A 907991-nucleotide genomic window follows, 5' to 3' on the forward strand; every position below is an offset into this window, starting at 1 on the left:
CACGGTCGGAGGCGGCGGGTGCCTCGGGGAGCTGTGGGGCCGGCGCGGCGGGCTCGACCCGCGGCCGCTCGAGCCCGGTGACGAGGTGCGCCTGGTCATTGAGGGCGTCGGCGAGATCGTCAACGTCGTGGGTGAGCGCGTGCCCGCGCCGCCGATTCCGCGCGCGCGGCAGCGGTCGAGGGCGCGCTCGCGATGAGCACGCCCGGGATCACCGGGAACCTCTTCGTCGTGACCGGCGCCGCCGGCGGCCAAGGGGCTGCCGAGGCGCTGGCGATCGCGCGGCAGGGCGGTCGGGTGATCGCGGTCGACCTCGCCGACGACGCCCCCGAGCTCGGCGCCGAGGACGCCGTGACCTATCGCCGACTCGACGTGTCGTCGGAGGCCGACTGGGCCGCGCTCGCCGCCGACCTCGCGGGCGAGCGCGTGCGCGGGCTCGTCAACAACGCCGGCATCACGCACCGCGCCCGCATCGGTGCGATCGAGCGCTCCGACTGGGACCGCGTCTTCGCGGTCAACGTTACGGGTGCGATGCTCGGCATCCAGGCTCTTCTGCCCCTGATGGACTCCGGCTCCTCGATCGTCAACATCGGCTCGGTGGCGGGCCTCACGGGGCACTACACGGCGGCGTACACGGCGAGCAAGTGGGCGCTGCGGGGACTCACTCACGCGAGCGTCACGGAGCTCGGGCCGCGCGGCATCCGGGTCAATCTCGTGCACCCCGGCTTCATCGACACGGCGATGACCGCGAGTGCTCCGCCGGCGTTCCGGGCGGCGAACGAGGGGATCATCCCCCTGGGCCGCGCCGGCGAGGTCGGCGAGGTGGCGGGCATCGTCGCCTTCTTGCTGTCGGATGCCGCGGCCTTCCTCACCGGCGCCGAGATCGGCGTCGACGGGGGACAGGCGTTGTCGGGGGCGGCGACCGTCCTCTCTCGCGCCGTCCTCTAATGTTGAATTTCGACATAAGTCGGCTATGATGAAGGCGACGTCGGGGCCCATCGGGTCCGTTCGCCCGGTGAGGGAGCCGGAGCGGCACACCCTGTCGCGTCGATCGCTCGGTCGTACGAGCGCCCCACGCATGACTCTCTCTCCCGCGCGGCTGCGGATCCTCGTCGCCGCCCTCCTCTCCGTCTCGTTCCTCGGCGCGCTCGACCACACCGTGGTCTCGACCTCGCTCGCCACGATCGCCGGCGACCTCGGTGCGCTCGAGCACATGAGCTGGATCATGGTCGGCTACACGCTCGCCGCGACCGCCATGCTGCCCGTACTGGGCAAGCTCGGCGACGTCGTCGGACCCCGGCGCGTGTTCCTGGTGTCGCTCGTGACCTTCCTCGCGGCCTCGCTGGTGTGCGGATTCGCCCCCGATCTCGGTTGGCTCATCGCGGCACGCGTGCTGCAGGGGCTCGGCTCGGCGGGCCTGCAGCTGATGTCGCAGACGATCATCGCGCGCGTCACCAGCCCGCGCCAGCGTCCGCGCTACATGGCGATCATCGGGGCGGCGTTCCCGGTCGCCATCGTCGTGGGACCCGTCGTCGGCGGACTCATCACCGACTTCTGGGGCTGGTCGTGGGTGTTCTGGATCAACCTCCCGGTCGGAGTCGTGGCGCTCGCCCTCGCGATGGTCGCCGTGCCGCGCCTGCCCGGCGGAGCCCATCCGCGCTTCGACGTGCCCGGGGCGATCGTCTTCACGGCCACGTTGCTCGCCCTCGTGCTCGCGGTGACCTGGGCGGGCGATGACGCGCTGCGTCCCGCGGCGATCGTCTGCGCGGTCGCGGTGGTCGTCGGCATCCCCGTCCTCGTCGTGATCGAGAGGCGAGCGGCCGAGCCGATCCTTCCGCCGCGCATCCTGCGCCACCGCACGATCCTCGTGTGCCTGGGGCTCTCGCTCGTCGTCGGCGCGGGGCTCTTCGCGATCGTGGCGTACGTCCCCACCTACATCCAGATGGCGTACCGCGCCACGGCCACGGTGTCGGGGCTCGTCCCCATCGCGACCGTGCTCGGCATGCTCGTCAGCAGCCTGCTCACCGGGTGGCTCGTGAGCCGCTCGGGTCGCTACCGCGCCTACCCCGTGATCGGAACGGCGCTCGGCGCTGCGGGGCTCGCCGCGATGGCCGTGCTGCCGGTCGGGGCGCCGCTGTGGGTGCCGATGATCGTCATGGCGCTCGTCGGCATCGGCACGGGGTCGTTCACCAACCTCATCTTCGCGGTCGTGCAGAGCGCGGCCGCGCGGTCCGACCTCGGGGCCGTCACCGCCACCACCAACCTCGTGCGTCAGGTCGGGTCGACCGTGGGCACCGCCGTCGTCGGCGGGATCGTCGGATTCGGCGTCGCCGCCGCGCTCCCCGTGGGTCTCGACGCGGCGACCCTCACCCCGGCCCTCGTGCGTGCCGCCGACCCCGCCGTGCAAGACGAGATCGCCGTGGTCTACCACGACGTCTTCGCGCCCGTCTTCCTCGGCCTCGCCGCGGTCTACGCGTGCGGCGTCGTCATCGCCCTGCTGCTGCCCCCGGGGCGTCTGTCGGATGACACGCCCCAGCCCGCGGCATCCGCCCCCGCCCGTCAACCCGCCTGAGCGGCCTTCGAAGGAGAGACCATGACCGCCACCCCCACCATTGCCGTCGTCGGCAGCGGGCCCATCGGTTCGACCTATGCCCGGCTCCTGCTCGAGGCGCTGCCGGACGCCCGCGTGATCATGTTCGAGGCGGGACCGCAGGTGACCGAGCGCCCCGGCGAGAGCGTGCGCAACATCACCGACCCCGACGAGAAGGCGCGCGCCCGCGAGAAGTCGCAGGGCCCGCAGGCCGGTTCCTTCCGGGAGTCGCTCGGTATCCCCGCAGGGGCGATCGTCGAGGGGATGTTCACCGCCCGGCAGGGCACGCACCTGCTCGACTTCGGCGGGCCGGGGTCGGCGCACGCGCAGGCGTTCCCCGCCGCGGCCGCCGCGACCAACGTCGGCGGGCAGGGCGCGCACTGGACCTGCGCGATCCCGCGCCCGGCCTTCAGCGAGAAGCTGCCCTTCATCGCCGACGACGAGTGGGAAGACCTCGTCTCCACCGCCGAAGACCTGCTGCACAAGCAGAGCGCCGCGTTCTCGGACTCCCCGGTCGGAGCGGCCATCCGCACTCTTCTCGATCGCGAGTTCGGCGCCGAACTGCCCGAGGGCTACGGCGTGAGCACCCTGCCGGTCGCCGGCGACCCGCAGCCCGACGGCACCATGCGCTGGGCCGGAGCCGACACCGTGCTCGGACCCCTCATCGAGCCCGGCAGCGACACCGCGGCCCGCTTCGAGCTGCGCGACCTCACGCTCGTGCGCCGCGTCGAGCACGACGGCACGACCGTCCGCGGGCTCGTCGTCGAAGACCTCCGCACCCGCGAGCAGTCGTTCGTCGAGGCGGATGCCGTGGTGGTGGCCGCCGACGCGTTCCGCTCCCCGCAGTTGCTGTGGGCGTCCGGCATCCGTCCCGCGCCCCTCGGGCGCTACCTGACCGAGCACCACGTGGTCATCAGCACGGTGGCCCTCGACGCCGAGCGCATGAGTGCGCTGGTCTCCGACGAGGAACTCGAGGCGGAGCTCGCGCGGCGGGCCACCAATCCCGCCGACCCGGTGGCCGCGGTCAACCGCATTCCGTTCTCGGAGCCCGACCACCCGTACTCGGCGCAGATCATGTACGCCGAGACCCCGCCGTTCCCCCTCCCCGCCGACCACCCCGCGGCCGCCAACCGCTGGGGGTACGTCAACATGGGCTTCGGCACGCGCAAGTTCCCTCGCGTCGAAGACGGTGCCACGTTCAGCGACGATGAGCTCGACTACCGCGGCATGCCGAACTTCACGATCGACTACGCCCTCACCGAGCGCGAGAACGCCGAGATCGCCGAGGCGACCGAACGTCTGCGCCGCGCCGGGCAGGCGCTGGGCACGTTCATCGCCGAGCCGCGTCTGCTGCCGAACGGCTCGAGCCTGCACTTCATGGGCACGATGCGCGCAGGCACCGATCCCGCAACGTCCGTCGCCGACCCGTACTCGCGCGTCTGGGGCTTCGAGAACCTCGTCGTGGGCGGCAACGGGCTCATCCCGACGGCGAACACGATGAACCCCACGCTCACGAGCATCGCGATCGCGGTGCGCGGCGCACGGCACCTGGCCGACCAGCTGCGCGCCGCGCAGCGAGAGGACGCGCAGGTGGTCTGACCGCGTCTCGAGCGTCCACGACACGCCGCACGGCTCGGGTGGGCGCGGCGTGTTCTGGACACTCGGCTCGCTGCTGCACGGGTAGTCGGGGCGAAGGCGAGCGGATGCCGTGGACCCGGCGAGCAGACCGGACTCGGCCCCGGCGTGCGACGGCTCGGGCGAGGCGCACGCGCCGACGCCGCGGCATCCGCCTCGATAATGGAGGGGTGGAGCCCTGGGAGATGCGCGAGTGGTTCGCCGACTTCCTCGACGCCTACAACCGTCACGACATCGAGGCCGTGCGCGGCTTCGTCCACCCGTCGGTTCGCCGCGCGCACCTGCCGGCCGGGGCCGAGGCCTGGATCGCCGACTACGCCGAGCTGCTGCACGCCTTTCCCGACTGGCAGGCCAAGCGCATCCAGCTGCTCGTCGAAGACGACCGGTTGGCCGTGCACCTGCGCGCCGGGGGCACGCACACGGGGACGTTCGCGCATCTGCCGGCCACGCGTCGGCGGGTGAACATCGCCTCGTTCGCGATGTACCGCGTCGAGCGGGGTCTGATCGCCGAAGCGACCGGCACCGACGACGCCGCCCAGGTGCGGGCCGCGATCTCCTGAGCGATCCGCACATCTCGGCTGGGGTCGGGTGAGCGATCTGTCAAGGGCCGCTCGGTGTCGGTGGCTCCGGGTACGGTCACTCGTGCCCGGTCTCCTCGCGCGGGCGAAAGGAGAGGTGAGCATGGTGTCTCCCGATCGCCCCGGCGCCGGCGTCGTCTGGGCCCGCGTCGAAGAGGGGTTCCACGTGGGCAGCCGCAAGGGAGTCTTCCTCGGCTACATCGACCGGCAACCCGGCGGCTCCTTCCACGCCTTCGACGGCCGCTCGCGCCTCGTGGGCCGCTTCGAAGCGCTCACGGCGGCCATGGCCGCCGTCACCAACGGCCAGCCCCCGCAAGACGCCGAGATCACCCTCGAGCAGGTGCGCGTGCCCGCTCCCCGACGCGTCGAGGACGGTAACCGATCGTGAGCACCCCTCTCGTCTCGATCTCGTACGTCAGCGCGGCGGCCGAGTCCTTCGACGACGCCCGCCTGGCCGAGCTCCTCGATCAGAGCCGACGTTCGAACCACGAGCATGACCTGACCGGCATGCTGCTCTACCGGCGCGGGCGGTTCTTCCAGGTGCTCGAGGGCCCGCAAGACGCCGTCGACGAGCTCATGACGAAGATCCGCCGCGACCCGCGCCACACCGACGTCCGCATGCTGCTCTCGGAAGAGATCGACGAGCGCCGGTTCTCGGAGTGGACGATGGGGTACGAGCCGATCGGCGTCCCTTCGACTCTGGCGCCCGAGGGCTTCCGCGACACGTTCGACGACCTCGAGTCCGACGACGACGACGACGCGATCCGTGCGGTGCGCGAGCTGACCGTGTGGTTCCGCGCGCGGACCGCCGCCGAGGTCTGAGCTCCCCTCCCGCGCGTTATCGTCGCGGGATGAGCCTCGACAGCATCTGCAGCGGAGGGCAGCCGCGCGCCGTGGCCCGGATCGTGGTCGGCGTGCTCGTTGTCGCCGTGGTGGCCTACTCGTACGCGCTGCGCATCGCCGCCGACGACGGCAACCCCTTCGACTTCTTCGGCTACTTCACCAATCAGACGAGCACGCTGACGGCTCTCGTGCTGATCGTCGTGGGCGGTCTCGGGCTCGCTCGCCGCTCGGTTCCGCGGGTCGTGACGCTGGCGTGGGCGATCGGCGCGGCGTGCCTCGTGGTCGTTGCGGTCGTCTACAACGGGCTCGTGCCGGGCACGGGCTCGGCGCCCCCGTGGGTGAGCGTGACGCTGCACGTCGTGTTCCCCGCGCTCGTCGTGGTCGACGTCGCGACGGCTCCCGATCGGCCCCGGCTCGCGTGGCGTCAGCTGTGGTGGGTTCTGCCCTACCCGCTCGTGTGGATCACCGTCGTCCTCGTGCGAGGGGCCACCGACGGGTGGGTTCCCTACGGCTTCCTCCTGCCCGAGCGCGGCCTCGCGTCGCTCGCCCTGCACGTGGTCGGCATCCTGACGCTCCTGCTCCTCGTCGCGGCGGGCGTCTGGGCGCTCGGCCGACGCGGATCGTCGCGACCGCTGTCGTCATAGCGGCGGGTCGAGGGCGCGAAGCGCGGCATCCATCTGTTCCGCCATGTGGGCGTAGCCGGTGTCGTTCGGGTGCAGACCGTCGCCGGCCATCCAACTGTCGGCATCGTCGGCGTAGTGGCCGTCGAGCCACCGGCTGGCTCCGTCGATGTGATCGGCCCCGATGCGCGCGGCGGCGTTTTCGATCCACCCCGAGATGACGTCGAGCGAGGCCGGCCGGTCGGCGGTGTACCAGAACGGCTCGACGACGACGATGCGTGCCGCGGGCAGACCGTTGCGCAGCCGTTGCAGGTCGCTGTCGATGGTGGCGTGGATCTCGTCGGCGCGCTCGTCGTAGCTGAAGTTGTCGTTCAGGCCCATCGTGACGAAGACGATGTCGGGGTGATCGGCGATCACGAGCGCGGGGACGTCGTCGAGACCGTTGCGCAGGCGCGCGCGGAGGTTGACGAAGCCGAGGCCGTTCTCGCTGTGGTTGATCTCCTGCCAGCCCCGGTCGACCGAGATGATCGTCGACCACCGTTCGTTCGACGAACTGGCGCCGGTGCCACGGGTGTACGAGTCGCCGTAGAACGACACGACCGGTGCGTCGGTGGGCGTCGTGCTCGCCGGCACCTCGGCGGGGGGTGAGGCGGGGGCGCACGCGACCAGACCGAGCATGACGGATGCCGTCAGGGCGGCGATCCGCAGGAGTCTGGTGCGCATGTGCCCATTCTCGTCGGCGCCGACGGCCGCGGGGCCTTCTCAGCTCGGCTGCGGACCGCCCCCGCCCTCGAGCGCGGCCACGTGCTTCGCGATGCGCGCGGCCCGCGTCTTCTCGGTCGCGGCGGTGACGACCGGGTGCAGCACCGAGTAGCGCTCGGCCTTCGTGAGCGCGGCGAACGCGCGGGCCGCTGCGGGGGAGGCGTCGAGGGCCTCTTGCAGTTCGCGTGGCACCTCGATGTCGGCCGAGCCGGCGTACGCGCGTTCCCATCGCCCGTCGGCCTGCGCGCGGGCGATCTCGTCGGCGCCGCGGGGCCGCATGCGTCCTTCATCGGCCAGGCGGGCGACGATGTCGACGTTGCGCTTCGACCACATCGACCGCGCGCGGCGGGGAGTGAAGTGCTGGCGGAAGGTCGCGGCATCCCGAGACTGCTTGCGTCCGTCGATCCAGCCGCTGCACAGGGCTTCGTCGAGCGCCTGCGCGTAGGTCAGGGTGGTGGGCTCGACGGTGCCTTTCTTGGCGAGCACGAGCCACACGCCGTCGCTCGTGGCCTCGTGCGCATCGAGCCACGCGCGCCACGCGGCGGCGTCGTCGACGGTGAGCTCGGGTGCCTCGGCCATGATCGCTCCTTCGTGCGCCTCTTCGTCGGACACTAGCGGTCGCCCCCGACATCGCCGTATCGGAGTGCGGTCGCGGGAGCAACCGGCCCCCCGGCTGCGCCCCGAGCGGCGAGCATGTGGGGATGCGATGTGTGACCTATGCCGGCGAGACCGTGACCACGACCGACGACGTGGCGGAGGCGCTCGTGCAGCTGACCGCATCGATCGCCGCCGAGGGGCAGGCCGAGGCCGTGAGCATCCCGATCGTCACCGCGCGCGGACGTCACGAAGAAGCCGAGCTCGTGATCGGCGTCGGCAACGACGTGCTCAGCGCTCCGGCCTCCTGGGAGGGCGAAGAGCCCGACTTCTCCTGGGCCGCGCACGAGCTGCGCCAGCACAAGCGTTTCCCCCAGGCGCCCGCGATCGCCGTCGAGCCGCTGGATGAGACCACCAACCCCGACGCCTTCTGGGACCCCGACCTCGAAGGTTTCACCCGCGCCTGACCACGCACTCGTCGAGGAGCTCGTCAAGCCCACCTCGGGCGCCGGGCATCGACGTAGCGTGAGCCACCCACGTCGGACGCGACCGGTTCATCGCCCCGACGTGTGAGCCCCGGACAGTCCGGGTGGCATCGCCGTTTCGCGGTGTCACCTGGACGCTCGGCATCCGGCACGATGGAGCCATGCAGCACTCCCTCGTGACCGGCGCCTCGCGCGGAATCGGTCGGGCCATCGCCGTCGCCCTCAGCCGGCGCGGTGACCGCGTCGCCGTCCACTACGGAAGCGACCGCGACGCGGCCGCAGAGACCCTGTCGCAGCTCCACGGCGAGGGGCACCTCCTGGTGGAGGGCGATCTGTCCGACCCTGCCGTGGCCACGCGGGTCGTCGAGGAGGCGGTGTCCGGGCTCGGACGCATCGACGTGCTCGTCAACAACGCCGCGATCGCGCCGAACGCCGAGACGTCGCATCCGATCGCCACGACCGACTTCGACGCGTGGCACCGCGTGTGGGAGCGCATGGTGGCCGTCGACCTGCTGGCCCCGGCGAACGTCTCCTTCCTCGTCGCTCGTTCGATGATCGACCGCGGCATCGAGGGCGCGATCGTCAACGTCGGCTCGCGCGGAGCGTTCCGCGGAGAGCCCGAGTTCCCCGCCTACGGAGCCGCCAAGGCGGGACTCCACGCGATGGGGCAATCGCTCGCGGTCGCGCTCGCTCCCCACGGCATCTCGGTCACCTCGGTCGCGCCGGGTTTCGTCGGCACCGACCGGCAGCAGACGAAGCTCTCGGGCGAGGGCGGCGACGGCATCCGTTCGCAGAGCCCTTTCGGCCGCGTCGCGGAGCCGGAAGAGGTGGCGGATGCCGTGGTCTACCTCAGTTCGCCGCACTCGCAGTGGGCGTCGGGGGCGATCCTCGACCTGAACGGGGCGTCGCACCTGCGCACGTGGGGGCTACTGCGACATCTCCCGGTCGAGGCGATCCAGGAGCGACTCCAGGGCGACCTCGAACTCCTCGTCGGCGCGATCCTCGCTGAGCAGCGGGCGCAGGCGCATCACCTGCGGCAGGTGTTCGACCTCGCGCTCGCCGTCGCCCTGCGGGAGGTCGGCATCGCCCTCGTCGAGGACCTCTTCGACCGGCCCCGTCTCGGCACCGCGCACGGCGGCCTCGAGCAGCAACTGCCCCAGCAGGAAGCTGCTGAACGCGCGGTAGGCGTCGACGGCCTGCTGGTCGCTGAAGCCGAAGTCGATCAGCGAGGCGAGGAAGATCTCGACCACCTCGACGCTGCGCAGCGGCGGCCGCAGCCAGGGTGCGGCGGGGTGGCGCGTCGCGACCAGCGGGAATGCCCGCGGGTGCTCCACGGCGACGTTGCGCACCTCGTGCGCGGTCACCTGCAGGAACCGCTGCCAGCTGTCGCCGCGCGCATCGCGCAGGGCCGCCGTGAGACCGGTCATGAGCACGTCGACGACGCCTTCGAGCAGGTCTTCGCGACCGTTCACGTAGCGATACAGCGACATGGCCTCAACGTCCAAGGCTTTGGCGAGGTTGCGCATCGACAGCCCGCCCAGGCCGTCGTCGTCGATTCGCTCGAGGGCGCACGCGATGATGGCCTCGCGGCTCAGCCGAGGCGCGGCTGAGTCGGTGACATCTCGTGTGTGGCGGATCATGTGGCTCTCCGATGGTGTGGGTAACCATGGTGACGCGGTGATGAGGCAGGCTCGGGCCTGCTTGCGCGAAGCCCCGCCCGTCGGCTAGACCCGAGCCTACCTCCGTGAAGCGGGTGATCATCCGGCTCACGCGGCCTGGACGACCCGTCGACCGAGCGCGCGGACGATCAGGCCCGCGACGGCGGCACCGGCCAGGGGCGCGACGATGAAGACCCACAGTTGCGACACCGGCAGGGCGCCGCCGTAGACCGCGGCGGCGATCGAGCGCGCCGGGTTCACCGAGGTGTTCGAGATCGGGATGCTGATGAGGTGGATCAGCGTGAGGGTGAGGCCGATGCCGATGGGGGCCAGGGTCACGTACTCCTTCTTCGCGGTGATCGAGAGGATCACGGCGACGAACACGCCTGTCAGCACCGCCTCGACGAGGAAGACGGACACCAGGCCGTAGCCTCCCGGGCTGCCGTCGCCGAAGCCGTTCGAGGCGAAGCCGGTCGACTGGGCCGCGGCGAAGGCCCCGTCTTTGCCCGAGAGCACGAGCGCGAGCACGCTCGTGGCCACGATGCCGCCGAGCACCTGCGAGAGCAGGTAGCCGGGCACGTGGCGGGCGTCGGTGCGGCCGGCGATGAGGAGGCCGAGCGTCACGGCCGGGTTGAAGTGACCGCCGGAGATGTGGCCGACGGCGGCGATGCCGGCGACGAGCGTCAAGCCGAACGCCAGTGCGACGCCGAGGAACCCGACGCCCGCCTGGTTGTCGTCGGCGCTGGGGAAGTTGGCGGCGAACAACGCCGTGCCGACTCCGCCCAGCACCAGCAGGAAGGTTCCGAAGAACTCGGCCGCGTAGCGCGCCGACGACGACCACTGCGGGGCGTGCTGGGCGCGCTGCTCGACCGTCGAATCCTCGACGGCGACCGGCTCGTTTCGTTTTTCGTTCTTCTTCTTTCCCATGACGGGGTGCTCCTTCCGTGGCCGGCGGTGCACCGGCATCGCGTTGTGGACGTGGCCAGCCAGGAATTCGTCACGCGCGGATTTCCTCTCCGCGCGCCACCGCCACACGACCACGATGACCGCCGACGGGGGGATGGTCGTGGTCTTGACCGTCGCGCCGGCACTGGGATATACGCCGTAAGCCTATTCATTTCGATGCACACCTGACGACGAGGTGCAACCCCCGCGTGACGTATCCGGCGCCCGGTACGTCTGTTCTGTGTAAGCGAATTCAGCGCCTCGGATCCCCCGGGTCGTCATGCTCAAAAGGAACCGTCATGGCTGAGAACACCCCCGCCCCCACCGACACCCCCGCTGCGCGCAACGTCCCCCGCGCCGCCTCGCGCGTCAACCGTCCGCTCGGCGGCCGTGGTCCCGAAGCGCGTACCGAGGGCACCACCTCGATCGCCGACGGCGTGGTCGCCAAGGTCGCCGGCATCGCCGCTCGCGAGGTCGCCGGCGTCTACGCCCTCGGCGGCGGCGGAGCCCGCGCGTTCGGCGCGATCCGCGACGCCGTCAACGCCACCGACCTGACGCAGGGCGTCAAGGTCGAGGTCGGCGAGACGCAGGCGGCCGTCGACGTCACCATCGTCGTCGAGTACGGCGCACAGATCCAGGAGGTCGCCGACCAGGTGCGCGCCCGCATCGCCGGATCGATCGAGCACATCGTCGGACTCGACGTGGTCGAGGTCGATGTCGCGGTCGACGACGTGCACGTGCCCGGTGACGATGACCACGACGACGACGACGAGTCGCGCGTCCACTGACCCGTCGGGAGCGGAGCGCCGCGTGGCCGCGAGGTCGCGGCATCCGCCCCCCCCCTCCCTTCCCTTTTCTCGGGTTCGCTCAGCGCACCCTCCACCGACCTCGCCGATCAAAAGGACTCGACATGATCGACCTGTCTTTCCCGTCGCTTCTGATCCCGGATGCCGCGCCCGCACGCCCCGCGCGTTCGCCGCGCAGCGAGGGAGGCCTGTCGTGAAGACGTCGAGCCGGGTGTTCGTCCGTCGCCCGCGCGGCGTCTACATCGCCACGGGCGTCGGCGCGGTCGTCGTCGTGCTGATCGCGGTCGGGCTGTTCCTGCCGCTCACGGGGTTCCTCGCCGCGACCACCGCCAGCACGGCGGGGCTCGTGCCCTTCCCCGTGCTGAGCGTCACGGGTGTGACGCTCCTCGGGATCGTGCTCGCCGCGGGCGCGCTGCTGCTCGCCCTCACCCGCCGTCGGCCCGCCGCCGCCGGGGTGTGGAGCGTGCTGGCGGTGCTCATCGCCCTCGCGGTAACGGTGTTCCCCCTCGTCGCCGTGGCCGTCGGCTCGGCCGATCGCGCCGCCGACATCGGTCCGATCATCGGCGACCTGTGGGGCCGGTTGTCGGGGCTGCTGCCCTCGTAAGCGGGACAGGTCTGCGCGAATCGGGCGGAGACGGTTGCGGTTCGGCGCGGGGGCGGGTTGCCTGGAGCGATGACCGAAGCCCTTCCGATCACGCTCATGCTCGTGGGAGCCACCCTGTGGCTCGCATCCGTGCTCGTCGTGATCCTGGCGGCTCCGGATGAGAAGGTCCCCTGGAACCGCAACCCCCGTCATGGGCGTGGGATGAGTTTTCTCCTGCGATTCCTGGGGCTCGGCACGATCATCTTCACGGTGACGGCGTTCCTCCGGCCGGTCATGGGTTACTGGTCGGCGATCCCCATGGTGGTGGCCTTCGCGCCCGCCTTCCTCGCCATCGCCATGCACAATGCGACTGTCACCCGCCGCGCGTCGCTGGCGCAGAGGCCCGGGTCACATGACGACGGATTGACGCTCCCAGGCGCGGGTGGTCGACTGGACGACGCGCCGCGTCGGCGCGGAGAGGCGTGACCCATGAACCCCGTGCTCGTCATCATCGACATCCAGCGCGACTACTTCCCCGGTGGTCGGCACCCTCTCGTCGGTCCGGATGCCGCGGCGGACGCGGCCTCTGCGGTGCTCGCGCACCAGCGCGATCAGGGCGAATCCGTCATCCACGTTCGCCACGAGAGCCCCGCGGGCGGCGGCTTCCTCGAGGTCGGCACGCCCGGCGCCGAGATCGACGACCGCGTCGCCCCCACCGGCGACGAGGTCGTGATCGTCAAGCACGCCCCGAACTCCTTCGTCGGCACCGACCTGCACGACCAGCTGCGGGCGCTGGGCGAGCGCCCCCTGCTCGTGGTCGGCATGATGACGAGCATGTGCGTGGATGCCACCGTCCGCGCCGCCATCGACCTCGGGTACGAGGTGTCGGTCGTGGCTGACGCGTGCGCCGCGCCCGACCTGTCGTATGGCGGAACCGACGTCGACGGCGCGATCGTGCACGCGGCGTTCCTCGCCGCGCTGTCCGGCGCCGGGGCGACACTCGTGACGAGCGCGGAGGTCGTCGGCGCGGCGTGAGCGGCGGGTAGCGTGAACGAGGTGAGCTCGCGAACCAATGCCGGACGGGATCTTCGTCGCGTGACGCTCATCCTGTTGGCGGTGGCCGCCGTCATATATGGCCTCTACGTGGGCTATCTGTTCATGATGGCCGACGAGGGCGACCGGCCTCCCGCGTCCATCGTTCAGCTTCCGGCAGGAGCGCGCATCCTCTCGGAGGACGTGTCGTGCGGGAGTGGTGGGTGCGCGACGCAGCTCGTCGTCCAACCACCCGACGGCGTCACCCCGGAACAGCTCGCGAACAGAATGGGCGCGAAACCGCAGCTGCGCATCTCCGGCAACTTCATCGACCCTCGCACGGTCAGCGTGATGGCGTGGCCGAAGGAAACGACGTTGGCCCTCTCGCTCGACTATTCCTCTCAGGAGTACGTGCCCTGACGCGGCGTGGGCCCACCCGCTGCGGGTTCGGGTTCCTACGGCACCCACGCAAAAGGTCCGTTCCATCGCCGAGGCGATGAGCCGGACCTTTGAGGGGCTGACGGGAATCGTCCCCACCGCCCCTCCACGCGCCGCTGCGCAGCGCGCGGAGCCTCGGGCGGCGTGGGCCCCCCCGCTGCGGGTTCGGGTTCCTACGGCACCCACGCAAAAGGTCCGTTCCATCGCCGAGGCGATGAGCCGGACCTTTGAGGGGCTGACGGGAATCGAACCCGCGCTATCTGCTTGGGAAGCAGAAGTTCTGCCATTGAACTACAGCCCCGTGCGCCTTGCGGCAGCCCGGCCAGCATAACAGCGTCGTCGCCGCATCCCTCGGCATCCGCCCCCGAAGCCGCCTCCGCCGGCGAAACCGCATTCGTTCGTCGAGCGCGCATTCCCTTGCGTGCAACGGCGCGCGTTCTCGGCGAACGGATACGTCCTCGCGCGCCACACGCGAGATCAACGCCGGTCATGTCGACGCGGCGCAAGCAGGGTGAAACCCGACAGCGCGAGCGCGGGCCCCGCCCGTAGGCTGTGGGCGTGCTGCTCTCCGATCGCGACATCCGGACCGAACTCGACGCGAAGCGCCTCGGTCTCGAGCCCTTCGACCCGGCCATGGTCCAGCCCTCGAGCGTCGACGTGCGGCTCGACCGCTACTTCCGGTTGTTCGACAACCACAAGTACCCCTTCATCGACCCGGCCGAGGATCAGCCCGAGCTCACCCGTCTGATCGAGGTCGACCCGAACGAGCCGTTCATCCTTCACCCGGGGGAGTTCGCTCTCGGTTCGACGTTCGAGCGCGTGACGCTGCCCGACGACATCGCCGCACGCCTCGAGGGCAAGTCGTCGCTCGGGCGGCTGGGCCTTCTGACCCACTCGACCGCGGGCTTCATCGACCCCGGCTTCTCGGGGCACGTCACGCTCGAGCTGTCGAACGTCGCGACCCTGCCGATCAAGCTGTGGCCCGGAATGAAGATCGGCCAGGTCTGCTACTTCCGCCTCACCTCGCCGGCCGAGAATCCCTACGGCTCGGGTCCTTACGGCAACCGCTACCAGGGGCAGCGCGGTCCGACCGCGTCGCGCTCAGCGCTGAACTTCCACCGCACCGACGTCGGCTCGACCGACGCTGGATCCGCGGGACGCTGAGCGCCGGCATCCGTCTCCAGACGCACAGAGGCGGGTGAGACCCGGCCTCTCACGCCGTGTCTCACCCGCCTGAGCGGTTTCTCGCGGATCACTCCGCGACCGGGCCGCGCTCCATGTCGGAGGGGGTACCGGATGCCGTGGACTCGCGCCCGCGGCTGAACCCGGCGTCGAAGCCGCGCTCGTAGGCGCGCTGAGCCGCCCGGTGTCCGCGGTCGTGACCGCGCTCGCCGTCGCCGTGTCCGCGACCGTGGCCGAAGCCCGGTCCGAACCCGTGACCGCGCTCGCCGTGTCCGCGTCCGCGGCCGTGACCGAAGTCGGGGCCGAAGCCGTGGCCGTGGCGGGCGCCGCGCTCGCCGCGGGCGTGGTCGGTGTCGCCGTCGTTCGCTCGGGGTCCGCCGTGTCCGCGACGGCCCTCGCCGTCAGCGTCGCGGTCGAAACCGCGCGCTTCGGGGTCGAACCCGTAGCGCTCGCCCGGGCCGAAGGGTCCGAAGCCGCCGCGCGGACCGAAACCGGGGCCGAAGCCACCGCGCGGACCGAACCCGGGGCCGAAGCCACGGCGACCGCGGTCGTCGCCCGATTCCGCGTCGAGGCCCAGTGCGCTCTCGAGGGTGCCGAGGGCTGCGACGAGACGCTCGAGCTCGTCGGCGGGGACGTCGGCGAGCAATGCCGAACGGTCGGCGTCGAGGCGGTCGAGGACCGCGCGGCCCTCGTCGGTGAGCGCCCAGCCGTCGTCGGTGGAGGTGATCCATCCGCGGTCGGCGAGGGCGGAGACGCGCTTGCCTCCGCGGGCGAGGCGCTCGGCGACCCAGGGGGCGTCGATGCGGCCGTCGATGGCCCGCAGGAGGAAGACGGTCTTGGGGTGCAGGTCGCTGTCGCGCAGCTGCGCGAACAAGCGGTGATGCAGCGCGTGGCCGACCGTCGTGAGGCGATGGGCGAGGCTGCGGGGATCCAGAGGTGTGGAGGTGTTCATCAGGGTGTCCTTTCGCGGGCGGGAGTTCCGCCGATGTATGTCATGTGACAACGGATGTACTGTGACATGTATTCCCGATGCTTGTCAAGCGACATGTAAAATCGCTGCATGGCATCCGACCCCGCCGATGAGATCGCGGCCGCCCTCTCCCGACTGCGCGGCCGCCGACCACGTCCGCCGTTCCCGTCCGAGGCGCCGCACCACCACGGAGCGGGCCACGGCGCAGGGCATGGAGGACGCGGCGGCCCCTGGGGTCACGGCGGTCCGCCGTGGGCCGACGCCGCCGCGGGCCGGTTCGCCGGCCCCGCGCGCCTCCGCATGCTCGACGCCCTCATCGCGGCATCCGGATCGCTCTCGGTCAGCGAGATCGCCGAGGCGGTCGGCGTCGATCAGCCGCGCGCGTCACGCCTCGTGCAGCAGGCGGTGCAGATGGGCCTCGTCGAACGCGAGCCCGACCCCGAAGACGCCCGCCGCACCCGCGTGCGTCTCACCGCGCAGGGCGAGGGACTCGTCTCCGGATTCCGCGGGCGACGCCGCGACGCGGTGCGGTCCGCCCTGGAGTCGTTCACCGACGCCGAGCGCACCGAATTCGCCCGCCTGCTGGCGAAGTTCGCCGACGCCTGGCCGCGCGACTGACCGCGGGAGCTCCGGCCGCGTTCCCGGCATCCGGATGCCGCGGGCTCAGACGATGACGGCGGGCTTCGCCTTCACCGGGAGAAGCAGCAGCAATCCCGCACCCAGGATCAGCACGATGCCCAGGATGCCGAGGCGCGTGTCGCCCGTGATGCCGACGAAAAGGGCGAACAGGCCGGGGGCGAGGAACGACACGGCTCGACCGGTCGTGGCGTAGAGGCCGAAGATCTCGCCCTCCCGCCCCTCGGGGGCGACGCGGGCCAGGAAGGACCGGCTCGCCGACTGCACGGGGCCGACGAAGGCGCACAGGCCGAGGCCGGTGATCCAGAACGCGGTCTGCGACGTTCCGATGAACAGCACGGCTCCGCCGAGCACGATGAGTCCGATCAGCGAGATGACAATGACCCGCTTCGGGCCGAACCTGTCGTCGAAACGACCGGCGATGAAGGTGCTCACTCCGGCGACCACGTTCGCGGCCACCGCGAAGTACAGCACCAGGGTCGAGCTGAAACCGAACACCTGCGCGGCGATGATCGCGCCGAAGGTGAAGACGCCGGCGAGGCCGTCGCGGAAGACCGCGCTGGCCACGAGGAAGAGCAGAACCTGACGGCTGTCGCGCCAGAGCGCACGCAGTGTTCCCCACAGCACCACGTAGGAGCGGAAGAAGCCGACGCGTACCTGGCGACGGCGGGCGGCGATCTCCGGAACGCGCAGCAGCACGGGGATCGCGAACGCGCCGAACCAGAGGGCGGATGCCAAGACGGCGAGGCGGATGTTCCACCCGCCCTCCTTGGTCACGGCCAGGAGCCCGCCGGCATCCGGATCTCCGAAGCTCTGGATGAACAGCACGAGCAACAGCAGCAACAGCACGATGCCGCCGACGTAACCCATGCCCCAGCCGAAGCCCGAGACCCGGCCGATGTTCTCGCGAGTGGAGACCTGCGTGAGCATCGCGTAGTAGTTGACGCTCGCGAACTCGAAGAAGACGTTGCCGACCGCGATGAGCGCAGCGCCCAGCACGAGGAACGATGGCGTCCCCTCGACGAACACCATCGCCGCCATCGCCAGCACGACCAGGCCGGTGTTGATGCCGAGCCAGAGCTTGCGGCGTCCGGTGCCGTCGGATCGCTGTCCGAGCACCGGGGCCACGAGGGCCACCACGATTCCGGCGATCATCAGCGCCACGCCCACGAGGGTCGCGTTGTCGGCGAGAGCGCGCACGAGCGCCGGGTTCTTGTCGTCGCCGTTCGCCGCCGCCACGATCGCCGGGTCGACGAACAGCTGACTGGCCAGATACGTGCTGAAGACGAACGTCGTGACCACGGCGTTGAAAGCCGCCGAACCCCAGTCCCAGAGCGCCCAGGCGATCACCGGTCGCCGAGGGGTGGTGGGGGCTTCGGTGGTGCCGGAGGAGGACATGTCGGTCACGCTAGGGTCCTTCGGTGAACGCCCGGTTCGGCGGGCGAGGCAGCCGCGCCATCGTCGGCGCACGCCCTCAGGCTAGACCTCGGCCCGCGCGCGAGCGCGGAGGAGACTACCGTGGAGTCATGGCATCCGAAACCCCCGTCGACTCCACTGAAGCCGAGACCACCCCCGAATCGCTCACCTTCGCCGATCTGGGACTGGATGCCGCTGTGCTGAAGGCCCTCAAGGACGTGGGCTACGAGACCCCGTCCGCGATCCAGGCCGCCACGATCCCCGTGCTGCTGCAGGGCCGCGACGTCGTCGGCCTCGCCCAGACCGGTACCGGCAAGACCGCCGCGTTCGCGCTGCCCGTGCTGTCGCAGATGGAGACCGGCCACAAGAACCCGCAGGCCCTCGTGCTCGCGCCGACCCGCGAGCTCGCGCTGCAGGTGTGCGAGGCGTTCGAGAAGTACGCCGCGCACATCAAGGGCGTCTCGGTGCTGCCGGTCTACGGCGGCCAGGGCTACGGCCAGCAGCTGTCGGCCCTGCGCCGCGGCGTCGACATCGTCGTCGGTACCCCCGGTCGCATCATGGACCACCTCGACAAGGGCACCCTCGACCTGAGCGAGCTGAAGTACCTCGTGCTCGACGAGGCCGACGAGATGCTCAAGATGGGCTTCGCCGAAGACGTCGAGACGATCCTCGCCGACACCCCCGCCACGAAGCAGGTCGCACTGTTCTCGGCCACGATGCCGGCGCAGATCCGCCGCATCTCGGCGCAGTACCTGAACAACCCCGAAGAGATCACGGTCAAGACCAAGACCGCGACCTCGACGAACATCACCCAGCGCTACCTGATTGTGTCGTACCAGCAGAAGATCGACGCCCTCACGCGCATCCTCGAGGTCGAGAACTTCGAGGGCATGATCGTCTTCACCCGCACCAAGAACGAGACCGAGACGGTCGCCGAGAAGCTGCGCGCCCGCGGTTACACCGCCGCAGCGATCAACGGCGACGTCGCCCAGGTGCAGCGCGAGCGCACGGTCAACCAGCTCAAGAGCGGCAAGCTCGACATCCTCGTCGCCACCGACGTGGCCGCGCGAGGTCTCGACGTCGACCGCATCAGCCACGTCGTCAACTACGACCTGCCCATCGACACCGAGTCGTACGTGCACCGCATCGGCCGCACGGGCCGCGCCGGCCGCACCGGTGACGCGATCAGCTTCGTCACCCCGCGCGAGCGCCGCATGCTCACCGCGATCGAGAAGGCGACGCGCCAGCCGCTGACCGAGATGTCGCTGCCGAGCGTCGACGACGTCAACGCCACGCGCCTGACGCGCTTCGACGACGCCATCACCACGGCCCTCGAAGACACCGCCGCGATCGCGACGTTCCGCGACGTGGTCGCCCACTACGTGGCGCACCACGACGTGCCCGAGGCCGACGTGGCCGCAGCTCTCGCCGTGGTCGCCCAGGGCGACACCCCGCTGCTGCTCGAGGCCGAGGCCTTCCGCCAGCAGCGCTTCGACAGCGAGCGTCCCGCCCGCGACGGCGGTTCGCGCGACGGTGGCTCGCGCGACGGTGGCTCGCGCGACGGTGGCTCGCGCGACGGCGGATCCCGCGACGCCGGCCCGCGCCGCGACACCTCCGGCCGCTTCGCGACGTACCGCATCGCGGTGGGTCGTCGTCAGCGCGTCGAGCCCCGTCAGATCGTCGGCGCCCTCGCCAACGAGGGTGGCCTGCGCCGCAACGACTTCGGTGCGATCCAGATCCGTCAGGACTTCTCGCTCGTCGAGCTGCCCGTCGACCTCTCGAGCGACACGATCGACCGCCTCGCCGACACGCGGATCTCGGGCCAGCTGATCGACCTGCGCCTCGACGCCGGCGGCCGCTCCGCCAAGCGCAGCGACCGGCCGCAGCGCCGCGATCGCGATCGCGACTGAGTCACGGCATCCGTTCGACGCCCCTGTACCTCGTTGCGGGTGCGGGGGCGTCGTGCGTGGTGGGGGCGCGGCTCGCTGAGCGTGTGGCGGTCCGCGGCGCCCTGGCTGGGGCGTTGAAAGTGGCCCCGGGGCGGGGACCGTGGCCCCGGGGCCGTGGGGGTCGCCCCGGAGTGCTCGAGCCGGTCGTCGGCTTTCTGGGGCGTGGTTCGTGGCCCCGGGGTGCTCGAGCCGGCCGTCGGGGTTTCTGGGGCGTGGTTTGTGGCCCCGGGGCGGGGACCGTGGCCCCGGGGCCACGGAGGGCGCCGCGTCCCTCGTTTCGGGGCGGATCCTGTCGTTCGGGGCGTGAAAATGCCGCCCCGAACGGCGGAATCCGCCCCAAAGCGAGGTACCGGGACACGGCGCAACCGCGGCACCTCGCGCGAGCGCGACACATGGCATCCGGATGCCGAGACGACGTCGATCCGCCCTGTGGTGCGCAACTCTTGCACGCGGCATCCGGAAGTTGAGCCAATTCATATCAAGTCACCTTGACCTCGCGAAGGGGGTCGGATAACCTTGAGTCATCGCGGCTCAACCCGCGCAGAGACTTTCACCAGAACCCCGAGTGCGGCAACGGCCGTGCTCACAAGCAAGGAGACACATATGCCCCGTGCAGTGGGAATCGACCTCGGTACGACCAACTCCGTCGTGAGCGTGCTCGAGGGTGGCGAGCCCAAGGTCATCGCCAACGCCGAGGGTTTCCGGACGACCCCCTCGGTCGTCGCGTACACGAAGGACGGCGAGGTGCTCGTCGGAGAGACCGCCAAGCGTCAGGCCGTGACCAACGTCGACCGCACCATCTCGAGCGTCAAGCGTCACATGGGCACGAACTGGACCTTCGACGTCGACGGCAAGAAGTGGACGCCGCAGGAGATCTCGGCCCGCATCCTGCAGAAGCTCAAGCGCGACGCCGAGGAGTACCTCGGTGACAGCGTGACGGATGCCGTCATCACCGTCCCCGCGTACTTCAACGACGCCGAGCGTCAGGCCACCAAGGAGGCCGGCGAGATCGCGGGCCTCAACGTGCTGCGCATCATCAACGAGCCCACCGCCGCGGCCCTCGCCTACGGCCTCGACAAGGGCAAGGAAGACGAGCTCATTCTCGTCTTCGACCTCGGTGGCGGAACGTTCGACGTCTCGCTGCTCGAGGTGGGCAAGGACGACGACTTCTCCACCATTCAGGTGCGCGCCACCTCGGGTGACAACCGCCTCGGTGGAGACGACTGGGACCAGCGCGTCGTCGACTACCTCATCAAGCAGTTCAAGGACACGACCGGTGTCGACGTCTCGGGCGACAAGATCGCCCTGCAGCGTCTGAAGGAAGCGGCCGAGCAGGCCAAGAAGGAGCTGTCGAGCTCGACCTCGACCAGCATCAACCTGCCGTACCTGTCGCTCACCGACACGGGCCCCGTCTCGCTCAGCGAGACCCTCACGCGCGCCAAGTTCGAGGACCTCACCAAGGACCTCCTCGACCGCACCCGCAAGCCCTTCTCTGACGTCATCCGCGAGGCCGGCGTGAAGGTCGACGACATCGCCCACGTGGTGCTCGTCGGCGGCTCGACCCGCATGCCCGCGGTCGCCGAGCTGGTCAAGAAGGAGACCGGTAAGGACGCCAACAAGGGCGTGAACCCCGACGAGGTCGTGGCCGTGGGCGCAGCCCTGCAGGCCGGTGTCCTCAAGGGCGAGCGCAAGGACGTCCTGCTCATCGACGTCACCCCCCTGAGCCTCGGCATCGAGACCAAGGGCGGCATCATGACCAAGCTCATCGAGCGCAACACGGCCATCCCGACCAAGCGCAGCGAGACCTTCACCACCGCCGACGACAACCAGCCGTCGGTCGCGATCCAGGTCTTCCAGGGCGAGCGCGAGTTCACCCGCGACAACAAGCCGCTCGGCACCTTCGAGCTCACCGGCATCGCGCCGGCTCCCCGCGGAATCCCGCAGGTGGAGGTCACCTTCGACATCGACGCGAACGGTATCGTCCACGTCTCGGCGAAGGACAAGGGCACCGGCAAGGAGCAGTCGATGACCATCACGGGCGGCTCGTCGCTGCCCAAGGAGGACATCGAGCGCATGGTGCGCGAGGCCGAGGAGAACGCGGCCGACGACAAGAAGCGTCGCGAGTCCGCCGAGACCCGCAACCAGGCCGAGACCCTGTCGTACTCGATCGAGAAGCTGATCAAGGAGAACGACGACAAGCTCCCCGCCGAGGTCAAGACCGAGGTGCAGGGCGACGTCGACGCGCTCAAGACGGCTCTCGCCGGTGACGACGACGACGCGGTCAAGGCCGCGTTCGACAAGCTGAACGCCAGCCAGGGCAAGCTCGGCGAGGCCATCTACGCCTCTTCGCAGGCCGCGGGTGACGCTTCGACAGGCTCAGCGGGCGACCCGAATGTGGGCCAGCCCGGCAACGGCGAGACGCCGAACCCCGAGGAAGACGTCATCGACGCCGAGGTCGTCGACGACGAGAACCCCGACGAGAAGAAGTAAGCAGAGACCATGGCACACAAGGACGACGAACAGCCCACGGGCTCGGGCGCCGGTCCTGACGAGACGGGGCCGGAGGAGAACACCTCCGGCCCCGCGCCGTCGGGCGACCAGCCTGAGTCTTCAGAATCGGATGCCGATGGCCTGACCATCGACGACATCCTCGGCGCCGAGCAGGCGCCCGAGGCGGCCGCAGAAGGAGCCTCCTCCGACAAGGAGGCCTCGCTGCTGATCGATCTCAAGCGCCTGCAGGCCGAGTACGCCAACTACCGTCGGCGCACCGAGGAGCAGCGCGAGCGCGAGATCGAGCGCGCCAAGGGCGAGGCCGTGAAGGGCCTGCTGCCCGTCATGGACGACCTCGACCGCGCCGCCAAGCACGGCGACCTCGTCGAGGGCAGCCCCCTCTCCGCGATCGGCGACAAGGTGCGCGCCGTGGCCGAGCGCCTCGGTGTGGTGTCGTACGGCGCCGTGGGCGACGTGTTCGACCCGCAGCAGCACGAGGCGATCTTCCAGGCCCCCACTCCCGGCGTGACCGAGACCACGATCCTCGAGGTCGTCGAGGTCGGCTACCGCCTCGGTTCGGTCGAACTGCGACCGGCCAAGGTCGTCGTCGCCGTGCCGGCCGACCCTTCGACAGGCTCAGGGACCTAAGGGGAGCTATGGCGAGTCAGGACTGGTTCGACAAGGACTTCTACAAAGTCCTCGGTGTCGACAAGAGCGTCAGCGCTGCCGATCTGAAGAAGACGTATCGCAAGCTCGCGCGCCAGTACCACCCCGACTCGAACCCGGGAGACGCGAAGGCCGAAGCGAAGTTCAAGGAGATCAGCGAGGCCTACTCAGTGCTCAACGACCCCGAACAGCGCGAGGAGTACGACCAGATCCGGGCCATGGGCTCGGGGGCGCGCTTCTCGGCTCCCGGGGCCGGGGCGGGTGGCGGTTTCGACGACGTCTTCAGTCGATTCGGTCAGGGTCGGGGGCAGCCGCAGGGCGGCTTCGACGACTTCTTCACGATGTTCGACCAGCAGGGCGGGGGCTTCGGTTCCGGCCGGTTCGGGCAGACGACGGGCGGATTCCGTGGATTCGGCGGCCCGCAGAAGGGCGCCGACGTCTCCGCGCGGACGACGATCGACTTCGTCACGGCGGCCAAGGGAGAGACGATCACCCTCGCGGGTGAAGACAACGTGCCCTTCAAGGTGAAGATCCCCGCCGGCGTGTCCGACGGGCAGAAGATCCGGCTAAGGGGCCGTGGGCGCAAATCTCCCGACGGCGGCGAGAGCGGCGACATCGTCGTGACCGTGGCCGTGCGTCCCCACCCGGTCTTCACACGCGACGGACTCAACCTGCGCATCACCGTGCCCGTCACCTTCACCGAGGCGGCACTGGGCGCGACGATCGAAGTGCCGACGCTCGGGGGAGACCCCGTGCGCCTGCGCGTGGCCCCCGGCACCCCGTCGGGGCGCGTGCTCCGCGTCAAAGGTCGCGGGATCTCCACCACGAAGGGCACCGGCGACCTGCTCGCCGAGGTCCAGGTCGCGGTGCCCGCCCACCTCGACGACGCGGCGCGCGAAGCCCTCGAGCGTTTCCATGAGCTCGAGCCGAAAGAGAACCCCCGCGCCGACCTGATGTCCAAGGCGCGATAAACACACGCGAGTCGCCGAAGTTCTCGGTATCCGATACGACAGGATGCCGAGAACCCGGCACCGCACCCGGCACGACGGAAGAGGTGAAGACGTGTCCGAAAGAGAGATCGACGAAGACGCCCCGATCTTCGCCATCGCCGCAGCCGCCGAGCTGTCGAACATGCACCCGCAGACGCTGCGGCAGTACGACAGGCTCGGCCTCGTCGTGCCCGCGCGCACGCAGGGCGGTTCGCGGCGTTACTCGAGCCGACACGTGCAGCAGCTGCGCGAGGTCGCGCGTCTGTCGGGCGAGGGCATGAGCCTCCCCGCCATCGCACGTCTGCTCGCGCTTGAGGAGCAGGTGCACGATCTGGCGCGTCGCGTGAGCGATCTCGAACGCCAGCTGACGATCGAGCGTCAGTCGCGCCCCGGTGCCCGCGTGTTCGCGGCCGGGGCGACGGGCTCGGTCATCACGCTCCGCCACGGTGCCCGCGTGCGCCGTGCCACCGACATCGTGCTGTGGCGTCCGCGCGACATGCACGACGACTGACCCGACTCGGCGGAGGCCCCTGAACGGGTCGAGGTCTCTGAGCTCGTCGAAGGGACCCGGATGCCGCGGGCGCGCGGCGCTCCGACGGGCTCGTCCACGTCTCTCGCGTCAGGCCGGATCGATCCGCAGCACGGTCGGCGCCTCGCCCAGCTGAAGGTCGTCGACCACACGGATCGTGCGTGCCACGGCATCCACCGCGTCGATGACCGTGCCGAAGCGCTGGCGGTCCGAGCACACGGCGGTGACGGTCACGAAATGCGAGCCGGTGTCCCACGTGTACGTGGCGAACGGCGGCGTCTTCGGGTCGCTCGGCAGGGGCATCGCGAGCTTCTCGCCGACGCCGAGGTGCGGATTGCGGAACGACTCGGTGTCGTCGTACTCCATCGGCATCATCGCCCGCGCCGTGCGCAACTGGGGCGTGGCCTCCTGCAGCTGCGCCATGACGACGAGCAGTTCGGGGTCGCTCTTCCACACCCACACGAGCACGCGTCCGCCCGCGCGGCGCATGAGCAGCGGCGCCGCCTGGCTCAGGATCCACGCGAAGGCGCCGCCGCCGGGGCGGGGCGCGGCGCCGGCGGCCTGATTGGCCTGGCTGAGCAGCATTCCGATCGCCGCCTTCCGGTGGCGGCGTCCGCGGAATCCGAGGGAACCGGTCACGGGCACCCAGAGGTCGGCGGGAGCGTCGGCCTGCAGTCGAGACATGCGCTCAGCCTACGATCCGGGGCCTGTGAGACGGATGCCGATCGGCCGCGTTCGCGACGAGAGAACGCTCCCACAGCCGGAGGGGTCGCCGATGTCGGAGGTCGGTGCCAGGCTGTAGTTCGCGGTCATCGCGACCGCGTCGATCTCTCGGAGGGCCTCGTGCTCGGCAAACTCCTCATCCGCTATCTCGCGCGCTATCGCTGGCTGCTGGTCGCCATCCTCGTCTTCCAGGCCGCGTCCGCGGTCGCGACGCTGTACCTGCCGCGTCTGAACGCCGACATCATCAACCTCGGCGTCGCCCAGGGCGACACCGGCTTCATCTGGTCGCGCGGCGGGCTCATGCTCGTCATCTCGCTCGGGCAGATCGTGGCATCCGTGATCGCCACGTACTTCGCCGCGCGGGCGGCGATGGCCGCCGGCCGCGACATCCGCCTCGACGTCTTCGAGCGCGTCAGCGGCTTCTCCGAGCGCGAGTTGTCGCAGTTCGGCGCGGGGTCGCTGATCACCCGCAACACCAACGACGTGCAGCAGGTGCAGATGCTCGCGATGATGGGCGCCACCATGCTCGTCAGCGCCCCGTTGCTGGCCATCGGCGGCATCATCATGGCGCTGCAGCAAGACGTCGGGCTCAGCTGGCTCATCGCGGTGGCCGTGCCCGTGCTGGTCATCGCCGCCGGCCTCATCATCGCGCGCATGGTCCCGTTGTTCCGCAGCTACCAGACCAAGCTCGACGGCGTGAACCGCGTCATGCGCGAGCAGCTCACCGGCGTGCGCGTCGTGCGCGCCTTCGTGCGCGAGCGCATCGAAGAAGAGCGCTTCCGCGAGGCCAACACCGACATCCTCGTCGTCGGCCGCAAGGTCGGCTCGCTGTTCGTGCTGCTGTTCCCCCTCGCGATGCTCGTGCTCAACGTCACCGTGGTGGGCGTCATCTGGTTCGGCGGCATCCAGGTCGACGCCGGCGGGGTCGAGATCGGCACCCTGTTCGCCTTCATCCAGTACGTGGCGCAGATCCTCGGCGGCGTGCTCATGGCCAGCTTCATGACGGTGATGATCCCTCGCGCCGCCGTGTCGGCCGAGCGCATCGGCGAGGTGCTCGACAGCCGCTCGACCCTCGAGCGTCCGGCGAACCCCGTCGAGCGTCTGCCCGAACCGGGTGCGGTCGAGTTCGACGACGTCGCCTTCGCTTACCCGGGCGCCGAGTCGCCGGTCGTCTCGGGCATCAGCTTCACCGCGCGCCCCGGCGAGACGGTCGCAATCGTGGGCTCGACCGGCGCCGGCAAGACGACCCTCGTCTCGCTCATCCCGCGACTGTTCGACGTGACCTCGGGCGCCGTGCGCGTCGGCGGCGTCGACGTGCGCGAGGCCGACCTCGACGTGCTGTGGAAGAGCATCGGGCTCGTTCCGCAGCGTCCGTTCCTGTTCAGTGGCACCGTCGCCTCGAACCTCCGGTTCGGACGCGAAGATGCCACCGACGACGAGCTCTGGCACGCTCTCGAGATCGCACAGGGTCGCGACTTCGTCGAGGCGATGGAGGGTCGGCTCGAGGGGCGCATCGCCCAGGGCGGCACCAACGTCTCGGGCGGTCAGCGGCAGCGCCTCGCGATCGCGCGGGCCATCGTGCACCGTCCGGCGGTACTGGTCTTCGACGACTCGTTCTCGGCGCTCGACCTCAGTACCGACGCCCGATTGCGACAAGCCCTCTGGCGCGAACTCCCCGAGGTGACGAAGATCGTCGTCGCGCAGCGCGTGTCGACCATCACGGGTGCCGACCGCATCATGGTGCTCGAAGACGGCCGCATGGCCGGCCTCGGCACGCACGACGAGCTGCTGGCCACCAGCGCCACCTACCGCGAGATCGTCGAGTCGCAGCTGGGGGTCGAGGCATGAGCACCGCAGACGCCCTCAGCGAAGAAGAACGCGCAGAACTCGAGCTCGCCGAGCAGGCGCGCCTGAACTCCGGCAGCTGGGACAGCGTCGCGCCCGGCAAGGCCTCGAACTTCGGGCCGAGCTTCCGGCGCCTCATCGGCCTCCTTCGGCCGTACGCCGCCGCTTTCGTGTTCGTGTCGATCCTCGGCGCGATCGGCGTCGTGCTCGCCGTGCTCGCGCCGCGCGTGCTCGGAGACGCGACCAACATCATCTTCGAAGGCGTGGTCTCGAAGGGACTCGCGCAACAGTTCCCCGCCGGCACCTCGCAGGCCGAGGTCGTCGACGCTCTGCGCGCTGCGGGGCAGAACGACATCGCCAACATCGTCGGGGCGATGGGCAACTTCTCCGTCGGTGCCGGCGTCGACTTCGACGCCCTGCGCGTCGTGATCGTGACGGTGCTCGCGATCTACGTCGGCTCGTCGCTGCTGTCGTGGATCCAGGGCTACGTCATCAACGTCATCATGGTGCGCACCATGTGGCGCCTGCGCGAAGACGTCGAGGCGAAGATCAACCGCCTGCCGCTGTCGTACTTCGACAAGGTGCAGCGCGGCGAGCTGATCTCCCGGGTCACCAACGACATCGACAACATCACGCAGACAATGCAGCAGTCGCTCTCCAGCGCGCTCACGTCGGTGCTCACCGTCGTCGGTGTGCTCATCATGATGTTCACGATCTCGTGGCAGCTCGCTCTCGTCGCCCTCGTCTCGCTGCCGCTCATGGCGGTGATCTTCGGCGTCATCGGCCCGAAGTCGCAGAAGGCCTTCGGCGAGCAGTGGAAGAAGGTCGGCCGCCTCAACGCCCGCGTCGAGGAGTCGTTCTCGGGCCACGCGCTGGTCAAGGTGTACGGCCGCGAGAAGGACGCCCGCGAGAAGTTCGAGGCCGAGAACGAGGAGCTTTACCAGGCCAGCTTCAAGGCGCAGTTCCTCTCCGGCATGATCATGCCCGGCATGATGTTCGTCGGAAACCTCACGTACGTCGGCATCGCCGTGCTCGGTGGTCTCATGGTGGCCGGTGGCCAGATCCGCCTCGGCGACGTGCAGGCCTTCATCCAGTACTCGCAGCAGTTCACGCAGCCGTTGTCGCAGCTGGGTGGCATGGCCGCGGTGGTCCAATCGGGCACCGCCTCCGCCGAGCGGGTCTTCGCGCTCCTCGACGCCGAAGAGCAGGAGCCGGATGCCGATGACGCCCCGACCCACGCCGAGGGTCGCGGGGTCATCGAGTTCCAGAACGTGCGGTTCTCGTACTCGCCCGACCGCCCGCTCATCACCGACCTGTCGTTCCGCGTCGAGCCCGGCCAGACGGTCGCGATCGTGGGACCCACCGGTGCCGGCAAGACGACGCTGGTGAACCTGATCATGCGGTTCTACGAGCTCGACGGCGGGCGCATCCTGCTCGACGGGCAGGACATCGCCGAACTGCGCCGCGACGACGTGCGCTCGCGCACCGGCATGGTGCTGCAAGACCCGTGGCTGTTCGCGGGGTCCATCCGCGACAACATTCGCTACGGGCGCGAAAGCGCGACCGACGACGAGATCGTCGAGGCCGCGGTGGCCACGCGCGTCGACCAGTTCGTGCACTCGCTGCCCGAGGGCTACGACACCGTGCTCGACGAAGACGCCGCCAACGTCTCGGCGGGCGAGAAGCAGTTGATCACCATCGCGCGGGCATTCGTCGCCCGGCCCTCGGTGCTGATCCTCGACGAGGCGACCTCGTCGGTCGACACCCGCACCGAGCTGCTGCTGCAGCAGGCGATGGCGGCGCTGCGCGAGGGACGCACCTCGTTCGTGATCGCGCACCGCCTGTCGACGATCCGCGACGCCGACCTCATCCTCGTGATGGAGCACGGCGACATCGTCGAGAAGGGCACGCATGACGAACTCATCGCGGTCGAGGGCGCGTACTACCGCCTCTACCGCTCGCAGTTCGAGCAGGCGGCATCCGACCTCGACGCGGTCGAGGCCGACGCGCAGCGCGCCGCCGACCCGCAGCACGCCCCGGCGAACGACGATGCCGTGGTGGTGTCGGCGATGGCGGTCGCGGCGGCCGAGGTTCCGGCGGCCGCGGGCGTCGACGGCCCGCCGCGCCCGGCGCAGGGCTCACCCGTGCCCGACCGGCGCCTCGACGGCGAGGGCTGATCGCCCCGCTGCACGGCAGGACCACGCCCGCTCGGCCCCGCGCCGGGCGGGCGTCGTCATGCTCCGGCGCGCGGTGCCGCAGGCGCCGCGCTGTTGCGTGCCGCCCCAAACCGTGGCTGGGGCCCGACTCCGGCCGCGCCCGCGGGCCCGCACCGCCCCTTCACCGACGCGTGGGGTTCGCCGCGCCCGGCGCCGGCCGACCCTGTGGACGGTCCCCGGGAGTGCGAAAGCCGCTCCGGTAGGGTGGACCGCGCAACACCCGTACCGTGCGACCCGTCCGCCGCATAGATAGGCCTCACCCCTCGTGACCACTCCTGCGACGCCCGCCGACACCCCCGCGCCCGCCGCCGATCGTCCTTTGCGCATCCTCATCGGTGCCGACACCTTCTCGCCGCACGTCAACGGCGCCGCTCGTTTCGCCGAGCGCCTCGCCGCTGGCCTCGTCGCGCGCGGTCACGACGTGCACGTCTCCGCGCCGAGCGTCGGGCACGGCAACGCCGGCACCGCGACCGAGGTGATCGAGGGCGAGAAGATGGTGATGCACCGTCTCCCGGCCTATCGCTTCCTTCCGCACGACTGGCTGACGTTCGTGCTGCCGTGGCGCGGCAAGCATTACGCCCGCGTCGTGCTCGACGAGGTCAAGCCCGACGTCGTGCACATCCAGTCGCACATCATCATCGGTCGTGGTCTCGCCCGCGAGGCGCGCAAGCGCGGCATCCCCGTCGTCGCGACGAACCACGTGATGGCCGAGAACATCCTCGACTTCACCACTCTCCCCGACTTCCTCGACCGCATCTTCGTGAAGCTCGCGTGGGCCGACGCCGAGCGCACCTTCAAGATGACGCGCGCCGTGACGACCCCGACGCGCAAGGCCGCCGATTTCCTCGAGTCGACGATCGACATCTCGGGTGTCATCCCCATCTCGTGCGGCATCGATCGCTCGAACTATTCGCCCGACCTGACGCCGCGCGATGCGAACCGCATCCTCTTCGTCGGCCGCTTGACGACCGAGAAGCACATCGACGTCGTGCTGAAGGCCCTCTCGCAGCTCGACCCCGCCCTCGACGCGAGCTTCGACATCGTCGGCGGCGGCGACCAGCGCGCCAAGCTCGAGGCGCTCGCCCAGCAGCTCGGCGTGGCATCGCGGGTCACGTTCCACGGCCACGCGTCCGAAGAAGACCTTCGCGCGCTGTACTCGCGTGCCAGCGTGTTCGCCATCGCCTCGATCGCGGAGCTGCAGTCGATCGCGACCATGGAGGCCATGGCATCCGGTCTGCCGATCGTCGCGGCCAATGCCGTGGCGCTCCCGCACCTCGTGCACGACGGGGAGAACGGCTACCTCTTCGAGCCGGGCGACGCCGACGAGCTCGCCGCGCGTCTGACCGATGTGCTCACGGCCGCACCGGATGAGCGCACGCGCATGCAGCGGGCGTCGCTCGCTGCGGTCGCCGTGCACGACATCACCCGCACGCTCGACACCTTCGAGGCGCTGTACCGCGGTCGACCCCTGCCGGAGTAAGCCCGTGCACGTCGTCATGTTCGCCGACCAGCACCTGGAGTCGCTCGGCGGCGCGCAGGTCTCGATGCGCCTGCAGAAGCGTTTCCTGGAGCGCGCCGGGCACGTCGTCACCGTCGTCGCCCCGCGTCTTCCGCGCCCGGGTGCGCACGATCCCGCGTACCTCGACCTCCCCTCGATCGCGATCACTCCCGATCGCGAGTACGCGCTCACCTGGCCGGGTGTCCGCACCGATCGGTTCCTGGATGCCGAGATGGGCGCGCGCCTGCCGGTCGACGTCGTCCACGTGCAGGCCGACTTCTGGGGGGCCTTCATCGGGCACCGGTACGCCGCGCGGCACGGGCTGCCCGTCGTGCACACGATGCACAACCGCGTCGACGTGGGGATCGAGGCGACGGCTCCGTTCCCCGGCCTCGTGCTGCGCGCGCTGAACGCCTGGGCGCGCCGGGCCCTGCCGCGGGCGGCGTCGGGGCATACCGCGCAGAATCCGACCTCTTCGGCCCGCTCACGGACGGACGGGTGGGCGTTCCTCCACCAGCTCGCGCGCCTGTCGCGAGCGGTGACGGCTCCCTCCGGCCACTTCGCGCGCCGTCTCGAGCGCCATGGTGTCGCCCCGCGCGTCGACGTGATCTGGAACGGCATCGACGACGACGTGCTCGACGCTGCCCTCGCCGCCGGGCCTGCCGTGCGCGCGGAGGGTCGTCCGCGCTTCATCTGGCTCGGGCGCATGAGCCCCGAGAAGCGACTGCTTCCCTTCCTCGAGGCGGTCGTGACGTCGGGCATCGACGCCGAGGTCGAGGTCGTCGGCGGGGGTGCCGAGCTCGCGAAGGCGAAGCGTCTCATCGAGCGCGCCGCGCCGCGGGCGACCGTGACCTTCGCCGGGCGCCTGTCGTACCCCGAGACCCTCGCCCGCCTCGCCGCTGCCGATGCGGTGGTGCAGACCTCGATCGGCTTCGAGACGCAGGGGATGACCATCTTCGAGGCGGCCTCGCTCGGAACCCCCGCCGTGGTGAGCGATCCCGACATCGCGGCCGAGCTGGGGTCGGGGACGTGGACGGTGGCGGATGCCACGACCGCGGCCCTCGCCGAGGCGCTGGCCCGCGCGGCATCCGACATCACCGCCGGCACCCCCGTCGTACCGGACCCGTCGATCGCTGAGCGCTTCCGTCAGTCGTCGCGCACGGGTGCGATGGTCGAGGTGTACGAGCGGGCGGTCGCGGCCGGCCGCTGACCCGCGCCGACGCACGCGGCGCCCGCACCTCGGACGGATGGCGGATGCCGTCGGGGCTCAGTCGGCGCGGACGACGCGCAGCGGGGCCGTGGTCGGCGATGCCACGACGCGCGTCACCGCGGGCTCCGAGGTGACCGGAGCTGCGGCGCGGGCGGGGCGTTCCGCCGGGGAGACGCGTGAGGGATCGGTGGGGATGCGGCCGTAGCCGTCGGTTCGCACGACCCACGCGGTCGCGACGATGCCGATGAGGGACAGGATGCCGAGTGCGATCAGATATGCCATGGCAGAAAAGCTACGTCTAGAGGAATTGCGCCCGCGAGTGGCATGATGGACGCAGTTCGTAAGATTCCTGCCACACCGGAGGTGCGCATGCGCTCGGTCGCCGTCGTCGTCCAGCCGGGGTTCGCCCCGTTCGAATTCGGTCTCGCCTGCGAGGCGTTCGGCCTCGACCGCAGCGACGACGGCATCCCGAACTTCGACTTCCGCATCGTCGCACCCGACCCCGGCGTCGTGTCGTCGAACATCGGCTTCTCGATCAACGTCGAGCACGGTCTCGAGGCGGCGGCGGGCGTCGACATCCTCGTCCTGGCCCCGATCCCGCGGTCGCAGTGGGAGGCCGTCGACGAGCGGGTGATCGAGGTGGTGCGCGCCGCGCACGCCCGCGGCTCGTGGCTGTTGAGCGTGTGCAGCGGATCGTTCGTGATCGCGGCATCCGGAGTTCTCGACGGCAAACGGGCCACCACGCACTGGCGCTACGCCGACACGATGGCGCGCATGTATCCCGAGATCGAGGTCGATCCCGACGTGCTCTACGTGCAGTCCGGCAACATCATCACGAGCGCCGGCACCGCCGCGGGCCTCGACGCGTGCCTGCACCTGCTGCGGCAGGAGCTCGGTTCCGAGCTCGCCAACCGCATCGCCCGTCGCATGGTCGTCGCCCCCCAGCGCGACGGGGGCCAGGCGCAATTCATCGCGTCGCCCATCCCGATCGACACGTCTCTCTCGCTCGCGCCGGTGACCGAGTGGATGCTGCAGAACCTCGATGCCGAGCTCTCGGTCGACCGGCTCGCCGCTCGCGCCCACATGTCACCGCGGACCTTCGCGCGCCGGTTCAAGGCCGACCTCGGTGCGACCCCGGCGGCCTGGCTCGCTCGTCAGCGCTTGCTGCACGCGCAGCGTCTGCTCGAAGAGACCGACCTCGGTCTCGATCGCATCGCGGCGGAGTGCGGCTTCGGCTCGGCGGCGGTGCTGCGGCAGAACTTCGCCCGAACGATGGGACTGACCCCGACGGCCTACCGAGCGCGCTTCTCGTGCAGCGAAGAACGCGCGGTGTCGCCCGAAGCCGTCCCTGCCTGAGCCGCGCCGCGCGCGCAGCAGGGCGGTGGATGTCGCGGGTGACCGGCGGGCCGCCGCCCTTCTGCATGGGGTGGAAGGGCGGTGGCCCGCCGGCGTCAGTTGTATCCGAGGATCACGCTCGACTCGCTCTCCCCCTCGAAGGAGGTGGCGGCGGCGATGGTGCGACTGTCGGATTCATCCACCCCTCAAGCGTGCACCGCGAGCGGAGCGCGTTCAGCGATCCTGACGAAACGCACACAGCCGCAACGTCGCGCGCGACGGCCGTCCGGACGGATCCGGCGGCATCTCGGCATCCGTTGCCCTCCGCCCGTCGCGCTGCTAAAATTGAGTCCACGCAACTCAAGTTTGCGAACAGACTTTCAGGAGACCACATGAACGCCACGCAACAGCCGGGGCAGGAGGACGCGCGCAGCGCCCTCGAGCAATTCGGCATCAACCTCACCGATCGGGCCCGCCAGGGCAAGCTCGACCCCGTGATCGGGCGCGACGGCGAGATCCGCCGCGTCAGCCAGGTGCTCACCCGGCGCACGAAGAACAACCCGGTGCTCATCGGCGAACCCGGCGTCGGCAAGACCGCCGTCGTCGAAGGTCTCGCCCAGCGCATCGTCGCGGGCGACGTCGCCGAGAGCCTCAAGAACAAAGAACTCGTCTCGCTCGACATCTCGGCGCTCGTCGCCGGCGCGATGTACCGCGGCCAGTTCGAGGAGCGCCTGAAGAGCGTCCTCAAAGAGATCACCGAGTCCGACGGACGCATCATCACGTTCATCGACGAGCTGCACGTGCTCATGGGCGCGGGCGGCGGCGAGGGCTCGGTCGCGGCCTCGAACATGCTCAAGCCCATGCTCGCCCGAGGCGAGCTGCGGCTCATCGGTGCCACGACGCTGGACGAGTACCGCGAGTTCATCGAGAAGGACGCGGCGCTCGAACGGCGCTTCCAGCAGGTGTACGTCGGCGAGCCCACGGTCGAAGACACGGTGGCGATCCTGCGCGGGCTCAAGGAGCGCTACGAGGCGCACCACAAAGTCGCGATCGCGGATGCCGCGCTGGTCGCCGCCGCATCCCTCTCCAACCGGTACATCCCCTCGCGTCAGCTGCCCGACAAGGCGATCGACCTGATCGATGAAGCGGCCTCGCGCCTGCGCATGGAGATCGACTCGGCGCCCCTCGAGATCGACGAACTGCGTCGCCACGTCGACCGCCTCAAGCTCGAAGAGCTCGCGCTGAAGAAGGAGAAGGACGCCGCCTCGAAGGAGCGCCTCGCCACCCTGCGCGAGACCCTCGGCGCCGAACAGGCCAAGCTCGACGAGCTGCAGGCCCGGTGGGAGCGCGAGCGCGCCTCGCTCAACCGCGTGGGCGACCTGAAGACCCGCCTCGACGCCGCGCGCGTCGACGCCGAGCGCGCGCAGCGCGAGGGCAACCTCGAGCGCGCTTCGCGACTCCTCTACGCCGAGATCCCCGCTCTCGAGCGCGAGCTGATGACCGCCGAGCGCGAAGATCCGGCCGGCGACCGAATGGTCAATGAACAGGTGACCGACGAAGACATCGCAGCCGTCATCGCGGCGTGGACGGGCATTCCGGTCGGACGCCTGCTGCAGGGCGAGACCGAGAAGCTCCTCAACCTCGAGCGCGAGCTCGGCAAGCGCCTGATCGGCCAGCGCGATGCGGTGAAGGCGGTGTCGGATGCCGTGCGCCGCTCCCGTGCGGGCATCAGCGACCCGCACCGGCCGGTCGGTTCGTTCCTGTTCCTCGGCCCGACCGGTGTCGGCAAGACCGAGCTGGCGAAGTCGCTCGCCGACTTCCTCTTCGACGACGAGCACGCCATGGTGCGCATCGACATGTCGGAGTACGGCGAGAAGCACTCCGTCTCGCGCCTGGTCGGTGCCCCTCCGGGCTATATCGGCTACGAGCAGGGCGGTCAGTTGACCGAGGCCGTGCGGCGTCGGCCGTACTCGGTCGTGCTGCTCGATGAGGTCGAGAAGGCGCACCCCGAGGTGTTCGACGTGCTGTTGCAGGTCATGGACGACGGTCGCCTGACCGATGGGCAGGGCCGCACGGTCGATTTCACCAACGTCATCCTGATCCTCACCTCGAACCTCGGCTCGCCGATCCTCATCGACCCCACGCTGTCGATGGACACCAAGCGCGAGCAGGTGCAGGCGCTGGTGCGACAGGCGTTCAAGCCCGAGTTCGTGAACCGTCTCGACGACATCGTGATCTTCCAGGCCCTGAGCCAGGACGACCTCGCGCAGATCGTCGAGCTCGCCGTCGACGCGCTGCACAAGCGGCTGCGCGAGCGTCGGCTGAGCCTCGCGGTCACCCCCGACGCCCGGTCGTGGCTGGCCGAACGTGGCTACGACCCGGTGTACGGCGCCCGTCCGCTGCGGCGTCTGATCCAGACCGAGATCCAGAACCGCCTCGCGATGGCGATCCTCGCCGGAACCGTGCGCGATGGAGATGTCGTGCGGGTCGACGTGGCCAGCGACGGCGATTCGCTCATGCTCGTGAGCACCGGTCCCGCTTCGGAAGGACCCGGGGACGACGACGTGATCGAGGCCGAGATCGTCGAGTAACACGGAAGAAGGGGGGGGATGCCGCGGCATCCCCCCCTCTTCTTTCTCACCGACTCACCCGAGCGAGGCGGCCGGCTCTGCCCGTCCGGCGCAGGCGGATCGCCGGCGGGCGTCTCCTATCTCGGTGTGACGGAGATCGAGTCGATCTCCGCGAACCCGGTTCCCCCGGCGAAGCCCGGCGACCCCTTGGCGAGTCGGATGACGTTGTATCCGGCCTTCAAGGTCACAGACGTCGTCACCGACCTGTCGAAGGTGCCCCACGACCCGGTGGCGGGGTAGGAGATGGTCGACCAGGCTCCGCCGTTGTAGGCCAGACCCTGAGTGGCGGTGCTGCCGGTCCCGTTCGCGTAGCGGATGCCGAGGTTGTAAGAACCCGCCGCCGGGACGTTCACGGTGAAGTCGACGAAGCTCTGCGAGCGCATGTCGGCGGTACCGTCGATGCCTCCGACGTACGAGCCGTTGGACGCCGAGCTCGAGGTGCGGATGTCGGCGTTCACGACGGTCGCGTTCTCGGCCTCGTACACCTGCTGGGTCGCGGTGGTCGGGCCGTTCACAGGAGTGATGAGGGCCTGGTAGCTCTGACGCGCGTCCATCCCGTTGACGGGGATCGACACGGAACCGTTCACCACCGGGAGCGACTGCGTCGAGATGGTGGTCGGCGCCGCGACGTTCACGGCTCGTCCGGTTGCCGGCGTCGACGACAGGACGACCTTCACCGTGCTCCCGAAGCCCGTGAGGTTGTTCACGCGGACCGTGTTGTCGCCGTAGTCGCCGCCGAACACGACGTTGGTGATCTTCCGGGTGCTGTCGAGTGAGGCGATGCCGTCGAGATCGGCATCCGCCGTCACGGGCAGCATGTTGCCGGCCATCTCCCCGTACCACTTGTACATCCAGTACGAGGCGGTGGGCTGGCCGTTGTAGAGCAGGCCGTTCATGGTGCCGGCTTCGAACCAGTAGGCCCGCTCTGCATCATGCACGCCCGTGCGTTCGAACTGCGAGATGTAGTGCAGCGCGGCGCTGGGCACATCCACTTGGTCGGGCCACGCGTACTCGTTGATCGAGATCGGGCGCGGTGAGATGCCGAGGCTGCGTTCGAGAGCCCGGTAGTCCGCGACGTGCTCGTCGATGTCTCGCCATCCCTGCGAGAGCTCGTGCCACACGATGACGTCGGGGAGGGTGTTGGTGGCCTTCGCGTTCTCGAGGAACGACCGCATGAAGCTCGGGTTGTAGATGGTCGTTCCGGGGCCGATGATCGGCGTGACGGTGTCCTTGGCGCGGATGGCGCGATAGGTGCGGGTCCATCCGTCGTTGTACGGTCCCGCCTTCTGGGTGTCCCAGGTGCCGTCGGGTTCGTTCCAGATCTCCCAACCGTTGATGTTCGTGGTCGAGCCGGCGGCGAGACGGTCGTCGACCATCTTGTTGACCTTCTGGAGCCAGTCGTCCCAGCTGACCCACTTGTACGGGAAGTCCGGGTAGATGTCGGGCATGCGGATGTACTGCTGTCCACCCGTGGCGATCACGGTCGAGGCCACCTTGAGCGCATCGCCCGCAGGAGTCGTCGCGCCGTTTCCGAGCTGCTGCACACCCGGGGGCGGCTGGGTGTGCTGGCGCAGGCTCAGCGGTTGGAGGATCGACGCCGACGGTGTCGAGGCATCGGAGATGCCGTAAAGACCTCCCGCGGCGACGTGGGTGACCGGGCGCAGAACGGCACCGGCATCGATGGTGAGGGTGTGGCCGACCGCGTTCGCGGCTTGGACGGGCACGAGCAGCGCCGCGGCCAGTACGCCGACCGCGGCGGCGGTGGGTACCGAGAATCTGTATTTCACAACTGCTCCTTCGCAGGTGACGACCCCGTTCGGGGTCGCGAGGGGGGTCCGCTGCGGGTTGGGGGTCCGCATCGCTCCGGATCATCGAACCGGTTCGACGATGAGCCGGTACGTTCAAGGTAGGCAGAGCAGTCCGCGCTCGTCAAGGAAAAGATCGAAGCGCGTCGATTCGCCCCTGGCATCGTCGGCGGGCCGGTCGATCCCCGCGGGCGCGCCTCTCCCGCATCCCCCGACTGCCCCCGGGCGGCCGGCGTCGGCCCGAAAACAGATTCTGGAAATGTCGGTCTTGCCTTCGCAAGATTCGTCATTTATGGTCGAACCGGTTCGAAGTAGAACCGGTTCGACAGCGATGGAGCAGACAGTGGTAACGATTGGTGATGTGGCGAAGGCTGCGGGCGTTTCCCGCAGCACGGTCTCGTACGCCCTCTCCGGCAAGCGGCCGATCTCACCCGAGGTCCGCGACAAGATCGACTCGGTCATCCGGTCGTTGAACTTCACCCCGAACGCGGGAGCGCGAGCACTCGCCACGTCGCAGACTCACGTGATCGCACTCCTCGCGCAGTTCTACGCTGACGAATTCGCTCCGGCGATGATGCAGTACATCCTCGGCGTCACCGACCGGGCGCGCGACCTCGGATACGACACGCTGCTGGTGACGGAACCCGACGGGGTCGCCGCTCTGCGGCGCATCTCCAACTCCCGCATGGTGGACGGGTTCGTGCTGCTGAACGTGGCCGAGCACGACAGCCGCCTCGAGGTGCTGCGAAAGGCAGGCCAGCCCGGCGCTCTCGTCGGTCTCCCCGGAGACCCCCGGGGACTCGACGTCTTCGACCTCGACTTCGAAGCGACCGGCGCGCTGATGGTCGACCACCTTCACTCCCTGGGCCACCGGGAGATCATCCTCGTGTCGCAGCCCCAGCACGTCGTGGAGCGCGGCGGCGCCTACGTCTGGCGCCTCGCCGACGCCGCGCGTGCCCGCGCCGAAGAGCTCGGCATCCGACTTCACGCCCACCACAGCGCGTCGAGCCAGCCCGAGGTCGGCACCGACCTGGCTCGCCTGCTCGAGACGCACCCCGACGCCACGGGTCTGCTCCTGAACAACGAAGCCGCCGCGGCCGCACTCCCCAGCGTGCTGTCCGCGCGGAGCCTGCGCGTCCCCGAAGACCTGTCGGTGATCGGTCGCTACTCGGACGACTTCGCACGCACCTTCTCGCTGCCCTACTCCTCCGTCGACAGCGCGGCGGCCGAACTCGGGCGCCGCGCCGTCGAGCAGCTGGTCGCCCACATCCAGGGCGAGGCCGACGCACGCGTCGTCGAGCTCACGCCCCCGAAGATCTTGGACCGCGGTTCCACCGCTGCTCCCCCCGCGTGACGGCTTCGCCGTCGCCCCTTACCCCACCACACACCGCACAACTGCACCGCGGCCTTCACCCGTCTGGCCGCACGTTCAAGGAGGAACTGATGATCAACCGACACCTGCGACGCCTCGTCGCATTGACGACCGCGGCGATCGCCGTCGGTGCACTCGCCGGCTGCGCCGGTACGGGCGGCGGCGACGCCGACTCGACCGACGCCGGTGGCACCTACACCTGGTGGGATCCGTACCCGCAGCACGAGGAGGGCTCCGACTGGGCCAACCGCGTTCAGGCGTGCGGAACCGAGGCGGGAGTCACCATCCAGCGCACCGCGTACGACACCACCGCGCTCACCAACCAGGCACTGCTCGCCGCGCAGGAGAACAACTCGCCCGACATCATCCTGCTCGACAACCCCGCGGTGTCGACCCTCGCCGACACCGGCATGGTCTCGACCACCGACGAGCTGGGCCTGGACACGTCGAAGATCGACGCCAACCTGCTCGCCGCCGGTCAGCTCGACGGCAAGACCTACGGCATCCCGATCGGCGCGAACACCCTCGCTCTGTACTACAACGCCGACATCCTCTCCGCAGCCGGCGTCGACCCGCAATCGATCAAGAACTGGGACGACCTCACCGCCGCGCTGGCCGCCGTCTCGGCCACCGGCAACAAGGGGATCACGTTCTCGGCGCTGAACACCGAAGAGGGCTCGTTCCAGTTCCTGCCCTGGTTCTGGGGCGCCGGCGCCAATCTCGACGAGCTCGACTCGAGCGCTGCCGTCGACGCGCTCAACCTCTGGAAGGGATGGCTCGACAAGGGGTACGCCCCCAACTCGGTCATCACAAACTCGCAGAACACCGTTTGGGAGGAGTTCCTGACCGGTGGATTCGCGTTCGCCGAGAACGGCACCTGGCAGGTCAACAGCGCGGCCAAGGCGCCGTTCAAGACCGGCATCATCACCCTGCCGGCGAAGGACGGCGGAGCCGCCCCCGCGCCGACCGGTGGTGAATTCATCATCGCGCCCGTCCAGCAGGACACCGCGCGCTACGACACCACCCGCAAGATCATCGAGTGCATGACGACCTCCGACGGCTTCGTCGAGACCGCCAACACCTTCGCGTACTACATCCCGCCGACCGAGGACGGCCAGAAGGCCCTGCTCGCCGAGCACCCCGAGCTCGACACCTGGGTCTCGGCCGTGCAGGCGGCCAAGGGGCGCACGAGCGACAACCTCGGCACCAAGTACCCGGTGATCTCCGAGCAGCTGTGGACCGCGGTCCAGAGCGCTCTCTCGGGCGCGACCACCCCGCAGGCGGCACTCGACACCGCCCAGCAGGAGGCCGCGGCCAAGACCGGCGAGTAAGCCGGCTCCCCCCGCTCGGGGCGGGCCCGCGTATCTCGCCCGCCCCGAGCACCCCGGTCGTCTCGAAGACAAGCGAAAAGACCCATGACCGCAACATCATTCACACACCCGCAGCGGACCACGTCCGACACCGTTTCGGTCGTCGTACCGGACGACCGCAAGCGCCGGCCGGCCCGACTGCTCGGCTCGCGATGGACCGCGTTCGCGTTCGCCGCCCCCCTCGTGGCCTACCTGCTCGTCTTCTACGCCTTCCCGCTGATACGCAGCATCGACCTGAGCGTCCACGACTACACGGTCCGCGCGTTCGTGCAGGGCAATGCCGAGTTCGTCGGACTCAAGAACTACATCGACGTGATCTCCTCGCCGCTCTTCGGAACGGCTCTGGCGAACACCGCCGTCTTCGTCCTGATCTCCCTCGTCTTCCAGTACGTGCTCGGTCTCGCACTGGCCGTGTTCTTCCGCAGCAACTTCCCCCTGGCGGGCGTCCTTCGCGGACTGTTCCTCGTGCCGTGGCTGCTGCCGCTCATCGTCTCCGCCTCCACCTGGTCGTGGATGATGAACAGCGACTCGGGCATCATCAACTCGGTGCTGACCGCATTCGGCGGACCGCAGATCAACTGGCTGACCTCGCCCGACTTCTCCCTGATGTCGGTCATCATCGCCAACATCTGGCTCGGCATCCCGTTCAACCTCGTGATCCTCTACGCGGGGCTGCAGAACATCCCGATCGACCTCTACGAGGCGGCCTCACTCGACGGCGCCGGAGCGTGGCGGAAGTTCTGGAGCATCACGTTCCCGCTTCTGCGCCCGGTGTCCGCGATCACCCTGCTCCTCGGCCTCGTCTACACCCTGAAGGTCGTCGACATCATCTGGATCATGACCACGGGCGGCCCCGCCAACTCGTCGACCACTCTGGCCATCTGGTCCTACCGCGAGGCGTTCGGCACGGGTCAGCCCGACCTGTCGCCCGCGTCGGCCGTGGGAAACCTCCTCATCGTCATCGCCCTGATCTTCGGCTTCCTTTACCTGCGCATCCAGCGCCGCGAGGTGAACTCATGACTCTCCAACGCTCCTGGTGGAAGGTGATCGTCGGCGTCGTTCTGACGGCGCTCATGCTCTTCCCCGTGTACTGGATGGTGAACGTCTCGCTCACCAAGACGCAGGACCTGCGCGCGAACCCGCCGCACATCTTCCCCCTCGACCCGACCTTCGAAGGCTTCGAGGCGGTCTTCCGCCAGCAGCTCCCGAACCTCGGGACGAGCCTGCTGATCGGGCTGGGATGCGTCATCCTGACCGTCGTCATCTCCGCGCCGGCCGCGTACGCCATCGCTCTGCTCAACCTGCGGGGAGGACGGTCGCTGAACTTCATCCTCCTCGTCGCCCAGATGATCCCCGCAGTGGTCATGGCGATGGGCTTCTACGCGATCTACGTGCGGCTCGGGCTCCTCAACAGCCTGGGCGGCCTCATCCTGGCCGACTCGACCATCGCGGTGCCGTTCGGAGTGCTGCTGTTCACGGCCTTCATGTCGGGCCTCCCGCGTGAACTCCTGCAGGCAGCGCGTGTCGACGGCGCCGGCGCCTGGCGCACCTTCGTCTCGATCGTGCTCCCCATGAGCCGCAACTCGGTGATCACCGTCAGCCTCTTCGCGTTCCTCTGGGCATGGTCGGACTTCATCTTCGCCTCGACCCTCGCCCGCAACAGTCCGTTCAAGCCGGTGACGCTCGGTATCTACGCGTACATCGGCAACAACACCACCCAGTGGAACGCGATCATGGCGACCGCAGTCGTCGCCTCCATCCCCGCCGCGATCCTGCTGGTGATGGCGCAGCGCTATGTGGCCGCCGGTGTGACCGCCGGTGCCGTGAAGGACTGACCCATGACTCTCTCCCTCTCCGAATCGACGTTCACCACCGGAGGATCCCGTTCCTCCGGGCGACCGGTATCGCCCTCGCGCTCGGACCGCGACGGGGTCTCCCTCTCGCAGGTGGTGCTGGATCCCGGCGGATTCTGGGGCTCCCGCCAGCTCGTCAACGCCGAGGCGACCCTCTCGCATTGCCTGCAGTGGATGGAGGAGCTCGGGTGGATCGAGAACTTCGACCGGATCGCCCGAGGCGCACGCACCGACGAGCGCGCCGGGTGGATGTTCTCCGATTCGGAGATCTACAAACTCCTCGAGGCGATGGCCTGGGAGCTGGCGGTGCGCCCGACCGAGGCCTTGAGCGCCGAGTACCGCTCGCTCGTCAGCCGCGTCGCCGCAGCGCAGGACCCGGACGGATACGTCGGCACCGCCTTCGGGCACCCCGGTCTCCCGCCGCGCTACAGCGACCTGGCGATGGGGCACGAGCTCTACAACATCGGACACCTCCTCCAAGCCGCCGTCGCTCGCCTGCGCACCGAGGGCGAAGACCTCCTGGTGGATGTCGCGCGGCGCGCGGCCGACCACGTCTGCCGGGAGTTCGCAGAGGGCCGACGAGAGGGGATCTGCGGGCACCCCGAGATCGAGGTGGGGCTGGCGGAGTTCGCTCGCGCGACAGGGGAGCGCCGCTATCTCGATCAGGCCCGCCTGTTCGTGGGTCGGCGTGGTCGCGGGAGCCTGCCGGTGCGTCCGCTTCTGTCGGCGGAGTATTTCCAAGACGACGTCCCCGTGCGCGAGGCCGCCGTTCTGCGCGGTCATGCGGTGCGGGCGCTCTACCTGTCGGCGGGCGCGACCGATGTCGCCGTCGAGGACCGGGACGAATCGCTCCTCGCCGCGTTGGCGGTGCAGTGGCGTCGCACCGTCGAGAGGCGCACGTACATCACCGGGGGGATGGGGTCGCGGCACCAGGACGAAGGTTTCGGCGAAGACTTCGAGCTGCCCAGCGACCGGGCGTACTGCGAGACGTGCGCGGGGGTGGCGTCGATCATGTTCTCGTGGCGTCTCTACCTGTCCACGGGCGATGTGCACTACGCCGATCTCATCGAACGCACGCTGTTCAACGTCATCGCCGTCTCGCCGAGCCTCGACGGGCGGGCCTTCTTCTACGCCAACACCCTCCATCAGCGGGAGGCGGGAAGCGAGGCCGTCGCCGGCGTCAACACGAGAGCCGAGGGGAGCACCCGTGCGCCGTGGTTCGACGTGTCGTGCTGCCCGACGAACGTCGCCCGCACCCTCGCCTCGCTGCCGGCTTACTTCGCTTCGGAGGATCAGGACGGCGTCTCACTCCTCCAGTACGCAGCGGGGGAGATCGACGCGGGCGGCTTCCGGCTGCGAGTCGAGACGGACTATCCCCGGAGCGGGTCCATCCGGATCACGGTCGTGACGGCTCCCGCTGAGGAGCGCCGCGTGCGACTCCGGGTACCGGAGTGGGCGGACGGCGCCGTCTTGCGCGGGCCCGATGGTGCCGAGCGCCTGCTCCCGCGGGGATGGGCGGACGTCCGCCGCAGCTTCGCCGCCGGCGACGTCATCGACCTGGACCTCCCGATGGCCCCGCGGATGTCCTTCCCCGACGCGCGCGTCGACGCCGTTCGGGGGGCCGTGGCGATCGAACGGGGTCCCGTGGTCTTGTGTGCAGAATCCGTCGACCTCCCCGAGGGGGTCGGGATCGACGAGATCTCCGTGGAGGCCGGGGGGCCCGTCGAGACCACTCTCGACGGTGCGCGCATCCGCGCCCGGGTCAGACGGGTGGCATCCCCCGGGGACTTCCGCCCGGCGTTCGGCGGCGACACCCGAACGGAGAGCGACGGCACCGTCGAGGTCGGTCTCATCCCGTACCACCGATGGGCGGGCCGAGGTCCCTCGACGATGCGCGTCTTCCTGCCCCTGAGCGACGCTCGGACCCCCCGGGTCGGCTGACGCGCCGGCATCCCACCCCTCGTCATGGAAGCAGACATGTCCCACGCGGTCCCCACCTTCGACCTGCGCAGCGTTCCGTTCAGCCGTCGCGGGTCGTGGCTCGACCTCTCTCCCGTCATCGCCGCGCACCGTACGGTCGACGACGTGCACGTCGTCTCGCACAGAACGGGCATGCACGCCGTGCTGGCGCTCACCCCCTCACGAACGGCGGCGAGCGGTCGGATCAGCAGTGAGTGGACCACGGATGCCGATGCCGCACGCCTTCGTTGGTCCGACGGCCACGCTGGCGTCGACGCGGTGTTCGCCGAGGTCGACGTCGTCCGCATTCGGGGCTCCGCGGGCACGCGACTCGAGATCGCCGAGGTCGCGGAGGAGCTCACCCCATTCACCGGCATGTACCTCTTCCGGGATCCCCGCGACGGCAGCGCGGTCTTCACCGCCTACGAGACGGGAGCTCGCTACCGGGTCACGGCCTTGGCGGGCGCGCTGCGCCTCGAGGGCGCCGAGGCGCTCGGTGCGGCGCGCCGTTCGGTGATCGTCGAAGCGTCGGAAGGCCTGGGGGAGTGGGAGATCGCGCTCGAGGAGTTCGCGGCGTCTCGCTCGCCGTATCGCCGTACGGAGACCTTCGACGAGGCCGTCGCGAAGGTGCGGACCGAGTTCGTGGACTTCGCCTCGGGGGTCGCTCCCTGGACGGAGGATGACGAGCTCTCGCCAGAGGATCGCGACACGGCGATGCTGGCCGCCTACGTCATCTGGTCGGCCACCGTGGCGCCCGCCGGATTTCTCGAGCGCGAGTCGGTCCTCATGTCGAAGCACTGGATGGACAAGGTCTGGAGCTGGGACCACTGCTTCAACGCCATCGCACTCGTCCGGGGCGATCCGCGTCTCGCGCTGGATCAGTTCCTCGCGCCGTTCGACCATCAGGATGCTGCCGGCGCGCTCCCCGATTCCATCGCGCATTCCGAGCGGCTCTACAACTTCGTCAAGCCGCCCATCCACGGGTGGGCCTTGGATCGACTTCGCCGCGAAGGTCTCGAATTGAGGCGCGATGAGCGGGAGGTCGTCTACGACAAGCTCAGCAGGTGGACGCGCTTCTGGCTGGACGAGCGACGCGTGCCCGGCCGCGCGCTGCCGTATTACCAGCACGGCAACGACAGCGGATGGGACAACTCCACCGCCTTCGACCGGGCGCGTCTGATCGAGTCCCCCGACCTGGCGGCATTCCTTCTCCTGCAGCTCGACACTCTCTCCCGCCTCGCAGACGAGCTCGGACTCGACGGGTCGGGCTGGCGCACGGAGGGAGAACGCATCGCCGCCGCCCTCGACACCGAGTTGTGGCGGGGCGACGGCTATTCCGCCCGCGGAGTCGCCGACGGCGCGGACGCCAGCCGGTCCACGCTGCTCAACTCCCTCGCGATCGCGGCGGGCCCGCTTCTCCCCGAGGAGGCGCGCGACGCCCTGGCCGAGGGTCTTACGCCGTTCCTCACGCCCTGGGGACTGGCCACCGAGAGGCCCGACAGCGGGCACTACGAATCCGACGGCTACTGGCGTGGCCCGATCTGGGCGCCCTCGACCATGCTCATCGAGGACGGGCTGCGGCGCTCGGGTCACGTCGGCATGGCCGACGACATCAGCGAGCGCTTCCGGGGGCTGTGTCGACAGCACGGCTTCGCCGAGAACTTCGACGCGCTCACCGGCGACGGCCTCCGCGACCGCGCGTACACCTGGACCGCCGCCGTCTACCTGACCCTTGCGGGCGACGCGGCCCGGCGCGCACGAGAACCGACGTAGAACCCGTGCCCGCGGGGTGCGGGGTGGTACCAGCACAGGAGCCGGTGGGGTGTCTGACGTCTGGTGCCACCCCGGGGCCCGCGGGCCTGCCGGCTCAGCGGCCGCCGGTGCTCGCGGCGGATCCGGCCGCAACGGGCTGCACCGTTGACACCCGGCGCTCGAGCAGAGGAACGTCGCGGCCGGGGACCTGGCCGAGATGGCGGGGCGACTCCGCACGGGTCCGCCCCGTTAGCCTGGCGCCATGACGATCGCGACGGCTGACCTGTACGACGACCGCGGCGACGAGCTCGACTCGCTCTCGCTCCCGATGATCGACCTGGGCGGGCACGTCGCCTTCGACGGTGCGGTGCGCACCGTCCGCTGTCACCGTGACAACGCGTTGGTCAAGCAGGTGCTCGCGACCCCTGGCGCGGGCGCGGTGCTGGTGATCGACGGCGGAGGGTCGCTCGAGTCCGCCCTCGTGGGCGATCTGATCGCCGCGTCGGCGGTCGAGAACGGGTGGGCGGGCGTGATCGTCAACGGTGCGATCCGCGATCGCGTGGCGATGGCCGCCCTGCCGCTCGGGGTGAAGGCGCTCGGCTCGAACCCGCGCAAGAGTGCGAAAGACGGGGTCGGCGAGGTCGATGTGCCGGTGACGATCGCGGGTGTCGTGTTCACACCGGGTCGTCACGTGTGGGCGGATGCCGACGGGGTACTCGTCGAGCGCTGAACGCCGCGGCATCCGGTCGAGGTGTTCCGCTCTTGACGGGGCACTTCACTTTTGGAAGTATCGCGCCATGAGCCTCTTCCTCACCTGCCCGGTCGACTCGGTCGACCGCGCCGCCGCCTTCTACACGGCGCTCGGATGGACCCTCAACGCCGAGATGTCCGATCACAACGTGTCGTGCTTCGCCATCGCGGCCGACCAGTACGTCATGCTCGGCAGTCGCGAGATGTACGCCGCGGTCGGTGGCACCGAAGACCTGATCGGCGGGCCGGACACGCCCTCGAAGATCACGGTCTCGTTCGACCTCGGCAGCCGTGAGGCCGTCGATGAGCTCGTCGAGCGCGCCGGCGCCGCCGGAGGACGCATCGGTGACACCGACGACTACCCGTTCATGTACCAACGGCAGTTCGACGACCCCGACGGCTACCACTACTCGCCGTTCTGGATGAAGCCGGCCGCCGATCCCGCCGAGTGAGCGGCCTCGGCGACGCGCTCGAAGTCGTCGGACCCCGGTGGGCGCTGCTCCTCGTCGAGCAGCTGCTCGACGGGCCGCAGCGCTACGGCGATCTGCAGAGGGAGCTCGGGCTGGGCACGAACATGCTCGCCGTGCGGCTACGCGAGCTCGAAGAGGCGGGCGTCCTGCGACGCCTCCCCCTGAAGCACAACACCCGCGCGTACGCGCTGACCGAGCGGGGCGAGGCCCTTCGCCCGGCGATCGAAGCGCTCGGACGATGGGGAGACGGCGTCTCCGGCGCCGCGTGACAGCACGGGTCGCCGACACGACCCCCGCCGAGCGCACCGCGGCCTTTCGACGGCGAAACGCCCGCCGCACGGTACCGCTCTCGGTGAGCGTTGCCGGATGCGACGGGCGTTCGTCGAAAGACGAGAAGACTCAGGCGTCGACGAGCAGCGACTCCGCGACGGTGCGGCGCTCGCGGGGAGCGAGCTCGCGCTGACGCAGACCCTCTTCGGCGGCGTCGATGTCGCCCAGCGCGCCGACCGCGATCACGGTCACGGGGGTGAAGCGGGGGTCGATGTCGAAGGCCGCGCGCAGGTCGTCGGCGACGAATCCGCCCATCTGGTGAGTGGCGAGACCCTCGGCGTGCGCCTGCACGGTGAAGTGCGCGGCGGCCTGGCCGGCGTCGTAGAGGGCCCAGGGACGAGCGTCGCCCTCAGCGGTCTCGTTCTCGGCGAGCACGACCAGCAGCGCACCGGCGGCGGGCGCCCACGCCTGGTTGAAGCCCATCAGGGCCGAGACGACCTTGGCGTGCGCCTCGCCACCGCGGCGGGCGAGGATCATGCGCCAGGGCTGGTGGTTCATGCCCGTGGGGGTCCAGCGCGCCGCCTCGAGGGCGGAACGCAGCGCCTCTTCGTCGATCGGGGTCTCGGCGTCGAAGACGCGAGTGCTCCAGCGCTCGGCGAGCACGTCGAGGATCGGGGCGTCGGTGGGGGCGGTGCGGTCGAGAACGAGTGACATGGGTACTCCTGAGGAACGGGGACGATACCGGGACTCCATTGACCCGCACCAGTGAACGCCCACGGGCCGCCGAGTGTTCCCGTGTGAAGTTATGCGTCGTCGATGAGTCGCTGGTGCACGGTGCAGGGCGCCGGGGTGGGGCTCACGGCATCCGCGTCACTCGCTCCACGACGCGGGACCTGCGGTGCCCGCGGGGTACTCGTCGAGCGGCACCTCGTTCGCACGCCAGGCGTCGATGACCGGCTGCACGATCCGCCAGCACTGCTCGGCCGCGTCGCCGCGGACCGCGAGCATCGCATCGCCGTCGAGGATGCCGGAGAGCACCTCGCCGTAGGCCTTGAGCGCGCCCTCGCCGAGGTCGGCCGCCAGGGTCACGCGCTCCAGCTCGAGCGGATCGTCGGCACCGTTGACGTTGAGGCCGAGGCTCATCGTGTCGGGCCCGAGAGAGAAGACCAGCTCCGACGGCTCGCTCTCGCCGACGAAGCCTCCGGGCAGGTGCCGCACCGGCTTGAACGTCACGGTGATGGCGCGGTGGCCCGAGCTGAGCGCCTTGCCCGAGCGCAGCGTGATCGGAACGCCCTGCCACCGGGCGTTGCGCACCTCGACCGTCATCTCGGCGAGCGTCTCGGTGCCGCGCGCCGCGTCGACCCCCGGTTCGTCGACGTAGGAGGGGAAGTGGCGATCACCGACGTCGCCCGCGGTGTACCGCGCACGACGGGAATTGTGCACGGGGTCGTCGTCGCGCACGTGGGTGGCCCGCAGCACCGCCGAGGTGGCGTCGCGCAGATCGAGTTGATTGAGGGATGCCGGGGGCTCCATCGTCACGAAGGCCATGACCTGCAGTAGGTGGCTCTGGATCATGTCGACGAGGGCGCCCGCGCCGTCGTAGTAGCCCGCGCGACCCTCGAGACCGAGGGGTTCGGGATAGTCGATCTCGACGGAGCCGATGTCGTCGGCCGACCACACGCTCTCGAGGAGGCGGTTCGCGAAGCGGGCTCCGAGGAGATTGAGCACGGTCGAGCGGCCGAGGAAGTGGTCGATGCGGAAGACCTGGTCTTCGGGGACGAGTTTCGCGAGCTGCTGGTTGAGTCGGTGCGCGCTCGCCTCGTCGGTGCCGAAGGGCTTCTCGAGTGCGAGGACCGTGCCCTCGGGGATCTTCACGTCGCTGAGCGCCAGGCAGGCCTTCTCGGCGATCGCCGGGGGAACGGCGAAGTAGAGGGCGGGGCGGCCCTCGGCGTCGTCGAGGAGCTTCTGCAGGTCGGCGGCCTTGGTGATGTCGGCCTGCGAATAGGTGGTCTGCGAGACCTGGTCGAAGGCCGCCGCGGCATCCGTCGTCTGGAACGACTTTTTCACCGCCTCGCGCCAGTGTTCGTCGGTCCAGTCGTCCATGCCGGCGCCGTGCAGACGCACCGAGCGGCCGGGTTCGCGCGTGAGCAGCTGGCCCAGGGCCGGCAGCAGCAGGCGAGAAGTGAGGTCGCCCGAGGCGCCCAGGATGATCAGGGTGGTGTCCGCGGCCATGCGGCCACCGTAGCGCTGTCGTCCGACACCGCCCGGGTGCTTGCAGCAGGTGCATGGATGCCACTAGCGCGACGCTCGGCCACGGTGTCGGTCGTTGCTGTCACAATCCGAGGGTGACGACTCCGATCGAGGATTACGCACTCCTCAGCAACTGCCGATCCGCCGCCCTCGTCTCGTCGCAGGGCAGCATCGACTGGTTGTGCCTGCCGCGGTACGACAGCGGGTCGATGTTCGGCGCCCTGCTCGGCGACGAGTCGCACGGCGCCTGGTCGCTGCGGCCGGCCGACCCCGACGCCCGGTCGACGCGCCGCTACGACGGAGACACGTTCGTGCTCGTCACGCGGTGGGAGACCTCGACGGGCATCGCCGACGTCTACGACGCCATGCCCGTCGACGAGGGCATCGAGGCCGTCGTGCGCCGGGTCGTGGGGGTGGCCGGCGCGGTCGACTTCGTCAGCGAGGTGCGCCTGCGCTTCGACTACGCCCGCGCGATTCCGTGGGTGCAGCAGGTCGGCCAGGGCGGGGAGCACGCGATCCTCGCGGTCGCCGGTCCCGACGCCGTGACGATCCGCGGCCCGCGCCTCATCGCGACCGACACCGCGCACCGCGGCCGCTGGACGACGGCGGCGGGCGAGAGCGTCGACTCGGTGCTGATGTGGGGGCCGTCGTGGCAGAAGGCCCCGGCGCCCTTCAACGTCGAGGCCGCCCTCGAGCGCACTCGCGAGTGGTGGGCGGCGTGGGCCGATCGCGTGCAGGCGGCCGGCACCCATCCCGCGCTCGTCACGCGTTCGCTCATGGTGCTGCGCGCTCTCACGCACTCCGAGACGGGCGGCATCGTGGCGGCGGCGACCACCTCGCTGCCCGAGGCCTTCGGCGGCTCCCGCAACTGGGACTACCGCTACGTGTGGCTGCGCGACGCCGCCCTCACCCTCAGCGCCTACATCGAGCACGGCTACCTCGACGCCGCGCACCGCTGGCGCGACTGGCTGTTGCGGGCGATCGCCGGCGACCCGGCCGACGTGCAGATCATGTACGGCATCGCCGGAGAACGCGACCTGCCCGAGCGCGAGATCTCGAGCCTGCCCGGGTACGACGGGGCCGCCCCGGTGCGCATCGGCAACGGCGCGGTCGACCAGTACCAGGCCGACGTCATCGGCGAGGTAATGGTCGCCCTCGATGCCGCGCGCACCGCGGGGGTCGCCGAGACGACCTTCTCGTGGGCGCTGCAGCGCGCTCTCCTGGCGCAGCTGGTGAAGTGGGTCGATCGACCCGACCTCGGCATCTGGGAGATGCGGGGCGATCCGCACTTCTTCACGCACTCGCGCGCCATGATCTGGGCGGCCTTCGACCGCGGCATCCGGGCCGTCGAAGAGGGGGGCCGCGACGGTGAACTCGACACGTGGCGGCAGATGCGCGACCGCGTGCGGGCCGAGATCGACGCGCGGGGCGTGCACCAGGGCGGCTGGTTCACGCAGCACTTCGACACCGACGAGGTCGACGCTTCGCTGCTCGTGCTGCCGCAGGTGGGCTTCTGCGCCTACGACGACCCGCGCATGCTCGCCACGGTGGCCCGCATGGAGGAGACGCTCATGCCCCACGGCTGGCTGCTGCGGTACCGCACCACCGGTGTCGACGGCCTGGCCGGTGACGAGCATCCGTTCCTCGCCTGCTCGTTCTGGCTGGTGGGTCAGTACGCGCACAGCGGCCGCCGCGACGACGCCGAAGCCCTCATGCACTGTCTGACCTCGGTGGCCAACGACCTGGGCCTGCTGTCCGAGGAGTACGACCCCGTGACCGGTCGACAGGCGGGCAACACCCCGCAGGCCCTGTCGCACCTCGCCCTCGTGGGCGCCGCCGATGCGCTCGACAAGACCGCCCCGGACAGGGCGTCCGGGTCGTAGAGTCGCGGCATGGACGACGACGGCGAGCTCGGAAGACTCCGGGAGCGCGTCTACGGCGCAGACGGGGGCAGCGCGACCCCCGAGATGATCGCGCGTCTCGTCGAACTCGAAGACGACGCGCGCCGGACGCCGTCGGGGGTCCCCGCCGCTGCCGTCGCCGTTCCGCCGCACCCGGCCACGCCGGTCACGACGACGGATGCCGCGGGTGCCGCCGCACCGGACGACCGGCCGAGCCCGCCCCGCGACGAGCCGGGTGACCCCTCCGCCGACACCGAGGGTGCCCCGCTCGCCGGCCCCGCAGACCGCCCGCCCCGCCGCATCCTGCGCTGGACGCTGACCGCGGTCGGCGCAGCCGCTCTCGTCGGCGTCGGCATCGCGATCGGATCGAGCATGGCCATGCCCGCGGCGACCGCCGATCCGGCCGTCTCCGACCTGCCCGAGATGGCGTTCCCGCAGACGACGGAAGACGTCATATCGGCCGACATCATGCGCGACAGCGGCATCGACGCCGCGAGCACGCGCTACATCGCGACGATCGACGACTTCCGCATCTATCTCGCCCGGCCCGATGACGGCGACGGACGCTGCATCGTCGCCTTCACCTCGAGCGACAACCGGCCCTGGTCGGCGGGGTGCGCCAGCGGAGCGCAGACCGGCGCCGCGGTCTTCGGCATCGATCAGAGCCTCACGGTCGCGATCGGTCAGCCCAGCGGCGACCAGGTGGCGGGCGAGCCCCTCCGCCTGTCCGACAGCGTCACGGCCTACGTGGCGCCGTAGCCCCGCGTCGCGACACCCGTGACGCGCTGAACGAAGGAGAACGACGATGTTCCACCCCGATGGTGCGTACTCGGGTCTCGCGGTCGACGACCTCGAGGCCGCACACCGCTTCTACGCCGACACGCTCGGCATCCGCGTCGAGGTGCTCGAGGGCTCGGGCTTCCTGACGCTGCACCTCGCCTCCGGCGGGCGCGTGCTCGTCTACGGCAAGCCCCACCACGAGCCGGCGTCGTTCACGGTGCTCAACTTCCCTGTCGCCGACGTCGAGGCGGCCGTCGACGATCTGCGCTCACGCGGCGTCGACACGAAGATCTACGACGACGAGAACTTCCCGACCGACTCCCGCGGCATCATGCGCGAGGGCGGTCCGCTCATCGCCTGGTTCCGCGACCCCGCGGGCAACGTGCTGGCGGTGCTCGAGGAGTGAGCGCGACCCGCGCGCAGAGGAAGCGGGCGGATGCCGAAGACTCCGGCATCCGCCCGCTCTGAAGACCGCGGCGGGGCGGTCAGCCCTTCAGCGCCTCGACCAGCTTCACGCGGGCACCCATGCGCAGCAGCGAGTTGCGGTAGATGCGCGAGGCGACGCCGATGGCGAGCACGCACGACACGAGCAGCACGATCAGCGACACCACCGGCTCCCACCACTGCGCGTCGCCGAGGTACATGCGAAGGGGCATGCCCACGGGGGCCGAGAACGGCACGTACGACATGATCGTCAGCACGACGGGGTTGTCGTTGAAGAAGATCACGAGGAAGTACGGCGCCATGATCAGCATCGTGATCGGGGTCGTCGTCGCACCGATGTCTTCCTGCCGCGAGACCATCGCGGCCGCGGCGGCGAACAGCGACGCCAGCAGCACGAAGCCGAACAGGAAGAAGATCGCGAACCAGGCGATCGGCGCACCGAGGGTGTCGAGCACGCCCGCCTGACCGGTCACGGCGAGACCCACCACGGCGACCGCCGCCAGCAGCACGATCTGCGCCATCGCGAGGATCGTGTTGCCGAGCACCTTTCCGGCCAGCAGCACCCGCACGGGGATCGCCGAGATGAGGATCTCGACCACGCGCGTCTGCTTCTCTTCGACTACGCTCTGCGCGATCGTGCCGCCGAAGGTCGACGCCGCGATGAGGAAGACGAGTCCGAAGCCGAGCGCGATCAGGTAGCGCAGCGCATCGGCCGCCCCCGCCCCGGGGTCGATCATGTCGACGGGCGGGGTGTCGCTCAGCATCTGCAGCAACGTCGAAGGCACGCCGTCTTTCACCACGACGGTGTAGTCGAACGACGCGTCCGACGATCCCGAGACCAGGGCGGCATCCACCGTGCCGTCTTCGACGAGGGCGCGGGCGGCGTCATCGCTGGCGGCGACGGTGACGTCGAGACCCTCGAGTCCCGACACGGCGCTCTCGGTCTGCGAGGTCACGGCGACGGGGGTACCGCTGCCCGAGGCGTTGTTGGCGGCGAAACCGCCCCACACCACCGAGGCGAGGGCCGCGAGCACGAGGATGGCGGTCGAGATGACGAAGGCCTTGCTCCGCAGCTTCGAGCCGATCTCGCGTTCGGCGACGAGCCAGATGCTCTGCAGCTCGCTGGGGGCGGGGCGCGCAGCGGCCGGCGCGGGCGACGACCTGCGGGTGGGAGTCGAGGTGCTCACTGGATGACCTCCTTGAAGATCTCGGCCAGGGTCGGCCGCTGGGGGGAGAAGCTGGCGACGTCGCCGCGTTCCACGGCGCCGCGGAGCACCCGCTGCGCGACCGTGTCGTCGGCGGCGTCGAAGAGGGCGTATCCGCCGTCGAAGTCGAGCACCGTCACACCGGGTTCTTCGCGCAGCCACCCGGCATCCGCGCGCGAGACGAGCTCGTAGCGGTGGGTCGCATGCTGCGCGCGGAGGTCGTCGCGCGTGCCTGCGGCGCGGATCGTGCCCCCGGCGATGATCACGAGGTCGTCGCACAACCGCTCGACGACGTCGAGCTGGTGCGACGAGAACAGCACGGCCGCTCCCGCTGCCGCCTTCTCCTGCAGCACTCCCGCGACGACGTCGACGGCAAGGGGGTCGAGGCCCGAGAACGGCTCGTCGAGGATCAGCACGTCGGGCTCGTGCACGAGAGAGGCCGCGATCTGGGCGCGCTGCTGGTTGCCGAGCGAGAGCGTCTCGACCAGGTCGCCGAGGCGCTCGCCGAGTCCGAGCCGCTCGAGCAGGGCGGTGGCCTTCTGGTTCGCCTCCGCCTTGCCGAAGCCGTGCAGCCGCGCGAGGTAGGCGATGTGCTCGGCGACCTTCATCTTCGGATACAGCCCGCGCTCTTCGGGCATGTAGCCGAAACGCCGCCGATCCGCCGTGGTCACAGGGGAGCCGTTCAGCTCGACGCTGCCCGCGTCTTTTCCGAGCACGCCGAGGGCGATGCGCATGGTCGTGGTCTTGCCGGCGCCGTTGCCGCCGACGAAGCCGGTCAGTCGCCCGGGGGCGACGGTGAAACCCACCTCGTCGAGCACGCGGCGTCCGCCGTAGCTCTTGGTGATGCCGTCCAACTGGAGCACGGTGCATCCCTTCTCTCGATGCCTCCACGCTAGAGACGCGGATGCCGCGGCACCTCCGCCCCGCGAGGGGTTCGTGCGCTCCACCGTGAGGGGGAGGGGGCTCGGCCGAGGGCTCCTGGGCCTGTCGAAGGTCCGTGAGCGCGCAACCGAGGTCCCCGAGCCTGTCGAAGGGCCCGAACCCCGAGGCCCCTGAGCCTGTCGAAGGTCCGTGAGCGCGCAACCGAGGCCCCTGAGCCTGTCGAAGGGCCCGAACCCCGAGGTCCCTGAGCATGTCGAAGGTCCGTGAGCGCGCAACCGAGGTCCCTGAGCCTGTCGAAGGGACCGGGCCCCACGCACGAGACGCGCGCCCGCCCCCCGCGTGCGCGGGACTCCGCCTGTCAGGCCAGCCCGTGCCGGTGCGCGAGCACCACGGCCTGCACGCGGTCGCGCGCACCGAGCTTCTGCAGCACGTTCGACACGTGCGTCTTGACGGTCGCCTCGCCGATGAACAGGCGCGCGGCGATCTCGGCGTTGCTGAGGGCCTCGGCGACGAGGGAGAGCACCTCGCTCTCGCGCTCGGTCAGCGGCTCGCTGAGGTGCAGGGTGTCGGCCCGGCGTGCGGCGGGCTCGGCGCCTTCCGAGGCCGGCGCGGGGCTCGCGGCGGAGCTCCCGGATGCCACGTCGCCGGCGCCCTGCGCGGCGAAGCGTTCGATGACCCGGCGGGTGACCTCGGGGGCGAGCAGCGCGTCGCCCGCGCCCACGATCCGCACCGCCGAAACGAGCTCTTCGGGGCCGGCGTTCTTCAGCAGGAATCCGCTGGCTCCCGCCGCGAGCGCGGCGAACAGGTAGTCGTCGCGATCGAAGGTGGTCACGATGAGGATCGCGGCGTCGGAGGCGGGATCGGCCGTCAGCAGGCGCGTCGCCTCGAGGCCGTCCATGTCGGGCATCTGCACGTCCATGCAGATCACGTCGGGGCGCAGCTCCCGCGCCGCGTCGATCGCCGCGCGACCCGAGGCCGCCTCGCCGACGACCGTGATGTCGTCTTCGAGCGACAGGATCGTGCGGAACCCCGCGCGCATCATGGCGTGGTCGTCGACCAGCAGCACCCGCAGCTCAGACATGCGACACCTCCGGGGTCAGCAGCGGCACCCGCACGCGCACCAACCAGCCGCCGCGCGCGCGGGGACCGATCTCGATCGTCCCGCCCGATGCCGCGGCGCGCTCGCGCATGCCGAGCTGGCCGAGGCCCGGCGTCGACGAACCGCGGCGTCCGGTGTTCGTGACCTCGAGTTCCACGGCATCCGGATCGAACCGCAGGCGCACGTCGGCCGTCGCTTCGGGGCCGGCGTGACGCCGGGCGTTCGTGAGCGCTTCTTGCGCGATGCGGTACAGGTTGACCTGCACGAGCGGCGGGGGATCGGTCGCTGCTTCGCCGATGACCGTGAGGGTCGTGGGAAGACCCGCCGCGGTCGCCTCGTCCACCAGTCCCGCGACCGAGGTGAGCCCGTGCGTGGTCGGGGCCGTGTCGGGCGCCGCGTCGCCGTCGGGCGTGCGCAGGGTCTCGAGCAGCTGGCGCAGTTCGTGCAGAGACGACCGGGCGGATCCCTCGATGCCCGCGAGGTTCTGCCGCGCGGCATCCGGATCACGATCCAGCAGCGACCGCGCCACCCCCGCCTGCACGCCCATCAGCGATACGTGGTGGGCGACCACGTCGTGCAGCTCGCGCGCGATGCGCACGCGGTCGAGCGCCACGGCCTGGGCGGCGGTGACCTCGCGCTCCGTCTCGAGTTCTGCCGTGCGCTCCTCGAGGGAGGCGCGCTCGCGCATCTGCTGGTACGAGCGGTTGCCGAAGTAGTACGCGCCGCCGAAGTACAGCGCGTTGAGGAGGATGTTGAGCAGTTGATAGGCGACGAACGGCGAGAACGCCCCGGCGCGCGAGAAGGGTCCTTCCACGCTCGGGTCGACCGGCTGCGTGGCCTCTTGGAACATCACGATGAACAGCCACGCGAACATGCCCACGATGAGGCCGACGCGCACGATCGTCGCCCGACGCCGGTCGGTCTCCCACGCGCCCACCGTGTACAGGGCGATGAACATCGCGATGTTGCCCGCGTACAGCTCGGGGATGCGGAAGGTCACTGCGAGGAAGTACGCGACCGTGACGATGACCGCGGCGACCGAGGGCCACCGCCGGCGGAAGGCGATCGGGATCGCGAGCACCGCGACGTAGCCCAGTGCGACCGCGAGGGAGCCCTGCTGATCGCCGTAGATGCCCGAGACCGACGAGAGGACGGCGCTGGTCAGTCCGCCCAGGAACAGCGCGGCGGCGAGCACGAGGTCGTTGCGTTGCTGCGTGCGGGTGAGCCGGGCCATCCCTCCACGGTAGGGGGGAGCTCCGACACCTGCATCCCCCGTGGGGTGGAGTCAAGAGGGGCGGGAATACAGGATGCGCGGTGATGCTTGCACGTGAATGAATCCGGGCGCCCGGCGCCCCCGTCTTCTCTGAAAGGATCACCGTGACCGAGATCGGCTACATCGTCGGCAGCATCTCCAGCACCTCCATCAACCGGCGCCTGGCGAAGGCGCTCGAGAAGGTCGCTCCCGAGGGCGTGACGCTCAAGGAGATCCCCATCAAAGACCTCCCCTTCTACTCGCCCGACTACGACGGCGACTTCCCCCAGGTCGCGCGCGACTTCAAGCAGGCGATCGAAGACACCGACGCCATGTTCATCGTGACCCCCGAGTACAGCCGCTCCATCCCCGGCGTGCTCAAGAACGCCCTCGACTGGTCGGCCCGCCCGTACGGCGAGGCGTCGTTCAACGACAAGCCCACCGCGGTCATCGGCACCTCGCAGGGCGGCATCGCCACCGCGGCCGGCCAGCAGCACCTGCGCTCCGTGCTCCTGCACTACAACGCCCTGGTGCTCGGTCAGCCCGAGGGCTACATCCAGTCGACCCCCGGCCTGTTCGAAGAGGACGGCACCGTCACCGACGAGGGCACGGCCGCGTTCCTGCGCTCGATCATCGAGGCGCTCGTGACCCTCGCGAAGCGCACTGCTCCCGCCGAGGTCCCCGCGGCCTGAGACGCGCTTTCACGACGGGGTCGGGGGTTCGCCTCCGGCCCCGTCTCATCCCAGGTCCCTGAGCCTGTCGAAGGGACCGGACGCCGTGTTCCCGGTGGCTCAGCCCACGGTCTCTCCCTCGGGACGGCTCCGCAGCGCCTCGGCCTTCCGCCTCAGGAGCGCCGCCTCGCGCTCGTTGCGCGTGAGCCCGGCGGCGGCGAGCAGCTCCGCGCGCGCCTCGGCCGATCGCCCCAGGCGTGACAGCAGCTCACCGCGCACCGACGGGATGAGGTGCGAGCCCCTCAGCTGCCCGGTCGCGGAGAGGGCGTCGATGGCCGCGAGGCCCTCGAGGGCACCGGATGCCATGGCCACCGCGACCGCGCGATTGAGCGCCACGACCGGATTGGCCCCGAGTCGACCCAGCGCGTCGTAGAGCTGCACGATGCGCGGCCAGTCGGTCGCGTCGACGCTCGTCGCCTCGGCGTGACAGAGCGCGATCGCCGCCTGCAGCTGGTACGGCCCGCGGCCTCGGCCCAGGGCCTCGGCGCGCTCGAGCAGGGCCCGGCCGCGCGCGATCGCCGACCGGTCCCAGCGCCGCCGGTCTTGATCGGCCAGCAGCACGGCATCGCCGTTCGCATCCACGCGCGCCGCGAACCGCGACGCCTGCAGCTCCATGAGCGCCGACAGAGCGAGCACCTCCGGCTCGCGCGGCAGCAGGCGCCCGAGCACGCGACCCAGTCGTACGGCCTCGTGTGCGAGCTCGGTGCGCAGCACCGCATCGCCGGCGCTCGCGGCGTAGCCCTCGGTGAAGATGAGGTAGATCACCGTCAGCACCGCGCCGCGTCGGGCGGGCCATTCCGCCGGCTCGGGCACCTCGAACGGCACCCCGGCCGCGCTCAGCGCCTTCTTGGCCCGCACGATCCGCTGCTGCATCGTGGGCACGGGAACGAGGAAGAGGCGCGCGATCGCCTCCGTGTCGAGCCCGCCGACGACCTTGAGGGTCAGCGCGACCTGCGCGTCGCGGGCGAGCACCGGGTGGCACGCCGTGAACGCCAGGCGCAGCACGTCGTCGTCGATGGGCTGCCACGCGGCATCCGTCACCTCGTCGAGGTCGGCGCCGATCAGGCGGTACTTCTCGCCTCGCGCCCGCTCCCGACGCCAGCCGTCGATTGCGCGCCGCTTCGCGACGGCGGTGAGCCACGCTCCGGGATTGTGCGGCACTCCCTCGCGCGGCCACTGCGCCAGCGCCTCGAGCAGCGCGTCGTGCGCGAGGTCTTCGGCGGTGGGAAGATCGCCGACCACGCGCGCGAGCGTCGCGACGATGCGGGCGCCTTCGATGCGCCAGATCGCCGCGACGCGTCGCGAGAGCTCGGTGTCGTTCTCCACACGTGGGGTCAGCGCGAGGCCTGCTCCTCGCGCCAGCCCTCTTCCTTCTGGATGTACTCGTTGTCGGCGAAGGCGGCGAAGTCGGTCTCGTCGGTGACCCGGCGCACCTCGAGCTTGTTGCCCGCGATCAGCGGAGCGCGGCGGGCCCACTCCACGGCCTCGTCCTTGCGCGACACCTCGATGATCCAGAAGCCGTTGAACAGCTCGTGCGTCTCGCCGTAGGGGCCGTCGGTGACGACGGGCTCCTCACCGCCGAACTCGACCACGAAGTTCTTGCTCGTGTCTTCGGCGAGACCGTCGCCGGCGACGAGCACCCCCGCGTCGATCATCGACTCGTTGTAGGCGCCCATCTGGTTGATGACCTGCTCGAACGGGATCTTCTTGTACTCCGCGTACGCCTCGTCGGTGCCGCGCATGATCAGCATGTACTTCATCGTCGTCTTCTCTCGTCGGTGCTCCGGGGAACCGTTCCCCTACTATCGCGTCGAACGACGCCGAGCGGAATCGACAGGGTGCGGGAGAAATGATTCCGGATGCCGTGGGCTCGGGCTTTTCAGGGGTGCGACGCGCTGGGCGGGCTCGATTGCGCGAGGGCTCGGGCGATGCCGCTGCGTCGGCGGTCAGCCGAAGATCATCGGCAGGTCGTCATCGTCGTCGGCGCCCGAGAGGTCGAGGTCGGCGACGACGGGCACGTGGTCGCTGGGGACCTCGCCCTTGCGCTCGTTGCGGTGGATCTCGGCGCCGTGCACCGCGTCGGCGAAGGCCTGCGAGCCGAGGATGAAGTCGATACGTAGACCCTCATTGCGGGGGAAGCGCAACTGCTTGTAGTCCCAGTAGGTGTAGCCGGTGGGGATCAGCGGGCGCACGACGTCGGTGAGACCCGCGGCCTCGAAGGCGCGGAAGGCTTCACGCTCGGGAGGGGAGACGTGGGTGGTCGCCCCCTCGACGACCGTGGGGTCGCCGTTGTCGGCGTCGGTCGGAGCGATGTTGAAGTCGCCGGTGAGGGCGAGCGGCAGATCGGGGCGGGCCGAGAGGGTGTCGGCCGTGTACTGGCGCAGCTTGTCGAGCCAGTCGAGCTTGTAGACGTAGTGCGGGTCGTCGAGTCCACGACCGTTGGGCACGTACAGGCTCCACACGCGCACGCCGTTCACCGTCGCCCCGATCGCGCGGGCCTCCTGCGGCAGGTCCGGACCCTCCTTGCCCTTCTCGAACCCGGGCATGCCGGGGAAGCCGATCTCGACGTCTTCGAGGGGCTCACGGCTCGCGATGGCGACGCCGTTCCACTGATTCAGGCCGTGCGCGGCGACGTGGTACCCGGCTTCTTCGAACGCCGCGTACGGGAACTGCTCCGTCTTGCACTTGATCTCCTGCATCGCCAACACGTCGATGTGCTCGCGCACGCAGAACTCGACGGTGCGGGTGACGCGGGCGCGGATGGAGTTGACGTTCCAGGTGGCCAGGCGCATGGCATCCAGCCTACTTTCGGCCGCCGACATCGGAGGCCAGAGCGACTCCGGCGTTATCTGTATGGAGCACTAAACTCGACGCCGTGACCACCGCCTCCACTCCCGAGCTCGAAGCCGACCGTCAGGCCCTCATCGGCCTCATCAAGGACGAGGCGGTGTTCCACGGCGACTTCACCCTCTCGAGCGGCAAGAAGGCGACGTACTACGTCGACATGCGCAAGCTCACTCTCGACCACCGTGCCGCTCCCGCGATCGGTCGTCTGGTGCTCGACCTGGTGAAAGACCTCGACGGCATCGTCGCCGTCGGCGGACTCACGCTCGGCGCCGACCCCATCGCCAACGCCGTCATGCACGAGTCGGTGCACGCCGGTCGACCGCTCGATGCGTTCGTCGTGCGCAAGGAGCCGAAGGACCACGGCCGCGGCCGCCAGATCGAGGGCGCCGATGTGAAGGGCAAGCGCGTCGTCGTCGTCGAAGACACTTCGACCACGGGCCAGTCGGCGCTCAAGGCCGTCGAGGCCCTGCGCCGCGAGGGCGCGGAGGTCGTCGCCGTCGCCGTCATCGTCGACCGCAAGACCGGCGCTCAGGCCGCGATCGAGGCCGAGGGTCTGCAGTGGCTGGGCTCGATCGACCTCGACGACCTGGGCCTTGCCCCGCAGTAGGACCGCCGCGTCACCAGAACAGGCTGGTGCGACGAGAACAGGCTGATCTCGCCCGAATCGCCCTGTTACCGTGACATGCCCTGTTCTCGTGACGGGCAAAGGGGCCGGATGCCGAGCCCTCGCCGCCCCGAACGGTGCGACCCGCCGTGGTCAGGGCGCGTCGTCGCCGGGCCCGGGGCCGTCGAAGGGGTCGCGCCGCCCGCCGCCGCGGCGGGACCGCCGCCACTGCACGATGAACGCCACGAGCGTGCCGGCGGTGATGAAGAAAGCGACGATCAGCCAGAGCGTGCGGTCATCCACGGTGTGTCTCCCTGAGGTTCACAAGCCTTCGCTGAGCCCGTCTTCGCCGTCGGCCAGGTCGCTCTCGATCGGTTCGTCGCGCACCAGCTCGGCGACCGACCCGAGGATCTCGTCGGGACGGAACGGATAGCGCTCGATCTCGCGCTGGTCGCTGATGCCGGTCATCACGAGCACGGTGTGCAGGCCCGCCTCGATGCCGGCGACGATGTCGGTGTCCATGCGGTCGCCGATCATGCCGGTGTTCTCGCTGTGGGCGCCGATGCGGTTCAGGGCCGAGCGGAACATCATCGGGTTGGGTTTGCCGACGATGTAGGGCTCTTTGCCCGTGGCCTTGGTGATGAGCGCGGCGATCGCCCCGGTCGCGGGCAGCACGCCCTCGGTCGAAGGCCCCGTGGCATCCGGATTCGTCGCGATGAAGCGGGCGCCGCCGCTGATGAAGCGGATGGCCTTGGTGATGGCCTCGAACGAGTAGTTGCGCGTCTCGCCCACGACGACGTAGTCGGGAGCGGTCTCGGTCAGGATGAAGCCCGCCTCGTGCAGGGCGGTGGTGAGTCCTGCCTCGCCGATGACGAAGGCGGAGCCGCCGGGCATCTGCGACTGGAGGAAGTCGGCGGTGGCGAGAGCCGAGGTCCAGATCGACGACTCGGGCACCACGAGCCCCGAGGCTCGCAGTCGGGCGCTCAGATCGCGCGGCGTGTAGATCGAGTTGTTCGTCAGCACGAGGAACGGCGTGCCCTCGGCCCGCCATTGCGCGAGCAGCTCGGATGCTCCGGCGATGGGGGTGTTCTCGTGGACGAGAACGCCGTCCATGTCGGTCAGCCAGCACTCGATGTCGCCACGCGTCCGCATGCGGCCCAGCCTAGACCCGGGTTCCGACACCGCTGGAAAAGAGCGCGGGCGGGCCCGACCCGGAGGTCGTGGGCCCGCCCGTCCGCGGAACGCCGACTTACTTGAACGTGTCCTTGACGTTCTCGCCGGCCTTCTTCGCGTCGGCCTTGACCTGGTCGGCCTTGCCTTCGGCGGCCAGCCGGTCGTTGTCGGTGGCGTTGCCGACCGCTTCCTTCGCCTTGCCCACGATGTCCTGAGCGGCGTTCTTGATCTTGTCGTCGAGACCCATGATCGGACTCCTTCTCGTTATGTCGGCGTCAGCGACGGTGTCTGTCGTCGCGACGGAGCGGGATGCTCACAGGGGAGACGTGTCGGGGAGGGGATTCGTCACGCCGGACGTGAAAAAACTTTCACGAACTCGATATGCCGGAATCGGAATGCACCCGTGACGTGCGGGCTCGATCTCGTTAGGGTCGAAGGGTGGCGCGCGCAGACTGGGATCCCGAGAACCTCCCCGACCTCTCCGGGAAGACCTATTTGGTGACCGGCGCGACCCGCGGTCTCGGCTTCTTCGCGTGCGAGCAGCTCGCCGTCGCGGGCGCCCACGTGCTGCTGACCGGCCGCAGCCCGCACAAGCTGTCGACGGCCAAGGCCGCGATCCTGCGGTCGCATCCGGATGCCGCTGTCGAGACGCTCCTGCTCGACACCAGCAACATGGGCTCGGTGCGCGCCGCCGCCGCGACCGCGCGCGCCCGTGGCCGCCTCGACGGTCTGCTGCTGAACGCGGGGATCGTGCACCCGCCGAAACAGCGCGAGACGGCCGGAGGCCACGAGCTCGTCTTCGCCACGAACGTGCTGGGCCACTTCGCGCTGGCCGGCGAACTGCTCAAGCCCCTGTCGACGGGCCGCGGCCGCATGGTGTGGGTGGGCAGCATGTCGACCTCGCTGTGGCGGCACGTTCCCACCGACCCCGAACTGCGCGAGGGATACACCCCGTGGCGCGCGTACGTGCAGTCGAAGGCGGCGACCACGGCCCTCGCGCTCGAGGCCGACAAGCTGCTTCGCGCGCACGGCGTGCCGGTGCAGAGCCTGGTCGCGCATCCCGGCTACTCGACGAGCGGACGCACGCGCGGCGTCCGCGGGGTCAACGAGCCCACGCGCCTCTCGCGCTTCGTCGACAACCTGCAGGCGCCGATCACGCAGTCCAAGGAGCAGGGGGCGTGGGCGCTGGTCCGAGCGCTGGTCGATCCCCTCGCCGAGGGCGGCTCGATGTACGGCCCCGCCATGGTCGCGCGCGGTCTTCCGCGCAAGGCGACGCCCGCCCGACGCACGCGCGCGAGCGACCTCGGCGCCGACCTGTGGCGCGCGTGCGAGACCGCGACGCACGTGCGCTGGCCCTTCGATCGGGCTCGGCGCGCGGCATCCTGACCGCCGGACGGCACGTCAGCGCGTCAGCCAGACCGACGTGCCGGCATCGGTCGGCAGCGAGACCTCGACGCCGTCGGCACGCACCACGGTGTCGGAGACGACCTCGAGCTCGTGACCCACGTCGATCCCCCTCTCGACCAGGGCCCGCAGCAGTTCGGGGTCGCGGTCGCTGACGCGCAGCACGCGTCCGGCGTGCCCGGCGGGCGCCTCGGCCAGCAGCACGAAGGGCTCGCGGTGCACGGAGCCATCGGCATCCGGGATCGCGTCTCCGTGCGGGTCGAAGCGCGGACGCCCCAGCCGCTCGTCGATGCCCTCGAGCAGTCGGTCGCTCAGCGCGTGCTCGAGCACCTCGGCCTCGTCGTGCACTTCGTCCCACGCGTAGGCGAACTCGCGGACCAGCCACGTCTCGATCAGGCGGTGGCGGCGGATCACGGCGGCCGCGCGACGCTGGCCCGCGGCGGTGAGCGACACGGGCCCGTACGGGCGGTGGGTCACGAGGCCCTGAGCGGCGAGCTTCTTCACCATCTCGGTCACGCTCGAGGGGGCGAGGCCGAGCACTCCGGCGAGCTGCGACGGCGTGATCGCCGAATCCTGCCACTCGGTGTGGTGGTAGATCGCTTTGAGGTAGTCGTCTGACACGGGCGATTCCACGCCTTCAGCCTATCCGCCGGTGAACACCAGCCACAGGAGCACGGCGTTGAGCCCGATGAGGAAGACGGATGCCGCGACCCCGGCGGCCGTGGTCAGGGCGCGGTTGCGGTAGGCGCCCAGCACGTCGGCGCGCCGGGTGAGGGCGACCAGGGGCACGAGCGCGAACGGGATGCCGAACGACAGCACCACCTGGCTCAGCACGAGCGCGAGCGTGGGGTCGACGCCGAGCGCGAGGATCACCAGCGCCGGCACGAGCGTGACGAGACGCCTCGCGACGAGGGGCACGCGCGCGTGGAGCAGGCCGTGCATGATCTCGGCTCCGGCGTACGCCCCGACCGAGGTGGAGGCGAGGCCGCTCGCGAGAAGGCCCACCGCGAACAGGGTCGCCACGAGCGGCCCGAGTCCGTCGCGCAGGGCGGTGTAGGCGCCCTCGAGGCTGTCGGTGCCGGCGACGCCCGCGAGGTTGGCGGCCGCGAGCAGCAGGATCGCGAGGTTGACGGTGCCGGCCACGGCCAGGGCGATCGTCACGTCCCACCGCGTGGCGCGCAGCAGGCGCGGTGTCGAGATGCCGCGGGCCCTCTCGAGGTCGGCGGGGGCGAGGGGCGAGGAGAGGCGGGCGGATGCCGTGACCCCAGCCGTCGCGCGCGGAGCGTCGGCGGCGGGCGGGGCGAAGCGATCGCGGGCGAGGGCGGAGTGGGCGTAGATCGCGTGCGGCATGATCGTGGCGCCGAGGATCGAGGCGGCCAGCAGCACCGAGGTCGAGTCCTCGAAGCGCGGCACGAGCCCGCCGACGACCCCGGCGACGTCGGGCGGGGCGAAGAACAGCCCGGCCGAGAAGCCGATCGCGATGATGACGAGCAGCCCGATCAGCACGGTCTCGAACGCGCGGGCGCCCCGCCGGGTCTGCACGAGCAGCAGCGCGAGCGAGACGACACCGGTGATGGCTCCTCCCCAGACGAGCGGGATGCCGAACAGCAGGTGCAGGGCGACGGCGCCGCCGATGACCTCCGCCACGTCGGTGGCCATCGCCACGAGCTCGGCCTGCAGCCAGTACGCGCGACGCGCCCACGGGCGCTGCATCCGACGGCCGAGCACCTGCGGCAGGCTCTCGCCCGTGACGATGCCGAGCTTCGCGGACAGGTACTGGATGAGCCACGCCATCACGTTGCCGAGCACCACGACCCACACCAGCAGGTAGCCGAAGGCGGCGCCGGCGGTCATGTTGCTGGCGACGTTGCCGGGGTCGAGGTACGCCACACCGGCCACCATCGCGGGGCCGAGCAACCACAGCGCGCGTTCGGGTGCGCGTCGCTCGGTCACCGAGTCGGTATTTTTCGGCATCCCGAAAAGTTAGCAAGATTTCGGGTGACCGAAAAGTGGGTCGATGACCCGCGAGCGCGCCGCACCCGCCCGGGTAGCCTGGAGGAGTGACGGATGCCGACGAGCCCACGCCGGCGCCCGATGACGGCACCACCGATACGGCGCGTGCAGACGCACCTCCCGCGCACGGGGTCGGCCCGTGGCCCGGCGGACCCGATCAGTGGCCCGACGACCCCCGCTACGACCCCGAACTGCTCGCGGGCGGCGACACCCGCAACGTGGTCGACGAGTACCGCTACTGGAGCATGGACGCGATCGTGGCGGACCTGGATGCCAAACGGCATCCGTTCCACGTCGCGATCGAGAACTGGCAGCACGACCTCAACATCGGGTCGATCGTGCGCAGCGCCAATGCCTTCCTCGCCGCCGAGGTGCACATCGTGGGCAAACGCCGGTGGAACCGCCGCGGCGCCATGGTGACCGACCGCTACCAGCACGTGCGCCACCACGAAGACGTCGCCGCCTTCGCCGCGTGGGCGCGCGAAGCGGGGCTGCCGGTGATCGCCGTCGACAACGTCGAGGGGTCGGTGCCGGTCGATCGCGCCGAGCTGCCCGAGCGGTGCGTGCTGCTGTTCGGTCAGGAGGGTCCGGGGCTGTCGGCCGAGGCGATCGCGGCCGCCACCGGTGTCGTCGAGATCACGCAGTACGGCTCGACGCGCTCGATCAACGCCGCCTCCGCCGCCGCGGTCATCATGTACGAGTGGTGTCGCCGCTGGGCGTGAGCACTGCTCGCTCGGGCGCGGTCAGTCGCCCGCGGTCATCCACGCCCGCCCGCGCACGCGCAGGCCGAGCGTGAGGGCCCGCGCGAGAAGGTAGACGCCGAAGAACGCAGCCGCGAGCCACGCCAGGCCCGACGCCCCGCCACCCGCGAGCGCGGCGACCAGCAGCAGGGCGGGGATGTAGGGCACGAGGTTCAGCACTCCCGCGATCGCGAGGTAGCGGGCATCGCCGGCGCCGATGAGCACGCCGTCGAGCACGAAGACGAACCCCGCGAGCGGTTGCGCGACGGCGAGCACCAGCAGCGCCGGGCGGATGAGCGCGGCGATCTCGGGGTCGCCCGTGAAGAGCAGACCGATGACTCCCGACGAGGCCGCCACGACGGCGCCGACGATGACCCCGAACCAGATGCCCCAGGCGCTCGTTCGCCGCAGCACGCGGCCCACGGTCTCGGTGTCGCGGGCGCCGAGCGAGCGACCGATGAGCGCCTGCGCCGCGATCGCCAGGGCGTCGAGGGCGAAGGCCGCCGTCGAGAAGATCGTGAAGGCGATCTGCCAACCGGCGAGCTCGGCCGAGCCCAGACCCGTCGCGACGGCGACGGTCGCGAGGAACGCGATGCGCAGGCTCACCGTGCGCAGGAACAACCACCCGCCCGAACGCACGGTGCCGCCCAGGCCGTCGCGCTGGGGGCGCAGGGTCGCGGAATGGCGTCGGGCGAGGCGGCGCACGACCACGACGTAGGCGCCGACCATGCCCCACTGCGCCATCACCGTGCCGAAGGCCGACCCGCCGATGCCCCAGCCGAAGCCGTAGATGAACAGGGCGTTGAGCAGGGCGTTCGCGCCGAAGCCGAGCCCGGCGATCCACAGCGGCGTCACCGTGTCTTGCATGCCGCGCAACAGGCCCGTCGCGGCGAACACGACGAGCATGGCCGGCAGACCCCACATCGAGATCGACAGGTAGATCCGGGCGTTGTCGGCGACGTCGGGCGCCGCCCCGAACAGGTCGACGACGGCGGGGGTCGTCAGCGACCCGGCGATCGCCAGCACCGCGCCGAGGGCCAGCGCGAGCCACATGCCGTCGATACCCGCCGACACCGCCCGCCCCGGTTCGCCCGCGCCGAGGCGTCGAGCGACGGCGGGGGTGGTCGAGTACGCGAGGAAGACCATCAGGCCGACGATCGTCTGCAGCACCGCGCTCGCGATGCCGAGACCCGCGAGCGGTGCGACCCCGAGGTGGCCCACCATCGCCGCGTCGACGATGAGGAAGAGCGGCTCGGCCACGAGCGCGCCCAGCGCGGGCAGGGCGAGGCGCACGATGCTGCGGTTGAGCGTCTCGGGCGCGGGGGCGGTCACACATCGAGCCTAGGGTGGGCCTCCGACACCGCCGGCTCCGCCTCACCCGTCGCGCACCGCGCGCGTTCCGAGCCGCCATGGATGCGGGGCACTTATCCTGTGTGCATGACCGACACCCCCCGTTCCGGTCTCGCGCTCGACGAGCTCAGCGACGAGATCCGCCCGCAGGACGACCTGTTCCGCCACGTGAACGGCCGCTGGCTGGAGCGAACCGAGATCCCCGACGACAAGGCCCGCTGGGGCTCGTTCCACCTCATCGCCGAGCAGGCCGAGGCCGACGTGCGCACCATCGTCGAGGAGTCGCAGGATGCCGAGGCGGGCAGCGAAGCCCGCAAGATCGGCGACCTGTTCGCGAGCTTCATGGACACCGAGCGCATCGAGGCCGACGGCGCAGCGCCCCTGCAGCCGCAGCTCGACCGCGTCGACGGCGTGACCGACATCCCCTCGCTCCTCCGGCTCATCGGCGAGCTCGAGCGCGACGGCATCAGCGGCCTGGTGACGCTGTTCGTTGAGCCCGATCCGGGTGACCCGACGCGTTACGTGCCCGTCGTCTACCAGGGCGGCATCTCGCTGCCCGACGAGAGCTACTACCGCCTCGACAACTTCGCCGACACCCGCACCGCGTACCGCGGGCACATCGAGCGCATCCTCGAGCTCGCCGGTGTCGCCGAGGCCGCGGCATCCGCCGATCTCGTCTTCGCCCTCGAGACCGACCTCGCGGCGCACCACTGGTCGCGCGAAGACAGCCGCGACTCGATCAAGACGTACAACCTGAAGTCGTGGGACGACACGGTCGCGCTCGCGGGCGTCGACCTCGAGCCGTGGCGCACGGGGGTCGCGCCCGGGCACGAGGACGCGCTCGCCGAGGTCGTCGTCTACCAGCCGAGCTTCATCGAGTCGCTCGGCGGCCTTCTCGTCGAGGAGCGTCTCGACGCCTGGAAGGCGTGGCTGCGCTTCAAAATCGTGCACGCGGGAGCGGCGTTCCTCTCCGAGGCGTTCGTCGCCGAGAACTTCGCCTTCTACGGCACGCAGCTCACCGGCGTGCCGGTCAACCGCGAGCGCTGGAAGCGCGGCGTGAGCCTCGCCGAGGCGGCGCTGGGCGAGGCGATCGGCAAGGTCTACGTCGAGCGCCACTTCCGTCCCGACGCGAAGGACGCCATGGATCTCCTGGTGGCGAACCTGATCGAGGCGTACCGCCGTTCGATCGGCGAGCTGACCTGGATGACCGATGAGACGCGTCAGCGCGCCCTCGCCAAGCTCGACACCTTCGTGCCGAAGATCGGCTACCCCGTTCGCTGGAAGGACTACTCCGACCTCGAGATCACCTCCGACGACCTCGTCGGCAACGTGCGCCGCGCGCACGTGTGGGAGCACGACCGCCAGCTCGCCAAGGTCGGCCAGCCGATCGACCGCGACGAGTGGTACATGACCCCGCAGACGGTCAACGCGTACTACAACCCGCTCATGAACGAGATCGTGTTCCCTGCGGCGATCCTGCAGTACCCATTCTTCGACGCCGACCGCGACGCCGCCGCCAACTTCGGGGGCATCGGCGCGGTCATCGGGCACGAGATCGGTCACGGGTTCGACGACCAGGGCAGTCGCTTCGACGCCGACGGGTCGCTGCGCGACTGGTGGACGGATGCCGACCGCTCGGCGTTCGAGGAGCGCACCAAGGCGCTGATCGCCCAGTACGAGGCGCTCGTTCCCCAGGGTCTCTCGGAAGAGCACCACGTCAACGGCGCCCTGACCATCGGCGAGAACATCGGCGACCTGGGCGGGCTGGGTATCGCGATCGCGGCGTACCGACTCTTCCTGCAGGAGTCGGGCGAGACCGAGCCCGACGGTCCGGTCGTCGACGGCTACACCGGCATCCAGCGACTGCTGCTGAGCTGGGCGCAGATCTGGCAGCAGAAGGGCCGCGACGCCGAGACGATCCGTCTGCTGACGATCGACCCGCACTCGCCGAACGAGTTCCGCTGCAACCAGATCGTGCGTAACATCGACGCGTTCTACGAGGCGTTCGACGTCACCGAGGGCGATGCCCTGTGGCTCGACGCCGACCAGCGCGTCACCATCTGGTGAGGTCGCGTTTGTTGCTCTCCTGACGCGGAAGGAGCCACCCTCGTGGGCATGCCCCCGGTTCCCGAGCCCGCCCTGCCCGATCCCGTCGGGGGGCCGGTGGAGTCGTCGCGACGCGACGCCCCGGCCCTCCGCGGGGCCGGGCGCAAGGGTCCGAAGCGTCTGCCGCGGCGCGCGGCCGCGGGGCGCCGGTCGTTCACGGCGACCCTGCGCTCGCTCGACGAGCTGGCCTCCTCGGGAGCCCGGGTGTCGGTGCGCATCGACGACCTCGACGGCGGAGCGCAGGTGCTCGCGGGCGACGACTTCCTCACCCTCCCCGTCGGGGGCCTCGGGGTCGTTCCGCTGCTCATCGAGACGGCGGCGGCCTTCGAGTCGGGGCGCCTCGACGCCCTCGAGATCATCGACCGCGCCGCGGTGCAGCCGGCCGCGCACGGCGGCCTGTGGCAGCACCTCAAGGCGCCCGCCCTGCCGCTGACCGACGTGGCGATGCTCGCCGCCTCGTCGGGCGATGCCCTCGCCGTCAACGCGCTGCTGCACCGCGTCGGCCTGCAGTCGGTGCGGGCCCGTGTCGAGCAGCTGGGGCTGCGCCGCACGGCCCTGCTCGACCGTTTCCGCGACGACCGCGGACCCGACGACGCCCCGCACCTCGCGCTGTCGACGGCGCGCGAGATGGCCCAGGTCTTCGCGGGGCTCGTGAACTCGACGATCGTCTCGCCGGGGGTGAGCGCCCAGGTCGCCGAGTGGCTGAGCCTGAACCACGACCTCTCGCTCGTGGCATCCGCCACCGGGCTCGATCCGTTCGCGCACGAGAACGACCGGCACGGGCTGCTGTTCGTCAACAAGACCGGCCGAGCGCCCGGCGTGCGCGCCGAGGCGGGGGTGCTCGGCGGGCCGCGAGCCGGGGTGGCCTACGCCCTGATCGTCAACTTCGACGACCTCTCGATCGCGCATCGCCTGCGCGCGCACGACGCCTTCCGCGTGCTGGGCGTCGAGCTCATGGAGTACGTGTACTGACGCTCACGTGGTGCGCACGCGCCACACGCTGCGCGAGCACGACGCGGCGATCGAGGCCAGCACGATGACCGCCGCGCATCCGAGCAGCACGGGAGGTGTTCCGACGGCGTGCGCGAGCGGCCCCACGAGCACCTCGCCGAGCGGCACCGCGACGAACGAGCCGACCATGTCGTACGAGTACACCCGCGACAACGTCTCGCGGGGAACGTGCGTCTGCAGCGACTGATCCCACGCGATCGCGAACAGCTCGATCGCGAGCCCGCCCACCGCGAACGCCACGACGAGCACCGCGAGCGTCGGCTGCAGCGCCAGCATGGTCACCGGAAGACCGACGGATGCCATGCCGGCGACGCCGATGCCGAGGGCACGCCGCGGCCGCCACCGCAGGGCGACCAGCGCGCCGAGCGCGAGGCCAGCGGTCTGCGCCGCGATGACGAGACCCCACCCGGCCCGACCGAAGGTCTCGTCGGCGACGAGGGGACCGAGCACGGTCGTCGCACCGACGAAGGCGGCGTTCAGCACGGCGAACTGCAGCACGACGATCCAGATCCAACGGCGGCTCGCGAACTCCCGCCACCCGACGCGCAGATCGCTCCACACCGAGGCGGTCTCGCCGGAGGAAGCGGCATCCGCCCGCTCCGGAAGACGAAGGCGCGCGAACAGGAGCGCCGCGACCGCGAAGGCGGCGGCATCGATCGCGAGGCCCCACCCGGGCCCGACCGCAGCGACGACGACGGCGCCGACCGAGGCACCCACGATGCTGCCGCCGTTCAGCCCCAGGCGCAGCAGCGCGTTGGCGGGGCGCAGCGCGGTCGCGGGCACGGTGTCGGGCACGAGCGCCGCCGCTGCGGGCAGGCTCACGGCCGAGACGGCGCCGTTCACGACCCCGAGCAGCACGAGGATCGGGATGCCGGCGGTGCCGGTGAGCACGAGGGCGGCGATCGTCCCCTGGGTCGCCGCGGCCGCCAGCGACGAGCCGACGAGCACGGCGCCGCGCGGCAGTCGGTCGGCGATCACCCCGCCGAACAGGAGCATCGCGACGTTCGCGACCGAGCGGGCGGCCACCACGAGTCCGAGGTCGGCGGCCGAGCCGGTGAGATCGAGCACCGCGAACGCCAGGGCGATGGGGGCGACCGCATTGCCGACGATGGCGGTCGTGCGGGCGGCCAGCAACCAGCGGAACGGAGCGAACGACAGCGGACCCCTCATCGCGCCCGCTTCACGGGGAAGAGGGCGGCCGTCATCGAGACGGGCTGCGTGCCCGGCGTGCGCGGTGGGCGCGCCGCGGCGTGCAACAGCGCGGACGCCTCGCCGACGTGCTGCACGATGCGACGCCACACCGCGGGGTCGACCCACAGCTCGGCGTCGGTCGAGATCGCCGGGCCGTCGATGCGCGCGCGTGCGCGCCGACGGAGTTCGTCGATCAGAGCCTCGACGTACTCCTCCTCGCTCGTGGGCACGCGTTCGCCGAGGGCGGCGTCGGGGTCGTACCGCCGCGACGACGATTCGTGACGGTAGCGCTTCGCCTCCCCGCCCCGCAGTCGCACGACCTCGACGACGCGGACCAGTCCCGCCCGCTCGAGCACGCGCAGGTGGTAGCTCGCGGACGCCTGCGAGACGCCGAGTTCGCGTCCCGCCTCGGCGGCGCTGAGGGCGGCACCCGTGAGCAGGGAGAGCAGGCGGAGCCGCAGGGGGTGCGCCGTGGCGCGCAGCTCGTCGATTCGCGACATCCGGTCATCGTGGCCCGAACCGGCGGCGACCGTCAAACGAGTCTTTGGGGGTCGGCGAAATGTTCCCCCTTCTGGCCCGGGAACGCAATGCCTCCTTTCCGGCCCCCTGCCGCTGGGACCCTGGTGGTCCTCTGACCGAGAAAGGGACCGAAGCCATGTCCGATACCACTCCCACCAGCGACCCGTTCGCCGACAACAGCGGCCCTCAGGGCCACTCGATCACCGACTGGACCGACCTCGGTCGCGAGATGTGGTCGTACCTCACCGGCCGCGGCGCCGCGGTCAACTACTCGTTCGTCGACATGACCGTCGAGGTGCCGCGCGACATCGGTCCCGACGCCCCCCGCGCCACGTGGAAGCTCAACGGCACGCTGCGCGTCACCACGAGCGACGACACCGCGGCCGGGTCCGACCCGTACCGCGGCAACTGAGAGGCGGCGCCGTCATGGTGCGCCTCGACATCGACCTCGCCTTCTCCGAGTCCGAGCAGCGGGCGGATGCCGACATCCCGCCGTTCGAGGGGACGATCACGGCCGCGGGGAGCGAAATCCGCATCGTCGTGAGCGATCCCTCGCGCCTGCCCGGCAACGGCCGACGTACGCTCACCGAGCTGTCGACGGTGGCCGACGCGCTGGCATCCCGCGGCATCTCCGTGCAGCTGGAGGGGCCCGACGGCCCGATCCTGCAGCTCGGCGAGGTCAAGAGCAATCCGTTGCAGCGGGCCATCACGGGGTCGAAGCACATCCGACTCGGGTCGGTCTCGGCAGTGGCGCCGCTGATGACCCGGCGCAACAAGGGCCAGGCGCTGACCTTCCCGATCCCGCCCGAGACCCCGCTGCCGCTCGTGCCCACGATCAACCGCACGGTGCGCCGACGCATCACCACGACGCATTACACGCCCGGCTCGGGTCGACCGCGCCTCATCTTCGCGGTGGGCGATTCGACCTGGGACGGCTCGCGTCCGCGCGAGTTCGACCTGTTGCCGACGAAGACGACCATCGGTTCAGGCAGTGACGTCGATCTGCAGCTGCCGGGGCTCGCGCCCCTGCACGCCGAGATCCGGCACGAGGGCGACGACGAGTACGTCCTGTACGGCTTCGACGAGGTCGGCGGCGGGGGAGCGCGCGAGCAGGGCCCCGGCCGCGACCGCGGAGGTCGCATCCTGCGCACCGGCGCGCGCATCGAGCTGGGCGACTGGCGCCTGGCGTACTTCCGCGCGGAGTTCGCCGACCACGGACGCCCCTACGGCGGCCGCCAGGGCGGCGAGCTGTCGGATCAGCGCAAGCAGCCGCCGCGCGGCGGCACGGGTCCGCTCAGTCGCGCGAGCGATCCGGAGTGATCACGCGCGCGTGAGGGGTCGCCCTGCGGCCCGCTCCGGCGCCGAGACGGCATCTCGCTGACGAAACCGTTGCAGCCTGCAACGCAGATGTCAGCGAGATGCAGTCTCGCGGTGATCCGGTGCTGCCGGGGTCGTTTCCGCGGGCGTCGAGCCGGGCGGATCGGCCGGGGTCCCGGCATCCGGGATCTAGAAGACGATCGTGTGGTTGCCGTGGCGGATCACGCGATCCTCGGCGTGCCAGAGCACGGCGCGCGAGAGCACCTGGCGCTCGACGTCGGCACCGCGGCGGGCGAGTTCGGCCGAGGAGTCGGCGTGGGTCACGCGCACGGTGTCCTGCTCGATGATCGGACCCTCGTCGAGGTCGCTCGTGACGTAGTGCGAGGTCGCCCCGATGAGCTTCACGCCGCGCTGCTTCGCCTTCTTGTAGGGCTCGGCACCGATGAAGGCCGGCAGGAACGAGTGGTGGATGTTGATCACCGGCACCCCGATCTTTTCGAGGAAGTCGGAGGAGAGGATCTGCATGTAGCGCGCCAGCACGATGAAGTCGACGTTGCCGACCAGCAGCTCGAGGATGCGGGCCTCGGATGCCGACTTGTCGGGCCCCGGCGTCGACGGCACGTGGAAGAAGGGCACGCCGAACGAGCGCACGTCTTCAGCCGCCGTGGTGTGGTTCGACACGACCATCGGGATGCTGACGGGAAGGTCGCCGCGACGGTGGCGCCACAGCAGGTCGAGCAGGCAGTGGTCCTGCTTCGAGGCCAGGATCGCCATGCGCTTGGGCGTCGAGAGGTCGGTGAGGGTCCACTCGAGCTCGAACCCGTCGCCGAGGGTGGTCGCCAGGTCGGCTTCGATCTCGGGAAACGCGGCCGAGAGGTCGGGGCGGTGGAACACCACGCGCTGGAAGTACGCGCCACCCCGGGGGTCGTCGGAGTACTGGTCGAAGGCGACGATGTTGCCGCCCTGGCGCGCGATCAGCGCCGAGACCGCGGCGATGATGCCGGGGGTGTCACTGCCGTGCACGATGAGACAGGCGTGATCGGGCTGCAGGTGGGGGCTCGCGGAGACCATCGGACCATTATTCCGTGCGCGGGTGGCGTCGCCGACCACGCGTTGCGCCGTTTCGGGGCGTCGTTCGTGGCCCCGGGGCCACGTCTGTCGCCCCGGGGCCACTTCTGCCGCCCCGCCAACGCCCGACCCCGGCCGGAATCAGAGGCGCACGACGATCTTCTGCGCCGAGACGCCCGCGCGCTGGCGGTCGAGAGCGCCCTGCACGGCGTCGAGGCCGTCGCCGACGACGAGCGGGGCGGGCGCGGGGCGCAGAGAGCCCTCGGCGAGCAGGCGCGGGACGACCTCGCCCCACAGGCGGGGTCCCATCTCGTCGTCGCGCAGGCTGCTGCCCCAGACGAAGTTCGCGCGGATGCCGCGACGGCGGGCGCGCAGCGTCGAGCGCAGCGTGCCGAGCCCGATGCGCGTGAAGACCGGCAGCATCGCGGGGAACAGGCGGCGGCGGCCGACCAGCGAGTCGAGCGCGATCGGCGTGCTGGCCATGGCCAGCCGATCCCCGCCGGTGCGGGCGAGGACGTCGATGCACGCGTCGGTCGAACCGGCCCCGAGGGCCACCGCGCCGACCACGGGGCGTCCACCGACAGCCGCGACGAGTTCCGCCACGGCGGAGGGCGAGCGGTGGTCGACGACGGCGTCGGCCCCGAGGTCGCGCACGGTGGCCGCATTGCGGGCGGATGCCGTGGTCACGACGTCGTAGCCGGAGGCGCGGGCCAGTTGGATGGCGTTCATGCCCACGCTCGTGGATCCACCCCAGATCACGACGACGCCTCGAGCGGTGCTGGGCGCCGGGTCACCCGGCATCCGGAGTCCGAGGTGCGGGGTTTGGAATAGCGCGCACGCCGCCGTGGACAGGCCCAGCGGGAAGACGGCGGCTTCCTCGTCGGAGAGGCTGTCGGGTATGGGAGCGGTGAGGCGCTCGAGCAGGGTCGTGTACTCCTGGAACGCTCCCTCGCGGAGGGGGTCGCGGCCGCGGTCGGTACCGGTGGCGAGCCCGAAGACGCGCTGACCCACACGGAAGCGGGTGACGGCGGCGCCGACCGCCACCACCTCGCCCGCGACGTCGGAGCCGAGCACGGCGGGGGTGGGCAGCCATCGGTAGGTGATGCGGCTGGTGCCCTGGACGACCCAGTCGACGGGATTGACCGCCACTGCGCGCACGCGCACGAGCACTTCGTCAGCGGCGGGCGCGGGGGTGTCGAGCGTGCCGAGGGTCAGCGCGGCACGGGGTGCGGCGAGCAGGGCGGCGGCGTGCGATGTCATGGGGGGCCTTTCCACGTGATGACACGGAGTGTCTTCACTCTAGACCTGATGACACTCGGTGTCGTCACATAGGATCTCGGCATGGCCAGATGGGCACCCGACACGCGAGAGCGCCTGCGCACGGCGGCGATTGAACTTTTCGCCGAGCGCGGCTTCGACGCGACGACCGTGCCCGACATCGTCGAACGCGCCGGGGTCACGCGCAGGACGTTCTTCCGCCACTTCGGCGACAAGCGCGAGGTGTTCTTCGGCGACGACGAGATCCCCCGGCTCGCCGCCGAGATACTCGCCTCCGCGCCCGCCGACATGCCGCCGTTCGCGATCGCCTGGGCGGGGTTCCTCTCCCTCGCCGCCGATCGCTTCGAACCGCGTCGGCACGAGATCGTGGCCGCGCGCGAGCTCATCGAGTCGGAGCCCGCTCTGCGCGAACGCGATCTGCAGAAGCAGGCCGACCTGCGGGCGGCCCTGGTCGAGGGCTATCGCGCCCGCGGTGTCGAGCCCCTGCAGGCCCGAGTGCTCGCGGGGGTCGCGGTCGAACTGCTGCAGACGGCCCTCGATCAGTGGGCGGCCGACGACACGGGCGCGCCCCTGAGGGATCATCTCGAAAGGGTCCGCCGCGAGATGTCGGCCGTCCTGTCCTGACGCGGCACCGCCACCCCCCCCCGCCGGGGTCCGCGAGCGGGGATAGCCTGGAAGACGTGACAAGCGCCCTCCACCTCGACCGGCCGGGGTGGCGCACCTGGACGCTGTGGGGCGTCGGCGTGCTCGCCTACGTCGTGTCGATCATCAACCGCACCTCGCTGTCGGCGGTGGGAGTGGATGCCGCCGTGCGCTTCGGCGCGGATGCCTCGGCGCTGTCGATGTTTGCCGTCATCCAGCTCTTCGTCTACGGTGCGATGCAGATCCCCGTGGGCCTCCTGCTCGACCGGTTCGGCGCGCGCCCCATGATCGCGATCGGCATGGTGCTGATGGCGCTCGGCCAGCTCGTCATGGCGTTCGCGGATGCCGTGGGCATCGGCATCCTGGCCCGTGTGCTGATCGGCGCCGGCGATGCCGCGATCTTCCCGAGCGTGCTGCGCGTGATCGCCACGTGGTTCCCGGCCCAGCGCGCGCCGGTGCTCGTGCAGTTGACAGGCATCATCGGCCAGCTCGGCCAGATCGTCGCGGTCGTCCCGCTCGCGGCCCTGCTGCACGCCACGAGCTGGAGCGTCACCTTCGGCAGCGTCGCGGGGCTCGGCGTGCTGTTCGCGATCCTGACCTTCCTCGTGATCCGCAACCGTCCGCCCGAGCGTCGATCCGATCCGGTCGACACCTCCGTCGACACGCAGACCGGCGCCGTGCGCGTGGTGCGGTCGGCGCCCGACCTGCGACGCGGCTTCCGCGAGTCGTGGGCGCACCCCGGCACGCGCCTCGGCTTCTGGTCGCACTTCGCCACGCCCTTCGCGGGCACCGCGTTCATGCTGCTGTGGGGCTTCCCCTTCCTCACCGCCGGCGAGGGTCTGTCCCCGGGCACCGCCTCGCTCGTGATGACCTCGCTCGTGCTCTTCAGCATCCTGAGCGGCCCCGTGATCGGGGCGTTGTCGAGTCGGCATCCGACCCGCCGTTCGCGCTGGCTCGTGCTGCCGACCGTGGTGTTTCAAGCGGTCGTGTGGATCGTCGTGATCGTGTGGCCGGGCCCCGCGCCGGTGTGGCTGCTGGTCGTGCTGATGTTCGCGCTATCGACCGGGGGACCGGCGTCGATGATCGCGTTCGACCACGCGCGCACGTTCACCCCGAGCCACCGCCTGAGCACCGCGACGGGCATCGTCAACGGCGGCGGATTCCTCGCCGCGCTCCTGGCGATCCTGTTCATCGGCATCGCGATGGACGTGCAGGGTGCGGGCAGCCCCGACACCTATTCGCTCGACGCCTTCCGCATCGCGTTCCTCACACAGGTGCCGCTGTGGCTCATCGGCGGGATCGCGATCGTCATCGAGCGCGGGCGCACCATCCGCCACGTCGCGGGCACGCTGCCGCGCTGACGCCGCCGCGCTGACGCCACGCCGACGGCGCGGTGCGACGTCGCGGTGCGAGACTCGAGAGCATGAGCGAGATCGACATCCGCACCCTCGACACCGTCGACGCGATCCACGAGGCCGCCGGGGTTCTCGACCAGGTCTGGGGCGAGAAGGGCACGATGCCGGCGAACATCCTGCGCGCCCTCGAGCACGCGGGAAACTACGTCGTCGGTCTGTACGACGGCGAGCGCCTGATCGGCGCCTCGGCGGCGTTCTTCGGCCCGCCCTCCGCGCGATCGATGCACTCGCACATCACCGGCGTGCTGCCGGAGTATCAGGGTCGCGGTCTCGGACGTCAGCTCAAGATCCACCAGCGCGACTGGGCGCTCAAGCGCGGGGTGGGCCACGTCACGTGGACCTTCGACCCCCTGGTCGGCCGCAACGCCCACTTCAACCTCGCCGTGCTCGGCGCGCGCGTCACCGACTACCTCGTCAACCAGTACGGCGAGATGGACGACGCGGTCAACCGCGGCGACGAGTCCGACCGGCTCATGGTGTCGTGGGCGCTGGCCGAGCCGCCCGTGCCGACGCCGGCCGGTGCCGCGGTCGTCGCGGTCGTCGCCGTGCCCGACGACATCGAGGCCCTGCGTGCGAGCGACCCCGCGGCCGGGGCCGAGTGGCGCGTGCGCGTGCGCGACGAGATGCGCGCGCACCTGGCATCCGGACTCCGGATCGGCGGCTTCGACCGACGCGGCTACCTCTTCACCCGCTGAGACTCAGAGCGCGGCGGCCAGCGCCCGTCCGACGGTGCGGCCGGTGAAGATGCACTGCCCGAGGAAGGTTCCCTCGAGCGCGTTGTAGCCGTGCGCGCCGCCGCCGCCGAAGCCCGCCGCCTCGCCCGCGGCGTAGAGCCCCTCGATCGGTCGGCCCTCGGCATCCAGCGCCCTGCCCTGCAAGTCTGTCTGGATGCCGCCGAGCGTCTTGCGCGTCACGATCCACAGGCGCACCGCGATGAGCGGTCCGTGCTTCGGATCGAGCAGTGCGTGCGGGGTGGCCGTGCGGAAGAGGCGGTCGCCGAGGAAGCGACGGCTGTTGCGGATGCCGATGGTCTGGGCGTCCTTCGAGTACGGGTTCACGAGCTCGTTGTCGCGCGCGACGATCTGGGCCCGGATGCCGTCTTCGTCGAGCAGGTCGTCTCCGCTCAGCGCGTTCATTCCGCGCACGAGTTCGACGAGGTCGTCGGCGACCACGAAGTCGGCGCCGTGCTCCTTGAAAGCCTCCACGGGCCCGGGGGCGGAGCGGCCGAGGCGCGTGCGCAGCAGCAGGCCGAGGTCGCTACCCGTGATGTCGGGGTTCTGCTCGGAGCCCGACAGGGCGAACTCCTTCTTCACGATCGTCTGGTCAAGCACGAACCACGAGTAGTCGTAGTCGGCGATGTCGGGGGTCGTGCGCAGGATCTTCAGCGTGCCGAGGGTGTCGTAACCCGGCAGCCCCGGCGCGGGCAGGCGTCGTCCGCGCGCGTCGAGCCACATCGACGACGGACCGGGGAGGATCCGGATGCCGTGCCCCGGCCACACGGGATCCCAGTTCTGCAGCCCCTCCGTGTAGTGCCACATGCGGTCGCGGTTCACCAGGCGCACGCCCTGCTCGGCGGCGATGTCGAGCATGCGCCCGTCGACGTGCGCGGGGACGCCGGTGACCATCTTCTTCGGCGGGATCCCCAGGCGCTCGGGCCACCAGCGGCGCACCCGGTCGTGGTCGCCGCCGATCCCACCCGTGGCGATCACCACGGCCTGGGCCTCGAGCGAGAAGGAGCCGACCTCTTCCCGTGACGACGACACGCCCCGCGGGGCCTCGTCGGGGGCGAGCACGGCTCCCGAGACGCCGGTGACGCGACCGTCGGTGAACTCCAGCCGGTCGACGCGGTGCCGGAAGCGCAGCGTCAGGCCGCGGACGTCCGCCGCCTCGCGCGCCCGGTCGGCGAACGGTTCGGAGATGCCCGTGCCCGTGCCCCAGGGCACGTGGAAGCGGGGGACCGAGTTGCCGTGTCCGGCGGCGGATCCGGCGCCGCGCTCGGCCCACCCCACAACGGGGGTGAACCTCACACCCTGCTCCTGCAGCCACGGGCGGGCCTCGGCGGCGGCGAACTCGACGAAGGCGCGGCCCCACTTCTCGGCCCACTCGTCTTCGGGATGATCGCCGTCGAGGCGGTCCCACGCGGCCGAGCCCCGCCAGTCCTGCCACGCGAGGTCGAAGGAATCGTTGACGCCGAGCCGACGCTGCATGGGGGTGTCGACGAGGAAGATTCCGCCGAACGACCAGAACGCCTGCCCGCCGAGGTTGGCGGCGTTCTCCTGATCGAGGAGCACGACCTTCTTGCCGGCCCGCACCAGTTCGGCGCACGCGACGAGACCCGCGAGTCCTGCCCCGACGACGATGACGTCTGCGTCCACGACTCCTCCTCGACTCGCGCGACCTTCGCGAGAAGGCTATCGAGCCGAGGGGGTCACTGCTCCGCGATCGGGGTGTCCTTCTCGGCCGCGGGGTCGCCCTGGCCCGGCCCCGGGCGCACCGCGGCGTCGTCGCGCACGTCGATGCGGGTGACGCCGTCGTGCTCGCTCACGTCGAACCGGGGAGCGGCGTCCGCCTCCGTGGCCTTGGGGGCACTCGTCAGCTGGTCGTGACGGTTCTCTTCGAAGCTCTTCTCATCGCTCACGGTGGTCACTCCTTCTCGCCGGCCGAACGCCAGGCGTCCGACTCCATGTGCGAGCCCGCCTGCGGGCCCATGTGCAGCATTCCGCCGTCGACGACCCAGCTGGCCCCCGTGACGTAGGCGCTCTCGCGCGATGCGAGGAAGCGGATCACGTCGGCGACCTCCTCGGGCTTTCCGGGGCGACCCAGCGGGATGCCGGGGCGGTGGATGCGCTCGGCGTCTTCGGCCGACATGTCGTTGATGGGGGTGGCGATCTCGCCGGGTGCGACCGCGTTCGCGGTGATGCCGTACTGGCCGAGCTCGAGGGCCATCGTCTTGATGAGGCCGCCGACGCCGTGCTTGGCAGCGACGTAGGGGGCCGATCCGACGCGCGGCTGGTGCTCGTGCACGCTCGAGACGACGATGAGGCGTCCGCCGGTGCCCGCGGTCACCATGCGGCGGGCCGCGGTGTGCAGGGCAAGGAACGCGCCGTCGAGGTTCAGCGAGATGTCGGTACGCCAGGTGTCGAAGTCGAGGTCGAGGAAGGTTCCGCCGATGCCGCCTCCGGCGTTGTTGACGAACACGTCGAGGCCGCCGAGCTCGTCGGCCATGGCGTTCACGGCATCCGGGACCGCGTCGAAGTCGGTCGCGTCGAACTGCGCGACGATCGCCTTCGCGCCGCGCTCGCGCACGGCGGCGGCGGTCTCTTCGGCGCCGTCCTTGTCGGAGTGGTAGGTGACGGCGACGTCGATGCCGGCGGAGGCGAGGGCGAGGGCGGTGGCCGCGCCGATGCCGGAGTCGGAGCCGGTGACGATCGCGTGGCGGGGGGTGAAGTCGGCGCTCATGAGGGCGACGCTACGCGCGCTGCGTCGACGGTCGCGGTCCCTTGCCAGGCCTGCGCGCGGGCGTTACGGTCGCGGATCCCGCCCGCTAGCCTGCCGTCATGCCGCTGATCCGCCCCGCCGCGCCCGTGACCCTCGATGCCGTCGAACTGCGCGTGCTGCACATGCCCCTGGTGTCGCCCTTCACCACCTCGTTCGGCACCGAGACGGTGCGCGAGGTGATCATCGTGACCGCAGAGACGCCCGACGGCCGCGGCTGGGGAGAAGTGGTGACGCAGTCCGAACCGTCGTACTCCAGCGAGTACACGCAGGGCGCGTGGGACGTGCTGACCCGCTTCCTCGCTCCGGCGCTGCTCGCGCGTCGGACCGTCGCGCCCGAGGAGGTCGCCGGAGCGCTGCACCACGTCGTCGGTCACCGCATGGCCAAGGCCGGTCTCGAGCTCGCGGTGATCGACGCGGCCCTGCGCGCCGAGGGGCGGAGCTTCGCCGCGTACCTCGGCGCCGAGAAGGACAGGGTGCCCTCGGGCGTCTCGGTCGGTATCCAGAGCGACCCCCAGGCGCTCGTCACCGCCGTCGGCGGCTACCTCGACGAGGGCTACGTGCGCATCAAGATCAAGATCAAGCCCGGTCGCGACATCGACGACACGGCCGCCGTGCGCGCGGCCTTCGGCGGCATCCCGCTGCAGGTCGACGCCAACTCCGCCTACACGCTGGCGGATGCCGACACCCTCGCCGAACTGGACCGCTTCGACCTGCTGCTCATCGAGCAACCCCTGCAGGAAGACGACCTGGTCGATCACGCGACCCTCGCGAAGCGCCTGTCGACGCCCGTCTGCCTCGACGAGTCGATCGTGAGCGACAAGGCCGCCGCCGATGCCCTGGCCCTCGGCTCCGCCGCGATCATCAACATCAAGGCGGGTCGCGTCGGCGGGTACCTCGAGGCCGTCGCGATCCACGACCGCGCGCTCGCCGCGGGCGTCCCCGTGTGGTGCGGCGGCATGCTCGAGACCGGCATCGGCCGCGCGGCCAACGCCGCCCTCGCGGCCCTGCCCGGATTCACGCTGCCGGGCGACATCTCGGCATCCGCCCGCTTCTACACCCGCGACATCGTGACCGAGCCCGCGGTGATCGACGACGGACACGTGCGCGTGCCGACCGGTGCGGGGCTCGGTGTCGAGATCGACGAGGCCGCGCTGGAGGCGTTCACCGTGCGCCGCGAGCGGATCACGCGGTGACGCCCGGCGGGCGACCAGGCGGGGACGGGCCGCTTCGATAAACTGGTGTCTGCGCTCTCGCGCTCGATCCCCACACCTTTTCCGACCATTGGAGCCACCGTGGCCGAACAGTCCCGCCTCGATAAGGTCATCGCCCTCGCCCGCCATCGCGGATTCGTCTTCCAGGCCGGTGAGATCTACGGCGGTTCGCGCTCCGCATGGGACTACGGCCCCCTCGGCACCGAGCTCAAAGAGAACATCCGCCGGCAGTGGTGGCAGACCTTCGTGCGCGGCCGTGGCGACATGGTCGGCCTCGACTCGAGCATCATCCTCCCCAAGCGGGTGTGGGAGGCCTCGGGTCACGTCGCGACCTTCACCGACCCGCTCGTGGAGTGCCTGCACTGCCACAAGCGCTTCCGCGCCGACACCCTCATCGAGGACTTCGAGGCCCGCAAGGGACGCAAGGCCGAGAACGGCCTCGCCGACGTGCCTTGCCCCAACTGCGGCACCAAGGGCCAGTACACCGAGCCCAAGTCGTTCTCGGGCCTGGTGAAGACCTACCTCGGCGTCGTCGACGACGAATCGGGCCTGTACTTCCTGCGCCCCGAGACCGCGCAGGGCATCTTCGTGAACTTCTCGAACGTGCTCACGGCGTCGCGTCGCAAGCCCCCGTTCGGCGTCGGCCAGGTCGGAAAGGCCTTCCGCAACGAGATCACCCCCGGAAACTTCATCTTCCGTACGCGCGAGTTCGAGCAGATGGAGATCGAGTACTTCACCCCGCCGGCCGAGGCGAACGAGTGGTTCGAGCACTGGGTCGAGGCGTGCTGGAACTGGTTCATCGAGCTCGGCATCGACCCCGAGAACATGAAGCGTTTCGACGTGCCCGAAGACGACCGCGCGCACTACTCCGCCGGCACGATCGACGTCGAGTACCGCTTCGGCTTCCCGGGCAAGGAGTGGGGCGAGCTCATGGGTGTCGCCAACCGCACCGACTACGACCTGAAGAGCCACTCCGAGGCGTCGGGCCAGTCGCTCACCTTCTTCGACCAGGCCTCGGGCGAGAAGTACACGCCCTACGTCATCGAGCCCTCGTTCGGTCTGACGCGCGCGATGATGGCCTTCCTCGTCGACGCGTACCGCGAAGAAGAGGTGCCCAACGCCAAGGGCGGCACCGACACCCGCACGGTGCTCAAGCTCGACCCGCGCCTCGCGCCCGTCAAGGTCGCCGTGCTGCCGCTCTCGCGCAACGAGCGCCTGTCGCCGCTGGCCCGCGAGGTCGCCGACACGCTGCGCGCGGCCGGCTGGAACATCGACTTCGACGACGCCGGCGCGATCGGCCGCCGCTACCGTCGCCAGGACGAGATCGGCACGCCCTACTGCGTCACCGTCGACTTCGACTCGCTCGACGACAACGCCGTGACGGTGCGCGACCGCGACACCATGGGTCAGGAGCGCATCGGCCTCGACGCCCTGCACGGCTACCTCTCGGAGCGCCTGCGCGGAGCCTGATCGCCCGTTTCCCGCCGCTTTCGCGGCGAAATACGTACCGGATGCCGTGACCTCGAGGTCGCGGCATCCGGTTTCTCTTTGCGTGGGTGCGGATGGCGGTCTGCGGACAACCCCCGGGCAGGTCGTCGGTCTTCGCTAGCCTGGGGCGACGACCGACGCCGAGGGGGCACGATGACGGAAGTCGATCACGGGGGAGCACTGCCGGGCATCGCCTGGCCCACGCAGCCGGGGGCGCTCGTCGACACCTCGCGCTGCCCGTCGTGCTTCGCACCCATCACGACCTCGCCCTGCCCGCGCTGCGAGCTCGACCTGACCGATGCGCGCACCGCGCGCGTGCTCGACCTGTCGCGCCGCATCGTCGAGCTGGTCGACGAGCGGGCCGACGCCCTGTTGCGGATCCACCGAGACGCTGTCGCGAAGGCTCCCGCAGATGTCGGGGCCGAAGAAACGCAGATTCCCTCGATTCCGCTCGCGCCGGCAGCCGTGCGGGTGCCAGGGGCCGGGCCTGCGCCCGGGGCGGGGCCTTCGTCCGAGGCCGCGCCCGAGCCCGCGCCGCCGGGGGAGCTGCACCCTGTGCTCCCCGCCGCGGCAGCCACCGCGGTGTGGGAGCCGCCGACCGTCGTCACGGCCGCCGCGCCGGCTGTCGAGGCCGCGCCCGGCTCCGCGCCGGCTGTCGAGGCCGCACCCGATGCCGCGTCACCCGTCGTCGCCGCGCCCGCCGCCGCGGCATCCGGGTCCGTGCCGCCGTCCGCCGCCGTACCGCCCGTCGCGCCGCCGCCCGGCGTCGCCCCGCCCGCAGCCGACCCCGCCCGGCCCCGCCGCTCGGGCGTGCAGGTGCTCCTGCTCTCGGTCGGCGTCGTCCTGCTCGCGGTGGCCGCGGCGTTCTTCCTGACCGTTGCGTGGATCAACGGCGGGCTCGTGCTGCGCTCGATCGTCATCGCGCTCGTCACGGCCGGCGTGATCGCCACGGCATCGATCCTGCGGCGGCGCGGACTCGGCGCGACCGCCGAGGGCATCGCGCTGCTCGGCATCGCCTTCGTCGGCCTCGACGTGTGGGCCGTGCGCGCGAACGACCTGGGGGCGACGGCCGACGTCGACGCCGCCGTCTACTGGGGTGCGACCACGACGGTCGCGGGTCTCGCGTTCGTGGGGTGGGCGCGTCTGTCGCGCCTGCGCGCCCCGCTGTCGGCCGCGGTCTTCGCGCTCGCCGTCGGTCCTGCGATGCTGGCCGCGGGCCTGCTCACCCGTGACGCAGCGTTCGGTTGGTGGGCCTGGGGACTGGTGCTGGTGGTCGTGGCTCTCGCGGCCCCCTTCGCCCCTCGGCTCGCCCGCCCTCGCATCGCGCTGACGGTCGAGACGGCGATCGTGCGCGGTATCGCTGCCCTCGGCGCGATCGTCGCCCTCGCGATGTCGCTGCTCGTCGACCCCGCGAACACCGCGACCCCCGTGATCCTCGCGGGTGCCCTGGCCCTCGCCCTCGCCGTGCACGCGTGGTCGTTCGCGCGGCAGGGGGCCGCGCGGCTCGCGCCGGTGGCCGCGGTCGCGGCCGTGCTCGCCCTCGGCGTGGGAATCGCCGGCACCGTCGCCCGCGCCGCCGATGCGACGCTGGCGGCCACCATGCCCGTGCTCGTCGCGGGCGCCGTGGCGCTCGTGCTCGACGTCGCTGCGCGGCGCAGCTCGGTCGGTGTGGGTCGCACGACCCTGCACTCGGCCGCTCTGTCGGCCGCCGTCGCCGCGGGCCTGGCCGCTCTCGTGCCCCTCGGCTGGGCGCTGCTGTCGTTCGGTGCTCCGCTGCGGTGGGTCATCGCGATCTTCGGGCGATCCGCCCTCGAGGCCGATGCTCCGGATGCCACGTCCACCGCCGCCGTCATCGCCCTCGTGGCGCTGGTCGCCCTCACGATCCTCGTCTGGCGGATCTTCGGGGGCTGGGTCGAACGTCGCGGCCTCGCGCTCGGCATGGCTGCGACCGTCGCCCTGCTCGCGGGACCGCAGCTGCGCGTGCTGCTCCTCGTCGTGCTCTGGTACCTCGCGATCGCGGTCACGGCCGTCGTCGTGCTGCGCCGTCGCCGCGGTGACATCGGCCTCGCGGCGGTGGTCGGCACCCTGGCACTCGGCACGGGGTGGCTGCTGTCGTTCTCGTCGCCTCTCGCCTGGGCCCTCGCAACGGTCGTCGCCCTGGGGGCGCTCGCCGCCGTCGCGGGGGCGCACCCGACGCTGCGCGTGCCCTCGACCGTCGCCGTGGTGCTGTTCGCCGCGGTCAGCGCGCTGTTCGCACCGACGGCGCTGCGCTCCGGAACCGGGGTGGTCATCGACGGCGCCTCTCCCTTCACGCTCGCCCTCGCCGTGGCCACCCTTGCTCTGCTCATCGTGGTGGTCCCGCTCGCGCGCCGCCTCGGTCTCGACTCCGCCCAGCGCGAGGCGGGGGCGCTCACGGCCCTCGTGGTCGTCGTCGTGGCGGGTGCCCTCGCCCTGGTGTCGCGATTCGTGGCGGCGGCGGACGACTGGCGACTCGATCTCGCCGGCATCGTCCCCGCCGCCCGCGCGATCGACGTGTGGCTGCTCGCCTCCGCCGCCGTCGCGGCCGCGGCGTGCGCGGTGGTGGTCTCGCCGCCGTATCGGTCGTGGCGCGTTGCCCGCCCCGCTTCCGCCGTGCTGGTGCCGCTGCTCGTCACGACGGCCGCCGGAGCCGTGCTCCGACTCGTCGACGCGGATCCCCTCGCGCGGGCGGTCGTTCTGGGGGCGATCGCCGTGATCGCGGCGGCGGTGGCCCTGCGGGCCCTCCGCGACGATCGGCCGGTGCGCGTCTTCCTCGACGCGGGCACGGCGATCGTGGTGCTCCTCTCGATCGTCGGCGTCCCCTCCGACGGCGTCCGCTGGATCCCGCTGCTGCTGGCCGCCGTGACCGCCGTGCTGTGGGCGACGGATGCCGACGGCCTCTTCACCTCGCGCGGAGCGCGTCGGCACCTCGTCTGGCTCGCGCTCGTCTTCGGTGCCGTCGCCCTGTGGACGCGCCTGTTCTGGGCCGACGCCGAACCCGTCGAGCTCTACACGCTCCCCGTCGGCCTCGCACTGCTCGCCCTCGCGGCGGGGCACGAACGCGCGCGGCGCCTCGTCGAGGGGCGCTCGGCCGCCGTCCCCGCGGTCATCGCCGCGTCGGGCGCCACGCTGGCCCTCGTGCCCACGGCTCTCGCCGACCCGGCCGACCTGACGCGCGCGGTCGTCATCGCCCTGGTCTCGGTCGCCGTCCTGGTGCTCGGAGCCTGGCTGCGGCTGCCGCGCACTCCCGACGAGCTCCCCGTGGCGGTCGGCGCCGCCGGGGCGCTCGCCCTCGTGCTGCTCACGGTCTCGCAGATCGGGCACGCCGTGATTCGACCGGACCTCGGCCTCGTCGACCTCATCATGCTCGTCACGGCCGCGGCGATCCTGGCCGCCGCTGCGGGGCTCGCCCGCCGCGCGTCGGCGTGGGCGCCGAGGCTCGCGCGAGCCGTAGCGGTGACGGCGGTGATCGTCTTCGCGCTCGGTGAGACCGTGCTGGTCGCGGCCGGTGAGGGGGCGATCGTCCGCGCCGTCGGTGCCGTCGCGCTGCTGGGTGCGCTCGGCGTCGTCTGCCTTCGTCTCGCTCGCCCCGTGCTGGGGGCTCCGCTCGCCGGTGCGGCTCTGGGGGGAGCGGCCCTCGTCGCCCTGGTCGGCGTCGCTGCCGACGTCCGGCCGATCGAGTGGATGACGGTGCCCCTCGCCCTGGCGTGGGTCGCCGGCGCGCTGCTGTCGCGCTCCCGCCCGCTCCCGCCCGTGCTCGTCGGGCTGGCAGCGGCGGGCCTCGCCGTCGGGCTCCTACCCTCGGCCGCGCTGGCGGACTCGTCGCTGGTGCGCACCCTCATCGTGGTCGTCGCGGCGGTCGCGGTTCTCGGCGCGGCGCTGCGGCTGCGCGGCGCTCTCGCGCCGCTCGTCGTGCCCGTCGCCGCGGTCGGTTCACTCGCCCTCGCCCTCGCCGCCTCCCTGCGCTCCGTGCGAGAGCTCACGACCCCTCTGTTCGACGTCTGGATGCTCGTCGCCACCGTGCCCCTGTTGGGCGTGGCGGTGCTGGTCGTGCTGCGTCGCCTCGATGTCACGCGCACGGTGCCGACCGCCCTGATCATCGCGGCTCCGGCGGTCGCGGTCGTGCTCTGCGTCCTCCGGCTCTCGGCGACCGGAGAGGGTTCGCTGCGGCTGGTCGTCACCCTCGCCGCCGTGCTCGCCGTCGGGCTGTGCTGGCGCGCTTCCTCGGCGACGCTCGTCTTCTGGGCGACCTTCGGCGTGGCCGCGGTCCTCGCCGTCGCGGCGTTCGCGATCGGTGCCGCCGACCCCGTCGAAACGGCCACCGCTCCGCTCGCGATCGCCCTGGTCGTCCACGGCATCCGTTCGCTTCGAAGCCGTCCGGCCCTGCGCACCTGGCCGGCCCTCGGCCCCGGGCTCGTTCTGCTTCTGGTGCCCTCGTTGCTGTTCGACTTCACGGCCGACAACGCGCTGTGGCGCGCAATCGCCCTCGGCGTCGTGGCCCTCGTGGTGCTGTTGGCGGGGGCGCGTCTTCGGTGGCAAGCGCCGGTGCTGCTCGCCGGCATCGTGCTCATCGTGCATGCCGTCGCGCAGCTGTGGCCGTGGATCTCGGCTCTCTACGTGAGCGCGTCCGGCCTGCTGTGGGTCTGGATCGGCATCGCCGGAGCCGTGCTCATCTTCGTGGCGGCCACCTACGAACGGCGCATCCGCGAACTCAAGGCGGTGGCTCTGGCGATCCGGTCGCTGCGGTGAGTGGGCGGGCCGCCGAGGAACGAGCCGAATCGGTCGACTGAAGCTTCATCGCCCGCGCTGACTGAGTCAGCCCTTCTCTTGCTTCGCCGCGGCCTTCGCGGCGCGCTTGTGCTCGCGCACCTTCGTCAGTGACTCCGGGCTCACGATGTCGGCCACCGAGCGGAACGAGCCGTCCTCGCCGTAGGGTGCGGAGGCCTCGCGCCACCCGGCGCCGTCGAAGCCGCGCTGCTTGCCGAGCAGGGCGAGGAAGATCTTCGCCTTCTGCTCGCCGAAGCCCGGCAGGGCCTTCAGGCGCTTCAGCACGGTCTTGCCGTCGGGGTCGTCGCGCGTCCAGAGGTTCTCGGCGTCGCCGCCCCAGTCCTGCTCGATCGCCGCGCACAGCGCCTGCACCCGTCCCGCCATCGACCCGGGATAGCGGTGCACGGCGGGCGACTGCGAGAACGCAGCGGCGAACTCGTCGGGATCCTGATGAGCGATCGCACCTGCGTCGACCGACCCCGTGCGCTCCTGGATCTTCAGCGGGCCCGCGAACGCCGTCTCCATCGCGACCTGCTGGTCGAGCAGCATGCCGATCACCAGCGCGAGCGGATTGGTCGACAGTAGCTCGTCGGCGGCCGGGTCGTCGGTGATGCGCAGGCTCATGCGTTCATTCTCCCGCGCACCCGAGCGCGCGGGGCGCTCGCGCGCTCTACGGCGCGCTCGGCGGGAGTCGACTGTGCCCGAAATCGCCGAGACTGCAACTCGCTGACGAAGGGGGCGTCATCCTGCGCCGGAGATGTCAGCGAGATGCAGTCTCGCGGTCTCCGCGACCTCGCGCTCCGTGACCCGGCACCCGCGCCCCCGGTTGTGCGCTCAGGCGGGTTCCGCGATCCACTTGCGGGCGAAGGGCACGGCATCCATCTCGAGCAGATCCTCGGTCGCCTCGCTGATCTGCACCTCGAAGTGCGCGACGCTCCCCGGCTTCAGCCGCTTCACGAGCGAGCCGTCGACGCGGCGGATGACCGTCTCGGTCACCGAGGGCGCGTCGTCGTCGATGTGCAGAAGGCCGAGGGCGAGGGTGGCGATCCAGCGCAGCGCGTTGCCCCGGCGGGGTTCGCCCGCGACGACGTAGACCTCGGATGCCGGAGTGCTCACGGCATCCATCCTGCCCGAGGGGGAGTCAGCCCGCGTCGGCGATCTCCCCGCGCGCGGGAGCGGCGGGCTCGGCCACCTCGATGCCGAACAGGGCCGACAGTGCGTCGATGTACTCGTCGGCGCGGCCGGTCTCGGCGAGCTGGTGCGCCCGTGTGGTCGGGGTGTGCAGCAGCACGCCGACGAGGTGGCGCAGGGCCTGCTCGGTCTGGCCGTTCTCGTCGCCGCGGGCGCGCACGCGGGCGACCTCGGTGTCGAGCACCCCGAACACGTGGGCGCGCAGGGCGACGACGGCGGGGGTGATGTTCTTGCGCTCGCCGACCGAGGTGAAGCGACGGGCGGCGTCGCGCACGAGGTCGCGCGCGGCATCCGTGGCCTGGAGCTCTTCGAGCGGGGCGTGCAGGCGGATGGTCTCGAGGTCGAGCAGGTCGACACCGGGCACCGTGGCCACGTCGGGGTCGACGTTGCGGGGCAGGCCCAGGTCGATCACGAGGCGACGCGCGGTGTGGTCGACGGGGCATACGCCGGTGCTGTCGTCGACGGCGGTCTCGTAGGCCCCGCGTCCGGCGGCGAAGGTCGCGGCGCTGACGACGTGGTGCTCGCTCGTGGTGCAGGTGATGACCAGGTCGGCGTGCGCGACGGCCGAGGGGAAGGTCTCGGCCGAGATCGCGCGCAGCCCGTGCTTGGCGGCGAACTTCGCGGCGCGACCCGAGGGGGAGTGCACCGAGATGTCTTCGGCTCCCTGGTCGCGCAGGGCGGCGACGGTGGCGGCGGCGTAGGCACCGGTGCCCACGAGCAGCACGCGCAGGGTCGACCAGTCGGCGATGCGGCTGTCGGCGAGCTCGAGGCCCAGGCGCACGAGCGAGCGACCGGCGCGACCGATCGCGGTGTGGTTCTTCACGCCGCGCTGCGCCTCGGAGGCGCGCTGGAACAGGCGCTCGAGTTCGGCGGAGGTGGTGCCGAGCTGACGCGACTCGGTGAGTGCGCGGCGCACCTGACCGGCGATCTCGCCCTCGCCGACGACGACGGATTCGAGACCGGATGCCACCGAGAACAGGTGCTCGGCCACGTCGTCGCCGCCGAGCACGGTGTACGACCCCTCGAGCTCGCTCGCGGGCACGCCGGTGGCGGCTTCGATCGCGCTCAGGGTGGCGTCGATGCCGAGGGCGACGGCCGCGGTGACGGGCTCGTCCATGTCGACGTAGGCCTCGAAACGGTTGCAGGTCGCGACGACGACGGCACCCTGCACGAGGTCGTCGTGCGCGGCGATCAAGGGGGCGACGGGGGTGCTGGGTACGCTGAGCCGCTCGAGGAGCTCGAAGGGCGCGGTCTTGTGACTCGCGCTGACGCACAACAACACGTGGATATTCTACGCCCGGCCTCCTCGGGGTATTCCGGGTGGCCTCTCGACGTCAAGGCATCCCCCTCGCGCTCAGGGGTCGGATGGGAGGATGGATGCCATGGCCACACCCGACGCGCCCCTTCTCCGTGCCCTCCGCGGCGACCGTCCCGAGCGCCAGCCCGTGTGGTTCATGCGCCAGGCGGGTCGCTCCCTTCCCGAGTACCGCGAGCTGCGGGTGGGCACGCGCATGCTCGACGCGTGCCTGACGCCCGACCTCGCCGCCGAGATCACGCTGCAGCCCATCCGTCGACATGACGTGGATGCCGCGATCTTCTTCAGCGACATCGTGGTGCCGTTGCGACTGGCCGGGGTCGACGTGGTCATCGAGCCGGGGCGCGGTCCGGTGTTCGCCGATCCCGTGCGCACCGCCGCCGACGTCGAGCGCGTCACCTCGATCGATCCGGCCGAGGTCGCCGCCGCGGCCGACCCGATCCGCGAGGCCGCCCGCCGGGTGACGGCCGAGCTGAGCGACCAGGTGCCGCTCATCGGCTTCGCCGGCGCTCCGTTCACGTTGGCCGCGTACCTCGTCGAGGGCGGTCCCTCGAAGGAGCACCTGCGCGCCCGCGGCATGATGCACGCCGATCCGCAATCGTGGCACCGTCTCGCGGGGTGGCTCGCGAAGGCGTCGCGGGCGTTCCTCGACGCGCAGATCGAGGGCGGCGCTCAGGCCGTGCAGCTGTTCGACTCGTGGGCGGGATCCCTCTCGACCGCGACCTTCCGCGAGTTCATCGCGCCGCACTCCACCGAAGCGCTCGAGGGCATCGAGGTGCCGCGCATCCACTTCGGCGTCGGCACGGGCGCGTTCCTCGACGACATGCGCCTGGGCGGCCTGGCCGACGCCGTCGGCGTGGACTGGCGGATGCCGCTCGACGAGGCGGCCGCGATCGTCGGCCCCGACGTGACGCTGCAGGGCAACATCGACCCCGCGCTCCTGGGGGCGCCGTGGCCCGTGCTGGCCGCCCACGTCGACGACGTGCTCGCGCGCGGACGCGCGGCCCGTGCCCACGTGCTCAACCTCGGTCACGGCGTCCCGCCCGACACCGACCCCACGGTGCTGACGCGCATCGTCGCCCGGGCCCACGGAGAAGACGCGTGAGCGAGTCCCTCGACCGGCTCGTGCGCCAGGCCCACGACACGCACGTCGTCGTGATCGGCGGGGGCGTCTCGGGCCTCGTCGCCGCGCGGGAGTGCGCGAAGGTCGGGCTGCGCGTGACGGTGCTCGAGGCGACCGACGTGCTCGGCGGCGTCGTCCGCTCGGCCGAGGTCGGCGGAATGACGCTCGACGTCGGTGCCGAGAGCTTTGCGACGCGCGGCGGAATCGTGCGCGAGCTCCTCGACGAGCTCGGTCTCGCGGGCGAGGTCGTCTCGCCGAATCCGGCCGGTGCGTGGGTCGCGGGCGTGCCCGGGGTCGGGGCGGCGCCCCTCCCGAAGGGCGGGGTTCTCGGCATCCCGGACAATCCCTTCGCCCCCGACGTGCGACGCGTGATCGGCTGGCCGGGGGCGTGGCGCGCCTATCTCGATCGCCTGCGTCCGCCGCTCACGATCGGCCACACGCACAGCCTCGGCAAGCTCGTGGGCTCGCGCCTGGGCTCGCGAGTGCTCGACCGTCTCGTCGCGCCGGTCACCAGCGGGGTCTACTCCGCGCGGCCCGACGATATCGACGTCGATCTCGCCGCTCCCGGCCTCAACGCCGCGCTCACGCGCGTCGGGTCGCTCACCGGTGCGGTGGCCGAGCTCCGCGCGAGCCGCCCCGCCACGCGCCCGGCCGACGCTCCGGCATCCGACGTGCCCGTCGCGACGGGTGCGGGCAAGGCCCCCGCGCCGGGCGGCGCCGTGCAGGGGATCGTCGGGGGCATGTCGCGCCTGGTCGACCGGCTCGTCGAGGTGCTCGATGAGGCCGGGGTCGAGCTGCGCCGCGGTGTGGCCGCCGAGAAGCTCGAGCGCACGAGCGACGGCTGGGCGGTCGTCACCTCGGTCGACGAGAAGCCGCTCGCCGCACGCGCGGTGCTCGTCGCCCTCCCCGAGGGGCCGGCCCGCGAACTGCTCGCCCCCGTCGTGAAGGGCCTCGAGCTCGGCGACCCGATCGCTCCCGTCGTCGAGGTGGTGACTCTGGTGGTGAACGCTCCGGTGCTCGACGCCGCTCCGCGCGGAACCGGAGTGCTCACGGTGCCGGGCAGTCACGTCGCGAAGGCGATGACGCACTCCAGCGCCAAGTGGGACTGGGTGCGCGACGCGGCCGAGCCCGGCGTGCACGTCGTGCGCGTCTCGTTCGGCGCGCAGGGCGAGGAGCCCGCCACGGCCGCGCTCGACGACGACGCCGCCGCCGACCTGGCGCGCACCGAGGCCGCAGCCATGCTGGGGGTGGAGCTGCCGGCATCCGCCCTGATCGACTCCCACCGGGTGCGGTACGTGCAGTCGCAACCCGCGGCCACGATCGGGCGCGCCGCCGCGACGTCGGCCGCGCGCGCCGCGGTCCGCGCCGTGGACGGCCTCGGGGTCACGGGTGCGTGGGTGTCGGGCACGGGGCTGGCGCAGGTCATCCCCGACGCGCGCGACGAGGCCGACCGCGTGCGCAGCGCCGCTCTCTGGCGCAGCTGAGCGCCCTCGCCCTCGTGCATGGGCGTCGTGCTGTCAAGGGCGGATGCCGGATGCGGCATACGTGACTACTGTGAGAGTCGACCAGCACTCGATCGAGCGTGAGGAGACCCCATGAGGGGCAAAGCAGCACTCGTCGTCGGACTCGTGGCGGGCTACGTGCTCGGAGCACGCGCCGGCCGCCAGCGGTATGAGCAGATCAAGACGCAGGCCGGCAAGGTCTGGGACCAGCCCGTCGTGCAGGGACAGGTGGAGAAGGTCAAGGCGTTCGGCGTCTCGGCCCTGAAGTCCGTCCCCGGCGTGGTGTGGAAGGGCGCGAAGTCGGTCACCGGTGCCGCCAGCGGCTCGGGCACCGTGCAGGAGCGCGCCGAGCGCGCCGGTCGCGCCGCGAAGCAGTCGGCCCACGAGGTCGCCGACGTGGTCGAAGACTCCGTCGACGACGCCAAGCGCGCCGAGAAGTCCGCCACCACGCGCGCCAAGGCCGCTCAGGGTGGTTCCGGCGCATCCGGGAGCTGACCGCATGACCACTCCCCGCGGATTCCGCGATCGTTCCGACGACAGCCTGTTCACGCTGATCGGGGACATCCCCGAGCTCGTGCGCAACCTCGTCGTCGCCGAGATCAACGGTGCCAAGGCCTGGGCGCAGCGCACGGCGAAAGATGCCGGGATCGGCGCCGGCTGGTTCGTGGGCGCCCTCATCGTGGTCTTCTGGGCCATCCCGGTGTTCTTCGCCTTCGTCATCGCCGGGCTCTCCTCGTGGTGGCCGGTGTGGTTGTCGGCGCTCGTCGTGTTCGCGGTGATGATCGTGATCACGGCGATCCTCGCTCTGCTCGGGTACCTGCGGTTCAAGAAGCTCGCGAATCGCGAGAACCCCGGCACGGCCATCTCCGAAGACGTCCGCATCGTGAAGGAGGCCCGCGATGAGTATTGATCGCCCCGTCCCCGTTCCCCGCACCGCGGTCCCGCTGGGCATCACCGACCCCGTGAAGTCGGCCCGCGCCGAACTCCGCGCGGCCTTGGCAGCGATCGAAGTGAAGGCCAACGCCCCGCGTCGCGCGAGCGAAGCCGTCGAACGCAAGGTGCAGGAGATCCGCACCAAGGCGCAGCAGAACCCCGAGGTGGCCATCGCGGCCGTCGCCGGCGCAGCGGCCCTCGTGGGCCTCGCCGTCTGGGGCCTCGTGCGCGCCTACACGCGCTGATCCGTCTCGAAGCGGCCCGTGTCCTCTCGGACCGGGCCGCTTCGGCGTTCGCGCGGGGAGTCCTGCGGTGCTTCACCGCCGAGTCAACGGGTTTGGACCCCCGCCCCGACGAGACGAGACTAGGAGCATGTCCGATGACAGCTCCTCTTCCGTCTACACGCTCTGGGCCGTGTTCCGCCGCGACCCCGAGAACCCCGTCGTCGCCTCCGAGGCGACCGAGCTGGCCGACCTGGTCTCGCTCATCGAGGCCGACGGCGTCACCGTCCGCGGCTTCTACGACGTCAGCGGCCTGCGCGCCGACGCCGACCTCATGGTCTGGCTGCACGGCGAAGACCCCCAGGCGCTGCAGCGCGATCTGCGCCGCCTGCGCCGCACCGAGCTGCTGAAGAACCTCCTGCCCACGTGGAATGCGATGGGCGTGCACCGCGACGCCGAGTTCAACCGCTCGCACGTGCCCGGCTTCCTCCGCGGCATCGAGGCGCAGCAGTGGCTGTGCCTCTATCCCTTCGTGCGCAGCTACGAGTGGTACCTGCTGCCCGAGGCGGAGCGCCGCGAGATGCTCATCGAGCACGGCAAGAAGGGCTCCGCCTACAAGGGCGTCATCGCCAACACGGTGGCCTCGTTCGCCCTCGGCGACTACGAGTGGCTCCTGCCGATGGAGGCCGACGTGCTCACCGACCTCGTCGACATGATGCGCGACCTCCGCTACACCGAGGCCCGACGTCACGTGCGCGAGGAGGTGCCGTTCTACACGGGCCGTCTGGTCTCCCTCGACGAGATCCCCGAGATCCTCCAGTGAGCGCACCTCTGCGCCTCGGCACCCGCCGCAGCACCCTGGCGATGGCGCAGTCGCAGATGGTCGCCGACGCCGTGGCCGCGGCATCCGGTCGCCCCGTCGAACTGGTCCCGATCGTGTCGGAGGGCGACGTCAACCGCGCGTCGCTCTCGCAGCTGGGCGGACGCGGCGTCTTCGCCAACGGTCTGCGCGAGGCGCTCGCCGCCGATCGATGCGATTTCCTCGTGCACTCGCTGAAAGACCTGCCGACGCAGCAGCCCGACGGCCTGGTGATCGCCGCGACCCCGGTGCGTGAAGACGCTCGCGACGTCGTCGTGACGCGCGACGGTGTTCCCCTGGGCTCTCTCGCCCCGGGCGCGCGGGTGGGCACGGGTTCGCCCCGCCGCATCGCGCAGGCCCTGCGGCACAACCCGCGCCTCGACATCCGCGACATCCGCGGCAACGTCGACTCGCGCCTCGCGCGCGTGCGAGACGGCGAACTGGATGCCGTGATCCTCGCCGCCGCCGGCTTGTCGCGGCTCGGGGGAGACCTCGGCGGTCTCGAGGCCGAGGCTCTGGGCCTGTCGGAGTGGCCGACGGCTCCCGGGCAGGGATCGCTGGCCGTCGAGACGCGCGCCGACGTCGACCCCGAGATCCTCGCGGCCCTCGCGCAGCTCGACGACGAGGACACCCGGGTCGCGATCACCGCGGAACGCACGGTGCTCTCGGCCCTCGACGCCGGGTGCAGCGCCCCCGTCGGCACGCACGCCTCGCTCACCGAGGGTGATCTGCGTCTGCGGGCCGTGGTCTACGCGCTCGATGGAACGCAACGGATCGGCATCGACCGAACCGTGCGTCTCTCGCCGGGGTATGGTGGGGAAACGGGCAGTGGCAATGGAGCGGATGCTGCCGACGACGGGGGAACGATCGCGCGAGCGGCGCGAGCGGGCCGAGAAGCCGCGCGTCGGTTGCTCGAACGTGGGGCGGCCGACCTGGTACCACGAGAGTCGACCACATGAATGAAGGCCACTGGAACACGCCGAACCCCTCGACGGGCGGCGTGCCCAAACCTCTGTCCGGTCGACGCGTGCTCGTGCCGCGCGGAGGCCCCTGGGGCGACGGTGTCGCCGCCAGCCTGCGCCAGCTCGGAGCCGTTCCGGTCATCGCTCCGCTGATCAACTTCGCGCCGACGAACGACCAGGCCACCCTCGACCAGGCGCTCGCCGACCTCGCCGACGGCGCGTTCGACTGGCTGACGCTCACCAGTGCCACCACCGTCGACGTGCTCTACGCCTACAAGGCCGTGATCCCCGCGCAGACCAAGGTCGCCGTCGTGGGCGAGACCACGGCCGCGGCGATGCAGGCCGTCGGCTACCACGTCGACCTCGTGCCCGAGCGTGACAACTCCGCTCAGGGCATGGCCGAGCAGATGATCGCGATCGAGACCGAGCCGCGCAACGTGCTGACCCTCCGCAGCGAGATCGCCAAGCCCGTGCTCACGCGCCTGCTCATCGAGGCCGGTCACAACGTGCGCAGCGTCGTGGCCTACCGCACGGTGGGCGTGCCCGTGACCGAGAAGATCGCGGCCGACGTCACCTCGGGTCGCATCAACGCCATCCTCGTCACCAGTGGCTCGGTCGCGGAGCAGGTCGTCGACCAGTTCCCCGAGATCCCGGCATCCACCGTCATCGCCGCCATCGGCCCTCGCACCGCCAAAGACGCCAAGCGCGCCGGTCTGAGCGTCGACGTGGTGGCCGAGACCCAGACCGTCGACTCCCTCATCGAAGCCGTCGCCCGCTTCCCCCTGCACTCCGACGAATCGACCTCATGAGCTTCCCCGAGCACCGCCCGCGGCGCCTGCGCCGCACCCCCGCCGTCCGTCGTCTCGCGCGCGAGACCCACCTCGTGCCCTCGCAGCTCGTGCTGCCGATGTTCGTGCGCGAGGGCATCACCGAGCCGAGCCCGATCGGTTCGATGCCCGGCATCGTGCAGCACTCGATGGACTCCCTCCGCCGCGCCGTCGCCGAGGCCGCCGAGCAGCGCATCGGCGGGGTGATGCTCTTCGGTGTGCCCGAGGTGCGCGACGCGGTGGGTTCCGGCGCCGACGACCCGAACGGCATCCTGAACCGCGCCACCCAGGCCGTGGTGGCGGAGGTCGGCGATGCGGTGGTCGTGCAGACCGACCTGTGTCTCGACGAGTTCACCGATCACGGGCACTGCGGCGTCCTCCGTGACGACGGGGCCGTCGACAACGACGCGACCCTCGAGCGCTACACCGCCATGGGTCTCGCGCAGGCGCGTGCGGGCTCGGCGATGCTGGGGCTGTCGGGGATGATGGACGGCCAGGTCGGCGCGGTGCGCGAGGCGCTCGACGCCGAGGGCTTCACCGACACGTTGATCCTCGCCTACTCGGCGAAGTACGCGGGGGCGTTCTACGGCCCGTTCCGCGAGGCCGTCGACTCGCAGCTGAAGGGCGATCGCCGCTCGTACCAGCTCGACCCCGGCAACGGTCGCGAGGGCGTGCACGAAGCGCTGCTCGACGTCGAAGAAGGCGCCGACGTCGTCATGGTCAAGCCGGCGCTGCCGTACCTCGACGTACTCGCCGATGTGAAGGCCTCGGTCGACGTGCCCGTGTGGGCGTACCAGGTGTCGGGCGAGTACGCGATGGTCGAGGCCGCGGCGGCCCACGGCTGGATCGACCGCCAGGGCGCGATCATGGAGAGCCTGCTCGGCATCCGTCGCGCCGGTGCCGACGCGATCCTGACGTACTGGGCCGTCGAGGCCGCCCGCTGGCTCCGCGCCGAGCTCTGAGCTGTCTCCTCTCACGCGTGAGGGGTCCCTTCTCGTCGCCTGGCCGGCGTCGAAGCGACACTTTTCGACCCCTCACGCAGGGGCGCCCGGAAGAATGGATGCCATGACCGATCTCAACGACCAGTGGTTCGCTCGCGCCAAGGACGTCATCCCGGGCGGCGTGAACTCGCCCGTGCGCGCGTACGGCTCCGTGGGCGGCACGCCGCGGTTCGTGCAGTCGGCGTCCGGCCCTCGGATCACGGATGCCGCGGGTCGCGAGTACGTCGACCTCGTCGCCTCGTGGGGTCCGGCCCTGCTCGGCCACGCGCACCCCGAGGTGGTCGGGGCGGTGCAGTCCGCGGCATCCCGAGGTCTGTCCTTCGGTGCTCCGACAGGGGCCGAGGTCGAGCTGGCCGACCTCGTCGCGCAGCGCGTGCAGGTCGGAGACCTGAAGCCGATCGAGAAGGTGCGACTGGTGTCCACGGGCACCGAGGCGACGATGACGGCGATCCGTCTGGCGCGCGGTGTGACCGGTCGCGACCTGCTGATCAAGTTCGCCGGGCACTACCACGGCCACTCCGACGGCCTGCTGGCCGCCGCCGGATCGGGGGTCGCGACCCTCGCGCTGCCCGGGTCGGCGGGCGTTCCCGCGCCGATCGCCGCGCAGACGCTCGTGCTGCCGTACAACGACCTCGACGCGGTGCGGGAGGTGTTCGAGGTGCACGGCGAGAACATCGCCGCGATCATCGTCGAGGCCGCCTCGGCCAACATGGGTGTCGTCCCGCCGCTCCCCGGCTTCAACGCCGCCCTCGCCGACATCGCGCACAGCCACGGATCCCTGTTGATCATGGACGAGGTGCTCACCGGATTCCGCGTGCACCCCGCCGGTTTCTGGGGTCTGCAGGCGTCGCAGGGTGAGCGCTACCTGCCCGACATCCTCACGTACGGCAAGGTCATCGGCGGCGGCATGCCGCTGGCGGCGCTCGCCGGTCGCGCCGAGATCATGGACCACCTCGCGCCCCTCGGCCCCGTGTACCAGGCGGGCACGCTGTCAGGGAACCCGCTGTCGGTGGCCGCGGGCCTCGCGACCCTGCGCCTCGCCACTCCCGAGGTCTACGCCGCGGTCGACGCCGCGGCCACGCAGGTCGCCGATGCGCTGGACGCTGCGCTGACGGCCGAGGGCGTGGTCCACGCCGTCCCGCGCGCGGGCTCGCTGTTCGGCGTGGCGTTCCTGCCCGAGGTGCCCCTCGACTACGCCACGGCCCTCACGCAGCAGTCGTACCGGTACGCCCCGTTCTTCCACGCGATGCTGAATGCCGGGGTCTCGCTGCCCCCGAGCGTGTTCGAGGCCTGGTTCCTCACCGCCGCCCACGACGAGGTCGCTCTCGACCGCGTGCTCGAGGCGCTGCCGGTCGCGGCGAAGGCGGCCGCGGAGGCGCTGGACCCGACGCTGCTCGCGCAGTAGCCGGGATCATCCTCGAGGAGGAAACGTTTCGTCCGTTGCGATGATGTGCGACGGATGCCGTGCGGCGAGGCTGGAACCATGCTTCCCGCACCTCCCGCACCGTCCGCCCTCTCGTCGCTGTTGTCGCGACTCGCGGCGTGGTGGCCGACGTCGATGGCCCCGCGTCGGCGTCGCGCGACGTGGCGGCCGCTGCGTGGCCGCGCCTGAGTCAGCGCCACGTCCAGTCGCGAAGCGCGCTTCTCCTCAGCCTTCGTCGAGGAAAAAGAAGGGCTCGACGAATTTCCCGCGCGTGGTGATCGGCGAATCCGGGGACTCCAGCGCACTCTGAAGCGTCAGTTGCACCTGCTCGACAAGCGCATTCAGCGTCGGGGGCAGCGACGCGGACGGATCCTGCTCGGCGAGTTGCTCGATGATCACCACGGGACGACCGTCAGGGAGTGAAGCTCGGGCCACCTCGAGGAGGACGACCTCAGGCGGGAGGACGATCTCCTGTTCGGAGGGGTGGGTCGAAAACGGTTCGATGTCGCGTCCGGTGCGGGTGACGATGGCAGCGATAGCCGGTGTCGAGAAATTCTCCGTTGCGATCCGCGGATCTCTCCTTGTCGCGGTGACACCCCGAGTCCAGCGCGCCGGTGCGAGTCTCGGAATCGACGGGAGTCCGTGAAAAACGATCCCCGTGTACTTCGGGAGACGCTCGAGCGCCTGCAAAAACCGGAGCGCCGCTTGTGCCGTGTCACTCATGCGCGATCACCAGGGCTTGGAGGCTCGACGTCGTCGAGGAAGTCATCCGGAAACTGTTCGGGATCCCCGTCCGCGCTCTCGACCCGGGAGAGCGGCGCGGCACAGTCCGGAGAAGCCCAGCTCCCTCATTCATCAGAGCCCGCAACTCACTCAGGAGGTCCCCGAGTTTGCCGCACGAGCGCAGCATGCTCCGTTCTCGACTGCTGTCAGACACGGCGGACCCGCTAATCGGCGAGCGATGGCCCGTTCCGGCAGCGTGTCAGTCCGCTGCGGGTTCCCCTGCTCTAGCGCCACGTCCAACTGAGGAGGTCCCGCAGCGCGCGGGTGCCGGAGTCACCGATATCCGGATGAGCGGCTGCAATCTCGCGGGCCTTCCTGTCTGCCCACGGCATGAGATCCGCTGCATCGGCGTCAGGACGGATAGCGTCCAACTCGGCAATGACTGCTTCCACTTCGACTCTCGCCGCCGAGTCGGCAATGGCCCCAGGATGCTTGCCCGGGATCGAGGATCCGGGCTTCCAGATGTACGCAACCAGCGCGTCGTCCAGGGTCGTCATGATTACCTCTCGAAGATCGTGCGCGTTGCGCCGGTACTGGGATCGATGGCTACGATCCGGGTCACGTCGGGATTGGACTGAAGCGCGCCGAGTTCACGAGTTTCCCAGATGTTGCCTGGGCGCATACTCGAGCCTAGGACGACGTGCACCTCGCCGCTTGCTGCATCTGCGTACCTGCGAGAGATCTCGCCCCAAGCCTCCTCCGCGCCCGGCTCGCCCCACTTCGGCATGGCGATGCCATTGTCAGCAAGGTACATCTCGAGTGTCGTTGCCTCGTGTTGTCGAGCAAGGCCCGCAGCAATTCCAGATGTGAGAACTCTCATGTTCGCGCCGTTCGTGCTGGGGACGCCGGGGTGACGTGTCTCGCCGACGGCGCGCACTCCACATTGGGTGGAAGACTGAACCAATGCTTCTCTCGCAGCCTCGTGTCGTCGTCCTCGCCGGTGGAGTCGGGGGGTCGAAGTTCACCCTCGGCGTCCGCGCCGCCCTCCGCCGGCTGAACGCCCCCGAGGCCACCGTCGTCGTCAACACGGGCGACGACCTCTGGCTCTCCGGCGTGCGGCTCCAGCCCGACGTCGACTCGATCACCTACGCCCTCGCCGGAGTCAACGACACCGAGCGCGGCTGGGGCCGAGAGGGCGACACGGAGCGCGTCAACGAAGAACTGCAGGCGTGGGGCGCGGGCTGGCCGTGGTTCACGCTCGGCGACCTCGACCTCGGAACGCACCTCGCGCGCACGGGCTGGCTGCGCGACGGACTCACCCCGACCGAGGTGCTCGCGCGCATGGCGCAGCGGTGGCCGCTCGGCATCCGGATGCTCCCCATGACCGACAGCGAGGTCGACACCCACGTGCTGCTCGACGACGGCGGGCGCCTGCACTTCCAGGAGTGGTGGACGCGCCACCGCGCGAAGCTTACGCCCCGCGCCTTCGAGAACCCCGGTATCGCGGATGCCGTGCCCGCCCCTGGCGTCGCCGAGGCCATCGCGGCGGCCGACGTCGTCCTGATCGCACCGTCGAACCCCGTCGTGTCGATCGGTCCGATCCTGGCGGTTCCCGGGATCCGGGATGCCGTGCGGCAGACGTCGGCGAAAGTGGTCGGCGTCTCGCCGATCATCGGCGGGCGGGTCGTGCGCGGCATGGCCGACGTGTGCCTGACCGCGATCGGGGTCGAGACCTCCGCCGCGGCCGTCGCCCGGCACTACGGCGCGCGGTCGGCGGACGGCGTGCTCGATGCGTGGTTGCTCGCCGAGGAGGACGCGTCAGCGGCACCCGAGGTGGAGGCCGCGGGGATCCGCGCCCTCGTCGCCCCGCTGTGGATGCGCGACGAGGCGACCTCGGCCGCGATCGCAGAGGCGGCGCTGGGGGCCTGAGGCTCCGGCCGGCTCAGGCCGCAGCAGCCGCCAGCACCGCCGACGTCCGCGGACCCACGCCCAGCGCCACGGCCTCGGACAGTTGGGCCGCCGTGTCGACGTCGCGGTGCAGTGTCGAGTCGCGCTCCACGGCGAGGTCGGTGCAGCCGAGCAGGCGGTGGCGCGCGGCGGAATCGGGCCCGAAGGCCGAGACCCACACCGCCCCGGCGCGAGCGGTGACGAGCGTGGAGCCCGTGCCCTCGGCATCCGGGACCAGACCCCGTTCGACGGATGCCGCGAGCTCGAGCGCGGCGTCGAGATCGGCGGGGCGCAGGGCGGGGACGTCGCCGAGCAGGGCCGCGCGCGGGACGCCGACTCCTGCCGCCTCGGCGCCGAGGGCGATGGCGGCGTCGAGGCCACGGGTGTCGCCCTCGGGCACGACCTCGATGGTGCGCGAGCGACGGAACTCGGAGCGGACGCCCTCGTCGTCGGTCACGACGATGACGCGCGACACCAGATCGGCGGCGGACGCGGCGGCGATGGTGTCGAGCGCGATGGCGCGCGCGAGGGCCTCGCGGTCGGTGCCGACGTCGGTGAGTCGGGTCTTGCCGACCGCGGCGGGCTTGACCGGCACGACGATCGTCCAGCCGGAGGTGTCAGGAATGCTCATCGCCTCCATTGTGTGCCGGGCATGCGACATTCCCGTGCGGGGGTGGCGGGGTGCCGCGAAACGTGCAGCCCCCTCGCCACCCCGGCGCCTCAGGCGAACCGCTTGCGCAGGCGGGGCAGGATCTCCTCGCCGTACATGTGCAGGAACTCCTTCTGGTCGTGCCCGGGGTCGTGGAACACGAGGTGGCGGAAGCCGAGGTCGACGTACTGCGCGATGCGCTCGACGTGCTCGTCGGGGTCGGTCGAGACGATGAAGCGCGACGCCGCGCGCTCGATCGGCAGCTCGTTCGCGAGGCGCTGCATCTCGATCGGGTCGTGCACGCTCATCTTCTCTTCGGCGGTGAGCGCCAGGGGGGCCCAGAAGCGGGTCTTCTCCATCGCGGTGTCGTGGTCGGGGTGGTACGACACCTTCACCTCCATGAGGGTGTCGACGTCGTCGCGCGACCGGCCGGCCTTCGACAGGCCGTCGTCGAGGGCGGGCAGCAGCTTCTCGGTGTAGAGCTCGGGGTCTTTGCCGCTCGTGGTGATGTAGCCCTCGGCGATGCGGCCGGCCAGACGCGTGGCCGCCGGGCCCGAGGCGCCGATGTAGATCGGCACCTTCTGCTCGGGGCGGTCGTAGATCGTGGCGTCCTTGACCGAGTAGTACGTGCCCTCGTAGGTGACGCGCTCGCCGGCCCACAGCTCGTTGATGATCGTGATGGCCTCTTTGAGGCGCTGGAAGCGCTCGGGCGGCTCGGGCCACTCGAGACCCAGGGTCACCTCGTTGAGCGCCTCGCCGGTGCCGACGCCCAGCACGACGCGGCCGGGGTACATCACGCCGAGGGTCGCGAACACCTGCGCGATGACGCCGGGGTGGTAGCGGAAGGTCGGGGTGAGCACGCTCGTGCCGATGATGACGCGCTCGGTGCGCGCACCCAGGGCGCCGAGCCAGGGGAGGGCGTTGGGGGCGTGACCGCCGTCGTGCATCCACGGCTGCAGGTGGTCGGAGAGGAAGACCGAGTCGAAGCCGACCTCCTCGGCCAGCACGCCGAACTCGAGCAGTTCGTTGGGCCCGAACTGTTCGCTCGAGGCCTTGTAGCCGAATCTCAGGGGAACGCTCATGAGTCTCCTTCTGCGTGACGCGCGCACGGGCGTGCGCGAGGTGGTCAGCCGCGCACGGGGGTGTGCGCGGGTTCGAACTCCGACCCGTCGGCGCCGGTGAGGCGCTCGCGGAACGACTGGACGGTGCCCGGCCACAGCAGCGTGAGCCGGCCCGAGCGGGCATCGACGTACCAGTTGCGGCATCCGCCGGTCATCCAGGGGGTGGATGCCGCGGCGGCATCGATCTCCGCGGTGTAGGCCGCTTCAGCCTCGGGCCGCACGCGCAGCACCCGCTCGGGGCGGCGGTCGCGTTCGGCGAGGGCGCGCACCACGTAGGCGGCCTGCTCTTCGGCCATGAGCACGGCGGAGTTGTGGCCGAGGCTGGCATTGGGGCCGTTGAGCACGAAGAGGTTGGGGAAGCCGGAGACGACGGTGGAGCCGAACGAGGTCATACCCGCCGACCAGTGTTCGGCGAGGGTCTCGTCGTCGCCGCGCACGAGGTCGGCGTACGGCTGCTCGGCCGAGGCGAATCCCGTCGCGAGCACGAGCACGTCGGCCTCGTACCGTTCGCCGCTCGCGGCGGTCAGCGTCGAGCCGTCGACGGAGGCGAGCGCGGTGGGTTCGAGGGCCACGGCCTCCGACGCTACCGCCGGGTAGAACGCGTCGGAGAGCAGCACGCGCTTGCAGCCGAAGGCGTAGTCGGGGGTGAGCGCGGCGCGCAGCGCGGGGTCGGCGACCTGCGCGTGCAGGTGTGCGAGGGCGGCGTCGCGAGCGGCGGCGGATGCCACGGGGTCACCCGACCGCGAGGCGAAACGCTGCTCGCCCTCGGCGTAGAGCTCAGCCCGCAGGCGTGCCAGGGCGCCCGGGTTGTCGGCGAGGCGTTCGCGCTCGGCGAGGGGGATGTCGCCGCCGCCGCGGGGGACGATCCACGCGGGGGTGCGCTGGAAGAGCGTGACGTGCGCGGCGCGGCGTGCGAGTTCGGGCACGAGCTGCACGGCGCTCGCCCCGGTGCCGACGACCGCGACCCTCTTGCCGGTGAGGTCGACGTCGTGGTCGTACCGCGCGGAGTGGAACAGCGGCCCCGCGAACGACTCGAGACCGGGGATCGTGGGGACGAACGGCTCGGTGAGGCGCCCGCACGCGAGCACGAGCGAGCGGGCGAGAAGCTCCTCGCTGCCGGTGTCGATGCGCCAGACCGACGTCTCGGCGTCCCACGCGGCGCCGAGCATCGGTGTGCGCAGTCGCAGCTTGGCGCCCAGCCCTTCGCGGGCGGCGACGTCGCGCAGGTAGGCCTGGATCTCGCCGCCGGGAGCGAAGGTGCGCGACCAGCCCGCGTTCGGATGCGCGGCGAGGCTGTACAGGTGCGCGGGGACGTCGCACGCTACGCCGGGGTAGGTGTTGTCGCGCCAGGTGCCGCCGACGTCGGTCGCACGCTCGAGCACGATCACGTCGTCGCGGCCCGCTCGTCGCAGGGCGCCGGCCATCGCGAGGCCCGCGAACCCGGCCCCGACCACGACCGTGTCGATGGTCCTCATGCGGGATGCCCGTCACCTGGTCGGGGGGCGACCTGGTAGTCGGTGGTCCGCAGGCGGAAGGGACGCATGAGGCTCCGCGCGATGCGCTCGGCTGCCGTGACCGGCAGCTCGAGGCCCTGCTCGATGCCGGTGTCGGGCAGCACCCGACCGTCGGACAGGCTGCCGCCGAGGTCGTCGCCGCCGGAGCGCAGCAGCACGGCCGCGGCCTCGCGGCCGACGCGGGTCCACGGGATCTGCACGTGGGAGATGCTCCCCGACAGCGCGAGGCGCGACACGGCGACCATCGCGCGATGCTCGTCGATCGGACTGCGGCCCTCGACGAGCGCGACGTCTCCGCCGGGCAGGGGGATCGGCACGAACTCCGCGAAGCCGTGGGTCTCGGCCTGGATCTCGCGCAGGCGTCGCAGGTGCGCGATGCGCTCCTCGGCGGTCTCGACGTGCCCGTAGAACAGCACCGAGGTCGAGCGGAAACCGGCGCGGTGCGCGGCGGTGATGCCCTCGACCCAGCGCTCGATCTCGAGGTCGCCCGGGGCGACGAGGGCGCGTACGCGCTCGCTGAGGATCTTCACGCCCGTGCCGGGGACGGTGTCGACGCCGGCCTCGCGCATCGCCGCGAGCGTGCCGTCGAGCCCGAGCCCGCCGCGATCGGCGAGGTCGCGCACGTCGAGCGGTCGGTACGCGTGCACGTGGATGCCGGGAGCCCCGCGCTTCACCGCCCGCACGAGGTCGAGGTAGCCCGAGGGGTCTTCGTCGGGTCGGAGCGCACCCTGGATGCAGATCTCGGTCGCACCCAGGGCGGCGGCGTCCCGTGCGATCTCGGCGGCGTCATCGAGGTCGAACTCTCCCGTGCCGGTGCGGCCCGCGCGACGGAACCCGGTCGAGGTGAGGTTGCGGTTCTGCACGAGGGTGATGGGCTCACCGACGGTGTACCGGCGCGCGTCGTCCGCGGCAGCGGTGAGCTCGTCGAGCTCGGCGCCGGTGGCGCGAAGCAGTCGGGCCCAGTCGTCGTCGCCGAGGTCGAGAGGGGCGGATGCCGCCCGCTCGGCCAGGCGCTTCACGCCGGGGTCGACGACGCTCGCGCCCGGCGCCCCCGCTGCAGCCGGCGCGGCCGCGGGCTTCACATCGGCCGCGAGTCCCGTGGCATCCGCCAGGGCGCGGAGCGGAACGTGCAGGGCCGGGTCGATCCAGTTCTCGGCGTCGCCCACGTACTCGGGGTGCGCGGTCAGGCGCTCGTGGAGGACGTATCCGCGCGCTGCGGTCTGGGCGGCGAGGTCGTCGATCTGCGGCCACGGGCGCTCGGGGTTGACGTGGTCGGCGGTCAGGGGTGAGACGCCGCCCCAGTCGTCGATCCCCGCTTCGATCAGCAGCCCGAGCTCGCGCGGGTCGGAGAGGTTCGGCGGCACCTGGATGCGCATGTGGGCGCCGAACACGAGTCGCGCGACGGCGACGGCCGCCAGGTAGTCGTGCATGTCGGCATCCGGAGCCCCCTGCATGGCGGTGCGGGGCTTCGCGCGGAAGTTCTGCACGATGACCTCTTGCACATGCCCGTGCCGGTCGTCGCTCTCGCGCAGGGCGACCAGCGACTCGGCACGGTCGCGCACCGTCTCGCCGATGCCCACGAGGATGCCCGTGGTGAACGGGATGCCGGCGGCCCCGGCGTCGTCGATGACCTTCAGTCGCAGTGCGGGGTCTTTGTCGGGCGAGCCGAAGTGCACCTGGCCGGGCTCTTCGTACAGGCGGCGCGAGGTGGTCTCGAGCATCATGCCCATCGACGGGGAGACGGGCCGCAGGGCGGCGAGCTCGTCGGGGTGCATCACGCCGGGGTTGGCGTGCACGAGCATGCCGGTCTCGGCGGTGATGAGTCGGGCGATGTGCGCGACGTAGTCGATGGTCGAAGCGAAACCGTGCTCGTCGAGCCACGCGCGGGCCTCGGGCCAGCGTTCTTCGGGACGGTCGCCGAGGGTCAGCAGCGCCTCTTTGCAGCCCATCGCCTGGCCCTGGCGCACGACGGTGAGCACCTGCTCGGGGCTCATGTAGGCGGGCTTGCGCAGCAGGTTGAGCTGGCCGGGGGTGTCGACGAAGACGCAGTAGTGGCAGCGGTCGCGGCAGAGGGTCGTGAGCGGCACGAACACCTTGCGCGAGTAGGTGATGACGCGGGGACGACCGGCGTTCTCGAGCCCCTCGTCTCGCAGTGCCGAGGCCACGCGGAAGAGCGCGGGGAGCGGGGCGTGAAGGAGCGCCTCGGTCTCGTCGACATCGGGGCGATACCCCGTGGAGATCGCCGCCAGAAGATCGTCGATCGACGCGCCTCGGGCCGGTGCGACTCGCGGCGCAACGCTGCCCGTGCTCATTGGTCAAGGCTATCCCGCACCTCCGACATCGGGGTCGCGGGGTGCGGGCGGGTGATCGTTGTGCTCCTGTGAGGTGCCACGCCGATAGGGCGCGCTCACCGCTGGCAGGATGGATGCATGGTGACCCTGCTGCTCGATTCGACGCAGCTCGAGGTCGTGCTGTCGGCGACCGAGCGAGCGCTCTCCTTCCGCAAGAGCAACATCGTCGTGCCCCGCGAGAGCATCGACCGCGTGCAGTTGACCGACGACGCGTGGACGTGGATCCGCGGCGTGCCGAACCCCGGGATCAACCTGCCGGTCGCCGTGGGGGCGGGCACGTGGAAGTCGGCCGGGGGCAATGACTTCGTCATCATCCGCGGGCGCAAGCCCAGCGTCGTCGTCGACCTCGTCGGTCACGACGAGTTCGAGCGCCTGGTGCTCACCACCAAGCACGGCGTGGCGCTGCTGAAGGCGCTGCGTCTCGACGTGGCATCCGAGCCCGAAGACGTCGCCGACATCGTCGCCTGATCCCGCGCCGGAGTTCGCCCCGCGGGGACTCGGTGATTGCGCGGTCTCGGCGCGCTACGACGTGAACTGCGCGATCGTGTCCCACGCGAGCTTGACGATGAGCAGCGACAGCGTCACCAGGAACACGATGCGCACGAAGCCGCTGCCGCGACGCGTGGCCATGTGGGCGCCGATGAAGCCACCGGTGACGTTGAGCACGGCCATCGCGAGGCCCAGCACGAGGATGACCTCGCCGTGCACCCCGTACACCGCCAGGGCGGCGAGGTTCGTGGTGAGGTTGGCGATCTTGGCGTTGACGCTCGCCTGCAGGAAGCCGTAGCCGAGCACGCCGACGATGAGGATGACGAAGAACGACCCGGTGCCGGGGCCCAGGATGCCGTCGTAGAACCCGACCGCGAGTCCGATCGCCGCGGCGCGCCAGGCGATGGCGCGCGCCGCCGTGTGGCGCGGTTCGTGGTGCAGGCCCATCTTCGGCTTGAACAGCGTGTAGAGGCCCACGGCGACGACGGCGACGAGCACGATCGGTGTCAGCACCTCGCGCGGGACGTAGCGCGAGAGGGCCGCGCCCACCGTCGATCCGGCGAAGGCGCCGATCACGAGGGGCGCGAGCAGCACCAGCTGCACCTTGATCTTGCGCAGGTACACCCAGCTCGCCGAGAGCGTGCCGAAGAACGACGACAGCTTGTTCGTGCCGAGGATGAAGGGTGTCGCAACGTCTTTGGGCACCGCGATCACCAGTGCGGGGAGCTGGATCAGCCCGCCCCCGCCGACGACCGCGTCGACCCAGCCGGCGACGCCGGCGGCGACCAGCAGCAGCACGAGGGCTCCGACCGAAACGGGGAGCCACTCGGCGATCACCGGTCCATCGAGCACGATCGATTGTCGCCGACCCCGGCGGGCCTGCCAAATGCGGGTGCGCGGCGCGGCCGGGCGTTCGACCGGCGCGAGCCTGCGCGGCTCAGTCGATGTCGCGGCGCCAGGTGGTGAAGAGCCCGATCACGAGGAACAGCACGGCGTAGCCGAGCAGGGCGAGCCCGCCGACCCACCACTCGAGCGTCGCGGTTCCGGCGGCCGACACCGTGGCGAAGATCGTCTCGCCGACCAGGGCGTCGCTCGCCGCGCTCGGGAACCACTTGACCACGTCGCCGAATCCTTCGACGACACCGCCGACGGTGCGGACGATCGGCTCGATGAACAGCGTCACGGCCAGCACGATCACGATGGCGGCGACCTGGTTGCGTACGACCGTGCCCACTCCGATGCCCACGAGGGCCCAGAGTATGAACGCCAGGATCATGCGGCCCACGAGCACCCAGGTGTCGGACGAGCCGAGCTGCGTGTCGATGCCGAAGATCCCCAGCACGACGGCGCCGGCGCCGACCGAGGCGATGACGCCCAGGATGCCGTAGAGCAGGCCCACGACGATGCCCACGGCGAACTTGCCCCCGAGCACGACGCCGCGCCTCGGGGTGGCCAGGAACGTGGGGGTGAGCGTCTTGTGACGGAACTCGGTGGTCACCATGAGCGTGCCGACGAGGAGGGGGAAGACGTAGCCCACGGCGGTCGCCGAGCTGTAGACGAGGCGCGGGACGGCCGCCGCGGCGAGGGCCGGACCGGTCGCGCCACCGAGCTGTCCCGACGCGACGCCGCCGAAGACGAAGGCGAGCACGCCCGCCGTGAAGGCCACGTACGCGACGAGCACGATCGCGAGCACCCACCATCCGGCGGTGGAGAACTGCTTCGTGTACTCGGAGCGGGTGGATGCCAGGAGCGTCATCGCTGCCTCTCCTCGTTCTCGTGCGTCGGAGCGTCGGGTCGCGGGACGATGTCGATCACGCCGGTCGAGGCGACCGCGTACGAGCGGCGGGGGCTCTCGGCGGCGGGTGCGGATGCCACGCGGGTTGCCGCGCGGGTCGCCGCGCGCGGCGGGGCCATCACGGCGACCAGGGCGGTGGAGGGGCGGGGGTCGTCGGCGTCGTCGCTTCCGTCCGAGGGGGCGGATGCCGCGGACTCGGCGACCACGGGCTGTGCGGCGGGCGGCTCCGTGACGGCCGACGGGTCGTTCGGGGTCTCGGCATCCGGAACCTCGTCCGCCGAGGGCGGTGCGCCTGCGCTCGCGTGCACGCGCACCCCGCTGACCAGCTCGAGGAAGATGTCTTCGAGGCTCGCCCCCTTGCTCTGCAGGTTCGACAGGGCGACGCCGTTCGCCGCCGCCAACGCGCCGATCCCGATGGGGTCGTGGTGGCGGATGGTGAAGCCGTTGCGCAGCAGCTGGTACTCGATGCCCTGCTCGTCGAGCACGCGCGAGAGGGCGGGCCGGTCGGTCGAGTCGACGACGGTCGAGAACTCGTCGGGGTCGGCGAGGTCTTCGATGCCGCCCTGGAAGACCAGGCGGCCGCGCGAGATGATCAGCAGCGCGTCGACGGTCTGCTGCACCTCGGCGAGCAGGTGCGACGAGATCAGCACCGTGCGCCCCTCTTCGGCGAGGTGGCGCAGCAGCGAGCGCATCCACCGGATGCCCTCGGGGTCGAGTCCGTTCGAGGGTTCGTCGAGCACGAGCACGCCCGGGTCGCCCAGGAGGGCGGTCGCCAGCCCGAGGCGCTGGCGCATGCCGAGCGAGAAACCGCCGACGCGGCGCCCGGCGACGTCGGCGAGTCCGACCAGGCCCAGCACCTCGTCGACGCGGGCGCGGGGGAGCCTGGCGGCCTGCGCGTAGGCGGTGAGGTGCTTGGCGGCGGAACGGCCGGGGTGGAAGCTCGAGGCCTCGAGGGCCGCGCCCACGCTCTGCAAGGGGTTCTCGAGGTCGACGTAGCGCTTGCCGCCGATGGTCGCGGTGCCCGAGGTCGGGCGCACGAGACCGAGCAGCATGCGCAGCGAGGTGGTCTTGCCCGCGCCGTTGGGGCCGAGGAATCCCGTGACCTGGCCGGGCTCGATGCGCGCGGTGAGGTCGTCGACCGCCGAGACCGCGCCGAACCGTTTGGTGAGCCCGGCGAGCTCCAGGACCTGTCCGTCGGGCATACGGCACCTTTCATTCCGCGGGTGTTCAGACCATCTTCCCCGATCGGAGGCGGAAAAACCGTCATCGCGGGCCCGGACCCCCGAGATCGGTCTGTGTAACGTGGCATCGTGCACGCACAGCGAACCGACGACGACAGCGTCCTCGTGGGGGGTCGTGGCGGCCTCGGTCACCTCACGCTCAACCGGCCGCGCGCGATCAATGCCCTCGATCTCGACATGATCCGCGCGCTGAACGTGACGCTGGACCGCTGGGAGCGCGACACCGACGTCGACGTGATCCTGCTCGATGGGGCCGGTGACCGGGGCTTCTGCGCCGGCGGCGACGTGCGGGCGCTGCACGAGATGGTCGTGGGCGGCCGGGTCGACGAGGTGCACGCGTTCTTCCGCGAGGAGTACGCGCTCGACCACCGCATCGCCACCTCTGCCAAGCCCGTGGTCGCCATCGCCGACGGCGTCTGCATGGGCGGGGGCATCGGTCTCGCCGGTCACGCGGCGATCCGCATCGTGACCGAGCGTTCACGACTGGCCATGCCCGAGACGCGCATCGGGTTCACCCCCGACGTGGGCGGATCGTGGTTGCTGGCCCGGGCTCCCGGCCGACTCGGCGAGTATCTCGCCCTCACCGGGGGGACGATGGACGCCTCCGACGCCCTCTACGCCGGCTTCGCCGACCACATGGTGCCGACCGCGCACCTCGAGGCGCTCTACGAGGCGCTCGAGAACCGCGCCGACCCCTCGAGCCCCACCGAACTGGTGCTGCTGTTCGACGAGACGCCCGAGCCGTCGCGCTTCGAGACCGCCCGCGAGTGGATCGACGACGCCTTCGCCGCCGACGACGTCGCCGGCATCGTCGAGCGGCTGCGCGCCCGCCCCGAGACCGAGGCGCACGAGACGGCCGACCTGTTGGCGGCCTCGGCTCCCACGGCCCTCGCCGTCACGCTCGAGGCGGTGCGCCGGGCGCGCACCCTGCCGTCGCTGCGCGCGGCGCTCGCGCAGGAGTACGGCCTCGTGCTGTGGTTCGCGTTCACGCAGTCCGATCTCGTCGAGGGCATCCGCGCGCAGGTGGTCGACAAGGACCGCTCGCCGTCGTGGTCGCCTGCGCGGCACGACGACCTTCCGGCCGACCGCGTCGCCGCGGCGTTCGCGTATCAGCCGGAGCCGGAGCTGTGGTGAGGCCGGGGCGGTCATGACCGCGCGGCGACGCTGGTCGTTCGGTCGGGCCCTCGACGGGTTCTTCTTCGTCTTCGCCGGCCTCGCCGCCATCTGGCTCGCCTACCTGAGCTTCACCGCGTCGTTCTCGCTCGGCTGGGCGGGGATCGCGATGGTGGTCGCCTTCTGGGTGCTGCTGGCGTATCTCGTGCTGCCGCGGCTTCACCGCATCCTGACCGCGGTGTACGTGCCCGACTACTTCATGGGGCGCACGCGCACCTCCGACGGGCTGCTCGGTGATCCCGTCAACCTCGCGTTCCAGGGCGAGCGGGAGGCGATCGAGGCGGTGATGGCCGCCGCCGGGTGGATCCCCGCCGACCCCGTCAGCCTGCGCTCGTCGTGGCGCATCATCACGTCGACGCTTCGCCGGCGCAGTTACCCGCGGGCTCCGGTGAGCCCGTTGTTCCTGTTCGGGCGGATGCAGGATCTCGCCTACCAGCAGGAGGTCGCCGGGTCGCCGGCCCAGCGACACCACGTCCGGCTGTGGAAGTGCCCCGACGGGTGGCTGCTGCCGGGCGGGCGCCGGGTCGACTGGCTCGCGGCCGGCACCTTCGACCGTGCGGTCGGTCTGTCGTTGTTCACCCTGCAGGTGACGCACCGCATCGACGCCGACACCGACATCGAGCGCGACCACATCGTCGGCACCGTCCGCGCGGTGCCGGGGGTGGCGGTGGACGTGATCCGCGACTTCTCGACCGGCTATCACTCGCGCAACGGTGGAGGCGACAGCATCACGACCGACGGGGATCTGCCGATCGTCGACGTCTCGGCGGTCGGCGTCGGATCGGCGGAGGCGCGCACGTGAGCGCCCGGCGGGCCCCGCACAAGCGCGCCGCGTTCGAGCCCCTCGCCCCGGCCGTCACGGGCGCTCCCGACATGCACCGGCCCGCGGCCACCGTCGCCGGGGCGGTGCTGGTGTTCCTGCGCGCCGCTGCAGGCATGCTGTGGGCGCTCGGCGTCGCGTTCGAACTGCCGCCGTGGCTGCAGGCGGTGGCCGCGGCATCCGGAGACGCGTCCGACGGCTCGAGCCCCCTCACCCTCGCCGACTTCGATACGACGCCCGCGGTGTTCCTCGGCGTGCTCGGCATCGTCGCGCTGGTGCAGGTGGTCTTCGGGTCGTTCGTGCTCGCCGGGGGCAACGTCGCACGCGTCGTCGTCATGGTCATCTCGACGCTGTCGATCATCGGGTCGTTCATCGGTTGGTGGGAGTTCGGGCAGGACATCACCGTGCGCACGACCCTGCTCACGCTCAGCCTCGACATCCTCGTGCTGCTCGCCCTGTCGAGCCGCGACGCGGCGGCGTACGCGCGACGGCCGCGGAGGCGACGGCGCGCCCGGCGGCGCGATGGGGCGCGCACTCCATCTTCTCGGCGGGCGGTCGGGGCTCCCTCAGACTCGGCGGGATAGCCTGAAGGATGCCGCGCCCGTGCGGCAGGACGGATGACGCCAGTGTTCGACAGCCCCATGTCGCTTTCGGCATACGAGGTGCTCCGCGTGGCCGCCGACGTTGACGACGACGGACTGCGCCGCGCCTACCGGGTGCGTCTGCGCGAGACCCACCCCGACACCGGGGGAGACGCCGCCCTCTTCGTGCAGGTGCAGCGCGCCTGGGAGCTCATCGGAACCCCCGAGGCGCGCGATGCGTACGACCGGGGTCGCGGATCGAGCTCAGGGTCGGGTCCGACCGAATGGGGCGCCGGCTCCTCGGCATCCGCCCCCTCACGCCCCGCCGACACCCGGCCGCGCGCGCGTTCGCACGGTCAGCCCGGTGGCTGGCGACGAGAGCGCTACCTCGACCTGATCCGCGAATGGGTGGGCCGCGGGGTCGACATCGCCGATCCGTACGATCCTGCGCTCGTGCGCTCGGCTCCCCCCGAGATCCGGCACATCCTGGCCGATGCGCTCGCCGAGGAAGAGACCGCGCGCCTCGTCTCGGAGCTCGGCATGGGCTACACCGTCTGGCACGACGTGTTCGCCGATCGTGACGGGCGCGATCCCGAGCAGAAGCTCGACCACCTCGTGCTCGGTCCGAGCGGCCTGTACGCCATGCTCAGCGAGGACTTCGGCGGCCCGGTCGGCGTGCGTCGCGGCGAGATCACCGGTCCGAACGTGTTCGGCTCGCCCGTGACCCAACTCGTCTCTCGCGCACGCGTGATCGCCCGGTCGGCCGGCGTGCGGTTCAGCGGGGCGATGATCGTGCTGCCCGACGACGACGTGCTCGACGCCGTCACCGACCTCGGCAAGGTGCGCGGCACGCCCGTCGCCCTCGTCACCCGCAGCGCCCTGACGACCCTGTTGCGCCGCGGCATCGCCGGAGCGCGCGAGGTCGGCGGCACGGAGCTGTTCGACATCCGCACCCGGCTGCAGCAGCGCGTACGGCACGTCTGAGCGTCGCGACCCGGCCCCCGGCGGTGCGCCGACACCGCGGGCATGCCTAGGGTGGGGTCATGAGTACCGACGAGACCTCGGGTGCCTCGGCATCCGACGAGATGAAGCGAAAGTTCAAAGAGGCGCTCGCGAAGAAGAACGGCGCCCAGCAGTCGGGTCAGGCGCACCTCGACGGCCACTCGGCCGTGCAGGGCACGCACGCAGCCGTCACCAAGCGCGAGTTCCGACGCAAGAGCGGCTGAGTACCGCGCTCGGCGCGGGAGGGGGCGGATGCCGACTCCGTCAGCTCCCGCGCGAGAGCGGGGCCCCGAAGAAGTCCCTTTCGAGCGCCATCGAGCGATCGTAGGCGATGGCCATCGCGGCGCGCTCGGCCGGCGAGGCACGACGCGCTGCGGCATCCACGAGCAGGGACGCCCGCGCCGATGAAGCGGCGAACTCCTCGTCGCCGTAGGCCGTGAGCCAATCGGCGTAGGCGTGACCGTCGTCGAAAGTGCCGCGCCAGCGCGCCCCGATGTCGGTGTACAGCACGAAGCACGGCAGGATCGCGGCGACCAGCACGGCGTAGGAGCCCGTGGTCGAAGCCGTATGCAGGTGATCGGTGTACGCGAGGGTCGACGCCGCGGGCGACAGTCCCCGCGGATCGACGTGCGCCTGATGCAGTGCCGCCTCCTCGTCGAGGCAGGACACCGACGCGGTCGCCCAGAAACGTTGTTCGTCGACGGTGGGAGCGAGGGCCGCCGCCCGGGCCAGCACGCGGGAGTACTCGCGCAGGTACAGCAGGTCCTGACCCAGGTACCAGGCGAAGGCGTCTCGGTCGAGTGATCCGGATGCCAAGCCGCGCACGAATCCGCACGCGTCGACAGCGGTGCGCACATCTGCCGTCGCCCGCCACCGCTCGGCGCTGAACGACACCTCGAGGTCGATGTGCGGACGCAGCTCGTGCAGATGGTCGATGGGGCCGTTGCCGCGTCCGACGTGCAGGTGCTCGGCGTTCTCGAGCGCACCCGTGAGCCAGCGCTTCGCGCGGGTCAACGCGTCGGGCCACGATAGGCCGGACGCGGCGAGAGTGGCCATCGCCGACGACAGTGAGCACCCGGTGCCGTGCGTGTGGCGGGTGGCCACGCGGACCCCTGCGACCTCGTGCACGCCGGTCGCGTCGACGATGGCGTCCGGACTGTCGGCCCCCTCGAGATGGCCTCCCTTCAGCAGGACGCGTGTCTGCGCGCTCGCGGCCAACAATCGGGCCTGAGCGACGGCCGCGTCCCACGTCGTGGCGCGAGGCGCGCGGACGAGTACGGCCAGCTCGGCGAGGTTCGGGGTGACGAGGTCGGCCCGACGGCAGAGCGACCGAACGGCGTCTTCGGCGTCGGTGTCGAGCAGGCGGTCGCCGCTGGTGGCCACCATCACGGGGTCGAGAACGACGAGGGGCGGTCGGACCTGCGCGAGCCAGGCGTCGACGACCGCGACGATCGGAGCCGAGCCGAGCATGCCGATCTTCACGGCGTCGATGTCGACGTCGTCGCTCACCGCTCGCAATTGCGCTTCGAGGAACTCCGTCGGAGGAACGTGCACCGCCCGCACGCCGCAGGTGTTCTGGGCGACCAGAGCGGTGACCACGGCCATGCCGTATCCGCCGAACGCAGCGATCGACTTGAGATCGGCCTGCACGCCGGCGCCGCCGGTCGGGTCTGTGCCGGCGATGCTCAGCACGCGCACGCTCATGCGCCGGCCGTCCATGCGGCGCGCAGGGCGCGGACGACCGATCCCGGGTCGTCTGCCGCGCACACGGCCGATACGACGGCCACACCCGCCGCTCCGGCCCCGCGCAGCGCCGCGACGTCGCCCTCGCCGATGCCGCCGATCGCGACGCAGGGAAGAGGGGTGGATGCCGCGATCTCGGCGAATCCCTCGATGCCGAGCGGAGTCGGATGGTCGGGCTTGGTCTGCGTGGCGCGGATCACGCCGACGCCGAGGTAGTCGACTGTCCGCGCGGGCAGGGCATGTGCCGCCGAGAGGTGAGCGGTGGTGTTGGCGGTCCAGCCGATGAGGGCGTCGGGACCCAGGAGGGTTCGCGCGGCGTCGACGGGCAGGTCGCTTTGGCCGAGGTGGACACCGTCGACTCGCGCACCGCGCGAGCGTGCGGCGAGCACCACATCGAGGCGGTCGTCGACGACGAAGGCGCAGCGTCCGGCGATGACGTCGGCGAGGTCGAGGGTGCGGGCGAAGAGCTCGCCGCCCGGCGCGATCTTGTCGCGCAACTGCACGACCGTCACGCCCGCAGAGACCGCGGCATCGACGATGTCGCGCAGACGGGCGAAAGGCACGCGGTGGTCGGTGACGAGGTGCAGCGACAGGTCGGGCATCATCGATCGCCTCCCGCGCGTGCCTCGAGATCGTCGGGGCGGAGGGCCGCGAGTTCGTCGAGGAATGCCACCGCGAACGAGCCGGGCCCCCGTGACGAGAGGGCCGCGCGCTCCGACGCCGCCGCCCATACGGTGCTCGCAGCGACGGCGGCCTCGAACGGCGCGGTGACGGCGGCGAACGCGGCCATCGCCGCGCCGAGGGCGCATCCCCCTCCCGTGACCTGGGTGAGCAGGGCGCTGCCCCCGACGATCCGCGCCTCGCGATCGGCATCCACGATCAGGTCGATCTCTCCCGACACCGCGACCGTCGCGCCGGTGCGCCCGGCGAGGGCGACGGCCGCGTCACGCGCGTCGTCGGGGGAGTCGGTCGCGTCGACTCCGCGGCCGCCCGCCCCTGTTCCCGCGAGGGCGAGGATCTCGGAGGCGTTGCCGCGGATGACCGCCGGTCGCGACGCGAGCAGCTCGTGCGCCAACGCCGTGCGCACGGGCAGGGCTCCGACGGCGACCGGATCCAGCACCCAGGGAGTGCCGGCGACGACGGCCTCGCGCGCCGCGTCGCGCTGCTCGGCAGTCGGGGTGCCGAGGTTCACCAGCACGCCGCCGGCGATCCCGGCGAACATCCCGGCCTCGCCGGGGATGTCGCACATCGCGGGAGCCGCGCCGAGAGCCAGGAGTGCGTTGGCGGTGAAGTTCGTCACCACCGCATTCGTGATGCACTGCGTGAGCGGCGCGGCTCGGCGCACGGCTTCGAGGGCCTCTGCGGGGGTGGACGGAGACGACGACGTGCGAACGACCATTCGCGACATCCCTTCGCTAGTACGAACTAGATCAGGTTCGACGGGTGTGTTCTCAGCCCTGGCGGGCACCCCGTGTCACTGCGGGCGACGCTAGCACGAAGGCCGCGGCCCCGATCGCGTGCGCCGGAACGTGAGGGATGCCGAAGGGGTCGGACGTGCTGGTGCCGGGGCGGCTGCGCCCCGAAACGGAGCGACGTGGCCACCGCCGCCCGCGCGGGAGCGGGCGCGAGCCTCAGAACCGCGCCGAGAACCCGCCGTCGGTGTGCAGCAGCTGACCGCTGATCCAGCGCCCTTCGGTGGAGAGCAGGAAGGCCGCGATCCCGGCGATGTCGCGCGGGGTTCCCATGCGGCCGAGCGCATGATGGGCCGTCAGGGCGTCGCGGGTCTCGTCGTCCATCCAGCCGGTGTCGATGGGACCGGGGTTGACGACGTTCGCGGAGATGCCGCGAGGCCCGAGCTCTCGAGCCGCTGAGATGACGATGCGATCGAGCGCGCCCTTCGACGCGCCGTACGGCAGGTTGCCGGTGGTGTGGTCGCTGGTGAAGGCGACGATGGCACCGCCCGTCTCATCCGCCTGCCGCGCGAACGCGGCGATGAGCAGCAGCGTCGCCCGGGCGTTCACGGCGACGTGGGTGTCGAAGCTCTCGGCGGTGGTGTCGAGGATGCCGCTCTCGACGTCGTGGGCGTGGCTCAGCACCAGTGCGTGCAGGGTGCCCCGCTCGCGGGCGATGCGCTCGATCAGCTCCGTCGGTGCCGCCGGATCGGCCAGGTCGAGCGGGTAGTCGCCGGAGTCGAGCTCGCTCGTGACGACATCCCACCCCTCGTCACGGAGGCGCGGAACGATCGCGGCCGCGATGCTGTTCGCGCGTGCGGCGCCGGTGACGAGGGCGAGAGGCATGCGTCGAGCGTACGGTGCGCGCGGGTGCGGGTGCGGGTGCGGGTGCGGGTGCGGGTGCGGGTGCGGGTGCGGGGGACGCGGCGGGTGCGGGGGCGCGAGGGCAATGGCGAGGCGAGCGCGAGGGCGCCGCTGACCAGCGCTGCCGCGCCTGCCGGGCACGAATGCGGGCGGGCGTTGGCGTGTGTGATGGCGAGGCGAGTGCGAGGCCGCGGGCGCCGCTGCTCAGCGGAGGCGCGCCTGCCGGGCGCGGGTGCGGGGCGGCACGCGTCAGAAGGTTGGGTGTGGATCGGAGCGGGCGCGGGTGCGCCTGCTCGAGGCGGGGGCGTGTGTTCGATGCGGGCGCGTCTGCGAGGCGCGCGGGGAGGGAGGAGCGCGCGGGTGGCGTGGGTGCAGGGCTGTGCGGGTGTCAGAAGGGTGGGGGTGTGCTGTTGTCGTCGGGGTCGGGTGGGGGTGGGTCGTCGGGGGTGAAGCGGACGGCGGGGGAGTAGGGGAGGGGTTCGTCGGTGTAGGTGCGGCCGGTGGGGGAGGTCCATGTGAGGATGCCGCCGGGGAGTTGGGTGACCTGCCAGCGGGTGAATTGTTTGTGGGTGTGGTGGCGTTGGCAGAGGTGGGCGAGGTTGGTGATGGTGGTGGGGCCGCCTTTGGCGTGGTCGTGGGTGTGGTCGACTTCGCAGCGGATGGCGGGGATGGTGCAGCCGGGCCAGCGGCAGTGGCGGTCGCGGGCGCGGAGGTGGCGGTCGATGGCGGTGGTGCGGTGGTAGGTGTCGGTGTGCAGGACTGCCCCGGTGAGGGGGTGGGTGAGGACGCGGTCCCAGGGGGTGGGGGTGGTTTCGGCGAGGGTGCGGGCGGTGTGGGCGTCGATGGGTCCGTGGCCGATGAGTTCGGCGGGGTCGTGGTTTTCTCGGGTGGGGTCGAGGATGGTGAGGGCGGGCACGACGATCTGGACGCGGGCGCGGATGGTGCCGAGGGTGCCGGGGCCGTCGTCGGTGCGGGTGGGGTCGGCTTCCGGGGCGGCGGCCAGCAGCAGGTCGGCGAAGATGTCGGCGCGCAGCTGCGCGGTGGTGCGCTGGTCGGTGGCGAGCACGGTGGCGGGGGAGAGCGCGGCTTGAGCGGCGGACTGCCCCGAAACGGAGTCGGAAACGGGGGCGGATGCCGCGGCGAAGGCGGAGACGGGTCGGGACTCAGAGTCTGACGGGGAATCGAGGCCGAGATGGAGACCGGGCTGTGCGCCGGATACCGCGGAGCCGGTTGCGCCGGCGCCAGTCGCGTCGACACCAGCGAGGGACCCGTCGCCCCCGTCGAGCCCGAGCCCGAGCCCGCCCCCAGCCCGAATGTCGAGGAGTGCGCGGGCTTGATGCGTGAGGCGGTCGTAGATGCCGACGGCGAGGACCGTGGGCAGGGTCGCGATCAGGTCGGACATGCCGTCGGCTTGGGTGAGGAGACGGACGCAGCGGGTGTCGCGGCCGCGCTGGTGGCGTTCGGTGAGGGTGGTGGGGTGCAGTTTCTCGGCCAGGACCGCCAGACGGGAGCGGAGGCGTGCGGGGCTGCGGCCCTCGGCGGTGGCGACGGCGAGAAGGTCGAACTCCGCCTTCTTCTCCGGCGGGAGGGCTGAGCCGATGTCGGCGATGACGTGGGCGTGGGCGCGGGTGAGAGCCCCCGCCTCCCACGCGGCGAGGGTGGTGGGGTAGTCGTCGACGAGGGTCATCGCCTGACACATCTGCCGCTGCACCGACCGGTCGGAGAGGTTCTCGGCCGCGGCGAGCTCGGATGCCACCTCGCGGAGGGCCAGTTGCGCGGCGCGGGCGGACGCACGCTGGTCGGCGAGGACGTCGAGGGCGAGGTGCCCGGCCTCAGCGAGAGCGCGGGTGCGGGCGACCTCCGCGGCGGCGAGCACAGCGCCGGTGGAGCGGACCTCGGCGAGCACCGCGGACAGGCCACGCGGGCCGTTCTCCGGGGGTGTCGACGAGGTTTCCGATGACATGTGTGCATGCTAGCGACGACCTCCGACATTGAGTCGGGGCATCACGGTGCATCCGGCCCAATTTCGGTGGATCCAGGGGCATTGGGGTCGCAATCCGCCAGCGTGAGCCGGAAAAAGCCGAGGTCAGAGGATCACGAGTGATCTTGCGGGTGAAGTCCGCCACGGCATCCGGATGCGTCCGAAAACCGCCGTGAGCCGCGTCACCGCTCGTCAGTTGTCGCGGAGAGCGGCCCGCACGAGATCGATCGCCTCGGCACTCGACAAGCCGAGGCGTCGCGCCGTTTCGGCGTAGGTCCGCGCGGCGGCGGCCCCTCGGGCGGCGGCGGCATCCGCGCCCTTCACGAACGTTCCCGCGCGGCCCCGGGTCTCGACGTAGCCCGCCTCTTCGAGTTCTTTGTAGGCGCGGGCGACCGTGTTGGCGGCGAGGTCGAGCTCGCCCGCGAGGGTCCGTACCGGAGGCAGACGGGTTCCCGCGACGAGCGTGCCGTCGTCGATCTGCGCGATGATCCGGGCCCGCACCTGTTCGAACGGCGGGACGGACGACGAGGCGTCGAGCGAGAGCTTCATCCGTTCAGTCCGAACAGGTCGAGGGGGTGCGTGAGGCGCCACCACGGGCTCGGCGGTTCGAGCTCGCCGGTGAGTTCGACCTCGACGGTGTCGGCGTCGACGGGCCCGGTGGCCGTGAGCGAACCCACGGTCTCGCCGGGTTCGCGGGCGTCGCCGAGGTCGAACGAGGTCGAGGTCTTGGCCTCGGCGCCGTTCCACAGCACGACGGTCGCGTCGGTGGCGGTGACCACATCGACGTCGGGGGCCCACAGCGACTCGACCTTGCCGACGACCGTGCCGGCCGTGAGCGAGGGGCTCGGCTGCAGCTCCTGCTCGATGCGCGCGAACAGATCGCGGCTGGCCTGGTTGCGGCTGTCGGGGCCTGGCTGGCCGAGCACGGCGGCGTAGGCGCGCACGGTGGTTCCGCCGACGGTGATGTCTTTCGCCGTCAGCAGGTTCCACGCGTCGAGGGTGCCGGTCTTCACGCCGATCACGCCGGGATCCTCGAGCAGGGAGTTGCCGTTGCGGAAGGTGCCCGCCCCCGGCAGCGTCAGCTCGGGCGTGCGCACGATCTCGGCGATGACGGGGTTGGCGAGCGCGCGCTCGGCGAGAGCGATGAGGGCGGCGGGGGTCGCGGTGTTACCCGCCTCGATGCCGGTCGGGTTGACGATCGTGATGCCGTCGATGCCGCGCTGGGCGAGGTACTCTCCCGCGGCGGCGGCGAAGGCGGCATCCGATCCGAAGAGGTCGTTCGACAGGCGCTGCGCGTAGTTGTTCGCGGAGGCGATGAGCATGCCCTGCAGCATCTGCAACTGGGTGAGAGTGCCGTCGACGGGCACGTCGAGCGACGATTCGCCGCGCGCCCGGTACTGCCAGTAGTCGGCGCTGTCGGCCTGCGTGAAGGCGTACGTGCCGCCCTGCTCGCCGGGGGCCAACGGCAGCTTGTCGAGCACGACGAGGGCGGTGACCACCTTGGTGATGCTCGCGATCGACTCGGGCGCGTTCGCGAGCGTCGAGAGGGTTTCGGGCATGCCGTCGAGCGCGATCGCCGCCTCGCCCTGCGCCGGCCACGCGGGGTTCGCCGTCGGCGCGGCGACTGGCTGCGCGGCGACGGTGCGCACGGTCGGAGCGACCGCGGTAAGGGGCCACAGGAGGGTCGCGGCGACGTATGCCGCCACGAGCATAAGCAGGAGGATGGGTGGAACGACGGTGGCCGGATGCAGGCGGCGCCGGCGCCCTCCGGCCAGCAGATCGCCGGCACGAAGGGTGGAGCCCGAGACGACGAAGGTCGGGGCGGGGCGCGGAGCCGCTGCATGGTCGGGGTCGACCCACGCGAGCGCTCCGATGACGGTGGAGGTTCCGGATGCCGTGGCGGCGGTCGACGCGGGCGAGGCGTCGGTCGTCGGCGGCGGGGTCGTCGCCTCCGCCGATGACGGCGGGACCGCTACGGTTCGGGATGCCTCGGCCTCGACGGTGCCTGCAGCCTGCGGGTCGGCCGGGGAAGCGGCATCCGGAGTCTGCTCCGACTCCGCCGGAGGGGCGGGCGGCTCGTCCGGGTTCCGCGGCGCGCGTCGCGACTCCGGGATCTGCTCGCTCACCCGCCCACGCTACCCCGGGCGTGCCCCTATACTCGTCACCACAACCCACGGGAGTCCGGTGAGCCGGGCTGAGAGGAAGCGAATCCACGCTTCGACCGTCGAACCTGATCCGGATCATGCCGGCGCAGGGAGGAGAGAAATGCACACGTCCACGTCTGCCCCCGCGAACCGCTCGACGGTCGTCGCCTCGGACCGCTTCCGTTGGCGCGTCGTCGACATCGTCGTCGCCGCCGTGCTCGGCGTCGCGATCGGCCTGGTGTTCTGGGCCTGGAACACCGTCGGCGGCCTCTGGTTCGTCGCCATGGACGGCGTCACTCCCGGTCTCGGCGGCATCGCGGTGGGTATCTGGCTGATCGGCGGCGTCGTCGGCGGGCTGATCATCCGCAAGCCCGGTGCGGCCCTGTTGGTCGAGCTCGTGGCCGCCGTCGTCTCGGCCCTCATCGGCAACGTGTGGGGTCCGCTCACGATCGTGTCGGGCCTGGCCCAGGGCCTCGGTGCCGAGCTGATCTTCCTCGCCTTCCTCTACCTGCGGTTCACCCTGCCGGTCGCCATGCTCGCCGGAGTCGGCGCGGGCGTCGGCGCGTGGCTGAACGAGCTGTTCGTCGGCTCGTCGCCGAACATCGCCAAGACCGTCGAGTTCAACCTCATCTACCTCGGCACCCTCGTGGTCTCGGGTGCGCTGCTGGCCGGTCTGGTCGGCTGGTTGCTCGTGCGCGCACTGGCGGCCACCGGTGCGCTGAGCCGCTTCGCCGCCGGGCGGGAACGCCGCCGCGACGTCTGATGCCGCAACCCGCGCGCGTCGACGTCGAAGGCTGGGGCTGGCGCTACGCCGGCCGCAAGCTCCCCGCCACGCGCGAGGTCGACCTCGTCATCGAGCCCGGCGAGAGGGTGCTGCTGCTCGGCGCCTCGGGTGCCGGCAAGTCGACCCTTCTCGCCGGTCTCGCGGGGCTGCTCGGCGGCAGCGACGAGGGGGAGCAGGCGGGGCGGATCCTCGTCGACGGCGCCGCGCCCGAGGGACAGCGCGGACGCATCGGCCTCGTGCTGCAGGACCCCGAGGCGGGGATCGTGCTGTCGAAGGTGGGCGACGACGTGGCCTTCGGGTGCGAGAACCTCGGGGTGCCGGCGTCCGACATCCCCCACCGGGTGGCGCACGCTCTGGCCTCGGTCGGCCTGACCGTGCCCCTCGACCGACCGACGAAGGCTCTGTCGGGCGGGCAGAAGCAGCGCCTCGCGCTCGCGGGTGTGCTCGCGATGCACCCGGGACTGCTGCTGCTCGACGAGCCGACCGCCAACCTCGACCCCGACGGCGTCGACGACGTGCGCGCGGCCGTCGAGGGCGTCATCGCGCGCGAGGGCACGACGCTCGTGCTGATCGAGCACCGCACCGCCGTGTGGGCCGACCTCATGACGCGGGTCGTGGTGCTGGCCCCGGGTGGAGGGCTGCTCGCCGACGGCCCGCCCGATCGCGTGTTCGCGAAGCACGGCGACGCGCTCGCCGCCGCCGGCGTGTGGGTGCCGGGTCGCCCGATGGAACTTCCGGTTCCCCCGCCTCTCGAGACCCCGGATGCCGTGCTCACGACCGAGACGCTGACAATCGGTCGCGAGAAGGGCACCGTCGTCGCAACCGATCTCAGTTTGGTCGTGCCCTCCGGTGCGGGGACCGTGGTGACGGGCCCGAACGGAGCGGGCAAGTCCACCCTCGCGCTCACCCTCGCGGGGCTCCTGCCCGAACTCCGTGGCGAGGTGACCGCCGCGGCGGGGCTCGCGGCCCGCGGCATCCGGCGCCCCTCCCGCTGGCGCTCCACCGAACTGCTCACGCGCATCGGCACGGTGTTCCAGGAGCCCGAGCACCAGTTCCTCGCGTCGACGCTGCGCGACGAGCTCGCCGTGGGGCCCAGAGCGCTCCGGATGCCGGCGGCCCAGGTCGAGCAGATCGTCGACGAACTGCTCGAGCGACTCGACCTCGCCCCCCTCGCGCTCGCCAACCCGTTCACGCTCTCGGGCGGCCAGAAGAGGCGTCTGTCGGTGGCCACGGTGCTCGCGGCCTCGCCCGAGGTGATCGTGCTCGACGAGCCGACCTTCGGTCAGGACCGTCGCGGCTGGACCGAGCTCGTCGCCCTGCTGCAGCGCGAGATCGCGCGCGGGCGAGCCGTGATCGCCGTCACGCACGACGCCGACGTGGTGCGCCACCTCGGGCAGCACCGCATCCACCTGGGGGAGGCCGCGTGAGCGTCGTGGTCGAGGCCCCCGCGCGCGCGGCCTGGCTCGACGGCGTGAACCCCGTGACCAAGGTCGCGATCGTGGCGGTGCTCGCCGTACCCCTGCTCGTGTCGATCGACGCGGTGAGCGCCGCGACGGCCCTCGTGCTCGAACTGCTCTGCGTGCCGCTGACGGGACTGTCGTTCGCGACCGTCCTGAAGCGGATGCTGCCCGTGCTGGTCTTCGCCCCCGTCGCGGCGGTGAGCATGCTGCTGTACGCCCGACCCGGCGGCACCGTCTACGGCACGTTCTTGTTCGCCACGATCAGCGACGACTCGATCGTGCTCGCGATCGCCGTGCTGCTGCGCGTGCTCGCGCTCGCGCTGCCCATGATCCTGCTGTTCGCCCGCACCGACCCCACCGCGCTCGCCGACGCCCTCGCGCAAGTGGCGAAGCTGCCGAGCCGCTTCGTGCTCGGCGTGCTCGCCGGGGCGCGCACTGTGGGACTGTTCGTCGACGACTGGCGCACGATGACCCTCGCCCGCCGCGCACGAGGGCTCGGCGACCGCGGGGCGCTGCGGCGGTTCTTCTCGATGGCGTTCGTGCTGCTCGTCTTCGCCGTGCGGCGCGGAACGAAACTCGCCACCGCGATGGAGGCGCGCGGTTTCGGCGCCGACGTCGAGCGCACCTGGGCGCGCCCCTCGACGCTGTCCGCCCGCGACGGTGCTGCCCTCGCGGGAGCGATCGTGCTGGGAGCTCTGGCGCTCACTGCCGCAGTGGCGTCGGGTGCGTTCCTCGTCGTGGGGACGTGAGCGTCGGCGGCGGGGCTACCGACGAGTCAGAACACGTACTCGAAGCACAGCGAGCGCGGCATGGTCTCGATGTAGGGCTCGTAGACCGGGATCGGGGTAAAGCCCGCGGCGGCGTACATGCGCAGCGACTCGGGCTGCATCCGTCCGCTCTGCAGGATGACGCGGCGCGCTCCCGCGCGACGGGCGAGGTCGACCACCGTCTCGGTCAGGGCCGTGCCCACGCCCCGGCGGCGGGCGGAGGCGGCGACGATGAGGCGCTTGAGCTCCCACTCCTCACCGAGGCGGCGCAGAATCACGTGCCCGAGAGGGGTGTCGTCCGCGTCGATCGCGAGCAGCGTCGCCACCACGTCTTCGGCATGCACCGCGAGCGCGGCCTCGCGCTTGGCGGCGACCTCGGGGGTGTCGTCGGCGTCGGCGTCGCGGTACCGCTCGTCGAGATCGGCATCGAGCACGCCACGCAAGGCGACCGCGCGGGGATCATCGACGGCGACCTTCTCGATACGGAACCCGAGCTCGCTCACCCGACGAGCCTAAGACAGGCACGTCGTCGCCGGATCGCTGCGCACGCGCTCGCAGGGCGCACACTCGCCTGCGCGAACCGGCCCCGCGCGACGGGGTTCGCGCGCGACGGGGGCAGAATGATGACGGGGGTGTCATGGGTCTCTCGTTCGCTCTACTCGCGGTGACCGTCGCGGTCGCGACCGCGGTCGGCTTCGTGGCCTTCCCGCGCCTGGGCACGCCGGGTCGGGTGACGCTGTTCCTGCGCTACGCGGCGGTGGCCGGAGTCACCGCCGTCGGCTCGAGCGCGATGTACTTCATCTACGGCGCCGGGGGCGGTCTGCTGACCCTCGTGCTCGGCGACGTGGCCATGGTGCTGGCCCCCGCGCTCATGCTCGTCGCGGTAACCGCGCTCGAGGGGCGCCGGGTGCGCCGGGCGTCGACGTTCGCCCTCGTGCTCGCGCTCATCGTCGCCGTCGTCACCGCCGCCGTTCCGCTGCCCACCTCGCTCGCGGTCAAGGCGATCGCCCTCGCCGCCGCGTGCGCCGCCTGCGCGTGGGTGGCGAGCCACTCGCGCGTCGAGCCCTACGGCCCGCTGCGCATCATCGCCATCGCCAACGCGGTCTACGCGCTCTACTGCCTCGCGCGCGTCGTGGTGGCGCTCGCCGCCGGATGGGAGTCCCCGCTGTACTTCACCGGCTTCTCGTTCGGCCCCGCGACGATCCTGGGGGCCCTCGCCGTGGCGGCGATGGGCGTCGCGGTCGTCCGCCTGTGGGCCGGCCCGCGCGCCGAGGTGCGGCCCGAGGTGTGCCCCGCGGGGGTGGCGGTCGTCGTGGGCGACTGGGACCTGGCATCCGCCGCCTACGGCCCCGACCGCATGCGCGATCTCGTGGTCGACCTGCGCGCGGCGGCCCACGACCTCGACCCGCACGCCGCCGACGTGCCGCGGGGGGCCGAGCTGACCGTCGCCGACCCGGTCGAGGCCCTCGGTGCGCGCCTGCGCGACGCCTACGGCTGGGCACCCGAGCAGACCATCCTCCTCGCCGACGGGGCCGCCACCGCGGCCATCCGCACGCGCCCCGGACGCACGCGGCCGGGGCGATGGGGCCGAGGCGTTTCGCGGTCCTGAGTTCCGGCTAGGGTGGAACTCGGTTTCAGCTTTCGAAGGAGAACGCATGGACATCGAAGGAGCCTCCGCCCTCGTCACCGGCGGCGCCTCGGGCCTGGGCCTGGCCACGGCGCGACGACTGGCCGCCGCAGGAGCCCGCGTCACGATCGTCGACCTGCCCTCGTCGCCGGGGGCGTCGGTCGCCGAGGAACTGGGCGGATCGTTCGCTGCCGCCGACGTGACGGATGCCGAGCAGATCGCCGCAGCCGCCGCCCTCGCCGCCGCCGCCGGACCACTCCGCGTCGTCGTCAACTGCGCGGGGATCGCACCGCCCGCCAAGGTGCTCGACCGCGACGGGAACCCCTCGTCGCTCGCCGACTTCGAACGCGTCGTGCGCGTCAATCTCATCGGCACCTACAACGTCATCGCGCAGACCTCCGCCGTCATGGCGAAGACCGACCCCACCGAGGGCGGTGACCGCGGGGTCATCGTGAACACCGCGAGCGTCGCGGCCTTCGACGGGCAGATCGGTCAGCCCGCGTACTCCGCGAGCAAGGGCGGTGTGCACGCGATGACGCTCCCCGTGGCGCGCGAGCTCGCCCGCCACGGCATCCGCGTCGTCGCCATCGCCCCCGGCATCATGGAGACGCCGATGCTCAAGGGACTCCCGCAGGCGGCGCAGGACTCGCTTGGCCAGCAGGTGCCCTACCCCTCTCGCCTCGGCGCCCCCGACGAATATGCGCGCCTCGTGCTCGCGATCGTCGACAACGGCTACCTCAACGGCGAGACCATCCGCCTCGACGGCGCGATCAGAATGGCACCGAAATGACCGACGGCATTCAGCTGCACATCGAAGACGGACTGGCGCGCGTCACCTTCGACCGGCCCGCCTCTCTCAACGCGATGGACTTCCCCATGGCGCGCCGCTGGCGTGACGTCGCGCACGAGGTCACGACCGATGCGTCGGTGGGAGCGGTGATCCTGGATGCCAACGGGCCGGCGTTCTGCGCGGGTGGCGACGTCGTCGCGATGGCGACCACGGGCGCCTCCGGCTCCGAGGTCACCGAAACCGCGCACGCGATTCACGACGGCATCCGCACCTTCGCCGAAGCGCCCCTGCCGATGGTCGCCGCCGTGCAGGGAGCGGTCGCGGGCGGAGGACTCGGGCTCATGCTCACGGCCGACTACGTCGTCGCGAGCGAGAACGCCCGCTTCGTCAGCAGGTACGCGAACATCGGCCTCACCCCCGATCTGGGCGTCTCGACGCTGCTGCCCGCCGCGATCGGGCAGCGCCGTGCGCTGCAGCTGCTGTTGCAGGATCGGATGCTGTCGGCCGCGGAGGCCCTGGACTGGGGTCTGGTGGCCGAGGTCGTGGCATCCGGAGATCTGGCCTCTCGCGTCGATGAGATCGCCCGGTTCTGGCTCGAAGGCGCGAGCGCCGCGTTCGGGCAGGCGACCCGCCTCGTGCGCGTGGGTGCAGGCCGTACATTCGCCGAGAACCTCGAAGACGAAGCCGCCACCATCGGCGCCGCCTTCGAGACCCCCGAGGCGAAAGCGCGGGTCGCCGCCTTCGCCGCCGCCTCCGCGAAAGGACACCGCTCGTGACGCTTGCGGGAAAGACCATCCTCATGTCGGGCGGAAGCCGCGGCATCGGCCTCGCGATCGCGCTGCGCGCGGCCCGCGACGGCGCGAACATCGCGATGCTGGCCAAGACCGACACCCCGCACCCGAGGCTCCCCGGCACGGTGCACACCGCCGCGGAGGAGATCCGTGCGGCGGGCGGTCGGGCGCTACCGATCGTCGGCGACGTGCGTGACGAGGCATCGATCACCGAAGCGGTGATGCGCACGGTCGGCGAGTTCGGCGGCATCGACATCGTCGTCAACAACGCCAGCGTCATCGACCTCTCGGGCTCGCTCGAGCTCGCGACGAAGAAGTACGACCTCATGCAGGACGTCAACGTGCGCGGCACCTTCCTGCTCTCGCGCGCCGCGGTGCCGCAGCTGAAGGACGCCGAGAACCCGCACATCTTGTCGCTGTCGCCGCCGCTGAACGTCACGCCGAAGTGGCTCGGCGCACACACCGGCTACAGCCTCGCCAAGTTCGGCATGACGATGGCCACGCTCGGGCTCGCGGCCGAGTTCGCCGAGGCCGGCATCGCCGCGAACACCCTCTGGCCGCGCACGACCATCGCGACCGCCGCCGTGCAGAACGTCATCGGCGGCGACCGGCTCATGGCCGTCTCGCGCACGCCGGAGATCTACGCGGATGCCGCATACGAGGTGCTGATCGCGCCCTCGCGCGAGCGCACCGGGCAGACGCTGATCGTCGAAGACGTGCTGCAAGCCGCGGGAGTGACGGACTTCTCGGGGTACGCGGCCGTGCCGGGCACCCACGACGAGGCGATGTACCCCGACATCTTCCTGGACTGACAGCCGGGTTCCGGGCCCTTCGACAGGCTCAGGGACCTGGGTGGGGCAGGTGGCTGAGCTTGTCGAAGCCTCCGGGCGTGACGCGGGTCCCGGGCCCTTCGACAGGCTCAGGGACCTGGGATGCGGGGTCCGGGCCCTTCGACAGGCTCAGGGACCTGGGTGGGGCAGGTGGCTGAGCCTGTCGAAGCCTCCGGGCGTGACGCTGGGTCCCGGGCCCTTCGACAGGCTCAGGGACCTGGGTGGGACAGGTGGCTGAGCTTGTCGAAGCCTCCGGGCGTGACGCGGGGCCCGGTCCCTTCGACAGGCTCAGGGACATTTCGCGGGCAAGGCGTCAGATCAGGCCCAGCTCCGCGAACGCGTTGTGCACGCCGTCGTCGAGCACCGCGGTGGTGACGCGGCCCGCGAGCTGCTGCAGCTGGGGCACGGCGTTGCCCATCGCGACGGGCGTGCCGACGACCTCGAACATCTCCACGTCGTTCCAACTGTCGCCGATGCCGATGGCATCCGCCGCATCGATGTCGAGCAGGGCGAGCACCTCGGTGATCGCGGAGCCCTTGGTGACCCCGGCCTGACCGATCTCGCCGTTCGAGCCGCCCGGGAGGGGGATCGACCCGGGGATGACGTGGAATGCGTCGCCGAGCTCCTCCGCCGCGTGGGTCACGGTGTCGATCGAGGGGCTGACGAACACGGCCTTGGCGACGGCGTCGCGGTCGACCTCCGACACCGGTCGCGGTTCGCGCCAGAGCGGTTCTTCGGCGGGCAGGCCCTGCGCTTCGAGCTCGGCGGCGCGCTGCTCGTGGCGTTCCCGGCGGTAGGCGGACATCACGGCGCCCATGCCGGCGCTCGCGTACACGCCCCCGTGCGTCTGCAGGAAGTAGTGGATGCCGTGGGCCTCGAAGTACCGCTCGACCGCCTCGACGTCGGCTCGGGGCATCGGGTGCTCCACGATGAGCGCGTCGTCGCCGGGCTCCTCGCCGCGCGTCGCATAGGCACCGCCGTTCGTGATCGCGCCGTCGAAGCCGATGGCCAGCACGTCGGGGTGGATGTCGCCGGCGGAGCGGCCCGTGCAGAGCCACACGAGATGCCCGTTCTCGCGCGCCGTGCGCACGGCGGTCACCGTCGAGGGGGCGATGAGCGAGCCGTGCTCGAGGATCGTGCCGTCGACGTCGAGGAAGGCGATGCGGGTCATGTGCACTCCAAGGGGATCGGCCCCGGGCCACGAGGACTCGGGGCCGATCCGGTGAGGGGGGATCAGCGCGTGAGGGACGCGCCGTTGGATCGGATGACGTCGGCGTACCAGCCGAACGACTTCTTCCGGTAGCGATCGAGCGAGCCGGTGCCGTCGTCGTTGCGGTCGACGTAGATGAAACCGTATCGCTTGCTCAACTGGGCGGTGCTGGCGCTGACTATGTCGATGCAGCCCCATGAGGTGTAGCCGAGCACCTCGACGCCGTCTTCGAGGGCCTCGCCGACCTGCACGAGGTGGTCGTTGAGGTAGGCGATGCGGTAGTCGTCGACGACGGTCTTCTCACCGTCGACCTCGACGAGCTGGTCGCGCGCGCCCAGGCCGTTCTCGACGATGAACAGGGGCTTCTGCCAGCGGTCCCAGAACTGGTTCAGCACCAGGCGCAGGCCCACGGGGTCGATCTGCCACCCCCACTCGCTCGCCTCGAGCGTCGGGTTCGAGACGCCGCCCATGATGTTGCCCTCGCCCGCGACCTTCTTGGCGGGGTCGGCGGTCTCGGCGATCGACATGTAATAGCTGAACGAGACGAAGTCGACCGTGTTGGTCAGGTCGTCGCGGTCCTGGTCGGTGATGTCGAGCTCGATGCCCTTCTCGCGGAGCGTCCGCAGGAAGTACCCCGGGTACGCGCCGCGGGTGTGCACGTCGCCGTAGACGAGGTTGCCGTGGTCGGCCTCCATCACCGCGACGGCGTCGTCGGGAGACGGCGTCAGCGGGTAGATCGGCATCGACAGCACCATGCAGCCGACCTTCGCCTCGGGGGCGACCTCGCGGGCGATGCGGGTGGCGCGAGCGGATGCCACGAGTTCGTGGTGCATCGCCTGGTACAGCTGCTGCTCGGGGACGCCGCCCTCGGGGATCGGGATGCCGCCGCTCATGAACGGAGCGTGCAGGAGCGAGTTGATCTCGTTGAAGGTGAGCCAGTACTTCACGCGGCTGCCGAAGCGCTCGAAGAGAGTGCGGGCGTAGCGCTCGTAGAACCCGATGAGCTCGCGGTTCGTCCAGCCGCCGTACTGCTCGGCCAGGTGAAGCGGCGTCTCGTAGTGCGAGATCGTCACGAGCGGCTCGATGCCGTGCTTCTCGAGCTCGTCGAGGATGCGCTCGTAGAACGCCAGGCCGGCCTCGTTGGGCTCGGTCTCATCGCCCTTCGGGAAGATGCGGCTCCACGCGATCGAGAACCGGTAGACACCGAAGCCCATCTCGGCGAACAGCGCGATGTCCTCCGCGTAGCGGTGGTAGTGGTCGATACCGACGAGCTTGAGGTTGTCGGGCGTGGGGGTCTCGGAGCGCGGGCCCGAGATGCCGCGGGGCATCACGTCCTGCACCGACAGACCCTTGCCGTCGGCGTCGTACGCGCCCTCGATCTGGTTGGCGGCGGTGGCGCCGCCCCAGAGGAACCCGTCGGGGAAGGGGGTGTTCGTCATGTTCTGTGCCTCCAGGGGGTCAGCGGGCGGGGGTGAGGGAGTCGACCGACACGGCGCGGAACAGGGTCTCGCCGTGCGAGAGAGGTCCGGATGCCGTGTCGGCGATGTCGGGGTAGAGGTCGCCGTTCGTGACGATGACGGGCGTGATCAGGTCGTAGCCGGCCTTCTCGATCGCGTCGCCGTCGAACTCGACGAGCAGGTCGCCCGCCTTGACCTCGGTGCCCGACTGCACCTTCAGCGTGAAGTGCTCGCCACCGAGCTTGACGGTGTCGAGGCCGACGTGGATGAGCAGCTCCACGCCGTCGACTCCGCGCAAGCCCACCGCGTGACCGGTCGGGAAGGCGGCGACGACGGTGCCGTCGAACGGGGCGTAGACCGCGCCCGAGGTCGGCCGGATCGCGACGCCCTTGCCGAGCGAGCCGTCGGCGAAGGCGGCATCCGGGACCTCGCTGAGCGCGACGACGGTGCCGTCGACGGGGTTTCGCACCACGGTGTCGGTGGCGACGGCGGGCGTCGCGGGAGCGGTGGCGTCGACCGGGTCCTTGAAGCCGAGCAGCACGACCAGCAGGAACGGCACCAGGATCGCGACGCCGAGACCGATCGCCAGCAGGACCATGTTGCCGTTGCCGAGCAGGGCCGGAAGAGCCAAGCCGGAGGGCACCACGAACGCCTTCGAGAAGACCCCGCCCATCGCGATGAGCGCGCCACCGAGGGCGCCGCCGACGATGCCGAAGGCGAAGGGACGCTTGAGGGGGAGGTTGATGCCGTAGATCGCGGGCTCGGTGATACCGGCGAGGAAGCCGGACAGCGTGGCCGGGGCGGCGAGCGAGCGCAGGTTCTTGTTGCGGGTGCGCACGAGCACACCGGCGACGGCGGCCGCCTGGGCCAGAACCGCGGCGAACACCGGGCCGATGAGCAGGATCTGACCGGTGGTCTGGTACTCGAGCTGGAACAGCGGCACGAGGCCCCAGTGCAGCCCGAAGATCACGAAGACCTGCCACAGGCCGCCCATGATCGCGCCGCCCAACCAGGGAAGCGTCTGGAAGACCCAGCCGATGCCGGCCGCGAGGCCGCCGCCGACGAGGCTCGAGAGGGGGCCGATCGCGAGGAAGACCAGTGGCACGGCGACGAGCACGACGATCATCGGGGTCAGGAAGCGGCGCACGGCGCCGGGCAGGACCTTCAGCAGGAAGCGCTCGGCGTAGCTCTGCAGCCACACGATGATGATCACCGGGATGACGCTCGAGACGTAGCTGACCATCGTGACCGGGATGCCGAAGAAGGTGATGTCGGGCTGACCGTTCAGCGCGGTGATGGTCGGGTAGACCAGCGCTCCGGCGATCGCGAAGGAGGTGAACTCCGACGCCTTGAAATAGCGCGCCGCGGTGATCGCCAGCGCCAGCGGCAGGAAGTTGATCAGCGCGTCGGAGAGCGCGTTGAGGATCGTGTAGGTCGTGCTCGTGGCATCCAGCCATCCGAAGGTGACGGCCGCGGCGACGAACGCCTTCAGCAGACCCGTACCGGCGAGGGCCCACAGGATGGGGGTGAAGATCGCCGAGATCATCTTGATGAAGCGGTTGAAGAGATTGCCCTTGGGGCCGGTCTCGCCGCCCTCGGATCCGGCGCCGCCGAGCTTGGTCTGCGACTGGATCGCGGCAAAGACGTCGGGTACGTCGTTGCCGATCACGACCTGGTACTGACCGCCCGCCTGGGCCGTGGTGATGACACCGGGCGTCGCGCGGATCGCCGCGGCGTCCGCCTTGCCCTCGTCCTTCAGTACGAACCGGAGCCTCGTCGCGCAGTGCACGAGGGATTGGACGTTGCTCTCTCCACCGACACCGGCGAGGACCCCCGCCGCCGTCTTCGCGTGATCCGTCATCGGAACCGCCTGCCTTTCGCCGCATCGATGCGGCCTGTTCGAGATGTTCTGTGGCGACGCTGCCGGGTGTTTCGGGCAATAAAAAAGACCCGAATCCGTTCATCGCTCGTCAGCGATGTGGATTCAGGTCTTGCCCGCTCGCGCGGTAACAATCCGGAAATCGTCGGCAGGGTGTGACCCCTGCGTCGGTGACTATAGCACCGGGGCGTCGGGGCCGCCACTGTCGTCGGCGCGGCCCAGGCTCGTCGCCAGACGCTCGACGTGGACCGTGAGGTACAGCACCTCTTCGTCGGTCAGGGTCGATCCGGTGGCCGCGTGGACGTAGCCCTTCACGGCCTCGGCAATACCGAAGGCCCGGGGATAACGGTGCTTGGCGAACTCGAAGAACGACGAGTCGCCGCTCGAGAGCATCGCGCGATTCACGAGCCGCTGCAGCAGGAAGCGCACGTGCAGGATGAACCGCGCGTAATCGGGGCTCTCGGTGTCGAGGGCGACGCCGAGGCCGGTCTCGACGGTGCGCACGACGTGCTGCACGCGGCGGAACAGCAGGGCCGCGGTGCCGTTGGGCTCGTCGCGCGTGGCGTTGAGCAGGTGCATCGTGAGGAACACGCCCTCCTCCGGCGGAAGCTCACGGTCGAGGGATGCCGCAATCGAGGTCGCCATGCGCTCCGCGGCGCGCGACTCGTCGGGGTGCAGGATCCGCAGCTCGGGCATCGAGGTGCCGGGGATGCGGATGCCCTGGTCGAGGCGCTCGATCACGTAGGTGATGTGGTCGATCACGGCGAGCGGGAGGCGTCGGCCGAGATCCCGGCCGAGGTCGCGCTCGGCCTGGTCGACCGCGTGCAGGACCGCCTCGACCAGCGCGTAGGGCGCGTCGGTGAGCAGCTTCTGCGCGTGAGCGGTGTCGCTGCCCTGCTCGAGCACGAAGGTCTTCTCGACCTTGGTCGGATCGACCCGCCCCTCGTGCTTGAGCTGGAACCCGATCCCTCGCCCCATTAGCACGCGCTCGCGGCCGTCGCCGTCGATCGCCACGACGACGTTGTTGTTCAGCAGCTTCTGCACGCCGCCGGGCGGGAGGGAGACGTCACCGGCACCGGGCATGGCATGAATCCTAGAGCGCGACCTCCCGTCGCGCCGGGAGAGCACCCGGGATGCAGGGGCCCATCGCGAGCGTGCAGTCGTGCGATTCGGCATCCGTCAATCGTCGTGTAGAGTCGCCGACGGACATGTGACTGGTCATGCAGGCAGGATCCGAACGCAGTGCGAGAGCACCGCCTTCGGGTCCTTTTTTGTTGCCCGGGCGACTTCGGAGTCGACGTCGCGACGCGTGTCCTTCGATCCAAGGAAGGACTTCGATGACCACTCAGGACAGCGCCCGCGCGATCCTCGAGCACGTCGGCGGAGCGGCCAACGTGGCCTCGCTCCACCACTGCTCGACCCGCCTCCGCTTCACACTCGCCGACGACACGCAGGCCGATGAGGCCGCACTCAAGGCCACGCCCGGCGTCATCGGCGTGGTGCTGGGGACGCAGACCCAGGTGATCGTCGGATCGGGAGTGGCGAACTACTTCCGCGAGATCGAGAAGCTGCGCACCGGTGGCGGCACCCGCGCCGGAGCGCGAGTCGATGCCGCGAAGCCGAAGTTGACACTCAAGCGCGCCGGGTCGGTGTTCATGGACTTCGTCGTCGGCGTCTTCACCCCGATCATCCCCGCCGTCGCCGGTGCGGGAATCTTCAAGTCGTTCCTCATCCTCGCCGTCGCGCTCGGATGGCTGCAGACGACCGATCAGACCTATCAGGTGCTCACCGCGATCCCCGACGCGGTCTTCTTCTTCCTCCCGCTGCTGGTGACCTACACCGCCGCGAAGAAGCTCGACGTGAACATCCCGCTCGCGCTCGGCATCGTCGGCCTGCTGGTGTTCCCGACCTTCGCGGGCCTTCTCACCCAGGAGGGCGGCGTCGCGCTGTTCGGCCTGGCGGTCCCCGCGATCGCGTACAACGCGCAGGTGTTCCCCCCGATCCTCGCCGTGCTGCTGCTCGCCGTCGTCGAGCGCTTCGCCCGCCGCATCAGCCCCAGCGTCATCAGCACCTTCCTCGTGCCGCTGATCTGCTTCGTCGTCGTGGCACCCGCCACGATCTTCCTGCTCGGTCCGCTCGGCTTCTTCCTCGGCACCCTGCTGACCGGGGCGATGCTGTGGCTGTACGGCACCCTCGGATGGATCGCCGTGGCGCTGATGGCCGCCGCCCTTCCGTTCATCGTCTCGGTCGGCATGCACAAGGCGTTCATCCCGCCGACGGTGGCCACCATGGCCTCCGCGGGCAAGGAGAGCTTCTACCTCGTCGCCTCTCTCGCCCACAACCTCGCCGAGGCCGGTTCCAGCCTTGCGATCGCCGTGCGCACGAAGAACAAGACCCTCCGTGGCACCGCGATCTCGTCGGGCATCTCGGCCTTCTTCGGCATCACTGAGCCGGCCCTGTACGGCGTGACGCTGCAGAACCGTCGCGCGGTCATCTCGGTCGTCATCGGCGCGTTCGTGGGTGGTTCGTACCTCGGCATCGCGGCCATCTCGGCCTTCGCGCTGGTCAGCCCGGGTGCGGCCTCCATCTCGATGTTCATCGACATGGCCAACCCCTGGAACCTGCTGCACGCGGTCATCGGCGCGCTCGTCGCCATGGTCACCTCGTTCATCGTGTCGCTGGTCATCTGGAAGGACTCCGACTCGGCCACCGTGCGTCTGCTCGAACAGCAGGCGGGCACGTCGACCCCTGTCGGGGAGCCCGCCGCGGGCGGGATCGTCGCCCCGATGACGGGCGAGGTCATCGCCCTCGCCGAGGTCGACGACCCCGTGTTCTCGGGGGGCATCCTCGGGCCCGGCGTCGCGATCCGCCCCACCGACGGCGAAGTGCGCGCCCCCATCAGCGGCACGGTGTCGAGCCTGCTGCCCTCGCGCCATGCGCTCGGCATTCTGGGTGACGACGGACTCGAAGTGCTCGTGCACGTGGGCCTCGATACCGTCCGCCTCGAGGGTGCGCCCTTCACCGCGCACGTCGCCCAGGGCGACCGCGTCGAAGCCGGACAGCACGTGCTGACCGCCGACCTGGCGGCCATCGAAGCCGCAGGACTCGACATCACGACGCCCGTCGTCGTGCTCAACGGCGACGCGTACGACGTCGCCCCCCTCGTCACCGGACGCGTCGCCGCGGGCGCCGCTCTGCTGTCGACCGACGCGAAGGAGACCGCGAATGGGATTGCCTGACGGATTCCTCTGGGGCGGCGCGCTCGCCGCCAACCAGGCCGAGGGCGCGTGGAACGAAGGGGGCCGCGGTCCCGCGGTCTCGGACGTCGCGAAATACCGCCCGAACGTCGACCCGCGTGAGTACGCGGTGCACCACCAGCACACGCTGGAGAGCATCGCCGCCGCGATGGCCGACGACGACATCGCCTTCTACCCGAAGCGTCGCGGCATCGACTTCTACCACCGCTACCGCGAGGACCTGGCGCTGTTCGCCGAGATGGGCTTCTCAGTGCTGCGGGTGTCGATCGCCTGGTCGCGGCTGTACCCGACCGGCGAGGAGCTCGAGCCGAACGAGGAGGGCATCGCGTTCTACCTCGACCTCTTCACCGAGATGCGCCGTCTCGGCATCCGTCCGCTGGTGACCCTGTCGCACTACGACCCGCCGCTCGCGCTCGCGCTGAAGAACAACGCGTGGGTCGACCGCAGCACGATCGCCCTCTTCGAGCGGTTCTCGCGCACGTGCTTCGAGCGCTTCGGCCACCTCGTCGACCTCTGGCTGTCGTTCAACGAGATCGACGGCATCATCCGCCACCCGTTCACCTCGGGCGGCATCATCGACGAGACCGTCGAGGGATCGCTGGAACAGGCCTGCTACACGGCGCTGCACCACCAGTTCGTGGCATCCGCGTCGGTGACGAAGATGCTGCACGAGATGTGGCCGGAGTCGGAGATGGGGTGCATGCTCACGATGCTCACCACCTACCCGAACACCTGCCACCCCGACGACGTCGCGGCGACCCAGGCCAAGGAACGACTGCTCTACCTGTGCACCGACGTGCAGGCCGGAGGGGCGTACCCGCGGCTGGCGCTGAAGGCGCTCGAGGCAAAGGGCATCACGATCCCCTTCGCCGAGGGCGACGTGGAGCTGCTGCGCGAGCACCCGGTCGACTACATCTCGTTCTCGTACTACATGACCCTCACCGAATCGGTGCGCCCGGATGCCGAGCGGACCCCCGGCAACACGGTGCTCGGCGTGAAGAACCCGTTCCTGCCGTCGAGCGAGTGGGGGTGGCAGATCGACCCCGTGGGCCTGCGCATCTCTCTCATCGACCTCTACGACCGCTACGGCAAGCCGCTGTTCATCGTCGAGAACGGTCTGGGCATGCGCGACGAGCTCACGGACGACGGCCGCATCCACGACCCGTACCGCATCGACTACTTCCGCTCGCACTTCGCGGAGATGATCCGCGCGGTCGACGAGGGCGTGGAGCTGCGCGGCTACACGAGCTGGGCGCCGATCGACATCATCAGCGCCTCGTCGTCGCAGATCTCGAAGAGGTACGGTTTCATCCACGTCGATCAGGACGACCTCGGCAACGGCACCGGCGATCGACGTCGCAAGGACTCGTTCTTCTGGTACCAGAAGGTCATCGCCTCGAACGGGGCCGACCTGGCGTGACGACCGCACTCGCTGCGCGTCCGCCGGGGTCGACGGAGACACCCATGCAGATCATCAAGAAGGTGCTGAACTCCAGCGTCGTGCTCGTCGAAGACGAGCGCGGCGTGGAGCGCGTGCTGCTGGGCAAGGGCATCGGCTTCGCCGCGCGCCCGGGCGACACCGTCGCGCCGGGATCGACGGACCGGGTGTTCGTCGCCCTCGACGACGCCGATCAGCGCAACCTCGTCGAGCTGCTCGCCCAGATCCCCGGAGGCTTCGTCGAGCTCACGAGGGCGATCGTGATGGATGCCGAGCAGGCGGGCATCGAACTCGACGCTCACATCTACCTCACGCTCACCGACCACCTGCATTTCGCGGTGGAGCGCCAGCGGCGGGGCCTGCAGGTCACCAACCGCCTCGCGTGGGAGGTGCGCACGGTCTACCCCCGTGAACACGAGGTGGGCCTGCGCGCGCTCGGGCTGCTCCGCGAGCGCACGGGGGTGTCGCTTCCTGATGAAGAGGCCGCCAACATCGCCTTCCACCTCGTCAACTCGGAGGTGGGACGCCCTGCCGTCGACTCGATGCGGGTGGTCGGGCTCGTGTCCGACATCACCACGATCGTCACGCACGCCGGGGGAGTGACCCTGGATGCCGACGACCTCCACACCCGTCGGTTCCTCACGCACCTGCAGTTCTTCGCGGAGCGGTTGTTCAGCGACCGCCTCGCCGGTCACGACGAAGACCTGCTCTTCGCGACCATGACGGCCAAGCACCCGCGGGCCGTCGCGACGGCCGAACGCATCCGCGCGTTCGTCCTGAAGGAGCACGAGGTGGCCATCTCCGACGAAGAGGTGGGCTACCTCGCCCTGCACATCGCTCGCGCCCAGTCGAGCTGACACCCTGAAAGGTCTCCCATGGCACAGCGCACCGCCGTCTTCGGCTCGTCCTCCGGTCTGCACTCCCGCCCCGCTGCGACCCTCGCCCGCGCGGCCGCGGCGTCGAAGCACACCGTCACCCTCGCCGCCGGCGACGCCTCCGTCGACGCCCGCAGCATCCTCGCGCTGCTGCAGCTCGGTGTGAAGACGGGCGATGAGGTGGCCCTCGAGGTCGAGGGTCCCGAAGCCGACCGGGTCGCCGACGAACTCCAGGCGCTGCTCGAGCAGGACCTCGACGCCGCCTGACCCGATCGCGTGAGGGGCCGGACCGGGTGTACCCCACGCCGCCCGGCATCCCGGCCCCTCACGTGCCCCCCGAGAGCGGAACACGCGCCCAGCCGCGGCGCAGATGCGCCCGGTACCCTGGAAACCATGACCGAACAGCCCCCCGTGCGCACCACGACGCCTCGGCAGGTGCGCCCCGCGGGTGCCCCGGCCGACACCGGCATCCGCCAGGTGCGCCCCAAGACCGAAGGCTGGCAGCAGGCCAAAGACGAGACCGGTCGCCCGCTGCTGCAGTTCGCCAGCCCCAAGCGCGGCAAGCCGCCCGTGCACCTCGCCGACCTCACGCACGATGAGCGCGTCGCCAAGCTGAAGGAGCTCGGCCTCCCGGGCTTCCGCGCGAAGCAGCTCGAGAAGCACTACTTCACGCACTACACGTCGGATGCCGCCGACATGACCGACCTCCCGGCATCCGGTCGCGAAGTACTCGTCGCGGGGATGCTGCCGCCGCTGCTCACCGAGGTGCGACGGCTCGAGACCGATCGCGGCGACACGATCAAGTTCTTGTGGAAGCTGCACGACGGCGCCCTCGTGGAGTCGGTGCTCATGCGCTATCCCGGCCGCATCACGCTGTGCGTGTCGAGCCAGGCCGGCTGCGGCATGAACTGCCCGTTCTGCGCCACCGGCCAGGCGGGGCTGACCCGTAACATGTCGGCGGCCGAGATCATCGAGCAGATCGTGCGCGCCAACGCCCTCATCGCCGCCGGCGGCCTGGGTGGCAAGAAGCGCGACGACCACTCGCTCGACCGGGTCTCGAACATCGTGTTCATGGGCATGGGTGAACCGCTCGCCAACTACGCGCGCGTGATGCAGGCGGTGCGCGTGATGGTCGACAAGGAGCACGGCCTGGGCATGAGCGCCCGCGGCATCACCGTGTCGACCGTCGGCCTCGTCCCCGCGATCAAGAAGCTCGCCGACGAGGACATCCCGGTGACGTTCGCCCTCTCGCTGCACGCCCCCGACGACCACCTGCGCGACGAGCTCATCCCGGTGAACTCCCGCTGGAAGGTCGACGAGGCCCTCGATGCCGCGCGCGCCTACTTCGACAAGACCGGGCGCCGCGTCTCGATCGAATACGCCCTGATCAAGGACATGAACGACCACGCCTGGCGCGCCGACCTGCTGGCCGAGAAGCTGAACGCCCGCGGTCGCGGCTGGGTGCACGTCAACCCGATCCCGCTGAACCCGACGCCCGGCTCGATCTGGACGGCATCCGAGGTGCCCGTGCAGAACGAGTTCGTGCGACGCCTCAACGACGCCGGCATCCCGACGACCCTCCGCGATACCCGCGGCAAAGAGATCGACGGGGCGTGCGGCCAGCTGGTGGCGACCGAAGAAGACGAGGCGGCCGCGGCGGTCACGCCGGTCGGCTGAGGAGTCTCTGCGCGCCCACCGATCGGTGGATGCCGACTCCACCGGCTCGTCGTTCCCGTGGCGGTCCCGCCCCGTCAGACTGAGGGCATGAGCGAGAACGTCGTCGAGGTCGAGAACCTCCGCAAGACCTACAAGGGCGGTCTCGAGGCGCTGCGCGGGGTGTCGTTCGACATCCGCCGGGGCGAGACGTTCGCGCTGCTCGGACCCAACGGTGCGGGCAAGAGCACGGTCATCGAGATCCTCGAGGGCTATCGCGATCGCACGAGCGGAGACGTGCGGGTACTCGGTGTCGACCCGCACCGCGGCGGCCTCGACTGGAAGGCGCGACTCGGCATCGTGCTGCAGAACACCGGCGAAGCGCCGACCGCGAGCGTGCGCGAGCTGCTCGCGCACTTCGCCTCGTTCTACCCGCGGCCGCGCGACGTCGATGAGGTCATCGCGTCGGTCGGACTGACCGAGAAGGCCAAGGTCTCGGTGCGCAAGCTCTCGGGCGGGCAGCGGCGTCGCGTCGACGTCGCCCTCGGCATCGTCGGCCGGCCCGAACTGCTGTTCCTCGACGAGCCCACGACCGGCTTCGACCCCGAGGTCAGGCGCCAGTTCTGGGACCTCATCCGCGACCTGCAGCGCGAGGGCACGACGATCCTGCTGACCACCCACTACCTCGACGAGGCGGCCGAACTCGCGGAACGCGCGGCGATCATCGTGGGCGGGCAGATGGCATCCGTCGGTCGTATCGACGAACTTGGGGGACCCGACGCGCGCGTGCCGCTCGTGCGGTGGCGCGAGGGCGGCGAGACCCGCGAGCAGCGCACGCAGGACCCGGGAGCGGTGGTCGCCCAGCTCTACGCCCGCCTCGGCGAACCCGAGCGGCTCGAGGTCGTGCGCCCGAGCCTCGAAGACGTCTACCTCTCGTTCCTTGGCGACGAAGCGCGCCGCACGACCGCGGCGGGAGGCCTCGCGTGAGCCGCGTGCTGCGGCTGGGCGCCGCGCGCATCGCCTTCGAGGTGCGCTCGTACTTCCGTCAGGGCGACTCGGTGTTCTTCACCTTCCTGTTCCCCGTGATGATCCTGCTGATCTTCGCCGTCGCCTTCGACGCGCAGACGTTCGGTCCGCCCGGAGACGAAGTGGATGCCGCGCAGTTCTACCTCCCCGCGATGCTCGCCGCGGGCGTGCTGCTGTCGGGCCTGCAGAACATGTCGATCGACATCGCGATGGAGCGCAGCGACGGCACCCTCAAGCGCCTCGGCGGAACCCCGCTCAGCCCGGTGTCGTACTTCATCGGCAAGCTCGGGCAGGTGCTGGTGACCGGCTTCCTGCAGTCGGCGCTGCTGATCGTGGTGGCCGCGGTGTTCTTCGGCGTTCCGCTGCCGACCGACCCGGAGCGCTGGCTGACCTTCGCGTGGGTGTTCCTGCTGGGCGTCACCACCTGCGCGATCCTGGGCATCGGCCTCTCGGCGCTGCCCCGCACCGGTCGCAGCGCCACGGGCGTCGTCATTCCGATCGTGCTGCTGCTGCAGTTCATCTCGGGCGTCTACATCAACTTCGCCGCCCTCCCCGAGTGGCTGCAGAACGTCGCGAGCGTCTTCCCGCTGAAGTGGCTCGCGCAGGGCTTCCGCTCGGTGTTCCTGCCCGAGGGCTTCGCGGCGGGCGAGCCGTCGGGCTCGTGGGACCACCCGCTGATCCTGCTGGTGACGGGGCTGTGGCTGGTGCTCGGGCTCGCGGTCGTGCGGCTGACGTTCCGGTGGATTCGGAAGGACGCGTGATGTCGCACACCACCGCCACCCCGGTCGCCGCCTCGGATGGGGCGGATGTCGGACTCCCCACGACGCGGGGGTGGATCGTCGCATTCCTCGCGGCGGGAATCCTGGGTGCGGGCATCGCCGTGGCATCCGCGGTCGTCGCCGGCATCCCGTGGGCCTCGGCCGTCGCGGCGCTGACGCTTCTCGGGGCTTACACCGTGTTCATCCTGCTCGTGCTGCCCCGTCTGCTGCGGCGCGAGGCGGGGACGATGGGTGCGCTCGACGTGGTCACCATGGTGGTCACGGTGGTCGTGGTCGCGTTGCTGACCTTTCTCGTGCCGTGGCTCGCGATGCTGCAGTTCTGGGTCTTCCCGCTGCTGTGGACGCTGGCCGCGTCGACCCGCATCGCGGTGAGCGCATGCTTCGTCTCGGCCGCGTCGATCTTCGCCGCGCTGCTGCCCTGGACCGGTGGCGGATCGTGGGCGGTCATGGCCTTCGTACAGGGCGCGTCGTTCGTCTCCGCCGTCGTGCTGGGGCTCTGGATCAGCGGAATCTCGCGGTACGGCTCCGAACGCGACGTTCTCGTCGCCGAGTTGACGGCAGCGCAGAGCGAACTCGCCTCTCTGCATCACGACGCCGGCGCGGTGGCCGAGCGCGAGCGCCTCACCGCCGAGATGCACGACACGATCGCGCAGAGCCTCGCGGGGACGGTCATGCTCGCACAGCGCGCCCGGCGCGAGCTGGTCGAGGGAGCTCTGTCGCCGTCGACCCTCGAGCTCGTCGAGGAGGCCGCACGGGCAGCGCTCGCCGAGACTCGAGAGCTGGTCGCCGGGGGAGCCCCCGCCTCGGTCGGGGCCGGCGGACTGACCGAAGCATTGCGCACGGTGGTCGCGCGGGCCGTCCGCGAAACGGGTCTCGACGTCGAGCTCGTGACCTCGGCCGTACCGCCGCTCGATCGCGAGGCCGAGGTGGCGCTCCTGCGGTGCGCGCAGGAGGGCCTGTCGAACGCGAGACGGCACTCCGGCGCCCGTCGCGTCGAGGTGGGTCTCGCCGAGCGGCACGGCGTCGTGGAGCTCACCGTGCGCGACGACGGCGTCGGTTTCGACGCCACCGCCAGCGCGCACGGCTACGGCATCGAGGGGCTGCGTGCACGCCTGGGCGCCCTCGGCGGGTCGCTCGAGGTCGACGGCACCCCCGGGGCTGCGACGGTGCGCGCCGGAGTCCCTGTCAGGGCGGGACGCTCGTGATCCGCGTCGTCGTCGCGGACGATCACCCCATCGTGCGCGCGGGGCTCGTCGGCTTGTTGGACGCCGCAGACGGGATCGACGTGGTCGGAGCGGCCTCCGACGGGGTGGAGGTCGTGGACCTCGTCGAGAAGGAACGTCCCGATGTGGTGCTGATGGACATGCGGATGCCGCGCCGCGACGGCGACGAGGCGACTGCGATGCTGCGCGAGAGCGTGCCCGCGACACGTGTCATCGTCTTGACGACCTACGAGAGCGACGACGTCATCATGCGAGCGATCGCCGCGGGGGCGAGCGGGTACCTGTTGAAGGCCGCCCCCGAAGCGGAGCTGATCGCGGGCATCCGCGCGGTCGCAGCCGGCGAGGTGGCTCTCGCGCCGAGCGTCGCCCGGGTGCTGGTGGGGCAGGCGGGGCGGGCGCAAAAGGTGCCGACGCTGACCCCTCGCGAGGTCGAGGTGCTCTCGCACGTCGCGGAGGGGCTGAGCAACCGCGAAATCGGCGTCCGTCTTCACCTCGGAGAGGCGACGGTCAAGACGCATCTGCTCAAGGCCTTCGCGAAACTCGACGTGGCGGATCGCACGCGCGCCGTCACGCGGGCGATGGAGCTCGGCATCCTGCGGTCGCCCTCGTGAGAGGTCGGAATCGGTCGCTTCCGACGCTTCGCGGCGACACCTTCCGACCCCTCACGCCGATATCCGGATGCCGCGGCCCCGGTGTCGGTGGCCGGGTCTAGCGTGGAGGAATGGTCGCTTATCGCTATCTCGGCAACAGTGGATTCAAGATCTCGGAGATCACCCTCGGCAACTGGGTGACGCACGGCTCGCAGGTCGGTGACGACGCGGCGATCGCCACGGTGCACGCCGCGCTCGACGCGGGCATCACGACGTTCGACACCGCCGACACCTACGCCAACACCGCGGCGGAGACCGTGCTCGGCAAGGCCCTCGAGGGGCAGCGCCGCGAGTCGCTCGAGATCTTCACGAAGGTCTACTTCCCCACCGGTCCCAAGGGGCCGAACGACACCGGCCTCAGCCGCAAGCACATCATGGACTCCATCAACGGGTCGCTGAAGCGCCTCGGCACCGACTACGTCGACCTCTACCAGGCGCACCGTTTCGACTACGAGACCCCGCTCGAAGAGACGTTCCAGGCCTTCGCCGACATCGTGCGCCAGGGCAAGGCGCTCTACATCGGCGTCTCGGAGTGGACCGCCGAGCAGCTGCGCGACGGGCACGCGCTCGCGAAGCAGCTCGGCATCCAGCTCATCTCGAACCAGCCGCAGTACTCCATGCTGTGGCGCGTGATCGAGGGCAAGGTCGTGCCCACCAGCGAAGAGCTCGGCATCTCGCAGATCGTCTGGTCGCCGATGGCCCAGGGCGTGCTGAGCGGCAAGTACCTGCCGGGTCAGCCCGTGCCCGAGGGCTCGCGCGCCACCGACGAGAAGAGCGGCGCCACGTTCATCAAGCGCTTCCTCAACGACGACACCCTCGAGGCCGTGCAGCGTCTCAAGCCCATCGCCGACGAGGCCGGGCTCTCGATGCCCCAGCTCGCGATCGCGTGGGTGCTGCAGAACCCCAACATCGCCGCCGCCCTGGTCGGCGCCTCACGTCCGGAGCAGCTCGCCGACACCGTGAAGGCATCGGGAGTCACTCTGGATGCCGACACCCTCGCCGCGATCGACTCGGCCCTCGGCGACGCGGTCTACTCCGACCCCGAGAACACCTACGACGTGTCGCCGAAGCAGCGCGTGGCCTGATGGTCGCGTGACCGGTGGGGCGGGGCTGCGGCCTCGCTCCGCCGGGCTGCGGGGTGCGCTGGGCCGGGCTGCGGGGTGCGCTTCGCCGCGCTGCGGGGTCCGCTCCGCCGGGCTGCGGGGTGCGCTTCGCCGCGTTGCGACGCGAAAACGGGCGCTCGGCTGCGCCTCAGGCCGCGCTCAGGAGAGAGCAGGGTGGGCGTCGTACCCTGTGCGAATGTCCTTTTCCGCTCACCGGCCGGGCCGCTTCGGCTCCGATGGCCGCATCGAGTTCACGACGGACGAGGAACGCGAGCAGTATCTCGACGACATCCTCGCCGCGCAGAACGCGGCCAAGCGCCCCGCCGAGGCTCAGGAGCACACCTCCGAGCCGTGGGGCGCGCCGCCCGCCGACGACGAACCGCTCGACCCGTTCGTCTACGACTCGCGCGACGCCGACCCGCGCGACACCGACTCGACCGACGCCGAGCCCACCGACGACCACGACACGGTCGTGATCGACCGCGCCGAGCGTGCCCGCGCCGACGACGAGACCGCAGTGATCCCCGACGAGGCGCCCGAGCCCGAGCCCGTGGCATCCGCCCCCCTGCCCTCCGAGCCGCGCCAGCCGCGCCTGCGTCGACACGACCCGCGTCGTCCGCGCCTGTCGCTCATCCGCCGCATGGCCGTGCTCGGCGGCGCCGACAACGACGTGCTCGACGAGGTGCCCGAAGAGGTGCCGCGCTTCGTGCAGATGTTCCTCGTGCTCGCCGGAACCGCGCTGGTGTCGGCCCTGTCGATGATGTTCGCGCTGCTGACCGGGGTGCGCGTCAGCATCCTGCTCGCAATCCCCCTCGCCCTCATCTGGGGCCTCATCATCTTCAACCTCGACCGCTTCCTGACCTCGACGATGCGCTCGACCAAGAACGTCTTCCGCCTGCTCGGGCTCGCCATGCCCCGCGTGATCATGGCCGCGCTCATCGGCATCGTCGTGGCCGAGCCTCTCGTGCTGCAGGTGTTCCAGAACGATATCGCGCGCGAGGTCAATGCGACCAACATCACCCAGGCGCTGGGCGACCAGGACGCCGTGACGAACGGCCCCGAGAAGCAGGCGCTCGACGCCGCCAGCGCGCAGGTCTCGGCCCTCGAGAACCAGGCCGCGACCGGCATCGTCACCGGCACCTCGTCGACCTCGGCCGAATCCGCCGCGGCTCAGCAGAGCGTCGATCAGCTCACGCAGCAGCTGGCCGCTCAGCAGACCGTGATCGACCAGGCCCGCGCGGTCTACCAGTGCGAGCTGACCGGCCAGGGTGCCGGCACCGTCCCCGGCTGCACGGGTGTCGCGGGCAATGGCGCGAGTTCCGACGCCGCGCAGGCCCAGCTGCAGCAGGCGCAGTCGGCGTACGACGCGCTGTCGACGCAGCTCTCGCAGGCGCAGGCGACCCTCGCCACGGCGAACTCCGCCGGTGCCGAGGCCGCCGCCTCGTCGGCCGACGCGAACAAGCAGCAGGCCGAAGACCAGCTGCCCGCAGCCCGCGCGCAGTACGAATCCGCGCTCGCCGCGTACAACCAGCGCGCCTCGTCGATCGCCGACGGAAACGCCGGTGCGGTCGGTCTGCTGAGCCAGATCACGGCCCTCGAACGCCTGTCGGACCGCGAGCCGGTGCTGCGCTGGGCGCACTACCTGATCGCCGCGCTGTTCTTCATGATCGAGCTGCTGCCCGTGCTCGTGAAGGTGCTCACCGGATTCGGCGGCCCCTCGCTGTACGAGAAGGCCGAGAAGATGCGCGGCCAGATCGCCCTCGACCGCGTCTCGGCCCGCACGTTCCGCAAGCGCGCCGACATCATCGCCGACGAGGCGAACCGGGTGCCGGCCACCGTCACCTGATGGTCGTCTGGAGTGCGGGACTGCTGCTGTACCGGCTGACGCCGGCGCCGCAGGTGTTCATCGCGCACATGGGCGGGCCGTTCTGGGCCGCGAAGGACGCCGGCGCCTGGTCGATCCCGAAGGGCGAGTTCGATCCCGAGTCCGAAGGGGCGCTGGATGCCGCGCGCCGCGAGTTCCGCGAGGAGCTCGGCGTCGAGCCGCCCGAGGTCGAGTGGGCCGAGCTCGGCACCTTCGCGTACTCGAGCGGCAAGAAGGTGGTCGTCTTCGTGGGCGACGGCGCCGGGTTCACGGCATCCGGAGACGACTTCACCTTCGGCGAGTTCGAGATGGCCTGGCCGCCTCGGTCGGGACGGACGGCGTCGTTCCCCGAGGTCGACCGCGCCGAATGGATGGCTCCGGATGCCGCGCGCGAAGCGCTCGTGAAGGGCCAGCGCCCCGCGATCGACGCGCTCGAAGCAGCGCTGGCGGAGCTGCCCGGGGCGTGATCCGCAGTCGCCCGCGCGACCTGTCGAGCGTCCAGAACACGCCGCACTCGCGCTCACCGAGCGGCGTGTTTCGGACACTGAACGGGGTTTCGCGCCCGCGGGGGACCGCCGCGGTGAGAGCGCCGATGCGCGTTAAGTGTCCAGAACACGCCGCATCCCGTCTCGCGGGGCGGCGTGTCGTGGACACTCAACGGGGTTTCGCGCCCGAACCCGGGGCGCTGCCGTGGCGCGCGCCCGCGCGTGACACCCCCCTCAACGCACGAGTGTCCAGAACACCCGGACGTTCCGAGAAACGGTCCGGGTGTTCTGGACACTCAGGGGTGGGGGCGAAGCCCCCGGCGCCGCGAGGCGCGAGGCGCGCGGCGCGACCAGCCTTACGGGCGCAGCAGCACCTTGCCGACGCGGGGCGAGTCGCTCGCACGGGCGGCCTCGCGGGCGTCCTCGAGGCTGAAGGTCGCGGCGACGGGCAGGGTCAGCGTGCCGTCGGCGAGGTAGCGCGACAGCTCGCCGAACAGGGCGCCGCGGGTCTCGGCATCCATCGTCTTGCTGACGACGCTGCCCCAGAAGCCCTTCACCGTGGCCTGGCGGAAGATGATGTCTCCGGCGCCCAGCTCGAGCTTGCCGGCGCCCATCGACCCGAAGATCACGAGCGTGCCGTTCTCGCTCAGGAGCGACAGCACCTGACCGGCGGCGGGTCCGCCGACCGAGTCGACGCCCGCGACGATGCGCGCACCGTCGGCGAGGGCGAGGGCCTTGTCGCGCCAGTCGTCGGCGTCGGTCGACACGACGTTGTCGATGCCCTGCTCGGCGAGCTCGGCGACCGCGCTTTCGCGGCGCACGAGGCCGATGACGTTGACGCCGCGCGCCTTGGCGATCTGCGCGACCATGCGGCCGACCGCGCCGTTGGCCGTGTTCTGCACGATCCAGTCGCCGGCCTTCAGGTCGAGCGAGTGCAGCAGACTGATGGCGCTGAAGGGCATCGAGACGAGCTGCGAGGCGACCTCGTCGGACAGGCCCTCGGTGACGGGGATGAGGCCCGCGGCCGTGGCGACGACCTGCTCGGCCCAGACGCCGAAGGTGCCGCCGGTGGCGACGCGCTGGCCGACGGTCAGGTTGTCGACGCCTTCGCCGAGCTCTTCGATGACGCCGACGGCTTCGGTGCCGGCGCGGGCGGGCAGCTCGGGCTTGAAGCCGTAGGTGCCGCGGATGGTCCACAGGTCGTGGTTGTGGATGGGCGACAGCAGCACGCGCAGGCGCACCTCGCCGGGGCCGGGGGTCGGGGTCTCGACCTCTTCGACGCCGAGGACGTCGGCGGGTTCGCCGAACTCGTGGTGGATGACTGCGCGCATGGAATGCCTCCTGTGGTTATTTTGTAACGACTGGTCTAATATAGACCCGGAAGAGCGAGAATGGAACCGCGAGGACCCTGAGCCCGTCGAAGGGTCCGGTGGCTTCGACAGGCTCAGCCACCCGTGGGAGGCTCAGCCACCTGGGCGAGGGAGAGAACATGGGCCGGATGCCGAGCTTCGAGCGCTCCGCCGTCGTCGACGCCGCGCGTGACGTGTTCTGGCGCCGCGGCTATGCCGAGACCGGCATCGCGGAGCTCGAGCAGGCGACCGGGCTCACCCGGTCGAGCATCTACAACGCCTTCGGCAGCAAGCGCGGACTCTTCGACGCGGTGCTCGCGGCCTACCTCGACGATGTCGTGCGCACGCGCCTGCGCCCCCTGGGTGGGGGAGACCCCGGCGCACTCGAGGCGTACATCGCCGAGATGCGCGACGGCATCGAGCACGACACCCCCCGCGCCCGTCTCGGCTGCCTGCTGCTGAACGCCGGGTCGTCGTCGCTCGCCACCGACGACGCCGAGGTGCGCACCACGATCTCGTCCTACGCCGCCGAGATGCGCGGAGCCATCCGCGCCGCCGTGGCCGACCGTCGCCCCGATCTGACCCCGGATGCCGTGGACGCCCTGGCCGCGGTCTGCGCCTCTCTCGTCGTCGCGGGCCTCACCCTCGCCCGCGCCGACCGCGACGGAGCCCTGGCAACACTGGCATCCGTCCCCACCACCCTGGAGTCGTGGGGCCGCGTCTGACCGCGGCGGTGCCGCGGGAGGGGCTCAGCCCAGTTTGACCGCGGTCCCGTAGGCGACGACCTCCTGGAAGTTCTGCGCCACCTCGCTCGTGTCGAAGCGCATGGCGATCACCGCGTCGGCGCCGACGGCCTGAGCCGCTTCGACGAGACGCTGCTTGGCCTCGTCGCGGCTCTCCTGCAGCTGCTGGGTCAGCCCCTGCAACTCACCGCCGAAGATCGACTTGAGGCCGGCGCCGAACTGCACCCCGATATTGCGGGCGCGAACGGTGAGGCCGGTGACCTCTCCGTACACTTCGACGATCTGACGGCCGGGGACATCGTTCATTGTCGTGACGAGCATGCGCACAGTGTGGCAGCGCGGGGCTCGCGCGCACCAGGGTCGGGCGCGTCACCGGTCGGCGACGACTTCGCGGCGACGGATGCCGAGCACGGCCGCTCCGCCCGCCACGAGCACGACGATCACCCAGGCCACGGCGCCGCGCGGATCGACCGTGTCGCCGCTGACCACGGGGACGGATGCCAGGGGGGAGGCCCGCACCACGGCATCCGGCAACCCGAGGAGCGGGCCGAAGAGCCCGACGATCGCGGCGACGCCGACGACCGCCCATCCGATGAGCACCGCGAGACGCGGCACGAAGACGAACGCGAGGGCCGCGATCACGGCGATCGCCGCGGCCGCGAGTGCTTGGCCCGCAGCGCTCACGGCGGCGTCGCGCAGCAGCGAGGTGTCGGCACCGTCGGTCGTGGCCAGGCCCACGGCCGCGCCCACGACGGCCGCGCCGAGCACGCCCACGATCGCCGCGGCGCTGAGGACGAGCCCGGCGCCGAGCCAGCGCGCGCGACTCACGGCGGCGGCCAGGAGGGGCTCGGCGAGGCCGGCCGCCTCGTCTTGACGCAGGCGCGCGATCATCTGCACGCCCGCACAGGCGGCGAGGATCCCGGCGAGGGTGAAGAAGACCTCCACCGCGCCCTGGGCGAGCGAGCCCTGCGCGGCGAGGGCCTGCAGCACGGCCTGGACCGAGGGGATCGTGTCGCCGATCTGCGCGATGACCGACGACAGGCGCGTGGCCATCAGCCCGACGATCAGACCGCCCGCAACCCAGCCGACGACGGCGCCGCGACCCTCGCGCCACGCGAGTCCGAGGGGTCCGGAGAGCAGGCGTCCGGCCGACGGCGCACCGCGCGGCGCGGGCAGGAGCGAGGCACCGAGGTCGCGCGAACGGTGCAGCGAGAACGCGACGCCACTGCAGACCACCGCCAGCGCGAGCGACAGCAGCAACGGCCGGGCGTCGTCGGCGTCGAACGCCCGCACGTTCTCGGCCCAGCCGTAGGGCGAGAGCCACGCCAGGGGAGCGCTCCGCATCCGCTGCAGATCGGCGCTCGGGGTGCCGAGGGCGTTGCCGAGACCGCAGACCAGCAGCCCGATCAGCACCGCCCACACCCCGATGGCGTTCGCGGCGCGCGAGGTGTGGACCACCTGCGCCGCGACCAGCGCCACGGCGAAGAAGACGAGTCCGGTCGCCGTGACCGACAGGCCCAGCACGAGGCTGCCGCGCGCGGGGTATCCGAACCCGAGGAAGGCCAGTGCGACGAGCGCCCCGAGAAGGACATCGGCCAGGATGCCGTGCCCCACCGTCGCGATGAAGGCCGCGGGGCGCCCGGCCGGGGTCGCCGCGATCAGCTCGGCTCGGCCCGTCTCCTCGTCGCCGCGGGTGTGCCGGACGGCGAGGAACGTGCTCATCAGCGCGGCCAGCAGCATGAGGAAGGGCGCGATGAGGAACGTCGCGAACGCGGCTTCGTCACTTCCCGAGGGGAGCCCCCGGAAGAGCAGGATGACGGGATTGGCGATCGCGGCGGCGAGCAGGCCCTGGCGGTCCTCGACCGTGGGGAACTGCCCCCGCACCCCCACCACGGCCGCGGCGGCGAGGGCCAGCGTGCCGGCAATCCACAGCGTCAACTGCACGGCGTCGCGGCGCAGACGGGCGCGCAGCAGCGGCCCGATGACGTTCATTCGCCCACGCCTGCGTCGACCCGCTCGCCGTAGCGGCGCAGGAAGAGCTCTTCGAGCGACGGCGGCTCGACCCGCAGGCCCGTGACGCGCGCCGCGCCGAGAGTGGGGAGCACGGATGCCACGTCGTCGCTGTCGACCGTGAAGCGCACGCGTCCGTTCGAGCGCTCGACGTCGTGCGCTCCGGGCAGCGGCGGCAGGGCCGCCCCGGTGTCGGTGAACGACACCTGCGTGCGCGTGAGCTGACGCAGGTCGTCGAGGGTTCCGGTCTCGGCGACGCGTCCCGCCCGCACGAGGCTCACACGATCGCACAGCTGTTCGACCTCGGAGAGGATGTGGCTCGACAGCAGCACGGTGGTGCCATGCTCGTGCACGCGGCGGAGTTCCTGCTGGAAGACGACCTCCATGAGAGGGTCGAGGCCGCTCGTGGGCTCGTCGAGCAGCAGCAGATCGGCCGGGCACGCGAAGGCGGCGACGAGGGCGACCTTCTGGCGGTTGCCCTTCGAGTAGGCGCGGCCCTTCGTGCGGGGATCGAGGGCGAAGGCGTCCAGCAGGCGGTCGCGCTCGCGGCGGTAGGCGGACGACCGGCCGTAGCCGCGCAGCCGTGCGAGCAGGTCGATGGTCTCTCCGCCCGCGAGGTTGGGCCACAGCGTCACGTCGCCGGGCACGTAAGCGAGACGCGCGTGCAGCGACGCGGCGTCGTGCCAGGGGTCGGCCCCGAGCACCTCGGCGGTGCCGTCATCGGCCCGCGCGAGGCCGAGCAGGATGCGGATCGTCGTCGACTTGCCCGCTCCGTTGGGGCCGAGGAAGCCGTGGATCTCGCCGGGGGCGACCTCGAGGTCGAGGTCGTCCAGAGCCACCGTGCGGCCGTAGCGCTTTCGCAGGCCCGCGGTGCGGATCGCGGTACTCATGTCGCGGACGATACGCCGGGTGAAGTCCCCCTTCAAGGGGTGCTTCTGTATACGCTGCCACCCCATCCGCGGGTGGCGGGTCGACGGAACCGCGCGTAATGTATACACGACGGAGGCAATGATGCGAGCAGGCGAGCGCGCGTACGCGACCCTCCTCGACGAGATCCAATCGGGCACCCTCAGCCCCGGAATGGTGCTCGGCGAGGTGGAGCAGGCGACCCGTCTCGGAGTCAGCCGCACGCCGCTGCGCGAGGCCCTACGCCGCCTGGCATCCGACGGTCTCGTCGTGCAGACCTCGCCACGCGTGACGGTGGTCGCCGGCATCGACGTCGACGACATCCGCGCGCTCTTCGAGTTGCGTCGCGCCCTCGAGACCGAGGCGGCCCGCCTGGCCGCGGTGCGCGCCGAACGTCGCATCTTCGCCGCCCTCGCGCGCGAGTTCGCCGACGTCGACACCGTCGACGCCGACTCGTACTACTCGCTCATCGCGCGCTTCGACGCGGCCATCGACAGCGCCGTCGACAACGCCTACCTCTCGGGCGCGCTGCGCAGCGTCCGCACCCACCTCGTGCGCGTGCGCCGCATGGCCCGCGACAACCCCCAACGTCTCACCGCCTCGGCGGGCGAGCATGAACTGATCGCGCGAGCGATCGCCGCCGGCGAGCCCGACCTGGCCGCCCACGCCACGCACGTGCACCTGCACAACGCCGTGTCGACCATCCTCGAAGCCCTCACGGAGGAGCACTCATGACGATCACCCACCACGTGCGCGTGCACCGCAGCGACGAGAACCTCGCCCGCGAGGGTCAGCTCGCCTGGGCCCTGGCCCGCGTCGCCGTCGACCCCGTCGCCGTCGACGACGACGTGACCGAGATGATCGTCAACCGCCTCATCGACAACGCCGCGGTCGCCGCGGCCTCTCTCACGCGTCAGCCCGTGAGTGCCGCGCGCCAGCAGGCGCTCGACCACGCCGTGTCGATCGGCGGAGCGGGCTCGACCGTGTTCGGCTGCGCCCTCGAACGGCACTCGAGCCCCGAGTGGGCGGCCTGGGCCAACGGCGTGGCCGTGCGCGAGCTCGACTACCACGACACCTTCCTCGCCGCGGATTACTCGCACCCCGGTGACAACATCCCGCCCGTGCTGGCCGTCGCCCAGCACACCGGACGCGACGGCGCCGCGCTCGTGCGCGCGCTCGCCACGGCCTACGAGATCCAGATCGACCTCGTGCGCGCGATCTCGCTGCACAAGCACAAGATCGACCACGTCGCCCACCTCGGCCCCGCCGCCGCGGCCGGCATCGGCACCCTGCTCGATCTCGACCAGGAGACGATCTACCAGGCCATCGGCCAGGCCCTCCACGTCACCACCGCCACGCGCCAGTCGCGCAAGGGCGAGATCTCGACGTGGAAGGCGCACGCCCCCGCCTTCGCCGGGAAGATGGCGATCGAGGCCGTCGACCGGGCGATGCGCGGCGAGACGAGCCCCTCGCCGATCTACGAAGGTGAAGACGGTGTGATCGCCTGGATGCTCGACGGCCCCGACGCCTCGTACGACGTGCCCCTGCCCGGCGAAGGCGAGAGCAAGCGCGGCATCCTCGACTCGTACACGAAGGAGCACTCCGCCGAGTATCAGGCGCAGGCCTGGATCGACCTCGCCCGCCGCCTCGGCACCGAGCGCCCGGAGCTGCGCGACCCCGCCAACGTGGCATCCGTCGTGCTGCACACCAGCCACCACACGCACTACGTGATCGGTTCGGGAGCGAACGACCCGCAGAAGTACGACCCGACCGCGTCGCGCGAGACGCTCGACCACTCGATCCCGTACATCTTCGCCGTGGCCCTGCAGGACGGCGCGTGGCACCACCTCGACTCGTACACCCCCGAGCGCGCGGGCCGTGCCGACACCGTCGAGCTGTGGCACAAGGTCACCACGGCCGAAGACGCCGAGTGGACGCGCCGCTACCACTCCGAAGACCCTCAGGAGAAGGCCTTCGGCGGTCGCGTCGTCATCACGCTGACCGACGGGTCGACCGTCGAAGATGAGATCGCCGTTGCCGACGCTCATCCGCTCGGCGCGCGGCCGTTCGCTCGCGAGGACTACGTGCGCAAGTTCCGCCTGCTCGCCGAGCCCGTGCTGCAGCCCAACGAGATCGAGCGCTACCTCGAGCTCGTGCAGCGCCTGCCCGAGCTGACCCCCGCCGAGGTCATGCAGCTCTCGATCGTCGCGAAGCCGGGCGTACTGGCCCTCGCGCCCGCGCCGAAGGGGCTGTTCTGATGCGCGGCGGCGGGTGCGCCCCCGAGAAGCCCGAGCCGCCGGTGCGCGAGATCCACTCGATGAAGCGAGGTCGCTGATGCTCTACGCCCAGACCACCGCGCAGCAGAAGCGTCGCGCGCTGCGCGAGAAGTTGGCATCCGGAGAACTCGTGCGGATGCCGGGAGCCTTCAACCCGCTGTCGGCTCGGCTCATCGAGCGCAAGGGCTTCGAGGGCGTCTACATCTCGGGTGCCGTCATCTCGGCAGACCTGGGCCTGCCCGACATCGGACTCACGACGCTCACCGAGGTCGCCGGGCGCGGACAGCAGATCGCCCGCATGACGGAGCTGCCGGCGATCATCGACGCCGACACCGGGTTCGGCGAGCCGATGAACGTCGCACGCACGATCCAGACGCTCGAAGACGCGGGACTCGCCGGCACCCACATCGAAGACCAGGTCAACCCCAAGCGCTGCGGTCATCTCGACGGCAAGAGCGTGGTGGATGCGGACACGGCGATCAAGCGCATCCGCGCGGCCGTCGACGCTCGGCGCGACCCCGACTTCCTCATCATGGCCCGCACCGACGTGCGCGCCGTCGAGGGGTTGGACGCCGCGATCGACCGCGCGAAGGCCCTGGTCGACGCCGGCGCCGACGCGATCTTCCCCGAGGCGATGCGCGACCTCGGCGAGTTCGAGGCGATGCGCTCGGCGCTTGATGTGCCGATCCTCGCGAACATGACGGAGTTCGGCAAGAGCGAGCTGTTCTCGACGCAGCAGCTGCGCGATGCCGGCGTGAACCTCGTCATCTGGCCCGTCTCGCTGCTGCGCCTCGCGATGGGCGAAGCCGGACGGGGCCTCGACGCCCTGGCCTCCGAGGGACACCTGCGCGACCAGCTCGGACAGATGCAGCACCGCGCCGACCTCTACGACCTCATCGACTACGAGGGCTACACCCGCTTCGACGCCGACGTGTTTGACTTCACCGTCGAGCGCTGAGGCCCTGCGTGGCCAGTGAGGTGGCCATGTCCCGAAATGCGCAAACCATGTCCCGAAAATGGTCGTCTGGACAAGGCTCAGACAGCCGAAATCGGGACATGAGCCCCCGTACGAACACCGCACACGACTCAAGGGAGAGACGATGACCGACATCAAGAAGGGCCTCGCCGGGGTCACGGTCGACGAGACCGCCGTCAGCAAGGTGAACCCCGAGACGAACAGCCTGCTGTACCGGGGCTACCCCGTGCAGGAGCTCGCGGCCACGCAGTCGTTCGAGGCGGTGGCGTATCTGCTGTGGAACGGAGAGCTTCCGGATGCCGCGCAGCTCGCCGACCTGCGCCGCACCGAGCGTGAGCACCGGGCGCTGAGCGACGACGTCCGCGCCGCGATCGACCTGCTGCCGACCAGCGCCCACCCGATGGACGAGGCGCGCACCGCCGTCAGTGTCATCGGCGCGCGCGAGACGGCCGGGATCTCGAACGTGATGGATGCCGTGGGCACCCCCGAAGAGAACCTCGAGCGCAGCATCCGCCTGTGGGCGCAGCTGCCCGCCGTGGTCGCGTACGGTCAGCGCCGCCGCCGAGGCGAGGAGCTCATGGAGCCCCGCGACGACCTGGACTACGCGGCCAACTTCCTGTGGATGACCTTCGGCGAGGAAGCGGACGACGTCGTCGTCGACGCGTTCAACCGCTCGATGATCCTGTACGCCGAGCACTCCTTCAACGCGTCGACCTTCACCGCGCGCGTGATCGCGTCGACCCTCAGCGACCTGTACTCCGCCGTCGTCGGCGCGATCGGCGCCCTCAAGGGCCCGCTGCACGGCGGTGCGAACGAGGCTGTGCTGCACGTGTTCACCGAGATCGGATCGGCCGAGAACGTCGGGCCGTGGCTCGACACCGCTCTCGCCGAGAAGCGAAAGATCATGGGCTTCGGCCACCGCGTGTACAAGCGCGGCGACTCGCGCGTGCCCACGATGAAGGCCGCGCTCGACACCCTGGTCGCGCACTACGACCGCCCCGACGTCGCCGCCCTCTACGACGCGCTCGAGTCGCAGTTCGTCGAGCGCAAGGGCATCTACCCGAACCTCGACTACCCCTCGGGACCCGCGTACGACCTGATGGGCTTCGACACCCTCACCTTCACGCCGCTGTTCGTCGCGGCGCGCGTGACGGGCTGGACCGCGCACATCCGCGAGCAGCAGGCCTCGAACGCGCTGATCCGCCCGCTGTCGGAGTACGTCGGCGCCGACGAGCGGCACATCGAGGGCTACGTTCCGGATGCCGACGACCTCGAGGCCCAGGAACGCCCCGAGGAAGCCGCGGGCTGATGTCGGCGCCGAAGATCGTCCTCGTCTCGGGAGCGCGCACGCCCATCGGGTCGTTCGGCGGCGCCCTGTCGGGGGTCGACGCGTACGAGCTCGGTGCGGTCGCGGTGACCGAGGCGCTCCGCCGCGGAGGCGTGTCGGCCGACGCTGTCGACGAGGTCATCATGGGTTGCATCGCCCAGAACGGCCCCGACGCCTACAACGCGCGTCGCGTCGCGCTCGCCGCGGGACTGCCCACGCGCGTGCCCGCTTTCACGGTGAACCGCCTCTGCGGCTCGGGCCTGCAGGCCATCTGGTCGGCGGCTCAGGAACTGCGTTGGGGCGGCATCGACGTGGCCGTGGCCGGGGGCGACGAGAGCATGTCGCGCACGCCCTTCCTCGAGTACGGCGCGCGCGGCAACTCGCGCCTCGGCGACCGGACCCTGCTCGACGGCACGCTCGCGATCCTCACCGACCCCTTCAGCGGCCGGCACATGGGAACGACGGCCGAGGTCGTGGCATCCCGATACTCCGTCTCGCGCGAGGAGCAGGACGCCTTCGCCGTCGAGAGCCAGCGCCGGGCGGCGACGGATGCCGCGCGCGCGGCCTTCGCGGACGAGATCGTGCCCGTGACCGTCGGTGGCCGGAAGCCCGTCGAGGTCTCGGTCGACGAGCACCCGCGGCCGGGGACGACCATGGAGGCGCTTGCCGGTCTGCGGCCCGCGTTCGAGAAGGACGGGTCGGTCACCGCCGGCAACTCCTCGGGCATCAACGACGGGGCTGCGGCGACCGTGCTGATGCGCGAGGACGACGTGCGCGAGCGTGGGCTGACGGGCCTTGCGACCCTCGAGGCGGTGACCACCGCGGGTGTCGACCCCGAGATCATGGGCTACGCGCCGGTCATCGCCCTGCAGCGACTGTGGGAGCAGACGGGGCTCACCCCCGCCGACGTCGACGTGATCGAGCTCAACGAGGCCTTCGCCGCGCAAGCGGTCGCGGTGATCCGCGACGGCGGTCTCGACTCCGAGAAGGTGAATCCCTACGGCGGCGCGATCGCCCTCGGCCACCCCGTCGGGGCGACGGGCGCGATCCTCACCGTGCGCGCCGCCCTCGACCTGCAGCGCCGCGACCTCGAGTACGCGGTCGTGACGATGTGCATCGGCGGCGGCCAGGCCCTCGCCGCGTTGTTGCGGCGGTACTGACCCGGGTCGCGCCCGACCGGTCGCGGCGCTGCTGGGCTGCCGTCGTGCGGATGCCGACGGTGACACGCCGGTCGGGTTGGGCCGTGGGGCCGCGTGTCGGGCGTGGGGTCCGCGGGACGGTCGGGTCGGGAGTGGATCGGCCCACCTTGCCGGATCGTGCCGTCGTGCGGATGCCGACGGTGACACGCCGGTCCGGAGGGGGCGTGGGGCGGCGTGTCGGGCTCGGGGTCCGCGGGACGGTCGGGCCGTCAGTGGCGCAGGCGGAACTCCACCCCTCGAGTGGAGAACCGCGGTCCGCGCGCCCCGGGATACTGGGCGCATGAGTGTTTTCCTCCTGGGCGGCGGTCGCGACCTCGCGCGCTGCGGCGACCTGCTGCGTCCGTTCGTCGCCGAGGCGCGGCAGCGTGCCGCGGATCGCGCCCCCGTGATCGCCCTGCTGCTCGTTCTCGAAGCCGACGACGATTCGTCGGTCGCGCGCTTCACCGCGATGCTCGAGGCGGCGGGGGCTGCGGCGGGGGAGATCCGCGTGGAGTCGATCGTCGAGGGCGAGGTCTACGCAGCCTCGGCGCTGGACGCCGACGGGCTGTTCGTCGGCGGTGGTCTCACCCCGGCGTACCTGAACGCCTTCGGACGGATCGGGGATGCCGTGATCCACCGGGTCCTGGAGGGGGTCTCCTACGCCGGGTTCTCGGCCGGCGCGGTCATCGCCGCCGCTCCGGCGCTCATCGGCGGATACCGCGTCGGCGGGGTCGAGGTCGTGTCGGAAGACGCGAGCGAAGAGCTCGACGAAGTCGAGGTGCGCCCGGGCCTCGGACTCCTCGACTTCGCCGTCGACGTGCACGCCGCCCAGTGGGGCACCCTCTCGCGTCTGGTCGCCGCGGTCGATGCGGGCCTCGTCACCGACGGCGTGGCGATCGACGAGGACACGGCCCTGGTGGTCTCGGCCCAGGCGGCCCCGACCGTGCGCGGCAGCGGGCAGGTCTGGCGCGTCGAGTCCGCGGCATCCGGGGTGCACGTGCAGGTGCTCCGCGCCTGACACGACGCACGCGTGAGGGGTCGAGAAGTGTCGCCTGGCGCGCTCCCGGGCGACAGTTCCTGACCCCTCACGCGAACGGGAACGGCCCCCACCCGCGAGGGTGAGGGCCGTTCCGCTGTCAGGCGTCAGACGGTGCGACGCTTGCGCAGCGCGAAGGCGAGACCGCCCGCGACCACGAGGAAGCCACCCGCGAGGGCGATGCCCCAGGGGGCCTCGGCGCCGGTGTTGGCGAGTCCGCCGCCGGGGGTGCCCGCCGGCTGGCCGGGCTGGGCACCGGGCTGACCGGGCTGGCCGGGCTGCGTGCCGGGGTCGCCGGGCTGCTCGCCGGGCTGACCCGGCTCGCCGGGCGCGGGCGTCTCGCCCGTCGACAGCATCGCGCGGCCGAGCGGAGCGGGGTCGACCACGGGGGTCGCCTCGAAGTACGCCAGGGTCGCGTCGAGGTCGATCTGACCCGTGTCGGTGCGATCGGTGCCGGCGGCGAAGGTCGGGAAGCCGTCTCCGCCGTTGGCGAGGAACGAGTTCGTCACGACCGTGAACGTGTCGGTGTCGGCGATCGGCTGGCCCTGGTAGGCCATCGAGACGACCGAGCCGACGCGCGGGTTCGCGGCGTCCTGCACGTACTCGTAAGTGAAGCCGTCCGAGACGCCGAGGTGCAGCTTCGGGCGGTCGCCCTCGGCCTTCCACTGCTCGTTCAGGATCTCGCGGATCTGCTCACCCGTGAGGGTCACCGTCACCAGCGTGTTGGCGAAGGGCTGCACGAGAGCGGCCTCCTTGTAGGTCACCACCCCGTCGTCGCCCTTCAGCAGGTCGGCGCGAAGGCCGCCCGGGTTCATCAACGCGATCTGCGCCTTCGTGCCGGCGTAGGCCGGGTTCTGCGAGGTCGCCCACAGGTAGACGTCGGCGACCCAGTTGCCCATCGACGACTCGACGCCGCGGTCGGAACCCGACGGGGTGCCGCCGCGCAGGATGTCGCCGCTGATCTCGCCGACCGGCTTGGCGCCGATCACGTCAGCCTGCGCGACGTACTCGGCGACCTGGGCCTCGATCGCGGCATCCGGAGCGAACGCGCCCGAGAGGGGGAACGTCGTGCCCGAGACGGATGCCAGGGAGTCGGTGCGCGTGTTCCAGCTCAGCGACAGCTGCCCCATGGCCTTGCCGTACTCCGAGGCCTGGATCACCGGGCGGGTGCGGTCGGTGCCGGCGACGGGCACGTCGCAGGCGTAGGTCTGGTGCGTGTGCGCCGAGACGATCGCGTCGATCTCGGGCGAGGCGTTCACGGCCAGCTTGCCGAATCCGGCCTGGTCGGCCTCGAGTGCGGCGCAGTCGTTCGACGAGGCGGCACCCGAGTGGGTGAGCAGCACGATGACGTCGGCGAGGTCGCCCGCCGTGATCTCGTCGGCCACGCGGTTCGCGGCCTCGAGCTGGTCGCCGAACTCGAGGTCGGCGATGCCAGCCGGGTCGACCATGGTCGCGGTGTCGGGGGTCACGGTGCCGATGAAGGCCACGCGCACGCCGTCGACGTCTTTGATCGCGTACTCGTCGAGGACGGGCTCCTTCGTGCCCTTCTTGTAGACGTTGGCGCCGAGGCCGAACTCGCCGCCGCCGTACTCGGGGAGCACGCGGTCGGTCAGGTCGGCGAAGCCGCGGTCGAACTCGTGGTTGCCGACGGCCGAGACGTCGAGGCCCGAGGCCGTCAGCGTGTCGATCGTGGGGGAGTCGTCCTGGATGAGCGAGGTGAACGTCGACGCGCCGATGTTGTCACCGGCCGAGACGAACAGCGTGTTCGGGTTCGCGGCTTCTTTCGCCTTCACGGCGCCGGCGATGACGGCGGCGCCGGCCTCGCCCTGCGATCCCGCCTCGAGGCGGCCGTGGAAGTCGTTGATCGTGAGGATGTCGATGTTCTTCACGTTCGGGTTCTCGACGGAGAAGACCGTCGTGGTGCCCGAGACCTCGTTGCCGACGGCGACGAGCGGGCGACCGGTGGGCGAGTTCTCGGCGGCGATGAACTCGACGCCCTCGGGGCCGAGGTCGCCGGCCTTCGCCAGCAGCTCGCGGTCGGCGGTCTCGTCGCCCGTCAGCTGGTCTTCGACCGAGACGGAGAAGTCGCGGTTGTTGACGTAGCCCGCGTAGGTCGCGTCGGAGGGGTCGGTGATGTCGTAGGTCATCACGCCGCCGACGCGCTCGAGGCCGATGAAGGCGTAGGTGCGTCCGTCGACCTGGCCGATGGCGAGGTTCTCGGGCTCGGGGCCCTTGTCGTCGCTGCGGCCCTCGAGGTTCGAGGCGGAGTGCGTCGAGTTGAAGAAGTCGGGGTTGGCGTCGTGCGTGATCTTCTCGAAGGCGGAGCCGGAGTCGAAGACCTGCTCGCCGTCGGTGGTCCACACCGAGAAGCCGCGGCCGCCGAACGTGTACAGCTCGGAGTAGCAGGTGCCGTCGGCGTTGAGGCCCATGTCAGTGGCGACGTTGAGGCGACCCAGGTCGGCATCGTCGAGCGAACCCGCGAGCGGGCTGTCGGCGCAGACGGGGGCGAGACCGTCGTCGCCGAGGTCCTTCACGCGAGCGGTGTCGTTGTAGTCGCCCCATTCGCGGCCGTCGCCCTCGTTGGCGGTGACGAGGTAGGTCTCGCCGTTCGCCTCGTAGGCCTGGATGCCGTCGGGCATGTACATGCCGAACAGCCCGGGGTAGCTCTTCTCGTTGTAGGTGGGGGCGTCCTCGGGGTCGCGGTCGCTGGCGTCGAGCGTCTGCACGCCGTAGTCCTTGAACCCCAGGGGGCGGATGCCGGTGACCTCGGCCGACGCGAGATCGACGACCGCGATGGCATTGGCCTCCTGCAGGGCGACGTAGGCGGTGGAACCTGCGATCGTCACGAACTCGGGCTCGAGGTTGCGGCTGACGCGGTTCGCGGCGAGCGGGGTGCTGCCCTGGTCCGGGGCGGCGACGTCGGGTCCGAAGACGCGGACGGCCGGGTCGAGGGTCTTCGATCCGCCCTGCTCGAACGCCGAGAACCCGGCGGTGCGCACGGCGTCCTGCGTCGGGGCCGCCTTGGCGGTCGGGAGCGAGACCACGCCGACCGAACCCTCGGGGTCGACCGAGAAGTCGTCGGCGGGCTCCGCCTCGTTGGCGACGACCGCGTAGGTGCCGTCGTCGGAGATCGACACCATGTCGGGCAGAGCGCCCACGGTGACCTCTCCGAGGATCGTCGGCTCCGCGGCATCCGCGTCGAAGAACACCAGGCGACCGGGCGCGGTCTTGTCGGCGTCTTCGAGCGCGATGACGCCGAGGCCGTCGGCACGGACGGCGAGGGAGTTGGCGACGCCGGTGCCGGTGATCGAGTACAGCTTCGTCGGGGCCGCGGGGTTGCTGTTGTCGAGCACGTCGACGGCGCCGGCCTGCGCGTTGACGACGAACAGGCGGTTCTCGTAGGCGTGCACGATCTCGGCGGCCGACTGGTCGAACACGCCGGTCTCGTAGCTGCCGAGCGGGCGCAGGCTCACCGCGCTGTCGGCGGGAGCGTCGCGGACCGGGTCGGGGACGATGGCGGCGGATGCCGCGGTGGCACTCGATAGCGCGAGTGCGCACACGGCCGCCGTGGTCGCGCTGAACGCGACCGCACGGTGGAGGAAGGGCGAAGGCATGCTGTGTCCTCGGGTACGGGGAGAAGGCGATGCGCGGTGTGGCGGGAGCGCACCGATCCGCGGCGGAAGGCGCGGACGGTGCGATCCTCGCGGGGCTCGGTGACTCATCGGTGAACGAGGGACGAACGCCTCCCCGCCGCGTGCGGTGTAACCTCGCCCCGATGTCGGGGGGCGGGTCTACCCTGACCGCATGACGACAGCGAACGGGGCTCACCTCGACGAGCCGCACCGCCAGGGACTCTCCCAACGGCTCAATTGGCTGCGCGCCGGGGTGCTGGGCGCCAACGACGGCATCGTCTCGACGGCTGCGGTCGTGGTCGGTGTCGCGGGGGCCACGAGCGACACCGGTCCCGTGCTCATCGCGGGTCTCGCCGCCCTCGTCGGTGGGGCCATCTCGATGGCGCTCGGCGAGTACGTCTCGGTCTCGAGCCAGCGCGACAGCGAGCACGCCCTCATCCAGAAGGAGAAGCGCGAGCTCGCCGAAGACCCCGAGGCCGAGCTCGCCGAACTCGTGGGCATGTATGAGGTTCAGGGCCTGTCGCGCGACACCGCGACGCGCGTGGCGAACGAGCTCACGGCATCCGACGCCCTCAAGGCCCATCTCTCGGTCGAGCTCAACATCGACGCCGAAGACGTGGTGAGCCCGTGGGCCGCGGCCTTCGCCTCGGCGGTCGCCTTCACGATCGGTGCGCTGCTGCCGCTCGCGACGATCCTGCTCGCGCCGGTCGAGATCCGCGTGCCCCTCACGTTCGTGGCGGTTCTCATCGCGCTCGCGATCACGGGCTACGCCGCCGCCGTCCTCGGTGGGGCGCGGCGCGGACGCGCGGTCCTGCGCACGGTGATCGGCGGGGCGCTCGCGCTCGCCGCGACCTACGCGGTCGGCGCGCTGTTCGGTGTGGGAGTCGCGGGATAATCTACACCCCTACCAATTAGTAGGACGTCCAGGTAATCTGACGGGAGCGACGACGCCGTCGCTTTCCGAAGGAGAGCCGCATGGACACCACCCCTGCTCCCGCGCTCGACGCCCCGTCGACCGGCACCCTGAGTTCCGACGAGCGCGCCGCCATCCTCGACGCCGTGCGCGACTTCGCCGCGACCGAGTTCGCCCCGCACACCCTCGACTGGGATGCCGAGAAGCACTTCCCCCGCGACGTGCTGCGCCGCGCGGGGGAGCTGGGTCTCGGCGGCGTCTACGTCAATGACGACGTGGGCGGCGCCGGGTTGTCGCGCGCCGACGCGGTGGCGATCTTCGAGGAGCTCGCCTACGGCGATCCCACGGTGACGGCGTACATCACGATCCACAACATGGTGGCGTGGATGATCGACACCTACGGAACCGCCGAGCAGCGCGAGCGGTGGCTGCCGTCGCTTGTCGCCATGGAAGACCTCGGCGCCTACTGCCTCACCGAGCCGGGCGCGGGATCCGACGCCGCGGCCATCACCACCTCCGCCATCCGGCACGGCGACACCTACGTGCTGACGGGGGTCAAGCAGTTCATCTCGGGCGCCGGCGAGGCGTCGATCTACGTCGTCATGGCCCGCACGGGCGAGCCGGGAGCGCGCGGCATCAGCGCCTTCATCGTGCCCGCCGACTCCGAGGGGCTGTCATTCGGACCGAACGAGAAGAAGATGGGCTGGAACGCCCAGCCCACCCGCGCCGTGATCCTCGACGAGGTGCGCGTACCCGCCGAGAGCCTGCTCGGCGGCGAGGGTCGCGGCTTCTCGATCGCGATGAACGCCCTTAACGGCGGCCGCCTCAACATTGCCACGTGCTCGATCGGCGGGGCGCGCTGGGCGCTCGACCGTGCGATCTCGTACGTGCACGAACGTTTCACCTTCGGCGAGGCCCTCGCCGAGAAGCAGTCGGTCGTGTTCGCAGTGGCCGACATGGCGACCGAGCTCGAAGCCGCGCGACTGCTCGTGTGCGACGCGGCGACCGCGCTCGATGCGAAGACTCCGGATGCCGCGACCCGGTGCGCCATGGCGAAGCGGTTCGCGACCGACGTGGGCTTCCGCGTCGCCAACGAATCGCTGCAGCTGCACGGCGGCTACGGCTATCTGCAGGACTACGGCATCGAGAAGGTCGTGCGCGATCTGCGCGTGCACCAGATCCTCGAGGGGACGAACGAGATCATGCGCCTCATCGTGGGCCGCAGCGTCCTCGCGGCGTGAGGTGGCCCGTGTTCCGTTTGGGGCGGATTCCGTCGCGTGGGGCGTGAATTCCCCGCCCCGAACGATGGAATCCGCCCCGAACCGGGCCGATGCCGCCGCGAAAAGCGCTGCCGCCCACGCCGTGCGGCAAGACCCTCGATCGATGTCGGTGGGGCGTGCGAGCATTCGAGGGCGGGCGAGACCGCTGCGACCATCACTCGAGACGACGGGAGTCACCATGACCGAACCGGATGCCGGATACGAGACGATCCGCGTCGAGCAGCGGGGCCGCGTGGGGTGGATCTTCCTCGACAGGCCTGAGGCGCTGAACGCGCTGAACACGCAGTCGATGCGCGACGTCGTCGCCGCGGCTGAAGCCTTCGACGTCGACGAGGGTGTCGGCGCGATCGTGGTGACGGGGAGCGAGAAGGCCTTCGCCGCGGGCGCCGACATCAAAGAGATGGAGCAGAAGTCGGGTCTCGACATGATGCTCACCGACCACTTCGGGGCGTGGGCGCGGTTCGCGGCCGTGCGCACCCCCGTGATCGCGGCGGTGTCGGGCTACGCCCTCGGCGGCGGATGCGAGCTCGCCCTCATGTGCGACGTGATCCTGGCCTCGGACCGCGCAAAGTTCGGCCAGCCCGAGGTGCAGCTGGGGGTCATCCCGGGGATGGGCGGCACGCAGCGCCTCGTGCGGGCGCTCGGCTACTACAAGGCGGCCGAGCTCGTGCTGACCGGCCGCATGATCGACGCCTCCGAGGCCGAGCGCGCGGGACTCGTCTCGCGCATCGTGCCAGCGGCCGAGCTGCTCGACGAGGCCGAGAAGGTCGCGCAGACGATCGCCGAGAAGCCGCTGCCCGCGCTGTACGCGGCGAAGGCGGCTCTCGACGTCGCGCTGGAGTCGACCCTCGCCGAGGGCGTGCGATTCGAGCGTCAGGCCTTCGCGGCCCTGTTCGACACGGCCGACCAGAAAGAGGGGATGGCGGCGTTCCGCGAGAAGCGGGCGCCGTCGTTCACGCACCGATGAGCGCTCAGAGCGGGTCGGGCACCGGGGCGGGGTCGGCGAAGTCGCCCGCACCCTTGCGGAAGCGCGCGATGATCCGCACGAGCGCCGTCGCATCGTCGTCGTCGAGGCCGAGGTCGGCGAACACGGCGTTGAGCGCGTCGGTGGCCTCGTCGACTCGGCGTCGGCCGGCATCGGTCAGCGCGAGCAACGCCGCGCGGCCGTCGGTCGGATGCGGCTCGCGCGTCACGTACCCGTCGCGCGCGAGGCGCTCGACCGTATTGGTGACGCTCGTCGGGTGCACCTGCAGGCGCGCGATGGCGCTGGCCATCGGCATCCGCCCCTCGCGCGTGAAGGCGAGCAGTCGCAGCATCTCGAAGCGCGAGAACGACAGGTCGAAGGGCTTGAGCGCGCGGTCGATCGCCGCCATCAGCAGCTGGTGCGCGCGGATCACCGAGGTCACCACGGTCATGCCGTCGGCGGCGTCGTCCCACCCGTGCGCGAGCCACTGGCGCTTCGCCTCGGCGATCGGGTCGACAGGCAGTCGTCGCGTCATCGGTCCTCCTCGCGATTCACGGTACCGCTCGGGCGGGTCCGGTACGCGGCTCCCGGTCCCTTCGACAGGCTCAGGGACCTTGCTTTCGCGGTGGGGCCTGTCCGAACTCTCGCGTCTGGTCCCGGTCCCTTCGACGGGCTCAGGGACCTGGGGTTCGCGCCGCGCACTCACACGCTGCCGCGAGGTCGCGGCATCCGCCCTCTCTCCGAAGGAGCCCCGTCGATGAAGATCGTGGTCCTGATCAAAGAAGTGCCCGACACCTGGGGCGAGCGTCGGCTCGACCTCGAGACCGGGCTCACCGACCGCGCGGGAGCTGCGGCCGTGCTCGACGAGATCGGCGAGCGGGCCGTCGAGGCCGCCCTCGCGTACGCCGACGTGCACACGGGCACAGAGGTCGTCGTCGTGACGATGGCGCCCGCCTCGGCAACGGCGACCGTGCGCAAGGCCCTCGCGATGGGGGCGACCTCGGCCGTGCACGTGGTCGACGACACCCTGCGCGGGGCTGACCTGGTGCTCACCGCCGAGGTGCTGGCCGCGGCGATCCGGCGCACCGGGTTCGACCTGGTCATCGCGGGCAACCTGTCGACCGACGGGGGAGGGGGCGTGCTGCCGGCGATGGTCGCCGAGCTGCTGGCAGTACCGCAGCTCACGGCCCTGTCGAGTCTCGAGGTGTCGGACGACGCCGTCTCCGGCGACCGCATCAGCGACGCGGGAACCATGCGGGTCTCGGCGGCGCTTCCGGCCGTCGTGTCGATCACCGAGGCGATGCCCGAGGGGCGGTTCACGACCTTCAAGGGGATCATGGCGGCCAAGAAGAAGCCGTACGAGACCGTGGATGCCGCCGAACTCGGCGTCGAGGTCGAGGATCCCGCGGTCGCCCGGTACATCATGCTTTCCGTCGCCGAGAGGCCGCCGCGCGCGTCCGGCACGAAGATCGTCGACGAGGGCGATGCGGGCGAGAAGCTCGCGGCCTTCCTCGTGGCCGAGGGGGTGGCGTGATGACCACCTCCCTCGTGCTGTTCGAGGTGCTGCCCGGCGGGGTGCTGGCCGCCTCCGCTCCCGGCCTGCTCGCCGCCGCCGCGACCGTCGGAGACCCCGTCGCCCTGATCGCCTCGACGGCCGACGTCCTCGAGCAGGCGTCGGCCGAGGCGGCGGAGCTCGGCGCCACGCGCGTGCTCACGGCCGTCACCGACGCCGATGCCCTGACCGGTCCGGTCGTCGATGCGCTCGCCGCAGCGGTGGCGAAGGAGAGCCCCGACCTCGTGCTCGCCTCGAACGCCGTCGAGTCGCGCGACGCGCTCGCGCGACTGGCCGCGCGCCTGCGCATGCCCCTCGCGACCGACGTCGTGGGTGTGGGCCGCGACGACCTCGGTGTCGTCGCCCATCACGCGGCCTTCGGCGGAGCCTTCACCGTCGACGGGGCACCCACCTTCGGCCCCCTCGCGGCGACGCTCCGCCCCGGATCCGTCGAAGGGCGTCTCGACGCGCGACCGCTCGTCGTCGAGAGCCTCGAGGTCGCGGCATCCGGAACCCCCCACGCCCGCGTCGAGGGCTTCGCCGAGACGGCTGTCGCCTCGTCACGTCCCGAACTGCGCGGGGCCGCGGTGGTCGTCGCCGGCGGTCGCGGAGTGGGCTCGCGCGAGGACTTCGCCCTGGTGGAGCAGCTCGCCGACGCCCTCGGTGCCGCGGTCGGCGCCTCACGCGCCGCGGTCGACGCGGGGTACGTGCCCGCCGCCGCGCAGGTCGGACAGACCGGCGTCACGGTGTCGCCGCGGCTGTACGTGGCGCTCGGCATCTCGGGGGCCATCCAGCATCGCGCGGGCATGCAGACCGCGCGCACGATCGTCGCCATCGACAAGAACCCGGAAGCCCCCATCTTCGAGATCGCCGACTTCGGTATCGTCGGAGATCTGTTCACCGTCGTCCCGCAGCTCATCAGTGCGCTGAAGGCGCATAAGAAGTCCTCCCGAGAGTAGATGGCGTCCACACCCCGCACCCCGCGACGCGGGCTGCCGCGCACCCCCGGCGGGGAGCCCTGGCCGCCCGCGGCCTCGAGCGCGCCCGGCGCGGGTGACGCCGACGGCGCGGACGCTGCTCTGGCCGCAAGGGATTCGGACCCGCGCGACGGATTCGGGTCCGAGACGCCCGGGGATCCGCATCCGGTGCACGCGTCCGCGCCGACCCCTCCTGCCTCGGCCGAGGCTGAGACGTCGCCGGCTCCCGGCTCGCCCGCGGCCGAGGTGCCTGCCACTCCCGCGCCGGCCGTGGCGGGCAGTGTGCGTCGGGGACTGCCGCGCGAGCCCGGCGGGGAGCCGTGGCCGCCGGCATCCGCCGTTCCGCCCATCGCGGCACGTCCTGGTGCCGACGCAGCACCGGAGGATCGCGCCGGGATCGGATCGACCGAGCCCGCGCGCCCGGTCTCGGCGAGCGGATCCGATTCGGGTGCGGATGCCGGGACCCCGGCGCCCGTGACGGCGAGCGGTTCCGGCGCCGAGGCGCCGACGGTGAGCGCTTCCGGTCCCGGATCGGATGCCGCGACCCCCGCGGGCGAGGAGGCGGCCGGCGTGCGTCGGGGACTCCCCCGCGAGCCCGGCGGGGAGCCCTGGCCGCCGGCATCCGCCGTTCCGCCCTCTGCCCCGCGACCCGGCACCGCCGCAGAAGCGGAGAATCGCGGCGGGATCGGAGAGCTCGAGCCCGCGCGTCCGATCTCAGGGAGCGGATCCGATTCCGGCACGGATGCCGAGACCCCGGCGCCCGCGACGGCGAGCGGAGCCGCTTCGGCCGCGGACGCCGTGCCCGCGGCGAGTTCCGAAGAGATCACTCGCGCGCCGGCGACGTCCGCGACCCCCGCCCCGGCCGCGGACGCCCGATCGGCGACACCATCGCCGCGCCCGCCGCTCACCGTCCCGCGCACGGTCTGGCCGGGAGCCGCGGCCCGGAACCGCGCGACGACGCCGGCCCGCACGCAGAAGCGCCCGCCGACGGCCCCGCCACGTGCGGCAGCAGGCACCCGCCTCGCCGACTTCTCACCCCTGCAGCTGCTCGGCTCGACCGCCGTGCTCGGCGTCTTCGCGCTGGCACTCGTGGGCATCGCCGTGCTCGTCGCGCGCTTCGTGCTCGCGATCGGGCCCGGGCGCGAATTCCTCGCGGCGTTCCCCGGCGAGTACCACCTGCCGGATTCGGCGCCGGTCGGACTCCCGGCCTGGCTGAACTGGTCGCACTTCCTCAACAGCTTCTTCCTGCTGCTGATCATCCGCACCGGCTGGCAGGTGCGGCGCGAGAAGCGCCCGGCCGTGTTCTGGTCGCCGCGCAACAACAAGAAACGGCGCATCAGCCTGGCGCTCTGGTTCCACCAGGCGCTCGACATCCTGTGGATCGCCAACGGCGTGATCTTCGTCGTGCTGCTGTTCGTCACCGGGCAGTGGATGCGGATCGTGCCGACCTCGTGGGAGGTCTTCCCCAACGCGCTGTCGGCCGCCCTGCAGTACGCCTCGCTCGACTGGCCGACCGAGAACGGGTGGGTGAACTACAACAGCCTGCAGCAGCTGTCGTACTTCGCCATCACATTCGTCGCCGCACCCCTCGCGATCATCAGCGGCGTGCGTCTGTCGGGGGTGTGGCCCAAAAACGCCGAGAAGCTCAACAAGCTGTATCCGGTCGAGTGGGCGCGCAAGGTGCACTTCCCGACGATGCTCTTCTTCGTCGCGTTCATCATCGTGCACGTCGCCCTCGTGCTGGCCACCGGGGCGCTGCGCAACCTGAACCACATGTACGCCGCCCGTGGCTCGGAGGACCCCGCCGCGTACACGAGCGACCCGACCGGTCTGCTGATCTTCGCGGCCTCGCTCGTGGTGATGGCCGCGGCGTGGGTGGCGGCGCGGCCGGCGGTGCTGGTGCCGATCGCGCGGCTGTTCGGCGAGGTCAAGCAGCGCTGAGGCCGGCGCGGGTTGAGACCACCCCGCCGACGCAGCGAGGGCGCGTCAGACGCGTCCGCGCGCTCGCAACCCCGCGGCGATGAGCTCGAGCCCCGAGGCGAAGTCGTCGTCGGCGAGCCCGCCCGCGTCACCCTCGCGAGCCCCTGCGCTGTCGTACTGCAGGCGCTGCTGCTCGTGCCACACGAAGCCGAGCACGTAATGCAGCACGGTGGTGGCGACGCGGCGGGCGGTCTCATCGTCGAACCCGTCGGCGACCACGGCCGCCGCGAGTCGATCGTGCGCCAACGTGGAACCGAGACCCATGGCCAGGGTGCTCGAGACCACTTCGGCTCCGTCGCGGTAGGCCAGGAGGGCCTCGCGCAGGGCACGGGCTTCGGCGACGAGGTCGACGGAGGGGCCGGATGCCATGCGCCCGACGATCCGGTCGGAGAGCCCGGCGAGCAGCGTCTGCTTGTTCGGGAAGTGCCAGTACAGCGCGCTCGGCTGCACCTCGAGGGCCGCGGCGAGGCGCCGCATCGTCAGGTCGGGGAGCCCGTGCTCGTCGAGGATCCGCAGTGCGGTGAGGGCGACGTCGTCGGCGGAGTGTCCACGGGGAGCCATGGTGTGAGTATAGTGAACGCCGTTCAGGTGAACACTGTTCAGGAAGGCTCTCATGACCCGCACCCTCGACGCCACCGACCTCGCCCGCGTCGCCGTCTTCGCCGCTCTCATCGCCGTGCTGGGTCTGCCCGGCAGCTTCCCGGTGTTCGGCGGCGTGCCGATCACGGCGCAGACCCTGGGCGTGATGCTCGCCGGGGCCGTGCTCGGGCCGTGGCTCGGCGCGCTCTCGGTGACCGTGCTGCTGGCGCTCGTCGCCGTGGGGCTGCCGCTGCTCGCCGGAGGCCGCGGCGGGTTCGGTGTCTTCGTCGGGCCGACCGCCGGCTACGCGCTGGGGTGGATCCTGGGTGCCGCGGTCATCGGTCTCATCGTGCACGCGGGCGGTCGTCGCCCGGTCGTCTGGCGCACGGCGCTGGCCATGATCGCCGGGGGAGTGTTGGCGATCTACGCGATCGGCATCCCGGTGCAGAGTCTCGTCACGCGCCTGCCGCTCGGTGAGACGGCGCTGTCGAGCCTCGTCTTCGTGCCGGGCGATCTGCTCAAGGCCGCCGTCGCCACCCTCGTCGTGACGACTCTCCTTCGCGCCTACCCGCGCGGATTCCGCCGGACGTGGCGGGTCGCGGCGCCCGATCGGGGTCGGGTCGGCGTCGCGGCGTGAGCACGATCCGCTGCGCGGGGCTGGGCGTCCGCCGCGGCGGGCGCGAGGTGCTGCGCGAGGTGTCGCTCGACCTGCCGGCGCGCACGATCGCTCTGATCGGCGACAACGGCTCGGGCAAGTCGACGCTCGCTCGCGTGCTCGCGGGGCTCGTGCGGCGCACGGGCGGAAACCTGCGCGTGCTCGGGTGCGACCCCGATCACGATCCCGCCGCGCTCCGCGCGACGGTCGCGCTGGTGCTCAGCAACCCCGACGCCCAGATCATGATGCCCACCGTCGCCGAAGACGTCGCGCTGTCCCTGCGAGCGGCACGTGTTCCGCGGGCCGAGCGTGACGCTCGCGTCGAGGCGGCCCTCGCGCGCTTCGGACTCGACGGGCTGGGCGACCGCCCCGCCCACGACCTGTCGGGTGGACAGAAGCAGCTGCTGGCCCTCTGCGGCGCCTTCGTGCGCGAGCCGGCGCTGGTGATCGCCGACGAGCCGACCGCTTTCCTCGACGGGCGCAACGCGCGCCGCGTCGCCGATCACCTGCTCGCCGACACCGGGCACTCGCTCGTGCTCGTCACGCACGACCTCGCTCTGGCGCGACGTTGCGAGAGTGCAGTGCTGATGGCGGACGGTCGGGTCGCGGCATCCGGTGCCTCTCTCGACGTCGTCGACGCCTACGAAGAAGCGCTCGCGTGCTGAGCATGTACGTCCCCGCGACGGGATGGCTGCACCGGATGCCGGCGGGTCCGAAGCTCGCGATGCTCGCGCTGGTCGCCGTGGCGGTCGCGGCGTTGCCGTCGACGTGGGCCACGGCGATGGTGCTGTCGCTGCCGCTCGCCCTGTATGCCGGGAGCGGCATGGGGGTCGGGCGGGGCCTGCGTGTTCTGGCGGAGTCGGTGTGGGGGCTGCGGTGGGTCGTCGTCGTCACCGCCGCCGGTCAGCTGATCTTCCTCGGCTCCGAACCCGCGGTGGCGAACACCGGCCGTGTCGTGGCAGCGCTGCTGATCGCGGGTCTCGTGCCGGTAAGCACGCCGGTCTCGGCGCTGCTCGACGCCCTCGAGCGGGGACTCGCTCCTCTCGCGCGGTTCGGCGTCGACCCGGGCCGCGCCGCGCTGCTGCTGACGCTGACGATCACCACGATTCCCGTGCTCGCGCGGCTCGCGGCCGAGGTGCGCGATGCGCAGCGGGCGCGAGGGCTGCGTCCCTCGCTGCGGCGCGGAGCGCTGCCGCTGCTGGTGTCGGCCCTTCGTCACGCCGATGACCTCGGCGAGGGCCTCGCGGCTCGCGGCATCCGCTGAGCTCCCCGGCCGCCCGACGCGGGGCATGTCCCACTTTCGGCTGCTTCGAAGGGCTCCCACCAGCCAAAACGGGGACATGGTCTGCGCATATCGGGACATGGCCCCGTCCGCCCCGCCCGCAGTGGAGAGGCGCCCCGCATCCCGAGGCGCGACGGCCGCCCGACGCCAGCCCGCCGAGCTCAGCCCGCGGCGTCTCGTCCCGCGGCGAACCCCTCGGCGTACGCCTCGTCGGCGCCCTGCCGGAACATGTCGCGCGCCGGATCCCGCACGATCGAGCGCGCACCGGGCAGGTCGAGGTCGCCCACGAGGTCGGCGCGCCCGCGCACGATCGCGACGGGGCGCCGCGCGGCCTTGCCCTTGACCAGGTCGGTGGCGGCGGCGATCTCGTCGGCCACGCAGGGCAGGGTGACCATGAGGGGGCGGCCCTCGGCATCCGTCGTCCCGCGGAGGTCTTCGAACACGTGGACGCCGCCGGCCCCGATCGCGTGATCGGTCTGGCCCTCGCGCCACGCGCGCCCGAGAGTGTCGGTGACGATCACGCCCACGTGCGCCCCGGTCGCGGCGCGCAGTCCGGTCGCAAGCGCGCGCGCCGAGGCGTCGGGGTCGACCGGCAGCAGCAGCACGGTGCCCTCGGGGGTGTTGCTGGCATCGACGCCGGCCGCGGCCGAGACGATGCCGAGCGGGTTCTCGACGATGCGCGTCACGTGCCCGGTGGGGGAGGTGCGCGATGCCACGAGGCGCACGGTCTCGCGGGTGATGGCGTCTTCGCGGTCGTCGGCGCGGATGATGCGCCCCTCGGCCTTCGACACGACCTTGCTGGTGACCACGACGATGTCGCCGTCGCGCAGGGGGTCGCCCACGGCATCGAGGATCGCCTGGACGAGGTCATCGCCCGGGGTGATCTCGGGGATGCCGTCGAGGGCCCAGATCTGCAGCACGTCAGCGGACGAAGCGCACCTCGGTGAGCTCCTCACCGAGGAACGGCTCGGTGTGCGAGGCGCCGTCGAGCGTGAATCCGTTGCGCTGGTAGAACCGGTGCGCGCGCGGGTTGTCGTCGGCGACCCAGAGGTAGAGGCCTTCGCCCTCTTCGACGGCGGCGTCGAACAGGCGCTGGCCGATCCCGGTGCCGTGGTAGGCGTCGAGCAGGTAGATGAAGTACAGCTCGCGCTCGCGCGGGGCGTCGTCGTCGCGCGCGGGGCCGGAGCCGACGAACCCGACGATCTCGCCGTTCACGAGGGCGGCGTACATGCGGTAGTCCTCGCCCTGAGCGGCCCAGTGGGTCCAGAGCTCGGCCAGGCGACGAGGCGACACGGCCTCGAGGGCGGCGGTGCTGATGAGGTGGTCGTAGGTCTCGTGCCAGCAGGTGGCGTGCACGCGGCCCAGGGCCTCGGCATCCACGTCGCGCACCGGACGGACGACGATGTCGGCTCGGATTTCCGCAGTCATGGCGCGACTCTACGCGCGGCATCCGTCCAGGGTGAAATCGACCGCCGGAGCCCGTCTCGTGCGGTACAAGCGGCACTTTGTCAGACGTGCGTGTCAGCATGATCGCCGTGTCGGAACGCCCCCGGTTGACCTCCGTCGAGGCGCGTCTCGACGCCCTCGCGAACCGTCTGCTCGCCACCGCTCCGGCCTCGGGTGCCCGAGCGCGTCTGGTCGAGTTCGCCGTCTTCGTGCTCAAGCAGGCGTGGGCATGCGTGTTCGGGGCCGCGTTCCTGGCCGTGGTGCTCGCGGCGAAGCTCTGGTACCCGGACGATGCAGCGCTGGCGCGTAACGACGCCCTCACGATCGCGGCCGTCCTGATCCAGGTCGTCATGGTGCTCGGGCGTCTCGAGACCCTGCGCGAGTTGCGCGTGATCGTCACGTTCCACATCGTCGGGACCGTGATGGAGCTCTTCAAGACCGACGTCGGGTCGTGGATGTACGCGGCCGACGGCGTGCTGCGCCTCGGCGGAGTGCCGCTGTACAGCGGGTTCATGTACGCGGCGGTCGGCAGCTACATGGTGCGCGTGTACCGCCTGTTCGACCTCCGCTTCACGCGCTACCCGCGCAGGTGGATCACGGCGGTCGTCGCCGTCGCGATCTACGCCAACTTCTTCACCCACCACTGGATCGTCGATCTGCGCTGGGTGCTGATCATCGCCGTCGTCGTGTTGTGGGGTCGCACGATGATGCATTTCCGCTTTTTCCGCGGGCGGTTCCGGATGCCGATCCTCCTGGCCTTCGCGGGGGTGGCGGTGTTCATCTGGCTGGCCGAGAACATCGCGACCTACGCCGGAGCGTGGCTCTACCCGTCGCAGGTCGGGGAGTGGCATCCGGTCGACGTGTCGAAGCTCTCGTCGTGGTTCCTGCTCATGATCGTGTCGGTCGTGCTCGTGACGTGGGTCTACCCGCCGCGGGAACCGCAGGGATCTGCACGGGGCGTGGACCGGGCACTTGTGGACTGAGCACAAGGCAATCGCCGATCCGTGGTCGGATCGCTACGCTCGCCCCTCGTGAACGTCCTCTGGCGCACCCTGCTGGTGCTCGCTCGTGCTCGCCGTCGCCTCCGTCGCGAAGGCCCCATCGACCCCAGCACGGTGACGCGCATGCGCATCCGCGTGCTGCCCACCGATATCGACCTGCTGCGCCACATGAACAACGGGCGCTACCTGTCGCTGTTCGACCTCGGGCGGTGGGACCTGCTGACGCGGTCGGGACTGGTCGAGGCGATGACGAAGCAGGGCTGGTACGCCGTGGTCGCCGCTGAGACGATCACCTTCCGCCGCTCGCTCGAGCTCGGTCAGCGCTTCGACCTCGAGACGCGCATGATCGGCCACGACGATCGCGCGGTGTACCTCGAGCACCGCGCCCTCGTGCGCGGCGAGATCTACGCCCGCGCGATCATCCGGGCGAGGATCCTCCGCCGAACCGGTGGCACCGTGCCGCACGACGAGCTCTTCGCCGCCGTGGGTCGGCCCGAGGGTCTTCCCGACATCGAGTCGTGGGTGCACGACTGGGCCGCCGGATCCGCCCTGCCCTCCACGAAGCGCCCGGCGCCCAGCGTCTGGGAGTGAGCCCGCGGCTCAGCGCCCGAAGCGGGCGTCGAGCCAGGCCACCTGCTTCATCCAGTGACGGTAACCGCCGCCCTCGTGCCCGTTGTAGGCGTACTCCTCGAGGGCGGCATCGTCGGATGCCAGGGCGTGGAAGGCCGCGAAGACGCCCGACGGCAGCACGATGTCGTCCATGAGGGCGACCGAGAACAGAGCCGGCGCGGTGATGCGCCGGGCGAGGATCGCGCCGTCGACGTACGACAGCGTGCGCAGCACGTCGGCCGCCGCGTCGCGGTGCACGGCCAGGTAGCGCGTGATCTCGGTGAACGGCGCCGACGGTGTGCGCTGGATGGCGCTGGGGAAGTCGGAGAGGAACGGCACGTCGGGCATGACGGCCGCCACCGCGTCGCCGGCCAGTGCTGCGGCGGCGACCGCGAGCCCGCCGCCCTGGCTGCCGCCGGTGACGGCGATGCGCGTGGGATCGACACCGGCGAACGTGCGCACCTCGTCGACCAGCCGCACCGCGTCGGTGTACAGCCGGCGGTAGTAGTAGTCGTGCGGGTCGCGGATGCCGCGGGTCATGACGCCCGGGAAGGCGGCGGCCGATCCGTGCGGGTCGGGGGTCTCGCCCACGCTCCACGTCGAGCCCTGCCCGCGGGTGTCCATGATCACGTGCACGTAGCCGGCGGTGGCCCACGCGGTCTTCTCGCCGGGCAGGCCGCGGCCGCCGCCGTAGCCGATGAACTCCACGACCGCGGGGAGAACCTCGTCGCCGTGCGGGCGGACGACCCAGCCGCGGATCTCGTCGCCGGCGTAGCCCGTGAACGTCAGGTCCTGCACCCGCAGCGCGCGCAGCGGGCCGTCGACGTCGACCAGCGTGCTCGGTCGGGCGGCGGTGCGGGCCTCGGTGAGCGTCTCGTCCCAGAACGCGTCGAGGTCGTCGGGCGCGGTGAGCTCGGGGCGGTAGGCGCGCAGGAGCTCGAGGGGCATGTCGGTGAGGGTGTGAGCCATGGCGGATCCTTCGTCGGTGCGGGGACGGGACGACAGTAGCGAAGCCGTGCCGATCGCGGGCGGCCCGGGGTCGTGGAGCGTCACGCGGATGCCGTCTGCACGGTCGTTCCGCCGCCGCTCGGCGGGCCGCCGGGCCAGCGCGCGCGGCGTGCCTAGGCTGTCGACCATGAGCCCCGTCGACCCGCCCGCCACCGGTCCCGCGCTCTCGTCCGACCTCGCCTCGCGGGCCGCGACACGCGCAGCCGCCCTCGTGCCCCGCGCCGGGGCCACCGACCCCGCGACGGCGCGTTTCGTCGCCGCTGCGGTCGACGGCGTGCTGCGTCCCGAGAGCACGACGGCCGCCGCCTCCGCTCTGCACCGGCTCGCCGCCGATATCCCGGCCGAGCTGCCGTGGTTCGTGCGCGGAGCCCTGCATCTCGGCGGAGCCGTGGCCCCCGTGCTCCCCGCCCCGGCCGTGCCCCTCGCGCGCCGTGCGCTGCGCGACCTGCTCGCCGGCCTCGCCCTCGACGCGCGCCCCGAGCGTCTGGGTGCGGGCCTGGCGGGTCTCGCCGCCGATGGGATCTCGGTCGATGTGCGCCTGGTCGGGCCCGCGGTGCTCGGCGAGCAGTCCGCGCGGCGCCGGCTCGACGGCATCCGCTCGCTCGTCCAGCGCGACGACGTGAACCGGGTGTCGCTGTCGGTCGCCGACGCCGTGGCGACCCCCTCGCCGTGGGCGTTCGACGCCGACGTCGAGCACGCGGCCGAGCGACTGCTGCCCCTGTTCGTCGATGCCGCCGCCGCCGACACGCACGTCACGCTCGTGGTCGAGGGGCGGAGCGATCTCGACCTCGCCGTCGCCGTGCTGACCCGCGTGCTCGAGGAGCCGCGCCTGAGCGGCCTGCGTGCCGGCATCCGCCTGCCGATTGCCGTGCCCGAGAGCGTCGCGGCGGTCGGTGAACTCGCCGCCTGGGCGCGCGTGCGCGTCAGCGCCGGGGGAGCGCCGCTCACCGTGCGGCTGAGCGACGACGTGATCGAGACGGCGGATGCCGTGGACGCCGCCCGCCACGGGTGGCTCGCCCCGGCCGTCACCGCCCGCGACGCCGTCGACGCCCAGCTCGTGCGTGCCCTGCGGGAGGCCCTGACCGACCGAGGCCGCGAGGGGCTCTCTCTCGAGATCGCCACCGTCGACCCCGAGCGCGCCGCGCTGGCGCTCGCCCTCGCCGACGAGGCCGGAGCCGACGCCCTCCCGGTGCTGCCCGCAGCGGCATCGTGGGCTCCCGACGCCCCGCACGTGGTCGCCGTCGCCGCGGCCCACCCCGACGACCTCGACGACGTCGCCGCTCGCCTGGCCCGCGCGCACGTCGAGGCCGTCACCGCCGCGCCCGCCCTTCCGTCGGCGGTGCCCGCGGCCTCCCGCGCCGCGGACGGCGTCGACGAGATCGACCCGCCCGAGACGCGGGGCGTCGCCGCGCGCGCTCGCCGCGCGCTCGCCGCGGCCGCCGATCCGGCCCCGCCCGCCCGAGCGCCGCAGCGCGACCTCGCCGAGGAGCAGGCGATCCTGCGCGAACGCGCGGCCGACGACGCGGAAGAGGCCGGGCTGACGCAGGCGGTGCTCGGCATCGCCCGCGAGGCCGCGGCATCCGGAGACACCTCCGCCCTCGGCCCCGACGTGCAGCAGATGCTCTTCGGCGGGCAGGCCTTCGTCGACACCGCGGTGTTCTCGGCGCGCGAGAGCGCCGAGCTCGCCGGGGGAGTCCCCGGGTTCCGCAACGTCGCCGACACGGATCCGGGCGTCGCCGCCGATCGCGACTGGGCGCTCGCGGTGCTCGATCGCGTCGCCGGCTCCACCGCCGGAGACGCCACCGCCGCCGCCGGCCGCATCGACGACGAAGTCGGACTCGACGCCGTGATCGCCCGGGTCGCCGAGGCCGCCGAGCAGTGGGGCGCGCTCGCCGCCGCGGAGCGCGCCGTCGTCATCGGCGGGGCCGCCCGTACGCTGGCGCAGCGTCGAGCCGAACTCATCGAGGTGCTCGCCGCAGAGAGCGGTGCCCTCGTGGGCGAGGCCGACGCCGAGGTGAGCCAGGCGGTCGATTCCGCCGCCTACGCCGCGGCGACCGCGAAAGAACTCGACCGAGTGCCCGGCGCCGTCTTCGTGCCCGACCGCGTCACCGTCGTGGCTCCGCGCTGGAACTCCTCGGTCGGCCTCTGCGCCGCCGAGACCCTCGCCGCCCTCGTCGCAGGCTCCGGAGTGCTGCTCACGCCGTCGCCCCGCGCCCGCCGCGCCGGAGCGGTCGTGGCCGAAGCCCTGTGGGCCGCCGGGGTTCCCCGCGATCTGCTCGCCTTCGTCGACCTGAACGAAGACGCCTCGGGGCGCGCGCTCGTCGTGCACCCGGGCATCGACCGCGTGCTGCTCGCGGGAGCCCGCACGACCGCCGAGCGCTTCGCGACGTGGCGGCCCGACCTGCCGATGCAGGCGCTGGCCGCCGGCCGTAACGCCACGATCGTCGCACCCTCGGCCGACATCGACCAGGCCGTCGCCGACATCGTCGCGAGTGCCTTCACCCGCGCGGGGCAGGCGGCGACCGCGACCTCGCTGGTGATCCTCGTCGGAGCCGTCGCACGCTCGACGCGCTTCGCCGACCAGCTGCGCGATGCCGTGCTGTCGCTGCGGGTGGGGCCCGCCGACGACCCGTTGTCGGACGTCGGTCCGCTCGTCGAGGAGCCGAGCGGCGAGGTGCGCCGCGCGCTCACGGTGCTCGGCGACGGCGAGCACTGGCTCGTCGAGCCCCGCGAACTCGACCTCGGCCCCGAGACCGCCGGACGCTTCTGGTCGCCCGGCGTGCGCACGGGCGTGACCGCCGGGTCGCACCTCACCCGCGCCGCCGTGGCCGCCCCGGTGCTCGGCGTGCTGCACGCGCCCACCGTCACCCGCGCGATCGAGCTGCAGAACGCGATCGGTTCGGGTTTCGTCGCAGGTTTGCACACCCGCGACACCGCCGACCTCGAACTGTGGCTCGACACCGTCGAGGCGGCCGTGCTGCGCGTGAACCGCCCGTCGACCGGTGCCGTCGTGCAGCGCGAGCCGATCGGCGGCTGGGGGGCGTCGACCGTCGGCGGCGGCGCGATGTCGGGCGGGCCCAACCGGCTCGTGACCCTCGGCTCGTGGCGGCCCTCGTCGGGTGGGGCGGCGTCGTCGACCCTGCACCTGCGTGGGCTCGACAGCCGCATCACGGGCCTGATCGAAGCGGCCCAGCCCTCGCTGTCGTACGAGGCGTTCGACTGGCTGCGCCGCGGAGCGCTGAGCGACGCCGTCGCCTGGGACCGCGAGTACGGACGCGTGCGCGACGTCTCGCGCCTCGGCGTCGAGCGCAACCTGCGCCGCTACCGCCCGACCGACGTCGCGATCCGCGCCACGGCCGACGCCGCATGGCAGGCCGTGCTGCGCGTGCTCGTGGCCGCGGTGCGCTCGGGCTCGACCTACAGCCTGAGCACCCCGGTGGGGCTCCCCGCCGCGGTGCGGCACCTGCTCGGCGACAGCGGCGTGCCCGTGTCGGTCGAGAGCGACGAGGAATGGCTGCAGCGGCTGTCGGGTGTGGTTCCGGATGCCGCGGAGGGCGAGCCCCTCGAGGCGTTCCAGGCCGCGCCGCGTCCGACACGCGTGCGGCTGGTCGGCCCGGCGTCGACGGTGGCGGCCGTGCGCTCCGCCGTCGCCGAGGCGGTGGGTCCCGACGTCTCGCTGATCCTGTACGCCGACGAGGTGACCACGGCGGGCCGCCTGGAGCTGCTGCCGTTCCTGCGCGAGCAGGCGGTGTCGATCGGGGCGTTCCGTTTCGGTCGGCCCGACCCGTGGAGCGCCGAGGTCATCTGAGGCGGCTCCTCGTCCGCCGTGCGCGTGAGGGGTCGATTTCTGTCGCTCAGGGCGGTTCTCGGCGACCCTTTCCGACCCCTCACGCGCGCGGGGATATGCGGGAGCGAGCGCGCGGGGCGGACGCGCTCGCGGGAGGGACGCCAGTTTCGAAAACGTTTAGCGTGAGCGATGCGCGACGGTAGCGTCTGAGACCGAACGCAAGGAGCACCGATGACCGCTGCCCGACTCACCGTCGACCCCCGCTTCCCGATCGGGGCCGTACGCCGCCGTCTGTTCGGCGGGTTCGTCGAGCACCTCGGCCGCCACGTCTACGACGGCATCTACGAACCCGGTCATGCCGAGGCCGACGAGCAGGGCTTCCGCCGCGACGTGCTCGAGCTCGTCCGCGAGCTCGGCGTCTCGATGATCCGCTACCCCGGCGGCAACTTCGTCTCGGGTTTCCGCTGGGAGGACAGCGTCGGTCCGCGCGAGCAGCGCCCCCGCCGTCTCGACCTCGCGTGGCACTCGACGGAGACGAACGAGGTGGGCCTGCACGAGTTCGCCGACTGGCTCGACAAGGCGGGCAGCGAGCTCATGCTGGCCGTCAACCTCGGCACCCGCGGCGTTCTCGAGGCGCTCGACCTGCTCGAGTACAGCAACGTTCCCGGCGGGACCGCGCTGTCGCAGCAGCGCATCGACAACGGCCGCGCCGAGCCGTTCGACGTGCGTGTCTGGTGCCTCGGCAACGAGATGGACGGACCGTGGCAGCTCGGCCACCGCTCCGCCGACGACTACGGCACGCTCGCGGCGCAGACGGCCAAGGGCATGCGCCAGATGGACCCGTCGATCGAGCTCGTCGTCTGCGGGTCGTCGGGGGCTGCGATGCCCACGTTCGGCGAGTGGGAGCGCGAGGTGCTCACCCACACCTACGACGACGTCGACATGATCTCGTGCCACGCGTACTACCAGGAGCACGACGGCGACATCGACTCGTTCCTCGCCTCGGCCGTCGACATGGACCGCTTCATCGAGGCGGTGGTCGCGACGGCCGACCACGTCGGAGCCGTGCGCGGGAGCGACAAGAAGATCGACATCTCGTTCGACGAGTGGAACGTCTGGTACATCGACCGCGTCGACGCCGTGAAGCCCACCGCGATCGACGACTGGCCGGTCGCCCCGCGTTTGCTCGAAGACGTGTACTCGGCGGTGGACGCCGTCGTGTTCGGCAGCCTCTTGATCTCGCTGCTCACGCACGCCGACCGCGTGGCATCCGCCTCTCTCGCCCAACTCGTCAACGTGATCGCGCCGATCATGACCGAACCCGGCGGGCCCGCGTGGCGGCAGACGACGTTCTTCCCCTTCGCGATCACGTCGCGCCTCGCGCAGGGTGACGCGGTTCGTCTGCGGGTCGAAGCGCCCACGATCGACACGGCCAAGCACGGCACGGTGTCGGCGGTGGATGCCGTGGCCACGCATGACGCCGAGACGGGCGCGACCGCGATCTTCCTCGTGCATCGCGGTCGCGGCGACGCGGTCGAGCTCGCGATCGACGTCAGCGGCCTGGGCGAGGTCGAGATCACGGAGGCCCATGTGCTGCACGACGACGACCCCTACGCCCGCAACACGCTCGACGACCCCGAGCGGGTGGGGCCGTCGACGCTCGAGACGCGCCTCGCCGACGGCATCCTGCACGTCACGCTCCCGCCCATCGCGTGGGCGGCACTGGCGCTGCGTCGCGTGGGCTGACGGCGCCGCCGTCAGCGGTTCGGGGCGGATTCTGTCGTTCGGGGCGGAGAATTCACGCCCCGAACGGCGAATCCCGCCCCGAACCGGGGCCGCAGGGCAAGGATGGTCGCGACATCCCGTACGCAGAAACGCCCGCTCCGCGCGGTCCCCGAGGGGAGCTGCGCGGAGCGGGCGTTCGTGCGTGCGTCAGACCAGCTGTGCGCGGCGCGCGGAGAGCTGGTCGAAGCTGGCGAACGACTCCGCGATGGGGCTGCCGGTGAAGTGGCCGACCCATCCGTCGTCGTCGTGGAAGAAGCGCACGCTGACGTAGTGGGGCGAGGTGCCCATGTCGAACCAGTGCGTGGTGTTGGCCGGCACCGAGATGAGGTCGCCCGCCTCGCAGTACACCGCGTGCACCTTCTCGTTCGCGTGCAGGTAGAACACGCCCGCGCCCTTGGCGAAGTAGCGGTCCTCGTCGTCGTCGTGCTTGTGCTCCGACAGGAACTTCTCGCGGAACGGCGTCTTCACCTCGTCGTAGTCCGCCTGCGCGGGGTCGAGGGCGACGACGTCGACGAGGGTGTAGCCCTCGCGCTGCTTCACCTCGTCGATCTCGCCCTGGTACAGCGCGAGCACCTCGTCCTGCGAGGCGCCGGGGGCGACGTCTTTGACCTCCCAGCGCGAGAAGCGCGCACCGAGCTCGGCGAGCGCCTCGCGGATCTCGGTCTCGTCGGTGGTCTCGAGCACGGGCGTGCTCGGGTCGGTCTCTTTCCAGACGGTCAGGAGCGTCACGGCTCCTCCTCTCGACGCGATATGAGCGGAATGACTCGATTGTGTCTCCGATCCGCACCGAATGCCCACTCCCGAGGCGCGATCGACGCCGTCGGTGTAACAAAGTGCAACCTCGACTAACCGGCCGATCGCGCCTGCTGCTTGACTGCTCGACGGCCGCCCGGACCCGCCCGCGACGCGCCCCCAACTCCGCTCCCTCGACGAAGGGGACCCCGTGTCCATTCGATCTCACCGCTGGGCGACGCTCGTCGCGACCGCCGGCATCGCCGCCCTCGCCCTGACCGGCTGCGCGCAGCAGAACACCTCGGCCCCGGCGGCATCCGCTGCCCCCGTGCAGAAGCTCGCCGACCTGCCCGCGCCCTTCGACGGGGCGCCGCTGAAGGTCGCGCTCGTGCAGCAGTCGGGCGCCGGCGACTACTTCACCGCGTGGACGGCCGGCGCCAAGGCGCAGGCGACCGCGACCAACATCGACCTGACCGTCTTCGACGCGCGCAACGACAACGCCAAGCAGGCCTCCGACCTCGAGCAGGCGATCGCCTCGAAGCCCGACGCGATCATCGTCGACCACGGTCAGACCGACACGATCGAGCCGGGAGTGCACGAGGCGGTGGATGCCGGCATCCCGGTCATCATCTACGACCTCGCTCTCAAAGACACCGATGGCGTCATCGTGACCTCGCAGTCCGACGCGTCGATGGCGCAGGGCGTGCTCGACCAGATGATCGCCGACGTGGGCGACGGCGCGAAGGTGGGCCTGGCCAGCACCGACGGCTTCGCCCCGCTGGAGCGCCGCAAGAAGGTGTGGGACGAGGTCGTCTCGGAGCACGGTCTCGACCAGCTCTTCTTCACCGGCAAGGTCACCGAGTCGACCGCGACCGACAACATCCCGCTCATCGACGCGGCGCTGAAGTCGAACCCCGGCGTGCAGGCGATCTTCGCCCCCTACGACGAGATCACCAAGGGCGTCGTGCAGGCCGTGCAGCAGAACAACCTGCAGGACAAGGTCAAGGTCTACGGCATCGACATCTCGAACGCCGACATCGAGGTCATGACCGCCGACGGCAGCCCCTGGGTGGCCACGAGCGCGACCGACCCCTCCGCCGTGGGCGCCGCCGTCGTGCGCGCCCTCGCGCTGAAGCTCGCCGGTCAGCTCGACGAGACGAGCGTGCAGTTCCCCGCCGTCACGATCACCCGCGACTTCCTGCTCGAGAAGGGCATCACCAACGTCGCGCAGCTGCGCGAGGCCGAGCCGTCGCTGCTGCTGGGCGACACCGTGGTGGCCGACTGGCTGCCCGCGGTCTCGGGATGACCGAACCCCTCCACGACGCCGCTCGGACGCACGACACCTCGGTCGTGCGCCTGAGCGGCGTCGGCGTGCGTTTCGGCACCAATCAGGTGCTGCGCGGCGTCTCGCTCGCGCTCGAGCCCGGCAGCATCACCGCGCTGCTCGGCACGAACGGCGCGGGCAAATCCACCCTCATCGGCGCCGTCTCGGGAGCCAATGCGGGATACACCGGCGACATCGCCGTCGGGGGAGAGGTGCTGCGGCTCTCGTCTCCCGCGCGTGCCCGCCGCGCCGGGATCGAGACGGTGCACCAGCGCATCGCCGACGGCATCGTGCCGGGGCTGAGCGTCGCCGACAACCTCGCCCTCACCGACCTCGCCACCGGCGGTCACCGTCTCGTGCGCCGGGCCGAGGCGGAGCGGATCGCGCGGGCCGCCCTCGAACGCCTGGGGCTGTCGTGGTCGGATGAGGTCCTGAGGGCGGATGCCGCGCGCCTGGGCACTTCCGACGCCCAGCTGCTCGTGCTCGCCCGGGCCTTGCGCTCGACTCCTCGACTGCTCATCCTCGACGAGCCCACGTCGGCGCTCACCGCCGCCGAGGCCGACCGCCTGTTCGCGGTGCTGCGGACGCTGCGCGACGAGGGCCTGTCGATCCTGTTCGTCAGTCACCGCTTCGGCGAGATCGAGCGTCTCGCCGACCGCATCGTGGTGCTGCGCGACGGCCGGCTCGAACTCGACGCCGCGCGACCCTTCGACTGGCACGCGGCGCTGGAGGCCATGCTCGGCGTCCCCACCGAACTCCAGCAGCACGTCACCGAGCCGCTCCCCGCGACCGGCGAGGTGCTCGCCGTCGAGGGGGCAGCGCTGCTCCCCGGCAGCGACCCGCTCAGCCTCTCGGTCGCGGGAGGCCAGGTCACCGGCATCCTGGGCCTGCTCGGAGCAGGCAAGACCGAACTCGCCGAGGTCATCGCCGGGGTGCGTCCCGCGAGCGGCGCGCGCCTCGTGCTCGACGGGGAGGCCTACCGGCCGTCCTCGCCCGCCGCGGCGATCGCCGCCGGCGTGGTGCTCGTGCCCGAGGACCGGCAGCGCCAGGGCATCCAGCCCGGCTGGTCGATCGCGCACACGGTGGGCCTGCCCGTGCTGCGCGCCCTGTCGCGCGCGGGCGTCATGGCCACGCGCCGCGAGCACGCCGCCGCCGACGAGGTGATCGACGCCTACGGGGTGGTCGCGCCCTCGGCCGACGCGCGCGTCGACGACCTCTCGGGCGGCAACCAGCAGAAGGTCGTCGTCGGCCGCTGGCTGCGCACCGGTCCGCGGGTCGCCGTGCTCGACGAGCCGTTCCGCGGCGTGGACATCGGCGCGCGCCGCCGGATCGGCGACGCCGCCCGCGCGCGGGCCGCCGAGGGCGCCGCCGTCGTCGTGCTCTCGAGCGACGTCGACGAAGTGCTCGACGTCGCCGACCGCATCGTCGTGCTCGTCTCGGGACGCATCGTGCTCGACACCCCCGCCGGAGCCCTCGACCGCGCGCGCATCGTCGCTGCGCTGCTGGATGACCCCGGCCACCGGAAGGAAATCGCATGACTAGCGTGTCCACCGCCGCGCCCGTGCGCGCGGGCCTCGGCTCCCGCGCGATCGACGCCGTCGCGAAGTGGGGCTTCGTCGCCGTCACGGTGCTTCTCATCGTGTTCTTCGCCCTCACCGAGCCGGCGTTCGCGACCCCCGAGAACGTGTTCGGGATGCTGAAGTACATCGCCCCGATCGGCATCGCCGGTCTGGGGGTGACCCTGGCGATGACCGTGGGCGGCCTCGACCTCTCGGTCGGCGCCAACGCCGGGTTCGCCGTGTCGATCGCCGCGTGGACCCTCGTCATCGCCTGTCAGGTCGGTGGGATCGCCGTGGGCGTCGTGCTCGTCTCGGGAGCGCTCATCGGCGCGGTCAACGCCGCGCTGATCGTGTTCGCACGCATCCCCGACCTGCTCGCGACCCTCGCCACGATGTTCACCGTGGTGGGGCTGAAGCTCATCATCGTCGACGGCAAGTCGATCTCGTCGCAGATGACCCTCGACGACGGCACCACCGCTCCGGGCAAGTTCACGCCCGACTTCCTGTGGTTCGACCGCGGCGCGATCGGCCCGGTCTCGGTGCCCGTCCTGCTCTTCCTCGGCCTCACGATCGTGCTGTGGTTCGTGCTCGACCGCACGCGGTGGGGACGCGCGCTCGCCGCGGTGGGCTCGAACCCCGAGGCCGCCCGGCTCGCCGGCATCCGGGTCCGCGCCTACCGAGCCGCGGCCTACATCGGCTGCGGCATCCTGGCCTCGATCGCCGGTCTCGTGCTGGCGGCCCGCATCGGTCAGGGCGACGTCTCAGCCGGCAACAGCCTGCTGCTCGACGCCGTGGCCGTCTCGCTCGTGGGGGTGTCGGTGCTCGGCATCGGTCGCCCGAACGCGTGGGGCACGGCCCTCGGCGCGGTGCTGATCGCCGTGATGGTCACGGGGTTCTCGATGATGGGGCTGCCGTACTACATCCAAGACTTCGGCAAGGGAGTCGTGCTGCTGGTCGCCCTGCTGTTCAGCTTCACGTTCCGCCGTCGCAAGACCACCATCGTCGCCGGGAGCACCACCGCATCATGACCCTCGTCACCGATCAGCTGACCAGCGGCACCGTCGCCGCCTACCTCGCCGCCCGCCCGCACCTCGCGGGGCCGGTCGATCCGGCATCCATCGTCTCGGTCGACGAGGTCGGCGACGGCAACCTGAACCTCGTCTTCATCGTGAAGGATGCCGCCGGCAACGGCGTGGTCGTCAAGCAGTCGCTGCCCCACGTGCGGGTCGACCCGACCTGGCCGCTCACCCGCGAGCGCGCGGCCCGCGAGGCCGTCGTGCTCGGCGCGCACGAGCGCATCGACCCCGCGCACGTGCCGGGGTTCTACGGCTTCGACGCCGACGCCCTCGCCCTCTCGATCGAAGACCTCAGCGACCACTCCGTGTGGCGCGGAGAGCTCAACGCCGGTCGCCTGCACCCCTACGCCGCGGCGCAGCTCGGCGAGTACGTGGGCGCCGTCGGCTTCGCCACCAGCGTCTTCGGCACGCCGGGACCCGAGCGCCGTCGACGCATCGCCGAGGCGACCAACCCCGAGCTCAGCGAGATCACCGAAGACCTCGTCTTCACCGAGCCCTACGTCGACCACGAGCACAACGGCTGGCTCGACGCGAACGCCGACGACGTGCGCGAGCTGCGCGCCGATCGCGCGTTCGTACGCGAGATGGGCCTGGCCAAGCAGCGTTTCCAGGAGAGCACGCAGAGCCTCATGCACGGCGATCTGCACACCGGGTCGGTGTTCGTGCGGGCCGAGGGCGAGTCAGTGCGCGCGTTCGACTCCGAGTTCGGCACCTACGGCCCGACCGGCTTCGACCTGGGCGCCGTGTGGGCGAATCTCGTGATCGCCGCCGCCCGCGCGCACGTGCTCGGCCGCACCGCCGACGCCGAGACCCTGCTGCGCCTGCCCGTGCAGCTGGTCGACGCGTTCGAGGCGGAGTTCCGCCGACGCTGGCCCGACCGGGTCGACCCGCGCGTGTACGGCGACGAGGTGCTCGAGCACACGCTCGCGCAGGTGCGGTCGGATGCGGCGGTGTACGGCGCTGCGAAGGCCGTGCGCCGCATCGTGGGGTTCTCGAAGGTCGCCGACATCCTCACCCTGCCCGCGCCCAAGCAGGCGGAGGCCGCTCGCCTCGTGCTGCGCGCCGCCCGCCGACTCGGCACGGCGCGGTTGGACGACAGCGATCCGCGCACGCTCACCGCGCTGACGGTCGAGCTGCTGGGCTGAGGCGCGCTCAGCGCGTGGCGACGGCGAAGCGCAGCAGCCACTCCGCGATCTCGAGGTGGCGGCGGGCCGCGGCGACGTCGACGCCCCAGGCGTACATGCCGTGGCTCGCGACGATGAGCGCGGGCACCTCGGGCACCTCGGCCGTCGCGGGCACGTAGACCTCGTCGAAGCGGGCTGCCTCGACGCGCATGTCCTGGTCGTTCGCGATGACCGGAACCGTGACGGTCTCGCCGTGCGCGAGGTGCCCGATGCCCTTGAGCATCTCCATGTCGCGGATCTCGACGCCCTCGGGCCAGCGGTGACCGGCGACCACGGCGTCGAACGCGTGCACGTGGAACACCGCGCCCGCGCCCGTGCGCGCGGCGATGTGGGCGTGCAGGCCCGCTTCGGCCGACGGCGGACGGGTGTCGTGCGGGTCGAGCGCGTCGCCTGCCGCGTCGATGAGCACGACGTCGCGATCGGTGAGCTCCGACTTGTCGAGGCCCGAGGCGGTGACGGCGAGCACGAGCGGGTCGCGCTCGACGACGACCGAGAGGTTGCCCGAGGTGCCGCGCATCCAGCCGTAGCCCGAGAAGCGCGAGGCCTCGGCCGCGAGGGCGGCTCCGGCTGCGCGCACCCGGTCGGGGTGGGGGAGCGTCATCGCGCGACCTCGAGCTCGTCGAACGAGGCGACCGTCTCGGTGCCAAAATCGGATCCGGCCCAGGGTTCGCCGGCGCGGTCGAGGGCGACGACCTGCCATCCGGCGGCGCGCGCGGCGGTGACCTCGTCGGGGTGGTCGGTGAGGAAGAGCGCGCGCTCGGGGGCGACGCCCAGGGCAGCGGAGATGCGCTCGTACGAGGCCGCTTCCTTCTTGGGGCCGGCGCTGACGGTGTCGAAGAAGTCCTCGACCAGCACCGTCAGATCGCCCTGGGGCGCGTGGCGGAACCACGGCACCTGCGAGGCGATCGAGCCCGACGAGTACACGGCCAGGCGCACGCCGTCTTCGTGCCAGGCGCGCAGGCGCGGGGGAACGTCGTCGAAGAACTGCGAGTGGATCTCGCCCGCGGCGAAGCCCTCGGCCCAGATGATGCCCTGCAGCGTCTTGAGCGGGGTGGATTTGACGTCGGATGCCATGAGTCCGCGCAGCGCTTCTGCGATCTCGGCGTCGGTGGCGTCGGCATCCAGTCCCGTCTCGACGATCGCGTCGGCCCGCGCCGCGCGCACGGTGTCGTCGTCGCGGCCCAGCACCTCGTCGAGGCGGGGGCGCGCGTAGTCGTAGAGGTCGCCGAGGATGAAGCCGGCGGCGCTGGTGGTGCCCTCGATGTCGAGCACGACGACGTCGGCGGAGATGCGGGTCATTCGGAGGCCTCTTCGGTGGGGGTGATCGGAACGGGGTGGAAGGCGATCGTGTCGGGCTGCACGGTCGCGGCGACGGGTGCGGGCTCGTCCAGGGCGCGGCGGCGCACGACGGCCGGAGTCGGCGCGGGCGCGTCGGCGTCGACGGTGAAGTGGTCGCCGACGCGAGCCGGTTCGAAGGTGCCGCGGCTGGTGGCGATGCGGGTGACCAGGCGCGGGGGAGTGACGTCGAACGCGGGGTACCAGGCGTCGGTCACGAGGGGGCTCGCCGTGCGCTGACCGAGCACCTCGAGCACCTCGCGCGGGTCGCGGTCTTCGATGACGATGTCGGCGCCGGTCGGAGCACCGGGATCGGGCGCCTCGACCATCGCGAAGTACGGCACGCCGAACGCCGCCGCCGCGGCGGCGTGAGCGAGGGTGCCGACCTTGTTGACCACCGAGCCGTCGAGGGCGACGCGGTCGGCGGCGGTGACGACCGCGTCGATCGGTCCCGTCCCCACCCCCCGCGGCGAGGCGAGGGCGGCGGCGGCCATGCCGTCGGTGATGAGCGTCACCTTCTGGCCCAGCTCGCGCAGCGAGTGCGCCGTCAAACGGGCGCCCTGGAGGTAGGGGCGGGTTTCGGTGGCGATCCACTCGATCTCGCGTCCCGCCTCACGGGCGGCAGCGACGAGTCCGAACAGGTAGGCGTCGGCCCAGCAGTGGGTGAGGATGCGCGGCGACTCCGGCAGCAGCGACAGCGTCGCGCGGCCCAGGCGCAGGCTCGCCTCGCGGTAGTCGCGGTCGACGGCGGCGGCGGTGTCGACGGTGGCCGCGACGAGGGTGGCGGTGTCGTCGGCATCGCGCCCCGCGGCGAGGATGCGGGCCACGGCGTCGCGCGGGTGGGCGTTGGTCGGTCGGGCCGTCGCGAGCGCCCGACCGGCGCGGCCGAGGGCGGCGCGGGCTTCGCCCACCGGCAGTTCGCGCGCCTGCAGGGCGGCCAGGGCCATGCCCGCGGTCGCGGCGTACAGCGGACCCGAGCTCTGGGTCACCATGTCGCGGATCGCCGTGGCGACCTCGTCGGGCGTCGCGGCATCCACCCACTCCACCCGGGAGGGGAAGACGCGCCGATCCAGGATGCGGACGACCCCCGCGGCCTCGTCGAGGACGACGGAATGTTCGAGGGTGGCAGACATCGCCGCCATCCTCCCACGGGGCGGTGCAGTGCATGCCGTGCATGACGCCGTGCGACGGCCGCGGGGCCGAGCCGCCGCGTCGCTCGCGCCCCTCCGCGCGCGCGTGCGAGAATGACACCGGCGTGCTCGGACCGACCTTTCCCCGCACGGCGCCTCATGAACCTGGTGAGCGTCGCACGGGTTCGAAGGGCCACCGAGCCCCAGGACAGCGTCCGCCGCACCTTTCCTCCGAGGAGCAGAGATGTCCGCTACCCCCACCGCCACCACGGCCGACGCGACGGCGACCGAGCGGGTGCAGCAGCACCGCCGGTACCTCATGTGCCGCCCCTCGCACTTCACGGTGAGCTACAGCATCAATCCGTGGATGGAGCCCTCGCGGCCCACCGACACCGACCTCGCGGTGAAGCAGTGGCAGACGCTGTACGACACCTACATCGCGCTCGGCCACGAGATCGAGCTCATCGACCCGCTCGAGGGCCTGCCCGACATGGTCTACACGGCCAACGGCGGCTTCGTGATCGACGGCATCGCGTACGGCCCGAAGTTCCGCTTCCGCGAGCGCGCCGCCGAGGCCCCCGCGTTCATCGACTGGTTCGCGGCGAACGGCTTCGAGGTCGCCGAGCCCGTCGAGGTCAACGAGGGCGAGGGCGACTTCCTGCTCGTGGGCGACACGATCCTCGCCGGCACCGGCTTCCGCTCGACCGGAGACAGCCACCGCGAGGTCGGCGAGGTGTTCTCGCGCGAGGTCGTGTCGCTGACGCTGACCGACCCGCGGTTCTACCACCTCGACACCGCGATCTCGGTGCTCGACCCCGTCGAAGGCCCTTCGACAGGCTCAGGGACCGGTGGGGTGGAGAAGGCCAACATCGCCTACCTCCCCACCGCGTTCGACGAGAAGAGCCAGGCGATCCTGCGCGAGCGCTACCCCGATGCCATCCGGGTGTCGGATGCCGATGGCGCGGTCTTCGGCCTCAACTCGGCCAGCGACGGCAAGAACGTCATCATCTCGCCGCGCGCCGTCGGCTTCGAGGCGCAGCTGCGCGAGCGCGGCTACACCCCCGTCATGGTCGACCTGTCCGAGCTGCTGCTCGGCGGCGGCGGCATCAAGTGCTGCACGCTCGAACTGCGAGGCGGATCGCGATGAGCACCACCGTCGACGACCTCCGCGCACGTCTCATCGCCGAAGAGGGCGCGCACCTCGCCCACAACTACCACCCGCTGCCGGTCGTCGTCTCGCGCGCCGAGGGCGTGTGGGTCACCGACGTCGAGGGCAAGCGGTACCTCGACCTGCTCTCGGCCTATTCCGCGCTGAACTTCGGCCACGGTCACCCCGCGATCCTGGCCGCCGCGCGCGAGCAGCTCGAACGCCTCACCCTCACCAGCCGCGCGTACCACAACGACCGTCTCGGTCCCTTCGCTACGGCGCTCGCGCAGCTCTGCGGCAAAGACACCGTGCTGCCGATGAACACGGGTGCCGAGGCCGTCGAGACCGGCATCAAGGTCGCGCGTGCCTGGGGCTACCGCACCAAGGGCATCGCCGCCGATGCCGCGACCATCATCGTCGCGAACGGCAACTTCCACGGCCGCACCACCACGATCGTCGGCTTCAGCGACGACCCGACCGCGCACGACGACTTCGGTCCCTACGCGTCAGGCTTCGTGCACGTGCCGTACGGCGACGCGGATGCCATCGCCGCCGCGATCGACGAGAACACCGCCGCGGTTCTGATCGAGCCCATCCAGGGCGAGGCGGGCGTCGTGATCCCGCCCGAGGGGTTCCTGCAGCGCGTGCGCGAGATCTGCACCGACAACAACGTGCTGTTCATCGCCGACGAGATCCAGTCGGGTCTCGGGCGCGTGGGCGAGACCTTCGCGTGCGACCGCGAGGGCGTCGTGCCCGACGTGTACCTGCTCGGCAAGGCGCTGGGCGGCGGCATCCTGCCCGTGTCGGCCGTCGTCGCGAACGACGACGTGCTCGGCGTCATCCACGCTGGCGAGCACGGCTCGACCTTCGGCGGAAACCCGCTGGCCGCGGCCGTGGGTCTGCGGGTCGTCGAGATGCTGGCATCCGGGGAGTTCCAGACCCGCGCGAAGGCGCTGGGCGCTCACCTCGAGGCGTCTCTGCAGACGCTCATCGGCCACGGCGTCACGGCTGTGCGCATCGCGGGCCTGTGGGCCGGCGTCGACATCGACCCGTCGTACGGCACCGGGCGCGAGGTCGCCGAGAAGCTGTTGGCCCGCGGCGTGCTCGTGAAGGACACGCACGGTCAGACGATCCGCATCGCCCCGCCGCTGACGATCCGCGCGACCGAGCTCGACTGGGCCGTCGAGCAGATCCGGCACGTGCTCGCGGCCTGAGCCCTCGCCGGCCCCGCTCCCGCACTCGCGTGAGGTGCCGCGATCCGGCACCTGACGCGAGAAGGCTCAGGCCACCGACACCGTGCGCTGATCCCAGCCGGTCGCGCCGTCGGGAGCGGGCGCGGCCGTGTCGGAGGTCTGCGTCTCGCCGGTGGCCGACACCGCGCGGCACCGGATGACGTGCGAGCCGCTCGCGGCGTTCCACGGCAGGCTCCACTGCACCCACGTGTCGGCCGAGATCGCGGTCGCGAGCGTCGCCTTCTGCCAGGGACCGTCGTCGACCTGCACCTCGACACCCGAGACGCCGACGTGGGTCTGCCAGGCGACACCGGCGATGACGGTCTCGCCCGCGCCGACCTGCGCCCCCGAGCGCGGCACGTCGATGCGCGACTGCAGCTTCACGGGTCCGCGCTCCGACCAGCCGCGCGAGGTCCAGTACCCCTCGGCGCGATCGAAGCGGGTGACCTCGAGCTCGCTCACCCATTTCGTCGCCGAGACGTAGCCGTACAGGCCCGGCACCACCAGGCGCACCGGAAAGCCGTGCTCGATCGGCAGCGGCTCGCCGTTCATGCCGATCGCGAGCAGCGCATCGCGGTCATCGGTGAGAGCCTCGAGGGGGCTGGATGCCGTGAACCCGTCGACCGATCGCGACAGCACCATGTCGGCCTCGGCCGTCGGCGCGGCTCGCGCGAGGATGTCGCGGATCGGAACGCCGAGCCAGCGCGCGGTGCCGATGAGCGACCCGCCCACCTCGTTGGAGACGCACACGAGGGTCGCGACGGTCTCCTTCTGCGGGAGGGCGATCAGGTCGTCCCACCGCAGCACGACCTCCTGCTCGACGAGGCCGTGCACGCGCAGAGTCCAGGTGGCGGGGTCGATCTGGGGCACGATCAGCGCGGTGTCGATGCGGTAGAAATCGGCCGACGGCGTGACGACGGGTGAGAGCCCGTCGATTCCGAGGTCGGCCGCGGCGGGGACGGTCGTCGTCGTGGCGGGCGAGGGCAGGCGCAGTGCGGCCCGCACCGCGCTGACGGCCCGGGCGCCCCCGCTCAACGCGAAGGATCCGGCGGTGGCCATCACCCCGGCCAGCACGGCCACGCCCGAGAGGGCGAGAACGCCGCGGCGGGTGACGCCGTCGTCGTCATCGGATGCCGCAGACGCGCGCCCGCGCCGCAATCGGGCGATCAGCACCCCGGCCACCAGAGCGGCGGCTGCCCCCGCGATCAGCGACGGCACGGGGGAGAGGGTGCCGGCATCCGCCCGCGTGAACGACACGATCGCCCCGACGACCCCGACGGCGACGAGCACGACCCGACCCCACGGGGCCTTGCGCCGCTCGAGCACGCCCGCGGCGCCGGCGACGACGAGCAGCAGCACCGCGATGCCCACCAGCAGGGCGGCCTTGTCGCCCGTGCCGAAGAGGTCGATGGCCAGGTCTTTCGCCCACGCGGGGGCGAGGTCGATCATGCCGCCCCCGATGACGGCGAACGGGCTCGCGGTGGGCGCGACGATCGCCGCGGCGAGCTCTCCGAGGCCGGCGCCGAGCACGGTGGCCGCGACAGACGCGACGATCGCCGGCAGGTCGCGGCGGCGGGAAGATGCGGGGGTCACGCACGGAGCCTATGGAGCGCTGGGAGCGACGGCTCCGGGCGCGCGGGATTCACAGCCAACCGGAATCGTCAGCCCCAAGCGTCGGCGACGCCCGCGAGGGGGAGGGAGGCGTCCCAGACGCGATCGGCCTCGGCGAGATCGCGCAGCGGCCGGTACAGGGGGTGGGTCCCAGGCGCGCCGCCCAGGTTGCCGAAGCCGGTCGGGCCGTAGAGCACATCGCTGCGCGGTGCGGCGGTCGTCGCCGCGGCCAGGGCGGGGAGCGCGGCGGACTCGACCGTGCCGAGAAGCAGGCGGCGCGCCGAGAACCAGCGCACCACGCGCACCCCGATGGTGTCTTCGTCGCGTCCGAGCTCGGGGCGGGCGGCGAGCAGGTTGGTCGGGGCGACGCCGGGGTGCGACACCACGCTGCGCACGCCCCAGCCCTCGCGCCTCGACCGCTCGTCGAGGGCACGGGCGAACAATCCGAGCGCGATCTTCGAGCGGCCGTAGGCGCGCGCGCCGTCGTACGAGCGCTCGCTGTCGAGGTCGTCGAGGGCGAGGCGACCCGTGCGCGCCGCGACGCTCACCTGCGACACGACGCGCGCGTTCCCGGCCCTCAGCAGCGGCCAGAGGTGCCCGACGAGAGCGACGTGACCGAGGTGGTTCGTGCCGAACTGCAGCTCGTGCCCGTCGGCCGTGACCTGGCGCGAGGGCGGGGTCATCACCCCGGCGTTGTTGATCAGCAGGTGCACGGGCGCGCCGTCGGCTCGCAGGGCCTCACCGAAGGCGGAGACGGATGCCAGTGACGACAGGTCGAGATCGTGCACCGCGACCCGCGCGGAGGGGGTCTTCTCGCGAAGCCGCGCGGCGACGCGCTCGCCCTTGGCGCGATTGCGCACGGGCAGCACGAGCTCGGCGCCGGCGTCGACGAGGCGCCCCGCCATCACCACGCCCATCCCGTCGCTTCCGCCGGTGAGCACGACGCGACGGCCGGTGAGGTCGGGGAGGGTGATGTCGATGTCGCTGCGGGCCATGTCGGTCTCCTTCGTCGGTATGTCCCCAGCGTCGCGCGATCGACGCCGCCGAGACAGGGCCTGGCGATCCGAGGCTGCCCGAGTCGCGGCATCCGCTCAAAGGGGGATCGGCGCGTCCTGGCACCGCACGGGGGCGGCGGGTAGACAGGAGGCCGAGGGGGACACCGTGATCGATCGAGTCGCACTGGCGCATTTCCTGCGCACCCGCCGCGAGGCGCTGCAGCCCGAAGACGTCGGGCTGCCGCGCGGAGCGCGTCGGCGCACCCGGGGCCTGCGCCGCGAGGAGGCGGCCGCGCTCAGCCACATGTCGGTCGACTACTACGCCCGGCTCGAGCGTGAGCGCGGACCACAGCCGTCGGAGCAGATGCTGGCCTCCATCGCCCAGGGCCTGCACCTCTCGCGCGCCGAACGCGACCACCTGTTCCGCCTCGCGGGGCACGTGCCCGCCGATCGCGGCACCGGGGGCGAGCACATCAGCCCCGGGCTGCTGCGCGTGCTCGACCGGCTCGACGACACCCCGGCCGAGGTCGTGACCGAGCTCGGCGAGACGCTGCGACAGTCGCGCCTGGGCGTGGCGCTGACCGGCGACGCCACGCTGCGCCGCGGTGCGCACCGCAGCCTCGGCTACCGGTGGTTCGCCGACCCGGCGTCGCGTGCCCTGTACGACCCGCGCGATCATGCGTTTCTGAGCCGGCTGTTCGCCGCGGGGCTCCGCGAGCTCGTCGGGCGACGCGGGCCGCAGTCGCACGCGGCCGACCTCGCCGACGACCTGCGCGAGCGCAGTGCCGAGTTCCGCGACCTCTGGGACCGGCACGAGGTGGGCCTGCGCCCCGTCGAGACCAAGCGTTTCGTGCACCCGAGCGTCGGCACGATCGAGGTGCACTGCCAGACCCTCGTCGACCCCGAGACGGCGCATTCGCTTCTCGTCTACACCGCGGCCCCGGGCACCGAGAGCGCCGAGAAACTGCGGCTGCTCGCGGTGCTCGGGCCGTCGGTGCCGGCGTGAGGGGCGGCTCGGGCGCGGTGGGGCGCTGAGACGGCATCCCGCTGACGAGTCGGCTGCCATTAGACACCGTTTCGTCGGCAAGATGCCGTCTCAGCGCCCGCGCCGTCTCACGGCACCGCGGCCGGCGCGCGAACACACCGGACGAACGCGGCACGTGTCAAGCATCTAGGTGCCGGGCCATGGTGCCGCCGATGCTCGTAAGGTGACCGACGGTTCCCCCCTCCCGTTCCCCCTTCTCTTCTCGTCCGACTCTCTCGACGACGCCGCGCTCGACGGCGTCCGAGAGGTGCTGCGCGCGGCGGATGCCACGGACTCCCTCGGTCGCGACATCGCGGCGACCCTCGCCTGGGCGGGCGGAGTCCGCCTGCCGTCGACGCTCGCGGCCCGGTGGGAGCTGCTCGCCTCGGTCGCGGCGCGCGATGTGGCCGCCGCCCGCGTGCTCGAGCCGCACCTCGACGCGCTGTCGATCCTCGACGAAGCGGCATCCGCCGGTCTCGAGATCGCCGTGGACCCGGATGCCACGTGGGGGGTCTTCGCCGCGGAAGGCGCGGGCATGCGCCTCGAGGCCCGGAACAACGGCGGCACCTGGAGGCTGCACGGTACGAAGCCGTGGTGTTCGCTGGCCGCCCACCTCTCGCACGCCCTCGTCACGGCCTGGGTCGACGACGACCGCCGACAGCTCTTCGCCCTCGACCTGCGCGACCCCCGGGTCACCGCGCGGCCCGGGCCCTGGCATGCGCGCGGGCTCGCACAGGTCGTCAGCGCGCCAATCGACGTCGACGGCGCCGTCGCGCTGCCCGTCGGCGACCCCGGGTGGTACCTGCGGCGCCCCGGCTTCGCGCACGGCGGCGTCGGCGTCGCCGCGTGCTGGTGGGGCGGGGCGGTTCCGCTGCGCACGGCGCTGCGCGACGCCGCGCGCTCCCAGAAGGCGGATCAGGTGGCCGCTGTGCACCTCGGTCGCGCCGACGTCGCGCTGTGGGCGGCACGAGCCGCCCTCGTCGAGACGGCAGGCCTCTTCGCTACGGGCGACACGGCGGCGCAGGGACTGCGCGCAGCCCGCGCGCGCACCGTCGTGGCCGACGCGGTCGAGACGGTGATCGCGAGCTCCGCGCACGCCCTGGGGCCGCTGCCGCTCACCGCCGACGAGTCTCACGCCCGGCGCGTGGCCGACCTGCAGGTGTACGTGCGGCAGCATCACGCGGAGCGCGACCTCGCCCGCATCGGCGCCGACGTCGCGGCGGGAGACGGCGCATGGTGAGCTTCGACCACCGCGACCCGGGCACCGATGAGTCGGTCTGGGCGACCGCGCTCGCCGCCCGCGACTTGGCGACGCTCGACCTCGACGTCGACCGGGTGATCGTCGTGGCCGCGCACCCCGACGACGAGAGCCTCGGAGCCGCCGGTCTGCTCGCGAGTGCGACGGCCCGCGGCATCCGCGTCGAGATCGTGATCGTGACCGACGGGGAGGGCTCGCACCCCGACTCGCCGACCCACAGCCCCGCCACCCTCGGCCTCCTGCGCCGACGCGAGGTCGCGGTGGCGGTCAAGGCGGTGGGGGTCGCGGGCGCGCCGCGGTTCCTCGGCCTGCCCGACGGGGGCACCGACGCGCACCGCGACGGCATCGCCACGGCGCTGCACGACGAGCTCGACCGCGCCGGCGACGACCGCGTGCTGGTGCTGTCGCCCTGGCGCGGAGACGGCCACCGCGACCACCGGGTCGTGGGCGAGGTCGTCGAAGAGGTCTCCGCGCAGCGGGGTGTGCGTTCGCGCGCCTTCCCGATCTGGCTGTGGCACTGGGGGAGTCCCGACGACGCGCCCTGGGGCCGCGCGGAGCGGCTCGCCCTCGACGCCGCGGCTCGGGATGCCAAGGCCCGCGCCCTGCGCGCGCACGAGAGCCAGCTGTCGGCGCTGTCGGCCGCTCCCGGCGACGAACCGATGATCCACGCGCGCATGCACGCCCACTTCACCCGCGACGAGGAAGTCTTCTTCGCGCCGGAACCCGCTGCCGCGAGCGTCGGCCCCGAGTACTTCGACGGCATGTACGCCCGCCACGACGACCCCTGGGGCTTCGACTCGCGCTGGTACGAGCAGCGCAAGCGGGCGGTGCTGCTCGCGGCCCTGCCCCGGCGGCGGTACCGCGCGGTGTTCGAGGCGGGGTGCTCGACCGGTGCGCTGACGGGGGAGCTCGCCGACCGCGGTGACCGGGTGCTCGCCGTCGACCTGTCGCCGGCGGCCCTGGAGCGGGCAGCGCGCCGACTCGAGGGGCGGGCGAACGTCGAGCTGCGCGTCGCCTCGCTCCCCGCCGACTGGCCCGACGGGGCGTTCGACCTCGTCGTCCTGTCGGAGGTGGCCTACTACTGGAACGACGCCGACCTCGCGGCCGGGCTCCACGCGGCGGCGGCCGCGCTCACCGCGGACGGGCATCTCGTCGCCTGCCACTGGCGGCATCCGGTCGCCGAGTACCCGCGCTCCGGCGACAGCGTGCACGCCGCGCTCGCCGCGGTGCCGACCCTCGCGCGCCTCGTGCGACACGAGGAAGACGACTTCGTGCTCGAGGTCTACGGCCGCTCCGGGGCCCGGTCGGTGGCCGTCGAGGCGGGACTCGTGCCGTGAGGGCCGTGGTGGTCGCGATCCCCGCGCACGATGAGGAGGCGCTGATCGGGCGGTGCCTCGCGACGGTCACCCGTGCCGTCGCCCATGCCCGTGATCGCGAGCCCGATCTCGACGCGCGGATCGTCGTCGTGCTCGACGCGTGCACCGACACCACCGCGATGCAGGTGCGCCGGTGGCCGGTCGAGGCGGTCGAGATCTCTTCGCAAGTGGTCGGCACCGCTCGCCGCGTCGGGGTGGCCCACGGTCTCGCCGCGCTCGACGCGGATCCCGAACGCACGTGGATCGCGATGACGGATGCCGACTCCACGGTGCCCCGCGAGTGGCTCACCCACCAGCTCGACCTCATGGACGCCGGTATCGACGTCGTGCTGGGCACGGTGCGCCCCGACTTCGCCGACCTCAGCGATCGTCACGCGGCGTACTGGCGTGCCACCCACCCGCGCGGTCGCCCGGCGGGGAACGTCCACGGCGCGAACCTCGGCATCCGGGCCCGCACGTACCTCGAGGTCGGCGGCATCCGCGATCTCGCCCTGCACGAAGACGTCGCCCTCGTCGACGCCGCGCGGGCGATCGGCGCGCGGGTGCGGGCGAGCGACGAGCACGAGGTCGAGACCTCGGGGCGCTTCACCGGACGCACGCCCGCCGGATACGCCGCGTTCCTGCGCCGCGTGCACGCGTGGATCGACGCGCCCCCGCTCGCCGCGGAGGGCGCATAGGGCTGCGCGCCGGGCTCGTCAACCACCTCACGCCCGTCGGCGCTGCACGCGCAGACTGGCTGTCCCCCCGGAACGAAAGGCACGACCATGAAGGCACTGACCTGGCAGGGCAAGCGCAACGTGAGCGTCGAGGAGGTCCCCGACCCGCAGATCCTCGAACCGACCGACGCGATCGTGAAGATCACCTCGACGGCGATCTGCGGCTCCGACCTGCACCTCTACGAACTGTTCGGACCCTTCATCGACAAGGGCGACGTGCTCGGCCACGAGCCGATGGGCGTCGTCGTCGAGATCGGTTCGGCCGTGACGAATCTCGCGGTCGGCGACCGCATCGTCGTCCCCTTCAACATCTCGTGCGGGCACTGCTTGATGTGCCGCCGCGGCCTGCAGTCGCAGTGCGAGACGACGCAGGTGCGCGAGTACGGCAGCGGCGCCGCCCTGTTCGGCTACACCAAGCTCTACGGCCAGGTGCCGGGCGGCCAGGCCGAGTACCTGCGCGTGCCGCTCGCCGACTACAACCACATCCGTGTCGGCGACGACCTGCCCGACGACCGCTACCTCTTCCTGAGCGACATCGTGCCCACCGCCTGGCAGGGCGTGCAGTACGCCAACGTGCCCGAGGGTGGGACGCTCGCGGTCATGGGCCTCGGCCCGGTCGGCCAGTTCGCGGCGCGCATCGGCGTGCACCTCGGCTACCGCGTGCTCGCGATCGAGCCCGAAGCCGAGCGTCGCGCCATGGCCGAGAGACACGGCGTGCTCACGTACGACCTCACCGACACGGTGGTCGACGAGCTCCTCGACCTCACCGAGGGTCGTGGGGCGGATGCCGTGGTCGACGCCGTCGGCATGGAGGCGCACGGAAACGGCGGGATCAAGCTGGCGCAGAGCGCCGTGGGCCTGCTGCCCGACCCGATCGCGCAGAAGCTCATGGACAAGGCCGGACTCGACCGTCTCGCCGCCGTCTACGCCTCGATCGACCTCGTGCGCCGCGGCGGCACCGTCTCGCTGAGCGGCGTCTACGCGGGTGAAGCCGACGTGCTGCCGATGAAGACGATGTTCGACAAGCAGCTGAACCTACGCATGGGCCAGTGCAACGTCAAGCGCTGGATCGACGACCTGCTGCCCCTCGTCGAAGACCCCGCCGATCCGCTCGGAGTCATGGACCTGGTCACGCACCACGCCCCGCTCGAAGACGCGCCCGGCCTGTACGAGACGTTCCAGAAGAAGGAAGACGGCTGCATCAAGGTCGTGCTGCGCCCCGGCACCTGACGGGTGCCGCCCCGGCGGGCGCGCGCCGCCGCCGTGTGGTCGTCCGGCCGCGTGGTGGCGGGCGGCGCCGTCGTGCGGAGTTCAGCGGCGACACGCCGGGGGTCGGGCGGCCGGCCCCGGCGTGTCGGCCGCGGCGTCCGCACGACGGAGCCCGGGGGCGCGAGTTCCCGGCTCCGCTCGCGCGACGGGCGCGCAAGAGCGCGGGTGGGAAACGTGTCCGCAACACGTCGCTGGGTAAGGTCGACGCATGGGTGACCTGTTCGACGGTTACGGCTCCACGCTGGCGCCGCGCAAGACCGCATCCGGCATCCCGGCGTTCGACGAGATGTTCGGCGTTCCGGCGAGTCCCGGAGAAGCCGCCCCCTCGCGCGAGGCATACCGGGAGCTGTACCAAGCGCTCGCACAGATGACGCAGGAAGAACTGCGCGGGCGCACCGAATCGCTCGCGAGCTCGTACCTCGCGCAGGGCGTGACCTTCGACTTCGCGGGCGAGGAGAGACCCTTCCCGCTCGATGCCGTGCCCCGGGTCATCGCGTACGACGAGTGGTCGCGCATCGAGGCCGGCGTCAAGCAGCGCGTGCGCGCGCTCGAGGCCTTCCTCGACGACGCCTACGGCAATCAGCACTGCGTGCGCGACGGCATCCTGCCCGCGGGCCTGATCTCGTCGTCGCAGTACTTCTACCGCCAGGCCGCCGGCATCCGCAGCGCCAACGGCGTGCGCATCCAGGTGTCGGGCATCGACCTCATCCGCGACGAGCACGGCGAGATGCGCGTGCTCGAAGACAACGTGCGCGTGCCCTCGGGCGTCTCGTACGTCATCTCGAACCGCCGCGTCATGGCGCAGACGCTGCCCGAGCTGTTCGTCTCGATGCGCGTGCGCCCCGTCGGCGACTACCCCAACAAGTTGCTCGCCGCCCTGCGCGCCTCGGCCCCGCCCGGGATCGACGACCCGAACATCGTCGTGCTCACGCCGGGTGTGTACAACTCCGCGTACTTCGAGCACACGCTGCTCGCGCGCCTGATGGGAGTCGAGCTCGTCGAGGGGCGCGACCTGCTCAGCGTCGGCGGCAAGGTGTTCATGCGCACCACCCGCGGCCCGCAGCGCGTCGACGTGATCTACCGCCGCGTCGACGACGACTTCCTCGACCCGCTGCAGTTCCGCGCCGACTCGATGCTCGGGGCTCCCGGCCTCATGCTCGCCGCGCGCCTGGGCAACGTCACCATCGCCAACGCGGTGGGCAACGGCGTCGCCGACGACAAGCTGCTGTACACGTACGTGCCCGACCTGATCCGGTACTACCTCGCCGAGGAGCCGATCCTGAAGAACGTCGACACCTGGCGGCTCGAAGATCCGGGCGCCCTCGAAGAGGTGCTCGACCGCCTGCCCGAACTCGTCGTGAAGCCGGTCGACGGCTCGGGCGGCAAGGGGCTCGTCGTGGGTCCCGACGCCTCGCCCGCCGAGCTCGACGCCCTGCGCAAGCGACTGAAGGCCGACCCCCGCGGCTGGATCGCCCAGCCCGTGGTCATGCTCTCGACCATCCCGACGCTCGTCGAAGACGGGATGCGCCCGCGTCACGCCGACCTGCGTCCCTTCGCGGTCAACGACGGCGACGACATCTGGGTGCTGCCGGGCGGTCTGACCCGCGTGGCGCTTCCGGAGGGTCAGCTCGTGGTCAACTCCAGCCAGGGTGGCGGCTCGAAGGACACGTGGATCGTCGGCGGCTCGGCCCCCTCGCACGTCGAGTACGGTCAGGGCAACGGCGTCTCGGGACTCGTCGCCGATCAGGCCGCGGTCACCGAGGCGATCCCGATCATCTACGACGGTCAGCCGGCGCCCGCCACGGCACCGCGCGACCTGCACCCCGACCGCGACCAGCAGGAGCAGCAGCAGCAGGCGGATGCCGGCGTGCAGCACGGTCCGCAGGCCGAGCAGCAGCAGCAGGCGCGCGAGCAGAGCGAGGAGGGGCCGGGATGCTGAGCCGTATCGCCGACCCTTCGACAATCTCAGGGCCCTTCGACAGGCTCAGGGACCGAGAGGGGTGCTCATGCTGAGCCGCATCGCAGAATCGCTGTTCTGGATCGGGCGCTACATCGAGCGCAGCGACGGCACCGCCCGCATTCTCGACGTGCACCTGCAGCTTTTGCTGGAGGACCCGTGGATCGATGAGGACACCGCGTGCCGGTCGCTTCTGAGCGTGATGGGCTCGGCCCTGCCCGAGAACGTCGAGGCCGTGCGCCGCGACGACGTGCTCGCCCGTCTCGCCGTCGACCGCATGAACCCCTCGAGCATCGCGTACTCGCTCACCGCCGCGCGTGAGAACGCCCGCCGCGCGCGCGAGATCGTCTCGACGGAGCTGTGGGAGATCCTCAACACCACGAACGCGCGGATGCCGCGACGCCTGCAGACCGACAAGGTGCACGAGTTCTTCCAGTGGACCCGTGAGCGCGCGGCGCTCGCGATCGGCATCGTCGACTCCTCGACCAACCGCGACGAGGCCTGGCAGTTCTTCACGCTCGGTCGCAGCATCGAGCGCACCGACATGACAGCGCGCCTGCTCGCGACACGCTCGCTGACCGAGGTGTCGGGGCCGTCGTGGACCACGATCCTCCGCTCGTGCGGGGCGTACGAGGCGTACCTCCGCACCTACCGCGGCATGCCGAGCGCTCGTAACGCCGCCGAGTTCCTGCTGCTCGACCGCCTCTTCCCGCGCTCGATCATCTACTCGATCCAGCGGGCCGAAGACTGCATGAGCGCGATCGACCCGCGCGCCGACCGCGTCGGTCACTCCAACACGGTGCTGCGCGCCCTCGGGCAGATCCGCAACGATCTGGAGTACCGCCCGATCAGCGACATCCTCGCCGAGCTCCCCGAGCACATGCAGCGCGTGCAGACGGTCACGCGCGAGGCGTCGGAGGCGATCCGTTCGCGCTTCTTCCCGACGCAGGCTGAACCGTCGTGGATCGGAGAGATCTCGTGAAACGCCTGCGCATCGAGCACCAGACCGGGTTCGTCTATCCCGGCGACGTCGTCGCGTCCTACAACGAGGCGCGCATGCTGCCGCACTCGACCGACAGTCAGTTCGTGCTGAGCTCGTCGCTCGACATCGAGCCCTCGACCTCGGTCAACCAGTACGTCGACTACTTCGGCACGCGCGTCGCGGCGTTCGACGTGCTGTCGCCGCACTCGTCGCTGACGATCACGGCGCGCTCGCTCATCGAGGTGCGCCCGCGACCGATCGAGCACGCCGACATCACCTGGGAACAGCTGGCCGCCGAGGCGGGGCGGTCGATCTCGACCGTCGAGCAGTTGACGCAGACGCGGCGCACGGCGCCCCACCCCGAGGTGGCCGAGCTCGCCCGCTCGATCGCGGCGCAGCACGATCGCCCGGGTCCCGCGGCCCACGCGATCGCCGAGGCGATCGGTGACGCGATCGACTACATGCAGGGCGTCACGGGCGTGACCTCCACGGCCATCGACGCGTGGGAGGCCCGCAAGGGCGTATGCCAGGACATCGCGCACATCGCGATCGGCGCTCTGCGCGAGGTCGGCATCCCGGCGCGCTACGTCTCGGGCTACCTGCACCCGAAGCCCTCCGCCGAGGTGGGCGAAGCCGTCACGGGCGAGTCGCACGCGTGGGTGGAGTGGTTCGCGGGCGACTGGCAGGGCTTCGACCCCACGAACAACATCGAGATCGGCGACCGCCACGTGCTCGTCGGCCGCGGCCGCGATTACAACGACGTGCCGCCGCTGCGCGGCGTGTACGCCGGTCCCGGCAAGAGCAACCTCAAGGTGAAGGTCACGATCACGCGCGAGACCTGAGCTCAGGGCCCCTCAAATATACGTCAGGCGTATAGTTGAGGGTGTTGGGGGTGCTCATGGGCTCAGATGTGGACATCGTCCGGTCCGTCGCCGCCTCCCCGCTGCGAACGGCCCGGTTGAAGGACGTTCCCCCGTTCGTGCAGAACATGTGGCGGGCGGTCGAAAGTCTCACCGATCGTGGCGCATTGCTGCGCCTGGGACACGGCATCTACACGGCGCCGCCCGACGGTGAAGACGGGCGTCTCTGGCGGCCGTCGCTCGAGTCGACCGCGCTCGCCATCGCCACGGCCCGCGCCGGTGAACGATCCGCGGCTCTCATGGGTGTCAGCGCGGCACGCCACTGGGGCGTCCTGCCTCGAGCGATCGGCGTGGCGACGGTCGCCGTGGACCGGGGGAAGCGCGCTGTCGTCGAGCTGGATCAGGGGGGAGCGGTCCAACTCGTTCCGCGTCCTCTCGATCTGCTCGATCTCGTTCTCGAGCGCATGAGCCTGGGGCAAGGGCTGGTGACGACGAAAGCGCAGACCTTGTTCGATCTCGTCTCGCGCAGGCCCGTCGACGGGCTCGCGAAGGAGATCGGTCAGGCATTAGAGAACCTCATGGTCGTGGTGGAAGTCGAGGACTACGCAGACGTGTTGGCGCGTGCTGTGCGGCCGACGACGGCCGCACGTGCCACCCTGGAACGCTTGCGGCACATGCATGGCTGAGAGGCGCTCGGCGCCCGCGGGGATGGAGCCGACCCCGGGCATCCTGGACGAAGCGGAGCGGCTGGCGGTACAAGCGGTCTTCGGTGTCGATGCCGATCAGGTCGCTCGCGACCACGTCATTTCTCACGCGCTCGCTGCCATTGCGGACGTCGGCCTGGAGCACGTGATCTTCTTCGGGGGTACCGCGCTGTCGCGAACGCACCTGCCGGAAACCCGCCTCTCGGAAGACATCGACCTCATCGCGATGGGGGACCGGCGGGAGGTGGCCGCGCGGCTCGAGCGGGCTCTCTCCCGTCGGCTCGGTCGCCTGTTCGGTGCGGTCGCATTCACCCCGGCTCTGCGGGACTCCCGACATCCCCACGCCGCGGTCATGAGCGTAGGAGATGTTCGCGTGCAGGTGCAGTTGCTGTCCGCGATCGGGTATCCGTCGTGGCCGACCGAAGAACGGGCGATTCGACAGCGCTACAGTGATGCGCCGCCCGCTCGTCTGCGCGTTCTGACCGCGCCGTCTTTTGCGGCGGCGAAACTGTCGGCCTGGTGCGATCGCGGCGCCGCACGGGATCTTTACGACCTCTGGGCGCTGGCCGGCGCTTCGAAGATCGACGCGGAGGCGATTGCCCTGTTCCAGCGGTGGGGGCCGGCGAGCAGTGCGTCGAGCGTCAGCTTCGTCGAGCTCCCGACACCCACGGAGTGGGAACGGTCGCTGGGGCATCAGTGCGTCGTCAAGGTCGCCCCGCACGAGGCTGCGGCTGTCGTTGCTGCCGCCGTGGAAGACGCGGCCCGTGCCCTCGAGGCTTGATCCGAGACCTGAGCTCTAGGCCCCGGCGGCGCGGGTGAGCCTGCTCTGCACGTCGCGGTGCAGGTCGACGAGGGTTCGCGTCTGCCCCTGGTCGTGCAGGCGCGCCCACTCGTCGAGGGTGGTGCGCATCTCGAGACCCGCGATGCCCAGCGCCGTGCGCACCTCGAGCTCGACGAGCCCGATCCGCTCGGCGAGCTCGGGAACGAAGCGGTCGGCCGAGGTGACCTCGCGACGCACCGCGGCGCCGAGGAGCGACGGCTCGTGGGCGATGAGTCGGCGGACCCGCAGGTAGCGCTCGCGCGCCTGCGCGTCGGCGTCGAGCAGCTCCAGCTCGCGGGCGAACACCTCGCGGAGCGCCGAGAGGAGCGCGCGGATGTCGTCGCCGACGTCGGCGACTCCCGCCAGGGCGTCGGCGAAGCGCCCGTCGTCGATGAACACCGCGTCTTCCTTCGTGCCCGCGAGGCGGAAGAAGGTGCGCGGCGAGACCCCGGCGCGCGCGGCGATCTCGTCGACCGTGGTGCCGTGCACGCCCTTGGCTTCGAAGAGGTCGAGGGCCGCGGCGCAGATCTCGATCGATGTCTCTCGGCGTCGTCGGTCGCGAAGTGCCTCGACGGGTGCATCCGGGACGGTCATATCGGATACAGTAGTCGTTGTCGTGTTGGCAGTGACTGCCAATATGGCCCCGTCTGCTTAGATTGGTCGCCCATGGTCTCCACCGGAACACTCCCCACCGCCGCCCCGTCGTCGCGCCCCGCGGCGCGCCCCGGGGCGGTCATCGCCCTGCTCGTCGTCGCCGCCTTCGTCGTCATCCTCAACGAGACGATCATGGGCGTCGCCCTGCCCGAGCTCATGCGCGAGCTCGACATCGCCGCCGCCACCGCCCAGTGGCTCACCACCGCGTTCCTGCTGACGATGGCCGTGGTCATCCCCACCACGGGCTTCCTCATCCAGCGCTTCCCCCTGCGCGCACTGTTCTTCGCCGCCATGGGGCTGTTTACTCTCGGCACGCTCATCGCCGCGGTCGCCCCGGGCTTCGGGGTGCTGCTGCTCGGGCGCATCGTGCAGGCCTCGGGCACCGCGATCATGATCCCGCTGCTGTTCACCACCGTGCTCAACGTCGTCCCGGCGAACCGCCGCGGACGCATGATGGGGCTCATCTCGATCGTCATCTCGGTGGCGCCCGCCGTCGGTCCGACCGTGTCGGGCCTGATCCTGTCGGTCTTCCCGTGGCGCGCGATGTTCATCGTGATGATCCCGATCGCCCTGATCGCGATCGCCCTCGGCGCGCGCTGGGTGCAGAACCTCACCGAGACGCGTCGGGTGACCCTCGACGTCGTGTCGGTCGTGCTGTCGGCCCTCGCCTTCGGTGGCCTGATCTTCGGGCTCTCGAGCATCGGCGAGGCCGCCGGCGGCCACGCGCTCGTGCCCGTCTGGATCCCGCTCGTCGTCGGAGCCGTGGCCCTGGCCGCCTTCGTCGTGCGGCAGCTGCGCCTCGGCTCGACCGATCGCGTGCTGCTGAACCTCGGGGTGTTCCGGCACTCGAGCTTCACCATCGCGGTGATCCTCGTGGTCGTGGCGATGACGACGCTCTTCGGCGTGCTCATCCTCCTGCCGCTCTACCTGCAGAACGTGCTCGGTCTCGGCACCCTGCCCACCGGGCTCATGCTGCTGCCGGGTGGGCTGCTGATGGGTCTCATGGCGCCCCTCGTCGGCAACCTCTTCGACCGCTTCGGCGCGCGCCCGCTGGTGCTCCCGGGCGCCGTCGTCGCCAGCGTCGCCCTCTGGGGCTTCGCCACGCTGTCGACGACCACGCCGATCGGGTTCGTCATCGCCGTGCACTGCGTGCTGAGCCTGGGTCTGGCGTTCATGTTCACGCCGCTCATGACCTCCGCCCTCGGCTCGTTGCCGCCGGCGCTGTATCCGCACGGATCCGCCATCGTGTCGACCGTGCAGCAGCTCGCGGGGGCCATCGGCACCGCGGTGTTCGTGACGTTGATGACGGTCGGTGCCGCGGGAGCGGTGGCGAACGAGGGTGCGTCGATGGTGGATGCCACGGCCACTGGCATCCACACAGCCTTCTTCGTCGCGGCCTGCCTGTCACTCGCGGTGATCGTGCTCGCGGCGTTCGTGCGGACTGCGAAGCAGGTCGACGGCGTCGAAGGGATGCCGGCCCACTGACGCCCGCCGGTGGGTGCCGTGATGCGGTGCCCACCGAGAGCTCGTCGGGCGGAGAACGTTTCTGAATCGATTCAGGAAACGAGCCGGATCACAGCGTCTCCACGCTCGTCGACGCCCGCGCGATGAGCTGCGGAGAGAAGACCGTCTGACGCGTCGGGCGGTCGGGGTCGAGGGCCTCGTCGAGCAGGATCCGCATGGCGGTACCGCCGATGAGGGCGCTCGGCTGACGGACGGACGTCAGGGGCACGGCGGCCGCTGCGGCGAACGAGATGTCGTCGAAACCCACGACCGCGATCTCGTGCGGCACGAGCATGCGACCGTCGACGACCAGGCTCTGCAGCAGGCCGAGGGCGAGGAGGTCGTTCGCGGCGAACACCGCGTCGGGACGGTCGCGACGCTCTCGAGCGAGCAGTCGCCGCCCTGCCGACACGCCCTCCTCCACCGTCATCGCGTGGGTGGGGACCACTTCGAGCGTGGCCGCGTGCTCGCTGTTGTCGACGGCGCTGCGCGCACCGGCGAGGCGGTCGGTCACCTGTCGGATGTCGAACCCTCCGCCGACGAAGGCGATGCGCCGGCGCCCGCGCTCGAGCAGGTGCTCGGCGGCGAGACGTCCGCCGGCGACACTGTCGACCGACACCGATGAGACCGACCCGTCGCCCGAGAACCTGTCGATCAGCACCGAGGGGATGCCGCGGGCTCGGAGGCGCCGCAATCTCGCGGTGACGTCGCCGAACGGGGCGATCAGCAGGCCGCGCACCATCTGCTGCTCGAACAGGTCGATGTACAGCGACTCGCGCGCGGCGTCCTCGTCGCTGTTGCCGTGCAGGAGGGCGAGTCCCCGGCTGGTGGCCTCGTTCTCGGCTCCGGCGACGACGTCGGCGAAGAAGGGATTGCGTCCGTCGAGGGCGACGAAGCCGACCGTCGTGCTGATGCCGGCGCGTAACTGTCGGGCGGCGTCGTTGCGCACGTATCCGAGGGTTTCGATCGCGGAGTTCACACGCTCCACGGATGCCGCGGACACGGCATCCGGTCTGTTCAGCACGTTCGACACCGTGCCCACCGAGACTCCGGCGAGGGTCGCGACGTCGCGGATGCTCACCGTCACAGCGGCTCCTCCCGTCACGATCCGGTCTCGACACGATCCTGACTTGACCGCGTCGTCGGGCTCACCCTACAGTGACTGGCATCCGATCTGAAACGATTCAGATTGCGCCGGGCAACCGGCTCCACCCTCAACGAGGAGGCAGCATGGCCGACGCGATGGCCGCGACACCCGCTACGCCCGATCACGCCCTCGAACTCCGGCGCGTGATGAAGTCGTTCGGCCCGGTGGTTGCCCTCCGGTCGGGGAGCCTCGTGCTCGATCGCGGTTCGATCCACGCCCTGATCGGCGAGAACGGCGCGGGCAAGTCCACGCTCGTCAAGATCATCGCGGGCCTGTACCGCCGCGACGACGGCGACTTCCTCCTCGACGGCGAGAGCGTCGACTTCGCCAGCACGGCGCAGTCCAAGGCCGCGGGCATCGCCGTCATCTACCAGGAGCCCACGCTCTTCCCCGACCTGTCGGTGACCGAGAACATCTTCATGGGGCGCCAGCCCACCGGCCGCCTCGGACGCATCGACCGTGCGGCCATGCGCGAGGAGGCGACGCAGATCTTCCAGCGTCTCGGCGTCGCGCTCGACCCCGATCGGGTCACCGAGGGACTGTCGATCGCCGACCAGCAGATCATCGAGATCGCCAAGGCCATCTCGCTCGACGCGCGCGTGCTGATCATGGACGAGCCGACCGCGGCCCTCAGCGGCGTCGAGGTCGAGCGGCTGTTCGCGGTGGCGCGCAGCCTGCGCGACGAAGGCCGCGCGCTGTTGTTCATCTCGCACCGCTTCGACGAGGTCTTCGCCCTGTGCGACACCGTCACCGTCATGCGCGACGGTGCGTACGTCCACACCACGCCGCTGGCGGACACGACCGTCGACGACCTCGTGCGCCAGATGGTCGGCCGCGACGTCACCGAGCTCTTCCCCAAGCTCCCCTCCACTCCCGGAGACGTGGTGCTCGAAGTCGACGGGCTCACGCGCAAGGGCGCGTTCCGCGACGTGTCGTTCTCGCTCCGCGCGGGGGAGATCGTCGGGCTCGCCGGCCTCGTGGGGGCGGGGCGCAGCGAGGTCGCCCGAGCGATCTTCGGCGTCGACTCGTACGAAACGGGTACCGTCCGGCTGAACGGGGCCGTGCTGCCGAAGGGCGACGTGCGTCGCGCCACCGCGCGCGGCCTCGCTCTGGTGCCGGAGGACCGACGCAAGCAGGGACTCGTGCTCGACGAGGGCGTCTCGCGCAACATCACCCTCGCCATCCGGGCCAAGCTGTCGCGCTGGGGCCTGCTGCGCTCGGCCGACGAGAACCGCGCCGCCCGCGAATGGGCGAGTCGCCTCGAGGTCAAGACCGCAGCGCTCGACGCCACGACCGGCACCCTCAGCGGCGGCAATCAGCAGAAGGTCGTCATCGGCAAGTGGCTCGCCACCGAACCCAAGGTGCTGATCGTCGACGAGCCCACCCGCGGGATCGACGTGGGGACCAAGTCCGAGGTGCACCGCCTTCTCTCCGAACTCGCCCAGCAGGGCCTCGCGATCCTCATGATCTCGAGCGAGCTGCCCGAGGTGCTCGGCATGGCCGACCGGGTGCTCGTCATGCGCGAAGGACGCCTCACCGGTGAATTCGCGCGAACGGATGCCACTCCCGAGGCCATCATGTACGCCGCGACCGCCGAAGCGGGAGCCTCCCTGTGATCGCGTCGCGTCAGCTGCCCACCCCGTCCACCCCTGAAGCGGAGGGCCTCCGATGAGCACCGCCACCCCTGTCCGCCCGGGCACCAGCCCCGCCGCGAAGCTCGTCTCGCACGTCGCCACGGCGCGCGAGAGCGGCATCGTGCTCGCTCTGGTGCTGATCATCGTCGTCGCGACGCTCAACAACCCGACGTTCCTGTTCTCGTCCGACGGCTTCCGCGACCTGCTGCTCACCCCGTCGCTGCTGCTGCTGGTCGCCGTCGGCCAGGCGATCGTCATCATCACGCGCAACGTCGACCTCTCGGTCGGTTCGGTTGTCGGGCTGACGGCCTACCTGACCGGCCGGCTGTTCATCGACGTGCCGGGTCTTCCCCTCGTCGTCGTCTTCATCGCCGGCATCGTGGTCGGCGGCATCCTGGGCTTCGTCAACGGTGCCCTCGTCGCCTACGCCAAGGTGCCCGCCCTCGTCATCACGCTGGGCACCATGTACATCTACCGCGGGATCAACGTCGCGTGGGCCGGCAGCAACCGCGTCAACGCCTCCGACCTGCCCGGCAGCTTCCGCGACCTCGGCACGGGCCAGGTGCTCGGCATCCCGCTGCTGACGATCCTCGCCGTCGTGGTGCTCATCGCCGCCGCCTGGTATCTGCGCAACCTCCGCAGCGGACGCGAGCTGTACGCGATCGGGTCCGACCCGGCCGCCGCCCACCTCTACGGCCTCAAGGTCAACCGCCGCATCATCGGAGCCTTCGTCACCAGCGGGGCTCTGGCGGGCCTGGCCGGTGTGCTCTACGCCGCGCGCTATGGCACCGTCGCCTCGAACGCCGGTTTCGGCTGGGAACTGCAGGCGATCGGCGCGGCCGTCATCGGCGGCGTCGCCATCTCGGGCGGCGTGGGCACGGTCTGGGGCGCGGCCATCGGCGCCTACCTGCTGCTGACCATCAACCGCGCCCTGCCGATCCTCGGCATCGACGACTTCTGGCAGCGGGCGGTGGTCGGCGCGCTGATCCTCGGCGCCATCGTGCTCGACCGCGTGCTGGCCGTCCGCCAGTCGCGCAAGCTCACCGCAGAGAGGGAGACGGGTCGATGACCTCCACCACTGTCGACGAACGCGCCCGGACTTACCGCGCGCACGCCCGACCGTTCTGGCGCCGTGCCGTGCTCACGCGCGAGGCCGCCATCATCGGCATCCTGCTGCTCGTGATCGTCGTGTCGCTGGCGACCGTCCGCAACTTCGACAGCCCCCTCACGGTCACCTATCTGCTGCGCGACATCGCACCGATCCTGCTGATCGCGCTGCCGATGACTCTCATCATCATCACCGAGGAGATCGACCTCTCGGTCGCGAGCATCGTCGGCCTGTCGAGCGTCACCGTCGGCGTTCTCACCCAGGCGGGGTGGCTGTTCGAACTCGCGGGCCTCGCGGCGATCGTCGTCGGCGTCGTCGCGGGGGCCGTCAACGGATTCCTCGTCACCGTCGTCGGCCTGCCCTCGCTCGCCGTCACCATCGGCACGCTCGCACTGTTCCGCGGCATCGCGGTGGGGCTGCTCGGCACCGAGGCCGTCACGGAGTTCCCCGAGACGTGGACCGACCTGGCCAAGGCCAACATCCCCGGCACCCCGCTGCCGCTCATCATGATCCCGTTCGCCGTGCTGGCGATCGTCTTCGCGGTGCTGCTGCACCTCACGCCCTTCGGTCGCTCGCTGTACGCGATCGGTCTGAACAAGGAGGCTGCGCAGTTCTCGGGCATCGACGTCGGCCGCACCAAGTTCGTGCTGTTCGTGATGAGCGGAGCGGTGTCGGGCTTCGCCGGCGTCTACTTCACGCTGCTCTACAGCAACGCCCGCGGTGAGAACGCGATGGGCATGGAACTGCAGGTGATCGCCGCCGTGCTGCTGGGCGGGGTGTCGATCTTCGGTGGCCGCGGCGCCCTGCACGGCGTCATCGCCGGAGTCCTGCTCATCGGGACCCTCGGCAGCGCGCTCCGCCTCGCCGGAGTGACGAGCGACATCATCAACGTCATCACCGGACTGCTGCTCGTGCTCTCGGTGGTGTCCGCCAGCCTCCTCGCCGCGCTGCAGGCCCGACGGGCCGCCGCGATCGGCCGCAGGAGGGGCGCGCGCCCCGCCGCGCCGACGTCGACCGACTGACCCGCACCCCACTCGCACCACCATCTGTCCCCTGAAAGGAAACAACGATGTTCGCATTCACACGCAAGACCCGCGTCGGCACCGCAGCCGCCGCCCTGGCCCTGGCGGTCACGCTCGTCGCCACCGGCTGCTCCGGTGGCAGCGCCGGAGGAGACGCCGGCGGTGACGGCGGCGGCGACGGCGGCAACCTCGCCATCACCTTCCTGCCCAAGAACCTGGGCAACCCCTACTTCGAGACCTCGAACAAGGGCGGCGAAGAGGCCATCACCGAGTTCGGCGGCACCTTCGAGCAGGTCGGCCCGAGCGAGGCGACCCCGACGTCGCAGGTGCAGTACATCCAGACCGCGGCCCAGCAGGGCGTGGGCGGCCTGGTGATCTCGGCCAACGACCCGTCGGCCATCTGCGACGCGCTCGACGAGGCGCGCAGCGCCGGCGTCAAGGTCGTCACCTTCGACTCCGACACCGACGCCGAGTGCCGCGACCTCTTCATCAACCAGGCCACCGCCGAGGGCATCGCCAAGGCGCAGGTCGACCTGATCTCGGAGCAGATCGGCGACTCCGGTCAGGTCGCGATCCTCTCCGCCGCGGCCAACGCCACGAACCAGAACGCCTGGATCGAGCTCATGAAGAGCGACCTCGCCGCGAACCACCCGAACATCGAACTCGTCGACGTCGTGTACGGCGATGACGACGACCAGACGTCGTTCGACCGCACCGCGGCGCTGCTGCAGACCTACCCGAACCTCAAGGGCATCGTGTCGCCGACCACCGTCGGCATCGCCGCCGCCGGTCGCTACCTGTCGACCTCGGAGTTCAAGGGCAAGGTCGCCCTCACGGGCCTCGGCACGCCGAACCAGCTGCGCGAGTACGTGCAGGACGGCACGATCACCTCATTCGCGCTGTGGAACCCGGCCGACCTCGGCTACCTGAGCGCCTACGCCACCAAGGCGCTCATCGACGGCACCATCACCGGCAAGGAAGGCGACTCGTTCGAGGCCGGCAAGCTCGGCACCTTCGAGGTCGGGGCGGACGCCACCGTGCTGCTCGGCGACCCGTTCGTCTTCACCAAGGAGAACATCGGCGACTTCGACTTCTGATCGATCGCCGGCAGAGGCCCCGCCCGCCATCGAGACGGTCGGGGCCTCTGCACGTGCTCGTCACCGGTCGACGAAGCCCATGTGCTGCGCGTTGTAACGGTCGCCGTGCACACCGATGCGGCGGGCGAGACCATCGAGGTCGGCCTTCTCATCGGCGGAGAGGGCCACCTCGGTCGACCCCGCGTTCTCGACGATCCGCTCCGTGCGCCGGGTGCCGGGGATGGGGACGATGTGCGGCCCCTGGGCGAGCAGCCACGCGAGTGCGATCTGCCCCGGCGTGCAGTCCTTCCGCCCGGCGAGCTCGCGCACGTGCGCGACGAGCGCCTGGTTCGCGGCGAGGTTGTCGGCCTCGAAGCGGGGGACGCGCGTGCGGATGTCTCCCTCGTCGAAGCTGGTCGAGCTGTCGACGGTACCGGTGAGGAACCCCTTGCCGAGGGGGCTGAAGGGTACGAACCCGATACCGAGCTCCGCGAGGGTGGGCAGGACCTCCGCCTCGGGATCGCGGGTCCACAGCGAGTACTCGCTCTGGAGCGCCGTCACGGGGAAGGTCGCGTGGGCGGCGCGGATGGTGGCCGCCGACGCCTCGGAGAGGCCGAAGTGGCGCACCTTGCCTTCGGCGACGAGCTCGCCCACCGTTCCCGCGACGTCTTCGATCGGCACGTCGGGGTCGACGCGGTGCTGGTAGAAGAGGTCGATCACGTCGGTCCGCAGCCGCTGGAGCGACGCGTCGGCGACGCGACGGATCTGCTCGGGTCGACTGTCGAGTCCGGCCATCGCGCCGTCGCGGATGTCCCACCCGAACTTGGTCGCGATGACGACCTGGTCGCGGAGGGGCTCGAGCGCCTCTCCGACCAGCTCCTCGTTGTCGTACGGGCCGTAGACCTCCGCGCTGTCGAAGAAGGTGACTCCCGCATCGAGGGCCGAGCGCAGCACGGCGATCATGTCTTCGCGGTCGCCCGGGTTCGGGCCGTACGACTGCGACATCCCCATGCAGCCGAGCCCGACCGCCGACACCTCGAGCCCCTGCCCCAACGTCCGTGTGTGCATCGCGTCATTCCTCTCGCGCCGCCGCCGCGGCATCCTGTCGAAACCGGGAACGCATGCGCCCCGGCGGAGTCGTGTCTGGGTCGACGGTACGCTCCGGCCGTGCGCGCAGGGAGGGTCTGTCACGACACCCCTGAGAAAGCCGGGCAGTCGGTGGAGCCCTCCGCAGCGGGCGCGACGCGGGCGGAGGCGATTCGGGCGGCGGAGGATGCGCGGGCCGCGCGGGACCCTCCGCTCCCCCAAAATCCTCCGGCCCGTCGCGGGAGGAGTCGGGCCCGACGGCTCGGACGCGTCAGCCGCTCGAGGCCCGCACCACGAGCTCGGGGCGGAAGCGCACCTGCCGCTCGGCCGGGTCGAGCTCACCGTCGAGCTGGCGCAGCAGCAGGTCGACGGCCGTGGCGCCGAGCTCCTCTGCGGGCTGGCGGATCGAGGTGAGGGGCACGACCGTGGCCGCGGCGAAGTCGATGTCGTCGTAGCCGACGAGTGCGATGTCGTCGGGAACGCGGATGCCGCCGAGCATCGTCAGCGCCTGCAACAGGCCGACGGCGAGCAGGTCGTTGGCGGCGAAGACCGCGTCGGGGCGGTCGTGGCGCTCGCGCAGCGCTTCGCCGGCGGCGCGGCCGGCCAGCACCGTCATGGCATCGGTCGCGATGACCTCGAGGCGGGCCCCGTCGACCTCCGCGACGGCGCGGCGCGCGCCCTCGAGGCGGTCGGCCACCTGACGGGTGGTCAAGGGACCGGCGACCACGGCGATGCGGCGGCGCCCCTGCGCCAGCAGGTGGGCGACGGCCAGGTGGCCGCCCTCGACGTCGTCGACCGAGACCGTGCACGCGGCATCCGACTCGGTCTGCTCGTCCACCAGCACGAGCGGAACGCCCGCGCTCGCGAGGTGCTGCACGACGTCGCCCTCGGGAACGGCCGGGGTGAGCAGGACGCCGGCGACGCGCTGCTCGCGGAACTGGTCGAGATAGAGGCGCTCGTGGTCGGCGTCGCCTCCGCTGGAGCCGAGCAGCACGACGTACCCGTCTTCGGCGGCGCGGGCTTCGGCGCCGCGGGCGACGGCGGCGAAGAACGGGTTGCCGACGTCGAGCACGATGAGGGCGATGCTGCGGCTGCGCCCGGCGCGGAGCTGCCGTGCGGCGTCGTTGCGCACGTAGCCGAGCGCGTCGATCGCCGCGCGCACCCGTTCGGCGGCGGCGGGAGAGACCGTCTCGCGGCCGTTGAGCACGTTCGAGACGGTGCCCACCGAGACGCCGGCGTGGGCTGCGACGTCTTTGATCTTGACCGCCATCGACGACCGTGCCTTTCCCGCGAGTTCTGGTCGACGATATCGCAGGCGCCCGATGGCCCTTCGGGAACGGGGCGCGGCGCGACCCGGTGTTGCGTCGCGAGCGCGGCCGTTCTATGCTGCGATGAAACGATTCATTTCTCGAGGAAGAGAAGCCGCACCCGATGACCGCCCACCCCACCCGCGTCTGCTTCGAACTGCGCGTGCGGCCCGAGCTCGTCGACGACTACGTCGCCCGCCACACCCCGGTGCGCGCTGAGATGCTCGCCGAGATCGCCGCCGCCGGTCGCCGCAACTACTCGCTGTTCCTCGGCGAGGAGGGGCACCTGATCGGCTACTACGAGACCGACGACGACGCCGCCGCCCAGGCCTACCTCGCCGCCTCGCCCATCGCCGCCGCGTGGGAGGCGGAGATGGCCCCCTACTTCGTCGGCCTCGCCGGTCGTCCCGACCAGGCAGCCACACCGCTCACCGAGGTCTTCCACCTCGCCGACCAGCTCGCAGACGCGGGAAGGACCCTGTCATGACCACCCTGAGCCCCCAGATCCTCGACGCCCTCGCGGCGCAGGCCATCGAACTGCCCTCGTGGGCGTTCGGAAACTCCGGCACCCGCTTCCGCGTCTTCCCCACCGCGGGCACCCCGCGCGACCCCTTCGAGAAGATCGCGGATGCCGCGGAGGTCAACCGTCTGACCGCGCTCGCCCCCACCGTCGCCCTGCACATCCCGTGGGACCTCGTCGACGACTACTCGGCACTGCGCCGTCACGCCGAAGACCTGGGCGTGAAGCTGGGCACCGTCAACTCGAACACCTTCCAGGACGAGGACTACAAGTTCGGCGCCCTCACCCACCACGACGAGCGCATCCGGCGCAAGGCCATCGACCACCACCTCGAGTGCATCGACGTGATGGATGCCACGGGCTCGCGCGACCTGAAGATCTGGCTCGCCGAGGGCTCGAACTACCCCGGCCAGAACGACATGCGCGGCCGCCAGGACCGCCTGCAGGACTCGCTGCAGCAGATCTACGCGCGCCTCGGCGACGACCAGCGCCTCGTGCTGGAGTACAAGTTCTTCGAGCCGTCGTTCTACCACACCGATGTTCCCGACTGGGGGACCTCGTACGCGCAGGTGGCCTCGCTGGGAGAGAAGGCGATGGTGTGCCTCGACACCGGCCACCACGCGCCCGGCACCAACATCGAGTTCATCGTCATGCAGCTGCTGCGCCTCGGAAAGCTCGGCTCGTTCGACTTCAACTCGCGCTTCTACGCCGACGACGACCTCATCGTGGGCGCAGCCGACCCGTTCCAGCTGTTCCGCATCCTCGTCGAGGTCGTCCGCGGCGGGGGCCTGAACAACCCCGACGTGGCCTTCATGCTCGACCAGTGCCACAACATCGAGGACAAGATCCCGGGCCAGATCCGCTCGGTGCTGAACGTGCAGGAGATGACCGCGCGCGCCCTGCTGCTCGATCGCGACGCCCTCACCGCGGCGCAGGACGCGAACGACGTGCTCGGTGCGAACGCCGTGATGATGGACGCCTTCTACACCGACGTGCGTCCGGCCCTCGCGGAGTGGCGCGAGTCGCGGGGCCTTCCCGCCGACCCGATGGCCGCGTTCGCGGCATCCGGATACCTGCCCCGCATCGCCGACGAGCGCGTCGGCGGAACGCAAGCCGGCTGGGGCGCCTGAGCTTTCACCCTTTCGTCGCACGGATTCGCGCGACGACCCGATCGCTGGGGCGGCGGACCCTGAATCACCGTCGCCCCGGTTCCCTTTCCCGTCGCTCTCACCCGTGAGGAACGTCATGACCAGCTCCACCGCCGCCGACCTCGTCGCGCGCAGCAACCGCCTCGGTTCCGACCCGAAGGTCACCAACTACGCCGGCGGCAACACCTCCGCCAAGGGCACCGACATCGACCCGGTCACGGGCCAGCCGGTCGAGCTGCTGTGGGTCAAGGGGTCGGGCGGCGACCTGGGCACCCTCACCGAGAAGGGCCTGGCGGTGCTGCGCCTCGACCGCATGCGGGCGCTGGTCGACGTGTACCCCGGCATCGAACGCGAAGACGAGATGGTCGCCGCCTTCGACTACTGCCTGCACGGCAAGGGCGGAGCCGCCCCGTCGATCGACACCGCGATGCACGGTCTCGTCGACGCCGCGCACGTCGACCACCTGCACCCCGACGCCGGCATCGCGATCGCCACCGCCGCCGACGGTGAGAAGCTCACGACCGAGATCTTCGGCGACAAGGTCGTGTGGGTGCCGTGGCGCCGCCCCGGCTTCCAGCTGGGCCTCGACATCGCCGCGATCAAAGAGCAGAACCCGCAGGCGATCGGCACGATCCTCGGCGGTCACGGCATCACCGCCTGGGGCGACACCTCGGAGGAGGCGGAACGCAACAGCCTCTGGATCATCGACACCGCGCAGGCCTACATCGACGCGCGCGGCGCGGCCGAGCCCTTCGGCGGGGTGCGCGCGGGCTTCGCGGCCCTGCCCGAGGCCGAGCGTCACGCGAAGGCGGCGGCGCTGGCCCCCACCATCCGCGGGCTCGCCTCGACCGACAAACCGATGGTGGGCCACTACACCGACTCCGCCGCGGTGCTCGACTTCCTGGCATCCGAGAAGGCCCCCGCCCTCGCCGCCCTCGGCACGAGCTGCCCCGACCACTTCCTGCGCACCAAGGTCAAGCCGCTGATCCTCGACCTGCCCGCCGACGCCTCGATCGACGACGCGATCGCGCGCCTGCAGGAGCTGCACGTCGCCTATCGCGAGGACTACCAGGCGTATTACGACGCGCACGCCGATGCCGCCCTTCGACAGGCTCAGGGACCGGTGCCTGCCATCCGCGGCGCCGACCCGCTCATCGTGCTCGTGCCGGGCGTGGGCATGTTCTCGTACGGCGCCAACAAGCAGACGGCGCGCGTGGCGGGGGAGTTCTACGTCAACGCCATCAACGTCATGCGGGGAGCCGAGGCCCTCTCGACGTATTCTCCGATCTCGGATGCCGAGAAGTTCCGCATCGAGTACTGGGCGCTCGAAGAGGCCAAGCTGCAGCGGATGCCCCAGCCCAAGACGCACCAGGGTCGCATCGCGTTCGTGACGGGCGCGGCATCCGGGATCGGCAAGGCCATCGCGACCCGCCTCGCCGCGGAAGGCGCGTGCGTCGTCGTCGCCGACCTCGACCTCGAGAAGGCGCAGGCCGCCGCGGCCGAACTCGGCGGCACCGACGTCGCGATCGGGGTGGCGGCCAACGTCGCGGATGCCGAGGCCGTGCAGGCCGCGATCGATGCGACCGTCCTGGCGTTCGGCGGCATCGACCTCGTCGTCAACAACGCGGGGCTTTCGCTGTCGAAGCCGCTGCTGGAGACCACCGAGAAGGACTGGGACCTGCAGCACGACGTCATGGCGAAGGGCTCGTTCCTCGTCGCGAAGGCGGCGGCCAGGGCCCTGATCGCGCAAAAGATGGGCGGAGACGTCATCTACATCTCGTCGAAGAACTCGGTGTTCGCCGGCCCCAACAACATCGCCTACTCGGCGACCAAGGCCGACCAGGCCCACCAGGTGCGCCTGCTGGCGGTCGAGCTGGGCGAGCACGGCGTGCGCGTGAACGGCATCAACCCCGACGGCGTCGTGCGCGGCTCGGGCATCTTCGCCGCGGGCTGGGGCGCCAACCGTGCCGCCACCTACGGCGTCGACGAGAAGGACCTCGGCCAGTTCTACGCCAACCGCACGATCCTCAAGCGCGAGGTCGTGCCCGAGAACGTCGCCGACGCGGTGTACGTGCTCACCGGTCCCGAGCTCTCGCGCACGACGGGCCTGCACATCCCGGTCGACTCGGGCGTCGCCGCGGCGTTCCTGCGATGAGCGGCTCCGGGCCGGGTGCCGCACGGGCGCAGCCGTCGCCCGCGGCCGGGGTCGGCGCTGCCGGGCCCGTCCGCGCCGTCGCGGCCGTCGACCTCGGCGCGACCAGCGGTCGCGTGATGATCGGGCGCGTCGGCGAGGGAGTGCTCGAGCTCGAGCAGGTCGCGCGCTTCGCGAACGGACCCGTCGAGCGCGCGGACGGCTGGCACTGGGACGTCGAGGCCCTGTGGACTCACGTGCGCGCGGGCCTCGCCGAGGCGCTGCGCCGCGAACCGACGATCGAGAGCGTCGGCATCGACTCGTGGGCGGTCGACTACGGTCTGCTGCGCGACGGCGAGCTCGTCGCGGAGCCGTTCCACTACCGCGACGAGCGCACCGCGCGCGGGGTGGATGCCGTGCACGCGATCGTTCCGTTCGAGCAGCTCTACCGCCGCAATGGCCTGCAGTTCCTGCCCTTCAACACGGTGTACCAGTACGCGGCCGACGCGCGGCTCGCCGCGGCCGAGGCGAGCCTGCTGATCCCCGACCTTTTCGCCGAGCGCCTGACCGGGCGCCGCGTCGCCGAGCGCACCAACGCCTCGACGACCGGCCTGCTCGACGTGCACACGGGGAAGTGGGACACCGAGCTCGCCGCGATGCTCGGCATCCCGGCATCCGTGCTGCCCCCGCTCGTCGACCCCGGCGAGACCGTGGGTCACGCCACCGACCTCGGCGGGCTGCCGGTCGTCGCCGTCGGCTCGCACGACACCGCCTCGGCCGTGGTCGCGGTGCCGATGTCGTCGCCGAACGCGGCCTACATCTCCTGCGGCACCTGGGGTCTGGTGGGTCTCGAGCTCGAGGCGCCGATCGTGACGGATGCCGCCCGCGCGGCGAACTTCACCAACGAGGGCGGCGTCGACGGGCGCATCCGCTTCCTCCACAACGTCGCCGGTCTGTGGTTGCTGAGCGAGACGGTGCGGGCCTGGTCGGAGGCCGACGGCGCCCCCGTCGACCTCGGTCGGTTGCTGGCGGCGGCGGGCTCGGTCTCGGTGCCGGCGCGGCTGTTCGACGCCGACGACCCCTCGCTCGCGGCTCCCGGCGACATGCCGACGCGCATCGCGGCGCTGCTCGGGCGCGAGGCCCCCGGTCGTTCGGAACGCCCGATGTTCGCGCGCATCATCGTCGAGAGCATCGCGCAGGCGTTCGCCACCACCCTCCGCACGGCGGGGGCCCTCGCGGATCGCGAGATCGACGTCGTGCACCTCGTCGGCGGCGGAGCGCTCAACACCCTGCTGTGCCAGGCGACGGCCGACCGCTCGGGGGTTCCCGTGCTGGCGGGTCCCGTCGAGGCGACGGCGCTGGGCAACGTGCTCGTGCAGGCGCGGGCGCTCGGCGCCTTCGGGGCGGACGCCTCACTGACCGACCTGCGGGCGCGGGTGGCCGCGGCCTTTCCTCCGCGGCGCTACGAACCGCGTTCCTGAAACCCCTTCCCGCCCCGTCGGCGCGGGCGTACGATGTGGTCAGACCACATGAAAGAGAGATCCCCCATGGTTCAGCGTCAGCTGCCGAAGGTCGGCGAGCTCCTCGAGCTCATGCAGTTCAAGAAGCCCGAGCTCGACGCGCGCAAGCGCCGCCTCGACGCCGCGCTCACGATCGCGGACCTCCGCTCGATCGCCAAGCGCCGCACGCCCAAGGCCGCGTTCGACTACACCGACGGCGCCGCCGAGGGCGAGCTGTCGCTCGACCGCGCCCGCCGCGCGTTCGAAGACGTCGAGTTCCACCCCGACATCCTGCGCCCCGCCGCCGACGTCGACACCTCTTGCCAGATCCTCGGCGGTCCCTCCGCCCTGCCCTTCGGTATCGCGCCCACCGGCTTCACGCGTCTCATGCAGACCGAGGGTGAGACGGCCGGAGCGTCCGCGGCCGCAGCCGCCGGCATCCCGTTCACGCTCTCGACCCTCGGCACCACCTCGATCGAGGGGGTGAAGGCCGCGAACCCGGTCGGCCGCAACTGGTTCCAGCTCTATGTGATGAAAGACCGCTCCATCTCGTACGGTCTCGTCGAGCGCGCGGCGAAGGCCGGCTTCGACACCCTGCAGTTCACCGTCGACACCCCCATCGCCGGCGCCCGCTTGCGCGACAAGCGCAACGGCTTCTCGATCCCGCCGCAGCTGACGGTCGGCACGATCGTCAACGCGATCCCGCGCCCCTGGTGGTGGATCGACTTCCTCACCACGCCCAAGCTCGAGTTCGCCTCGCTCAGCACCACCGGCGGCACCGTCGGCGAACTGTTGAACGCCGCGATGGACCCCACGATCAGCTACGACGACCTCGATGTCATCCGCGCCATGTGGCCCGGCAAGATCGTCGTCAAGGGCGTGCAGAACGTGACGGATGCCGCGCGCCTGGTCGACCTCGGCGTCGACGGCATCGTGCTGTCCAACCACGGCGGCCGCCAGCTCGACCGCGCGCCCATCCCCTTCCACCTGCTGCCGAAGGTCGTGCGCGAGGTCGGCAAGGACGCCACAATCATGGTCGACACCGGCATCATGAACGGCGCCGACATCGTGGCATCCATCGCCCTCGGCGCGAAGTTCACCCTGATCGGCCGCGCCTACCTGTACGGCCTCATGGCGGGCGGGCGTCAGGGTGTCGACCGCACGATCGCGATCCTGCGCAGCGAGATCGAGCGCACCATGACCCTGCTGGGCGTCTCGTCGCTCGACGAGCTCGAGCCGCGCCACGTCACGCAGCTGACGCGATTGGTGCCCGTGGCCGACCAGGCGGTCGACGCGCGGGTGTGACGGCGGGCGCAGAACTTCAGCGATCCGCGCATCTTCAGCCCGGTGAGGCTCCGTCCGGCTGAGGTTGCGCGGATCGCGGAGGGTGCGCCGTGCTCGGCCGGGGTTCGGGTTCGCACAACCTCAGTGATTCGTACACCCTCAGCCGGATCTTGACGCGTCCGGCTGAGGTTGCGCGGATCGCGGAGTCTGCGCGAAGCCGGTCAGCCGGCGTCGCCCCGAGCGCGCCGCTGCGCCCACGCCCGTGCAGGCGCAGCAGCTGCGGGACCACGGTGTAGACGGCTAGCGGCACCACGACGAGGGTCAGCACGAAGGTGCGCAGCACCGGATGCCAGCCTCCGGCGAACGGCTCGAGGGCGAGCGACCCGAGGGTCACGAGCGGGAAGATCGCGCACCAGGTCAACATCGCGCGGATGTGGATGCTGGGCGGGGGAGCGCCGGTCATCGTCGCAGGCTACCGAAGACGCGGTGCAGGAACGCGACGGCGGGGTCCATGACGGTCGCGCTGTCGTCGAGCCCCGACCAGATGTGTCCGGCGCCCGGCACGAGCTGGAGCTGCACGTCGACGCCCGTCTCGCGTAGCGCGGCGGCGAAACGCTCGCTGTGCCGGTGCGGAATGGCCTGGTCGTCGAGACCGTGGGCCAGCAGGAACGGCGGCGCCCCCGCGTGCGCGTGATGCAGCGGAGAGGCCGCGCGGGTGGCATCCGGATCATCCGACGGCTCGACCCCGAGCAGGCGCGCCTCTCGACTAGGAGGTCCGACCGGGGTCGGTGCCGCCGGCACGTCGGCGAGGTCGCTCGGTCCGTACCAGTCGACGGCCGCGCGGATCGCGGTGTCGGGGTCGAGGGCGACAAGGGCGGCGAGCTGCCCGCCCGCCGATTCTCCCCAGACGGCGATCGCGTTCGCGTCGAGGTCGTACGCCGTCGCCTCGGCGATCACCCACTGCAGCCCCGCGCGGAGGTCGTCGAGGGGCGCGGGGAACACCGCCTCGCCCGAGAGGCGGTAGTCGACCGAGGCCACGGCCCAGCCCTCGGCAACGAGGCGGCCGAAGGTCTCGGCGGCGGGGAAGAAGCAGAACGTGCGCCGGCTGCCGACCAGCCACCCGCCGCCGTGCACGAACAGCACGACGGGGAACGGGCCGGGGCCCTCGGGGCGGTGCAGGTCGAGCGTCAGCGGGCGGTAGCCCAGGACGGTCGCGAAGACGAGGTCGCGGTCGACGCGCGGGGTTCCGGATGCCACGGGCTCAGTCGAACAGCTCGTACCCGGCGACGAAGTTGACGTCGTGTCGTGCCCCCTCGGCCGCCATGACCGCGAAGTCGGGGATGTGGAAGTCGGCGGGCTCGGGGATGCCCGCGGTGTCGGTCGGGCGTCCGACGGCGCGGAAGAAGTCGCTGAATCCGCCCGAGGTCACCCCGAACACCTTGCCCGTGCGCTCGATGCGGTACGAGTGGATCGTGTTCTTCGGCACGTAGCCGAAGTCGCCGGCCTCGAGGATGCGGGTCTCGCGGTGGCCGTTCTGGTCGTCGACCCACAGGCGGATGGCGCCCTCGAGCACGAAGAAGGTTTCGTGCGTCAGGGCGTGGAAGTGCGCGGGCACGGCCTGGCCGGGGCGCCCCTCGGTGAGGAACGAGTCGAATTCGCGCTCGGTCTGCGCGGCGGTGGCGAGCAGGGTGAACAGATGGTCGAACATGACGAGCTTGTCGCCCTCGGCCGCGCCGAGGAAATACGGGGCGGGCTGGGTGGGAAGGGCGCTGAGCGACATGGGGTACCTCCGGGTACGGCGTTGGACTCCTCCACTCTGCGCGTCGCAAAGCCCGCACTCCAGTACGACCTGGCGAAGGAGCGTGTGGCAACGCCTAACGTCGAAGCCGAGCGAGCCCCGGCCGCAGCGGCGTCGCCGGCCTGCTCGTCAGGCCGGATCGTGCGCGAAGGATGCGGCGGTGGTGGCCGCCTCGGTCGCCGCCCAGCGGCACGCGAACCGGTGCGTGCCGGTGGTCACGTCGAACGGAGCCGACCCGTCGGGGAGCCGGATCTCGGCGGTGCTCGAGGCAGGGACCGTCACCTCGAGGGCGAATGCTCCGTCGTCGAGGGTCCACGACACCGCCGCCCGGCCGTACGGGGTCTCGTGGTGCGCGCGCACCCACGTCAGCTCGGGGGTGGGGCACGGCGCGACCGTCAGCCGCCGATATCCGGGGCTCGCGGGTGCCAGCCCGGCGACGCGGCGATGCAGGAAGTCGGCGACGGCCCCGAAGGCGTAGTGGTTGAACGAGGTCATGTCGCCGGGATTGATCGACCGGTCGGGGAGCATCGAGTTCCAGCGCTCCCAGATCGTCGTGGCCCCCATCGTCACCGCGTACAGCCACGACGGGCATTCCCGCTGCAGCAGCAGCTTCCACGCGGTGGCCTCCTGCGCGGTGTCGACCAGGGCGTCGCACACGAGCGGGGTTCCGAGGAAGCCCGAGCCGATGCGGAACCCGTCGGCGGCCACCTGCGCGGCGAGCAGTTCGCCGGCGTGCACGCGCTGGCCGGGCGAGAGCAGATCGAAGCGGATGCCGAGGGCGTACGCCGTCTGCGAGGGGAAGGCCGCACGGCCCGAGGGCGTGACGTACTCCGTGCGGTACCGCTCGGCGGCACGGTCGGCGAGCGTGCCGTAGCGCAGCTCGGCGTCGGCGTCGCCGCGGAGCCCGGCCGCATCGCGCGCGATCTGGGCAGAGCGCGCGAGGTACGCGGTGGCCACCGCCTGCCACGGCAGTCGCGCCGCCCACGGCGCATCGTCGGGGGCCGCGGCATCCAGCCAGTCTCCGAACGAGAAGCCGCCGCTCGCGAAGTCGAGGTCGGCGCCCGCGCGCCGGGCGAAGGCGTCGACCCACGCGGTCATCGAGGTCCACTGGGCGTCGAGGATCCCCTCGTCGCCGTAACGCTCATGCAGCACCCAGGGCACGACCGTCGCCGCATCTCCCCATCCCGCCTCGGCGCCGAGCGGGGGCAGGTGCGGATCGATGTCGGCCCACGGGATGTAGACGGGCACGTTGCCGTCGGCGTGCTGGTCGGACGCGAGGTCGGCGAGCCACCCGCTGAGCATGCCGGCGGTGTCGTAGAGGAACGAGGCGGCGGGGGCGAAGACCTGCAGGTCGCCCGTCCAGCCCAGGCGCTCGTCGCGCTGCGGGCAGTCGGTGGGCACGTCGACGAAGTTGCCGCGCATGCCCCACACGACGTTCTCGTGCAACCGGTCGAGGAGGGGGTCGGATGCCGCGAACTCTCCGACCCGCCGCAGGTCGGTGTGGATGACGACGGCTTCGAGGTCGTCGGCGGCGAGCTCTCCCGGCCAGCCCGACACCTCGGCGTAGCGGAAGCCGTGGATCGTGAACGCCGGCTCCCACTCGCGGGCCGCGCCCGCGCTGACGAACTCGTCGGTCGCCTTCGCCCGGCGCAGCGGCCGCACCCCGAGCTCGCCGTTCTCGAGCACCTCGGCGTGCCGCAGGCGCACCGTCGTTCCGACGGGAGCCGCGGGCACGCGCACCCGCAGACGCCCGACGAGGTTCTGGCCGAAGTCGACGATCGTCGCACCGCTCGGCGAGGTCGAGATCGTGACCGGCCGGATCACGTCGGTGCGCACCACGGGCGGTCCGGAGGGCGCGACGAGCGTGCGGGTGTCGAGGTCGACGAGCTCGACGGGCCGCCAGTCGTCGGCTCGCACGTCGGTCGTGTCCCACCCGTCGATCTCACGACGGGCGTCGAAGCTCTCGCCCATGTACAGGTCGGCCCGGGTGACCGGCCCGGGGGCCCACCGCCAGGACGCATCCGAGCCGACGACGCGGAACGTCCCGTCGGCGTGCTCGATCTCGAGCTGCACGAGGGCGGCGGTGCGCGAGCCGTAGACGTCGCGCATCCCCGCGAAGCCGAGGAACCCGCGCCACCACCCGTCGGCCAGGTGCACGCCAATCACGTTGTCGCCGGCGGCGAGCAGGTCGGTGACGTCCCAGGTGCGGTAGCGCTGGCGGTGATGGTAGCTCGTCCATCCCGGGTGGAGCACGTCGTCACCCACCGGTCGACCGTTGATGCTCACGGTCATGACGCCGTGGGCCGTGGCCCGCAGCCGTGCCCGCACGACGGGGGAGTCCAGCTGCACCTCGCCCCGCAGCAGGAGAGCGGGTTCGCCGTCGTCGCCGGGCTCGCCGACGATCGGCGCGACCGCGCGGGCGACCCAGAGGTCGGGATCGAGCAGGCCCGTCTCCAGCGCGGTCGGCTCGCTCCAGTCGGAGGGTTCTTCGTCGGCACTCCACACGCGCACGCGCACTCGGGCGCGCGCACGGCTCTCGAGCGGTTCCCACGGCCAGACGACGAGCACCGACTCGATCGACTCGACGCGGCCCGTCGACACGGCATCCGGATCATCGCCCAGAACGAGCTCGAGCTCGTACGCCCGCTGGGTCCAGCCCGCCTCGTCGGTGTCGGTGACCCACGACAGGCGGGGGCGGCTCTCGCCGATTCCGAGGGGCAGGCGGTGGTGCTCGACGGTCACCGGGCGCACGCGAACGCTCATGTCGCTCCTTCGCGAGATGGGGGAGAGGGGGTCAGATCGGGTCGACGAGGAAGCTGTTGATGGTGCGACGGCTCTCTTCGACGAAGTCGACGTCGAGCCCGCTCAGCCACAGCAACTGCGCGCCCTCGACCGAGGCCATGGTCGACAGCGCGGCACGGCGGGGGTCTGTGCCCGGGCGCAGCCCGCCCTCGTCGCCGACCGCGCGGAAAGCGGCCTCGACGGCGGCGGCGATGCGCATGAAGCGCTGCGCGAAGTAGTCGTGGGCGGGGTGCGCGGGATCGATGGCCTCGGCCGCGAGCATCGAGTACAGCTGCACGACGCCGCGCTGTCCGACCTGCTGGCGGGAGATCTCGAGCAGCTGGCTGAGGAACCCCCGGCCGCCGAGTCCCTCGAGCTCGACCTCGGCGCTGCGGTCGCGCTGTTCGAGCACGGCGCGCAGCAGCGCGATCTTGCCCCCCGAGAAGTGGTGGAGGACGGCGGTCTGCGTGACGCCGACGGCGGCGGCGATCTCGTTCACCGAGCTGGCGCTGTACCCGGATCGGGAGAACACCTGGAAAGCGGCGTCGAGGATCTGCGACTGCCGTTCCGCGCTCTTGCGGTAAGGGCCCCGTGGTCCGGACATGACCTCACCGTAACAGTTTTCGTCGAAAACATTGCCCGCTTCATATTTTCGGTGTTACCGTCCTCGCATCCCGACTCACCCGGGTGATCGACGACGACACCGGACCCTCGTCCACGGCAAAGGAGCCACGAAATGACCCTCTCCGCAGAACCGCCCGCCACCTCGACCGGCGCCCCCGAACCCGTCCGTCGTGACGAGCCCACCCCCACCGAGGCCTTCCGCCGCGGGGCGTCACCGCGTCGAGGTTTCGTGTTCTTCCTTGTGCTCGCCGCGGTCGGTGCGGGCGCCGCGCAGATGTCGGCCGCCCTGCTCACGCTGACGCTCAAGGCCACCGCCCTCGACGCGGCCGCGGCGACGACGATCATCTCCGTCTCGAGCGCGATCGCGGGCATCCTGACGCTCGTCGCCCTTCCCGTGCTGGGCGCGCTGAGCGACCGCTCGCGTTCGCGCTGGGGTCGCCGCCGGCCCTTCCTCCTGCTCGCGATGGCGGCCTTCGTCGCCGGTGGCGTGCTGCTGGTCACCGCGCCCAACGTGCCGCTGTTCGTCGTCTCCCACATGCTCATCACCCTCGGCTTCGTCACGACCGGCGTGGTCACTACGGCGCTCATCGCCGACCAGCTTCCGCGGGACCGTCGTGGACCCGCCTCGGCCTTCGTCAGCCTGAGCACCGCGATGGGTGCTCTCGTCGGCATCGGCATCTCGCAGCCCTTCGGCGCCGAGCTCGTCCCCCTCATCGGTCTGCCCACGGTCTTCGCCGTCATCGCGGTCGGCCTGCTGTTCGTGGTGCTGCGCGACCCGCGGGTCGACCAGCCGCGCGAGCGCTTCGACCTCAAGGGGCTCGTCGGCGTCTTCTGGGTGAACCCGGTCCGCCACCCCCGCTTCGCCCTCGTCTTCACCAGCCGCATGCTCGTGTTCTCGGGCGTCGCCGCCCTGAACGGCTACCAGGCGATCTACCTGCTCCAGCGCGTGCAGCTGCAGCCGGCAGACCTCGGCGGCGCGATCCTGCTCACGGTCATCGTCAACGTCGGCATCTCGCTGCTGGTCGCCCCCGCGATCGGCAAGCTCAGCGACCGCCTCGACCGCCGCAAGCCGTTCATCATCGCCGCCGCGATCATCCTCGGTGTCGGCCTCGTCGTGGCCTCCACCGCCACCGACTTCGGCTTCTACCTCGTGGCGTGCGGCATCGTCGCAATCGGCCAGGGTGTCTACTTCGCGGTCGAGCTCGCGCTCGCCACCCGTCTGGTGCCCGACATCGACAACCCGGCCAAGGATCTCGCGATCATCAAGATCGCCGACAACCTCCCCGTCACGATCGTCGCGGCGGTCGCGCCCGTGCTGCTGGCGATCGGTGCGGAGCCCGCAGGTCCGAACTTCGCCGCGCTGTTCATCGCCGGAGCCGTCTCCGCCGTCCTGGGCGGACTGGTCATCCTCTTCATCAAGGGAGCACGCTGATATGACGAACGATTTCCTCTGGGGCGTCGCCATCGCCGGTCACCAGAACGAGGGCGACAACGTCCACAGCGACATCTGGGCGCTCGAGAACACGACCCCGACGATCTTCCGCGAGCGCAGCGGCATCGCCAACGCCCACCTGGCCCGCTGGGAAGACGACCTCGACCTGGTCGCCTCGCTGGGGATGAACGCCTTCCGCTTCTCGGTCGAGTGGGCGCGCATCGAGCCGGCGCGCGGCGAGGTCGTCGCTGGGGCGCTCGACCACTACGAGCGCGTCATCGACGGGGCCCTCGAGCGCGGCCTCGCCCCGGTCGTCACCTTCAACCACTTCGCGGCGCCGAACTGGTTCTCGGCGGCGGGCTCGTGGCTCGGCCCCGATTCCGATCGGCTGTTCGCCGATCAGTGCGCCCGGGTCATGCGGCGATTCGGCGACCGCATCCACACCGCCGTCACGATCAACGAGCCCAACCTGGAGCAGCTCCTGCAGGCGGGTCACAAGCTGCCGCCGCAGGTGGAGGTGCTCAAGCGCGAGATGCTCGCGGCCGCCGCGCGCACCGCCGGTACGGCGGAGTACTTCGCCTCGAACGTGATCCCCGGCGACCGTCAGGACGACTTCGAGGCCGCGCTGACGCGTGCGCACCGCTCCGCCGTCGCGGCCATCAAGGCCGAGCGCGCCGACCTGCCGACCGGCGTGTCGATCGCCATCTGCGACGAGGTCGCCCTCCCCGGCGGCGAGGCGCACCGCGACGCCAAGCGTGCGGCCGTCTACGACCACTGGCTCCGCGTCGCCCGCGACGACGACTTCGTCGGCGTGCAGAACTATGAGCAGATCGTGCACGGTCCCCACGGTGAGGTCGAGATCGACGGTCCTCGCAACGGCATGGGCACGCTCATCGCCCCCGGGTCGCTCGCCGGTGCCGTGCGCTACGCCCACGAGGTATCGGGAGTGCCCGTCATCGTGACCGAGCACGGCATCCAGACCGACGACGACGCGCAGCGCGAAGCGTTCATCCCGGCTGCGCTCGAGGCCCTGGATGCCGAGATCGCCGGCGGCACGCCGGTTCAGGGCTACTGTCACTGGACGCTGATGGACAACTTCGAGTGGATCTTCGGCTACGGCCCGAAGCTCGGCCTGGTCGCGGTCGACCGTCACACCCTCGAGCGCACGAAGAAGCCGAGCGCCGACGTCTACGCGGCCGAGGTCGCGCGACGCGCGGCGGTTCCCGCGCGCTGACGCCGACGGCCCCGAGTGCCCTCTCGTTCGAGGGGCTCGGGGCTTCGTCGCATGTGTGCATTCTCGGAGATTCGCGCATCCTCAGTCGATCGCGGGTGCATGCGGCTGAGGTTGCGCGAATCACCGAGCGTGCGTGCGACCGCGGCTCCCGGGGGCCGACGTGCACCCTCAGAGATCCGCGCATCCTCAGTCGATCGCGGGTGCATGCGGCTGAGGTTGCGCGAATCACGGAGTTCGCGCGGCGCGCAACCTCGAGCCGGGTCAGCGCGGCGGAGCCAGCAGCCCGCCGAGTGCGCCCAGCGATCGGGCGAGCGGAAGCGACGGGTCGAGCAGCCACTGCACCTGCAGTCCGTCGGAGGCGGCGATGAGGAGGGCGGCGACCTGGTCGGGGTCGCAGTCGGCGCGCACCAGGCCGTCGGCCTGCTCCTGGCGCAGTCGCGCGGCGAGGTCTTCGCGCAGACGTGCGAAGCGGGCCGTGAAGTACTCGCGCGCGGTGGCGCTGTCTTCTTTCAACGACGTCGCGACGAGGGTCGTGTAGAGCTCGACCAGCCCCGGCACCGCGGTGTTGTGCTCCGCGGCATCCGTCAACGACGACAGTGCGGTGGCGTCGGGCGCGGGCGGGCGCTGCCGGTTGGCGTGGTCGTACACGGCCACGAGCAACTGCTCGCGCGAGTCGAAGTAGTGCAGGAGCGCCGCGTGCGAGACGCCCAGCGCCCGCGCGATGCTGCGCAGCGATGCGCCGTCGGCGCCGCGCTCGGCGAAGACGTCGATCGCGCGGTTGAGGATCTCCTGCCGGCGCGCGACGCCCTTCGAGTACGCCCCGGAGCGGCCGAGGCGTTCGTCGTCGGCGGAGTCGTCGAGGGCGTCGTCGCCGGGGGAGTCGTCGCCGAGGGTCACCGGGTCAGTCTAAGCACGGGGGAAAAGAGAAAGCATCCACTGGTCGGTTTTCTGGTAGCGTTCCCACCGCGCCGCTCGCGCGGCGATCTCGACGACGAGCAAGGAAGGTCCGATGTCGCTCCCCACCCCCTCCGTTCAGCTGTATACGCTGGCCGATCAGTTCAGTGCCGACCCGCAGGGGTCGCTCGACCGCCTCGCGGCCATCGGCCTGCGCAACGTCGAGGCGTTCGACTTCGTGCGCCGCCCCGCCGAGATCCGCGCCGCGCTCGACGCGAGTGGTCTGGCCTCGCCCACCGGCCACGCCCCCCTGCTGTCCGACGAGCTGTGGACGCCCGACGGGTCGATCCCCACCCCCGCCCCCGAGGCGGTCTTCGAAGCCGCGGCCGAGATCGGAATCACCACCGTGATCGATCCCTTCGTCGCCGCCGACCGGTGGCTGACCGACGACGGCGTGGCCGACATCGCCGAGCGCATGAACGCGGCAGCCGACCTCGCCGCCATCTACGGGCTTCAGGTCGGCTACCACAACCACGCGCAGGAGTTCCTCGCCGACGTCGACGGTCGCAGCGCGTTCGAGCACTTCGTCGCCCTGACCGACGAGCGCGTCGCCATCGAGCTCGACCTGTTCTGGGCGCTCACCGGCGGCCAGGACGTACCCGCTCTCGTGAGCCGCCTGGGCTCGCGCCTGCTCGCCGTGCACGTGAAGGACGGCATCGTCCCGGCCGAGAACCCCTTCGCCCCCGGCGCCGACCTCGGCGTCACCCGCACCCTCGACCAGCGCCACCCCGGCGACGGTCAGGTGCCCCTCGTCGAGGCCATGCGGGCCGCCGAATCGGTGCGCTGGGCCGTCATCGAGTACGACCGCGCCCCCGGCGACGTGTTCGACGACGTCGCCGCCAGCTACGCCTTCCTGCTTGAGAACGGCCTCGCCGCGTGAGCGCCCCCGTCGGCGTCGGCATCATCGGCGCGGGCGTCATCAGCGACACCTACCTCGAGAACCTCACCTCGTTCCCCGACGTCGACGTCCTCATCGTCGGCGACCTGATCGCCGAGCGCGCGCGGGCCCAGGCCGAGCAGCACGGCGTGCCCGCGTGGGGCACGGCTGACGACGTGCTCGCCCACCCCGACGTGCAGGTCGTCGTCAACCTCACGATCCCCGCCGTGCACGTCGAGGTGTCGTCGAAGGCGATCGCCGCCGGCAAGCACGTGTGGACCGAGAAGCCCCTCGGCCTCGATCGCGAGGGCACCGCGGAGCTCCTCCGGCAGGCGGATGCCGCGGGCCTGCGCATCGGCTCGGCGCCCGACACGCTGCTGGGCCCCGGCTTCCAGTCGGCCAAGCGCGCGATCCTCGACGGCGCGATCGGCCGGCCCCTCTTCGCGCAGGCGTCGTTCCAGACGCAGGGGCCCGACCTCTGGCATCCGGGACCGCAGTTCCTCTTCGCTCGGGGCGCCGGTCCGCTGCTGGACATGGGGCCGTACTACGTCTCGGCGCTGGTCAGCCTCTTCGGCCCGGTCGACCGGGTCGCCGCCGTCGGCACGCGGTCGCGCGTGCAGCGGAGCATTCGCACGGGGCCGGCGGCGGGCGAGGTCTTCGACGTCGAGGTGCCCACCACCGTGCAGCTGATCGCCTCGTTCGAGGGGGGAGAGCAGGCGCAGGGCCTGTTCAGCTTCGACTCCGCGCTCGAACGAGCCGGCGTGCTCGAGGTGCACGGAACCGAGGGGTCGATGTTCCTGCCCGATCCGAACCATTTCGTTGGCGAGATCTCGCGCGTGGAGCCCCTCGGCGTGCTCCTCGACGACTTCCGTCCCGAGCAGGAGCGCCTCGAGGTGCCGCTGCAGGGCGCGGAGGTCGGCCGTGGACTGGGGTTGCTCGACATGGTGCGGGCGATCGCCGAGGGGCGTCCGCACGTGGCCTCGGGCGAGCTCGGGCATCACGTGCTCGACGTGCTCCTGTCGGCCGAGGAATCGGCCGCGGGCGCGGGCTTCGTGACGGTCGAGAGCACGCTGGGCGCTCCGGTGCCCGTGCTGCCGGCCGACTTCGACCCGTTCGCGCGCACGCTCTGAGGCGGAGCCCCGGCGCGTCAGCGGCAGAAGGGGCGGCCGAAGCCGAGGAACACCCCGCCGACGGGGACGGATGCCGACGACTCGGCCGACCAGGCGCGCCCGGCGGTCGTGCGCACGGTGACCCGGTCGGTGCGGAACAGCGAGTACGAGCCGTCGTTCGGGACGCGGGCGGCTCGCGCCCACGGCGGGATGCCCGACACGATGACGCGGCCGTTGACCAGCAGGTCGAAGCCGCGCGGCTCCCACCCGTCGTACGCCCAGGTGACGACGGCGCCGCCGTCGTTGACGCACCCCAGTCGCGTGGGCGGCGAGACGGTGGCGGCGACGATGCTCCCGGGCGCTGCGGTGACGTCGGCCAACGCCGCCCACGCGGGCGTCGCCCCCAGAGCTGCGGCCACCAGGACGGACGTGGCGAGACCGAACGCTCGGCCGATCCGCACGCGGGCGGGGGCCCGTCGTCGCTGTGCGCGCAGGCTCCGACGCGTCACCGGAAGGCTGCGGTGCGGCTCGCCGGGGTCGACCGGCGGCCGGGGTTCGTCGTCGTCGCCGCGACGCAGGGCGAGCAGGAGGCACAGGGCGAACCCGACCGTGACGGCGCCGAGCGGCACCACGTCAGCGGTTTTCAGCCACACCACGGGCAGCCCGGCCCACGGCACCCTCAGCACCCCGACGCCGCGGACGGCGTCGGGGTGCAGGGGCGAGGAGTCGGCCGACGGGTTGGCGTCGCCCTTGGTGACCAGCGCCCCGTCGGCACCGATCCCCGCGATGCGGTGCAGACGCAGCCGATCCGACCAGTCGGGGTCGTCGGCCAGCACGACCCGGCCCGGCAGCAGGGCGTCGGGTGGCATCGGTCGCGACACCACCACGTCGCCCACCTCGATCGCCGGCGACATCGACGCCGTCATCACGGTGGTGGGCAGCCACCCGAGCGCGACGGGTGCCGCGGCCCAGAACCCCAGGGCCAGGGCGAGCGTCACCACCGCTCGGGCCGCCGCCACCGCCGCGACGAGCAGCACGCGACTCGCGGGCACCGACTCAGCTGTTCTGGGCTTCCCAGACGAGCGCGGTCGAGGCGGTGCCCCCCTGGACACTGTTCGGTGCGTCGTCGGCGAGCGTCCACGAGATGCGGAAGGTGCGCGATTCCGCCTCCGCTCCCGTCGGGCTCCAGGTCGCGGCCCCGGTGGCGAACGAGGAGTGCGCCCCGGTAAAGTCCGCGAGGCTGCCGTCGAACACCGTGCTCTGCGCGGTGAAGCCCGTGCAGGTGCCGTAGCCGCCGCCGGTGCCCTGCTCGATCGTGAGGGCGAGGTGGTCGGCGAGGCCGGCGGTGCCACTCACCTCGTCGGCGTAGAGGCGCACCTGCGAGGCGAGGGTGCCGGTCAAAGTGACGGCGATGCACGTCGTGCCCCCGTCGCCGGGCTTGGCGTTGGGCGCGGTGAAGAGCGTGCGTCCCGCGGCGTCGTCGGCGAGCTGCACGGTGCCCGCGCGCCAGCTGTTCTGCTCGTTCGAGGTGGTGTCGGAGAACGCGGCGTACGAACTCGTCGACACGAGGACGCCCGCCGCGACCACGGCCGCGGGAAGGGCGATTGCGGTGGCGATGCGAGAGGAACGGCGTGTGAACTTCGGCATGATGGATCTCCCCACGAGATCAAGAGCGGATAGGTCACCTGCACAGTAGGAAAACCCCTCGTCGTGGAGGAGAAGCGGGTGGAGGCTTGACAAGTCCCCACCCGCCGTGGTTTCCATTCGAGCGAATGGACCCCTACGAGACCGGCTCCTTCTCGGGTTCGCGCCGCCGAGCCCCCGCGCCGAGCGTCAGGGTCGAGGCCAGGCCCAGCGTGAGGAACGCCGCCGCGGTGAAGCGCGCGTCGGTCGCGAGGTCCTGCGTCTGCGGCGAGGCCGCGAGGCCGCCGATCCCCGCCCCCGCGCTGTCGACCACCTGCGAGACGACCTGGTCGCTCTGCGCCGTGGGCACGCCGCGGTCGTCGAGGCGCGCGGTCAGCGCCCCCGCGGTGGTCGAGAACAGCACGGTGCCCAGCACCGCCACCCCGAGAGCTGCGCCCAGCTGACGCGAGGTCGACTGGGTGCCGGAAGCCTGTCCGCTCGCGGCCGGGGGCACGTCGGCCAGCACCACGCCGGTCAGCTGCGCCGTGGCGAGGCCGACGCCGACGCCGTAGACGAAGAGGAAGGGGATGAGGGGTCCCCACGTGGCATCCGGAGAGATGGTGAAGGCGACCCCGGCCACGCCGATAATCTCGGCGAGCAGGCCGCCGCGCACGATCCACACGGGGGCGACCTTGCCGCTGAGCGCCCCCGCGATGCCGCTCGTCCAGTCGCCGATCGCGGGCGCGGTGTCGACCGTCCACCACCCGTAGGTGCGGCCCTCGATGAGGCCGAACACGAGCGGGGCCATCGTCAGCACCGACAGCAGGGCGCCGACGCCGTCGATCGCCTCCACCCGGTCGCTGCGCGATTCGGCGACGGTCAGGGCGACGCCGATCACGATGATCACCCCGAGGGGGATGTTGATGCCGAAGGCCCAGCGCCACGAGAACGCCGTGGTCAGCCATCCGCCGAGCAGGGGGCCGACCGCGGCCATGCCGCCGATGGTGGATCCCCAGACGGCGAAGGCGATGCCGCGCTCGCGTCCGCGGAAGGTGGCGTTGATGATCGAGAGGGTCGTCGGCAGGATCATCGCTCCGCCCACTCCCTGCACGAGGCGCGAGGCGATGAGCAGTCCGCCGGTGGGGGCGAGGGCCGCCGCGATCGAGGCGAGGGCGAGGATGCCCACGCCGATCAGCATGAGTCGGCGTCGGCCGAAGCGGTCGGCGAGCGAGCCGAAGACGAGCAGGAACGAGGCGAACACGAGGGTGTAGGCCTCTTGCACGGATGCCGAGGGCGGGCCGCCGGCTCAGGAGCTGTGGCGCGGGCGCGGGCGCGGGGTCGCGCGCGGAGCTCGCTCGCCCGGCGGCAGCGGGATCGGCGTCGTGCCGGCGATCTCGTCGCTGAAGTCCTCGGGTTCGGGCGCGACCGTCTGGATCGGCCGGGTCTCGTCGACCGTGAGCAGGAACCGCTTCGTCTCGTGACGGTGCACGCGTCCCGAAGCCAGCGTCCAACTCGCCCCGATCGCGCAGGCGATCACGGCGACGATCGCGGCGAGACCGATCGCGACGCGGGGCCCGAAGTGCGCTGCCACGGCGCCCACGATCGGGGCGCCCACGGGCGTTCCACCCAACAGGATCGCCATGTACAGCGCGAGCACGCGGCCGCGCAGCACGGGGTCGGTCGTGGTCTGCACGTAGCCGTTCGCGGTGGTCAACGTCGTCACGACGCAGAAGCCGGTGAGCACCAGGGTCGCGGCGTACGCCTCGTAGCTGGGGGCGAAGACCGAGAGGGCGGATGCCACGGCGAAGCCGCCGGCGCCCACGATCACGACGCGCATGCGGGCGCGTTCGCGTCGCGCGGCGAGCAGTGCCCCCGCGAGCGAGCCGATCGCGACGAACGAGCTGAGCAGGCCGAAGCCGTCGGCGCCGCGGCCGAACTCGAGCGCCATCGTCGAGGCGAAGATCGGGAAGTTCATGCCGAACGCGCCGAGGAGGAACACCATCACGAAGATCACGACGAGGTCGGGGCGCCCCGCGACGTAGCGGAAGCCGTCGGCCAGGCGTGCCGGGCCGCCCCGGCGGTGGCGGGCGACGAGCTCGTGCGGACGCATGATCAGCAGCGCGCCGAGCATCGCGAGGAAGGTCACGGCGTTGACGAGGAACACCCATCCGGTGCCGACGAGCACGATCATGACGCCCGCGACGGCCGGGCCGATCAGACGGGCCATGTTGAACGACGCGGCGTTGAGGGCGACGGCGTTCGAGGCGTTCTCCTGCGACACGAGGTCGGACACGAAGGCCTGGCGAGCGGGGTTGTCGAAGGCGGTGACGACGCCGAGGGCGAGGGCGAAGCCGAACATCAGCGGCAGGGTCATCACCCCGGTCAGCAGCAGCACGCCGAGCGTCACCGCGAGCAGCAGCAGCGTGCTCTGGGTGCACATGATGAGCTTGCGCCGGTCGAACCGGTCGGCGACCCACCCGGTCACGCTCACCAGCAACAGGGGAGGGGCGAACTGCAGCGCCATCGTCACGCCCATCGCGGCGGCGTCGTTGTTCGTCAGCTGGGTCAGCACGACCCAGTTCTGGGCCGTGGCCTGCATCCAGGCGCCGACGTTCGAGACGAGGGCTCCGATGAACCAGACGCGGTAGTTGAAGATCGACAGCGACCGGAACATCGACGTGCTCATCTGTCGGCCACCTTCCTCATGATCACCGTGGCGCGGGCCAGCGCGTCGCGTTCTTCCGGGCTGAGCTCGGCGAGGGCCTCTTCGAGGAAGGCGTCGCGCCGGCGGACGGTCTCGTCGACGATGCGACGGCCGAAATCGGTGAGGTCGATCGTCACGCGTCGGCGATCGACCTCGTCGGGGATGCGCGAGATGTAACCCGCCTCCTCGAGGAGCGACACCGTGCGATTCATCGACGGCGCCGTGACGCGTTCACGCTCGGCCAGCTGGCCGAGCGTGTGCGCGCCGTGCACGGTCAGCGCGGCGAGGACGGCGAACTGCCCGTCGCTCATGGAGTCCACCGCTCGCTGCGCCCGAAGGCGTCGAGCGAGGCGGAAGGTCGCCATGCGCAGCTCGGAGGCCGCGGCGCTGAAGTCATGACTCTGGTCGGGAAGGGGGGATTCGTCGACGCGATCATTCATGTTCGTGAGGACCAGGCTAGCTCATTAGCCTTGCTAACGGAATAGAGGACGGTGTTCCGCGACCTCCGTCCGGCGTCTGCGCGCCCCTAGACTCCCCCCATGCCAGAGTTCGACGACGCCTACGGCATCCGCATCGTCTACGACGTGTACGAGGCGGTCGAGCCCCGCGCGGTCGTGCAGCTGCTGCACGGGGTGGGCGAGCACGCCGGCCGCTACACCGCCCTCATCGAGGCCCTCGTCGGCGCGGGCTACACCGTCTACGCCGACGACCACCGCGGTCACGGCCGTACGGGGCTGGGTCAGTGGGGAGGCGACCACGCCAAGCTGGGGCGTCTCGGACCCGGCGGTCTCGGCGCCGCCCGCGACGCGGTGTGGACCCTCTCGCAGCGCATCCGCGAGCAGCACCCCGACCTGCCGCTCGTGCTGCTGGGGCACTCGTGGGGCTCGTTCCTCGCGCAGATGCTGCTGGATCGGCATCCGGATGCCTACGACGCGGTCGTGCTGAGCGGTTCGGCCCTGCGCGTGCCGGGGTCGTTGAACGCGGGCGATCTGAACGCGCCGTGGAAGCACCTCGGGGGCTCCGGGATGCAGTGGCTCTCGAGCGACGAGCAGGTGGGGCGCGACTTCGTCGCCGATCCGCTGACGACGTCGACGCCCTTGGCGCGCCTGTTCGGTCCCCTCGAGACGCTGAAGCTGCTGGGGCGTCCGCGACGCGACCTCGGCCGCGACGTGCCGATGCTGCTGATGGTGGGGCGTGACGACACGGTGGGCGGCCCCCGCAGTGTGCACCGCCTCGCCGACGCGTACCGGCGGCGGTCGGGCCTGACCGACGTGACGACCCTGGTGTACCCGGGTGCGCGGCACGAGATCTTCGCCGAGCGCGAGCAGGCCGCGGTGCGCGCCGACCTGCTGGCGTGGCTCGACGAGCGGATCCCGTCGCGCGTCTGACGTCGCACGGCCGTTCGCCGTTGTCCGCTCTCGTTCGAACACGTGAAGTAACAACAACGCTCATGAGTTCACACGTCGTGATCTAAGCGTTACCGTCGCGAATTGACCTCATCGCGCTGACGCGCGAAGCTGAATGCGCCGAAAGCGGGTCAAACCGCCTCGATCGGGCCAGACGGTCCCTCATTGCCGAGGAAAGCGCACATCGACGTGACGACTCTAGACACACCAAAACTCACACAAACAAACAAAAGCTCACGTCGGACCAGCCGACCCGAGCGGCTCGGCAACGGGATGTTCGCCGTGCTGCTGGTGGTGCCGGGCATGGCGCTCATGGCGGTCGTCGTCGCGTACCCCCTCGTCTCGGCGCTGGTCACCGCGTTCTTCAAGCAGAGCCTGGTGCTGCCCGGGCGCGAGTTCGTCGGCTTCCAGAACATCGCCGACGTGCTGCAGGACGACTTCCTCCGCCTGCTCGGACAGACGCTCGTCTTCACCCTGGGCACGACGATCGCCCCCTTCGTGATCGGCTTCGCCCTCGCGCTCGCCCTGAACACGCAGATCCGCGGATCGAAGGTGTTCCGCGGCCTCATGCTCATCCCCTGGCTCGTGCCCGGCGTCGTGGTGTCGTTCCTGTGGATGTGGATCTTCAACGCCAACTACGGCGTGATGAACGCGATCCTCGAGCCGCTCGGCGTCTCGCCCCAGGCCTGGCTCGCGCAGCCCGGAACCGCGATGTTCGCGGTGATCGTCGCGAAGACCTGGCAGTCCTTCCCCTGGATGATGGTCATGCTCCTCGCTGGTCTGCAGACCGTGCCGCGCGAGCTGCACGAGGCCGCCGAGATGGACGGCGCGGGAACGGTCCGCCGCTTCTTCTCGATCACCGTCCCGCAGATCGGCGGGATCATCGGCCTGGTTCTGCTGCTGGAGTTCATCTGGAACTTCCAGCACTTCGACATCATCTACGTGCTCACCGGCGGCGGCCCCGCCGGTTCCACCGAGACCTTCGCCACCTCGGTGTATGAGACCGCCTTCCACGGCTTCGACCTCGGCCGCGCCGGTGCGCTCGGCCTGCTGTGGCTCGTCCTGCTGATGGCGCTCGTCGTCCTCTACGTCCGATTCTCCGAGAGGAGCGAGAAGCGATGACCAGCACCGCCCTCCCCACCGTCGTCCCCAGCCCCGAAGCCCCGCCGGTCGTCGTCGACGCTCCCGCACGCCGCCGCCGGCGCCCGAGCTCGGGCCTGCGCTCCGACCGCCCCGGCGTCCGCATCGCATCGTGGGCCGCGCTGATCGTGTGCGGCGGGTTCGCCCTGCTGCCGGTCTATTGGCTGCTCGCGACCTCGCTCACGCCTCGCGATCAGGTGTTCTCGTACCCGCCGAAGCTGTTCCCCACCGAGATCACCTTCGACGCCTACATCTCGCTGACGTCCAACCCGCAGCTGTTCACCTACCTGCAGAACAGCGTCATCGTCTCGGTCGTCACGGCCCTGCTCTCGGTGATCGTGTCGGCCTACATGGGCTACTCGTTCTCGAAGTTCCGCTACCGCGGGCGCCGGCAGCTGATGTACTTCGTGCTGGCCTCGCAGATGTTCCCGCAGGCCCTGCTGCTGGTCACCCTGTACAGCGCGTTCAGCGCCTACGGCCTGCTCAACACCTACACCGCGCTCGTGCTGTCGTTCACGACCTTCACGCTGCCGCTGTGCGTATGGATGCTGAAGGGCTTCTTCGACACCATCCCCGACGAGCTCATCGAGGCCGCCCGCGTCGACGGTGCCTCGCGGCTGCGCACCATCCACTCGATCGTGCTGCCGCTGGCCGCCCCCGGGCTCGTCGCGGCCGGACTGTTCGCCTTCGTCCGCGGCTGGAACGACTTCATCTTCGCCTTGACCCTCGCCGGCCCCGACAAGCAGACGCTTCCGCCCGGACTCGTCAACACCTACGTCGGCGAGGCGGCCACCGCCTGGCCCGAACTCATGGCGGCATCCCTCGTGGTGTCGCTCCCGGTGGCCGTCGCGTTCATGCTGCTGCAGCGCTACCTGGTCAGCGGCATGACGGCCGGCGCCGTCAAAGGCTGATCCCCGCTCTTTCCCTCACCGCTCGCCCGTCAAGGAGGACACCCATGTCTGCTTCGTCCCTTCCCAACCCGCTCATCACGCGCCGTCGCGCGTTGCAGTTCCTCGGCATCGGCGCCGCGGCCGCAGCGCTCGCCGGATGCGCCCCCACGGCCACCGGCGGACCCGCCGCGGGGGCCGCCGGTTTGAACGGCGCCGACCCGACCGACTTCTCGTTCGCGTCGTGGTCGCTCACCGAGGAGTCGGCCAAACCCGCGCTCGAGGCCACCCTGGCGTCGTACGAGAAAGCGAAGGGCGTCGCGGTCAAGCGCACCGCGTTCCCCTACAACGAGTACATCAACCAGCTCATGCTCCAGGTGACGGGCGGGCAGTTCACCGGCGCCGCACACGTCGACGTCGCCTGGCTCGGCAGCCTCGCGGCCACCGGCAAACTGCAGGACGTGTCGTCGCTGGCATCCGGTCGGGGATACACCTCGTCGGCCCTCGAGGCCGCGACGTTCAACGGCGTGCAGTACGCCCTGCCGTGGACCATCGGCGCGATCGGCCTCATCGCCAACTCCGAGACCCTCGGCAAGGCGGGCCTGTCGGCCGACGCCTTCCCCACCACGGTCGACGAGTTCGAGAAGGCCCTCGTCTCGCTCAAGGGTCTCGGCGGGGGACTCATCCCCTACGCCGCGTCGACCAAGGCCGCGCAGCTGAAGGACATCCTCATCTGGATGCAGACCTTCGGCAGCCCGCTCGTCGACGGCGACACCATCACGATCGGCGACGACGCCAGCGTCGAGGCCGTCACCTGGTACAAGGGCCTTTACGACCAGGGCCTCATCGCCGCCGACGTCGACCGCTTCGACGCCCGCAGCCTGTTCGCCCAGGGCCGCGCCGCGATGTACGACGACGCCCCGGTCGGCCGCGGAGCGGTGACCAAGGAGTCGCCGGACGCGAACCTCGCCGCCAAGCTCGCCCCGGTGTCGCGTCCCGTACTGAAGAAGGGCGACACTCCGCGCGCCCTCGTCTGGGGCGGCGCGATCGCCGTGGTCAACGGCACCGGCGCCGCGACCGCGGGCGACTTCGCCCAGTACGCCACGAGCGACCTCGACGCGATCCTCGCCGATTACGCGATGCGCGGTCTGCCGCCCGCGACGACCGAGGCGCTGTCGTCGTCGGAGGTCGCCTCCGACACCTTCGGCGCGCAGTTCAGCGAGCGCATCACCGCCACCGCGAGCGCGAACCCCCTGTGGAAGTTCACCGCGTACTCGCAGATCGAGTCGGCCATCGCCGATCGCGTGCAGGCCGTGCTGATCGGCTCGGCCTCACCGAAGGACGCCATGAAGCAGGCCGGCGAGAGCGCTCAGAAGCTGGTCGGCTGACGCGCGGCGGCGCTCCCGCCCGGGGGCGCCGCCTCGCTCGCCCTGCACGCAAGCCGGACGCCCCCGCGTCCACGGAAGGACACACGCAGCATGCGTTCCCATACGGCCGACTACGACCTGGTCGTCGTCGGCGGCGGACTCGCCGGAGTCGCCGCGGCCATCGCCGCGGCCCGTCTCGATCGGCGCGTCGCCCTCATCAACAACCGCCCGGTGCTCGGCGGCAACTCCTCGTCGGAGGTGCGCGTCTGGGTGTGCGGGGCGACAGCCCACGGCAACCAGCGCTGGGCCCGCGAGAACGGCATCATCGGCGAGCTCTACCTCGAGAACCAGTACCGCAATCCCGACGGCAACCCCATCCACTGGGACGACGTCGTGCTGGATGCCGTGCGCGCCGAACCGAACATCTCGCTGTTCCTCAACACCGACGTGCGCGAGGTCGCGGCATCCGGCCCCGAGGGGGAGCGCCGCATCGAGAGCGTGACCGGGTGGACGATGGGCGCCGAGACCGAGACGACCTTCGTCGCGCCGGTCTTCCTCGACGGGACGGGCGACGGACTCGTGGGCCACCTCGCGGGGGCCCGCGCCCGCCTGGGGAAGGAGGCGCGCGAGGAGTTCGACGAGGACTGGGCGCCCGTCGAGGCCGAGCGCACCTTCCTCGGCTCGACGCTGCTGTTCTACACGAAAGACGTCGGGCACCCGGTGCGCTTCGTCGCGCCCGACTCGGCGAGGTCGATCCTCGACACCCCGATCCCGTCGTCGCGCATCATCCGCAGCGGTGACAGCGGCGCCCACTACTGGTGGGTCGAGTGGGGCGGCGAGCTCGACATCGTGCACGACAACGAGCGCATCCGCGACGAACTGCGCTCGGTGATCCTCGGCATCTGGGACCACATCAAGAACTCGGGCGAGTTCGACGCCGACACCCTCGACCTCGAGTGGATCGGCAACGTGCCCGGCAAGCGCGAGTACCGCCGCCTCGTCGGCGACTACACGCTGCACCAGCGCGACGTGCTCGAGCAGACGCGCTTCGACGACGGCGTGGCCTTCGGCGGCTGGTCGATCGACCTGCACCCCAAGGAGGGCATGTACGCGACCGGCGCCGGCGCCGTGCAGCGCTTCTCGAACGGCGTCTTCGAGATCCCGTTCCGCTCGCTGTACTCCGCCGACGTCGAGAACCTGCTGATGGCCGGCCGCGACGTGTCGGCCACCCACATCGCCTTCGGCGCGGCGCGGGTCATGGCCACGTGCGCGGCGATGGGCGAGGCGGCCGGCACCGCGGCGTCCCTCGCCCTCTCGCGCGGGACCACGCCGCGCGGTCTCTACGAGCAGCATCGCGACGAGCTCCGCCAACTGCTGCTGCGGCAGGACGCCCCGCTGATCGGCGTCGCCGATGCCGACCCGTCCGACCTCGCTCTCCGCGCGGCAGTCTCGGCCTCCGGCGTGCGCGCGAACCTCGGGCCGGGCGAGGCGGGTGCGGTCGAGCCCCACCCCCTCGCACACGACGTGGGCATCGTGCTCCCCGTGCACCCGCGTCTCGACGGCATCGAGCTGCGCGTCGCCGCCGAGGCCGACACCGAGCTCGAGGTCGAGGTGTTCTCGACGGGCCTCCCGCAGAACGTCGTGCCCGAGCACCTCGAGCAGCGCGTCACGGTCCCTCTCGCCGCCGGGCCCGCCTCCTGGGTGCACGTCCCGGTGCAGTGGGAGCCCGACGCCCCCGCGAACGCCGTCGTGGTGGTGCGCGGGCGGGAGGGCGTGACGCTGTTCACGACCGACGAGCTGCCTCCCGGCATCCTCACCCTCGTCCACACCTCCGACGCCGACGACCAGAACGTGCAGGTCAGCCTCGACGAACTGCTCGTGCAGTGGCCGACCAAACCGTTGCGCGGCCGGTCGATCGTCTTCCGCGCGGCGAGCCGGTCGCAGGCTCTCGACCCCGAGCGCGCCGTCGGCGGGTACCACCGGCCGTTCGGCGGGCCGAACCTCTGGGCGTCCGAGCCTCTCGCGCAGGGCGAGCCCTGGCTCCGCCTCGACTGGACCGAGGCGGTGACCGCGCGCGAGATCGTGCTGGTCTTCGACGACGACCCCGACGTCGAGCTCAACACGCTGCACCACCATCGCGACCCTCACCTGGTGATGCCCTCGCTGGTGCGGGCGTACCGCGTCGAGGTGAAGACGGCGGATGCCGCGGACTGGCGGGTCATCGCACAGGTGGACGACAACCGTCGTCGTCGGCGCGCGCATCGCGTGCCCGTCGGGCTCGGCGGCATCCGCTCCGCCCGTCTCGTGGTGGAGGCGACCAACGGCGCCGCCGAGGCGCGGGTCGTCGCCTTCCGTGTTCAGGAGTGACATGCCGCGCGATACCGTAGCCCCCAGAACAGAACGCCTCGCGGCGCGCGCCGCCCGGTCCTCGACGAGGAGCACCGCCATGCCCGACACCTCCTCCGTCGCGCGTCGGTCGTCGCCGCTCACGCGGCGCGAGCGCACCGGCATCGTCGCGCTCGCCGTGCCGAACCTCGAGGAGCCCTACTTCGCCGAGCTGACGACCCTGCTGGCGCGGGGGGCCGAGGCGCGGGGGCTGTCGATCCTCATCCAGCAGACCGAGGGCGACCATCAGCGCGAGATCGACGTCGCCAACGGTGTGGGGCTCCCAGCCACCGACGGCCTCATCCACATCCCCCGTTCGCTCACGGTCGGCGACCTCACCCGCCGCACCGCCCCCGGGCCCCTGGTGCTGCTGGGCGAGCACATCGCGGTGAGCCCGTTCACCCATGTGTCGATCGACAACCGCCGCACCGCCGACCTCGCCACCACCCACCTCGCCGAGGCTGGGTGTCGCCGCGTCGCGTTCCTCGGCCCCCGACTCTCGCGACCCTCGGATGCCGCGGACCAGCGTTTCACCGGCTATCGCGACGCCGTCGCGCGGCTCGGTCTGGCCGACGAACCGGGGCTCATCGTCGCGGTCGACGCCTTCACCTCCGAGGAGGGGGCGGCGGCGTTGCGCCGTCTGCACGCGACGGGGACGCGCTTCGACGGCGTGGTCTGCTCGAACGACTCGGTCGCCTTCGGTGTGCTGGCAGCCCTGCACGAGAGCGGCCTCGCCGTTCCCGCCGACGTCGCGGTCATCGGCATCGACAACGTGCACGCGGCGCGGTTCTCGGTGCCCGCGCTGTCGTCGGTCGCCCCCGACGACGAGGGCATCGTCGAGGCGGCCTTCACCGAGCTCGAACGACAGATGTCGGCACGGCCCGGCGCCGACGTGCCGGTGCGACACATCGTCGTCGACGCCGCGGTCGTCGCCCGCGCGAGCACGGCGCGGTGAGCGTCCGTTCCACCGCCCGCAGCCCGCACGGGGGCGGGCGGTGTTCAGTCGTCGTCGCCGGCGGCGATCCAGAGCTCGGCCACGTGCGCGCGCAGGGTCTCTTCGGCGTCGGGGTCGAGGCCCTCGTCCATCACGACGAGGTCGACCTCGTTGAGGTCGACGATCGTGGTGAGCCCGACCGCCCCCCACTTGGTGTGATCGGCGAGCACGACGGCGCGGGCGCCCGCGGCCACGAGGGCGCGATTGGTCTCGGCCTCGAGCAGGTTCGAGGTCGTCAGCCCCGCGGTCAGGTCGATGCCGCGCACGCCGAGGAACACGACGTCGCAGTGCAGGTGCTCGAGCGACGCCACGGCCACCGGGCCTACGAGCGCGTCCGCGGTGGTGCGCACCCCGCCGGTGAGCACCACCGTCTGGGTGTACGGCTCGTCGGCGCGGTCGGGTCGGGCGAAGACGTCGGCGACCGGCAGCGAGTTGGTCACGATCGTCAGGTCGTCGACGCCGCGCAGTTCGCGGGCGAGCGCCCACGTGCTCGACCCTCCGCCGAGGCCGACCGACATGCCCGGCTCGACGAGCGTGGCGGCGCGGCGGGCGATCGCGCGCTTGCCGTCGCCGTTGCGGCGCGATTGCGCGGCGAGGGTGCGGGGCGAGTCGTCGACGCGAGCCACCCGTGCGCCACCGCGCACCTTGTCGACGTGGCCGTCGGAGGCGAGCACGTCGAGGTCGCGGCGGATCGTCATCTCGCTCACGCCCAGGGTCGCGGCCAGATCCGGAACCGCGGCGGCGCCCAGTCGGCGCACCTCGGTCAGCAGGCGGGATCGGCGTTCGGCGGCGAGCACGATCGTTCCTCTCGGTCGGGCCTCCAGTCTTCCACGGCGGGTGCGCGGTGAACGGCGTCATCGCCGACCGCTCGGGCGACGGCGACTACGGCTTCGAGCTCCCGGCCCTGCGCGCGGTGCCGCCGGTGCCGCCGCCGCCCGGCTTCGCCGAGCGGTGGGCCGGGTGGTTCGCCGAGGCGATGACCGTCGATCCCGCGCCCCGGGTGGTCTCGACCGAGCAGCGCGACGATCGCGTGATCGCGCTGGTCGAGCACACGGTGTCGGGCGGTCTGCGGGTGCGCGGCTGGTTCGCCACGGCCGTCGGCGGCATCGTGCCCCGGGTCGGCGTGGTCCACAGTCACGGGTACGGCGGGCGCGAGGGGCCCGACTTCGATCGCGTGCCCGACGACGCCGCGGTGTTCTTCCCCGTGGCGCGGGGCCAGGGCGTGCTCAACGCCGGTCTCGGTGCCCCCACCCCCGCCGACGGGCACGTGCTGCACGGCATCCACTCGATCGAGGACTACGTGCTGGGGCGGTGCGCGGTCGATCTGTGGCACACCGGGTCCGCGCTGCGGGCCTTGGTGGGCGAGGTGCCGCTGTACCTCGTCGGCGAGAGCTTCGGCGGGGGAGTGGGTGCCCTCGCCCTGCCGTGGGACGACCGGATCGTCGGCGCCACGCTCGTCGTGCCGAGCTTCGGGCAGTACGACCTGCGCCTGCGCATGCCGTGCGAGGGCAGCGGCGAGCGCGTCCGCGGCCACGTCGCCCGGCACCCCCGCGCCCGCGAGGTTCTGCGCTTCTTCGACGCCTCGACCGCGGCCACCTTCGCGCGCGTCCCGGTGCGCGTCGAAGCCGCCCTGCGCGACCGGCACGTGCCGCCCGCCGGGCAGTTCGCCGTCGCGAACGCGATCAATCAGGCACCGGATGCCGCGCTCGAGCTCGAGGTGCTCGCCTACGGCCATCGCGAGTACCCCGAACTCCCCCTCGTCCTCAAGCGCACGTTCTCCGCGACGCGCGCCCACATCGCCCGGGTGCTCGCGCACCCCTCGACCGCTCTGGAGACCCCGTGGCCCACTTCGACCTTCCGCTGAGCGCGCTGGAGACCTTCCGCCCCGATCGGGACGAACCCGCCGACTTCGACGCCTTCTGGGCCGACACGCTCGCCGAGGCGCGCGGGCTGGCGTGGGAGCCCCGGTTCACCCCCGTCGACCCGGTCGACAGCGGGGTGACCGGCGTCGACGTCGACGACGTGGAGTTCGCCGGCTTCGGCGGGCATCCGATCCGCGCGTGGCTGGTGCGCCCGCGCGGGGTCGACGGGCCGTTGCCGTGCGTCGTGCAGTACATCGGCTACAACTCCGGGCGCGGCCTGGCGCACCAGCACACCCTGCTGCCGGCGGCGGGCTTCGCCGTGCTCGTCATGGACACCCGCGGGCAGGGCAGCGGCGCGCTGCCCGGGGCCACCCCCGATCCGGTCGGGTCGGCTCCGCACACGGCGGGACGCCTGACCGACGGCATCGACGACCCCGCGCACGCGTACTACCGACGGGTCTTCTGCGACGCGGTGCTCGCGATCGACGCCGCGCGCGCCCACCCGGCGATCGACGGTGCGCGCGTGAGCGTGTGGGGCGGGAGCCAGGGCGGCGGTATCGCGCTCGCCGCGGCGGCGCTGAGCGACGGACTGCGGTTCGCGGCGATCGACTTCCCCTTCCTCAGCGGCATCCGCCGTGCCGTCTCGATCACCGACGCCGCGCCCTACCGCGAGCTCGTCACCTACCTGCAGACCCGGCGCGGCGACGAGGAGCAGGTGTTCCGCACCCTGTCGTACCTCGACGGTGTCAACTTCGCCGCTCGCGCCCGGATCCCGGCGCTGTTCTCGGTGGGGCTGATGGATGCCGTGTGCCCGCCCTCCACGGTGTTCGCGGCCTACAACCACTACGCGGGCGAGAAGGGCATCCGCGTCTACCCGTACAACGGCCACGAGGGCGGCGGTCCCGTGCATCAGCGCGAGGTGCTGCGCGCCCTCGCCGCCCGCGGCTGACTGGGCCCCGCCATGATGCCGAGTCAAACGCAAATACTGCCCTTCTGACCGTCATCTTTTGGTTGCCATACCGCAAAAGCCGCACTACTGTCGGAAAGACCAGGACACCTCGACGACGAGACCCCACCCCCGGGTCGCTCTCCATCCCCCTCGGAGCGCCCCTCTCGAACGGCTCCCGCCCCACGCGGAGTCGCGCCGCCGTGCGTACCCGGTATTCGACGTCCCTCAACGAAGAACGGACCCCCGCGTGAACACTTCGAACACCCGCCGCGCCGCCGACGTCGGCGCCTGGTTCATCGGCGCTCGCGGCTCGCTCGCGACCACCGCCACCCTCGGCATCCACGCCCTCGCCCTGGGCGTGGCGACGCCGGTCGGCCTCACGACCGAGACCGACGCGGTGCGCGTCGACGAGTTCCCCGCCATCGCCGACATCGTCGTCGGCGGGCACGACATCTCGACGACCCCGCTCGAGGAGCGCGCGCGTCAGCTCGCCGCCGGCGGGATGTTCCCCGTGGCCCTGGTCGACGCGGTGGCCGAGCGCCTGCGCGAGACCGAGCAGAACCTCAGCGCCGTCCCCACGATGACGGCGACCCAGCAGGACGAGATCGACCTCCTCGCGGCCGACATCGTCGATTTCCGCGAGCGTCACGACCTCCGCGAGGTCGTCGTCATCGACGTCTCCTCCACCGAGCCCCTTCCGCCGTACCACCCCGGGTTCGAAGACGACGCTCTCCTGCAGACGGCCCTTACGACCCCGGGCGTGCGGGTCCTGCCGCCCAGTTCGCGCGCCGCCCTCGCCGCGATCGCGGCCGGCGCCGCCTATGCCGCCTTCACCCCCTCGGCATCCCTCAACCTCCCCGTCCTGCGCGAGCGAGCCGAACGCGCGGGCATCGCGTACGCGGGTCAGGACGGCAAGACCGGCGAGACGCTGCTACGGACGGTGCTGGCGCCGATGTTCACAGCCCGCGGATTCCGTGTGCAGTCCTGGGCTGGCACCAACCTCCTCGGCGGCGGCGACGGTGCGACCCTGGCCGACCCCGAGGCCGTCCGCTCCAAGCTGGTGTCGAAGAACCGCGGTCTGCACGCTCTCGTCGGCGACGACGTCGTCACCCCGCTGCACATCGACAACGTGCCCGACCTCGGCGACGTCAAGACCGCGTGGGACCACGTCAGCGCGACCGGCTTCCTCGGCAGTCGCGTCACGCTGCAGACCACGTGGAGCGCCTACGACTCCGCCCTCGCTGCCCCCCTGGTGATCGACCTGGTCCGGGCGCTGTCGCTCGCGACCCGTGCGGGCCACGCGGGGGTCGTCACCGCCCTCGGCTGCTTCTTCAAGGACCCGTGGGGAAGCGACGTCCACGGCTTCGGCGAGCAGACCGCCCAGTTCGTCTCGTGGGTGCACGAGACCGCAGCCGCCGTAGCGGCGGCCCGGGTCGCCGCACCGTGACCCGGGTCGCGGACCATCTCGACCTCGTCCGCGCCCCCGCCTCGCTCACCGTCCTCGGCGACGCACTCGTCGGGGCGCTGAGCGCGCGCGGGACGGGCGGCGACGGTCCCCTGCGCGTCGGCGCGCTCGCGGCCGCGTCGGTCTGCCTGTACAGCGCCGGGATGGCGCTGAACGACTGGGCGGATGCCGAGATCGATGCGCTGGAACGCCCGGAGCGTCCCATCCCGTCCGGGCGGATCAGCCGCGACCGCGCGCTCGCGGTGGGCGTGGGTCTCACCGCCCTCGGGGTGGGCGCGGCGTTCGCCGCCGGCCGTCGCTCGGGTCTGGTGTCGCTCGCGCTCGCCGGGGCGCTGTGGGCCTACGACACCGTGTTCAAGCCGACGGTGGCCGGTCCGGTCGTCATGGCCCTCTGCCGCGGGCTCGATGTGATGATGGGCGCTGCCGGCCCGGGCTGGCGCTCGGCCCTCGTCCCCGCAGGCGCGGTCGCCGCCCACACGGTGGCCGTCACCGCGATCTCGAGGGGCGAGGTCGACGGGTCGACGGCGACCACCGGTCGCGTCGTCGTGGCCACGAGCGTCGCCGTGGCGGCATCCGCTCTGCTCGGGCGGTCGAACCGCTCCGCGGTCGTCCTCGGGGGAGCGCGCTACCTCGCGGCGGTGCTCCCCGGCCAGCTGGCGGTCGTCCGTGATCCCGGGGCAGCGCAGGCACGGGACGCCACCCGCGCGGGCATCCGCGCCGTCGTCCCCCTGCAGTCCGCCCTCGCCGCACGGGCGGGTTCACCGGTGGCGACCGCGGCACTGCTGGGCATCGAAACCCTCGGCCGCGTGCTCGGCCGCCGCCGTTCGACGGGAGACATCACATGAGCTGGACCTGGGGATACGGCACGAACGGCTTCACCGACCACCCGCTGCCCTCCGCCCTCGACGTCCTGCAGCATCACGGATACGGCGCCGTCGCCCTCACGCTCGGTCACCCCCACCTCGACCCCTTCGCCTCCGACTGGCGCGAGCAGTGCGAGGCGCTCGCCGCGGACCTCCGCCGCCGAGGCTTGCGCGTGGTCGTCGAGACCGGCGCCCGCTACCTGCTCGACCCCCTGCGCAAGCACCGGCCGACCCTCGTCGACCGCGAAGCCGCGTCGCGCATGGCCTTCCTCCTGCGGGCAATCGAGATCGCCGCGATCCTCAAGGCCGAGTGCGTCTCGCTGTGGAGCGGGGTCGTGCCCGACGACGTCACGACCGATCAGGCGCGTGTCCTGCTCGAGGAACGCCTCGTCGAGCTCACCGCGTTCGCGGCCGACGCGGGCGTCACCCTCGCCCTCGAGCCCGAACCCGGGATGCTGGTCGAGACTGTAGCCGACGCCCTCGCGCTCCGCGCCCGCCTCGGTCACCCCGCGAACCTCGGCCTCACGGTCGACCTCGGTCACTGCGTGGTGGTCGAGCCCGACGGGGTGGTGGGTGCTCTGCGGGCGGCAGGATCCCTGCTACGCAACGTCCAGGCTGACGACATGCTCCCCACCGCGCACGAGCACCTTCCGTTCGGGGAGGGCGAGCTCGACCTGGACGCGGCCCTCTCGACGCTGCGCGAGATCGAGTACCGCGGCGTGGTGGCGGTGGAGTTGCCGCGGCACGCGCACGCGGCTCCCGAGCTCGCCGCGTCGAGCATGACCGCACTCGTCGCGGCGGGGGATCGCTCGGCCACCGCCCCGACGCGAAGCGCAGGCGAACCCCGGTCGTTCTCGGACGCGCAGCCCCTCCATCCCTGGACCGCTCTCGCGGTCGAGCAGGTGCGCACGGATGCCACCCGCACTGCGCGCCTGTTCGCCGCGGCGGGTCGCGAGGTGGGGCGGGACCCCCTCTCCAGCGCACCGTTCGCCCCGACCGCCGACGATGTCGCCCGCGCCGCTCTCATCGCGGCCCTGGCCGACAGCGGGGCCGACCCCGCCGTGGCGATCGCACTGTACCGCCGTGGTGACGGCGCCGAGCGGCGCGGGGTGCTGCGCGGCCTCGACGCGATCCCCGCGCCCACCGCGGCCTGGCGCGAAGCCGGTCGGGAGCTCGTCGCGGACGCCCTCCGCGCCAACGACACGCGACTGGTCGCCGCCGCCCTCGGGCGCTTCGCCGCCGATCACCTCGACGACCACGCGTGGCGCCACGGCGTGCTGAAGTGCGTGTTCCTCGGCATCCCCCTCTCCGTCGTCGTCGCCCTCGACGCCCGCGCCGATGACGAACTCGCCGCGATGGCGGAGCGTTTCGCCGCCGAGCGCCGCGCCGCGGGCCGTCCCGTGCCCGACGACCTCTCCTTCCTCCGTGCTCGCGAAAGGGCCTGACATGCGCATCTTCGACCCCCACATTCATATGTCCGCCCGCACCACCGACGATTACGAGGCCATGTACGACGCGGGCGTGCGCGTCCTGGTGGAGCCGGCGTTCTGGCTCGGCCAGCCGCGCACGAGCGTGGGGTCGTTCCTCGATTACTTCGACGCGCTGATCGGGTGGGAGAGGTTCCGCGCGGCGCAGTTCGGCATCCGGCACCACTGCACGATCGCGCTCAACCCGAAAGAGGCGAACGACGCGCGCTGCCGCGAGGTCATGGCCGAGCTGCCGACGTATCTCGCCAAGGACGGGGTCGTCGCCGTCGGCGAAACCGGCTACGACTCGATGACCCCTGAAGAAGACGAGATCCTGCGCCAACACCTCGCTCTCGGCATCGAGTTCGACCTCCCCGTGCTCGTGCACACCCCGCATCGCGACAAGACCGTCGGCACGCAGCGCACGCTCGACGTGGTCGCCGAGTCCGGCATCCCGATGCAGCGCGTGCTCGTCGACCACCTCAACGAGACCTGCGTCGACGCGGTCGCCGACAGCGGCGCCTGGATGGGCTTCTCGATCTACCCCGACACCAAAATGGACGAGCAGCGCGTCATCGCCATCATGCAGCGCATCGGGCTCGACCGCGTCATCGTGAACTCGGCGGCCGACTGGGGTCGCTCCGATCCGCTCAAGACGGCGAAGACGGGTCTGGCCATGCTCGACGCCGGCTTCACCGAAGACGACGTCGACCGGATCCTCTGGCGCAACCCGCGCGACTTCTACGCGCAGAGCGGCCGCGTGAACACCGACCCGATCGAGGGCTTCGCTCCCGCGAGCCAGGGACCCGAGCTGTTCGCCGGCAACTCCGTGCTGCGCGGCATGGCGTCGCGCCAGGGGGCGTGAAGGTGGAGCTGTCGTACTGCACCAACGTGCACCCCGCCGAAGACCTCCCCGGCATCGTCCGCCAGCTCGACGAGCACGCCGGTCCCGTCCGCCGGGCGGCGGGCCTCGACCGTCTCGGCGTCGGATTGTGGATGCCGGTGGGCGTGGCATCCCTCCTCTCCGACGACCCGCGGGCCCGCGGTGTCCTCGCCGACGCCCTCGACCGCAACGGGCTGGAGCTGCGCACCGTCAACGCCTTCCCGTACCGCGGGTTCCACGACGACGTCGTCAAACTCGCGGTGTACCGCCCCGACTGGACCACGCGCGAGCGCCTGGAGTACACGCTCGACTGCGCGCGCGGCCTCGCGGCGCTTCTCCCCGCTGGAGCCGAGGGCAGCATCTCGACGCTCCCGCTGGGATGGAGGGCGGGGTGGGATGCCGCAGCCGACCGCTCCGCCGACGCGCACCTGACCGAACTCGTCGAGGCCCTCGCCGCGCTGGAGCGCGAGACGGGCCGGACCGTTCGCGTGGCGATCGAACCCGAGCCCGGCTGCATCCTCGACGACGTCGCCGACGTGGTGGCCTGGCTCGGCGCGCGCCCACACCTGACCGCCGACGGCCGCCTCGGGCTATGTCTGGACACCTGCCACCTCGCGGTGTCGTTCGCCGACCCCGCCGGAGCGGTCGCCGCCGCCACCGCCGCGGGCGTCCGCATCGTCAAGGTGCAGGCGTCGGTCGCCCTCGAGGTGCCCGACCCCGCCGACGCCCGCACGGCGGACGCGCTCCGGCCCTTCGCCGAGGAACGCTACGTCCACCAGGTGCGCGAGGCCGGCGGTCGGCGCTCCGCCGACGACCTCCCCGAGGTGCTCGACGCCGCCGCGCCGTGGCCGACGGACCGCGCCTGGCGCGTGCACGTCCACATCCCCCTGCACGCGCGTCCCTCAGCACCCCTCCGCGCCACGACCGAGGTGCTGCTGGCCGCGGTCGACGCGGTCCTCGACGCCCCCGGCGGCGATGACGCCCACCTCGACGTCGAGACCTATACCTGGTCGGTGCTGCCTGAAGATCTGCAGCCCGAATCGCTCGTCAGCGGGATCGCGGCCGAACTGCGCTGGGCGCGCACGCACCTGCCACGCGCCCTGGCCGGGGTCCCGGCATCCGGAATCGACGACAGGAGCCCGGTATGAGCAAGCTGCTGCTGCTGGACATCGTGGGGCTCACCCCTCGCACGCTCGCCGCGATGCCCCGACTCACCGCCCTCGGCCGCTCCGGCGGACTCCTCGGGCTCGACACGATCCTTCCGGCCGTCACGTGCAGCGTGCAGTCGACCATGCTCACCGGCACCATGCCGCGCGAACACGGGATCGTCGGCAACGGCTGGCACTTCCGCGGCCTCGGCGACCCTCTCCTGTGGCGCCAGCACAACAGGCTCGTCGCCGGCGAGAAGGTGTGGGAGACCGCGCGGCGCTCGCGCCCCGAGCTCACCACCGCCAACCTCGGCTGGTGGTTCGCGATGGGGGCGACGACCGACATCACCGTGACCCCGCGCCCGATCTACCACGCCGACGGGCGCAAGAGCCCCGACGCGTACGTCCGGCCGACGGCCCTGCACGACCAGCTGGTCGGGGCGCTGGGCGAGTTCCCGCTGTTCCAGTACTGGGGTCCGACCGCGACCATCCGGAGCAGCACGTGGCTCGCCGAAGCGACCCGCGGCGTCATCACCGAGCGGTGGGGTCCGGCGCCCGACCTGGCGATGGCCTACCTGCCGCACCTCGACTACGACCTGCAGCGGTTCGGCCCGAACGGCCCCGAGGCCGATCGGGCGGCGCGCGAGCTCGACGACGCGATCGCGCCCCTGCTGACCGACGCGCTCGAGCGCGGGTACAGCGTCGTCGCGGTCTCGGAGTATGGCATCGAAGAAGCGTCGCGCCCCGTCGACGTCAACCGCGCCCTGCGGCGCGAAGGACTGCTCGAGGTGTACGTGCAGGACGGTCGGGAACAGCTCGACCCCTGGACCTCGCGGGCGTTCGCCGTCGCCGACCACCAGGTCGCCCACGTCTACGTTCCGGATGCCGCCGACCTCCCCCGCGTGACGGCGCTGCTGCGCGGACTGGCGGGCGTCGACGAGGTGCTCGACCGCGACGCGCAGGCGCGGTACGGCCTCGACCACGAGCGCTCCGGTGAACTGGTGGTGGTGGCCGAGCCGGGTGCATGGTTCACCTACTACTTCTGGCTCGACGACGAGCGTGCCCCGGAATACGCCCGAGGTGTCGACATCCACCGCAAGCCCGGATACGACCCGGCCGAGCTGTTCTTCGACCCCGCCGACCGTCTCGCCAAGGCCAAGGCCGGCGCGAACCTCGTGAAGAAGAAGCTGGGCCTGCGTTACGCGATGAGCACGGTGCCGCTCGACCCCTCGTGCGTCCGCGGGACGCACGGCCGCCTGTCGTCGTCGCGGGCAGACGGGCCCCTCCTCGTCACGAGTGACGCCGACCTGCTGCCCGAGGCCGAGTCGCTGCCCGCCGCGGGCGTCCGGGATCTGGTGCTGCGCGGACTCGGCGTCTGACGCGGCGCACGGCGTCAGACGCGGGGTGCGACGTCGTACGCGGCCGCTGCGCCCGGCGCGGTCGCCTCGGATCGCGCCGGGCGCTGCGCCGAGAACAGGCGACGCCACGAGAACAGGCCGGAACCGCGCGGATCGGCCTGTTCTCGTCACGCCTCCTGTTCTCGTGACGGCGCCGGGCGCACGAGAAGGGCCGGATGCCTCGGCATCCGGCCCTTCCTTCGCTTCCGACCGATCCCCCCGGGTCAGCGCTGGCTGAACGCCGCGTCGAACGCCGCCCCGGAGGGCTCGTACGACGACAGCTTTCGCACGAATCGGAGCGCTTCGGGCGCTCCGACCAGGCGGTCCATGCCCGCGTCCTCCCACTCGACCGACAGCGGCCCGTCGTAGCCGATGGCGTTGAGCATGCGGAAGGCGTCCTCCCACGGCACATCGCCGTGCCCGGTCGAGATGAAGTCCCACCCGCGACGCGGATCGGCCCACGGCAGGTGCGACGACAGGCGCCCATTGCGGCCGTTGCCGAGGCGTTTCTTCGTGTCCTTGCAGTGCACGTGGAAGATCTTGTCCTGGAAGTCCCACAGGAACGCGACCGGATCGATGTCCTGCCACACCATGTGGGAGGGGTCCCAGTTCAACCCGAACGCCTCGCGGTGCCCGATGACCTCGAGAGCCCGCTTGGTGGTCCAGTAGTCGTAGGCGATCTCGGAGGGGTGCACCTCGTGGGCGAAGCGCACGCCGACCTCGTCGAACACGTCGAGGATCGGGTTCCAGCGGTCCGCGAAGTCCTGGTACCCGGCGTCCACCATCTGCTCGGTGGCGGGCGGGAACATCGCGACGTACTTCCAGATGCTCGATCCGGTGAAGCCCGTGACCGTCTTCACGCCCAGCTTCGCGGCGAGGCGCGCGGTGTTCTTCAGCTCTTCCGCGGCGCGCTGGCGCACGCCTTCCGAGTCTCCGTCGCCCCACACCCGGTCCGACACGATGTCGCGGTGACGCTGATCGATGGGGTCGTCGCAGACGACCTGGCCCTTCAGGTGGTTCGAGATGGCCCACACCTTCAGACCGTTGCGCTCGAGCACGTCGAGCTTGCCCTGCACGTAGGCCTCGTCATCCCAGCGCCAAGGGTCGAGGTGGTCCCCCCAGCAGGCGATCTCGAGGCCGTCGTAGCCCCACTCGCCGGCGAGACGGGCCACCTCCTCGAAGGGCAGGTCGGCCCACTGGCCGGTGAAGAGGGTGATCGGTCGCGTCATTGCGGCGTCCTTTCGTCGGTGCGGTTCCGGGATCGGGTTCAGGAAGCCGCGAACGCGCGGCCCCCGAGAGAAGCGGTGGCCGAGTCGGCGTCCACACCGGTCCAGACGCCGTCGGCCTCGGAACTGCGCGAGACGGCGTCGAGCACCTCCTGCACGTGCAGCCCGTCGGTGAACGAGGGGGTCGGGGCGGTCCCCGCGGCGACCGCCTCGACGAAGTCCTTCGCCTGGTGCGAGAAGCCGTGCTCGTAGCCGAGCATGTGGCCGGTGGGCCACCATGCGGCGACGTAGGGGTGCTCGGGCTCGGTGACGAGGATCCGGCGGAAGCCCTGCTCCGCGGCGGGGAGCGTGGCGTCGTAGAACTGCAGTTCGTTCGGGCTCTCGAGATCGAACGACAGCGATCCGAGGGATCCGGCGATCTCGATCCGCAGGGCGTTCTTGCGGCCGAGACGGAAGCGCGAGGCCTCGAACGAGGCGAGGGCGCCGCTCTCGAGGCGACCGGTGAAGAGCGCGAGGTCGTCGACGGTGACGGCCCCGCGCCCGGCGCCCGCAGTACCGGAGAGCCCGGAGGAGGAGGCGAGGACGGGACGCTCGTCGACGATCGTCTCGAGAATCCCGGCGACGCGGCTCACGTGCTGCCCGGTGATGAACTCGGTGAGGTCGACGGCGTGGGCGCCGATGTCGCCGAGGGCGCCGGAGCCGGCGCGGTCCTTCTGCAGTCGCCACGTGAGCGGGGCCTCGGCGTCGCTCAGCCAATCCTGGAGATATTCGGCGCGCACCTGGCGGATGTCGCCGAGGCGGCCCGCGGCGACGAGGTCGCGGGCGAAGGTCGTGGCAGGCAGACGCCGGTACGTGAAGCCGACCATCGAGCGGATGCCGCTGTCGGCGGCGGACGCGGCGGCCTCGGCCATGCGGCGGGCCTCGGCGACGGTGTTGGCGAGGGGCTTCTCGCAGAGGACGTGCTTTCCGGCGGCGAGGGCGGCGATCGCGATCTCGGCGTGCGAGTCGCCGGGGGTCACGATGTCGACGACGTCGATGTCGGGGCGGTGGATGACCTCGTGCCAGTCCGTCGCGCTCTCCTGCCAGCCCCAGGTGTCGGCGGCGGCCTGCGTGCGGGCCGGGTCGCGCCCGACGAGCACGCTCATCACGGGGGCGAGGGGGAGATCGAAGAAACGAGGGGCGACGCGCCATCCCTGGGAATGCGCGGCGCCCATGAATCCCGCACCGACCATGGCGATGCGAAGGGGCTGAGTCACGATGACGTCTTTCTGTGGGGGACGGGGGACGGGGCGCCCGCGACGAACGCGGACGCCCCGGACCGGGTCAGGACTGGAACGAGAGGTCGATGAAGGACGCGACGTTGTCCTTGGTCACCACGGGGGCGTCCAACACGATGCGGTTGGGGACGCTGGGTGTGATGAGGTCGCCGGCGGTCTTGCCCTGCGCGATCAGGCGCGCCAAGGCGATGCCGTCGGCGGCCTGCGTCGACGGGTAGATGACCGTGGCCTTCAGGACGCTGTCGTCGGCCTGGATGGACTCCATCGCGTTCCGGCTGCCCGCGCCGCCAACCATGATGAACTCGTCACGACCGGCGGCCGTGACGGCGGCGAGCACGCCGATGCCCTGGTCGTCGTCGTGGTTCCAGATGGCGTCGATCTTCGGGTTCGCCGAAAGCAGCTGCGAGGTCGAGGCCTCACCGCCCTGGACGGTGAAGTCCGCGGCGACGCGGGGTCCGACCTTCAGGCCGCAGTCCGACAGGGCGTCGGCGAAGCCGGCCGAGCGGTCCTGCGTGAGCGGCAGGGAGTCGATGCCCGCGATCTCGCCGACGACGGCGCTGCTGTTGCCCTCGAGCTGCTCGCAGATGTAGGTGCCGGCGCTGACGCCCATGCCGTAGTTGTCGCCCAGGACGGTCGAGCGGGCGGCGAAGGGGCTCGAGAACTCGCGGTCGACGTTGATCACGGGGATGCCCGCGTCCATCGCCTTGATCGCGACCTCGGTGAGGGCGGCGCCGTCGCTCGGCAGGAGCACGATGGCGTCCACGCCGTCGTTGATGAAGGTCTCGACGGCGGCGATCTGCGCGTTGACGTCGTTCGTGCCCTCGGCGACCTTGAGGTCGACGTCGGGGAAGCTCTCGGCGGCGGCGAGCGCGCCCGAGTTGATGGCACCGAGCCACCCGTGGTCGGCGGCGGGGCCGGAGAACCCGATGGTGACGGTGTCACCGGCGGCGGCGTTCTCTTCGGTCGTGGTGCCCTGATCGACGACGTTCTGGCTGTCGCCCCCCGAACCGGTGCAGCCGGCGAGAAGTCCGACCGAGGCGATGACGGCGATACCGGTCAGGACGAGTCGCGAACGCGACTTCCACTGTGAGCGCATGTTTCCTCCTTGAAATGTGATGCAGCTGGGGTCATAGCGGCCCCGGGTCATTCCGGTAGGAAGGGTCCACTCTGACGTCGCTCACGCTAGCAGAAGTGTCGACCAAGCGAGCATCTTTTGTTTTTAAAACAACATAAGTCGACAGTCGCAGCGTTTTCGCGGGGGGAGCGCTCGCGAGCGCGCGGGAGCACGGTTCCCGGGGCTGCGCGGAATTCGGGTCGCGCGACGGCGAGGCGGCGTGTTATGTTCGCCGCGTGATCAAAGTTGACCATCAGCCGTCATTACTCACCGTCCGAGGCGTGACCAAGTCCTTCGCCGGCGTCCGCGCCCTGCGCGGTGTCGATCTCGACATCGTCGCTGGAGAGGTGCACTGCGTGCTGGGTCAGAACGGCGCGGGCAAGTCCACCCTCATCAAGACGCTCGCGGGAGTCCACCGTCCCGACGAGGGCGCGATCGTGTGGCTCGGCGAGAACGTCGAGATCGCCGACCCCGACGCGGCCATCGAACTCGGCATCGCGACGATGTACCAGGAGCTCGACGTCGTCGACGGTCTCACCATCGCAGAGAACATCTTCCTCGGGCACGAGCTCGCGCGCGGCGGCTTCACGCAGCGCGCGGAAGCCGCCCGGCAGACCCGAGAGCTGCTGCGCCGGCTCGGCCATGCCAACTTGTCGCCGAACACCGAGGTCGGCTCCCTCAGTGCCGCCAACAAGCAGATCGTCAGCATGGCGCGCGCGCTGTCACACGACATCAGGCTGATCATCATGGACGAGCCCTCGGCCGTGCTCGACACCGAAGAGGTCAAGAACCTGTTCGCGGTCGTCCGCGAGCTCACCGCCGCGGGCATCGCCGTCGTCTACATCACGCACCGCCTCGAGGAGATCCGGGAGATCGGCGACCGCATCACCGTCCTGAAGGACGGGCGCACGACCGCCGTCGGCCTCTCCGCCGCCGACACCCCGAAGGCCGAACTCATCCGGCTCATGACGGGGCGCGAGGTCGCCAACGTCTTCCCCGCGCGTGTCCCCGTGGCATCCGATGCCCCCGTGGTGCTCGACGTCCAGGGCCTCGGACTCGACGGGGTCTTCTCCGACGTGTCGTTCTCGGTACGCGCCGGTGAGGTGGTGGGGCTCGCGGGGCTCGTCGGCTCGGGTCGATCCGAGATCCTCGAGACGGTCTACGGAGCACGACGCTCCAGCACGGGTTCGGTGCGCGTGCGTGACAAGGTGCTGCCGCGCGGATCCGTCCGTGCCGCCGTCGGGGCCGGGATCGGGCTGTCGCCCGAGGAACGCAAGAGCCAGGGCCTCGTGCTCGACGAGCCGATCTTCGTCAACATCGCCCTCGCCTCGATGAAGCGCTTCGCCAAGGGCGGGTTCCTCGACGACCGCGCCGCCCGCACGGTCGCTCGCGAACAGATCGACGCCTTCGAGTTGCGCCCCGCCGACCCCGATCGCCCCGCCCGCACCCTCTCCGGCGGCAACCAGCAGAAGATCCTGCTCGCCCGCTGGCTCGTCCACGGCACCGAGGTGCTCCTGCTCGACGAACCCACCCGAGGTGTCGACGTCGGCGCCCGCGCCGAGATCTACGCCCTCATCCGCGATCTCGCCGCCGCCGGCAACGCCGTCGTCGTCGTCTCGAGCGAGATCGAAGAGGTGCTCGGCCTCGCCGATGTCGTCCTCGTCGTCGCCGACGGTCGCATCCTGAGCACCCTCCCCTCCCACCAGATCGACGAGCACGGTGTGCTCGACCTCGTCATGAAAGGATCCGCCGCGTGAGCGAGCCGACCACCCCGACCCGTGCACGCACGGTCCCCACCGAGACCGGCGTCGTCGCGGCCTCGGCTCCAGCGCCCGCCTGGCGTCGCTTCCTCTCCGGCTCGGCCGGTCGCAACATCGGCCTCGTCGTCGCGCTGCTGGTGATCGTGATCGTCGGCGCCGTCACCGCGCCCGGGTCGTTCACGAGCGTCGACAACCTGCTCGTCGTCCTCCGCCAGGCGTCGATCATCGGCGTCATCAGCATCGGGATGACCCTCGTGATCATCGCGGGCGGCATCGACCTGTCGGTCGGCTCGGTCATGGGCCTCGCCTCCGTGGTCGCGACCCTCGCCGCCGTGCAGGATCTCGCCGACAACCTGCACTGGAGCATCATGGTCGTCATCGCCCTGGCGGTGGGCGTGGGCGCAGGCCTCATCAACGGCATCGTCATCGCCTACGGCAACGTCGTGGCCTTCATGGCCACGCTCGCCATGCTCGTGGGTGCGCGCGGTCTCGCCGAGATCCTGGCCGAGCGTCGGACGCTCGTCGTAGAGGACCGCGGCTTCATCACCTTCATGAACGCCGACATCCTCGGTGTCGACATCCTCATCTGGATCTTCGCCATCGTGGCGGCCCTCGGCTGGGTACTGCTGAACCGCACCACCTTCGGGCGCCGCACCGTGGCCGTCGGCGGCAACCGCGAAGCTGCGCGCCTGGCGGGCATCGACGTGCGTCGGCATACGATGTGGCTGTACGCGATCACAGGTTTGTGCGCCGGCATCGCCGCCGTCATGATCCTCGGCCGCACGACGGCGGGCACCTCGACCCACGGTCAGCTGTACGAGTTGGATGCCATCGCCGCGGTCGTCGTGGGCGGCACGCTCCTCGTCGGCGGACGTGGCACGATCACCGGAACGGTGTTCGGCGTCCTCATCTTCGCGACGTTGTCGAACGTATTCATTCAGAACAATCTCTCGTCTTCCGTCCAGGCTGTGGCGAAAGGTGTCATCATCGTGGTCGCGGTGCTCCTGCAGCAGCGCTTCTCCCGTCCTCCGGGACGGGGCTGACGACCCCTTGTGCCGACGGCGGCTGCGTGATTCGCGTAGTCGCCGTCGGTATGTGGATGGAATGCATTGCTACTAATGGTGTACTGAGGGCGTGAAGAGGATGACGACAGATTCCGTGCAGTCGGTCAACGGCGTGAGCCAGTTGTTCCAGCTGCTGCGAGACGGCGTACCGCGTACGCGAGCGGAGCTGGCCAAGTCGACCGGCCTCGCCCGATCGACGGTCGCCGTGCGCGTCGACGAGCTCATGCGCATGGGCCTCATCACCCCCGTCGCCGACGCCGTGTCCACCGGCGGGCGACCTCCGTCGCAGTTCGCGATCAATCCCGCGGCCAAGGTCGTCATCGCCGTCGATCTCGGTGCTTCGCACGCGACCGTCGCGATCGCCGACCTCACCGGCAAGGTGCTGAGCGAACGCACCGGCGACATCGACATCGCCACGGGCCCCGAGCCCGTGCTCACCTGGCTCGTCGAGACCGCGACGTCGCTGCTCTCCGAGTCGGGTCGTTCCCCCTCCGACGTGGCCGCCATGGGCATCGGCGTCCCCGGTCCCGTCGAGCACTCCACCGGTCAGCCGGTGAACCCCCCGATCATGCCCGGCTGGGATCGTTTCGACATCCCCGGCTGGATCTATCAGCACATGCCGGTTCCCGTCCTCGTCGACAACGACGTCAACATCATGGCGCTCGGTGAACGCAGCATCGCCTGGCCCGCCGTCGACCACTTCATGTTCGTCAAGGTCGCCACCGGCATCGGCACCGGCATCATCTCCGACGGTCATCTGCAGCGCGGGGCCCAGGGCATCGCCGGCGACATCGGTCACGTGCAGGTCGCGCGCGGAGCCGACATCCCCTGCCAGTGCGGCAATCGCGGGTGCCTCGAGGCCTTGGCATCCGGTCCCGCGATCGCCCGCGCTTTGCGCGCGCAGGGGATCGATGCGCACACCGGCTCCGACGTGGTCGACCTCGTCAAGCGCGGCAACATCGATGCGATCCAGGCCGTGCGCCAGGCGGGTCGCGACATCGGCGAGGTGCTCACCACCTGCGTGAGCCTGATGAACCCCTCGGTGATCGCGATCGGCGGGTCCATGGCCCGCGTGGGCGAGCACCTCATCGCGGGCGTCCGCGAGGTCGTCTACACGCGCTCCACGCCGCTGGCCACCGAGTACCTCTCGATCGTGCAGTCCGTCGCCGCCGAGAAGGCCGCCGTGATCGGCGCGAGCATGCTCGCTGTCGAGCACGCCCTCGCCCCCGAGTCGCTGAACGCCGCCTTCCTCCGCGCCTGACCCGCTTCGGCCCGGGAGGCCGGAGGTACATCGCGCGTGCACACCTCCGGCAGATGGGCGGGCTCTGCGCCCCTGGCGGCCACGGCAGCGCGATGTGCAGGAGTCGTGGATCCGACCGGGAGTTCCCGCCGGGCGGCTGACCGCTGCGCCACGCCACGCCACGGCGGTGACGCGTGCCCAACTCCTGCGGATGGGCGGGTTGTACGTCCCCGGAGGTCAGGGTCGCGCGATGTGCAGGAGCTGTGCGCCCGAGCGGGGGTTCCCGGCCCGGCGGGCGGCTGGTCAGCCGGTCCGGTGCGGACGACGGCGGATCCTTCGCCTGACACACCGATTCCGGATGCCGGGACCCCGGCATGCCGCGATCCCCCCGCCCAGAGGGGCGGTGCCTGCTGCGTCGCCCGTCCCTCCCGTGGCATGACGCAGGACATCTGCGGGAGGCGCGCCTCCTGCCGGGCGAAGACGCCCCGACCGGGGCGATGTTCCTGCGATGTGGACGAGGCGGGGCGGGCCGGGGCCCGGGCCGGGGCCAGCGCGCCCGACCGACGGCACGAAGAACGCCCGCCGTGCGTGAGCACGGCGGGCGTCGTCGATCGCTCGCGGCGCGGAGTGTCCCTCTCCACGCCGCGAGCGGGTCTCAGGGCGACCGGCGGGAGGCGCGGGACGAGGCGGGGGCGGGAGCTTCGGCGGCGGCCTCGGCGTCGGACGCGACACCGGCGGCCACGGGCTCGCGCTCGGCGGGCGCCCCCGATGCGGCATCCGGCCACGCGGCATCCGGGCCCTCGGTATCCGCTCGCGCGGCGGCCACGGCGGCGGCGATCTCCCGGGCGTGTGCGGCTCGACGGCGGCGGGCGGCGACGATGCGCCAGGCCACGAGCAGGGCGATCACGGCGAGGATCGCGAGTGCCGTCCACGGCACGGCGGCCGTGGTGGCCGTGCCCTTCGAGACGAGGGGGTCGAGGGTCGACGGCTCTGCGCCGGCCAGCGTGCGCGAGACGACCTGCGAGGTGGCCGTGACATCCGCCGACAGCAGCACGAGGGGGACGATGCCCGCGACCTCGACCGTGCGCTCCAGCGAGCTCCCGGGGAGCAGCTCGGGGGCGTCGTCGGTCGCGGTCACGCGCGCCCAGCCGAAGGGCCCGCCGAGGGCGACCTCGGCGTCCGGGTCGAGGCGCGTGTTGCCGGTGTTGGTGAGGGTGTAGCCCACCGTCGCGGATCCCGTCTCGGCGGGGTTAGCGGTGCCGTGGTAGTCGACGACGACGTCGCTGATCGCGAGGGCGGGCGCGAGCTCGCCCTGCACGCGGAGGTGCACACGAGAGCCCAGACGGCGCTCCGTGATGGTGCCGTTGTCGGCGGTCACGAGCATGGACGCCACGATGCCGGCCGCGTAATCGCCCGGGGCGGCGTCGGCGGGCACGGCGACGGTGAAGGGGACCTCGGCGCTCGCGCCGCTGTCGAGGGTGAGCTCGGGAGACGCGATCGAGACCCAGCTGCCGAGGTCGGTGGACTCCACGCCGCCGGCGAGGATGTCGAGCGCTCCGTCGTCGGTGAGGAAGCCGTCGGCGGCGTAGACGCGCAGGGTGATCGGCTGGGGGCTGCGGTTGGCGACGTACAGGGCGTCGCCGACCGTGCCGCCGGGCATCAGGTCGTAGGCGTAGTTGGGCCGGTCGCGCCCTTGCGCGGTGTCGGCGGGCTTGACGCTCCACGTGACCGTGGTGTCGGGGGAGGGGGCGGCGGCCGCGGAGGCGGCGAGCGGGCTCCCCAGCATCAGAGCGAGGCCGGTGATGAACGACAGGAGCAATCGGAGCGGACGGGGAGTGGTCTTCGCCTGGGACATGGCGTGGCTTTCGTGTAGAGGGGGTCCCGCCGGGGCCGCGCGCTCGAGGGGCGCGGCCCCGACGGGGTGGGGGTCAGCTGAGGGCGGTCAGCGTCACGGTCGCGGTGTAGGTGCCGCGGGGGGTCTCGAGCGGGAGCTTGAGATCCAGGTCGGCGCCCACGAGCGAGCTGCCTCGCTCATGGCCGTCGTTCGCCTGCGCGAGGGTGCGGGCGACCGAGAGGCCCTGGCCGCTGTCGAAGCCCGAGGGCACGGGAGCCCCGGCGACGGCGCCGCCCTGCGTCTCGAGGACCTCGGGCGTCCAACCGAGATACTTGCTGGACACCTCCTGGCCGTCGGCGGCGAAGTTCGACACCTGCGCGGTCAGAGACCACCCGGGGTTTCCGGCTCGGGTGTCCTGCACGCGGATCGGTACGATCTCGCCCGCCGCTGCGTAGTGGTCGAGGTTCTCGGTCGCCACCCCGAGGTCGACGAGGCGCGAGGTGCCCTCGATCGACCATGTGAGCTCGCCCGAACCCTGGCCGGGGACGGTGACCGCGATCGACTGGTCGCCCGCGGGAGGGGCGGTCGGAGCCTCACCCGTGTAGTCGCCGGTGGTCGAGCCAGCGCGCACTCCCGCTCCGAACGCCGCCGCCGGAGAGTTCCCGTCGAGCGCGAGAGCGCCGTACACGGTGGTGTTCGCCACACGCAGGTTCGCGGTGTTCCCGGTGAGCGAGAGGCCCCCGCCGATCGAGTTGGCGAACGCGTCGGAGCCGCCGTCGGCCGTCGCACCGATCAGCACGTCGCGCGAGCTGCCACTCACCGTGACGTCGCCCTTGACGACGGCGCCGGTCATCGACACGCCCCAGTTCGAGCCGTCGATCGACACGTCGGCACCGACCGACGAGCGCACGACGTCGACGTAGGTGGCCTGCTGTGTCAGCAGCGAGCCCGAGATCGCACTGTCGACGACCTCCACGTCGATGCCGCCGGCTTCCACCGAGCCGCCGACCTTCAGGTCGTTGACGTAGAGGAAGCCAACGGTGGTGTCGGCGGAGTACGCGCTGACGTCGCCGGCCACGCTCGTGCCGTCGAGGGAGACGCCGTACGCGTCGGTGGCGATGACGTCTCCGGTGACCGTGACCGAGGTGGCATCCAGCCATCCGCCGGCCTCGACGACGATATCGCCCTCGACGGTCGCGCCGCCGAGGACGCAGTCCGCGCCTCCCGGGACGACGAGGTTGCCCGAGACGGCCTGGCTGCCGAGGTCGTCGGTGCAGGTGAGATCGGCCGCGTACGCGGGGACGGCGACCACGCTACCTCCGACGACGAGGAGTCCGACGGTGGTCAGTTTCGTGATTCTGTTCATCAGTTCTTCCTCGTCGCTCAGCCGCGCAGGGCTGCGATGTTGTCGTAGCTGCGGTCGGCGTTCGCGAGCGAGTTCCCGGGGTTCACCGGCACCGAGGAGGCGTTGTCCTGCTCGAACATGCCGAAGCGCTGACCGCGGTCGCGCAGCTGCGACAGGAACGCCGTGTAATCGATGTTCCCCGCGCCGAACTCGACGATGTCGTAGCCGTTGGCGCTGTTCGGGTTGAGCTTGCCGTCCTTGAGGTGCAGGATCGGGAACCGTCGAGGGTCGCGCTTGACGTAGTCGATCGGCTCGAACCCGGGGTAGAGGAACTTGCCGACGTGCGCCCAGTAGACGTCCATCTCGAAGAAGACCGTCTCGGGGTTGAGGTTGTCCCAGTACAGGTCGTACACGCGCTCCTTGGTGTCGGTCGTGAAGCCCCATTCCTGCGCGTGATTGTGCAGGTAGAGCTTGATGCCCGCGGCCCGACCCTTCTCGCCCATCTGGTTCCACGTGCCGATGGCCTGCATCCATGGGTCCTTGGCGAGCGGTCCGCCGTAGCCTCCCGCGATGGGCCCACCCTGGCCCAGGTGCGGCATGCCCAGCACATGTGCGATCTCGAGCTGCTGGTCGATGTTGGCCGGGGTGAGGTTGACGTGCGCGCCGGTCGCGCGCAGACCGTTGTCGTCGAGCAGCTGGCGGATCTCCTGCGGCGTGATGGCACCGACCGAGCCCTGGGTGTACCCCGCGAACTCGATCTCGGAGTAGCCGATACGGGCCAGCTCTTCGAACACCGCACGGAAGCCCAGCGAGCTGACCTTGTCGCGGACGGTGAAGAGCTGGATGCCGATGCGGTTGACGGGGACGAGACGCTTCCCGGCGCTGACCGGGGGAGCGGCCGCCGCGGCGCGGGCGCCGAAGGCGGTGGACGCCGAGGCGGCGGTGGGCATGGCGGCGGCGCCGATGCCGATGGCGACGGATGATGCTGCCAGGGCCTTGAGCAGGGTGCGCCGGCTCATGGGCCGATCGGGCACCGTGGGGTGCGCGTGGTCGTGGTGGTGACTCATGACTCTCCTTCGAGGTGGGTCCGCCCCGGGGCCGGGGACGACCGTGAGGGTGGTGGGGGCCGCGATGCGCGACCCCCACCGGGTGTTACTTCTTGACGATCAGGCTTGTGCTGCCGCTGCTCTTCGCGATCCCGGTCGAACCGGTGTACGACGCCTGCACCTGGTAGGTGCCCTCCATGCTGAGCTTGGGCAGGGTCACCTGGACGGTGCCGTCGGCGCCGAGCGTGCCGGTGACGGTGGCGACGATCGCGTTGTTGCGACGGATCGTCACCGTGGCGTCACCGGTCGTGACGATGCCCGTCGACGAAGCCACCTGGACCGTGGCGGTGGCCGCCACGGCGGGCTTGACCGGCGTCGGCGAGACGGCGACCGAGGTCGTCGACTTCGCCTGCGAGACCGTGAGGCGACCGATGCCGGCCGACCCCTTGAAGGTCTCGTCGGCTCCGTAGGTGGCCCGCAGGGTGTGCGTGCCGACCGGGAGGTCCGCCGGGAGGGCGACGACGGCGTTGCCGTCGGCGTCCAGGGTCGCGCGACCGAGCTCGGTGTCGCCGACCGTGAGCACGACCTCCCCCGTGGGGGCGCCGCCCTCTCCGCGCACCGACACCGTCACGTCGCCCGGGGCGCCGTAGGTGACGCGCGGGGAGCCGAGCGAGACGAGCGTGCGGGTGTCGACCGTCGGCTCGTTCGGAGCGTCGAGGTCGATCGTGAACGACACCGAACCGAGCTCCGACACGTTGCCACCGGTGTCGGTGGCGCGGTAGCGGATGTCGTAGGCGCCGTCCTGATCGAACGTCACCCCGTACTGCTGGTTTGCCGCCAGGTTCGCCCAGGTCGCGCCGTTGTCACGCGAGTACTGGACGCTCGCGAGCGTGCCGTTGTCGGCGGCCTGCACCGAGAAGCGGACCGGCTCGTTGAACACGCCGCCGACGCCCGTCGGGGTGGCGGGGGCCAGCGTGTGCGCGACGGTGGGGGGCATGACGTCTCCGACGCCGTCGCCGACCATGGTCAGCGCGTCGACGGCCAGCTCGTCGGCCGAGGTGACGTAGAGCGCTCCGGTGCCCTCGGGGGCCTCGAACGGGATCTCGACATCCTGCCAGCCGGCGCCCGCGGGGATGGTGGCGGTCGCGAAGGGCTCGGCGTCGGCCGCTCCCCACCGCAGCTCGACCTCGCCCGCGCCGCTGGCGCGGACCACGGCCCCGTCGATCCCGGCGAAGTTCACCGGGTCGAAGGCGAGGTGGTCGCCCGCTCCCAGGCCGCGGATGGCGTTGCCGCCCGAGGCGTCGGCGTCGGCGTAGACGGTGACGCCCTCGCGACGGATCGCGTGCTCGGCCTGCTGCAGCTTCGGGTTCAGGCGAACGGTCGCCTCACCCGTGGCCGCCGGCAGTCCGTTGGCGCCCGCGTCGGTGTAGGTGACCACGACCGCGCCGTAGAGCAGGGCACCGGGGCCGTGCTCGGGCGAGTTCGGGTCGGTGCGGAAGACACCCGTGCACCCCGTGCCCGAGACCTCGGGGTGGGCGTGCTCGTCGTGGCCCAGACCGTAGGTCCAGCTGACCCGCGAGCATTCCGTGGCGTCGCCGTCCTCGGCATCCGTCGTCGTGACCTGGAACGGGATTGCCTGACCCCAGTCGAAGAACGCGCCGTCGCCGGGGAAGGCGACGGTCACCTCGGGCGCCTGGTTGCCGACCGAGATCGTGCGCGAGGTCAGACCGAAGCGTCCGCCCGGGTCGGACACGCGCAGACGGGCGCTGTAGTTGCCCAGCTCGGTGTAGGTGTACGACGTGGTCGCGCCGGTCGCATCGTAGGAGCCGTCGCCGTCGAAGTCCCACTCGTAGGTGAGGGCGTCTCCGTCGGGGTCGGTCGAGGTCGACGCGTCGAACTCGACGGTCAGGGGAGCCTGCGACGACGAGGTGGGAGTCGCGGTGAAACGCGCCTGGGGCGACTTGTTCCCGGCGACGTAGTCGATGCGGTAAAGACCGGCATCGGGGTTCGCGCGGAAGAAGCCGTCACCGTAGTCGAGCACGTACATCGAGCCGTCGGGCCCGATCTCCATGTCCATGGGGTTGTCGTGCGGCGGCTGGCCGAGGGTGCTCAGCGCCGCGTTCGGCAGGAAGTCCTCGATGTCGGTGACCTCGAAGGCGTTCCAGTCGAGCGTGAACGCGGCGACGTAGTCCTGCGAGAATTCGCCCATGAAGGCCTTGCGATCCCAGTGCTGCGGGAGCTTCGTGGGCGAGGGGTTGGTCTCGTCGTAGTGGTAGACGGGTCCGCCCATGGGGCCCTGGCCGTTGCCGGCCCCGAAGTTCACCAGTTCGTCCCACGGCTGGTCGCCGGGGTTGTCGCCATACCAGAGGGTCGCGGGCTGCGCGGGGGGAAGGTCGGTGAGACCGGTGTTCCACCGCGACTCGTTCTTGAGGTTCTGCGGGTCGAAGAAGGCCCCCGGCGTCGCCGTGGCGAAGTCCCAGTCGTTGTACGCCCGGTTGTCGGCGTGCACGTAGGGCCAGCCGGCGTTCTGCGGTTCGTCGAGGCTGATCGCGTTCCACTCCACCAGACCCATGGGTCCGCGACCCGCGGTCTCGGCGACGGCCTTCGTCGCGTCGGGGCCGTAATCGCCCCACGAGAGGGAGTTGGTCTCGATGTCCACCTCGATGCGGAACGGGTTGCGCACGCCCATCACGAAGATCTCGGGGCGGGTGAGCTCGGTCCCCGGAGCGAAGAGGTTGCCGTCGGGGATCGTGTACGTGCCGTCGTCCTCGACGTGGATGCGCAGGATCTTGCCGCGCAGATCGTTGGTGTTGCCGGCGCCGCGGCGCGAGTCGAAGCCGGGGTTGTAGCCCGGGGCATCGTTGTTGGGCGCGAAGCCGTTGGCTCCCGGGGTGGATGCCGGGGTGTTGTCGCCCGTGCTCAGGTAGAGGTTTCCGTCGCCGTCGAAGCCGATGTCGGCACCGACGTGGCAGCACTGGCCGCGCTGGACCTCGACGTCGAGGACGACCTGCTCGCTCGCGAGGTCGAGGGCATCGCCGTTCCATTGGAAGCGGGCGAGGCGGTTCACGCCGACCCACTGGTCCCAGTAGGACTCGTCGGCTCCCGCGGGGAGGGTGTTGGGGGAGTTCCCCGCCGGGGTGTCGGCCACGCCGTCGCCGTCCGCATCGCGCGGGGAGTACACGAGGTAGACCCAGTTGTTCTCGGCGAAGTCCGGGTCGAGGGCGACCGTCTGCAGGCCGTCCTCGGAGTTGGCGTAGACGTCGAGTGTGTTGGTGACGCGCGTGACGCCGGTCGCGGGATCGGTCAGGCGCACGTCGCCATTGCGGGCGGTGTGCAAAACGCGCTTGTCGGGGAGGACGGCGAGGTCGATGGGCTCGCCCACATCCTTGGTGAGCAGCACCCGCTCGTAATTGCTCCAGTCGAGCGCGCCGCCGTCTTCGCCGGTGTCGCCGGGGTCGGGGGTGCCGGGGTCGGTGGGGTCGCCGTGGTCGCCCCCGGGGTCTGTGGTGCCGTGGTCGTGCCCCTCATGCGCGAAGGCGGGGACGGGTGCGGCGGCGATGGCGCCCAGGCCCAGCGCGGTGGCCGCGAGGACCGCCGTCAACCGGGACCGGACGACCGGATGCCGAGAAGTAGAGTTCATCGTGAAACAGCTCCTGTGAATGCGTTCGAGTTGTTTTCACCGGGTCGTCACACAGTCGGTCTCAACGACTGATCGTGACGGCCCGGGCTCTTCGTGCGGTGGCGGTCAGCCACGCGCCGTGTGTGCTCCTTACTCTTCGTCGAGTGGGAGGGGTCGCCGATCACCGCCTCTCAGGGGCGGTTCGTGGGGCGAGCCTCGGGGGGATGAGGTGTCCGATTGTGGGGGACGTCGCTCGTCGTCATCCTGACGGACGTTTTTCCATAGGTCAATCAAAAGTTGCGTAACAACCGCACGACAAAGGTGCGCTCGACGTGGACCTTGTGGTTTTGGTTCGTCGCGGGCTACCATCGCCGCACGGTGCGTTCCGCGCCGATCCCCACCGTCGGCGAAGGCGCCGACATGGCCGAGGAGGCCTCGTGCTCCATGGACTGACCGGATGGCATCTGCTGATCGTCCTGGCGGTGGTCGTGCTCCTCTTCGGGGCCGCGAAACTGCCGGCGCTGGCTCAGAGCGTGGGCAAGTCGGCCCGGCTGTTCAAGGGCGAGCTGAAGGCCATGAAGGACGACGACACGGCGACGCTCGCGGAATCGGCCGCGCCGGCCGTTCCCGACGCACGCGTCTCGGCGGTCATCGCCGACCCGCCCCCGACCCGCTGACCCGCCGCGTTCCGATGGTCGGCCCCCGCTGCACCTGAGCGCAGGAGGAGCCCGTGTTCTTCGGCCTCACCATCGAGAAGATGATCCTCATCGGCGTCCTCGCGGCGCTCATCATCGGTCCGGAGCGACTTCCCGCCGCGGCGGAATCGCTGCGGCATGCCCTCCTCCGCGTGCGCGGCCTCGCGAAGACCGCCCAGGAGCGCGTGCGCGACGAGCTCGGCCCCGAGGTCGCCGATGTCGACTGGCAGCGACTCGACCCGCGCCAGTACGACCCGCGCCGCATCATCAGGGAGGCACTGCTCGCCGATCCGGAGCCGCCCGTCGCGCCGCGCGCCGCTCCGGCGGACGTCGACGCCCCCACCCCCGTCGCCGCTCGTCAGACCGAGCCGGGGTCCGAGGAACCCTCGGTCGCCCGAGCCGACACCGACCGCAACGCCGACGACACGCGCCGTACCGCCGCGTAGGCGAGGGCATCGGGGCGGGCCAGTGCGTCGACGTGGCGCACCATGGCGAGATCGGCGAGGGGGCGGAGGACGAGCCCGTCGACCGCGAGCGGGGCCGTCGTGGTCCGGGGCAGGACGGCGACCGCCGCGCCCGCGCGCACGATCTCGGCCGCCACCGAGAACTCGTTGATGCGATGGGCGACGTCGAGAGAGCTCCCGACGTGCGCCGACAGGTGATCGAGGACCCCGGCGAGGGGGAAGCCGACGTGCACCGACACCCATCTCTCGTCGACGAGGTCGGACGCGCGCAGCTCGGCGCGTCGAGCGAGCGGGTGGTCCGCGGGGAGCGCGATGTCGAGAGGCTCTTCGAGCAGCGGCACCGTCACCACGCGGTCCGCCGGCCACGGCTCGTCGTGGGCGAGGCGGTGGGCGATGACGAGGTCGTGGTCGGCGGTCAGCCCGGGGAAGTCGCGGTGCGCGACGTCGGCGTCGGTGAAGCGCAGGGGCACCGAGCCGTCGAGTTCGCGCAAGAGGGGCCCGAAGAGCGTGAGGGCGGCGCTGTGGAAGGCCGAGACGCGCACGGGGCGGTCACTCGCGTCGAGGAAAGCGCCGACGGCCTCGCGTGCGCCGACGAGGGCCTCGTCGACCCGCGTTCCCGCCGCGGCGAGGGCTTCGCCGGCCGGCGTGAGCGCGAGTGCCCGCCCGCGGCGACGGGTGAGGGGAACGGGGACGTGGGCCTGGAGAGCGGCCAGCTGCTGCGACACCGCGGAGGCCGAGACATGTTGCGCCGCCGCGACGGCCGCCACACTCCCCCGATCGCGGAGTTCGCGCAATACGCGCAGGTGAGCGGGATCCATAAGTCATAACTTACGTGATCGTGAAGAGCATGCCTCTTGCTCTTCCGGGTCGTCGCGGATGATCGTGGAAGAGTGACCCGCCGCGCTCCCGAACTCCTCGTCGACATCCTCCTCATCGCCGTCGCCGCGGTGTGGGGGGCGAGCTTTCTCGCCGCGAAAGAACTGGTCGCCGAGACGGGGATCGCCCCCGGCGTGGCCCTGCGCTTCCTCATCGCCGCGATCGCCCTCGGCATCCTGTGCCTCCTGCGCAGGGAGCGGATGCCGCGCGGCCGCGGTCTCGTGATCGCCGCGCTCCTCGGCTGCTCGCAAGCGGCGGTGATCGGGCTCGAGACCGCGGGCGTGCACCTGACCTCGGCGACCAACGCGGGCCTGCTCATCAGTCTCGCCCTCGTCTTCACCCCGGTGCTGGAGAGCCTCGCGTCGCGCTCATGGCTGCCGCGGTCGTACTTCATCGCGGCCGTGGCCGCGGTCGCCGGGGTCGCCCTGCTCGTCTCGGGCGGGGGTCTGAGGGCCCCCAACCCCGGTGATGCCCTCGTCATCGCCGCGGCGGTCGTCCGCGCCGTGCACGTCACCGCGAGCGGGCGCCTCACCCGCGGGCGAGAGGACAGCACCCTCGGGGTCGTGTTCGTGCAGCTCGCCGTGTGCGCTCTCGCGTCGACGGCCGTGGCCGGGGCCGATCTTCCGCCCGCGGTGGCGGGGCTCTCGGCATCCGGCTGGGTCGACGTGATCTTCCTCGGCCTGCTGTGCTCGGTGTTCGCCTTCGTGGTTCAGCTCTGGGCGGTGCGGCGCACCTCGGCGACGCGCGCGAGCATCTTGATGGGCACCGAGCCGGTCTGGGCTCTGGCCGTGGGCGTGGCGATCGGGGGTGAAGCCGTCGGTCTCCCGGGACTCGCCGGCGCCGCGCTGATCGTCGCCGCCTCCTATGCGGGTCAGGCGGTCGAGCGCCGCCACCGCCGCTCGCTCGATCAGGCGAGCGGCGGTATCGACGGGAGAGCGGTCAGCTCCGGTCCGCTGCCGGTCGACGCCACCGCGCCCACACCGTCGCCGTGAGTCCCGCTACCACCAACGCGACGGCCAGGAGGGCGGAGGCGATCCCGCCTCCGGTGACGGGCAGGTCGCCGCCGGGGGATCCGGGGCCGACGCCGGGCGGCGGGGAGCAGTCGACGGCGCAGGTGGCGGTCGGCAGGGGAGTGATCTCGACGGTGAGACCCACGCCGTCGTCGGCGCTCATGCGGCCTCCACCGCCTCGCGCCGGCCCTCTTCGCGGGCGCGCTCGACGAGATCGTCGACGCGCCGGCGGGAACGACGGCGCCCGGACACGACGGCCGCGACGATGAGGGCGATGCCGACGGCGGCGGCGAGGTGCACCCAGGGAACCGCCCACACCGTCACGCTGCGCGTCACGGGGTCCGCGGTGAGCGTCGAGTCGGGCACCGCGGCATCCACCCTCACGTCCTTCATCAACACGAAGAGCGGCCACGCGGGCTGTGCCGCGGAGCGCACGTCCCGGGATTCTCCGGGCAGCAGGACTCCGCGCTCCGTCGTGCTCGCCTCCACCGCGTCGCTCACGACGAGGGCGGTGTTCCCGGTGTTCTCCGCTGTGTAGGCGTAGGTGATCGACCCCGGCGCGAAGAGGTTCCACGACGGCGTGTATTCCGCACGGACCTCGCCGACGCCCACCGACGGGGCGAGCCGCCCCGTCACCCGGGCCGACACGCGGAAGCCGACGCGACTGTCGACGCCCACCCTCGTTCCGTCCCCTCCCGTGGAGGTGGACCGAACGGATGCCGAGACCCCGGCCGCGTGGTCACCGGGGGTGGCGTTCTGCGGCACGGCGATCTCGAACGACACCACCCGCGTCTCGTTCGGCGCGAGCGTGACCGTCGGTTCGACCGTGATCCAGGTACCGGCGTCGGTCGAGGTGCGGTCGGCCGGGAGCATCGTGAAGCGCCCCGTCTCGGTGTAATAGCCGTCTGCGGCGCTCAAGGCGAAGGTCGCCTCGCGCTCGCTGTAGTTCTTCACGGCGAGGTGCTCGGTGACGCGTTGACCCGGGTCGAGCTCGACCTGCATCACGCGGCGGCCGTCCGGCCCCGTGGCCGAGGCCGGGGTGACCGACCAGGTGACCGCGGAGTCCGTGGCGTCGTCGGCCAGGGCGGGCGGTGCCGCCGCGAGGGCGATCGCGGCCACGAAAACACCCGCCATGCCGGCGAACGCTCCGCGCGCGCGCGTCACCCTCATCTCTGTGCTCACCCCTCGAGCAGGGTCAGGGTGATCGTGGCCGAGTACGCGCCGGGTTCCACGGTGGCCGGCGTTTTCAGCAGCAGGTCGGCGGTGGCGGAGTACGAACCGCCGGCGGCGTCCGCGGCGCTGTCGACGTTGGCGAGGAGCTCGGCGTCGACGAAGCCGCCTGTGCCGGGGTCGACGTCGTCTCCGGGGGCGACCACCTGCGATCCGCCTGCGGGGTTGCCCGAGACGATGTCGGGGTACCAGCCGAAGCTGTCCGCCGAAGAGATCGCCGGCTGGCCAGCGCTGCCGGTGAAGTCGCTGATCGCTCCCATGACGTACCAGAACGATTCCGGGTCGACGTTCTCGGCGAGGCGGGTGTCGGTGACGGTGACCGTCGGCAGGGTGCCCGCGAAGGTGCGGTCGGTGCCCGACGCCTCGCCTTCGGTCAGCGTGGTCGCATCGTCCGCGACGGTGAGGGCGAGCACGCCGGGCTCCGCCGCGGGGGCGATCTCGACCTGCACGTCGACGCTGTCCTCGTCGGCGGCGAAGGCGGTGCCGCTGCCCGCGGCGGCGAGGATGCCGACCCCGAGGGTGGCGAAACCGATGCGGGCCGACAGGCCGCGACGGGAGGTGAGGGACATGGGTGCTCCGTTCTTCCACCGTGGGCCGGTGGAGTCGTCGGCGGGCGCCGGCGGGTGGTCGGGACGACCGGCGAGGCGCCGATCGGCGAACGAGGGATGCCGTCGTTTCGGGCGGGCGCGGCGGACTCGGGGGAGCCTCGTGGCGGCGCTGTCACGGGTCGGTTCTGCGGGTTCGTTGCGACAGTAGTGTGACTTCGGAGAGGCGTCAAGCAAAAGGTGACTGATCTCCGATGGCTTGATTTTCTCGCGATTTGTGCGTCTTGACCGGCTTGTCTTCCGCGGATTGCGACGCGCAACGAGATTGCAAGAGGGGTGACGCCCCCTCATCCAAGCAGTTCTTAACGCAAATTAGTCATGTTTTGTAGACGTATCGACAAAAGACTTCTACAGTGACCACGGTCGAGGGCGACTTGCGCGAACCGAGCGGTCGACGCCGCCCGCGCCGCTGATCCGAAGGAGCAATGATGCCCGTACCCGCTGTCTTGTCCGGCCCCCGCCGGCGCAGCACCCGTGTCGCGAGGACTCTCGCGGCCGGTCTCCTGGGCGGAGCACTCGTGGCCACAGGAGCGATCCTGCCCGCCAGTGCCGCCGTCGCCCCCGCCGTCAACACCCCGGTGGACCTGCCCAAGCAAGAACCGGGTGTGACGCTTCGCACCTACTCCACCCCGCCCCTCACCGAGCTCTGCACGCTCAAGTCGGGACAGACCCCGAACGTCGACAAGCTCATGTCGACGATCGACTGGCGCACCGACGAGCAGTTCGGTGCGGGCGACAATTTCATCACGCACGCCCTGGCCAACCTCACCGTCAGCACGCCGGGCCAGTACGCCTTCCGCCTGACGAGCGACGACGGTTCGCGCCTCACCCTCGACGGCACGCAGCTGATCGACAACGACGGTCTCCACGGAGCGGAATCCGTCGAGGGCACCGTCACCCTCGACGTGGGAGTCCACGACCTTTTCGTCGAGATGTTCGAGGCCACCAACGGCCAGCAGCTCACCGTCGAATGGAAGGTCCCCGGCTCCTCGAGCTTCACCGTCATTCCCGACAGCGTGCTCAGCACCGAGGCGGGTGTCGTGCGCGTCACCGCCCCCGGCACGAAGTACTGCGAGGGCAGCAGCGACTCCGCCGGAGACGGTCTGCGCCTGGATGCCGTGAACCCGAACTACACGCTGGTGAACCTGCGCCCCGAAGGCTTCACGCCGAAGGTCTCGGGTCTGGCCTTCCTCGGCAACGGCGATCTCGCCGTGCTGACCACCGGCTCGGTCAACTCCGGCGGATGGGACACCTCGACCCCCGGCAAGGTCTTCGTCCTGAAGGGTGCCCAGGCAGCCGACGGACCCGAGGACGTCACCGTCGTCGAGGCGGCCGGTGGTCTTCTCAACCCGATGGGCATCGACGTCATCGACGACAAGATCTACGTCTCGGAGCGCTACCAGCTCACCGAGCTCAGTGACACGAACGGCGACGGCTCGTACGAGACGAAGCGCAAGGTCGCCGAGTACCCCTCGGGCAACAACTTCCACGAGTTCGCCTTCGGCCTGATCCACGACGAGAAGAACTTCTACGTCAACCTCTCGGTCGCGATCGACAACGGCGGGGCCACCACCAACCCGCAGCCGGCGAAGAACCGCGGTACGTCGGTCAAGATCGACCGCACCACCGGGGCGATCAGCTACGTCGCCGGCGGTCTGCGCACCCCCAACGGCGTGGCCTTCGGTCCCGAGAACGAACTCTTCGCGATGGACAACCAGGGTGCCTGGCTGCCCGCGAACAAGCTCGTCAACGTCAAACAGGACCGCTTCTTCAACCACTACACGAACCCCGCGGGCCCGTTCGATCAGAACCCCGTCACCCCTCCCGTCGTGTGGATCCCGCAGAACGAGATCGGCAACTCGCCGAGCACGCCCATCATGCTGAAGGACGGTCCCTTCGCGGGGCAGATGATGTTCGGCGACGTCACCTACGGCGGCCTCCAGCGCGCCTTCCTCGAGAAGGTCGACGGCGAGTTCCAGGGCGCGGTCTTCCGCCACTCCGCGGGCTTCGAGGTCGGCGTCAACCGCGTCATCGAAGGCCCCGACAAGTCGCTGTACATCGGCGGCACCGGAGAGGGCGGCAACTGGGGCGAGGCGGGCAAGCTCACCTACGGCCTGCAGAAGCTCGTTCCGAACACCACGCAGAACGCCTTCGACATGAAATCCATGAAGGTCGTCGAGGGCGGATTCGAGATCGAGTACACCCAACCCCTGTCCGACGAGACGGTGGCGAACCTCGCCTCGGCGTACCGCGCCGAGCAGTGGCGCTACCTGCCCACCTCCACCTATGGCGGCCCCAAGGTCGACGAGGAGATCCTCTCGCTCACCGACGCGACGGCATCCGCCGATCGCAAGACGGTCACGGTCTCGTTCGACGGTCTCAAGCAGGGCCGCGTCGTCCACCTGCGCTCGCCGCAGCCCTTCGCCGCATCCAGCGGCGACAAGCTGTGGAGCACCGAGGCCTGGTACACGCTGAACTCGCTGCCGGGCTACGTCTCGCCGGCCGACCAGGGCTGGTACGAGGCCGAGGAGGCCCGCCTGATCGGTGGCGCCAAGTTCGACACCGAGCACAGCGGCTACTCCGGGGCCGGTTTCGCCGGCGGCATGTGGCAGGCGGGATCCGCGTTCGAGTTCACGGTGGACGCCGAGACCGCGGGCACCGTTCCGGTCTCCGTGCGCTATTCCAACGGCCCGAACCCCGCACCCGGCTCCAAGGACGTGAACCTCTACGTCAACGGCCAGAACCTGGGGAAGTGGGAGTTCGCCTCCACCGGCGACTGGAAGACCTGGGCGACGATCACGCGCGAGATGCCGCTGGTCGCCGGGGCGAACACCATCGCGCTGAAGTACGAGTCCGGCAACAAGGGCAACATCAACGTCGACGTCCTGTCGATCGGCACCGCCGACATCTGCGCCCCGGCGCAGGTCGAAGACAGCTACCGCCCGCTCTTCGACGGCACGCTCGAGAGCCTGAACGCCGGGTGGCGCATGGCCGGACCGGGCGGCTTCGGTCGACAGAACGACTGCAGCATCCGCGGCGAAGGCGGCATGGGCCTGCTCTGGCACAAGGCGCAGGAGTTGAACGAGTACAGCCTCAAGCTGGACTGGAAGCTCATCGCCGATCACAACGGCGGCGTCTTCGTCGGGTTCCCCGACCCGAAGAACGACCCGTGGGTCGCGGTCAACCAGGGCTACGAGATCCAGATCGACGCGTCCGACGCCGCCGATCGCACCACCGGTGCGATCTACACCTTCCAGGGTGCGGATGCCGACGCGGTGAAGGCCTCACTCAAGCCCGTCGGTCAGTGGAACGCGTACGAGATCGTCGTGAAGGGGCAGACCATCAAGATCTTCCTCAACGGCACGCTGGTGAACGACTTCACCAGCACCGATCCCGCTCGCGACCTCTCGCAGGGCTTCATCGGCTTGCAGAACCACGGCGGTGGGGAGGCGGTGTCGTACCGCAACGTCCGCGTCAAGGACATCGACGAGCCGGCGCCCCTCGCGGTGACCGCCTCGGCCGAGGTCAAGTGCCTGGCCAAGAAGGCGTCGGTGACGGCCCGCGCGACCAATACCGACACGGTGCCGGTCGACGTGACGCTCACGACGGCGTGGGGCGAGCGGGTCATCCCGGCCGTCCAGCCCGGGGCAACGGTGTTCCACACCTTCACCACCCGCGCCGCGTCCGTCCCCGCGGGCGAGGCGACGGTGACCGCGACCGGCGACGGTCGCACCGGCGGGGCCACAGCCTCGTACGCAGCCAAGAGCTGCGGCTGATCCCCCTGGCGCCCCCGGCGGCGGACTCGCGTTCGTCGCCGGGGGCGCTCCCTCATGTCCCAGAGGTCCCCATGCTCTCCTCCCTCGGCCACCGTATGAGCCGGCACCGTCTTCTCGTCCTCCTCGCCTGGGCCGTGCTCGTGGTCGTCGGCGGCGTCTTCGCCGGCGACGCCTTCGACCGCACCGTCTCGGTCGCCGACGCCCCGGCCGGCAGTGAGTCCCTGCGCGCCGCCGACCGCCTCGAGGCCCTCGACCCCGAGGGCGAGATCGTCACCGCCGTCATCCGCGGCGAGGACTTCTTCTCCCCGACGCTGCGCGACAGTGCGACCGCCGTCATGGCCGCGGTCCGCGCCGTCCCCGGGGTCGCCGAGGCGACCGACGCCTACACCGCGGGCGGGGCCATCGGCGACGACGGACGCTCGTCCCTGGTCGTCGTCGAACTCGCGCTCGGTCTCACCGGCGACGAGGCCGTCGCCGCGGCATCCGCCGTCTCCGATGTCCTCCACACGATCGACGCGCCCGAGGTCCTCGTCGGCGGCCCCCTCCTGGCGGAGGAGGTCTTCGTCGATCGGGCGACCACCGACGCAGCGGTCGGCGAGGGCGTGGCGATCCTCGTCCTCGTCGTGCTGCTCACCTTCGCGCTCGGCTCGCTGCGCATCGCCCTCGTGCCCGTCGTCGCCGCGCTCGCCGCGATCGCCCCGACGCTCGCGATCCTGGGTCTGCTCGCCCGCGTCGTCGACGTCAACGAGTTCGCGGTGAACGTCGTCACGATCCTGGGCCTCGGCCTGGCCGTCGACTACAGCCTCCTCGTGGTGCTGCGCCTCCGCGAGGAACGCGCCGCCGATCCCACCGCGCCCCTCGACGAGCTCGTCGCCCGTGCCGTCGCCGGTGCCGGCCGCGCGGTTCTCGTGTCGGGTCTGGCCGTGACCGTGGCCCTGCTCGGCATCCTGATCCTCGGCGACCCCCTGCTGTCGGGGATGGCGCTGGGTGGAGCGGTTGTCGTCGTGGTCGCCACTCTCGCGGGCGTGACGCTCGTACCGGCCGCGCTGTCGGTCCTGCATCGCGCGCTGCCGTCCGCCGGAGCGCGCACGTGGGCCCGCCCGTGGGGAGGCCGTGCCTCGCGCGAGGGGCTGCTGGCCCGGTCGACCCGTCTGGCTCAGCGCCGACCGGGGATCGTCGCCATCATCACCGCGGTGGTGATGCTGCTGCTCGCCGCTCCCGTGGCATCCCTCGCGCTCGACGACTCCGACGTCCGCTCCCTTCCCGCGACGGCCGAGGAACGACGCGCGTACGAGGCGACGACGACGGGCTTCGCCGGGATCGGGATCGAGCCCGTCACGGTCGTGCTCGACGGATCGATCCAGGATGCCGCCGTCACCGAAGTCCTCGACCGGATCGCGGCCCTCCCCGACGTCGCCGACGCCGACGTGGTGCAGGGGCTGCCGCCGGAGATCACCGCGGTCGCCTTCACCCCCGCCGGAGACAGCGCCACGGGAGACGCGGCGCAGAGACTGGTGGCGGAGGTGCGCGCTCTCGCGGCCCCCGTCCCCCTCGAAGTCACCGGGCCCGCCGCCTCTCTCATCGACACGCGCGACCACCTGGCGACGCGCCTGCCGTGGGCCCTGGTGATCGTCGCCGCGGCGAGTTTCGCCCTGCTCTTCGCGCTCACCCGCTCGCTCGTCATCCCCCTGAAGGCGCTCCTGCTCGCGACCCTCACGATGGCCTCGACCCTGGGAGTGCTCACCGCCGTCTTCGGCTGGGGCTGGGGCGCCCCCTTGCTCGGTTTCGAGCCCCGCGGCACGCTGGACGTGACCACCCCCCTGCTGATCGGGCTCCTCGCCTTCGGGCTCACGATGGATTACGAGGTGTTCCTGCTGTCGCGCATCACCGAGGGCTGGCGTGAGCGAGACCTGACCGCCGACCCTCGCGCGGCGAGCGCCGAGGCCGTGCGTCGCGGCATCGCCCGCACCGGCCCCGTCGTGACGCTGGCCGCGGCGGCGATCTGCATCGTCTTCGTCGGCTTCGCCGTCGGCGAGCTGGTCGCGATGAAGGAGATCGGGGTGGGCATGGTGACCGCGGTGGTCCTCGATGTCACCCTCGTGCGAGGGCTCCTTCTTCCCGCGCTGATGACGCTCCTCGGTCGTGCGAACTGGTGGCCGCATGCGCGTCGCCCGGTCGTGGGGCCCGCCGAGTCGACGCCCGCCGTCGATCGGCGCGTGCCCGTGCGGTCGTAGGCTGGAGGCATGCACGGCGAGTACAAGGTCCCCGGCGGAAAACTGGTCGTCGTCGACCTCGAAGAGCGCGAGGGCCGCATCCACGGCTTCCACCTGGCGGGTGACTTCTTCCTCGAGCCCGACGACGCCCTCGACGACATCGATGCGGCCGTCAACGGCATGCCGGTCGAGTCCGACGTCCCCACGCTTGCCGCGGCGATCCGCGCGGCGCTGCCCGAGGGGGCGCAGCTGCTCGGGTTCACCCCCGAGTCGGTCGCCACCGCGATCCGCCGCGCCCTGGTCACGGCTCCCGGCTGGGGCGACTTCGAGTGGGAGGTCGTGCACGACGGTCCCGTCTCGCCCCGCATGAACCTCGCGCTCGACGAGGTGCTCACCGCGCGCGTGGGCGCGGGGCTGCGCAAGCCGACCCTGCGCCTGTGGGAGTGGAACGAGAACGCCGTCGTCATCGGCTCGTTCCAGTCGCTGCGCAACGAGGTCGACCCCGAGGGTGCGGCGAAGCACGGCTTCGACGTGGTGCGCCGCATCTCGGGCGGGGGCGCCATGCTCATGGCCGCCAACTCGATCGTGACCTACTCGCTGTACGTCCCCGCGTCGCTGGTGGCGGGCATGACCTTCGCCGATTCGTACGCCTTCCTCGACGACTGGGTGCTGCAGGCCCTGCGCTCGCTCGGCATCGACGCGGTCTACCAGCCGCTCAACGACATCGCCGGTCCTCACGGCAAGATCGGCGGCGCCGCGCAGAAGCGCCTCGCCAACGGCGGGGTGCTGCACCACGCGACCCTGAGCTACGACATGGACGGCCAGGTGCTCACCGAGGTGCTGCGCATCGGCCGCGAGAAGCTCAGCGACAAGGGCACCGTGTCGGCCGCCAAGCGCGTCGACCCCCTGCGCAGCCAGACCGGTCTGCCGCGCGACGAGGTCATCGACCGCTTCATCCAGACCTTCACCACGCTCTACGGTGCGACCGAGGGGCACATCTCCGACGAGGAGTACGCCGAGGCCGAGGCCCTGGTCGCCTCCAAGTTCTCCACCGATCAGTGGCTGCAGCGCGTCCCGTGAGCGCCGACGTTCTGCCCGACGCCCCCGCCCCCGGCAGCGTCGCGATCCACCACGCCGACAATCTCGCGGTGACCCCGGGCTTTGCCGACGGCAGCTTCGCCCTCGTCTACCTCGACCCGCCGTTCAACACCGGTCGCACGCGCTCCAAGGCGGTCGAGTCGGCGACGCGCAAGCTCTCGGCTGAAGAGGCTCCGGATGCCGAGGAGCCCGACGTCGCGCCCGAGTCGGCGGCATCCGTCGACGATCCCAACATGCTCGACTTCCCCGAAGAGGAGCCGCCCCCGCCGCCGGTCGTGCAGCGCGGCTTCCACGGCCGGGAGTACGCGCGCCTGCGCGGCGACCTGCGCACCTACGACGACCGGTTCGACGACTACTGGGGCTTCCTCGAGCCGCGGCTCGTCGAGGCCTGGCGCCTGCTCGCCGACGACGGCACGCTCTACCTGCACCTCGATTACCGCGAGGTGCACTACGCCAAGGTCATGTGCGACGCGCTCTTCGGTCGCGACCACTTCTTGAACGAGCTGATCTGGGCCTACGACTACGGCGCCAAGACCAAGCGCCGCTGGCCCACCAAGCACGAGACGATCCTCGTGTACGTCAAGAACCCGTCGGCGTACTTCTTCGACTCCGATGCCGTCGACCGCGAGCCCTACATGGCCCCGGGCCTGGTGACGGCCGAGAAGGCTGCGCGCGGAAAGATGCCCACCGACGTCTGGTGGCACACGATCGTGCCGACGACCGGCCGCGAGAAGACCGGCTACCCGACGCAGAAGCCCGAGGGGGTGCTGCGCCGCATGGTGCAGGCCTCGTCGCGCCCGGGTGACAGGGTGCTTGACATGTTCGCCGGCAGTGGCACGCTCGGTGCGGTGGCCGCGCCCCTCGGGCGCGACAGCGTGCTGATCGACGACAACGCCGACGCGGTCGCCGTGATGCGCAAGCGTCTCGCGGCGTTCGGCGATTGACCCGCTAGGCCCGCGAGCCCACGAGCGCGCCGACCAGTCCTTCGATCTCCTCCTCGCCCACGGAGTAGGGCAGCACGGGGTGGCCGTTCGTGGCGATGAGCACGGCGACGGGGCGCTGCGAGCCGATGTCGAGCGCCTGCGCGAGCGCGCCGCCGAGGTCGAGCGCGGCGCCCGTGCGGGGGCCGTCGGCCTGGCGGGCGGGGGCGTTCCAGTCGAGGCCCGGTCCCACCGCGTAAACGATGCGCGCGTCCATGAAGCCGGCCAGCGCGTCGTGGTGCCGGTCGAGCACGGCGGCCGCGCGCTCGCATTTGCCGCAGAGCGGCTGCGTGAACAGCAGCAGCTGCGCGCGTCCGCGCACGGCCTCGGTCACGACGTCGATGACGAGCCCGTCCTCGCGCAGCAGCGGCGGACGGTGGTTCAGGATGTCGGGCGAGGGCAGGCCCCCGCGTCGGCCGGCGCGGGCGGCCACGAACCCCGCGACCACGAGTGCCGCGCTCGCGCCGAGGGTCAGCGCGCTCGCCACCGGGGCGACGACGAGAAGCGCGAGAGCGGAGGGCACGCCCGCGGCCGAGGCTGCGGAGGCGGCACCCGCCATCACGAGCGCGCCCAGCGTGAACACGCCGTTGCGGCGCACGAGGGCCGCCGACACCGGCGTATCGGCCCACCGGCCGAAACATCCGCAGTCCTCCGCCGACCCGCGCTCGACCGCACGCGTGACCACGACCGTGAACGCCGCGAGCAGCACCACCGCGGCGCCGGCCGCGGCGACCCGCACGAACCCGTCGCCGAGCGCCAGCGCAACGCCGAGCACGATCTCGACCACCGAGACCGCGGCGACGCTCGCGCGCGCGGCCCTCTGGGGCAGGCGCAGTGCCGAGAGCGTCCGAGGGGCGTCGTCGAGGGCGACGAGCTTGGCGATGCCGCTGGTCACGAGTGCGGGAGCGGCGATGCAGACGAGGGCGAGGATGACGGGGGCGAGGGCGGACGTGGACGGCGTCATGATCCCCAGGATGTCGCCGCGCGGGAGGCCCACCGGTCGTGGCGCCCCTCGGTTCACCCGGCGGGGTCGCCCACCTCGCCCGCCCTGGGGGATTCGGCTTCCGACCGGCCCCGCGATCACCGCCCGGGCCTAGGGTGAGGCCATGGACTTCGGCATCTTCGTTCCGCAGGGCTGGCGCTTCGACCTCGTGGGGATCGACCCCGCCGAGCACTGGCGGGTGATGAACTCCCTCGCCCAGAGCGCCGACGACGGTCCGTGGACCTCGCTCTGGGTCTACGACCACTTCCACACCACCCCCGTGCCGAGCAGCGAGGCCACGCACGAGGCGTGGACGCTCATGGCCGCCTTCGCCGCCGCGACCGACCGCGTGCGCCTCGGCCAGATGTGCACGTGCATGGGCTACCGCAACCCCGCCTACCTCGCGAAGGTCGCGGCGACGGTCGACGCGATCTCGGGCGGTCGCGCCGAGATGGGCATCGGCGGCGGCTGGTACGAGCACGAGTGGAAGGCCTACGGCTTCGGCTTCCCGCCCATCGCCGAGCGCCTCGGGCGCCTGCGCGAGGGCGTCGAGATCATGCACCAGGCGTGGACCACCGGTGAGGCCACCCTGTCGGGCACGTACTACGAGGTCGACGGCGCGATCGTGCAGCCCAAGCCCCTGCAGCCCGGCGGCATCCCGCTGTGGATCGCCGGCGGCGGCGAGAAGGTCACGCTCAAGATCGCGGCGAAGTACGCCTCGTACACCAACTTCGGCGGCTCGCTCGAGGAGTTCGACCACAAGTCCGAGGTGCTGCGCGGTCACTGCGAGACCCTCGGCCGCGACACGTCCGAGATCACCCGCTCGACGAACTTCAACACGATCGTCGCCGCGACCGAGGCCGAGGCCGCCGATCGCCTGGCCGCCGTCGTCGCGCGCCTGCGTCCGCACGTGGGCGACGAGCGGGCGGATGCCATCGAGGCCGACTACCGCTCCTCCGACGCGTTCGGCACGCCCGAGCAGATCGTCGAGCGCCTGCGCGAGCGGGCCGACCACGGCCTCGGCTACGCGATCCACTACTTCCCCGAGGCCGCCTACGACACGTCGGGCATCTCGCTGTTCGAGCGCGAGGTCATCCCGCAGCTCTGATCGTCATCCCCTTCCGCGTGAGGGGTCGTTTCCCGTCGCCGTGCAGACGCCTGAGCGACGGGGAGTGACCCCTCACGCGCGAGATCGCGGGTCAGACCAGCGGCGCGACATCGGCGTACGCGTCGGTCTCGACGGCGGGGGCGGATGCCGCGGCGCCGAACACCCGCGCGCGCCTCGTCGCGGCATCCCACGCCGGCCACCCCGGATCGCCGTCGCGCGCGAACGCCACCGCCGCGGCGTGCATCCCGGCGGCCAGAGGGGCCGGGGGAGTCTCGCCCGCGATGCGGTCCACGCCCTCGGCGTCGAGGTGATCGAACCAGAACGGCACGTCGAGGCAGTGCCCGGCGATCCCGAGCGACGGCGACCGCCACGCGAACCGGTAGAGCCAGGTGGGGGCCCCCGCGCGGGCCCGGGCCGCGCGCAGCACCGTCGCGCGGATCACGCGATCGCTCGCGTAGCCGCCGAGCACGGCCGTGGCGCCCCGGCGTCTCGTGCGCTCGAGGTAGGCGCGGCGGCGCGAGCGCCCGAGCCCCAGCACCGCCAACGCGAACGGAACCGGCACCAGCCGCAGCACCGCCCGGAACCGCGCGGTCAGCCCGGTGAACTCGTCGTCCGTCGACCCGATCACCAGCGGGATCTCGGCCGAGGCGCCTTCGGCCAGAGCGTCGAGAGGGGCCACCGGCAGCAGTTCGCCGTCGATGACCGGCCCCAGGGGCAGCCCGTCGTCGAGCAGAGCGGTGAGCCCCGACACGCGCGCTCCGCGCTCGGGTTTCTGCGCCGCGCGCTGCAGGGAGATGAGGTGCTCCTCGGGGACCCCGGCGAACCCGTCGCGGTCGGCAGAGACCCCGGCCAGCCGCGCCACGCGGTCGGCGAAGCGGCGCGCGGTCGATCCCGCGACAGCGCCCACGGCGGGCGAGATCGCCATCGCGGCGCGGAAGAGTCCGGATGCCGCGGGGCTGGCCATCAGCGCGAGGACCGACCCGCCGCCCGCGGACTGCCCCGCGATCGTCACCCGGGCGGGGTCGCCGCCGAACCCGCGGATCTCGTCGCGCACCCACTCCAGCGCGGCGATCTGATCGCGCAGGCCACGGTTCGAGGGAGTGCCTTCGATCGCACCGAACCCGTCGAAGCCCAACCGGTACGAGATCACGACCGTCACGACGCCGTCGCGCGCGAACGCGTCGCCGTCGTACCAGCGGCTGGCCGGCGACCCCGACACGAAGCCGCCGCCGTGGATCCATACGAGCACGGGCAGCGCGGCATCCGGAACCGCATCGGCGGGAGCGAAGACGTTGACGTTCAGCGTGGCCTCGCCCGGCACGCTCGGCTCGGGGATCAGCGTGATGCCGGCGTCGCCGCGTTGCGTCGTGGCGCCGTACGTCGTGGCCTCGCGCACCCCGTCCCAGGCGTCGACGGGCTCGGGGGCGGCGAAGCGCAGCGCACCCACGGGGGCCTGGGCGAACGGGATGCCGAGGAACACGGCCGTCCGACCCCGACGGAACCCCCGCACCTCACCCTTCGACGTGTGCGCGAGCGGAGCGGCATCCATGCCCCTCATCCTGCCGCGCCGAGCTCGATTCACCCCGAAGCGCGCGCGCCGTCCCACCAGCGCAGCACGCGCAGCGCGAAGAACGTCAACCATCTCGAGGGCTCACCCGCGGGCACGTCGACCGGGAACCACACGGCGCCGTCCATCGGATACGCCTGGTGCCACGTTCCGTCGGGGTCGCGCGAGGCGCGGACGCGGTCGACGGCCTCGGACAGCCGCGGATCGGGTGCCTCCCCGTCATGCAGCGCGGCGGCGCGGAAGTGATCGAGGGCGCGCAGCGCGCTGTACCGGTGGCGGAAGGGGTAGCCGAGGTGGTGCGCCCACACGTGGCGCTCGCCGGTGGAGAGCCGGTAGAGCAGGCGTCGCTCGAGCAGGTACTCCTCGCCGGCCTTGCGGGCGGCGTGCAGTTCGGGGGTGCCGCCGCTGCGCCACTCGTCGTCGAGGATCCCGATCACCGAGTTGAGCGTCGAGTGGAACGACGATCTCGTCGAGCCCTCCACCCACTCGCAGTTCCAGCCGCCGTCCGGCAGGCGGTGCGTGACGAACCAGTCCCGGATGCCGCTGACGTCCGCCCCGAGCCACGCTCCGCTGGCGAGGGTGAAGGCGTTGATGCACGCGTCGACCTCACCGTCCCAGAAGGGGAGGTCGTCGTACTCCCAGCGGGCGTTGCGCGTCAGGAGCCCGGCGGTGTCGGGGCGGAGGGCATCGGCATCCACCCCCCATTCCCGAAGGCTCATGAGCGACCACGACGTCGCGGTCCAGGGTTGCGGCTCGTCTTCCGGGAAGTCGGCGGGGAAGTGCGCGCCGCCCGCCCAGAGTCCGTCTTCGCCCTGCGCGGCGAGCAGCTGCGCCCCGAAGCCCTCGTGAGCGACACGGGCGCGGGTGGCCTCCCAGGTCGCCTCGGGTTCATCGAGAAGGTCGCGCTCGACCTTCCACCGCAGGCTCGGGTCGCTGTCGCGCAGCCAGGCCAGTACCTCGTCGTCGCCCATGCGGGCAGGTTACGCCGAGGGTCCCGCGGGCGGTACACAACTCAGGAGATTCGCGTCGGTTCCGGGCCCGGGGGAGGCGGATGTGCCGGTTTTCGGCCGAATCTCCGGAGTTGTGTACGCGGCGACCGGGCGGCCCCGCCGGCCGGTCACGCGTCGCGGCGGGCGCCCTCCGAGGGGGTCACGGTGAAGACGTTCGGGGCGCGGTATCCGGATGCCGAGAACGCGGCGTGCACCGCGTCGGTCGCCGCCTCGATGAGCCCGACCGGCATGAGGGCGATGGCCGACCCGCCGAAGCCGCCGCCGGTCATGCGGGCACCGAGCGCTCCGTTCACCAGCGCCGTGTCGACGGCGAGGTCGAGCTCGGGCACCGAGATCTCGAAGTCGTCGCGCATCGAGACGTGCGAGGCGACCAGCAGGTCGCCGATCGCGGAGGGACCGTCGGCGTCGAGGGCGGCCACGGTGTCGAGAACGCGCTGGTTCTCGGTGATCACGTGACGGACGCGGCGGAAGGTGACGTCGTCGAGCAGCTCCTGAGCGCGCGGCAGGTCGTCGACGGTGAGATCGCGCAGCGAGGCGACGCCGAACGCGGCCGCACCCCGCTCGCAGGCCTCGCGACGCTCGCGGTACCCGCCGGTGGAGTGCGCGTGCTCGACGAGGGTGTCGACGACGAGGATCGACAGGCCGGCGTCGGCGAAGCCGAGCGGCACGGGGCGCGTGTCGAGCGTGCGGCAGTCGAGGAAGGTCGCGGCGTCGGCGACGCCGAGCATCGAGGCCATCTGGTCCATGATCCCGGTGGGCGCGCCCACGGCGTCGTTCTCGGCGACGCGGCCGACGCGGGCGAGGGCGACCTTGTCGAGACCGGTTGCCCAGACGTCGTTCAGGGCGGATGCCACGGCTCCCTCGATCGCCGCCGACGACGACAGTCCGGCTCCCACCGGAACCTCCGAGGCCAGGGCGATGTCGACGCCGCGGGTCACGGCATCCGGAACCTCACGACGCAGCGCCCACGCCACGCCGAGCGGGTACCCGGCCCAGTCGAGGCCGCCGGCGGCGATGCGGTCGTCGAGCTCGGCGAGCGAGACCTCGACGGGCTCGTCGGCGAACGTCGAGCTGACGCGGATCACGTCGTCGTCGCGCAGGGCGACGGCGGCGGCGGTGCGCTGAGCGATCGCGAAGGGGAAGACGAAGCCCTCGTTGTAGTCGGTGTGCTCGCCGATGAGGTTGGCGCGGCCGGGGGCCGACCACACTCCCGCGACGGGCGCGTCGGTGAGGGTGGCGAGAAGGGCGCGGGCGTCGTCGACGGCGGTCATGCCGTCACCTCCGGAACGGTGTCGAGGGCGGCGCGCAGGCGCTCGGCCTGCGACTCGGGGGTCACATCGCCGATCCAGGCGCCCATGGCGGACTCGGATCCGGCGAGGTACTTCAGCTTGTCCGCGGCGCGGCGCGGCGAGGTGATCTGCAGGTTGAGGCGGATCGCGTCGCGCGCGCGGTCGACCGGAGCCTGGTGCCACGCGGCGATGTAGGGCGTGGGGGTGTCGTACAGCGTGTCGATGCCGCGCAGCAGTCGCAGGTAGAACGGGGCGAGTTCGTCGCGCTCGGCGTCGGTCGTCTCGGACAGATCGGCGACGTGGCGGTGCGGCAGCACGTGCACCTCGATGGGCCAGCGGGCGGCGAACGGCACGAACGCCGTCCAGTGCTCGCCCCGCAGCACGACGCGGTCGCCGGCCTGCTCGAACTCGAGGATGCGGGCGAACAGGTCGTCGGAGGTGCGCGAGATCGTGTCGAGCAGGCGCTGCGTGCGGGGCGTGACGTAGGGGTAGGCGTAGATCTGGCCGTGCGGGTGGGGGAGGGTGACGCCGATGTCCTTGCCGCGGTTCTCGAAGGGGAACACCTGACGGATGCCGGGGAGCTGCGACAGCGCGGCGGTGCGGTCGGCCCACGCCTCGATGACGGTGCGGGCGCGCGTGCGCGAGAGCGAACCGAACGACCCCTCGTGCTCGGGGCTGAAGCAGACGACCTCGCAGCGACCGACGGACGTGCGGGTGCGGCCGAGGCCGAGGTGCTCGAGGTCGTCGGCACCGCGCGGGGGATCGACGGCTTCCGGGGCGTCGCCGACCGCGGCGTCGAGGGCGGGGCCGAACGAGGGCGACTTGTTCTCGAAGACCGCGACGTCGTAGAGCGAGGGGATCTCCGACGGGTTGGTCGGCGTCTGCGGCGAGAGCGGGTCGAGGTGCGCCGGGGGGAGGAACGCCCGGTTCTGACGGTTGGATGCCACGGTGATCCAGTCACCGGTCAGCACGTCCTGACGCATGGTCGCGGTGGTGGGCCGCGGGTCGAGGGTGCGGGCGTCGACCGCGCGCTCGGCGCCGAGCGCGGTGCCGGGATCGTCGAAGTAGATCAGTTCGCGGCCGTCGGCGAGGCGCGTCGGTCGCTTGACGACGCCGGCGCCCAGCTCGATCGCGGTGGGGGTCTCCGTGTTCACGATAACACGCTACATCTGGCGCGTGATATCGTCAACACGGAGGGGGCGCGATGCGTGTATCCATGGCCGACGTGGCCGAGAGGGCCGGGGTGTCGGCGCAGACGGTGTCGCGCGTGGCCAACGGCAGTCCCCGGGTCGACCCCGCCACCCGCGTCCGCGTCGAGAAGGCCATGGCCGACCTTGGCTACCGCATGCACCGGGCGGCGCGCGCCCTGCGCACCGGGCAGACCTCCACGATCGGCCTCGTCGTGTCGACCCTCGCGTCGGTCGGCAACTCGCGCATGCTGCAGGCGATCTCCGAGGCCGCGGCCGAGCGCGAGTACGCCCTCGCCGTGGTGACGGTCGGCGAACGCGGCATCCGCGACGCCTTCGCGCGCCTGCGGTCGCAGGGTGTCGACGGAGCGGTCGTGCTCAACGAGGCGACCGAGCTCGCGCGCGACGTCGAGCCGCCCGCCGACCTGCACCTCGTCGTCGTCGACTCCCCGTCCGACGCCCGCTTCTCGATCGTGCAGACCGACCACGCCGGCGGAGCGCGTGCCGCGACCGCTCACCTGCTCGGCCTCGGGCACCGCACGGTGCACCACCTCGCCGGGCCCGCGGGGTCGTTCGCCGCGGCGGAGCGCGAGCGCGGATGGCGTGAGACGCTGATCGAGGTCGCCGCGACGGTGCCCGAACCCGTCCGGGGCGACTGGACCTCGGCATCCGGTCACTCGGCCGTCTCCGGCCTCGTCGGCGCCACCGCGATCTTCGTGGCCAACGACCAGATGGCACTGGGGGCCTTGCGTGCCCTCGCCGACGCGGGGCGACGGGTGCCCGACGACGTCGCCGTGGTCGGCTTCGACGACATCGCGGATGCCGCGCAGTTCCGCCCGCCGTTGACCACCGTGCGACAGGACTTCGACGCCCTCGGTCGGCGCGCGGTCGCCGCCCTGATCGCCGCGATCGAGGGCGGGGAGCCGATCGCCGAGTCGGTGCCCGCGGCGCTGGTGGTGCGCGAGAGCAGCACGGCGGTCTGACCCGCCCAGGTGGTACACCGGATACCTCGGTGGTACACTCGGCGCATGCCGACCACCCGACCGCGCACGCAGGTGACGCACACGCGCGACGTCGAAGAGGCCCTCCGCATCGCGCGTTCGCTCTGGCCGGATGAGTCCCCGAGCGCACTGCTCCTGCACCTCGTCGTGAGGGGCGGCCAGGCGATCCGCGACGAGCAGGCGCAGCGCGCACGCGCCCGTCGCGGGGCGGTGGACGCAGCGGTCGAGCGGTTCGCGGGGATCTACCCCGAGGGGTATCTCCGTGAACTCCGCGCGGACTGGCCCGAGTGATCGTGCTCGACGCCGGTGTCGTCATCGCCCTGTTCAGCCCCGGCGACGCGCACCACGACCGGGCGAAGGCCCTGTTGACGGAACAGCCCGGGCCCTTCCTCATGCACTCCCTGACGGTGTCGGAGACGCTGGTCGCCGCCGCCCGCGTCGGGCGCGAAGAAGAGCTGTGGGGTGCGCTCCGCGACCTCGGGGTGGACGTCGCGCCGATGGGTCCCGACGAGCCCCTCGTGCTCGCACGGCTGCGCGCGCGGCACACGCTGAAGATGCCCGACACATGCGTCCTCGCGGCGGCGGTGCACCATCGCTTTCCGCTCGCGACATTCGATGCGCGTCTCGCCGCCGTCGCCGAAGAGATGTCGCTCGGTCTCGCCGTGCCGGCGGTCGACTGACCACCCCTCCGCCCGCCGCCCCGCGGCATCCGGCAACGAAGAACGCCCGCGGATGCCGGAGCATCCGCGGGCGCCTCTCGTGGGGAGAGTCTGTTACTTCTTTACCGGGATCGACTGCGACTCGAGCGTGCTGATGGTCGAGTCCTGACCCTTCTGCAGGGCGTCGGCGAGGGTGCCGCTGCCGCTGACCGCCGCCTTGAAGCCGTCGGAGACGTCGGCGTAGGTCTTGGTCATGGTCGGGCCCCACACGAAGTCGGGGTTCACCTCGGTGGCCGCCTTCGCGAACACGTCGTAGATCTTCTGGCCGCCGTAGAACTCCACACCGTTGCCCAGGGAGGGGAGCTTGAGGCCCTCGGTGGTGGCCGGGTAGAGGTTGGCCTCTTCGTTCAGCGCGGTGAGCGCCTCTTCCGAGGTGTTCAGCCACAGGGCGAACTTCGTCGCCTCGTAGGGGTGCTCGCTGCCCTTGAGTACGGCGATCGACGATCCGCCCCAGTTGCCCGCGACGTTCTCACCGGCCGACCACTGCGGCAGGTCGGAGACGGCCCAGCCGCCCGCGGTGTCGGGAGCACCGCTCGAGATCGAGTTGGCGCCCCACACGGCCGAGTTCCAGGTCCAGACCTGGCTCGAGTTGTAGGCGTTGTTCCACTCGTCGGTCCACGCGGGGTAGGTCGAGACGAGGTCCTGGTCGATCAGCGACTGCCAGTAGTCGGCGACCTTGGTCGAGGCGGGGTCGGTCAGCGAGACGGTCCAGCCCTCGGAGTCGTTGCCGAACCACTGTCCGCCGGCCTGCCAGACGAAGCCGGCGAACTGGTTGATGTCGGACTGCGAGAAGTTCGTGATGTAGCCGCCGAGCGCGCGGATCTTCTTCGCGGCCTCGGCGTACTCGTCCCACGTGGTGGGGACCGCGATGCCGTTCGCCGCGAACAGGTCCTTGCGGTAGAACAGCGCCATCGGGCCGATGTCCTGGGGGATGCCGTAGACGGCGTCGTCCTGACCGAGCGCGACCTGGTTCCAGGCCCACGGCACGAACTGGTCCTTCGCGGCGACCACGTCGGCGCAGCCGGCGATGTTCTCGATGCCGTCCTGCACGAGGAAGTTCGGCAGGGCGTCGTACTCGATCTGGCCGAGGTCGGGGGCGTTGCCGGCCGCGATCTGGTTGAAGAAGTTCTGGTAGGTGCCGCTGTTGCCGTTGGGGCCGGTCTGCACCTTGACCTGGATGTCGGGGTTCTCCGAGTTCCACATATCGACGACCTTCTCGATACCGGGGATCCACGAGGTGAACTCGAGTGTGACCTGTCCGTCGGCCGGAGCGCAGTCGGCTGCGGCCGCGGCGCCGTCGCCGCTTCCGCCGCCGGCGCAACCGGCCAGGAGCAGAGCCGACAGCGCGACGCCCGAGGTCGCGGCGAGGATTCTGTGCTTCATGGGAATGCCTTTCTCTGGGTGCCCGGGCGGGCCATTCCGCCCGGGATGAGGGGCGGCCGGAGCCGCCGGAGGGTTTACTTCAGGGCGCCGGTCCCGAGACCGTTGCGCCAGAAGCGCTGGAGGAGCAGGAAGATGACGATGAGGGGGATGACCGACAGCAGGGCGCCGATCAGCACGAGTCCGCGGAGCTCGGGGATCTGGTTGAGCTGGTTGTTCCAGCCGTAGAGGCCGAAGACCACGGGGAACAGCTCTTCGCTGCGCAGCATGATCAGCGGCAGGAAGAAGTTGTTCCAGATCGCGACGAACTGGAAGAGGAACATCGTGACCAGCGCGGGGCTCATCAGACGCAGGCTCACGGTGAAGAACGTGCGGATCTCGCCCGCACCGTCGAGGCGGCTGGCCTCGAGCAGTTCGTCGGGCACCGACGAGGCCGCGAAGATGCGCGCGAGGTAGACCCCGAACGGGCTGACCAGCGAGGGCAGGAACACGGCCCAGAAGGTGTTGGTCAGCTGCACCTGGCTGAAGATGAGGAACAACGGCAGAGCCAGGGCGGTCGCCGGCACCAGCACGCCGCCGAGCACGACGTCGAACACCAGCTCCCGGCCCGGGAAGCGGTACTTCGCCAGGGCGTAGCCCGCCATCGCGGCCAGCAGCGTCGCCACCGCTCCGCCGAGGCCGGCGTACAGCAGCGAGTTGCCGAGCCAGCGCAAGAAGATGCCGTCGCGGTAGGCGAACAGGTCGCCGATGTTCGAGAACAGGCGCATGTCGGCGAACCACAGCGGGTTCGTGGTGAGGATGTCGCCCGTGCTCTTGCTCGAGGCCACCAGCAGCCACCACAGCGGCAGCAGGAAGTAGACCGTGAACACGGCCATGACCAGCATCGCCGAGGTGCGCGAGACGAGGGGTTCGCGCACGGCGCCCGAGCGGATGCCGGCCGGGCGCGAGGAGCCCGAACGGGGGCTGCGAGCGGGGCGGGGGGTGGTGACGGCGCTCATGCGTTGCCCTTCTTCTGCATCCACTTCATGAAGCCGAACGACAGCACGAAGGTGGTCACGGCCAGCACCACCGAGAACGCGGCGGCGAGATTGGCGTTGGGGATGGATGCCGTGGCGTAGACGGTCATGTTGGGGGTGAAGGTGCTCGTGACGGCCGAGCTGAAGGAGCGGAACACCTGGGGCTCGGCGAGCAGCTGCAGCGTGCCGATGATCGAGAAGATCGCGGTCATCACGATCGCGGGGCGCACCAGCGGGATCTTGATCGACCAGGCGATGCGGAACTGCCCGGCACCGTCGAGGCGGGCGGCCTCGTAGATCTCGCTGGGGATCGACAGCAGCGACGAGTAGATGATCAGCATGTTGTAGCCGACGTAGACCCACGTCACGACGTTCGCGATCGACCACAGCACGAGGTCGGCGCCGAGGAAGTCGACGTTCTTGGTCAGCGCGGTGAAGGGCGAGAGGTTCGGCGAGAACAGCGCGCCCCACATGATCGCGGCGATGACGCCGGGGACGGCGTAGGGCACGAAGAACGCCAGGCGGAAGAAGCGCTTGCCCTTGAGCAGCGGCGAGTCCAGCAGCAGGGCGAAGATCAGCGCGAGGCCGAGCATGACCGGCACCTGCACGACGCCGAAGGCGAGCATGCGCAGCATCGACGACCAGAACGCCTCGTTCTGGAAGACCTGGACGTACTGCGACAGGCCGCCGAAGACGAGCTCGGCCTTGCCGAAGGTGCCCTCGCGGCGCACCACGAGCAGCGACTGGACGATCGCGAAGATGATCGGCATCACGTAGAACAGCACGAACAGCACCGCGAAGGGGGCGAGCAGGATGAGGATCGCGCTCTTGAACGGCACCCGCGGGCGTCGCGGCGGCGGTGCGCTCTCGCGCGCGGCGCGCGTCGGGGCGGAAACGGTGGTGGTCACGAGGCCTCCTCGATGATGCGGACGGCACCGCCGGCGACGACGACGGTGCCGTCGACGGCCTCGTCGGTCATCGCGTCGCGCCCGTGCGCTGCGATCTCGACCGACTCGGTGGTGTGGTTGATGACGAAGACGAACGAGCGGTCGTCGCTCGCACGGCGGATGATCTCGACCCCGGGGAGAGCGTCGACGGTGCGGATGCCGGCGCCCTGGGCGACCCGCGACAGCAGGTCGCGGTAGGCCCCGGGCGCGGGGAGGGTGGCGAGGTACCAGGCGGACCCGGCGCCCACCTCGCGGCGGGTGCGGGCGGGCAGGCCCGCGGCGGGACCGTCGACGAAGCGGGCATCGACCTCGGCATCGACGGGGCGCAGGCGCTCCGACCAGACCGCGCCGGCCGTGCCGTCGTCGAGGGCGACGACCTGGCCGGGGCCGAGCGGCGAGAACTCCTCCGACACGATGCCGAGCAGGTCGCGGAAGGCGCCGGGGTAGCCGCCGAGGCGCACGCGGTCGTCCTCGTCGACGATGCCGCTCGCGAAGGTGATCACGGCGGTGCCGCCGCCTTCGACGAAGCGCGCGATCGCGTCGGCGTCGGCGTCGCGCACGAGGTGCAGCGCCGGCACGACGACCAGGCGGTAGGCCGACAGGTCGGTGGAGGTCGAGACGACGTCGGTCGAGATGCCGGCCGCGGCCAGGGCCGCGTGCGCGGCGTGCACCTGGTCGAGGTAGCGCAGGTCTTCGCTCGGACGACCCTCGTTCTCGATCGACCACCAGCTCTCCCAGTCGAACAGCACGGCGGCATCCGAGGCCACCCGTGTTCCGGCGATCGGCTGGAGGCGGCGCAGGGTGCGACCGACCTCGAGCACGCTCCTCCACTGGGCGGTGTCGGTGCCGGCGTGGGGGAGCAGGGCCGAGTGGAATTTCTCGGCACCCTGGGCCGAGGCGCGCCACTGGAAGAAGCAGATGCCGTCGGCACCGCGCGAGACGTGCGAGACGACGTTGCGCAGCAGCTCGCCCTCGCCCTTGGCGAGGTTGTGCGGCTGCCAGTTGACCGCGCCGGTGGAGGTCTCCATGAGCAGCCACGGGGCGCCGGCGGCGAGGCCACGCGTGAGGTCGGCGGCGAACGACAGCTCGGCGAGCGGGTCGGGCAGGCGCCGGTCGAGGTAGTGGTCGTTGGCGATGACGTCCATCTCGCCGGCCCACGAGAAGTAGTCGAGCGCGCGGATGTGCGCGGTCACCATGAAGTTGGTCGTGACGGGCGCGGTGCTGAGCTCGCGGATCACGCGCGTCTCGGCGCGGTACAGCTCGAGCTGCTGGTCGGACGAGAAGCGCTGGAAGTCGAGCAGCTGCGCGGGGTTGCGCAGCGACAGCGCGGCCATCGGCGGCAGGATCTGGTCCCACGCGCTGTAGCGCTGGCTCCAGAACGAGGTGCCCCACGCGGTGTTGAGGGCGGCGATCGTGCCGTAGCGGGCCTTGAGCCACTCGCGGAAGGCCGTGGCGCTGGCGTCGCAGTAGCAGAGGGCGTTGTGGCAGCCGAGCTCGTTCGACACATGCCACATCGCGAGCGCGGGGTGGTCGGCGTAGCGCTCGACCACGCGACGGCTGAGCTCGGCGGCGTACCCGCGGAAGATCGGCGAGCTGGGGCAGTAGGCCTGGCGTCCGCCGGGGTAGCGGCGCGTGCCGTCGACGCTCACGGGGAGGATCTCCGGATGCCGCGTGGTCACCCACGGGGCGGGGGAGGCGGTCGCGGTGCCGAGGTTGACCCGGATACCGTGGGCGTGGGCGAGGTCCATGACCTCGTCGAGCTCGACGAAGTCCCACTCGCCGTGCGCGGGGTTGATCCACGACCAGCCGAAGATGTTGATCGCGATGAGCCCGACGCCCGCTTCGACCATGAGGCGCATGTCGTCGTCCCAGACGGCGCGATCCCACTGCTCGGGGTTGTAGTCGCAGCCGAAGACGAGACCCTCGCGGGTCAGCTCGGCCAGACGGTCGCTCGCGCGGGTCGGGTCGGTCGCACGATCGCTCTCGCGATCGAGCGGGGCCAGATGGTCGACGGCAAGCATCCGGGAGGCGCTCCTTTGCGTGGTTCTGTGAACGTGCACACATGCGCGCACCGGAGACGAGGGACGCAAATGTGTGAACGTGCACATAGTGACACGGACCGCGGCGGATCGTCAACTCGCGCTCCCCGATAGGCTGACGACATGACGCCTCCTCCGCCCGGGCGCCGGCGCAGCACCGTGCACGACGTGGCCCGTGCCGCCGGGGTGTCGAGGGGCACGGTGAGCCGCGTCCTGAACGGCGGCTACGTCTCGGAACACGCCCGCGAGGCCATCCAGACGGCCATCCGCGAAGTCGGCTACGTGCCCAACAACGCCGCCCGCACGCTCGTGCGCCAGCGCACCCAAGCCGTCGGCTTCATCGTGCACGAACCGCACTCGCTCTTCCTCGAAGACCCCAACATCGGGGGCATCCTGCTGGGCGCCAACACCGCCCTGTCGAAGGCCGACTACCAGATGGTGTGCCTCGTGATCGACACCGATCGCGACACCGAGCGGGTCGCGCGCTACCTCAGCGGCGGCTTCGTCGACGGTGCGGTCATCGTCTCCGCGCGTCACCACGACCCCATCACCGACGTGGTCGAGCGCCTCGGACTCCCCGTCGCCTACGTGGGCCACCCTCCCGGCATCCGTCGCCCCTGGGTCGGCATCGACAACCTGGGCGCCGCGCGCGCGATCACCGAACGCGTGCGCGCGTCGGGGCGTCGCCGCATCGGCATGATCGCCGCCGCCCTCGACCGCGACTCCGGCAGCGACCGGCTCGCGGGCTTCCGCGAGGCACTCGGCGAGGACTTCGACGAGTCACTGGTCGAGCCCGTGCCGCTCTACGCCTTCGCCGACGGCGAGGCCGGCATGCGACGCCTGCTCGAGCGCGCCCCGGACATCGACGCGGTGTTCGGCGCCTCGGATGCCGTGGCCGCCGGCGCCGTGCAGGCTCTGCGGGCCGCCGGGCGCCGCGTGCCCGACGACGTCGGCGTGGTCGGCTTCGACGACAGCGCGTGGGCGGTGCGCACCGACCCTCCGCTCACGACGATTGATCAACCCGCCGAGGGGCTGGGCGCCGCGGCTGCTGAGGCCGTGCTGCTGCAGCTGTCGGGTGGCGTGGCCGATGCCGGCGGCATCCTGCTCGACGCCCCGATCGTCTGGCGCGCCTCGGTCTAGCGGCGCCGGCGCGCGCTCTCGCCGTCGGTCGCGGTTCTCGGGTTCGGGGCGCAATCTGCAGCTTGGGGCGTGAATGGTCCGCCCCGAGCGACGGGATCTGCCCCAAACCGCCGTGCTGTCACGCGTCGGTCGATGTCTTGGTTTGGGGCGAGGATTGCAGGTTGGGGCGTGAAGCTTCCGCCCCGAGCGACGGAATCCGCCCCAAACCAGACTCCCGGCGTCAGCGCGGCTCGCGCCATCCCCGCTCGAGGATGCGGAAGCCCGCCTCGATCGTCTCCGCGGCGTCGTCGTGCTCGAACGCGAGGATCTGCAGCTGCAGCACCATGCGCGCGTAGACCCGGGTCTCGGCATCCGGTGCGCTCTGCCCCGTCGTCTCGGCGATCGCCAGGGCGAGGGCGTCTTCGTGGCGGAGCCACATGCGCGAGGCGTAATCGTGCAGGGCGGGGGTCTCGGTGATCAGCTTCATGAACTGCCGGCGGTGATCGCCCGTGGGGTCGAAGGCCAGGCCGATGAGCTCGCGCCGGTAGAGCTCGCGCAGAGCCTCCGACACCGAGGTGCCCGGGGCGCGGTCGCGCACGGCGCCCACGAGCAGGTCGCGCTGGGCATCGTCTTCGTCGAAGACGAGCGCCTCCTTCTGCGGGAAGTGCGCGAACACGGTGGTCGGTGACACGTCGGCGGCGTCGGCGACCTCGCGGATGCTGACCTCGTCGAAGCCCCGCTCGATGAAGAGCATCGTCGCGGCATCGGAGATGGCCTTGCGGGTGGCGGCCTTCTTGCGCTCTCGGCGACCGACGTCTGTGCTCATGGAGGCAGTCTACCGGTATTGATCGGAAACTGTATTGACAATAAAACTGGTACGAGTACAGTTACGGTGTGACTTCACCTTCTCCTTCCCTTCCGCAGGGCCGCCGCTCCTGGATCATGCTCGTCGTCATCACGACGCTGACCACCGCCGGGATGACCGTCGTCTTGCCCGTGCTGCCCTTCGTCGTGCTCCGCTACGTGTCGAACCCGGCCGATCTGGCCGTCTGGGTCGGCATCCTCGAAACCGTCAACGCGCTCTGCGCCTTCCTCGTCGCCCCCTTCCTCGGGCGCATCTCCGACCGCTTCGGTCGCCGACCGGTGATCATCGTCGCCGGATTCGGCGCCGCCCTCGGCTTCCTGCTCTTCGGCATCGGCGGGGCGCTCTGGGTGCTGCTGCTCGGCCGCATCGTGCAGGGCGTGACCGCCGGCGACCTTCCCGCCCTCTTCGCCTACCTCGCCGACATCACCCCGCCCGACAAGCGCGCACGTCGCTTCGGCGTGCTCGGCGCGACCGCCGGCATCGGCACGATGGTCGGCCCGGCCCTCGGCGGCACCCTCGCCGCGATCGACGTCGACCTGCCCGTCTTCGTCACCGCGGGTCTCGCGCTGACGGTCGCGATCCTCAGCATTTTCCTGCTGCCCGAGAGCCTCGCTCCGAGCAAGCGCATCACCTCGCTCGACCTGCGGGCGGTGCATCCCTTCGCGGTGTTCCGCGGCGTCTTCCGCCGGCCCGAGCTGCGCGGGATCATGATCGGCCTGGTCCTCGTGGGGCTGCCGTTCGGGTTCTTCGTCAACAACTTCAGCGTGCTCGCCCTCGACGCCATCTCGTGGAGCCCCACCGCGATCGGACTGCTCACCGCGTGCGTCGGCATCATCGACATCGCGATCCAGGGTGTGCTGCTCGGCTTCCTGCTGCCGCGCATCGGCGAGCGGGGCGTCGTGGTCAGCGGCATCGTCACCCAGGCGGTCGGACTCGTCGCCCTTGCCGGGGTCGCGTCGCTGCTCGCCCAGCCGTGGCTGTTCGTCGTGGGTGCCCTGACGCTCGCGGCGGGCCAGGGCGCGGCCCAAGCCACGATGGACGGTCTGCTCTCCAACGCCGTCGGCGACGACGAGCAGGGATGGATCGCCGGGGCCGCGCAATCCCTCAATGCCGCGGTCGGAACGGTCGCCCCGCTGGTCGCGGGCCTGCTCTACGCCCACGTCGCCCACGCCGCGCCCTATGTGCTCGGAGCCGCGCTCATGGTCGCCGCTGCCGTGGTGATCGGGCGGGCGCGCTTCAGCAGCCCCTCGCTCGGGGCGAAGGCTCCGGATGCCGCGGAGCCCGTGCCCGTGACGGACTGAGCCACCGCGGAAGGGAGGATTCCGGATGCCGTGCGCCGCGGCATCCGGAATCTCCTATGCGGAGGGGCTCCAGGGCATCGGCCGCTCGGGGTCGCGCGTGCTGTCGTCGGGGATGTGGGGGAGCGCCTCGCCGCCCGCACGGATGCACAGCCACCGCAGTTCGCCGTCGCTCTCGGGCAGAGCGCGCCAGGTGCGCCAGACGTCCTGCCCGACCCGCACGACACTGCCGGGGCCGACGTCGACCACGTCGTCGTCGAGGCCCATCTGGCCGCGCCCCTCGAGGAACACGTACAGCTCCTCGACGCGGGAGTGCGTGTGCCAGTATCCGGCTTCCTCGCCCGGGGCGAGGGCGTTCGCGGTCATGCCGATGAACTGCATCGTCAGCTCGTGGTCGACCACGCGGCGCCCGTCGCGCGAGCGGGCGGGGACGAACCCGCCGAAGTGGTCGCGCCAGGCGTCGAGCCCGCCGATCTCGGTGACCTCGTAGTCGCTCATCGGTTCGCGCTCTCGGGGGAGGTCAGCTGCCAGCCGTCGTCGGTGCGACGGTAGATGGTGCGGCGGTGCTTGCGGTCGGCGGAGCCCTGCCAGAACTCCACGCGGTCGGCGACGAGGCGCCACAGCACCCAGTCGCCCGGGCCGATGCCGTCGCGCGCGGCGGCCGAGCGTGCGGCGAGATCCGCCGCCGACTCCTCGGCCGAGGCCTCCACCACGCGCCCGCGCACGCGGACGGAGCGCAGCACCGCCGGCCACCAGAAGGTCAGCGCCGCGGCGGGGTGAGCGGCGAGCTGCGCTGCCTTCGCCGAGGCGCGCGGCCCGGCGAAGGCCCACCCGTCGGGTCCGAGGTCTTTGAGGATCAGCGTGCGGGCGTCCGGGATGCCGTCGGCATCGACCGTCGCGAGCGTGGCACCGTGCGCCTCGGCCACGCCGGCGTCGACGGCCTGTCGGATCCACCGCTCGAACAGCTCCTCCGGCTGGTCGGGGAGGGGCTCGGCATCCGGATTCGGCGGAGTCCCGGTGAGGGAGGGGAGCGAGCGGAGCCAGGGGGCCATCGTCATGCCCCCATCCTGCTCCTCCTCGGGCGTGCTCCGCGTGGGCCGTGCCACGAGAACAGGACGCCGCAACGAGAACAGGCCGATCCGCGGGGGACCGGCCTGTTCTCGGCGCATGCGCCTGTTCTCGTGACGCGTTACTCCTCGAGCTGCCCGAGCGACGGGGCGGCGACGAAGCGCGCGACGGGTTCGACCGCGTGCTCGAGCTCGAGCACGACGATCTCGTTCGCCCCGGCGCGGGTCGCGGGACCGGGCACGTAGAGCGTGTTCTGCGGCACGGTGTTCCAGTACCGGCCGAGGAAGAAGCCGTTGACGAAGGCGAAGCCCTTGCCCCACCCCGTGGTGTCGAGGAACAGGTCGGCGGGGGCGTCGAGGTCGAACGATCCGCGCAGGAAGGCCCGGCCCATCGAGCCGGTGCCGGCGCCTTCGACGGTGTCGAGGTCGATCGGCGTCGCGGTCCAGCCCGTGAGCGGTTCGCCGTTCAGGGTGATCGCGCCGATCAGTCCCTTCGCCTCGCCGAGGCGGTCGGCGTAGTTCACCCGGCCCTGGTCCTCGACGAGCACGGTCAGTCGCGAGCCCGCGGGGATCGTCAGCGCGCGCTCGTGCAGTGCCCGCGACAGGCGACCGACGGGAGTGCCGTCGACGTGCACCCACGCGAGGTCGCGCACCTCGTCGAACACCACCGCCGCGGGGCCCGAGAACGCGGGAAGGTCGACGTCGTAGCGCACGAGGGGCCCGAGGTGCGCGAGCTGCTCGAAGGTCGCGGGAGTGGGCGAGACGGGACCGGTGGATGCCGGCATCCACTCGCCCTCGCCCGACAGGGCGACCTCGAAGACGGGCGCGTCGGGCCGGGGCTCGGGCACGAGGTCGGGCACGGGCGCGTACTTCGCGATGACCTCGCGGAACGCGTGGAACTTCGCCGTGGGGTGACCCGACTCGTCGATCGGCGCGTCGTAGTCGTAGGAGGTGACGATCGGGTCGTAGCGGCCCTTGTCGTTCGCGCCGTTCGTGGTGCCGAAGTTCGTCCCGCCGTGCACCATGTAGATGTTCACCGAGGCGCCCGCGGCGAGCAGCACGTCGAGGTCGTGGGCGGATGCCGCGGGGTCGGTCGTGTGGTGGATGCTGCCCCACCAGTCGAACCACCCGTCCCAGAACTCGCTGCACATCAGCGGTCCGGTGCTCTGGTGCTCGCGGAGGGTGGCGAGGCGGTCCTCGCTGCGCGAGCCGAACGAGCCGGTGAGGTGCAGTTCGGGCAGGCTCCCGGCCTCGAGCATCCACGGCATCGGCTGGTCGACGGTGGTCAGCGGCACCGTGATGCCGGCGTCCTTCGTGACCCGCACGAGCTCGCGCAGGTAGTCCTTGTCGGAGCCGTAGGCGCCGTATTCGTTCTCGATCTGCACGAGCACGACGTTGCCGCCACGGTCGATCTGGCGCGGGGCGACGATGTCGTACACGCGACGGAGGTACTGCGACACCGCCTCCATGAACTGCGGTTCGGAGCGGCGGATGCCGATGCCCGGCGTCGAGGTCAGCCACACGGGCAGTCCGCCGTTGTGCCACTCCGCGCAGATGTAGGGGCCGGGTCGCACGATTGCGTGCAGGCCCTCTTCGGCGATGAGGTCGAGGAAGCGGCCCAGGTCGTTCCACCCGGTGGCATCCCATTCGCCGCGGACCGGCTCGTGCGCGTTCCACGCGACGTAGGTCTCGATGGTGTTCAGCCCCATCGCCTTGGCCGTGCGGATGCGGTCGGCCCAGTGCTCGGGGTGGATGCGGAAGTAGTGAAGCGTTCCGGAGATGACCTGATGGGGCTTCCCGTCGAGCAGGAAGTCGGTCTCGCCGATGGAGAAAGTCGTCACGGTGTCTTTCGGGTCAGTCGATGAGGCGCGCGGTCAGGCGCACCCAGGCGAGGGCGGGGAGGGTGAAGCGCAGGATGCCGTCGGAGCCGGTCTCGACCGCGAGGGTCGCCGGTGAGACGGGCTCGCCGTCGGCGGAGTTGGTGGTGTGGCGGTCGCCGCCCTCGGGGATCGTGACCACGACCGCCTCGACGTCGGCGACGCCGCCGAGGTCGAGCTCGACGGGGGTCGCGGCGTCGAGGGCGCGGTGCGCGAGGAACACCGACACGGCGTCGCCGTCCACGGTCGCCACGGCGTCGACCGCGTCGACGGTGCCGTGGCGGGCGGTGTCGATCGTGGCTCCCTCGACGCGGGGGTGCACGACCCGGCCGGTGGCCGCCGGGGCCGTCAGGGCGAAAGGGTGGAACGTGCTCTGCCGCCAGGCGGCGCCGCCGCCGGGCTCGGTGCGGATCGGTGCGATGACGTTGACCAGCTGCGCGAGGTTCGCCATCGAGACGCGGTCGGAGCGGCGGATGAGCGTGATGAGCAGGGAACCGACGACGACCGCGTCGGTGACGGTGTAGTCGTCTTCGATGAGGCGCGGGGCGATCGGCCAGTCACCGGTGAACACGCGCGGCTTGTCGACCTCGTTCCAGCGGGTCTGGTTCCACACGTTCCACTCGTCGACGCTGATGCCGATGGTGCCGCCGTCGGGGGTGGTCGCACCGACCTCGTCGATGATGTCGGCGACCTCGCCGATGTAGCGGTCGAGGGCTGCGCCGCTGGCGAGGAAGCTCGCCGGGTCGGAGGGGTCTTCCTCGTAGTAGGCGTGCACCGAGATGTGGTCGACGAGACCCGCCGTGTGGCGCAGCACGCTGCGCTCCCACGCGCCGAACGTCGGCATCTCGTGGTTCGAGCTGCCCGCGGCGACCAGCTCGATCGAGGGATCGAGGAAGCGCATCATGCGCGCGGTCTCGGCGGCGAGGCGGCCGTACTCGTCGGCGGTCTTGTGGCCGATCTGCCACGGGCCGTCCATCTCGTTGCCGAGGCACCACAGGCGGATGCCGAAGGGCTCTTCGCGGCCGTTCTCACGGCGACGGTCGCTGAGCGCGGTGCCGGAGGGGTGGTTGGCGTACTCGAGCAGGTCGGCGGCCTCGGCCACACCGCGGGTGCCGAGGTTGACGGCCTCCATGACCTCGAGCCCCGCGGCATCCGCCCACTCGGCGAACTCGTGCAGACCGACCTGATTGGTCTCGGTGCTGTGCCAGGCCGCCTCGAGGCGCACGGGGCGCTCGCCGCGGGGGCCGACGCCGTCTTCCCACCGGTAGCCCGAGACGAAGTTGCCGCCGGGGTAGCGCACGACGGTGGCGCCGAGCTCGCGCACGAGCTCGAGCACGTCGGCGCGGAAGCCGTTCGCGTCGGCGGCGGCGTGCTCGGGGGAGTGGATGCCGTCGTACACGCAGCGACCCATGTGCTCGACGAACGAGCCGAACAGGCGGCGGGGGACCTCGGCTCCGAGCGCCGTGCGGTCGACCGAGATGCGGGTGGGGGAGGTCATTCGGGTCTCTCCTGCGGGGAAGGGAAGGGCGGGCCGCATGCGTGCACGCGACCCGCCCCGGTGTTCTGCTGACTTACTTGTTGACCGAGAAGCCCTGGTCGTTGCCGTACTGCACGAGCTGGTCCTGCCAGGTCTTCAGCCCGGCGTTCAGGTCGCTCTTGTTGGCGTAGGCCTGGCCGACGGTGTCGCTGAAGATGCTGTTCGCGTACACCTGGAAGGGCAGGTAGCTCCAGCCCTCGCGGACCTCGCTCGAGGCCTGGGTGAGCACCTCGTTGATCTTCTGGCCGCCGAAGTAGTCCGAGGCCTGGTCGACGAACGCCGGGTCGCTCAACTGAGCGGTGGTGGAGGGGAAGCCGCCCGACTCTGCGAAGATCTTGATGCTGTCCTCGTCGTTGTTCAGCCACTTCAGGAAGCCGGCCGCGAGAGCGGGGTTCTTGCTCTGCTTGACCACGGCCTGACCGCCGCCGCCGTTCTCGGCCGTGACGGGCGTGCCGTCGTAGGTCGGGATGGGCGCGACGGCCCACTTGCCGGAGCCCTCGGGAACCGAGGCCTCGAGCGAGCCGGGCATCCAGGCGCCCGTGATGAGCGTGGCGATCGAGCCGTCACCGAGGCCCTTGAACCACTCGTCGCTCCACGACGGGGTGTCGGCGAGCAGGCCGCCCTCGATGAAACGGTTCCAGTTGTCGGCGAAGGTCTTCGAACCCTCGTCCTGCAGGTCGACGGTCACGTCGGTGCCGGAGGTCGTGAAGGGGGTGCCGCCGGCCTGCCAGATCATGCTCGTGGCGAAGCCGGAGTCGCCGGTGTCGGAGGTGATGTACTTCGACGGGTCGGCGGCGTGCAGCTTCTGCGCTGCGGCGTAGTACTCGTCCCACGTGGTGGGCACGGAGATGCCGAACTGGTCGAAGACCTCCTTGTTGTAGAACAGGGCCATGGGGCCCGAGTCCTGCGGGAGGCCGTAGATCTTGCCGTCGAACTGCACAGAGTTCCACGGCCCCGAGCTGTAGTCGCCCGAGAGGTCGCCGAAGCCGTACGACGACAGGTCGAGGAGCGAGTCGGAGAGGGCGAACTGCGGGAAGGCGTAGTACTCGATCTGCACGACGTCGGGGGCGCCGGAGCCGGCCTTGATGGCGTTCTGCAGCTTGGTGTACTCGTCGGTGTTGGTGCCCGCGTTGACGAGGTTGACCTTGACCTTGGGGTACTTCTCCTGGAAGGCCTTGACCTGCGCCTCGGCCGAGGGGGTCCACGACCAGTACGTGATCTCGCCGCCGGCCTCGAGGGCCTTCTCGATGTCGTCGGCCGAGCCGGCGGCACCGCCCCCGGCGCCGCCTCCCGAGCACGCGGTGAGCGCGCCCACCGACAGGGCGGTGGCGGCGACGGCGAAGACGGCCCGCCGCGCGGCGGATCCCTTGCGCATGAATGTCATCGGATTCCTCTACTTCGTTGTTGTGGATGTGGTGCGGGTGCAGGTGCGGCGACCCGGAACGGATGCCGCGGGGAGGGGAGTCAGGGGGTCACTGCTTGACGCTGCCGGCGCTGAGGCCCGACTGCCAGAAGCGCTGCAGCACGAGGAACGCGGCGACGATCGGGATGATCGACAGCAGGGCTCCGGTGATGACGAGGTTGTAGATCGGCTGGGCGCCGACGCCGGTCGCCTGCGCGTTCCACTGGTTGAGGCCGACGGTCAGCGGGTACCAGGCCGGGTCGCTCAGCATGATCAGCGGGAGGAAGTAGTTGTTCCACGTCGCGACGACGGCGAACAGCAGCACCGTGACGATGCCGGGGGTCAGCAACCGGATCGAGATGGTGAAGAAGGTGCGGAACTCTCCCGCGCCGTCCATACGCGCGGCCTCGAGCAGCTCGGTGGGGATGGCGTCCGAGGCGTAGACCCAGATGAGGTAGAGCCCGAACGGGCTGATGAGCGAGGGGATGATGATCGCCCACGGGGTGTTGGTGAGTCCCAGCTGGCTGAACAGCAGGAAGGTCGGCACCGCCAGCGCGGTTCCGGGCACGGCGATCGCGCCGAGCACGACCGCGAAGACCGCCTTGCGACCGCGGAAGTTGTACTTGGCCAGTCCGTAGCCGGCGAGGGTGGCCAGCAGGGTCGCACCGCCCGCGCCGACGACGACGTACAGCAGCGTGTTGCCGAGCCAGCGCACGAAGATGCCGTCGCGGTAGGTGAGGGTCGCGGCGATGTTGTCGAACAGGGCGAAGCTGTTGCCCGGGCCCAGGCCGAACGTGGTGAACAGGTCGGGCTGGGTCTTGGTGGCGTTGATGAGCAGCCAGGCCAGCGGCACGAGCGTGTACAGGAGATACAGGCCCATCACGATGCTCAGCACGACCGACTTCTTGCTGCGCGGCGTGGAGCTGCGGGCGAAGCCGCGGGGGCGGCGGGCCGCGGGGGCGGTCACGCTGACGGTATCGGTGCGGGGTGCGGTCGCGGTGGTCATCGCGCCTCCTGACGTGAGCCGCGCAGCTGCACGACGTAGGCGATGACGGCCGTGATGATGCCCATGATGATGGCGATCGTGGCCGCGTAGTTGTACTGCTGACCGGCGAACGAGAGGTTGTACGCGTACATGTTCGGCGTGAAGAACGTCGAGATCGTGTTCGGGGCCAGGGGCTTGAGGATGTTCGGCTCGTTGAAGAGCTGGAAGCTGCCGATGATCGAGAAGATCGTCGCGATCACGATCGCGCCGCGGACCGCGGGGATCTTGATCGAGAAGATGGTGCGCCACGCTCCGGCGCCGTCGATGGATGCCGCTTCGTACAACTCGGTCGGAATCGTCTTCAGCGACGAGTAGAAGATCAGCATGTTGTAGCCGACGAACTGCCAGGTGACGATGTTGCCGATCGACACCAGCATCCACTCGGGCACGAACGGCTGTACGACGTTGCCGCCGAGCAGGTCGTTGAGGTTGCGCGTGAGGCCGAACTGGTCGCCGTAGATGTATCCCCACATCAGCACCGCGACGACGGCGGGAACGGCGTAGGGCAGGAAGATCACGATGCGGTAGAAGCCGGCGGCGTGCAGGCGCGCGCTGTCGATGGCGAGCGCCGCGGCCAGCGCGAGCAGCAGCATGACCGGCACCTGCACGACGAGGAAGATCGCCACGCGCCCCAGGCCGTCCCAGAACTTCTCGTCGCCGAGGGCGGTGACGTAGTTGTCGAGGCCGACGAAGGCGTTGCCGCCGATCAGCTGGTCGCGGAACAGGCTGAGGTAGATCGAGAACGCGAGCGGGGCGAGGAACACCAGCGCGAACACGAGCGCGAACGGTGCCACGAACAGCCAGCCGCGGTCGTCGATACGGGAGCGCCGCTTGCGCTTCGGGGAGCGCAGGGCGGGCGGGGGTGCCGCGGTGGTCGTCATCGTCCGGTGCCTCTTCATTGGTGCGCATCCGGGTCGGGGTGGCTCGGATGTTGACGTAAACATAACCCGGTCCGCGCTAGGGTGTCAACGTCAACATCCCAGAGGGGGCCCGAATGAGCGAGACGACGACGACGTCGCCCGGGATCCCGCCGCGCGGGCGCCGGCGCGAAGTGTCGATGGCCGATGTGGCCGTGGCCGCGGGCGTCTCGGGCCAGACGGTCTCGCGCGTGGCGAACGGTCGCGCCAACGTCGATCCCGACACCCGGCAGCGCGTGCTCGATGCGATGGCAACCCTCGGCTACCGCCCCAACAGCGCGGCGCGGGCGCTGCGCTCCGGGCGCTTCCGCAGCATCGGCGTGATCATGTTCTCGCTCAGCTCCTACGGCAACACGCGCACCCTCGACGCCCTCGCGTCGGTGGCTGCGGCATCCGGATACTCCATCACCCTCATCACGCTGCACTCCGCGTCGCAGTCCGACGTGTCGGGGGCGTTCCTGCGCCTGCGCGAACACGCCGTCGACGGCATCGTGATCCTCATCGAGACGCACCGCCTCGGCGAGAACGAGCTGTCGATCCCCTCGGGGCTGCCGGTCGTGGTCGTCGACTCCAGCGCCGACTATCCCTACGCGGTCGTCGACAACGATCAGGCGCAAGGCGCGCGACTGGCCACCGAGCACCTGCTCGACCTGGGCCACGAGAGCGTCTGGCACGTGTCGGGCCCGCTCGAGTCGTTCGCCGCCGAGCGTCGTCGCGTCGCGTGGCGTGCCGCCCTCGAGTCACGCGGATGCCGCGTGCCCGACGTGCTCATCGGCGACTGGACCGCGGAGTCCGGCCATCGCATCGGCACCGACCTCGCGCAGCGACCCGAGGTGACGGCGGTGTTCGCCGCGAACGACCAGATGGCGCTCGGGGTGATCCGCGCTCTGCACGAGGCGGGTCGAGCCGTGCCGCGCGAGGTCAGCGTGGTCGGTTTCGACGACATGCCCGAGGCCGCGAACTTCTGGCCCCCGCTGACCACTGTGCGTCAGCGTTTCGAGCGGGTGGGCGAAGAGGCCATGAGCGCCTTGATCGCCGACATCGAGGGATCCGGCGGCGAGCACGCCCGCACCCTCGTCCCCACCTCGCTGGTCGTGCGCGCGAGCTCCGGCCCGCGCTGACGCCCCCGGGCGACGCGGGTTCCGTCCGATCTCGCGCGGGCCTCAGAGCGGTGCCGGCTCCGGGCGGTGCACCCCGCGCGGGCGATAGCCCAGGGCGCCGGAGGCCTCGAGCAGGTCGGCGAGGTACCAGACGATGGCGAGCCACATCTCGGTGCCCTGCAGGCCCGGATCGTCGGCGTCGAGGCGGAACGCGGCGCCGGCGCCCTCGCGCCAGCCGGTGAGCGCGTGACGCAGCAGCTCGCCCGCGAGCTCGCGCACCTCCGCGCGGCGGTACCCCGTCTGCCGGGTGAGCCAGAGGGGGTGGGCGATGTCGAGCACCGTGCACGCGTCGCGGCGGTCGGGGCGCATCCATCGGTCGTCGCGCGCGTGGCGCAGCACCGTGTCGATGACGGCTTCGGGGTGGGCGGGGGCGACGCCGAACTGGGCGAGGGTCCCGCGCGAGGCGCGGTAGAAGCCGTTGACCGCCAGCCGCAGTCCCTCGTCGGGCCGGGCGGAGCCCCACATGCCGGTGCCGGGATCCGCGCGCAGGGCGAGCCACCCGAAGAGGGCCTCCGCCGTCCCGGGGGCGACGGGGTCGCCGCGCCGGCGGCTCCACCGCAGGGCGGTGCCGAACGCGTCGACGTGGTGGCCGGCCCGCCAGGGATCGTCGGTCCACGGCAGGTCGTCGAGACGCGCGACGACGGCGGCCGCGTCGTCGGCGACGTCGAGGAACGGATGCCGGAACCCGGCGCCCAGCAGGTCGAGGGCGTACCCCGCGCTGAGCACGCCGTAGGCCGCCTCGGGGTCGTCCCAGAGCGAGGCGGCATCCGTCATCAATCCCGTGTGCGCTCGCTGCTGCCCCGCGATGCGCTCGACCCATTCGTCGCGCGAGCCGTTCGGCGGAGGCTCAGCCGTCAGCAGGTCGCTCAGCTCGACCGCGTCGCACAGCGCCCGCAGTGACGAGGCGGCGCCCGCCCGATCGCGGAAGCCGTCGTCGGTGGCGCGTGTCGCGAGGATCGCGGGAAGGTCGGCCCGTGCGGTGTCGGCGAACCGGCGCAGGTCGTCGTGCAGAGGGGGCGCAGCGGATGCCGGCTGCACGCGCCACCGCAGCAGCCGGGCGGGATTGCCGCCCACGATCGCGCCCGCGGCAACGTCCTTCGTCACGACCGCCCCCGCCGCGAGCACCGCGTGGTCGCCGACCGAGACGCCGTCGAGCACCACGACGTGCGAGCCGATCCATACGTCGGAGCCGATGCGCACGCCGCGCGAGGTCAACGGTTGGCGGAAGACCTCCACCCCGGGCTCGAACGAGTGGTTGAACCCGATGATCGAGGTGTGCGCCCCCACGCGCACCGCGTCGCCGAGCTGCACGTCGCCGCGCACGACCGTGTACGGGTTGATCGAGCAATCGGCACCGATCCGCACCGACCCGGTGAGGTACGCCCCCGTCGCGATGTACGAGCGGTCGCCGAGGGTGAGCTCGTCGGCATCCACCCCGGCGTGCTCCGATACGAACACCTCGTCGCCCAGCGACCAGTCCGGGTGCGCGGTGCGCAGCTCGTCGAGGTGCGCGCCCTGGCGCCGCTGTTGGGCGGGTGACGCCGCGCTCCGGAACGTCCATGGCGAGAAGTCGTGGGCCGCGGGGCCCGTCATGACCGCGGTGCCGCCGTCGAGGCGCGGATGTTCAGGCGCGGGCTGAGCTGCACCCGGTGCACGGGGCGATCGGGCTCGGCGATGCGCCGGGCCAGCAGCTCGACCGCCGCCTCGCCGACGCTCGCGCGCGGCGGGCTGACGGCGGTGAGGGCGGGGGTGAACAACTGCGCCACCTCATCGTCGTAGGCGATGATCGACAGGTCGTCGGGCACCGAGATGCCGCGCGTCAGGGCCAGGTCGACGAAGGCCATCGCCTCGGGGTCGGAGTGCACGAGCAGAGCCGTCACCCCCGTGGCGAGCGCCGAGTCGAGCGTGGCATTGACGACGGCGGAGAAGTCGGGGCTCGTGCGGTCGGGCAGAGTCTGCTCGAAGTGATCGGCCGGCGTGAGCTCCAGCTCCTCGCACGCCGTCTGCCAGCCGCGCGCGATCTTGCGCGAGGTGGGGGAGTGACGCGACAGGATGAGTCCCACCTTGCGGTGCCCGAGGGTGGCGAGGTGACGCGCGGCCAGCAGGGCGCCGAGGGCGTGATCGGTGGTGACCGACTCCATCGGCGTCCCGCCGGGCTCGAGCACCGCGTCGCGTTCGACGAGCACGCTGGGTACCGGGCAGTCGGCGAGCCAGGCCATGACGTCGCGGGCGTGGGCGGTGTCGGTGTTGGGCGCGACGATCAACCCGCGCACGTCGCCGCCGGTCACTAGGCGCTCCAGCACGGGGCGTTCGTCCTGCAGCTCGTACGAGGCACCGCGCAGCAGCATCTTGTACCCGAGTCGGCCGGCCGCGTTTTCCATGCCCCGCACCACCCCGGGCCAGTAGTAGGCCAGCGAGGGCACCAGCACGGCGATCGAGCCGACAGCGGTGTCGGCGCCGTCGGCGTCGCGCGCTGACCGCGCGGGCGCTGCCTCGCCGGGCACGGCGCCGCCGTGCACGCGGCGCAGCACGCCCTCCTTCTCGAGCTGGGCGAGGTCGCGCCGCAGCGTCACGGTGGCCACACCGAGGTCTTCGGTCAGCTGCGAGATGCGCACGGCTCCCTCGGTGCGCAGGGCGCTCACGATGTGGGCGCGACGCTCGGCGGCCAGGGGCGCGTGCGGGGTGGTGTCGGTCATGGGGAGTCCTCGGTCGGTGTGTCCAGTTCTACCGTGAGCCGGAGCGTGGTGCGGGATGCCAGGGGCAGGGCGAGGCGCGTGAGTCGCGGTCCCCACACCTCGGTGAGCAGGGGGTCGTCGAGATCGCGCACCTCGGCGCGCGCGTCGATGCCGTCGGGCCACCGCACGCGGACGGCGCGGCCGTCGGCGATCGGGTGGACGAGCGCCGAGCCGGCGTCGAGGTCGACGTCTCCGGCGACGATGAGGTGCAGCACCGTGTCATCGCTGGTCGAGGCGCCGTCGTCGAACCGCCAGTCGTCGGCGATCTCGACGCGTGCGGCATCGCGGTCGAGCTCGGCGCGGCGTCGCCACTCGGCGAGCCCGGCTCCGGGGTACGCCCCCGCCAGGTCGACCGAGAAGATCGAGCGGTCGTCGCCGATCAGGGCGGCGGCGTCGCGGGCCGCGGCGTCCGCTCCCGCGGGCTGACCCGTGCCGCGCACGACGGGCACGTTGTGCCACGCGCTCTGCATCGTCCAGATGTCGTAGCGGTCGGGGCCGAAGGTGGCCGCGGTGTAAGTGGGGCGCCCGGCGTCGACGACGACCGGCACGCCGTCGACCGCGACGACGAACGAGCCGACGTCATTGTGGTTGTGGTGCTCGCCGTTGTGGCCGCCCTTGGCGACGAGGGTGAGCCCGCGCGGTGTCCGCGCGCTCTCGCGGGCGAGGAAGACCTGGGTCGAGGGGAGCCACACGTCGCGGGGGAGGGGCGCCTCGGTCGGAGCCGCCGCGAGCCAATCCGGATCGGTGAGTCCGCGCAGCAGGCGTCCGAGGCCCTCCCGCTCGGTCGCGGCCGGCGCGGCGTGGTGACGATGCGAGGCCGCGAGGGCGGCGGCATCCGCGTCGCCGAACCGGCGCGCCGCGCGGTGCAGAGCGTGCCAGGGTTGGTCCGCCGGCGGGCGCGCCTGCCCGTCGGCGTGGTTGACGTACCAGTCGCCGCCGAGATGACTGCGGTGCGGAAAGGCCACGGTCTCGCGGAGGGCCGCGATGCCGGTGGCGTCCCAGGCCCCGTCGGTGGCGTGGGCGAGCACATCGAGCATCTCGAGGGCTCTGCAGGCGCCGTTCCACCAGTAGGCGTAGCCCTCGTCGATCGCGCCGTCGGCGGGGAGGGAGGCGACGTAGCGGTCGAGTCCCTCGACGGCGAGGGCGATGATCGCCGCCCGTTCCTCCCGTTCGTCGGGCTGGTCGAGCAGCCGGAGCGCGGCGACGACGATGTTGCCGTGAATCCACGGGTTCCAGTTGTGCACATCGCCGTCGAGCCCGATCCAGTGCCAGTCGCGCCGTCGCAGGAACGGCTCGAAGATGCGCGTGCGGGCCTCGTGCCGCACGCGGGCGCGCAAGCCCGGGGCGCGCTCGTCCATGGCGGAGGCGAGCAGGTGGTCGATCCAGGCGAGCTGCGCCACCGCTTCTCCGGCGCCGAGGTCGACGAACGGGTCGGTGACGGTGGCGAGCACGGCCCCGTGCACGCGGAAGCTGTCGTCGTGCGCGGGCCAGCACCACGAGCTCTGCTCGCACAGCATGACGACCCCGTCGACGACCTCGTCGATCCAGGTCTCGTCGAGGGTCACGGCGGCCAGGGCCGCGGCGCGGCTCAGTCGGCGCTGACGGGCGAAGGCGGCGTCCTCCCAGGCGGTCCGGTCGCCGTCGCGGTGCACGCGGGCGGCGTCGCTCGCCCGGGGGTGGGGCCAGGCGGTCGTCCGCTCGGCCTCCGCGGTCGCGCGCAGGGCCTCGATGCCGGGGGCGTCGACGGTGCCCCCGGGAGCCCAGATGTCGCGGTCGGTCGCCGGGCGGAGGGGGAGCGCCTCGTCGGGGTCGCGCAGCACGGTCGCGGCGGGCGCGGTGAACACCTCGGCGAGGGGCCCGCGGAACACGGGGGACGGGAACGACATCGGTCTCCTTCAGCGGGGTGGGCCGCTAAATCGATCATAAACGATCAGGACCATTCAAGAAAGATGTTGTGGTGTTCTTTTTTGGTTGATACGCTCGCCATCGTTCACTCACACCCGCGGGTGGACGACGGTCTTCAAAGGAGAACCCGTGGCGACGAACGCCCTCCCCCGCCTCGCCGGCGGCCAGCGCGACGACTGGCTCGCCGTCGCCGACGCGCTGCTCGGCGCCGCGCAGGAGCACGCGACGCCCGGCCACGGTCGCATCCAGTTTCCCGGAGACGAGGGCGGCTACGGGCGCGACGTCGACGGCCTCGAAGGCTTCGCCCGCGTCTTCCTCCTCGCGGGACTGCGCATCGCCGGCGCCGAGGGGCAGGGCGTCGACGACCTCATCGCCTTCTTCGCGCGCGGCGTGCGCTCCGGCGTCGACCCCTCGGCCCCCGACCGCTGGGTGCGCATCGACGAGCACGCGCAGGCCAAGGTCGAGGCGGCCTCCCTCGCCCTGGCGCTGGATCTCACCCGCCCCTGGATCTGGGACCGGCTCGACGAGATCACCCGCGCCCGGGTCATCGCCTATCTCGCGCCCGTCGTGGGCGACGACACCTACCCGCAGACCAACTGGGTCTGGTTCCGCATCGTGGTCGAGACCTTCCTCCGCTCGGTCGGAGGCCCCTGGTCGGCCGACGACATCGCCGCCGACCTCGAACGGCACGACTCGTTCGTCCGCACCGACGGCTGGCTCGCCGACGGCGAAGAGCGCGCCTTCGACCACTACGTCGGCTGGGCGCTGCACGTCTACCCGGTGCTGTGGCCGCGCATGACCGGGGCCGCCGAGCTCGCCGCCGGCCGCACCACCGCAGACGTCGCGCGTCTCGATCGCTTCCTCCTCGACGCCCTGCACCTCGTCGGCGCCGACGGCTCACCCCTGCTGCAGGGCCGCAGCCTCATCTACCGTTTCGCCGCCGCGGCGCCGTTCTGGGCCGGTGTCATGGCCGAGGTTCCCTCGACCAGCTCGGGCCGTCTGCGCGGAGCCGCCGCACGCATCATCGACCACTTCACCGCGAACGGGGCTCCGGATGCCGCGGGCGTCCTCACCCTCGGGTGGCACGGCCCGTGGCGCTCCCTGGCGCAGTCCTACTCGGGCCCCGGCTCGCCGTACTGGGCGGTCAAAGGCCTGCTCGGCATCTGCCTGCCCGCCGACCACCCCGTCTGGGCCGCCGCCGACGAGCCGCTCCCCGTCGAGGAGGGCGACGACCTGCGCGCGATCGATGCGGCCGGGTGGATCGTCTCGGGCACCCGATCCGACGGCATCGTGCGCGTGTTCAACCACGGCACCGACAAGTCGCTCCCCGGCGCGCGCACCGCGGACTCGCCCCTCTACGCCCGCATCGGCTACTCGACCGCCACCTCGCCCCTGCTCGACGACCTCGCGTGGACCGAGCCGCTCGAGCAGTCCGCCGCGCTGGTCGACGCCGCGGGGCGGGCCACGCACCGCACCGCGCTCGAGCCCCTCGGTGCGCGCGTCGTCGACGGCGTGGGCATCGCCTCGAGCGTGTCGGACGTGCACTGGGTCGAGCCCTCGCCCACCGGCCACCGCCACGGCGCGGGGCTGGCGGGCGAGATCCGTTCGGCGGGCCGCATGAGCGTGCATTCGCTCGTACGCGGTCCGTGGGAGATCCGCATCGCGACGGTCGACGAGCTCTCCGGCGACCTCGACGCGTCGGGTCTGCGCCTGCGCATGGGCGGGTGGCCGATCGCGGCCGCCGAGCCCGCGCACCTCACCTCGACCGGCGCCGCCGAGGCGCGCGCGGACGACCGGGTCTCCGGCATCCGGGCCCTGGTCGACGACGCGACCTCGCAGGTGGTCGTCCGCCGCGACGCTAGCCCGCTCGGTGCCGTTGCGGCCGTGCCGGTGCTCTCGTGGGACGCGTGCGTCGGCGTCCCCTTCGCGGCCCTCGTCTCGCTGGCCGCCGAGCCGGTCGAGACCGTCGCGACCCTCGACCTCGACGAGACCACGGGGGCCGCGCTGGTGACGTGGCCCGACGGGCGGCGCACGCGCACCCCCCTCACAGACTCCGGAGCCTCCCGTAGGGCGCACCGGCACTCTCGGGCCCGAAGCGGCGCCCGGAACGCAATCGCAAAGGAGCAGCACGCATGAAGCGCAAGATCATCGTCGCGACCGGGGTGGGCATCGTCGCCGCCCTGTCGCTGACCGCCTGCAGCGGCGGATCGTCCGAGGCGCCCGCCGAGTCGGGCCCCGTGACCCTGTCGATGTCGGGCTGGAGCCTCAGCACGACGCCGGAGTTCCAGGCCCTCGCCGACAAGTTCCACGAGGAGAACCCCGACATCACCGTCGAGGTCAAGGAATACGACGCGACCAACTACGACACCCTGATGACGGCCGACCTCGCCGCAGGCACCGGCCCCGACATCATCACGCAGAAGAACCTCAAGTCGTTCATCACCTACCAGGCCGGCAACCAGCTCGCCGACGTCTCCGACGTGAGCCTGCCCGACGGCATCGGCGGCGCCGGCGCGTTCCAGGTCGACGGCGCGACGTGGGCGGTGCCCTACCGCCAGGACTCGTGGGTGCTCTTCTACAACAAGGACCTCTTCACCCAGGCCGGCGTCGCCGAGCCCGACGGTTCGTGGACGTGGGATGACTACGAGAAGGCCGCGAAGGAGCTCACCACCAAGCTCGGCGCCGCCGGCTCCGCCGCCCTCGGCACCTACCAGCACAGCTGGCAGTCCACCGTCCAAGGCTTCGCCAACGCGCAGACCCCCGACGTGAACATCCTCGACGGCGAGTACGACTACCTGAAGCCGTACTACGAGCGCGTGCTCGACCTGCAGTCGGCGGGCGCGCAGGTGGAGTACAACACCGTCACCGCCAACAAGCTGACCTACCAGGCCGAGTTCGGCAAGCAGTCCACCGCGATGATGCCCATGGGCACCTGGTACGTCGCGACCCTCATCGCCCAGCAGGCCAAGGGCGAGGCCGACGCCTTCTCGTGGGGCTTCGCGCCGATCCCGCAGTTCGACTCCTCGACGACGGGGACCTCCGAGACCCCGGTGACCTTCGGCGACCCGACCGGCTTCGCCGTGAACAAGGCGGCGGATGCCACCAAGCTCGCCGCCGCGAAGAAGTTCCTCGCCTTCGCCGCCGGTGAAGACGGCGCCCAGGTGCTCGCGGGTCTGGGCATCACCCCCGCGCTGACCAGCGACTCCGTCGCCGACACGTACTTCGCCGTCAAGGGTGCTCCGAGCGACGATCTGTCGACCTTCGCCTGGTCGACGCACGACACCAAGCCGGAGAACCCCACCTCGGCCAAGACCGCGGCCGTGCAGAACATCCTGCTCGACCTGCACACCGCCGTGATGTCGGGGTCGACGTCGATCGACGACGCCATCAAGACGGCTCAGGACCGCGTGAAGAGCGAGGTCGGCGTCGGCTGACGCCACCCCCCGGTGGCCGGTCCGCTTCCGGGCCGGCCACCCCTGAGATCCCCTCGAGACCTGGAGACACCATGGCGACCATCGCCGACACCCGCAAGCGGGCGCCGAAGACCGGGCCGGACCGGCCGCGGAGCCGCTCCCGTCTGACGCTGCGCAGCACCCTCATCGGGTGGAGCTTCATCCTCCCCAACTTCGTGGGGTTCGCCGCCCTCACGCTCGTGCCCGTCGTGACGTTGTTCTACATGTCGATGACGAACTGGAACGTCTTCGGGTCGTCCGCGTTCGTCGGGATCGCGAACTTCCAGCGACTCCTTGGCGACGGCAGCTTCCGCATCGCCCTGTTCAACACGCTCTACTACGCTGCTCTGCACATCCCGCTGACAATGATCGTCGCGCTGGGACTCGCCCTGCTGCTGAACAACAAGCTGCGCGGGGTGGCCTTCTTCCGCACCGCCGCGTTCTTCCCCTACATCACCTCGATCGTCGCGATCGCGGTCGTCTGGAACCTGCTCTTCAGCCCCGAGTACGGGCCCATCAACGAGATCCTGCGGTTCTTCGGCCTGCAGAACCCGCCGGGGTGGCTCACCTCGTCGGAGTGGGCGATGCCCGCCGTCGTCATCATCAGCACGTGGCGCGACATGGGCTACTACATGATCCTGTTCCTCGCGGGCCTGCAGACCGTGCCGCGCGAGCTGCACGAGGCCGCCCGCGTCGACGGAGCCAACGTCTGGCAGCGCTTCGTCAACGTCACGTTGCCGTGCCTGCGCCCGACGACCTTCTTCGTCACCGTGATGCTGACGATCAACTCGTTCAAGATCTTCGATCTGATCCTGGTGATGACCCAGGGCGGACCCGGCCAGTCGACCCTCGTGCTGTCGCAGTTCATCTACCAGAAGGGCTTCCAGGAGAACCAGTTCGGGTACGCCTCGGCGGCCTCCATCGTGCTCTTCCTCCTCTGCATCGCGGTGACCCTCGTGCAGTTCTTCATCAACAAGAAGCGGGACGCCTGATGACCGACCTCCTCGTTCCCGACGCCACCCGCACGCTCGTCACCGCGGGGGCCAAGCCGCCGCGCCGTCGTCCCGTCGCGGGGGCGAAGCGCCCCGCGCGCCGCATCGGCCGCGTCATCGGCTACGCCGTGATGATCCTCGCGGCGGTGGCGCTGCTCATGCCGTTCTTCTGGATGATCATGAGCTCGCTGAAGACGCCCAACGACGTCTTCAGCGCCCCCGTGAAGTGGTTCCCCGAGACGTGGGTGTGGAGCAACTACGTCGACATCTGGACGCAGTCCGGCATGCTGACGTGGATCCGCAACACGCTCGTGCTCGCGGTGGTCGTCACCTTCTTGCAGGTGCTGACCGGCTCGTTCGCCGCCTACGGGTTCTCGCGCATGCGCTTCCCCGGCCGCGACGTGCTGTTCCTCGTCTACATCGGCACGATCGCCGTGCCGTGGCAGTCGTACATGATCCCGCAGTTCATCCTGCTCTCCAACGCCAAGGTCTCGAACACCCTCTGGGCGATCATCCTGATCCAGGCGTTCGGCGCCTTCGGGGTGTTCCTGATGAAGCAGTACTACGACACCATCCCCGAGGACCTCTCCGAGGCCGCGCGGCTCGACGGACTGAGCGAGTACGGCATCTGGGCCCGCATCATGCTGCCCCTGTCGATCCCCGCGATCGCGAGCCTCACGCTGCTGACCTTCGTGAACACGTGGAACGACTACCTCGGGCCGCTCATCTACCTGCGCAGCCCCGACCTGTGGACCATCCAGCTGGGGCTCCAGAGCTTCGTGAGCACCCTGTACGACGCCAACTACGCCCTGCTGTTCGCCGGGCTCACCATGTCGGTCGTCCCGATCGCGATCGTCTTCCTCTTCGGACAGAAGTACTTCGTCGAGGGCATCGCGACCAGCGGAATGAAGGGCTGAGCCGTGCGCCGCATCGCCCACGACACGTACGCGAGCGTCTTCGCGACGGTCTACCTCGGGCTGATCGTCAACGTGATGCTGGCCGTCGCGTGCGCGCCGTTCCTGATCGTCGCCATGACGACCGACCCCGCGGCATCCTGGCCGCTGCTGCTGCTGACCGCGCCCCTGTGCGCTCCGGCGCTCGCCGGGGCCCTCACCGCGTTCCGTGCGCACAGCATGGGGGAGGGGCGCGTCGTGCGCGTCTTCTGGGCCGGATGGCGCCGGACCGCCGGCAAGTCGCTCGCCATCGGCGCTCTCGCCGCCGTCGTGGTGACGCTGGCGCTGATCGACGTGCGCGCCGTCGCCACGGCCTCGTGGGGCGTGCTCGTCGTGCCGTTGTGCCTGAGCGTCGTGCTGCTCGCGCTGGCCGTCGCGCCGGTCGCGCTGACCGCCCTGGTCGAGGCACCCGGCACGCCGCTGCGCGTGCTGCTGTCGACGGCCGCGGTGTTCGCCGTGCGCCGCTGGTACCTCAGCGCCGTCAGCCTGCTGGTGCTCGCGGGGCAGGCCGTGCTGTTCACCACCTCCCCGGCGCTGGCTCTGGGCCTGACGGCCGCCCCCGCCCTCTACCTGGTGTGGGCCAACGCCCGCTTCAGCCTCCGTCCCGTGCTGCCGGCCGACGCCGCCGTGGCCGTCTGACCTGAAGGATCCCCCGATGACGACCCCCCTCCCCACCGCTCGCGTGGACACCGACCGCGCGATCGCGCAGGTGCTGGCCACGGTGCGGGCCAACATCGACGCCTTCGGCGAGCGGTACCCCGATGACACCACCCGCGACAACCGCTACCCGCTGCGCCCGGCGGTTCCCGGCTTCGCCGAGGGGGCGAACCGCGGCTGGACCACGAGCTTCTGGCCGGGCATGCAGTGGATCGCCTACGAGCTGACCGGCGACGACGTGTTCCGCGACGCCGCACTCGGTCACGCCGCCGACTTCGGCCGCCGCGTGCGAGAGGAGGACGACCTCGACACCCACGATCTCGGCTTCCTCTACACGCTGTCGTGCGTGGCGCCCGCGCGCCTCCTCGACGACGCCGAGGCCCGCGCGAGCGCCCTGTCGGCGGCCGAGCACCTCATGACGCGCTACCTGCCCTCGGCCGGGATCATCCAGGCCTGGGGCGACCTCGCCGACCCCGCGCAGCGCGGTCGCACGATCATCGACAGCCTCATGAACATGCCGCTGCTGACGTGGGCGGGCGAGCAGACCGGCGACCCTCGCTTCAGCGAGGTGGTGTCCCGGCACACGGCCGAGCTGCGCACGCGCATCCTGCGCCCCGACGGCTCGACCTTCCACACCTTCTACTGGGACGCCGAGACGGGCGAGCCGCTGCGCGGAGCGACCGAGCAGGGGGCGTTCGACGACTCGTGCTGGGCGCGCGGACAGGCCTGGGGCATCTACGGCTTCGCGCTGAACCACCGCGCCACCGGCGACGAGGCGCTGCTCGAGGCCTCCCGCACGTGCGCCGAGTACTTCCTCTCGCACCTGCCCGCCGACGACGTGCCCTTCTGGGACCTCGTGTACAACGACGGCGCCGAAGCCCCGCGCGACAGCTCGTCGGGCGCGATCGCGGTGTGCGGACTGTTCGAGCTGGCCGAGGCCGACCCCGAGAACGCGCCCCGCTGGCGCGCGGCGGCCGAGCGCATCCTCACCTCGCTCATCGCCCACTACACCCCGGCCCGGGCCGACGACGCCGACACCGTGCTGCTGCACAGCGTCTACGACCTGCCCAAGAACGTCGGCGTCGACGAGGGGACCCTCTGGGGCGACTACTTCTACTTCGAGGCGCTCGCACGCGCCTCGCGTCCCGACTGGCGGCCCGTGTGGTGAGGCTCGCACGCATCGACGGCGGCACCGGCGAGCGGTCGGTCGCCGTGGTCGCGGGAGCGACGGGCGACCACGTGCTCGACCTCGGCCCCCGGCCGCTGGGCGAGCTGTTCGCCGAGCTCGACGGCATCCGGGATCTGATCGAGACGACGGATGCCGCGACCCTGCCGCCCCTCGATCCGTCGAGCCTGCGCGCGCCGGTGCGGCCGCGGATCCTCGCCTGCCTCGGATACAACTACCGCGGCCACGTGCCCGACGGCGTCGACCCGACGACCGACGACCCGGCCACGCCCGACGTGTTCGTGAAGACGGCGAACACGCTCGGCGGGCCGAACGATCCCGTCGTCGTCCCCGCCGTCGCCGACGACGTCGACTACGAGGGAGAGGTCGCGGTCGTCATCGGCCGCCGCGCGCACGACGTTCCCCTGGCCGAGGCGATGTCGTACGTCGCGGGGTACACCGTTCTCAATGACGTGTCCGACCGCTCGTGGCAGCGCAAGCAGAGCCAGTGGGCGCTCGGCAAGTGCTTCGACGGCTTCGCGCCCCTCGGCCCGTGGCTCGTGACCGCCGACGAGGTCGACCCGCAGGACCTGCTCGTCGAGGTCGTGCGCGACGGGGTCGTGACCGTCTCGCAGTCGACGGCGACGACGATCTTCTCGGTCGCGTTCGTCGTGCACCACCTGAGCCAGGTCATGACCCTCGAGCCCGGCGACGTCGTCTCGACGGGCACGCCGCAGAAGCTCCCCGACGCCCAGGAGGCGCACCGGCCCCTCGCTCCCGGCGACGCGGTGACCGTGCGCATTTCGGGCCTCGGCGAGCTCACCACCACCTTCGTCGCACCCCCGGGAGACTCCGCATGATCCTCGACACCTTCCGCCTCGACGGCCGCGTCGCCGTCATCACCGGTTCGAGCCGCGGGCTCGGCCAGGGCGCGGCCATCGCGCTCGCCGAGGCCGGAGCCGACCTCGTGCTCATCGATCGCGGTGACGCCTCGCACACCGCCGAGCTCGCGCGCGGCCTCGGGCGGCGCGTGCACACGGTGCAGCGCGACTTCGCCGCGGCCACGCCCGCCGAGCTCGCCGCCGCGATCGACGAGGCCGCCGACGCCCTGGGTCGTGTCGACATCCTCGTCAACAACGCCGGCACCATCCGCCGCGCCCCCGCCGCCGAGCACGCGACGAGCGACTGGGACGAGGTCATGGCGGTCAACGTCGACGCGGTGTTCCACCTGTCGCAGGCCGCCGGTCGCCGCATGATCGATCAGGGATGGGGGCGCATCGTCAACGTCGCCTCGATGCTGTCGTTCCAGGGCGGCATCCTCGTCCCGGGCTACGCGGCGAGCAAGCACGCGGTCGCGGGGCTCACCAAGGCGCTGGCGAACGAGTGGGCGGCATCCGGAGTCACCGTCAACGCGATCGCCCCGGGCTACATGGCCACCGACAACACCGCGCCCATCCGCGCCGACGCCGATCGCGAGGCGTCGATCCTCGCCCGCATCCCCGCCGCCCGCTGGGGCACCCCGGCCGATCTGCAGGGCGCCTTCGTCTTCCTCGCCTCCGACGCCGCCGCGTACGTCACCGGCGCGGTGATCCCCGTCGACGGCGGGTGGCTGGTCCGCTGACGCGCGCCGCCGCCCGCCCTTTCCACCCCCGATCCAGGAGATTCGCATGACCGCCTCCATCCCCCAGCGCTACGCCACCCACCCCGAGCAGATCCCCGGCATGGACACCGCGCAGCTGCGCGAGCGCTTCCTCATCGACGACGTCTTCGTCGCCGGCGAGGTGCGCCTGACCTACACCCACCACGACCGCATCGTGCTCGGCGGAGCGGTGCCCGCCGGCTCCCCCCTGCCGCTCACCGGCTACCCCGAGATCCGCAGCGAGTACTTCCTCGAGCACCGCGAGCTCGGCATCGTCAACGTGGGCGGCGCCGGAACCGTCACCGCCGACGGCGAGGTGTACGAGCTCGTCACCGGAGCCTGCCTGTACCTCGGTCGCGGCATCCGCGACGTGGTCTTCGCCGATGGGGCGGATGCCGCGGGCGCGCAGTTCTACCTGTTCTCGGCCCCCGCGCATACGGCCTACCCCGCCGCCCTCGTCTCTCCCGGCGAAGGCACGGTCCGCGAGCTGGGCGACCAGCTCACGAGCAACCGCCGCACGCTCAACCAGTACATCCACGAGAACGGCGTGAAGAGCTGCCAGATCGTGATGGGCGTGACGCAGCTGCACCCGGGATCGATGTGGAACACCATGCCGGCCCACACCCACGACCGCCGCACCGAGTGCTACCTGTACTTCGACCTGCCTGACGAGGCGCGCGTCGTGCACCTCATGGGCGAGCGCGAAGAGACGCGACACCTCATCGTCGGCGACCGCCAGGCAATCATCTCGCCGAGCTGGTCGTTGCACTCCGGAGTGGGCACTGCGGCGTATTCGTTCGTGTGGGCGATGGCGGGCGAGAACCAGTCGTTCGACGACATGGATGCCGCGCCCATCACCGACCTGCGCTGATGAGTCCCGTGCTGCTCGCCGTCGGCGAGACGATGGCGATGCTCGCGCCCGCCGACGGGGCGGGAGTGGTCGAGGCGACCGGCTTCCTCGTCGACGCGGGCGGAGCCGAGTCGAACGTCGCCGCGCACGCCGCGGCCCTCGGCATGACCGCACGCTGGTGGAGCCGCCTGGGCGTCGACGCGCTCGGCGACCGCGTGCTGCGGCAGGTCGCGGCTCGCGGTGTCGACGTGGCGCTCGTCGAGCGCGACGCGGCGCACCCCACCGGGCTGTACGTGAAAGACCCGGGGCGCGGGGTGAGCTACTACCGGCGGGGCTCCGCGGCCTCGTGCTTCTCGGGGGCGGATGCCGCGAACCTGGCCCTCGACGACGTCGACGTGCTGCACGTCTCGGGCATCACCGCCGCGTTGTCCGACACCGCGCGCGACTTCCTCGACGCCGCGATCGGCCGGGCGCGCGACGAAGGCGTCACCGTCAGCTTCGATGTGAACCACCGTGCCGCCCTGTGGTCGGCGGACGAGGCCGCGCCCGTGCTGCGCGCCCTCGCCGCCCGGGCCGACCTCGTGTTCGTCGGGCGCGATGAGGCCGAGGTGCTCTGGGGCACCCCCACCGACGCCGACGTGCGCGCGCTGTTCCCCGGGGTCGCCGAGTTGGTCGTGAAGGACGGCGACGTCGGCGCGACGGTGTTCACGGGCGAGGAGCGCGTCTTCATCCCCTCGCTGCCCGTCGAGGTTCTCGACGCCGTGGGGGCGGGCGACGCCTTCGCCGGGGGATACCTCGCCGCACGGGCGGCCGGCGCCACGGCATCCGATCGCCTCCGCTCCGGCCACGAGCGCGCCGCGCTCACCCTCCGCACCTACGGCGACTCGCTGCACGACGCCATCCACCCCGACAGGACTCCCGCATGACCCCTCCCGACGCCACGGCCGCGTGGTTCGACGACACCTTCGCCTCCGCCCCGCTCATGGCAATCCTGCGGGGGATGGGCCGTGAGCGCTCCCTCGCGCTGGCTGCGACCGCGTGGGACCTCGGCATCGACAACGTCGAGGTTCCCCTGCAGACCCCCGACGACGAAGAGGCCCTGCGCGCGGTGTGCGCCGCGGGAGCCGAGCGCGGGCGGATCGTCTGCGCCGGCACGATCATCGACCCCGCGCAGGTGCCGGTCGCCGTCGCGGCCGGTGCGCGCTACCTCGTCTCGCCCGGGCTCGACCCCGCCGTCGTCGCGGCAGCCCGAGCGCACGGCATCCCGATCCTCCCGGGCGTCGCGACCCCCAGCGAGGTGCAGCTCGCCGTCTCGCTCGGGCTGCGCTGGCTCAAGGCGTTCCCCGCGACCTGGCTGACCCCCGCGTGGTTCCGCGTGATCCGCGGACCCTTCCCCGACGTGCGGTTCGTCGCGACGGGCGGTCTCGACGCGGGCAACGTCGCCGACTACCTCGACGCCGGGGTGCGCGTGGCAGCCGTGGGCTCGGCCCTCGAGGACTCCTCGCAGCTGCCGCGCCTCGCCGCCCTGCTGTCGCCCGCCGCGTGAGCCCCTCCTCCTCTGACACTTCGCGCACATCCGTGCAAGCCCGTCCCTCGGCGGCGTCGGCGGGAGAAGATTGACCGTCCGCAACGATCCCCCACTGAGGAGACCCATGCACGTCAACGCCTACGCGGCGTCGTCCGCGACCTCACCCCTCGAGCCCACGACCATCGAGCGCCGCGACGTCGGCCCGAAGGACGTCCTGATCGACATCGCCTACGCCGGCATCTGCCACTCCGACATCCACACCATCCGCGGCGAGTGGGGCGACGTGCCCTACCCCCTGACCGTCGGCCACGAGATCGTCGGTACGGTCGCCGAGGTCGGTTCCGAGGTCACCAGCCACAAGGTCGGCGACCGCGTCGGCGTCGGCTGCATGGTCAACTCGTGCCGCGAGTGCGAGAACTGCCTCGCCGGCGAGGAGCAGTACTGCGAGAAGGGCAACATCGGCACGTACGGCGCGAAAGACGTCGACGGCACGATCACCCAGGGCGGCTACAGCGAGAAGATCGTCGTCGACGAGCACTTCGTGCTGCGCGTTCCCGAGTCGATCCCCTACGAGAAGGCCGCGCCGCTGCTGTGCGCCGGCATCACGACCTACTCGCCGCTGAACCACTGGAATGCTGGCCCCGGCAAGAAGGTCGCCGTCGTCGGCCTCGGCGGACTCGGCCACATGGCCGTCAAGATCGCCCACGCCATGGGCGCCGAGGTCACCGTGCTCTCGCAGACGCTCAGCAAGAAGGACGACGGCCTGAAGATGGGCGCCGACCACTACTACGCGACGAAGGACGAAGAGACCTTCGACAAGCTCAAGAAGAGCTTCGACCTCATCATCAACACCGTCAGCGCCCCGCTCGACCTCAAGCAGTACCTGGGCCTGCTCGCCCTCAACGGCACGATGGTCAACGTCGGCGCCCCGCCGGAGCCGCTGCCCATCCAGGTCTTCACGCTGTTCACCAACCGTCGTTCCTTCGCGGGTTCGTCGATCGGTGGCATCCGCGAGACCCAGGAGATGCTCGACTTCTGCGCCGAGAACGGCATCGCGCCCGAGACCGAGCTCATCTCGGCCGACCAGATCAACGAGGCCTACGAGCGGGTGCTGAAGAGCGACGTGCGCTACCGGTTCGTGATCGACGCGAAGACCTTCGCCCCCGCCTGATCCCGGCTCTCCGAGCCCGGGCTTCGGCCCCGGATGCCACGGCCCCGACGTTCTCCGGAGCGTCGGGGCCGCGGCGTTCCCGGCCCGGTCGGGCGTCCCGTCCAGCCCGGCCCCGCCCCTGGCGGCGGCCCGCCCGCCCCGCCGGGTGCCGTCCTGCGGAGTCCGAGCCCGACACGCCGGTCTGCTGGCCCCGGGGTCACGGCGTGTCGCCGTCGACTCCGCACGACGGTTCCTGAGTGGGCGGTCGGTCCCGGTTCCGTCCCGGTCCCGTCCCGGTCCCGACCTCGTCCCCGTCCCGGTCCCGTCCCCGTCCCCGTCCCGGTCCTCCCGCCGCCCCGCCCGCCCGCCGGGTGCCGTCCTGCGGAGTCCGAGGCCGACACGCCGGCCTGCCGGCCCGGGGTCGCGGCGTGTCGCCGTCGACTCCGCACGACGGCTCGTCGCGCCGACCCGGTACACGCGAAAGCGGCGCCGCCCCGAAGGGCGACGCCGCTGACGAACCGTGCGGATCAGGCCTGGCCGAGCGCGGCCGAGACGACCGCCCGTGCCTCTTCCTGCACCTCGCGCAGGTGGTCCTCGCCGCGGAGCGACTCGGCGTACAGCTTGTAGACGTCTTCGGTGCCCGAGGGGCGCGCGGCGAACCAGGCCGACTCGGTCTGCACCTTCAGCCCGCCGATCGCGGCGCCGTTGCCCGGCGCGTGCGAGAGCTTCGCGGTGATGGGCTCACCGGCGAGTTCGGTGGCCGACACGGCATCCGGAGACAGCTTCGACAGCGCCGACTTCTGCGCGGGCGAGGCCGGAGCGTCGACGCGCTGGTACGCCGACGAGCCGAACTGCTGCTCGAGCTCGGCGTAGCGCTGCGACGGGGTCTTGCCGGTGACGGCGAGGATCTCGGCGGCCAGCAGGCACAGCAGGATGCCGTCCTTGTCGGTCGTCCACACCGTGCCGTCTTTGCGCAGGAACGACGCACCGGCCGACTCCTCGCCGCCGAACGCGACCGAGCCGTCGAGCAGACCGGGAACGAACCACTTGAACCCGACGGGCACTTCGAGCAGCGTCTTGCCGAGGGCGTCGGCGACGCGGTCGATGATCATCGACGACACGAGCGTCTTGCCCACGGCGGCGTCGGCCGGCCAGTTCGGGCGGTGCGAGAACAGGTAGTCGATCGCGACCGCGAGGTAGTGGTTCGGGTTCATCAGGCCCGCGTCGGGGGTGACGATGCCGTGGCGGTCGGCGTCGGCGTCGTTGCCGGTGAGGATGTCGTACTCGTCGCGCGCGGCGACGAGCGAGGCCATGGCCGACGGAGACGAGGGATCCATGCGGATCTTCTCGTCCCAGTCGAGCGTCATGAACTTCCACGTCGGGTCGACCTCGGGGTTCACCACCGTGAGGTCGAGGCCGTAGACCTCGGCGATGAGCGCCCAGTACTCCACCGACGCGCCGCCCAGCGGGTCGGCGCCGATGCGGACGCCGGCGTTCTTGATCGCGTCGATGTCGATGATGGATGCCAGATCCCGCACGTACGCGTCGCGGAAGTCGTACTGGCCCAGGCCGTCGAGGTCGATGTCAGCGTGACGCGTGCGGGTGACGCCGTCGAGGCCGGCGGCGATGAGCTCGTTCGCGCGGTCGGCGATCCAGCCCGTCGCGTCGGTGTCGGCCGGTCCGCCGTGCGGGGGGTTGTACTTGAAGCCGCCGTCGCGCGGCGGGTTGTGCGAAGGCGTGACGACGATCCCGTCGGCGCGGCCGGGGTCGGAGGCGTCGAGGTCGCGGTTGTAGGTGAGGATCGCGTGGCTGAGCGCGGGGGTCGGGACCCACGCGTCGCGGGAGTCGACGCGCACGTCGACGCCGTTGGCCACGAGCACCTCGATGGCGCTGCGTTCGGCCGGGAGCGACAGCCCGTGGGTGTCGCGGCCGAGGAATAGCGGACCGGTGATCCCCTGTGCGGCGCGGTAGTCGACGATCGCCTGGGTCGTGGCGAGGATGTGGTCTTCGTTGAAGCTCGTACTCAGCGACGATCCGCGGTGACCGCTCGTTCCGAAGGCGACGCGCTGCTCGGGCACGGCGGCGTCGGGCTTGCGGTCGTAATACGCGGCGATCAGTTCGTCGATGTCGATGAGATCGGACGCCTCTGCGGGCTGCCCTGCGCGACTGCTCATGCGTCCAGTCTGCCCGCTCCCTCCGACATGCGCACACGCCGTGACGCATTCTGAGAGAATCCGTCATCGCGCTGCGGGCGGTCGCCCGTCGACCGGGCCTCGACGGTGACGGGGGCCTGCCGGCGCGGCATCCGGAATCATCCCCCAGGTCTAGGCTGGACGCCGTGCTGCCCGACACAGAGACCGTGCCCGCCCGCCGTACCTACAGCTACCTCGGCCCGGCCGGCACGTTCACCGAGGCGGCCTTGGCGCAGGTGCCCGAGGCGCGCGACCAGATCTGGCGTCCCGTACGCAACGTCGGCGAAGCGCTGGCCGACGTCGTCGAGGGGCGATCGGATGCCGCGATGATCGCCATCGAGAACTCCGTCGACGGCGGTGTCTCGACCGCGCAGGATGCCCTGGCCACCGTGCCGGGCCTGCGCATCGTGGGCGAATACCTCGTGCCGGTGAACTTCGTGCTCGTCGGTCGGCCGGGCGCCACGCTCGCCGACGTCTCGCTCATCGCCGCCCACCCGGTCGCCTACGGCCAGTGCCTCGGGTGGCTCAGCAAGAACCTCCCCGCCCACGCGCACCTGCCCGCCGAGAGCAACGTCGCGAGCGCGTTGGGCGTGCTCGACGGGACGAGTGCGGCGGATGCCGCGGTGGCCGCCCCCGGCATCGTCGCCCACCACGACGTCTCGGTGCTGGCCGAGAACATCGGCGACAACCCCAACGCGGTGACGCGTTTCGTGCTGGTCAGCCGCACGGTCGCCCCGGCTCCGCCCACCGGTGCCGACAAGACCTCGCTCATCGTCGAGCTGCCCGAGGACCACCCGGGCGCCCTGCTCGAGCTGCTCGAGCAGTTCGCCACGCGCGGCATCAACCTGAGCCTGCTGGCCTCGCGCCCCATCGGCGACGCCCTCGGGCGCTACCGCTTCGTCATCGACGCCGACGGGCACGTGCACGACGAGCGCATGGCCGATGCTCTTCTGGGTCTCCGCCGGTTCAGCCCGAAGGTCATCTTCCTCGGCTCGTACGCCCGCGCCGACCGCGCGATCGTCCGCTACCCGCAGCGCTACAGCGACGACGTGTTCGTCGAGGCGCGCGACTGGCTGCGCGGCCTGCTGAGCGGCGAGCCCGAGGCCTGACCCGGCAGAGGTCCCTGAGCTTGTCGAAGGGCCCGGCGCAACGCCCGGTCCCTGAGCTTGTCGAAGGGCCCGGCGCAACGCCCGGTCCCTGAGCTTGTCGAAGGGCCCGGTCCCCGCGGTATGCCGGGTCCCTGAGCTTGTCGAAGGACCCGGTCCCCGCGGCGCCCCCGGTGGCTTCGACAGGCTCAGCCACCTGTGTCGCGCGCAGCCCAGGTCCCTGAGCTTGTCGAAGGGCCCGGTCCCCGCGGTGGCCCCGGTGGCTTCGACAGGCTCAGCCACCTTTCCGCGGTGCCCCGGTGGCTTCGACAGGCTCAGCCACCTGTGTCGCGCGCAGCCCAGGTCCCTGAGCTTGTCGAAGGGCCCGGTCCCCGCGGCGCCCCCGGTGGCTTCGACAGGCTCAGCCACCTGTGTCGCGCGCAGCCCAGGTCCCTGAGCTCGTCGAAGGGCCCGGTCCCCGCCGTGGCCCCGGTGGCTTCGACAGGCTCAGCCACCTGTGTCGCGCGCAGCCCAGGTCCCTGAGCTTGTCGAAGGGCCCGGGACCCGCGGCGCCCCGGTGGCTTCGACAGGCTCAGCCACCTCGCCCACCGCGGCGACGCCGCAGCGCGTCAGGCCGCGACGGCAGCGGAAGCCGCGATGAGCTCGAGGGTCTGCACGCGGCCTTCCGACCCCTCGCCCTCGTATGCTCCGGCGACGGGCGAGATCATGATCTCGTCGACGCCGTGCTGCGCGGCGAAGGCGGCGAGCTGGCCCTGCACCTCGGCGCCGGTGCCCACGAACCACTTCTGCCGGGTGGAGGCCATGATCGATTCGGCCATCGCGTCGAACGGCTCGGCCTTGGCCTGCTCGATGGTCTCGAGCGGCACCATGGGACGGTTCGTGCGCAGGCGCGCCATCATGCGCAGCTGCGGCAGAGCGCGTTCTTCCGCTTCTTCGGCGGTCGGCGCGGCGACGACGTTGGCGGTGACGAAGGTGCGCGGGCCTTCACCCGACTCGTTGGGCACGAACTGGTCGCGGTATACGCCGAGCGCGTGGGTGAGCCCCTCGCCCGAGAAGTGGTTCGCGAAGACGTAGGGCAGACCGAAGCTGGCCGCGAGTTGCGCCGAGTAGTCGCTCGAGCCGAGGAGCCACACCTGGGGGGTTCCGGATGCCGCGGGCGTCGCCTTCACCTGGTACTCGGTGCCCGAGGTGAAGCGCACCGTCGCGCCGTCGGGAGAGGTGAGCGCCATGATGTCGGTCACGTGGTCGGGGAAGCGCGAGACGTCGCTCGTAGTGCCCGAGCGGTTCAGCAGCTGGGTGATGACCGGGTCGCTGCCGGGGGCGCGGCCGATGCCGAGGTCGATGCGGCCCGGGGCCAGCGCCTCGAGGGCGGCGAACTGCTCGGCGACGATGAGCGGGGAGTGGTTCGGCAGCATGACGCCGCCCGAGCCGACGCGGATGCGCGAGGTGCGCGCCGCGGCGGCGGCGATGAGCACGGGGGGAGTGGTCGACGCCACCGAGGGCATGTTGTGGTGCTCGGCGAACCAGTAGCGCCGGTAGCCGAGGAGGTCGGCCCGCTCGACGAGGTCGAGGGCGGCGCTCACCGCCTGCGCGCTGTTCTGCCCGTGGCGCACGGGAACGAGGTCGAGAACGGAGAGGGAAGGCATGGCGTCGTTCACCTCGGATCCAACCGGTTCGTGCCCTCTCCTATTCCTCCGGCGCGCGAGCGCAACCCCCGTGACCTTCGCCGATGACACGGCTTACCGTCCTGGGCATGGGGACGGAGACGATGGTGCGCACGCAGATCGCGATAGGCGAGAACTCCTATCACCTCGCTCAGGGGCAGGACCTCGACGACCTCGAGCGACGCATCGAGGAGGCGGTGCACGCGGGCGGGAGGTTCGAGCGGTTCGTCGCGGTCGGAAACCGTGAGGTGTGGGTGCTGTTCACTCCGCACACGAGTGTGACGCTGTCGGTCGAGACCGTGGAGTTCGACTCGCGCGACACGGGCGATGCCGACGAACCCTTCGGCGACTTCTTCGGCGGATGATCGACGGTCAGGATCCTCTCAGGAAGATTCCGTGACGAATGGTGCTCGGCGTGCGTCTTACCTATGACATCGCGGGACATACGGTCCCGGAACGACGGAAGGAAGCGAACATGGCTGAGAACACCACCACCGCCACCCCCACCCCCGCCACGAAGGACGGCGGCTCGACCGTCATCGTCGACGCCGTCGTCGCCAAGGTCGCCGGCATCGCCGCGGCCGAGGTTCCCGGCGTCCACGCCCTCGGCGGCGGAGCGGCCCGTGTGATCGGCAACATCCGTCAGGCCGTCGGCGCGAAGGACCACGCCCAGGGCGTGAGCGTCGAGGTCGGCCAGACCGAGGTCGCCGCCGACATCGCGATCCAGGTCGACTACCCCGAGCAGCTGCAGCGCGTGGCCTCGGACGTCCGCGCGGCCGTGCACCAGGCCATCACCGAGCTCGTGGGCATGAAGGTCGCCGAGATCAACGTGACCGTGGTCGACGTCTTCATTCCGGGCGACGACGACGAGGACGACACGGTCGTCGAGCAGCGCGTCAACTGACACCCGTCTCGACAGGGGCGTCACCGAGAGGTGGCGCCCCTTTCGCGTCCCCGGATGCCGTGCGCTTCGCGATCCGTCGAAGCGGGTTCCGGCTCAGCCCCCGTGGCGCACGTGCGAATACGCGTCGAGGGCGCGCTTGCGCGTCTCGCCGAGGTCGACCATCGGCTCGGGCGGGTTCTCGCCGAGGTACTCCGGGGCCCACTCCTTGATGTAGGCGTCGTGCGGGTCGAACTTCTTGCGCTGCGTGTCGGGGTTGAACACGCGGAAGTACGGAGCGGCATCCGCACCGCTTCCCGCGACCCACTGCCAGTTGAAGGGGTTGCTCGCGGCATCCGCGTCGACGAGGCAGTCCCAGAACCACTGCTCGCCGTGACGCCAGTCGATGAGCAGGTTCTTGATGAGGAACGACGCCGTGACCATGCGCACGCGGTTGTGCATGACGCCGGTGTGCCAGAGCTGGCGCATGCCGGCGTCGACCACGGCCACTCCCGTCTTGCCCTGTTGCCAGGTCTCGAGGTGCGACCGATCGAGCTTCGGCCAGGGGAAGGCGTCGAAGTTGCGACGCCAGTTCACCGTCGCGATGTCGGGGGAGTGGTAGGTCACGTGCCAGGCGAACTCTCGCCACACGACCTCCGACAGGAAGCCGCTCGCGCTCTGCGCGTGCTGGCCCGATCCACGGTGCTCGAGGGTGTCGTGCCACACCTGGTACGGGCTGAGTTCGCCCCAGCGCAGGCGGGGCGACAGGTTCGAGGTGGCACCACCGGCGAACTCGTCGCGGTACTTCGAGTAGTCGCCGAGGTCGTCGTCGAGGAACTCCTTCAGGCGCGCCTTCGCGGCGGGCTCTCCGGGCTCCCACGTCTCGCGCAGGCCCCCGGCCCAGTCGGGCTTCGTGGGCAGCAGGTTCCACGCGCCGAGGTCGTCGCCGTCGACTCTTCCGTCGAAGCCGGGGATCTTCCGCGCCTCCGGCATCGGCGGGCGCGGGGCGGGGAGCTTCTGCACGGCTCGCGCGAAGGGGCTGTACACCCCGTACGGCTTGTCGGACTGGGTGCGCACCGTCCACGGTTCGTAGAGTAGGTTGGCGGCGAACGAGGCGACGGTCACGCCGTCGTCGCGCAGCTTCTCCTTGATGCCGGCGTCGATCTCGCGCTCCACCCCGCCGTAGCGCCGGTTCCAGAACACCGCCCCGGCGCCGACCTCCTCGACCAGCGCGGGGACGACCTCGGCAGCCTTGCCGCGACGGAGCACCAGCGACCCTCCGCGCTCGCTCATGCGCTCACCGAGGGAGGTCAACGACCCGTGCAGCCACCAGCGGGCCGCCCCGCCGATCTCGCGCACGCCCTCGGACTCCTCGTCCAGCAGGTAGAGGGCGACGATCGGCTCGTCGCGGTCGAGGGCTGCGCGCAGCGCCGGGTTGTCGGTCAGGCGCAGGTCGTCGCGGAACCAGACGATCGAGGGTGAAGCCATGCGTTGACGCTATCCACCGCGGCATCCGGTGCTTCGGGCTTGACACCGGCGCGGCCGGCGCCGCTCCGAGAGGTCAGAGCGAGGAGGTGTCGTGGCCCTTCGGCAGCGCGACCACGAGCCCGCCGGCGACGATGCGGGTGTACACGCGCGTCGCCTCGCCGAACTCGTCGCCGTCGAGCTCGATCGGCTGCGCGGGAGCGGTCGCCAGCTCGATGCCCGTGCCCCGCAGGTAGCGCACCGAGGTGTCCTTGCGGCGCTCGAGCACGCGCCGCCCGGCGCGGAACTTCCGGAGCACCGAGTTGTCCCACACGATGCTCCGCCACACGCCCAGCCAGCCGAGCACGCCGCTCGGCTGCAGCACGGCCACGTCGAGGCTGCCGTCGGCGATGGAGGCGTCGGGGATCAGCGCCACGCCGCCCTGCAGGGCGCCGCAGTTCGCGAAGAGAACGCTCTGCACCTTCGCCGAGTGCAGGCGGTGCCCGTCGAGCTGGTACATGACGCGGAAGGGCTTCGCCGACACGAGCGACCGCGCCGCTCCGTCGACGTAGGCGACCCAGCCGACCTGCTTCTTCAGGTCGTCGCGGGTGTTCTGGATCATCGCGGCGTCGAGGCCGATGCCGGCCATGACCGAGAAGCCGTGCTCCTCGATCTCTCCGCCGGCGCGACGGATGCGCGCGATCCCCGTGTCGATCGAGAGGACGTCGCCCTCGAAGGTCGAGCGGATCATCACGTCGCTGTCGGAGAGCGGCAGGTTGAGGTTGCGCGCGAGCAGATTGCCCGTGCCGCTCGGAATGATCGTCAGCGGCACTCCCGACGAGGTCAGCGCCTCGGCGACGGCGCGGACCGTGCCGTCGCCGCCCGCCACGAGCACGGCGTCGACCTTCTCATCGAGGGCGGCGCGGGTGACGTCGTCGCCCAGGTCGTCGACCGTCGTCTCGTAGAACAGCGGTTCGGCCCAGCCGGCCTCGGCCGACAGCTCGGCCGTACGGGCGCGCAGGGCGTCGGGGTCGACCTTGACGGGGTTGTAGATGAGGGCGGCCCGCTTCTTCTGCGTGGTCTCGGCGTCGATCGGGGCGTCCTCGCCCTCGAGGTCGACGCGTTGCGTCTTGCCGGGCAGCTCGGCCGACGAGTCGGGGTCGACGTCCTCGGGCTGGTGGATGGTGTCGTCGGGCTCCGCGGCGTCCTTCGGGTGGGGGACGTCCTTGCGCGGGTGATCGGCGACGTCGTCGCCGAGGCGCGCGGCGTGGAAGTGCTCGTCCGAGCCCTGGGCCGCGGCGGCATCCGCCTTCACCTCGTCGGGAGCGTCGGCGGGAACGGTCTCAGGGGACTCCGCGTCGTCACGCGGCTCGTCAGGGGCGGCCATGGGGTCAACCATAGGACCGCCCCGCGCCCCGGAACGGCGCGGTGGGGTGGGCTTGACGGGCGGATGCCGAGCACCCCGACCTGCGCGCGCCGCCCTGCCGGTCGTGGCGTGGGCTCCCGCACGGGGAGCGAAGCGGCACGCGACGCCGACCATAGGATGGACGCGTGATCGACCTGACCCTGCTGCGTGAAGATCCCGAGCTCGTGAAGCGCTCCCAGATCGCCCGCGGGGAGTCGCCGGATTCGGTGGACGACGCCCTCGCCGCCGACCGCGACCGCCGCGCCGCCATCACCGCCTTCGAAGAGCTCCGCGCCGCGCAGAACGCGCACGGCAAGCGCGTCGCGCAGGCGCCGAAAGACGAGAAGGCCGCGCTCGTGGCCGAGGCGAAGCAGCTCAGCGAGCAGGTGAAGGCCGCGCAGCACGCCGCTTCCGAGGCCGAGTCCGCCGCCGAGGCGGCCCTCGCGAAGATCGAGAACATCGTCATCGACGGCGTCCCGTCGGGCGGCGAAGAGAACTTCGTCACCCTGCGCACCCACGGCGAGGTCCCGACCTACGGCTTCCCCCCGCGCGACCACCTCGAGATCGGCGAGTTGCTCGGCGCGATCGACATGGAGCGCGGCACGAAGGTCTCGGGCAGCCGCTTCTACTTCCTCACCGGCATCGGCGCCCGTCTCGAACTGGCGCTGATGACCCTGGCCCTCGACCGCGCGCTGCAGGCGGGCTTCACCCCGATGATCCCGCCGACGCTGGTGCGTCCCGAGGTCATGCGCGGCACCGGCTTCCTCGGCCAGCACGCCGACGAGGTGTACCACCTGCCGAAGGAAGACCTCTATCTGGTCGGCACGAGCGAGGTGCCCCTCGCCGGGTACCACATGGACGAGATCCTCGACTTCGAGCGCGGCGCCAAGCGCTACGCCGGATGGTCCACCTGCTACCGCAGCGAGGCCGGCTCGTACGGCAAGGACACCCGCGGCATCATCCGCGTGCACCAGTTCAACAAGCTCGAGATGTTCGTCTACACCGACCCGGCCGACGCCGAGGCCGAGCACGACCGCCTCGTCGCCATGCAGGAGGGCATGCTGCAAGACCTGGGCCTCGCCTACCGCGTGATCGACGTGGCCGCCGGCGACCTCGGCTCGAGCGCCGCGCGCAAGTTCGACATCGAGGCCTGGGTGCCCACGCAAGACGCCTACCGCGAGCTGACGAGCACCTCGAACTGCACGACCTATCAGGCCCGTCGCCTCGAGACCCGGTTCCGCCCGGCCGACGGCGGCAAGACCCAGCCGGTCGCGACCCTCAACGGCACGCTCGCCACCACGCGGTGGATCGTCGCGCTGCTCGAGACGCACCAGCGCGCCGACGGATCGGTCACGGTCCCGGAGGTCTTGCGGCCTTACCTCGGCGGGCTCGAGGTCATGGAGCCCATCGCGTGAGCGACGAGGCCGCCCTTCCCCGCACCGGAGACATCGACGCGTCGCCGCAGGACGAGGCGGCCGAGCTCGTCGCCGACGTCGCCCGCGAGGCGCCGGTCGGACGCATGCTCATCGCCCTCGACATCGACGGCACCGTGCTCCTCGAAGACGAGACCCTCAGCCCCGGTGTCGTCGACGCCGTCCGTCACGCGCAAGAGGCGGGGCACGAGGTCATGCTCGCCACCGGTCGCAGCTGGGACAGCACGCACGGGGTCATGGAGCGTCTCGGCATCCGTCCCGAGTACGCCGTCTGCTCGAACGGCGCCATCGTGATGCGCCGGGTCGGCGAAGCGGATGCCGCGGAGTACGCGCGTGCGCACGTCGAGACGTTCGACCCCACCGAGGTGCTGACGCTGCTCGGCCAGCACCTGTCGGGGGCGCACTTCCTGGTGGAGCTGCCCGACGGGAAGCGCCTGTTCACGGATTACCTCGACGACTGGAACCTCGTCGGCGCCAACAAGGTGACCTTCGCGGAGCTCTCGGGCCAGCCCGTCTGCCGCGTGGTCGTGGTCGCGCCGGAGCAGACCGACAAGGACTTCCTCGAGCTGGTCGAGCGCATCGGCCTGACCCAGGTGTCGTACGCGATCGGCTGGACAGCGTGGCTCGACATCGCCCCGCAGGGCGTCGACAAGTCCACCGCGCTCGAACTCGTCCGCGGCTGGCTCGACATCGCCCCCGAGAACGTCCTGGTGATGGGCGATGGGCGCAACGACATCGAGATGATGCAGTGGGCGGTGCGCAACGGCGGTCGTGCGATCGCGATGCACCAGGGTCCGCCCGAGGTGCACGCCGCGGCCGGCGAAGTCGGCCTGTCGGTCACCGAGGGCGGCGTCGCGGCGGTGCTCCGGGCGCTCTGACCGCGCGCGGACCGGCGCAGCGCCGACCTGCGCCCCGCGTCACACCCGCGCGGATCCGCTCGCCACGTGCGCGGCGCGGTCGGCCAGGTACGCGGTGCGATCGACCGCGCTCAGGGGGCGGTTCGTCGCGCGGTGATCGACCACGCGTGCGGCCTCCCACGCGACCAGGCCCACCGGCGGCAGCAACAGCAGGGCGGTCGCCCATGCGGCCTTGAGCCCCACCGACGCGTGCGGGTCTCGCACGGCGACGACCGCGGCGAGGACGGATGCCGCGTAGACGAGCGCGAACACCGCCAGGACGATCTGCGAAGACATGCTGGTGACGATCATGGTGACCTCCTCATGTCAGACGGCCCGTGGGTCGTGAACGACTGATGAGACCCGGTCTACTCCTCGCGGAGGGCGCCCTCAACGGTGCGTGGTCACGCCGAAGGGGATCGATAGCCCGGCCATAGACGGCACTCAGCGGCGGCGTGCACCGGCGGCCCGGGTTGCGTGCCTTCGCGGCTCGTCACGCTATCGAAACGCACGGCAACGCGGGCGACATCCCCCCGTGTCAGGGTCGGAGCACCCGAACGATCACAGGATGCGAAAGGCCCCCGCGGATCCCGATCGTCGCTCGACCGATCCGAAGGAGCCTGACTGGCACATGTCTGCCCACATTTCCGCATTTCCGCCGAGAGCGACCCGTCGTCTCGGCGTCGCGCTCACCGCGGCACTCGCCCTCCTGGGGCCTGTCGTCGCCGCCGCTCCCGCGGCTCACGCCGCCCCGCCGACCGCCGCCCTCGCGCTGTCGCTGAGTTCAGCCGAGGTCACGGGCGGGCGACACGTTCGTCGCCACGATCATCGGATCGGGGGTCAGCGACCTGTACTCCTACGACCTCGAGATCGCCTTCGACCCGGCCCTCTTCGTCCCCACCGGTGATGAGCCGACCGGCCCCGCCGGCGGCTTCACCTCCGCGGTGACGGATGCCGACACGGTGACCGTCTCGCACACCCGCCTCGGCACCTCGCCGGGGCTCGAGAGCACCGGCGACCTCACGCTCGCGTCCGTCCCGTTCCGCGCCGTCGCCGCGGGTTCCTCCGCCGTCGGCGTGACGTCGGTGCGCCTGGTCTCGTCGGGCGGTGACGTGACGACCGCCGTCACGGTGGCATCCGTGCCCCTCGTCATCGCGGCGGCCCCGACGCCCTCGCCGACCCCGTCGCCGTCCGCCTCCGCGTCGGCGACGGCTTCGCCCAGCCCGTCGGCGTCGGCCTCCCCGTCGACGACCTCCTCGGCCGCGCCCGCCGCGAGCGGCCCGGGCGGCCTGGCCGTCACCGGAATCGACACCGCCGCATGGCTCATCTCCGGGGCCCTCGGCGTTTCGCTGGTCGCCGCGGGAGCGCTCTTCGTGCTCCGCCGTCGTCAGGGGGTGGGCGAATGAGCGCCCTCACCCGTCGCACGGTGGCCGTGTGCGCGACCCTCGGTGTCGCGCTCGCCGGAGGGCTCGTCGCCCCCGCCGCGGCGCTCGCCGCCCCGGCACCCGCGCCGAGTGCCGCTCCGTTCCTCGCGCCGTACTACACCGAGCTCGACCGCACGGGCGACGATCAGGTGACCGCGGCCGACCTCGCAGCCCTCGCTCCCTACATCGGCTCCGCGACCGGCGATGCCGATTGGGCGGATGCCGCGCGGTTCGATCTCGACGACGACGGCGCCGTGACGGCATCCGACCTCGCCGACCTGTCGGAGCGCATCATCTACGACGACGGACCGTTCCAGATCGTCGAGGCCGACGCCGTCGCCATGCAAGCCGCGATGAACGCCGGCGTGATCACGTCGGTCTCGCTCACCCAGCAATACCTCGACCGCATCGCCTCCTACGACAAGGTCGTGCGCCAAGACGGCGGTCGACCGCTCAACTCGATCATCACCACGAGTCAGGTGGCGTTGACGGCGGCGGCAGCGGCCGACGCGATCCGTGCCGAGAAGGGGATGACGAGCATGCTGCTCGGCATTCCCGTCGCGCTGAAAGACAACTACGACACCGCCGACATGCCCACCACGGCGGGCTGCGGATGCTGGAACGCCAACCAGACCGCGTCCGATGCCTCGATGGTCGCGGGGCTGCGCGCCGACGGGGCGGTGATCATCGCCAAGGCCAGCATGGACGAGTTCGCGATCAACCTGACCTCGCAGTGGTCGGCGTTCCAGCCCGCGGGCACCGCGCTGACGGTGTCGAGCCCGTACGACACCACGAAGACCTCGGGCGGCTCGAGCGGCGGCACCGGGGCGGCGATCGCGGCCAACCTCGCCGGGATCGGGTTCGGCACCGACACGGGCGGGTCCATCCGCGTCCCGTCGACGTACAACCAGTTGGTGGGCGTCCGGCCGACGGTCGGACTCACCAGTCGCGCCGGGATCGTTCCGCTCGCGCTCTCGCAGGACACGGGCGGTCCGATCGCCCGTTCCGTGCAGGACGCCGCGATCGCGCTCGACGCCGTGGTGGGAGAGGATCCGAACGACGCCGCCACCGCACGCCAGGCGGGCAAGGTGCCCGTGTCGTACACGTCGTTCCTCGACGCCGGCTCGCTGAAGGGCAAGAAGTTCGGCTACATCGAGTCGATGCTCGGGACCAACCCGATCACCCAGCGACTGTTCGCGCAGGCGAAGGCGACCCTGGAGGCACAGGGGGCCACGGTGGTCGCGGTGGCCGCACCAGACGGGTTCTCGGCCATCGTGGGCGAGGGCAGCGGAAGCGGGCCCGAGTTCAACCACGACCTGCAGAAGTACATCGACGCCTACCTGAACCCCGATGTCTCGGCGCGGAGCCTCCTGGCTATCTCGCAGTCCCCCAACATCGTGCCAGGGCGCGCGACCAGCCCGTACGGACAGCGCGCGACCGTCACCGAGGCGGCGTACCAGGCGTGGGCGGGTCCGGAGGGCTCGCACACCCTGCAGCTGGCCAAGGGCAAGCAGACGATGATGGCGTTCATGGACGCCCAGGGTCTGGATGCCGTGATCTACCCCTCCGGCAACCCGTACTCCACCATCGGGACCAACATGCGCCTAAGCCCGAACACGGGGCTCCCGGCGGTGACCGTGCCCATGGGGCAGGGGACGGCAGCGGAGGGGGCGACCGGAGGAGTGAATCTCGAGTTCCTCGGACGTGACTTCGGTGAGGGACCGCTCCTGGGCCTCGCTTACGGCTTCGAGCAGGCGACCCACGCCCGCACGACTCCCTCGGCGTACGGCCCGCTCGACTGAGCATCGCGCGGCGGCGGCCCCGGTTCGTCCCGGGGTCGCCGCCCGCGTCGCCGGTCACGGCTCGGTAGACTCGTCGGGTCCGGGAGGGTTGTCCGAGCGGCCGATGGACCTGGTCTTGAAAACCAGTGGGCAGCAATGTCCCGTGGGTTCGAATCCCACACCCTCCGCAACGCAGAACGGCGGGCCCCGCAGGGGTCCGCCGTTCTGCGTTATGACCGGTTGAGCGGGAGTCGAACCTTGGTTGGGCCCACGCCGCCGGAGGCTTCGCGCGCCGCGCAGCGGCGCGTGGAGGGGCGGTGGGGAGAATCCCACACCCTCCGCAACGCAGAACGGCGGGCCCCGCAGGGGTCCGCCGTTCTGCGTTATGACCGGTTGAGCGGGAGTCGAACCTTGGTTGGGCACACGCCGCCGGAGGCTCCGCCGCCGCGCGGGTGAGCGCGCTTGTCAGCCGGGCGAGAACCGCCGATGAAACGCCAGGTCTTCACGCCATTCACAGCCGCCCGTCCCTAGTATTGCTGCGACCTCCGGCCGTGCCGGAGCGTGACGTGCTGCCGGGCCGGCGGCATCCGTCGTGAAAGGACCCGAGTGAGCAAGACCACCCCTTCGCGCGGTCAGCGGACCGTCGCGCGCCATGGGCGACTGACGTCGCCGGGCCCCGTCGCCCAGTTGCTGCGCGGCCTCGCGATCGCCCTCGCCGTCGTGCTCGTGTCGGGTGGAACGGTGCTGGCCTACGCCGCCGTCGACCTCACGCGCAGCTTCACCGCCGACGCCGTCGAGCTGAAGAACCAGCCGGCCGTCCCGCCGGACATCGGCGAGTTGCAAGGTGGCGTCAACATGCTGCTGGTCGGCACCGACGAGTGCGAGCCGGCGTTCGCGCAGTACTTCGGCGATCGCTGCACGGGTCCCGACTCCGACGGCAGTCTCAACGACGTCAACCTCCTCATCCACATCTCCGACGCGCCTCGGCGCGTGACGGTCATCTCGTTCCCACGTGACCTGATGGTGCCGATCCCCGCGTGCACCAACGCCGACGGTCAGGAGAACTCGGCTCGCAGCTTCGCCCAGATCAACAGCGCGTTCGAAGACGGCGGCCTGTCGTGCGTCGTGCAGACCGTGTCCGAGCTCAGCGGACTCGAGATCCCGTTCGCGGCGAAGGTCAGCTTCGGCGGCGTGATCAACATCACGGATGCCATCGGCGGCGTCGACGTCTGCATCGCCAACGGAATCAAAGACCCCTACACCGGCATCGACTGGCCCGCCGGCATCCGCACGGTGAAGGGCTTCGACGCCCTGCAGTTCCTGCGCACGCGTCACGGGGTCGGAGACGGCGGCGACCTCGGCCGCATCTCGAACCAGCAGCAGTACATGTCGCGACTGGCCAACAAGCTGAAGAGCCAGGAGGTGTTGTCGAACCCCGCGACCCTCTACAAGCTCGCCTCGACCGCGCTGCGCAACGTCGACCCCTCGACGTCGCTGACGAACCCGCTGACGCTCGTACAGATCGCTTCGGCCGTCAAGGACGTGCCGTTCAGCGAGATCGTCTTCATCCAGTACCCGACCGGTGCCGACCCGTCCAACCCGAACCGCGTGGTGCCGAACGAAGACGACGCCAAGACGCTCTGGGCTGCGCTCGCCGCGAATCAGCCGCTGCAGCTGTCGGGCAACCTCAGCGACGGAGACGGAGTGGTGGCCGACCCCAATGCGACGCCGGCTCCCTCGGCATCCGCCTCTCCCGAGGCGACCGGAACCCCGGCTCCCACCGATGGCGCGACGCCCACGCCCGACCCCAGCTCGGGAACGGTCGTGCTCCCCGAGGGCATCGCGGGTCAGACCGCGGCGCAGGCGACCTGCTCGAACGGCAACGTCCGTGATTGACGCTCGCCGCCCGGCATATCGAACGTGGTTCGAATGCCGGGCGGCATCCGGTTAGTATTGACCGGTGTGCTCGCGCCGAGAGGCGTCGATCACCTGGAGACGTCGCATAGTCAGGCCTAGTGCACCACCCTGCTAAGGTGGAGTCCCCGTAAGGGGACCGAGGGTTCAAATCCCTCCGTCTCCGCCGAAAAAGCCCCGGTCCGCCGGGGCTTTTCGCGTGATGTCGACGTTGACCGGGCGCGTGTCGGGGCCCGCAACGCGAGCGGTCAGGCGCGGTGCATCTCCACCGCGCTCACGCCCGAAAGCCCCAGCCACGAACGGCCGTCGGGACCGTCGACGACGGTGAGGAGCACCGCGTCGCACCCTCGACATCGCGCCACCGTCCCCATGGGCGAGGCGTACACCGTCGCCGTCGCGAGCAGTCCCGTGAGCCCGCAGTGGGTGCATCGCACCCCGGATGCCGTGGCATCCCATCCGAGCAGGTCGTCGAGGCGACCGGCCAGGGCATTGCCGTCGAGAAGCGTCATCACGAACCTCCGAAACGTTCGGTGCGGATGCGGGCGGCCGAGTGGCCCGCCTCGATGAGCCAGCCCGAGACGGCCTCGACGAACGGGGTCGGTCCGCAGACGAAGACGCGCGGCCGCTGATCGGCCGGGATGACGGCTGCGCGCAGGCCCTCGACGGTCAATCGCGCGGGGGCGCGCTCCGCGTGCGCGGGCGCCCGGCGGGTGTACACGAGGTCGAGGGCGAAGCGATCGTCGACGAGCGCCGCGAGCTCGTCGGCGAAGAACACGTCGTCCGGCGTGCGAACGGAGTAGAGCAGCCGGAAGGGGGTCGCGTCGGCGCTCGCCGCGTGCGCCGAGGCCATCGCGAAGAGGGGGACGACGCCGGAGCCGCCCGCGATCAGCTGCACCGGTGCGGGGTCATCGGAGGGCATCCACACGAAGAACGCTCCGAGCGGCCCGTGCACCTCGATCTGGTCGCCTTCGCGCAGGTCGTGGACGAGGAACGGCGAGACCTCCCCATCGGGCACCTCGTCGACGGCGAGGACGATGCGCGTACCCGAGCCCGCCGACGCGACGGAATACGACCGGCTCGCCTGGTAGCCGTCGGGTGCGGTGAGGCGCACGTCGAGGTGCGAGCCCGCCTCATTGCCCGGCCACGTGGGCACCTCGAGCTCGATGCGCCGGGCCGTCGCGGTTTCGGGGCGCGAGGCGACGACGGTCGCGGCGTGCCAGGCCGCGGTGCGCGCGGTCACCCGTACCGTTCCTCGCGCCAGGGGTCGCCGTGCAGGTGATAGCCGTTCTGCTCCCAGAAGCCGGGCTTGTCGGCCGGCATCGTGATGAGCCCCTGCACCCACTTCGCGCTCTTCCAGAAGTACAGGTGCGGCACGAGCAGGCGAGCAGGGCCCCCGTGCTCGGGTGTCAGCGGCGCCCCGTCGGCCTCGAAGGCGATCCAGCTCTTGCCGCCGAGCAGGTCGTCGAGGGCGACGTTCGTCGTGTAGCCGCCGAAGGAGTGCACCATCGCGAAGCGGTGCGAGGTCTCGATCCCGGCGAAGAGCCGATCGAGCGAGACGCCGCGCCACGGCATGTCGAGCTTCGTCCAGTGCGTGACGCAGTGGATGTCGACGGTGATGTCCTCGACGCCGAGTGCCTCGAGCTCGGCGCGGCTCCAGCGGTGCACGCCGTTCTCGGTGCCGATCGCGAACTCCCAGCCGTCGTCGGCGATGCGGGGCGTCGGTCCGGCCGACAGCACGGGCCAGTCGCCCACGAGGGTCTGACCGGGTGGGAGTCGAGGATCGCGCTCGCGTCGTCGTCCCGAGAATCCGCGTGTGATGAACGACATGGCTCTCCTCTGCGGGTGGCGGTGGCTTCACCCTAGCCACGCCCGCGCGGCGACGACAGAGCGCCGCCGGGAGGAGATTCTGCGGGCGGAGGACGACGGGTGCGCCGCGCGTCCTCCGCTCCCCGAAACTCCTCCCATGGCGATCCGGCCCGGCGCCACCCCGTCGGCGACGACCCCGCACCCCGATAGGGTCGTGCCTGCGGTGCGCACCTCGCGCGCCCTCGCACCCCGGGAGAAGCGCATGTCCGTCGGACTCCTCGCCGTCGTCGATGACATCCTCAGCGCCGCGATGCGCGCGAGTGCCAAGACCGCCGGCGTCGTGATCGACGACGCGGCCGTCACTCCGCAGTACGTGCAGGGGCTGACACCCGCGCGCGAGCTGCCCGTGGTGTGGAAGATCGCGCTGGGCAGCATCATCAACAAGTACGTGATCATCATTCCGATCGCGTTGCTGCTCACCGCTTTCGCTCCGTGGGTGCTTCCCTACCTCCTCATCATCGGCGGCGGGTTCCTCTGCTTCGAGGGTGCCGAGAAGGTGCTCGAGTGGTTCGGCGTCCATCACTCCGAGGGTGACGCCGACGAGCCGCGCGACGAGAAGAAGCTCGTGCTGGGGGCCGTGCGCACCGACCTCATCTTGAGCACCGAGATCATGCTCATCGCCCTCTCGAGCCTCGACCCCGACTTCGGCATCTGGATGACGCTGGGGGCGCTGCTCATCATCGGCCTGGCCATGACCGTCGTCGTCTACGGCGCGGTGGCCCTGCTGGTGAAGATCGACGACATCGGTCTGCGCTTCATGAAGAGCGACTCGCGGGGCGTGCGCCGCTTCGGCGCCCGGGTCGTGGCATCCATGCCCGCCGTCTTCCGCGTGATCAGCGTCATCGGCACGGTCGCGATGCTGTGGGTCGGCGGGCACCTGGTGCTGCAGAACCTCGCCGACACTCTCTGGTCGGGTCCCTACGACCTCGTCCACGTCGTGACCCACGCGATCGAGGCCGCCGGCCCGGTCGTCGAGTGGATCGTCGAGACGGCCATGTCGGCGGTGTTCGGGTTGATCCTCGGCCTGATCATCGTGGGGATCGTGACCGGCATCTCCCGGCTGACGCGCCGCGGAGCGACCGCCGCGCACTGACGCTCAGGCGCGGGCGGGTCGCCCGCGCAGCTCGACCCTCGACGGCGACATCGACCACCGCGACGTGTTCTCCCGCGAGCGGCAAATGACGAAGATGTGCTCGTGGGAGAGTACGAAACGCGGTGCGGTGGTCGACGTCGTCACGACGTAGGGCGCTCCTCAGTGACGGGCCTCGCCGGCCGCGACGGTGCGCGCGATCCCCGCGACCAACTCGGGCCAGAGCTCCGGCACGATGTAATGCCCCATTCCGGGGTGCACCTGGAGCTCGGCGGCGACGAGGGCCTCGGCCATGTCGACCGCGGCGCTCCAATGCAGCACGTCGTCATCGCGGCCGTGGAACACCAGAACCGGGACGTCGACGTCTCGCAACAACTCGAGCCTCTCGGGCGCGCGCATCAGCGCCGCCCATTGCCGCGAGAACCCCTCGGGAGAGTAGCCGCGGTCGAACGCTTCGCCCGCGGCCCAGGCGTTCCACTCCACGTCGAGCGGGTACCGCTGGCCGGCGGTGGCGGCCGCGAACGCCGAGGCGCCGGCCACCACCTCGTCACGCGTGTAGCGCGCCGGGGCGCCCGTCAGATCGGGTTCGGCGTGCAAGACGTAGCGCGGGTCGCGCCCCGGGATCGTCGACAGCAGCCCCAGGCTCGCCACGCGATCCGGATGCCGCAGCGCGGTCATCTGCGCCATCATTCCGCCCATGGAGTGACCGACCAGATGCGCCCGTGCGACCCCGAGATCGTCGAGCACGCGCACGACGTCGTCGCCCATCTCCTCGAGGCCGTACCCGCCGTCGATGTCGTCCACCCCGCCGAAACGCGCCGAGAGGCCGACGTCGCGATTGTCGATGCGCACCACGTGCAGGCCACGGTCGACGAGCTGGGCGACGAGATCCACGTGCCAGGCGATGAGCTGCGCCCCGCCGCCGGCGATGAGCACCACCGTCGGATGGGCCGTGTCGCCGTCGGTGACGTAGTGGATCGCGGGTTCGGGGGTCAGCGGCATCCGGAGGCCTTCTCTCGTTCGCAGCGACGATAGTCGGAGTCAGCGGGAGGGCGGTATGGATGCCGCGTCCACCGCGTCGACGGAACCGCTGGAGGCCGCGTACGTCGCGCCCAGATCCTCGGACAGCCTCGCGGCGAGCATGCGGGCGGCTTCCTGCAGCTCGGGAAGGCGCATCGAGACGTCCTCGGTCGCGCCGACGATGCAGGCGGCTGCGGCGACGAGCCCGGCGGCATCACGGACGGGGGCGCTGATCGACGTGATCCCGAACTCGTCGACGGAGCGCATGGTCAGCGTGCCGTCGGCGCGTACCCGCTGGACGCGTCGGACGAATTGGTCGTACTCCGATGCTCCGTGCCGCCGTGGGAACAGGTGGGCGAGCTGAGCGGCGTCGAAGTCCATGGCGAGGGTAGGCCCGCCGTCGGAGCCGACCAGGGGGTGGGGGCGGCCGAGCCATGGGGCCATGAGGAGGCCCTCACCCATCGGCTCGATGTGCTCGACAACGGTGAAACTGCGCATGCCCGCGAGGGTCGTCACGAAGACGCACGCGCCGACGCGTTCGGCCGTCGCCATCGCGCGCGCGGACCCCCTGCGGGCGAGTGAGGGGAGGAATGCCGCCCGATGCCAGGCGTGGATCGCCGGGTCGACGTGCAACGCGTCGGTCTCGGCGTCGCGGGCGAGCAGGCGCGAGCGCACGAGAGCGTCCACCAGACGCCGAGCGCGGTCGGGCCGCAACCCCACCGCCGCGGCTGCGGCCGTCGCCGAGCCAGGGGCGACGGCGAGGTGCTCGACCAGACGCAGGGCGGCTTCCTCCGTCCGGACGGACGTCGTGATCGTCGAGCGATCGAGCGGGGGCGGGACGACGGGACCGCGATGCCCTTCGGCGAGGGCACGTTCGAAGGCGCGGCGGGCGTCGGCGAGCAGACGTCGGATGCGAGGACGCGCTCGAACGGCACGGTAGACGGGAAGGGCGATCGCCAACGACAGCAGGCGGCGTCCGTCTGGAGAGGTGAGAGGGACGGCGATCTCGACAGCACGGCCCGCCTGCGACTCGACCATCGCCGCCTCCGCCGCGTCGCCCGCGAGAGCGCGGATCACCGCGCGACGGGCGTCGGTCACCACGTCGCCGACCGCTGCGGGGACGTGCAGGGTCCACCCGGAGCCGACCGAGGCGATGATGCGTGCACCCGTGCCCTCGGCGGCGGACAGGATCACGGTTTCAGCGGTCTCCTGCGCGAGCCGGTGCAGCTCGAAATGAACGGTCGGCCCGAGCGCGGCGGCGGCGCTCCCGGACAGCGCTAGCGCGCGAGGCCCCGTCGCGAAGGTCCCATAGGCCTCGCCTCGCTCCAACATTCCGCTCTCGACGAGTCCCGCGCACACCCGCGAGGCCGTGCTGAGTCCCGCCGCGACGGAAGCGGAGATCGCCGCCAGGGGGAGGGGAGATGTCGGGTCGGTGCGTCCGGCGACGGCGCGGAGGATGGCCACGGCTTGCTCGACGCGTGCGGTCACAGCGGTCTCCTCGCATAACTGCAATCCCGACGGCCGAGTATTGCAGCTGGTGGTGACCGTAACAGCGCCGCGACGGGCGGTTCGAATAATTACCGGTATCCGTCGCGGCATCCGTTCCCGCCGGTGGAAGGGACCCGTCATGGAGGAGTTCGACGTCGCCGTCATCGGCCTCGGCGCGCTCGGCAGCGCCGCTGCGTACCACCTGGCCCGCCTCGGCGCGCGCGTCGTCGCCTTCGAGCAGTACGAGCTCGGTCACGTGCGCGGAGCCTCGCACGACACCTCGCGGATCGTCCGGACCTCCTACGGTGCCGCGGAGTACGTGCGGTTCGCGCAGGCGGCGTACCGGGAGTGGGAGGCGCTCGAGGTCGCGACCGGTGAGCGGCTGCTCACGGTGACCGGGGGAGTCGTGTTCATCCCCGACGACGGTCCGTACGACGCCGACGACTTCGCCCGGAGTCTCGCCGAGAGCGACGTGCCCTTCGAACTGCTCGACCCCGAAGCGGTGCGGAGCCGATGGCCGCAGTTCGCGATCCCCGCGGGTGTCACGACCGTCTTCACGCCCGATTCGGGCATCGCACACGCAGCCCGCACCGTTGCGACCCTCCATATCCACGCGCGGGTGCTCGGCGCCGACCTCCGTGACCGGACGCGCGTCGAGGGGCTGATGCCGGTGGACGGCGGGGGAGTCGTCGTCACCACCGACGCCGGTCGGGTGCGCGCGCGCCGCGTCGTCGTCGCGGCGGACGCCTGGACGAACACGCTGCTCGAGCCGCTCGGCATCCGGATCCCGCTCGAAGTGATGCAGGAGCAGGTCACGTATTTCGCCCCGGGTGAGCCGGGGGCGTTCGACCCTTCGCGCTTCCCGGTGTGGATCTGGGAAGACGAGCAGTGCTTCTACGGCTTCCCCACGTACGGCGAGCCGACCGTGAAGGCGGCCCGCGACGTCTCCGAGAACCTCATGACTCCTGCCGAGCGCACCTTCGTCCCCTCCGACGAGCGCCTCGCCGAGCTCACCGCTTTCCTGGGGGCGGTGATTCCGGGGAGCGGCCCGGCCCTGCGGACGGTGACGTGCCAGTACGCCCTGACGCCCGATCGGCGGTTCGTGCTCGGCCCCCTCGTCGAACACCCCGACATCGTCGTCGCCCTCGGGGCCGGTCACGCCTTCAAGTTCACCCCCGCGTTCGGTCTGGCTCTGGCAGAGCTCGCGACCGGTCGCCCGACCACCGACGACGTGTCGGCCTTCGCGGTCGACGCGACGGTCGTCCCGGCGATGTGAGCGACGTGCTGATCCAACGACGCGACGAAGCTCACCACGACTGGACCCTGTACGAGGGCGAGGGGCGCGTGGGCATCGAATGGTATTTCGCGGATGCCACCGCCCTCGGAACCCAGGTGATGCTGTACCGGCTCGACCCGGGGGCGTCGGAGGGGGAGCATCGGCACCTCGCCGGAGCCGAAGACAGCTGCTCGGCCGAGAGCAGCGACGAGCTCTACGTCGTCACATCGGGAGAGATCGTCTTCACCGCGGACGGTGTGGACCGTGTCCTCACGGCGGGAGACGCGGCCTATGCGCGCGCCGGTGTCGCCCACGGCGTCCGCAACGATTCGGCCGCCTCCGCCGAGCTCGTCCTCGTCTTCGGGCCGGCGGTGCGCTGATGAGGCACACCCCCGACTACGCCCTCGACGACGTCGACGCCGTGCGCGCTCTCGTGCGCGAGAACCCCTGGGCGACGCTGGTCAGCCATGTCCCGGGCCGCGGGCTCGTGGCATCCCACTATCCCGTCCTCGTCGACGATGCGGAGCCTTTCGCGCTCGTCAGTCACGTCGGACGCCCCGACGAGGCGCTGCACGAGCTCGGCACGCGCGAGGTGATGATCGTCGTGTCCGGTCCGAGCGGATACGTCTCACCGAGCTGGTACGACACCTCTCCCGCCGTGCCGACCTGGAACTTCGTCGTGGCGCACCTGTACGGGACGCCGGAGCTGCTGAGCGACGAAGAGAATCTCGCCGTGCTCGATCGGCTCGTCGCGCACTTCGAGGCACCGTTGCCGAATCCCTTCTTGATGCACCGGACGCTCGAGAACACCGCGTACGCCGAGCGCATCGTGCACGGAACGGTCGGGTTCCGGCTGCCGGTGACACGGTTCGAGGCGAAGCAGAAGCTCAGTCAGGACAAGCCCGACGCGGTGGTCGACCGAGTGGTCGCGGCGCTGCGCGCCCCCGGACCCTACGAGAATTCGGCCCTGGCCGATCGGATGGACGCCATCCGCACCCGAGAGGAAGAAGCACGATGACCGGATTCGTTGGCGTGGATGCGATGGTGCGGTGGGTCTCCACGCACGGCGCCGAGCGGCTCATGTCCGAGATGGTCTCCTATCTGGAGGCCGACTACCGCCGATGGACCTCGTTCGACAAGGTCGAGCGCATGGCCAGCCACACGCCGTTCGGCGTGATCGAGCTGATGCCCGTCAGCGATCCCGACACGTATGCGTTCAAGTACGTCAACGGCCACCCCTTCAATCCCGGTCGCGGATACCAGACCGTCACCGCCTTCGGCGTGCTCGCCGACGTGCACAACGGCTACCCCGTGTTCCTGTCGGAGATGACGCTGCTGACGGCCCTTCGCACCGCGGCCACCTCGGCGATGGTCGCCCGACACCTGGCTCGACCCGATGCGCGAACGATGGCGATGATCGGGGCCGGCAGTCAGGCCGAGTTCCAGGCCCTCGCCTTCCGCGGTGTGCTGGGGGTGGATCGACTCCGCGTCTACGACGTGGACCCCGCGGCCACGGCCAAGCTGGTCCGCAACCTCGCCCCGATGGGCTTCGACATCGTGGTGTGCGACTCCGCGGCCGAGGCAGCACGCGGCGCGGACATCGTCACGACGTGCACCGCCGACAAAGCCTCCGCGACCGTGCTGCACGATGAGGACGTGGCATCCGGGATGCATATCAACGCGATCGGTGGAGACTGCCCCGGCAAGACCGAGCTCGACCCCGCGATCCTGTCCCGCGGACCGGTGTTCGTCGAGTACACCCCGCAGACCCGGATCGAGGGCGAGATCCAGCGCGTCGCCGCGGACTTCCCCGTGACGGAGTTCTGGGAGGTCCTCGCCGGGTCGCGGGAGGGGCGCACGTCGGCCGAGCAGGTCACCGTGTTCGACTCGGTCGGCTTCGCGATCGAGGATTTCTCGGCCCTCCGCTTCTTGCGCGACAGCGTCGCCGGAACGGATCTCGCTCAACAGATCGACCTGGTGGCCGCCCCCGACGATCCGAAGGATCTGTTCGGCATGGTCGGCGCTCCGGTGCCCGCGCTGTGAACGCCCTCACCCTGCGCGGCGGACGCGCCTACGACGGGGCCGACCCGATTGACGTCGTGCTGACCAACGGGACGATCGCCGCCATCCGGCCGACCGGTGGTCCCGTCGCAGGCGAAGTGGTCGACCTCGATGGCCGCTTCGTCGGTCCGGGCCTGTGGGATGCGCACGTGCACTTCACGCAGTGGGTGATCTCGAGTCGGCGCATCGATCTCGCGGACACTCGCAGTCCTGAAGATGCGATCGCCGCCGTCCGTCGGGCCGTCGCGACCGACGCTCCGCGAACCGACGGGGTGCTCGTCGGCTACGGCTATCGCGATGGTCTGTGGTCGACCCCGCCCTCCCTCGCGGCGCTGGACGAAGCCTTCCCCGACGATGCCGTGGTGCTCGTCAGCGGCGACCTGCACGCAGGATGGATGAACACACGAGGTGCCGAACGGTTCGGACTGCGGCCGGACGCGACCGGAGTCGTGTCCGAAAGGGACTGGATCGGCTCGCTGCAGAGGTTCCAAGAAGCCGCCTCCATCCCCGTACAGGCTTTCGCGCAGGTGGCGGACGCGGCCGCCCGCCGCGGCGTCGTCGGCGTCGTCGATTACGAGAACGTGCCCAACTTCGCCGAGTGGCCCGCACGAGCAGCGGCAGGGGTGCGTTCGCTCCGCGTCGACGCGTCGGTCTGGCCGGATCGCCTCGAAGAGGCGATATCCCTCGGCCTGCGCACCGGCGACGTGCTCGACGGCGAGGGACTCGTGCGGATGGGCAGGCTCAAGGTCGTCGTCGACGGCTCGCTCAACACCCGCACCGCATGGTGCTGGGACCCCTACCCCGGCTCCGGCCCCCACGCCGAGCACGGCTGCGGCGTGCAGAGCGTTCCCGTCGACGAGCTGCGCCGGTTGCTGCTGCGTGCCCGGGAAGGCGGCATCCTGCCCGCCGTCCACGCGATCGGTGACCGGGCGAACACCGAGGTCATCGAAGTGTTCGAAGAGCTCGGGATGCCGGGGATCATCGAGCACGCGCAGCTCGTGCGCGACGAGGATTTCGCGCGCTTCGTTCGAGCCGGTCTCATCGCGAGCGTGCAGCCCGAGCACGCGATGGACGACCGCGACATCGCGGATGTGCATTGGGCGGGACGCACCGCGCGCGCGTTCGCATTCGGGTCGCTGCATCGGTCGGGCGCTGCCCTGCGTCTCGGATCCGACGCCCCCGTCGCGCCTCTCGATCCATGGCACGCGATCGCCTCGGGCACCACCCGCAGTCGTGGTGACCGCGACGCTTGGCACCCGGAACAGCGTCTCCCGCTCGACGTCGCCCTGGACGCGAGCACGTGCAGTCGCCTCGCGGTGGGCCAGCCCGCCGACCTCGTCGTCGTCGATCGCGACCCGTTCGCGAGCGAACGCGACGAGTTGCGCGAGATGCCGGTGGCGGCGACGCTGCTCGGCGGGCGTTTCACGCACCGGGCCGTGTGAGACGGGGGCGCCCTGGCGGCGCCGCGCGCGCGATTTCCGTGCGCGGAGGGGAGCGCTCACGCCCCGGCGTCGCGTGCCGTGCTCAGACGTCGAGGACCAGCGCCTCGCCGGACCGTGCGCGCGAGACGCACGGGTAGATCACACGCGCGTCGTCGTCGGTCGTGAGCGAGTCGCGGTGCTCCACGGCTCCCGCGAGCACGGGGACGGCGCACGAACCGCACACCCCGCGCAGGCACGAGCCGCTGACCGCCACCCCGGCCCCCTGCAGGGACTCGAGCAACGATCTCGTCGGCGGCACGTCCACGGTGACTCCGGACCGAGCCGCTGTCGCGGTGAACGCCTCGTTCGGGCTGAATTCCCGCGCGCGCGGGACGAAGCGTTCGAGGTGGATGCCCGAACCCTCCGGCAGCGTCGGAGCGAGGGCATGAAGCGCGTCGGTGAAGGCGGCGGGGCCGCACGCGTAGACGTCGGTGCCCGGTGCGATGGTGCCGAGCAGAGTCGACAGGTCGAGACGACCCTCCTCAGCGCTGACATGCACCGTCGCGCGTTCGCCCAGCGCGCCGATCTCATCGGCGAACGCGACCCCGTCGCGCGTGCGGGCGGCGACGATCATGCGCCACTCCGCATCCACGGATGCCAGGTGCCGCGCCATCGCAAGGATCGGGGTGACGCCGATCCCGGCGGCCAGCAGCAGATAGGCCCGAGCCTCACCGAGCTCGAAGAGGTTGCGGGGAGGGCGCACCCACACGGTCGCACCCTCTCGAAGGAACGCGTGGATGTAATGCGAGCCACCGCGAGAGAGTTCCTCTCGGCGGACCGCGACACGGTAAGACGCGACGTCGGCTGGGTCGCCGCACAGCGAGTACTGACGCTCGTGGCGCGTGATGAGCTGCAGGTCGACGTGGGCCCCCGGCTGCCACGCAGGGAGGGGCGACCCGTCGGCGTTCTGCATCCGGATGCTGACGATGTCGGGCGTCTGACGCGTGATCTCTCGGACCACCAGGGGCATCAGGCCTTCACGGGTGCGCATTCAGTACAGCGCCCGGTAAGCGCCGGACATCGCGTCGTCGATGACGTCGCCGACGGCGGTGTCCCAGCCCGACGTGCTCGCCCAGATCTGTCCGGACGTCGGCACCTGGGTCGCGAGGTCCTGCATGTCTGCGTCCCAGAGACCGCCGCGCAGAAGTGCGCGCCCGCAATGCAGGTAGACCTGCTCGACGTGCACGACGATCGCGAGGTCGGGAACGCTGTGGTCCTGCTCCAGCGCGCGCAGCAGAGTGGGGTCGTCGGTCACGACGGCTCGGCCGTTGATGCGCAGTGTCTCGATCATGCCCGGCACGAAGCAGAGCAGAGCGGCGTGACCGTTGTCGGCGATGTTGCGCATCGAATCGGCGATCTTGTTGCCGAGGCGATCGGGGATCACGATGGTGCGGTCGTCGAGTGCTCGCACGAACCCGGGGTAGTCCCCGCGCGGCGAACTGTCGCAGCGGCCCTCCGCGTCCGCCGTCGCCAGGGTGGCGAAGGGGGAATGGGCGAGGAAGCGCAGGCAGTTCTCGTCGAGGCGGTCCGTGATCTTCTGCATCGAAGGGCCCTCGGGCTCGCCCAGAGTGGCGCGGATGTCCTCGAGCCCGAGCACGCGGAAGTCGCTGGAAAGCATGCCTTCGACGTTATCCGCCGCCCGCCGATGCCTCTTCGTCTTCCCGGCACAGCATCGGTGGTCGCGAGTGTGCCAGGGGCACAGGGGACTCAGCGGGTGGAACCGATGAGGCGCACGCGGCAGGCGAGTTCGACGGCGAAGCGCGTGTCGGGGTCGTCGAGGTCGACGTCGAGAACCTCGCGCACGCGACGGATGCGGTAGCCGACCGCGTTCGGGTGCAGGTTGAGCTCCCGCCCGGCTTGAGTGAGCGAGTTGCGGTTGCCGAGGTACGACAGGAGGGTGCGAACGGCCGTGGCCGATCGCTCCGGGCCGAGAGCGTCGAGGGGGTGCAACAGGTCGTCGAGCAGGTTGCGGCTGACGGGCGAGGCGTAGAAGTCCAGCAGGAGGCGTCGAAGTCCCGTCACGTCTGTGAGCTCGACGGCGTCGAGCCGTCCGGCCGCGATCGCGGAGTCGGCGGCCACACGCGCCTCGGCGGCCGACTGGCGTAGTCCGGCCGCGCCCGTTTGAGGAGTGCCGAGACCGACCGTGTAGGTCCATCCATCGCCGATGAGCCGACGCGCCTGCGCCTGCACGCGCACGATCACGTCGCGCAGGCGGCGCTGATGATCGCCCGCGCCGTGGTCCTCGCTGCTGACGAGGATGACGTCGTCCTGCAGGAAGGCGATGTGCCAGAGCTCGGGACGATCGTCGATGAGCTGCAGGGTGAACAGTTCGAGGGCCGCCTCGACGAAGCGCGGGGCGCGCAGTCCCGGGTCCACGCGGTGCTGCGGGCGCATCCACGCCACCGCGTGGGACAGCTGCAGCGGCAGGCCGAGTCGCGCCGCGGGGGCGACGAAGCCGTCGACGCGCCCGGCCTCGGCCAGGATCAGTTCGACGATGAGGTCGGCGCGCGATTGGTTCGGGGCGAATCGATCCTGCAGGTGTCGCTGCATCGCGCGCGACACGAGCGAGGCGACGACGGGGAGCGCGACGGTGGCCGCGGGATCGGAGGTCTCGGCGATGAGACGTCCGATCGGCACCTCACCGGCGAACACGGCGTCGGCGTCGGTCCACGACGTGCCGGGGTCGTCCTGCAGACTCACCCGCACACCGAGTGCGGTGCCGGCGGCCTCCAGAATGGCGGCCACGGCATCCGTCTCCCCCGCGGATGCTGCGGCGGTGGCCTTCTCGACGGCGAAGGCCGCGCGGGTCATCGACTCCGCAGCCCCGCCGCTGATGACGCGGTCGATCGTGACCGCGAGGTCGGGGGCGCGGGCCGCCGAGGAGACGAGCACGGGGACGCCCCCGCGGTCGGCCAGCACCGTCGCCGTCTCGGCCGCGGTGGAGCCCACCGGCATCACGAGTCCCGCGAGACCTCGGGCACTGGCCTGCCGGAGGGCCACGTCGACGAGGTACGAGGCGGGCGGCTCGTCTCCGGCGACCACCGCGAGCGTACCGGCGGGCAGGGAGGGGAGCTCCGACAAGGCGGCGACGTCGACGCGTTCGATGGTCGCGCCTGCCGTCGGGCCGGCGACGTGCGAGATACCCAAGCGTTCTGCCTGAGCAAGGAGGTCGGCGGTGGTGAGCTGTGCCACGAGCACAATGTACGCCGATTCCCTGTAACCCGAGCACATTGTCGCTCTGGGAGGTGGTCCCTAGGGTCGACTCATGGCATCCCCGTCCCTCGTCCCGCCCGCCGCCCGGCGCGCCCCCGAGCACGTCACGGCCGACGACATCGCCGCCCTCGCAGCGGGGGCCGCGATCTTCGGCACCGGTGGCGGCGGTGCGGTGTACACCTCGCAGCTGACCACCGAGCGCGCGATCCGCGAGCACGGCCCCGTGCGCCTGCTCTCCGTCGACGACCTCGGTCCCGACGATGCGGTCATCATGATGAGCGGCATCGGCGCTCCGACCGTCGGCATCGAGATGCTCTCGTCGGTGCGGCAGATCGAGACGCTGCGGGACGAGGCCGAGCGCGTTGCGGGCCGCAAGATCACGGCGATCATGCCCGCGGAGATCGGCGGCAGTAACGGCGTCTCCCCGGCCGGGTGGGCCGCGCGCCTGGGCGTTGCACTCCTCGACGCAGACGGCATGGGCCGCGCCTTCCCCGAGGCGACGATGATCTCCACCAACGTCGCCGGTGTGCCGTGCGACTTCGCCGTGCTCAGCGACGTGGTGGGCAACGTCGTCACCCTTCGCACCGTCGACCTGTCGTGGCTTGAGCGTCACGCACGGGCCGTCACCGTGGCCGCGGGCGGAATTTGCCTCGGCGCGCACTACCTGCTCACGGCCGACACGGCGGCGGGCGCGGTCATTCCGAACACCATCAGCACCGCGATCCGCGTCGGACACGCCCTGCTCGAATCGACCGAGCCCGTACGCGCCGTCGCCGATGAACTCGAAGCCGCCGTGCTGATCACCGGCAAGATCACCGACGTCTCCCGTCGAACGGAGGGCGGGTTCGTGCGCGGTTCCCTCACGATCGCCGGCATCGGCGACGACCGCGGGCGTCTCCAGCGCGTCGAACTGCGCAACGAGAACCTCGTGGTGCTCGAAGACGGTGAGGTGCTCGCGACAGTCCCCGACCTCATCACCGTCGTCGACCTCGAGACCGGTCATGCCATCTCCACGGAGATGCTGCGCTACGGCCAGCGCGTGTCGGTGCTCGCGTGGGCATGCGATCCGCTGTGGCGCACCGAGCGCGGTCTCGAACTCGCGGGGCCCCGCGCCTTCGGATACGACCTCCCCTACGTCCCCTTCGAACGGAAGGACGCGCGATGAGCGCCGTTCGCGACCTGTCCATCGGCGTCGACGTCGGCGGCACCAACACCGACGCGGTGGTGGTGGATGCCGCGGGGTCCGTCATCGCGTGGACCAAGCAGCCCACGACCGCCGACGTCATCGGCGGGATCCGCGCCGGCATCGCCGCGGTGCTGGCGCAGATCGGAGGGGATCGCGATCGCGTCTCGCGCGTGATGCTGGGCACCACCCACGCCACGAACGCGATCGTCGCCCGCCGGGGTCTCGACAAGGTCGCCCTCGTGCGCCTCGGGGCACCGGCCGCGACCGAATGGCCCCCGCTCACCGGCTGGCCGACCGATCTCAGCGAGCAGGTACTCGCCGGAGCGGCGATGCTCGGCGGCGGCCACATGGTCGACGGTACGCCCATCGCCCCGTTGGATCGCGACGGCATTCGTCGCTTCCTCGACCGCCTCGGCGGCACATTCGACAGCGTCGCGATCTGCGGCATCTTCAGCCCTTCCTCGCCCGAGCAGGAGCGTGAGGTCGAGCAGCTCGTGCACGACCACCTCGGCGAAGCAATGCCGGTGTTCCTCAGCCAAGACATCGGGCCCGACGGCCTCCTCGAGCGCGAGAACGCCACTGTCCTCAACGCGGCGCTGCGCGGTGTGGCGAGCGAGGTGACGCGCGCACTCGTCGACGTCGTCGCCGAAGAAGGGCTCGACGTGTCGACCTTCTTCGCCCAGAACGACGGCACGCTCATGTCGCTGGACTACGCGGTGCGCTACCCCGTGCTGACGATCGGCTCCGGACCGGCCAACTCCATCCGCGGGGCGGCATTCCTTTCCGGTGCGAAGAACGCGATCGTCGTCGACGTCGGCGGCACCACGAGCGATCTCGGCGTCCTCGTCGACGGCTTCCCCCGTGAATCGACCCTTCCTCGCGACATCGGCGGCGTCCGTACCAATTTCCGCATGCCTGACATCCTGAGCCTCGGCATCGGCGGTGGCACGGTCATCGACCGGCGCACGGGCGCCGTGGGGCCCCGGTCGGTCGGCTACCGCATCACCGAGGAAGCTCTGCTCTTCGGCGGTTCGACGGCGACCCTCACCGACGCCGCAGCCGCGGCGGGTCAGGGGATCCCGGGCCGCTCGTTGCCGCCGCTCTCGAGCGCCCAGCGCGACATGCTGTCCGCCGCGCTCGCCCACGCCCACGAGCGCATCGAGGAGGCGGTCGAGCGTCTGTCGCTCGGTCGCCTCGACCTGCCGCTGGTCGTGGTCGGCGGCGGCGCCCTCCTCGTTCCCGACGACCTGCCGGGTGCCGGCGACGTTCTGCGCCCCGACCGGGCCGACGTCGCGAACGCGGTCGGAGCGGCCATCTCCCTCGCCGGGGGCCGCGCCGAGCAGATCTCCGACGCCGACGACCGGGATGCTGCCATCGCGGCCGCCTCGGAAGCGGCGATCGCCAAGGCCATCCAGGCGGGGGCCGATCCCCTCGCGGTCGAGATCGTCGATGTCCTTGAGACATCGCTGTCCTACACCGCTCGTCCGACTTTGAAGGTGTCGGTGAAAGCCGCCGGCCCCCTGAGTCACCTCGCCGCGCCCATCCCCGCGCGCTGACCCGCCCGCACCACGCCCGCCCGCACCACGCCCACTCGCACCACCCCTCGAGCACCACGTCTGGCACCACTGACGCTTCACCCGAATCAAGGAGCAAGGCAATGAAACGCAGCACCGTCGCCCCGGCCGCCGCCGGGGTCGTCCTCCTCGCACTGACACTGGCGTCGTGCGCCGCACCCTCCGAGAACGGCGGAGGTGGGGGCTCGGTCGTGTCGGGCGGCACCTTCGTCAAGGCGATCAGCGACGACCCGGGCGATCTCGACCCGATGAAGACGGTCTCGCCCGACACCTTCGACGTGGTCACCATCGCCTACGAGTCGCTCATCTACGTCACCCCTGACGGCGACTACGAGCCCTGGCTCGCCGAGAGCTGGACCGATGAGGGCACCTCGGCCACCTTCACCCTGAAAGACGGCATCACCTGTGCCGACGGCTCGCCCTTCACGGGGCAGACCGTAGCCGACAACCTCAACTACAACGCCGATCCGGCCAATGCGACCTTCTCGTACGGCACCGTGATCACCGAGGCCGTCTCCGCCACGGCCGAGGGCAACGTCGTCACAGTGACGAGCACCGTCAACGATCCGTTCCTCTCGGTCAACCTCGGCTCGATCATGATGGTCTGCGACGCGGGCCTCGCCGATATCGCGTCGCTGTCCGACACCACCGACGGCACCGGTCTGTTCCAGCTGAGCGAAGCCCGCCCCGGAGACGCGTACGTCTTCACCAAGCGCGACGGGTACACCTGGGGCCCGTACGGGGTCACCGGCGAGACCGAGGGCCTGCCCGACACGATCGAGGCCCGCATCGTGTCCGACCAAAGCACCGTGACCAACTTGCTGCTCTCCGGGGAGTTGAACACCGGTGTGGTCACCGGCCCCGACCAGGACCGCCTCCAAGCCGCCGGTATCGAGTACACGGGTGTCCGCAATCCCGTCGGCCAGATCCTCTTCAACGAGCGCGAAGGACGGCCGTTCTCCGACCCGCTCGTGCGCGAGGCGCTGTCGACCGCGATCAACCGCGACGAGGTGGGGCCGGTCATCGCCGGTGCCACCGGTCTGCCGTCGTCGGGTCTCGTGATGAAGACGCCCCTGCTCTGCGTGCAGGACCCGCCGAGCTGGTCGCTGCCCGACACCGACCTCGATCGTGCGGCGGAGCTGCTCGATCAAGCCGGGTGGACGCTCAGCTCCGACGGCATCCGCGAGAAAGACGGCAAACCGCTGGACGTGAAGTTCATCTACGACGCCCCGACCGCCTCGCACGCGCCGGCTGCCGAACTCGTCAAGGAGACATGGGACAAGCTCGGCGTCGTGACCGAGCTCTCGGCGAATGACGCCGCCGCCTGGTCGGACCAGCTCTACACGAGCTTCGACTGGGACACGGGCTGGGTTCAGATCGCCCCGGGCAGCCCCGTCGTGCTCGACCTGTTCTTTGGCGGGGCGACCCCCGATCAGGGCGGACTGAACTTCATGTTCGTCGACAATCCCGAGTACAACGCGCTCGCCACCCAGGCCAAGACCGCCTCTCCCGACGCGGCATGCGGGCTGTGGCAGCAGGCCGAGCAGAAGCTCATCGAGCGGTTCGACACCTTCCCTGTCGTCGACAACATCCTGCCGAACTACATGAGCGGCGCGACGTTCGAGCAGCCGAACTTCCTCAACCCCACCTCGATCCGGATGCAGGGCTGATCCCGTGACTGCGACCCCTCCGCCCGCCGTCGCCGACATGGCAGGCGCTCCGACCGCCGCGCTCGCGGTGCGGGCGGAGGGGCGCGCCCGCGGCCCGCAGCTCTCGCCGCGCGCCGCGTTCCTCCTTCGACGGATCGGCCGTCTGCTCGTCTCCCTCGTCGTCGTCGTGGTGGCCTCGTTCTTCCTGGTGCACCTCGTGCCGGGCGACCCGGTCCGTGCAGCCCTCGGTATTCAGGCTTCGCCTGAGCTCGTCGCCGCGACCCGTACGGAGCTCGGCCTCGACAAGCCGATCCCCGTCCAGTTCCTCGACTACGTCACGAACCTGCTGCGCGGCGACTTCGGCGACTCGATCCGCACCGGGCGCCCCGTCGCGGAGACGATCGGTCAGCGTTTTCCTGCGACCGTGACCCTCGGTGTACTCAGCTTCCTCGTGGCGCTCCTCGCCGCGGTGCCGATCGGCATTGGCGCGGCGGTGGCCCTGCAGCGGCCGGGACGGAAGCTCGCCGACGCCCTGATCTCGGGCACTCTCGGAATGCTGATCGCCGTCCCCGGCTTCCTCCTTGCGGTGGGACTCATCGCCCTGTTCGCCGTGCAGTTGCGGTGGCTGCCGGCGGCGGGATGGGGCAGCCCTCAGGATGCCGTCCTCCCCATCCTCGCCTTGGCGCTCGGTCCGCTCGCGTACCTCGCCCGCATCGTGCAGGTCGAGATGTCGGGAGTGCTCGGCGCCACCTACATGACCACCGCCCGCGCGAAGCGCCTGCCCGGGCGGCTCGTCTACCTGCGGCACGCCCTCCCGAACATCATCACCGCTTCGCTCACCGTCAGCGGGTTGCTGCTGAGCGGCATGATCGCGGGGACCGTGCTGATCGAGACCATCTTCGCCATCCCCGGCATGGGCGGCGTGATGGTCCCGGCAGTGGGGGCGAAGGACTACCCCATCGTGCAGGGGCTGGTCATCGTCTATGCGCTCATCATCCTCGGCGTGAACCTCATCGTCGACCTCATCCTCGTGACCGTCGACCCGCGGTCCTCGATCACGGAGGGCTGACCCATGACCTGGCGCTCCCGTCTGCTGTCCCCCTCCGGTATCGCCGCGGCGGTGGGCGTGCTGCTTTTCCTCTTCGTCGCGATCGCGGGAGGCTCGATCTTCCTGGCCGCCGCCGAGACCTCGAATGTTCCCGCCCGTCTGCTGCCGCCCAGCCTCGAGCACCCGTTCGGCACCGACGACCTCGGCCGCGACATCTTCGCGCGCGTGCTCGTCGCGGCCCGCGTCTCTCTTCTGCTCACCCTCGGGGCGACGGCCGTCTCCACGGTCGGCGGCATCGCCTATGGGCTGATCGCGGTGATCCTTCCCCGCCACGTTCGACGTCTCGCGACCGGGTTGCTCGACATCCTCCTGGCCTTCCCGTGGCTGCTGATGGTTCTCTTCTTCACCGTGATCTGGGGTGCCAGCGCGACGAGCGCGATGTTCGCCATCGGAATCTCCGGCATCCCCTTCATGGCGCGCCTGGTCTACAACCTCGCCTCCTCCGTCTCGGGGCGCGACTACGTCCGCGCGGCGCGCGTCGTGGGGGTGGGGCCTTTCGGCATCCTCGTCCGGCACATCCTGCCCAACATCGCCAACCCCCTCTTCGTCAACGCCGCCGCTACCGCGAGCGTCACGCTGCTGTCGTTCGCCGGTCTGTCGTTCCTCGGCCTCGGCGTGCAGGCGCCCGAGTACGACTGGGGTCGATTGCTGCAGGACGGCATCACGCGCATCTACGTCAATCCGCTCGCCGCGATCGGCCCCGGCATCGCCGTCGTGCTCGCCGGCCTCGTCTTCACATTCGTGAGCGAGGCCCTCGCCGACACGCGTGGCGGCGGACGCGGCGCCGTGGCCCGCCGCGCTCTCGGCGCGGTGTCGCCGACCCGCCGCGCGAGAGGGGCGGTCGCGTCCCGCACGGGGGCGGCGCCGGGCGAGCCGATCGCCGAGATCGCCGACCTGCGTGTGGCGTTCGCGACGGCCGACGGTGGCGAGGTCGAGCGAGTGCGTGGCGTGAGTGTGCGGATCCAGCCGGGCGAGGTGGTCGGCATCGTCGGCGAGTCGGGCTCGGGCAAGTCGCTCACAGCCATGGCGCTCGCGGGTCTTCTCGGGCCGGATGCGCGCATCGACACGAGCACGCACCGCTTCGACGGCATCGACATGACCCGCCCGCTGACCGCCGCGGACCGCTCGACCCTGGGCGTCGAGCTCGGCATGGTCTTCCAAGACCCGCTCACCTCACTCAACCCCGCTTTGACCATCGGGCGCCAGCTCACCGAGGTCCCGGAGGTGCACCTGAAGATGTCGCGTGGTGAGGCCCGCGCCCATGCGACCGCGGCACTCGAGGCCGTCGGCATCGCCGACGCTGCACGGCGATTGGGACAGTACCCGCACCAGTTCAGCGGCGGCATGCGGCAACGCGCGATGATCGGCCAGGCCCTCACCGGCCGCCCCAAGCTCATCATCGCCGACGAGCCGACGACGGCCCTCGACGTGACCGTGCAACGCCAGGTGATGGGTGTCCTGCGTCGTGCGCAGCGCGACACGGGAGCGGCCATCGTGTTCATCTCCCACGACATCGCCCTCGTTTCGGCGTTCTGCGATCGCGTGCTGGTGATGAAGGACGGAGTCGTCGTCGAAGAACTCGACGCAGAGCGCATCCGCGAGGACGCGACGCATCCGTACTCGCGTGCTCTGCTGGCCTGCCTGCCCGACATGACGTCGGACCGCACCCGGCCGCTCCCGGTGATCCCGCCCGAGGTCGCCGCTTCCGCTCTCGCCGAGGAGGTGGGGGTGTGAACGCCCTCGAAATCGATCGCCTGTCCGTCCGCTACGGCCGAGCGACGGTCGTCGATGACGTCTCGCTGGTCGTCCCCGCCGGGCGCACTCTCGGTCTCGTGGGGGAGTCGGGGTCGGGTAAGAGCACGATCGCCGCCGCCGTCGTCGGGCTCGTCACCCCCGCCTCGGGCGCGGTTCGGGTGGGCGGGGTCATGGCGTCCGGCCACGGAGCCGCCGCCCGCGCGGCCAGACGTCGCTTGCAGCTCGTCTTCCAGGATCCGTTCTCGGCACTCGATCCCCGCATGACCATCGGCGACTCGATCGCCGAGGCGCTGCGGGCCAGCGGCAAGACGTTCTCGCGCGATGCGCGCGTGGACCGGGTGCGCGAGCTGTTGAGCCTCGTGCATCTCGACCCCGATCGCGCGGGAGACACCCCGGCCGCGTTCTCGGGCGGGCAGCGGCAGCGCGTCACGATCGCGCGCGCCCTGGCAGGTGAGCCGAGCGTTCTGATCGCCGACGAGGTGACCAGTGCCCTCGACGTGTCGGTGCAGGGGGCGATCCTCAACCTGCTGCGTGAGCTGCAGGAGCGGTTCGGGCTGTCGATGCTGTTCATCTCGCACAATCTCGCGGTCGTCCGGTACATCAGCGACGAGATCGCGGTCATGCGTCACGGCCGCATCGTCGAGTCGGGCCCGACCGAGCAGCTGCTCGCCGCTCCCACCGAGGCGTACACCCTCGACCTGCTCGACGCGGTGCCGGTGCTGGGCGTGCGGATGACGACGGAATGACCGCCTTCGCCGCCGCGGCGGCGGGCCTGGTCCCCGAGCTCATCGCGGTCCGACGCGAACTGCACGCGCTCGCCGAGACGGGGCTCCAGCTTCCGCGGACCCAGGCCGTGCTCCTGCGCGAACTACAGGGGTACGGTCTCGAGGTCTCCACGGGAGACGGCTTGTCGTCCGTCACCGCGGTTCTCCGGGGCGGGCGGCCGGGGCCCGTGGTCCTCCTCCGGGCCGACATGGACGCTCTCCCGATCACCGAGGCGACGGGTCTCGACTTCGCCGCCACCGACGGTGCGATGCACGCCTGCGGGCACGACCTCCACATGGCGGGGCTGCTCGGCACCGTCCGCCTGCTGGCCGCGCGCAGGGATGAGCTGGCCGGCACTGTCGTCTTCATGTTCCAGCCCGGCGAGGAGGGGTTCGCCGGGGCGCGTCTCATGCTGGAGGAAGGGCTTCTGGATGCCGCGGGTGCGGCGCCCGTGGCGGCATACGCCCTGCACGTGGACACCATGACCGACGCCGGGACCTTCGTCACCCGTCCAGGACCCATGATGGCGAGCGTGAGCGCCGCGACGGTGACCGTGCGGGGGACCGGCGGGCACGCGGCGATGCCGCACCAGGGCGTCGACCCCGTGCCGGTCGCGGCGGAGCTCGTGCTGGCGGTTCAGACGTTCGGCGCGCGGCGCCTGCCGGCTACCGACCCCGCCGTGCTCTCGGTGACGGGCATTCGCAGTGATTCTGCGGCGGGCAACGTCTTGAGCGAGACCGTGACGCTCGTGTTGAACGTGCGGACCTTCTCCGCGACGACGCGCGACCGCGTGCGCGACGAGCTCCCCGCGCTCCTCGGCGGGATCGCGGGTGCACACGAGAGCACTCTCGACGTGGACTGGGTCGACTCCTATCCCGTCACCGTCAACGACCCTCGCGAGACCGACCTCGTCCTCGCGACGCTGCGCGCCGCCCACGGCGATGAGCGGGTGAGCGTCCTGGCAGCCCCCTCCCCGGCGTCCGAGGACTTCGCCTACGTGCTCGAGCGGGTGCCCGGCGTGCTCGTCTTCCTTGGCGTCGCGCCCGCGGGTCGGCGGGCGCCCCTGCACTCCGATCGCGCGGTCTTCGACGACGGACAGCTCGGCCTGCACGCCGCGACCCTCGCCGATCTTGCCTGGAGCCGCCTGCACGGCCGGGGAGCGTGAGTCGACGGTGCCGTCGTCGAATCCCACCCCGCCGTCGCCCGCCCCGAGCGTCGACGATGTCGCGGGCCTGCGCCGCCGTACAGCCGAGTTGACGGCGCTGTTCGCCAGCGCTCGCGAGTTGACGGCGGTCCGTGACACCGATGCCGTGCTCGCCCGCCTCGTCGAACGCGCCCAGGAGCTGCTCGCGGCCGACGTCGCTTATCTCTCGGAATTCGACGACGTCGATGCGACGCTGCGAGTGCGGGCGACCCGCGGTGCGGTCACCACGGCGCTACGCGAACTCGTGGTCCCTCCCGGGCGAGGGCTGGTGAGTGCGATCGCGGAGAGTCGGATGCCGCGGGCGGTGCGCCGCTACGACCTCGTCGCCGCGGAACGTCATTCGATCGGGGTGGACGCCGCGGTGACCGGCGAGGGCATCGTGTCGATGCTCGGGGTGCCCCTGCTATCCGATACGCGGGTACTGGGCGTGCTGTTCGTCGCGGAGCGGCGCGAGCGCGTCTTCACCCCCGATGACACCGCCCTGCTGGCGGCGCTCGCCGACCATGCCTCGGTCGTGCTGCAGACGGCCGCGGCCCTCGCCGATGCCCGACGGCAGGCTGATCTCGCGCGCGCCGCCGTCGCCGAGCTCACCGCTCACGTGGCGGCTCGCGACCGCGCCAACCGCGTGCACCGCGAGCTCGTCGATGCGGTGCTCGCGGGCGGCGGTCTCGCCCCCGTCGCCGGTGCCCTCGCGCACGCCCTGCAGGCGCCGATCGTGATCGTGGATGCAGCGGGGTCGATCCGCGCGGCCGACGGCGGGGCCGACGCCGATCTCGCGAGTGGCGCGCTCGGCCCGGTCGGCGACGCGGAGGACGCCCGGGAGCGCACCGTCAGCCTCCTCACCGCCGGTGCGCGGGTGCTGGGCGCGATCGTCGTGGGGACGCCCGCTCGTCCCCTCGACGACGTCGATCGCCGCACGATCGAGCGCGCGGCGCAGGTCGCCGCCCTCCTCGCCCTGTCGGAGGAGGCGGTGGCCGAGGCCGATCACCGTCAGCGTTCCGATCTGCTCGTCGACCTGGTCACCGCGTCGCCGCAGAGACGTGCCGACGTGGCCTCGGCCCTGCGGCGGGCCGGGGTCGAGGAAGAAGCGCTCACCGCGGTGACGGCCTTCGCGGTGGTGGGGATCGAACGCGCGGCGACGGCCCGCGCGGTGGCGCATCATCTCGGAAGTTCCGCCCTGGTCGGCGAGCTCGATGGTCTCGTGGTGGCTGCGCACGCGACGGCCCTCGACGCGGCTGCGTTCGCCGCGCTGCGCGAGCATCTCGACACCGAGGTGTTGGCGGTCACGGGCACGGTCGACGACGGAGGGCCATCACGGGCGGCAGGGCAGGTTCGCTCCGCCCTCGCCCTGGCTCGCGCCCTCGGGCTCCGCAATGCCCTCGTCCCTGCCGACGAGATGCTCCCCTACACGGCGACGATCGGAGCGGACCGCCGCGCGCTGCTCTCGTTCCTCGACGCGTCCCTCGGGGCGGTGCGGCGACACGACGACGCCCGTGGAAGCGACCTGCTCGCGACGCTCCGTGCGTTCGTCCGCCATGGAGCGAGCCCCACCCGCACGGCCCGCGCGCTGACGTTCCACACGAACACGATCCTGCAGCGGCTCGAGAAGCTCGACGCGCTGCTCGGTGAGGGGTGGCGCGACGACGAGCGCTTCTTCCGTCTGTCCGTCGCGGTACGGCTCGACGAACTGCGTGAGCGGATGGAACGCGGTGCGGGTGGATGAATCGCCCACCCGCGGTCCTTCGGTGTGTGCGACCCGTCCCTACTCGGCCGGCCCACGTCGACCTAGCGTCGAAGGGACGCCGCGGTCGACGCGGCTCCTCACCGCCCGCAAAGGAGCCCGCGTGACCCCCACCAGCCGACTCTCCGGACTCCGCGACCACGACCCGCTCGAGCGTCGGACTCTCGTCGAAGAAGCCGCCGGCCTCGGACCCGGGGCTCTCGCCTGCCTCGACCCGGCTCAGGGGCTCACGCTGTCTCAGGCCGATCACATGGTGGAGAACGTCGTAGGGATTCTCGGCGTGCCCATGGGCATCGCGACGAACTTCCGCATCGACGGTGTCGACCGACTGGTCCCGATGGCGACCGAGGAGCCGTCCGTCGTCGCAGCCGCGTCCAATGCGGCGCGCATCGCCCGTGCGACCGGCGGTTTCTCCACCTCGACGACGGGCGATGTCATGATCGCGCAGGTTCAGGTGGTCGACGCCGTCGACCCCGAAGGGGCGCGACTGCGTCTGCTCGAAGCCCGAGACGAGCTGCTCGCGCTGGCCGACGCCCAAGACCCGCTGCTCGTCTCTCTCGGCGGCGGAGCGAGCGACATCTCCGTGCGGACGCTCCCCACCCGCACCGGTACGCAGGTCATCGTGCACCTGCACGTCGATGTGCGCGACGCGATGGGCGCCAACGCGGTGAACACGATGGCGGAGGCGCTCGCTCCGCGGGTCGCCGAGATCGCCGGTGCCCGCACGCTCCTGCGCATCCTCACCAACAAAGCGGACCTGCGTCTCACCCGTGTACGGGCCGTGTTCCCCGCCGATCTGCTGGGCGGCGCTCAGGTGGTGGCCGACATCGAGGCGGCCAGCGCCTTCGCCGAGGCAGACGCCTACCGCGCCGCCACCCACAACAAGGGCATCATGAACGGCATCACGGCCGTGGTGCTCGCCACGGGCAACGACACCCGCGCAGTGGAGGCCGGATGCCACTCGCACGCGGCCCGTGACGGTGCGTACCGGTCGCTGTCCCGGTTCGAGCGCACGCCCGACGGCGACCTCGTCGGAACCCTGGAGGTGCCGCTGGCGGTGGGACTGGTCGGCGGTGCGACCCGCGCGCACCCGACGGCCCGGGCGGGCGTCGACCTCCTGCGGATCGATTCGGCCCGCGAGCTCGCCGCGACGATCGCCGCAGTGGGGCTCGCGCAGAATCTCGCGGCGTGCCGGGCCCTCGCCGCAGAGGGCATCCAGCGCGGTCACATGACCCTCCACGCTCGCACGATCGCCGCCAGCGCGGGGGCGACGGTGGGTGAGATCGCCGAGGTCGCCGCGCGCATCGTGGCGGACGGACGCATCCGCGTCGAGCATGCCGCCGAGGTGCTCGCCGATTTGCGCAGGAGCTCGTCGTGAGCGATCCCTCGCCGGTACGCCGTCCCCGGCCCGTTCCTGTCGAGGGGATGCCGGCTGCGGTCAGTGTCTACGAGGTCGGACCCCGCGATGGGCTGCAGGCCGAGAGCGACGTCATCCCCACTGCGGTGAAGGTCGCACTGTGCTCCCGCCTGTATGCCGCGGGGGTGCGCGCCCTCGAGGTCACGAGCTTCGTGCCGCCGTCGTGGATCCCGCAGCTCGCCGATGCGCGCGAGGTCGTGGCATCCGTCGACGTGCCTGACGGCGCGCGAGGTGTCGCCCTCGTCCCGAACCGTCGCGGACTCGACGACGCCCTGTCCGCGGGGGTGCGGGAGGTCGCCGTCGTCGTGAGTGCGACGGACTCGTTCGCGCGGGCGAACCTGAACACCGACCGGGCGGGATCGATCGCCCGCGCGACCGAGGTCGTCGCGGGGGCTCGGGCGGCCGGCATCCCCGTCCGCGGGTACGTCTCCATGTCGTTCGGCGACCCCTGGGAAGGGGCGGTCGACACCGCAGCCGTGGTCGATGCCGCCTCCGCGTTGAGCGCATCCGGATGCCGCACGCTCGCTCTCGGCGACACGATCGGGGTCGCGACGGCGGGCCACGTCGAGCGCATGATCGATGCGGTGGCGGCCGCCGGGATCTCCCGTTCCGCTCTCGCGCTTCACCTGCACGACACGTACGGCCAGGCCCTCGCCAACGTCTATGCGGGCCTTCGCAACGGCGTGGTCGAGTTCGACTCCTCGGTGGGTGGGCTCGGCCGCTGCCCTTACGCCCCGGGGGCCACCGGCAACCTCGCGACCGAGGACCTCGTCTGGATGCTGGAGGGCCTCGGCATCCGCACGGGAGTCGACCTCGTCGCCCTCGCGCGCACGAGCGCTTGGCTTTCGAGGATCCGCGGGCGCCCGTACGCCTCCCGGGTCGCCGCCGCGCTCGAGGCCTCGCCCATTCCCGACCGGGAGGAGACCCCCGCATGACCACCCTTCTCGACCCCGGTGCCGGCTCGCTCAGCGGCGTCGTCGTGCTCGACCTGTCGCGCGTGCTCGCCGGGCCATACGCGGCGCAGATGCTCGCCGACCTCGGCGCGACCGTGATCAAGATCGAGAACCCCCGCGACCCCGACGTCTCACGCGGGTTCCCGCCCTATCTCACCGACGGCGACGAGGAGTTCAGCGGGTATTACGCGCAGTACAACCGCGGCAAACTCGGCGTGGGACTCGACCTGACGGCCCCCGGCGGCGTCGAGACGCTGCGCGAGCTGGTGCGTCGCGCCGACATCCTGGTCGAGAACTTCCGCCCTGGCACCATGGCGAAGCTCGGCGTGGGCTACGAGGTGCTGCGCGAGGTGAATCCGCGGCTGGTGTACGTCGCCATCTCCGGGTACGGCCAGACCGGATCGCGCAGCCGCCGTCCCGCCTTCGACAACACCGCGCAGGCGGCCGGCGGGCTGTGGTCGATGAACGGCTACCCCGATCAGCCGCCCGTACGCGTCGGCGTGACCATCGGCGATCTCTCCGCCACGTTGTTCGCCGTCGTGGGAACGCTCGCGGCGCTGCGTCACGCCGAGCGGACGGGGGAGGGGCAGTTGGTCGATGTGGCCCAGGTTGACAGCGTACTCGCCCTCACCGAGACGGCGGTCGTCGACTACACCGTGCGGGGAGTCGAAGCCACGCCGGCCGGCAACGAGCACGCGTGGGTGCGGCCCTACGAACTGTTCGACTGCGCCGACGGACAGGTGTTCTTCGGGGCCTACACCGACAAGCTGTGGCGCGCGAGCTGCGAACTCTTCGGTGACCCCGAGGCCGCCGACGACATCGAGATCGACACGATGCGCAAGCGGTTCGACCCCGAGGTCTATGCTCGGCGGGTCAAGCCGCTGGTGAGCCGCTGGCTTGTCACCCGCACCAAAGCCGAGCTCGAGGAACTGGCGGGAGATGTCATCCCGCTCACCGCCATCAAGACCATCGGAGAGGTCGTCGACGACCCGGGCACCTCCGAGCGCGACATGGTCGTCGAGGCCGATTACGGTCCACTGGGCGTGCTGCGCATGTTCGGACAGCCGATCAAGCTCAGCGCCACCCCGGCGACCCCGAACCGTCGGGCCAACCGCTTCGCCGAGCATTCGGACGCCGTGCTGATGGGTCTCGCGGGGTACGACGCCGAGCAGATCGCCCGACTCCGGGCGACGGGAGCGCTGTCATGACGGTCGTACGCACGCAGGCGGTGGACGCCGCGCATGCGGAGGGCTATCGAGGCACTTTCGCGGCGGGGCAGTCGCCTCTGACCGCATCGGGGGCGCTCCCTCCCGCGTGGGAGGGGATCCTCTTCCCCTTCGCCGTGCCCTTCGCGGATCTCCGGCCGGATGGAACGCCCGCGCGCGACGGCATCCTTCCCGAGATCGACCTCCCTCGCCGCATGTATGCGGGGGAGGACACGGTCTTCGAGGCTCCGCTCCGCATCGGCGACGATGTGACGCAGGCGGCGCGGGCCGGGACCCTCACGGAGAAGAGCGGCGCCCGCGGGCGGCTCGTGTTCGCCGACATCGAGCGCACCTTCGCGGTCGGAGGCCGCGTCGTCGCGCGCAGCACCTGGCACGACGTCTTCCTCGGCGCGGCGGACGGCCCTCCCCGCCCACCGCGCATCGACTCCGCCGCAGTGGCCGACGCCGACTGGATCGAACTCGTTCATCTCGACGCCCGGCATCTGTTCCGGTTCTCGGCGCTCACCGGCAACACCCACCTCGTGCATTACGACCGGCGGTGGGCGCAGGACGTGGAGGGACTCGCCGACCTTCTCGTGCACGGGCCCCTGCTGCGGATCTTGATGGCGGACGCCGCGCGTCGTCACGCGGGGGGCCGTCGTATGACGGCGTTGAGCGTGCGGATGATGGCGCCCGCCTTCGTCGACACGGACATCCGCCTATGCGGCAGTGCCGAAGCGTCCCGTGTGCTCGCCGTCGGCCCGGGCGACGAGGTGCTGGCGACAGCCGAGATCGCCTTTTCCGACGCCGGGGCGTTCTGACCCACATCCACGCGGAGAGGTAGATTTCGTCCACGGCGGAAGGGGCGCGGATGCGGTGGAGACTCACGGTGATCCTCGCGCTCGCGCTGTGCCTCACGGGGTGCGCGCCGACGGCCCCGGCCGAGCCCGCCCCCGCGCTCACGGCCGATCTGTACCAACCCCGCTCTGACATCGCCAAGGGACGCATCGCGGTGAGCGTCACCAATGGCAGCGAGCGCACCGTGACGATCACGGGCGTGCGACTCGTCTCGGCGGACTACCCCGGCGATCCGGCGTGGGACGGTCGCCCCGTCGACCTCGAGCCGGGCAAGGGATCGCCCGACCTGCGGATCGCGCTTCCGGATGCCGTCTGCGGCGAGCAAGCGGCATCCGCCGTGGTCGAGGTGGACTGGCGGGATGCCGCGTCGTCGGGCACGGAGACCATCACGCCCGGCGACCGGTTCTCGTTCCTCCCGGCGGCTCACGCGACAGCGTGCTTCACCGCCGCGGTCGACGACGTGGCGACGATCGCGTCGGCCGACTTCGAGGGCGGCGGGCCGGGGACCCCCGCCGACCTGGTCGTGGCCATCGGCGCGGGCAGCGGAGACGGATCGTTCACGATCGACTCCGTCGAGGGCACGACGTTGCTGGCGCCGTGGGACGGCGCGGGCGGGGCTCCGACGGTGACGATCTCGCGCGTCGTGCGAGGAACCGACGCCGCGAGCGAGCTGCGCGTCCCCTTCGTCCCCAACCGCTGCGATGCGCATGCGCTCGCCGAAGACAAGGTCGGCACGCTCATCCCGTTCGCCGTCACCACGGCCGACGGTCAGACGGGGACCGTGCGGCTGACGGCGTCCGACGACCTGCGCCGCAAGATGTACGACTTCTACGCGGCGTACTGCGGCCTCTGACGCGATTCCGAGGCGTTGCGGCCCCGGCCGACGTGGCTCAGTCGAGACGCGAGTGCTCGCCGAGGCGGTGCCACGTGCGGTTGTGGTAGACCAGCGCGGCGCCGGGCTCGCCGGGCTCGAGGTCGCGCTCGACGTCGACCTGCAGGGCTTGGGCGGCGATGACCGTGGAGCCGCCGGCATCCATTCGGCTGACGATCTTGCACCGCAGCCACGCCCGCACGCCGTGGTAGACCGGCTCGCCGGTGGCCAGGCGCGACCAGGTCGACGTGTCGGCGAAGCGGTCGAGGCCGCTGGTCGCGCCCGCGCGGGCAAGCGAGATGTCTTCGGCGTCGAGCAGGTGCACCACGATCGTGTCGGCCGCGATGATGGTGGGCGTCGCCGACGACAGCGCCGACACCGAGAAGATCAGCAGCGGCGGATCGGCGCTGACCGACGACACCGACGACGCGGTCAGGGCGACGGGGCCGTTCTCTCCGTCCGCAGTGATGACCGCGATCCCGCCCGGGTGCCCGCGGAACGCGCGCTTGAAGTCGTCCGCCGAGACCGAGGTGCCGATGGCGGGAGTGCTCTCGGGGGCTGCATGCGGAAGGGAAGTCATACATCCACGGTAGGCGCTCACCGGGCGTGGGGCATCGCCGGGCGCAACACGACGACACGCCGCGGATGGCCGGGACCCGAAGTGTGAAGCTTCACATTTATCAATCCGTGACATTTGCGGGAGTGAGATTGCTTGACAGCACGTCTCGTGTGAGCGCTAACATTCCAACACGGCGCACCCGAGGTGCTGCACACATGACACCGGCACAGGCGCCGGCGAAACGAGGAGGTTTCATCATGAAGGCGAACAAGATCATCGCGGGCGCAGCGCTCGTGGGAGCGATCGCACTCACCGCGACCGGCTGCGCAGGCGGCGGGGGAGCGGCAGCGGGCGGCGGCGGAGGCGGCAGCGACGTCATCACGGTCGGCTTCGCCCAGACCGGCTCCGAGAGCGGCTGGCGCAGCGCGAACACCGAGTCGATGAAGGAGGCGTTCAGCGAGGCCAACGGCTTCAACCTCATCTTCAACGCGGCCGACAACAAGCCCGAGGCGCAGATCGCCGCGGTCCGCAGCTTCATCAACCAGGGCGTCGACGCGATCGTGCTCGCTCCGATCGTCACCGACGGCTGGGACGACGTGCTCACAGAGGCCAAGGACGCCAACATCCCGGTGATTCTCGAAGACCGCACGGTCTCGGCATCCGACGACCTCTACGCCAGCTGGGTCGGGCTCGACTTCAAGAAGGAGGGCGAGACGGCCGGCAAGTGGGTGGCCGACAACTTCGGCTCGACGCCCACCAACATGGTCGTGCTCGAGGGCACCACCGGATCGTCGGCGGCGACCGACCGGGCCGAGGGATTCAACTCCGCGATCTCCGACACCGACATCAAGGTGCTCGACTCGCAGACCGGCAACTTCACCCGCGCCGAGGGCAAGACGGTCATGGAGGGCTTCCTGCAGAAGTACGGCTCGCAGATCAACCTGCTCTTCGCGCACAACGACGACATGGGTCTCGGCGCGCTCGAGGCGATCAAGGCGGCGGGTCTCACGCCCGGCACCGACATCAAGATCGTCACGATCGACGCTGTCAAAGACGGCATGACCGCCCTCTCCAAGGGCGAGTTCAACTACATCGTGGAGTGCAACCCGCTGCTCGGTGAGAAGGCCGCCGAGATCGTGAAGAAGGTCGTCGCGGGCGAGTCCGTCGACAAGAGCTACATCGTCGAAGACCAGGCCTTCGACCAGGAGCAGGCCACCAAGGTCCTCGACAGCCGCCCCTACTGATCCGCAGGGATCGGCCGTCGTTCCCACGGCGGCACCCGTCCGATTGCCACGGCATCGACGGAACATCCTCCCCGGCGTGCGGGGCCGGGTCCTCCCCGGTCCCGCACGCCACCGATCAGAGAAAGCGATCGACATGACACCCGAACGATCCGCCGTGGTCGAGATGAGCGGCATCACGATCCAGTTCCCCGGGGTGAAGGCGCTCGACGACGTGGACTTCACCCTCCGCGCCGGCGAGGTGCACTCGCTGATGGGCGAGAACGGAGCCGGCAAGTCCACTCTCATCAAGGCGCTGACCGGGGTCTACGGCATCGACGCGGGCAGCATCCGCGTCGCCGGTGAGGAGCGGCAGTTCCGCACCACCGCCGACGCACAGGCCGCCGGTGTCGCCACCGTCTACCAAGAGGTCAACCTCTGCCAGAACCTCACCGTCGGTGAGAACGTCATGCTCGGTGCCGAGATCCGCCGAGCGGGCATGGTGGATTGGAAGGCCACGCACGCCGCGGCCGCCACCTACCTCGCCGAGCTGGGCGTGCGCATCGACACCCGTTCGATCCTCGCCAGCCACTCCATCGCGGTGCAGCAGCTGGTCGCCATCAGCCGCGCAATGGTGGTCGACACCAAGGTGCTCGTGCTCGACGAGCCGACCTCGAGCCTCGATCGGGGCGAGGTGGAGCAGCTGTTCTCGGTGATCCGCGACCTGCGCGACCGGGGGGTGGCGATCCTGTTCGTGTCGCACTTCCTCGACCAGATCTACGAGATATCCGACCGGCTCACCGTGCTGCGCAACGGCACGCTCGTCGGCGAGTACGCCATCACCGAGCTCGGCCGCGAGCAGCTCGTGGCCAAGATGATCGGCCGCGAGCTGGGGGAGCTGGAATCGCTCTCCGCCAGTGCCGAGCGGCCCATCGACCGCACCGGCACGCCCGTGCTGCGGGCCTCGGGCCTCGGTCGCAAGAACGCCCTCGAGCCCGTCGATCTCGACGTGTTCGGGGGCGAGATCGTCGGGCTCGCGGGGCTCCTGGGATCGGGTCGCACCGAGCTCGCGCGAATGCTCGCCGGCGCGGACCGTCCCGACCAGGGATCCGTCGACGTCGGCGGCACCGCATCGCGCACGGGATCGCCCCGTCACGCCCTCGACCGCGGCATCGCGTTCTCGTCGGAGGACCGTCGTGCCGAGGGCATCGTCGGCGACCTCACCGTCGCCGAGAACATCGTGCTCGGCATCCAGGCCCGACGCGGAGCGATGCGCCGCATCAGCGCCGCCGAGAAGCAGGCGGTCGTCGACGAATACATCACCGCCCTCGGGGTGCGGCCCGCCGACCCGAACGCCCTCATCCGCAACCTCTCGGGGGGCAACCAGCAGAAGGTGCTGCTGGCCCGGTGGTTGGCCACCGCCCCCGAGCTGCTCATCCTCGACGAGCCCACGCGCGGCATCGACGTCGGCGCCAAGGCCGACATCCAGCGCAAGGTCGCCGAGCTCGCCGAGAAGGGCCTGTCGGTCGTCTTCATCTCGTCGGAACTCGAGGAGGTACTGCGCATCGCCCAACGGGTGGCGGTGCTGCGCGACCGTCGTAAGATCGGCGAGCTGGCCACCCGCGACGTCGATCTCGACGCCCTGGTGACCTACATCGCCGAGGGGCAGTCGCAGCAGGCCGCGCCCACCGTACCCGAGACAGTGTCGTCCGATCGGGAGAAGATCGCATGAAGAAGTTCCTCGCGCACCGCCTCGTCTGGCCGATCGCCGCGCTCCTCGCGCTGATCGCCGTCAACACGATCTCGCGCCCCTCGTTCCTTAGCGTCACCGTGCAGAACGGCCAGCTCTACGGCTCGCTCATCGACATCCTGCGCAACAGCGCACCGTTGATGCTGGTCGCGCTCGGTATGACCCTGGTCATCGCCACGCGCGGCATCGACCTCTCGGTCGGGGCGATCATGGCCGTCTCGGGGGCCGTCGCGCTCACCGTGATCGAGGCCTCACCCGACCCGGGCAACCTCGGCGTCGTCTTCACCGCGATCGCCGCGGCCGTGGGCGTCGCCCTGCTGCTCGGGGTCTGGAACGGGTTCCTCGTCTCGGTCCTCGGCATCCAACCCATCATCGCCACGCTCGTGCTCATGCTCGCCGGTCGCGGCGTCGCCCTGCTGATCACGGGCGGCTTCATCACGACCATCAACAGCGATCCGTATAAGTTCATCGCGGGCGGGTACGTCTTGGGACTGCCCTTCGCGTTCTACGTCTCGATCGTCGCGGTGCTCGTCATCGGCGTGCTCGAGCGGCGAACGGCCCTCGGCATGCTGACCGAGGCGGTCGGCATCAACCCCGAGGCGAGCCGTCTGGCCGGCGTCCGCTCGCGCGGCATCATCTGGGGCGCCTACATCGCCAGCGGGGCCCTGGCCGGCATGGCGGGGATCCTCTACAGCTCGAACATCATGGCGGCGGATGCCAATGCGGCAGGGCTCTACATCGAGCTCGACGCGATCCTCGCCGTCGTCCTGGGCGGCACCTCGCTCGCGGGCGGCAAGTTCAGTCTCGCCGGCACCGTGGTGGGCGTCTTCACCATCCAGACGCTCAAGAGCACGATCACCTTCCTCGGGGTGCCGCCCGCGGTCAGCCCCGTGTTCATGGCCGTGGCCGTGCTCATCGTGGTGCTGCTGCAGTCGCGTCGGTTCCGCGCGTACTTCCACTCGGCGGGCCGCTCCGCGGCGCGCCCGCTCACCCGACGTCCTGACGCAAAGGTGCTGTCCTGATGGCCACTCTCACCGAAGAACGGCGCACGGCGTCGTCGTCGCCCACCTCGACCTACCGTCGCTTCCTCAGCCGCCACATCTCGTGGGTGCCGGTGTTCGCGGCGGTCGTCATCCTGGTCGTGATGATCGCGGGGGCCATGTACTGGTTCCCCAACTTCCAGCTCCCGCGCATCATGTCGTCGATCCTGCTCGACAACGCGTATCTGCTCGTGCTGGCCGTCGGCATGACCTTCGTCATCCTCACCGGCGGCATCGACCTGTCGGTCGGGGCGGTGATGGCCTTCACCGGCATCCTCTGCGCGAAGATGCTCTCCGACGGCGTCCCCGTCGCCGTCGCCCTCCCCGCGATGGTGCTCATCGGCGCGGCGATCGGCCTGCTGATCGGCGTGCTCGTGCAGTTCTTCGACGTGCAGCCGTTCATCGCGTCGCTCATCGGCATGTTCCTGGCTCGAGGTCTCGCGTTCGTGGTGAGCCTGGAGTCGGTCAAGGTCGACAACGAGGGTCTGCTGTGGCTGCAGTCGACGCGCTTCTCGTTCGCCGGGTGGTACATCACCCCCACCGGCATCATCGCGCTGCTGGTCGTCGCGCTCGCCGCCTTCGTGCTGCGGTACACGCGCTTCGGCCGCACCGTGTACGCGGTGGGCGGCAACGAGCAGTCGGCACGCCTGATGGGTCTGCCCGTCGTCCGCGCCAAGCTGTCGGTCTACGTCATCAGCGGGGTGTGCGCGGGGCTGGCGGGCATCGTGCTCACGGCGTACTCCGGTGCGGGGTATCCGCTGAACGGTGTGGGCACCGAGCTCGACACGATCGCCGCGGTCGTCATCGGCGGCACGCTGCTCACCGGTGGCAGCGGCTTCGTGGTGGGCTCGATGATCGGCGTCTTCGTCTACGGCCTGATCCGCACGATCATCTCGTTCTCGGGTGCCGAGCAGTCGTGGACGCGCATCACGGTGGGTGCACTCCTGCTGCTGTTCGTCGTGGTGCAGCGGGTCATCGTGTCGCGCTCGGCGCTGAGTCGGTGATTCGTCCGGGTCGTGTCGGCGCAGCAGGTGCGGCGCGGGCATGATTGACCCCATGTCCGCCGTCGCTCCGCCCCTCCTCGAGGTGCGCGGAGCGACGGTGCGTTTCGGGGTCGAATCGGCCCTCGCCGACGTCGACTTCCGGTTGCTGCCCGGCGAGGTGCACTCGCTCATGGGCGAGAACGGCGCCGGCAAGTCCACCCTCATCAAGGCGATCACCGGGGCGTTGCGCCTCGACGCCGGCGAGATCGCGCTCGACGGCCGCGTCGTGCGGCTGTCGTCGCCCGCCGACGCGCAGGCCCGTGGCATCTCCACCGTCTATCAAGAGATCGACCTGCTGCCCAACCTGACCGTCGCCGAGAACATCTCGCTCGGCCGCGAACCGCGCCGCTTCGGCGTCATCGATCACCGGGCCATGCGGCAGCGGGCCGACGAGGCGCTCGCGGCGCTCGGCGTCGCCATCGACGCCGCCTCGGTGCTGTCGTCGCATCCGCTGGCGGTGCAGCAGCTCGTCGCGATCGCCCGCGCGGTCTCGACCGACGTCCGCGTGCTCGTGCTCGACGAACCCACCTCGAGCCTCGACGCCGACGAGGTCGCCGAACTGTTCCGCGTCATCCGCGACCTCAAGGCGCAGGGCATCGCGATCGTGTTCGTGTCGCACTTCCTCGACCAGGTCTACGAGATCTGCGACCGCGTGACGGTGCTGCGCGGAGGACGCCTGGTCGGCGAGTACGGCACCCGCGAACTCCTGCGCATCGATCTCGTCGAGAAGATGCTCGGCGCCACCGTCGAGGCGCTCGCCCCGCTCGGGCAACGCGCCAGCGACCCGGCCGACGGCCCCACCGTGCTGAGCGCCCGGGGCGTGGCATCCGGATCCCGCCTGCGCGGCGCCGACCTCGACATCGCCGAGGGAGAGGTGATCGGGGTGGCGGGCTTGCTGGGCTCGGGCCGTAGCGAGCTCGCCCGGGCGCTCACCGGCGTCGACCATCCCGACTCCGGCGAGCTGCGCATCGACGGCGACCCCGTGCGTCTGGCGACTCCGCGCGAGGCGATCCGGCGTCGGGTCGCGTATTCGTCCGAGAACCGGCGCACCGAGGGGGTCATCGGCGACCTCAGCGTGCTCGACAACATCACCCTCGCGCTGCAGGCCCAGCGGGGCGTGTTCCACCGTCTGAGCACGGCGCGGCGGCGCGAGCTGGCGATGAGCTGGGTCGAGGCGCTGCACATCCGCCCCGCCGACATCGACCGCCCCGTCTCGACGCTGTCGGGCGGCAACCAGCAGAAGGTGCTCCTCGCGCGCCTTCTCGCGCTGTCGCCGCGCCTGATCGTGCTCGACGAACCGACCCGCGGCATCGACGTCGGCGCGAAGGCCGAGATCCAACGCCTCGTCGGCGAGCTCAGCGACAACGGGCTGTCGATCGTCTACATCTCCGCGGAGCTCGACGAGGTGCTGCGCGTGGCTCATCTCGTGGCCGTGATGCGCGACGGCGAGCTCGCCCAGATCGTGCCGGCCGCCGACCTCACCTCCGACGCGCTGCTCGCACTCGTCGCCGGTCACACCACCCCGGAGGCAGGTGACGGTGGCTGACGACAAGACCTCCCGCACCGCCAACATCTTCGACGTCGCACGCCTGGCGGGGGTGTCGCACCAGACGGTGTCGCGCGTGCTCAACAACATGCCCAACGTGCGCCCCGCCACCCGCGCGCGGGTCGAGCAGGCGATCGCGCAGCTGCGCTACAGCCCGTCGCCGGCCGCACGCGCCCTGGTCACGCGGCGCACGCGCACGATCGGCCTCGTCACCCCCGGCACGGTCGACTACGGTCCATCGTCCATCGCGACGAACTTCAACTTCGCCGCCCGCGCGGCGCGCTACAACGTCGACGCCATCAGCTCGCCGCAGAACGACGTGGCCGCGGTGCGCACCGCCATCGACGGGCTGTTGAAGCAGAGGGTGGATGCCATCGTGCTCGTCGTGGTCGACACCGAGGTGCTCGCGGCGGTGCAGGCCCTCGACATCGACATCCCCGTCGTCGCCTCGGCCAGCAGCGCCCGCCCGCATCCGCGCCTCGTCGCGATCGACCAGTACCGCGGGGCTCGGGGAGCGGTGCGTCACCTGCTCGAGGCGGGTTACGACACGGTGCGCCACATCGCCGGCCCGGCCCGCAATCCCGACGCGGTCGAGCGTCTGCGCGGATGGCGCGACGAGGTCGCGGCGGCGCGCGCGCAGTCGACCCCGGCGGTGCACGGCGACTGGTCGGCGGCGAGCGGCTACCGCATCGCGTCGGAGGCCGACCTCACCCCCGGCGAGGGGATCTTCGTCGCCAACGACCACATGGCGATCGGCGTGCTGTCGGCCCTGCGCGAGCGGGGCCTGCGGGTGCCCGAAGACATCGGCGTCGTCGGATTCGACGACGTGCCCGAGGCCGCGTTCGTCTACCCCTCGCTGACGACGGTGCGCCAGGACTTCGCCGCTCTGGGCGAGATCCTCATGCAGAAGGTGCTGCTGCTCGTCGAGGAGCCCGACACCGTCACCGAGAGCACGCCCCTGCCGACGCGCCTGATCGTGCGCGCCTCGGCCCCGCCCACGCGCTGACCCGTCCCAACGAGAAGACCCCGGATGCCATGGCATCCGGGGTCTCGTCGCATTCGGGCGTCAGCCCAGCAGGGGCACCGCGCCGACGAGCACGCCGACCACGAGCATCACCAGCGAGACGACGGTCGCGCGCCACAGCACCTTCTTGTGGTGGTCGCCGAGGTTGACCCCGGCGAGCGAGACGAGCAGCAGGATCGCCGGGACCAGCGGGCTCTGCAGGTGCACCGGCTGGCCGGTGATCGAGGCGCGGGCCATCTCGACCGGGGCGATGCCGTAGTTCGCCGCGCTCTCGGCCAGCACCGGGAGGATGCCGAAGTAGAACGCGTCGTTCGACATGAAGAACGTGAACGGGATCGACAGCACACCGGTGATGACGGCGAGGAACGGGCCCATCGACGCGGGGATGACCTCGGTGATCCACGACGCCATGGCCGTGACCATGCCGGTGCCGTTCAGCACACCGACCAGCACGCCGGCGGCGAGCACCATCGACACGACACCCACGATGCTCGGTGCGTGGGCGACGATCTCGTCGGCCTGCGAACGGAGCTTGGGGAAGTTGACGATCAGCGCGATCGCGGCTCCGACCATGAAGACGAACGCGAGCGGGAAGAGGTCGAGCACCAGCAGCACCATGACGGCCGCCGTCAGCACGAGGTTGAACCAGATGAGCTTCGGCCGCAGGGTCGCACGGTTGGGGTCGAGCATCGTGTCGGCCATCGCGGTGTCGGCGGTGTCGACCAGCTGCGTGGCGGCGACGGCGTCGCGTCCTCCGCGGACGGTGACGATGTTGCCGGTGCGCAGCGACGCGAGGGCGCCGGGCTTGTGCTCGGCTCCGCGGAAGATCTTCGGGGCGCCGAGGCGACCGAAGCCTCCCGGGCCGTCGATCTTGGCGGTGTCGACGGATCCGGCAAGACGCTTGCGCTCCGACAGGCCGAGGAACCAGGCGAACGCGAGCGAGACGACCAGGCCCGCGAGCAGCGAGGGGATCATCGGCACGAACACGTCGGTGGGCTGCAGGCCCAGGGCGGTGGCGGCGCGCACGGTCGGGCCACCCCACGGGACGATGTTCATCGTGCCGTTCATGAGGCCCGCGACGCAGGTGAGCACGACGGGGCTCATGCCCAGGCGCAGGTAGAGCGGCAGCATCGCCGAGGTCGTGATGATGAAGGTGGTCGAGCCATCGCCGTCGAGCGAGACCGCACCGGCGAGGAGCGCGGTGCCGAGCACGACCTTCGCGGGGTCGTCGCCCAGCGCCCGCGTGATCACCCGGATGAGCGGGTCGAACAGCCCGACGTCGATCATGATGCCGAAGTACATGATGGCGAACAGCAGCAGGGCGGCCGTCGGCGCCATCTTGCCGATCGCGTCGATGACCATGTCGCCCAGGCCGAAGCCGGCGCCGGCGATGAGGCCGAACACCGTCGGCACGATGATGAGGGCGACCATCGGGGTCATGCGCCGCGTCATGATCAGTGCCATGAACGACAGCACCATCAGGAAGCCGAGAGCCACGAGCACACCGTCGGCGGGCGTGTAGGCCACCGGGTACTCGACGGCTTCGGCCGAGAGGATCAGGGGGGTCATCGCGACTCCTTCGTCGTGGATGCCGGCACGGGGGCGCGCCGTCGATTCGGTGACACTACGGATGCGGGGTCGTCGGCCGCGCGCTTGCTCGCATTGCGGGGCGTTATGCGCGTACCGTGTGTTCTGCGCATTTCGCGCACAAAGCCGTGCGCGCCGCCCCGCGCGCCGAAGACGCCGAGCGAGGAGGTGCGCATGCGGTTTGCCACACGGATGCTCCTCGTGCAGATCGCCACCCAGCTCGTGGTCGTGGTCGTCTGCACCGCCGTCTTCGCCTGGCTCGGCGTGCAGCAGCTCAAGGCCGAGGCCGATTCCTCGGCCCTCAACATCGCCCGCTCCGTGGCCGAGGCGCCCGAGGTGCGCGAGCGCGTGGCGGAGTACTCCGCCGATCCCGGCACTCCGGATGCCGCGGGCCTCCGCGGCGGCGCGCTGCAGCAGTACGCCGCCGACGTCACCGGACGAACGCAGGGCCTGTTCGTCGTGATCACCGACGACCACGGCATCCGCCTCGCCCACCCCGATCCGGACCGGTTGGGCGAGGTGGTCAGCACGAGCTTCGCCGACGCGCTCGCCGGGCGCGAGGTCGTGACGTGGGAGACGGGGACGCTGGGCGAATCGGCCCGCGCGAAGGTGCCGGTCTACCCGCCCGGCGGGGGAGCGCCCGTGGGCGAGGTGAGCGTCGGCTTCGAGCGCGCGAGCGTGTTCGACGACCTCCCGGCCCTCATCGGCGGGATCGCGGTCGCCGTGGCGCTCGCCGTGGCGATCGGGGCCGTGGTCGCCCTGCTGATGCGCCGCCGACTCGAGCGACTGACCCTGGGCGTCCAGCCCGAAGAGCTGGTGTCGCTCGTGCAGACGCAGACCGCCGTGCTCGAGAGCGCCGACGAGGGAGTGCTCGCCCTCGACGACGCCGGTGTCGTGCGGGTGTGCACGCCCTCCGCCGAGCGGCTTCTCGGGATCACGGATGCCGTGGGCCACCGCCTCGACGAGCTCGGGCTCCCGCCCGCCGTCGTCGCCGCCCTGTCGGCACCGGGTGCGTCGAGCGGGCTCCCGCTGGGAGATCGCGTGGTCTTCCTCGACGTGCGCCCGGTGCGCCGGGGCACGCGGACCCTCGGCCGGGTGGCGACGCTGCGCGACCGCACCGACGTCATCGCCCTGTCGGGGCGCCTCGACAGCGTGCGCGCCATGGGTGACGCGCTGCGCGTCCAGCGCCACGAGAACGCCAACCGCCTGCACGCCGCGGTGGGCCTTCTCGACGCCGGACGCACCGACGAAGCGCGCGCATTCCTTGCCGACCTCGTCGACCGCGGATCGGTGGACTGGGCCGTGCCCGGCATCGAGCTCGTCGGCGACCCCATGCTGCAGTCGTTCCTCGGCGCCAAAGGGCTGTCGGCGCGCGAGCGCGGCGTCGCGTTGCGCGTGGCCGACGACACGTTCTCGAGCGCGCCGATCGACGACGTCGAAGACGTGGTCGCCGTGCTCGGCAACCTCATCGACAACGCCGTGACGGCGGCGGCATCCGCTCCCGAACCCCGCGGGGTCGAGGTGAGCGTGCTCGACGACGCCGACGCGGTCGTGCTGACGGTGGCCGACACGGGACCCGGCATCGCCGACATCGAGGCGATCTTCGCGCCGCGCGAGCGCGGCGACGATCCGGATGCCGTGCACGGACTCGGCATCGGACTCCCGCTCTCGCGCGAGTTCGCCCGACGCCGGGGCGGCGAGGTGTGGGTGGTCGACGCCGGGGGCGGCGATCACGGCGCGGTGATGGCGGCGCGACTGCCGGGCGTGCGAGGCGGGACGAGCGAGCGAGAGGGAACCAGAGAGTGAACGGCATCCGGGTTCTGGTCGTCGACGACGACTTCCGCGTGGCGGGACTGCACCGCGATGCGGTGGCGGCGCGGCCGGGCTTCGTCGCGCTCGAACCGGCGCGCACGGTCGGTGAGGCCCGCGCCGCGGTGGCCGCGCACGCGCCCGACCTCGTGCTGGCCGACGTGTACCTCCCCGATGGCGACGGCATCGAGCTGGTGCGCTCGCTCGACGTCGACGCGTTCGTGCTGTCGGCGGCGACGGATGCCGCGACCGTGCGCCGCGCGTTCTCGGCCGGTGCGCTGGCCTATCTCGTCAAGCCGTTCGACACGCGCGTGCTCGCCGAGCGCCTCGACCGCTTCGCGCGCTACCGCAATCTGCTGTCGAGCCCGCGCCCCCTCTCGCAGGACGACATCGACCGGGCCGCCGCGGCGATGCGGGGCGAGCGTGACGGACCCTCGCTCGCGCGGTCGGCGACCGAGCAGACCGTGCTCGCCGCGCTCGGCGCCGACGAGGCGTCGGCGACCGAGGTGGCCGAGCGCATCGGGGTCTCGCGTGCGACGGCGCAGCGCCACCTCACGGCGCTCGCCGAACGCGGGCTCGTGCAGGTGAGCCTGCGGTACGGCTCGACCGGCCGTCCCGAGCACCGCTTCCGCGCCGGCGCCTGACGCGGTCGCTGAGCCTGACGAAGCGTGGTCGCTGAGCCTGTCGAAGCGTCCGCGGTCGTCCGCGGGTCCTGGTCCCGGTGAGCGGTCGCTGAGCCTGTCGAAGCGTCCGCGGTCGTCCGCGGGTCCTGGTCCCGGTGAGCGGTCGCGGAGCCTGTCGAAGCGTCCGCGGTCGTCTGCGGGTCCTGGTCCCGGTGAGCGGTCGCGGAGCCTGTCGAAGCGTCCGCGGTCGTCTGCGGGTCCTGGTCCCGGTGAGCGGTCGCTGAGCCTGTCGAAGCGTCCGCGGTCGTCTGCGGGTCCTGGTCCCGGTGAGCGGTCGCTGAGCCTGTCGAAGCGTCCGCGGTCGCCAGCGGGTCCCGGTCCCTTCGACAGGCTCAGGGACCTTTCCGCCGCCGCCTGAGGCTCAGCCCTCCAGCACCGCCCACCCGCGGGGGCCGAGCTCGATCCGCCCGTCGGCGAGGGTGCCGTCGCCGGTGACGACCGTGCGCGCGTCGGCGGCCGGCACCGACGCCGCCTCGTCGCCGATGTTCAGCGCCACCACGACCGCGTCGTTGCCGACCGCGGTGCGCAGCACGATCGCGGCGTTGGCGACCTCGACCACGTCGGTGTGCGCGCGCCAGAGCCACGGCTTGCGGCGGCGCAGCGCGATGAGCGCGAGGTGCGCCTCGAGGATCCGCTCGTCCACCTCGCCGACCTCCGCTGCCGATGCCGGGAACTCCGGCCGCACCGCGTCGTCGCCGCCCTCGCGCTCTTCCTTCACCCCGGTCCACCCGAATTCGTCGCCGGCGTAGACGGACGGCGTTCCGGCGACCGTGAAGAGCACGGCGAGGGCGTGCGGCACGAGATCGGATCCGATGGCCGAGGCGATGCGGGTGACGTCGTGGTTGCCGACGAACGTCTGCGGCGCGAAGATGGCGAGCAGTTCGTCGTGCCGCTCGATCGCGTGGCTCAGCTCGAAGAGGTTGCCGTCGGCGATGCCGTGCCAGATGCCCTGCCACAGCTCGTACTGCGTCAGCGAGTCCATCGTCGATGCGCGCACGATGGCGGGGCCATCCCCGTGGATGACCTCGCCGACGAACCACGCCTCGGGGAACCTCTCGCGCACCCGCGGAAGCACCGCGGCCCAGAACTCCGGCGGCACCGCGTACGCGGCATCCAACCTCCACCCGTCGATCCCGCGCTCGAGCCAGTGGCACATCACGTCGACCACGAGGTCGGCGACCGCCGGCGACGAGTGGTCGAGGGCGACGAGCGCGCCGTGCCCCTCGAACACCTCGGCCTCGAACCGTCCGTCGACCCAGCGCCCGCGGAACAGCTGCGGACCGTCCTCGGTCGCGGTCCGGAACGCGGGGTGCGCCCGCCCGACGTGGTTGAACACCCCGTCGAACAGCACGCGGATGCCGCGCTCCCGAGCTCCCGCAAGCAGGCGGTCGAGATCGCCGTCGTCGCCGAGCCGCGGGTCGATGCGCAGGTGATCGACGGTGTCGTAGCCGTGGGTCTCCGACGCGAACACGGGGCCGAGCAGGAGTCCGTTCAGGCCGAGCTCGATGACGTGGTCCAGCCAGGGGTCGAGGCGGTCGAGACGGTGCACGATCTCGTCATCCGGCCCCTCGCCGTCACGGATCGGGGCGCCGACGAAGCCGAGCGGGTAGACGTGCCACCACATGACGTGTTCGGGCCATGAAGGCATGGGGTCTCCACCTGCCCGGGGATCGAACCGGACCCCTCAACGCTATCCGTCCGCGCGATCCACGCCGCGGGGGTTGTCCTGTCGTTCCGGATGCCGTGGCTCAGGCTCGCGCGCGATCCTCGGGCAGCGCGAAGAGGGGGAGATCGAGGGCGTTCTCGCGCGCCGCCTCGACCGCGGCGGCGACCGCGCCGATCGAGACGATGTCGGCGCCGAGGCCCGACGCGACGATCTCGGGGGCGGGCAGGTCGAGGGCTCGCGGTAGGGCGGCGATCGCGGCGTCGATGATCGGACCCGCGCCCGCGGCGATCGCGCCGGAGACGATCACGCGGTCGACGTCGAAGAGGCTGCCGAAGATGCCGACCACGCCGGCCAACGCCCCGCCCACGTGACGCGCGATGGCGAGGGCCCCGGCGTCGCCCGCCGCCGCGAGGTCGAGCAGCGTCTTGGCGTCGAGGGATTGGGGATCGATCCCGCGCAGCGCGCTGGCGGCCGGAAGGCTGCCGTCGGCGAGCGCCGCCCGCGCCGCGTCGACGCAGCGGGGCGCGAGACCTTCCGCGCTGCCGACGCCCTCGACGCGGTCGAAGGCCACGGTCTCACCCGCGCCGCCGTGCTTTCCGCGCAGCAGGCGGCCGTCGAGGTGGACGCCGGCGCCGAAGCGCTCCCCGGCGAGCAGGGCGACGAAGTCGTCGCAGCCGACGGCCGCTCCCCGCGCGCGCTCGGCCACGGCGGCGAGAGAGGCGTCGTTCTCGACGCGCACGACCGGCGACCACGCCTGGAAGGTGTCGACGAAGCCGGGGTTCATGCGTTCCCAGAACCGGTCGTGGTGCACGGGCGAGCGTCCGTGGCGGTCGACGGGGGCGGGCACCCCGACGCACATCGCGACGATGTCGCTCCTCTCGCGTCGTGCGCGCGTGAGGGTCGCGTCGACGATCGTCTCGGCGGCGCGTCTGCGTCGCTCGGGGGAGTCGCGTTCGGGGTCGACGGCCAGGCGCGAGGTCGCGAGTGTTTCGCCGCGCAGGTCGGCGACCGTGGCGGTCACGTGCCCTCGCCCGGCATCGACGCCGACGACCACGCCGGTGCCGGGCTGGAAGGCGAAGCGTCGCGCGGGCCGGCCCTTGGAGTACTCCCCGACGGCGCGGGCGTTCGGCATCTCGGCCAGCAGCCGTCGGGCGGTCAGTTCGTCGAGCACGTCGATCGCCGTCGACCGCGTCACCCCGACGGTCGCGATCACATCGCTCGCGGTGAAGGCGTCGACATCCCAGGCATGGCGCAGCACGGCGTCGAGGCTGTGCCGACGCAGCGAGGGCGTGGCGGTCGTGGCATCCATCGGCATCCGCCCCTTCGTCAGCTCGCGTCCCGGGCCTCTTGACCGGGGTGCGCCCCAATGCAATACTGCCTCCACGACATTGATTTGGCGACTAGATTTAGTCACTGATACAACATATTCGCAGTGCGGCGAAGGAGGAAACCAGGTGTCGACGAAGACCAGAGCCGGGCGACGGTGGCTCGCGGCGACCGCGGTGGGGGTGCTCGGGGCGAGTCTGCTCGCGGGCTGCTCGGCCGACGGGCGCGAGACCATCCGCTTCACCTTCAGCAAGCGCGAGGCGCTGTCGTTCATGAACGACGTCGTCGCGCAGTACAACGCCTCTCAAGACGAGGTGCGCGTCGAGATGGACAGCTCGGGCGTCGACGTCGTGTCGGCGAGCTTCGTCCGCGGCAACCCGCCCGACATCATGCTCGCCAACTACAACTACGAGGTCGCCCGCTTCGTGCAGCGCTGCGCGCTCAGCGACCTCAGCGGCACCGAGGCCGCCGCGAGCGTCCGCGAAGACCTCCAGCCGCTCATGGACCAGTACGGCTCCTGCGCGGGTCGCACCAGCGCCCTGCCGTACTCGGTGATGGCGGCATCCGTCATTTACAACAAGCAGATCTTCGACCAGCTCGGGCTTCAGGTGCCCACCACCTACGACGAGCTCATCCAGGTCGCCGACACGCTGAAGCAGAACGGCGTGACGCCCTTCTACGGAACCTTCAAAGACGACTGGACTGTCGCGCAGGGCTGGTACGACTACTCCGTGGGCGGTTCGCTCGACGTCATCGACTTCTTCGACGGCCTCGCAGGCGAGGGCGCCGACGTCGGACCCGAGTCGGCCGTGTCGTTCGCCAGGGACTTCACCGAGCCCATGGACCGCATGCTCGAGCTGGCGCGGGACTACACGAATCCGGATGCCGAGAGCCGGGCGTACGGCGACGGCAACCTCGCCTTCGCCCAGGGGCAGGCGGCCATGTACCTGCAGGGACCGTGGGCGCTCGGCGAGATCGCCAAGACCGCGCCCGACCTGCCCGTCGGCACGTTCCCGCTGCCCATGACCGACGACCCCGCCGACCTCAAGGTGCGCGTCAACATGGACCTCGCCGCGATCATCCCCGAGGCCTCGCGCCATCAGGACGCCGCGCGCGACTTCCTCGAGTACCTCTACCAGCCCGAGATCATCCAGGCCTACAACGAGTCGCAGCTCGGCTTCGCCCCCACCACCGACGCCCCCTCGCCGAGCGACCCGCGCGTGGCCGGGATGATCCCGTACTACGACGAGGGGCGCATCTACCAGGGCGCCTCGGTGCTCGTGCCCAAGACGATCCCGACCTTCAACTACGCCCAGGCGATGATCTTCGGCGCCTCGCCCGAGTCGACCCTGCGCACCATGGACGAGGACTGGTCGCGCCTGGCGTTCCGCCAGCCCCCGGCCTCGACGAACGATGCCGCTGGCGAGGAGGCCACGCGATGACCACCACCACCACGATCGTCACGGGAGGCAAGGCGACAGCGCGTCGCAGCACCCGTCGGGTCGAGCCCATCTACTACCTGTTCCTCGTGCCGACCCTCGCGCTGTTCACGCTCGCGATCACGGTTCCGGGCCTGATCGGCATCTTCTTCAGCTTCACCGACTCGATCGGCCTGGGGGAGTGGAACTTCACCGGGCTCACCAACTACATCGCAATCTTCAGCGACCCGGCCATCCTGCAGGCGTATCTGTTCACGTTCGGCTTCTCGATCGCGACCGTGATCGTCGTCAACGTGGCGGCGTTCCTGCTCGCCGTCGGGCTGACCGCGCAGATCCGCTTCAAGAAGGCGCTGCGCACGGTCTTCGTCATCCCGATGGTGATCTCGGGCATCATCATCGCCTACGTCTTCAACTTCCTCTTCAGCAACTCGGTGCCCGAGGCGGGGGCCGCCCTCGGCATCCCGTGGCTCGAGACGAGCCTGCTCGCCAACCCCGACCTCGCGTGGGTCGCGATCGTCATCGTCACCGCGTGGCAGGCCATCCCCGGCACGCTCCTGATCTACATCGCGGGTCTGCTGGCGGTGCCCGGCGACGTCTACGAGGCCGCCGGCCTCGACGGGGCGAGCAAGACCCAGCAGCTGCTGCGCATCACGCTGCCGCTGGTGGCCGGGTACGTCGTGATCAACGTCATCCTCGGCTTCAAGGGCTTCTTGAACGCGTACGACATCATCGTCGGTCTCACCGGCGGTGGCCCCGGCACCGCGACCCGCAGCGTCGCGATGTCGATCATCTTGGGATTCAACGGAGGCGACTACGCCTACCAGATGGCCAACGCCGCGCTCTTCTTCGTGGTCGCCGTCGTCATCTCGCTCGTGCAGCTCTCGCTGACCCGGGGAAGGAACACCCTGTCATGACCGCCCTCAACCAGCCCGCCCTCGCCGTCGAGCAGGCGGAGCTCACCCTCCCCGAGCGCGAGGGTCCCGCCGGCTCCGAGCGTTCGCGCCGCCGCTCCCGCCGCGTCGGTATGGAGCGCGTCAACTGGCCCACGACGACCATCCTCGTGCTCTGCGCCCTGACCGTGCTGCTGCCCCTGTACGTCACCGTCTCGATGGCGTTGAAGAGCGGCACCCAGGTCGTCGACGGCAACGCCTTCTCGTTCCCGTCGCCGATCAGTTTCGACGGGTTCGTCCAGGCGTGGACACTGACGAAGTTCCCGGTGGGCCTGGCGATCTCGCTGCTGGTCACCGCCGGCACCGTCGTCGCCACGATCATCCTGGCGGCCTTCGCCTCCTATGCGATCGCCCGCAACTGGGACCGCAAGCTCTTCCGGTACTCGTTCTTCTACCTGCTCGCGGCGATGTTCATCCCGTTCCCGGTCGTGGCGCTGCCGCAGATCCAGCTCACGGGTCGCGTCGGGCTCGACAACCCGCTGGGCGTGATCATCCTCGCCACGATGTTCCAGCTCAGCTTCAGCGTGCTGCTGTTCACCGCGTTCCTGCGCTCGATCCCCCTCGAGCTCGAAGAGAGCGCGCGCATCGACGGCGCGACCACGTGGCAGACGTTCTGGCAGCTGATCTTCCCGCTGCTGGCGCCGATGAGCGCGACGGTCGGCATCTTCGCCTTCCTCTACGCCTGGAACGACTTCATGATGCCCTCGCTGATCATCAGCGACCCGGCCTTGCAGACCCTGCCCGTGCGTCAGAACCTGTTCCAGACGCAGTTCTCCAACAACTACAACGTCGCCTTCGCCTCGTATCTCATGGCCATGGCCCCCGCGATCGTCGCCTACCTCTTCACCCAGCGCTGGGTGATGGCGGGCGTCACGCAGGGCGCCGTCAAGGGCTGACCGACCATCCCCTCGAAAGGACAACCGTGACCACCGCAGCACCGTCCGTACACGCCCGCGAACTCTCCGACGCCCCCGACTGGTGGCGCCAGGCCGTCGTCTACCAGGTCTATCCCCGCAGCTTCGCCGACACGAACGACGACGGCCTGGGCGACATCCCCGGCATCACCTCGCGCGTTCCGTACCTGGCCGAGTTGGGGGTGGATGCCATCTGGCTCAGCCCCTTCTATCCCTCGGCCCTCGCCGACGGCGGCTACGACGTCGCCGACTACCGCGACGTCGACCCGCGGCTGGGGACCCTGGCCGACATGGACGAGCTCATCGCGCAGCTGCACGCCCATGGCATCCGCGTCGTCGTCGACATCGTGCCGAACCACACCTCGAACGACCACGCCTGGTTCCAGGAGGCCCTGGCCGCCGGCCGCGGGTCGGCCGCGCGCGAGCGGTACATCTTCCGCGAGGGCACCGGCCCCGACGGGTCCGAGCCGCCCACCGACTGGGTGTCGGTCTTCGGCGGATCGGGGTGGGAGCGCGTCGCCGACGGCCAGTGGTACTTCCACAACTTCGACGTCTCGCAGCCCGACCTGAACTGGTCGAACCCCGACGTGCGCGCCGACTTCGTCAAGACCCTGCGGTTCTGGAGCGACCGCGGCGTCGACGGGTTCCGCATCGACGTGGCGCACATGCTCACCAAAGACCTCAGCGAGCCGCTGCCCTCGCAGGCCGAGCTCGACGCGATGCCGATCGACGGCAACCACCCGCTGCTCGACCGCGACGACGTGCACGAGGTCTACGCCGAGTGGCGCGCGGTGTTCAACTCGTACGACCCGCCGCGCACCGCCGTGGCCGAGGCGTGGGTGCACCCCTCGCGCGTACCGCTGTACGCCAGCGCCGAGAGCCTCGGCCAGTCGTTCAACTTCGACCTGCTCGAGGCCGACTTCGACGCGCGCCAGTTCCGCACGATCGTGGCCGACAACCTCGCGCTCGCCGCGACCTCGGGCTCGTCGACCACGTGGGTGCTGTCGAACCATGACGTCGTCCGTCACGCCACGCGGTACGGCCTCCCCGACGCGGAGCGCGGCGACGACGGACGCCCGACGCTCAAGCACGGCAACGAGTGGCTGCTGTCGGGCGGGCAGTCGCCGACGCTCGACGCCGAGCGGGGCGAGCGCCGTGCGCGCGCGGCCGCGTTGTTCGTGCTGGGCCTGCCCGGCTCCGCGTACCTGTACCAGGGCGAGGAGCTCGGCCTGCACGAGGTGGCCGAGATCCCCGACGACCAGCGGCAGGACCCGACGTTCTTCCGCAGCCGTGGAATCGATCAGGGGCGCGACGGATGCCGTGTGCCATTGCCCTGGTCGGAGTCGGGACCTGCTTTCGGTTTCGGAGAGGGCGGCGCGCACCTGCCGCAACCGGACTGGTTCGCCACCTACGCCGTCGATCTGCAGGACGGCGACCCCGCGTCCACCCTCACGCTCTACCGCCGCGCCCTCGATCTGCGCCATGAGCTGCAGACCGACGAGCAGCTCGCGTGGGTGGAGGCGGCCGGCGACGAGGTCGTGGCGTTCGAGCGGCCGAACGGCTGGACCGTGGTGACCAACTTCGGCGACCAGCCGGCATCCCTGCCCGCCGGCGAGGTGCTGGTGTCGAGCCGCGCGCTCGACGGCGACACGCTGCCGGGCGAGACGACGGTCTGGCTGCGTCGCGCCTGACGCCCCGACCCGCCGGTCGCGCCCCGCTCCCGCCCCGCGCCCCGCGATCAGCGTGGGGCGCGGGGCGGCGGGCGCGCCGAAACATCGCTGACTGTCCACGACACCCGGACCGGGTCCCCTGGCACTCCGGGTGTCGTGGACACTCGACAGTCGTCAGGCCGTGCGCACCCACTCGTCGCCGCGGCGCTCGATCGCCCCGGCCGCGGCGAAGGCGTCGAGCCATCCGCCCATCGGCCACGACCCCCAGCGGCGGTGGAAGGTCGCACCGTTGCGCAGGATGTCGTCGAGATGCTGCCACGGGGGAGACGACACCGGATGCCACTGGTGGAACGCATCGGCCCCGCCCACCCAGCGCATCTCGACGTCGGCGTCGCGAGCCGTCCAGGCGAGGTCGGTGTCTTCGGCGCCGTAGCCCTCGTAGCCGGCGTGGAAGCCGCCGATCCGGGCCCAGGTCGCGGGTGTCACCGCGAACGACAGCGACCAGAACAGGTCGTACTCCGGCGGGTTCGCGGATCGCGTCCACCCCGACGGCAGGGCCGGTCGCGCCCGGTGGGGGCGTACGAGGAAGGGCAGGTCGGATGCCGATTCCGGGCGCTGGACGCTCGCCAGGTACGTCACGGCTCCGGCCAGGATCGCGTCGGGGTGCCCGGCCGCGGCGGCGCGGTACGCGGGCAGGAGGTCAGGACCCGGCAGGCAGTCCACGTCGAGGAAGACGAGCAGTTCCGCGCCCGCTTCCAGAGCCCGTGCGGCGGCGCGGTTGCGCCCTTCGCCCACGCGCATCCCGTGCGGCCCCGGCGGCACGTGCAGCGTGAGGGTGCCGGCATCCGGAGCCTGCGTCGGGGGCGTCTCGTCGAGCCACGCCTCCACCCGCACGATGTCGTCCGCCACCTCCGCCAGCACGCGTCGCTGTCGTTCGAGGTGTTCCTGCCGCGCCGCTGAGGCGACGGTGATGACGGCCGTCTTCACGGCAGCACCGCCTCGATGGCCGAGGCCATGCGCCGGGCCGCGCCCGCGACCTGCCAGAGCGCCCAGTCGGGGTCGTCGCCGGCGGCGCTCTCGACGAGGGTCACGAGGTCGTCGGCCGAGACGGTCTGATCGGCGCGACGCGCGAGTCCCCACCGGCTGAGGGCGTCGGCGGTGTGGTGCTGCTCGTCGAACGGTCGGTCCTGCGAGATGACGACGGCTCGAGATCCGGATGCCGCGAGGTCGGCGACGCTGTTCTGCCCCGCCGCACTGACGACGACGGTGCTGCGCGTGAGTAGGGGCCAGGGGTCGTCGAGGCGGGAGGCCTCGTCATGGCCGATCGCGGTGACCTCCCACCCGCGGGCTCGCAGGCGGTCGGTCGCCTCTTCGCGGATGTCGTCGTCGAGCACTCGGCCCAGCAGCAGCACGGATCGCGCGTCGCGGGCGCCGTCGTCGGGCCGGCCGTCGTACCGCGAGATCCCACCGGTCCACATCACGCGGTCGGCGTGCCCCGCGAGTCCCGTGGTCGAGACGGCGCCGTGCGCCCAGGGCGCGACGATGCGGTCGGCCAGGGCGTAGGCGAGGGCATGCGGAAGGTCCGTGCGTTCGCCGGGCTGCGTCACCGCGACGGTGTGCAGTCCGAGCAGGCGCCCGAAGGAAACGACCTCGGCGCTCACGTCGACGACGAGCACGCGCAGGTCGCGGTCGACGGCGGTGGCCGCGATGGCCGCCAGCCGCGCGCGATGCCCGGGGTGCCCGTGCGGAGCCCAGTGCAGGTTTCCGCGGGCGGTCGGCTCGGCATGACGCGGGTCGATGATCGTGCCGTCGGCGTCCTCGAACGCATCGGCGTCCGGGGGCAGCTCGATCCACTCGATCTCAGAGGGCAGGCCCGCCGGCCGCGGCATCGACGAGAACGCCACGACGGGTTCGCGCAGGTGCGGGGAGACGGCGAGGAAGCGGGCGACGTGCCCGAACCCGTGGTGGTGGACGTACCAGCCGATCACCACGACACCGCCGGCACGCGGCGCGCCGGTACCGGCTGCGCGATGTGGGCGAGCACGCGCTCGACCTCGCGGTGGCGCCGCGCGAGAGAGTGCTGGCGGACGGTGGCGCGACGCGTCCAGACGCGGGTGAGCGGTTCGTGCGCACCGGTGGCGGCGAGACGAGCAGCGGCGTGGGCGAGAGCCACGACGTCACCGGCGGTGACGGTGACGGCGCCGGGGATCCCGGCGATCACCTCCGACACCCCGCCGATGTCGAACGCCGCGACGGGGGTCCCCGTCGCGAGGGCCTCGACGATCACCAGACCGAACGGCTCCTCCCACATCGGGGTGACCAGGGCGACGGCCGACGAGCCGACGAGGCGGCAGAGATCCGGCTGCCGCAGCGGTCCCACGTACCGCGCGTGCACTCCGAGGCGCGGCACGATCTCCTGCTCGAAGTAGTCCACGTCGCCGATGCGGCCGGCGAGCACGATGTGCGCTCCGGCTTCGCGGGCGGCCTCGATGGCGAGGTGCGGTGCTTTCTCGGGCACGACGCGCCCCGTCCAGACCCATGAGGTCCCGCCATCGCCGCGGGTCCACTGGTCGGTGTCGACGCCGTTGGGGAACACGAACGCGTCGACCCCCTCGACCGACCACGCCCGCGCTGTCGCCTGGCTCACCGCGACGAATCGGTGCGAGCTGTCGCGCACGTCGTCGGCGGCTTCGAGCAGCGCCTCGAGCGGAGGGGTGTGCAGGGTCGTGACGACCGGGATGTCGGCCTCGCGGCTCCAGCGGATGGGTGCCGGGTGCAGGCTGTGGTTGTCGACGAGGTCGTAGAGGTGGCGGTCGGCGATGAGGCGGTCGCGCGCGGCGTCGAAGGCGGCGTCCACCGCGTCGGCGTAGCCGCTGGGGTAGTCGGTGTCGGAGGCGTCTTCGGGCCGTGTCCACTCGGGGGTCGGCAGGCGGAATTCCGCGGTTTCGCCGAGGAAGTCGGAGCCATCGGCGGCGCACAGGGTCACGTCGTGCCCACGCGAGCGCAGCCAACGCACGCGATCCCACACGGCCGCTTCGAGTCCGCCGGCGTGCGGCTGCCGCAGCGCGTAGCGCGAGGGCGCGACCACGAGCACGCGCAGCGGTCGCTGGCCGCGGATCACGCGGCCACCTCCGCCGAAAGAGCCCGTCGGTAGACCTCGCGGTGCGCCGCGCGCACCGCCTCCCACTCCGTGAGGCGTTCGCCACGGCGTCGTTCGACTTCGGCGGCGCGACGCCGCGAACCCGGGGTCGACCAGGCGGGATCGGTCGCGCCGACGATCGCGCGGGCAAGGGAGAGCGGATCGCCGACGCCGAAGGTGTGGAAGTCGCCCGGGTGCTGTGCCGCGATGTGGCCGACGCGCGTGCCGATCACGGGAACGGCCAGGTCGTAGCAGAGTTCCGCCCAACCCGACTGGGTGCCGTGGCGGTAGGGCAGCAGGCACGCGTCGAGGTCGGCGAGCCACGTCGAGAGCTCGTCGTCGTCCTGACGCGGACCCCGTTCGACCCGCACGCCGTCGCACTTCTCGGCGAGCAGGGCGATGGATGCCGCGGCCTCGTCGTCGCGAACGCGTTCGTTCATCCGCACGACGCCTTCGACCCGCGCACCTTGCGCGCGGAGGTCCGCGATCGCACGGACGAGGGTGGCGACGGTGCCGACGCCGTCGATGTTCGGACGCAGGTCGCGCAGATGCACGCCCACCCGCATCAGGTCGTGCGCGGTGCCCATCGGTCGCGGAGACTCGCCCAGCAGCGTGGGATGCGCGATGACCGTGGGGGAGCGGTGCGCGATCGCGCGGACCTCCTCCGCGGCGGTGTCGGTCAGGGTGATGAGCTCGTCCGCGGCCTCCGCGAGCACGGCGACCGAGGCGCGATGCTCCTCCTGGGCGCTCAACTGCGGGTTCTCGAGGTCGTGCACCGTGTAGACCAGCGGCTTTCCGAGGCGGCGCAGGGTCGCGACGGTGTCGGCGAGCTCGTTGGGGCGGTACGACTCGATGCCGAAGTGCACGTGCACGAGGTCGAACTCCGCGGCGTGCTGCTCGAGCCATGTCGGCAGCAGCACCTGAGGTGGCCACCATTGACCGGCCGGAGCGCCGGGGGGCGGCGGATCCGCCAGCAGGTGCACGTGCGCGGGGTCGGCGACGGCGGTGACGTAGGGGTGGGCCGAGGGAACGGCGGCGACTCGAACCGGGGGGACGGTGGTGGCGACGATCTTCTCCTCCTCGTGGCGTTGCGTGCGTAGGGATGCGCGTACCGCATCACCAGGCACATCGCAATGCAACGGGGCGGTTGTGACGACGATGGCACCGACGGATACGTTCCTCATCATGGGTGGCGAGAGGGCGGGGCTGAACAGCCTTGCGGACCACGGCGACGCGGTGATAGCGCGCCGGGCGCACTACGCCGCCTTCTTCGGCGACGTGGCTCCCCCCGCGGGCTTCGGCATCGTCGTGGGCAACTGCCAGGCGGAGTCGCTGCGCCTGGTCATCTCCTCCGACGCGCTGCCGGCGATCCGCGTGCCCGCGGTGCACGAACTCGACGCCGCCGACGCGGAACGCCTGCACGCATTGTTGGCGGAGGCGGCGTTCCTGGTCGTCCAGCCGATCCGCGACGACTACCGCGGCCTCCCGCTCGGCACCGCTCAGCTGCGCGCGGCCCTGCCGTCCGCGGCCCGCGCCGTCACGGTCCCGGCCGTCCGCTTCGCGGGCCTTCATCCCTTCCAGGCGGTGCTCCGCCTCCCCGATTTCCCCGAAGATCCGCCGATCGTGGCGTATCACGACGTGCGCACGGTCGCTGCGGCGGCGGGCATCGCCGTGCCTCCGCGACTCCCGGCGACCACCGTCCGCGAGATCGCCGCCGCCTCGATCGCCGAACTGCGCCGCCGCGAGGCGATGGGGCTCGACGTCTCGGCATCCGACCTCTTCTCGCCCGTCGTCTCCGACCTCGCCCGCACCGTGAACCACCCCGGCAACGCGCTGTTCCTGCCCCTGGGCGAACGCATCGTTGCCGCGCTCGGCCACCCCGGCCAGGTCGTCGACCCCGGGCGCCCGATCCTCGCGTCGGTGCGCGCGCCCCTCGAGTCGTGGGTGGTCGATGCGTGGGAGCTCGACGACGCTCCCGAGCCCGACTGGATCGTGGCGGGCGAGCGCGTGTCCGCGGCGGCCGTGCGCGACGCGCAATCGGCGTACTACGCCGCGCACCCCGCCCTGCTCGCGGCCGTCGTCGAGCGCATGACCCCGCTCCTGCGCACCTGGGCGGCGGCGGCGTGACCGCGACGTCTTCGGTTCCGGATGCCGCCCCGCCCGTGCTCCTCGCGCCGTCGGGGCCGCACGGTGTCGCCGTCTACGCCCGTCAGATCGCGGCGGAGGTCGTGCGACTGGAGCCGGCGACGCGGACGGTGACGCCCGCCACTCTCGCCGAACTGCCGAGCGGGACGCCCGTGCACGCGCACGTGACCGATCGCCTCTGGGGCGCCTCGCCCGAGGAGGCCGCCCGGGCCGTCGAGGCCCTGGCGTCCCGCCACCCGCTCACCGTCACCCTGCACGACGTGCCGCAGGAGTCCGACGGGGAGCGGAACCGCCCGCGCCGCCGGGCGTTCTACCGCGCGGTGGTCGAGGCCGCGCGCGGCGTGGTCGTCAACAGCGCCCACGAGCGCGAGCTGCTGCGCGAAGAGGAAGTGTGGAACGGCCCCGTCGCGGTCGTGCCGCTCCCCGTCGAATCCACCCCGGACACCTCGGCCGGGCCCCTCGATGATTCGCTGGGTGTCCTGGGCTACTTCTACCCCGGCAAGGGGCACGACGAGGCGCTGGACGCAGCGGTCGAGGCCGGCATGACGCGCCTCACCGTGCTCGGTCGCGCCTCCGACGGACACGCCGACGACCTCGCCGCCTTCGAGCGGCGCGCCGCGGATCGCGGAGTCCGGGTGGAGGTCACGGGGTGGCTCGACGACGTCGACATGGCCGCGCGCGTGAGCCGGGTCGCGGTGCCGGTCATCGCGCATCGCCACGTCTCGGCATCCGGATCGCTCGCGTCGTGGATCGGATGGGGGCGCCGCCCCCTCGCCGTGCGCAACCGCTACGTCGACGAGATGGCCGCCCTGCGGCCTGGAACCCTCTCTCCCGTCGACCCCGACGCCCTCGCGGCCGCCGTCTCGGCCGCGCGCGCCGATCCCGGATCCACCTGGCACGGCCTGGACCGGGTGCCTTTCGGCCGCGCCGACGCCGCACGGGCCTACCTCGACTGGTGGACGGAGACGCGCGCGTGAGCGAGTCGCCAGCCGGCGCATGGAACGACCGGATGCCGTGGGTGCCGGGCAACCGATGGGATCTGCTCGCCCACCGCGAGCCCGAGCCGGTCCGGGTGAGCGTCATCGTCACCCACTACGACCAGCCCGTCGAGCTCGCCCGCACCCTCCTCGCCCTCGCGGCGCAGGACTATCCGGCCGATCTGCTCGAGGTGATCGTCGCCGATGACGGATCCCCCGACGAGCCCGTCGTCCCCGCCGGTGTCCGTCTCGTCCGGCAGGACGACCGCGGGTTCCGAGCCGCCGCCGCCCGCAACCTCGGGGTGGGAGCCGCCACGGGCGAGGTGCTGTGCTTCCTCGACGCCGACACGACTCCCGAGCGCGACTACGTGCGCAAGATGGTGCGCCTGCCGACACTGCTCCCCGAGGCGGTGACGGTGGGACGCCGCCGCCACGCCGACCTCTCCGAGGTCCCGCTCGACGCTCCGATCGCGGAGGTGGCTCCGTCGCGAGAGCTCGACGAGCCCGCGTGGTTGCGCGACGCCTATGCGCGCAGCGGAAACCTGCTCGACGCCGACGACCGCTCCTACCGCTACGTCATCAGCGCGGTTCTCGCCTGTTCGCGGCGCTTCTTCCTCGAGTCCGGGGGCTTCGACGAATCGTTCTCTTCGTACGGCGGCGAAGACTGGGAGTGGGCGCATCGCGCGTGGCAGGCCGGCGCGGTGTTCGCGCACGTCCCGGATGCCGTCGCCTGGCACGACGGCCCGGATTGGGCCGGCCGCGAATCGGGCGACCACCGTCGCGCGGGCAACGAGCAGACCCTGCGTCTCGCGTCGATGATTCCTGTAGACGGGTCGTCCGCGCGGGGGCTGCTGCCGACGGCGCCCGACCTCGAGGTGCGCCTCCCCGCGGGGGTGGGGATCGCCGCGGCGTTCGTCTGCGTCGATTCCCTGCTCGTCGCTTTCCCTCGTGCGCGGGTGGTGACGGATGCCGCGCGAGAGTCGGCGGCACTGGATGGGGATCCGCGCGTGTCCGCAGAGAACGGGGACGACGTCCGCGTCGTGCTCGAACTGCGTGTACCGGTGGTGGTGCTCGACCCCGAGCCTCTGGTCCGTGCGATCGCCGTGCTGAGTGGCGCGTCGGTCGGCACCGTGGAACTGGTCTCGCCCGAGGGAGCGACGCTGGGCCACGCGATCAGTCGACGCGCCCTCCGCCGTCGGCGGCGATGGGACACGGGCGACGGACACCGCTTTCTGACTGTGACCGTCAACGGTATGCACGCGGTGGGACCGGAACCCCACGTCGAGGCGTGGGTCGGGGGATGGGGCGGAGCCGACCGCTTCGCCTGAGAACCCGCGTCCTTGCGCGGCCCTGCGGGCGCGACACGCCCGGGGGGTGGGTGGATTCGACGGGTCGGCGGTTCCCGCGTAACTTATTACTTGTTCGCCCCACAGGGGAGAGCGGAGCGGCCGAAAGGCCCCGCAGCCCCTCAAGTAGCGAACCACCCCCAACACCAGATGTTGAGAGTTTCGACTCTTTGGTCTACAGTTGGGATCCTGCCAATCGGCACACATCCTCAGCAGAACATCTCCTTCCGGAGTTTTCGTGCTGCCGGACGTGCCTGAGCGGCAATCTAGTGAACTGCCTCACGGGTAGGTCGGAAGACTGTTTCCTGTGGGTGCGTCCGTTCCTTGAGAACTCAACAGCGTGCACTTGTCAAATGCCAATTTATTCCTCGTCGGTCTTCGGATCGCGAGAAATTCCTTTGGATCAAAGACCAACCCTTTCGGGGGTTGGCATATGGATACGTCAGTAATGATGTTTCTCTTTGGTCAGTTTCAAACTCGCTGCGGCCCCGTTTTCCCGGTGGTTGTATGCATTTCTTTTTTACGGAGAGTTTGATCCTGGCTCAGGATGAACGCTGGCGGCGTGCTTAACACATGCAAGTCGAACGGTGAAGCCAAGCTTGCTTGGTGGATCAGTGGCGAACGGGTGAGTAACACGTGAGCAACCTGCCCTGGACTCTGGGATAAGCGCTGGAAACGGCGTCTAATACTGGATATGAGCCCCTATCGCATGGTGGGGGTTGGAAAGATTTTTTGGTCTGGGATGGGCTCGCGGCCTATCAGCTTGTTGGTGAGGTAATGGCTCACCAAGGCGTCGACGGGTAGCCGGCCTGAGAGGGTGACCGGCCACACTGGGACTGAGACACGGCCCAGACTCCTACGGGAGGCAGCAGTGGGGAATATTGCACAATGGGCGAAAGCCTGATGCAGCAACGCCGCGTGAGGGATGACGGCCTTCGGGTTGTAAACCTCTTTTAGCAGGGAAGAAGCGAAAGTGACGGTACCTGCAGAAAAAGCGCCGGCTAACTACGTGCCAGCAGCCGCGGTAATACGTAGGGCGCAAGCGTTATCCGGAATTATTGGGCGTAAAGAGCTCGTAGGCGGTTTGTCGCGTCTGCTGTGAAATCCCGAGGCTCAACCTCGGGCCTGCAGTGGGTACGGGCAGACTAGAGTGCGGTAGGGGAGATTGGAATTCCTGGTGTAGCGGTGGAATGCGCAGATATCAGGAGGAACACCGATGGCGAAGGCAGATCTCTGGGCCGTAACTGACGCTGAGGAGCGAAAGGGTGGGGAGCAAACAGGCTTAGATACCCTGGTAGTCCACCCCGTAAACGTTGGGAACTAGTTGTGGGGACCATTCCACGGTTTCCGTGACGCAGCTAACGCATTAAGTTCCCCGCCTGGGGAGTACGGCCGCAAGGCTAAAACTCAAAGGAATTGACGGGGACCCGCACAAGCGGCGGAGCATGCGGATTAATTCGATGCAACGCGAAGAACCTTACCAAGGCTTGACATATACGAGAACGGGCCAGAAATGGTCAACTCTTTGGACACTCGTAAACAGGTGGTGCATGGTTGTCGTCAGCTCGTGTCGTGAGATGTTGGGTTAAGTCCCGCAACGAGCGCAACCCTCGTTCTATGTTGCCAGCACGTAATGGTGGGAACTCATGGGATACTGCCGGGGTCAACTCGGAGGAAGGTGGGGATGACGTCAAATCATCATGCCCCTTATGTCTTGGGCTTCACGCATGCTACAATGGCCGGTACAAAGGGCTGCAATACCGTGAGGTGGAGCGAATCCCAAAAAGCCGGTCCCAGTTCGGATTGAGGTCTGCAACTCGACCTCATGAAGTCGGAGTCGCTAGTAATCGCAGATCAGCAACGCTGCGGTGAATACGTTCCCGGGTCTTGTACACACCGCCCGTCAAGTCATGAAAGTCGGTAACACCTGAAGCCGGTGGCCCAACCCTTGTGGAGGGAGCCGTCGAAGGTGGGATCGGTAATTAGGACTAAGTCGTAACAAGGTAGCCGTACCGGAAGGTGCGGCTGGATCACCTCCTTTCTAAGGAGCATCTGACGCCCTGTAATGGGGTTGTTCAGGCGCCGGATCAGACCGAATGTGTCTGCCGGTTAGCTCATGGGTGGAACATTTGACTTGGTGCTCATATCTGATGGTTTGGATCTAGTACGCAGCTTGTCTGTGGGAACGGTTCGGTCCAAAGGGGTGGGCACATGCACGCTGTTGGGTCCTGAGGGGCCGGGCGCTGACGGGGGTCTTCGGATTCGTTGTTGGTGGCTGTTCCTCGAGGGCCTTTTTCTGGTGTCACGGTTGTGGCGTCGGGGAGGGGTACCGCCCGTACTTTGAGAACTACACAGTGGACGCGAGCATCTTCGACATGAGCCTTCGGGTTTGTGTCGTGAAGATGATCTTAAAGATCATTAGTCAATTTTTTGACGATTCAACTCATGTGATTTCAAGTCTTTAAGAGCAAACGGTGGATGCCTTGGCATCTGGAGCCGAAGAAGGACGTAGCAATCTGCGATAAGCCTCGGGGAACTGATAAGCGAGTTTTGATCCGAGGGTGTCCGAATGGGGAAACCCCGCCAGGGCGCGTGCGTACCTGGTGACTCCCGCCTGAATATATAGGGCGGGTAGAGGGAACGTGGGGAAGTGAAACATCTCAGTACCCACAGGAAGAGAAAGCAAAAGCGATTCCGTCAGTAGTGGCGAGCGAAATCGGAAGAGGCTAAACCTAGCGTGTGTGATAGCCGGCAGGCGTTGCATGTTGGGGGTTGTGGGACTTTTCGGATTGTTCTGCCGAATGATCGACGTGACAAGAGAGTATAGACGAACGGTTTTGAACGGCCGGTCATAGAGGGTGCGAACCCCGTAGTCGAAATGCTTGTTCTTGGCGTGAAGAGTATCCCAAGTAGCACGGGGCCCGAGAAATCCCGTGTGAATCTGTCAGGACCACCTGATAAGCCTAAATACTCCCAGATGACCGATAGCGGACAAGTACCGTGAGGGAAAGGTGAAAAGTACCCCGGGAGGGGAGTGAAATAGTACCTGAAACCGTTTGCTTACAAACCGTTGGAGCCTCCTTAGTAGGGGTGACAGCGTGCCTTTTGAAGAATGAGCCTGCGAGTTAGCGATACGTGGCGAGGTTAACCCGTGTGGGGTAGCCGTAGCGAAAGCGAGTCTGAATAGGGCGATTCAGTCGCGTGTCCTAGACCCGAAGCGAAGTGATCTATCCATGGCCAGGTTGAAGCGACGGTAAGACGTCGTGGAGGACCGAACCCACTTAGGTTGAAAACTGAGGGGATGAGCTGTGGATAGGGGTGAAAGGCCAATCAAACTTCGTGATAGCTGGTTCTCTCCGAAATGCATTTAGGTGCAGCGTTGCGTGTTTCTTGCCGGAGGTAGAGCTACTGGATGGCCGATGGGCCCTACAAGGTTACTGACGTCAGCCAAACTCCGAATGCCGGTAAGTGAGAGCGCAGCAGTGAGACTGTGGGGGATAAGCTTCATAGTCGAGAGGGAAACAACCCAGACCACCAACTAAGGTCCCTAAGCGCGTGCTAAGTGGGAAAGGATGTGGAGTTGCTTTGACAACCAGGAGGTTGGCTTAGAAGCAGCCACCCTTGAAAGAGTGCGTAATAGCTCACTGGTCAAGTGATTCCGCGCCGACAATGTAACGGGGCTCAAGCACGCCACCGAAGTTGTGGCATTGACATTTTTGGTAGGCCTTCGTGGTCCAGCCGTGTTGATGGGTAGGAGAGCGTCGTGTGGCGAGTGAAGCGGCGGGGTGACCCAGCCGTGGACGCTACACGAGTGAGAATGCAGGCATGAGTAGCGAAAGACGTGTGAGAAACACGTCCTCCGAAAGACCAAGGGTTCCAGGGTCAAGCTAATCTTCCCTGGGTAAGTCGGGACCTAAGGCGAGGCCGACAGGCGTAGTCGATGGACAACGGGTTGATATTCCCGTACCGGCGAAGAACCGCCCAAGCTAATCCAGTGGTGCTAAGAGTCCTAGCTCGGAATGTTGTTGATCCCTTCGGGGTGAAGGCACGTCCGTGTGAACGCTCGACCCCATGCTGGTGCGGCTAGCGTATTAACAGGTGTGACGCAGGAAGGTAGCCCAAGCCAGGCGATGGTAGTCCTGGTGCAAGTGCGTAGGCCAAGTGATAGGCAAATCCGTCACTTATTAAGGCTGAGACACGATGCGGATAAAAAGTGGGTGATCCTATGCTGCCAAGAAAAGCATCGACGCGAGGTTCAAGCCGCCCGTACCCCAAACCGACTCAGGTGGTCAGGTAGAGAATACCAAGGAGATCGAGAGAATCGTGGTTAAGGAACTCGGCAAAATGCCCCCGTAACTTCGGGAGAAGGGGGGCCATCCACTTATTAGGACTTGCTCCGAAAGGGTGTGGTGGCCGCAGAGACTAGTGGGTAGCGACTGTTTACTAAAAACACAGGTCCGTGCCAAGTCGCAAGACGATGTATACGGACTGACGCCTGCCCGGTGCTGGAAGGTTAAGAGGACCGGTTAGCCGCAAGGCGAAGCTGAGAATTTAAGCCCCAGTAAACGGCGGTGGTAACTATAACCATCCTAAGGTAGCGAAATTCCTTGTCGGGTAAGTTCCGACCTGCACGAATGGCGTAACGACTTCCCAACTGTCTCAACCGCGAACTCGGCGAAATTGCATTACGAGTAAAGATGCTCGTTACGCGCAGCAGGACGGAAAGACCCCGTGACCTTTACTACAGCTTGGTATTGGTGTTCGGTGTGGCTTGTGTAGGATAGGTGGGAGACGGTGAAGCATTCACGCCAGTGAGTGTGGAGTCATTGTTGAAATACCACTCTGGTCACTCTGGATATCTAACTTAGGACCGTGATCCGGTTCAGGGACAGTGCCTGGTGGGTAGTTTAACTGGGGCGGTTGCCTCCCAAAATGTAACGGAGGCGCCCAAAGGTTCCCTCAACCTGGTTGGCAATCAGGTGGCGAGTGTAAGTGCACAAGGGAGCTTGACTGTGAGACTGACAGGTCGAGCAGGGACGAAAGTCGGGACTAGTGATCCGGCAGTGGCTTGTGGAAGCGCTGTCGCTCAACGGATAAAAGGTACCTCGGGGATAACAGGCTGATCTTGCCCAAGAGTCCATATCGACGGCATGGTTTGGCACCTCGATGTCGGCTCGTCGCATCCTGGGGCTGGAGTAGGTCCCAAGGGTTGGGCTGTTCGCCCATTAAAGCGGTACGCGAGCTGGGTTTAGAACGTCGTGAGACAGTTCGGTCCCTATCCGCTGCGCGCGTAGGAAGTTTGAGAGGATCTGACCCTAGTACGAGAGGACCGGGTTGGACGAACCTCTGGTGTGTCAGTTGTTCCGCCAGGAGCACCGCTGATTAGCTACGTTCGGGATGGATAACCGCTGAAAGCATCTAAGCGGGAAGCCGGCCTCAAGATGAGACTTCCATACCATTTATGGTGAGAGGCTCCCAGCCAGACTACTGGGTTGATAGGCCGGATGTGGAAGCGTAGTAATACGTGAAGCTGACCGGTACTAATAAGCCGATGACTTGATAACACACCGTTTTTGGTGCTTGCGTCCACTGAGTGGTTCTCGATGTACGGTCGGGAACACAACAATGAAATATCGTTGTTGGTTTTTGAAACATCAATAGTGTTTCGGCGGCCATAGCGAGAGGGAAACGCCCGGTCACATTCCGAACCCGGAAGCTAAGCCTCTCAGCGCCGATGGTACTGCAGGGGGGACCCTGTGGGAGAGTAGGACACCGCCGGACTTCCTTTAAGTCGAAATGGCCACCCAAAGCTGGGTGGCCATTTCGCATTTACGGGTACTTTTACCCTGAGGAGGACAGTCATGTCGACGGACGACGCGAACGAGCGCAAGGGCAACGAAGGGCGCTCGGGCGACCGCGCGTCCGGACGTGGACAGTCCTCCGGCGGAGGGTCAGCTCCTCGGGGTGACCGTCCGTTCCGTCGTGATGGCGAGCGACCCGTTCGTCGTGACGGTGACCGTCCGTTCCAGCGTGACAGCGGAAGCCGTCCGCCGCGTGATGGCGATCGTCCGTTCCGTCGTGATGGCGATCGGCCCGTTCGTCGTGACGGCGATCGGCCCGTTCGTCGTGATGGCGATCGTCCGTTCCAGCGTGATGGCGGAAGCCGTCCGGCGCGTGACGGGGATCGCCCTGTGCGCCGTGAGGGCGACCGTTCGTTCCAGCGTGATGGCGGGAGCCGTCCGCCGCGTGATGGCGATCGTCCGTTCCGTCGTGACGGTGACCGGCCCGTTCGTCGTGATGGTGACCGTCCTTTCCAGCGCGACAGCGGAAGCCGTCCGCCGCGTGATGGCGACCGTCCGTTCCGTCGTGACGGTGACCGTCCGGTGCGTCGTGAGGGCGACCGTCCGTTCCAGCGTGATGGCGGGAGCCGTCCGCCGCGCGATGGTGATCGCCCCGTTCGTCGCGATGGCGACCGTCCCTTCCAGCGCGACGGCGGGAGCCGTCCGCCGCGTGATGGCGACCGTCCGTTCCGTCGTGACGGTGACCGTCCGCAGCGTCGCGATGGCGACCGGCCCTTCCGACAGGACGGCGACCGGCCGTCGTACCGCGGCGGCGAGTCCCGCGGGTTCGGCGGCGGCGACCGCCGTCCGACGCGCGACAGCCGCCCGGGTGCCGGAGCACCGCGTCGCTTCGATCGCGATGACGCGCGGGCCACGCGCCCGCCGCAGGACCAACGCGAACGCGGACCCGAGCTGCCGGAAGACGTCACTGCGTACGATCTTCCGGGCGCGGCCCGCAACGAGCTGAAGACGCTCAGCAAGGACAACGCCGACAACGTCGCACGTCACCTCGCGATGGCGGCACGAGTGATCGACGAAGACCCGGCGCTGGCCCACGCGCACGCTCTCGCCGCGTCGCGCAGCGCCGGCCGTGTCGGCGTCGTGCGTGAGACTGTTGCCATCACGGCCTACGCCGTCGGCGATTTCGCTCTCGCGCTGCGCGAACTCCGCACCCATCGTCGTATCACCGGCTCCGACGAGCAGCTGCCCCTCATCGTCGACAGCGAGCGAGGGGTCGGTCGCCCCGACCGCGCACTCGAGGAGGGACGCGCTGTCGATCGTTCCACCCTTTCGACGTCGGTGCGCGTGCAGCTGGCGATCGCGATGTCGGGCGCCCGCCTCGACCTGGGCCAGGCGGATCGCGCGCTCCAGGAGCTCGAAATCCCCGAGGCCGACCCCGACCGCGCCTTCGAGTGGAGCCCGGCGCTCTTCTCCGCCCGCGCGGCCGTGCTCGAGGAACTCGGTCGTCTCGACGAGGCCGCCGAGTGGGAGCGACGCGCGGAGATCGCCGCGGACGCGCTCGATGCCGCCGCCGGCGTGGCCGACCGCGAGGTGATCGTGGTCGAGGAGATCGACCTGATCGACGACGAGGGCGGGGTGGAGGTGGCATCCGGTGTCATTCCCGTCGCCGATGATGAGGCGGAATCCACCGGAGACGCGGAGTCCGTCGAAGAGATCCAGCCCGCCGACGTGACCGAGCGCAACGTCGACACCGCGGACGCTGACACTGACGTGGACGTGGACGCTGACGACGACGCTGAGGGCACCGACGCTGAGGACGACAAGGCGGAGGACGCACGATGATCTTCGGGCGCGGCAAAGCCGACCCGACGCCGCTCGACGGAGTCGACGTCGTGCTCGCCGACCTCGACGGTGTCGTGTACGCGGGGCCGGGAGCGCTGCCGCACGCCGTCGACAGCCTGAACCGCGCCCAGCAGGAGGGTCGGCGTCTCGGGTACATCACCAACAACGCGTCGCGCACCGACGCGTCGGTCGCGGAGCACCTGACCTCGCTCGGTCTGCACGTGACGCCCTCCGATGTCACCACGAGCCCGCAGGCGGCGATGCGCCTCATGCGCGACCTCGTGCCGGCGGGGGCGACTCTCCTGGTCATCGGTGGCGAGGGACTCGTCGTCGAGGTGGAGAAGGCCGGGTTCGTCGTCACCCGCAGCGCCGACGACTCTCCCGCTGCCGTCGTGCAGGGGTTCTCTCCGGAGGTGGGATGGGCGCAGCTCGCCGAAGCTGCCTACGCCCTGGCCACGCCCATCGAAGAGGGCGGGATCCCCTGGGTCGCGACCAACACCGACTGGACCATCCCCCAGGCGCGCGGGATCGCGCCGGGAAACGGCACGCTCGTGTCTGCGGTGCACACCGCCGTCGGTCGCCTCGCGACCATCGCCGGCAAGCCCGAGCGCCCGATCTTCGACGAGGCCGTCACCCGGACGGGAGCCGAGAACCCGCTCTTCATCGGCGACCGACTGGACACCGACATCCAGGGCGCGCTCACGGCCGAGATGAAGTCGCTGCTCGTGCTCACCGGCATCGACCGGCCCAAGCAGGTGCTCGCCGCACCGCCCTCGCAGCGTCCGGACTACATCGTGGAAGACCTCCGTCAGCTCTTCGAGCCGTATCCCGCGACCATCGTCAAGGGCGAGCGCACTCGCGTTGGTGACGCGATCGTCGAGATCGACGGGGTCGACCTGCGCATCGTGTCGGCAGGGGACCGCCAGATCGATCTGCTGCGCGCCGGCGCCGCGGCCATCTGGAACTCCGGTCGCGCGATCTTCGGCTTCCGCGTTCCGGAGAGGCTCTACGCCGACCCGTTCCGCGTGCGCTGACCTCGGTAGCATGGCATCCATGTCGGACACCGCCCCGGATGCCGCTCCCGAGCTGATCGATCGGCTGCGTCTCATCGAAGAGCAGCCTCTCGACATGCGCGCGCAGGCCTTCGCCGCGCTGCACGACGAGCTCGCCCGCCGCCTGGAATCCGCTCCGAGCGACCCGTCGGCGCCGCGACCGTGACGGCGCGCCTCGACGCCGAGCTGGCCTCGCGCGGTCTCGCGCGATCCCGCTCCCACGCCGCCCAGCTCATCGCCGGCGGTCTCGTCTCCGTCGACGGCCGCGCAGTGGTGAAAGCCTCTGCGCCCGTCGGAGAAGACAGCGAGATCGTCGTCGCCGGCACCGACCACTACGTCAGCCGCGGAGCGCACAAGCTCCTCGCGGCTCTCGACGCCTTCTCCCTCGAGATCGAGGGGTCCGTCGCGCTCGACATGGGCGCATCGACGGGCGGATTCACGCAGGTCCTGCGGGAGCGGGGCGCTCGTCCCGTCCTCTCCGTCGACGTCGGGCACGGGCAGTTGTCCACAGTCGTGGCATCCGACCCCGACGTGGTGTCGGTGGAGGGGTATAACGTGCGGTTCATGACCGCCGAGAACCTCGCCGCCGCCACACGTGTCGCCGAGCGCCCCCGCGTGGTCACCGGTGACCTGTCCTTCATCTCGCTGCACCACGTGCTTCCCGCGGTGGTGGCGACGGCCGCGCCCGACGCCGACGTCGTGCTGCTCATCAAGCCGCAGTTCGAAGTCGGCCGCACCGCGGTCAAGGGCGGTCTGGTGACCGATCCGGCGCTGCGCTCCGACGCGGTGCACGGAGTGCTCTGGGCGGCGTGGGACGCCGGGCTCCGCACGGCAGGACTCATCGCCTCGCCGATCGTGGGAACGCACGGCAACCAGGAGTACGTCGCGTGGTTCTCGGCCGCACAGGGCACCGACCCCTCACAATGGGAGAGCACCGTGACCCGACTGACCGGAAGCCGATGACCCCCAGCGATCGCCGTATCCTCCTCGTCGTCCACGCGCGCCGTGACGACACCGTCCACGCCGCCGAACGCATCCTCACCGCCGTACGGGCCGCAGGTGCGACGCCGGTGGTGTCGGCCGAGGACCGCCCCGAACTCGCCGACCGCCTCTCGCTCGAAGGCGTCGCCACGCTCGGTGAAGACGTGAGCATCGACGACGTCGAGCTCGCGATCGTGCTCGGCGGCGACGGAACGATCCTGCGGGCGGCCGAGATGGTCCGCGGCGGGACCGCCCCGATCCTCGGCATCAACATGGGCCACGTCGGCTTCCTTGCCGAGATCGAGCGCGACGACATGGATGACGCGGTGCATCGGGTGATCGCGCGCGACTACTCGGTGGAAGAGCGGCTGGCCCTCGCGGTGCGCGTGCTCGACGCCGACGACGAGGTCATCTTCGAGACCTGGGCGCTCAACGAGGCGACCGTCGAGAAGGCCAGCCGGGAGCGCATGCTCGAGGTCGTCATGGAGGTCGACGGACGACCTCTGTCGTCGTTCGGCTGCGACGGCATCGTCGTCGCATCGCCGACCGGATCGACGGCCTACAACTTCTCGGCGGGCGGCCCGGTCATCTGGCCCACGGTCGAGGCGATCGCCGTCGTCCCCCTCTCGGCCCACGCGCTGTTCGCCCGGCCACTGGTCGTGAGCCCCGATGCGATGGTGGCGGTCGAGGTGCTCGAGCGCACGAGCGGCAGTGGCATCCTCTGGTGCGACGGCCGACGCTCGCACGAGCTGCCCCCGGGCGCGCGCGTGATGGTGCGTCGCTCCTCGCGTCCGGTGCGCCTCGCCCGTCTGCACCCCGCCGCGTTCACCGATCGCCTCGTCCGCAAGTTCCGCCTGCCCGTCACCGGGTGGCGCGGCATGGCCGGAGGCGTCTCGTGATCGAGGAGATGCGTCTGCGCGACCTCGGCGTGATCGCCGACGCGACGCTGCCCATCGGCCGCGGCTTCACCGCGATCACGGGTGAGACGGGCGCGGGCAAGACGATGGTCGTGACGGGTCTCGGTCTGCTGTTGGGGGCCCGCGCCGACTCCGGCGCCGTGCGCTCCGGCGCGGCTCAGGCCGCCGTCGAAGGCGTGTGGCTCGTGCCCGAGAACGGCCCCGTCGCGGCGCGCGTGCGCGAAGCCGGAGGCGATGTCGAGCCGGTCGGCAGCGGCGACGCCGAGCTCTACCTCGGGCGCACCGTCTCGAGCGAAGGGCGCGGTCGCGCCACGGTCGGCGGCCGCACGGCTCCCGCCGGAGTGCTGGCCGATCTCGCGGACGATCTCGTGGTGGTGCACGGCCAGTCGGACCAGCTGCGGTTGCGTTCGGCGTCGGCCCAGCGCGACGCCCTCGATCGCTTCGGAGGCGAAGCGGTGACGGCCGCGCGCTCCGCCTATCGCGCGGCTTTCGACGAGTGGCGAGGCCTCGATGCCGAACTGACGACGCTCACGACGGACCGCGACGACCGCGCGCGCGAAGCGGAGCAGTTGCGTGCCGCGATCACCGAGATCGAAGCGATCGCCCCGCAGCCCGGCGAAGAGGACGAACTGGCCAAGCGTGCCGAGCGCCTCGCGAACGCCGAAGAGCTGCGGATCGCCGCGGTCACCGCGCACGCCGCCCTGTCGAACGACGACGGTTCCCCCGACGTCGTGACCCTGCTCGCCGAAGCCCGTCGCGCGCTCGAGCGCATCGCCGCCAGCGACGACGACCTCGCCGCGATCGCCGAGCAGGTCGCCGAACTCGGCTACCGCGCGACGGACGCCTCGGTCGCGCTGTCGGGGTACCTCGCCGACCTCGACGAATCGGGTCCGCACGAATTGGCAGCCGTCGATGAGCGTCGCGGGGTTCTCGCCGCGCTCGTGCGCGCGCACGGCTCGGTCGATGCCGCGATCGGCCTGCTCGAGACGGGATCCGCCCGCCTCGTCGAGCTCGACGACGACGGAGACCGCCTCGAGAGACTCGCGGCGCAGCGCGATGCCGCCGCCGCCGAGCTCGACACCGCGGCCGCCGCCCTCACCGCCGCTCGAGAAGACGCCGCTCTCCGTCTCGGCTCGCTCGTCACCGAAGAGCTGCACGCGCTCGCCCTGCCCGACGCCACGCTCACCGTGCAGGTGAGCCCCGCCGCTCCCGCCGCCCACGGGCGTGACGAGGTGTCGATCCTGCTCGCCCCGCATCCGGGTGCCGATCCGCGACCCGTGTCACGGGGTGCGTCCGGTGGCGAACTCAGCCGGGTGATGCTGGCGATCGAGGTCGTGATCGCGGGGGTCGACCCCGTTCCGACCTTCGTGTTCGACGAGGTCGACGCGGGCATCGGAGGGGCTGCGGCCATCGAGGTCGGACGCCGTCTGGCGCGTCTCGCGGAGTCATCGCAGGTGATCGCGGTCACCCACCTCGCGCAGGTCGCCGCGTTCGCCGGCAACCACCTCACGGTGGTGAAGGCGAACGACGGGTCGGTCACGGCGTCGAGCGTCCGCCGCCTCGACGGTGCGGAGCGCGAAGCGGAGATGGCACGCCTGCTCTCCGGACTGAGCGACTCCGACGCCGCACTGACCCACGCCCGCGAGCTGCTGGAGACCGGGCGATCGCGATGACCGACGCCCCCGACGACGCGAGACAGGCGCCGCCGGAGGCGACGCTCGTTCCTGCACCCCAGCACACGCCGCTCTGGCTCGCGCTGTCTCGGCTGCTGGAACGACTCGAGGCATGGCTGCGGTCGCACGGCGGCCGTCGGCTGCGCACCGGCATCCGCGTGTTCTGGGCGGCGGTGACCGCGCTCGGGGTCCTGCTCCTGGTCGGACCGGTCGTGAACGCCCCGCTGACCTTCGACGACATCACCTCGTCGGCGAAGGATGCGACCAGCACGTGGTTCGCGAAGGACTTCTCGGCTGAGTACGTGGTCGTTCGCGACGACGAGGGGCGGCTGGTCGCCCGTGTGGAGGAACGCTTCACGGCGGTGTTCCCCGACGACGTCGACGAGCACGCGATCGAGCGGGTCGTCGCCTCCCAGTACGAGGGGCATGATCTGCGTCCGCAGCTGCGCGAGGCGAGGCTCGACGATGCGATCGTCGAGGCGCGCACGAGTTCCGGCCCCACCCGCACGACCTACACGATCGACGCCGGCGAGCGGCTCACCGGCTCCCATGACGTCGTGCTCAGCTACGACCTGCGCGACCTCGCCTACGACGACCGCGATCCGTCGTCGCAGCAGTCGTATCAGGTGCTCGAGTGGGACGTGTTCGGGCCGGACTGGCCGCACGGGGTGGCGGGGAGCTCTCTACGCGTGAGCGTGCCGCGCGACCTCGCCGCGACGTACGCCCGTCAGCCCACATCGGGGATCGCCTGGCTGCTGGTGAGCGGGTCGACGACGTTGGAGCCGGAGGACGCGGCATCCGACCCCCTCGTGTACGAGGTCTCGAACGACCAGAACATCCCGCCGCACGGCTCGTTCTGGTTCACCCTGCGCTTCGCGCCCGGAACGCTCGCCATGCCGGGGCCCTCGCCTCTGTTCTACGTGCAGGCCTACGGTCCGTTCGTCCCGCTGCTGCTGCTCGCGGTGGGCGTGCTGTTCGCACTCGCGGCGCGAGCCGTCGCGTGGGGGGATGCGCGCGGGCGCGCCTGGTTCGTGCCCGAGTCGCAGCGACGCAAAGGCAGCTCGGTGGCGCTCGACGCGCGCCTGTGGGGAGAACGGCGGACCGCAGCGCTCGCCGAAGCCCTCGAGGCGTGGCGCCGCTCGCCGGAGGATCCGCGCCTGACGCGGCGTCTCGCGCGAGCGGGCTATCGTGCGGGGCGCTGGGGCGATCTCGTACCCGCGGCTCGTGCGTTCCGCTTCTCGCCCGCGTGGCGTGCGCAGTTCGACGATGGCCTGCGGCGGGTTCCGCGGGGGTTCGTGCGCGACGCCTTCCTCGGCGGGGCGATCGCGCTGACCGCCCTGCAGTTCGGGCTCGCCCGGCAGCTGTCGCATCAACGCGCGCTGACGCTCGAGTGGTGGCCGCCGGTGGCCGCCGTCGCGGGAGCGATGCTCGCCGTCGCCGTCATCGCGATCGCACTGAGTGCCCGTCCGCTGACCCGCGAGGGGGCCCTCGCGCGCGAACACCTGCTTGGCCAGCGCCTGCACCTCGATCAGACCCTGGCCGCGGAGCGGACGACGCTGCGCTCGGCCGATCTGCCCTACGTGGTGATGTTCGCTCGTCCGCGGGCAGCCGGCCGCCTCGTCCGAGAGCTGTTGGCCCGGGAGGGCATCGGCCGACGAGCCGGAGCCGATCCGACGTTCTTCGGCGCGGGTCGGCTCGGCGTGCGCCTCGCCGCGATCGCCCTGGTGGGTGGAGCCGTCGCGCTCGCGTTCCTGACGGCGTCACCGACGAGCCCGCCGCCCGACCAGAGCGACGTGCTCGACGATCTCGACGGGTCGTACGGCGTCGCCGTCACCGACGCCCGGTTCGACGCCACGCTCGTCCGCTCGGACGACGGCTCCGCGCGGCTCGACGTGGTGGAGCGCCTGCGGGCGGACGTCGCGGCGCACCTGCGGGCCGTGCCCCAGATCACGCGCGCGTGGCGCGACGTGGTCGACGGCCACGACCAGGGGCTGCGCGTGCAGGAGATCACCGTCGACGGTCAGGCGTCGCCCTTCGAACAGACACGACGGATGGGGTACGCGGTCGTGCAGACCCGGTTGCCCGACGACTGGGAGGGCGAGCACGACGTCGAGGTCCGCTACACGCTCGATCGCCCCGTGGTGGCGGCGCAGTCCGACGGGGCCGCCGTCGACGAGCTCACGTGGACGGCGCTGATGCCGCGGTGGACGTGGACGTGGCAGCTCCCCGATCTCGAGACCGAGCGACTGCGGATGAGCCTGACCCTCTCGGACGAGCTCGCCGACAGCCTCACCGACGGCTCGGGATGGCTCGACGGGACCCCGAACCGACCCGACGAGCCGCCGATCCCGTTCGGCGACACGCTGCAACGCGGTGACCAGGCGGTGGTGGCGTTCGACGAGAACGTCGACGACGAGTACGAGTCCGACAGTCTGTGGCCGGACGGCTACGGCGGCGTGCAGCTCCGCTTCGCGGAGGGGACGTTCGCTGCGTCCCCCGCACCGGGCATCGGCCACGCGCTGTGGATCGGTCTGCCCTGGGCGCTCGGGCCGGTCCTGGGATTGCTCGCGGTGGTTCTGGGACTGGTCGGAAGCCTCGCGCGCAGCCGGATCGGCGTGCAACGCGACCTCGCACGATGGATGCCGCCCAGCCTGACGATCGCGCAGATGTTCCTCGTAGGCTGGGCCGCGGGGGAGGCGTCGGACGACGACCCGATCCTGCCCATGGTGCTCGTTCCGCTCGTCGTGTCGATCGTCGTGATGGTCTTCGCGTTCATCCGGACGCGGCGCACCTCCGCGCCGGGCGAGCGCCCTCGGCATCCGGCACGCCCGAGACGCAAGAGTGCGGCGACGCGCTGACCAGTTCTCACCACTGACTGATAGGATCGAAGCCCGTGATGAAGACTTCGGACGCGGGACATTCAGACGACACGACTTTCACGACGAAGCACATCTTCGTCACCGGAGGCGTGGTCTCCTCCCTGGGGAAGGGCCTGACGGCGGCAAGCCTCGGCAACCTCCTCACGGCACGCGGTCTGCGCGTTGTCATGCAGAAGCTCGACCCGTACCTGAACGTCGATCCCGGAACGATGAACCCGTTCCAGCACGGCGAGGTCTTCGTGACCGACGACGGCGCCGAGACCGACCTCGACATCGGCCACTACGAGCGCTTCCTCGACATCGAGCTCAGCCAGGCCGCGAACGTCACCACGGGCCAGATCTACTCGCAGGTCATCGCCCGTGAGCGCCGCGGCGAGTACCTCGGCGACACCGTGCAGGTCATCCCCCACATCACCGACGAGATCAAGCGCCGCATGCGCCTGCAGGCCAGCGAGCAGCCGCAGCCCGACGTCATCATCACCGAGATCGGCGGGACGGTCGGCGACATCGAGTCGCAGCCCTTCATCGAGTCGGCGCGCCAGATCCGTCACGAGCTCGGCCGCAAGAACGTCTTCTTCGTGCACGTCTCGCTCGTGCCGTTCATGGGCGCCTCGGGTGAGCAGAAGACCAAGCCGACGCAGCACTCCGTCGCGACGCTGCGCTCCATCGGCATCCAGCCCGACGCCCTCGTGCTGCGCAGCGACCGCCCCGTCACCGAGTCGAACAAGCGCAAGATCGCGCTCATGTGCGACGTCGACGAAGACGCGGTGGTCAACGCGATCGACGTGCCGAGCATCTACGACATCCCGTCGATGATGCACGACCAGGGCCTCGATGCCTACATCGTCGACACCCTCGAGATCTCGAAGGCCGCGGACGTCGACTGGACGCGCTGGAACCGCGTGCTCCAGGCCGTGCACAACCCCAAGCACGAGGTCACGATCGGCCTCGTCGGCAAGTACATCGACCTGCCCGACGCGTACCTCTCGGTCACCGAAGCCATCAAGGCCGGTGGCTTCGGCCAGGAGACCCACGTTAAGATCACGTGGATCCCCTCCGACCTGTGCGAGACGCCCGAAGGCGCGGCCAAGGCCCTCGGCGCGGTCGACGGCATCATCGTCCCCGGTGGTTTCGGCATCCGGGGCATCGAGGGCAAGCTCGGTGCGCTGCGGTTCGCGCGCGAACAGGGCATCCCCACGCTGGGCATCTGCCTCGGCCTGCAGTGCATGGTCATCGAGTACGCCCGCACCGTCGCCGGTCTCGAGGGTGCGTCGTCGAGCGAGTTCGACCCCGACACCGCGCACCCGGTGGTGGCGACGATGGCCGAGCAGGTCGACATCCTCGAAAGCGGCGACCTCGGCGGCACGATGCGCCTGGGCCTGTACCCCGCCGCGCTCGCGGAGGGCTCGCTCGCCGCGGATCTCTACGGATCGAACGACATCTCGGAGCGCCACCGCCACCGCTACGAGGTCAACAACGCCTACCGCCAGCAGCTGAGCGACGCGGGCCTGGTGTTCTCGGGCCTCAACCCCGACCTCGACCTCGTCGAGTTCGTCGAGCTGCCGCGCGACGTGCACCCGTACTACATCGCGACGCAGGCGCACCCCGAGCTGCGCTCGCGCCCCACCGAGCCGCACCCGCTGTTCCGCGGTCTGGTCGGCGCGGCCCTCGAGCGTCACCGCTCGAGCGAGCTGTTCGACGTCGAGGAGGACTGACATGCAAGAGCTGCGCGACGAGAAGGTCGACCTCGAGATCGTCTCGACCGACCTGGTCTACCAAGGCGCGGTCTGGGACGTGCGCTCCGACACCGTGCGCTACGGCGACAGCGAGATGACCCGCCAGTACGTCGAGCACCCGGGGGCCGCGGCCGTCGTCGCGATCGACGACGAGGAGCGCGTCGTGCTCATCCAGCAGTACCGCCACCCCATCAAGGAGCGCGACTGGGAGATCCCGGCCGGACTCCTCGACGTCGCGGGCGAGCCGCCCATGGAGACCGCCAAACGCGAGCTGACCGAAGAGGCCGACCTCGCCGCCGACCGCTGGCAGCACCTCGTGTCGATGCACACGACCCCCGGCGGCAACGACGAGGTCGTGCACCTCTTCCTCGCGCGCGGCCTGCGCGCGGTCGAGACCGACTTCGAGCGCGAACACGAGGAGTCCGACATGCGCCTCGAGCGCGTGCCGCTGGCCGAGGTCATCGACGGCGTGCTCGCGGGACGCCTGCGCAACGGCATCCTGGCCACGGGCGCCCTCGCGGCGGCCGAGGTGCTGCGCCGCGAGGCCTCCGCGCGCTGACGTGGAGCTCGAGCGCGCGGTCGAGACCTACCTTCGGCACGTCGCGCTCGAGCGCGGGCTCTCCGACCACACCGTGGCCGCTTATCGCCGCGACCTGTCCGTCTACACGGACTGGTTGGGCGAGCGCGGCGTCGTCGAGGTGGAGGCCGTGACGCCCGCCCTGATCGCGGACTTCGCGGCCGAGCGCGCCTCGGCCGAGCCGCCGCCGGCCTCGTCGTCGCTCGCGCGGATGCAGTCGTCGGTGCGGGGGCTGCACCGCTTCCTCGTGCGGGAGGGGCGAGCGGATGCCGACCCCACGGGGCGACTGCGTCCGCCCAAGGCACCGCGCCGCCTGCCGAAGGCCCTGACGATCGCCCAGGTCGATCAGCTGCTGGATGCCGCGGGACCCGCGCCCGGTTCGGCCGACGCCTCCGCCGCGGAGCCGGCGGCCGTGCGCGACCGCGCACTGCTCGAGCTGCTGTACGCGACGGGAGCCCGTGTCTCGGAGATCGTGCAGCTCGACGTCGACGACACCGCCCACGGCGACCTGCTGCGCGTGCGCGGCAAGGGCGACAAGGAACGGATCGTGCCCGTCGGTTCGTACGCGCGCGCGGCGGTCGAGGCCTACCTCACCCGCGTGCGACCCGCGCTCGCCGCGAAGGGGCGGGCGACACCGCGGCTGTTCCTCGGCGTGCGCGGGGCGCCCCTGTCGCGCCAGAGCGCGTGGCTGATCATCCAGGACGCCGCGGAGAAGGCGGGGCTCACCGCCCACGTCTCGCCGCACACGCTGCGGCACTCGTTCGCGACGCACCTGCTGCAGGGCGGAGCGGACGTGCGCGTCGTGCAGGAGCTGCTCGGACACGCCTCGGTATCGACGACGCAGATTTACACGCACGTCTCGGTCGACGCGCTGCGCGACGTGTACGCGACCTCGCACCCGCGGGCGCGGTGAGGCGGTGGCGTCCGGTCCCTTCGGCGGGGACCTCAGGGCGCAGCGGGGCGGAGGTGGCTGAGCGTGTCGAAGCCCCCGGGCGGTTGCAGTGGGTTCCGGTCCCTTCGGCGGGGACCTCAGGGCGCAGCGGGGCGGAGGTGGCTGAGCGTGTCGAAGCCCCCGGGCGGTTGCAGTGGGTTCCGGTCCCTTCGACAGGCTCAGGGACCTGGGTGCGTCCGGTCCCTTCGACAGGCTCAGGGACCTGGGTGCGTCCGGTCCCTTCGACAGGCTCAGGGACCTGGGTGCGTCCGGTCCCTTCGACAAGCTCAGGGGCATCGGGGGCTGCGGTCGGGGGCGGGACGGCCTGAGACACTAGAGGGATGACCGCCACCCTCGTCGCGCAGGGCCTCGCCGGGGGCCACGGACACCGCACGCTCTTCGACGGCGTCGACCTCACCGTCGCGCCGGGCGACGTGATCGGCGTGGTCGGAGCGAACGGTGCGGGAAAGTCCACGCTGCTGCGTCTGCTCGCCGGCGTCGACGAGCCGCAGGGCGGATCGATCAGCCTCGCGCCGAACGATGCGTTCGTCGGCTGGCTCCCGCAGGAGCACGAGCGCGTCGCGGGCGAGACCGTCGCGCAGTACATCGCCCGCCGCACCGGGTGCGCCGAGGCGACGAAGGAGATGGATGCCACGGCGGCGGCCCTCGGCGACGCCTCGATCGTGGGCGCCGACGACGCCTACGCCACCGCCCTCGAGCGCTGGCTCGCGAGCGGCGCGGCCGACCTCGACGAGCGGATGCCGATCGTGCTCGCCGACCTGGGCCTGGAGGTGGGACCGGATGCCGAGATGACGGGCCTCTCCGGCGGCCAGGCGGCGCGCGTCGGGCTGGCGGCTCTGCTGCTCTCGCGCTTCGACATCGCGCTCCTCGACGAGCCGACCAACGACCTCGACCTCGACGGACTCGAGCGGCTCGAGACCTTCGTGAAGGGACTCCGCGGCGGGGTCGTGCTCGTCAGCCACGACCGCGAGTTCCTCGCCCGCTCGGTGACCCGGGTGCTCGAGCTCGACCTCGCTCAGAACTCCCACCGCGTCTACGGGGGCGGCTACGACGCCTACCTCGAGGAGCGCGCGACCCTGCGCCGTCACGCGCGGGAGAAGTACGAGGAGTACGCCGACACGAAGGCCGATCTCGTCTCGCGCGCCCGCACGCAGCGCGAGTGGTCGAGTCAGGGCGTGCGCAACGCCATGAAGAAGTCACCCGACAACGACAAGATCCGCCGCAAGGCGGCGACGGAGTCGAGCGAGAAGCAGGCGCAGAAGGTGCGTCAGATGGAGAGCCGGATCGCACGTCTCGACGAGGTCGAGGAGCCGCGCAAGGAATGGCAGCTCGAATTCACGATCGGCTCGGCACCGCGCTCGAGCTCGGTCGTGTCGACGCTGTCGGGTGCGGTCTTCCGCCCGGGCGACTTCACGCTCGGGCCGGTGTCGCTGCAGGTCAACGCGGGGGAGCGCATCGGCATCACCGGGCCGAACGGCGCCGGGAAGTCGACGCTGCTGCGCGGCATCCTGGGCCGTCAGAGCCCCGACGAGGGATCGGCCTCGCTGGGCTCAAGCGTCGCGATCGGCGAGATCGACCAGGCGCGATCGCTGCTGGTCGGCGGGCGTCCGCTGGCCGAGACCTTCGAGGGGTTCGTCCCCGAGATGAACGCGGGCGAGGTCCGCACCCTGTTGGCGAAGTTCGGGCTCAAGGCCGTTCACGTCACCCGCCCTGTCGACGAGTTGTCGCCCGGAGAGCGCACGCGCGCGGGACTGGCGCTGCTGCAGGCGCGGGGCGTCAACGTGCTCGTGCTCGACGAGCCCACCAACCACCTCGACCTGCCGGCGATCGAGCAGCTCGAGCAGGCGCTCGAGTCCTACACCGGCACGCTGCTGCTCGTCACGCACGACCGGCGCATGCTCGCCGCGGTGCAGACCGACCGCCGCTGGCGCGTCGAGGCCGGTCAGGTCACCGAACTCCAGTCATAAACGCTTTCAACGCGCTTAAACGCGAGGAGCGCGCGTTTACGCGCGCGAATGGCGTTTATGCGCGGGGGAGGACGGGGTCAGCGGCCCTGGCGCTTCTTGTAGGGCTTCGGCTCGCCCTTCACGATCGGGGCGCGGCCCTTGCCCTTGCTGGCCTTCGCCTTGCCGCCGCCGGGGGCCTTCTGTCGGGGCGCGGCGGGAGGAGCGTCGGCGATGCGGTGGTGCGCCTCCTCGAGGAGCAGCCGGCCGGCCGGGGTGAGCTGGGTCGGCGGGGTGCGCGAGATAAGCGGCTGCCCCACCTCCTCTTCGAGCTTGTCGACGGTCGTGTACAACGAGGCGAGGGGGATGCGCAGCTTCTCGGCCGCGCGCGGGAAGTGCAGCTCCTCAGCGAGGGCGGCGAACCGGACGAGGTGCTCGAGCTTCATGGCATCCATTCTCCCGTGTCGAGCGGCATCCCGTTGAGCGTCCACGACACGCCGCGCTCGAGGGGCTTCGAACGGCGTGTCGTGGACGCTCGACGGGTGTGCCCGGCCGAGTGACCGGGGTCAGGCGGCGGCGGAGGCGAGGAAGCGATCAGCCGTGCGCAGCGACAGGGCCATGATCGTCAGCGCGGGGTTGGCGGCGATCGCCGAGGGGAAGACCGAGTTGTCGCAGATCCACAGGTTCGGGATCTCGTGCGACCGGCCGTCGCCATCGACAACGCCATCGGACGGGTCGTCAGACATGCGGCACGTGCCGATCGTGTGCGCGGTGCGGGCGAGGACCATCGTCTCGCGTGCTCCGGCGGCCTCCATCACGCGCAGCATGAACGCGGTCGCGTGCTTGTCGATCGCCTTTTCGTTGTCACCGGCGGTGAACGTGACCCGTGCGCGCGGGATGCCGAACTCGTCGAGCTCGTCGACCAGCTCGAGGCGGTTGTCGTCGGAGGGCAGGCAGTCGGCGTTGATGCCGATGCCGGCCATGAACCGCGCCTGATCGAGACGCTGCATGAGCTCGGGACCCCAGAGGCCGCCGCCGCGCACGAGGGTGGTCGAGAACGTCAACGGCATGACCCCGAGACTCTGCACGAGGTAGCCACCGGCGAAGTCGGCGTCGGCCGGGCGCATCATGTCTTCGCTGATGAGCGACGAGGGGTATCCGCGGTGCCCGCGCACCGGCTCGTCGAACCGGCCCCACACCTGCGTCGCGCCGTGCGCGAGGAAGTTGCGGCCCACCTGGCCGTTGTCGTTGGCGAGGCCGGTGTGCAGCAGCAGTCGCGGCGTCTCGACACCGCCGCCGGCGAGCACCAGGGCGCGGCACCGCTGACGACGATCGACGCCGCCCTTGCGGTAGACGACGGCCTCGACGTGGCCGCGGGCGTCGAGCTCGATACCGTGCACCATCGACTCGCTGCGGATCTCGGCACCGGATGCCACGGCCGCGGGCAGGTACGTGTTGGCGGTGGACGCCTTGGCATCCACCCGGCACCCCTGGTGGCACTCGCCGCAGTTGACGCACGCCCCGCGCTCGCCGTGGTGATCCTGCAGCCGGGCGCGGGTGAGCACCGCGGCCGGGGCGTCGGCCCACCGCACGCCGAGGGCGTCGCAGCCCTTGGCCACGAGGTTGGCGGGAGCGTTGCGCTTGGCCGGTGCGTAGGCGTACGTGCGGCTCGGGTCCCACGGATAGGGGGTGGGCCCCGAGACGCCGATGTCGCCCTCGACGCGCTCGACGTACGACAGCAGTTCATCGGGGTCGATGGGCCAGTCGCGGCCGACGCCCGATTCGGTCTTCAGGACCAGGTCGCGTCGGTCGGGACGAGGGGTGAACGCGCCCCAGTGCAGCATCGAGCCGCCCACGCCGCGCCCACTGTTGTTGGGGCCGAACGCGGTCGGGTCGTCTCCGCCGCTGAGGCGCTCCGACATCCAGTTGATCTCGACGGCCTCGGTCTCATCGGGCGTGAGGTCGTCGAGCGAGAAGTGCCGCCCGGCCTCGAGCGCGACGACGGTGAGTCCCTTGCGGGCGAGCTCGGCGGTCAGGGGGGCTCCGCCGGCTCCGGTTCCGATCACCACCACGTCGACGGTCTCGTCGTCGGTGAAGGTGCGCATCGCTTCGAGGTTCATGCCGCGTCTCCCGTCGCGATCGTGCCGCCGACGTTCGCCGGCTCCCAGACTTCGCGGCGTCCGAGACGCAGCTCGACGTACCCCCGCATGGGGCGGCCGCCGGTGGCGAACCCGTCGTAGCCGACGCGCGCCATGCTCGCGGGGTGGGCGAGCCACTGGCGCACGAGGTCGTTGCGCGCGTCTTCGAGCCACGCCTTCAGCTGGTCGGCGTCGAGGGGGCCGTCGAGGTCGGAGTCGCCCTCGATGGCCGCCTTGAGGCGGTCGCTGCGCTCCGACGGATCGGTGGGCCAGGCGGCGGCCAACGTGTCGAGCCCGCGACGGTACGCCTCGGGGTCGCCGGGCAGATCGGCATTGCGCCACCCGTCGCCCTCACCGCGGGCCAACTGGGCGTCGACGCGGGCGGCGATGTCGATGACCGGTCCCTCCTGCGGAACGACGAGGTCGGCGATCTCGCGCAGGAGCGTCAACTGCGCCATGTCGAGCACCTCGGGCGCGTATCCGCGGTCGTCCGGCAGCGCGCGCCGGGCGAGGGTGCCGCGCACGCGCGCATCGACGCGCTCGCTGCGGATGAGCTCGACCCACTCGTCGGGGACGACCGGACCGACCCCTGCTTCTTCGGTGACGAAGCGCGAGATGGCTGCGGCCGCGTCGACGTGCCGCTCGAGGGGGATCATGTGCCCGGTGTCCTCGAGCGTCACGAAGTGCGCCCGGGGGTACACGGATGCCAGCAGCTCGGGCTGCGCGGAGGCCCCGAGGTCAGCGTCGTCGGTCCCGGCGATCACGAGGGCGGGCACGTCCAGCGTGCCGACCGCGGCGGTCGCGTCCACGCGGCTGCCGGTCTCGAGCCAGGCGCGCCACGCCGTGGGTGAGGTGCGACGCAGGTCGGCGAGGGCGAGCGACTGCGCCCCGGCGTCGAGCGGCTCGGCGGTGTTCTGGTCGATGAAGGTCTCGGCATCCGCCTCGGAGATCGCGCCGTCGTCGACCCACGAGAGCATGAGTTCCCGGCGTTCCTCATCCATGGGCTCGGGACGCGGCGGCGACGGGGCCATGAGCACCATGCCGCGCAGCCCGAAGAGCGCCGCCTCGCCGCGCAGCACGCGGGACGCCACGAGCGCGGCGATCTTGCCGCCCATGCTGTGTCCGCCGAGCATCCACGGCCCGCGCGAGTGGGCGGCGAGACGCTGGATGACGTGGTCGACGGTCTCGTCGACGGTGGCGTCGGGCGCGCTCGCGGCGGAGCCGAAGCCGGGGAGATCGATGCCGACGACGTGCACGACCCCCGCGAGCTCGTCGGCCAGGCGGTCGAACGAGCCGGCGCTCGCGCCCAGCGCGTGGAGCATGTACAGGGTGAGGGGCGCTCCGCCGGGGGCGGGAGCGGTGTCGGTGGGCATGCACTAACGCTCCCGCACCCGTACACGCGACATGGGTCGGTTGCGGATCGAGACGTTTTGCGCAAGCGCGTGGGCCGCGCCGTCGAGGGTCGGGTGCGGGAGGGTCGTGAGGCGATGGCGCCGGGTCTGGGCGCGCGCACGGACGCCCCGGCCGCGCGAAGCGGGCCGGGGCGTCGGAGCGGGTCTCAGGGCGTGACCATGCCGCCGTTGACGTTGAGCGTCTCGCCCGAGACGTAGCTCGACTCGGCCGAGGCGAGGAACACGAACGCGGGCGCGATCTCGGCGGGCTGGCCGGCCCGCTGGTAGGTGCTCTCGTCGTCGAAGTGCTCCATCTGGTCGTCGGAGACGCCCTGGCTCACCTGCAGAGCCGACCACGTGGGCCCGGGGGCGACGACGTTGACCCGGATGCCGCGTGACGCGAGCTGCTGCGCGAGGCCCTTCGAGAGGTTGTTGATGGCGGCCTTGGTGGCGGCGTAGTCGAGACGGTCGGGGGCGGGCACGTAGGCCTCGAGGGAGGCTGTGTTGATGATGGACCCGCCTTCGGGCAGGTGCGCGAGCGCCGCCTTGGTGATCCAGAAGGGCGCGAAGACGTTCGTGCGGAAGGTCTGCTCGAACTGGTCGTCGGAGAGGTCCTCGACCTTCTCGACCATCACCTGCTTGCCCGCGTTGTTCACGATGATGTCGAGGCCGCCCAGGGACTCGGCGGCGCGGTCGACCAGCTCGCGGCACGCGGCCGGGTCGGTGATGTCGGTGGCGATCGAGACGCCGGTGCGGCCGGCATCCCGAACCTGCTCGAGCACGTGATCGGCGTCGCGCTGCTCGTCGGGCAGGTGCACGATGGCCACATCGGCCCCCTCGCGGGCGAAGGCGATGGCCACGGCTCCGCCGATGCCGGAATCGCCGCCGGTGATGAGCGCCTTGCGCCCGACCAGACGGCCGAGACCGCGGTAGGTCTTCTCGCCGAGATCGGGGACCGGGGTCATGTCGGCCTGGACGCCGGGCTCGGGCTGGTGCTGGATGGGCGGTTCGACGCGGGCGTAGCGGGTGACGGGGTTGTCGAAGGTCAGCTGATCGCGATCGTTGGTCATGCCCCGACGTTAGGCAGCACCCGCCGCGCGGCCACCGCCCTTGACGGGCGCGACGGTCGAGCTATCGGAGCGCTGCACCGCGCAGGCGGGTGGGGCGGATGCCGGAGTGCTCATCGAGCAGATCGCTGACCTTCTGCGCGGACTCGCGCCACGAGAAGCGCCGGGCGTTGAGTTCACCGGCGGCGATCAGCCGCGCCCGGATGCCCTCGTCGTCGGCGACACGGGACATGGCCGCCGCGATGTCGTCGACGTCGAGCGGATCGACGTACAGTGCGGAGTCGCCGAGCACCTCGGGGAGGGAGGCGGCGCGCGCCGCGATGACGGGGCAGCCGCACATCTGCGCCTCGATCGGCGGGATGCCGAAGCCCTCGTAGAGCGAGGGGAAGACGAAGGCGAGGGCTCCGCGGTACAGGCCGGCGAGTTCGGCGTCGTCGACCCGGCCGAGGAAGTGCACCCGCGCATCGGCGGTGTCGAACTGCTGCCGGGCGAAGCTGTTCGTCTGGCTTCCCACGACGCGGAGTTCGACCTCGGGGTGCGTCCGGGCGAAGACCGCGAACGCCTCGAGCATGCGGGAGACGTTCTTGTGCCGGTTGGGGGAGGAGACGGCCAGCAGGTACGGGCGGTTCGAAGGGGTCGCCGGCGGCGTAGGTGCCAGCGCGAGGATGTTCTGCGCGCTGTTCGAGACGACGGCGAAGTGATCGGCGGGCACGCCGAACCGCCGCGAGATCTCTCCGCGGGAGAACTCGCTCACAGTGATCATGCGTTCGCTGTGCGCGACGACGCGGGGGATCACGATCGAATAGAGGGCCCGGAAGCGGCGGCTGAAGCTGTCGGGGTGACGGATCCACGTGATGTCGTGCAACGTGGAGATCTGCGGGCGGTGCCACATGGGGCCCGTGCTCGTGAGGTTCACCAGCATCTCGCCGCGACGCCGCGCGAAGCGCGGGAGGTCGATCTGCTCCCACGCGTGACCCGTGAAGCGCCCGACGGTCTGAATGCGCGAGCGGTCGAGCCCCGCGTCGTCGAGGTCGCCCGGGGGGACCGCGAGAGTGAGGTCGTCGCGGATGCCGAGGAGCTCGCGCGTGATCTCGGTGGCGAAGCGTTGGATCCCCGTGGTCCCCTGGGTCAGGAACCGGGCGTTCACGATGGTCATCTCGAGGCCTTCCCGACGAGTGGTCGAGCCGGCGGGAGGCCCCTCAGCGGCGTCGGATGAAGCCCCCGAACACGCGAAGGTCGCGTCGGCACATCGCCAGCAGCAGTGCGATCACGACGATGACCCAGACGCCACCGACGCCGACCAGGCGGGGGAGCGAGGGGAGGGAGGTGAAAACGAGCGTCGAGGTGGCGAGGCCTGCCCCCAGGGCGACGGCGAAGACGACGATCGGCCGGATCGCCGCGCGCAGGAGGGCCGCCGACGAGACGCCGGTGCGGGGGAGGAAGAACACCGCCGCGACGCCCCACAGCAGGAACTGCCCGAGCGCGATGGCGCCGGCCACCGCGGCCGGGCCGACCGGGGCGACGACCACCGCGAGCGCGATCGTCGCCACGCGTCCGCTGATCTCCGAGAACAGCAGCAGCCCGGATCGCCCCGTCGACACGAAGGCCCAGTACTGCGGGTAGCCGAGGATCTGGAACAGCGCCCCGGCCGCAAGGATCGGCACGAACGGCGCGGCTCCGGTCCACGCCGACCCCAGGACCACATCGAGCGCGGGATACGCGGTGGCCACGAAGAGGCTGAGGTAGGCGAGGGTCGGGTAGCAGAGCAGCGTCTGGTGGCGCACGAGTCGGCGTTGCAGGTCGGCGGTGTCCTCGGCATCCGCGAGTCCGGGGATGACCACCCGCGTGAGGGGTGTGATGAGCTGATCGATCGGGAGGTTCACCAGCTGGGTCGCCCGGTTGAACAAACCGATCACCTGGTCACTGGCCACCCGCGCGACCGACACCGTGCCCACATTCGTCGCGGCGTAGTTCAGCACGTGAACCAGGAAGGTGTTGCCGCCGAAGCTCAACAGGGGGCCCATCGCGGCTCCCCGCCGCGGCAGCCCCGGACGCCACGGCGTGAGGATCACCGACAGCACGAGGGTGACACCCGCCGCGATCGTGCCCTGCAGGGCGAGGGCGAGATACCCGCCGCCGAGGAGGGCGAGCACGACGGCTCCGACCAGCCCCGAAAGGTCGCCGCAGAGCTCACTGGCTGCGAGGCGCCCGTAGCGTCCCGATCGGTTCAGTTCCACGCGCAGTTGCGCGCTCGCCGAGCGTAGGGCGAACGCCGGCGCCAGCAGGCACATGACCGCGACCAGGCGCGGATCGTCGAAGGCGGCCGCGAACGGCTGGGCCACCGCGAGCACCACCCCCGTCGCCGCGAGACCGATCCCCGCGTTCATCCAGAACAGGTTGGTGCGCTGCGCGTCGGACAGCGTCGGAGCGCGCAGCGCCGCCATGCTCAAGCCGAAGTCGCCGAGCACCGCGGCGAGCCCCGCGACCGAGGCCGCGAGGGCGACGATGCCGAAGTCGGCCGGGCCGACCAGCCGGGCCAAGACGACGATGCCGAGGATCTGGGCGACGTACCGACCCCACTGGGCGCCGAGGAGCAGCAGCGCCGCCCCTCGGCGAGGAGCGGTGACATCGGTGGGGATCACGGGGAGCTCCTCGAGTTGTACTGTGTCGGCCGTGAGCACGCTAACCAGCCCCGCGACCCTCGGTCGCGCCCCCGGCAGGCCCGAGAAGGGGTGGGTGAACTCGCGGGCGCTGCGCTGGACGGCGGTCATCGTCGTCTGGGCGTATTCGGTCGTGCCGGCCGTCGTCGAGACGGCGCTCATCGACCGCCAGCACTACAAAGAGGGCAAGACCGCCTCGAACCCGCTGGTGGTGGCGCTCGACGACGCGCTGAGCATCGCCGTGCCGATCCTCGCGGTGGGACTGCTGCTGCTCATGCTGCTGTTCTCTAAGGTCACGGGCGAGAGCCTGTTGCTGGTCGTCGCGCCGGGTCTGGTGCTCGCGGCGAACGAGCTCGTGCACGGGCGGGAGCCCACGCTCGGCCTGCTCATCACCTCCGCCGTGGGCACCTTGCTGGTGATCGCGCGGGTGAAACCGAGGGATCTCGGTTTCCTGGGATACCTGGGCGCCCTGGTGGCGGCGGCGTCGATCGCCCTGTCGTACCTCGACCCCTCGAAGGTGTTCATCTCGGGCGGCTCCGAGACCTTCGAGAAGTCGCTCACCGGAACGTCGCTGCTCTCGGGCATCTTCTCGAACGCGAACGTGTTCGGCATGTTCCTCGCGCTCGCTCTGCCGTTCGCCTTCACCGCACGTCGGTGGTGGGTGCGGTGGCCGGTGATCGGGGTGATCGCGTGGGCCCTGGTGCTCACCTCGTCGCGCACCGCGCTCGCCGGGGCCGTGGTCGTGCTCGCCGTCATCGCGCTGTCGCGCGTGCTGCCGCAGCCCGCCTTCCGCGTCGCCGCCGTGGTGGGACTCATCGCGGCGTGCATCACCTGCGTGCGCGTGCCCTTCACCGAGACCGACCCCGAGGCCTACACGTTCCGCGGGGCCATCTGGATGTTCAACCGCGACGAGCTGGGCGGCCATTGGCTCTTCGGCCTCGGCGCCCACTGGTACGCCGACAACTACGCGATGCTATCGAACGCGCTCTCGAGCGCCGCGAGCCACGGCCACAACCTGGTGCTGACGACGCTCGTGATGGGCGGCGCCGTCACCTTGGCCGCCTGGGCCGCCGTGATCGTCACGGCGTTCGTCTCGAGCCTGCGCGACACCGATCGACGTCAGCAGGCGGCGGGCGTCGCGTTCGTGCTCGGTCTGATCGTGATCGGCGTCACCGAGACGCCGTTCGGGATGCTCGGGTGGGGGCCGCTGTCGTCGTCGACGGTGCTGCCGCTGTTCGTGCTGGCCGCCCGGCACTGGATCGAGCGAGACGACCGCGCGCAGCTCGCCCAGGTGATCGCGTCGACGCCGAGCGAGATGATGTCGCGTTCGGCCCTGCGCGCGATGCGCCGCTGACGGGGGCTCGTTCGGCGCTCAGCGGCGCGACGAGCGTGCGAGCCACTCCCGCGCGCCGCGGGTCAGGCGGCTCCGCCTCGCGGCCGCGGCCGTGGTGACGGGGCGCCCGGCGCGTCGTTCGGAGGCGAGCGCGACGTCGTCGTCGGGCCAGATCAGGCGCAGCCCCACGCGCAGGCGCAACAGCGGCGGCAAGGTCTGCAGGGCCGTCCAGTAGGCGCGGAGGCGGTCGGGGCGACCGCGCCACTCCCAGTCGTTCGGCCGGGTTCCGTCGGTCGGCGGAGGTGCGGTCCCCGTCGCCGCGGCGATCTCGGTGCGCAGTACCTCGACCGCGCCGAGCGCGACGGCGCTGTCGAGGGTGGTCGGCGCGGCGGCGAGCATCGTGGTCGCGAGCGCGGACGCGCGATCCGAGCGGGGGCCGGCACCGATCTCGGGCCGCACGGCGTGGACGGCGGCGAGCACGGCGTGGGCGGCGACGTCGGGCACCCGCACCTCCACCCCGGCGTAGCGGACGGCGGAGGTGCGGGCGATGAGGGCGGCGAACGCGTCGCGGTCGTCTCTCGTCAGGCCGGGGAGGCGGCGGTGCACGTCGATCTCGCAGCCCCAGCGGGCGGGGGTCATCGTGGCGGTGTGATGCACGGGTGTTCCGCGCCACGGGTCGGGTTCACGCGTCCATCCCCAGGGCTCCAGCGCCGCGGCGAGATCGTCCCAGCGGTCGGGGTCGCACCACACGTCGACGTCGCCCGAGTGCTCCCGTTCGCGCAGCCCCTGACTCTTCAGCGCCGGGCCCTTGATGAACACGCACCGGATGCCGTGCGTCTCGGCGACACGCGCGGTGACGGCGTAGACGAGTTCGTGGGTCGGCGACGACAGCGCGGGGCGGGGGAGGTGGGTGACCGCCCACGGGTGGCGGGGGTCGGGGTCGACGATGTGCAGGTCTCTCATGCGCGCGATGAGCTCGCGTTCGTCGGCGGAGAGGTCGGCGTGGCGCACGGAGCCCTGCGCGACGAGGTGCCGCCAGAGTGCCGCCCCGTCGCCGACCAGGCAGAAGGCGTCGCCGGGGACGACCGGGGCGAGGAGCACTTCGGGGCCACCGGGCGCCGTGTCGTCGGAGCGTACGTCGAGCGCCCCGAGGGCCACGGGCGTCCAGACCCCGGAGGGGGGAGGGGAATCGCCCATTGTGCGTGCTCCTGCGTCGGTGGTGGGAGCCCCCCAGTCTGCGGGGGTACGCGGCGCGGTGCGGCACGCGAGGGCGACGCCCGGGGCGAGGCCCGGTCTACTTCACCCCGCAGGTCACCCTTCGAAGGGGGCGCGGATCAGCGCACGCCCCCGCGATCGACCAGGCGCGTGGGAATCAGATGCGTGTGCGAGCCGGTAGCCGGGTCGGCGCCCCGCGCGAGGAGGGTCTCGGTCGCGCGAGCGCCGAGATCGGCGACGTCGTAATCGACGAGGCGGATGCGGCGGGGCAACAGCCGCGACAGTTCGAAGTCGTCGAACCCGGCGATGGCGACGTCGGCACCGCGCGGCAGGATCGTCTCGAGCGCGCCGATGGTGAGGCGGTTGTTGGTGCAGAACACCGCGGTGGGCGGGTCGGCGGAGTCGAGCAGGCGCTCCATCGCGTCACGCGCGTCGGCGGGGGTGTGCAGCCCCTCGACGACGAGGGCGGGATCGAGCGCGCGCCCCGCTGCGGCGAAGGCGTCGCGCACGCCCTCACGGCGCTCGGCCATCGTGTAGATGGAGGGCGCGTCGAGCAGCACGGCGATGCGGCGGTGACCCGCCTCGAGCAGTTCGGCGACGGCGTCGCGCGCCCCGCCTCGGTTGTCGAGCAGGATCGCGTCGGCGGGGATGCCGCTGCCGGGGCGGTCGAGGAAGACCACCGGCGTGCCGAGCTCGACCTCACGGGCGAGATAGGAGTGGTCGGCCGCGGTGGGGACCACGATGAGGCCGCCCACCTGGCGTTGGCACATGTCGAGGGCAAGGGTGCGCTCGAGGTCGGCGTCTTCTTCGCTCGACGCCATCACCACGTGCATGCGCTCGCGGGTGGCGACCTGGGAGACCGCCGCGGCGACGGCCATGTAGAAGGTGTTCGACAGGTCGGCGGCGATGAAGCCGATCGTGTCGCGGTTGCCGGAGCGCAGGCTCGCGGCGAGGGAGTTGCGGTGGTATCCGAGTCGCGCGACCGACGCGCGCACGCGTTCGATCATGGCCGGGTCGACACCCGACTCCCCGTTCACGACCCGCGAGACCGTCTTCAGGCTGACGCCGGCGTCGGCGGCGACGTCGATCATCGTGGGCCGGCCGGTCTTGCGCATGCGTCTCCTCGGACTGCCGTGAAGCGACGGCATCCTCCGAGCATAGGGAGTGAGGCCGTCTTCGACCGGTGACGTGGGGCCCGGTGGCGCGTCCGGGCCCTCACGTCGCGCGATCAGGCCTCGGGGGCGACCAGCGCGCCCGTCTCGTGCGAGGCGATCGCGGCGGCGAACAGGCGGTGCGTGAGCGCGGCCTCTTCGGGGCGCACGCAGCCGAAGCCGTCGCCCAGTTCGCCCAGGTACTCGGCCAGGAAGGCCGCCCACATCTGCAGGATGGCGTCGGAGAAGCCCGACTCGAAGTTGGGGCCGGTCACCGTGGGCCAGACGGACTGGCTCCCGGCATCCACGCTCTGCCAGCTCTGCTCGCGGCCCACGCCGGGCACGTCGACGAAGGCGAACACCTCGACCTTCTTCGGGTTCTTGGTGCTGAAGCGCACCCCGCCCGACATGCCGATCGCCTCGAACTCCCACGTGTTCTTCTGACCCGGCGCGATGCGCTTGGTCTCGGTGGTGAGGGGGAAGGGGGCGCCCTCGTGGCGCGACCACGAGTGGATCACGGCGTTGTCCCAGGTGTCGCAGGGCTGCGGCGATCCGTCGGGGCCGGGGCGCTCGGTGACGATGTCCTGCAGGATGCCGACGACCTTCTCGGGCGCCCATCCCAGGCGCAGCGGCACGTGCCACGTGTGCATGCCGAGGTCGTTGAGAACGCCCGCGTCACCGCAGAACTGCTTCTGCCGCTTCCAGTTGAGGGGCTTGTTCACGTCGATGTCGCTGGAGTGCAGGAAGGTGCACTTCGCCTCGACGATGCGGCCGAGGCCACCTGCGCGCACGTAGTCGACGGCCCACTGGGCGCCGGGGAAGAACGGCATCTCGCTCGAGACGCGTACGAACGACTGCGGGTTCTCCTCGATCGCGGCCACGACCGCGTCGGCGGCGGCGCGGTCGATGCCGAACGGCTTCTCGGCCAGCAGCGCCTTGCCCGCGCGCACGGTGTCGACGTAGAGACGCTCGTGCAGGTCGTGGCGCACCGCGATGTAGACGACGTCGACGCGGGGGTCGGCCAGCAGCTCGTGGTGGTCGGTCGTGGTCAGCTGCACCGTGTCGATGCGCTCGAAGAACTCCAGCGCCGCCGGGTTGATGTCGCAGACGGCGACCAGCTCGGGCTCGGCGGGGTGGTCGATGAGGGCGGGCCAGCGTCGCAGCGCCGCCGCGATCTCGCGGCCCATGAGGCCACCGCCGATGATGCCGACGCCGATCTTCTTGCCGGTCATGCGCGGTCTCCGTCCGCGGGGGCGCCGATGAGGGCGAGGGCGTCGTCGACCGAGGCGTCGTCGTGCACGACGGCCATGAGGGCGGCGGTGATGCCGGCGGGGTCGTGGTGCTGGATGACGTTGCGTCCGTAGACGATGCCGCGCGCGCCCTGCTCGAGGACGGCCTGGGTGCGCTCGAGCAGCGTGCGGTCGTCGACGCGCCCGCCGCCCCGGACCAGCAGCGGAGTGTCGCCCGCGGCCTGGATGACCCGGTGGTACTCGGTGATGTCGTCGGTGGGGTCGGCCTTGATGAGGTCGGCGCCGAGCTCGCGCGCCTGGCGCACGAGGGTGATGACCTTGGCGGTGTCGCCGTCGACCCCGTACCCGCCCGAGCCGGGCTTGGTCTGCATGACGAGCGGCTCGATCATGAGCGGCATCCCGTACTTCTCGGAGTCGGTGCGCAGCGCCAGGATCGAGCGGATGCACTGCTCGCGCACCTGCGGTTCGCCGGGGAGGTCGAGGAGGTTGACGCACACGGCCACCGCGTCGAGACGCACGGCGACCTCGATGGCATCCGGAACGTGGATGCTGTGCAGCGGCATCTCGAGCGGGTCGCCGTAGACGTTGGCGATGTCGGTGCGCAGCACGAGCCCGGGCTTCTGCTTGCCGGGGAACGCCTGTAGGAGCGGGGCCTGGCCGAGGGTGAGCTGCACGGCGTCGGGGCCGGCGTCGACGAGCGTCGCGACGGTCTTCGCCATGTCTTCGATGCCGGTGAGGAAGTTGTACTCGTGGAACGCGCCGTGGTCGACGGCGACGTCGAACGCGCGACCGGATCGGGCGTTGAAGAGGCGATTGAGGCGGGGTTTCGACATGGGGTGTGGGTCTCCGAAGCGTCGTGTCGGGGCGCGGCTCTGCGCTCGACGGTCAGTATGAGGTTTGCAAGACAACGTTGTCAAACATTGATAGCGTGAGCGTCGCAACGGCGAGGAAGGCGGGGCTCATGGGTGAGCTGTACGGACGATCGATCGGCGAAGCGCTCGGGCGCGCGGGCTCTACGGCGCAGATCGCGGCGGTGGAGGCCTCGGTGCGCAGCGACGGACCGGATGCCGGAACCCGGCGTCTGCGCGTGATCGCGGGTGACCTCGACATCGAGCTGCTGCCCGACCGCGGGCTCGACCTCGGGCAGGTGCGCCACCGCGGTATGCCGCTGGCCTGGATGTCGCCGACCGGGTGGCCGCGGCCGGGGACGGCGGGCTTCGGGGCGGCGTTCGGCGGGGGACTCGTGACCACGTGCGGTCTGCTGTCGTTCGGCCCGCCGTCGGCCGACGCCGAGGGGGAGCATCCGCAGCACGGGCGGTACAGCGGCCTGTCGGCATCCGTAACCCGGGCGGAGGTGCAGGCGGATGCCGTGGTGATCGAGGCGACCGTGACCGAGGCCACCGTGCTCGGTGCGCACCTGGAGCTGCGGCGGCGCCTGCGCGTGCCGCTGGGCGAGGGAAGGATCGAACTGCGCGACGAGATCGTGAACCGTGGGTCGCGCGCGGTGGAGCCGATGGTGCTCTACCACGTGAACCTCGGCTGGCCGCTGGTCGATGCGGGCACCGTGCTGCGCTCTCCCGCGGAGCGCGTGGTGCCCCGCGATGCGGCCGCCGAGGCGGGCATCGAGGGCTGGGCGGAGTTCCCGGCACCCGTCGCGGACTACCCCGAACAGGTGTTCCGCCACGAGTTGCCGAGCGATCGTCGCGTGAGTGCCGAGGTGGTCGCGGCGTCGGGGCTCGGCATCCGGATCTCCTTCGACACGGCGGTGCTGCCGGCGATGTTCCAGTGGCGAGTGGCGCAGGACGACGGTCTCGTCCTGGGCGTCGAGCCGGCGACGGCGGCGACGATCCACGGCCGCGGCGCGGCGCGCGAGGCGGGGCTGCTGCGGGCTCTCGCCCCCGGCGCGTCGTGGGAGCTCGGTCTCGACATCGATGTCATCCGTGACCGATCCGAGACTTGACAACGTTGTCCGAGGAGCCCCAGGATGACTCCATTGGAGCCCGCCCGAGGGATCCGCCCCGAAATGACAACGATGTCGAGGATGCGATGACGCACGATGAACTGGTGGCCGCCGCAGCGGTCGCCGAGGCCGCGCCGGCCCGTCCGCGCGCCCGCCTCATCGACGTCGCGATCGCCGCAGGGGTGAGCCCGAAGACGGTCTCCCGCGTCATCAACGCCGAGACCGGGGTCCTCCCCGTCACCCGCGACAAAGTCATGCGGACCGTGCGCGACCTCGGCTTCGTGCCCGATCGCAGCGCCCGCGAGCTCAAGCGCCAGGCGGCCGACACCATCGGCATCCTCATTGACGCGATCAGCGACCCGTTCTTCGCCGCCTTCGTCAGCGTGGTCGAAGAGCTCGCGGTCGCCGAGGGGCTCAGCGTCATCTTCGCCAGCACCGGCTACGACGCGGCCCGCGAGCACACGCAGCTCGAACGCCTGACCGGCCACCGCCTGGCCGGCCTCGTCGTCGCCCCCGTCGCGGTGGGGGCGGCCACCCTCGCGGGGCTGCGCACCCGCTTCCCCGTCGTCACCGTCGACCGCTCGCGCTCGGGCATCGACGCGGTCGTCATCGACGACTTCGGCGCCGCTGCCGAGGCGACCGCGGCACTCCTCTCGCACGGACACCGCCGCGTGGCCTTCATGGGCGAAGACGTGCCGTACCCCACGGTCAGCGACCGTCTCGCCGGCTACCGCTCGGCCCTCGAGGCCGCGGGCGTGCCGTTCGACCCCTCGCTCGTCGTCACGCACGAGCGCTTCCAGGCGGGCGAGGCGGCCGAGGCCTCACGGCTGCTCGAACGTGCCGATCCGCCCACCGCCCTGCTGTGCGCCACCAGCCTCGCTGCGATCGGCACGGTGCAGGCGATCCGCGCCCGCGGCCTGCGGATGCCGGCGCTCGTCTCGTTCGGCGACTTCACCCTCGCCGAGGTGCTCGAACCCGGGATCACCTACGTCGACCACGACCCGCGTCTCATGGGCGCCGCGGCCTTCCGTCGCCTGCGCGAACTCGCGGTGCACCCCGACGCGGAGCCCACCCGAACCGTCGTCCCCACCCGTCTGGTCCCGCGTGGATCGGGTGAGGTCGCCCCCTCCTTCCCCCTCGACCCGATCGGAGCGACGCGATGAAGCCCGTCCTGCTGCCCCCCAATCCCGTGCAGCACTTCTACCGCGGGGGCGACCGCATCGCCGCCCTCCGCGGCATCGTGCCCGAGACCGACCGTCAGCCCGAGGAGTGGCTCGGCTCCACCGTCTCGCGCTTCGGCTCCGACGAGATCGGCCTGGCCGTCACCGACGGCGGAGAGTTCCTGCGCGACCTCGTGACCGCCGATCGCGCCGCCTGGGCGGGAGCGCGCAGCGGACGGGATGCCGCAGACCTCGGCATCCTGGTCAAACTCCTCGACGCCCGGCAGCGCCTCCCCGTGCACGTTCACCCCGACCGCGGATTCGCCTCGTCGCACCTGGACTGCCCCTACGGCAAGACCGAGGCCTGGTACGTGCTCGAGACCGAGGACGACTGCGCCGTGTACGTCGGATGGAACGAGAGCGTCGACCGCGACGAGCTCGACCGCCGCCGCGACGCCCAGGACAGCGAGTGGATGCTCGCCCACATGAACCGCGTCGTCGTGCGCCCCGGCATGGGGGTGCTCGTGCCCGCCGGCACCGTGCACGCCATCGACGGGGGCATCTTCGTCGCCGAGGTGCAGGAGCCCACCGACTTCTCGATCCTGCTGGAGTGGTCGGTGACGACCTCGACGCGCGAGGAGTCGCACCTCGACCTCGGCTTCGACGCCGTCATGCCCGCCGTCTCGACCGAGAAGCTCGACGCCGAGGCCCTCGACGCCCTGGTCGGCACCTCCGGCACGACGCCGGCGGGACCCGCCTTCCGTTCTCTGCTGCCGGATGCCGCCGACCCCTACTTCCGCCTCTTCGACGCCGCGGGCGACACGGTGGCGCACGCGGCGGGCTTCTCGGTCGTGCTGGTGCGCGAGGGCGCGGGCGCCCTGGTGTCGGACGCCGGCCGCGTCGACGTCGAGCGCGGACAGGCCTACGCCGTGCCGCACGCCTTCGGCGCCTGGCGCCTCACGGGCGGGGCCGAGATCCTCGTCGCCGCCCCCGGCGCCGGCTGGCCCGGAACCCTCCGCGGCGGTGACGTGCGATGAGCGAGTACGTCGTCGGCATCGACATGGGCTCGACCAGCACCAAGCTGCTGGTCGCCACCCCCGAGGGGCGCCAGGTGCTCGTCGTCAGCCGCCGCTCGCCGTGGACCAACCTCGACCACGGTCGGGCCGAGATGACCGCGGCCGAGGCGATCGCCGTCGTGCGCGACCTGGCCGCCGAGGCCGACGCGCGCCTCGACGAGGGCTACCGCGTCGCCGCGCTCGGAGTCTCGGGCATGGCCGAGGCGGGGGTGCTGCTGGATGCGGCGGGCACCGCACTCGCGCCGATCATGGCGTGGTTCGACCCGCGCGGGGCGGCGCAGATCATGTCGACCCCCGAGTCCTTCCGCGCCGAGTTCCGCGGCCGCACCGGACTGCCGGTCGGACCGCTGGCATCCATCGCCAAACTGCTGCATCTGCGCGAGGAGGGCATCTCGCTCGCGGGCGCCACGTTCCTGAACGTCCCCGAGTTCGTCGTGCACGCGCTCGGCGGCCCCCGCGTCGCGGAGTACTCGCTCGTCTCGCGCACCGGGCTGATCGACCAGGACGACAGCACCCCCTGGCAGGCGGCGCTCGACGTGCTCGGCGTCGACGAGAGCATCCTCGGCACCCTCGTCAGCGCGGGAGAACCGGTCGGCACCCTCACCGATCCCGACATGCCCGCGGGCTTCCGTGGTGCGGCCCTGACCGTCGCCGGTCACGACCACCTCGTGTCGGCGGTCGCCGCCGGCGCCACGCACACCGGCCAGCTCTACGACTCGATGGGCACCGCCGAGGCGCTCGTGCGCGTGCTCGACGACACCCTGCCCTTCGACGCGCGCGAGCGCCTCGCCCACGCCGGCATCAACTGCGTGCGCCACGTCATCCCCGGCAAGTACGTGCTGCTGGCGGGCACGAAGTCGGGCCTGCTCATGCGGCGCGTGCTGCAGCTGCTCGGCATCACGGATGCCGTGGGGCGCGCCCGCATCGACGACGAGGCGATGGCGCTGCCCGTGCTCGGCACCGTCTCGGATGCCGGTCTCGCCGTATCGGGAGCGCGCAACGACGACGGCGTGCTGAAGATCGTCGCGCAGAGCGACGGGCTGAGCCCCGCCGACCTGTTCGCGGCGAGCCTGCGCCATGGCAACGACATGCTGGCCGAGCTGATGGCGGTGATGGATCGCGAGGTCGCACCTCCCACCTCCACGGTGCTGACCGGCGGCTGGTCGTCGATGGCGTCGGTGGTCCGCTCGCGCTCCGCGCTGCTGCCCGAGGTCACCGTCTCGACGCACGACGAGGGCACGGCCTACGGCGCCGCGCTCTTCGCCGCCTTCGCCGCGCGCTCCGCCGGGGCCACGGCATCCGGATCCTTCGCGGACGTCGCGAACACCTTCCTCTCGTCATCGCTCGACCCGGCGGAGCACCGCCCCGCCGTGCTCGCCTCTCTCACCCCCACCCCTGAAAGGAGCTGACGATGTCGTCAGTCAGCACGACCGTCCCGGTGCTGCAGGCCCGTGGCCTGTCACGTCAGTTCGGATCCGTCCGCGCCCTCCACAACGTCGACTTCGAGGTCTACCCCGGAGAAGTGACGGCCCTGATCGGCGACAACGGCGCCGGCAAGTCGACGCTCGTCAAAGCCCTCTCGGGCAATCTCGCGGTCGACGAGGGCGAGATCCTCTTCGACGGCAAGCCCATCGAGATGTCGAACCCCCAGGTCGCGTCGGGCCTCGGCATCGAGACGGTCTACCAGGACCTCGCGCTGGCGCCGCACCTCGACCCGGTGCAGAACATGTACCTCGGTCGCGAGATCCGCCGCCCCGGTCTCGCCGGCGCGCTGGGCTTCATGAAGACCAAGGAGATGGCCGTCGCCTCGCGGGCCGCGTTCGACGAGCTCGGCGCGACGGTGCGATCGCTGTCGTCGCCGGTGGGCGAGATGTCGGGCGGTCAGCGCCAGGCCATCGCGATCGCCCGCGCCGTGCACTGGGCCGGACGCCTCGTGTTCCTCGACGAGCCGACCGCCGCCCTCGGCGTGCGTCAGACGAAGAACGTGCTCGAGACGATCCGCCGCGTGCGCGACAAGGGCATCGCCGTCGTGCTCATCTCGCACTCCATGCCGCACGTGATGGAGGTCTGCGACCGCATCCAGGTGCTGCGCCTGGGCACCCGCGTCGCCAACGTCGACGCGAAGAACACCTCCATGGAAGAACTCGTCGGGCTCATGACCGGCGCCGTCACGAAGGACGACTCCAAATGAGCACAAAGACCCCTCCCACCGAGACCGTCGCCATCGGCACGTTCGAGGACACCAAGCCCAACTTCTTCCTGGGGCTGCTCAAGGCGCAGGCCTTCCAGATCCTCATCATCCTCATCGTCATCGTGCTGATCTTCAGCGCGCTGGCGCCGGACTCGTTCGCGCAGTGGTCGAACTTCCGCCTCATCATCCAGAACGCCTCGATCCTCGCGGTCCTGGGCGTCGGCATGACCTACATCATCATCACCTCGGGCATCGACCTCTCGGTCGGTTCGGTGCTGGTGTTCTCGGGCGTCGTCTCGGCCCTGACGATGCGCGCCCTCGGCGGCGAAGGCTGGGGAGTGGCGACCGTCGGCATCATCGTGTCGATCCTGAGCGGCGTGTGCTGGGGCCTGCTCAACGGCTTCCTCATCGCCAAGGCGAAGATCCCGCCGCTCATCGTCACGCTGGGCTCGCTCGGCATGGCCCTGGGGCTCGCGCAGATCCTCACCGGCGGCGTCGACATCCGCGACGTGCCCACCGTGCTGACCGTCTCCATCGGCTACGGCAACGTCTTCGGGTCGCTGCCGATCATCAGCGTCATCGCGCTCGTCGTGGTCGTGATCGGCGCGATCGTGCTGCACTTCACCAAGTTCGGCCTCTACACCTACGCCGTCGGTTCCAGCGAGCTCGCCGCCCGCCGTGTCGGCGTCAAGGTCGACCGTCACCTCATCTCGGTCTACACGCTGTCGGGAGCGCTCGCCGGACTCGCCGGCATCCTGGCCCTCTCGCAGTTCTCGACCACCGCGATCGCGGGGCAGTCGCAGACCAACCTGAACGTGATCGCGGCCGTGGTCATCGGCGGTACCTCGCTCTTCGGCGGGGTCGGCACGATCTTCGGAACCGTGGTCGGCCTCTTCATCCCGGCCGTCCTGCAGAACGGCTTCGTCATCACCGGCGTGCAGCCCTTCTGGCAGCAGGTCGCCGTCGGCGCGGTGCTGATCACCGCCGTCTACGTCGACCAGGTGCGCCGCACCGCCGCGACCCGCGGCAACACCCAGAGCCTCTGGCGGAAGTTCGTCAGCGGAGGACGCCGCGGCTGAGGCCCGGCATCCGACACCCACCAAGAGAGAACAGGCAATCACAATGCAGTGGAACAAGAAGGTTCTCGCGTTCGCCACCCTCGGCGCCGCAGCCACCCTCGTGCTCGCCGGATGTTCCGGCGGATCGGCCTCCGGCGGTGCGTCCGGCGGATCCGACGGCGGCTACAAGATCGCGTTCGTGCAGGGTGTCGCCGGAGATGAGTTCTACATCTCCATGCAGTGCGGCATCCAGGCTGAGGCAGAAAAAGAGGGCGCCACCGTCACCACGCAGGGTCCCGAGAAGTTCGACCCGACCCTGCAGAAGCCCATCGTCGACGCCGTCGTCGCCTCCAAGCCCGACGCGCTGCTGATCGCCCCCACCGATGTGTCGGCCATGCAGGCGCCGATCGCGGCGGCCGAGGCCGCCGGCATCAAGGTGGTGCTGGTCGACACGACCCTCGAAGACCCGTCGGGTGCGGTCTCGCAGATCTCGTCCGACAACGAAGGCGGCGGCGCAGCCGCGTTCGAGGCGATCCAGAAGGCCAACCCCAACGGCGGCAAGGTGCTCGTCGTCTCGACCGACCCGGGTGTGTCGACGACCGACGCGCGTGCCCAGGGCTTCGAAGACGCCGTCGCTAAGGACAGCAAGTTCAGCTCCGTGGGCGTGCAGTACTCGCACAACGAGCCCTCCACCGCCGCCGAGATCGTCACCGCGGCTCTGCAGAAGGACCCCGACATCGTGGGTATCTTCGCCGCCAACCTGTTCGCCGCCGAGGGTTCCGCCACGGGTGTGCAGCAGGCCGGCAAGCAGGGTCAGGTCACGATCGTCGGCTTCGACGCGGGCCCCGCCCAGGTCAAGGCCCTCGAAGCCGGCACCGTGCAGGCCCTCGTCGCACAGGAGCCCGCCACCATCGGCCAGGACGGCGTGCAGCAGGCCATCGCCGCCCTCAAGGGCGAGCCCACCGAAGCCAAGATCCAGACCGGCTTCACGATCCTGACGAAGGACAACATCGACACCGACGGCAAGGACGCGGTGTACAAGTCGTCCTGCTGATCGACACCGGATGCCGGGAACTCGCCGTTGCGCGGGGTCCCGGCATCCGCCCCTCCCGCCCGGGGCTTCGACAGGCTCAGCCACCGGGCTCGCGCAACGCAAGGTCCCTGAGCCCGGAGGCTCGCGCAACGCAAGGTCCCTGAGCCTGTCGAAGGGCCGGGACCACCTGCCCCCTCCCGCCCGGGGGCTTCGACAGGCTCAGCCACCGGGCTCGCGCAACGCAAGGTCCCTGAGCCCGGGGGCTCGCGCAACGCAAGGTCCCTGAGCTTGTCGAAGGGACCGGGACCACTCGCCCGCAGCCACCGGGCTCGCGCAACACCCCCCCCTCCCGCCCGGGGGCTTCGACAGGCTCAGCCACCGGGCTCGCGTAACACCCCGCTCCCTCCCGCCCGGGGGCTTCGACAGGCTCAGCCACCGGGCTCGCGCAACATCCCGCCCCGACAAGAGAGACACCGCCGTGCCGCTGGCCGACATGCCCGCCCTGCTCGCCGCGCACCGCGCGGTCGGGGCCTTCAACTTCATCACCCTCGAGGTCGCCGAGGCGATCGTCACCGGGGCCGAGGCCGCCGGCACCGGCGTGATCCTGCAGCTCTCGCAGAACGCCATCGCCTTCCACGGCGGTCTGGCGCCCGCCGCCTCCGCCGCCCTCCGGCTGGCCGACGCGGCACGGGTCGACGTCGTCGTGCACCTCGACCACGCCACCGACGAGCCCCTCGTCGACGAGGCCCTGGCGGTCGGCATCCGTTCGGTCATGTTCGACGCCGCTCACCTGACCGACGCCGAGAACCTCGAGCGCACCGCCGCCATGGCCGAACGCGTGCACGCGGCGGGCGGGTGGCTCGAGGCCGAGCTCGGCGAGATCGGCGGCAAGGGCGCACACGCCCCTGGGGTGCGCACCGACGTCGCCGAGGCCGTGCGCTTCGTGCGCGAGACGCGCGTCGACGCCCTCGCGGTGGCGGTGGGCAGCGAGCACGCGATGCGCAAGCGCAGCGCCACCCTCGACGGGGAACTGATCGCCCGACTCGCCGCCGAACTCCCCGTGCCCCTCGTGCTGCACGGCTCGAGCGGCGTCGCCGACGCCGGCATCGACGCAGCGGTGCGCGCGGGCATGCGCAAGATCAACATCGGCACGCACCTCAATCAGGTGCTCACCGCGGCGGTGCGGGTCGAACTCGAGCGGGATCCGGATGCCATCGATCCGCGCCGCTGGCTGGCTCCCGGTCGCGCGGCGGTCGCCGCCGAGGTCGAACGGCTGCTCGGCGTCGTGACGGGACGCGCCGCATGAGCGGCATCGTCACCCTGACCGCCGCCGGCGCCATCGACGCCACCTATCGGGTCGGGACGCTCCGCCGCGGGGCCTTCGCGCGCGCCGACAGCTATACGCGCGAGGTGAGCGGCAAGGGCGTCAACGTCGCGGCCGCGCTGGCCGCCGGGGGCGCGGACGCCTCCGCCGTGGTGGTGCTGGGCGCCGACGACGTGCGGTTCGCGCGCTGCGGTCTGACCGCGCATTTGCTGCGCATCGTCGAGGTGCCCGGAGCGACGCGCGTGAACACCTCGATCATCGACGCCGAGGGGGCGACGACGAAGGTCAACGCCCCGACTCCGCCGCTGTCGGCGGAGGCCTGGGAGGCCACGGTCTCGCTGACGCTCGACGAGCTCGACCGCTGCGCCGCGTCGTGTCTCGTGCTGTCGGGGAGCCTGCCCGAGCTCGCCGGAACCGGCGCCCTCGTCGATCTCGCCGCCGTGCGCGCGGGGGCCGCCGAGCGCGGAGTGCGCCTCGCCGTCGACACCAGCGGCGCGGCCCTCGCCGCCCTGTTGGCCGACCCCGTCGGCATCGACCTGCTCACCCCGAACGCGGAGGAACTCGCCGCAGCCGTCGGTCGCCCTCTCGCGACCTTCGGCGAGGTCATCGAGGCGGCGCGCGAGATCATCGGCCGCGGCGTCGAGACCGTCGTGGCCAGCTTGGGCGGAGACGGGCTGCTCGCGGTCACGGCCGAGCGCGCGGTCTTCGCCCGCGCCGAGGCCCCGTACGTCGCCAACACCGCGGGGGCCGGCGATGCCGCTCTCGCCGGTTTCCTGCTCGGCCTCACGCGTGCTCCCGCGGCGAACGCGTCCGGAGCCGACCCGCTCGCCGTCGCGGCCGCGTCGGCCGCCGAGTGGGGCGCCCACGCCGTCGCGCACGCGTCGACGCTCGTGGCGGGGTCGCCGCTCGGCATCCGCGCTCTCGTCGAAACCTCGCCGGAACTCGATCGCCCGCTCACCCCGGAGGACGCCGCATGAACCTCGCGCCGGTCCTCGCCGCCGTCGGTGATCCGTCCCGTGTGCGCACGCGCGCCATCGACCGGGTCGCGTACGCCAACGACGCCTCGCACTACCTGCTGACGCCCGAGGCGGTCGTGATCGCCTCGGATGCCGCCGAGGTCGGTGCCGTGATGCGCGCGGCGACGGCGTCGGGCACGCCCGTGACCTTCCGCTCCGGGGGCACGAGCCTGTCGGGGCAGTCGGCCGGGTCGGGCCTGCTGGTCGACGTGCGGCAGGGGTTCGGGCGCATCGACGTGCTCGACGGTGGGCGGCGCGTGCGCTCGCAGCCGGGGGCCACGGTGCGTCAGGTCAACGCGCGGCTTTTGCGGCACGGGCACCGCCTCGGCCCCGATCCCGCGAGCGAGGCCGCGTGCACCATCGGCGGAGTCGTCGCCAACAACTCCAGCGGCATGGCGTGCGGAACGGTCGAGAACTCGTACCGCACCCTCGAATCGGTCGTGCTGGTGCTGGCATCCGGAACCGTCGTCGACACCGCGGACCCCGACGCCGATCGGCTGCTCGCCCAGCGCGAGCCCGCGCTCGTCGACGAGCTCATGCGGCTGCGCGAACGGGTGATGTCGGACCCTGCGAGCGTCGCGCTCATCGAGCGGCAGTTCGCCATGAAGAACACCATGGGCTACGCCCTCAACGCCTTCGTCGACTTCGACACCCCCGCCGCCCTGCTCGCCCACCTGGTCGTTGGCTCGGAGGGGACGCTCGCGTTCGTCGCCGAGGCGACCTTCCGCACCGTGCCGATCCGGCCCGCGATCGCCACGACCCTCGCGGTGTTCCCCACGCTCGACGCCGCCACGCGGTCGCTTCCCGCGCTGGTCGCGACGGGCGCGGCGACGCTCGAGCTGATGGACGCCACCTCGCTCCGCGTCGGCCAGCGTCTGGCCGGGACTCCCGCCGCGATCCACGGCTTCGACGCGACGACCCAGGCGGCATTGCTCGTGGAGTATCACGCCGACGACCTCGAGGCCCTGCGCGCGCTCGCCGAGAGCGGATCGCGCGTGCTGGGGGAGCAGGACCTGCGTACCCCCGCGGTCTTCTCGAGCGACGCCGCCGACCGCGCGGCCGCGTGGAAGTTCCGCAAGGGCCTCTACGCCTCGGTCGCCGGCGCCCGCCCGAGTGGCACCACGGCCCTGCTCGAAGACGTGGTCGTGCCCGTCGAACGCCTCGCCGACACCTGCGGGGGGCTCCAGGAGCTGTTCGCGCGCTACGGCTACGCCGACAGCGTGATCTTCGGTCACGCCAAGGACGGCAACATCCACTTCATGCTCACCGACCGGTTCGAGGGCGCGAAGGCCCTCGGCCGTTTCGAGGGGTTCACCGACGCGATGGTCGACCTCGTGCTCGACGCGGGCGGCAACCTCAAGGCCGAGCACGGCACGGGTCGCGCGATGGCGCCCTACGTGCGGCGGCAGTACGGCGACGAGCTGTACGACGTGATGGTGCGGCTCAAGCGCCTGCTCGACCCCAGCGGCATCCTGAACCCGGGTGTCATCATCGACGACGACCCGACCGCGCACATGCGGAACCTCAAGACGCCGGTGTCGATCGAGCCCGAGGCCGACCGCTGCGTGGAGTGCGGATACTGCGAGCCGGTGTGCCCGAGCCGCTCGCTCACGCTCACCCCGCGCCAGCGCATCGTCGTGCGGCGCGCGTCGACCGCCGCTCGCGAGCGCGGCGACGGAGCGCTCGTCGCGGAGCTCGAGAAGGACTACGACTACGACGGCGTGCAGACCTGCGCGGTCGACGGCATGTGCCAGACGGCGTGCCCCGTGCTCATCAACACCGGGACGCTCATGAAGCGCTTCCGCCGCGAGGACGCGAACCCCGTGCTCGCCGCCGGCTGGTCGGCCGCGGCGACCGGATGGGGTGCCGTGACGCGTGCCGGATCCGCGGCCCTCTCGGTCGCCTCCCTGCTGCCCACGCCGGCGGTGCGGGCGGTGACGGATGCCGCGCGCGCGGTGCTCGGCACCGACACGGTGCCCCGCTACGCGGCCGAGCTGCCCGGTGGCGGAGCGTCGCGGAAGGCCCTGGGCCGGGTGGTCGGCGCCGCGGGGGTCGAGCCGAGCGCGGTGTTCCTGCCCGCGTGCGTCGGGAGCATGTTCGGACCCGCCTCCTCCGGCGGCATCGGCGCGACAGCGGCGTTCGCGCGGCTGCTCGAGCGGGCGGGGGTCTCGGCGATCGTGCCCGAGGGGATCGATGCGCTGTGCTGCGGCACGCCCTGGTCGTCGAAGGGGTACGCGAAGGGGCACGCCACGATGTCGGCTCGCGTCCGCGCGGCGGTGTCCGCGGCGTCGCGCGGGGGAGAGCTCCCCGTCGTCTGCGATGCGTCCAGCTGCACCGAGGGATTCGCGGCGACCCTGCGCGACGAGGGAGTGAAGGTGGTGGATGCCGTGGCCTTCGCAGCATCCGCTCTGCTTCCGCACCTCGAGCCCACGCCGGTGGCCGAGCTGCTGGCTCTGCACCCGACGTGCTCGTCGACGCAGCTGGGCATCGACCCGGCCCTGCGCGCGCTGGGCGAGGCCGTCGCCTCGAAGGTGCGCGTGCCCGACGCGTGGGGCTGCTGCGCCTACGCGGGGGACCGGGGCATGCTGCATCCGGAACTCACCGAGGCGGCGACGGCCCCCGAGGCGGCCGAGGTCGCCGGGCTCGGCGCCGATGCCTTCGCGTCGTGCAACCGCACCTGCGAGCTGGGCATGACGAAGGCGACGGGCGAGACGTACGTGCACGTGCTGGAGCTGCTGGAGCGCGCGACGCGGTAGCAGCGGGACGCCTCGGGTGCAGCGGCTTCGCCTCAGACGCGGTCGCCGTTGGCGAGGACCGGCAGCTTCGCGCGCACAGCCGGCATCGCAGCAAGTGCGTCCGAGACGTCGACGACCAGCGTCTCGGGGGCGTCGCGCAGGCGCACGAGGTCGGTCCCGTCGGCGGCGATGACACCGCTGTAGCCGATCCCCGTGGGTGCGCCGATTCCGTCTTCGCGACCGATCGTGAGGGGGTCTGCCTGGCCCACGGCGACGACCACGGTCGTGGTGTCGAGCGCCCGTGCGCGGGTGAGCAGCTCCCAGTGCTCGCGCTTGCCGGGACCCGACCCCCACGAGGCGCACACGAGGATGAGGTCGGCGCCCTCGGCGGCCAGGGCCCGGAAGAGTTCGGGGAAGCGCACGTCGTAGCAGGTGGTCAGTCCGATGCGCACGCCGTTGAGATCGAAAGTGATGGGACGGATGCCGGGCTCCACGGCATCCGACTCCCGGTACCCGAACGCATCGTAGAGGTGGATCTTGTCGTAACCGGTCTCGGCATCGCCGGCGACGAGGAGGGTGTTGCGCACCCGACCCGGGGTCGCGGCGGGTGTGAACATGCCGACGACCACGGTGACACCCGCTTCCCGGGCGATGCGGCGGACCTCGGCGGCCCACTTCCCGTCGGCGGGTTCCGCCACCGCGGAGAGATCGGGGCCGGCGAACCGGCACATGACGGCCTCGGGGAAGACCACGAGTTCGGCACCGTCGACGGCGGCGCGCGCGGTTTCTCGGGCGATGAGTGCGAGGTTCTCGACGGGGTCGGAACCGGCGACGACCTGAGCCAGGGCGATGCGCATGAATGTCTCCTTCGTACGGGTGTCCCCGTGTTGTATACCTGTCGTATGCCTTCAGTCGTGCTGCCGTCGGGTCGCGATCGCGCCCTCGGTCATCTTCGCTCGCTGCTCACCGACCCCGCTGTCGAGGGCGGGTTCATCAACGAGCAGGACGTCGCGGACGAGGTGGGCGTCTCGCGCACCCCCGTTCGCGAGGCTCTGCTGATTCTGGCGTCGGAGGGCCTCGTCCACCTGGAGCCGCGTCGCGGCGCCCGCGTCGCCGCCCTCACTCCGCGTGAGACCGCCGAGCTGATGGAGATGCGCGGCCTCATCGAACGATTCGCGGTGCAGCGCGCCCTCTTCCAGCGGGTCTCTCCGCACGAGACCCTCGCCGAGATCATGCGGCGTCAGGAGGCGGTGACCGACGGGCTCGACCGGTTGACGTTCGAGCAGGCGCGCGAGTGCATCGAACTGGACCGGCGCTTCCATCAGGCTCTCGTCGACGCGGCGGGGAACTCGCTCCTGTCCCGCAGCTACGCGGCTCTCCGCGAGCGCCAGGTGCGGGTCGGCATCTCCGCGCTCGGCATCGGTCCCTCGCGCTGGAACGCCGTGACGCACGAGCACGGAGCGATCGTCGACGCGCTGCGGGCGGGTGACCAGGCGGCCGCCGAGAAGGCCATCGACGACCACCTGAGCATCACCCTCCGGACGATCCTGACCGGGTCCTAGGACTCGACCCGCGAGTCGGCCAGCACTCCGAGGTACTCCTCGTCCTCCGCGTGCTGCGGGTTGCGGCCGAGAAGAATTCCGACGATCGTCAGCACCGCAGCCACGGCGAGGTAGATCGCCGGCGCGACCCAGCTGCCCGTCGCGCTGAGCAGCGCGGTGAAGATGACCGGCGCCAAGGCGCCGCCGAAGACGCCGGCGATCGTGTACGCGAGCGACGACCCCGTGTAGCGCAGCCGGGGGCTGAACTGTTCGGTGATGAAGGCGGCCTGCGGGCCGTACATGAAGGAATGGATCGCGAGACCCACGACGACGCCCAGGATGAAGAGAGGTTGCGAGCCGCCGCCGATCATGAGGAAGAACACGAAGGGCCAGGCGGCTGCGGCGACGGCCGCGATCGCGTAGAGCAGGCGACGGTTGACGAGGTCGCTGAGCCACCCGGCCAGGGGGATCAGGGCGAGCTGGAACGCCGAACCGATCAGCGTCGCGGTCAGCACCTGCGAGCGGTCCATGCCGAGCTGGGTGAGGCCGTAGGTCAGGGTGAACACCGTGAACATCGCGTAGAGGATGTCGGGTGCGAGGCGGCACAGGATGGCGGCGAGCAGCCCGCGACCCTCGAGGCGGAACACGTCCTTGATGGGGGCTTCCGGGCGGTCTCCCGACTGCTCGATGGCGCGGAAGATGGGGGTGTCCTCGAGGGCGAGGCGGATCCACAGGCCGAAGGCCACGAGGACGGCCGACAGCAGGAACGCGACGCGCCATCCCCAGGCCAGGAACTGGTCATCAGTCAGCATGAGCGTCAGGACGGCGAGCACGCCGTTGGCGAGGAGGTTTCCCGCGGGCGGGCCGACCTGCGCCGCGGACGCCCAGAAGCCTCGCCGTTGCGGTGTTCCGAACTCGCTCGACAGCAGCACGGCGCCGCCCCACTCCCCGCCCACGCCGACGCCCTGCGCGAAGCGCAGGAGCACGAGGATGACGGCGGCGAGCGGCCCCACGGTGTCGTAGGTGGGGAGAACGCCGATGAGGAAGGTCGCCACGCCCACGAGCATGAGGGTGATGACGAGGATCTTCTTGCGGCCGATCTTGTCGCCGAGGCGGCCGAAAACGATTCCACCGACCGGGCGCGAGAGGTACCCCACCGCGTAGGTCGAGAAGGCGAGCAGCGCGCCCGTCAGGGGGTCGCTCTCGGGGAAGAACAGCACGGGGAAGACGACGGCCGCGGCCGCGGAGTAGACGGCGAAGTCGTACCACTCCAGTGCGGTGCCGGTGAGGCTGGCCGTGTAGGCCTTGGCGAGCGAGCGCTTGTGCTCCCGGCCGCCCGGGGCGGCGTTTCGAACGTTCGTCATGGGTGTCCCATCTGGTGTCGGCGAGACGCATCGTCGCGTTTTCATTTGCCCCATACTTGCTGTATACAAGGCGTATACGCAACCGATACGGCGAGATTTTCCCGCGTCGTAACAAAGGAAAGAGGCGACGTGACCGCTCTGGAATTCGAGATCATCGGCGAGGGCACCCTCGTCTCCGTCGACGTGCAGCACCTGTACAACGCCGGCTACGCGGGCCGCGATCAGGCCGCCGTCCGTCATCACATCGAGGAACTCGCGGAGCTGGGGGTCCCCGCACCCACCACGACCCCGTCGCTCTACCCCGTGTCGTCGTACCTCGCCCGGCAGGGCGAGATCGTCGAGGCGCAGCACGAGCGCACGTCGGGAGAGGCCGAGTGGGGCATCGTCGTCGCCGGCCCGACCGAAGACGATGTGCTGCTCACCGTCGCGTGCGACCACACCGACCGCGCCCTCGAGGTGCACGGCGTCGCGTGGAGCAAGAACGCCGGTCCGGACATGCTCGGCCGTCGCGCCTGGCGCCTGTCGTCGCTGGGCGATCGCGTCGACGACCTCCGCCTCCGGGCGTGGGTGGGCGCCGAGCGGACCCTCATCCAGGACGGCCGTGTGGGCGAGCTCCTCTCGCCGCGGTACTGGCTCGACGTCCTCGCGGAGCGGGGCGAGCGTGCGGAGGGTATCGCGCTCATCTCGGGCACGATCCCGATGATCGCCGGCGTCGGACAGTTCGCCGACCGCTGGGAGGTCGAGCTGCTCGACGAGGCCACGGGCGAGTCGTCGACGCTGAGCTACGACGTCGAGCGGATGCCGGTGCCGATCGGCTGACGCTCACGCGCGACCGGCGCGCGAGTCGCCGAGATCCGCCGCTTCCGGAGAGCCCGAAGCCGCCGGCTCCGGCGACTCGCGCAAGGGGGCACGTCAGGCGGGACTCAATCGCAGCGCGCCGGACGCCGTGACCTCGAGCCGCACGGCATCCAGCCCGTCGACGACGAGGTCGGCGGTCAACTCCTCTTCGGCGGTCGTGCCGGTGAGGGCGATCACGGCGCAGCCGGCGGCGCGCGCGGCGGCGATGCCGGCGGGGGCGTCTTCGACGACGAGGCAGCGGTCCGGTGAGAAGCCGAGCCGCTCGGCCGCCAGCAGGAACGGCTCGGGGTCGGGCTTGCCGTGGACCACGTCGTCGACCGTCACGAACACCGCCGGCTCCGCGTAGCCGGCGGCGGCCAAGCGCGCCGTCGCGATCGAAACGGATCCCGAGGTGACGATCGCGCGGCGGTCGGCGGGGACGGCGTCGAAGAAGACGTCGGCGCCGCGGATGGGCTGCAGGCCCACGGCATCGGTCACCTCGAGATCGGTGACGTGCGCCAGCGCTTCGGCATGCCGGTCGGCGGGCAGGAGCACCCCGACGAGCGTGCGCGCGGGCTGGCCGTGGTTGGCGTGCAGTGCCTCCATCGACACGTCGAAGTGCTCGGCGAAGCGGCGCCAGGAGCGCACGACGGATGCCGTGGAGTCGACGAGCGTGCCGTCGAGGTCGAAGAGCACGGCGTCGAACTCGCGCGAGAAGATCTCGGCGTCAGCGGGCACCGGACGCCGCAGCCCCAGCGCGGGCAGCACGCGCGCGAGTTGCTGCGTGGTCGACAGTTCGGCGTCGACCCCCAGCACCTCGATCGCCGGAGCCACGGCGGGGGTGTCGGGGCGGTGCGCGTCGCGGGCGGCGGCGCGGTCGGCTCGGCGGGCGGCCAGCACGGAGGGGTCTCCGTCGACGTGCACGACGACGGGTTCGGTGGGGAAGAACGCATCGCGCAGCGCCTGCCATTCGTCGCCCCCGGCGAGCTCGGCGCTGAAGGGCGCCACCACGACGACGCGGCCCGCGGTCGAGAGCACGTCGGCCGCACTCGCACGCAGCGCCGCGTACCGGCCGGCGCGGATCTCGGCCGCGAAAGGCGAGGTGAGCCAGTGCCCGCCCAGCGCGTCGGCGGGGAGGGCGTCGAGCAGGGGAGTCGTCACGCTGTCGAGGTCGACGAGCGCGGCGCCGAGCTCGGCGGCGATCGCGCGGCCCAGGGTGCTCTTGCCGCTGCCGGCGGGTCCGGCGACGACGACGGCGAGCGAATCGGGTATTTGACACGGCGACGGCATACCCCCACCATAGACGTAGCAAGTCACCGGTGTCATGCTTGAAATTCCGGGACTCGAAGAAGTTCCGGAAAGGACGGCCGCTCATGCAAGACACCGGTGTCACGGCATCCGCCCCCGCCGACGCCTCTGCGGACGCCGGCGTGCGCCTGCACGGGGGGATCGACCTCGGCAGCACGGGCGTGAAGATGCTCGTCATCGACGACCGCGGCACCGAGATCGCGAGCGCCCAGGTGCCCACCCCGTGGCGCGTGGGCGAGGGCGGAACGACCGACATCGACGCCGACGACTTGCTCGCGACCGTGCGCTCGCTCGTCGGACTCGTCGACGCCCAGCTCGCGCCGCTGACCGCCGCGCCGCTGACGTCCCTCGCCGTCGCGGGCATGGGCGAGACCGGGATCCTCATCGACGCCGCCGGTCGCGCCGTCGCCCCCGGCTTCGCGTGGTTCGACCCACGTGGGTGGGAGCAGATCGAGGAATTCCCGGATGCCGTGCGCACCGAGTTCGCCGGACGCACGGGATTGCCGCTCGGTGCGCAGGTGAGCGTCGCGAAGCTCGCCTGGCTGCGCGACCAGGGGACCTCGCTCGCGGGTCTGCGCTGGCTCGACCTGCCGGAGTTCGTGGTCGCGGCTCTCGGCGGCGACGTCGCCCTCGAGCTCTCGCTCGCCTCGCGCACCGGCCTCCTCGACCAGGACTCCGGCGCCGCCTGGCCCGCGATGCTCGACGCGCTGGGCGTCGACGCCGACCTGCTGCCGCCGCTGCGCGGAGGCGGTCTGCCCTGGGGCACGGCATCCGACGCCTTCGGCCCGCGACTCGCGGGGGCCGCGCTCACCGTCGCCGGCCACGACCACCTCGTCGCCGCGCAGGCCAACGGCACGCTCGACGCCGACGGTTACCACGTCTCGCTCGGCACCGCCGAGGTGCTGCTGCGCGTGCTCGACGAGCCCCTCGGCTTCGCGGCGCGGCAGCGCCTCGCCGACGCCCTCATCAACGAGGTGCGCCACGTCGTCCCCGGCAAGCACGTGCTGGTCGCCGGGGTGAAGACCGGGCTGCTGCTGCGTCGCGCGCTGCACGCCGCCGGCATCAGCGACCGCGCAGGGCGCGACGCCCTCGACGCCGCCGTCATGGCTCTGCCGTACGAGGGCGAACTGCCCGCCGGGGCGATCGAGGTCACTGGCGCGCGCAACGACGACGGCTTGCTGCGCCTGACCCTTCACACCGAGGCGTCGCCCGCGGAGATCTTCGGCGCAGTGCTGCGGCACAGCAACGACGAGGTCGCCGCCCTCATCGAGGCCATGGACCGCGAGGTCGCGCCGGCGACCCGCTCCACCCTCACCGGCGGCTGGGCGGGCATGGCGAGCGTCCGCCGCGCGCGCGCCGAAGTGCTTCCCGATCCGTCCCTGTCCACCCGCGAGCAGGACGTCGCGTGGGGAGCCGCCGACATGGCGCGGCGCCTCGTCTCGGCATCCGCCCCGTCCTGAAGATCCCCGCGCCGACCACGCGCGAACAGACCGCCCGCGCCCATCGGCGCGAGAAGACCCCAGAGAAGAGAGATCATGAACGCACTCACCACGATCGAGCGCCGCGCGCTCCAGTCGATCAGTACCCCCGACGGTCACATGCTCATCGTCGCCGCGGACCAGCGCAACGGCATGAAGGCCGCCATCAAGGACGCCCCCCACGGGTCCGATGCGATTTCGCGCGACGAGCTCGCCGAGGTGAAGGCCGACCTCGTGCGCCACCTCGCCAACCACGCGCCGGCCATCCTGCTCGACCCCGAGGTCGCGCTGCCCCAGATCGTCGACGACGGTGTGCTCGCCCGCGACACCGCCCTCGTCGTCGGCCTCGACGCCTCGGGTGCCGAGACCGTCGACGGCCTCAAGTACACGCGTTACGTTCCCGGAGCCACCCCGCACTCGATCCGCGAGCAGGGAGCCGACGTCGCCAAGATGCTCTGGTACACCCGCCCCGACAAGCAGGATGCCGACTCCCGCGTCGCCCACGAGATCCGCGACCTGGTGCAGGCGTGCGAGGACGAGGGGCTGCTGCTCATCGTCGAGCTGCTGACCTACCAGCTCGAGGACGAGAGCGACGAGGAGTACAAGGCGAAGTTCGCCGACCTGGTCATCGACGGCGCCGCCCTCGCCGTGGCGTGCGGCTCGAAGATCCTCAAGCTGCAGTACCCCGGCTCCGCCGAGGCGAGCGCCCGGGTGACCGAGGCCGCTCAGGGCGTGCCGTGGGCCGTGCTGTCGGCCGGCGTCGACCACGAGACCTTCATCGAGCAGGTGCGCACCGCCGTCGCGAACGGCGCCTCGGGTGCCATGGCCGGTCGATCGCTCTGGAAGGACAGCCTCTCGATCGACGCCGCCCGTCGCGAGGAGCTGCTCTCGGGTCGTGCCCTGCCGCGTCTGCGCGAGCTCGCCGACGCCGTCGACGGGCGCTGAGATGACCTCGCCCGCGCGGCGGTCGATCCCTCCGCGGGTGCACGCGGGGGAGGGTCGGTACGCCGCCGCGCGGGCGGGGCGCCCCTCGCCGCGCGAGGCCGCGCCGACACGGGGGCACGCAGGCCGACGGATAGGGTGGCGATTCGAACCCGTCCCGCCCATTCACCTCGGAGGTGCCTCGTGACGACCATGCGCGATGTCGCCCTGCGCGCGGGCGTCAGCACCAAGACGGTGTCGCGCGTCTTCAACGACGACCCCCACGTGCTCCCCGACACGCGCGCGCTGGTCGAGACCGCGATGCGCGAGCTGAACTACGTGCCCAACGCACTCGCGACCACCTTCCGCGCGGGGCGCGCCTCGGTGATCGGCGTCGCCGTGCCCGACGTGGTCGACCCCTTCTTCGCCGCGATCGCCCGTGCCGTCGAAGACACCGCCCGCAGCCACGGCCTCTCGACGCTCGTCACGAGCCTCGGCGAAGATCCGGATGACGAGAGGCCGGCGCTCGAATCGCTGCTTGGTCGACAGCTGACGGGCCTCGTCATCGCCCCGGTGGGCACCGATCACTCGTGGCTCGAGCGCTGGCGCGGACACACCCCCATCGTCTTCGTCGACCGCGCCCCCGCGGGTCTGCACACCGACACCTTCACCGAGAACGACGAAGCCGGTGCCCACCTGGCGACGAGCCATCTCATCGCGCACGGGCACCGCCGCATCGCCTACCTCGGCGACATGGTCCACCTGTCGACCGAGACCAAGCGCGTGGAGGGCTGGCGACGGGCGCTTCGCGAGGCGGGCATCGAGGTCGACGAAGAGCTCGTCGCCTCGGAGGTGTCGAGCCGGGAGTCAGCGGCATCCGCCCTCGAAGAACTCCGGGCTCTCGCCGAACCGCCCACGGCCCTGTTCTCGGCAAACGCGCGCTCGTCGATGGCGCTCGCCCACGTGCTGCGCGGCGCCCCGATGCCGTTCGTCGGGTTCGGCGACTTCCCGATGGCCGACACGCTGACCCCCTCGGTCACCGTCATCGACCAGGACCCGCGCCGCATCGGCGCGCTCGCGGCCGAGCGGGTGTTCGCGCGCCTCGAGCCCGACGCGGGCCTGGGGCTCGACGAGGTCACCGTCATCGACGTCTCGCTCGTCGAGCGGGAGTCCTGCGGGCTCTGATCCTGCTCGTCGTCCGAGGTTGCTGAGCTCGTCGAAGCCGCCGGTCCCTTCGACAAGCTCAGGGACCTTCGATAAGCTCAGGGACCTTCGACAAGCTCAGGGACCTTCGACAGGCTCAGGGACCTCTGCGCCGCAGGGGGACGCACATCGTCGCGGCGGGGGCAAGAGTGCGCGATCGTCCAGGTGCGCCCGATAGGAACAGGAAGGACAGACGCCACCGCTCCCGAGAAGAGGGCTCCGATGACGACCTTCCCGAACGTTCCGCGCCACCCCGCCGCCCGGACGGGGGTGACGTTGTGAGGCTCACCGACACCAGCGACCTGTGGTGGAAGACCGCCGTCTTCTACAACCTCGACGTCAAGACGTACCTCGACGCGGACGGTGACGGTGTGGGCGACCTCCGCGGTCTCGCGCAGCGACTCGACCACCTCGCCGAGCTCGGCGTCACGTGCCTGTGGCTCGCTCCCTTCTATCCGTCACCGCAGCGCGACAACGGGTACGACATCTCGGACTACTACGGCGTCGATCCCCGCTACGGTTCGCTCGGCGACATGGTGGAGGTGCTGCGCACCGCCCACGATCGTGGGATGCGGGTGATCGTCGACCTGGTGGTGAACCACACCTCTGACCAGCACCCCTGGTTCCAGGACGCCCGCACGAGCCCCGACAGCCGGTACCGTCACTTCTACCAGTGGCGCGACGAGGTGCCCGCCGACGCGCCCGCCAGCATGTTCCCCGATGTCGAAGACGGCGTCTGGTTCTTCGACGAGACCGCGGGGCAGTACTACAAGCACTCCTTCTACCGGCACCAGCCCGACCTCGCCACCGATCACCCCGAGGTGCGGGAAGAGATCGCGAAGGCCATCGGCTTCTGGCTCGAGCTCGGCATCGACGGCTTCCGCGTGGATGCCGTGCCGTTCCTCATCGACGGTGACGACGGTCCGGAGCACGAGTTCCTCCGCGAACTGCGGGGGTACGTCTCGCGTCGCCGCGGTCACGCGATGATGCTCGGCGAGGTGAACCTGCCCTACGACGAGCAGATGCGCTTCTTCGGCGACGCGGACGGGGACGAGCTCACCATGCAGTTCGACTTCGTCGCGAACCAGCGGTTGTATCTGGCGCTCGCGCGGCACGACGCGACGCCGCTGCGCGAGGCTCTCGAGTCGCGCCCTAAGACCGCCCGCGGCAATCAGTGGGGAAATTTCGTCCGGAATCATGACGAGCTGACCCTCGATCAGCTGAGCGCATCCGAGCGCGACGAGGTCTTCGCCGCCTTCGCGCCGGAGGAGGGCCAGCGCATCCACGGTCGGGGGATCACCCGCCGCCTGCCGTCGATGCTGGAGGGGGACGCCCGCCGCATCCGCCTGGTCTACAGCCTGATGTTCTCGCTCCCGGGCGCGCCGGTGCTGTACTACGGCGAAGAGATCGGCATGGGCGAGAACCCCACGATCGAGGGCAGTCGCGCCGCGGTGCGCTCACCCATGCAGTGGACCGGGGACGGCGATGCGGGCTTCTCCGCCTCCGACGATCTCGTGGCCGACATCGTCCCGGGCGGCTTCGGCCCGCAGCACGTCAACGTCGCGCAGCAGCGGCACGATCCCGACTCGATGCTCCGGTTCGTGCAGAACCTCGTGCGGCACTACCGCGCCTCTCCCGAGATCGGGTGGGGCGAGCTCGGGATCGTGGATCAGCCTCACTCCTGCGTGCTCGCTCACTCGGTCACCAGCGAACTCGGAATGCTCGTCGCAGCGCACAATCTCGCTCCCGACGGCCGGGCGTTCCGCCTGTCGATCGAGGGGGCGGATGCCGAGGGCTGGAGCGTCGTGAACCTCCTCGACGACGCGGCCGGCGCCGAAGAACTCGTCGACGGCGGATTCGACGTCACCCTCGACGGATACGGGCACCGGTGGTGGCGCGTGATCCGGCCGGGAGAGCGGCGCATCGCGTGACGAAACGCCCGGGGACCACGAACCCCGGGGGCGAGCGGGCGCGGCGCCCCCCAATGGCGCCGCACCCGCCGCCGACGACCGGAGTGCGAGACGCATCCGATACGCGCGAGCGGGGTTTCCCCCACGGCTCCCCGCTCGCGGTCTGTTCCATACAAGCACAGCGATTCGTAAATAGCACCCGGCGCATGTTCGTAAATACGAGCACTCGCTCGCGGCGGGTGACGTTTAGGATCGACACGTGGGTCGCGGCGCCGTCGGACCGCCCTCGCGGTACTCCCGCCGAGTGGTGGCGAATGTGGATCGCCTCCGTCAGGCGAAGGGCCTCACGGTGGGCGAGCTTCTGACGCGCGCCGGCATGACCAAGAGCTACTACCAGTCGCGCGCCGGCTTCTCGCTGCCGTACAACACGAACGATCTCGAGGCGCTCGCCGCGGCCCTCGGGGTATCGCCCGAGGAGTTGGCGAATCCCGAAGCCGCTCCCCGCGTCGAGATGCGGGTGCAGACAGCGCCGGTCGCCGCTCGCGTGCGACGTCTCATCGCGAGTCACGGTTCTCGCGAGGCCGATCTCACCGCCCACCTCGACGGCGTCGATCCCGCCTTCGCCGAGAGCGCGCGGGCGCTGCTCGCGGCGACGAGCAACACGGTCGTGCTCGATGAGGAAGTGCTGAAGGCCATCACCGACTGGGCGGACGTGCCGGTCGAGTACCTCATCGACCACACCGACGAGGCGGTCACCGATCGCACCGAGGCGGAGCTCGAACTGCGCGAAGCGATGCGCGAGGCCGGAGCCAGCAGCATCCAGTTCCGCGCCCTCGGAGAGATGTCCCCCGACGCGCTGCGCGCCATCGCCCGGTCGCTGCGCGGCAGGCCGCCCGCGACGTGAGCGGACGCAAGGGGGAACGGTCGTGAACGAATCGGACGAGATACTCGCTCGAGTGCGTGAGCGCGGAGACGTGGCATTCCGCCGCGCCGCGCTGACCCCGGGGATGACCTTCGACGACGTCGTCGCGGCGGTCGAGAAGGCCCTCGAGATCCGCTTGAGCATCGTGCCCGAGGTAGACACGGCGCACTGGGGCACGATGACCGGGTTCCTGGCGTACTTCGCCGATCGGCGCGAGGGCAGCATCCACGTGCGGGCCTCGGATGCCACCGTCTACAGCCAGTTCGCCGCCTCGCACGAACTGGGGCATCTCCTCGACGACGCGCACTGTTCGGGGGCGCTGCACGAGCGCTCCGCGGCGTCGCCCCACGCCGCTCCCGGCCTCACGACGCCGGAATACGAGGCGGAACTCGTCGCGGAGCACGTCGCCCACCGCATCGCGCGCCTGCTTTACGCCTCGCCGAGGGTGGCCGAGTCGTCGTGGTGACGGTGCTGCTCATCGACGCGGCGCTCGCGGGGTTGCTTCTCGTCGTGGTCCTACGAGCGCGGGTCGCCTGGCAGCAGCCGCGGGCACGCATCGCCTGGCTCGCCGCCGCGGTCGGGGTGGTGGCCCTGCTCACCCAGGGCACGGTGGTGCCGCTCGACGTGCTCGACGGTGCACTCGGAGGCACGAACGTGCTGAAGCTGGTGCAGAACGCCTTGACGATGGTCGCGCTGTGGCTCGGCGTTCAGGCGGGCACCGCCCCGGTGACCGCGAGCGTGCGCACCCTGCGGTGGCGTGTGCCGATCGTGCTCGGCGCCGTGTTCGTCGTCGTCTTCTTCGCCGCCATGCCCGACAGGCCCGCGTCGTCGTTCCTCTTCCTCGAAGAGGCCGCCGCCACCTCGACCGGCGCCTGGTTCTACGGCGTGGTGCACATGGCCGGGATCGCCTTCGTCGGGGCGCTGCTGTGCGCGTCGGCGGGGGTGTCGCTGCCGCGCACGCGGGTGTTCTTCCGCATCGGTGCCGTGGGGATCGTGCTGGGATGCGTCAGCGAGATCGCCGATCTGACCCTCACGCGCTTCTTCGCCCCGAACGCCGTCGTCAGTGCCCTGTTCGACCCGCTGTTCTACCTCGGTGTCGTCTCGTTCGTGGTCGGGATCTTCGTGGCCTCGAGGACCACCACCGCGATCCACCGACGTGGCGAGACGTTGCTCGCGCGTGTCGACGAGGTCGCCCGTGAACGCGGTGTGACCGTGCCGCCGGGGCTCGCCGCCGATGCGGTCGCCGACACGCGGCTGCACGCTCTGCGGGTCGCGATCGAAGACGCCGCCATCGCCACCTCGACGCCGCTCGCGGGGCATCAGCGCGCCCTGCTCGACGACGTCGACGCCCACCTCACCCGTCAGACCTCGGGAGCCCGCTCATGATCCGTTCGCTCGCCATCGGCGCCGGCGCGACCGTCGCGACGGTCGCCCTCGCGCACACCGCCCTCGCCGGGTACGTCGCGCGAAGGCTGATCGCACCGCGCGCGCCGAAGGTGTTCTCGCCCGCCTTCATCGAGGGTGACACCGTCTCGGTCCCCGCCACGGCAGACAGTCTGCAGCCGGGCACCTACGGTCTGCGGCTCGACGACGGGTCGCACCTGAGGGTCGGCGAGGTGGTCCGCACCGACGGCGACCGCGTGGTGCGCACGGTGCTCGAACGTCCCTCGGGTCTGGCCGACGGCGAGGTGATCGCCGCGTGGACCTCGCAGAACATCGGCGCCCCCGAAGACGTCGGGCCCACCCGGCACGTGTCGATTCCGCTCCGCCGCGGCGGGGTGGCCGAGGCGTGGGAGATCGGCGACGAGGCCACGGCCGACGGCCGGTGGACCATTCACGTGCACGGCCTGCGCTCGAGCCGCAACGGTGCGCTGCGGTCGGCGCCGGCGACCGTGGACGCCGGGTGGATGTCGCTCGTCGTCTCGTACGCCGGCGACGAGGAGTGCGCCCCCGCCGACACCCTGCCCTCGACGCTCGGTACGCGCGAGTGGCGCGACGTCGACGACGCCATCGCCTACGCGGTCGAACGCGGAGCGCGCGAGATCGTGCTCGTGGCCTGGTCGATGGGCGGCACCATCGCGATGCTCGCGGCGGAACAGTCGGCCCATCGCGACGCCCTTGTCGGGCTCGTGCTCGTGGCCCCGGCGCTGGACTGGACGCGCATCGTCGAGAACGCCGTGGCATCCGCTCACCTGCCGCGCACCGTGGCGGCCGCCTCGATGCGCGTGCTCGGCAGCCCCGTGGGGGCCCGCGCCCTCGGCCTCGTCGAGGCCGTCGACGCCCGCGCGCTGACCTGGGTCGGGCCGCAGCGACCGGGCCCCGGCATCCCGACCCTCATCGTGCACAGCAGGGTCGACCCGGTGGTGCCGTTCTCGGGTTCGGTCGCCTATGTCGAACGGCATCCGGATGCCGAGCTCCTGGCGTTCGACGCCACCGGACACTGCAACGAGGCCAACCAGGAGACCGAGCGCTTCCACGATGGGATCGCCGGATGGTTGCGGAATCTCTGAGGAGACGAAGGTCCCTGAGCACGTCGGAGGTCCCTGAGCTTGTCGAAGGGGCCGGCGGTGCGCGGGTGCCGGTGGCTTCGACAGGCTCAGCCACCTGCATTCGCGGGACTCACGCGCCGTTGACCTCGGCGATCGCGCCGCGGGCGCCGCGCTCGGCCAGCGACGCGCGCGCCGCCAGGTAGGCGTCGCGCAGGCGCGGGTTCTGCCCGAGGTCGCCGAAGACCGGTGCGTAATCGAGCAGGGCCGCGGGATCGTCCGCGACGATCGCGCGCAGCTCGTCGAGACGGCTGTCGACCGCGGGGGTCTCCTCGCCCGACTCGGTCCGCCCCTCGAGGAAGACGCTCCAACCCGCGAGCACGAGGGCCGCGTGGTCGATGCGTCCGCCCGAGGCGAGCTGCTCGCGCACGACGGGCAGCAGGAACTTCGGCAGGCGGTCCGAGCCGTCGACGACCTGACGCGCAAGGGTGTCGCGGATCGCCTCGCTGCCGAAACGGGCGATGAGCTGGTCGCAGTACGCGTCGAGGTCGATCCCCGGGACCGCACGCAGCGTCGGGATCGCCTCCTCGTGCATGTAGCCCTGCAGGAAGTCGATGAACAGCGGGTCGGTGCACACCTCGTGCACGTAGTGCGCGCCCGAGAGGATGCCGAGGTAACTCATCGCCTGGTGCGAGGCGTTGAGCAGGCGCAGCTTCATCAGCTCGTAGGGCTCGACGTCGTCGACGAGCTGCACCCCGACCTCGTCGAACGGCGGACGGCCGGCGGGGAAGGCGTCTTCGAGCACCCACTGCTCGAACGACTCGCTGCGCACCGGCCAGCGGTCGCGGATGCCGAACTCCGAGGCGATCGCGTCGCGCGTCTCGTCGGTGGTCACGGGGGTGATGCGGTCGACCATCGAGTTCGGGAACGACACGTTCTCGGCGATCCAGCCCGACAGCGCGGCGTCGCGCCGCTCTGCGAAACCGAGCAGGGCGGCGCGGGCGACGTGTCCGTTGCGCTGGATGTTGTCGCACGACATGACGGCGAAGGCGGGGATGCCGGCATCCCGGCGTCGGCGCAGAGCCTCGGTGAGCAGGCCCATGACGCTGCGCGGAGGGGTCGCTCCGTCGAGGTCGGCCAGGGTCGCTTCGTCGCGCGGGGCGTAGTCGCCGGTGGCATCGTCGATGCCGTACCCGCCCTCGGTGATGGTGAGCGAGACGATCGCGGTGTCGGGGTCGGCGAGCTTGGCGACGACCGCCTCGGGGTCGTCGGGCACGAAGAGGTACTCGACGATCGAGCCCACGACGCGCGCCGCGGAGGTGCCGTCGGGGGCGGTGGTGACGAGCGTGTAGAGGTCGTCTTGCGCGGCGAGCGCATCGCGCATGGCCGCGTCGAACGACAGGACCCCGACTCCGCACAGACCCCACTCGGTGTGGCCGGCTTCGAGCAGGCGGTCGAGGTACATGGCCTCGTGCGCCCGGTGGAAGCCGCCCACACCGAAGTGCACGATGCGCGAGCGCACGGCCGACCTGTCGTACGTCGGAACGGAGACGTTCGCCGCGAGGGAGGGGAGGGCGGCGGCGGTGAGGTCGGTCATGCGGGGCTCCGTGGTTCGTGGAGAGAGGGGCGGGTGGACCTGGCGGTGGGCGAGCCCGGTGGCTGAGCCTGTCGAAGCCCCCGGGCGGGAGGGGGCAGGTGGCCCCGGCCCTTCGACAGGCTCAGGGACCTGCGTTGCGCGAGCCTCCGGGCTCAGGGACCTTGCGTTGCGCGAGCCCGGTGGCTGAGCCTGTCGAAGCCTCCGGGCGGGAGGGGGGAGGTGGTCCCGGTCCCTTCGACAAGCTCAGGGACCTGCGTTGCGCGAGCCTCCGGGCTCAGGAACTTGACGGTGGGCGAGCCCGGTGGCTGAGCCTGTCGAAGCCCCCGGGCGGGAGGGGGCAGGTGGTCCCGGCCCTTCGACAGGCTCAGGGACCTTGCGTTGCGCGAGCCTCCGGGCTCAGGGACCTTGCGTTGCGCGAGCCCGGTGGCTGAGCCTGTCGAAGCCCCGGGCGGGAGGGGCGGATGCCGGGACCCCGCGCAACGGCGAGTTCCCGGCATCCGGTGTCGATCAGCAGGACGACTTGTACACCGCGTCCTTGCCGTCGGTGTCGATGTTGTCCTTCGTCAGGATCGTGAAGCCGGTCTGGATCTTGGCTTCGGTGGGCTCGCCCTTGAGGGCGGCGATGGCCTGCTGCACGCCGTCCTGGCCGATGGTGGCGGGCTCCTGTGCGACGAGGGCCTGCACGGTGCCGGCTTCGAGGGCCTTGACCTGGGCGGGGCCCGCGTCGAAGCCGACGATCGTGACCTGACCCTGCTTGCCGGCCTGCTGCACACCCGTGGCGGAACCCTCGGCGGCGAACAGGTTGGCGGCGAAGATACCCACGATGTCGGGGTCCTTCTGCAGAGCCGCGGTGACGATCTCGGCGGCGGTGGAGGGCTCGTTGTGCGAGTACTGCACGCCCACGGAGCTGAACTTGCTGTCCTTAGCGACGGCGTCTTCGAAGCCCTGGGCACGCGCGTCGGTCGTCGACACACCCGGGTCGGTCGAGACGACGAGCACCTTGCCGCCGTTGGGGTTGGCCTTCTGGATCGCCTCGAACGCGGCTGCGCCGCCGCCTTCGTTGTCGGACGAGATCTGCGAGACCGCACCCGAGGGGTCCTCGAGGGTGGTGTCGACGAGGACGACCTTGATGCCGGCGGCCTCGGCCGCCGCGATGGGCGCCTGCATGGCCGACACATCGGTCGGCGCGATCAGCAGAGCATCGGGCTTGGAGGCGACGACGGCGTCGACGATGGGCTTCTGCAGGGTCGGGTCGAACTTCTCGGGACCCTGCGTGGTGACGGTGGCGCCCTCTTTTTCTGCCTCGGCCTGGATGCCGCACTGCATGGAGATGTAGAACTCATCTCCGGCGACGCCCTGCACGAACGCGATCTTGTAGCCGCCGTCGGATCCGCCGGACGCGCCGCCGGAGGCCGAGCCGCCCGAGCAGCCCGCGAGGGTGAGGGTCGCCGCCACACCGAAGACCGCCAGCGCGGTCGCCTTGTTGTTCCACTTCATTGTGATCACCGTTCTTGTTTCGAGTACTGCTGTCGGGTTGGTAAGGGATGGAGAGGGAATGGATGCCGCCGCGGCTCAGCCGCGCCGACCTCCGCTGAGGAATTTGCGCCAGAGGCCCTGGGAGTTGCCGCGGGTGGCGGCGGTGCGGCGCACCTGGTCGACGTAGACCGCCGTGATCAGCACCGCGCCCACCGCGACCTGCTGCCAGAAGGGCTGCACGCCGGTGATGACGAAGCCGTTCTGCAGCACCGCGGGGATGAACAGGCCCACGACGGTGCCCATGATCGTGCCGACGCCGCCGAAGAGCGAGGTGCCTCCGATCACGACGGCCGCGATGACGTTCAGGTTGGTCTGCGACTGCCCCGCGATCGCGGTGGTCGAGAACTGCGAGAGCGAGAGGATGCCGCCGAGCCCGGCAAGGGCACCGGAGATCGTGTAGATCTTGATCAGCTGGGCGTCGACCTTCACACCGACCCGGCGGGCGGCGATCTCACTCGATCCGACGGCCAGCGTGTAAAGGCCGAACTTCGTGTAGTGCAGCACGATCGCGCCGATCACGACGACCACGAGGGCGATGACGCTGATGATCGGGACGGTGCCGAAGACGTTGCCGTAGCCGATCGAGACGGTCAGCACGGTGGGCACGTCGCGCACGTCGACGCCGCCGGTGAGGATCTGCGCGAGACCGAGCGCCATGCCGAGCGAGCCCAGCGTGACGATCAGCGGCGGGATCTTCGCCTTGGCGATGAGGAAGCCGTTCAGAAGCCCCCAGCACACGCCGCTCAAGACGGCGACGATGATGCCGACGGTGGCGACCCCCCAGCCTTCGCCGCCGAGGGCGCGCATCGTCAGCGCCGACACGACGCCGGAGAAGACGAGGACGGAGCCGACCGAGAGGTCGATGCCGGCCGTGATGATCACGTAGGTCATGCCGACCGCGAGCACCGCGAGGATCGACGCGTTCTGGATGATGAGGCGGAAGTTCGACCACTGCGCGAACGACTCGGGCGCGATGATGCTGAAGACGATGATGATCGCCAGCAGCACCAGCAGGATCTGGAAGGCCTGCGTCCGCAGGATGGCGCGGACGGGGTGGACCTTCTGGTTGTCATCGAACGTGCCGATGGCGACGGTCTCGGTGGGAGGAGTCTTGGTGCTCACTTCTGGTCGTCCTTCGTGACGGCGCCGGTCATGAGTCCGACGAGCTCTTCCATGGAGGTGTCTTTGGCGTTGATGTTCGCGACGCGGGTGCCCAGGCGGAGCACTTGGATGCGGTCGCTGACGTCGATGACGTGTGGCATCGAGTGCGAGATGAAGACCACGGCGATGCCCTTGTCGCGCACGCGCCGGATGGTCTCGAGCACGTTCTTGGTCTGACGCACGCCGAGCGCAGCGGTCGGTTCGTCGAGGAACACCACTCGCGAGGCCCAGTGCACGGCACGCGCGATCGCGATGGCCTGGCGCTGACCGCCCGACATCTCACCGACGGGGGAGGTGAGGCTGCGGACGGTGGCGCCGAGTTCGTCGAACGCGTCGCGGGAGGCCTTCGCCATGTCCTTGGTCTTCATGAAGCCGAGCGCGCCGGCGAGGCCGGGGCGGCGGATCTCGCGACCGAGGTACATGTTCTGCACCGGGTCGAGGTGAGGGGCGAGCGCGAGGTCCTGGTAGACCGTCTCGATGCCGAGGCCGGATGCGACCTGGGGGTTCGACATGTCGATGGGCTTGCCGTCGAAGAGGATCTCGCCCTCATCGATCGCGAGGTTGCCCGAGAGGGCCTTCACGAGGGTCGATTTGCCGGCGCCGTTGTCGCCGATGAGGGCGGTGACCTCTCCGGGGTAGACCTCGAAGTCGACGTTGTGCAGGGCGCGGACGGACCCGAACTGCCGCGAGAGACCCCGCGCCTGCAGCACGGGCGTGGCCGTGGTGGTGCTCATGAAGAAGCTCCTTCGTGGTGGCCGACGCCGCCGGCGGCGGCGTCGGAGACGGTGACGACGAGGTCGGCGCGCTCGCGCCCGCGCTCGACGACGAGGGCGTTGCGCTCGTCGACCTCGCGGACCCAGGCGACGGCTTCGTCGTAGGGGTGGTCGTGGGAGAGGCGGCGCGCGACGAGGCGCTCCCGGCGCGCGTGCGAGTCGATGTCGAGGAACCACACCTCGTCGAGGCGGGAGGCGACGGCATCCCATCCGAACTCGTCGTGGAGCAGGTAGTTGCCCTCGGTGATAACGAGCGGGACTCCCGCGGGGACGAGCACCGCCGAGCCGATCGACTCCTCGAGGGTGCGGTCGAAGCGCGGGGCGTAGACCTCGTGTCCGGCGCGGATGCGATCGAGCAGGGCGATGTAGCCCTCGACGTCGAAGGTGTCGGGAGCGCCCTTGCGGTCGCGGCGACCGAGGCGCACGAGCTCGTCGTTGGCCAGGTGGAAGCCGTCCATGCCCACGAGCACCGCGTCGTCGCCGAGGGCCGCGAGCAGGGCGTCGCTCACGGTCGACTTGCCCGCGCCGGGGGTGCCGGCCACGCCCAGGATGCGTCGCTCACCCGGCGCCGCGAGCTGCCGTGCACGGGCGACGAGGTCGTCGAGGTGCACGGTCGCGGCGGCGGTCGTCGCGTCGTTCTCCGAGGTGTGGGTCACAGCGGTGTGGTCCTTCCAGGCGACGCACCACGGCGGAGTGCTGCGTCGATGAAGCGGGTCCGGCGGGGGTGTCCACCGGTCGAACTCCGGTTACGGTAAGCCCACCGTGACACCGGTGTCAAGGTCCGTGATCAATTCGTCATGACACCGAAGTCATCCGCGTGATTCTGTGGTTATCATGGGCCCCGACGACACTGCCGTCGTCCTCGACTCCCGGACCCGCGAAAGAGCCCACCCATGACCGAATTCACCGACCGCGCCATCCTCGTCACCGGAGCCGGTGGCGGCATCGGCGGGGCGACCGTTCGTCACCTCGTCGCCGCCGGCGCGACGGTCCTCGCCGCCGGCCGCGACGCCGACAGCGTCGCTGCGATCAGCGCCGAGACCGGCGCCGAGCCCGTCGTGTTCGACCTCGAATCCGAAGACGAGATCCGCGCGGCCATCGAGGGTCGCGACATCTACGGCGTCGTCAACTGCGGCGGCTGGGGCGGCGAGATCGCGACCCCGATGGACACCGACATCGACGTCTTCGACAAGGTCATGCGCATCAACGCCCGCGGCTCGCTTCTGGTCACCAAGTACGCCTCGCGCGAGATGATCCGCGTCGGCAAGGGCGGGGCGATCGTCAACGTCTCGAGCCAGGCGAGCCTCGTCGCCCTCTCGGGTCACATCTCGTACGGATCGTCGAAGGCCGCCCTCGACAACATCACGCGGGTCTCCGCCCTCGAGCTCGGCGGCTACGGCATCCGCGTCAACAGCGTGAACCCCACGGTCGTCATGACCCCGATGTCGGCTTGGTACTGGGGGCGTCCCGACATCGAGGGCCCCTTCCTCGAGGCCATGCCGCTGCACAAGTGGGCCACCGAAGACGACATCGCGGCCCCGATCGTGTTCCTTCTCGGCGACGGCGCGGGAATGATCTCGGGCGTCTCGCTCCCCATCGACGGCGGCTACTCCAGCCGCTGATCCCGGATGCCGTGAGGCGGCGCCGCGGTGGGCGGCGCCGTCTCGTGGTGAGGTGTTCCCGAGGCGAGGGCTCCGGTCCCTTCGACAGGCTCAGGGACCTGGGCGGTACGCGGGTTCCGGTCCCTTCGACACGCTCAGGGACCTGGGTGAGGCTCAGGGACCTGGGCCGGGCCTCCGACCACGCGAAAGGTGGCTGAGCCTGTCGAAGCCACCGGCCACTCAGTCGCCGAAGATGCGCCGCAGGTAGGCGTTGCGGAAGACGCCGCGCGGGTCGGCCTCGCGGGCGACCGCGTCGAAATCGTGCGCGCGCGCCAGCGTCGCGAGGATCCGCTCGCCGGGCATGGTGAACGCCTTGCCCCAGTGCGGCCGCGCGTCGAACGGCGCGAGGGCGGACTCGATGTGCGGAAGGGCCGACAGCACCCCCGCGGTGTCGTTGCGCCACGTGAAGTGGATCGCGAGGACGTCGCGCTGAAAGGCGGGGCTCAGCCACAGCTCGTCGGCGGCGACCGTGCGCAGCTCGGTCACCAGGAGGTGCTCGGCGAAGCCCGGGGCGATCTCGCGCACGGCCGCGAGGGCCTCGGTCGCCGAGGTCAGCGGAACGAAGTACTCCGACTGGATCTCGTCGCCGTCGCTGGGGAGAGCGTCGGCGCGGAAGTGCGGCAGGCGCGTGTGCCACGGGCCGGAGGTTCCGCGCGGCGTCGTGTTGTCGACGGTGCGGATGCTGCCGAGGTGGATCTCGTCGCCGGCGGCGGTGCCGCCGAGCTCTTCGACCCAGGTCGGCGAGCCCGTGTCGCTCTTGGCCCAGACCAGGTCGTGCGCGGGGTCTCCCCAGGTCGTGAAGATGCTGACGCTGCGTGAGCCGCCGAGCACGGCGATCGGGTCGGCGATGATGTCGGCCCAGGCGACCCCGGTGTACGCCTGCTGCGTGACGGAGTAGGTCGGCTCGGTGCGCAGCTCGAGGGCGGTCACCACGCCCAGGGCGCCGATGCTGAGGGCGGCGGCGCCGAACCACGGGTGGGTGTCGTCGATGCGGTGCGTGCGGCCCTCGGCATCCATCAGCTCGACGCCCGTCACGGCGCTCGAGAGATTGCCGTTGCGGACCCCCGAACCGTGGGTGCCGGTCGCCGTCGCGCCGGCCACGGAGATGTGGGGGAGTGAACCGAGGTTGTGCAGCGCCCGACCCTCGGCTTCGAGCACGGGAGCCAGCTGGGCGAAGGTCAGGAGCCCCTCGACGCGCACCCGGTCGCCGGAGATGTCGATGCGCGTGGGCATCTTCTCGAGCGACACGAGGGTGGCCTCGCTGTCGGCGACGTCGTTGAACGTGTGGCGGGTCGCCTGCACGCGGAGATGATCGGCGGATGCCACGACCTCGGCCAGATCGTCGGGCCCGGTGGGCAGCAGCACCTCGCGGGCACGGTACTGGTGGTTGCCCGACCAGGTGGCTCCGGCGGAACGTGTCTCGATCATCGGTTCTCCTCGCGTCGTCGCTCACCCATCCTGCCCCGGACCTCCGACGTCGGGGCCCGGGCGGAGGGTTTCGGGATGTGTTCCGCGCTCAGCGGGCCGGGAAGAGCGCGGCCTCGAACACGGCCTCGGCCGCGCCAACCAGCAGACGGTTCTCGCCGAGCGCGGCGGCGGCCAGTCGCAGACCCTCCGCGCACGCGGGGATGGTCTGCGCGCGCACCGCGGCGTCGAGACCGGGCAGGTCGAGGTCGCCGAGGATGGCGAGGAACCCGCCCAGCACGATGACCGCGGGGTTCATCACGTTCGCGGCGTTGGCGAGGGCGGTGGCGAGGATCCGGCGCTGTCGATCGGTCTCCGCCCGCACCGCTGCATCGTTGCTGCGGGTGAGCGCCGCCGCGAGGGTCGCGTCGTCGGCGCCGTCGATGCCGAGCGCGCGCAGCAGCAGCGATCGGCTGACCTCGTCTTCGAGCACCCCCTCGGGCGCGCGACGGTCGTCGGGATCGGCGATGCCGGGTCTGTTCTGCCCGAACTCCCCGGCGTAGCCGCCCGCCCCGCCCAGCGGCATCCCCCCGACGATCACCGCCCCGCCGATACCGCTCGCACCGCCGTTGAGGTAGACGACGTCGTGCGCGCCGCGTGCGGCTCCGAACAGGTGCTCGGCCACGGCACCCAGCGCCGCGTCGTTGGCGACGTGGGTGGGCAGGCCCGTGGCACCCGTCATCAGACCGGCCAGGGCGGCGTCGATCCACCCGAGGTGCGGGGCTTCGCGTACAAGCCCGTCGGAGGCGCGCACCGGACCGGGGACGGCGACCCCCACGCCGATGAGACGGGAGTCGGCGAGCGGCCCGCGGCGCCAGGAATCGAGGCGGATGCCGACGAGCTCGGCCGTGCGCTCGGGCGTGAGCAGCGTCGACTGATCGAGGCGTTCGCGCGCGACGATCGACCCGTCCAGGGCGACCGCTCCGATGTCGAGCGCGTCGACCTCGGGGTTCACGGCGATCGCGACGACGCGCGGGTCGGGCTCGACGATGGGGGAGGGGCGGCCGACCCGGCCCTGCGCCTCGGATGCCCGCTCGACGACGAGTCCCGCGCGCTGCAATTCGCCCACGAGGTCGGCGATGGTCGAGCGGTTCAGGCCCGTCGCCTCGGTCAGCGCGGCGCGCGAGCGCGGTCCCTCACGGTGCACGGTGCGCAGCACGAGGGCCAGATTGGCGCGGCGCATGCCATCGCCCCGGCTTCCCGCGGTGACCATCCGACCACTGTGCCACGGCGGGAGCGATTCCCACCCCGACCACAACCGCCTGGTGCCAGGATCGGAGCATGGACCTTTCCGGCATCCCCATCACGACCATCCGCGGCGAGCAGACGACCTTCGGCGAGCTGACCGACGGCAAGGCCGCCCTCGTGGTGAACGTCGCCTCGCGATGCGGTCTCGCCCCGCAGTACGAGGCACTCGAGGCACTGCACAAGAAGTACGCCGACCGCGGTTTCACGGTGATCGGCTTCCCCAGCAACCAGTTCCTGCAGGAGCTCAGCGACGAGGACAAGATCGCCGAGTACTGCTCCGCGACGTGGGGCGTGACATTCCCGATGTCGGAGAAGGTGAAGATCAACGGACGCAGCGCCCACCCCCTGTACAAGGAACTCACGACGACTCCGGATGCCGAGGGCAAGACCGGCCGCATCTCGTGGAACTTCGAGAAGTTCGTCGTCGCCCCCGACGGTCGGGTGACCCGCTTCAGCCCGCGGACGCTGCCCGACGCCCCCGAGGTCGTCGCCGCGATCGAGGACGCGCTCCCGGCCTGATCCCCCCTGCGGGGGAGGCGGCACGGAACGCCTCGTCGGTACCGTGACGACATGGCTCCCCCCCGATCCCGACAGATCGTCCGCCGTGAACCCGATTGCTCTCGGCATCGTCTTCGGCTTGCCCGTGGGCGCCGCAGCGGGAGTGTTCGGCTTCGACAATCTCGCACTCGGCGTGTTGCTGGGTGCGGCTGTGGGCCTGACGATCGGCGTCGCCGCCGACACGATCCGGCGGAGACGCTCGCGCCGCTGACCCACGCCCGTGATGTCGGGGGTGTGCCCTAACCTGAGCGGCATCCGACCCTCTGAGGAGTTGCCGTGGCCGATGCCCTCGTTCTCGTCTCCGGCGGCGCCGCCGTCACCCCGTTCACCGACACCGACCGGGGTGCCGCTTCGGGGCTCGCGGCAGGCAACACGCTCACCGCCCTCCGCGAGCACTACCGTGCGGCCGGGCGACAGGTGTTCACCGCTCCCGCCCGCATCGGCGCGGGGACGGTCGAGGCGGATGCCGGGTGGCAGGGCTTCGGCGACGTCCCGGTCGTGCTGCCCGCCGAGCTGACCATCAACGCCGTCGGCGCGGTCGATGGCGCGGGCGTGGCGCTCGCCGCATTCCTCCGCTGGCTCTCCGCCGAGTACGCCGTCTCGAGTGTCGATCTCGTCGCGCACTCCATGGGCGGTCTGTTCTCGCGGGCCGCGATCCGGGAGCTGGCCGGGGTGGGCCCGCGGGTGGATCACCTCGTGACCCTCGGCACGCCCTGGGACGGCGCGGTCCTCGGCGACGCCGTCGCGGGCGACATCACCGATGCCGACGCGCACGGCGACCCGGCCACCACGACGATCCTCGATCAGGCGCGGGCCTATGCCGCCGCGAACTCCCAAGGGGCCGCCGAGCAGGTGTCGCGGCGGTTCCTGCGCACCTGGAACGAGGCGCAGGCCGGAGTGCTCGACGACGTCGCGGTCACGGCGATCGGGGCGGGGTACTTCGCCGCCGCCACCGAGCCCACGCAGCTCTGGCCGCACGACGGGCTCGTGTCCCTGCGCAGCGGTCGCGCCGACGACGTGCCCGCGGCCGTCGTTCCCCGCGTCGATCGGCATTCCTTTCCCGACCACGTGCACAGCATCTTCTTCGCCGACGGGTTCGGCCTGCCGTGGGAGCGCGCGCTGACGTGGGATCCGCGGGTCTTCGACGTGGTCGACGCCGCTCTTCGGCGGTGATCCGAGCGTGACTCAGTTCGTCTGCGCGACGTATTCGTACGCCAGATCGCTTACCGCGGCGATGTGTTCGAAGTCGCGATCGGCGCTGAGGACGGTCGCGTCGTTCGCGATGGCGTACGCCGCGATCAGGATGTCGACGGTGCCCGCGGCACGCACGAGGCCGGCGTTCCAGAGTGCGGACTGGATGCCGACGGCGAGCGTCTCGTCCGGTGCCCGTTCGAGAGGGAATCCCAGCGAGATCTGCTCGAGGTAGTGCGCGTGCTCCTCGGGCGAGCGGGCGCTGTGGCAGAACTCCACCACCTGCGGCGGGCACGTCACGAACAGGTCGGAAGGGGATCGGGCGATGCGTTCCAGGCGGTCGCGAATGGCCGGGTCGCCTGAGGCCAAGCGCGCCCAGACCGAGTTGTCGACGAGGTAGTCCGTCACGACGTCCGAGCGACAGGCGAATCGAGCCCGGCCTCGAGGTCTGTCAGTCCGGCGATTCCGGCGATCATCGCGTCCTTCTGCTTGGAAGCGATGAGACGGCGGAGGGCGAGGTCGAGGACCGCGCGATTCGAGGGTTCTCCGGTGAGGATCCGCGCGCGTTCGATGAGTCGTGGGTCGAGGTCGACACTGGTGAGTGCCATGGGAAGCCCCCTTCGCTATATATCCCAGTATATGTCGGCCGAAGCGGTGAGAGGGGGTGGACGCCGCGGCATCCGGGATATATGTTGTGATCACCAACAAACCCGCTGTGCGCCACCGCGCGCTCGTGCGTCCATGCGAAGGAGCAGGAATGCCCACCCCCACCCGCGACGACAAGTTCTCGTTCGGTCTCTGGACCGTCGGCTACAACGGCACCGACCCCTTCGGCGGCCCCACGCGTGAGCCCCTCGACGTCGTCCACGCCGTCGAGAAGCTCGCCGAGCTCGGCGCCTACGGCCTGACCTTCCACGACGACGACCTCTTCGCCTTCGGCTCCACCGACGCCGAGCGTCAGAAGCAGATCGACCGCCTCAAGGGCGCGATGAACGACACCGGCATCATCACGCCGATGGTGACCACCAACCTCTTCTCGGCCCCCGTCTTCAAGGACGGCGGCTTCACCTCGAACGACCGTCAGGTGCGTCGTTTCGCGCTGCGCAAGGTGCTGCGCAACCTCGACCTCGCCGCCGAGCTCGGCGCCAAGACCTTCGTCATGTGGGGCGGCCGCGAGGGCGCCGAGTACGACTCCGCGAAGGACATCCGCCAGGCGCTCGAGCGCTACCGCGAGGCCGTCAACCTGCTCGGCGACTACGTCACCGACAAGGGCTACGACATCCGCTTCGCCATCGAGCCCAAGCCCAACGAGCCCCGCGGCGACATCCTGCTGCCGACGCTCGGCCACGCGATCGCGTTCATCGACTCGCTCGAGCGCCCCGAGCTCGTGGGCCTGAACCCCGAGGTCGGCCACGAGCAGATGGCGGGTCTGAACTTCGCCGCCGGCATCGCCCAGGCGCTGTACCACGGCAAGCTCTTCCACATCGACCTCAACGGTCAGCGCGGCATCAAGTACGACCAGGACCTCGTCTTCGGTCACGGCGACCTGCACAACGCATTCGCCCTCGTCGACCTGCTCGAGAACGGCGGCCCCGGCGGCGTGCCCGCCTACGACGGCCCCCGACACTTCGACTACAAGCCCTCGCGCACCGAAGACGAGACCGGCGTCTGGGACTCGGTCTCGGCCAACATGAACACCTACCTGCTGCTCAAGGAGCGCGCCGCGGCCTTCCGCGCCGACCCCGAGGTGCAGGAGGCGCTCGAGGCCGCCAAGGTCGCCGAGCTCTCGCAGCCCACGCTGAACGAGGGCGAGACCTACGACGACTTCCTCGCCGACCGCTCGGCCTACGAGGACTTCGACACCGACGCGTACCTCGGCGGCAAGGGCTTCGGCTTCGTGCGCCTGCAGCAGCTCGCCACCGAGCACCTGCTCGGCGCGCGCTGAGTCGGAAGGGGTCCGGATGCCACGGCATCCGGGCCCTCTTTCCGTCGAGTGTCCAAGACATGCCGCAACGCGCTCGTGCGAGACGGCGTGTCGTGGACACTGAACGGGATGCCGCACTGCTGCGGCGAGAGCAAGAGGAGTGAGCATGGCGCTCGTCATGGGAGTCGACTCGTCGACGCAGTCGTGCAAGGTCGTCGTCGTCGACGCCGAGACGGGGAAGGTCGTGCGCGAGGGGCGCGCGTCGCATCCCGCCGGCACGTCGGTCGATCCCGAGGCCTGGTGGAGCGCGCTGCAGGATGCCATCGCCCAGGCCGGCGGTCTCGACGACGTCGCCGCGGTGTCGATCGCGGGGCAGCAGCACGGCATGGTCGTGCTCGACGCCGAGGGTGCGGTGATCCGCGACGCCCTGCTCTGGAACGACACCCGGTCGGCGCAGGCCGCGCGCGACCTCATCGACGAGGTGGGCGCCGAGGCCTACGCCGAGCGGATGGGAGTCGTGCCGGTTGCCTCCTTCACCGCCACCAAGCTCCGCTGGTTGCGCGACGCCGAGCCCGACAACGCCGCCCGCGTCGCCGCCGTCGCCCTGCCCCACGACTGGCTCACCTGGCGCCTGCGCGGGTTCGGTCCCGGCACCGCCGTGCTCGAGGAGCTCGTCACCGACCGCTCCGACGCCTCGGGCACGGCCTACTGGGGCGCCGACGGCTATGACCTCGACCTGTTGCGCCGTGCCCTCGGACACGATGCCGTGCTGCCGCGCGTGCTCGGCCCGTGGGAGAGCGCCGGGACGCTGCCCGGCGGCGCCCTCGTCGGCCCCGGCGCGGGAGACAACGCGGGAGCGGCCCTCGGCCTCGGTGCGGGCGTGGGCGACGTCGTCGTCTCGCTCGGCACCTCCGGCACGGTGTTCGCCGTCGCCGACGCGCCCACCCGCGACACGACGGGCACGGTCGCCGGCTTCGCCGACGCCACCGGACGCTTCCTGCCGCTCGTGGCGACCCTCAACGCAGCCCGCGTGCTCGACGCCTTCGCGGGACTGCTCGGGGTCTCGCACGACGAGCTGGGCGCCCTGGCCCTGGAGGCCGAGCCCGGTGCCGGCGGCGTGGTGCTCGTGCCGTGGTTCGAAGGCGAACGCACGCCCAACCTCCCGCACGCGCAAGCGTCGCTGACCGGCCTGACCCTGGCATCCACCACCCGCCCGTCCCTCGCGCGGGCCGCGATCGAGGGCATGTTGAGCGGTCTCGCCGTCGGCCTCGAGGCGATCCAGGCGCAGGGCGTCGAGGTGCGCCGCGTGCTGCTCATCGGCGGTGCCGCGGCGAACGAGGGTGTGGCCCGCATCGCCGCGCAGGTGTTCGACGCCGAGATCGTCGTTCCGGCCGCGGGGGAGTACGTCGCGCTGGGCGCGGCGCGCCAGGCGGCCGGGGTGCTCGCAGGCGCTCCCGTCGACTGGACCGTCGCGACGACGCGTGCCGTGGCACCCGACCACCGCCCGGAGATCCGCGAGCGGTACGACGTCGTCGCGGCTCTGCGCGCGACGGAGTAGTGACACAGCGCAGTCATAGGCCAAAGTAGAGGCGGGTCCGTCGGCGTCTTGTAAGGGGGACGTCGGCGGACTCTCTGCGGGAGCGCTCCCTGTCAACCTTCTCGCGGACGGGCCGCGCCGGATGCAGCGTCGGCGTATGACGTGCATCCGCCTCCACGCCCCCTCGTTCGACCGCGAGATCGAGATCGATCTCGCCGCCGACGTCCACGACGATCTCCTCGAGGCCGAGGGCATGACCTGGGTGCGCGACGGAGACAGCGGGGGGATCCCGCGGTACGTACCCGCGGCATCGGGCTGATCGGGTCGCTCACGGCATCCGGAGCGGCGTCCCGTCTGCCTGCACCCGTTCGTACGACGGTTGACGCGCCGCCCGGACCCACGCGTACGCGCGCGTTCCCGGCAGGGGCCGGCGCACGGCGTCGAACCGCAGTCCAGCGTCGTCCTGGTCGGGCGACACCGTCAACTCAACGACACCGAACGGATGCCACCTCCCCACCGCAGACGCATGGCCCAGGGTGAGCGTCCACTCGGCGGTGGCGTCCTGTGACGTCTCGGTCGCGGAGGCGAGGCCGCGGGGGTCGGTCGCCCGGGGCCGACCCGACCGCGTGCGCGCCCCGAGCAGCACGGCGCCACGTCGGCCCCGGTACGGCAGCAGGGTGCCGAACCGCGCATGCTCGGCGCGTCGGTGCATCGCGAGGAAGAAGCGTGAAGGGATCCCCCACCCCGTCGACGCCAGTTCGATGTCGACCGGACGCCCGTCGTGGGTGACCCGCAGCGCGAGGCCGATGACGTCGGGCAGCGGCGCGGGCAGGCTGATCGAGCGCGACAGTCGGGCGACGACGGGAATGGCAGCGGTCGGGGCGTCGTCGATCCACGACACGTCGGCGGGCACGGCATCCGGAATCCAGCGGATCCTTCCCTCGTACACGACGCCGCGCGAATGGATCGGGCGGGGAGCGCGCAGAAGGCGAATCGCCGCGAAGGCGCCGTCGAGCAGCGCGCCGAGGGCTCGCGCGATGGGCGCTCGAGGGAGACGGGGGATGCCGGTGTCCGCGGTCATGCCCACATGGCACCCCGCGAGGGCGGCGTGCGGCGAGGGGGTTGCGCCCCGCTACTGTGAGTCACCATGAGCGGCGAGGTCGGGGGCAAGCGCATCGGCGTGCGCGAGGTCGCCGTCGCCGCGGGCGTCTCGACGCAGACCGTCTCTCGTGTGCTGAACGGGTATCCCGGCATCCGCGACGCGACCCGTGAGCGGGTTCTCGACGCGGTCGCCGCCCTCGACTACCGGGTCAACAACGCCGCTCGCGCGTTGGGCACGAGCCTCACGCGCACGGTCGGGGTCGTGGCATCCGACGCCGTCCTGCACGGGCCCGCCGCCGGCATCGCCGCCCTCGAACGGGCCGCGCGGGCGCGGGGTCGGTGGATCTCCACCGCGTACACCGACTCCGACGACCCGGCCGACATCGACGCCGCGGTGCGCCACCTGCTCGATCAGGGGGTCGATGGGATCGTGCTGGTCGCCGCCCACGGCGCCACCGCCCTGCACGGGTTCGACGTGCCGATCGTGCCGCTGTACGGCGAGTCCGGGGCCCGCCAGCGCGATGCGGCCGCGCTCGTCGTCGACCACCTCGCCGCCCTCGGACACCGTCGGATGATCGAGGTCGCCGGCCCCTCCGACTGGCGCGAATCCCTCGCCCGCACGGCGGGGGTCGCGGATGCCGTCGCCCGCCTCGACCTCGAGCTGGTCGATCGCGCAGAGGGGGACTGGAGCGCGGCATCCGGCTTCGCGCTCTCCGACGCCGTCGCCGCCCGCGTTCGCGAGGGGGTCACGGCCGTCGCCGTCGCGAACGACCAGATGGCCCTCGGTCTCATCGGAGGGCTCACCGCCCGAGGGCTCGCGGTGCCGTCCGATGTCTCGATCACGGGATTCGACGACAATCCGGATGCCGCGTTCTACACCCCCGCGCTCACGACCGTGCGCCTCGACGTCGAGGGCGAGGCCGCGCATGCGGTCGCGGCCGTGCTGGGCGACGCCTCGGCACCCCCGGCCGAACCGGTGCTGGTGGTGCGCGCTTCCACGGCTCCGCCGCGCTGAGGGGCCGCACCCCGGGCCGAACTCCGGAAGAACTCACCGGCCCGGCTGCCGCAGCCCTGCGACGTCAGCGGTCGACCGGAACCGGCGGCGCGGATCTCCGGAGTTCCGCACCGACGTCGCTGCCCTGCCGCGCGCCGGGCCACCGGCATCCGCCTCTCGCGAAGACGCGATGTTACCGGTAACATCGAATCCGGCCCCACCCGACCCCGTCGAAGGAGACACGCGTGTCCGCTGCCGCCACGTTCGCACCCGAGGTGCAGGAGGCGATCGACGCCGTCCGCGCCGACGTCGCGAAACTGCACGCCGAGCTCGTGCGCTACAACCTCATCGTCTGGACCGGCGGCAACGTCTCGGGCCGCGTTCCCGGCGCCGACCTGTTCGTCATCAAGCCCTCGGGCGTCTCGTACGATGACCTGGCCCCCGAGAACATGATCCTCTGCGACCTCGACGGCAACGCGATCCCCGGCACCCCCGGCTCCGAGCGCAGCCCCTCGAGCGACACCGCGGCGCACGCCTACGTCTACCGCCACATGCCCGAGGTCGGCGGGGTGGTGCACACGCACTCCACCTACGGCGTCGCCTGGGCCGCCCGCGGCGAAGAGATCCCGTGCGTCATCACCGCGATGGCCGACGAGTTCGGCGGCCCGATCCCCGTCGGTCCCTTCGCGATCATCGGCGACGACTCGATCGGCCGCGGCATCGTCGAGACCCTGCGCGGCCACCGCTCGCGCGGCGTGATCATGCAGAACCACGGCCCCTTCACGATCGGCACGAACGCGAAAGACGCCGTGAAGGCCGCCGTCATGCTCGAAGACGTCGCCCGCACCGTGCACATCGCGCGCGAGGCGGGTCCGCTCATCCCGATCCCGCAGGACAAGATCGACGCCCTCTACAACCGCTACCAGAACGTCTACGGACAGAGCACGGACGACCGCCGATGAACGCGCAGACCCCCGACACCGCGGCATCCGTCGCCGCCATCGCCGACGGCCGCGCCAGCCTCGGCATCGAACTCGGCTCCACGCGCATCAAGGCGTGCCTGATCGGCCCCGACGCCGAGGTGCTCGCCACCGGCTCCCACGAGTGGGAGAACGTCTACGCCGACAAGCTCTGGACCTACTCGCTGGATGCCGTGTGGTCGGGCCTGCAGGCCGCCTACGCGGCACTGGTCGCCGACGTGCAGCAGCGCTTCGGCGTCGCCCCCGAGCGCTACGCCGCCATGGGTGTCTCGGCGATGATGCACGGCTACCTGGCCTTCGACGCCGACGGCGAGCTGCTCGCGCCCTTCCGCACGTGGCGCAACACCAACACCGGTGTCGCCGCCGCCGAGCTCACCGAGCTGCTGGGCGTGAACATTCCGCTGCGCTGGTCGATCGCGCACCTGCACCAGGCCGTCGTCGATGCCGAGCCGCACGTGCCCGAGATCCGCTTCCTCACCACCCTCGCCGGGTACGTGCACGGGAAGCTCACCGGCGAGAAGGTGCTCGGCGTGGGCGATGCCTCGGGCATGTTCCCCATCGACTCCGCCACCCGCGACTACGACGCCGAGCTCGTTGCGCGCTACGACGCGCTCGCCGCGGGTCGCGTGCCCGCGCTGAACGACCTGCTGCCGCGCGTGCTCGTGGCCGGCACCGCCGCCGGCGCGCTGACCGACGAGGGCGCGACGCTGCTCGACCCGAGCGGGACCCTGCGCCCCGGCATCCCGTTCGCTCCTCCGGAGGGCGACGCGGGCACCGGCATGGTCGCGACCTGCGCCGTGGCTCCCCGCACCGGAAACGTCAGCGCCGGCACGAGCATCTTCGCGATGGTCGTGCTCGAACGCCCGCTCACCGAGGTGCACCACGAGCTCGACCTCGTCACGACCCCCTCGGGTGACGCGGTCGCGATGGTGCACTGCAACAACGGTGCGAGCGAGTTGGCCGCGTGGGCGAACATGTTCACCGCGTTCGCCGCCGCCGCCGGCACCCCGGTGACCCCGGATGCCACCTACGCGGCGCTGTTCGACGCGGCGCTGAACGGCGAGGCCGACGCCGGCGGACTGCTGGCCTACAACCACCTCGCGGGCGAGCCCATCGCGGGTCTCGACGAGGGCCGACCGCTCGTCGTGCGCACCCCCGACAGTCTTCTGACGCTGCCGAACTTCATGCGCGCGCAGCTGTACGGCGTGTTCGGCACCCTCGCGCTCGGCATGGACGTGCTCCACGGCGAGGGCGTGCAGCTCGACAAGATGTATGCGCACGGCGGCATGTTCCGCACGGCCGGCGTCGCCCAGCGCTTCCTCGCCGCCGCCCTCGACGCCCCCGTCGCGGTCGCCGAGACGGCGTCGGAGGGCGGGGCGTGGGGCATGGCCGTGCTGGCCGCGTACGTCGCCGACGACTCCGGCCGCGACCTCGACCAGTGGCTGCGCGAGACGGTGTTCGCCACCGCCCCGATCGTCACCGCCGACCCCGAACCCGCTGATGTGGCCGGTTTCTCGTCCTACCTCGACCGCTACCGCGCAGGCCTCGCCGTCGAGGCCGCCGCCGTGGCATCCCTCTGATCACCCGAAAAGGAACAGTCATGACCCGCACTCCCCTCAAGAACGACCTCGACGGCTACGAGGTCTGGTTCGTCACCGGTAGCCAGAACCTCTACGGCGAAGAGACGCTCACGCAGGTCGCCGAGCAGTCGCAGGCCGTCGTCGAGGGCCTGAACGGCCTGCCGGTGAAGGTCGTCTGGAAGCCCGTGCTGAAGGACTCCGACAGCATCCGCCGCATGGCACTCGAGATCAACGGCCGCGACGACGTAATCGGCGTCATCGCGTGGATGCACACCTTCAGCCCGGCGAAGATGTGGATCGCCGGCCTCGACGCCCTGCAGAAGCCGCTGCTGCACCTGCACACGCAGGCCAACGTCGAGCTGCCGTGGAACGACATCGACTTCGACTTCATGAACCTCAACCAGGCCGCCCACGGCGACCGCGAGTTCGGGTACATCCAGACGCGCCTCGGCGTCTCGCGCAAGACGGTCGTCGGCCACGTGTCGAACCCCGCCGTGCGCCAGCAGATCGAGGACTGGGAGCGCGCCGCCGCCGGCTGGACCGCCGCCCGCACCCTCAAGCTCGCGCGCTTCGGCGACAACATGCGCTACGTCGCCGTCACCGAGGGCGACAAGACCGAGGCCGAGCTCCGCTTCGGCGTGCAGGTCAACACCTGGGGCGTCAACGAGCTCGTCGAGGCTGTGGAGAAGGCATCGGATGCCGACATCGACGCCCTCGTGCAGGAGTACGTCGACAGCTACGACGTCGTCGACGAGCTGCTCCCCGGCGGCGCGCGTCACCAGTCGCTGCGCGACGGCGCGGCGATCGAGCTGGGCCTGCGCTCGTTCCTCGAGGAGGGCGGCTTCGGTGCCTTCACGACTTCGTTCGAAGACCTCGGCGCGCTGAAGCAGCTGCCCGGTCTCGCGGTGCAGCGCCTCATGGCCGAGGGGTACGGCTTCGGCGCCGAGGGCGACTGGAAGACCGCGATCCTCGTGCGCGTCGCCAACGTCATGGGCGCGGGCCTGCCCGGCGGTGCCTCGCTCATGGAGGACTACACCTACGACCTCGTCCCCGGCAACGAGCGCATCCTCGGGGCGCACATGCTCGAGGTCTCGCCCTCGCTGACCACGAAGAAGCCGCGCCTCGAGATCCACGAGCTGGGCATCGGCGGCAAGGACGACCCCGTGCGCCTGGTCTTCACCGCCGACGCCGGCCCCGCGCTGGTCGTCGCGATGAGCGACATGCGCGACCGCTTCCGCCTGGTGGCCAACGTCGTCGAGAACGTCGACGCGCCCGACCTGCCGAAGCTCCCCGTGGGCCGCGCGGTGTGGAAGCCCGCCCCCGACTTCGCGACCTCGGCCGGCTGCTGGCTCGCCGCCGGCGCCGCCCACCACACCGTTATGACGACGGCCGTGGGCATCGAGGTGTTCCGCGACTTCGCGGAGATCGCCAAGACCGAACTCGTCGTGATCGACGACGACACCACGGTCCGCGGTTTCCAGAGCGAACTGCGCTGGAACCAGGCGTACTACCGCCTGGCCCAGGGCCTGTAAGACCCGTCGCCCCGGGAGCCGCACTGCCCCGGGGTGACGCGGTACGTGCGCGTCCCGCTCTCTCGAGACGCGCTCCCGCCCGACGAGGCCTCCCTATCGCCTCGACGAGCGGATCGTGCCCCGGACCCGGGGCGGCGGTGGGCCGCCGAGGGTCCGGGGCACGTTTTCGTGTGGTCACCCGGCCTGCATCTCTCGGGACGCGGATGCCATGGCATCCGGTGCGGGGGTGCTCGTCCCCATTTCGGTGGGGGCGTGTCCCAGATTGTGCGGTTTGCGGGGTGTTCAGCCCGCACTTTTCGGGACATGGGTGCGGTGGCAGCCGGTGCGGGGAGGGACCTGTCGCCGGGCCGGAACCCGGCCGAGGAATACCCTTCGACCTCGCACGGTTGCCGTTCGTTCACCTCGACCGATGGGAACCCCGTTTTGACTGAATCCGCACACGCCCTCGTGGTCGGCGCGACCGGTATCGCCGGCGGCGCGCTGATCGACCGACTGTCCGACGAGGGATGGGCGGTGACCGGCCTTTCCCGTCGGCCGGGTGCGGAGCGTCCGGGTGTCGGCTGGCGGTCGGCCGACCTGCGCTCGCCCGAGTCGCTGCGCGCGGCGTTGGGCGACCTGCCCGTCACGCACGTGTTCTTCACGGCGTGGTCGCGGCAGGACACCGAGGCCGAGAACATCGCCGTCAATGGCGGCATGGTGCGCGACCTGCTGGCCGCCCTGGACGATGCCCCCGTGCGACACGTCGCGCTGATGACCGGGCTCAAGCACTACCTCGGCCCGTTCGAGGCGTACGGCCAGGGCGAGATGCCCGACACCCCGTTCCACGAGGACGAGCCGCGACTCGACGTCGACAACTTCTACTACGCGCAGGAGGACGAGCTGTTCGCGGCCGCCCGCCGTCAGGGCTTCACGTGGTCGGTGCACCGTTCGCACACGGTTCTCGGCCATGCCGTCGGCAACGCGATGAACATGGGGCTCACGATCGCCGTCGCCGCCGCGATCAGCCGCCACACGGGCCGGCCGCTCGTCTTCCCGGGCAGCGAGACCCAGTGGAACGGCCTCACCGACGTCACCGACGCCGACCTGCTGGCGAGCCAGATGGTCTGGGCGGCCACGCACCCCGAGGGCGCGGACGAGGCGTTCAACACCGCGAACGGCGACGTCTTCCGGTGGCGCTGGATGTGGCCGCTCATCGCGGCAGACCTCGGCGTCGAGGCGGAGGGATTCGACACCGCCCCGCGGCCGTTCGAGCAGCAGATGGCCGGTGCGGCGCCGGTGTGGGCCGAGATCGTCGAACAGCACGGACTCGTCGAACCCGACATCACGCGCGTCGCCTCGTGGTGGCACACCGATGCCGATCTCGGGCGCGACATCGAGGTCATGACCGACATGTCGAAGAGCCGCCTCGCGGGGTTCACCGAGCATCACCGCACGCGCGACGCGTTCATGAAGCTCTTCGAGCGGTACCGCGCGGCACGCCTCATTCCCTGAGGGTGAGCGGCGGGGCGACCCGTCCGCCGGCGGCGGCTAGCGGTTTGGGGCGCTTCCTCTCGTTCGGGGCGGAGAATTCACGCCCCGAACGGACGAACGCGCCCCGAACCGGATTACAGCCGCTGCCCCAGCGCCCACAGGCGGTCGGCGCGGCCCGAGATCGCCTCCGACAGCGCAAAGGCCTGCGCGTCGGTCAGCGACGCGACGTAGTCGACGATGCCGCGCGAGCGCGCGAGGGTCTCGGCCTCGGCATCCGTCGGGCGGCGCTCGGCGGGCAGCTGTGCGTACTGCTCGCGCGCCAGCGCGATGAGCTCGCGGAGGCGCCGCGGCGTGCGGGCGCGGTCGAGGTCGTCGTCGAGCCACTCGCCGAGCGCGCGCACCGACCGCGCGAGGATGCGGCTCATGCCGCGCTGCTGGATCGCCAGGTCGGGGCGGCTGAGCACGAACCGCTTGTGCACGAACTTCAACACTTCGACGTGATGCCAGGCCCAGGGCGAGAGCACGACGGGCCCGGCGCGGGGAGTGTCGAGGGGACGCAGACGCGCCGACTCCTGGAAGCGGCGGATCCACCGATCCGTGAACCCGGCCAGCCGGCGCTCGGCCGTCAGCGACCCGTCGAACGGGCGCGCGAGCAGGTCGGTGACCATCTCGGCATCCACGTCGCTGACCGCGGCGAGGAAGGCCTCATCGTCGGCGATCCAGGGGTCGTCGCGGCGCATCTTGCGGCGCAGGCGCTCGAGACCGGCTCCGGGGGCGAGCTCCGCGCGCACCTCGGCATCGTCGCGCGAACGCCACTCGAGCACGTCGTCGAGCCAGCCGCGGAACTCCGCGGCGATCGGGGCGTGGTCGAGGATGCCGGCGCGATAGAAGTCGTCGACGTCGTGCACCGAGTAGGCGATGTCGTCGGCGAGGTCCATCACCGCGCCCTCGATGCTCTGGCGCAGTGGCTCGGCATCAACGCCCTGACGCGCTTCGGCGAGGTCGTCGAGGTCGATGTCGTACGCGGAGTACTTGTGCACGCGGTACGCGCCGTCGGGGGAGCGGCGGATGCCACGGGGCGGGCCGATCCGCTCGATGTCGGCCGCGCCGACCGACGGAGCCCACGGGTACTTGGCCGAGGCGGCACGGACGGCGGCCGTGAGATTGAGTCCGCGCGGGGCGTTCTCGACCACGTCGAGCGCGGTGAGGATGCGGTAGGTCTGCGCGTTGCCCTCGAACCCGTCGGCGAGGCCCAGCTCGTCGCGGGCGAGCCTGTCGAGGGTGGTCTCGCCGAGGTGGCCGAACGGCGGGTGCCCGAGGTCGTGCGCGTAGGCCGCGGCCTCGACGACGGTGGCGTTGCAGACGTCGCCCTCTCCGGCCTGGCGTGAGCGGGTGTTCAGCTGCAGGGCGACGACACGGGCGATCGCGCTGACCTTGAGCGTGTGGGTGAGGCGGTTGTGCACCGGGGCCCCGCCCATCGACGGCGAGACGACCTGCGTCACGGCCGAGAGTCGCGAGAAGTACGGCGAGAACTGGATGCGCTCGAGGTCGATCGACCACGGATCGGCCCGGGCGTCGTCCCCGTCGGGGTAGACACGCGAAGCGAGGTTGCCGACGGCGCGCTCGTGGCGCGAGCTCGAGGCGGCCCCACCGGAGACGGGATGTGCGAGCGCAGCGGCATCCGGGGGCGTGGTCTCGTCGTGCAGCGTCATCCGGTCCTCTCGCGGCGTCGATGGCGTGGGTCAACGCTAACGCGGCGCCGGGTCGTTGGCAGTGCCGGAGACGACCGCGATCGCCGGTGTTACATTCGACTCGCCCGCACTGTGGCACTCGAAGATCTCCTCGACGCCGGAACCATCGTGGCCATCGGTTCCGACTGGCCCATCGGGCCCTTCGACCCGCGGGAGATCATCGCGATCGCTGAGATGCGACGGCGGGTGGGCGCGGTCGACATGGGCGCGGTGGTGCCGTCGCAGCGGCTGACACGGGCAGAGGCCCTCACGGCGTGCACGCTCTCTGCGGCGCAGACTGCCGGAGTGGACGAGGGGGCGATCGCCCCCGGGCGCAGCGCAAGCTTCACCGTGTTCCAGGGCGACCTTTTCGCCCCGCCCCCGACGACCTGCCTGCCGTGGCCGTACGGGGCACGATCATCGAGGACGTGGTCGGTTTCGCCGCCGCCGTCGACGTCCTGAGCGGTCCCGCCGGCTGAGGTCCCCGCCCCGCCCGGGGCCGGTCCAGAGTCCAGAACACCCGGAGGGCCCGAGAATCCGTCCGGGTGTTCTGGACGTTCGAGCGGTAGTTCTCCGCTGCGCCGAGAGTCAGCCTCGCCGCACCTCGACGTCGACCACGCGCTGTGCGCCGGCCGTGATGCGAGCATGATCGAGCGCATCTCGGAGCTTCATCGGCTCGCGCACTCCCCGCTTATACGCCTCCGTGCCGACCGCCGCAATCATCCGGGCCGCCGTGTACTCGAGAAGGCGCCCGGCTTAACGTTGCGAGTGTGACGCTGAACCATATTCGACGAGGGACGGGCAGCCCGCTGCTGCTGGTGCACGGCTTGGGCGCGGGCTGGCGATCCTGGGCCCCGATCCTCGACGACCTGGCCCGGCACCGTGAGGTCATCGCCGTCGATCTGCCGGGGTTCGGTCAGACACCGCCGCTGTCCGGTGACGTTTCCATCGCCACGTTGACCGACTCCGTCGCGGACTTCATCCGCGAGCAGGGGCTGGATGGGGTCTCCACCGTCGGGCAGTCGATGGGCGGCCGAATCGTGCTCGAGCTCGCGCGGAGGGGAGTCGGCGCAGACACCGTGGCGTTGGACCCCGGCGGCTTCTGGAGTCCCCGTGAGCGTGCCGTCTTCGCCGCCACGCTGCGGCCGTCGATCGCGCTGGTCCGAGCATTGCGCGGCACGCTGCCGGCCCTGCTCGGCAACCCCGTCGGGCGGACGCTGCTCCTGGCGCAGCTGTCAACGCGACCCTGGGCTCTTTCGCGGGAAACCGTGCTGGCGGACGTGCGCGGACTGGCCGATTCCCCCTCGGTCGGAGACGCCATGGACGCTCTCACGAAAGGCCCGCTGCAACAGGGCGCCCCCGCAGGCACGGCACCCGGCCGGGTCACCATCGGGTGGGGTCGGCGCGACCTCGTGACGGTGCCGAAACAGGCCGATCGCGCCACGCGACTGTTCCCCGACGCCTCGCTCCACTGGTTCGAACGGTGCGGCCATTTCCCGCAATGGGACGCCCCCCGCGAAGCGACGCAACTCATCCTCGACCGCACCAGCTGATACAGAGGACTGCGCGACCGTCACCGGCAGCCGGGTTTCCGGGTTCGGCGCGAAACGTCGTGCTCCGTTTCGCGCCGAACCCGGCCTCACCCCCTCCGCACGTCCACCTCGACGATCCGCGCGTCATCGATGCCCAGCTCGTACGCCGGCCCGGTGATCCGCAGCGTCACCGACTCGTCGACCGCCGCGCACGACGGCCCGAGCCGTAGCTCCACCTCGCCCGCCTCGACCACACGTCGCAGCGCACGATCGCTGTAGGCAAGACGCGATGCGGGCACGGTGAAGCGCACGTCGGCGCTCTCGCCGGGATCGAGTTCCACACGCGCGTACGCCACGAGCTGCGCGACGGGGCGCGTGACGGTCGCAACAGCACGATGCGCGTAAATCTGCACGACGTCGGCGCCGCACACGGCTCCGGTGTTCGTTACGCGAGCCGAGACGGTGAACGCATCGCCGGCGCGCGCCTCGGCGGAGATTCCGGATGCCGGCACACCGGCGTCGCGGCGCGCGTGGGTCGCCGTGACTCCGTCCACCCGTAGCTCCCCCCTCTCGAACGTCGTGTACGACAACCCGAATCCGAACGGGCGCACGGGGGTGGGGTCGGTGCTCGTGACGCCCGACGGCCCGCCCAGCAGGGGGTGGAGGTAGGAGTAGGGCTGCGCACCGGCGGAACGGGGGAGCGAGACGGGCAGGCGCCCCGAGGGGGTGGCCTCTCCGGCGAGCAGCGCGGCCAGCGCGGGCCCGCCCTCCTCGCCGGGGAAGAACGCCTGCAGCACCGCCGCCGGTCCCGCGACGGTGTCGAGCGCCCAGCCCAGGGCGTAGGGCCGCCCGGTCAGCAGCACGAGCACGACGGGGGTACCGGTCGCGACGACCGCCTCGACGAGCTGTCGCTGCACGCCGGGCAGCTCGAGGGAATCGGCGTCGTTGCCCTCGCCGACCGTTCCACGGCCGAAGAGTCCGGACCGGTCGCCGACGACGACGATCGCGACCTCGGCGTCGCGCGCGGCGGCCACCGCGGCATCCAGACCCGAGAGGTCCGTCCCCTCCACCTCGCATCCGCGGGTGTAGGAGACCTCGCCGAACCGCCCGGCGAGGGCCTCGCGGACCGTCGGGATCTCGAAGCCCATCGGGGTTCCGGGGTGGTGCGCGAGCACGTGGTTCGCGAACGAGTAGCAGCCCATGAGCGCTTCGGCGCTGTCGGCGTTCGGTCCGATCACGGCGATCCGCGTTCCGGCGGCGAGGGGGAGGACGCCGTCGTTGCGCAGCAGCACGGCCGATTCCTCGGCGAGTCGACGCGCGAGGGCGCGATGCCCGGCGTCGTCGAGGTCGATGTGCTGCGGGGGCGTGGAGAAGTCGGCATCCAGCAGCCCGAGGTCCTCCTTCTCGGCGAGCACGCGAGCGACGGCGCGGTCGACGACGGCTTCGGGAAGAGCGCCGGATGCCACCCGCTCGGCCAGGAACGGATAGGCGTCGGGGCCGGGGAGCTCGACGTCGATGCCCGCCTCGAGCGCGAGCTGAGCGGCCTCGCCGCGGTCGGCGGCGATCCCGTGCATCGAGCGGAGGAACTCGACCGCGAAGTAGTCCGACACGACGGTGCCGTCGAAGCCCCACTGCCGGCGCAGGAGGTCGGTCAGCAGCTCGTGCGAAGAGGCCACCGGCACGCCGTCGATCTCGGTGTACGAGTTCATGACGCTGCGTGCGCCGCCGTCGCGCACGGCCATCTCGAACGGCGGCAGGAACACGTCCTGCAGCTCGCGGCGTCCGGCCGACACGGGCGCGTGGTTGCGCCCGGCCCTCGAGGCGGAGTACCCCGCGAAGTGCTTCAGCGTGGCGTGCACCCCGGCGTCCTGAAGTCCGCGCACGTATGCCGTGCCGATCGTGCCGACCACGTACGGATCTTCGGCGATGCACTCGTCGACGCGTCCCCACCGGGCGTCGCGCACCACGTCGAGCACGGGCGAGAGGCCCTGGTGCACCCCGACCTCGCGCATCGAGCGACCGATGGCGGATGCCATGAGCTCGACGGCATCCGGATCGAACGACGCGCCCCAGGCGAGGGGCGTCGGGAAGGTCGCCGCCTGCCAGGCCGCGAAGCCCGTGAGGCATTCCTCGTGCACGAGGGCGGGGATACCCAGGCGCGTCTCGGTCTGGAGCCGTCGCTGCTCGCCCCAGAGCCACTCGGCACGCTCGACCGGGTCGACCGGTCGGGTGCCGTAGACGCGGGTGAGGTGGCCGAGGCCGTGCACGGTGGCATCCGCATAGGCGGTGGTGGTGACCTTCTCGCCGGAGAGCGGGGCGACGACCTCATCGCCCTGGTCGACCCAGTAGCCCACCAGCTGCGCAAGCTTCTCGTCGAGGGTCATCTCGGCCACGAGCGCCTGCACGCGAGGGGACACCCCGGTGGCGAGGGCAGCGCCGACGTCGGTGTTGTGGATGGTCATGATGGGTCAGCCCTTCACGGCGCCGGTGAGGCCGCCGACGATCCGGCGCTCGAACACGCTGAAGAACAGCAGAGCGGGGATCATCGACAGCGAGGTGAATGCGAGCACGCGCGCGGTGTCGACGGAGTACTGAGAGGCGAACGCCTGCGTTCCGAGGGGCAGGGTGAAGGCGGCCTCGTTGTTGAGGATGAACAGCGGCAGCATGTACGAGTTCCAGCTGTTGACGAACGCCAGGATGCCGACGGTCACCACCGCGGGGACGGCGAGGGGCAGCACCATGCGCCAGAAGAACCCGAGGCGGCCGAGCCCGTCGATCGAGGCGGCCTCCTGCAGCTCCTTCGGGATGGCCGCGAGGAAGGGCGACAGGATGATGATCGTCAGCGGCAGGGCGAAGGCGATCTGCGGCACGATGACGCCCGCCAGCGAGTTCATCAGGCCGAGGTTGCGCACGAGGATGTACAGCGGCGTGATGGCGACCGTCATCGGGAACATCAGGCCCGCGGTGAACAGCGCGAACACCGCGCCGCGGCCGCGGAAGCGGTAGCGCGCCAGGGCGTACGCGGCCATCAGGCCGAGGGCGACGACGAAGACCGTGGTGGCGATCGCCGCGATCGCGGAGTTGCCGACCTGGCCCCAGAAGATGGGGCTGCCCAGCACGTCGGCGTAGTTCTGCCAGTTCCAGGTGGTCGGGAAGCCGGCCGGGTCGACGGTGATCTCGGCGTTCGAGCGGAAGCCGCCGAGGATGATGTAGACCACCGGGGCCAGCATCATGCCGATCAGCAGCAGAGCGACGAAGCCCACGGCGATCGAGCTGGAGCGCTTCGCCCCGGCGGGGGAGCGCAGCGTCGAGCGCGGGGCCTTGGGGGCCACGAGGGTGGCGGTGGCGGTCATTCGGAACCTCCGGTGAGGGCGCCGGCGGTGTCGCGCCGCAGCACGAAGCGCTGGTAGATGAGGGCGACGGCGAGCGAGATGAGGAACATCACCACGGCCACGGCGCTGCCGTAGCCGAAGCTGCCCGCGTTGCGGCCGTTGGCGACCATGTAGGTGGCCATGGTCGAGGTGCCGGCGGTCGAGGCGACGTACTGGCCCCAGATGATCCAGACGAGGTCGAACAACTGCAGCGAGCCGATGATCGACAGGAACGCCCAGATGCGGATCGTCGGACCCATCAGCGGCAGCACGATGTGGCGCTGGATCTGCCAGTACGAGGCGCCGTCGATCGCGGCGGCCTCGCTGAGCTCTTCGGGGATGCCCTGGAGGCCGGCGAGGAAGAGGATCACCGCGAAGCCGATGTACTTCCACGTGATGATGATCAGCAGCGTCCAGATCGCCAGCGCCGGGTCGGAGATCCAGTCGGCGCGGAGGGCGCCGAGCCCGATCTTCTCCAGCGCTCCGTTGAGTGCGCCGCCCGACTGCAGCATCAGGCCCCAGCCGAGACCGACGACGACCTCGGAGATGACGTAGGGCACGAAGATGAGCACGCGGATCAGTGACTGCGCCCGCATCTTGCGGTTCAGCAGCAGCGCGAGCCCGAGGGCGAGGGGCCCCTGCAGCACGAGCGAGCCGATCACGATGAAGGCGTTGTGGCCGAGCGCCTCGTGGAACGCGGGGTCGGTGAGGATCGTGACGTAGTTGCGGATGCCGACGAAGTCGACGGGAGCGCCGAAGCCCGACCACTTGTAGAAGCCGTAGTAGGCGGCCAGGGCGACGGGGAGGATGACGAACGAAACGAACACCACCAGGGCGGGCCCCAGGAGGATCGCGAGTTCGCCGCGGATGCGCCAGTTCTCGAGCCGCCGCCGCGCGGGCGGCCGCCCGGCCGAGGGGGTGCGGTGCGCACCCTCCCCGGCCGGGCGGCGAGACCCGGCGTCGGTCGCCGAAGCGGCGAGCTGCGTGGTCATGAGCGGTGTCCTCAGCGGGAGGCCGCGGCGTTGACGGCGTCGACGATGCCCTGCGGCGAGCCCTTGCCGGCGAACATGTCGACGACGGCGACGTTCAGCGCGTTGCCGACGTTCTGGCCGTAGAGGGTGTCGAGCCACACCGAGACGTACGGTGCCTTCGAATAGGCCTCGAGCACCGACTTCAGCGCGGGGGTCGTCACCGCTCCCTCGGCCTCGCTCGAGGCGGGAAGGGTCTGGAAGGCCTTCGCGTAGGCCTCCTGGTTCTCCTTGTTGACGAGGAAGTTCAAGAAGTCGGTGCACTGCGCGGGAGCGTTGACCCAGCACGAGTAGCCGTCGACGCCGCCCATCATGGCGCCGGGTTCACCGTCGCCGCCCGAGACCTCGGGGAAGGGGAACCAGCCGAGGTCGGCCAGGGGCTGCTCGTCGGGGGTGAGCGAGGCGATCACGCCCGGGTCCCACGCGCCCATGAGCTCCATGGCGGCCTGGTGGTTGGCCAGCAGACCCGCCGACGAACCGGCGCCCTGCTGGGCGGCGGTGGTGAGGAAGCCGTCGTTGAAGGGCTGCGTCGCGAGGAACGACTGCAGGTCTTCGCCGGCCTTCAGCCAGCACGGGTCGTCGAAGCTGCGGCTGGCGGCGGCGGAGTCGAGCACGTCCTTCGAGCACGCGCGCAGCGCGAAGTTGTAGTACCAGTGGGCGGCGGGCCAGGCGTCCTTGGCACCGACGGCGATCGGGGCGACGCCGGTCGCCTTGATCTTGGCGTTGGCCGCCTCGAGCTCGTCGATGGTCTTCGGCGCCGCGGTGACGCCGGCGGCCGTCAACAGGTCTTGGGAGGTGAAGATGCCGGAGGGGAGCACGGCGACGGGCATGCCGTAGTTCTTGCCGTCGATCTCGAAGGCCGGCAGCGAGGAGCCCAGGGCCGTCTTGGCGTCGGCCGAGATCTTGTCGGTCAGGTCCATCGCCTGGCCGGCGGTGACGATGTCGGCGAGCTTGCCGCCGCCGCGGGCCATGAACAGGTCGGGGGCGTCGCCCGAGTTGAGGGCGGTCTGGAGCTTGCCGTCCATCTCCTCGTTCTGCACGGCCTGGATCTCGACGGTGACGCCCGGGTTCGCCGCCTCGAACGCGGCCGCGGTGTCTTCCCAGTACTTCTTGCCGTCGCCGGTCGTGGAGTTGTGCCAGAGCGTCAGGGTGACGCTGCCGTCGGCGTTCTGGCCGCTGCCGCCGCCTGCGGCGCAACCGCCGAGCGCGAGGGTGCCGGCGACGGCGAGGGCCGCTCCGGCGAGGATCTTGCGCGTGTTCATGTGATGCCCGTTTCTCTTCGTCGAGGTGCGCCGCGGGGCGCGTCGGTCGTTCGGCTGCTCTGCCGTTCGTGTACTGCCGTTCCTGCGCTTCTCGGGGTCTGCTGCCCGCCGAGGTGTCAGCAGTGTCGCCCGGAGCCCGCGACATCGTCAAACGTTTTCGAAAATGATTTCCACGCTAGGGTCGGATGCCATGACGAGGCGCACCACCATCCACGACGTCGCCGCGGCGGCCGGCGTCTCGGTGGCCACGGTGTCGAAGGCCGTCAACGGCCGCTACGGCGTCTCGCCCGAGACCGTGGGCCGCGTGCTCGACGCGGTGAAGGCCCTCGGCTACGAGTCGAGCCTGGTGGCCAGCAGCATGCGATCGCGCCGCACGGGCGTGATCGGTGTGCTGGTGGCCGACATCGAGCCGTTCTCGGCCGAGATCCTCAAGGGTGTCGCGGGGGCCCTGTCCGACACCGGCTACGACCTGCTCGCGTACACCGGAGCCCGTCGCGACGGAGAGGGCTGGGAGCGTCGCTCTCTGAGTCGGCTCAGTGGAACGCTCATCGACGCGGCCATCATCGTCACCCCGACCGTGGTCAACGTCTCAAGCGACGTGCCGATTGTCGCGATCGATCCGCACACCGGCCGCGCCGACGTGCCGACCGTCGAGTCCGACAGCTTCACCGGGGCCCAGCAGGCGGTGCACTACCTCGTGCAGCTCGGCCACCGACGCATCGGCTTCATCGCCGGTCGCCCCGATCTGCGCTCGGCCGTGGCCCGCGCGTCGGGATACCGCGCGGGGCTCGCGGCCGCCGGCATCCCGTTCGACCCCGCCCTCGTGGGTGACGGGCGGTACGAGCACGACGTCGCGCGTGAGGCTGCGCACGCGATGCTCGCGCTGCCCGACCCGCCCACCGCGGTGTTCGCGGCGAACGACCTGTCGGCCCTGTCGATCGTCGAGGTCGCCGTCGAGCGCGGACTCCGCGTGCCCGATGATCTCTCGGTGGTCGGCTTCGACGACGTGCCCGAGGCGGCTCGCGCCCAACCGGCTCTCACGACGGTGCGGCAACCCATGAAGCGTCTGGGGGCCGAGGCCGTGCGCATCGTGCTGGCCCTGCTCGCGGGCGAGGAGCTTCCCGAGACGCACATCGAGCTGCCGACGCGCCTGGTCGCGCGCGGGACTACGGCGCCCCCGCGCGAGCGCTGAGCCGGGCGTGCGGCCGGGGTCCCGGCATCCGGTGCCGTTTCCCCCCAACCCTCGCTCGAGAGTCCAAGACACCCGGACGCGCGGCGAGATCGCCCGGGTGTTCTGGACGCTCAGGGGTCTGTCGTCGCCCCCGCGAGAGAGCCGCCGAGCCCGCAAGGCGCGCCGCGACACCCCGCGGCTCCGGTACCGTCGAAGAATGCCTACCGCGAGCAGTAAAGACGACGAGGTCGACCTCCTCATCGACGCCTGGTCGCAGCTGCTTCCCGAGGTCGACCTGACGCCCCTCGACGTGATGTCACGCCTGCGCCGCGCGGCGTTCCACCTGTCGAAGCTGCGCGCCAAGGCCTTCGCGAGCGCCGGCATCGCCGTGTGGGAGTTCGACGTGCTCGCGGTGCTTCGTCGTGCGGGCACCGAGCTGAGCGCCACGCGTTTGATCACGGCGACCATGATCGGCAGCGCCGCCATGACCAACCGCCTCGACAAGCTCGCCGAGCGCGGTCTCGTGCACCGACGCCCCAACCCCTCCGACGGTCGGGCGATCCTCGTCGCGATCACCGCCGAGGGCATCGAGCGGGTGGATGCCGCGATGACCGAGCTCGTCCGCCTCGAGGCCGAGGCCCTGCGCGATGTCAGCCGCCAAGACCAGGCGCTGCTCGCGAGCGCCCTGCGCGTGCTGGCGGCCGGCGAGACGCACGAGGCGTGATCGACCTCGCCACCGCTCTGGCCCAGCGCCCCGTCATCCTCGACGGCGGCCTCGGCACCCTGCTCGAGTCGCGCGGGAACGACGTCACGAGCGACCTGTGGTCGGCGCGCGTGCTGCGCGACGAGCCCGACGAGGTGCGCGCCGCCCATGCCGAATTCGTCGCCGCGGGCGCCGAGGTCGTGATCACCGCGTCGTACCAGATCGGTTTCGGGGGTGAGATCCCGGATGCCGAGGTCGAGGCGCTGCTGCGTCGCTCGGTGACCGCGGCGCGTGACGCCGGCGCGGCGCTGGTCGCGGCCTCCGTCGGTCCGGTCGGAGCGCTCCGCGCCGACGGCAGCGAGTACACCGGCGCGTACGGGCTCTCGCTCGCCGAGCTGCGACACGCCCACCGCCGACGCCTGCACGTGCTCGCGGAAGCCGGAGCGGACGTCCTCGCCATCGAGACGATCCCCTCTCCGCTCGAGGTGGAGGCGCTCGCGCTCGAACTGGCGGAGCTCGACGTGCTGGCTTTCGTCAGCCTCTCGGCCGACAGCACAGGCTTCGCGGGTCGCGGAGCGCTCGCCGCGGCACTGCGCGAAGCGGCATCCGCCCCCGGAGTCGTCGCGGTCGGGATCAACTGCTGCGCCCCCGGGTCGGTGCTGCCCGCTCTCGTGGATGTGCCCGACCTGCCTCTGGTGGTCTACCCGAACACGGGCGAGACGTGGGAGGCCGCGACCCGCACCTGGCACGGCGGAGCCGCACCGCTCGCCGACGACGCCCCCGCGTGGGTCGCTGCCGGCGCGCGTCTGGTGGGCGGATGCTGCCGATCGACGCCCGCCGACATCGCCGCGATCGCGGCCGCGGTGCGCTGAGCGGGCGGCCCGCCGTCCGCGTGAGGCGCCAAGAAGTGTCGCTTCCGGGTGCGCCGAAGCGACAATCCTTGGCACCTCACGCGAGGTGAGACGAAGCCCGGCTTAGTCGAAGTCCGCCGCCAGCGCGTTGCGGTGATACTCGAAGATGATGCTCGTGCGCGTCGAGGCGACGCTGTGCCGAGCCGACAGGTGATCGACGACGAAGCGGCGCACGGCCGACGAATCGTCGACGGCGATGTGCACGAGGAAGTCGTCGGCGCCACCGAGAAAGAACAGTTGGATCACGTCGGGGTGGCGACGGATCTCGTGCGCGAACGCGCGGATGCTCTCCTGCCGCTGGCCCGGACGCAGGGTGACCCCGACGATCGCCTGCAGGCCGCGGCCGAGGCGGCTCTGGTCGACGGCGGCGTGGAACCCGGTGATGAGTCCGCGGTCGACGAGGCCCCGTAAGCGCGCATGGGCGGTGGATGCCGCGACCCCGAGCTCGTCGGCGAGGGCGGCGTTCGTCATGCGCGCGTCGGCTGACAGCAGCTCGATGATGCGCGCGTCGAGCGGGTGCAGGTCGTCATCGGCCACCGTAGATCCTTCGCGTCGTCGACCCCGGCGGGGCCGTTCCGCCGATGATATCCCTGCAGGAACGGCTTTAGCCGAAGGATCTGCGTGGAAACACCACGGAAACACTCTTTTCTGCGATCCTCTCGGCACCGCTCATCCGCTCGAGGAGGAACCCATGCGCGTGTCCGTGCCCACCGAGATCAAGAACAACGAGAACCGCGTCGCCATGACGCCCGCGGGGGTCGATTCGCTCGTCCATCGCGGTCACGAGGTCTTCGTGCAGGCAGGTGCGGGTGAGGGCAGCGGCTTCTCCGACGAGCAGTATCGCGCGGCCGGCGCCGAGATCGTCGACACCGCCGAAGAGACCTGGGCCCGCGCCGAGCTGCTGGTGAAGGTCAAGGAGCCCATCGCCCCCGAGTACGGCTTCCTTCGCCGCGACCTCACCCTCTTCACCTACCTGCACCTCGCCGCCGACCGACCGCTGACCGACGCCCTCATGGCCGCCGGCACCACGGCCGTCGCCTACGAGACCGTGCAGACCGCCGATCGGGCGCTGCCGCTCCTGGCCCCCATGAGCGAGGTGGCCGGACGCCTATCGATCATCGAGGGCGCCCATCACCTGCTGCGCGCTTCGGGCGGGCGCGGTCTGCTCCCCGGCGGCGTCCCCGGCACCCCGCGGGCGAAGGTCGTCGTGATCGGTGGCGGCGTCGCGGGCGAGCACGCTGCGGCCAACGCTCTTGGGCTCGGTGCCCGCGTCACGGTGATCGACATCTCGCTGCCGAAGCTCCGCCAGCTGGAGGAGCGTTTCGGCGGCGCGATCGAGACCCGCGCCTCGACCCGCCTCGAGATCGCCGAGCAGCTCTCCGACGCCGACCTCGTGATCGGCTCGGTGCTCATCCCCGGCGCCGCCGCCCCCAAGCTCGTCACCGACGACATGGTCGCCGCGATGAAGCCCGGCGCGGTGCTCGTCGACATCGCGATCGACCAGGGCGGCTGCTTCGAGGGCTCGCGCCCGACCACGCACGACGCCCCCACCTTCCGCGTGCACGAGGCGCTGTACTACTGCGTGGCGAACATGCCCGGCGCGGTGCCGCACACCTCGACCCGGGCCCTGTCGAACGCCACCCTGCCGTACATCACGCGCATCGCCGAGCAGGGCTGGGAGGCAGCGGCATCCGCCGATCCGGCTCTGGCCAAGGGCCTGAACGTGCGCGCCGGCGTGGTCGTGAACGAGGGCGTGCGCGCGGCCTTCGACCTCTGAACCCCGACGGCGCACACAGGATGCCGTGACCCGGCTCCGCGTAGCGTGGGAGGCTCCGAGCCCCTCGACCCCCGGGACCCGCCGCCGTGAAGAAACCCGTCCTCGTGACCGCCGTCGTCGCGGCCTGCCTCATCGTCGCGGGGTTGATGTTCTTCCTCGTGCAGCGCGCCACCGCCCCCGATCCCGCCTCGGTGCCCGTGGTCGGTGCGGACTCGCACGTGCTCGATGACGGGGGAGACGGTGCGGTCACGGTCGTCGAGTTCCTCGACTTCGAGTGCGAGGCGTGCGGGGCGTACTACCCCGTGGTCGAAGACCTGCGGGCGACCTACGAGGGGCGCATCACCTACGTCGTGCGGTACTTCCCGCTGCCGGGGCACCGCAACTCGCTCACCTCGGCGCTCGCTGCCGAGGCCGCCGCGCGGCAGGGCAAGTTCGACGAGATGTACCAGCGTCTGTTCGAGACGCAGGGGGAGTGGGGCGAGGCGCAGGAGTCACGCGACGACGTCTTCCGCGGGTACGCCGCCGACCTCGGCCTCGACCTCGACACCTACGACGCCGACATCGCTGACCCGGCGGTCGAGCAGCGCGTGCGAGCCGACTTCGACGCGGGTCGTGCGCTCGGGGTGGGCAGCACCCCGACCTTCTTCGTCGACGGTTCCCCGCTGGTCATCGAGCGCTGGGGTGATCTCGAAGCCGCGATCGAGGCGCGTCTGCCGCACTGACCGGCGGTTTCCCGCGCCGGCGCAGAGGTGGCTGAGCGTGTCGAAGTCACCGGGGTGGCTGTGGGTTCCGGTCCCTTCGACAGGCTCAGGGACCTGGGTTGCGCGAGGTGGCTGAGCGTGTCGAAGTCACCGGGCTTTCTGCGTGTCCCGGTCCCTTCGACAGGCTCAGGGACCTGGGTTGCGCGAGGTGGCTGAGCTTGTCGAAGTCACCGGGGTGGCTGTGGGTTCCGGTCCCTTCGACAGGCTCAGGGACCTGGGTTGCGCGAGGTGGCTGAGCTTGTCGAAGTCACCGGGGTGGCTGTGGGTTCCGGTCCCTTCGACAGGCTCAGGGACCTTTCGTTCCGCGCGGGTACCGGTCCCTTCGACAGGTTCAGGGACCTCGCCTGGCTCAGCCGCGCACCCAGGCGTACGTGATCTCGGGGCGGCCCTGGCCGCCGTACCGGGGTTCGCGACGCACGCGCCCGGCGTCGGCGAGGTGCTCGAGGTACCGCCGGGCCGTGACCCGCGACATGCCCTCGCTCTCGCCGACCTCGGTCGACGACACCGCTCCCGCAGCGGTGCGCACGCGCGCGGCGACGGCCTGCAACGTCTCGTCGCTGAGGCCCTTCGGCAAGGTGGGGGCGGCGACCGTGCGGAGCGAGCCGAGCAGGGCATCGACCTCCGACTGGGTGGCATCTCCCGCGGCGCGATCCAGTCCCTCCACGTACGAGCGGTACGCCTCGAGGCGCTCGCGGAACGCGGCGAACGCGAACGGCTTGATGAGGTACTGCACGACCCCGATCGACACCGCCGCCCGCACGGTGGCGGCGTCGCGCACCGCGGTCACCGCGATGATGTCGACGCCCGAGCCCATCGCGCGCACGCGCCGGGCGACGTCGAGTCCGGTGCCGTCGGGCATTGTCATGTCGAGCAGCACGAGGTCGATCGAGCGATCGGGGTCGGTGATCGCGGTGAGCGCCGCGCGGGCTCCGGCGGCCTGACCGACGACCTCGAACCCGGGCACGCGGCCGACGTAGGCGCTGTGCAGCTCGAGGGCGAGGGCGTCGTCGTCGACGACGAGCACGCGGATCACGGCGCCACCGCCTCGGCCACCGCGGGGAGGAAGACCCGCACCGTGGTGGGCTGAGCGGTCACCTGAAGGGTCCCGCCGCGGGTGGCGACGATGTCGCGGACGAGCGCGAGTCCCACGCCGCGGCCCCCGGGGGAGAGGGCGGTCTTCGTCGAGGCGCCGAAGGCGAACGGGTCGGCGAGTGCCGGATCGAATCCCGCCCCGCTGTCGACGACCTCGACGATCACGTCGGCGCCGTTCTCGCGCAACGTCGCGCGCACCCACCGCGGCTCGGGACCTGCCGCCGCGGCATCCAGCGCGTTGTCGACGAGGTTGCCGACGACCGTGACCGCTTCGGCCGCGGCCAGCGGCAGCGTCGGGGTCGGCTCGGCCACGTCGATGTCGAGGCGCACGCCGCGCTCGGCGGCCTCGTCGAGCTTGCCGAGCAGCAGGGCGACGACCACGGCGTCGTCGTCGTCCGACACGAGGCGGTCCGCGAGGCCCTGCCGCTCGCCGGTCGAGGCGACGATCAAGCGTCGCGCCTCGTCGACTCGGCCGAGTTCGAGCAGAGCGAGCAGGGCGTGCAGGCGGTTGCCGTGCTCATGCGTCTGCGAGCGCAAGGTGTCGCTGAGCGTGCGCACGCCCTCCAGCTCACCCAGCAGGGTCTGCAGCTCCGACCGATCGCGCAGGGTCATGACGCGCCCGCGCTCCGGGGCGCGTCGGCCGGTGAGATCCCGCGCCTCCTCCTGGTTGACCAGCAGCACGCGGTCGCCGTTGACGACGGTCTCCTCGACCATGCGGCGACCGGTCGCGATGGCGTCGGCGAGCCCGGTGTCCATGTCGACGTCGCGTGGGTCGAGCGACACCTGCCCGCTCGTCGCCGGAGGGAGTCCCAGGAGGTCGGCCGCCTCGTCGTTGTAGAGCACGATGCGCCCCGCGCGGTCGGTCACGACGAGACCCTCGCGCAGCGAGTGCAGCACCGTCTCGTAGCTCTCGACGAGTCGCGACAGCTCTCCCGGCGTGTACGACCCGGTCACGCGGCGAGCGCTGCGGCGCACGTACAACGCCCCCAGCACTCCCATGCCGACGATGGCGGCGGATGCCAGGACGATGAGCGGAGCGCGTGCGGCGATGTCCTGCTGCACGGCGCCGAGGGTCACGCCCACCGAGACGAGGGCCACGATGTCGCCAGTCTCGCCGCCGTCGACGCGGATGGGGGCGATCGTGCGGACCGAGGGACCGAGGGTTCCCTCGTACACCTCGGTGAACGTGTTCCCGGCCAGGGCGGCGTCGCGCGAGCCCAGGTACGGCTCGCCGATCTCCGACCGATTGCGGTGGGTGATGCGGATGCCGTCGGGCGTCATGATCGTGACGAACGACAGATCGGCCTCGGCGAGGATCTGCTCGACCATCGGCTGCAGGGTGTCGGAGTCGCGGGCCGCCGCGAGCACCGCGACGTCGGGCTCGTGCGCGAGCGTCTCGGCGACCGACCGCGTCACCTTCTCGGCCTCGCGCTGACCGGAGTCGCTGAGCTGCAGCGACAGCAGCGCCGCGAGCACTCCGGCGACGAGAATGACGACGCCGAGCGACACCAATGCCAGGCGTCCTCCCACGCTCAATCGCATGTCATCGCCCTTCCTCGCGCTGTCGTGAACAATACGACCACAAATCGTGGATGCGCCCGCGCTCGACCACAGTCATGTCATTCGCCGACGGCTTCGTCGGGAAAAACAATGACGTTAGGAAGAGGGGATAGGCGCTGATGGCTCTCTCACTCCGCACCACCCGGGATGGTCGCCCCCGTAAGAAGATCGACCGCAACCACTGGCTCTACATCGCCGTGATCGTCGCCGTCGTGGCCGGCATCATCGTCGGTCTCGTGGCCCCGGCCTTCGCCACGGCGCTCGAGCCGGTGGGCAAGGGCTTCGTCTCGCTCATCAAGATGATGATCGCCCCGGTGATCTTCTGCACGATCGTCGTAGGCATCGGCTCGATCGCCAAGGCCTCCACGGTCGGCAAGATCGGCGGCCTGGCGATGGTCTACTTCCTGGTGATGTCGTCGTTCGCGCTGATCATCGGCCTGGTCGTCGGCAACATCATCCACCCCGGTGAGGGTCTCAACATCTCGGGGGCGTCTTACGAAGCCCCGGCCGAGGCCACCACCACCCAGGACTTCATTCTGGGCATCATTCCCACGACGTTCTTCTCGGCATTCACCGGCGGCAGCATCCTCCAGGTGCTGTTCATCGCTCTGCTCGTCGGCTTCGCCCTGCAGGGCATGGGCGAGCGCGGAGCGCGCATGGTCGAGGGCATCCGCAACTTCCAGGTGCTCGTCTTCCGCATCCTCGGCATGATCCTGTGGCTCGCTCCGATCGGCGCCTTCGGTGCGATCGCCGCGGTCGTCGGCAAGACCGGCTTCCAGGCCGTGATCAGTCTCGGCATCCTGATGGGTGCGTTCTACCTGACGTGCTTCCTGTTCATCACCCTCGTGCTCGGTGTGCTGCTGTACGTCGTGACCCGTGTGAACATCTTCACGCTCATGAAGTACCTGGGCCGTGAGTACCTGCTGATCGTCGGCACCTCGTCGTCGGAGGCCGCTCTGCCCCGCCTCATCGCCAAGATGGAGCACCTGGGCGTCTCGAAGCCGGTGGTCGGCATCACCGTCCCGACCGGGTACTCGTTCAACCTCGACGGCACCGCGATCTACCTGACGATGGCCTCGCTGTTCATCGCCACCGCGATGGGCTCGCCCATGTCGCTCGGCGAGCAGATCGGCCTCATGATCTTCATGATCATCGCCTCGAAGGGCGCCGCCGGTGTCACGGGAGCCGGTCTCGCCACCCTCGCCGGTGGACTGTCGGCCTACCGCCCCGACCTGGTCGACGGCGTCGGCGTGATCGTCGGCATCGATCGCTTCATGTCCGAGGCCCGCGCCGTCACCAACTTCACCGGCAACGCCGTGGCCACGATGCTCATCGGCGTCTGGACCAAGGAGTACGACGGCCAGCGCGTCCGCGAGGTGCTCGCCGGCAACCTCCCGTTCGACGAGACCCTGCTGACCGGTGACGGTCACGGCGGCTCGCACGGTGCGGCCGTGAACGAGGCGGCGGATGCCAAGCAGGACGCCTCCGTGGCTGCCGGCGCCGGTCCCGTCGGTGCCGTCGACACCTCGACGCTCAACGCCTTCCGCGTTCAGGCGGAGGCGGAGGAGTCGGCTCGGAGCCGCTCGTGAGCCTTGCGCACACCCCGGCGGGGGCGGCTTCGGCCGCCCCCGCCCCCGCGCGCGTGGACCTCGCCCGCACCTGGATGCTGCGCTCGCCCCTCGCGGGCGGCCTCGACACCGCGGCCGATGTTCTCGTGCTCGATCTCGAAGACGGCCTTCCCGCCGGACGCAAGGACGAGGGCCGCGATCGTGCACGCCGCGCGGCCGCCGAGGCTCCGATCTGGCTGCGCATCAGCGCCGCCGGCACCCGCGACGGGCAGGCCGATCTCGCTCTCGGTCGCGAGCTCGACGACCGTCTCGCCGGGGTCGTCCTGGCGATGTGCGCCGGCCCCGCCGACGTCGGTCATGTCGCGGCCTCGCTTCCGGCGGGCACGCCGATCGTCGCGATGGTCGAGTCCGCCGCGGCTCTCCTGGCCGCCCCGGCGATCGCCGCGCACCCCGCGACGCGGCGTCTCGCTTTCGGCACCGGTGATTTCCGTCGCGACACCGGCATGGCGGCGGACCGCATCGCGCTGTCGTGGCCGCGCGCCCAGCTCGTGGTCGCCTCGGCCGCGGCGGGCATCGCCGGCCCGATCGACGGCCCCTGCGGTCCGATCGACCAGGCACTCGACGCGGCGCGGCACGCGGTCGCGATGGGTTTCACGGGCACCTTGGCGCTTCAGGATGCCGCCGTGTCCGGCGCCCACGCCGGTTTCACTCCCGCGCCCGCCGAGGTGGAGCGCGCCCGCGCCCTGCTGACGGCGACCCCCGACGGCCCCGTCGACGGCTCGTACGCCCCGACGCTCGCGCGGGCCCGCGCCCTGGTCGAGCGGGCCGAGGCGCTCGCCGCCCTCTGAGGCGGAGCCCGCACCCCGCGAGAGGTCCCTGAGCCTGTCGAAGGGACCGCCCCAAACCAGTCGCTTCGACAGACCCCGCGCAAGGTCCCTGAGCCTGTCGAAGGGACCGCCTCACGCCGGTGGCTTCGACACGCTCCGCCACCTCGCGGGGAACGCCCCTAGCGCCTGCGGAACCACCCCCGGCGTGGAGTCGGCGCCTCCACCGCGGCCGCGGCCTCGCGTGCGCGGCGTCTCTCGGCCCATTCCGCGAGCTCGGCCTCGACGTCGACGGTCGGGGTGACCACGGGCGGCCCACCCTGCAGCTGACGCCGTGCTTCGATCACTCGACGGTTGAAGTCCTCGAGCGCCTCGCGCACGTCGGGCTCGCGCGCGATGGCATCCATCCGCTCCGCCCGTTCGGCGTACTCGACCCGCAACGTCAGGGCCGGGGGACCGAGTCCTGACAGCTGCTCCGTCTCGATCTTGCGCCGGATCCACCAGTTCGGGTCGTGCGACGACCCCAGATCGGGCAGGGGCTTGCCCGCCCCGGGCAGATCGTCGAACTCACCGCGGCGGATCGCCTGCTGAATCGAGGTCTCGACGAACGCGGCACGCTCCGCAGCCGTCGAGCCGCGGGCCGGCGCCTCGGGCTCCGGTTCGGGTTCGAGCCCTGCCTCGCGTAGACGGCGATCGAGTCGGTAGCGTTCGGCCTCCTGCCGAGGGTCTTCGCTCACGCCGCCTCCCGCTGTTCGCGCTCCAACCGACGCAGGCGTTCGCGTGCCATGTCCTGGGCGCGGGGCCCCGAGCCGAGCGCGCGCTCGGTGATCCGTAGCACGAGGCGGGTGAGGGTCAGCACGGGCAGGGGCCAGCGTCGCACGCCGAGCATCTTGCGGTAGCGGCGGGGGATCGTCGCCACGGCCGCGGCGAACAGCACGCGGTACGACAGACCCATGAGGCCGGGGAACGGCGGCTTGCGGAGGAAGCGCACGACATCGGCCACGCGCTCGTCACCGCGCAGCTCGCCGCGGTCGGCGAAGCCGTCGATCTCGGCGCGCAGGGCGTCACGAGTGAGGGGTGGATCGACCACCCGCATCAGGCGCCCCGCCGTCGCCCAGTCGGCGACGTAGGCATCGGGTCCACCGGGGATCGGCTTGCGCGAGACCTCGTGTCCGGCGAGGAACGCGTCGGTGAAGGCCAGGTGCACCCACCTCACGAGGTCAGCCGCCTCCGCCGTGTAGCCGCGCTCACTGCCGTCACCCGCGCGGTATTCGCCTTTCACCCGTTGGTGGAACCGACCGACGCGCCGGGTCTCGGCATTCGCCTGCGTCGTACTCCCGTAGGTGAGGGTGATGACCCAACGCACCGTGCCGGTGAGGCGACCGATGGGGTCTTCGCGATAGCGCGACCAGTCGTGCACCCCCGCGAGCGCTCCCGGGTGCAGTGCTTGCAGAAGCAGGGCCCGGATGCCGGCGACGAGAGTCCCCATGCCGGCGTGCACGGTCCACGCGGGGCCGTTCTCGGCGAAGTAGCCGGTGTCGTCACCGTCGGCGATGGCGCGGACGTATGGCGCCATCCCGGTCGGGTCGCCCGCCAGAGCGACGAGGATCTTGCCCCGCAGCGACTGGATCCAGCCGGGAGCGGAGGGGTAGGTCGCGTCGGTCACCTCTCCAGCGTGCCACCGTCTGAGTGGGCGGGCGCGGGATCGGCCGAGGTCGTCAGTGACCTTCGTGCGAGATCACAGGAACGGTGCCGTCGTCGCGCATGAGCACGGCGTCCTGCGTGGCTCCGAGAGCCGGGGTGACGATGACCGAGAGCACGGCGGCGGCGACGAGCAACCCGACGACGCTCATCGGTTTGGCCGCACGGTCTGCGGGTGCACCGTCGCGCAGACGGCGCAGGTGCACGGCGACCGTGGCGCCCACGACGACGAGCAGGACGCACGCCGCGGCGACACCGAGGATGCTCGTGTGCGCGGGTGTGACGAACATCAGCGCCGACACCACGAGCAGTGAGGCGAGCGCGCCGCCCAGAGCGAGGCGTGGAACCACGAGACGGCCGGTGGAGAGGACCGCGCCGCCCCAGGCGAGAGCGGCGAGTCCCAAGACGACCGCCCCGATCCCGAGGCCGTCGGCGACGGCCCCGGAATCGGAACGGACGATCGCACCCGCGCCGAGGGCGGCGGTGATGAGGCCGGCCCCCCACGCGGATACGGAGGGCCACGACCGCACGAAGGTCGCGGCGGTCATGATCAGACCGCAGCCGTGCGCGGGACGTTGCGCTCGGTGCCGAGTCCAACACCCAGCAGCACGACGGCGCTGGCGAGGTGGAGGAAGTGGTCGGGCACGTTGAGCGCGAGGATGTTCGCCGCGGTACCGGTCAGGAAGAACCCGACGATACCGAGCAGCAGGTACACGGCGCCGACGGTGGTGTTGACGCCCTTCGCGGCACGTGCGTTGGCCAGGCCCGCGATCAGCAAGGCCGCACCGATGAGCAGGTGGGCGATGTTGTGCAGCGGGTTGACCTCGAAGATGCCGAGCAGCAGACCGCCCTGCGTCGCGATGAAACCGACGCCGCCGGTGACGGCGAAGCCGAGAAGACCGACCAGCAGATACACGGCACCGAAGACGGTCGCGACGATGCGGTTGGGTGACGAGCTCATGATGAACCTCCCAGAGTGTTGGCAGCGACCGTCCGGTCGCTTCACCACATCTTCGGAGGAAGACCTCGAATCGGATTGCCCTTTGCGTCGACTGCGCTCAATGCAGTAGGCCGGAAACGACAGAAGGCCCCCGAGTACTCTCCGAGGCCCTCCGCAACAGATCCGACGATAGGCAGACTGTGCACCCCGCCCGAGGGGATTGCATTTCCCGGGGTGTTCACGTAGCGAGCGATCTGGGACACTCGGCCCATGCGCTTCGAGACCACGCTGTTCCAGATGGGCAACAACACCGGCATCGAGGTGCCTCCCAAGGTGCTCGAGGCGCTCGACGGCGGCAAGCGCCCCGCCGTCACCGTCGACGTGAACGGCTACACCTACTCCAGCACCGTCGGGGCCATGGGCGGACGCTCCCTCATCCCGTTCTCCGCCGACAAGCGGAAGGCGACGGGGTTGTCGGGCGGGGATGCCATCACGGTGGAGCTGACCCTCGACACCGCGCCGCGCACCGTCGAGGTCCCCGATGACCTGGCCGCAGCCCTCGCCGAGGCGGGGAAGCACGAGGCATTCGACGCGCTCTCGCCCAGCGCGCGCAAGGCCCACGTCACGAACGTCGAGGGAGCGAAAGCCGCAGACACGCGCGCGCGCCGCGTCGCGACCATCGTGTCGAAACTCGCCTGAGCGATCCGCGCGCCCCGGGCGATAGCCTGGAGCGGGAGGTCCCGTGGGGCGTACGAAAGAGGCCATCGCCGAAGGGCTGTCGATTGCGACGGCCGCGGCGCGTCTGACCGTGCGCAATCGGATCCTCGTCGAGACCATCGGTCGCGGCGGGCAGTTCGACGGCGAGGTCTTCGCCGACTTCGCCCGCGAGACGCTCGCCGCCCTCGCCGACGAGCAGGATCAGGCGGCCGACCGCGTCACCCATCAGCGCAAGCGCGCGTGGGGGCGGTTCTCCGACTCCTCCGGCACGCACGACTACCGTGACCGCGACACGCGCAACCTCCGTCGCCGGGCCAAGCAGTCCCGCGGCGTCGCGAAAGAACTGCGCACCCTCGCCGCCGACCCCGAGCGACTCGCGAAGCTCGTCGCCGACGCGCGGATCGCGGCGTGGGGCGATGTCGAGGCCAACCTCAGCCAGCGGCTCGACGTCGAGGGCATGACCGCCGACGCCGATCCGGAGTACGCCCAGATGCGCAAGGCGCGCATGGACGCCCTGCGCATGGTCGACCTCGCCCGCCTCGCCTCCCAGGCCAAGCGCCGCGCGAAAGACAAGGCCGCCACCGACGAGGCCGAGCCGCTCGACGAGGTCGCACCGACGACCGGCGGCGGCAAGGGCGGCAAGAAGAAGAAGTCCGCCGCGCGCTGAGGGGCTCTCTCGCGTGCGCGGCCGCGGATGTCTTCGGACCCGCAGCCGACTCCGCTCGTCTCGTCCGCTCCCGGCGCGGTGCCGGGACGCACGCGCGACCCCCGAGTAGCGTCGGCGCCGACGGAAGGTGGATGCCATGGCGCAGCGACGCTTCGGACGAAAGCCCCGCGTGGCCCGGGAGGGATATGCGCTCGTGTCGGTGAGCGCCCGCGACGCGGCCGGCTTCGTGCACCACTACGACGACATCGAGGCCCCGCTCGGATCCCTGCACGAGGCGATGGCGATCCTCCAGCTGCACTCGACGGCGACCGAGGCCGCGCACCGGGGCGAAGCCTCGGCCTGACCCGGCACCACCGCGACCGCGCGAGATGCGGAGGGCTCGGCATCCGGAGACGGAAAAAGCCCCGGCCGGAGTTTCCTCACGGCCGGGGCTTGTCACTGTCTCAACACAGTGTGCGCCCGAAGGGACTCGAACCCCTAACCTTCTGATCCGTAGTCAGATGCTCTATCCATTGAGCTACGGGCGCTAGGGCCTCCGCGCGAAACGGCGCGCAGGCCGTGGTCCAGCATAGCCGGGACCCTGTGACACGTCTAATCGGCCCCGCACACCCTGCATCCCGGGCGTGGCGCAGCGGTGACGGCAGGGTGTCTGCGCGGTGACTGCGCCGGGGCGGAGGGGCGACGTACGCTGGCGGGATGAGCGCATACACCTCCGCGTTCGAGCTGTTCTCCATCGGGATCGGACCCTCGAGCTCCCACACCGTCGGCCCCATGAGGGCCGCTGTCGATTTCGCCGCTCGACTCGCGGGCGACGGCGCCCTCGAGAAGGTGTCATCCGTCTCGTGCGCGCTGTACGGCTCGCTCGGCGCCACCGGGATCGGGCACGGCACCCCCGACGCGGTCGTCGCGGGTCTGCAGGGCCTCGAGCCCGAGACCGTGGATCCGGATGCCGTGCGGCGGGTCTGGTCGGACTGGCCCGAGGGACGGCCCCTGGCCCTCGCCGGTCGACACGAGATCCCCTTCACCAAGAGCGACGTGGGCTTCGAGCCGCGTACGCGACTCCCCGGTCACCCGAATGCCATGACGCTCGTCGCGCGTGACGCCGACGGCGCGGTGATCGCGGAGGACACCTACTATTCCGTCGGTGGTGGCTTCATCCGCCGCGAGGGCGAGCCCGCGCGCGTGGCCGCCGAGCCGATGCCGCTCGCGTTCGACGACGCCGCGACCCTGCTCGCGCTGTGCGACGAGCGGGGGATCACGATCGCCGAAGCGGCTCGCCTGAACGAGACGGCGCTCCGCAGCGACGAAGAGGTCGCGGCCGGCCTCGACCGCATCTGGGATGCCATGGCCGCGTGCGTGAACGCCGGACTCGCGAACGACGGCGTGCTCCCGGGCATGCTCAAGGTGAAGCGTCGCGCCGCGGTCATCCGCGGCCAGCTCGAGGAGATCCAGGCCGAGGGTCACCGCGAGCTTCCGGGCGAGTGGCTCGGTGCCTTCGCGCTGGCCGTCAACGAAGAGAACGCCGCGGGCGGACGGGTGGTGACCGCACCGACCAACGGTGCCGCCGGCATCCTGCCCGCCGTGGCCATGTACTGGTGGCGCTTCCTCGCCGACTCGGGACTCGGTCAGGGCAACGCCGTCACCCCGTACGGCGAGCTCGTCGGCAGCGCGCTGCTGGGCTTCGACGGTCACGCGGTCACGCGCGGCGAGGTGTCGGCGTGGGACGACGACGATGTCGCAGAAGCCAATCGCCGCCGCGGCATCCGAAGATTCCTGCTGACGGCGACGGCGCTGGGCTCCCTCTTCAAGGCCAACGCCTCGATCTCGGGGGCCGAGGGCGGATGCCAGGCCGAGGTCGGATCCGCGTGTGCGATGGCCGCGGGTGGGCTGACCGCCGTCATGGGCGGCACCAACCGACAGATCGAGAATGCGGCCGAGATCGCGATGGAGCACCACCTGGGCCTGACGTGCGACCCGGTCGGCGGGCTCGTGCAGATCCCGTGCATCGAGCGCAACGCGATCGCGGCGTCGACGGCGGTCACGGCCGCACGTCTCGCTCTGCGCGGCGACGGCAGTCACTACGTCTCTCTTGACGCGGTGGTCGAGACGATGCGTCAGACCGGTATCGACATGTCGACGAAGTACAAGGAGACGAGCGAGGGCGGCCTCGCGGTCAACGTCATCGAGTGCTGAGCGGGCGCGGCGGATCAGGCGTCGTCGCGCAGCTTCGCGGTGAGGGCGTGCAGCTGTGCGAGCTCTGCGTCGCTCAGGCGCGCCATGCGCTCGGCGATGGAACGGGCGTGCGCGGCGGCGAGGCGACGGAAGATGACCGCTCCCTCTTCGGTCGCCGTCACCAGGGACCCACGTCCGTCTTCCGGGTCGGCGCACTTGGTCACGAGGCCGCGCGCGACCATCCGCTCGACCAGGCGCGAGACGCTCGGCTGGCTGATCAGCATGTTGCCCGTGACCTCGCGCAGGCGTGCCGTCATGCGCGGGGCGCGGGTGACGGTGAGCAGCACGTCGTACTCGGCCTGCGTGAGTTCGGTGCCGTCGAAATCGGTGCGGATGTCGTCGAACACCTCGTGCTGGGCGCGGAAGAGACTCTCCCAGGCCTGCACGGCGAGACGACGATCGGTCATAGGTTCAGCGTAGGGGAGCGGCTCGGCGGGACCGCTCTCTCGACGTCGGCGCGGCGCACAGAGTAAGGGCCGGTCGGAGAGGCTTCCGACCGGCCCTTGTCCCTGCACCAAGAGTGTCCTGCAATCACATGTCGGTAGCTGCCACAGCAAAACAACTACCGTGCGAGCACTCTATAACGGTGAGATAACGGAGGGGAAGAGGTTCTCGTTATGTTTTCGTGACCGATTTCGAACGTGGTCTCACCGGCCCCGCACGTGGTTCCACTGGGTGATGACCGCGTTGCCGTGCTCGAAGCCGAGCTCGCTGACCGCGGAGGTGCCGAGCACGAAGTAACGACCGCCCGCGGCGGTCAGGCCGAGCCAGGTTCCCGCGAGAGCGCGCAGGAAGTGCGAGTGCGAGAACAGCAGCACCTGCTCTCCGGCCTGCACGCGGGGGCGGAGCTCGGCGAGCAGCGACTCGGCTCGCTCGGTGACCTGCTCGACCGTCTCGCCCGGGGTGGCGCCGGCGGGGGCTCCGGCCTGCCAGATGGTCCAGGACCGGCCCAGCTGCTCGTCGATCTCGGGGGTCGTGAGGCCCTCGAACGCGCCGTAGTCCCACTCGACCAGGCGCGGCTCGTGCTGCGCGTCGCCGTAGCCCGCGCGCTCGGCCGTCTCGACGGCCCGCTGCAGCGGGCTCGTGAGCACGACGTCGTACCGCCGGGTGGCGAGCAGCGTGCCGGCGAGTTCCGCCTTGTACGCGCCGGTCTCGGTGAGGGGGATGTCGGTGAGCCCGGTGTGCTTACCGGTGCGGCTCCACTCGGTCTCGCCGTGGCGCACGAGCACGATGCGCCCGTCGGGTTCGGTCAGATCTGCGTCCTTCACGTCTCCATCTTTCCGTGCCGCGGGCGTTCGAGCACCCGGAGACGGACGAAGGGCCGGTCGGGAGATTCCCGACCGGCCCTTTCCTGCACCAGAGTGTCCTGCAATCACATGTCGGTAGCTGCCACAGCAAAACAACTACCGTGCGAGCACTCTATAACGGTGAGATAACGGAAGGGAAGAGGTCCCCGTGACACTTTCGTTATTCATAGGTTTCGACGCCGGTGACCCCCGAGCGCCGGCTTCCCGGGGCGATGTCGGAGGTCCCCGTTAGCATGCAGACATGTCATCCGAGACGCCCTCGACGCCCCCGTCAGACGGGCCGCGCACCCGTCAGGCACTGGTGGCCGAGGCGCTCGCCGCCGACGCGGCCTTCGCCGCCGCCGAGGCTCGTCGCACGCGTGCTTACGCGGCGCTCGGGCAGTTCGGCGTCGACGCGAACGGAGAGCGGGCACCGGCCCGCGCGTCCGACATGGCCCTCCGCGAGATCGCGTCCGAGGTGGCGGCGGCGCAACGCCTCTCCGATCGCACCGTGCAGGCGCACATCGGGTGGGCCATGCGGATCGTCGACGACTTCCCCGCGACCCTCGAAGCCTGGAGCGCGGGGGCGCTCACGCGTGCACACGTGCGGGGGATCGCCGAGATCGGCGCCGAACTCCCCGAAGACCGCCGCGCCGAGTTCGATGCGATCGCCGTGGAGCTCGGCCCTCGGTTGAGCCCCGGCCGACTGCGATCGCGCCTGGCGGCCGTCGCCGAGAAGCTGCAGCCGACGACTCTTACCGAGCGGCATCAGCGGGGCCGAGAGACGCGGTGCGTGCGCGTCGTCCCCGGCGTCGACGGCATGTCCGACCTCATCGCGACCCTCCCCACCGTGCTCGCCGTCGGCATCTACGACCGCCTGACGCAGCAGAGCAGGGTGCTGATCGACGCGCGAGGTGGGGGCGTCACGGCGGCCGCGGTCGGCGACGGAACGGGTGCGGATGCCGCGACCACGCCGCTCGGCGCGTCCGTGGCCGCGACCGACGAGCGCACCACCGCGCAGCTGCGTGCCGACATCCTCGCCGACCTGCTGCTGGCCGCCGCTCCCGTCGCCGATCCCACGGCCTCGGGCGACGGGCCGGGAGCTCTCGGCGCGATCCGCGCCCGCGTGCAGGTGGTCGTCCCCGCTCTGTCGGTGCTGCGGCCGGGTGAGGAGAATCTCGACCCCGCCGAGCTGGTCGGGCATGGGCCCATCGACGTCGACACGGCTCGCCGCATCGCCGAGGCGACCGCGCTGCCCTGGGATCGCGTGATCACCCACCCCGTCACCGGTGCCGTGCTGATGACCGACACGTACCAGCGCACCGCGGCGATCGACCGGCACCTGCGTGCCCGCGATCGCCGGTGCCGCTGGCCCGGGTGCGTGGTCCCCGCGGTCCGATGCGAGGTCGATCACACCGTCGACTGGGCTCTGGGCGGCACGACCGACGTCGCGAACCTCGCCCACCTGTGCCAGCGACATCATTCGCAGAAGCAGTTCACCCGGTGGAGGGTCAGACAGCGCACCGGCGGGGTGCTCGAGTGGACCTCTCCCTCCGGTCGGGTCTACGCCGACGAGCCCTTGCCCTATTCGCCGGCGGTGCGGTTCCTCCCCGACGATCCGTCGCCGCCGGAAGACGAGGTGGCGCCGTTCTGAGGGAACGACAGGGCTGAGCCTCGCCGTTCACCTGCGCCTGAAAGAATGAACCGTGCCTCACGACATCCGCCTGATCGCCGTCGACATGGACGGCACCCTGCTCGACGGAGACGGCAAGGTCCCCGCGGGGCTGTGGGACCTGCTCCCGCGCCTCGCGGCTCGCGACGTCTCGTTCGTCCCCGCGTCCGGCCGGCAGCTGGCCGCGCTGCGACGCGAGTTCGGCGCGGCGGCCGACGGCATGACCTTCATCGCCGAGAACGGCGCCTACGTCGTGCGCGAGGGGGTCGAGGTGGCATCCGACGTCTTCGCCCCTGATGAGGTCGAGCGCGTGATCCTGCGCCTGCGTGCGCTGATCGCGCAGGGCTACGACCTCGGGGTCGTCCTGTGCGGCAAGCGCTCCGCCTACATCGAGCGGGCCGACGCCGCCTTCCGCGCGAACGCGGAGGCGTACTACGCCGCTCTCGAGACGGTCGACGACCTGCTCGCCGTCGACGACGACGTGCTGAAGGTCGCCGTGTACGACTTCGCGATCGCCGAGCACAGCGTCGGGCCCGCTCTCGACGATCTCACCGACACGCTCCGCGTCGTCGTGTCGGCGCGTCATTGGGTCGACATCATGCAGCCCGGCGTCGACAAGGGCACCGCGCTGCGGCGCCTGCAGGACGCCCTCGGAGTCGCGCCGGCGCAGACGGCGGCGTTCGGCGACTACCTGAACGACCTCGAGATGATGGATGCCGCGGACTGGTCGTTCGCGATGGACAACGCGCACCCCGAGGTGGTGGCGCGCGCACGGCACCGCGCGCCCTCGCACCTCGACCACGGCGTGATCACGACGATCGAGGCGCTGTTCCCCGAATCCGGCCCCAAGGGCTGACGTCCGCCGCCCGACCGCTCAGCGGCTCACCGCGTCGAGCGCGGCCGTGAGATCGGCGAGCAGGTCGTCGGCGTCTTCGAGGCCGACCGACAGTCGCAGGTGGCCGTAGCGGCGGAACTCCTCCGGGTAGGTCGCGGTGCGCGGCCCCTCGGCGGCGGTGTGCACGATGAGGCTGTCGTCGTGCCCGAGCGAGAAGCCCGAGGTGATGAGCCGCAGCTGCGCGACGAAGCGGTTCTGCAGGTCGGGGTCGCCGTCGAGGGCGAAGGCCATCATGCCGCCGAAGGCATCGCCCCCAAACTGTCGCACGGCGAGGTCGTGCTGCGGGTGCGAGGCGAGGCCGGGATAGGCAACGAACGCGACCCGCGGATCCGCCTCGAGGAACGCGGCGACGCGCTGGGCGGAGGAGAAGTGCTGACGCAGACGCAGTGGCAGGGTCACCGAGCCGCGCTGGATCATCCACGCGTTGAAGGGCGAGATGATGCCGCCCACGTCGACCATGGCGTCGGCCTTGATCGGCTCGATGAGGTCGGTGCGCCCGATGACCGCGCCGCCCATCGCGTCGCCGTGACCGTTGATGAACTTGGTGAGCGAGTGCACGACGAGGTCGGCGCCGTCGGCGAGCGGGCGATAGAACGGGGGAGGCGTGAAGGTCGAGTCGACCATGAGGATCGCCCCGCCCGCGTGAGCGATGTCGGCGAGGAGGGCGATGTCGGCGACCTTGGTGGTCGGGTTGGCGATGGCCTCGACGCACACGAGCACCGTCTCGGGCCGCATCACCTGGCGAACGGCATCCGGATCCGTCATGTCGACGAAGGTCGCCTCGATGCCGTATCGGCGGGGGAGCAGCTCGGTCCACAGGCGCCAGGTCGCTTCGTAGACGACGTCGCTGACCACGACGTGGTCGCCCGCGCGCACGTGCGTGAAGAACACGGCGTGGAGGGCGGCCACTCCGGATGCCAGTGCCACGGCGTCTTCGCCGTGCTCGAGGGCCGCGAGCTTGCGCTCGAGGGCGAGCTGATTGACGCCGGTGTTACGGGTGTAGAGGCCGGGGGCCGTGGCCGACCAGCTGATCTCGCTCGGATCGTCGGGCAGGGCGAAGGAGTTCGCCATGACGAGGGGTGTGCGCAGGGCCTTCGTGCTGTCGAGCTCGACGCCGCCGTGGACGGCGAGGCTCGCGTCGGACAGGCTGTCGGCGAGGGTGCGATCGGGACGGGTGGTCATGTCGCGGTGCCATCGACGAGCGTCATCGTCCCAGCGTAACGAGCGCCCGCGTGCGGGCAGACGGCGCGACGACCGTCTGCCCGCTTTCGAAGTGCGGCGCCGCGGATCGACATGGACTACTGTTTCTGCGTCGCCCGGACGCCTCGACGGCTCCGGGCTCGATCATGATTGCGAGCCCCCCCATGAGTCGTCCCACCGATTCGTCCGCTCCCGAGACGGCGACCCCCGAGCCGCAGCGGAGCCTCCGCCGCGCCATGAACGCCCGCCACCTCGTCATGATCGCCCTCGGCGGCGTCATCGGGTCGGGCCTGTTCCTCAGCTCGGGCTACACGATCGCCCAGGCGGGGCCGCTCGGAGCCGTGCTCGCCTACCTGCTCGGCGCGTTCGTCGTGTGGCTCGTCATGGTGTGCCTCGGCGAGCTCGCGGTGACCTACCCCGTCTCGGGCTCGATCCACATCTACGCCGCGCGCACGATGGGACCGGCGACGGGCTTCGCCACGGCGTGGCTGTACTGGCTGTGCTGGGTCGTCGCTCTGGGCTCGGAGTTCACGGCATCCGGGATCCTCATGCAGAGATGGTTCCCGAACGTCGACGTGTGGGTGTGGTGCGTGGTCTTCGCCGCGGTGCTGTTCACCCTCAACGCCATCTCGGCGCGCGTGTTCGGCGAGACCGAGTTCTGGTTCGCCCTCATCAAGGTGCTCGCGATCGTCGCCCTCATCGTGCTGGGCGGCATGGCGATCTTCGGCTTCACGCCTCTCTCGTCCGAGCCGCACGAGGCGGTGCTGCTGAGCAACTTCGTCACGCCCGAGGGACTCCTGCCCGCGGGTCTCGGCGGGGTGCTCATCACCTCGCTCGCGGTCTTCTACGCCTTCAGCGGGGCGGAGATCGTCGGTGTCGCCGCCGGTGAGACGAAGGACCCCGCCCGCAACATCCCCCGCGCGCTGCGCTCGACGGTGCTGCGTCTGCTCGTGCTCTTCGTCGGCTCGATCGTCGTGATCGCCGCGCTCCTGCCGTACGACAAGGCCGGCGTCAGCGAGAGCCCCTTCGTCGAGGTCTTCGACATCGTCGGGGTGCCGTATGCCGCCGACATCATGAACTTCGTCGTCATCACCGCCCTGCTCTCGGTCGGCAACAGCGGCCTGTACTCCTGCGCGCGCATGCTCTTTTCCCTCGCTGAGGAGGGCTACGCCCCCCGTGCCTTCACGAAGCTCACGCGCCGCGGCATCCCGATGGTGGCGCTGCTGGTGAGCCTCGCGATCGGCCTCGTCTCGCTGATCACGAGCGTCGTCGCCGCCGAGACGGTGTACATCGTGCTCGTGTCGATCGCCGGCTTCGCGGCAGTGGCGGTGTGGATGGCCATCGTCGCGGCGCAGTTCTTCCACCGGCGCCAGTTCCTGCGCGCGGGCGGAGACCTCTCCACCCTCGCCTACCGCACGCCGATGTACCCGCTCGTGCCGATCCTCGCCTTCGTGCTGCTGACGGCGTCGATCGTGGCGATCGCGTTCGACCCGAACCAGGTCGCCGCCCTGTACTTCGGCATCCCGTTCGTGGGGCTCTGCTACCTGTTCTTCTGGCTGCGCTACGGCCGCAAGGGGCGGGTCCCCGAGCGCCGCGACGAAGAGGCTCCGGTCGCCTGATCGCTGTACACCGCGTCCAGTGCGTCGGCGCATGCGCGCCGGAGTGGCGGATGCCGCGAGCCCACCGTCCTCGGTAGCGTCGCGGAACCACGAGCACGCGGAGGACACATGGACCAGCTCGACACCATCGTCGTCGGGGCCGGGATCTCGGGCCTCGCGGCCGCCCGACTCCTCGCGCAGGCCGGGCACCGCGTCGTCGTGCTCGAGGCCCGCGACCGCGTCGGCGGCAGGGTCTTCACCGACCGCAGCGAGGGTCATGTCACCGACCGCGGAGCCTCGTGGATCCACGGCATCGACGACAGCCCCGTCGCGGCGGCTGCCCGCGCCTTCGGCATGCCGATGGTGGAGTTCACCGTCGGCGGGTACCAGCCCGCCTCCCGCCCGTTGACCTACTTCGACGCCGAGGGGCGTCGGCTCGATCCCGCCGAGATCCGGCAGTACGCCGACGATATCCGCGCCCTCAACGCTGCCCTCGTCGACATCATCGCCGCCGCCGCCCCTGACGCCACCTACGGCGAGGTCGTGGAGCAGGCGCTGCAGCAGCAGGGCTGGGACGACGAGCGAGCCGAGCGCGTGCGCGAGTACAACGACCGCCGCGCGCAGGAGCAGTACGGCGTCGGCATGCACGGACTCGGAGCCCACGGGCTCGACGATGACACGGTCGACGGCGACGAGGTCGTCTTCCCCGAGGGTTACGACGAGTTGGCACGCCACCTCGCGGCGGGCCTCGACGTGCGGTTCCAGCACGTCGTGTCACGCGTGCGGTGGAGCGAGAGCGGGGTCGAGGTCGAGACCGACCGGGGCGCGTTCTCCGCGGCGCGGGCCGTCGTCACGGTTCCCGTCGGCGTCCTCCACGCGGGCGACGTCGTCTTCGAACCCGCTCTTCCGGCCGGGCACCGGCGTGCTCTCGACCTTCTGCGCATGAACGCGTTCGAGAAGGTCGTGCTGCGCTTCGCCGAGCGTTTCTGGGAGGACGGGGTCTACGGCATCCGTCAGCTCGGCGACGAGGGGGAGTGGTGGCACTCCTGGTACGACCTCGGCCGCCTGCACGACGAGCCCGCCTTGCTCACCTTCGCGGCCGGGCCCGCGGCGGTCGCCACCCGCGGGTGGAGCGACGACGAGATCGTCGCCTCGACTCTCGCTCAGCTGAGGCGCCTGTACGGCGACGCCGTGCCCGCGCCGACGAGCGCCCTCGTCACCCGCTGGCAGGACGACCCGTTCTCACGCGGGTCGTACGCCTACATGCTGCCCGGATCGATCGGCGCCGACCACGACGACCTCGCCGAGCCGCTCGCCGGCGGAGCGCTGCACCTCGCGGGCGAGGCGACGTGGGGAGACGATCCCGCGACCGTTCCCGGCGCGATGCTGTCGGGGCACCGCGCCGCGCAGAACGTGCTCGGCCGCGAGATCCTCATCAGCGAGCTCTGGGCGTAGCGGGCCTCGGGACGTCGAGGTCCCTGAGCCTGAGCTTCACCGAAGTCTCTGAGCCTCACCGAGGTCCCTGAGCCTGTCGAAGGGACCGGGGCCATCGCGGGTGCGGGTGGCTTCGACAGGCTCAGCCACCGGGACCGAGGCTCAGCCACCGGGGACCGAGCCTCAGCCACCGGGGACCGAGGCTCAGCGCGGCTCCGGCCCCGTCGCGACCGGCAGCTCCGGGTGGTTCGACCACTGGCTCCACGACCCGGCGAAGACGCGCGGCTCGAAGCCCGCGAGGGTGAGGGCGACCGCCTGGTGCGCGGCCGTCACGCCCGACCCGCAGTAGACGCCGACGCTCATGCCGTCCTCGGCTCCCAGCATCCGGAATCGGGAACGCAGGTCGGCGGGCGCGCGGAAGCGTCCGTCGTCGCCGACGTTCTCGGTGGTCGGGGCGCTCACGGCGCCGGGCACGTGACCCGCGCGCGGATCGACGGGTTCGACCTCGCCGCGATAACGCTCTCCGGCCCGGGCGTCCAGCAGCAGCCCGTCGTCGGCGAACGACGCGACCTGGTCGAGCGCGAGGGTGGGCATCGCGCCGTAGGCGAGCGAGATCGAGCCGGGGGCGGGAGCCGCGGCATCCCCCTCCTCGAGGTCGAACCCGGCCTCGACCCACGCGGTCAGCGCCCCGTCGAGCAGGCGCACGTCGGCGGCCCCGGCCGCACGCAGCAGCCACCAGGCCCGAGCGCTCGACATGTTCTTGAGGTCGTCGTACACGACGACGGTGTCGCCCTCGTCGATTCCCCAGCGACGGGCCGTCTGCTGCAGCGCCTCGATCGGGGGGAGCGGATGCCGGCCCTCGGTCGGCGCGCCATGGGCGGCGAGGTCGTGGTCGAGGTCGACGTACTGCGCGCCCGGGATGTGCCCGGCGCGGTGGTCGGGCCGCCCGTCGGGGCGGTCCAGTCGCCAGCGCACGTCGAGCACGCGGACGGGCCCGCCGTCGGCGTATCGGCCGGTGGCCAGGGCGTCGTGCAGTTCTTCGGCGGTGGTGAGGATCGCGGCCATCCCCTCAGTCTGCCGCTCCGGCGGGGGTGGCGGCACCTGTGCGGCCGTCGGCCACGCGCGCCCGGGCCCGGTCGTGTCGCGAGGCGATGGGCACGGTCTCGGTCGCTCGCGGCAGGCCCATCGGCGGGGTCGCGACGTAGATCGTCTCGGCGCGCTCGACCACGTGCGTCTCGTGCCAGATGCCGACCGCCCCGGGCACCGTGCGCGCCCGCTTGTTGAAGCGCGTCCACGCCGGGCGGTGCTCCTGGGTCGGCGCCGAAGCGTAGGTGTAGAGCTTGTCGAGCGACGACCAGTACTGCACGAGGTACGGACCGCGGGCGCCGAGCAGCATCGTGAATCCCAGCAGTCCGGAGTCGGGGTCGGTGCTTAGTTCGCGCAGCATCTTGGGCATGTCGCTCATCAGCGGCATCCACTGATCGGGCCGCCACCATTTGTTGATCGTCATTCCGATGTGGAAGACGACGAGTTCGCCGTCCCAGCGGTGGGTCATTCGTCCCGGATTGATGGATGCCATGGCTCGTCCTCACTCGATAGTGTCACTATCCAGTGTTGGATAGTAGAGCTATCGAGTCAAGGGGTGAGCGGTGCGGATCTCGGAATTGTCGGCGGAGAGCGGAGTGCCCGTCGCCACCATCAAGTACTACCTGCGCGAGAGGCTGCTGCCCGAGGGGGAGCGCACCTCGCCAACGCAGGCGAGCTACGGCATCCCGCACGTGCAGCGCCTCGGCGTCATCCGCGCGCTCGTCGACGCCGGAGTCGGGATCGCGGGGGTGCGCAAGGTGATCGGCGTGCTCGAAGAACCGCCCGAGAATCCCTATGACCTGCTCGGTGCCGCCAACGCCGCCGTGACCCCGGTGGTCGACGGCGACCTCGACCTGTCCGCTGCCACCGCCCTGCTCGAACGCATGGGCGGCTCACCGGCCGACTGCTTCCCCGACCAGCTCCGTGCCGTCGCGCATGCCCTGGCGACACTCGATCGCGCGGGGTTCACCGTGCCACCGTCGGTCATGGACGCCTACCTCGTCCATCTCGCCGCGATCGGCGACGCCGAGCTCGCCGCGACACCTGAGACGTCGATGGACGATGCCGTGCGCTACGTCGTGCTGGGGACGGCCCTGGTCGAGCCCCTCGTCCTCGCGCTGAGGCGGGTCGCGGAGCAGATCGCCGCGTCGCGACGCTTCTCGGCGAGAGGTTAGGGGTTCGGGTTCGACGCCGCGCCGTCGAGCCAGAGCGTGTCGCTCTTGTCGCCGTGCGGCCCGCTGCGACCGACGTGCGTGTCGCCGATCTGCGGGCCCTTCGTGATCACGTGCACGAGGGCCATGCCGTGGCCGCGCCCGAGGTCGTAGTCGTCTTTCAACCACTCGAGGATCGGGGTCGCCTTGGTGCCCGGTCCGAAACCGCGCTCGTCGGCGAGGGCGATGAACTGCCGCGGGGTGAGACCCGTCTTGGTCTCGATGTTGTCGAGGTAGGACTGGAAGGACATGACCGGAGGCTAGCGGTCTGCTCCGACATCGGTCCACTGCGCCGCCCGTTGCCGGGCGGCGGGCCGCCGGGCCCGGCCCGGGTACGGTCGAAGGATGGCTGTCACCGTGCACCGCGCGCCCGTCGCCGACATCGCCCCCCTCACGCTGTACCGCATCCTCTGGATGCGCGTCACCGTGTTCGTCGTCGAGCAAAATGCCGCGTACCCCGAGATCGACGGTCGCGACATCGAGCCGGGAGCAGAGCTCATGTGGGCGCAGGACGGCGACGACGTGCTCGCGACCCTCCGCCTGCTGCGGGAGCCGGCGAACACCCGCATCGGCCGGGTCGCCACGGCCCCGCAGGCCCGCGGCCGCGGGATCGCCGCCGACCTCATGCGCGCGGCCGTGGGGCAGCTCGAGGTCGAGGCGCCCGGGGGGCCCATCCTCCTCGACGCCCAGGCGCATCTCGCCGAGTGGTACGGCCGCTTCGGTTTCGTCGTGTCGGGCGCTCCGTTCGCCGAAGACGGCATCCCGCACGTCCCCATGCGTCGCACGCGCCTCGAGACGCCGCACCTGATCCTGCGGGAGTGGACGCGCTCCGACGACGACCGCGCGTTCCTGTACGACATGTACCGCCGCACCGAGGTGCGTCGGTTCCTCGGCGACGGTCGCGTGATGACCGACCCGGGCGAGGTCGACGCCCTGCTCGATCGCTGGGCGGGGCTCGCCGACGGCGTGCTCGGGGTCCGGGCCGTCACGACGCGCGAAGGTCGCCGCCTCGGCTCGGTGCTGCTCAAGCGCATCCCGTGGTCGCGCGACGCGGGCGACGGGCGCGAGAACGACGTCGAGATCGGGTGGCACTTCCACCCCGATGCGTGGGGTGCGGGCACCGCTACCGAGGCGGCCGAAGCGGTGCTGACGCTCGCCCACCAGCGCGGCATCCGTCGTGTCGTCGCGGTGACGAACCCGGCGAACGAGGCGTCGAAGGCCGTCGCCGAGCGCATCGGGATGCGGCCCGCCGGCACGACCCGTGAGTACTACGACGCCGAGTGCTCGTTGTTCGTCGCGGAGGGTCCGTGAGACGTCGCGCCGGGATCGCCCTCGTGCTGGTCGGCGTGCTCGCGCTCGCCGGTTGCGACCTGAAGTTCTCGCTCGGCTTCGGCACGGGTTCCGACGGCACGTTCGAGGGCTCCGAGGTGACGGTGCCCGTGCTCTACGCCAGCGGCGCCAAGGGCGGACTGACCTCGCAGCGCATCACCGCCGCGTCCGCCGACGGCGGCGACCTCAGCATCGACATCACCGAGAACGACGTCAGCGGCGTCGACCCGGTCACGCAGTCGGCGACGTGGACGGCCGTCACCGCCGCGACACTGCTCACCGGCGCCCGCCCCGACACCGCCTACACGTTCGGCTTCGACGCACGCATCGCCACCCCGTCCGCGGGAGCCGTGACCGCGGTCGGCGTGCTCGCGCTGTACTACGGCACCGAGGTGCAGCCCGGCGTCGCGCTCGCGGGTGGGGTGACCCCGCTCGGCATCGTCAGTCCCGTCGCGGGCCTGCCGGAGCAGGTCTCGGCGGCGATCGAGGCGGGAGGGATCGACACGATCCTCGTTCCCGCCGGGCAACGTGTGGCGACGGATGCCACGGGGGCTCCGGTCGACCTCGATCAGCTCGCGGCGACCGGGGGCATGACGATCACCGAGGTGGCCGACATCGCCGGCGCCTACGCCGTGATGACGGGGGAGGATCTGCCCGAGGCGGCCTTCCCCACCCCCGCCGCCTCACCCGATACGCTCCCCTCGCCACGTGCAGACACCGACGGGCTGACCGACGGGGCGCTGGCAGGGCCCACCGACGATGCTCTGACGGCGGCCGACGCCGCGGTGCAGGGGCTCGACGGCGACCTCGCGGATCGGGTGCGCGCGGGTGTGCAGCGGGCGCGAGAGCTGAGCGCGGCGGGAGAAACCGCGGGCGCATTCGCGACGGCTCTCTCGGCCGCAGACGACGCCGCGGCCGCGCGCGGGTCCGCCCTCTCCGCGGTCGAGGCCTCCGCGCAGGCGTCCGCCGTCCTCGCGGACTCCGATGCCCTGCTCACCGCTCTGGCCGGCGAGACGCCGACGACGCTCGACGGCGCCGACGCCCTCCTGGCGACGACGGGCGCCACGGCAGAGGCGTGGGCGCTCGCCTCCTTCGCCCGATCGATCTTCGACGCCGACGCCGACGACGCGCAGCTCGAGGCGGGGCGGATCGCCGCGTCGCTGGCATCCGCCTCCCTCGCCCGCGCCCTGACGATCGACGACGTGCGCGCATCTCTGGGCGACGCCGGCCCCGTCGCCGAAGACGCCGACCTCGACGGTCTCGCCTCGCTGCTGCGCCGTGCCGCGATCGCCGCCGACGACGCGTACGACGCCGGGGCCGACGAGACGCCCGGGGCCGACGACCCCGCCGCCGTGCGGCTGCGAGCTCTCGAAGAAGCACGCGAGACGCTCTCGTCGCGCGCCGACGAGAGCGGTGAGTGGTTCGCACTGGCGGTCGCCGGAACGAGCTACGACCGCAGCATCACCCCGCTTCTGGCGAGCCAGGCGGTGGCGGTGGCCGCAGGCGTCGACCCCGCCGACGCGATCGCCCAGCGCATCGCCGTGGCTGACGAATACGTCGTTCGGGCCGTCGACGCGCTCACCGGGACCGGCGCCGAGGTGCCCCTCGTGCGGGCGGCGGCGACGGATGCCACGGCGCGCGCGTCGGCTTCGCTCGCCCCGGGCGCCTCCACGGCGTTCACGTCGCCGTTCCTGCGCGCTCGCGTGCTCGCCTTCGTCGGAGGGGTGCAGCGCGACTGACCCCACGGCCCGCGCCTCAGTGCGGGGCGTGATACTCGGCGGTGCCGCGCTTCCAATAGCCCTTCACGATCGTCGCCGCGGGGTCGCCGGTCCAGCGTTCGAGAAGGAGGGCGCGTCCGGCGCGCACGACCGACTGCTCCGCGGCGACGAAGCCGAACACGCATCCGTCGGGCCGCTCCTCGACGTCGAGGGCGTCGAGCCAGTCAGTCAGCTCGCTGCCGGCCTCGCGGTTTTCGCGGTGCAGCTGCACCACCTCGACACCGGGGGGAGCGGCCACGGGAAGGTCGTGCGCGGCGTCGGGGACTTCGATCGCGATGCGCCCGACCGCATCGTCGTCCATCGCCGCGGCGAAGCGCCGGATTGCGGGCACGGCGGTCTCGTCGCCGGCCAGAAGCCAGGCGTCGGGACGGCCTTCGAGCACCATCGAGCCGCGCGGACCGCCGACGCCCACCGCGTCGCCGATCAGCGCGGTCTCGGCCCACCGGCTGCCGACGCCGTCGCCGTGCAGCGCGACGTCGATGTCGAGCCACCCGTCGACGGCATCCCACGACACGGGGGTGTACTCGCGGTTCGGCGCCGACCGGAGGTCATCGGTTCCCGCCGTCGGCTCCGACGGGAGGAACACCCGGATGTGATCGTCGGCGCCGGGGGAGTCGAACCCGCGCAGATCGTCGCCCTCCAGTCGTAGACGGACGAAGGCGGGTGTGAGGTAGGTGCGCCGGGAGAGGGCCGCCGAGCGGAAGACCAGCTCGTGTCGGCGGGGTTCGAGGCGGGCTCCGGGGGTCGGGTTCGACTTCTTCACAAAGGAAAGGCTAACCTAACTTCTCGACCCGGCCGAGACCTCGATCGGGTCGTCCTGCACATACAGCACTGGAGAGATCCGCATGAGTTCACGCCTGTTCCGTCCCCTCGCCGTCGCTTCGCTCACGGCCGCTCTCGCCCTCGCCGGCTGCGCCTCCGCGGCATCCGCCCCCGCCGACCAGGCCGCAGGCGCGTCCACGGTGACCGTGGACGACAACCACGGATCGATCGAGGTTCCGGTCGCCCCCGAGCGGGTCGTCGCCCTCGACAACACGACGTTCCAGACGCTCAGCGACTGGGGAGTGACGCTCGTCGCCGCTCCGAAGCCCCTCATGTACGACCTCTGGCCTTCGCTCTCCGGTGGCGACGATGTGCTCGACGTGGGCCTGCATCGCGAGCCCGACATCGAGGCCGTCGTCGCGAGCGAGCCCGACCTGATCGTGGGCGGCTACCGCTTCCGCGAGATCTACGACCAGTTGAGGCAGATCCAGCCGGCGATCATCGAGACGAGCCCGCGCGACGGCGAAGACCACGCCGCCGAGCTGAAGCGGCAGACCGCGATCCTGGGCCAGGTCTTCGACAAGGAAGACGAGGCCGCGCAGCTCTCCTCCGATCTGGATGCCGCGATCTCCGACGCCCGTGAGGCCTACGACCCGTCGCAGACGGTGATGGGCCTCATCACCTCGGGCGGCAAGATCGCCTACGCGGCCCCCGGTGAGGGCCGCGGAGTCGGAACGCTCTTCCCGACGCTCGGACTCACACCCGCCCTCGAGCGCTCGGCCGAAGACGCGTCGCACGGTGACGACATCAGCGTCGAGGCGATCGCCGCCGCGAACCCCGAGTGGTTGTTCGTGCTCGACCGCGACGCGATGTTCGGCGAGGACGGGTACGTCTCGGCGAAGGAACTGGTCGAGAACGCCGAGGCGCTGAAGAACGTCCCCGCCGTGCAGAAAGACCAGATCGTCTACCTCGACGCGAGCTTCTACCTCGACGAGGGCATCCAGGCCTACACGAAGCTGTACCGCTCGGCCGCCGAGGCTTTCGCGTCCTGACCCGGCTGTACCCGCTCGTGTGGGGGTCGGATCCGCCGACCCTCACACGAGCGGCTCAGGACGGATGCCATGACCTCCTCACCTGTTCGCCTCCGCGCGCGCATCGCGTTGCCTCTCGCCCTGGCTGGGGTGGCCGCGCTCGTCGTGCTCTCGCTGTTCGTCGGCGCCTACGATCTCGCCGCCGACGACTTCGGCGGCGAGATGTTCTTCATCTCGCGCGTGCCTCGCACGGTCGCGCTCGTCCTCGCCGGCTGCGCCATGGCCGTGTCGGGCCTGATTATGCAGCTGCTCACCCAGAACCGCTTCGTCGAACCGTCGACGACGGGCACGACCGAGTGGGCGGCGCTCGGGCTGCTCGTCACGGTGTTGCTCGTGCCGGCGGCACCCCTGTGGGTGCGCATGGTCGCGGCCTCGATCGCCGCCTTCGTCGGCACCATGGTGTTCATCGGCATCCTGCAGCGGATCTCGCTCCGGTCCTCACTCGTCGTGCCCCTCATCGGCATCATGCTCGGCGCCGTCGTCTCGGCCTTCACCACGTACCTGGCCGTCTCGACCAACTCCCTGCAGATGCTCGGCACATGGTTCATGGGCAGTTTCACCTCGATCGTCCGCGGGCGGTACGAGGTGCTGTGGATCGTCGCGCTCGTGGTCCTCCTGGTGTTCCTCTACGCCGACCGCATCACCGTCGCCGGCCTCGGTCGCGACATCTCCACCTCGGTAGGCCTGGATCACACCCGCGTGCTGCTCATCGGCACCGGTCTCGTCGCGGTCGCCACGGGGGTGACCACCGTCGTGGTGGGGTTTCTGCCGTTCCTCGGTCTCGTCGTGCCGAACCTCGTCTCGATGTGGCGCGGAGACAACGCCCGCACCAACCTTCCCTGGGTATGTCTGGGTGGAGTCGCGATCGTGGTGGTGTGCGACATCGTCGGACGGATCATCCGGATGCCGTTCGAGGTCCCCGTCTCGATGATCCTCGGCGTGGTCGGCGCCGCCGTGTTCATCACCTTGCTGCTGAGGATGCGCGCCCGTGCCTGACACCCTGGCGACGATCGCCCCCGCCCGCCCGCGCCGTCCACGGATCGCCTGGCGCTTCGGCATCCTGGCTCTCGTCGTCGTGATCGCAGCCGTCGGCGTCCTGACCTGGGATGTTCCGGGCGCCCCCGGTTCGCGGGGCTTCGGTATCGCGGTGAACCTCCGCGTCGTGAGCGTGGCGACCATCGCGCTGGTGGCCTGCTGCCAGGCGGTGGCGACCGTGCTGTTCCACACGGCCACGGCCAACCGCATTCTGACGCCGTCGATCATGGGCTTCGATGCGCTCTACGTCGTGATGCAGACCGCTCTCGTGTTCTTCTTCGGCAGCGCCGCCCTCTCGGCGACCGACGGCCTGCTCAAAGTCGTGGTGCAGAGCGTGCTGATGGTGGGGTTCGCCACCCTGTTGTACGGCTGGCTGTTCGCCGGTCGGCGCGGCAACCTGCACATCATGCTGCTGGTCGGCGTGGTGCTCGGCGTCGGCTTCGGCTCGCTCTCGACCGTGATGCAGCGACTACTGACGCCGAGCGACTTCGACATCCTCTCGGCTCGTCTGTTCGGCAACCTGTCGAACTCCGACCCCGACTACCTCCCCTGGGGTGCCCTGGTCGTCGCCGGTGTGCTCCTGCTCGTGTGGCGCGCGCGTCATCGGCTCGACGTGCTCGCCCTCGGTCGCGAGACCTCCCTCAACCTGGGCCTGGCCTACCGTCGCGAGGTGATCGGCGTGCTCGTGCTCGTCGCCGTGCTCATCTCGGTGTCCACGACGATGGTGGGTCCGATGACCTTCTTCGGCTTCATCGTCGCGACCCTCGCCTACCAACTCTCCGGATCGTCGCAGCATCGCGTGGTGCTCCCCTTCGCGGTGCTGCTCGGCATGGCGACCCTGCTGGTGGGGTACTTCGTGCTGCGCCACGTCTTCTACGCCGCGGGCATGCTCTCGATCATCATCGAGTTCGCCGGAGGCCTGTTCTTCCTCGTCTACCTCCTCCGGAAGGGGAGCCTGTGATCTCTCTCACCGACGTCACCATGACCTACGGCGATCTCACCGTGCTCGGCCCCGTCACGCTCGACATCCCGGCGGGCGGCGTCACGGCCCTCGTCGGGCCGAACGGGGCAGGCAAATCGACCCTTCTGACCATCGTCGGCCGACTCGCGACGGCGACGACCGGTCGCGTCACCGTCGCCGGTCACGACGTGACATCGACTCCCGGCCGCGAGCTCGCTCGAATCGTCTCGATCCTGCGCCAGGAGAACCACTTCGTCACCCGGCTCACGGTGCGCGACCTGGTCGGCTTCGGCCGCTTCCCACACTCGCAGGGCAGGCTCACCGCCCTCGATCAAGAGAAGGTCGACGAGGCCCTCGCGTTCCTCGACCTCACGCCGCTGGCGGGCCGCTACCTCGATCAGCTGTCGGGCGGTCAGCGTCAACGCGCGTACGTCGCCATGGTCCTCGCGCAGGACACCGACTACATCCTGCTCGACGAGCCGTTGAACAACCTCGACATGAAGCACGCGGTCGCCATGATGGGCCAGCTCCGCCGAGCAGCCGACGAACTGGGCAAGACCATCGTGATCGTCGTGCACGACATCAACTTCGCGGCCGCCTACGCCGACCGCATCATCGCGCTGTCGGAGGGCCGGGTCGTGCACATCGGAACGCCGGCCGATCTGATGACCCCCGCGGTCTTGGAGCAGGTGTTCGGCACCCCCGTCGAGGTGCGCCGTGACGGCGCGTACCCGCTCGCGGTGTACTACCGCTGAGACCTGACGTCTCAGAGCTGGATGCCGTTGTCGGGATCGTTCACGCCGACGTTGCGGCCCCGGCTCGACTCGTAGGCGATGAGCCAGCCGACCGAGACGGCCGCGGCGATGATCAGGCCCAGCCAGACGTTCTGCCACACGAGACCGAACACGACTCCGAGCCCGAAGAGCACGACGCTGCCCAGTACCCAGTACGTGCGTCCGCGCGGCCAGCCGGTGTCAGGTTGCGTCATGGGGTCAGCCTAGGCGCGGCCGCGGCCGGCCTCGGGCGGGCTTGTGTCAGCGGTCGCGGTGGTCTTCGGGGTGCAGGCGGGGTCCGCGGCGGGGCTCGAGGGCGGATCCCGCGTAGATGAGACGGATCACGCGCTGCCGGTGCCCCGCGAAGGGCTCGAGCAGCTCGAGCATGCCGTCGTCGTCGGTGCGGTGACCCGTCAACGCGAAGCCCACCTGATGAGCGAGGTGGTAGTCGCCGACGCTCACGGCATCCGGATCACCGAACGCGCGGATCCGCGTCTCGGCACTCGTCCAGATGCCCACGCCCTTCAGGCTGATGAACACGCGATCGCGGGCTTCACCGTCGATGGCGGCCTCCGCTGCACGGACGACCGATGCGCCGCGACGGGCCGTCTCGACGATCGTGCGCGACTGCGGCGGTTCGAGGCCGGCGCGATGCCACGCCCACGACGGGACGTGCCGCCACCCCTCGATGGCGGGAGGGGCGAACATCGGTCGCGGAGTCGGACCGGGCGCCCGCTCGCCGAACCAGGTGACGATGCTGCGCCAGGCCGAGAAGGCCTGCATGCTGGTGACCTTCTGCTCCATTATGGCGCTCACGAGCGAATCGAAGACGAGGTCGGTGCGACCGATGCGCAGATCGGGGTGACGGCGATGCCATTCGGCGACCGACGGATGCCGCGACGCATCGAAGCCGTCGATGTCGTCGTCGCGCCCGCACAGGGCGGGCAGCTGGTCGAGTGCCCACTCGGCGCCCGGACCCCAGGCCGCCGCGGTGACCGCACCGCCGACGCGCAGGCGCAGGGCGAGGGTGGCGACGCCGAGAGGAGTGCGGCTCACGCGCCACACCACGCCCCCGGCCGACAACGGCTGCGAGGCGGAGTAGGTGGGATCGTTCGCGCCGTGGCGTTGGGCCGCGACGGCTCGGCTGATGTCGACCGGACCCGCCGGGCGGTACTCCGACTCGATCGGGCGTCCCGCGGGGGCGGCGAGCTCGCGTGACGCGTGATGCGCGCGGACCCCGGTCGACCTCATGCCGACACCCTACGTCGGAGCACCGACATCGCGGCATCCGGCGTCGCGGCGGGGGTGACGACCGGTCAGAAGCGGTCGGGCGACGGCGTGCCGTGCCCGTAGCGGATCGACACGTCGGCGTGACGGTCGAAGCGGTAGCCGACCCCGCGCACCGTGCGCACGATGTCTTCGTAGACGCCGAGCTTCGCGCGCAGGCGCCGCACGTGCACGTCGATCGTGCGCTCGCCGGGGGCGTCCTCGTCGGTCGAGCCCTCCCAGAGGGATGCCACGAGCTCGGTGCGCTCGATCGTGCGCCCCTCGCGCAGCACCAGGTACTGCAGCAACTCGAACTCCTTGAACGTGAAGGCCGCCGACTCGCCGTCGATGAGCACGCGCTTGCGCGAGATGTCGACGACCACGCCGCCGGGCGCGCGATCCTCCTCGGCGGGCTCGTCCTTGGTGCGGGCGACCGCCGAGGGCTCGTGCAGGGCGAGGCGCACGACGTCGACGTCGCGGCCACCGGCGCCCGCGGGGGCGAGGGCCACGGTGGCGTACGTCTCGGCGGCGGGGGCCAGCTCGCCGAGCGTGCGGCGGAGGGCCTCGACCAGGGTGCCGAGGCTCACGCCCGCGGCGGCGGCCTTGGCCTCGTCGATGCCCACGTAGAGGGCGAAGCCGCGGGGGGAGGTGGTCGCCGGGCCGGTCGGGCGGGCGGGGGCCGCGGCGGCCGGCGCCACGGGGGCGGCGGGGCGCGGAGCGGCGGGGCGAGCGGCGCGGGGCGAGACAGTGGTGGTCACGGGGCGGTCGAGAACGGCGGTAAGCGACATGAGGAGGAAGTCCTTGGGTGTGTGAACCCGGGCATCGTCACGGAGCGGGGTTCGACGGGAGGTGGGGGCCGAAGGGCCGGAGCGCGGCATGCGGATGCGCGTGATCGACGCGCGGATCCGTGGACCGGGGGACGACGTCGGCGTTCAGAAGCGCGAGGGTCGTCCGGGCGAGGGTCGCTGTTAGCGGCACATTCGACAACACATGACAACGCGGCCGGGCATCATCATGCCGGCAGTCCCGTTCGCCTCCCGGGCGGACAGAGAACGCGCGTTGACAGTCATGGGGGGATTATGACCCACCGAGTCTTCGTGCGTCAAATCGAGTGGACCGGACTTCCGGTGCGCATCCTGCTCGGCCGGCGAGGCCTGAGCCCGGCGTGCACCGTGCACTTTGCGGCATCCGCCCGGCGATGTTGCCAGGAGGCGTAGCCTTCCCGCATGTCAGATCTGCAGTTCGCCGACGACAAGACCGCCTCGCGGTACACCCTCCACCGGGGAGACGACCTGGTCTCGGTGCTCGACTACCGCGACGACGGGCGCACGGTCGCCCTGACGCGCGCGTTCACCATTCCCACCTTCCGCGGTCACGGGTACGCGGGTGTCATCACCGAGCGCGCGGTCGACGCGATCGAGGCGGCGGGCGACCGCGAGATCCTCCCCGTGTGCTGGTACGTGGGGGAGTGGTTCGAGGCGCACCCCGAGCGCGCGGGCCTGCTCCATCGACGTTCGGCCTCCTGAGCAGCTCCTAGCGCCTATGTCCGCCTCGGTGCGGTCGTCAACCCCTGCCCGATGCGGGCGGTCGTTCGCGAAGCTGAAGCCCTGGAAAGGGGTGTCATGAACAACGAACGCGACCTTCCCGAGGGAGTCATCGACGCGGACCCGCCCGGAGGGTGGGAGAGCGGTGCCGTCGCCGACGGTGAGACCGCGGAGCGCAACGACAGCGCGAAGGGATCGTCCCGTCTCAACGACGCCGCTCCCTCGGACCCCATCGAGGGCGATGCCGCCAGCCAGGGCATCGACCCTGACATGAGCACGGAGGACTGACATGACCGATGCAACCCGGGCCCCCGAGCCCACGGACGCTTCCGACGGCGGCGCGGGCGCGGCCGACTCCGTCGGCGGTGCGGTGCACGCTGACCGCAAGATCGCCCGGCCGGGCGAGCAGTCCGAGCCGGCGATGGACACCCACCCCACCGACGACGAGGCGCGCATCGCGGGCGTGGTCGTGCAGACCCGCGCCGATGTGGGCGACAAGAGCCAGGAGCGCATCGCCGACGTGCTGCGCCAGCGGTTCGCCGACGTCGGTCTCGACCTCGGCGACGACCGCATCCGCGCCCTCGCGGCGGAGGTCGCCGGCGCCTGACACGCGTGTTCGGATGCCCCGCACTCCCTCTCGGAGGCGGGGCATCCGCATGTACGGGGGTCGCTGCGAGCCGATGTCGGAGGTCCGACGTACCGTGTGAGCATGCGGATCCTCCACACCTCCGACTGGCACATCGGGCGCTCGTTCCACGGGTTCTCGACGCTCGACGCGTTGAGTGGCGTGCTCGAGGCGCTCGTCGCCCAGGTGCGCGAGAACCAGGTCGACGTGGTCATCGTCGCGGGCGACGTGTTCGACTCGGCCGCCCCCTCCGCGGCGTGCTATCCGCTGCTGTCGCAGACGCTGGCCGCTCTCGCCGACGAGGGCGCGCGCGTCGTGGTCACCAGCGGCAACCACGATTCGGCCGCACGACTCGGGTTCCAGTCCGCACTGCTGCGCTCCGAGATCGCGGTCGTCACCGACCCCTTGTCGGTGGGCACCCCCGTCACGATCGACGACGAGCACGGACCGGTCCACTTTTACGGCATCCCCTACCTCGAACCGGCCATCGTCCGTCATCTCTGGGAGGGCGTCGAACTGCGCAGCCAGGCGCAGACCATGCAGCACGCGCTCGACCTCGTCCGCTCCGACCTCGCCCGGCGAGGGGGTCGTTCGGTGGTCGCGGCGCACTGCTTCGCCGCCGGTGTGGACGCCACCCCGGGTGTCGAGCGCGAGATCCGTCAGGGTGGGCTCGACGTGGTCCCGCTCCCGGCGTTCGACGGACCCGACTACGTGGCGCTCGGGCACATCCACGGCCGCCAGCAGCTGTCCGAGCGCGTGCGGTACGCGGGGGCGCCCCTGCACTACAGCTTCTCCGAAGAGGGCAAGCCGCGGGGCTCGTGGCTCGTCGACCTCGACGCCGCAGGGCTGGCGTCGGTGCGCTGGATCGACCTGCCGGTCCCGCGGCCTCTCGTCACCCTCCGCGGGTCGCTCGATGACCTGCTCGTCGATCCCCGTTTCGACGGTCACGACGAGCACTGGGTGCGCGCCGAGTACACCGACGCGACACCCCAACCCGATCCCATGCGACGTCTCCAGGCGCGCTTCCCCTGGTGCGCGACGGTGGTGCACCAGCCTGCCGGTGTTCGTACCGACGACGGGGTCGCCTACAGCGCGCGCGTGCGCGCCGCCCGCGACGACGGCGAGATCATCGAAGCCTTCCTGTCGCACGTCAGAGAAGGCGATGGGGCGTCGGATGCCGAGCGCGAGCTGATCCGCGAGGTCATCGACTCTCGCTCGGTGGCAGAGGCCGCGAAATGAAGCTCCACCGGCTCGAGCTCGAGGGCTTCGGCCCGTTCCTCGAGACGCAGGAGGTCGACTTCGACGCGTTCGCGGCCGACGGCATCTTCCTGATCGCGGGGCGTACCGGCGCTGGCAAGTCGAGCATCCTCGACGGCGTCTGTTACGCGCTCTACGGCGGCGTCCCCCGCTACGACGGCGGGGAGCGCCGGCTGCGCAGCGACCACTGCGAACCCGACGACCCCACGCGCGTGACGTTGGAGTTCAGCGCCGAAGGCGACCGCTGGCGTCTGACGCGATCGCCCGAGTTCGAGCGGCCGAAGCGCCGCGGCGGCGGCACCACGAGAGAACCCCACCGGGCGGTGCTCGAGGTACTGGCACCCGAGGGTTGGACGGGTGTCGCCGCGCGACCGGTCGACGTCGCCGCCCGCCTCGACGAGATCCTGGGGCTGACCCAGCAGCAGTTCCTGCAGGTCATCCTGCTCGCGCAGAACCGCTTCGCGCGCTTCCTCCTGGCGAAGAACGACGAACGCCTCAGCCTGTTGCGCACGCTCTTCGGCACGCGCACCTTCGAGCAGTACGCGGCCGAGGTCGACGACCGCCGCAAGCGCGCTGCCGAGCGCCTCGCGAACGAGGGGGTCGAGGTCGCCACTCTCCTCGATGAGGCCGAGCGGCTCGCGGCCGACCTCGATGAGGCCGCTGTGACCGAGGGCGACTCCGCACCCGCCGCTGCCGAGGGCCCCGCCGGTCTCGGCGTCGCGGACCGTCTCTCCCGCCTCGTCCGGGCCGTCGAGCGCGCCGACTACCGGGTCGACACCCTCGCGCGTGAGCGCGACGAGAGCGATCAGCGCCTCGACGGCGCGCTCACCGCGGAGCGCGCCGCGATGGCCCTGCACGATCGGCAGGTCGAGAGACTGCGGATGAGAGATCGTCTCGGTGCGCTCGACGAGGTCGCTGACGCCGTCGATCGCGCCCGTCGGGAGGCGGCGGAGGCAGCCGAGGCCGAGGCCCTGGGCGCGCCGCTCGACGCTGCGGCGTCCGCGCAATCGACCGCCGAAGCCGCTCGGGTGCGAGCCGCCGCCGCGATCGAGGTCGTCCGCGCGATCGGCGAAGAGCCGGCGGACGACGACGATGACGCTCTCCGCGCCCGCGACGACGCGCTCACCGGTCTGCTCTCCCGCGCCGAAGAGGCCCGCGCGGCGGAGGTCGAGCTAGAACGGCTCGAGGCCGAACGCGCCGCGTCCGCGGCGCGCGTCGTCACCCTCGAAGCGGAGCATTCCACCCTGGTCGACGGCCGCGCCGAGGTGCCCGAGGTGCTTCGCGACCTCGACGAGCGACTCGGTCGGCTCGAGGGTGCGGCGGCGCGTCGAGAAGCCGCCCTCGCGACCCGCGACGACACCCGCCGTCGTCTCGATGCGGCGCGGCAGGCGGCCCGTCTGCTCGACGAACGCGAGCAAGCCGACCTCACCTCGCTGGTCCGCGCCGATGAGCTGCAGCAGGCCGTCGAAGCGTGGACGACCCTGCTGCGCGCCCGCCTCGCCGGCGCGGCGGCGGAGCTCGCCCACGAGTTGGTCGACGGACGACCCTGCGCGGTGTGCGGTTCGACCGAGCACCCCCGTCCCGCGCGCGGCGACGGCGAGCCCGTCACCGACGAGCAGATCGCGGCGGCAGAAGAGCGCAAGAACGCCGCGGCGACGGCCGATCGCCTCGCCGCCGACGCCGCGCGCATCTCGCGCGACGAGCACGCACTGGCCTCTGCTCGCGCCGGGGGCGACGACGTACAGACGCTTTCCGCGCGACTCGACGACGCAGAAGCGGCGCTGACCGCAGCCGAGGCGGATGTCGCGGAGAGAGAGGTCGTGCAGACCGAGCGCCGCCGCTGCGCCGACCTCGATCGCGAGATCGCGGCCCGCATCGAGACCCTTGTGGCCGAGCTCGCAAGGGTGCGCCAGGACGCAGCCCTCCTCACCCAACGCGTCGACGTCGTGAGCGCCGCCGTGCGCGAGGCCCGCGGGGAGTTCGCCTCGGTCTCCGCGCGGTGCGATGATCTGCGCGCGCGTCGCGCCGCCGTCCGCGAGCTCCGCGATGCCCGCGCTCAGCTCCGCGCGTCCGACGACGCGGCCCTCGTCGCAGGCGAGGCCCTCGACCGTCTCGTCGGCGCGAGCCCGTTCGCCGACGTCGGCGCCGTCATCGCCGCCCGGCGCACCCCGGCCGAGCGACAGCGCCTCGACGCCACCGTCGCCGAGCACGACGCCGCCGTGACCGCCGCGAAGCAACGTCTGCTCGAGCTCGAGCTCGAACTGGTCGACGACGCAGACGAGCCGGTCGACCCGGCGCCGTTCGCCGCCGCCGTGTCCGAGGCGCGGGCGCGCCTGCAGACCGCCGCCGCCGGACACGCGACCGCGCGGGCGCTGGCCGATCGGCTCCGCGGGATCGCCCATCGAGCCGACGAGGCGCAGGGCCACATCGCGGCGCTCTCCGACGAGCACGCCGTGGTGGCGCGACTGGCCGACACCATGGCGGGGCGGGCGCCCAACACGCGCCGGATGACCCTCGAGACCTTCGTGCTCGCCGCCGAACTCGAAGAGATCGTGGCCGCGGCCAACCTGCGCCTCGAGCACATGTCGGCGGGCCGATACCGCCTGCAGCACACCGACGCCCTCGCGGCGCGCGGCGCGGCCAGCGGCCTGGGGATCGAGGTGATGGACGCCTTCACCGGCCAGTTCCGACCCCCGCAGTCGCTGTCGGGTGGCGAGACCTTCCTCACCTCCCTCGCCCTCGCTCTCGGTCTCGCCGAGGTCGTCACGGCCCGCGCGGGCGGCATCCGCCTCGACACGCTCTTCATCGACGAAGGCTTCGGCTCCCTCGACGACGACACGCTCGAGCTCGCGATGCGCACCCTCGACGAACTCCGCCAGGGCGGACGCACCGTGGGGATCATCAGCCATGTCGCGTCGATGAAAGACCAGCTCCCCGCCCAGCTGCACGTCGCCGCGACCCCGCGTGGGCCGAGCGTCATCCGGCAGGGGGCCGTGGCGCCGACCGGGTGAGCGAGGTGGTGACGCGGCCGACTACGCTGAAAACATGCGCAAGAGCACCATCTGGACCATCGTCGGCGTCGTTGTGGCCGTCATCATCGCGTGGGTCCTGGTGAACATCCTCTTCTCGCTCCTCGCCTTCGTGTTCCGGCTCGTGGCCGTGGCCGTCGTCGCCGTGATCGTGTTCTTCGTGCTGCGGGCGGTGTTCGCGCGTCGCGACGTCGACTGAGAGCGGGCGCCGGGGCCGGTCCCCTCGCGTCTCCCGGTAGCGAGGCTCGCGTCGGATGCAAGCCCGAACCCGGTGCGGGAGGTCGGGAGTAGCGTCGACATCGATGTCTCAACCGCCTGCACCCACGGACTCCGCCCATCCCCCGACACGCGACATCGTCCTGTCGCCGCGGCATCGGTGGCGGGCGTACTGGGTGGCCGTGGCGGTGGCCGCTCTCACGATCCTCGACCTGACCAAGGTGAATGTCGCGCTGCCCTCCATCGAGGCGGCGCTGAACGCCGGGCCGACCGAGCTGCAGCTCGTCGTATCGGGGTACATCCTCACGTTCGGCCTCGTGCTGGTCCCCGCCGGTCGCCTCGGCGACCTGCGCTCGCGTCGCATGCTCTTCCTGGTCGGGCTGTCGCTCTTCCTCGTCACGAGCCTCGCGTGCGCCCTGGCGCCGAACACGACGGTGCTGCTGGTCGCGCGCCTGTTGCAGGGCGTGGCGGCCGGCATCCAGATGCCGCAGGTGCTGGGGCTCGTGCAGCAGCTGTTCCAGGGGAAGGAGCGCGGTCGCGCCTTCGGCCTGTTCGGGGCCACGATCGGCATCGCCACCGCGTTCGGTCCCACCCTCGGCGGCCTGCTGATCGCCCTGGGCGGCGACACCGACGGCTGGCGCCTCATCTTCTGGATCAACATCCCCCTCGTGGCGATCGTGATCGCCCTCGCGGCGTGGCTGCTCCCCGACACCCGGACGAAGTCGCATCGACGGCTCGATCTCGACCCGGTCGGGGTGGTGCTGTTCGCCCTGACGATCCTCGCCCTCATGTGGCCGTTCCTGTTCACCACCGGCAGCCCTGACGATGACCCGAACCGTTGGTGGTTCCTGGTGGCATCCGTCGTGTTCGCCGCCGCGTTCGTGTTCTGGGAGCGTCGCTACGCCGAGCGGGGCCACATGCCGCTCATGCCGTTCTCGATCTTCTCGCTGTCGTCGTACCGCAACGGCGTGCTGATCTCGACGGCCTACTTCTCCGCCGTGCCCGCGATGTTCCTGCTCGGCACCCTGTTCCTCCAGGGCGGACTCGGGCTCGCTCCGGTCTTCGCCGGAATGGTGACCATCGGTTTCGCGGTGGCCTCAGCCGGCAGCTCCTGGATCGGCGGCAATCTCGTCACCCGGTTCGGACGCCCCCTGGTGGTCTGGGGCATCCTCGGCATGGTCGTCACCGCGGGCGCCCTCGTGCTCGTCGCGCTCTTCACGGCACCCGAGTGGACGCCGTGGGCGATGGCCGCGGTCATGGCCTTCGGCGGGTTCGCCGGCGGGCTCGTGATCTCGCCGAACCAGACGCTCACGCTGGCCGAGATCCCGGTCAAGAGCGGCGGCGTCGCGGGCTCGGTCGGACAGCTGGGGCAGCGCATCGGAACCGCGGTCGGAACCGCGATCGCCCTCGCGCTGTTCTACGCCACGGTCTACCGCGAGCAGGGGAGCGTCGACGATCAGGCCGTGCTGTACCACGACGCCTACGCGTCGGGGATGATCACGGTCGGCGTCTTCCTCGGCCTCGCGCTCATCGTGGGCGTCGCCGATCTCGCCGGCCGCGCCCGCTCGGGTTCGCAGACGCCGTTCGGCAGCGACGACTAGACGCCGTAGCGCGTACGGAACTCCGCGCGCAGCTCGTGGCTGCAGCGCTCGACGACGTCGTCCCACAGCTCGGTGGCGCCGTCCTGGGCGCGGTCCGACACGGCGCGGAGAACCTGGATCGGCACCTCGAACTGCTGCGCGACCCAGATCAGGGCGTAGGTCTCCATGTCGACGAGGCTCGCGCCGAGACCGCGGATCAGGCGCACGGCCTCCGCGTCGTCGACGAAGTGGTCGCCGGTCGCGATGACGACGCCTTCGACCCCGGTGTCCACGCGGGTGGGCAGCGAGACGTGTTCGCCGAACGTGCCGTCGAGGCCCTTCACGTCGTGCTGGATCGCGCCCGCGATGTCGTAGATACCGCCCTCGACCTCGTCGTCGATGGCTCCGGCGGTGCCCACCACGATGATCTCGTCGTACTCGCCGGTCGCGAGAGCTCGCGTGAGGGCGTAGGCCGCCGGGATTTTTCCGACGCCGGTGAGCAGACGCTCGAAACCGGGGATGTCGTCTTCGAAGGCGACGAGTTCGGAGGCATGGGCGGCGACGAGAAGCTTCACCCTGCCATTGTCCCCGATCGGTGAAGCGCTCACCGACCTCCGGGACCGGAACCGGCCGAGCCCCTGCAGCGGGGCTCGGCCGGATCGGTGTCAGTCTTGCGCCGGAGCCGACGCCTCCGACAGACGGGCCACCTCGTCGGCGGTCAGCTCCAGGGACGTGCTCGCGAGAAGGTCGGCGACCTGCTCGACCTTCGAGGCGCTGGCGATGGGGGCGGCGACCGTGGGCTGCGCGCGCAGCCAGGCGAGTGCCGTCGAGGCGATCGAGGCGCCGTGCGCGTCACCGACCTCCTCGAGTGCGTCGATGAGGGCGAGACCCGCGGGGGTGGCGAGCTTCGCCGCCCCTTCGGCGCGCGGCGACGACCCGGCGGCATCCGACGACCGGTACTTGCCGGTCAGGAAGCCGCTCGCCAGGGCGTAGTAGGGCACGAGCGACATCCCGTACTGCTCGGCGACGGGCACGATCTCGCTCTCGACCTGCGTGCGGTGCACGAGGTTGTAGTGCGGCTGGATCGCCACGGGCAGATCGGCCCCGGCCGCCTCGGCCAGCGAGATCCACTCGCGGATGCGCTCGGCGGTGTAGTTCGACACGGCGACGTAGCGCACGAGGCCGTCGGTGACGAGGTCGGCGAAAGCGGCCACCGTATCTTCGAGCGGTGTCTCGGCGTCGTCGAAGTGGGCGTAGTAGAGGTCGATCGCGTCGACACCGAGGCGCTTCAGCGACGCCTCGGCCGCGGCGCGCACGTTCGACGCCGAGAGGCCGCGGAACTCCGGGTGCTGGCTGACCTTGGTGGCCACGACGACGTTCTCGGGCTTGCGCGAAGCGAGCCACTCTCCGATGAGCGTCTCGCTCTCGCCTCCGGAGTTGCCGGGAACCCAGGCGCTGTACGCGTCGGCGGTGTCGATGAAGTCGCCCCCGCCCGTGTGGAAGGCGTCGAGCACCGCGAACGAGGTGTCGCGGTCGGCGGTCCAGCCGAAGACGTTGCCCCCGAGCGAGAGGGGGAGGATGTCGAGGTCGCTGCGTCCAATGCGGGTCATGATGCCCTTTCCGTCGAGGTTCACTGACCCTGTGGTCAACGATGACGCTCGGCGGGCATTCCCGTGACGCGCCGCGAGAGGCGCGGAACGCGGGGTCAGTTGCCGCCCGAGAGGATGCCGATGAGGCCGCTGATCAACAGCCACAGACCCACGCCCGCGCCGGCGATCCAGATGACCACCGTTCCCGGGGGGTACTTCTTCTTGCCGTCGCCGCTGCCGCCGTCGGGGGCGCTCACGAGCGCACCATCATGATGATCGAGACGATGAGCACGGCGAGACCTCCGAGGACGGCGATGGTGGCGATGACGGGTCCGCCGCCGGCGAAGAACGCGGCGACGCCGAGAGCGACGAACAGCACGCCGAGCACGAGCCCGACCACCTGGTACACGCGATAGCGCCGACCCTCACCCGACGTCACCTTCTGTTCGCTCACGATTCCCCCTTCTGCTCAGGCTACCCAAAAGCGACTGTCCCCCCGATTCCGTCTCCGGGGAACGCCCCGCAACGGCCCCGCGCGGCGTAACGTGGGCCCATGCCGCGCCCCGCTCCCGACCCCGTCCGCCCCGGCCAGGAATCCGTGTGGGAGTACCCCCGCCCGCCGCGGGTGGAGCGGGTCGACAAACGCGTGCAGATCGACTTCGGCGGCACGCGCATCGTCGACACCGACGACGTGGTGCGTGTGCTCGAGACGAGCCACCCTCCGGTGTACTACCTGCCCATCTCGGCCTTCGGCGGTGCGCTCACGCTGGGCGAGGGAGCGTCGTTCTGCGAGTTCAAGGGCGGCGCGCGGTACTTCGACGTCCACGGCGGTGGGGGAGCGGTCGCTCCGCGCGCGGCCTGGAACTACCCGCACCCCATGCCGGGCTACGAGGCGCTCGAAGACCGCGTGGCACTGTACGCCGGGCCGATGGATCGCGTCGTGCTCGCGGGCGAGACGGTCGAGCCCCAGCCGGGCGGGTTCTACGGCGGGTGGGTGACCGCCGACCTCGCGGGTCCTTTCAAGGGCGTCCCGGGCTCTATGGGGTGGTGAGCCCCGCCTCCCCCTCGAGGAGAGGGGGCACCGGATGCCACGCCTCAGGCGCGGTCGAAAGCCCCCGGCACCGCCGCGTGCAACTCGGCGATCCACGCGCGGGCGTTGCCGTCCGACGGTGCGCGCCAGTCTCCGCGCGGTGACAGCGACCCGGCGGGGGAGACCTTCGGACCGTTGGGGATCGCCGAGCGCTTGAACTGCGCGAACCCGAAGAACCGCTGCAGAAACACCTCGAGCCATTTCGCCACCGTGTCGAGGTCGTATGCCGGACGCTCGCCCTCGGGATAGCCGGCGGGCCAGGACCCGGCATCCGGATCGCCCCAGGCGTGCGCCGCGAGGAACGCGATCTTCGACGGCCGGAAGCCGTACCGCATGACGTGGTAGAGCGAGAAGTCGTGCAGGTTGTACGGACCGATGCGGTCTTCGGTCGACTGCATGCGGCCGTCTTGGCCGGCCGGCACGAGCTCGGGGCTGATCTCGGTGTCGAGCACGTCTTGCAGCACGTCGACGGTCGCCTCGCTCAGCTCGCCGGCCGAGATGACCCAGCGGATGACGTGCTGGATCAGCGTCTTGGGGACCCCGGGGTTGACCGAGTAGTGGCTCATTTGGTCGCCCACGCCGTAGGTGGACCAGCCGAGCGCGATCTCGGACAGGTCGCCCGTTCCGATGACGATCCCGCCCTTCATGTTGGCGAGGCGGAAGAGGTAATCGGTGCGCAGACCCGCCTGCACGTTCTCGAACGTGACGTCGTGCACGGGCTCCCCGGCCGCGAACGGGTGCCCCATGCGCGAGAGCATCTCGGACGCCGCGGGGCGGATGTCGATCTCTTCGATCGTCGCGCCCACGGCCTCGGCGAGGGCGATCGCGTTGCCCTTCGTCTTCGCGCTCGTGGCGAAGCCGGGGAGCGTGTAGGCGAGGATGTCGCTGCGGGGGCGGCCCATGCGGTCCATGGCCTGCGCGATCACCAGCAGCGCGTGCGTGGAGTCCAGCCCGCCGCTGACACCGAGCACGGGCTTCGGCGAGCCGATCGCCTGGAGGCGCTGCACGAGGCCCGATACCTGGATGTTGAACGCCTCGTAGCAGTCCTGCGCCAACCGGGCGGGGTCGTCGGGGACGAACGGGAAGCGGTCGAGCGCGCGCCGCAGGCCGATATCGCCCGCGGGCGGGGCGAGCTCGAACGTCACGGTGCGGAAGCGCGGGTCGACCGTGCGGCGGTTGTCGTCGAAGGTGCCCTGACGCAGCCGGTCCTGCCGCAGGCGATCGAGGTCGACGTCGGCGACGCTGCGGCGCGGACCGTCGGGGAAGCGCTCGGTCGTGGCGAGCAACTGCCCGCCCTCGTAGATCATCGTCTGCCCGTCCCACGAGACGTCGTTCGTCGACTCGCCCTGGCCGGCGGCGGCGTACACGTAGGCGGCGAGGCAGCGCATCGACTGGGACTGCGACAGGATCGACCGATCGTCGGCGCGACCGATCGTGATGGGGCTGCCCGAGAGGTTGCCGAGCACGGTGGCTCCGGCGAGGGCTGCGCTCGACGACGGGGGGATCGGCACCCACACGTCTTCGCACACCTCGGCGTGCACGGTCAGACCGGGGACGTCGGTGGCGGCGAAGAGCAGGTCGGGACCGAACGGGACCGTCTCGCCGGCGACGCGGATCTCTCCCCCCGCCTGGTCGTCGCCGCGGGCGTACCAGCGGTGCTCGTAGAACTCCCGGTACGTCGGCAGGTACGACTTGGGAGCGACGCCCAGCACGCGGCCCCGGTGGATCACCACGGCGCAGTTGAAGAGGCGGTTGCCGTGCCGCAGGGGAGCGCCGACCAGCAGGACCGGGAGCAGATCGCCGGATGCCGCGACGAGGCGCTCCAACGCCGTCTCGACCGCGTCGAGCAGGGGGTCCTGCATGACGAGGTCGTCGATCGCGTAGCCGCTCAGGCACAGCTCGGGGAACACCGCGACCGCGACGCCGTCCGCGTCGCACTCTCGCGCGGTACTCAGCACGGCATCGGCGTTCGTCGCGGGGTCGGCGACGGCGACGGGGATCGTGCACGCCGCCACGCGCGCGAATCCGTGACGGTAGACGCTCTCGAACGGCAGATCGGTGATCACCGCTCCAGTCTGGCAGGAGCCTCCGACACCGTCGCCACCCCTGGCGATCGGACCCCGGCTGTGGACGGGCGACGACCGATGTCGGTGATCCCGATTAGCGTTGACGACCATGCGGTACATCGAGCAAGACGCGCGGATCGTCTGGAGCGCCAGCGACCTCAAGGCGGCGGCGGAGTGCGAGTTCGCGTGGCTGCGCGCCATCGACGCGAAGATCGGCCGCGTCGCCCCGGTCGACGACCCCGAAGACGCGACCCTCGAGCGCGCCGCGCGGCTCGGCACGGCGCACGAGCAGCGGGTGCTCGAGGAGTACCGCGGGCGTCTGGGCGACGCGGTGCGCGAGATCCCGTCGGCCCGCTCGTCCGATGCCGAGGCGCTCGCCGAGGCCGTCCGCCTCACCGACGCCGCGCTGGCGGACCCGAGCGCCGAGGTCGTCTATCAGGCGGCGTTCGCGACCGACGAGTTCGTGGGCTTCGCCGACTTCCTCGTGCGCGAGCCTGCCGACGGGTCCGGCGCGCCGCGCCGGTGGCTCGTGCAAGACACCAAGCTCGCCCGCCGGGCGCGGGTGACCGCGCTCATGCAGCTCGCGGCCTACGTCGATCAGCTCGACCGCCTGGGCGTCGCGCGCGCCGACGAGGTGCAGCTCCTGCTCGGCGACGGCACGACCAGCACGCACCGCGTCGACGACCTTCTGCCGGTGTTCGCGCTGAGGCGCGCGCGCCTGCACGCCCTCATCGCCGACCGTCGCGTCGAGCTCGGCCTCGCGGGCCCGGTCATCGCGTGGGGAGACCCGCGCGGAGACCTCGACGTCATCGCGTGCGGCCGGTGCGCGACCTGCGAGCTCGAGGTCGTCGCCCACCGCGACCTGCTCGTGGTCGCCGGCATGCGGCCGGTGCAGCGCGATCGTCTGCGCGCGGGCGGCATCCGCACCATCGACGAGCTCGCCGCGGCGACCGAGCCGCCGACGGCGATGAGCGGCGACACGTTCGTCTCGCTGCGGACGCAGGCGCGACTGCAGCTCACGAGCCCCGCCGGCGTCCCGGGTGACCCCGCGGCGACGGACGCCGGCGACAGCGCCCCCGCGGTGCCGACGTTCGAGGTGGTGGCGCCGAAGTCCCTCGGCGTGCTGCCGCGTCCCGACCACGGCGACCTGTTCTTCGATTTCGAGGGCGACCCGCTCTACACCGAGGGCGCCGGCGTGCACTGGGGCATCGACTACCTGTTCGGGTGGGTCGACACGCGAGAGGTCTACGGCGAGCTGTGGGCCCACACCTTCGACGAGGAGCGCGCCGCCCTCGAGCGGTTCCTCGACATGGTGGCCCTGCGTCGGCAGCAGTACCCCGACATGCACATCTACCACTACGCGCCCTACGAGCCCACGCATCTGCTGACCATGGCGGCGCGCTACGGCGTGCGCGAGGCCGACGTCGACCGGCTGCTGCGCGACGGCGTCTTCGTCGACCTCTACCCGGTCGTGCGGCGGGCCCTGCGCGTCGGATCGCGCTCGTACTCGATCAAGAAGCTCGAGCCGCTCTACATGGGCGACGATGTGCGCACGAGCGACGTGCAGCGCGGCGACGACTCGATCGTGAAGTACGTCGAGGCGCGGGCCCTCGCGGCAGACGGCGACGCCACCGGCGCGCAGCGCGTGCTCGACGACCTCGCCGATTACAACCGCTACGACTGCGTCTCGACGCGCCGCCTGCGCGACTGGCTGGTCGACCGGGCGCGCGAGGCGGGCGCCGTCCCCGCCCGGGGAACGGAGCCCGACGAGCAGACGTACGAACCCTCTCCCCGTGCGACCGCTCTGCAGCGCTGGGCCGGGAGCGCGGCCGAGACCGACGAACACTCCGCCGACACCCAGGCGCTCCGCCTCGCGGCGGCTGCGATCGACTACTACCCGCGTGAAGAGAAGACCTACTGGGCCACCCACTTCCTGCGTCTGCGCGAGCCGGTGTCGGTGTGGGAGGAGACGCGCGACGTGGTCGTGGTCGACGCGTCGCGCTCACGGGTCGTCGCCGACTGGCACTTCCCCGAGTCGGGGCGCGGATCGGAGCGCCGCCTCGTCGAGCTGCGCGGAGACGTCGCCCCGGGCACCCGCCTGAGCGTCGACTCCGACCCCTTCGCGGTCTACGACCTCCCGGCGCCGTTCCCCCTCGACACCCGCCCGCGGTGGATCCACGGTGCGCGGCGCGTGACGGTGCGCGAGGTGCTCGATGACGGGGCCATCGTCGAAGAGACCGCCGCAGACGGCGTGACGTGGGACGAGCTGCCCCTCGCGCTGACGCCACCGGCGCCGCCGCGCGCGGGAAATCAGCAGAAGGCGATCGACGCGTGGGCCGACGAGGTGCTCGCCGCTCTCCCTCGCATCCCCGACGGTCCGGCGGCCGACATCCTCCGCCGCGTTCCGCCGCGCACGCGGTCGGGCAGCCTCGCTCCCGTCACGGCCGTCGACGGCGGCGACGGAGACGATGAAGTCGCAGCCATCGCCCGGAGCGTCGCCGACCTCGACCACAGCTACCTCGCGGTGCAGGGCCCTCCCGGCACCGGCAAGACCTACGTGGGGTCGCACGTCATCGCCCGCCTCGTCGCCGAGCGCGGCTACCGCATCGGCGTCGTGGCGCAGTCGCACGCGACCATCGAGCACATGCTTGACCAGGTGATCGTCGCCGGCGTTCCCGCATCGCGCGTGGGAAAGGCCCCCAAAGACCCGGCCGCGCCTCATGCGTTCACGGTGCTGCCGAAGAACGGGGTCGCCGCGTTCACCGCGGAGAACGGCGAAACCGGCTTCGTCGTCGGCGGCACCGCATGGGACTTCAGCCACGAGACGCGCATTCCCCGCGGCAGCCTCGACCTGCTCGTCATCGACGAGGCGGGCCAGTTCTCGCTCGCCTCGACCATCGCGGTCTCTCTCGCTGCGCAGCGTCTGCTTCTGCTCGGCGATCCCCAGCAGCTGCCGCAGGTGAGTCAGGGCACCCACCCCGAGCCGGTGGACACGTCCGCCCTCGGCTGGATCATCGACGGCGCCGAGGTCGTGCCCGCCGAGCTCGGCTACTTCCTCGCCCGCACCCGTCGCATGCACCCGGCCGTCGCCGGACCGGTCTCGCGCCTGTCGTACGAGGGTCGCCTCGAGGCACACCCCTCGACAGCTCTCCGTCATCTCGAGGGCGTCGAGCCGGGCGTGCACGTCGTGCCCGTTCGCCATCGCGGAAATTCGACCTTCTCGTCCGAGGAGGCGGCCGAGGTCGCGCGCATCGTCGGCGAGCTCGTCGGCCGTGTCTGGACGGGGGCCGAAGGCGGAGCCGGCGACACCGCCACGGTGCACGAGCCGCGCCCCCTGCGCACCGACGACATCATCGTGATCACGCCCTACAACGCCCAGCAGGTCGCGGTCGAAGAAGCCCTCCTGGCCGCGGGCCTCGCCGACGTACCGGTCGGCACCGTCGATCGGTTCCAGGGCAAGGAGGCCGTCGTCGCCATCCTCACGTTGGCGGCGTCGTCGGGGCGCGAGGCCCCGCGCGGACTCGAGTTCCTGCTGCTGCGCAACCGCATCAACGTCGCGGTCTCGCGCGCGATGCAGGCGGCGTACGTCGTCTACTCGCCCGCGTTGCTCGACGATCTCCCGCGCACACCCGAGGGCGTCGCGCGCCTCAGCGCCTTCGCGCGTCTCGTGGCCGAGGCCGACTGACCGGCCACGCCGCGATCAGGGCGCACCGGGCAGGCCCGATGCTCCAAGTGCCCGGCCGGCCCCGAGCTCGAAGGCGGCCATGGCGTGCCCGGCAGCCCCGGCGCACCCGGACGACAGTCCCGGCGCGCCCGTCAGCTCCGCCAGCTGTCAGCCTCGACCCGTCGACAGGCCCCAGCGGAAAACAGCCCCGGCGCGCCCGGATCTCAGGCGGTGCCGTAGAGGCGGTCGCCGGCGTCACCGAGACCGGGCACGATGTAGCCCTTCTCGTTGAGGCGCTCGTCGACGGCGCCGAGCACGAGGGTGACGTCGTGGCCCTCGACCTGCTTCTCGATCGCCGCGACACCCTCGGGCGCGCCGAGCAGGCAGATCGCGGTCACGTCCTGCGCGCCGCGTGCGAAGAGGAACTTGATGGCCGCGCCGAGCGATCCGCCGGTGGCGAGCATCGGGTCGAGCACGAAGCACTGGCGGTCGCTGAGGTCGTCGGGCAGGCGCTCGGCGTACGTCGTCGGCTCGAAGGTCTCTTCGTCGCGCACCATGCCGAGGAATCCGACCTCGGCCGTGGGCAGGAGCTTGACCATGCCCTCGAGCATGCCGAGCCCGGCGCGCAAGATCGGGACGACGATCGGGCGGGGCTCGCTGATCTTGACGCCCATGGTCGTGGTGACCGGGGTCTGGATCTCGATCGGGTCGACGCGCACGTTGCGGGTGGCTTCGTACGCGAGGAGCGTCACGAGCTCTTCGGTGAGCTGACGGAACACCGGCGACGACGTCTGCACGTCACGCAGCACCGTGAGCTTGTGGGTGATGAGCGGGTGGTCGGCGACGTGGACACGCATAGGCTCAAGGCTAACCTCTTCGCCCGCGCGGCTCAGCCCCCGTTCTTGGAGCTCCTGTGATCTCGACCGCCCGCGACCTCGACGCGATGCGTCGGGCTCTCGCGCTCGCCGACGCCGCAGCGAACGACGACGACGTGCCGGTGGGGGCGGTGGTGCTGGATGCCGCGGGCGAGATCATCGGCGAAGGGCTCAACCTCCGCGAGGTCACGCACGATCCCACGGCGCACGCCGAGGTGGTCGCGTTGCGGCGGGCGGCGACGCACCTCGGTTCGTGGCACCTCGCCGGCTGCACGCTCGTCGTCACCCTCGAGCCGTGCGTCATGTGCGCGGGCGCGATCCTGCAGGCGCGCGTCCCTCGCGTGGTGTTCGGGGCATGGGATGCCAAGGCGGGAGCCGCCGGGTCGATGTACGACCTTCTGCGCGACCGGCGTCTGCCGCACCGCGTCGAGGTGGTCGGCGGGGTCGACGAGGAGCGAGCGACCGCTCGACTCCAGGCCTTCTTCCGCCACCGTCGCGGCTCGGACGACGCGCCTTTCTCAGCGCGGGAGTAGAGGCAGCAGCTCGGCACCCACGAGGTCGGCGTGCTCGACGTCGCGCAGGTCGAGCAGCTGGAAGTACACCCGCGACGCACCCAGAGCGCGCAGGCGCTCGACCTTCTCGGCGATCTGCGTGGGGGAGCCGATGAGGTTGGCACCGTTGTCGAACTGCGCGCGCGTCTGTCCGATCGCGGCGACGCGGCGCTCGATCTCGGCGTCGTCGACGCCCACGATCGTGGGCAGGGCCACCGAGAGCTGAAGGGTCTCGGGATCGCGCCCGATGCTCTCGCACGCTTGCCGCACCACGCGGAACTTCTCCGCCACCACGTCTTCGGCGACGAAGCCGATGTTGAACTCGGTCGCGTACCGCGCGGCCAACGCGGGGGTGCGCTTGGGTCCGCCGCCGCCGACGATGACCGGCACGCGCGACTGCACGGGCTTCGGCAACGCCGGTGCCCGGTCGAGCCGGTACTGCTCGCCGTCGAAGCTGAAGGTCTCGGCATCCGGGGTCTGCCAGAGCCCCGTCACGACCTGCAGCTGTTCTTCGAGCAGATCGAAGCGCTTGGGCGGGAACGGGATGCCGTAGGCCTCATGCTCGCGCTCGAACCACCCGGTACCGAGCCCCAGCTCGGCGCGACCGCCCGACATGGCGTCGACCTGCGCGACCTGGATCGCGAGGATCGAGGGAACCCGGTAGGTCACCGACGACACGAGGGTGCCGAGGCGGATGCGCGAGGTCTCGCGGGCGAGGCCGGCGAGCGTCGTCCACGCGTCGGTGGGGCCGGGGCGGGGGTCGCCCTCGCCCATGCGCAGGTAGTGGTCGGAGCGGAAGAACCCGTCGAGGCCGTGCCGTTCCGCGGACTGCGCGAAGGCCAGCTGGTCGTCGTACGAGAAGCCCTGCTGGGGCTCAGTGAACAGGCAGTACTCCACGGGTGGCTCCAGGGGGGGGCGGGGGCGGGACGGGGGAGAGGTCAGTCGGCGGAGCGCAGGATGATCGCCTCGGTCGGCGGTGCGGGGTCGGCGGGGCGGCCGACGTAGCCGATGTGCGTCAGCAGAGCGCGACGGAACTGCGCGGGACGCTCGAGGTGCACCGAGTGGCCGGCGCCCTCGATCTCGACCTCGGTGACCTCGCCGCCCTTCTCCTGATAGGCCACGAGCACGTCGCGCGTCTGCGAGACCATCGGCTGCGCGGGGGCCACATCCGCCCCGGGCCAGCCCGGCACAACGCCCAGGGCGCCGAGGTGGTTGAGGTCGTAGAACGATTCGTCGGACACGATGGCATCCGCCGTCCCGTGGATCCACAGGATCGCGGGCTTGGGCGAGAGGTCGACGATGCCCGAGACGTCGAAGTACTTCGGCGCCAGGCTGTTGAGCACCCCGGTGGTCCCCGGCGCGAAGCCGGGCCAGGTCGCGGTCGGGATCGAGTCGCCCGGGTAGTTGCCGCCCGCGGTCGAGGTGGTCAGCATCGACTCGACCCAGACGTCTTCGTGATCGCTCTCGTACCCGGGCGCGACGTAGCCCGCCCGGAAGACCGACCGCGGCGAGGTGGGGGCGTCGGCGGTGGTGTCGTGGTCGATCAAGCGCTGGATGAAGTCGGCGTTGGCCGCGCCCGCGCCGGTTCCGGCGTCTTCGTCGTTCAGGCGCGAGCCGTCACGACGGGTGCCGCCGAAGCCGTAGGGCGACACGGGGGCCTGCAGGGTCAGCGAGCGAACCGGGTGGTCGAGGGCGTACTGCATCACCACCCCGCCTCCCATCGACCAGCCGACGAGGTGCGCCTCGGGAATGTCGAGGGCCTGCAGCGTGGCGAACAGGTCGTCGCTGAAGTCGCGCACGCCGCGGGTGGCGTCGAGGGGCGTGTGCTCGGTACGTCCGAAGCCGCGCAGGTCGACGGCGAGCACCCGCAGGTCGCTCGGCAGATCCTGCATGATCTCCTGCCAGAACAGCGACGACGAGACGTTGCCGTGGACGAACACGACGGTGTGATCGGGCATCGTCGCCGGGTCGTCGCCCGTGCGCTCGAGCACGTTGACACCCAGCCGGTCGGTCTCGACCAGGCGCGCGCTGATGCCGTCGAAGAGAGTCATCCAGGGTCCTCCGTATCGCTCGCCGGTGCCGCGGTACACCGCTTCCCGACTCTAACGCGCGACCCCTATGGTCGCACCCGGCGTGCCCCGCGTCGCGAGGGGTCTTCGTAGACTGGGACGCATGACCGATGCCACCCTCTCGCTGCCCCCGATCGCGATCCTCGGAGCCGGTTCCATGGGCGGGGCGATCCTGCACGGCCTCGTCGCCTCGGGACTCGCGGAGGGCGGCGTGACGGCCACCAACCGCTCGATCGCGAAGGCCGCCGAGCTCGCCGACCTCGAGGGTGTGACCAGCGTCGCCCTCGAAGCGCGTCCGGCCGGCAACACCGAGGCCGCGGCATCCGCCGACATCGTCCTGGTCGGGGTCAAGCCCGCGATGGTGCCCGATCTGCTCGATGAGATCGCCCCGCACCTGCGACAGGGCGCCGTCGTGGTGAGCCTCGCGGCCGGCGTGACGCTCGACACGTTCGCGCGCCACCTCGGCGAGGACGTCGCCGTCATCCGCTCGATGCCGAACACCCCGTCGCTCGTGGGCAAGGGCGTCACGGGCCTGGCGGCGGGCGCCTCGGCATCGGCCGACGACGTCGCGGTCGTGCGGGCCCTGTTCGAGACCGTCGGGGCGGTCGTCGAGGTGCCCGAGTCGCAGATCGACGCGCTGTCCACCATCTCGGGGTCGGGCCCCGCCTACGTCTTCCTGCTCGCCGAGCAGTTCACCGCGGCGGCCGAACGGATGGGCTTCGACCACGACCGAGCCCGCCTGCTCGCGGAGCAGACCTTCATCGGCGCCGCCGCCCTCATGGCGGCTTCCGACGACGAGCCGGCCGAGCTGCGCCGTCGCGTCACGAGCCCGAAGGGCACGACCGAGCGCGCCGTCGCGGTGCTGCAGGACGCCGACCTCGCCTCGACCTTCACCACCGCCGCCGAGGCCGCCCTGGCCCGCGCGAAGGAACTGGCCGCGGGGAGCTGACCGTGCGCCTGCGCTTCACCGGGACGATCTGGCACTGGCGCGGCCCGGCGCCGTACCACTTCGTCTCGGTGCCGCCCGTCGAGGCCGCGATGATCGCCGAGGTCGCGCCCGTCGTCACCTACGGCTGGGGCATGATCCCGGCATCCGTCACCATCGGCGGCACGACCGTGACCACCTCGCTCTGGCCGAAGGACGGCGGGTACGTCGTTCCGATCAAGAAGGCGCTGCAGGATGCCGAGGGGCTCGGCGTCGACGACGTGGTCGACCTCACGCTCGACATCGACGCCTGAGCCCGAGGCGCCGGCGCCGGGTGGGGAAGCTCAGCGGTCGAGCGAGGCGAAGCGCTCGATGTCGCTGTTCGTCCCCGACACGATGATGAGGTCGTGGTTGGTCACCACGGTGTTGGCCTCCGCGTAGCGGAACGGGCGGCCCGGGCTCTTCACCCCGACCACCGTGACGTTGTACTTCGAGCGGACGCCCGACTCGTTCAGGCCCACCCCGCGCACGAGTTTGGGCGGGTACATCTTGGCCAGCACGAAGTCGTCGTCGAAGCGGATGAAGTCGAGCATGCGTCCGCTGACGAGGTGCGCGACGCGCTCTCCGGCCTCGGCCTCGGGGTAGATCACGTGGTTCGCGCCGACGCGGGCGAGGATCTTGCCATGTGACTGCGACACCGCCTTCGCCCAGATCTGCGGGACCTTGAGGTCGACGAGGTTGGCGGTGATCAGCACGGACGCCTCGATGAGCGAACCGACGGCGACCACGGCGACCTGAAAGTCCTGGGCGCCGATCTGGCGCAGCGCGTCGATGTTGCGCGCGTCGGCCTGGACGGCGTGGGTGACGCGCTCCGACCACTTCTGCACGAGCTCGAGGTTGCCGTCGACGGCGAGCACCTCGCGGTCGAGTCGGTCGAGCTCACCCGCGCAGGCGGCGCCGAAGCGCCCGAGGCCGATCACGAGGACGGGGGCGTCACTGCGGATGCGTTCAACCAACGATGGGCCTTTCCACGGGGAGCGCGTACAGCTGCGACCGGGACGAAGCAGCCACGGCCGCGGCGAGTGTCACTGTACCAATGCGCCCCATGAACATCGTGGCCGCCATCACGTAGACGCCGGGGTCGGGGAGCTCGGCGGTGAGTCCCGTCGACAGCCCCACGGTGGCGAAGCCCGAGACGACGTCGAAGAGCACGTACTCGATGGGGGCATCGGTGATGCGGCTGATGGTGACGGTGGAGACGGCGACGATCGTCGCCCCCCACGCGACGACCGACAACGCCACGCGCTGGACGTCGCTGGGGATGCGGCGCCCGAACGCCTGCACCGAGGGGCGGCCCTTTGCCTCGGAGAAGACGGCGAGGGCCAAGACGGCGAGCGTGGTGACCTTGATTCCACCGGCGGTGGACGCCGATCCGCCGCCGACGAACATGAGCATCGACCCGACGATGAGGGTCGCGCCGTTGAGGTCGCCGATGTTGATCACGCTGAATCCGCCCGAGCGCGTCATGGCCGAGAGGAAGAACGCCTGGAACGTTGTGTCCCACGCATCCATGCTGCCGAATGTGAGCGGGTTGTCGTATTCCAGCAGGAGTATGACGCCCGCCCCGGCGAAGAACAGGATGACCGTCGTGATGATCGTGAGCTTGGCGTGCAGCGACCACAGCCGGAAGCGCCAGTAGTGCCGCCAGAGCGTGAAGATGACGGGGAAGCCGATCGAGCCGAGGAAGACGCCCGCCATCAGCACGGTCAGCAGGTAGTAGTCCTGCGCGAACGGCGTGAGCCCGTCGGCGTTGGGGATGAAGCCCGTGTTGGTGAAGGCCATCGCCGCGTAATAGGGCGCTTCCCACAGTGCGACGAGGGGGTTGATGCCGCCGATGATCAGCGACGGGTAGATGAGCACCGTCAGCACGGCCTCGATCACCAGCGTCGACAGGGCCACCGTGCGCAGCAGTTGTCCGACCTCGCCGAGTCGAACGGTCTGGCCCTCGTTCACCGGTCCGCCGTGCGCGCGCAGCGGGTTGCTGTCTCCCGCGGCGATCAGTTTGGCGCGCAGGCCCAGCCGCTTCGAGATCACCAGGCCGAGGATCGACGCGAGGGTCAGCACGCCGAGCGCTCCGACGTTGACGCCGATGTAGGTGATGGCCCGACCGAGGGGGGAGAAGTCGGAGTACATGTTCAGCGTCGACAGGCCGGTGACGCAGATCGTGGACACCGCGGTGAACAGCGCGTCGGCGAACGCGATGCGTTGACCGGTGGCGGATGCCGCGGGAAGGGAGAACAGCGCGGTGAACAGAGCGATCAGCGTCACGAACACCAGGACCGCGAATCGCGCGGGGGATGCCGTCGTCAGATTGCGCAGACGATCCCATGCCTCGTAGGCGATGCGACGCAGCCGCGTCGACAGTCGAACCTCGTTCGGCGTCGCCGCCATGCGCCGCTCCCTTCGGTGTCCGAACCCGAATCATGGTACTCGGGCCGGGGCGCCGCTAATCTGATGCCATGGCGGACATCTTCGACGTGATCGCTGACGGAACGCGTCGCGACATCCTTCAGTTGCTTCTCGACCGGGCGACCGGTGGCGAGCGGGGCACGAGCGTCTCGCAGATCGTGGCATCGCTGGGGGTCAGCCAGCCGACCGTGTCGAAGCACCTCAAGGTGCTGCGCGAGGCCGAGCTGGTGTCGGTGCGCGAAGAGGGCCAGCACCGCTACTACAGCCTGGCCGTCGCTCCCCTCGACGAGGTGGACGACTGGCTCGTGCCCTTCTTCTCCATCGATGAAGAGAACGAACCGGCTCTTCCGGAGTCGGCGATGCACGCCGCCGAAGTGGTGGGTCGGGCCGCGGCGTCGGTCAAGCATTCGTTCTCGACGGCGCTGCGCAAACTCCCGGGCAGATGACAGCTCCGGATGCCGGCTCCCCGCGTCCCACATTGCACTTTCGTCACAGCGTGCCCATAGGTTTACAGCCGTCGCACGCAGACCCTAGAGTGTGGGTCAGCATCAGGAGGGTGAGTTCACCCGGAATATGAGGTGAACGATGGCCGAGCTGCCCGACGTGCGGTTTCTGACGGTCGCTGAGGTGGCCGATCTCATGCGCGTGTCGAAGATGACGGTCTATCGCCTTGTCCACGCCGGAGAACTGCCCGCTGTGCGCTTCGGACGCAGTTATCGCGTGCCCGAGTCGGCGGTCGTGGAGGCTGTGCAACGACCGGTGTCCGACGTCGGCTAGACTGATCCGAGGCTTTTTTCCAAACGCCTAGTGTTCCCGGGCGCCGACATCGGCACCCAGACCCCGACTTAGTGAGGTTTTCCGTGGGTTCTGTCATCAAGAAGCGCCGTAAGCGCATGGCGAAGAAGAAGCACCGCAAGCTGCTTCGCAAGACTCGTCACCAGCGCCGCAACAAGAAGTAAGCGGCCACCACACCGAGCGCCTGTCCGAAGCGACGGGCGCTTCGTGTATCCGCCGTGCCCGTTCGTTCTCTTTCGGAGGAAGCCATGCAGTCCATCTCCGTCCACGATCTGCACGCGGGGCGCGAGCGTCCCCTCATCGACGTGCGCGAGGAGCACGAGTTCGCGGCGGGCCACGTGCCCGGTGCCGTGAACCTGCCGATGTCGACGATCGGCGAGCACCTCGACGAACTGCCGGGCGAGCCGTTCGACGTGATCTGCCAGGCGGGCGGGCGCTCGGCGCGCGTCGTCGAGGCCCTCACGGCGCGCGGCCACGACGCCACCAACGTCGAGGGCGGCACGGGCGACTGGATCGCGGCGGGCTACGACGTCGAGTCCTGACGTCGTGGGCTCCGCCCCGGCTCGCATGCGCCTCATAGGATGGACGGCGTGACCACCCTCACGCTCATCGGCAAGCCCGACTGCCATCTCTGCGATGTCGCCGAGCAGATCGTCGAGTCCGTCGTCGACGACCTCCCGGTCGAGGTGGCCGACCGCATCACGATCGAGCAGGCCTCGATCGCCGATGACACCGAGCTGTTCTCGACGTGGTGGGAGAAGATCCCCGTCGTCCTCATCGACGGCGAGCTGCACGCGCACTGGCGCGTGTCGGCCGACCGTCTGCGTGCCGCCCTCCTGGCGGCCGATTTCGAAGGAGCCTCCGCGTGAGCATCCGTCACATCGTCCTCTGGAAGCTCGCGGCGGACGACGCCGACACGCGTGCCCTGCACGCCGAGCAGATCGCGGAGCGACTTCTCGCCCTGAAAGGCGTCGTGACCGAGATCGACCACATCGAGGTCGGCCGCAACGTCGCCTACCCGCAGTCCAACTGGGATGTCGCGCTCGTCAGCGAGTTCGCCGACGTCGAGGCTCTCGAGCGTTACCAGGTGCACCCCGCGCATCAGGAGGCCGCGGGATTCATCCGCTCCGTGGTCGCCGAGCGCTCCTCGGTCGACTACCCGGCCTGACTCGGTCCGCTCGCGTCGAGCGGCTTCACCGTCGCGGGCACCGCGGCGAGGGCGATGCGCACCGCGTCGTGATCGTCGAGCCGGCGCTCGGGCGCGTGTTCGACGACCACGCGGCTTCCGTCTGCGGTGAGCACGGTCGAGCGACGCACGCTGCCCAGGAACGTCGTCTCTTCGACCACCGCGTCGACGCCCGGGGCGTCCGGCCCCACGAGCACGACGTGTTCGGGGCGGACGACGACCTCGCAGTGCCCGTCGTGCGCGGCCGCGGCGAGCGGAAGGTGCTGGCCCCAGACCTCCACGACCACGCCCTCGACGATCCCGGGCACCGCGCTGACCGGACCGAGCACCTCGGCCACGGCGGCGTCGCCGACCCGCGCGAAGACCTCGTCGGGGGATCCGGATGCCACGACGCGCCCCTGCGCCATGACGACGAGATCGTCGGCCACGGCCGCCGCCTCCGTGGTGTCGCGCGTCGCCCACAGCGTCGTGACGCCGCGTTCGCGCAGTTCGCGGGCGAGTCGATCGCGCAGTTCGGCGCGGGCAGTGGTGTGCAGTGCCGCGAGGGCATCGTCGAGCACGAGGGCGCGCGGGCGCGAGGCGAGGGCGCGCGCCACAGCCCATCGCTGACGGTCACCATGGCTGAGTCTGCTCACCGGCTTCGCGGTCGAGGTCAGCCCCACGAGCGCGCACAGGCGATCGGCCTCGCGCTCGGCATCCGGAGATCCCGCCTGGCGGGCCGCGCTCACGATGGCCGCACGAACGCGACCGAAACGGGCGACGCTCGTACGATCGCGCACCTCGGCCACCCGGGGAGCAGCCGCCCCCGACCGTCCGTCGACGGTGATGGTGCCGGCATCCGGACGCTCGGCCCCCGTCACCAGGCGCAGCAGCGTCGACGCGCCGCAGCCCGACGCACCGACGAGTGCCACGATGCGCCCCGGACCCACCTCGAGATCGACGTCGCTCAGGATGACCGAGCCTGCCCGCTCGCGGCGCACTCCGCTCAGCGTGATCGTCCAGCCCGGCGCGGGCGCGGCATCCGCGGACGACCAAGGATCCACGGGGATGAGAGCGACCATGAACGCACGCTAGAAACCGCGGATGACAGCAGAACGCCCGGGGGGTGAACCCCGGGCGTCGCTCGCTCGAACCTTACGGAGCGAGACGCGTCGGTCCGCGGAAGAGGTAGGTGACCTCGCGGATCGACGACTCGCCCAGCATGAGCATGAGCACGCGTGCGAGTCCCATGCCGAATCCGCCGTGCGGCGGGGCGCCGAAGCGGAAGAAGTCGAGGTAGAAGTCGAGGTGCTCGGGGTCGAGACCCTTCTCCTTGGCCTGCTCGATCAGCACCTCGACGCGGTGCTCGCGCTGGGCGCCCGTGGTGATCTCGACGCCGTTGAACAGCAGGTCGTACGACTTGGTGAGCCCGGTCTCCTCGTCGCGCATGTGGTAGAACGCGCGGATCTCGGGGTGGTAGTCGGTGATGAAGACGAACTGGTGACCGAAGGTCTCGGCCACGTGCGCGGCGATCTGACGTTCGCCCTCGGGGTCGAGGTCGCCGTCGGTGCGGGGGATGTCGTAGCCGCGCGCGGCGACGATCTCGCGTGCCTCGGCGAGGGGGATGCGCGGGAACGGGAGCGCGGGCACATGCACCTCGATGCCGAAGAGCTCCTGGATCTCGGCGCCGTGCTTGTCGGCGACCGCCTGGAACGCGGTCGCGATGAGCTCCTCCTGCATGCGCGCGACGTCTTCGTGCGAGTCGATCCAGCTGATCTCGGCGTCGATCGAGGTGAACTCGGTGGCGTGGCGGCTCGTGAACGACGGGTCGGCGCGGAACGCGGGGGCGATCTCGAAGATCTTGCCGAAGCCCGCGACCTGAGCCATCTGCTTGAAGAACTGCGGGCTCTGCGCGAGGTAGGCCGTCTTGTCTTCGAAGTAGGGCACCTCGAACAGCTCGGCGTTGGACTCGGAGGGCGAGGCCATCAGCTTGGGGGAGTGCACCTCGATGTAGTCGCGCTCGACCCAGTAGGTGCGCATGGCGTGCTCGAGCGTGGTCTGCACGCGGAAGATGAGGTTGTTGCGACGCTGACGCAGGTCGATGAAGCGCCAGTCCATGCGCTTGTCGGGGCTGCTGTCGGCCGCGATGGGGGTCTCGGGGTTCGCGGCGGCCGCGATCACGAGCTCGCCCACCTTGATCTCGACGCCGCCGAGCTTCACGCGCTCGTCGTGCTTGAGCTCGCCGCGCACGGTCAGGAACGTGCCCGTCGAGAGGGCACCGATCGTCTCGGTGAGGGCCAGGGCGGCCTCATCGGTCCCTGAGCCTGCCGAAGGGTCGGTCCCTGAGCCTGTCGAAGGGTCTGAAGGCCGCGTCGCGGGGTTGACCAGCTGCACGGCGCCGGTCTCGTCGCGCAGGACGACGAACTGCACCTTCTTCTGATCGCGCACGGTTTCGACCCATCCCGACACCTCGACGGGGCCGGCGGGCAGGGACTTCAACTGGTTGACCAGGACGCGTTCGCTCACGGTTGACCAGTCTACGTGCGGGCGCGGCCCGGTCCCCACGACCGGGCGAACGCCTCAGCGCCCGGCGCCGGCGGTGAGGCCCGCTTTGACGTGCCGCTGCGCGGCGAGGATCACCACGAGCGCGGGGAGGCTGGCGATGAGCGAGGCCGCCATCGTGGCCGCCCACGTGTTCAGGTTGGAGTTCGACAGCGCGAGGATGAGCACCGACATCGGGTACATCTCGTTGCGGTTGACCAGGGTCAGTCCGAACAGCAGATCGCCCCAGCTGAAGAGGAACGCGAAGACGCCCGCTGTCACGATCGCGTTGCGCGAGAGGGGCACGACGATGCGCCAGAGCGTTCCGAACGGCCCGAGTCCGTCGACGGTCGCCGCCTCGAGCACCTCGGTGTCGAGGCGCAGCATGAACGCGCGCATGACGATGACGGCGAAGGGGACTCCCGCGGTCGAGTTCGCCAGGATCAGACCGATGAAGGTGTTGAGAAGTCCCCACGAGTTGAACATCGCGTAGAACGAGGTGGCCAGCACCACGCTCGGGATCATCTGCGCCAGCAGCAGCAGGATGAGCGCGATGCTCACCGCCCGCGAGCGCAGCCGGCTGAGCGCGTAAGCCGCCGGGATCGAGACCAGCAGGGTGACCAGCACCGAGCCGAGCGAGACGAGGGTGGTGACGCGGAGGCCGCCGATGCCCGCGTCGTCGAGAGCCTTCTCGTATCCCCCGAGGCCGGGAGCCGTGGGGAACCACTGCGTGTCCGCCGAGTTGGCGGAGGGCTGCAGCGAGGCCGAGACCATCCAGTACACGGGGAAGAGGTAGACCACCAGAACGGCGATGGTGACGAGGGTCCACATCCATCCGCGGCGCCGGCGACGTCGCGCGACGGGAGGGGCGGATGCCGGGGCGACCACGGCGGGCGCGGAGGGAAGGGTGGCGGTCATTCTTCGCGCTCCCGACGCATCGACATCACGGTGTAGACGATCGCGAACACCACGCTGATCCCCAGCAGGAGCATGCCGTACGCGCCGCCGAGACCGAACTGGAACTGCTGGAAAGCCTGCCGGTAGGAGAGCAGGCCCAGGGTCACGGTGCTGTTAGCGGGACCGCCCGCGGTGAGCACGAGCACGAGGTCGACGATCAGCAGGGTGTAGACCACGCTCATCACGACGAGAACCGAGATGACGGGCCAGATCGTCGGCAGCACGATCGCGGTCAACCGTCGCCACGCGCCGGCGCCGTCGAGCTGGGCGGCTTCGAGCTGTTCGGCGGGGACCTGCTTGAGGGCGGCGCCGAGGATCGTCGCCCAGTAGGGGAGGCTCGCCCAGACGGCCACGACGATGACCGACGGCAGCGCCGTCGCCGGATTCGCGAGCCATGCCTGAACGGGCAGGCCGAGCGCACCGAGCACGTCGTTGATGGGGCCGTCACCGGCCAGCAGTGACTTCCACACCGTGGCCACGACCACGGCCGGCAGCAGCCACGGCAGAAGGATGAGCGTCGGCAGCCACCGGCTGCCCGGGAAGCTGCGGGCGAACAGCAGAGCCAGCAGCAGACCCAGCACCAGCTCGACGGCGACCGAGACGAGCGTGATGGTCAGGGTGTTGGCGAGCGCGCGGAAGGTGATGGGCTCGGTCAGCACGGCCTCGAAGTTCGCCGTGCCCACGAAGGGCGCGCGCCCCGTGATGAAGGTGCCGGTGGTGAAGTTCGTCGTGCTCATGTAGACGCCGTACCCGAGCGGGAACAGGAAGAACACGACGAAGAAGACCAGCGCGGGGGTCAGGAACCCCCACAGCTCGCCCCGCCGGCGGGCGGCCAGCGAACGCCGGAACCGGCCGGGGGCGGGTGCCCCCGACCGGCCGGTCGAGATGGTGTGGGCCGTCACTTGCCGCTGGCCTGCTCCAGTGCGGCCTGGGCGGTCTGCCCGCCGACCGTCGCGCTCTGGATCGCGTCGACGTATTGCTGCTGCAGCGTGTTCCATTCGGTGCCCAGCTGTGCGGAGTTGTAGGCGCCGTCGACCGCGTCGACGAACGGGGCGGCCGCGGGGACCTTCTCGACGAAGGCATCCTGCGCGCTCTTGAGCGCGGGGATGTAGCCGCCCTGGACGGCGGTGTCGATCTGGTTCTCCTCCGAGGCGCGGCACTTCACGAGGGCCGCGGCGGCGGCCTCCTTCTGCGCGTCGGCGTTGGTGGCGACGCCGTAGGCGTATCCGAGCAGGTTCACCTTCGGCGACTCGCCGCTCTTCGCGGTCGGGAACGGGAAGGTGCCCCACTCGAAGGGGATCGAGGTGTCGACGAGGTTCCAGGGACCCGAGACCGTCATCGCTGCGGCACCCGAGGTCCACTGGTCGATGGACTCCCAGCCCCAGTTGACGAACTCGGACGACAGCGAGCCGTTGCCCACGAGGTTCTTGTAGAGGTCGACCGCCTCGACGGCGCCGGCGCCGGTCGGGTCGGCGGGGTCTCCGCCCGCGGAGAGCAGGAAGGGCAGGAAGTAGACCGGCGTCGAGCCGTCGCCGCCGATGCCCGGCAGCACGATGCCCTTCTGCGAGCCGGTGGTGAGCGAACCCGCGAGCGACACCAGGTCGTCGAAGGTCTTCGGGGCGGTCTCGGGCACACCCGCCGCCGCGAACGCGGCCTTGTTGTAGAAGATCGCGTAGTCCTCGACCTGCACGGGCAGGCCGTACAGGGTGCCGTCGTAGCGGCCGAGGTCGGCGGCGCTGTCGGCGAGGCCGTCGGTGGTGACGTCGTACTGGCTGAGATCGGCCAGGACCCCCTGCGAGGCGAGCTGGGGCAGCTGCGTGTCGGTGGAGAGGATCGCGACGTCGGGCAGCGCCTTGGCGCCGGCCGCCTGCAGGAGCTTCGTGGTGTAGTCGCCCGACTGCGTCTGCACGTCGACGGTGATGCCGAGGTCGGCGGCGCACGACTCGAAGTAGCCCTTCTGCAGGCTCTGGTAGGGCTCGAAGTCGATGTTGTTCCAGACGGTGAGCTGGACGCCCTTGAATCCGTCGCTGGACACGGGGGCCGCCTGGCCGCCGGCGCAGGCGGTGAGGGCGAGGGCGGCGGTCAGACCGACCGCGGGCAGCGCGAGACGTCGCAGCCGCTGAGACGAGGAAGCCATGGTGTGTCCGTTCCCGACGACGTTGGGGGGCGTCGTTCGACCTGTGGTGAGGAGGGTGCGGGCCGGTGCCGCCCGCATCACCCCCCACTGTGGAGTGTTGACGTGACGAACAGGGAACAGACGTGTCACGCGATGTAACACCACGCCGTGTCGCCGCCGCCGACTTGGCAGGGTGAGTGCATGGCATCCGTCCCCTCCTCCGTCCGCCGCGTCGTCGTCGACACCGATACCGGCCTCGACGACGCCCACTCGCTCATGTACCTGCTGGCGCAGCCCGACGTCGAGATCGAGGCGATCACGACGATCTACGGCAACACGCCCGTCGAGGACTCGGCCCGCAACGTCCGCACGGTGCTGCGTCTGGCCGACCGCGAGGACATCCCGCTGCACCTGGGCGAGGCCGCGCCGCTGGAGGGCGAAGCGTCGATCGCCGACTTCGTGCACGGCACCGACGGGCTGGGCGACCGCTTCGAGCGGGCCGAGCTGCGCGTCGAGGACGAGAGCGCGGTCGACGCCATCGTGCGCATCGCCGCGGAGAACCCGGGCGAGGTCGACCTGCACCCGCTCGGTCCCCTGACCAACATCGCCCGCGCTCTCGAGCGCGACCCCGATCTGTTTCTGAAGTACCGCTCGGTCGTCATCATGGGCGGGGCGGGTCCGTACCCCGCTCCGGGCGGCGCCACACTGACCGACGCCAACACGGCGAACGATCGCCGCGCCGCCGAGATCGTCTTCGGGGCGCGCAATGCCGGCAACGTCGTCATGGTGGGCGTCAACGTCACCGCGACCGCGATCCTCGACGAGCACGTGCTGGCGGTGCTGCGCGGGAAGGGCACGCCCTGGGCGAGCTTCGCCGGCGAGGTGCTCGACGCCTACAACGACTTCTACCAGTACAAGTGGGGCCGGCGGATCTCGTCCGCCCACGACGGCCTGGCCACGGTCGTGCTGCACCGCCCCGAGATCGTGACCGGCTGGATCGACGGGCCCGTCGACTACACGCCGTACGGCGGTTCGCTCGCGACCCGCATCGCCCTCACCGCTGACGGTCTTCCGCTGGTGTGGGGGACGCCCGAGGGGTCGACCGTCCGCGCGGTGACCTCGTTCGATCGCACGGCGTTCCTTCGCGTGTTCGTCGACGCGCTCTCGAGCGGACCGGCTCCGCGCGCCTGACCCCGGCGACGCGGCATCCGGAACCTCCTGTCGGAGCAGATCCCGGATGCCGTGTCGACGGGCATCCGTCGGATCACGGCGCTCAGACCCGGGCGGTGGCCCGTTCGTGCGCGGCAAGGCCCGCCCAGCGGATCTCTCCGCCGACGACGGTCAGTGACGCCTCGGCGGGACCCGATTCGACGAGCTCGACGAGCGCGTCGCGGGGATTGGTGCTCGACACGTCGAACACCGCCAGGTCGGCCCGCGCGTCGGGACGCAGCACGCCGGTGTCGTCGAGACCCAGGGCGTGCGCGCCGCCCGAGGTGGCCGCGGCGAAGAGGCGCTCGTGCAGGTCGTCGTCGGCATAGCCCTGGTCGCGGGCGATGTCGTGGAGCGCGGCGACGTCGTGCCAGATCGACAGGCTCGGCGACGACGACAGCGAGTCGGTGCCGACGGCGATCGCGTTGCCCTCGCGGAGGTAGGCCGCCACGGGCGGCGCGTCGAGGCCGATCACCCGGTTGGAGCGCGGGCAGAGCGCCACGCTGACGCCGCGCGCGCGGAGCAGGGCGCGATCGTCGGCGTCGACGTAGATGCCGTGCGCGAGATGGGTCGTCGGGCCCAACGCGCCCAGGCCGTCGAGGTAGCCGATGACGCCCGTACCCACGCCACCGCCCTGCAGCAGGGCGAACTCGCCGCGGCCGTTGGCGCGCCAGCGCTCGGCGAGGTCGCCGGTGCCCGAGCGCACGTACGCGTCCTCCCACGCCGACTCCGCGGCGTGGATGTGCTGGCGCGCGCCGAGCTCGGCGGACAGGCGGGAGAGCTCGCGGATCACCCCGGTGTCGAGGGAGTAGACCGCGTGGGGCGACAGACCCGTCGCGGGCGGGGAGGGGAGCGCCGAGAGCTGGGCCCGTACGCGCTCCTCGCCTCCCTCCGCCCACGTGCGATCGGTGTAGCCGAGGACCTCCCAGAACGCCACGCCGTGCAGACCCGCGTCGTGCACGGCGCTTCCGGCCGCGGCATCCGTCACGATCTCGGCGACCGAGGTCGTCCCCGAACGCAGAGCGAGGGCCGCGCCCGCGGCAGCCGAGGCGCTCCAATCGCGCGGCAGGGGGTAGAGGGACATGAAGGCGCTCATCCACGACTCGAAGCCGGCGTGCTGGGCACTGCCGACCTCGGCCATGTCGGTGTACTGCAGGTGCGTGTGCGCGTTGACGAGCCCCGGGGTGAGGGCGCCGCGGTGCTCGCGGATGCGGGTCGCCGCCGGGTCGAGCTCGGCCAGCACCTCGTCGGCGGTGCCCACGGCGACGATGCGGCCCCCGGCCACGGCCACCGCCCCGTCGACGAGTGCGGGGCGCCCGGCCGAGAGGACGACCGGCGCCCGGTGGACCTCGATGCTCACTCGTCGCCGTCCTCGGGGTTCCACGCCGCCAGGAACGCCGTCTGCGCCGCGGAGGGCACGTCGAGGGCGCCGCCGAACGAGCCGAGGGCGATCGCCGCCACTTCGTCATCGGCCGCGCGCGGGAGTTCGTGCACGCCGGGGGCGAGATCGGGGGTGACCAGCAGGTGCGCGACCGAGGCGAGCTGCACGCCGAACGACAGGTCCATGATCTCGACCGGGTTGCCCTCGGCCGCGCTGACGTTCAGGCAGTTGCCGTCGTCGAGCACGCGCACCCGGGTGCCGCTCGGCATCCGCAGCACCGACACCGCGGCGTCGCGCGAGATCTCGACGGCCCCCGCGGCGCGAGCGGCGTCGAGCGCGATCTCCTGCCCCACGCCGCCGCCGACGGCGACAATCGCCCCGTCGGGCAGCGCGTCGAGATGGGCGACGTCGATCGTGTGCCGGATGCCGGTGGCCGAGATGACGATGTCGGCGCGGCGTACGGCCTCGGCGAGCGGGCGCACCTCGTACCCGGCGAATGCCGCCTGCAGGGCCGCCACCGCGTCGGTCTCGGTCACCACGACGCGCGCGCCGAGGGCCGCGCAGTGCTGCGCGATCCCCGTGCCGACGCGCCCGTAGCCGACCACCACGACCGTGGCCCCGCGCAGCGATCGGTCGGCCACGTCGGCGACGGCGAACACGACCGACTGGCCGGTCCCGTGCATGTTGTCGAACAGCGACTTCGAGCGGGCGTCGTTCGCGGCGACGACCGGGATGCGCAGCGCGCCGTCGGCCTGCATGCGCCGCAGCGGTCGGACCCCCGAGGTGGTCTGCTCGGTCGCGCCGCGCATCTCGGCGACCACGTCGGGACGCTCGAGGTGGGCGAGGCGGATGGTCGAGGCGCCGTCGTCGACGATCACCTGCGGCCGGTGATCGATGAGGGCGAGGGCGTTCGCCCGATCCTCGGCGCGCTCGGCGTCGGCCCGGGCGTACACGGGGAGACCGGCGTGCGCGAGGGCGGCGGCGACGGCGTCGTCGGTGTTGCGGCCCGCGGAGGTGACGGTCACCTCGGCGCCGGCCTCGGCGAGGGCAAGCGCGACGGTCGCGGTCTTCGGCTCGAGCACGTCGGACACCCCGATCCGGATGCCGGCGACCGTCCCCTCGCTCGCGAGACGTGCGGCGAGGGCCGAGGTGACGGGCATGTGCGCGCGCGCCCACTCGATGCGGTCGAGGCCCGCACGCCACAGCGAGGCGTCGGCGATACGGCCGGTCACGGGGTCACCGCCCGGGCGTAGACGCCGCGGGGATCGTCGGGGCCGCCGTCGACGACCAGGGCCGCGATCAGTGCGTCGAGGATCCGGCGCTGCGCGCTCGTGGGCGAGGCGCCGTCGACGGGCAGGGGAGAGGGCATCTCGACGAGCGATCCTTTCGACGTCGTGCGCACGAAGGGGCGCGGCGAGGGAGCGGGGGAGGCGTCGACCGGCCGGGGTGAGGCATCGGCCACGAGCCCCGCGACGTCGTCGACGCCGAGGGCGTCGTGGCCGACCCCGGTGAGGATCGCGGAGTGGGTGGAGCCCGACGTCGCCGCCGCCACGTCCTCGACGCGCACGCCGTCGAGCGTCGCGGTCAGCCGCTCGACGGGGTCGTCGGTGGAGCGCACGACGCTCGCGCCGAGGCGGCGGAGAAGCGCCGTCAGCGCGGTGGCGAGGGAGGAGTCGCCGACGATGCGGACCGTGCTGCCGGCGAGGGTGAGGTTCGTGCGGGCCGAGAGGGCGAGCACCACCTGCTCCGCGCGGAGACGGCTGTAGACGACGTCGAACACGCGCGACGAAAGCGGATCGACCGCGTTCTCGTCGTACGCGACCTCGAGGCCCAGCTCGTCGCGCAGGGCGGAGCGCCAGCTCGGGGAGAGCCCGGGGAGGCTGCCGCCGTACGAGAGGGGGCGGGCGGAGGGGGAGGGCGCCGCGAGCAGGCGGCGGGTGGCGGGCAGAGCGTCGGCGAGCCCGTTGGGTGGAGCGGGATGAGTGGACGACACGGCTCGAACGTAGGGCGCGAACCCCGTTCGGCGCGAATTCACGACGCCGCGTCCCTAAGATGTCGCTCGTGACGTACTCGCTCCCCCCGGAGTCGTTCCGCACGCTGAGCCCCGAACCGCGGGCCCGCGCGGGACGACCGTGGGACGTCGCCATCACGATCGCGCTGCTGGTGCTGTTGCCCCTGCTGGCGCTGGGCGCCTCCTACGCGGGGGTGCTGCTCGCCTTCGCCTCCGACGCCTGCAGCGGTGCCACCTGCGACACCGATCTCATGAATGCCGGGTTCTGGATCGCCGTGGTCTCGCCGTGGGTCGTCCTCCTCATCGGCGTGATCGTCGCGATCATCCGCCTCGTGCGCCATCGCCTCGCCTTCTGGGTGCCGCTGGTGGCGGCCGTGGCCATGGTCGCCGTGTGGTTCGTCGCCGCCGCCCTCGTCGGCGCCGGGGTCTCGGCATCCTGAACCGCTCGGGGGCAACCCCCAGGATCGCGCGGTGACGGGCCCGTAGCCTGGCACTGGGCGCCCGCACGGGCGGCCGATCACCGAGCGCGAAGGCACCCGATGACCGACATGACCCTCACCCTGACCCCCGTGAGATCGAGCTCCGGCTCGCCCGAGGGCCAGTCGTGGCTCACCTCGCTGGCCGACTGGACCGTCTCGCTGATGGAGGTCATCGGCCCGGTCGGTGCCGGAGTGGCGATCGCGCTCGAGAACCTCTTCCCCCCGCTGCCCAGCGAGGTCGTGCTCCCGATGGCGGGACTGACGGCCAGCCGCGGATCGTTCACGCTCTTCGAGGCGCTGCTGTGGACCACTCTCGGCTCGGTCGTGGGCGCGTTCATGCTCTACGGCCTCGGTCGGTGGCTCGGCGCCGCGCGACTGCGGGCGTTCGCCGCCAAGATGCCGCTGCTGCACCCCGAAGACGTCGACCGCACCGTCGCGTGGTTCGAGCGGCACGGCGGCAAGGCGGTCTTCTTCGGGCGCATGATCCCGATCTTCCGCAGCCTCATCTCGATCCCCGCGGGCGTGGCCAAGATGCCGATGTGGCGCTTCGGCCTGCTCACCGGTGCGGGCAGCCTGGTCTGGAACACGATCTTCGTGCTCGCGGGCTACCTGCTGGGTGAGAACTGGCACATCGTCGAGGAGTACGCCTCGATCCTGCAGTACGTCGTCATCGCCGCCGTCGGCATCGGGGTCGCGTGGTTCCTGTACTCGCGGGTGCGCTCGCTCCTCGCGGCCCGGAAAGACGCCTGAACGGGGTTATCTCCACGTCGAGGCATCCGGCATCCGGACTCAGTCAGACCACAGAACCCGCCCGTAGACTGGGCTCGTGCCCGCCGACCGCCTCCATCTCGTGCGCCACGGAGAGGTTCACAACCCCCGTCGCGTGCTCTACGGTCGGCTCCCCGGCTTCGGCCTGAGCGTCGACGGACGCCGCATGGCCCGCCAGTCCGCGGACTACGTGCACGGCCTCGAGCGGCCCGTGTCGGCACTCGTCGTCTCGCCGCTGCAGCGCACCCGCGAGTCGGCGGCCCCCTTCGTCGAGCTGTTCGGCATCGAGCCCTTCATCGACGACCGGGTCATCGAGCCCACGAACGTGTTCGAGGGGCGCCGCATGAAGCAGGCGCTCGCGAACCCGCTCAACTGGCGGCATCTGAGCCGCCCCGCCGTGCCGAGCTGGGGTGAGCCCTACGACAACATCGTGGCGCGCATGACCGCCGCCATGGCCGACGCGTGGGAGCGGGTCGACGGCGGTGACGTCGTCGTGGTCTCGCACCAGCTGCCCATCTGGGTCACCCACCTCGCCCTGTCCCACCAGCCCACCCGCCACGACCCCCGCAAGCGCCGCTGCGCGCTGTCGAGCGTGACGAGCTTCGAACGGCGAGACGGCGCCGACGGCTCGGCGCGCTGGGTCGAGGTGGCGTACGCCGAGCCGGCCGCCACGGCCGGAGCCGTCGACGTAGGAGCAGTTTGATGCGCCGAATCCTCACCGCCGCCGGAGCCCTCGCCGCCGCGGCGGCCCTGATCGTGGGGCTGTCCGCCTGCACCGCCGACCCGCTGGCCGACCAGTACCGCGCGGGCGACAACAAGGGCTACATCGCCGCCAACGGGTTCCAGACCACCGAGATCGCGCCCGAGAACCGCACCGACCCGATCGCGTTCGAGGGGACCCTCGACAACGGGTCCGCGGTGTCGAGCTCCGACTTCGCCGGCAAGGTGCTCGTGGTCAACTTCTGGTACGCCACGTGCGGCCCGTGCATCATCGAGGCCCCGCGCCTCGAGCAGGCCTACCAGACGTTCCAGGGCCAGGACGTGTCGTTCCTCGGCATCAACACCTACGACCAGCCCGCCACCGCGCTGTCGTTCGCGCGCGATCACGGAGTGTCGTACTCGAGCGCCATGGCCGTCGGCGACGCCCAGCTCAAGCTCGCGTTCAACGAGGCGACCCCGCTGAACGCCACCCCCACGACCCTCGTGCTCGACAAGCAGGGCCGCGTCGCCGCGCGCATCGTCGGCGAACTGCCCGAGGCCTCGATCCTCGAGGCGATCGTGCGCACGCTGGTCGCGGAGAACGCGTGAACCCGGGCGCCCTCGTCTTCGACGGGGCCCTCTGGGTGGCCGTACCCATCGCGCTCGCCGCGGGTCTCATCTCGTTCCTGTCTCCCTGCGTGCTGCCGCTCGTGCCGGGCTACCTCGGCTACATCGGCGGTGCTGTCGCGCCGCGCGGGTCTTCGGCATCCGCCCCCGGGCGCGGGCGACTGCTCGGCGGAACCCTGCTGTTCATCGCCGGCTTCACGGTCGTCTTCATGGCCATCAACGTGCTGGGCGGCACGCTCGGACGCTTCTTCATCGAGTACGCCGACATCATCACGCGCGTGATGGGCGTCGTCATCATCCTCATGGGCCTCGTGTTCATCGGCCTGTTCGGCCTCGCGCAGAGGTCTGTGCGCATGCAGTCCCGCGCGAACCTCGGACTGATCGGCGCCCCGCTGCTGGGCATCGCGCTCGGCATCGGGTGGACGCCTTGCATCGGCCCGACGCTGACCGCGATCCTGTCGGTGTCGTACAACCTCGGCGACCCCGGGCGCGCGGCGCTGCTCGGACTCGCGTACTCGCTGGGTCTCGGCATCCCGTTCGTCCTCCTGGCCCTCGGCCTCGGGTGGGCGACGAAGTCGGTGTCGTTCGTCCGCAAGCACATCCGCCTCGTCAACCTGATCGGCGGATCGCTGCTCATCGTGCTGGGTCTGCTCATGGTGACCGGCCTCTGGGGCCAGTGGATGTCCGTGTTGCAGGGGGTGATCCGCAGTGTCCAGCTCCCGCTCTGATCGAGGGAACAACACCATGACCGACCCGCTGCGTCCGTCCGACCACGCCGACGGCGACGGCCAGGAGATCACCCAGCCGCGCCTCGGTGGCGTCGGATGGCTGCGCTGGGGATGGCGACAGCTGACGAGCATGCGCACCGCGCTCGTGCTGCTGCTCCTGCTCGCGATCGCCGCCGTCCCCGGCTCGCTCGTGCCGCAGCGCACCGCCGACCCGAACGGCGTCACGCAGTACTTCACCGACAACCCCGACCTCGCGCCGGTGCTCGACAAGCTCAGCCTGTTCGACGTGTACAGCTCGCCGTGGTTCTCGGCCATCTACCTGCTGCTGTTCATCTCGCTGATCGGCTGCGTGCTGCCGCGCACCAAGCACCACTGGAAGGCGCTGCGCTCGCAGCCCCCGCGCACGCCCGCCCGCCTGTCGCGCCTCGACGACCACCGCGAGCGTTCGTTCTCCGTGGAGGGCGACGCGGATGCCGCGGCGGCAGCCGCCGTCGAGAGCGCCGCCACGCAGCTGCGCAAGAGCGGCTACCGCGTCGCGCGCTACGACGGTCGGGGCGCCTTCTCGGTGTCGGCCGAGCGCGGGTACCTGCGTGAGACCGGAAACCTCGTCTTCCACGCCGCCCTCGTGGGCGTGCTCGTGGCCGTCGGCGTCGGCGGCGGCTTCACCTACACGGGCCAGCGCGTGCTCGTCGAGGGGCAGGCGTTCGCCAACAGCCTGCTCGACTACTCCTCGTTCAACCCGGGCCGCTTCGTCGGCGGCGACACCCTGACGCCCTACTCGATCACGCTCGACAAGTTCGACGTCAGCTACGTGCCGCCCGGCCAGCCCGGCTCGGGCCAGGCCGGCGACTTCATCGCCCACGTGACCACCCAGGCCCCCGGCCAGGACCCGCAGGACGGCGAGGTGCGCGTCAACCACCCGCTCGACGTGCAGGGCGACCGCGTCTACCTGCTCGGCAACGGTTACGCGCCGACCGTGACCATCCGCGACGCCGACGGCGAAGAGGTCTTCCACGACTCGATCGCGTTCCTGCCGCAGGACGCCAACATGACCTCGCTCGGCGTCATCAAGGTCGCCGACGGCCTGCCGCAGCAGCTCGGTCTGCTCGGGTTTTTCTACCCGACGATGGACGTGCTCGACTCCGGCGCGCTCACCTCGACCTACGGCGGCCTCGAGTACCCGACGCTGACGCTGCGCGTGTACGAGGGCGACCTCGGCATCGACGACGGCACCCCGCGCTCGGTCTACACCCTCGACCCCTCGAAGATGACCCAGATCGCCGGCGGCGACAGCGGCACCCCGGCGCTGCAGCTCATGCCCGGCCAGACCGAAGACCTGCCGAACGGCCTCGGCACCATCACGTTCGAGAACGAGGCCCCTGCGGGCGCCGCGGGCTACGAGCAGTCGGTCAAGCGCTTCGCCTCGCTGTCGATCCACCGCGACCTGGCCGGTCCCTGGGTGCTCGGATTCGCGCTGCTCGCGCTGTTCGGACTGCTCGCGGCGCTGTTCGTGCCGCGCCGTCGCATGTGGGTAAAGGCGACCCCGCAGGGCGACACCGTGCTCGTCGAGTACGCCGGCCTCGCGCGCGGCGAAGACCCGATGCTGGCCTCCGCCGTCGACCAGCTCGCAGACAAGCACGGCGCCGTTGTTTCTGCGACCCACCCCGACACCGGAAAAGTAGACTGACACCATGACCGGAACCGACCCGCTTCTCCTCGATGAGATCTCCCTCCTCCTGGTGTGGACGGCGGTCACCATCTACGTGCTGGCGTTCATCGCCTACGCCATCGACCTCGCCCGGCGCAGCGATCTCGCGCTCAAGGCGAAAGACGAGGTCGTGGCCCGCGAGCTCGTGACCGCGGGCGGCGGGGGAGTCATCTCCGCATCGGCCGGGTCATCGGCATCCGCCCCCGCTCCGTCGAAGCCGCGGTACCTCTGGGCGCGCCTGGGCACCGTGCTGACGGCGCTCGGCTTCGTGTTCCACCTGGTCGCGACCGTTCTGCGCGGGATCGCCGCCGAGCGCGTGCCGTGGTCGAACATGTACGAGTTCGCCATGACGGGCCTGCTGCTGATCATCGCGGTGTACCTGGCCGTGCTGACCCGCTACGACCTGCGCTTCCTCGGATCGCTCATGACCGGACTCGCGGTGCTGCTGCTCGGTGGCGCGACGCTGGCGTTCCACGTCGACGTCGTGCCGCTCGCCGACCCGCTGAAGTCGGTGTGGCTCGTGGTGCACGTGTTCGTCGCGAGCCTCGCGACCGCCTTGTTCGCCCTCGCGTTCGGGTTGTCGGTCGTGCAGCTCATCCAGACCCGTCGGGAGCGCAAGCTCATCGACGCCCCCGTGGATGCCGAGCCGAAGCGCAGCTTCCTGCGTACCGTCCCGAACGCCGAGGCGCTCGAGTCGCTGGCCTACCGCTTCGCCATCGTCGGCTTCATCTTCTGGACCTTCACCCTCATCGCCGGATCCATCTGGGCCAACGACGCGTGGGGCCGCTTCTGGGGCTTCGACACCAAGGAAGTCTGGACCTTCGTCATCTGGGTGCTCTACGCCGGATACATCCACGCCCGTGCGACCCGCGGCTGGCGCGGCACGCGCTCGGCCTGGCTGTCGATCATCGGCTTCACCGCGGTGCTGTTCAACTTCACGATCGTCAACGTCTTCTTCAAGGGCCTGCACGCGTACAGCGGCCTGACGACCTGACGCGCGGCCTTCGTGCTCGAGGGCCCGTCCGGCATCGCGCCGGGCGGGCCCTTTCCCGTTTGAGTGGCGTCTCGCGTGTGCGGGGTGTTGCGCGGGGCGGGTCGAGCGCGTGTGCCGGGCTCGCAACCTCGTGAGTGTCCAAAACACGCCGCATCTCGTCACGCGTTGCGGCGTTTCCTGGACACTCACCAAGCGCTCCGCTGCAGCGCCGGGCTCCCCGACTGTTGAGTGTCCGAACACACCGCATCTCGTCAGGCCGTGCGGCGTTTCCTGGACACTCAACGAGGCTGCTCAGGCCTGAGGGCTCGTCGGACGGGCGCGACGATGGAGCCCCTCGGATCGGCGAGGTGATGAAACAGAACACGGACGAGCGTCCACCCCTCATCGCTGATAGCGCGCCATCGATCGGCATCCCGGACGAATTGCTCACCCTCCGCGTGTTGGCGTCCTCGATGAGATCGGTGAGCGGGTCGCCATGAGCGATGATCCGATCGCCGGCCGCGATGAGGTCGTCGGCGCGCAGCATTCCGCCGAGCTGTGCCCACGTCTGGGCAGGGGTCGGCACGGGGAAGCCTTCGATCAGCGTCAGCCCGTCCTCCGGCATCCGGAGACGATGGCCGATGATGCCGCGGGTGCGCGGCTCTCGTGCGGGCGGATTCGCACTGACATGGATCGAGTCCCCGGGGATGAAGGGGAGAGGCATGCCCCAGAGCGCGGCCGCTGTCGTGTGGCTGAAGAATTGTCCACCCGTGATGCGGGGGAGGTAGGCGCGGCACAGTTCCCGGACGTCCGGCGACGACGTCTTCGCGCCGATCATGCGAACGCCGTGGAATGGCGCGTAGACATCTCGCGCGGCGAGACGTCGACGGGGGACACCCGCCCTGTCGGCGTCCTGCACGTGGAAAGAGAACCCGAGGTCAGCGGGGAGGGGGCGTGGTCGCACCCGGCCATCAGACCCGAGAGGCGACCTCTCTCGGTCGGGACCCACAGCCGCCCGGCGAGTCCGCGTCGTGTGGAGGAGCCGTCGGGGTCCCGCAGCCCCCCCACTGAGGGTCCAGGACATGCCGTGCCCACAGATCGCCCGCGGCGTGTTGTGGACACTCAACAGGCTTTCCGGCGCGTCATCCCTGCGCCGCGCACGCGACGCGCCGGGCGCCCCGCGCCGGCCCGCGTCAGGCGGGCTGGGCGGCGGCGCGGGTCGTCGTCGTGCGGCGGCGCACCACCACCAGCGTGGTCACCAGCAGCGACAGCACGGCCCACACCACGAATCCGGCCACACCCGCGGCGACGCCGCCCGACGACGACAGGGCGCCGAGCATCGCGTCGTAGGCGGGGGCGGTGGGCAGGAGCGAGGCGGCGGCGGCGAGGGCCGGCGGCACGGTCGAGACGATGCTCGCCCCGAGTGCGAGGGCGCCGATGACGGCGGCGATCCAGCGTCCGGCTCCGCCGAAGAGGGCGACGAGAGCCTGGTGCACGGCGGCGAACGCGATGCCCGCGGCGACGCAGACGAGGGCGAACAGCGCCCAGTCGCCCCAGTCGTACTTCGACGCGATCTGCACGACGCCGGCGACCAGCAGGCCCTGCACCGCGCCGACGAGCGCGGCGGGCGCGAACCCGCGTAGTGCGACGAGCGCCGAGGGGCGACGGCTGGTCAGCGCCCGTGCCGACACGGCCTGGAACGCCACGAACGACGCCAGCCCGCCGAACCACAGCACGGCCATGGCCAGCAGCGGCACCGCGGCGAGACCGAACAGCGAGTCGCTGGCGCCGGTCGCCGAGACCGGGTCGGCCACGACGTCGGCGAGGTTCGTCGCCTGGGCGTCGGTGTAGGTCGGCAGCTGCGCGACGGCCTTGTCGAGACCGTCGGCGAGCGAGCCCGTTCCGGTCGCGACCTGGCTCACGCCGTCGGTGAGCTGGGCGGCACCGGTCTCGGCGCCCGAGATCCCGGATGCCACCTGCGAGGCGCCCGAGCTGAGGGCGGCCGCTCCCGTGCCGAGCTGTCGGGTGCCGTCGGCGATCTTCGTCGCCCCGCCGGAGAGGCCGTCGATGCCGCCCGCGATGGTGGTGAGTCCGGATGCCGCTTCGCGCGCTCCTCCGGCGAGGCCGGTCGCGCCGTCGGCGAGCTGCTGGTTGGCGGCGGCGATGGCGCGGATGCCGGCGGGCAGCTGGGACGCTTGACCGGCGAGGTCGCCGATCTTCGTCACCGTTTCGGTCGCTTGGGGCAGTGCCTTCTTCGCCTCGGCGGCGGCGGTGCTCAGGGCCTGGCACTGCTCGGGTGTGCCGGTGCACTCGTCGGCGGCCTTCTGCAGGGCGGCCGCGGCGTCGACGAGCGCCTGGTTGACCTGCGGCGCGGCCTTCGACAGCGCGGCGGCGTCGTCGGCGAAGCCGGGCGGGATCTGGTCGGCGAGGCCGTTGATCTGGGTCGCGAGCTGCTGGTTGCCCGCGGCGATGCCGTCGGCTCCGCCCGCGAGCTTGTCGACTCCGGCGGCGGCGTCGCGCGTTCCGCCGGCGAGGGCGGTGGCTCCCGTGGCGAGCTGGCCCGCGCCGTCGGCGAGGGGCCCGGTGCCCGCGGCGAGCTGGCCGGCGCCGTCGGCGAGCTGCGAGGCTCCGCTCGAGAGCTGGCCGAGGCCGTCGCGCAGACTCCCGGCGCCGGTGGCGGCCTGCGAGGCGCCGTCGGCGAGCTGGTGCGCTCCGCTCGCCGCCGTGCCGAGCTGGTCGCTGAGGCTGGTGAAGCCGAGGAACACGTTCTTGAGGTACTGCGACGACAGCGTGCTGCCGAAGACGGAGGAGGCGGTGGATGCCAGCTGCGCGGTGATCGCGCCGTCGACCACGCGGGCGTCGGGCGCCGTCTGCACGCCGATGGTCGCCTTCTCGGGCGTCTCGCCGGGGCGGGTCGAGAGCGAGGCGGCGGTGAAGTTCTCGGGGATCGTGACGACGGCGGTGTACGTGCCGTCGGCCAGGCCCGCGGCCGCGTCGTCGTCGTTCGAGATGACCCAGTCGATGTTGCTCGGCTGGTCGTCGGCGCCCTTGACCAGGCCGCCGGTGAGCTGGCGCCCGAGGGGGACCAGTTGACCGTTGAGCTCGACGGCCTTGTCGTCGTTGACGATCGCGGCCGTGATGTTGTCGAGGCGGTCGGTGGGGTTGTACAGGGCGCCGACCAGGATGCCGCCGATCACCGCGGGCAGCAGGAGCACGCCGATGAGGGTCAGCCAGGTGACGGGGCGGCGCGAGCGGGAGCGCTCGACGGGGAGAGTCATGCGAACACCTCGGAGAGATCGGCGAAGGTTTCGGGTTCGGGGCGGGGGCGGCGCGGCGTCGCGAGGGGGAGCGACGTCACGTCGGGCCGCTGGGCGGCGGACAGCAGGGCGAGCGCCCGCCGTTCGTCGCGGGCCGACACGATGAGCGTGAACGGGGAGTCGTCGTCGCCGCTGCGCTCGCGCGCCTCGGTCGCGGCGAGCCGCAGCACGTCGGCGACGTCGTCACGGGTGTCGTCGTCGAGGCGGTCGACGTCGGAGATCACGACGATGCGGGTTCCGCGGGCGACGGCCTCCGCGACGTCGGAGCGCGCCGTGGTTGGGTCGTCGAGAAGAGCGACGCCGACGCGGGCGCGCACGGCTCCCGCTCGCTCGGGCACGAGGAGCCCGTCGACGCGCAAGCGCCCCTCGATCTTCGACAGACGCCCGGCCAGGGTCAGCAGCAGCGTGCGGGTGGTGCGCGTCTCGCCGGTGACCAGCAGGGTTCCGCCGTAGGGCAGTCGCACCGCGACGTCGCGGAACACCGGCTCCTCGGCATCCGTCGCCACGATCGTCTGCAGGTCTTCGGCCGCGATCGCGACCGGTGGGCCCGACGGCCAGTCGGTCAGGTGCACCTCGCGCTCGACGGCCTCGCCCTCGACGTCGAGTTTGGGGAGGATTCGGTCGAGCCAGCGCGGCATCCACCAGGCCTTCGCGCCGAGCAGGGCGAGGATCGCGGGCACCAGGGTCATGCGCACGAGGAATGCGTCGACCGCGACGCCGACGGCGAGACCCAGCGCGATGGGCTTGAGGCTCGAGTCGCCCTCGGGCACGAACGCGACGAAGACCGCGAACATGATGACGGCGGCGGCCACGACCACGCGGGCCGAGCCCACGAAACCGCTGCGGACGGCGCCGAGCGCCACCTCGCGGGGCGTGCGACCCTCGCGCTTGGCGTGCACGTAGTCCTCGCGCATGCGCGAGACGAGGAACACCTGGTAGTCCATCGCGAGGCCGAACAGCACGCCCATCACGACGATGGGCATGAAGCTGATGATGGGCCCGACCTTGGCCACGTGCAGGGCGTCGGCGAACCAGCCCCACTCGAACACCGCGGCGACGACGCCGAACGAGGCGGCGACCGACAGCAGGTATCCGCCGGCGGCGGTCAGCGGCACCCAGATCGAGCGGAACACGATCATCAGCAGCACGAGCGAGAGGCCCACCACGAAGAGCCCGAACGGCAGCAGGGCGGCGCCGAGCTGGTCGGAGATGTCGATCGTGACGGCGGTGTAGCCGGTGACGAGCAGGTGCACGCCGAACTCGTCGGAGAGGCGGGGCTCGGCCGCGCGCAGCTCGCGCACGAGGTCGGCGGTGCGCGGGTCGTCGGGCGCGGTCTCGGGCACGATCTGCACGATGCCGGTGTCGGCGGTGGCGTTCGGGGTGGCGAGGGCCACCTCGGCGACGCCGGGGATCTTGGCGATCTCGTCGCCGATGTCCTTCATCAGGGTGAGCGGGTCGTCGGAGGTGACGATCGTGCCGGTCATGATGAGAGGTCCGTTGGCGCCGGGGCCGAAGTATTCGTCGGTCAGCTCGTAGGCGACGCGCGCCTCGTCGCCTTTCGGCAGCTGTCCGGCGTTGGGCAGCGTGAGGGCGAGCGAAGCCGCCGGGATGGCGGTGACGCCCAGCAGGCCGACGACGGCGACGGTGGTGATGACCGGATGCCGGGTGACCAGGCCGACCCAGCGCTTGGCGGGCCCGTTGCGCTGGGCGCGCACGGCCGCGGTGGAGGCGCGGCGCAGGCTCTCGGCGGCGGCCTCGTCGGCGGCTGCGGCGTCGTCTTCGGCGGAGGCCGTGCGCGAACGCTTCTTCTGCTTCTTGTAGCCCCAGCCGACGACGCGGTGTCCGGCGAAGCCGAGGAACGCGGGGGTGAGGGTGAGGCCGACGCACACGGCGATCGCGACGGCGACCGAGGCGGCGATGCCCATCGTGGTGAGGAAGGGGATGCCGGCGAAGCCCAGGCCGATGAGGGCGATGAGCACCGTGATGCCGGCGAACACGACCGCGGAGCCGGCGGTGCCGACCGCGCGCGCGGTGGATTCCTCGGGGTCCATGCCGGCACGTGTCTGGTCTTGATGTCGAGAGACGATGAACAGCGCGTAGTCGATGCCGACCGCCAGGCCCAGCATCACCGCCAGCAGCGGAGTCGTCGACGACACCGTCGCGAAGCCGGTCGCGATGAAGATGAGCCCGATCGAGAGCGCCACGCCCAGGATCGCGGTGGCCAGCGGCATCCCGGCCACGAGGAACGAGCGGAACGTCACCATGAGCACGAGGGCGGCGATGACCACGCCGAGCGCCTCGGTGATCGAGGCGCCGGGGATCTCGGTGGCGAAAAGCTGGCCGCCGAGCACGGCCTGCGAGCCGCTCGGCAGGGCGTCGCCGAGAGCGGTGGCGGCCTCACGCAGTCCGTCTTCGGTCGCCTGGGGGACCGCCGTGGCCTCGCCCGAGAACTGGATGCGCACGATCGCGGCGCGGTCGTCGTCGGAGATGCCGCCCGAGATCTGGGAGTCGTAGGGGTCGGTGACGGCCTCGATGAAGTCGAGGTCGGAGATGTCGCCCGTCGTCTTCTGGATGGCGCTCTGATACGCCGGGTCGGTCACCTTCGCGCCGTCGGCCGAGACGACGATGATCTCGGCGCTCGCTCCGCTGACCTGGGGGAAGGTGCGTCCGAGCATCTCGAGGCCGGCCTGCGACTCGGTGCCGGGGATGGTGAAGGTGTTGTCGGTGCCCTTCGCGAGCAGGGCGACGCCGCCGCCGGCGAGCACGAGGATGAGCAACCAGGCGCTCAGCACGCGCCAGGGGTGACGGAACGACCAGCGACCCAGGGTGTACAGGAATGTCGACACGGCGGCTCCCACGATCGGCGAACGGGTCGATACATCACCGTATCGGATACATCAATGTATCGTAGTCGTCGGGGGAAGGCTCGAAGCTGAATCTCCCCCCAGAAACAGGAGGACGCGGATGACCGACACCGCCCCCGCGCCGTCACGCCGTCGCGAGAACACGCGCACGCGCCTGATGGACGCCGCCGCCGAGATGTTCGCCGAGATCGGCATCGAGGCCGCATCGGTCGAGGCCATCTGCGAGCGCGCCGGATTCACGCGCGGCGCCTTCTACTCGAACTTCGGCTCGAAGGAGGAGCTGTTCCTCGCCCTCTGCGCCCGATCGGCCGAGACCACCGTGGCCGCCGTGCGCGAGCGGGTCACCTCGATCGAGGATCGGGGGCTGGATGCCACGGGCGAGGTGCTGCAGCTCGTGCAGCAGGTGCTCGAGGTGACCGGCGACGACCGGCTCGACGTGCTGCTGGGCGCGGAGATCCGCGTGCAGGCACTGCGCAACCCCGAGTTCGCCGAGGCCTACCTCGCCCTCAACCGGGCCCTGGGCGAGAGCGTCACCCAATTGGTCACCGACATCGCGCAGGTGCGCGGGCTGTCGCTGCGGGTCTCGGCCGAGACGGCGACCGACCTGCTGCTGTCGGCGTGGGTGTCGACGGCCGAGACGGCGCTGATGACGCGTCAGACTCCCGCGGCCACGCGCGCCGCCCTCGGCGCCCGGCTCGAACAGCTCGTGCGCCTCATCCTCGAGTGACCTCTTTGAGCAGCGCGTAGCAGCGACGCAGGCGCTCGATCCACCAGTCGCGGCGATCGTCGGCCGCGGCGACCCGGTCGAGCTCGGCGCCGGTCGGTCGCGGTCGCTCGAGCGACAGGAATCCGCCCGTTGCGCGCAGCGGAGACGCCACGACGTCGGCGGTGAAGAGCGAGGCGGTCGCGAGACCGCAGTCGTAGTCGAGCTCGGGTAGCGACGCGGCGAGCGCGACCCCCATCGACAGGCCGATCGAGGTGTCGAGGGCGCTCGAGACGACCACCGGAAGCCCCGCCTGCGCCACGATCTCGCGCGCGGCGTGCACTCCGCCGAGCGGCTGCGCCTTGATGACCAGCAGGTCGGCTGCGCCCGAGCGCGCGACCCGCAGGGGGTCGGCCGCCTTACGCACGCTCTCGTCGGCGGCGATCGGGATGTCGAGGTAGGCGATGCGCTCGCGCAGCTGCGCGAGCTCGTCGATCTCGGCGCAGGGCTGTTCCACGTACTCGAGGTCGAACTCCGCGAGCGCGTGCACGGCGCGCTCGGCCTCGTCGACGGTCCACGCCGCGTTCGCATCGACCCGCACGCGGCCCTCGGGGCCCAGCGCCTCGCGCACCGCACGCACCCGTGCGACGTCGTCGGCGAGGTGCTGACCGGGCTCGGCGACCTTGACCTTGACCGTGCGGCATCCGTCGAACCTCGCGAGGATCCGCGCGACCTCGGATGCCGCGACGGCGGGCATCGTGGCGTTCACTCCGACCGCGTCGCGCACGGGTGCCGGCGACGCGCGCCATCCGTAGTCGATCGCCCCCGCCAGCCAGGTCGCGGCCTCGGCGTCGGCGTACTCGACGAAAGGCGAGAACTCCGTCCACCCCTCGGGACCCTCGAAGACGAGGGCTTCGCGCGTCTCGACTCCTCGGAACCGCGCGGCCAGGGGAAGGGCGACGACCCGCGCCGTCGCGAGAACGTCGGCGAGCGGGGGGAGGGCGACGGTGCTCATGCCCTCATCCTGCCGCTCAGCGCGGTCCGCCGCCGCCGAACCCGCCGAACCAGAACGTCTGACGTTCGACCGTGTACGAGGACAGGTCGGGCGTCGACTCGAGCGACTCCTTCGCGGCCTCCGACTGCTCGTGCGTGCGCCGCGGGCCGAACAGGTAGTCGCGCACTCGCGCGAGCGTCGACATCTTCTTCGTCATGATGACTCCGATCGTCTGGCCTCTCCACGGTACGTGCCCCGGCACGGCGAATCCACCCGCCCCGGTGTCGGAGGGCGGGCATAGGCTGACGCCATGCTCTTCGATACCCCCGTCCGGCTCGGTGTGCAGATCCAGCCGCAGCACGTGCAGTACTCCGACATCCGCGACGCCGTCTTCCGTCTCGAAGAGATGGGCGTCGACGTCCTGTTCAACTGGGACCACTTCTTCCCGCTCTACGGCGACCCCGACGGCGAGCACTTCGAGGCGTGGACGATGCTGTCGGCCTGGGCCGAGCAGACCGAGCGCGTCGAGTTCGGCGCCCTCGTGAACTGCAACAGCTACCGCAACGCCGACCTGCAGGCCGACATGGCCCGCACCGTCGACCACATCAGCAAGAAGGGCGGCGACACCGGCCGCTTCATCTTCGGCACCGGGTCGGGCTGGTTCCAGCGCGACTACGACGAGTACGGCTACGACTTCGGCACCGCGGGCTCGCGTCTGAACGCGCTCGCCGCCGACCTCGACCGCATCGTCGGCCGCTGGGGCAAGCTCAACCCCGCACCCACCCGCAAGATCCCCGTGATGATCGGCGGCAAGGGTGAGCAGAAGACGCTGCGCATGGTCGCGCGTCACGCCGACATCTGGCACAGCTTCGTCACTCCCGACGAGCTGCCGCACAAGTTCGAGGTCATCGAGCGCTGGGCCGAGACCGAGCAGCGCGACCTGTCGGGCCTGGTCGTCTCGAACGAGCTCAAGGACCGCGATGAAGACGTGGCCGACGCCCTGTTCGACGCCGGCACCCGCCTCTTCACGCTCGGCTTCTCGGGCCCCGAGTGGGACTACTCGCTCGTCGAGCGCTGGTTGCGCTGGCGCGACAGCAAGAACGCGTGAGTGATGCGGCGCCCCGATCTCCTCGGGGCGCCGCATACGTTCACGGCTTGAGCTGCGCGCCGCCGGACGTGCCCGTCCAGGTCTTCGCGGCTTCGCCGGCGTAGTACGCGGTTTCGCTCTGGTGGTTCATCGAGCGGCGCGCGTCTTCGGACTGGTCATGCGAGGGCGCTCCGACGAAGTATTCGCGGATGCGGCCCAGGATCGACACCTTCTTCGTCATGCTGACTCCGATCGTCGGGGTCGTCCAGGCTACGGCGGGGCGGCGGCGACGTCCACCATCGGCCGCCGCGTCCGTGGGCGAAGGCCCGCGCGTAGGCTGAACGGGTGACCGTCTCCGAGCTCTTCGACCCCGCGGAATGGACCCTGGCGCCCGGCGCCGAGGACTACACCGACATCACCGCCCACGTCACGCACGACGGCCGGGTCGCGCGCATCGCCTTCGATCGACCCGAGGTGCGCAACGCCTTCCGCCCGCACACGGTCGACGAGCTGTACCGCGCGCTCGATATCGCGCGGCAGGACCACCGCATCGGCGTCGTGCTGCTCACCGGCAACGGCCCGAGCCCGAAAGACGGCGGCTGGGCGTTCTGCTCCGGCGGCGATCAGCGCATCCGCGGCCGCGACGGCTACAAGTACTCCACCGACGAGACCACGGTGCACGATCCGGGCCGCGCGGGTCGCCTGCACATCCTCGAGGTGCAGCGGTTGATCCGCTTCATGCCGAAGGTCGTCATCGCCGTCGTCCCGGGCTGGGCGGCGGGCGGCGGGCACTCGCTCAACGTCGTGTGCGACCTGTCGATCGCGAGCGCCGAGCACGGTCGTTTCAAGCAGACGGATGCCGATGTCGGCTCGTTCGACGCCGGCTACGGCTCGGCCTACTTCGCGCGGCAGATCGGCCAGAAGTTCGCCCGCGAGATCTTCTTCCTCGCCGAGGAGTACTCCGCCGAGCGCGCGTACGAGATGGGCGCGGTCAACCGCGTCGTGCCGCACGCCGAGCTCGAGCGCGAAGCCCTCTCGATGGCGCGCACGATCCTCACGAAGTCGCCCACCGCGATCCGCATGCTCAAGTACGCCTTCAACGCCGTCGACGACGGCCTCGTGGGCCAGCAGCTGTTCGCCGGCGAGGCCACGCGCCTGGCGTACGGCACAGACGAAGCGGCCGAGGGGCGCGACTCGTTCCTCGAGAAGCGCGACCCCGACTGGTCCGACGTGCCGTGGCACTACTGAGCGCCGGGTCGCACGCGTGAGGCTCGAGCCGCCGGCATCCGGGGATCCCCGCGACGTGCTCCGTGCCCTGCGCGCGGCCGTGCTCGGCGCAGGTCCCGCCGTCGCCCTCGGGGGAGACGCGGCGCCGCGCGAGGCCCCCGCGGGCACTGCCGCGGTGGTGACCACGTCGGGTTCGACGGGCGTGCCGAAGTCGGTGGTGATCTCGCGCAACGCCCTGATCAGCAGCGCGTACGCGACGGCCGCGCGCCTCGGCGAGGGGGCCTGGCTGCTCGCGGTGCCGGCGACCTACGTCGCGGGGGTGCAGGTGATCGTGCGCGCGCTGCTCGCCGATCGCGAGCCCGCCGTGGTGGCGGGGCCCTTCCGCCCCGAGCCGTTCGCGGCGGCGGCCCTCGGCATGGCCTCGCACCTCGACGGTGCGCGGGTTCCGACCTACACCTCGCTCGTCCCCGCCCAACTGCAGCGCCTGCTCGACGCCGCCGAGCATGACGACACGGTGGCCCAGGCGCTGCGGTCGTTCGAGGCGATCCTCATCGGCGGCCAGGCCCTCGCCCCCGCGGTGCGGGAGCGCGCCGCAGAGGTCGGGGCGCGGATCGTCCGCACCTACGGCTCGAGCGAGACCAGCGGCGGGTGCGTCTACGACGGCGTCCCGCTCGACGGCGTCGGCATGCGCATCGTCGCGGGCGAGGTGCAGCTGTCGGGCCCCACGCTCGCCGACGGTTACCTCGACGACCCGGCGCGCACGTCCTCCGTCTTCCCCGTCGAGGCCGACGGCACGCGCTGGTACCGCACCGGCGACGGGGGAGAGATCGTCGACGGGGTGCTGCAGGTGACGGGACGCCTCGACAACGTCATCGTCTCGGGCGGGGTCAACGTGTCGCTCGATCGCGTGGAGGCCGCGGTGCGCGGCATCCGGGGTCTCGAATCCGCCGTGGTGGTGCCGATCCCGGATGCCACCTGGGGCCAGGGATCCGCCGTGGTGGTCGCCGGGCTCTCCGGTGTCGACGAGAGCGAGGTGTTCGATCGCGTGCGCCGGGCGGTCGGCGAGGCCGTGGGCGCTCCCGCGCGTCCGGCACGGGTGATCGCGGTCGACGAACTACCGACCCTGACCTCCGGAAAGCCCGACCGTGCGGCCCTGCGGCGCCTGGCCGAGACCGGCACGACCGGCGCGCGGGATTAGGATGACCCTCCGTGGCAGCTCCCTCTCGTAAGCGTTCGAACACCGCCAAGAAGCGTCATCCCGGCGGCAATCCGCAGAAGCCGAAGAGCGGCGCTCCGCAGGCCGTCGCCAAAGCGACCGCGCGCGACTGGATCGCCGCCGCTCGCCTGCGCACGTTGCCGCTGGCCATCACCCCGGTGCTGATCGGCACGGGCGCTGCGACGCTGGTCGACGATCAGCTGCATTGGGTGATCGCCCTCGCGTGCCTCGCCGTCGCCTTCGCGCTGCAGATCGGCGTCAACTACGCCAACGACTACTCCGACGGCATCCGCGGCACCGACGACGTGCGCGTGGGCCCGGGACGCCTGACCGGGGGCAAGAAGGCGAAGCCGCGGACGGTGCTCGTCGTCGCGCTGGGGTTCTTCGCGCTCGCCGCGGTCATCGGTCTCGCCCTCGTGATCCGCACGGGTCAGTGGTGGCTCATCCTCGTCGGCGCGCTCTGCATCGTCGCGGCCTGGTTCTACACCGGCGGCAAGCGCCCCTACGGCTACAACGCGATGGGCGAGATCTTCGTCTTCGTCTTCTTCGGCCTCGTCGCCACCCTCGGCACGACCTGGCTGCAGGTGCTGTCGCTCCCGCAGGAGGCCTGGTTCGGCGCGGTCGCCGCGGGACTCCTCGCCTGCGCCGTGCTGCTGGCCAACAACCTGCGCGACATCGACCAGGACCGCCTCGCCGGAAAGCGCACGCTGTCGGTGCTCATCGGGCGCCGCGCGACGCAGGTGCTCTTCACGCTCTTCGTGCTGATCCCGTTCGGGATCGCGGTGTTCCTCGCCGTGTTCTACCCGGTCGCGTGGCTCACGCTCATCGCCTTGCTGGGCGGACTCGCGGCGATCCTCATCGTCTGGACCTACCGGACCCCGCGCGAGCTGATCACCGCGCTGCAGGTCACGAGCTTCACCTCGGTCGCGTACGGTGCCCTGCTGTTCTGGGCGTTCGTGGCGGGCTGAGGCTCAGCGGGCGTCGGCGCGAGGCTCGTCGTCGGGGCGGGCCGCGTCGACGACCGCGTCCTCGGCGTCGGCGTCGCTCTCGGCTCCGGTGCGCCGGCCCGTGGCGGTGCGCGCGGCGCGACGCTCGGCGAGGCCGCCGGTGACCTTGTCGAGCGGGCGGCGAAGGAACAGCAGCGACAGGCTGAAGCCGATCAGTGCGGCGAAGATCGCCGCGAGCCACGGCAGTTCTTGAAACACCGGGAAGAGCAGCAGGATGCCGAGGGGCACGAGGAATGCGAGAAGTCGCAGGACCGTGTAGACGAGGGCCGAACGAGCACGCATCCTCCGATTCTACGGCGGAGGGGCCGCGCCCGAGTCCGGGTGGTTCGACGGTGAAGTGGACCGCCGACTCCGGGCCGCTGTCCAGCCGACGCACGTAGACTCGGGTCATGGCACGGTTGCTTCTCATCTTGGCGCTCGTGGCGACCGTCTTCTGGGTCTACACGATCGTGGATTGCGCCGTGCAGAATCCGTCCCGTCACCGCGGTGTGAACAAGCCCGCGTGGCTGGCGATCGTCATCCTGCTCCCCGTCCTCGGCGGCATCCTCTGGTTCCTGATCGGCCGCGGACGTGCGACGAGCAACGTGGTGCGACGTGCCCCCGACGACGACCCCGAGTTCCTCGGCCGCATGACCGCCTCGGCCCGTGCCGAGCAGGACGAGCGCATCCGCCGTCTCGAAGAGGAGCTGGCGCAGCTCGACTCCGAGGCCGACGACCCGGCTCCGCCCCAGAAGGCGACAGATCAGGGCGAGACGCCCGAGAAGGGCTCCGGAACCCCCGGTACCCCCGGAACCGGCGACGACGACACCCGCGGTCAGCGCGGCGCCGTCGGCTGAGCCGTGGCCTCCGACACCGCGCGTTCCGCCGCGCCCGCCACCGATGCCGCGGCGGCCCTGCTCGCCGGTCTCGTCTCGCGCGGCGTGCGCCACGTCGTTGTCAGCCCGGGCTCGCGCTCGCAGGCCCTGGCCCTCGTCGCCGCCGACCTCGAGCGCGCCGGCCTGATCGAGCTGCACGTACGCATCGACGAACGCGTCGCCGGCTTCACCGCCCTCGGCATCGGCCGCGAGACCGGGATCCCGGCCGCGGTCGTGTGCACCTCGGGCACCGCGGTGGCCAACCTGCTGCCCGCCGTGCTGGAGGCCCACCACGCGGGGGTGCCGCTCGTGCTGCTCACCGCCGATCGCCCGCCCGAGCTCCGCGGCGTCGGGGCCAATCAGACCACTCGTCAGCCCGGGCTCTTCCGGTCCGCCGTGCGGTTCGAGGCCGATCTGGCCGTGCCCGAGCTTGTCGACGACGACGGGTCGAGCGAGCAGAGCATCGCCCTCGACGCGGTCGCTGCCGACACCCTCGCCGCGGCCCTCGGCGAGGGCTCCCGCGCGGCCGGGCCCGTGCACCTGAACGTCCCCTTCCGCGAACCCCTCGCGGGTGCGTCTCCGTCGTGGCTGGCGGAGCGGGCGGCATCCGGGATCATCGCCGAAGCCGTCGTGGCCGACGAGTCCGGCGAGGACGACGGATCCGGTGCCCTGTACCAGGGCGGCGGGGGCATCGGTGAAGCCGACGTCGCGCCCGACGCCGAAGGTCCGTACCCCGTCGAACTCGGGCTGCGCACGATCGTCGTCGCCGGCGCCGATGCCGGAGCGGCCGCCGAGCAGTTCGCCCACGACGGCGGCTTCCCGCTGGTCGCCGAGATCGTCAGCGGCGCGCGCTTCGGTCGCCAGATCGTGCACGGCTACCGGGCCCTGCTCGACGACCCCGAGCTCGGCGGACGCATCGAACGCGTCGTGGTCTTCGGTCGGCCCACCCTCAGCCGCCAGGTGACGCGTCTGCTCATGCGGGACGACGCCGAGGTGCTCGCCGTGCGCGGACCCGGTGAACCCATCAACCTCAACGGGTCGACGGTCGCGGTCGACGCGGTGCGCGTGGGCGACGGGGCCCCCGATCGCGAGTGGCTCGGGGCGTGGATGCGCGCCTCGCGCGCGCACCTGGTGGACCTGTCTCCGCCCGCCCCCGACGCCGACGGCCTCGCCTCGGCCGTGCCGCACGAGCGTCTGGGCGCTTTGAACGCCGAGGTCGAGGTGATGCGCGCCCCCATCGACCGCGCCGCTCTCGTCGACGCCCTCTGGCGCGCCAGCTGGCCGCACGACCGGCTCGTGTTCGGGTCGTCGCGCATCGTGCGCGTCGCCGACGAGCTGCTGGGCGGCAAGAAGGTCGCCGTGCACTCCAACCGGGGGCTTGCGGGCATCGACGGCACCATCGCGACCGCGACCGGGATCGCCCTCGCGAGCCAGGTCGACGATCGGCCCGGCGTCACCCGTCTGCTGCTCGGCGATCTCGCCTTCCTCCACGACATGGGTGCCCTGATGCTTCCCCCCGGCGAGCACGAGCCGCGCCTGCAGGTCGTGGTCGGCAACGACGGCGGCGGCACGATCTTCGACGGACTCGAGGTCGCCTCGGTCGCAGGCGACGACGCCATGTCGCGCGTGCAGTACACCCCGCACACCGCACGCCTCGAGCAGCTCGCCCTCGCGTTCGGCTGGGAGTACCACCGCTGCACCACGCGCGTCGCGCTCGACCAGGTGCTCACCGCCCCCACCGGTGGTCGGCAGCTGATCGAGGTGCCCCTTCCGCGCTGAGTCCGGCCCGTCAACGGGTGGCGATGATCCCGGATGCCGCGGCAGCATGACCCCATGAGCTCGAAGAACCGCTGGTCCACGCCCGCCGCCGCCGCCCTGAGCGTCGAGCCCGGATTCCGCCTCGCCGACGTCGACCCCCGCTCGACCCCGGGATACGACGGCGACAAGGGCAACGGGAAGGCGGACCTCGAGGCCGGTCGCGCCCCGCTCGAGGCTCTGCAGGAGCGCCTCTTCGCGCAGAGCGTCGCGGGCACGGCGACCGGGTCGGTGCTGCTCGTGCTGCAGGCGATGGACACCGCGGGCAAGGGCGGCATCGTCCGTCACGTCGTGGGGGCCGTCGACCCGCAGGGGGTGGAGCTCGCCTCGTTCAAGAAACCGACCGCCGAAGAGCTCGCCCACGACTTCCTCTGGCGCATCGAGAAGAGGCTGCCGGATGCCGGGCGCATCGGCGTCTTCGACCGCTCGCACTACGAGGACGTGCTCATCGGCCGCGTGCGCTCGCTCGCCCCCGCCGACGAGATCGAGCGGCGCTACGGCGCGATCGTGGCGTTCGAGGCGCAGGCCGCCGAGATGGGCATCCGCGTGGTCAAGGTCATGCTCCACATCTCGAAGGACGAGCAGCGCGAGCGCCTCGCCGAACGGCTCGACCGCCCCGACAAGCACTGGAAGTACAACCCGGGCGATGTCGACGAGCGCGAACTGTGGGACTCGTACATGGACGCCTACCAGGTGGCGATCGAGCGCACGTCGACGCCCTTGGCGCCCTGGCACGTGGTTCCCGCCGATCGCAAGTGGTACGCCCGCCTCGCGGTGCAGCGCCTGCTCATCGACGCCCTCGAGCACATCGACCCGCAGTGGCCCGCGGCCGACTACGACGTCGAGGCGGAGAAGAAGCGGCTCGCCGCGTCGTGACTCAGGCGAGCGCCTCGACGATGGGGCGGAACTTCACCCGCGTCTCGAGCAGCTCCGACTCGGGCACGCTGTCGGCCACGATCCCGGCGCCGGCGTAGGCCGTGATCGGTGCGGTCGGCGAGGAGGGGGCGGACCGGTCGATCTGCGCACAGCGCAGCGCGATCGCCCACTCGCCGTCGCCCGAGGCGGCCGTCCACCCGACCGCGCCGGCGTAGCGGCCCCGGTCGAAGGGCTCGAGGCGGCGGATGACGTCCATCGCCGCCGGAGTCGGGGTGCCCGCCACCGCGGCCGTGGGGTGGAGCACTCCGAGCAGGTCGAGCGAGGAGGCGTCCTCGCTCAGCACGCCCTCGACGTCGGTGGCGAGGTGCCACACGTTCGGCAGCTTGAGCGTGAACGGTTGATCCTCGGCCGCGAGCGACGAGGTGTGCGGACCGAGCGCTTTCAGCACGCTCTGCACGGCGAACCGGTGCTCGTCCTGGTCCTTGGTGCTGCGGGTGAGGCCGATGGCCGCCGCCACGTCGGCGTCGGCGTCGCCGCCGCGCGCGACCGTCCCCGCGAGGACCCGCGCCGAGACCGTCCCGTTCGACACCGTCACCAGCGTCTCGGGGCTCGCCCCGATGAGTCCGTCGACCGCGAAGACCCAGCAGTCGGGATAGCCCTCGAGCAACGACCGCACGAGCCGGCGCAGGTCGGAACCCGCCGGGATCGTGCCCGTGATGTCGCGGGCGAGCACGACCTTGCCCACCTCGCGCCGGCCGATCGCCTCGATCGCCTGGCGCACGGCATCCTGATACTTCTCCGCCGTCTGGCGGCCCGGGCCCAGCGTCGCCGACCAGTGCGGACCGAAGGGCGAGCGCGGAGGCAGCTCGGGCTCGGGCTCGTCGGGGGTGTCGTCGAAGGCGAGCCGCGTGACCCACGCCCGTCCGCTGTGGCGGCCGACGATCATCCCCGGCACGCGCAGCACGTTCTCGCGCTCGGACTCGGGGTCGAAGACGAACGAGCCGAACGCCACCAGACCCGAACCGGGCAGCTGCACCGGGTCGTCGACCGAGGCGGCCGCGGCGATGGCGCGCCACCGCTCGGAGATCGTGGCGTCGCCCGGCTGCGCGCCCGTGTAGCGCAGGGTCAGCAGGTCGCCGAAGGCCGCGAGCGACTCCCCGCGACGGCTCCAGAACAGCGGGTCGTAGGGAGTGGTGTAGGCGAGCACGTCGTCCATGGGGGGCAGCTCGCGCGTGACCACGCGCAGGCGCGGCACGACGTCATCCGCGGGTTCCAGCACGTCAGCCAGCGTAGACCCGCACTCGTCGGCCCGGAGGTGCGCGGCATCCGGATGCTTCGGCGTCGAGCGAGACGACGGCGCACGACGCAGGAGATCGCGCCGACGGTCGGCCCGCGCTGCTCCCCGGCGACGGGAGGGCCGCGGACATCCTGCGTTGTGTCGACATGAGGATGCGCCGACACCCGTCGGAGCGCGTTTTAGACTCCGAACATGGATCCTCGACCCGCACCCGGCACCCGGCTGATGTTCGAGTGGCGCAAATGGGACGGCTCGCCGCACTGGGTGCAGGACAGCGTGTACCTCGGCTCCGATGCGTGGGGCGAGTGGTTCGGCCAGCAGGTCGGGTGGCGCAGCGCCCGTCCGGGCGCGGAGTTCGTGTGCCGTCAGCCCAACGTGACCCTCGTGCCCGCGAGCGGCGACTGGGCGTTCACGCACAACGCCGACCCGCACCCGGTGGCGGTCTACATCGATCTCGCGTGGGACATCCGCTGGCACGACGACGGGGTGCCCCGCGGCATCGACATGGACCTCGACGTGGTGCGCCGCACCGACGAGCGGGGCACGTGGATCGACGACCGCGACGAGTGGGATGAGCACCGCGTGCGGTACGGCTACCCGAGCGACATCGTGCAGCACCTCGACGCCACCGCGAGCGACCTCGAGCGCCGCGTGCGCGAGCGCGAGGCCCCGTTCAACGACGAGGTGACCGGGCCGTGGCTGCACCGGCTCGCGGCTCTGGCAAGCCCCGGCGACGACGCGGTGGAGCCCGCCTAGACTCGACGGGTGAGCAGCGACCCCAACCGCGCCGACCTCGGTAAAGACCCGCAGCGCGTCAGCGGCATGTTCGACCAGGTGGCGGCAGCCTACGACCGCACCAATTCGGTGCTGAGCCTCGGCAACGACCGCTTCTGGCGCGTCGCGACCCTGCGCGCCGTCGCGCCGCAGCGGGGGGAGCGCATCCTCGACCTCGCCGCGGGCACCGGCACCTCGTCGATGGCGTTCGTGCCGAGCGGGGCCCACGTGGTCGCGGCCGACTTCTCCAAGGGCATGATCGCCGAGGGTCGACGCCGCCACGGTGACGTCCCGAACCTCGAGTTCGTGCAGGCGGATGCCACCGACCTGCCCTTCGCCGACGGCGAGTTCGACGCGGTGACGATGTCGTTCGGTCTTCGCAACGTCAACGACCCCCGTCGCGCGCTGCGAGAGCTCCGCCGCGTCACCCGCCCCGGCGGGCGCATCGTCGTGTGCGAGTTCTCGCACCCGCAGTCGCGCGCCTTCAACAGCCTGTACCGCTTCTACAACGGCCGGGTGCTGCCCGTCGTGGCCAAGGCCGTCAGCTCCAACGCCGAGGCCTACGACTACCTCAACGAGTCGATCCGCGACTGGCCGAACCAGCCGACGCTCGCGCAGTGGATGCGCGACGCGGGATGGGACGAGGTGGCGTACCGCAACCTCACGTTCGGCATCGTGGCCCTGCACCGCGGGATCAACCCGGGCGTCTGAGCCCACTGTCAAGCCGTCGAGATACCCGCGACGGCCCGCGACCGCGCCAGGATAGGCTGAAACCGTGACCCCGAGACCGCACGCGGCAGGCTCGCGCCTGTCCGGCAAGATGGGCCTGAGCGACCGCATCTTCGCAGGCCTGCGTTCGCGCACCCTCCTCAACACCGTCGAGGCGGGGCTCGCCCGGGTCGAGAGCGAGCTCGAGGGCGAGGTGCGCAGCGCCGACAAGCTCGCCGACGTCACCGCCCGCTACCTCTACGAGGCCGGCGGCAAGCGCGTGCGGCCCATGCTCGCGATCCTCACGGCGCAGCTCGGCCAGGGCACGACGAAAGAGGTCGTCGAGGTCGCCACGGCGCTCGAGCTCACGCACCTCGGTTCGCTCTACCACGACGACGTCATGGACGGCGCCGACAAGCGCCGCGGGGTCCCCAGCGCGCAGACGGTGTGGGGCAACAACATCGCCATCCTCACCGGCGACCTGCTCTTCGCCCGCGCGAGCCAGCTGATGGCCCGCCGCGGGGAGCGTGCGATCCAGCTGCAGGCCGACACCTTCGAGCGCCTCGTGCTCGGGCAGATGCACGAGACCGTGGGCCCGCAGGAGGGCGACGAGCCCGTCGACTTCTACCTCAAGGTGCTCGCCGACAAGACCGGTTCGCTGATCGCCGCGGCCGCGCAGTCGGGCGTCATCTACTCGGGGGCTCCCGAGGAGTTCGAAGAGCCGATGGTCGTCTTCGGCGAGAAGGCGGGCGTCGCCTTCCAGCTGCTCGACGACGTGATCGACCTCTCGCCCGACCCGTCCGAGACGGGCAAGGTGCCCGGAACCGACCTGCGCGCGGGCGTGCCGACCATGCCGTACCTGCTTCTCGGTCACCGCTCCGACGCGGCATCCGCCGATCTTCGCGCGCGCATCGACGAGGGCCAGGAGCGCATCGCCGCCGGTGCCGACCCGTCGATCCTCGACGCGCCGCTCGCCGAACTGCGCGACCACGAGACCACGCACGAGACCCTGAGCCTCGCGCACCAGTGGTCGCAAGAGGCGATCGACGCCCTTGCACCGCTTCCCGACGGCGCCGTGCGCGAGGCGCTGACGCGCTTCGCCCGCGCCGTGGCCGACCGCTCGGCCTGACCCTTTCCACCCCCCCCGATCGCGATCGAGAGGAACCCATGACGAAGCTGCGCCTCGCCATCGTCGGAGCCGGCCCCGCCGGTATCTACGCCGCCGACATCCTGCTGAAGTCCGAGCGTCACTTCGACGTCTCCATCGACCTGTTCGAGCAGCTGCCCGCGCCCTACGGTCTCGTCCGCTACGGCGTCGCCCCCGACCACCCGCGCATCAAGGGTGTCGTCACGGCACTGCGCGAGGTGCTCGACCGCGGCGACATCCGCATCTTCGGCAACGTGCGCTTCGGTGAGGACATCACCCTCGACGACCTCAAGAAGCACTACAACGCGGTCATCTTCTCGACCGGCGCGATCCGCGACGCCGACCTCGACATCCCCGGCATCGACGCGAAGGGCTCGTACGGCGCCGCCGACTTCGTCAGCTGGTTCGACGGCCACCCCGACGTGCCGCGCGAGTGGCCGCTCGAGGCCGAGTCGGTCGCCGTGATCGGCAATGGCAACGTCGCCCTCGACGTGACCCGCATGCTGGCCAAGCACGCCGACGACCTGCTGCCCACCGAGGTGCCCGACAACGTGTACCAGGGGCTCAAGGCCTCGCCGGTCACCGACGTGCACGTCTTCGGTCGTCGCGGCCCCGCCCAGGTCAAGTTCACTCCGCTCGAACTGCGCGAGCTCGGCGAGCTGCGCGACGTCGACATGGTCGTCTACGACGAGGACTTCGACTACGACGAGGCCTCGAAGACCGCGATCGAGACCAACAAGCAGGTCAAGGTCATCGACCGCGTGCTGCAGCAGTGGCGCACCCGCCCGGGCGTGAACAACGCCGGGGGCGAGGCGTCGCGTCGCCTGCACTTGCACTTCTGGGCGAAGCCGCTCGAGGTCGTCACCGACGACGAGGGCCGGGTCTCCGCGTTCCGGTACGAGCGCACGAAGCCCGACGCCGAGGGCGGGGTCGTCGGCACCGGCGAGATCCGCGAGGTCGCGATCCAGGCGATCTACCGCGCCGTCGGCTACTTCGGCTCTCCGCTGAAGGACATCCCCTTCGACGAGCGTCACGGCGTCATCCCCAACCACGAGGGCCAGGTGCTGTCGGCCGACTCGAACTCGCGGATGCCGGGCCTGTACGCGACCGGATGGATCAAGCGCGGCCCGGTCGGTCTCATCGGCCACACCAAGTCGGATGCCATGGAGACGGTGCGCCACGTCATCAACGACCAGGCCGAGTGGTGGCGCCCCGAGCACCCCGAGGAGGACGCCATTCCGGCTCTGCTCGAGGAGCGTGGCGTGCGCTGGACCGACCTCGACGGCTGGCACCGCCTCGACGAGCACGAGGTCGCCCTCGGTGCCCCGCACGAGCGCGCGCGCATCAAGGTCGTGCCGCGCGACGAGATGATCAAGATCTCGCGCGGCGAGTAAGCATTCCCGCCGGAGAGCCGCCCCGTCTTGTCGACGCGGGCGGCTCTTCCATTTCGTCGACGTGGCCCCGCCGGTGGAGTCCTTTTAGGCTGGGGCGATGGGGGAGTGGCGACCGGACATCCTCGGCGACGGGTTCGAGCAGCAGACGCTGCCGCTGGGCAGCGATGCCGAGGGAGAGGTCGTCGCCACCCTCGTCCGCTCCCGTCCCCACGCCGGCGCACGGCTGTTCGGCGCCCTGCGCGAGGTCGACGTGCTGTACGTGCACGGCTGGTCGGACTACTTCTTCCAGACCGACCTCGCGCGCTTCTTCACCGATCGCGGGGCGCGCTTCCACGCCCTCGACCTGCGCAAGTACGGCCGGAGTCTGCGGCCCGGTCAGGCGCCGGGCTATGTCGCCGCCCTCGACGTGTACGACGCCGACATCGCGGCCGCGCTCGAGGTCATGGGCACGTCCGCCGAGGGGCGACGCCTCGTGCTCCTCGGCCACAGTACGGGAGGCCTCACCCTCACGCTCTGGGCCGCGCGGCATCCGGGCGTCGCCGACGCTCTCGTGCTGAACAGTCCGTGGCTCGAACTGCAGCTCGGTCCGCTCGCACGCCAGGCCCTGGCGCCGATCGTGCAGGCGCGCGCCCGCTTCGACCCCCTCGGCACCCATCCGGTGGTCGACCTCGGCTTCTACACGCGCGCCCAGCGCGATCTCGGCACCCTCCCCGACAGCCCCGAGGGGTGGCGCCCGGCGCAGGGCTTCCCGACCCACCCCGGCTGGCTCGCCGCGATCATCGCGGGGCATGCGCGGGTGGCATCCGGAGTCGACGTCGGCTGCCCGGCGCTCGTGCTGCTCTCGGCGCGCTCGACCCCGGCCCTGTCATGGAACGACGCGATGCGCGCGACCGACTCGGTGCTCGTCGTCGACGACATCGCCCGCGCCGCGACCCGCATCTCGAGCACCGTCACCATCACGCGCATCGACGGGGCCCTGCACGACGTCTTCCTGTCGGCTCCGGATGCCAGGGCTCGGGCCTTCGACGCGCTCGATGCCGGGATGAGAGGTCTAGCGTAGAACGCGTTCGAAGGAGCTCCATGACCCCCACCGCCGCGTCCGCGACCGAGCACTACCGCGCCGCTCGCGACCACCTTCTCGCCGTCCGCTCCGACCCCGCCGCCGCCGCGGACTTCTCGTGGCCGCGGTTCGAGGGGCCGTTCAACTGGGCGATCGACTGGTTCGACCCGATGGCCCGCGGCAACGGCGACACGGCGCTCATCGTCGTCGACGACGACGGCACGCACCACGAGCGCACGTTCGACGAGCTCGCGCGGCGTTCCGACCAGGTCGCCGCGTGGCTCGAGACGCGGGGCGTCCGCCGCGGCGAGACCGTGCTGCTCATGCTCGACAACCAGGTCGAGCTGTGGGAGGCGATGCTCGGCATCATGAAGCTCGGCGGCGTCATCGCCCCGACCACGACGGCACTCGGCTCGGTCGACCTCGCCGACCGCATCGCGCGCGCCGAGATCCGCCACGTCGTCGTCGGAGCGGCGGATGCCGAGAAGTTCGACGACCTGCCCGAGGGTCTCGGTCGCATCGTCGTGGGCGGTTCGCACGCGGGGTGGGCGACCTACTCGGACGCCTTCGCCGTCGAGGCGGAGCCCGCTCGGCATCCGGGAACCACCGCCGACGAGCGCCTGCTGCTCTACTTCACCTCGGGAACGACCTCGAAGCCCAAGCTCGTCGAGCACACGCACTCGTCGTACCCGGTGGGCCACCTCACGACGATGTACTGGCTGGGGCTGCAGCCCGGCGACGTGCACCTCGCCATCAGCTCGCCCGGGTGGGCCAAGCACGCGTGGAGCCTGTTCTTCGCCCCGTGGATCGCCGGGGCGACGGTGCTCGCCCTCAACTACTCGCGTTTCTCGGCAGATCGTCTGCTCACCGAGCTCGAGAACGACCGCGTCACCACCTTCTGCGCGCCGCCGACGGTGTGGCGCATGCTCATCCAGGCCGACCTGACCGGGCGGCGCGGGTCGCTGCGCGAGGTCGTGTCGGCGGGCGAGCCGCTCAACCCCGAGGTCATCGCCTCGGTGCAGCGCGCGTGGGGCCTCGACATCCGCGACGGATACGGGCAGACCGAGATGACCGCGGTGGTCGCGAACACCCCCGGCGCGGGGCTCGTGCCGGGCGCCATGGGGCGGCCGCTGCCCGGATGCCCGGTCGTGCTCATCGACCCGGTGACGGGCGAGCGCACCGACGAGGGCGAGATCTGCATCGACCTCGCCGAGCGACCCGTCAATCTCATGACGGGGTACGTGGGCGACCCCGAGCGCAACGCTGAGGCGTTCGCCGACGGGCTCTTCCACACCGGCGACGTGGCGCGACGCGATGAGACGGGCAGCATCACCTACATCGGGCGCACCGACGACGTCTTCAAGGCGTCGGACTACAAGATCAGTCCGTTCGAGCTCGAGAGCGTGCTGATCGAGCACCCGGCGGTCATGGAGGCCGCGGTCGTTCCCGCACCCGACGAGCTGCGCCTCGCCGTACCGAAGGCCTACATCGTGCTCGCCGGCGGACACGAGGCGGGCGAGGAGATCGCCCTCGACATCCTGCGCTTCGCGCGCGAGCGGCTCGCGCCGTTCCAGCGCGTGCGCCGCGTCGAGTTCTTCGAGCTGCCCAAGACGATCTCGGGCAAGATCCGCCGCGTCGAACTGCGTCAGCGCGAAGAGGCGGTGTTCCGCGGAGAGGTCGACTGCGTCGAGTGGACGGATGCCGCGCTGCGGGGCGATCGCTGACGCGCAAGCCCCTCGCCGTCACCGTCGCCGCGTGTGAGCATCGACCCATGGAAAAGGATCAGAAGCAGCCGTTCGAGAACCCTTCCGTCGACGACGACAGCGACATGCCCTCGCTGATGGAGGAGCGCAACATCGGTCGCGAGACCGAGCGCGAGATCACTCAGATGATCAACGGCATCGAGGGCTGACACACTCGTCTGCATGGCCGAACCGCTCGACGAGGGACCGTTCTTCCACGGCACCAAGGCCGACCTGCGGGTGGGCGATCTGCTGATGCCCGGATTCCGGTCGAACTACCGGCCCGAGGTGACGATGAACCACATCTACTTCACTTCGCGCCTCGACGGTGCGGGTCTCGCCGCCGAGATCATCCCGGGCGAGGCCCCGCCGCGCGTCTACGAGGTCGAGCCGACGGGACCGTTCGAAGACGACCCGAACGTGACCGACAAGAAGTTCCCCGGCAACCCGACGCGCTCGTTCCGCTCGGCGGCTCCGTTGCGCATCGTCGCCGAGCGCGACGACTGGACTCGCCTCACGCCGGAGACCCTGGCCTGGTGGCGCCACCGCCTCACCGAGATGCGCGACGAGAGCGCCGAGATCATCAACTGAGGGGTCTGCTCACACAGGCTCAGTCGTGCGGATCAGCCCGCAATTCACGCACGACCACGCGACGAGGAACCGCTCGTCGTCGAGGATCTCGAACCGCAGCGGGTCGCCGCACGTGGGGCACGTGAGTGGGTTGAGGGGCTGCTCCACCGGGTTCTCCGCACTCACCGTGCGAAGGTGACGTGCACGACGCCGCTCTCGGCGACCTCCGAGGTGACGGTGTAGTCCTCGTCGAGGTTGCGCAGGTCGTCCCAGAGGCGGCCGCCGCGCCCCAGGATCACGGGGCGGACGGCGACGTGCAGACGGTCGACGAGACCCGCAGCCAGTGCGGAGCGCACCGTCGACAGGCCACCACCGACCCGCACGTCCGCGCCGTTCGCGAGATCGGTCGCCCGGGCCACGGCATCCGTGATGCTCTCCGACGAGAACTCGAAGCGCGTGCCGTTGGCGAAGGTGATGGGTGCGCGCTCGCGGTGCGTGAGCACGATCACCGGCACCTCGAAGGGCGGTTCGTCTCCCCACCAGCCGCGCCAGTCGGGGTCGTCGGGGAAGGAGTGCAGGCCGAACATGGCCGCGCCCATCACCTCGGCGCCGATGCCCTCGAAGTACCCGGCGGCGTAGCGGTCGTCGACGCCGGTCGTGCCCGCGCCGGAGGTGTCGCGGAAGACGCGCTCGCGGAACGTCCTCGTGGCCATGTAATCGGCGACGAGCCGGCCCCAGTCCTCGCCCATCGGGTTCTCGGGGGTGGGGTCGGCGGGCATCGCCACCCCGTCGAGCGAGATGTTCAGATCGACGCGGACGGCCATGGCGTGCTCCAAAGGTGGTGGGGAGGCGCAACCGAGGTGCGCGTTCGGAGACGATGCTAGCCGCGCGCCCTCACTTGCGCCGCAGCTGCCACCAGCGTCGGCGACGTTGGGGCGCGGGGCGCGCGACGGCCGCGGGGGCCTTGTCGCGACCGGCGTCTCGGCGGATGCGGCGTCCCTCGGCGATGTCGGCCTCTTCCTTCTTCTCCCGCTTGTCGCTCTGGCGGGTGTCCCGGGGCGGAAGCTGGATGTCCGCCTCCGCGGCCATTCCGGCCTGAAGCTGACGCCCCCGCTCGAGCTCCGCGTCGAACTCGGCGCCGAAGAGGAGTGCGAGATTGGCGATCCACAGCCACAGCAGGAAGACGATCACGCCGGCGAGCGAGCCGTAGGTGCGGTCGTAGTTCGAGAAGTTGGCGACGTAGAAGCCGAACCCGGCGGTGGCGGCGGCCAGAACCACGATGGCGATGATCGCGCCGAGACTCAGCCACCGGAACTTCGGCTGCTTGGCGTTCGGGGTGGCGTAGTAGAGCACCGCCACGAGGAAGACGATGACCAGGAGCATGACCGGCCATTTCGCGATGTCCCAGGCGACCTGCACGCCCTCGCCGAGTCCGAGCGCCTCACCGATCGCGGTCGTCACGGGGCCGCTGATGACGAGTCCGAGGGCTACGAGCACGAGGGCGACGACGGCGATCAGGGTCACGACCAGCTGCATCGGGCGCAGCTTCCAGAACGGCCGACCTTCGTCGATCTCGTAGATGCGGTTCATCGCGCGGCTGAAAGCTCCGACGTACCCGGAGGCGGACCACAGGGCGAGGACCGTTCCGCTGATGAGCGCGAACCCGGCGGCCGGCGAACCGGCGATCTGCTCGATGGGGCCGGCCAGCGTGTCGGCGGCGCTGGGCGCGACGTCGCGGACGATGCCGATCACGGCCTCCGCTGCGGCATCGCCCTGCCCGACGACGCCGAGGATCGAGAAGATCGCGAGCAGCGCCGGAAACAGCGCGAGCACGGCGTAATACACGAGGGCGGCTGCAGCGTCGGTGCACTGGTCGGCGCTGAACTCGCGCAGCGTCTTGCGCAGCACGTATTTCCACGAGCGCTCGTGCAGGTCGGTGGGTGAATCGGGCTTGCGTCCGTCTTCGGGATCGTCGGCGTCAGTGCGGGTGTCCCGCTCCAGGGTGTGCTTGGCCATCTCGACTCCCGCGGGGATGCCCCGTGTCTCTGCGCTCCGCGTCGTTCGCGGCCGCGTCGGGAGTCTGGGGGCCGGATGCCGTTTCGCGTCTGCCCCTTGCCGGGATGGGGCTACCGGCGGTAACGCCCCAGGCCCGGGGGATGTCGACCCTCTGCTCGGGTCGCCGCGACGCGCGTGCCCTTGCCCGCGGTGGGCTAGATGGGGGCGTCGCGCAGCAGCGGAACGAGGTGTGGGAGGTCCCGGCGAGCCTGAAGACTCATGTCGCGCGTATGAGCAGGTCTGAATTCAAGGTGAAACAGCTGATCCTGATCGGGCTCCGGCGGCTTCGGCCCCCACCCACTGGCGGCAGTACTCCACACCCCCAGCCCCCCAAGTGCTGCCTGAGCTCGGCCCGTGCTGGCAGTTCAAGTCAGGCGGCCATCGGCTAGCCGACAGAGGCGGCGCCTGGTTTGTGGGGCGACGTCTGAAACAAGCAACACATGAGGTGGTTGCGGCAGGTAACGTCGGCTAACTTGCGAGACCGGAGGCGCCAGATGTCCACCCCGTACATGACGGAACCCGTGCAGTTGGAGTCGCTCCAAGGCCAGCAGTATGTGGTCCTGCGCCCGGACGAGTCTGTGGCCGCCCTTTACAGGAGCGAGCAGTCCAAGGTCTTGGCGCGGCTTCCGGATGGGACGCCACACCCGAACACGGGGCACGTCACGCTTCGCGGTTTCTTCGAGCCGGAGCGCGTGCACGTCCTCAGGGAGTTCGTCGCCTCCTGGGCCAGCTCGCAACCGCCGATCGAGTTGGGTGTCGACGCGATCGACGGGTTCCCGCCGCCGTTTCAGGTGCTGGTCGCCCGTCTCGAGCGGACGAGTTCGTTGACGGGCGCCTACCGGAGGCTGACCGAGGTCCTTGATGCGACCAATTTTCGCCGCATTGGAGAACTTTCGCTCGAAGAGTGGATCTTTCACCTGTCACTTGCATACGCGCATTCGCTCGACGAGCGGGCCTGGGCCGAGCAGCTGGAGGCGAGTAGACGTGAGGTTCCATCGCGTCCGTGTGAGCTTGTCTCCTCCGTCGACTTCGTCTGGTACGACGGCGACGGAGAACACATCGACACTTTGCCGTTGCGGCAATGAAAGTCGGGTCTAGGTAGCTTGGAATGGCCGTCGGAGGGGGAGGCGAAAAACCCTCCGGTGGTGACGCCGCAGCGTTGCCGGCGGGACTGGCCGCAGATCGGCGCCTCCCATCCGGGCGCTGCGCCCTGTGTCTGGGCGCAGCGGGTGTTCCCCGACGCTGGGCCCCTCTCCGTGCTGGGTCAGTCTGTCGAGTCGCATTCCGTGGTGCCGGTGATGGTCAACGCTGGGGCCTACGATGCGAGCATGCGGGACATCACTCAGCCGCCCGACGCTGACCGGCGCAGGCGGACTCTCGTGCGGTCGACGGTCCTGCATGGCGTATCAGCGGTTGCGATCGCGGCCGTGCTGATACTCGCGGCGACCATGGAAAAGCCGATAATTCCGCTCATCGTCGGGGCGAGTGTCCTTTTGCTGATGGATTTGGCGTGGTTCATTTGGGGTTTGCAGCGGATGAGGAACAGGGACTGACGCCGTGGAGTGGTTGGACAAAGTTGGCAACAGGTCCTGGTTCTGGGCGGTGCTGCTTCTGTGCATGGCGCTGTATGCGTCGGGCCACATCGTCTCTCTCGTTGTCGACGGGCCTGGGCCCGCGCCGGCACTGGGTCTGATGGGCAATGCGCTGCTCGCGGCCGTCTGCATCGGCCAGCTGATCCGTGTTCGTCGCCGGGGCCGACGTAGCGACGGGTAGGGAGGGACTTACTCGTCGCCGTCTCGCGGCTTCTGCTGTTTCCAGAGGAACACCCCGGCAAGGGTTCCGATCACCACCAGACCGAGGGCCCTTCACGAAAACGTTCCGACGACAGCCGACTGGATCGCGAACGTCAGCCCCACGACCACGACGGCGCCGACCAGGATTGTGACTGCCCATCGCCGGCCGTTCATGGCCGACGTCGCTCGATCTCCGCGCTGTGTCGCTTCATTTTCCAGCGTCGATGACGAGATCGACGACGAGGAGTATTCGCTCAATACTGTCCGACTCGCGCCACCTCATGCTGCGAGATTAGCCGAGATCCGAAAATTGCCTCCGCCGCTGACTTCATTGCTGGTGCGGGCAGCTGTGTGCCAGAGATGTCACTCACTTGCCGCGGGACTTGCGGCGCAGGACGAGGGCGATGACGAGCACGGTGATCAGTGCAGCAATGACGATCACGGCGGCCGCGCCCGCGATTTCATAGATGCTGAAGGGGATAAGCGGGTTGCGCACCATGCTGGCCAACATAGCGTCGACCGTGATCTCAAGTACGACGAGCGCCGACGTTGGCGGCGCTCCTGGTCCCGCAGGTTCCGCGGATACGATCAGCGGCATGCAGCTGTACGTCGGCCTGATGGTGACCGGACTGTTCTTGTTCGTCGGCGCACTGATACTTGTCGCTATGTTCCGCAACCGCGGCGGAGTCCCGCAGAACAGCGGCCGCTGGATTGTCACGCGGGGAGCGGCGGCAGGCGACCCTCGTATGTATTCGGTCAGGTTGGCAGTCTGGCGGGTGGCATGCGTTTACCTGCTTCGGGTCGGCCCAGGCCCCCGGGCGCCACGAGGTGATCGCGATTTCGACCTGCAGCTCAGGCAACAGCAGAGCGCGTAGTGCGCCGCCGGCTCCGGGCTGGGTGGTCGGAGATAGGCCTAGACGCTCCAACTCGTCAACCGGTGCCACTCGTCAGGGCGCGTCCTGGCGCCCCCGGGCAATCGCAAGCTTGACAAGCGCATCGAAGGATGGGCCGCCTGGACGATACGCACGCTCCGCAGCTTCCTGGGCCGTCAGCCCATCGAGAATTCGGCCTTGCTCGCGAACCATTGCAGCGACGTCGAGGATCGCGAACCGCTGCGCGGCGCCAAAATCGAAGGAGCATGCGTCTGCCACGACTGATTATGGGCCCGGCAGTTCAGGGATTGGGAATGGCAGAACTACGACGACGAGAGGGCGCTTCGCAACACCACCGGCAACGTCACCAGCTACCTCTACTGCGCCGTTGTCCTGGCAGTTAGTTGCCCACCGCATCGAGACCGCCTCCGCGGCACGACAAGTTTTCTAGGAGAGGCGGTCTCGAGTTGTCAGAGTCGGAAGACCGCTCTCACGCATCCGTCGGCCTTTCGCTTGAACATCGCATATCCCTGGGGTCCCTCGTCGAGCGACATGACGTGCGTCGCGAGGTGCTCGGTGACGAGCTCGTCCCGCGCCATCCGTTCAAGCAGCATCGGGATGTACCGGTGCCCGTGCTGCTGAGCTGAACGCAGGGTGAGCCCCTTGTTCATTACGGCCCCCAAAGGGAACTTGTCTACAAACCCACCAAAGACGCCGAGCACGAAGACGCTGCCGCCTTTGCGCGCCGCGAAGATCGCCTCGCGCACCGCAGTCGGACGGTCGGTCTGCAGGCGCAACTGCTGCTTCAGCTGGTCGTAGGCGAAGTCGGGCCCGTCGCGGTGGGCCTCCATCCCCACCGCTTCGATGCAGACGTCGGGGCCCCGCCCGCCCGTCAGCTCACGCAGCTCGGCCGTGACCTCTCTCGTCTCGTAGTTCATCGTCTCCGCACCGATGACCTGCTCCACCTGCGTGAGGCGTTCCTGGAAGCGATCGATCACGATGACCCGCTCCGCTCCGAGCAGCAAGGAAGCCCGCGCCGCCATCTGGCCCACCCCTCCGGCTCCCCAGACCGCGACGGTGTCGCCCGGCTTCACGCCACCGAGGTCCGCTCCCATCCACCCCGTCGGGGCGGCATCCGAGGCGAAGAGCGCGCGTTCGTCGGACACCCCCTCCGGAACGGGAAAGGCACCCTGGTCGGCGTAGGGCACACGGATGTACTCGGCGTGACTGCCCGCCCACCCGCCGAGTGCGTGCGAGTACCCGTAACACCCACCGGGCGCCTGGCCCCACAGCATCTCGGGGATGCCGGCGTTCGGGTTGCCGTTGTCGCACAGCGAGAACAGCTCGTTGCGGCAGTACCAGCACTTCCCGCAGCTGATGAACGAGCACACCACCACCCGGTCCCCGACCTTGTGCTTCGTCACGGCGGATCCGACCTCGACGATCTCGCCGAGGAACTCGTGCCCCAGTACGTCGCCGGCGCGCATGGTGGGCACATACCCGCCGAGCAGGTGCAGATCCGATCCGCACGTGGTGCTGAGGATCACTCTCACGATGGCGTCCTGGGAGTTCAGGATGCCGGGATCGTCGACCGTCTCCACGGAGAGCTCGTTCACCCCGGTCCAGCACAGAGCCTTCACAGCACACCCTCGCCCTTCGCTTCGTCCTCCGCCTTGTCGACCGCTCCGCCGAGGAGGGTGGGCGGACGCTCTCCGTGCGGTCGGGGGGTCGAGCGCAGGACCTCTCCCGTCTCGAAGAATTGCTTCGCATCCCGGAGGGCTGTACGAAGCTGTGCGCCCGGATCCTTCTCCCCGGCGAGCTCGCTACCCTCCCGCACGCGAGCATGCACCTCGAAGCCCTTGTCGCCGGGGGCAGGTTGCACCCGGATCTCCAGCGACTCCGCCACTCGGTGAAGCGGCTCGGGGTACCCCTCGCTGGCGAAGCCGTCTGCATCGCCGAGGACCGTGACCGCCTTCCACCCTTCGGGGTGCTCGCCGTCGCCATCCGACTCGCGTTCCTTCTTCACCAGGTTCCGCGCGATAAGTCCCGCCGCGAGGGACGCGACTCCGATTCCGACGGCCGCGGCCGCTTTGCCCGCCATGATCACGCCGCCTTTCCGGGCTTGAGCACGACCTTCGTCCAGCCGTCGTCGCGCTTGTCGAAGTGCTCGTACGCGTCGGGCGCCTCCTCGAGCGACAGTTCGTGGCTGACGATGAACGACGGCGTCGCCTTGCCCGCGGCGATGAGGTCGCGAAGCTGCCGGTTGTACTTCTTCACCGGCGCCTGACCGGTGCCCATCGTCTGACCCTTGAACCAGTGAAGACCGATGTCGAATGCGATCTGCCCCTGCTTCGCCAGCTCGTCGGCGGCCCCGGGGTCCTGCGGCACGAACACACCGACCGTTCCGATGCGGCCGGTGAAGCGCACCGATCGCACGAGACGGTTCAGAGTGAGGTTCGGCTGCTCGTTGCCGGCGGGCTCATGCGCCTGATAGCCGACGCATTCGCATCCGTTGTCGGCGCCCAGGCCCATCGTCATCTCCAACACCGCTTCGACGGGGTCGACCTGCGAGTCGTCGATCGCGATCGCTCCGATGGATTCCGCCAGACGGAGTCGGTCCGGATGCCGGTCGACCACCATCACCTTGCTCGCGCCGCGAATGGTCGCCGACAGCGCCGCCATCAGACCGACCGGCCCGGCGCCGTATATGACCGTCTGGTCCCCCGGCTTCACGCCCGCCATCTCGGTGGCGTGGTAGCCGGTGGGAAAGATGTCGGCGAGCATCACGTAGTCGCTGGACTTCTCCTCGGCATCCTCGCCCAACCGAAGACAGTTGAAGTCCCCCCACGGCACTCGGAGCAACTCGGCCTGCCCACCGGCCCACGGGCCCATGTCGGCGAAACCGTACGCTGCACCCGCAAAATCCGGGACGGGCTGGGCGGTGAGGCAGTAGTTGGTCAGACCCCGCTCGCAGTTCTTGCAGTGTCCGCACGCCACGTTGAACGGCAGCACGACGTGATCGCCGACCTTCACCTTGTCGACGCCGTCGCCGACCTCGATCACTTCGCCCATGTTCTCGTGGCCGAACCATCGCCCCGTCTCGAAGCTGGTCCGACCCTCGTACATGTGCAGATCGGATCCGCAGATGTTGGTCGTGGTGATCCGGACCAGGAAGTCGGTGGGGCGCTCGATGCGGGCGTCCGGGACGTCCTGCACCGAGACCGTCCGCGGTCCCTCGTAAACGACTGCTTTCATCGTCGACTCCTCACGTGGTCATCCGTCCGGGGACGGGCCGCGGCCGTTCGATCGCGGCAGAGCTCCATGTCACTCCGCGGGCGGTGAGAGCACCATCGGCAGAACGACCTATTCGGCGCAGAGTGCGTGGGGCGGTGCCGCGTGCGGTGGGCTGGCGCGAGCGATCGTGGAAAACGAAGATGGAGTCGTGCTGCGGGAGGCGCAGCGTTCGCAGGCTCGAACGGGGACGTCATGACGGTGCGCTCGGTGACCACTGTGAGCGAATCCGTCGAAGACGCCCTCGCCGCCTGGGAGGTGATGTGCCCCGGAGCAGTCAACGGGCGGATCGACCCTTCCCAGTACCGCTTCCGCTCGAGCGTCAAGACCTTCGAGGGTGGTGGGACCATCGCGTACAGCCTCACGGGAGCGACGGCCGTGAACGCCCAGTTGCACAACGAACTGACAGTGGCGGACTTCGCCGGTGCCGACCTTGACGGAACCGTCGGTCGAGACGGTCTTCCCCTGGACGGCCCGTTCCTGTGTCCGTTCGAGCCCATCGACATGAGCTGGCGCTCGGTGTCGGTGCGCGGCAGCACGATCGACATGGCGGTCGCGACCGAGTACCTGCGATCGGTCGCCGCGGATGACGCCGTCGTCGTCGAGATGAGCGATTACCGTCCGCGGACGCCCGCGCTCCGTGACTACTGGCGGGCCACCTTCCGCGGCGCCCATGCCCTCCTGGCGGAATTGGACGGGCAGGACGCTCCTCTCATCGAGGCCGAGATCCGACGGTCGCTGCTCGTGGCGACACTCCTGGCCTTCCCGACCAACCTCGGCACCGCGCCGGGTCGAGGGGAGAGCAGAATGGCTCCCCTCGTCGCACGTGCGAAGTCATACATGGATTCGCACGCGCATGAGCCTCTCACTATGCCCGGAGTCGCCCGCCACCTGGGATGTTCTCTTCGTACCCTGCAAGAGGCGTTCGCCCGGGATGATCTGGGTGCACCCTCCGTCTACCTGCGCACCGTACGCCTGAACAACGCCCGCGCGGCCCTCCGCGCCGCACAACCGGGCACGGCGACGGTCGCACAGACGGCACGGGCATGGGGCTACGCCTCCCCCAGCCGATTCACGATGCACTACACGCGCGAATTCGGCCGCACCCCGCGGGACGACCTGAGACGCTGACGGGCGAATCGTCCCTTTTACGCGGGCGTACTATCCCACGGGCGCGGAGCGCCCGCAACGGGGGTGCGGGGTGGCCGGACATCGTCCGAGTCTGTCGGCACAGGGCGCGCCGGTGTCACGACTCTCGCCGAGGGCACGTCGGGCGCCGGACTGGACGGTCGAGATGGGCAAGTTCATCTACGACTCCACAGGGAAAGTGGACGTCGAGGATCGATTGTTGGCGCACCTGCAGATCGTGATGGTGGGCAAGGTGCGACGGGGAGAGTCGTTCACCTTCACGTGGAAGGACGACATGTCGACCGGTGGCGGCCGGACGAGCGTCTACATCCACCCGCACGCCTCTCTGCAGTTCAAGTACCACGGCAGCCGGCAGCCGCAGATCAACCCGGCGTGGATTCACGCCCTGACCTACACCGCCAACTCCTCACGGGGTCTTTACATCGTTCGGGAGCCCGATGCCGTCACCGACTGCTCGACGACGCCGATCGCGGCCGTTCCACGAGTCGGGTCATGAGGTCTCCGCGTGCGGGTCGCGACGCCGGGCGTCGTCTCGGCTGAGGCCGCCGCAGAACGATGGACAGGTGACCCTCGTGTTCCGCGACGCCGCGCTCGAACTCGCCGAGATCGCCGCGCGACCGGGCACGGCGCACGAGCGGGCTCAGGCCCTGCTCGACGAGCTGCAGCTACGCCTGCCGTTCGACGGCGCCTGGATGGCGCTGGCCGAGCCGGACGGCTCGGGATACACCTCCCTGGCGAGCACCGACCTCGACGGGTCGAGCCTGCGCTACCTCAGCGGACCGAGGATGGCGCACGACATCGACCTGACCGGGGCCAACCGCGACCGACCGCCGCTCAGCCTGTCCGATCTGCCGTACGCGGCGCAGGACTTGCAAACCTGGGCCGAGTGCCTGCTTCCCGCCGGCTTCCACGAAGCGCTGTTCGTCGCGCTGTTCGAAGACGGTGGACGCCACGTGGGATTCATGACGGTGCTCTTCCGGCGCGCCGACCCCCCGTCGCCGGCCCTCCGGCGCGAGCTGACTCGACTCGTCCCTCACGTCGCCTCCGGGATCGACCCCGTGCGCTCACTCGCCGCCTCGACGGTGATCGTCCGCGACGCCGGCGCCGGCGTCGTCATCCTCCCCGGGGACGCCGTCGCGCCTCTTCCGGGCCTGCCCGACCACTGTCTGCTCGCGTCCGATTCCCTCCTCGTCGGCGCCGCGCGCGACGTCATCGCGGAGGGCCGCACCTTCGCCACTTTCCTGTGGCGAGGCGGCACAGGGCGAGCACTGCACGATCTGGTCCGTGTGACGGTGCTGGCCGGCGAATCCGACCTCAAGGCAGTGGCCTGCGGCGCGCTCATCCTGTCGTCCCCGAACGATCTGCGCGGACTGACGGCCCGAGAACTCGAGGTCTTGGGGCACGTCATCGAGGGATGTTCCAACCTCGAGATCGCGCGCGCGCTCGTGGTATCGCCCCGGACGATCGCCACTCACCTCGAACACATCCTCGTGAAATTGGATGCCACCTCGCGCGCGCTTGCCGCCGTGCGCGCAGAGCGGGCCGGCCTGTACGTCCCGGTCGCTGGAATCCGCGCGGGGTGACCGCCAGGCAAGGGACTCCCGTCACATCCACCCAACGAAGGACTCCGCATGTCGCATCTCGCCCTGAAGGCCGTCGTCGCCGCGCTAGTCGGCCTGGGGGCTGCCGTGGTTGCCCTCGTCCTTGGGGTACCCGAACTGTCGCCCCTGGTGGGCTGGGTCGTCGCCTCCGGCGTGTTCTTGACCTGGGCCTGGTCCAGGGCATGGCCCGCGGACAGCAGACGCACGCGCTCCCTTGCGCGCCATGAACACCGCTCCCGCAAGCTGGTCGACGCACTCATCATCGCGGCGACCCTTCTGAGCGCCGTGCTGGTGGTGTTCGCCCTCATCCGCAGTCAGCAGGGGGATGTCGTCGGCGCGGCGGCCGCCATCCTCGCCGTCGTGGGGGTTGTAGCGGCATGGGCCCTCGTGAACACCGTCTACGCCTTCAAGTATGCCCGGATGTATTACCTCGACGAGGGGCACCGCTTCGACTTCGATCAAGACGAGGACCCGGCCTACAGCGATTTCGCGTACACGGCATTCTCGATTGGAATGGCGTACAACGCGAGCAACGTCACGCAGTCGTCGACCCCCTCGCGGCGCATCGCGATGGGTCATGCTCTTCTGTCGTATTTCTTCGGCACTTTCGTGGTTGCGGTCGCCATCAACCTGATCACTGGCCTCACCCAGGGAGGATGATGAGGCCACGTCCACGTTGTGGCTGCCGCAGTGGCTTCGCAGAAGCCAGTTCCGGCCGATCTCGGACCGAGCACGAAGCGAGGGGCCAGATTCCTATGGACGTGCCCTCGTCGATTTCGCCGTCTTGCTGTTGATCAGGCGAGTACCCGTGACGAACGGTTACCGCATTGTCCGATGGCGACGATGTCGGACGTGTCGCGTAGCGTCCACCGCGTGTCACGACCTTTGCACCCCGACGTGCTCCTCGGCGTGCAGCTCTCAGCGATCTGCTCGCGACATCGGTACGACCACGACACCGCCCCCGTGATCGCCGACCTGCTCACGGCCGCGGGCGATCGCGCCGACATCCTTGCGATGGAGGCGGGCAGGTGGGCGGGCTACTACGACGACAAGTATTCTGCCGCCCTCGTCGCTGCGATCGTCGCCGAGATCCCCGGCGCCGCGATGTGGACCGCTGACGGTGCTCGACGTCGCGCGGCGCCCGCGCACGGCACTACTGGCTGTGGACTGCCAGTCGGTCCGTCCGCTCCTCGATGAGCCGATGCACCTGTTCAAACAGATCGTCCAGGATGGGCCTCATTCTCGCTTCATAGGCTGAACCCGTGCCCTGCACGGAGTCATCGAATGCGAGCGTTGCCAGTCGAAGAACCTCCGCTAGGTCGTCGGCGGTCGTTCGAATGGGGAGATGGTCCACGCGGTCAGTATCCCGTAACTCCCGTGCTCGGTGCACTCCGCGATCAGGTGCGTCGCTTTTTGCGGTCCTGTGCAACGAAGTGGACAAGTGCTCCCAACACCGCAAGTGTGACGCCAGCCCATAGGCCGACGATCGTGCTCTCCGCCCCAGTCGAGGGTAGGGACGAGTTCGGCGAGCCCGGATTGCGAGAGCCGTCCGAACCCGGCGGCGTCGCCGCCGGTGCCGGTGCCGGTGCCATATCTGTCGGGGTGGGGTCGGAACCCGGACCTCCACCCGCGCCGGGGTTCTCCGGGGGACCACTGGTGGGGGTCCCGGTGGGGCTGGGTGTGGCCGTCAGGCTGGGCGTCGGTGTGGGGCTGGGTGACGCGGTCGGTGTGGTCGTAGGGCTGGGCGACGCAGTGGGCGTCGGAGTGGGGCTCGGCGTGACGGTAGGGCTGGGCGACGCGGTGGGCGTCGGTGTGGGGCTGGGTGACGCGGTCGGTGTGGCCGTAGGGCTGGGCGACGCGGTGGGCGTCGGTGTGGGGCTGGGTGACGCGGTCGGTGTGGCCGTAGGGCTGGGCGACGCGGTGGGCGTCGGTGTGGGGCTGGGTGACGCGGTCGGTGTGGTCGTAGGGCTGGGCGACGCAGTGGGCGTCGGAGTGGGGCTCGGCGTGACGGTAGGGCTGGGTGACGCGGTGGGCGTCGGGGTGGGGCGCGGTGACGCGGTGGGCGACGGACTCGGCGCCGCTACGGAGATGGGGTCGACCGTCGCCGCGGCGCAGCCGACCGTGACTGCGCGTGACGGCGGCGATACCTGGGTGCCGTCTACCGCATCAACAGCGACTTGGTATTGGCCCGGCAGGATGCCCGGGAAGGCGTAGGCCCCGTTCACATCCGTCGTGGTCTCTTCAGCGACGCTGCCGCCGGTGAGGCGGACGACGCGGCCGGCAATGAGGTCGGCCGGGCCGGCCACGGTGCCTGAGACGGTAAAGGACGCCGTGGCGGTGAGATCCGCTGACCCAGGGACGGTCAGATCGCCCCCAGCCGTCGAGACGACGACGCCCGGCGGGGTGGTCGCGGATGCTGCTTGCAGCAGGTAGTCGTCGCGCTGAATGACGTTGTCAAATGCGAAAGAGCCCGTCGATGTGACGGAAGCGGTGGCCACGACGTTCTCCCCGTCCACCGTGAGCTCGACTGCACCGGGGAGCGCGCCAGCGCAGTTCGCGAGGATTGTCCCGTCGATGCGATCGGCGAGCGTCGCAAACCACACCTGTAGCGCCGGGATCCCTCTCTTCCAGGCGGAGGTCACGGTCAGCGAGGACAACTCTGCCGTCGGCATGAGCCACAGTGCCTCGCCCGTGGTGTTGCACCGATCGGGGTCGGTTGGGCAGGCGAGGTCCGCAACGGTGATGGTCGTCCCGTCGTCGCTTACCGTCGGGACGACGTTGCCCGTTGCGGGCAGACCTGAGCAGGTCGAGGCGCGCGGAGAGGCGTCGCAGTAGTTGTAGGCGTCTTGCAGCCCGATCTCCGTGACTGTCGCCGCTCGTGTTCCGACAGTTGCGCTGATCGTCACCGTTTCGGCGTCGATATCGCCCAGGTTGATCCCCCATGTGCCGGCGGGTGCTGGTTCGTCGAAAACGAACGTAGTCGTAGAAGGGAAGGCGGCGTTGTTCGCCGCGGGAGCGATTGAGATATAAGGACGGCCTTGGCTCTGGCCGAATTCGTCGGCGAACGGCGTTCCCTCCGGGAGCCAGGAGGACGCCCCGCCGGACACGTCGACCGCCCGCGAATCAGACACGAACGACGTCGTGGGGAAGCCCAAAGGGAGCTCAACCGATCCCGAGAAAGCGTTGCGGGCTCCGTCCACGTTCCATGAGGCGTAGCCATCACCCGGGGCTGCGACGGCGACCGCCGTCGTCCCCAGCGCCAGGACTAGACCCGTTGCCCCCGCGAAACTCAAAATCCGCCCTATTACATTCCGCATGTTGAGGCCCCCGCCCGATTCGCGTCGTCCGACTCTCGCACAGCGGGCGCCTAAATCCCAGGATGTGAGCTGACTGAGACCTAGAGAGGCGAAAGGGACACAGGTCTTGTCGTTGTCGGACTCGTCCACGCCAAAGGCTCCATCCACCTCGAGCCCGCCGGCTACGACGAGCCCCTCTGGCAGGCGACCATCGAGTTCGACGATGGCGATCTGACCATCCCGCCCTACGTCCTCGCCAGCCTCGCCGCAGAACTCATCGTCGCTGATCGGGGAACTCGACCAGCTGCTTGATGCCGCCCGTTGCGGTGACCGTGCTCGTGGGCCAGTCGGCGACCCGCCTCACCGCGCCCGAAGCTCAGATGTTCCGTACGCTGCGGGGTGACCTGTACCAACGCAACAACGCCGGCGAGGCGTGGCGAGGCATACGCGCTCGAGCGGGCCTCCCCTTCGGCGTCACGCTGCACACGCTGCGTCACACCTTCGCGTCGAATCTCATCGCATCCGGGTGCGATGTCGTGACCGTGCAGCGCGCCCTCGGCCACGCTCAACCGTCGATCACGCTCAACACATACGCGCATCTCTGGCCGTCCGCGGAGGACAAAACAAGAGCGGCGACCGCCGACCTCATGGCCTCGATCGCCGCTCTTGCGGACTCCCCGCGGACTGTCGGAAGAAAATCCCAGGTCAGCGGGGGTGCTTACCGGTAGTTGGTGAACTGCAGGTCGACGTCGAGGTCGGCGGCCTTGAGGATGCGCTGGACTTCCTGAAGGTCGTCGCGCGACTTCGACTGCACGCGCAGCTCGTCGCCCTGGATCTGCGACTTGACGCCCTTGGGGCCCTCGTCGCGGATGATCTTGTTCACCTTCTTGGCGTCTTCTTGCGAGATGCCCTCTTTGAGAGTCGAGGTGATGCGGTACTCCTTGCCGCTCGGCACTGGCTCGCCCGCATCGAGGCTCTTCAGCGAGATACCGCGCTTGATGAGCTTGGTCTGGAACACGTCGAGCACGGCGTTCGCGCGCTCTTCCGAGTTCGCCTTGATGACGATCGAGTCGCCGCTCCAGGCGATGGAGGCGTCGGTGCCCTTGAAGTCGTAGCGCTGTTCGACCTCTTTGTGCGCCTGGTTGAGCGCGTTGTCGGCTTCCTGCCGGTCGATCTTGGAGACGATGTCGAACGAAGAATCAGCCATGGCTCGATTCTATTCGGGAGGTTCGCTCGCGCACCCCCTGGACATCGCGGTCGGGCCCGCCCCGGGTGGTCCGGGCGCTCGTAGACTCGGATGCCATGCGAGCACTCACCGAAGACGAGGTCCGCGACGCGTTCGTCAACGCCGCACCCGAGGAACTGCGGGTCATGAGCCTGCCCCACGACTTCGTCTTGACCGACTGGGATCACCTGGACTTCCTCGCGTGGCGCGACCCTCGCACCCGCGGACGCGGCTACATCGTCGCCGAGCACGAGGGTGAGCCCGCGGCGATCGTGCTGCGCGCGGCCGACGGACAGTCGCGGGCGCGCTCGGCGATGTGCAACCTCTGCCACACGATGCAGCCCGGTGACCAGGTCGCGCTGTTCACCGCGCGCAAGGCCGGCACCGCCGGCGAGCACGGCGACACCGTGGGCACGTACATCTGCGCCGACATGTCGTGCCACGAGACCGTGCGCCTCGCCGCCCCTCTCGCGCCCAGCGAGATCCGTGCGAGCGTCGACCGCAAGATCGACGGCGCGAAGCGCCGCACCGAGGAGTTCGTCGCCCGTGTGCTCGACGCCGCCGAGGTGTCGCGATGACCGCACGCGTGGTCGTCATCGGTGACGCGCTCATCGACGAGATCCGCGACGACACCGGCGTGCGCGAGTTCGTCGGCGGGGCCGCACTCAACGTCGCCGTGGGGCTCTCGCGGCTCGGCGTTCCGGCCACGCTCATCGCGATGGTCGGGGACGATGCGGCGGGAGAGCAGATCCGCTCCTTCCTCGCCGAGTACGACGTCGAACTGCTCGCGAGTCCCGCGCCGCACGGGTCGTCGCGCGCGGTGAGCACGCGTTCGCCCGAGGGCGAGCCCGTCTATGTCTTCAACGAGGCCGCCCAGAACCGCCGTGTGGCGTACGGCGAGGCCGAACGTGCAGCTATTGCCGCGGCTCCCATGGTCGTGGTCAGCTGCTTCCCCTTCGACGACGCGGACCAGACCGCGCTGCTGGTCGAGGTCACGGCATCCGCGTCGACCCCGCTCGCGATCGACCCCAACCCCCGCAGCGGCATGTTGCGCGACCGCGACGAGTTCGTGCGCGGGTTCGAGAAGGCGGCATCCGGTGCCCTTCTCGTGAAGGTCGGCGAAGACGACGCGCAGCTGCTCTACGACGCGCCGCTCGACGACCTGCGGAAGAAGCTCGTCGGCCTGGGCGTCGAGGCCGTGCTCGCGACGTACGGCGCCGGTGGGGCCGCGATCGACGCGGGTGCGACGACCGTCTCGCGGGGCATCTCCGACCTGCCCGGACGCATCATCGACACCATGGGCGGGGGCGACGCCGTGCTCGCCACCACCGCCGCGCTCGTGCGCGACCGGCTGCCCGCGGATGCGGGGGAGTGGGATGCCGTGCTCTCGCGCGCCATGGACGTCGCGGCCGCGACCTGCCGCCACGAGGGTGCTCTGCTGCGCACGCCGGAGTGAGGTCGGCGATGGTTTCGAGCATCGCCCGCGGGATAGTAGAGTGGTCTATCGCGCCTCCGGTCGACTGAACAAGCCGGACGGGTGCGCACCTGGCGAGTTACCCAAGCGGCCAAAGGGATCTGACTGTAAATCAGACTGCATTGCATTCGGGGGTTCGAATCCCTCACTCGCCACCACGAAGAAAAGGGCACCCAAATCGGGTGCCCTTTTCTCGTTCCCGCGGGATTCGTCTGGGGCTCAGGCGGAGACGCTGATGCTCCACGTCACGCCGAAGCGATCGGTGAGCATGCCGAACCCTGCGCTCCACGCCGAGGCGGCCAGCGGCTCGACCACGACGGCGCCGACGGCCAGGGCGTCCCAGTGGCCCTGCAGTTCTTCGAGGGTGTCCGCGCTGAGGGAGACGAACACCGCCTGGTCGGTGACGGTCGTGCCGTTCTCGCGACGGGTGGAGCCTCCGCCGACGATCGGTCCGTCGGTCAGGCCCGGGACGTCGTAGCCCATCACGCGGAAGCCGTTCTCGCCGGCGACGAGGCCGAAGACGACCTTGTCGGAGCCCGGGACCTCGGCCGGCATGCCGAAGTCGGCGTAGGTGTTGACGACGAGGTGCCCGCCGAAGACGCTCTGGTAGAACTCCAGCGCCGCACGGGCGTCACCGCGGAAGTTGAGGTGCGTGGTCGTCTGAATGGTCATGATGCTCCTGTCCGAGTGGGCCCGGGTGGCCCGATACAGGAAGAGTCCCACCCGTATAGGCGCGTTTCTGTCCTAGACCCCGCGTAGCGTGAATCGCATGACCACCACCGCCCGACTGCTCGCCCTGCTGTCGCTGCTGCAGACCCGGCGCGACTGGCCCGGCTCGCTTCTGGCCGTGCGGCTCGGCACGAGCGATCGGACGGTGCGACGCGACATCGAGCGGCTGCGCGAGATGGGATACGCGATCCAGGCGACGATGGGCCCCGACGGGGGATATCGCCTCGGGCCCGGTGACGACCTGCCACCCCTGCTGTTCGACGATGATCAGACGGTGGCGGTGGCCCTCGCCCTACAGACCCTCCCCGCGATCGGCGCCGGCATCGAGGAAGCCGCGAGCAGAGCGCTGGGGACGATTCGGCAGGTGATGCCGGAGCGTCTGCGTCGCCGCCTCGACGCGCTGAAGGTCACGACGGTCCGGGGCGCGGGTGACGCAGCGCCCATGCCGCTTTCGCTCGACGTGCTCGTCACCCTGGCGCAGGCGACCCGCGCACAGGAGGTGCTGCGGTTCGACTATCCGCCCCGCGGCGCCGTGGACGATGGCCCGGCCTTCGGGCCCGCGCGTCGCTGCGAGCCCGTGCGCGTGGTGGCCTCGAACGGTCGGTGGTACCTGCTCGGATGGGATCTCGATCGCGAGGACTGGCGTCTCTACAGCGTCGACCGCGTCCGGCCGCGCACGCCGAACGGGCCCCGCTTCACCCCGCGCGCCGTGCCCGGCGGCGACGTCGAAGAATTCGTCTCCGCGCGCTTCAAGGGGTCGGACGTGAACGAGTGGCCCTGCCGCGGCACCGTGATCCTCGACCTCCCGGCGCACGAGGTGCTGCCGTTCGCGGGGGACGGAACCGTGACCGCCGTCGACGAGGGGCACTGCGCCCTCGAGTCGGGGTCGTGGTCGTGGGGCGCGTTGGCGGCATCGTTCGGTCGGTTCGAGGCCGCGATGCACGTGGTGGGCCCACCCGAACTGGCTGCGGCCTTCGAGACGGTCGCCGAACAATATCGGGCGACGACGGTGTCGGCGGCGCCGTGATCGCAGCTCAGCTCGCCGCGAGCAACGCCTTCGACTTCGTCTCGAGGAACGAGACGAGGGCGCCGAGCACGTTGAGCTCGTTGCCGAGGTTGACCAGTTCGACGCAGCCGAGCTCGATGGTGGCCTCGCGGGCTTCCATCGTCGCCTTCCAGCTGCCGTCGCCGCCGGCGATCGGCTGGAGATAGGTGATCGTCTTCGCCTCGCTCAGGTCGACGACGATGAGCCCGGTGTCGGGGTCGGTCTCGTCGTCACGTTCCAGAACGCGGATGTCGCTGCCGGTGAGGTAGCCCATCGCCCGGAACTCCGCGAGCCATGCGTCGAGAAGTGCCATGTCGATCAGCGTGCGTACGGGCACGAGCGTCTCCGATCCAGGCGCGTGAGCGTCACGCGTCCGACCAGTATGAAGCCCGCTGCGCCATTCTGGCGAGCGGGCGTCATTCGTGCTATCAGGCGGCGAGGACCGAGCGGCCGACCGGGCGCGCGGAGCGCACCGGAGTGCGGGTCGCCTCTTCGGCGGATTCCCACGTGCGGGTGTCGATGACGAGACCCGACGCGGCGTTGGCCTGGTCGGCCAGGCTGCGGAGGTAGTCGCCGACGAGCTGCTCCGGCTCGACGGAGTCGAAGACGAAACGCAGGGGGATGGCCGGCTGCAGCCAGATGGTCGAGCGGCCGGGCTCCTCGGTGGTGCCGGTCCACGTCAGCGTGAACGATTCTCCGCGACGGAGTTTCGTCGACGTGATGACCTTGATGTAACCCATCAGACGGTCGGGCAGGGCAATGGGAGCGATGTCAGAACCGTAGTAAAGCTTTGCCATGACGATCTCCTTCAGTCGGGGTCGGTCGGGCTAATCGCTAAGGTACCAGAAATTTAACGGGATTAATTAACTTCGCAAAATATTCGAGATCTTCACTAAGGTGGGGTTGTGGCCGGCCGGGCTACGCTGAGGAGGTGGTGACAGTGGCACACACCTCTGTTCTGATGCAGGCGCTGGACGAATACGTCGCGGTGCGCGACGAGAGCATCGCGAAAGCGCGGATCGACCTCGGAGTGAGCGAGCTCGAGGCCGAAGCGCTCCGGTGCATCGGTGAAGAACCCGGCATCCGCCCCTCGAATCTGCGCGGTCACCTCGGGGTGACGGCCGCGGGGGTCACGACACTGGTCGATCGGCTCATCGGCCGCGGCCTGTTGCGCCGCGAACTCGACGCTGAAGATCGCCGCGTCAACCACATCTACCTGCAGATCGATCTCGACGCCGAGCCCTGGTCCGCGTTGCGCAGCTTCCCCCGTCGGGTGGAGCGGGCCGTGGCCGCGGAGCCGGTCGAGAGCTCGCGGGCAGCGGCCGAGCTGCTCCGTCGCATCACGGAGCGGGTGCGCTCGCGGGCGTGAGTCGCCCCGCCTCGATGCGGATCACCTGATCCGCTGACGAGATCAGTCGGTCGTCATGGCTGACGCAGACCACGGCGACCCCGCGCGCGACCTCGTCGGCGATCGCCCTGTGGTTCAAGGCTGCGCTGGCGGCGTCGAGCCCCGTCGTCGGCTCGTCGAGCAGCAGGATGTCGGCGGTGCGCGCCAGGCCCTGGGCGAGCAGGGCACGCTGGCGCTGGCCACCCGACAGGCTCGAGAACGGGTGCCGGGCGAGATCCACGATGTCGAGCCTGAGCATCGCGCCATCCACCGCTTGACGCTGTGCGCCGGTGACCCGTCGGAGCAGTCCGGCGCCGCCCCACGCACCCACGACGACCACGTCGCGCACGGTGAGGGGGAGGTCGTCGGCGACGGCGGCGCGCTGGGGCACGAAGGCTCGCGACCGGGGTCCGGCGTCAACGGTTCCGGATGCCGGCGGCCGCGCTCCCGCGAGGATCTCGAGCAGCGTCGACTTGCCCGCCCCGTTGGGTCCGACGATCACGGTGAGGGCGGCCTCGGGGATCTGGGCGTCGACCCCTGCGAGCGCGGCGATGCCGCCGTAGTCGGCGCGGAGGTCTGTGCCGACCAGGGCGTGAGAGATCATGGCATCCATCATATGAGTTTGAGAATCGTTCTCACTTAACGCTACGGTCGAGCACCATGACCGCGCTCACCGATCCGTTCGCCCTGGAGTTCGTCCAACGGGCGATGCTCGGCGGCACGCTCGTGGCGATCCTGTGCGCCGTCGCCGGCACCTGGGTCGTCGTGCGGGGGATGGCGTTTCTCGGTGAGGCGCTCGCCCACGGGATGCTGCCCGGCGTGGCTCTGGCGACCGTTCTCGGGCTGCCCGTGCTGCTGGGCGCCGCGGCGAGCGCCGTCGCCATGAGCCTCGGCATCGGCGCGCTGCGCAGACGGGCGAAGCTCTCGTACGACACGAGCATCGGCCTGCTGTTCGTCGGCATGCTCGCTCTCGGCGTCATCGTCATCTCGCACGCCGGGAGCTTCGCGACGGATGCCACGGCGATCCTCTTCGGCGACATCCTGGCGATCGGCGTCGACGACCTCGTCGTGCTCGCCATCGCGGTCGTGATCGGGGTGGGGGCGGCGGCCCTGGCCCACCGGTCGCTGGTCGCGCTCGCCGTCGACGAACGCGTCGCGCGCGTGCTGGGCCTCGCGCCGCGACTCGCCCAGACCGTGCTGGTCGGTCTCGTCACCCTCGCGGTGGTCGCCTCGTACCAGGCGGTCGGGTCGCTGCTCGTGGTGGGACTGCTCGTCGCTCCCGCGGTGGCCGCGCGGCAGTGGGCCACGCGCCTCGGATCGACCATGGTGCTCGCCGCGGTGATCGGCACGGCCGCCGTCGCCGTGGGCCTCGTCGTGTCGTGGCATGCGGCCACCGCCGCCGGCGCCACCATCGCCGCCACCGCGATCGCCGCCGCCGGGCTCTCGTGGGCCGTCCGCGCCGTCATCGTGGCGATGCGCCGCCGCACGGCATCCCTCGTCCTCTCGTCCGCCTGATCCGGAAAGCCCCATGCCCCACCTCTTCTTCCGACGCCTCCCCGCCGTCGGCCTCCTCGGCGCGCTCGCCCTGACCGGCTGCGCGGCCCCCGTCGACGGCCCCGCCGCCGAACCGGTCGACACGCACGGAGCGATCGCCGGCGCGTCCGAACTCGCCGAGCCCGCTCTCGGTCTGACCACGATCGACGGCGACGGACACGTGTCGCACCTCGACCTGCTCGACGAGACGACCACCGAGCTCGGACGGGTGCGTGCGCCGGAGACGGTGCACTCCGACGGTCGCTACCTGTTCGCCGCGGATGCGGAAGGGCTCTCGATCGTCGACAGCGGAGTGTGGACGTGGGATCACGTCGACCACTTCCACTATTACCGCGCGCCGACTCGTGTCTTGGGCGAGGTCGCGGGGGAGGGGGTCGCCACGGTCGTGACCTCGAACTCCTCGACGACCGGCGGCACGGGGGTGTTCTTCCCCGGTTCCGGCGAGGCGGTGCTGCTCGACACCGAGGCGCTCTCGGCGGGCGAGATCGTCGAGCGGTTCCGTCTCGAGCGCGCGGCCGGGGCGGGCATAGTCGTGCCGGCGGGGTCGTTCGCGGCTATCGCCGCGGGCGACGAGGTGACCCTGCACGCCGCCGACGGTGAGGAGATCGGGACGAGTGTTCCGTGCATCGAGCCGAGGGGCACGATCACCACCCGGGTCGGAGCGGTGATCGGATGCCGCGACGGGGCGCTCCTGGTCACGGTCGCCGAGGCCGTCCCCGTCGTCGAACGCATCCCCTACCCCGACGGCGCGACCGCGCCGCGCGCCACCGCCCTCGCGAATCGCGAGGGCCGGCCGACTGTCGCCGCCGTCGCCGGCGAAGCGGGCGTCTGGATGCTCGACACCCGGGAGCGGTCGTGGACGCTCGTGCCGACCCCGGAGCCGGTGGTGCAGGCGACCGCGGTCGACGACAGGGCGCAGAACCTCCTCGCCCTCACCGCCGACGGGCGCGTGCTGGTGCTCGACGGTGCAACGGGGGAGCTGCGGGCGCAGACGCCGGCGCTGGTCGGCGCGAGCCTCGCCGCGGCCGAACCCGTGTCGCTCATCGCCGACCAGCAGCGGGCCTACCTGAACGGACCCGCCGAGGGTCGCCTGTGGGAGGTCGACTTCGCCGACGGCGCGCGCATCGCGCGGGAGTTCACGCCGTCGCGGACCCCGCTCTTCGCCGCCGAGACGGGGCGCTGAGGTGCGCCGCTTCGCCGTCGCGGCCCTCGCCGCCGTCACCCTGATCCTCGCCGGATGCGCCGGGGGCACGGCATCCGACCGCCCTCTCGTCGTCGTGTCGACGAACATCCTCGGCGATGTCGTCTCGCAGCTGGTCGGCGACGACATCGAGGTGCTGACCCTGATGCGGCCCGGCAGCGACCCGCACTCGTTCGAGATCTCCGCGGCCGAAGCCGCGCGGATGCGCTCGGCCGACCTGCTCGTGACCAACGGGCTCGGACTCGAGGAGGGACTGCAGCAGCACCTCGACGCCGCTGCGGCCGCCGGGGTCGAGACGGTCGTGGCCGGGGATGCCGTACGCGTGCTGCCGTACACGTCGACGGATGCCGAAGGAGCCGACGACCCGCATTTCTGGACCGACCCCGCGCAGATGATCGCCGTCGTCGACCGGCTCAGCCCGGCCCTCGAGAAGCTCGGCGACCCGGCCGTCACCACGCGGTCCGCCGACTACCGCGCGCAGCTGGAGGCCCTGGATGCCGACATGACCGCGACGTTCGCGGCGATCCCGGCGGACCGACGCGCCCTCGTCACCAACCACCACGTGTTCGGCTACCTCGCCGAGCGCTTCGACTTCCGCCTCGTCGGAGCGGTGATCCCGGGAGGGACGACCCTCGCCGCCCCCAGCGCGAGCGACCTCGCCGACCTCGTGGCGGCGATCGACGAGGCGGGCGTGCCGACGGTGTTCGCCGAGAGCTCCTCGCCCGACCGCCTCGTGCGGGCCCTCGCCGACGAGGCCGACCGCGACGTCGTCGTAACCGAGCTGTTCACCGAGTCGCTCACCGACGCGAGCGGCGACGCCCCCGACTACCTGACCATGATGCGCGTGAACACGCAGCGCATCGCCACCGGGCTCTCACCCTGACGAGACCCACCCCACCTGAAGAAAGAGACACGAATGCGCAGCTTCTCCCTGCCCCGCGCGGGCCTGGTCGCCCTCGCGATCGGCGCGACCGTCACCCTGTCGGCGTGCGCCGGCGGAACCGGCCCCGGGTCGGCCGCCCCGGCGTCGAGCCCGGCGACCGACACCGCCACCCGCGTCGCCCTGTCGTACCCCGGCGGCATCGTCGTGCTCGACGGCGACACCCTCGAGACCGTCGCCGACCTCCCCTCGGAGGAGTTCACCCGCCTGAACGCGGCTGGCGACGGGCGGCACGTCATGGTCACCACGAGCGCGGGCTTCCAGGTGCTCGATGCCGGCACCTCGACGACCGCCCCTGAGCTCACCGACCTGGTGTTCGAGGCGGCCAAGCCCGGCCACGTCGTCACCCACGGCGGAAAGACGGTGCTCTACGCCGACGGCACGAGCGACTCGACCATCTTCGACACCGACGCGCTCTTGGCATCCGCCGACGAGCTTCCCGAAGTCGAGACCATCCCGGGCGTCGAGGCGCACCACGGCGTCTCGATCGTGCTCGAGGACGGCACCTTCCTCACCACGGTGGGCAACGCCGACGGCCGCAACGGCGTGGTGGCGAAGGACGCCTCCGGTGCCCCCATCGCCGAGAGCAGCGACTGCCCCGGTGTGCACGGCGAAGGCACCGCCAAAGACGAGGTCGTCGTGTTCGGCTGCGAGGACGGCGCCCTCGTCTACGACGCCGGCACCTTCACGAAGCTCACCGCCCCCGACCAGCCCTACGGCCGCATGGGCAACGCCTACGTGAGCGAGAACAGTGCGCTCATCGTCGGCGACTACAAGGACGACCGCGACGCCGAGGGCTACCTGCTGCACCGCCTCGCGCTGATCGACACCGCCGCGAAGACCCAGCGCGTGGTCGACATGCCCGCGGGGGCGGAATACACCTTCCGCGACGTGGCCCGGGGTCCCGGCGATCTCGCCTACGTGCTGGCATCCGACGGGGCGATCCACGTGCTCGATCCCGCGACGGGGGAGTTCACCGACGCCTTCGCCGTGATCGATCCGTGGGAGGGACCGGTCGAGTGGCAGGACGCCCACCCCGCGATCAAGGTCTCGGGTGATCTCGCCTACGTGACCGAGCCGGCGAAGAACGCCGTGCACGCGGTCGACCTCACCACCGGCCAGATCGTGAAGAGCGCGACGCTCGAGCAGACGCCGAATGAGATCGCGCTGACGAAGTAAGCGCTCGCTCCCGCACGGGCGCTCCCTTCGCAGAAACCGGTGCGGGATCTGTGAGGGGAGCCCCTACCGACCGCCCCGGTCGTACGCCACCTGCAGTGCCGCGCGCACCGCGCGTACGCCGGGGCGGTCGGCGGTTCCGCGCCGCACGGCCGTGAACACCTCGCGCCGCGGCTGGCCGGGAAGACCGACGAGCCGCACGGGCGGGGCCTCGCCCGCGAAGACGAGGTCGGGGATCATCCCCACGGCATGACCGGATGCCACGAGCCGGGCGTGCGCGGTGAGGTCGGCCATCTCGAAGCGCACGTCGGGCTCGAACCCGGCGGCCCGGCACTGCTGCGTGGCCCACTGGCGGGCGGCGGTTCCCACCGGTTCCATCACCCAGGCGCGCTCGCGGAGGTCTTCGAGGTGCTGCGCGGGGTCGTCGTGCGCGACGGCGAGGCGGATGGCGTCGCGCCCCAGGAGCCCGCGCTCGAGGCCCTCGCGGTGCTCGCGCGTGTGCCCGGGGTACTGCTCGGCGACGGCGAGGTCGAAGCCACGCGCAGCGACCTCGAACAGGCCCTCCTCGGGGGCGAGTTCGGCGACCTCGACGCGCAGCTGCGGCTCGCTCTCGGCCAGGGCGTCGAGGGCCCGGGGGAGAAGGCCGTGCGCGGCGGACTGCATCACGGCCAGACGCACCGGCGCGAGGGAGGGCCGCATGCGCTCGAGCTCGGCGCGCGCGGCCTCGTCGGCGGCGAGCATCCGCGCGGCGTGGGCGGCGAGGGCGGCGCCCTGCGCGGTGAGGCGCACGCGGCGTCCGTCGGGCTCGAGCAGGGGGACTCCGGCCTCCTTCTCGAGCAGCGCGAGCTGCTGCGAGATGGTCGACGGGCTGTAGGCGAGCGCCTCGGCGACGGCCGCGAGGGTGCCCCGCACCGACAGCTCGTGCAGCAGGCGCAGACGGCGCAGATCGAACATGGCATCCCTTCGACTTCATCGAACAGTATGCGTCAGGAATCATCGCTTTTCTCGAACGGACGCGAGCCTCATGCTGAGAGCATCCGAGGAAGGATCGCCATGTCGCTCACCGATGTCCCCGACACCACGTCCGGCACCACCCCCGCCGCACTCGTCTCTCCGCACGAGCTCGCCGACGAGGCGATCGCCCTCGTGCGCCGCTGGCTCGCCGAGAGCCGCGACGAGCCCGTCGACGCCGCCGCCCAGCGCCTCGCGGGCGTCCTCCGCGACCCGCACGGCCTCGACTTCACCGTCGGCTTCGTCGACGGCGTCGTGCGCCCCGAAGACGTGCGCGTCGCCGCGCGCAACCTCGCCGCCCTCACCCCGCTCATCCCGGGGTTCCTGCCGCTGCACCTCAAGGCCGCGATCCGCCTCGGCGCCTTCGCCGCGCCGATCCTGCCGCAGTTCGTCGTGCCCGCCGCCCGCACGGCGCTGCGCTCGATGGTGCGCCACCTCATCGTCGACGCCACCGACCGCAAGCTCGGCGAGGCCATCACCTCGATCCGGGGCCGGGGCGACGGCATCCGCCTCAACGTGAACCTGCTCGGCGAGGCGATCCTCGGCAAGAAAGAGGCCGCGCGCCGCCTGGCCGGCACCCGCAAGCTGCTCTCGCGCGATGACGTCGATTACGTCTCGATCAAGGTGTCGTCCACCGTCGCCCCGCACACGCCGTGGGCCTTCGACGCCGCCGTCGCCGACGCGGTCGCCGCCCTTCGCCCCCTGTACCGCGTGGCGAAGGAGACGGGGACCTTCCTCAACCTCGACATGGAGGAGTTCAAGGACCTCGACCTCACCCTCGCCGTGTTCGAGACGCTGCTGTCGGAGCCCGAGTTCCACGGCGTCGAGGCCGGCATCGTGCTGCAGGCCTACCTGCCCGACGCGCTCGCCGCGATGATCCGCCTGCAGGAGTGGACCGCCGCGCGCGTGGCATCCGGGGGAGCCCACATCAAGGTGCGCGTGGTCAAGGGCGCGAACCTGCCGATGGAGCGGGTGGATGCCGATGTGCACGACTGGCCGCTCGCCACCTGGCCCTCGAAGCAGGCCACCGACGCCTCGTACAAGGCCGTGCTCGACTACGCGCTGCGCCCCGAGCACACCGCCCACGTGCGCATCGGCGTCGCCGGGCACAACCTGTTCGACGTCGCGCTCGCCTGGCTGCTCGCCGAGCGACGCGGGGTGACCGGCGGCATCGACGTCGAGATGCTCCTCGGCATGGCGACCGCGCAGCAGGCGGTCGTGCGTCGCACGGTCGGCTCGATCCTGCTCTACACCCCCGTGGTGCACCCGCAGGAGTTCGACGTCGCGATCGCGTACCTCATTCGTCGCCTCGAAGAGGGCGCGTCGAGCGAGAACTTCATGTCGGCGGTGTTCGACCTCGACACCCACGCCGCGTTGTTCTCGCGCGAGCGCGACCGCTTCCTCGCCTCGCTCGCCGACATGCCCGAGGGCGTGCCCGCCTCGAACCGCGTGCAGGACCGCTCGGCCGAGGCCGCTCCCGCCCCCACGCACGGCTTCCGCAACACCCCCGACTCCGACCCGGCGATCGAGGCGAACCGCGACTGGTCGCGGGCGATCGTCGCGCGTATGGAGGACTCCATGCTCGGCGCGCAGACCATCGCCGACCACACGGTCACCGACGAGACCGCGCTGAACACGCTGATCCAGGACGCCGCGGATGCCGCCGCGTCGTGGCAAGCCCTGGGGGCGGCCGGTCGCGCCGAGATCCTGCACCGCGCGGGCGACGCCCTCGAGAAGCGTCGCGCCGACCTGCTCGAGGTCATGGGCGCCGAGTGCGGTAAGGTCATCGAGCAGAGCGACCCCGAGGTGTCGGAGGCGATCGACTTCGCCCACTACTACGCCGAGCAGGCGCGCACCCTCGAGACCGTCGACGGCGCGACCTTCACCCCGGTCGGCGTGACGGTGGTCACCCCGCCGTGGAACTTCCCCGTCGCGATCCCCGCGGGCTCGACCCTCGCGGCGCTCGCCGCGGGCTCGGCCGTGGTCATCAAGCCCGCGGGCCTGGCCGAGCGCTCGGGCGCCGTCATGGTCGAGGCGCTGTGGGAGGCCGGCGTCCCGCGCGAGGTGCTGAAGCTCGTGCAGGTGTCGGAGAACGACCTCGGTCGCCAGCTGCTCACCCACCCCGCCGTCGAGCGGGTCGTGCTGACCGGCGCGTACGAGACGGCCGAGCTGTTCCGCTCGTTCCGCCCCGACCTCCCGCTGCTGGCGGAGACGAGCGGCAAGAACGCCGTGATCGTCACCCCCAGCGCCGACCTCGACCTCGCGGCGAAGGACGTCGCGATGTCGGCCTTCGGCCACGCCGGACAGAAGTGCTCCGCGGCATCCCTCGTCGTGCTCGTCGGGTCGGTCGCGCGCTCGCGTCGCTTCCGCGACCAGCTCGTCGACGCCGTCACCTCTCTCGAGGTCGGCCTGCCGTGGGACGAGGCCTCCCGCATCGGACCCCTCATCGAGCCCGCGAACGGCAAGCTGCTGAAGGCCCTCACGAGCCTCGAGCCCGGCCAGCGTTGGGTGGTCGAGCCGCGCAAGCTCGACGACGAGGGGTCGCTGTGGCGCCCCGGCATCCGCGAGGGTGTGCAGCCCGGCAGCGAGTTCCACCGCACCGAGTACTTCGGGCCCGTGCTCGGCATCATGACCGCCGAGACGCTCGACGAGGCGATCGAGATCGTCAACGCGATCGAGTACGGCCTCACCTCGGGCCTGCACGCGCTCGACGAGGCCGAGATCCAGCAGTGGCTCTCGCGCATCGAGGCGGGCAACGTCTACGTCAACCGCGGCACCACCGGCGCGATCGTGCAGCGTCAGCCGTTCGGCGGATGGAAGAAGTCGGCCGTCGGCGCGGGCACCAAGGCCGGTGGACCGCACTACCTCTTCGGGTTCGGAACGTGGGCGGATGCCGAGACCTCGGCGCCCCGCACTCCCGACGCGCTCGCCGCCCCGGCCCTGGCCGCCGTGCCCGCCGCCGACCGCGAGTGGGTGGCATCCGCCCTCTCGAGCGACGCCGCCGCATGGGCCGAGGAGTTCTCGCTGGCCCGCGACGTGACCGGCCTGGAGTCGGAGCAGAACGTGCTGCGCTACGCCGCGGTGCCCGTGACCGTGCGCGTCGAAGACGCCTCGGAGGCCGCGCTCGTGCGCGTGGTCGCGGCGGGCGTCCGCGCCCATTCGACGGTGACGGTCAGCTCGGCGCGCGAGCTCTCGCCCGCTGTGCGCGCGTGGCTCGAGGGCGTGGGTGTTCGGGCTTCGGTCGAAGACACCGCCGACTGGGGCCGCCGCGCCGCACGTCTGGCCCGCACCGGTGGCCGTGTCCGTCTGCTCGGCGGATCGCCCGTGGCAGTGGCCGAGGCGACGAACGGCTCGCCCTCGGTGGCCGTCTACGCCGGCGAGGTCACCCGCGCCGGGCACGTCGAGCTGCTGCCGTTCCTGCGCGAGCAGGCCGTGTCGATCACGGCGCACCGCTTCGGCACGCCGCGCCGCTACGAGGTGCCGCCGCTGGTCGGCTGACGACCTCGGCGGACGGGGCTGCACCTTCGGGGGCGGCCCCGTCCGTCGTTTCCGCGGCGGACCGGTGCCGGGACCGCCGTCGTGCGGATGCCGCGGGCGACACGCCGGTCGGTGTGGGCGGGGGAGCGGTGTGTGGGGGCTGGCGTCCGCACGACGGTCGTCCCCGACGGGTGGGGCCTTTTCGACTGGAGTCGTCGGGGACGTGTCGTCGTCCCCTGCACGGGACCGCCGTCGTGCGGATGCCGCGGGCGACACGCCGCCCCAGGGTGCGGGGCCGCGGCGTGTCGGGGCCCGCATCCGCAGGACGGCGGGGCCCGAGGGGCTTCAGGCCGTGCCCGAGGCCTCGACGCGGCGCGCGGCCCGACGGACCGACTCCGGCACCGGCGTGCCCGCCACCGTCTGCGGTGAGGTGACGGGGTCGCCGGCGACGACCCGCAGCGGCAGCATCCCGGCCCACACGGAGCGGTCCTCGCCGTCGTCGTCGACCTCGACGAGCGAGCCCGCGTTGTCTTTCACGCTCGCTTCGGCCAGCGGGATGCGCAGCACCAGGGTCGCGGCGATCTCGCGTGCGGTCATGGGTCGCACGTCTTCGCTCCGCCCCGGCATGAGGTGCTCCGACAGGGTGAGCAGGGCCGCCTCCTTCTCTTCGGGAGGGACGACGGATGCCACGGCGTGCACCACCGCGCAGCGGTAGCGCATCGAGCTGTCGAACAGCGAGCGGGCGTACTTCAGGCCCATCAGGTGCGTGATCGTCAGGCTCACCGGGGCTCCCTCGGCGATGCGGCGGAAGAAGTCGCTGCCGGTCGAGCCGTGCACGAGCAGGTCGTCGCCGTCGCGGCCGATGCCCACCGGGAGGGCCACCGGCCGGTCGTCGCGGACGATCGCGAGGGTGGCGAACAGGGCGGTGTCGATCACGTCGTACAGGGCGGCGCGGTCGGTGCGCTGGTGGTGGGCGCCACGGCGGACGCGCGTGAGGGTGGTGAGCGGAAGATCGGTCATGTCTCCATTGCAGGGCACCCGATGGCCCAGCGCGTAGTCCGGTTCTGCGTGGTTTCGATGGACCAGTGACAGAATCGTCGCGTGATCGATGTCGGCATCCTGGACCGTGGCGCCCCCGCGCCCCTGCACGAGCAGCTCGCCCACGGCCTGCGCGCCTCCATCCTCGCCGGTCGAGTGACCAGCGGCGAGGCGATCCCCTCGACGCGGGCACTGGCCGCCGACCTGGGGCTCGCTCGCGGCACGGTGGTCTCGGCCTACGAGATCCTGACGGGTGAGGGGTACCTGGTGGCTCGGCCCGGCGGCGGCACCGTCGTCGCCGAGATCGTGCGTCCCTCCGAGCCGCGGTCTCTTCCGGCCGTCGCGGCCGCACCCGTGCCCACCCCGCCCGTCATCGACCTGCGTCCGGGGCGGCCGGGGACGGCGGGCATCGTCGACGCCGCATGGCGCTCGGCATGGCGACGCGCGAGTGCGCTCGAGGTCGCCGCCGACGTGGCCGACGTGCTCGGCGATCCCACCCTGCGGCGGCAGATCGCCGCGCACCTCGGCCGCACCCGCGGGCTCGACGTCGCCCCCGACGACGTCATCGTGACGGCGGGGACGAGCGATGCGATGCTGCTCACCGTGCTCGCCCTCGAACCCCGCGGGGCGCGGCTGCGGGTCGGCATCGAGAACCCCGGGTATCCGCGCGTGCGGCATCTGCTCGGCCGCTTGGGCGTCGAGGCGGTGCCGATCGCGGTGCGACTCGGCGCGGGTCTCGACCTCGACGACATCGAGGAGCGCGACGACCTCGACGCGATGATCGTCACCCCGCACCACCATTACCCGTTCGGCAGTCGGCTGGATGCCGCGGCCCGGGCCCGTCTGCTCGCGTGGGCGGCCCGCACGGGAGCCGTCGTCGTCGAAGACGACTACGACAGCGAGTTCCCCCACGGCCGCGTGCCGCTGCCGCCCTTGCACCTGCTCGATCCCGCGAGCGTGGTGCTGATCGGTTCGCTGTCGAAGGTGCTCACCCCGGCGCTGCGCTGCGGGTGGATCGTGGCGACCGGGGCGTGGCGCGAACGCCTCGCAGCCGCGCGCGCCGACCTCGATCCGTCCGTCTCGCAGGTGCAGCAGGCGGCGCTGGCCCTGTACCTCGGCGACGGAGCCCTCGCTCGGCACACCGCCCGACGCCGCCGCGACTACCGCCACCGGCGCCGGCTGATGCTCGAAGCGTTCGCCGGTGTCGAGGGCGTGACGCTCACGGCCACCGACGGGGGACTGCACGCCGTCGTCCTGCTGCACGGTTCCGCGCGCGAGGCGGAATCCCGCATGGTCGCGGCGCTCTCGGCCCGCGGCATCGTGGTGGCGCCCCTCGCGGGATACGCGGTGCCGGGAACCGAGACCGAACTGCCGCCGGGCGTGGTGTTCGGGTACGCCGAGCCGTCGACTCCCGCTCTGATGGGGGCGGTCGAGACGATCATCGCGACCGCCCGCGCGGCGACGACCTAGCCGCCGAGCATCTCCAGCGCGGCCATCGCCGCGTTCTGCCCGCCGATCCCGCTGACGGCACCGCCACGCTGGGCGCTCGACCCGCACATCAGCACCCGCGGATGAGGAGTGGCGACACCCCACCGCTCGGCCGGTGTCGAGGCGGGCGCCTCGAGCCACGGCCACGAGAGCGCCCCGTGGAAGATGTCGCCGCCGGCCATGTTGAGCGCGCGCTCGAGGTCGGTCGTCGTGCGCGCCTCGATGCACAGGCGTCCGTCGGGGGCACGGTAGATGCAGTCGCGCAGCGGCTCGGCCAGCACGGAGTCGAGCGAGGCCTGCGCCGCGGCCAGCAGGCGCGCTCCCGCGGCGACCGGGTCGGTGTCGTCGAGCAGGCGGTGCGGCACCTGCAGGCCGAACATCGTGAGCGTCTGCGCCCCCGACGCCTGCAGCTCCTCACCGAGGATCGACGGGTCGGTCAACGAGTGGCAGTAGATCTCGACGGGGAGCGGGTCGGGGACGAGACCTCCGGATGCCGCGGCGTAGGCGGCATCGAGCTGCGTCATGGTCTCGTTGACGTGGAACGTGCCCGAGAACGCCTCCTCCGGCGTCACCGACTCGTCGCGCAGGCGCGGCAGGCGGGAGAGGAGCATGTTCACCTTGACCTGCGCTCCCTCGGGCTCGTCGCCGCCGATCGTCGCGGAGCCACCGGCCGCGAGCAGGCCGTCGAGCACCGCGCGTCCGACCCCGCTCAACACGAGGTCGCCGCGGAAGACCTCGGAGCGGTCGGTCATGGTGTGCACCTCGCCGTCGGGCCCGATCGAGACCACCTCGACGCCGGTGAAGATCTCGACACCGAACGAGCGGGCGGCGCGTTCGAGCTCGGCGGTCACGGCGCCCATGCCGCCGACGGGGACGTCCCAGTCGCCCGTCCCTCCGCCGATCACGTGGTAGAGGAAGCAGCGGTTCTGCGCGAGCGAGGGGTCGTCCGACGTCGAGAAGGTGCCGATGAGGCCGTCGGTGAGGGCGATGCCGCGCACGAGGTCGCTCTGCAGCGACCGGCGCAGGAGGTCGCCGAGGGGGCGGCTCGTGAGGGCCTCCCACAGCTCGTCGTCGCCGAGGCGCTCGCGCACCTCGTCGGCGGTGGGCAAAGGCTCGGTCATCGTCGGGAAGACCGCGCGTCCCAGGGGCGCCAGGCGCTCGCCGAAGGCCGAGAAGCGTTCGGCCTCGGCGGCACCGTCGTCGCCCAGCGTGCGCGTGAACGACGCGGCCGTGGCCTCGGCGTCGTGGGTGTCGACGAGGATCCCGCGCGAGGGGTCCGCCGGGTCGGGCGTGTAGGACGAGTACCGGCGGCGCTTCACGGTGATCTGCAGGCCGAGGTCGTCGATGATCTGCTGCGGCAGCAGGCTCACGAGATACGAGTAGCGCGACAGGCGGGCGTCGACTCCGCGCCACGGTCTCTCCGACACGGCGGCTCCGCCCACGGCATCCGCCCTCTCGATCACCGCCACGCGGCGCCCGGCGCGCGCGAGATAGGCCGCGGAGACCAGGGCGTTGTGCCCGCCCCCCACGATGACGACGTCGTACTGGCGAGAATCCGAGGTGGTCATGAGCCCACGCTAACGACGGCGAGGAAATCGGCCGAGGGGGTGGCGCAGTAGCGTGGACGCCATGACCTCACCCGCGGATCTGCTCGAGCTCGCCACGCGTATCGCCCGGGAGGCCGGCGAACTGGCCCACCGTCGCCGCCGGGAAGGGGTGACGGTCGCCGCCACCAAATCGGCCGCCGCCGACATCGTCACCGCCGCCGACCGCGAGGTCGAGGCGTTCATCCGCGCGGAACTCGCGCGCGAGCGGCCGGACGACGGGTTCTTCGGCGAGGAGTCGGGCGCCGAAAAAGGCACGAGTGGCATCACGTGGGTCGTCGACCCGATCGACGGCACCGTCAACTACGCCTACGGCATCCCGGCGTGGGCGGTCAGTATCGCCGCGGTCGAGGGCACGGCCGAGACCGCGTCGTGGACGGCGCTCGCCGGGGCTGTCTTCAACCCGGTTACGGGGGAGCTCTTCACCGCGTCACGCGGCGGGGGAGCGTGGCTCGGCGACCAGCGCCTGTCGGTCAGCGAGGTCGGCCCCGCCGGTGGTCTCGTCGCGACCGGGTTCGGATACGACCCCGAGACGCACGGACCCGCCCTGGCTCAGTTGTCGCGCGTCATGCCGATCGCGCGCGACGTGCGCCGCATCGGTGCGGCCTCGCTCGATCTGGCCTCGGTGGCCGCAGGGCGGGTCGACGCGTATTACGAGCGCGGCACCCACCCGTGGGACCACGCGGCCGGTGCCCTGCTGGTCGAAGAGGCCGGCGGCACGGTCGGCGGCGCGCCGGGCGGGCGTCCCGGCAACGGCATGGTCATCGCGGCAGGGCCCGGATTCTTCGGTCGTCTCGAGCCGCTGCTCGATTACGCGAGGTGAGTCGGGCACCTTTCATGGCATTCACAGACCCGTCGGGGTAGGGTGTTTACCAGTTCGTTATCTTCCGCAACCCGAACCTGCGGAGATGGTCAAGCCCCGAAGCCCGAAGCCGTCGCGCCTGCGACACGACACGAGAGCCCCTTCCGCGTTGCCGTCTGAAGCCTCCGAGACTGAGCCCGCCGTCACCCGACGGTCTCGTCGCCCCCTCCCCGCCAGCGCCCCCGATGCAGAACCCCGGCTCACCCGAGCCGAGATGCGTCGCCGGGCAGCGAGCGTCGCCACCCTCGACGCCCCGGCCTCCGCCGACCACAAGGCGGCCGATCCGGCCCCCGTCGACGCCGAGTCCGCGAGCCAGCCCGCGATGGTCGAGGCCGTCGCCGCCGCCGTCGTCGAGAGGGTGATCGCCGCCACGATCGAGCCGACCCTCCCCGCGTCCGACGCCCTCGTCGAGAAGGCGGATCCCGCCGATGCGCTCGAGGTCACCGTCGTCGAGGAGCACCGCTCCGACGACGTCGCCGTGATCCTGCAGAGCGCCGACAGCGACGCCGCGACCACGCCGGTCAGCCTCCCGACCTCCCCGATCACGCTCCCCGTCTCGCGCCGCTCGCGTCGTCGCCCCGTCGCCGACGCCGTGATCATCGACTCCGCCGTCGACGCTTCGGTCGCCGAGTCCGAGCACGTCGAGACTCCGGATGCCGCTGAGCTCGAAGCCGCGGCCTCCGTCTCGGCCCCCACCGACGACGTCGCCGACGAATTCACCTCGGCGGCCCGCCTGTTCGCCTTCACCGGCGAGACCCCCACCCAGCAGGCCGCGCCGGTCGCCCCGGCCCCCGAGCCGGTGTCGGAGGGTCTCCCCGCCGCTGCGGCCCCCCGCTCGCGCCGCACCGCCCGCCGCATCGCCGCGACCTCGTTCTCGGTCGGCGTCATGGGCGTCGTGGGTCTGCTCACCGTCGGCATGACCATGCCGGTCAGCGCCCTCGCGTCGGCGGCCGGCACCGACAACGTCGCCGCCCCCGAGGTCGCGACCACGCGTCTCGCCGTCGCCGGCGACGTCGCGGCATCCGGTGCGAACGACATCCAGGCCTACGTCGCGCCCGCCCAGGCGCAGTCGGCCGCGGTCGACCGTGCCGATGACGGATACTCCGCCACCACGTACACCAAGATGGCGCTCGACTCGGGCATCACGCGGCCCTCCGACTTCTACACCAACGACCCGACGGCGCCCATCCAGTGGCCCTTCGCGGTGGGTGTGTCGATCTCGTACGGCTTCGGCATGCGCGACGGCGGCTTCCACGAGGGCGCCGACTTCGTTCCCGGTGAGGGCTCGCCCGTTCAGGCGATCGCCGACGGCACCGTGCGCATCGCGACCGAGCAGGGCGGCGCCTTCGGTGTCACCGTGCTCATCGACCACGAGATCGACGGACAGCTCGTCTCGAGCCGCTACGGCCACATGCAGTACGGCTCGCTCCAGGTCACGCAGGGCGAGAAGGTGCACGTGGGGCAGTTCCTCGGCCGCACCGGCAACACCGGACGCTCGTTCGGTGCGCACACCCACGTCGAGATCCTGCAGAACGGCACCACGCCGATCGACCCGATCGCGTGGCTGCGTCAGCACGCCGGAGGGTGACCCTCGATTCGTGTGAGAGTGTCGCGATCTGATATTCTCTTCTAGTTGCCCGGAGCGATCCGGGTACGCCCCGATAGCTCAGTGGCAGAGCACTTCCATGGTAAGGAAGGGGTCGTCAGTTCAATCCTGACTCGGGGCTCAAGGTATCCACTTCTGAATATCGGATGCCGTGCGGCGGGGTAGCTCAGTTGGTGAGAGCGCACGACTCATAATCGTGAGGTCGCGGGTTCAAGCCCCGCTCCCGCTACGGATGAAGCCCCGGTCGCCCGGGGCTTTTTCGTTTGCCGCGGCGCCTGTCTGCGCGTCGAGTGCGTGCACAATCCCGGGACATCTCCCGAACACACCGCCGTAGTTGCCCGCCTGGCGGCGTGTCCTCGAGGATCCCCGCGGTTGTGCACTCCCGCCCCGCCGACGCGGCGTCGGGCCCGGCGTCAGAGCATCGTGTCGAGGATCCCGACCAGGTCGTCGAAGGTCGTGCGCGGATTGAGGATCGCGAAGCGCGCGTTGACGCGGCCCGCGTGGCTCGACGGCGTGACGAACGCGTGTTGGTCGTCGAGCAGGCGGGCCGACCAGCGGTCGTAATCGGGCTTGTCCCAACCGACGCGCTCGAAGACGACGACGCCGAGCTGCGGTCGACGCACCAAGGAGACCTCGGGGCGGCGCTCGATCTCGTCGGCGACGCGCTCGGCGAGCTCGATCGCCGCCGTGATGGCTTCGCGGTACACCGCGGCGCCGTAGGTCGCGAGCGAGAACCACAGGGGGAGTCCGCGCGCTCGGCGGGTCAGGTGCGCGGCGAAGTCCGACGGGCTCCAGTCGCTCGTCTCGGTGAGGGTGTCGAGGTACTCGGCGTGCTGCGTGTGCGCGCGGCGACCGAGTTCGGGGTCGCGGTAGATCAGGGCGCACGCGTCGAACGGCGCGAAGAGCCACTTGTGCGGGTCGACGACGAGGGAGTCGGCGTGCTCCACCCCGGCGAAGCGGTGTCGGGCGCGGGGCGACAGCATGCCCGTCAGGCCGTAGGCGCCGTCGACGTGCAGCCACGCGTCGGTGCCCTCGATGGCGCGGGCGATGTCGGCGATGTCGTCGACGATGCCGAAGTTGGTCGAGCCGGCCGTCGCCACGACGGCGAAGACGCTCTCGCCGTACTCGTCGAGGGCCGCGCGCACGGCATCGCCGCGCAGCACGCCGTCTTCGCCTACGGGCACGCCGACGACCTCGACGTCCATCACCCGCGCGGCCGAGGCGATCGAGGAGTGCGCCTCGACGCTGCAGACCACGCGCCACGCGTCGGGGCGCGGCCTGCCGGCATCCGCGAATCGATCCCGAGCGGCCTCGCGCGCCGCGACGAGCGCCGACAGGTTGCCGAGGGTGCCGCCCTGCACGAACACCCCGCCCGCTCCGGCGGGCAGGCCGAACTCGGCGGCGAGCCAGCGCAGCACCTCGTTCTCGGCGTGCACCGCGCCCGCACCCTCGAGCCACGACCCGCCGTACAGGGCGCTCGCCGACACGACGAGGTCGAACGCGGCCGCCGCCTTCGTCGGTGCGCTGGGGATGAACGACAGGTACCGGGGGTCGTCGGTCGTGATGCAGGCGGGGGCCAGCACGTGCTCGAACACCCCGAGCGCCTTGCGGGCGCCGATGCCGGCCTCGTCGATCGTGCGACCCGCCAGGCGGGTGAGCTCGGCGGCGGAGAGGGGCTTGTCGAGAGGGGTGTCCTCCGACAGCAGGCGGGTGCGGGAGTAGTCGAGCACCATGTCGACGATCGCGCGCGTCTCGTCGGTGACCTCGTGCATGCGGCCGGGAGTGCTGTTGGTCATCGGGATTCTCCGGGTGTGGGGGCGCCGATCGCATGATCGACAGAAGGAGCGTAGCGACCGCCGCGCGTGCCCGGCGATCGCGGACCGCGTCGGCCGCGGCGCGGCTCGGGGCGATGCCGCGGCACGACGGCTGACGCGAGGATCCTTTCGATCGTTGAATCGTCCATGTCGGGTGGGCGATCGTCCTCTGATCACGCGCCTCGGCCCCAGTAGCGTGAGCGAGGAACATCCCGCCCGGTCGCGCGACCGGCGATCAATGGAGATAAGGAACGCGGATGACGAAGAAGACAGTTCGCACGAGCGCGACCCGGATGGTCGGAGCGGCCATCGCCGTCCTGGCCCTGGCCGCCGTGACCGCCTGCAGCTCGGGCATGGAGACCGTGTCACCCGACTCGGGCGCCGCCGCCGGCCCGAAGGACGGCCCCCTCACCATCGCCTTCCTGCAGAAGCAGGGCGATCAGCAGTACTTCATCGACGAGGCGAACGGCGCCAAGGAGGCCGCGCAGGCGGCGGGGGACGTCACGATCAACGCCGTCGACCTCGGTACCGACTCGAACAAGGCCATCTCCGAGGTGGAGGCGGCGATCGCCCAGCAGGTGGACGGGATCATCATCGTCGTCCCCGACCAGCAGATCGGACCCCAGGTCATCCAGCTGGCGAAGGACGCGGGCATTCCGATCATGGCGGCCGACGACACGATCGAAGACGCCTCGGGTAACGCTGCGCCGTTCTCGGGCTTCGACGGGACCTCGATGGGCGAGAAGGTCGGGGCCGAAGCGGCCCGGCTGTACGAAGCGGCCGGATGGACCGCGGCGAACACGCGCATCCTGTCGGCATACAAGCAGGACCTCACCGTCTGCCAGCAGCGCGTCGACGGCGCGAAGAGCGCCTTCACCGAGGCCGTCGCCGACGGCCCCGAGGTCATCGACGTCGGCACCGACAACTCGGCGACCGACGCGCAGGACAAGGCCGGCGCCGTCATCACGGCGAACGCCGGAGTGACCAACTGGGTCGTGTGGGGCTGCAACGACGAGAGCGAGACGGGCGTCGTGACGGCCCTGCAGAACTCGGGCGTCGCCGCCGACAACATCATCGGCGTCGGTCTGGGCGCCTACCTGACCTGCAAGGACTGGAAAGCCGGTCAGCAGACGGGCAACAAGGCCGCGCTGTTCATCTCGGGCGTCGAGGTCGGCAAGGCCGCCGCGAACTCGATGATCGACCTGCTGCGCAACGGCACCGCCCTGCCGCCCCAGTCGATCGCCAACACCGAGATCGTCGACGCGAGCAACTGGGAAGCCAAGGGCGTCGTCTGCACCTGATCCGACGACGGATGGAGGCGGCAGAGCGCCGCCTCCATCACCGGTGCCACGACGACGTGAGAAGAGGACGACGGTGAGTCAGGAAAGCATCGCGCTGCGCGCGGCGGGGATCTCGAAGAACTTCGGCCCGGTCCACGCCCTCCGGGGAGTGGAAGTGGAGCTGCGGTCGGGAGAGGTCACCGCGCTCATGGGGGAGAACGGAGCGGGGAAGTCCACCCTGCTCAAGATCCTGAACGGCGACTACCGTCCCGACGGCGGCAGCCTCGAGATCGACGGGAGGCGCGTCGAGTTCTCCGACCCCTCGGACGCGCGACGAGCGGGCCTGCGCGTCATCGCCCAGGAACCGGAGATCATCGCCGCGGTCTCCGTCGCCGAGAACATCTTCGTCGGCGACCTCGGGGGAGTCGGCTTCAACCGACGCGCCCTCATCGAGCGCACGCGCACGGAACTGCGCCGCTGGGGGTTCGATCGGGCCCTGCGCGCCGACGCCCTCGGCTCCGACCTCTCGCCCGCGCAGAGACAGCTCGTGGAGATCATGCGTGCGGTCGTCAGCCGCCCGCGCATCATCTGCTTCGACGAGCCCACCTCCTCGCTCGGCGACGAAGAAGTGGCGCTGCTCTTCTCCCTCATCCGACAGCTCCAGGCCGATGGCGTGGCGGTGGCGTACGTGTCCCACCGCATGGCCGAGATCTTCCAACTCGCCGACCGGATCACGGTGCTGCGCGACGGCTCCTTCGTGGGAACCAAGCGGGTGTCCGAGACCGATCACGACGACCTCGTGCGCATGATGGTGGGCCGCGACCTCGAGAAGTTCTTCCACCGCGATCGTGCCGCCCTGGGCGAGACGGTGCTCGAGCTCATCGGCGTCGGCAACGAGCACGTCACCGACGTCGACCTCACCGTGCGGGCCGGAGAGGTCGTCGGGGTCGCCGGCCTCGTCGGCGCCGGCCGCAGCGAGCTCATGAAGACGATCGCGGGCGATTACCCCGCGACCGCGGGCCGGATCGTTGTCTCGGGCGAGGTCCGCAGCATCCGCCAACCCTCCGACAGCATCCGTGCGGGCATTGGCTTCGCGCCCGAAGAGCGGAAGGCCGAGGCCCTGCTCCTGCAGAGGTCGGTGCGCGACAACGCGGCCCTGGTCGTGCTGAAGTCTCTCGCCCGCTGGATCTTCGTGCGCGGTCGTGCCGAACGCGCGCTCGCCCAGGAGTACATCCAGAGGCTGCGGATCCGCACCCCCTCCTCCGAGCAGCTGGTGGGCAACCTGTCGGGCGGCAACCAGCAGAAGGTCGTCCTCGCGCGGTGGCTCGCGACGAAGCCCCGGCTGCTTCTGCTCGACGAACCCACCCGCGGCATCGACGTCGGGGCGAAGTCGGAGATCTACGCGATCATCGACGAACTCGCCCACCAGGGCGTCGCCGTCATCGTCGTCTCGAGCGAGCTCCCCGAGATCCTCGGCGTCTCCGATCGCATCTACGTCATGGCCGACGGGCGCATCTCCGGCGAACTGGACCGCGAAGACGCCACCGAGGAGCGCATCCTCGCCCTCGCGATGAACGACATCTCCGCATGACCTCCTCACCCCGAAGGGACCCCTCCGTGTCTACCGCCCCCCTCGCGCCGGCTCGCGCGGACGCACCCGAGACGCACACCGTCTCCCCGGCCAAGCGCTTCGTCGCGACGGTCGGCGTGCAGAACATCTCGCTGATCATCGCCATCGCGTTGGTCGTCGCCGTCATCGGCATCCAGAATCCGCTCTTCTTCACCATCGCGAACCTCCGCGTCATCGGAACGGCGGTCGCCATCGTGGGGCTGCTGGCGGTCGTGCAGACGATCGTGATCATCCTCGGCGCGCTCGACATCTCGGTCGGATCGATCGCGGGACTCACCTCGGTGACCTCGGCGATGCTGTTCACCGCCACGTCGTCTGCCCTGGTCGGGGTGGTCGGCGCGGTCGCCATCGGCGTGGTCTGCGGTCTCGTGAACGGCTGCATCATCGTGTTCGGCCGCGTGAACCCCGTGATCGCGACCCTCGCGACCCTCGCGGCCTTCAAGGGCGTCGCCCAACTGATCTCCGACGGTCGCGCGCAGGGGTACACCGGGGCGGACCCCTTCTTCGTCTTCCTCGCCCGCGGAGCGGTGCTCGGGGTGCCGACGCTCATCTGGGTGCTGGTCATCGTCGCGGTCGTCGCCCACCTCGTGCTGCGGTACACGACGATCGGTCGCAACATCTACGCGGTGGGCGGCAACAACATCGCCGCCCGCCTCGCCGGCATCAACATCAACCGGTACATCATCGGGGTCTACATGGTGACCGGTGCCGTCGCGGCCATCGCCGGCGTGCTCATCACCGCCCGAACGGGCTCGGGCCAGCCGATCTCCGGCTCCGAGGGGCTCGAGCTGCAGGCGATCACGGCCGCCGCCCTCGGCGGTGCCGCGCTCAAGGGCGGCAAGGGCGCGATCGCCGGCACGATCCTCGCGGTGATCCTGCTCGGCGTGCTCACCAACGGCATGACGCTGCTGGGCGTGAACACGTTCTGGCAGAACGTCGCGCAGGGCACGCTGCTCGTCATCGCCGTGGTCATCCAGCAGCTCCGCTCCGGCGAGCGTCGTATCGGGATCCCCGGCTGACGCCGAGGGATGCCGAGTCTCGATCTATCCCTTGTGCTGCGAACGATAGGTGGAGGGGTTGACGCCGTGCATGCGCCGGAAATGACGCGAGAAGTACAGCGGGTCCGCGTACCCCACCGCCACCGCCACGTCGGCGATGGGCATCGTCGTGGTGTCGAGCAGGGTCCGGGCCCGGCTCATCCGCAGCGACGTGTGGAAGGCGCCGGGTCCGCCGCCGGTGGCCTGGTGGAACAGCGCGCTCAGATGCGAGGGGGAGACGCCCACGATGGCGGCCAGCTCCGGCACGGAGATCGCCCCCTCGACGCGGGCCTCGAGGTAGCGCATGGCGCGCTCCAGGGGCGAGCCGGTCGCGGGGAGACGGCTGTCGGCGGCCAGGCGCGTCAGCAGGTGCCAGGCGATGCCGGATGCCGCGAGCAGATGGATCGGCGAGGGGCGCTGCTCCATCGTCTCGACGAGCTCGTCGAACAGCGCGGCGATGCGGTCCACCGACTTCAGCACCACGGCCGCCTGCTGCGCGCGGAGCACAGAGCCGATCAGATCGGCCACGTCGGCACCGCGGACGTGCATCCACCAGATCGTCCACGGATCCGTGTCGGATGCCGCGTAGTGGTGGCTGACGTAGGGCGGGATGATCGCGCACCCGGAGGCGTCCAGGGCGAAGCTCTGGCCGTCCACGGTCACCGTGCCGCTGCCCGCGACGCAGAGGATCACGATCGTCTCCGACGTGCCGTGCGCCCGCCGGCGGCGATGGCGCCGCGCGCGGGGGAAGTAGCCCGCGTCGGTGACGAGGAGCTGCCGCGTCCCGGCGCGGCCGATGGCCTCTTCGACGAGGGGCCGCGGCACCACGCACAGGCGCTGGTTCGCGAAACCCTCCATCAGTCCCGAGACGTCGTCGCCCTCCGGCGCGAGGGCGATCGGCCCCGACTCACTCATGTGGAACACCCTATTGCTCGCCGAGGAGGCGTCCGATGACCATGCACCCCGAGACCTCCACCGCGCCCGGGCCGGCCGAGATCGAGCTCCCCGACGCCCCGAGCGCCCTGCGCGACGAGCTGGCCGAAGGGCGGGCGGTCGCGTGGGACGAGCCGCTCACCATCCGCACGTACGACGCCCACGAGCCCAGTGCGTACCCGATGTTCCTCGACCACCGCGTGTACCAGGGCTCGAGCGGCAAGGTCTATCCGCTGCCGTTCATCGAGCGGGTGTCGGACGAGCCGCGGGCGCGGCAGTGGCAGGCCGTGCACCTGGAGAACGAGTACCTCCGTCTCGTGGTCCTCCCCGAGCTCGGCGGTCGCATCCACGTGGCCTACGACAAGACCACCGACTACGACTTCTTCTATCGCAACAACGTCATCAAGCCCGCCCTCGTCGGCCTCGCCGGCCCGTGGGTCAGCGGCGGTGTCGAGTTCAACTGGCCGCAGCATCATCGACCGGCGACCCACCTGCCCGTCGAGACGTCGATCGAGCACGGTGACGACGGCTCGGTCACCGTGTGGTGCGCCGACCACGACCCCTTCACGCGGATGGCCGCGCAGCACGGCGTGCGCATCCGCCCCGGCAGCACGGTCGTGGAGGTCGCGGTACGCCTGCGCAACCGTACGAGCGAGCGCCAGACCTTCCTCTGGTGGGCGAACGTCGCGGCCCGGGTCAACGACGAATACCAGTCGTTCTTCCCCGAGGACGTGCGCTACGTCGCCGACCACGCGCGTCGTGCTCTGACGGCGTTCCCCCGCGCGGACCGGCCCTACTACGGCGTCGACTACGCCGCGCTCGCCGCGGCCTCGCCCGAGGCGGTCCCGGCCGCCGACCGCATCGACTTCTACCGGAACATCCCCGTGCCGACCTCGTACATGATCGTCGACTCGGAGGACGACTTCTTCGGCGGGTACGACCACGGCGCGGGGGCGGGCTTCGTCCACTGGGCGGAACGGCGCATCTCACCCGGAAAGAAGCAGTGGACGTGGGGAGACGCTCCCTTCGGCCACGCCTGGGATGCGCAGTTGACCGACGAAGACGGTCCGTACGTGGAGTTGATGGCGGGCGTCTACACCGACAATCAACCGGACTTCAGCTGGCTCCTGCCGGGCGAGACGAAGACGTTCTCGCAGTACTGGTATCCGATCCCCGCCCTGGGACCCGCCCATCAGGCAACCCCCGACGCGGCGGTGCACGTCGACCGCGCCGAGGGGGTGCGAGCGGTCTTCGCCGTGACGTCGCCGCAGCCGGCGGCGGTGATGCGCATCGTCGTGAACGGCCGTGTCGTGGCGGAGCGGCGGGCGGATCTGCATCCGGGAACCGTCGAGGAGATCGTGTGGGAGGGGCCCGCCGAGGGAGCGCTCGAGGTCGAGCTGCGCTCGGCGGACGGGGTGAGCCTCGTGCGGTGGACGCCCTCGGTGGTCGACGACGCCGAACCGTGGGTGGCCGACGAACCCCCGCTCCCCGCGCAGATCGACACCGTGGAGGAGCTGTACCTCACGGGTCTGCACCTGAGCCAGTTCCGGCATCCGACGCGCTCTCCGCTCCCGTACTGGGAGGCGGCCCTCGACCGCGATCCCGGCGACGTGCGCGTCAACCTGGCGCTGGGCGACGCGCGATACCGCTCGGGCGAGTACGCCGAGGCGCTCCGGCACGTCGAGACCGCCGTGAGTCGGCTCACGCGTCGCAACGCGAACCCGACGGATGCCGAGGCCTTCTACCTCGGGGGGCTGATCCTGCAGCGACTGGGGCGGCCCATCGACGCGGAGCGCGCCTTCGGAAAAGCCGGATGGGACGGCACGTGGGCGGCGGCCGCCGGCTTCGAGCTGGGGTCGTCGCTCGCGCGCCGGGGTCGTACCCGGGCGGCCCTGCGGGTTCTCGATTCGCTCGACGGGGTCGCAGCGTACGACAGCCGTCGAGAGGTACTGCGGGCCGTGCTCCTGCGCCGCGCGGAGCGGGCGACCGAGGCCGACCTCGTCCTGCGCGAGGTGCTCGCGGTCGAGCCCCTGAACCCCACCGCGCGGCACCTCTCGGGCGCGCCCGGTACGGACGACCCCGGTCTGCTGCTCGACACCGCCCTCGACCTTCTCCATCTGGGCGAGGTGGACGACGCTCTCGGGGTCCTCGCCCGGGTCGTGGCCCTCCCTGTCTGCGCGGCGGGGAACGTCATCCCCCTCGCGCACTACCTCGCCGCGGCCGCTCTCCACGAGCGGGGCGAGACCGATGCGGCCGCCGCGGCGCGATCGGCGGCCCGCCGCAGTGATCTGACGTGGGCGTTCCCGCACGGACTCGCCGCGTTCGACGCCCTCGGCGCCGCGATCGCGGCGGACGACTCCGACGCTGTCTCCCGCTTCCTTCTCGGCAACCTGCTCTACGGTCAAGGACGGCGCGAGGACGCCCTGGCGCGGTGGCGCGAGGCGATCGAGCGGGGCCTTCGCGACGTGGTGCTGCTGCGCAACGCCGCGATCGCGGAGTTCACCGTCGCCCGCGACGACGACGCGGCGTGGAACCTCTACGAGGGGGCCACTCGGATCGCCCCCGACGATGCGCGGCTGCTCTTCGAGCGCGATCAGCTGGCGGCCAAGCTGGGGCACCCGAGGGCCGATCGTCTCGCCGTGCTCGACGAACGGCGCGAGGTCGTGCTGACCCGCGACGACCTCACCATCGAATACGTCACTCTGCTGACCTCTGAGGGACGTGCGGGGGAGGCACGCGGCATCCTGCTCGGTCGGGCCTTCCACCCGTGGGAAGGGGGCGAGGGACGCGCGCTGGCCGCGTGGGACCAGACCAATGCCGCGCTCGGCCTCGCGCCCGCCGACCCGCCGCCGTCTCTGGGTGAGGCTCGACCGCGCTACGTCGCTCCCGCCGCCGTCCGCGACGACGGGGTGACCGACTACTTCGCGACGAGCCTGCCCGAGCTGCTGTTGTTCCACCGCGAGGACGAGAGGGGATGATCGACGACGTCGTTCTGACGGCGGGGGACTACGAGGCCGTCGTCACCCCGTTCGGCGCCGCGCTGCGCTCCGCGCGACACCGGGGTCGCGACCTCATCGCCGAGCGGCCGCCGGGGTTCGACCCGTCGATGAGGGGAGCGGTGCTCGCGCCGTGGCCGAACCGGACGGCGGACGGTCGTTACGAGTTCGACGGACGGACGCACGAGCTGGAGACCACCGAACCGACGACCCGGACGGCCGTGCACGGCCTCGTGACCCGATCGCCGTTCGACGTCGCCGCGCAGACCTCGCGATCCGCCGTGCTGAGCACGGTGATCGATCGACCCTCGGGCTACCCCTGGCGGGTGCGACTCGAGGTCTCGATCGTCGTGTCCGAGGAGGGCGTCGAGCAACGGATCACCGCGACGAACGAGTCGGAAGAGCGCGCCCCCGTCGGGCTCGGAGCGCACCCCTCCCTCGTGGCGGGACCTGCGGTCCCGTCGGCGATCGACCGGTGGACCCTCACGGTCCCCGCCGACGAGGTGATGCTGGTGTCGGGCGACAGGATGCTCCCCGTCGGTCGGGTGCCCGTCGAGGGGACTCCATACGACCTGCGTCGGAGACGGCCGATCGCAGACCGGGTCGTCAACAACGCGCTGACAGCGCTGCGACCCGACGACGAGGGGATCGTCCGGGTCGCTCTCGTCGATCCCGACGACGGGTCAGGTGTCGAGCTGCGCGTCGACGGCAGCTCTCCCTGGCTGCAGGTGTACACCTCCGACCATGGACCCGCGGGGGAGTACCGGCATGCGGTGGCCGTCGAACCGTCGACCTGTCCGCCCGACGCCCTCCGCTCCGGGGTGGATCTGCGTGTGCTCGAGCCGGGTGGGTCGACATCGCTGTGGTGGGAGCTTCGCGCGCTCTGAGCTTCGAAGCCCTTCCCCTCCGCTCACGGGCATAGGCTCAGCGCATGTCGATCGCCGCGGGTCACGGCGGCGGGTCCCACCCCGCCCCGATCTTCGGCGACCACTCCTACCGGTCCGAGCTCTATCAGTGACGCGGGTGTCGTTCTTCGCCACCCCTCACTGATCGGATCACCATGACCACCCGTACCTACCCCACCCCTCCCGCGCCCGGCCTCGAATGGGCCGACGCGCACATGCCCCTCACCCGAGAGGCCGTCCGCGAGCTTGCTCCCGTGTTCGACGGCTTGCGCATTGCGATGTGTCTGCACATCGAACCCAAGACGGCGGTGCTCGTGCGCCTGCTCGTCGAGGCCGGAGCGCAGGTCTCGCTCACCGGTTCGCCCGGGACCACCCGCGAAGACACCGTGGCCGAGCTGCGCGATCGCGGTGTCATCGTGCACGCCGCCCGCGACGACGACGCCCCACGCGTCGCCGCCGTGCTCGCGAGCGACCCGCACCTCATCCTCGACAACGGCGGCGACCTGTTCCGCGGCGTGCTCGACGGTCACCCCGTCCCGCACCTGCGCGGCGGGACCGAAGAGACGACGACCGGCGGCATCGTCCTGCGCCGTCGCGAGCACGAGGTGCGGCATCCGATCGTCGTCATCAACGACAGTCCGCTGAAGCTGCTGGTCGAGAACCGCTTCGGCGTCGGCCAGTCGGTGGTGCAGGCGTTCATGAACGCCACGAATCTTATGATCCCGGGCTCGCGGGCGACGGTCATCGGGTTCGGTCCGTGCGGGCGGGGGACCGCCCACACCCTGCGCCAGCTGGGCGCCGTCGTGACGGTGGTCGACACGGATCCCTACCGCGCCCTCGAGGCGTCGCTCGAGGGGTTCGTCGTCGCGGGTCTCGACGAGGCGCTCGCGCACGCCCGGTTCGTCTTCCTCGCCACCGGGGCGCCCGGGGTGCTCGGAGCCGCGCAGATCGCACACCTTCCGCACGGCGTCATCATCGCCGGGGTTGGTCATCACCCCTGGGAGATGGATCTGGCCGCGCTCGGCCGGCCCGTCGCGACCGAGGGATTCCACGCGACCTACGCCCTGCCCGGCGACCGCGCGGTGCACGTGATCGCCGACACCAACATGGTCAACCTCGTCGCGGGGCTCGGCAACCCGATCGAGGCGATGGACCTCGGGCTGACGCTGCAGGCGCGCTCGCTGGCCGCCGTCGCGCGGGGCGCGGTCGCCACCGGGGTGCACCCCGTTCCGGATGCCGTGGACCGGGGCGTCGCCGAGGCCTTCCTGCGTCTGCGCACGGCGAGCTGAGTCGCGGCGCCTCGTGACGGCATCCGCCCCCGCTCCCGACCCGCGTCGATGGCGTGCGCTCTCGGTCATGCTGATGGGGCAGTTCGCCGCCCTGCTCGACGTCAGCGTGACGAATGTCGCCCTGCCGTCGATCGGGCGCTCGACCGGGGCGGATGCCAGCGAACTCCAGTGGATCGTGACGGGGTACGTGCTCGCGTTCGCGCTCGTGCCGGTGATCGGCGGACGACTGGGTGACGGGTGGGGGCGGCGGCGCATCTTCACGATCGCCGTGCTCGGGTTCGTGATCGCGAGCGCCGCGGTGGGGCTCGCCCCGAACGCGGGCCTGCTGATCGCGGCGCGGGTGGTGCAGGGGCTGTTCGGCGGCATGATGGGGCCGCAGGTCTCGGGCTTCATCCAGAACGCGTTCCCGGCCTGGGAGCGGGGCCGGGCCTTCGGGCGCTTGGGGCTCACGGTCGGCGCGGGCACCGCCCTCGGCCCGGTCATCGCGGGGGTGCTGATCTCGGCGGGCGGGCCGGACATCGGCTGGCGCCTGGTGTTCTTCATCAACGTGCCGGTCGGTGTCGCCGCGGTGCTGCTCGCCCGGCGGTGGGTCCCCGCCGACGAGCCCGTGGCCGCGGCATCCGGTCAGCGCGTCGACGTGCTCGGGGCGGTGCTGCTGGGCGCCGGTGTGCTGTGTCTGCTGTTCCCGATCGTCGAGACCGGTCAGGGTGGCGGCCCGCTCATGCTGCTCCTGCTGGTTCCGGCGGCGGTCTTCCTGTTCGGGCTCGTACGGCACGAGGCGCGTCTGACGAGGGCGGATGCCGGGCCCCTTCTCGACCTGCGCCTGTTCCGCGTGCGCTCGTTCGTCACCGGTGTCGTGTTCGCAATCGTCTTCTTCTGCAGCAACACCGGCATCCCCCTCGTGCTGGCGCTGTACTACCAGGACGGACTCGGCTTCACGGCGCTGCAGTCGGGCCTCGGGGTCACGGCCTACGCGATCGGATCGGTGGTCGGCGCACCCGTCGCCGGTCGCTTCGTCTCGCGGGTGGGGCGCCCGCTGCTCGTGGGCGCGGTCGCGGTCTTCACGGCCGTCACGGTGATCCTCGGCGTGCTGGTGCAGACGGCGGCCGACGCGACCGATCCGGTCACCGTGATCCTGCGCCTGTGCGTGCCGCTGTTCGTGCTCGGCGTCGCGGGCGGCGCGATCGTCACCCCCAATCAGACCCTGACCCTCGCCGACGTCGATCCCCGACGCGGCGGGGTCGCCGGGGGCGTCGTGCAGACCGCGCAGCGCGTGGGATCGTCGATCGGTCAGACCGTGCTGGGCACGAGCTTCGTGCTCGCCGTCGGGGCCGCGGCCCGAGCGGGCGGTCCGGGTACTCCGGCACCGGATGCCGTTCCCTTCGCCGACGCGCTCACCCTCGCCCTCGCGGTGTCGGTGGTGTTCTCGGGCGCGGCGATGCTGCTGAGCGCGATCGAGGTGCGGCGGCACCGCGAGCGGTAGGCGGCCGGGGGGCCTTCACCGCGCTCGGGCGGCAGCCCCGCGCGCGCGTCGCGGGTGGGCGGCAAGGTGATTCGTCTGTTTCGCCGTGTTGCCGGGCGGTGAAGCGGCTCCCGCCCCGTCTCGGGGCCGCCGTCAGCGGGGGCGCTGCGGGCCCCGGACGGCGTCGGGTCGGACCCTACCCTGACGGGGCGTACCGACCGGTCGGTGCGACGCGCCACCCGAATCCCGCACTCGACCCGCATCGGAGCCTCATGCGATCACTCGCATCCTCGCGCGCACGCTGGTCCGCCCTCTCGGCGACCGTCCTGACGTCCGCGCTCGTCCTCAGCCTCGCCCCCGCGGCGACAGCCGCCCCGCCCGGAGGCGTTCTCGCCTCCGGCGACGACTGGTCCATCACCTCCGCGCCGGGCGGTTACCTGGTCAGCTACGAACTCGACGAGCCGCTCCCCATCGTGAGCGACGCGCCGACCCTTCTCGTCGACGGCGAGACGATCGGTCTCGCGACCGAGTCGGCCGACGGTCTGACCCTGTCGGTGTCCACCTCCGACTCCCGCGTCGTCTCCGCACACGACGTCGAGAAGGGCTGGGCGTCGGGCGGAGGCGACAAGGCGGCCGAGAGCCCGACCGCCCGGACGTCCTGGCGCACGGAAGAAGGCGAGACCGCCCCGCAGGCGACCACGTTCTCGGGAGCCGATGACCCCGCGGACCCGGGGCCGAACTCGGTGACGGAGGTGGAGTACGACTTCGGCGACCGCGCCATCGCGCTGCAGGGGATCGGCGGCATCCGCGGAGAGATGACCGGAAAGATGTACCTCACGGATGCCCCGGGTGAGCGCCCCACCGTGATCCTGCTGCACGGCCGCCACGCGTGGTGCGCGACCGGAACGGCGAACACCCTGCGCTGGCCGTGCGACCCCAGCCAGGTCAACGTGCGGTCGTACCAGGGCTACGAGGGGACCGGGCGCGCTCTGGCCTCGCACGGCTACAACGTCGTGTCGATCGCCGCGAACGCGATCAACGCCAACGACAACCAGTTCGCCCTCGACTTCGGCGCGCGCGCCCGCGGGCAGCTCGTGCTCGACACCCTCGACATGCTCGCGGCCGTCGACGCCGGTCGACCCGTCTCGTACGACGACGTGAGCTGGCCCGACGCGCAGGGGTCGTCGACCACCGTGACGCGCACGCTCGATCAGGCGCTCGCCTACGCGACGACCCGCACGGACGCACCGGCGACCGCGGCGGCGGGGGTGACGGCCGCGAGCCTCGCCGGCCGCTTCGACCTGGACGACGTCGGGATCATGGGGCACTCCCGAGGCGGTGAGGGCGTGACCGCGGCGGTCACCCTGAACGCCGCGCGGACCCAGCCGTTCCACATCACCGCCGTGCTGCCCCTGGCGCCCGTCGACTTCGGCCGTATGACCGTGCCCGACGTGCCGATGAGCGTGGTGCTGCCGTACTGCGACGGCGACGTGGTCAACCAGCAGGGCCAGCACTTCGTCGACGACTCGCGCCATGCCTTCGGCGACGACGTGCTGCGTTCGGCGGTGTGGGTGATGGGCGCGAACCACAACTTCTTCAACTCCGTGTGGACGCCCGGCCTGTACCCCTACTCGACCGGCGACGACTGGAGCACGAAAGACCTCACCTCGAGCTGCTCCACGACCGACTCCACCCGGCTCACGGCCGCTGCCCAGTACCAGGTGGGCGTGTCGTACATGACGGGCTTCTTCCGGATGACGATGGGTCACGAGAAGCAGTTCCAGTCGCTGTTCGACGGGTCGATCAAGCCCTCGACGCCGCGCACCTCCTCCGCGGACGTGCGGGTCATGGCGGCACAGCCCGGGTCGGCGACGAGTCTGGTGACCGACTTCGCCTCGGCGAGCACCCTGGTGCGCACCACCGGTGCGGCCTCCGCCCAGGTGTGTGCGAACGCCGAGACGTCGTCGTCGATCCCGCCGGCCATGCCGTACTGCACCACCCGCGACATCGGGTCGGCTCGCGTGCCGCACTGGACGCCGGCGCGGTTCGGGTTGAACGTCGAGGCCACGCCCGTCACACGGTTCGTGTGGACCGGTGGGACCGATCCGGCAGCCCCGAGCACCGGGGAACTGCGGGTGTCGCTGCCCCCGGGCTCGCGCGACGTGTCGAAGCGGTCGCAGCTCACGGTGAAGATGGCGCCCGACCGCACGGTCCCCTCGGGCACCGATGCCGTGGTCAGCCTCGTCGACGGCTCCGGCCGCGTCTTCAGCCGTGCGGTGTCGGACATCAACCCGCTCGCCGTCAACCGCATGCCCGGCGGGTCTCAAGCCGTGCTGAACAAGTTCGTGCTGCAGCAGGTCACCGTCCCGCTCGCCCAAGTGAGTGGCATCGACCTCACCGACGTCCGCGAAGTGCGATTCTCGGCCGCGGTCGGCGCCGACGGGACCGGGGCGGGTGGCCTCTACCTGTCCGACCTCGCTTTCGACACCCCGACCAGCATCGCCGCGGACGTCCGGAAGCGGACCACGGTGGGCGTCGGGTCGACCATCGTGGAGGAGACGGACGGTCCGAGTACCGCGCAGGTGGCGGTGGCGCTGAACCACCCCGACTCGGCGACGGTGACCGCGTGGTTCAGCGTGCTGGGCACGGGCGTCGTCTCGTCGGCCTCGCAGAAGGTCGTCTTCGCTCCGGGGGAGATCTGCAAGACCGTGACGGTTCCCCTCGTCGGCAACGACACTCCGTCGGCCACCCCCACCTCGTCGTTCGTCATCAGCGCGACGAACTCGACGGATGCCGTCATGGGGGCGGACGCGTTCGGGAAGCTCTCCGTGCGGGAGGACGACGGCGTGACGGGTGACAGCCCCGAGCTCGCCCCCGTCGGAGCGCAGGGGGATGCCTGCGCCGAACTCGCGGCGGCGCTCTCCCCGGGCCAGCTCTCCGCGTCTGAGACGGAGGTCGCCCCGGGCGGCGCCGTGACGCTCACCGGGTCGGGTTTCCGTGCCGGCGAGACCGTCCGATTCACCCTCGCGGGCCAGGAGATCGCCTCCGTCGTCGCGGATGCCAGCGGAACGGCGACGGTCGAGGTCGACATCCCGGCCGACGCCGCGCTGGGCGTGCGGGCGGCCGAGGCGGAGGGCAAAGGCTCGGGTCGACTGCTGGACGTCGACATCGCGGTGCTGACTCCCACCTCGACCACCGTCACGCTCGATGACGGTTCGATGCTCACCGCGGGCGGCGCGTTGAGCTTCACGGCGACCGTCGACGGCGCGAGCGAGGGCACGGTGCACCTGGTGGTCGTGCCGGCCGCGGACGACCCCGACCAGACGGAGCGCGTCCTCGCCTCGGCCACGCTCGTCGACGGCAGCGCTCAGCTGGACGTTCCGGACGGACTGCCGGCCGGGACGTACGTCGTGAAGGCGGTGTTCGACCGCACCGACACCGCGTCGGCGTCGGCCTCCGAGCCGCTGTCGTTCACGGTGGCCGACGCGCCCGGACCCGGTGACGCGGGCGGTTCGCCGTCGTCGGGTGCCCCCGCGGGCACGGGCGGCGCGGCGAGCGGAAACCCTGCGCCCGCCGCGCAGCCGGCCGGCGGCCAGCTCGCGCGCACGGGCACCGCCGAGGTCTGGGCGATGCTCGTGATCGCTGCGGGTCTGCTCGGCGCCGGGGCCTTCGCCGTGGTGATCCGTCGCCGTCGTCAGGGCGTCGATCCGGTCGCTCGGGAGATCTGACGACGATGCCGGTCCGCCCGGTCGAGCTCGCCGTGCCGGCGTCTCGATCGGGCGGACCTGCGCTTTCTCGATGCACCGGTTCATCTTCCGCCTGAGCGCGCGGTCGAATTCGACGAATTCGACCGAAAAGAAGGACGTCGACCGCAGGGAATTCGCCGCCGCCTTTTCGCGGTTCGACTCAACGGGTGGGACTTTCTCTCGTCGAGAATTTCCTCGCAGGTCTTATCGCGCACGATCGATGCAGCACTCCGCGTGCGGAAGGTCGTCGAGTCGGCCCTCGTCGATGAGCAGACCGCAACGAAGGCAGACTCCGTACGTGCCGGCTGCCATCCGGTCGAGCGCCGCGGCGACGTGCTGGGCCGTGCGTCGCAGGGAACGGGCCGACTGGTAGGCGGCCGGATCCACCGTGGGCAGGGCGATCGGCTCAGGCGATGACGGCCGACTTCGTCTGAGCGACGACCCGCACCGGCCAGGGGTGCGTCAGACCGTGGTCGTCTCGGGCCAGTGCACCGCCACGTCGAGGCGGCGCCGTTGGCCGGCGTCGGCGCCGGTGGCGAGCAGATCGACGAGCGCGGCCATCGCCTCGCGGCCCAGCTCGTCGCCGTCCACGTCGATCGCCGGCACCTCGTCGGCCCCGATGGCCTCGGCGACCAGGCGCTCGGCGCTGACGACGATCTCGCCGGGCGACGAGACTCCCCGCGCCCTCAGGGCGAAGACGAGTCCCAGTCCGATCGAGGTGGCATAGGGCACCACCGCGGTCGCGCCCGAGGCCACCACCGCATCGGCCGCACCGACCCCGGCCGCGAAGGTCGCGGGGAAGGGGCCTAGTCGGGTCAGTGCAACCCGGTCGCCGACCGCCCGGTCGATCGCCGCGCTCCGCTGGGCGTCCTGCCACGATCCCTCCGGACCGCCCAGGTAGGCGATCGCCCGGTGCCCGTCGTCCGCGAAGCGCGCGGCGAGGTCGGCGAAGGCGCGCGCGGTGTCGGCGACGAGCGAGGTCATTCCCGCGACCTCGCGGTCGACGAGCACGGTCGGGCCGAAGGCGCCCACCTCGCGCACGACGTCGTCGAGCGCGCGCGGGGCGACGAGGATGCATCCGTCGACCTGACGCATGAGGCGCCCGAGGTCGACGATGTCGTCGGCGTCGTCGAGCGGGTGCACCGCGACGGTGAGCTGCAGGTCGGACGCGCGAGCGCGAGCCTGCGCCCCCGCGATGATGGGCGTGAAGAAGGCGTTGTCGAGGGTCGGCACGACGAGGGCGACGATGCCGCTGTCACCACGCGCGAGGTGACTGGCCGCGCGATTCGGAACGAACCCGAGCTGTACAGCGGCGGCGCGCACACGGGCGACCGTCTCGGGGGCGACGAGATCGGGGCGCCCGAGCGCCCGGGAGGCCGTCGACTTGGCCACACCGGCCAGAGCGGCGACGTCGGCGAGCGTCGTCACGGATTCCCCTTCCGCTGACGCGAGCCTCGCGCACAGTCCGATCATCCTACTGAGCCGTGACAACCGGTTGCGTTGCCGGTGGGACGGCGTTTTACACGCTGTTTACACGAGGGGTCGCATTTCGGCTCACGAGCGCCCTACGGTGGTAACAACCGGTTGCGCAACCGGTTGCAAACCCCCCTCACGAACGGAGTCCGCCCGTGCTGTCACGCCGTACCGGACTGCTCGCCCTGCCGGGGCTGGCGCTGCTGCTGGTGGGGTTCCTCATCCCCTCGGTGGCGATGCTCTTCGCGCCTCCCGGAGTCAGCGTGCTCGACATCTTCGAGCGCCTGGGCCGCATGCTGACCGACCCCTACGACCTCGCGATCATCGGACGCACCGTCGGCCTCGGACTCATCGTCACGATCGTCTGCATCGTGCTCGGCTTCCCGATCGCGTACCTGCTGGCCCGCTCGACCTCCCGCTGGGCGGGCGTGCTGCTCGCCCTCGCGATCTTCCCGCTGCTGCTCAGCAACGTCGTGCGCACTTTCGGATGGCTCGTGCTGCTGGGCTCGAACGGCGCGGTCGGTCAACTTCTCGTCGGGCTCGGGCTCGTCGAGAAGGCGCCCCAGCTGCTGTACACGGAGCTGGCCATCGTGCTCGGCCTCACGCAGCTCTTCCTCCCGCTCGCGGTGATCTCGTGCTACTCCGCCGTCGCCCAGGTCGACCCGGGCCTCGACGACGCCGCCCGCGGACTCGGCGCCGGTCGCACGCGCACCTTCTGGGGGATCGTCGTGCCGCTGTCGGCTCCCGGCATGGTGGTGGCGGCGACCCTGGTCTTCGCCGGGAGCGTCACCGCCTACACGACGCCGTACCTCCTGGGCGGGTCGAGCCAGCGCATGCTCTCGACGCAGCTCTACTCGTACTCGAGCGTCAGCATCGACTGGGCCGCCGCCAGCGCGACCGCGATCATCATGACCGTCCTGGTCTTCGCGGTATCGGGGCTGTCGGCCGTCGTCGGACGACGGGGGGCCACCTCGTGAAGACCTCGCGTCCCGTCGCGGCCTCGCTCGCCGTCGCCGGCTACATCGTGATGATCGTGCCGATCCTCTTCGTGGTCGCCACCGCGTTCACCGCCGGTCGCTCGCTGAAGTTCCCGCCCGAGGGTTTCTCGCTGCGCTGGTTCGAAGCCGCCTTCTCGTACGACCCGTTCCTGTCGGCCCTGGTGTCGAGCCTCGAGCTCGCCCTGCTCGCCACGCTGCTCGCGCTGGTGATCGGCGTGCCGGTGACCCTGGCGATCCATCGCGGCCGCCTTCCCGGCAAGGGCATCGTCGAGGGGCTGTTCCTGTCGCCGCTGATCGTGCCCGAGCTGGTCGTCGGCCTGGCGCTCTACCAGCAGCTGATCATCGGCCTGCGCCTCGACAACTTCCCCGTGCTGCTGATCGGCCACACGGTGCTGATGCTCCCGTACGCTGTGCGCGTGACGGGTGCGTCGCTCGCGCTCGCCGACCCCGGTGTCGAAGAAGCCGCCCGCGGCCTCGGCGCCTCGCCGGTGCGCACCTTCTTCACCGTGACCCTGCCGCTGCTGCGCCCCGGCATCTTCTCCGCCGGCCTGCTGAGCTTCGTGACCTCGTTCAACAACGTGCCGCTGTCGCTCCTGCTCCAGAGCCGCGACTTCCGCACGCTCCCGGTCACGATGCTCGACTACGTGCAGCAGAGCTACGACCCCATGGTCGCGGCGACCAGCACCATCATCCTCGCGGGCACGGTCGTCGTGGCCGTCATCGCCGAACGCACGGTCGGCTTCGCCCGCATCTTCGGAGGGATCAACCGATGACCACTGCAGCAGAATTCGTCGGGGTCACCCAGCGCTTCGGCGACTTCACCGCCGTCGACCACATCGACCTCGCCATCCCCACGGGCAAGCTCACGACGCTGCTCGGCCCGAGCGGGTGCGGCAAGACCACGTCGCTGCGCATGCTCGCCGGCTACACGCAGCCCACCTCCGGGCGCATCATGATCGCGGGAACGGATGCCACGCGCCTGCCTCCCGAGAAGCGCGGCCTCGGCATGGTGTTCCAGTCGTACGCGCTGTTCCCGCACATGAGCGTGGCCGAGAACGTGGGTTACGGCCTGAAGCTGCGCAAGGTCGCCCCGACCGAACGCAAGCGCCGGGTCGCCGAGGCCCTCGACCTCGTGGGGCTCGGGCACCTCGCCGCGAGCCGGCCCAAGAAGCTCTCGGGCGGGCAGCAGCAGCGCGTCGCCCTCGCCCGCGCGATCGCCATCCGCCCGACCCTGCTGCTGCTCGATGAGCCCCTGTCGAACCTCGACGCCCGCCTGCGCGTGCAGATGCGCGCCGAGATCCGTCGCATCCAGGCCGAGACCGGACTCACCGTCGTGCTCGTCACCCACGATCAGGACGAGGCCCTCGAGATGTCCGACCGCATGGTGCTCATGCGCGCCGGCCGCATTATGCAGGAGGGGGCTCCCTCCGAGGTGTTCGGCGCTCCGGCCAACCGGTTCGTCGCCGAGTTCCTGGGGTACGAGAACTTCGTGACGGATGCCGACGGGTCGCTCACCACGGTGCGACCCGAGCACCTGACGCTCGGTGCGTCGGCGGCATCCGGACTCTCGGTCGACGGCGTCGTCACCGACGTGGCGTACCGCGGCGTCGATCGCCTCGTCACCGTCGAGACCGTCGACCGCGCCGGAGAGACGGTCCGCCTGGTCGCCGACGTCCGTGACGAAGACGTCACGGCCCGCCCGGGTCAGAACGTCACCGTCTCGGCGCCCGCCGCCCGACTCATCCGGCTCGCGGCCTGATCCGCGCGCATCCCCTGCCTGCTCCACCCGCCCCGCCCCACCGCACACGTCGGCCGGCCCCGCCCGCCGTTCGAGAGGACACCGCATGAACCGCACCCCCCGCCGCATCCTCGCGGCCTCGTCCGTCTTCGTCGCCACCGCGCTCATCGCCACGGGATGCTCCGGCTCCTCCGGTGGCGGCGACGCCGCGGCGAGCGACACGATCGTCGTCAGCACCTTCCCGTTCGGCGTCGAGGAGTTCCAGAAGGCCGTCATCGACCCCTTCACCGCGAAGACCGGGATCAAGGTCGAGGTCGAGACCGGCAGCAACGCCGACCGTCTGTCGCAGCTGCAGCTGGCCGCAGGGGATCCCGGCATCGACGTGATGCTGATCTCCGACACCTTCGCGGCATCCGGGCAGGAGAAAGACCTGTTCCAGTCGTTCGACGAGTCGAACGTGCCCAACCTGGCGAACATCGCCGACTTCGCCGTCGAGGAGGGCTTCGACGGCCCCGCGTACAGCTACCAGCTCAACGGCACGATCTACAACACCGGAGAGGTCACCGCGGCGCAGGCCGCCGACTGGTCGCTCTACGCCGACCCCGCCCTCAGCGGTCGCCTGGCGTTCCCCGACATCTCGGTCACCGCCGGTCAGCTCGCCGTCTCGGGCGTCGCCGACGCGTTCGGCAGCGGACCGTTCGACATCGACACGGCCTACTCGACCATCGGCGGCTGGGCCCCCGGCATCCTGCAGTTCTACTCGTCGTCGACCGAGGTGACCAACCTGCTCACGCAGGGCGAGATCGTCGCCGCCGACGCGCTCAGCGGGTTCGCGACCACCCTGATCGCCTCGGGCGAGCCGGTCGCGTGGACCGCGCCGACCGAGGGTCGCTACATGGCCACCAACCGCGCCATGATCCCCGCGGGGGCACCGAACGTCGAGGGCGCCTACGCCTTCGTCGACTACCTGCTCTCCACCGAGGCCCAGAGCCAGTCGGCCAAGATCGTCGGCGACCTGCCCGTCGCCCTCGACGCCGAGATCCCGGCCGAGATCACCGCCGTCGTCGGCGACATCGCCGCCGACCCGGTCGCCGCCGGCTACTCGACGCTCGACCCGGCCGAGATCCTCCCCAACCGCGGTCAGTGGGTCGAACGCTTCGCCCGTGAGGTCACCTCGCGCTGACCCCCCGACCGGTCGTCCGTGCCCCACGCCGGGCGGCCGCCCCGCCCGGCCACCGAGTTCCCCCCGCTCGGTGGCCGGGTATCCTCCGCTCCACCACGCACGAACGGCTCCACCATGTCCGCACAGCCCCTGCCCGCCGCGTACCTCCACCGCCTGCCCAAGGCCGATCTGCACTGCCACCTCATCGGTACGGTGCGCCCCGCGACGTTCGCCGAGCTGGCGCGACGGGAGTCGCTCGCCCTGCCGGCCGACCCCGAGCGCATCTTCGCCGACATCAACTCGCTGCCGCCGGATCCCGCCCTGTACCGCCACACCCGCATCCCCGTGCCTCAAGAGCGCGGCGCCGATGAGCCCGCCGTGTCGTACTCGCTGTTCCAGGTGTCGAACTGGGTGGTCGAGGTGCTGCGCGACGCCGACGATCTGACCCGCATCGTCTACGAGGCCTTCGAAGACGCCCACCGCCTCAGCGGTACCCGTCACCTCGAGCTCTTCTTCGATGCGCTCCCGCCGCATCTCGCCTCGCTGGGCTACTCGGGCGCGGTCGAGGCCTACGCCGAGGGCATCCGCCGTGCCGAGCGCGACTTCGGCATGACGGGGCTCATGATCCAGGGCATCGACCGCAGCCGCAGCGGCGACGAAGCCCTCGAGGTCGTGCGCCGCGTCGTCGACAACCCGCACCCCTACGTCGCCGGCATCGGCCTCGACAACCTCGAGACCGCAGGTCCCCCCGAGCGTTTCGTCGACGCGTACCGGCTCGCCGGCGAGGCGGGCCTCGGCCGCACGGCCCACTCGTCGGAGCACGCCCCCACCGCCGTCAACACGATCACGTGTCTCGACGAGCTGGGCTGCGACCGGATCGACCACGGCTACTACGTGCTCGAAGACGACGAGGTCGTCGCGCGTCTGCGCGACCAGCAGGTCGCCTTCACCGTCGCCTCCACCACCTCGCGCCGGTCGTGGCGGCCGTGGCGACGCGCGTCGATCTCGGCGATGCTCGACGCGGGTCTCAACGTCATCCCGTGCTCCGACGACCCCGGAATGTTCCCCACCACGTTGGCATCCGAATACCGCATCGTCTCGGAGCAGATCGGCGCCACCGCCGACCAGGTGCGCCGCATGGCCGTCGCCTCGTTCGAGGCGTCGTGGCTTCCCGCCGCGGAGCAGGCCCGTGCGGTCGCCGCGGCCGAAGCGGAGATCGCGGCGCTCGACGCCGAGTTCGACCTGGTGGTGCCGGCGTCGGGACGCTGACGCCGCGGGGGTCGGGGCCTCAGCTCTCGTCGGCCCAGCGGTCGCGGTAGCCGCGGTCGTCGTCGGACCGCGCGGCATCCGGTGCCGCCCAGTCGACCTGGAACCCGCACTCGCGGCACTCGTCGGCGGTGACCTGCTCGTCGAGCAGCGGATGCATCGTCACCCCGCACGCCGGGCAGATCGGCTGCCGGTCGTCGGCATACGGGTCGCGCAAGGTCATGGCGGGTGCAACCGCGCGCTGTCGTGTCGTGTTCCCCGCCGCTAGCGTCGGAGCATGCACGTCGCCCGCCTCGGTCTCGGCCTCGCCGCCGTCGGCCGCCCCGCCTACATCACCACGGCCCGCGACGAGGATCTCGGCGATCCGGCCTCGCGCTCGATCGAGGCGATGCGCGACCGGGCGCATGCGCTGCTCGACGAGGCGTGGGATCTCGGCATCCGCTCCGTCGACGCGGCCCGGTCGTACGGGCGCGCGGAGGAGTTCCTCGGGTCGTGGCTGGCACGGCATCCGGAGCGTCGCGCCGCGCTGACGATCGGTTCGAAGTGGGGCTACGCCTACGTCGGCGGATGGCGGATGGATGCCGCGGTGCACGAGCGCAAGGAGCATTCGGTCGCCATGTTCGACCGGCAGTGGCCCGAGACGCTCGCGGCGCTGGGCTCGGCTCCGGATTTCTCCCTCATCCATTCGGTGACCCCCGACAGTCCCGCGCTGTCGGATGCCGTCCTGCTCGACCGGCTGCGCGCCCTGCGCGACCGCGGCGTCCGCGTCGGCCTGTCGACGAGCGGGCCGCACCAGGGCGAGGTGATCCACGCCGCCCTCGCGGTCGACGCGCACCCGTTCTCGGTGGTGCAGTCGACGTGGAACCTGCTCGAGACCTCGGTCGCACCGGCCCTGCACACGGCCCACGACGACGGCTGGACGGTGGTGGTGAAGGAGGCTCTCGCCAACGGCGAGCTCGCGCGCGCCGAGCCGGGCAGCCGCCTCGACCGCCTGGCATCCGGACTCTCGCCCGACGTGTTCGCCCTCGGCGCCGCACGGGCGCAGCCCTGGGCCGACATCGTGCTCAGCGGAGCGACGACGGCCGCACACCTGCGCCGCGGGGTGCAGGCACGCCCGATCGAAGCGCCGGGCGACCTCGCGACCGATCCCGACGACTACTGGCGCCGGCGCTCGGAGCGCCCCTGGCGGTGAGCTGCGCTCAGGGCACGCAGTTCAGCGTCGCGACCGTGCCCGAGACGTTCGCCCACGAGGTGGCGATCGCCGTAGCCAGCACCGAGCCCAACGACGAGCGCGCCTGGACGTAGCCCGAGGATCGCGCGTCGGCGATCGAGCGCACCGTGATGCCGGGGGAGTAAGTGCCGCACGTCGAGAACGACACGCGCGTGCCCGACAGGCTCGATCCGCTGAAGGCGCAGACGTTGCCGTCGGCGCAGCTTCCGACCGCCCGCTCGGTGCCGGAGGGGACGTCCATGGTCATGCCCAGCTCGGGCCATTCGGCGTGATGGGAGTCGATGACGACGCCGCCCGGGGTCTCTTGGAGCGCTGCGGCGATGTCGGGGTGCAGCTGGTCGGGGCTGGTCATTCGGTGTCCGCCTTCCTGTCGAGGACATCCCAGAGGGTGTAATCGGTGATCGACCCCGCGGGCAGCTTCAAGGTCTCGCTGTCGGCGAGGAGTGCCGATTCGAACCCGACGATGCGCCCCGTGTCGGCCGACAGCAGCAGGGTCGACTCCGACGTGGTCAGCCCCGACGGCACCGCGGCGAGACCGACGACGGGGCGGCCGAGGCGGTCGAACGCCGTTCCGACCACGCGGAGTCCGGGGGCTTGGCCGACGACCTCGAGCAGGGCCGCCTGCTGCGGACCGGTGAGCGTCCACTCGCCGAGCAGGGCGCGTGCCCCGAGCATCGCATCGCCCGCCGTCAACTGGTCGCCGGCGCCCGTCGAGGTGAGCACCAGTGCCCGCATGGCGTCGACCGTCGGCTCGGGTGGGGTGGGGGAGAGGGGCGCGAACTGGTTCTGCACGAAGGTCAGGTCGCCCACGACCGTGCCGGGCGTCGGTTCTCCGGCCGGGACCGTGTCGCCCGCCGCGTTCGTCGCCTCGGCGGCGGTCGTCACGACCGACCCGGACAGGTCGGCGTTCCACCGGACGTCGACCCACTCGCGGCGGAACACCGTCGCCTCGGCCTCGTCGGGCGACCCGCTGAAGTACCAGCCGAGGGAGAGCGAGCGGCGCTCGGGCTCGGCGGGTCCGGTGCCGTCGGTCAGGCGTTGCCGCGCCTGTGCGATCACCTGCGAGACGTCGTCGGAGATCACGGTGAACGCCAGGGGCTGAGGAGTGAGGGCGGATGCCGGCGAACTCGGCATCCACAAAACTCCGGTCACGATCGCCAGCACGAGCACGACGACCGCGGCGGCGGAGCCCCACGTGACGAGGGCCGGCCGACGGCGCGTCTTCTGCGCGGACGCGGCGAAGGCACGGGCCCGACGTTCGGCGTCGAGCGGGATCGGGGCGTCGAGGGGGGTGAGCGCCGGATCGAGGCGCTGCAGAGCGCGGGTCAGATCATCGTCGGTCATCGAACACCTCCTCCGCGGAGACGGCGGTCCCTTCGAGCAGGGGCCGGAGTTTCGCCCGCACGCGGTTCAACCGGGTCCAGACGGTCCCCGCGCTGGCGCCGACGACGATCCCCACCTCGGCCGCCGAGAGTTCCTCCCAGTACGTGAGCCAGAGGATCTCGCGCTCGCGTTCGGAAAGGTCGCGGATCGCATCGACCAGACGCTCGATCATCTCGCCCTCCGACGAGCTCGAGAGAGTGCGCACCTGGTCTTCGATGTGCGTCCACAGTGCCCCCTCCCTGTCTCGTCGTCGGTACTCGTTCGCGATGAGGTTGCGTGCCGTGCGGTACAGCCACGGCAACCCGAACGGCTCTCGCGGATCGCGCTTGCGCCACGCGATCTCGAAGCACTCCATCGTGAGGTCGTCAGCGGCCTCGCGATCCGACACGCGTCGCTCGATGAACCGTCTGACCGCGTTGTAGTGCTCACGGAAGAGCGCCACGAAGCCCGCGTCGTCCGTCACCGCCGTCTGTCCTCGTGCTCGTACCCGGGCTGTGTCGCCAGGGCGGCATACCTTACGGCGGAGCCGCGGAAAAAACTTTTCGACCCCGGTGTAAGGAATGCGGCGGGGGTGACACAGCACTGGTGGGGGTGGGTGCCGTCTCCGGCTTCGAGAGGGCACCCGCACGCCCGTCGTCCGATGTTCGGGTCTGACGACGACGGGCGAGGGGTTGCGCCGCATGGGGGTGGCGCAACCCCTCGGATACCCGTCATGCGATCCAGGATGTCAGAGTCGCGGTGTCTCTCCCCGCGTCGCGCGTCGCGGATTGCGTCGTTCGGCTAGCTCTGCGCGTCGGGGTCGACGAGCAGGTTCGTGATGCGCGCCGTCGCGATCGGCCTGCCGTCGTCGTCGGTGACGTGGACGTCGTAGGTCGCGAGACGTCGGCCCCGGTGCGCCGCCGTGGCGACGGCGTGGATCCGCCCGTCACGTGCGCCGCGGTGGTGCGTGATGTTGAGGTCGACCCCGACGCAGACCTTGTCGTAGCCCGACGCATGGATCATGGCCGCCCACGAGCCGACGGCCTCGGCGAGGGCGGCGGTCGCCCCGCCGTGCAGGCGCCCGAGCGACTGCGTGTTGCCCTCCACCGGCATCGAAGCTGCGACCCGGTCGGCCGACTGCTCGGTGACGGTGATGCCGAGGCGCTCGTCGAGTGCTCCGGGGACGATGCTCCACAGCGGCATGGCTGCTCCTTCCGTCGCGCTCGCGCGCAGCTGGCTCGTGCGCTCTTGTCGAGCGCGTCCGGCTCTGACACTATTACTGAACGCTCGGTCGGTAACAGGTTCGATCGAGATCCACCGCCCTGACCACAGAACGACGGAGTTCTCATGGCCACCACCCACGCCCCGGCATCCACCCGTGCCACCGCAGGCCTCTCGCGAGAGGAACGGCGCGTTCTCGCCGGCACCCTCGTGGGCACCTCGATCGAGTGGTACGACTTCTTCATCTACGCCCAGGCGGCGGGGCTCGTGCTCGCGCCGCTGTTCCTCGCCCCTCTCGCCCAGACCGATCCGGCCATCGCGCAGGTGCTGTCGTTCGCGACGATCGGCATCTCGTTCCTCTTCCGCCCGCTCGGCGCCGTCGTGGCCGGCCGGCTCGGCGACCGTCTCGGCCGCAAGAAGATGCTCGTGCTCACACTCATCATGATGGGCGTGTCGACGGCCCTCATCGGCGTGCTGCCGACCTACGCCGCGATCGGCGTGGCCGCCCCCATCCTGCTCATCCTCCTGCGCGTGCTGCAGGGCTTCTCGGCCGGTGGCGAGTGGGGTGGTGCGGCCCTGCTCTCGGTCGAGCACGCCCCGGTCAACCGCCGCGGCTACTTCGGCGCGTACCCGCAGATCGGTGTTCCGGTCGGCATGATCCTCGCCACCGCGACGTTGTGGATCCTCACCTCGTCGATGTCGGCCGAGGCCTTCCTCGCGTGGGGCTGGCGCGTGCCGTTCCTCTTCTCGATCGTGCTCATCGTCGTCGGATACGTCATCCGCCGCGCGGTGGAGGAGAGCCCCGTGTTCGAAGACCTCGTACGCCGCCGCAAGGAGTCGTCGGCCCCTCTCGGTCAGCTGTTCCTCAAGAACTGGCGCCAGGTCGCCCTGACGGCGTTCGTCTTCATCGGCAACAACGCCGCGGGCTACCTGCTCATCGCGTTCTTCGCGACCTACTCCGTCACGGCGTTGGGCATGGATCGCCCCACCGTGCTGCTCGCCACGACCCTCGCATCCTTCGGCTGGCTCGGCTTCACCCTGTGGGGCGGCCGGCTCTCGGACCGCCTCGGGCGCGTGCGCACCTTCCAGCTCGGCTACCTGCTGCTGGCCGTGTGGGCCGTGCCGATGTGGTTCCTGATCGACACCGCGAACATCGTCTGGTATTTCGTCGCCCTGTTCGTGATGACGCTCGGCCTCGGCCTGTCGTACGGACCGCAGGCGGCGCTGTACGCCGAGATGTTCCCCGCGAACGTGCGGTACTCGGGCGTCTCGATCGGCTACGCGCTCGGAGCGATCATGGGCGGCGCCTTCGCCCCGATGATCGCCGAGGCCCTGCTGCGCTCGACCGGCGCTTCGTGGACGATCGGCGTCTACATCGCGGTCGCCGCGCTCATCTCGCTCGGCGCGGTCTCGCTCATCAAGGAGCCGAAGGGCGTCGATCTGCGGGCGTGATCCCGGATGCCGAGGAGGGGCCCCTGCGCACGGCGCGGGGCCCCGTCGTCGCGTCGTGGGAGCACGCGCGATGAGAGGGCGCCGGGTCAGGCGGTGCGCAGGCCGTCGAGGGCGATGCGCACGATGTCGGCCCCGAGGCGATCGCCGTCGACGCTGCCCCCGGGGCGGTACCACTCGACGACCGAGTTGATCATGCCGAACAGCAGACGTGCGGCGACGGCGGCGTCGACGTCGTCGCGCACGCTGCCCTCGGCCTGGGCTTCGGCGACCAGCCCGGTGACGCGGTGGTCGAAGACGCGCCGCCGCTCGAGCGCGGCCTGCTCCACGGCGCTGTTGCCGCGCACCCGCAGCAGGAGCGTGACGGCGGGCAGCTGCGCCACCAGCACGTCTGTCGCGCCGGTGAGCACGTGACGCAGGCGGTCCGATGCCGCGCCCTCTCTCGCGCCGGGCTCGTCGAGCACGGCTTCGAGTCCGCCCAGGGCCGCCTCGAGGGCGACCGCGAGCAGCTCCTCCTTCGAGGAGAAGTGGTGGTACAACGCCGACTTCGTCAGCCCGAGCCGCTTGGCGAGGTCGGCCACGCTCGTGGCGTCGTAGCCCTGCTCGTTGAACAGCTGCACGGCCACGGCCAGCAGGCCTTCGCGGTCGTATCCGGGCCGCCCGCGGCGCGCGGGAGCGCCCGAGGTCGTGGCGGAATCGGCGATGCTCACGATGTCAGTGTGTCACTCCAGCAGGGCGGGGGAGTCCGCGTGCAGAAGCGCACGCGCCGCGTTGCCGATGACCGCGCTGTAGGTCGGATACGCGAAGCGCACCCCCGCGAGGGTCGCCACATCGATGCCCGCGGCCATCGCCGTGGTCACCGACTGGATCACTTCGACCGCGTTCTCGCCCACCGCGTGGGCACCGAGCACGAGCTCGCGCCGGCGGTCGGCGATGAGCATGAGGAAGCCGTTCTCGCGGTCGTCGATCACGGCCCGGTCGAGGTCGGCGAAGCGCACGGTCGCGACCACGCACGAGGGGTCGCGGTCGCGCGCCTGCTCCTCGGTGAGGCCGACGCCCGCGTAGTCGGGGTCGGTGAACCCACCGGCGGGGAGCAGGTGGTGCGGCGTTCGCCTGTTCGCCCCGAGCACGGCGTTCTCGGCCGCCGCCTCGCCCTCGAACTGCGCGGCCTGCACCAGCATGTCGCGTCCGTTGGCGTCGCCGACGGCGAGGATGTGCGGGACCATCGTGCGGAAGTACCGGTCGACGGGGATCGCGGAGCGTACGACCTCGACCCCGGCGTTCTCGAGGCCGAGGTCTTCGACATCGGCCGGCCAGCCGGTGGCCATGATGACCACGTCGACTTCGGTCGCGCGGGTGTCGCCGTCTTCTCTCCACGCGAGCGTGATGGCTCCGTCGGAGGACTGCTCGAGGCTGTCGACCGTGTCGATCCCGGTGCGCACGTCGACGCCGTTCGCGCGGAACGACGACGCGATGACCTCGGAGATGCGGGCGTCGGATGCCATGAGCACACGCGGCGCGACGTCGAGCAGCGTGACCTCCGACCCGAACGAACGGAACACGGTCACCAGCTGCGCGCCGGTGTTGCCGGCGCCGATGACGGCGACGCGGCGGGGGAGCGCGGTGAGCGACAGCACGTCCTCGGGCACGGTCGCCAGCTCGGCGCCCGGGACCGGCAGACGCCGCGAGTGACCGCCGACGCACACCAGGATCGACTCCGCCCGGATCCGGCGTCCGCTGTCGAGGACCAGGGTGTGATCGTCCGCGAAGCGCGCGCGACCTTCGTGCACCAGGTCGACGCCGGCCGCGGCGAAACGCTCGGCCTCGCGCTTGATGGAGCGCACGGCATCCACCCGCTCGTGGACGCGATTCACGACGGCGGCCCAATCGATGCGCGGTTCGTTCACGACGATGCCGTAGTCGTCGGCGGAGCGCGTCTCGCGCATCAGCCGCGCGGCCTTGGCGAGCACGCGTGTCGGAACGCAGCCGGTGTTGACGCAGGTGCCGCCGACGCGTCCGGCCTCGAGCACCACCACCGAGGCGCCGAGCTCGGCCGCGCGTAGGGCCGCGGCGGTGCCCGCGGGTCCGGCTCCGATCACGGCGATGTCGTAGGTGTCGGCGTCGTGGTTCACGGTGATCCTCCGGGCGGGTCGAGGACCCCAGTCAATCGCTCGGGGACGACGGGGCGCACGGGCTTGCGCCCGTGGGTGGAACCCTCGTCAGAATCCCTCGTACAGCTCGGTCGCGGTGAGGCCCTTTCCGCCCAGCGCGTGAACGCCGGGCGCGGGGATCACCTCGAACGTCTCACCGTCGTGGCGCAGTTCGGCGGTGTAGTCGCCGCGGGTGTCGAGCTTGAGCTCGAACCGGCCCGTGTCGATGAGGCGGAGGGTCACCACCGCTCCGCTGCGCGCGAGGAAATTGACTTCTTTCTCTTGGGCGGTCGGAAGCGGGATGACGGGCTCGTCGGAGGCGTGCTCGCTCATCGTTCGTCCCGCCACGAGTGCTGCGGGTCGTAGCCGAGCAGCCGTCGGGCCTTGTCGATCGACAGCAGCGTGCGGGTGTCGTCGAGGTCGCCGCGCGTCTCGACGTCGGGGAACACTTCGGCCACGAGATCGGCGTTCGACCGGGTCATGACGGTGTCGGCCGCCGCGATGATGAAGGTGTCGAACCCGGCGGGCGCGGTCTCGAGCGCACGCTCGATCGCCTGGGCGCCGTCGCGGGCGTCGATGTAGCCCCACAGGTTCCACTTGCGCGTGCGGGCGTCGTCGTCGAACGGGAACTCGGCGTAGTCCTCGGGCACCATGACGTTCGAGAAGCGCAACGCCGTGATCGAGAGGTCGGGGTGCCAGCGCACCAGCTCGGCCGCCATGCGCTCTTCGAGTGTCTTGACCAGCGAGTACACCGACTCGGGGCGCGGCGGATACTCCTCGTCAACGGGGATGTACGGCGGCGGTGCGTCGAACGGGAGACCGAGCACCGTCTCGCTCGAGGCGTAGACGATCTTGCGGATGCCGAGTCGCACGGCCGCCCAGAACACGTTGAAGGTGCTCGTCATGTTGTTGTGGAAGGTCGCGACGTCGGAGCGGATGCCGGGGGCCGGGATCGCCCCGAGGTGCACGAGCGCGTCGAAACCGTCGTGCTGGTCGTTCACGCCGGCGAGGGCGTCGATCACCTGGCCGTAGTCGGTGAGCTCGACCTGGACGAAGCCGGGGCCGCGCTCGCCGCGGACGTCGAGGCCGATGACGTCGTGACCGGCGGCGCGCAGTTCGCGGGCGACGACGGTGCCGAGCTTGCCGGATGAGCCGGTGAGGGCGATGCGCATGGGAGTCCTCCGGGGATCGTGGGGTGGCGACGACGATAGCGGCGCCCTCCGACATCGGCCCGCGGGTTGACGGGAGGCCCCGGCGCCCTGCCACGCCGCGGCGCGTTCGTCAAGATGTCGGGCCCCTTTCGGCCCGGGGTGTTTCGCTATGCCCACGGCCCGATCCCGAACGCGCACCGACAGGAACCGTAATGCCCTCTCTGTCCTCCGCCACCGATGCGTTCCTCGCATCGCGCGCGGCCGATGGCGACCACCTCGCCTTCGGCGTGCTGGTGCGAAGGCATGCTCCCTTTCTGGTGGCCTTCGCCACGCGTTTGACCGGCTCGCGCGCCGACGCCGACGACTGCGTGCAGGAGGCCCTGATCACGGCGTGGCGGCGTCTGCCCGACCTCACCGAACCCGAGAAGGTGCGAAGCTGGCTCACGACGATCGTGTCGCGCAAAGCGACCGATCGACTGCGCTCCCGGAAGATCTCGGAGGAGATCGACGAGGAGATGGTGTCCGGCCGCGACGATCCGGAGCGTTCGGTCGTGGCGTCGTCGCAGATGGATGCGTTGAAGAAGGTGCTGGCCGAGCTCCCCGAAGACCTCCGCGTGGTGTGGGTGCTGCGCGAGGTCGGCGGCCACAGCTACGACGAGATCGCCGTCGAGGTCGGAGAATCCGCGGCGACCGTGCGCGGTCGACTGGCTCGGGCCCGCAAGACCGTGTTGGAACGAATGCAGGAGTGGAGGTGACCCGGATGAGCGAGCACGACGACGACATCGGGGGGTCGGGCTACTCCCTCGAAGACCTCTCCGCGTATCTCGACCGCGGACGCACCCCCCGCATCCCCGCGATCGAGCGCAATGCCGAGTGCCAGGCGATCCTGGCGTCGATGGAGCGCATGGGACGACTGTCGCGCGAGATCGTCGACGAACAGGCGAGCGAACCGATCGCCGAGTCCTGGTACGACAGCATCATGCACGAGGTCATGCGCGAATTCCGAGCCGGCCGCGACATCCCCCTGGCGCGCACCGACGACGGAACCGAACTGGTCGTGACGGAGGGTGCGCTCTACGAGCTCATCCGCACGGTCGGCGACCGTATCGAGGGACTGCTGGTCGGACGCGTGCGCCTCGACCAGCCCGAGCCCGACGCTCCGCTCGACGTGACCGTCACGGTGAGCGTGCGCTTCGGTCGCGCGATGACCGAGGCCGTCGACGAGATGCGCGACGGCATTCGTTCGGCCATCGACAGGCAGGGCGACCTGAGGGTCGGACGAGTGGACGTCACCGTCGGCGACGTGCACATCGACGAGGGGGAAGAGTGATGACCAGCATCAGCGCCGCGGAACTCGCTCCGCGCATCGACCTGGCGGTGACGGCGGTGCAGGGCGTGCGCGAGTGCTATTCGGCGCGCCCCGTCGTGGCTCGAGCCTACGAGCACGTCACCGACGTCGAAGGGTCGCTCGCCGCGGTCGACGAGGCCGGCGGAGCGCGGGCGATCACCGTGTGCATCGGGGTGTCGCTCGACGACGACGCGGCGGAGGTCGCGGCGTCGGTGGCTGCCGCGGCCCGCGCCGCCGGGGGAGACGACGTGCCCTCGTCGGTGCGCGTGCGCGTGTCGCGACTGGTCGCTCCCGCCTCCTGAGCGGATCCGGGCCCGACCGGGGCGCGGCGGCTTACGCTGGGATCACCGTCCCCTCGTCCCCGGAGGCCGCATGTCCACGCCGCCCGTCATCGCCGTCACCGGTTCCACCGGCTCCGTCGGAGGGCGGGTCGCGCGCGACCTCGCCGCCCGCGGCATCCGTCAGCGTCTGATCGTGCGCGACGCGACGCGCGCCCCCGACCTGCCCGACGCCGACGTGCACGTCGCCCGCTACTCCGATGCGGATGCCGCGCGCGCGGCCCTCGAGGGCGTCGAGACGTTGTTCATGGTGTCGGCCTCGGAGACGTCGGACCGCGTGGAGCACCACCGCACCTTCGTCGAGGCCGCGGCCTCGGCAGGGGTGCGCTCGATCGTCTACACCTCGTTCCTCGCGGCGGCGCCCGACGCGGTGTTCACGCTCGGGCGCGACCACGCCGCCACGGAGGAGATCATCCGGGCGTCGGGCATGTCGTGGACGTTCCTGCGCGACAACTTCTACATGGACATGATGGAGCTCTTCGCCGGCGACGACGGGGTGATCCGCGGCCCCGCCGGCAAGGGACGCTGCTCGCTCGTCTCGCGCTCCGACGTCGCCGCGACCGCGGTGTCGGTGCTCCTCGACCCGGCCGCCCACGCCGGCACCGCCTACGACCTCACCGGCCCCGAGGCGCTGACCCTGGCCGAGGTGGCCGAGAAGATCTCGGCCGTCCGCGGCAACCCCGTGCGCTTCCACGACGAGACCGTCGACGAGGCCTACGCCTCGCGCGCGGGCTACGGCGCGCCGCGCTGGCAGGTCGACGCGTGGGTCAGCACCTACACCGCCATCGCCAGCGGAGATCTCGCGGCGGTGTCGTCCGATGTCGAGACGGTGACGGGGCGACCGGCGCAGAGTTTCGACGAGTTTCTCGGCGCCGTGTCATGAACCGCCGGCTCGGGTATGCTGACCGCGTGCTGACCTGTCGCTGTTGTCGCTGAACGCCTTCGCGTTCTCTTTCGACGACCCCGTCAGCCGCGCCGTCCCGGCGCACCGATCCCACAGGACCCCACCGTGCGTTACGCCCAGAGCGTCGCCGACCTCGTCGGCAACACCCCCCTCGTCCGCCTCTCGCGCGTCACCGACGGCATCGCCGCCACGGTGCTCGCGAAGATCGAGTACTTCAACCCCGGCGGATCCGCCAAAGACCGCATCGCCGCGAACATCGTCGATGCCGCGGAGCGCGACGGCCTGCTGCAGCCGGGCGGCGTGATCGTCGAGCCCACTAGCGGCAACACCGGCGTCGGCCTCGCCCTCATCGCGCAGCAGCGCGGGTACCGCTGCGTCTTCGTCGTGCCCGACAAGGTCGCCGAAGACAAGCGCGCGGTGCTGCGGGCCTACGGCGCGGAGGTCGTGGTGACCCCCACGAACGTCGAGCCCCACGACCCGAACTCGTACTACAGCGTCTCCGACCGCCTGGTGCGCGAGATCCCCGGGGCCTTCAAGCCCAACCAGTACGCCAATCCGAACGGCCCGCGCAGCCACTACGAGACCACCGGTCCCGAGATCTGGCGCGACACCGAGGGGCGGCTCACGCATTTCGTCGCCGGCGTCGGCACGGGCGGCACGATCACCGGCACCGGCCGATACCTCCGCGAGGTCGCCGGCTCGTCGGTGCGCATCGTCGGGGTCGACCCCGAGGGCTCGATCTACTCGGGCGACGACATCCACGGCTACGACGTCGAGGGCGTCGGCGAGGACTTCTGGCCGGCGGCCTTCGACCCCACCCTCGTCGACGGCTACGAGCGCGTCTCCGATGCGGAGTCGTTCGCGATGACCCGACGCCTCGCCCGCGAGGAGGGGTTGCTCGTCGGCGGCTCCAGCGGAATGGCCGTCGTCGGCGCGCTGCGCGTCGCGCGGGAGCTGCCGGCGGATGCCGTGGTCGTCGTGGTTCTGCCCGATCACGGCCGCGGCTACCTCAGCAAGATCTTCGACGACGACTGGATGACCGCGCGCGGCTACGACGTGTCTGCCGCGGCATCCGTTCTTCCCACCCCCACCCAGGAGCACTCCGCATGAGCACCCACGACGCCGCCCGCGGTTTCGACAGCCTCGCCGTCCACGCAGGTCAAGAGCCCGATGAGGCCACCGGCGCGGTCATCCCGCCGATCCACGTCTCGACGACCTACGCCCAGGACGGCATCGGCGGCCTTCGAGGCGGGTACGAGTACGGCCGCAGCGGCAACCCGACCCGGACGGCTCTCGAGACGCAGATCGCGGCTCTCGAGGGTGGTGCGCGCGCCCTGTCGTTCGCGTCGGGCCTGGCCGGTGAAGACGCGCTGCTGCGCGCCGCCCTCGTGCCCGGCGACGAGGTGCTGCTCGGCAACGACGTGTACGGCGGCACCTATCGCCTGCTGGCCCGGGTGCTCGGCCCCTGGGGCGTCAAGCTGCGCGTGGTCGACATGAGCGACCTGGACGCCGTGGCATCCGCCATCGAGGAGCGCGCGCCGCGCATGGTCTGGGTCGAGACGCCGAGCAACCCGATGCTGCGCATCACCGACATCGCCGGCCTCGCCGCCCTCGGCCACGCCGCGGGCGCCCTCGTCGTGGTGGACAACACCTTCGCCTCGCCGGCTCTGCAGCGGCCGCTGTCGCTCGGCGCCGACGTCGTGGTGCACTCGGCGACGAAGTACCTGGGCGGCCACAGCGACGTCGTGGGTGGCGCGCTGGCGTTCGCCGACGCCGACCTCGCCGAGAAGGTGCAGTTCCTGCAGTTCGCCGCGGGCGCGGTGTCGGGACCGTTCGACGCCTACCTGACCACGCGCGGCATCAAGACCCTCGCGGTGCGCATGCAGCGGCACAGCTCCAACGCGCAGGCGGTGGCCGAGCACCTGCTCGCCCACGACCGCGTCGCGAAGGTGTACTACCCGGGCCTGCCCTCGCACCCCGGTCACGAGCTGGCGGCACGGCAGATGAGCGGGTTCGGCGGCATCGTGTCGCTGGAGCTGGCCGACGGCGCGGCGGCCCGCCGCTTCGCGGAGTCGACCCGCCTGTTCACCCTCGCCGAGTCGCTCGGTGGCGTGGAGTCGCTCGTGAACTACCCGGATGCCATGACGCACGCCTCCGTCCGCGGCACGGAGCTCGCGGTGCCCGAGACGATCGTGCGTCTGTCGGTCGGCATCGAGTCGGTCGACGACCTGGTCGCCGACGTGGATCAGGCCCTCGCCGCGCTCTGACGCCCCGCGACCTCAGACGACGAACCCGGCCTCCCGCCAGAAGCGGGGGCCGGGTTCGTTCGTCTGCCTGAGGGGTGCGGGTCAGCGCTCGGCGCGGGCCAGGTTCTTCTCGAGCTCGTCGCGGTTCTGGCGCACCACGTAGGCGGGCTGGTCGCGCTCGACGCGCCAGCTCTCGCTCAGCGGGCCGACGTTGACGGTGTCGAAGCCGAACTCGTCGTAGATGCGCGTGACCAGGGCGACGGCCTCGTCGGAGTCGCTCGAGGTCGCCAGGGCGCGACGGTTCTCGGTGCCGGCAGGGGAACCGTCGGTCGTGATGTCGACGGCGGGGATGTGGTTGAAGGCCTTCACCACGGTCGATTGGGGCAGGTGCTCCTGAAGCATCTGCGAGGTGGTGGTCTTCTTCTGGTCGAGTTCGGCGATGTGGCCGTCGCGCTCGAAGTAGTAGTTGTTCGTGTCGAGCACCGTCTTGCCCACGAGCGGGGCGACGGGCACGGCGTCGATCGCCTTCAGCGGCACCGTCACCACGACGATGTCTCCGGCCTCCGCGGCCTCCTGTGCCGTGGCGGCGCGCGCCTTGTCGCCGACCTCGGCGACGAGGTCGCTCAGCGTCTCGGGGCCCCGAGAATTGGCGATGACCACGTCGTAACCGAGACCCGTGAAGCCCTTCGCCAGGGCCGAACCGATGTTGCCTGCTCCGATGATTCCTACAGTCGTCATGCAGGGGGGAACCGCGGCATCCGGTGACTCATTCCCGGGAGCGGTACCAAACCTTCAGCAACTTAAATAACTAGCAGTCCTAGATACTTTAGTCAATGGGTCGTGACCCGGATACCGGGGGTCATATCGTCATTCCTGTCGCACCCTCACGCGAGTGGTCGCAGTCCGGTGTTCGGGTCACCGTCCTGCTTGACCTGTGAGGGCGACGGCCCCCGGTGGACGCGGCTTCGGACCACCGGGGGCCGCTTTCGTTTCCGGGGAGGCGCCACGTCCGCGCTCCGCCCGGACGGTGGAAGACTTGTCGGCGTGATCCCCGAGACCCGCCCCACGCGCTCCGCCCGCCTGTATCTCGTCTGCATCGGCGTCGGACTCCTCGCCGGTCTCATGTCCGGACTGTTCGGCGTGGGTGGCGGCACGGTCATCGTGCCCCTGCTCGTGCTGCTCCTCGGCTTCGATCAGCGACTCGGTGCCGGAACCTCGCTCGCCGCGATCGTCCCCACGGCATCCGTCGGTGTCATCACCTACGCCATCGACGGGCACGTCGCGTGGCTCCCCGCCCTGATCCTGGCCGCCTTCGCCGTGGTCGGCGCCCAGATCGGCACGTGGCTTCTGCCCAAGCTGTCGCAGACCGCCCTGCGCTGGGCGTTCGTGGCGTTCCTCGTCGTGGTGATGGTGAGCCTGTTCTTCGTGATCCCCTCGCGCGACGCGGAACTCGAGCTCACCTGGATCACCGGACCGGGCCTCGCGCTGCTCGGTGTCATCACCGGAATCCTGGCGGGTCTGCTCGGCGTCGGAGGGGGCATCATCGTCGTCCCCGCCCTGCTGCTGCTGTTCGGCACGAGCGACCTCATCGCCAAGGGCACGTCGCTGCTCATGATGATCCCCACGGCGATCTCGGGCACGGTCGGCAACCTGCGCCGCTCCAACGTCGACGTACGCGCAGCCCTGTTCATCGGCGTTGCGGCGTGCCTCACCACCCCGGTGGGAGCCCTCATCGCCAAGTTCGTCGACCCGTTCGTGGGCAACGTGCTGTTCGCGATCTTCCTCGTCTTCATCGCCTCGCAGATGGCGGTCAAGGCTGTGCGCGGGCGCCACCAGCGCTGATCCACCGCGGCGGCGCGAACCCGCTCGATAGACTGAGCGGGTGCCCGTGAACCCCGAACTCGTCGGTCGTGCCTTCGCGCCGACCGCCCCCTACCTGGTCGGCCGAGAGAAGGTGCGCGAGTTCGCCCGCGCCGTCTTCGCCGACGCGCCGCAGCACACCGACCCCGAGGCCGCGCGCGCCCTGGGGTACGCCGATGTGGTGGCTCCGCCGACCTTCGCGATGGTCGTGCAAGACCTCACGCTGCAGCAGCTGCTCGGCGACCCCGACTCCGGGATCGAGCTGTCGCGCCTCGTGCACGCCGAGCAGCGATTCCGCTACACGCGGCCCATCGTCGCGGGCGACGAGCTCGTCGCGACGCTCTCGGTCACCGGCATCCGCACCATGGGCGGCAACGCGATGATCACGAGCGAGGCCGAGATCGTGGATGCCGACGGCGCCCACGTCGTCACGACGACGAGCGTCCTGCTCGCAGGGGAGGCCGGCGCATGAGCCCGTTCACCGTCGGCGAGGTCGTCGCCGAACGCTCCGTCCACCTCACCCGTGAGTCACTCGTGCGGTACGCCGGCGCCTCGGGCGACTTCAACCCCATCCACTACCGCGACGACGTCGCCGCGGCCGTCGGGCTCCCCGGCGTGCTCGCTCACGGCATGCTCACGATGGGCATCGCCGTGGGCACACTGGCCGAAGCCCTCGGCGACAGCGGACGCATCGTCGAGTACGGCGTGCGCTTCACCCGCCCGGTGGTCGTCGACCCCGAGACCGGGGCCGACCTGCACGTCAGCGCGAAGGTCGGAGCCGTCGACGACGAGACCGCCCGCATCGACCTGACCGTCACGTTCGCCGAGACGACGGTGCTCGGCAAGGCGCAGGTGCGGGTGCGGCTCGGTTGATGCCCGACGTCGAATCCGTTCCGCTCGCGCAGCTCACCACGCTGCGCACCGGTGGTGCGCCCGCGCGCCTGATCGAAGCGCGGTCGGCCGACGAACTCGTCGCGACCCTGCGCGAGGTCTGGGCCGAGGGCGAGCCGTGGTTCGTGCTCGGCGGCGGCTCGAACCTGTTCGTCGGCGACGAGCCGTTCGAGGGCACCGTCGTGCGCATCCGCACCTCGGGCATCGAAGAGCTGCCGGGCTCGCACGAGGGCACGGTGCGGCTGCGCGTTCAGGCCGGGCACGACTGGGACGCCCTGGTCGCTGAAACGGTGGCGCGCGGGTTCGCCGGCATCGAGGCGATGTCGGGCATCCCCGGCACCGTCGGCGCCGCCCCCGTGCAGAACGTCGGAGCCTACGGCCAAGAGATCGTGCAGACCCTTGTCGAGGTCGAGCTGCTGGATGCCACCACGGGCGAGGTCTCGACCGTCTCGGCATCCGATCTCGGACTCGGCTTCCGCACCTCGGTGCTCAAGCACCACTACGGGTCGGAGCCCGAGCGGCCCGGGGTCATCGTGTCGGTGACGCTCGAGCTCGAGCGCGTCGGTGCCGAAGAGCAACCGATCGCGGGCGACCAGCTGCGCGGAGCGCTCGGTCTCGAACCGGGTCAGGCGGTGTCGCTGCGGTGGATCCGCGAGCACGTGCTCGCCACGCGCGCCCGCAAGGGCATGGTGCTCGACGCCGAAGACCCCGACACCTGGAGCGCGGGCTCGTTCTTCCAGAACGCGATCGTCTCGGAGGCCTTCGCCCGCACCCTCCCGGCCGAGTGCCCGAAGTGGCCCCTGACGCCGGTGCTCGATCCGGTGACGGTCATTCCGCTCGCCGCATTCGACGGCATCCTGCCCCCGCCCCCCGTGGTGTCGCGGCAGGTCAAGGTGAGCGCGGCCTGGCTCATCGAGAACGCCGGTCTGTCGCGCGGCTTCCGCTTCCCGCGCTCGCGCGCCGGGCTCTCGACCAAGCACACGCTCGCCCTGACCAATCGCGGAGAGGCGACAGCGGCCGAGATCGCCGAGCTCGCGCGCTTCGTGCAGAGTCGCGTGCAGGCCGAGTTCGGCCTGCTGCTGCAGCCCGAGCCGGTGCTGGTCAACGTCGAGCTGTAGCCCCGCCCGTTGCGGCATCCGCGTGCCGTCCTGCGGATGCGGGCGTCGACACGCCGGTCGCCGGTGCCGCGGGTCGGCGTGTCGACCGTGGCGTCCGCACGACGGTCGCGGGCGCTCGCGCGCGGGCCGCGTGCTGTCCTGCGGATGCGGGCGTCGACACGCCGGTCGTGGGTGCCGCGGAACGGCGTGTCGGCCGTGGCGTCCGCGCGACGGTCGTGGGCGACCCGCCCGGAACGACCGCGGGGCGGCCACCGGAATCCCGGCGACCGCCCCGACGGACGTGGAAGGTCAGGCGAACAGGCGCTGGAGGCGCTGGATGCCCTCGAGCAGCTGGTCGTCGCCCAGGGCGTACGACAGGCGCAGGTAGCCGCTCGGGCCGAAGGCCTCGCCGGGAACGACGGCGACCTCGGCCTGCTCGAGGATGAGGTCGGACAGCTCGAGCGAGGTGGTGGGCGTGACGCCGCCCCAGGTGCGGTTCAGCAGGCCCTGCACGTCGGGGTAGACGTAGAACGCGCCGAGCGGGTTGGGCACCTCGACGCCGTCGATCTTCGACAGCTCCGACACGATCAGCTGACGGCGGCGGTCGAAGGCGAGGCGGAACTGCTCGGCCTCGTCCTGCGGGCCGGTGAGCGCTGCGGCGGCGGCGAGCTGCGCGACGTTGTTGACGTTGCTCGACAGGTGCGACTGCAGGTTGCCGGCGAGCTTCATGGCATCCGCCGGCCCGACCATCCAGCCCACGCGCCACCCGGTCATGGCGTAGGTCTTGGCCACGCCGTTGACCAGGATGGTCTGTCCCGCGAGCTCGGGCACGGCCTCGACGATCGAGACGGCCTTGACGCCCTCGTAGGTGAGGTTCTGGTAGATCTCGTCGGTGATGACCCAGATGCCGTGCTCGAGGGCCCAACGGCCGATCTCGGCGGTCTCTTCGGGCGTGTAGACCGATCCGGTGGGGTTCGAGGGCGAGACGAACACCAGCACCGTGGTCTTGTCGGTGCGCGCGGCCTCGAGCTGGGCGACCGTGACCTTGTAGTCCTGGTCGGCCCCGGCGAACACCTCGACGGGCGTGCCGTCGGCGAGGGCGATGGCCTCGGGGTAGGTGGTCCAGTAGGGGGCGGGCAGCAGCACCTCGTCGCCGGGGTTCACCACCGTCTGGAACGCCTGGTACACCGACTGCTTGCCGCCGTTGGTCACGATGACCTGCGAGGGCGCGACCTCGAGGCCCGAGTCGCGGAGGGTCTTCGCGGCGATGGCCTCGCGCAGCACGGGGAGACCGGCGGCGGGGGTGTAGCGGTAGTTCTTCGGGTCGTGCAGCGCCTTCGCTGCGGCATCCACGATGAACGAGGGCGTGGCGAAGTCGGGCTCGCCGGCCGCGTACGAGATGACCGGTCGGCCGGCGGCCTGGAGGGCCTTGGCCTTGGCGTCGACCTTGAGGGTCGCGGACTCGGCGATGGCGGACAGCTTGCGGGAGAGCGGGGCGCGGGAAGTCACGGTTCCGAGCCTACTGTTCGCGCCCTCCCGAGCCGAGGGCCGTGACGACTCCGAAACACGGCTCCACTAGCGTGGCCGGGTGACCGCCGCTCCCGCCTCTCCCGTGCGCTCTCGCCGCGGGGGATTGGCAACGCTCCTCCGCCTCGGTATCGCCACCCTCATCACCGGAGTCGCCACGGGGCTCGCGGTGCTGCTGCTGGTGTGGATCGTGCACAGCCTCGAGCACCTCGTGTGGGGGCACGAAGAGGGTCCGTTCCTCGACGGTCTGGCGTACCCGTCGGTGTGGTGGCTGCCCATCGTCACCGTCGGCGGGGCCGGTGTGGTCGCCGCCGTCGGGTGGTACCTGCTGCGCCGCTTCGGCCGCACGCTCGCCACGGTCGAGCAGGGGGTCGACGGGGCCCGGATGCCGTGGTGGGAGACCCTCGTCGACACGGTCCTCCAGGTGGGGTCGGTCGCGATGGGCGCCTCGATCGGCAAGGAGGTCGCCCCGCGCGAGCTGTCGGCGATGGCCGGATCGAAGATCGTGCGGTGGTTCGGCCTCGACCCCCGGTGGCGCCGCATCCTGATCGCATCGGCCGCGGGCGCGGGTCTCGCCGCGGTCTACAACGTCCCCCTGGCCGGTGCGCTCTTCGCCGTCGAGATCCTCCTCGCGCAGTTCAGCGTGGGTGCGGCCGTGGTCGCCCTGACCGTCAGCGCCGTCGCGACGCTCGTCGCACGCCCTCTCGTCGGCGACGGGTCGCTGTACACGGTGGGATCGCTCGAAGTGAACGCCTCGCTGATCGTCGCGGCCGTGCTCATCGGCCCTCTCATGGGATGGGGTGCCACGAGCTTCGCGACCATCACGAAGAAGCTGTCGCGCTTCCGCCCCCAGGGGTGGAAGCTGCTGGTCGTCCTGCCCCTCGCCTTCACCGCGGTCGGCGCGCTCGGCGCCGCATTCCCGCTCGTCCTCGGCAACGGTCGGGCTCTCGCCACCGCCGGCTTCGACCTGTCGCAGCCGGCCCTGCTGCTCATCGCGCTCGCCGTGCTGAAGTACGTCGCGACGACCGTCTCGCTCGGCTCGGGGGCGATCGGCGGCACGCTGCAGCCGTCGGTCGCGATCGGTGCCGCGCTCGGTGCGGCCGCTGCGGCCGGCTGGGCGTTCGTGTGGCCCGGTGCCGACGGCACGGCGCTCGCGATCGTCGCGGCATCCGCGTTCCTCGCCTCGAACATGCGCGCCCCCTTCACGGCGATCGCGCTCATCATCGAGTTCACGAACACCGGGTTCACGCTGCTGCTGCCGATCTTCCTCGCCGTGGCCGGGTCGCTCGTGGCCTCCAAACTCACCTCGCGCGAGAGCCTGCGCCCGTTCGCGCCGATCGACCCCGCACGACCGTAGCGCCGGCGGCACCTAGGCTCGACGGGTGATCGAGTGGATCTTGGCCGAGTGGATGCAGATCCTGGGGTTCGCGACGGGTGCCGCGTGCGTGGTGCTCGCCGCGCGGCGCAACGTCTGGACCTATCCGATCGGCATCGCCAACAACGTCGTCTTCCTCGCGGTGTTCGTCCCCGCGGGCCTCTACGCCTCGGCCGCGCTGCAGCTGGTCTACCTCGTGCTGGGCGTGCACGGGTGGATCCGGTGGACGCGCGGCGTCGAGCACGACCGCGGATACGTGGCCCGCACACCGCGTCGAGCGGTGCCCTGGTTGATCGCCGTGGCGATCGTCGGCACCGCCGTGCTGACGTGGGTGCTGGCGACCTTCACCGACTCCCAGGTGGCGGTGGCGGATGCCGCGACCACCTCGGCCAGCCTCGTCGCCCAGTACATGCTCAACCGAAAGTGGATCGAGAACTGGGGCGTGTGGATCGCGGTCGACGTCGCGTTCGTCGGCCTGTCGATCGCGACCGGACTGTGGATCATCGCCGCGCTCTACGCCCTGTTCATCGTGCTGTGCATCGGCGGATGGCGGGGATGGACCCGTGTCATGCGGGAGAGCCCCGCCGCCGCGCCCGCGGACGCACGTGTCTGAGCGGCGGTTCCGACACGGCGTGGTGGTGGGCAAGTTCTACCCCTTCCACGCCGGGCACGCTCATCTGATCCGCTCGGCGGCGCGGGCCTGCGACCGCGTCACGGTCGAGGTGATCGCGGCATCCGTCGAGAACATCCCGCTCGAGCGGAGGGTCGCGTGGATTCGCGAGGGGCACCCGAGCGTGCGCGTGGTCGACCTCGTCGACGACACCCCCGTCGACTTCGCCTCCGAGACCGCGTGGGACGCGCACACCGCGACCATCGGGGGACTGCTCGACGAGCCCGCCGACGTCGTCTTCACCTCCGACGACTACGGCGGGGAGCTCGCGCGGCGCCTGGGGGCCGAGTGGGTGCAGGTCGACCCCGGTCGCGTGATCAACCCCGTCTCGGGTACCGCGATCCGCGCGGATCTCGCCGCGCACTGGTCGGAACTGTCGCCCGCCACGCGGGCCGACCTCGCCGCGCGCATCGTCGTGCTGGGCGCCGAGTCGACGGGGTCGACCACCCTGGCCGCGGCGCTCGCCGCGGAACTCGGCACGCTGTGGGTGCCGGAGTACGGACGCGAGCTCAGCGAGACGCGCGAGGGCGGGCTCGACGCCCCCTGGCGCAGCGATGAGTTCGACCTCGTCGTCGATCGGCAGATCGCCTGGGAGGACGAGGCGCTGCGGCGGGTTCCCACCCCGGTGCTCGTGTGCGACACCGATGTGCTGGCGACGGCCCTCTGGCACGAGCGGTACGTCGGGTTCGCCGCCGATCGCCTGCATGCCCGGGCCGCCGCCCATCCGCCGGCGCTGTACGTGCTGACCGGCGATGAGATCCCTTTCGTGCAGGACGGCATGCGCGACGGCGAGCACATCCGCGCCGACATGCAGGAGCGTTTCCGCGAGGTGCTCGCCGCGCAGTCCGTGCCCTGGCTCGAGGTGCGCGGGTCGGTCGCCGAACGGCTCGCCCAGGCCCTGCCCGCCGTCCGCGCCGCGGTGGCGCGGGCGACGTCGTTCACCGCTCCGCTGGAGGGCCGGCCGCTCGCCGAGCAGGAGGAGCTCCGCCGACGGGCCGGCCGTTAGGCTGGCGCGATGGTCGACCGCTGGCACAAGCTCTCCGAGTCACCCACGACGTCGAACGCCGCGGACGGGGTCGCCCCGCTCACCGCGGCCGACCTCTTCCGCGAGGCGCCCGCCCCGGCCGCGCCGCCGCTCGACGAGAAGCTGCGGCAGACGTACTACTGGATCGTCAACCGCGCGGTCATCTCGCCCTACTACGACGTGGAGTTCTCCTCGGGGCGCCCGCTCACGTTCGAGCTGGGCGACGCCGGCGCCGAGCTCACGCTGCCGAACGAGCCGTCGTACTCCTCGAACGTGCTGCTGCCGCTGCTGAGCTTCGCGGTCGGCGGCAAGTGCCTGCTGATCGGTGGGCCGGGCCGCGGCAAGACGACGGTCGCGGTGCTCATGGGAGTGCTCGCGGGCTCGACGCCCGAGGAGGTGCGGCGCGGCGTGCAGCAGGGGCAGCCGCAGCTGTCGATCAGCGACCTCGTCGGCATCCCGCTGCCGCGCGACCTCATGAACGCGTCGAGCCTGGCCGAGATCGGCATCGCGTGGCGCGAGTGGTTGTCGCGTCCGGTCAAGATCGTCGACGAGTACAACCGCATCCCCACCAAGACCCAGTCGGCCCTGCTGACGATGGTGGCCGAGGGCTACGTCGAGAGCCACGATCAGATGCGTCGCACGGCCCCGGCCTCGGGCGTGGAGAGCTGGTTCTTCACCGCCAACGACGACGCGGGCGGGGGCACCTTCCCCGTCATCCAGGCGCTGCGCGACCGCATGGACGTCACCGTTCCCGCGGCGGGCTTCAACAGCCGCTTCCTCGACGAGCTCGTCGCCCGGGTCGAAGCGGGCGAGAAGCCCGAGGAGCACGTGCCCGCCGAGCTCGTGTTCGGCCCCGACGAGCAGTCGGCGATGCGCGCGGCGATCCGTGCCGTGCCGGTGCCGGCCGAGGTGCGGCGGCGACTGGAGTTCTTCCTCGGCCACTTCGAGTTCGTGCAGGGCGGCGGGCGCCGCTTCGAGTACCGCACGAAAGACACGGTGACCACGGCGGGCGGCCGGGTCGCCGAGGTGATCGAGGCGAACTCCGGTGCCGACCTCATGACCGACCCGGGCGCCCAGACCCTCAACGGCCTGTCTGTCCGGGCGCTGCAGACCCTCATCGTCTACGCCAAGGCGGTCGCCTGGTTCCGGGGCCGTGACGCGGTGTCCGTCGCCGACGTGGGCGCGATGCTGCCGTTCGTGCTGCGCGGCAAGCTGCTGCCCAACCCCACGCATCCGCGCTTCGACGTGGGCGCCGAGCGCGAGCTCAGCACCGACGTGATGAGCTGGCTCGCCGACCTGTTCGCCGAGTCGTGCCGGCAGTTCGACGCCCTCGGTCGCGGCGCCGACGATCCCGTCGGTGATCTGCTCGCGCAGCTCGAGGCGGGCCTCGACGGCGTCGGGGCGGTGGAAGCCGGTCGTCGCCTCACCGAGATCGAGGCGCGCCTGCGCACGGTCGCGGGCACCGGCAAGCTCTACGGGCGCGACTTCGACGACCTCATGGCGCTCAAGTACCTGCACCAGCGCTACACGGCCTACCTGCGCTGGCTCGAGGGGCGTTCGTGATCCGACGCCCCGGCCACCTCGCCGATCGCACTCCGCCGGTGGGCACTCCGGTGCCGGTCGAGGGGCTCGACCTGGCGCTGGCGGGGCGCAACGTCGCGGCGGCGGGCGGCTCGGCCGAGCGGTTCGCGGTGTCGTTCGCCGCGGGACGCGCCGCCGCCGAGAGCATCGATCCCATCGCCCTCGCGGGCATCGCGGGCTGGCGGGCCGGGGCGCTCGGCCTGCGCGACGACGCCCTGCGCAGCGTCGATTCGGTGCGGTCGACGGGTGCCGGGGCGGCTGCGGCGGCCGCCCTGGGGATGGATGCCGCCGACCTGGGCGCCTTCGTCGACCGGCAGCGCACCGACCGGTACTGGTGGCCGGGCCGCCGCGAGGCCAACGGCTACGTCTGTGCGGTCGGGGGGTTCCGCGGCCTCGGCGGGGCGTGGACGGCGCCGCCGGCCGACGGTCGACCGCTCGACGTGGACGGCGCGTTCGCCGTGCGAACCGGGGAGCGGTGGTGGCGCATCGACGCCGACGCGTGGGGGTCTCGCCTGAGCCCGCTCGACGACGAGCCCGAGCCGGGCGCCGCGGGCGCGGCATCCGTCCTCACCTTCGCCGACTCGTACCTGGCGTGGATCCACGTCGCGGAGCCCGCATGAGCACGACGACCGCGCCGGTCGGCAGTGACCTGGCGGCGTGGGAGGCGGCGCAGCGGCTGTGGGGCGTGCGGCTGCACGACGCGCGCATGGCTCCCGGCGCGGGGGAGGAGCAGGGCGCTCCCGCGTGGTTCACCTTTCCGCCGGTGGTCACGGTCGACCCGGTCATGGTCGCGCGGCTCGGGGGAGCGGACGAGATGGAGAGCGTGTTCGCGCACGAGCTCGGGCACCACGTGCTCGCCCCCAGCACGCGCCTGGACGCCCTGAAGATCCGGCATCAGATGGCCCGTGCCCTGCAGGCCGCGGGTGCTCCCGCCCTGCGCGACGCGGATCTCGCGCTGATGTCGAACCTGTGGACCGACCTGCTCGTCAACGCACGCGTCGCGATTCTGCAGCGACGGCGCGACGGCGCGGGCGAGCCCGGCATCGTGCGGTTGTCGCGGGAGCTGTACCGCGCGTCGCGCTCGTCGCCGAGCCCGCTGTGGTGGGTCTACCTGCGCACCTACGAGCTGCTGTGGAACCTGCCGGGCGGAACCCTCTGCGACCCCGAGCCGCCGGAGCCCGACCGACGCCCGCCGAAGCAGAAGCAGGAACTGCCGTGGACGCGCATCGCCGCGGAGCATCGCGCCGCCGAGAAGGCGCTGCGGCAGGCGCGGAAGGCCGCCGAGCGCGTGTCCGACGAACTGGCCGAGGCGACGGTCACGCGTCCTGCGCTCGACGCCGACGTGCTCGCCTCGCTCGTGCGCACCTTCGCGGGCGATGCCGTGGCCGGGGCCCTGCGCTTCGGCGTCGTGGTGGCGCCCTACCTCATCGACCCGCGCACCGACGGCGCGGGCTCGCTCCCCGGCGGCACGTGTGCGGCCGACACCGCCGCACCGACCCCCTCGGAGCTCGGCCGGGTGCTGTCGGACCGGCGATTGAGCGGCGCCGTCCCCTCCTCCGCGGGGGCCGCGGCCGCGTCGGCGGCGAAGGGGTCGTCCACCGGTCAGGCCCTCGGGATCGCGCAGACCCTCGAGCTGTACGCCGACGCCGACCCGGCCGCCGTGATCGCGGCCTGGTACCGCGCCGAGGCGACGCGGTGGGTGCGTCCGTTCACCCAACGGTTGCCGCGCGCGGTCTCGGCCGATCTTCCGGGACCGTTCGAGAGCTGGGAGACCGGCGACGACCTCGCCGACCTCGACTGGCCTGCGACGCTGCAGGCGGGCGGGGTGGTCGTCCCGGGGGTGACGACCCTGCGGCGGTCGTACCTGGCCGATGACCCGCCGCCGGTGTCGTCGAGCATCGATCTCGACCTCTACATCGACAGCTCGGGCTCGATGCCGCAGCCGCAGACGGGCTCGCCCGCCGTGCTCGCGGGCACGATCCTCGCGCTGTCGGTGCTGCGCGGAGGGGGACGGGTCCGCGTGACCAGCTTTTCGGGGCCCGGCCAGGTCGCCGGCCACGAGGAGTACTCCCGCGACCCCGCGCGCACGATCGCCGACCTCGCCCACTTCTTCGCCGGCGGCACGACGTTCCCCCTCGACCTGCTCGACAAGAGGTACGCCGGACGAGGGACTCCGGATGCCGCGCACCGCCGTCACCTCGTCGTCCTCTCCGACGACGGGCTGACCTCGCTCTTCGGCGACGGTGACCCCGCTCGGGCCGATGTCGCGCCCCGGGTGCGCAAAACGCTCAGCACGGCGACCCTCGTCGTGCTCGATCGACAGCACCGGGTCGCGGAGCCGGCGCTGCGGGCGGGATACGACGTGATGTACATCGAACGGATGGATGACGCGCCCGCGGTGTGCGCCCGACTGGCGGAGGTGCTCGGTGGCTGAGGCGGACGATCTGCTGAGCGTGTGGTCGTCGATCGCACCGCCCGAAGACACGGCGTGGGCGAGCGCCCGGCCCGGCCCCGGGGTCGACGAGATCGCGGCGCGCCTGTCGAGCGTGCCGCGTCCGTTCCTCGATGACGACGTCTCGCTGCGTGCGCTCGCCGGTGACGTGCTGGGCCGCCCCCTGGCATCCGTCGATCACGCCGACGCCGAGCGGGTGCGCACGGGCGCGGCGATCGGTCTGTGGGTGGTGGCGAGCGAAGACCTCGTGCAGCCGTTCGCCCCGTCGCTGGCGGGCGGCGACGTGACGCGCGCGATCGACGCCCTCGCCCTGCGCCTCGCGCCCGTGGTCGATCCGCGCGACTGGCTCGCCGACGCCGAGCGGCGGGAAGAGGCGGCGCGCACCTTCCTGCTGTGGGCCGGTTTCCTGCCGGCCGGCGAAGACCGCGAGACCGCACACGCCCTCCTCGACGCGCGCGACTCGCTGCGCCGGAACGCCGCGCTCGCCGAGGCCTACGCCGCCTACCGCCATCGTGAGGAGATCGCCCGCCGACTCGCGGAGGCACGGGCTCGGGAGGCCGCCGCGAGGTACTCGAGTGAGTGACGACGACCCGCTCGCGCTCGGCGAGTACCGGCCGGGGTCTGCGGCGGTGCTGACGGATGCCGAGCGGTGGCCGACCCTCGACGCCGACGGCGCCGCGCGGCTGCAGCGCTGGCGCACGCACTCGGCAGCCCCCGCGTGGGTGCACGCCACGGGGGATCGCCTCTCGGCCGAGGCCGTCGACCGCGCGCGCACGCCGCTGCCGCTCGACGGGTGGCTCGACGAGCACCTCGCCGTCGCCCGCGCGCTGCCGTTCTACCGTCGGATGGCGGGACTTCGGACCCTCGACGATTTCCCTCTGATCGGGCGCGCCGATCTCGTCGCCGACATCTCGGCGTTCGTCCCCCTCGACGCCGACCTCGACCGGATGCTGCACGGCACGAGCTCGGGGTCGACGGGGGCGGCGCTGGTCATCCCCGACGACGTCGAGGAGGTGGCGCGCGGGTTCTACCTGCTCGTTCGCCTCGTCCGCGAGGCGGGAGTCGACTGGGAGCCGGATGCCGAGCGGCTTGCGCTCATGTGGGTGCTGCAGCAGCGCCAAGCCTTCACGTACGTGTCGATCGTCAGCGGCTTCGCCCAGCGCGCCATGGCGCGGGTCAACCTCGATCGGGGCGCCTGGCGGGCGGCATCCGATCGCTCGACGTTCGTGCGTGACGCTGATCCGCAGGTGATCTCGGGCAACCCCACGAGTCTGTCCGAACTGCTGACCCCCGAGCTGCGGGCCGTCGTGCGCCCGCTCGCCCTGTTCTCGGGCGCGATGGCCCTGTCGGCGCCGCTGCGCGCCGCGCTCGAGGCCGCCTTCTCGTGCCCCGTGTTCGATGTGTACGGCCTGCACGAGACCCGGCCGATCGCGGTGCGCACCGACGATGGGCCGTTCCGCGTGCTCGACCGGCGCGTCCACGTCGAGGTGCTCGACGCCGCGGGCGAGCCGGTGTCCGACGGCGCGATGGGCGAGATCACGGTGACCGCGGGCGAGAACCCCCTGCTGCCTCTCGTGCGGTATCGCACCGGCGACTTCGGTCGGCTCGTCGACCTCCCCGGCGGAGGCGTCGGCATCGCCGACCTCGAGGGGCGCGAGCACACCGACTTCGTCAGCGCCGCGGGGGCGCGCGTGCCGTCGGTCGACCTCACGCAGCAGCTGCAGAGCCACGGCGCGCACGGCTGGACGGTGGAGCAGAGAGCGGACGGCGGCCTCGAGGTGACGATCGCGGGAGGCGACGGGGCGGCGATCGCGGCGGCGCTGCGGGCGCTGCTCGATCAGCCCGTACAGCTCGAGCGCGTCGAGCGTCTCGCCGACCTCGGCGAGGGCAAACCCCGACGCTTCCGATCCGCCGCGCGCTGACGCATGCCGGAGAGGCGGGGCCCGTGGCCCTCGCCCCTCCGGCATGCGGTGATCAGTCCAGGTACCTCGCGTACGCCGGCAGGGTGAGGAACGCGGGGAACTCCTCACGCAGCGCCACCTCGCGGAACACCGCGGCGGCGTCGTCGAAGCGGTCGCCCTCGAACCGGGGAGCGTCGGCGAGCACCTCGGTCATCAGCTCCTCGACGAAGCCGCGGGTGATGGCGACGCCCTCGGCCGTGGAGTGGTCCTGGTGGATCCACTGCCAGATCTGCGAGCGCGAGATCTCGGCGGTCGCGGCGTCTTCCATCAGGTCGTCGATCGCGACGGCGCCCAGGCCCCGCAGCCACGCCTCGAGGTAGCGGATCGCCACCGAGACGTTGCCCCGCACCCCCGCCGTGGTCACCGGCAGGCCGATGCGCACATCGAGCAGATCGGCGGGGTCGACCGCCACCTCGTCGCGGGTGCGCCCGAGCTGGTTCGGCTCGTCGCCGAGCACCGCGTCGAACTCGGCGCGCGCCACCGGGATGAGGTCGGGGTGGGCCACCCACGTGCCGTCGAAGCCGTCGCCGGCCTCGCGCCGCTTGTCGGCGGCCACCTTCTCGAACGCCGCCTCGGTCACCTCGGGGCGCCGCCGGTTGGGGATGAAGGCGCTCATGCCGCCGATCGCGTAGGCGCCGCGCTTGTGGCACGTCTGCACGAGCAGTTCGGTGTAGGCCCGCATGAACGGCACGGTCATCGTGACCTCGCTGCGGTCGGGGAGCACGAAGCGAGCACCGCGCCCGCGGTAGGTCTTGATGATCGAGAAGATGTAGTCCCACCGTCCGGCGTTCAGGCCCGCGCAGTGGTCGCGCAGGGCGAAGAGGATCTCCTCCATCTCGAACGCCGCGGGCAGCGTCTCGATCAGCACGGTGGCGCGGATCGTGCCGTGGGCCAGGCCCAGGCGCTCCTCGGTGAACGAGAACACGTCGTCCCAGAGCCGTGCCTCCTCGGCCGACTCGATCTTGGGCAGGTAGAAGTACGGTCCCCGGCCCGCCGCGATCAGCGCGTGCGCGTTGTGGAAGACGTACAGCCCGTAGTCGACGAGAGATCCGGATGCCGGGAGCTCCCGCCCCGCGCGATCGATGAAGCTCACGTGCTTCTCGGGCAGGTGCCAGCCGCGCGGGCGCATCACGATCGTGGGCGTGCGCTCGGCGGTGACCTCGTAGCGCTTTCCCTCGGGGCTGGTGAACGACAGCTGCCCGCGGATCGCGTCGAACAGTGACAGCTGCCCGCCGATGACGTTGCGCCAGGTGGGGCTCGTGGCGTCCTCCTGGTCGGCGAGCCACACCCGCGCGCCGGAGTTGAGCGCGTTGATGGTCATCTTCGGGTCGGTGGGGCCGGTGATCTCGACGCGGCGGTCTTCGAGCCCCGGGCCGGCGCCCGCCACGCGCCACGACGGGTCGTCGCGGATGTGCGCGGTGTCGGCGCGGAAGTGCGGGTCATCGCCCGTGCCGATCTCGAACCGGCGGCGCAGGCGAGCGGCGAGGCGGTCGTGCCGGCGCCGGGCGAAGCGATCGTGCAGCTCGGTGACGAAGGCGAGGGCCGCAGGGGTGAGGATCTCGCCGTCGCGCCCGTGCAGGGGCCGCGCGAGGCGCAGGTGCGGGGCGGATGCCGGGGTGCTCGGCATCCGGGATTCTTCGGTCGTGGGCGGGGGAGAGGTGTCGATGAGGGTCATGATCGTGACTTTCTGTGGAGCGTCCGCTTCTCGCACCATGTCCCGAAAATGGCGGCCTGGGGGTGGCCCAGGCAGCCAAAAGTGGGACATGGTCTGCGAAAAGTGGGACGAGGGGTGGGTGGGAGCGGGCGAGGGCTCAGTGGAACTGCGCGGTCTCGGTGGAGCCGGCCAGGGCGAGCGTGGCGCTGTCGGGGTTGAGCGCGGTCGAGACGACGTCGAAGTAGCCGGTGCCCGCTTCGCGCTGGTGGCGCGTGGCGGTGTAGCCGTTCGCTTCGGCGGCGAACTCGGCCTCCTGCAGCTCGACGTACGCGCTCATGGCGCGCTCGGCGTAACCGCGGGCGAGGTCGAACATCGAGTGGTTCACGGCGTGGAAGCCGGCCAGCGTGATGAACTGGAAGGCGTAGCCGAGAGCGGCCAGGTCGGCCTGGAACGTGGCGATCTGCTCGTCGTCGAGGTGGCGCTTCCAGTTGAAGCTCGGCGAGCAGTTGTAGGCGAGCTTCTTGCCCGGGTAGCGGGCGTGGATCGCCTCGGCGAAGCGGCGCGCGAGCTCGATGTCGGGCTCGCCCGTCTCGACCCAGATGAGGTCCGCGTAGGGCGCGAAGGCGAGGCCGCGGGCGATGACCGAGTCGAGGCCCGGGCGCACGCGGTAGAAGCCTTCGCTCGTGCGCTCGCCGGTGAGGAATTCCGCGTCGCGCGGGTCGACGTCGCTGGTCAGCAGGTCGGCGGCCAGGGCGTCGGTGCGGGCGATGATGACGGTCGGCACTCCCGCGACGTCGGCGGCCAGGCGCGCGGCGTTGAGCGTGCGGATGTGCTGCTGGATCGGCACCAGCACCTTGCCGCCGAGGTGGCCGCACTTCTTCTCGCTCGCGAGCTGGTCTTCCCAGTGGATGCCGGCGGCTCCGGCCGAGATCAGCGACTGGGCCAGTTCGTAGGCGTTGAGCGGACCGCCGAACCCGGCCTCGGCGTCGGCGACGATCGGGGCGAGCCAGTCCTGGGTGATCTCGCCCTCGGCGCGCTCGATCTGGTCTTGTCGCAGCAGCGCGTTGTTGATGCGGCGCACGACCGCGGGCACGCTGTTGGCGGGGTAGAGGCTCTGGTCGGGGTAGGTCTGTCCCGCGAGGTTGCCGTCGGCGGCGACCTGCCAGCCCGAGAGGTAGATGGCCTTCAGTCCCGCGCGCACCTGCTGCACGGCCTGCCCGCCGGTGTAGGCGCCGAGGGCGCGGACGTACTCCTCGGTGTGGATGAGGTTCCAGAGGTTCTCGGCCCCGCGACGGGCGAGGGTCGACTCCTCACGGACGCTGCCGCGGAGGCGCACGACGTCGTCGGCCGAGTACGTGCGCTCGATGCCGTCCCAGCGGGGGTCGTTCTCCCACGCGGCGCGGATCTCGTCGGCGGTCTCGGTCTGGTCGCCGGGGCGCAGGGGCTGCTGGGCGGGGGTGGCCTGGATCGTCATGAGCGTTCTCCTTCGGATGCCGGGGCTGCGGTGCCCCGTGGAGACCACTGTCGGCGAAGAACACCACCCTCCGAGAGGATTCGCCGTGTGAAGATCGCGCGATCTTCTGTTCCGGTGAGAACATGACGTATGGACACCGGCGTCTCCTCCTCTTCGGCATCCCTCCCGTTCGACGATGACGAGGTGGACACCCTCACCATCGGCCGTCGCATCCGCCAGCTGCGCACCGCGCGCGGCCTCACGCTCGACGAGCTCGCCGCGGCGGTCGGTCGTGCGCCCAGCCAGATGTCGATGATCGAGAACGGTCGGCGCGAGCCGAAGCTCACCCTGCTGCAGGCGATCGCGCGCGCGCTGGAGTGCAAGCTCGAGCAGATCCTCGACGCCGAGCCCCTCGACGCGCGCGCGGCGCTCGAGATCTCGGTCGAGCGCGCGATGCGCGGGCAGACGTTCCAGGCGCTCGGCATCGAGCCGTTCCGCGTCGGCCGGTCGGTGCCCGACGAGGTGCTGTCGGCCATGCTCGCGCTGCAGGGCGAGATCGAGCGCCTCCGCGAGGAGCGCTCAGCGACCCCCGAAGAGGCGCGGCGGGCCAACGTCGCGCTGCGCCGGCTCATGCGCACGCAGGACAACCATTTCCCCGACCTCGAGCGCACGGCATCCGGGATCTTGACCGCGATCGAGCACCCCGGCGGTCCCCTCACCCAGCGCGGGGCGAGCGACATCGCCGCGCACCTCGGCTTCACGCTGCACTACGTGCCCGACCTGCCCTCGTCGACGCGGAGCATCGCCGACGTGAAGAACGGCCGGCTGTACCTGTCGACGAAGGTCGCGAAGGGCGACCCCCGCGCGGCGGTTCTGCAGGCGCTGTCGAGCCGCATACTCGGCCACGGCGAGCCGACGAGCTACGACGAGTTCCTGCGCCAGCGCGTCGAGACGAACTACCTCACCGGGGCCCTGCTCATGCCCGAGGCGCACGTCGTTCCGGCTCTGCGTGAGGCGAAGGACCGGCGCACGATCAGCATCGAAGACCTGCGCGACGCCTACTCGGTGTCGTACGAGACGGCGGCGCACCGCTTCACCAATCTCGCGACCGTGCACCTCGGCATCCCGGTGCACTTCTTGAAGGTGCACGAGTCGGGCACCATCACGAAGGCGTACGAGAACGACGACGTGAACTTCCCCACCGACCGCCTCGGGTCGATCGAGGGGCAGATGTGCTGCCGGCGCTGGACGAGCCGCGTGGTCTTCGACGAGGACGACCGCTTCAACCCGTACTACCAGTACACCGACACCGGCAACGGAACCTACTGGTGCACCGCCCGCGTGGAGCAGTCCAGCGAGGGCGCGCACTCGGTGAGCGTGGGCGTGCGCTTCGACGACACGAAGTGGTTCCGCGGGCGGGACACCCCCAACCGCGGGGTCTCGCGGCACGCCGTCGAGACGTGCTGCCGCCGTGCTCCGGCCTCGTTGGAGAACGCCTGGCGCGGTCAGGCCTGGCCCAACGTGCGCACGCCCCGCACTCTGCTGGCGACCCTGCCGACCGGGGCGTTCCCGGGCGTGGACACGACGGAGATGTACGAGTTCCTCGAGGCGCACGCCCCGCGCGGGTGAGGGCGCCGGCGCCGCCGTGCGGATGCCGACCGTCGCCGTCGTGCGGATGCCGGGTGTGACACGCCGATTCCGGATGCCGCTAACCCGGCGCGTCGACTCCCGCATCCGCGGGACGGCGGGCGGGGGTTGATCGAAAACCTGACACGTGTAAGGTATCTCCCACGTGAGCTCCGTCCCCCCGGAGCGCTTTCGATGAGGAGAGCCAGTCATGAAGCACACCCTCGCGGCATCCACCGCGATCGTCGGACTCGTCGTGGGCGGTCTCGCCGCGGCATCCCCCGCCTTCGCCGCCCCACCCGGACAGCCCGGTCCGCCCCCGCACGCAGGACCGCCCCCGCACGCCGGTCCTCCGCCGCACGCCGGTCCCGGAGCCCGCGACCTCCAGCGCTACGCCGCGGACACCTGGGAGTCGATGGCGGCGATGGCCCACGCGAACACCGGCCTGCCCGACGACAACATCGGCGGAGCGCTCGAGGCCGCCACGGCATCCGGATACACCTCGCCGACCAACATCGGCGGCTACTTGTGGTCGACCGTCACCGCGCGCGACCTCGGGATCATCGACGCCGATGAGGCGCGCGAGCGACTGACCGCCACCGTGTCGACGCTCGAGAAGATGGACCGCAACGCCGGCAGCGGCATGTACTACAACTGGTACGCGCCCGACACCGGCGCGAAGCTCGAGATCTTCCCGACCTCGGGCGAGGTCATCCACCCGTTCCTCAGTACCGTCGACAACGGATGGCTGGCTGCGGCACTGCGCATCGTGCGCGAGGCCGAGCCCACTCTCGCCGACCGCGCCGACGCGCTGTACCACTCGATGGACTTCTCGGCCTTCTTCGACTCCGCCGGAGCCGCGAACCTCCCCGCGGGCACCAACCGCGGCGGCTTCTGGGAGGCTCCTCCCGGAGACGGCTGCGCCGTCGAGGCCCCCATGTACAACGGCAGCGGCGAGCAGGCGTTCTACACCTGCCACCACTACGACACCACCGTCAGCGAGAGCCGCATCGCGACCTACCTCGGCATCTCCGAGGGCTCGATCCCGGCATCCGGTCTCTACGGCACGCACCGCACGATGCCCGCGGGCTGCGACTGGGCCTGGCAGGAGCAACTGCCCACCGGTGAGACGCGCCGCTACGACGGCGTCGACGTCTACGAGGGCGTCTACGCGTACGACGGCATGTCGTTCGTGCCGAGCTGGGGCGGCAGCATGTTCGAGGCCCTCATGCCCGACCTGCTCATCCCCGAGACCGAGTGGGGACCCACGTCGTGGGCCGTGAACCACCCGATCACGGTCGAGATCCAGAAGCGTCACGGTCTCGATGAGGCCGGCTACGGCTCGTGGGGCTTCTCGCCCGCGAGCAACCCGTTCGGCGGATACGCCGAGTACGGCGTCGACATCGCGGGCATGCGCTCCGACGGATACACCTCGGATGCCGAGAAGACCGACGTCGACGTCGATCGCCCCGGCTGCAGCGAGGGCACCAACCCCGACCCGACCTTCGGCGATGGCGTCGTCACCCCGCACGCGTCGTTCCTGGCGCTGCCCTACGACCGCCAGGGCGTGCTGAAGAACCTGCGCGGCCTCGAGAAGATGGGCGCCTACGGCCCCGGTGGCTTCTACGACGCCGTCGCGGTCGGCTCCGGAACGATCGCCGAACGCTATCTGTCGCTGGACCAGTCGATGATCATGGCCGCGATCGGAAACGCCCTCACGGGCGACAGCCTGAAGGACTACATGGTCGATGACAGGATGGAGCAGAACCTCCGGCCCGCCATCGAACAGCAGGTCTTCGGCTCGTCGTGGGGCACTTCGCGCCACTGACGTCTCGATCGCTCGATGCCCGGTTCCCGTGGGGTGCCGGGCATCGCCGCGCCCGGGGGAGAGGATGCCGATGACCGACGCCACCGCACCGCGCGCCCGCCGCGGGAGCTACTCCAAGGGACAGCAGACCCGGCAGCGGATCGTCGACGAGGCGGTCGTCGTCTTCGGGCGGTCGGGGGTGACGGCGGGGTCGCTGCGCGAGGTCGCGACGCGGGTCGGGTTGACCCCGGCCGGCGTGATGCACCACTTCTCGTCGAAGGAGGAACTGTTCGCCGAGGTGCTGCGCCAGCGCGACGAACGCGTGCGGGCGGCGGCGGGAGACCCCCGCGAGCACACGCTCGTCGAGCAGATGCGCAAGGTCGTCGCCCACAACGCCACGACCCGCGGCCTGACGTCGCTGTACACGCTGGTCGTCGCCGAGGCGAGCGACCCGGGGCACCCCTCGCACGCGGCGTTCGCCGAGCGCTACCGCCGCAGCGCCGACACCGCGGCCGACCTGCTGCGCGCGGGCCAGGCAGCGGGCGAGGTGCGCGCCGACGTCGATCCCGAGCGCGCCGCACGCTTGTTGAGCGCGGTCATGGACGGTCTGCAGCAGCAGTGGCTCCTCGACGAATCGGTCGACATGTCGGCCCTTTTCGCCGAGTTCGTGCGGGGCTACCTCGAGCCGCGCGGCTGACATCCTCGGGCGGCCGCGCTCGCGGCATCCGCCCGATTCGATCCGCCGTCGTGCGGATTCGAGACGGGGCACGCCGAGTGGCCGGGGTCGTCGAACGGCGTGTCGGGGGTGTGGTCCGCAGGACGGTGGTGGGCGTGGGTCTGCCGGGGTGTGGTCCGCCGTCGTGCGGATTCGAGGCGGGGCACGCCGAGTGGCCGGGGCCGTCGAACGGCGTGTCGGGGGTGTGGTCCGCAGGACGGTGGAACGGATGACGGCGACCTGCGCGAGCGACGGGTGGGGTGGAGGCCTCAGCGCCGGTGGAGGCCTCTCGCCAGGAGGCCGAGGATGGCGGCCTCGACGGTCGGCCAGTCGTGAACCACGAGGGCGTAGTCGAAACGGAGGGTGACGAATCCCCACGCTGCGGCTCGCGCGTCGCGACGCAGATCCTTGTGGCGGTGGTCGGCTCCGCCGTGGTTCTCGACCCCGTCCACCTCGATGATGAGGGCGTCTGCGATGAGGAGATCGACTCTGCCCACCGAGTAGACCGACACCTGTGTGCGCACGTCGAGGTTCAGATGACGGAGCCGCCAACGCAGAAGCGACTCGAGCCCGCTTTCTGCGTCGTCACGTACGAATTGCAAGGCCCCTCGCGCGTCAGCCGACAGGCCTGAGGCGAGCCGGGGGATATCGGTCGACGCAATCGCCCGCAGGTGCAACGCGGATTCGACGGCGACGAAGAATTCCTCGATGCCGCGGCACAGCAGGATCTGGCGCAGGATGCGGATGACGCCGGGTATTGCGAACCGGTCGGTTCGGTCCTGATCCCAGTGCTCGACGCACGCGCACGCCGTGTGGGCGAGTCCGTGACCGTCGCGGGTCAGTCCGACGTGCTGGTCGTCGGCAGGGGCGAGCGCCCAGAGACCGAGGTGCCGCGCCGCCGTCACGCAGGCGAGTGCCCCTCCGTGCTGCGCCGCCACCCGACGGGGCGCGCAGGTGTCGGCATCCGCGTAGATCCCCCGCCGGAGGCGCACCAGAGTCCCGGTCACCACCGCGCGGTCCACTCGGGCGCGCGACCATCCATCCCGGTAGAGGTCGAGACGCCGACGGATACGGCTGTCAGCGGAACACATACGGCCACCGTGTCGCGGGGCGGCGCGAGCGCGCGGGGCGGATGCCGCTGTCTGTGGACGAACTCCGAGGATCTTGTCCTGTGGATCAGCCGCACCTACGCGGCTCGTTCGGTTGCGATGTGGTCAGGTCATGCCGTCGTGCGGACCGCGGCGGAGACACGCCGTCCGAAGATCACGCGATCCGGCGCGTCGGGGTTTTCGTCCGCAGGACGGCGCGCCCGCGTCGGCCGGGTCGCCGGCGGGCGATGCCGCGGTCGGGTTCGCCGGCTGCCGCGGCCGGGTCGCCCGGTCGCCGCCGCGCCTCGCCGTCCTGCGGATGCCGTGAGGGACACGCCGATCGGGAGGAGCGGGCACACGGCGCGTCGAGGCTCGCATCCGCAGGACGGCACACTCGAAGGGATCTCCGCACCCGCGGCCGGGTGTCCACGGCCGCGCGACCCGTGCCTTGCGGTTATCGAGGTTATGCGCATAAACTGGCCACGACGTGCAGGAGGCGACCGACGACGGTCGCCCAGGTTCGAGGAGGAACACGATGAAGATCACCCGATGGAGCGCCGTCGCCGTCGTCGCGGTCGCCGCGATCGCCTTGACAGGCTGCGGACGCGCCTCCGACACCGGTTCCGGTGCCGCAGAGGCCTCGACGATCGGCGACGCGAAGGCCGAGGGCACCCTCACGATGTGGGCGATGGGTGCCGAGGGCGAGGCCCTGCCCGAGTTCGTGAAGCAATTCGAAGAAGCCAACCCCGGTGTGACCGTCGACGTCACCCCCGTGCCGTGGGATGCCGCGTACAGCAAGTTCCAGACGGCGATCGCCGGCGGCAACACCCCCGACCTCGCGATGGTCGGCTCGACGTGGATGGCCGACTTCGGCGACGCGCTCCAGACCGTTCCGACCGACCTGTCGACCGACGGCATCTTCCCCGGTGCGCTCGACTCGACCATGATCGACGACCGCGCGACCGGCGTTCCCTGGTACGTCGACACCCGCGTGCTGTACTACCGCACCGATATCGCCGCCCAGGCCGGGTGGAACCAGGCCCCCACCACGTGGGACGAGCTGAAGCAGATGGCCGCCGACATGCAGTCCAAGGGCGGCGCGCAATACGGCATGCGGCTCCCGGCCGGCAACGACTCGTTCCAGGGCAACCTCTGGATGCCGTGGTCGAACGGCGTCGCGCTCGAGAGCGGGTCGGAGTGGACCTTGGACACCCCGGAGGCCGTCGAGGCCTACGAGTACTACCAGTCGTTCTACACCGACGGCGTCGCGAACCCCGCGGCCGATCGCTCGGCCGGCGCGCAGGAGGCGGACTTCGTGGCGGGCTCGACCCCGATGCTCATCGACGGACCCTTCCTGATCGGACAGCTCGAAGAACTGGGGGGCGAGGGCTTCAGCGACAAGTTCACCACCGCGGTCCTGCCCACGAAGGAGTCGTCGACCTCGTTCAGCGGCGGCGCGAACCTCGCGGTCTTCGACAATTCCGACAATGCGGCCAGTGCGTGGAAGCTCGTGCAGTGGCTGACCGAGCCCGAGACGCAGGCGTCGTGGTACGCCGCGACCGGAGACCTGCCCGCCGTGCAGGATGCGTGGAAGGACGATGCGCTGGCGTCGTCGTCGACCCTCGCCGCCTTCGGCACGCAGCTCGAGACGGCCAAGTCGGTGCCCGCGACGACGACCTGGGTGCAGGTGGCCGCCGCCGGTGACGCCATGCTCGAGAAGATCCGTCTCGGTCAGCAGTCCCCGGCCGATGGTCTGAAGGAACTCCAGGCCACCGCCGACCAGTTGGGTCTGGGCTGAGATCATGACGCAGGCAGTCGTGGGTGCGACCGGGCGGGCTCCGGCCCCCGGTCGCGCCCGCGCCGGCGGGGTGTCGAACCGCCGCCGGCGCCAGGGATGGGTCGCGTGGGGCTTCGCGCTGCCGTTCGTCGCGGTCTTCGCGGTGTTCATGGTGGTGCCGATCGTCGGCTCCTTCGCCATGTCGTTCACCGACTTCCGTTCGCGGGACATCCGTTCGCCCTTCGCGGTGAACTTCGTCGGGCTCGAGCAGTACGCCGGCGTCCTCAGCGACCCCGTCTTCCTCACCTCCCTCGGGGTGACGGCGACGTTCGTGATCGTCGGCATCCCGGTGACGATGGCGCTCGCCCTGGCTCTCGCGCTCGCACTGAACGCCAGCAAGGGCCGGATCGTCTCGGTGCTCCGTGTCGGCTTCTACGCCCCCGTCGTGACGAGCATCGTCGCCGTCGCCGTCGTCTGGCGCTACATCCTGCAGCCCGAGGGGCTCCTCAACTCGGCCCTGGCGATCATCGGCATCCAGGGTCCCGATTGGCTCAACGACACCTCGACGGCCTTGCCGTCGCTCATCGCGATGGCGGTGTGGCGCAACGTCGGCACGCTGATGGTGATCTTCCTCGCCGGGCTCCAGGCCATCCCCACCGACGTCAAGGAGGCCGCTCTCATGGACGGCGCCTCGTCGTGGCGGCGACTGACCTCGGTCACCCTCCCGTTGCTGCGTCCCACTCTGCTGCTGGGCGCGGTGCTCATCTCGGTCGGCTTCCTGCAGTTCTTCGAGGAGGCCTTCGTGATGACCCAGGGCGGTCCGCTCAACTCCACCCTCTCGGTGGCCTATTACACGTTCAAGCAGTTCGGCTTCGGGCAGTACGGCACGGCCTCCGCGGCCAGCTACCTGCTGTTCCTGGCCATCGCGCTGCTCAGCCTCGTGCAGTTCCGCCTGCTGCGCTCGCAGGACTGACGTCAGGAGCCGTCATGACCCTCACCACTCCCGCGGCTCCGGCCGCCGTCGTCGAGACGACCGAGGCGCCCCGTCGTCGACGTCGTCCGGCCGACCGGATGACCCCCGGTCGTCTGCTCACCTCCGTCGTCCTGGTGGTCGGCCTGCTCGTCTGGGTGCTGCCGTTCGCGTGGATGCTGCTGGGCTCGGTGAAGACCCAGCGCGAGATCCTGCAGCGCCCGCCGACCTGGTGGCCTCAGCAGTTCACCTGGGAGAACTTCGCCGCCTGGTTCGGGCAACTGAACTTCGGGCAGTTCTTCGGCAACAGCTTCCTCGTCGCGGTGCTGACGGTGGCGGGCAATCTCGTCTTCTGCTCGATGGTCGGCTACGCGCTCGCGAAGATGGACTTCCCGGGCAAGAAGGCGCTGTTCATCGTCGTGATGGTGACGCTGATGGTGCCCGGCGTGGTCACCTTCGTACCGCTGTTCGTGATGGTGTCGTCGCTCGGTCTCGTCGACAGCTACGCGGCGCTGATCCTGCCGTTCGTGACGACTCCGCTAGGGGTCTTCCTCATGCGGCAGTTCATGCTCGGCATCCCCGACCCGCTGCTCGAGGCCGCGCGCATCGACGGAGCGGGGGAGCTGCGCATCTTCGCCCGCATCGTGATGCCCCTCTGCGGCCCGCCGCTGGCGACGCTCGGCATCCTGACCTTCCTCGCGTCGTGGAACAACTTCCTCTGGCCGCTCGTGGCGGCTCAGACCGAGGCGAAGTACACCCTCCCCGTGGCGCTGTCGCTGTATTCGACGGGCCAGAACGCGACGGACTACGGCCTGCTGCTGGCGGGGTCGGTGCTGGTGATCGCGCCAATCATCCTGCTGTTCGTCTTCCTGCAGCGCTACTTCATCCAGGGCATCGCCTCGACCGGTCTCAAGTGACGCGACGGCCACGCGCCCCGCACGAGACCCGAGCCCTCGAAAGGACCCCATGACCTCCCCCCGCTTCTCGACCGCTCCCGACGGGACGCGCTTCCGCGACCTGAACGGCAACGGCGTGATGGACCCCTATGAAGACCCGCGCCGGAGCGCCGACGAGCGCACCGAAGATCTCTTGGGGCGTCTCAGCCTCGAAGAGAAGGTCGGTCTGATGTTCCAGACCGTCATTGAGGTCGGCGACGACGGCGAGGTGCTCGAGGCGCCGGGCAAGATCTCGAAGTCGCCCACGACCACGGTGGTCGTGCACAAGCACATGAACCACTTCAACGTGCACGCGATCCGTACGGCCCGTCAGGCGGCGACCTGGAACAACAACCTGCAAGCGCTGGCCGAGTCCACGCCGCACGGCATCCCGGTCACCATCAGCACCGACCCGCGGCACGCCTTCGTCGAGAACACGGGTGTCGCGTTCTCGGCGGGTCCCTTCTCGCAGTGGCCGGAGGGGCTCGGACTCGCGGCCCTCGACGACGTCGAGACGGTGCGCCGGTTCGCCGAGGTGGCGCGCCGGGAGTACGTGGCCGTGGGGATCCGGGCGGCCCTGCACCCGCAGATCGATCTGGCCACCGAACCCCGGTGGGGGCGGCAGGCGCAGACCCTGGGGCAGGATGCCGCGCGCGTGACGGAGTTCACCGCGGCGTATCTGCGGGGGTTCCAGGGCGAGAAGCTGGGCCCCGACAGCGTCGCCTGCACGACCAAGCACTTCCCCGGCGGAGGGCCGCAGCAAGGCGGTGAGGACGCGCACTTCCCCTACGGCCGCGAGCAGGTGTACCCGGGCGGGATGTTCGACTACCACCTCGAGCCGTTCCGCGAGGCGATCCGCCGCGGCACCGCCGCGATGATGCCGTACTACGGCATGCCGATCGGCCTCGAGGTCGACGGCGAAGCGATCGAAGAGGTCGGCTTCGGCTACAACCGGCAGATCGTGACGGGTCTGCTGCGCGAGCAGCTCGGCTACGACGGGGTCGTCGTCACCGACTGGGAGCTCGTCAACGACAATCACGTGGGCGACCAGGTGCTGCCCGCCCGCGCCTGGGGCGTCGAGCACCTCACCGCCGTCGAGCGCATGGAGAAGATCCTCGATGCCGGCTCCGACCAGTTCGGAGGGGAGGAGTGCGTCGAGATGCTCCTCGAGCTCGTCCGCGCGGGCCGGGTGTCCGAGCAGCGCATCGACGAATCGGTGCGTCGCCTGCTGCGCGTGAAGTTCGAGCTCGGCCTCTTCGACGACCCCTACGTCGACGTCGACGCCGCCGAGCGTATCGTCGGCAACCCGGAGTTCCGCGTCCTCGGAGAGGAGGCGCAGGCGCGCTCGCTGACCGTGCTCGTCAACGAGGAGCGCGACGGTCGCCCCGTTCTTCCTCTGCGCTCGGTCGGTGCCGTGTACGCCGAGGGGTTCCGGGCCGAGGACGTCTCGGAGCTGGGCGAGGTCGTCGCCGACCCGTCGCAGGCCGATCTGGCGATCGTGCGCATCGGAGCGCCGTTCGACCCGCGCGACGACCTGTTCCTCGAGGCGTGGTTCCACCAGGGCTCGCTCGAGTTCGCGCCGGGCCTGGTCTACCGCCTGAACCAGATCGCGGCATCCTGCCCGCTCGTCATCGTCGTCAACCTCGACCGCCCGGCGATCCTCACCCCGTTCGTGGGGCACGCTGCGGCGATCGTGGCCGACTACGGCAGCTCCGCGCGCGCCGTGCTCGACGCGCTCACCGGTCGCGTGCTTCCGCGCGGTCGCCTGCCCATCGAGATCCCCCGATCGATGGATGCCGTGCGTTCCTCCCGCGAGGATGTACCGTCGGACACCGGCGATCCCGTCTTCCCCGTGCACCATGGGCTGGAGCTCTCGGACGCGCTGGTGACTGCGGGGCAGAGGGGGTAAAGCGGCCGATGGCGGAGGGACAGACGACGCGTCGACCGACCGTGTACGACGTCGCGCAAGAGGCGAACGTCTCGATCGCGTCGGTGTCGTTCGCGTTCCGCCGACCCGACAAGCTCAGCGACGCGACGCGCGAACGTGTGCTCGATGCCGCGCGACGTCTGGGGTACGCCCCCAGTGCGGCCGCCCGCGGCCTCGCGCGCGGTCGCACGGGAATCCTCGGCCTGCACGCCTTCGACCTGTTGCTGGAGCGCCCCGATCCGCTCGCACGGCCCCTCAGCGGCTTGAAGTCGCCGCGGCTCGACACCGGGTCGCCCATCGGCTGGGAGGACACCGACGACGAGGTGCTGAGCGACCCGCGAGCCTTCCCCCTGTACGTCGACGAGGTGCAGCGCGGCTTCGAGCTCGAGTGCTGGGCGCTCGGGCGCCCCGTGATGCTCAGCAGCGGTTCCGACACCGATGTGTCGGTCGCTGACACCGTGGGGCGCGTCGACGGGCTGGCGATCTTCCCGTCGCCGCAGACCGCGCCGACGCTCGCCCGGCACTCGCCGTCGATCCCCATCGTGCTGTTCAGCACGGCTCCCGCCGATGACGCGCATCATCGTGTGCGCGTCGACAACGCCGGCGGCATGCGCGCCCTCGTGTCGCATCTGATCGACGACCACGCCGCGACCGATCTCGCGTTCGTGGGGCGGCCCGAGGCGGCCGACGTGGTCGAGCGTCACGACGCGATGCTCGCGGAACTGCGGGATCGCGGCATCCGGTCTCGCCCGGGCGTCGTGGATGCCACCGTCCGCGGCACCGACGACCTCGTGCCGCAGGTGCGCGCGCTGATCGCGGCGGGGCGGATGCCGCAGGCCTTCGTCTGCGCGTCGGATCAGCACGCGTTCGCCTTGCTCGACGCCCTCGAGGCCGAGGGCTTGCGCGTGCCCGACGACGTGGTGGTCACCGGCTTCGACGGCACCCTCGGCTCGCGCCTGACGACTCCGGCCCTGACCACCGTGCGTCAGCCGATGGAGGCGATGGGGCGCGCGGCGGCCCGCATCCTCGCCGGAACCGCGGGTGCCGCTCCGTCCGGTGGCGCGTTCGACATCGTCTTCGAGGCCAGGGTCGTAGTGCGCCGCAGCTGCGGCTGCTGAGCGGGCGCGGGGGCCGCGCCGTCGTGCGGATCCGGCGGGCGACGCGCCGGGCCGGGGGCACCGGCATCCGGCGTGTCGGGCGTCACGTCCGCGTGACGGCGCCCGCGGCAGCGCGAGTCGGGCGTCACGTCCGCGCGACGGCGCCCGCGGCCCGGCCTACTCCGCGAGCCGCAGTGCCGCCCACAGCTCGGCGCGCGCGCCGAACGATGACAGGTCGCGATCGAGCACGCGCTCGGCCTGGGCGACGCGGGCGCGCACGGTGTGACGGTGGATGCCGAGGGCTTGAGCGGTCGCCTCGTGCGAGCAGTCGTGGGCGAGCCAGGCGTCCAGCGTCTCGAGCAGCGCGGACCCCTGCGTCTCGTCGTAGCTGCGCAGCGGAACCAGTGCGCCCGCGGCGACGGTGCGTGCGGCCTCGGAGCCGAGGGCGGCGAGAAGTCCCGCGCGTGCGGTGTCGGCGAAGTCGGCGACCCCGGGCGTGGCCAGCCGGTCGCGTGCGGTGCGGGCCTGGGTCAGGGCGGCCGAGAAGGCGTCGTAGCCGGTGGGCGCCGAGCACCCGACGACGATCTCGAACCGGTCGGCGACCTCGGCCAGCGTGTCGCGCGCGCCGGCGGGCACGACGATGACGAGTCCGTCGTCGCCGCGTCCGAAGAACACCTCGCCGCGGCGCTCCTGAGCACGCAGCTCGAGCCACTCGGCGAGGGCGGTGGAGCGGGCGGATGCCGCGGGCGTCAGCGCCACCACGACCGGCGCGGTCGGCAGCGGGCCGAACAGGTCGCGGCCCGCGCGCCGGGCCAGCGCGGGATCGTCGGTCGCGAGCGACTGCACGAGCCCGGCGCGGAAGGTGCCGATGGCCCGACCGAGTCCGTCCTGCTGCTCGAGGGCGAGGGCGGCCATCGCGACCACGGCGGTCACGACGCTGCGCGCCTCGTGGTCGAGGTCGTCGGCCGCGAGCGCGAGAACTCCGCGCAGGTGCCCGCCGCGGCCCAGGGTCTGCAGGCTCACCGAGGTGTCGCCCGGGCGCACGGTCGACGCGGCGCGCGTTCCTCGGCGGAGCATCGTCGTGACCTCGGCGGCGACGACGTCGAGGGCGGGGGAGGCGAGTCGACCCGGAGGGTGCTCGGTGCTCAGGGTGCCGGCCGCGTCGAACAGTCCGACCCAGCAGTCCAGCTGCCGCGAGAGTTCGGCGAGGGTCGCCGACAGGCCGTCGGGGCGGAGGGCCGCGAGCGAGACCGCGCGCTGGGCCGACAGCGACCAGCTGCGCCGCGCGTACGACTCGGCGGCGATGGCCTCGGCGCCGGCGCGGGCCACCGCGATGAAGGGGGTGCGGTAAGGCACCTCGAACAGCGGCATCCCGCCGGCCAGGCACGCCGCCGACAGTCCCGCCGGAATGCCCTCGCGCACGACCTCGGTGCCGAAGCCCAGGCCGCGCACCCCCCGCGCGAGCAGGCGCCCGACGTAGGAGTCGTAATCGGCCGGGGCGGCGTCGGCGAACTGGGTGCCCGTGGTCAGCAGCACGAGTCCCTCGCTGAGGAACGGCGTCGGATCGGCGAGGTCGCTGGAGTGCACCCACCGCACGGCCCGGTCGATGCTACCGGCGGGCAGCTCGGCTTCGTCGACGACCAGGCGCAGGTGCAGGTCGGCGCGGGCGAGTAGGGCGCGCAGGCTCGGCGGGGCGACGGCGCTGTCGGCCATGGATACTCCTGTACGAGACGTATATGAGGGCGCATGCGACTGTACAGGCAGGAGAGTGCGGGCCGTGCGGCGGCGTCCGTAGCATCGCCGCCATGAGCCTCGACACCCTTCCCCTCGTCGGCGGTCCGACCCTTCCGCAGGAGCGCCGCCTCGTCACCGCCATCCCCGGCCCGCGCTCGCAGGAGCTCCTCGAGCGCAAGGCCGCCGCCGTGGCATCCGGAGTCGGCCACACCGTGCCGATCCAGGCCGTCGCGGCCGGAGGGGGAGTCGTCGTCGACGCCGACGGCAACTCGCTCATCGACCTCGGCTCGGGCATCGCCGTCACCAGCGTCGGCAACGCCCACCCCGCGGTCGTGAAGGCCGTGCAGGACCAGGTGGCCGCGTTCACCCACACGTGCTTCATGATCTCGCCGTACGACTCGTACGTCTCCGTCGCCGAGGCGCTGAACCGCCTCACCCCCGGCGATCACGCGAAGAAGAGCGCGTTGTTCAACTCGGGCGCCGAGGCGGTCGAGAACGCCGTCAAGATCGCCCGCAAGTTCACCGGTCGTCAGGCGGTCGTCGCGTTCGACCACGCGTACCACGGCCGCACCAACCTCACGATGGCGCTGACGGCGAAGAACATGCCGTACAAGAGCGGCTTCGGCCCCTTCGCCGCCGAGGTCTACCGCGCTCCGCTGTCGTACCCGTTCCGTGACGGGCTCTCGGGACCGGATGCCGCGGCCAAGGCCATCTCGCTGATCGAGAAGCAGGTCGGCGCCGAGAACCTCGCCGCGGTCATCATCGAGCCCATCCAGGGCGAGGGCGGGTTCATCGTGCCCGCCGACGGCTTCCTCAACGCGATCGTCGACTGGTGCCGCGACAACGGCGTCGTCTTCATCGCCGACGAGGTGCAGTCGGGCTTCGCCCGCACCGGCGCGATGTTCGCCAGCGAGCACTTCGGCATCGTCCCCGACCTCGTCACCACGGCCAAGGGCATCGCCGGCGGTCTGCCGCTGGCGGCGGTCACGGGCCGCGCCGAGATCATGGACGCCACCCACACCGGCGGCCTCGGCGGCACCTACGGCGGAAACCCCGTCGCCTGCGCCGCCGCGCTGGCCTCGATCGACGCCTTCGAGAACGAGGGGTTCGTCGAGCGCGCCCGCGAGATCGGCGAGCTGCTGCTCGGCCGCCTCCGCGAGATGCAGCAGAGCGACCCGCGCATCGGCGACGTCCGCGGCCACGGCGCGATGATCGCCGCCGAGTTCGTCGACCCCGCCACCGGCGCCCCCGACGCCGCCCTCACCTCGGCCGTCGCCAAGGCGGCGATCGCCGAAGGCGTGATCGTGCTCACCTGCGGTACGTACGGCAACGTCATCCGGTTCCTGCCCCCGCTGTCGATCGGCGACGACCTGCTCACCGAGGGCCTCGACGTCGTCGCCGCGGCCCTCGCGCGCAGCTGACAGGCGTCCCGACGGCGGCGGAAGACCCGAGAGCCCGCCGCCGTCGGGGCCACACTCTTCGACTTCGAACGACAAACCTAAGGACGCTTTCATGGACGAGATCACCCGAGACGTGGTCGTCATCGGAGCCGGCGCCGCCGGCCTGACCGCCGCCAACGACCTGCGCACGGCCGGACTGTCGGTCGTCGTGCTCGAGGCGCGCGACCGCGTCGGCGGGCGCCTGTGGACCGACGTGGTCGACGGCGCGATGCTCGAGCTCGGCGGCCAGTGGGTCTCGCCCGACCAGACGGCGCTCATCGACACCGTCGCCGACCTGGGGCTCGAGACCTACAGCCGCTACCGCGAGGGCGACAGCGTCTACGTCGGTCCCGACGGCGACGCCAAGCGTTTCACGGGCGAGATGTTCCCCGTCGCGCCCGAGACCGAGAAGGTGATCGACGACATCACCGCCCGTCTCGATCGGATGGTCGCCGAGATCGACCCCGACAAGCCGTGGGAGCACCCGAACGCCGCCGAGTGGGACAAGATCTCGTGGGACGCGTGGCTGCGCGAGCAGACCGACGACGACGAGGCCGTGCGCAACCTGGCCTTCGCGACCGGTTCGGCGATGCTCACCAAGCCCACGCACACCTTCTCGCTGTTGCAGTCGCTGCTCATGGCGGCCTCCGCCGGCTCGTACTCGAACCTCGTCGACGCCGACTTCATCCTCGACAAGCGCGTCGCCGGCGGCCTCCAGCAGGTTCCCGAACTGCTCGCCGAGCGCCTCGGCGACGACGTGATCCTCAACCAGCCCGTGCGCCGCATCGTCTGGGGTGCCGCATCGGCGACCCCCGCGACCCCCGCCGACGCGGCCACGGGGCAGCGCGTCGCCGACCTGCGCGCGCTGACCGCCCGCGTCGATGCGGCGAAGTCCTCGACCGACGGGGTCACGGTGATCGCCGACGGCGTCACGGTGCGTGCCCGCTTCGCCGTGCTGGCGCTCGCGCCCGTGCTCTACTCGCGCATCTCGTTCGAGCCTCCGCTGCCGCGCGTGCAGCACCAGATGCACCAGCACATCTCGATGGGCTTCGTCATCAAGGTGCACGCCGTCTACGAAACGCCGTTCTGGCGTGACAAGGGCCTGTCGGGCACCGCGTTCAGCCCCTACGAGCTCGTGCACGAGGCCTACGACAACACCAACCACGGCGACGAGCGCGGCACCCTGGTCGGCTTCGTGTCCGACCAGAACGCCGACGACGTCTTCCGTCTCAGCGCCGAGGAGCGCCGCGAGCGCATCCTCGAGTCGCTGTCGCACTACTACGGCCCCGAGGCGAAGAACCCCGTCGTCTACTACGAGAGCGACTGGGGCACCGAGGAGTGGACGCGCGGCGCCTACGCCGCGAGCTTCGACATGGGCGGTCTGCACCGCTACGGCGCCGACCTGCGCGAGCCCGTCGGCGCGATCCACCTCGCCTGCAGCGACATGGCCGGCGCGGGCTACCAGCACGTCGACGGAGCGATCCGTCAGGGGCATCGCGCCGCCGACGAGATCCTCGAGCGGACGCGCGGATGAGCGGCGACCGCGTCGTCGTCGGCTACACGGCGACCGACGCGGGCACCGACGCCCTCGCCCTCGGGGCGCGGCTGGGTGCCGCGCTCGACACCTCCGTCCACGTCGTGGTCGTGCTGCCCTCGGCCGAGAACAACGTCTCGATCCCGACGGATGCCGGTTACGAGCGTCTCGTGCAGGACACCGCGCGCGGCTGGCTGCGCGAGGCGCTGGCGCCGTATCCCGGCATCCGGGGGCACGTGCGTTTCGCGTCGTCCGTCTCCGACGGCCTGGTCTCGGCGGCGGAGGAGTTCGGGGCGGCCGTGATCGTCGTCGGCACCGGCGGGGGAGGGCCGCGCGGCCGGCACCGCCTTGGCACGACGGCCGAAGAGCTCGTGCATTCCGCTCCCGTCCCCGTCGCCCTGGCGCCCGAGGGTGCGCGCGACGTCGATCCCGCCGTGGGGCTCCCGCGCATCACCGCCGCGATCGGCACCCGCCCCGGAGCCGACGTGCTGCTCGACACCGCGGCATCCGTCTCCCGTCGGGCGAACGCTCCGCTGCGACTCCTCTCGCTCGCGGGGGTCGACCTGCCGGGGCGCGTCGACGCGTCGCTGACCCGGCTGACCGGTCAGGCGCACGCCGAGAGCGTGCTCGAGTCGGTCCGTACGGCCCTCCCGGCCGAGATCGAGGCCGAGGCCGTCGTCGGCGCGGGCTCCGATATCGAAGACGCCGTGTCGCGCATCGACTGGATGCCGGGCGAAGTCGCCCTCGTGGGGTCCAGCCGGCTCGCCCAGCCGCGCCGGCTGTTCCTCGGCTCCACCGCAGGGCGGATCCTCCGCGCCCTGCCCGTTCCCATGATCGTGGTGCCCCGCACCTCGGAGACCTCCTCATGACCACATCTCGCAACGAGGCGAGCCCCGCACCCGACAGCGCCGTCACCACCGGCATCTCCAACAAGGGGCTCCGGGTCGGCTCGATCGGCATGATCGGCGCCGTCGTCATCGGCATCTCGACCATCGCCCCCGCTTACACGCTCACCGGGGCCCTCGGTCCGACGGTCTCGGCCGTCGGGTTCCAGGTGCCCGCGATCATCCTCGTCGGGTTCATCCCGATGCTGCTGGTGGCCCTCGGCTATCGCGAACTGAATTCGCGGATGCCGGATGCCGGGACCTCGTTCACGTGGGCGACCCGCGCCTTCGGGCCCTGGATCGGCTGGATGGCCGGATGGGGTCTGATCGCTGCGACCGTGATCGTGCTGTCGAACCTCGCCGGCATCGCGGTGGACTTCCTGTTCCTGCTCATCGCGCAGATCAGCGGCAACGCCGAGATCGCCGAGCTCACGCGGGTCGTGCCGATCAACATCGCCGTGTGCCTGCTGTTCATGCTGCTGGCCACGATCGTGTCGTACCGCGACCTGCAGACCACCCAGCGTCTGCAGTATGGCCTCGTCGGCTTCCAGATCCTCGTGCTTCTGGTGTTCGCCGGGGCCGCGGTCGTCGAGATGACGAACGGCAACGCCTTCGACGCGAGCCCCGTGCAGCTGTCGTGGTTCAACCCGTTCGAGGTCGACTCGTTCAGTGCGTTCGCCGCCGGGCTCTCGCTGTCGATCTTCATCTTCTGGGGGTGGGACGTCATCCTCACGATGAACGAGGAGACGAAGGATCCCGACAAGACCCCCGGTCGCGCGGCCACCGTCACGGTGTTCCTGATCGTCGCGCTGTACCTGTTCATCGCCGTCGCGCTGCTGATGTTCGCCGGCAACGGCACGGGCGAACTGGGACTGGGTAACGAAGACATCCAGGAGAACGTCTTCTTCCACCTCTCGGGACCAATCCTCGGCCCCCTCGCCTTCCTCGTCTCGCTCGCCGTGCTCACCAGCTCCGCGTCATCGCTGCAGGCGACCTTCGTCGGCCCCGCCCGCACTCTCCTCGCGATGGCGCACTACGACGCGCTGCCGGCGAAGTTCGCGAAGGTCAGCCCGCGCTTCTTCACGCCCGGCTACGCCACCATCGTGTCGGCCATCGTGGCATCCGTGTTCTACGCCGTCATGCGCGTGCTCAGCGAGAACGTGCTCACCGACACCATCACGGCCCTCGGCGCGATGATCTGCTTCTACTACGGCCTCACGGCCTTCGCGTGCGTCTGGTACTTCCGCAAGCAGTGGTTCGACTCGGTGCGCAACGTGCTGCTGACCCTGCTCGCCCCGCTCGTGGGCGGAGTGATCCTCGCGGTGCTCTTCGTCACCACGCTGATCGACAGCGCGAGCCCCGACTACGGCTCGGGCTCCGAGATCGGGGGAGTGGGCCTGGTCTTCGTCATCACGGTGGTCATCATCGTGGTGGGGATCGTCCTCATGATCGCCCAGCGCGTGAAGAGCCCCGGCTTCTTCCGCGGTGAGACCCTGGGACGCGAGGCGCCCGCCAGCGCCCGCCGTCGCCGCACGACCTGACAACGAAACGAAAAGGAGCACCATGAGCGACTACGCCGTCGTCAATCCCGCCACCGGCGAGACCCTCGCCGAGTACGACACGCTGAGCGACTCCGGGGTCGAAGAGGCCATCGCCTCCGCCCACGAGGGCTACCGCGTGTGGGCGGCGACCGCCCCGGCCGAGCGCGCCACGGCCATTCGCCGCGTCGCCGAGCTGCACCGCGAGCGCCGCGACGAGCTCGCGGCCATCATCGTGCGCGAGATGGGCAAGCCCCTCGAGGCCGCTCTGGGCGAGGTCGACTTCGCGGCCGACATCACCGAGTACTACGCCGACAACATCGACAAGATCACCGGCGACACCCCGCTCGACATCCTGGCCGAGGGCACCGCCGTGATCCGCCGCTCGCCGCTGGGCGTGCTGCTGGGCATCATGCCGTGGAACTTCCCGTACTACCAGGTCGCCCGTTTCGCGGCGCCCAACCTGGCGGTCGGCAACACGATCCTCCTCAAGCACGCTCCGCAGTGCCCCGAGTCGGCCGAGGCGCTCCAGGCGATCTACCGCGACGCGGGGCTCCCCGAGGGCGCGTACGTGAACATCCGCGCGACCAACGACCAGGCGGCGACCATCATCGCCGACCGTCGCGTGCAGGGCGTCTCGGTGACGGGTTCCGAGCGCGCCGGTGCCGCCGTCGCCGAGATCGCCGGCCGCAACCTCAAGAAGGTCGCGCTCGAGCTCGGCGGGTCCGACCCGTTCATCCTGCTGTCCACCGACGACCTCGACGCCGCGGTGCAGGCGGCCGTCGACGCCCGTCTCGACAACAACGGCCAGTCGTGCAACGCGGCCAAGCGCTTCATCGTCGCCGACGACCTGTACGACGGCTTCCTGTCGAAGTTCACCGCCGCCCTCGGTGAGGCCAAGGTGGGCGATCCCTTCGCCGACGACACCGTGCTCGGGCCCCTCTCGTCGCTCACCGCGGCCGAGCGGCTCGACGAGCAGGTGCAGCGCGCGCAGTCGCAGGGCGCCACCGTCGAGGTCGGCGGGAAGCGCGACGGGGCGTTCTACCCTGGCACCGTCCTCACCGGGGTGACCAAGGACATGGACGCCTACGGCGAGGAGTTCTTCGGCCCCGTGGGCGTGGTCTACCGGGTCTCGGGTGAAGACGAGGCCGTGGCACTGGCCAACGACACCGGCTACGGCCTGGGCTCGTACGTGTTCACCACGGATGCCGAGCAGGCCCAGCGCATCGCCGACAAGATCGAGGCCGGCATGGTCTACGTCAACCTCGTGCTCGCCGACTCGCCGGAGCTGCCCTTCGGCGGCGTCAAGCGCAGCGGCACCTCGCGCGAGATGGGCCTGCTGGCGGCCGACGAGTTCGTCAACAAGAAGCTCATCCGCTCGGCGTGACCCCCCACCGCACCCCTCGGTCCGCGCGCTCTCTTGCGCTGCGACCGCAGGGTGCGGCGCGCTCCGCGACATGCCCGGTGGGGTCGGCTCGGTTCGCCAGGTCCGACCTCATGACATAGACTGGGGAGTGCAGTCGAAATCTGCATTCTTTCGCCGTGCCCCCGGGCACGCGGCATCCCTCCCCGAGAGATTCCAGGCGGAACGCATGTCGGTTTCGAATCCTGGATCCCGTCGGGATCTTAGGGCGGTAGCTCAATTGGCAGAGCAGCGGTCTCCAAAACCGCAGGTTGCAGGTTCGATTCCTGTCCGCCCTGCGCACAGCGCACGCTGGCACACAGACAGACCTAGGTGGTTCGATGACGCAGGAAGAGGCGAAGGGCGAGATCGTCGCAGACCGCGGCGCGCCCCGCGAGAAGAAGCTGAACTTCTTCGCGCGGATCGCTCTCTTCATTCGTCAGGTCTTCGCAGAATTGCGCAAGGTCGTCACGCCGACGCGGCAGGAGCTCCTGAAGTTCACCGCCGTCGTCCTCGGGTTCGTCGTCGTCATGATGGCGATCGTCTACGGCCTCGACGTGCTGTTCGTGTGGATCACCACCGCCGTCTTCGGCGTCCCCGGTACCGCCGGCGCCTGACCGCGTCTGGACGGACGCGCGGCGCCTGGAGCGGCCGCCTCTGAACGGAAGAGATCACAGTGTCTGAAAGATATGTCGACGACGCCGACTGGGCGACGGCAGCCGAGCAGTCCAGCGAGGACGACGAGGCCCAAGAAGGCAACGTGCTCGAATCGCAGGAGCGCGCCTCCGACTCGGCCGAGCACTCCGCCGTGCACGTCGTCGACGACGAGACCGACACCGACGACGCCGACCTCGGCGACATCGACATCACCGACCCGGAGGCGGACGCGATCGTGAACGACGCTCTCGAGATCGACGAGACCAGCGAGGCCGAGGCCGCCGCCGAGGTGCTCACCGAAGCCCTCGCCGAGGAGCAGGCCGAAGAGGCCGCCGAGGTCGCCGACGAGGTCACCCCCTACGACGGTCCCGACATCAACGGCGAGCCCGACGCGCCCGTGCTCGACGAGGACTTCGTCGACGAGGTCTCCGCCGCGGCATCCGTCGTCGACGAGGCCGAGGCGTCCGAGTCGCCGGCCGACGCCGCGACCGATGTCGACGCCGACGAGACCGACGAAGACGCCGACCCGTACGAGGCGTTCCGCGCCGAGCTGCGTTCGCTCCCCGGCAAGTGGTTCGTCATCCACTCCTACGCCGGTTTCGAGCGCAAGGTGAAGGCCAACATCGAGCAGCGCAAGTCGACGCTCGAGGTCGAGGACGACATCTACCAGGTCGAGGTCCCCATGGAGGACGTCGTCGAGATCAAGAACGGCCAGCGCAAGATGGTCAACCGCGTGCGCATCCCCGGCTACGTGCTGGTGCGCATGGACCTCAACGAAGACACCTGGTCGGTCGTGCGTCACACCCCCGGTGTTACGGGCTTCGTGGGCAACGCCCACAACCCCACGCCGCTGCGCTTCGAAGAGGCCTTCAACATGCTGAAGAGCCTCGTCGAGGTCAAGGAAGCCGCTCCCGCGAAGGGCGGCGCCGTCAAGGGTGCTCCGACCGCGCAGCGCGTCATCCCCGCCGAAGTCGACTTCGAGACCGGCGAGACGATCACGATCAAGGAGGGCTCGTTCGCGGGTCTTCCCGGCACGATCAGCGAGATCAAGCCCGAGAGCGGCAAGCTCACGGTGCTGGTGTCGCTCTTCGAGCGCGAGACCCCGGTCGAGCTGTCGTTCGACCAGGTCACCAAGATGGTCTGACGCCCACCCGCGTCTTCGCGAACGCCCCGCCCGGCTCGTCCGGCGGGGCGTTCGCCGTTTGCCTGGCGCCCGTTGCGCATAAACGCCATCCGGACGCATGCACGCGCTGTCCTCGCGTTTCTGCGCGTCGATCGCGTTTATGCGTGAGATCTGCGTGGCGGCGGTCATGCGCGTCGATCGCGTTCAGACCGGTCCCGTGGAGCGGGGGTTCCTCCCGACGGATGCCAGGGCGGCGACCTCGGCGCGACGCACGGGTCTCAGTCCGGCGGCATGGAGGGCGTTGCGCAGCCCGTCGACACCAAGTGCTCCGGCGTAGTCCCAGCGGGCGACGCGCCACCCTCGCCGTCGGAGCGCGTCTTCGCGACGCTTCTCTGCTCGAACGGCGTTGGCCGCTGCGGTGGCATCCGTGTTGCTGTACTTCACCCACCCATCGATCTCGCCGATGACCCTCTGCTCCGGCCAACAGAAGTCCGACCGATAGATGCGCCCATCGACGTGATGCTCGGTCTGGAGCGCGGGTGTGGGCAACCCGCACCATTCGATGACCGCTCGACTGATCGACTCGCCCGGCGACTCCGCCAACGGCGTCGCGCGCGACAGCGCCCACTGTGCGCGTCGTGCTCCGAAGGCGTTCCGCTGCGCGGCGGCGCCGTCGATCAACCGCCGCCCCTCGAGCTCGAAAGACCGCAACGCGGCGTCGGCAACGGCGACGCCCAATGCAGGGGGTAGCACTCGAACGAGGTCGATGACGACGTCCTCGACGACGCTGAGACGGATGCCGGCCCACGAGCACGTCGTTCGAGCGTCGGCGCTCGTGTGTACGGCGACGTCGCCGTATGTCACCGACCGTGAGCGGCGTCCGTCGAAGATGTGGATCGCTCGGGGGTGCCCGAAGATCGGGAGGCCCAGCAGGGCGGCGGCGGACTCGTGCGAGAACACGGCATCCGCTCGCGCCAGGGCGAACGCGTGGACGCGAACGAGGTACCGTTCCCACGGTGGCAGCGCCTCCCACTCGGAGCGGACCGTGTACACGCCGGCGCGCACGCGGAGCAACGACTCATCGCGCCACAGCGGCGGTCCGGTCCGTGGGGCACTCGAGTCGCGGATGAGCGGTGCGGGGGAGGCGCGGAGGGAGTGGGGAGCGGTGTCCATCCGGCGAGGGTGCCAGGTTGCGGGCGACCGTGTTTCGCGGCTGTGGATAACTTCCGAGGGCCCGTCGCATAAACGCTCCTCGCGCGCAGAAACACGACGTCCACCCGTTTATGCGCGCGGATCGCGTTTATACCTGGGATGCGGCGCGGAACAGACCGCGCACGCCCCCGCCGGACCCGCGGATGCCGACGGGCGCGGCGTCGCGTATGATGGGGAGGTTGCGTGCGTCAGCGCGCGACGACCGCTGCCCGGAATCCGCCGGGTGTGCGGGAGAGAGGGAGCCGCCACGGCCCCGCTCGAGAGAGGAAAAGGATATGGCACCCAAGAAGAAGGTGACCGGCCTGATCAAGCTCCAGATCAAGGCGGGTGCGGCCAACCCCGCGCCCCCGATCGGTCCGGCGCTCGGTCAGCACGGCGTCAACATCATGGAGTTCTGCAAGGCGTACAACGCGGCGACCGAGGCCCAGCGCGGCAACGTCATCCCCGTCGAGATCACCGTCTACGAGGACCGCAGCTTCACGTTCATCCTGAAGACGCCCCCCGCCGCAGAGCTCATCAAGAAGGCCGCCGGTCTCGCCAAGGGCTCGTCGACGCCCCACACGGTCAAGGTGGGCAAGCTCACCAAGGACCAGGTCCGCGAGATCGCCACCACGAAGCAGCCCGACCTGAACGCGAACGACATCGAGGCCGCCTCGAAGATCATCGCCGGCACCGCCCGTTCCATGGGCATCACGGTCGAGGACTGAGGGAGATAACAATGGCTACCAAGTCCAAGGCATTCCGCGCCGCTGCTGAGAAGATCGCGGCCGACACGTTCTACACCCCGACCGAGGCCGTCGCCCTCGCGAAGGAGACCGGCTCGAAGAAGTTCGACTCGACCGTCGAGGTCGCGCTGAAGCTCGCCGTCGACCCCCGTAAGGCCGACCAGATGGTCCGCGGCACGGTCATCCTGCCCCACGGCACGGGTAAGACCGCGCGCGTCATCGTCTTCGCCAACGGCCCCGCGGCCGAGGCGGCTCTCGCCGCCGGTGCCGACGAGGTCGGTGGCACCGAGCTCATCGAGAAGGTCGCCGGCGGCTACACCGCGTTCGACGCGGCCGTCGCCACGCCCGAGCTCATGGGCCAGGTCGGTCGCCTCGGTAAGGTCCTCGGACCCCGCGGCCTCATGCCGAACCCCAAGACCGGCACCGTGACCCCCAACCCGGCCAAGGCTGTCGAGGAGATCAAGGGCGGAAAGATCGAGTTCCGCGTCGACAAGCACGCCAACGTGCACTTCGTCGTCGGCAAGGCGTCGTTCACCGCTGAGCAGCTCGACGAGAACCTCGCCGCCGCTCTCGAGGAGATCGTCCGCCTCAAGCCGTCGAGCTCGAAGGGCCGTTACATCCAGAAGGGCGCCGTGTCGACCACGTTCGGCCCCGGCATCCCGCTGGACGTCAACTCCATCATGTGACATCCGTCACTTCGGAAGCCCCGTCGCGCCTTGCGCGGCGGGGCTTCTGCGTTCCTGGTGCGTGCACGATCGTGCAATACAGCGTCATCCGGGAAGACTCCGCCGCCGCGGCGTGTTCTGCTGGAGGGTGCGCTCGCGCACCGACCACGTCCGGCGCCGCACCGTGCCACCCCCCACACCACACATGTCTGGAACAGCTATGCCCCGTCGCCGTCTGACCGTCCTCGCCGCCACCCTGGGCCTGAGCGCCCTCGCGCTGACCGCCTGCAGCGGCGGCTCCTCCACGACCGACCCCGCCGCCGGCGCCGACCTCGGTCTGGTGTCGGGTGGCACGCTGACCGTCGCCACCGAGGGCACCTACCGCCCGTTCTCGTACCACGAGGGTGCCGGGGAGCTCACGGGCTTCGACGTCGAGATCGCCAAGGCCGTCGCCGACAAGCTCGGCCTGCAGGTGAAGTTCCAGGAGACCCAGTGGGACGCCATCTTCGCGGGCCTCGATGCGGGTCGCTTCGACGTCATCGCCAACCAGGTCTCGATCAACCCCGACCGTCAGGCGAAGTACGACTTCAGCTCGCCGTACACGGTGTCGCGCGGCGTGATCGTCACCACCGAAGACGACAACGCCATCTCGAGCTTCGCCGACCTGTCGGGCAAGACCACCGCGCAGTCGCTCACGAGCAACTGGTACGAGCTCGCGACCTCGAGCGGTGCTCAGGTCGAGGCCGTCGAGGGATGGGCGCAGGCCGTCGCGCTGCTCAAGCAGGGCCGCGTCGACGCCACGGTCAACGACCAGCTCACCTACCTCGACTACGAGAAGACGAACAGCCCCACGGGCCTGAAGATCGCCGCGCAGACCGACGACACCTCCGAGAGCGCGTTCGCGTTCAAGAAGGGTCAGGACAAGCTGGCGGATGCCGTGGACGGCGCCCTCGACGAGCTTCGCACCGACGGCACTCTCGCGCAGATCAGCGAGAAGTACTTCGGCGCAGACGTCACCCAGTAAGCCCGATGTAAAGCCCCGCGGATCATCCGCCACCCACCCGTAGCGTGGACGGCGGATGATCCGCTGTGGCGTCCGCCGCGGGTGATCCGCGCCCGCGCGAGGAAGGAAGCCCATGAACGACGTCTGGCCGCTCCTGGTCGAATCGTTCTGGCCCATGCTGCTGGCCGGCATCAAGGGCACGATCCCCCTGTCGCTCGCCTCGTTCGCGATCGGTCTCGTGATCGCCCTGGCGATGGCGCTCATGCGCCTCTCGCGCAACATCGTGCTGTCGGGCATCGCCCGGTTCTACATCTCGGTCATCCGCGGAACGCCGCTGCTCGTGCAGCTGTTCGTGATCTTCTTCGGCCTGCCGTCGGTAGGGCTCACGATCGATCCGTTCCCGGCGGCGGTCATCGCCTTCTCGCTGAACGTCGGCGGCTACGCTGCCGAGATCATCCGCGCGGCGATCCTCTCGGTCCCGCGCGGCCAGTGGGAGGCCGCGCACACCGTCGGCCTGTCGCCGACCAAGACGCTGACCCGCATCATCCTCCCGCAGGCGGCCCGGGTGTCGGTGCCGCCGCTGTCGAACACCTTCATCTCGCTGGTGAAGGACACGTCGCTGGCGTCGGTGATCCTCGTTACCGAGCTCCTTCGTCAGGCGCAGAACATCGCGGCGTTCTCGTACGAATTCCTCGCCGTCTACCTCGAGGCGGCGTTGATCTACTGGCTGTTCTGCCTGGTGCTGTCGTTCGGGCAGAACGCCCTCGAGAAGAGGCTGGACCGCCATGTCGCCCACTGAACCGTCCGCCCCGCTGCTCGCAGCGACCGGGCTGCAGAAGAGTTTCGGAACGAACCGCGTGCTCGACGGCGTCGATCTCGAGGTGCGCCGCGGTGACGTGCTCGTGCTGATCGGTCCGTCGGGGTCGGGCAAGACGACGGTGCTGCGCTGCCTGAACGGACTCGAGACCCCGGATGCCGGCGTCGTGGCGTTCGATCAGGGTCCGGTGGTCGAGTTCGGTGGCAAGGTGTCGAAGGCCGACCGCACGGCGCTGCGCGACAAGTCGGCGATGGTCTTCCAGCACCACAACCTGTTCCCGCACCTGACGGTGCTGCAGAACGTCATCGAGGGGCCGACGCAGGCGCACGGCGTCGCGAAGGCCGAGGCCATCGCCCGCGCCGACACTCTGCTGACCCGCTTCGGCCTCGCCGAGAAGCGCGACGCGTATCCCTCCGAGCTTTCAGGCGGACAGCAGCAGCGCGTCGGCATCGTGCGCGCCCTCGCGCTGCAGCCGCAGCTGCTGCTCTTCGACGAGCCCACCAGTGCCCTCGACCCGGAACTCGTGGGCGAGGTGCTGACGGTACTCCGCGAACTCGCGGCCGAGGGCTGGACGATGGTCATCGTGACGCACGAGCTCGGTTTCGCCCGTGAAGTCGCCGACGAGGTGCTCTTCTTCGACGGGGGAGTGATCGTCGAGCGCGGCACTCCGTCCGAGATCCTGCGTCAGCCCAAGATGGAGCGCACCAAGCGCTTCCTCGACCGACTCCTGCGACCGATGGACTGATCATGTCGCGTCTGCGGGAGGTGCTCGGCGTCGAGGTGCCGATCGTACTCGGCCCGTTCGGCGGCCTGTCGTCGGTGGGGCTGACGGCCGCGGTGAGCGAGGCGGGCGGGCTCGGATCGTTCGGCCTCTACGGCTACGCGGCCGAGCGCATCCGCGACACCGTCGCTTCCCTGCGCGCGGCGACCGACAAGACGATCGCCGTCAACCTGTGGATGCCGCGGGGCGACGAGGTCACCCCCGACGACGTCGACCTGCAGCGCTACGTCGACGCCGCGGGCGACCTCTTCGCGCGCGCAGGCATCTCCCGCCCCGAGGCGCCGCGCGCCTTCATCCCGCCCGTGGCCGAGCAGCTCGAGGCCGTCTTCGACGCGCGCCCCGACGTGCTGAGCGTCGTGTTCGGCGTTCCGGATGCCGCGACCCTCGCGACCGCACGAGAGCTCGGCATCCGCGTGATCGGAACGGCCACGTCGGTGGACGAGGCCCGCGCGCTCGATGCCGCGGGTGTCGACGCGATCGTGGCGACCGGAATGGAGGCGGGTGGTCACCGGGTCTCGTTCCTGCGCGACGCCTCGGCTTCGCTCGTCGGCACGTTCGCCCTCGTGCCCCAGGTCGTCGACGCCGTGGGGGTGCCGGTGATCGCGGCGGGGGGCATCGCCGATCGTCGGGGTGTCGCCGCGGCCTTCGCCCTGGGAGCCGAGGGCGTGCAGGTCGGCACCGCGTTCCTGCGCACGAGGCAGTCGGCGGCGACGCCGGCGCACCGTGAGGCGATCGCCTCGGCATCCGACACCACCACCGTTCTGACGACGGCGATGAGCGGTCGGCTCGCGCGCGGAGTGCCCAACGACGCGGTGCGCGCGATCGAGGAGTCCGGCGAGATCGCGCCCTTCCCGGCGCAGAACTGGCTCACGGGAGTGTTCCGTCAGGCCGCCGCGGCGAGGGGCGACGCCGAGTTGCTGTCGCTGTGGGCGGGCCAGGCTGCGGGCCTCGCGCGTCTCAATGATGCCGCCGACGTTCTCGCCGAGCTGCGGGCGGGTCTTCCGCTCTAGGCGGTCGCGCGGATCTCGAACCCGTCGCCGGGATCGGTGGTGCCCTCGATCACATCGACGTCGTCGACGCGGGCCGTCGACGGACCCTCGTGCGCCCAGGCGATGAGGGCTTCGACGGCGTCGGGATCGCCCGCCACCTGCGCCTCGACCGAGCCGTCGCGGCGGTTGCGCACCCATCCGCGCAGCCCGAGCCGTTGCGCCTCGTCGTGCAGTGCGTAGCGGAACCCCACGCCCTGCACGCGTCCGTTCACCGTGATCGTCGCCGTGCGCATGGGTCCATTCTCGTCGTCCCGTGGGCCGCGGATGCCCCGCGGCCGGCGAATCGCCGCTCAGTGCGGCAGGACGAGCGAGATCGCGATCGCGAACATCACCACGGCGATCACCGCGTCGAGGATGCGCCACGCGCGCGGGGTATCGAGCCACCGCCCGAGCCAGCGGGCGCCGAAGCCGAGCGAGGTGAACCACAGCACGCTCGCCACGCAGGCCCCGAGGGCGAAGGCCCACCGATCGTCGCCGTGGGTCGAGGCGACCGAGCCCAGCAGGAACACCGTGTCGAGGTACACGTGGGGGTTCAGCCACGTCAGGGCGAGGCATGTCGCGAGGGCCGCGGCCAGGGTCGTTCGAGCCGGACGGGTGCGCACGGCAGTACCCCCTGCGCGGGGGGAGGGGGCGGATGTCGCGCCTCCGTCGACCCGCAGGGTCTCGCCGCTCGGACGTAGGGCGCGCCTCGCGGCCAGCACGCCGTACCCCACGAGGAACGCCGCCCCCGCCCAGCGCACGACAGTGAGCAGCCACGGCACGGCCTGCAGCACGAGCCCGACGCCCGAGACGCCGAGCACGATGAGGATCGCATCGGACAGAGCGCACACCGCGACCACGGCGAGCAGGTGCTCGCGCCGGATGCCCTGGCGCAGCACGAAGAGGTTCTGGGCGCCGATCGCGACGATGAGCGACAGGCCGAGGCCGAGACCGGCGAAGACGGAGGGGAGCACGACGACGACGCTACGGTTGCCCAGAAGAAAAGAACAGCTCATTATTCTGATGAACCATTAGCATTGCTTCATGCCGGTCCCGCTCGATCTCGCTCGCACCCTCGCCGCCGTCGTCGACGAGGGCACCCTCGACGCCGCCGCCCGACGCCTGCACATCACCCCGTCGGCGGTCAGCCAGCGGCTGCGCGCGCTCGAGGACCAACTCGGACGCGTCGTGCTCGTGCGGTCCAAGCCCGTACGCACGACCGAGGCCGGCGACGCCGTGGTGCGCCTCGCCCGCCAGCTCGCCCTGCTCGAGCACGACGCCCTGGCCGCCCTGGGCGCGGAGGAGGGCTCGGTGGCATCCGTCGCCCTCGCCGTCAACGCGGACTCGCTCGCGACGTGGTTCCTGCCCCCGCTGGCGCGCGTGGCGGCGCGCCGCGCGGTGGTGTTCGACCTGCACCGCGACGACCAGGACTTCACGGCCGGGCTTCTCGAGAGCGGCACGGTCATGGCCGCCGTCACCTCGCGCGAGACCCCGGTGGCCGGGTGCCGGGTGCGCTCACTCGGGGTGCTGCGCTACGAAGCGGTGGCGACCGCGGGGTTCGCCGAGCGGTGGTTCGCTCGGGGGGCCGACGCCGACGCGCTCGCGGTGGCGCCGATCGTCGACTTCGACCGACGAGACGACCTGCAGACGCAGTGGCTCCTACGGCGCGGGGTCTCGCCGGCGGATCCTCCGCGGCACCGCGTGCCCGCCTCGCAGGACTTCGCCGCAGCGGTCGGGCTCGGGCTCGGGTGGGGGCTTCTGCCCGGGTTCCAGTCCGCCGAGGGGCTCACCCAGGGTCGCCTGGTGCGGCTCGGTGCCGATCCGGTCGACGTGCCCCTGTTCTGGCAGCAGTGGAACCTCACCTCTCCCTTGCTCGACGAGGTGGCCGACGAGATCGTCGGCGAGGGGCGGCGGATGCTCGCAGCCGGGTGACCCCCGGCTCCGCGGCATCCGCGGGTCAGTCGTCGCTGACGCAGAGGACGATCTTGCCGCGCGTGTGCCCGCGCTCGAGTTCGACGTGCGCGTCGGCGGCGTCGGCGAGGTCGAACACGTGCTCGACGTAGACCCGCACCGCACCCGAATCGAGCAGGCGGGCGATGGTCGCCAGGGCGCCGCCGTCGGGGATCGTCTTGTAGTCCGTCGAACGGATGCCGCGGGCCGCGGCCGCCTCGCGGAAGCCCGGCCATGCGCCGGTGGGCACCTCGATGAGCAGGCCCCCGGGGCGCAGCACCTCGAGGGAGCGCGTGCCGGTGTCGTCGGAGACGTCGCCGATGAGGTCGATGACCACGTCGACGTCGTGGACGACGTCTTCGAATCGTGTCGCGGTGTAGTCGACGACCTCGGCGGCGCCGAGCTCGTGGAGCCACTCGAGGTTGCGCGTCGAACCGGTCGCGATGACGTGCGCGCCGAAGTAGGCGGCGAACTGCACGGCGAAGTGCCCCACCCCGCCACTGCCGGCGTGGATCAGGATGCGCTGTCCCTGGTGCGCGAGGGCCGTCTCGACGACGAGTCCCCACGCGGTCAGCGCGGCCAGCGGGACGGCGGCCGCCTCGACGTGCGAGAGCGAGGCGGGCTTGCGGGCGAGCGAGAGCGTCGGAACGACGGCGTACTCGGCCGAGGTTCCGGGGGTACGGGGGAAAGCGGCCATGCCGTACACCTCCGTGCCGACGGGGAACGGGTGCGCGTCGAAGGGGGTGCGCACCACCACGCCGCTCACGTCGAACCCGGGCACGGCCGGCCACGAGTCGATGGCAGCCGACATACCGCGTCCCGCGCGGGTCTTCGCGTCGATCGGGTTGATGCCGGCGGCGATCACCCGCACGAGCACCTCGCTGAGCACCGGAGTGGGGACCGCGACGTCGGCGACGTGGAGCACCTCGGTGGAACCGGGAGCATCGAACACCACCGCTCGCATCGTCTCGGGCAGCGCGGGGGCGGGCTGGAGGGCGGCCTCGGGACGCGTCGATCGGAATCTCATCGGGCGCTCTCTCTCGTGACGTCGCTACGCAGCGACTTCGCTGCGGTCCGCCCAGTCAATCGCGCCATTGTCTCGATGGTGTTACGCGAGGGTCACCGTGTCGCGAAGCCCGTCGGAGCGGGGATCCACGGCATCCGGGATCGCCCGATGCCCTCCGCGGTCGGCCCCCGCGGGCGGTCAGTCGCGCGAGGGGACCTCGCCGACGGCGAGGGCGTGCAGCAGCGTCGAGAGGTGACGGATGTCGTCGATGGTCCAATCGGCGATGGCGTCGAAGAGGCGACTCTCGTGCGGCGCGCGGGCATCGGCCAGGCGCTTGTGCCCCAACTCGGTGACGGCGATCAGTCGCGAACGACGGTCGTTCGGGTCGGGCGTGCGCGTGACGAGTCCGAGTTCCTCGAGCTCGCTGATCCCGCGACTGAGGAATCCCTTGTCGGCGGCGAGGCGCTCGGCCAGGGCCGAGAGGGTGAGCGGTCCGAAGCGGCTGACGACCGAGAGGGCCTTGAACGTCGCCGGGAGCATTCCCGGGCTCACGCGTTCCGCCGCTTCGGAGACGAAGCGGCGGAACACGGTCATGAGCTCCGAGAACGACGATTCCAGGGCCTGCACGGCCTCGCGGCGCTCGTCGTCCGTTTCGCTCTTCACGTCAGACATCCTCTCCCATCCCGGCGTCACGACGTGCGCGGCGCGGGGAGGCGGCATCCTGAGTCGGCATCGTTCCCGTGGCCGAGAGCGTCGCCATCGCCTCGGGGACCGAGACCGTGGCGAGGTCGGCTTCGCTCGCGGCGACGCGCTCCGTCGTCGTCATGCGGGTGAGGGGACGATTCGGAAGGAACACGATCGCGATGAGGCTCACGATCGCCACGGGCACCGCGATGAGGAACGAGTGGGCGATCGACTGGGCGTAGATGTCCTCGACGATCACGCGCACGCTCTCGGGCAGGGTCGACACCTGGGGGATGGCTCCCGACTGCAGCGTCTGGGCGACGGCGGCGCCCTTCTCGCCCAGGCCCATGATCGCGGCCTGCAGGTCGGCCGCACGGTCGGTGAACAGGCTCGTCGCCATGCTCGCCAGGGCCGCGCCCATGACCGAGACGCCGATCGTGCCGCCCAGGCTGCGGAAGAACGTCACTCCCGAGCTGGCCGCACCCATCTGGCTGGGGTTGGCGGTGTTCTGCACCACGAGCACGAGGTTCTGCATCGTCATGCCGACACCGGCACCGAGCAGGGCCATGTAGAGCGACACGAGAGCGAAGTTGGTGTCGTAGTGGATCGTCGACAGCAGGAACGTCCCGGCGATCAGCAGCACGCCGCCGGTGATGAGGAACGGCTTCCAGTGGCCGAAGCGCGAGATGAGCGCACCGACGACGATCGACGAGACCAGCAGGCCGCCGATCATCGGGATGGTCATGACGCCGGCCTCGGTGGGCGTGGCGCCACGGGCCATCTGCATGTACTGGCTGAGGAACACCGAGGTGCCGAACATCGCCAGGCCGGTCGCGATCGAGGCGATCGTGGCGAGGGTGAAGGTGGCGTCGCGGAACAGGGTCAGCGGCACGAGGGGCTCGGAGGAGCGCAGCTCGACGACCACGAACAGGATCGCCGCGAGAACGGCGCCGCCGACCATCAGGAAGGTCTCGGTGCTGGCCCACTCGAAGGTGCTGCCGGCGTTGGTCACCCAGACGAGCAGCAGCGAAACGGCGGCCGAGAGCAGCACGATGCCGAGGTAGTCGATCTTGACCTTGCGCGTCGCGCGGGCGGGGAGGTGCAGCGTGCGCTGCTGGATCAGCAGGGCGGCGACGGCGAAGGGGAGGGCGACGAAGAAGTTCCAGCGCCATCCGAAGGCGTCGGTGATGACACCGCCGAGCAGGGGACCGCCGACGGTGGCGACGGCCATCACGGCGCCGAAGAGGCCCATGTACCGGCCGCGCTCGCGCGGGCTGATGATGTCGGCCATGATCACCTGGCTGAGGGCGGCGAGACCGCCGGCGCCGAGACCCTGCACCGCGCGGAAGCCGATCAGCATGTCGGTGTTCTGCGAGAACCCGGCGGCCGCGGTGGCGAGCACGAAGATCGCGATGGCGATCTGGATGAGCACCTTGCGGTTGAACAGGTCGGCGAGCTTGCCCCAGATCGGAGTCGAGATCGCGGTGGTGAGCAGGGTCGCGGTGATGACCCAGGTATAGGCGTTCTGGTCGCCCGACAGGTCGTGGACGATGACCGGCAGCGACGTCGAGACGACGGTCGAGGCGAGCATCGACACGAAGGTGCCGAGCAGCAGGCCGATGAGGGCCGGGAGGACACGCCGCTGGGCGGGCGCCTCGGGGGAAGAGGTTGTCATGCGGGAGCTCCACGAAAGGGGGGACGGATGCCGCGACGACGATGGCGCGATTAGTTGACTGATGTCAACGATACGCCTATTGCTTGACTTCCGTCAACTATTAATCGAGGAGCGCGAGAGCGCGATACCTCTCCGTGGGCTCGGGCCGGACCGGCTCGGGGCGCGGCTGACGCGCACTCATCGTGCGGCGGTACAGCTCGTCGATGAGGGAGGTGGCGAGACCCACCAGCTTGGCGATCTCGCGCTCGTCGCGGTCGATCCACTGACACCGCGGTTCGTCGTGCAGGGGGACGAAGCCGTCGTGCTGCTCCCAGGCGACGAGGGTGCGCTCGGCGCCGAGCACGTGCTGCTGCCACCAGATCTGACGCATGTAGGTCTTGGGGATCGAGCGCCACGCCTTGTTGGTCGTCTTGATCTCGGCGAGCACGATGCGGCCCTCGCCGTCGACCACCACACCGTCGGGCGTCGCCAGATGGCGCTTCTCGACGACCGCGTGATACAGCGCGGAGGAGGGGCGGATGCCGTGGGTCGCCGCCACCCATGCGGCGATCTCGGGCTCGCGTCGACGACCGTGCGCCGTGAAGGCGTTGCCCGAGAAGTTCGAGCCCATGAGCTTGGCGTCCGCCGCCCGCGCGATGGCGTTGTGGCTCGTCAGCGTCGCGACGTCGGTGGCGGTGATGCCCCGGCTGCGCGCGCGGATCCAGGCGACGCGATCGCGCGAGTCCGCGACGATCCGGGCGTCGAGGTCGGCGCTGCGCGATGCGACGAGCTCGGGGGACATACGTTCGACCCTAACCCCGCTCGCCCGTGGAGTGCATGCGAGGCGCGGCGCGTCGGCATCCGGGGTCTTGTGCCGCAGGTAAGGGTGTCCTAAGTTGTCTGCATGGCTGCCGAAGATCACGCCGCGAAGCGCCCCGACGGCGGCCGCTGGGGCGACATCGAGGGCGCCGTGCTGCTCGGGGGAGACGCGCAGAACGTCGCCGAGATGCGTCGGATCGCCGCCGCGCTCTCGCCCTCCGTGCACCTGACCGTCGTCGTCGAAGTGTGCGGCGCCGCCGAGGTCGGCGTCGTCGACGCGGGGGACGGCCGTGTCAGCTGGCTCGACCGCACGATCGACGGCGAACTGCGTCCGCGCGGCGAGAGGCTCGCGCAGGCGATCCACGCGTGGTGCGCGGAGTGGGCGTGCGGGGACGCGCCGATGTGCACCGTATGGCTTGGAGCGCGCACCCCGTCGCGCATCGTGCGCATGACCCGCGCCCTGCTGCCCGAGCCCCGCGTCTCCTGACGCGGGCCCCCGCTGGGGTGTCGTCGCCGTCGCCGTCGAGGACGCATTCGTCTGCCGACGACGTACCCATTCGTCGCCCAACGGGTACGTCCTGGGTGATCGGATGCGACTTCGGCGGCGTGCGCCGCTTCTGCACAGGACCGGGCTTGTGGAAAGCGAGCACGGATGGATCTGTGAGGGGGCAGGGTGGGCGGATGCCCGTGGAGTCGAAGGTCGTCATCGCGCGACGATCGCTGTTCACGCGCGCCGAGCTGCGGGATCGTGGAGTGCCGGAAGCGGAGCTGAGGAAGGACGGCGACCGGGCGGCGTGGACGCGCATTCAGCCCGGCGTGTACGTCGCGCGCGACAAGTGGGTGTCTGCGCGGCCCGTCGACCGCCATCGCCTCGCCGTGCTGGCGGCTGTCGACAGGGCACGCGGTGCGGAGGGCGTCGTCTCGCACCTGTCCGCGGCGGTGCTCCATGGACTTCCCCTGTACCGATTCCGCGAGCAGCGCGTGCAGATGGTGGTCCCTCGCTCTGCGCACCCGCCCAGCGGGTCGTACGTTCGCCGGCACACGAGTGCTCTGAGCGAGGACGACGTCGTCGACGTCGACGGCATCCGGTGCACCTCGATCGAGCGGACGGTATTCGACGTCTCTCGGACCGAGACGCGTGAGATGGCCCTGTCGTGTGTCGACGGGGCTCTTCGACGCGCCGCGGTGGAACGTCGGCGGTTCCGTGCCGATGTGCAGGACGACTGGCGTCAGCGACTGCAGGAGCGGGTCGCCCGTGCGCGGGGGCAGCGGGGTGTGCGCGACGCGAGCTGGGTCGTCGAGTTCGCCGACGGTCGTGCGGAGCTGCCCGGAGAGAGCGTGAGTCGGCTCCAGTTGTATCGGCTCGGCTTTCGTGACCTCGATCTGCAGGTGGCCGTCGCCGGGCCGCGAGGTTCGGACTACTTCGTCGATATCGTGCTGCGTCAGGTCCGCACATTCTGGGAGTTCGACGGCGAGGTGAAGTACCGCGACGTCGCGATGAGGCAGGGGCGCTCCATCGAAGACGTGATGCTCGAGGAGAAGCGGCGCGAAGACTGGATCCGGGGCGTCACGCAATGGCGGCTGTGCCGCGGGGGCTTGGCAGACATCGCCACCCCGGAGACGCTTGCTGCGCGCTTGTCCGCTTTCGGTGTGCATCCGCCGCCGTGACTCCCCGGCGGTCGGCGACGCCGCCGTCAGGGTGCACTCGTTTGACGAAGGTGCATGCGATTGCGGACGAACGGGTGCGGCCTCGACGATCGGGTGCGGCCAGGGTGCTGGGTCGGGGCGGCGGGTTTGGCGGAGGCACGGGGGATCGGGTACAGTGGGGTCAAGCCAAAGACCGTCGGTTATCGGAGTGCTCGCATTTCGATCGAAGCGTCTGCTGAAAAGCAGGGGACCTACGCAGGTGTACGAACTCTCCTTCGGGAATCGAGCTCCGTGCCTTGCGCCGGAGCTCTTCTTTTTTGTCCGGACCCCGGTGTCTTCGGCCGGCGCCCCGCCATCGCGGAGCGCCTCGTTCACACAAGGAGTGGCCATGGCGCAGAAGGATGCATCGGTCGCCGAGCTCACGAAGAACTTCGAGAGCTCGACCGCCGTTCTGCTGACCGAGTACCGCGGTCTGACGGTTGCCCAGCTCAAGCAGCTGCGCAACGACATCCGTCAGGACGCGGATTACGCCGTGGTGAAGAACACGCTGACCAAGATCGCCGCGGCTAACGCGGGGGTCACGGGGCTGGACGACGAGCTCAAGGGCCCGTCTGCCATCGCATTCGTCCACGGTGACCCCGTCGCCGTCGCGAAGAGCCTGCGTAACTTCGCCAAGGCTAACCCTCAGCTCGTGGTGAAGGGCGGCTACTTCGATGGCGCCGCTCTGACCGCGGATGAGGTCAACAAGCTCGCCGATCTCGAAAGCCGTGAAGTCCTGCTGGCGAAGCTCGCCGGTGCGATGAAGGCGACGATGACCAAGGCGGCATACGTCTTCCAGGCGCTTCCGTCGAAGGCCGTTCGCACGGTCGACGCGCTGCGCGAGAAGCAGGACACCGCGGCCTGACCCGGCCCCGGATGATTAACCCGATCAAGGAGATACAACATGGCTAAGCTCAGCACCGAAGAGCTGCTCGACGCGTTCAAGGAGCTCACCCTCATCGAGCTCTCCGAGTTCGTCAAGGCGTTCGAGGAGACCTTCGACGTCACCGCTGCCGCCCCCGTGGCCGTTGCCGGTCCCGCCGCCGGTGGCGCTGCCCCCGCCGAAGAGGTCGAGGAGAAGGACTCGTTCGACGTCGTCCTCGAGGCCGCCGGTGACAAGAAGATCCAGGTCATCAAGGTCGTCCGCGAGCTCACCTCGCTCGGCCTCGGCGAGGCCAAGGCCGTCGTCGATGGTGCTCCCAAGGCCGTGCTCGAGGGCGCGAACAAGGAGACCGCCGAGAAGGCCAAGGCTTCGCTCGAAGAGGCCGGCGCCACGGTGACCCTGAAGTAATAACGCTTCACGGTCGCGGTAACGCGATTCACACGAAGGCCCGGATGCCACGGCATCCGGGCCTTCGTCGTTTCATCTTCGGGCCCCGAGGCGCCACGGCATCCGGGGCTTCGTCATTCCGGGTCGGGGAGGCCGGAGCCTCGGGCGGAGTTCACGCAAACGAAACCTGTGAGTCTGGGAAAAGGGTATGCGGATCGTTTACGGTCGTTGAGAACCCCCGTCGATCCCCCCACGCGACGTCGTTCCCACGTTCGTCGTTATCTGGAGACCCATGCCTTCCGATGTGTCGCGCGTGCCCGCACGCCGTTTCACGACCGTCCTGAGCGCCGCCCTCGGCGCGGCTCTGCTCGGTTCCGCCCTCGCCCCGCTCCCCGCCTTCGCGGCCGACGGCCCCCGGGTGGTGATCAACGAGGCCTACCTGAAGGGCGGGAGCGCGAACGCGCCGTTCACGCAGAAGTTCGTCGAGCTCTACAACGCCGGCGACACCGCGCAAGACCTGAGCGGGTGGTCGCTGCAGTACCGCTCGGCCTCCAGCGAGAGCGCGCCGACCGGTGCGAACACGCAGAGCCTGACCGGCTCGATCGCCGCCGGCGGGTACTACCTCATCGCCCTCCCCGGCAACGGCGCCAACGGCGCGGCCCTGCCCGCCGCCGACCTCACGAGCACGGGGCTCAACCCCTCGGGGACGAACGGGCAGCTGTTCCTCGCCGACGTGGCGGAGTCGCTCGCCCTTCCCGCCGGCTCGGTCGACGACGACCGCGTGGTCGACTTCCTCGGCTACGGCTCGGCGGTCGGCTTCGAGACGGCGGCGGCGACGGTCGACGGGGGCAACTCCGTGCCGAACTCGCTCGTGCGTTCGGGTTTCGTCGACACCGACGACAACTCCGCCGACTTCACCAACGCCACGACGGTCACGCCCCAGGGCTCCGCCGGCGGCACTCCCGCCCCCGAGCCCGAGCCCGACCCCGAGCCGACCGAGGAGCCCTCGACTCCGGTTCCCGACGTCGTCACGCCCATCCGCGAGATCCAGGGCACGGGCGCCACGACGCCGCTCGACGGCACGACCGTCACGACCCGCGGAATCGTCACCGCCGCCTACCCCACGGGCGGCTACAACGGATTCTTCCTGCAGACCCCGGGGACCGGCGGAGCGGTCGACACCGCGACCCACACGGCATCCGACGCGATCTTCGTCTACGGCTCGGCCGCGACGGCGCTCGTCGCGCAGGGCGACTACGTCGAGGTGACCGGGACGGCGGGCGAGTTCTCCGGACAGACCCAGATCACCGCGGATGCCGCTGCGGTCAGCATCCTCACCGAGGACGCCGACGTCGTGTCGCCGGCCGAGATCGGCTGGCCCCAGACCGATGAGGAGCGCGAGCGCTTCGAGGGGATGCTGCTGGCGCCGCAGGGAGACTTCACCGTCACCAACTCGTACAGCACCAACCAGTACGCCGAGGTCGGTCTCGCCGCCGGGACCACGCCGCTGCGCACCCCCACCGACGTCGCGCGTCCCGCGACCCCCGAGTACGTGGCGGCGGTCGCCGACAACAACGCCCGCGCCGTGGTGCTCGACGACGGGGCGTCGATCAACTTCCTGAACGACGCGAACAAGGGCATTCCGCTGCCCTACGTCTCGCTCACCGACCCGGTGCGCGTGGGGGCGCCGGTGACGTTCACGCAGCCGGTCATCCTCGACTACCGCAACAACGCGTGGAAGTTCCAGCCGACCCAGCAGCTCACGGTCGACAACGCCTCGACGGTGCAGCCCGCGACCTTCGCGAACACCCGCACCTCGGCTCCCGAGCCGGTCGGCGGCAGCGTGAAGATCTCGAGCTTCAACGTGCTGAACTACTTCACCACCACCGCCGAGAGCGTCGGGTGCACCTCGACCTACGACGACCGCGACGGCAACCCCATCACGGCCGACACGTGCCCCGCCCCCGGCCCTCGCGGTGCCGCGAACGCCGAGAACCTCGAGCGTCAGCAAGCCAAGATCGTCGCTGCGATCAACGGTCTGGGCGCCGACGTCGTCTCGCTCGAGGAGATCGAGAACTCGGCCCAGTTCGGCAAGGACCGCGACGCCGCCCTGTCGACGCTGGTCGACGCGCTCAACGACGCCCTCGGAGCCGAGGAGTGGGCCTTCGTGCCCTCGCCCGCCGCCGTGCCCGCGTCGGAGGACGTCATCCGCACGGCCTTCATCTACAAGAAGGCCGTCGTGACCACGGTGGGCGACAGCGTGATCCTCGACGACCCGGCCTTCGCCAACGCCCGCCAGCCGCTCGCCCAGGCCTTCGCGCCGGTCGACGACGAGGGCGCGAAGATGCTCGCGATCGTCAACCACTTCAAGTCGAAGGGCGACAGCCGCCCCGCCGCCACCGGCGACAACGCCAACGGCGTGCAGGGTGCCTTCAACGGCGACCGCGTGCGACAGGCCGAAGCGCTCGGCGCCTTCGCCGAGGAGCGCTCCGCCCAGGTCGGCACCGACGAGGTGTTCCTGCTCGGAGACTTCAACTCCTACACGAAGGAGGACCCGATCGAGACGCTGCGCTCGTTCGGCTACGAGCCGCTGGAGGCGGGCACGGGCAAGTACTCGTACTCGTTCAGCGGGCAGTCCGGGTCGCTCGACCACGTGCTCGCGTCGCCCTCGGCGCGCGACCTCGTGACCGGCGTCGACGTGTGGAACATCAACGCCGTCGAGGCCCTCGCCCTGGAGTACAGCCGCTACAACTACAACGCGCTGAACTTCTACGACGCCTCGCCCTACCGCTCCAGCGACCACGACCCCGTCGTCGTGGGGGTCGACCTGTCGTCGACCACCGAGCTCAACTTGCTCAACATCAACGACTTCCACGGGCGCATCGATGCCAACACCGTGAAGTTCGCGGGCACGATCGAGCAGCTGCGCGCGGAGGGCGGCGACGACAAGACGCTGTTCCTCTCCAATGGCGACAACATCGGCGCCTCGCTGTTCGCGTCGTCGAACGCCGGTGACAAGCCGACGATCGACGTGCTGAACGCGCTCGATCTCGCGGCATCCGGAGTCGGAAACCACGAGTTCGACAAGGGCGCCGACGACCTGCTCGGGCGCGTCTCCGACCTCGCCGACTTCGAGTACCTCGGCGCGAACGTCTACCGCGACGGTCAGCCGATGCTCCCCGGTTACGAGATCCTCGAGGTCGACGGCCTGCGCGTCGGTGTGATCGGCGCCGTCACCGAGGAGACGGCGTCGCTCGTCACCCCGAGCGGCATCGAGGGCGTCGAGTTCCGCGAGCCGGTGGCCGAGGTCAACCGCGTGGTCGGCGAGATCCGCGACCAGGTCGACGTCATCGTCGCCGAGTACCACGAGGGTGCCAGCGCGAGCGCGTCGGCGGGCGAGACCCTCGAGAAGGCCGTCGCCGAGGGCGGCGCCTTCGCCCGGATCGTGACCGAGACGGATGCCGATGTGGATGCGATCTTCACCGGTCACACCCACGAGGAGTACGTGTGGGAGGCACCGATCCCCGGTGGTGAGGGCACGCGTCCGATCCTCCAGACCGGCAGCTACGGCGCGAACATCGGCCAGGTGGTCCTGGACGTCGACCGCGAGAGCGGCGAGGTCGTCGGCCACACCGCCCGCAACGTCCCCCGTCTGGCGGCCGAGGCCGTCGAGGGCGACCCGGGTAAGACCGCCGAGAACATCGCGGCGCTGGATGCCGAGCTGATCGCCACCTACCCGCGCGTCGCCGAGGTCGACGGCATCGTCGACGCCGCGCTGGCCGAGGCCGACCGCGTCGGTTCGCAGCCGGTCGGTTCGGTGACGGCCGACATCACCACCGCGTTCACCGGCGGCGCTTACGTCGACGGTGTGTACACCGGGGGCACGCGCGACGACCGCTCGAGCGCCTCGGCGTTGGGCGGCCTGGTCGCCGATGCGCTGCGCACGACGCTCGCCGATCCCGACCGCGGCGGCGCCGACATCGCCCTGGTGAACCCGGGTGGGCTGCGCGCCGAGCTGCTGCGCGGCGACGACGGAGTGATCACGTTCGCCGAGGCCAACGCGGTCCTGCCGTTCGTGAACAACCTCGGCACGACGACGTTGACCGGCGACCAGCTGCGCCGCCTGCTCGAGCAGCAGTGGGGCGACGAGGCCGGCCGCGCCGCGACGCTCGCGCTCGGGGTGTCCGAGAACGTCCGCTACACCTATGACGCGTCGCTCCCCGCGGGCGAGCGCATCACGGGCATCTGGATCGACGGGGCGGCCGTCACTCCCGAGGCCGAGTACCGGGTGGGCACGTTCAGCTTCCTGCTGCAGGGCGGTGACGCCTTCTCGGTGTTCACCGAGGGCGCCGACACGCGCGACTCCGGCCTCATCGACCGCGACGGCTGGATCGCCTACCTGCAGGCCAACCCGGGGCTCACGCCCGACTTCGCCGCTCGTGCGGTGCAAGTGACGGGGGCTCCGGCCGAGGTGCAGCGCGGGGGTGAGATCAGCTTCGGCGTCTCGAAGCTCGACCTGACCTCGCTGGGCAGCCCCCTCACCACCGAGCTCACCGCGACCGTCGGCTCCGCGGCCCCGGTCACGGTGCCCGTGGTCGACGGCGCGGCTCAGGTGTCGGTGACCGTGCCGGCCGATGCGGGCGTGTCCCTCGAGGTGGTCCTCACCACCGCGACGGGGACGACGGTGACGGTGCCCGTGCGGGTGACGGACGCCGCGGTCGACCCGGGCACCCCGGGACAGCCCGGCACGCCCGGCGAGCCGGGGCAGCCCGCCGGTCCGGGCACCCCGGGACAGCCCGGCGCGCTACCGCTCACCGGTACCGACACCGCCTGGATGGGTGCCGGTGTGCTCGCCGCGCTCGCTCTGCTGGGTCTCGGCATCGCCGTTCGCCGACGGGCGACGCGCAACGCCGACTGACCTCGAGTCGAACGAAGACCCCGGATGCCGCGGCATCCGGGGTCTTCGTCGTTGCGGGGCCGGTCGTTCGGGCCGGCGTGGCTCAGACCGGTCGCGGGGGTGCGGTGGAGGCGCGCACCACGAGACGGGTCTCGGCGGGCGTGCGCCACGGCGGCTGACTGGTGCCCTCGATCATCGACAGCAGAAGGCGGGTGGCCTCGACGCCCTGGGCCTCGGGGAACTGCTCGACGGTGGTGAGCGAGAACATCTCGGCGTAGTCGTGGCCGTCGATGCCGACCACGCTCAGTTCGGTCGGTACCGAGATGCCCATCCTGCGCGCGGCGATGATGACGCCGATCGCGACCTCGTCGCACGCGGCGACCACTCCGGTGGGACGCGTCGCCGTGTCGGCGAGGAACGACACCGCCGCCGCGTACGCGTCGGTGATGGTGAGCGTCGCGGGCACGCTGCGGATGCGCACGGCCAGGCCGTGGTCGTTCATGGTGTTGCGGTAGCCGATCGAGCGTTCGTCGACGTCTTTCGCGGGCGCATCGGTGGAGGGGGTGCTGCCGACGAAGGCGATGTCGGTGTGGCCGAGCGCGATCAGGTGCTCGGTGATGTTGCGCGTGATCGCGACGTTGTCGAGGCCGAGGGTGGGGACGCCCGTCAACGGATTACCGATGCTGACGACGGGCTTTCCGATGTTGGCGAGACGCTCGAGATCGGCGTCGTCGGGCTCGAGGGCCGCGGCGATGATGCCGTCGAACCGCTTTCTGGCGAGGTAGGTCGAGTACAGCGTCTCGCGGTCGTCGGACCCGGGTTCCGCGACATACAGGGTGACGTCGTAGCCGAGGGGGATGAGGGTGCATTCGACGCCCTCGACGATCGATCCGAAGTACCAGCGGTTGACCTTCGGCACGATCAGGGCGATGGTGCGCGTGCGTCCGGTGGCCAGGCTCACCGCGCTCGTCGAGGGCACGTAGCCGAGCGATTCCGCGGCGTCCGCGACGCGTCGGCGCGTGCTGTCGGAGACGTAACCGCCGCCCGTGAGAGCACGGCTCGCGGTCGATTTCGACACCCCGGCGAGGCGTGCCACATCGGCGATTCCGCTCATGCGTGATCTTTCTTCCCGTGGTCGACGTCCGTGTCGACGTCGAAGAAGCGTATCCGAGATTGACCCAAACTGGAACCGGTTTCGTGTCCTGTCCCGGCCGCAATTCCGCGGATTCACGGGAGTTATCTGTTCGTGATGTGGGACCGGTTGCAACTCCTCGGGTTTGCATCTACGGTTGCCTGGAATCGGTTCCTGACAGGTTCCGATGCACCACTGAACTCAAAGAGGAGAGATCACATGGGTATGTCACAGCGGTATCGCCTGCTGGCTCCCGTCGGGCTGCTGGCGGTCGGAGCGATCGCCCTCGCAGGCTGCGCCGAAGGTGACAGCAGCGGCGGCAGCGGCAGCGGCTCGGGAGGCGACACGACCGTCCGCATCTCCGGCGGCATCACCGGTACCGAGGCCGACGCGCTGAACCAGAGCTTCGAGCAGTTCACCAAGGACACCGGTATCAAGGTCGTCTACACCGGCGACAAGAGCTTCGAGGGCAACATCGTCACGAAGGTGTCCGGTGGCGACGCCCCCGACATCGCGATCGTCCCGCAGCCCGGTCTGCTCAAGACCCTCATCGGCACCGGAGACGTCCAGAAGGCGTCCGACACCGTGTCGAAGAACGTCGACCAGTACTGGGGCGAGGACTGGAAGTCCTACGGCACCCAGGACGGCGACTTCTACGCCGCCCCGATGCTCGCCAACCTCAAGGGCTACGTCTGGTACTCGCCGGCGAAGTTCAAGGAGTGGGGCGTCGAGGTCCCCAAGACGTTCGACGAGCTCATGACCCTGACGCAGACCATCCAGCAGAAGACCGGCGCCGCCCCGTGGTGCGCCGGCTTCGCCTCCGACGCCGCGTCGGGCTGGCCGGGCACCGACTGGATCGAGGACATGGTCCTGCGCCAGTCCGGCCCCGACGTCTACGACCAGTGGGTCGCCAACGAGGTCAAGTTCACCGACCCCCAGATCAAGGAAGCCTTCGACGCGGTCGGCAACATCCTGCTCAACCCCTCGTACGTCAACGCCGGTTTCGGTGACGTCAAGAGCATCAACTCGACCGCGTTCGCCGACGTGGCCGCGAAGGTCGCCGACGGCAGCTGCCCGATGACGCACCAGGCGTCGTTCCTCTCGGCCAACTTCCTCACGGTGAAGACCGCGGCCGGCGCGACCCCGACGATCGCCCCCGACGGCGACGTCTACGCGTTCCTGCTCCCGGGCGTCAAGGAGGGCGAGCTGGCTGTCGAGGGTGGCGGCGAGTTCGTCGCGACGTTCTCCGACAACGAGGCCGTCCAGAAGGTCGCCGAGTTCATGTCGACCCCCGACTTCGCCAACGCTCGCGTGAAGCTCGGCGGCGTCATCTCCGCGAACAAGGGCGCCGACCCGTCGCTCGCCTCCAGCGAGTTCCTCACCGAGGCGATGAAGACGCTGCAGGACCCGAACACCACGCTCCGCTTCGACGCGTCCGACCTCATGCCGGCCACCGTCGGCTCGGGCTCGTTCTGGAAGGGCATGGTCAGCTGGATCGACGGCACGCCCACCGACCAGGTGCTCAGCGACATCCAGGCCGGTTACGACAACTGACCCTGGAAGATCAACCGGTGGGCCGTCCGCGACGCGGGCGGCCCATCGGGTCCATACTTCTCATCCGCCCTGTTGCTAACGGGCACTGATCGATGGGCACGAAGACGTGTTCGGGAGGGACGTCATGACCGACATCAAGAACGCGGAGACGACGCCGGCGGCGTCGCCACCGCCGCGTGGCAGAGAGGCCCGTGCATCGCGCGGCACCGCCGCCACGAGACGGACCACGACGATCGTGGTCCTCGTGGGCCTCATCCTGGCGGTGGCGCTCTTCCTGTTCATGGTGACGCGCGCTCCCGCCGACACCAAGCCGACCACCCTCGGCTTCTCCCTCAACAGCTTCTTCATCTGGCTGGGCGGCCTGAGCCCCCTCGTGCAGATCCCGCTCGTCATCGTCGTGTTCGGAGTGGTGGTCGCCCTCCTGCTGCTGCTGATCGAGTACGCGCCGCGCGCGGGCAAGGGATACTTCTGGCTCCGCCTCATCGCGTGCTTCGCGATCCCGGTGCTGGCCTTCATGCTGCTGCGCCCCTACCAGAACGCCGTCGTCTACGTGCTCGGCATCGCCGTCATCCTGGGCGCGATCCTCTTCTACGCCGACTACCGCTCACGTCAGGGCGCCGGCTACCTGTTCCAGCTCATCCTCTTCGCCGCACCCGCGGCGATCCTCCTGCTGATCGGCCTGGTCTACCCGGCCATCACCACGTTCTTCCAGTCGTTCTTCGACAAGACGGGCGACAACTTCGTCGGCTTCGAGAACTACATCTGGACCTTCACGAACCCCGAGGGCTTCTGGTCGGTCATCAACACCCTCATCTGGGTGCTGCTGGCCCCGACCATCGCCACCGCTATCGGTCTCGCGTACGCCGTCTTCATCGACCGGGCCGCGGGCGAGAAGTACCTCAAGGTCCTCATCTTCATGCCGTTCGCGATCTCATTCGTCGGCGCCGGAATCATCTGGAAGTTCGTCTACGACTTCCGCCAGGGCGACCAGCTCGGCGTCTTGAACGCGATCGTCACGGCCTTCGGTGGCCAGCCGATCTCGTGGCTGTCGGCGGCGCCGCTGGTGAACACCCTTCTGCTGGTCGTGGTCTTCATCTGGAGCCAGACGGGTCTGGCCATGGTGATCCTGTCCGCGGCCATCAAGGCCGTTCCGCCGGAGCAGAACGAGGCCGCCGAGCTCGACGGAGCGAGCGCCTGGGAGCGCTTCATCAACGTCACCGTCCCCGGCATCCGCTCGTCGCTCATCGTCGTGCTGACCACCATCGCGATCGGTGCGCTGAAGATCTACGACATCGTCGCCGTCATGACCGGTGGACGTAACGACTCGACCGTCCTCGCCTTCGAGATGGTCAACCAGCAGCAGCGATTCCAGAGCTACGGGCACTCCGCAGCGCTGGCCGTGGTGCTGTTCATCTTCGTGCTGCCGCTGATCATCTTCAACGTGCGCCAGATCCGGAAGCAGAGGGAAGTGCGATGACCACCTCCACCGTGGTGATCGAGCCCACCACCGACAACCGCTCGGCCCGCCAGGTCGCCCGCGACACGCGCAAGCACGAGGCGATGGCGCGCAAGCGCCTCACCTCGAAGGGCGCGACGATCGCGGCGATCGTGATCGCCTTCTTCTGGACGATCCCGACGTTCGGTCTGTTCATCACGTCGTTCCGTCCGGGTTCCGACACGCAGTCCACCGGCTGGTGGACCGTGTTCGTCGACCCGGCGTTCACGCTGGACAACTACCGTCTCGCGCTGACCTCGGGCGGAACCGCTCTGACGCTGGCGCAGTCGTTCGTGAACTCGCTGGCGATCACGATCCCGGTCGTGCTGTTCGCCCTCGCGGTCGCCTCGCTCATCGCGTATGCCTTCGCCTGGATCGACTTCAAGGGTCGCAACTTCTTCTTCATCTTCATCTTCGCGCTGCAGATCGTGCCGCTGCAGATGGCCCTCGTGCCGCTGCTGAGCCTGTTCTCGCGCGGGCTGACGATCAACGAGGTCACGATCTTCCCGGGCTTCGACCTGCGCGGCGTGGAGCACAGCTTCGCCACCGTGTGGATCGCGCACGTGATCTTCGCGATGCCGCTGGCGATCTTCCTGCTGCACAACTTCATCGCCGAGATCCCGGCCGAGGTCATCGAGGCCGCGCGCGTCGACGGGGCCGGTCACGGGCAGATCTTCTTCCGCCTGATCCTCCCGCTCGCGGCCCCCGCGCTCGCCTCGTTCGCGGTGCTGGAGTTCATCTGGGTGTGGAACGACCTGCTGGTGGCGACGATCTTCGCGCCATCGTCGTCTCTGCCGTTGACGCAATCGCTGAACTCGCTGTCGGGCACCTGGGGCGACCAGTGGTTCCTGCAGTCCGCGGGCACGTTCATCTCGATCCTCGTGCCGCTGATCGTGTTCTTCCTGCTGCAGCGCTTCTTCGTGCGCGGCCTGCTGGCCGGAGCGACGAAGGGCTGAGCCCGTCACGACCGAAGGGGCGCGGCATCCGGACGGGTGTCGCGCCCGTTCGTCGTTCCCGGCGGTCGGTGGGTGGCGGGGCGCCCGGTGGCGGGGTGCCCGGGTGGCGGGGTCGTTCGGCCGGGTGGCGCGTGCATAAACGGCATCCGCTCGCATGAACGCGAGGAGAGAGCCTTTACGTGAGTGGATCGCGTTGACGGGTGGGGCGGGGCGGATGCCGCGAGGCGCGGGCGGTCCGGATCGCGGGGCGCGGCGCGCCGGGGGCGGTCAGGCGCTGCAGCCCAGGCGCGACTGGATGTCGCGCATCGCGTCGAGCTCGGCCGACTGGCCGGTGACGATCGCGCCGGCGACCTCCTTGACGCGGGGATCGCTGCCGAGCTCGATGACGGCCTGCGCCATGGGGATCGCGCCCTCGTGGTGGCGGATCATGAGCTGCAGGAACAGGCAGTCGGCGGGCTGGCCTTCGGCGCTGCGGAGCTCGTCGAGCTGCGCGTCGGTCGCCATGCCCATCTCGTCGAGCAGCTGCTGCTCGGTGAGCGTGGCGGTGTCGCCGTGGCTGTGCTCGCCCGACTTCTCCATCCACGTCATGAGCGGCTGCGACGACGACTGGGGGAGCCCCCATTCGACGAGCCACCCGTACATCTCGCCGCGCTGGCCTGACTGGGCGGTGGCGATGTCGTACGAGAGGCTGCGCAGCTCGTCGTCGGAGGTCTTGCGGTAGATCTCCATCGCCATGAGCACCGCCTGCGTGTGGTGCACCTGCATGTCGCGTGCGAATCCGGCATCCGCCGACGTTTCGGAGGGATGCGCGGGCGCGGCGGTCGCGCCGAACGCCGTGAAGCGTCCGATCGCGAACGCCACGGCCACGATCGCCACGACGACCAGTGCGACGACGGCCCACCGGACGGCGGGGCGCGCGACCGGGGTGTCGTCGGTCATCAGGCCCGGCCCGGGCCGTTCACTCCACCGGAGCACGCGGCGTTCGGCTCGGGGGCGTTCTGGCTGCGCCAGAACTCGGTGAAGAACTCCGAGATGCGCGGGTCGGACGGGTCGTCGACCTTCAGCTGGTGGTTCCACGCGCTGACCGCGACGGGGGTGTCCATGCCGGGGTAGGGGGAGAGCAGGGCGTAGCTTGAGGGCATGACGGCCTTGAGGGCGTCGATCCCGGCCGCGTCGACGCGCTCGGGGTCGTAGGTGATCCAGACGGCGCCGTGCTCCATGGAGTGCACCGCGTTCTCGTTCTGCTGGGGCTCGGTGTAGACACCGCAGTTCAGCCAGATCGGGTTGTGGGGGCCACCCGCGGGCGGGGTCTGCTCGTAGGTGACGGTGCCCTGCACGTGATCGGAGCGGTTCTCGAACGTCTGCACGCCGTCGATCTCGCGGCCGGTGCTGTTGCCCGCCTGGTAGCTGGTCGGGGGAGCGGGGGCGAAGGCGAACGACGCCACGACCAGGCCGATCACCACGATGGCGGCGGTGGAGCCGACGACCCACCACACGAGCTTCCCGCGCTTCCGCTTCGCGACCTGCTTCTGGTACTCCGCGAGCTTCTCCTGGCGCTTCTGCTCGCGCTGCTGCTTCACGGTGAGGTCGATCTGCGCCTGTTTAGCCGGGTTTCCGCTGGCACGTTTGTCGGAGGAAGAGGTCATGCGCTGTGTTCGTCTCTCTCGGGGGCGGGACGCATCGGCAGCCGCCGACGGGTCCATTTTATTCGGGTGAATGAGCTGACGGCCTGGGAGGAACCCGCGAGCCCGGATGGTGGCGCAGGGGGTCTGCGCGCTAGTATGAACGAAGTCGAATCGATTCGAGGTTCGATATCCCCCCAAACTTTTTCAGCCCGACCCGTTCGGGCTGTCCGTGCTGCGAAACGAATCCCCTGTGCTCGATACTGCTTCCGTTCCCGTCGTCTCCTCCGACTCCCGCTCCGCGCAGACGCACACCGGCGCCATCCGCGCGCTCGGCAAGAACCCCGCCACCGCGCCGATCGTGCTGCACCCGGGCGACGCGATCCCGTCGTCGCGCCGCCTGCTTTACATCATCGTGCTCGGTGCACTGACGGCCCTCGGGCCCTTCACGATCGACCTGTACCTGCCGGCCTTCCCCACCCTCGAGGCCGACTTCCAGACCACCGCGGCCGCGATCCAGCTCACGCTGACCGGCACGATGATCGGCTTCGCACTGGGCCAGCTGATCGTCGGCCCCCTCAGCGACAAGGTCGGCCGCCGCATGCCGCTGCTGTCGGTGACCGCGCTGCACGTCATCGCGAGTGTGTTCGCCGCTCTCGCCCCGACGCTCGAGACCCTCTCGATCGCGCGCGTGCTCATGGGTGCCGGAGCCGCTGCGGGCGGCGTCGTCGCCGCGGCGATCATCCGCGACCTGTTCGGCGGAAAGCGCCTCGTCGTGATGCTCTCGCGCATGGCGATGGTGTCGGGCGTCGCCCCGGTGCTCGCTCCGCTCGCCGGCTCCGCCCTGCTGCTGGTCATGCCGTGGCGCGGCATCTTCGTGGTGCTCGCCGTCTACGGCGCGGTCATGCTGGTCTCGGCCATCCTGTTCATCCCCGAGACGCTTCCGGCCGCCCGTCGTGGGGGCCCCGGCTCGACCACCGTGTGGCAGCGCTACGGCAGCGTCTTCCGCGACCGCGTCTTCATCGGCGTGCTCGTCATCGGCGCGATGACCTTCTCGGGCCTGTTCTCGTACCTGTCGGCGTCGTCGTTCCTGTTCCAGGTGTCGTACGGCTTCAACGCCCAGCAGTACGGCGTGCTGTTCGCGGCCAACTCGATCGGCGTCGTCGTGGGCGTGCAGATCGCCTCGCGTCTGGCGGCGCGCTTCGGGCCCCAGTGGGTGCTGGCCGTCTCGACGGCGGTTCTCGTGCTCGCCGGCGGGGCGATCGTGCTGACCGACCAGCTGGGGCTGGGCCTGTGGGGCACGATCATTCCGCTGTTCTTCTTCATGACCGCGTGCGGGTTCACCTTCCCCTGCGCCCAGGTGCTGGCCCTCGATCGCCACGGCAAGGCGGCCGGCACGGCGCAGTCGATCATCGGCGCGGCGAACTTCGGCATCGCCGGCATCATCTCGCCGCTGGTCGGACTGCTGTCGGTCGGCTCGGGCATCACCGCCACGACCATGGCCTCGGTCATGCTGGGCTGCGCGGTCATCGGCGTGCTCTCGCTGTGGCTGCTGGTGCGCCCGCGCACCGTCGAGCGTCTCGCACCGTAACCCTCGGCTCCGTGGGAGCGCACACAGTAGCAGAACGGCCCCCGCTCGCCCCGCGCTGACGGGGGCCATTCCCTCGGTGGCGCCGACCCGGCATCATGAGGCGATGGATGCCACAGCGACTCAGGACGTGCTCGACACGCGCCCGCAGCGCTTTCGCGCCACCGTCGGCATCGTGCTCGTCGCTCTGGCGTGCGGTCTGGGCGCGTGGGTGTTCTTCCGCGGCCCCAGCCCCTTCGCGATCGACACGTGGTGGAACCAGCTCTTCGCCTCGGCCCCGTCGCAGCCGGTGTACGTCTTCGCGATCTTCATGGACACCGTCGGCGGCCACCTCACGGCGGTGGTGATCGTGCCCGTTCTGGGTGCGGCCGCGCTGTTCCTTTCGCGACGACGATGGTCGGCGCTGTACTTCTTGAGCGCCTCGGTCGGCAGTGCACTGCTCGTGCAGGCGCTCAAGCACACGTTCGGGCGCGCGCGCCCGGAAGACATCCTCATCCTCAGCGACTTCGGCTCGTTCCCCTCGGGGCACGCGGCCAACGCCGCGACGATCGCCGTGGTGGCGGCGGTGCTGTTCCCGAAGGTGTGGGTGCGCATCGTCGGCGTCGCGTGGGTCGTGCTCATGGCCTTCAGCCGTACGTACCTGCACGCGCACTGGCTCTCGGACACTCTCGGCGGCGCGTTGCTGGGCGCGGGGGCCGCGCTGATCATGGCCGCGGCGTTCTCGCGCTTGCGTGCTCGCGACGAGGACCGACTGGCCATCAGACGCGCGCGCAAGGCGGATGCCGAGGCCGCGACCTCGTCGTAGGCTGACGCGCATGAGCGAGCCCGGTGCCGTGCCCTCCGATCCGACCGCAGCCGATGCCGATCTCGCGCGTCTTCGCGCCGAGGCGGAGGCCGCCGAAGCAGAAGTGAGGCTCGCGCGGGCGCGTGCGGAACTCGCCGCGGCGGAAGCCGCCGCCGCACGGGCCCGATCCGCGTCGGAGCCTCAGTCGACGGACGCCGCGAACCGGGCCTCCAGCCCCGCGGCAGCGGCCGCTTCCGAGGCTGCGCCGGCGACGACCGGTGGCGCGCCCACCGCGGCGACGCCCGCCGCCCCCGCGGAACCCGCCGCTACCGAAACCCCCACCGCTCCCGCACCCCCCGCGGCATCCGGAACCCCCTCGCCCGACGCGCCCCTGAGCGAGGCGCAGGTCGCCGGGATCGCCGCCGGGTACGCCGGAACCGGCGCAGCCCTCGATCTCGGCGTGCTCGTGAACGGAGGACCGGTGCCCGCCGTGCCCGTGCGCATTCCGTTGGCCATGACGAACCGCCACGGCCTCGTCGCCGGTGCCACCGGCACGGGCAAGACGCGCACCCTGCAGCTGCTCGCCGAACAGCTGTCGGAGAACGGCGTTCCGGTGTTCGCCGCCGACATCAAGGGCGATCTGTCGGGCCTGGCCGCCGCGGGGACTCCGAGCGAGAAGCTCTCCGCGCGCACCGCCGCCCTCGGCCAGGACTGGTCGGCGCGGGCGTTCCCCGTGGAGTTCTTCGCGCTCGGCGACGACGTGGGCTCGGGCATCCCCGTGCGCGCCACGGTGTCGGGCTTCGGCCCGCTGCTGCTCAGCCGCGTGCTCGGACTCAACGCCACGCAGGAGTCGAGCCTGGGGCTCGTGTTCCACTACGCCGATCAGAAGGGGCTCGCACTCGTCGACCTGTCCGACCTGCGGGCGGTGCTGACCTTCCTCACGGGAGATGAGGGAAAGGCCGAACTGAAGGGCATCGGTGGCTTGTCGGCGGCCACCGCGGGCGTGATCCTGCGCGAGCTCGTCGCGTTCTCGGCCGCCGGGGCCGAGACCTTCTTCGGCGAGCCCGAGCTCGACGTCTCGATCTTCCTGCGCACCGACGCCTCGGGCGCGGGCATCGTCAGCCTGCTCGAGGTGCCGAACGTCGCCGCCCGCCCCGAGCTGTACTCGACGTTCCTCATGTACCTGCTGGCGGAGCTCTACGAGGTGCTGCCCGAGGTGGGCGATGTCGACAAGCCGAAGCTGGTGTTCTTCTTCGACGAGGCGCACCTGCTGTTCCGCGACGCGTCGAAGGCGTTCCTCGAGGCGATCACGCAGACCGTCCGGCTCATCCGCTCGAAGGGCGTGGGCGTCTTCTTCGTGACGCAGACGCCGAAGGACGTGCCGGGAGACGTGCTCGCGCAGCTCGGCTCGCGGGTGCAGCACGCCTTGCGCGCCTTCACCCCCGACGACGCCACCGCGCTGCGCGCCTCCGTGCGCACCTACCCCGACTCGGGTTACGACCTCGAGCGGGTGCTGCAGGAGCTCGGTACGGGTGAGGCCATCATCACCGTGATGAGCGAGCGGGGGGCACCCACCCCTGTCGCGTGGACGCGCATCTTCGCGCCCCGCGCCTCGATGTCGCCGATCGCCGCCGACACGATGGCCGCGACCGTGACGGCATCCGCCCTCTTCTCGACCTACGGCACGCCCATCGACCGCGAGTCGGCTCGCGAGATCCTGGGCGCGCGCATGCAGGCGGCGACCGAGGCGCGCGAAGCGGACGAGCGGGCGAAGAAGCAGGCCGCCGACGCCGCCGAGTACGCCAAGCAGAAGGCGGCGATCGACAAGGCCAACGCCGAGGCGCAGAAGAAAGCCCAGCGGGAGTACGACCGCATCCTGAAGTCGACGGCCGCTCCGCGCAGCCGCACGAGCGCGCCCGCCTCGGGGCTCGACGGCCTGCTCGGTCGCGGGGCCACGAAGAGCATCGTCAACGGCGTCATCCGCGGACTGTTCGGCAATAGCCGCCGGCGCTGACCCCGCGAACGTGGACGGGGGCGGATGCCGAGGTCTCCGGCATCCGCCCCCTCACGCCGCCGCTACGAACGGCGGATCGCCAGCGGCATGGTCGAGGTGTCGAGGAAGGGGTCTTCGTCCTGTCCCTCAACGAGGGCCTCGGCCTCCGCCGGCGTCTCGACCGTGGGCAGCGACCCGAGGAGCGGGCGCTTGGCCGTCTCGCTCATCGCCAGGAGTGCGACGAGCCCGAGCGCGGCGAAGAACATGATGTAGAACGCCGGCATGAGGGTGTTGCCGGTGAGGTCGATCAGCGCCTGGCTGAACAGCGGCGTCGTGCCGCCGAAGAGCGAGACGGCGATGTTGTAGGCCACGGCCATCGCCCCGAAGCGCGAGGCCGTGGGGAAGAGCGCCGGCAGAGCGGATGCCGAGATGGCGACGTAGAACGCCACCGGCACGGCCGCCAGGCACAGCGCGATCATGACTGCCCACAGCTCGCCGATCTGCATGATGAGGAACGCCGGCACCAGCAGCACCAGGGCCGAGCCCGCGGCGATCGCGTACACGGGCTTGCGGCCGATGCGGTCGCTCAACCGCCCGATGAGCGGGAGGGCTGCCGACATCACCAGCAGCACGGGAACCGTCGCCACCGCCGCCGTGATGTTCGAGACGCCCACCTCCTTCTCGAGGTAGGTCGGCATGTAGCTCGTGAGGGCGTAGCCGGCGGTGTTGGTCGCGGCCACGAGCGCGATGCCGATCAGCAGCGCCTTCCAGTGGTGGCGGACGATGCCGACGAGGCCCTGCCGGGCCATCGGGTCGCTCGCGTCGATCTCGGTCGATCCGCCCTGCTCGAAGGCGGGCGTCTCGGGGATGCGCAGGCGGAAGTAGATCGCCACGATGCCGAGCGGGATGGCGAGAAGGAACGGGATGCGCCAGCCGTAGTCGATCATCGCGTTCTCGCCCGAGATCGACGTGGTGATGGCGGTGGTGATCGCGACGGCCGAGGCGCCGGCGGCGAAGCCGACGTACGAACCGACGTCGAGCCATGACGACCAGAAACCGCGGCGCTTGTCGGGGGAGAACTCCGACACGTAGGTCGTGGCCCCGGCGTACTCGCCGCCGGTGGAGAAGCCCTGGATCATCTTCAGCAGGTAGAGCGGGATGATCGCCCAGAGCCCGATCTGGGCCGAGGTGGGCAGGATGCCGATCAGCGCGGTCGCCGAGGCCATCATGGCCATCGTCAGGAACAGCACCTTCTGCCGGCCGATGCGATCACCCAGGGGGCCGAGCACGAACCCGCCGAACGGGCGGACCAGGAACGAGATCGCGAAACCGAGGAGGGTGACGAGCAGGCCCCATGGGGCGGGGACGTCGGAGGCGAAGACCGCGGTCAGCGTCACGGCGAGGTAGCCGTAGATGCCGAAGTCGAACCACTCCATGAAGTTGCCGACGACGGTGCCGCCGATGGCGGTGCGCACGCGCTTGGTGTCGACGACGATGACGTCGTCGACCTCGAGCCGGGGGGCTCCGGATGCCGAGGGGGATTTCTCGTTCATCCTTCTACCGTTACCCCCATCGCGCTCGCGTTTCCAGTCCAGGCGTTGCGCCGGGCGATTTGCTAGCGGCCGGTTCCGAGGACCTCTCCGCCGGAGGTCAAGCCCCCGTCGATGTCGGAGGGGCGGCGTACCGTGACCGGCATGAGCGAGCTCTCCGCCCCCACCGGCCGCGAACCAGCCCTGGTCGCGCAGCCGCGATCCGACGGGTCCGCACCCCTCGCCCTGGTCCTCGGGGCCACGGGCTATCTGGGCGGACGGCTCGTGCCGCGGCTGCTCTCGGCGGGCTACCGGGTGAGGGTGCTCGCGCGCGATCCACGACGCGTCGGTGCCTTCCCGTGGGGAGACGACGTCGAGACCGCCGCGGGCGACGCGACCGACGCCGACGCCGTGCGCGCCGCGGTCGAGGGCGTCGACGTGCTCTACTACCTCATCCACTCCATGGGCAGCGCCCGCGACTTCGAGGCCACCGACCGGGTCGCGGCCCAGACCGTCGCCGACGCGGCCTCTGCGGCATCCGTCTCGCGCATCGTGTATCTCGGGGGGCTCCACCCCGATGACGCCACGCTCTCGGCCCACCTGCGCTCGCGCGTCGAGGTGGGGCAGATCCTGCTGCGCAGCGGCGTGCCCACCCTCGTGCTGCAGGCGGGTGTCGTGATCGGCTCGGGCTCGGCCTCGTTCGAGATGGTGCGCCACCTCACCGACGTGCTGCCGTACATGCCGGCGCCCAAGTGGGTGCGCAACCACATCCAGCCGATCGCCGTGCGCGACGTGCTGCACTACCTGCTCGGCGCCGCGCGCGTCGCCCCCAACGTCAACCGCGCCGTCGACATCGGCGGCCCCGACGTGCTGCGCTACGGCCAGATGATGAACGGCTACGCCATGGAGGCGGGGCTCCCGCAGCGCGCGATCGCGTCGCTGCCGGTGCTCACCCCGCGCCTCGCCTCGCACTGGGTCAACCTCGTCACCCCGATCCCCAAGGCGATCGCGCGCCCGCTCGTCGAGTCGCTGCAGAACGACTGCGTGGTGAAGGACCGCTCGATCGACGATCTCGTTCCGCGGCCAGACGGCGGGCTCATGCCGTACCGCGAGGCCGTGCGCCGCGCGCTGGGGCGCGTGAACGACGACGCGATCGAGACCAGTTGGCAGGATTCCGAGGTGTCGGGCGCCCCGAGCGACCCGCTGCCCAGCGACCCGGAGTGGTCGGGTCGGCTGGTGTACACCGACATCCGCACCATGACGACGAAGGCGAGCTCGGCCCAGCTGTGGTCGGTGATCGAGGGGATCGGCGGCGAGAACGGCTGGTACTCCTCGCCGTTGCTGTGGGCGATCCGCGGCTGGATGGACCGCCTCGTCGGTGGCGTGGGCCTCGCCCGCGGCCGGCGCAGTCGTTCGGTGGTCACCGTGGGCGATGCCCTCGACTTCTGGCGCGTCGAGGCCATCGAACCCGGTCACCTGCTGCGCCTGCGCGCCGAGATGAAGGTGCCGGGTGGGGCCTGGCTCGAGCTGCGGGCGACCCCCGAGGGGGAGGGGGCGCGGTTCGACCAGCGCGCCCTGTTCTTCCCGACGGGGCTCGCGGGGCGCCTCTACTGGCTGTCGGTGCTGCCGTTCCACGGGCTGATCTTCAGCGGCATGGCCCGGCGCATCACCGCCGCCGCCGAGCACGTGCAGCGCGAAGACCTCGAGCCGAAGGCGAAGGCCGGGCGTATCGCGCCGGAGATCGCCGAGGTCGAGACGACCGCGGCCCCCTCGGCCTAGGCTGAGCCGCGTGCCTCATCACGCTCGCGTCCTGACCGTCTCGGACCGTTCCGCCGCAGGGCTGCGCGAAGACCGCGGAGGACCCCTCGCCGTGTCGCTGCTGCGCGAGGCGGGGTTCGACTGCGACGACGCGGTCGTCGTGCCCGATGGGGCCGACAGCGTCGAGACCGCGCTGCGCGCGCTGGTCGCGGCGGGACCGGGTCTCGTTGTCACGACCGGCGGCACGGGCATCGCCCCCACCGACCGCACACCCGAGGGCACGGCACGCGTGCTCGACCGCGAGATCCCCGGCATCGCCGAGGAGCTGCGTCGGCGGGGCCTCGCCGACACGCCCATGGCCGTCATCTCGCGGGGCCTCGCGGGGATCGTCGACCCCGGCACCCTGATCGTCAACCTGCCCGGGTCGACCCGCGCCGTGGCATCCGGGATCGCCGTCATCGCCGAGCTCGCCCCCCACGTGCTCGACCAGCTCTCCGGAGGAGACCACGCATGAGCGCCGTCCGCATCGCCCGCCTGTCCGAGACGCCTCTCGACCTCGACGCGCACCTCGATGCCGTCGAGGACTCCTCGTCGGGCGCCGTCACGACCTTCGTCGGGCGCGTGCGCGACATCGATCCCGACGCCACGGGCACGGTCGTCGCGCTCGAGTACAGCGCGCACCCCGACGCCGAGGAGGCGCTGCAGCGCATCGCCGAGAACGCGACCGCCGGCACCGACGCGATCGTCGCCGTCAGCCACCGCGTGGGCCGGTTGGGCGTGGGGGAGGCCGCCGTCGTCATCGCTGTGGCATCCGGTCATCGCGCCGAGGCGTTCGAGGTGTGCCGCACCGTGATCGAGACGATCAAGACCGACCTGCCCGTGTGGAAACGACAGGTCGAGGCCGACGGGACGACGGAGTGGAAGGGCCTGGGCGGCTAGGTTCGCTCCGCGTCGCTCACCGGCGCGACAGCGTCGCCACGATCGGGCGGTGATCGCTGCCGGCCGTGTCGAAGTCGGTGCGGACCTCGAACGAACGGACGTCCCACGCGGATCCGACGAGCACGTGGTCGATCGGTGCGGCGAGACCCGTCGGCAGGCGCACGGGCCACGTGCCGAGCGCGGCCGCTCCCGCGTCGGCGGCGGCATCCCGGCATCCGCCCACCGTCGCCTCGCCCTCGCCGAGACCCGCGAGGTGGTCGAGGGTCGAGTTCAGGTCGCCCGCGAGGATGACATCGGGACCCGTGCACTGCGCCGCGACCCAATCCATCCCCTCCGTCCACTCCGTCATGATGAGGGGCAACGGCGGCAGCGGATGCGCGGCGACGATCGTCGGCCCGTCACCGCCGACGGGGCGGAACACGCCGCTCGGTACTCCCGGCGTCGAGCCGGCCGACTCGTCGAGGGCGTACGGCCCCATCGACGTGGCGAGCAGGAGCGAGGTCGGAATGGGGTCGTCGCCCGGATCGGCTTCTCGCGTGACCGCTGTCATGGCGATGCCGTCGCCGGACAGGATGTCGACGACGGTCGCCGCTGCCACGGCGTCGGTCTCGGGGAGGACGACCACGTCCGCGCCCGTCTCGCGCACCAGCCGCGCGATGCTGTCGGGTGAGGCGCCGCCGCCGTAGGTGTTCCACGCGGCCACGACGACTTCGCCGTCGGCAGTCGATCCGCCGAAGCCGCGAGTCAGCAGCACCGCGCCGTTGCCGAGGGATGCCGCCGCGAGCACGATCGCAAGCGCCGCGGACACGGCCCACCGACGTCGGAGCACGGCGACGAGCGCAGCGACGGCCGCCAGCACGGCGAACGCCAGCGCGAGAGGTCCGCGGAACGGGATCAGCTGCGCGACCACCTGCAGCCGCTGCGCACCGACGAGTTGCGGCCACACCGTGATCACGGCGAGAGCCGCACCGAGGACGAGCGTGATGAAGAAGGCCGTGCGGCGGGCGGTCGACATGCGGCCAGTAAAACAGGGCGCGATGCCGCTTCCCTGCAAGCAAGGGTGGCGGCGGGCGGGTGAGGGAGTCCGCGGGCTCGGACTCAGCCGCCGGCGAAGGGCGGGAGCACGTCGACGTGCGTGACGTCCGCGAGCGGAGCGTCGTCGTCGTGGCGCGTGCCGTCGACGAGCACGGCGCAGCGACCCAGGATGTCGGCGAGAGCGGGGTGGTCGGCGACGACGGCGTCGCGCAGCGCCGCCAGGGACGGTTCGGTGCGGTCCTCGGCATCCGTTCCCGCCGCCTCCGCCGCGGCGGCGAAGTAGCGGACGCGGACGCTCATGCGTCTTCTCCGGGACGCATCCAGTCGCCCGACTTGCCGCCGGTCTTCGACACGATGCGCACGTTCTCGATGACCGTGCCCTTGTCCATGCCCTTCACCATGTCGACGATCGCGAGGGCGGCGACCGAGACGCTCGTGAGCGCCTCCATCTCGACGCCCGTGCGGTCGGCGGTGCCGACGGTGGCCTCGATCTCGACGCCCTCGTCGGTGATCTCGAGGTCGACCGAGGCGCGGTGCACCCCGATCACGTGCGCGAGGGGGAGGAGGGCGGGAGTGGACTTCGCGGCCTGGATGCCGGCGATGCGGGCCACCGCGAGCACGTCGCCCTTCGGGGCCGTGCCGTCACGGAGGGCGGCGACCACCTCGGGAGCGCAGCGCACGAAGCCGCGCGCCGTGGCGGTGCGGACGGTGGGCTGCTTGAGCGTGACGTCGACCATGCGGGCGTGGCCCGCGGCATCCAGGTGGGTGAAGGTCATGGAATCAGCATGACATCGAGCGGGTCGCCCACCGACACGGTGGACACCTCGGCGGGAACGATCGCGAACGCCTCGGCGCGCGCGAGAGAGGCGGCCAGGTGCGAGCCCGATCCGCCCGCCGTGGCGGGGCGCACGGTGCCGGCGACGAGGTCGATCACCGCGGGGAGGTACTGGCGGCGGCCGGGCGGGGTGGTCCAGGTCTCGGATGCCGTGAGCCGGGCGATGCGCCGATCGATCGCGGTGCGGCCCTGCAGGGCGAGAAGGGCGGGGCGCACGAACACCTCGAACGACACCGCGACGCTCACCGGGTTGCCGGGCAGGCCGAAGACGAGCCGACCGTCGTCGAGCACGCCGAAGGCTTGCGGTTTGCCGGGCTGCATCGCGACCTTCTCGAAGGCGATGCGTCCCTCGAGGGCCTGGCGCACGGGCTCGTAGGCTCCCGCGCTCACGCCCCCGCTGAAGACGATCACGTCGACGTCGGCCGCGTGCTCGAGCAGGGCGTGGATCGCGTTCGCGTCGTCGTGCAGCGACGAGATGACCGTCACGTCGGCGTTGGTACCGGAAACCAAAGATGCCAGCAGTGTCGAGTTGGAGTCGGGGGTCTGGCCGCGCCCCGGCACGACGCCGGGGGCGACGAGCTCGCTGCCGGTCGAGACGACCGCGACCCGCGGGCGGCGGTGCACCTCGAGCTCGGCCACACCCGCCGCGGCGGCGGCGGCCAGCGCGAACGGCCCCAGGCGCTCGCCGGCCGACAGGACCACATCGCCCGCGCGGGTATCGCCGCCGCGGCGTCGGATGAAGGCTCCGGATGCCGCGGGTGCCCTTCGCACCTCGATGGTGCCCAGGGAGTCGGCCAGGCCCCCCGCGGTGTCTTCGAACGGCACGATCGCGTCGGCGTCGGCGGGGACGGGCGCGCCCGTCATGATGCGCACCGCCTCGCCCGCGCCGAACGACGGGTCGTCGGACGAGCCGGCCGGCAGATCGGCGACGACGCGCAGGGTCACCGGGTTCTCGGCATCCGCCCCCTCGACGTCGGCGAGGCGCACCGCGAAACCGTCCATCGAGGAGTTGTCGAAGCCCGGCAGGTCGTGGGCGGCGCGCACGGGGGCGGCGAGCGTGCGGCCGGCCGCATCGGCGAGGCGCACGGTCTCGACGGGCAGCACGGCGACGGCGTCGAGCACGCGGGCGCGGTGCTCCTCGACGGTGAGCAGCGGGGTCATCGGGGCCTCCGGGGTCAGGACGAAACGGCGGGGCGGGCGGCGGGCGAGAGTGGGATCACATCGTGGCGGGCGCGCAGGGCGTCGATCACGACGAGCCGGCCGAGCAGGGGGTCGCCCGCGCCGGTGACCAGCTTGATCGCCTCGGTGGCCAGCATGCCGCCGACCTGCACGCACAGCGATCCGAGCACCCCGACCTGGGCGCACGTGGGTGGTTCTCCGGCGGAACCGGTGGGGAAGAGGTCGCCGAGCACGACCGGCGCGTGCCCCTCGGGGGGAGCCGACCAGAACACGGTCACCTGCGCGGCCCACTCCTGCACGGCGCCCCAGACGAGGGGGATGCCGAGGCCCTCGGTCGCGGCGGCGACGGCCTCGCGCGTGTCGAAGGTGTCGCTGCCGTCGATCACGAGGTGCGCGCCCGCGAAGAGCTCGGAGGCATTGTCGGAGGTCAGTCGTACCGTTCGTTCGTGGACGACGGTGAGGGGCGACAGATCGCGCACGGCGCGCGCGGCGGAGGCCGTCTTTGCGGTGCCGATGTCGGTGATGCGATGCGCGAGCTGGCGCTGGAGGTTGGTGCGCTCGACGGTGTCGTCGTCGATGATGACGAGCTCGCCGACTCCGGCCGCGGCCAGCGCGAGCAGCACGGGGGAGCCGAGACCGCCGGCTCCGACGACGGCGATGCGCGCTGCTGCGAGGCGGCGCTGGCCCTCCTCGCCGATCGCCGCGAGCACGGCGTGACGAGCGGTGCGGATGAGTTCTTCGGGGGCGAGCGAGGCCACCGGCTCGACCAGCGGCTTCATCCGCCGATCGCGCTCATCGTGCGCTCGGGCTGCACGAAGTCGGGGCGCGCGAGTCCCACGCGGTCGGAGCCGTGGGCGCGGGGCTTGGCCCACATGGCCTCCCGCCAGACCTGCGCGATGCCGGCGTCGTCGGCGCCCGCGCGAAGGGTCGAGAGGAGGTCGGTCTCTTCGTGCGAGAAGAGGCACGAGCGCACCTTGCCGTCGGCGGTGACGCGCGTGCGCGTGCAGGCGGCGCAGAAGGGTTCGGTGACCGACGAGATGATGCCGATGTGTCCGGCGACGGCCGTTTCACCGGGGCGGCGGACCTCCCACCGCTCGGCGGGGGCGGCGCCGCGACCGCGCGGATCGGGGGCGAGCGAGAACGCCGTCTCGATCTCGGCGCGGATGTCGCGCGCGGCGATGACGTTCGTCGCCATCCACGAGCGGTCTCCGTCGAGGGGCATGTCTTCGATGAAGCGCATCTCGAAGCCGTTCGTCACGGCCCAGTCGACGAGCGAAACGATCTCGGTGTCGTTGATGCCGCGCAAGAGCACCGCATTGATCTTGATGGGGCCGAGGCCGGCGGCGCGCGCGGCCTGGAGCCCCGCGAGCACCTTATCGAGGTGCGGGCGGCGGGTGAGCTCAGCGAAGGTCTCGGGGTGGAGGGTGTCGAGCGAGACGTTGAGGCGGGTGAGGCCCGCGTCCTTCAACGCCTGGGCGCGGCGATCGAGACCCACGGCGTTCGTGGTCATCGAGATGGGGAGGTCGGGGTTGTCTTCGCGGATGCCGGCGATGATGAACTCGAGGTCCTTGCGCACGAGGGGCTCGCCGCCCGTGATCCGCAGCTCCTCGGCGCCGAGGGACTGCACCGCGACGCGCACGATGCGGCGGATCTCGTCGGTCGACATCAGTTGCGTCTGGGGGAGCCACGGCATCCCGTCGGCCGGCATGCAGTAGGTGCAGCGCAGGTTGCACTTGTCGATGACCGAGACGCGCAGGTCGGTCGCGACGCGGCCGAAGCGGTCGAGCAGGCCGCCGTCTTGCGGGGCGCCGGTCGCGGCAAGGGCGGTCGCGCCGGATACCGGCGAGGGCCCGGATGCCGGGGCTCCGGTCGAGGGGAGCGCGGTGGCCCCCGATGACGTCACGGTCGCGCCGAGGGCCACGGCCACCGGCCGTCGCGTCAGGCTCGCGTGCTCGGCATCCATGGGTCGAGCCTAGGTCAGTCCCGGTGAGGTCGGGCGGTGAGCCGGGATGTCGCCGCGGCGGGGCCGCTCTCGCCGGGCGACCCGGCCACCGCGGGCGGTACGGTCGTCGCATGACCAACACCTTCCGCATCGCGCAGGCGGCGGGCCTGCTGGGGGTCAGCGACGACACCGTGCGCCGCTGGATCGACCTGGGGCTGCTGCCGACCACGGGCGTGACGCCGGTGGAGATCCCCGGGGCCGCTCTCGCGGAGCGGGCCGTGGCGCTCGCCGCCGAGCCCGAAGACCCGACCGGTGTCGCCTCGAGCGCGCGCAATCGCTTCGTCGGGCTCGTCACGCGCGTGCAGGTCGACGGCGTGATGGCCCAGGTCGACCTGCAGTGCGGGCCGCATCGGGTGGTGTCGTTGATGTCGGCCGAGGCGGCGCGCGAGCTCGCGCTCGAGCCGGGATCCCTCGCCGTCGCGTCGGTGAAGGCGACGGTCGTCACGGTCGAGAAGCCGCGATAGCGGATGCATCGACCCGAGATCATCCGCAGATGCGGAATGATGGGTGCTGCGGGCCGTCGGCGCCGCGGAAAGGACATCCCATGCGTCGCCCCCTCCGCCTTCTGACCGTCCTCGGCGCGGTCGCCCTTCTCGCCTCGGGCTGCGCGTCCGCGAGCCCGGCCGCAGACCCGGCCCCCTCAGCATCCGCCGACTCCCTCACCGGAACGGTCGAGGTGTACGCGGCCGCGTCGCTGCAGCGTTCGTTCGACGAGATCGCGACGGCGTTCGAGGCCGCCCACCCCGGAGTCACGGTGAGCGCGGTCTACGACGGGTCGAGCACGCTCGCGACGCAGATTGGCGAAGGCGCCCCCGCCGACGTGTTCGCCTCGGCCGACGAGAAGAACATGGCCAAGGTCGCATCCCAAGCACCCGACCCGCAGCTCTTCGCGGGCAACACGCTCGTGATCGCCGTGCCGAAGGACAACCCCGGAAAGGTCGCGACGCTCGCCGACCTCGCGCGGGTCACGACGGTGCTGTGCGCCGCCGAGGTGCCGTGCGGTGCCGCCTCGCAGACTCTGCTGTCGAACGCCGGGGTCGCGGTCACTCCGGCGAGCAGCGAGCAGAACGTGACCGCCGTGCTGACGAAGGTCGCCGCCGGCGAGGCCGACGCGGGGCTCGTGTACGCGACCGACGCCAAGGGCAACAGCGACGTCGAAGCGATCGTGCCCGACGGCGCCGACAAGGTGGTCAACAACTACCCGATCGCCACTCTCACCGACGCGCCGAACCCCGAGGCGGCCGCGGCCTTCACCGCGTTCGTGCTGTCGGACGACGGGCAGAAGATCCTCGCCGACGCGGGATTCCGGGCTCCGTGACCGGCGGCGGCTTCGTTCCCCGCTGGCTGGTCGTGCCCGCGGGGGTCGGGCTGCTGTTCCTGCTCGTTCCCCTGACCGCCCTCGTCGCGCGCGTGCAGTGGGCGACGCTGTGGAGCGACGTCACCTCGCCCGCGGCACTGTCGGCCCTCGGCCTGTCGCTCGGAACGGGGGTGGTGGCCACCGCGGTGTGCGCGGTCGTCGGCATCCCTCTGGCTCTGCTGATCGCGCGCAGTCCCGCGCGCACGGCGGCGGTGCTGCGAGCCCTGGTGACCGTGCCCCTCGTGCTGCCGCCCATGGTCGGCGGCGTCGCGCTGCTGTACCTGTTCGGGCGCACGGGACCCCTCGGCGCGCTGGGATTGCCGTTCACGACGCCCGCCGTCGTGCTCGCGCAGGCGTTCGTCGCCCTGCCCTTCCTGGTGCTCGCCGTCGAGGGCGCCCTGCGCAGCACCGGGGTGGGGTTCGAGCGCACCGCCGCGTCTCTCGGGGCGTCGCGCGCCACGATCCTGCGGCGCATCACCCTGCCGTTGGCGGCGCCCGGCATCGTGGCGGGGGTCGTGCTGTGCTTCGCCCGCGCGATCGGCGAGTTCGGTGCGACGGCCCTGTTCGCCGGTAACCGCCCTGGCGTCACGCAGACGATGCCGCTCGCGATCTACACCGCGTTCAACGGCGCGGGGGTGTCGCAGGGCACCGCAGTGGCGCTGTCGCTGCTGCTGCTCGTCACGGCGGTCGCCGTGCTGCTGCTCGTGCGCGGATGGCGGCCGGGGGTGGGGCGATGACGATCCCGGATGCCGCCGCGCTCAGCGCTCACGTCGTCGTGCGCCGACGCGACTTCGCCGTCGACATCACCCTTGACGTCGCCCCCGGCGAGACCGTCGCCGTGATGGGGCGCAGCGGAGCAGGCAAGTCGACGCTGCTCGGCGCGCTCGCGGGTCTCACCCCGCTCGACGACGGGGAGATCTCGGTCGACGGGCGCGTCCTCGACCGCGCGCCTCGCCTGCGGACGGCTCCGATGCAGCGCGGGATCGTGCTGCTCGGTCAGGACGCCCGGCTGTTCCCGCATCTCACCGCACGCGAGAACGTCGCCTTCGGTCCGCGCTCGGCCGGGGTCGCGGCATCCGTCGCCCGTGCCGCCGCCGACGAGTGGATCGCGCGCGTCGGGCTCCCCGGCGCCGGGGATCGCCGCCCCGCCGAGCTGTCGGGCGGAGAGCAGCAGCGCGTCGCGGTGGCCCGCGCGCTCGCCGCCGAACCCCGGGTCGTGCTGCTCGACGAGCCGCTGGTCGCTCTCGACGCCGTCACGGCATCGGAGATCCGCGCGATGCTACGCGAGCGCCTCGCGGGGGTGACGACGGTGGCCGTCACGCACGATGCGGTCGACGCGGCGGCCCTGGCGGATCGTCTCGTGATCGTCGAGCGGGGCCGCATCACGCAACAGGGCTCCGTGCGCGAGGTGCTGTCGGCGCCGGCGACGGAGGTGGCGGCGAAGATCGCCGGTCTCGAGCGGCTCATCGGCGAGGCGCGGGGCGGCGCCTGGCAGCGGGGCGACCTGCGACTCGAGTCGGCGGACGCCGCGCCCGTCGACGGGACAGCTCTGGCCGCGCTCTTCCGCGCGAGCGACGTGCGCCTCGGTGAGGGGCGGGCTGCCACGGTCGTCGCCCTCGAACCGACGCCGTCGGGCGTGCGCGTGCTCACCGACGAGGTCGTGGCCGAGGTCGCACCGGCCGAGGCGGCGGGCCTGCGCCCGGGCGACGTCGTGCGCTGGAGCCTCGCACCGTCGAGGGTGCGGTTCGCGCCGGCATCCTGACTCAGACGCCGACGACCCGTCCACCCTCCAGCCGCACCTCGCGGTCGACCAGCCCCGCGGGCACCTCGACGTGCGAGACCAGCACCACGGCGCGTTCGCGCCCGACCGCTCCGAGCAGGTCGAGAAGAAGAGCGTCGGATGCCACGGGGTCGACGCCCGCGGTCGGCTCGTCGAGCACGAGCACCGGGAAATCGTGCAGGAGGGCCCGCGCGAGGGCGAGGCGTTGTGCCTGACCGCCGGAGACGAGACCGCCGCGGTCGCCCACGCGGGCGTCGAGACCGCCGCGCTCTCGAGCCCACTCGGCCAGACCGACGCGGGCGAGCACGTCCCACAGATCGTCGTCGGTCGCGGTGTCGCGCGCGAACAGGAGGTTCTGCCGCACCGACTCGTCGAACAGGTACGGCGACTGGTCGATCAGGCCGATCGTCTGCCGCAGGTCGTCGCCCGACAGCTCCCGCGCCTCGACACCGCCGAGGCGGAACGACCCCTCGTAGTCGAGGAAGCGCGCGAGCACGTGCGCGAGGGTCGTCTTGCCCGCGCCGCTGGGACCCGTCACGAGCACGGTCTCGCCGGGTGCCACGCGCAGCGAGACGTCGGTGAGCCGGCCCGCGTCGCCGTCGGTCTCGGCCCGGGCGGGCCAGTGGGCACGGATGCCGTGCAGCTCGAGGCCCGCGCCGAGCGCCGGGGCGGCGCCAGTCGGGGTCGGCTCGTCGAGCGGCAGGCCCGCGGGAACGGTGTCGGGCACGGCCTCGGCGAGGCGTTCGGCCGCGGCGCGCACCTGCCGCCACGACGCGAGGGCGAGGGGCACCGGGCCGAACACGTCGAACACGGCCATCGGCAGCAGCACGACGACCGCCAGGCCGGGGCCGGAGAGCGTGCCGGCGGTGACCTCCGACGCCGCGACGACGAGAGCGAGGAGCGAGGCGACACCCGCCAGCACCGACACCGCCCCCGCGGTGAGGCCCTGCGCGCCGCCGCGCCGCACGACCGCCCGGCGCAGCGCCGCATCGGCGTGCCGGACGCGCTCGCGAGCGGAATCGAGAGCCCCGTAGGCCGTGAGCACGTCGAGGTTCGCGAGCAGGTCGTGCACAGCGTCGGCGACGGCGGCGCGCAAGGGCGCGATCGAGCGTTCCGCCCGGGCTCCGGCGGCCCACCCCACGGCGACGGCGACCGCGAAGGCCAGCGCGAGGCACAGCAGCAGCACCAGAGCCGCCGGCCACGACACGAACGCCGTGAAGACGACGGCGGCGAGAGCCGTGACCCCCGCGGTCACCAGCGGCAGCACCACGCGCAGGGCAAGGTTCTGCAGTTCTTCGACGTCGTCGACCACGCTCGAGAGCAGCCCGCCGCGGCGCGAACGGTGGAGTCCGTCGGGTGCGAGGGGCACGAGGTCGCGCACGAGGTCGGCGCGGACCCCGGCGAGCTGGTGCAGCGCGGCGTCGTGACCGGTGAGGCGCTCGAGATAGCGGAACACCCCGCGCGACAGCGCGAACGCGCGCACCCCGACGACGGCGACCGACAGGTACATCACGAGGGGCTGCTCGGCCGCCCGCGTGATGAGCCACGCGCTCGCAGCGAGCAGGGCGACAGCGCTCGCCGCCGAGCCGAAGCCCGACAGGAGGGCGGGTGCGAGGCGGCGCGGGGTCGGCAGGGCCGAGCGCAGGATGCCGCGGACGCGATCGTTCATGAGCGCACCTCCGGACGGCGGGGGGTGAGCCTGTGGAGGGTCCCGGTCCCTTCGACAGGCTCAGGGACCTCGGTGGTCGGCTCGGGGCGCGGGCCTCCGGTCCCTTCGACAGGCTCAGGGACCTGGGGGGTCGGCTCAGGGACCTCGGTGGTCGGCTCAGGGACCTGGGGGGTCGGCTCGGGGCGTGGGCTTCCGGTCCCTTCGACGGGCTCAGGGACCTCGGGGGTCGGCTCGGGGCGCTGCGAGGCCGCCTCGCGCGGGGGCGAGAGCTCGACCACCCGATCCGCGATCCCGCGGGCCGACCGGCGGTGCGACACCAGGAGCACGCCCCGGCCGGCATTGGCTTCGCGGCGCAGGGTGGCCCACAGGTGCGCCTCGGCGTCGGCATCCAGAGCGCTCGAGGGCTCGTCGAGAACGAGCACCGGTGCTCCGACGACCCGGCTGCGGTACAGGGCGCGCGCGACGGCGACGCGCTGCGCCTCGCCGCCCGACAGACCCGCACCGCCCGCGCCGAGCGGCGTGCCGGGATCGATGTCGGCGGCCCCCGCATCGGCCAGGGCGACGGCGATCCGCGCGGGATCGGCGGGGGAGCCGAGCGCGACGTTCTCGGCGACGGTGCCCGACACGAGTCCCGGACGCTGGCCCGCCCAGGCGACCACGGCGCGGGCGTGCGGCACGGCGACCCCGTCGACGCGCACCAGGCCGTCGTGCTCCGCGTAGCCGAGCAGAGCGGCGATCAGCGACGACTTGCCCACGCCGCTCGGTCCCGTGACCAGCACCACCTCGCCCGGACCCACCGAGAGCGAGACCGTCGGCAGGGCGTGGCCCTCGCGATGCACCTGCACTCCGTCGAGGGCCACCGTCGATCCGAGCGCCGGGGTCGCGGCATCCGGAGCCTGCCCTTCCCCGGCGGAGCGCGCGGCGTCGAGGGCGTCGAAGATCTCCTCGGTCGCGGCGACTCCCTCGGAGGCCGCGTGGAACTGCACGCCCACCTGACGCAGCGGCAGGTAGGCCTCGGGGGCCAGCAGCAGCACGAACAGCCCCACGAGCAGCGAGAGATCGCCCGCGAGCAGGCGGAAGCCGATGGTCACCGCGACGATCGCGACGGAGATCGAGGCCAGGAACTCCAGCGCGAACCCCGAGAGGAACGACACGCGCAGCACCGTCATCGTCTCGCGCTTGTAGTCGCGCGTGATGGTCTCGATCGCGTCGGCCGCGCGGTGCTGGCGTCCGAAGGCCTTCAGCGTGCCGAGCCCCTCGACGGTGTCGGCGAAGCGCGCGGCGAGGCGGCCGAGCGTGCGGTACTGCCTCTGCTGCACGCCTCGGGTGGCGAGGCCGATGAGCACCATGAACACCGGGATGAGGGGGATCGTCAGCACGACGATGAGCCCCGAGAGCGGATCGGCGAGGGTCATCGTGCCGATGAGGATCGGCATGGTGATCGCGGTGGCCACCAGCTGCGGCAGGTAGCGGCCGAAGTACGCATCCAGCGCCTCGAGACCGTGCCCCGCGGTCACCGCGAGACCGGCGGCATTGCGGGCACCGAGCCATCGCGGGCCGAGGCGCGTCACGGCCGACACGAGGGCGTCACGCAACTGCAGCGAGGCGGCCGCGGCGCCGCGGGCCGACACCCGCTCGGAGGCGGCGATCGGCGCCCCGCGCACGACGACGAGCGCGGCCGCCATCCCCACGAAGCCCCACACCTCGCTCAGCGCGCGCCCCTCGATCACCCCGACGAGCGCGCTCGTGAGCGCCCACGCGAAGCCCACGATGACCCCCGCCTGCGCGAGCACGATCGCCGCGGTCACGGCGAAGAAGCTCCGCGAGGCGGTGGCGTACCGCAGCAGGCGGGGGTCGACGGGTTTCATGGCGGGGTCTCAGTGCGCGACGAGCGCGGCCTTCTCGATGCGGGCGCGGGTCACGCGCTTGCGGAACACCCAGTAGGTCCACCCCTGGTAGGCCAGGATCAGCGGCAGGAAGATCAGCGCCGCCCAGCTCATGATCGTGAGCGTGTAGTCGGTGCTCGAGGCGTTATCGATCGTCAGGCTCGCGCCCCCCGCGAGCGTCGAGGGCATGACGTTGGGGAACAGCGCGAAGAAGAGCGCGGCGACGGCGGCGACGATCGTGACGGCCCCGAGGGTGAAGGCGGTTCCCTCCCGATCGCGCAGGTTCGCGACCCACGACCCGATGAGGGTGAGGGCGGCGACCCCGGCGAGGGCGACGACACCGAGCAGCAGGGGTGCCTCGGCGTTCGCGGCGTTCACGATCGTCCAGACCAGGAAGAGCGCGGCCAGCGCGATCGTCAGCAGCCCCGCCTTCTTCGCGAGCGCCCGTGCGTCGGCCCGCACCTGCCCGTCGGTCTTGAGGGCCACGAAGTAGACGCCGTGCAGGAAGAACAGGCTCAAGGTGGTGAGCCCGCCCAGGATGCCGTACGGGTTGAGCAGCGTCAGCACGGTGCCGGCGTATTCGTGGTCGGCATCCAGCGGCACGCCCTGCACGATGTTCGCGAACGCGACTCCCCAGAGGAACGCGGGCACGGCCGAGCCGATGACGATCATGCGGTCGAACGAGCGCTTCCATTTGAGTGAATCGCGCTGGTGGCGGTACTCGAACGAGACGCCGCGGGCGATCAGGGCCAGCAGGATCGCCAGCAGCGGCAGGTAGAACCCGCTGAACAGCGTCGCGTACCACTCGGGGAACGACGCGAACAGCGCGGCGCCGGCCACGATGACCCACGTCTCGTTGAGGTCCCATACGGGACCGATGGTGTTGATGATCTGCCGGCGGGCGATGTCGTCCTTGCCGAGGAAGGGGAGCGACATGCCGACGCCGAAGTCGAACCCGTCGAGCACGAAGTAGCCGACGAAGAGGAAGGCGACGATCCAGAACCAGAGCTGCGCGAGATCCATTTCCTGCTCCTAGTAGACCGTGGTGGGGGTGTTCTCGATGGAGTCGTCGTGCACGGCATCCGGATCCGGCAAGGGCTCGGGGCCCTTCTGCGCGAACTTGACGATGAGACCGAACTCGACGATCGCGAGGGTGAGGTAGACGAGGGTGAAGGCGACGAGCGAGATCAGCACGCTCCAGCCCGGCACGCTCGGCGAGACGCCGTCCTGCGTGAGCATGAGGCCGAACACGATCCAGGGCTGACGGCCCATCTCGGTGAACACCCATCCGACGAGGCTCGCGAGCATCGGCAGGGGTGCGGCCCAGATCGCGATGCGCCACATCCAGCCGGCGACGGGGCGCTTGGCGTTCTTGCGGGTGACCCACAGGCCCACGACGCTGACGAGCGCCGCGATGCCGCCGAGGGCGATCATCCAGCGGAACGCCCAGTAGGTGACCCACAGCACGGGGGCGAAGTTGCCGTCGACCTGGTCGGCGAACTGCGGGAACATCTGCTGGCTGTAAAGGGTGTTGAGGTCGTTGATGCCCTCGACGCAGCCGTCGAGCGAGTGCGTCGACAGGATGCTGAGCAGGAACGGCACGCGGATGCTGAACAGCTCGCTGGTTCCGTCGGGGGTGCCAAGCGTGAAGATCGAGAACGAGGCGTCCTGCCCGCAGACGGTGTTGAAGGTCGCTTCGGCGGCGGCCATCTTCATGGGCTGGGTCGCGACCATCACCAGGCTCAGCTGGTCGCCGACGATCGCGACGAGCACGAACGACACGAGCGTGCCCCAGAGCCCGAAGCGCAGCGTCTTGCGCATCATGTCGGTGTTGCGTCCGCGCGCCATGTGCCAGGCCGAGACGGCGACGACGACCATGGCCGCGAACATCCAGCCGGCGAAGATCGTGTGCGGGAAGGCCGCGAGGGCGACGGGGTTGGTGAGCATCGCCCAGAAGTCGACGAGCTCGGCGCGGTGGCCGTCGGCCGACATCTGATAGCCCACCGGGTTCTGCATGAAGGCGTTCGCGGCGATGATGAAGTACGCCGAGAGGGTGGCGCCGATGCCGGCCATCCAGATGCTCGCGAGGTGCGCGAGGCGGGGGAGTTTGTCCCACCCGAAGATCCACAGGCCGATGAAGGTCGCCTCGAGGAAGAAGGCGAGGAGGCCCTCGAAGGCGAGCGGGGCGCCGAAGACGTCACCGACGAAGCGAGAGTAGGCCGACCAGTTCATTCCGAACTGGAATTCCTGCACGATGCCGGTGACCACGCCCATCGCGAAGTTGATGAGGAAGATCTTCCCGAAGAAGCGCGTGATGTGCAGCCACCGCACGTCTCCCGTGCGGTACCAGACGGTCTGGAAGATCGCCACGATGAGCGACATCCCCAGCGTCAGGGGCACGAAGAGGAAGTGGTACAGCGTCGTCAACCCGAACTGCCAGCGGGCGAGGGCGAGGGGGTCGAGCCACTCCATCAGGAGCCTCCGATCGAACCGGATTATGTGGTCAGACCACATGCTACGCCGCGCCGTCGGAGCGCCGAAGGGCGATGATTCGGCGTCGAACCACCTCGCCGGTCTAGATTGGGGCTTACCGAGCAAGTCTTTTCTCGAACCCGTCCGGAGGCCGCATGTCGGTGCGTCAGAGCCTGCTCGCGATCCTCGATCGCGGTGCCTGCTACGGCTCGCAGCTGCGTGCCGAGTACGAGCGGCGCACGGGGGTCCGCGTGAACGTCGGCCAGGTGTACACGACGCTCGAGCGCCTCGAGCGCGACGGGCTGATCGAGAGCATCGGCGTCGACGACGAGGCCCACGTGCTCTGGCAGCCCACCGCCGCCGGTCGCGACGACGCGCGGTCCTGGCTCGCGGGTGCGTCGCTGGCCGAGGGGCGCGACGAGGTGGCGCTGAAGATCGCCCTCGCCGTCACTCTGCCGGGCGCCGACGTCGATGGCATCCTGTCGGCTCAGCGCGCGGCCGTGCGCGAGGCGCTCGCGCGGGTCGACGAAGAGGGGGCGGATGCCGTGCCGGCGGCCATCGTGCGCGCGGCGCGGCGGGCGCGGCTCGAGGCCGACCTTCGCTGGCTCGACGAGGTGGAGCAGCTCACGGTGGGAGCCGAGCCGTTCGGGCTGTCGGAGGAGCGTCCGCGGCGCGGTCGACCGGCCCGTTCCGCGGTCTGATCGCGAGTAACGCTGATCGTCGGATCCGTCAACCCCGGCGCGGGCCCCGGGTCTGCGGCGCACTGTGAGAGAACCCGAACGACCCAAGGAGTTCTCGCATGGTTATGGAAGCACCGCTCAGTCGCTCGGGTTCTCTGAAAGCCGCCGCTCGCGCCGCCGCAAAGCTCGCCGCCCTCTCCGCGGCGACCGCCCCGGCGACACCGGTGATCGCCCCGTCGCAGGTCGCGTCGTCCGCCCTGGAGACGATCACCGAGATCCCCTGGACGCGCATCGACCTCGATCTCTACGAGGTCGCCCGCGGCGGATACATCGTCGGATACGTCGAGGTGGTCGGGGCGGTCTTCGTCGCCCTCGGCGGCCCGCGCTACGACCGCGCGGTCGAGGTGTCGCAGCACCTCACGTTCCACGCGGCCGTCGACGTGCTCGTGCGCCGCGGCGCCTGACCGCCGCTCGTCGAGCCGGACTCACCGGGCGAGCGTGTAGCCCGCCTCGTCGATCGCTCCCGCGAGGGCGGCCGCGTCGGCCGCACCGGTGGAGGCGATGCGCACGATCGAGGCGCCTCCGACGTGCAACTCGACGTCGAGCACCTCGACGCCGTCGAGAGCGCTGAGCTCCTCGGTCACCGCGCGCACGCAGTGGTCGCAGGTCATGCCCTCGACGCGGAGTTCGTCGGTCGCGGACCGGGTCGAGGGGGCGGATGCCGCGGCGCCGTGGCCGCAGCCGCATGCGTCGCCGCAGCCGCCCGAGGTCGGGGTGGAGGCGCTCAGGCCGAGGTCGATGCGCTGCTCTGTCATGGGGGGACTCCTTACGATCTGACCAGGCGGGCGATCGCCTGGTTGGCTTCTTTGAGCTTCTCTTCGGCCACGGGCCCGCCCTGAGCGGCCGCTTCGGCGACGCAGTGCGAGAGGTGATCGTCGAGCAGTGAGAGGGCGACGTTCTCGAGGGCTTTGGTCACGGCGGACACCTGGGTGAGGATGTCGATGCAGTACTTGTCGTCGTCGACCATGCGGGCGATGCCGCGCACCTGGCCCTCGGCGCGGCGGAGGCGCTTGAGCAGGTCGTCCTTGTGGCCCTCATATCCGTGCATGCTTCCAGCATACCCCCGAGGGGTATGACTAGCACCGTCTCCCGTCCTGTCAACCCCCTCGGCTGGAGGCGTCTCCTGACGGATCGTCGAACCATCAGGAGGTCGACATGTTCGCTCGTCGTACCGGTGGTGGTCTGCGATGACCACCGAACCTTTCCCCACCGGCCCCCATCGCCCCGTTCGCATCCCGGCGATACCCCCACTGCGCTCGCAGCGGAGACAATCGAAGGATGACGAGAACGCTGGCAGCGCTCCCGGGCGCCGCCCGGAGACTCTGCCTCAGCCGAAGAAACGGCGAGATCTGCACCCGTGAGAACGGGCACCGCGGGCTGCACCACCGCAAAGGGGGGCGCCTGCTGTGGAACGACCTCCAGGCCGATCCGCCCGCGTGCAGCGGAGCGGGGACCGAGGCCGAACCCGCGCCGACGCTCGACGACGGTTTCCCCGACGGTCGGGCGGTGTGCCCCGTGTGCTGGGCGTTCGTCGCGCTGACCACCGAGGGCACGCTGTCGGCGCACGACTCGTGGCGGGGAGACGAGTCGCGCGCCGAGGCGGATCACCGACGCGACTGGTTCAACGCGTTCGGGTGGTGACCAACGCCGCCCGCCCGTCGACCACCTCCACGGTCTCGTCGAGCACCTCGCGGTGCACGAGGTCGTGCGTGACGAGCAGGGTGGCCGTCTGCCGCTCGTGCGTCAGCCGCGCGAGCAGGCCCATGATCTCGGCTCCGCGTGCGGTGTCGAGGGCGCTGGTGGGTTCGTCGACCAGCAGCACCGAGGGCTCGTGCACCAGCGCGCGGGCGATCGCCACGCGTTGACGTTGCCCGCCCGACAGCTGCGCCGGGCGGCGATCGGCGAAGGCGGCGAGTCCCACGGCATCCAGCAGCTCGTCGACGCGACCGCGGACGAGGACGCGGCGCTCGCGCCGACCGGAGCCGCCGAGCTCCGCCATCACCCGCAGCTGCTCCCGCGCGGTGAGGGCGGGGAGCAATTGCGGTTGCTGGAACACGATGCCGATGCTCTCTCGGCGCAGCGTCGTGGCCCGCGAGCGACTCAGCCGCGTGGCATCCGTCCCCGCGATCATGACGCGGCCGGAGTCGGGACGCACGAGGGTCGCGGCCAGGGCGAGCAGGCTCGACTTGCCCGAGCCCGACGGCCCGGTGATGCCGGTGAGCACCCCGGGCCGCCCCTCGAGCGTGACGCGGTCGACCGCGGTGACGCGGGCGTCGCCGTCGGGGTAGGTGAGGGTGACGTCGTCGAGCAGGATCATCGGGTGCTCCCCAGGGCGGTGAGAGGGTCGGACGAGGTGACGGTGCGCAGCGACACGGCCGAGCCGGCGAGGCCGAGCGCGATCATGATCGCTGCGGGCGCGAGGATGGTCAGGGGGTTCAGCACGAACGGCAACGCGCCCCCGGCCAGCGCTCCGAGCAGGGCGGTCAGGCCGATCCCGACGCCGACGCCGAGCACCAGCACGACCAGGGCCTGCCCCAGGGCGTCGCGCACGAGGGCCGGGGTGCTGGCGCCGAGAGCCTTGAGCACGGCGACGTCGCCGGCGCGCTGCATGCTCCACACGGTGAAGAACGCCCCCACCACCAGGGCCGAGACGCCGAACAGCATCGCGATCATGAGCGCGAGCGAGCCGATCTCGGAGCGGAAGGTGGGCAGTGCCGTGAGGCTCGAGAGCGGGGCGGATGCCGTGGTGCCGGTCTCGGCGGCGACCTCGTCCCACGCGGGGGTGCCGGTGACGGCGAGCACGGTCGCCGCGCCCGTGCCGCCGAGCCGCTCGTCGAGGGCGCGCCACGCCCCAGGGGTCAGGGCGAGCACCGGGGTGTGGCTGTACGACAGGTCGGCGCCGATCGACGACACGCGGAAGGAGGTTCCGGCGAGGGTGACGGTGTCGCCCACCCCGGCTCCCAGGGCCGTCGCCGCAGCGGATGACAGGCCCACCTCGTCGTCGCCCGTCGCGCTCACGCCGAACGCGGGGGAGTCGAGTCCGAACAGGGCGACGCCCGCCGAGCCGCCGGGGCCCTCCCCGCGCGCCTGCGAGATGCCGACCGCGGTGACGCTCTCGGCGCCCAGCGCCGCCCGCCAGGCGGCGACGGTGGAGTCGTCGATCGCCGACTCGGCGAACGTGGCCGCGGCGTCGGCAGTGGGCTGCAGCACGAGCCGATCGCCGGGCAGGGCGAGCACCGCCGAGACGTTCTGCGCGGCGAGACCGCCGGTCAGTCCGGACAGGAATCCGACCAACAGGGTGATGAGGGCGACGACCGCCCCGATGAGGGCGAACCGCCCGCGGGCGAACCGCAGATCGCGCCATGCGACGTACACGTCGCCTCCTTCCGCCGGCGGATGTCACCGGTACCCCTCCAGCGTCGTCAGCGGACGCGTCCGCGTCATCGGGGCAACGGGCGAACCCGCTCTCCACCTTTCGGATGATCCGTCGGGGGCGCGTCTTCCGTAGCCTGGACACCGACATGCCGCACCGCACTCTCGCCCCCGTCTTCGCGGGCCTGCGCGTCGGCCTGCACGTTCTGTTCTGCGGGCTGCTCGCGCTGGTCGTGGTGCGCGTGCTCGTGACGAACGGCTCGCTCGTGGCGCTGGTGCTCGCCGGTGTCCTGGGCCTCGTCTACCTCGCGGGCCTCGTCGTCGCCCGGACGCGACGCCGCGCGTGGGGCATCGTGTGGATCGTGGCGCTGACGCTGGTGTGGGCGGCGCTGGTGTGGCTGGTGCCCGAGGCGGCCTATCTCGTCTTCCCGCTGTTCTTCCTTTACCTGCACCTCCTGCCGCGGGGGGTGGGACCGATCGCCGTGGTGCTGACCACGGCGCTGACCATCGTGGCGTTCGCGGTGCACGGCGGTCTGAGCGTCGGCGGCGTCGTGGGGCCGATCGTGGGCGCCGGGGTGGCCCTGCTGATCGGCCTCGGCTACTCTGCGCTCGAGAAGCGTGCGGCCGAGCGCGAGGCCCTCATGGCCGAGCTGCTGGCCACCCGCGACCGCCTCGCCGCCGCCGAGCGCGAGCAGGGCACCCTCGCCGAGCGTTCGCGCCTGGCCCGCGAACTGCACGACACGGTCGCGCAGGGCCTGTCGAGCATCCAGATGCTGCTGCACGCGGCGGAGCGGGCGGATGCCACGGGCCCGGGCATCGCCCACGTGCGCCTCGCCCGCCAGACCGCGGCCGACGGCCTGGCCGAGACCCGCCGGTTCATCCGCGAGCTCGCGCCTCCGAGCCTGGACCGCGGGCTCGCGTCGGCGCTCGAACGTCTCGCGGTCGGGTGGGGAAGCCGCGAGGGTGTGGAGGTCGTCCTCGACCTCGACGCGGAGGTCTCGATGCCGATGGACGCGCAGACGGCCCTGCTGCGCATCGCGCAGGGAGCGCTCGCGAACGTCGGACAGCACGCGCGAGCCCACCGCGTCGGCATCCGCCTGTCGCCCGTCGACGAGGGGGTGCAGTTGACCGTGACCGACGACGGCGTGGGGTTTGACGCGGTGCGGGCGGAGTCCGCGGCATCCGCCACCGACTCCTTCGGGCTGCGCGCCATGCGCGAGCGGGTCGACCAGCTCGACGGGCGCATCGAGGTCGACAGCGCCCCGCACGCGGGCACCACTCTGACCGTGACCCTGCCGGTGGGGTCGTCGTGATCCGCGTCGTCATCGCCGACGATCACCCCGTCGTGCGCGCCGGGGTCCGGGCTCTGCTCGACGCCGAGCCCGACATCGCCGTGGTGGGTGAGGCCTCGACCCCCGACGAGGCGGTCGCGCTCGCCGCCGACCTCGCCCCGGAACTCGTGCTGATGGACCTGCAGTTCGGCGACCGAGCCGCGGGAGCCGACGCCACCCGACGGGTGCGCGCGCTCGCCGCCCCGCCCTACGTGCTGGTGCTGACCAACTACGACACCGACGGCGACATCCTGGGCGCGGTCGAGGCGGGCGCCAGCGGATACCTGCTCAAAGACGCGCCGCCACACGAGCTGCTCGCCGGCGTGCGCGCCGCCGCCGCGGGGCAGAGCGCCCTGGCCCCGGCCATCGCGGGGCGCCTGCTCGCGCGCCTGCGCGAACCGCGGGTGACGCTGTCGGTCCGCGAGATCGAGGTGCTGCGCCTCGTGTCGCGCGGGGCGTCGAACGCCGACGTCGCGCGGCGGCTGCACATCACCGACGCCACGGTGAAGTCGCACCTCGCGCACGTCTTCTCCAAGCTCGGCGTGACCTCCCGCACCGCGGCGGTGTCGGCGGCCCGATCGCTCGGCATCCTGCGCTGACGACCGGTCGCCGCGTGCCCGTACGATGGGCCCCATGATCCGGGTGCGCGTGGTCGGGGTGGCGCTCGATCCCGCCCAGCAGCACGTGATCCTGCTCGAGCCCGTCGACGTCGAGACCCACGGCGACCGCGTCCTGCCGGTGTGGATCGGTCCGCAGGAGGCGATGTCGATCCTCGTCGCGATCGAGGGCTCGGGGTCGCCGCGGCCGCTCGCGCACGACCTGATGACCGCGATGCTCGGTGAGCTATCGGCGTCGGTCGATCGGGTCGAGGTGACGCACCTCGACGAGGGCACGTTCCACGCGCGGGTCGTGCTGAACACCCCGGTCGGCCCCCGCACCTTCGACGCGCGACCCTCGGATGCCATCGCCCTGGCCGCCCGCGCCGATGCGCCGATCCTCGTGGCCGAGGCGGTCTTCGCCGAGGCCGGGGTTCCCGACGAAGCGGTCGAGCTCGAGGCCGCGGCCGACGAGGACCGGGTCGAGGAGTTCCGCCGCTTCCTCGACGACGTCGATCCCGAGGATTTCCAGGGCTAGCACCGATGCCCGGGGCCCTCGGGCGCTCCTAGACTCGCGGAGGGGCCGCTCGCGGCGGCCGTGATCCACGACGAACGGGGTACCAATGCAACTCGCCATGGTCGGACTCGGACGAATGGGCGCCAACATCGTCCGCAGGCTCATGAGAGACGGTCACGACTGCGTCGTGTTCGACGTGAACCAGGATGCCGTGCAGGCCCTCGTGGCCGAAGGGGCCACGGGAGCGACCAGCATCGCCGACCTGGCCTCGAAGCTCGAGAAGCCGCGCGCGATCTGGCTCATGATCCCCGCCGGGCTCACCGGCACGGTCGTCGACGAGGTGGCCGCGGTGCTCGAGCCGGGCGACATCATCATCGACGGCGGCAACTCCAACTACCGCGACGACGTGCGCCGCGCGAAGAAGCTCGACGACAGCGGCATCCACTACGTCGACGTCGGCACCAGCGGCGGGGTCTTCGGTCTCGAGCGCGGCTACTGCCTCATGGTCGGCGGCCACGACGAGGCCGTCGCCCACCTCGAGCCGGTGCTGCGCACGATCGCCCCGGGGCCGGGCGAGGTCGAGCGCACGCCCGGCCGCACCGGCGACTACTCGACCGAGGAACGCGGCTACCTGCACTGCGGTCCGTCGGGCTCGGGACACTTCGTGAAGATGGTGCACAACGGCATCGAGTACGGCATCATGGCCGCGCTCGCCGAGGGCCTGAACGTGCTCAACAGCGCCGACGCGGGCCTGCACCAGGGCGAGCACTCCGCCGAGGTCGCCCCGCTGGAGGAGCCCGAGTTCTATCAGTTCGACATCGACACCGCCCGGGTCACGGAGCTCTGGCGCCGCGGGTCGGTCATCTCGTCGTGGCTGCTCGACCTCACCGCCGCCGCCCTCTCGCAGAACCCCACGCTCGACGGCCTCGCCGGTCGCGTGTCGGACTCGGGTGAGGGCCGATGGACGGTGAAGGCCGCCGTCGACACTGGCGTGCCCGTGCCCGTGCTGGCGGCGTCGCTGTTCGAGCGTTTCGCCTCGCGCGGCGAGGACCACTTCGCCAACCAGGTGCTCTCGGCGATGCGTCTGCAGTTCGGCGGCCACCAGGAGCTGCCCGCGGGCGACGTGCTCGAAGCCGGCCAGAAGAAGGCCGAGAGCGGTCGCGACTGACGAGCGGCCCCGGCGCGGGTCGGGGCGGCGTCAGCGCTCGAGCAGGATCTGACAGATGAAGAGGCCCCCGCCGTCGTTCCACACTTCGACGGCGGGGGCCTCGCACGTGCCGTCTTCGGCGGTGAGCAGGTGGATGCCGGCGTCGTCGACGATCGCGTAGGGCCCGACCGTGCCGCGCACGGGCGCCGAAACCCCCTCGGGGAGGGGCCCGGTCGTCGCCAGCGCCTGCATCAGCGGGGCGCTGGCCTCTTCGGTGTAGAAGGTGTTGCCGTCGTAGTCGCGGCAGTTGGGGGTGCCTCCCGCGCCGATCGGGAAGCCGGTGCCGAGGCAGTAGCCGCCGGCGGCGACGTCGGGCAGGCCGCCGTTCGCGTCGCGGTAGGTCTCGAAGACCTGCTGCCACTGCACGAGCTTGTCGGTCGCGGCGGCGTTGGGGGTCGTCTGTCCCGCCGTCAGCAGCCACACGAGGAACGCGATGGCGCCGAGGATGATCACCCCGCCCGTCGCGAGCGCGACGACGGCGGCGGGGTGGAGGCGGGCGCGGGTCGGGGCGGGGGACGACGTCGACATGGCGGGACGCTTTCTCGAGGGGTGTGCAAGACGCGAGAGCGGATCGCGCCAGGTTCACACGGGCGCACGGGGCACGGAGCACGTCGTCGCCCGTCGTCCCGGCGGGCCCCTCTCGCGTTCACCCGCCGTTTCGCGCGCGTGTGATGGGGTGCTCACCATGCGGGCCGGATCCCACGGGTGAAGGCGCTCCCTCGGGCAGGGGAGACTAGAGGGATGAGCAGTTCCTCCGCGACCGCACCCTCCGACCGCTACGTCGTCGCCACCGACGGCGCCTGCAAGGGCAATCCGGGGCCGGCGGGCTGGGCGTGGGTCGGCGAAGACGGACACTGGGCCGCGGGCTCGATCCCTGAGGGCACGAACAACATCGGCGAGCTGCTGGGTCTGCTGCACGCGATCACCGACCACCCCGACGTGCGCGAACTCGTCGTGCAGGCCGACTCGAAGTACGCCATCGACACGTATTCGAAGTGGATGGACGGCCACCGCCGCCGCGGCTGGGTCACGAGCGCGAAGAAGCCGGTCGCCAACCAGGGCATCCTCGAGGCGCTCATCGCCGCGCGCGACGCCCGTCGGGCCGCGGGGCTCCCCGACGTGGTGCTCGAGCACGTGCGCGGCCACTCCGGCCACGTGCTGAACTCGTGGGCCGACGAGCGCGCGGTGCGGGCCTCGCAGCACGCCGCGAAGGGCGAAGAGCTGATCTGGACGTCGCTGCGCGGCCTCGACCGGCTCGAGGTCGCCTCGGCCCCGCCGCGGTCGGCCGCCGATCGGAACGGCCGCTGACCCGCGCGTAGCGCTAGACCGCGAGCACCTCGGCCTCTTCTGCGGGGGTCAGTCCGGCGCGTCTCGGGCGATCGATGCCGCGCCTGCGTTCGTCGTCGAGCGTGCGGCGCATCGTCTCGGCGAGCGGTCGTCGACGACCTCCGGATGCCACGAACGCGGCGTCGCTGCGCCGCGAGAAGCCCCGCGCCTCGGCGGGGAGCCACAACGGCAGCGACCGCGGCCCGGCCCAGTACTGCACCCCGCGCGCCGAGAGGGTCTCGTCGTCGAGCGGCACGCTCTCGCTCACCGGCGCATCGGCGTGCCCCCGGGTGGCCTCCCGAGCGGCGGCGAGCACCGCGGCGAGCGGCAGCTCTTCGCCGACCGCGTTGATCGGCCCCGTCACTCCCGTGCGCCCGGCGAGCGCGATCCACGCGCCGAGGTCGTCGACGTCGATGCCCTGCACGTGCCGACCGGCGGTCTGGGGCACGAGCACGCGGCCGCCGCGGGCGAACCGGGCGGGCCAGTAACCGTAGCGGTCGCTCGGGTCGCCCGGACCGACGATCAGCCCGGCCCGGGCGAGCAGAGACCGATCGGGCAGTCGCGCCGCGGTGAGTCGTTCGGCGTGCACCTTGGCATCCGGATACGCCGTCAGATCCTGCGGCTCGACGAGGTCGGCGCTCTCGTCGGCGAACGGGACGTCGGAGTGGGCGTACACCGAGACGCTCGACACAAGCGTCCAGTGCGCGGTGCGGTCGGCCAGGGCGTCGAGGGCGGATGCCACGAACCCGGCGTCCCACGAGAGCTCGACGACCTCGTCCCAGTCGTGCCGCACGTCGTCGTAGGCGCGAGGATCGTCGCGGTCGGCGCGCACGAGCCGCGCACCCGGCGCGGGGTCGCCGGAGTCGCCGCGGGCGAGGCATGTGACCTCGGCGCCGTGCGCGAGGGCCTGGGCGGCGATGGCACGACCCAGCCACGCCGTTCCGCCGAGGATGAGGACGCGTCGCATGCGGGCCAGCCAACCACCGTCGCGTGGCGGAGGCGAGGGTGTTCGCGCGTGGCGGAGGCGAGGTGTGCGCGCGTGGCGGAGGCAAGGGTGCTGTCGCGCAGCGAAGGCGAGGGTGTTCGCGCGGATGCGCCGCCGCGTGAGGGGGTCCGCCAAGCCGAGCAGAAGCGGGCCCGCCGGAGGGGCCGCCGAACATCAGAACGGCGGCGGGTCGGGGTCGGGCGCGAAGGCGACTCGCCGCTCCGGCGGATCAGTGGTGCGACGCCCCAACGGGCTGGTCCACACGATGCTTCCGTCGGGCTGCTGCTCGGCTGTCCACGCGGTCTCGGTCTTGAGCACGTGGTGGCGTTTGCACAGGCAGGCGAGGTTGCAGAGGTGCGTCGCGCCGCCCTTCGCGTGGTCGATGTTGTGGTCGATCTCGCAGCGTCGGGCGGGCTGCCGGCATCCGGGAAATCGACAGTGCACGTCGCGGATGCGCACGAAGCGACGCATCGCGGGCGTCGGCCGGTAGCGGTCGACGGCGAGGGCGACACCGGTCACGGGATCTGTGAGCAGGCGTTCCCACCCGGGTGCCGTCGCCATGAGCCGACGGGCGGTGTCGGCGTCGACGGGAGTGCAGCCGTCGAGCATCGCCGCCCGGTCGCTCGCGCCGACGGCGGTGAGCACCGGGATGACGACCGTCACCTCAGCACGGATCGCCCCGAGCCCGCCGGGAAGGTGCGCCTGCGTCGGATCGACGACGGGCCGGCTGCCGAGGACGAGATCGCACAGCAGGTCGGCGCGCGTCTGGTCGATCGAGCGCGTGTCGTCCACTCCGCCCTCATCATCGGCGAGGTGAGCGACCTGGCGCACCGCGCGGGCCTGGCGCGTCAGGCGGTCGAACATCGCCCGGATCTTCGTCGCGCTGTCGAGCACCCCGAGCTGCGCCATGCCGTCAGCCTCGTCTTCGACCCACACGCGGCGCCGCTGAGCGGCCTCGTCGTGGCGCTCGTCGATCGAGCGGGGCTGGAGTTCGTCGACCACGGCGCGGGCGAACGCGCGGGTGCCGGCGACGGTGTCGCGCTCGGCCCGCGTGAGCACTTGACGCTCGTACTCCTGTCGGCTCGGCTCGTCGACGAGGCACGCTCCGATCTCGCGCACGACCTCGGCGTGCCGCGCCGTGATGCGCGCCTCGGCCAGTGCCTCCACCGTGGCGGGGAAGTCGTCGACCAGGCTCGCCGCCTCGGACAGGCGGCGCTGCGCCGTGCGGTCGTGCCACCGGAGTGCTGCGCCGATCTCGGCCGCCACCGACCGCAGCGCGAGCTCGCGCTCCTGCACGGCCGCGGGCGAGTGCGCGGTCCGCGCGGTGGCGATGGCGAACGCCCGGCCGAGCAGCCGCGCTCGCTCCGCCTCGAGCTTGGCGATCGACGCGTCGACCCGCATCAACGCCTCGACGATCTCGTCGATCGCGAGGTCGTCCGCGTCGTCGACGACCGGCCGGTTGCTCATGTAAACATGCTGTCACCGACCTCCGACATCGGCCCGGACAGCGGCCGGGGACAGCGGCAAGGGCTTCCGCGCGAACCGACCAGCGCGATAGGAAAAGACGTGCCCGACCAGCCGCAGACGCCGTCCCTCATCCAGCGACGCATGACCCTCTCGCGCGGTCTGGCGTACCCGATCGCCGCCATCGCGGTATCGGCGCTCAATCTGATGTTCCAGATCTTGCCCCTCGTCGAGTCCGGTGGCACCGCCGGCTGGCGGTGGATCGTCGTCGTCCTCTGGGCGGTCCTGCTGACCGCGAGCATCGTCATGCTGGTCAGGGCGCGAGGTGCCATCGTCGCCTTCAAACGCGAACACGGCCGCGACGCGGGCAGGCAGAAGCCCGTCGGCCACCCCTGACGAGGCTTCTCCCCAGGCCCCGGCATCCGCAGATCATCCATACCGGAGCGGTGTATCTCACTTTCGACATACGACCTCCGCTAGCTTCTCCGCCACGGAATATATCCCCGCACGGGGATCGACGAAGGGGTGGAAAGATGACGGACACACACACGCCGCAGGTGCTCGGTCGGCCGACCGGAGCCTTCGTGGGGGCGTCCTGGGTGGCACTCGGGCTCGGCGCCTCGGTGTATTTCATCGGCCTGTACAACGCGCACATGACGCTGGCCGAGAAGGGCTTCTACCTCTCGGTCTTCCTGCTCGGGCTGTTCGCGGCGATCTCGGTGCAGAAGGCCGTGCGCGACCGTGCGGAAGAGATCCCGGTCACCGGCGCGTATCTCGGCGTCGCGTGGAGCATGCTGCTCGTCGCGCTCGCGCTCATGGCCGTCGGCCTGTGGAACGCCGAGCTGCTGCTGTCGGAGAAGGGCTTCTACGGCATCGGATTCGCGATGAGCCTGTTCGCCGTCGTCGCCGTTCAGAAGAACGTGCGCGACCTCGCCGCTTTCCGCTCCGTGCACCCCGAGCCCGCGCCGAAGGAGCACACGACCTACCCGACCATGGGATGAGGCCTCAGCCGACCGGCGTTCCCTGGTGGAACAGGCACCGTGGTGCGGGGTCGCACCGCCAGAGGGACGACCGGCGGCTGAGGCGGTCTTCGAAACGCAGCAGGTACGTCAGCAGCACGGTGTCGGGTCCGAGCACCCGGTGCTCCTTCTCGCTCAGCGACGGCAAGGGGTCGGTGCCCGGCTCCTCCTGCAGCGCGGCCACGATCTCGTCGCGCGTCCAGCGGCGGCCGGACTGCCCGAATTCCACGAACGAGGGGTCGAGCAGTCGGCCCACCTCGTGCGGGTCGGCGCGCACAGACGGGTCCAGCAGGTGCTGCTCGGCCGCCCAGGCCGCGTCGACGAGGGCCTCGACGTCTCGAGCTCTCCCGCGGATCACGTACGACCGCTCGATCCCGGCGGTCTCCCGCCCCCAGGCGCTCGCGGCGACCCGGCGCTGGTGGGCGTCGAACGCGGCCTCGTCGACGAAGCGCTCGGCCACCCGCCACACCAACTCGTCGTCGGTGGGGCTGACCTCGAACGACAGGCATCCGGGCTCGGCGCGGGTGAGCGCGACGTGCTCGTCGAGATGGGCGCGCACGCGCTCCGCCTGGGCCGCGTCGGCGCAGCGCAGTTCGCCGGAGAGCGTGACCTCGGGCCCGCGCGGCACCGGTGTGGTGGTGCCAGCGGCCCAGTCCCGACGCAGAACGCTGTAGGCGACGGATGCCACCGGCTCGGCGCCCGCGACCGGCCAGCCGTCGCGATAGTGGGCCTCCTGCACCCACCCGCACTGCTCGAAGACCCGCCGCATCGCCAAGTTGTCGACGCGGGTCTGCCCCTCGAACCGGATCACGGCGGGATGGGCCGAGAACACCTGGTCGGTGGCGGCCCTCAGAACGGGGGCACCGCGGCCGCGGCCTCGCGCCCGCTCGGCGAGGCGCAGGTCGACCATCGCCGTGGCATCGGCCACGTCGTCGAGACGGACGACGCCGATGCGGCCCTCGTCATCGTCGTCGATCCAGTAGCTCTCGACCTCGTCGCCCGTCCAGACGCCCCCGCGCAGGTCGTGAGCGACCTGCGCGGTCGTGGGGTGCGCACGCACGTGGAACGGGAAGCCGTTCGCGGTGAGGAACGCCGACAGCTCCGCGCCGTCGTCGGGATCGTTTGCGTCGAGGCGCGTCAGAGAAATGCCCACGAGCCCACCGTAGGCAGGAACACCCAACAGAGTCGTATCGCGGCGTCGGTACCCTGGAACCGCCAAGTCGCGTCGCCGACTCGCGCGCACCCGAAGGAGACCCCCATCGCCGCTTCGCCCTCCTCGACGAGGATCCGCGCTCTGCGCACCGCCTCCCTCGCGATCGCCGGGATCGGCGCCGCGATCACCATGGGCGCCCTGGGGCCCTGGTTCACGCCGGTGATCCTGCTGGTCGCGACGGCCGGGGCGCTGCTGGTCATCTGGCGCAGCGACGGGGCCACGGTCGGCGCCCGCGCCACGGTGCCGGTGCTCGTCGTCGTGGTCGCCCTCACGGTGGCGGCTCTGCTCGGTCTCGCCGGCGTCCTGCCGTCGGGGTGGGTGTGGGCCTCGCTCGGCGCGTACGCCGTGGCGTGGGGCGAGTACCTCGTGTCCCAGACCATCGCGCGTTCGCAGGGGCTGACGGGCTACCGGTGAGCCCCGCCGCGGCGCGCTGATCGGCGCCGCTCGGATCACCGCAGCTCGAGGCAGACCAGGTCGAGCCGCTCGTCCCACGACGGCACGACCTCGAACCCGGCGCGCGCGTACAGCGAGAGCGCGGGCTCGCGCCATCTCCACACGGACAGGCGCACCGGCCGTGGCGCACCGTCGACGGCCGCGGCCAGCAGCGCCGAACCGACGCCGCGACCGCGGGCGGCCGGGGCGGTCCAGAAGCGGGAGATCTCGCTTCCCCGGACTGAGCGCGCGACCACCACGACGCCGCAGTCCACATCGTCGACCGCGGCGATGAGCACGCGACGGTCGGCGAAGACGTCGGCCGGGTCGTCGATCTCGCGCGCGTAGCGGGCGGGCATCGCGGCATCCGCGTCGACGAGTCCGTGCTCGGCCTTCTCGGACTCGGTGCGACGGAGGTAGTCGCCCACGAGCATCGAAACGGAGTCGCCGTCGCGGGGGAACCGGGCGGGGCGGATGACGACGCTCACCGCCCCACCGTAGACGGAACGGGCCCGGATGCCGGGGAATCGGCATCCGGGCCCGTTCGGGCATCCACGGATCAGGCGGTGGCCAGAGTCGACTGCCAGCCGAGGGCGGGGGCGACGTGCTTCGCGAAGTTCTCGACGAGGCGGAGGTTGAAGTCGACGCCCATCTGCGAGGGGATCGTGAGCATGAGCGTGTCGGCGCTCATGACGGCGGCGTCGTTCTGCAGCTGCTCCACGAGCACCTCGGGAGGCGCGGCGTAAGTCTTGCCAAAGGTCGAGCGCATGCCGTCGATCACGCCGATCTGGTCGCTGCCGGCCGAACCACCGAAGTACATCTCGTCTTCGGCCGTGACGATCGGGAAGATGCTGCGGCTGACCGACGTGCGGGGCTCGCCCGCGTGTCCGGCTTCGCGCCACGCGGCGCGGAAGGCGTCGAGCTGCTGCGCCTGCAGGATGTCGAACGGCGTGCCGTCGGCCTCGGTGAGCAGCGTCGACGACATGAGGTTGACGCCCAGGCGTCCCGCCCACTCCGCGGTCGCGGTGGTGCCGGCGCCCCACCAGATGCGCTGACGCAGACCGGGGCTGTGCGGCTCGATGCGCTGCAGGCCCGTGCCGCCGCCGAAGGGGCTGTGCGGGTCGCGCTCGGCGAGACCCTCGCCGTCGATGGCGCGCAGGAACAGGTCGAAGTGCTCACGGGCGATGTCGCCGCCGCGCGGGTCTTGCGAGCCCGTGTAGCCGAACGCCTCGTAGCCGCGCACGACCGACTCGGGTGAGCCACGGCTCACGCCGAGGGCGAGTCGGTTGCCGCTGATGAGGTCGACGGATGCCGCCTCTTCGGCGAGCATGAGGGGGTTCTCGTACCGCATGTCGATCACGCCGGTGCCGACCTCGATGCGCGAGGTGCGGGCCGCGATCGCGGCGAGCAGGGGCATGGGAGCGGCCTGCTGGCGGGCGAAGTGGTGAACGCGGAACGAGACGCCGTTGACCCCGAGGTCGTCCATGCCCTGGGCGAGGTCGATCGCCTGGAGCATCGAGTCGCCGGCGGTCAGTTGACGCCCACCGCCGAGGGGGCCGTAGTGGCCGAAGGAGAGTGTGCCGAAGGAGCGCATGTCGGATACAACACCACACTCCTCGATCTATTCCCGCGCATATACCGCGATCGGCCCCGGGGGCGTCCAGGTGTGGAACCATTCAGAGCATGGACGATGACGTGCTCCAGGAGCTGCGGCTCCTGCGCGCACGGGCGTACGGACCCGACGCCGACATCGCCGCAGACCCTGCGGCCCAGCAGCGGCTTGCACAGCTGGAAGAGCAGGAGCGACGGGCTCGCACGACCCCGGCTCCGACCCCGGTCGACCCGCCCCCGCTGCCGCCCCGGCCGGCCGTCGACGCCGCCGCCGCGGCATCCGGAACCTCCCGCTCGCTCGAGACCGCGAGCACCGACGAGACGCCGTCCGACGATGACGCCGGTGGCGACGAGGAGACGCCCCGCGAGCGCCGCCCGCTCGTGCGGTCGAAGCGCAGCTTCTGGGCGTGGGCGATCTCTCTGGCGGCGGTCACCGCCCTCGCGAGCGCCGCCACGGCGTCGGGGGTGGCGCTGGTGCCGGTGTCGACGGCGACGGGGGCATCGCAGGTCGACGTGCTCGTGCCGGATCCCACGGCCACGGTCCCCTCGATCTTCGGAGACCGCGGACTCGATTCCCGCGGATACCGCGACTACTTCGGCGTGACCGCCTTCGCCGGGTACGTGCAGATCGACGCGAGCGAGAACCGCAGCCCCTGCCTGTACCTTCTCGACACCGACGAGGTCGATCAGGGCGGTTCGCGCGGCTTCCGCGGCAACTTCGTCTACGGCGGGTGCGGCGCGGGAGTGTTCCCCGCAACCGTGCAGTTCGTCGTCGCCGACGGAATGCCCGCGGCCTTCGTCGAGCGCTTCCCCCTCGGCACCAGCGTGCAGTTCGTCTTCGACGGAGAGAACGTCGGGGTCTTCGCGGACCGCGACGGAGAGGACCGACCAGCCGTGGCGGCGGGCGGCATCCAGGGCGGTCCCTGAGGCTTCGACAAGCTCAGCCTGCCGAAGGGTGGTCCCTGAGGCTTCGGCAAGCTCGGTCGCCTCGCGTGGGTTCCGGTGGCTTCGACAGGCTCAGCCACCTCGTCCGCAGCGGTCCTTGAGCCTGTCGAAGGGTGGTCCCTGAGCCTGTCGAAGGGCGGTCCCTGAGCCTGTCGAAGGGTTCGCCCCACCGCGGATGAGAGGCTGGGGGAGTGACCCCCCTTCTCGAGCACGTTCCCGCCGGCGCCGATGCGGATGCCGCGTACCTGGGCTTCGTCGAGTGGGCGAACTCCCGAGGTCTCACGCTCTACCCCGCGCAGGACGAGGCGATCATCGAGATCGTCTCGGGCGCGAACGTGATCCTGTCGACCCCGACCGGCACGGGCAAATCGCTGGTGGCGGTCGCCGCGCACGCCGCCGCCCTCTCCCGCGGCGGGCGCACGTATTACACCGCGCCGATCAAGGCCCTCGTGAGCGAGAAGTTCTTCGCCCTCGTCGACATCTTCGGCGCCGAGAACGTCGGCATGGTCACGGGTGATTCGTCGGTGAACTCCGACGCCCCGATCATCTGCTGCACCGCGGAGATCCTCGCGAACCTCGCCCTGCGGCAGGGGGCCGACGCGAACGTCGACCAGGTCGTCATGGACGAGTTCCACTACTACGGCGAGGCCGACCGCGGCTGGGCGTGGCAGGTGCCGCTGCTGCTGCTCACGCGCGCGCAGTTCATCCTCATGTCGGCGACCCTGGGAGATGTCACCGACATCGCCGACGACCTCTCGCGTCGCACCGGCCGGCCCACCGCGCGGGTGACAGGTGTCGAGCGGCCCGTGCCGTTGCACTTCGAGTACGCGCGCACGCCCGTGCACGAGACGGTGCAGGAGTTGCTCGACACGAAGCAGGCGCCGATCTACGTCGTGCACTTCTCGCAGGCCGCCGCGATGGAGCGCGCCCAGGCGCTGTCGTCGATCCGCATCATCGGCCGCGAGCAGCGCGACGAGATCGCCGAGGCGATCGGCGGCTTCCGGTTCACGACCGGCTTCGGCAAGACCCTCTCGCGCTACGTGCGCGCGGGCATCGGCGTGCACCACGCCGGCATGCTGCCGCGCTACCGCCGCCTGGTCGAGACCCTCGCCCAGCGCGGTCTTCTGCGCGTGATCTGCGGCACCGACACCCTGGGCGTCGGCATCAACGTGCCGATCCGCACCGTGCTCATGACCGCGTTGACCAAGTACGACGGCACGCGCATGCGCCAGCTCTCGGCGCGCGAGTTCCACCAGATCGCCGGTCGCGCGGGCCGCGCGGGCTACGACACCGCCGGAACCGTCGTCGTCATGGCGCCCGATCACGAGATCGAGAACGCCGCTCAGATCCTCAAAGCCGGCGACGACCTCAAGAAGCAGAAGAAGATCGTGCGCAAGAAAGCGCCGCAGGGCTTCGTCAACTGGACCGAGCAAAGCTACGACCGCCTCGTCGCCGCCGAGCCCGAGCCACTGCAGCCGCAGATGAAGCTGAGCGCCGCGATGCTCATCAACGTCATCGCCCGCGGGGGCGACGTGTTCGGCAACGTCCGCTCGCTCGTCTTCGACAACCACGAGTCGCGCGCCCGCCAGTACGAGCTCGCCCGTCGAGCCCTCGCGATCTTCCGCACCCTCGTGCAGGCCGGTGTCGTCGAGGCGGATGCCGACGGCATCCACCTCACCGTCGATCTGCAGCCGAACTTCGCGCTCAACCAACCCCTCTCGCCGTTCGCGCTCGCCGCGATCGAGATGCTCGACCCCGAGGTCGAGCTCGGGAGGGGGCCGGATGCCGTGCCGGCGGCGTCGTCGGTGGGCACGGGGCACTACGCGCTCGACGTCGTCAGTGTCATCGAGTCGACCCTCGACGACCCGCGCCCGATCCTGTCGCAGCAGCAGTTCCGTGCGCGCGGCGAAGCCGTGGCGGCGATGAAGCGCGAGGGCATCGAGTACGACGAGCGCATGGAGCTGCTCGAGGAGATCACCTGGCCGAAGCCCCTCGACGAGCTGCTCGCGCAGGCGTACGAGGTGTTCGCCTCGAGTCAGCCGTGGATCCGCGACTTCGAGCTGTCGCCCAAGTCGGTCGTGCGCGACATGTACGAACGCGCCTGCTCGTTCGGCGAGTACGTCTCGCTGTACCAGCTCGCCCGCAGCGAGGGCCTCGTACTGCGGTACCTGAGCGACGCGTTCCGCGCGATCCGCCAGACGGTTCCGGTCGACGCGCAGACCCCCGACCTGCTCGATCTCATCGCGTGGCTCGGCGAGGTCGTGCGTCAGGTCGACTCGAGCCTCGTCGACGAGTGGGAGCAGCTGATCAACCCGGCGGACGACCCCACGGCTCCAGTGGTTCCGCCCGCTCCGCCGTCGATCCTCACCAACCGGCGCGCGTTCGGCGTGCTCGTGCGCAACGAGATGTTCCGCCGCGTGCAGCTGGCCGCTCTCCAGCGCGACGACGAGCTCGTAGAACTCGACCCCGACGTCGACTGGCCCGCATCCCTCGACGCCTACTTCGACGAGCACGACGCGATCGGTACCGGGGGTGCGGCGCGCTCCTCGGCCCTCGTCCTCATCGACGAGTCGTCGGCTTCCGACGGCGTCTGGCGCGTCGAGCAGATCATCGACGACCCCGCCGGCGACCACGACTGGCGCATCCGTGCCGAGGTCGACCTCGCCGCTTCCGAGGAGGAGGGCACGACGATCGTGCGTGTCACCGAGGTGGTCCGCCTCTAACGTGCGGTTTGCCCGGTGCGGCGTCGGCCGAGGGCGCGGCGGAGCACCAGACCGACCACGGCGACCACCACGGTCGTCACCAGCGGCGGCACGATGATCTCCGGCATGGTGGATGCCGAGACGAAGACGCGAGCACCGAAATCGGCCATACCCGGCAGATCGCGGGCGAGCACTCGCGTCCCCGCGGCCGAGGAGAGCGCCGTCGTCAGCGCCGGGACCAGCCACACCAGCACGAGACCCACGAGGCCCGTCAGCACGCGTCCGATGGTCGAGACACCCGTCCAGACGATCGCGAGGCCGACGAGCACCGGGGAGACGTAGGGCACCACCGGCAGCAGGGCCTCGAACGGAGAGGTGTACGAGAACAACGGGAAGAGAAACGTCGCGATCCACGACCCTCCCGCAGCGGCCCCGACCACGAGGCCGAGACCGGCGCCCGCGCGCGGTGCGGCGGCGATGAGGACGCAGGCGACCCACGCTGTGAGCGCCGCCAGCACGGCCACGGCCGTCAGCAGCACCAGGTAGAGCACCGACTCGTCGCGCTCCTGCAGCACCGAGCGGGTGGTCGCCGCCGTCTGCACGATCGCGACGACCTGCACGATCACGAGCCCGCCCAGCGCGGCGAATGATCGGGCCAGGCCCGGACGCGACCGGCGCGCGCGGGCGATGATCCCGGCGAAGACGCCCCCGACGACGAGCAGCACGATGATCGTCGTGATCGCGTACTGGCTGTAGGGCAGCATCACGAAGGGTCCGACCTTGGCGGGGTCCTGCCCCTCGCCGAGGTTCTGCAGGGGCAGGAACGGCCCGGTCAGCAACCAGGGCAGCAGACCCGCCACGCCGCCCGCCGCCCCCAGCAGCACGAACCACGCAGTGCCCGTTCGTCGGCGCACGTTGGTGTCGTCGTCCATGAGGCCCCCGTCTCGGTCGATGCTCCGACGCTATCGGAGCCACGCGGGCGGATCGTGTCGCCGAGCCGTCGCCGCCACCCGGCACGCGAGGCGAATGCGCCTCCTCCACGGTCGGCAACGGGGTGAATTCCTGCACAGTCTCCCGGCAGCTCTCCGCGGGCCGTCCGCGCCGTGATCTACAGTCGGGGCATCTCATCGTGAAAGGACCGGGCCATGGAGACGATCCCCCTGCTGTCGACAGCTATCGGACTGCTCGTCACCGGTTTGGCAACGATCCTCGGAGGCACGAAGTGGATGCTCGGTCGTGTCGAGCACCGCACCGACGCACGTTTCGCCGACGTCGGCGCACGCTTCGACCGGATGGACACGCGCTTCGATCGGATGGACGCGCGCTTCGATCGGATGGATGAGCGCATGGACCGGGCCGATGCCCGTTCCGCGACCCTTGAAGAGTCCCTCGTCGGCCTCAAGCTCGACCTCGCGCGCTTCGAAGTGCGCACGGACGAGCGCTTCGTCGCCGTGGGCGAGCGCTTCATCGCCGTGAGTGAATCCCTCGCCGAGATCCGAACGACGGTGGCCCGCCTCGAGGGCCCCCACCCGCCGTTCCTCATCGCGCGCGGGTGAGCGGCGGAGATGCGGAAAGGCGCGCACGAACGACGAATGCCGAGGCCCTGAGGCCCCGGCATTCGGTGTCTTCTGCGCGTGTTACGAGGTGCGGGCGACGCGGTTCTCGGCGCTGACCATCCACGACAGCTGCTCGAGACGCTCGAGCACACCGTGCAGGATGTCGGCGCTCGTGGGGTCTTCGTCGTCGACGTCGTCGTGCACGTCGCGGACGGTGCCGACCGTCGCGTCGAGGCGCTGGGTGATGAGGTCGATGACCTCCGACGTGTCGACCTCGCCCTGGGGGAACTCCGGCAGGGTGGTGGTCTCGGCGATGGTGTCGCTGCGGCCGTCGGGCAGGGCGTGCAGAGCGCGCATGCGCTCGGCGACCTCGTCGCTGAACTCACGAGCGGCGTCGATGATCTCATCGAGCTGCAGGTGGGTGTCGCGGAAGTTCTTGCCGACGACGTTCCAGTGGGCCTGCTTGCCCTGGATCGACAGCTCGATCAGGTCGACGAGCACGGCCTGCAGCGAGTCGGTCAGTTTCTCCGACGCCTGGAAGCCCTTCTCGGCGTTCTGCTCGTCGGTGGTCTCGGGACCGCTGCCTCCGCGCGCGGGGCGACGACGGTTCTTGGTGGGGGCGTCCTTGGTGGTGGTGGACATGCGCGTTCCTTTCACTCACGGTCGACATCGACGCTAGGCGCGACGCGCGCACTCGCAGCGGGGGTTGCGGGGGTCGCGAAGCCGGGGTACTGCCCATCGCCCGTAGCCGTTCACCCGGGGATCGACAACCCCGGCTCCGTGGCGCCGCCGCGTTCTTAGCGTGAGAGTCGTGCCTTTGCATCCGCCCTCACCTTCTCGCCCCCTCCGCGACTACGCCGCGATCGGGGACGGTCGCACGGTCGCCCTGATCGGCCTCGACGGATCGGTCGACTGGCTGCCGCTGCCCAACATCCACTCGCGGCCCGTCTTCGCGCGCCTCGTCGACGAGTCGGCCGGCGGCTGCATCGAGCTCGCCCCGGTCGGGGAGTACACCGTCACCCGTCGCTACATCCCGCGCACGAACGTGCTCGAGACGACGTTCACGACCGACACCGGGGTCGCCACGGTCACCGATGCGATGGTCACCGGCATCGCCGGTCGCCTGCCGTGGGCGGAGCTCGCCCGCCGCGTCGACGGGGTGAAGGGCGAGGTCGAGTTCGCCTGGTGCGTGCAGCCCGGCACCATGCTGCGCTCCGCCGCCCCCTGGACCGAGCGCATCGACGGCTTCTCGATCATGCGCATCGGACACGTCTCGCTCGCGGTGACGGGCCACGAGCACGGTCTTCACGGCGATCCGGATGCCGGCAACGAGAGCATCGACGGCGGTTTCACGACCGAGAAGGGGTCGCGTCACCTTCTGGTGATCGCCGCGACCGAGGGAGAGCCCCTGCGCGTTCCCGACGCAAAGAACGTCGACCGCGGGATCGACCGCACCATCGGCGGCTGGGAGATGTGGTCGGACGAGTTCTCGTACGACGGCCCCTGGGCCGACGACGTGCAGCGCAGCGCCCTCGCCCTCAAGCTCCTGCTGTTCAGCCCGACCGGTGCGATCGCGGCCGCGGCGACGACGTCGCTGCCCGAGAACCCGCGCGGCGGGAAGAACTGGGACTACCGCTACGCCTGGGTGCGCGACCTCGCTTACACCGCACACGCCTGGGTCGGCTTCGGCCTGCGCGAAGAGACGCACGCCGCGATCTCGTGGCTGCTGCGCACGATCCGCAAGAACGGCCCCGAAGTGCAGGTGATGTACACCCTCGACGGCGACGCCGAGATCGGGCTCGAGAAGCACCAGGTGCCGGGATGGAACGGCAACCAGCCCGTCGTCACCGGCAACCCGGCGCAGGGGCAGTTGCAGCTCGGCGTCTACGGCGACCTCATCGCCCTCTGCCGCACCTACGTCGAGGCCGGCAACCGCCTCGACATCCAGACCGGGCGCCTGCTCGCCGACGTCGCCGACCGCACGTGCGACCTGTGGCGTCTCGAGGACTCGGGCATGTGGGAGCTCCCCGAGCTGCGGCACTACACCTCGTCGAAGATGGGCTGCTGGAAGGCGCTCGACGATGCGCAGTGGCTCGCCTCCGGCGGCCACATCCCCGACAACGGCGACCGCTGGCGTGCCGAGCGCGACCGCATCCATCACTGGGTCGACGAGCACTGCTGGTCGGAAGACCTGCAGACGTACACCCTCGCCCCCGGCAGTGAAGACCTCGACGCCTCGGTGCTGCTGCACGCTCCGACGGGCTTCGACCGGGGCGAGCGCATGTCGAAGACGGTGGATGCCGTCACCGAGCGCCTCACGACCGAGAACCACCTCGTCTACCGCTACACCGGCATGGACCAGGAGGAGCACACCTTCGTCGCGTGCGCCTTCTGGCGGGCGACCGCCCTGGCCTGCGTCGGCCGGCACGCCGAAGCGATCGAGGCGATGGACGCCCTCGTCGCCCAGGGCAACGACGTCGGGATCTACTCCGAGATGATCGCCGAAGACGACGGCGCCTTCTGGGGCAACCTCCCGCAGGCGCTCAGCCATCTCGCCCTCATCAACGCCGCCCTCGTCATCCGCGAGGTGGTCGACCCCGCCGACCTCGGCGGCCACTGATCTCCACCGGGGCCTCCGGTCCCGGCATCCACCACCCCCCCCGAAAGGACTCACCATGAGCACGCAGTACACGTTCACCGACCCGTCGAAGCTGTACGCCGACATCGACCCGCAGTCGCAGGACCAGAAGGAGCCCGGTCTCGACGCCGAGCTGACGCCCAAGGCCAAGCTGGGCGAGGACACCTACGTCGGCACCGAGCGCCTCAAGGGCCGCAAGGCCCTCATCACCGGCGCCGACTCGGGCATCGGAGCCGCCACCGCGATCGCCTTCGCCCGCGAGGGCGCCTCGGTCGCGATGTCGTACCTGCCGCAGGAGAAGGAGGATGCCGACCGCATCGCCGGAATCCTCCGCGAAGCCGGTGCCACGGTCGTGCAGATCCCCGGCGACCTGCGCGAGCGCGAGTACGCCCGCACGCTCGTGAAGGAAGCGGTCGAGGGCCTCGGCGGCCTCGACATCGTCGTCAACAACGGCGGCAAGCAGATCTTCAACGAAGACGTCACCACCCTGACCGACGAGCAGTTCGACGACACGTTCAAGACCAACGTCTACGCGATGTTCTGGATCTGCAAAGAGGCCGTGCCGCACCTGAAGCCCGGTTCGACCATCATCAACACGACCTCGATCCAGGCCTACTCGCCGGCGCCGATCCTCGTGGATTACGCCTCGACCAAGGCGACCATCAACACCTTCACCAAGGCGCTCGGTCAGCAGCTCGCGCCCAAGGGCATCCGCGTCAACGCCGTGGCTCCCGGCCCCATCTGGACCCCGCTCCAGGTCACCGACGGACAGCCCGACGAGAAGGTCGACGAGTTCGGCGAGGAGACCCCTCTCGGTCGCATGGGCCAGCCGGCCGAGCTCGCCCCGGCATACGTCTACCTCGCCTCGGCGGAGTCGAGCTACGTGATCGGCGAGACGCTCAACGTCAACGGCGGCATGCCCACGCCGTAAGCGTCGTACGCAGAGAGGGCCGTCGTCCGGGGTTCGGACGGCGGCCCTTCGTCGTGCGCGGAGCGGGGGTGGCTGAGCCTGTCGAGGACTCCGGTCCCTTCGACGGGCTCAGGGACCTCGCTCCGGCAGATGGTGCGGGGCGGCGCGCAGGTGGCTGAGCCTGGCGAGGACTCCGGTCCCTTCGACGGGCTCAGGGACCTCGCTCCGGCAGATGGTGCGGGGCGGCGCGGGGGTGGCTGAGCCTGTCGAAGCCTCCGGTCCCTTCGACGGGCTCAGGGACCTCGCTCCGGCAGATGGTGCGGGGCGGCGCGCAGGTGGCTGAGCCTGTCGAAGCCTCCGGTCCCTTCGACGGGCTCAGGGACCTCGCTCCGGCAGCTCAGTCGGTGAGCGACTTGCGGTAGAAGATCTCGCCGTCGGCGGTCTCTTCCGAGCGGTGGTAGCCCTCGCGCTCGTACAGGCGCTGGTTGGCCTCGCTGAGGCCGCCGGTGAAGAGTTCCGCGGTCGTCGCCCCTTCGTCGCGACCGCGCTGCTCGACGGCCGCCAGCAGCGCCGAACCGAGCCCCGCGCCCTGCTGGTCGGGCGCGATCGCGAGGCGGCCGATCAGCAGCAGATCCGCGTCGCGGCGCGCGCGGACGGCTCCGACGATGCGGTGTCCGTCGACCGCGACGCACCCGAGATTCTCGACGAGCTCCGCCCGCAGCTCTTCGAGCGTCTGGGTGAGCGGGGGCATGTCGGGGTCGCCGTAGATGAGCGCTTCGCTCGCGAACGCGGCGCGTTGGATGGTCAGCACCTCTCCCGCGTCGTCGGTGGAGATCGGGCGGATGGTGGGCGAGTCGGCCATGGTCGTGTCCTTCCGGGGGCGTGAGGCTGCGGGTTAACTATCATGGGCTTCAGTGCCGCGTCATTCGGGTGAACGGTATCTCGCACCATGAATGACTTTTACGACACCTCGGTCCGCACGGACGACATCGCCGCGACGGACGCGTGGCTGCGCGCGCAGTACGGTCACGTCGACCTGCAGGCCGACGACGCCGTCTACGCCGAGCGCCTCGTCGGCGACGGCGCGTTCGCGCTGAGACGACTCGAGTGGGATTCCCGCGTCGATCTGGCCTACGAGTCCGACCGCTTCTACGTGTGCAGCTCGACGCCCGGGTACGCCTGGCGGATCGGTCGCTGGGACGGTGAGTTCAGCGTCGCTCCGGGGATCATCCAACCCGGAGACGAGTTGCGCGCCCTCGCCGACCATTGCCGTCTCGACGTCGTCTCGTTCGAAGCCGAGCGACTGACGCAGACCGCGCGCACCATCTACGGCGACGACGAGCTCACCGTGCGCTTCGCCGGGACCGACCCCGTCTCTCCGCGCCTGCGCGACTACTGGCTGGCGACCCAGCGATGGGCCCTGACGCAGCTGCCGGTCCTCGCGGAACCGCTCGTGCGGGCGCACGTGTACCGCGCGCTGTCGGTCGCGGCGCTCGAGAGCTTCGCCCTCGTCGGCGATCCGCGCGAGCGTCGCGCGTCGGCCGCGGCCCAGGCGTCGATCTACAACGCCGCCGCCGCGTGGATCGATGATCACGCCTCGCTCCCGGTCACGATCGACGACGCCGCGCGCGCCGTGGGCACCTCGGTCGACGGGCTTCGTCGCGCGTTCGCCGCGAACGGGCAGGTCGTCGAGTCGCCCGAGGGCTACCTCGAACTCGCCCGCCTCAGCGCCGCGCACGCCGACCTTCTGGACGCGCACGCCGACGAGACGAGTATCGAGCAGGTCGCCGCGCGGTGGGGCTTCGGCGATCCCGCCGCCTTCGCCGCCGCGTATCGGACGGCCTACGGCGTCTCGCCGCGCACGACGCTCGAACGCTGAGCGCTCAGCGATCGCGGTCGGTGTACTCGCCGGGGTCGCTCACGTCTTCGTCGTCGCGGTCGCCGCTGGGCAGCTGGACGTCGGTGTAGGCACCCGCCTCGTCGGCACGCGGACGAGAGGCACTGCCGTCGGCGTTCTCACGGTCGACGTACTCGCCGGGCTGGTCGGAGCTGCCGCGATCCGCGGTGCCGTCGGGCAGCTGCACGTCGGTGTACTCGCCCTCGCCGGGTCCGGTGCCGTGTGCGCCCGCTTGTCCGTCGGCGTGGTCGCCGTCGTGGCCGGGAACGTGGTGATCAGCCATAGCCGCCTCCTCGGGGTCGTGGTGGAATCGACGGTAGTCCCCGGATGCCGCGTGCCCGAGGCTCTTGACACGCGTTCTGCCGTGCGCCGTCGACGGTGTCAAGGGCGTGGGCCGAGTCGCGGACGCCGGGCAGGGTTGACACATGCCAGCTCTCGCCATCATCCTCGTCATCGTCGGTCTCGTGCTGCTGTTCCTCGGCGTCTTCGTCGAGGCGGTCAAATTCCTGCTGTGGATCGGCATCATCATCCTGATCATCGGTGTGATCGCCGCCCTCATGCGCTTCATCCGCCGCAAGGCCTGACGCTCCGCGTCCACCACGCCGCCCCTCGCGACACTCGTCGCGGCGGGCGGCGTTCGTTCGTTCAGGCGGTGAAGAGATCGCGCGCCCGCGGCGGGTGCTGCGCCGCGACGGCCTCGAGCGCGGGTCCGAGCTTGTCGTGGCGGAACGCGAAGCCGGCTTCCTGCAGGACGCGCGGCACGGCCCAGCGGCTCTTGAGCACGAGCTCCGGCTCGTTGCGCATCACGGCCATGGCGGGATCGAGCATCCAGCGGAAGGCGGGCAGACCGAACGGCGCACGCGCGATGCGCCGCAGCTCGCGCATCAGCGTGCGGTTGTCGCTCACCTCCGGGGCCGACAGGTTGACGGGACCGGCGAGATCGTCGCGGTCGCGGAGGAACCGCACCGATCCCACGACGTCGTCGATGTGGATCCAGCTGAACCGCTGTCGGCCCGAGGTGCGATGCCACCCCGAGAGCGTCGGGCCCGTGGGGTGCGCGCCGATCCCGCGATAGCGGCGATGCGGGAACCACCAGCTGTCGATCTGCGGCCCGCCGAGTCCGAGGCGGGCCAGGGCGAACAGCATGCGGGTGGCGGGGCCGTCGCCGAGCACGATCGCCATACGCAGGGCGACCCTCCGTGTGTCGGGGAGGTCGCCGTCGAAGAATGCGCGCTCCCAGCTAGTGGCGACGTCGACCGAGAACCCCTCGCCGATGACGCCGTCGACCTCGTCGTTGCCGCTCTCGGTCTCGTGTCGGTAGATCGTCGCGGTGGAGGCATTCAGCCACACGCGGGGTGGCCGCCGGGCGGCGCTCACGGCGCGGTGCAACGACCTCGTCGTGTCGACGCGCGAGCGCAGGATCTCGTCGCGGTTCGCGTCGGTGTATCGGCACGACACGATCTTTCCGGCGAGGTTCACGAGCACGTCGGCGCCGTCGACGGCTCGGGCGATGGCCGCGGTGTCGCCCCAGACGATCGGCCCGGACCGGCCGATCGTCACCACCTCGTAGCCGTCGTCCGCGAACGCCCCGCGGAGCGCTCCGCCCACGAATCCACCCGCCCCGGCGATGACGACGCGGGGCCGGTCGGGCGCCTCGCCCGGCATCACGCGGTGCGCCTGTGCCGCGGTCTCACCGTCGGCACCGTCTGTTTCGATCATGGTTCCCCGCATCCTCTCGCGGGGTCGATGTTAGTGAGGCCGTGACCGTGCGCGTCATCGCGACCGAGAGGTGCCGTGCGGCGGGCATGATGTGACGGTGAATGCCCACGAGCAGGACAGCTGGATCGCCCTTCCCGCCCCCGTCGCGTACGACGCCCTGGTCGATCCGCCCCACCGCGACCCGAAGCTCAAGCCCGACGCCCAGGCGGTGTCGGCCTTCGCAGCGGCCAACGGATGGCAGTACTTCGTCGGCGCGGGCCCGCAGCCCTTCCCGGGAATGGTGTTCCGCGACGACCGCGGGCGCATCCGTCAGCTGCAGCGGGCGGGCGACATCGTGCGCGTCCACGGAACGGCCGCCCTCGAGGTCGGCAACAGCGCCTCCTCCTTCACGATCAACCTGAACCAGTTCAGCGTCGAGTGGGGGTACGCCGCCGTGCGCCTTCCCTTCGTCACCCCCGGGCTCATCGTCGAAACCGCGCGCGCTCGGGCCGAGACCCCGCTGCCCGCCCTGCCCGAGGTCGCACCGGTGCCGATCGCCGGGGCGCCCGGCGCCGGGTCGGTCTACGTCGCGCCCCCGTACGCCGACTGGGCCGCCGCGGTCGTCACTCCTGAGCTCGGAGCACTGCTCGCCGACGACTCCCTGGCGTTCGACCTCGAAATCGTCGACGGGTGGCTGTTCCGCTACCACCCGGGCCGCCTCTCGGTGCCCGATCCCGCGGTGTGGCGACGGGTCTTCGCCATGCTCGACGTCGTCGGTCGCTCGCTCGCGACCGCGGCATCCGTGCTCCCCGCGCCGCCCGTCGACGGCGCCTCACCGACCGCTCCCGCGGCGCCCGCAGCGGAGCCGGTCGCGCCGAGCGGGGCGGCGCTCCCCGTCCGAGACCGCTCCTCGGATGTCACGCGCAAGACCACCTTGACCTCCTACGGCATCGCCGGAGGCGTCTTCGTGGTGCTGACGGCGACCGCCTTCCTGTTCGTGGGGCGGTGACCGAGGCCGGCTGATCTCCCTCGACAGGGGGAGGCGACGGGGCGTGAGAGATCCGTAGCGTGGAGGCATCCCCGCCCCCCGGAAGGACCACCGTGACTCTCGCCCGTCGCTTCGCCGCCGCCCTGTCCGTCCTCGCCGTCGCCGCGCTCGCCGCGTGCACGAGCGCGGCCCCCGAGTCCCGCGCGAGTCGCGCGGCCTCCGTCGACGTCCCCGCCACCGCAGTGGGGGAGCGCATGTCATGGGTCCTCGAACAGCTCGAGGCCGAAGACGACGCGACGCCCGGAACCTGGGCCCGCGTGCTGCACGAGGACTTCCAGAAGCAGGTGTCGGCGGAGCAGGTCGCCGAGCTGCTCAATCGGCAGATCCGGCCCGCGGCCCCCTTCACCGTCACGGCCTACCAGGGCACCGACACCCAGGCGCTCGCCACCGTCGCCGGGAGCCTGGGCGACCCCTTCGACCTGACCCTCTCGATCGACGCGGACGACCGCATCACCGGCATGATCTTCGGCCCGGTCGCCACGCCCTGGGAGCCCTCCACCTCGCTCGACCAGGTCGAGGAGCGCCTGCGCGCCCTGCCGGGCGACGTCAGCGCGCTGGTGGTCAGCGGTGACGACGAGATGCTCGAGATCGACAGCGCACGACCGGCCCCGCTCGCGTCGGTGTTCAAGCTGTACGTGCTGCTCGCGGTGGCGGATGCCGTGGCATCCGGCGACCTGTCGTGGGACGAGGTGCTCGTACTCGGCGACGCCGACCGCAGCCTCCCCTCCGGCGAGTTGCAGGACGAACCGACCGGCACCGAGGTGACGGTGCGCGAAGCCGCCTCGGCGATGATCCGCATCAGCGACAACACCGCGACCGATCTGTTGATCGGCCGACTGGGCCGCGAGAGAGTCGAGGCGGCGGTCGCGCGCAGTGGACATGCCGACCCCGCGGTGCTGGTGCCGTTCGTCTCGACGAAGGAGCTGTTCACCCTCGGCTGGGGGGATCCGGCGCTCCGCGAGGAGTGGGCCGCCGCCGACGTCGCGGGCAAGCGTGCTCTGCTCGACCGCATCGACGCCGCGCCGCTCGCGGTCGACGGTGCGGCGGTCGTCGCGCCCACGTGGCAGGACGGCTTCGACTGGTTCGCCTCGGCCGCGGATGTCGCCGGGGTGCACCGAGCGCTGCAGCAGACGGGCGACGCCGAGGTGCTCGGCATCCTGAGCGAGAACCCGGGGCAGGGCCTCGACGTGAGCACGTGGCCGTACGTGGCCTTCAAGGGCGGTTCGAGCCGGGGCGTCGTGACCGGCAGCTGGTTCGTGCGCGACGACGACGGCGAGGCGGTCGTGGTGCTGATGATGTCGTCGGCGGATGCCGCGGCGGTCACCGGCGCGACGCGGGACTTCTTCCACCTCGCCGAAGACGCCCTGCGCCTCGCGCACTGAGCGCAGCGCCCCGCAGAGGCCCCTGAGCCTGTCGAAGGGCCCGAACCCCTGGAAGGTCCTCGAGCCCGCAGAAGGTCCCTGAGCCTGTCGAAGGGCCCGAACCCGCATGAAGGTCCCCGAGCCCGCAGAAGGTCCCTGAGCCTGTCGAAGGGCCCGAACCCCCGGAAGGTCCCCGAGCCCGCAGAAGGTCCCTGAGCCTGTCGAAGGGCCCGAACCCCTGGAAGGTCCCCGAGCCCGCAGAAGGTCCCTGAGCCTGTCGAAGGGCCCGAACCCCTGGAAGGCCCCCGAGCCCGCAGAAGGTCCCTGAGCCTGTCGAAGGGACCGCGCCGCACGCGCGGGGCGACCGGCTCTCCCGGCCGCTCCGCCGCGGTCGTCAGGCCCGGTCGGGGTCGGGCAGCGTCTGCGCGATGCGGCTCGAGGCCGCCGAATCGCGACCGACCCCCGGCTGGAACTTCGCGATCGGGTCGTCGGCGTCGACGTGCGGCTCGGGTCCCTCGCCGCCGGGCGCGGGCGAGGCCGGCGTCTTCTCGGCCGAGTCGTCGACCATGTGGTCGGCGTCTGCGGTCTCGACGTCTTCGGTGTGACGCGAGGTCGAGCCGCCGTCGCCGCCGTGTTCGCGCTCTCCGTCGGCGTCGCGTGTGCCGACCCCCGGCAGGTCGTTCTGGCTCGAGATGCCCTGCACGCGCGCCTCGTCGTCGGGGTCGATGCGCGCGGCGCCCACGGCGCCCGTGTCGGCGCCGGCGGCGCCCGCGGGCACGTCGGCGGCGAGACCGTCGGATTCGGGAACGAGATTTTCCTCGTCGGTTCCGGGCAGGTGGTCGGCGGCGCTGTCCATGGTGTTCCTTCCGTCGGTGTGCCGCCACGCTAGGCGCCGATCCATCGGGGTGGGCCGGGGTTGCGCGTCACCGGGTCGCGGCATCCGGAGCGTGCGGCCGGCCATGTCGGAGCCCCTGGGTAGGCTCGGAGCAGCTTCGAAAGGAACCGCAATGCAGCAGCGTCCCCTCTCCCGTACCGGCCGCGAGGTCTCGGCGATCGGCCTCGGCACCTGGCAGCTCGGCCCCGACTGGGGCGGGGTGAGTGAAGACGAGGCCCTGTCGGTGCTCGCGGCCTCGGCCGACGCCGGCGTCACGCTCTTCGACACCGCCGACGTCTACGGCGACGGTCGCAGCGAAGAAATCATCGGGAAGTTCCTTCGGAGCACGGATGCCGCGGGCATCACCGTCGCGACGAAGATGGGCCGCCGTGAAGACCAGGTGCCCGAGAACTACACGATCGAGAACTTCCGCGGCTGGCTCGACCGCTCGCGGCGCCTGCTCGGCACCGACACCCTCGACCTCGTGCAGCTGCACTGCCCGCCGTCGGCGGTCATCGACGACGATTCGACCTGGGATGCCCTCGACCAGCTCGTCGCCGAAGGGGTCATCGCCGCGTACGGCGCTTCGGTCGAGACGATGGATCAGGCCCTGTCGGCCCTCCAGCGGCCAAACCTGACCAACCTGCAGATCATCCTCAACCCGTTCCGCCTCAAGCCCCTCGACGAGGTGCTGCCGCTCGCGGCCGAGAAGAACGTGGCCGTGCTCGCGCGCGTGCCCCTGGCGAGCGGTCTGCTGTCGGGCAAATACACGCACGACACCACGTTCGACAAGGACGACCACCGCACGTACAACCGCAACGGCGAGGCCTTCAACAAGGGCGAGACCTTCTCGGGCGTGCCCTTCGACGAGGGAGTGGCGGCCGCCGACGAGCTCAAGAACGCCCTGCCCGAGGGCGTGACGCTGCCGGCGGCGACGCTGGCCTGGATCGCGTCGCGCGAAGGCATCACCTCGGTGATCCCGGGAGCCCGGTCGGTGCAGCAGGCCACCGCGAACGCCGCCGCGGCCGATCTGATCGACGGCGGCTTCGACCTCGCGGCTTTCGACGCGCTCGTGCGCGACGTGTACGACCGGCGTCTGCGGGCGGAGATCCACCCGCAGTGGTGAGACCGACATGACGAAAGCCGGGCCCGTCCGTGTGGACGAGCCCGGCTTTTCGTTCGGAAGGTGACGTCAGCTGACGTCGCCGCGCCAGGCGCCCGACTCGGTTCCGCGCGACTCGATGTACTTCTTGAAGTTGTCGAGGTCCTTCTTCACCGAGTGGTCGTCGGCGCCGAAGGCGGCACCGAGCTTCTCGAGGACGCCGGTGGGAGCCCAGTCGATCTGCACCGTGACACGCGTCTCGGTGTCGGACAGACGGTGGAAGGTCACGACGCCGGCGTGGTTCTCGTCGCCGCCCACGCTGTTCCACGCGACGCGCTCATCGGGGTGCTGCTCGGTGATCTCGGCGTCGAACTCGCGCTCGGCTCCGGCAATCTTGACCTTCCAGTGCGTGAGGGTGTCGGACTTCTGCGTGATGGACTCCACGAAGCTCATGAAGTGGGGGAACTCCTCGAACTGCGTCCACTGGTTGTAGGCGACGCGAACGGGAACGTCGACGTCGATGGTTTCGATGACCTGGGCCATGGTGTCCTCTTCCTGTGTGTCTTCCGGGGCTGCCCCCAGTCTTCGTGCGCCGACCCATCCACGGCCCGGGGGTTGAGGGATCGCGCATCGTGGCCTATACGCGGCCGCGGAGTCGCGCGCCGACCCCTCGGGCCCACGCATAAACGCTCCCGACGCGTTTATGCGTGAGAGAGGCGGCGGTCAGGCGCGGCCGCGCAGGATCAGGTGCCAGTAGACCCACGGCAGCACGCGGCGGTCGGCGATCCACGAAAGTCGTCGCTCGCGATACAGCGAGCGCCAGAACGGGACGCTCGGCTGCAGGCGCCCCTGGCGGTCGAACTCCGCGAACACGACGGTGCCGCGCGACACCGTGAACGGCACCACGCTGTACCCGTTGTATTTCGCCGTCGGCGTGCGCCCGGCGAGAACGGCCGTCATGTTCTTCACCAGCGCCTTGGCCTGCTGGCGGATCGCCCCGCCCGAGCGGCGCGTCGCGACGGTCGCGGCATCGCCGAGGGCCCAGATCTCCGGATGCCGTGTGTGCTGGAACGTCTCGGGATCGACGTCGACGAAGCCGTGCGGGTCGTCCGGGGCCGCCAGGCCGCTGCCGGCGATCCACTCGGGCGCCCGCTGCGGCGGGACGGCGTGCAGCAGGTCGTACGCGATCGTCTCCTCGGCGTCGCCGTGACCGATCGTCACCGTTCGCGCCGCGGCATCCACCGCTCGAAGCTCCCGGCTGTACCGCACCTCGATGCCGTACTCGTCGAGCTTGCGCTGCAGTTCGCGGTCGATCGCGGGGATGCCGAAGGGCACGGGGTCGGGGCACACGAAGACGACTCGAATGCCGTCCCTCACCCCGATCGAGCGCCACCAGTCGCATGCGAGGTACATCGGCTTCTGCGCGGCGGCCCCGCACGATGCGGGCTCCGGAGGCTGCGTGAAGACCACCGTGCCGCCGCGGAAGTCGCGGAGCGCGGGCGACGCCTTCGCCGCCAGGTCGAAGTCGTAGTTCGAGATGCCCGCGGCATCCGTCATCGCCTCGGGGAGACCCGGAACCTGCTCCCACGCCATGCGGAGGCCGGCGCACACGACGAGCTGGTCGTAGTCGATGCGGCCGCCCGACACGAGGTGCACCCGGCGGGCGTCGGCGTCGACGGTGAACGCCTCATCGCGCAGCCACCGCACTCCCGGCGGGATGACGTCGGCCTGGGCGCGAACGGCCTCGGAGGCACGCGCGGCTCCACCGGCGATGTGCGACTGCAGGGGAGCGAACACGTGCTTCTCGCGCGGTTCAATCACCGTGATCTCTCCGACGCGGGCGCGGTGCAGGCGCCCGGCGATCGACAGTCCGGCGTTGCCGCCGCCGATCACGACGATACGCGGGGTCGCGCGCGCGGGCACGGCGGAACGGGGGTCGGGCATGGGGGATCCTCTCGTCCGTCTCACCGTGCGTCACCGGCGCAGATGCCGCCAGCGCCTTGACAGGCTCGGCCTCACGCCGCCGGCGGCTCAGGCGTACGACTCGGGAGGGGCGACGTCGTCGGCCGGCTCGGGCACGACATAGAGCCCGGTCGGCGAATTGGCCGTCGACATCAGGGCCTCGAGCCACGCCCGGTTCAGAGTCGGCGGACGTCCGCCGTTGAACTTGAACACGATGTTGGCGCGCGGATGCATCCACACCGACGTGCGTCCGCCGCCGGTGCTGACGTCGTCTTTCCAGACGAAGTAGAAGGGTTCGCCGCGGCGGAGCTTGTTGCCCACGACCACCTGCAGATGCGCGAGAAGGCGGTCCTCGAACTCGTTGCGAACGCCGCCCTCGTAGATGAACTTGCCCACGTGATCCTCCCGCGGGCACCGTGCCCGCTCTCCCTCACTGTGCAATCGCGGGCGGGCGAGGACGACGGATCGGCACGCCTCGCGCAACCGCGGCACCGAAGGCGTCGCCTAGAACATGCGCGCGATCTGCGCGGGGTTCCGGCCGTAGTGCTCCCGGTGGTACCGAGCGAATCGCGACGCGCTCGAGAACCCCCAGCGGCGGGCGACGTCGGCGACCGAGACGGCCGTGCCCGCCCGGAGTTCTTCGTGGGCTCCCGAGAGGCGGACCAGCCGCAGGTACTGGGTCGGCGTCATGTCGAGGGCTCGGCGGAACGCGTGCTGCAAACCGCGGGACGAGATGCCGGATGCCGCGGCGATGTCCTCGAGGGTGAGGGGTTCGCGCGCGTGCGCCTCCATGTGCGCGATGGCACGGCGCACGGTGCGTGGGGCGGCGGAACGCTGGTGCGTGCGTTGCACCGCGTCGACGTAGGGAGTGTGGAAGGTGCTCAGGGTCGCCATCAGAGCGTGCCGCTGCAGCTCGCTCGCGACGATGGGGTCGTCGTGCACGGCCGCCAGCGATCTCGAGACGTACGCGAAGCTCCGCTCCCACTGCATCGCGACGTCGCGGTCGCGAGCCGAGGGAGACAGGCGTCGCAGCACGAGCCGGTCGTCTCCCGACGCCACCCGGGCGACCTGCTCGGCGTCGCTCCGGTCGAAGAGGAAAGCCCGTACGCGGGCCGACCCCGACCAGTGGGCCTCGGTGGGCCCGTCGGCGCCGAGCCAGGGGCGGCGGGGGTCGATGGCCCGCCCGTCCGCGTCGACTCGGGCGTCGTCGCCCACAAGTCGGCACGCCATGATCTGGTCGTCCATGCGGATCGACGAGTGGACGGATGCCGCGAGCTCGTACGACACCACCGAGAATCCGGGCAGCTCGACCGAGTCCCACGAGAACGACACGCGCCGATCGTCGACGCGTTCCAGCCGCGCACTGGGCACGAATCGTCGCCACACGCGGTCGACGTCGTCGATGCCCGTCGACCGCACGCTCATGACCTGACCCATCTCACTCCTCCCGCCGCGCGTCGACGCGGCATCCGTGTTCTCGTCTGGGGTGTGCTCGTGTCAAGGGGCACGGCGTGCGACAGGGCGCCGCGTTGGATGAAGGTGTCGCGGATCTCCGCGACACCCGCGACGAAAGGACCTCCCATGAGCGACGCATCGATCGACCCCACGCCCGCGGACGCGGCCATGGCGGGCGTCCAGCCGCTGCGCGACGGCGACACCTCCATCGAGCCCGACCCTTCCCTCGACCCCGCGCAGGCGGAGTGGGACGCCACGACTGCGCTCGACGAGGGCGCTGACCCCGACGACATCAATCCGGCCACCGCGACCGGTGCCGACCCGGCCGAGATCCCGGCCGGCGACAGCGACATCCCGCTCGAGGACATCCACCCCGAGTCCACCGGTACCGACTCGCAGGGCATGGACCCGGGTGTGGTCGAACTCGGCGAAGAGGGCCAGGGCGATCTCGCCCCCGAAGACCTCTGACGCACCTCTGAATGCCCCGGGCCCGTTCGCGACGCCCGGGGCTTCGCTGTGTCCCTCGCGCACGCGGCGACGGACGGGCGGGGCACTGCGGCACTCTCCGATCGCACGGGCGCGAAGGCCAGACCCTTGACAAGCGACGCCGTCGTCGCGCGCAGGCGAGGAAGGGGCGGCCCCGCAGGACCGCCCCTCGATCGGTGCGCCGTTACTGCTCGATGAGCTGAGGCGTGCTCTCGTGCGCCTCGATGACACCGTCGCGGTCGTCGGTCGAGACGGCGATGCGGCGGGGCTTCGCCTTCTCGCTGACCGGGATCGTCACGCTCAGCACGCCGTTGCGGTACGACGCGCTGATGCCGTCGGTGTCGATGCCCTGTCCGAGGTTGAGCTGGCGGACGAACGACGCCGTCTCGCGCTCGCGCGTGATCCACTTGACGCCCTCGCCCGAGCCGAGGGTGCGCTCGGCGCGGATCGTGAGCAGCTGACCGTCGACGTCGATGTCGACCGAGCCGGGGTCGACACCGGGGAGGTCCGCCGCGAGCACGTAGTGGTCGCCGTCGCGGTAGAGGTCCATCGGCATCCGTCGCGGACCACCGCCGCGGCGGGCGTCGAGGAGCGTCGACGCGAGGCGGTCGAGGTCGCGGAAGGGGTCGTAGGTGGCCATGGTCGTTCTCCTTTTCGATCGGTCGGGACTCGGCATCCCGGATGTTCGGTGAAGTTGAGTCCACGCGGCTCAACTGCGGTCAGATTAGCACTCACCCCATGAGAGTGCCAAGACCCGGGCGCGCGATTGTGACCCACGTCGCGGCGCTTCACAACCCCCGCGCACAAACAGCGGAACCCGAAGTTTCGTAGCCCCACGCGCCACCCGGTCACTCGACCACCCCCCCCGGCGCGGTGAGGAGAGATATGTACTTCCACCGGCAAGAACTGCAGCACTACGTCACTCCCGACAAGCCCGACGCGGTCTACGCCCGCACGCTCCAGGAGGGCGTCTTCACCTACCTTCCCGAGCCTCCCGCGGGCGTGCCCATGCCCCCGCCCACGAAGCCCGATGTGCGCTTCTACGGCACGACCGAGCTGCCGAACACGGTCGAGAAGCTCGCCGGGCGCGCGCAGGACGCGCTGCACAAGGAATGAGTGGGACGGATGCGGCGACGCCGGGGCCCTCGACGGTCTCGGCGTCGCGAAGCGGAGCGAGCTTCCCCGCGATGCGAGCGGCCAAGGTGCCCCGCGCGATCGTGGCGGGGCCGTACGGGCACCCGTTCCACCCGGTGGCGGTGACCATCCCCATCGGCGCCTGGTCGTCGAGCCTGGTGTTCGACCTGCTCGGTCTGGCCGCCGACGACCCGCGCGGGTTCGCGCAGGGCTCGCGCTGGCTCATCGCCATCGGGCTCGGGGGAGCCGTGGGTGCCTCGGTGCTCGGGCTGCTCGACATGTCACGCATCCCGAAGGGCACCCCTGCTCGCCGCACGGCGCTCGCGCATCTCGTGCTGAACGTCACGGCGATGGTCCTGTTCTCGATCGGGCTGGTCGTGCGACTGCTCGACCTCGGGCGCGTGCCGGTGGTGGCGTTCCTCCTCAGCGCGATCGCCGCGGCGGGCCTGAGCGTCTCGGGCTGGCTCGGCGGCAAGCTCGCCTACCGCTGGGGCGTCCGCGTCGCCGATGAGAACACACAGCGAGAGGGCTTCGAGACGGCAGCCTGAACCTGTTCACGGGACCCCGGATGCCCTGGCATCCGGGGTCCTTCTCGGTCCGGTCAGCGAGGGCGGCGCAGGGGGATGCGCGACCAGCCCCCGCTCACCGCGCCGGGGTCGTGCTGCGGGGTGAGCACGGCTCCGGTGGTCGCTGCGGCGGGGCGACGCCGCAGCCCCAGCGCGTGCTGCAGGACGCGGATGAACCGGTCGTACACGCGCGGAGCGAAGAACTGCAGGGGGCGGGTCACGAACTGCGCGGCTCCCACCCCGACCTCGTGTCGGGGTCCGCGCGTCACCCGCACGACGGCCCGGGCGACACGGTCGGCCGACACCACCGGCGGCAGGGGGAAGGGCGTGCGCCCGGTGACGTTCGCGGCGCGCTGGTAGATCGGCGTGTCGATGCTCGCCGGGAGCACGATCTTCACCCGGATGCCGCGATGCGCGAGCATCTCCTGCCGCAGCGACCGCGTGAATCCGAGCAGTCCGTGCTTCGCGGCGACGTACGACGAGACGTACGGGCCGGCCACCTGCGAATACAGGGAGCCGACGAAGACGATCGTTCCGGTGCCGCGGGCGAGGAAGTGCGGGAGGACCGCCCGCGCCGCGCGCATGTGGCCGGTGAGGTTGGTCTCGATGACCCGGTCGCGCACGGCATCGGGGGTGTCCTGGATCGACCCGTACGAGAAGACGGATGCCGAGGCCACCCAGACGTCGATCCGCCCGAACCGTCGGAGGGCGACGTCGACGGCGCGCTGCGGTCCGTCGGCGAGGGCGAGGTCGATCGACGCGGTCTGCACCTCGGCTCCGCGGGCACGGCAATCCGTCGCGGCCGACGCGAGCGCCTCCTCGTCTCGAGCCACGAGCACGAGGCGCGCACCCGGCCGGGCGAAGCGCAGGGCGGTGGCGCGGCCGATCCCGCGGGACCCTCCGGTGACGACGACGACCTGGGGCATCGGGGACTCCTCGAGACTTCGGCGGAACGCGGTTGCCCCGGCGCTCGTGACGGTAGGCGGGAGCCGGTCGGATGCCGCGGGGGTTGACGTCCCGGCCCGCGCCACCGCGGGGTAGCGTCGGAGGTGTGACGGATGCCGCGACTCCGAGGTCGCCCCTGCGGGCCCTGTGGGGCGCGACCCACCCCGGGCCCACGCTCGTCGTGACCGTCCTCTCGCTCGCGCTGGGCGTCGCCGCAGGGCTCGAGCCGTGGCGCCTGGTGCTGCTGGTCGTCGCGGTGTTCGCGGGGCAGGTGTCGGTCGGGCTGTCGAACGACGCGATCGACGGCGCGCGCGATGCCGCGGTCGGGCGCACCGACAAGCCCATCGCCGGCGGGGCGCTCACGCCCGAGCGCGCCCTGGCCGTAGCCGTCGGAGCCCTCGTGCTCGCCGTGCTGCTCTCCGCGCCTCTGGGGGCTGCTCTCGTCGCGGCGCACGCGATCGCCCTCGCCTCGGCCTGGGCGTACAACGCGGGTGTGAAGTCGACCCCGTTCTCGATCGTGCCGTTCGTGCTGAGCTTCGGTCTCTTCCCCTCGTTCGCGACCCTCGCCGGCCCCGACCCGGAGCTCGCTGCGCCATGGGCGTCACTCGCGGGAGCCGCGCTCGGCGCCGCCGTGCACCTCACCAACGTCGTGCGCGACCTCGAGGACGATCGCCGCACCGGCGTGCGCGGGCTGCCGCACCGCCTCGGTGCCCGCTGGTCGGTGCTGATCGCCGCGGCCGGGATCGTGGTCGGAGCGCTCGCGGTGCTGCTCGGGCCGTCGGGTGGGGCGGATGCCGTCGGGACGGTGTTCTTCGCGGCCGTCGCGGTGGTCGCGGTCGTCACCGCGGTGCTCGTGCTGGTGCGGCCTCCGGGCCGTGCGGTGTTCCAGCTGACGATGCTCGCGGCGCTGCTGCTGGCCGCGCAGCTCGTCATCTCCTAGGAGCTGGTCCTCAGGTTCCGGATGCCGCGCGGTCGAGGCGCATCGCGTAGGCCCGGGTGAACAGCGCGCCGCCGGGTCCGCGCAGGGCGGTGCGGAGCGCTGCGGAACGGGCCGCGTGCGCCCAGGGGCCGGAGGCGCGGCCCAGCAGGGTGTTGAGGAAAGCGAGACGCGCGGCCTGCCGGGCCGACGCGAGGCGGTCGCGCTCCCAGCGGTCGACGCCGTCGCCGTCGCCCCCGCGCGCCCACGGGGTGAGCAGCGGGGCGAGCGTCAGGGCGTCGAGCAGTCCGAGGTTCATACCCTGACCGCCGATCGGGCTCACCTCGTGCGCGGCATCGCCGACGACGATCACCCGGCCGCGACGGAGTGCGGGAGCCACCGCGCGGCGCACGCCGAAGCTCGACGCCCCGGTGGTGTCGATCTCGACCCCCGTGCGACGCGCCACCGCCTGGTGCAGGAAGGCCGCGGCATCCGGAACCTCTTCCCGCCCGGCCCACGCGACGAGCCTCCTGCGTCCGCCGGGGAGGGGGAACGACTCGACCACGCCCTCGCGCTCGAGGTGCACGCGGGCGACCGGCCCTCCCGGCGCGGTGACGTCGGCCATGACGTAGCGATCGGGGTAGTGGTGGGTGCGCACGGCGCCGTCGCGGTAGACGAGCGAGCGTCCCGCCCATCCGGATGCCACGACCACGACCTTCGCGCGCAGGTCGTCAGCCCCCGCGACGCCGACCCGCACGCCGTCCGCCTCCTGCCGCAGCGACTCCACCGTCACGCCGCGCCGCGCGGGCGGGGCGAGGGCGGTCAGCACGTCGATCGTGTCGGACTGCGGCAGCGCCGCCACGTACGGGTGCCGCGCCCGTAGGCGATCGAAGCGGATCGCGGCGAGCAGGCGTCCGTCGGCTCGGGCCTCTCCGCGCGCGATCCTCACCGCTCGCTCGAGGATCCCGTCGGTGGCGCCCGAGGCCTCGAGCAGGGCGAGGGCGGGGGAGTGGATGCCGATCGCCCGCGTTCCTGCTCCGACCTCGGTGCGACGCTCGACGAGGGCGACGTCGACGCCCCGCGCGCGCAGGTCGGCGGCCAACGCCAGTCCCACGGGGCCGGCGCCGACCACGAGCACCTCAGTCATCGGCATCCGCCCGCCCTCGAGCCACGGCGAGCACCCGGAACGGCGCGGGGGTCTCCACCTGCCAGGGCGAGCCGAGGGCCGCGGCCAGCTCGGGCGCGCGATAGCTCCGACGGATCGAGCGCAGCCCGTCGACCCGCAGGAAGGTGCCGGCGGCGAGAGGGGCGATCCCCGCGGCGTACAGGGCGTAGGCGAGGCGTCCGCGGGCGATGTCGGCGTGCAGCACGCGACCGCGTGAGAGGGCGAGAGAGTCGTCGGCGAAGCCCCGCAGCCCGTCGGCGTCGAGATGGTGCAGCACGTGGTTCGAGATCACGAGGTCGAACCTCTCGCCCGCGGCCAGCAGGTTGTCCGACCCCTGCGCGACGAACCGCACGCCGGATCGTTCGCGCTCGCACGCGGCCTCGAGGGCGCGCGGGTCGGGATCGGCGCCGACCCACTCCACCTCGAGTCTGTCTCGTACGGCCAGCGCCGCCAGGCGCACCACGACGTCGCCGCCTCCGCACCCGAGATCGAGCACGCGCGCCGGCCGGCCGAGGGCCCGCAGCTCGGGGCGCACCCGCGTGCGGTACACGTGCCCCCATGCCGAGACGAGACGGTTCACCACGTCGAACCGTCGATACGTCGCGGCGAGGGCCCGGGGGTCGCAGTCGGGGTCGTCCATCAGCTCGGTCAGCGCGGTGTCGCGCCGGGCGAGCGTGCTCACGCGCCGGTGCGGCGCATCGTCAGCCGCGCCGCCTCCACCGTGAGCCCCGGCCCGAATGCGAGGGCGGCCACCCTGTCGCCCTCGACGCGCTCCGCGTCGGCCAGCAGGTCGCGCAGGATGAACAGCAGTGTCGCGCTCGACATGTTGCCGTGTCGACGCAGCACCTCGCGCGAGGGGGCGAGGGCGGTGGCATCCAGGCCCAGGGCGTTCTCGACGCGGTCGAGGATGCTGCGCCCGCCCGGGTGCACGGCCCACGCGTCGACGGCGGAGAGATCGCCCAGCACGTCGTCGGCGATGGCCGAGATCTCGCGCCCGATGATGCGCGGCACCTCGGGGGTCAGGGTCATCTCGAACCCCGAGTCGCCGACGGTCCAGGCCATGTCCTTCTCGCCGTCGTCGGTCACGTGGGTGGCGAAGCCGTCGAGGTCGAGGCCGTCTCGAGAGGAGTCTCCGGATGCCACGACCGCCGCTCCCGCACCGTCGGCGAACACCGAGGCGGCGACGATCTGGTCGGGGTGTGAGGAGGTCTGCCAGTGCAGGGAGCACAGCTCGCAGCATGCGACGAGCACGACCGCCGCCGGGTCGTCGCCGACGATGCGGGCGGCGAGGCGGAGGGCGGGAATCGCCGCCGCGCAACCGATGAAGCCGAGGTGATAGCGCTCGACCGTGGGCGAGAGTCCGAGGTCGCGCACGAGGTGGTAGTCGGGGCCGGGGGCGAACATGCCGGTGCACGACACCGTCACGACGTGGGTCACCTCGTCCGCCCCGTACCCCGAGCCCGACAGCGCTCGACCTGCGGCCGCGGCGAAGAGGTCGGGCGCGCGGCGGCGGTACTCGTCGTTGCGCGCTCCGGTCGGGGGCATGAGCAGGGTGTCGCCGTCGCGCACCGGGAGCCCCTCGACCTCGGTGCCCGCCAGCTGCGGCAGCACGACGTGGCGGGTGTCGATGGCGGCGGCGTCGAACGCCGCGCCGACAAGGCGCTGGCTCTTGCGGTCGAACCCGGGTTGCGCGGCGAACAGGTCGCGCAATGTCGTCTGGGAGACACGGGTATCGGGCAGGGCCGTGCCGATCGACACGATGCGGGCGGTCATGCCTCACCTTGACACGGTTTCACCCGACGGGGCGCGGATGGGGGACCGGTTGTCGTGCGCGGGTTCTCGTGCCAGCGCCTCAGGCGGCGACCAGATCCGGCAACAGCAGCCCCGCGATGGCTCCGCGGTAGTCGTCGATCATGCGTCGTCGGTCGAGGCGCCCGCGGGCGGCGACGGCCGCGGCGCGCAGGGCGGGCCGGTGGGCGAGGGCGTGGGTCCACGCCGCCACGATCGACGACTCGTCGCGGGCTGTCACGAGGCCGAACCCGTCGATCATGCGCGCGGCGTCGCCGACGTCGGTGGTGACGGGAACGGCTCCGGATGCCGCTCCCTCGACGAGGCAGAGCGGCGAGGCCTCGCCGAAGGCACTCGTGAGGGCGACGATGTCGGCGATCCGGTAGAGCTCGGGCATGTCTTCGCGCAGCCCGAGCGCGTGCAGGTTCACCGCCTCGCCCACTCCGCTCTCGGCCCGGAGGGCGCGGAAGGCGGGGTTGTCGGCCGTCATGCCCGAGCCGCACATGACGTAGTGCGCTCCGGGCGCGCGACGCGCATGCGCGGCGACGGCGCGGAGGAAGAGCCCTGGGTCCTTCATCGCGTCGAACCGCGCGGCGAGCAGCACGACGGGGGCGGAGTCGGGGATGCCAAGGCTCGCGCGGATGCGCCGACGCTGCACGCGCGTGCCGGGGCGGAAGCGTCGCGTGTCGATGCCGTTGTCGATCACCCGCGCCTCGCGGGCGGCGACACCGGCGCGCGCGTAAGCGAGCGAGGTCGATTCGGCGCACGAGATCGTGGCGGTCACGGCGCCGCTGCCCGCGGCATCCGTCAACCACTCCAGAGCGGGGCCGGAGTGCGTCGGGTCGGAGCGGTGCAGGCACGCGGCGATCGGGCGGTCGGGGAGCAGACCCGCCCGCTCCAGCGCCACGACGAGGCTGAGCGGCTGCTCCTTGAGCGAGAGCACGACATCGGCCTCGGTGAACAGGGCCGCGGCCCGAGCGAGCTCCGTCGCGGTGAACTCCTCGGGGGCGAGGGGACGATCGCCCGCGATCCGGTCGAACGTGTCGATCACGACGCCCGCGTGCTGCAGGCGGCGGAAGCGCGTGTCGTCGCGGGCGAACTGCATGGAGGCGTCGCGGCGCGCCGCGGAGGTGAGCGAGAGCACACGGTGCTGCTGAGCCCCGCCCTGCGACAGGCCGGCGACCACATCGGAGTGGAGGATGCGCGCCCCACCGGCGAAGAAGCCCTCGTAGAGCGAGAGCACACGGATGGGTCGAGTCATCGTCAGTCGCCTTCGGGGCCGGGGGTGGGGCACCGCGGACGCGGTCGTCCCATGCTGAAGGCTCGACCCCGAGTGGTGGGTTACGTCAACGAGACCATCGCATGAACGCCGGGACACGACCCGGTTCGCCCCCGTGAACGAGCCGACGCGCCGGCTCCCGGGGGAAGGAACCGACGCGTCGGGTGAAGGGGCGGTCGATCACGCCTGGGGCGCGACCTCCTTCGCCTCGCCGGCCTCGTGCGCGCGCGACCAGGGCCACCGCTTCGTCGCGGGCGTCGTCGCCGGCGGCTGGGGCGCCTCATCGATCGAGCGCGGGCCGATGCCGTTGCCCATGGCGGCGGTCATCGCGATGCTCCACACCGAGCCCGTCTGCCGTCCGCTCTGCTGTCCGTAGATCATGGTCGTTCTCCTCGCTCCGTCTCCCGACGGGGATGCCCGTCTCCCGACGGGGTCGTGACCTCAGTCCTAACCCCGCGGTGCAGGGCGCGACGCGCCCTTGACAGCGATGAAACGGTGCGCATGCCCGGCGCCTCGAGGCGCGGAGCGCGGTGTCCGGCCTCGCACCGGGCGGACGTCGGCGGCAGCCGTCCGTGCGAGCCCCCGGGAAAGCTCACGATGACGGCGCGCGGGCGCAAGCGGGCGGCGCTCTGGGTTGCAGTGAGTACGATCGTGCCTCGTGCAGACGTCTACCGGTGCTTCGACGCCCCCCTCGCCGGGGTCGGACCTGAGCCGCGCACTGCTCGCCTACGGTGAGGCTCGCCGCACGGCGGCCGCGGAAGCGCGGCGCGTCCTCTCGCTCAACGAGCTCGACGCGCGCGCGCTCATGTTCGTCGCCGAGAACCCGGGCGCCCGTCCCTCGCACGTGCGCGACCACCTGGGCATCACCTCGGCTGGCGTCACGACCCTCATCGACCGCCTCGTGCAGCGCGGCGCCGTGCGCCGCGATCTCGACGACGACGACCGCCGCGTCAACCACATCACCGCGACCGTCGATCTCGACGCCGAGCCTTGGTGCCACCTGCGCGCGTTCGACGCGGGCATCGAGAAGGCCGTCGCCGATCTCGACCCCGCAGATGCGGCCATCGCCGCGCGGGTGATCGGTCAGCTCATCGGGGCCACCGAGAACTGAGCGCCGGCGACCGTCCGGATCGCCCGCGAACCCCGCCGCCGACGAGGGGTCGGGTCAGGAGCGTGCGACGAACGCCTCGGAGCGCGCCTGCAGGAACGAGCACAGAGCGCTGAGCGTCGCGAGTTCGCCCGACAGTGCCATGACGCGTCCGGCGGGCAGCGGTGCGGCGTCTTCGCGCGGTTCGAAGGTGACGGCCCACTCCGTGGATCCCTGTTCGGGGCCGGGGGAGATGAAGAACGTCGTCGACACGCTGCGCAGCTGCGCGGCGATCAGACCCGTGTCGGAGCCGTCGTCGCCGTCCTGGGGGATCACCCGGAGGATCTCCGCGTGGTCGTACCCCATTGCGCGGAAGTCGTCGACCCAGGTCTGCAGGGTCGCCATGGTGCGGAACGGCATGCGGGTCCCTTCGGCGGGCGGGGCGCCGGGCGGCGTCACCCTCCCATTATGGCCTCGCACGGGTCATGTCTCCGCTGGCCGAGGACTACTCACGCGAATGCGCATTCTGTATTGAGTGCTTCATTTTATGGCTGATCAAGTCGAAATGCGCATGAATGCCCGCAGGAAAGATACGGTGAAAGACGGATGGGGGGCATCCGCGAAATTCGCATTCGTCGTATCGACTGCGTGGGAGCGTTCCCGCATTCACCTGCGCTATCGCGCCGGTTATCGCCGTCGATCCCGGACGAATGAGGACACTTCGTGGAGCATACGAACATCGAGACGCGAGACGCCGAGACCGTCGAGCACCTGTGGCAGACGGTCGTCCCCGGCGCACGCATCTCGCGGGCCGAGGCGATCCAGCCGGCGCTCACCTGGCACGCGGCATCCGAGCCGGGGTTCGCGTTCTGCGACTACACGATCGGCTCCACCATGCTCGTAGAATCCGACCCGCTCGACCAGGTCGTCGTCGGGCGCATCGCCGGCCCCCGGGTCTCGGCGACCTACCGCCGCGAGCGCATCGACGCCGCCGTGCCGTTCATGGTGGTCGATCGTCCCCTCGAGATCGCCTTCACGGGGAGGATCGCCGGCACCGCCGTCTCGTTCTCGCGCACCGACTTCGACGAGGCCGCGCGTCGCCTCTCGGGCGATGACACTTTGCGCGTGCGCGCTACGGGCCACGCCCCGGTGAGCGAGCAGCGCATGCGCTACTGGTCGCGCACGTGGGAGTACACGCGCGACGTGCTGCTGCGCTCGCCCGAGCGCACCCCGCTCATCGAGCAGCAGGCGCGCACCCTCATGCTCGAGGCGTCGCTGCTGGCCTTCCCGACCACCTTCACCGACGCCCTCGCGGCGGGTCGACCCTCGCGGCCGCTGCCCGCTCCCGTGCGCCGCGCCAAGGCGTACGTCGAAGCGCACGCCGCGGAGCCCGTGGTGCTCGCCGACATCGCCCAGGCGGCGCGTCTGTCGCCCCGCGGGCTGCAGTACGCCTTCCGCGCCGCGACGGGTCGCACGCCCATGCAGTACCTGCGCCGGGTGCGTCTCGACGCCGCGCGCGCCGAGCTGCGCAGCGCCGACCCGTCGGTCGACACCGTCGCCGCGATCGCAGCGCGCTGGGGCTTCTCGAACCTCGGCCGGTTCGCGGCGATGTACCGCGGCGAGTTCGGCGAGACGCCCTCCACGACGCTGCGCTCCTGACGCGGGGCGGTCGCCCGCGCCGGGTCGTTCGCCCGCGCCGGGTCAGTGCCCCGCGCCGAGCTCTCCGCTGAGGCGGTCGTGGAAGCGCGCGGCGTGGTCGTTCATGCCCACCAGCTCGACCGTGGTGCCCACGTGCGCGTACTTCGTGCGCACCGCATCGAGGGCGGCGACCGTCGAGGCGTCCCACACGTGCGAGAGCGACAGGTCGATGACCACCCGCGAGGGGTCGTCGTGGTACGCGAACTTCGTCGTGAGGTCGTTGCTCGAGGCGAAGAACAGCTCGCCCTCCACGGTGTAGCGGGCGACGTCGGCGCCGACTTCGCGCGTGACGCGGGTGAGGCTCGCGACGCGGCGGGCGAAGAGCACGGCGGCGGCGATCACGCCGACACCGACGCCGATGGCGAGGTTGTGCGTCCACACCGTCACGGCGACGGTGAGCACCATGACGATCGTCTCGCTCACCGGCATCCGGCGCAGAGTCGACGGGCGGATGCTGTGCCAGTCGAAGGTGGCGACCGAGACGACGATCATGACGGCCACGAGCACCGCCATCGGGATGATCGCGACGACGTCGCCGAACGCGAGCACGAGGATCAGCAGGAAGACGCCCGCGAGGAAGGTCGAGATGCGCGTGCGGGCCCCCGACGCCTTGACGTTGATCATCGTCTGGCCGATCATCGCGCACCCGCCCATTCCGCCGAACAGGCCCGACAGCACGTTGGCCGCGCCCTGACCGAGCGACTCGCGCGTCTTCGAGGAGGGGGTGTCGGTGATGTCGTCGACCAGGGCCGCGGTCATGAGCGACTCGAGCAGTCCGACGATGGCCATGGCGATCGCGAACGGGAAGATGATCGCGAGGGTTTCTCCCGTCAACGGGACGTTGGGCACGAGCAGCGCGGGCAGGCTCTCGGGAAGGGCGCCCTGGTCGCCGACGGTGGGCACCGAGATGCCGAAGACGACGACGGCGCCGGTCAGCAGCACGATCGCCACGAGCGGGGCGGGCACGACCTTGGTCAGGCGCGGCAGCAGGTACATGATCGCGAGTCCCGCGGCGGCGATCGGATAGACCGCCCACGGCACGCCGATCAGCTGCGGCACCTGCGCCGTGAAGATGAGGATCGCGAGGGCGTTGACGAAGCCGACCATGACGCTGCGCGGGATGTAGCGCATGAGCTTGGCCACGCCGAGCAGGCCGAGGATCACCTGCAGGATGCCGCCGAGGATCACCGTCGCGAGCAGGTAGTCGACCCCGTGCTCGCGGGCGACGGGGGCGATGACGAGGGCGATCGCGCCGGTGGCGGCCGAGATCATCGCGGGGCGTCCGCCGAGGAACGAGATGGCGACCGCCATGACGAACGACGAGAACAGGCCCAGGCGCGGGTCGACGCCGGCGATGATCGAGAACGCGATCGCCTCGGGGATGAGGGCGATGGCGACGACGAGCCCGGCCAGCACCTCGCGGGTGAGGAGGCGGGGGGAGCGAAGTGCCTGCAGGACGGTGGGCTCGGTGCGCGGGCGCGTGAGGGCAGAGGTCATGGAGAGTCTCCAGGAGGTGGGGAGGGGACCCGCGTCGGCGCGGGGAAGAATAGGGGGGTCGCGATCGCGACGGAGTGAACTCTACCGTAACGAGAGGGTTGCGGGATCGGGGAGGCCATGGTCGACGTGCGACCGATGCAGATCGGCGAGCTCGCCGAGCGGACGGGGCTGTCCATCCGCACGCTCCGCCACTACGACGAGATCGGCCTGCTGCGTCCCTCGGCCCGCAGCGAAGGCGGCTTCCGGCTGTACACCGCCGACGACGAGTCGCGCCTGCTCCTCATCCGCCGCATGAAGCCGCTCGGCTACTCCCTCGAGCAGATGGGGGAGCTGCTCTCGGTGGTCGACGGGCTCGAAGCCGATCCCTCCGACGAGGCGCTGCGCGTGCGGTTCGCCGACATCCGCGACGAGGCGCTCCAGCGGCGAGAGGACCTCCGTCGCAAGGTCGCCGCCGCAGACGAGTTCGTCGCTCAGCTGGAGGCGCGATGACCGCGCACGACATCGTCCTGGAGGGCCATGGCATCCGTCTCTCCCCGGCTCGAGCCGACGACGCGGCCGAGGCGTGGCCGCTGACCGACCCGGAGCTCTGGAGTCGCATGACCACGCCCTGGGCGGACTCGGTCGAGGCCTACGCTGCGCGCGTCGAGCAGCAGCGTGCGACGCCCGGTCTGTACGCCTTCACGGCGCGGGATGCCGAGACCGACGAGGTCCGCGGCGCCACGACGTTCTACGAGTACGTGCCCGCGCAGGGGCGGGTCGAGATCGGGACGACCTGGTACGGCCGGGCATTCCAGGGCGGTCGCACCAATCCCGCCGCGAAGATGCTGCTGCTCACCCACGCGTTCGAGGCGTGGGGTGTCAATCGCGTGGCGCTGCGGTGCGATGCCCGCAACGAGCGCAGCGCTCGCGCCATCGAGCGTCTCGGGGCCACCCGCGAGGGGCGCCTGCGACAGCACCGCATCGCTCCCGACGGCAGCGTGGCCGACACGCTGTACTTCTCGATCCTGCGCGACGAGTGGCCCACGGTGCGCGCCGGTCTCGAGGAGCGTCTGCGCGAGGCCTGATCGCGCCGAAACTGCATCTCGCCGACGAAACGGCCGCAGTCTGCAAACGGACGTGTCAGCGAGATGCAGTCTCGCGGTGATCGTGGCGTGAGGCGGGCGCGTGTGGGCGCGGGCTCAACCGGCGGCGGCCTCGGCGGCACGTCGACGGGCGAACTCGCGCGCCTCGGTGAACAGCTCGAGGTCGATCTGCACGTGTCGGCGCGCGAGCTCGGCGGCCTCGTCGGGGGTGGCCTGCACGATCGCGTCGACGATCGCGTCGTGCTCGCGGGCGGCGCGCGTCTCCATGCGGAGGTGACTTCCGCGATCGCCCCAGGGGTGCGCCGGGGCCGACAGCGAGAGGTGTCGCTCGTGCTCGAGCAGGATGTCGCGCAGCGCGGTGTTGTGCGCGGCGTCGATGATGGCGAGGTGCAGCAGGCTGTCGGCGCGCTGCTTCGGGTCGCCCGACTCCGCGGCGTGGAAGTCGTCGAGGCGGCCCCGCATCGCGGTGATGTCGGCGTCGGTGCGCCGCTCGGCGGCCAGCCGGGCGAGCGCGGAGTGCAGCATCGAGCTCGCCGTGCACGCGTCGACGAGGTCGCTCCAGCGCTCCTCGAACCACCGGTCGACGCCGACCACGATCGAGGCGGGCCAGTCCTCGGCGACGAACGTGCCCCCGCCCCGGCCGCGACGCCGTTCGATCAGGCCGCGTGTCGACAGATCGTCGAGGGCCGCGCGCACCGTGGTGCGTCCGACGCCCAGGAGGGGAGAGAGGTCGCGCTCGGCGGGAAGACGGGTGCCCGGGAGGAACTCGCCCACCGCCACGGCGGTGATCAGTCGCTCGGTCACGCGCTCCACCAGAGAGGCGTCGTCGGTGTCGGCCATGGGCTCCCGTCGTTTCTCCCATGTTAATTCCGCAGAAAAGGTTTGCCAACGCACCTTTAACGGGTCCACGATGACTGCATGCACCGCTCCACGCAACGCGAGATCACCGTTCCCTTCCGCGACGGCTTCACTTGGGCCCGCCTCACCGAACCGACCGAGCCCACCGGCGCCGCGCCCCTGTTCGTGCTCCACGGGGGCCCCGGGATGGCGCACAACTACGTCTCGAACCTCGACGCCCTCGCGGAGCTGACCGGTCGCACCGTCGTGCACTACGACCAGATCGGGTGCGGCAAGAGCTCCCACCACCCCGACGCCCCGGCCTCCCAGTGGGTGCCGCAGCTGTTCGTCGATGAGTTCCACAACCTGCGCGAAGCGCTCGGCTTCGACGAGTACCACGTGCTCGGTCAGTCGTGGGGCGGCATGCTCGGCGCCGAGATCGCCGTGCGTCAGCCCGCGGGGCTGCGAAGCCTGGCGATCTGCAACTCCCCGGCATCCATGGCCCTCTGGCTCGCGGGAGCAGCGCGACTGCGCGCCGAGCTCCCCGAAGACGCCCGCGACGCCCTCGACCGGCACGAGGCCGCCGGCACCCTCGACGACCCCGAGTACGCCGAGGCCACCCGTGTCTTCTACGAGCGCCACGTGTGCCGCGTCACGCCGATGCCGCAGGACTTCGTCGACAGCGAGCAGCAGATGCTCGCCGACCCCACCGTCTACTTCACGATGAACGGGCCGAACGAGTTCCACGTCGTCGGCACGGGTCGCGACTGGACGATCATCGACCGCCTTCCCCACATCGCCGTGCCCACGCTGGTCGTCGCCGGCGAGTTCGACGAGGCCACCCCCGAGACGTGGGAGCCCTTCGTCGCGCACATCCCCGGCGCCCGCTCGCACGTGTTCGCCGGGGCGAGCCACTGCACCCACCTCGAGATGCCCGACGCCTTCCGCACGGTCATCGCCGACTTCCTCGCGCCCCTTCCCTGACACCCGCCCCACCCCACCCGAACCAGGAGACCCGATGTCGCACCCCGCCCCCGAGGCCCAGCAGTCGCTGGAGTCGTTCGGCTACAAGCAGGAGCTCAAGCGCTCCATGTCCACCTTCGACCTCGTGGTCTACGGTCTCGTCTTCATGGTGCCCATCGCGCCCTGGGCGATCTTCGGCGTGGTGTTCAACGCCGCGAGCGGCATGGTGCCGCTGGTCTACCTCACCGGCGTGATCGCGATGATCTTCACCGCCCTCGCCTACGCGCAGATGTCGAAGGCGTTCCCGATCGCCGGTTCCGTCTTCTCGTACGTCGGTCGGGGTCTGCACCCCACGGTGGGCTTCTTCGCGGGGTGGGCGATCCTGCTCGACTACCTGCTCGTGCCGACGCTGCTGTACGTGTTCGCCGCCTCCTCGATGGCCGGCATCTTCCCCGACGTCCCGCAGTGGATCTGGGCCGTGTCGTTCGTCATCATCAACACCGTCATCAATGTGCTCGGCATCGGATCGATCAAGATCGCGAACCGGGTGATGCTCGCGATCCAGCTCGCCTTCGTGGTGATCTTCGTCGTGATCGCGATGGTCGCCCTGTCGTCCGGCACGATCCCCGGCGCGGAGTTCACCATGGCTCCGCTGTGGGATGCCGAGAAGGTCAACCCCGCGCTCATCGCCACCGCCCTCTCGATCGCGGTGCTGAGCTTCCTCGGCTTCGACGGCATCTCCACGATGGCCGAGGAGTCCACGGGTGACCGGAAGTCCGGCGGCCGCGCCATGATCATCGCGCTGCTCGTGGTCGCGGTGCTCTTCATCGCGCAGACCTGGTTCGCCAGCGCGCTCGCCGCCGGCACGATCGCCTTCGGCGACGATGAGGTCAACAACGCCTTCTTCCTGCTCGTGGCCAAGGCCGCCGGCAGCGGGTGGGCGACCGCCTTCCTCGCGGTCAACGTCATCGCGGTCGGCATCGCCAACGCGATCGCAGCCCAGGCGGCGACCTCGCGCCTGCTCTACTCGATGAGCCGCGACCGGCGCCTTCCCGCCTTCCTCTCGAAGGTCACCTCGCGCCAGGTGCCGATGGCGGCGATCCTGCTGGTGAGCGCGATCTCGCTCGTGCTGGTGCTGTTCTTCGTCGGTCAGATCGCGGTGATCTCGTCGCTGGTGAACTTCGGCGCCCTGCTCGGCTTCATGCTGCTGCACGTGTCGGTCGCGGCGTACTACCTCGGCAAGAAGAAGTCGAAGAACTACCTGCTCCACCTCGTGGTGCCGCTGGTCGGCTTCCTGATCATCGGGTACGTGCTGCTCAACGCCGACATGACCGCCAAGATCGGCGGCATCGTGTGGCTGGTCGTCGGCGCGATCGTCTACGTGATCTTCGCCCGCAAGAGCGGCGGGGCCACCGGACCCCTGCCCGAGCACGCCACGGCGACCGCCGGAGAGGGCGGGGGAGAGGTGGCGTCCCGATGACCGTCGAGCACCGGCTCGGCACAGAGCACGGTCGCCCGGGGTACGACGCCGCGGTGCCCCCGGTGCTGCGCATCCGTCCCGGGACCGGCGAGAGGATCGCGTTCGAGACCGACGATGCGGTGTACGCCGAGCTGCACGACCACGGTGATCTCGCTGCCCTCGAGGCGCCGATCAACCCGGTGACGGGCCCCGTGTACGTGGAGGGGGCGAAGCCGGGCGACGCCCTCGCGGTGCACGTGCACGAGATCCGCCTGGGCGACTACGGCTGGTCGCAGAGCCTCCCCGGCGCCGGAGCGCTGCAGCACCGCATGCCCGATCACGTCGTCAGTCGGCGCATCCCGATCGATGCCGCCGGCGTGCACCTCACCGAGCGGCACGTGGTGCCCGCCCGCCCGATGATCGGGTGCATCGGAACGGCGCCGGCGACGGGGCAGAATTCCACCGTCATGCCCACGACCGCGCTCGGCGGCAACATGGACCTCACCGACGTCGCCCCGGGCGCGACGGTGTACCTGCCCGTCGAGGTCGAGGGGGCTCTGCTGTCGATCGGCGACATCCACGCCGTGATGGCCCGCGGCGAGTCGTCGTTCGTCGCGATCGAGGCGGCGGGGGTGGCCGTCGTCTCGGTCGAGGTGATCCCGGATGCCGCTCTGCGCGCGCCCCGCGTCGAGACAGACGAGGAGTGGATCTTCGTCGGCCTGGGCGACCCCGTGCAGGAGAGCGTCCGGCGCGGCTACGAAGACGTCTTCGACCACCTCGTCGACGAGCGCGGCTGGGACCGGATGGACGCGTACGCGGTCATGAGCGCCCTCGTGCACAGCGAGCTGGGCGGGCCGACGGGGTCGGAGGCGCCCGATCCGCTGCATCCGTTCCGCGCTGTGGGGGCGGTGACGCTGCACCGCCTGCCCAAGAGCGTGCTCTGACCGGGGGCCGAATCACGCTGAGACTGCACCTCGCTGACGAAACGTGCGCAACCTGCAACCGGCTTGTCAGCGAGATGCAGTCTCGCGGTGCCTGCGGGGATGCGGCGACCCGGAGCCGGTTCGAGCGGGGCCGGAGCGCCGTGTAAGATCGTCCCTTGGAAGTGTGTCCGAGCGGCCTAAGGAGCATGGCTGGAATCCATGTAGGCGGGGTAACTCGCCTCGCAGGTTCAAATCCTGTCACTTCCGCCACACGAAGAGCGCCACCCCTCAGGGGGTGGCGCTCTTCGCTCGTCAGACGGCGGTGGTCTCGCGCTCCGGAGCCTCGGCCCCCGGCCGCACGATGAGGGAGCGCGGCGCGACGCGCGCCACGAGGCGCCGGGTGCGGGATGCGCCCGACGCCAACTGCGTGCGGATGCGCTCGACCGCATCGGCGAGCGCGGGTCCCCCTGCGGCATCCGGCGCCGTTTCGGCGTAGCTGACCTCTTCGAGCGCTCCGCGGAGCAGATCGACGTCGTCGGCGTCCACGCCGTGCTCGTCGACGAGCTGGGCGGCGTAGGCGCGCGGCGACACGCTCGCGGGGGAGGGGATGCCGAGATCGACGGCGTCTTCGCGCATTGCCGTCCACGCGGCCACCGGGTCTCCCGCCCGCGCGGCGGCGAGTCGACGGCGCCGGACGATGGTGCGCACGACCGACGGTGCGGCGGCCAGCAGCAGCAGCGCCAGCGCGATGACGACGGACGGGATCCACGCCGTGCCGGTGCGGGCGCCCACGCCCGCGCCTCCCGCCTCCACCGCTCCGGTGTCTCCGCGATCCGCCGACGACGCCGCCGGCGACGGAGCCGTCGAGGGAACGGCCGCGTCCTCTTCGGGGGTCGCGGGGGCGGCCCCGCCGGTCGTGGAGTTGGAGGCGAAGTTCGTCGGAACGCCGAGGCTGTTGGTCGGCTCGAAAGGCACCCAGCCGATGCCCTGGAAGTACACCTCGGGCCAGGCGTGCAGCTGGCTGGAGGTGACCGTGTACTCGGTTCCCCCCTGCTGCGGGATGCTCGAGGCCGTGCCGGGGAGATACCCGATGACGATGCGCGAGGGCATGCCCAGCGAGCGCGCCATCACCGCGAACGCCGAGGCGTAGTGCACGCAGTAGCCGGCGCGCACCTGCAGGAAATCGGCGACGGCATCCATCCCCGCCCCGTCGAAGCCCGCCTCGACGGGCGCATCGAGGGAGTAACGGAACGCGCTGCTGCGGAACCACGTCTGCAGGTCGATGAGCGCGTCGTACGACGTGCTCGCGCCGGCCGTCACCTGCCGGGCGGTGTCGCCGATGACGGCGGGGACGTCGGGGGGCAACGAGCTCAGCGCCGGGTCGAGGTCGGGACTGCCGACCTGACGGGCGCGGATCTGCTCGAGGGTCGGGCGGGGCACGTTCGCCTGCACCTCGTACACCTGGTTGCGCGTCGAGCCGGCGCGGGTGACGACGGTGCGGTTCTGCGGCATTCCCAGCCAGTCGCCTGACAGACCCGTGACGGTCGAGGCGGGGTAGGGCACGGGCAGCCACGGGCTGTCGAGCTGATCGACGGTGACCGTGGTCGACCAGTCGGCCAACGCGATGTCCTGGTCGACGCCCACGCGGTCGAACACGGGCCCGTCGGGGGGCACGGGGACCGTGTCGGAGCTGTCGGGTTGCCACACGGCGCCGTCGAAGCGCGAGAGCGTGACAGCACGCAGGTACGGGGCGGTCGGTCCGGTCGTGCGCACGGTCAGCACGTCGACCTCGCGCGGCTGGCGCAGGTCGTTGCCGAGTTCGAGGTTGGGGTTGATCGTCGTCCCGATACCGCCCGTTCCACCGGTCGCGAAGCGCAGGCCCGGCTGCGGCAGCAGCGGGGTGGCGACCACGGCGACGATGACGGCGACGGCGGCCACGCCGAGCGCGGTTGAGGAGGCGCCCAGGCGACGCGGGGCAGGATCCCGGTCGGACGCCGCGATTGCCCGAGCACGCGTGTCGACGCGTAGGAGGAACAGGAGAGAGGCCGCCAGCAGCACGAAGGCGACGATGTCGACGTCGGAGGGGATCGCGATGGTCGGGATCAACGAGACCGCGACGAGACCGACGCCGGCGAGCAACGGCATCCGGGCCGTGAGCACGACGTGATCCAGCACCAGGGCGAGTCCGCCGATCGCTCCCACGAGCAGGAAAGCCAGGCCGACGGCCGGCTCGACGGGGGCGACGCCGAGGCGGATCTCCTCCGACGCACCCGAGAGCAGACCCGGGACGCTCGCGAAGGTGGCGGGGGTGGGGATGAGCCCGAGGAGCGCCGTCGTGCGACCGAAGATCACCGTCAGCAGCACGACCCACACGCCGAGCTCGATCGCGCTGGCGAGGATCGCGGGCAGGCGGGCGATGCGCACCAGCAGGCCCGCGCCCAGCACTCCGGCCGTCACGAGGACGGCACCGGCGACCCAGGGGCCCGGCGCGATGACCGAGAACACCGGCAGCATCGCCGAGACGATGGCGACGAACAGTCCCAGCGTCAGCATCGTCGCATCGCGACGTCGACGCGGGGTGCGCAGCACCGTGAGATCAGCCGACACGGGAGTACCCCTGTTCCATGGCGTCGTCCCAGGCCGCGGCGACCTCGCCGCCCGACCGCACGAGTGCCGCGCGCCATCCGCCGGCGCGGAGGCCGTCGAGGTCGGCATCGGTTCCCTCGTCGGCGACCACGATCAGCACCGGCATCGCGGAGTGTCGCGCCACGGTTCCCAGCGACGCGCGATCGTCGGCCCCCAGTCGTCCGGTCACCACCACGACCGGGCCCAGCAGCGCGCCGGCCGAGGCGGGCACGATGCGGTGCGAGGGGTCGTCGGGGCGCGCACGCAGGCTCGCGAAACCGGCCGCGGTCCGGCGGGCGTCGACGTCGTCACCGCCCTCGACGGGATCCGTGAGCAGGGCTCCGTCGCTGTCGACCACGTCGACCGTGTAGCCCTCGTGCACGAGACGCGCGATGACGGACACGCACGCGCTCACGGCCGTCTCGAAGGCCGCATCGGCGCCCGGCGCGTGCGCGGCGAGCGGCGACCAGCGCGAGAGAGCGCGGTCGAAGACGACGGTCGCGGCCGGAGACGACTCCTGCTCCTCCTGGCGCACCATGAGGGTGTCGCGGTGAGCCGTCGCCCGCCAGTGGATGCGCCGCATCGAATCGCCCGGGGCATAGGGCCGGGCGACGAGGTTGTCGGCGCCCTGGCCCAGCTGCATCGTCGTCGTCTGGCGCGACCCGCCGGCCTCGCCCGAGGCGGTGGGCAGGGGAGCGAGGTCGACCACGGCCGGACCCACGGTCACCGCGGTGGGGCGCCCGAGGGCGAGCCGCCGCCGCACCAGGCCGAAGGGATCCGTCGTGGTGACCTCGAACGGACCGAGGGAATGGATGCCGCGCGACGTGCCGACGACCTCGTAGCGCACCTCGATCGTTCCGCCCGCGCCCGCGAGCGTCGACGAGAGGCCGGGAGAGGCGCCCTCCGCCCGGCCCGAGAGGCCCGACGGCAGCGCGTCGCGCCAGCGACCGGGACCCGTGGGCAGCGCGCTCTGCAGGCCCGCGCGCACGAGCACGCTCGCGCGGGCGCCGACCTCGGGAACCTCCGGGGTGATCGTGCGCGTCACCGACCCCGCCCCCCGCGTGAGCAGCAGAGCGATGCCGGAGGCCGCGAGAAGCGCCGCCAGCAGCGAGGCGAAGTACAACAACTCCGGGATGCCGGCGCGCTGGGCGATCACGAACGACGCCACCGCCAGCAGCACCGCGCCGGTGCCGCGGACGGTGAACGGCCACCAGCGGCGCACGGCCGGCCTCACGGTCGCGGCGCGAGCGGCACGCGGACGCTCGTGGCGATCCGCTCGAGCGCGTCGGCGACCACGGCGGCCCCGGCGCGACCGCCGGCCGCCGACCGGTTGGCGATCAGACGGTGGGCGAACACCGGCGACAGCAGCGCCGTGATGTCGTCGGGGATGACGTAGGCGCGCCCGTCGAGGGCCGCGCGCACCTTCGCCGCGCGCACGAGCTGCAGGGTCGCGCGGGGGCTCGCACCCAGGCGGATGTCGGGATGGCTGCGGGTCGCCTGCGCGAGGGCGACGACGTACTCCTCGAGCGCGGGCGCGACGTGCACGCCGCGAGCCCACGCGATCATCGCCGTCACCTGACGCGCGGTCACCACGGGGGTCAGCCCGTCGAGCGGGTTCACACTGTCGCGCTGGCGCAGCATGAGCGCCTCGGCCGCGGCATCCGGATACCCCATCGAGATGCGCAGCAGGAAGCGATCGCGCTGCGCCTCGGGCAGCGCGTAGGTGCCCTCCATCTCGAGGGGGTTCTGCGTCGCGACGACGAGGAACGGCGAGGGGAGCACGTGGGTCCGACCGTCGACGGTGACCTGACGCTCCTCCATCGCCTCCAGCAGAGACGACTGCGTCTTGGGGGAGGAGCGGTTGATTTCGTCGGCGATCACGATGTTGGCGAACACGGCGCCGGGGGTGAACTCGAACTGCCGCTGCACCGGGTTGAACACCGATACGCCCGTGATGTCGCCGGGAAGGAGGTCGGGAGTGAACTGGATGCGCCGCACGTCGGCGTCGACCGTGGCGGCCAGGGCCCGCGCGAGCATGGTCTTGCCGACGCCCGGCACGTCCTCGATGAGCAGGTGTCCCTCGGCGAGCAACGCGATGAGGGCGCTGCGCACGGCATCGGGCTTGCCGTCGATCACCCGCGAGACGGATGCCACGATGTCGCCGGTCAGCTGGGCGAACGACGCGGCGTCCAGGCCGATGTCGACGCCCGGGCGCGGGCTCGTGTCGGTGCGGCGTGTCCGCGTGGTCGCCTCGGGCGTGACCGTCTCGTCCATGGCATCCCTTGTGTCGTGGAGGGCGGCGGCGCATCCTCGCCGCCGTGACCTGATCGTAACCCGCGTCATGGTGCGGAGGGTCGGAAAGAGCCGGGTGCACAGGCGGCGTACGGCTGCACCCCTAGGATCGGGGGCGTCGATCCGCCCGAGGAGCCCCATGCCCGACACCGCGACCACCCTCCCGTTCACCCACGTGCTCGCCGTCGACATCGGCGGGACCAAGGTCGACGCGGCCCTCGTGTCCGTCGAGGGAGAGGTCGAGCGCGCGAGCGTGGCCCGGCGTGCGACGGGGCGCGAGGCCGACCGCGCGCAGATCGCCCGCAACGTCCGCGAGGCCGCCGTCGCCGCGCTCGCCGCGGTGCCTGGCGCCCGCGTGGGAGCGATCGGGGTGGGCAGCGCCGGTCCCGTCGACCTCCCGTCGCGGTCGGTGTCGCCGCTGAACCTTCCCCTGGCCGCGGGCCTGCAGATCGACGAGGTGCTCGACGGACTCGTCGACGGTCCGATCCACCTGGCCCTCGACGGCACCTGCATCGCCCTCGCCGAGCACTGGCGCGGAGCGCTGGTCGGCTGCGACGACGCGATGGCCATCGTGGTGTCGACGGGCGTGGGCGGCGGCTTCGTCATGGGCGGCCGGCCCGTGCGGGGCGCCAGCGGCAACGCCGGACACCTCGGGCAGATCTTCGTGCGCACCATCGACGACGGAGAGGTCGTCGCCTCGACCCTCGAAGCCGTCGCGGCCGGACCCGGCACCGTCGCGTGGGCCCGCGCCCAGGGGTGGGAGGGCCTGACGGGGCTCGATCTCGCCGCCTCGCACGCGGCGGGCGACGACATCGCCATCCAGGCGGTGCGGCGCTCGGCCACCGCCGTCGGGCAGGCGATCGCCGCCGCGGCCACGCTGTGCGACCTCGAGGCCGTGGCCATCGCCGGCGGGTTCTCGCAGGTCGCGCCCGACTACATCGACCAGGTGCGCGCGGCGGCCCAGGCCGCCTCTCTGCACGCCTACGCCCGCCGCTGCCGCATCGTGGGGTCGGGACTCGACGGCGACGGACCGCTGCTGGGCGCGGCCGCGCTGGCGCTGCAGGCGTGAGGAGCCGCTTGCCGTCGCGGGAGGGCGGTCTTCGCGTCGGATGTCACGCGTGCGGCGGGGGTCGCGGCGGGCAGACGCCGATGAGTCGGGTAGGCTAGTCGACGGCTCTCCGCGTGGCGGTATCCCGGCCAACTCCCCCAGGACGGAAACGTAGCAAGGGTAACCAGGCTCTACCGGGTGCGCGGAGGGTCTTTTCTTTGCCCTCGAACGGCTCCGCGGTCCTCGGCCGCCGGCCCCTCGACGCGGTCGCGGCTCACTTCGGACGGATCTCGCCCGAGCCGCGCGGGATGAGGTCGACGGGCACGACGATGCGCCGCGGCGTCATGCGCGCGACGCCGTCGAGCGACTCGAAGAGCATCTCGGCAGCGCGCACGCCGATCTCCTGCGGGCGCTGGGCGATCACGCTGATGCCCGGCTCCATCAGGTCGGCGAGTTCGACGTCGTCGAAACCGATCAGCGCGACATCGTGGTGGCGGCCGAGTCGGCGCAGCGCGTGCACGGCCCCGATCGTGATGAGGTTCTGCCCGCTCACGATCGCGGTCGGGGGAGTGGGCAGGGCCATCAGCCCCATCACGGCGCGTTCCGCCGCCCCCTGGTCGGTGAGGTCGCGGACGATGATCGTCGACGACTCGGGGAGCGAGAACTCCGCGACCGCCTGACGGAAGCCGCGCTCGCGTTCGGCGGCCGTCCAGATGTCGTGGCGGTCGATCAGCAGCGCGATCGTGCGGTGTCCGTAGCCGAGCACGTGCCGGGTCGCCAGGGCCGTGCCCCCGACGTTGTCGGCATGCACGAGATCGGCCGGCAGATCCGTCGGCTCGCGGTCGATGAAGACCACCGGCATGCTCTCGGGGATCACGTCCTGCAGGTAGCGCTGGCTGTCCGCCACGCAGGTGAGGATCAGTCCGTCGACCTTGCGCCGGACGAAGGCCGCGATCGCGGCGACCTCCCGGTCGGGGTCGTCGTCGAGGCTCGAGGCGAACACCGCGACGTCGCGATGGATGGCCAGGTCTTCGACCGCGCGATGGATCGTGGCCGAGAACGGGTTGGCGACGTTGCCGAGCAGGAGTCCCAGCGACTGGGTGCGCGTCATGATGCGCCGCAGGTTCGCCGCGTGGGCGTCGGGCTCCCACTGCAGTTCGGCGATCGACGCGCGGATTCGCGCGGCCGTCGCCTTGGCCACGTTGGGCTCGTTGTTGATGACGCGCGAGACGGTCTTGATCCCGACGCCGGCATGATGCGCGACGTCGCGGATCGTGACTGATCCCCCACGCGCATCGGGTCTACCTGATAACGGTGTCATCATCCCGTACTCGCCAGATCAATTAGTCATTGCACTCTATAGCCCGCTGCGGTACACCTGTCACTGACACCGTTGTCAGTCCGGTTTCCGACAGAGCAGTCCCCGACCACCTAAGGACCACACCAATGCCGCTGCACCCGAAGTCCCGCGCCGTTTTCGCCGCCGCCTCCATCGCCGCCGTCGCCGCGCTCTCGCTGTCCGCCTGTTCCTCGCCCGCGGGCTCGGCGGTCAGCGCCGCCCCCGCCGGAGCGGACGAGCAGGTGGGCGTCACCCTCATCGTCAAGACCACGAGCAACCCGTACTTCGTGTCGATGGAAGACGCCGCTCAGGCCGACGCCGAGAAGGCGAACGTCAAGCTGACCCTCGCCGCCGGCAAGAAGGACGGCGACACCGACAGCCAGATCCAGGCGATCGAGAACGCCATCTCGCGCGGCGACAAGGGCATCCTCATCACCCCCAACGGTCCCGCCGTGATCAACGAGATCGAGAAGGCGCGCAAGGCCGGCCTCTACGTCATCGCCCTCGACACCGTTCCCGACCCGGCCGACTCGGTCGACATCACCTTCGCCACCGACAACTTCGCCGCGGGCGAGCTCATCGGCAAGTGGACGGCATCCAAGCTCGACGGCAAGGACGCCAACATCGCCATGCTCGACCTGTTCAGCGACCAGATCGTCACGGTCGACACGGCCCGCGACCAGGGCTTCCTCAAGGGCATGGGCATCGAGGTGCCCGATCCCAGCAAGAACGGTTCGGAGGCGGCCTCGGGCAGCTACACCGGCGGCAAGGGCGGCTCGTACACGGTCGCCGGCCACCAGGCCACCCAGGGCGCCGAAGACGGCGGCCGCTCCGCCATGGAGACGCTGCTGTCGAAGGACCCGAACATCAACGTCGTCTACACGATCAACGAGCCCGCCGCGTACGGCGCCTACCAGGCCCTGAAGGCGGCCGGTAAGGAGAAGGACGTCATCATCGTCTCGATCGACGGTGGCTGCACCGGCATCGGTTACGTCAAGGACGGCGTCATCGGCGCGACCGCCCAGCAGTACCCGTCGAAGATGGCCTCGCTCGGCATGGAGGCCATCGCGAAGATCGCCCGCGGCGGGGAGGCCCCCAAGCCCACCGACGGCCTCGACTTCTTCAGCACGGGCCAGCAGCTCGTCACCGATCAGCCGCAGACGGGCCTCGACAGCCTCACGTCCGCCGACGCCACCAGCAGCTGCTGGGGCAAGTGATCTCCCGGGGGCGCGCCGACGGGCGCGCCCCCGACCTCTCACCTGCGACCGGGAAGGCCGTCATGTCACAATCGCCCACCACCCCCCAGACCACACCGCCGACGTCGACGCTGCACCTGGCCGATGAGTTCCTCTCACGCCAGACGCCCATGCAACGCGTCCGCAACGTCCTCTACCGCTACCCGGCCATCAGCCCGGCCATCGTGCTCGTCGTCGCGGTCGTCATCTTCGGCATCGTCAACCCCCGCTTCCTCGCCCCCGCCAACCTGTCGCTCATCACGCAGCAGGTCGCCGTCATCGGCACGCTCGGCGTGGCGCAGACCCTCGTCATCCTCACCGCGGGAATCGACCTGTCGGTCGGGGCGGCGATGATCCTGAGCTCCGTCGTCATGGGCAACGCCGCGGCCGGCCTCGGGATGCCGGGGCCGCTCGCTCTCATCGTCGGCCTGATCGCGGGCGTTCTGACCGGCTTCGTCAACGGCCTGCTGGTCACGCGTCTGAACCTCCCGCCGTTCATCGTGACGCTGGGCACGCTCAGCATCTTCACCGCGTTGCTGCTCCTGCTGTCCAACGGCGCGACCGTGCAGGGCAGTGATCTGCCCGAGATCCTCACCTTCACGGGCACGACGTTCCACATCGGCGTCGACGTCACCTTCGGCGTCTTCCTGATGATCGTGGTCTACGCCCTCATGTCGTACGCGCTCGGCCGCACCGCGTGGGGTCGACACGTCTACGCGGTCGGCGACGACAAAGAGGCCGCCCGCCTCAGCGGCATCCGGGTCAACCGCGTGCTGCTCAGCGTGTACCTCGTCGCAGGGGCCATTGTGGCCGTCGCCGCGTGGATCCAGATCGGTCGTGACTTCGGTTCGAGCCCGAACGCCGCGGTCGACGCCAACCTGAACGCCATCACCGCCGTCGTGATCGGCGGCATCAGCCTCTTCGGCGGACGCGGCAACGTGTGGGGCACCCTGCTCGGCGCGCTCATCGTCGGCGTGTTCCGCAACGGTCTCGCCCTGGCGGGCCTCGACGTGCTGTACCAAACCCTCGCCGTCGGCGTGCTCGTCATCGTCGCCGTCTCGATCGACCAGTGGATTCGGAAGGTTCGCAAGTGAACGCCGCAGCAACCGACACGCGCACGCCCGTCCTCTCGGCCAAGCGCCTCGTCAAGACCTACGGGCACGTCGTCGGTCTCGACGGCGTCAGCCTCGACCTGTACGCCGGCGAGGTGCTGGCCATCATCGGCGACAACGGCGCCGGCAAGACCACGCTCATCAAGTGCCTCACGGGTGCCGAGATCCCCGACGAGGGCGAACTGCGCCTCGACGGGCGCGAGGTGTCGTTCCGTCGTCCGCAGGACGCGCGGGAGGCCGGCATCGAGACGGTCTACCAGTCGCTCGCCGTCTCGCCCGCCCTCGACGTCGCCGCGAACATGTACCTGGGTCGCGAGCTGCGCCGTTCCGGTCCGCTCGGATCGGTGTTCCGCATGCTCGACACCAAGACCATGCGCGCCAACGCCCGCGCGGAGCTCACGCGTCTGGGCATCTCGACCCTGCAGGACGTGTCGGTCGCGATCGAGAACCTCTCGGGCGGCCAGCGTCAGGCCGTCGCCGTCGCCCGCGCCGCCGCCTTCGGGTCGAAGGTGGTCGTGCTCGACGAGCCGACGGCCGCCCTCGGCGTGCGCGAGTCCAACCAGGTGCTCGAACTCATCAAGCGCCTGCGCGATAACGGCGTGCCGGTCATCCTGATCAGCCACAACATGCCCCACGTGTTCGAGGTGGCCGACCGCATCCACATCCAGCGTCTCGGCAAGCGCGCCGGCACCATCACCCCCACCTCGCACACGATGAGCGAAGCGGTCGCGATCATGACGGGAGCGCAGACGCTGTGACGGGCAAGTTCCTGTACGCGCAGTTCAGGGCCGAGGAGGGGCGGGGCGACGAGGTCGCCGCCCTCGTCCGCGGGTACGGAGAGAAGGTGTCGGCCGAACCGGGCAACGTGCGCTTCGACGCCCACCGCCTCGCCCACGATCGCGACAGCTTCTTCGTCTACGAGGAGTACGCCGACGAGGCGGCCTTCCAGGCGCACCTGCAGACGCCGCACTGCGCGGCCTTCAACGAGGCCTTCGCTCCGTTCGTCGTCGGCGGCGGATCGACCCTGACCTGGTTGGAACCGGTGTCGTGACCGCCTCCCGCCCCCCGGGCCGCGCGCTGGTCATCGGTGAGGCGCTCATCGACATCGTCGACCGCGACGGTCGCGAGACCTCTTATGTCGGAGGCAGCCCGCTGAACGTGGCCGTGGGGCTGTCGCGCCTGGGCATCGCTACGACCTTCGCCACCGAGTTCGCGGACGACGAGCGCGGGAGGTCGATCGCCGACCACGTGGCGGCGGCGGCGGTCGACGTCGTTCAGACGGCGGCGACCTCCGCGCCCACGTCGACGGCCCGGGCGCGGATCGGCGTCGACGGATCGGCGACGTACGACTTCGATCTGTCGTGGGAGTTCGGTCGTCCGCCCGAGACCGCCGGGTTCTCGATCGTGCACGTGGGCTCCGTCGGGGCGCTGCGGCCCCCGGGAGCCCACCGCGTGCTCGAGCTCATCGAGAACCTGTCGCCGGACGTGCTGGTCAGCTTCGATCCGAACGTGCGGCCCGCTCTGCTGCCGCCCGCCGCCGACACCCGGGCCCTCGTCGACCGGTACGCCGCGCGCGCCGCCGTGGTCAAACTCAGCGATGAAGACGCCGAGTGGCTCTATCCCGACGACCCGTCGTCGGCGTCGCGTCGTCTGCTGCGCGCGGGGGCCTCGATCGTCGTCGTCACGCGGGGAGAGCACGGGAGCACCGTCTCGACCGCGGCCGGCGACCTCCAGGTCGCCGCGCACACCGTGGGGCTCGTCGACACGATCGGTGCGGGTGACTCCTACATGTCGGCCCTCATCGCGGGGCTCGCGCGGGGGATCGGCGCGCAGCGCGTCGTCGAGGGACGCTTCGACGAACACGAGCTGGCCGCTGCGGGTCGTGCCGCGGCCACCGCGGCGGGCATCACCGTGAGTCGGGCCGGCGCCGCGCCGCCGACGACCGCCGAGCTCGACGCCGCTCTCGGGCGCATCGCCGCCTGACGGCGTCGGGTGCGACGCCCCCACCCGAAGGGGGTGTCGCATCGGTCTCCCGCGCGTTCGCCGGATCGTGCGGTGTCTTCGGCTCCGGATGCCGTGCTTGGGTGTCGTGCCTTCGCGCCGGGCCTCAGCGCCGGGCGAAGGGCCCGTCGAGCACCGCCCACTGCAGCAGCATGATGGTCTTGGCGTCCTGGATCGATCCGTCCCGGATCTTCGCCAGCGCGACGTCGATGTCGTACTCGAGGATCTCGATCTCCTCGTCCTCCTCGGCCAGACCCCCGCGATCGCCCTCGCGGTCGGCGCCGTCGTAGGCCGCGGCGAAGAAGTGCAGGCGCTCGGTCACCGATCCCGGGCTCATGTAGACGTCGAACACGTGCTGCACCTCGTCGACGCGCACCCGCGTCTCCTCCTCGGCCTCGCGACGGATCGCGGTGACCGGGTCGTCGTCGTCGAGCAGGCCTGCGGCCGTCTCGATGAGCATGCCGTCGGGGTGGTCGTTGACGTAGACGGGGTAGCGGAACTGCCGGGTGAGCAGCACGGTCCGCCGCGCGGGGTCGTAGAGCAGGATCGTCGCACCGTTGCCGCGGTCGTAGGTCTCGCGCGTGAGGGTCGCCCACTCGCCGTCGTCGCCGCGGTAGCGGAACGTGGTCGCCCGCAGCACGTGCCAGCCCGCGGCGAGGAGGTCGACGCGTGTGACCTCCACTCGCGGATTGCGGTCGAGGTCCCGGCCTGTGAGATGCAGGCCGGTGCGGCCGCGGTGGTCGGCGACGGTGGTGCCGGGGCGAGGGTCGGTCATGATTCGGAACAATAATGCAGAAACGTGCAACAATGTGAAACATGCTCGCCGCCGCACGCAAAGAGGCCCTGCTCGACCGGCTCCGCCGCGACGGGCGTCTCGTCGTGAAGGACATCGCCGTAGAGCTGGGGCTCTCCGAAGACAGCATCCGCCGAGATCTTCGAGAGTTGGATGCCGCGGGCCTGGCGGTGCGCGTCTATGGCGGGGCGCTCCCGGCGTCGCCCGCGGTCGCCGACTACGCCGCTCGTCGCGAGGTCGCGCGGGGGAGTAAAGAGCGCGTGGCCGCCGCCGCGGTCGCCCTCATCGAGCCCGGCTCGACCGTGCTGCTCGACGGCGGCACGACGACCCTGGCGATGGTCGACCTGCTGCCGCGCTCGGTCGGCGGCAGGATCATCACCCACTCGCCGACGATCGCCGCCGCGCTCCTCGACCACGACGCCGAGGTCGTCATCCTCGGCGGGCGCCTCTTCAAGCACTCCGCCGTCGCCTGCGGGGCCGCGGCGATGGAGGCCGCTCAGAACGTCAGCGCCGACCTCTTCTTCTTAGGAGTGACGGGGGTTCACCCCGAGACGGGGCTGTCGACGGGGGATGCCGAGGAGGCGGCCATGAAGCGCGCTCTCGCCGCCCGCGCGGCCGAGACGTTCGTTCTCGCGAGCGAGGAGAAGCTCGGTGCGGCCTCGCGCTTCGGCATCCTGCCGCTCGACGGGGTTTCGGGGATCATCGCCGACCTCGACCCCGACGCGGCGCTCGCCGCGGACCTCCGGAGGGCCGGCGCCCGGCTCGTGCCGGTGGACCCCTCCTGATCACTCGACGCCGAAGCAACCCCGCGGCGGTGTCGGAGGCCGGCAATAGGCTGGCTCCGTGACGCAGAGCATCTACATCACGTCGGCCGAAGGTCATTCGGGCAAATCCTCGGTGGCTCTGGGCGTCCTCGACGCCCTCAGCCGCGTCACGCCGCGCGCGGGGGTGTTCCGTCCCATCGCGCGATCGACGGCAGAGCGCGACTACGTGCTCGAGATGCTGCTCGATCACGACAGCGTCGACCTCGCCTACGACGACTGCGTGGGCGTGACCTACGACGACGTGCGCGACGACGCCGACGCCGCTCTGGCGCGCATCGTCGAGCGGTACAAGGCCGTCGAGGCCCAGTGCGACGCGGTCGTCATCATCGGCAGCGACTACACCGACGTCGGCAGCCCCGCCGAACTGGCCTACAACGCCCGCATCGCGGCGAACCTCGGCGCCCCCGTGCTGCTCGTGCTCGGCGGTCGCGCGCAGCAGGGTCACAGCGAGACGCTCGGCATGTCGGTCGCGCGCACCCCGCACGAGGTCGGGCAGATCGCCTCGCTCGCCGTCTCCGAGCTGCAGCACGAGCGGGCGGCGCTGTTCGCCGTGATCGCCAACCGCGCCGATCCCGACCACCTCGACGAGATCACGGCATCCGTGCGTCAGGTCGTCGACGCGCTTCCCATCGGCGCCGCCGCCGAACGCCGCAGCGTGCCCGTCTGGGCTCTCCCCGAAGACCGCTTCCTCATCGCCCCCTCGGTGCGCGGTGTGCTGCGCTCGGTCGAGGGCGAGCTCATCAAGGGAGACCCGGCGCTGCTGACCCGCGAGGTGCTCGACGTCGTCGTCGCCGGCATGTCGATGGTCAACGTGCTGCCGCGGCTCAAAGAGTCCGCGGTCGTTGTCATTCCCGCCGACCGCAGCGAGGTGCTGATCGCCGCGCTGCTGGCCAACGCCTCGGGCACCTTCCCCTCGCTCGCCGGCATCGTGCTCAACGGCGGGTTCGAGCTGCCCGACGCGATCGTGCGCCTCATCGACGGCCTCGGCTCGCCGCTGCCGATCATCGCCACCGACCTGGGCACCTATGACACCGCGGTGCGCATCATGAACACGCGCGGTCGCCTCGCCGCCGACTCGCAGCACCGCTACGACACCGCCCTCGCCCTGTTCGAGCGCCACGTCGACACCGAACTCCTCACGCGCGAGCTGGGTGTCGCCCGCCCGAGCGTGGTCACCCCGCTCATGTTCGAGTACGGCCTGGTCGACCGCGCCCGCAGCGACAAGCGCCGCATCGTGCTGCCCGAGGGCAACGACGACCGCGTGCTGCGCGCCGCCGCCACCGTGCTCTCGCGCGGCATCGCCGACCTCACGATCCTCGGCGAGCCGATCGAGGTGCGCGGGCGCGCGATCGAGCTCGGCATCGACATCCGCGACGCCGAGGTGCTCAGCCCCTTCGACGCCGTGCACGTCGACAAGTTCGCGACCGAGTACGCCCGGCTCCGCGCGCACAAGGGCGTCACCTTCGCGCAGGCCGCCGACACCGTGACAGACGTGTCGTACTTCGGCACGCTCATGGTGCACCTGGGCCTCGCCGACGGCATGGTCTCGGGCGCCGCGCACACCACGGCGCACACCATCCGCCCCGCGTTCGAGATCATCAAGACCGCCCCCGGCGTCTCGGTCGTCTCGAGCGTCTTCCTCATGGCGCTCGCCGACCGCGTGCTCGTCTACGGCGACTGCGCCGTCATCCCCGACCCCACGAGCGAGCAGCTCGCCGACATCGCCGTGTCGTCGGCCGCCACCGCCGAGCAGTTCGGCATCGCGCCACGCGTGGCCATGCTGTCGTACTCGACGGGGGAGTCCGGCACGGGGGCCGACGTCGAGAAGGTGCGAACCGCGACCGCCCTCGTGCGCGAGCGGGCACCCGAGCTGCTCGTCGAGGGGCCCATCCAGTACGACGCCGCGGCCGACGCGGCCGTCGCCCGGGCCAAGATGCCCGACTCCGAGGTCGCCGGTCGCGCGACGGTGTTCGTCTTCCCCGACCTCAACACGGGCAACAACACCTACAAGGCCGTGCAGCGCTCGGCCGGCGCGGTGGCCATCGGTCCCGTGCTCCAGGGCCTGAACAAGCCCATCAACGACCTCTCGCGCGGCGCCCTCGTCGACGACATCGTGAACACCATCGCGATCACCGCGATCCAGGCCCAGGGGGGCACCCAGTGAGCGTCGTCCTCGTCGTCAACAGCGGCTCGTCGTCGTTCAAGTACCAGTTGCTCGACATGGCGCACGAGCGGGTGCTGGCATCCGGTCTCGTCGAACGCATCGGAGAGGGCACCGGCGTCGCGACCCACACCGTCACCGCCGCGGCCCTCGCCGCTCCCGACGCTCCGGCGCCCACGGTGACGGATGCCACGTACATGATCGAGCGCGAGATCCCCGACCACACCGCGGGCTTCGCCGTCATGCTCGACGCTTTCGCCGCGCACGGGCCCTCGCTCGACGAGCGCGCCCCGGTCGCGGTCGGGCACCGCGTCGTGCACGGAGGTGCGCGCTTCTTCGCACCCACCGTGGTGACGCCCCTCGTCGAGATCAACATCGACGAGTTGTCCGTGCTGGCACCCCTCCACAACCCGGCGAACCTCGCCGGGATCGTCGCGGCGAAGAAGGCGTTCCCCGACGTGCCGCACGTGGCCGTGTTCGACACGGCCTTCCACCAGTCGCTCGCTCCCGAGGCGTACACCTACGCCATCGACCGCGAGGTCGCCGAGGCCCACCGCATCCGTCGCTACGGGTTCCACGGCACGAGCCACAAGTTCGTCAGCGAGGCGGCCGCAGCCTTCGTCGGTCGCCCGCTCACCGAGCTGAAGCAGATCGTGTTCCACCTCGGCAACGGCGCCTCGGTCGCCGCGATCGAGGGCGGCCGTTCGGTGGACACCTCGATGGGCCTCACTCCTCTCGAGGGGCTCGTCATGGGCACGCGCTCGGGAGACCTCGACCCGGCGGTGCTGCTGCAGCTCGCGCGTCGCGCCGAGATGTCGACCGCCGATCTCGACACGCTGCTCAACAAGCGCTCGGGCCTGCTCGGCATCGCGGGGGTGTCCGACATGCGCGACATCCAGCAGCGACGCGAGGCGGGAGACCCGGCGGCGCGCCTGGCCTTCGACGTCTACATCCATCGCCTGCGGGCGTACGCGGGCGCTTACCTCGCGCAGTTGGACGGCGTCGACGTGATCTCCTTCACCGCGGGGGTGGGCGAGAACGCCGCCGCCGTGCGGGCCGAGGCCATGTCCACGCTCGGATTCGCCGGGGTCGAGATCGACGCCGAGCGCAACGCAACGCGCGGACGCGGCATCCGGCGCATCTCCACCGACGCCTCGCGCGTCGAGGTGCTCGTCGTGCCCACCGATGAAGAGCTCGAGATCGCGCGGCAGACGCTGTCGGTCACGGCCTGAGACACCTCGCCCCGCTACGCTGACCCCGCCCTGCTGGGGCGACCGTCTTCCTCGATCCGGAGTTCCCCATGACCCCCACCGCCGATCTGCCCGACCTGACGACGTTCGACGGGGTGCTGTTCGATCTCGACGGCGTGCTGACTCCCACCGCCGAGGTGCACATGCGGGCGTGGAAGACGATGTTCGACGAGCTGTTCGCCGCGTGGAAGATCGAGCCGGCCTACACCGACCGCGACTACTTCGAGTATGTCGACGGCAAGAAGCGCTACGACGGCGTGGCGAGCCTGCTGCGCAGCCGCGACGTCGAGGTGCCGTGGGGCGATCCCTCCGACGACCCGTCCGAAGACACCGTGTGCGGGGTCGGCAACCGCAAGAACGTGGTCTTCTCCGAGATCCTGCGCCGCGAGGGCATCGCCCCGTACCCGGGGTCGGTGGCCCTTCTCGACGTGCTGCAGGAGGCCGGGGTCCCCATCGCGGTCGTGTCGAGCTCGAAGAACGCCGTCGAGGTGCTCGACGCCGCCGGCATCCGCGATCGCTTCCCCGTCGTCATGGACGGCGTCGTCGCCGAGCGCGACCACCTGTCGTCGAAGCCCGCTCCCGACGTGTTCGCCGAGGCGGCGCGCATGCTCGGAGTCGACCCGGCCCGATCCGTCGCCGTCGAAGACGCCCTCAGCGGCGTGAAGTCGGCGGTCGCGGCCGGATACGCGGTCGTCGTCGGCGTGGATCGCGGCGTCGGCGCCGAAGACCTCGCGTCCGCCGGGGCCACCGTGGTCGTCGACGACCTCGCGGCCTTCGTAGACTGAGCCGTCGCCTGCACGCGACCCACCCGACTCACCGCGGGCGCGCGGGATGCCCCCTCGCCCTGGAAGGCACGTGATGATCGATCGCGATCGTTTCCCCATCGACGAATGGCGCCTCGTCGAAACCGAGTTCTCGCTCGACGACGTGGGGGTCACCGAGACCCTGTTCGCCGTCGGCAACGGCTATCTCGGACTGCGCGGCAACTCCATCGAAGGCCGGTTCGCCCTCGAGCAGGGCACGTTCATCAACGGCTTCCACGAGACGTTCCCGATCCGTCACGCCGAGCAGGCCTACGGCTTCGCCGAGGTCGGTCAGACGATCATCAACGCTCCGGATGCCAAGGTGATGCGCGTCTACGTCGACGACGAGCCGCTGTCGCTCGACGTGGCCGACGTGCGCGAGTACGAGCGCGTGCTCGACATGCGTCAGGGGATCCTGCGTCGCAACCTCCTGTGGGTCACGCCCTCGGGCAAGCGCGTGCGCATCGAGGACGAACGCTTCGTGTCGTTCGACGAGAAGCACCTCGCGGTGCTGCGCCTGACCGTCACCGTGCTCGACGCCGACGCTCCCGTCACCGTGAGCAGCCAGCTGCTCAACCGTCAGGACGGCGAGGGCATCTACGGCGGTTCGCCTATGGCGTCGAAGCAGTCCGGGTTCGACCCGCGCAAGACCGAGAAGCTCAGCGACCGCGTGCTGCAGCCGCGCGAGTACTGGCAGGACGGCGACCGCTCGGCCCTCAGCTACGAGGTCAGCGAGTCGAACATGACGCTCGCCGTCATCGCCGACCACCTCGTCGAGACCGAGAACGAGTACACCTCGCGTCAGCTCATCGAGCCCGACATCGCCAAGAACGTCTACCGGGTGCACGCCCGGGCCGGCGTCGCGACCACGATCACCAAGCTCGTGAGCTACCACACCTCTCGGGGCGTCCCCACGGGTGAGCTGCTCGACCGGTGCCGCCGCACGCTCGATCGCGCGGTCGAGACGGGCGTCGACCGGCTCGTCGAGAAGCAGATCGCCTGGTACGCCGACTTCTGGGATCGCTCCGACGTGCGCATCGGCGGTCACGGCGACCTGCAGCAGGCTACGCGCTGGTGCCTCTTCCAGCTCGCGCAGGCGGCCGCCCGTGCCGACGGGCAGGGCGTGCCGGCCAAGGGCGTCACGGGCTCCGGCTACAGCGGGCATTACTTCTGGGACACCGAGGTCTACGTGCTGCCGTTCCTGGCGTACACGTCACCGCTGTGGGCTCGCAACGCCCTGCGCATGCGGTACCTCATGCTCCCCGCGGGTCGCAAGCGCGCGCACCAGCTCAACGAGGCCGGGGCGCTGTTCCCGTGGCGCACGATCAACGGCGAGGAGGCCTCGGCCTACTACGCCGCCGGCACCGCGCAGTACCACATCAACGCCGACGTGGCCTACGCCCTCGCGAAGTACGTGCGGGCGACCGGCGACGAGGAGTTCCTCGCCCGTGAGGGCGTCGACATCGCCGTCGACACGGCCCGCCTGTGGGCGACGCTGGGGTTCTGGCGCTCGAGCGACGGCTCCGACGACGGGGAGCGCGACTCCTTCCACATCCACGGCGTCACCGGGCCCGACGAGTACACCACCGTCGTCAACGACAACCTCTTCACCAACGTCATGGCGCGGTTCAACCTGCGCTTCGCCGCGCGCACGGTCCGCGATCTCGCCGACCGCGATCCCGATGCGTACGCGCACATGGCCGATCGCATGAACCTCGACCCGTCGGAGCCCGAGCGGTGGGACAAGGCCGCCGAGGCCATGCACATCCCGTTCAGCGAGGCCCTCGGCATCCACCCCCAAGACGCCGTGTTCCTCGAGCGCGAGATCTGGGACCTCGAGAACACCCCGCCCGATCAGCGTCCGCTGCTGCTGCACTTCCACCCGCTGGTGATCTACCGGTACCAGGTGCTCAAGCAGGCCGACGTGGTGCTCGCGCTGTTCCTGCAGGGCAATCACTTCACGGATGCCGAGAAGCTCGCCGACTTCGAGTACTACGACCCGCTGACCACGGGCGATTCGACGCTGTCGGCGGTCGTGCAGTCGATCCTCGCGGCGGAGGTCGGCTACCAGGACCTCGCGTTGGAGTACTTCCGTCAGGCCGCGTTCGTCGACCTCGGCGACCTGCATCACAACGCCTCCGACGGGGTGCACGTGGCCTCGGCCGGTGGTGTGTGGACGGCCCTCGTCAGCGGTTTCGGCGGCATGCGCGACCACTTCGGTCTGCTGACCTTCGACCCGCGTCTGCCCGCCGACTGGCCCGAGTTGTCGTACGTGCTGCACTGGCACGGCACGCGCCTCGACATCACCCTCACCGCGTCGGCGCTGACCCTTCGCGCCGGGGGAGAGGGCGGTCCGGTCACCTTCGCCGTGCGCGGGGTGGATTACACCGTCGCTCCGGGTGAGACGGTGCGCGTGGCCTTGCGCGGACAGGGTCCGGTGCGACCCGGTCGTCCCTCGATCCGTCAGCTCGAGGGCTCCGTGCGCGAGGACGGCACGCTGCTGTCGGCGTCGGTGCCGATCGTCACCGCGACCATCCCGGTCGTCGGCGACGACGAGGCGCCCATCGCGGTCGGACTCGACGGCGGTTTCTGAGCTCTTCGAACGCGGCGGCACCCTGCGGGGGTCGCCGCGTTCGGCGTTCGCGGGCGCCTTCTCCGCCCGCGGGAGGAGGATCGGGGAGGGGAGGATGCCAGGGGTCGATCGCGTCCTCCGTCGCCCGAATCTCCTCCGTTCCCCGCGGCCCGAGGGGCGATCGCCCGAGGCCGCGGAGGCGATGTCGGAGGTACGCCGTAGGCTGGTGGAGTGACGACAGCCCTGTACCGCCGATACCGCCCCGAGGCGTTCGGCGAGATGATCGGGCAGTCGCAGGTGACCGAGCCGCTCATGACCGCCCTGCGCAGCGACCGCGTGGGTCACGCGTACTTGTTCTCGGGTCCGCGCGGCTGCGGAAAGACCACCTCGGCCCGCATTCTGGCGCGCTGCCTCAACTGCGCGGCGGGTCCCACCGACACCCCTTGCGGCACGTGCGACAGCTGCGTCGAGCTGGGGCGCGGCGGCGGCGGGTCGCTCGACGTGGTCGAGATCGACGCGGCGAGCCACAACGGTGTCGACGACGCCCGCGACCTGCGCGAGCGTGCGATCTTCGCCCCCGCACGCGACCGCTTCAAGATCTTCATCCTCGACGAGGCGCACATGGTGACGCAGCAGGGCTTCAACGCCCTGCTCAAGCTGGTCGAAGAGCCTCCGGCCCACGTGAAGTTCATCTTCGCCACCACCGAGCCCGAGAAGGTGCTCGGCACCATCCGCTCGCGCACGCACCACTACCCGTTCCGGCTGGTTCCGCCCGCCGCGATGCTCGAATACGTCCAAGAGCTCTGCGAGACCGAGGGCGTGAGCGTCGAGGCCGGCGTGCTGCCCCTCGTCGTGCGCGCCGGTGGCGGGTCGCCGCGTGACACCCTCTCTCTTCTCGACCAGCTCATCGCCGGCAGTGACGCGGATTCCGCGGGCCACGTGCTCGTGCGCTACGAGCGCGCGGTCTCTCTGTTGGGGTACACCCACTCCGAGCTGCTCGACGAGGTCGTCGACGCCTTCGCCGCGAACGACGGCGGAGGAGCCTTCGCCGCCGTCGACCGTGTCGTGCAGACCGGCCAAGACCCCCGCCGCTTCGTCGACGACCTGCTCGAGCGCCTGCGCGACCTGATCATCGTGGCCGCCACGGGTGCGGGCGCCGCCGCGGTCCTGCGTGGGGTTCCCGACGACGAGCTCGAGCGCATGTCGCGCCAGGCCACCGCCTTCGGCACCACCCGTCTGTCCCGCACGGCCGACCTCGTGGTGGCCGCGCTCGACGAGATGACCGGCGCCACCTCGCCCCGCCTTCAGCTCGAGTTGCTGGTGGCGCGCGTGCTCACGCACGCGGGTGTCGCTCAGGGCGGGTCGCCCGCCACGGCGCACGCCATCGAAGCCGGGCGCGGTCATGCCGCAGCCCCCGCGCAGGTCGCCCCCGCGACGGGGCGTCCCGCGTCTCCCGCGGCCGACATCGCCGCACCGTCGACCCAGCCGGCGGTTTCTTCCGCTCCCGCGGCGGCCCCGCGCATCGCGTCGCCCGGTACCTCGTCGGGCGGTGCCTCGTCGGGCGGTGCCTCGTCGCCGGCCGTGGCCTCCCCGAAGATCGCTTCACCGGCGGTGGCCTCACCGACCGTGGCCTCGCCGGCCGTCGCTTCCCCTGGCATCGCGTCGCCCGGGGTCGCCGCTCCCCGCATCGCGTCGCCGGGCGGGGCAGCCCCCGCGGTGGCATCTCCGGGCGTCGCCGCCCCGCGGGTCGCGACTCCCGGTCGCCCCGAGCCGACGCCGGCGGATGCCGAGAGGCCCGCGCCCGCGAACGCGACGAACCGCGTCGCCGCCCCGGGAGCGACGGCCGGCAGCGCCCCCTCCGACGATGACGCTCCGCCGCCCTTCACCGACGATGACGCTCCGCCGCCGTTCGACGACGGTGACGCCCCCGTGTTCGACGAGCCGGCGCCGACCCGCGCGGTCTCGCCCGCGGCGGCCGTCGAACCGGCTCTCGCCATGTCCGACGACGACGACGACGACGAGGCGCACCCCTTCGACAGGGCGCCCTCGGCGGCATCCGTCTCGAAGTCCGGAGACGGCCAGGCATCCGATCCTGTCGCGGAGCCCGAGCCGGCCGCGAAGCCCGAACCGGCACCGGCGTCCGGGTCGACGACGAAGGCCGCGCCGGCGTCCGAGCCCGAGTCGGCCTCCACGACCCCGCCCGCTGAAGCGGCCGCGGCAGCCGAGCCCGCAGAAAGCGCCGAGCCCGCTGCCGCGGCTGAGCCGGCGCCAAGCCCCGCACCCGGTGCGACAGCCGAGAACGACGCGGCAGCCGAACCCGCTGCTTCGGCTGAGCCCGCCGGTGCCGCTCCCGCACCCGACGAAGCTCCCGCACCCGACGACGCTCCCGCGTCCGACGAGGCCTCCCCGCTCGAGCCGTCAGCCCCGACGCCGCCGGCGACCCCGGTCGGCCCGATCGACCTGGCGCACGTTCGGGACGCGTGGCCCGAGGTGCTGGGTCAGCTCGAGGTGGCCAGCCGTGCCTCGTGGCTGATCGTCTCGACCTCGACCGTCGTCGCCTACGACGACGACGTGCTCACCCTCGCGTTCCGCACGACGAACGATCTGTCGGCGTTCAAGACCCGCACGCCCGAGGGTGGCCCGAGCGAAGACCTGCGGCAGGCGATCCAGGCCGTGCTCGGCGTTCGGGTGAAGTACCTCGCTCGCCTCGAGGGCGACCAGCCCGGTGGCCCCGGCGGGTCGGGGGGTGGCCCCGGCGGCCAGGGCGGCACTCCGCGTGGACCGGCAGGCCCGGCGTCCGCCGGCCCCGAGGCGACGCGACCGAGCGGGCAGCAGCCCCCCGTGCCGCGCACCGCGACCTCGTCGGCGCCGTACGCCTCGTCGGTGACCGAGTGGGCCGTGGCGCCCATCCCGGCCTCCGACGGTGGTGCGCCGTCGGCGTTCCGCGCTCCGACCGCCCTGGCGGTCGACGACGAACCCGACGAGGCCTCCGCCGGCATCGCACCGGCCACCCCCGTCCGCGAGGGCGTCGTACTCCCGCCCCGCGACGTGGCCCGGTCGGTCCCGGCCCCCGAAGAGGTCGACGACGACGACGTGATCCCGCCCGCCGACGAGACCGAGGCTCCGCTGCCGCCGGTCGTCGTTCCGCGCATGCCCCCGCTCGGCGGCGGCGTGCAGCGCTACGGCGAGGCGGTCGTGCGACAGATGCTCGGTGCCACCTACGTGCGCGACGAACCCTACGAGCCCCCGATGAGGTTCAACTGATGTACGACGGAATCGTCCAAGACCTCATCGACGAGTTCGGCCGCCTGCCGGGCATCGGCCCGAAGTCGGCGCAGCGCATCGCGTTCCACATCCTGCAGTCGCCGTCTTTCGACGTCTCGCGCCTGTCGACCCTGCTCGGTGAGATCCGCGACAAGGTCAAGTTCTGCGAGATCTGCGGCAACGTCACCGAGCAGGAGCGCTGCTCGATCTGCCGCGACCCCCGCCGCAATGCCACGCTGATCTGCGTCGTCGAAGACGCGAAAGACGTGGCCGCGATCGAGCGCACCCGCGAGTTCCGCGGTCTGTACCACGTGCTCGGCGGGGCGATCAGCCCCATCGCCGGCATCGGACCCGACGACCTGCGCGTCACCCAGCTCATGCAGCGCCTTGCCGACGGCACCGTGCAAGAGGTCATCCTCGCGACCAATCCCAACCTCGAGGGCGAGGCGACCGCGACCTACCTCAGCCGGCTGCTGCACACGCTCGAGATCCGCGTCACCCGCCTGGCATCCGGACTCCCCGTCGGCGGCGACCTCGAGTACGCCGACGAGGTCACCCTGGGCCGTGCCTTCGAGGGTCGTCGCACGCTCTGAGCCCGGCCCCGGGAAGATGAGGCCGCCTCGGCGAATCTCAGGATTCGCCGAGAGAAGTCGCACGTGGTGAACCGCTCGTTCACCCCCCGCTCCCGTGCTCGCCACAGACGGGGAGCACCTTCTGACCTGCGGAACATCGGAGTGTCACCCGAAGACACGGCGAACGGTCCGTCAGACAGGGGACCCTTCGTGAGCAATCCGCTCTCCGCGCCGTCCGGCGCGCTCGCACGCGTCGTCTTCGACACCTTCCGCTCGGCCGACGACCCGATGCTCGCGGCATGGCTGGCCTTCCGCGCCCGCGCCTTGCCGGCGGCATCCACCCCTCCCTTGCCGAGCGTCCGCACGCAGGACGCCCCCGGTAAGCGCGGGATGTTCGGAGTGTGGCGACTGCTCGCCACGAACAACCGCGAACTCGCCCGCGGCAGCTCGCTGCACGAGTCGCCCGATTCCGCGTGGGCCGAGGCGGAGGGCCTGCGCGCCCGCTTCGCCGAGCTCACGCCGTCGGTCATGCGCGGCTCTGCCGCGATGCGGCACGGCTGGGCGCTGCGACTGAGCGGGGAGCCGGTGCTGATCTGCTCGCGCTGGTACGAATCCCCGGGCGAGGCCAACGCCGCCGCGCGCGCCGCGCGTGACAGCCTCGGGCGTTCGACCATCGTCCGCGCCTTCAACATCGGCACCCGGTCCGGGCGGCGCCACCGTCAGACCGGCCCCGCGGTCCAGCTCGTTGACTGACGCCGACGAGGTCAACGCGAGATTCCGTATCCGCGCCCTCCTTGGTTCGGGGGCCACGGCATCCGTGTACGACGCCCTCGACACGACGACGGGCGATCGGGTCGCGGTGAAAGTCCTCCACCCTCACCTCGCCGACGACCCCGCCCTCGCGCGGGCGTTCCTGCGGGAGGCCGAGATCGTGGCGGGCCTGTCGCACCCGGGTCTGAGCGCCTCGGTCGCCCGCGGTGACGGAGCGACCCCCTTCCGGTCATGGACGGCGTGGGAGTTCGTCGAGGGCGTTTCGCTCGCCGAGACCGTGCGCGGGTCCGGCGCCCTCGATCACACGTCCGCGCTGACGGTGGCCGCCTCGCTTCTCGATGCCCTCCAGGTGCTGCATTCCGCGGGCATCGTGCACCGAGACATCTCGCCCGCCAACGTGCTGATCGCGCGCGGGGCCGACGCGCGCATCCTCGACGTGCACCTGATCGACTTCGGCCTGTCGGCCCCCGTGGGCGAGTCCGCCCGCGGAGCCGACGTGCTGCGCAGTGCGGCCGGCGACGGTGTCGTCGGAAACGCGTCGTACGCCTCGCCGGAGCAGCTCCGAGGAGACCCCGTCGGCGTGGCGGGAGATCTCTATCAGGTGGCGGGGGTGCTGTACTTCGCACTGGTGGGGACCCCGCCGTTCCCGCGCTCCTCGGTGGCGGACACGGTCCGCGCCCACCTCACGGCCCTCCCGCCCACGGCGTCCGTGGCGGCGCCGGGGGTGCCCGTCGCCGTCGACCGGCTGATTGTCCGGGCGCTGCTGAAGGAACCCGCGGAACGCTACCCGGACGCGCGTGCGATGCGCGCGGCGATCGACCCCCTCCTCTCCACGGCGCACCGGGAGCCGGCCCTCCCCGAGGACTCCGACCCTACGCCCACGCGCGTCCTCACCGCAGCGCGTCCGCTCGCTCCGGCGCCGATCGAACCCGAACCCCGCGCGACCTCGCCGTGGCTGTGGGTCCTCGGGGCGGCCGCCGTCACCGTGGTGGTCGCGGTGATCGCCGCCGCCGCATTGCCCACGGCATCCGGATCGGCTGCCGCCCCTGCCCCGGCAGCGCCCACCGCGGTCGCGAGCGCCGACCCCGTCGTCGCCACTCCCATCCCGACGCCCCCCGATCCGGTGCCGACCACTCCGGTCGCGCCGACCTCCGTGCCCATGCCGGAGGTGCGGGGCCTCGCCCTCGCCGACGCCGCCGAGGTGCTGCGGCGGGCGGGCCTGCTGCCCGGTGTCGTGACCGCCCACGACGGCCCATCCGCCGCCCAGACGGTGCTCGCGGCCGGGGCCGACGTCGGGGCCGAGGTTCCCATGGGGAGCGCCGTCGACCTCGCCGTGGCGAGCGGATGGACCGTCGTGCCCGAGGTCGCCTCGTTCGCCGAGCGCGACGCGGTCGGGCTCGTGTCGGCCGCGGGACTCGTGCCCCTCGTCGTGCGTGAACCTCGACCCGGCATCATCGGGGCGGTGGTCGCCGTCGAACCCGCGGTCGCGACGCGGCAGGTGCTCGGCTCGACCGTCACGATCGTGGTCGCCACGGCCTCCGTCCCCTCTCCCACGGCGACCCCGCGGCCGTCCGCCACCGTCCCCAGCCCGGCGCCGTCGTCTTGACGTCTCTGGATGAGGATGCGGAAACACCTCCTTCGCAGAACCGTCGCCCCTCGTTCACCCTCGGCCCCGACGATGAACGACATCCGGCCGGAACCCGCCGCCGGTCCCTCCGCTCAGGAAGCCCCATGAGTCGAATCCCGCGCATCGTCGCGCCCTCGTGCCGATGCGGTCGTCGATGAGCACCTCGACCTCCGACGATCTCACCGACCTGCTCTTCCCCGACGGCGACCCCGAAAAGGGTGCCGACGCCGTCCCCATCGACGGCGATCGACGCACCGCCCGCGCGATGACCTCTCGTCCGTCGGTCGGCGATGCGGTCTTCCGGACCACCGCGTTCGCCGCCGGGGGGATCACCGTCGCGATCATGCTCGCGGTCGGTTTCTTCCTCACGCTGCGCGGCGGCGATGCGCTGTCGGTCGCGGGGTGGTCGTTCCTGACCACGCAGGAGTGGTCGCCCGAGACGCACTCCTTCGGCATCGCGGCCGTGCTCTCGGGAACCGTCACGATCGCGATCGTCGCGATGTTCTTCTCCGTCCCGCTGGCCACGGGCACGGCGCTGCTCATCTCCGAGATCATCCCGCCCCGGCTCCGCTCGCTGCTCATCTCGCTCGTCGACCTGATGGCGGCCGTGCCCAGCGTCGTCTACGGGCTGTGGGGGCTGTTCTTCCTGCAGCAGAACGTCATCCCCGTCGCGCAGTGGATCTCGCACTACTTCGGGTGGATCCCGGTGTTCGCCGTCACCGACCTCGACGGGACGCCGATGACGGATGCCAGCCAGTTCACGTCATCCGCCTTCATCGCCGGCATCGTCGTCGCCCTCATGGTCGCGCCCACGCAGACCTCGGTGATGCGCGAGGCCTTCTCGCAGGCTCCCGTCGGCGAACGCGAGGGCGCGCTCGCGTTGGGCTCGACGCGGTGGGGGATGATCCGCACCGTCGTGCTGCCCTTCGGGCGCGGCGGCATGATCGGCGGCACCATGCTCGGACTCGGTCGCGCGCTGGGCGAGACCATCGCCGTCTACCTGATCATCTCGCCGATCTTCACGATCAACTGGCAGGTGCTCAAGACCGGCAGCAACTCGGTCTCGGCCCTCATCGCGCTCCGGTACGGAGAGGCCAGCGAGTTCGGCCTGTCGGCCCTGATGGCGGCAGGTCTCGTCCTCTTCCTGATCACCCTGGTGATCAACTTCACCGCTTCCTCGATCGTGGCGCGGTCGCGGTCGGGCGCCCAGAGCGAAGGCTGACCCGCATGGACGACACCCTCACCGCCCCCGCGTCCGCGATCGACGGCCCCCGCCGCACGTTCCGCCCGGCGCCCGGAGACGAGCCCGTCGGCCCGCGCCGCCGCATGAGCGGAGCGACGGCCGAGGACACCTTCAACCTCACCGGCGCGCTGGGCGCGGCCCTGGCGGTGGCGACCCTGCTGTTCGGGTGGTTCACGCCGATGACCGGCGCGGTCGGCTGGGCGGTCGTGACCTACCTGCTGTTCGTGGTCATCTACGCGCTGCTGGTCGCGCTGCGGGCCACGGGCCAAGAGGTCACCGATCGCGTCATGACCGCCCTGCTGTACAGCGCGGCATCCATCCTGATCGCCGCCCTCGTGTTCGTCGTGTGCTTCGCGGTGTTCCGCGGTCTGCCGGCGCTGGTGAACCTCAACTCCTTCGTGCAGACGATGGAGGCGGCGGGCCCGCTCGAGCCGCTGAGCGTCGGCGGTATCGCCCACGCGATCGTGGGAACGCTCATCCAGATCTCGATCGCGCTGGCGATCACGGTGCCCCTCGGGATCGCGACGGCGGTGTTCATGAACGAGATCGGGGGACCGTTCGCCCGGTTCGTGCGGACGATCTCGGATGCCATGACGGCGCTGCCCTCGATCGTCGCGGGACTGTTCGTCTACTCCGCCGTCATCCAGCTCATCACCCACGAGCGTTCGGGTTTCGCGGCATCCCTCGCGATCACCGTGATGATGCTCCCCATCGTGATCCGCGCCTCCGACGTGGTCCTGCGCCTCGTGGCCGGCAACCTGCGGGAGGCGGCGTACGCCCTGGGCGCCTCGCGGTGGCGCACGGTCTGGCACGTCGTGCTGCCCACCGCCCGCTCGGGTCTGGTCACCGCGGTGATCCTCGGCACGGCGCGCGGCATCGGCGAGACCTCGCCCGTGCTGCTCACCTCGGGCGTCACCGCATACATGAACCTGAACCCGTTCTCGGGGCCGATGATCTCGCTGCCGCTGCAGGTGTTCGACTTCGTCAAATCACCCGAGCCGAACATGATCGCCCGCGGGTTCGGGGCGGCCGCGACCCTCATCCTCCTCGTGCTGCTGCTCTTCTTCGTCGCCCGTGTGATCGGCGGCCGCGGACCCGGTCAGCTCAGCGGCCGGCAGCGTCGCGCGCGGGCCGCGCACTCCCGCGCCGACCTCGAGCGCATCGAGCTCCGCCGAGGTCGGCTCGACGCGCTCGCGACACCCCCTCTTGTTCCGCACGATTCGACCCCCTCGAAGGACATGCCGTGATCCGCCGCATCCGCTCACTCGTGGCGGCATCCGCCGTCGCCCTCCTCGTCGTCACGGGCCTGGTGTCGTCGTCGGTGCCATCGGCGCGCGCCGACTCGTGGGCGCCGATCTCGGGCACGGGCTCGACCTGGTCGCAGAACGCGCTCGACCAGTGGCGCCGCAACGTCGGCGAGAACTACGGCATGACGGTGAACTACTCGGGGGTCGGCTCATCGGCGGGTCGCCGTGACTTCATCAACGGCACCGTCGACTTCGCGATCAGCGAGATCCCGTTCCAGGCGCGCCCCGAAGACAACTCCCAGCCGGAGGTTCCGCGTTCGGGGTACGCCTACATGCCGATCGTCGCCGGTGGTACCGCGTTCATGTACAACCTCAAGATCGGCGGCAAGCGCGTCACGAACCTGCGACTGTCGGGCGCCGTGGTCGCGAAGATCTTCGCCGGCGCGATCACGAAGTGGAACGACCCCGCCATCCAGGCGGACAACCCCGGCCTCGCGATGCCCGACCGGTCGATCGTCCCGATCGTGCGTTCCGACGGGTCGGGCTCGTCGGCGCAGTTCTCGCTGTGGATGTCGAAGCAGCACGGCGACATCTGGACCCATGGCATGACCTCGCAATTCCCGACCCCGTCCAACGGCAAGGCGCAGAACGGCTCGCTCGGCGTCGCCGGTTACGTCAGTCAGGACTACGGCGAGGGGGCGATCACCTACGTCGAGTACTCGTATGCGGTGAAGTCGGGTTTCCCCGTCGCGAAGGTGCTCAACAGCGCGGGCTACTACATCGAGCCCACGGCGCCGTCGGTGGCCGTCGCGTTGCTGCAGGCGCAGATCAACAACGACTCGGGCTCGGCCGACTACCTCACCCAGATCCTCGACGGCGTGTACAACAACGCCGACCCGCGTACGTATCCGCTGTCGAGCTACTCGTATCTGATCGTGCCCACCGAGGTCTCGGGCATCTTCACCGCCGAGAAGGGCCGCACCCTCGGAGGCTTCGCCGAATACGTCCTGTGCGAGGGGCAGCAGTCGGCGACGGCGCTGGGATACTCCCCGCTGCCGATGAACCTCGTGATGGCGGGCTCGGAGCAGCTCAAGCGGATCCCCGGGGCGAACGCCAACGGCGTCGACATCAACACCTGCAACAACCCGACCTTCAAACCGGGCGATTCGCCGTCGAACAATCAGCTGGCCGTGTCCGCCCCCGCTCCGGCGGAGTGCGACAAGCAGGGGCCGAACCAGTGCACCTCGGGTACGGCGGGCTCCTCCGGCACCGACACGCCGGTCACCGGCTCGGGCTCGGGCGGATCGTCGGCCGAGGCCGGTGGCTCGCAGGGCGCGGCTCCGGCGGCGACGGGAGGCGGCGGCACCGGAGCCGCGGCGACCTCGACCGACGCCGGCGCAGCCGCAGCCGCCGCACCCGCGGGTGAGGCCGTCTATGACGCGAGCGGCAATCTGGTCGGCGGCAGCGCCGCCACCGGGGGAGGGGGTGCCGTCGTCGCGGCGGTGTCGTCACCGTTCACCCTCGCCGACGACGGGTGGAAGGCCCCGCAGTGGCTGATGCTGGCCGCCGCGATCCTGCTGATCCTCGCGATCGTCGTGCCCCCCGTCACCCTCCGCACGCTTCGTCCTCCCCGCGCCGGCAAGCGCTGACCGACCGCGCCGCACGCCTCCGCGGAGGCGATGTTCGGCGCGCGCGAAAAACGCCCTGGACCGGGGCTTTGCATTCATCCTCAAGGCCGTGTGAATGTTCGATCCCTCGTTGGCGGATCGTTCACGCGGATGTCATAACCCGCCCATAGCTTCATCGCTGTCGCCACCCGAAGGCGACGCTCTCACCAGGAGAATCCCGTGCGCAGTGCTCTACCCGAAGGGCGCGCCGCGCGACGCGTGCTGTCCGGCCTGGCCGGCGCCCTCGTCGGCGGCCTCGTCTTCGCCACCCTGACCGTCGGCGGCGTCGTGACCTCCGACGCCGCCCGCGCCGCCGACGCCACCTCGGCGACGGTGACCGCCAAGGGCTACGACGCCGATTGGCAGAACTCACCGTTCCCCGACCTGTCGGTGACGGTGTCGCAGACCAAGGGACTCGTGGCGCAGGGGCTGCAGGTGAGCTGGACGGGCGGCACGGAGTCGACTCCGCCGACCCAGCAGTCGGGCGGGCAGAACTTCCTGCAGATCGCGCAGTGCTGGGGCGACGACCCGGACCATCCGGGCCAGCCCGACCGCAGCACCTGCCAGTACGGCGCCTTCGGCACGCCCGGAGCCACCCGTGACGGCAACCGCGCCGATGGGAGCATCGCCGAGGCGGACCTGTCGAACACGGTGCCCGCTGCGAGCTTCCTCGACCCGGCGTACACCTCGATCCCGTTCCGGTCGGCGACCGGCGAGACGATCGCCTCGGTGAAGGACGGCGTCCGCGTGCCCGGGGTCGACGTCAACACGAACGCCTTCTTCACGCAGTACACCAGCAACGAGGTTCCCTGGGCGGGTACCGGTGCCGACGGCACCGGGAGCACCACGTTCGAAGTGCAGACGGTCACGCAGTCGCGGGGACTCGGTTGCGGGGCGCGCACCAGCGAAGACGCGGCGGCCACCAGCGGCGCCGCGTGCTGGCTCGTGGTCATCCCGCGCGGCACGGCCGACACCGGGGAGTCGTCGAACGTCAGCTCGGGGTTGTTCTACGACAACTGGAAGCACCACCTCGCCGTGCGGCTCGACTTCCGTCCCGTCGGTCTGCGCTGCGCCATCGGGGCGGCCGAGCGTCAGTTGGCCGGCAGCGAGCTCATCTCCCGGGCCGTCTCGTCGTGGCAGCCGTCGCTGTGCGCAGGGTCCAACGGCAACGTCTTCACGCTGCTGACGAGCACCGAGGGTGACGCGGTGACGGCCGCCAACGCCGCGACCGGCGATGCTCCGCTCGCGCTGACCTCGCTGCCGTACAGCGGCCCGGGGGAGGACAAGCTCGTCTACGCCCCGGTCGGCCTCACCTCGGTCACCGTGGCCTTCGCGATCGATCGCTTCCCCCAGCAGGACGGGTCGGTGCCGGCCGATGCCCTCGCACGCGCCCGGCTTCCACTGACCGACATGAAGCTCACTCCGCGCCTGATCGCGAAACTGTTGACCTCGTCGTACCTCGACGCGCTGCCGTATCAGGCGGATCGGGAGCACCTCGGGGAGAACCCGCGCAACCTGCTCTTCGACCCCGACTTCCTCGAGATCAACGACCCGGAATGGTCGTACCAGGCGATCGCGAGCGTCGCCGTGGCCGACATGCTGCTCCCGCAGGGCCGCTCCGACGTGGCGACGGCGCTATGGAGCTACGTCATGGCGGATGCCGACGCCCGGGCCTTCCTCGAAGGCGAGCCCGACGGCTGGGGCATGGTCGTCAACCCCTACGCGTCGACGAACGCGGAGAAGAACCCGACCGCCACCGCCTTCTCGCTTCCGCGCGACAGCTTCCCCAAGCCCGATCCGGTCGAGGTGCCCGCCCAGGAGGGCGGTCCCGCGGCGATCAACTCCGTCACCTGGCGTCCGTACACGAACGACCTCGACGGCGCGGCGTACAACACGCTTCGCGGCGACGGCCTGGTGCTCAGCGCCTGGGATCCGCTCGGCAATCCGCCTCGCTACACCCGCAGCCCGCGCAACCTCCCCGGCGCACAGGCCGTCATGGCCCTGACCGACGGTGCCGCGGCCGACAAGTACCAACTGGTGACGGCGTCGCTCCGCAATCCCGCGGGGGTCTTCGTCAGCCCGACCGACGACGCCCTGACCGCAGCCGCGGACGCCATGACGACCGTCGGAACCCAGACGCAGGTGCGCGCGTTCGTGCCGGCCTCTCCCGAGGCCCAGCGCGCGACCACGGCCTACCCGCTCGCGATGCCGGTGTACGCCGCGGCGAGTCCTTTCGTCCCGGATGCCGCGGTGCGCACGGTCTACGCCGACTTCATGCGCTACGCCGCCGAGGCAGGCCAGGAGCCGGGCGTGCAGATCGGCCAGCTCCCCGCCGGGTACGCCCCCTTGCCCGACAGCTGGCGGGTGCAGGCGCGTGCCGCCGCGACCGCACTCGAGAACGGCCTCACCCCCTCGACCGCGACGCCCTCGCCGTCGTCGCCGCCGCCCGCGGGTGGGACGACGTCGTCGGGGTCGATCGCCGGTGGCGGTGGCGGTGCGGTCTCGTCGGGCTCCGCGGCATCCGGAACCTCCGCCGTGCCCGCCGGCGGGGGAGCCACGGCGGCGGACCCCGCGAATCCCTCCGCCTCCGGCGCGATCGCCGGAGCGCTCGCCGGGGCGAAGACCGCCGCCGACCCCGACTCCGGTGCCCTCCCCGCGGCGCTGCCGATCAGCCTGCTCGCCGCCCTCGTGGCCGCGGCCATGTTCCTGCTGATCCCACGACTGCCTCGCAGAACGTGACCCTCGACCTGCCCTTCCCGAAGTTCCCACTCATCACACACAACAGATAGGTCATCAGTGAAGATCAAGAAGATCGCCGCCCTCGGTGCGGCCGTCGGCGTCGTCGTGTCGGGCCTCGCCTTCGCGGCCCCGGCCTCCGCCGAGCCGGTGTCGAACAGCTACGCGATCGTCGGTTCGGACACGCTCCAGGACTCGATGAACGCCCTCGCCAACGGCACGACCGTCTCGGGCGCATCGGTGCGCGTCCTCGCCGGTGGGCAGACCGTCGGCAACTTCGACGCCTTCGGCGCCCCCGCGATCCAGACCAAGCCCGGCGGCGTGTACTTCGCGCGTCCGAACGGCTCGGGCTCGGGCCGCGACGCCCTGCGCGCCTCGGTGAACGGAAACGACTGGGCGGTGACGAACAACACCACGCCCGCCAAGAAGATCACGGGCCAGGTCGACGTCGCGCGCAGCTCCAGCGGCCCCGGCACCAACGCCAACGCCGACGGCCGCCTGCTCTACGTGCCCTACGCCCGTGACGCCGTGGGTTACGCCTACAAGGGCGGCACCTCCGCGTGGGCCAACCTCACGGCCGCGCAGCTCAAGGCCGTCTACGACGGCACCCTCACCTCCATCGACGGCGTCTCGGTCACCCCGCGTCTGCCGCAGACAGGCTCGGGCACCCGCACGTTCTTCCTGAACGCGCTCGGCTACTCCGGCTCCGCCCCCACGGCTCCCGCCGTGAACGACACCGGCAACACCACCCCCGAGAACGACGCGACCGTGCTCGGCGACAACCAGATCATCCCCTTCTCGGTGGCGAACTGGGTCTCGCAGGCCAACAACGTCGCGGGCGTCAACACGATCGCCGCCGCTCCCTCGGTGTCGATGGGCTCGCCCGTCTCCGGCCAGGTGCCCTTCACCGGCACGGCTCCGAACCTCGTCCCCAACTCCGGCATGTACTCCAACACGACCTTCGGTCGCGACACCTACCTGATCGTCGAGCGCGCCAAGGTGCAGTCGTCGTTCACCTACAGCGGCGCCCCGGCTTTCGACGCCGTGCTCGCCGGTCTCGTCGACTCCACCAAGACGACGAGCTTCACGAACTTCAGCACGGCCCCGTTCGCCCCGGGTGCGGTCAAGCGCAAGTTCGGCTTCCTCGCCCCGAGCTCCACCACCCCCATCGCGGCCTACGCCGCCGGTTGATCCCTTCTCCGCGAAAGGCACGACGAACATGATCCGCATCTCCAAGGTGAAGGCCGCTCTCGCGGGCGCCCTCGCCGTCTCGCTCCTCGCCGGGGGCGCCGCCTCGGCCGCTCACGCCGACACCCCCACCACCTCGGCTCCGCCGTCGCTGGAGTCGATGTACCTCTGGAACAACGACGAGACCCTCCTCACGAAGGACTCGACCATCGGTTGGGGCCAGCAGGTCCTCGGCTACCCGAAGAGCACCGACTTCACGAACTACGACACCTACTTCCAGGCTCCGTCGCAGGCCGCTCAGCCGTACGTCTTCCTCTCGCCCCGTGGCAAGGAACTGCAGCCCCTCGAGTGGGTGTCGAAGGCCATCAACGGCTTCGCCCCCGGCACCCAGACGGTGCTCACCCCCAACCTGGCCCCGGAGAACACCGCGGGTGTCAACCTCGCTGCGGCGAAGGCGAACGGTGGCGAGTTCTCGCTCGGTCTGGCCTTCACCGACCAGAACGCGGCGGCCGTCTACGGCGTCACGTTCGTGCACATCACCGTCAAGCCCGGCGGTGACTACACCTACGAGCCCACGACGTACCAGACGACCACGCCCCCGCCCACCGGCGGCGACTCGAAGGACATCGCGGTCTCGGCCGACGTGCAGGAGCCAGCCGGTTCGCTCACCTTCACCGTGCCCACCACCTCGGTCGCTCTGGCTACGGCGATCAACACCGCCACGCAGCAGTCCGAGTCCACCGGCTCGATCACCGGCATCAACGTGATCGACTCGCGCAGCACGGCCAACCGCAAGGGCTGGGACATGACCCAGAGCGTCGCCGACTTCGTCTCCGGCGCCAACACCATCGACAAGAAGAACCTCGGCGTCACGGTCACCAAGACCGGCGGTTCCGCCGCCGCCACGGCCGGCACCGCGCAGGCCGCTGGTTCCGCGGTCTACCCGAGCCCCTTCGCCACGTCCGCCGTGGGCGTGTCGACGGAGCCCACCACCGAGCTGAAGGCCGACCTGAAGCTCGTCGCCCCCGCCGGCACCCCCGCCGGTACCTACACCTCGAAGATGACGCTCACGCTCGTCTCGAAGTGACCTCCGGGAGGGGCGGTGCCACAGGCGCCGCCCCTCCTCTCCGACCGAGCTCGTTCAGCCCTCGTTTATGACGCCGCCCTGCGGCCGTAAGCCCATTTTGCGGAGATAGACCGTGCAGATCATCCGAACCGCGGTGCGCCCGAACGCCCGCCTTCTCGCAGCGACGGCGGCCGTTCTGGCCGGTGCGTTCGCTTTCGGCGCGGCGCTCACCGCCGCGCCCGCCTTCGCCGACGACGCGGCCCCCGTCGATGAGATCGGCATCTCCGCCCAGCCCGTCAGCGACGACGGCCCGCTGCGGACGCGCTTCGACTACAGCATCGCCCCCGGCCAGTCGCTCGAAGACGCCTACAGCGTCACCAACCGCAGCACCGGCCCGCAGACCTTCTCCGTCTACGCCACCGATGCCTATAACACCGACGACGGGGCGTTCGGCCTCCTCGAGAGCGGGGTCGCCCCCACCGACGCCGGCGGATGGATCAGCTTCAGCGGCGCGCCCTCGGTGCAGGTGACCCTGCAGCCCGACGAGACCACCACGATCCCCTTCACGGTGCGCGCGCCCGACGACGCGACCCCGGGAGATCACGCCGGCGGGCTCGTGGCATCCGTGCAATCTCCCGACGGGCAGGTGCTCGTCGATCGTCGCCTCGGCACGCGCCTGTACGTGCGCGTCGCGGGCGACCTGCAGCCGGGCCTCTCGATCGCGGGGATCTCGTCGTCGTACACCCCGAGCCTGAACCCCTTCGCGGGAGAGACGACCGTGACCTTCACGGTACGAAACGCCGGCAACGTCGCGCTCTCCGGCGCCCTGAAGAGCGAGGTGCGCGGGCTCTTCGGCATCGGACTGTCGACGCCGCTCGAGCAGGACGTGTCCGAGATGCTGCCCGGAAGCACCCGTACCGTGACCACGACGATCGCCGGTGTCGGCCAGTGGATCTACCTCAATCCGGTCGTCACGGTCTACCCGCGCGTCGACGAGACGGCGCCGAACCCCGGCCCGCTGACGAGCGTCTCGCGTGACACCGTGCTGTTCGTGGTGCCGTGGATGGCCCTCGGGCTGATCGTCCTCGCGCTGCTGGTCTGGGGCGGTGTCCGCTTCGTGCGGCGCCGTGACGACGCCCGCGCGAAGGAATGGATGGAGTACACCGAGGCCGTCGCGCGCCGGAAGGCGGATGCCGAGCGCGAGCCCGAGTTCGCCGAGTCGGGCGCGTGAGGCTCGTGCGTCCTCGTGTGGCCGACGCGCGCCGGATGCTGGCTGCGGCCCTGCTGACGATGGCGCTGGCCGTCCCCCCGGTCGCGGCGGCCCAGGCCGCCTCCCCGGCCCCGGTGCAGTGCCCCTCGCCGTCGCCGTCCGCCCCTGCGGCGAGTCCCGCGCCGAGCGGAGGAATGGGGATCACCGCCCTGGTGTGCGGTCCGAGCTCCTCCGCGGGCACGGGTTCCTCCGCGGGCGGCGGAGTCACCGGCGGCAGTGGCTCGGGCGGGGCCGGGGGCTTCGGCACCTCCGGCGGAGCGGGACTCGGCACCGGGGGAGCAGGTGGGTCGTCGTCGGTGCAGTCGTCGACCCCGACCCCCGCGACGCTCGTCGACGCCGTCGACCTCGGCGGCATCCTGGCGATCAGCGGTCTGTCCACCGGCAGCACGCCCTCGATCAACCCGTTCGACGGGCGCGTGCAGATGTGGTTCACGGTGCGCAACACCTCGAAGTCGTCGATCGATCTGACCGCGGATTTCTGGATGGAGAACGCGCTCGGCCTGCGTATCGCGAACGTCGACGGGGTCGTTCTGTCGGGCCTGAAGCCGGGGGAGACGAGGACCCTCAGCGCCGAGCTCGCCGGTGCCGGCCAGTGGACGGTGCTGACCGCGCACGTCCGCGTCAACCCGCCCGCGCAGGTGGACGGCACCGAGCTCGCACCCCTCACCCGCGATGCCACCGTCTTCGTCGTGCCGTGGCTGGTCCTCCTGCTCGCGGGAGCCGGAGCGGCGGCCGTCGTAATTGTGATCATCGTGCGTCGAGTGACGCTCGCGGCGGTGCCCCAGGCGGTGAGCGCGTGACCGTCACCGAGGATCCGCCCGCCTCGGCGCCGGCGCGGGCCCGCCGAGCGTCCGCCGCGCCGCGTCCGCCGCGTCGCCCGCCCCGGACCAAGCTGCCAGCACCGCCTCTGACGGCGACCGAGAGCATCGCCCGCGCGGTCGTGGCGATGGCCGCGATCCTGACCCTGATGTTCGTGCTCAACGTCACCGTCTTCAGCCACGTGCAGCACCTGGTGTCGCAGCAGCGCCTCGGTGACGAGTTCCGCGCGCAGCTGCTCGCGGGTACGGCCCCGGTGAGCGAGTACACCTTCGACGACGACCTGGTCGCCGACGGGGCGCCGGTGGGCATCATGGAGATCCCGAGCCTGGGACTGCACGAGGTGATCGTCGAGGGATCGTCGTCGGTCGAGACCGCCCAGGGCATCGGTCATCAGCGCGACACCATCCTGCCCGGACAGGCGGGGGTCAGCACGCTGATGGCGCGCAACGGTGCCTTCGGCGGTCCGTTCTCGGGCATCCAGAGCCTCAGCCCCGGGGATGCCATCACGGTGCGCACCGGCCAGGGGCTCCAGGAGTTTTCAGTGGTCGGCGTGCGGTACGCGGGTGATCCGACCCTGCCCAACCTCAAGGCGGGGGAGAGTCGCCTCGTGCTCATGACCTCGCGCGGAGCCCCGTACGTGCCGTCGGGGGTGGCCTACGTCGACGCGCGTCTGGTCGGCACGGCGCAGCCGCGCGGCGCGCGCGTCACCGCGACCGCCGCCCTGCCGCCCGAGCAACGCCCCTTGGCGACCGACACCACGACCGTGTGGGCGCTCGTGTTCGCCGTGCAGTTCCTCATCGCGGCCGAGCTCGCGGCCGTCTGGGCCTTCCGACGGTTCGGTGCCCAACGCACCTGGATCGTCTTCGTGCCCGTTCTCCTGCTGGCCGGCTTCCTCGTGACCCAGCAGATCACCCTCCTCCTTCCCAACCTCCTCTGACCCTCGAGAGGCCCGCATGTCCGACGACATCACCCGCGTCATCCCGGCGCACGGCGCAGCGACGCCGTCCGCACCCGCAGCGCCCGTCCACGACGACATCACCACCGTGGTCCCTCCCGCCGGCGACGTCCGCCGTCGCGACCGCGCTTCGTTGACCTTCGCGCCGATCGAGGGGGTCCCGACGGTCAGCATCGCCCCCGCTCCGGCCCGAGTGTTCTCCTCGCCCGCTCCGCTCGCCACCCTTGAGGCGCGGGGGATTACGGCCTGGTTCGGCGACCATCAGGTCCTCGACCGCGTGTCGCTGACCATGCCCGCCGGCCAGGTCACGGCGCTGATCGGCCCGTCCGGCTGCGGCAAGTCGACCTTCCTGCGCATCCTGAATCGCATGCACGAGCTCGTGCCCTCCGCCTCGCTCGCCGGCGAGGTGCTTCTCGACGGCGACGACATCTACGAGCAGACCCGCCGCCTCACCGACGCCCGCAAAGACATCGGCATGGTCTTCCAGAAGCCCAACCCCTTCCCCGCGATGTCGATCTACGACAACGTCGTGGCCGGGCTGAAGCTGACGGGCGTGCGCGCGAGCCGTGACGAGAAAGATCACCTCGTGGAGCGCTCGCTCACCTCGGCGGGCCTGTGGAAGGAGGTCAAGGACCGCCTCCGCGCGCCCGGCGGCGGGTTGTCGGGTGGTCAGCAGCAGCGTCTGTGCATCGCCCGTTCGCTCGCGATCAAGCCCAAGGTGCTGCTCATGGACGAGCCGTGCTCGGCGCTGGATCCCACCTCGACCCGCGTGATCGAAGAGACGATGGGCGAGCTGCAGAAAGAGGTGACGATCGTGATCGTCACGCACAACATGCAGCAGGCGCAGCGCGTCTCGCAGCAGTGCGCCTTCTTCCTGGCATCCCAGGGGCAGCCGGGTCATATCGTCGAGTACGGCGACACCCGGGCGATGTTCGAGGCCCCGGTCGACCCCCGCACCTACGACTACGTCAACGGACGCTTCGGATGACCCTCTCCGACGAGCAGACCATCGTGCTCCCCGCGGCCCCGGAGCCGGCGGACGAGGGGGCGGATGCCGAGCGCCCGTCACCCGCGGGTCTGGTCGTCGTGCTCATCGTCGTCCTGCTCGCCCTGATCGCGGCGGCGTTCTGGACGGCCGACGGCATCATCCGGGCGCAGGTCGAGCACACCGTGGCCGAGAAGTGGCGCGCGGCCTTCGGAGTTCCCGACACCCAGCGCCTCGACGTCGAGGTGGCGGGCCCCGTCGTTCCCCAGGCTCTCCTCGGGCGTCTCGACAGCGTCACGGTCACCGCGGCGAACATGGCGGTCGGCCCCACGACCGTCGAACTCACGACGGCCTTCGGCGGTGTTCAGCTGGCTGACGAGAAGCTGACCACCGAGACCGCGTCCGGCGAGATGCGGCTGGGTTCCGCCCAGGCGACGGCGCTGCTCGTGCCCGCGGAATCGGCGCGAGCCGCTCAGGTGGGGTTCCGCGGAACGGACGTGACCCTCGACGTCGTGGTGACATCCGCCGGCAGGCGCGTACCCGTCAGCGTCGCGCTCTCCCCTCGACTCGAGGCGGGCGCGCTGCAGGTGGCTCCGGTGTCGGTGACGGCAGGCGGGAACACCGTCTCGGTCGCCGATCTGGCGACCACCGTGGGCACCCAGGGCGCGTCTGCGGTGCAGCCGCCCGCCGTGTGCCTCGCGTCCCTCTTCCCGCGATTCGTGACCGTGAGGTCGGTCGCGGTCCGCGATCAGCATCTGACCGTGGGCTTCGACGTCGACATGCCCTCGTCGCACTCCATCGCCGCGCAGCCGCCCGGCGCCTGCTCCTGAGCGCCCCCGCGCCGACATCCGACGATCGGCGCCCGACTACCGCCGCACCCGCGCCCGCACCCGCGTCACGCTGGTCAGCGTCGCGCGCACCGGCTGGCCGAGGTAGATGCCGAGCGAGGCGCCGACGGCCAGCGCGATGCCGATTGTCGCCGCTCCCGCGAGGGTGGTGACGCCGGTCATGAGCACGGCGGGGTCGTCGCCCGACTCGACGACGCCGAGCAGTCCGCGGAACACCGCGGCACCGGGCACGAGCGGCAGAATCGCCGCGGTCGTGATCGCGACCGACGGCACGTGCAGGCGGTAGGCGACGACGATCCCGACGAAGCTGCCGATGAAGGCGCCCACGCCGCTCGCGGCCGCGACCTCGAACCCGACACCGGTCGCCGCGACGTAGCCTGCCCAGGCCACGAGGCTGAGCGCTGCGCTGACCACGACGATGCGCGCCCCGGCGCCGTTGTACACCGCCACCGCGATGGCGATGACGGCCGCGCCCACGAACTGCAGGGCGACGGGTCCGAGCGGCAGGGCCGTCGACGGCGGCGACATGCCGAGCCCGATCACGCGCACGGTCTCGAGTCCGGCGAGGATCCCGAGCACCACGCCGAGCGTCTGGGTCGTCAGTTCGAGGATGCGGCCCGTGGCGGTGAGGGCGAAGCCGTCGATCGCGTCCTGGGCCGCGCCGACGACGGTGAGTCCCGCGAGCATCAGCACGATCCCGGATGCCACGATTACCGACGGTCTGATCGCCGCGGCCGCGTCGATGCCCGTGTAGCGCAGCAGGGGAGACAGGGCCGCGACGACGGTGAGCACGAAGCCACCGGCGATCTGGGCGAAGAAGTAGGGCACGCGGGCCCGGGCCATGATGTGCTGCGTGGTCGCCGCGAGCGCCGCGGCGATGAACGACAGCACGAGGGCGAGCCAGTTCGCGCCGAACATGATGGCGACCCCGGCCGCGAGCGAGGCCTGCGAGACGATGACCATCGCGGGGCGGTAGCGGAACGGCAGGCGCCGGATGGCCCGGCACCGCGAGATCGCGTCGTCGAGGGCCAGCCCGCTCGCGATCTCTTCGACGAGGGCCTGCAGGCGCTGCAGCTTCGCGTGGTCGGGCACCGAGCCGCGCACGACGCGCAGCAGCGTCGTCGGGTGGGTCGCTCCGGGCCGGCTGTGCGCGATGGTGATCGAGTTGTAGGTCACGTCGACGTGCACGGGGTCGAGCCCGTACGCCCCGCACACGCGCACGATCGTGAGCGTGACCTCGTTGGCGGGCGCGCCGACGACGAGCATCGTCTCGCCGATGCGGATCGCGAGGTCGAGGATGCGCGTCGACAGCGCCTCGTCGATGACGGGCAGCAGGGTCGTGTCGGGCGACGACGACGCGTCGTCGGTGTGCACGAGGCGGCGCAGCGACGACAGCCAGTGGCCGGGGGTGAGCGGCATCCGATCGCTCCAGGGGGGAGGGGGTGGAACCCGTCGATCCTATCCGCGGGCGACTGGGCGCTTGCATGACAGCACTTGCATGACGGGGGCGGTATGCGCGCGGCTTTAGGATGATCCTCGGGCGCGGCACCAGCGCCGGCGTCGTGGCATCCCGACGCACGACCCCTCCGGGAGTTCTCCTCATGGCTCTGATCGTCCAGAAGTACGGCGGCTCGTCCGTCGCCGACGCCGAGAGCATCAAGCGGGTCGCCAAGCGCATCGTCGACACGCGTCGCGCCGGCCACGAGGTCGTCGTCGCCGTCAGCGCCATGGGCGACACCACCGACGAGCTCCTCGACCTCGCCGGTCAGGTCGCGCCGATCCCCGCACCGCGCGAGCTCGACATGCTGCTGTCCAGCGGAGAGCGCATCTCGATGGCCCTGCTGGCCATGGCCATCCACTCGATGGGCTTCGAGGCGCGCTCGTTCACCGGCAGCCAGGCGGGCATGATCACGGATGCCACGCACGGCGCGGCCCGCATCGTCGACGTCACGCCCATCCGACTCCGCGAGGCGCTCGACGAGGGCGCGATCGTCATCGTCGCCGGCTTCCAGGGTTTCAACCGCGACACCCGCGACATCACCACGCTCGGTCGCGGCGGGTCCGACACGACCGCCGTCGCGCTCGCCGCGGCGCTGAAGGCCGACGTCTGCGAGATCTACAGCGACGTCGACGGCATCTTCACCGCCGACCCGCGCGTCGTGCCTCTCGCGCGCAAGCTCGACCGCGTCGGCAGCGAAGAGATGCTCGAGCTCGCCGCCAACGGCGCGAAGGTCCTCTACATCCGCGCGGTCGAGTACGCGCGGCGCCACGGCGTGCTGATCCACGCCCGGTCCACGTTCAGCCCGAACGAGGGCACCTGGGTGCTCGACCCGTCGAAGAAGTCCCCGCTCGTCCCCGAGGGAGCCACCATGGAAGAGCCCATCGTCGCTGGCGTCGCCACCGACCTCAGCCAGGCCAAGATCACCGTCATCGGCGTGCCCGACGTGCCCGGCAAGGCCGCCGACATCTTCAAGATCGTCGCCAAGTCCGGTGCCAACGTCGACATGATCGTGCAGAACGTCTCGGCGGCGGCGACCGGTCGCACCGACATCTCGTTCACGCTGCCCAAGACCGACGCCTCGGTCGCGCTGAAGGCGCTCGCGGGCGAGCAGGCCGAGGTCGGGTTCCAGAGCCTCGTGCACGACGATCAGATCGGCAAGCTCTCGGTCGTCGGCGCGGGCATGCGCACGCACTCGGGTGTCTCGGCGACCCTGTTCGAGGCGTTGAGCCTGGCGGGCGTCAACATCGAGATGATCTCGACCTCCGAGATCCGCATCTCGGTGGTGGTGCGCGGCGTCGACCTCGCCGAGGCCGCACGTCTCGTGCACACCGCCTACGGTCTCGACGGCGACGCCGAGGCCACGGTCCACGCCGGCACCGGTCGCTGAACCGCCGCGCTCAGCTGCGGTCGGCGCTCACGACGAGCGGATGCCGCTGGGTCGCGCCGAGATGAACATCGACGCGCGCAGCTCGAGCACGTGCTCGCGCGCCAGCGTCGCCGCACGCTCGGCGTCGCCGGCCTCGACGGCCGCGAGGATCGCGAGGTGCTCGTCGTTGCTGCCGCGCAGGTACTCGATCGGGTACGGCACGAAATAGCCGTACAGCGCGTCGGCGGTCGTGCGGTGTGCGTCGAGGGCCCAGTCCTGCAGGGCAGCCGCGGCCATCGCGCGGTGGAACCGCACGTCGGCCTCGTGGAATTGCGACCAGTCCTCCGCCGCGGACGCGTCGGCGCTCGCCTGCCGCGCGGCACTCAGGTGGTCGAGCGCCGCCGGGTCGTCGCGATGCCAGGCCGCCTCGGCGGCGAGGGAGGATTCGATCAGGGCGCGCTGGGCGATGAGGGCCCGTACCGTCGGGGTCTCGCTGCGCAGCCGCACGACGGCCGGATCGTTCGCCCAGTTCGAGATGTCGGCGTGGGTCGAGACGAAGGTTCCGCCGTTGCGTCCGCGGCGTCGCTCGAGCAGCCCCTCCTCGCTCAGCGTCTCGAACACCCGGCGGACGGTCGCCGTGCTGACGCCGAACGCGTCCGCCGCGCGCTGATCCGAGGGGAGGTGGGCGCCCGGCAGCAGCAGGCCCAGCTCGATCGCGAGGCACAGTCGAGCTCTTACGGCGTCGGATGCCGAGAGCGGGACGATGGACGAGAGTGCCGGTGCCGCGGCGGCGTCGGCACTCCCTGTCGTCATCCGTCGATCATGTCATCCTGCGCGCGAGCGACGGCGATCGCGGCGGTGGGCGTGGCATCCGGCACCTGGATCTCGCCGATGCGGTGTCGTGCGCCCCAGACCGTCCCGACCACACCTGCGGCCACCGGCACGAGAGCCAGAACGATAGACAGTGCGACGCTTCCTCCCGTCACCAGCGTGAAGTTCGACAGCACGAGCCAGAGCGAGAGTGCCAGCCCGATCACCGCGGCGATCGGGGCGATCACCGCGCGGCCGATGAGCGCGCGGCGCACCTGCGCGTTGCGCGAGAAGAACACGAGCACGGCCACCGAGGTGAGCAGCATGAGCAGCACCATGCCGACGGTGGCGACCCCGGCCATCGAATTGAACACGCCGACCAGGGGCTCGACGTCGAACAAAGCGAACGCGCCCACGATGACCGCCGCCGTGACCGTCTGGACGACCGACGAGAATGCGGGCGATCCGTGGCGACCGTGCTTCGCGGCGAGCCGTCGGGGGAGGGCCCCGCGGCCGGCGAGGGTGAACTGGTAGCGCGCGATGATGTTGTGGAACGACAGCACGCAGGCGAACAGGCTGGTCACCAGGAGTATCTGCGTGATGTCCTGGAAGATCGGGCCGAGGTAGCGTCCGGTGAGGTCCATGAGCATGTTCGCGTCGCCCGCCAGCGTCGCCTTCGCGAGGGCGACGGCGCCGTCGGCGCCCGCGCCCGTGATCAGCGCCCAGCACGACACGGCGTAGAAGACGCCGATGATGATGACGGCCAGGTAGGTCGCGCGGGGGATCGTGCGGGCGGGATCGCGCGCCTCGTCGCGGAAGACCGCCGTCGCCTCGAATCCGATGAACCCGGTGAGCGCGAACAGCACCGAGATCGCCAGTCCCGGGCTGAAGACGTTGTCGGCCGAGAACGTCGACCAGGCGATGCCCTCGGCGCCGCCGGTCGAGAAGATGACGACGTCGAGCACGACGACCACGGTGATCTCGGCGACCAGGGCGATGCCCAGCACGCGCGACGACAGCTCGATGTGGCGGTAGCCGAGCACGGCGACGAGTATCAGCGCGACGAAGGCGTAGACGCCCCAGTGCAGGGTCGGGCCCCCGAAGAACGTCACAAGATTGCCCAGCGCCCATCCCAGGAAGCCGTACACCCCGACCTGGATCGCGGTGTACGCCACGAGGGCGATGAAGGCGGCCGCGAGGCCCGCGCGCGGGCCGAGACCCGCCGAGGCATAGGAGAAGAACGCCCCGGCGTCGCGGACGTAGGGCGTCATCGTGACGAAGCCGACGGCGAAGACGAGGAGCACCAGTGCGGCCAGCAGGAAGCCGACCGGTGCGCCGGCGCCGTTGCCCGAGCCGACGGCGATCGGCACGTTGCCGCCGATGACGGTGAGGGGAGCGGCGGCGGCGATCACCATGAAGACGATCGAGCCGGTGCCGAGGCGGCCCGAGAGCCGGGTACTGCCGGGGGCGGTCGAGGAGGTGGGGGTCATGCGGGCGGCCTTTCGCGGGAGATGACGGGTTCGGGCTGCCGGGGGGCGGTCTGTGGGATGAGGTCGTGGGCGAGGTCGGGACGCCGATCGCGCAGGTACGGGTTGGCGGCGCGGGAGCGGTCGATCACGGCGGGGTCGATCGTCGCGAGCAGCAGCTCGTCGCGATCGGCACCTGCGGCGGCCAGCACGACACCGTCGGCCCCCACGACGCTGCTGCGCCCGACGTAGCGCAGGTCGCCCTCCGACCCGACGCGGTTGGCGTAGGCGATGGCGACCTGGCTCTCCCACGCGCGCACGCGAATCAGGTGCTCCGCGATGAAGGCGTACGGCTCCATCTGCGCGGTCGGCACGAGGATCAGGTCGGCGCCGGCGAGCGCGAGGGCACGGACGTTCTCGGGGAACTCCACGTCGTAGCAGATGAGCAGGCCGACGCGCAGGCCGCGCCACCTGACGAGGGGGCCGAGCGCGTCGCCCGCGACGAAGAGGGAACGGTCGAGGTCGCCGAACAGGTGCGTCTTGTCGTAGCGCGCGAGCACCGTGCCGTCGGCGTCGATGGCGAGCGCCGCGTTCGCGATCCCGTCGACCCGGCGCAGGCCGGTGCCCACGACGAGGGCGATGTCGGCCTGCACGGCGAGTTCGCGCAGGCGGTCGACGAGGTCAGCGGTCACGACCTCGTCGAGTCGCGGACCGATGTTGTAGCCGGTCGCGAACATCTCGGGGGTCACCAGAAGCTCGGCTCCCTCCTCCCGCGCCTCGCGTGCGGCTTGGGCGATGCGCTCGAGGTTGCGGGGCACGTCGCCGGGCTCTCCGCGGGCCTGCAGAACGGCGATCCGCACGGAGGAGGATCCGTCATAAGTGTTCATCGTGAACACAATATAGAGCGCGCTGTTTCCGCGGTGTAACGGGTTCGCGAAGAGCCGTCTTCGCCTGCCGGTAAGATCATCGAAATCCCGAACGCAAGGACACTCGCATGACCCGCATCTCCGATTCCGGAATCTCCCTCGCCGTCGTCGGCGCCACCGGCCAGGTCGGCACCGTCATGCTCGAGATCCTCGCCGAGCGCTCGTTCCCGATCCGCGAGCTGCGCCTGTTCGCCACGGCCCGCTCCGCCGGTACCTCGATCGACTTCGGCGGTCACTCCGTCGTCGTCGAAGACGTCGCCACGGCCGACCCCGCGGGGGTGGAGGTCGCCCTCTTCTCCGCCGGCGCCACCGGTTCGCGCGCCCACGCGCCGCGCTTCGCCGAGGCGGGCGCTCTCGTCATCGACAACTCCAGCGCCTGGCGCATGGACCCCGAGGTCCCGCTGGTCGTCAGCGAGGTCAACCCGCACGCGATCGCTCAGGCCGTCAAGGGAATCGTCGCCAACCCCAACTGCACGACCATGGCCGCCATGCCGGTGCTGAAGGTCCTCGACACCGAGGCGGGCCTCGAGCGCCTCATCGTCAGCACCTACCAGGCCGTCTCGGGCTCCGGCCTCGCCGGCGCCCAGGAGCTCCTGGGTCAGGTCGAGGGAGTGCTCGCCCAGGGCGGCGTCGAGCGTCTCGTGCGCAACGGTTCGGCCCTCGACTTCCCCGCACCTCAGAAGTACGTCGCCCCGATCGCGTTCGACGTCATCCCCTTCGCGGGCAATCTGGTCGACGACGGCCTCAACGAGACCGACGAAGAGAAGAAGCTGCGCAACGAGAGCCGCAAGATCCTCGAGCTGCCCGACCTGCGCGTTGCCGGCACCTGCGTGCGCGTCCCCGTCTTCACGGGCCACTCGCTCAGCATCAACGCCGAGTTCGCGCGCGACCTCTCCCCCGAGCGCGCGCGCGAGCTGCTCGCCGACGCCCCCGGCGTGCGCCTCGAAGAGGTGCCCACCCCGCTCCAGGCCGCCGGCACCGACCCCAGCTACGTCGGTCGCATCCGCGCCGACCAGTCCGCACCCGAGGGCAAGGGCCTCGTGCTGTTCATCAGCAACGACAACCTGCGCAAGGGCGCGGCGCTGAACGCGGTGCAGATCGCCGAGCTCGTCGCCCAGAAGCGTCTCGCGACCGCCTGAGGACACGGCATCCGGATGCCGCGTGTCAGGTGTCTCGACATCGAACCGACCGATCTCTCGATGTCGAGACACCTCACGGCCCGCACCTAGAATCGACGGGTGACTGAAAACGTCGATGTTCTCCTCATCGGTGGCGGCATCATGTCCGCCACTCTCGGCACGCTGCTCAAAGACCTCCAGCCCGATCTGAAGATCGCGGTGCTGGAGCGCCTCAGCGACGTCGCGCAGGAGAGCTCCAACGCCTGGAACAACGCCGGCACGGGCCACGCGGCGCTGTGCGAGCTCAACTACATGCCCGACAGCAAAGACGGAGCGCTCGACCCGTCGAAGGCCGTCGCCATCAACGAGCAGTTCCAGCAGAGCCGTCAGCTGTGGTCGACGCTCGTCGCCGAGGGCGTGCTCGACGAGCCGTCGACGTTCATCAACGCGACCCCGCACATGACGTTCGTGCGCGGTGAGAAAGACGTGGCGTACCTGCGTCGCCGTTACGAGGTGCTCAAGCAGCAGCCGCTGTTCGCCGGCATCGAATACAGCGAGGACTCCCGCGTCATCAACCAGTGGGCTCCGCTGCTGATGCAGAAGCGTCGCAAGGGCGAACCCTTCGCCGCCACCCGCGTGCCCGCCGGCACCGACGTCGACTTCGGCTCGCTCACGCGCCAGCTGTTCGCGAATCTGAGCGAGAAGGGCGTCGAGGTCGCCACCAACCACGACGTGAAGAAGCTCAAGAAGAAGAAGGACGGCACCTGGGAGGTCTCGTACCGCCACGTCATCGGCGGCACCCCGGGCTCCATCAACGCGAAGTTCGTCTTCGTGGGTGCGGGCGGATGGGCGTTGAAGCTCCTCCAGCGCTCGGGCATCCCCGAGATCAAGGGCTACGGCGTCTTCCCGATCGGCGGCCAGTGGCTGAAGACCTCGAACCCCGACATCGTCTCGAAGCACCGCGCCAAGGTCTACTCGCAGGCCTCGGTGGGCGCGCCTCCCATGTCGGTGCCGCACCTCGACACGCGCGTCGTCGACGGCGAGTCGGCTCTGCTGTTCGGACCGTTCGCGACGTTCAGCCCCAAGTTCCTCAAGAACGGCTCGATGCTCGACATCGTCACGCAGGTGCGTCCGCACAACATCGGACCCATGCTCAAGGTCGCCGTCGACAACCCGGGCCTGATCAAGTACCTCGTGAGCGAGCTGCTCAAGACGCACGCGAAGAAGGTCGACAGCCTCCGCGAGTTCATGCCCACCGCGAAGGACGACGACTGGGAGCTGCTCGACGCCGGTCAGCGCGCCCAGGTGATGAAGCGCGACAAGGACAAGGGCGGCGTCCTGCAGTTCGGCACCGAGGTCGTCACCTCGGCCGACCACTCCATCGCGGGTCTGCTCGGTGCCTCGCCGGGCGCCTCGACGGCCGTGTCGATCATGCTCGGGCTGATCAAGACGTGCTTCCCCGAGCGCATGGCCGCGTGGGAGCCGCGCCTGCGCGAGCTCATCCCCAGCTACGGGGAGTCGCTGAACACGCGGCCCGACGTCGCCCGTCGAGAGCTGGACGCCACGGCGCAGGCCCTCTCGATCAACCCCTGAGGCGCTCGTGGCGAAGCTGTACTTCCGCTACGGGGCGATGAACTCCGGCAAGTCGACGGCCCTGCTGCAGGCGGCGTACAACTACGAGGAGCGCGGGCAGCGCGTGCTGCTGGCCAAGCCCGAGATCGACACCAAGGGCGCCGACCAGATCGACAGCCGACTCGGCGTGAAGCGTGCGGTCGACTTCCTCGTGGCGCGCGCAGACGACCTGCGCGAGGTGTTCCACGCCGCGGCGGGGCACGCCCCCGTGGCGTGCCTGCTCGTCGACGAGGCGCAGTTCTTCACCCCGGCGCAGGTCGACGACCTGCTGCGCATCGCGGTGCTCGACGGCATCCCCGTGCTCGCGTACGGTATCCGCACCGATTTCCGCACCGAGGCCTTCCCGGGATCGGCCCGCCTGATGGAGATCTCCCACAGCCTCGAAGAGCTCAAGACCATCTGCCGCTGCGGCCGCAAGGCGATCTTCAACGCGCGTCTCGTCGGCGGCCGGTTCGTCTTCGACGGCGACCAGGTCGCGATCGACGAGGGGCAGATCGCGGGCGAGGTCACCTACGAGTCGATGTGCGCGGCGTGCTACCTGCGCGAGTCCGGCGGGCGGCTCGACGGCCGCTGAGAGCCGCCCGGACCACGAGCGCGACGATCGGCGTGGGCGTCGACCGATAGCCTGGAGGCATGCGCGTACTCCTGGCCGGCGGTGCCGGTTACATCGGAACCCACACGGCCGTCGCCCTGCTTGAAGCCGGCCACGACGTCGTTCTCCTCGATGACCTGTCGGGGACGCACGCCGTCGCCGCCGAGCGGGTCGAGAAGATCACCGGCAAGCCCGCGCCGCTGATCATCGGCGACGCCGCCGACGAAGCGGTCGTCGCCTCGGCGTTCGACGAGCACGGACCGATCGACGCCGTCATCCACCTCGCCGCGTTCAAGGCGGTGGGCGAGTCGACGCAGAAGCCCCTCGAGTACTACTCCAACAACCTCGACACCACGTTCGCGCTGCTGCGGGTCGGTATCGCCCGCGGCATCCGGAGCTTCGTCTTCTCGAGCACCGGCACGGTGTACTCCGACCCGGCCGACCTGCCCTTCACCGAGGAGTCGACCACGAGCGTCGACCTCTCGAACGCCTACAGCAAGTCGAAGCGCATGAACGAAGTCGTGCTCGCCGACGTCGCGCGCGTGAACCCCGACCTCAACGTGACGGTGCTGCGCTACTTCAACCCGGTCGGCGCGCACCCGTCGGGCCTCATCGGCGAAGACCCCGCCGGCATCCCCAACAACCTCATGCCCTACGTCTCGCGCGTGGCGATCGGCTCGCTCGATGAGATCGGCGTCTTCGGCTCCGACTACGACACCCCCGACGGCACGGGGCTGCGCGATTACATCCACGTCGTCGACCTCGCCGAGGGTCACGTCGCGGCCCTCGAGCAGGCGCAGCCGGGTCACGCGGTATTCAACCTGGGCACCGGTCGTCCGGTCAGCGTGCTCGAGCTCATCGCCTCGTTCGAGAAGGCCGTCGGTCACGAACTGCCCAAGAAGATCCTCGACCGCCGCCCGGGGGATGTCGCTGCGACCTACTGCGACCCCACGAAGGCCGGCGAGGTGCTCGGTTGGCGCACGCGACTCGAGATCGACGACGCGTGCCGCGACTACTGGAACTGGCAGACGACGAACCCCGAGGGATACCGCACGGCCGCCGACGCCTGAACCCCCTATCGCCGCGCGGACACGCGCGTAGGGTGATGTGGTCGGGTCACACCGTGAGGCCCGCGCAGACGGGGGATGCCATGCCGAACAGCGCTCCACGCGCGTGGCAGGTGGTGCTCGAGCGGATCGAGGGCGACCTCCGCGAAGGACGCCTGGCACCCGGCGACCGGTTGACGCCCGAGCGCGAGCTCGCCACGCAGCTGGGCGTGGGACGCTCGAGCGTGCGCGAGGCGGTGCGCGTGCTCGAAGTGCTGGGCGTCGTACGCACGGCGACGGGATCGGGCCCCACCGCGGGGGCGATGATCGTCACCACACCGCGCGGGGGCCTCGCCGCCTTCCTGCGCCTGCAGGTCGCCGCCAACGGCTTCCCGCTCGGCGACGTGGTGCGCACGCGCATCGTGCTCGAGTGCGACGTCGCCGAACGCCTCGCCGGCGCGGAGGCCGACCTCACCGACACCGTCGAGGTGCTCGACGCGATGGATGCCGACGACCTGGCATCCGACGAGTTCCTCGCCCTCGACGCGCGGTTCCATCAGGCCCTCGCCGAGGCGTCGGGCAACGCCGTCGTCTCGGCGATGATGGCCGGACTCCGCAGCTCGATCGAGGCCTACACGCGAGCCGGGGCCCTGCGGCTCGACGACTGGAGCAGCACCGCGCAGCGGCTTCGGCGCGAGCATCGGCAGATCGTCGACGCCGTCGAACGCGGGGACGCCGCCGAGGCGAGGGACTGCATCCGCCGGCACATCGCCGACTACTACACCGAGGTGGCGCAGGCGCTGAGCCCGTCCGACCCCGCCGACGCAGCCGTCGCCGATGCGGCGCGCGTCGCCGTGACCGCCGACGGGCGGTCCACACCCGTCTGAGCCGTTTCACGGGCCGTCCACGCCCGTGTTGAGAAGGAGAACCGTGTCCGATCGCCCCGCGCGCCCGCCGCGTCCGCAGCACGTGCTGTCCGTCGTCTCCCGTGAGCGGCTGAGCCCGCACCTCGTGCGCATCCGTGCGCGAGGTGCCGACCTCGCCTCGTTCCGCGAGAGCCCGTACACCGACGCCTACGTCAAGATCACCTTCGCCAAGCCCGAGTTGGGCTTGGAGCCGCCGTACGACCTGGCCGCGTTGCGCGAGACGTTGGCCCCCGCCGACCTCCCCGTCACGCGCACCTACACGGTGCGGGCGGTCGACGGCGACGAGCTCACGATCGACTTCGTCGTGCACGGCGATGAGGGGCTCGCCGGCCCCTGGGCCGCCCGTGCCGAGCCGGGGGAGCGCCTGGTCGTCTCATCGCCCGGTGGGGGGTACGCCCCCGACCCGACGGCGGACTGGCACCTCCTGGTCGGCGACGAGTCGGCCCTGCCGGCGATCGGGGCGGCGTTGGAGGCTCTGGCTCCGGATGCCGTGGGGGCGGCGTTCCTCGAGGTCCAGGGCTCCGACGAGCAGCTGACCCTGCGGGCGCCCGAGGGCATCGCCATCACCTGGGTGCACCGGGGGGACGCTCCCGCCGGAGCGACGCCGATGCTCGCGGAGGCCGTGGCGCAGTGGCAGCCGCTCCCCGGACGCGGGCAGGTGTTCGCCCACGGGGAGCGCGAGGCCATGAAGGCCCTGCGCGACATCGTGTTCGGGCAGTGGGGCCTCGAGCGCACGCAGGTGTCGTTGTCGGGGTACTGGGCCTACGGGCGCACCGAAGACCGATTCCAGGCCGAGAAGCGCGAGCCCATCGGTCAGATCCTCTGACGGTCAGGCGTCGCCCGCGCTCGAGCGCGGGCGACGTTAGCGCGGCGGGCGCCGCGGCCCTTCGGGCTCAGCTCTCGACGCGCTCCGGCAGCGTGGGGACGAGCTCGTCGAGGAACGCCGCGGTGTCCTCCCAGCCGTGCACGGCCTGGCACTCCACGCCCATGGCGAGCACGGGGTAGTCGTTGCCGTCGGGGTCGAGGCGGTCGCCGACGAACAACATGTCGTCGAGGGAGATGCCGGTCGCCTCCGCGAGCTTCCCCATGCCGTAGGCCTTGTCGATCCCGCGGTGGGTGATGTCGACCGAGGTCGATCCCCCCGAGCGCACCTCGAGGTCGGGAATGCGGGCGGCGACGGCCTCGCGCAGGCTGTTCTTCTTCTCGCCCGTGGGATCCCACGCCATCTTCGCCTCGAGCGGCGCCGACTGGCCGAGAGCCGAGAACGTGATCTGCGAGCCGCGGTCCTCGAGGATGTCTCCCCAGGGCTCGGCCTCCCACAGACCCAGGCGTTCGGCCTCTTCGCGCACTGCGGCGAGGGCGCGCTGCTTCTCGTCGTCGGTGAGCGAGTGCGCGTAAACCGTCTCGATGCCGTCGGCGTTCAGGCGGTAGTACTGCGTTCCGCAGGTCGGCATGAGGTGGAAGTGCGACAGGAGCGCCGCGTCGGCCTGCGGCAGACGCTCGACCACCTGGGTCCGGAACTGCTGGAGCTGGCCTCCGGAGATGATCGCCACCTCGACGCGCGCCGCGAGGGCGAGCAGGAGCTCGCCGATGCGGGGGTCGATCTGCGACTTCGACGGGGCGAGGGTGTCGTCGAGATCGAACGCGACGAGGCGGGGCGTGGTGTCGGGCACGGGTGCTCCTGGCATCAGGTGGTCGTTGCGCGCACGCCTACAGATGCGGCGCGGGGTCGGGTCGATTCTAGGCGCGGGGCCGCGGGGATTCAGACGGCCCGTCAAGCGAGGCTGCGGGTGAAGCGGCGGCATACCGCATCCGACGTCTTCCGCCGCGAATGGTTTCCGCTCCCCAGATGTTTCGAGACGTCGAGGAGGGACGGGAGACGCACCGTCGAGATCCCGGGTGCCATGAGAGTCCTCTCATGGACGACGGAAAGCGAAAAGAACTTCATAACGAACGTTCAGGTTGTCGTAGGGTAGGCGCGACGCTGAGAGGTGGGTGGGGGCCCGATCGCGGTTCCCGTCCTGCTCGCCGCGCGTTTTCCGACGAGACACTTGAGAGAGACGATGACACGAAACATGAAGCGCTTGGGGTGGGCCGGTGCGTCCGCCGCTCTGGCGCTCACCGCCTCCGGACTCCTGGCCCCGGCTGTCGCCTTCGCCGGTGAGGCGGAGTCCACCGCCCCGACCTCGGGACCCCAGTTCGACTCCACGGCGAAGAAGCTGATGACCGAGAACGACCAGGTCGAGGGCGTCGCGAAAGACGGTTCCGGCAACGTCGTGATCTTCACCTCGACCGACGAGGCCGAGCTCGAGGGCACGGCCAAGGCCTTCGTCGACTCCACCTCGAACGTCGTGGTCAAGAACATCGGCAAGATCTCGGCCCTGGCCGCCACCGACGTCGTCGGCGGTGCGGGCTACATCTCGCCCATCGACGCCACCTCGGGCGCCCTGTGCTCGGTCGGCTTCAGCGGCTGGACCCCCGAGGGCGACCCCGCCGTCATCACTGCCGGCCACTGCAACGCCGACGGCACTCTCACGCAGAGCTTCCTCACCGTCCCCTCCCGCGACCAGGCCGCCGGCGGCACCCAGCCCGCGATCGCTGCTCCGCTCGGAACCCTCGGCTTCTCGCAGTTCGGCGGCCCGGGCAACAGCGAGGGCGCCAACGGCAACGCCTCGTCGGTCGACATCGCGACCATCGACGTGACCAACGTCACGCTCGATCTGCTCCCCGAGATCACCGACTGGACGACGACGAGCGATCTGTCGGAGTCGACCACCGACGTGCGCGCCGTGGGCAAGGCCCAGCTGAACACGTCAGCGTCGAAGTCGGGTCGTACGACCGGTCTCACCAGCGGCACCGTCACGGCCGAGGGCTGGATGCAGGTCCAGGAAGAGGACGAGGTCCGTTGGGTCTACGGATTCGCGGTCGAGGGTGCCCCCGGCACCGTCGCCGGCGGTGACTCAGGCGGCGCCGTGTTCCAGGGCGAAACCGCCGTGGGCGTGGTCTCGGGTGGAGACCCCGCGACGGGCTCCTTCATGTGGGCCGCCGACCTCCAGGCCGGCCTCGAGCGCACCGGTGGCTACACCGTCGCGCTGAAGATCGACGCTCCCGTTCTCACGACCCCGGCCGACGGCGGAACGGTCGCCGTGGGCGGCAAAATCTCGGGCACCGCGCCCGCGGGCTCGACCGTGAAGGTCACCCCCGCCGTGGGCGATGCCTTCGAGGCGACCACCGACGGCTCCGGCAACTGGAGCTTCCCGGCCCCCGACAAGCTGGGCGACTACGACTTCTCGCTGCAGGCCGTCAACGGTTACAACACCTCGGCCAAGGTCGACGCGTCGGTCGTCGTCAAGGCGGAGGCCCCGGTCATCGTCTCGCCCGTCGACGGCTCGATCGTCGAGAACGAGCTCACCGCCATCTCGGGCACCGGCCTCGCCGGCGCCACGGTGACGCTGAGCGGCGACGCCACCGGCACCGCGAAGGTCTCGGCCAGCGGGCAGTGGTCGGTCAAGACCGACCTCGGCATCGGCACCTACTCGGTCACCGCCGTTCAGGCGCGTGACGGGCAGACCTCCGCCGAGGCCACCTCGTCGTTCACGGTCGCTCCGTCGGCTCCCACCATCTCGGGCATCCAGGACGGCGCCACCTACAGCGGCGCGGCCGTTCCCACCTCGGTCTCGGGCACCGGTGTCGCCGGTGCGAAGGTCGTCGTGACGATCAACGACGCCAAGGTCGGCGAGACCACTGTCGACGAAGACGGCACCTGGTCGATCGTGCTGCCCGCCGCCCTCGGTGAGGGCTCCTACGCGGTCGTCGCGACCCAGACCGTCGAGGGCGTCTCCAGCAGCGCCACGGTCAGCTTCGCCGTCGCAGCAGTTCCGGCGCCCTCGCCCTCCCCGAGCGGCACCCCCGCTCCGGGCGGCAACGGCAACGGTGGCGCCGGTAACGGTGGAGCCGGCAACGGCGGCAACGGTGGCGGCCTCGCCGTGACCGGCATGGGCGACGTGGCTCCGTTCGCATGGGGTGCCGCGGCACTCCTGCTCGCGGGCTTCGGTGCCCTCGGCTACCGCAAGGTGCGCCGCTCGGCCCGCTGAGGTCGATGAGCCAGCGCCCCCGGCGCCTTCCCGTTTCGGAAGGTGTCGGGGGCGCTTTCGTTCCCGCGACCGCGCGGCCGGCGCGCGCGGGCGCGTGGGGACGGCGCCGACTCGTCGCACGATTACGATGAGCTGACGTGCCCGACGGAGCCCGCGAAGGATGCAACGGATGAGAACCCGACGCGCAGCGTGGGCGACCACGATCGTTCTCGTCGTGGCGGCCCTGGTCGTCGCCGCGCTCGTCCTCACGTTCGCAGTCCAGCGCGTGAGCTCGTCGTCGCGTCTCGTCCTCGAGAATCCGACGCTCATCTTCTCCGACCCGGGGGCGGTGTCGTTCGCCGTGTCGGGGGCCAGCGCAAGCGTGACGTGGAGCGTGGCCGACGAGGGCGGTCACGAGGTGGTCTCCGGCACCGCCGAGCCCGACAACGGCTCCCTCACCATCGACGTCGCGCAGCGGATACCGACCGGCTATTACACGGTCACCCTCTCCTCGCCGTCCGATGGAGACGTCACCGCCGCGTTCGGGGTCACCGGCCCCGCCCCCGCGGACGATCGCTACTACAGCGTGCAGACGCTGAGCGCGCACCCGAACAGCGTCTACAGCGTCAACATGGACCGCTTGATCCCGATGCTGAAGGGGCTCGGCTTCTCGTCGCGGCGCGATTCGGTGTACTGGAGCCAGTTCGAGCTGTCGGCCGGCGAGTACTCGACACCGCCGTCGATCCAGCGCACGCTCGACGAGGACGATCAGAACGACATGTCGCTCGTCTGGACGGCCGGCAGCGGCAATCCGCTGTACGACGGGGGCCGCCTCCCTTCGTCACCCGAGGCGATCCGCGCCTACGCGAAGTACATCGACGCGTTCCTCACCGCGCATCCGCACGTCACGACCGTCGAGATGCTCAACGAATTCAACGGCACGAACAACAGCGCCTGTGGCGCGACGGCGGCCTGCTATCTCGACATCGCCAAGGTCGTCTATCCGTTCGTGAAGTCACGGCATCCGAACGTCGTCATCGTCGCCGGGGGACTCGCGGGCGTCAGCCTCGACTGGTGGCGCGACTTCTTCTCGGCGGGGGGAGTCGCCTACGGGGACGCCTTCTCGTACCACCCCTACGGGCTCACGCCGCAGCGCCTGGGCGAGGTCGCCGACGAGATCACGCGGTTGATCAAGAAGAACAACCGCGGCGCCGGCAAGCCGCTCTACATGACGGAGGTCGGGTGGTCGATCTCCACCGAGCAGAAGGGCAACCCCGCGAAGGTCGGTACCGAGGAACAGCAGGCCGATCGACTCATCTACAGTTTCATCGCGCCGCAGGCGAGCCCGCAGATCGCTCTCGTCAACTGGTACCAGGCGCTCGATTACGGCCCGACCGAGACGGAATACAACTTCGGCTTGTTCCGTCAGGCGACGGACAACGTCAAGGGGTTCCAGCCGAAGAAGGCCGCGATCGCGTTCTACGTCTTGCGGTCGCAACTCGACGACTTCCACTACGTGCGCACGGACACGCTCTCCGGCGACGTGCAGTCGTACGTGTTCACGAACGACAAGGGGGCCACCACCCGCGTGATGTGGCGCACGGCCCGGTCGTCGGCGGACACCTCGACGACGTCGGTGACGCTCCCGGCGACGGGCAAGGCCTATCTGACGGTGACGAGCATCGACGGGGCGCGCCTGGCCGCGGTCACCGGTACCGCGGCGTCCTCGACGCAGGAGGTCTCGACGTCGCCGATCTTCGTGACGACGAGCGATTCTCCGCCCCCCGCGCGGTGAGGCTCGAGCCGACGACGCGAAGAGCATCCGCACGCCGGACAGCAAGAAGGCCCCCCGCGATCCCGCGGAGGGCCTCCTCTGTTGTGGTCGGGGTGACAGGATTTGAACCTGCGGCCTCGTCGTCCCGAACGACGCGCGCTACCAAGCTGCGCCACACCCCGTTGCAACTTGAAAAGTCTACCCTGTCGAAGCGGATGCTCCGAACCACGGCAGGACCCGGGCGCGTCATGATCGAGGCCGTTCGCGCGGGATCAGGTGCGCGGAGTGCCTCGCCGCCGGGCGATCCAGTACGCGGCGGCCCCCATCGCCAGGACGACGGCGGCGAGGCCTCCGGTGCCGCCGATCGTCGCCGCCGACATCCCGGTCGCGGCCAGGGCGGCGGGGGCCGCCGCCGTCGGACTCGGAGTCGCAGGAGGCGGCGTGCTCGCCGCGGGGGTGGGGACCACCCGCACCGGGGGAGGAACGGCCAACTGCGCCGTCTGAGAGGGGGAGGCGAACCTCTCGACGAAGACGAAGCCGGGAGCGAGGTGAGGCATGGTCTCGGCATCCTGCGCGCTGCGGTCGATGCGCCAGACGGCGGTGTACACGCCGGGGCCGGGAAGGGCGTCGCTCTGCACCCGGTAGACGCCGCCCCCCGTGTCCGGATCGGTGCGGAGCTCGAGGTGGCCGACGGGGTCCAGCCCCTCGGGGATCTCGTCGGATTCGGCCGGGAACGAGCTGGTTGCGAAGACGTCGGCCGTCGCCGTGATGACGACGAACGAGCCGTCCTCGTGACGCGGCCACGGCCCGTCGCTCGACACGGTCACCTCGTCGACGAATCGTCCGTTCTGCAGGTGCGCGGAGGTGGAGATGTGCGGCACGAAGCGCACGGGGCGCGTCGTGGCGTCTTCGGCGGTCAGCTCGAAGGTCGTGGGGCGTGCGGGCCCGGCCGATTCCTGCTGACCGGGGGTGCTGTAGGAGCGGATGGCCGCGGTCTCGACCGAGAACGTCCCCTTCGCACGGACCGTGTAGGGGTGCCCGTCGGTGGAGGCGGGAACCGGGGCGGAGATCGCATACGCGATGCCGCCCACGACGCCGGAGCGCTCCGCCGCGCCCGTATCGGCGAACACGGCGTTCTCGAGGCGGAGGGTGCCGGATGCCGTGGGGTCGACGTCGGCGGTCACCGTACCGCGGGTGGGATCGTCGGCCTGCGTCGTGAGGGTCAGCGTTCCGCCGACGCGGGGGACCGCCATCGCCTCGGCCTCGGCGAGGTAGGTCAGAGCGAGGTCTTGGACCGCGACGTTGTGCTCGGGGCTGGCCCGCCGCATGATGTGGTCGATGGCGCCGCGCAGATCGTCACCGGTGTAGCCCCACGAATGCAGGGTGGTGTCGCGGTCGACGATCGCCTTGACCGCCCAGCCGACGCTCGCCGCCTGCACCGGGTCGTCGGTCTGACCGTAGGCGCCGACGAGGTGGTTGATCGAGACCAGCTGCTGGGGGGTCAGTCCCTCGACGTCGGAGGATTCGCCGTGGTCGGTCGTGTCACCGGTCGCCACCGGCAGCCCCGGGTGGATGCAGTACGTGTGCACGTCGCCGACGCGCATCGATCCGTGCCAACCCGTGGACGACAACGGCGCCCAGGTGCCGAAGCCGGTGCCCTGGTCGGCGGCGTGCGCGGCGGGCGCGAGGCCGACCGCGCCGAGGAGCACGGCGACGGCGGCGGCGAACGCCGCTCGACGCCGCCGTGACGGAGGTGGTGAGTGCTGCATGCGAGTCCCTTCGGTTGGAAGAGACTCGATCTTGCGTGACACGTGATCGCCGCCGATGCGAGAACGGACCGATCCGTGGAGGGATCGATCCGTTGTCGGGTTGTGCAGAAGCGGTCAGCGAGGCAGCAGCGTCAGCAGCGTGGCCTCCGGCCGGCACGCGAAGCGCACGGGGGCGTAGATGGAGTGCCCGAGACCGGCGCTGACGTTCAACGGCACCGTTCGCCCGTCGTGCGTCCACTCGCTCAGGCCGCGCGCCTGGTCGAGGGGGAGGTCGCAGTTCGACACCAGCGCCTTGCTGCTGAAGGGGATGCGAACCTGTCCGCCATGGGTGTGACCGGCCAGGAGCACGTCGGCTCCGAACGAGGTGAAGGCGTCGAGGGTGCGCCGGTAGGGGGCGTGCATCACACCGAGGGTGAGGTCGCCGGCATCCAGTCTCGAGACGACCGGGGGGATGAGCTCGGGCCGATCCCAGTTGCGGTGCGCGTCGTTCACGCCGAAGGCCGTGATCCGCGTGCCCTTCACCTCGAGCGAGACAGCCGTGTCGTCGAGGACCTTCCATCCGAGGTCGTCGGTGAAGAAGCGATCGAGGGCGTCGATGTCGAGGTGCTTGTGAGCGGGAACGTGCCCCGACGGTCCGAGGAAGTAGCGCAGCGGATTGCGCGGCGCGGGTTCCTGGTAGTCGTTCGAGCCGTGCACGACGAGTCCCGGGACGCCGCGCAGGGGAGCGAAGGCGGTCCGGATGCCGGTGAGTCCGTCGCGATGACCGAGATTGTCTCCCGTGTTCACGACGAGGTCGGGGGAGAGGTCGGCCAGGCGCGCCATCCACTCCTGCTTGCGGTGCTGCCAGGGCGCCATGTGCGCGTCGGAGACGTGCAGCACGCGAATCGGTTCCGCGCCCTTCGGAAGCACGCGCAGGGCGTGGTACCGCACCGTGAAGAGGTAGCGCTCGACGCCCATCCCCCACACGGTCGCCCCGACAGCGGCCGCCCCCGCGACCCCGAGGGGTGCGAGGGCGGCGACGCGGGAGGCGCGGCTCACGGGCAGTCCTTCGCGCTGACGTTCAGCACGACCGGGGTGTCCTTGTTCGCCGCGGTGCCACCGGTGGGGTTGCTGGCGGTGACCTGGCCGCCGTCGGGGGCCTTGTCGCTCTTCTTGCAGTCGCCGATCGAGAAGTTGGTGAAACCGGCGTTCTTGAGATCGTTCTGCGCGGCGTTGATGCTGCGGCCGATCACGTCGGGCACGGTGCCGCCCTTCCCGTTGCCGGGGCTCAGGGTGATCTGCGAACCGGCGGGGGCGGAGCCGCCACCGGGGTTCTGCGCGGCCACGCGGTCACCGCCGAGCTCGGAATCGATCGGGTCGCCGACCGTCACGCGGAAGCCGGCGTTCTGCAACGTCGAGGTCGCGCTGTCGATGCTCTGGCCGACCACGTTCGGGAGGTCGCGCTGCTGCGTGCGCAGCAGGTTGCTCGCCGGGTCGGGGAAGCGGTCGCCGCCGTAGACGTCGTCTGCCGCGCGCTGCACGTCGCGTGCCAGTCGGTAGCGCATGTCGCTGAGCTGCAGTCCGTTGGCGAACTTCTGGAAGAGGCTGACGGTGCCGCCGTCCCAGTTGCCGACCCAGACAGCGGTCGTGACGTTGGTCGACGACTCGATCATCCAGGTCTCGTGGGCCTCGTGCGTACCGGTCTTGCCGAGCACGGGGGTGCCGTCACCGGGATTGGCCTGCGAACCCGTTCCGCCACCCTGCATGACGCCCTGGAGGGCGTACGCCGCGGTCGCCGCGATCTCGGGGGTCAATGCGGTCTCGCACTGCAGGTCGGGGATGGGGCGCTCCGAGCCGTCGGCCGCCGTCACCTTGTCGATGACCTTCGCGGGGCAGCGCGTGCCGCCGTTGGCGACCGTCGAGAAGGCGCCGGCCATGGCGATCGGCGAGATGTTGTCGCTACCGATGACCTCGTTGGCGTTCGCCATCAAGATCTCCTTGCCGTCGCCGGTCTTCACACCCATCTTCTTCACGACGTTGGCGACGTCGCAGAGGTCGAGCTCGGCGGCCATGGCGAGGTAGCCCGTGTTCAGCGAGTCGCGCGTGAACATCATCGGCGTTCCCACGTAGCCGCGGCTCTCGTTGAAGTTGTTGATCGTGTACTTCGTGGTGTTGACCCACGGACCCTGGCACGAGTTCTTCATGTTGGGGACCGGCTGCAGACGACCGTTCAGCGTCTCGTTGAGCGAGTGACCCTTCTCGAGCCAGTCGATGAGGGTGAAGAGCTTGAACGTCGATCCGGCGCTGAAGCCGATCGATCCGCCGTTGTCGGAATCGCCGGCGAAGACGATCGAGCTGTACGAGGGGTCGGAGTCGGCGAGGCTCGGGTCCTGCGTGAACTTGGTGTTCTGGGCGAGGGCGAGAACACGGCCGGTCTTGGCCTCGAGGCTGACCGCCGTGGCACCGAACTTCAGATTGTCGTAGCGCGCGGGGTCGAGGTTGGTCGGCGCGTTCTCGCTCATGGTCTCTTGAGCGGCGTTCTGCACGTTCCAGTCGAGCGTCGTCTGGATCGTCAGACCGTCCTGACGAAGCGCGTTGACGCGGTCGTCGGTTCCCTCGCCGAACGCGGGGGAGTTCAGGATCGTCGAGACCACGTACTGGCAGAAGTACGGGGCGGCCGAGGCGGAGCAGCCCTGGGTCGTCGGGGTGATCGCCGGGGCGATCGGCTCGACGGCGGACGCCACGTACTGCTCGTGGGTGATCTTGCCGTCGGCCTCCATGCGGCTCAGCACGTAGAGCTGGCGGCCCTTGGTCTCGCTGTAGCCGTCGGCGGCGGCGACGAGCTGGTCCTGAGTGATCTCGCCGTTGTCGCGCAGCGTGTACAGCGCCTGGATGGTGCCCTGGTCGACGTCGTCAATCGAGCCGTCGGGAGCCTTGTTGTAGGCGGTCTCGCCGTCGCTGATGCTGCCGGTAGGCAGGTCGATGCGGAAGCGGTTGGGGTTCTGCACCATGCCGGCGAGGATCGCGGACTGCCCGACGGTCAGGTTCGCGGCGGGAGTGTTGAAGTAGTACCGCGCGGCGGCGTCGATGCCGTACGTGGTTCCGCCGAAGTTGGCGATGTTGAGGTAGCCGAGGAGGATCTGATCCTTCGTGTACTCCTTCTCGAGCTGCACCGCATAGCGCATCTCCTGGAGCTTGCGCTGGTAGCCCGCGGCACCGTCCGACTGGATCGCCTCGAGCGCGCACGCCTGCAGAACCTCGTCGCGGCTCTTGGCTTCGACCGCCGGCGTGTTGTCCGTCGCCTCCACGGCGGGGATCGCACGGGCGTCGCGCTCGCAGCGCTGCACGAGCACGTTCTTGACGTACTGCTGGCTGATCGAGGATCCACCCTGCGTCTCGCCGCCCGAGGCGTTGCTGAGCAGAGCGCGGGTCGTACCGATGAGGTCGACACCGCCGTGCTGGTAGTAGCGCGGGTCCTCGGAGGAGAGGATCGCGTCGTACATGACCGGGTTGACCTGGTCGAAGGTGACCGGGGAGCGGTTCTGGTCGTAGAACTTGGCCAGGACCTGGTCGCCGGCCATCAGCGTCGTCGGCTGCATCAGCTCGTCGGGCTGCAGGTAGCTCGGCATGTTGTCGAAGATCGTGATGGCGCTGGAGGCCGCCGCGCCGGAGACGGCGATGGCGGGCGTCACGGCAGCGGTGACGAGGAGTCCGGCGACCGCGCTCAGGCCGACGAGGCCGACGATGCCGCCGAGGGCACCGCTAGCCGTTCGTTTGTTCTCGGGCATAGGCTTGAGGATAAGCGACGTTGCTGGGCGATGCCTCGAAGGTGCGCCCTGCGCGCGTACGCGTCCGCCCCCGCGCGCAGATGCTGCGCGCTCCGAGCAACCTCCGGGAGCCCGAGATGATCACGTGGGAGTACCTCACCACGCCGCTGCTGATCCACAACACCGCCGCGATCCTCAACAACTGGGGCAAGCAGGGCTGGGAGCTCGTGCAGGTGGTGACCGGCCCCGAGGGCGGACTCGTCGCCTATCTGAAGCGTCCCACCGGCGGAGGCGCCGCGAACGCGGGCCTCGGCGCTGCCGAGACCGCCGCCAAGCAGTTCGAGGGGCAGCAGTGAGCGTCTCCGAGCGTCTGGCCGCTCTGGGCGTCGAGGTGCCGGCGGTCGTCCCGCCCGTGGCCTCGTACATCCCGGCGAAGCGTCACGGCGACCTCGTCTACACCTCGGGCCAGCTTCCGATGGTGCAGGGGGCACTCCCCGCCACCGGCAAGGTCGGCGAGACCGACGGGCTCGTCAGCCCCGCGGATGCCAAGACCCACGCCCGTCAGTGCGCGTTGAACGCGATCGCGGCGGCCGCAGCGCTCGTCGGGGGCGTCGACAATCTCACCGGAGTGCTGAAGTTGACCGGCTTCGTGGCATCCGTCCCCGAATTCACCGGGCAGCCCGGCGTCATCAACGGTGCGAGCGAGTTCCTCGGCGAGGTGTTCGGCGAGGCCGGGGCGCACGCGCGCTCCGCCGTGGGCGTGCCGGTGCTCCCGCTCGACAGCCCCGTCGAGGTCGAGGTGGTCTTCTCGGTCGCGTGACCGGATCTCCGGATGCCGACTCCTCGGCATCCGGATCGAAGGGGGCGTCCCGCGTGTCGGGGCGTCCCCTTCGTCGTCCCGCCGCTCGCCGGTCACGGCAGATTCTGAAGTGACGGGGAGGATCATTCGTGCTCATGACCACCTCCGTCGTGCCGGGCGCGTCGTCCGCCGCCGCCTCGAACCCCTTCCTGGCCCCCGCCGCCCACCCGCGGCGGCTGGTGCTCACCGCCGTGGCCACCGTGCTCGTGCTCGTCGCTGTCGGTTTCCTCCTGCGGCTCGTGCCGCTCGATGTCGCGCTCTCCCGTGCCGTGCACCGCTCGCACCTCGGTGCCCTCGGTGCAATCGCGGAGGGGTTCTATCGTGCGGTCAAACCGGTCTCGGCGGCGGGGATCATGGTCGTGGCGACGGCGGTCGTCGGCTTCGCGACGCGTCGTTGGCAGGTGGCGCTCGCGTTCGCCGGGACGATCGCGCTCACCTGGGGCTCGGCCGAAGCGATCAAGCTCGTCGTCGAGCGGCCCCGCCCCGGCCTGTCGGAGCAGGTGGTGAACGCCGTCGGGGCGACGGCCGACCCGTCGTTCCCGAGCGGCCATGTCGCTTTCGTCGCCGCTTTCGCCGCGGCGCTGATCTGCGTGTCGTGGGCGACCCGCTGGCGCGCCCTGGCGATCGGAGTGGGCGTCGTGCTGGTCGCCGCGATGATGCTGTCGGTGGTGTACATCGGCGTGCACTACGTCGGCGACGCGGTGGCATCCGTCATCTGGGTCGCGGGCATCTTCCCGGCCGTGCGCGCCCTCCTGGCGTTCGTCGTCGCCCGTGTCGACCACCGGCTCGTTCACCGCGCCTGATCCGCGTCGGAAAGAGAAGATCCCGGATGCCATGGGTCACGGCATCCGGGATCTTGCTCACTTCACCTGGGCGCTGATGACGCTCATGACGGCGGTGTCGGCCAGGGTCGTGGTGTCGCCGACCTCGCGGCCTTCGGCGACGTCGCGGAGGAGGCGGCGCATGATCTTGCCCGAGCGCGTCTTGGGCAGTTCTCCCACGATGTAGACGTCGCGCGGGCGGGCGATCGGGCCGATTTGCTGGCCGACCCACTTGCGCAGCTCGTCGCCGAGCCCTTCGACGGGGTTCTGCTTGAGGTAGCGGCTCTTGATGATGACGAAGGCGACGACCGCCTGACCCGTGGTCTCGTCGCTCGCGCCGACCACGGCCGCTTCGGCGACGCCCTCGTGGCCGACCAGGGCCGACTCGATCTCGGCGGTCGAGAGGCGGTGCCCCGAGACGTTCATGACGTCGTCGACGCGGCCGAGAAGCCACACGTCGCCGTCGTCGTCGAGGCGGGCGCCGTCGCCGGCGAAGTAGTAGCCCTTGTCGGCGAACTTCTCCCAGTACGTCTCGCGGTAGCGGTCGGGGTCGCCCCAGATGCCGCGCAGCATGCTCGGCCAGGGCTCCGTGACGACGAGGAGTCCTCCGCTGCCGTTGCCCACCGGTTCGCCCGCGTCGTCGACGACGGCGATCGAGATGCCGGGCACGGGCACCTGCGCCGAGCCCGGCTTCGTCTCGGTGACGCCCGGCAGAGCCGAGATCATGATGGCGCCGGTCTCGGTCTGCCACCAGGTGTCGACGATGGGCGTCTCGTCGGCGCCGATGATCTCGCGGTACCAGACCCACGCTTCGGGGTTGATCGGTTCACCGACCGATCCGAGCAGGCGCAGGGACGACAGGTCGAACTTCTGCGGAACGTCGCGTCCGATCTTCATGAAGGACCGGATCGCGGTCGGCGCGGTGTAGAAGATCGACACCTTGTGCCTCTCGATGAGCTCCCACCAGCGTCCGGGGTGCGGTGCGTCGGGGGTGCCTTCGTAGAGGAGCTGAGTGGCGCCGTTGGCGAGAGGGCCGTAGGTGACGTAGGTGTGCCCGGTGATCCAGCCGATGTCGGCGGTGCACCAGTACACGTCGGTCTCGGGGTGCACGTCGTGGACGACCCGGTTCGTGAAGGCCGCCTGCGTCAGGTATCCGCCCGAGGTGTGCAGGATGCCCTTCGGCTTCCCCGTCGTGCCGGAGGTGTAGAGGATGAACAGCGGCGTCTCGGCGGGGAAGGCCTCGGCCTCGTGCTCGCCCGACGCCTGGGGCACGACGTCATGCCACCAGAGGTCGCGCTCATCGGTCCACTCGACCTCGTTGCCGCCGCGCTTGACCACGACGACGTGCTCGACCGTCTCCTGGACGCCCGACCCGTTGCGATCGGCCAGGGCCTGGTCGACCGCGGGCTTCAGCGGCGACACCTTTCCTTTACGCCAGCCGCCGTCGGCCGTGATCACGACCTTCGCTCCGGCGTCGTCGATGCGCGCGCGCAGGCTGTCGGCCGAGAACCCGCCGAAGACGACGGAGTGCACCGCGCCGATACGGGCCACCGCGAGCATCGACGAGATCGCCTCGGGGATCATCGGCAGGTACAGCGCGACGCGGTCGCCCTTCTCGACGCCGAGGTCGGTCAGCACGTTCGCCAGACGCTTCACCTCGTCGGTGAGCTCGGCGTACGTCACGTTGCGGGTGTCACCCGGCTCGCCCTCCCAGCGCAGGGCGATGCGATCGCCGTTGCCGGCCTCGACGTGGCGGTCGAGGCAGTTGTAGGCGACGTTGAGCTCGCCGTCGGCGAACCACTCGGCGAAGGGCGGGTTCGACCAGTCGAGCACCTTCGTGAAGGGGGTGTGCCAATGCAGCTCCCGTGCCTGGTCGGCCCAGAAGCCCTCGCGGTCGGCTGCGGCGCGCTCGTAGAGCTCGCGGTCGCCGATCGCAGCGTCGGCGAATGCGGCCGACGGGGCGAAACGGCGGGTCTCGTTGAGGAGGTGGTCGATCTGGCTGCTCATCGCGGCGCTCCTTCGCGTTCACGGACGCCGGCGCCCATGCGCAGCGTCGTCACGACGGTCACGCTAGCGACACCCTCCGACACGGGCCACCTCCGATAGTTGGCATCGCCGTGGTCGGTCGTTGCAGCGGGGAAACAACTGATATATCGCGATGCATCGGTCCGGAAAGTTGGTGGCGCCCTCCGGCGCGCGTACGCTGTCTACCGCCCGAACATCGCTTCCGGCACCGCGTCGGGGGAGCCCCCCAATTTTCCCCGGCGCGTGGCGGCATCCCTCGCCCCCCACTGTAGGGATGCCGCCCCCTTCATTTTCGGACGGTCCTCCCGCGCGACGAGGCGCGGGGTTCCTCCCCAGATGAGTCATCGCTCCGTCTGTCCACCGATCGACCGATCCGGTCGGCGGGCGCGGTCGATCGGTCCCTACGGTCGTCGTCATGTCGACTTCCTCCCTCCCCGCTCCGTCCGTCATCGACGCGACGGACGCGGATCGCGACGACGCTGCGCTGGCGTTCCTCCGCCCGTTCCTCGACGACCCCACGGTCACCGATCTCTTCGTCAACGGCGATCGGGGCCTCTTCGTCGACCGCGGAGACGGCATCGTCCGCGTGCCGTCGTGGCGGGCGAGCGAGGCCGAGGTGCGACGACTCGCCGTCCGCCTCATCGCGCGCGGAGGGCGGCACCTCGACGACGCCTCTCCGTGCGTCGACGTGAGGTGGGCGCGAGGGGTGCGCGTGCACGCGGTGCTCGCGCCCGTCGCCGCGACCGGGACGTCCATCTCGGTGCGCGTGCCGGTGTGGTCCTCGCCCGACATGGCGAGGCTCGAAGGCGCCGGCATGTTCGACGCCGCGCAGAGGGCCCGGCTCGAGGGTCTCGTCGCCCGGCGCGACAACCTGTTGATCGTCGGCGCGACGGGGGCTGGGAAGACCACTCTCCTCGCCGCTCTCCTGGGCTGCGTCGCCGAGACCGAGCGCATCGTGACGATCGAGGAGGTCGCCGAGCTGCGACCCGCTCATCCCCACCACGTCGCGCTCGAAGCGCGCCAGGCCAATATCGAAGGCGTCGAAGGCATCCCCGTGTCGCGTCTCGTGCGCGAGGCGCTGCGCATGAGGCCCGACCGGCTCGTGATCGGCGAGGTGCGCGGTGAAGAGGTGCGCGAGCTGCTGCTCGCGTTGAACACCGGCCACGACGGGGGAGCCGGAACGCTCCATGCCAACAGCCTGGTCGACGTCGCGCCTCGGCTCGAGGCCCTGGGCGCTCTCGCGGGGATGGATGCCGGGGCGGTGGCGCGGCAGACGGTGGGGGCGATCGCGGCGATCGTGCACGTGGAGCGTGTCGCCGGACGCCGCCGTGTCGCGGCGTGGGGGAGACCCGCGATACGCGACGGTCGACTGCTGATCGAGGCGCGGGAGTGGGAGTGACGCGGCCCTCCGCCCGTCCGGCCGCGGACGACGACGCGATCGAGACCATCGCGCGGTTGTCGACGCTCATGGCCGGGGGCTCCGCGCCGGCGGCGGCGTGGTCGCATCTCGCGGCCGAAGGCGGTGCCGTCGTGAACGCCGCGGCGGCGGCCGCGCGACGCGGCGTCGACGTCGGACCCGTGCTGGTCGCCGCGGGCGGCTCCTGGGTCGGGGTCGGGGCGATCTGGAGCGTCGCGGTCGAGACCGGAGCGCCCCTCGCCGAGACGCTGCGCGGGGCTGTCGTGGCGCTGCGCGATGTCTCGGAGGTGTCGGCCGATGTGGCCGTCGCGCTGGCCGAGCCCACCTCGACCGCCCGGCTGCTCGGCTGGCTGCCCGTGCTCGGGGTGCCGATGGGGTACGCGATGGGGTTCGACCCCGTGGGCATCCTCGTCACCGATCCCCTCGGACCGCCCTGCCTGGTCAGCGGGGGCGTCCTCATGGTCGGGGCGCGACTGTGGACGAGAGCGCTCGCGCGCCGAGCTCGCCCGCCCGAACGGATCCCGGGTCTGGAGCCGGAGCTGTGGGCCGTCGCGCTGTCGGCGGGAGTGTCAGTCGACCGAGCGAGCACGCTCATGGGCGGTTTCGTCGACGTCGGGGAGGAGGATCAGGCGACAGCGGCCGTGCGGCGGACGCTCGATCTGGCGACCCGTGCGGGTGTCCCCGCCGTCGAACTGCTGCGCGGCGACGCGTGGCTCGCCCGCCACCGCGCGCGCACCGAGGGGCGGACGGCCGCAGCGCGGCTGTCGACACGGCTGCTGCTTCCGCTCGCCGTCTGCACCCTTCCCGCGTTCCTCCTTCTCGCCGTCATCCCGCTGGTGCTCGGCATCGTCCGATCGAACGCCTTCCCCTGACCCGCGGTCCCGCGCGACCGCGCCCTCCGCTCGCCGTCGGCCCGCGGAGTCATCCCTCCCCACCTCTACCCCTGGAGAACAACATGCCTTCCTTCCCTCACCGCGCCTCGGGTCCGTCGACGCCCCCTCTTCCCTTCCTCACGTCGGCGCGGGCAGGTGCGCTCTTCCTCGACGAACGGGGGGCGGCGACGGCCGAGTACGCGGTCGCCACGATCGTCCGACCCCTCGCGCCTACTGGCCCTCCCGCCGGTGCTCCCACCGTTCTCCTGGTCCGTCACGACCCAGAAAGTTGCCGCTTAGCGCGGGCTCCCAAGCCCCCGGCGGCAACCGATCGCCGGGTCACCCAGGGCCGTTACGGCCCACCCAGAAAGTCCTGAGGAGGACACCTTGCCTATCACTACTGACGCAATCGTTCCCGGCGGCAACCCCGAGCAGCACTCGGAGCACCTCCGCACGTTCGAGAACTACCGCAACACCCACGGTTCCGAATTCGCCGAGGCGTACGCGACTTACCGGCGCTCGCTCGCTGAGGCGCTCAAGTTCGCGGACCCGAACTTCACCAACAGCGCGGTGACCCGCCGCCGGATCGAACTGATCGAGAACGCGCGTACCGCTCTGGCCGCGCGCGGCCCAGCCCACCAGTCGATCCCGGGCAACTTCGACAACACGCCGCCCACCCTTGGTGCTCGCCAGAAGCTGCTCGCGTCGCTGCAGCCGACGAACGCTGACCAGGTGGCGGTGCAGGGCCGCGAGTGGGATATGACCCGCCAGCTGCTTGGTATGGGCCGGACCATCGAACAGGTCGTCGCGGGTGCCTCGGTTCAGCGACTGGTGGCTATCGCTGCGAACGCCGAACTGCTCCCCGAGGTGTCGCAGTCCATCAACCCGCAGGCGCACCTCGACTACATCCGCGAGATGGTGGTGGACCGGTTGGCGTCGCTGGGCCACGCGGGTGCCCGAGGCATCGCGGCGGCGGAGGCTCGGGACCAGGTGGAGGCGGTCTGGCGCAAGCTGATCGCAGAGGCGCTCGAGGGGGCCGTGTCGATCAACACGGTTAGCGAGCTCTACCAGGTGGATCCGGAGGCGGCCACGGTCATCAGCGACGCGGACGACCACTTCATCGACGGGCTCGTGCTGGACGAGGAAGTGGCCCGCCTCGACCGGATCGCGAAGGCACAGCGCAACTAATCAGTGGTGGGCGTCGGGCTAAATGCTCGGCGCTCACCCACGTTCTAGGAGGTGGCCGGATGGCTACGCCGGGTAACAAGACCGACCCGAGGGTCGAGGCGCGCATTGTCGAGTTGGTACGAGCCGGTGGGACTCGGCCTGCCATCGCGCGCGAGGTGGGCGTGCATCCCGCCACGGTTTCGCGGGTGGTGCGGGATACGGAGGGGCTGGAGTTTGCGCGCACGGGTTCGGGCTCGAATGGAACGCCCGAGGCGATGGCTAAGGCACGTGGTGTTCAGAGTGAGTACGCCCGTTTACGGCGCGCGAGGCTCGCGGACCGGATCATGGATGAGGCGGAGCGGATTCTCGACCAGCTGGGGTCGTCGTTGGCACCGCGTGATCGGTTGGCACTCAATCAAGCGCTCGCCGCGAACGGTAAAGGCTATGAGTCCTACACGGCGCTCGAGGCGAAGGCGGCACCCGACATTGGGCACGCCAAGGGACTCATTGTGACGTTCACCGAGGCGGCGGCTCAGATGAGTTTGATGTTGGGTGCGCCTCGGCCCGGCTTGATTCAGGAATGACGCGCGCCACTCCCGTGACCTAGAACCCCCGGACCCTAGCTTCAGGGCTCCGGGGGTCTACGTTCGCCCCCGCAGTACCGGCTTGCACGGAGGAGCATTCAGGGGGAACGGCCGACCCGGGCGGCGTGATCAGCCCGAAGCACCTTGCGCAGCTCCTTCTTCGATGCGCCGAGCTTTTCGAGGCGTCCCAAAGTAGACGCAAGCCGCATCCGGTCGATCACGTCCGTCACAAATTCTCGGGTACGCAGATTGATCAACGCGCGGTGCGCGACGAAAAGTGCAGCCATCACCGGAGTGTGGAGGAGGGCCTCGTTGAGGAGGCTGAGCAGGTCTTGCATGAAAACTCCCACGCCGACCGCCCGGGCATCTCCCGGGTGCGGTCCAAAGGGCGCTTATAGAAGTTCTTGCAAGACGGATCTCCTCGTGGTGGTCATGAGAACAGATGATGCCATTGATGTCCCCCACAGTCAAAACTTTGTGGGCGACCCGCCCGAGCGGAAAGTTGGGCGCGGGGTGCGACGGGCCTAGGAACGGAGAATGTCCATGTAAGTGGACGTGGTTTCTCGGGAATCCCAGGCAGCCTTGATGTGCTCAGCTAGCTTCTCCACATCGCGAACTACGGTACTCGGCCAGAGATTTGGGCTGTAGTCCTCGACCCGAAGCATGTGGTCGACGTCGAAAATAGGTGTCGTTCCTGTTGCTCTGACCAACGCGGTGGGAAGCCCGGAATGAAGACGCATGCCTAGCTCGAATAGCACGTTGGGGTTGTGCTCTGTGAGGTCGACGACGACGAGGTCAGCGTCTAGCAACTCGTTGACGATCGTTCGCTGGATTACGTCGGAGCCTTGTCGCTTCGCCGTCCTCACCTCGAACCCGGCCCGAACGATGGCAGGGCTGAGTACCGAATTGAGGACTTCGTCGAAGAAGCCGGGCGCGTGGGCCGGATCACGTTCGGAGAAGGGCATTGCGACGAAGCACACCAGGTCTCCGCCGCTCTTGCGCTTCGGCGTGGCGACAGTCTCTGTCCGTCCCGCGTCTACCGACGCAGGTGCCTCCTCCTCTTGGCCTTCGGTATATCCGACGAACCTGCAGTTCTTGTGGAAGAGATCGACGAAGTCTGCGACGAGCGACCGGTCGACTTGGTAAACGTCGTGGAGAGTGTTCGAGAGGAATGGTTCCTCGGGGAGGTTATTGCCGTTGTAGTGCTCGAAGACTTTACGGAACACGTCCACCTTGAAGAAGGCTTCGCGCAGGGCGGGTTGATAGTCGGACGGATCGGTCGGTGACACAATGCGACGTCCGAGTGGAGTCAGACTGATTTCTGGCGAGTCTCGCGAGCCCTCGGTCAGCCCGTAATCTCGAGAACCCGTCGCTAGGTAGAAGAAGTTGCTGGCCTTCGCACCCACCTTGAGAGCTGCTGCCACTTCTGCCGGCGCCCAGGGGTTGCCCCCATTCTTGTCTCGGATCGCCGTTGGGACGCGTATCGCGTCCTCGAGTGTCTTTCGCGGGAAGTCCCTCGGGGTACTCGGGGCGCGCCGCTGCTTCGTACCCTTACCGGCGCCGCCGTCGCTGTTTTCGTCAGACGGTGCGGCCTCGGCCCGCTCCTGCGACGAGTCCTCACCACCGTCAGGGTTCTGAACGTCTTCGCCCTGGTCGTCTCCTTCTGTAACCAACTCTGCCCCCCGGGTAAATCGCAGAACCACTGTTCCGCAAGTGCCCGGAGTCTATTGGATTCTGAGCTAGCGGAGGGCGCTAACGAACACTGCCCGCAGAGCGATGAGTCAGAACAGAGCTGGGGGTTCCGAGTTGCTGATGAAACCAGGGATGCGGTCCAGCACTTCGCTCAGCGCGTTGGTGGTCCGAATGGGCGTTGCACCCTCATCGAGGAGAATCCGGTTGCCATCAGGAGTCTGGTCCCCAAAATCCACTACGAGAACGGGCCTGCCGACATGGAGCGCACCTTGTCCCGCGGCAAGAGTCCCGCCTCGGGCTCCCGCTTCTATAACAAGGAGGGCCTTGGATAGGCCGTAGATGATGGCGTTACGAGCCATTGCGGCATGCGCCTGCCAAGTCTGCGAGGGCGCGAACTGCGACATGACGAGGGTTCGATCGGCATCGAAGTCCTTCGCGAAGTCGCGTTTCACTCTGAAGTAGTCGAAGCCCTCCGCCAACACGATGACGGTGCTCCCGCCTGTACGAAGTGCGGCGAGGTGTGTGGCTGTATCCACCCCCTTCGCGTAACCCGACACGACAACGAGTTTCTTACCGCTGACGGTTTCTCCGCACTTACTTGCGGCCGTGAGCCCGGGTGCGGACACATTCCGTGACCCACACATGCCCACCCCCTCGGAGTAAAGGAGGTCCCGATTGCCCTTGAAGAAGATGACGGGTGCGGCCGGTCGGGCCCCGAAGACTAACTGCGCGGGGTAATCCGGGTCACCAAACATGACCACGTCAATCCCGTCGTCAGACATCGCGATCGCTTTGCGCTGGACATCTGAACGCGACTCCGCGCTGAGCTCGGCGAAAGCTGCCTCCAGGCCTGCCGACCCTCCGGAACGCAACGCGGCAGTTATTCGCGACGGGGTCCGGAGACTGGCGAACGCCGCGAGAGCAAGCTCAAGCTTGCTAGCCAACTTCGATCACCTCCGTAGTGTTCGGGCGGCGGTCAGGGTGATGACCTCCGTTGCGCCTGCTCGCCGTGCGGCGCGTGCAGTCGCGTCGAGCGTTATCCCGGTGTAGAAGACGTCGTCAATGACGAGGATTCGCTCACTGACGCTCTCAGACAGCACAAAGTCGTCGCGCACAACCCGCTCACCCTCCTCCTTCTGCGGCGGACGAGCTGGGCCGGTTGTGACGATGTACCGCTTGCCGGTCCTCTGGGCGACGGCCCGGCCGAGTCTCTCGCCGAAACTGTTTCCGTCCCCCGCGCTACCCGGAGGTGAGGTGACAAGTCGGGTGCTCGCGTACACCGGGTGGTTTTCTACCAAGTCAACCATGGCATCGTAGAGCTCGCCGCGAGCCTGCCGAGAGCTCGAGCCGTTCGGATACGGAGCGTACTTCGTGAAATTGACTCGACGACCCATGTCAGTATTCACGAGGTTGCCCAGCTCGTCCGCGCGCTTGAACCAGTCGATGCTCGTTCCAAGGTTGACGTCAGGTCGGGCGCTGAGCGTCAGCCAGCCCTGCAAACGCTGCAGCAAGTCAGGTAGACCGTCGGGTACTCCGGACGGGAACCGAATAGCGTCGGTCCAGCTCTCAGCTCCCTTGTCGCTGAGGCTAATCCTGGAGCACGAACTCGCGTACCAGGCGAGAAGCAGGTCCGCAATTTCCTTCGGGCCGCACAGAAGCACAACGGGGTCGCCGGCCATGGTTTTGGCAACTTTGTATTTCTTGAGCTTGTTGCCGCGCGGATCAGGCGAGAACGGCGGAAAGTGCACAATTGGACTCATTTGAATTTCCCCCCACAGGTTTGCGTCGAGACTAGGGGGGACGCAGGACATCGGCGCGAAGCCGGTGCCATCGGCGTGTTCTGACTGCAGAGCGCGAGTGGGAAGCTCTACAGATCTTATCGAGACCCGTCGGTGGGGTCTTGGCGTTCCTGGGGACGATGACGACACGTCCGGAAGGACTTCCTACTTGTGCTGGGAAGTCCTTCCTGGTTGAATCGGCCCCGCAATTGAAGAACGACACAAGGTCGGAGCAGCGGTTCCGATCGCGGGAGTTGGCCAATACTCCCGCCGGTGAGCACTCCCTCCAGCGCACATCGATTACCCACGAGGGTGGAAGATCCGACAACGGATCGGCCCGGACGTCGCTCGTCCACAAGGCTTCCCCTCACCGGTATTCGGGGTGCGCTTCTGTCGTTCTTGGCACCCCCTCCGTGAGGAGGATGCGGTGGCCACTACACCCACCACACACTGGGCAGTCAGTGCCCTGCCCGCTGACGACGTACACCGTCTGCTGAACCTGCTTTTCGCCCCGGACTCCGGCACCGCGAAGGCGGAAGCCACATGAGGGCTGTCACCCAGCGCCGAATGCGCCGCACCTATCTCCGTTGGCGTGTCGGTTTCGCCGTCCGGCTTCTCGCCCACAACCTAAGCAACACACGAATTTGGCTGGTCGTCGGCGCTACGTCCGGGGCCATGACTCTCCTGTCTGCTCTCCTGGTCGGAGTGTCGACGTGGTGAGGTTGCCGCCTGACGCGCTTACAGCGATGTCTGAGCCTCTGGAGAACGCCGCGCTGGCCGCCGCGCTCACCTGGGCGGAGCAGGGCTGGCCCGTCCTCCCGCTGGGGGCAAACGGAAAACTGCCCGCAATCCCAAATGCACACGCGAAGAACGACCCGCAGCGAGGCAAGTGCAGAGGAGAGTGCGGCAGGCTCGGCCACGGCGTCCTTGACGCCAGCCGAGACCCCGCGAAAATCCGGGCTATGTTCGCCGGGCGACCGGACGCAAACGTCGGCGGTGCCACCACCGGCCGACTAGTCGTCGATATCGACTACCAGCACGACGGCATCCGAGTGGATTCGCTGCCAGGCACTCGCACGCACCTCTCTGGGCGCGGTAACGGTAACGAACACCTCTGTTACCGACCCGGGGGTTCACTCGGACAGACGCTTGGCCAAGGCAAACTCGCGCAGGGTGTTGACCTGAAAGCAGGTCCGGCGGCATACGTGGTTCTGCCGGGTTCGACGCATGCCGAGACTGGCAAGCCGTACACAATCGCTGACGAGTCCGTAGCGGAGCACATCGTCTCAGACGATGAAATTCGAGCGATTTGGGCCGACTACGGCGCAAAGCTGCCCGGCGCGACCTCCGAAACCCCCTCCTATGACCTGCCTGCGGGCGGTGTGCGTCTCGGCGGCTCGAACACCGTCGAGCTTCTCTCTAAACCGCCCGAGCGAGGAAGTGGCCAGACCAACGACTGGCTCACCAAGGTCGCTGGTCACTACGCGAACCTTTACCGAGGCAAGCGCGACCTGTACCTGCTGCACGTCAGGCAAGCCGCAGCGCTGGTGGACCCCAACTACGAAGACACCGAAAAGGTACTCGAGTCGGTCTGGTCCATTGAGCAGACGAAGTCGGCCCCCGTGGACGAGCGGAAGCAGCGGATCGCCGAGCGAGTCGAGGCGAAGCTCATCGAGCACGAGGCCAAGGCCCTGTTCGCGCGAACGCTTGCGGAGCTCGAGCCTGCCGACCCGTTCGATGCCGGGTCGCTGGCGGAGATCCTGGCCCGGCCCGATTCGACCCGCTTCCGTGTCGATGGGTTGATCCTCTCCGAGGGGTTTACCACCGTCGTCGCCGCACGAAAGACCGGCAAGACCACGTTCAACTTGAACCTCGCGGACTCGCTGCTCAGCGGCAGAGATTTCCTCGGACGGTTCCCGGTAGAGCCGGTCACGGGCCGCATCGCGCTCCTCAACTTTGAGGTTGCCGCGAAACAGGTGGCTCACTGGGCGAACCTCGTCGGCGTGGACCCGGAGCGGTTCGACATCGTGACGCTTCGCGGCCGTCGGAACCCGTTGCTGCACCCGCAGGACCGTGCCGACCTCGCCGAGTACCTGCGAGACCGTCAGGTCGAGTTCTTGTTCGTGGACCCACTGAGCCGAGCGTTCTACGGGGACAACGCCAACGACAACACGCAGATGCAGCGGTTCTTGTCGGACCTCGACACCTTCGCGCGGTCAGAGGTTGGGGCCAGCGACGTGGTCTTGAACGTCCACGCGGGCTGGAACGCCGACCGCTCGCGAGGCGCATCGGCCACGGAGGATCATCCCGACTCGATCATTTGGCTCAAACCCGGCGACCGCGAAAAAGGCGACAAGTCCACCTACATCGAGGCGAAAGGTCGAGACGTCGATGTGGAGGAAATGCAACTCGCGTTCGATCCGACGACATACCGGCTGAGCCTGACCGGTGAGGGGTCACGACGCGAAGTCAAGAGAGTGCAGAAGCAGGGGGACCTGGAGCCTCAAATCCTCCGGATCGTCGCGGCCGAACCAGGGATCAATACCCAGGGAGTGACGGGAGCACTGCGCGACGCCAAGGCCCGCTTCCAAAAGGGGGACGAGACAACCGCACTTGGAGCGATGTTCAACGGTGGACGGATCGGAAAGAGGAAAGGCCGGTACAACGCCACGCTTTGGTACCCCGCCGGGCATCCCGAAGCCGAGACGAAAACCTCTCTCGCGGGTATGGGCGAGGAGGAGTTCTGATGCAGTCTCCCCACAGTCTCCCCGCCGCAGTCTCCCCAGCACAGGCAATCCCGGAACGACGGGGTCTCCCCAAGTCTCCCCAAGTCTCCCCAACGGGCTCCCCCACCAGTCTCCCCGCCCCATTTATGGGGGCGGGGAGGCGGGGAGACTCCGGGGCACGAACTCCGGTACCCATCGCAACCGCAAGTAACACCCACCGCCTTTCGTACTTCTTCCGACCCTTTCGCGCGTGAGGAGCGCAAGTCATGACTCTTGATGAACCAGCCGTCGCCTCTCGCCCGGCGTGGATCGACGACAACCTCGACGAGATCAAAACCTGGGGTGCTGCCCCTGCTGGCCGCGATTGCCTCGTCCCGGCTTGCAGCCGCGAGGCGCTGACTCACGGTCTTTGCAAGACCCACCATCAGCGCGCGAAGAGGGCCTGGTCGCCCTCACCGTCGCAGGAGTCGTACCGTCGCCAGCCTCAGTCGGCAGGGGTCGTCCTGCCGCCCGACGAAGAACCATCCGCTCACGACGGCCAGGGAGGCCACCTGCGATGAACACATCGATCAGCCCAACGGTCAATGCCCCGTGCGGGCACGAGGTTTCGGCTTCCAGCCCTCACTGCGATTGGTGCGTAGCCGAGTTTCTCGAGCGTCGCGGGCACGACGTGGGCCGGGCCGGTCTGGTGGGGGTGAACGCGGGACTCGCCTTTGACATTTTTGAGGACGGCCGGGTGACGGCATACATGCTCCGCGCGGACGTCGTGGCGTTCGACAGCGGCGGTCTCTTCGACGCTTGGGTGGCGTCGGAGCAGCAGGTGGTGGGGACTCCGCACGTCGTCGTCGCCCAGCCCACGTTCCCAGTCGCTGTGCCCGCGCGGGATGTGACGGAGTTCTGCGGCCTCGTGTCGGAGTGGGCGACGCTGTTATTGCCGGTCGTCGAGTGGGCGATCAAGCACGTCGAGCTCGAGGGGCTCTCCCTCGAACTGGCGTCGTGGGCGGACTCACACGGGGTGAGCCCGAATGGTGTGAGCTTCATCGTCCGTGTCGCGTCGCTACTCGCACAGGCATTGGTGCGCCTTGAAGTAGGCGAGTCGGGATCGTGACCCTCAACCCGTTCGAACCGGTGGAGGTTGATGAGTACGCGCCGCCTCTCGGTCCCGCTGAGGAGTGGGCGGTGCCGTTCGGGCGATCCAATGACCGGCTCGCCGTGATGACCGTTCCTGAGGACGCGCCGCCTGGTGTCCGAGAGGGGATCGCGCGCCGACATATTCAGGTCGCAACGGAGTTCCAGCGGATGTTGCAGTTTCCGACTCCGTCTGTCGGCGCGCTGGCGTTCGATTCTGTGACCTCGAGTCCGCTGACACTGAACTCGGCCGGAGTGGTCGGCTCGGGTGGCGAGCGCGGCGGGACCACGATCAACAACACGACGAAGAATGTGACCTACGTCGCTGCCGAGCACCAGTCGCACACTTCCGAGGAGGCCCTATACGCGGCCCTCGGTTCGCCCCGGGTGAGGGACTGATGGCGGCCCTTCCTGGTCGGGTCGGCGGACGACAGCCGCCTATTCCCCCAGACGCCCCGTACGTGACCTCCGAGGGCAAACACTCCACCGAACCCGGCGCCGGGCCTTCCGGCTCCAGGAAAGCCCCTTCTGTGCCCGGAGACTGCCAAAGCACGGCCTCTCGGGCTGTGTGTTCTGCGCTCCGCCGGTTCGCGCCGCCACGAGGAACGCGACCGTGACAGAGGTGACAGCTGCCCGAGCAGACCTGGAGGGTGCATTGGAGTTCGCTCGGGAGGTCGGCTCGACAGTGCCCTGCCTGGGACCGGAAGGGCCGTTCTGGACCTCGGACGACGTGGATGAGCAGGCTGTTGCGGCGCTCGCGTGTGGCGACTGCCCGCTACCTATGCAGTGCGCGGCGTACGCGCGGCTCACACATGCGTCTGCCGGAGTCTGGGGTGATCGGATCCATGGTGGTTCCGCTCGGGCGTTGCGCGACGTCAAAGGTCTCCGGTCGACAGTCCTGCCGAAGGGCACGAAGAAGCGACCGGACGGGGGTCTCTTGTGGCGGTGCGGGTGCCTCGGACGAACCCGAGGGGGTGGTATCGCCCCGGCCATGACTCGCTTCACCTGGTGCGACTGGTCGACGGCCTTCGTGGTGGTCGGCTGCCGCTCCTCAGCGCGGCTGAGTCGCTGTCGCACAGCCCGCGGCTTCGGCCCAAGCTCCTGCATCGGCTCGGGGTGGTGCTCCGACGTGGCTAATTGTGTGGCGTTTTCCGCACTGTTTTCCTGGTTTTTGGGCCGGAAACACCCGGTCAAGTGCGCAATCGAGAGTTGAGTAGGAGTGCCAGTCGTGGACAAAAATGTGTTGGTTGGGCGATGAACGCACACAGCGAGCCGATGGTGGGGTTTTTCGACCCCGTCGCTCGTAACTCAGCGGACCAGAAGCGCGCCTTCAAGTACCCGCCAGCGATCGAGCCGCAGAACGCCCCGTGGTCGCAGATCCTCGACCGGGCCGCAACAGAGTTCGCCCTCGACCACTGCCCGGAAGCCACCCTTGAGAACGCCCTCGAGAACTTCGAGCAGGCGAACGGCCGGGCGGCGGACCCCGAGCGGGCGGAGGACTTCGAAGAAGTCATGGAACGGACGCTGACGCTTCTGGGGTGGGAATGATGAACGTCGCGGAACCGTGGCACAAGCTCTGCCCAAGCTGCCGCCAGTTCAAGCTCCTGGGGAGCTTCGCGCTTCGGGAGAAGGGCGGCACTGCGCGCCAGGGATGGTGCCGGGCGTGCGTGAGCAGTGCGAAGCGAACCACCCGCGCGCCGGACCTGCACCTGAACGGCGACCCCGCCGCAATGAGCGTTGAGGAGGCGGCTATCGCCGCCCTCATCGTCGCCGCCACCACACCGCCCGTTGACGGACCACCCCACGAACTCGCAGCCGAAGCCATCGACACCTGGCGGGCGGTTTACCCGCTGCTACGCACCGCGGCGGCGCGCCACGGGCTCACCATGCTTCAACCGGTCGGTTGGCCCGCCGCGTCCCAGGTGCTCGCGGAAGCGCGCGCACAACTGCCCAACGAACCGGAGGCCACCTCATGAGTACTGACGCGCTTCGCGCCGCATCATACCGACGAGTCTCCTCGGAGGGGCAAAAGGACAACACGTCGCTGCCGGAACAGCGCCGAAAGACCCGTGAGGAGGCCGAGCGTCGCGGCTGGACTCTTGTCGCCGAGTACGCCGACGAGGGCCTCTCTGGCACCGACGCTAACCGCCCCGGCTGGCGGCAGATGCTCGCCGACGCCGAGGCCGGGAAGTTCGACGTCCTGGTCGTGCTCAACACAAAGCGTTTCGCGCGTAAGTCGTGGCACGCGATCAAGGAGATGGAGAACCTGCTCGAACTTGGGGTGTCGCTCGTGTCCCTCCAGGAGTCCTTCGATCTGTCCACCCCCGCGGGGCGGGCCATGTTCGGTATGTCGGCGGTGTTCGCGAACCTCGACCGCGACTCGATCGTCGAAAACACGGTCGCCGGACAGCGCGCGCTTGCCCGAGACAACCGTCTGCCGGGTGGGGAGCCCCCCTACGGTTACCGGCGGGAAGGCCAGCGGCGCACCTCGGTCGTTGTGCCCGACGAGGCCGAGCGCCAGGTGCTCAGGCTCGGCTACGACCTGCTGGTGAAGCGACGTCTCAACGCGTACCAGGTGGCGGACCAACTGAACGATGCCAGGGTGCGGCCCCGCAAGGCAGAGCGGTGGTCGGCCGAAGTCGTCCGCGGGATCTGGCGCAACCCGACGAATGCGACGGGCAAGGTCACCTGGGGCGCTCCGAAGGCCAGCGAGGCGGGTGGCCAGCGCCGTCACAAGGCCAAGGTGGACCGCCAGGGGAACCCGGTGCATGGGGGCGCGGTCGAGGTAAATCTCGGGTCGCCGACGTTCACCACGGCACAGCACGGGGCAGTCGTACGGGCGCTCGAACGTCGGATCACCGGGACTGCAGCCAAGCCCGCGGTGTCCCGGTTGCTCACCGGCCGGGTGTTCTCCACCGAGGGCCACGCAATGTACGCCGTCAACCTTCCACGCGAGACCTGGGAGGGGGCCTACCGCTGCTCAAAGCGACGGGCGTCCGCCGGTTACGACCGGTGCAGCTGCCCACAGCTTCGCGCGAAGCCCGTCGAGGACACCGTGTGGGCGGCAGTCGTCGAACTATTGGGCGACCCGGCGCGACTTGAACGAGCAGCTCGCGAGTACCTGGCGTTGCCTGACGAGGACGGCGACGCTGAGGCGGACGCCCGAGCGCTCGCAGGGGTTGAGGCGGAGGTCGAGAAGCTTGAACGGGCACTTTCCCGTGCCGAGCGCGGGATGCTGATGGCGGACACGGCCGACGATGAACGCCGCCAGCAGTCACTGGTGGCCGACCTCAAGCGGGAACTGACTTCGGCGCGGGATCGACTCGCTGGTTACCGGGCGTTGGTGTCGTCTTCGGAGGCTCGCGGTCAGGCCCTGGAAGACGTGGCGGCACTTGCCGAACGTGCGCGCGGTCGACTGCACACGATGGGGGCGGCGGAACGCGCCGAGGTGGTCCGGATCCTTCAGGTGTCTGTGGTCGTCGGCGGCGAGATTGTCAGCGGCGAAGCGCAGACGCTTGTCATCTCGGGGGTCGTGGATCCGCGGTTGTGGGCTCCGTCGTCGAGCAGCGAGGGGACGACTCAGAAGTGGACTCCCGTCTACCGGAACACAGACTCCAAGGCTCAGTCAGCACGGGGTGTCGGCCCATGGCGGCCGTCGCCTTCGCGGGATTGCTCGTCATCATCATGCGCAGCGACGAGGTGCGCGGCATCCTCACCGACCTGGTGCGCCGCGCCCTGACGGTGCAATGACGAGGTCCTGGTCGCGCAGCGGGTGTACTCGCATCGCGGTGGCGGGCGCGTCGAGAGGTGAGACCGGCCGACGGCTCGGTGAACGGGGGTCGGTCACGGCCGAGTTCGCCGTCGCCCTGCCCGCCGTGCTGGTCGTGCTCGCCCTGGCGGTCGGTGCGCTGGGCACGGCGGCGGCGACCATCCGCGTGCAGCACGCCGCCACCGAGGCGGCGCGGCTCCTCGGCCGCGGCGACATAAGCGGGCTCGCTCGGGTCGCCGAGATCGGGGCCACGGCGACGGTGCAGCGTTCGGACCACCTGGTGTGCGTCGAGGCCTCGGCCCCCGTGTCGCTGCACCTCCCTCTCCCTCCCGTCTCCGCCCGGGCGTGCGCCCTGGATGGGGGGCACTGATGGCCGGAGCGACGGCGACGGTGGGGGTGGTCGCCGTCGTGGCGGCCCTGGCCGTCGGGCTCGGCTGCGTCGGCGGGGCCGCGATCACCGCGTCGCGCCTCGCGGGGACGGCCGATGCGGCCGCGCTCGCCGCGGCGGACGCGGCGAGCGGGGCGGTGACGGGCACCCCGTGCGACGAAGCGGGACGCATCGCCGCGGCCGGCGGAGCGACCCTGCGAGAGTGCGATGTCGCAGGCCTCGTCGCCACCGTCACCGTCGGCGGGGCGTACGGTGGAATCTCCCTCGATGCGCGCTCGCGAGCCGGACCCCCAATCCGGTGAGCCCGTGAGACCTCCCGGAACCCGAACAGGGAGGCGTGTGTATGGTGTGCATCGAAGAAAGGACCCCAGTGGCAAACGGAAAGAAGCTCGTCATCGTCGAGTCCCCGACGAAGATGAAGTCGATCCAGGGATACCTCGGCGACGACTACGAGGTGCTCAGCTCGGTCGGTCACATCCGCGACCTCGCGTCGAAGAAGGAGATCCCGGCCGACAAGAAGGCGGCGTACGGCAAGTACTCCATCGACGTCGAGAACGACTTCGACCCCTTCTACGTGGTCAACGATCGCAAGACGAAGACCGTCGCCGAGCTCAAGCGCGCGCTCAAGACGGCCGACGAAGTCCTGCTCGCCACTGATGGTGACCGCGAAGGCGAAGCCATCGCGTGGCACCTGCTCGAGGTCCTCAAGCCCAAGGTCCCCGTGCGTCGCATGATCTTCCACGAGATCACCAAGGACGCCATCAAAGAAGCGGCCGAACACACGCGCGAGCTCGACGTCTCGCTCGTCGACGCGCAGGAGACCCGCCGCGTCCTCGACCGCCTCTACGGCTGGGACGTCTCGCCGGTCCTGTGGCGCAAGGTCGGCTCGGGTCGCGAGGGCACCGCCCTCAGCGCCGGCCGCGTGCAGTCCGCCGCCACCCGCATGGTCGTCGAGCGCGAGCGCGAGCGCATGGCATTCGTGTCGGCCTCCTACTGGGACGTCGAAGCGCTCGCCTCGCAGGCGGGGTCGTCGTTCCGCACGCGCCTGAACCGCCTCGACGGTGCCCCCATCGCCCGCGGTGGCGACTACGACGACAACGGACAGCTGAAGAAGGCCGTCGTCGTGCTGGGTGAAGAGCAGGCCCGGGCCCTGGCCGAGGCGATCACCGCCGCCGGTCGCGCGACGGTCGCCAAGGTCGAGGCGAAGCCCGGCACCCGCAGCCCGCGCGCCCCTTTCACCACCTCCACGATGCAGCAGGAGGCCGGTCGCAAGCTCTCGATGAGCGCCAAGCACGCCATGGGCGTCGCGCAGCGGCTCTACGAGAAGGGCTTCATCACTTATATGCGTACCGACTCGGTCGCGCTGTCGGGCCAGGCCATCTCGGCCGCCCGTGCGCAGGCCGTGGCGCTCTACGGCGACAAGGCCGTTCCCGCCAACCCCCGCCTGTACAAGAGCAAGTCGAAGAACGCGCAGGAGGCGCACGAGGCGATCCGTCCCTCGGGTGAGACCTTCCGCACGCCCGCCTCGCTCGCCTCGTCGCTCGACCGCGACGAGCAGAAGCTCTACGACCTCATCTGGAAGCGCACCGTCGCGAGCCAGATGGCGGATGCCAAGTACGAGACGACGACCGTCACGCTCACCGTGCAGGCGGGCGCGCAGACCGCCGAGTTCACGGCATCCGGCACCGTCTACACCTTCAAGGGCTTCCTCGAGGCGTACGAAGAGGGCGCCGACGAGAAGCGCAACGACGACGACGCCGACCAGTCGCTGCCCGCGGTGGCCGTCGGCGACGAGCTCGCCGTCAGCGACGTGGAGCCCAAGGGGCACAGCACCTCGCCGAAGCCGCGCTACACCGAGGCGAGCCTGGTGAAGGCCCTCGAAGAGAAGGGGATCGGCCGCCCGTCGACCTTCGCCAGCATCATCGGCGTCATCCTCGACCGCGGCTACGTCACCAAGCGGGGTCAGGCGCTCGTGCCGAGCTGGCTCGCGTTCAGCGTCGTACGACTGCTCGAAGAGCACTTCGCCGACCTGGTCGACTACGACTTCACCGCCGCCCTCGAAGACGACCTCGACGCCATCGCGCGCGGGGAGCAGCGCCGCACCGAGTGGCTGAAGTCGTTCTACTTCGGCTCGGACAAGCAGGTGGGTCTGCGTCACATCGTCGACAACCTCGGCGAGATCGACGCGCGCGAGCTCAACTCCACGCGCATCACCGACACCGCGACCCTGCGCTTCGGCAAGTACGGCCCCTACCTCGAGGTCACCGACCCGGCGGACGACGCCGAGGCCAAGCCGCGCATCGTCAACATCCCCGAAGACCTCGCGCCCGATGAGCTCACGCCCCAGAAGGCGCAGGAACTCATCGACGCTCCGGTCGCGGGCGACCGCGTGCTGGGAGAGAACCCCGAGAACGGCAAGCTCGTCGTCGTCAAGGACGGCCGCTTCGGTCCCTACGTGCAGGAGGTCGACGCCGAGGAGCCCGAGGAGGTCGACCAGGCCACGGGTGAGGTCGTCGAGCAGCCGAAGAAGCGCACGGCGAAGAAGGACGCGGCCCCCAAGCCCCGCACCGCCTCGCTGTTCCGCTCGATGTCGGTCGACACGATCGAGCTGGACACCGCCCTGCAGTTGCTCTCGCTGCCGCGCGTCGTGGGCGCCGACCCGACGTCGGGCGAGGAGATCACCGCGCAGAACGGTCGGTTCGGTCCGTATCTGAAGAAGGGCACCGACTCGCGGTCGCTCGACGACGAGAAGCAGATCTTCGACATCACCCTCGAGGAGGCGCTGGCCAAGTACGCCGAGCCCAAGTACGGCGCTCGCCGTGCCTCGAGCGCCTTGAAGGAGTTCGACGCCGACCCGGTCAGCGGCAAGCCGCTCAAGCTCAAGGACGGCCGCTTCGGTCCGTACGTCACCGACGGCGAGACCAACGCCACGGTGCCGCGCGGCGAGAACGCCATGGAGATCACCTTCGAGCGCGCCGTCGAGTTGATCGCCGACAAGCGCGCGAAGGGACCGGCGCCGAAGCGGACGACCGCTGCGCGCAAGGCCCCGGCCGCCAAGACCGCCGCGGCCAAGACCACGGCCGCGAAGACGACGGCGGCGAAGAAGACCACGGCGACCAAGACGACGGCGGCGAAGACCGCGGCGGCCAAGACCACCGCGGCCAAGACGACGGCGGCGAAGACGACCGCCGCCAAGGCGACGACCACGCGCAAGGCGCCGGCGAAGAAGTCGTGACCGGCGACTCCACCCGGCCGCTGCAGGTCCCTCGGGCCGCGGCGGCCGGTGGGCCCGGCCTGTTCGTGACGTTCGAGGGCGGCGACGGCGCGGGCAAGACCACGCAGGCGTCGCTGCTAGAGGAATGGCTGACCGACCAGGGGCATCAGGTCGTGCGCACGCGCGAGCCCGGGGGGACCGAGGTGGGGGTCCGCATCCGCGACATCGTGCTGCATCACCGCGGTCACGTCGCCTCCCGTGCCGAAGCCCTGCTGTACGCCGCCGACCGCGCGCACCACGTCGAGACCCTCGTGCGGCCCGCGATCGCGAGGGGCGACGTGGTCATCCAAGACCGCTACCTCGACTCCTCGGTCGCCTACCAGGGCGCGGGGCGGGTGCTCGACGCCGACGACGTCCGAGCGCTGTCGCTGTGGGCGGCCGAAGGGCTGCTCCCCGACCTGACCGTGCTCCTCGACCTCGACCCCGCGGCGGCACGAGCGCGCCTCGACGCCGACGACAAACCGTTCGACCGGCTCGAGGCCGAGAAGAGCGAGTTCCACGCCCGCGTGCGAGCGGGTTTCCTCGCGCTCGCCGCCGACGAGCCCGAGCGCTTCCTGGTGCTCGACGCCGCGCGCCCGGCCGACGAGCTGGCGGCGCGCGTGCGCGAGGCCGTCGGCCGACGACTGGGCTGACCGCGGGTCAGCAGGGGATGCACAGCCGCGCATCGACGGCGGTGTCCGACCCCCCGGATAGGCTGGGCGCATGTCCGTCGTGATCGAGCCGTCGCCCCGGACCGCCGGTCCGGCGCCCTTCCCGTGGGACGCCGTGTGGGGGCAAGACGAGGCGGTCGCGAGCTTGCGCACCGCGGCATCCGATCGCTCCGCCCTCGCCCACGCGTGGCTCATCACCGGTCCGCCCGGTTCGGGTCGCTCGACCCTCGCCTACGCCTTCGCCGCCGCGCTGATCGCCGACCCCGGTGACGAGCAGGCTCAGCGGCAGGTGCTCGCGCGCACCCATCCCGACCTCACCGCGCTGCGCACCGAGCAGGTCGTGATCCGCATCGACGAGGCCCGCCGCCTCGTCGAGCGCGCCTCCTTCGCGCCCTCGCTCGGGCGACACCGCGTGATCGTCGTCGAAGACGCCGACCGCATGTCGGAGCGCACCTCGAACGTGTTGTTGAAGGCGCTCGAGGAACCACCCGAGAAGACCGTCTGGGTGCTGTGCGCACCCAGCGACGCCGACCTGCTGCCGACCATCCGCTCGCGCGTTCGCGTGCTGCGCCTGGCCGAGCCGAGCGTGGCCGATGTCGCGGCGCTCATCGTCGAACGCACCGGAGTGACCCCCGAGGTCGCGGAGGAGTCCGCCCGGCACGCGCAACGCCACATCGGCATGGCGCAGCGCCTGGCCACCGACGACGACGCCCGCGCCCGGCGGGCCGAGACGCTCGCCGCGGTGCTCGCGGTGCGGGGCATCGGCGACGCCGTCGACGTGGCGAGCCGCATCGTGCGACTGGCGACCGACGACGCCAAGGCGCTCACCGCGACTCGCGACGAAGAAGAGCGCCGCTCCTTGCTGCGCATGCTCGGCGTGGCCGAGGGTGCTGCCGTGCCGCCCTCGGTGCGCGGGCAGGTCAACGCACTCGAAGACGACCAGAAGCGTCGCGCCACGCGCAGCCTGCGCGACGGGATCGACCGCGTGCTCACCGACCTGCAGTCGTTGTTCCGCGATGTCGTGATGATCCAGTACGGGCGCGACGGCGACCTCGTCAACAGCGAGCGCATCGACGCGCTCCGCGCCCTCGCGAACGAGTGGTCGCCCGCCCGCACCCTCGGGGTGCTCGACCGCATCTCGGTCACCCGCCGCAACCTCGAGCAGAACGCCGCCCCGGTGCTGGCCTTGGAGAGTCTCATGATCACCGTCGCCAACGGATCGACCCCGTGAGCCTGCGCAGGCGCATCACCGCCGCCGCGGCCGGTCTCGCCGGCCTCGCCCTCGTTCTGAGCGGGTGCCTCTACGCGCAGATCCCGCCCACGGCCCCCGTCGACGGGCCGTCGCCCACGCCTCAGACCGAGGGCATCGACTCCTCACTTTTGCCCTATTACGGTCAGACGCTCGGTTGGCAACCCTGCGGATCCGCCGGTTTCGACTGCACGAGCGTCACGGCGCCGCGCGACTACGCCGACCCCTCGGCGGGCGAGCTGCAGCTGGCCGTCATCCGCCACCGCGCGACGTCGGGACAACCGCTCGGGTCGCTCCTGACGAACCCGGGCGGCCCGGGCGTGAGCGGCGTCGACACCGTGCGCGACTCCCTCTCGCTCGTGGCGGACGAGACGCTGACGCGCGACTACGACGTCATCGGCTTCGACCCGCGCGGAGTCGGGCAGTCCGCGCCCGTCACCTGCTTCGACGCGGCCGGCATGGACGCCTTCCTGTACGACATCCCGCCCGGTGAGCGGGGGAGCGACGAGCGCAACGCCGCCCTCGAGAAGCGGCAGGCCGACTTCGCCCAGGCATGCGCCGACAACAGCGACGGCATCCTGCCGTACGTCTCGACCGCGAACGCCGCGCGCGACATGGATTTGCTGCGGGCGGTGCTCGGCGACGAGAAGCTCAACTACCTCGGGTTCTCCTACGGCTCGTTCCTCGGCACCACGTACGCGGGACTCTTCCCCGAGCGGGTCGGACGCATGGTGCTCGACGGCGGGATCGACCCGAGCCTTCCGTCGAGCGCGAGCGGCATCGCTCAGGCGGTCGGGTTCGAGAACGCCCTGCGCGCCTTCATGGCCGACTGTCTCACCTCGTCGGAGTGCCCGTTCACCGGCTCGGTCGACGACGCGATGAACGACCTGTCGTCCCTGCTGTCCCGTGTGGATGCGCGCCCCCTCGCCGCCGGCGACGGACGGCAGCTCGGAGCCGACACGCTCGTGACCTCGATCGTCGCGGCGCTGTACAGCGATCAGAACTGGCCCTATCTGCGGCAGGCGCTCGCCGGCGTGCAGAACGGCGACGCCACGGTGGCCTTCCAGCTCGCCGACTTCTACAACGGACGCGTCGACGGCACCTACCAAGACAACACCATGCAGGCGCTGCGCGCCTACAACTGCGTCGACTACCCCGACGAAGGCGACGAAGACGACCCGCAGCTGCTGGCCGAGCTCGAGCAGAAGGCCCCCGTCGTCGCTCCGTATTGGATCGGGCCCGACGCGTGCGCCGCCTGGCCGGCGCCGCCGACCGGCGTCCGCGAGAAGATCACGGCGCCGGGATCGCCGCCCATCGTGGTGCTGGGCACCACCGGTGACCCGGCCACGCCGTACACCGAGGCGCAGGCGCTCGCGGAGCAGCTCTCGCAGGGCGTCCTCGTCACCTACGTGGGCGAGGGACACCTCGCCTACAACAAGGGCAACGACTGCGTGAACTCGGCCGTCGACGACTACCTCGTCGACGGCACCGTCCCCGCCGCGGGGCTCCGCTGCGAGTAGCGGCACGACGCCGCGACCCCCACCCGCCTAGGCTTGTCACGTCACATCTCGAGGAGACCCCTATGACCGCGCCCATCGCCGACCTGGCGAGCTACATCGACCACACGCTGCTCAAGCCCGAGGCCACCCGCGCCGACGTCGAGCGCCTCATCGCCGAGGGCGCCGAGCTCGGAACGTACAGCGTGTGCATCTCGCCCTCGTTCCTGCCCGTCGACCTGCCGGCGGGACTCAAGCTCGCCGTCGTCTGCGGCTTCCCGAGCGGCAAGCACCACGCCGAGGTCAAGGCCGCCGAGGCCGCGCTCTCGGTCGCCCAGGGCGCCGACGAGATCGACATGGTTATCGACGTGGGTGCGGCCATCTCGGGCTCGTACGACGTGGTCGAGGCCGAGATCCGCGCCGTGCGCACGGCTGCTCCGGCGCCCACGGTGCTGAAGGTCATCATCGAGTCCGCCGCGCTCAGCGACGAGGCCATCGTCGCGGTGTGCGAGGCGGCGGTCGTCGCCGGTGCCGACTTCGTCAAGACGTCCACCGGTTTCCACCCCGCCGGCGGCGCCAGCGTCCACGCCGTCGAGCTCATGAAGCGCACCGTCGGCGATCGCGCCGAGGTCAAGGCATCCGGCGGGGTGCGCACCCGCGCCGCCGCCGAAGAGATGATCGCGGCGGGGGCCACGCGCCTCGGTCTGTCGTCGAGCCGCGACATCCTCGCGGACCGGTCGGCGACCGGCGACTACTGACCCGCGTACCGCGAGGCCCGCTGGAGCATGTAAGATCGATGATCGTGCACGCGACAGCGCGCACGTGCCGCCTTAGCTCAGACGGCAGAGCGATTCACTCGTAATGAATAGGTCAAGGGTTCGATTCCCTTAGGCGGCTCCGAAGGCCCTCACCCGCTTCCACCGGGTGGGGGCCTTTTTGCATCCCGCGCGACGAGCAGGGGGTCGGCGACGGCGCCCGATAGGCTGAGGAGCGCCTCGTTCCGCGCTCGCGCGACGGCGTCTTTCCGCCCGATACCCCGCAGGAGCCCCCGTGTCGAACGCCCTCGATGCCGTCATCGAGATCTTCACGTGGGTGGGCCTCGGCGGTGGTCTGCTCCTCGCCTTCGCGGCGGTGTTCCTCTTCCTCGCCGACGGCACGTGGCTGCCCGCCCGCGCCGTCGTGGAGCACGTCGAGGGTGGGCGCGTCGTGCGGTGGTTCGACGACGACGGCGGGGTCAACGAGGCGCCGCTGTCCGCGCACGACGACGCCAAGGTCGGGGCCGCGGACATGACCGACATCTTCTATCGCCGGGGGAGTGCGCACCGCATGCGCCTGACGAAGTCGTCGCCGCTCGTGCGGTTCGTCTCGTTGCTGGCGGCCGGGGTGCTCTCGCTCGGGACCATCGCGTTCGTGATCTCGATCGTGCTGCTGTTCGCCCGGGGGTGATCCGACCCCGGCTCACGCGCGGCGTGCGGAGGCCGGACTTGACGAACGAACTATATTGCTAGATAAGCTAGCGATATGCCCGACGCTCCCGCGCCCACTCGCCGCCGTTCACGCCGACTCGACGATCGACCGACGGTGTCGCGCTGGCTTCGCGTCGGCATCCCGAGCCTTCTCGTGCTCCTGTGGGTGGTGGGCGGCTCGATCGGCGGACCGTTCTTCGGCAAGGTCGACCAGGTCGCCACCAACGACCAGTCGTCGTTCCTTCCCCAGTCGGCGGATGCCACCCGGGTGAGCGAGCGCCTGACCGACTTCGTCGGCAGTGACACGATTCCGGCCATCGTCGTGGCCTCATCCGCCGACGGCACTGCCCTGAGCGATGAGCAGGTGACCGACCTGCAGACCCTCGCCACCGACATCGCAGGTCTCGACGGCGTCAGCGGAGAGGCGTCGCCACCCGTGGTCTCGGACGACGGGCAGGCCGCGCAGATCTTCGTGCCCATCGACAGCTCCGGCGAGGTGCGCGACGTCGTCGAGCAGGTGCGCGAGAAGGTGTCCGCCGAGGCGCCCGCCGGTGTCGACGCGTGGGTCACGGGCCCCGCCGGCTTCACCGCCGATCTCGCCAAGGGGTTCCTCGGCATCGACGGACTGCTGCTCGGTGTCGCGTTGATCGCGGTCTTCGTCATCCTCGTGATCGTCTACCGGTCGCCGCTGCTGCCGGTGCTCGTGCTGCTGACCTCGGTCTTCGCGCTGTGCGTGGCGCTGTTGACCGTCTGGTGGCTCGCCTACGCGGGCATCGTCGTGCTCAACGGCCAGGTCCAGGGCATCCTGTTCATCCTCGTGATCGGTGCCGCAACCGACTACGCACTGCTTTACACCGCACGGTTCCGCGAGGCGATCGGCGAAGGTCGCAAGAGGTGGGATGCCACGACCCGGGCCTGGCGCGGAGCGTTCGAGCCCATCCTGGCCTCGGGTGGCACGGTCATCGCGGGCCTGCTCTGCCTGCTCCTGTCGGATCTGGCGACCAACCGGGCCCTCGGCCCGATCGCCTCGATCGGCATCGCCTTCGCGGTGCTGTCGGCGCTGACCTTCCTTCCGGCCCTGCTCGCCCTGGTGGGTCGCGCGGCGTTCTGGCCCTTCCTGCCCAAGCCGGGCACCACCGCCCTGCCCGCCGACCTCACGCAGCCCGCTAAGGGCCTGTGGCCGCGGCAGGCG

The 907991-nt window shown here is 70.9% G+C and carries 827 protein-coding genes, 11 tRNA genes, 3 rRNA genes, 1 other RNA gene, 5 pseudogenes and 2 riboswitches (2 of these 849 running past the window's edge); of the genes and pseudogenes, 532 read left to right on the forward strand and 315 right to left on the reverse strand.

All coding sequences use genetic code 11. From position 1 onward, the window contains the following. The 8 genes from ABXS86_RS11270 to ABXS86_RS11305 form a co-directional block, all read left to right on the forward strand. A protein-coding gene (locus tag ABXS86_RS11270) for a fumarylacetoacetate hydrolase family protein (protein ID WP_353664508.1) crosses the window boundary here: on the forward strand, positions 1 to 196 show its 3' portion. It extends 776 nt beyond the left edge of the window; only the last 196 of its 972 coding nucleotides appear in the window; its start codon lies off the left edge, out of view; the stop codon is at positions 194 to 196. Beyond that, positions 193 to 945, forward strand: coding sequence for an SDR family NAD(P)-dependent oxidoreductase (locus ABXS86_RS11275; protein WP_353664509.1), 753 nt, complete (start codon positions 193 to 195; stop codon positions 943 to 945). The genes ABXS86_RS11270 and ABXS86_RS11275 overlap by 4 nt, the downstream gene beginning before the upstream one ends. A 130-nt stretch (positions 946 to 1075) precedes the next feature. Further along, positions 1076 to 2569: an MDR family MFS transporter gene (locus tag ABXS86_RS11280; RefSeq protein WP_353664510.1), complete on the forward strand. Its 1494-nt coding sequence runs from the start codon at positions 1076 to 1078 to the stop codon at positions 2567 to 2569. A 21-nt stretch (positions 2570 to 2590) separates the two neighbouring features. Then, complete coding sequence (locus tag ABXS86_RS11285; protein ID WP_353664511.1) at positions 2591 to 4186, forward strand: GMC oxidoreductase; 1596 nt, start codon at positions 2591 to 2593, stop codon at positions 4184 to 4186. A gap of 206 nt (positions 4187 to 4392) precedes the next feature. Further along, positions 4393 to 4782: an ester cyclase gene (locus tag ABXS86_RS11290; RefSeq protein WP_307207216.1), complete on the forward strand. Its 390-nt coding sequence runs from the start codon at positions 4393 to 4395 to the stop codon at positions 4780 to 4782. Between the two features lie 121 nt (positions 4783 to 4903). After that, a complete protein-coding gene (locus ABXS86_RS11295; protein WP_307207215.1) occupies positions 4904 to 5188 on the forward strand; it encodes a hypothetical protein in 285 nt (94 codons plus the stop codon). After that, a complete protein-coding gene (locus ABXS86_RS11300; RefSeq protein ID WP_353664512.1) occupies positions 5185 to 5622 on the forward strand; it encodes a BLUF domain-containing protein in 438 nt (145 codons plus the stop codon). Before ABXS86_RS11295 ends, ABXS86_RS11300 begins: the two co-directional genes overlap by 4 nt. A gap of 29 nt (positions 5623 to 5651) precedes the next feature. Beyond that, entirely contained in the window at positions 5652 to 6287 is a 636-nt protein-coding gene (locus ABXS86_RS11305; RefSeq protein WP_353664513.1) for a Pr6Pr family membrane protein, read from the forward strand. On the opposite strand, the gene ABXS86_RS11310 is transcribed toward ABXS86_RS11305, so the two are convergent. Continuing rightward, entirely contained in the window at positions 6282 to 6986 is a 705-nt protein-coding gene (locus ABXS86_RS11310; protein WP_353664514.1) for an SGNH/GDSL hydrolase family protein, read from the reverse strand. The genes ABXS86_RS11305 and ABXS86_RS11310 overlap by 6 nt on opposite strands. A gap of 39 nt (positions 6987 to 7025) precedes the next feature. Beyond that, positions 7026 to 7604 (reverse strand): YdeI/OmpD-associated family protein, encoded by a 579-nt coding sequence (locus ABXS86_RS11315; protein ID WP_307207207.1) that lies wholly within the window; start codon positions 7602 to 7604, stop codon positions 7026 to 7028. A 122-nt stretch (positions 7605 to 7726) separates the two neighbouring features. Between ABXS86_RS11315 and ABXS86_RS11320 the strand changes: the two genes are divergently transcribed. Both ABXS86_RS11320 and ABXS86_RS11325 read left to right on the forward strand, forming a co-directional pair. Further along, complete coding sequence (locus tag ABXS86_RS11320; RefSeq protein WP_307207204.1) at positions 7727 to 8086, forward strand: hypothetical protein; 360 nt, start codon at positions 7727 to 7729, stop codon at positions 8084 to 8086. 179 nt (positions 8087 to 8265) lie between these two features. After that, positions 8266 to 8994, forward strand: a pseudogene (locus ABXS86_RS11325) (SDR family NAD(P)-dependent oxidoreductase); the annotation flags it as partial. A gap of 36 nt (positions 8995 to 9030) precedes the next feature. Here ABXS86_RS11325 and ABXS86_RS11330 read toward each other — a convergent pair. Next, positions 9031 to 9744 carry a TetR/AcrR family transcriptional regulator C-terminal domain-containing protein gene (locus tag ABXS86_RS11330; protein ID WP_307207201.1) on the reverse strand — a complete coding sequence of 238 codons (714 nt, stop codon included), beginning with the start codon at positions 9742 to 9744 and terminating at the stop codon, positions 9031 to 9033. 126 nt (positions 9745 to 9870) lie between these two features. Continuing rightward, complete coding sequence (gene aqpZ, locus ABXS86_RS11335; RefSeq protein WP_353664515.1) at positions 9871 to 10689, reverse strand: aquaporin Z; 819 nt, start codon at positions 10687 to 10689, stop codon at positions 9871 to 9873. A gap of 317 nt (positions 10690 to 11006) precedes the next feature. On the opposite strand from aqpZ, the gene ABXS86_RS11340 reads away from it, so the two are divergent. The 5 genes from ABXS86_RS11340 (at position 11007) to ABXS86_RS11360 (ending at position 13548) form a co-directional block, all read left to right on the forward strand. After that, positions 11007 to 11495: an Asp23/Gls24 family envelope stress response protein gene (locus tag ABXS86_RS11340; protein WP_353664516.1), complete on the forward strand. Its 489-nt coding sequence runs from the start codon at positions 11007 to 11009 to the stop codon at positions 11493 to 11495. A gap of 211 nt (positions 11496 to 11706) precedes the next feature. After that, entirely contained in the window at positions 11707 to 12117 is a 411-nt protein-coding gene (locus tag ABXS86_RS11345) for an MFS transporter permease (RefSeq protein ID WP_353664517.1), read from the forward strand. 69 nt (positions 12118 to 12186) lie between these two features. Further along, positions 12187 to 12582 (forward strand): hypothetical protein, encoded by a 396-nt coding sequence (locus ABXS86_RS11350; protein WP_353664518.1) that lies wholly within the window; start codon positions 12187 to 12189, stop codon positions 12580 to 12582. Between the two features lie 3 nt (positions 12583 to 12585). Next, the gene (locus ABXS86_RS11355) at positions 12586 to 13131 is read left to right on the forward strand and encodes a cysteine hydrolase family protein (protein WP_353664519.1); all 546 of its coding nucleotides are present in this window, start codon (positions 12586 to 12588) and stop codon (positions 13129 to 13131) included. Positions 13132 to 13191: 60 nt separating this feature from the next. Next, a complete protein-coding gene (locus ABXS86_RS11360; protein WP_307207190.1) occupies positions 13192 to 13548 on the forward strand; it encodes a hypothetical protein in 357 nt (118 codons plus the stop codon). Positions 13549 to 13796: 248 nt separating this feature from the next. Here the strand turns inward: ABXS86_RS11360 and ABXS86_RS11365 are convergent. Beyond that, positions 13797 to 13867 (reverse strand) — tRNA-Gly (locus ABXS86_RS11365). A 257-nt stretch (positions 13868 to 14124) separates the two neighbouring features. Between ABXS86_RS11365 and dcd the strand changes: the two genes are divergently transcribed. Continuing rightward, complete coding sequence (gene dcd, locus ABXS86_RS11370) at positions 14125 to 14730, forward strand: dCTP deaminase (RefSeq protein WP_307207188.1); 606 nt, start codon at positions 14125 to 14127, stop codon at positions 14728 to 14730. An 88-nt stretch (positions 14731 to 14818) separates the two neighbouring features. Here the strand turns inward: dcd and ABXS86_RS11375 are convergent, their stop codons facing one another. Further along, positions 14819 to 15700 carry a MarR family winged helix-turn-helix transcriptional regulator gene (locus ABXS86_RS11375; protein WP_353664520.1) on the reverse strand — a complete coding sequence of 294 codons (882 nt, stop codon included), beginning with the start codon at positions 15698 to 15700 and terminating at the stop codon, positions 14819 to 14821. A gap of 108 nt (positions 15701 to 15808) precedes the next feature. On the opposite strand from ABXS86_RS11375, the gene ABXS86_RS11380 reads away from it, so the two are divergent. Further along, positions 15809 to 16336, forward strand: coding sequence for a MarR family winged helix-turn-helix transcriptional regulator (locus ABXS86_RS11380; RefSeq protein WP_307207184.1), 528 nt, complete (start codon positions 15809 to 15811; stop codon positions 16334 to 16336). Between the two features lie 45 nt (positions 16337 to 16381). On the opposite strand, the gene ABXS86_RS11385 is transcribed toward ABXS86_RS11380, so the two are convergent. After that, positions 16382 to 17752: an MFS transporter gene (locus tag ABXS86_RS11385; RefSeq protein ID WP_353666246.1), complete on the reverse strand. Its 1371-nt coding sequence runs from the start codon at positions 17750 to 17752 to the stop codon at positions 16382 to 16384. A 128-nt stretch (positions 17753 to 17880) separates the two neighbouring features. Here ABXS86_RS11385 and ABXS86_RS11390 point away from each other — a divergent pair, with 128 nt between their 5' ends. The 5 genes from ABXS86_RS11390 to ABXS86_RS11410 all read left to right on the forward strand — a co-directional run bounded on the left by ABXS86_RS11390 (position 17881) and on the right by ABXS86_RS11410 (position 24375). Beyond that, positions 17881 to 19680, forward strand: coding sequence for a DEAD/DEAH box helicase (locus ABXS86_RS11390; RefSeq protein WP_353664521.1), 1800 nt, complete (start codon positions 17881 to 17883; stop codon positions 19678 to 19680). Between the two features lie 642 nt (positions 19681 to 20322). Further along, positions 20323 to 22209: a molecular chaperone DnaK gene (dnaK, locus tag ABXS86_RS11395; RefSeq protein ID WP_353664522.1), complete on the forward strand. Its 1887-nt coding sequence runs from the start codon at positions 20323 to 20325 to the stop codon at positions 22207 to 22209. 9 nt (positions 22210 to 22218) lie between these two features. Next, complete coding sequence (locus ABXS86_RS11400) at positions 22219 to 22857, forward strand: nucleotide exchange factor GrpE (RefSeq protein ID WP_353664523.1); 639 nt, start codon at positions 22219 to 22221, stop codon at positions 22855 to 22857. Positions 22858 to 22865: 8 nt separating this feature from the next. Beyond that, a complete protein-coding gene (locus ABXS86_RS11405; RefSeq protein WP_307207174.1) occupies positions 22866 to 23846 on the forward strand; it encodes a DnaJ C-terminal domain-containing protein in 981 nt (326 codons plus the stop codon). Positions 23847 to 23937: 91 nt separating this feature from the next. After that, positions 23938 to 24375 carry a heat shock protein transcriptional repressor HspR gene (locus tag ABXS86_RS11410; RefSeq protein ID WP_307207172.1) on the forward strand — a complete coding sequence of 146 codons (438 nt, stop codon included), beginning with the start codon at positions 23938 to 23940 and terminating at the stop codon, positions 24373 to 24375. A gap of 108 nt (positions 24376 to 24483) precedes the next feature. Here ABXS86_RS11410 and ABXS86_RS11415 read toward each other — a convergent pair whose 3' ends face one another. After that, complete coding sequence (locus ABXS86_RS11415) at positions 24484 to 25077, reverse strand: hypothetical protein (protein WP_144831452.1); 594 nt, start codon at positions 25075 to 25077, stop codon at positions 24484 to 24486. A 159-nt stretch (positions 25078 to 25236) separates the two neighbouring features. Between ABXS86_RS11415 and ABXS86_RS11420 the strand changes: the two genes are divergently transcribed. The 4 genes from ABXS86_RS11420 to ABXS86_RS11435 all read left to right on the forward strand — a co-directional run bounded on the left by ABXS86_RS11420 (position 25237) and on the right by ABXS86_RS11435 (position 31885). Continuing rightward, positions 25237 to 26964, forward strand: a complete 1728-nt coding sequence (locus ABXS86_RS11420; protein WP_251509239.1) for an ABC transporter ATP-binding protein — start codon at positions 25237 to 25239, stop codon at positions 26962 to 26964. Next, positions 26961 to 29138 (forward strand): ABC transporter ATP-binding protein, encoded by a 2178-nt coding sequence (locus ABXS86_RS11425; RefSeq protein WP_353664524.1) that lies wholly within the window; start codon positions 26961 to 26963, stop codon positions 29136 to 29138. Before ABXS86_RS11420 ends, ABXS86_RS11425 begins: the two co-directional genes overlap by 4 nt. Positions 29139 to 29442: 304 nt before the next feature. Next, entirely contained in the window at positions 29443 to 30657 is a 1215-nt protein-coding gene (locus ABXS86_RS11430) for a glycosyltransferase (protein WP_353664525.1), read from the forward strand. Between the two features lie 4 nt (positions 30658 to 30661). Beyond that, positions 30662 to 31885, forward strand: coding sequence for a glycosyltransferase (locus ABXS86_RS11435; RefSeq protein WP_353664526.1), 1224 nt, complete (start codon positions 30662 to 30664; stop codon positions 31883 to 31885). Between the two features lie 57 nt (positions 31886 to 31942). On the opposite strand, the gene ABXS86_RS11440 is transcribed toward ABXS86_RS11435, so the two are convergent. After that, a complete protein-coding gene (locus tag ABXS86_RS11440) occupies positions 31943 to 32167 on the reverse strand; it encodes a hypothetical protein (protein ID WP_353664527.1) in 225 nt (74 codons plus the stop codon). Between the two features lie 87 nt (positions 32168 to 32254). Here ABXS86_RS11440 and ABXS86_RS11445 point away from each other — a divergent pair, with 87 nt between their 5' ends. Continuing rightward, positions 32255 to 33241 (forward strand): GlxA family transcriptional regulator, encoded by a 987-nt coding sequence (locus ABXS86_RS11445; RefSeq protein ID WP_353664528.1) that lies wholly within the window; start codon positions 32255 to 32257, stop codon positions 33239 to 33241. A 371-nt stretch (positions 33242 to 33612) separates the two neighbouring features. Continuing rightward, positions 33613 to 35811: an ATP-dependent Clp protease ATP-binding subunit gene (locus tag ABXS86_RS11450; protein ID WP_353664529.1), complete on the forward strand. Its 2199-nt coding sequence runs from the start codon at positions 33613 to 33615 to the stop codon at positions 35809 to 35811. Positions 35812 to 35927: 116 nt separating this feature from the next. On the opposite strand, the gene ABXS86_RS11455 is transcribed toward ABXS86_RS11450, so the two are convergent. Beyond that, a complete protein-coding gene (locus tag ABXS86_RS11455; RefSeq protein ID WP_307207154.1) occupies positions 35928 to 37637 on the reverse strand; it encodes a CBM35 domain-containing protein in 1710 nt (569 codons plus the stop codon). 379 nt (positions 37638 to 38016) lie between these two features. Between ABXS86_RS11455 and ABXS86_RS11460 the strand changes: the two genes are divergently transcribed. The 9 genes from ABXS86_RS11460 (at position 38017) to ABXS86_RS11500 (ending at position 47450) form a co-directional block, all read left to right on the forward strand. After that, positions 38017 to 39009 carry a LacI family DNA-binding transcriptional regulator gene (locus ABXS86_RS11460; protein WP_307207152.1) on the forward strand — a complete coding sequence of 331 codons (993 nt, stop codon included), beginning with the start codon at positions 38017 to 38019 and terminating at the stop codon, positions 39007 to 39009. An 89-nt stretch (positions 39010 to 39098) separates the two neighbouring features. After that, positions 39099 to 40358: an extracellular solute-binding protein gene (locus ABXS86_RS11465; RefSeq protein WP_307207150.1), complete on the forward strand. Its 1260-nt coding sequence runs from the start codon at positions 39099 to 39101 to the stop codon at positions 40356 to 40358. Between the two features lie 84 nt (positions 40359 to 40442). After that, a complete protein-coding gene (locus tag ABXS86_RS11470; RefSeq protein ID WP_353664530.1) occupies positions 40443 to 41417 on the forward strand; it encodes a carbohydrate ABC transporter permease in 975 nt (324 codons plus the stop codon). Further along, a complete protein-coding gene (locus ABXS86_RS11475; RefSeq protein ID WP_353664531.1) occupies positions 41414 to 42232 on the forward strand; it encodes a carbohydrate ABC transporter permease in 819 nt (272 codons plus the stop codon). Before ABXS86_RS11470 ends, ABXS86_RS11475 begins: the two co-directional genes overlap by 4 nt. Positions 42233 to 42235: 3 nt before the next feature. After that, entirely contained in the window at positions 42236 to 44191 is a 1956-nt protein-coding gene (locus ABXS86_RS11480; protein WP_353664532.1) for a glycoside hydrolase family 127 protein, read from the forward strand. A 36-nt stretch (positions 44192 to 44227) separates the two neighbouring features. Beyond that, complete coding sequence (locus ABXS86_RS11485) at positions 44228 to 45982, forward strand: amylo-alpha-1,6-glucosidase (RefSeq protein WP_353664533.1); 1755 nt, start codon at positions 44228 to 44230, stop codon at positions 45980 to 45982. A 241-nt stretch (positions 45983 to 46223) separates the two neighbouring features. Next, entirely contained in the window at positions 46224 to 46691 is a 468-nt protein-coding gene (gene rraA, locus ABXS86_RS11490; RefSeq protein ID WP_353664534.1) for a ribonuclease E activity regulator RraA, read from the forward strand. A gap of 67 nt (positions 46692 to 46758) precedes the next feature. Continuing rightward, positions 46759 to 47163 (forward strand): VOC family protein, encoded by a 405-nt coding sequence (locus ABXS86_RS11495; protein WP_353664535.1) that lies wholly within the window; start codon positions 46759 to 46761, stop codon positions 47161 to 47163. Then, the gene (locus ABXS86_RS11500) at positions 47160 to 47450 is read left to right on the forward strand and encodes a winged helix-turn-helix transcriptional regulator (protein ID WP_353664536.1); all 291 of its coding nucleotides are present in this window, start codon (positions 47160 to 47162) and stop codon (positions 47448 to 47450) included. Before ABXS86_RS11495 ends, ABXS86_RS11500 begins: the two co-directional genes overlap by 4 nt. A 130-nt stretch (positions 47451 to 47580) precedes the next feature. On the opposite strand, the gene ABXS86_RS11505 is transcribed toward ABXS86_RS11500, so the two are convergent. After that, entirely contained in the window at positions 47581 to 48165 is a 585-nt protein-coding gene (locus ABXS86_RS11505) for a nitroreductase family protein (RefSeq protein WP_144831470.1), read from the reverse strand. A gap of 156 nt (positions 48166 to 48321) precedes the next feature. Continuing rightward, positions 48322 to 49683, reverse strand: a complete 1362-nt coding sequence (locus ABXS86_RS11510) for a glucose-6-phosphate dehydrogenase (protein WP_353664537.1) — start codon at positions 49681 to 49683, stop codon at positions 48322 to 48324. A gap of 113 nt (positions 49684 to 49796) precedes the next feature. Here ABXS86_RS11510 and ABXS86_RS11515 point away from each other — a divergent pair, with 113 nt between their 5' ends. Genes ABXS86_RS11515 through ABXS86_RS11525 form a run of 3 tightly spaced genes read left to right on the forward strand, consistent with a single transcriptional unit; the run spans position 49797 to position 52788 of the window. Beyond that, complete coding sequence (locus tag ABXS86_RS11515) at positions 49797 to 51584, forward strand: glycoside hydrolase family 15 protein (RefSeq protein WP_353664538.1); 1788 nt, start codon at positions 49797 to 49799, stop codon at positions 51582 to 51584. Between the two features lie 9 nt (positions 51585 to 51593). Further along, on the forward strand, positions 51594 to 52361 hold the full coding sequence (locus ABXS86_RS11520) for a hypothetical protein (RefSeq protein WP_353664539.1): 768 nt from the start codon (positions 51594 to 51596) through the stop codon (positions 52359 to 52361). A gap of 46 nt (positions 52362 to 52407) precedes the next feature. After that, positions 52408 to 52788 (forward strand): VOC family protein, encoded by a 381-nt coding sequence (locus ABXS86_RS11525; protein WP_353664540.1) that lies wholly within the window; start codon positions 52408 to 52410, stop codon positions 52786 to 52788. Positions 52789 to 52867: 79 nt separating this feature from the next. On the opposite strand, the gene ABXS86_RS11530 is transcribed toward ABXS86_RS11525, so the two are convergent. From ABXS86_RS11530 to ABXS86_RS11545, 4 genes are all read right to left on the reverse strand, one after another. After that, positions 52868 to 54013: an ABC transporter permease gene (locus ABXS86_RS11530; protein ID WP_353664541.1), complete on the reverse strand. Its 1146-nt coding sequence runs from the start codon at positions 54011 to 54013 to the stop codon at positions 52868 to 52870. Further along, entirely contained in the window at positions 54010 to 54894 is an 885-nt protein-coding gene (locus ABXS86_RS11535) for an ABC transporter ATP-binding protein (RefSeq protein ID WP_307207121.1), read from the reverse strand. The genes ABXS86_RS11530 and ABXS86_RS11535 overlap by 4 nt, the downstream gene beginning before the upstream one ends. 377 nt (positions 54895 to 55271) lie before the next feature. Further along, entirely contained in the window at positions 55272 to 55994 is a 723-nt protein-coding gene (locus tag ABXS86_RS11540) for a response regulator transcription factor (protein WP_353664542.1), read from the reverse strand. Beyond that, a complete protein-coding gene (locus tag ABXS86_RS11545; RefSeq protein WP_353664543.1) occupies positions 55987 to 57246 on the reverse strand; it encodes a sensor histidine kinase in 1260 nt (419 codons plus the stop codon). The genes ABXS86_RS11540 and ABXS86_RS11545 overlap by 8 nt, the downstream gene beginning before the upstream one ends. A 137-nt stretch (positions 57247 to 57383) precedes the next feature. On the opposite strand from ABXS86_RS11545, the gene ABXS86_RS11550 reads away from it, so the two are divergent. Beyond that, the gene (locus ABXS86_RS11550; RefSeq protein WP_307213954.1) at positions 57384 to 57956 is read left to right on the forward strand and encodes an NADPH-dependent FMN reductase; all 573 of its coding nucleotides are present in this window, start codon (positions 57384 to 57386) and stop codon (positions 57954 to 57956) included. Between the two features lie 99 nt (positions 57957 to 58055). On the opposite strand, the gene ABXS86_RS11555 is transcribed toward ABXS86_RS11550, so the two are convergent. The 3 genes from ABXS86_RS11555 to ABXS86_RS11565 form a co-directional block, all read right to left on the reverse strand. Then, the gene (locus ABXS86_RS11555) at positions 58056 to 59321 is read right to left on the reverse strand and encodes an RNA polymerase sigma factor (RefSeq protein WP_353664544.1); all 1266 of its coding nucleotides are present in this window, start codon (positions 59319 to 59321) and stop codon (positions 58056 to 58058) included. A gap of 8 nt (positions 59322 to 59329) precedes the next feature. Continuing rightward, positions 59330 to 59755, reverse strand: a complete 426-nt coding sequence (locus tag ABXS86_RS11560) for a YciI family protein (RefSeq protein ID WP_353664545.1) — start codon at positions 59753 to 59755, stop codon at positions 59330 to 59332. Positions 59756 to 59941: 186 nt separating this feature from the next. Beyond that, on the reverse strand, positions 59942 to 60787 hold the full coding sequence (locus ABXS86_RS11565) for an exodeoxyribonuclease III (RefSeq protein ID WP_353664546.1): 846 nt from the start codon (positions 60785 to 60787) through the stop codon (positions 59942 to 59944). Positions 60788 to 60870: 83 nt separating this feature from the next. Between ABXS86_RS11565 and pyrE the strand changes: the two genes are divergently transcribed. Beyond that, entirely contained in the window at positions 60871 to 61449 is a 579-nt protein-coding gene (gene pyrE / locus ABXS86_RS11570; RefSeq protein ID WP_251509275.1) for an orotate phosphoribosyltransferase, read from the forward strand. Between the two features lie 150 nt (positions 61450 to 61599). Here pyrE and ABXS86_RS11575 read toward each other — a convergent pair whose 3' ends face one another. From ABXS86_RS11575 to ABXS86_RS11585, 3 genes are all read right to left on the reverse strand, one after another. Beyond that, complete coding sequence (locus tag ABXS86_RS11575; RefSeq protein ID WP_307207107.1) at positions 61600 to 61749, reverse strand: hypothetical protein; 150 nt, start codon at positions 61747 to 61749, stop codon at positions 61600 to 61602. A gap of 18 nt (positions 61750 to 61767) precedes the next feature. Continuing rightward, positions 61768 to 62598: an HAD-IIA family hydrolase gene (locus ABXS86_RS11580; protein WP_307207105.1), complete on the reverse strand. Its 831-nt coding sequence runs from the start codon at positions 62596 to 62598 to the stop codon at positions 61768 to 61770. 97 nt (positions 62599 to 62695) lie between these two features. Continuing rightward, positions 62696 to 62866: a CsbD family protein gene (locus ABXS86_RS11585; protein ID WP_144831515.1), complete on the reverse strand. Its 171-nt coding sequence runs from the start codon at positions 62864 to 62866 to the stop codon at positions 62696 to 62698. Between the two features lie 191 nt (positions 62867 to 63057). On the opposite strand from ABXS86_RS11585, the gene ABXS86_RS11590 reads away from it, so the two are divergent. After that, the gene (locus ABXS86_RS11590) at positions 63058 to 64005 is read left to right on the forward strand and encodes an SDR family NAD(P)-dependent oxidoreductase (RefSeq protein WP_144831518.1); all 948 of its coding nucleotides are present in this window, start codon (positions 63058 to 63060) and stop codon (positions 64003 to 64005) included. Between the two features lie 15 nt (positions 64006 to 64020). Here ABXS86_RS11590 and ABXS86_RS11595 read toward each other — a convergent pair whose 3' ends face one another. Beyond that, complete coding sequence (locus ABXS86_RS11595) at positions 64021 to 64656, reverse strand: metal-dependent transcriptional regulator (RefSeq protein WP_353664547.1); 636 nt, start codon at positions 64654 to 64656, stop codon at positions 64021 to 64023. 9 nt (positions 64657 to 64665) lie between these two features. Continuing rightward, positions 64666 to 65997, reverse strand: coding sequence for an Nramp family divalent metal transporter (locus ABXS86_RS11600; RefSeq protein ID WP_353664548.1), 1332 nt, complete (start codon positions 65995 to 65997; stop codon positions 64666 to 64668). A gap of 86 nt (positions 65998 to 66083) precedes the next feature. Here ABXS86_RS11600 and ABXS86_RS11605 point away from each other — a divergent pair, with 86 nt between their 5' ends. Next, a complete protein-coding gene (locus tag ABXS86_RS11605; protein ID WP_353664549.1) occupies positions 66084 to 66758 on the forward strand; it encodes a TrmH family RNA methyltransferase in 675 nt (224 codons plus the stop codon). A gap of 21 nt (positions 66759 to 66779) precedes the next feature. Here the strand turns inward: ABXS86_RS11605 and ABXS86_RS11610 are convergent, their stop codons facing one another. Next, on the reverse strand, positions 66780 to 68108 hold the full coding sequence (locus tag ABXS86_RS11610; RefSeq protein ID WP_353664550.1) for an MATE family efflux transporter: 1329 nt from the start codon (positions 68106 to 68108) through the stop codon (positions 66780 to 66782). Positions 68109 to 68213: 105 nt separating this feature from the next. Here ABXS86_RS11610 and ABXS86_RS11615 point away from each other — a divergent pair, with 105 nt between their 5' ends. Both ABXS86_RS11615 and ABXS86_RS11620 read left to right on the forward strand, forming a co-directional pair. Next, positions 68214 to 70193: a M13 family metallopeptidase gene (locus ABXS86_RS11615; RefSeq protein WP_307207094.1), complete on the forward strand. Its 1980-nt coding sequence runs from the start codon at positions 68214 to 68216 to the stop codon at positions 70191 to 70193. 48 nt (positions 70194 to 70241) lie between these two features. Next, entirely contained in the window at positions 70242 to 71204 is a 963-nt protein-coding gene (locus tag ABXS86_RS11620) for a serine hydrolase (RefSeq protein WP_307207092.1), read from the forward strand. 3 nt (positions 71205 to 71207) lie between these two features. Here the strand turns inward: ABXS86_RS11620 and ABXS86_RS11625 are convergent, their stop codons facing one another. Further along, positions 71208 to 72413, reverse strand: a complete 1206-nt coding sequence (locus ABXS86_RS11625; RefSeq protein WP_307207090.1) for an MFS transporter — start codon at positions 72411 to 72413, stop codon at positions 71208 to 71210. Next, a complete protein-coding gene (locus tag ABXS86_RS11630; protein ID WP_307207087.1) occupies positions 72410 to 72934 on the reverse strand; it encodes a helix-turn-helix domain-containing protein in 525 nt (174 codons plus the stop codon). Before ABXS86_RS11630 ends, ABXS86_RS11625 begins: the two co-directional genes overlap by 4 nt. 155 nt (positions 72935 to 73089) lie before the next feature. Here ABXS86_RS11630 and ABXS86_RS11635 point away from each other — a divergent pair, with 155 nt between their 5' ends. Both ABXS86_RS11635 and ABXS86_RS11640 read left to right on the forward strand, forming a co-directional pair. Next, complete coding sequence (locus ABXS86_RS11635; protein WP_144831543.1) at positions 73090 to 73365, forward strand: hypothetical protein; 276 nt, start codon at positions 73090 to 73092, stop codon at positions 73363 to 73365. Positions 73366 to 73379: 14 nt separating this feature from the next. Then, the gene (locus ABXS86_RS11640; protein WP_353664551.1) at positions 73380 to 74273 is read left to right on the forward strand and encodes an FHA domain-containing protein; all 894 of its coding nucleotides are present in this window, start codon (positions 73380 to 73382) and stop codon (positions 74271 to 74273) included. A 186-nt stretch (positions 74274 to 74459) separates the two neighbouring features. On the opposite strand, the gene purU is transcribed toward ABXS86_RS11640, so the two are convergent. Together purU and ABXS86_RS11650 are read right to left on the reverse strand one after the other, a co-directional pair. After that, the gene (gene purU / locus ABXS86_RS11645; protein WP_307207083.1) at positions 74460 to 75341 is read right to left on the reverse strand and encodes a formyltetrahydrofolate deformylase; all 882 of its coding nucleotides are present in this window, start codon (positions 75339 to 75341) and stop codon (positions 74460 to 74462) included. Positions 75342 to 75479: 138 nt separating this feature from the next. Continuing rightward, positions 75480 to 76598 carry a zinc-binding alcohol dehydrogenase family protein gene (locus ABXS86_RS11650; RefSeq protein WP_353664552.1) on the reverse strand — a complete coding sequence of 373 codons (1119 nt, stop codon included), beginning with the start codon at positions 76596 to 76598 and terminating at the stop codon, positions 75480 to 75482. 81 nt (positions 76599 to 76679) lie between these two features. Between ABXS86_RS11650 and ABXS86_RS11655 the strand changes: the two genes are divergently transcribed. From ABXS86_RS11655 to ABXS86_RS11665, 3 genes are all read left to right on the forward strand, one after another. Beyond that, positions 76680 to 77240, forward strand: coding sequence for a TetR family transcriptional regulator (locus ABXS86_RS11655; RefSeq protein ID WP_353664553.1), 561 nt, complete (start codon positions 76680 to 76682; stop codon positions 77238 to 77240). Between the two features lie 56 nt (positions 77241 to 77296). Continuing rightward, positions 77297 to 78619: an MFS transporter gene (locus ABXS86_RS11660; RefSeq protein ID WP_353664554.1), complete on the forward strand. Its 1323-nt coding sequence runs from the start codon at positions 77297 to 77299 to the stop codon at positions 78617 to 78619. Between the two features lie 62 nt (positions 78620 to 78681). Next, positions 78682 to 79368 carry a GNAT family N-acetyltransferase gene (locus tag ABXS86_RS11665; RefSeq protein WP_353664555.1) on the forward strand — a complete coding sequence of 229 codons (687 nt, stop codon included), beginning with the start codon at positions 78682 to 78684 and terminating at the stop codon, positions 79366 to 79368. Between the two features lie 3 nt (positions 79369 to 79371). Here the strand turns inward: ABXS86_RS11665 and ABXS86_RS11670 are convergent, their stop codons facing one another. The 3 genes from ABXS86_RS11670 to ABXS86_RS11680 are packed head-to-tail and all read right to left on the reverse strand — an operon-like array spanning position 79372 to position 82132. Next, positions 79372 to 81048 (reverse strand): FAD-binding dehydrogenase, encoded by a 1677-nt coding sequence (locus ABXS86_RS11670; RefSeq protein ID WP_353664556.1) that lies wholly within the window; start codon positions 81046 to 81048, stop codon positions 79372 to 79374. Between the two features lie 53 nt (positions 81049 to 81101). Continuing rightward, positions 81102 to 81311 carry a multidrug transporter gene (locus tag ABXS86_RS11675; RefSeq protein ID WP_353664557.1) on the reverse strand — a complete coding sequence of 70 codons (210 nt, stop codon included), beginning with the start codon at positions 81309 to 81311 and terminating at the stop codon, positions 81102 to 81104. 5 nt (positions 81312 to 81316) lie between these two features. After that, positions 81317 to 82132, reverse strand: coding sequence for an SDR family oxidoreductase (locus tag ABXS86_RS11680; RefSeq protein WP_353664558.1), 816 nt, complete (start codon positions 82130 to 82132; stop codon positions 81317 to 81319). Positions 82133 to 82230: 98 nt separating this feature from the next. Between ABXS86_RS11680 and menC the strand changes: the two genes are divergently transcribed. From menC to ABXS86_RS11695, 3 genes are all read left to right on the forward strand, one after another. After that, entirely contained in the window at positions 82231 to 83364 is a 1134-nt protein-coding gene (gene menC, locus ABXS86_RS11685) for an o-succinylbenzoate synthase (protein ID WP_353664559.1), read from the forward strand. 99 nt (positions 83365 to 83463) lie between these two features. Further along, a complete protein-coding gene (locus ABXS86_RS11690; protein ID WP_144831573.1) occupies positions 83464 to 84852 on the forward strand; it encodes a glycine--tRNA ligase in 1389 nt (462 codons plus the stop codon). 171 nt (positions 84853 to 85023) lie between these two features. Beyond that, positions 85024 to 89637, forward strand: coding sequence for an SCO7613 C-terminal domain-containing membrane protein (locus ABXS86_RS11695; protein ID WP_353664560.1), 4614 nt, complete (start codon positions 85024 to 85026; stop codon positions 89635 to 89637). 66 nt (positions 89638 to 89703) lie between these two features. On the opposite strand, the gene ABXS86_RS11700 is transcribed toward ABXS86_RS11695, so the two are convergent. The 3 genes from ABXS86_RS11700 to ABXS86_RS11710 all read right to left on the reverse strand — a co-directional run bounded on the left by ABXS86_RS11700 (position 89704) and on the right by ABXS86_RS11710 (position 92128). Beyond that, complete coding sequence (locus ABXS86_RS11700; protein ID WP_353664561.1) at positions 89704 to 90279, reverse strand: HhH-GPD-type base excision DNA repair protein; 576 nt, start codon at positions 90277 to 90279, stop codon at positions 89704 to 89706. Positions 90280 to 90489: 210 nt separating this feature from the next. Beyond that, a complete protein-coding gene (locus ABXS86_RS11705) occupies positions 90490 to 90771 on the reverse strand; it encodes a hypothetical protein (RefSeq protein WP_353664562.1) in 282 nt (93 codons plus the stop codon). Between the two features lie 25 nt (positions 90772 to 90796). Further along, positions 90797 to 92128: a glutamyl-tRNA reductase gene (locus ABXS86_RS11710; protein ID WP_230703813.1), complete on the reverse strand. Its 1332-nt coding sequence runs from the start codon at positions 92126 to 92128 to the stop codon at positions 90797 to 90799. Positions 92129 to 92228: 100 nt separating this feature from the next. Between ABXS86_RS11710 and hemE the strand changes: the two genes are divergently transcribed. The 10 genes from hemE to hemL all read left to right on the forward strand — a co-directional run bounded on the left by hemE (position 92229) and on the right by hemL (position 100994). After that, the gene (gene hemE, locus ABXS86_RS11715) at positions 92229 to 93266 is read left to right on the forward strand and encodes a uroporphyrinogen decarboxylase (RefSeq protein ID WP_353664563.1); all 1038 of its coding nucleotides are present in this window, start codon (positions 92229 to 92231) and stop codon (positions 93264 to 93266) included. After that, positions 93263 to 94768 (forward strand): protoporphyrinogen oxidase, encoded by a 1506-nt coding sequence (gene hemG, locus ABXS86_RS11720; protein WP_353664564.1) that lies wholly within the window; start codon positions 93263 to 93265, stop codon positions 94766 to 94768. The genes hemE and hemG overlap by 4 nt, the downstream gene beginning before the upstream one ends. 111 nt (positions 94769 to 94879) lie before the next feature. Further along, positions 94880 to 95281, forward strand: coding sequence for a hypothetical protein (locus ABXS86_RS11725; protein WP_144831593.1), 402 nt, complete (start codon positions 94880 to 94882; stop codon positions 95279 to 95281). Between the two features lie 4 nt (positions 95282 to 95285). Further along, positions 95286 to 95696, forward strand: a complete 411-nt coding sequence (locus ABXS86_RS11730) for a phage holin family protein (protein WP_144831596.1) — start codon at positions 95286 to 95288, stop codon at positions 95694 to 95696. Next, the gene (locus ABXS86_RS11735) at positions 95686 to 95964 is read left to right on the forward strand and encodes a hypothetical protein (RefSeq protein WP_307207050.1); all 279 of its coding nucleotides are present in this window, start codon (positions 95686 to 95688) and stop codon (positions 95962 to 95964) included. Before ABXS86_RS11730 ends, ABXS86_RS11735 begins: the two co-directional genes overlap by 11 nt. A gap of 127 nt (positions 95965 to 96091) precedes the next feature. After that, entirely contained in the window at positions 96092 to 96763 is a 672-nt protein-coding gene (gene hemQ, locus ABXS86_RS11740; protein ID WP_144831601.1) for a hydrogen peroxide-dependent heme synthase, read from the forward strand. Beyond that, positions 96760 to 97758: a hydroxymethylbilane synthase gene (gene hemC / locus ABXS86_RS11745; RefSeq protein WP_353664565.1), complete on the forward strand. Its 999-nt coding sequence runs from the start codon at positions 96760 to 96762 to the stop codon at positions 97756 to 97758. The genes hemQ and hemC overlap by 4 nt, the downstream gene beginning before the upstream one ends. Further along, positions 97755 to 98570, forward strand: coding sequence for a uroporphyrinogen-III synthase (locus tag ABXS86_RS11750; RefSeq protein WP_144831607.1), 816 nt, complete (start codon positions 97755 to 97757; stop codon positions 98568 to 98570). The genes hemC and ABXS86_RS11750 overlap by 4 nt, the downstream gene beginning before the upstream one ends. Continuing rightward, the gene (gene hemB / locus ABXS86_RS11755; RefSeq protein WP_353664566.1) at positions 98567 to 99550 is read left to right on the forward strand and encodes a porphobilinogen synthase; all 984 of its coding nucleotides are present in this window, start codon (positions 98567 to 98569) and stop codon (positions 99548 to 99550) included. The genes ABXS86_RS11750 and hemB overlap by 4 nt, the downstream gene beginning before the upstream one ends. Before the next feature lie 103 nt (positions 99551 to 99653). After that, the gene (gene hemL, locus ABXS86_RS11760) at positions 99654 to 100994 is read left to right on the forward strand and encodes a glutamate-1-semialdehyde 2,1-aminomutase (protein WP_353664567.1); all 1341 of its coding nucleotides are present in this window, start codon (positions 99654 to 99656) and stop codon (positions 100992 to 100994) included. A gap of 243 nt (positions 100995 to 101237) precedes the next feature. Here hemL and ABXS86_RS11765 read toward each other — a convergent pair whose 3' ends face one another. From ABXS86_RS11765 to ABXS86_RS11775, 3 genes are all read right to left on the reverse strand, one after another. Then, a complete protein-coding gene (locus ABXS86_RS11765; RefSeq protein WP_353664568.1) occupies positions 101238 to 101735 on the reverse strand; it encodes a hypothetical protein in 498 nt (165 codons plus the stop codon). Positions 101736 to 102019: 284 nt separating this feature from the next. Next, complete coding sequence (locus ABXS86_RS11770; RefSeq protein ID WP_353664569.1) at positions 102020 to 102292, reverse strand: hypothetical protein; 273 nt, start codon at positions 102290 to 102292, stop codon at positions 102020 to 102022. Positions 102293 to 102294: 2 nt separating this feature from the next. Continuing rightward, positions 102295 to 102672: a hypothetical protein gene (locus tag ABXS86_RS11775; RefSeq protein ID WP_353664570.1), complete on the reverse strand. Its 378-nt coding sequence runs from the start codon at positions 102670 to 102672 to the stop codon at positions 102295 to 102297. Between the two features lie 26 nt (positions 102673 to 102698). On the opposite strand from ABXS86_RS11775, the gene cofD reads away from it, so the two are divergent. After that, complete coding sequence (cofD, locus tag ABXS86_RS11780; RefSeq protein ID WP_353664571.1) at positions 102699 to 103664, forward strand: 2-phospho-L-lactate transferase; 966 nt, start codon at positions 102699 to 102701, stop codon at positions 103662 to 103664. Positions 103665 to 103677: 13 nt separating this feature from the next. Here cofD and cofC read toward each other — a convergent pair whose 3' ends face one another. From cofC to cofG, 4 genes are all read right to left on the reverse strand, one after another. Beyond that, positions 103678 to 104313 carry a 2-phospho-L-lactate guanylyltransferase gene (gene cofC, locus ABXS86_RS11785; RefSeq protein WP_353664572.1) on the reverse strand — a complete coding sequence of 212 codons (636 nt, stop codon included), beginning with the start codon at positions 104311 to 104313 and terminating at the stop codon, positions 103678 to 103680. Positions 104314 to 104402: 89 nt separating this feature from the next. Then, positions 104403 to 105413, reverse strand: coding sequence for a glucose-6-phosphate dehydrogenase (coenzyme-F420) (gene fgd / locus ABXS86_RS11790; RefSeq protein ID WP_251509368.1), 1011 nt, complete (start codon positions 105411 to 105413; stop codon positions 104403 to 104405). Positions 105414 to 105457: 44 nt separating this feature from the next. Then, complete coding sequence (locus ABXS86_RS11795) at positions 105458 to 106927, reverse strand: flavin-containing monooxygenase (protein WP_353664573.1); 1470 nt, start codon at positions 106925 to 106927, stop codon at positions 105458 to 105460. Beyond that, positions 106924 to 109278 carry a 7,8-didemethyl-8-hydroxy-5-deazariboflavin synthase CofG gene (cofG, locus tag ABXS86_RS11800; RefSeq protein WP_353664574.1) on the reverse strand — a complete coding sequence of 785 codons (2355 nt, stop codon included), beginning with the start codon at positions 109276 to 109278 and terminating at the stop codon, positions 106924 to 106926. The genes ABXS86_RS11795 and cofG overlap by 4 nt, the downstream gene beginning before the upstream one ends. A 117-nt stretch (positions 109279 to 109395) precedes the next feature. Between cofG and ABXS86_RS11805 the strand changes: the two genes are divergently transcribed. Further along, positions 109396 to 109785, forward strand: coding sequence for a hypothetical protein (locus ABXS86_RS11805; protein ID WP_144831630.1), 390 nt, complete (start codon positions 109396 to 109398; stop codon positions 109783 to 109785). Positions 109786 to 109839: 54 nt separating this feature from the next. Here ABXS86_RS11805 and ABXS86_RS11810 read toward each other — a convergent pair whose 3' ends face one another. The 3 genes from ABXS86_RS11810 to ABXS86_RS11820 form a co-directional block, all read right to left on the reverse strand. Next, positions 109840 to 110658, reverse strand: coding sequence for a sulfite exporter TauE/SafE family protein (locus tag ABXS86_RS11810; RefSeq protein WP_251509377.1), 819 nt, complete (start codon positions 110656 to 110658; stop codon positions 109840 to 109842). 85 nt (positions 110659 to 110743) lie between these two features. Next, positions 110744 to 111562 carry an ABC transporter permease gene (locus tag ABXS86_RS11815; RefSeq protein WP_307213952.1) on the reverse strand — a complete coding sequence of 273 codons (819 nt, stop codon included), beginning with the start codon at positions 111560 to 111562 and terminating at the stop codon, positions 110744 to 110746. Further along, positions 111559 to 112803 (reverse strand): ABC transporter ATP-binding protein, encoded by a 1245-nt coding sequence (locus tag ABXS86_RS11820; RefSeq protein WP_353664575.1) that lies wholly within the window; start codon positions 112801 to 112803, stop codon positions 111559 to 111561. Before ABXS86_RS11820 ends, ABXS86_RS11815 begins: the two co-directional genes overlap by 4 nt. Before the next feature lie 108 nt (positions 112804 to 112911). Here ABXS86_RS11820 and ABXS86_RS11825 point away from each other — a divergent pair, with 108 nt between their 5' ends. From ABXS86_RS11825 to ABXS86_RS11845, 5 genes are read left to right on the forward strand one after another with little or no spacing between them, the layout of a single operon-like run. Continuing rightward, positions 112912 to 113976 (forward strand): enoyl-CoA hydratase/isomerase family protein, encoded by a 1065-nt coding sequence (locus tag ABXS86_RS11825; protein WP_353664576.1) that lies wholly within the window; start codon positions 112912 to 112914, stop codon positions 113974 to 113976. A 13-nt stretch (positions 113977 to 113989) separates the two neighbouring features. Then, on the forward strand, positions 113990 to 114817 hold the full coding sequence (locus tag ABXS86_RS11830) for an LssY C-terminal domain-containing protein (RefSeq protein ID WP_353664577.1): 828 nt from the start codon (positions 113990 to 113992) through the stop codon (positions 114815 to 114817). Beyond that, a complete protein-coding gene (locus ABXS86_RS11835) occupies positions 114814 to 115419 on the forward strand; it encodes a hypothetical protein (protein WP_353664578.1) in 606 nt (201 codons plus the stop codon). Before ABXS86_RS11830 ends, ABXS86_RS11835 begins: the two co-directional genes overlap by 4 nt. Before the next feature lie 42 nt (positions 115420 to 115461). Then, positions 115462 to 116400: a DnaJ domain-containing protein gene (locus ABXS86_RS11840; RefSeq protein ID WP_307207014.1), complete on the forward strand. Its 939-nt coding sequence runs from the start codon at positions 115462 to 115464 to the stop codon at positions 116398 to 116400. Between the two features lie 59 nt (positions 116401 to 116459). After that, a complete protein-coding gene (locus ABXS86_RS11845) occupies positions 116460 to 116642 on the forward strand; it encodes a DUF5302 domain-containing protein (RefSeq protein ID WP_144831654.1) in 183 nt (60 codons plus the stop codon). A gap of 40 nt (positions 116643 to 116682) precedes the next feature. On the opposite strand, the gene thiD is transcribed toward ABXS86_RS11845, so the two are convergent. From thiD to ABXS86_RS11880, 7 genes are all read right to left on the reverse strand, one after another. Next, positions 116683 to 118122: a bifunctional hydroxymethylpyrimidine kinase/phosphomethylpyrimidine kinase gene (thiD, locus tag ABXS86_RS11850; RefSeq protein WP_353664579.1), complete on the reverse strand. Its 1440-nt coding sequence runs from the start codon at positions 118120 to 118122 to the stop codon at positions 116683 to 116685. Further along, positions 118119 to 118763: a thiamine phosphate synthase gene (gene thiE / locus ABXS86_RS11855; RefSeq protein ID WP_307207009.1), complete on the reverse strand. Its 645-nt coding sequence runs from the start codon at positions 118761 to 118763 to the stop codon at positions 118119 to 118121. Before thiE ends, thiD begins: the two co-directional genes overlap by 4 nt. Then, positions 118763 to 119560 (reverse strand): hydroxyethylthiazole kinase, encoded by a 798-nt coding sequence (gene thiM, locus ABXS86_RS11860; protein ID WP_307207007.1) that lies wholly within the window; start codon positions 119558 to 119560, stop codon positions 118763 to 118765. The genes thiE and thiM overlap by 1 nt, the downstream gene beginning before the upstream one ends. After that, positions 119552 to 119643, reverse strand: a riboswitch (TPP riboswitch). (Overlaps the previous gene by 9 nt.) Before the next feature lie 149 nt (positions 119644 to 119792). Beyond that, positions 119793 to 120458 (reverse strand): SDR family oxidoreductase, encoded by a 666-nt coding sequence (locus ABXS86_RS11865; protein ID WP_353664580.1) that lies wholly within the window; start codon positions 120456 to 120458, stop codon positions 119793 to 119795. A gap of 406 nt (positions 120459 to 120864) precedes the next feature. Further along, on the reverse strand, positions 120865 to 122439 hold the full coding sequence (locus tag ABXS86_RS11870; RefSeq protein WP_353664581.1) for an HNH endonuclease: 1575 nt from the start codon (positions 122437 to 122439) through the stop codon (positions 120865 to 120867). A gap of 210 nt (positions 122440 to 122649) precedes the next feature. Next, on the reverse strand, positions 122650 to 123006 hold the full coding sequence (locus ABXS86_RS11875; protein ID WP_154097722.1) for a GntR family transcriptional regulator: 357 nt from the start codon (positions 123004 to 123006) through the stop codon (positions 122650 to 122652). Further along, positions 123003 to 124583 carry a D-alanyl-D-alanine carboxypeptidase gene (locus ABXS86_RS11880; protein ID WP_353664582.1) on the reverse strand — a complete coding sequence of 527 codons (1581 nt, stop codon included), beginning with the start codon at positions 124581 to 124583 and terminating at the stop codon, positions 123003 to 123005. The genes ABXS86_RS11875 and ABXS86_RS11880 overlap by 4 nt, the downstream gene beginning before the upstream one ends. A 37-nt stretch (positions 124584 to 124620) precedes the next feature. Next, a riboswitch (TPP riboswitch) is annotated at positions 124621 to 124731 on the forward strand. Between ABXS86_RS11880 and ABXS86_RS11885 the strand changes: the two genes are divergently transcribed. The 3 genes from ABXS86_RS11885 (at position 124723) to ABXS86_RS11895 (ending at position 127594) form a co-directional block, all read left to right on the forward strand. Continuing rightward, positions 124723 to 125364, forward strand: a complete 642-nt coding sequence (locus ABXS86_RS11885; protein WP_353664583.1) for an ECF transporter S component — start codon at positions 124723 to 124725, stop codon at positions 125362 to 125364. (Overlaps the previous riboswitch by 9 nt.) Further along, complete coding sequence (locus tag ABXS86_RS11890) at positions 125364 to 126812, forward strand: ABC transporter ATP-binding protein (RefSeq protein WP_353664584.1); 1449 nt, start codon at positions 125364 to 125366, stop codon at positions 126810 to 126812. Before ABXS86_RS11885 ends, ABXS86_RS11890 begins: the two co-directional genes overlap by 1 nt. Next, positions 126809 to 127594, forward strand: coding sequence for an energy-coupling factor transporter transmembrane component T family protein (locus ABXS86_RS11895; protein ID WP_353664585.1), 786 nt, complete (start codon positions 126809 to 126811; stop codon positions 127592 to 127594). Before ABXS86_RS11890 ends, ABXS86_RS11895 begins: the two co-directional genes overlap by 4 nt. Before the next feature lie 26 nt (positions 127595 to 127620). On the opposite strand, the gene ABXS86_RS11900 is transcribed toward ABXS86_RS11895, so the two are convergent. Continuing rightward, on the reverse strand, positions 127621 to 128115 hold the full coding sequence (locus ABXS86_RS11900; protein ID WP_353664586.1) for a GNAT family N-acetyltransferase: 495 nt from the start codon (positions 128113 to 128115) through the stop codon (positions 127621 to 127623). A 134-nt stretch (positions 128116 to 128249) separates the two neighbouring features. On the opposite strand from ABXS86_RS11900, the gene ABXS86_RS11905 reads away from it, so the two are divergent. Genes ABXS86_RS11905 through ABXS86_RS11920 form a run of 4 tightly spaced genes read left to right on the forward strand, consistent with a single transcriptional unit; the run spans position 128250 to position 131632 of the window. Next, positions 128250 to 129221 (forward strand): hypothetical protein, encoded by a 972-nt coding sequence (locus tag ABXS86_RS11905; protein ID WP_353664587.1) that lies wholly within the window; start codon positions 128250 to 128252, stop codon positions 129219 to 129221. A gap of 46 nt (positions 129222 to 129267) precedes the next feature. Next, the gene (locus tag ABXS86_RS11910) at positions 129268 to 130029 is read left to right on the forward strand and encodes an SDR family NAD(P)-dependent oxidoreductase (protein ID WP_353664588.1); all 762 of its coding nucleotides are present in this window, start codon (positions 129268 to 129270) and stop codon (positions 130027 to 130029) included. Beyond that, on the forward strand, positions 130026 to 130805 hold the full coding sequence (locus ABXS86_RS11915; protein WP_353664589.1) for an enoyl-CoA hydratase/isomerase family protein: 780 nt from the start codon (positions 130026 to 130028) through the stop codon (positions 130803 to 130805). Before ABXS86_RS11910 ends, ABXS86_RS11915 begins: the two co-directional genes overlap by 4 nt. After that, the gene (locus ABXS86_RS11920; protein ID WP_353664590.1) at positions 130802 to 131632 is read left to right on the forward strand and encodes an SDR family oxidoreductase; all 831 of its coding nucleotides are present in this window, start codon (positions 130802 to 130804) and stop codon (positions 131630 to 131632) included. Before ABXS86_RS11915 ends, ABXS86_RS11920 begins: the two co-directional genes overlap by 4 nt. 331 nt (positions 131633 to 131963) lie before the next feature. Here the strand turns inward: ABXS86_RS11920 and ABXS86_RS11925 are convergent, their stop codons facing one another. From ABXS86_RS11925 to ABXS86_RS11940, 4 genes are all read right to left on the reverse strand, one after another. Continuing rightward, a complete protein-coding gene (locus ABXS86_RS11925; RefSeq protein WP_353664591.1) occupies positions 131964 to 132821 on the reverse strand; it encodes a Cof-type HAD-IIB family hydrolase in 858 nt (285 codons plus the stop codon). A gap of 62 nt (positions 132822 to 132883) precedes the next feature. After that, on the reverse strand, positions 132884 to 134299 hold the full coding sequence (locus ABXS86_RS11930; protein ID WP_353664592.1) for a glycoside hydrolase family 1 protein: 1416 nt from the start codon (positions 134297 to 134299) through the stop codon (positions 132884 to 132886). Positions 134300 to 134318: 19 nt separating this feature from the next. Beyond that, positions 134319 to 136178 carry a beta-glucoside-specific PTS transporter subunit IIABC gene (locus ABXS86_RS11935; RefSeq protein WP_353664593.1) on the reverse strand — a complete coding sequence of 620 codons (1860 nt, stop codon included), beginning with the start codon at positions 136176 to 136178 and terminating at the stop codon, positions 134319 to 134321. 192 nt (positions 136179 to 136370) lie between these two features. Then, positions 136371 to 137279 (reverse strand): PRD domain-containing protein, encoded by a 909-nt coding sequence (locus tag ABXS86_RS11940; RefSeq protein ID WP_307206942.1) that lies wholly within the window; start codon positions 137277 to 137279, stop codon positions 136371 to 136373. A 254-nt stretch (positions 137280 to 137533) separates the two neighbouring features. On the opposite strand from ABXS86_RS11940, the gene ABXS86_RS11945 reads away from it, so the two are divergent. From ABXS86_RS11945 to ABXS86_RS12000, 12 genes are all read left to right on the forward strand, one after another. After that, positions 137534 to 139435: a beta-glucoside-specific PTS transporter subunit IIABC gene (locus ABXS86_RS11945; RefSeq protein WP_353664594.1), complete on the forward strand. Its 1902-nt coding sequence runs from the start codon at positions 137534 to 137536 to the stop codon at positions 139433 to 139435. After that, entirely contained in the window at positions 139422 to 140873 is a 1452-nt protein-coding gene (locus ABXS86_RS11950) for a family 1 glycosylhydrolase (protein WP_353664595.1), read from the forward strand. The genes ABXS86_RS11945 and ABXS86_RS11950 overlap by 14 nt, the downstream gene beginning before the upstream one ends. A 44-nt stretch (positions 140874 to 140917) precedes the next feature. Beyond that, positions 140918 to 141748, forward strand: coding sequence for a PRD domain-containing protein (locus tag ABXS86_RS11955; RefSeq protein WP_353664596.1), 831 nt, complete (start codon positions 140918 to 140920; stop codon positions 141746 to 141748). Positions 141749 to 141766: 18 nt separating this feature from the next. Then, positions 141767 to 142033 (forward strand): HPr family phosphocarrier protein, encoded by a 267-nt coding sequence (locus ABXS86_RS11960; RefSeq protein WP_353664597.1) that lies wholly within the window; start codon positions 141767 to 141769, stop codon positions 142031 to 142033. 126 nt (positions 142034 to 142159) lie between these two features. After that, positions 142160 to 143443: a 23S rRNA (adenine(2503)-C(2))-methyltransferase RlmN gene (gene rlmN / locus ABXS86_RS11965; RefSeq protein ID WP_353664598.1), complete on the forward strand. Its 1284-nt coding sequence runs from the start codon at positions 142160 to 142162 to the stop codon at positions 143441 to 143443. Between the two features lie 87 nt (positions 143444 to 143530). Next, on the forward strand, positions 143531 to 144406 hold the full coding sequence (locus ABXS86_RS11970) for an ABC transporter ATP-binding protein (RefSeq protein ID WP_353664599.1): 876 nt from the start codon (positions 143531 to 143533) through the stop codon (positions 144404 to 144406). Further along, positions 144403 to 145206, forward strand: coding sequence for an ABC transporter permease (locus ABXS86_RS11975; protein WP_353664600.1), 804 nt, complete (start codon positions 144403 to 144405; stop codon positions 145204 to 145206). Before ABXS86_RS11970 ends, ABXS86_RS11975 begins: the two co-directional genes overlap by 4 nt. Next, positions 145206 to 146429, forward strand: a complete 1224-nt coding sequence (locus ABXS86_RS11980) for a sensor histidine kinase (RefSeq protein WP_353664601.1) — start codon at positions 145206 to 145208, stop codon at positions 146427 to 146429. The genes ABXS86_RS11975 and ABXS86_RS11980 overlap by 1 nt, the downstream gene beginning before the upstream one ends. Beyond that, on the forward strand, positions 146426 to 147058 hold the full coding sequence (locus tag ABXS86_RS11985) for a response regulator transcription factor (protein WP_353664602.1): 633 nt from the start codon (positions 146426 to 146428) through the stop codon (positions 147056 to 147058). Before ABXS86_RS11980 ends, ABXS86_RS11985 begins: the two co-directional genes overlap by 4 nt. Before the next feature lie 110 nt (positions 147059 to 147168). Further along, positions 147169 to 148182, forward strand: coding sequence for an aldo/keto reductase family protein (locus tag ABXS86_RS11990; RefSeq protein ID WP_353664603.1), 1014 nt, complete (start codon positions 147169 to 147171; stop codon positions 148180 to 148182). Positions 148183 to 148396: 214 nt separating this feature from the next. Further along, positions 148397 to 150046 (forward strand): DUF4407 domain-containing protein, encoded by a 1650-nt coding sequence (locus ABXS86_RS11995; protein ID WP_353664604.1) that lies wholly within the window; start codon positions 148397 to 148399, stop codon positions 150044 to 150046. After that, entirely contained in the window at positions 150046 to 150531 is a 486-nt protein-coding gene (locus ABXS86_RS12000) for an NUDIX domain-containing protein (RefSeq protein ID WP_353664605.1), read from the forward strand. The genes ABXS86_RS11995 and ABXS86_RS12000 overlap by 1 nt, the downstream gene beginning before the upstream one ends. A gap of 374 nt (positions 150532 to 150905) precedes the next feature. Here the strand turns inward: ABXS86_RS12000 and ABXS86_RS12005 are convergent, their stop codons facing one another. Beyond that, on the reverse strand, positions 150906 to 151880 hold the full coding sequence (locus ABXS86_RS12005) for a zinc-binding dehydrogenase (protein WP_307206913.1): 975 nt from the start codon (positions 151878 to 151880) through the stop codon (positions 150906 to 150908). Between the two features lie 167 nt (positions 151881 to 152047). Here ABXS86_RS12005 and ABXS86_RS12010 point away from each other — a divergent pair, with 167 nt between their 5' ends. Continuing rightward, complete coding sequence (locus tag ABXS86_RS12010; protein ID WP_307206910.1) at positions 152048 to 152623, forward strand: TetR/AcrR family transcriptional regulator; 576 nt, start codon at positions 152048 to 152050, stop codon at positions 152621 to 152623. A 24-nt stretch (positions 152624 to 152647) separates the two neighbouring features. On the opposite strand, the gene ABXS86_RS12015 is transcribed toward ABXS86_RS12010, so the two are convergent. From ABXS86_RS12015 to ABXS86_RS12025, 3 genes are read right to left on the reverse strand one after another with little or no spacing between them, the layout of a single operon-like run. Then, positions 152648 to 152962 carry a YbjQ family protein gene (locus ABXS86_RS12015; protein ID WP_056224521.1) on the reverse strand — a complete coding sequence of 105 codons (315 nt, stop codon included), beginning with the start codon at positions 152960 to 152962 and terminating at the stop codon, positions 152648 to 152650. A 48-nt stretch (positions 152963 to 153010) separates the two neighbouring features. Further along, on the reverse strand, positions 153011 to 154633 hold the full coding sequence (locus ABXS86_RS12020; protein WP_307206903.1) for a polyketide antibiotic transporter: 1623 nt from the start codon (positions 154631 to 154633) through the stop codon (positions 153011 to 153013). Continuing rightward, entirely contained in the window at positions 154630 to 155541 is a 912-nt protein-coding gene (locus tag ABXS86_RS12025; protein WP_353664606.1) for an ABC transporter ATP-binding protein, read from the reverse strand. The genes ABXS86_RS12020 and ABXS86_RS12025 overlap by 4 nt, the downstream gene beginning before the upstream one ends. Before the next feature lie 121 nt (positions 155542 to 155662). Between ABXS86_RS12025 and ABXS86_RS12030 the strand changes: the two genes are divergently transcribed. The 6 genes from ABXS86_RS12030 (at position 155663) to ABXS86_RS12055 (ending at position 162332) form a co-directional block, all read left to right on the forward strand. Then, positions 155663 to 156292 carry a GntR family transcriptional regulator gene (locus tag ABXS86_RS12030; RefSeq protein WP_353664607.1) on the forward strand — a complete coding sequence of 210 codons (630 nt, stop codon included), beginning with the start codon at positions 155663 to 155665 and terminating at the stop codon, positions 156290 to 156292. Beyond that, positions 156289 to 157815 (forward strand): MmgE/PrpD family protein, encoded by a 1527-nt coding sequence (locus tag ABXS86_RS12035; RefSeq protein ID WP_353664608.1) that lies wholly within the window; start codon positions 156289 to 156291, stop codon positions 157813 to 157815. Before ABXS86_RS12030 ends, ABXS86_RS12035 begins: the two co-directional genes overlap by 4 nt. A 76-nt stretch (positions 157816 to 157891) precedes the next feature. Continuing rightward, complete coding sequence (prpB, locus tag ABXS86_RS12040) at positions 157892 to 158791, forward strand: methylisocitrate lyase (protein WP_144784208.1); 900 nt, start codon at positions 157892 to 157894, stop codon at positions 158789 to 158791. Between the two features lie 142 nt (positions 158792 to 158933). Continuing rightward, complete coding sequence (locus tag ABXS86_RS12045; protein ID WP_353664609.1) at positions 158934 to 160118, forward strand: bifunctional 2-methylcitrate synthase/citrate synthase; 1185 nt, start codon at positions 158934 to 158936, stop codon at positions 160116 to 160118. Beyond that, positions 160118 to 161296 carry a thiolase family protein gene (locus tag ABXS86_RS12050; protein WP_353664610.1) on the forward strand — a complete coding sequence of 393 codons (1179 nt, stop codon included), beginning with the start codon at positions 160118 to 160120 and terminating at the stop codon, positions 161294 to 161296. Before ABXS86_RS12045 ends, ABXS86_RS12050 begins: the two co-directional genes overlap by 1 nt. Before the next feature lie 319 nt (positions 161297 to 161615). Continuing rightward, positions 161616 to 162332, forward strand: a complete 717-nt coding sequence (locus tag ABXS86_RS12055) for a Type 1 glutamine amidotransferase-like domain-containing protein (RefSeq protein ID WP_353664611.1) — start codon at positions 161616 to 161618, stop codon at positions 162330 to 162332. A gap of 125 nt (positions 162333 to 162457) precedes the next feature. Here ABXS86_RS12055 and ABXS86_RS12060 read toward each other — a convergent pair whose 3' ends face one another. Next, the gene (locus tag ABXS86_RS12060) at positions 162458 to 165964 is read right to left on the reverse strand and encodes a choice-of-anchor I family protein (RefSeq protein WP_353664612.1); all 3507 of its coding nucleotides are present in this window, start codon (positions 165962 to 165964) and stop codon (positions 162458 to 162460) included. A gap of 190 nt (positions 165965 to 166154) precedes the next feature. Between ABXS86_RS12060 and ABXS86_RS12065 the strand changes: the two genes are divergently transcribed. The 3 genes from ABXS86_RS12065 (at position 166155) to ABXS86_RS12075 (ending at position 169142) form a co-directional block, all read left to right on the forward strand. Beyond that, positions 166155 to 166877, forward strand: coding sequence for a VIT family protein (locus tag ABXS86_RS12065; RefSeq protein WP_353664613.1), 723 nt, complete (start codon positions 166155 to 166157; stop codon positions 166875 to 166877). 80 nt (positions 166878 to 166957) lie between these two features. Beyond that, positions 166958 to 168136 carry an acyl-CoA dehydrogenase family protein gene (locus ABXS86_RS12070; protein ID WP_353664614.1) on the forward strand — a complete coding sequence of 393 codons (1179 nt, stop codon included), beginning with the start codon at positions 166958 to 166960 and terminating at the stop codon, positions 168134 to 168136. 217 nt (positions 168137 to 168353) lie between these two features. Beyond that, complete coding sequence (locus tag ABXS86_RS12075; RefSeq protein WP_353664615.1) at positions 168354 to 169142, forward strand: enoyl-CoA hydratase-related protein; 789 nt, start codon at positions 168354 to 168356, stop codon at positions 169140 to 169142. A gap of 4 nt (positions 169143 to 169146) precedes the next feature. Here the strand turns inward: ABXS86_RS12075 and ABXS86_RS12080 are convergent, their stop codons facing one another. Beyond that, positions 169147 to 169674 (reverse strand): MarR family winged helix-turn-helix transcriptional regulator, encoded by a 528-nt coding sequence (locus ABXS86_RS12080; protein ID WP_144784224.1) that lies wholly within the window; start codon positions 169672 to 169674, stop codon positions 169147 to 169149. Positions 169675 to 169896: 222 nt separating this feature from the next. Here ABXS86_RS12080 and ABXS86_RS12085 point away from each other — a divergent pair, with 222 nt between their 5' ends. The 3 genes from ABXS86_RS12085 (at position 169897) to ABXS86_RS12095 (ending at position 173609) form a co-directional block, all read left to right on the forward strand. Then, a complete protein-coding gene (locus ABXS86_RS12085) occupies positions 169897 to 170673 on the forward strand; it encodes an electron transfer flavoprotein subunit beta/FixA family protein (protein ID WP_353664616.1) in 777 nt (258 codons plus the stop codon). Beyond that, a complete protein-coding gene (locus tag ABXS86_RS12090; RefSeq protein ID WP_353664617.1) occupies positions 170673 to 171650 on the forward strand; it encodes an electron transfer flavoprotein subunit alpha/FixB family protein in 978 nt (325 codons plus the stop codon). Before ABXS86_RS12085 ends, ABXS86_RS12090 begins: the two co-directional genes overlap by 1 nt. Before the next feature lie 528 nt (positions 171651 to 172178). Further along, a complete protein-coding gene (locus tag ABXS86_RS12095) occupies positions 172179 to 173609 on the forward strand; it encodes a cytochrome b/b6 domain-containing protein (protein WP_353664618.1) in 1431 nt (476 codons plus the stop codon). A 45-nt stretch (positions 173610 to 173654) separates the two neighbouring features. Here ABXS86_RS12095 and ABXS86_RS12100 read toward each other — a convergent pair whose 3' ends face one another. After that, on the reverse strand, positions 173655 to 174209 hold the full coding sequence (locus ABXS86_RS12100; RefSeq protein WP_353664619.1) for a TetR/AcrR family transcriptional regulator C-terminal domain-containing protein: 555 nt from the start codon (positions 174207 to 174209) through the stop codon (positions 173655 to 173657). A 52-nt stretch (positions 174210 to 174261) separates the two neighbouring features. On the opposite strand from ABXS86_RS12100, the gene ABXS86_RS12105 reads away from it, so the two are divergent. The 3 genes from ABXS86_RS12105 to ABXS86_RS12115 are packed head-to-tail and all read left to right on the forward strand — an operon-like array spanning position 174262 to position 176146. Beyond that, a complete protein-coding gene (locus ABXS86_RS12105) occupies positions 174262 to 174864 on the forward strand; it encodes a biotin transporter BioY (protein WP_353664620.1) in 603 nt (200 codons plus the stop codon). After that, positions 174861 to 175547: an energy-coupling factor ABC transporter ATP-binding protein gene (locus ABXS86_RS12110; RefSeq protein ID WP_353664621.1), complete on the forward strand. Its 687-nt coding sequence runs from the start codon at positions 174861 to 174863 to the stop codon at positions 175545 to 175547. Before ABXS86_RS12105 ends, ABXS86_RS12110 begins: the two co-directional genes overlap by 4 nt. Next, positions 175541 to 176146 (forward strand): energy-coupling factor transporter transmembrane protein EcfT, encoded by a 606-nt coding sequence (locus tag ABXS86_RS12115; RefSeq protein ID WP_353664622.1) that lies wholly within the window; start codon positions 175541 to 175543, stop codon positions 176144 to 176146. Before ABXS86_RS12110 ends, ABXS86_RS12115 begins: the two co-directional genes overlap by 7 nt. Positions 176147 to 176325: 179 nt before the next feature. Here the strand turns inward: ABXS86_RS12115 and cofE are convergent, their stop codons facing one another. Together cofE and ABXS86_RS12125 are read right to left on the reverse strand one after the other, a co-directional pair. Next, complete coding sequence (gene cofE, locus ABXS86_RS12120; protein WP_353664623.1) at positions 176326 to 177084, reverse strand: coenzyme F420-0:L-glutamate ligase; 759 nt, start codon at positions 177082 to 177084, stop codon at positions 176326 to 176328. A gap of 1 nt (position 177085) precedes the next feature. Continuing rightward, on the reverse strand, positions 177086 to 177592 hold the full coding sequence (locus ABXS86_RS12125; protein ID WP_353664624.1) for a GNAT family N-acetyltransferase: 507 nt from the start codon (positions 177590 to 177592) through the stop codon (positions 177086 to 177088). 98 nt (positions 177593 to 177690) lie between these two features. Here ABXS86_RS12125 and ABXS86_RS12130 point away from each other — a divergent pair, with 98 nt between their 5' ends. Both ABXS86_RS12130 and ABXS86_RS12135 read left to right on the forward strand, forming a co-directional pair. Beyond that, positions 177691 to 178593 (forward strand): DUF817 domain-containing protein, encoded by a 903-nt coding sequence (locus ABXS86_RS12130; protein ID WP_353664625.1) that lies wholly within the window; start codon positions 177691 to 177693, stop codon positions 178591 to 178593. 48 nt (positions 178594 to 178641) lie between these two features. Beyond that, positions 178642 to 179202: an acyl-CoA thioesterase gene (locus ABXS86_RS12135; protein WP_154097675.1), complete on the forward strand. Its 561-nt coding sequence runs from the start codon at positions 178642 to 178644 to the stop codon at positions 179200 to 179202. Positions 179203 to 179211: 9 nt separating this feature from the next. Here ABXS86_RS12135 and ABXS86_RS12140 read toward each other — a convergent pair whose 3' ends face one another. After that, on the reverse strand, positions 179212 to 180189 hold the full coding sequence (locus tag ABXS86_RS12140) for an acetylxylan esterase (RefSeq protein WP_353664626.1): 978 nt from the start codon (positions 180187 to 180189) through the stop codon (positions 179212 to 179214). A gap of 166 nt (positions 180190 to 180355) precedes the next feature. Between ABXS86_RS12140 and ABXS86_RS12145 the strand changes: the two genes are divergently transcribed. Both ABXS86_RS12145 and ABXS86_RS12150 read left to right on the forward strand, forming a co-directional pair. Further along, on the forward strand, positions 180356 to 184036 hold the full coding sequence (locus ABXS86_RS12145) for a proline dehydrogenase family protein (RefSeq protein ID WP_353664627.1): 3681 nt from the start codon (positions 180356 to 180358) through the stop codon (positions 184034 to 184036). Between the two features lie 210 nt (positions 184037 to 184246). Next, entirely contained in the window at positions 184247 to 185761 is a 1515-nt protein-coding gene (locus tag ABXS86_RS12150; RefSeq protein ID WP_353664628.1) for an alpha-N-arabinofuranosidase, read from the forward strand. A 186-nt stretch (positions 185762 to 185947) separates the two neighbouring features. On the opposite strand, the gene ABXS86_RS12155 is transcribed toward ABXS86_RS12150, so the two are convergent. Further along, positions 185948 to 186529, reverse strand: coding sequence for a 1,2-dihydroxy-3-keto-5-methylthiopentene dioxygenase (locus tag ABXS86_RS12155; RefSeq protein WP_307206844.1), 582 nt, complete (start codon positions 186527 to 186529; stop codon positions 185948 to 185950). Between the two features lie 214 nt (positions 186530 to 186743). Between ABXS86_RS12155 and ABXS86_RS12160 the strand changes: the two genes are divergently transcribed. Genes ABXS86_RS12160 through mtnK form a run of 4 tightly spaced genes read left to right on the forward strand, consistent with a single transcriptional unit; the run spans position 186744 to position 191636 of the window. After that, positions 186744 to 187838, forward strand: coding sequence for a substrate-binding domain-containing protein (locus ABXS86_RS12160; protein ID WP_307206843.1), 1095 nt, complete (start codon positions 186744 to 186746; stop codon positions 187836 to 187838). Further along, the gene (locus ABXS86_RS12165) at positions 187835 to 189394 is read left to right on the forward strand and encodes a sugar ABC transporter ATP-binding protein (protein ID WP_307206841.1); all 1560 of its coding nucleotides are present in this window, start codon (positions 187835 to 187837) and stop codon (positions 189392 to 189394) included. The genes ABXS86_RS12160 and ABXS86_RS12165 overlap by 4 nt, the downstream gene beginning before the upstream one ends. Continuing rightward, positions 189391 to 190443 carry an ABC transporter permease gene (locus tag ABXS86_RS12170; RefSeq protein WP_353664629.1) on the forward strand — a complete coding sequence of 351 codons (1053 nt, stop codon included), beginning with the start codon at positions 189391 to 189393 and terminating at the stop codon, positions 190441 to 190443. The genes ABXS86_RS12165 and ABXS86_RS12170 overlap by 4 nt, the downstream gene beginning before the upstream one ends. Beyond that, positions 190440 to 191636, forward strand: coding sequence for an S-methyl-5-thioribose kinase (gene mtnK, locus ABXS86_RS12175; protein ID WP_307206836.1), 1197 nt, complete (start codon positions 190440 to 190442; stop codon positions 191634 to 191636). Before ABXS86_RS12170 ends, mtnK begins: the two co-directional genes overlap by 4 nt. Before the next feature lie 7 nt (positions 191637 to 191643). Here the strand turns inward: mtnK and mtnB are convergent, their stop codons facing one another. From mtnB to ABXS86_RS12190, 3 genes are read right to left on the reverse strand one after another with little or no spacing between them, the layout of a single operon-like run. Then, positions 191644 to 192276 (reverse strand): methylthioribulose 1-phosphate dehydratase, encoded by a 633-nt coding sequence (gene mtnB, locus ABXS86_RS12180; protein WP_307206834.1) that lies wholly within the window; start codon positions 192274 to 192276, stop codon positions 191644 to 191646. Continuing rightward, positions 192273 to 192974: an acireductone synthase gene (gene mtnC / locus ABXS86_RS12185; protein ID WP_307206832.1), complete on the reverse strand. Its 702-nt coding sequence runs from the start codon at positions 192972 to 192974 to the stop codon at positions 192273 to 192275. The genes mtnB and mtnC overlap by 4 nt, the downstream gene beginning before the upstream one ends. Beyond that, entirely contained in the window at positions 192971 to 194143 is a 1173-nt protein-coding gene (locus ABXS86_RS12190; protein WP_353664630.1) for a hypothetical protein, read from the reverse strand. The genes mtnC and ABXS86_RS12190 overlap by 4 nt, the downstream gene beginning before the upstream one ends. A gap of 241 nt (positions 194144 to 194384) precedes the next feature. Here ABXS86_RS12190 and ddaH point away from each other — a divergent pair, with 241 nt between their 5' ends. Beyond that, positions 194385 to 195287, forward strand: coding sequence for a dimethylargininase (gene ddaH, locus ABXS86_RS12195; protein ID WP_307206828.1), 903 nt, complete (start codon positions 194385 to 194387; stop codon positions 195285 to 195287). Beyond that, positions 195284 to 196501 carry an ornithine--oxo-acid transaminase gene (gene rocD, locus ABXS86_RS12200; protein ID WP_353664631.1) on the forward strand — a complete coding sequence of 406 codons (1218 nt, stop codon included), beginning with the start codon at positions 195284 to 195286 and terminating at the stop codon, positions 196499 to 196501. Before ddaH ends, rocD begins: the two co-directional genes overlap by 4 nt. 66 nt (positions 196502 to 196567) lie before the next feature. Here the strand turns inward: rocD and ABXS86_RS12205 are convergent, their stop codons facing one another. Both ABXS86_RS12205 and ABXS86_RS12210 read right to left on the reverse strand, forming a co-directional pair. Then, positions 196568 to 198112, reverse strand: coding sequence for a molybdopterin-dependent oxidoreductase (locus tag ABXS86_RS12205; protein WP_353664632.1), 1545 nt, complete (start codon positions 198110 to 198112; stop codon positions 196568 to 196570). 68 nt (positions 198113 to 198180) lie between these two features. Continuing rightward, on the reverse strand, positions 198181 to 199125 hold the full coding sequence (locus ABXS86_RS12210; protein WP_353664633.1) for an SDR family oxidoreductase: 945 nt from the start codon (positions 199123 to 199125) through the stop codon (positions 198181 to 198183). A 166-nt stretch (positions 199126 to 199291) separates the two neighbouring features. On the opposite strand from ABXS86_RS12210, the gene ABXS86_RS12215 reads away from it, so the two are divergent. From ABXS86_RS12215 to ABXS86_RS12260, 10 genes are all read left to right on the forward strand, one after another. Beyond that, entirely contained in the window at positions 199292 to 200131 is an 840-nt protein-coding gene (locus tag ABXS86_RS12215; RefSeq protein WP_353664634.1) for a helix-turn-helix transcriptional regulator, read from the forward strand. Between the two features lie 202 nt (positions 200132 to 200333). Next, positions 200334 to 201389 carry an acyl-CoA dehydrogenase gene (locus tag ABXS86_RS12220; RefSeq protein WP_353664635.1) on the forward strand — a complete coding sequence of 352 codons (1056 nt, stop codon included), beginning with the start codon at positions 200334 to 200336 and terminating at the stop codon, positions 201387 to 201389. Next, complete coding sequence (locus tag ABXS86_RS12225; RefSeq protein WP_353664636.1) at positions 201383 to 202744, forward strand: bifunctional PIG-L family deacetylase/class I SAM-dependent methyltransferase; 1362 nt, start codon at positions 201383 to 201385, stop codon at positions 202742 to 202744. Before ABXS86_RS12220 ends, ABXS86_RS12225 begins: the two co-directional genes overlap by 7 nt. Beyond that, entirely contained in the window at positions 202741 to 203460 is a 720-nt protein-coding gene (locus ABXS86_RS12230; RefSeq protein WP_353664637.1) for a glycosyltransferase, read from the forward strand. The genes ABXS86_RS12225 and ABXS86_RS12230 overlap by 4 nt, the downstream gene beginning before the upstream one ends. Before the next feature lie 87 nt (positions 203461 to 203547). After that, entirely contained in the window at positions 203548 to 204729 is a 1182-nt protein-coding gene (locus ABXS86_RS12235; protein ID WP_353664638.1) for a zinc-dependent alcohol dehydrogenase, read from the forward strand. Positions 204730 to 204976: 247 nt separating this feature from the next. Then, on the forward strand, positions 204977 to 206707 hold the full coding sequence (locus tag ABXS86_RS12240; RefSeq protein WP_307206809.1) for a circularly permuted type 2 ATP-grasp protein: 1731 nt from the start codon (positions 204977 to 204979) through the stop codon (positions 206705 to 206707). 67 nt (positions 206708 to 206774) lie between these two features. Then, positions 206775 to 207707: an alpha-E domain-containing protein gene (locus ABXS86_RS12245; RefSeq protein ID WP_144834506.1), complete on the forward strand. Its 933-nt coding sequence runs from the start codon at positions 206775 to 206777 to the stop codon at positions 207705 to 207707. Continuing rightward, a complete protein-coding gene (locus tag ABXS86_RS12250; protein WP_353664639.1) occupies positions 207704 to 208549 on the forward strand; it encodes a transglutaminase family protein in 846 nt (281 codons plus the stop codon). Before ABXS86_RS12245 ends, ABXS86_RS12250 begins: the two co-directional genes overlap by 4 nt. 50 nt (positions 208550 to 208599) lie before the next feature. After that, positions 208600 to 209253: a hypothetical protein gene (locus ABXS86_RS12255; protein ID WP_353664640.1), complete on the forward strand. Its 654-nt coding sequence runs from the start codon at positions 208600 to 208602 to the stop codon at positions 209251 to 209253. After that, complete coding sequence (locus tag ABXS86_RS12260; protein ID WP_353664641.1) at positions 209246 to 210052, forward strand: nucleotidyl transferase AbiEii/AbiGii toxin family protein; 807 nt, start codon at positions 209246 to 209248, stop codon at positions 210050 to 210052. Before ABXS86_RS12255 ends, ABXS86_RS12260 begins: the two co-directional genes overlap by 8 nt. A 15-nt stretch (positions 210053 to 210067) precedes the next feature. On the opposite strand, the gene ABXS86_RS12265 is transcribed toward ABXS86_RS12260, so the two are convergent. Then, positions 210068 to 210685, reverse strand: coding sequence for a TetR/AcrR family transcriptional regulator (locus ABXS86_RS12265; protein ID WP_307206800.1), 618 nt, complete (start codon positions 210683 to 210685; stop codon positions 210068 to 210070). Between the two features lie 72 nt (positions 210686 to 210757). Between ABXS86_RS12265 and ABXS86_RS12270 the strand changes: the two genes are divergently transcribed. After that, positions 210758 to 212230, forward strand: coding sequence for an MDR family MFS transporter (locus tag ABXS86_RS12270; RefSeq protein WP_353664642.1), 1473 nt, complete (start codon positions 210758 to 210760; stop codon positions 212228 to 212230). An 88-nt stretch (positions 212231 to 212318) separates the two neighbouring features. On the opposite strand, the gene ABXS86_RS12275 is transcribed toward ABXS86_RS12270, so the two are convergent. Then, positions 212319 to 213335, reverse strand: coding sequence for a LacI family DNA-binding transcriptional regulator (locus ABXS86_RS12275; RefSeq protein WP_307206796.1), 1017 nt, complete (start codon positions 213333 to 213335; stop codon positions 212319 to 212321). 143 nt (positions 213336 to 213478) lie between these two features. On the opposite strand from ABXS86_RS12275, the gene ABXS86_RS12280 reads away from it, so the two are divergent. The 4 genes from ABXS86_RS12280 to rhaS are packed head-to-tail and all read left to right on the forward strand — an operon-like array spanning position 213479 to position 218256. Further along, a complete protein-coding gene (locus ABXS86_RS12280) occupies positions 213479 to 215011 on the forward strand; it encodes a sugar ABC transporter ATP-binding protein (RefSeq protein ID WP_353664643.1) in 1533 nt (510 codons plus the stop codon). Positions 215012 to 215063: 52 nt separating this feature from the next. Beyond that, positions 215064 to 216098, forward strand: coding sequence for an ABC transporter permease (locus ABXS86_RS12285; protein WP_251507736.1), 1035 nt, complete (start codon positions 215064 to 215066; stop codon positions 216096 to 216098). After that, positions 216095 to 217159: an ABC transporter permease gene (locus ABXS86_RS12290; protein ID WP_353664644.1), complete on the forward strand. Its 1065-nt coding sequence runs from the start codon at positions 216095 to 216097 to the stop codon at positions 217157 to 217159. The genes ABXS86_RS12285 and ABXS86_RS12290 overlap by 4 nt, the downstream gene beginning before the upstream one ends. A gap of 47 nt (positions 217160 to 217206) precedes the next feature. Continuing rightward, entirely contained in the window at positions 217207 to 218256 is a 1050-nt protein-coding gene (rhaS, locus tag ABXS86_RS12295; protein ID WP_353664645.1) for a rhamnose ABC transporter substrate-binding protein, read from the forward strand. Between the two features lie 60 nt (positions 218257 to 218316). Here rhaS and ABXS86_RS12300 read toward each other — a convergent pair whose 3' ends face one another. Together ABXS86_RS12300 and ABXS86_RS12305 are read right to left on the reverse strand one after the other, a co-directional pair. Then, a complete protein-coding gene (locus ABXS86_RS12300; RefSeq protein ID WP_353664646.1) occupies positions 218317 to 219303 on the reverse strand; it encodes an aldo/keto reductase in 987 nt (328 codons plus the stop codon). 289 nt (positions 219304 to 219592) lie between these two features. Next, on the reverse strand, positions 219593 to 220591 hold the full coding sequence (locus ABXS86_RS12305; protein ID WP_307206786.1) for a LacI family DNA-binding transcriptional regulator: 999 nt from the start codon (positions 220589 to 220591) through the stop codon (positions 219593 to 219595). 161 nt (positions 220592 to 220752) lie between these two features. Here ABXS86_RS12305 and ABXS86_RS12310 point away from each other — a divergent pair, with 161 nt between their 5' ends. The 5 genes from ABXS86_RS12310 (at position 220753) to ABXS86_RS12330 (ending at position 227231) form a co-directional block, all read left to right on the forward strand. After that, entirely contained in the window at positions 220753 to 221115 is a 363-nt protein-coding gene (locus ABXS86_RS12310) for an L-rhamnose mutarotase (RefSeq protein WP_353664647.1), read from the forward strand. Beyond that, on the forward strand, positions 221112 to 222278 hold the full coding sequence (gene rhaI / locus ABXS86_RS12315) for an L-rhamnose isomerase (protein ID WP_353664648.1): 1167 nt from the start codon (positions 221112 to 221114) through the stop codon (positions 222276 to 222278). Before ABXS86_RS12310 ends, rhaI begins: the two co-directional genes overlap by 4 nt. 115 nt (positions 222279 to 222393) lie before the next feature. Next, positions 222394 to 224451, forward strand: a complete 2058-nt coding sequence (locus tag ABXS86_RS12320; RefSeq protein ID WP_353664649.1) for a bifunctional aldolase/short-chain dehydrogenase — start codon at positions 222394 to 222396, stop codon at positions 224449 to 224451. Continuing rightward, complete coding sequence (locus ABXS86_RS12325) at positions 224448 to 225908, forward strand: rhamnulokinase (protein ID WP_353664650.1); 1461 nt, start codon at positions 224448 to 224450, stop codon at positions 225906 to 225908. The genes ABXS86_RS12320 and ABXS86_RS12325 overlap by 4 nt, the downstream gene beginning before the upstream one ends. A 66-nt stretch (positions 225909 to 225974) precedes the next feature. Beyond that, positions 225975 to 227231 (forward strand): alpha-hydroxy acid oxidase, encoded by a 1257-nt coding sequence (locus tag ABXS86_RS12330; protein ID WP_353664651.1) that lies wholly within the window; start codon positions 225975 to 225977, stop codon positions 227229 to 227231. A gap of 34 nt (positions 227232 to 227265) precedes the next feature. On the opposite strand, the gene ABXS86_RS12335 is transcribed toward ABXS86_RS12330, so the two are convergent. The 5 genes from ABXS86_RS12335 to ABXS86_RS12355 form a co-directional block, all read right to left on the reverse strand. After that, positions 227266 to 227673, reverse strand: a complete 408-nt coding sequence (locus ABXS86_RS12335) for a hypothetical protein (RefSeq protein ID WP_353664652.1) — start codon at positions 227671 to 227673, stop codon at positions 227266 to 227268. Further along, positions 227670 to 228467, reverse strand: coding sequence for an alpha/beta hydrolase (locus ABXS86_RS12340; protein WP_353664653.1), 798 nt, complete (start codon positions 228465 to 228467; stop codon positions 227670 to 227672). Before ABXS86_RS12340 ends, ABXS86_RS12335 begins: the two co-directional genes overlap by 4 nt. A 4-nt stretch (positions 228468 to 228471) precedes the next feature. After that, the gene (locus ABXS86_RS12345; protein ID WP_353664654.1) at positions 228472 to 228990 is read right to left on the reverse strand and encodes a quercetin 2,3-dioxygenase; all 519 of its coding nucleotides are present in this window, start codon (positions 228988 to 228990) and stop codon (positions 228472 to 228474) included. A gap of 147 nt (positions 228991 to 229137) precedes the next feature. Beyond that, on the reverse strand, positions 229138 to 231771 hold the full coding sequence (locus ABXS86_RS12350; protein WP_353664655.1) for an alpha-L-rhamnosidase: 2634 nt from the start codon (positions 231769 to 231771) through the stop codon (positions 229138 to 229140). 31 nt (positions 231772 to 231802) lie between these two features. Further along, positions 231803 to 232393 (reverse strand): TetR/AcrR family transcriptional regulator, encoded by a 591-nt coding sequence (locus ABXS86_RS12355; protein WP_353664656.1) that lies wholly within the window; start codon positions 232391 to 232393, stop codon positions 231803 to 231805. A 132-nt stretch (positions 232394 to 232525) separates the two neighbouring features. Between ABXS86_RS12355 and ABXS86_RS12360 the strand changes: the two genes are divergently transcribed. Further along, positions 232526 to 233845 (forward strand): MFS transporter, encoded by a 1320-nt coding sequence (locus ABXS86_RS12360; protein WP_353664657.1) that lies wholly within the window; start codon positions 232526 to 232528, stop codon positions 233843 to 233845. Position 233846: 1 nt separating this feature from the next. Next, positions 233847 to 235079, forward strand: coding sequence for a family 1 glycosylhydrolase (locus ABXS86_RS12365; RefSeq protein ID WP_353664658.1), 1233 nt, complete (start codon positions 233847 to 233849; stop codon positions 235077 to 235079). Positions 235080 to 235340: 261 nt separating this feature from the next. On the opposite strand, the gene ABXS86_RS12370 is transcribed toward ABXS86_RS12365, so the two are convergent. Continuing rightward, positions 235341 to 235976, reverse strand: a complete 636-nt coding sequence (locus ABXS86_RS12370) for a TetR/AcrR family transcriptional regulator (RefSeq protein ID WP_307206761.1) — start codon at positions 235974 to 235976, stop codon at positions 235341 to 235343. 112 nt (positions 235977 to 236088) lie between these two features. On the opposite strand from ABXS86_RS12370, the gene ABXS86_RS12375 reads away from it, so the two are divergent. Together ABXS86_RS12375 and ABXS86_RS12380 are read left to right on the forward strand one after the other, a co-directional pair. Then, positions 236089 to 236913, forward strand: a complete 825-nt coding sequence (locus ABXS86_RS12375; protein ID WP_353664659.1) for a sugar phosphate isomerase/epimerase family protein — start codon at positions 236089 to 236091, stop codon at positions 236911 to 236913. Next, positions 236910 to 238040 (forward strand): Gfo/Idh/MocA family protein, encoded by a 1131-nt coding sequence (locus ABXS86_RS12380; protein WP_353664660.1) that lies wholly within the window; start codon positions 236910 to 236912, stop codon positions 238038 to 238040. The genes ABXS86_RS12375 and ABXS86_RS12380 overlap by 4 nt, the downstream gene beginning before the upstream one ends. A 17-nt stretch (positions 238041 to 238057) precedes the next feature. On the opposite strand, the gene ABXS86_RS12385 is transcribed toward ABXS86_RS12380, so the two are convergent. The 5 genes from ABXS86_RS12385 to ABXS86_RS12405 all read right to left on the reverse strand — a co-directional run bounded on the left by ABXS86_RS12385 (position 238058) and on the right by ABXS86_RS12405 (position 242786). Beyond that, positions 238058 to 239071: a S24/S26 family peptidase gene (locus tag ABXS86_RS12385; protein ID WP_353664661.1), complete on the reverse strand. Its 1014-nt coding sequence runs from the start codon at positions 239069 to 239071 to the stop codon at positions 238058 to 238060. Between the two features lie 4 nt (positions 239072 to 239075). Further along, positions 239076 to 239666 (reverse strand): SipW-dependent-type signal peptide-containing protein, encoded by a 591-nt coding sequence (locus ABXS86_RS12390; protein ID WP_353664662.1) that lies wholly within the window; start codon positions 239664 to 239666, stop codon positions 239076 to 239078. 133 nt (positions 239667 to 239799) lie between these two features. Then, a complete protein-coding gene (locus ABXS86_RS12395; RefSeq protein WP_353664663.1) occupies positions 239800 to 240924 on the reverse strand; it encodes an MFS transporter in 1125 nt (374 codons plus the stop codon). 24 nt (positions 240925 to 240948) lie between these two features. Then, on the reverse strand, positions 240949 to 242328 hold the full coding sequence (locus tag ABXS86_RS12400) for an MFS transporter (protein ID WP_353664664.1): 1380 nt from the start codon (positions 242326 to 242328) through the stop codon (positions 240949 to 240951). After that, positions 242325 to 242786: a MarR family winged helix-turn-helix transcriptional regulator gene (locus ABXS86_RS12405; protein WP_353664665.1), complete on the reverse strand. Its 462-nt coding sequence runs from the start codon at positions 242784 to 242786 to the stop codon at positions 242325 to 242327. Before ABXS86_RS12405 ends, ABXS86_RS12400 begins: the two co-directional genes overlap by 4 nt. 99 nt (positions 242787 to 242885) lie before the next feature. Here ABXS86_RS12405 and ABXS86_RS12410 point away from each other — a divergent pair, with 99 nt between their 5' ends. The 6 genes from ABXS86_RS12410 to ABXS86_RS12435 all read left to right on the forward strand — a co-directional run bounded on the left by ABXS86_RS12410 (position 242886) and on the right by ABXS86_RS12435 (position 250486). Beyond that, positions 242886 to 243734 carry an alpha/beta fold hydrolase gene (locus ABXS86_RS12410; protein WP_353664666.1) on the forward strand — a complete coding sequence of 283 codons (849 nt, stop codon included), beginning with the start codon at positions 242886 to 242888 and terminating at the stop codon, positions 243732 to 243734. A gap of 291 nt (positions 243735 to 244025) precedes the next feature. Beyond that, the gene (locus ABXS86_RS12415; RefSeq protein WP_353664667.1) at positions 244026 to 244874 is read left to right on the forward strand and encodes a carbohydrate ABC transporter permease; all 849 of its coding nucleotides are present in this window, start codon (positions 244026 to 244028) and stop codon (positions 244872 to 244874) included. Beyond that, positions 244871 to 245803 carry a carbohydrate ABC transporter permease gene (locus ABXS86_RS12420; protein ID WP_353664668.1) on the forward strand — a complete coding sequence of 311 codons (933 nt, stop codon included), beginning with the start codon at positions 244871 to 244873 and terminating at the stop codon, positions 245801 to 245803. Before ABXS86_RS12415 ends, ABXS86_RS12420 begins: the two co-directional genes overlap by 4 nt. 44 nt (positions 245804 to 245847) lie before the next feature. Continuing rightward, the gene (locus ABXS86_RS12425; RefSeq protein WP_353664669.1) at positions 245848 to 247167 is read left to right on the forward strand and encodes an extracellular solute-binding protein; all 1320 of its coding nucleotides are present in this window, start codon (positions 245848 to 245850) and stop codon (positions 247165 to 247167) included. Between the two features lie 90 nt (positions 247168 to 247257). Further along, positions 247258 to 249513: an FAD-dependent oxidoreductase gene (locus ABXS86_RS12430; RefSeq protein WP_353664670.1), complete on the forward strand. Its 2256-nt coding sequence runs from the start codon at positions 247258 to 247260 to the stop codon at positions 249511 to 249513. A 79-nt stretch (positions 249514 to 249592) separates the two neighbouring features. Then, positions 249593 to 250486 (forward strand): LacI family DNA-binding transcriptional regulator, encoded by an 894-nt coding sequence (locus ABXS86_RS12435; RefSeq protein ID WP_353664671.1) that lies wholly within the window; start codon positions 249593 to 249595, stop codon positions 250484 to 250486. Between the two features lie 44 nt (positions 250487 to 250530). Here ABXS86_RS12435 and ABXS86_RS12440 read toward each other — a convergent pair whose 3' ends face one another. Beyond that, positions 250531 to 251322: a DeoR/GlpR family DNA-binding transcription regulator gene (locus ABXS86_RS12440; RefSeq protein WP_353664672.1), complete on the reverse strand. Its 792-nt coding sequence runs from the start codon at positions 251320 to 251322 to the stop codon at positions 250531 to 250533. A 47-nt stretch (positions 251323 to 251369) separates the two neighbouring features. On the opposite strand from ABXS86_RS12440, the gene ABXS86_RS12445 reads away from it, so the two are divergent. From ABXS86_RS12445 to ABXS86_RS12480, 8 genes are all read left to right on the forward strand, one after another. Continuing rightward, positions 251370 to 252389: an acetylxylan esterase gene (locus ABXS86_RS12445; RefSeq protein WP_353664673.1), complete on the forward strand. Its 1020-nt coding sequence runs from the start codon at positions 251370 to 251372 to the stop codon at positions 252387 to 252389. Further along, positions 252365 to 253336, forward strand: a complete 972-nt coding sequence (locus ABXS86_RS12450) for an acetylxylan esterase (RefSeq protein WP_353664674.1) — start codon at positions 252365 to 252367, stop codon at positions 253334 to 253336. Before ABXS86_RS12445 ends, ABXS86_RS12450 begins: the two co-directional genes overlap by 25 nt. Before the next feature lie 247 nt (positions 253337 to 253583). Beyond that, entirely contained in the window at positions 253584 to 254783 is a 1200-nt protein-coding gene (locus ABXS86_RS12455; protein WP_353664675.1) for an inositol-3-phosphate synthase, read from the forward strand. After that, entirely contained in the window at positions 254780 to 255646 is an 867-nt protein-coding gene (locus ABXS86_RS12460) for an SCO3242 family prenyltransferase (RefSeq protein WP_353664676.1), read from the forward strand. The genes ABXS86_RS12455 and ABXS86_RS12460 overlap by 4 nt, the downstream gene beginning before the upstream one ends. Then, positions 255643 to 257109 (forward strand): EboA domain-containing protein, encoded by a 1467-nt coding sequence (locus ABXS86_RS12465; protein ID WP_353664677.1) that lies wholly within the window; start codon positions 255643 to 255645, stop codon positions 257107 to 257109. The genes ABXS86_RS12460 and ABXS86_RS12465 overlap by 4 nt, the downstream gene beginning before the upstream one ends. A 1-nt stretch (position 257110) precedes the next feature. Further along, positions 257111 to 257995: a TatD family hydrolase gene (locus tag ABXS86_RS12470; protein WP_353664678.1), complete on the forward strand. Its 885-nt coding sequence runs from the start codon at positions 257111 to 257113 to the stop codon at positions 257993 to 257995. Next, the gene (gene eboE, locus ABXS86_RS12475) at positions 257992 to 259161 is read left to right on the forward strand and encodes a metabolite traffic protein EboE (protein ID WP_353664679.1); all 1170 of its coding nucleotides are present in this window, start codon (positions 257992 to 257994) and stop codon (positions 259159 to 259161) included. Before ABXS86_RS12470 ends, eboE begins: the two co-directional genes overlap by 4 nt. Further along, complete coding sequence (locus ABXS86_RS12480; RefSeq protein ID WP_353664680.1) at positions 259158 to 260540, forward strand: nucleotide pyrophosphatase/phosphodiesterase family protein; 1383 nt, start codon at positions 259158 to 259160, stop codon at positions 260538 to 260540. Before eboE ends, ABXS86_RS12480 begins: the two co-directional genes overlap by 4 nt. Positions 260541 to 260782: 242 nt before the next feature. Here ABXS86_RS12480 and ABXS86_RS12485 read toward each other — a convergent pair whose 3' ends face one another. The 3 genes from ABXS86_RS12485 to ABXS86_RS12495 form a co-directional block, all read right to left on the reverse strand. Beyond that, the gene (locus ABXS86_RS12485; RefSeq protein WP_353664681.1) at positions 260783 to 261787 is read right to left on the reverse strand and encodes a sugar phosphate isomerase/epimerase family protein; all 1005 of its coding nucleotides are present in this window, start codon (positions 261785 to 261787) and stop codon (positions 260783 to 260785) included. 38 nt (positions 261788 to 261825) lie between these two features. After that, positions 261826 to 263016 carry a Gfo/Idh/MocA family protein gene (locus tag ABXS86_RS12490; RefSeq protein ID WP_353666247.1) on the reverse strand — a complete coding sequence of 397 codons (1191 nt, stop codon included), beginning with the start codon at positions 263014 to 263016 and terminating at the stop codon, positions 261826 to 261828. Between the two features lie 91 nt (positions 263017 to 263107). After that, positions 263108 to 264157 (reverse strand): substrate-binding domain-containing protein, encoded by a 1050-nt coding sequence (locus ABXS86_RS12495; protein WP_353664682.1) that lies wholly within the window; start codon positions 264155 to 264157, stop codon positions 263108 to 263110. A gap of 299 nt (positions 264158 to 264456) precedes the next feature. On the opposite strand from ABXS86_RS12495, the gene ABXS86_RS12500 reads away from it, so the two are divergent. The 3 genes from ABXS86_RS12500 to ABXS86_RS12510 all read left to right on the forward strand — a co-directional run bounded on the left by ABXS86_RS12500 (position 264457) and on the right by ABXS86_RS12510 (position 268260). Further along, positions 264457 to 265932 (forward strand): sugar ABC transporter ATP-binding protein, encoded by a 1476-nt coding sequence (locus tag ABXS86_RS12500; RefSeq protein WP_353664683.1) that lies wholly within the window; start codon positions 264457 to 264459, stop codon positions 265930 to 265932. Next, the gene (locus tag ABXS86_RS12505; RefSeq protein ID WP_353664684.1) at positions 265929 to 266978 is read left to right on the forward strand and encodes an ABC transporter permease; all 1050 of its coding nucleotides are present in this window, start codon (positions 265929 to 265931) and stop codon (positions 266976 to 266978) included. The genes ABXS86_RS12500 and ABXS86_RS12505 overlap by 4 nt, the downstream gene beginning before the upstream one ends. A gap of 100 nt (positions 266979 to 267078) precedes the next feature. Further along, positions 267079 to 268260: an ROK family transcriptional regulator gene (locus ABXS86_RS12510; protein ID WP_353664685.1), complete on the forward strand. Its 1182-nt coding sequence runs from the start codon at positions 267079 to 267081 to the stop codon at positions 268258 to 268260. Between the two features lie 634 nt (positions 268261 to 268894). Here ABXS86_RS12510 and ABXS86_RS12515 read toward each other — a convergent pair. The 4 genes from ABXS86_RS12515 to ABXS86_RS12530 all read right to left on the reverse strand — a co-directional run bounded on the left by ABXS86_RS12515 (position 268895) and on the right by ABXS86_RS12530 (position 276104). Beyond that, a complete protein-coding gene (locus tag ABXS86_RS12515) occupies positions 268895 to 270094 on the reverse strand; it encodes a DUF916 domain-containing protein (RefSeq protein ID WP_353664686.1) in 1200 nt (399 codons plus the stop codon). 73 nt (positions 270095 to 270167) lie between these two features. Beyond that, a complete protein-coding gene (locus tag ABXS86_RS12520; RefSeq protein ID WP_353664687.1) occupies positions 270168 to 271439 on the reverse strand; it encodes a hypothetical protein in 1272 nt (423 codons plus the stop codon). 17 nt (positions 271440 to 271456) lie between these two features. Beyond that, a complete protein-coding gene (locus tag ABXS86_RS12525) occupies positions 271457 to 272485 on the reverse strand; it encodes a sugar phosphate isomerase/epimerase family protein (RefSeq protein WP_353664688.1) in 1029 nt (342 codons plus the stop codon). 85 nt (positions 272486 to 272570) lie between these two features. Continuing rightward, positions 272571 to 276104, reverse strand: coding sequence for a PQQ-dependent sugar dehydrogenase (locus ABXS86_RS12530; protein WP_353664689.1), 3534 nt, complete (start codon positions 276102 to 276104; stop codon positions 272571 to 272573). Between the two features lie 416 nt (positions 276105 to 276520). Here ABXS86_RS12530 and tatA point away from each other — a divergent pair, with 416 nt between their 5' ends. Together tatA and ABXS86_RS12540 are read left to right on the forward strand one after the other, a co-directional pair. Beyond that, positions 276521 to 276760 carry a twin-arginine translocase TatA/TatE family subunit gene (gene tatA, locus ABXS86_RS12535; RefSeq protein ID WP_353664690.1) on the forward strand — a complete coding sequence of 80 codons (240 nt, stop codon included), beginning with the start codon at positions 276521 to 276523 and terminating at the stop codon, positions 276758 to 276760. A gap of 53 nt (positions 276761 to 276813) precedes the next feature. Further along, the gene (locus ABXS86_RS12540) at positions 276814 to 277224 is read left to right on the forward strand and encodes a Sec-independent protein translocase TatB (protein ID WP_353664691.1); all 411 of its coding nucleotides are present in this window, start codon (positions 276814 to 276816) and stop codon (positions 277222 to 277224) included. On the opposite strand, the gene ABXS86_RS12545 is transcribed toward ABXS86_RS12540, so the two are convergent. Continuing rightward, complete coding sequence (locus tag ABXS86_RS12545) at positions 277137 to 278060, reverse strand: LysR family transcriptional regulator (RefSeq protein ID WP_353664692.1); 924 nt, start codon at positions 278058 to 278060, stop codon at positions 277137 to 277139. The two genes, ABXS86_RS12540 and ABXS86_RS12545, sit on opposite strands and share 88 nt — an antisense overlap. A gap of 72 nt (positions 278061 to 278132) precedes the next feature. Here ABXS86_RS12545 and ABXS86_RS12550 point away from each other — a divergent pair, with 72 nt between their 5' ends. Continuing rightward, a complete protein-coding gene (locus ABXS86_RS12550) occupies positions 278133 to 279110 on the forward strand; it encodes a DMT family transporter (protein ID WP_353664693.1) in 978 nt (325 codons plus the stop codon). Here the strand turns inward: ABXS86_RS12550 and ABXS86_RS12555 are convergent. From ABXS86_RS12555 to ABXS86_RS12565, 3 genes are read right to left on the reverse strand one after another with little or no spacing between them, the layout of a single operon-like run. Further along, complete coding sequence (locus ABXS86_RS12555) at positions 279058 to 279291, reverse strand: hypothetical protein (protein ID WP_353664694.1); 234 nt, start codon at positions 279289 to 279291, stop codon at positions 279058 to 279060. The genes ABXS86_RS12550 and ABXS86_RS12555 overlap by 53 nt on opposite strands. Continuing rightward, positions 279288 to 280292 carry a WxL protein peptidoglycan domain-containing protein gene (locus ABXS86_RS12560; RefSeq protein ID WP_353664695.1) on the reverse strand — a complete coding sequence of 335 codons (1005 nt, stop codon included), beginning with the start codon at positions 280290 to 280292 and terminating at the stop codon, positions 279288 to 279290. Before ABXS86_RS12560 ends, ABXS86_RS12555 begins: the two co-directional genes overlap by 4 nt. 14 nt (positions 280293 to 280306) lie before the next feature. Next, complete coding sequence (locus tag ABXS86_RS12565; protein ID WP_353664696.1) at positions 280307 to 280927, reverse strand: hypothetical protein; 621 nt, start codon at positions 280925 to 280927, stop codon at positions 280307 to 280309. Between the two features lie 464 nt (positions 280928 to 281391). On the opposite strand from ABXS86_RS12565, the gene ABXS86_RS12570 reads away from it, so the two are divergent. The 4 genes from ABXS86_RS12570 to ABXS86_RS12585 all read left to right on the forward strand — a co-directional run bounded on the left by ABXS86_RS12570 (position 281392) and on the right by ABXS86_RS12585 (position 288994). Continuing rightward, positions 281392 to 284739 carry a family 16 glycoside hydrolase gene (locus ABXS86_RS12570; protein ID WP_353664697.1) on the forward strand — a complete coding sequence of 1116 codons (3348 nt, stop codon included), beginning with the start codon at positions 281392 to 281394 and terminating at the stop codon, positions 284737 to 284739. A 71-nt stretch (positions 284740 to 284810) separates the two neighbouring features. Then, positions 284811 to 286973, forward strand: coding sequence for an MMPL family transporter (locus tag ABXS86_RS12575; RefSeq protein ID WP_353664698.1), 2163 nt, complete (start codon positions 284811 to 284813; stop codon positions 286971 to 286973). A 9-nt stretch (positions 286974 to 286982) separates the two neighbouring features. Further along, positions 286983 to 288032, forward strand: a complete 1050-nt coding sequence (locus ABXS86_RS12580) for a biotin/lipoate A/B protein ligase family protein (RefSeq protein WP_307206710.1) — start codon at positions 286983 to 286985, stop codon at positions 288030 to 288032. Continuing rightward, positions 288029 to 288994 (forward strand): DNA-methyltransferase, encoded by a 966-nt coding sequence (locus ABXS86_RS12585; protein WP_353664699.1) that lies wholly within the window; start codon positions 288029 to 288031, stop codon positions 288992 to 288994. The genes ABXS86_RS12580 and ABXS86_RS12585 overlap by 4 nt, the downstream gene beginning before the upstream one ends. Positions 288995 to 288998: 4 nt before the next feature. On the opposite strand, the gene ABXS86_RS12590 is transcribed toward ABXS86_RS12585, so the two are convergent. Then, positions 288999 to 289994, reverse strand: coding sequence for a MauE/DoxX family redox-associated membrane protein (locus ABXS86_RS12590; protein WP_353664700.1), 996 nt, complete (start codon positions 289992 to 289994; stop codon positions 288999 to 289001). Between the two features lie 142 nt (positions 289995 to 290136). On the opposite strand from ABXS86_RS12590, the gene ABXS86_RS12595 reads away from it, so the two are divergent. Continuing rightward, positions 290137 to 291120: an LLM class F420-dependent oxidoreductase gene (locus tag ABXS86_RS12595; RefSeq protein ID WP_353664701.1), complete on the forward strand. Its 984-nt coding sequence runs from the start codon at positions 290137 to 290139 to the stop codon at positions 291118 to 291120. A 91-nt stretch (positions 291121 to 291211) separates the two neighbouring features. On the opposite strand, the gene ABXS86_RS12600 is transcribed toward ABXS86_RS12595, so the two are convergent. The 4 genes from ABXS86_RS12600 to galT all read right to left on the reverse strand — a co-directional run bounded on the left by ABXS86_RS12600 (position 291212) and on the right by galT (position 296140). Further along, the gene (locus tag ABXS86_RS12600) at positions 291212 to 292669 is read right to left on the reverse strand and encodes a carboxylesterase/lipase family protein (RefSeq protein WP_353664702.1); all 1458 of its coding nucleotides are present in this window, start codon (positions 292667 to 292669) and stop codon (positions 291212 to 291214) included. A 29-nt stretch (positions 292670 to 292698) separates the two neighbouring features. Further along, positions 292699 to 293658, reverse strand: coding sequence for a squalene cyclase (locus tag ABXS86_RS12605; protein WP_353664703.1), 960 nt, complete (start codon positions 293656 to 293658; stop codon positions 292699 to 292701). A gap of 146 nt (positions 293659 to 293804) precedes the next feature. Beyond that, complete coding sequence (galK, locus tag ABXS86_RS12610; protein ID WP_353664704.1) at positions 293805 to 294968, reverse strand: galactokinase; 1164 nt, start codon at positions 294966 to 294968, stop codon at positions 293805 to 293807. Further along, complete coding sequence (gene galT, locus ABXS86_RS12615) at positions 294965 to 296140, reverse strand: galactose-1-phosphate uridylyltransferase (protein ID WP_353664705.1); 1176 nt, start codon at positions 296138 to 296140, stop codon at positions 294965 to 294967. The genes galK and galT overlap by 4 nt, the downstream gene beginning before the upstream one ends. A gap of 50 nt (positions 296141 to 296190) precedes the next feature. Here galT and ABXS86_RS12620 point away from each other — a divergent pair, with 50 nt between their 5' ends. The 3 genes from ABXS86_RS12620 to ABXS86_RS12630 are packed head-to-tail and all read left to right on the forward strand — an operon-like array spanning position 296191 to position 297854. Beyond that, entirely contained in the window at positions 296191 to 297156 is a 966-nt protein-coding gene (locus tag ABXS86_RS12620; protein ID WP_353664706.1) for a LacI family DNA-binding transcriptional regulator, read from the forward strand. A 45-nt stretch (positions 297157 to 297201) separates the two neighbouring features. Then, positions 297202 to 297465: a hypothetical protein gene (locus ABXS86_RS12625; protein ID WP_353664707.1), complete on the forward strand. Its 264-nt coding sequence runs from the start codon at positions 297202 to 297204 to the stop codon at positions 297463 to 297465. Further along, positions 297462 to 297854 (forward strand): type II toxin-antitoxin system VapC family toxin, encoded by a 393-nt coding sequence (locus ABXS86_RS12630; protein ID WP_353664708.1) that lies wholly within the window; start codon positions 297462 to 297464, stop codon positions 297852 to 297854. The genes ABXS86_RS12625 and ABXS86_RS12630 overlap by 4 nt, the downstream gene beginning before the upstream one ends. Before the next feature lie 93 nt (positions 297855 to 297947). On the opposite strand, the gene ABXS86_RS12635 is transcribed toward ABXS86_RS12630, so the two are convergent. The 4 genes from ABXS86_RS12635 to ABXS86_RS12650 all read right to left on the reverse strand — a co-directional run bounded on the left by ABXS86_RS12635 (position 297948) and on the right by ABXS86_RS12650 (position 303257). Continuing rightward, a complete protein-coding gene (locus tag ABXS86_RS12635; RefSeq protein ID WP_353664709.1) occupies positions 297948 to 299276 on the reverse strand; it encodes an ABC transporter substrate-binding protein in 1329 nt (442 codons plus the stop codon). Between the two features lie 74 nt (positions 299277 to 299350). Continuing rightward, complete coding sequence (locus ABXS86_RS12640) at positions 299351 to 300271, reverse strand: carbohydrate ABC transporter permease (RefSeq protein WP_222123939.1); 921 nt, start codon at positions 300269 to 300271, stop codon at positions 299351 to 299353. Further along, positions 300268 to 301197: a carbohydrate ABC transporter permease gene (locus tag ABXS86_RS12645; RefSeq protein WP_353664710.1), complete on the reverse strand. Its 930-nt coding sequence runs from the start codon at positions 301195 to 301197 to the stop codon at positions 300268 to 300270. Before ABXS86_RS12645 ends, ABXS86_RS12640 begins: the two co-directional genes overlap by 4 nt. Continuing rightward, on the reverse strand, positions 301194 to 303257 hold the full coding sequence (locus tag ABXS86_RS12650; protein WP_353664711.1) for a beta-galactosidase: 2064 nt from the start codon (positions 303255 to 303257) through the stop codon (positions 301194 to 301196). Before ABXS86_RS12650 ends, ABXS86_RS12645 begins: the two co-directional genes overlap by 4 nt. Before the next feature lie 141 nt (positions 303258 to 303398). Between ABXS86_RS12650 and ABXS86_RS12655 the strand changes: the two genes are divergently transcribed. Beyond that, positions 303399 to 304415 (forward strand): LacI family DNA-binding transcriptional regulator, encoded by a 1017-nt coding sequence (locus ABXS86_RS12655; protein WP_251507666.1) that lies wholly within the window; start codon positions 303399 to 303401, stop codon positions 304413 to 304415. Between the two features lie 220 nt (positions 304416 to 304635). Here the strand turns inward: ABXS86_RS12655 and ABXS86_RS12660 are convergent, their stop codons facing one another. Continuing rightward, the gene (locus ABXS86_RS12660; protein WP_353664712.1) at positions 304636 to 305220 is read right to left on the reverse strand and encodes a TetR/AcrR family transcriptional regulator; all 585 of its coding nucleotides are present in this window, start codon (positions 305218 to 305220) and stop codon (positions 304636 to 304638) included. A gap of 68 nt (positions 305221 to 305288) precedes the next feature. On the opposite strand from ABXS86_RS12660, the gene ABXS86_RS12665 reads away from it, so the two are divergent. After that, positions 305289 to 306560 carry an MFS transporter gene (locus ABXS86_RS12665; RefSeq protein WP_353664713.1) on the forward strand — a complete coding sequence of 424 codons (1272 nt, stop codon included), beginning with the start codon at positions 305289 to 305291 and terminating at the stop codon, positions 306558 to 306560. A gap of 54 nt (positions 306561 to 306614) precedes the next feature. Here ABXS86_RS12665 and ABXS86_RS12670 read toward each other — a convergent pair whose 3' ends face one another. The 7 genes from ABXS86_RS12670 to ABXS86_RS12700 form a co-directional block, all read right to left on the reverse strand. Beyond that, on the reverse strand, positions 306615 to 307055 hold the full coding sequence (locus ABXS86_RS12670; RefSeq protein WP_353664714.1) for a cupin domain-containing protein: 441 nt from the start codon (positions 307053 to 307055) through the stop codon (positions 306615 to 306617). Continuing rightward, positions 307052 to 307615, reverse strand: a complete 564-nt coding sequence (locus tag ABXS86_RS12675; RefSeq protein ID WP_307206670.1) for a pyridoxamine 5'-phosphate oxidase family protein — start codon at positions 307613 to 307615, stop codon at positions 307052 to 307054. Before ABXS86_RS12675 ends, ABXS86_RS12670 begins: the two co-directional genes overlap by 4 nt. Positions 307616 to 307746: 131 nt before the next feature. Beyond that, positions 307747 to 309465 carry a glycoside hydrolase family 35 protein gene (locus ABXS86_RS12680; protein ID WP_353664715.1) on the reverse strand — a complete coding sequence of 573 codons (1719 nt, stop codon included), beginning with the start codon at positions 309463 to 309465 and terminating at the stop codon, positions 307747 to 307749. Positions 309466 to 309478: 13 nt separating this feature from the next. Continuing rightward, complete coding sequence (locus tag ABXS86_RS12685; protein WP_307206665.1) at positions 309479 to 310999, reverse strand: alpha-N-arabinofuranosidase; 1521 nt, start codon at positions 310997 to 310999, stop codon at positions 309479 to 309481. A 73-nt stretch (positions 311000 to 311072) separates the two neighbouring features. Beyond that, a complete protein-coding gene (locus tag ABXS86_RS12690) occupies positions 311073 to 312422 on the reverse strand; it encodes an ABC transporter substrate-binding protein (protein WP_353664716.1) in 1350 nt (449 codons plus the stop codon). An 88-nt stretch (positions 312423 to 312510) separates the two neighbouring features. Next, positions 312511 to 313446, reverse strand: a complete 936-nt coding sequence (locus ABXS86_RS12695) for a carbohydrate ABC transporter permease (RefSeq protein ID WP_373459112.1) — start codon at positions 313444 to 313446, stop codon at positions 312511 to 312513. Further along, a complete protein-coding gene (locus ABXS86_RS12700; RefSeq protein ID WP_307206660.1) occupies positions 313443 to 314366 on the reverse strand; it encodes a carbohydrate ABC transporter permease in 924 nt (307 codons plus the stop codon). Before ABXS86_RS12700 ends, ABXS86_RS12695 begins: the two co-directional genes overlap by 4 nt. Positions 314367 to 314479: 113 nt before the next feature. Between ABXS86_RS12700 and ABXS86_RS12705 the strand changes: the two genes are divergently transcribed. Further along, positions 314480 to 315523, forward strand: coding sequence for a LacI family DNA-binding transcriptional regulator (locus ABXS86_RS12705; protein WP_353664717.1), 1044 nt, complete (start codon positions 314480 to 314482; stop codon positions 315521 to 315523). Positions 315524 to 315565: 42 nt separating this feature from the next. On the opposite strand, the gene ABXS86_RS12710 is transcribed toward ABXS86_RS12705, so the two are convergent. From ABXS86_RS12710 to ABXS86_RS12720, 3 genes are read right to left on the reverse strand one after another with little or no spacing between them, the layout of a single operon-like run. Next, entirely contained in the window at positions 315566 to 317155 is a 1590-nt protein-coding gene (locus tag ABXS86_RS12710) for an acyltransferase (RefSeq protein WP_353664718.1), read from the reverse strand. Beyond that, entirely contained in the window at positions 317152 to 318258 is a 1107-nt protein-coding gene (locus tag ABXS86_RS12715; RefSeq protein ID WP_307206654.1) for a substrate-binding domain-containing protein, read from the reverse strand. Before ABXS86_RS12715 ends, ABXS86_RS12710 begins: the two co-directional genes overlap by 4 nt. After that, positions 318255 to 320183: a heparinase II/III family protein gene (locus tag ABXS86_RS12720; RefSeq protein ID WP_353664719.1), complete on the reverse strand. Its 1929-nt coding sequence runs from the start codon at positions 320181 to 320183 to the stop codon at positions 318255 to 318257. Before ABXS86_RS12720 ends, ABXS86_RS12715 begins: the two co-directional genes overlap by 4 nt. A gap of 148 nt (positions 320184 to 320331) precedes the next feature. On the opposite strand from ABXS86_RS12720, the gene ABXS86_RS12725 reads away from it, so the two are divergent. The 12 genes from ABXS86_RS12725 (at position 320332) to ABXS86_RS12780 (ending at position 332609) form a co-directional block, all read left to right on the forward strand. After that, positions 320332 to 322338, forward strand: a complete 2007-nt coding sequence (locus tag ABXS86_RS12725; protein ID WP_353664720.1) for a DUF2264 domain-containing protein — start codon at positions 320332 to 320334, stop codon at positions 322336 to 322338. Then, entirely contained in the window at positions 322335 to 323636 is a 1302-nt protein-coding gene (locus tag ABXS86_RS12730; RefSeq protein WP_307206650.1) for an ABC transporter substrate-binding protein, read from the forward strand. Before ABXS86_RS12725 ends, ABXS86_RS12730 begins: the two co-directional genes overlap by 4 nt. 71 nt (positions 323637 to 323707) lie before the next feature. Continuing rightward, complete coding sequence (locus ABXS86_RS12735; protein WP_353664721.1) at positions 323708 to 324646, forward strand: carbohydrate ABC transporter permease; 939 nt, start codon at positions 323708 to 323710, stop codon at positions 324644 to 324646. Beyond that, positions 324646 to 325563, forward strand: a complete 918-nt coding sequence (locus tag ABXS86_RS12740; protein WP_307206646.1) for a carbohydrate ABC transporter permease — start codon at positions 324646 to 324648, stop codon at positions 325561 to 325563. Before ABXS86_RS12735 ends, ABXS86_RS12740 begins: the two co-directional genes overlap by 1 nt. A 3-nt stretch (positions 325564 to 325566) precedes the next feature. After that, complete coding sequence (locus ABXS86_RS12745; RefSeq protein ID WP_353664722.1) at positions 325567 to 326238, forward strand: ferredoxin-NADPH reductase; 672 nt, start codon at positions 325567 to 325569, stop codon at positions 326236 to 326238. A 16-nt stretch (positions 326239 to 326254) separates the two neighbouring features. Continuing rightward, complete coding sequence (locus tag ABXS86_RS12750) at positions 326255 to 327424, forward strand: glycoside hydrolase family 88 protein (RefSeq protein WP_353664723.1); 1170 nt, start codon at positions 326255 to 326257, stop codon at positions 327422 to 327424. Beyond that, entirely contained in the window at positions 327421 to 328281 is an 861-nt protein-coding gene (locus ABXS86_RS12755) for a fumarylacetoacetate hydrolase family protein (protein WP_307206640.1), read from the forward strand. Before ABXS86_RS12750 ends, ABXS86_RS12755 begins: the two co-directional genes overlap by 4 nt. Then, positions 328278 to 329042 carry a 2-dehydro-3-deoxy-D-gluconate 5-dehydrogenase KduD gene (gene kduD, locus ABXS86_RS12760; protein ID WP_307206638.1) on the forward strand — a complete coding sequence of 255 codons (765 nt, stop codon included), beginning with the start codon at positions 328278 to 328280 and terminating at the stop codon, positions 329040 to 329042. The genes ABXS86_RS12755 and kduD overlap by 4 nt, the downstream gene beginning before the upstream one ends. A gap of 46 nt (positions 329043 to 329088) precedes the next feature. Then, positions 329089 to 329931, forward strand: coding sequence for a 5-dehydro-4-deoxy-D-glucuronate isomerase (gene kduI / locus ABXS86_RS12765; protein WP_307206636.1), 843 nt, complete (start codon positions 329089 to 329091; stop codon positions 329929 to 329931). Beyond that, the gene (locus ABXS86_RS12770) at positions 329931 to 330836 is read left to right on the forward strand and encodes a sugar kinase (RefSeq protein WP_353664724.1); all 906 of its coding nucleotides are present in this window, start codon (positions 329931 to 329933) and stop codon (positions 330834 to 330836) included. The genes kduI and ABXS86_RS12770 overlap by 1 nt, the downstream gene beginning before the upstream one ends. After that, positions 330833 to 331456, forward strand: a complete 624-nt coding sequence (locus ABXS86_RS12775; RefSeq protein WP_307206632.1) for a bifunctional 4-hydroxy-2-oxoglutarate aldolase/2-dehydro-3-deoxy-phosphogluconate aldolase — start codon at positions 330833 to 330835, stop codon at positions 331454 to 331456. The genes ABXS86_RS12770 and ABXS86_RS12775 overlap by 4 nt, the downstream gene beginning before the upstream one ends. A gap of 106 nt (positions 331457 to 331562) precedes the next feature. After that, positions 331563 to 332609 (forward strand): NAD(P)-dependent alcohol dehydrogenase, encoded by a 1047-nt coding sequence (locus ABXS86_RS12780; RefSeq protein ID WP_251507620.1) that lies wholly within the window; start codon positions 331563 to 331565, stop codon positions 332607 to 332609. A gap of 506 nt (positions 332610 to 333115) precedes the next feature. Here the strand turns inward: ABXS86_RS12780 and pgm are convergent. Beyond that, the gene (pgm, locus tag ABXS86_RS12785; protein ID WP_353664725.1) at positions 333116 to 334762 is read right to left on the reverse strand and encodes a phosphoglucomutase (alpha-D-glucose-1,6-bisphosphate-dependent); all 1647 of its coding nucleotides are present in this window, start codon (positions 334760 to 334762) and stop codon (positions 333116 to 333118) included. A 164-nt stretch (positions 334763 to 334926) separates the two neighbouring features. On the opposite strand from pgm, the gene pheA reads away from it, so the two are divergent. Continuing rightward, positions 334927 to 335889, forward strand: coding sequence for a prephenate dehydratase (gene pheA, locus ABXS86_RS12790; protein ID WP_144834634.1), 963 nt, complete (start codon positions 334927 to 334929; stop codon positions 335887 to 335889). A 605-nt stretch (positions 335890 to 336494) separates the two neighbouring features. Here the strand turns inward: pheA and ABXS86_RS12795 are convergent. Beyond that, entirely contained in the window at positions 336495 to 337532 is a 1038-nt protein-coding gene (locus tag ABXS86_RS12795) for an LLM class flavin-dependent oxidoreductase (RefSeq protein ID WP_353664726.1), read from the reverse strand. Between the two features lie 107 nt (positions 337533 to 337639). On the opposite strand from ABXS86_RS12795, the gene ABXS86_RS12800 reads away from it, so the two are divergent. Together ABXS86_RS12800 and ABXS86_RS12805 are read left to right on the forward strand one after the other, a co-directional pair. Next, a complete protein-coding gene (locus tag ABXS86_RS12800) occupies positions 337640 to 337915 on the forward strand; it encodes a hypothetical protein (protein ID WP_353664727.1) in 276 nt (91 codons plus the stop codon). 110 nt (positions 337916 to 338025) lie between these two features. Then, complete coding sequence (locus ABXS86_RS12805; RefSeq protein ID WP_353664728.1) at positions 338026 to 338454, forward strand: Asp23/Gls24 family envelope stress response protein; 429 nt, start codon at positions 338026 to 338028, stop codon at positions 338452 to 338454. 93 nt (positions 338455 to 338547) lie between these two features. Here the strand turns inward: ABXS86_RS12805 and ABXS86_RS12810 are convergent, their stop codons facing one another. Both ABXS86_RS12810 and ABXS86_RS12815 read right to left on the reverse strand, forming a co-directional pair. After that, complete coding sequence (locus tag ABXS86_RS12810; protein WP_307206619.1) at positions 338548 to 339918, reverse strand: cryptochrome/photolyase family protein; 1371 nt, start codon at positions 339916 to 339918, stop codon at positions 338548 to 338550. Positions 339919 to 339991: 73 nt separating this feature from the next. Then, a complete protein-coding gene (locus tag ABXS86_RS12815) occupies positions 339992 to 341281 on the reverse strand; it encodes a diacylglycerol/lipid kinase family protein (protein WP_353664729.1) in 1290 nt (429 codons plus the stop codon). Between the two features lie 164 nt (positions 341282 to 341445). Between ABXS86_RS12815 and serS the strand changes: the two genes are divergently transcribed. Together serS and ABXS86_RS12825 are read left to right on the forward strand one after the other, a co-directional pair. After that, a complete protein-coding gene (gene serS, locus ABXS86_RS12820; RefSeq protein WP_353664730.1) occupies positions 341446 to 342714 on the forward strand; it encodes a serine--tRNA ligase in 1269 nt (422 codons plus the stop codon). Beyond that, positions 342711 to 343610 (forward strand): HAD family hydrolase, encoded by a 900-nt coding sequence (locus ABXS86_RS12825; RefSeq protein WP_353664731.1) that lies wholly within the window; start codon positions 342711 to 342713, stop codon positions 343608 to 343610. The genes serS and ABXS86_RS12825 overlap by 4 nt, the downstream gene beginning before the upstream one ends. A gap of 39 nt (positions 343611 to 343649) precedes the next feature. On the opposite strand, the gene ABXS86_RS12830 is transcribed toward ABXS86_RS12825, so the two are convergent. Then, positions 343650 to 343940 (reverse strand): PLDc N-terminal domain-containing protein, encoded by a 291-nt coding sequence (locus ABXS86_RS12830; protein ID WP_307206611.1) that lies wholly within the window; start codon positions 343938 to 343940, stop codon positions 343650 to 343652. A 632-nt stretch (positions 343941 to 344572) separates the two neighbouring features. Here ABXS86_RS12830 and ABXS86_RS12835 point away from each other — a divergent pair. The 5 genes from ABXS86_RS12835 to ABXS86_RS12855 all read left to right on the forward strand — a co-directional run bounded on the left by ABXS86_RS12835 (position 344573) and on the right by ABXS86_RS12855 (position 348913). Continuing rightward, positions 344573 to 345034 (forward strand): hypothetical protein, encoded by a 462-nt coding sequence (locus tag ABXS86_RS12835; protein WP_353664732.1) that lies wholly within the window; start codon positions 344573 to 344575, stop codon positions 345032 to 345034. Continuing rightward, on the forward strand, positions 345031 to 346854 hold the full coding sequence (locus ABXS86_RS12840) for an amidase family protein (RefSeq protein WP_353664733.1): 1824 nt from the start codon (positions 345031 to 345033) through the stop codon (positions 346852 to 346854). Before ABXS86_RS12835 ends, ABXS86_RS12840 begins: the two co-directional genes overlap by 4 nt. Positions 346855 to 346936: 82 nt before the next feature. Next, positions 346937 to 347021, forward strand: a tRNA-Ser gene (locus tag ABXS86_RS12845). Between the two features lie 418 nt (positions 347022 to 347439). Continuing rightward, the gene (locus ABXS86_RS12850) at positions 347440 to 348729 is read left to right on the forward strand and encodes an LCP family protein (RefSeq protein ID WP_307206604.1); all 1290 of its coding nucleotides are present in this window, start codon (positions 347440 to 347442) and stop codon (positions 348727 to 348729) included. Positions 348730 to 348824: 95 nt separating this feature from the next. Continuing rightward, positions 348825 to 348913, forward strand: a tRNA-Ser gene (locus tag ABXS86_RS12855). 82 nt (positions 348914 to 348995) lie between these two features. Here the strand turns inward: ABXS86_RS12855 and ABXS86_RS12860 are convergent. The 3 genes from ABXS86_RS12860 to ABXS86_RS12870 are packed head-to-tail and all read right to left on the reverse strand — an operon-like array spanning position 348996 to position 350574. Beyond that, positions 348996 to 349256 (reverse strand): DUF6510 family protein, encoded by a 261-nt coding sequence (locus ABXS86_RS12860; protein WP_353664734.1) that lies wholly within the window; start codon positions 349254 to 349256, stop codon positions 348996 to 348998. Continuing rightward, a complete protein-coding gene (locus ABXS86_RS12865; protein ID WP_353664735.1) occupies positions 349256 to 349987 on the reverse strand; it encodes an FAD-binding oxidoreductase in 732 nt (243 codons plus the stop codon). The genes ABXS86_RS12860 and ABXS86_RS12865 overlap by 1 nt, the downstream gene beginning before the upstream one ends. After that, positions 349984 to 350574 carry a molybdopterin-dependent oxidoreductase gene (locus ABXS86_RS12870; protein WP_187358496.1) on the reverse strand — a complete coding sequence of 197 codons (591 nt, stop codon included), beginning with the start codon at positions 350572 to 350574 and terminating at the stop codon, positions 349984 to 349986. The genes ABXS86_RS12865 and ABXS86_RS12870 overlap by 4 nt, the downstream gene beginning before the upstream one ends. 241 nt (positions 350575 to 350815) lie before the next feature. Here ABXS86_RS12870 and ABXS86_RS12875 point away from each other — a divergent pair, with 241 nt between their 5' ends. Beyond that, positions 350816 to 351706 (forward strand): DUF808 domain-containing protein, encoded by an 891-nt coding sequence (locus tag ABXS86_RS12875; protein WP_353666248.1) that lies wholly within the window; start codon positions 350816 to 350818, stop codon positions 351704 to 351706. Between the two features lie 159 nt (positions 351707 to 351865). Here the strand turns inward: ABXS86_RS12875 and ABXS86_RS12880 are convergent, their stop codons facing one another. Then, complete coding sequence (locus ABXS86_RS12880) at positions 351866 to 352705, reverse strand: alpha/beta fold hydrolase (protein ID WP_353664736.1); 840 nt, start codon at positions 352703 to 352705, stop codon at positions 351866 to 351868. Positions 352706 to 352744: 39 nt separating this feature from the next. After that, complete coding sequence (locus ABXS86_RS12885) at positions 352745 to 354211, reverse strand: helix-turn-helix domain-containing protein (RefSeq protein ID WP_353664737.1); 1467 nt, start codon at positions 354209 to 354211, stop codon at positions 352745 to 352747. Between the two features lie 139 nt (positions 354212 to 354350). Between ABXS86_RS12885 and solA the strand changes: the two genes are divergently transcribed. From solA to ABXS86_RS12910, 5 genes are read left to right on the forward strand one after another with little or no spacing between them, the layout of a single operon-like run. Next, positions 354351 to 355487 carry an N-methyl-L-tryptophan oxidase gene (gene solA / locus ABXS86_RS12890; protein ID WP_353664738.1) on the forward strand — a complete coding sequence of 379 codons (1137 nt, stop codon included), beginning with the start codon at positions 354351 to 354353 and terminating at the stop codon, positions 355485 to 355487. Positions 355488 to 355492: 5 nt separating this feature from the next. Beyond that, positions 355493 to 355867: a cupin domain-containing protein gene (locus tag ABXS86_RS12895; protein WP_307206585.1), complete on the forward strand. Its 375-nt coding sequence runs from the start codon at positions 355493 to 355495 to the stop codon at positions 355865 to 355867. Further along, the gene (locus ABXS86_RS12900; RefSeq protein ID WP_307206583.1) at positions 355867 to 356505 is read left to right on the forward strand and encodes an FMN-binding negative transcriptional regulator; all 639 of its coding nucleotides are present in this window, start codon (positions 355867 to 355869) and stop codon (positions 356503 to 356505) included. The genes ABXS86_RS12895 and ABXS86_RS12900 overlap by 1 nt, the downstream gene beginning before the upstream one ends. Beyond that, a complete protein-coding gene (locus ABXS86_RS12905) occupies positions 356502 to 357530 on the forward strand; it encodes an ornithine cyclodeaminase (protein ID WP_307206581.1) in 1029 nt (342 codons plus the stop codon). Before ABXS86_RS12900 ends, ABXS86_RS12905 begins: the two co-directional genes overlap by 4 nt. Then, complete coding sequence (locus ABXS86_RS12910) at positions 357527 to 358990, forward strand: amidohydrolase (protein WP_353664739.1); 1464 nt, start codon at positions 357527 to 357529, stop codon at positions 358988 to 358990. Before ABXS86_RS12905 ends, ABXS86_RS12910 begins: the two co-directional genes overlap by 4 nt. An 82-nt stretch (positions 358991 to 359072) precedes the next feature. On the opposite strand, the gene ABXS86_RS12915 is transcribed toward ABXS86_RS12910, so the two are convergent. The 3 genes from ABXS86_RS12915 to ABXS86_RS12925 form a co-directional block, all read right to left on the reverse strand. After that, entirely contained in the window at positions 359073 to 359999 is a 927-nt protein-coding gene (locus ABXS86_RS12915) for a PDR/VanB family oxidoreductase (protein ID WP_187358493.1), read from the reverse strand. A 21-nt stretch (positions 360000 to 360020) separates the two neighbouring features. Further along, entirely contained in the window at positions 360021 to 360647 is a 627-nt protein-coding gene (locus ABXS86_RS12920) for an MSMEG_1061 family FMN-dependent PPOX-type flavoprotein (protein ID WP_230705219.1), read from the reverse strand. An 89-nt stretch (positions 360648 to 360736) separates the two neighbouring features. Further along, a complete protein-coding gene (locus tag ABXS86_RS12925; protein WP_353664740.1) occupies positions 360737 to 362221 on the reverse strand; it encodes a PucR family transcriptional regulator in 1485 nt (494 codons plus the stop codon). A 73-nt stretch (positions 362222 to 362294) separates the two neighbouring features. Here ABXS86_RS12925 and ABXS86_RS12930 point away from each other — a divergent pair, with 73 nt between their 5' ends. The 13 genes from ABXS86_RS12930 to ABXS86_RS12990 all read left to right on the forward strand — a co-directional run bounded on the left by ABXS86_RS12930 (position 362295) and on the right by ABXS86_RS12990 (position 378510). Beyond that, positions 362295 to 363407, forward strand: a complete 1113-nt coding sequence (locus ABXS86_RS12930; RefSeq protein WP_307206576.1) for a DUF917 domain-containing protein — start codon at positions 362295 to 362297, stop codon at positions 363405 to 363407. Then, a complete protein-coding gene (locus ABXS86_RS12935) occupies positions 363404 to 364984 on the forward strand; it encodes a hydantoinase/oxoprolinase family protein (RefSeq protein WP_307206573.1) in 1581 nt (526 codons plus the stop codon). The genes ABXS86_RS12930 and ABXS86_RS12935 overlap by 4 nt, the downstream gene beginning before the upstream one ends. A 101-nt stretch (positions 364985 to 365085) precedes the next feature. Continuing rightward, the gene (locus tag ABXS86_RS12940; protein WP_353664741.1) at positions 365086 to 366672 is read left to right on the forward strand and encodes an ABC transporter substrate-binding protein; all 1587 of its coding nucleotides are present in this window, start codon (positions 365086 to 365088) and stop codon (positions 366670 to 366672) included. Positions 366673 to 366676: 4 nt separating this feature from the next. Beyond that, complete coding sequence (locus tag ABXS86_RS12945) at positions 366677 to 367720, forward strand: ABC transporter permease (protein WP_222846098.1); 1044 nt, start codon at positions 366677 to 366679, stop codon at positions 367718 to 367720. A 3-nt stretch (positions 367721 to 367723) separates the two neighbouring features. Next, positions 367724 to 369493, forward strand: coding sequence for a dipeptide/oligopeptide/nickel ABC transporter permease/ATP-binding protein (locus tag ABXS86_RS12950; protein ID WP_353664742.1), 1770 nt, complete (start codon positions 367724 to 367726; stop codon positions 369491 to 369493). After that, on the forward strand, positions 369490 to 370260 hold the full coding sequence (locus tag ABXS86_RS12955) for an ABC transporter ATP-binding protein (RefSeq protein WP_154097753.1): 771 nt from the start codon (positions 369490 to 369492) through the stop codon (positions 370258 to 370260). The genes ABXS86_RS12950 and ABXS86_RS12955 overlap by 4 nt, the downstream gene beginning before the upstream one ends. Continuing rightward, positions 370257 to 371444, forward strand: a complete 1188-nt coding sequence (locus tag ABXS86_RS12960) for a M20 family metallopeptidase (protein WP_353664743.1) — start codon at positions 370257 to 370259, stop codon at positions 371442 to 371444. Before ABXS86_RS12955 ends, ABXS86_RS12960 begins: the two co-directional genes overlap by 4 nt. A 7-nt stretch (positions 371445 to 371451) precedes the next feature. Further along, a complete protein-coding gene (locus ABXS86_RS12965) occupies positions 371452 to 373206 on the forward strand; it encodes a helix-turn-helix domain-containing protein (protein ID WP_307206561.1) in 1755 nt (584 codons plus the stop codon). A gap of 121 nt (positions 373207 to 373327) precedes the next feature. Beyond that, a complete protein-coding gene (locus tag ABXS86_RS12970; protein ID WP_353664744.1) occupies positions 373328 to 374602 on the forward strand; it encodes a hydroxymethylglutaryl-CoA reductase, degradative in 1275 nt (424 codons plus the stop codon). Further along, entirely contained in the window at positions 374599 to 375576 is a 978-nt protein-coding gene (locus ABXS86_RS12975; protein ID WP_353664745.1) for a hydroxymethylglutaryl-CoA lyase, read from the forward strand. The genes ABXS86_RS12970 and ABXS86_RS12975 overlap by 4 nt, the downstream gene beginning before the upstream one ends. Beyond that, positions 375573 to 376802, forward strand: a complete 1230-nt coding sequence (locus ABXS86_RS12980; RefSeq protein ID WP_307206555.1) for a CaiB/BaiF CoA transferase family protein — start codon at positions 375573 to 375575, stop codon at positions 376800 to 376802. Before ABXS86_RS12975 ends, ABXS86_RS12980 begins: the two co-directional genes overlap by 4 nt. Continuing rightward, positions 376799 to 377620, forward strand: coding sequence for a hypothetical protein (locus ABXS86_RS12985; RefSeq protein ID WP_353664746.1), 822 nt, complete (start codon positions 376799 to 376801; stop codon positions 377618 to 377620). Before ABXS86_RS12980 ends, ABXS86_RS12985 begins: the two co-directional genes overlap by 4 nt. A 50-nt stretch (positions 377621 to 377670) precedes the next feature. Next, a complete protein-coding gene (locus tag ABXS86_RS12990) occupies positions 377671 to 378510 on the forward strand; it encodes a hypothetical protein (RefSeq protein WP_353664747.1) in 840 nt (279 codons plus the stop codon). Positions 378511 to 378547: 37 nt separating this feature from the next. Here the strand turns inward: ABXS86_RS12990 and ABXS86_RS12995 are convergent, their stop codons facing one another. Next, the gene (locus ABXS86_RS12995) at positions 378548 to 379108 is read right to left on the reverse strand and encodes a flavin reductase family protein (protein ID WP_353664748.1); all 561 of its coding nucleotides are present in this window, start codon (positions 379106 to 379108) and stop codon (positions 378548 to 378550) included. Between the two features lie 236 nt (positions 379109 to 379344). Here ABXS86_RS12995 and ABXS86_RS13000 point away from each other — a divergent pair, with 236 nt between their 5' ends. From ABXS86_RS13000 to ABXS86_RS13025, 6 genes are all read left to right on the forward strand, one after another. Continuing rightward, complete coding sequence (locus tag ABXS86_RS13000) at positions 379345 to 380331, forward strand: ABC transporter substrate-binding protein (protein WP_353664749.1); 987 nt, start codon at positions 379345 to 379347, stop codon at positions 380329 to 380331. A gap of 133 nt (positions 380332 to 380464) precedes the next feature. After that, positions 380465 to 382039 (forward strand): sugar ABC transporter ATP-binding protein, encoded by a 1575-nt coding sequence (locus ABXS86_RS13005; RefSeq protein WP_353664750.1) that lies wholly within the window; start codon positions 380465 to 380467, stop codon positions 382037 to 382039. Next, a complete protein-coding gene (locus ABXS86_RS13010) occupies positions 382036 to 383079 on the forward strand; it encodes an ABC transporter permease (protein ID WP_353664751.1) in 1044 nt (347 codons plus the stop codon). Before ABXS86_RS13005 ends, ABXS86_RS13010 begins: the two co-directional genes overlap by 4 nt. After that, on the forward strand, positions 383079 to 384101 hold the full coding sequence (locus tag ABXS86_RS13015; RefSeq protein WP_307206542.1) for an ABC transporter permease subunit: 1023 nt from the start codon (positions 383079 to 383081) through the stop codon (positions 384099 to 384101). Before ABXS86_RS13010 ends, ABXS86_RS13015 begins: the two co-directional genes overlap by 1 nt. A gap of 52 nt (positions 384102 to 384153) precedes the next feature. After that, positions 384154 to 385686, forward strand: a complete 1533-nt coding sequence (locus ABXS86_RS13020; RefSeq protein ID WP_353664752.1) for a sugar ABC transporter ATP-binding protein — start codon at positions 384154 to 384156, stop codon at positions 385684 to 385686. After that, positions 385679 to 386692 carry a LacI family DNA-binding transcriptional regulator gene (locus tag ABXS86_RS13025; protein WP_353664753.1) on the forward strand — a complete coding sequence of 338 codons (1014 nt, stop codon included), beginning with the start codon at positions 385679 to 385681 and terminating at the stop codon, positions 386690 to 386692. The genes ABXS86_RS13020 and ABXS86_RS13025 overlap by 8 nt, the downstream gene beginning before the upstream one ends. 60 nt (positions 386693 to 386752) lie before the next feature. Here ABXS86_RS13025 and ABXS86_RS13030 read toward each other — a convergent pair whose 3' ends face one another. Beyond that, the gene (locus ABXS86_RS13030) at positions 386753 to 388279 is read right to left on the reverse strand and encodes a CitMHS family transporter (protein WP_353664754.1); all 1527 of its coding nucleotides are present in this window, start codon (positions 388277 to 388279) and stop codon (positions 386753 to 386755) included. A 192-nt stretch (positions 388280 to 388471) separates the two neighbouring features. Here ABXS86_RS13030 and ABXS86_RS13035 point away from each other — a divergent pair, with 192 nt between their 5' ends. Then, positions 388472 to 390103 (forward strand): sensor histidine kinase, encoded by a 1632-nt coding sequence (locus ABXS86_RS13035; protein WP_353664755.1) that lies wholly within the window; start codon positions 388472 to 388474, stop codon positions 390101 to 390103. Beyond that, entirely contained in the window at positions 390100 to 390750 is a 651-nt protein-coding gene (locus ABXS86_RS13040; protein ID WP_144784459.1) for a response regulator, read from the forward strand. The genes ABXS86_RS13035 and ABXS86_RS13040 overlap by 4 nt, the downstream gene beginning before the upstream one ends. Before the next feature lie 400 nt (positions 390751 to 391150). Here ABXS86_RS13040 and ABXS86_RS13045 read toward each other — a convergent pair whose 3' ends face one another. Together ABXS86_RS13045 and ABXS86_RS13050 are read right to left on the reverse strand one after the other, a co-directional pair. Continuing rightward, positions 391151 to 392437, reverse strand: coding sequence for an alpha-amylase family glycosyl hydrolase (locus ABXS86_RS13045; protein WP_353664756.1), 1287 nt, complete (start codon positions 392435 to 392437; stop codon positions 391151 to 391153). Between the two features lie 100 nt (positions 392438 to 392537). Next, on the reverse strand, positions 392538 to 393764 hold the full coding sequence (locus ABXS86_RS13050) for an ROK family protein (RefSeq protein WP_353664757.1): 1227 nt from the start codon (positions 393762 to 393764) through the stop codon (positions 392538 to 392540). A gap of 145 nt (positions 393765 to 393909) precedes the next feature. On the opposite strand from ABXS86_RS13050, the gene ABXS86_RS13055 reads away from it, so the two are divergent. Genes ABXS86_RS13055 through ABXS86_RS13070 form a run of 4 tightly spaced genes read left to right on the forward strand, consistent with a single transcriptional unit; the run spans position 393910 to position 398775 of the window. Beyond that, the gene (locus tag ABXS86_RS13055; protein ID WP_353664758.1) at positions 393910 to 395223 is read left to right on the forward strand and encodes an ABC transporter substrate-binding protein; all 1314 of its coding nucleotides are present in this window, start codon (positions 393910 to 393912) and stop codon (positions 395221 to 395223) included. Continuing rightward, a complete protein-coding gene (locus tag ABXS86_RS13060) occupies positions 395220 to 396134 on the forward strand; it encodes a carbohydrate ABC transporter permease (protein ID WP_307206525.1) in 915 nt (304 codons plus the stop codon). Before ABXS86_RS13055 ends, ABXS86_RS13060 begins: the two co-directional genes overlap by 4 nt. Further along, complete coding sequence (locus ABXS86_RS13065) at positions 396131 to 397066, forward strand: carbohydrate ABC transporter permease (protein WP_409988220.1); 936 nt, start codon at positions 396131 to 396133, stop codon at positions 397064 to 397066. Before ABXS86_RS13060 ends, ABXS86_RS13065 begins: the two co-directional genes overlap by 4 nt. A gap of 26 nt (positions 397067 to 397092) precedes the next feature. After that, positions 397093 to 398775, forward strand: a complete 1683-nt coding sequence (locus ABXS86_RS13070) for an alpha-amylase family glycosyl hydrolase (RefSeq protein WP_353664759.1) — start codon at positions 397093 to 397095, stop codon at positions 398773 to 398775. Between the two features lie 153 nt (positions 398776 to 398928). On the opposite strand, the gene ABXS86_RS13075 is transcribed toward ABXS86_RS13070, so the two are convergent. Genes ABXS86_RS13075 through ABXS86_RS13090 form a run of 4 tightly spaced genes read right to left on the reverse strand, consistent with a single transcriptional unit; the run spans position 398929 to position 403020 of the window. After that, positions 398929 to 399741: a glycosyltransferase family 2 protein gene (locus ABXS86_RS13075; RefSeq protein WP_353664760.1), complete on the reverse strand. Its 813-nt coding sequence runs from the start codon at positions 399739 to 399741 to the stop codon at positions 398929 to 398931. Beyond that, positions 399738 to 400745: a hypothetical protein gene (locus ABXS86_RS13080; protein ID WP_353664761.1), complete on the reverse strand. Its 1008-nt coding sequence runs from the start codon at positions 400743 to 400745 to the stop codon at positions 399738 to 399740. Before ABXS86_RS13080 ends, ABXS86_RS13075 begins: the two co-directional genes overlap by 4 nt. Continuing rightward, a complete protein-coding gene (locus tag ABXS86_RS13085) occupies positions 400739 to 401875 on the reverse strand; it encodes a glycosyltransferase (RefSeq protein ID WP_353664762.1) in 1137 nt (378 codons plus the stop codon). The genes ABXS86_RS13080 and ABXS86_RS13085 overlap by 7 nt, the downstream gene beginning before the upstream one ends. Beyond that, on the reverse strand, positions 401872 to 403020 hold the full coding sequence (locus ABXS86_RS13090; protein ID WP_353664763.1) for a glycosyltransferase: 1149 nt from the start codon (positions 403018 to 403020) through the stop codon (positions 401872 to 401874). Before ABXS86_RS13090 ends, ABXS86_RS13085 begins: the two co-directional genes overlap by 4 nt. A 31-nt stretch (positions 403021 to 403051) precedes the next feature. Between ABXS86_RS13090 and ABXS86_RS13095 the strand changes: the two genes are divergently transcribed. The 6 genes from ABXS86_RS13095 (at position 403052) to rrf (ending at position 412142) form a co-directional block, all read left to right on the forward strand. Further along, a complete protein-coding gene (locus ABXS86_RS13095) occupies positions 403052 to 404020 on the forward strand; it encodes a WcbI family polysaccharide biosynthesis putative acetyltransferase (protein WP_353664764.1) in 969 nt (322 codons plus the stop codon). Beyond that, positions 404017 to 405015: a glycosyltransferase gene (locus ABXS86_RS13100; RefSeq protein WP_353664765.1), complete on the forward strand. Its 999-nt coding sequence runs from the start codon at positions 404017 to 404019 to the stop codon at positions 405013 to 405015. The genes ABXS86_RS13095 and ABXS86_RS13100 overlap by 4 nt, the downstream gene beginning before the upstream one ends. Next, on the forward strand, positions 405012 to 406343 hold the full coding sequence (locus tag ABXS86_RS13105; protein WP_353664766.1) for a glycosyltransferase family 2 protein: 1332 nt from the start codon (positions 405012 to 405014) through the stop codon (positions 406341 to 406343). The genes ABXS86_RS13100 and ABXS86_RS13105 overlap by 4 nt, the downstream gene beginning before the upstream one ends. Positions 406344 to 406880: 537 nt before the next feature. Continuing rightward, positions 406881 to 408402: ribosomal RNA gene (locus ABXS86_RS13110) — 16S ribosomal RNA — on the forward strand. 410 nt (positions 408403 to 408812) lie between these two features. Further along, positions 408813 to 411925, forward strand: a 23S ribosomal RNA gene (locus tag ABXS86_RS13115). 100 nt (positions 411926 to 412025) lie between these two features. Beyond that, positions 412026 to 412142: ribosomal RNA gene (gene rrf / locus ABXS86_RS13120) — 5S ribosomal RNA — on the forward strand. The 16S, 23S and 5S rRNA genes sit together here, the layout of an rRNA operon. A 170-nt stretch (positions 412143 to 412312) precedes the next feature. Here the strand turns inward: rrf and ABXS86_RS13125 are convergent. Beyond that, positions 412313 to 413257 (reverse strand): hypothetical protein, encoded by a 945-nt coding sequence (locus tag ABXS86_RS13125; protein WP_353664767.1) that lies wholly within the window; start codon positions 413255 to 413257, stop codon positions 412313 to 412315. Here ABXS86_RS13125 and ABXS86_RS13130 point away from each other — a divergent pair. From ABXS86_RS13130 to ABXS86_RS13180, 11 genes are all read left to right on the forward strand, one after another. After that, positions 413228 to 414004 carry a hypothetical protein gene (locus ABXS86_RS13130; protein WP_353664768.1) on the forward strand — a complete coding sequence of 259 codons (777 nt, stop codon included), beginning with the start codon at positions 413228 to 413230 and terminating at the stop codon, positions 414002 to 414004. The genes ABXS86_RS13125 and ABXS86_RS13130 overlap by 30 nt on opposite strands. After that, on the forward strand, positions 414001 to 415038 hold the full coding sequence (locus tag ABXS86_RS13135; RefSeq protein ID WP_353664769.1) for an HAD-IIA family hydrolase: 1038 nt from the start codon (positions 414001 to 414003) through the stop codon (positions 415036 to 415038). Before ABXS86_RS13130 ends, ABXS86_RS13135 begins: the two co-directional genes overlap by 4 nt. A gap of 19 nt (positions 415039 to 415057) precedes the next feature. After that, a complete protein-coding gene (locus tag ABXS86_RS13140; RefSeq protein ID WP_251508613.1) occupies positions 415058 to 415222 on the forward strand; it encodes a hypothetical protein in 165 nt (54 codons plus the stop codon). Further along, positions 415219 to 416019 (forward strand): TlyA family RNA methyltransferase, encoded by an 801-nt coding sequence (locus tag ABXS86_RS13145; protein WP_353664770.1) that lies wholly within the window; start codon positions 415219 to 415221, stop codon positions 416017 to 416019. Before ABXS86_RS13140 ends, ABXS86_RS13145 begins: the two co-directional genes overlap by 4 nt. Beyond that, on the forward strand, positions 416016 to 416936 hold the full coding sequence (locus ABXS86_RS13150; RefSeq protein ID WP_353664771.1) for an NAD kinase: 921 nt from the start codon (positions 416016 to 416018) through the stop codon (positions 416934 to 416936). Before ABXS86_RS13145 ends, ABXS86_RS13150 begins: the two co-directional genes overlap by 4 nt. Beyond that, positions 416933 to 418627: a DNA repair protein RecN gene (gene recN, locus ABXS86_RS13155; protein WP_353664772.1), complete on the forward strand. Its 1695-nt coding sequence runs from the start codon at positions 416933 to 416935 to the stop codon at positions 418625 to 418627. Before ABXS86_RS13150 ends, recN begins: the two co-directional genes overlap by 4 nt. Next, positions 418624 to 421485, forward strand: a complete 2862-nt coding sequence (locus tag ABXS86_RS13160; RefSeq protein WP_353664773.1) for a hypothetical protein — start codon at positions 418624 to 418626, stop codon at positions 421483 to 421485. The genes recN and ABXS86_RS13160 overlap by 4 nt, the downstream gene beginning before the upstream one ends. Before the next feature lie 38 nt (positions 421486 to 421523). After that, positions 421524 to 423221 (forward strand): CTP synthase, encoded by a 1698-nt coding sequence (locus tag ABXS86_RS13165; protein ID WP_251508627.1) that lies wholly within the window; start codon positions 421524 to 421526, stop codon positions 423219 to 423221. Between the two features lies 1 nt (position 423222). Further along, the gene (locus ABXS86_RS13170; RefSeq protein WP_353664774.1) at positions 423223 to 423801 is read left to right on the forward strand and encodes an NUDIX hydrolase; all 579 of its coding nucleotides are present in this window, start codon (positions 423223 to 423225) and stop codon (positions 423799 to 423801) included. Between the two features lies 1 nt (position 423802). Continuing rightward, complete coding sequence (gene xerD / locus ABXS86_RS13175) at positions 423803 to 424732, forward strand: site-specific tyrosine recombinase XerD (protein WP_307213921.1); 930 nt, start codon at positions 423803 to 423805, stop codon at positions 424730 to 424732. A 359-nt stretch (positions 424733 to 425091) separates the two neighbouring features. Then, a complete protein-coding gene (locus tag ABXS86_RS13180; RefSeq protein ID WP_353664775.1) occupies positions 425092 to 426738 on the forward strand; it encodes an ABC-F family ATP-binding cassette domain-containing protein in 1647 nt (548 codons plus the stop codon). A gap of 77 nt (positions 426739 to 426815) precedes the next feature. Here ABXS86_RS13180 and ABXS86_RS13185 read toward each other — a convergent pair whose 3' ends face one another. The 6 genes from ABXS86_RS13185 to ABXS86_RS13210 all read right to left on the reverse strand — a co-directional run bounded on the left by ABXS86_RS13185 (position 426816) and on the right by ABXS86_RS13210 (position 433952). Further along, complete coding sequence (locus ABXS86_RS13185) at positions 426816 to 427160, reverse strand: LysR family transcriptional regulator (protein WP_154097209.1); 345 nt, start codon at positions 427158 to 427160, stop codon at positions 426816 to 426818. A 120-nt stretch (positions 427161 to 427280) separates the two neighbouring features. Then, positions 427281 to 428834: a GMC family oxidoreductase gene (locus tag ABXS86_RS13190; RefSeq protein WP_353664776.1), complete on the reverse strand. Its 1554-nt coding sequence runs from the start codon at positions 428832 to 428834 to the stop codon at positions 427281 to 427283. Next, entirely contained in the window at positions 428831 to 430225 is a 1395-nt protein-coding gene (locus ABXS86_RS13195) for an alpha/beta fold hydrolase (protein WP_353664777.1), read from the reverse strand. Before ABXS86_RS13195 ends, ABXS86_RS13190 begins: the two co-directional genes overlap by 4 nt. Before the next feature lie 185 nt (positions 430226 to 430410). Further along, on the reverse strand, positions 430411 to 431313 hold the full coding sequence (locus ABXS86_RS13200; protein ID WP_307213916.1) for an SDR family oxidoreductase: 903 nt from the start codon (positions 431311 to 431313) through the stop codon (positions 430411 to 430413). A gap of 61 nt (positions 431314 to 431374) precedes the next feature. After that, positions 431375 to 432466 carry a glycosyltransferase family 4 protein gene (locus ABXS86_RS13205; RefSeq protein ID WP_353664778.1) on the reverse strand — a complete coding sequence of 364 codons (1092 nt, stop codon included), beginning with the start codon at positions 432464 to 432466 and terminating at the stop codon, positions 431375 to 431377. 43 nt (positions 432467 to 432509) lie between these two features. Next, positions 432510 to 433952, reverse strand: coding sequence for a lipopolysaccharide biosynthesis protein (locus tag ABXS86_RS13210; protein ID WP_353664779.1), 1443 nt, complete (start codon positions 433950 to 433952; stop codon positions 432510 to 432512). A 31-nt stretch (positions 433953 to 433983) separates the two neighbouring features. On the opposite strand from ABXS86_RS13210, the gene ABXS86_RS13215 reads away from it, so the two are divergent. Further along, positions 433984 to 435324 (forward strand): O-antigen ligase family protein, encoded by a 1341-nt coding sequence (locus tag ABXS86_RS13215; protein ID WP_353664780.1) that lies wholly within the window; start codon positions 433984 to 433986, stop codon positions 435322 to 435324. An 18-nt stretch (positions 435325 to 435342) separates the two neighbouring features. On the opposite strand, the gene ABXS86_RS13220 is transcribed toward ABXS86_RS13215, so the two are convergent. The 4 genes from ABXS86_RS13220 to ABXS86_RS13235 all read right to left on the reverse strand — a co-directional run bounded on the left by ABXS86_RS13220 (position 435343) and on the right by ABXS86_RS13235 (position 439752). Then, the gene (locus tag ABXS86_RS13220; protein WP_307213897.1) at positions 435343 to 436500 is read right to left on the reverse strand and encodes a nucleotidyltransferase family protein; all 1158 of its coding nucleotides are present in this window, start codon (positions 436498 to 436500) and stop codon (positions 435343 to 435345) included. 137 nt (positions 436501 to 436637) lie between these two features. Continuing rightward, positions 436638 to 437633, reverse strand: a complete 996-nt coding sequence (locus ABXS86_RS13225) for a LacI family DNA-binding transcriptional regulator (RefSeq protein WP_307213895.1) — start codon at positions 437631 to 437633, stop codon at positions 436638 to 436640. A 113-nt stretch (positions 437634 to 437746) separates the two neighbouring features. Then, positions 437747 to 438901 carry a Gfo/Idh/MocA family protein gene (locus ABXS86_RS13230; protein ID WP_144832089.1) on the reverse strand — a complete coding sequence of 385 codons (1155 nt, stop codon included), beginning with the start codon at positions 438899 to 438901 and terminating at the stop codon, positions 437747 to 437749. Then, a complete protein-coding gene (locus tag ABXS86_RS13235; protein ID WP_353664781.1) occupies positions 438898 to 439752 on the reverse strand; it encodes a class I fructose-bisphosphate aldolase in 855 nt (284 codons plus the stop codon). Before ABXS86_RS13235 ends, ABXS86_RS13230 begins: the two co-directional genes overlap by 4 nt. 128 nt (positions 439753 to 439880) lie before the next feature. On the opposite strand from ABXS86_RS13235, the gene ABXS86_RS13240 reads away from it, so the two are divergent. The 10 genes from ABXS86_RS13240 (at position 439881) to ABXS86_RS13285 (ending at position 452493) form a co-directional block, all read left to right on the forward strand. Beyond that, positions 439881 to 440879, forward strand: a complete 999-nt coding sequence (locus ABXS86_RS13240; RefSeq protein WP_353664782.1) for an aldose 1-epimerase family protein — start codon at positions 439881 to 439883, stop codon at positions 440877 to 440879. 86 nt (positions 440880 to 440965) lie between these two features. Then, a complete protein-coding gene (locus ABXS86_RS13245) occupies positions 440966 to 442042 on the forward strand; it encodes a LacI family DNA-binding transcriptional regulator (RefSeq protein WP_353664783.1) in 1077 nt (358 codons plus the stop codon). Further along, the gene (locus ABXS86_RS13250; RefSeq protein ID WP_353664784.1) at positions 442039 to 443076 is read left to right on the forward strand and encodes a class I mannose-6-phosphate isomerase; all 1038 of its coding nucleotides are present in this window, start codon (positions 442039 to 442041) and stop codon (positions 443074 to 443076) included. The genes ABXS86_RS13245 and ABXS86_RS13250 overlap by 4 nt, the downstream gene beginning before the upstream one ends. Beyond that, positions 443073 to 444524 carry an FGGY-family carbohydrate kinase gene (locus ABXS86_RS13255; RefSeq protein ID WP_353664785.1) on the forward strand — a complete coding sequence of 484 codons (1452 nt, stop codon included), beginning with the start codon at positions 443073 to 443075 and terminating at the stop codon, positions 444522 to 444524. Before ABXS86_RS13250 ends, ABXS86_RS13255 begins: the two co-directional genes overlap by 4 nt. 2 nt (positions 444525 to 444526) lie before the next feature. Then, entirely contained in the window at positions 444527 to 445306 is a 780-nt protein-coding gene (locus ABXS86_RS13260) for an ATP-binding cassette domain-containing protein (RefSeq protein WP_251508588.1), read from the forward strand. After that, positions 445303 to 446385, forward strand: a complete 1083-nt coding sequence (locus tag ABXS86_RS13265; protein ID WP_144832108.1) for an ABC transporter permease — start codon at positions 445303 to 445305, stop codon at positions 446383 to 446385. Before ABXS86_RS13260 ends, ABXS86_RS13265 begins: the two co-directional genes overlap by 4 nt. A gap of 43 nt (positions 446386 to 446428) precedes the next feature. After that, positions 446429 to 447418, forward strand: a complete 990-nt coding sequence (locus ABXS86_RS13270; protein ID WP_353664786.1) for an ABC transporter substrate-binding protein — start codon at positions 446429 to 446431, stop codon at positions 447416 to 447418. Positions 447419 to 447875: 457 nt separating this feature from the next. Beyond that, a complete protein-coding gene (locus ABXS86_RS13275) occupies positions 447876 to 448703 on the forward strand; it encodes a class II fructose-bisphosphate aldolase (protein WP_353664787.1) in 828 nt (275 codons plus the stop codon). Continuing rightward, on the forward strand, positions 448700 to 449698 hold the full coding sequence (locus tag ABXS86_RS13280) for a PfkB family carbohydrate kinase (protein ID WP_353664788.1): 999 nt from the start codon (positions 448700 to 448702) through the stop codon (positions 449696 to 449698). Before ABXS86_RS13275 ends, ABXS86_RS13280 begins: the two co-directional genes overlap by 4 nt. Further along, complete coding sequence (locus ABXS86_RS13285) at positions 449695 to 452493, forward strand: FAD-binding and (Fe-S)-binding domain-containing protein (protein ID WP_353664789.1); 2799 nt, start codon at positions 449695 to 449697, stop codon at positions 452491 to 452493. The genes ABXS86_RS13280 and ABXS86_RS13285 overlap by 4 nt, the downstream gene beginning before the upstream one ends. A 32-nt stretch (positions 452494 to 452525) precedes the next feature. On the opposite strand, the gene ABXS86_RS13290 is transcribed toward ABXS86_RS13285, so the two are convergent. After that, complete coding sequence (locus ABXS86_RS13290) at positions 452526 to 453329, reverse strand: carbon-nitrogen hydrolase family protein (RefSeq protein WP_307213875.1); 804 nt, start codon at positions 453327 to 453329, stop codon at positions 452526 to 452528. 45 nt (positions 453330 to 453374) lie between these two features. Here ABXS86_RS13290 and ABXS86_RS13295 point away from each other — a divergent pair, with 45 nt between their 5' ends. Continuing rightward, complete coding sequence (locus ABXS86_RS13295) at positions 453375 to 454034, forward strand: GntR family transcriptional regulator (protein WP_307213873.1); 660 nt, start codon at positions 453375 to 453377, stop codon at positions 454032 to 454034. On the opposite strand, the gene ABXS86_RS13300 is transcribed toward ABXS86_RS13295, so the two are convergent. Further along, a complete protein-coding gene (locus ABXS86_RS13300) occupies positions 454031 to 455377 on the reverse strand; it encodes an MFS transporter (protein ID WP_307213872.1) in 1347 nt (448 codons plus the stop codon). The two genes, ABXS86_RS13295 and ABXS86_RS13300, sit on opposite strands and share 4 nt — an antisense overlap. Before the next feature lie 129 nt (positions 455378 to 455506). Here ABXS86_RS13300 and ABXS86_RS13305 point away from each other — a divergent pair, with 129 nt between their 5' ends. After that, a complete protein-coding gene (locus ABXS86_RS13305) occupies positions 455507 to 456196 on the forward strand; it encodes a DUF2848 domain-containing protein (RefSeq protein WP_353664790.1) in 690 nt (229 codons plus the stop codon). A 93-nt stretch (positions 456197 to 456289) separates the two neighbouring features. Here the strand turns inward: ABXS86_RS13305 and ABXS86_RS13310 are convergent, their stop codons facing one another. After that, positions 456290 to 457504 (reverse strand): HAD-IA family hydrolase, encoded by a 1215-nt coding sequence (locus tag ABXS86_RS13310; RefSeq protein ID WP_353664791.1) that lies wholly within the window; start codon positions 457502 to 457504, stop codon positions 456290 to 456292. 83 nt (positions 457505 to 457587) lie between these two features. Here ABXS86_RS13310 and ABXS86_RS13315 point away from each other — a divergent pair, with 83 nt between their 5' ends. The 8 genes from ABXS86_RS13315 (at position 457588) to ABXS86_RS13350 (ending at position 466466) form a co-directional block, all read left to right on the forward strand. Continuing rightward, positions 457588 to 458982 carry an FGGY-family carbohydrate kinase gene (locus ABXS86_RS13315; RefSeq protein ID WP_353664792.1) on the forward strand — a complete coding sequence of 465 codons (1395 nt, stop codon included), beginning with the start codon at positions 457588 to 457590 and terminating at the stop codon, positions 458980 to 458982. A 75-nt stretch (positions 458983 to 459057) separates the two neighbouring features. Then, positions 459058 to 459945, forward strand: coding sequence for a hypothetical protein (locus tag ABXS86_RS13320; protein WP_353664793.1), 888 nt, complete (start codon positions 459058 to 459060; stop codon positions 459943 to 459945). Positions 459946 to 460134: 189 nt separating this feature from the next. After that, positions 460135 to 461106 (forward strand): LacI family DNA-binding transcriptional regulator, encoded by a 972-nt coding sequence (locus tag ABXS86_RS13325; RefSeq protein WP_307214130.1) that lies wholly within the window; start codon positions 460135 to 460137, stop codon positions 461104 to 461106. Positions 461107 to 461402: 296 nt separating this feature from the next. Next, positions 461403 to 463055, forward strand: coding sequence for an alpha-amylase family protein (locus ABXS86_RS13330; RefSeq protein ID WP_353664794.1), 1653 nt, complete (start codon positions 461403 to 461405; stop codon positions 463053 to 463055). 238 nt (positions 463056 to 463293) lie between these two features. Further along, positions 463294 to 463938, forward strand: coding sequence for a helix-turn-helix domain-containing protein (locus tag ABXS86_RS13335; protein WP_353664795.1), 645 nt, complete (start codon positions 463294 to 463296; stop codon positions 463936 to 463938). A gap of 52 nt (positions 463939 to 463990) precedes the next feature. Then, the gene (locus ABXS86_RS13340; RefSeq protein ID WP_353664796.1) at positions 463991 to 464422 is read left to right on the forward strand and encodes a hypothetical protein; all 432 of its coding nucleotides are present in this window, start codon (positions 463991 to 463993) and stop codon (positions 464420 to 464422) included. Continuing rightward, a complete protein-coding gene (locus ABXS86_RS13345) occupies positions 464416 to 465342 on the forward strand; it encodes a hypothetical protein (RefSeq protein WP_353664797.1) in 927 nt (308 codons plus the stop codon). The genes ABXS86_RS13340 and ABXS86_RS13345 overlap by 7 nt, the downstream gene beginning before the upstream one ends. Further along, positions 465339 to 466466: an alpha/beta hydrolase gene (locus tag ABXS86_RS13350; protein ID WP_353664798.1), complete on the forward strand. Its 1128-nt coding sequence runs from the start codon at positions 465339 to 465341 to the stop codon at positions 466464 to 466466. The genes ABXS86_RS13345 and ABXS86_RS13350 overlap by 4 nt, the downstream gene beginning before the upstream one ends. A 109-nt stretch (positions 466467 to 466575) precedes the next feature. Here ABXS86_RS13350 and ABXS86_RS13355 read toward each other — a convergent pair whose 3' ends face one another. From ABXS86_RS13355 to ABXS86_RS13375, 5 genes are all read right to left on the reverse strand, one after another. After that, on the reverse strand, positions 466576 to 468039 hold the full coding sequence (locus ABXS86_RS13355) for a mannitol dehydrogenase family protein (protein ID WP_353664799.1): 1464 nt from the start codon (positions 468037 to 468039) through the stop codon (positions 466576 to 466578). A gap of 507 nt (positions 468040 to 468546) precedes the next feature. Further along, on the reverse strand, positions 468547 to 469536 hold the full coding sequence (locus ABXS86_RS13360; RefSeq protein ID WP_353664800.1) for an ABC transporter substrate-binding protein: 990 nt from the start codon (positions 469534 to 469536) through the stop codon (positions 468547 to 468549). 75 nt (positions 469537 to 469611) lie between these two features. Next, entirely contained in the window at positions 469612 to 470697 is a 1086-nt protein-coding gene (locus ABXS86_RS13365) for an ABC transporter permease (protein WP_251508558.1), read from the reverse strand. Further along, entirely contained in the window at positions 470694 to 471470 is a 777-nt protein-coding gene (locus tag ABXS86_RS13370; protein WP_144832155.1) for an ATP-binding cassette domain-containing protein, read from the reverse strand. The genes ABXS86_RS13365 and ABXS86_RS13370 overlap by 4 nt, the downstream gene beginning before the upstream one ends. After that, on the reverse strand, positions 471467 to 472165 hold the full coding sequence (locus ABXS86_RS13375) for a nucleoside/nucleotide kinase family protein (protein WP_353664801.1): 699 nt from the start codon (positions 472163 to 472165) through the stop codon (positions 471467 to 471469). The genes ABXS86_RS13370 and ABXS86_RS13375 overlap by 4 nt, the downstream gene beginning before the upstream one ends. Before the next feature lie 237 nt (positions 472166 to 472402). On the opposite strand from ABXS86_RS13375, the gene ABXS86_RS13380 reads away from it, so the two are divergent. Then, on the forward strand, positions 472403 to 473131 hold the full coding sequence (locus ABXS86_RS13380) for an SDR family oxidoreductase (RefSeq protein ID WP_353664802.1): 729 nt from the start codon (positions 472403 to 472405) through the stop codon (positions 473129 to 473131). Between the two features lie 219 nt (positions 473132 to 473350). On the opposite strand, the gene ABXS86_RS13385 is transcribed toward ABXS86_RS13380, so the two are convergent. Beyond that, positions 473351 to 474598: a D-arabinono-1,4-lactone oxidase gene (locus tag ABXS86_RS13385; RefSeq protein WP_353664803.1), complete on the reverse strand. Its 1248-nt coding sequence runs from the start codon at positions 474596 to 474598 to the stop codon at positions 473351 to 473353. Positions 474599 to 474686: 88 nt separating this feature from the next. Continuing rightward, positions 474687 to 475847 (reverse strand): ROK family transcriptional regulator, encoded by a 1161-nt coding sequence (locus ABXS86_RS13390; protein ID WP_353664804.1) that lies wholly within the window; start codon positions 475845 to 475847, stop codon positions 474687 to 474689. Between the two features lie 68 nt (positions 475848 to 475915). On the opposite strand from ABXS86_RS13390, the gene ABXS86_RS13395 reads away from it, so the two are divergent. From ABXS86_RS13395 to ABXS86_RS13405, 3 genes are all read left to right on the forward strand, one after another. Further along, the gene (locus ABXS86_RS13395) at positions 475916 to 476401 is read left to right on the forward strand and encodes a glutathione peroxidase (protein ID WP_056224130.1); all 486 of its coding nucleotides are present in this window, start codon (positions 475916 to 475918) and stop codon (positions 476399 to 476401) included. Between the two features lie 85 nt (positions 476402 to 476486). Further along, positions 476487 to 476651, forward strand: a complete 165-nt coding sequence (locus tag ABXS86_RS13400; protein WP_353664805.1) for a hypothetical protein — start codon at positions 476487 to 476489, stop codon at positions 476649 to 476651. A 65-nt stretch (positions 476652 to 476716) separates the two neighbouring features. Next, the gene (locus tag ABXS86_RS13405; protein WP_353664806.1) at positions 476717 to 477613 is read left to right on the forward strand and encodes a lipase family alpha/beta hydrolase; all 897 of its coding nucleotides are present in this window, start codon (positions 476717 to 476719) and stop codon (positions 477611 to 477613) included. A gap of 12 nt (positions 477614 to 477625) precedes the next feature. On the opposite strand, the gene ABXS86_RS13410 is transcribed toward ABXS86_RS13405, so the two are convergent. Then, positions 477626 to 478039, reverse strand: a complete 414-nt coding sequence (locus tag ABXS86_RS13410; protein ID WP_307213841.1) for a PIN domain-containing protein — start codon at positions 478037 to 478039, stop codon at positions 477626 to 477628. After that, positions 478036 to 478239, reverse strand: a complete 204-nt coding sequence (locus tag ABXS86_RS13415; protein WP_307213839.1) for a type II toxin-antitoxin system VapB family antitoxin — start codon at positions 478237 to 478239, stop codon at positions 478036 to 478038. The genes ABXS86_RS13410 and ABXS86_RS13415 overlap by 4 nt, the downstream gene beginning before the upstream one ends. Positions 478240 to 478388: 149 nt before the next feature. Between ABXS86_RS13415 and xylA the strand changes: the two genes are divergently transcribed. The 3 genes from xylA to ABXS86_RS13430 all read left to right on the forward strand — a co-directional run bounded on the left by xylA (position 478389) and on the right by ABXS86_RS13430 (position 481411). Further along, positions 478389 to 479576, forward strand: coding sequence for a xylose isomerase (xylA, locus tag ABXS86_RS13420; RefSeq protein ID WP_353664807.1), 1188 nt, complete (start codon positions 478389 to 478391; stop codon positions 479574 to 479576). A gap of 145 nt (positions 479577 to 479721) precedes the next feature. Beyond that, a complete protein-coding gene (xylB, locus tag ABXS86_RS13425) occupies positions 479722 to 481113 on the forward strand; it encodes a xylulokinase (RefSeq protein ID WP_353664808.1) in 1392 nt (463 codons plus the stop codon). Between the two features lie 136 nt (positions 481114 to 481249). Beyond that, positions 481250 to 481411: a hypothetical protein gene (locus ABXS86_RS13430; protein ID WP_353664809.1), complete on the forward strand. Its 162-nt coding sequence runs from the start codon at positions 481250 to 481252 to the stop codon at positions 481409 to 481411. Positions 481412 to 481420: 9 nt separating this feature from the next. On the opposite strand, the gene ABXS86_RS13435 is transcribed toward ABXS86_RS13430, so the two are convergent. After that, positions 481421 to 482173 carry a hypothetical protein gene (locus tag ABXS86_RS13435; protein WP_353664810.1) on the reverse strand — a complete coding sequence of 251 codons (753 nt, stop codon included), beginning with the start codon at positions 482171 to 482173 and terminating at the stop codon, positions 481421 to 481423. 66 nt (positions 482174 to 482239) lie between these two features. Between ABXS86_RS13435 and ABXS86_RS13440 the strand changes: the two genes are divergently transcribed. The 5 genes from ABXS86_RS13440 to ABXS86_RS13460 all read left to right on the forward strand — a co-directional run bounded on the left by ABXS86_RS13440 (position 482240) and on the right by ABXS86_RS13460 (position 488770). Further along, positions 482240 to 483208, forward strand: coding sequence for a LacI family DNA-binding transcriptional regulator (locus tag ABXS86_RS13440; RefSeq protein WP_353664811.1), 969 nt, complete (start codon positions 482240 to 482242; stop codon positions 483206 to 483208). Positions 483209 to 483432: 224 nt separating this feature from the next. Further along, on the forward strand, positions 483433 to 484149 hold the full coding sequence (locus ABXS86_RS13445) for an L-ribulose-5-phosphate 4-epimerase (RefSeq protein WP_307213831.1): 717 nt from the start codon (positions 483433 to 483435) through the stop codon (positions 484147 to 484149). Beyond that, positions 484146 to 485747 carry a xylulokinase gene (locus tag ABXS86_RS13450; protein WP_353664812.1) on the forward strand — a complete coding sequence of 534 codons (1602 nt, stop codon included), beginning with the start codon at positions 484146 to 484148 and terminating at the stop codon, positions 485745 to 485747. Before ABXS86_RS13445 ends, ABXS86_RS13450 begins: the two co-directional genes overlap by 4 nt. 20 nt (positions 485748 to 485767) lie before the next feature. Beyond that, positions 485768 to 487279, forward strand: a complete 1512-nt coding sequence (gene araA / locus ABXS86_RS13455; RefSeq protein WP_307213828.1) for an L-arabinose isomerase — start codon at positions 485768 to 485770, stop codon at positions 487277 to 487279. A gap of 423 nt (positions 487280 to 487702) precedes the next feature. Beyond that, a complete protein-coding gene (locus ABXS86_RS13460; protein ID WP_353664813.1) occupies positions 487703 to 488770 on the forward strand; it encodes an SDR family oxidoreductase in 1068 nt (355 codons plus the stop codon). A gap of 113 nt (positions 488771 to 488883) precedes the next feature. On the opposite strand, the gene ABXS86_RS13465 is transcribed toward ABXS86_RS13460, so the two are convergent. After that, positions 488884 to 490461: a deoxyguanosinetriphosphate triphosphohydrolase family protein gene (locus ABXS86_RS13465; RefSeq protein WP_353664814.1), complete on the reverse strand. Its 1578-nt coding sequence runs from the start codon at positions 490459 to 490461 to the stop codon at positions 488884 to 488886. Positions 490462 to 490572: 111 nt separating this feature from the next. Between ABXS86_RS13465 and ABXS86_RS13470 the strand changes: the two genes are divergently transcribed. After that, on the forward strand, positions 490573 to 490941 hold the full coding sequence (locus tag ABXS86_RS13470) for an amidohydrolase family protein (RefSeq protein ID WP_353664815.1): 369 nt from the start codon (positions 490573 to 490575) through the stop codon (positions 490939 to 490941). Positions 490942 to 491249: 308 nt separating this feature from the next. Further along, entirely contained in the window at positions 491250 to 492032 is a 783-nt protein-coding gene (locus ABXS86_RS13475) for an alpha/beta fold hydrolase (RefSeq protein WP_056224106.1), read from the forward strand. 86 nt (positions 492033 to 492118) lie between these two features. Here ABXS86_RS13475 and ABXS86_RS13480 read toward each other — a convergent pair whose 3' ends face one another. Genes ABXS86_RS13480 through ABXS86_RS13495 form a run of 4 tightly spaced genes read right to left on the reverse strand, consistent with a single transcriptional unit; the run spans position 492119 to position 497672 of the window. Beyond that, positions 492119 to 494473, reverse strand: coding sequence for a beta-glucosidase family protein (locus tag ABXS86_RS13480; RefSeq protein ID WP_353664816.1), 2355 nt, complete (start codon positions 494471 to 494473; stop codon positions 492119 to 492121). Between the two features lie 6 nt (positions 494474 to 494479). Next, positions 494480 to 495364, reverse strand: coding sequence for a carbohydrate ABC transporter permease (locus ABXS86_RS13485; protein ID WP_307213818.1), 885 nt, complete (start codon positions 495362 to 495364; stop codon positions 494480 to 494482). Further along, positions 495361 to 496374, reverse strand: coding sequence for a carbohydrate ABC transporter permease (locus ABXS86_RS13490; protein ID WP_353664817.1), 1014 nt, complete (start codon positions 496372 to 496374; stop codon positions 495361 to 495363). The genes ABXS86_RS13485 and ABXS86_RS13490 overlap by 4 nt, the downstream gene beginning before the upstream one ends. A gap of 11 nt (positions 496375 to 496385) precedes the next feature. Further along, positions 496386 to 497672, reverse strand: a complete 1287-nt coding sequence (locus tag ABXS86_RS13495; protein WP_353664818.1) for an extracellular solute-binding protein — start codon at positions 497670 to 497672, stop codon at positions 496386 to 496388. 190 nt (positions 497673 to 497862) lie between these two features. On the opposite strand from ABXS86_RS13495, the gene ABXS86_RS13500 reads away from it, so the two are divergent. The 3 genes from ABXS86_RS13500 to mmuM all read left to right on the forward strand — a co-directional run bounded on the left by ABXS86_RS13500 (position 497863) and on the right by mmuM (position 500418). Beyond that, on the forward strand, positions 497863 to 498864 hold the full coding sequence (locus ABXS86_RS13500; protein ID WP_353664819.1) for a LacI family DNA-binding transcriptional regulator: 1002 nt from the start codon (positions 497863 to 497865) through the stop codon (positions 498862 to 498864). Between the two features lie 196 nt (positions 498865 to 499060). Then, positions 499061 to 499567 (forward strand): MarR family winged helix-turn-helix transcriptional regulator, encoded by a 507-nt coding sequence (locus ABXS86_RS13505; protein WP_144832214.1) that lies wholly within the window; start codon positions 499061 to 499063, stop codon positions 499565 to 499567. After that, a complete protein-coding gene (gene mmuM / locus ABXS86_RS13510) occupies positions 499564 to 500418 on the forward strand; it encodes a homocysteine S-methyltransferase (RefSeq protein WP_353664820.1) in 855 nt (284 codons plus the stop codon). The genes ABXS86_RS13505 and mmuM overlap by 4 nt, the downstream gene beginning before the upstream one ends. A 102-nt stretch (positions 500419 to 500520) precedes the next feature. Here the strand turns inward: mmuM and ABXS86_RS13515 are convergent, their stop codons facing one another. Next, on the reverse strand, positions 500521 to 500994 hold the full coding sequence (locus tag ABXS86_RS13515) for an Lrp/AsnC family transcriptional regulator (protein WP_144785944.1): 474 nt from the start codon (positions 500992 to 500994) through the stop codon (positions 500521 to 500523). Positions 500995 to 501148: 154 nt separating this feature from the next. Between ABXS86_RS13515 and ald the strand changes: the two genes are divergently transcribed. Further along, the gene (ald, locus tag ABXS86_RS13520) at positions 501149 to 502234 is read left to right on the forward strand and encodes an alanine dehydrogenase (protein WP_307213807.1); all 1086 of its coding nucleotides are present in this window, start codon (positions 501149 to 501151) and stop codon (positions 502232 to 502234) included. A gap of 86 nt (positions 502235 to 502320) precedes the next feature. Next, positions 502321 to 502956 (forward strand): DsbA family protein, encoded by a 636-nt coding sequence (locus tag ABXS86_RS13525; protein ID WP_353664821.1) that lies wholly within the window; start codon positions 502321 to 502323, stop codon positions 502954 to 502956. A 388-nt stretch (positions 502957 to 503344) separates the two neighbouring features. On the opposite strand, the gene ABXS86_RS13530 is transcribed toward ABXS86_RS13525, so the two are convergent. Together ABXS86_RS13530 and ABXS86_RS13535 are read right to left on the reverse strand one after the other, a co-directional pair. Then, a complete protein-coding gene (locus ABXS86_RS13530; protein WP_353664822.1) occupies positions 503345 to 504028 on the reverse strand; it encodes a response regulator in 684 nt (227 codons plus the stop codon). Then, on the reverse strand, positions 504025 to 505629 hold the full coding sequence (locus ABXS86_RS13535; RefSeq protein WP_307213801.1) for an ATP-binding protein: 1605 nt from the start codon (positions 505627 to 505629) through the stop codon (positions 504025 to 504027). Before ABXS86_RS13535 ends, ABXS86_RS13530 begins: the two co-directional genes overlap by 4 nt. 137 nt (positions 505630 to 505766) lie before the next feature. Between ABXS86_RS13535 and ABXS86_RS13540 the strand changes: the two genes are divergently transcribed. Next, complete coding sequence (locus tag ABXS86_RS13540) at positions 505767 to 507236, forward strand: cation:dicarboxylate symporter family transporter (protein WP_353664823.1); 1470 nt, start codon at positions 505767 to 505769, stop codon at positions 507234 to 507236. Then, the gene (locus tag ABXS86_RS13545) at positions 507233 to 508063 is read left to right on the forward strand and encodes an aldolase/citrate lyase family protein (protein WP_353664824.1); all 831 of its coding nucleotides are present in this window, start codon (positions 507233 to 507235) and stop codon (positions 508061 to 508063) included. The genes ABXS86_RS13540 and ABXS86_RS13545 overlap by 4 nt, the downstream gene beginning before the upstream one ends. Positions 508064 to 508221: 158 nt before the next feature. Here the strand turns inward: ABXS86_RS13545 and ABXS86_RS13550 are convergent, their stop codons facing one another. Genes ABXS86_RS13550 through ABXS86_RS13565 form a run of 4 tightly spaced genes read right to left on the reverse strand, consistent with a single transcriptional unit; the run spans position 508222 to position 510701 of the window. Continuing rightward, the gene (locus ABXS86_RS13550) at positions 508222 to 508776 is read right to left on the reverse strand and encodes a DUF1992 domain-containing protein (RefSeq protein ID WP_353664825.1); all 555 of its coding nucleotides are present in this window, start codon (positions 508774 to 508776) and stop codon (positions 508222 to 508224) included. Beyond that, positions 508773 to 509705, reverse strand: a complete 933-nt coding sequence (locus ABXS86_RS13555) for an oxygenase MpaB family protein (RefSeq protein ID WP_353664826.1) — start codon at positions 509703 to 509705, stop codon at positions 508773 to 508775. Before ABXS86_RS13555 ends, ABXS86_RS13550 begins: the two co-directional genes overlap by 4 nt. Positions 509706 to 509757: 52 nt before the next feature. Beyond that, on the reverse strand, positions 509758 to 510288 hold the full coding sequence (locus tag ABXS86_RS13560) for a hypothetical protein (protein ID WP_353664827.1): 531 nt from the start codon (positions 510286 to 510288) through the stop codon (positions 509758 to 509760). A 2-nt stretch (positions 510289 to 510290) separates the two neighbouring features. Next, complete coding sequence (locus tag ABXS86_RS13565; protein WP_144832241.1) at positions 510291 to 510701, reverse strand: DUF4383 domain-containing protein; 411 nt, start codon at positions 510699 to 510701, stop codon at positions 510291 to 510293. Positions 510702 to 510950: 249 nt separating this feature from the next. On the opposite strand from ABXS86_RS13565, the gene ABXS86_RS13570 reads away from it, so the two are divergent. The 3 genes from ABXS86_RS13570 (at position 510951) to ABXS86_RS13580 (ending at position 512407) form a co-directional block, all read left to right on the forward strand. Continuing rightward, positions 510951 to 511379 carry a YdeI/OmpD-associated family protein gene (locus tag ABXS86_RS13570; protein ID WP_307213788.1) on the forward strand — a complete coding sequence of 143 codons (429 nt, stop codon included), beginning with the start codon at positions 510951 to 510953 and terminating at the stop codon, positions 511377 to 511379. A gap of 43 nt (positions 511380 to 511422) precedes the next feature. Beyond that, a complete protein-coding gene (locus tag ABXS86_RS13575; RefSeq protein WP_307213786.1) occupies positions 511423 to 512064 on the forward strand; it encodes an asparagine synthase in 642 nt (213 codons plus the stop codon). Between the two features lie 136 nt (positions 512065 to 512200). Then, on the forward strand, positions 512201 to 512407 hold the full coding sequence (locus ABXS86_RS13580; protein WP_307213784.1) for a hypothetical protein: 207 nt from the start codon (positions 512201 to 512203) through the stop codon (positions 512405 to 512407). A gap of 111 nt (positions 512408 to 512518) precedes the next feature. Here the strand turns inward: ABXS86_RS13580 and ABXS86_RS13585 are convergent. Continuing rightward, positions 512519 to 512591: transfer RNA gene (locus tag ABXS86_RS13585), tRNA-Arg, on the reverse strand. 169 nt (positions 512592 to 512760) lie between these two features. Between ABXS86_RS13585 and ABXS86_RS13590 the strand changes: the two genes are divergently transcribed. Beyond that, on the forward strand, positions 512761 to 514257 hold the full coding sequence (locus ABXS86_RS13590; protein WP_353664828.1) for an L-serine ammonia-lyase, iron-sulfur-dependent, subunit alpha: 1497 nt from the start codon (positions 512761 to 512763) through the stop codon (positions 514255 to 514257). Positions 514258 to 514271: 14 nt separating this feature from the next. Here ABXS86_RS13590 and ABXS86_RS13595 read toward each other — a convergent pair whose 3' ends face one another. Beyond that, complete coding sequence (locus ABXS86_RS13595) at positions 514272 to 514703, reverse strand: MarR family winged helix-turn-helix transcriptional regulator (protein ID WP_307213780.1); 432 nt, start codon at positions 514701 to 514703, stop codon at positions 514272 to 514274. Positions 514704 to 514943: 240 nt separating this feature from the next. Further along, positions 514944 to 515564 (reverse strand): histidine phosphatase family protein, encoded by a 621-nt coding sequence (locus ABXS86_RS13600; protein ID WP_353664829.1) that lies wholly within the window; start codon positions 515562 to 515564, stop codon positions 514944 to 514946. A 280-nt stretch (positions 515565 to 515844) separates the two neighbouring features. Here ABXS86_RS13600 and ABXS86_RS13605 point away from each other — a divergent pair, with 280 nt between their 5' ends. Further along, the gene (locus tag ABXS86_RS13605; RefSeq protein ID WP_353664830.1) at positions 515845 to 517236 is read left to right on the forward strand and encodes an HNH endonuclease signature motif containing protein; all 1392 of its coding nucleotides are present in this window, start codon (positions 515845 to 515847) and stop codon (positions 517234 to 517236) included. Between the two features lie 52 nt (positions 517237 to 517288). Beyond that, the gene (locus ABXS86_RS13610) at positions 517289 to 518110 is read left to right on the forward strand and encodes a Cof-type HAD-IIB family hydrolase (RefSeq protein WP_353664831.1); all 822 of its coding nucleotides are present in this window, start codon (positions 517289 to 517291) and stop codon (positions 518108 to 518110) included. An 18-nt stretch (positions 518111 to 518128) separates the two neighbouring features. On the opposite strand, the gene ABXS86_RS13615 is transcribed toward ABXS86_RS13610, so the two are convergent. Further along, positions 518129 to 519331, reverse strand: coding sequence for a trans-sulfuration enzyme family protein (locus ABXS86_RS13615; RefSeq protein WP_353664832.1), 1203 nt, complete (start codon positions 519329 to 519331; stop codon positions 518129 to 518131). Between the two features lie 182 nt (positions 519332 to 519513). Between ABXS86_RS13615 and ABXS86_RS13620 the strand changes: the two genes are divergently transcribed. Together ABXS86_RS13620 and ABXS86_RS13625 are read left to right on the forward strand one after the other, a co-directional pair. Next, positions 519514 to 520968, forward strand: coding sequence for an amino acid permease (locus tag ABXS86_RS13620; RefSeq protein ID WP_353664833.1), 1455 nt, complete (start codon positions 519514 to 519516; stop codon positions 520966 to 520968). 108 nt (positions 520969 to 521076) lie between these two features. Beyond that, positions 521077 to 522402 carry a flavin monoamine oxidase family protein gene (locus ABXS86_RS13625; protein ID WP_353664834.1) on the forward strand — a complete coding sequence of 442 codons (1326 nt, stop codon included), beginning with the start codon at positions 521077 to 521079 and terminating at the stop codon, positions 522400 to 522402. Positions 522403 to 522585: 183 nt separating this feature from the next. Here ABXS86_RS13625 and ABXS86_RS13630 read toward each other — a convergent pair whose 3' ends face one another. Both ABXS86_RS13630 and ABXS86_RS13635 read right to left on the reverse strand, forming a co-directional pair. Then, complete coding sequence (locus ABXS86_RS13630) at positions 522586 to 523446, reverse strand: sulfurtransferase (protein WP_353664835.1); 861 nt, start codon at positions 523444 to 523446, stop codon at positions 522586 to 522588. Positions 523447 to 523450: 4 nt separating this feature from the next. Further along, positions 523451 to 523960, reverse strand: coding sequence for a DUF4188 domain-containing protein (locus ABXS86_RS13635; RefSeq protein WP_307213750.1), 510 nt, complete (start codon positions 523958 to 523960; stop codon positions 523451 to 523453). A 70-nt stretch (positions 523961 to 524030) separates the two neighbouring features. On the opposite strand from ABXS86_RS13635, the gene ABXS86_RS13640 reads away from it, so the two are divergent. Further along, the gene (locus ABXS86_RS13640) at positions 524031 to 524642 is read left to right on the forward strand and encodes a MerR family transcriptional regulator (protein ID WP_307213748.1); all 612 of its coding nucleotides are present in this window, start codon (positions 524031 to 524033) and stop codon (positions 524640 to 524642) included. Here ABXS86_RS13640 and ABXS86_RS13645 read toward each other — a convergent pair. Next, positions 524639 to 524929 carry a DUF4287 domain-containing protein gene (locus ABXS86_RS13645; protein WP_353664836.1) on the reverse strand — a complete coding sequence of 97 codons (291 nt, stop codon included), beginning with the start codon at positions 524927 to 524929 and terminating at the stop codon, positions 524639 to 524641. The genes ABXS86_RS13640 and ABXS86_RS13645 overlap by 4 nt on opposite strands. A gap of 94 nt (positions 524930 to 525023) precedes the next feature. Between ABXS86_RS13645 and ABXS86_RS13650 the strand changes: the two genes are divergently transcribed. Both ABXS86_RS13650 and ABXS86_RS13655 read left to right on the forward strand, forming a co-directional pair. Continuing rightward, positions 525024 to 525989 carry a GNAT family N-acetyltransferase gene (locus tag ABXS86_RS13650; protein WP_353664837.1) on the forward strand — a complete coding sequence of 322 codons (966 nt, stop codon included), beginning with the start codon at positions 525024 to 525026 and terminating at the stop codon, positions 525987 to 525989. Then, the gene (locus ABXS86_RS13655) at positions 525986 to 527746 is read left to right on the forward strand and encodes a S16 family serine protease (RefSeq protein WP_353664838.1); all 1761 of its coding nucleotides are present in this window, start codon (positions 525986 to 525988) and stop codon (positions 527744 to 527746) included. The genes ABXS86_RS13650 and ABXS86_RS13655 overlap by 4 nt, the downstream gene beginning before the upstream one ends. A 16-nt stretch (positions 527747 to 527762) precedes the next feature. Here ABXS86_RS13655 and ABXS86_RS13660 read toward each other — a convergent pair whose 3' ends face one another. Continuing rightward, positions 527763 to 528548: a siderophore-interacting protein gene (locus ABXS86_RS13660; protein ID WP_353664839.1), complete on the reverse strand. Its 786-nt coding sequence runs from the start codon at positions 528546 to 528548 to the stop codon at positions 527763 to 527765. A gap of 82 nt (positions 528549 to 528630) precedes the next feature. On the opposite strand from ABXS86_RS13660, the gene ABXS86_RS13665 reads away from it, so the two are divergent. The 4 genes from ABXS86_RS13665 to ABXS86_RS13680 all read left to right on the forward strand — a co-directional run bounded on the left by ABXS86_RS13665 (position 528631) and on the right by ABXS86_RS13680 (position 532389). Beyond that, entirely contained in the window at positions 528631 to 529599 is a 969-nt protein-coding gene (locus tag ABXS86_RS13665) for a siderophore ABC transporter substrate-binding protein (protein WP_144832317.1), read from the forward strand. A 69-nt stretch (positions 529600 to 529668) separates the two neighbouring features. Continuing rightward, on the forward strand, positions 529669 to 530634 hold the full coding sequence (locus ABXS86_RS13670; RefSeq protein WP_144832320.1) for an ABC transporter permease: 966 nt from the start codon (positions 529669 to 529671) through the stop codon (positions 530632 to 530634). Continuing rightward, entirely contained in the window at positions 530627 to 531634 is a 1008-nt protein-coding gene (locus ABXS86_RS13675; protein ID WP_307213738.1) for an iron chelate uptake ABC transporter family permease subunit, read from the forward strand. The genes ABXS86_RS13670 and ABXS86_RS13675 overlap by 8 nt, the downstream gene beginning before the upstream one ends. Next, positions 531631 to 532389 carry an ABC transporter ATP-binding protein gene (locus tag ABXS86_RS13680; RefSeq protein WP_353664840.1) on the forward strand — a complete coding sequence of 253 codons (759 nt, stop codon included), beginning with the start codon at positions 531631 to 531633 and terminating at the stop codon, positions 532387 to 532389. Before ABXS86_RS13675 ends, ABXS86_RS13680 begins: the two co-directional genes overlap by 4 nt. Before the next feature lie 11 nt (positions 532390 to 532400). Here ABXS86_RS13680 and ABXS86_RS13685 read toward each other — a convergent pair whose 3' ends face one another. From ABXS86_RS13685 to ABXS86_RS13695, 3 genes are all read right to left on the reverse strand, one after another. Beyond that, entirely contained in the window at positions 532401 to 532622 is a 222-nt protein-coding gene (locus ABXS86_RS13685) for a hypothetical protein (RefSeq protein ID WP_307213735.1), read from the reverse strand. Between the two features lie 46 nt (positions 532623 to 532668). Then, entirely contained in the window at positions 532669 to 533658 is a 990-nt protein-coding gene (locus ABXS86_RS13690) for a DNA-3-methyladenine glycosylase family protein (protein ID WP_307213733.1), read from the reverse strand. 65 nt (positions 533659 to 533723) lie between these two features. Further along, the gene (locus ABXS86_RS13695) at positions 533724 to 534461 is read right to left on the reverse strand and encodes a winged helix-turn-helix domain-containing protein (protein WP_307213731.1); all 738 of its coding nucleotides are present in this window, start codon (positions 534459 to 534461) and stop codon (positions 533724 to 533726) included. A 438-nt stretch (positions 534462 to 534899) separates the two neighbouring features. Here ABXS86_RS13695 and ABXS86_RS13700 point away from each other — a divergent pair, with 438 nt between their 5' ends. The 7 genes from ABXS86_RS13700 to ABXS86_RS13730 all read left to right on the forward strand — a co-directional run bounded on the left by ABXS86_RS13700 (position 534900) and on the right by ABXS86_RS13730 (position 541945). Beyond that, positions 534900 to 535199: a GNAT family N-acetyltransferase gene (locus tag ABXS86_RS13700; RefSeq protein ID WP_144832336.1), complete on the forward strand. Its 300-nt coding sequence runs from the start codon at positions 534900 to 534902 to the stop codon at positions 535197 to 535199. Between the two features lie 96 nt (positions 535200 to 535295). After that, positions 535296 to 535505: a hypothetical protein gene (locus tag ABXS86_RS13705; RefSeq protein WP_154097279.1), complete on the forward strand. Its 210-nt coding sequence runs from the start codon at positions 535296 to 535298 to the stop codon at positions 535503 to 535505. A 1-nt stretch (position 535506) separates the two neighbouring features. Continuing rightward, complete coding sequence (locus ABXS86_RS13710) at positions 535507 to 535824, forward strand: hypothetical protein (protein WP_353664841.1); 318 nt, start codon at positions 535507 to 535509, stop codon at positions 535822 to 535824. Positions 535825 to 535926: 102 nt separating this feature from the next. Then, on the forward strand, positions 535927 to 537081 hold the full coding sequence (locus tag ABXS86_RS13715) for an exonuclease SbcCD subunit D (protein ID WP_353664842.1): 1155 nt from the start codon (positions 535927 to 535929) through the stop codon (positions 537079 to 537081). Continuing rightward, the gene (locus tag ABXS86_RS13720; protein ID WP_307213723.1) at positions 537078 to 540110 is read left to right on the forward strand and encodes an AAA family ATPase; all 3033 of its coding nucleotides are present in this window, start codon (positions 537078 to 537080) and stop codon (positions 540108 to 540110) included. Before ABXS86_RS13715 ends, ABXS86_RS13720 begins: the two co-directional genes overlap by 4 nt. A gap of 34 nt (positions 540111 to 540144) precedes the next feature. Beyond that, positions 540145 to 540327, forward strand: coding sequence for a hypothetical protein (locus ABXS86_RS13725; RefSeq protein ID WP_144832350.1), 183 nt, complete (start codon positions 540145 to 540147; stop codon positions 540325 to 540327). A 103-nt stretch (positions 540328 to 540430) separates the two neighbouring features. Beyond that, positions 540431 to 541945 carry an MFS transporter gene (locus ABXS86_RS13730; RefSeq protein ID WP_230705019.1) on the forward strand — a complete coding sequence of 505 codons (1515 nt, stop codon included), beginning with the start codon at positions 540431 to 540433 and terminating at the stop codon, positions 541943 to 541945. Here the strand turns inward: ABXS86_RS13730 and ABXS86_RS13735 are convergent. The 4 genes from ABXS86_RS13735 to ABXS86_RS13750 form a co-directional block, all read right to left on the reverse strand. Continuing rightward, positions 541942 to 542499: a nucleoside phosphorylase gene (locus ABXS86_RS13735; protein ID WP_307213719.1), complete on the reverse strand. Its 558-nt coding sequence runs from the start codon at positions 542497 to 542499 to the stop codon at positions 541942 to 541944. The genes ABXS86_RS13730 and ABXS86_RS13735 overlap by 4 nt on opposite strands. 90 nt (positions 542500 to 542589) lie before the next feature. Next, the gene (locus tag ABXS86_RS13740) at positions 542590 to 543534 is read right to left on the reverse strand and encodes an aldo/keto reductase (protein ID WP_353664843.1); all 945 of its coding nucleotides are present in this window, start codon (positions 543532 to 543534) and stop codon (positions 542590 to 542592) included. Between the two features lie 95 nt (positions 543535 to 543629). Beyond that, positions 543630 to 543770 carry a hypothetical protein gene (locus ABXS86_RS13745; RefSeq protein ID WP_186325483.1) on the reverse strand — a complete coding sequence of 47 codons (141 nt, stop codon included), beginning with the start codon at positions 543768 to 543770 and terminating at the stop codon, positions 543630 to 543632. Beyond that, the gene (locus ABXS86_RS13750; RefSeq protein WP_307213713.1) at positions 543767 to 543967 is read right to left on the reverse strand and encodes a hypothetical protein; all 201 of its coding nucleotides are present in this window, start codon (positions 543965 to 543967) and stop codon (positions 543767 to 543769) included. Before ABXS86_RS13750 ends, ABXS86_RS13745 begins: the two co-directional genes overlap by 4 nt. A 99-nt stretch (positions 543968 to 544066) precedes the next feature. On the opposite strand from ABXS86_RS13750, the gene ABXS86_RS13755 reads away from it, so the two are divergent. Continuing rightward, entirely contained in the window at positions 544067 to 544564 is a 498-nt protein-coding gene (locus ABXS86_RS13755; protein ID WP_251508426.1) for a DUF427 domain-containing protein, read from the forward strand. A 44-nt stretch (positions 544565 to 544608) separates the two neighbouring features. Here the strand turns inward: ABXS86_RS13755 and ABXS86_RS13760 are convergent, their stop codons facing one another. Then, positions 544609 to 546669: an NAD(+) synthase gene (locus ABXS86_RS13760; protein WP_353664844.1), complete on the reverse strand. Its 2061-nt coding sequence runs from the start codon at positions 546667 to 546669 to the stop codon at positions 544609 to 544611. Between the two features lie 109 nt (positions 546670 to 546778). Between ABXS86_RS13760 and ABXS86_RS13765 the strand changes: the two genes are divergently transcribed. Beyond that, positions 546779 to 550354, forward strand: a complete 3576-nt coding sequence (locus ABXS86_RS13765) for a TM0106 family RecB-like putative nuclease (RefSeq protein WP_353664845.1) — start codon at positions 546779 to 546781, stop codon at positions 550352 to 550354. Positions 550355 to 550557: 203 nt separating this feature from the next. Here the strand turns inward: ABXS86_RS13765 and upp are convergent, their stop codons facing one another. Further along, positions 550558 to 551190, reverse strand: coding sequence for a uracil phosphoribosyltransferase (upp, locus tag ABXS86_RS13770; RefSeq protein WP_076677423.1), 633 nt, complete (start codon positions 551188 to 551190; stop codon positions 550558 to 550560). A gap of 86 nt (positions 551191 to 551276) precedes the next feature. Here upp and tadA point away from each other — a divergent pair, with 86 nt between their 5' ends. After that, positions 551277 to 551741, forward strand: a complete 465-nt coding sequence (gene tadA / locus ABXS86_RS13775) for a tRNA adenosine(34) deaminase TadA (RefSeq protein ID WP_353666249.1) — start codon at positions 551277 to 551279, stop codon at positions 551739 to 551741. Here tadA and ABXS86_RS13780 read toward each other — a convergent pair. Then, on the reverse strand, positions 551727 to 552656 hold the full coding sequence (locus ABXS86_RS13780; RefSeq protein ID WP_353664846.1) for an LLM class F420-dependent oxidoreductase: 930 nt from the start codon (positions 552654 to 552656) through the stop codon (positions 551727 to 551729). The genes tadA and ABXS86_RS13780 overlap by 15 nt on opposite strands. 41 nt (positions 552657 to 552697) lie before the next feature. Further along, positions 552698 to 553810 carry an alpha/beta fold hydrolase gene (locus ABXS86_RS13785; RefSeq protein WP_353664847.1) on the reverse strand — a complete coding sequence of 371 codons (1113 nt, stop codon included), beginning with the start codon at positions 553808 to 553810 and terminating at the stop codon, positions 552698 to 552700. Positions 553811 to 553931: 121 nt separating this feature from the next. Here ABXS86_RS13785 and proC point away from each other — a divergent pair, with 121 nt between their 5' ends. Beyond that, positions 553932 to 554777: a pyrroline-5-carboxylate reductase gene (gene proC, locus ABXS86_RS13790; protein ID WP_353664848.1), complete on the forward strand. Its 846-nt coding sequence runs from the start codon at positions 553932 to 553934 to the stop codon at positions 554775 to 554777. Positions 554778 to 554779: 2 nt separating this feature from the next. Then, on the forward strand, positions 554780 to 555067 hold the full coding sequence (locus tag ABXS86_RS13795; RefSeq protein WP_353664849.1) for a DUF1905 domain-containing protein: 288 nt from the start codon (positions 554780 to 554782) through the stop codon (positions 555065 to 555067). A 30-nt stretch (positions 555068 to 555097) separates the two neighbouring features. On the opposite strand, the gene ABXS86_RS13800 is transcribed toward ABXS86_RS13795, so the two are convergent. Beyond that, positions 555098 to 555769 carry a potassium channel family protein gene (locus ABXS86_RS13800; protein WP_056224009.1) on the reverse strand — a complete coding sequence of 224 codons (672 nt, stop codon included), beginning with the start codon at positions 555767 to 555769 and terminating at the stop codon, positions 555098 to 555100. Next, the gene (locus ABXS86_RS13805; RefSeq protein ID WP_307213697.1) at positions 555762 to 557204 is read right to left on the reverse strand and encodes a TrkH family potassium uptake protein; all 1443 of its coding nucleotides are present in this window, start codon (positions 557202 to 557204) and stop codon (positions 555762 to 555764) included. Before ABXS86_RS13805 ends, ABXS86_RS13800 begins: the two co-directional genes overlap by 8 nt. A gap of 68 nt (positions 557205 to 557272) precedes the next feature. Here ABXS86_RS13805 and ABXS86_RS13810 point away from each other — a divergent pair, with 68 nt between their 5' ends. The 6 genes from ABXS86_RS13810 (at position 557273) to ABXS86_RS13835 (ending at position 559185) form a co-directional block, all read left to right on the forward strand. Further along, on the forward strand, positions 557273 to 557668 hold the full coding sequence (locus tag ABXS86_RS13810) for an ArsR/SmtB family transcription factor (RefSeq protein ID WP_144832387.1): 396 nt from the start codon (positions 557273 to 557275) through the stop codon (positions 557666 to 557668). A 139-nt stretch (positions 557669 to 557807) separates the two neighbouring features. Next, a complete protein-coding gene (locus ABXS86_RS13815; protein ID WP_144832390.1) occupies positions 557808 to 557999 on the forward strand; it encodes a helix-turn-helix domain-containing protein in 192 nt (63 codons plus the stop codon). Between the two features lie 83 nt (positions 558000 to 558082). After that, entirely contained in the window at positions 558083 to 558181 is a 99-nt protein-coding gene (locus ABXS86_RS13820; RefSeq protein WP_003792170.1) for a 30S ribosomal protein bS22, read from the forward strand. 84 nt (positions 558182 to 558265) lie between these two features. Then, a complete protein-coding gene (locus ABXS86_RS13825; RefSeq protein WP_144832394.1) occupies positions 558266 to 558559 on the forward strand; it encodes a rhodanese-like domain-containing protein in 294 nt (97 codons plus the stop codon). A gap of 48 nt (positions 558560 to 558607) precedes the next feature. After that, on the forward strand, positions 558608 to 558886 hold the full coding sequence (locus ABXS86_RS13830; protein ID WP_353664850.1) for a glutaredoxin family protein: 279 nt from the start codon (positions 558608 to 558610) through the stop codon (positions 558884 to 558886). Continuing rightward, positions 558883 to 559185 carry a Dabb family protein gene (locus tag ABXS86_RS13835; RefSeq protein WP_144832400.1) on the forward strand — a complete coding sequence of 101 codons (303 nt, stop codon included), beginning with the start codon at positions 558883 to 558885 and terminating at the stop codon, positions 559183 to 559185. Before ABXS86_RS13830 ends, ABXS86_RS13835 begins: the two co-directional genes overlap by 4 nt. On the opposite strand, the gene ABXS86_RS13840 is transcribed toward ABXS86_RS13835, so the two are convergent. From ABXS86_RS13840 to ABXS86_RS13860, 5 genes are all read right to left on the reverse strand, one after another. Next, positions 559173 to 560264 (reverse strand): ABC transporter ATP-binding protein, encoded by a 1092-nt coding sequence (locus ABXS86_RS13840; RefSeq protein WP_353664851.1) that lies wholly within the window; start codon positions 560262 to 560264, stop codon positions 559173 to 559175. The two genes, ABXS86_RS13835 and ABXS86_RS13840, sit on opposite strands and share 13 nt — an antisense overlap. Positions 560265 to 560337: 73 nt before the next feature. Next, entirely contained in the window at positions 560338 to 561708 is a 1371-nt protein-coding gene (aspS, locus tag ABXS86_RS13845) for an aspartate--tRNA(Asn) ligase (protein ID WP_353664852.1), read from the reverse strand. A 54-nt stretch (positions 561709 to 561762) separates the two neighbouring features. Then, positions 561763 to 562641, reverse strand: coding sequence for a carbohydrate ABC transporter permease (locus ABXS86_RS13850; RefSeq protein ID WP_144832409.1), 879 nt, complete (start codon positions 562639 to 562641; stop codon positions 561763 to 561765). Beyond that, positions 562638 to 563582 (reverse strand): carbohydrate ABC transporter permease, encoded by a 945-nt coding sequence (locus ABXS86_RS13855; RefSeq protein ID WP_353664853.1) that lies wholly within the window; start codon positions 563580 to 563582, stop codon positions 562638 to 562640. Before ABXS86_RS13855 ends, ABXS86_RS13850 begins: the two co-directional genes overlap by 4 nt. Then, the gene (locus ABXS86_RS13860) at positions 563579 to 564817 is read right to left on the reverse strand and encodes an extracellular solute-binding protein (RefSeq protein ID WP_353664854.1); all 1239 of its coding nucleotides are present in this window, start codon (positions 564815 to 564817) and stop codon (positions 563579 to 563581) included. Before ABXS86_RS13860 ends, ABXS86_RS13855 begins: the two co-directional genes overlap by 4 nt. Positions 564818 to 564997: 180 nt before the next feature. Here ABXS86_RS13860 and ABXS86_RS13865 point away from each other — a divergent pair, with 180 nt between their 5' ends. Beyond that, on the forward strand, positions 564998 to 565987 hold the full coding sequence (locus ABXS86_RS13865) for a nucleoside hydrolase (RefSeq protein WP_353664855.1): 990 nt from the start codon (positions 564998 to 565000) through the stop codon (positions 565985 to 565987). A gap of 82 nt (positions 565988 to 566069) precedes the next feature. Here ABXS86_RS13865 and ABXS86_RS13870 read toward each other — a convergent pair whose 3' ends face one another. From ABXS86_RS13870 to ABXS86_RS13880, 3 genes are read right to left on the reverse strand one after another with little or no spacing between them, the layout of a single operon-like run. Next, positions 566070 to 567365 carry an amidohydrolase family protein gene (locus ABXS86_RS13870; protein ID WP_353664856.1) on the reverse strand — a complete coding sequence of 432 codons (1296 nt, stop codon included), beginning with the start codon at positions 567363 to 567365 and terminating at the stop codon, positions 566070 to 566072. Then, complete coding sequence (locus ABXS86_RS13875; protein ID WP_353664857.1) at positions 567362 to 568618, reverse strand: adenosylhomocysteinase; 1257 nt, start codon at positions 568616 to 568618, stop codon at positions 567362 to 567364. Before ABXS86_RS13875 ends, ABXS86_RS13870 begins: the two co-directional genes overlap by 4 nt. After that, the gene (locus ABXS86_RS13880) at positions 568615 to 569379 is read right to left on the reverse strand and encodes a hypothetical protein (RefSeq protein ID WP_353664858.1); all 765 of its coding nucleotides are present in this window, start codon (positions 569377 to 569379) and stop codon (positions 568615 to 568617) included. Before ABXS86_RS13880 ends, ABXS86_RS13875 begins: the two co-directional genes overlap by 4 nt. Between ABXS86_RS13880 and ABXS86_RS13885 the strand changes: the two genes are divergently transcribed. From ABXS86_RS13885 to ccsB, 7 genes are all read left to right on the forward strand, one after another. Beyond that, positions 569355 to 569837, forward strand: coding sequence for a DUF6264 family protein (locus tag ABXS86_RS13885; RefSeq protein WP_307213675.1), 483 nt, complete (start codon positions 569355 to 569357; stop codon positions 569835 to 569837). The genes ABXS86_RS13880 and ABXS86_RS13885 overlap by 25 nt on opposite strands. Positions 569838 to 569945: 108 nt before the next feature. Beyond that, entirely contained in the window at positions 569946 to 570626 is a 681-nt protein-coding gene (locus ABXS86_RS13890) for a DedA family protein (protein WP_307214122.1), read from the forward strand. Between the two features lie 76 nt (positions 570627 to 570702). Further along, on the forward strand, positions 570703 to 571347 hold the full coding sequence (locus ABXS86_RS13895) for a histidine phosphatase family protein (RefSeq protein WP_307213673.1): 645 nt from the start codon (positions 570703 to 570705) through the stop codon (positions 571345 to 571347). Continuing rightward, positions 571347 to 571952 carry a TlpA family protein disulfide reductase gene (locus ABXS86_RS13900; protein WP_251508397.1) on the forward strand — a complete coding sequence of 202 codons (606 nt, stop codon included), beginning with the start codon at positions 571347 to 571349 and terminating at the stop codon, positions 571950 to 571952. The genes ABXS86_RS13895 and ABXS86_RS13900 overlap by 1 nt, the downstream gene beginning before the upstream one ends. Next, positions 571949 to 572698: a cytochrome c biogenesis CcdA family protein gene (locus ABXS86_RS13905; protein ID WP_353664860.1), complete on the forward strand. Its 750-nt coding sequence runs from the start codon at positions 571949 to 571951 to the stop codon at positions 572696 to 572698. Before ABXS86_RS13900 ends, ABXS86_RS13905 begins: the two co-directional genes overlap by 4 nt. A 16-nt stretch (positions 572699 to 572714) precedes the next feature. Next, complete coding sequence (locus ABXS86_RS13910) at positions 572715 to 574385, forward strand: cytochrome c biogenesis protein ResB (RefSeq protein ID WP_353664861.1); 1671 nt, start codon at positions 572715 to 572717, stop codon at positions 574383 to 574385. A gap of 4 nt (positions 574386 to 574389) precedes the next feature. Next, on the forward strand, positions 574390 to 575400 hold the full coding sequence (ccsB, locus tag ABXS86_RS13915; RefSeq protein WP_307213668.1) for a c-type cytochrome biogenesis protein CcsB: 1011 nt from the start codon (positions 574390 to 574392) through the stop codon (positions 575398 to 575400). Between the two features lie 1172 nt (positions 575401 to 576572). Here the strand turns inward: ccsB and ABXS86_RS13920 are convergent. Together ABXS86_RS13920 and ABXS86_RS13925 are read right to left on the reverse strand one after the other, a co-directional pair. Further along, positions 576573 to 578657, reverse strand: a complete 2085-nt coding sequence (locus ABXS86_RS13920; RefSeq protein WP_353664862.1) for a YhgE/Pip domain-containing protein — start codon at positions 578655 to 578657, stop codon at positions 576573 to 576575. Continuing rightward, entirely contained in the window at positions 578654 to 581542 is a 2889-nt protein-coding gene (locus ABXS86_RS13925) for an MMPL family transporter (RefSeq protein WP_353664863.1), read from the reverse strand. The genes ABXS86_RS13920 and ABXS86_RS13925 overlap by 4 nt, the downstream gene beginning before the upstream one ends. A 118-nt stretch (positions 581543 to 581660) precedes the next feature. Here ABXS86_RS13925 and ABXS86_RS13930 point away from each other — a divergent pair, with 118 nt between their 5' ends. Continuing rightward, positions 581661 to 582287, forward strand: a complete 627-nt coding sequence (locus tag ABXS86_RS13930; RefSeq protein ID WP_353664864.1) for a TetR/AcrR family transcriptional regulator — start codon at positions 581661 to 581663, stop codon at positions 582285 to 582287. On the opposite strand, the gene ABXS86_RS13935 is transcribed toward ABXS86_RS13930, so the two are convergent. Beyond that, positions 582274 to 583278, reverse strand: a complete 1005-nt coding sequence (locus tag ABXS86_RS13935) for an o-succinylbenzoate synthase (protein ID WP_353664865.1) — start codon at positions 583276 to 583278, stop codon at positions 582274 to 582276. The two genes, ABXS86_RS13930 and ABXS86_RS13935, sit on opposite strands and share 14 nt — an antisense overlap. 16 nt (positions 583279 to 583294) lie before the next feature. Next, positions 583295 to 583474 carry a hypothetical protein gene (locus ABXS86_RS13940; protein WP_353664866.1) on the reverse strand — a complete coding sequence of 60 codons (180 nt, stop codon included), beginning with the start codon at positions 583472 to 583474 and terminating at the stop codon, positions 583295 to 583297. A 93-nt stretch (positions 583475 to 583567) separates the two neighbouring features. Here ABXS86_RS13940 and ABXS86_RS13945 point away from each other — a divergent pair, with 93 nt between their 5' ends. Beyond that, on the forward strand, positions 583568 to 584365 hold the full coding sequence (locus tag ABXS86_RS13945) for an LLM class F420-dependent oxidoreductase (protein WP_353664867.1): 798 nt from the start codon (positions 583568 to 583570) through the stop codon (positions 584363 to 584365). Positions 584366 to 584405: 40 nt separating this feature from the next. On the opposite strand, the gene ABXS86_RS13950 is transcribed toward ABXS86_RS13945, so the two are convergent. Further along, complete coding sequence (locus tag ABXS86_RS13950) at positions 584406 to 584585, reverse strand: hypothetical protein (RefSeq protein ID WP_353664868.1); 180 nt, start codon at positions 584583 to 584585, stop codon at positions 584406 to 584408. Between the two features lie 104 nt (positions 584586 to 584689). On the opposite strand from ABXS86_RS13950, the gene ABXS86_RS13955 reads away from it, so the two are divergent. The 3 genes from ABXS86_RS13955 to ABXS86_RS13965 are packed head-to-tail and all read left to right on the forward strand — an operon-like array spanning position 584690 to position 587755. Next, positions 584690 to 585592, forward strand: coding sequence for a 1,4-dihydroxy-2-naphthoyl-CoA synthase (locus ABXS86_RS13955; protein ID WP_144832470.1), 903 nt, complete (start codon positions 584690 to 584692; stop codon positions 585590 to 585592). Positions 585593 to 585608: 16 nt separating this feature from the next. Continuing rightward, positions 585609 to 586769 carry an AMP-binding protein gene (locus ABXS86_RS13960; RefSeq protein WP_353664869.1) on the forward strand — a complete coding sequence of 387 codons (1161 nt, stop codon included), beginning with the start codon at positions 585609 to 585611 and terminating at the stop codon, positions 586767 to 586769. A gap of 11 nt (positions 586770 to 586780) precedes the next feature. Further along, complete coding sequence (locus tag ABXS86_RS13965; RefSeq protein WP_144832476.1) at positions 586781 to 587755, forward strand: 1,4-dihydroxy-2-naphthoate polyprenyltransferase; 975 nt, start codon at positions 586781 to 586783, stop codon at positions 587753 to 587755. Positions 587756 to 587758: 3 nt separating this feature from the next. Here the strand turns inward: ABXS86_RS13965 and ABXS86_RS13970 are convergent, their stop codons facing one another. Then, on the reverse strand, positions 587759 to 588076 hold the full coding sequence (locus ABXS86_RS13970; RefSeq protein WP_307213650.1) for a DUF4229 domain-containing protein: 318 nt from the start codon (positions 588074 to 588076) through the stop codon (positions 587759 to 587761). Between the two features lie 107 nt (positions 588077 to 588183). Here ABXS86_RS13970 and ABXS86_RS13975 point away from each other — a divergent pair, with 107 nt between their 5' ends. Genes ABXS86_RS13975 through ABXS86_RS13985 form a run of 3 tightly spaced genes read left to right on the forward strand, consistent with a single transcriptional unit; the run spans position 588184 to position 591339 of the window. Next, a complete protein-coding gene (locus ABXS86_RS13975) occupies positions 588184 to 588630 on the forward strand; it encodes a PLD nuclease N-terminal domain-containing protein (RefSeq protein ID WP_307213648.1) in 447 nt (148 codons plus the stop codon). Between the two features lie 3 nt (positions 588631 to 588633). Further along, positions 588634 to 590427 carry a 2-succinyl-5-enolpyruvyl-6-hydroxy-3-cyclohexene-1-carboxylic-acid synthase gene (gene menD, locus ABXS86_RS13980; RefSeq protein WP_353664870.1) on the forward strand — a complete coding sequence of 598 codons (1794 nt, stop codon included), beginning with the start codon at positions 588634 to 588636 and terminating at the stop codon, positions 590425 to 590427. A 54-nt stretch (positions 590428 to 590481) separates the two neighbouring features. Further along, complete coding sequence (locus ABXS86_RS13985) at positions 590482 to 591339, forward strand: polyphosphate kinase 2 family protein (RefSeq protein ID WP_353664871.1); 858 nt, start codon at positions 590482 to 590484, stop codon at positions 591337 to 591339. Position 591340: 1 nt separating this feature from the next. On the opposite strand, the gene ABXS86_RS13990 is transcribed toward ABXS86_RS13985, so the two are convergent. Beyond that, positions 591341 to 592555, reverse strand: a complete 1215-nt coding sequence (locus ABXS86_RS13990) for an isochorismate synthase MenF (protein ID WP_307214121.1) — start codon at positions 592553 to 592555, stop codon at positions 591341 to 591343. Positions 592556 to 592828: 273 nt separating this feature from the next. Between ABXS86_RS13990 and ABXS86_RS13995 the strand changes: the two genes are divergently transcribed. The 8 genes from ABXS86_RS13995 (at position 592829) to arr (ending at position 600052) form a co-directional block, all read left to right on the forward strand. Continuing rightward, on the forward strand, positions 592829 to 593392 hold the full coding sequence (locus tag ABXS86_RS13995; protein WP_154097300.1) for a DUF402 domain-containing protein: 564 nt from the start codon (positions 592829 to 592831) through the stop codon (positions 593390 to 593392). 66 nt (positions 593393 to 593458) lie between these two features. Continuing rightward, positions 593459 to 594121, forward strand: a complete 663-nt coding sequence (locus ABXS86_RS14000; RefSeq protein WP_230705186.1) for a class I SAM-dependent methyltransferase — start codon at positions 593459 to 593461, stop codon at positions 594119 to 594121. A 64-nt stretch (positions 594122 to 594185) separates the two neighbouring features. Next, entirely contained in the window at positions 594186 to 595247 is a 1062-nt protein-coding gene (locus ABXS86_RS14005; protein ID WP_409988221.1) for a polyprenyl synthetase family protein, read from the forward strand. A gap of 38 nt (positions 595248 to 595285) precedes the next feature. Next, complete coding sequence (locus ABXS86_RS14010) at positions 595286 to 596659, forward strand: FAD-dependent oxidoreductase (protein WP_353664872.1); 1374 nt, start codon at positions 595286 to 595288, stop codon at positions 596657 to 596659. A 97-nt stretch (positions 596660 to 596756) separates the two neighbouring features. Beyond that, complete coding sequence (locus ABXS86_RS14015) at positions 596757 to 597719, forward strand: alpha/beta hydrolase (protein ID WP_144832499.1); 963 nt, start codon at positions 596757 to 596759, stop codon at positions 597717 to 597719. Between the two features lie 20 nt (positions 597720 to 597739). Beyond that, a complete protein-coding gene (locus tag ABXS86_RS14020) occupies positions 597740 to 599443 on the forward strand; it encodes an AMP-binding protein (RefSeq protein WP_353664873.1) in 1704 nt (567 codons plus the stop codon). 47 nt (positions 599444 to 599490) lie between these two features. Beyond that, a complete protein-coding gene (locus ABXS86_RS14025) occupies positions 599491 to 599631 on the forward strand; it encodes a hypothetical protein (protein WP_176786349.1) in 141 nt (46 codons plus the stop codon). A 13-nt stretch (positions 599632 to 599644) separates the two neighbouring features. Next, positions 599645 to 600052 carry an NAD(+)--rifampin ADP-ribosyltransferase gene (arr, locus tag ABXS86_RS14030; RefSeq protein ID WP_307213636.1) on the forward strand — a complete coding sequence of 136 codons (408 nt, stop codon included), beginning with the start codon at positions 599645 to 599647 and terminating at the stop codon, positions 600050 to 600052. Between the two features lie 161 nt (positions 600053 to 600213). Here the strand turns inward: arr and ABXS86_RS14035 are convergent, their stop codons facing one another. Both ABXS86_RS14035 and ABXS86_RS14040 read right to left on the reverse strand, forming a co-directional pair. After that, a complete protein-coding gene (locus tag ABXS86_RS14035; protein ID WP_353664874.1) occupies positions 600214 to 600855 on the reverse strand; it encodes a dihydrofolate reductase family protein in 642 nt (213 codons plus the stop codon). A gap of 70 nt (positions 600856 to 600925) precedes the next feature. After that, positions 600926 to 602047 (reverse strand): YihY/virulence factor BrkB family protein, encoded by a 1122-nt coding sequence (locus ABXS86_RS14040; RefSeq protein WP_353664875.1) that lies wholly within the window; start codon positions 602045 to 602047, stop codon positions 600926 to 600928. 533 nt (positions 602048 to 602580) lie between these two features. On the opposite strand from ABXS86_RS14040, the gene ABXS86_RS14045 reads away from it, so the two are divergent. Continuing rightward, complete coding sequence (locus ABXS86_RS14045) at positions 602581 to 603171, forward strand: 2'-5' RNA ligase family protein (protein ID WP_353664876.1); 591 nt, start codon at positions 602581 to 602583, stop codon at positions 603169 to 603171. A gap of 60 nt (positions 603172 to 603231) precedes the next feature. After that, positions 603232 to 603639, forward strand: coding sequence for a hypothetical protein (locus tag ABXS86_RS14050; RefSeq protein ID WP_353664877.1), 408 nt, complete (start codon positions 603232 to 603234; stop codon positions 603637 to 603639). Between the two features lie 607 nt (positions 603640 to 604246). On the opposite strand, the gene ABXS86_RS14055 is transcribed toward ABXS86_RS14050, so the two are convergent. Continuing rightward, positions 604247 to 604378, reverse strand: coding sequence for a hypothetical protein (locus ABXS86_RS14055; protein WP_307213622.1), 132 nt, complete (start codon positions 604376 to 604378; stop codon positions 604247 to 604249). 97 nt (positions 604379 to 604475) lie between these two features. Between ABXS86_RS14055 and ABXS86_RS14060 the strand changes: the two genes are divergently transcribed. Then, positions 604476 to 604754, forward strand: a complete 279-nt coding sequence (locus ABXS86_RS14060) for a hypothetical protein (protein WP_353664878.1) — start codon at positions 604476 to 604478, stop codon at positions 604752 to 604754. 467 nt (positions 604755 to 605221) lie between these two features. Here the strand turns inward: ABXS86_RS14060 and ABXS86_RS14065 are convergent, their stop codons facing one another. Genes ABXS86_RS14065 through ABXS86_RS14075 form a run of 3 tightly spaced genes read right to left on the reverse strand, consistent with a single transcriptional unit; the run spans position 605222 to position 608006 of the window. After that, a complete protein-coding gene (locus ABXS86_RS14065) occupies positions 605222 to 606352 on the reverse strand; it encodes a zinc-dependent alcohol dehydrogenase (protein WP_353664879.1) in 1131 nt (376 codons plus the stop codon). 35 nt (positions 606353 to 606387) lie between these two features. Further along, positions 606388 to 606858, reverse strand: coding sequence for a hypothetical protein (locus tag ABXS86_RS14070; RefSeq protein ID WP_353664880.1), 471 nt, complete (start codon positions 606856 to 606858; stop codon positions 606388 to 606390). Next, on the reverse strand, positions 606855 to 608006 hold the full coding sequence (locus ABXS86_RS14075; RefSeq protein ID WP_353664881.1) for a glutathione-independent formaldehyde dehydrogenase: 1152 nt from the start codon (positions 608004 to 608006) through the stop codon (positions 606855 to 606857). The genes ABXS86_RS14070 and ABXS86_RS14075 overlap by 4 nt, the downstream gene beginning before the upstream one ends. Before the next feature lie 246 nt (positions 608007 to 608252). On the opposite strand from ABXS86_RS14075, the gene ABXS86_RS14080 reads away from it, so the two are divergent. From ABXS86_RS14080 to ABXS86_RS14110, 7 genes are all read left to right on the forward strand, one after another. Then, positions 608253 to 609173, forward strand: a complete 921-nt coding sequence (locus tag ABXS86_RS14080) for a helix-turn-helix transcriptional regulator (RefSeq protein WP_353664882.1) — start codon at positions 608253 to 608255, stop codon at positions 609171 to 609173. A 217-nt stretch (positions 609174 to 609390) separates the two neighbouring features. Continuing rightward, positions 609391 to 609687, forward strand: coding sequence for an ATP-dependent DNA ligase (locus ABXS86_RS14085; protein ID WP_409988222.1), 297 nt, complete (start codon positions 609391 to 609393; stop codon positions 609685 to 609687). 67 nt (positions 609688 to 609754) lie between these two features. Further along, positions 609755 to 610774 carry a helix-turn-helix transcriptional regulator gene (locus ABXS86_RS14090; protein WP_353664884.1) on the forward strand — a complete coding sequence of 340 codons (1020 nt, stop codon included), beginning with the start codon at positions 609755 to 609757 and terminating at the stop codon, positions 610772 to 610774. 48 nt (positions 610775 to 610822) lie between these two features. Further along, positions 610823 to 611452 (forward strand): DUF1345 domain-containing protein, encoded by a 630-nt coding sequence (locus ABXS86_RS14095; RefSeq protein WP_353664885.1) that lies wholly within the window; start codon positions 610823 to 610825, stop codon positions 611450 to 611452. 213 nt (positions 611453 to 611665) lie between these two features. Next, positions 611666 to 611989 (forward strand): hypothetical protein, encoded by a 324-nt coding sequence (locus ABXS86_RS14100; RefSeq protein WP_353664886.1) that lies wholly within the window; start codon positions 611666 to 611668, stop codon positions 611987 to 611989. A gap of 291 nt (positions 611990 to 612280) precedes the next feature. Continuing rightward, positions 612281 to 613006, forward strand: a complete 726-nt coding sequence (locus tag ABXS86_RS14105; protein ID WP_353664887.1) for a hypothetical protein — start codon at positions 612281 to 612283, stop codon at positions 613004 to 613006. A 1462-nt stretch (positions 613007 to 614468) separates the two neighbouring features. Continuing rightward, complete coding sequence (locus ABXS86_RS14110; protein WP_353666251.1) at positions 614469 to 614816, forward strand: tyrosine-type recombinase/integrase; 348 nt, start codon at positions 614469 to 614471, stop codon at positions 614814 to 614816. Here the strand turns inward: ABXS86_RS14110 and ABXS86_RS14115 are convergent. Then, positions 614807 to 615295, reverse strand: a complete 489-nt coding sequence (locus tag ABXS86_RS14115) for a YajQ family cyclic di-GMP-binding protein (protein WP_144832507.1) — start codon at positions 615293 to 615295, stop codon at positions 614807 to 614809. The two genes, ABXS86_RS14110 and ABXS86_RS14115, sit on opposite strands and share 10 nt — an antisense overlap. A gap of 95 nt (positions 615296 to 615390) precedes the next feature. Here ABXS86_RS14115 and ABXS86_RS14120 point away from each other — a divergent pair, with 95 nt between their 5' ends. The 3 genes from ABXS86_RS14120 to ABXS86_RS14130 all read left to right on the forward strand — a co-directional run bounded on the left by ABXS86_RS14120 (position 615391) and on the right by ABXS86_RS14130 (position 616945). Continuing rightward, positions 615391 to 615891, forward strand: coding sequence for an FBP domain-containing protein (locus ABXS86_RS14120; protein WP_307213602.1), 501 nt, complete (start codon positions 615391 to 615393; stop codon positions 615889 to 615891). Continuing rightward, the gene (locus ABXS86_RS14125; protein ID WP_353664888.1) at positions 615888 to 616769 is read left to right on the forward strand and encodes a PfkB family carbohydrate kinase; all 882 of its coding nucleotides are present in this window, start codon (positions 615888 to 615890) and stop codon (positions 616767 to 616769) included. Before ABXS86_RS14120 ends, ABXS86_RS14125 begins: the two co-directional genes overlap by 4 nt. A 91-nt stretch (positions 616770 to 616860) precedes the next feature. Then, positions 616861 to 616945 (forward strand) — tRNA-Tyr (locus ABXS86_RS14130). Positions 616946 to 617006: 61 nt separating this feature from the next. Here ABXS86_RS14130 and ABXS86_RS14135 read toward each other — a convergent pair. Further along, the gene (locus ABXS86_RS14135; RefSeq protein WP_144832554.1) at positions 617007 to 617459 is read right to left on the reverse strand and encodes a VOC family protein; all 453 of its coding nucleotides are present in this window, start codon (positions 617457 to 617459) and stop codon (positions 617007 to 617009) included. 97 nt (positions 617460 to 617556) lie between these two features. On the opposite strand from ABXS86_RS14135, the gene ABXS86_RS14140 reads away from it, so the two are divergent. Continuing rightward, positions 617557 to 618543 (forward strand): helix-turn-helix transcriptional regulator, encoded by a 987-nt coding sequence (locus tag ABXS86_RS14140; RefSeq protein WP_353664889.1) that lies wholly within the window; start codon positions 617557 to 617559, stop codon positions 618541 to 618543. Positions 618544 to 618550: 7 nt separating this feature from the next. Here ABXS86_RS14140 and ABXS86_RS14145 read toward each other — a convergent pair whose 3' ends face one another. Then, on the reverse strand, positions 618551 to 618874 hold the full coding sequence (locus tag ABXS86_RS14145; RefSeq protein WP_307213594.1) for a hypothetical protein: 324 nt from the start codon (positions 618872 to 618874) through the stop codon (positions 618551 to 618553). 115 nt (positions 618875 to 618989) lie between these two features. Beyond that, complete coding sequence (locus ABXS86_RS14150; protein WP_353664890.1) at positions 618990 to 619358, reverse strand: hypothetical protein; 369 nt, start codon at positions 619356 to 619358, stop codon at positions 618990 to 618992. Positions 619359 to 619501: 143 nt separating this feature from the next. Between ABXS86_RS14150 and ABXS86_RS14155 the strand changes: the two genes are divergently transcribed. Further along, complete coding sequence (locus tag ABXS86_RS14155; protein WP_307213591.1) at positions 619502 to 619930, forward strand: MarR family winged helix-turn-helix transcriptional regulator; 429 nt, start codon at positions 619502 to 619504, stop codon at positions 619928 to 619930. Here the strand turns inward: ABXS86_RS14155 and aztA are convergent. Continuing rightward, positions 619902 to 620552 (reverse strand): zinc ABC transporter ATP-binding protein AztA, encoded by a 651-nt coding sequence (gene aztA, locus ABXS86_RS14160; RefSeq protein WP_307213589.1) that lies wholly within the window; start codon positions 620550 to 620552, stop codon positions 619902 to 619904. The genes ABXS86_RS14155 and aztA overlap by 29 nt on opposite strands. 56 nt (positions 620553 to 620608) lie before the next feature. Here aztA and aztB point away from each other — a divergent pair, with 56 nt between their 5' ends. Genes aztB through aztD form a run of 4 tightly spaced genes read left to right on the forward strand, consistent with a single transcriptional unit; the run spans position 620609 to position 624822 of the window. Then, positions 620609 to 621463, forward strand: a complete 855-nt coding sequence (gene aztB / locus ABXS86_RS14165; RefSeq protein WP_353664891.1) for a zinc ABC transporter permease AztB — start codon at positions 620609 to 620611, stop codon at positions 621461 to 621463. Positions 621464 to 621476: 13 nt separating this feature from the next. Beyond that, on the forward strand, positions 621477 to 622685 hold the full coding sequence (locus ABXS86_RS14170; protein WP_353664892.1) for an ABC transporter: 1209 nt from the start codon (positions 621477 to 621479) through the stop codon (positions 622683 to 622685). A gap of 1 nt (position 622686) precedes the next feature. Next, entirely contained in the window at positions 622687 to 623586 is a 900-nt protein-coding gene (aztC, locus tag ABXS86_RS14175) for a zinc ABC transporter substrate-binding protein AztC (protein WP_353664893.1), read from the forward strand. Between the two features lie 33 nt (positions 623587 to 623619). Further along, positions 623620 to 624822, forward strand: a complete 1203-nt coding sequence (aztD, locus tag ABXS86_RS14180) for a zinc metallochaperone AztD (RefSeq protein WP_353664894.1) — start codon at positions 623620 to 623622, stop codon at positions 624820 to 624822. A gap of 63 nt (positions 624823 to 624885) precedes the next feature. Here aztD and ABXS86_RS14185 read toward each other — a convergent pair whose 3' ends face one another. Next, the gene (locus ABXS86_RS14185) at positions 624886 to 625773 is read right to left on the reverse strand and encodes a LysR family transcriptional regulator (RefSeq protein ID WP_144832586.1); all 888 of its coding nucleotides are present in this window, start codon (positions 625771 to 625773) and stop codon (positions 624886 to 624888) included. A 99-nt stretch (positions 625774 to 625872) separates the two neighbouring features. On the opposite strand from ABXS86_RS14185, the gene ABXS86_RS14190 reads away from it, so the two are divergent. Next, entirely contained in the window at positions 625873 to 629328 is a 3456-nt protein-coding gene (locus ABXS86_RS14190; protein WP_353664895.1) for a bifunctional proline dehydrogenase/L-glutamate gamma-semialdehyde dehydrogenase, read from the forward strand. A 324-nt stretch (positions 629329 to 629652) separates the two neighbouring features. Here the strand turns inward: ABXS86_RS14190 and ABXS86_RS14195 are convergent, their stop codons facing one another. Further along, positions 629653 to 630327 (reverse strand): pyridoxamine 5'-phosphate oxidase family protein, encoded by a 675-nt coding sequence (locus ABXS86_RS14195; RefSeq protein ID WP_307213578.1) that lies wholly within the window; start codon positions 630325 to 630327, stop codon positions 629653 to 629655. Between the two features lie 81 nt (positions 630328 to 630408). Here ABXS86_RS14195 and ABXS86_RS14200 point away from each other — a divergent pair, with 81 nt between their 5' ends. Then, on the forward strand, positions 630409 to 631815 hold the full coding sequence (locus ABXS86_RS14200; RefSeq protein ID WP_353664896.1) for a PLP-dependent aminotransferase family protein: 1407 nt from the start codon (positions 630409 to 630411) through the stop codon (positions 631813 to 631815). Here ABXS86_RS14200 and ABXS86_RS14205 read toward each other — a convergent pair. Then, positions 631812 to 633401: a phytoene desaturase family protein gene (locus ABXS86_RS14205; protein ID WP_353664897.1), complete on the reverse strand. Its 1590-nt coding sequence runs from the start codon at positions 633399 to 633401 to the stop codon at positions 631812 to 631814. The two genes, ABXS86_RS14200 and ABXS86_RS14205, sit on opposite strands and share 4 nt — an antisense overlap. Before the next feature lie 61 nt (positions 633402 to 633462). Here ABXS86_RS14205 and ABXS86_RS14210 point away from each other — a divergent pair, with 61 nt between their 5' ends. The 4 genes from ABXS86_RS14210 to ABXS86_RS14225 all read left to right on the forward strand — a co-directional run bounded on the left by ABXS86_RS14210 (position 633463) and on the right by ABXS86_RS14225 (position 636134). Beyond that, on the forward strand, positions 633463 to 634260 hold the full coding sequence (locus ABXS86_RS14210; RefSeq protein ID WP_144832600.1) for an inositol monophosphatase family protein: 798 nt from the start codon (positions 633463 to 633465) through the stop codon (positions 634258 to 634260). 253 nt (positions 634261 to 634513) lie between these two features. Beyond that, the gene (locus ABXS86_RS14215) at positions 634514 to 635887 is read left to right on the forward strand and encodes a M23 family metallopeptidase (protein ID WP_353664898.1); all 1374 of its coding nucleotides are present in this window, start codon (positions 634514 to 634516) and stop codon (positions 635885 to 635887) included. Positions 635888 to 635954: 67 nt separating this feature from the next. After that, a tRNA-Thr gene (locus ABXS86_RS14220) sits at positions 635955 to 636026 on the forward strand. 34 nt (positions 636027 to 636060) lie between these two features. Beyond that, a tRNA-Met gene (locus ABXS86_RS14225) sits at positions 636061 to 636134 on the forward strand. 184 nt (positions 636135 to 636318) lie between these two features. On the opposite strand, the gene ABXS86_RS14230 is transcribed toward ABXS86_RS14225, so the two are convergent. Continuing rightward, the gene (locus ABXS86_RS14230; protein WP_353664899.1) at positions 636319 to 637701 is read right to left on the reverse strand and encodes a pyridoxal phosphate-dependent decarboxylase family protein; all 1383 of its coding nucleotides are present in this window, start codon (positions 637699 to 637701) and stop codon (positions 636319 to 636321) included. Positions 637702 to 637976: 275 nt separating this feature from the next. Here ABXS86_RS14230 and ABXS86_RS14235 point away from each other — a divergent pair, with 275 nt between their 5' ends. The 3 genes from ABXS86_RS14235 to ABXS86_RS14245 all read left to right on the forward strand — a co-directional run bounded on the left by ABXS86_RS14235 (position 637977) and on the right by ABXS86_RS14245 (position 641648). Further along, a complete protein-coding gene (locus ABXS86_RS14235; protein WP_353664900.1) occupies positions 637977 to 639020 on the forward strand; it encodes a substrate-binding domain-containing protein in 1044 nt (347 codons plus the stop codon). Between the two features lie 73 nt (positions 639021 to 639093). Continuing rightward, positions 639094 to 640590 carry a sugar ABC transporter ATP-binding protein gene (locus ABXS86_RS14240; RefSeq protein WP_307213451.1) on the forward strand — a complete coding sequence of 499 codons (1497 nt, stop codon included), beginning with the start codon at positions 639094 to 639096 and terminating at the stop codon, positions 640588 to 640590. 26 nt (positions 640591 to 640616) lie between these two features. Beyond that, the gene (locus ABXS86_RS14245; RefSeq protein WP_222846090.1) at positions 640617 to 641648 is read left to right on the forward strand and encodes an ABC transporter permease; all 1032 of its coding nucleotides are present in this window, start codon (positions 640617 to 640619) and stop codon (positions 641646 to 641648) included. A 24-nt stretch (positions 641649 to 641672) separates the two neighbouring features. On the opposite strand, the gene ABXS86_RS14250 is transcribed toward ABXS86_RS14245, so the two are convergent. Continuing rightward, positions 641673 to 642581 carry an AraC family transcriptional regulator gene (locus ABXS86_RS14250; protein WP_353664901.1) on the reverse strand — a complete coding sequence of 303 codons (909 nt, stop codon included), beginning with the start codon at positions 642579 to 642581 and terminating at the stop codon, positions 641673 to 641675. Positions 642582 to 642616: 35 nt separating this feature from the next. On the opposite strand from ABXS86_RS14250, the gene ABXS86_RS14255 reads away from it, so the two are divergent. The 5 genes from ABXS86_RS14255 (at position 642617) to ABXS86_RS14275 (ending at position 652979) form a co-directional block, all read left to right on the forward strand. Continuing rightward, the gene (locus ABXS86_RS14255; RefSeq protein ID WP_353664902.1) at positions 642617 to 645577 is read left to right on the forward strand and encodes a DUF5107 domain-containing protein; all 2961 of its coding nucleotides are present in this window, start codon (positions 642617 to 642619) and stop codon (positions 645575 to 645577) included. Next, positions 645574 to 646482, forward strand: a complete 909-nt coding sequence (locus ABXS86_RS14260; RefSeq protein ID WP_353664903.1) for an aldose 1-epimerase family protein — start codon at positions 645574 to 645576, stop codon at positions 646480 to 646482. Before ABXS86_RS14255 ends, ABXS86_RS14260 begins: the two co-directional genes overlap by 4 nt. A gap of 173 nt (positions 646483 to 646655) precedes the next feature. Beyond that, positions 646656 to 647789, forward strand: a complete 1134-nt coding sequence (locus ABXS86_RS14265; protein WP_353664904.1) for an adenosylhomocysteinase — start codon at positions 646656 to 646658, stop codon at positions 647787 to 647789. A gap of 13 nt (positions 647790 to 647802) precedes the next feature. After that, a complete protein-coding gene (locus ABXS86_RS14270) occupies positions 647803 to 649272 on the forward strand; it encodes an MFS transporter (protein ID WP_353664905.1) in 1470 nt (489 codons plus the stop codon). A gap of 251 nt (positions 649273 to 649523) precedes the next feature. Next, positions 649524 to 652979, forward strand: coding sequence for a hypothetical protein (locus tag ABXS86_RS14275; protein WP_353664906.1), 3456 nt, complete (start codon positions 649524 to 649526; stop codon positions 652977 to 652979). A 480-nt stretch (positions 652980 to 653459) separates the two neighbouring features. Here ABXS86_RS14275 and ABXS86_RS14280 read toward each other — a convergent pair whose 3' ends face one another. After that, on the reverse strand, positions 653460 to 654425 hold the full coding sequence (locus ABXS86_RS14280) for a LacI family DNA-binding transcriptional regulator (protein WP_307213439.1): 966 nt from the start codon (positions 654423 to 654425) through the stop codon (positions 653460 to 653462). A 200-nt stretch (positions 654426 to 654625) separates the two neighbouring features. Between ABXS86_RS14280 and ABXS86_RS14285 the strand changes: the two genes are divergently transcribed. The 5 genes from ABXS86_RS14285 to ABXS86_RS14305 all read left to right on the forward strand — a co-directional run bounded on the left by ABXS86_RS14285 (position 654626) and on the right by ABXS86_RS14305 (position 659637). Further along, on the forward strand, positions 654626 to 655447 hold the full coding sequence (locus ABXS86_RS14285; RefSeq protein WP_353664907.1) for an ABC transporter permease: 822 nt from the start codon (positions 654626 to 654628) through the stop codon (positions 655445 to 655447). Next, positions 655444 to 656241 (forward strand): ABC transporter permease, encoded by a 798-nt coding sequence (locus ABXS86_RS14290; RefSeq protein ID WP_144832639.1) that lies wholly within the window; start codon positions 655444 to 655446, stop codon positions 656239 to 656241. Before ABXS86_RS14285 ends, ABXS86_RS14290 begins: the two co-directional genes overlap by 4 nt. After that, on the forward strand, positions 656238 to 657227 hold the full coding sequence (locus ABXS86_RS14295; protein WP_353664908.1) for an ABC transporter ATP-binding protein: 990 nt from the start codon (positions 656238 to 656240) through the stop codon (positions 657225 to 657227). Before ABXS86_RS14290 ends, ABXS86_RS14295 begins: the two co-directional genes overlap by 4 nt. 85 nt (positions 657228 to 657312) lie before the next feature. Beyond that, positions 657313 to 658389, forward strand: coding sequence for a PotD/PotF family extracellular solute-binding protein (locus tag ABXS86_RS14300; protein ID WP_353664909.1), 1077 nt, complete (start codon positions 657313 to 657315; stop codon positions 658387 to 658389). Between the two features lie 114 nt (positions 658390 to 658503). After that, on the forward strand, positions 658504 to 659637 hold the full coding sequence (locus ABXS86_RS14305; protein ID WP_353664910.1) for an adenosine deaminase family protein: 1134 nt from the start codon (positions 658504 to 658506) through the stop codon (positions 659635 to 659637). A 19-nt stretch (positions 659638 to 659656) separates the two neighbouring features. Here ABXS86_RS14305 and ABXS86_RS14310 read toward each other — a convergent pair whose 3' ends face one another. After that, the gene (locus ABXS86_RS14310) at positions 659657 to 659857 is read right to left on the reverse strand and encodes a zf-TFIIB domain-containing protein (RefSeq protein ID WP_307213427.1); all 201 of its coding nucleotides are present in this window, start codon (positions 659855 to 659857) and stop codon (positions 659657 to 659659) included. 54 nt (positions 659858 to 659911) lie between these two features. On the opposite strand from ABXS86_RS14310, the gene ABXS86_RS14315 reads away from it, so the two are divergent. Continuing rightward, positions 659912 to 660826, forward strand: a complete 915-nt coding sequence (locus tag ABXS86_RS14315) for an aldo/keto reductase (RefSeq protein WP_353664911.1) — start codon at positions 659912 to 659914, stop codon at positions 660824 to 660826. A gap of 7 nt (positions 660827 to 660833) precedes the next feature. On the opposite strand, the gene ABXS86_RS14320 is transcribed toward ABXS86_RS14315, so the two are convergent. From ABXS86_RS14320 to ABXS86_RS14335, 4 genes are all read right to left on the reverse strand, one after another. Further along, on the reverse strand, positions 660834 to 661217 hold the full coding sequence (locus tag ABXS86_RS14320) for a hypothetical protein (RefSeq protein WP_353664912.1): 384 nt from the start codon (positions 661215 to 661217) through the stop codon (positions 660834 to 660836). Further along, positions 661214 to 662209: a hypothetical protein gene (locus tag ABXS86_RS14325; protein ID WP_353664913.1), complete on the reverse strand. Its 996-nt coding sequence runs from the start codon at positions 662207 to 662209 to the stop codon at positions 661214 to 661216. Before ABXS86_RS14325 ends, ABXS86_RS14320 begins: the two co-directional genes overlap by 4 nt. Beyond that, positions 662196 to 662711 (reverse strand): RNA polymerase sigma factor, encoded by a 516-nt coding sequence (locus ABXS86_RS14330; RefSeq protein WP_307213419.1) that lies wholly within the window; start codon positions 662709 to 662711, stop codon positions 662196 to 662198. Before ABXS86_RS14330 ends, ABXS86_RS14325 begins: the two co-directional genes overlap by 14 nt. A gap of 317 nt (positions 662712 to 663028) precedes the next feature. Then, positions 663029 to 663430, reverse strand: a complete 402-nt coding sequence (locus ABXS86_RS14335) for a PaaI family thioesterase (protein WP_307213417.1) — start codon at positions 663428 to 663430, stop codon at positions 663029 to 663031. A gap of 144 nt (positions 663431 to 663574) precedes the next feature. Here ABXS86_RS14335 and ABXS86_RS14340 point away from each other — a divergent pair, with 144 nt between their 5' ends. Further along, positions 663575 to 664900 carry an MFS transporter gene (locus tag ABXS86_RS14340; RefSeq protein ID WP_353664914.1) on the forward strand — a complete coding sequence of 442 codons (1326 nt, stop codon included), beginning with the start codon at positions 663575 to 663577 and terminating at the stop codon, positions 664898 to 664900. An 86-nt stretch (positions 664901 to 664986) separates the two neighbouring features. On the opposite strand, the gene ABXS86_RS14345 is transcribed toward ABXS86_RS14340, so the two are convergent. The 4 genes from ABXS86_RS14345 to ABXS86_RS14360 all read right to left on the reverse strand — a co-directional run bounded on the left by ABXS86_RS14345 (position 664987) and on the right by ABXS86_RS14360 (position 668219). Next, a complete protein-coding gene (locus tag ABXS86_RS14345) occupies positions 664987 to 665601 on the reverse strand; it encodes a TetR/AcrR family transcriptional regulator (protein WP_373459227.1) in 615 nt (204 codons plus the stop codon). An 18-nt stretch (positions 665602 to 665619) separates the two neighbouring features. After that, positions 665620 to 667029, reverse strand: coding sequence for a dihydrolipoyl dehydrogenase family protein (locus ABXS86_RS14350; protein WP_353664915.1), 1410 nt, complete (start codon positions 667027 to 667029; stop codon positions 665620 to 665622). An 87-nt stretch (positions 667030 to 667116) separates the two neighbouring features. Beyond that, on the reverse strand, positions 667117 to 667380 hold the full coding sequence (locus ABXS86_RS14355; RefSeq protein WP_353664916.1) for a hypothetical protein: 264 nt from the start codon (positions 667378 to 667380) through the stop codon (positions 667117 to 667119). Next, positions 667377 to 668219, reverse strand: a complete 843-nt coding sequence (locus ABXS86_RS14360) for an NAD-dependent epimerase/dehydratase family protein (RefSeq protein WP_353664917.1) — start codon at positions 668217 to 668219, stop codon at positions 667377 to 667379. Before ABXS86_RS14360 ends, ABXS86_RS14355 begins: the two co-directional genes overlap by 4 nt. A gap of 191 nt (positions 668220 to 668410) precedes the next feature. On the opposite strand from ABXS86_RS14360, the gene ABXS86_RS14365 reads away from it, so the two are divergent. The 6 genes from ABXS86_RS14365 to ABXS86_RS14390 all read left to right on the forward strand — a co-directional run bounded on the left by ABXS86_RS14365 (position 668411) and on the right by ABXS86_RS14390 (position 673055). Further along, entirely contained in the window at positions 668411 to 668953 is a 543-nt protein-coding gene (locus tag ABXS86_RS14365) for an RNA polymerase sigma factor (RefSeq protein WP_251508274.1), read from the forward strand. A gap of 5 nt (positions 668954 to 668958) precedes the next feature. Continuing rightward, positions 668959 to 669528 (forward strand): Asp23/Gls24 family envelope stress response protein, encoded by a 570-nt coding sequence (locus tag ABXS86_RS14370; protein WP_353664918.1) that lies wholly within the window; start codon positions 668959 to 668961, stop codon positions 669526 to 669528. Further along, on the forward strand, positions 669528 to 669848 hold the full coding sequence (locus ABXS86_RS14375) for a hypothetical protein (RefSeq protein WP_307213404.1): 321 nt from the start codon (positions 669528 to 669530) through the stop codon (positions 669846 to 669848). Before ABXS86_RS14370 ends, ABXS86_RS14375 begins: the two co-directional genes overlap by 1 nt. Positions 669849 to 669918: 70 nt before the next feature. Next, positions 669919 to 670767, forward strand: coding sequence for an SDR family oxidoreductase (locus tag ABXS86_RS14380; RefSeq protein WP_353664919.1), 849 nt, complete (start codon positions 669919 to 669921; stop codon positions 670765 to 670767). Between the two features lie 126 nt (positions 670768 to 670893). Next, a complete protein-coding gene (locus ABXS86_RS14385; protein WP_316001425.1) occupies positions 670894 to 671898 on the forward strand; it encodes a pyridoxal-phosphate dependent enzyme in 1005 nt (334 codons plus the stop codon). Beyond that, complete coding sequence (locus tag ABXS86_RS14390; RefSeq protein WP_316001424.1) at positions 671895 to 673055, forward strand: cystathionine gamma-synthase; 1161 nt, start codon at positions 671895 to 671897, stop codon at positions 673053 to 673055. Before ABXS86_RS14385 ends, ABXS86_RS14390 begins: the two co-directional genes overlap by 4 nt. 81 nt (positions 673056 to 673136) lie before the next feature. On the opposite strand, the gene ABXS86_RS14395 is transcribed toward ABXS86_RS14390, so the two are convergent. After that, positions 673137 to 673772, reverse strand: coding sequence for an NADPH-dependent F420 reductase (locus ABXS86_RS14395; RefSeq protein ID WP_353664920.1), 636 nt, complete (start codon positions 673770 to 673772; stop codon positions 673137 to 673139). A 309-nt stretch (positions 673773 to 674081) separates the two neighbouring features. Between ABXS86_RS14395 and ABXS86_RS14400 the strand changes: the two genes are divergently transcribed. From ABXS86_RS14400 to ABXS86_RS14415, 4 genes are read left to right on the forward strand one after another with little or no spacing between them, the layout of a single operon-like run. Continuing rightward, positions 674082 to 674876, forward strand: coding sequence for a sulfite exporter TauE/SafE family protein (locus ABXS86_RS14400; protein ID WP_373459226.1), 795 nt, complete (start codon positions 674082 to 674084; stop codon positions 674874 to 674876). A 40-nt stretch (positions 674877 to 674916) separates the two neighbouring features. Next, the gene (locus ABXS86_RS14405; protein WP_144786051.1) at positions 674917 to 675366 is read left to right on the forward strand and encodes a MaoC family dehydratase N-terminal domain-containing protein; all 450 of its coding nucleotides are present in this window, start codon (positions 674917 to 674919) and stop codon (positions 675364 to 675366) included. Continuing rightward, positions 675363 to 675767: a MaoC/PaaZ C-terminal domain-containing protein gene (locus ABXS86_RS14410; protein WP_144832701.1), complete on the forward strand. Its 405-nt coding sequence runs from the start codon at positions 675363 to 675365 to the stop codon at positions 675765 to 675767. The genes ABXS86_RS14405 and ABXS86_RS14410 overlap by 4 nt, the downstream gene beginning before the upstream one ends. After that, positions 675767 to 676903 carry a UDP-N-acetylmuramate dehydrogenase gene (locus tag ABXS86_RS14415; RefSeq protein ID WP_353664921.1) on the forward strand — a complete coding sequence of 379 codons (1137 nt, stop codon included), beginning with the start codon at positions 675767 to 675769 and terminating at the stop codon, positions 676901 to 676903. The genes ABXS86_RS14410 and ABXS86_RS14415 overlap by 1 nt, the downstream gene beginning before the upstream one ends. Positions 676904 to 677191: 288 nt before the next feature. On the opposite strand, the gene ABXS86_RS14420 is transcribed toward ABXS86_RS14415, so the two are convergent. Then, a complete protein-coding gene (locus ABXS86_RS14420) occupies positions 677192 to 678391 on the reverse strand; it encodes a pyridoxal phosphate-dependent aminotransferase (RefSeq protein WP_353664922.1) in 1200 nt (399 codons plus the stop codon). 79 nt (positions 678392 to 678470) lie between these two features. Between ABXS86_RS14420 and ABXS86_RS14425 the strand changes: the two genes are divergently transcribed. Genes ABXS86_RS14425 through ABXS86_RS14460 form a run of 8 tightly spaced genes read left to right on the forward strand, consistent with a single transcriptional unit; the run spans position 678471 to position 687433 of the window. Beyond that, the gene (locus tag ABXS86_RS14425; protein WP_353664923.1) at positions 678471 to 679766 is read left to right on the forward strand and encodes a chloride channel protein; all 1296 of its coding nucleotides are present in this window, start codon (positions 678471 to 678473) and stop codon (positions 679764 to 679766) included. A gap of 25 nt (positions 679767 to 679791) precedes the next feature. Then, entirely contained in the window at positions 679792 to 680397 is a 606-nt protein-coding gene (gene pnuC / locus ABXS86_RS14430) for a nicotinamide riboside transporter PnuC (RefSeq protein WP_230705076.1), read from the forward strand. Continuing rightward, on the forward strand, positions 680390 to 681460 hold the full coding sequence (locus tag ABXS86_RS14435) for an AAA family ATPase (RefSeq protein ID WP_353664924.1): 1071 nt from the start codon (positions 680390 to 680392) through the stop codon (positions 681458 to 681460). The genes pnuC and ABXS86_RS14435 overlap by 8 nt, the downstream gene beginning before the upstream one ends. A gap of 9 nt (positions 681461 to 681469) precedes the next feature. Further along, complete coding sequence (locus ABXS86_RS14440) at positions 681470 to 683041, forward strand: AAA family ATPase (RefSeq protein WP_353664925.1); 1572 nt, start codon at positions 681470 to 681472, stop codon at positions 683039 to 683041. After that, positions 683038 to 683679, forward strand: a complete 642-nt coding sequence (locus ABXS86_RS14445; protein ID WP_353664926.1) for a potassium transporter Kef — start codon at positions 683038 to 683040, stop codon at positions 683677 to 683679. Before ABXS86_RS14440 ends, ABXS86_RS14445 begins: the two co-directional genes overlap by 4 nt. After that, complete coding sequence (locus ABXS86_RS14450) at positions 683676 to 685493, forward strand: VWA domain-containing protein (protein ID WP_353664927.1); 1818 nt, start codon at positions 683676 to 683678, stop codon at positions 685491 to 685493. The genes ABXS86_RS14445 and ABXS86_RS14450 overlap by 4 nt, the downstream gene beginning before the upstream one ends. Beyond that, positions 685486 to 686094 carry a phosphohydrolase gene (locus tag ABXS86_RS14455; RefSeq protein WP_353664928.1) on the forward strand — a complete coding sequence of 203 codons (609 nt, stop codon included), beginning with the start codon at positions 685486 to 685488 and terminating at the stop codon, positions 686092 to 686094. Before ABXS86_RS14450 ends, ABXS86_RS14455 begins: the two co-directional genes overlap by 8 nt. After that, positions 686087 to 687433, forward strand: coding sequence for an AMP-binding protein (locus ABXS86_RS14460; protein ID WP_353664929.1), 1347 nt, complete (start codon positions 686087 to 686089; stop codon positions 687431 to 687433). Before ABXS86_RS14455 ends, ABXS86_RS14460 begins: the two co-directional genes overlap by 8 nt. Before the next feature lie 52 nt (positions 687434 to 687485). On the opposite strand, the gene aceB is transcribed toward ABXS86_RS14460, so the two are convergent. Both aceB and aceA read right to left on the reverse strand, forming a co-directional pair. After that, entirely contained in the window at positions 687486 to 689099 is a 1614-nt protein-coding gene (gene aceB, locus ABXS86_RS14465; RefSeq protein ID WP_409988250.1) for a malate synthase A, read from the reverse strand. Between the two features lie 184 nt (positions 689100 to 689283). Then, positions 689284 to 690600 (reverse strand): isocitrate lyase, encoded by a 1317-nt coding sequence (gene aceA, locus ABXS86_RS14470; protein ID WP_353664931.1) that lies wholly within the window; start codon positions 690598 to 690600, stop codon positions 689284 to 689286. A gap of 129 nt (positions 690601 to 690729) precedes the next feature. On the opposite strand from aceA, the gene ABXS86_RS14475 reads away from it, so the two are divergent. From ABXS86_RS14475 to ABXS86_RS14485, 3 genes are all read left to right on the forward strand, one after another. After that, a complete protein-coding gene (locus ABXS86_RS14475; protein ID WP_353664932.1) occupies positions 690730 to 692208 on the forward strand; it encodes a helix-turn-helix domain-containing protein in 1479 nt (492 codons plus the stop codon). Positions 692209 to 692416: 208 nt separating this feature from the next. Then, complete coding sequence (locus tag ABXS86_RS14480) at positions 692417 to 694033, forward strand: glucoamylase family protein (protein WP_307213367.1); 1617 nt, start codon at positions 692417 to 692419, stop codon at positions 694031 to 694033. 70 nt (positions 694034 to 694103) lie between these two features. Beyond that, on the forward strand, positions 694104 to 694709 hold the full coding sequence (locus ABXS86_RS14485) for a TetR/AcrR family transcriptional regulator (RefSeq protein WP_307213365.1): 606 nt from the start codon (positions 694104 to 694106) through the stop codon (positions 694707 to 694709). 287 nt (positions 694710 to 694996) lie between these two features. Here ABXS86_RS14485 and ABXS86_RS14490 read toward each other — a convergent pair whose 3' ends face one another. Further along, positions 694997 to 695737, reverse strand: a complete 741-nt coding sequence (locus ABXS86_RS14490) for an endonuclease domain-containing protein (protein ID WP_353664933.1) — start codon at positions 695735 to 695737, stop codon at positions 694997 to 694999. 613 nt (positions 695738 to 696350) lie between these two features. Here ABXS86_RS14490 and ABXS86_RS14495 point away from each other — a divergent pair. The 5 genes from ABXS86_RS14495 to ABXS86_RS14515 are packed head-to-tail and all read left to right on the forward strand — an operon-like array spanning position 696351 to position 702542. Then, positions 696351 to 697613, forward strand: coding sequence for an extracellular solute-binding protein (locus ABXS86_RS14495; RefSeq protein WP_353664934.1), 1263 nt, complete (start codon positions 696351 to 696353; stop codon positions 697611 to 697613). A 4-nt stretch (positions 697614 to 697617) separates the two neighbouring features. Further along, positions 697618 to 698565 carry a carbohydrate ABC transporter permease gene (locus tag ABXS86_RS14500; protein ID WP_230705087.1) on the forward strand — a complete coding sequence of 316 codons (948 nt, stop codon included), beginning with the start codon at positions 697618 to 697620 and terminating at the stop codon, positions 698563 to 698565. Between the two features lie 14 nt (positions 698566 to 698579). Beyond that, positions 698580 to 699479: a carbohydrate ABC transporter permease gene (locus tag ABXS86_RS14505; protein ID WP_186325492.1), complete on the forward strand. Its 900-nt coding sequence runs from the start codon at positions 698580 to 698582 to the stop codon at positions 699477 to 699479. Positions 699480 to 699528: 49 nt separating this feature from the next. Then, a complete protein-coding gene (locus tag ABXS86_RS14510) occupies positions 699529 to 701406 on the forward strand; it encodes a glycoside hydrolase family 3 protein (RefSeq protein WP_353664935.1) in 1878 nt (625 codons plus the stop codon). Positions 701407 to 701414: 8 nt separating this feature from the next. Then, complete coding sequence (locus tag ABXS86_RS14515) at positions 701415 to 702542, forward strand: LacI family DNA-binding transcriptional regulator (RefSeq protein ID WP_353664936.1); 1128 nt, start codon at positions 701415 to 701417, stop codon at positions 702540 to 702542. Positions 702543 to 702698: 156 nt separating this feature from the next. On the opposite strand, the gene ABXS86_RS14520 is transcribed toward ABXS86_RS14515, so the two are convergent. Then, entirely contained in the window at positions 702699 to 704234 is a 1536-nt protein-coding gene (locus tag ABXS86_RS14520; protein WP_353664937.1) for a PucR family transcriptional regulator, read from the reverse strand. A 92-nt stretch (positions 704235 to 704326) separates the two neighbouring features. Between ABXS86_RS14520 and gabT the strand changes: the two genes are divergently transcribed. The 8 genes from gabT (at position 704327) to nusG (ending at position 712853) form a co-directional block, all read left to right on the forward strand. Next, positions 704327 to 705676, forward strand: coding sequence for a 4-aminobutyrate--2-oxoglutarate transaminase (gene gabT / locus ABXS86_RS14525; RefSeq protein WP_353664938.1), 1350 nt, complete (start codon positions 704327 to 704329; stop codon positions 705674 to 705676). A gap of 91 nt (positions 705677 to 705767) precedes the next feature. After that, positions 705768 to 707228 (forward strand): flavin monoamine oxidase family protein, encoded by a 1461-nt coding sequence (locus tag ABXS86_RS14530; RefSeq protein WP_353664939.1) that lies wholly within the window; start codon positions 705768 to 705770, stop codon positions 707226 to 707228. Then, positions 707225 to 708097 (forward strand): universal stress protein, encoded by an 873-nt coding sequence (locus tag ABXS86_RS14535; RefSeq protein WP_353664940.1) that lies wholly within the window; start codon positions 707225 to 707227, stop codon positions 708095 to 708097. Before ABXS86_RS14530 ends, ABXS86_RS14535 begins: the two co-directional genes overlap by 4 nt. Further along, positions 708094 to 709653 (forward strand): APC family permease, encoded by a 1560-nt coding sequence (locus tag ABXS86_RS14540; RefSeq protein WP_353664941.1) that lies wholly within the window; start codon positions 708094 to 708096, stop codon positions 709651 to 709653. The genes ABXS86_RS14535 and ABXS86_RS14540 overlap by 4 nt, the downstream gene beginning before the upstream one ends. Before the next feature lie 22 nt (positions 709654 to 709675). Continuing rightward, on the forward strand, positions 709676 to 711037 hold the full coding sequence (locus tag ABXS86_RS14545) for an NAD-dependent succinate-semialdehyde dehydrogenase (protein ID WP_307213340.1): 1362 nt from the start codon (positions 709676 to 709678) through the stop codon (positions 711035 to 711037). A 241-nt stretch (positions 711038 to 711278) separates the two neighbouring features. Then, a tRNA-Trp gene (locus ABXS86_RS14550) sits at positions 711279 to 711351 on the forward strand. A 42-nt stretch (positions 711352 to 711393) separates the two neighbouring features. Then, positions 711394 to 711669, forward strand: coding sequence for a preprotein translocase subunit SecE (gene secE / locus ABXS86_RS14555; RefSeq protein ID WP_144832746.1), 276 nt, complete (start codon positions 711394 to 711396; stop codon positions 711667 to 711669). 59 nt (positions 711670 to 711728) lie between these two features. Continuing rightward, entirely contained in the window at positions 711729 to 712853 is a 1125-nt protein-coding gene (gene nusG / locus ABXS86_RS14560) for a transcription termination/antitermination protein NusG (RefSeq protein WP_353664942.1), read from the forward strand. Positions 712854 to 713036: 183 nt separating this feature from the next. Here the strand turns inward: nusG and ABXS86_RS14565 are convergent, their stop codons facing one another. Continuing rightward, on the reverse strand, positions 713037 to 714005 hold the full coding sequence (locus ABXS86_RS14565; RefSeq protein ID WP_353664943.1) for a hypothetical protein: 969 nt from the start codon (positions 714003 to 714005) through the stop codon (positions 713037 to 713039). Positions 714006 to 714319: 314 nt separating this feature from the next. Between ABXS86_RS14565 and rplK the strand changes: the two genes are divergently transcribed. The 6 genes from rplK (at position 714320) to ABXS86_RS14595 (ending at position 719045) form a co-directional block, all read left to right on the forward strand. Further along, positions 714320 to 714751 (forward strand): 50S ribosomal protein L11, encoded by a 432-nt coding sequence (gene rplK, locus ABXS86_RS14570; RefSeq protein ID WP_013585556.1) that lies wholly within the window; start codon positions 714320 to 714322, stop codon positions 714749 to 714751. An 11-nt stretch (positions 714752 to 714762) separates the two neighbouring features. Next, positions 714763 to 715455 (forward strand): 50S ribosomal protein L1, encoded by a 693-nt coding sequence (gene rplA, locus ABXS86_RS14575; RefSeq protein ID WP_144832750.1) that lies wholly within the window; start codon positions 714763 to 714765, stop codon positions 715453 to 715455. 199 nt (positions 715456 to 715654) lie between these two features. Then, positions 715655 to 716458, forward strand: coding sequence for an amino acid ABC transporter substrate-binding protein (locus tag ABXS86_RS14580; protein WP_307213329.1), 804 nt, complete (start codon positions 715655 to 715657; stop codon positions 716456 to 716458). Between the two features lie 112 nt (positions 716459 to 716570). Beyond that, positions 716571 to 717236, forward strand: a complete 666-nt coding sequence (locus tag ABXS86_RS14585) for an amino acid ABC transporter permease (protein ID WP_307213327.1) — start codon at positions 716571 to 716573, stop codon at positions 717234 to 717236. Further along, a complete protein-coding gene (locus ABXS86_RS14590) occupies positions 717223 to 717999 on the forward strand; it encodes an amino acid ABC transporter ATP-binding protein (RefSeq protein WP_154097361.1) in 777 nt (258 codons plus the stop codon). Before ABXS86_RS14585 ends, ABXS86_RS14590 begins: the two co-directional genes overlap by 14 nt. Positions 718000 to 718001: 2 nt before the next feature. Next, positions 718002 to 719045 (forward strand): NAD(P)H-dependent flavin oxidoreductase, encoded by a 1044-nt coding sequence (locus ABXS86_RS14595; protein ID WP_353664944.1) that lies wholly within the window; start codon positions 718002 to 718004, stop codon positions 719043 to 719045. Here the strand turns inward: ABXS86_RS14595 and ABXS86_RS14600 are convergent. Together ABXS86_RS14600 and lysE are read right to left on the reverse strand one after the other, a co-directional pair. Next, positions 719042 to 719317: an acylphosphatase gene (locus ABXS86_RS14600; RefSeq protein WP_144832758.1), complete on the reverse strand. Its 276-nt coding sequence runs from the start codon at positions 719315 to 719317 to the stop codon at positions 719042 to 719044. The two genes, ABXS86_RS14595 and ABXS86_RS14600, sit on opposite strands and share 4 nt — an antisense overlap. Before the next feature lie 57 nt (positions 719318 to 719374). After that, entirely contained in the window at positions 719375 to 720079 is a 705-nt protein-coding gene (lysE, locus tag ABXS86_RS14605; protein WP_353664945.1) for an L-lysine exporter, read from the reverse strand. A gap of 28 nt (positions 720080 to 720107) precedes the next feature. Here lysE and ABXS86_RS14610 point away from each other — a divergent pair, with 28 nt between their 5' ends. Then, on the forward strand, positions 720108 to 720995 hold the full coding sequence (locus ABXS86_RS14610; protein ID WP_353664946.1) for a LysR family transcriptional regulator ArgP: 888 nt from the start codon (positions 720108 to 720110) through the stop codon (positions 720993 to 720995). Between the two features lie 25 nt (positions 720996 to 721020). Here the strand turns inward: ABXS86_RS14610 and ABXS86_RS14615 are convergent, their stop codons facing one another. The 4 genes from ABXS86_RS14615 to ABXS86_RS14630 form a co-directional block, all read right to left on the reverse strand. Next, on the reverse strand, positions 721021 to 722040 hold the full coding sequence (locus tag ABXS86_RS14615; RefSeq protein WP_409988223.1) for an NADP-dependent oxidoreductase: 1020 nt from the start codon (positions 722038 to 722040) through the stop codon (positions 721021 to 721023). A gap of 177 nt (positions 722041 to 722217) precedes the next feature. Continuing rightward, a complete protein-coding gene (locus tag ABXS86_RS14620) occupies positions 722218 to 722682 on the reverse strand; it encodes a MarR family winged helix-turn-helix transcriptional regulator (protein WP_409988224.1) in 465 nt (154 codons plus the stop codon). Position 722683: 1 nt separating this feature from the next. Further along, entirely contained in the window at positions 722684 to 724378 is a 1695-nt protein-coding gene (locus ABXS86_RS14625; protein ID WP_353664947.1) for an MDR family MFS transporter, read from the reverse strand. A gap of 100 nt (positions 724379 to 724478) precedes the next feature. Continuing rightward, positions 724479 to 725159, reverse strand: coding sequence for a YqaJ viral recombinase family protein (locus tag ABXS86_RS14630; protein WP_307213316.1), 681 nt, complete (start codon positions 725157 to 725159; stop codon positions 724479 to 724481). Positions 725160 to 725261: 102 nt separating this feature from the next. Here ABXS86_RS14630 and ABXS86_RS14635 point away from each other — a divergent pair, with 102 nt between their 5' ends. From ABXS86_RS14635 to ABXS86_RS14655, 5 genes are all read left to right on the forward strand, one after another. After that, entirely contained in the window at positions 725262 to 725663 is a 402-nt protein-coding gene (locus ABXS86_RS14635; protein ID WP_353664948.1) for a hypothetical protein, read from the forward strand. A 95-nt stretch (positions 725664 to 725758) separates the two neighbouring features. Then, a complete protein-coding gene (locus ABXS86_RS14640) occupies positions 725759 to 726844 on the forward strand; it encodes a hypothetical protein (RefSeq protein WP_353664949.1) in 1086 nt (361 codons plus the stop codon). A gap of 367 nt (positions 726845 to 727211) precedes the next feature. Further along, on the forward strand, positions 727212 to 727727 hold the full coding sequence (rplJ, locus tag ABXS86_RS14645; protein ID WP_307214117.1) for a 50S ribosomal protein L10: 516 nt from the start codon (positions 727212 to 727214) through the stop codon (positions 727725 to 727727). Positions 727728 to 727766: 39 nt separating this feature from the next. Further along, positions 727767 to 728153 (forward strand): 50S ribosomal protein L7/L12, encoded by a 387-nt coding sequence (rplL, locus tag ABXS86_RS14650; RefSeq protein WP_251508684.1) that lies wholly within the window; start codon positions 727767 to 727769, stop codon positions 728151 to 728153. A 271-nt stretch (positions 728154 to 728424) separates the two neighbouring features. Further along, complete coding sequence (locus ABXS86_RS14655; RefSeq protein ID WP_353664950.1) at positions 728425 to 733050, forward strand: ExeM/NucH family extracellular endonuclease; 4626 nt, start codon at positions 728425 to 728427, stop codon at positions 733048 to 733050. An 82-nt stretch (positions 733051 to 733132) separates the two neighbouring features. Here the strand turns inward: ABXS86_RS14655 and ABXS86_RS14660 are convergent, their stop codons facing one another. Next, positions 733133 to 734143 (reverse strand): LacI family DNA-binding transcriptional regulator, encoded by a 1011-nt coding sequence (locus ABXS86_RS14660; protein WP_353664951.1) that lies wholly within the window; start codon positions 734141 to 734143, stop codon positions 733133 to 733135. 237 nt (positions 734144 to 734380) lie between these two features. Here ABXS86_RS14660 and ABXS86_RS14665 point away from each other — a divergent pair, with 237 nt between their 5' ends. The 3 genes from ABXS86_RS14665 to ABXS86_RS14675 all read left to right on the forward strand — a co-directional run bounded on the left by ABXS86_RS14665 (position 734381) and on the right by ABXS86_RS14675 (position 738166). After that, positions 734381 to 735715, forward strand: a complete 1335-nt coding sequence (locus ABXS86_RS14665; RefSeq protein WP_307213308.1) for an ABC transporter substrate-binding protein — start codon at positions 734381 to 734383, stop codon at positions 735713 to 735715. Between the two features lie 124 nt (positions 735716 to 735839). Next, positions 735840 to 737192: a carbohydrate ABC transporter permease gene (locus tag ABXS86_RS14670; RefSeq protein ID WP_373459193.1), complete on the forward strand. Its 1353-nt coding sequence runs from the start codon at positions 735840 to 735842 to the stop codon at positions 737190 to 737192. Continuing rightward, on the forward strand, positions 737189 to 738166 hold the full coding sequence (locus ABXS86_RS14675) for a carbohydrate ABC transporter permease (RefSeq protein WP_251508692.1): 978 nt from the start codon (positions 737189 to 737191) through the stop codon (positions 738164 to 738166). The genes ABXS86_RS14670 and ABXS86_RS14675 overlap by 4 nt, the downstream gene beginning before the upstream one ends. Before the next feature lie 267 nt (positions 738167 to 738433). On the opposite strand, the gene ABXS86_RS14680 is transcribed toward ABXS86_RS14675, so the two are convergent. Together ABXS86_RS14680 and ABXS86_RS14685 are read right to left on the reverse strand one after the other, a co-directional pair. Beyond that, entirely contained in the window at positions 738434 to 739105 is a 672-nt protein-coding gene (locus ABXS86_RS14680; protein ID WP_353664952.1) for a DUF305 domain-containing protein, read from the reverse strand. Then, positions 739105 to 739812, reverse strand: coding sequence for a DUF3105 domain-containing protein (locus ABXS86_RS14685; protein ID WP_307213303.1), 708 nt, complete (start codon positions 739810 to 739812; stop codon positions 739105 to 739107). Before ABXS86_RS14685 ends, ABXS86_RS14680 begins: the two co-directional genes overlap by 1 nt. A 229-nt stretch (positions 739813 to 740041) precedes the next feature. Between ABXS86_RS14685 and ABXS86_RS14690 the strand changes: the two genes are divergently transcribed. From ABXS86_RS14690 to ABXS86_RS14700, 3 genes are all read left to right on the forward strand, one after another. Continuing rightward, positions 740042 to 741379 carry a multidrug effflux MFS transporter gene (locus ABXS86_RS14690; protein ID WP_353664953.1) on the forward strand — a complete coding sequence of 446 codons (1338 nt, stop codon included), beginning with the start codon at positions 740042 to 740044 and terminating at the stop codon, positions 741377 to 741379. Between the two features lie 103 nt (positions 741380 to 741482). Beyond that, positions 741483 to 742181 (forward strand): phosphatase PAP2 family protein, encoded by a 699-nt coding sequence (locus ABXS86_RS14695; protein ID WP_307213299.1) that lies wholly within the window; start codon positions 741483 to 741485, stop codon positions 742179 to 742181. A 10-nt stretch (positions 742182 to 742191) separates the two neighbouring features. After that, positions 742192 to 744174: a helicase HerA-like domain-containing protein gene (locus ABXS86_RS14700; RefSeq protein WP_353664954.1), complete on the forward strand. Its 1983-nt coding sequence runs from the start codon at positions 742192 to 742194 to the stop codon at positions 744172 to 744174. Positions 744175 to 744236: 62 nt separating this feature from the next. On the opposite strand, the gene ABXS86_RS14705 is transcribed toward ABXS86_RS14700, so the two are convergent. Then, a complete protein-coding gene (locus tag ABXS86_RS14705; protein ID WP_353664955.1) occupies positions 744237 to 745706 on the reverse strand; it encodes an MFS transporter in 1470 nt (489 codons plus the stop codon). Positions 745707 to 745847: 141 nt separating this feature from the next. Between ABXS86_RS14705 and ABXS86_RS14710 the strand changes: the two genes are divergently transcribed. From ABXS86_RS14710 to ABXS86_RS14720, 3 genes are read left to right on the forward strand one after another with little or no spacing between them, the layout of a single operon-like run. After that, positions 745848 to 747461 (forward strand): SDR family oxidoreductase, encoded by a 1614-nt coding sequence (locus ABXS86_RS14710; RefSeq protein ID WP_353664956.1) that lies wholly within the window; start codon positions 745848 to 745850, stop codon positions 747459 to 747461. A gap of 10 nt (positions 747462 to 747471) precedes the next feature. Next, positions 747472 to 747954 carry a molybdenum cofactor biosynthesis protein B gene (locus ABXS86_RS14715; protein WP_307213292.1) on the forward strand — a complete coding sequence of 161 codons (483 nt, stop codon included), beginning with the start codon at positions 747472 to 747474 and terminating at the stop codon, positions 747952 to 747954. Then, the gene (locus ABXS86_RS14720; protein WP_353664957.1) at positions 747951 to 748379 is read left to right on the forward strand and encodes a molybdenum cofactor biosynthesis protein MoaE; all 429 of its coding nucleotides are present in this window, start codon (positions 747951 to 747953) and stop codon (positions 748377 to 748379) included. The genes ABXS86_RS14715 and ABXS86_RS14720 overlap by 4 nt, the downstream gene beginning before the upstream one ends. Positions 748380 to 748395: 16 nt before the next feature. Here ABXS86_RS14720 and ABXS86_RS14725 read toward each other — a convergent pair whose 3' ends face one another. From ABXS86_RS14725 to moaA, 6 genes are all read right to left on the reverse strand, one after another. Then, positions 748396 to 749394 (reverse strand): endonuclease/exonuclease/phosphatase family protein, encoded by a 999-nt coding sequence (locus ABXS86_RS14725; protein WP_307213290.1) that lies wholly within the window; start codon positions 749392 to 749394, stop codon positions 748396 to 748398. 83 nt (positions 749395 to 749477) lie between these two features. Beyond that, the gene (locus ABXS86_RS14730; RefSeq protein ID WP_307213288.1) at positions 749478 to 749714 is read right to left on the reverse strand and encodes a MoaD/ThiS family protein; all 237 of its coding nucleotides are present in this window, start codon (positions 749712 to 749714) and stop codon (positions 749478 to 749480) included. Continuing rightward, entirely contained in the window at positions 749711 to 750190 is a 480-nt protein-coding gene (moaC, locus tag ABXS86_RS14735; RefSeq protein WP_307213286.1) for a cyclic pyranopterin monophosphate synthase MoaC, read from the reverse strand. Before moaC ends, ABXS86_RS14730 begins: the two co-directional genes overlap by 4 nt. Further along, positions 750187 to 751410: a gephyrin-like molybdotransferase Glp gene (glp, locus tag ABXS86_RS14740; protein ID WP_307213284.1), complete on the reverse strand. Its 1224-nt coding sequence runs from the start codon at positions 751408 to 751410 to the stop codon at positions 750187 to 750189. Before glp ends, moaC begins: the two co-directional genes overlap by 4 nt. A 14-nt stretch (positions 751411 to 751424) precedes the next feature. After that, positions 751425 to 752207, reverse strand: a complete 783-nt coding sequence (locus ABXS86_RS14745) for a HesA/MoeB/ThiF family protein (protein ID WP_144785829.1) — start codon at positions 752205 to 752207, stop codon at positions 751425 to 751427. Then, complete coding sequence (moaA, locus tag ABXS86_RS14750) at positions 752204 to 753391, reverse strand: GTP 3',8-cyclase MoaA (protein WP_353664958.1); 1188 nt, start codon at positions 753389 to 753391, stop codon at positions 752204 to 752206. The genes ABXS86_RS14745 and moaA overlap by 4 nt, the downstream gene beginning before the upstream one ends. Before the next feature lie 110 nt (positions 753392 to 753501). Between moaA and ABXS86_RS14755 the strand changes: the two genes are divergently transcribed. From ABXS86_RS14755 to ABXS86_RS14770, 4 genes are all read left to right on the forward strand, one after another. Then, on the forward strand, positions 753502 to 753894 hold the full coding sequence (locus ABXS86_RS14755; protein ID WP_353664959.1) for a molybdopterin-binding protein: 393 nt from the start codon (positions 753502 to 753504) through the stop codon (positions 753892 to 753894). An 80-nt stretch (positions 753895 to 753974) separates the two neighbouring features. Further along, positions 753975 to 754748 carry a molybdate ABC transporter substrate-binding protein gene (gene modA, locus ABXS86_RS14760; RefSeq protein WP_353664960.1) on the forward strand — a complete coding sequence of 258 codons (774 nt, stop codon included), beginning with the start codon at positions 753975 to 753977 and terminating at the stop codon, positions 754746 to 754748. Further along, a complete protein-coding gene (locus ABXS86_RS14765; RefSeq protein ID WP_353664961.1) occupies positions 754745 to 755524 on the forward strand; it encodes a molybdate ABC transporter permease subunit in 780 nt (259 codons plus the stop codon). The genes modA and ABXS86_RS14765 overlap by 4 nt, the downstream gene beginning before the upstream one ends. Further along, positions 755521 to 756549, forward strand: coding sequence for a sulfate/molybdate ABC transporter ATP-binding protein (locus ABXS86_RS14770; RefSeq protein ID WP_353664962.1), 1029 nt, complete (start codon positions 755521 to 755523; stop codon positions 756547 to 756549). The genes ABXS86_RS14765 and ABXS86_RS14770 overlap by 4 nt, the downstream gene beginning before the upstream one ends. Before the next feature lies 1 nt (position 756550). On the opposite strand, the gene cydC is transcribed toward ABXS86_RS14770, so the two are convergent. Genes cydC through ABXS86_RS14790 form a run of 4 tightly spaced genes read right to left on the reverse strand, consistent with a single transcriptional unit; the run spans position 756551 to position 762594 of the window. Then, positions 756551 to 758236 carry a thiol reductant ABC exporter subunit CydC gene (gene cydC / locus ABXS86_RS14775; RefSeq protein WP_353664963.1) on the reverse strand — a complete coding sequence of 562 codons (1686 nt, stop codon included), beginning with the start codon at positions 758234 to 758236 and terminating at the stop codon, positions 756551 to 756553. Next, positions 758233 to 760104 (reverse strand): thiol reductant ABC exporter subunit CydD, encoded by a 1872-nt coding sequence (gene cydD / locus ABXS86_RS14780; RefSeq protein ID WP_353664964.1) that lies wholly within the window; start codon positions 760102 to 760104, stop codon positions 758233 to 758235. The genes cydC and cydD overlap by 4 nt, the downstream gene beginning before the upstream one ends. A 9-nt stretch (positions 760105 to 760113) precedes the next feature. Beyond that, positions 760114 to 761145 (reverse strand): cytochrome d ubiquinol oxidase subunit II, encoded by a 1032-nt coding sequence (gene cydB, locus ABXS86_RS14785; protein WP_307213271.1) that lies wholly within the window; start codon positions 761143 to 761145, stop codon positions 760114 to 760116. 9 nt (positions 761146 to 761154) lie between these two features. After that, the gene (locus ABXS86_RS14790) at positions 761155 to 762594 is read right to left on the reverse strand and encodes a cytochrome ubiquinol oxidase subunit I (RefSeq protein ID WP_154097377.1); all 1440 of its coding nucleotides are present in this window, start codon (positions 762592 to 762594) and stop codon (positions 761155 to 761157) included. Positions 762595 to 762749: 155 nt separating this feature from the next. On the opposite strand from ABXS86_RS14790, the gene ABXS86_RS14795 reads away from it, so the two are divergent. After that, the gene (locus ABXS86_RS14795) at positions 762750 to 763295 is read left to right on the forward strand and encodes a PadR family transcriptional regulator (RefSeq protein WP_154097378.1); all 546 of its coding nucleotides are present in this window, start codon (positions 762750 to 762752) and stop codon (positions 763293 to 763295) included. Positions 763296 to 763393: 98 nt separating this feature from the next. Beyond that, positions 763394 to 763738: a hypothetical protein gene (locus tag ABXS86_RS14800; protein ID WP_353664965.1), complete on the forward strand. Its 345-nt coding sequence runs from the start codon at positions 763394 to 763396 to the stop codon at positions 763736 to 763738. A 21-nt stretch (positions 763739 to 763759) separates the two neighbouring features. Here the strand turns inward: ABXS86_RS14800 and ABXS86_RS14805 are convergent, their stop codons facing one another. Further along, on the reverse strand, positions 763760 to 764089 hold the full coding sequence (locus tag ABXS86_RS14805) for a heavy-metal-associated domain-containing protein (protein WP_307213264.1): 330 nt from the start codon (positions 764087 to 764089) through the stop codon (positions 763760 to 763762). An 11-nt stretch (positions 764090 to 764100) separates the two neighbouring features. After that, on the reverse strand, positions 764101 to 764382 hold the full coding sequence (locus tag ABXS86_RS14810; RefSeq protein WP_144832815.1) for a metal-sensitive transcriptional regulator: 282 nt from the start codon (positions 764380 to 764382) through the stop codon (positions 764101 to 764103). Positions 764383 to 764612: 230 nt separating this feature from the next. Here ABXS86_RS14810 and ABXS86_RS14815 point away from each other — a divergent pair, with 230 nt between their 5' ends. Then, complete coding sequence (locus ABXS86_RS14815; RefSeq protein WP_307213262.1) at positions 764613 to 764975, forward strand: hypothetical protein; 363 nt, start codon at positions 764613 to 764615, stop codon at positions 764973 to 764975. On the opposite strand, the gene ABXS86_RS14820 is transcribed toward ABXS86_RS14815, so the two are convergent. Together ABXS86_RS14820 and ABXS86_RS14825 are read right to left on the reverse strand one after the other, a co-directional pair. Then, a complete protein-coding gene (locus ABXS86_RS14820; protein ID WP_353664966.1) occupies positions 764956 to 765651 on the reverse strand; it encodes an ABC transporter ATP-binding protein in 696 nt (231 codons plus the stop codon). The genes ABXS86_RS14815 and ABXS86_RS14820 overlap by 20 nt on opposite strands. Further along, positions 765648 to 766709 carry an FtsX-like permease family protein gene (locus tag ABXS86_RS14825; protein WP_353664967.1) on the reverse strand — a complete coding sequence of 354 codons (1062 nt, stop codon included), beginning with the start codon at positions 766707 to 766709 and terminating at the stop codon, positions 765648 to 765650. Before ABXS86_RS14825 ends, ABXS86_RS14820 begins: the two co-directional genes overlap by 4 nt. Positions 766710 to 766855: 146 nt before the next feature. Here ABXS86_RS14825 and ABXS86_RS14830 point away from each other — a divergent pair, with 146 nt between their 5' ends. The 4 genes from ABXS86_RS14830 (at position 766856) to gnd (ending at position 770318) form a co-directional block, all read left to right on the forward strand. After that, positions 766856 to 768019, forward strand: a complete 1164-nt coding sequence (locus tag ABXS86_RS14830) for a sensor histidine kinase (RefSeq protein ID WP_353664968.1) — start codon at positions 766856 to 766858, stop codon at positions 768017 to 768019. Continuing rightward, complete coding sequence (locus ABXS86_RS14835; RefSeq protein WP_144832821.1) at positions 768016 to 768636, forward strand: response regulator; 621 nt, start codon at positions 768016 to 768018, stop codon at positions 768634 to 768636. The genes ABXS86_RS14830 and ABXS86_RS14835 overlap by 4 nt, the downstream gene beginning before the upstream one ends. 34 nt (positions 768637 to 768670) lie before the next feature. Continuing rightward, entirely contained in the window at positions 768671 to 769171 is a 501-nt protein-coding gene (locus ABXS86_RS14840; RefSeq protein WP_353664969.1) for a bifunctional nuclease family protein, read from the forward strand. Positions 769172 to 769256: 85 nt separating this feature from the next. Next, positions 769257 to 770318 carry a phosphogluconate dehydrogenase (NAD(+)-dependent, decarboxylating) gene (gnd, locus tag ABXS86_RS14845; protein WP_230705118.1) on the forward strand — a complete coding sequence of 354 codons (1062 nt, stop codon included), beginning with the start codon at positions 769257 to 769259 and terminating at the stop codon, positions 770316 to 770318. A 30-nt stretch (positions 770319 to 770348) separates the two neighbouring features. Here the strand turns inward: gnd and ABXS86_RS14850 are convergent, their stop codons facing one another. Continuing rightward, a complete protein-coding gene (locus ABXS86_RS14850; RefSeq protein WP_353664970.1) occupies positions 770349 to 770885 on the reverse strand; it encodes a hypothetical protein in 537 nt (178 codons plus the stop codon). 213 nt (positions 770886 to 771098) lie between these two features. Between ABXS86_RS14850 and ABXS86_RS14855 the strand changes: the two genes are divergently transcribed. Further along, complete coding sequence (locus tag ABXS86_RS14855) at positions 771099 to 771665, forward strand: ribonuclease H (protein WP_144832829.1); 567 nt, start codon at positions 771099 to 771101, stop codon at positions 771663 to 771665. A 13-nt stretch (positions 771666 to 771678) separates the two neighbouring features. On the opposite strand, the gene ABXS86_RS14860 is transcribed toward ABXS86_RS14855, so the two are convergent. Together ABXS86_RS14860 and ABXS86_RS14865 are read right to left on the reverse strand one after the other, a co-directional pair. Further along, on the reverse strand, positions 771679 to 772650 hold the full coding sequence (locus ABXS86_RS14860; RefSeq protein WP_353664971.1) for an NAD-dependent epimerase/dehydratase family protein: 972 nt from the start codon (positions 772648 to 772650) through the stop codon (positions 771679 to 771681). A gap of 192 nt (positions 772651 to 772842) precedes the next feature. Further along, positions 772843 to 774135 carry an HNH endonuclease signature motif containing protein gene (locus ABXS86_RS14865; protein ID WP_353664972.1) on the reverse strand — a complete coding sequence of 431 codons (1293 nt, stop codon included), beginning with the start codon at positions 774133 to 774135 and terminating at the stop codon, positions 772843 to 772845. A 6-nt stretch (positions 774136 to 774141) separates the two neighbouring features. On the opposite strand from ABXS86_RS14865, the gene ABXS86_RS14870 reads away from it, so the two are divergent. Together ABXS86_RS14870 and yiaA are read left to right on the forward strand one after the other, a co-directional pair. Further along, a complete protein-coding gene (locus ABXS86_RS14870) occupies positions 774142 to 774528 on the forward strand; it encodes a hypothetical protein (protein WP_307213244.1) in 387 nt (128 codons plus the stop codon). 137 nt (positions 774529 to 774665) lie between these two features. Further along, on the forward strand, positions 774666 to 775133 hold the full coding sequence (gene yiaA, locus ABXS86_RS14875; RefSeq protein ID WP_307213242.1) for an inner membrane protein YiaA: 468 nt from the start codon (positions 774666 to 774668) through the stop codon (positions 775131 to 775133). 4 nt (positions 775134 to 775137) lie between these two features. Here yiaA and ABXS86_RS14880 read toward each other — a convergent pair whose 3' ends face one another. After that, the gene (locus ABXS86_RS14880; RefSeq protein WP_353664973.1) at positions 775138 to 776304 is read right to left on the reverse strand and encodes a GNAT family N-acetyltransferase; all 1167 of its coding nucleotides are present in this window, start codon (positions 776302 to 776304) and stop codon (positions 775138 to 775140) included. Positions 776305 to 776493: 189 nt separating this feature from the next. Here ABXS86_RS14880 and ABXS86_RS14885 point away from each other — a divergent pair, with 189 nt between their 5' ends. Beyond that, on the forward strand, positions 776494 to 776778 hold the full coding sequence (locus tag ABXS86_RS14885; RefSeq protein ID WP_307213237.1) for a hypothetical protein: 285 nt from the start codon (positions 776494 to 776496) through the stop codon (positions 776776 to 776778). A gap of 35 nt (positions 776779 to 776813) precedes the next feature. On the opposite strand, the gene ABXS86_RS14890 is transcribed toward ABXS86_RS14885, so the two are convergent. Together ABXS86_RS14890 and ABXS86_RS14895 are read right to left on the reverse strand one after the other, a co-directional pair. Further along, positions 776814 to 777284, reverse strand: coding sequence for a GNAT family N-acetyltransferase (locus tag ABXS86_RS14890; RefSeq protein ID WP_307213235.1), 471 nt, complete (start codon positions 777282 to 777284; stop codon positions 776814 to 776816). Between the two features lie 71 nt (positions 777285 to 777355). Further along, the gene (locus ABXS86_RS14895; RefSeq protein ID WP_307213233.1) at positions 777356 to 778390 is read right to left on the reverse strand and encodes an LLM class flavin-dependent oxidoreductase; all 1035 of its coding nucleotides are present in this window, start codon (positions 778388 to 778390) and stop codon (positions 777356 to 777358) included. Positions 778391 to 778479: 89 nt separating this feature from the next. On the opposite strand from ABXS86_RS14895, the gene ABXS86_RS14900 reads away from it, so the two are divergent. Both ABXS86_RS14900 and ABXS86_RS14905 read left to right on the forward strand, forming a co-directional pair. After that, the gene (locus tag ABXS86_RS14900) at positions 778480 to 779334 is read left to right on the forward strand and encodes a hypothetical protein (protein ID WP_307213231.1); all 855 of its coding nucleotides are present in this window, start codon (positions 778480 to 778482) and stop codon (positions 779332 to 779334) included. Positions 779335 to 779543: 209 nt separating this feature from the next. Next, a complete protein-coding gene (locus ABXS86_RS14905; RefSeq protein ID WP_353664974.1) occupies positions 779544 to 782075 on the forward strand; it encodes a DEAD/DEAH box helicase in 2532 nt (843 codons plus the stop codon). Here ABXS86_RS14905 and ABXS86_RS14910 read toward each other — a convergent pair. Next, the gene (locus ABXS86_RS14910) at positions 782072 to 782986 is read right to left on the reverse strand and encodes a hypothetical protein (RefSeq protein WP_307213226.1); all 915 of its coding nucleotides are present in this window, start codon (positions 782984 to 782986) and stop codon (positions 782072 to 782074) included. The genes ABXS86_RS14905 and ABXS86_RS14910 overlap by 4 nt on opposite strands. A gap of 213 nt (positions 782987 to 783199) precedes the next feature. Here ABXS86_RS14910 and ABXS86_RS14915 point away from each other — a divergent pair, with 213 nt between their 5' ends. Next, positions 783200 to 783610: a hypothetical protein gene (locus tag ABXS86_RS14915; RefSeq protein WP_353664975.1), complete on the forward strand. Its 411-nt coding sequence runs from the start codon at positions 783200 to 783202 to the stop codon at positions 783608 to 783610. Between the two features lie 81 nt (positions 783611 to 783691). Here ABXS86_RS14915 and ABXS86_RS14920 read toward each other — a convergent pair whose 3' ends face one another. Further along, a complete protein-coding gene (locus ABXS86_RS14920; RefSeq protein WP_307213222.1) occupies positions 783692 to 784252 on the reverse strand; it encodes a Dps family protein in 561 nt (186 codons plus the stop codon). Between the two features lie 169 nt (positions 784253 to 784421). Between ABXS86_RS14920 and ABXS86_RS14925 the strand changes: the two genes are divergently transcribed. Both ABXS86_RS14925 and ABXS86_RS14930 read left to right on the forward strand, forming a co-directional pair. After that, entirely contained in the window at positions 784422 to 786230 is a 1809-nt protein-coding gene (locus tag ABXS86_RS14925) for a glycoside hydrolase family 15 protein (protein ID WP_353664976.1), read from the forward strand. A 55-nt stretch (positions 786231 to 786285) separates the two neighbouring features. Continuing rightward, on the forward strand, positions 786286 to 787179 hold the full coding sequence (locus ABXS86_RS14930) for an SDR family oxidoreductase (protein WP_144785800.1): 894 nt from the start codon (positions 786286 to 786288) through the stop codon (positions 787177 to 787179). Positions 787180 to 787555: 376 nt separating this feature from the next. On the opposite strand, the gene ABXS86_RS14935 is transcribed toward ABXS86_RS14930, so the two are convergent. Beyond that, entirely contained in the window at positions 787556 to 788020 is a 465-nt protein-coding gene (locus ABXS86_RS14935; protein ID WP_353664977.1) for a GNAT family N-acetyltransferase, read from the reverse strand. 87 nt (positions 788021 to 788107) lie between these two features. Here ABXS86_RS14935 and ABXS86_RS14940 point away from each other — a divergent pair, with 87 nt between their 5' ends. Further along, positions 788108 to 789037 (forward strand): helix-turn-helix transcriptional regulator, encoded by a 930-nt coding sequence (locus ABXS86_RS14940; RefSeq protein WP_353664978.1) that lies wholly within the window; start codon positions 788108 to 788110, stop codon positions 789035 to 789037. Between the two features lie 4 nt (positions 789038 to 789041). Here the strand turns inward: ABXS86_RS14940 and ABXS86_RS14945 are convergent, their stop codons facing one another. After that, positions 789042 to 789338, reverse strand: coding sequence for a hypothetical protein (locus tag ABXS86_RS14945; protein WP_353664979.1), 297 nt, complete (start codon positions 789336 to 789338; stop codon positions 789042 to 789044). A gap of 142 nt (positions 789339 to 789480) precedes the next feature. On the opposite strand from ABXS86_RS14945, the gene ABXS86_RS14950 reads away from it, so the two are divergent. Beyond that, complete coding sequence (locus tag ABXS86_RS14950; RefSeq protein WP_186325499.1) at positions 789481 to 789639, forward strand: hypothetical protein; 159 nt, start codon at positions 789481 to 789483, stop codon at positions 789637 to 789639. A gap of 61 nt (positions 789640 to 789700) precedes the next feature. Here the strand turns inward: ABXS86_RS14950 and ABXS86_RS14955 are convergent, their stop codons facing one another. Continuing rightward, complete coding sequence (locus ABXS86_RS14955; RefSeq protein WP_353666253.1) at positions 789701 to 790720, reverse strand: epimerase; 1020 nt, start codon at positions 790718 to 790720, stop codon at positions 789701 to 789703. A gap of 151 nt (positions 790721 to 790871) precedes the next feature. Between ABXS86_RS14955 and ABXS86_RS14960 the strand changes: the two genes are divergently transcribed. Continuing rightward, positions 790872 to 791762, forward strand: coding sequence for a hypothetical protein (locus tag ABXS86_RS14960; protein WP_353664980.1), 891 nt, complete (start codon positions 790872 to 790874; stop codon positions 791760 to 791762). Positions 791763 to 791854: 92 nt separating this feature from the next. After that, a complete protein-coding gene (locus ABXS86_RS14965) occupies positions 791855 to 793183 on the forward strand; it encodes a Cpe/LpqF family protein (protein ID WP_353664981.1) in 1329 nt (442 codons plus the stop codon). Between the two features lie 373 nt (positions 793184 to 793556). Here the strand turns inward: ABXS86_RS14965 and ABXS86_RS14970 are convergent, their stop codons facing one another. Further along, positions 793557 to 794018 (reverse strand): hypothetical protein, encoded by a 462-nt coding sequence (locus ABXS86_RS14970; RefSeq protein WP_353664982.1) that lies wholly within the window; start codon positions 794016 to 794018, stop codon positions 793557 to 793559. A 151-nt stretch (positions 794019 to 794169) separates the two neighbouring features. On the opposite strand from ABXS86_RS14970, the gene ABXS86_RS14975 reads away from it, so the two are divergent. Continuing rightward, complete coding sequence (locus ABXS86_RS14975; protein WP_353664983.1) at positions 794170 to 795162, forward strand: aldo/keto reductase; 993 nt, start codon at positions 794170 to 794172, stop codon at positions 795160 to 795162. Positions 795163 to 795228: 66 nt separating this feature from the next. Here ABXS86_RS14975 and ABXS86_RS14980 read toward each other — a convergent pair whose 3' ends face one another. The 4 genes from ABXS86_RS14980 to ABXS86_RS14995 all read right to left on the reverse strand — a co-directional run bounded on the left by ABXS86_RS14980 (position 795229) and on the right by ABXS86_RS14995 (position 798525). Then, on the reverse strand, positions 795229 to 795681 hold the full coding sequence (locus ABXS86_RS14980) for an SRPBCC family protein (protein WP_353664984.1): 453 nt from the start codon (positions 795679 to 795681) through the stop codon (positions 795229 to 795231). Between the two features lie 180 nt (positions 795682 to 795861). After that, positions 795862 to 797082, reverse strand: coding sequence for an NAD(P)/FAD-dependent oxidoreductase (locus ABXS86_RS14985; protein ID WP_353664985.1), 1221 nt, complete (start codon positions 797080 to 797082; stop codon positions 795862 to 795864). A gap of 87 nt (positions 797083 to 797169) precedes the next feature. Beyond that, the gene (locus ABXS86_RS14990) at positions 797170 to 797496 is read right to left on the reverse strand and encodes an ATP-dependent DNA ligase (RefSeq protein ID WP_307213201.1); all 327 of its coding nucleotides are present in this window, start codon (positions 797494 to 797496) and stop codon (positions 797170 to 797172) included. Positions 797497 to 797604: 108 nt separating this feature from the next. Next, the gene (locus tag ABXS86_RS14995; protein ID WP_353664986.1) at positions 797605 to 798525 is read right to left on the reverse strand and encodes a helix-turn-helix transcriptional regulator; all 921 of its coding nucleotides are present in this window, start codon (positions 798523 to 798525) and stop codon (positions 797605 to 797607) included. 156 nt (positions 798526 to 798681) lie between these two features. Here ABXS86_RS14995 and ABXS86_RS15000 point away from each other — a divergent pair, with 156 nt between their 5' ends. Then, complete coding sequence (locus tag ABXS86_RS15000) at positions 798682 to 799023, forward strand: sugar ABC transporter ATPase (RefSeq protein ID WP_353664987.1); 342 nt, start codon at positions 798682 to 798684, stop codon at positions 799021 to 799023. Positions 799024 to 799225: 202 nt separating this feature from the next. On the opposite strand, the gene ABXS86_RS15005 is transcribed toward ABXS86_RS15000, so the two are convergent. Beyond that, the gene (locus tag ABXS86_RS15005) at positions 799226 to 799681 is read right to left on the reverse strand and encodes an Hsp20/alpha crystallin family protein (protein WP_307213195.1); all 456 of its coding nucleotides are present in this window, start codon (positions 799679 to 799681) and stop codon (positions 799226 to 799228) included. A gap of 323 nt (positions 799682 to 800004) precedes the next feature. Between ABXS86_RS15005 and ABXS86_RS15010 the strand changes: the two are divergent. Both ABXS86_RS15010 and ABXS86_RS15015 read left to right on the forward strand, forming a co-directional pair. Continuing rightward, positions 800005 to 800157: pseudogene (locus tag ABXS86_RS15010) on the forward strand (manganese catalase family protein); the annotation flags it as partial. A 71-nt stretch (positions 800158 to 800228) separates the two neighbouring features. Beyond that, on the forward strand, positions 800229 to 800723 hold the full coding sequence (locus ABXS86_RS15015; RefSeq protein WP_353664988.1) for a DUF2231 domain-containing protein: 495 nt from the start codon (positions 800229 to 800231) through the stop codon (positions 800721 to 800723). Between the two features lie 53 nt (positions 800724 to 800776). Here ABXS86_RS15015 and ABXS86_RS15020 read toward each other — a convergent pair whose 3' ends face one another. Next, positions 800777 to 801667: an SDR family NAD(P)-dependent oxidoreductase gene (locus tag ABXS86_RS15020; RefSeq protein ID WP_353664989.1), complete on the reverse strand. Its 891-nt coding sequence runs from the start codon at positions 801665 to 801667 to the stop codon at positions 800777 to 800779. A gap of 125 nt (positions 801668 to 801792) precedes the next feature. Between ABXS86_RS15020 and ABXS86_RS15025 the strand changes: the two genes are divergently transcribed. Continuing rightward, a complete protein-coding gene (locus ABXS86_RS15025) occupies positions 801793 to 802626 on the forward strand; it encodes a UbiA family prenyltransferase (protein ID WP_353664990.1) in 834 nt (277 codons plus the stop codon). Between the two features lie 10 nt (positions 802627 to 802636). Here the strand turns inward: ABXS86_RS15025 and ABXS86_RS15030 are convergent, their stop codons facing one another. The 5 genes from ABXS86_RS15030 to ABXS86_RS15050 form a co-directional block, all read right to left on the reverse strand. Beyond that, positions 802637 to 803755 (reverse strand): FAD-dependent oxidoreductase, encoded by a 1119-nt coding sequence (locus tag ABXS86_RS15030; protein ID WP_353664991.1) that lies wholly within the window; start codon positions 803753 to 803755, stop codon positions 802637 to 802639. Continuing rightward, complete coding sequence (locus ABXS86_RS15035) at positions 803742 to 804407, reverse strand: methyltransferase domain-containing protein (protein WP_353666254.1); 666 nt, start codon at positions 804405 to 804407, stop codon at positions 803742 to 803744. Before ABXS86_RS15035 ends, ABXS86_RS15030 begins: the two co-directional genes overlap by 14 nt. Before the next feature lie 38 nt (positions 804408 to 804445). After that, complete coding sequence (locus ABXS86_RS15040; protein ID WP_307213185.1) at positions 804446 to 805540, reverse strand: type III polyketide synthase; 1095 nt, start codon at positions 805538 to 805540, stop codon at positions 804446 to 804448. Between the two features lie 79 nt (positions 805541 to 805619). Beyond that, complete coding sequence (locus ABXS86_RS15045; RefSeq protein ID WP_353664992.1) at positions 805620 to 806816, reverse strand: glycosyltransferase; 1197 nt, start codon at positions 806814 to 806816, stop codon at positions 805620 to 805622. Positions 806817 to 807014: 198 nt separating this feature from the next. Beyond that, positions 807015 to 807215 (reverse strand): hypothetical protein, encoded by a 201-nt coding sequence (locus ABXS86_RS15050; protein WP_251508796.1) that lies wholly within the window; start codon positions 807213 to 807215, stop codon positions 807015 to 807017. Between the two features lie 277 nt (positions 807216 to 807492). On the opposite strand from ABXS86_RS15050, the gene ABXS86_RS15055 reads away from it, so the two are divergent. Beyond that, positions 807493 to 807945 (forward strand): MarR family transcriptional regulator, encoded by a 453-nt coding sequence (locus ABXS86_RS15055; protein WP_353664993.1) that lies wholly within the window; start codon positions 807493 to 807495, stop codon positions 807943 to 807945. 54 nt (positions 807946 to 807999) lie between these two features. Here the strand turns inward: ABXS86_RS15055 and ABXS86_RS15060 are convergent, their stop codons facing one another. Then, positions 808000 to 808341 (reverse strand): hypothetical protein, encoded by a 342-nt coding sequence (locus tag ABXS86_RS15060; protein WP_353664994.1) that lies wholly within the window; start codon positions 808339 to 808341, stop codon positions 808000 to 808002. 303 nt (positions 808342 to 808644) lie between these two features. Between ABXS86_RS15060 and ABXS86_RS15065 the strand changes: the two genes are divergently transcribed. Next, positions 808645 to 809580 (forward strand): AraC family transcriptional regulator, encoded by a 936-nt coding sequence (locus ABXS86_RS15065; RefSeq protein ID WP_353664995.1) that lies wholly within the window; start codon positions 808645 to 808647, stop codon positions 809578 to 809580. A gap of 42 nt (positions 809581 to 809622) precedes the next feature. Here the strand turns inward: ABXS86_RS15065 and ABXS86_RS15070 are convergent, their stop codons facing one another. Further along, positions 809623 to 811116, reverse strand: coding sequence for a SulP family inorganic anion transporter (locus ABXS86_RS15070; RefSeq protein ID WP_353664996.1), 1494 nt, complete (start codon positions 811114 to 811116; stop codon positions 809623 to 809625). 117 nt (positions 811117 to 811233) lie between these two features. On the opposite strand from ABXS86_RS15070, the gene ABXS86_RS15075 reads away from it, so the two are divergent. Together ABXS86_RS15075 and ABXS86_RS15080 are read left to right on the forward strand one after the other, a co-directional pair. Continuing rightward, on the forward strand, positions 811234 to 811605 hold the full coding sequence (locus tag ABXS86_RS15075; protein ID WP_307213174.1) for a MerR family transcriptional regulator: 372 nt from the start codon (positions 811234 to 811236) through the stop codon (positions 811603 to 811605). Continuing rightward, positions 811602 to 812180, forward strand: a complete 579-nt coding sequence (locus tag ABXS86_RS15080; protein ID WP_353664997.1) for a GNAT family N-acetyltransferase — start codon at positions 811602 to 811604, stop codon at positions 812178 to 812180. The genes ABXS86_RS15075 and ABXS86_RS15080 overlap by 4 nt, the downstream gene beginning before the upstream one ends. A gap of 114 nt (positions 812181 to 812294) precedes the next feature. On the opposite strand, the gene ABXS86_RS15085 is transcribed toward ABXS86_RS15080, so the two are convergent. Further along, positions 812295 to 813038: a FadR/GntR family transcriptional regulator gene (locus ABXS86_RS15085; RefSeq protein ID WP_353664998.1), complete on the reverse strand. Its 744-nt coding sequence runs from the start codon at positions 813036 to 813038 to the stop codon at positions 812295 to 812297. Positions 813039 to 813116: 78 nt separating this feature from the next. On the opposite strand from ABXS86_RS15085, the gene ABXS86_RS15090 reads away from it, so the two are divergent. The 4 genes from ABXS86_RS15090 to ABXS86_RS15105 all read left to right on the forward strand — a co-directional run bounded on the left by ABXS86_RS15090 (position 813117) and on the right by ABXS86_RS15105 (position 816650). Continuing rightward, a complete protein-coding gene (locus ABXS86_RS15090; RefSeq protein WP_307213169.1) occupies positions 813117 to 814019 on the forward strand; it encodes a proline iminopeptidase-family hydrolase in 903 nt (300 codons plus the stop codon). A 34-nt stretch (positions 814020 to 814053) separates the two neighbouring features. After that, on the forward strand, positions 814054 to 815478 hold the full coding sequence (locus tag ABXS86_RS15095) for an APC family permease (protein ID WP_353664999.1): 1425 nt from the start codon (positions 814054 to 814056) through the stop codon (positions 815476 to 815478). Beyond that, positions 815475 to 816401, forward strand: coding sequence for an acetamidase/formamidase family protein (locus tag ABXS86_RS15100; RefSeq protein ID WP_353665000.1), 927 nt, complete (start codon positions 815475 to 815477; stop codon positions 816399 to 816401). Before ABXS86_RS15095 ends, ABXS86_RS15100 begins: the two co-directional genes overlap by 4 nt. Before the next feature lie 157 nt (positions 816402 to 816558). Then, positions 816559 to 816650, forward strand: a tRNA-Ser gene (locus tag ABXS86_RS15105). A 42-nt stretch (positions 816651 to 816692) separates the two neighbouring features. Here ABXS86_RS15105 and ABXS86_RS15110 read toward each other — a convergent pair. Genes ABXS86_RS15110 through ABXS86_RS15120 form a run of 3 tightly spaced genes read right to left on the reverse strand, consistent with a single transcriptional unit; the run spans position 816693 to position 821279 of the window. Further along, positions 816693 to 818987: a DUF3488 and DUF4129 domain-containing transglutaminase family protein gene (locus ABXS86_RS15110; protein ID WP_353665001.1), complete on the reverse strand. Its 2295-nt coding sequence runs from the start codon at positions 818985 to 818987 to the stop codon at positions 816693 to 816695. After that, positions 818977 to 820227, reverse strand: coding sequence for a DUF58 domain-containing protein (locus tag ABXS86_RS15115; protein ID WP_353665002.1), 1251 nt, complete (start codon positions 820225 to 820227; stop codon positions 818977 to 818979). The genes ABXS86_RS15110 and ABXS86_RS15115 overlap by 11 nt, the downstream gene beginning before the upstream one ends. An 8-nt stretch (positions 820228 to 820235) precedes the next feature. After that, entirely contained in the window at positions 820236 to 821279 is a 1044-nt protein-coding gene (locus ABXS86_RS15120) for an AAA family ATPase (protein WP_353665003.1), read from the reverse strand. Between the two features lie 157 nt (positions 821280 to 821436). Between ABXS86_RS15120 and ABXS86_RS15125 the strand changes: the two genes are divergently transcribed. Next, complete coding sequence (locus ABXS86_RS15125) at positions 821437 to 822366, forward strand: ROK family protein (protein WP_353665004.1); 930 nt, start codon at positions 821437 to 821439, stop codon at positions 822364 to 822366. A 100-nt stretch (positions 822367 to 822466) separates the two neighbouring features. Continuing rightward, positions 822467 to 822563, forward strand: an RNA gene (ffs, locus tag ABXS86_RS15130) — signal recognition particle sRNA small type. Between the two features lie 56 nt (positions 822564 to 822619). On the opposite strand, the gene ABXS86_RS15135 is transcribed toward ffs, so the two are convergent. Further along, a complete protein-coding gene (locus ABXS86_RS15135; protein ID WP_353665005.1) occupies positions 822620 to 823669 on the reverse strand; it encodes a LacI family DNA-binding transcriptional regulator in 1050 nt (349 codons plus the stop codon). 122 nt (positions 823670 to 823791) lie between these two features. On the opposite strand from ABXS86_RS15135, the gene ABXS86_RS15140 reads away from it, so the two are divergent. From ABXS86_RS15140 to ABXS86_RS15160, 5 genes are all read left to right on the forward strand, one after another. Further along, positions 823792 to 824901 (forward strand): substrate-binding domain-containing protein, encoded by a 1110-nt coding sequence (locus ABXS86_RS15140; RefSeq protein WP_353665006.1) that lies wholly within the window; start codon positions 823792 to 823794, stop codon positions 824899 to 824901. 62 nt (positions 824902 to 824963) lie between these two features. After that, positions 824964 to 826013 (forward strand): ABC transporter permease, encoded by a 1050-nt coding sequence (locus ABXS86_RS15145; protein WP_307213160.1) that lies wholly within the window; start codon positions 824964 to 824966, stop codon positions 826011 to 826013. Further along, the gene (locus tag ABXS86_RS15150; RefSeq protein WP_307213159.1) at positions 826010 to 826789 is read left to right on the forward strand and encodes an ATP-binding cassette domain-containing protein; all 780 of its coding nucleotides are present in this window, start codon (positions 826010 to 826012) and stop codon (positions 826787 to 826789) included. The genes ABXS86_RS15145 and ABXS86_RS15150 overlap by 4 nt, the downstream gene beginning before the upstream one ends. Beyond that, a complete protein-coding gene (locus ABXS86_RS15155; protein ID WP_353665007.1) occupies positions 826786 to 827082 on the forward strand; it encodes a putative quinol monooxygenase in 297 nt (98 codons plus the stop codon). The genes ABXS86_RS15150 and ABXS86_RS15155 overlap by 4 nt, the downstream gene beginning before the upstream one ends. Beyond that, the gene (locus ABXS86_RS15160) at positions 827079 to 828014 is read left to right on the forward strand and encodes a PfkB family carbohydrate kinase (protein WP_353665008.1); all 936 of its coding nucleotides are present in this window, start codon (positions 827079 to 827081) and stop codon (positions 828012 to 828014) included. The genes ABXS86_RS15155 and ABXS86_RS15160 overlap by 4 nt, the downstream gene beginning before the upstream one ends. Before the next feature lie 124 nt (positions 828015 to 828138). On the opposite strand, the gene ABXS86_RS15165 is transcribed toward ABXS86_RS15160, so the two are convergent. After that, the gene (locus ABXS86_RS15165; protein ID WP_353665009.1) at positions 828139 to 828807 is read right to left on the reverse strand and encodes an NUDIX domain-containing protein; all 669 of its coding nucleotides are present in this window, start codon (positions 828805 to 828807) and stop codon (positions 828139 to 828141) included. A gap of 41 nt (positions 828808 to 828848) precedes the next feature. Here ABXS86_RS15165 and ABXS86_RS15170 point away from each other — a divergent pair, with 41 nt between their 5' ends. The 20 genes from ABXS86_RS15170 to ABXS86_RS15265 all read left to right on the forward strand — a co-directional run bounded on the left by ABXS86_RS15170 (position 828849) and on the right by ABXS86_RS15265 (position 856675). Further along, positions 828849 to 829610: a DeoR/GlpR family DNA-binding transcription regulator gene (locus tag ABXS86_RS15170; RefSeq protein WP_353665010.1), complete on the forward strand. Its 762-nt coding sequence runs from the start codon at positions 828849 to 828851 to the stop codon at positions 829608 to 829610. Positions 829611 to 829668: 58 nt separating this feature from the next. Beyond that, a complete protein-coding gene (pta, locus tag ABXS86_RS15175) occupies positions 829669 to 831813 on the forward strand; it encodes a phosphate acetyltransferase (RefSeq protein ID WP_353665011.1) in 2145 nt (714 codons plus the stop codon). Further along, on the forward strand, positions 831810 to 833042 hold the full coding sequence (locus tag ABXS86_RS15180) for an acetate/propionate family kinase (protein WP_353665012.1): 1233 nt from the start codon (positions 831810 to 831812) through the stop codon (positions 833040 to 833042). The genes pta and ABXS86_RS15180 overlap by 4 nt, the downstream gene beginning before the upstream one ends. Positions 833043 to 833110: 68 nt before the next feature. After that, complete coding sequence (locus tag ABXS86_RS15185; RefSeq protein WP_307213146.1) at positions 833111 to 833845, forward strand: HAD family hydrolase; 735 nt, start codon at positions 833111 to 833113, stop codon at positions 833843 to 833845. Between the two features lie 73 nt (positions 833846 to 833918). Further along, positions 833919 to 836456 (forward strand): glycoside hydrolase family 65 protein, encoded by a 2538-nt coding sequence (locus tag ABXS86_RS15190; protein WP_353665013.1) that lies wholly within the window; start codon positions 833919 to 833921, stop codon positions 836454 to 836456. Between the two features lie 210 nt (positions 836457 to 836666). Continuing rightward, complete coding sequence (locus ABXS86_RS15195; RefSeq protein ID WP_353665014.1) at positions 836667 to 839699, forward strand: DNA polymerase III subunit gamma and tau; 3033 nt, start codon at positions 836667 to 836669, stop codon at positions 839697 to 839699. Then, complete coding sequence (gene recR / locus ABXS86_RS15200; protein ID WP_013585718.1) at positions 839699 to 840292, forward strand: recombination mediator RecR; 594 nt, start codon at positions 839699 to 839701, stop codon at positions 840290 to 840292. Before ABXS86_RS15195 ends, recR begins: the two co-directional genes overlap by 1 nt. 189 nt (positions 840293 to 840481) lie before the next feature. Further along, positions 840482 to 841024 (forward strand): hypothetical protein, encoded by a 543-nt coding sequence (locus ABXS86_RS15205; protein ID WP_251508817.1) that lies wholly within the window; start codon positions 840482 to 840484, stop codon positions 841022 to 841024. After that, positions 841017 to 842648 (forward strand): protein kinase domain-containing protein, encoded by a 1632-nt coding sequence (locus ABXS86_RS15210; protein ID WP_353665015.1) that lies wholly within the window; start codon positions 841017 to 841019, stop codon positions 842646 to 842648. The genes ABXS86_RS15205 and ABXS86_RS15210 overlap by 8 nt, the downstream gene beginning before the upstream one ends. A gap of 175 nt (positions 842649 to 842823) precedes the next feature. Beyond that, positions 842824 to 843891 carry a phosphate ABC transporter permease subunit PstC gene (gene pstC / locus ABXS86_RS15215; RefSeq protein ID WP_353665016.1) on the forward strand — a complete coding sequence of 356 codons (1068 nt, stop codon included), beginning with the start codon at positions 842824 to 842826 and terminating at the stop codon, positions 843889 to 843891. Between the two features lie 5 nt (positions 843892 to 843896). Next, the gene (pstA, locus tag ABXS86_RS15220) at positions 843897 to 845159 is read left to right on the forward strand and encodes a phosphate ABC transporter permease PstA (protein ID WP_307213140.1); all 1263 of its coding nucleotides are present in this window, start codon (positions 843897 to 843899) and stop codon (positions 845157 to 845159) included. Then, positions 845156 to 846808, forward strand: a complete 1653-nt coding sequence (gene pstS / locus ABXS86_RS15225; protein ID WP_353665017.1) for a phosphate ABC transporter substrate-binding protein PstS — start codon at positions 845156 to 845158, stop codon at positions 846806 to 846808. Before pstA ends, pstS begins: the two co-directional genes overlap by 4 nt. A gap of 198 nt (positions 846809 to 847006) precedes the next feature. Beyond that, positions 847007 to 849565, forward strand: coding sequence for a hypothetical protein (locus ABXS86_RS15230; protein WP_353665018.1), 2559 nt, complete (start codon positions 847007 to 847009; stop codon positions 849563 to 849565). A gap of 57 nt (positions 849566 to 849622) precedes the next feature. Next, a complete protein-coding gene (locus tag ABXS86_RS15235; RefSeq protein WP_251508823.1) occupies positions 849623 to 850753 on the forward strand; it encodes a hypothetical protein in 1131 nt (376 codons plus the stop codon). Positions 850754 to 850781: 28 nt separating this feature from the next. Further along, positions 850782 to 851837, forward strand: coding sequence for a hypothetical protein (locus ABXS86_RS15240; RefSeq protein ID WP_353665019.1), 1056 nt, complete (start codon positions 850782 to 850784; stop codon positions 851835 to 851837). A 112-nt stretch (positions 851838 to 851949) separates the two neighbouring features. After that, on the forward strand, positions 851950 to 853047 hold the full coding sequence (locus ABXS86_RS15245; RefSeq protein ID WP_353665020.1) for a WxL protein peptidoglycan domain-containing protein: 1098 nt from the start codon (positions 851950 to 851952) through the stop codon (positions 853045 to 853047). A 17-nt stretch (positions 853048 to 853064) separates the two neighbouring features. Next, positions 853065 to 853886, forward strand: a complete 822-nt coding sequence (locus ABXS86_RS15250; protein ID WP_353665021.1) for a hypothetical protein — start codon at positions 853065 to 853067, stop codon at positions 853884 to 853886. Next, on the forward strand, positions 853883 to 854842 hold the full coding sequence (locus ABXS86_RS15255) for a sortase (protein ID WP_353665022.1): 960 nt from the start codon (positions 853883 to 853885) through the stop codon (positions 854840 to 854842). Before ABXS86_RS15250 ends, ABXS86_RS15255 begins: the two co-directional genes overlap by 4 nt. Before the next feature lie 211 nt (positions 854843 to 855053). Then, positions 855054 to 855848 (forward strand): phosphate ABC transporter ATP-binding protein, encoded by a 795-nt coding sequence (locus ABXS86_RS15260; RefSeq protein WP_409988251.1) that lies wholly within the window; start codon positions 855054 to 855056, stop codon positions 855846 to 855848. Beyond that, entirely contained in the window at positions 855845 to 856675 is an 831-nt protein-coding gene (locus ABXS86_RS15265) for a DUF2993 domain-containing protein (protein WP_307213130.1), read from the forward strand. The genes ABXS86_RS15260 and ABXS86_RS15265 overlap by 4 nt, the downstream gene beginning before the upstream one ends. 36 nt (positions 856676 to 856711) lie before the next feature. On the opposite strand, the gene ABXS86_RS15270 is transcribed toward ABXS86_RS15265, so the two are convergent. Then, on the reverse strand, positions 856712 to 858112 hold the full coding sequence (locus ABXS86_RS15270; RefSeq protein WP_353665023.1) for a threonine/serine exporter ThrE family protein: 1401 nt from the start codon (positions 858110 to 858112) through the stop codon (positions 856712 to 856714). A gap of 182 nt (positions 858113 to 858294) precedes the next feature. Between ABXS86_RS15270 and ABXS86_RS15275 the strand changes: the two genes are divergently transcribed. Then, positions 858295 to 859581 carry an aspartate kinase gene (locus ABXS86_RS15275; protein WP_307214108.1) on the forward strand — a complete coding sequence of 429 codons (1287 nt, stop codon included), beginning with the start codon at positions 858295 to 858297 and terminating at the stop codon, positions 859579 to 859581. A 27-nt stretch (positions 859582 to 859608) separates the two neighbouring features. Here the strand turns inward: ABXS86_RS15275 and ABXS86_RS15280 are convergent, their stop codons facing one another. Genes ABXS86_RS15280 through ABXS86_RS15290 form a run of 3 tightly spaced genes read right to left on the reverse strand, consistent with a single transcriptional unit; the run spans position 859609 to position 862723 of the window. After that, positions 859609 to 860373 carry a FadR/GntR family transcriptional regulator gene (locus ABXS86_RS15280; protein WP_353665024.1) on the reverse strand — a complete coding sequence of 255 codons (765 nt, stop codon included), beginning with the start codon at positions 860371 to 860373 and terminating at the stop codon, positions 859609 to 859611. Continuing rightward, the gene (locus ABXS86_RS15285; protein WP_353665025.1) at positions 860370 to 861860 is read right to left on the reverse strand and encodes an APC family permease; all 1491 of its coding nucleotides are present in this window, start codon (positions 861858 to 861860) and stop codon (positions 860370 to 860372) included. Before ABXS86_RS15285 ends, ABXS86_RS15280 begins: the two co-directional genes overlap by 4 nt. After that, the gene (locus ABXS86_RS15290; protein WP_353665026.1) at positions 861857 to 862723 is read right to left on the reverse strand and encodes a carbon-nitrogen hydrolase family protein; all 867 of its coding nucleotides are present in this window, start codon (positions 862721 to 862723) and stop codon (positions 861857 to 861859) included. The genes ABXS86_RS15285 and ABXS86_RS15290 overlap by 4 nt, the downstream gene beginning before the upstream one ends. A 107-nt stretch (positions 862724 to 862830) precedes the next feature. On the opposite strand from ABXS86_RS15290, the gene ABXS86_RS15295 reads away from it, so the two are divergent. The 6 genes from ABXS86_RS15295 to ABXS86_RS15320 all read left to right on the forward strand — a co-directional run bounded on the left by ABXS86_RS15295 (position 862831) and on the right by ABXS86_RS15320 (position 868902). Next, entirely contained in the window at positions 862831 to 863901 is a 1071-nt protein-coding gene (locus ABXS86_RS15295) for an aspartate-semialdehyde dehydrogenase (protein WP_353665027.1), read from the forward strand. A 99-nt stretch (positions 863902 to 864000) separates the two neighbouring features. Then, positions 864001 to 865473 carry a malate:quinone oxidoreductase gene (locus ABXS86_RS15300; RefSeq protein ID WP_144832972.1) on the forward strand — a complete coding sequence of 491 codons (1473 nt, stop codon included), beginning with the start codon at positions 864001 to 864003 and terminating at the stop codon, positions 865471 to 865473. A gap of 7 nt (positions 865474 to 865480) precedes the next feature. Continuing rightward, on the forward strand, positions 865481 to 866086 hold the full coding sequence (locus tag ABXS86_RS15305) for a thymidine kinase (RefSeq protein WP_353665028.1): 606 nt from the start codon (positions 865481 to 865483) through the stop codon (positions 866084 to 866086). Positions 866087 to 866145: 59 nt separating this feature from the next. Further along, positions 866146 to 867174 (forward strand): UDP-glucose 4-epimerase GalE, encoded by a 1029-nt coding sequence (gene galE / locus ABXS86_RS15310; protein WP_307213117.1) that lies wholly within the window; start codon positions 866146 to 866148, stop codon positions 867172 to 867174. A gap of 53 nt (positions 867175 to 867227) precedes the next feature. Continuing rightward, a complete protein-coding gene (locus ABXS86_RS15315; RefSeq protein WP_353665029.1) occupies positions 867228 to 868037 on the forward strand; it encodes a FadR/GntR family transcriptional regulator in 810 nt (269 codons plus the stop codon). Between the two features lie 43 nt (positions 868038 to 868080). After that, positions 868081 to 868902: a siderophore-interacting protein gene (locus ABXS86_RS15320; RefSeq protein WP_353665030.1), complete on the forward strand. Its 822-nt coding sequence runs from the start codon at positions 868081 to 868083 to the stop codon at positions 868900 to 868902. A 67-nt stretch (positions 868903 to 868969) separates the two neighbouring features. Here the strand turns inward: ABXS86_RS15320 and ABXS86_RS15325 are convergent, their stop codons facing one another. Then, entirely contained in the window at positions 868970 to 869764 is a 795-nt protein-coding gene (locus tag ABXS86_RS15325; protein WP_307213110.1) for an HAD-IIB family hydrolase, read from the reverse strand. A gap of 375 nt (positions 869765 to 870139) precedes the next feature. Between ABXS86_RS15325 and ABXS86_RS15330 the strand changes: the two genes are divergently transcribed. Next, positions 870140 to 872170, forward strand: coding sequence for an Ig-like domain-containing protein (locus ABXS86_RS15330; protein WP_307213108.1), 2031 nt, complete (start codon positions 870140 to 870142; stop codon positions 872168 to 872170). Between the two features lie 169 nt (positions 872171 to 872339). Further along, the gene (locus tag ABXS86_RS15335) at positions 872340 to 873944 is read left to right on the forward strand and encodes a hypothetical protein (RefSeq protein ID WP_307213105.1); all 1605 of its coding nucleotides are present in this window, start codon (positions 872340 to 872342) and stop codon (positions 873942 to 873944) included. Positions 873945 to 874028: 84 nt separating this feature from the next. Here the strand turns inward: ABXS86_RS15335 and ABXS86_RS15340 are convergent. From ABXS86_RS15340 to ABXS86_RS15355, 4 genes are all read right to left on the reverse strand, one after another. Further along, positions 874029 to 874105 (reverse strand) — tRNA-Pro (locus ABXS86_RS15340). 90 nt (positions 874106 to 874195) lie between these two features. Continuing rightward, complete coding sequence (locus ABXS86_RS15345; protein ID WP_353665031.1) at positions 874196 to 875692, reverse strand: hypothetical protein; 1497 nt, start codon at positions 875690 to 875692, stop codon at positions 874196 to 874198. 114 nt (positions 875693 to 875806) lie between these two features. Then, positions 875807 to 876730 carry a metallophosphoesterase gene (locus ABXS86_RS15350; protein WP_307213101.1) on the reverse strand — a complete coding sequence of 308 codons (924 nt, stop codon included), beginning with the start codon at positions 876728 to 876730 and terminating at the stop codon, positions 875807 to 875809. Beyond that, complete coding sequence (locus ABXS86_RS15355; RefSeq protein WP_353665032.1) at positions 876727 to 879459, reverse strand: transglycosylase domain-containing protein; 2733 nt, start codon at positions 879457 to 879459, stop codon at positions 876727 to 876729. The genes ABXS86_RS15350 and ABXS86_RS15355 overlap by 4 nt, the downstream gene beginning before the upstream one ends. Before the next feature lie 116 nt (positions 879460 to 879575). Here ABXS86_RS15355 and ABXS86_RS15360 point away from each other — a divergent pair, with 116 nt between their 5' ends. From ABXS86_RS15360 to ABXS86_RS15370, 3 genes are all read left to right on the forward strand, one after another. Beyond that, the gene (locus ABXS86_RS15360; RefSeq protein WP_144833146.1) at positions 879576 to 879794 is read left to right on the forward strand and encodes a hypothetical protein; all 219 of its coding nucleotides are present in this window, start codon (positions 879576 to 879578) and stop codon (positions 879792 to 879794) included. After that, positions 879791 to 880258, forward strand: a complete 468-nt coding sequence (locus tag ABXS86_RS15365; protein ID WP_307213097.1) for a RidA family protein — start codon at positions 879791 to 879793, stop codon at positions 880256 to 880258. Before ABXS86_RS15360 ends, ABXS86_RS15365 begins: the two co-directional genes overlap by 4 nt. A gap of 134 nt (positions 880259 to 880392) precedes the next feature. Continuing rightward, positions 880393 to 881100 (forward strand): phosphatase PAP2 family protein, encoded by a 708-nt coding sequence (locus tag ABXS86_RS15370; RefSeq protein ID WP_353665033.1) that lies wholly within the window; start codon positions 880393 to 880395, stop codon positions 881098 to 881100. A 57-nt stretch (positions 881101 to 881157) separates the two neighbouring features. Here the strand turns inward: ABXS86_RS15370 and acs are convergent, their stop codons facing one another. Continuing rightward, positions 881158 to 883125 carry an acetate--CoA ligase gene (gene acs, locus ABXS86_RS15375; RefSeq protein WP_353665034.1) on the reverse strand — a complete coding sequence of 656 codons (1968 nt, stop codon included), beginning with the start codon at positions 883123 to 883125 and terminating at the stop codon, positions 881158 to 881160. 433 nt (positions 883126 to 883558) lie between these two features. Between acs and ABXS86_RS15380 the strand changes: the two genes are divergently transcribed. The 4 genes and pseudogenes from ABXS86_RS15380 to ABXS86_RS15395 form a co-directional block, all read left to right on the forward strand. Continuing rightward, positions 883559 to 884542, forward strand: a complete 984-nt coding sequence (locus ABXS86_RS15380) for a TadA family conjugal transfer-associated ATPase (protein ID WP_353665035.1) — start codon at positions 883559 to 883561, stop codon at positions 884540 to 884542. After that, positions 884539 to 885432: a pilus assembly protein TadB gene (locus ABXS86_RS15385; protein ID WP_307213089.1), complete on the forward strand. Its 894-nt coding sequence runs from the start codon at positions 884539 to 884541 to the stop codon at positions 885430 to 885432. The genes ABXS86_RS15380 and ABXS86_RS15385 overlap by 4 nt, the downstream gene beginning before the upstream one ends. Before the next feature lie 387 nt (positions 885433 to 885819). Further along, a complete protein-coding gene (locus ABXS86_RS15390; protein WP_353665036.1) occupies positions 885820 to 886620 on the forward strand; it encodes a hypothetical protein in 801 nt (266 codons plus the stop codon). Positions 886621 to 886700: 80 nt separating this feature from the next. Next, a pseudogene (locus tag ABXS86_RS15395) lies at positions 886701 to 887183 on the forward strand (helix-turn-helix domain-containing protein); the annotation flags it as partial. A 98-nt stretch (positions 887184 to 887281) separates the two neighbouring features. Here ABXS86_RS15395 and ABXS86_RS15400 read toward each other — a convergent pair. From ABXS86_RS15400 to ABXS86_RS15415, 4 genes are all read right to left on the reverse strand, one after another. Next, positions 887282 to 887521, reverse strand: a complete 240-nt coding sequence (locus tag ABXS86_RS15400) for a hypothetical protein (RefSeq protein ID WP_353665037.1) — start codon at positions 887519 to 887521, stop codon at positions 887282 to 887284. Between the two features lie 186 nt (positions 887522 to 887707). Continuing rightward, on the reverse strand, positions 887708 to 888886 hold the full coding sequence (locus ABXS86_RS15405; RefSeq protein ID WP_353665038.1) for a hypothetical protein: 1179 nt from the start codon (positions 888884 to 888886) through the stop codon (positions 887708 to 887710). A gap of 78 nt (positions 888887 to 888964) precedes the next feature. Further along, a complete protein-coding gene (locus tag ABXS86_RS15410) occupies positions 888965 to 889819 on the reverse strand; it encodes a DNA-processing protein DprA (protein WP_353665039.1) in 855 nt (284 codons plus the stop codon). Positions 889820 to 889825: 6 nt separating this feature from the next. Then, positions 889826 to 890623 (reverse strand): hypothetical protein, encoded by a 798-nt coding sequence (locus ABXS86_RS15415; RefSeq protein ID WP_353665040.1) that lies wholly within the window; start codon positions 890621 to 890623, stop codon positions 889826 to 889828. Between the two features lie 776 nt (positions 890624 to 891399). On the opposite strand from ABXS86_RS15415, the gene ABXS86_RS15420 reads away from it, so the two are divergent. The 17 genes and pseudogenes from ABXS86_RS15420 to ABXS86_RS15500 form a co-directional block, all read left to right on the forward strand. Beyond that, on the forward strand, positions 891400 to 893400 hold the full coding sequence (locus tag ABXS86_RS15420) for an AAA family ATPase (RefSeq protein ID WP_353665041.1): 2001 nt from the start codon (positions 891400 to 891402) through the stop codon (positions 893398 to 893400). Between the two features lie 715 nt (positions 893401 to 894115). Continuing rightward, the gene (locus tag ABXS86_RS15425) at positions 894116 to 894487 is read left to right on the forward strand and encodes a hypothetical protein (RefSeq protein WP_353665042.1); all 372 of its coding nucleotides are present in this window, start codon (positions 894116 to 894118) and stop codon (positions 894485 to 894487) included. Further along, positions 894484 to 894906 carry a hypothetical protein gene (locus tag ABXS86_RS15430; protein ID WP_353665043.1) on the forward strand — a complete coding sequence of 141 codons (423 nt, stop codon included), beginning with the start codon at positions 894484 to 894486 and terminating at the stop codon, positions 894904 to 894906. Before ABXS86_RS15425 ends, ABXS86_RS15430 begins: the two co-directional genes overlap by 4 nt. Positions 894907 to 895761: 855 nt before the next feature. After that, complete coding sequence (locus ABXS86_RS15435; protein ID WP_353665044.1) at positions 895762 to 896055, forward strand: hypothetical protein; 294 nt, start codon at positions 895762 to 895764, stop codon at positions 896053 to 896055. After that, positions 896052 to 896483, forward strand: coding sequence for a hypothetical protein (locus ABXS86_RS15440; protein ID WP_353665045.1), 432 nt, complete (start codon positions 896052 to 896054; stop codon positions 896481 to 896483). Before ABXS86_RS15435 ends, ABXS86_RS15440 begins: the two co-directional genes overlap by 4 nt. After that, a pseudogene (locus tag ABXS86_RS15445) lies at positions 896480 to 897565 on the forward strand (recombinase family protein); the annotation flags it as partial. The gene ABXS86_RS15440 and the pseudogene ABXS86_RS15445, both read left to right, overlap by 4 nt. 587 nt (positions 897566 to 898152) lie before the next feature. Then, positions 898153 to 898257 (forward strand): annotated as a pseudogene (locus tag ABXS86_RS15450) (DUF4244 domain-containing protein); the annotation flags it as partial. Positions 898258 to 898295: 38 nt separating this feature from the next. After that, positions 898296 to 898646, forward strand: coding sequence for a TadE family type IV pilus minor pilin (locus ABXS86_RS15455; protein WP_353665046.1), 351 nt, complete (start codon positions 898296 to 898298; stop codon positions 898644 to 898646). Next, on the forward strand, positions 898646 to 898966 hold the full coding sequence (locus ABXS86_RS15460) for an Rv3654c family TadE-like protein (RefSeq protein WP_307213084.1): 321 nt from the start codon (positions 898646 to 898648) through the stop codon (positions 898964 to 898966). The genes ABXS86_RS15455 and ABXS86_RS15460 overlap by 1 nt, the downstream gene beginning before the upstream one ends. A 68-nt stretch (positions 898967 to 899034) precedes the next feature. Next, positions 899035 to 901899: a type I DNA topoisomerase gene (topA, locus tag ABXS86_RS15465; RefSeq protein ID WP_307213082.1), complete on the forward strand. Its 2865-nt coding sequence runs from the start codon at positions 899035 to 899037 to the stop codon at positions 901897 to 901899. Beyond that, entirely contained in the window at positions 901896 to 902570 is a 675-nt protein-coding gene (gene tmk / locus ABXS86_RS15470) for a dTMP kinase (protein WP_307213080.1), read from the forward strand. Before topA ends, tmk begins: the two co-directional genes overlap by 4 nt. 70 nt (positions 902571 to 902640) lie before the next feature. After that, positions 902641 to 903819 (forward strand): DNA polymerase III subunit delta', encoded by a 1179-nt coding sequence (locus ABXS86_RS15475; protein ID WP_353665047.1) that lies wholly within the window; start codon positions 902641 to 902643, stop codon positions 903817 to 903819. After that, the gene (locus ABXS86_RS15480; RefSeq protein WP_353665048.1) at positions 903816 to 905357 is read left to right on the forward strand and encodes an alpha/beta hydrolase; all 1542 of its coding nucleotides are present in this window, start codon (positions 903816 to 903818) and stop codon (positions 905355 to 905357) included. The genes ABXS86_RS15475 and ABXS86_RS15480 overlap by 4 nt, the downstream gene beginning before the upstream one ends. A 62-nt stretch (positions 905358 to 905419) precedes the next feature. Further along, positions 905420 to 906091, forward strand: a complete 672-nt coding sequence (gene deoC / locus ABXS86_RS15485; RefSeq protein ID WP_353665049.1) for a deoxyribose-phosphate aldolase — start codon at positions 905420 to 905422, stop codon at positions 906089 to 906091. Between the two features lie 66 nt (positions 906092 to 906157). After that, positions 906158 to 906230, forward strand: a tRNA-Thr gene (locus ABXS86_RS15490). Between the two features lie 153 nt (positions 906231 to 906383). Beyond that, on the forward strand, positions 906384 to 906779 hold the full coding sequence (locus tag ABXS86_RS15495) for a hypothetical protein (protein WP_307213075.1): 396 nt from the start codon (positions 906384 to 906386) through the stop codon (positions 906777 to 906779). Between the two features lie 75 nt (positions 906780 to 906854). Beyond that, a protein-coding gene (locus ABXS86_RS15500) for an MMPL family transporter (RefSeq protein ID WP_307213073.1) crosses the window boundary here: on the forward strand, positions 906855 to 907991 show its 5' portion. 1116 nt of this gene lie beyond the right edge of the window; only the first 1137 of its 2253 coding nucleotides appear in the window; it begins with the start codon at positions 906855 to 906857; the stop codon falls past the right edge of the window.

This window comes from Microbacterium sp. che218 (genome assembly GCF_040436305.1).
Lineage (GTDB): Bacteria > Actinomycetota > Actinomycetes > Actinomycetales > Microbacteriaceae > Microbacterium > Microbacterium algihabitans.

Excerpts from the sequence above, each read along its gene's own strand:
- pgm (WP_353664725.1), bottom strand. The coding sequence starts at position 334,762 with ATGAGCAGTCGCGCAGGGCAGCCCGCAGAGGCGTCCGATCTCATCGAC.
- ABXS86_RS14915 (WP_353664975.1), top strand. The coding sequence starts at position 783,200 with ATGGAGACGATCCCCCTGCTGTCGACAGCTATCGGACTGCTCGTCACC.
- ABXS86_RS12640 (WP_222123939.1), bottom strand. The coding sequence starts at position 300,271 with ATGAGCGCCGTCACCACCCCCCGCCCCGCTCGCAGCCCCCGTTCGGGC.
- ABXS86_RS12320 (WP_353664649.1), top strand. The coding sequence starts at position 222,394 with ATGACCAGCTCCACCGCCGCCGACCTCGTCGCGCGCAGCAACCGCCTC.
- ABXS86_RS15070 (WP_353664996.1), bottom strand. The coding sequence starts at position 811,116 with ATGACCTCTGCCCTCACGCGCCCGCGCACCGAGCCCACCGTCCTGCAG.
- ABXS86_RS12410 (WP_353664666.1), top strand. The coding sequence starts at position 242,886 with ATGCCAGAGTTCGACGACGCCTACGGCATCCGCATCGTCTACGACGTG.
- ABXS86_RS12995 (WP_353664748.1), bottom strand. The coding sequence starts at position 379,108 with ATGACTTCCCTTCCGCATGCAGCCCCCGAGAGCACTCCCGCCATCGGC.
- ABXS86_RS13010 (WP_353664751.1), top strand. The coding sequence starts at position 382,036 with ATGAAGAAGTTCCTCGCGCACCGCCTCGTCTGGCCGATCGCCGCGCTC.
- ABXS86_RS14600 (WP_144832758.1), bottom strand. The coding sequence starts at position 719,317 with ATGCGCACGGCGACGATCACGGTGAACGGACGCGTGCAGGGCGTGGGG.
- ABXS86_RS14955 (WP_353666253.1), bottom strand. The coding sequence starts at position 790,720 with ATGCCGGGCGAGGCGCCCGACCGGCCCCGCGTCGTCATCGCCGGGGCG.
- hemE (WP_353664563.1), top strand. The coding sequence starts at position 92,229 with ATGGCCACACCCGACGCGCCCCTTCTCCGTGCCCTCCGCGGCGACCGT.
- ABXS86_RS15005 (WP_307213195.1), bottom strand. The coding sequence starts at position 799,681 with ATGGCCACCTACGACCCCTTCCGCGACCTCGACCGCCTCGCGTCGACG.
- ABXS86_RS13490 (WP_353664817.1), bottom strand. The coding sequence starts at position 496,374 with ATGACCACGCAGCTCGCCGCTTCGGCGACCGACGCCGGGTCTCGCCGC.
- ABXS86_RS13170 (WP_353664774.1), top strand. The coding sequence starts at position 423,223 with ATGCAAGAGCTGCGCGACGAGAAGGTCGACCTCGAGATCGTCTCGACC.
- ABXS86_RS14115 (WP_144832507.1), bottom strand. The coding sequence starts at position 615,295 with ATGGCTGATTCTTCGTTCGACATCGTCTCCAAGATCGACCGGCAGGAA.
- ABXS86_RS11480 (WP_353664532.1), top strand. The coding sequence starts at position 42,236 with ATGACTCTCTCCCTCTCCGAATCGACGTTCACCACCGGAGGATCCCGT.
- ABXS86_RS11750 (WP_144831607.1), top strand. The coding sequence starts at position 97,755 with ATGAATGAAGGCCACTGGAACACGCCGAACCCCTCGACGGGCGGCGTG.
- ABXS86_RS15190 (WP_353665013.1), top strand. The coding sequence starts at position 833,919 with ATGATCGATCGCGATCGTTTCCCCATCGACGAATGGCGCCTCGTCGAA.
- ABXS86_RS14980 (WP_353664984.1), bottom strand. The coding sequence starts at position 795,681 with ATGGCCCAGGTCATCGAAACCATCGACGTCGACGTTCCCGTTCGCGTC.
- ABXS86_RS15060 (WP_353664994.1), bottom strand. The coding sequence starts at position 808,341 with ATGCCGTTCCGCACCATGGCGACCCTGCAGACCTGGGTCGACGACTTC.
- ABXS86_RS13000 (WP_353664749.1), top strand. The coding sequence starts at position 379,345 with ATGAAGGCGAACAAGATCATCGCGGGCGCAGCGCTCGTGGGAGCGATC.
- ABXS86_RS13670 (WP_144832320.1), top strand. The coding sequence starts at position 529,669 with ATGACCTCCTCACCTGTTCGCCTCCGCGCGCGCATCGCGTTGCCTCTC.
- ABXS86_RS12710 (WP_353664718.1), bottom strand. The coding sequence starts at position 317,155 with ATGACGGGCCCCGCGGCCCACGACTTCTCGCCATGGACGTTCCGGAGC.
- ABXS86_RS14140 (WP_353664889.1), top strand. The coding sequence starts at position 617,557 with ATGACCACCACCGCCCGACTGCTCGCCCTGCTGTCGCTGCTGCAGACC.
- aceA (WP_353664931.1), bottom strand. The coding sequence starts at position 690,600 with ATGACGATCCAGGCCACCCCCGCCCAGCAGCCCCTGCGCCCCGGCGAC.
- ABXS86_RS13160 (WP_353664773.1), top strand. The coding sequence starts at position 418,624 with ATGACCGACGCCCCCGACGACGCGAGACAGGCGCCGCCGGAGGCGACG.
- ABXS86_RS11585 (WP_144831515.1), bottom strand. The coding sequence starts at position 62,866 with ATGGGTCTCGACGACAAGATCAAGAACGCCGCTCAGGACATCGTGGGC.
- ABXS86_RS11910 (WP_353664588.1), top strand. The coding sequence starts at position 129,268 with ATGGACATCGAAGGAGCCTCCGCCCTCGTCACCGGCGGCGCCTCGGGC.
- ABXS86_RS12080 (WP_144784224.1), bottom strand. The coding sequence starts at position 169,674 with ATGACGCGACGACTGCCTGTCGACCCGATCGCCGAGGCGAAGCGCCAG.
- ABXS86_RS13245 (WP_353664783.1), top strand. The coding sequence starts at position 440,966 with ATGACGCACGATGAACTGGTGGCCGCCGCAGCGGTCGCCGAGGCCGCG.
- ABXS86_RS12300 (WP_353664646.1), bottom strand. The coding sequence starts at position 219,303 with ATGCACACACGGACGTTGGGGCAGGGGCTCGAGGTGTCGGCGGTCGGG.
- ABXS86_RS12775 (WP_307206632.1), top strand. The coding sequence starts at position 330,833 with ATGACCCCTCCCGACGCCACGGCCGCGTGGTTCGACGACACCTTCGCC.
- ABXS86_RS13890 (WP_307214122.1), top strand. The coding sequence starts at position 569,946 with ATGACCCTCACCCTGACCCCCGTGAGATCGAGCTCCGGCTCGCCCGAG.
- ABXS86_RS13315 (WP_353664792.1), top strand. The coding sequence starts at position 457,588 with ATGCAAGACACCGGTGTCACGGCATCCGCCCCCGCCGACGCCTCTGCG.
- ABXS86_RS12420 (WP_353664668.1), top strand. The coding sequence starts at position 244,871 with ATGACCAGCACCGCCCTCCCCACCGTCGTCCCCAGCCCCGAAGCCCCG.
- ABXS86_RS12310 (WP_353664647.1), top strand. The coding sequence starts at position 220,753 with ATGACCGCCCACCCCACCCGCGTCTGCTTCGAACTGCGCGTGCGGCCC.
- ABXS86_RS12100 (WP_353664619.1), bottom strand. The coding sequence starts at position 174,209 with ATGGCTCCCCGTGGACACTCCGCCGACGACGTCGCCCTCACCGCACTG.
- ABXS86_RS14660 (WP_353664951.1), bottom strand. The coding sequence starts at position 734,143 with ATGAGCGGAATCGCCGATGTGGCACGCCTCGCCGGGGTGTCGAAATCG.
- araA (WP_307213828.1), top strand. The coding sequence starts at position 485,768 with ATGACCCGCACTCCCCTCAAGAACGACCTCGACGGCTACGAGGTCTGG.
- ABXS86_RS12720 (WP_353664719.1), bottom strand. The coding sequence starts at position 320,183 with ATGTCGTTCCCGTCCCCCGTGTTCCGCGGGCCCCTCGCCGAGGTGTTC.
- ABXS86_RS12290 (WP_353664644.1), top strand. The coding sequence starts at position 216,095 with ATGACCTCCACCACTGTCGACGAACGCGCCCGGACTTACCGCGCGCAC.
- ABXS86_RS13565 (WP_144832241.1), bottom strand. The coding sequence starts at position 510,701 with ATGAGCTCGTCACCCAACCGCATCGTCGCGACCGTCTTCGGTGCCGTG.
- ABXS86_RS14055 (WP_307213622.1), bottom strand. The coding sequence starts at position 604,378 with ATGGTGCGCAACCCGCTTATCCCCTTCAGCATCTATGAAATCGCGGGC.
- moaC (WP_307213286.1), bottom strand. The coding sequence starts at position 750,190 with ATGACCTTCACCCACCTGGATGCCGCGGGCCACGCCCGCATGGTCGAC.
- ABXS86_RS12330 (WP_353664651.1), top strand. The coding sequence starts at position 225,975 with ATGGTTCAGCGTCAGCTGCCGAAGGTCGGCGAGCTCCTCGAGCTCATG.
- ABXS86_RS13645 (WP_353664836.1), bottom strand. The coding sequence starts at position 524,929 with ATGTCCTTCCAGTCCTACCTCGACAACATCGAGACCAAGACGGGTCTC.
- ABXS86_RS14670 (WP_373459193.1), top strand. The coding sequence starts at position 735,840 with ATGACCGACATCAAGAACGCGGAGACGACGCCGGCGGCGTCGCCACCG.
- proC (WP_353664848.1), top strand. The coding sequence starts at position 553,932 with ATGACCGATGCCACCCTCTCGCTGCCCCCGATCGCGATCCTCGGAGCC.
- ABXS86_RS13605 (WP_353664830.1), top strand. The coding sequence starts at position 515,845 with ATGTCATCCGAGACGCCCTCGACGCCCCCGTCAGACGGGCCGCGCACC.
- ABXS86_RS12875 (WP_353666248.1), top strand. The coding sequence starts at position 350,816 with ATGTCCGTCGGACTCCTCGCCGTCGTCGATGACATCCTCAGCGCCGCG.
- ABXS86_RS13990 (WP_307214121.1), bottom strand. The coding sequence starts at position 592,555 with ATGGACGACGTGCTCGCCTACACCACTCCCTACGACCCGCTGTTCTGG.
- ABXS86_RS13395 (WP_056224130.1), top strand. The coding sequence starts at position 475,916 with ATGGACCTTTCCGGCATCCCCATCACGACCATCCGCGGCGAGCAGACG.
- ABXS86_RS14970 (WP_353664982.1), bottom strand. The coding sequence starts at position 794,018 with ATGGACAGCGCCGCCGACCACCTGCCCGGAACCGACGAGGAAAATCTC.
- ABXS86_RS13765 (WP_353664845.1), top strand. The coding sequence starts at position 546,779 with ATGCGGTACATCGAGCAAGACGCGCGGATCGTCTGGAGCGCCAGCGAC.
- ABXS86_RS12780 (WP_251507620.1), top strand. The coding sequence starts at position 331,563 with ATGCACGTCAACGCCTACGCGGCGTCGTCCGCGACCTCACCCCTCGAG.
- ABXS86_RS15435 (WP_353665044.1), top strand. The coding sequence starts at position 895,762 with ATGAACGCACACAGCGAGCCGATGGTGGGGTTTTTCGACCCCGTCGCT.
- ABXS86_RS12025 (WP_353664606.1), bottom strand. The coding sequence starts at position 155,541 with ATGAGTACCGCGATCCGCACCGCGGGCCTGCGAAAGCGCTACGGCCGC.
- ABXS86_RS12815 (WP_353664729.1), bottom strand. The coding sequence starts at position 341,281 with ATGGCCGCCCCTGACGAGCCGCGTGACGACGCGGAGTCCCCTGAGACC.
- recR (WP_013585718.1), top strand. The coding sequence starts at position 839,699 with ATGTACGACGGAATCGTCCAAGACCTCATCGACGAGTTCGGCCGCCTG.
- ABXS86_RS13850 (WP_144832409.1), bottom strand. The coding sequence starts at position 562,641 with ATGACCGCCACCCTTCCCTCCGCGCCCGCCGTGGTCGCCCCGGCATCC.
- ABXS86_RS14145 (WP_307213594.1), bottom strand. The coding sequence starts at position 618,874 with ATGGCACTTCTCGACGCATGGCTCGCGGAGTTCCGGGCGATGGGCTAC.
- ABXS86_RS13235 (WP_353664781.1), bottom strand. The coding sequence starts at position 439,752 with ATGTCGAAACCCCGCCTCAATCGCCTCTTCAACGCCCGATCCGGTCGC.
- rocD (WP_353664631.1), top strand. The coding sequence starts at position 195,284 with ATGAGCACCACCGTCGACGACCTCCGCGCACGTCTCATCGCCGAAGAG.
- ABXS86_RS11285 (WP_353664511.1), top strand. The coding sequence starts at position 2,591 with ATGACCGCCACCCCCACCATTGCCGTCGTCGGCAGCGGGCCCATCGGT.
- ABXS86_RS14440 (WP_353664925.1), top strand. The coding sequence starts at position 681,470 with ATGGTCGACCGCTGGCACAAGCTCTCCGAGTCACCCACGACGTCGAAC.
- ABXS86_RS13230 (WP_144832089.1), bottom strand. The coding sequence starts at position 438,901 with ATGACCGGCAAGAAGATCGGCGTCGGCATCATCGGCGGTGGCCTCATG.
- ABXS86_RS14380 (WP_353664919.1), top strand. The coding sequence starts at position 669,919 with ATGTCCACGCCGCCCGTCATCGCCGTCACCGGTTCCACCGGCTCCGTC.
- ABXS86_RS13045 (WP_353664756.1), bottom strand. The coding sequence starts at position 392,437 with ATGCCTTCATGGCCCGAACACGTCATGTGGTGGCACGTCTACCCGCTC.
- rlmN (WP_353664598.1), top strand. The coding sequence starts at position 142,160 with ATGACCGAACAGCCCCCCGTGCGCACCACGACGCCTCGGCAGGTGCGC.
- ABXS86_RS11350 (WP_353664518.1), top strand. The coding sequence starts at position 12,187 with ATGACCGAAGCCCTTCCGATCACGCTCATGCTCGTGGGAGCCACCCTG.
- ABXS86_RS14800 (WP_353664965.1), top strand. The coding sequence starts at position 763,394 with ATGGTTATGGAAGCACCGCTCAGTCGCTCGGGTTCTCTGAAAGCCGCC.
- ABXS86_RS11525 (WP_353664540.1), top strand. The coding sequence starts at position 52,408 with ATGTTCCACCCCGATGGTGCGTACTCGGGTCTCGCGGTCGACGACCTC.
- ABXS86_RS13940 (WP_353664866.1), bottom strand. The coding sequence starts at position 583,474 with ATGACGAAGAAGATGTCGACGCTCGCGCGAGTGCGCGACTACCTGTTC.
- ABXS86_RS13380 (WP_353664802.1), top strand. The coding sequence starts at position 472,403 with ATGACCGAATTCACCGACCGCGCCATCCTCGTCACCGGAGCCGGTGGC.
- ABXS86_RS14370 (WP_353664918.1), top strand. The coding sequence starts at position 668,959 with ATGAGCGAGCACGACGACGACATCGGGGGGTCGGGCTACTCCCTCGAA.
- ABXS86_RS13950 (WP_353664868.1), bottom strand. The coding sequence starts at position 584,585 with ATGACGAAGAAGGTGTCGATCCTGGGCCGCATCCGCGAATACTTCGTC.
- rplK (WP_013585556.1), top strand. The coding sequence starts at position 714,320 with ATGGCACCCAAGAAGAAGGTGACCGGCCTGATCAAGCTCCAGATCAAG.
- ABXS86_RS15140 (WP_353665006.1), top strand. The coding sequence starts at position 823,792 with ATGCCGCTGCACCCGAAGTCCCGCGCCGTTTTCGCCGCCGCCTCCATC.
- ABXS86_RS11970 (WP_353664599.1), top strand. The coding sequence starts at position 143,531 with ATGAGCGAGAACGTCGTCGAGGTCGAGAACCTCCGCAAGACCTACAAG.
- ABXS86_RS11830 (WP_353664577.1), top strand. The coding sequence starts at position 113,990 with ATGACCGCGCGGCGACGCTGGTCGTTCGGTCGGGCCCTCGACGGGTTC.
- ABXS86_RS14595 (WP_353664944.1), top strand. The coding sequence starts at position 718,002 with ATGTCGCGTCTGCGGGAGGTGCTCGGCGTCGAGGTGCCGATCGTACTC.
- ABXS86_RS13200 (WP_307213916.1), bottom strand. The coding sequence starts at position 431,313 with ATGACCAACGATCGCGATCAGCTGACCTTCGACAACCCCGTCACCCGC.
- ABXS86_RS12670 (WP_353664714.1), bottom strand. The coding sequence starts at position 307,055 with ATGAGCGACTACGAGGTCACCGAGATCGGCGGGCTCGACGCCTGGCGC.
- ABXS86_RS11770 (WP_353664569.1), bottom strand. The coding sequence starts at position 102,292 with ATGACGACCCTGGACGACGCGCTGGTTGCGTACATCTGGAAGCCCGGA.
- ABXS86_RS15090 (WP_307213169.1), top strand. The coding sequence starts at position 813,117 with ATGCACCGCTCCACGCAACGCGAGATCACCGTTCCCTTCCGCGACGGC.
- ABXS86_RS14125 (WP_353664888.1), top strand. The coding sequence starts at position 615,888 with ATGACCGCACGCGTGGTCGTCATCGGTGACGCGCTCATCGACGAGATC.
- ABXS86_RS15400 (WP_353665037.1), bottom strand. The coding sequence starts at position 887,521 with ATGCAAGACCTGCTCAGCCTCCTCAACGAGGCCCTCCTCCACACTCCG.
- kduD (WP_307206638.1), top strand. The coding sequence starts at position 328,278 with ATGATCCTCGACACCTTCCGCCTCGACGGCCGCGTCGCCGTCATCACC.
- ABXS86_RS12985 (WP_353664746.1), top strand. The coding sequence starts at position 376,799 with ATGACGGTCGTACGCACGCAGGCGGTGGACGCCGCGCATGCGGAGGGC.
- ABXS86_RS12990 (WP_353664747.1), top strand. The coding sequence starts at position 377,671 with ATGCGGTGGAGACTCACGGTGATCCTCGCGCTCGCGCTGTGCCTCACG.
- ABXS86_RS12480 (WP_353664680.1), top strand. The coding sequence starts at position 259,158 with ATGAGCAAGCTGCTGCTGCTGGACATCGTGGGGCTCACCCCTCGCACG.
- ABXS86_RS14630 (WP_307213316.1), bottom strand. The coding sequence starts at position 725,159 with ATGTCCCCCGAGCTCGTCGCATCGCGCAGCGCCGACCTCGACGCCCGG.
- ABXS86_RS14230 (WP_353664899.1), bottom strand. The coding sequence starts at position 637,701 with ATGACCAACAGCACTCCCGGCCGCATGCACGAGGTCACCGACGAGACG.
- ABXS86_RS11475 (WP_353664531.1), top strand. The coding sequence starts at position 41,414 with ATGACTCTCCAACGCTCCTGGTGGAAGGTGATCGTCGGCGTCGTTCTG.
- ABXS86_RS11315 (WP_307207207.1), bottom strand. The coding sequence starts at position 7,604 with ATGGCCGAGGCACCCGAGCTCACCGTCGACGACGCCGCCGCGTGGCGC.
- ABXS86_RS15145 (WP_307213160.1), top strand. The coding sequence starts at position 824,964 with ATGTCACAATCGCCCACCACCCCCCAGACCACACCGCCGACGTCGACG.
- ABXS86_RS14205 (WP_353664897.1), bottom strand. The coding sequence starts at position 633,401 with ATGACCACCTCGGATTCTCGCCAGTACGACGTCGTCATCGTGGGGGGC.
- ABXS86_RS12620 (WP_353664706.1), top strand. The coding sequence starts at position 296,191 with ATGCGTGTATCCATGGCCGACGTGGCCGAGAGGGCCGGGGTGTCGGCG.
- ABXS86_RS12495 (WP_353664682.1), bottom strand. The coding sequence starts at position 264,157 with ATGCGCTCACAGTGGAAGTCGCGTTCGCGACTCGTCCTGACCGGTATC.
- ABXS86_RS12105 (WP_353664620.1), top strand. The coding sequence starts at position 174,262 with ATGACCCGCACCCTCGACGCCACCGACCTCGCCCGCGTCGCCGTCTTC.
- ABXS86_RS14315 (WP_353664911.1), top strand. The coding sequence starts at position 659,912 with ATGCACGTCGCCCGCCTCGGTCTCGGCCTCGCCGCCGTCGGCCGCCCC.
- ABXS86_RS12405 (WP_353664665.1), bottom strand. The coding sequence starts at position 242,786 with ATGAATGATCGCGTCGACGAATCCCCCCTTCCCGACCAGAGTCATGAC.
- ABXS86_RS14685 (WP_307213303.1), bottom strand. The coding sequence starts at position 739,812 with ATGACCTCTTCCTCCGACAAACGTGCCAGCGGAAACCCGGCTAAACAG.
- ald (WP_307213807.1), top strand. The coding sequence starts at position 501,149 with ATGCGCGTGTCCGTGCCCACCGAGATCAAGAACAACGAGAACCGCGTC.
- ABXS86_RS15125 (WP_353665004.1), top strand. The coding sequence starts at position 821,437 with ATGCCCGACACCGCGACCACCCTCCCGTTCACCCACGTGCTCGCCGTC.
- ABXS86_RS12705 (WP_353664717.1), top strand. The coding sequence starts at position 314,480 with ATGAGCGAGACGACGACGACGTCGCCCGGGATCCCGCCGCGCGGGCGC.
- ABXS86_RS12435 (WP_353664671.1), top strand. The coding sequence starts at position 249,593 with ATGCCCGACACCTCCTCCGTCGCGCGTCGGTCGTCGCCGCTCACGCGG.
- ABXS86_RS13985 (WP_353664871.1), top strand. The coding sequence starts at position 590,482 with ATGAGCTCGAAGAACCGCTGGTCCACGCCCGCCGCCGCCGCCCTGAGC.
- ddaH (WP_307206828.1), top strand. The coding sequence starts at position 194,385 with ATGTCCGCTACCCCCACCGCCACCACGGCCGACGCGACGGCGACCGAG.
- ABXS86_RS11470 (WP_353664530.1), top strand. The coding sequence starts at position 40,443 with ATGACCGCAACATCATTCACACACCCGCAGCGGACCACGTCCGACACC.
- ABXS86_RS11815 (WP_307213952.1), bottom strand. The coding sequence starts at position 111,562 with ATGACGCTCCTGGCATCCACCCGCTCCGAGTACACGAAGCAGTTCTCC.
- ABXS86_RS11630 (WP_307207087.1), bottom strand. The coding sequence starts at position 72,934 with ATGTCGCGAATCGACGAGCTGCGCGCCACGGCGCACCCCCTGCGGCTC.
- ABXS86_RS11925 (WP_353664591.1), bottom strand. The coding sequence starts at position 132,821 with ATGACCCGCATCGCCTTCCTCGACGTCGACGGCACGATCCTCGAGCAC.
- ABXS86_RS13625 (WP_353664834.1), top strand. The coding sequence starts at position 521,077 with ATGGACCAGCTCGACACCATCGTCGTCGGGGCCGGGATCTCGGGCCTC.
- ABXS86_RS11465 (WP_307207150.1), top strand. The coding sequence starts at position 39,099 with ATGATCAACCGACACCTGCGACGCCTCGTCGCATTGACGACCGCGGCG.
- ABXS86_RS11445 (WP_353664528.1), top strand. The coding sequence starts at position 32,255 with ATGCGCTCGGTCGCCGTCGTCGTCCAGCCGGGGTTCGCCCCGTTCGAA.
- ABXS86_RS12075 (WP_353664615.1), top strand. The coding sequence starts at position 168,354 with ATGACCGAACCGGATGCCGGATACGAGACGATCCGCGTCGAGCAGCGG.
- ABXS86_RS13270 (WP_353664786.1), top strand. The coding sequence starts at position 446,429 with ATGCAGTGGAACAAGAAGGTTCTCGCGTTCGCCACCCTCGGCGCCGCA.
- ABXS86_RS11725 (WP_144831593.1), top strand. The coding sequence starts at position 94,880 with ATGAGGGGCAAAGCAGCACTCGTCGTCGGACTCGTGGCGGGCTACGTG.
- ABXS86_RS13540 (WP_353664823.1), top strand. The coding sequence starts at position 505,767 with ATGGCTCTCTCACTCCGCACCACCCGGGATGGTCGCCCCCGTAAGAAG.
- ABXS86_RS12400 (WP_353664664.1), bottom strand. The coding sequence starts at position 242,328 with ATGAGCACGTCGATGTTCCGGTCGCTGTCGATCTTCAACTACCGCGTC.
- ABXS86_RS15295 (WP_353665027.1), top strand. The coding sequence starts at position 862,831 with ATGACCCGCATCTCCGATTCCGGAATCTCCCTCGCCGTCGTCGGCGCC.
- ABXS86_RS11730 (WP_144831596.1), top strand. The coding sequence starts at position 95,286 with ATGACCACTCCCCGCGGATTCCGCGATCGTTCCGACGACAGCCTGTTC.
- ABXS86_RS14610 (WP_353664946.1), top strand. The coding sequence starts at position 720,108 with ATGCCGGTCCCGCTCGATCTCGCTCGCACCCTCGCCGCCGTCGTCGAC.
- deoC (WP_353665049.1), top strand. The coding sequence starts at position 905,420 with ATGACCGCGCCCATCGCCGACCTGGCGAGCTACATCGACCACACGCTG.
- ABXS86_RS15030 (WP_353664991.1), bottom strand. The coding sequence starts at position 803,755 with ATGCCGATGACTGAGGTGCTCGTGGTCGGCGCCGGCCCCGTGGGACTG.
- ABXS86_RS11845 (WP_144831654.1), top strand. The coding sequence starts at position 116,460 with ATGAGTACCGACGAGACCTCGGGTGCCTCGGCATCCGACGAGATGAAG.
- ABXS86_RS13860 (WP_353664854.1), bottom strand. The coding sequence starts at position 564,817 with ATGGCTTCCTCGTCTCAGCGGCTGCGACGTCTCGCGCTGCCCGCGGTC.
- ABXS86_RS12900 (WP_307206583.1), top strand. The coding sequence starts at position 355,867 with ATGAGGCACACCCCCGACTACGCCCTCGACGACGTCGACGCCGTGCGC.
- ABXS86_RS13570 (WP_307213788.1), top strand. The coding sequence starts at position 510,951 with ATGCGCTTCGAGACCACGCTGTTCCAGATGGGCAACAACACCGGCATC.
- ABXS86_RS11520 (WP_353664539.1), top strand. The coding sequence starts at position 51,594 with ATGGACGACGACGGCGAGCTCGGAAGACTCCGGGAGCGCGTCTACGGC.
- ABXS86_RS12520 (WP_353664687.1), bottom strand. The coding sequence starts at position 271,439 with ATGAACAGAATCACGAAACTGACCACCGTCGGACTCCTCGTCGTCGGA.
- ABXS86_RS13635 (WP_307213750.1), bottom strand. The coding sequence starts at position 523,960 with ATGGCATCCATCAATCCGGGACGAATGACCCACCGCTGGGACGGCGAA.
- ABXS86_RS14820 (WP_353664966.1), bottom strand. The coding sequence starts at position 765,651 with ATGATCCTGCTCGACGACGTCACCCTCACCTACCCCGACGGCGACGCC.
- ABXS86_RS14985 (WP_353664985.1), bottom strand. The coding sequence starts at position 797,082 with ATGCCCGACCCCCGTTCCGCCGTGCCCGCGCGCGCGACCCCGCGTATC.
- ABXS86_RS15380 (WP_353665035.1), top strand. The coding sequence starts at position 883,559 with ATGTCGACTTCCTCCCTCCCCGCTCCGTCCGTCATCGACGCGACGGAC.
- ABXS86_RS13580 (WP_307213784.1), top strand. The coding sequence starts at position 512,201 with ATGGCGCAGCGACGCTTCGGACGAAAGCCCCGCGTGGCCCGGGAGGGA.
- ABXS86_RS13935 (WP_353664865.1), bottom strand. The coding sequence starts at position 583,278 with ATGAGCACCGTCGCCCTCCCCCCGCTCGCCGACGTTCTCGCGACGGCG.
- hemL (WP_353664567.1), top strand. The coding sequence starts at position 99,654 with ATGACCGATCTCAACGACCAGTGGTTCGCTCGCGCCAAGGACGTCATC.
- ABXS86_RS14235 (WP_353664900.1), top strand. The coding sequence starts at position 637,977 with ATGACGAAGAAGACAGTTCGCACGAGCGCGACCCGGATGGTCGGAGCG.
- ABXS86_RS13920 (WP_353664862.1), bottom strand. The coding sequence starts at position 578,657 with ATGACTCTCCCCGTCGAGCGCTCCCGCTCGCGCCGCCCCGTCACCTGG.
- ABXS86_RS12335 (WP_353664652.1), bottom strand. The coding sequence starts at position 227,673 with ATGACCGGCGCTCCCCCGCCCAGCATCCACATCCGCGCGATGTTGACC.
- ABXS86_RS13035 (WP_353664755.1), top strand. The coding sequence starts at position 388,472 with ATGCGGTTTGCCACACGGATGCTCCTCGTGCAGATCGCCACCCAGCTC.
- ABXS86_RS14530 (WP_353664939.1), top strand. The coding sequence starts at position 705,768 with ATGGACGAGATCACCCGAGACGTGGTCGTCATCGGAGCCGGCGCCGCC.
- ABXS86_RS11820 (WP_353664575.1), bottom strand. The coding sequence starts at position 112,803 with ATGCCCGACGGACAGGTCCTGGAGCTCGCCGGGCTCACCAAACGGTTC.
- ABXS86_RS11540 (WP_353664542.1), bottom strand. The coding sequence starts at position 55,994 with ATGTCTGAGCTGCGGGTGCTGCTGGTCGACGACCACGCCATGATGCGC.
- ABXS86_RS11340 (WP_353664516.1), top strand. The coding sequence starts at position 11,007 with ATGGCTGAGAACACCCCCGCCCCCACCGACACCCCCGCTGCGCGCAAC.
- ABXS86_RS12570 (WP_353664697.1), top strand. The coding sequence starts at position 281,392 with ATGCCCGTACCCGCTGTCTTGTCCGGCCCCCGCCGGCGCAGCACCCGT.
- ABXS86_RS14495 (WP_353664934.1), top strand. The coding sequence starts at position 696,351 with ATGAAGATCACCCGATGGAGCGCCGTCGCCGTCGTCGCGGTCGCCGCG.
- ABXS86_RS13180 (WP_353664775.1), top strand. The coding sequence starts at position 425,092 with ATGACCGCCACCCTCGTCGCGCAGGGCCTCGCCGGGGGCCACGGACAC.
- ABXS86_RS14745 (WP_144785829.1), bottom strand. The coding sequence starts at position 752,207 with ATGAAGCCGCTGGTCGAGCCGGTGGCCTCGCTCGCCCCCGAAGAACTC.
- ABXS86_RS12020 (WP_307206903.1), bottom strand. The coding sequence starts at position 154,633 with ATGAACGTCATCGGGCCGCTGCTGCGCGCCCGTCTGCGCCGCGACGCC.
- ABXS86_RS14515 (WP_353664936.1), top strand. The coding sequence starts at position 701,415 with ATGGCGGAGGGACAGACGACGCGTCGACCGACCGTGTACGACGTCGCG.
- ABXS86_RS13910 (WP_353664861.1), top strand. The coding sequence starts at position 572,715 with ATGACCGACCCGCTGCGTCCGTCCGACCACGCCGACGGCGACGGCCAG.
- ABXS86_RS13815 (WP_144832390.1), top strand. The coding sequence starts at position 557,808 with ATGGCCGAGCTGCCCGACGTGCGGTTTCTGACGGTCGCTGAGGTGGCC.
- ABXS86_RS12350 (WP_353664655.1), bottom strand. The coding sequence starts at position 231,771 with ATGAGCGTTCGCGTGCGCCCGGTGACCGTCGAGCACCACCGCCTGCCC.
- secE (WP_144832746.1), top strand. The coding sequence starts at position 711,394 with ATGACGCAGGAAGAGGCGAAGGGCGAGATCGTCGCAGACCGCGGCGCG.
- ABXS86_RS13265 (WP_144832108.1), top strand. The coding sequence starts at position 445,303 with ATGAGCACAAAGACCCCTCCCACCGAGACCGTCGCCATCGGCACGTTC.
- ABXS86_RS13700 (WP_144832336.1), top strand. The coding sequence starts at position 534,900 with ATGTCAGATCTGCAGTTCGCCGACGACAAGACCGCCTCGCGGTACACC.
- ABXS86_RS12260 (WP_353664641.1), top strand. The coding sequence starts at position 209,246 with ATGGCTGAGAGGCGCTCGGCGCCCGCGGGGATGGAGCCGACCCCGGGC.
- ABXS86_RS13435 (WP_353664810.1), bottom strand. The coding sequence starts at position 482,173 with ATGACCGCGGACACCGGCATCCCCCGTCTCCCTCGAGCGCCCATCGCG.
- ABXS86_RS11545 (WP_353664543.1), bottom strand. The coding sequence starts at position 57,246 with ATGGCCCGGCTCACCCGCACGCAGCAACGCAACGACCTCGTGCTCGCC.
- ABXS86_RS13300 (WP_307213872.1), bottom strand. The coding sequence starts at position 455,377 with ATGACGAACGTTCGAAACGCCGCCCCGGGCGGCCGGGAGCACAAGCGC.
- ABXS86_RS13020 (WP_353664752.1), top strand. The coding sequence starts at position 384,154 with ATGTCCGCCGTCGCTCCGCCCCTCCTCGAGGTGCGCGGAGCGACGGTG.
- ABXS86_RS11995 (WP_353664604.1), top strand. The coding sequence starts at position 148,397 with ATGTCCTTTTCCGCTCACCGGCCGGGCCGCTTCGGCTCCGATGGCCGC.
- ABXS86_RS12980 (WP_307206555.1), top strand. The coding sequence starts at position 375,573 with ATGACCACCCTTCTCGACCCCGGTGCCGGCTCGCTCAGCGGCGTCGTC.
- ABXS86_RS13325 (WP_307214130.1), top strand. The coding sequence starts at position 460,135 with ATGCGCGATGTCGCCCTGCGCGCGGGCGTCAGCACCAAGACGGTGTCG.
- ABXS86_RS13165 (WP_251508627.1), top strand. The coding sequence starts at position 421,524 with ATGAAGACTTCGGACGCGGGACATTCAGACGACACGACTTTCACGACG.
- rhaS (WP_353664645.1), top strand. The coding sequence starts at position 217,207 with ATGTTCGCATTCACACGCAAGACCCGCGTCGGCACCGCAGCCGCCGCC.
- ABXS86_RS13730 (WP_230705019.1), top strand. The coding sequence starts at position 540,431 with ATGTCTCAACCGCCTGCACCCACGGACTCCGCCCATCCCCCGACACGC.
- ABXS86_RS14700 (WP_353664954.1), top strand. The coding sequence starts at position 742,192 with ATGAGCGAGCCCGGTGCCGTGCCCTCCGATCCGACCGCAGCCGATGCC.
- ABXS86_RS13320 (WP_353664793.1), top strand. The coding sequence starts at position 459,058 with ATGAACGCACTCACCACGATCGAGCGCCGCGCGCTCCAGTCGATCAGT.
- ABXS86_RS15370 (WP_353665033.1), top strand. The coding sequence starts at position 880,393 with ATGACCACCTCCGTCGTGCCGGGCGCGTCGTCCGCCGCCGCCTCGAAC.
- ABXS86_RS14940 (WP_353664978.1), top strand. The coding sequence starts at position 788,108 with ATGAATGACTTTTACGACACCTCGGTCCGCACGGACGACATCGCCGCG.
- ABXS86_RS14885 (WP_307213237.1), top strand. The coding sequence starts at position 776,494 with ATGGGCGCCCTGGGGCCCTGGTTCACGCCGGTGATCCTGCTGGTCGCG.
- ABXS86_RS12045 (WP_353664609.1), top strand. The coding sequence starts at position 158,934 with ATGACCGACATCAAGAAGGGCCTCGCCGGGGTCACGGTCGACGAGACC.
- gabT (WP_353664938.1), top strand. The coding sequence starts at position 704,327 with ATGAGCCTCGACACCCTTCCCCTCGTCGGCGGTCCGACCCTTCCGCAG.
- lysE (WP_353664945.1), bottom strand. The coding sequence starts at position 720,079 with ATGAGCTGTTCTTTTCTTCTGGGCAACCGTAGCGTCGTCGTCGTGCTC.
- ABXS86_RS13945 (WP_353664867.1), top strand. The coding sequence starts at position 583,568 with ATGCTCTTCGATACCCCCGTCCGGCTCGGTGTGCAGATCCAGCCGCAG.
- ABXS86_RS13030 (WP_353664754.1), bottom strand. The coding sequence starts at position 388,279 with ATGACCCCCCTGATCCTCTCGGCCGAAGCCGTCGAGTACCCGGTGGCC.
- ABXS86_RS13195 (WP_353664777.1), bottom strand. The coding sequence starts at position 430,225 with ATGCCCACCGACACCGCTCCCGCCCCCGGCGGAGCGCCCCTCACCCTG.
- ABXS86_RS15325 (WP_307213110.1), bottom strand. The coding sequence starts at position 869,764 with ATGCCAGGAGCACCCGTGCCCGACACCACGCCCCGCCTCGTCGCGTTC.
- ABXS86_RS14720 (WP_353664957.1), top strand. The coding sequence starts at position 747,951 with ATGAGCGCCGTCCGCATCGCCCGCCTGTCCGAGACGCCTCTCGACCTC.
- ABXS86_RS12010 (WP_307206910.1), top strand. The coding sequence starts at position 152,048 with ATGCCGAGCTTCGAGCGCTCCGCCGTCGTCGACGCCGCGCGTGACGTG.
- ABXS86_RS13630 (WP_353664835.1), bottom strand. The coding sequence starts at position 523,446 with ATGGCCGCGATCCTCACCACCGCCGAAGAACTGCACGACGCCCTGGCC.
- ABXS86_RS14335 (WP_307213417.1), bottom strand. The coding sequence starts at position 663,430 with ATGCCGCTGTGGAGCATCGTCCCCGGAGCACTCGACGAGCGCCTCGGC.
- ABXS86_RS14120 (WP_307213602.1), top strand. The coding sequence starts at position 615,391 with ATGCGAGCACTCACCGAAGACGAGGTCCGCGACGCGTTCGTCAACGCC.
- ABXS86_RS13465 (WP_353664814.1), bottom strand. The coding sequence starts at position 490,461 with ATGACGCTGCACGACGAGACCACGCCCCCGGATGCCGCTGCGCTCGCA.
- ABXS86_RS14310 (WP_307213427.1), bottom strand. The coding sequence starts at position 659,857 with ATGACCTTGCGCGACCCGTATGCCGACGACCGGCAGCCGATCTGCCCG.
- ABXS86_RS11505 (WP_144831470.1), bottom strand. The coding sequence starts at position 48,165 with ATGTCACTCGTTCTCGACCGCACCGCCCCCACCGACGCCCCGATCCTC.
- ABXS86_RS12375 (WP_353664659.1), top strand. The coding sequence starts at position 236,089 with ATGTCGCTCCCCACCCCCTCCGTTCAGCTGTATACGCTGGCCGATCAG.
- ABXS86_RS14945 (WP_353664979.1), bottom strand. The coding sequence starts at position 789,338 with ATGGCTGATCACCACGTTCCCGGCCACGACGGCGACCACGCCGACGGA.
- ABXS86_RS11915 (WP_353664589.1), top strand. The coding sequence starts at position 130,026 with ATGACCGACGGCATTCAGCTGCACATCGAAGACGGACTGGCGCGCGTC.
- ABXS86_RS11380 (WP_307207184.1), top strand. The coding sequence starts at position 15,809 with ATGGCATCCGACCCCGCCGATGAGATCGCGGCCGCCCTCTCCCGACTG.
- ABXS86_RS15165 (WP_353665009.1), bottom strand. The coding sequence starts at position 828,807 with ATGACCGACCCTCGCCCCGGCACCACCGTCGCCGACCACCGCGGCCGC.
- ABXS86_RS12575 (WP_353664698.1), top strand. The coding sequence starts at position 284,811 with ATGCTCTCCTCCCTCGGCCACCGTATGAGCCGGCACCGTCTTCTCGTC.
- ABXS86_RS14075 (WP_353664881.1), bottom strand. The coding sequence starts at position 608,006 with ATGAAAGCAGTCGTTTACGAGGGACCGCGGACGGTCTCGGTGCAGGAC.
- ABXS86_RS12565 (WP_353664696.1), bottom strand. The coding sequence starts at position 280,927 with ATGTCCCTCACCTCCCGTCGCGGCCTGTCGGCCCGCATCGGTTTCGCC.
- ABXS86_RS11875 (WP_154097722.1), bottom strand. The coding sequence starts at position 123,006 with ATGAAGCTCTCGCTCGACGCCTCGTCGTCCGTCCCGCCGTTCGAACAG.
- ABXS86_RS12225 (WP_353664636.1), top strand. The coding sequence starts at position 201,383 with ATGGTGAGCTTCGACCACCGCGACCCGGGCACCGATGAGTCGGTCTGG.
- ABXS86_RS15460 (WP_307213084.1), top strand. The coding sequence starts at position 898,646 with ATGGCCGGAGCGACGGCGACGGTGGGGGTGGTCGCCGTCGTGGCGGCC.
- aqpZ (WP_353664515.1), bottom strand. The coding sequence starts at position 10,689 with ATGGGAAAGAAGAAGAACGAAAAACGAAACGAGCCGGTCGCCGTCGAG.
- ABXS86_RS11565 (WP_353664546.1), bottom strand. The coding sequence starts at position 60,787 with ATGCGCCTGGCCACCTGGAACGTCAACTCCATCCGCGCCCGCGTCACC.
- ABXS86_RS14260 (WP_353664903.1), top strand. The coding sequence starts at position 645,574 with ATGATCGACGACGTCGTTCTGACGGCGGGGGACTACGAGGCCGTCGTC.
- prpB (WP_144784208.1), top strand. The coding sequence starts at position 157,892 with ATGCTCTACGCCCAGACCACCGCGCAGCAGAAGCGTCGCGCGCTGCGC.
- ABXS86_RS14210 (WP_144832600.1), top strand. The coding sequence starts at position 633,463 with ATGACCTCACCCGCGGATCTGCTCGAGCTCGCCACGCGTATCGCCCGG.
- ABXS86_RS14010 (WP_353664872.1), top strand. The coding sequence starts at position 595,286 with ATGACGAAGCTGCGCCTCGCCATCGTCGGAGCCGGCCCCGCCGGTATC.
- ABXS86_RS12085 (WP_353664616.1), top strand. The coding sequence starts at position 169,897 with ATGAAGATCGTGGTCCTGATCAAAGAAGTGCCCGACACCTGGGGCGAG.
- ABXS86_RS14910 (WP_307213226.1), bottom strand. The coding sequence starts at position 782,986 with ATGGACGACGACACCAACGTGCGCCGACGAACGGGCACTGCGTGGTTC.
- rplJ (WP_307214117.1), top strand. The coding sequence starts at position 727,212 with ATGGCGCAGAAGGATGCATCGGTCGCCGAGCTCACGAAGAACTTCGAG.
- moaA (WP_353664958.1), bottom strand. The coding sequence starts at position 753,391 with ATGGATGCCGAGCACGCGAGCCTGACGCGACGGCCGGTGGCCGTGGCC.
- ABXS86_RS14950 (WP_186325499.1), top strand. The coding sequence starts at position 789,481 with ATGCCAGCTCTCGCCATCATCCTCGTCATCGTCGGTCTCGTGCTGCTG.
- ABXS86_RS11375 (WP_353664520.1), bottom strand. The coding sequence starts at position 15,700 with ATGAACACCTCCACACCTCTGGATCCCCGCAGCCTCGCCCATCGCCTC.
- ABXS86_RS13060 (WP_307206525.1), top strand. The coding sequence starts at position 395,220 with ATGACCACCACCACCACGATCGTCACGGGAGGCAAGGCGACAGCGCGT.
- ABXS86_RS15050 (WP_251508796.1), bottom strand. The coding sequence starts at position 807,215 with ATGATCTACGGACAGCAGAGCGGACGGCAGACGGGCTCGGTGTGGAGC.
- ABXS86_RS11990 (WP_353664603.1), top strand. The coding sequence starts at position 147,169 with ATGGTCGCTTATCGCTATCTCGGCAACAGTGGATTCAAGATCTCGGAG.
- ABXS86_RS13690 (WP_307213733.1), bottom strand. The coding sequence starts at position 533,658 with ATGAGGTCGACCGGGGTCCGCGCGCATCACGCGTCACGCGAGCTCGCC.
- kduI (WP_307206636.1), top strand. The coding sequence starts at position 329,089 with ATGACCGCCTCCATCCCCCAGCGCTACGCCACCCACCCCGAGCAGATC.
- ABXS86_RS14895 (WP_307213233.1), bottom strand. The coding sequence starts at position 778,390 with ATGCGCTCCTTCGGCACACTCTCCTTCGGCCACTACGGCCCCCTCGGC.
- ABXS86_RS14870 (WP_307213244.1), top strand. The coding sequence starts at position 774,142 with ATGCTGTCACCGACCTCCGACATCGGCCCGGACAGCGGCCGGGGACAG.
- ABXS86_RS14790 (WP_154097377.1), bottom strand. The coding sequence starts at position 762,594 with ATGGAGTGGCTCGACCCCCTCGCCCTCGCCCGCTGGCAGTTCGGGTTG.
- ABXS86_RS13385 (WP_353664803.1), bottom strand. The coding sequence starts at position 474,598 with ATGATCGAGACACGTTCCGCCGGAGCCACCTGGTCGGGCAACCACCAG.
- ABXS86_RS12920 (WP_230705219.1), bottom strand. The coding sequence starts at position 360,647 with ATGCTTTCCAGCGACTTCCGCGTGCTCGGGCTCGAGGACATCCGCGCC.
- ABXS86_RS14265 (WP_353664904.1), top strand. The coding sequence starts at position 646,656 with ATGACCACCCGTACCTACCCCACCCCTCCCGCGCCCGGCCTCGAATGG.
- ABXS86_RS12465 (WP_353664677.1), top strand. The coding sequence starts at position 255,643 with ATGAGCTGGACCTGGGGATACGGCACGAACGGCTTCACCGACCACCCG.
- ABXS86_RS12770 (WP_353664724.1), top strand. The coding sequence starts at position 329,931 with ATGAGTCCCGTGCTGCTCGCCGTCGGCGAGACGATGGCGATGCTCGCG.
- ABXS86_RS11450 (WP_353664529.1), top strand. The coding sequence starts at position 33,613 with ATGAACGCCACGCAACAGCCGGGGCAGGAGGACGCGCGCAGCGCCCTC.
- ABXS86_RS13140 (WP_251508613.1), top strand. The coding sequence starts at position 415,058 with ATGTCGGACACCGCCCCGGATGCCGCTCCCGAGCTGATCGATCGGCTG.
- ABXS86_RS14850 (WP_353664970.1), bottom strand. The coding sequence starts at position 770,885 with ATGTCGACGTCGTCCCCCGCCCCGACCCGCGCCCGCCTCCACCCCGCC.
- ABXS86_RS12235 (WP_353664638.1), top strand. The coding sequence starts at position 203,548 with ATGAAGGCACTGACCTGGCAGGGCAAGCGCAACGTGAGCGTCGAGGAG.
- mtnK (WP_307206836.1), top strand. The coding sequence starts at position 190,440 with ATGACCCTCGTCACCGATCAGCTGACCAGCGGCACCGTCGCCGCCTAC.
- ABXS86_RS11885 (WP_353664583.1), top strand. The coding sequence starts at position 124,723 with ATGCACACGTCCACGTCTGCCCCCGCGAACCGCTCGACGGTCGTCGCC.
- ABXS86_RS11890 (WP_353664584.1), top strand. The coding sequence starts at position 125,364 with ATGCCGCAACCCGCGCGCGTCGACGTCGAAGGCTGGGGCTGGCGCTAC.
- ABXS86_RS12345 (WP_353664654.1), bottom strand. The coding sequence starts at position 228,990 with ATGTCGCTCAGCGCCCTTCCCACCCAGCCCGCCCCGTATTTCCTCGGC.
- upp (WP_076677423.1), bottom strand. The coding sequence starts at position 551,190 with ATGCGTGTCCACGTCGCCGACCACCCGCTCATCACCCACAAGCTCACG.
- ABXS86_RS14000 (WP_230705186.1), top strand. The coding sequence starts at position 593,459 with ATGTTCGACCAGGTGGCGGCAGCCTACGACCGCACCAATTCGGTGCTG.
- ABXS86_RS13190 (WP_353664776.1), bottom strand. The coding sequence starts at position 428,834 with ATGAACCTCGAAGCGATGCGCACCTTCACCGACGACGAGACCGTCGAC.
- ABXS86_RS13930 (WP_353664864.1), top strand. The coding sequence starts at position 581,661 with ATGACCGACACCGCCCCCGCGCCGTCACGCCGTCGCGAGAACACGCGC.
- ABXS86_RS13205 (WP_353664778.1), bottom strand. The coding sequence starts at position 432,466 with ATGACCATCGTGAACGCCCGGTTCCTGACCCAGGGGACCACGGGGATC.
- ABXS86_RS14975 (WP_353664983.1), top strand. The coding sequence starts at position 794,170 with ATGCAGCAGCGTCCCCTCTCCCGTACCGGCCGCGAGGTCTCGGCGATC.
- ABXS86_RS12740 (WP_307206646.1), top strand. The coding sequence starts at position 324,646 with ATGACCGACCTCCTCGTTCCCGACGCCACCCGCACGCTCGTCACCGCG.
- ABXS86_RS11615 (WP_307207094.1), top strand. The coding sequence starts at position 68,214 with ATGACCGACACCCCCCGTTCCGGTCTCGCGCTCGACGAGCTCAGCGAC.
- ABXS86_RS12140 (WP_353664626.1), bottom strand. The coding sequence starts at position 180,189 with ATGGCTCACACCCTCACCGACATGCCCCTCGAGCTCCTGCGCGCCTAC.
- ABXS86_RS13355 (WP_353664799.1), bottom strand. The coding sequence starts at position 468,039 with ATGACCGACCTCACCGCCGCCGCCCTCCCCTCCCTCGCGGCGAACGTC.
- ABXS86_RS13260 (WP_251508588.1), top strand. The coding sequence starts at position 444,527 with ATGTCGTCAGTCAGCACGACCGTCCCGGTGCTGCAGGCCCGTGGCCTG.
- ABXS86_RS12605 (WP_353664703.1), bottom strand. The coding sequence starts at position 293,658 with ATGGGCGACGACGAGGTACTGGCCTGGCTGCGCGACAGCGACCCGAGC.
- ABXS86_RS14305 (WP_353664910.1), top strand. The coding sequence starts at position 658,504 with ATGTCCGCACAGCCCCTGCCCGCCGCGTACCTCCACCGCCTGCCCAAG.
- ABXS86_RS13740 (WP_353664843.1), bottom strand. The coding sequence starts at position 543,534 with ATGACCCGCATTGGACGCAGCGACCTCGACATCCTCCCCCTCTCGCTC.
- ABXS86_RS13725 (WP_144832350.1), top strand. The coding sequence starts at position 540,145 with ATGCGCAAGAGCACCATCTGGACCATCGTCGGCGTCGTTGTGGCCGTC.
- ABXS86_RS11330 (WP_307207201.1), bottom strand. The coding sequence starts at position 9,744 with ATGATCCGCCACACACGAGATGTCACCGACTCAGCCGCGCCTCGGCTG.
- ABXS86_RS14755 (WP_353664959.1), top strand. The coding sequence starts at position 753,502 with ATGACCAACACCTTCCGCATCGCGCAGGCGGCGGGCCTGCTGGGGGTC.
- ABXS86_RS11945 (WP_353664594.1), top strand. The coding sequence starts at position 137,534 with ATGACCACTCAGGACAGCGCCCGCGCGATCCTCGAGCACGTCGGCGGA.
- ABXS86_RS13480 (WP_353664816.1), bottom strand. The coding sequence starts at position 494,473 with ATGACCATCCACAACACCGACGTCGGCGCTGCCCTCGCCACCGGGGTG.
- ABXS86_RS13785 (WP_353664847.1), bottom strand. The coding sequence starts at position 553,810 with ATGACTCTCTTCGACGGCATCAGCGCGCGCCTGGTCGAGACCGACCGG.
- ABXS86_RS11560 (WP_353664545.1), bottom strand. The coding sequence starts at position 59,755 with ATGAAGTACATGCTGATCATGCGCGGCACCGACGAGGCGTACGCGGAG.
- ABXS86_RS14190 (WP_353664895.1), top strand. The coding sequence starts at position 625,873 with ATGTCGCTCACCGATGTCCCCGACACCACGTCCGGCACCACCCCCGCC.
- ABXS86_RS15075 (WP_307213174.1), top strand. The coding sequence starts at position 811,234 with ATGGTCGACGTGCGACCGATGCAGATCGGCGAGCTCGCCGAGCGGACG.
- ABXS86_RS12735 (WP_353664721.1), top strand. The coding sequence starts at position 323,708 with ATGGCGACCATCGCCGACACCCGCAAGCGGGCGCCGAAGACCGGGCCG.
- ABXS86_RS11390 (WP_353664521.1), top strand. The coding sequence starts at position 17,881 with ATGGCATCCGAAACCCCCGTCGACTCCACTGAAGCCGAGACCACCCCC.
- ABXS86_RS12065 (WP_353664613.1), top strand. The coding sequence starts at position 166,155 with ATGACGACAGCGAACGGGGCTCACCTCGACGAGCCGCACCGCCAGGGA.
- ABXS86_RS14375 (WP_307213404.1), top strand. The coding sequence starts at position 669,528 with ATGACCAGCATCAGCGCCGCGGAACTCGCTCCGCGCATCGACCTGGCG.
- ABXS86_RS12690 (WP_353664716.1), bottom strand. The coding sequence starts at position 312,422 with ATGACATTCATGCGCAAGGGATCCGCCGCGCGGCGGGCCGTCTTCGCC.
- ABXS86_RS13065 (WP_409988220.1), top strand. The coding sequence starts at position 396,131 with ATGACCGCCCTCAACCAGCCCGCCCTCGCCGTCGAGCAGGCGGAGCTC.
- ABXS86_RS12810 (WP_307206619.1), bottom strand. The coding sequence starts at position 339,918 with ATGGCTTCACCCTCGATCGTCTGGTTCCGCGACGACCTGCGCCTGACC.
- hemQ (WP_144831601.1), top strand. The coding sequence starts at position 96,092 with ATGTCCGATGACAGCTCCTCTTCCGTCTACACGCTCTGGGCCGTGTTC.
- ABXS86_RS11425 (WP_353664524.1), top strand. The coding sequence starts at position 26,961 with ATGAGCACCGCAGACGCCCTCAGCGAAGAAGAACGCGCAGAACTCGAG.
- ABXS86_RS14250 (WP_353664901.1), bottom strand. The coding sequence starts at position 642,581 with ATGAGTGAGTCGGGGCCGATCGCCCTCGCGCCGGAGGGCGACGACGTC.
- ABXS86_RS15170 (WP_353665010.1), top strand. The coding sequence starts at position 828,849 with ATGCTCGCCGCCGCACGCAAAGAGGCCCTGCTCGACCGGCTCCGCCGC.
- ABXS86_RS13005 (WP_353664750.1), top strand. The coding sequence starts at position 380,465 with ATGACACCCGAACGATCCGCCGTGGTCGAGATGAGCGGCATCACGATC.
- ABXS86_RS14625 (WP_353664947.1), bottom strand. The coding sequence starts at position 724,378 with ATGACAACCTCTTCCCCCGAGGCGCCCGCCCAGCGGCGTGTCCTCCCG.
- ABXS86_RS13255 (WP_353664785.1), top strand. The coding sequence starts at position 443,073 with ATGAGCGAGTACGTCGTCGGCATCGACATGGGCTCGACCAGCACCAAG.
- ABXS86_RS12600 (WP_353664702.1), bottom strand. The coding sequence starts at position 292,669 with ATGGATGCCGCTCCGCTCGCGCACACGTCGAAGGGTGAGGTGCGGGGG.
- ABXS86_RS15280 (WP_353665024.1), bottom strand. The coding sequence starts at position 860,373 with ATGACGACAGGGAGTGCCGACGCCGCCGCGGCACCGGCACTCTCGTCC.
- ABXS86_RS13360 (WP_353664800.1), bottom strand. The coding sequence starts at position 469,536 with ATGAAGTGGAACAACAAGGCGACCGCGCTGGCGGTCTTCGGTGTGGCG.
- ABXS86_RS15020 (WP_353664989.1), bottom strand. The coding sequence starts at position 801,667 with ATGCCCCAGGTCGTCGTCGTCACCGGAGGGTCCCGCGGGATCGGCCGC.
- ABXS86_RS13050 (WP_353664757.1), bottom strand. The coding sequence starts at position 393,764 with ATGGATGCCACGACCGCCACGCCCTCGCTGCGTCGGCACAGCCTCGAC.
- yiaA (WP_307213242.1), top strand. The coding sequence starts at position 774,666 with ATGACGGACACACACACGCCGCAGGTGCTCGGTCGGCCGACCGGAGCC.
- ABXS86_RS13440 (WP_353664811.1), top strand. The coding sequence starts at position 482,240 with ATGAGCGGCGAGGTCGGGGGCAAGCGCATCGGCGTGCGCGAGGTCGCC.
- ABXS86_RS11355 (WP_353664519.1), top strand. The coding sequence starts at position 12,586 with ATGAACCCCGTGCTCGTCATCATCGACATCCAGCGCGACTACTTCCCC.
- ABXS86_RS13485 (WP_307213818.1), bottom strand. The coding sequence starts at position 495,364 with ATGACCGCCACCGCCACCCTCGTGGCCCCCAAGGCCCCGCGCTCGACG.
- ABXS86_RS12415 (WP_353664667.1), top strand. The coding sequence starts at position 244,026 with ATGTTCGCCGTGCTGCTGGTGGTGCCGGGCATGGCGCTCATGGCGGTC.
- ABXS86_RS13825 (WP_144832394.1), top strand. The coding sequence starts at position 558,266 with ATGCAGTCCATCTCCGTCCACGATCTGCACGCGGGGCGCGAGCGTCCC.
- ABXS86_RS12245 (WP_144834506.1), top strand. The coding sequence starts at position 206,775 with ATGCTGAGCCGCATCGCAGAATCGCTGTTCTGGATCGGGCGCTACATC.
- dnaK (WP_353664522.1), top strand. The coding sequence starts at position 20,323 with ATGCCCCGTGCAGTGGGAATCGACCTCGGTACGACCAACTCCGTCGTG.
- ABXS86_RS12625 (WP_353664707.1), top strand. The coding sequence starts at position 297,202 with ATGCCGACCACCCGACCGCGCACGCAGGTGACGCACACGCGCGACGTC.
- ABXS86_RS13900 (WP_251508397.1), top strand. The coding sequence starts at position 571,347 with ATGCGCCGAATCCTCACCGCCGCCGGAGCCCTCGCCGCCGCGGCGGCC.
- ABXS86_RS12145 (WP_353664627.1), top strand. The coding sequence starts at position 180,356 with ATGAGCCCCGTCGACCCGCCCGCCACCGGTCCCGCGCTCTCGTCCGAC.
- ABXS86_RS12170 (WP_353664629.1), top strand. The coding sequence starts at position 189,391 with ATGACTAGCGTGTCCACCGCCGCGCCCGTGCGCGCGGGCCTCGGCTCC.
- tadA (WP_353666249.1), top strand. The coding sequence starts at position 551,277 with ATGCGTCGGGCTCTCGCGCTCGCCGACGCCGCAGCGAACGACGACGAC.
- ABXS86_RS15265 (WP_307213130.1), top strand. The coding sequence starts at position 855,845 with ATGACCCTCTCCGACGAGCAGACCATCGTGCTCCCCGCGGCCCCGGAG.
- ABXS86_RS11305 (WP_353664513.1), top strand. The coding sequence starts at position 5,652 with ATGAGCCTCGACAGCATCTGCAGCGGAGGGCAGCCGCGCGCCGTGGCC.
- thiE (WP_307207009.1), bottom strand. The coding sequence starts at position 118,763 with ATGCCCGACCTGTCGCTGCACCTCGTCACCGACCACCGCGTGCCTTTC.
- mtnC (WP_307206832.1), bottom strand. The coding sequence starts at position 192,974 with ATGACCCGCATCTCCGCCGACGTCGTCGTGCTCGACATCGAGGGCACC.
- ABXS86_RS13220 (WP_307213897.1), bottom strand. The coding sequence starts at position 436,500 with ATGGGCGATTCCCCTCCCCCCTCCGGGGTCTGGACGCCCGTGGCCCTC.
- ABXS86_RS12830 (WP_307206611.1), bottom strand. The coding sequence starts at position 343,940 with ATGATCGTCACCAGCATGTCTTCGCAGATCGTCCTGGCGGTGTTCGCG.
- ABXS86_RS14935 (WP_353664977.1), bottom strand. The coding sequence starts at position 788,020 with ATGGCCGACTCGCCCACCATCCGCCCGATCTCCACCGACGACGCGGGA.
- ABXS86_RS15100 (WP_353665000.1), top strand. The coding sequence starts at position 815,475 with ATGACCGTCGAGCACCGGCTCGGCACAGAGCACGGTCGCCCGGGGTAC.
- ABXS86_RS12595 (WP_353664701.1), top strand. The coding sequence starts at position 290,137 with ATGGACTTCGGCATCTTCGTTCCGCAGGGCTGGCGCTTCGACCTCGTG.
- ABXS86_RS13280 (WP_353664788.1), top strand. The coding sequence starts at position 448,700 with ATGAGCGGCATCGTCACCCTGACCGCCGCCGGCGCCATCGACGCCACC.
- ABXS86_RS14275 (WP_353664906.1), top strand. The coding sequence starts at position 649,524 with ATGCGATCACTCGCATCCTCGCGCGCACGCTGGTCCGCCCTCTCGGCG.
- ABXS86_RS13310 (WP_353664791.1), bottom strand. The coding sequence starts at position 457,504 with ATGCCGTCGCCGTGTCAAATACCCGATTCGCTCGCCGTCGTCGTCGCC.
- ABXS86_RS12515 (WP_353664686.1), bottom strand. The coding sequence starts at position 270,094 with ATGTCCCAGGCGAAGACCACTCCCCGTCCGCTCCGATTGCTCCTGTCG.
- ABXS86_RS12675 (WP_307206670.1), bottom strand. The coding sequence starts at position 307,615 with ATGACGATGGCCCCCTGGCTCCGCTCGCTCCCCTCCCTCACCGGGACT.
- ABXS86_RS13865 (WP_353664855.1), top strand. The coding sequence starts at position 564,998 with ATGGCATCCGTCCCCTCCTCCGTCCGCCGCGTCGTCGTCGACACCGAT.
- ABXS86_RS11935 (WP_353664593.1), bottom strand. The coding sequence starts at position 136,178 with ATGACGGATCACGCGAAGACGGCGGCGGGGGTCCTCGCCGGTGTCGGT.
- ABXS86_RS12165 (WP_307206841.1), top strand. The coding sequence starts at position 187,835 with ATGACCGAACCCCTCCACGACGCCGCTCGGACGCACGACACCTCGGTC.
- gnd (WP_230705118.1), top strand. The coding sequence starts at position 769,257 with ATGCAACTCGCCATGGTCGGACTCGGACGAATGGGCGCCAACATCGTC.
- ABXS86_RS14900 (WP_307213231.1), top strand. The coding sequence starts at position 778,480 with ATGGACGATGACGTGCTCCAGGAGCTGCGGCTCCTGCGCGCACGGGCG.
- ABXS86_RS12030 (WP_353664607.1), top strand. The coding sequence starts at position 155,663 with ATGCGAGCAGGCGAGCGCGCGTACGCGACCCTCCTCGACGAGATCCAA.
- ABXS86_RS15440 (WP_353665045.1), top strand. The coding sequence starts at position 896,052 with ATGATGAACGTCGCGGAACCGTGGCACAAGCTCTGCCCAAGCTGCCGC.
- ABXS86_RS13150 (WP_353664771.1), top strand. The coding sequence starts at position 416,016 with ATGACCCCCAGCGATCGCCGTATCCTCCTCGTCGTCCACGCGCGCCGT.
- mtnB (WP_307206834.1), bottom strand. The coding sequence starts at position 192,276 with ATGACGCTCCCCCACCCCGACCGGGTGCGCGCAGCCGGAGCCGCCCTC.
- ABXS86_RS13710 (WP_353664841.1), top strand. The coding sequence starts at position 535,507 with ATGACCGATGCAACCCGGGCCCCCGAGCCCACGGACGCTTCCGACGGC.
- ABXS86_RS13595 (WP_307213780.1), bottom strand. The coding sequence starts at position 514,703 with ATGACCGATCGTCGTCTCGCCGTGCAGGCCTGGGAGAGTCTCTTCCGC.
- ABXS86_RS13430 (WP_353664809.1), top strand. The coding sequence starts at position 481,250 with ATGACGTGCATCCGCCTCCACGCCCCCTCGTTCGACCGCGAGATCGAG.
- ABXS86_RS14170 (WP_353664892.1), top strand. The coding sequence starts at position 621,477 with ATGCCCCACCTCTTCTTCCGACGCCTCCCCGCCGTCGGCCTCCTCGGC.
- ABXS86_RS14295 (WP_353664908.1), top strand. The coding sequence starts at position 656,238 with ATGACCACTGCAGCAGAATTCGTCGGGGTCACCCAGCGCTTCGGCGAC.
- ABXS86_RS12905 (WP_307206581.1), top strand. The coding sequence starts at position 356,502 with ATGACCGGATTCGTTGGCGTGGATGCGATGGTGCGGTGGGTCTCCACG.
- ABXS86_RS13650 (WP_353664837.1), top strand. The coding sequence starts at position 525,024 with ATGGCTGTCACCGTGCACCGCGCGCCCGTCGCCGACATCGCCCCCCTC.
- ABXS86_RS12545 (WP_353664692.1), bottom strand. The coding sequence starts at position 278,060 with ATGGATCCCGCTCACCTGCGCGTATTGCGCGAACTCCGCGATCGGGGG.
- ABXS86_RS12590 (WP_353664700.1), bottom strand. The coding sequence starts at position 289,994 with ATGACGCCGTCCACGTCCGCCCTCGCCCCCGTCATCCTCGCCCTCGTC.
- ABXS86_RS11905 (WP_353664587.1), top strand. The coding sequence starts at position 128,250 with ATGGGTCTCTCGTTCGCTCTACTCGCGGTGACCGTCGCGGTCGCGACC.
- ABXS86_RS11620 (WP_307207092.1), top strand. The coding sequence starts at position 70,242 with ATGCCCCCGGTTCCCGAGCCCGCCCTGCCCGATCCCGTCGGGGGGCCG.
- ABXS86_RS13975 (WP_307213648.1), top strand. The coding sequence starts at position 588,184 with ATGGCACGGTTGCTTCTCATCTTGGCGCTCGTGGCGACCGTCTTCTGG.
- xylB (WP_353664808.1), top strand. The coding sequence starts at position 479,722 with ATGGCGCTCGTCATGGGAGTCGACTCGTCGACGCAGTCGTGCAAGGTC.
- ABXS86_RS15085 (WP_353664998.1), bottom strand. The coding sequence starts at position 813,038 with ATGGCCGACACCGACGACGCCTCTCTGGTGGAGCGCGTGACCGAGCGA.
- ABXS86_RS13015 (WP_307206542.1), top strand. The coding sequence starts at position 383,079 with ATGGCCACTCTCACCGAAGAACGGCGCACGGCGTCGTCGTCGCCCACC.
- ABXS86_RS12655 (WP_251507666.1), top strand. The coding sequence starts at position 303,399 with ATGACGCCTCCTCCGCCCGGGCGCCGGCGCAGCACCGTGCACGACGTG.
- modA (WP_353664960.1), top strand. The coding sequence starts at position 753,975 with ATGCGTCGCCCCCTCCGCCTTCTGACCGTCCTCGGCGCGGTCGCCCTT.
- ABXS86_RS11280 (WP_353664510.1), top strand. The coding sequence starts at position 1,076 with ATGACTCTCTCTCCCGCGCGGCTGCGGATCCTCGTCGCCGCCCTCCTC.
- ABXS86_RS14395 (WP_353664920.1), bottom strand. The coding sequence starts at position 673,772 with ATGACGACTGTAGGAATCATCGGAGCAGGCAACATCGGTTCGGCCCTG.
- ABXS86_RS15360 (WP_144833146.1), top strand. The coding sequence starts at position 879,576 with ATGATCACGTGGGAGTACCTCACCACGCCGCTGCTGATCCACAACACC.
- ABXS86_RS11735 (WP_307207050.1), top strand. The coding sequence starts at position 95,686 with ATGAGTATTGATCGCCCCGTCCCCGTTCCCCGCACCGCGGTCCCGCTG.
- ABXS86_RS12390 (WP_353664662.1), bottom strand. The coding sequence starts at position 239,666 with ATGCCGAAGTTCACACGCCGTTCCTCTCGCATCGCCACCGCAATCGCC.
- ABXS86_RS12685 (WP_307206665.1), bottom strand. The coding sequence starts at position 310,999 with ATGACCTCCCCCACCCGCATCTCGGTCGACCGCACGGCGCTCGGAGCC.
- ABXS86_RS14110 (WP_353666251.1), top strand. The coding sequence starts at position 614,469 with ATGTTCCGTACGCTGCGGGGTGACCTGTACCAACGCAACAACGCCGGC.
- ABXS86_RS15345 (WP_353665031.1), bottom strand. The coding sequence starts at position 875,692 with ATGCAGCACTCACCACCTCCGTCACGGCGGCGTCGAGCGGCGTTCGCC.
- ABXS86_RS11655 (WP_353664553.1), top strand. The coding sequence starts at position 76,680 with ATGGCCAGATGGGCACCCGACACGCGAGAGCGCCTGCGCACGGCGGCG.
- ABXS86_RS14810 (WP_144832815.1), bottom strand. The coding sequence starts at position 764,382 with ATGCACGGATATGAGGGCCACAAGGACGACCTGCTCAAGCGCCTCCGC.
- ABXS86_RS12070 (WP_353664614.1), top strand. The coding sequence starts at position 166,958 with ATGGACACCACCCCTGCTCCCGCGCTCGACGCCCCGTCGACCGGCACC.
- ABXS86_RS11865 (WP_353664580.1), bottom strand. The coding sequence starts at position 120,458 with ATGCCTCTCGCCCTCGTCACCGGCGCCGCACGCGCGAACAGCATCGCG.
- cydD (WP_353664964.1), bottom strand. The coding sequence starts at position 760,104 with ATGAAACCCGTCGACCCCCGCCTGCTGCGGTACGCCACCGCCTCGCGG.
- ABXS86_RS12485 (WP_353664681.1), bottom strand. The coding sequence starts at position 261,787 with ATGACGCGACCGATCACCCTCTTCACCGGCCAGTGGGCCGACCTGCCC.
- cofD (WP_353664571.1), top strand. The coding sequence starts at position 102,699 with ATGCTTCTCTCGCAGCCTCGTGTCGTCGTCCTCGCCGGTGGAGTCGGG.
- ABXS86_RS14725 (WP_307213290.1), bottom strand. The coding sequence starts at position 749,394 with ATGTCGACCGCCCGCCGCACGGCCTTCTTCATCACGCTCGTCCTCGGT.
- ABXS86_RS11625 (WP_307207090.1), bottom strand. The coding sequence starts at position 72,413 with ATGAGGGGTCCGCTGTCGTTCGCTCCGTTCCGCTGGTTGCTGGCCGCC.
- ABXS86_RS14795 (WP_154097378.1), top strand. The coding sequence starts at position 762,750 with ATGTCGGTGCGTCAGAGCCTGCTCGCGATCCTCGATCGCGGTGCCTGC.
- ABXS86_RS14565 (WP_353664943.1), bottom strand. The coding sequence starts at position 714,005 with ATGGACACCGCTCCCCACTCCCTCCGCGCCTCCCCCGCACCGCTCATC.
- pstC (WP_353665016.1), top strand. The coding sequence starts at position 842,824 with ATGAGCACCTCGACCTCCGACGATCTCACCGACCTGCTCTTCCCCGAC.
- ABXS86_RS14135 (WP_144832554.1), bottom strand. The coding sequence starts at position 617,459 with ATGACCATTCAGACGACCACGCACCTCAACTTCCGCGGTGACGCCCGT.
- ABXS86_RS14680 (WP_353664952.1), bottom strand. The coding sequence starts at position 739,105 with ATGACCGACGACACCCCGGTCGCGCGCCCCGCCGTCCGGTGGGCCGTC.
- ABXS86_RS12425 (WP_353664669.1), top strand. The coding sequence starts at position 245,848 with ATGTCTGCTTCGTCCCTTCCCAACCCGCTCATCACGCGCCGTCGCGCG.
- ABXS86_RS11400 (WP_353664523.1), top strand. The coding sequence starts at position 22,219 with ATGGCACACAAGGACGACGAACAGCCCACGGGCTCGGGCGCCGGTCCT.
- ABXS86_RS12555 (WP_353664694.1), bottom strand. The coding sequence starts at position 279,291 with ATGAGCGCCGACGACGGCGTGGGTCTCACCGTCGAGATCACTCCCCTG.
- thiM (WP_307207007.1), bottom strand. The coding sequence starts at position 119,560 with ATGGTCGTTCGCACGTCGTCGTCTCCGTCCACCCCCGCAGAGGCCCTC.
- ABXS86_RS13810 (WP_144832387.1), top strand. The coding sequence starts at position 557,273 with ATGGCGGACATCTTCGACGTGATCGCTGACGGAACGCGTCGCGACATC.
- ABXS86_RS14930 (WP_144785800.1), top strand. The coding sequence starts at position 786,286 with ATGAGCACGCAGTACACGTTCACCGACCCGTCGAAGCTGTACGCCGAC.
- ABXS86_RS14095 (WP_353664885.1), top strand. The coding sequence starts at position 610,823 with ATGTCGCATCTCGCCCTGAAGGCCGTCGTCGCCGCGCTAGTCGGCCTG.
- menC (WP_353664559.1), top strand. The coding sequence starts at position 82,231 with ATGCCGCTGATCCGCCCCGCCGCGCCCGTGACCCTCGATGCCGTCGAA.
- ABXS86_RS11640 (WP_353664551.1), top strand. The coding sequence starts at position 73,380 with ATGGTGCGCCTCGACATCGACCTCGCCTTCTCCGAGTCCGAGCAGCGG.
- ABXS86_RS12060 (WP_353664612.1), bottom strand. The coding sequence starts at position 165,964 with ATGCCTTCGCCCTTCCTCCACCGTGCGGTCGCGTTCAGCGCGACCACG.
- ABXS86_RS13615 (WP_353664832.1), bottom strand. The coding sequence starts at position 519,331 with ATGACCACCCGTCCCGATCGCACCCTCGCCGACAGCCTGTCCGACGCG.
- ABXS86_RS12860 (WP_353664734.1), bottom strand. The coding sequence starts at position 349,256 with ATGACGCTTCTCGACGGCAATGCCCTGGCCGGTCGCCTCGACGACCTG.
- ABXS86_RS12015 (WP_056224521.1), bottom strand. The coding sequence starts at position 152,962 with ATGCTCGTCACGACAATGAACGATGTCCCCGGCCGTCAGATCGTCGAA.
- ABXS86_RS12000 (WP_353664605.1), top strand. The coding sequence starts at position 150,046 with ATGGTCGTCTGGAGTGCGGGACTGCTGCTGTACCGGCTGACGCCGGCG.
- ABXS86_RS14815 (WP_307213262.1), top strand. The coding sequence starts at position 764,613 with ATGACGAGAACGCTGGCAGCGCTCCCGGGCGCCGCCCGGAGACTCTGC.
- acs (WP_353665034.1), bottom strand. The coding sequence starts at position 883,125 with ATGAGCAGCCAGATCGACCACCTCCTCAACGAGACCCGCCGTTTCGCC.
- ABXS86_RS15275 (WP_307214108.1), top strand. The coding sequence starts at position 858,295 with ATGGCTCTGATCGTCCAGAAGTACGGCGGCTCGTCCGTCGCCGACGCC.
- ABXS86_RS11310 (WP_353664514.1), bottom strand. The coding sequence starts at position 6,986 with ATGCGCACCAGACTCCTGCGGATCGCCGCCCTGACGGCATCCGTCATG.
- ABXS86_RS13390 (WP_353664804.1), bottom strand. The coding sequence starts at position 475,847 with ATGGTCACCGCGGGAAGCCGGGGCGATGGCATGCGCCGCGCCAATCTG.
- ABXS86_RS12280 (WP_353664643.1), top strand. The coding sequence starts at position 213,479 with ATGGCCGACGCGATGGCCGCGACACCCGCTACGCCCGATCACGCCCTC.
- ABXS86_RS13685 (WP_307213735.1), bottom strand. The coding sequence starts at position 532,622 with ATGACGCAACCTGACACCGGCTGGCCGCGCGGACGCACGTACTGGGTA.
- ABXS86_RS11485 (WP_353664533.1), top strand. The coding sequence starts at position 44,228 with ATGTCCCACGCGGTCCCCACCTTCGACCTGCGCAGCGTTCCGTTCAGC.
- ABXS86_RS11950 (WP_353664595.1), top strand. The coding sequence starts at position 139,422 with ATGGGATTGCCTGACGGATTCCTCTGGGGCGGCGCGCTCGCCGCCAAC.
- ABXS86_RS14475 (WP_353664932.1), top strand. The coding sequence starts at position 690,730 with ATGGACACCGGCGTCTCCTCCTCTTCGGCATCCCTCCCGTTCGACGAT.
- ABXS86_RS12880 (WP_353664736.1), bottom strand. The coding sequence starts at position 352,705 with ATGCCGCTGACCCCCGAACCCGCGATCCACTACGTCACCGACGGCGAC.
- ABXS86_RS12365 (WP_353664658.1), top strand. The coding sequence starts at position 233,847 with ATGACGAACGATTTCCTCTGGGGCGTCGCCATCGCCGGTCACCAGAAC.
- ABXS86_RS12190 (WP_353664630.1), bottom strand. The coding sequence starts at position 194,143 with ATGTCTGCCACCCTCGAACATTCCGTCGTCCTCGACGAGGCCGCGGGG.
- ABXS86_RS13370 (WP_144832155.1), bottom strand. The coding sequence starts at position 471,470 with ATGAGCACCACCACGGCCACGCCCGTGCTGCAGGCGCGGGGTCTCTCG.
- ABXS86_RS11940 (WP_307206942.1), bottom strand. The coding sequence starts at position 137,279 with ATGCCCGGTGCCGGTGACGTCTCCCTCCCGCCCGGCGGCGTGCAGAAG.
- purU (WP_307207083.1), bottom strand. The coding sequence starts at position 75,341 with ATGGTCTCCGCGAGCCCCCACCTGCAGCCCGATCACGCCTGTCTCATC.
- ABXS86_RS14325 (WP_353664913.1), bottom strand. The coding sequence starts at position 662,209 with ATGACCGACGATGATCTGACCCGCGCTCTGCAGCGCCTCGATCCGGCG.
- ABXS86_RS13500 (WP_353664819.1), top strand. The coding sequence starts at position 497,863 with ATGACGAGGCGCACCACCATCCACGACGTCGCCGCGGCGGCCGGCGTC.
- ABXS86_RS12940 (WP_353664741.1), top strand. The coding sequence starts at position 365,086 with ATGAAACGCAGCACCGTCGCCCCGGCCGCCGCCGGGGTCGTCCTCCTC.
- ABXS86_RS12525 (WP_353664688.1), bottom strand. The coding sequence starts at position 272,485 with ATGAGTCACCACCACGACCACGCGCACCCCACGGTGCCCGATCGGCCC.
- ABXS86_RS13840 (WP_353664851.1), bottom strand. The coding sequence starts at position 560,264 with ATGGTCGCTCTCATCCCCGTGGATCCTTGGTCGTCCGCGGATGCCGCG.
- ABXS86_RS12125 (WP_353664624.1), bottom strand. The coding sequence starts at position 177,592 with ATGACTGCGGAAATCCGAGCCGACATCGTCGTCCGTCCGGTGCGCGAC.
- ABXS86_RS12355 (WP_353664656.1), bottom strand. The coding sequence starts at position 232,393 with ATGTCCGGACCACGGGGCCCTTACCGCAAGAGCGCGGAACGGCAGTCG.
- cofG (WP_353664574.1), bottom strand. The coding sequence starts at position 109,278 with ATGAGCACGGGCAGCGTTGCGCCGCGAGTCGCACCGGCCCGAGGCGCG.
- ABXS86_RS14150 (WP_353664890.1), bottom strand. The coding sequence starts at position 619,358 with ATGGCAAAGCTTTACTACGGTTCTGACATCGCTCCCATTGCCCTGCCC.
- pstA (WP_307213140.1), top strand. The coding sequence starts at position 843,897 with ATGGACGACACCCTCACCGCCCCCGCGTCCGCGATCGACGGCCCCCGC.
- ABXS86_RS14615 (WP_409988223.1), bottom strand. The coding sequence starts at position 722,040 with ATGAGATTCCGATCGACGCGTCCCGAGGCCGCCCTCCAGCCCGCCCCC.
- ABXS86_RS12510 (WP_353664685.1), top strand. The coding sequence starts at position 267,079 with ATGACGACAGATTCCGTGCAGTCGGTCAACGGCGTGAGCCAGTTGTTC.
- ABXS86_RS15015 (WP_353664988.1), top strand. The coding sequence starts at position 800,229 with ATGCGAGCGGCCAAGGTGCCCCGCGCGATCGTGGCGGGGCCGTACGGG.
- ABXS86_RS11275 (WP_353664509.1), top strand. The coding sequence starts at position 193 with ATGAGCACGCCCGGGATCACCGGGAACCTCTTCGTCGTGACCGGCGCC.
- ABXS86_RS12360 (WP_353664657.1), top strand. The coding sequence starts at position 232,526 with ATGACCCTCTCCGCAGAACCGCCCGCCACCTCGACCGGCGCCCCCGAA.
- ABXS86_RS14585 (WP_307213327.1), top strand. The coding sequence starts at position 716,571 with ATGAACGACGTCTGGCCGCTCCTGGTCGAATCGTTCTGGCCCATGCTG.
- ABXS86_RS12470 (WP_353664678.1), top strand. The coding sequence starts at position 257,111 with ATGCGCATCTTCGACCCCCACATTCATATGTCCGCCCGCACCACCGAC.
- glp (WP_307213284.1), bottom strand. The coding sequence starts at position 751,410 with ATGACCCCGCTGCTCACCGTCGAGGAGCACCGCGCCCGCGTGCTCGAC.
- ABXS86_RS14675 (WP_251508692.1), top strand. The coding sequence starts at position 737,189 with ATGACCACCTCCACCGTGGTGATCGAGCCCACCACCGACAACCGCTCG.
- ABXS86_RS13505 (WP_144832214.1), top strand. The coding sequence starts at position 499,061 with ATGCCTACCGCGAGCAGTAAAGACGACGAGGTCGACCTCCTCATCGAC.
- ABXS86_RS13185 (WP_154097209.1), bottom strand. The coding sequence starts at position 427,160 with ATGAAGCTCGAGCACCTCGTCCGGTTCGCCGCCCTCGCTGAGGAGCTG.
- ABXS86_RS12730 (WP_307206650.1), top strand. The coding sequence starts at position 322,335 with ATGAAGCGCAAGATCATCGTCGCGACCGGGGTGGGCATCGTCGCCGCC.
- ccsB (WP_307213668.1), top strand. The coding sequence starts at position 574,390 with ATGACCGGAACCGACCCGCTTCTCCTCGATGAGATCTCCCTCCTCCTG.
- ABXS86_RS11600 (WP_353664548.1), bottom strand. The coding sequence starts at position 65,997 with ATGCCGAAAAATACCGACTCGGTGACCGAGCGACGCGCACCCGAACGC.
- ABXS86_RS12325 (WP_353664650.1), top strand. The coding sequence starts at position 224,448 with ATGAGCGGCTCCGGGCCGGGTGCCGCACGGGCGCAGCCGTCGCCCGCG.
- ABXS86_RS14505 (WP_186325492.1), top strand. The coding sequence starts at position 698,580 with ATGACCCTCACCACTCCCGCGGCTCCGGCCGCCGTCGTCGAGACGACC.
- ABXS86_RS12130 (WP_353664625.1), top strand. The coding sequence starts at position 177,691 with ATGATCGCCGTGTCGGAACGCCCCCGGTTGACCTCCGTCGAGGCGCGT.
- ABXS86_RS11930 (WP_353664592.1), bottom strand. The coding sequence starts at position 134,299 with ATGACGAACACCCCCTTCCCCGACGGGTTCCTCTGGGGCGGCGCCACC.
- ABXS86_RS14535 (WP_353664940.1), top strand. The coding sequence starts at position 707,225 with ATGAGCGGCGACCGCGTCGTCGTCGGCTACACGGCGACCGACGCGGGC.
- ABXS86_RS15290 (WP_353665026.1), bottom strand. The coding sequence starts at position 862,723 with ATGAACACTTATGACGGATCCTCCTCCGTGCGGATCGCCGTTCTGCAG.
- ABXS86_RS13620 (WP_353664833.1), top strand. The coding sequence starts at position 519,514 with ATGAGTCGTCCCACCGATTCGTCCGCTCCCGAGACGGCGACCCCCGAG.
- ABXS86_RS13970 (WP_307213650.1), bottom strand. The coding sequence starts at position 588,076 with ATGCGTGCTCGTTCGGCCCTCGTCTACACGGTCCTGCGACTTCTCGCA.
- ABXS86_RS14855 (WP_144832829.1), top strand. The coding sequence starts at position 771,099 with ATGAGCAGTTCCTCCGCGACCGCACCCTCCGACCGCTACGTCGTCGCC.
- ABXS86_RS14215 (WP_353664898.1), top strand. The coding sequence starts at position 634,514 with ATGCGTCGCCGGGCAGCGAGCGTCGCCACCCTCGACGCCCCGGCCTCC.
- ABXS86_RS12660 (WP_353664712.1), bottom strand. The coding sequence starts at position 305,220 with ATGAGCACAGACGTCGGTCGCCGAGAGCGCAAGAAGGCCGCCACCCGC.
- ABXS86_RS14665 (WP_307213308.1), top strand. The coding sequence starts at position 734,381 with ATGGGTATGTCACAGCGGTATCGCCTGCTGGCTCCCGTCGGGCTGCTG.
- ABXS86_RS14770 (WP_353664962.1), top strand. The coding sequence starts at position 755,521 with ATGACGATCCCGGATGCCGCCGCGCTCAGCGCTCACGTCGTCGTGCGC.
- ABXS86_RS12650 (WP_353664711.1), bottom strand. The coding sequence starts at position 303,257 with ATGCTTGCCGTCGACCATCTGGCCCCGCTCGATCGCGAGAGCGATCGT.
- ABXS86_RS12805 (WP_353664728.1), top strand. The coding sequence starts at position 338,026 with ATGGCTGAGAACACCACCACCGCCACCCCCACCCCCGCCACGAAGGAC.
- ABXS86_RS14035 (WP_353664874.1), bottom strand. The coding sequence starts at position 600,855 with ATGGCCGTCCGCGTCGATCTGAACATCTCGCTCGACGGGGTGGCGATG.
- ABXS86_RS14705 (WP_353664955.1), bottom strand. The coding sequence starts at position 745,706 with ATGAACGAGAAATCCCCCTCGGCATCCGGAGCCCCCCGGCTCGAGGTC.
- ABXS86_RS15355 (WP_353665032.1), bottom strand. The coding sequence starts at position 879,459 with ATGCCCGAGAACAAACGAACGGCTAGCGGTGCCCTCGGCGGCATCGTC.
- rplL (WP_251508684.1), top strand. The coding sequence starts at position 727,767 with ATGGCTAAGCTCAGCACCGAAGAGCTGCTCGACGCGTTCAAGGAGCTC.
- ABXS86_RS13250 (WP_353664784.1), top strand. The coding sequence starts at position 442,039 with ATGAAGCCCGTCCTGCTGCCCCCCAATCCCGTGCAGCACTTCTACCGC.
- ABXS86_RS11955 (WP_353664596.1), top strand. The coding sequence starts at position 140,918 with ATGCAGATCATCAAGAAGGTGCTGAACTCCAGCGTCGTGCTCGTCGAA.
- ABXS86_RS11510 (WP_353664537.1), bottom strand. The coding sequence starts at position 49,683 with ATGGCCGCGGACACCACCCTGATCATCCTGGGCGCCTCGGGCGACCTC.
- ABXS86_RS12750 (WP_353664723.1), top strand. The coding sequence starts at position 326,255 with ATGACGACCCCCCTCCCCACCGCTCGCGTGGACACCGACCGCGCGATC.
- ABXS86_RS14410 (WP_144832701.1), top strand. The coding sequence starts at position 675,363 with ATGAGCCCGTTCACCGTCGGCGAGGTCGTCGCCGAACGCTCCGTCCAC.
- ABXS86_RS14920 (WP_307213222.1), bottom strand. The coding sequence starts at position 784,252 with ATGTCCACCACCACCAAGGACGCCCCCACCAAGAACCGTCGTCGCCCC.
- aceB (WP_409988250.1), bottom strand. The coding sequence starts at position 689,099 with ATGCCGAGCACCCCGGCATCCGCCCCGCACCTGCGCCTCGCGCGGCCC.
- ABXS86_RS14415 (WP_353664921.1), top strand. The coding sequence starts at position 675,767 with ATGCCCGACGTCGAATCCGTTCCGCTCGCGCAGCTCACCACGCTGCGC.
- ABXS86_RS15185 (WP_307213146.1), top strand. The coding sequence starts at position 833,111 with ATGACCCCCACCGCCGATCTGCCCGACCTGACGACGTTCGACGGGGTG.
- ABXS86_RS11320 (WP_307207204.1), top strand. The coding sequence starts at position 7,727 with ATGCGATGTGTGACCTATGCCGGCGAGACCGTGACCACGACCGACGAC.
- ABXS86_RS15000 (WP_353664987.1), top strand. The coding sequence starts at position 798,682 with ATGAGCGACGCATCGATCGACCCCACGCCCGCGGACGCGGCCATGGCG.
- ABXS86_RS11870 (WP_353664581.1), bottom strand. The coding sequence starts at position 122,439 with ATGTCATCGGAAACCTCGTCGACACCCCCGGAGAACGGCCCGCGTGGC.
- ABXS86_RS11795 (WP_353664573.1), bottom strand. The coding sequence starts at position 106,927 with ATGAGGACCATCGACACGGTCGTGGTCGGGGCCGGGTTCGCGGGCCTC.
- ABXS86_RS11980 (WP_353664601.1), top strand. The coding sequence starts at position 145,206 with ATGTCGCACACCACCGCCACCCCGGTCGCCGCCTCGGATGGGGCGGAT.
- fgd (WP_251509368.1), bottom strand. The coding sequence starts at position 105,413 with ATGAGCGTTCCCCTGAGATTCGGCTACAAGGCCTCGAGCGAACAGTTC.
- ABXS86_RS12935 (WP_307206573.1), top strand. The coding sequence starts at position 363,404 with ATGAGCGCCGTTCGCGACCTGTCCATCGGCGTCGACGTCGGCGGCACC.
- ABXS86_RS12700 (WP_307206660.1), bottom strand. The coding sequence starts at position 314,366 with ATGACGACCACCGCGGCACCCCCGCCCGCCCTGCGCTCCCCGAAGCGC.
- ABXS86_RS13560 (WP_353664827.1), bottom strand. The coding sequence starts at position 510,288 with ATGACCGCCGCGACCTTCGTGCGGTCGTGGCCCTCCGTATCCGCGTGG.
- ABXS86_RS13535 (WP_307213801.1), bottom strand. The coding sequence starts at position 505,629 with ATGCGATTGAGCGTGGGAGGACGCCTGGCATTGGTGTCGCTCGGCGTC.
- ABXS86_RS15285 (WP_353665025.1), bottom strand. The coding sequence starts at position 861,860 with ATGACCCCCACCTCCTCGACCGCCCCCGGCAGTACCCGGCTCTCGGGC.
- ABXS86_RS12265 (WP_307206800.1), bottom strand. The coding sequence starts at position 210,685 with ATGACCGTCCCGGATGCACCCGTCGAGGCACTTCGCGACCGACGACGC.
- ABXS86_RS11385 (WP_353666246.1), bottom strand. The coding sequence starts at position 17,752 with ATGTCCTCCTCCGGCACCACCGAAGCCCCCACCACCCCTCGGCGACCG.
- xylA (WP_353664807.1), top strand. The coding sequence starts at position 478,389 with ATGCCCACCCCCACCCGCGACGACAAGTTCTCGTTCGGTCTCTGGACC.
- ABXS86_RS14805 (WP_307213264.1), bottom strand. The coding sequence starts at position 764,089 with ATGACAGAGCAGCGCATCGACCTCGGCCTGAGCGCCTCCACCCCGACC.
- ABXS86_RS12870 (WP_187358496.1), bottom strand. The coding sequence starts at position 350,574 with ATGTCGTTCATCACACGCGGATTCTCGGGACGACGACGCGAGCGCGAT.
- ABXS86_RS13285 (WP_353664789.1), top strand. The coding sequence starts at position 449,695 with ATGAACCTCGCGCCGGTCCTCGCCGCCGTCGGTGATCCGTCCCGTGTG.
- ABXS86_RS14860 (WP_353664971.1), bottom strand. The coding sequence starts at position 772,650 with ATGCGACGCGTCCTCATCCTCGGCGGAACGGCGTGGCTGGGTCGTGCC.
- ABXS86_RS12305 (WP_307206786.1), bottom strand. The coding sequence starts at position 220,591 with ATGGCGGTCAAGATCAAAGACGTCGCAGCCCACGCCGGCGTCTCGGTG.
- ABXS86_RS12005 (WP_307206913.1), bottom strand. The coding sequence starts at position 151,880 with ATGCGCGCAGTCATCCACCACGAGTTCGGCGAACCCGCCGACGTCCTC.
- ABXS86_RS13350 (WP_353664798.1), top strand. The coding sequence starts at position 465,339 with ATGATCCGTTCGCTCGCCATCGGCGCCGGCGCGACCGTCGCGACGGTC.
- ABXS86_RS12915 (WP_187358493.1), bottom strand. The coding sequence starts at position 359,999 with ATGCCCCTGGTGGTCCGAGAGATCACGCGTCAGACGCCCGACATCGTC.
- ABXS86_RS14365 (WP_251508274.1), top strand. The coding sequence starts at position 668,411 with ATGCCCTCTCTGTCCTCCGCCACCGATGCGTTCCTCGCATCGCGCGCG.
- ABXS86_RS12795 (WP_353664726.1), bottom strand. The coding sequence starts at position 337,532 with ATGCCTTCCCTCTCCGTTCTCGACCTCGTTCCCGTGCGCCACGGGCAG.
- ABXS86_RS12800 (WP_353664727.1), top strand. The coding sequence starts at position 337,640 with ATGGGGACGGAGACGATGGTGCGCACGCAGATCGCGATAGGCGAGAAC.
- ABXS86_RS12035 (WP_353664608.1), top strand. The coding sequence starts at position 156,289 with ATGACGATCACCCACCACGTGCGCGTGCACCGCAGCGACGAGAACCTC.
- ABXS86_RS12960 (WP_353664743.1), top strand. The coding sequence starts at position 370,257 with ATGACCGCCTTCGCCGCCGCGGCGGCGGGCCTGGTCCCCGAGCTCATC.
- ABXS86_RS14580 (WP_307213329.1), top strand. The coding sequence starts at position 715,655 with ATGCCCCGTCGCCGTCTGACCGTCCTCGCCGCCACCCTGGGCCTGAGC.
- ABXS86_RS14360 (WP_353664917.1), bottom strand. The coding sequence starts at position 668,219 with ATGCGCATCGCCCTCACCGGCTCATCCGGCAAGCTCGGCACCGTCGTC.
- ABXS86_RS13705 (WP_154097279.1), top strand. The coding sequence starts at position 535,296 with ATGAACAACGAACGCGACCTTCCCGAGGGAGTCATCGACGCGGACCCG.
- ABXS86_RS12695 (WP_373459112.1), bottom strand. The coding sequence starts at position 313,446 with ATGACCACCGCGACCGCACCCCGCACCGATACCGTCAGCGTGACCGCC.
- ABXS86_RS12240 (WP_307206809.1), top strand. The coding sequence starts at position 204,977 with ATGGGTGACCTGTTCGACGGTTACGGCTCCACGCTGGCGCCGCGCAAG.
- ABXS86_RS11960 (WP_353664597.1), top strand. The coding sequence starts at position 141,767 with ATGGCACAGCGCACCGCCGTCTTCGGCTCGTCCTCCGGTCTGCACTCC.
- ABXS86_RS14995 (WP_353664986.1), bottom strand. The coding sequence starts at position 798,525 with ATGAGCGTGCGGTCGACGGGCATCGACGACGTCGACCGCGTGTGGCGA.
- ABXS86_RS12930 (WP_307206576.1), top strand. The coding sequence starts at position 362,295 with ATGGCATCCCCGTCCCTCGTCCCGCCCGCCGCCCGGCGCGCCCCCGAG.
- aztB (WP_353664891.1), top strand. The coding sequence starts at position 620,609 with ATGACCGCGCTCACCGATCCGTTCGCCCTGGAGTTCGTCCAACGGGCG.
- ABXS86_RS14840 (WP_353664969.1), top strand. The coding sequence starts at position 768,671 with ATGATCCGGGTGCGCGTGGTCGGGGTGGCGCTCGATCCCGCCCAGCAG.
- ABXS86_RS12150 (WP_353664628.1), top strand. The coding sequence starts at position 184,247 with ATGACCGCTGCCCGACTCACCGTCGACCCCCGCTTCCCGATCGGGGCC.
- ABXS86_RS12090 (WP_353664617.1), top strand. The coding sequence starts at position 170,673 with ATGACCACCTCCCTCGTGCTGTTCGAGGTGCTGCCCGGCGGGGTGCTG.
- ABXS86_RS12715 (WP_307206654.1), bottom strand. The coding sequence starts at position 318,258 with ATGACCGACACCACCCCGCACGCGCCCCTGGCCGCCGAGCGTCGCGCC.
- ABXS86_RS14655 (WP_353664950.1), top strand. The coding sequence starts at position 728,425 with ATGCCTTCCGATGTGTCGCGCGTGCCCGCACGCCGTTTCACGACCGTC.
- ABXS86_RS13415 (WP_307213839.1), bottom strand. The coding sequence starts at position 478,239 with ATGGCACTCACCAGTGTCGACCTCGACCCACGACTCATCGAACGCGCG.
- aztD (WP_353664894.1), top strand. The coding sequence starts at position 623,620 with ATGCGCAGCTTCTCCCTGCCCCGCGCGGGCCTGGTCGCCCTCGCGATC.
- rhaI (WP_353664648.1), top strand. The coding sequence starts at position 221,112 with ATGACCACCCTGAGCCCCCAGATCCTCGACGCCCTCGCGGCGCAGGCC.
- ABXS86_RS14710 (WP_353664956.1), top strand. The coding sequence starts at position 745,848 with ATGAGCGAGCTCTCCGCCCCCACCGGCCGCGAACCAGCCCTGGTCGCG.
- ABXS86_RS14590 (WP_154097361.1), top strand. The coding sequence starts at position 717,223 with ATGTCGCCCACTGAACCGTCCGCCCCGCTGCTCGCAGCGACCGGGCTG.
- ABXS86_RS13495 (WP_353664818.1), bottom strand. The coding sequence starts at position 497,672 with ATGAACACGCGCAAGATCCTCGCCGGAGCGGCCCTCGCCGTCGCCGGC.
- ABXS86_RS14320 (WP_353664912.1), bottom strand. The coding sequence starts at position 661,217 with ATGACCAGCCCCGACCAGCTGCACCCCGACATCGCCGCAGCGCTCCAA.
- ABXS86_RS15095 (WP_353664999.1), top strand. The coding sequence starts at position 814,054 with ATGTCGCACCCCGCCCCCGAGGCCCAGCAGTCGCTGGAGTCGTTCGGC.
- aztA (WP_307213589.1), bottom strand. The coding sequence starts at position 620,552 with ATGATCTCTCACGCCCTGGTCGGCACAGACCTCCGCGCCGACTACGGC.
- ABXS86_RS11765 (WP_353664568.1), bottom strand. The coding sequence starts at position 101,735 with ATGAGTGACACGGCACAAGCGGCGCTCCGGTTTTTGCAGGCGCTCGAG.
- ABXS86_RS14025 (WP_176786349.1), top strand. The coding sequence starts at position 599,491 with ATGGAAAAGGATCAGAAGCAGCCGTTCGAGAACCCTTCCGTCGACGAC.
- ABXS86_RS14865 (WP_353664972.1), bottom strand. The coding sequence starts at position 774,135 with ATGAGCAACCGGCCGGTCGTCGACGACGCGGACGACCTCGCGATCGAC.
- ABXS86_RS14485 (WP_307213365.1), top strand. The coding sequence starts at position 694,104 with ATGACCGACGCCACCGCACCGCGCGCCCGCCGCGGGAGCTACTCCAAG.
- ABXS86_RS14520 (WP_353664937.1), bottom strand. The coding sequence starts at position 704,234 with ATGGCCGACAGCGCCGTCGCCCCGCCGAGCCTGCGCGCCCTACTCGCC.
- cydC (WP_353664963.1), bottom strand. The coding sequence starts at position 758,236 with ATGAACGATCGCGTCCGCGGCATCCTGCGCTCGGCCCTGCCGACCCCG.
- ABXS86_RS11440 (WP_353664527.1), bottom strand. The coding sequence starts at position 32,167 with ATGGCATATCTGATCGCACTCGGCATCCTGTCCCTCATCGGCATCGTC.
- ABXS86_RS13715 (WP_353664842.1), top strand. The coding sequence starts at position 535,927 with ATGCGGATCCTCCACACCTCCGACTGGCACATCGGGCGCTCGTTCCAC.
- ABXS86_RS15475 (WP_353665047.1), top strand. The coding sequence starts at position 902,641 with ATGTCCGTCGTGATCGAGCCGTCGCCCCGGACCGCCGGTCCGGCGCCC.
- ABXS86_RS14830 (WP_353664968.1), top strand. The coding sequence starts at position 766,856 with ATGCCGCACCGCACTCTCGCCCCCGTCTTCGCGGGCCTGCGCGTCGGC.
- ABXS86_RS15135 (WP_353665005.1), bottom strand. The coding sequence starts at position 823,669 with ATGATGACACCGTTATCAGGTAGACCCGATGCGCGTGGGGGATCAGTC.
- ABXS86_RS13450 (WP_353664812.1), top strand. The coding sequence starts at position 484,146 with ATGAACGCGCAGACCCCCGACACCGCGGCATCCGTCGCCGCCATCGCC.
- ABXS86_RS13590 (WP_353664828.1), top strand. The coding sequence starts at position 512,761 with ATGAGCGCATACACCTCCGCGTTCGAGCTGTTCTCCATCGGGATCGGA.
- ABXS86_RS15420 (WP_353665041.1), top strand. The coding sequence starts at position 891,400 with ATGTCTGAGCCTCTGGAGAACGCCGCGCTGGCCGCCGCGCTCACCTGG.
- rraA (WP_353664534.1), top strand. The coding sequence starts at position 46,224 with ATGACGATCGCGACGGCTGACCTGTACGACGACCGCGGCGACGAGCTC.
- ABXS86_RS15240 (WP_353665019.1), top strand. The coding sequence starts at position 850,782 with ATGATCCGCATCTCCAAGGTGAAGGCCGCTCTCGCGGGCGCCCTCGCC.
- galK (WP_353664704.1), bottom strand. The coding sequence starts at position 294,968 with ATGACCGCCGTCGACGACGCCCGCGCCCTTCTCGCCACCCTCACCGAC.
- rplA (WP_144832750.1), top strand. The coding sequence starts at position 714,763 with ATGGCTACCAAGTCCAAGGCATTCCGCGCCGCTGCTGAGAAGATCGCG.
- ABXS86_RS15045 (WP_353664992.1), bottom strand. The coding sequence starts at position 806,816 with ATGACTCGACCCATCCGTGTGCTCTCGCTCTACGAGGGCTTCTTCGCC.
- ABXS86_RS15080 (WP_353664997.1), top strand. The coding sequence starts at position 811,602 with ATGACCGCGCACGACATCGTCCTGGAGGGCCATGGCATCCGTCTCTCC.
- ABXS86_RS12840 (WP_353664733.1), top strand. The coding sequence starts at position 345,031 with ATGAGCGCCCTCACCCGTCGCACGGTGGCCGTGTGCGCGACCCTCGGT.
- cofC (WP_353664572.1), bottom strand. The coding sequence starts at position 104,313 with ATGAGCATTCCTGACACCTCCGGCTGGACGATCGTCGTGCCGGTCAAG.
- ABXS86_RS12050 (WP_353664610.1), top strand. The coding sequence starts at position 160,118 with ATGTCGGCGCCGAAGATCGTCCTCGTCTCGGGAGCGCGCACGCCCATC.
- ABXS86_RS11665 (WP_353664555.1), top strand. The coding sequence starts at position 78,682 with ATGAGCGAGATCGACATCCGCACCCTCGACACCGTCGACGCGATCCAC.
- ABXS86_RS11580 (WP_307207105.1), bottom strand. The coding sequence starts at position 62,598 with ATGCGGACGCGTGGCGACATCGAGTGCTGGCTGACCGACATGGACGGC.
- hemB (WP_353664566.1), top strand. The coding sequence starts at position 98,567 with ATGAGCTTCCCCGAGCACCGCCCGCGGCGCCTGCGCCGCACCCCCGCC.
- ABXS86_RS15120 (WP_353665003.1), bottom strand. The coding sequence starts at position 821,279 with ATGGACGAGACGGTCACGCCCGAGGCGACCACGCGGACACGCCGCACC.
- ABXS86_RS14300 (WP_353664909.1), top strand. The coding sequence starts at position 657,313 with ATGAACCGCACCCCCCGCCGCATCCTCGCGGCCTCGTCCGTCTTCGTC.
- ABXS86_RS14255 (WP_353664902.1), top strand. The coding sequence starts at position 642,617 with ATGACCATGCACCCCGAGACCTCCACCGCGCCCGGGCCGGCCGAGATC.
- ABXS86_RS12635 (WP_353664709.1), bottom strand. The coding sequence starts at position 299,276 with ATGAAGCACAGAATCCTCGCCGCGACCTCGGGCGTCGCGCTGTCGGCT.
- ABXS86_RS13135 (WP_353664769.1), top strand. The coding sequence starts at position 414,001 with ATGATCTTCGGGCGCGGCAAAGCCGACCCGACGCCGCTCGACGGAGTC.
- ABXS86_RS13240 (WP_353664782.1), top strand. The coding sequence starts at position 439,881 with ATGGGTGAGCTGTACGGACGATCGATCGGCGAAGCGCTCGGGCGCGCG.
- ABXS86_RS14730 (WP_307213288.1), bottom strand. The coding sequence starts at position 749,714 with ATGAGCGTCCGCGTCCGCTACTTCGCCGCCGCGGCGGAGGCGGCGGGA.
- ABXS86_RS11415 (WP_144831452.1), bottom strand. The coding sequence starts at position 25,077 with ATGTCTCGACTGCAGGCCGACGCTCCCGCCGACCTCTGGGTGCCCGTG.
- ABXS86_RS13755 (WP_251508426.1), top strand. The coding sequence starts at position 544,067 with ATGCCGCGCCCCGCTCCCGACCCCGTCCGCCCCGGCCAGGAATCCGTG.
- ABXS86_RS14340 (WP_353664914.1), top strand. The coding sequence starts at position 663,575 with ATGGCCACCACCCACGCCCCGGCATCCACCCGTGCCACCGCAGGCCTC.
- ABXS86_RS14390 (WP_316001424.1), top strand. The coding sequence starts at position 671,895 with ATGAGCACCCACGACGCCGCCCGCGGTTTCGACAGCCTCGCCGTCCAC.
- ABXS86_RS13695 (WP_307213731.1), bottom strand. The coding sequence starts at position 534,461 with ATGTCGCTTACCGCCGTTCTCGACCGCCCCGTGACCACCACTGTCTCG.
- ABXS86_RS14540 (WP_353664941.1), top strand. The coding sequence starts at position 708,094 with ATGACCACATCTCGCAACGAGGCGAGCCCCGCACCCGACAGCGCCGTC.
- ABXS86_RS12530 (WP_353664689.1), bottom strand. The coding sequence starts at position 276,104 with ATGAACTCTACTTCTCGGCATCCGGTCGTCCGGTCCCGGTTGACGGCG.
- ABXS86_RS14545 (WP_307213340.1), top strand. The coding sequence starts at position 709,676 with ATGAGCGACTACGCCGTCGTCAATCCCGCCACCGGCGAGACCCTCGCC.
- ABXS86_RS13995 (WP_154097300.1), top strand. The coding sequence starts at position 592,829 with ATGGATCCTCGACCCGCACCCGGCACCCGGCTGATGTTCGAGTGGCGC.
- cydB (WP_307213271.1), bottom strand. The coding sequence starts at position 761,145 with ATGGATCTCGCGCAGCTCTGGTTCTGGATCGTCGCCTTCCTCTTCGTC.
- ABXS86_RS14185 (WP_144832586.1), bottom strand. The coding sequence starts at position 625,773 with ATGTTCGATCTGCGCCGTCTGCGCCTGCTGCACGAGCTGTCGGTGCGG.
- ABXS86_RS15040 (WP_307213185.1), bottom strand. The coding sequence starts at position 805,540 with ATGACCGCCCGCATCGTGTCGATCGGCACGGCCCTGCCCGATACCCGT.
- ABXS86_RS14045 (WP_353664876.1), top strand. The coding sequence starts at position 602,581 with ATGTCCACCCCGTACATGACGGAACCCGTGCAGTTGGAGTCGCTCCAA.
- ABXS86_RS11650 (WP_353664552.1), bottom strand. The coding sequence starts at position 76,598 with ATGACATCGCACGCCGCCGCCCTGCTCGCCGCACCCCGTGCCGCGCTG.
- ABXS86_RS13805 (WP_307213697.1), bottom strand. The coding sequence starts at position 557,204 with ATGGCGGCGACGCCGAACGAGGTTCGACTGTCGACGCGGCTGCGTCGC.
- ABXS86_RS14195 (WP_307213578.1), bottom strand. The coding sequence starts at position 630,327 with ATGACCGATCTTCCGCTCACCACCCTCACGCGCGTCCGCCGTGGCGCC.
- ABXS86_RS12210 (WP_353664633.1), bottom strand. The coding sequence starts at position 199,125 with ATGGCCCGCAGCGACATCGACATCACCCTCCCCGACCTCACCGGCCGT.
- ABXS86_RS15035 (WP_353666254.1), bottom strand. The coding sequence starts at position 804,407 with ATGGACGACCCCGACTGCGACCCCCGGGCCCTCGCCGCGACGTATCGA.
- ABXS86_RS13665 (WP_144832317.1), top strand. The coding sequence starts at position 528,631 with ATGAGTTCACGCCTGTTCCGTCCCCTCGCCGTCGCTTCGCTCACGGCC.
- ABXS86_RS14015 (WP_144832499.1), top strand. The coding sequence starts at position 596,757 with ATGGGGGAGTGGCGACCGGACATCCTCGGCGACGGGTTCGAGCAGCAG.
- ABXS86_RS14635 (WP_353664948.1), top strand. The coding sequence starts at position 725,262 with ATGGCTGCCGAAGATCACGCCGCGAAGCGCCCCGACGGCGGCCGCTGG.
- arr (WP_307213636.1), top strand. The coding sequence starts at position 599,645 with ATGGCCGAACCGCTCGACGAGGGACCGTTCTTCCACGGCACCAAGGCC.
- ABXS86_RS11700 (WP_353664561.1), bottom strand. The coding sequence starts at position 90,279 with ATGAGCCTGCGCATCACCGACGACCCGGCCGCCGACGAGCTACTGTCG.
- ABXS86_RS14040 (WP_353664875.1), bottom strand. The coding sequence starts at position 602,047 with ATGGCCAAGCACACCCTGGAGCGGGACACCCGCACTGACGCCGACGAT.
- ABXS86_RS13290 (WP_307213875.1), bottom strand. The coding sequence starts at position 453,329 with ATGCGCATCGCCCTGGCTCAGGTCGTCGCCGGTTCCGACCCCGTCGAG.
- ABXS86_RS14480 (WP_307213367.1), top strand. The coding sequence starts at position 692,417 with ATGAAGCACACCCTCGCGGCATCCACCGCGATCGTCGGACTCGTCGTG.
- ABXS86_RS14450 (WP_353664927.1), top strand. The coding sequence starts at position 683,676 with ATGAGCACGACGACCGCGCCGGTCGGCAGTGACCTGGCGGCGTGGGAG.
- galE (WP_307213117.1), top strand. The coding sequence starts at position 866,146 with ATGCGCGTACTCCTGGCCGGCGGTGCCGGTTACATCGGAACCCACACG.
- ABXS86_RS12285 (WP_251507736.1), top strand. The coding sequence starts at position 215,064 with ATGAGCACCGCCACCCCTGTCCGCCCGGGCACCAGCCCCGCCGCGAAG.
- ABXS86_RS11680 (WP_353664558.1), bottom strand. The coding sequence starts at position 82,132 with ATGAGCGCCGACTTCACCCCCCGCCACGCGATCGTCACCGGCTCCGAC.
- ABXS86_RS11805 (WP_144831630.1), top strand. The coding sequence starts at position 109,396 with ATGGTGACCCTGCTGCTCGATTCGACGCAGCTCGAGGTCGTGCTGTCG.
- ABXS86_RS15270 (WP_353665023.1), bottom strand. The coding sequence starts at position 858,112 with ATGCCGCTCACCCCCGGCCACTGGCTGTCGTCGCTGCGCCGCCTCGTG.
- ABXS86_RS12270 (WP_353664642.1), top strand. The coding sequence starts at position 210,758 with ATGGTCTCCACCGGAACACTCCCCACCGCCGCCCCGTCGTCGCGCCCC.
- ABXS86_RS14500 (WP_230705087.1), top strand. The coding sequence starts at position 697,618 with ATGACGCAGGCAGTCGTGGGTGCGACCGGGCGGGCTCCGGCCCCCGGT.
- ABXS86_RS12055 (WP_353664611.1), top strand. The coding sequence starts at position 161,616 with ATGAGTGTTTTCCTCCTGGGCGGCGGTCGCGACCTCGCGCGCTGCGGC.
- thiD (WP_353664579.1), bottom strand. The coding sequence starts at position 118,122 with ATGAGCGTGCGCGTGCTGAGCATCGCCGGCACAGACCCGACCGGCGGC.
- solA (WP_353664738.1), top strand. The coding sequence starts at position 354,351 with ATGGAGGAGTTCGACGTCGCCGTCATCGGCCTCGGCGCGCTCGGCAGC.
- ABXS86_RS14510 (WP_353664935.1), top strand. The coding sequence starts at position 699,529 with ATGACCTCCCCCCGCTTCTCGACCGCTCCCGACGGGACGCGCTTCCGC.
- ABXS86_RS14020 (WP_353664873.1), top strand. The coding sequence starts at position 597,740 with ATGACCCCCACCGCCGCGTCCGCGACCGAGCACTACCGCGCCGCTCGC.
- ABXS86_RS14060 (WP_353664878.1), top strand. The coding sequence starts at position 604,476 with ATGCAGCTGTACGTCGGCCTGATGGTGACCGGACTGTTCTTGTTCGTC.
- ABXS86_RS13225 (WP_307213895.1), bottom strand. The coding sequence starts at position 437,633 with ATGCGCAAGACCGGCCGGCCCACGATGATCGACGTCGCCGCCGACGCC.
- ABXS86_RS12430 (WP_353664670.1), top strand. The coding sequence starts at position 247,258 with ATGCGTTCCCATACGGCCGACTACGACCTGGTCGTCGTCGGCGGCGGA.
- ABXS86_RS11635 (WP_144831543.1), top strand. The coding sequence starts at position 73,090 with ATGTCCGATACCACTCCCACCAGCGACCCGTTCGCCGACAACAGCGGC.
- ABXS86_RS11295 (WP_307207215.1), top strand. The coding sequence starts at position 4,904 with ATGGTGTCTCCCGATCGCCCCGGCGCCGGCGTCGTCTGGGCCCGCGTC.
- ABXS86_RS12950 (WP_353664742.1), top strand. The coding sequence starts at position 367,724 with ATGACCTGGCGCTCCCGTCTGCTGTCCCCCTCCGGTATCGCCGCGGCG.
- ABXS86_RS15335 (WP_307213105.1), top strand. The coding sequence starts at position 872,340 with ATGAGAACCCGACGCGCAGCGTGGGCGACCACGATCGTTCTCGTCGTG.
- ABXS86_RS12580 (WP_307206710.1), top strand. The coding sequence starts at position 286,983 with ATGCACGGCGAGTACAAGGTCCCCGGCGGAAAACTGGTCGTCGTCGAC.
- ABXS86_RS15330 (WP_307213108.1), top strand. The coding sequence starts at position 870,140 with ATGACACGAAACATGAAGCGCTTGGGGTGGGCCGGTGCGTCCGCCGCT.
- ABXS86_RS13720 (WP_307213723.1), top strand. The coding sequence starts at position 537,078 with ATGAAGCTCCACCGGCTCGAGCTCGAGGGCTTCGGCCCGTTCCTCGAG.
- ABXS86_RS13095 (WP_353664764.1), top strand. The coding sequence starts at position 403,052 with ATGGCACCGACGGATACGTTCCTCATCATGGGTGGCGAGAGGGCGGGG.
- ABXS86_RS11695 (WP_353664560.1), top strand. The coding sequence starts at position 85,024 with ATGACGGAAGTCGATCACGGGGGAGCACTGCCGGGCATCGCCTGGCCC.
- ABXS86_RS14695 (WP_307213299.1), top strand. The coding sequence starts at position 741,483 with ATGGATGCCACAGCGACTCAGGACGTGCTCGACACGCGCCCGCAGCGC.
- ABXS86_RS14355 (WP_353664916.1), bottom strand. The coding sequence starts at position 667,380 with ATGAGCGAGCACGCCTCCGACGAGCCCGTCATCCCGCTTCCGACCGCC.
- ABXS86_RS11405 (WP_307207174.1), top strand. The coding sequence starts at position 22,866 with ATGGCGAGTCAGGACTGGTTCGACAAGGACTTCTACAAAGTCCTCGGT.
- ABXS86_RS11495 (WP_353664535.1), top strand. The coding sequence starts at position 46,759 with ATGAGCCTCTTCCTCACCTGCCCGGTCGACTCGGTCGACCGCGCCGCC.
- ABXS86_RS13295 (WP_307213873.1), top strand. The coding sequence starts at position 453,375 with ATGCCTTCAGTCGTGCTGCCGTCGGGTCGCGATCGCGCCCTCGGTCAT.
- ABXS86_RS12490 (WP_353666247.1), bottom strand. The coding sequence starts at position 263,016 with ATGGTCGGTGCGGGATTCATGGGCGCCGCGCATTCCCAGGGATGGCGC.